General features: G+C 71.4%; 836 protein-coding genes, 8 tRNA genes, 17 pseudogenes and 3 riboswitches (2 of these 864 cut by a window edge). Of the genes and pseudogenes, 342 read left to right on the top strand and 519 right to left on the bottom strand.

All coding sequences use genetic code 11. The features are described 5' to 3' along the window. The 3 genes in view from R4Z63_RS23550 to R4Z63_RS23540 are tightly spaced (at most 39 nt apart) and all read right to left on the bottom strand, a layout consistent with a single transcriptional unit that may run on beyond the window. Nucleotides 1-288: the 5' portion of a D-alanine--D-alanine ligase family protein gene (locus R4Z63_RS23550; protein ID WP_037928262.1), read on the bottom strand. The gene continues 870 nt to the left of window position 1, outside the view; only the first 288 of its 1,158 coding nucleotides appear in the window; it begins with the start codon at nt 286-288; its stop codon lies off the left edge, out of view. Between the two features lie 39 nt (nt 289-327). After that, nucleotides 328-1,338 carry an NAD(P)H-dependent glycerol-3-phosphate dehydrogenase gene (locus R4Z63_RS23545; protein WP_037928258.1) on the bottom strand — a complete coding sequence of 337 codons (1,011 nt, stop codon included), beginning with the start codon at nt 1,336-1,338 and terminating at the stop codon, nt 328-330. After that, nucleotides 1,335-2,087, bottom strand: a complete 753-nt coding sequence (locus tag R4Z63_RS23540; RefSeq protein ID WP_037928255.1) for a lysophospholipid acyltransferase family protein — start codon at nt 2,085-2,087, stop codon at nt 1,335-1,337. Before R4Z63_RS23540 ends, R4Z63_RS23545 begins: the two co-directional genes overlap by 4 nt. Before the next feature lie 169 nt (nt 2,088-2,256). On the opposite strand from R4Z63_RS23540, the gene cofC reads away from it, so the two are divergent. Continuing rightward, on the top strand, nt 2,257-3,138 hold the full coding sequence (gene cofC, locus R4Z63_RS23535) for a 2-phospho-L-lactate guanylyltransferase (RefSeq protein ID WP_384450468.1): 882 nt from the start codon (nt 2,257-2,259) through the stop codon (nt 3,136-3,138). A 104-nt stretch (nt 3,139-3,242) separates the two neighbouring features. On the opposite strand, the gene R4Z63_RS23530 is transcribed toward cofC, so the two are convergent. The 4 genes from R4Z63_RS23530 to leuC form a co-directional block, all read right to left on the bottom strand. Next, the gene (locus tag R4Z63_RS23530) at nt 3,243-3,920 is read right to left on the bottom strand and encodes an HU family DNA-binding protein (protein ID WP_384450465.1); all 678 of its coding nucleotides are present in this window, start codon (nt 3,918-3,920) and stop codon (nt 3,243-3,245) included. Nucleotides 3,921-4,064: 144 nt separating this feature from the next. After that, on the bottom strand, nt 4,065-4,292 hold the full coding sequence (locus R4Z63_RS23525) for an SCO5555 family protein (RefSeq protein ID WP_030009267.1): 228 nt from the start codon (nt 4,290-4,292) through the stop codon (nt 4,065-4,067). Between the two features lie 137 nt (nt 4,293-4,429). After that, nucleotides 4,430-5,023 (bottom strand): 3-isopropylmalate dehydratase small subunit, encoded by a 594-nt coding sequence (gene leuD, locus R4Z63_RS23520; protein ID WP_384450462.1) that lies wholly within the window; start codon nt 5,021-5,023, stop codon nt 4,430-4,432. 3 nt (nt 5,024-5,026) lie between these two features. After that, a complete protein-coding gene (gene leuC / locus R4Z63_RS23515) occupies nt 5,027-6,451 on the bottom strand; it encodes a 3-isopropylmalate dehydratase large subunit (protein ID WP_037931113.1) in 1,425 nt (474 codons plus the stop codon). Between the two features lie 184 nt (nt 6,452-6,635). Between leuC and ndgR the strand changes: the two genes are divergently transcribed. Then, nucleotides 6,636-7,352, top strand: coding sequence for an IclR family transcriptional regulator NdgR (ndgR, locus tag R4Z63_RS23510; protein ID WP_007266782.1), 717 nt, complete (start codon nt 6,636-6,638; stop codon nt 7,350-7,352). 158 nt (nt 7,353-7,510) lie between these two features. Here ndgR and R4Z63_RS23505 read toward each other — a convergent pair. The 9 genes from R4Z63_RS23505 to R4Z63_RS23465 form a co-directional block, all read right to left on the bottom strand. Continuing rightward, nucleotides 7,511-7,583: transfer RNA gene (locus R4Z63_RS23505), tRNA-Glu, on the bottom strand. A 14-nt stretch (nt 7,584-7,597) separates the two neighbouring features. Then, nucleotides 7,598-7,669, bottom strand: a tRNA-Gln gene (locus R4Z63_RS23500). A 21-nt stretch (nt 7,670-7,690) separates the two neighbouring features. Continuing rightward, nucleotides 7,691-7,763: transfer RNA gene (locus R4Z63_RS23495), tRNA-Glu, on the bottom strand. Nucleotides 7,764-7,826: 63 nt separating this feature from the next. Beyond that, nucleotides 7,827-7,899: transfer RNA gene (locus R4Z63_RS23490), tRNA-Glu, on the bottom strand. A 27-nt stretch (nt 7,900-7,926) separates the two neighbouring features. After that, nucleotides 7,927-7,998, bottom strand: a tRNA-Gln gene (locus tag R4Z63_RS23485). A gap of 84 nt (nt 7,999-8,082) precedes the next feature. Next, nucleotides 8,083-8,811 (bottom strand): HAD family hydrolase, encoded by a 729-nt coding sequence (locus R4Z63_RS23480; RefSeq protein ID WP_037928245.1) that lies wholly within the window; start codon nt 8,809-8,811, stop codon nt 8,083-8,085. A 223-nt stretch (nt 8,812-9,034) separates the two neighbouring features. Then, nucleotides 9,035-10,510 carry a glutamate--tRNA ligase gene (gene gltX / locus R4Z63_RS23475; protein ID WP_384450458.1) on the bottom strand — a complete coding sequence of 492 codons (1,476 nt, stop codon included), beginning with the start codon at nt 10,508-10,510 and terminating at the stop codon, nt 9,035-9,037. Then, nucleotides 10,503-11,291 carry a fumarylacetoacetate hydrolase family protein gene (locus tag R4Z63_RS23470; protein WP_384450455.1) on the bottom strand — a complete coding sequence of 263 codons (789 nt, stop codon included), beginning with the start codon at nt 11,289-11,291 and terminating at the stop codon, nt 10,503-10,505. Before R4Z63_RS23470 ends, gltX begins: the two co-directional genes overlap by 8 nt. A 97-nt stretch (nt 11,292-11,388) precedes the next feature. Next, nucleotides 11,389-11,574 carry a hypothetical protein gene (locus R4Z63_RS23465; protein ID WP_037928238.1) on the bottom strand — a complete coding sequence of 62 codons (186 nt, stop codon included), beginning with the start codon at nt 11,572-11,574 and terminating at the stop codon, nt 11,389-11,391. A 579-nt stretch (nt 11,575-12,153) separates the two neighbouring features. Between R4Z63_RS23465 and R4Z63_RS23460 the strand changes: the two genes are divergently transcribed. From R4Z63_RS23460 to R4Z63_RS23425, 8 genes are all read left to right on the top strand, one after another. Further along, nucleotides 12,154-15,762 carry a sensor histidine kinase gene (locus R4Z63_RS23460; protein WP_384450452.1) on the top strand — a complete coding sequence of 1,203 codons (3,609 nt, stop codon included), beginning with the start codon at nt 12,154-12,156 and terminating at the stop codon, nt 15,760-15,762. Nucleotides 15,763-15,771: 9 nt separating this feature from the next. After that, entirely contained in the window at nt 15,772-16,185 is a 414-nt protein-coding gene (locus R4Z63_RS23455) for a roadblock/LC7 domain-containing protein (protein WP_030708442.1), read from the top strand. A gap of 152 nt (nt 16,186-16,337) precedes the next feature. Then, entirely contained in the window at nt 16,338-16,730 is a 393-nt protein-coding gene (locus R4Z63_RS23450; RefSeq protein WP_030037344.1) for a DUF742 domain-containing protein, read from the top strand. Beyond that, nucleotides 16,711-17,292: a GTP-binding protein gene (locus tag R4Z63_RS23445; RefSeq protein WP_046776286.1), complete on the top strand. Its 582-nt coding sequence runs from the start codon at nt 16,711-16,713 to the stop codon at nt 17,290-17,292. The genes R4Z63_RS23450 and R4Z63_RS23445 overlap by 20 nt, the downstream gene beginning before the upstream one ends. 309 nt (nt 17,293-17,601) lie before the next feature. Further along, a complete protein-coding gene (locus R4Z63_RS23440) occupies nt 17,602-20,787 on the top strand; it encodes a sensor histidine kinase (protein ID WP_384450449.1) in 3,186 nt (1,061 codons plus the stop codon). Nucleotides 20,788-20,797: 10 nt separating this feature from the next. Beyond that, nucleotides 20,798-21,211 carry a roadblock/LC7 domain-containing protein gene (locus R4Z63_RS23435; RefSeq protein ID WP_319722215.1) on the top strand — a complete coding sequence of 138 codons (414 nt, stop codon included), beginning with the start codon at nt 20,798-20,800 and terminating at the stop codon, nt 21,209-21,211. A 93-nt stretch (nt 21,212-21,304) separates the two neighbouring features. Beyond that, nucleotides 21,305-21,847 carry a DUF742 domain-containing protein gene (locus tag R4Z63_RS23430; RefSeq protein ID WP_037928231.1) on the top strand — a complete coding sequence of 181 codons (543 nt, stop codon included), beginning with the start codon at nt 21,305-21,307 and terminating at the stop codon, nt 21,845-21,847. Further along, nucleotides 21,828-22,412: a GTP-binding protein gene (locus R4Z63_RS23425; RefSeq protein ID WP_007266770.1), complete on the top strand. Its 585-nt coding sequence runs from the start codon at nt 21,828-21,830 to the stop codon at nt 22,410-22,412. Before R4Z63_RS23430 ends, R4Z63_RS23425 begins: the two co-directional genes overlap by 20 nt. A gap of 181 nt (nt 22,413-22,593) precedes the next feature. Here R4Z63_RS23425 and R4Z63_RS23420 read toward each other — a convergent pair whose 3' ends face one another. Both R4Z63_RS23420 and R4Z63_RS23415 read right to left on the bottom strand, forming a co-directional pair. Continuing rightward, entirely contained in the window at nt 22,594-22,794 is a 201-nt protein-coding gene (locus tag R4Z63_RS23420; RefSeq protein WP_037928229.1) for an acyl-CoA carboxylase subunit epsilon, read from the bottom strand. Between the two features lie 23 nt (nt 22,795-22,817). Further along, nucleotides 22,818-24,401 (bottom strand): acyl-CoA carboxylase subunit beta, encoded by a 1,584-nt coding sequence (locus tag R4Z63_RS23415; RefSeq protein WP_037928227.1) that lies wholly within the window; start codon nt 24,399-24,401, stop codon nt 22,818-22,820. A gap of 275 nt (nt 24,402-24,676) precedes the next feature. On the opposite strand from R4Z63_RS23415, the gene R4Z63_RS23410 reads away from it, so the two are divergent. Beyond that, complete coding sequence (locus R4Z63_RS23410; protein WP_384450443.1) at nt 24,677-25,285, top strand: YceI family protein; 609 nt, start codon at nt 24,677-24,679, stop codon at nt 25,283-25,285. A 31-nt stretch (nt 25,286-25,316) separates the two neighbouring features. Here R4Z63_RS23410 and R4Z63_RS23405 read toward each other — a convergent pair whose 3' ends face one another. The 6 genes from R4Z63_RS23405 to ureA form a co-directional block, all read right to left on the bottom strand. Next, on the bottom strand, nt 25,317-26,666 hold the full coding sequence (locus R4Z63_RS23405) for a hypothetical protein (protein WP_384450440.1): 1,350 nt from the start codon (nt 26,664-26,666) through the stop codon (nt 25,317-25,319). Nucleotides 26,667-26,764: 98 nt separating this feature from the next. Next, nucleotides 26,765-28,384: a citramalate synthase gene (gene cimA / locus R4Z63_RS23400; protein WP_037928219.1), complete on the bottom strand. Its 1,620-nt coding sequence runs from the start codon at nt 28,382-28,384 to the stop codon at nt 26,765-26,767. Between the two features lie 377 nt (nt 28,385-28,761). Next, a complete protein-coding gene (locus R4Z63_RS23395; RefSeq protein WP_037928214.1) occupies nt 28,762-29,382 on the bottom strand; it encodes a TetR/AcrR family transcriptional regulator in 621 nt (206 codons plus the stop codon). 40 nt (nt 29,383-29,422) lie between these two features. After that, entirely contained in the window at nt 29,423-30,472 is a 1,050-nt protein-coding gene (locus R4Z63_RS23390; protein WP_384450437.1) for an agmatine deiminase family protein, read from the bottom strand. 30 nt (nt 30,473-30,502) lie between these two features. Next, nucleotides 30,503-32,245, bottom strand: coding sequence for an urease subunit alpha (locus tag R4Z63_RS23385; protein WP_384450434.1), 1,743 nt, complete (start codon nt 32,243-32,245; stop codon nt 30,503-30,505). After that, on the bottom strand, nt 32,242-32,979 hold the full coding sequence (ureA, locus tag R4Z63_RS23380) for an urease subunit gamma (protein WP_384450431.1): 738 nt from the start codon (nt 32,977-32,979) through the stop codon (nt 32,242-32,244). Before ureA ends, R4Z63_RS23385 begins: the two co-directional genes overlap by 4 nt. A gap of 156 nt (nt 32,980-33,135) precedes the next feature. Between ureA and R4Z63_RS23375 the strand changes: the two genes are divergently transcribed. After that, the gene (locus R4Z63_RS23375) at nt 33,136-34,560 is read left to right on the top strand and encodes a cytosine permease (RefSeq protein ID WP_384450428.1); all 1,425 of its coding nucleotides are present in this window, start codon (nt 33,136-33,138) and stop codon (nt 34,558-34,560) included. Nucleotides 34,561-34,631: 71 nt separating this feature from the next. Here the strand turns inward: R4Z63_RS23375 and R4Z63_RS23370 are convergent, their stop codons facing one another. From R4Z63_RS23370 to R4Z63_RS23355, 4 genes are all read right to left on the bottom strand, one after another. Beyond that, entirely contained in the window at nt 34,632-35,717 is a 1,086-nt protein-coding gene (locus R4Z63_RS23370; RefSeq protein WP_384450425.1) for a branched-chain amino acid aminotransferase, read from the bottom strand. A gap of 227 nt (nt 35,718-35,944) precedes the next feature. Further along, nucleotides 35,945-36,985, bottom strand: coding sequence for a 3-isopropylmalate dehydrogenase (locus R4Z63_RS23365; RefSeq protein WP_384450423.1), 1,041 nt, complete (start codon nt 36,983-36,985; stop codon nt 35,945-35,947). Between the two features lie 77 nt (nt 36,986-37,062). Continuing rightward, a complete protein-coding gene (locus tag R4Z63_RS23360; RefSeq protein ID WP_384450420.1) occupies nt 37,063-37,191 on the bottom strand; it encodes a hypothetical protein in 129 nt (42 codons plus the stop codon). Nucleotides 37,192-37,451: 260 nt separating this feature from the next. Next, a complete protein-coding gene (locus R4Z63_RS23355; protein ID WP_384450417.1) occupies nt 37,452-38,336 on the bottom strand; it encodes a LysR family transcriptional regulator in 885 nt (294 codons plus the stop codon). 101 nt (nt 38,337-38,437) lie between these two features. Between R4Z63_RS23355 and R4Z63_RS23350 the strand changes: the two genes are divergently transcribed. Together R4Z63_RS23350 and R4Z63_RS23345 are read left to right on the top strand one after the other, a co-directional pair. Beyond that, on the top strand, nt 38,438-39,451 hold the full coding sequence (locus tag R4Z63_RS23350) for an NADP-dependent oxidoreductase (RefSeq protein ID WP_037928198.1): 1,014 nt from the start codon (nt 38,438-38,440) through the stop codon (nt 39,449-39,451). Between the two features lie 119 nt (nt 39,452-39,570). Next, nucleotides 39,571-41,601 carry a phosphocholine-specific phospholipase C gene (locus R4Z63_RS23345; protein WP_384450414.1) on the top strand — a complete coding sequence of 677 codons (2,031 nt, stop codon included), beginning with the start codon at nt 39,571-39,573 and terminating at the stop codon, nt 41,599-41,601. Between the two features lie 13 nt (nt 41,602-41,614). On the opposite strand, the gene R4Z63_RS23340 is transcribed toward R4Z63_RS23345, so the two are convergent. Further along, a complete protein-coding gene (locus R4Z63_RS23340) occupies nt 41,615-42,151 on the bottom strand; it encodes a GNAT family N-acetyltransferase (protein ID WP_384582352.1) in 537 nt (178 codons plus the stop codon). Between the two features lie 226 nt (nt 42,152-42,377). Here R4Z63_RS23340 and R4Z63_RS23335 point away from each other — a divergent pair, with 226 nt between their 5' ends. Continuing rightward, complete coding sequence (locus R4Z63_RS23335; protein ID WP_037928189.1) at nt 42,378-43,079, top strand: nitroreductase family protein; 702 nt, start codon at nt 42,378-42,380, stop codon at nt 43,077-43,079. 156 nt (nt 43,080-43,235) lie between these two features. Here R4Z63_RS23335 and pruA read toward each other — a convergent pair whose 3' ends face one another. Together pruA and R4Z63_RS23325 are read right to left on the bottom strand one after the other, a co-directional pair. Beyond that, nucleotides 43,236-44,867: an L-glutamate gamma-semialdehyde dehydrogenase gene (pruA, locus tag R4Z63_RS23330; protein ID WP_384451632.1), complete on the bottom strand. Its 1,632-nt coding sequence runs from the start codon at nt 44,865-44,867 to the stop codon at nt 43,236-43,238. Nucleotides 44,868-44,899: 32 nt separating this feature from the next. Further along, the gene (locus R4Z63_RS23325; protein WP_037928183.1) at nt 44,900-45,826 is read right to left on the bottom strand and encodes a proline dehydrogenase family protein; all 927 of its coding nucleotides are present in this window, start codon (nt 45,824-45,826) and stop codon (nt 44,900-44,902) included. Nucleotides 45,827-45,985: 159 nt separating this feature from the next. Between R4Z63_RS23325 and R4Z63_RS23320 the strand changes: the two genes are divergently transcribed. Beyond that, nucleotides 45,986-47,275, top strand: a complete 1,290-nt coding sequence (locus R4Z63_RS23320; RefSeq protein WP_037928180.1) for a PucR family transcriptional regulator — start codon at nt 45,986-45,988, stop codon at nt 47,273-47,275. 89 nt (nt 47,276-47,364) lie between these two features. On the opposite strand, the gene R4Z63_RS23315 is transcribed toward R4Z63_RS23320, so the two are convergent. Then, nucleotides 47,365-47,943, bottom strand: coding sequence for a TetR/AcrR family transcriptional regulator (locus R4Z63_RS23315; RefSeq protein ID WP_384451636.1), 579 nt, complete (start codon nt 47,941-47,943; stop codon nt 47,365-47,367). Between the two features lie 102 nt (nt 47,944-48,045). Here R4Z63_RS23315 and R4Z63_RS23310 point away from each other — a divergent pair. Next, a pseudogene (locus tag R4Z63_RS23310) lies at nt 48,046-49,486 on the top strand (MFS transporter). An 84-nt stretch (nt 49,487-49,570) separates the two neighbouring features. Here the strand turns inward: R4Z63_RS23310 and serA are convergent. From serA to R4Z63_RS23280, 6 genes are all read right to left on the bottom strand, one after another. Continuing rightward, nucleotides 49,571-51,160: a phosphoglycerate dehydrogenase gene (gene serA / locus R4Z63_RS23305; RefSeq protein WP_037928707.1), complete on the bottom strand. Its 1,590-nt coding sequence runs from the start codon at nt 51,158-51,160 to the stop codon at nt 49,571-49,573. Between the two features lie 307 nt (nt 51,161-51,467). Next, entirely contained in the window at nt 51,468-52,469 is a 1,002-nt protein-coding gene (gene ilvC / locus R4Z63_RS23300) for a ketol-acid reductoisomerase (RefSeq protein WP_037928172.1), read from the bottom strand. A gap of 150 nt (nt 52,470-52,619) precedes the next feature. Continuing rightward, entirely contained in the window at nt 52,620-53,144 is a 525-nt protein-coding gene (gene ilvN, locus R4Z63_RS23295; protein WP_037928169.1) for an acetolactate synthase small subunit, read from the bottom strand. Between the two features lie 31 nt (nt 53,145-53,175). Continuing rightward, nucleotides 53,176-55,062: an acetolactate synthase large subunit gene (locus R4Z63_RS23290; RefSeq protein ID WP_037928167.1), complete on the bottom strand. Its 1,887-nt coding sequence runs from the start codon at nt 55,060-55,062 to the stop codon at nt 53,176-53,178. 204 nt (nt 55,063-55,266) lie between these two features. Further along, a complete protein-coding gene (locus R4Z63_RS23285; protein WP_384451641.1) occupies nt 55,267-58,161 on the bottom strand; it encodes a putative bifunctional diguanylate cyclase/phosphodiesterase in 2,895 nt (964 codons plus the stop codon). A 288-nt stretch (nt 58,162-58,449) separates the two neighbouring features. Beyond that, nucleotides 58,450-59,397 (bottom strand): 2-hydroxyacid dehydrogenase, encoded by a 948-nt coding sequence (locus R4Z63_RS23280; RefSeq protein WP_384451644.1) that lies wholly within the window; start codon nt 59,395-59,397, stop codon nt 58,450-58,452. Nucleotides 59,398-59,470: 73 nt separating this feature from the next. On the opposite strand from R4Z63_RS23280, the gene R4Z63_RS23275 reads away from it, so the two are divergent. Continuing rightward, nucleotides 59,471-60,478, top strand: a complete 1,008-nt coding sequence (locus tag R4Z63_RS23275; RefSeq protein ID WP_037928161.1) for an aldo/keto reductase — start codon at nt 59,471-59,473, stop codon at nt 60,476-60,478. A gap of 107 nt (nt 60,479-60,585) precedes the next feature. Beyond that, nucleotides 60,586-61,821 (top strand): PQQ-dependent sugar dehydrogenase, encoded by a 1,236-nt coding sequence (locus R4Z63_RS23270; protein WP_384451647.1) that lies wholly within the window; start codon nt 60,586-60,588, stop codon nt 61,819-61,821. Between the two features lie 47 nt (nt 61,822-61,868). On the opposite strand, the gene R4Z63_RS23265 is transcribed toward R4Z63_RS23270, so the two are convergent. From R4Z63_RS23265 to R4Z63_RS23240, 6 genes are all read right to left on the bottom strand, one after another. After that, nucleotides 61,869-64,955 carry a helix-turn-helix transcriptional regulator gene (locus R4Z63_RS23265; protein ID WP_384451649.1) on the bottom strand — a complete coding sequence of 1,029 codons (3,087 nt, stop codon included), beginning with the start codon at nt 64,953-64,955 and terminating at the stop codon, nt 61,869-61,871. A 59-nt stretch (nt 64,956-65,014) separates the two neighbouring features. Then, complete coding sequence (locus tag R4Z63_RS23260; RefSeq protein WP_384451652.1) at nt 65,015-65,197, bottom strand: hypothetical protein; 183 nt, start codon at nt 65,195-65,197, stop codon at nt 65,015-65,017. Nucleotides 65,198-65,406: 209 nt separating this feature from the next. Next, nucleotides 65,407-66,012, bottom strand: coding sequence for a hypothetical protein (locus tag R4Z63_RS23255; protein WP_384451655.1), 606 nt, complete (start codon nt 66,010-66,012; stop codon nt 65,407-65,409). A gap of 97 nt (nt 66,013-66,109) precedes the next feature. Further along, nucleotides 66,110-66,664, bottom strand: a complete 555-nt coding sequence (locus tag R4Z63_RS23250; protein WP_037928153.1) for a GNAT family N-acetyltransferase — start codon at nt 66,662-66,664, stop codon at nt 66,110-66,112. A 39-nt stretch (nt 66,665-66,703) separates the two neighbouring features. Then, nucleotides 66,704-68,953: an MMPL family transporter gene (locus R4Z63_RS23245; RefSeq protein WP_384451659.1), complete on the bottom strand. Its 2,250-nt coding sequence runs from the start codon at nt 68,951-68,953 to the stop codon at nt 66,704-66,706. Between the two features lie 207 nt (nt 68,954-69,160). Further along, complete coding sequence (locus tag R4Z63_RS23240) at nt 69,161-69,613, bottom strand: cupin domain-containing protein (protein ID WP_384451662.1); 453 nt, start codon at nt 69,611-69,613, stop codon at nt 69,161-69,163. A 61-nt stretch (nt 69,614-69,674) separates the two neighbouring features. Here R4Z63_RS23240 and R4Z63_RS23235 point away from each other — a divergent pair, with 61 nt between their 5' ends. Together R4Z63_RS23235 and R4Z63_RS23230 are read left to right on the top strand one after the other, a co-directional pair. Further along, a complete protein-coding gene (locus R4Z63_RS23235; protein ID WP_384451664.1) occupies nt 69,675-70,484 on the top strand; it encodes a GNAT family N-acetyltransferase in 810 nt (269 codons plus the stop codon). 106 nt (nt 70,485-70,590) lie between these two features. Continuing rightward, nucleotides 70,591-71,091, top strand: coding sequence for a DinB family protein (locus R4Z63_RS23230; protein ID WP_384451666.1), 501 nt, complete (start codon nt 70,591-70,593; stop codon nt 71,089-71,091). Nucleotides 71,092-71,171: 80 nt separating this feature from the next. Here R4Z63_RS23230 and R4Z63_RS23225 read toward each other — a convergent pair whose 3' ends face one another. Then, a complete protein-coding gene (locus R4Z63_RS23225) occupies nt 71,172-71,876 on the bottom strand; it encodes a siderophore-interacting protein (protein WP_384451669.1) in 705 nt (234 codons plus the stop codon). A gap of 201 nt (nt 71,877-72,077) precedes the next feature. Here R4Z63_RS23225 and R4Z63_RS23220 point away from each other — a divergent pair, with 201 nt between their 5' ends. Both R4Z63_RS23220 and R4Z63_RS23215 read left to right on the top strand, forming a co-directional pair. Then, complete coding sequence (locus tag R4Z63_RS23220) at nt 72,078-74,159, top strand: penicillin acylase family protein (protein ID WP_384451731.1); 2,082 nt, start codon at nt 72,078-72,080, stop codon at nt 74,157-74,159. Next, complete coding sequence (locus tag R4Z63_RS23215; protein WP_384451673.1) at nt 74,156-74,755, top strand: GNAT family N-acetyltransferase; 600 nt, start codon at nt 74,156-74,158, stop codon at nt 74,753-74,755. Before R4Z63_RS23220 ends, R4Z63_RS23215 begins: the two co-directional genes overlap by 4 nt. Here R4Z63_RS23215 and R4Z63_RS23210 read toward each other — a convergent pair. Continuing rightward, nucleotides 74,733-75,554 (bottom strand): alpha/beta fold hydrolase, encoded by an 822-nt coding sequence (locus R4Z63_RS23210; protein ID WP_384451680.1) that lies wholly within the window; start codon nt 75,552-75,554, stop codon nt 74,733-74,735. The two genes, R4Z63_RS23215 and R4Z63_RS23210, sit on opposite strands and share 23 nt — an antisense overlap. Nucleotides 75,555-75,722: 168 nt before the next feature. Here R4Z63_RS23210 and R4Z63_RS23205 point away from each other — a divergent pair, with 168 nt between their 5' ends. Then, the gene (locus tag R4Z63_RS23205) at nt 75,723-77,624 is read left to right on the top strand and encodes a protein kinase domain-containing protein (protein WP_384451683.1); all 1,902 of its coding nucleotides are present in this window, start codon (nt 75,723-75,725) and stop codon (nt 77,622-77,624) included. On the opposite strand, the gene R4Z63_RS23200 is transcribed toward R4Z63_RS23205, so the two are convergent. The 11 genes and pseudogenes from R4Z63_RS23200 to R4Z63_RS23150 all read right to left on the bottom strand — a co-directional run bounded on the left by R4Z63_RS23200 (nt 77,614) and on the right by R4Z63_RS23150 (nt 90,101). Next, on the bottom strand, nt 77,614-78,144 hold the full coding sequence (locus tag R4Z63_RS23200) for a hypothetical protein (RefSeq protein ID WP_491522581.1): 531 nt from the start codon (nt 78,142-78,144) through the stop codon (nt 77,614-77,616). The genes R4Z63_RS23205 and R4Z63_RS23200 overlap by 11 nt on opposite strands. Nucleotides 78,145-78,269: 125 nt before the next feature. Continuing rightward, nucleotides 78,270-79,725 (bottom strand): annotated as a pseudogene (gene gatB / locus R4Z63_RS23195) (Asp-tRNA(Asn)/Glu-tRNA(Gln) amidotransferase subunit GatB). Between the two features lie 76 nt (nt 79,726-79,801). Next, the gene (locus R4Z63_RS23190; protein WP_037928130.1) at nt 79,802-80,047 is read right to left on the bottom strand and encodes a hypothetical protein; all 246 of its coding nucleotides are present in this window, start codon (nt 80,045-80,047) and stop codon (nt 79,802-79,804) included. Further along, nucleotides 80,044-81,537, bottom strand: coding sequence for an Asp-tRNA(Asn)/Glu-tRNA(Gln) amidotransferase subunit GatA (gene gatA / locus R4Z63_RS23185; RefSeq protein WP_384445600.1), 1,494 nt, complete (start codon nt 81,535-81,537; stop codon nt 80,044-80,046). The genes R4Z63_RS23190 and gatA overlap by 4 nt, the downstream gene beginning before the upstream one ends. A gap of 5 nt (nt 81,538-81,542) precedes the next feature. Continuing rightward, nucleotides 81,543-81,839, bottom strand: coding sequence for an Asp-tRNA(Asn)/Glu-tRNA(Gln) amidotransferase subunit GatC (gene gatC, locus R4Z63_RS23180; protein ID WP_030030671.1), 297 nt, complete (start codon nt 81,837-81,839; stop codon nt 81,543-81,545). A 224-nt stretch (nt 81,840-82,063) separates the two neighbouring features. Beyond that, entirely contained in the window at nt 82,064-84,244 is a 2,181-nt protein-coding gene (locus tag R4Z63_RS23175; RefSeq protein WP_236647826.1) for a putative bifunctional diguanylate cyclase/phosphodiesterase, read from the bottom strand. 386 nt (nt 84,245-84,630) lie between these two features. Next, entirely contained in the window at nt 84,631-86,832 is a 2,202-nt protein-coding gene (gene ligA / locus R4Z63_RS23170) for an NAD-dependent DNA ligase LigA (RefSeq protein ID WP_384445597.1), read from the bottom strand. A 30-nt stretch (nt 86,833-86,862) separates the two neighbouring features. Next, nucleotides 86,863-87,846 carry a methionine synthase gene (locus R4Z63_RS23165; protein WP_037928119.1) on the bottom strand — a complete coding sequence of 328 codons (984 nt, stop codon included), beginning with the start codon at nt 87,844-87,846 and terminating at the stop codon, nt 86,863-86,865. Beyond that, on the bottom strand, nt 87,843-88,532 hold the full coding sequence (locus R4Z63_RS23160; RefSeq protein WP_037928115.1) for an SDR family oxidoreductase: 690 nt from the start codon (nt 88,530-88,532) through the stop codon (nt 87,843-87,845). The genes R4Z63_RS23165 and R4Z63_RS23160 overlap by 4 nt, the downstream gene beginning before the upstream one ends. A gap of 107 nt (nt 88,533-88,639) precedes the next feature. Then, complete coding sequence (locus R4Z63_RS23155) at nt 88,640-88,984, bottom strand: DUF1330 domain-containing protein (RefSeq protein ID WP_384445594.1); 345 nt, start codon at nt 88,982-88,984, stop codon at nt 88,640-88,642. Between the two features lie 94 nt (nt 88,985-89,078). Beyond that, the gene (locus R4Z63_RS23150; RefSeq protein ID WP_384445626.1) at nt 89,079-90,101 is read right to left on the bottom strand and encodes a GlxA family transcriptional regulator; all 1,023 of its coding nucleotides are present in this window, start codon (nt 90,099-90,101) and stop codon (nt 89,079-89,081) included. 136 nt (nt 90,102-90,237) lie between these two features. Between R4Z63_RS23150 and R4Z63_RS23145 the strand changes: the two genes are divergently transcribed. Continuing rightward, nucleotides 90,238-91,161, top strand: a complete 924-nt coding sequence (locus tag R4Z63_RS23145; protein WP_384445592.1) for an NADP-dependent oxidoreductase — start codon at nt 90,238-90,240, stop codon at nt 91,159-91,161. Nucleotides 91,162-91,170: 9 nt separating this feature from the next. On the opposite strand, the gene mnmA is transcribed toward R4Z63_RS23145, so the two are convergent. Beyond that, nucleotides 91,171-92,304, bottom strand: a complete 1,134-nt coding sequence (gene mnmA, locus R4Z63_RS23140) for a tRNA 2-thiouridine(34) synthase MnmA (RefSeq protein ID WP_384445590.1) — start codon at nt 92,302-92,304, stop codon at nt 91,171-91,173. A 69-nt stretch (nt 92,305-92,373) separates the two neighbouring features. Between mnmA and R4Z63_RS23135 the strand changes: the two genes are divergently transcribed. Beyond that, nucleotides 92,374-93,036 (top strand): N-acetylmuramoyl-L-alanine amidase, encoded by a 663-nt coding sequence (locus R4Z63_RS23135; protein WP_384445588.1) that lies wholly within the window; start codon nt 92,374-92,376, stop codon nt 93,034-93,036. A 13-nt stretch (nt 93,037-93,049) separates the two neighbouring features. On the opposite strand, the gene R4Z63_RS23130 is transcribed toward R4Z63_RS23135, so the two are convergent. From R4Z63_RS23130 to R4Z63_RS23080, 11 genes are all read right to left on the bottom strand, one after another. Further along, nucleotides 93,050-94,213: a cysteine desulfurase family protein gene (locus R4Z63_RS23130; RefSeq protein ID WP_037928096.1), complete on the bottom strand. Its 1,164-nt coding sequence runs from the start codon at nt 94,211-94,213 to the stop codon at nt 93,050-93,052. 123 nt (nt 94,214-94,336) lie between these two features. Next, nucleotides 94,337-95,191, bottom strand: a complete 855-nt coding sequence (locus tag R4Z63_RS23125; protein WP_037928093.1) for a thioesterase family protein — start codon at nt 95,189-95,191, stop codon at nt 94,337-94,339. 46 nt (nt 95,192-95,237) lie between these two features. After that, nucleotides 95,238-95,894, bottom strand: a complete 657-nt coding sequence (locus R4Z63_RS23120; RefSeq protein WP_030826581.1) for a trimeric intracellular cation channel family protein — start codon at nt 95,892-95,894, stop codon at nt 95,238-95,240. A 141-nt stretch (nt 95,895-96,035) separates the two neighbouring features. Then, on the bottom strand, nt 96,036-97,112 hold the full coding sequence (locus tag R4Z63_RS23115) for an ABC transporter ATP-binding protein (protein ID WP_384445624.1): 1,077 nt from the start codon (nt 97,110-97,112) through the stop codon (nt 96,036-96,038). A 32-nt stretch (nt 97,113-97,144) separates the two neighbouring features. After that, entirely contained in the window at nt 97,145-98,290 is a 1,146-nt protein-coding gene (locus R4Z63_RS23110; protein ID WP_384445585.1) for an ABC transporter ATP-binding protein, read from the bottom strand. Beyond that, nucleotides 98,287-99,294 carry an ABC transporter permease gene (locus tag R4Z63_RS23105; protein WP_037928087.1) on the bottom strand — a complete coding sequence of 336 codons (1,008 nt, stop codon included), beginning with the start codon at nt 99,292-99,294 and terminating at the stop codon, nt 98,287-98,289. The genes R4Z63_RS23110 and R4Z63_RS23105 overlap by 4 nt, the downstream gene beginning before the upstream one ends. A 150-nt stretch (nt 99,295-99,444) precedes the next feature. Beyond that, entirely contained in the window at nt 99,445-101,193 is a 1,749-nt protein-coding gene (locus tag R4Z63_RS23100) for an ABC transporter substrate-binding protein (RefSeq protein ID WP_078557015.1), read from the bottom strand. A 77-nt stretch (nt 101,194-101,270) separates the two neighbouring features. Beyond that, on the bottom strand, nt 101,271-102,266 hold the full coding sequence (locus tag R4Z63_RS23095) for an ABC transporter permease (protein WP_037928079.1): 996 nt from the start codon (nt 102,264-102,266) through the stop codon (nt 101,271-101,273). 467 nt (nt 102,267-102,733) lie between these two features. Beyond that, nucleotides 102,734-103,474 (bottom strand): enhanced serine sensitivity protein SseB C-terminal domain-containing protein, encoded by a 741-nt coding sequence (locus tag R4Z63_RS23090; RefSeq protein WP_384445582.1) that lies wholly within the window; start codon nt 103,472-103,474, stop codon nt 102,734-102,736. Between the two features lie 96 nt (nt 103,475-103,570). After that, a complete protein-coding gene (locus R4Z63_RS23085; protein WP_037928076.1) occupies nt 103,571-104,305 on the bottom strand; it encodes an enhanced serine sensitivity protein SseB in 735 nt (244 codons plus the stop codon). Between the two features lie 114 nt (nt 104,306-104,419). Next, the gene (locus tag R4Z63_RS23080; RefSeq protein ID WP_384445580.1) at nt 104,420-105,097 is read right to left on the bottom strand and encodes an AAA family ATPase; all 678 of its coding nucleotides are present in this window, start codon (nt 105,095-105,097) and stop codon (nt 104,420-104,422) included. A 189-nt stretch (nt 105,098-105,286) separates the two neighbouring features. Next, nucleotides 105,287-105,389: riboswitch (glycine riboswitch) on the top strand. Between the two features lie 171 nt (nt 105,390-105,560). Between R4Z63_RS23080 and gcvT the strand changes: the two genes are divergently transcribed. From gcvT to R4Z63_RS23055, 5 genes are all read left to right on the top strand, one after another. Then, nucleotides 105,561-106,676, top strand: a complete 1,116-nt coding sequence (gene gcvT, locus R4Z63_RS23075; protein ID WP_037928072.1) for a glycine cleavage system aminomethyltransferase GcvT — start codon at nt 105,561-105,563, stop codon at nt 106,674-106,676. Nucleotides 106,677-106,779: 103 nt separating this feature from the next. Continuing rightward, nucleotides 106,780-107,160, top strand: a complete 381-nt coding sequence (gene gcvH, locus R4Z63_RS23070) for a glycine cleavage system protein GcvH (RefSeq protein ID WP_384445576.1) — start codon at nt 106,780-106,782, stop codon at nt 107,158-107,160. 15 nt (nt 107,161-107,175) lie between these two features. Next, nucleotides 107,176-108,432: a serine hydroxymethyltransferase gene (gene glyA, locus R4Z63_RS23065; protein ID WP_037928070.1), complete on the top strand. Its 1,257-nt coding sequence runs from the start codon at nt 107,176-107,178 to the stop codon at nt 108,430-108,432. 338 nt (nt 108,433-108,770) lie between these two features. Next, a complete protein-coding gene (locus R4Z63_RS23060; protein ID WP_384445573.1) occupies nt 108,771-110,153 on the top strand; it encodes an L-serine ammonia-lyase in 1,383 nt (460 codons plus the stop codon). A 151-nt stretch (nt 110,154-110,304) separates the two neighbouring features. Continuing rightward, entirely contained in the window at nt 110,305-110,805 is a 501-nt protein-coding gene (locus R4Z63_RS23055) for an AMIN-like domain-containing (lipo)protein (protein ID WP_037928066.1), read from the top strand. A 49-nt stretch (nt 110,806-110,854) separates the two neighbouring features. Here R4Z63_RS23055 and R4Z63_RS23050 read toward each other — a convergent pair whose 3' ends face one another. After that, on the bottom strand, nt 110,855-111,586 hold the full coding sequence (locus R4Z63_RS23050; RefSeq protein WP_037928064.1) for a flavodoxin family protein: 732 nt from the start codon (nt 111,584-111,586) through the stop codon (nt 110,855-110,857). Nucleotides 111,587-111,698: 112 nt separating this feature from the next. Here R4Z63_RS23050 and R4Z63_RS23045 point away from each other — a divergent pair, with 112 nt between their 5' ends. Further along, nucleotides 111,699-112,256, top strand: a complete 558-nt coding sequence (locus R4Z63_RS23045; RefSeq protein ID WP_037928062.1) for a PadR family transcriptional regulator — start codon at nt 111,699-111,701, stop codon at nt 112,254-112,256. 46 nt (nt 112,257-112,302) lie between these two features. On the opposite strand, the gene R4Z63_RS23040 is transcribed toward R4Z63_RS23045, so the two are convergent. The 10 genes from R4Z63_RS23040 to R4Z63_RS22995 all read right to left on the bottom strand — a co-directional run bounded on the left by R4Z63_RS23040 (nt 112,303) and on the right by R4Z63_RS22995 (nt 123,151). Further along, nucleotides 112,303-112,515: an EF-hand domain-containing protein gene (locus tag R4Z63_RS23040; RefSeq protein ID WP_037928061.1), complete on the bottom strand. Its 213-nt coding sequence runs from the start codon at nt 112,513-112,515 to the stop codon at nt 112,303-112,305. A 121-nt stretch (nt 112,516-112,636) separates the two neighbouring features. Beyond that, nucleotides 112,637-113,824, bottom strand: a complete 1,188-nt coding sequence (locus R4Z63_RS23035; protein WP_037928059.1) for a YncE family protein — start codon at nt 113,822-113,824, stop codon at nt 112,637-112,639. Then, nucleotides 113,821-114,633: a polysaccharide deacetylase family protein gene (locus R4Z63_RS23030; RefSeq protein WP_384445570.1), complete on the bottom strand. Its 813-nt coding sequence runs from the start codon at nt 114,631-114,633 to the stop codon at nt 113,821-113,823. Before R4Z63_RS23030 ends, R4Z63_RS23035 begins: the two co-directional genes overlap by 4 nt. Nucleotides 114,634-114,995: 362 nt before the next feature. Further along, the gene (locus tag R4Z63_RS23025; protein WP_037928057.1) at nt 114,996-115,508 is read right to left on the bottom strand and encodes an ATP-binding protein; all 513 of its coding nucleotides are present in this window, start codon (nt 115,506-115,508) and stop codon (nt 114,996-114,998) included. A gap of 242 nt (nt 115,509-115,750) precedes the next feature. Continuing rightward, nucleotides 115,751-116,518 carry an enoyl-CoA hydratase/isomerase family protein gene (locus R4Z63_RS23020; protein WP_384445567.1) on the bottom strand — a complete coding sequence of 256 codons (768 nt, stop codon included), beginning with the start codon at nt 116,516-116,518 and terminating at the stop codon, nt 115,751-115,753. A gap of 96 nt (nt 116,519-116,614) precedes the next feature. Next, on the bottom strand, nt 116,615-117,853 hold the full coding sequence (locus R4Z63_RS23015; RefSeq protein ID WP_052031256.1) for a L,D-transpeptidase: 1,239 nt from the start codon (nt 117,851-117,853) through the stop codon (nt 116,615-116,617). 123 nt (nt 117,854-117,976) lie between these two features. Further along, the gene (locus R4Z63_RS23010; RefSeq protein ID WP_384445622.1) at nt 117,977-118,645 is read right to left on the bottom strand and encodes a L,D-transpeptidase family protein; all 669 of its coding nucleotides are present in this window, start codon (nt 118,643-118,645) and stop codon (nt 117,977-117,979) included. 133 nt (nt 118,646-118,778) lie between these two features. Next, entirely contained in the window at nt 118,779-119,621 is an 843-nt protein-coding gene (locus R4Z63_RS23005; RefSeq protein ID WP_384445565.1) for an MSCRAMM family protein, read from the bottom strand. Nucleotides 119,622-119,652: 31 nt separating this feature from the next. Next, nucleotides 119,653-121,818, bottom strand: coding sequence for a choice-of-anchor A family protein (locus tag R4Z63_RS23000; RefSeq protein WP_384445563.1), 2,166 nt, complete (start codon nt 121,816-121,818; stop codon nt 119,653-119,655). A gap of 136 nt (nt 121,819-121,954) precedes the next feature. After that, nucleotides 121,955-123,151, bottom strand: coding sequence for a L,D-transpeptidase (locus R4Z63_RS22995; protein WP_384445620.1), 1,197 nt, complete (start codon nt 123,149-123,151; stop codon nt 121,955-121,957). A gap of 378 nt (nt 123,152-123,529) precedes the next feature. Between R4Z63_RS22995 and glgX the strand changes: the two genes are divergently transcribed. Next, on the top strand, nt 123,530-125,728 hold the full coding sequence (glgX, locus tag R4Z63_RS22990) for a glycogen debranching protein GlgX (RefSeq protein WP_384445618.1): 2,199 nt from the start codon (nt 123,530-123,532) through the stop codon (nt 125,726-125,728). On the opposite strand, the gene R4Z63_RS22985 is transcribed toward glgX, so the two are convergent. Beyond that, the gene (locus tag R4Z63_RS22985; protein WP_384445561.1) at nt 125,694-126,233 is read right to left on the bottom strand and encodes a MarR family winged helix-turn-helix transcriptional regulator; all 540 of its coding nucleotides are present in this window, start codon (nt 126,231-126,233) and stop codon (nt 125,694-125,696) included. The two genes, glgX and R4Z63_RS22985, sit on opposite strands and share 35 nt — an antisense overlap. 76 nt (nt 126,234-126,309) lie before the next feature. Here R4Z63_RS22985 and R4Z63_RS22980 point away from each other — a divergent pair, with 76 nt between their 5' ends. Both R4Z63_RS22980 and R4Z63_RS22975 read left to right on the top strand, forming a co-directional pair. Continuing rightward, on the top strand, nt 126,310-127,512 hold the full coding sequence (locus R4Z63_RS22980; RefSeq protein ID WP_384445559.1) for an MFS transporter: 1,203 nt from the start codon (nt 126,310-126,312) through the stop codon (nt 127,510-127,512). A gap of 33 nt (nt 127,513-127,545) precedes the next feature. Continuing rightward, entirely contained in the window at nt 127,546-128,268 is a 723-nt protein-coding gene (locus tag R4Z63_RS22975; RefSeq protein WP_384445557.1) for a CDP-alcohol phosphatidyltransferase family protein, read from the top strand. Here the strand turns inward: R4Z63_RS22975 and R4Z63_RS22970 are convergent. Beyond that, nucleotides 128,249-128,737 (bottom strand): FAD synthase family protein, encoded by a 489-nt coding sequence (locus tag R4Z63_RS22970; RefSeq protein WP_384445555.1) that lies wholly within the window; start codon nt 128,735-128,737, stop codon nt 128,249-128,251. The genes R4Z63_RS22975 and R4Z63_RS22970 overlap by 20 nt on opposite strands. A gap of 166 nt (nt 128,738-128,903) precedes the next feature. Here R4Z63_RS22970 and R4Z63_RS22965 point away from each other — a divergent pair, with 166 nt between their 5' ends. Genes R4Z63_RS22965 through R4Z63_RS22955 form a run of 3 tightly spaced genes read left to right on the top strand, consistent with a single transcriptional unit; the run spans nt 128,904 to nt 133,089 of the window. Further along, on the top strand, nt 128,904-130,115 hold the full coding sequence (locus R4Z63_RS22965) for a glycosyltransferase family 4 protein (RefSeq protein ID WP_384445616.1): 1,212 nt from the start codon (nt 128,904-128,906) through the stop codon (nt 130,113-130,115). Continuing rightward, the gene (locus tag R4Z63_RS22960) at nt 130,112-131,866 is read left to right on the top strand and encodes a lipopolysaccharide biosynthesis protein (RefSeq protein WP_384445553.1); all 1,755 of its coding nucleotides are present in this window, start codon (nt 130,112-130,114) and stop codon (nt 131,864-131,866) included. Before R4Z63_RS22965 ends, R4Z63_RS22960 begins: the two co-directional genes overlap by 4 nt. Next, nucleotides 131,863-133,089, top strand: a complete 1,227-nt coding sequence (locus tag R4Z63_RS22955; RefSeq protein WP_384445551.1) for an MATE family efflux transporter — start codon at nt 131,863-131,865, stop codon at nt 133,087-133,089. The genes R4Z63_RS22960 and R4Z63_RS22955 overlap by 4 nt, the downstream gene beginning before the upstream one ends. Before the next feature lie 130 nt (nt 133,090-133,219). Here R4Z63_RS22955 and R4Z63_RS22950 read toward each other — a convergent pair whose 3' ends face one another. Further along, a complete protein-coding gene (locus R4Z63_RS22950; RefSeq protein WP_384445549.1) occupies nt 133,220-134,743 on the bottom strand; it encodes a hypothetical protein in 1,524 nt (507 codons plus the stop codon). Between the two features lie 97 nt (nt 134,744-134,840). Between R4Z63_RS22950 and R4Z63_RS22945 the strand changes: the two genes are divergently transcribed. Beyond that, the gene (locus R4Z63_RS22945; RefSeq protein WP_037928045.1) at nt 134,841-135,380 is read left to right on the top strand and encodes a WcaF family extracellular polysaccharide biosynthesis acetyltransferase; all 540 of its coding nucleotides are present in this window, start codon (nt 134,841-134,843) and stop codon (nt 135,378-135,380) included. Next, nucleotides 135,377-136,504 (top strand): glycosyltransferase, encoded by a 1,128-nt coding sequence (locus R4Z63_RS22940; protein ID WP_384445547.1) that lies wholly within the window; start codon nt 135,377-135,379, stop codon nt 136,502-136,504. The genes R4Z63_RS22945 and R4Z63_RS22940 overlap by 4 nt, the downstream gene beginning before the upstream one ends. 15 nt (nt 136,505-136,519) lie before the next feature. Here R4Z63_RS22940 and R4Z63_RS22935 read toward each other — a convergent pair whose 3' ends face one another. From R4Z63_RS22935 to gmd, 4 genes are all read right to left on the bottom strand, one after another. Then, nucleotides 136,520-136,735: a DUF6458 family protein gene (locus tag R4Z63_RS22935; protein WP_031148400.1), complete on the bottom strand. Its 216-nt coding sequence runs from the start codon at nt 136,733-136,735 to the stop codon at nt 136,520-136,522. 116 nt (nt 136,736-136,851) lie between these two features. Continuing rightward, nucleotides 136,852-137,526, bottom strand: a complete 675-nt coding sequence (locus tag R4Z63_RS22930) for a hypothetical protein (RefSeq protein ID WP_384445545.1) — start codon at nt 137,524-137,526, stop codon at nt 136,852-136,854. Between the two features lie 144 nt (nt 137,527-137,670). Beyond that, nucleotides 137,671-140,448: a CBM96 family carbohydrate-binding protein gene (locus R4Z63_RS22925; RefSeq protein ID WP_384445543.1), complete on the bottom strand. Its 2,778-nt coding sequence runs from the start codon at nt 140,446-140,448 to the stop codon at nt 137,671-137,673. 245 nt (nt 140,449-140,693) lie between these two features. Next, the gene (gene gmd, locus R4Z63_RS22920) at nt 140,694-141,707 is read right to left on the bottom strand and encodes a GDP-mannose 4,6-dehydratase (protein ID WP_384445541.1); all 1,014 of its coding nucleotides are present in this window, start codon (nt 141,705-141,707) and stop codon (nt 140,694-140,696) included. Nucleotides 141,708-142,009: 302 nt separating this feature from the next. On the opposite strand from gmd, the gene R4Z63_RS22915 reads away from it, so the two are divergent. Further along, nucleotides 142,010-142,954 carry a GDP-L-fucose synthase family protein gene (locus R4Z63_RS22915; protein WP_037928038.1) on the top strand — a complete coding sequence of 315 codons (945 nt, stop codon included), beginning with the start codon at nt 142,010-142,012 and terminating at the stop codon, nt 142,952-142,954. A 22-nt stretch (nt 142,955-142,976) separates the two neighbouring features. On the opposite strand, the gene R4Z63_RS22910 is transcribed toward R4Z63_RS22915, so the two are convergent. Next, nucleotides 142,977-144,452, bottom strand: coding sequence for a sugar transferase (locus tag R4Z63_RS22910; RefSeq protein WP_078557010.1), 1,476 nt, complete (start codon nt 144,450-144,452; stop codon nt 142,977-142,979). Nucleotides 144,453-144,845: 393 nt separating this feature from the next. Between R4Z63_RS22910 and R4Z63_RS22905 the strand changes: the two genes are divergently transcribed. Continuing rightward, a complete protein-coding gene (locus tag R4Z63_RS22905; protein ID WP_037928034.1) occupies nt 144,846-147,113 on the top strand; it encodes a M4 family metallopeptidase in 2,268 nt (755 codons plus the stop codon). Between the two features lie 209 nt (nt 147,114-147,322). On the opposite strand, the gene glgP is transcribed toward R4Z63_RS22905, so the two are convergent. Beyond that, nucleotides 147,323-149,959 carry an alpha-glucan family phosphorylase gene (gene glgP / locus R4Z63_RS22900; protein WP_037928033.1) on the bottom strand — a complete coding sequence of 879 codons (2,637 nt, stop codon included), beginning with the start codon at nt 149,957-149,959 and terminating at the stop codon, nt 147,323-147,325. Nucleotides 149,960-150,637: 678 nt separating this feature from the next. Here glgP and R4Z63_RS22895 point away from each other — a divergent pair. The 5 genes from R4Z63_RS22895 to R4Z63_RS22875 all read left to right on the top strand — a co-directional run bounded on the left by R4Z63_RS22895 (nt 150,638) and on the right by R4Z63_RS22875 (nt 159,326). Continuing rightward, on the top strand, nt 150,638-152,632 hold the full coding sequence (locus tag R4Z63_RS22895; protein WP_052031250.1) for an alpha-1,4-glucan--maltose-1-phosphate maltosyltransferase: 1,995 nt from the start codon (nt 150,638-150,640) through the stop codon (nt 152,630-152,632). Continuing rightward, complete coding sequence (treS, locus tag R4Z63_RS22890; RefSeq protein WP_037928031.1) at nt 152,629-154,347, top strand: maltose alpha-D-glucosyltransferase; 1,719 nt, start codon at nt 152,629-152,631, stop codon at nt 154,345-154,347. The genes R4Z63_RS22895 and treS overlap by 4 nt, the downstream gene beginning before the upstream one ends. A 177-nt stretch (nt 154,348-154,524) precedes the next feature. Next, nucleotides 154,525-155,967 (top strand): maltokinase N-terminal cap-like domain-containing protein, encoded by a 1,443-nt coding sequence (locus R4Z63_RS22885; RefSeq protein ID WP_063890648.1) that lies wholly within the window; start codon nt 154,525-154,527, stop codon nt 155,965-155,967. Beyond that, nucleotides 155,964-158,252 (top strand): 1,4-alpha-glucan branching enzyme, encoded by a 2,289-nt coding sequence (gene glgB, locus R4Z63_RS22880; RefSeq protein WP_384445536.1) that lies wholly within the window; start codon nt 155,964-155,966, stop codon nt 158,250-158,252. Before R4Z63_RS22885 ends, glgB begins: the two co-directional genes overlap by 4 nt. Nucleotides 158,253-158,702: 450 nt before the next feature. Beyond that, on the top strand, nt 158,703-159,326 hold the full coding sequence (locus R4Z63_RS22875) for a helix-turn-helix domain-containing protein (protein ID WP_172671406.1): 624 nt from the start codon (nt 158,703-158,705) through the stop codon (nt 159,324-159,326). Nucleotides 159,327-159,431: 105 nt separating this feature from the next. On the opposite strand, the gene R4Z63_RS22870 is transcribed toward R4Z63_RS22875, so the two are convergent. Beyond that, nucleotides 159,432-160,457, bottom strand: coding sequence for an ATP-dependent 6-phosphofructokinase (locus R4Z63_RS22870; protein ID WP_037928025.1), 1,026 nt, complete (start codon nt 160,455-160,457; stop codon nt 159,432-159,434). Between the two features lie 235 nt (nt 160,458-160,692). Here R4Z63_RS22870 and pta point away from each other — a divergent pair, with 235 nt between their 5' ends. The 3 genes from pta (at nt 160,693) to pyk (ending at nt 165,598) form a co-directional block, all read left to right on the top strand. Further along, complete coding sequence (gene pta, locus R4Z63_RS22865; RefSeq protein WP_037928024.1) at nt 160,693-162,783, top strand: phosphate acetyltransferase; 2,091 nt, start codon at nt 160,693-160,695, stop codon at nt 162,781-162,783. Between the two features lie 108 nt (nt 162,784-162,891). After that, nucleotides 162,892-164,106, top strand: a complete 1,215-nt coding sequence (locus tag R4Z63_RS22860) for an acetate kinase (RefSeq protein WP_037928022.1) — start codon at nt 162,892-162,894, stop codon at nt 164,104-164,106. A gap of 61 nt (nt 164,107-164,167) precedes the next feature. Further along, complete coding sequence (gene pyk, locus R4Z63_RS22855; protein WP_037928021.1) at nt 164,168-165,598, top strand: pyruvate kinase; 1,431 nt, start codon at nt 164,168-164,170, stop codon at nt 165,596-165,598. A gap of 99 nt (nt 165,599-165,697) precedes the next feature. Here the strand turns inward: pyk and R4Z63_RS22850 are convergent, their stop codons facing one another. The 4 genes from R4Z63_RS22850 to R4Z63_RS22835 form a co-directional block, all read right to left on the bottom strand. Beyond that, the gene (locus R4Z63_RS22850) at nt 165,698-166,969 is read right to left on the bottom strand and encodes a hypothetical protein (RefSeq protein ID WP_384445533.1); all 1,272 of its coding nucleotides are present in this window, start codon (nt 166,967-166,969) and stop codon (nt 165,698-165,700) included. Continuing rightward, the gene (locus R4Z63_RS22845) at nt 166,959-167,561 is read right to left on the bottom strand and encodes a DUF6114 domain-containing protein (RefSeq protein WP_384445531.1); all 603 of its coding nucleotides are present in this window, start codon (nt 167,559-167,561) and stop codon (nt 166,959-166,961) included. The genes R4Z63_RS22850 and R4Z63_RS22845 overlap by 11 nt, the downstream gene beginning before the upstream one ends. Before the next feature lie 108 nt (nt 167,562-167,669). Beyond that, entirely contained in the window at nt 167,670-168,311 is a 642-nt protein-coding gene (locus R4Z63_RS22840; protein WP_384445529.1) for a DUF6230 family protein, read from the bottom strand. A gap of 616 nt (nt 168,312-168,927) precedes the next feature. Then, nucleotides 168,928-169,926, bottom strand: a complete 999-nt coding sequence (locus tag R4Z63_RS22835) for a tetratricopeptide repeat protein (RefSeq protein WP_384445527.1) — start codon at nt 169,924-169,926, stop codon at nt 168,928-168,930. A 264-nt stretch (nt 169,927-170,190) separates the two neighbouring features. Between R4Z63_RS22835 and R4Z63_RS22830 the strand changes: the two genes are divergently transcribed. After that, on the top strand, nt 170,191-170,811 hold the full coding sequence (locus tag R4Z63_RS22830) for a TetR/AcrR family transcriptional regulator (protein ID WP_037928641.1): 621 nt from the start codon (nt 170,191-170,193) through the stop codon (nt 170,809-170,811). A 131-nt stretch (nt 170,812-170,942) separates the two neighbouring features. On the opposite strand, the gene icmA is transcribed toward R4Z63_RS22830, so the two are convergent. The 4 genes and pseudogenes from icmA to R4Z63_RS22810 all read right to left on the bottom strand — a co-directional run. Then, nucleotides 170,943-172,643: a coenzyme B12-dependent isobutyryl-CoA mutase large subunit gene (gene icmA / locus R4Z63_RS22825; RefSeq protein WP_037928007.1), complete on the bottom strand. Its 1,701-nt coding sequence runs from the start codon at nt 172,641-172,643 to the stop codon at nt 170,943-170,945. A gap of 87 nt (nt 172,644-172,730) precedes the next feature. After that, entirely contained in the window at nt 172,731-173,060 is a 330-nt protein-coding gene (locus tag R4Z63_RS22820; protein WP_037928005.1) for a DUF3817 domain-containing protein, read from the bottom strand. Between the two features lie 63 nt (nt 173,061-173,123). After that, on the bottom strand, nt 173,124-173,633 hold the full coding sequence (locus R4Z63_RS22815; protein ID WP_384445524.1) for a MarR family winged helix-turn-helix transcriptional regulator: 510 nt from the start codon (nt 173,631-173,633) through the stop codon (nt 173,124-173,126). Between the two features lie 21 nt (nt 173,634-173,654). Then, nucleotides 173,655-174,347: pseudogene (locus R4Z63_RS22810) on the bottom strand (MFS transporter); the annotation flags it as partial. Between R4Z63_RS22810 and R4Z63_RS22805 the strand changes: the two are divergent. Both R4Z63_RS22805 and R4Z63_RS22800 read left to right on the top strand, forming a co-directional pair. After that, nucleotides 174,276-175,034: pseudogene (locus R4Z63_RS22805) on the top strand (ArsR/SmtB family transcription factor); the annotation flags it as partial. The pseudogenes R4Z63_RS22810 and R4Z63_RS22805 sit on opposite strands and share 72 nt — an antisense overlap. 131 nt (nt 175,035-175,165) lie before the next feature. Beyond that, a complete protein-coding gene (locus R4Z63_RS22800; RefSeq protein ID WP_384445522.1) occupies nt 175,166-176,200 on the top strand; it encodes a glycoside hydrolase family 6 protein in 1,035 nt (344 codons plus the stop codon). Between the two features lie 196 nt (nt 176,201-176,396). On the opposite strand, the gene R4Z63_RS22795 is transcribed toward R4Z63_RS22800, so the two are convergent. Together R4Z63_RS22795 and R4Z63_RS22790 are read right to left on the bottom strand one after the other, a co-directional pair. Further along, on the bottom strand, nt 176,397-176,693 hold the full coding sequence (locus tag R4Z63_RS22795; protein ID WP_384445520.1) for an MTH1187 family thiamine-binding protein: 297 nt from the start codon (nt 176,691-176,693) through the stop codon (nt 176,397-176,399). After that, complete coding sequence (locus tag R4Z63_RS22790; RefSeq protein WP_037927996.1) at nt 176,690-177,034, bottom strand: DUF3817 domain-containing protein; 345 nt, start codon at nt 177,032-177,034, stop codon at nt 176,690-176,692. Before R4Z63_RS22790 ends, R4Z63_RS22795 begins: the two co-directional genes overlap by 4 nt. Before the next feature lie 188 nt (nt 177,035-177,222). Between R4Z63_RS22790 and R4Z63_RS22785 the strand changes: the two genes are divergently transcribed. From R4Z63_RS22785 to R4Z63_RS22770, 4 genes are all read left to right on the top strand, one after another. Next, nucleotides 177,223-177,861: an AIM24 family protein gene (locus R4Z63_RS22785; protein ID WP_037927992.1), complete on the top strand. Its 639-nt coding sequence runs from the start codon at nt 177,223-177,225 to the stop codon at nt 177,859-177,861. After that, nucleotides 177,861-178,511 carry an AIM24 family protein gene (locus R4Z63_RS22780; protein WP_037927990.1) on the top strand — a complete coding sequence of 217 codons (651 nt, stop codon included), beginning with the start codon at nt 177,861-177,863 and terminating at the stop codon, nt 178,509-178,511. The genes R4Z63_RS22785 and R4Z63_RS22780 overlap by 1 nt, the downstream gene beginning before the upstream one ends. Nucleotides 178,512-178,525: 14 nt before the next feature. Further along, nucleotides 178,526-179,326 (top strand): AIM24 family protein, encoded by an 801-nt coding sequence (locus tag R4Z63_RS22775; RefSeq protein WP_384445614.1) that lies wholly within the window; start codon nt 178,526-178,528, stop codon nt 179,324-179,326. Between the two features lie 64 nt (nt 179,327-179,390). After that, nucleotides 179,391-179,867 carry a MarR family winged helix-turn-helix transcriptional regulator gene (locus tag R4Z63_RS22770; protein WP_037928634.1) on the top strand — a complete coding sequence of 159 codons (477 nt, stop codon included), beginning with the start codon at nt 179,391-179,393 and terminating at the stop codon, nt 179,865-179,867. 82 nt (nt 179,868-179,949) lie between these two features. Here R4Z63_RS22770 and meaB read toward each other — a convergent pair whose 3' ends face one another. Then, nucleotides 179,950-180,909: a methylmalonyl Co-A mutase-associated GTPase MeaB gene (gene meaB, locus R4Z63_RS22765; RefSeq protein ID WP_037927986.1), complete on the bottom strand. Its 960-nt coding sequence runs from the start codon at nt 180,907-180,909 to the stop codon at nt 179,950-179,952. Nucleotides 180,910-180,997: 88 nt separating this feature from the next. Beyond that, the gene (locus tag R4Z63_RS22760) at nt 180,998-182,197 is read right to left on the bottom strand and encodes an acetyl-CoA C-acetyltransferase (RefSeq protein WP_037927984.1); all 1,200 of its coding nucleotides are present in this window, start codon (nt 182,195-182,197) and stop codon (nt 180,998-181,000) included. Between the two features lie 135 nt (nt 182,198-182,332). Between R4Z63_RS22760 and mce the strand changes: the two genes are divergently transcribed. The 7 genes from mce to R4Z63_RS22725 all read left to right on the top strand — a co-directional run bounded on the left by mce (nt 182,333) and on the right by R4Z63_RS22725 (nt 192,637). Further along, nucleotides 182,333-182,761, top strand: a complete 429-nt coding sequence (gene mce / locus R4Z63_RS22755; RefSeq protein WP_031148310.1) for a methylmalonyl-CoA epimerase — start codon at nt 182,333-182,335, stop codon at nt 182,759-182,761. 190 nt (nt 182,762-182,951) lie between these two features. Then, a complete protein-coding gene (gene scy, locus R4Z63_RS22750) occupies nt 182,952-187,508 on the top strand; it encodes a polarized growth protein Scy (RefSeq protein WP_384445516.1) in 4,557 nt (1,518 codons plus the stop codon). Between the two features lie 195 nt (nt 187,509-187,703). Next, entirely contained in the window at nt 187,704-188,642 is a 939-nt protein-coding gene (locus R4Z63_RS22745; protein WP_037927975.1) for a coiled-coil domain-containing protein, read from the top strand. A gap of 100 nt (nt 188,643-188,742) precedes the next feature. After that, nucleotides 188,743-189,756 (top strand): ABC transporter ATP-binding protein, encoded by a 1,014-nt coding sequence (locus R4Z63_RS22740; protein ID WP_384445514.1) that lies wholly within the window; start codon nt 188,743-188,745, stop codon nt 189,754-189,756. A gap of 2 nt (nt 189,757-189,758) precedes the next feature. After that, nucleotides 189,759-190,535 carry an ABC transporter permease gene (locus R4Z63_RS22735; RefSeq protein WP_384445612.1) on the top strand — a complete coding sequence of 259 codons (777 nt, stop codon included), beginning with the start codon at nt 189,759-189,761 and terminating at the stop codon, nt 190,533-190,535. Nucleotides 190,536-190,688: 153 nt separating this feature from the next. Further along, on the top strand, nt 190,689-191,804 hold the full coding sequence (locus R4Z63_RS22730; RefSeq protein WP_037927966.1) for an ABC transporter ATP-binding protein: 1,116 nt from the start codon (nt 190,689-190,691) through the stop codon (nt 191,802-191,804). Beyond that, entirely contained in the window at nt 191,801-192,637 is an 837-nt protein-coding gene (locus R4Z63_RS22725) for an ABC transporter permease (protein WP_037927963.1), read from the top strand. Before R4Z63_RS22730 ends, R4Z63_RS22725 begins: the two co-directional genes overlap by 4 nt. Nucleotides 192,638-192,654: 17 nt before the next feature. Here R4Z63_RS22725 and R4Z63_RS22720 read toward each other — a convergent pair whose 3' ends face one another. Next, complete coding sequence (locus tag R4Z63_RS22720; protein WP_037927959.1) at nt 192,655-192,981, bottom strand: Rv1322 family protein; 327 nt, start codon at nt 192,979-192,981, stop codon at nt 192,655-192,657. Nucleotides 192,982-193,212: 231 nt separating this feature from the next. Here R4Z63_RS22720 and R4Z63_RS22715 point away from each other — a divergent pair, with 231 nt between their 5' ends. After that, complete coding sequence (locus R4Z63_RS22715; protein WP_384445511.1) at nt 193,213-194,244, top strand: LLM class flavin-dependent oxidoreductase; 1,032 nt, start codon at nt 193,213-193,215, stop codon at nt 194,242-194,244. A gap of 22 nt (nt 194,245-194,266) precedes the next feature. On the opposite strand, the gene R4Z63_RS22710 is transcribed toward R4Z63_RS22715, so the two are convergent. Further along, a complete protein-coding gene (locus R4Z63_RS22710; protein WP_030660337.1) occupies nt 194,267-194,659 on the bottom strand; it encodes an SCO5389 family protein in 393 nt (130 codons plus the stop codon). 219 nt (nt 194,660-194,878) lie between these two features. On the opposite strand from R4Z63_RS22710, the gene nucS reads away from it, so the two are divergent. Continuing rightward, a complete protein-coding gene (gene nucS / locus R4Z63_RS22705) occupies nt 194,879-195,550 on the top strand; it encodes an endonuclease NucS (protein WP_030660334.1) in 672 nt (223 codons plus the stop codon). A gap of 51 nt (nt 195,551-195,601) precedes the next feature. Here nucS and R4Z63_RS22700 read toward each other — a convergent pair whose 3' ends face one another. From R4Z63_RS22700 to R4Z63_RS22690, 3 genes are all read right to left on the bottom strand, one after another. Continuing rightward, on the bottom strand, nt 195,602-198,130 hold the full coding sequence (locus R4Z63_RS22700; protein ID WP_384445509.1) for an ATP-binding protein: 2,529 nt from the start codon (nt 198,128-198,130) through the stop codon (nt 195,602-195,604). A gap of 191 nt (nt 198,131-198,321) precedes the next feature. Continuing rightward, entirely contained in the window at nt 198,322-198,645 is a 324-nt protein-coding gene (locus tag R4Z63_RS22695; RefSeq protein WP_030386930.1) for an STAS domain-containing protein, read from the bottom strand. Nucleotides 198,646-198,817: 172 nt separating this feature from the next. After that, on the bottom strand, nt 198,818-199,666 hold the full coding sequence (locus R4Z63_RS22690; protein ID WP_037927951.1) for a 3-hydroxyacyl-CoA dehydrogenase family protein: 849 nt from the start codon (nt 199,664-199,666) through the stop codon (nt 198,818-198,820). A gap of 214 nt (nt 199,667-199,880) precedes the next feature. Here R4Z63_RS22690 and R4Z63_RS22685 point away from each other — a divergent pair, with 214 nt between their 5' ends. Then, nucleotides 199,881-200,453 (top strand): cob(I)yrinic acid a,c-diamide adenosyltransferase, encoded by a 573-nt coding sequence (locus R4Z63_RS22685; RefSeq protein WP_037927948.1) that lies wholly within the window; start codon nt 199,881-199,883, stop codon nt 200,451-200,453. A gap of 11 nt (nt 200,454-200,464) precedes the next feature. On the opposite strand, the gene R4Z63_RS22680 is transcribed toward R4Z63_RS22685, so the two are convergent. Next, nucleotides 200,465-201,040, bottom strand: coding sequence for a hypothetical protein (locus R4Z63_RS22680; protein WP_384445506.1), 576 nt, complete (start codon nt 201,038-201,040; stop codon nt 200,465-200,467). Between the two features lie 101 nt (nt 201,041-201,141). On the opposite strand from R4Z63_RS22680, the gene R4Z63_RS22675 reads away from it, so the two are divergent. From R4Z63_RS22675 to R4Z63_RS22665, 3 genes are all read left to right on the top strand, one after another. Continuing rightward, on the top strand, nt 201,142-202,389 hold the full coding sequence (locus R4Z63_RS22675) for a sensor histidine kinase (RefSeq protein ID WP_078557007.1): 1,248 nt from the start codon (nt 201,142-201,144) through the stop codon (nt 202,387-202,389). Next, nucleotides 202,386-203,039 carry a response regulator gene (locus R4Z63_RS22670; RefSeq protein ID WP_037928623.1) on the top strand — a complete coding sequence of 218 codons (654 nt, stop codon included), beginning with the start codon at nt 202,386-202,388 and terminating at the stop codon, nt 203,037-203,039. The genes R4Z63_RS22675 and R4Z63_RS22670 overlap by 4 nt, the downstream gene beginning before the upstream one ends. A gap of 124 nt (nt 203,040-203,163) precedes the next feature. Further along, a complete protein-coding gene (locus R4Z63_RS22665; RefSeq protein WP_384445503.1) occupies nt 203,164-205,065 on the top strand; it encodes a glycosyl hydrolase family 18 protein in 1,902 nt (633 codons plus the stop codon). Nucleotides 205,066-205,167: 102 nt separating this feature from the next. Here the strand turns inward: R4Z63_RS22665 and R4Z63_RS22660 are convergent, their stop codons facing one another. From R4Z63_RS22660 to R4Z63_RS22540, 25 genes are all read right to left on the bottom strand, one after another. Further along, nucleotides 205,168-205,614, bottom strand: coding sequence for a DUF2550 domain-containing protein (locus R4Z63_RS22660; RefSeq protein ID WP_037928621.1), 447 nt, complete (start codon nt 205,612-205,614; stop codon nt 205,168-205,170). Between the two features lie 189 nt (nt 205,615-205,803). Beyond that, nucleotides 205,804-206,175, bottom strand: a complete 372-nt coding sequence (locus R4Z63_RS22655; RefSeq protein ID WP_037927938.1) for a F0F1 ATP synthase subunit epsilon — start codon at nt 206,173-206,175, stop codon at nt 205,804-205,806. Nucleotides 206,176-206,341: 166 nt separating this feature from the next. Continuing rightward, entirely contained in the window at nt 206,342-207,784 is a 1,443-nt protein-coding gene (atpD, locus tag R4Z63_RS22650) for a F0F1 ATP synthase subunit beta (RefSeq protein WP_384445500.1), read from the bottom strand. Next, a complete protein-coding gene (locus R4Z63_RS22645) occupies nt 207,784-208,701 on the bottom strand; it encodes a F0F1 ATP synthase subunit gamma (RefSeq protein WP_037927931.1) in 918 nt (305 codons plus the stop codon). The genes atpD and R4Z63_RS22645 overlap by 1 nt, the downstream gene beginning before the upstream one ends. Nucleotides 208,702-208,721: 20 nt before the next feature. Next, complete coding sequence (gene atpA / locus R4Z63_RS22640) at nt 208,722-210,317, bottom strand: F0F1 ATP synthase subunit alpha (protein ID WP_037927930.1); 1,596 nt, start codon at nt 210,315-210,317, stop codon at nt 208,722-208,724. A 129-nt stretch (nt 210,318-210,446) separates the two neighbouring features. Further along, entirely contained in the window at nt 210,447-211,262 is an 816-nt protein-coding gene (locus R4Z63_RS22635; RefSeq protein ID WP_384445498.1) for a F0F1 ATP synthase subunit delta, read from the bottom strand. Then, nucleotides 211,259-211,792, bottom strand: coding sequence for a F0F1 ATP synthase subunit B (locus R4Z63_RS22630; RefSeq protein ID WP_384445610.1), 534 nt, complete (start codon nt 211,790-211,792; stop codon nt 211,259-211,261). The genes R4Z63_RS22635 and R4Z63_RS22630 overlap by 4 nt, the downstream gene beginning before the upstream one ends. 50 nt (nt 211,793-211,842) lie before the next feature. Next, nucleotides 211,843-212,073 (bottom strand): ATP synthase F0 subunit C, encoded by a 231-nt coding sequence (atpE, locus tag R4Z63_RS22625; RefSeq protein WP_028804225.1) that lies wholly within the window; start codon nt 212,071-212,073, stop codon nt 211,843-211,845. 74 nt (nt 212,074-212,147) lie between these two features. Continuing rightward, complete coding sequence (gene atpB, locus R4Z63_RS22620; RefSeq protein WP_384445608.1) at nt 212,148-212,984, bottom strand: F0F1 ATP synthase subunit A; 837 nt, start codon at nt 212,982-212,984, stop codon at nt 212,148-212,150. Between the two features lie 210 nt (nt 212,985-213,194). Then, on the bottom strand, nt 213,195-213,632 hold the full coding sequence (locus R4Z63_RS22615; protein ID WP_384445496.1) for a Cg1360 family ATP-synthase-associated protein: 438 nt from the start codon (nt 213,630-213,632) through the stop codon (nt 213,195-213,197). Nucleotides 213,633-213,906: 274 nt separating this feature from the next. Then, nucleotides 213,907-215,253, bottom strand: coding sequence for an MraY family glycosyltransferase (locus tag R4Z63_RS22610; protein ID WP_063890651.1), 1,347 nt, complete (start codon nt 215,251-215,253; stop codon nt 213,907-213,909). 104 nt (nt 215,254-215,357) lie between these two features. Next, nucleotides 215,358-216,587 (bottom strand): serine hydroxymethyltransferase, encoded by a 1,230-nt coding sequence (glyA, locus tag R4Z63_RS22605; protein WP_384445494.1) that lies wholly within the window; start codon nt 216,585-216,587, stop codon nt 215,358-215,360. Nucleotides 216,588-216,690: 103 nt separating this feature from the next. Next, nucleotides 216,691-217,323 carry an arsenate reductase/protein-tyrosine-phosphatase family protein gene (locus R4Z63_RS22600; protein WP_384445492.1) on the bottom strand — a complete coding sequence of 211 codons (633 nt, stop codon included), beginning with the start codon at nt 217,321-217,323 and terminating at the stop codon, nt 216,691-216,693. Further along, entirely contained in the window at nt 217,320-217,967 is a 648-nt protein-coding gene (locus R4Z63_RS22595) for an L-threonylcarbamoyladenylate synthase (protein WP_037927914.1), read from the bottom strand. Before R4Z63_RS22595 ends, R4Z63_RS22600 begins: the two co-directional genes overlap by 4 nt. 49 nt (nt 217,968-218,016) lie before the next feature. Next, on the bottom strand, nt 218,017-218,862 hold the full coding sequence (gene prmC / locus R4Z63_RS22590; protein ID WP_030853584.1) for a peptide chain release factor N(5)-glutamine methyltransferase: 846 nt from the start codon (nt 218,860-218,862) through the stop codon (nt 218,017-218,019). Nucleotides 218,863-218,909: 47 nt separating this feature from the next. Then, nucleotides 218,910-219,989 carry a peptide chain release factor 1 gene (gene prfA / locus R4Z63_RS22585; RefSeq protein WP_384445489.1) on the bottom strand — a complete coding sequence of 360 codons (1,080 nt, stop codon included), beginning with the start codon at nt 219,987-219,989 and terminating at the stop codon, nt 218,910-218,912. Between the two features lie 127 nt (nt 219,990-220,116). Continuing rightward, nucleotides 220,117-220,335: a 50S ribosomal protein L31 gene (gene rpmE / locus R4Z63_RS22580; protein ID WP_030008686.1), complete on the bottom strand. Its 219-nt coding sequence runs from the start codon at nt 220,333-220,335 to the stop codon at nt 220,117-220,119. Nucleotides 220,336-220,555: 220 nt separating this feature from the next. Beyond that, nucleotides 220,556-221,659, bottom strand: coding sequence for an LCP family protein (locus tag R4Z63_RS22575; protein ID WP_384445487.1), 1,104 nt, complete (start codon nt 221,657-221,659; stop codon nt 220,556-220,558). A 332-nt stretch (nt 221,660-221,991) separates the two neighbouring features. Continuing rightward, nucleotides 221,992-224,106 (bottom strand): transcription termination factor Rho, encoded by a 2,115-nt coding sequence (rho, locus tag R4Z63_RS22570; RefSeq protein ID WP_384445485.1) that lies wholly within the window; start codon nt 224,104-224,106, stop codon nt 221,992-221,994. Nucleotides 224,107-224,536: 430 nt separating this feature from the next. Beyond that, nucleotides 224,537-225,463: a homoserine kinase gene (gene thrB / locus R4Z63_RS22565; RefSeq protein WP_037927902.1), complete on the bottom strand. Its 927-nt coding sequence runs from the start codon at nt 225,461-225,463 to the stop codon at nt 224,537-224,539. A 335-nt stretch (nt 225,464-225,798) separates the two neighbouring features. Next, a complete protein-coding gene (gene thrC, locus R4Z63_RS22560; protein ID WP_037927899.1) occupies nt 225,799-226,869 on the bottom strand; it encodes a threonine synthase in 1,071 nt (356 codons plus the stop codon). A gap of 6 nt (nt 226,870-226,875) precedes the next feature. Next, on the bottom strand, nt 226,876-228,165 hold the full coding sequence (locus tag R4Z63_RS22555) for a homoserine dehydrogenase (protein ID WP_037928613.1): 1,290 nt from the start codon (nt 228,163-228,165) through the stop codon (nt 226,876-226,878). Nucleotides 228,166-228,292: 127 nt separating this feature from the next. Continuing rightward, entirely contained in the window at nt 228,293-229,684 is a 1,392-nt protein-coding gene (gene lysA, locus R4Z63_RS22550) for a diaminopimelate decarboxylase (RefSeq protein WP_384445483.1), read from the bottom strand. Nucleotides 229,685-229,703: 19 nt separating this feature from the next. Beyond that, nucleotides 229,704-230,729, bottom strand: coding sequence for an ArgS-related anticodon-binding protein NrtL (gene nrtL / locus R4Z63_RS22545; RefSeq protein WP_384445481.1), 1,026 nt, complete (start codon nt 230,727-230,729; stop codon nt 229,704-229,706). Nucleotides 230,730-230,811: 82 nt separating this feature from the next. Continuing rightward, the gene (locus R4Z63_RS22540; RefSeq protein WP_384445479.1) at nt 230,812-231,309 is read right to left on the bottom strand and encodes a response regulator; all 498 of its coding nucleotides are present in this window, start codon (nt 231,307-231,309) and stop codon (nt 230,812-230,814) included. Nucleotides 231,310-231,391: 82 nt separating this feature from the next. Between R4Z63_RS22540 and R4Z63_RS22535 the strand changes: the two genes are divergently transcribed. Continuing rightward, nucleotides 231,392-231,463 (top strand) — tRNA-Arg (locus R4Z63_RS22535). Nucleotides 231,464-231,727: 264 nt separating this feature from the next. Here R4Z63_RS22535 and R4Z63_RS22530 read toward each other — a convergent pair. The 11 genes and pseudogenes from R4Z63_RS22530 to R4Z63_RS22480 all read right to left on the bottom strand — a co-directional run. Next, nucleotides 231,728-233,155 carry an IS1380 family transposase gene (locus R4Z63_RS22530; RefSeq protein WP_384445477.1) on the bottom strand — a complete coding sequence of 476 codons (1,428 nt, stop codon included), beginning with the start codon at nt 233,153-233,155 and terminating at the stop codon, nt 231,728-231,730. A 235-nt stretch (nt 233,156-233,390) separates the two neighbouring features. After that, nucleotides 233,391-233,540 carry a hypothetical protein gene (locus R4Z63_RS22525; protein WP_384445475.1) on the bottom strand — a complete coding sequence of 50 codons (150 nt, stop codon included), beginning with the start codon at nt 233,538-233,540 and terminating at the stop codon, nt 233,391-233,393. 38 nt (nt 233,541-233,578) lie between these two features. Next, nucleotides 233,579-234,649: a ParA family protein gene (locus R4Z63_RS22520; protein ID WP_384445473.1), complete on the bottom strand. Its 1,071-nt coding sequence runs from the start codon at nt 234,647-234,649 to the stop codon at nt 233,579-233,581. Beyond that, complete coding sequence (locus R4Z63_RS22515) at nt 234,646-235,842, bottom strand: ATP-binding protein (RefSeq protein WP_384445471.1); 1,197 nt, start codon at nt 235,840-235,842, stop codon at nt 234,646-234,648. The genes R4Z63_RS22520 and R4Z63_RS22515 overlap by 4 nt, the downstream gene beginning before the upstream one ends. A 137-nt stretch (nt 235,843-235,979) precedes the next feature. Beyond that, nucleotides 235,980-236,102, bottom strand: coding sequence for a hypothetical protein (locus R4Z63_RS22510; protein ID WP_384445469.1), 123 nt, complete (start codon nt 236,100-236,102; stop codon nt 235,980-235,982). Between the two features lie 216 nt (nt 236,103-236,318). After that, on the bottom strand, nt 236,319-236,612 hold the full coding sequence (locus R4Z63_RS22505; protein WP_128984616.1) for an AbrB/MazE/SpoVT family DNA-binding domain-containing protein: 294 nt from the start codon (nt 236,610-236,612) through the stop codon (nt 236,319-236,321). A gap of 93 nt (nt 236,613-236,705) precedes the next feature. After that, a complete protein-coding gene (locus R4Z63_RS22500; RefSeq protein WP_384445467.1) occupies nt 236,706-237,359 on the bottom strand; it encodes a hypothetical protein in 654 nt (217 codons plus the stop codon). 34 nt (nt 237,360-237,393) lie between these two features. After that, nucleotides 237,394-237,963 (bottom strand): hypothetical protein, encoded by a 570-nt coding sequence (locus R4Z63_RS22495; RefSeq protein ID WP_384445465.1) that lies wholly within the window; start codon nt 237,961-237,963, stop codon nt 237,394-237,396. Between the two features lie 328 nt (nt 237,964-238,291). Then, nucleotides 238,292-239,596 carry a competence protein CoiA family protein gene (locus R4Z63_RS22490; protein WP_384445463.1) on the bottom strand — a complete coding sequence of 435 codons (1,305 nt, stop codon included), beginning with the start codon at nt 239,594-239,596 and terminating at the stop codon, nt 238,292-238,294. Nucleotides 239,597-239,743: 147 nt separating this feature from the next. After that, on the bottom strand, nt 239,744-240,997 hold the full coding sequence (locus R4Z63_RS22485) for a hypothetical protein (RefSeq protein ID WP_384445461.1): 1,254 nt from the start codon (nt 240,995-240,997) through the stop codon (nt 239,744-239,746). A gap of 125 nt (nt 240,998-241,122) precedes the next feature. Next, nucleotides 241,123-241,715 (bottom strand): annotated as a pseudogene (locus R4Z63_RS22480) (SWIM zinc finger family protein); the annotation flags it as partial. 327 nt (nt 241,716-242,042) lie between these two features. On the opposite strand from R4Z63_RS22480, the gene R4Z63_RS22475 reads away from it, so the two are divergent. After that, nucleotides 242,043-242,720: a hypothetical protein gene (locus R4Z63_RS22475; protein ID WP_384445459.1), complete on the top strand. Its 678-nt coding sequence runs from the start codon at nt 242,043-242,045 to the stop codon at nt 242,718-242,720. A 235-nt stretch (nt 242,721-242,955) separates the two neighbouring features. On the opposite strand, the gene R4Z63_RS22470 is transcribed toward R4Z63_RS22475, so the two are convergent. Further along, nucleotides 242,956-244,539 carry a S8 family peptidase gene (locus tag R4Z63_RS22470; RefSeq protein WP_384445457.1) on the bottom strand — a complete coding sequence of 528 codons (1,584 nt, stop codon included), beginning with the start codon at nt 244,537-244,539 and terminating at the stop codon, nt 242,956-242,958. A gap of 565 nt (nt 244,540-245,104) precedes the next feature. On the opposite strand from R4Z63_RS22470, the gene R4Z63_RS22465 reads away from it, so the two are divergent. Further along, on the top strand, nt 245,105-246,697 hold the full coding sequence (locus R4Z63_RS22465) for a M4 family metallopeptidase (RefSeq protein WP_384445456.1): 1,593 nt from the start codon (nt 245,105-245,107) through the stop codon (nt 246,695-246,697). Nucleotides 246,698-246,886: 189 nt separating this feature from the next. Here R4Z63_RS22465 and R4Z63_RS22460 read toward each other — a convergent pair whose 3' ends face one another. From R4Z63_RS22460 to R4Z63_RS22440, 5 genes are all read right to left on the bottom strand, one after another. Continuing rightward, complete coding sequence (locus R4Z63_RS22460) at nt 246,887-248,254, bottom strand: class E sortase (RefSeq protein ID WP_384445454.1); 1,368 nt, start codon at nt 248,252-248,254, stop codon at nt 246,887-246,889. A gap of 166 nt (nt 248,255-248,420) precedes the next feature. Beyond that, nucleotides 248,421-249,827 (bottom strand): metallopeptidase domain-containing protein, encoded by a 1,407-nt coding sequence (locus R4Z63_RS22455; protein WP_491522580.1) that lies wholly within the window; start codon nt 249,825-249,827, stop codon nt 248,421-248,423. Nucleotides 249,828-249,963: 136 nt separating this feature from the next. Then, complete coding sequence (locus R4Z63_RS22450; RefSeq protein ID WP_384445450.1) at nt 249,964-250,773, bottom strand: class I SAM-dependent methyltransferase; 810 nt, start codon at nt 250,771-250,773, stop codon at nt 249,964-249,966. Continuing rightward, on the bottom strand, nt 250,770-251,972 hold the full coding sequence (locus R4Z63_RS22445; RefSeq protein WP_037927875.1) for an alpha-hydroxy-acid oxidizing protein: 1,203 nt from the start codon (nt 251,970-251,972) through the stop codon (nt 250,770-250,772). Before R4Z63_RS22445 ends, R4Z63_RS22450 begins: the two co-directional genes overlap by 4 nt. Nucleotides 251,973-252,230: 258 nt before the next feature. Continuing rightward, nucleotides 252,231-252,500, bottom strand: coding sequence for a hypothetical protein (locus tag R4Z63_RS22440; RefSeq protein ID WP_037927872.1), 270 nt, complete (start codon nt 252,498-252,500; stop codon nt 252,231-252,233). Between the two features lie 340 nt (nt 252,501-252,840). Between R4Z63_RS22440 and R4Z63_RS22435 the strand changes: the two genes are divergently transcribed. Continuing rightward, on the top strand, nt 252,841-253,824 hold the full coding sequence (locus R4Z63_RS22435) for an XdhC family protein (RefSeq protein ID WP_384445447.1): 984 nt from the start codon (nt 252,841-252,843) through the stop codon (nt 253,822-253,824). A gap of 113 nt (nt 253,825-253,937) precedes the next feature. Beyond that, nucleotides 253,938-254,333, top strand: coding sequence for a DUF6479 family protein (locus R4Z63_RS22430; protein WP_037927867.1), 396 nt, complete (start codon nt 253,938-253,940; stop codon nt 254,331-254,333). A 135-nt stretch (nt 254,334-254,468) separates the two neighbouring features. Here the strand turns inward: R4Z63_RS22430 and R4Z63_RS22425 are convergent, their stop codons facing one another. After that, complete coding sequence (locus tag R4Z63_RS22425) at nt 254,469-255,140, bottom strand: ATP-dependent DNA ligase (RefSeq protein ID WP_384445445.1); 672 nt, start codon at nt 255,138-255,140, stop codon at nt 254,469-254,471. A 202-nt stretch (nt 255,141-255,342) separates the two neighbouring features. Further along, nucleotides 255,343-255,759, bottom strand: coding sequence for a HEPN domain-containing protein (locus R4Z63_RS22420; protein ID WP_384445443.1), 417 nt, complete (start codon nt 255,757-255,759; stop codon nt 255,343-255,345). Between the two features lie 649 nt (nt 255,760-256,408). Here R4Z63_RS22420 and R4Z63_RS22415 point away from each other — a divergent pair. Then, complete coding sequence (locus R4Z63_RS22415; protein WP_384445441.1) at nt 256,409-259,123, top strand: trypsin-like serine peptidase; 2,715 nt, start codon at nt 256,409-256,411, stop codon at nt 259,121-259,123. A gap of 276 nt (nt 259,124-259,399) precedes the next feature. Continuing rightward, nucleotides 259,400-259,687 (top strand): hypothetical protein, encoded by a 288-nt coding sequence (locus R4Z63_RS22410; RefSeq protein WP_384445439.1) that lies wholly within the window; start codon nt 259,400-259,402, stop codon nt 259,685-259,687. Between the two features lie 547 nt (nt 259,688-260,234). Here R4Z63_RS22410 and R4Z63_RS22405 read toward each other — a convergent pair. The 6 genes from R4Z63_RS22405 to ligD form a co-directional block, all read right to left on the bottom strand. Beyond that, nucleotides 260,235-261,137, bottom strand: coding sequence for an ATP-dependent DNA ligase (locus R4Z63_RS22405; RefSeq protein ID WP_384445437.1), 903 nt, complete (start codon nt 261,135-261,137; stop codon nt 260,235-260,237). Between the two features lie 99 nt (nt 261,138-261,236). Next, on the bottom strand, nt 261,237-261,647 hold the full coding sequence (locus R4Z63_RS22400; protein ID WP_384445435.1) for a hypothetical protein: 411 nt from the start codon (nt 261,645-261,647) through the stop codon (nt 261,237-261,239). Between the two features lie 97 nt (nt 261,648-261,744). Beyond that, a complete protein-coding gene (locus tag R4Z63_RS22395; protein WP_384445433.1) occupies nt 261,745-262,125 on the bottom strand; it encodes a hypothetical protein in 381 nt (126 codons plus the stop codon). A 49-nt stretch (nt 262,126-262,174) separates the two neighbouring features. Further along, entirely contained in the window at nt 262,175-262,609 is a 435-nt protein-coding gene (locus R4Z63_RS22390; protein WP_384445431.1) for a hypothetical protein, read from the bottom strand. 189 nt (nt 262,610-262,798) lie between these two features. After that, nucleotides 262,799-263,395, bottom strand: a complete 597-nt coding sequence (locus tag R4Z63_RS22385) for a site-specific integrase (protein ID WP_384445429.1) — start codon at nt 263,393-263,395, stop codon at nt 262,799-262,801. 348 nt (nt 263,396-263,743) lie between these two features. After that, nucleotides 263,744-264,640, bottom strand: a complete 897-nt coding sequence (gene ligD / locus R4Z63_RS22380) for a non-homologous end-joining DNA ligase (RefSeq protein ID WP_037927864.1) — start codon at nt 264,638-264,640, stop codon at nt 263,744-263,746. 31 nt (nt 264,641-264,671) lie between these two features. Between ligD and ku the strand changes: the two genes are divergently transcribed. After that, nucleotides 264,672-265,826, top strand: a complete 1,155-nt coding sequence (gene ku / locus R4Z63_RS22375; protein ID WP_384445427.1) for a non-homologous end joining protein Ku — start codon at nt 264,672-264,674, stop codon at nt 265,824-265,826. A 141-nt stretch (nt 265,827-265,967) separates the two neighbouring features. Here ku and R4Z63_RS22370 read toward each other — a convergent pair whose 3' ends face one another. Then, on the bottom strand, nt 265,968-266,825 hold the full coding sequence (locus tag R4Z63_RS22370) for a nuclease-related domain-containing protein (protein ID WP_384445425.1): 858 nt from the start codon (nt 266,823-266,825) through the stop codon (nt 265,968-265,970). Between the two features lie 186 nt (nt 266,826-267,011). Between R4Z63_RS22370 and R4Z63_RS22365 the strand changes: the two genes are divergently transcribed. The 3 genes from R4Z63_RS22365 to R4Z63_RS22355 all read left to right on the top strand — a co-directional run bounded on the left by R4Z63_RS22365 (nt 267,012) and on the right by R4Z63_RS22355 (nt 269,938). Then, nucleotides 267,012-267,644 (top strand): hypothetical protein, encoded by a 633-nt coding sequence (locus tag R4Z63_RS22365; RefSeq protein ID WP_384445423.1) that lies wholly within the window; start codon nt 267,012-267,014, stop codon nt 267,642-267,644. A 162-nt stretch (nt 267,645-267,806) separates the two neighbouring features. After that, nucleotides 267,807-268,646, top strand: a complete 840-nt coding sequence (locus tag R4Z63_RS22360) for a hypothetical protein (RefSeq protein ID WP_384445421.1) — start codon at nt 267,807-267,809, stop codon at nt 268,644-268,646. Between the two features lie 50 nt (nt 268,647-268,696). Beyond that, nucleotides 268,697-269,938 (top strand): histidine kinase dimerization/phospho-acceptor domain-containing protein, encoded by a 1,242-nt coding sequence (locus R4Z63_RS22355; protein WP_384445605.1) that lies wholly within the window; start codon nt 268,697-268,699, stop codon nt 269,936-269,938. Nucleotides 269,939-270,021: 83 nt separating this feature from the next. Here the strand turns inward: R4Z63_RS22355 and R4Z63_RS22350 are convergent, their stop codons facing one another. The 3 genes from R4Z63_RS22350 to R4Z63_RS22340 form a co-directional block, all read right to left on the bottom strand. Beyond that, the gene (locus tag R4Z63_RS22350; RefSeq protein ID WP_037927855.1) at nt 270,022-270,294 is read right to left on the bottom strand and encodes a DUF8847 domain-containing protein; all 273 of its coding nucleotides are present in this window, start codon (nt 270,292-270,294) and stop codon (nt 270,022-270,024) included. Nucleotides 270,295-270,304: 10 nt separating this feature from the next. Continuing rightward, the gene (locus R4Z63_RS22345; protein WP_037928590.1) at nt 270,305-271,018 is read right to left on the bottom strand and encodes a TetR/AcrR family transcriptional regulator; all 714 of its coding nucleotides are present in this window, start codon (nt 271,016-271,018) and stop codon (nt 270,305-270,307) included. A gap of 125 nt (nt 271,019-271,143) precedes the next feature. Next, complete coding sequence (locus R4Z63_RS22340) at nt 271,144-272,073, bottom strand: AurF N-oxygenase family protein (RefSeq protein WP_037927852.1); 930 nt, start codon at nt 272,071-272,073, stop codon at nt 271,144-271,146. A gap of 168 nt (nt 272,074-272,241) precedes the next feature. Between R4Z63_RS22340 and R4Z63_RS22335 the strand changes: the two genes are divergently transcribed. Further along, nucleotides 272,242-273,354: a ferritin-like domain-containing protein gene (locus R4Z63_RS22335; protein ID WP_384445418.1), complete on the top strand. Its 1,113-nt coding sequence runs from the start codon at nt 272,242-272,244 to the stop codon at nt 273,352-273,354. 102 nt (nt 273,355-273,456) lie between these two features. Here the strand turns inward: R4Z63_RS22335 and R4Z63_RS22330 are convergent, their stop codons facing one another. Further along, on the bottom strand, nt 273,457-274,926 hold the full coding sequence (locus tag R4Z63_RS22330; RefSeq protein WP_384445416.1) for a penicillin-binding transpeptidase domain-containing protein: 1,470 nt from the start codon (nt 274,924-274,926) through the stop codon (nt 273,457-273,459). Continuing rightward, nucleotides 274,923-276,290, bottom strand: a complete 1,368-nt coding sequence (locus R4Z63_RS22325; protein WP_037927844.1) for an FtsW/RodA/SpoVE family cell cycle protein — start codon at nt 276,288-276,290, stop codon at nt 274,923-274,925. Before R4Z63_RS22325 ends, R4Z63_RS22330 begins: the two co-directional genes overlap by 4 nt. Before the next feature lie 97 nt (nt 276,291-276,387). On the opposite strand from R4Z63_RS22325, the gene R4Z63_RS22320 reads away from it, so the two are divergent. The 3 genes from R4Z63_RS22320 to R4Z63_RS22310 all read left to right on the top strand — a co-directional run bounded on the left by R4Z63_RS22320 (nt 276,388) and on the right by R4Z63_RS22310 (nt 278,579). Further along, nucleotides 276,388-276,795 carry a DUF6325 family protein gene (locus R4Z63_RS22320; protein WP_037927841.1) on the top strand — a complete coding sequence of 136 codons (408 nt, stop codon included), beginning with the start codon at nt 276,388-276,390 and terminating at the stop codon, nt 276,793-276,795. Continuing rightward, the gene (locus R4Z63_RS22315; protein WP_037927838.1) at nt 276,795-277,196 is read left to right on the top strand and encodes an SHOCT domain-containing protein; all 402 of its coding nucleotides are present in this window, start codon (nt 276,795-276,797) and stop codon (nt 277,194-277,196) included. Before R4Z63_RS22320 ends, R4Z63_RS22315 begins: the two co-directional genes overlap by 1 nt. A 213-nt stretch (nt 277,197-277,409) precedes the next feature. After that, nucleotides 277,410-278,579, top strand: coding sequence for a C40 family peptidase (locus tag R4Z63_RS22310; RefSeq protein WP_384445413.1), 1,170 nt, complete (start codon nt 277,410-277,412; stop codon nt 278,577-278,579). On the opposite strand, the gene R4Z63_RS22305 is transcribed toward R4Z63_RS22310, so the two are convergent. Genes R4Z63_RS22305 through R4Z63_RS22285 form a run of 5 tightly spaced genes read right to left on the bottom strand, consistent with a single transcriptional unit; the run spans nt 278,516 to nt 284,112 of the window. After that, the gene (locus R4Z63_RS22305) at nt 278,516-279,790 is read right to left on the bottom strand and encodes a styrene monooxygenase/indole monooxygenase family protein (protein WP_384445411.1); all 1,275 of its coding nucleotides are present in this window, start codon (nt 279,788-279,790) and stop codon (nt 278,516-278,518) included. The two genes, R4Z63_RS22310 and R4Z63_RS22305, sit on opposite strands and share 64 nt — an antisense overlap. Before the next feature lie 3 nt (nt 279,791-279,793). Next, complete coding sequence (locus R4Z63_RS22300) at nt 279,794-280,423, bottom strand: GTP-binding protein (protein WP_384445409.1); 630 nt, start codon at nt 280,421-280,423, stop codon at nt 279,794-279,796. Further along, nucleotides 280,404-280,793, bottom strand: a complete 390-nt coding sequence (locus R4Z63_RS22295; RefSeq protein WP_037927822.1) for a DUF742 domain-containing protein — start codon at nt 280,791-280,793, stop codon at nt 280,404-280,406. The genes R4Z63_RS22300 and R4Z63_RS22295 overlap by 20 nt, the downstream gene beginning before the upstream one ends. Further along, complete coding sequence (locus tag R4Z63_RS22290; protein ID WP_037927819.1) at nt 280,790-281,278, bottom strand: roadblock/LC7 domain-containing protein; 489 nt, start codon at nt 281,276-281,278, stop codon at nt 280,790-280,792. The genes R4Z63_RS22295 and R4Z63_RS22290 overlap by 4 nt, the downstream gene beginning before the upstream one ends. After that, entirely contained in the window at nt 281,275-284,112 is a 2,838-nt protein-coding gene (locus R4Z63_RS22285; protein ID WP_384445407.1) for a sensor histidine kinase, read from the bottom strand. Before R4Z63_RS22285 ends, R4Z63_RS22290 begins: the two co-directional genes overlap by 4 nt. A gap of 498 nt (nt 284,113-284,610) precedes the next feature. On the opposite strand from R4Z63_RS22285, the gene R4Z63_RS22280 reads away from it, so the two are divergent. After that, nucleotides 284,611-285,384, top strand: coding sequence for a protein phosphatase 2C domain-containing protein (locus R4Z63_RS22280; RefSeq protein WP_384445405.1), 774 nt, complete (start codon nt 284,611-284,613; stop codon nt 285,382-285,384). Nucleotides 285,385-285,560: 176 nt separating this feature from the next. Here the strand turns inward: R4Z63_RS22280 and R4Z63_RS22275 are convergent, their stop codons facing one another. The 4 genes from R4Z63_RS22275 to R4Z63_RS22260 all read right to left on the bottom strand — a co-directional run bounded on the left by R4Z63_RS22275 (nt 285,561) and on the right by R4Z63_RS22260 (nt 291,183). After that, complete coding sequence (locus R4Z63_RS22275) at nt 285,561-286,001, bottom strand: MarR family winged helix-turn-helix transcriptional regulator (RefSeq protein WP_037927808.1); 441 nt, start codon at nt 285,999-286,001, stop codon at nt 285,561-285,563. A 130-nt stretch (nt 286,002-286,131) separates the two neighbouring features. Next, a complete protein-coding gene (gene lon / locus R4Z63_RS22270) occupies nt 286,132-288,555 on the bottom strand; it encodes an endopeptidase La (protein WP_384445403.1) in 2,424 nt (807 codons plus the stop codon). Nucleotides 288,556-288,700: 145 nt separating this feature from the next. Next, a complete protein-coding gene (locus R4Z63_RS22265; RefSeq protein WP_384445603.1) occupies nt 288,701-289,636 on the bottom strand; it encodes a sulfurtransferase in 936 nt (311 codons plus the stop codon). A gap of 158 nt (nt 289,637-289,794) precedes the next feature. Beyond that, entirely contained in the window at nt 289,795-291,183 is a 1,389-nt protein-coding gene (locus tag R4Z63_RS22260) for a hypothetical protein (RefSeq protein WP_384445401.1), read from the bottom strand. Nucleotides 291,184-291,201: 18 nt separating this feature from the next. Here R4Z63_RS22260 and R4Z63_RS22255 point away from each other — a divergent pair, with 18 nt between their 5' ends. From R4Z63_RS22255 to R4Z63_RS22235, 5 genes are all read left to right on the top strand, one after another. Then, nucleotides 291,202-291,759: a hypothetical protein gene (locus R4Z63_RS22255; RefSeq protein ID WP_384445399.1), complete on the top strand. Its 558-nt coding sequence runs from the start codon at nt 291,202-291,204 to the stop codon at nt 291,757-291,759. Nucleotides 291,760-291,967: 208 nt separating this feature from the next. Continuing rightward, complete coding sequence (locus R4Z63_RS22250; RefSeq protein WP_037919764.1) at nt 291,968-292,708, top strand: response regulator transcription factor; 741 nt, start codon at nt 291,968-291,970, stop codon at nt 292,706-292,708. After that, complete coding sequence (locus R4Z63_RS22245) at nt 292,705-293,796, top strand: HAMP domain-containing sensor histidine kinase (protein WP_384445397.1); 1,092 nt, start codon at nt 292,705-292,707, stop codon at nt 293,794-293,796. Before R4Z63_RS22250 ends, R4Z63_RS22245 begins: the two co-directional genes overlap by 4 nt. A gap of 270 nt (nt 293,797-294,066) precedes the next feature. Beyond that, nucleotides 294,067-297,978, top strand: a complete 3,912-nt coding sequence (locus tag R4Z63_RS22240; RefSeq protein ID WP_384445395.1) for a multifunctional oxoglutarate decarboxylase/oxoglutarate dehydrogenase thiamine pyrophosphate-binding subunit/dihydrolipoyllysine-residue succinyltransferase subunit — start codon at nt 294,067-294,069, stop codon at nt 297,976-297,978. A gap of 440 nt (nt 297,979-298,418) precedes the next feature. Continuing rightward, nucleotides 298,419-298,706, top strand: coding sequence for a hypothetical protein (locus R4Z63_RS22235; protein ID WP_384445393.1), 288 nt, complete (start codon nt 298,419-298,421; stop codon nt 298,704-298,706). 229 nt (nt 298,707-298,935) lie between these two features. Here the strand turns inward: R4Z63_RS22235 and R4Z63_RS22230 are convergent, their stop codons facing one another. From R4Z63_RS22230 to R4Z63_RS22195, 8 genes are all read right to left on the bottom strand, one after another. Then, nucleotides 298,936-299,175: a hypothetical protein gene (locus R4Z63_RS22230; RefSeq protein WP_491522637.1), complete on the bottom strand. Its 240-nt coding sequence runs from the start codon at nt 299,173-299,175 to the stop codon at nt 298,936-298,938. Continuing rightward, on the bottom strand, nt 299,087-301,996 hold the full coding sequence (fxsT, locus tag R4Z63_RS22225; protein WP_491522579.1) for an FxSxx-COOH system tetratricopeptide repeat protein: 2,910 nt from the start codon (nt 301,994-301,996) through the stop codon (nt 299,087-299,089). The genes R4Z63_RS22230 and fxsT overlap by 89 nt, the downstream gene beginning before the upstream one ends. Nucleotides 301,997-302,060: 64 nt before the next feature. After that, entirely contained in the window at nt 302,061-303,317 is a 1,257-nt protein-coding gene (locus R4Z63_RS22220; protein ID WP_384445389.1) for an HEXXH motif domain-containing protein, read from the bottom strand. Further along, nucleotides 303,314-304,681 carry an FxsB family cyclophane-forming radical SAM/SPASM peptide maturase gene (locus tag R4Z63_RS22215; protein ID WP_384445387.1) on the bottom strand — a complete coding sequence of 456 codons (1,368 nt, stop codon included), beginning with the start codon at nt 304,679-304,681 and terminating at the stop codon, nt 303,314-303,316. Before R4Z63_RS22215 ends, R4Z63_RS22220 begins: the two co-directional genes overlap by 4 nt. A 389-nt stretch (nt 304,682-305,070) precedes the next feature. Then, nucleotides 305,071-305,271, bottom strand: a complete 201-nt coding sequence (fxsA, locus tag R4Z63_RS22210; protein WP_037919758.1) for an FxSxx-COOH cyclophane-containing RiPP peptide — start codon at nt 305,269-305,271, stop codon at nt 305,071-305,073. Nucleotides 305,272-305,371: 100 nt separating this feature from the next. Then, a complete protein-coding gene (locus R4Z63_RS22205) occupies nt 305,372-308,686 on the bottom strand; it encodes an SAV_2336 N-terminal domain-related protein (protein ID WP_384445384.1) in 3,315 nt (1,104 codons plus the stop codon). Nucleotides 308,687-308,692: 6 nt separating this feature from the next. Then, nucleotides 308,693-309,715 carry an AAA family ATPase gene (locus R4Z63_RS22200; protein WP_037919756.1) on the bottom strand — a complete coding sequence of 341 codons (1,023 nt, stop codon included), beginning with the start codon at nt 309,713-309,715 and terminating at the stop codon, nt 308,693-308,695. A gap of 41 nt (nt 309,716-309,756) precedes the next feature. Continuing rightward, the gene (locus R4Z63_RS22195) at nt 309,757-311,910 is read right to left on the bottom strand and encodes a VMAP-C domain-containing protein (RefSeq protein WP_037919755.1); all 2,154 of its coding nucleotides are present in this window, start codon (nt 311,908-311,910) and stop codon (nt 309,757-309,759) included. Between the two features lie 133 nt (nt 311,911-312,043). On the opposite strand from R4Z63_RS22195, the gene R4Z63_RS22190 reads away from it, so the two are divergent. Beyond that, nucleotides 312,044-312,229, top strand: a complete 186-nt coding sequence (locus tag R4Z63_RS22190; protein WP_007266501.1) for a DUF6104 family protein — start codon at nt 312,044-312,046, stop codon at nt 312,227-312,229. 85 nt (nt 312,230-312,314) lie between these two features. Here R4Z63_RS22190 and sodN read toward each other — a convergent pair whose 3' ends face one another. Continuing rightward, a complete protein-coding gene (gene sodN / locus R4Z63_RS22185) occupies nt 312,315-312,710 on the bottom strand; it encodes a superoxide dismutase, Ni (RefSeq protein ID WP_030036761.1) in 396 nt (131 codons plus the stop codon). A gap of 171 nt (nt 312,711-312,881) precedes the next feature. Between sodN and sodX the strand changes: the two genes are divergently transcribed. Beyond that, nucleotides 312,882-313,304, top strand: a complete 423-nt coding sequence (gene sodX / locus R4Z63_RS22180) for a nickel-type superoxide dismutase maturation protease (protein ID WP_384445381.1) — start codon at nt 312,882-312,884, stop codon at nt 313,302-313,304. Here the strand turns inward: sodX and R4Z63_RS22175 are convergent. Then, on the bottom strand, nt 313,208-313,837 hold the full coding sequence (locus R4Z63_RS22175) for a CGNR zinc finger domain-containing protein (protein ID WP_037919750.1): 630 nt from the start codon (nt 313,835-313,837) through the stop codon (nt 313,208-313,210). The genes sodX and R4Z63_RS22175 overlap by 97 nt on opposite strands. 209 nt (nt 313,838-314,046) lie before the next feature. Here R4Z63_RS22175 and R4Z63_RS22170 point away from each other — a divergent pair, with 209 nt between their 5' ends. Beyond that, nucleotides 314,047-314,736, top strand: a complete 690-nt coding sequence (locus R4Z63_RS22170; RefSeq protein WP_236647586.1) for a class I SAM-dependent methyltransferase — start codon at nt 314,047-314,049, stop codon at nt 314,734-314,736. Between the two features lie 107 nt (nt 314,737-314,843). Here the strand turns inward: R4Z63_RS22170 and R4Z63_RS22165 are convergent, their stop codons facing one another. From R4Z63_RS22165 to R4Z63_RS22155, 3 genes are read right to left on the bottom strand one after another with little or no spacing between them, the layout of a single operon-like run. Then, complete coding sequence (locus tag R4Z63_RS22165; protein WP_037919746.1) at nt 314,844-315,608, bottom strand: amino acid ABC transporter ATP-binding protein; 765 nt, start codon at nt 315,606-315,608, stop codon at nt 314,844-314,846. Next, on the bottom strand, nt 315,608-316,549 hold the full coding sequence (locus tag R4Z63_RS22160) for an amino acid ABC transporter permease (RefSeq protein WP_037919744.1): 942 nt from the start codon (nt 316,547-316,549) through the stop codon (nt 315,608-315,610). The genes R4Z63_RS22165 and R4Z63_RS22160 overlap by 1 nt, the downstream gene beginning before the upstream one ends. Before the next feature lie 39 nt (nt 316,550-316,588). After that, complete coding sequence (locus R4Z63_RS22155; protein ID WP_037919742.1) at nt 316,589-317,551, bottom strand: ABC transporter substrate-binding protein; 963 nt, start codon at nt 317,549-317,551, stop codon at nt 316,589-316,591. Nucleotides 317,552-318,078: 527 nt separating this feature from the next. On the opposite strand from R4Z63_RS22155, the gene R4Z63_RS22150 reads away from it, so the two are divergent. Together R4Z63_RS22150 and R4Z63_RS22145 are read left to right on the top strand one after the other, a co-directional pair. Beyond that, a complete protein-coding gene (locus R4Z63_RS22150) occupies nt 318,079-319,281 on the top strand; it encodes an NAD(P)-dependent malic enzyme (RefSeq protein ID WP_384452066.1) in 1,203 nt (400 codons plus the stop codon). Nucleotides 319,282-319,511: 230 nt separating this feature from the next. Then, the gene (locus R4Z63_RS22145; RefSeq protein WP_384452063.1) at nt 319,512-320,474 is read left to right on the top strand and encodes a zinc-binding dehydrogenase; all 963 of its coding nucleotides are present in this window, start codon (nt 319,512-319,514) and stop codon (nt 320,472-320,474) included. Nucleotides 320,475-320,697: 223 nt separating this feature from the next. Here R4Z63_RS22145 and R4Z63_RS22140 read toward each other — a convergent pair whose 3' ends face one another. The 3 genes from R4Z63_RS22140 to R4Z63_RS22130 all read right to left on the bottom strand — a co-directional run bounded on the left by R4Z63_RS22140 (nt 320,698) and on the right by R4Z63_RS22130 (nt 323,898). Then, complete coding sequence (locus tag R4Z63_RS22140) at nt 320,698-321,618, bottom strand: PadR family transcriptional regulator (protein WP_384452060.1); 921 nt, start codon at nt 321,616-321,618, stop codon at nt 320,698-320,700. A gap of 1 nt (nt 321,619) precedes the next feature. Then, a complete protein-coding gene (locus R4Z63_RS22135) occupies nt 321,620-322,561 on the bottom strand; it encodes a DUF4097 family beta strand repeat-containing protein (RefSeq protein WP_384452057.1) in 942 nt (313 codons plus the stop codon). Nucleotides 322,562-322,962: 401 nt separating this feature from the next. Continuing rightward, the gene (locus R4Z63_RS22130) at nt 322,963-323,898 is read right to left on the bottom strand and encodes a LysR family transcriptional regulator (RefSeq protein WP_037920029.1); all 936 of its coding nucleotides are present in this window, start codon (nt 323,896-323,898) and stop codon (nt 322,963-322,965) included. A gap of 210 nt (nt 323,899-324,108) precedes the next feature. Between R4Z63_RS22130 and snpA the strand changes: the two genes are divergently transcribed. Beyond that, the gene (gene snpA / locus R4Z63_RS22125; RefSeq protein ID WP_384452054.1) at nt 324,109-324,777 is read left to right on the top strand and encodes a snapalysin; all 669 of its coding nucleotides are present in this window, start codon (nt 324,109-324,111) and stop codon (nt 324,775-324,777) included. Nucleotides 324,778-325,013: 236 nt separating this feature from the next. On the opposite strand, the gene R4Z63_RS22120 is transcribed toward snpA, so the two are convergent. The 4 genes from R4Z63_RS22120 to R4Z63_RS22105 all read right to left on the bottom strand — a co-directional run bounded on the left by R4Z63_RS22120 (nt 325,014) and on the right by R4Z63_RS22105 (nt 328,911). Then, nucleotides 325,014-325,598 (bottom strand): dihydrofolate reductase family protein, encoded by a 585-nt coding sequence (locus R4Z63_RS22120; protein ID WP_384452051.1) that lies wholly within the window; start codon nt 325,596-325,598, stop codon nt 325,014-325,016. A gap of 134 nt (nt 325,599-325,732) precedes the next feature. Beyond that, nucleotides 325,733-326,326: a GNAT family N-acetyltransferase gene (locus R4Z63_RS22115; RefSeq protein WP_384452048.1), complete on the bottom strand. Its 594-nt coding sequence runs from the start codon at nt 326,324-326,326 to the stop codon at nt 325,733-325,735. A gap of 126 nt (nt 326,327-326,452) precedes the next feature. After that, nucleotides 326,453-327,499: a family 2 encapsulin nanocompartment cargo protein polyprenyl transferase gene (locus R4Z63_RS22110; protein ID WP_384452045.1), complete on the bottom strand. Its 1,047-nt coding sequence runs from the start codon at nt 327,497-327,499 to the stop codon at nt 326,453-326,455. Nucleotides 327,500-327,504: 5 nt separating this feature from the next. Further along, nucleotides 327,505-328,911, bottom strand: a complete 1,407-nt coding sequence (locus tag R4Z63_RS22105) for a family 2B encapsulin nanocompartment shell protein (RefSeq protein ID WP_037919715.1) — start codon at nt 328,909-328,911, stop codon at nt 327,505-327,507. A 235-nt stretch (nt 328,912-329,146) separates the two neighbouring features. Here R4Z63_RS22105 and R4Z63_RS22100 point away from each other — a divergent pair, with 235 nt between their 5' ends. The 3 genes from R4Z63_RS22100 (at nt 329,147) to R4Z63_RS22090 (ending at nt 331,680) form a co-directional block, all read left to right on the top strand. Continuing rightward, nucleotides 329,147-329,602 (top strand): RrF2 family transcriptional regulator, encoded by a 456-nt coding sequence (locus R4Z63_RS22100; protein ID WP_037919714.1) that lies wholly within the window; start codon nt 329,147-329,149, stop codon nt 329,600-329,602. Between the two features lie 162 nt (nt 329,603-329,764). Then, nucleotides 329,765-330,961: a globin domain-containing protein gene (locus R4Z63_RS22095; protein WP_384452040.1), complete on the top strand. Its 1,197-nt coding sequence runs from the start codon at nt 329,765-329,767 to the stop codon at nt 330,959-330,961. 128 nt (nt 330,962-331,089) lie between these two features. Next, nucleotides 331,090-331,680, top strand: a complete 591-nt coding sequence (locus R4Z63_RS22090) for an N-acetylmuramoyl-L-alanine amidase (protein ID WP_172671290.1) — start codon at nt 331,090-331,092, stop codon at nt 331,678-331,680. A gap of 36 nt (nt 331,681-331,716) precedes the next feature. On the opposite strand, the pseudogene R4Z63_RS22085 reads toward R4Z63_RS22090, so the two are convergent. After that, a pseudogene (locus tag R4Z63_RS22085) lies at nt 331,717-332,188 on the bottom strand (NUDIX domain-containing protein). A 236-nt stretch (nt 332,189-332,424) separates the two neighbouring features. On the opposite strand from R4Z63_RS22085, the gene R4Z63_RS22080 reads away from it, so the two are divergent. Next, nucleotides 332,425-333,333: a 1-aminocyclopropane-1-carboxylate deaminase/D-cysteine desulfhydrase gene (locus tag R4Z63_RS22080; RefSeq protein WP_384452034.1), complete on the top strand. Its 909-nt coding sequence runs from the start codon at nt 332,425-332,427 to the stop codon at nt 333,331-333,333. Between the two features lie 65 nt (nt 333,334-333,398). Here R4Z63_RS22080 and R4Z63_RS22075 read toward each other — a convergent pair whose 3' ends face one another. Then, nucleotides 333,399-334,979 carry a Na+/H+ antiporter gene (locus tag R4Z63_RS22075; protein ID WP_037919694.1) on the bottom strand — a complete coding sequence of 527 codons (1,581 nt, stop codon included), beginning with the start codon at nt 334,977-334,979 and terminating at the stop codon, nt 333,399-333,401. Between the two features lie 55 nt (nt 334,980-335,034). Here R4Z63_RS22075 and R4Z63_RS22070 point away from each other — a divergent pair, with 55 nt between their 5' ends. From R4Z63_RS22070 to R4Z63_RS22060, 3 genes are all read left to right on the top strand, one after another. Then, a complete protein-coding gene (locus R4Z63_RS22070) occupies nt 335,035-335,295 on the top strand; it encodes a UBP-type zinc finger domain-containing protein (protein ID WP_030963467.1) in 261 nt (86 codons plus the stop codon). 205 nt (nt 335,296-335,500) lie between these two features. Further along, a complete protein-coding gene (locus R4Z63_RS22065) occupies nt 335,501-335,914 on the top strand; it encodes an ATP-binding protein (protein WP_030963468.1) in 414 nt (137 codons plus the stop codon). An 11-nt stretch (nt 335,915-335,925) separates the two neighbouring features. Then, a complete protein-coding gene (locus R4Z63_RS22060; protein WP_384452078.1) occupies nt 335,926-336,936 on the top strand; it encodes an RNA polymerase sigma factor SigF in 1,011 nt (336 codons plus the stop codon). A gap of 7 nt (nt 336,937-336,943) precedes the next feature. Here the strand turns inward: R4Z63_RS22060 and R4Z63_RS22055 are convergent, their stop codons facing one another. After that, the gene (locus R4Z63_RS22055) at nt 336,944-337,390 is read right to left on the bottom strand and encodes a hypothetical protein (protein WP_037919689.1); all 447 of its coding nucleotides are present in this window, start codon (nt 337,388-337,390) and stop codon (nt 336,944-336,946) included. Between the two features lie 84 nt (nt 337,391-337,474). Here R4Z63_RS22055 and R4Z63_RS22050 point away from each other — a divergent pair, with 84 nt between their 5' ends. Both R4Z63_RS22050 and R4Z63_RS22045 read left to right on the top strand, forming a co-directional pair. Beyond that, nucleotides 337,475-338,440, top strand: a complete 966-nt coding sequence (locus R4Z63_RS22050; RefSeq protein ID WP_037919687.1) for a diacylglycerol/lipid kinase family protein — start codon at nt 337,475-337,477, stop codon at nt 338,438-338,440. A 325-nt stretch (nt 338,441-338,765) separates the two neighbouring features. Continuing rightward, on the top strand, nt 338,766-339,023 hold the full coding sequence (locus R4Z63_RS22045) for a WhiB family transcriptional regulator (protein ID WP_003953983.1): 258 nt from the start codon (nt 338,766-338,768) through the stop codon (nt 339,021-339,023). 172 nt (nt 339,024-339,195) lie between these two features. On the opposite strand, the gene R4Z63_RS22040 is transcribed toward R4Z63_RS22045, so the two are convergent. Next, nucleotides 339,196-340,665, bottom strand: a complete 1,470-nt coding sequence (locus R4Z63_RS22040; protein WP_037920025.1) for a sensor histidine kinase — start codon at nt 340,663-340,665, stop codon at nt 339,196-339,198. A 356-nt stretch (nt 340,666-341,021) separates the two neighbouring features. Further along, the gene (locus tag R4Z63_RS22035; RefSeq protein ID WP_384452028.1) at nt 341,022-341,612 is read right to left on the bottom strand and encodes a TetR/AcrR family transcriptional regulator; all 591 of its coding nucleotides are present in this window, start codon (nt 341,610-341,612) and stop codon (nt 341,022-341,024) included. 83 nt (nt 341,613-341,695) lie between these two features. On the opposite strand from R4Z63_RS22035, the gene R4Z63_RS22030 reads away from it, so the two are divergent. Next, nucleotides 341,696-342,457: an SDR family oxidoreductase gene (locus R4Z63_RS22030; protein WP_386505053.1), complete on the top strand. Its 762-nt coding sequence runs from the start codon at nt 341,696-341,698 to the stop codon at nt 342,455-342,457. Nucleotides 342,458-342,656: 199 nt separating this feature from the next. Further along, complete coding sequence (gene nagB, locus R4Z63_RS22025) at nt 342,657-343,442, top strand: glucosamine-6-phosphate deaminase (protein WP_037919683.1); 786 nt, start codon at nt 342,657-342,659, stop codon at nt 343,440-343,442. 111 nt (nt 343,443-343,553) lie between these two features. On the opposite strand, the gene R4Z63_RS22020 is transcribed toward nagB, so the two are convergent. The 4 genes from R4Z63_RS22020 to R4Z63_RS22005 form a co-directional block, all read right to left on the bottom strand. Continuing rightward, nucleotides 343,554-345,056: a glycoside hydrolase family 3 protein gene (locus tag R4Z63_RS22020; protein WP_384452019.1), complete on the bottom strand. Its 1,503-nt coding sequence runs from the start codon at nt 345,054-345,056 to the stop codon at nt 343,554-343,556. Nucleotides 345,057-345,063: 7 nt separating this feature from the next. Continuing rightward, nucleotides 345,064-345,882 (bottom strand): carbohydrate ABC transporter permease, encoded by an 819-nt coding sequence (locus tag R4Z63_RS22015; protein ID WP_384452074.1) that lies wholly within the window; start codon nt 345,880-345,882, stop codon nt 345,064-345,066. 68 nt (nt 345,883-345,950) lie between these two features. After that, nucleotides 345,951-346,970 carry a carbohydrate ABC transporter permease gene (locus R4Z63_RS22010; RefSeq protein ID WP_384452016.1) on the bottom strand — a complete coding sequence of 340 codons (1,020 nt, stop codon included), beginning with the start codon at nt 346,968-346,970 and terminating at the stop codon, nt 345,951-345,953. Nucleotides 346,971-347,097: 127 nt separating this feature from the next. Beyond that, nucleotides 347,098-348,378: an extracellular solute-binding protein gene (locus tag R4Z63_RS22005; RefSeq protein ID WP_384452013.1), complete on the bottom strand. Its 1,281-nt coding sequence runs from the start codon at nt 348,376-348,378 to the stop codon at nt 347,098-347,100. 289 nt (nt 348,379-348,667) lie between these two features. Between R4Z63_RS22005 and R4Z63_RS22000 the strand changes: the two genes are divergently transcribed. From R4Z63_RS22000 to R4Z63_RS21990, 3 genes are all read left to right on the top strand, one after another. Then, nucleotides 348,668-349,432: a GntR family transcriptional regulator gene (locus R4Z63_RS22000; protein WP_384452071.1), complete on the top strand. Its 765-nt coding sequence runs from the start codon at nt 348,668-348,670 to the stop codon at nt 349,430-349,432. 127 nt (nt 349,433-349,559) lie between these two features. Then, nucleotides 349,560-351,785: a carbon starvation CstA family protein gene (locus tag R4Z63_RS21995; RefSeq protein ID WP_384452010.1), complete on the top strand. Its 2,226-nt coding sequence runs from the start codon at nt 349,560-349,562 to the stop codon at nt 351,783-351,785. Continuing rightward, the gene (locus tag R4Z63_RS21990; protein WP_384452007.1) at nt 351,782-351,979 is read left to right on the top strand and encodes a CstA-like transporter-associated (seleno)protein; all 198 of its coding nucleotides are present in this window, start codon (nt 351,782-351,784) and stop codon (nt 351,977-351,979) included. The genes R4Z63_RS21995 and R4Z63_RS21990 overlap by 4 nt, the downstream gene beginning before the upstream one ends. Before the next feature lie 47 nt (nt 351,980-352,026). Here the strand turns inward: R4Z63_RS21990 and R4Z63_RS21985 are convergent. After that, nucleotides 352,027-352,613 (bottom strand): annotated as a pseudogene (locus R4Z63_RS21985) (Uma2 family endonuclease). 77 nt (nt 352,614-352,690) lie between these two features. On the opposite strand from R4Z63_RS21985, the gene R4Z63_RS21980 reads away from it, so the two are divergent. The 3 genes from R4Z63_RS21980 (at nt 352,691) to R4Z63_RS21970 (ending at nt 356,900) form a co-directional block, all read left to right on the top strand. Next, the gene (locus R4Z63_RS21980; RefSeq protein ID WP_037919656.1) at nt 352,691-353,188 is read left to right on the top strand and encodes a GNAT family N-acetyltransferase; all 498 of its coding nucleotides are present in this window, start codon (nt 352,691-352,693) and stop codon (nt 353,186-353,188) included. A 51-nt stretch (nt 353,189-353,239) separates the two neighbouring features. After that, nucleotides 353,240-353,361: riboswitch (cobalamin riboswitch) on the top strand. Nucleotides 353,362-353,496: 135 nt separating this feature from the next. After that, nucleotides 353,497-355,884: a ribonucleoside-diphosphate reductase subunit alpha gene (locus R4Z63_RS21975; RefSeq protein WP_384452003.1), complete on the top strand. Its 2,388-nt coding sequence runs from the start codon at nt 353,497-353,499 to the stop codon at nt 355,882-355,884. Next, entirely contained in the window at nt 355,884-356,900 is a 1,017-nt protein-coding gene (locus R4Z63_RS21970; RefSeq protein ID WP_037919654.1) for a ribonucleotide-diphosphate reductase subunit beta, read from the top strand. Before R4Z63_RS21975 ends, R4Z63_RS21970 begins: the two co-directional genes overlap by 1 nt. A 115-nt stretch (nt 356,901-357,015) precedes the next feature. Here R4Z63_RS21970 and R4Z63_RS21965 read toward each other — a convergent pair whose 3' ends face one another. Continuing rightward, nucleotides 357,016-357,228 (bottom strand): hypothetical protein, encoded by a 213-nt coding sequence (locus R4Z63_RS21965; protein ID WP_157840202.1) that lies wholly within the window; start codon nt 357,226-357,228, stop codon nt 357,016-357,018. Nucleotides 357,229-357,309: 81 nt separating this feature from the next. Here R4Z63_RS21965 and R4Z63_RS21960 point away from each other — a divergent pair, with 81 nt between their 5' ends. Then, nucleotides 357,310-358,275, top strand: coding sequence for a helix-turn-helix domain-containing protein (locus R4Z63_RS21960; RefSeq protein ID WP_037920021.1), 966 nt, complete (start codon nt 357,310-357,312; stop codon nt 358,273-358,275). An 11-nt stretch (nt 358,276-358,286) separates the two neighbouring features. On the opposite strand, the gene def is transcribed toward R4Z63_RS21960, so the two are convergent. From def to R4Z63_RS21920, 8 genes are all read right to left on the bottom strand, one after another. Further along, the gene (def, locus tag R4Z63_RS21955) at nt 358,287-358,931 is read right to left on the bottom strand and encodes a peptide deformylase (protein ID WP_384451998.1); all 645 of its coding nucleotides are present in this window, start codon (nt 358,929-358,931) and stop codon (nt 358,287-358,289) included. 83 nt (nt 358,932-359,014) lie between these two features. After that, nucleotides 359,015-360,007 carry a tetratricopeptide repeat protein gene (locus tag R4Z63_RS21950; protein WP_037919647.1) on the bottom strand — a complete coding sequence of 331 codons (993 nt, stop codon included), beginning with the start codon at nt 360,005-360,007 and terminating at the stop codon, nt 359,015-359,017. Nucleotides 360,008-360,126: 119 nt separating this feature from the next. After that, nucleotides 360,127-361,386, bottom strand: coding sequence for an HD-GYP domain-containing protein (locus R4Z63_RS21945; RefSeq protein ID WP_384451995.1), 1,260 nt, complete (start codon nt 361,384-361,386; stop codon nt 360,127-360,129). Continuing rightward, nucleotides 361,383-362,930, bottom strand: coding sequence for an HD-GYP domain-containing protein (locus R4Z63_RS21940; protein WP_384451992.1), 1,548 nt, complete (start codon nt 362,928-362,930; stop codon nt 361,383-361,385). Before R4Z63_RS21940 ends, R4Z63_RS21945 begins: the two co-directional genes overlap by 4 nt. A gap of 197 nt (nt 362,931-363,127) precedes the next feature. After that, entirely contained in the window at nt 363,128-363,433 is a 306-nt protein-coding gene (gene rsrA, locus R4Z63_RS21935) for a mycothiol system anti-sigma-R factor (protein ID WP_037919638.1), read from the bottom strand. Next, a complete protein-coding gene (locus tag R4Z63_RS21930) occupies nt 363,430-364,074 on the bottom strand; it encodes a sigma-70 family RNA polymerase sigma factor (RefSeq protein WP_030771483.1) in 645 nt (214 codons plus the stop codon). Before R4Z63_RS21930 ends, rsrA begins: the two co-directional genes overlap by 4 nt. Before the next feature lie 295 nt (nt 364,075-364,369). Next, nucleotides 364,370-365,020: an alpha/beta hydrolase family protein gene (locus R4Z63_RS21925; protein WP_384451989.1), complete on the bottom strand. Its 651-nt coding sequence runs from the start codon at nt 365,018-365,020 to the stop codon at nt 364,370-364,372. Between the two features lie 58 nt (nt 365,021-365,078). Further along, nucleotides 365,079-365,897, bottom strand: a complete 819-nt coding sequence (locus R4Z63_RS21920) for an SOS response-associated peptidase (protein WP_384451986.1) — start codon at nt 365,895-365,897, stop codon at nt 365,079-365,081. A 53-nt stretch (nt 365,898-365,950) separates the two neighbouring features. On the opposite strand from R4Z63_RS21920, the gene R4Z63_RS21915 reads away from it, so the two are divergent. The 4 genes from R4Z63_RS21915 to R4Z63_RS21900 all read left to right on the top strand — a co-directional run bounded on the left by R4Z63_RS21915 (nt 365,951) and on the right by R4Z63_RS21900 (nt 369,531). Continuing rightward, nucleotides 365,951-366,664: a M50 family metallopeptidase gene (locus R4Z63_RS21915; protein ID WP_037919630.1), complete on the top strand. Its 714-nt coding sequence runs from the start codon at nt 365,951-365,953 to the stop codon at nt 366,662-366,664. A gap of 64 nt (nt 366,665-366,728) precedes the next feature. Next, nucleotides 366,729-368,087, top strand: a complete 1,359-nt coding sequence (gene aroA, locus R4Z63_RS21910; RefSeq protein WP_037919625.1) for a 3-phosphoshikimate 1-carboxyvinyltransferase — start codon at nt 366,729-366,731, stop codon at nt 368,085-368,087. Nucleotides 368,088-368,095: 8 nt separating this feature from the next. Continuing rightward, a complete protein-coding gene (rsgA, locus tag R4Z63_RS21905) occupies nt 368,096-369,106 on the top strand; it encodes a ribosome small subunit-dependent GTPase A (protein WP_384451981.1) in 1,011 nt (336 codons plus the stop codon). Between the two features lie 101 nt (nt 369,107-369,207). Further along, nucleotides 369,208-369,531 carry a DMT family transporter gene (locus tag R4Z63_RS21900; RefSeq protein WP_030658800.1) on the top strand — a complete coding sequence of 108 codons (324 nt, stop codon included), beginning with the start codon at nt 369,208-369,210 and terminating at the stop codon, nt 369,529-369,531. Here the strand turns inward: R4Z63_RS21900 and R4Z63_RS21895 are convergent. Continuing rightward, on the bottom strand, nt 369,497-370,039 hold the full coding sequence (locus tag R4Z63_RS21895; RefSeq protein ID WP_384451978.1) for a TetR/AcrR family transcriptional regulator: 543 nt from the start codon (nt 370,037-370,039) through the stop codon (nt 369,497-369,499). The genes R4Z63_RS21900 and R4Z63_RS21895 overlap by 35 nt on opposite strands. 143 nt (nt 370,040-370,182) lie before the next feature. Here R4Z63_RS21895 and hisN point away from each other — a divergent pair, with 143 nt between their 5' ends. Continuing rightward, nucleotides 370,183-370,986 carry a histidinol-phosphatase gene (gene hisN / locus R4Z63_RS21890; RefSeq protein WP_037919621.1) on the top strand — a complete coding sequence of 268 codons (804 nt, stop codon included), beginning with the start codon at nt 370,183-370,185 and terminating at the stop codon, nt 370,984-370,986. A 172-nt stretch (nt 370,987-371,158) separates the two neighbouring features. Then, nucleotides 371,159-371,551, top strand: coding sequence for a CBS domain-containing protein (locus R4Z63_RS21885; protein ID WP_037919620.1), 393 nt, complete (start codon nt 371,159-371,161; stop codon nt 371,549-371,551). A 69-nt stretch (nt 371,552-371,620) separates the two neighbouring features. Here the strand turns inward: R4Z63_RS21885 and R4Z63_RS21880 are convergent, their stop codons facing one another. Then, nucleotides 371,621-373,090: a catalase gene (locus tag R4Z63_RS21880; protein WP_384451973.1), complete on the bottom strand. Its 1,470-nt coding sequence runs from the start codon at nt 373,088-373,090 to the stop codon at nt 371,621-371,623. Nucleotides 373,091-373,220: 130 nt separating this feature from the next. Between R4Z63_RS21880 and R4Z63_RS21875 the strand changes: the two genes are divergently transcribed. Then, the gene (locus tag R4Z63_RS21875; RefSeq protein ID WP_384451970.1) at nt 373,221-373,637 is read left to right on the top strand and encodes a Fur family transcriptional regulator; all 417 of its coding nucleotides are present in this window, start codon (nt 373,221-373,223) and stop codon (nt 373,635-373,637) included. A gap of 139 nt (nt 373,638-373,776) precedes the next feature. Here R4Z63_RS21875 and R4Z63_RS21870 read toward each other — a convergent pair. The 4 genes from R4Z63_RS21870 to R4Z63_RS21855 form a co-directional block, all read right to left on the bottom strand. Then, nucleotides 373,777-373,850 (bottom strand) — tRNA-Met (locus R4Z63_RS21870). Between the two features lie 103 nt (nt 373,851-373,953). Further along, on the bottom strand, nt 373,954-375,801 hold the full coding sequence (locus R4Z63_RS21865; protein ID WP_037919615.1) for a tetratricopeptide repeat protein: 1,848 nt from the start codon (nt 375,799-375,801) through the stop codon (nt 373,954-373,956). Between the two features lie 201 nt (nt 375,802-376,002). Next, nucleotides 376,003-376,076, bottom strand: a tRNA-Met gene (locus tag R4Z63_RS21860). 52 nt (nt 376,077-376,128) lie between these two features. Next, nucleotides 376,129-379,008, bottom strand: coding sequence for a UPF0182 family membrane protein (locus tag R4Z63_RS21855; RefSeq protein ID WP_052030311.1), 2,880 nt, complete (start codon nt 379,006-379,008; stop codon nt 376,129-376,131). Nucleotides 379,009-379,139: 131 nt separating this feature from the next. On the opposite strand from R4Z63_RS21855, the gene R4Z63_RS21850 reads away from it, so the two are divergent. Further along, nucleotides 379,140-379,736, top strand: a complete 597-nt coding sequence (locus R4Z63_RS21850) for a PPA1309 family protein (protein WP_384453114.1) — start codon at nt 379,140-379,142, stop codon at nt 379,734-379,736. Between the two features lie 46 nt (nt 379,737-379,782). On the opposite strand, the gene R4Z63_RS21845 is transcribed toward R4Z63_RS21850, so the two are convergent. From R4Z63_RS21845 to R4Z63_RS21830, 4 genes are all read right to left on the bottom strand, one after another. After that, on the bottom strand, nt 379,783-380,874 hold the full coding sequence (locus R4Z63_RS21845; protein ID WP_037919608.1) for a YlbL family protein: 1,092 nt from the start codon (nt 380,872-380,874) through the stop codon (nt 379,783-379,785). A gap of 132 nt (nt 380,875-381,006) precedes the next feature. Beyond that, nucleotides 381,007-381,222, bottom strand: coding sequence for a hypothetical protein (locus R4Z63_RS21840; RefSeq protein WP_037919606.1), 216 nt, complete (start codon nt 381,220-381,222; stop codon nt 381,007-381,009). Between the two features lie 166 nt (nt 381,223-381,388). Next, complete coding sequence (locus tag R4Z63_RS21835) at nt 381,389-381,850, bottom strand: molybdenum cofactor biosynthesis protein MoaE (protein WP_384453110.1); 462 nt, start codon at nt 381,848-381,850, stop codon at nt 381,389-381,391. 100 nt (nt 381,851-381,950) lie between these two features. Next, nucleotides 381,951-383,129 (bottom strand): SDR family oxidoreductase, encoded by a 1,179-nt coding sequence (locus tag R4Z63_RS21830; protein WP_384453107.1) that lies wholly within the window; start codon nt 383,127-383,129, stop codon nt 381,951-381,953. A 193-nt stretch (nt 383,130-383,322) separates the two neighbouring features. Between R4Z63_RS21830 and R4Z63_RS21825 the strand changes: the two genes are divergently transcribed. Next, nucleotides 383,323-384,741 (top strand): zinc-dependent metalloprotease, encoded by a 1,419-nt coding sequence (locus R4Z63_RS21825; RefSeq protein ID WP_037919602.1) that lies wholly within the window; start codon nt 383,323-383,325, stop codon nt 384,739-384,741. After that, nucleotides 384,738-385,276 (top strand): annotated as a pseudogene (locus tag R4Z63_RS21820) (NUDIX hydrolase). Before R4Z63_RS21825 ends, R4Z63_RS21820 begins: the two are co-directional and overlap by 4 nt. Before the next feature lie 79 nt (nt 385,277-385,355). Here R4Z63_RS21820 and R4Z63_RS21815 read toward each other — a convergent pair. The 4 genes from R4Z63_RS21815 to R4Z63_RS21800 form a co-directional block, all read right to left on the bottom strand. After that, nucleotides 385,356-386,111 carry an AIM24 family protein gene (locus tag R4Z63_RS21815; RefSeq protein WP_384453102.1) on the bottom strand — a complete coding sequence of 252 codons (756 nt, stop codon included), beginning with the start codon at nt 386,109-386,111 and terminating at the stop codon, nt 385,356-385,358. Nucleotides 386,112-386,128: 17 nt separating this feature from the next. Continuing rightward, on the bottom strand, nt 386,129-386,809 hold the full coding sequence (locus R4Z63_RS21810; protein ID WP_384453120.1) for an AIM24 family protein: 681 nt from the start codon (nt 386,807-386,809) through the stop codon (nt 386,129-386,131). Between the two features lie 20 nt (nt 386,810-386,829). Further along, on the bottom strand, nt 386,830-388,452 hold the full coding sequence (locus R4Z63_RS21805) for a TerD family protein (RefSeq protein WP_384453099.1): 1,623 nt from the start codon (nt 388,450-388,452) through the stop codon (nt 386,830-386,832). A 173-nt stretch (nt 388,453-388,625) separates the two neighbouring features. Further along, entirely contained in the window at nt 388,626-389,165 is a 540-nt protein-coding gene (locus R4Z63_RS21800; RefSeq protein ID WP_052030310.1) for a M48 metallopeptidase family protein, read from the bottom strand. A 220-nt stretch (nt 389,166-389,385) separates the two neighbouring features. Between R4Z63_RS21800 and R4Z63_RS21795 the strand changes: the two genes are divergently transcribed. Together R4Z63_RS21795 and R4Z63_RS21790 are read left to right on the top strand one after the other, a co-directional pair. Then, nucleotides 389,386-390,540 carry a ThiF family adenylyltransferase gene (locus R4Z63_RS21795; RefSeq protein ID WP_384453096.1) on the top strand — a complete coding sequence of 385 codons (1,155 nt, stop codon included), beginning with the start codon at nt 389,386-389,388 and terminating at the stop codon, nt 390,538-390,540. A gap of 74 nt (nt 390,541-390,614) precedes the next feature. After that, nucleotides 390,615-391,943: an ABC1 kinase family protein gene (locus R4Z63_RS21790; RefSeq protein ID WP_384453093.1), complete on the top strand. Its 1,329-nt coding sequence runs from the start codon at nt 390,615-390,617 to the stop codon at nt 391,941-391,943. Between the two features lie 12 nt (nt 391,944-391,955). Here the strand turns inward: R4Z63_RS21790 and R4Z63_RS21785 are convergent, their stop codons facing one another. From R4Z63_RS21785 to R4Z63_RS21765, 5 genes are all read right to left on the bottom strand, one after another. Continuing rightward, complete coding sequence (locus R4Z63_RS21785; RefSeq protein WP_037919579.1) at nt 391,956-392,165, bottom strand: hypothetical protein; 210 nt, start codon at nt 392,163-392,165, stop codon at nt 391,956-391,958. Between the two features lie 99 nt (nt 392,166-392,264). After that, nucleotides 392,265-392,594, bottom strand: a complete 330-nt coding sequence (locus R4Z63_RS21780; protein WP_037919577.1) for a putative WhiB-interacting protein — start codon at nt 392,592-392,594, stop codon at nt 392,265-392,267. After that, nucleotides 392,591-392,962, bottom strand: coding sequence for a WhiB family transcriptional regulator (locus R4Z63_RS21775; protein ID WP_037919572.1), 372 nt, complete (start codon nt 392,960-392,962; stop codon nt 392,591-392,593). The genes R4Z63_RS21780 and R4Z63_RS21775 overlap by 4 nt, the downstream gene beginning before the upstream one ends. A 183-nt stretch (nt 392,963-393,145) precedes the next feature. Beyond that, a complete protein-coding gene (locus R4Z63_RS21770) occupies nt 393,146-393,457 on the bottom strand; it encodes a hypothetical protein (protein WP_037920017.1) in 312 nt (103 codons plus the stop codon). 179 nt (nt 393,458-393,636) lie between these two features. Further along, nucleotides 393,637-395,802 (bottom strand): ATP-dependent DNA helicase UvrD2, encoded by a 2,166-nt coding sequence (locus tag R4Z63_RS21765; protein WP_384453088.1) that lies wholly within the window; start codon nt 395,800-395,802, stop codon nt 393,637-393,639. Between the two features lie 170 nt (nt 395,803-395,972). Here R4Z63_RS21765 and R4Z63_RS21760 point away from each other — a divergent pair, with 170 nt between their 5' ends. After that, complete coding sequence (locus R4Z63_RS21760; protein WP_030011087.1) at nt 395,973-396,233, top strand: mycoredoxin; 261 nt, start codon at nt 395,973-395,975, stop codon at nt 396,231-396,233. A gap of 103 nt (nt 396,234-396,336) precedes the next feature. Here the strand turns inward: R4Z63_RS21760 and nudC are convergent, their stop codons facing one another. The 5 genes from nudC to R4Z63_RS21735 form a co-directional block, all read right to left on the bottom strand. Next, on the bottom strand, nt 396,337-397,278 hold the full coding sequence (gene nudC, locus R4Z63_RS21755; RefSeq protein WP_037919568.1) for an NAD(+) diphosphatase: 942 nt from the start codon (nt 397,276-397,278) through the stop codon (nt 396,337-396,339). 51 nt (nt 397,279-397,329) lie between these two features. Next, a complete protein-coding gene (locus R4Z63_RS21750; RefSeq protein WP_384453084.1) occupies nt 397,330-398,754 on the bottom strand; it encodes a dipeptidase in 1,425 nt (474 codons plus the stop codon). 9 nt (nt 398,755-398,763) lie between these two features. Continuing rightward, the gene (locus R4Z63_RS21745) at nt 398,764-402,444 is read right to left on the bottom strand and encodes an ATP-dependent helicase (protein WP_384453081.1); all 3,681 of its coding nucleotides are present in this window, start codon (nt 402,442-402,444) and stop codon (nt 398,764-398,766) included. Between the two features lie 115 nt (nt 402,445-402,559). After that, on the bottom strand, nt 402,560-405,931 hold the full coding sequence (locus tag R4Z63_RS21740; RefSeq protein WP_384453078.1) for an ATP-dependent helicase: 3,372 nt from the start codon (nt 405,929-405,931) through the stop codon (nt 402,560-402,562). A 180-nt stretch (nt 405,932-406,111) separates the two neighbouring features. Continuing rightward, a complete protein-coding gene (locus tag R4Z63_RS21735; RefSeq protein ID WP_384453075.1) occupies nt 406,112-406,501 on the bottom strand; it encodes an MGMT family protein in 390 nt (129 codons plus the stop codon). A 119-nt stretch (nt 406,502-406,620) separates the two neighbouring features. On the opposite strand from R4Z63_RS21735, the gene R4Z63_RS21730 reads away from it, so the two are divergent. Together R4Z63_RS21730 and R4Z63_RS21725 are read left to right on the top strand one after the other, a co-directional pair. Continuing rightward, nucleotides 406,621-409,413, top strand: coding sequence for a lysylphosphatidylglycerol synthase transmembrane domain-containing protein (locus R4Z63_RS21730; RefSeq protein ID WP_384453072.1), 2,793 nt, complete (start codon nt 406,621-406,623; stop codon nt 409,411-409,413). A 141-nt stretch (nt 409,414-409,554) separates the two neighbouring features. Then, nucleotides 409,555-411,165 (top strand): alpha/beta hydrolase, encoded by a 1,611-nt coding sequence (locus R4Z63_RS21725; protein ID WP_078556161.1) that lies wholly within the window; start codon nt 409,555-409,557, stop codon nt 411,163-411,165. An 87-nt stretch (nt 411,166-411,252) separates the two neighbouring features. Here the strand turns inward: R4Z63_RS21725 and moeZ are convergent, their stop codons facing one another. The 7 genes from moeZ to R4Z63_RS21690 all read right to left on the bottom strand — a co-directional run bounded on the left by moeZ (nt 411,253) and on the right by R4Z63_RS21690 (nt 419,842). Further along, nucleotides 411,253-412,431, bottom strand: coding sequence for an adenylyltransferase/sulfurtransferase MoeZ (moeZ, locus tag R4Z63_RS21720; RefSeq protein ID WP_037919559.1), 1,179 nt, complete (start codon nt 412,429-412,431; stop codon nt 411,253-411,255). 62 nt (nt 412,432-412,493) lie between these two features. Continuing rightward, nucleotides 412,494-413,249, bottom strand: coding sequence for a spherulation-specific family 4 protein (locus R4Z63_RS21715; RefSeq protein WP_037919557.1), 756 nt, complete (start codon nt 413,247-413,249; stop codon nt 412,494-412,496). Beyond that, nucleotides 413,237-414,247: an NAD-dependent epimerase/dehydratase gene (locus R4Z63_RS21710; protein WP_037919555.1), complete on the bottom strand. Its 1,011-nt coding sequence runs from the start codon at nt 414,245-414,247 to the stop codon at nt 413,237-413,239. Before R4Z63_RS21710 ends, R4Z63_RS21715 begins: the two co-directional genes overlap by 13 nt. Before the next feature lie 131 nt (nt 414,248-414,378). Continuing rightward, nucleotides 414,379-415,371, bottom strand: a complete 993-nt coding sequence (locus R4Z63_RS21705) for a hypothetical protein (RefSeq protein ID WP_384453067.1) — start codon at nt 415,369-415,371, stop codon at nt 414,379-414,381. Continuing rightward, entirely contained in the window at nt 415,368-416,987 is a 1,620-nt protein-coding gene (pelF, locus tag R4Z63_RS21700) for a GT4 family glycosyltransferase PelF (protein WP_384453117.1), read from the bottom strand. Before pelF ends, R4Z63_RS21705 begins: the two co-directional genes overlap by 4 nt. A 411-nt stretch (nt 416,988-417,398) precedes the next feature. Then, nucleotides 417,399-418,772, bottom strand: coding sequence for a DUF3152 domain-containing protein (locus R4Z63_RS21695; RefSeq protein WP_491522578.1), 1,374 nt, complete (start codon nt 418,770-418,772; stop codon nt 417,399-417,401). Nucleotides 418,773-418,846: 74 nt separating this feature from the next. Continuing rightward, nucleotides 418,847-419,842: an alpha/beta fold hydrolase gene (locus R4Z63_RS21690; protein ID WP_037919552.1), complete on the bottom strand. Its 996-nt coding sequence runs from the start codon at nt 419,840-419,842 to the stop codon at nt 418,847-418,849. Nucleotides 419,843-419,974: 132 nt separating this feature from the next. On the opposite strand from R4Z63_RS21690, the gene R4Z63_RS21685 reads away from it, so the two are divergent. The 4 genes from R4Z63_RS21685 (at nt 419,975) to R4Z63_RS21670 (ending at nt 421,785) form a co-directional block, all read left to right on the top strand. After that, nucleotides 419,975-420,190: a hypothetical protein gene (locus R4Z63_RS21685; RefSeq protein ID WP_037919550.1), complete on the top strand. Its 216-nt coding sequence runs from the start codon at nt 419,975-419,977 to the stop codon at nt 420,188-420,190. 147 nt (nt 420,191-420,337) lie between these two features. After that, a complete protein-coding gene (locus tag R4Z63_RS21680; protein WP_037919547.1) occupies nt 420,338-420,976 on the top strand; it encodes a TetR/AcrR family transcriptional regulator in 639 nt (212 codons plus the stop codon). Between the two features lie 160 nt (nt 420,977-421,136). After that, nucleotides 421,137-421,364 carry a DUF3107 domain-containing protein gene (locus tag R4Z63_RS21675; protein ID WP_037919546.1) on the top strand — a complete coding sequence of 76 codons (228 nt, stop codon included), beginning with the start codon at nt 421,137-421,139 and terminating at the stop codon, nt 421,362-421,364. A 109-nt stretch (nt 421,365-421,473) separates the two neighbouring features. Next, entirely contained in the window at nt 421,474-421,785 is a 312-nt protein-coding gene (locus R4Z63_RS21670) for a hypothetical protein (RefSeq protein ID WP_491522577.1), read from the top strand. Nucleotides 421,786-421,886: 101 nt separating this feature from the next. Here R4Z63_RS21670 and R4Z63_RS21665 read toward each other — a convergent pair whose 3' ends face one another. After that, nucleotides 421,887-422,645, bottom strand: coding sequence for a ferritin-like fold-containing protein (locus tag R4Z63_RS21665; protein ID WP_384453058.1), 759 nt, complete (start codon nt 422,643-422,645; stop codon nt 421,887-421,889). A 470-nt stretch (nt 422,646-423,115) separates the two neighbouring features. On the opposite strand from R4Z63_RS21665, the gene R4Z63_RS21660 reads away from it, so the two are divergent. The 3 genes from R4Z63_RS21660 to R4Z63_RS21650 all read left to right on the top strand — a co-directional run bounded on the left by R4Z63_RS21660 (nt 423,116) and on the right by R4Z63_RS21650 (nt 426,400). Next, complete coding sequence (locus R4Z63_RS21660; RefSeq protein WP_384680934.1) at nt 423,116-425,191, top strand: DEAD/DEAH box helicase; 2,076 nt, start codon at nt 423,116-423,118, stop codon at nt 425,189-425,191. A gap of 102 nt (nt 425,192-425,293) precedes the next feature. After that, entirely contained in the window at nt 425,294-426,151 is an 858-nt protein-coding gene (locus tag R4Z63_RS21655) for an alpha/beta fold hydrolase (RefSeq protein WP_384456379.1), read from the top strand. 96 nt (nt 426,152-426,247) lie between these two features. Continuing rightward, nucleotides 426,248-426,400, top strand: a complete 153-nt coding sequence (locus R4Z63_RS21650) for a DUF8834 family protein (RefSeq protein WP_172671287.1) — start codon at nt 426,248-426,250, stop codon at nt 426,398-426,400. Between the two features lie 75 nt (nt 426,401-426,475). On the opposite strand, the gene R4Z63_RS21645 is transcribed toward R4Z63_RS21650, so the two are convergent. From R4Z63_RS21645 to R4Z63_RS21630, 4 genes and pseudogenes are all read right to left on the bottom strand, one after another. Beyond that, complete coding sequence (locus tag R4Z63_RS21645; RefSeq protein ID WP_037919541.1) at nt 426,476-427,081, bottom strand: MarC family protein; 606 nt, start codon at nt 427,079-427,081, stop codon at nt 426,476-426,478. A 76-nt stretch (nt 427,082-427,157) separates the two neighbouring features. Further along, nucleotides 427,158-428,021, bottom strand: a complete 864-nt coding sequence (locus tag R4Z63_RS21640) for a PHP domain-containing protein (protein WP_384456384.1) — start codon at nt 428,019-428,021, stop codon at nt 427,158-427,160. Nucleotides 428,022-428,122: 101 nt separating this feature from the next. After that, the gene (locus tag R4Z63_RS21635) at nt 428,123-428,767 is read right to left on the bottom strand and encodes a DUF6758 family protein (RefSeq protein ID WP_037919537.1); all 645 of its coding nucleotides are present in this window, start codon (nt 428,765-428,767) and stop codon (nt 428,123-428,125) included. A gap of 60 nt (nt 428,768-428,827) precedes the next feature. Next, nucleotides 428,828-429,413, bottom strand: a pseudogene (locus R4Z63_RS21630) (suppressor of fused domain protein). 377 nt (nt 429,414-429,790) lie between these two features. On the opposite strand from R4Z63_RS21630, the gene R4Z63_RS21625 reads away from it, so the two are divergent. Further along, nucleotides 429,791-430,906 carry a magnesium and cobalt transport protein CorA gene (locus R4Z63_RS21625; RefSeq protein WP_037919535.1) on the top strand — a complete coding sequence of 372 codons (1,116 nt, stop codon included), beginning with the start codon at nt 429,791-429,793 and terminating at the stop codon, nt 430,904-430,906. Between the two features lie 84 nt (nt 430,907-430,990). Then, a complete protein-coding gene (locus tag R4Z63_RS21620; protein WP_037919534.1) occupies nt 430,991-431,506 on the top strand; it encodes a hypothetical protein in 516 nt (171 codons plus the stop codon). Between the two features lie 13 nt (nt 431,507-431,519). Here the strand turns inward: R4Z63_RS21620 and R4Z63_RS21615 are convergent, their stop codons facing one another. Beyond that, complete coding sequence (locus tag R4Z63_RS21615) at nt 431,520-432,311, bottom strand: hypothetical protein (protein ID WP_236647570.1); 792 nt, start codon at nt 432,309-432,311, stop codon at nt 431,520-431,522. A gap of 187 nt (nt 432,312-432,498) precedes the next feature. Here R4Z63_RS21615 and R4Z63_RS21610 point away from each other — a divergent pair, with 187 nt between their 5' ends. The 3 genes from R4Z63_RS21610 to R4Z63_RS21600 all read left to right on the top strand — a co-directional run bounded on the left by R4Z63_RS21610 (nt 432,499) and on the right by R4Z63_RS21600 (nt 435,643). Continuing rightward, nucleotides 432,499-433,770 carry a magnesium transporter MgtE N-terminal domain-containing protein gene (locus tag R4Z63_RS21610; protein ID WP_037919533.1) on the top strand — a complete coding sequence of 424 codons (1,272 nt, stop codon included), beginning with the start codon at nt 432,499-432,501 and terminating at the stop codon, nt 433,768-433,770. A 163-nt stretch (nt 433,771-433,933) separates the two neighbouring features. Next, nucleotides 433,934-434,440: a DUF1003 domain-containing protein gene (locus tag R4Z63_RS21605; protein WP_384456395.1), complete on the top strand. Its 507-nt coding sequence runs from the start codon at nt 433,934-433,936 to the stop codon at nt 434,438-434,440. A 42-nt stretch (nt 434,441-434,482) separates the two neighbouring features. Continuing rightward, nucleotides 434,483-435,643: an Mrp/NBP35 family ATP-binding protein gene (locus tag R4Z63_RS21600; RefSeq protein WP_384456392.1), complete on the top strand. Its 1,161-nt coding sequence runs from the start codon at nt 434,483-434,485 to the stop codon at nt 435,641-435,643. A 108-nt stretch (nt 435,644-435,751) separates the two neighbouring features. Here the strand turns inward: R4Z63_RS21600 and R4Z63_RS21595 are convergent, their stop codons facing one another. The 5 genes from R4Z63_RS21595 to sigE all read right to left on the bottom strand — a co-directional run bounded on the left by R4Z63_RS21595 (nt 435,752) and on the right by sigE (nt 440,067). Then, on the bottom strand, nt 435,752-436,504 hold the full coding sequence (locus tag R4Z63_RS21595; RefSeq protein ID WP_384454386.1) for a hypothetical protein: 753 nt from the start codon (nt 436,502-436,504) through the stop codon (nt 435,752-435,754). A 137-nt stretch (nt 436,505-436,641) separates the two neighbouring features. Beyond that, nucleotides 436,642-437,106 (bottom strand): sec-independent translocase, encoded by a 465-nt coding sequence (locus tag R4Z63_RS21590; protein ID WP_384454381.1) that lies wholly within the window; start codon nt 437,104-437,106, stop codon nt 436,642-436,644. 118 nt (nt 437,107-437,224) lie between these two features. Next, a complete protein-coding gene (locus tag R4Z63_RS21585) occupies nt 437,225-438,568 on the bottom strand; it encodes a S1C family serine protease (RefSeq protein ID WP_037919531.1) in 1,344 nt (447 codons plus the stop codon). A gap of 54 nt (nt 438,569-438,622) precedes the next feature. Then, the gene (locus R4Z63_RS21580; RefSeq protein WP_037919530.1) at nt 438,623-439,291 is read right to left on the bottom strand and encodes a zf-HC2 domain-containing protein; all 669 of its coding nucleotides are present in this window, start codon (nt 439,289-439,291) and stop codon (nt 438,623-438,625) included. Further along, nucleotides 439,288-440,067 (bottom strand): RNA polymerase sigma factor SigE, encoded by a 780-nt coding sequence (gene sigE / locus R4Z63_RS21575; protein ID WP_384454377.1) that lies wholly within the window; start codon nt 440,065-440,067, stop codon nt 439,288-439,290. Before sigE ends, R4Z63_RS21580 begins: the two co-directional genes overlap by 4 nt. Nucleotides 440,068-440,244: 177 nt before the next feature. On the opposite strand from sigE, the gene R4Z63_RS21570 reads away from it, so the two are divergent. Next, the gene (locus tag R4Z63_RS21570; protein WP_037919526.1) at nt 440,245-440,907 is read left to right on the top strand and encodes an O-methyltransferase; all 663 of its coding nucleotides are present in this window, start codon (nt 440,245-440,247) and stop codon (nt 440,905-440,907) included. A 23-nt stretch (nt 440,908-440,930) separates the two neighbouring features. On the opposite strand, the gene R4Z63_RS21565 is transcribed toward R4Z63_RS21570, so the two are convergent. Both R4Z63_RS21565 and R4Z63_RS21560 read right to left on the bottom strand, forming a co-directional pair. Next, nucleotides 440,931-441,548 carry a hypothetical protein gene (locus tag R4Z63_RS21565; protein ID WP_037919525.1) on the bottom strand — a complete coding sequence of 206 codons (618 nt, stop codon included), beginning with the start codon at nt 441,546-441,548 and terminating at the stop codon, nt 440,931-440,933. A 126-nt stretch (nt 441,549-441,674) separates the two neighbouring features. After that, nucleotides 441,675-441,842, bottom strand: a complete 168-nt coding sequence (locus tag R4Z63_RS21560) for a DUF3117 domain-containing protein (RefSeq protein WP_003966491.1) — start codon at nt 441,840-441,842, stop codon at nt 441,675-441,677. A gap of 333 nt (nt 441,843-442,175) precedes the next feature. On the opposite strand from R4Z63_RS21560, the gene chcB reads away from it, so the two are divergent. Beyond that, nucleotides 442,176-442,979: a 2-cyclohexenylcarbonyl CoA isomerase gene (gene chcB, locus R4Z63_RS21555; RefSeq protein ID WP_384454372.1), complete on the top strand. Its 804-nt coding sequence runs from the start codon at nt 442,176-442,178 to the stop codon at nt 442,977-442,979. A gap of 23 nt (nt 442,980-443,002) precedes the next feature. Here the strand turns inward: chcB and R4Z63_RS21550 are convergent, their stop codons facing one another. Together R4Z63_RS21550 and R4Z63_RS21545 are read right to left on the bottom strand one after the other, a co-directional pair. Further along, nucleotides 443,003-443,590: a DNA-3-methyladenine glycosylase I gene (locus tag R4Z63_RS21550; protein ID WP_037919522.1), complete on the bottom strand. Its 588-nt coding sequence runs from the start codon at nt 443,588-443,590 to the stop codon at nt 443,003-443,005. Next, nucleotides 443,587-443,919 carry a DivIVA domain-containing protein gene (locus R4Z63_RS21545; RefSeq protein ID WP_384454369.1) on the bottom strand — a complete coding sequence of 111 codons (333 nt, stop codon included), beginning with the start codon at nt 443,917-443,919 and terminating at the stop codon, nt 443,587-443,589. Before R4Z63_RS21545 ends, R4Z63_RS21550 begins: the two co-directional genes overlap by 4 nt. Nucleotides 443,920-443,995: 76 nt before the next feature. On the opposite strand from R4Z63_RS21545, the gene folP reads away from it, so the two are divergent. Next, nucleotides 443,996-444,856: a dihydropteroate synthase gene (gene folP, locus R4Z63_RS21540; protein WP_037919519.1), complete on the top strand. Its 861-nt coding sequence runs from the start codon at nt 443,996-443,998 to the stop codon at nt 444,854-444,856. A 68-nt stretch (nt 444,857-444,924) separates the two neighbouring features. On the opposite strand, the gene R4Z63_RS21535 is transcribed toward folP, so the two are convergent. Together R4Z63_RS21535 and dapE are read right to left on the bottom strand one after the other, a co-directional pair. After that, the gene (locus R4Z63_RS21535; RefSeq protein WP_384454366.1) at nt 444,925-445,683 is read right to left on the bottom strand and encodes an LOG family protein; all 759 of its coding nucleotides are present in this window, start codon (nt 445,681-445,683) and stop codon (nt 444,925-444,927) included. 64 nt (nt 445,684-445,747) lie between these two features. Next, on the bottom strand, nt 445,748-446,827 hold the full coding sequence (gene dapE, locus R4Z63_RS21530; protein ID WP_384454363.1) for a succinyl-diaminopimelate desuccinylase: 1,080 nt from the start codon (nt 446,825-446,827) through the stop codon (nt 445,748-445,750). Nucleotides 446,828-446,914: 87 nt separating this feature from the next. Here dapE and R4Z63_RS21525 point away from each other — a divergent pair, with 87 nt between their 5' ends. Further along, nucleotides 446,915-447,907 carry a hypothetical protein gene (locus tag R4Z63_RS21525; protein ID WP_384454360.1) on the top strand — a complete coding sequence of 331 codons (993 nt, stop codon included), beginning with the start codon at nt 446,915-446,917 and terminating at the stop codon, nt 447,905-447,907. A gap of 234 nt (nt 447,908-448,141) precedes the next feature. Continuing rightward, nucleotides 448,142-448,462, top strand: coding sequence for a hypothetical protein (locus R4Z63_RS21520; protein WP_037919514.1), 321 nt, complete (start codon nt 448,142-448,144; stop codon nt 448,460-448,462). 67 nt (nt 448,463-448,529) lie between these two features. On the opposite strand, the gene dapC is transcribed toward R4Z63_RS21520, so the two are convergent. Continuing rightward, a complete protein-coding gene (gene dapC, locus R4Z63_RS21515; protein WP_037919513.1) occupies nt 448,530-449,648 on the bottom strand; it encodes a succinyldiaminopimelate transaminase in 1,119 nt (372 codons plus the stop codon). 109 nt (nt 449,649-449,757) lie between these two features. Further along, nucleotides 449,758-450,087, bottom strand: a complete 330-nt coding sequence (gene fdxA, locus R4Z63_RS21510; RefSeq protein ID WP_030027294.1) for a ferredoxin — start codon at nt 450,085-450,087, stop codon at nt 449,758-449,760. Nucleotides 450,088-450,204: 117 nt separating this feature from the next. Here fdxA and R4Z63_RS21505 point away from each other — a divergent pair, with 117 nt between their 5' ends. Together R4Z63_RS21505 and R4Z63_RS21500 are read left to right on the top strand one after the other, a co-directional pair. Further along, nucleotides 450,205-451,191: a GNAT family N-acetyltransferase gene (locus tag R4Z63_RS21505; protein WP_384454355.1), complete on the top strand. Its 987-nt coding sequence runs from the start codon at nt 450,205-450,207 to the stop codon at nt 451,189-451,191. A gap of 65 nt (nt 451,192-451,256) precedes the next feature. Then, nucleotides 451,257-451,982: a transglutaminase family protein gene (locus R4Z63_RS21500; protein WP_078556213.1), complete on the top strand. Its 726-nt coding sequence runs from the start codon at nt 451,257-451,259 to the stop codon at nt 451,980-451,982. 101 nt (nt 451,983-452,083) lie between these two features. On the opposite strand, the gene R4Z63_RS21495 is transcribed toward R4Z63_RS21500, so the two are convergent. The 23 genes from R4Z63_RS21495 to R4Z63_RS21385 form a co-directional block, all read right to left on the bottom strand. After that, a complete protein-coding gene (locus R4Z63_RS21495; RefSeq protein WP_491522576.1) occupies nt 452,084-454,111 on the bottom strand; it encodes a peptidoglycan binding domain-containing protein in 2,028 nt (675 codons plus the stop codon). A gap of 217 nt (nt 454,112-454,328) precedes the next feature. Beyond that, nucleotides 454,329-454,700 (bottom strand): DUF6113 family protein, encoded by a 372-nt coding sequence (locus R4Z63_RS21490; RefSeq protein WP_384454350.1) that lies wholly within the window; start codon nt 454,698-454,700, stop codon nt 454,329-454,331. Next, nucleotides 454,697-455,593, bottom strand: a complete 897-nt coding sequence (gene mshB / locus R4Z63_RS21485; RefSeq protein ID WP_384454347.1) for an N-acetyl-1-D-myo-inositol-2-amino-2-deoxy-alpha-D-glucopyranoside deacetylase — start codon at nt 455,591-455,593, stop codon at nt 454,697-454,699. The genes R4Z63_RS21490 and mshB overlap by 4 nt, the downstream gene beginning before the upstream one ends. A gap of 72 nt (nt 455,594-455,665) precedes the next feature. After that, nucleotides 455,666-455,860: a hypothetical protein gene (locus R4Z63_RS21480; protein ID WP_030036986.1), complete on the bottom strand. Its 195-nt coding sequence runs from the start codon at nt 455,858-455,860 to the stop codon at nt 455,666-455,668. A gap of 359 nt (nt 455,861-456,219) precedes the next feature. Next, nucleotides 456,220-457,284 (bottom strand): ABC transporter ATP-binding protein, encoded by a 1,065-nt coding sequence (locus R4Z63_RS21475; RefSeq protein ID WP_384454343.1) that lies wholly within the window; start codon nt 457,282-457,284, stop codon nt 456,220-456,222. After that, complete coding sequence (locus R4Z63_RS21470; protein ID WP_384454340.1) at nt 457,277-458,260, bottom strand: ABC transporter ATP-binding protein; 984 nt, start codon at nt 458,258-458,260, stop codon at nt 457,277-457,279. The genes R4Z63_RS21475 and R4Z63_RS21470 overlap by 8 nt, the downstream gene beginning before the upstream one ends. A gap of 12 nt (nt 458,261-458,272) precedes the next feature. Continuing rightward, entirely contained in the window at nt 458,273-459,199 is a 927-nt protein-coding gene (locus R4Z63_RS21465; RefSeq protein ID WP_172671296.1) for an ABC transporter permease, read from the bottom strand. An 85-nt stretch (nt 459,200-459,284) separates the two neighbouring features. Beyond that, a complete protein-coding gene (locus tag R4Z63_RS21460; protein WP_037919505.1) occupies nt 459,285-460,208 on the bottom strand; it encodes an ABC transporter permease in 924 nt (307 codons plus the stop codon). A 70-nt stretch (nt 460,209-460,278) separates the two neighbouring features. Then, a complete protein-coding gene (locus R4Z63_RS21455; RefSeq protein ID WP_037919503.1) occupies nt 460,279-461,907 on the bottom strand; it encodes a peptide ABC transporter substrate-binding protein in 1,629 nt (542 codons plus the stop codon). Nucleotides 461,908-462,384: 477 nt separating this feature from the next. Further along, nucleotides 462,385-463,353: a DUF2690 domain-containing protein gene (locus R4Z63_RS21450; protein WP_384454336.1), complete on the bottom strand. Its 969-nt coding sequence runs from the start codon at nt 463,351-463,353 to the stop codon at nt 462,385-462,387. A 136-nt stretch (nt 463,354-463,489) separates the two neighbouring features. After that, on the bottom strand, nt 463,490-464,389 hold the full coding sequence (locus tag R4Z63_RS21445) for a peptidoglycan-binding domain-containing protein (RefSeq protein ID WP_384454333.1): 900 nt from the start codon (nt 464,387-464,389) through the stop codon (nt 463,490-463,492). 89 nt (nt 464,390-464,478) lie between these two features. After that, complete coding sequence (locus R4Z63_RS21440; RefSeq protein WP_384454330.1) at nt 464,479-465,489, bottom strand: peptidoglycan-binding domain-containing protein; 1,011 nt, start codon at nt 465,487-465,489, stop codon at nt 464,479-464,481. Between the two features lie 52 nt (nt 465,490-465,541). Beyond that, complete coding sequence (locus R4Z63_RS21435) at nt 465,542-466,615, bottom strand: peptidoglycan recognition protein family protein (RefSeq protein WP_384454327.1); 1,074 nt, start codon at nt 466,613-466,615, stop codon at nt 465,542-465,544. Nucleotides 466,616-466,632: 17 nt separating this feature from the next. After that, a complete protein-coding gene (locus tag R4Z63_RS21430) occupies nt 466,633-467,046 on the bottom strand; it encodes a DUF2690 domain-containing protein (protein ID WP_384454324.1) in 414 nt (137 codons plus the stop codon). 3 nt (nt 467,047-467,049) lie between these two features. Next, nucleotides 467,050-467,475, bottom strand: a complete 426-nt coding sequence (locus R4Z63_RS21425; protein WP_384454321.1) for a DUF2690 domain-containing protein — start codon at nt 467,473-467,475, stop codon at nt 467,050-467,052. A gap of 87 nt (nt 467,476-467,562) precedes the next feature. Continuing rightward, nucleotides 467,563-467,982: a DUF2690 domain-containing protein gene (locus tag R4Z63_RS21420; protein WP_384454318.1), complete on the bottom strand. Its 420-nt coding sequence runs from the start codon at nt 467,980-467,982 to the stop codon at nt 467,563-467,565. Between the two features lie 339 nt (nt 467,983-468,321). Then, a complete protein-coding gene (locus R4Z63_RS21415) occupies nt 468,322-469,374 on the bottom strand; it encodes an ABC transporter ATP-binding protein (RefSeq protein WP_037919501.1) in 1,053 nt (350 codons plus the stop codon). After that, on the bottom strand, nt 469,367-470,458 hold the full coding sequence (locus tag R4Z63_RS21410; RefSeq protein ID WP_078556152.1) for an ABC transporter ATP-binding protein: 1,092 nt from the start codon (nt 470,456-470,458) through the stop codon (nt 469,367-469,369). The genes R4Z63_RS21415 and R4Z63_RS21410 overlap by 8 nt, the downstream gene beginning before the upstream one ends. Nucleotides 470,459-470,467: 9 nt before the next feature. Further along, nucleotides 470,468-471,391, bottom strand: coding sequence for an ABC transporter permease (locus R4Z63_RS21405; RefSeq protein WP_384452955.1), 924 nt, complete (start codon nt 471,389-471,391; stop codon nt 470,468-470,470). A 23-nt stretch (nt 471,392-471,414) separates the two neighbouring features. Continuing rightward, nucleotides 471,415-472,341, bottom strand: a complete 927-nt coding sequence (locus R4Z63_RS21400; protein WP_037919497.1) for an ABC transporter permease — start codon at nt 472,339-472,341, stop codon at nt 471,415-471,417. A 198-nt stretch (nt 472,342-472,539) separates the two neighbouring features. Continuing rightward, complete coding sequence (locus R4Z63_RS21395; protein WP_384452959.1) at nt 472,540-474,195, bottom strand: peptide ABC transporter substrate-binding protein; 1,656 nt, start codon at nt 474,193-474,195, stop codon at nt 472,540-472,542. Nucleotides 474,196-474,668: 473 nt separating this feature from the next. Further along, on the bottom strand, nt 474,669-476,573 hold the full coding sequence (typA, locus tag R4Z63_RS21390) for a translational GTPase TypA (RefSeq protein WP_037919495.1): 1,905 nt from the start codon (nt 476,571-476,573) through the stop codon (nt 474,669-474,671). A 334-nt stretch (nt 476,574-476,907) separates the two neighbouring features. Further along, a complete protein-coding gene (locus R4Z63_RS21385; protein ID WP_037919493.1) occupies nt 476,908-479,199 on the bottom strand; it encodes an ABC transporter family substrate-binding protein in 2,292 nt (763 codons plus the stop codon). 349 nt (nt 479,200-479,548) lie between these two features. Between R4Z63_RS21385 and R4Z63_RS21380 the strand changes: the two genes are divergently transcribed. The 4 genes from R4Z63_RS21380 (at nt 479,549) to R4Z63_RS21365 (ending at nt 483,377) form a co-directional block, all read left to right on the top strand. Next, complete coding sequence (locus R4Z63_RS21380) at nt 479,549-479,773, top strand: Rv0250c family protein (RefSeq protein WP_037919491.1); 225 nt, start codon at nt 479,549-479,551, stop codon at nt 479,771-479,773. Nucleotides 479,774-479,884: 111 nt separating this feature from the next. Next, nucleotides 479,885-480,709 carry a succinate dehydrogenase subunit SdhC gene (gene sdhC / locus R4Z63_RS21375; RefSeq protein WP_037919489.1) on the top strand — a complete coding sequence of 275 codons (825 nt, stop codon included), beginning with the start codon at nt 479,885-479,887 and terminating at the stop codon, nt 480,707-480,709. Continuing rightward, nucleotides 480,709-482,610 carry a fumarate reductase/succinate dehydrogenase flavoprotein subunit gene (locus R4Z63_RS21370; RefSeq protein WP_037919487.1) on the top strand — a complete coding sequence of 634 codons (1,902 nt, stop codon included), beginning with the start codon at nt 480,709-480,711 and terminating at the stop codon, nt 482,608-482,610. Before sdhC (R4Z63_RS21375) ends, R4Z63_RS21370 begins: the two co-directional genes overlap by 1 nt. Then, the gene (locus R4Z63_RS21365) at nt 482,607-483,377 is read left to right on the top strand and encodes a succinate dehydrogenase/fumarate reductase iron-sulfur subunit (RefSeq protein ID WP_384452966.1); all 771 of its coding nucleotides are present in this window, start codon (nt 482,607-482,609) and stop codon (nt 483,375-483,377) included. Before R4Z63_RS21370 ends, R4Z63_RS21365 begins: the two co-directional genes overlap by 4 nt. Before the next feature lie 45 nt (nt 483,378-483,422). Here the strand turns inward: R4Z63_RS21365 and R4Z63_RS21360 are convergent, their stop codons facing one another. Further along, nucleotides 483,423-483,662 carry a hypothetical protein gene (locus tag R4Z63_RS21360; protein ID WP_384453039.1) on the bottom strand — a complete coding sequence of 80 codons (240 nt, stop codon included), beginning with the start codon at nt 483,660-483,662 and terminating at the stop codon, nt 483,423-483,425. 105 nt (nt 483,663-483,767) lie between these two features. On the opposite strand from R4Z63_RS21360, the gene R4Z63_RS21355 reads away from it, so the two are divergent. Both R4Z63_RS21355 and R4Z63_RS21350 read left to right on the top strand, forming a co-directional pair. Further along, nucleotides 483,768-485,858 (top strand): TPM domain-containing protein, encoded by a 2,091-nt coding sequence (locus R4Z63_RS21355; protein ID WP_384453042.1) that lies wholly within the window; start codon nt 483,768-483,770, stop codon nt 485,856-485,858. A 58-nt stretch (nt 485,859-485,916) separates the two neighbouring features. Next, nucleotides 485,917-486,633 carry a PspA/IM30 family protein gene (locus R4Z63_RS21350; protein WP_384452969.1) on the top strand — a complete coding sequence of 239 codons (717 nt, stop codon included), beginning with the start codon at nt 485,917-485,919 and terminating at the stop codon, nt 486,631-486,633. A 69-nt stretch (nt 486,634-486,702) separates the two neighbouring features. Here R4Z63_RS21350 and R4Z63_RS21345 read toward each other — a convergent pair whose 3' ends face one another. The 7 genes from R4Z63_RS21345 to R4Z63_RS21315 form a co-directional block, all read right to left on the bottom strand. After that, nucleotides 486,703-489,333, bottom strand: a complete 2,631-nt coding sequence (locus R4Z63_RS21345) for a SpoIIE family protein phosphatase (RefSeq protein ID WP_370466474.1) — start codon at nt 489,331-489,333, stop codon at nt 486,703-486,705. A 196-nt stretch (nt 489,334-489,529) separates the two neighbouring features. Beyond that, nucleotides 489,530-489,970 (bottom strand): ATP-binding protein, encoded by a 441-nt coding sequence (locus R4Z63_RS21340; RefSeq protein WP_384452973.1) that lies wholly within the window; start codon nt 489,968-489,970, stop codon nt 489,530-489,532. A 153-nt stretch (nt 489,971-490,123) separates the two neighbouring features. After that, complete coding sequence (locus R4Z63_RS21335) at nt 490,124-490,546, bottom strand: (deoxy)nucleoside triphosphate pyrophosphohydrolase (protein WP_037919477.1); 423 nt, start codon at nt 490,544-490,546, stop codon at nt 490,124-490,126. A 39-nt stretch (nt 490,547-490,585) separates the two neighbouring features. Beyond that, the gene (locus R4Z63_RS21330; protein ID WP_384452977.1) at nt 490,586-490,771 is read right to left on the bottom strand and encodes an SPOR domain-containing protein; all 186 of its coding nucleotides are present in this window, start codon (nt 490,769-490,771) and stop codon (nt 490,586-490,588) included. A 685-nt stretch (nt 490,772-491,456) separates the two neighbouring features. After that, nucleotides 491,457-492,209, bottom strand: a complete 753-nt coding sequence (locus R4Z63_RS21325) for a GntR family transcriptional regulator (RefSeq protein WP_037919476.1) — start codon at nt 492,207-492,209, stop codon at nt 491,457-491,459. A gap of 136 nt (nt 492,210-492,345) precedes the next feature. Next, complete coding sequence (locus R4Z63_RS21320) at nt 492,346-493,521, bottom strand: DUF4190 domain-containing protein (RefSeq protein ID WP_384452980.1); 1,176 nt, start codon at nt 493,519-493,521, stop codon at nt 492,346-492,348. Nucleotides 493,522-493,679: 158 nt separating this feature from the next. Beyond that, on the bottom strand, nt 493,680-495,242 hold the full coding sequence (locus R4Z63_RS21315; protein ID WP_384452983.1) for a S8 family peptidase: 1,563 nt from the start codon (nt 495,240-495,242) through the stop codon (nt 493,680-493,682). Between the two features lie 197 nt (nt 495,243-495,439). Here R4Z63_RS21315 and R4Z63_RS21310 point away from each other — a divergent pair, with 197 nt between their 5' ends. Next, on the top strand, nt 495,440-496,552 hold the full coding sequence (locus R4Z63_RS21310; RefSeq protein ID WP_037919471.1) for a threonine synthase: 1,113 nt from the start codon (nt 495,440-495,442) through the stop codon (nt 496,550-496,552). A gap of 193 nt (nt 496,553-496,745) precedes the next feature. Beyond that, nucleotides 496,746-497,564, top strand: a complete 819-nt coding sequence (locus R4Z63_RS21305; protein ID WP_384452986.1) for an isocitrate lyase/PEP mutase family protein — start codon at nt 496,746-496,748, stop codon at nt 497,562-497,564. Nucleotides 497,565-497,619: 55 nt separating this feature from the next. Here R4Z63_RS21305 and R4Z63_RS21300 read toward each other — a convergent pair whose 3' ends face one another. The 3 genes from R4Z63_RS21300 to R4Z63_RS21290 all read right to left on the bottom strand — a co-directional run bounded on the left by R4Z63_RS21300 (nt 497,620) and on the right by R4Z63_RS21290 (nt 500,902). Beyond that, on the bottom strand, nt 497,620-498,414 hold the full coding sequence (locus R4Z63_RS21300; protein WP_236647566.1) for a trypsin-like serine peptidase: 795 nt from the start codon (nt 498,412-498,414) through the stop codon (nt 497,620-497,622). Further along, nucleotides 498,411-499,427 (bottom strand): alpha/beta hydrolase, encoded by a 1,017-nt coding sequence (locus R4Z63_RS21295; protein WP_491522575.1) that lies wholly within the window; start codon nt 499,425-499,427, stop codon nt 498,411-498,413. The genes R4Z63_RS21300 and R4Z63_RS21295 overlap by 4 nt, the downstream gene beginning before the upstream one ends. A 440-nt stretch (nt 499,428-499,867) precedes the next feature. Beyond that, a complete protein-coding gene (locus R4Z63_RS21290; protein WP_491522636.1) occupies nt 499,868-500,902 on the bottom strand; it encodes an alpha/beta hydrolase in 1,035 nt (344 codons plus the stop codon). 48 nt (nt 500,903-500,950) lie between these two features. Here R4Z63_RS21290 and R4Z63_RS21285 point away from each other — a divergent pair, with 48 nt between their 5' ends. Then, nucleotides 500,951-501,121: a hypothetical protein gene (locus R4Z63_RS21285; protein ID WP_491522649.1), complete on the top strand. Its 171-nt coding sequence runs from the start codon at nt 500,951-500,953 to the stop codon at nt 501,119-501,121. A gap of 111 nt (nt 501,122-501,232) precedes the next feature. Here the strand turns inward: R4Z63_RS21285 and R4Z63_RS21280 are convergent, their stop codons facing one another. Next, entirely contained in the window at nt 501,233-501,670 is a 438-nt protein-coding gene (locus tag R4Z63_RS21280; RefSeq protein ID WP_384452992.1) for a MarR family winged helix-turn-helix transcriptional regulator, read from the bottom strand. 89 nt (nt 501,671-501,759) lie between these two features. Between R4Z63_RS21280 and R4Z63_RS21275 the strand changes: the two genes are divergently transcribed. Next, the gene (locus R4Z63_RS21275; RefSeq protein WP_384682756.1) at nt 501,760-502,836 is read left to right on the top strand and encodes an SMP-30/gluconolactonase/LRE family protein; all 1,077 of its coding nucleotides are present in this window, start codon (nt 501,760-501,762) and stop codon (nt 502,834-502,836) included. A gap of 64 nt (nt 502,837-502,900) precedes the next feature. Here R4Z63_RS21275 and R4Z63_RS21270 read toward each other — a convergent pair whose 3' ends face one another. The 3 genes from R4Z63_RS21270 to R4Z63_RS21260 form a co-directional block, all read right to left on the bottom strand. After that, nucleotides 502,901-503,464, bottom strand: coding sequence for a hypothetical protein (locus R4Z63_RS21270; protein ID WP_384452998.1), 564 nt, complete (start codon nt 503,462-503,464; stop codon nt 502,901-502,903). After that, nucleotides 503,461-503,841 (bottom strand): PadR family transcriptional regulator, encoded by a 381-nt coding sequence (locus R4Z63_RS21265; protein WP_384453001.1) that lies wholly within the window; start codon nt 503,839-503,841, stop codon nt 503,461-503,463. Before R4Z63_RS21265 ends, R4Z63_RS21270 begins: the two co-directional genes overlap by 4 nt. Before the next feature lie 101 nt (nt 503,842-503,942). Continuing rightward, nucleotides 503,943-504,551, bottom strand: a complete 609-nt coding sequence (locus tag R4Z63_RS21260) for an HdeD family acid-resistance protein (RefSeq protein ID WP_037919461.1) — start codon at nt 504,549-504,551, stop codon at nt 503,943-503,945. Between the two features lie 636 nt (nt 504,552-505,187). Here R4Z63_RS21260 and R4Z63_RS21255 point away from each other — a divergent pair. Both R4Z63_RS21255 and R4Z63_RS21250 read left to right on the top strand, forming a co-directional pair. Beyond that, on the top strand, nt 505,188-505,487 hold the full coding sequence (locus R4Z63_RS21255) for a DUF3592 domain-containing protein (protein WP_384582983.1): 300 nt from the start codon (nt 505,188-505,190) through the stop codon (nt 505,485-505,487). 79 nt (nt 505,488-505,566) lie between these two features. Beyond that, a complete protein-coding gene (locus tag R4Z63_RS21250) occupies nt 505,567-506,196 on the top strand; it encodes a DUF6000 family protein (RefSeq protein ID WP_384453005.1) in 630 nt (209 codons plus the stop codon). Between the two features lie 229 nt (nt 506,197-506,425). On the opposite strand, the pseudogene R4Z63_RS21245 reads toward R4Z63_RS21250, so the two are convergent. Then, nucleotides 506,426-507,120: pseudogene (locus R4Z63_RS21245) on the bottom strand (ATP-dependent helicase); the annotation flags it as partial. A 195-nt stretch (nt 507,121-507,315) separates the two neighbouring features. Between R4Z63_RS21245 and R4Z63_RS21240 the strand changes: the two are divergent. The 5 genes and pseudogenes from R4Z63_RS21240 to R4Z63_RS21220 form a co-directional block, all read left to right on the top strand. Next, nucleotides 507,316-507,582 carry a hypothetical protein gene (locus tag R4Z63_RS21240; protein ID WP_384453008.1) on the top strand — a complete coding sequence of 89 codons (267 nt, stop codon included), beginning with the start codon at nt 507,316-507,318 and terminating at the stop codon, nt 507,580-507,582. Further along, nucleotides 507,579-507,971 (top strand): PIN domain-containing protein, encoded by a 393-nt coding sequence (locus R4Z63_RS21235; protein WP_384453011.1) that lies wholly within the window; start codon nt 507,579-507,581, stop codon nt 507,969-507,971. The genes R4Z63_RS21240 and R4Z63_RS21235 overlap by 4 nt, the downstream gene beginning before the upstream one ends. Before the next feature lie 834 nt (nt 507,972-508,805). Next, nucleotides 508,806-509,075, top strand: coding sequence for a type II toxin-antitoxin system Phd/YefM family antitoxin (locus R4Z63_RS21230; RefSeq protein ID WP_030774626.1), 270 nt, complete (start codon nt 508,806-508,808; stop codon nt 509,073-509,075). Next, the gene (locus R4Z63_RS21225; RefSeq protein WP_030207783.1) at nt 509,068-509,331 is read left to right on the top strand and encodes a type II toxin-antitoxin system RelE family toxin; all 264 of its coding nucleotides are present in this window, start codon (nt 509,068-509,070) and stop codon (nt 509,329-509,331) included. Before R4Z63_RS21230 ends, R4Z63_RS21225 begins: the two co-directional genes overlap by 8 nt. 254 nt (nt 509,332-509,585) lie before the next feature. Beyond that, nucleotides 509,586-509,726, top strand: a pseudogene (locus R4Z63_RS21220) (CPCC family cysteine-rich protein); the annotation flags it as partial. 103 nt (nt 509,727-509,829) lie between these two features. On the opposite strand, the gene R4Z63_RS21215 reads toward R4Z63_RS21220, so the two are convergent. The 4 genes from R4Z63_RS21215 to R4Z63_RS21200 form a co-directional block, all read right to left on the bottom strand. Continuing rightward, nucleotides 509,830-510,045, bottom strand: coding sequence for a hypothetical protein (locus R4Z63_RS21215; RefSeq protein WP_384453052.1), 216 nt, complete (start codon nt 510,043-510,045; stop codon nt 509,830-509,832). Nucleotides 510,046-510,434: 389 nt separating this feature from the next. Next, on the bottom strand, nt 510,435-510,689 hold the full coding sequence (locus R4Z63_RS21210) for a Txe/YoeB family addiction module toxin (RefSeq protein WP_384453016.1): 255 nt from the start codon (nt 510,687-510,689) through the stop codon (nt 510,435-510,437). Then, nucleotides 510,686-510,967: a type II toxin-antitoxin system Phd/YefM family antitoxin gene (locus R4Z63_RS21205; RefSeq protein WP_037919441.1), complete on the bottom strand. Its 282-nt coding sequence runs from the start codon at nt 510,965-510,967 to the stop codon at nt 510,686-510,688. The genes R4Z63_RS21210 and R4Z63_RS21205 overlap by 4 nt, the downstream gene beginning before the upstream one ends. A gap of 280 nt (nt 510,968-511,247) precedes the next feature. Next, nucleotides 511,248-511,910: an excalibur calcium-binding domain-containing protein gene (locus R4Z63_RS21200; protein WP_282694126.1), complete on the bottom strand. Its 663-nt coding sequence runs from the start codon at nt 511,908-511,910 to the stop codon at nt 511,248-511,250. A 247-nt stretch (nt 511,911-512,157) separates the two neighbouring features. Between R4Z63_RS21200 and R4Z63_RS21195 the strand changes: the two genes are divergently transcribed. Together R4Z63_RS21195 and R4Z63_RS21190 are read left to right on the top strand one after the other, a co-directional pair. Continuing rightward, on the top strand, nt 512,158-512,409 hold the full coding sequence (locus R4Z63_RS21195; RefSeq protein ID WP_018845686.1) for a hypothetical protein: 252 nt from the start codon (nt 512,158-512,160) through the stop codon (nt 512,407-512,409). Further along, nucleotides 512,409-512,801: a DNA-binding protein gene (locus R4Z63_RS21190; protein ID WP_384453021.1), complete on the top strand. Its 393-nt coding sequence runs from the start codon at nt 512,409-512,411 to the stop codon at nt 512,799-512,801. Before R4Z63_RS21195 ends, R4Z63_RS21190 begins: the two co-directional genes overlap by 1 nt. A 120-nt stretch (nt 512,802-512,921) precedes the next feature. Here the strand turns inward: R4Z63_RS21190 and ychF are convergent, their stop codons facing one another. Beyond that, the gene (gene ychF / locus R4Z63_RS21185; RefSeq protein ID WP_037919440.1) at nt 512,922-514,010 is read right to left on the bottom strand and encodes a redox-regulated ATPase YchF; all 1,089 of its coding nucleotides are present in this window, start codon (nt 514,008-514,010) and stop codon (nt 512,922-512,924) included. Between the two features lie 261 nt (nt 514,011-514,271). Between ychF and R4Z63_RS21180 the strand changes: the two genes are divergently transcribed. Then, the gene (locus tag R4Z63_RS21180) at nt 514,272-514,661 is read left to right on the top strand and encodes a DUF6542 domain-containing protein (protein ID WP_236647565.1); all 390 of its coding nucleotides are present in this window, start codon (nt 514,272-514,274) and stop codon (nt 514,659-514,661) included. Between the two features lie 60 nt (nt 514,662-514,721). Here R4Z63_RS21180 and ppgK read toward each other — a convergent pair whose 3' ends face one another. After that, a complete protein-coding gene (ppgK, locus tag R4Z63_RS21175; RefSeq protein WP_384453026.1) occupies nt 514,722-515,468 on the bottom strand; it encodes a polyphosphate--glucose phosphotransferase in 747 nt (248 codons plus the stop codon). 21 nt (nt 515,469-515,489) lie between these two features. Then, entirely contained in the window at nt 515,490-516,494 is a 1,005-nt protein-coding gene (locus R4Z63_RS21170; RefSeq protein ID WP_037919436.1) for a 4-hydroxy-3-methylbut-2-enyl diphosphate reductase, read from the bottom strand. A gap of 97 nt (nt 516,495-516,591) precedes the next feature. Between R4Z63_RS21170 and R4Z63_RS21165 the strand changes: the two genes are divergently transcribed. The 5 genes from R4Z63_RS21165 (at nt 516,592) to R4Z63_RS21145 (ending at nt 520,964) form a co-directional block, all read left to right on the top strand. Continuing rightward, a complete protein-coding gene (locus tag R4Z63_RS21165) occupies nt 516,592-517,983 on the top strand; it encodes an APC family permease (protein WP_384453029.1) in 1,392 nt (463 codons plus the stop codon). 33 nt (nt 517,984-518,016) lie between these two features. Next, nucleotides 518,017-519,279, top strand: coding sequence for an exodeoxyribonuclease VII large subunit (gene xseA, locus R4Z63_RS21160; RefSeq protein ID WP_384453032.1), 1,263 nt, complete (start codon nt 518,017-518,019; stop codon nt 519,277-519,279). 92 nt (nt 519,280-519,371) lie between these two features. Then, nucleotides 519,372-519,590: an exodeoxyribonuclease VII small subunit gene (locus R4Z63_RS21155; protein ID WP_037919431.1), complete on the top strand. Its 219-nt coding sequence runs from the start codon at nt 519,372-519,374 to the stop codon at nt 519,588-519,590. A 98-nt stretch (nt 519,591-519,688) separates the two neighbouring features. After that, nucleotides 519,689-520,279, top strand: coding sequence for a malonic semialdehyde reductase (locus R4Z63_RS21150; protein WP_384453036.1), 591 nt, complete (start codon nt 519,689-519,691; stop codon nt 520,277-520,279). 169 nt (nt 520,280-520,448) lie between these two features. Continuing rightward, entirely contained in the window at nt 520,449-520,964 is a 516-nt protein-coding gene (locus R4Z63_RS21145; protein ID WP_052030300.1) for a hypothetical protein, read from the top strand. Here the strand turns inward: R4Z63_RS21145 and R4Z63_RS21140 are convergent. Continuing rightward, entirely contained in the window at nt 520,961-521,479 is a 519-nt protein-coding gene (locus R4Z63_RS21140; protein ID WP_384451000.1) for a DUF4245 domain-containing protein, read from the bottom strand. The genes R4Z63_RS21145 and R4Z63_RS21140 overlap by 4 nt on opposite strands. Before the next feature lie 249 nt (nt 521,480-521,728). On the opposite strand from R4Z63_RS21140, the gene glpX reads away from it, so the two are divergent. Continuing rightward, nucleotides 521,729-522,760: a class II fructose-bisphosphatase gene (glpX, locus tag R4Z63_RS21135; RefSeq protein WP_037919422.1), complete on the top strand. Its 1,032-nt coding sequence runs from the start codon at nt 521,729-521,731 to the stop codon at nt 522,758-522,760. 195 nt (nt 522,761-522,955) lie between these two features. Here glpX and R4Z63_RS21130 read toward each other — a convergent pair whose 3' ends face one another. Beyond that, nucleotides 522,956-523,363: a WhiB family transcriptional regulator gene (locus tag R4Z63_RS21130; RefSeq protein WP_037919419.1), complete on the bottom strand. Its 408-nt coding sequence runs from the start codon at nt 523,361-523,363 to the stop codon at nt 522,956-522,958. Between the two features lie 147 nt (nt 523,364-523,510). After that, a complete protein-coding gene (locus R4Z63_RS21125; protein WP_384450995.1) occupies nt 523,511-524,167 on the bottom strand; it encodes a DUF1707 SHOCT-like domain-containing protein in 657 nt (218 codons plus the stop codon). Nucleotides 524,168-524,324: 157 nt separating this feature from the next. On the opposite strand from R4Z63_RS21125, the gene R4Z63_RS21120 reads away from it, so the two are divergent. Continuing rightward, nucleotides 524,325-525,995 (top strand): fumarate hydratase, encoded by a 1,671-nt coding sequence (locus R4Z63_RS21120; RefSeq protein ID WP_037919415.1) that lies wholly within the window; start codon nt 524,325-524,327, stop codon nt 525,993-525,995. A gap of 168 nt (nt 525,996-526,163) precedes the next feature. Continuing rightward, nucleotides 526,164-526,931 carry a glycerophosphodiester phosphodiesterase gene (locus R4Z63_RS21115; protein ID WP_037919413.1) on the top strand — a complete coding sequence of 256 codons (768 nt, stop codon included), beginning with the start codon at nt 526,164-526,166 and terminating at the stop codon, nt 526,929-526,931. Nucleotides 526,932-527,014: 83 nt separating this feature from the next. Here the strand turns inward: R4Z63_RS21115 and R4Z63_RS21110 are convergent, their stop codons facing one another. Continuing rightward, nucleotides 527,015-528,541: a ricin-type beta-trefoil lectin domain protein gene (locus tag R4Z63_RS21110; protein ID WP_384450991.1), complete on the bottom strand. Its 1,527-nt coding sequence runs from the start codon at nt 528,539-528,541 to the stop codon at nt 527,015-527,017. 108 nt (nt 528,542-528,649) lie between these two features. On the opposite strand from R4Z63_RS21110, the gene R4Z63_RS21105 reads away from it, so the two are divergent. From R4Z63_RS21105 to R4Z63_RS21095, 3 genes are all read left to right on the top strand, one after another. After that, nucleotides 528,650-530,053 (top strand): class II fumarate hydratase, encoded by a 1,404-nt coding sequence (locus tag R4Z63_RS21105; protein WP_384450988.1) that lies wholly within the window; start codon nt 528,650-528,652, stop codon nt 530,051-530,053. Nucleotides 530,054-530,160: 107 nt separating this feature from the next. Beyond that, on the top strand, nt 530,161-530,880 hold the full coding sequence (gene fomD, locus R4Z63_RS21100) for a cytidylyl-2-hydroxypropylphosphonate hydrolase (RefSeq protein WP_384450985.1): 720 nt from the start codon (nt 530,161-530,163) through the stop codon (nt 530,878-530,880). A gap of 307 nt (nt 530,881-531,187) precedes the next feature. Next, entirely contained in the window at nt 531,188-533,428 is a 2,241-nt protein-coding gene (locus tag R4Z63_RS21095; protein WP_384450982.1) for a SpoIIE family protein phosphatase, read from the top strand. Nucleotides 533,429-533,500: 72 nt separating this feature from the next. On the opposite strand, the gene R4Z63_RS21090 is transcribed toward R4Z63_RS21095, so the two are convergent. Then, a complete protein-coding gene (locus R4Z63_RS21090) occupies nt 533,501-535,783 on the bottom strand; it encodes a transglycosylase domain-containing protein (protein ID WP_384450979.1) in 2,283 nt (760 codons plus the stop codon). Between the two features lie 232 nt (nt 535,784-536,015). Between R4Z63_RS21090 and R4Z63_RS21085 the strand changes: the two genes are divergently transcribed. The 5 genes from R4Z63_RS21085 to R4Z63_RS21065 all read left to right on the top strand — a co-directional run bounded on the left by R4Z63_RS21085 (nt 536,016) and on the right by R4Z63_RS21065 (nt 540,854). Beyond that, nucleotides 536,016-536,924, top strand: coding sequence for an SPFH domain-containing protein (locus R4Z63_RS21085; RefSeq protein WP_384450976.1), 909 nt, complete (start codon nt 536,016-536,018; stop codon nt 536,922-536,924). Then, on the top strand, nt 536,921-537,154 hold the full coding sequence (locus tag R4Z63_RS21080) for a type II toxin-antitoxin system antitoxin (RefSeq protein ID WP_037919398.1): 234 nt from the start codon (nt 536,921-536,923) through the stop codon (nt 537,152-537,154). The genes R4Z63_RS21085 and R4Z63_RS21080 overlap by 4 nt, the downstream gene beginning before the upstream one ends. A 132-nt stretch (nt 537,155-537,286) precedes the next feature. Further along, nucleotides 537,287-537,811 (top strand): PadR family transcriptional regulator, encoded by a 525-nt coding sequence (locus R4Z63_RS21075; protein ID WP_037919394.1) that lies wholly within the window; start codon nt 537,287-537,289, stop codon nt 537,809-537,811. Next, complete coding sequence (locus R4Z63_RS21070; RefSeq protein WP_384450971.1) at nt 537,808-538,497, top strand: ABC transporter ATP-binding protein; 690 nt, start codon at nt 537,808-537,810, stop codon at nt 538,495-538,497. Before R4Z63_RS21075 ends, R4Z63_RS21070 begins: the two co-directional genes overlap by 4 nt. After that, on the top strand, nt 538,494-540,854 hold the full coding sequence (locus tag R4Z63_RS21065) for an ABC transporter permease (RefSeq protein WP_384450968.1): 2,361 nt from the start codon (nt 538,494-538,496) through the stop codon (nt 540,852-540,854). The genes R4Z63_RS21070 and R4Z63_RS21065 overlap by 4 nt, the downstream gene beginning before the upstream one ends. 58 nt (nt 540,855-540,912) lie before the next feature. Here the strand turns inward: R4Z63_RS21065 and R4Z63_RS21060 are convergent, their stop codons facing one another. Beyond that, nucleotides 540,913-541,905: a hydrogen peroxide-inducible genes activator gene (locus R4Z63_RS21060; protein ID WP_384450964.1), complete on the bottom strand. Its 993-nt coding sequence runs from the start codon at nt 541,903-541,905 to the stop codon at nt 540,913-540,915. Between the two features lie 92 nt (nt 541,906-541,997). Here R4Z63_RS21060 and R4Z63_RS21055 point away from each other — a divergent pair, with 92 nt between their 5' ends. Together R4Z63_RS21055 and R4Z63_RS21050 are read left to right on the top strand one after the other, a co-directional pair. Continuing rightward, on the top strand, nt 541,998-542,552 hold the full coding sequence (locus R4Z63_RS21055) for a peroxiredoxin (protein ID WP_037919384.1): 555 nt from the start codon (nt 541,998-542,000) through the stop codon (nt 542,550-542,552). Nucleotides 542,553-542,555: 3 nt separating this feature from the next. Next, complete coding sequence (locus tag R4Z63_RS21050) at nt 542,556-543,092, top strand: alkyl hydroperoxide reductase (protein ID WP_037919380.1); 537 nt, start codon at nt 542,556-542,558, stop codon at nt 543,090-543,092. A 128-nt stretch (nt 543,093-543,220) separates the two neighbouring features. Here R4Z63_RS21050 and R4Z63_RS21045 read toward each other — a convergent pair whose 3' ends face one another. From R4Z63_RS21045 to R4Z63_RS21025, 5 genes are all read right to left on the bottom strand, one after another. After that, entirely contained in the window at nt 543,221-543,919 is a 699-nt protein-coding gene (locus R4Z63_RS21045; protein ID WP_052030298.1) for a hypothetical protein, read from the bottom strand. An 83-nt stretch (nt 543,920-544,002) separates the two neighbouring features. Then, nucleotides 544,003-545,382, bottom strand: coding sequence for an AI-2E family transporter (locus R4Z63_RS21040; protein WP_384450959.1), 1,380 nt, complete (start codon nt 545,380-545,382; stop codon nt 544,003-544,005). A 126-nt stretch (nt 545,383-545,508) separates the two neighbouring features. Then, nucleotides 545,509-546,201 (bottom strand): aggregation-promoting factor C-terminal-like domain-containing protein, encoded by a 693-nt coding sequence (locus tag R4Z63_RS21035; protein WP_384450956.1) that lies wholly within the window; start codon nt 546,199-546,201, stop codon nt 545,509-545,511. Between the two features lie 444 nt (nt 546,202-546,645). Continuing rightward, on the bottom strand, nt 546,646-547,962 hold the full coding sequence (gene phoH2 / locus R4Z63_RS21030) for an RNA 5'-3' helicase PhoH2 (RefSeq protein WP_037919375.1): 1,317 nt from the start codon (nt 547,960-547,962) through the stop codon (nt 546,646-546,648). 388 nt (nt 547,963-548,350) lie between these two features. Further along, nucleotides 548,351-549,112: an isoprenyl transferase gene (locus R4Z63_RS21025; protein ID WP_037919372.1), complete on the bottom strand. Its 762-nt coding sequence runs from the start codon at nt 549,110-549,112 to the stop codon at nt 548,351-548,353. Between the two features lie 129 nt (nt 549,113-549,241). Between R4Z63_RS21025 and mgrA the strand changes: the two genes are divergently transcribed. Next, nucleotides 549,242-550,279, top strand: a complete 1,038-nt coding sequence (gene mgrA, locus R4Z63_RS21020; protein WP_384450952.1) for an L-glyceraldehyde 3-phosphate reductase — start codon at nt 549,242-549,244, stop codon at nt 550,277-550,279. Nucleotides 550,280-550,421: 142 nt separating this feature from the next. On the opposite strand, the gene R4Z63_RS21015 is transcribed toward mgrA, so the two are convergent. Then, on the bottom strand, nt 550,422-551,192 hold the full coding sequence (locus R4Z63_RS21015; protein ID WP_384450949.1) for a prepilin peptidase: 771 nt from the start codon (nt 551,190-551,192) through the stop codon (nt 550,422-550,424). 35 nt (nt 551,193-551,227) lie between these two features. Here R4Z63_RS21015 and R4Z63_RS21010 point away from each other — a divergent pair, with 35 nt between their 5' ends. From R4Z63_RS21010 to R4Z63_RS21000, 3 genes are all read left to right on the top strand, one after another. Further along, on the top strand, nt 551,228-551,584 hold the full coding sequence (locus R4Z63_RS21010; RefSeq protein WP_037919974.1) for a DUF192 domain-containing protein: 357 nt from the start codon (nt 551,228-551,230) through the stop codon (nt 551,582-551,584). A gap of 59 nt (nt 551,585-551,643) precedes the next feature. Next, a complete protein-coding gene (locus tag R4Z63_RS21005; RefSeq protein ID WP_384450946.1) occupies nt 551,644-552,261 on the top strand; it encodes an SMI1/KNR4 family protein in 618 nt (205 codons plus the stop codon). A 297-nt stretch (nt 552,262-552,558) separates the two neighbouring features. Then, on the top strand, nt 552,559-553,845 hold the full coding sequence (locus R4Z63_RS21000) for an extracellular solute-binding protein (RefSeq protein WP_384450943.1): 1,287 nt from the start codon (nt 552,559-552,561) through the stop codon (nt 553,843-553,845). A 164-nt stretch (nt 553,846-554,009) separates the two neighbouring features. Here the strand turns inward: R4Z63_RS21000 and R4Z63_RS20995 are convergent, their stop codons facing one another. The 4 genes from R4Z63_RS20995 to R4Z63_RS20980 all read right to left on the bottom strand — a co-directional run bounded on the left by R4Z63_RS20995 (nt 554,010) and on the right by R4Z63_RS20980 (nt 557,998). Beyond that, entirely contained in the window at nt 554,010-554,636 is a 627-nt protein-coding gene (locus R4Z63_RS20995; protein WP_037919367.1) for a hypothetical protein, read from the bottom strand. Between the two features lie 210 nt (nt 554,637-554,846). Beyond that, nucleotides 554,847-555,176 carry a nuclear transport factor 2-like protein gene (locus tag R4Z63_RS20990; RefSeq protein ID WP_037919365.1) on the bottom strand — a complete coding sequence of 110 codons (330 nt, stop codon included), beginning with the start codon at nt 555,174-555,176 and terminating at the stop codon, nt 554,847-554,849. Nucleotides 555,177-555,305: 129 nt separating this feature from the next. Next, nucleotides 555,306-556,142: a polysaccharide deacetylase family protein gene (locus R4Z63_RS20985; RefSeq protein ID WP_384450939.1), complete on the bottom strand. Its 837-nt coding sequence runs from the start codon at nt 556,140-556,142 to the stop codon at nt 555,306-555,308. Nucleotides 556,143-556,399: 257 nt separating this feature from the next. Next, entirely contained in the window at nt 556,400-557,998 is a 1,599-nt protein-coding gene (locus R4Z63_RS20980; protein WP_384450936.1) for an MDR family MFS transporter, read from the bottom strand. 125 nt (nt 557,999-558,123) lie between these two features. Here R4Z63_RS20980 and R4Z63_RS20975 point away from each other — a divergent pair, with 125 nt between their 5' ends. Next, nucleotides 558,124-558,705, top strand: a complete 582-nt coding sequence (locus tag R4Z63_RS20975; RefSeq protein WP_384450933.1) for a TetR/AcrR family transcriptional regulator — start codon at nt 558,124-558,126, stop codon at nt 558,703-558,705. A gap of 350 nt (nt 558,706-559,055) precedes the next feature. Here R4Z63_RS20975 and R4Z63_RS20970 read toward each other — a convergent pair whose 3' ends face one another. After that, a complete protein-coding gene (locus R4Z63_RS20970) occupies nt 559,056-559,883 on the bottom strand; it encodes an alpha/beta fold hydrolase (RefSeq protein ID WP_384450930.1) in 828 nt (275 codons plus the stop codon). A 110-nt stretch (nt 559,884-559,993) separates the two neighbouring features. After that, nucleotides 559,994-560,404, bottom strand: coding sequence for a nuclear transport factor 2 family protein (locus R4Z63_RS20965; protein ID WP_037919356.1), 411 nt, complete (start codon nt 560,402-560,404; stop codon nt 559,994-559,996). Between the two features lie 107 nt (nt 560,405-560,511). Between R4Z63_RS20965 and R4Z63_RS20960 the strand changes: the two genes are divergently transcribed. The 3 genes from R4Z63_RS20960 to R4Z63_RS20950 all read left to right on the top strand — a co-directional run bounded on the left by R4Z63_RS20960 (nt 560,512) and on the right by R4Z63_RS20950 (nt 562,825). After that, a complete protein-coding gene (locus R4Z63_RS20960; RefSeq protein WP_384450927.1) occupies nt 560,512-561,045 on the top strand; it encodes a TetR/AcrR family transcriptional regulator in 534 nt (177 codons plus the stop codon). A gap of 102 nt (nt 561,046-561,147) precedes the next feature. Then, nucleotides 561,148-561,621: a carboxymuconolactone decarboxylase family protein gene (locus R4Z63_RS20955; protein WP_384450924.1), complete on the top strand. Its 474-nt coding sequence runs from the start codon at nt 561,148-561,150 to the stop codon at nt 561,619-561,621. A gap of 670 nt (nt 561,622-562,291) precedes the next feature. Continuing rightward, on the top strand, nt 562,292-562,825 hold the full coding sequence (locus R4Z63_RS20950) for a hypothetical protein (protein ID WP_384450921.1): 534 nt from the start codon (nt 562,292-562,294) through the stop codon (nt 562,823-562,825). A gap of 280 nt (nt 562,826-563,105) precedes the next feature. Here R4Z63_RS20950 and R4Z63_RS20945 read toward each other — a convergent pair whose 3' ends face one another. Together R4Z63_RS20945 and R4Z63_RS20940 are read right to left on the bottom strand one after the other, a co-directional pair. Beyond that, complete coding sequence (locus R4Z63_RS20945; protein ID WP_384450918.1) at nt 563,106-563,417, bottom strand: hypothetical protein; 312 nt, start codon at nt 563,415-563,417, stop codon at nt 563,106-563,108. A gap of 52 nt (nt 563,418-563,469) precedes the next feature. Continuing rightward, nucleotides 563,470-563,865, bottom strand: a complete 396-nt coding sequence (locus R4Z63_RS20940) for an ATP-binding protein (RefSeq protein WP_384450915.1) — start codon at nt 563,863-563,865, stop codon at nt 563,470-563,472. A gap of 318 nt (nt 563,866-564,183) precedes the next feature. Between R4Z63_RS20940 and R4Z63_RS20935 the strand changes: the two genes are divergently transcribed. Then, nucleotides 564,184-565,089: a helix-turn-helix domain-containing protein gene (locus R4Z63_RS20935; protein ID WP_384450912.1), complete on the top strand. Its 906-nt coding sequence runs from the start codon at nt 564,184-564,186 to the stop codon at nt 565,087-565,089. Between the two features lie 11 nt (nt 565,090-565,100). Beyond that, the gene (locus tag R4Z63_RS20930; protein WP_037919343.1) at nt 565,101-565,295 is read left to right on the top strand and encodes a hypothetical protein; all 195 of its coding nucleotides are present in this window, start codon (nt 565,101-565,103) and stop codon (nt 565,293-565,295) included. Here the strand turns inward: R4Z63_RS20930 and R4Z63_RS20925 are convergent. The 13 genes from R4Z63_RS20925 to R4Z63_RS20865 all read right to left on the bottom strand — a co-directional run bounded on the left by R4Z63_RS20925 (nt 565,292) and on the right by R4Z63_RS20865 (nt 575,191). Continuing rightward, on the bottom strand, nt 565,292-565,927 hold the full coding sequence (locus tag R4Z63_RS20925) for an OmpA family protein (RefSeq protein WP_384450909.1): 636 nt from the start codon (nt 565,925-565,927) through the stop codon (nt 565,292-565,294). The two genes, R4Z63_RS20930 and R4Z63_RS20925, sit on opposite strands and share 4 nt — an antisense overlap. Before the next feature lie 3 nt (nt 565,928-565,930). Further along, nucleotides 565,931-566,521, bottom strand: coding sequence for a hypothetical protein (locus tag R4Z63_RS20920; protein WP_037919338.1), 591 nt, complete (start codon nt 566,519-566,521; stop codon nt 565,931-565,933). Between the two features lie 31 nt (nt 566,522-566,552). Next, complete coding sequence (locus R4Z63_RS20915; protein WP_037919336.1) at nt 566,553-567,209, bottom strand: pilus assembly protein TadG-related protein; 657 nt, start codon at nt 567,207-567,209, stop codon at nt 566,553-566,555. Next, a complete protein-coding gene (locus tag R4Z63_RS20910; RefSeq protein WP_384450905.1) occupies nt 567,209-567,454 on the bottom strand; it encodes a hypothetical protein in 246 nt (81 codons plus the stop codon). Before R4Z63_RS20910 ends, R4Z63_RS20915 begins: the two co-directional genes overlap by 1 nt. A 110-nt stretch (nt 567,455-567,564) precedes the next feature. Further along, nucleotides 567,565-568,251, bottom strand: a complete 687-nt coding sequence (locus R4Z63_RS20905) for a response regulator (protein ID WP_384450902.1) — start codon at nt 568,249-568,251, stop codon at nt 567,565-567,567. A 3-nt stretch (nt 568,252-568,254) separates the two neighbouring features. Next, nucleotides 568,255-569,148: a DUF5936 domain-containing protein gene (locus R4Z63_RS20900; RefSeq protein WP_384450899.1), complete on the bottom strand. Its 894-nt coding sequence runs from the start codon at nt 569,146-569,148 to the stop codon at nt 568,255-568,257. A 17-nt stretch (nt 569,149-569,165) separates the two neighbouring features. Continuing rightward, nucleotides 569,166-570,104 carry a type II secretion system F family protein gene (locus R4Z63_RS20895; RefSeq protein WP_037919328.1) on the bottom strand — a complete coding sequence of 313 codons (939 nt, stop codon included), beginning with the start codon at nt 570,102-570,104 and terminating at the stop codon, nt 569,166-569,168. Then, a complete protein-coding gene (locus R4Z63_RS20890; RefSeq protein WP_384450896.1) occupies nt 570,101-571,450 on the bottom strand; it encodes a TadA family conjugal transfer-associated ATPase in 1,350 nt (449 codons plus the stop codon). The genes R4Z63_RS20895 and R4Z63_RS20890 overlap by 4 nt, the downstream gene beginning before the upstream one ends. Continuing rightward, on the bottom strand, nt 571,447-571,815 hold the full coding sequence (locus R4Z63_RS20885) for a TadE/TadG family type IV pilus assembly protein (protein WP_037919323.1): 369 nt from the start codon (nt 571,813-571,815) through the stop codon (nt 571,447-571,449). The genes R4Z63_RS20890 and R4Z63_RS20885 overlap by 4 nt, the downstream gene beginning before the upstream one ends. Before the next feature lies 1 nt (nt 571,816). Then, the gene (locus R4Z63_RS20880) at nt 571,817-572,200 is read right to left on the bottom strand and encodes a TadE/TadG family type IV pilus assembly protein (RefSeq protein WP_037919321.1); all 384 of its coding nucleotides are present in this window, start codon (nt 572,198-572,200) and stop codon (nt 571,817-571,819) included. A 3-nt stretch (nt 572,201-572,203) separates the two neighbouring features. Further along, nucleotides 572,204-573,478, bottom strand: a complete 1,275-nt coding sequence (locus tag R4Z63_RS20875) for a CpaE/TadZ family protein (RefSeq protein ID WP_384450892.1) — start codon at nt 573,476-573,478, stop codon at nt 572,204-572,206. Nucleotides 573,479-573,485: 7 nt separating this feature from the next. Further along, complete coding sequence (cpaB, locus tag R4Z63_RS20870; RefSeq protein WP_037919316.1) at nt 573,486-574,187, bottom strand: Flp pilus assembly protein CpaB; 702 nt, start codon at nt 574,185-574,187, stop codon at nt 573,486-573,488. A 50-nt stretch (nt 574,188-574,237) separates the two neighbouring features. Beyond that, nucleotides 574,238-575,191, bottom strand: a complete 954-nt coding sequence (locus R4Z63_RS20865) for a hypothetical protein (RefSeq protein ID WP_384450889.1) — start codon at nt 575,189-575,191, stop codon at nt 574,238-574,240. A 383-nt stretch (nt 575,192-575,574) separates the two neighbouring features. On the opposite strand from R4Z63_RS20865, the gene R4Z63_RS20860 reads away from it, so the two are divergent. Next, complete coding sequence (locus R4Z63_RS20860; protein WP_384450886.1) at nt 575,575-577,266, top strand: chitinase; 1,692 nt, start codon at nt 575,575-575,577, stop codon at nt 577,264-577,266. A 124-nt stretch (nt 577,267-577,390) separates the two neighbouring features. Continuing rightward, on the top strand, nt 577,391-578,722 hold the full coding sequence (locus R4Z63_RS20855; protein ID WP_384450883.1) for a M14 family metallopeptidase: 1,332 nt from the start codon (nt 577,391-577,393) through the stop codon (nt 578,720-578,722). A 123-nt stretch (nt 578,723-578,845) separates the two neighbouring features. Here the strand turns inward: R4Z63_RS20855 and R4Z63_RS20850 are convergent, their stop codons facing one another. Beyond that, nucleotides 578,846-579,256 (bottom strand): RidA family protein, encoded by a 411-nt coding sequence (locus R4Z63_RS20850; RefSeq protein ID WP_037919310.1) that lies wholly within the window; start codon nt 579,254-579,256, stop codon nt 578,846-578,848. Further along, entirely contained in the window at nt 579,253-580,005 is a 753-nt protein-coding gene (locus tag R4Z63_RS20845; RefSeq protein ID WP_384450880.1) for an IclR family transcriptional regulator, read from the bottom strand. Before R4Z63_RS20845 ends, R4Z63_RS20850 begins: the two co-directional genes overlap by 4 nt. A gap of 150 nt (nt 580,006-580,155) precedes the next feature. Between R4Z63_RS20845 and R4Z63_RS20840 the strand changes: the two genes are divergently transcribed. Genes R4Z63_RS20840 through R4Z63_RS20830 form a run of 3 tightly spaced genes read left to right on the top strand, consistent with a single transcriptional unit; the run spans nt 580,156 to nt 584,078 of the window. Next, nucleotides 580,156-581,448, top strand: coding sequence for an amino acid deaminase (locus R4Z63_RS20840; protein WP_384450877.1), 1,293 nt, complete (start codon nt 580,156-580,158; stop codon nt 581,446-581,448). A 10-nt stretch (nt 581,449-581,458) separates the two neighbouring features. Continuing rightward, nucleotides 581,459-583,039, top strand: coding sequence for an N-acyl-D-amino-acid deacylase family protein (locus R4Z63_RS20835; protein WP_384450874.1), 1,581 nt, complete (start codon nt 581,459-581,461; stop codon nt 583,037-583,039). A 22-nt stretch (nt 583,040-583,061) separates the two neighbouring features. Continuing rightward, nucleotides 583,062-584,078 (top strand): YdcF family protein, encoded by a 1,017-nt coding sequence (locus R4Z63_RS20830; RefSeq protein ID WP_384450870.1) that lies wholly within the window; start codon nt 583,062-583,064, stop codon nt 584,076-584,078. An 86-nt stretch (nt 584,079-584,164) separates the two neighbouring features. Here R4Z63_RS20830 and R4Z63_RS20825 read toward each other — a convergent pair whose 3' ends face one another. Then, complete coding sequence (locus R4Z63_RS20825; RefSeq protein WP_384450867.1) at nt 584,165-585,511, bottom strand: carbohydrate-binding protein; 1,347 nt, start codon at nt 585,509-585,511, stop codon at nt 584,165-584,167. Between the two features lie 179 nt (nt 585,512-585,690). Between R4Z63_RS20825 and R4Z63_RS20820 the strand changes: the two genes are divergently transcribed. After that, the gene (locus R4Z63_RS20820) at nt 585,691-585,876 is read left to right on the top strand and encodes a hypothetical protein (protein WP_030034983.1); all 186 of its coding nucleotides are present in this window, start codon (nt 585,691-585,693) and stop codon (nt 585,874-585,876) included. Between the two features lie 141 nt (nt 585,877-586,017). On the opposite strand, the gene R4Z63_RS20815 is transcribed toward R4Z63_RS20820, so the two are convergent. Continuing rightward, nucleotides 586,018-586,977: a LysR family transcriptional regulator gene (locus tag R4Z63_RS20815; protein WP_384450863.1), complete on the bottom strand. Its 960-nt coding sequence runs from the start codon at nt 586,975-586,977 to the stop codon at nt 586,018-586,020. A gap of 106 nt (nt 586,978-587,083) precedes the next feature. Between R4Z63_RS20815 and R4Z63_RS20810 the strand changes: the two genes are divergently transcribed. Beyond that, nucleotides 587,084-587,542, top strand: a complete 459-nt coding sequence (locus R4Z63_RS20810; RefSeq protein ID WP_037919295.1) for a nitroreductase/quinone reductase family protein — start codon at nt 587,084-587,086, stop codon at nt 587,540-587,542. Nucleotides 587,543-587,779: 237 nt separating this feature from the next. On the opposite strand, the gene R4Z63_RS20805 is transcribed toward R4Z63_RS20810, so the two are convergent. Beyond that, nucleotides 587,780-587,992: a hypothetical protein gene (locus tag R4Z63_RS20805; protein ID WP_384450858.1), complete on the bottom strand. Its 213-nt coding sequence runs from the start codon at nt 587,990-587,992 to the stop codon at nt 587,780-587,782. A 359-nt stretch (nt 587,993-588,351) separates the two neighbouring features. On the opposite strand from R4Z63_RS20805, the pseudogene R4Z63_RS20800 reads away from it, so the two are divergent. The 3 genes and pseudogenes from R4Z63_RS20800 to R4Z63_RS20790 all read left to right on the top strand — a co-directional run bounded on the left by R4Z63_RS20800 (nt 588,352) and on the right by R4Z63_RS20790 (nt 590,989). Continuing rightward, nucleotides 588,352-589,564 (top strand): annotated as a pseudogene (locus R4Z63_RS20800) (pyridoxal phosphate-dependent aminotransferase). 157 nt (nt 589,565-589,721) lie between these two features. Then, nucleotides 589,722-590,114: an SCO4983 family protein gene (locus R4Z63_RS20795; RefSeq protein WP_384450852.1), complete on the top strand. Its 393-nt coding sequence runs from the start codon at nt 589,722-589,724 to the stop codon at nt 590,112-590,114. A 230-nt stretch (nt 590,115-590,344) separates the two neighbouring features. Then, the gene (locus R4Z63_RS20790) at nt 590,345-590,989 is read left to right on the top strand and encodes an RDD family protein (protein WP_384450849.1); all 645 of its coding nucleotides are present in this window, start codon (nt 590,345-590,347) and stop codon (nt 590,987-590,989) included. Between the two features lie 21 nt (nt 590,990-591,010). Here the strand turns inward: R4Z63_RS20790 and R4Z63_RS20785 are convergent, their stop codons facing one another. Together R4Z63_RS20785 and R4Z63_RS20780 are read right to left on the bottom strand one after the other, a co-directional pair. Beyond that, nucleotides 591,011-591,451, bottom strand: a complete 441-nt coding sequence (locus R4Z63_RS20785) for a hypothetical protein (RefSeq protein WP_384450847.1) — start codon at nt 591,449-591,451, stop codon at nt 591,011-591,013. A 330-nt stretch (nt 591,452-591,781) separates the two neighbouring features. Beyond that, nucleotides 591,782-593,617 (bottom strand): phosphoenolpyruvate carboxykinase (GTP), encoded by a 1,836-nt coding sequence (locus R4Z63_RS20780; protein WP_384456625.1) that lies wholly within the window; start codon nt 593,615-593,617, stop codon nt 591,782-591,784. Between the two features lie 211 nt (nt 593,618-593,828). Between R4Z63_RS20780 and trhA the strand changes: the two genes are divergently transcribed. Further along, nucleotides 593,829-594,560 (top strand): PAQR family membrane homeostasis protein TrhA, encoded by a 732-nt coding sequence (trhA, locus tag R4Z63_RS20775; protein ID WP_384456621.1) that lies wholly within the window; start codon nt 593,829-593,831, stop codon nt 594,558-594,560. Between the two features lie 147 nt (nt 594,561-594,707). Here the strand turns inward: trhA and R4Z63_RS20770 are convergent. Further along, nucleotides 594,708-596,791 (bottom strand): annotated as a pseudogene (locus R4Z63_RS20770) (thioredoxin domain-containing protein). A gap of 94 nt (nt 596,792-596,885) precedes the next feature. Between R4Z63_RS20770 and R4Z63_RS20765 the strand changes: the two are divergent. From R4Z63_RS20765 to R4Z63_RS20750, 4 genes are all read left to right on the top strand, one after another. Next, nucleotides 596,886-598,502, top strand: a complete 1,617-nt coding sequence (locus tag R4Z63_RS20765) for a recombinase family protein (RefSeq protein WP_384682774.1) — start codon at nt 596,886-596,888, stop codon at nt 598,500-598,502. 684 nt (nt 598,503-599,186) lie between these two features. Beyond that, nucleotides 599,187-599,705 (top strand): hypothetical protein, encoded by a 519-nt coding sequence (locus R4Z63_RS20760; protein ID WP_384454066.1) that lies wholly within the window; start codon nt 599,187-599,189, stop codon nt 599,703-599,705. A 111-nt stretch (nt 599,706-599,816) separates the two neighbouring features. Then, nucleotides 599,817-601,049 (top strand): MAB_1171c family putative transporter, encoded by a 1,233-nt coding sequence (locus R4Z63_RS20755; protein WP_384454069.1) that lies wholly within the window; start codon nt 599,817-599,819, stop codon nt 601,047-601,049. A gap of 270 nt (nt 601,050-601,319) precedes the next feature. Then, nucleotides 601,320-601,949 (top strand): HAD-IA family hydrolase, encoded by a 630-nt coding sequence (locus R4Z63_RS20750; protein ID WP_384454072.1) that lies wholly within the window; start codon nt 601,320-601,322, stop codon nt 601,947-601,949. Between the two features lie 218 nt (nt 601,950-602,167). Here R4Z63_RS20750 and R4Z63_RS20745 read toward each other — a convergent pair whose 3' ends face one another. Beyond that, a complete protein-coding gene (locus R4Z63_RS20745; RefSeq protein ID WP_384454075.1) occupies nt 602,168-603,040 on the bottom strand; it encodes a helix-turn-helix domain-containing protein in 873 nt (290 codons plus the stop codon). 761 nt (nt 603,041-603,801) lie between these two features. Between R4Z63_RS20745 and R4Z63_RS20740 the strand changes: the two genes are divergently transcribed. From R4Z63_RS20740 to R4Z63_RS20640, 21 genes are all read left to right on the top strand, one after another. Next, nucleotides 603,802-604,002, top strand: coding sequence for a hypothetical protein (locus R4Z63_RS20740; protein WP_030460585.1), 201 nt, complete (start codon nt 603,802-603,804; stop codon nt 604,000-604,002). Between the two features lie 97 nt (nt 604,003-604,099). Next, nucleotides 604,100-604,687: a WhiB family transcriptional regulator gene (locus tag R4Z63_RS20735; RefSeq protein ID WP_384454079.1), complete on the top strand. Its 588-nt coding sequence runs from the start codon at nt 604,100-604,102 to the stop codon at nt 604,685-604,687. A gap of 57 nt (nt 604,688-604,744) precedes the next feature. Further along, the gene (locus tag R4Z63_RS20730) at nt 604,745-605,107 is read left to right on the top strand and encodes a hypothetical protein (RefSeq protein WP_384454082.1); all 363 of its coding nucleotides are present in this window, start codon (nt 604,745-604,747) and stop codon (nt 605,105-605,107) included. A 563-nt stretch (nt 605,108-605,670) separates the two neighbouring features. Continuing rightward, nucleotides 605,671-605,967, top strand: a complete 297-nt coding sequence (locus R4Z63_RS20725) for a hypothetical protein (RefSeq protein ID WP_384454085.1) — start codon at nt 605,671-605,673, stop codon at nt 605,965-605,967. Between the two features lie 2 nt (nt 605,968-605,969). Then, nucleotides 605,970-606,698, top strand: a complete 729-nt coding sequence (locus tag R4Z63_RS20720) for an ATP-binding protein (RefSeq protein WP_384454088.1) — start codon at nt 605,970-605,972, stop codon at nt 606,696-606,698. Next, a complete protein-coding gene (locus R4Z63_RS20715) occupies nt 606,698-607,468 on the top strand; it encodes a DUF6195 family protein (protein WP_384454091.1) in 771 nt (256 codons plus the stop codon). The genes R4Z63_RS20720 and R4Z63_RS20715 overlap by 1 nt, the downstream gene beginning before the upstream one ends. A gap of 62 nt (nt 607,469-607,530) precedes the next feature. Further along, a complete protein-coding gene (locus R4Z63_RS20710; protein WP_384454094.1) occupies nt 607,531-608,688 on the top strand; it encodes a DUF2637 domain-containing protein in 1,158 nt (385 codons plus the stop codon). A gap of 20 nt (nt 608,689-608,708) precedes the next feature. After that, nucleotides 608,709-609,314 carry a hypothetical protein gene (locus tag R4Z63_RS20705; protein ID WP_384454097.1) on the top strand — a complete coding sequence of 202 codons (606 nt, stop codon included), beginning with the start codon at nt 608,709-608,711 and terminating at the stop codon, nt 609,312-609,314. A gap of 510 nt (nt 609,315-609,824) precedes the next feature. Continuing rightward, nucleotides 609,825-610,391: a hypothetical protein gene (locus R4Z63_RS20700; RefSeq protein ID WP_384454100.1), complete on the top strand. Its 567-nt coding sequence runs from the start codon at nt 609,825-609,827 to the stop codon at nt 610,389-610,391. A gap of 10 nt (nt 610,392-610,401) precedes the next feature. Continuing rightward, nucleotides 610,402-611,379, top strand: coding sequence for a bifunctional lytic transglycosylase/C40 family peptidase (locus R4Z63_RS20695; RefSeq protein WP_384454103.1), 978 nt, complete (start codon nt 610,402-610,404; stop codon nt 611,377-611,379). A gap of 49 nt (nt 611,380-611,428) precedes the next feature. Next, complete coding sequence (locus R4Z63_RS20690; protein WP_384454106.1) at nt 611,429-611,767, top strand: DUF8827 family protein; 339 nt, start codon at nt 611,429-611,431, stop codon at nt 611,765-611,767. A gap of 120 nt (nt 611,768-611,887) precedes the next feature. Continuing rightward, the gene (locus tag R4Z63_RS20685) at nt 611,888-613,081 is read left to right on the top strand and encodes a DUF8175 domain-containg protein (protein WP_384454109.1); all 1,194 of its coding nucleotides are present in this window, start codon (nt 611,888-611,890) and stop codon (nt 613,079-613,081) included. Beyond that, complete coding sequence (locus R4Z63_RS20680) at nt 613,062-614,957, top strand: hypothetical protein (protein ID WP_384454112.1); 1,896 nt, start codon at nt 613,062-613,064, stop codon at nt 614,955-614,957. Before R4Z63_RS20685 ends, R4Z63_RS20680 begins: the two co-directional genes overlap by 20 nt. Continuing rightward, nucleotides 614,911-616,491: an SCO6880 family protein gene (locus R4Z63_RS20675; RefSeq protein WP_491522635.1), complete on the top strand. Its 1,581-nt coding sequence runs from the start codon at nt 614,911-614,913 to the stop codon at nt 616,489-616,491. Before R4Z63_RS20680 ends, R4Z63_RS20675 begins: the two co-directional genes overlap by 47 nt. Continuing rightward, complete coding sequence (locus R4Z63_RS20670; protein WP_384454119.1) at nt 616,488-617,924, top strand: ATP/GTP-binding protein; 1,437 nt, start codon at nt 616,488-616,490, stop codon at nt 617,922-617,924. Before R4Z63_RS20675 ends, R4Z63_RS20670 begins: the two co-directional genes overlap by 4 nt. Nucleotides 617,925-617,986: 62 nt before the next feature. Further along, nucleotides 617,987-618,307 carry a DUF6238 family protein gene (locus tag R4Z63_RS20665; RefSeq protein WP_384454122.1) on the top strand — a complete coding sequence of 107 codons (321 nt, stop codon included), beginning with the start codon at nt 617,987-617,989 and terminating at the stop codon, nt 618,305-618,307. An 8-nt stretch (nt 618,308-618,315) separates the two neighbouring features. Next, complete coding sequence (locus R4Z63_RS20660; protein WP_384454125.1) at nt 618,316-618,567, top strand: hypothetical protein; 252 nt, start codon at nt 618,316-618,318, stop codon at nt 618,565-618,567. Between the two features lie 31 nt (nt 618,568-618,598). Continuing rightward, the gene (locus R4Z63_RS20655; RefSeq protein WP_384454128.1) at nt 618,599-620,041 is read left to right on the top strand and encodes a type IV secretory system conjugative DNA transfer family protein; all 1,443 of its coding nucleotides are present in this window, start codon (nt 618,599-618,601) and stop codon (nt 620,039-620,041) included. Continuing rightward, on the top strand, nt 620,038-620,511 hold the full coding sequence (locus R4Z63_RS20650) for a hypothetical protein (RefSeq protein WP_384454131.1): 474 nt from the start codon (nt 620,038-620,040) through the stop codon (nt 620,509-620,511). The genes R4Z63_RS20655 and R4Z63_RS20650 overlap by 4 nt, the downstream gene beginning before the upstream one ends. Further along, nucleotides 620,505-620,936 (top strand): hypothetical protein, encoded by a 432-nt coding sequence (locus tag R4Z63_RS20645; protein WP_384454134.1) that lies wholly within the window; start codon nt 620,505-620,507, stop codon nt 620,934-620,936. Before R4Z63_RS20650 ends, R4Z63_RS20645 begins: the two co-directional genes overlap by 7 nt. 148 nt (nt 620,937-621,084) lie before the next feature. Further along, complete coding sequence (locus tag R4Z63_RS20640; RefSeq protein WP_384454137.1) at nt 621,085-621,954, top strand: hypothetical protein; 870 nt, start codon at nt 621,085-621,087, stop codon at nt 621,952-621,954. Between the two features lie 216 nt (nt 621,955-622,170). On the opposite strand, the gene R4Z63_RS20635 is transcribed toward R4Z63_RS20640, so the two are convergent. From R4Z63_RS20635 to R4Z63_RS20595, 9 genes are all read right to left on the bottom strand, one after another. Continuing rightward, nucleotides 622,171-622,722, bottom strand: a complete 552-nt coding sequence (locus R4Z63_RS20635) for an NUDIX domain-containing protein (protein ID WP_384454140.1) — start codon at nt 622,720-622,722, stop codon at nt 622,171-622,173. Further along, on the bottom strand, nt 622,719-623,666 hold the full coding sequence (locus R4Z63_RS20630; protein ID WP_384454143.1) for a phosphotransferase family protein: 948 nt from the start codon (nt 623,664-623,666) through the stop codon (nt 622,719-622,721). The genes R4Z63_RS20635 and R4Z63_RS20630 overlap by 4 nt, the downstream gene beginning before the upstream one ends. Beyond that, nucleotides 623,663-624,421 carry a class I SAM-dependent methyltransferase gene (locus R4Z63_RS20625; protein ID WP_384454146.1) on the bottom strand — a complete coding sequence of 253 codons (759 nt, stop codon included), beginning with the start codon at nt 624,419-624,421 and terminating at the stop codon, nt 623,663-623,665. Before R4Z63_RS20625 ends, R4Z63_RS20630 begins: the two co-directional genes overlap by 4 nt. Beyond that, nucleotides 624,418-625,218: an inositol monophosphatase family protein gene (locus R4Z63_RS20620; RefSeq protein WP_384454149.1), complete on the bottom strand. Its 801-nt coding sequence runs from the start codon at nt 625,216-625,218 to the stop codon at nt 624,418-624,420. The genes R4Z63_RS20625 and R4Z63_RS20620 overlap by 4 nt, the downstream gene beginning before the upstream one ends. Next, nucleotides 625,215-626,315, bottom strand: a complete 1,101-nt coding sequence (locus R4Z63_RS20615) for a glycosyltransferase family protein (protein WP_384454152.1) — start codon at nt 626,313-626,315, stop codon at nt 625,215-625,217. The genes R4Z63_RS20620 and R4Z63_RS20615 overlap by 4 nt, the downstream gene beginning before the upstream one ends. Continuing rightward, nucleotides 626,308-627,492 carry a glycosyltransferase family 4 protein gene (locus tag R4Z63_RS20610; protein WP_384454155.1) on the bottom strand — a complete coding sequence of 395 codons (1,185 nt, stop codon included), beginning with the start codon at nt 627,490-627,492 and terminating at the stop codon, nt 626,308-626,310. The genes R4Z63_RS20615 and R4Z63_RS20610 overlap by 8 nt, the downstream gene beginning before the upstream one ends. A gap of 31 nt (nt 627,493-627,523) precedes the next feature. Next, nucleotides 627,524-628,195 (bottom strand): HAD family hydrolase, encoded by a 672-nt coding sequence (locus R4Z63_RS20605; protein ID WP_384454158.1) that lies wholly within the window; start codon nt 628,193-628,195, stop codon nt 627,524-627,526. Next, on the bottom strand, nt 628,192-629,103 hold the full coding sequence (locus R4Z63_RS20600; protein ID WP_384682771.1) for an aminotransferase class IV: 912 nt from the start codon (nt 629,101-629,103) through the stop codon (nt 628,192-628,194). Before R4Z63_RS20600 ends, R4Z63_RS20605 begins: the two co-directional genes overlap by 4 nt. Nucleotides 629,104-629,186: 83 nt before the next feature. Then, nucleotides 629,187-630,407 (bottom strand): SIR2 family NAD-dependent protein deacylase, encoded by a 1,221-nt coding sequence (locus tag R4Z63_RS20595; protein WP_384450831.1) that lies wholly within the window; start codon nt 630,405-630,407, stop codon nt 629,187-629,189. A gap of 435 nt (nt 630,408-630,842) precedes the next feature. On the opposite strand from R4Z63_RS20595, the gene R4Z63_RS20590 reads away from it, so the two are divergent. The 12 genes from R4Z63_RS20590 to R4Z63_RS20535 all read left to right on the top strand — a co-directional run bounded on the left by R4Z63_RS20590 (nt 630,843) and on the right by R4Z63_RS20535 (nt 642,519). Beyond that, nucleotides 630,843-631,700 (top strand): helix-turn-helix domain-containing protein, encoded by an 858-nt coding sequence (locus tag R4Z63_RS20590; protein WP_384450828.1) that lies wholly within the window; start codon nt 630,843-630,845, stop codon nt 631,698-631,700. After that, the gene (locus tag R4Z63_RS20585; protein WP_384450825.1) at nt 631,697-632,221 is read left to right on the top strand and encodes a DUF397 domain-containing protein; all 525 of its coding nucleotides are present in this window, start codon (nt 631,697-631,699) and stop codon (nt 632,219-632,221) included. Before R4Z63_RS20590 ends, R4Z63_RS20585 begins: the two co-directional genes overlap by 4 nt. A 133-nt stretch (nt 632,222-632,354) precedes the next feature. After that, nucleotides 632,355-633,557 (top strand): helix-turn-helix transcriptional regulator, encoded by a 1,203-nt coding sequence (locus R4Z63_RS20580; protein WP_384450822.1) that lies wholly within the window; start codon nt 632,355-632,357, stop codon nt 633,555-633,557. Between the two features lie 35 nt (nt 633,558-633,592). After that, nucleotides 633,593-634,231 (top strand): HAD-IA family hydrolase, encoded by a 639-nt coding sequence (locus tag R4Z63_RS20575; protein ID WP_384450819.1) that lies wholly within the window; start codon nt 633,593-633,595, stop codon nt 634,229-634,231. Nucleotides 634,232-634,351: 120 nt separating this feature from the next. Next, on the top strand, nt 634,352-634,816 hold the full coding sequence (locus R4Z63_RS20570) for a recombinase family protein (protein WP_384450816.1): 465 nt from the start codon (nt 634,352-634,354) through the stop codon (nt 634,814-634,816). A gap of 60 nt (nt 634,817-634,876) precedes the next feature. Next, nucleotides 634,877-635,269, top strand: a complete 393-nt coding sequence (locus tag R4Z63_RS20565) for a roadblock/LC7 domain-containing protein (protein WP_384450813.1) — start codon at nt 634,877-634,879, stop codon at nt 635,267-635,269. A gap of 142 nt (nt 635,270-635,411) precedes the next feature. Continuing rightward, nucleotides 635,412-635,615 carry a DUF5999 family protein gene (locus R4Z63_RS20560; protein ID WP_384450809.1) on the top strand — a complete coding sequence of 68 codons (204 nt, stop codon included), beginning with the start codon at nt 635,412-635,414 and terminating at the stop codon, nt 635,613-635,615. Nucleotides 635,616-635,827: 212 nt separating this feature from the next. Next, on the top strand, nt 635,828-637,042 hold the full coding sequence (fxlM, locus tag R4Z63_RS20555) for a methyltransferase, FxLD system (RefSeq protein ID WP_384450806.1): 1,215 nt from the start codon (nt 635,828-635,830) through the stop codon (nt 637,040-637,042). 76 nt (nt 637,043-637,118) lie between these two features. After that, on the top strand, nt 637,119-637,310 hold the full coding sequence (locus tag R4Z63_RS20550; protein ID WP_035955497.1) for an FxLD family lanthipeptide: 192 nt from the start codon (nt 637,119-637,121) through the stop codon (nt 637,308-637,310). A gap of 78 nt (nt 637,311-637,388) precedes the next feature. Next, on the top strand, nt 637,389-640,421 hold the full coding sequence (locus R4Z63_RS20545; RefSeq protein WP_384450803.1) for a lantibiotic dehydratase: 3,033 nt from the start codon (nt 637,389-637,391) through the stop codon (nt 640,419-640,421). Continuing rightward, nucleotides 640,418-641,560: a lanthionine synthetase C family protein gene (locus tag R4Z63_RS20540; RefSeq protein WP_384450800.1), complete on the top strand. Its 1,143-nt coding sequence runs from the start codon at nt 640,418-640,420 to the stop codon at nt 641,558-641,560. The genes R4Z63_RS20545 and R4Z63_RS20540 overlap by 4 nt, the downstream gene beginning before the upstream one ends. A gap of 11 nt (nt 641,561-641,571) precedes the next feature. After that, on the top strand, nt 641,572-642,519 hold the full coding sequence (locus R4Z63_RS20535) for a thiopeptide-type bacteriocin biosynthesis protein (protein ID WP_384450797.1): 948 nt from the start codon (nt 641,572-641,574) through the stop codon (nt 642,517-642,519). A gap of 422 nt (nt 642,520-642,941) precedes the next feature. Here the strand turns inward: R4Z63_RS20535 and mobF are convergent, their stop codons facing one another. The 21 genes from mobF to R4Z63_RS20430 all read right to left on the bottom strand — a co-directional run bounded on the left by mobF (nt 642,942) and on the right by R4Z63_RS20430 (nt 664,530). Beyond that, entirely contained in the window at nt 642,942-647,411 is a 4,470-nt protein-coding gene (gene mobF, locus R4Z63_RS20530; RefSeq protein ID WP_384450794.1) for a MobF family relaxase, read from the bottom strand. A 444-nt stretch (nt 647,412-647,855) separates the two neighbouring features. Next, complete coding sequence (locus tag R4Z63_RS20525; protein ID WP_198545006.1) at nt 647,856-648,029, bottom strand: hypothetical protein; 174 nt, start codon at nt 648,027-648,029, stop codon at nt 647,856-647,858. Between the two features lie 3 nt (nt 648,030-648,032). Beyond that, nucleotides 648,033-648,731, bottom strand: a complete 699-nt coding sequence (locus R4Z63_RS20520) for a hypothetical protein (protein ID WP_384450791.1) — start codon at nt 648,729-648,731, stop codon at nt 648,033-648,035. Continuing rightward, nucleotides 648,728-649,006, bottom strand: coding sequence for a DUF6211 family protein (locus R4Z63_RS20515; RefSeq protein WP_384450788.1), 279 nt, complete (start codon nt 649,004-649,006; stop codon nt 648,728-648,730). The genes R4Z63_RS20520 and R4Z63_RS20515 overlap by 4 nt, the downstream gene beginning before the upstream one ends. Before the next feature lie 202 nt (nt 649,007-649,208). Continuing rightward, complete coding sequence (locus R4Z63_RS20510) at nt 649,209-649,814, bottom strand: DUF6349 family protein (protein ID WP_384450785.1); 606 nt, start codon at nt 649,812-649,814, stop codon at nt 649,209-649,211. Continuing rightward, entirely contained in the window at nt 649,811-650,212 is a 402-nt protein-coding gene (locus R4Z63_RS20505; RefSeq protein WP_384450782.1) for a DUF6181 family protein, read from the bottom strand. The genes R4Z63_RS20510 and R4Z63_RS20505 overlap by 4 nt, the downstream gene beginning before the upstream one ends. A gap of 29 nt (nt 650,213-650,241) precedes the next feature. Next, on the bottom strand, nt 650,242-650,670 hold the full coding sequence (locus R4Z63_RS20500) for a DUF6197 family protein (RefSeq protein ID WP_384450779.1): 429 nt from the start codon (nt 650,668-650,670) through the stop codon (nt 650,242-650,244). Between the two features lie 56 nt (nt 650,671-650,726). Next, the gene (locus R4Z63_RS20495; RefSeq protein ID WP_384450776.1) at nt 650,727-651,425 is read right to left on the bottom strand and encodes a hypothetical protein; all 699 of its coding nucleotides are present in this window, start codon (nt 651,423-651,425) and stop codon (nt 650,727-650,729) included. Between the two features lie 79 nt (nt 651,426-651,504). Next, nucleotides 651,505-652,872, bottom strand: a complete 1,368-nt coding sequence (locus R4Z63_RS20490; RefSeq protein ID WP_384450773.1) for a DUF3560 domain-containing protein — start codon at nt 652,870-652,872, stop codon at nt 651,505-651,507. Nucleotides 652,873-653,201: 329 nt separating this feature from the next. Then, a complete protein-coding gene (locus tag R4Z63_RS20485) occupies nt 653,202-653,603 on the bottom strand; it encodes a DUF6409 family protein (protein ID WP_384450770.1) in 402 nt (133 codons plus the stop codon). Nucleotides 653,604-653,721: 118 nt separating this feature from the next. After that, the gene (locus R4Z63_RS20480) at nt 653,722-654,600 is read right to left on the bottom strand and encodes a hypothetical protein (RefSeq protein WP_384450767.1); all 879 of its coding nucleotides are present in this window, start codon (nt 654,598-654,600) and stop codon (nt 653,722-653,724) included. Nucleotides 654,601-654,724: 124 nt separating this feature from the next. Beyond that, complete coding sequence (locus R4Z63_RS20475; RefSeq protein WP_384450764.1) at nt 654,725-655,084, bottom strand: hypothetical protein; 360 nt, start codon at nt 655,082-655,084, stop codon at nt 654,725-654,727. A gap of 66 nt (nt 655,085-655,150) precedes the next feature. After that, a complete protein-coding gene (locus R4Z63_RS20470) occupies nt 655,151-655,783 on the bottom strand; it encodes a hypothetical protein (protein WP_384450761.1) in 633 nt (210 codons plus the stop codon). 455 nt (nt 655,784-656,238) lie between these two features. Then, on the bottom strand, nt 656,239-657,384 hold the full coding sequence (locus tag R4Z63_RS20465) for a hypothetical protein (RefSeq protein WP_384450758.1): 1,146 nt from the start codon (nt 657,382-657,384) through the stop codon (nt 656,239-656,241). 372 nt (nt 657,385-657,756) lie between these two features. After that, nucleotides 657,757-658,974: a hypothetical protein gene (locus tag R4Z63_RS20460; protein ID WP_384450756.1), complete on the bottom strand. Its 1,218-nt coding sequence runs from the start codon at nt 658,972-658,974 to the stop codon at nt 657,757-657,759. 138 nt (nt 658,975-659,112) lie between these two features. Continuing rightward, on the bottom strand, nt 659,113-659,535 hold the full coding sequence (locus R4Z63_RS20455; protein ID WP_384450753.1) for a hypothetical protein: 423 nt from the start codon (nt 659,533-659,535) through the stop codon (nt 659,113-659,115). 69 nt (nt 659,536-659,604) lie between these two features. Beyond that, nucleotides 659,605-661,572: a ParB/RepB/Spo0J family partition protein gene (locus R4Z63_RS20450; RefSeq protein WP_384450751.1), complete on the bottom strand. Its 1,968-nt coding sequence runs from the start codon at nt 661,570-661,572 to the stop codon at nt 659,605-659,607. A gap of 98 nt (nt 661,573-661,670) precedes the next feature. Continuing rightward, nucleotides 661,671-662,153 carry a DUF6197 family protein gene (locus tag R4Z63_RS20445; RefSeq protein ID WP_384682832.1) on the bottom strand — a complete coding sequence of 161 codons (483 nt, stop codon included), beginning with the start codon at nt 662,151-662,153 and terminating at the stop codon, nt 661,671-661,673. Then, complete coding sequence (locus R4Z63_RS20440; RefSeq protein WP_157852608.1) at nt 662,150-662,386, bottom strand: hypothetical protein; 237 nt, start codon at nt 662,384-662,386, stop codon at nt 662,150-662,152. Before R4Z63_RS20440 ends, R4Z63_RS20445 begins: the two co-directional genes overlap by 4 nt. 74 nt (nt 662,387-662,460) lie before the next feature. Beyond that, nucleotides 662,461-663,204, bottom strand: coding sequence for a DUF2786 domain-containing protein (locus R4Z63_RS20435; protein WP_384450745.1), 744 nt, complete (start codon nt 663,202-663,204; stop codon nt 662,461-662,463). Nucleotides 663,205-663,675: 471 nt separating this feature from the next. Next, nucleotides 663,676-664,530, bottom strand: coding sequence for an HNH endonuclease (locus R4Z63_RS20430; RefSeq protein ID WP_384450742.1), 855 nt, complete (start codon nt 664,528-664,530; stop codon nt 663,676-663,678). A gap of 127 nt (nt 664,531-664,657) precedes the next feature. On the opposite strand from R4Z63_RS20430, the gene R4Z63_RS20425 reads away from it, so the two are divergent. The 5 genes from R4Z63_RS20425 to R4Z63_RS20405 all read left to right on the top strand — a co-directional run bounded on the left by R4Z63_RS20425 (nt 664,658) and on the right by R4Z63_RS20405 (nt 668,081). Then, complete coding sequence (locus R4Z63_RS20425) at nt 664,658-665,092, top strand: hypothetical protein (protein ID WP_384450739.1); 435 nt, start codon at nt 664,658-664,660, stop codon at nt 665,090-665,092. Between the two features lie 103 nt (nt 665,093-665,195). Next, entirely contained in the window at nt 665,196-665,714 is a 519-nt protein-coding gene (locus R4Z63_RS20420; RefSeq protein ID WP_384450737.1) for an HNH endonuclease family protein, read from the top strand. A 91-nt stretch (nt 665,715-665,805) separates the two neighbouring features. Beyond that, nucleotides 665,806-666,165, top strand: a complete 360-nt coding sequence (locus R4Z63_RS20415) for a hypothetical protein (RefSeq protein WP_384450734.1) — start codon at nt 665,806-665,808, stop codon at nt 666,163-666,165. Between the two features lie 239 nt (nt 666,166-666,404). Further along, complete coding sequence (locus tag R4Z63_RS20410) at nt 666,405-667,523, top strand: IS630 family transposase (RefSeq protein WP_491522574.1); 1,119 nt, start codon at nt 666,405-666,407, stop codon at nt 667,521-667,523. 138 nt (nt 667,524-667,661) lie between these two features. Then, entirely contained in the window at nt 667,662-668,081 is a 420-nt protein-coding gene (locus R4Z63_RS20405; RefSeq protein WP_491522573.1) for a GNAT family N-acetyltransferase, read from the top strand. A 63-nt stretch (nt 668,082-668,144) separates the two neighbouring features. On the opposite strand, the gene R4Z63_RS20400 is transcribed toward R4Z63_RS20405, so the two are convergent. Continuing rightward, nucleotides 668,145-668,480, bottom strand: a complete 336-nt coding sequence (locus R4Z63_RS20400) for a hypothetical protein (protein ID WP_491522572.1) — start codon at nt 668,478-668,480, stop codon at nt 668,145-668,147. A 290-nt stretch (nt 668,481-668,770) separates the two neighbouring features. On the opposite strand from R4Z63_RS20400, the gene R4Z63_RS20395 reads away from it, so the two are divergent. Next, the gene (locus R4Z63_RS20395) at nt 668,771-669,013 is read left to right on the top strand and encodes a hypothetical protein (RefSeq protein WP_491522571.1); all 243 of its coding nucleotides are present in this window, start codon (nt 668,771-668,773) and stop codon (nt 669,011-669,013) included. 1,015 nt (nt 669,014-670,028) lie between these two features. Here the strand turns inward: R4Z63_RS20395 and R4Z63_RS20390 are convergent. Beyond that, nucleotides 670,029-670,403, bottom strand: coding sequence for a C2 domain-containing protein (locus R4Z63_RS20390; RefSeq protein WP_384450719.1), 375 nt, complete (start codon nt 670,401-670,403; stop codon nt 670,029-670,031). Nucleotides 670,404-670,685: 282 nt separating this feature from the next. Here R4Z63_RS20390 and R4Z63_RS20385 point away from each other — a divergent pair. The 3 genes and pseudogenes from R4Z63_RS20385 to R4Z63_RS20375 all read left to right on the top strand — a co-directional run. Next, a pseudogene (locus tag R4Z63_RS20385) lies at nt 670,686-671,408 on the top strand (transposase family protein); the annotation flags it as partial. Between the two features lie 93 nt (nt 671,409-671,501). Then, nucleotides 671,502-672,854, top strand: coding sequence for a cytochrome P450 (locus R4Z63_RS20380; protein ID WP_491522634.1), 1,353 nt, complete (start codon nt 671,502-671,504; stop codon nt 672,852-672,854). Further along, nucleotides 672,851-673,927: a terpene synthase family protein gene (locus tag R4Z63_RS20375; protein WP_491522570.1), complete on the top strand. Its 1,077-nt coding sequence runs from the start codon at nt 672,851-672,853 to the stop codon at nt 673,925-673,927. The genes R4Z63_RS20380 and R4Z63_RS20375 overlap by 4 nt, the downstream gene beginning before the upstream one ends. 148 nt (nt 673,928-674,075) lie before the next feature. Here the strand turns inward: R4Z63_RS20375 and R4Z63_RS20370 are convergent, their stop codons facing one another. Then, on the bottom strand, nt 674,076-674,717 hold the full coding sequence (locus R4Z63_RS20370) for a DUF2290 domain-containing protein (protein ID WP_491522633.1): 642 nt from the start codon (nt 674,715-674,717) through the stop codon (nt 674,076-674,078). A 4-nt stretch (nt 674,718-674,721) separates the two neighbouring features. Then, on the bottom strand, nt 674,722-676,794 hold the full coding sequence (locus R4Z63_RS20365) for a DEAD/DEAH box helicase (protein WP_384450840.1): 2,073 nt from the start codon (nt 676,792-676,794) through the stop codon (nt 674,722-674,724). Nucleotides 676,795-676,971: 177 nt separating this feature from the next. Here R4Z63_RS20365 and R4Z63_RS20360 point away from each other — a divergent pair, with 177 nt between their 5' ends. Further along, the gene (locus R4Z63_RS20360) at nt 676,972-677,463 is read left to right on the top strand and encodes a hypothetical protein (protein ID WP_384450710.1); all 492 of its coding nucleotides are present in this window, start codon (nt 676,972-676,974) and stop codon (nt 677,461-677,463) included. Between the two features lie 111 nt (nt 677,464-677,574). On the opposite strand, the gene R4Z63_RS20355 is transcribed toward R4Z63_RS20360, so the two are convergent. Both R4Z63_RS20355 and R4Z63_RS20350 read right to left on the bottom strand, forming a co-directional pair. Further along, nucleotides 677,575-677,724, bottom strand: a complete 150-nt coding sequence (locus tag R4Z63_RS20355) for a hypothetical protein (protein WP_384450707.1) — start codon at nt 677,722-677,724, stop codon at nt 677,575-677,577. Between the two features lie 57 nt (nt 677,725-677,781). Next, nucleotides 677,782-677,937: pseudogene (locus R4Z63_RS20350) on the bottom strand (DUF255 domain-containing protein); the annotation flags it as partial. Between the two features lie 232 nt (nt 677,938-678,169). On the opposite strand from R4Z63_RS20350, the gene R4Z63_RS20345 reads away from it, so the two are divergent. After that, the gene (locus R4Z63_RS20345) at nt 678,170-678,736 is read left to right on the top strand and encodes a Uma2 family endonuclease (RefSeq protein ID WP_384450704.1); all 567 of its coding nucleotides are present in this window, start codon (nt 678,170-678,172) and stop codon (nt 678,734-678,736) included. 458 nt (nt 678,737-679,194) lie between these two features. On the opposite strand, the pseudogene R4Z63_RS20340 reads toward R4Z63_RS20345, so the two are convergent. Continuing rightward, nucleotides 679,195-679,347 (bottom strand): annotated as a pseudogene (locus tag R4Z63_RS20340) (DUF255 domain-containing protein); the annotation flags it as partial. Nucleotides 679,348-679,555: 208 nt separating this feature from the next. Between R4Z63_RS20340 and R4Z63_RS20335 the strand changes: the two are divergent. The 4 genes from R4Z63_RS20335 to R4Z63_RS20320 are packed head-to-tail and all read left to right on the top strand — an operon-like array spanning nt 679,556 to nt 684,051. Then, nucleotides 679,556-680,278 (top strand): NUDIX hydrolase, encoded by a 723-nt coding sequence (locus R4Z63_RS20335; RefSeq protein ID WP_384450701.1) that lies wholly within the window; start codon nt 679,556-679,558, stop codon nt 680,276-680,278. Further along, complete coding sequence (locus R4Z63_RS20330; protein WP_384450698.1) at nt 680,279-681,454, top strand: 5'-methylthioadenosine/S-adenosylhomocysteine nucleosidase family protein; 1,176 nt, start codon at nt 680,279-680,281, stop codon at nt 681,452-681,454. Then, complete coding sequence (locus R4Z63_RS20325; RefSeq protein WP_384450695.1) at nt 681,451-683,493, top strand: hypothetical protein; 2,043 nt, start codon at nt 681,451-681,453, stop codon at nt 683,491-683,493. The genes R4Z63_RS20330 and R4Z63_RS20325 overlap by 4 nt, the downstream gene beginning before the upstream one ends. Nucleotides 683,494-683,526: 33 nt before the next feature. Continuing rightward, nucleotides 683,527-684,051 carry a hypothetical protein gene (locus R4Z63_RS20320; RefSeq protein WP_384450692.1) on the top strand — a complete coding sequence of 175 codons (525 nt, stop codon included), beginning with the start codon at nt 683,527-683,529 and terminating at the stop codon, nt 684,049-684,051. 72 nt (nt 684,052-684,123) lie between these two features. Here the strand turns inward: R4Z63_RS20320 and R4Z63_RS20315 are convergent, their stop codons facing one another. Continuing rightward, nucleotides 684,124-684,243 carry a DUF255 domain-containing protein gene (locus tag R4Z63_RS20315; RefSeq protein WP_384450689.1) on the bottom strand — a complete coding sequence of 40 codons (120 nt, stop codon included), beginning with the start codon at nt 684,241-684,243 and terminating at the stop codon, nt 684,124-684,126. A 324-nt stretch (nt 684,244-684,567) separates the two neighbouring features. Further along, nucleotides 684,568-686,019: a YDG/SRA domain-containing protein gene (locus R4Z63_RS20310; RefSeq protein WP_384450837.1), complete on the bottom strand. Its 1,452-nt coding sequence runs from the start codon at nt 686,017-686,019 to the stop codon at nt 684,568-684,570. Nucleotides 686,020-686,959: 940 nt separating this feature from the next. Here R4Z63_RS20310 and R4Z63_RS20305 point away from each other — a divergent pair. Together R4Z63_RS20305 and R4Z63_RS20300 are read left to right on the top strand one after the other, a co-directional pair. Then, entirely contained in the window at nt 686,960-687,232 is a 273-nt protein-coding gene (locus R4Z63_RS20305; protein WP_384450686.1) for a hypothetical protein, read from the top strand. Further along, nucleotides 687,229-687,636 carry a type II toxin-antitoxin system VapC family toxin gene (locus R4Z63_RS20300; RefSeq protein WP_384450683.1) on the top strand — a complete coding sequence of 136 codons (408 nt, stop codon included), beginning with the start codon at nt 687,229-687,231 and terminating at the stop codon, nt 687,634-687,636. The genes R4Z63_RS20305 and R4Z63_RS20300 overlap by 4 nt, the downstream gene beginning before the upstream one ends. A 762-nt stretch (nt 687,637-688,398) precedes the next feature. On the opposite strand, the gene R4Z63_RS20295 is transcribed toward R4Z63_RS20300, so the two are convergent. Then, the gene (locus R4Z63_RS20295) at nt 688,399-688,737 is read right to left on the bottom strand and encodes a hypothetical protein (protein ID WP_384450680.1); all 339 of its coding nucleotides are present in this window, start codon (nt 688,735-688,737) and stop codon (nt 688,399-688,401) included. 258 nt (nt 688,738-688,995) lie between these two features. On the opposite strand from R4Z63_RS20295, the gene R4Z63_RS20290 reads away from it, so the two are divergent. The 4 genes from R4Z63_RS20290 (at nt 688,996) to R4Z63_RS20275 (ending at nt 692,340) form a co-directional block, all read left to right on the top strand. After that, nucleotides 688,996-689,232, top strand: a complete 237-nt coding sequence (locus tag R4Z63_RS20290) for a transposase (RefSeq protein WP_384584567.1) — start codon at nt 688,996-688,998, stop codon at nt 689,230-689,232. A 12-nt stretch (nt 689,233-689,244) separates the two neighbouring features. Next, a complete protein-coding gene (locus tag R4Z63_RS20285) occupies nt 689,245-690,249 on the top strand; it encodes an IS3 family transposase (RefSeq protein ID WP_491522569.1) in 1,005 nt (334 codons plus the stop codon). Between the two features lie 226 nt (nt 690,250-690,475). After that, entirely contained in the window at nt 690,476-691,120 is a 645-nt protein-coding gene (locus R4Z63_RS20280) for a TetR/AcrR family transcriptional regulator (protein WP_384450669.1), read from the top strand. Continuing rightward, a complete protein-coding gene (locus R4Z63_RS20275) occupies nt 691,117-692,340 on the top strand; it encodes an FAD-dependent oxidoreductase (RefSeq protein WP_384450666.1) in 1,224 nt (407 codons plus the stop codon). Before R4Z63_RS20280 ends, R4Z63_RS20275 begins: the two co-directional genes overlap by 4 nt. 431 nt (nt 692,341-692,771) lie before the next feature. On the opposite strand, the gene R4Z63_RS20270 is transcribed toward R4Z63_RS20275, so the two are convergent. The 3 genes from R4Z63_RS20270 to R4Z63_RS20260 form a co-directional block, all read right to left on the bottom strand. Next, nucleotides 692,772-694,853 carry a HelD family protein gene (locus R4Z63_RS20270; protein WP_491522568.1) on the bottom strand — a complete coding sequence of 694 codons (2,082 nt, stop codon included), beginning with the start codon at nt 694,851-694,853 and terminating at the stop codon, nt 692,772-692,774. Continuing rightward, nucleotides 694,837-696,465, bottom strand: coding sequence for an MFS transporter (locus R4Z63_RS20265; protein ID WP_384450663.1), 1,629 nt, complete (start codon nt 696,463-696,465; stop codon nt 694,837-694,839). Before R4Z63_RS20265 ends, R4Z63_RS20270 begins: the two co-directional genes overlap by 17 nt. Before the next feature lie 312 nt (nt 696,466-696,777). Then, the gene (locus R4Z63_RS20260) at nt 696,778-697,674 is read right to left on the bottom strand and encodes an alpha/beta fold hydrolase (RefSeq protein ID WP_384450660.1); all 897 of its coding nucleotides are present in this window, start codon (nt 697,672-697,674) and stop codon (nt 696,778-696,780) included. Nucleotides 697,675-698,043: 369 nt separating this feature from the next. Between R4Z63_RS20260 and R4Z63_RS20255 the strand changes: the two genes are divergently transcribed. After that, entirely contained in the window at nt 698,044-701,325 is a 3,282-nt protein-coding gene (locus tag R4Z63_RS20255; RefSeq protein WP_384450658.1) for a tetratricopeptide repeat protein, read from the top strand. A 362-nt stretch (nt 701,326-701,687) separates the two neighbouring features. On the opposite strand, the gene R4Z63_RS20250 is transcribed toward R4Z63_RS20255, so the two are convergent. Then, the gene (locus R4Z63_RS20250; protein ID WP_384454880.1) at nt 701,688-701,921 is read right to left on the bottom strand and encodes a hypothetical protein; all 234 of its coding nucleotides are present in this window, start codon (nt 701,919-701,921) and stop codon (nt 701,688-701,690) included. Beyond that, on the bottom strand, nt 701,918-702,805 hold the full coding sequence (gene mca / locus R4Z63_RS20245; protein WP_384454883.1) for a mycothiol conjugate amidase Mca: 888 nt from the start codon (nt 702,803-702,805) through the stop codon (nt 701,918-701,920). The genes R4Z63_RS20250 and mca overlap by 4 nt, the downstream gene beginning before the upstream one ends. 108 nt (nt 702,806-702,913) lie before the next feature. Here mca and R4Z63_RS20240 point away from each other — a divergent pair, with 108 nt between their 5' ends. Beyond that, nucleotides 702,914-703,327, top strand: a complete 414-nt coding sequence (locus tag R4Z63_RS20240; protein WP_037919260.1) for a DUF4307 domain-containing protein — start codon at nt 702,914-702,916, stop codon at nt 703,325-703,327. A 232-nt stretch (nt 703,328-703,559) separates the two neighbouring features. Further along, entirely contained in the window at nt 703,560-704,057 is a 498-nt protein-coding gene (gene greA / locus R4Z63_RS20235) for a transcription elongation factor GreA (protein WP_037919257.1), read from the top strand. Between the two features lie 140 nt (nt 704,058-704,197). Here greA and ilvA read toward each other — a convergent pair whose 3' ends face one another. Further along, nucleotides 704,198-705,430 (bottom strand): threonine ammonia-lyase, encoded by a 1,233-nt coding sequence (gene ilvA / locus R4Z63_RS20230; protein ID WP_037919256.1) that lies wholly within the window; start codon nt 705,428-705,430, stop codon nt 704,198-704,200. A 251-nt stretch (nt 705,431-705,681) separates the two neighbouring features. Here ilvA and R4Z63_RS20225 point away from each other — a divergent pair, with 251 nt between their 5' ends. From R4Z63_RS20225 to R4Z63_RS20215, 3 genes are read left to right on the top strand one after another with little or no spacing between them, the layout of a single operon-like run. After that, nucleotides 705,682-706,203, top strand: coding sequence for a MarR family winged helix-turn-helix transcriptional regulator (locus R4Z63_RS20225; protein WP_052030326.1), 522 nt, complete (start codon nt 705,682-705,684; stop codon nt 706,201-706,203). 56 nt (nt 706,204-706,259) lie between these two features. Continuing rightward, nucleotides 706,260-706,682 (top strand): sigma factor-like helix-turn-helix DNA-binding protein, encoded by a 423-nt coding sequence (locus R4Z63_RS20220; RefSeq protein WP_370466476.1) that lies wholly within the window; start codon nt 706,260-706,262, stop codon nt 706,680-706,682. Then, on the top strand, nt 706,679-706,933 hold the full coding sequence (locus R4Z63_RS20215; protein ID WP_037919255.1) for a hypothetical protein: 255 nt from the start codon (nt 706,679-706,681) through the stop codon (nt 706,931-706,933). The genes R4Z63_RS20220 and R4Z63_RS20215 overlap by 4 nt, the downstream gene beginning before the upstream one ends. A gap of 152 nt (nt 706,934-707,085) precedes the next feature. On the opposite strand, the gene R4Z63_RS20210 is transcribed toward R4Z63_RS20215, so the two are convergent. Next, complete coding sequence (locus R4Z63_RS20210) at nt 707,086-708,243, bottom strand: cystathionine gamma-synthase (RefSeq protein WP_037919254.1); 1,158 nt, start codon at nt 708,241-708,243, stop codon at nt 707,086-707,088. A 76-nt stretch (nt 708,244-708,319) separates the two neighbouring features. Here R4Z63_RS20210 and R4Z63_RS20205 point away from each other — a divergent pair, with 76 nt between their 5' ends. The 4 genes from R4Z63_RS20205 (at nt 708,320) to msrA (ending at nt 713,122) form a co-directional block, all read left to right on the top strand. Continuing rightward, nucleotides 708,320-709,426 carry a hypothetical protein gene (locus R4Z63_RS20205; RefSeq protein WP_037919249.1) on the top strand — a complete coding sequence of 369 codons (1,107 nt, stop codon included), beginning with the start codon at nt 708,320-708,322 and terminating at the stop codon, nt 709,424-709,426. 220 nt (nt 709,427-709,646) lie between these two features. Beyond that, nucleotides 709,647-711,245 carry a M48 family metallopeptidase gene (locus tag R4Z63_RS20200; RefSeq protein ID WP_384454891.1) on the top strand — a complete coding sequence of 533 codons (1,599 nt, stop codon included), beginning with the start codon at nt 709,647-709,649 and terminating at the stop codon, nt 711,243-711,245. Beyond that, nucleotides 711,242-712,384, top strand: coding sequence for a hypothetical protein (locus R4Z63_RS20195; RefSeq protein ID WP_052030292.1), 1,143 nt, complete (start codon nt 711,242-711,244; stop codon nt 712,382-712,384). Before R4Z63_RS20200 ends, R4Z63_RS20195 begins: the two co-directional genes overlap by 4 nt. A 69-nt stretch (nt 712,385-712,453) precedes the next feature. Then, complete coding sequence (msrA, locus tag R4Z63_RS20190) at nt 712,454-713,122, top strand: peptide-methionine (S)-S-oxide reductase MsrA (RefSeq protein WP_384454894.1); 669 nt, start codon at nt 712,454-712,456, stop codon at nt 713,120-713,122. A gap of 88 nt (nt 713,123-713,210) precedes the next feature. On the opposite strand, the gene R4Z63_RS20185 is transcribed toward msrA, so the two are convergent. Continuing rightward, nucleotides 713,211-714,299 (bottom strand): NAD(P)-dependent alcohol dehydrogenase, encoded by a 1,089-nt coding sequence (locus R4Z63_RS20185; RefSeq protein ID WP_384454897.1) that lies wholly within the window; start codon nt 714,297-714,299, stop codon nt 713,211-713,213. Nucleotides 714,300-714,457: 158 nt separating this feature from the next. Between R4Z63_RS20185 and R4Z63_RS20180 the strand changes: the two genes are divergently transcribed. Further along, nucleotides 714,458-715,360: a helix-turn-helix transcriptional regulator gene (locus R4Z63_RS20180; RefSeq protein WP_052030289.1), complete on the top strand. Its 903-nt coding sequence runs from the start codon at nt 714,458-714,460 to the stop codon at nt 715,358-715,360. A 30-nt stretch (nt 715,361-715,390) separates the two neighbouring features. Here the strand turns inward: R4Z63_RS20180 and R4Z63_RS20175 are convergent, their stop codons facing one another. From R4Z63_RS20175 to R4Z63_RS20165, 3 genes are all read right to left on the bottom strand, one after another. Next, on the bottom strand, nt 715,391-716,413 hold the full coding sequence (locus tag R4Z63_RS20175) for a GNAT family N-acetyltransferase (protein WP_384454900.1): 1,023 nt from the start codon (nt 716,411-716,413) through the stop codon (nt 715,391-715,393). Between the two features lie 231 nt (nt 716,414-716,644). After that, nucleotides 716,645-717,922: a L,D-transpeptidase gene (locus R4Z63_RS20170; protein ID WP_384454903.1), complete on the bottom strand. Its 1,278-nt coding sequence runs from the start codon at nt 717,920-717,922 to the stop codon at nt 716,645-716,647. 132 nt (nt 717,923-718,054) lie between these two features. Further along, nucleotides 718,055-718,348, bottom strand: coding sequence for a hypothetical protein (locus R4Z63_RS20165; protein ID WP_030964547.1), 294 nt, complete (start codon nt 718,346-718,348; stop codon nt 718,055-718,057). Between the two features lie 173 nt (nt 718,349-718,521). On the opposite strand from R4Z63_RS20165, the gene R4Z63_RS20160 reads away from it, so the two are divergent. After that, nucleotides 718,522-718,842 (top strand): hypothetical protein, encoded by a 321-nt coding sequence (locus tag R4Z63_RS20160; protein WP_384454923.1) that lies wholly within the window; start codon nt 718,522-718,524, stop codon nt 718,840-718,842. A 101-nt stretch (nt 718,843-718,943) separates the two neighbouring features. Here R4Z63_RS20160 and hutH read toward each other — a convergent pair whose 3' ends face one another. The 5 genes from hutH to R4Z63_RS20135 form a co-directional block, all read right to left on the bottom strand. Next, on the bottom strand, nt 718,944-720,485 hold the full coding sequence (hutH, locus tag R4Z63_RS20155; protein WP_384454926.1) for a histidine ammonia-lyase: 1,542 nt from the start codon (nt 720,483-720,485) through the stop codon (nt 718,944-718,946). A gap of 160 nt (nt 720,486-720,645) precedes the next feature. Beyond that, a complete protein-coding gene (locus R4Z63_RS20150; RefSeq protein ID WP_384582562.1) occupies nt 720,646-721,761 on the bottom strand; it encodes a GGDEF domain-containing protein in 1,116 nt (371 codons plus the stop codon). A gap of 112 nt (nt 721,762-721,873) precedes the next feature. After that, a complete protein-coding gene (locus R4Z63_RS20145; protein WP_384454909.1) occupies nt 721,874-722,671 on the bottom strand; it encodes an enoyl-CoA hydratase-related protein in 798 nt (265 codons plus the stop codon). A 158-nt stretch (nt 722,672-722,829) separates the two neighbouring features. Further along, complete coding sequence (locus R4Z63_RS20140; RefSeq protein WP_030851135.1) at nt 722,830-723,978, bottom strand: adenylate/guanylate cyclase domain-containing protein; 1,149 nt, start codon at nt 723,976-723,978, stop codon at nt 722,830-722,832. A 221-nt stretch (nt 723,979-724,199) separates the two neighbouring features. Next, nucleotides 724,200-725,066: a biotin--[acetyl-CoA-carboxylase] ligase gene (locus R4Z63_RS20135; protein WP_037919225.1), complete on the bottom strand. Its 867-nt coding sequence runs from the start codon at nt 725,064-725,066 to the stop codon at nt 724,200-724,202. Between the two features lie 131 nt (nt 725,067-725,197). On the opposite strand from R4Z63_RS20135, the gene R4Z63_RS20130 reads away from it, so the two are divergent. The 4 genes from R4Z63_RS20130 to R4Z63_RS20115 all read left to right on the top strand — a co-directional run bounded on the left by R4Z63_RS20130 (nt 725,198) and on the right by R4Z63_RS20115 (nt 727,894). Next, nucleotides 725,198-726,790, top strand: coding sequence for an acyl-CoA carboxylase subunit beta (locus R4Z63_RS20130; RefSeq protein ID WP_037919224.1), 1,593 nt, complete (start codon nt 725,198-725,200; stop codon nt 726,788-726,790). An 18-nt stretch (nt 726,791-726,808) separates the two neighbouring features. Next, on the top strand, nt 726,809-727,021 hold the full coding sequence (locus R4Z63_RS20125; protein WP_037919222.1) for an acyl-CoA carboxylase epsilon subunit: 213 nt from the start codon (nt 726,809-726,811) through the stop codon (nt 727,019-727,021). Between the two features lie 86 nt (nt 727,022-727,107). Then, a complete protein-coding gene (gene mmpB, locus R4Z63_RS20120) occupies nt 727,108-727,242 on the top strand; it encodes a morphogenic membrane protein MmpB (protein WP_269084502.1) in 135 nt (44 codons plus the stop codon). Nucleotides 727,243-727,273: 31 nt separating this feature from the next. Further along, a complete protein-coding gene (locus tag R4Z63_RS20115; RefSeq protein ID WP_384454915.1) occupies nt 727,274-727,894 on the top strand; it encodes a Maf family protein in 621 nt (206 codons plus the stop codon). On the opposite strand, the gene R4Z63_RS20110 is transcribed toward R4Z63_RS20115, so the two are convergent. Next, the gene (locus tag R4Z63_RS20110) at nt 727,875-728,339 is read right to left on the bottom strand and encodes a hypothetical protein (protein ID WP_384454918.1); all 465 of its coding nucleotides are present in this window, start codon (nt 728,337-728,339) and stop codon (nt 727,875-727,877) included. The two genes, R4Z63_RS20115 and R4Z63_RS20110, sit on opposite strands and share 20 nt — an antisense overlap. Nucleotides 728,340-728,828: 489 nt before the next feature. Here R4Z63_RS20110 and R4Z63_RS20105 point away from each other — a divergent pair, with 489 nt between their 5' ends. Then, on the top strand, nt 728,829-730,592 hold the full coding sequence (locus R4Z63_RS20105; protein WP_037919219.1) for an acetyl/propionyl/methylcrotonyl-CoA carboxylase subunit alpha: 1,764 nt from the start codon (nt 728,829-728,831) through the stop codon (nt 730,590-730,592). Nucleotides 730,593-730,673: 81 nt separating this feature from the next. Here R4Z63_RS20105 and R4Z63_RS20100 read toward each other — a convergent pair whose 3' ends face one another. Continuing rightward, on the bottom strand, nt 730,674-730,799 hold the full coding sequence (locus R4Z63_RS20100) for a hypothetical protein (RefSeq protein WP_384452617.1): 126 nt from the start codon (nt 730,797-730,799) through the stop codon (nt 730,674-730,676). Nucleotides 730,800-730,804: 5 nt separating this feature from the next. Between R4Z63_RS20100 and R4Z63_RS20095 the strand changes: the two genes are divergently transcribed. Continuing rightward, entirely contained in the window at nt 730,805-731,410 is a 606-nt protein-coding gene (locus R4Z63_RS20095) for a DinB family protein (RefSeq protein ID WP_384452620.1), read from the top strand. A gap of 166 nt (nt 731,411-731,576) precedes the next feature. Here the strand turns inward: R4Z63_RS20095 and R4Z63_RS20090 are convergent, their stop codons facing one another. Continuing rightward, nucleotides 731,577-732,536, bottom strand: a complete 960-nt coding sequence (locus tag R4Z63_RS20090) for a DeoR/GlpR family DNA-binding transcription regulator (RefSeq protein ID WP_078556134.1) — start codon at nt 732,534-732,536, stop codon at nt 731,577-731,579. 175 nt (nt 732,537-732,711) lie between these two features. Beyond that, the gene (locus tag R4Z63_RS20085; protein ID WP_037919216.1) at nt 732,712-734,151 is read right to left on the bottom strand and encodes an NAD(P)H-quinone dehydrogenase; all 1,440 of its coding nucleotides are present in this window, start codon (nt 734,149-734,151) and stop codon (nt 732,712-732,714) included. A 199-nt stretch (nt 734,152-734,350) separates the two neighbouring features. On the opposite strand from R4Z63_RS20085, the gene R4Z63_RS20080 reads away from it, so the two are divergent. The 3 genes from R4Z63_RS20080 (at nt 734,351) to R4Z63_RS20070 (ending at nt 737,446) form a co-directional block, all read left to right on the top strand. Further along, nucleotides 734,351-734,788 (top strand): gamma-glutamylcyclotransferase family protein, encoded by a 438-nt coding sequence (locus tag R4Z63_RS20080; RefSeq protein WP_037919211.1) that lies wholly within the window; start codon nt 734,351-734,353, stop codon nt 734,786-734,788. A gap of 169 nt (nt 734,789-734,957) precedes the next feature. Beyond that, nucleotides 734,958-735,764: a purine-nucleoside phosphorylase gene (locus tag R4Z63_RS20075; RefSeq protein ID WP_030851168.1), complete on the top strand. Its 807-nt coding sequence runs from the start codon at nt 734,958-734,960 to the stop codon at nt 735,762-735,764. 35 nt (nt 735,765-735,799) lie between these two features. Further along, nucleotides 735,800-737,446, top strand: coding sequence for a phospho-sugar mutase (locus tag R4Z63_RS20070; protein ID WP_384452627.1), 1,647 nt, complete (start codon nt 735,800-735,802; stop codon nt 737,444-737,446). 146 nt (nt 737,447-737,592) lie between these two features. Here R4Z63_RS20070 and R4Z63_RS20065 read toward each other — a convergent pair whose 3' ends face one another. From R4Z63_RS20065 to afsQ1, 3 genes are read right to left on the bottom strand one after another with little or no spacing between them, the layout of a single operon-like run. Next, nucleotides 737,593-738,234 (bottom strand): hypothetical protein, encoded by a 642-nt coding sequence (locus R4Z63_RS20065; protein ID WP_052030324.1) that lies wholly within the window; start codon nt 738,232-738,234, stop codon nt 737,593-737,595. Next, complete coding sequence (locus R4Z63_RS20060) at nt 738,227-739,714, bottom strand: sensor histidine kinase (RefSeq protein ID WP_037919209.1); 1,488 nt, start codon at nt 739,712-739,714, stop codon at nt 738,227-738,229. The genes R4Z63_RS20065 and R4Z63_RS20060 overlap by 8 nt, the downstream gene beginning before the upstream one ends. Then, on the bottom strand, nt 739,711-740,388 hold the full coding sequence (gene afsQ1, locus R4Z63_RS20055) for a two-component system response regulator AfsQ1 (protein WP_063754818.1): 678 nt from the start codon (nt 740,386-740,388) through the stop codon (nt 739,711-739,713). The genes R4Z63_RS20060 and afsQ1 overlap by 4 nt, the downstream gene beginning before the upstream one ends. Before the next feature lie 201 nt (nt 740,389-740,589). Here afsQ1 and R4Z63_RS20050 point away from each other — a divergent pair, with 201 nt between their 5' ends. Further along, nucleotides 740,590-741,288, top strand: a complete 699-nt coding sequence (locus R4Z63_RS20050) for a SigE family RNA polymerase sigma factor (RefSeq protein WP_037919208.1) — start codon at nt 740,590-740,592, stop codon at nt 741,286-741,288. A gap of 235 nt (nt 741,289-741,523) precedes the next feature. On the opposite strand, the gene R4Z63_RS20045 is transcribed toward R4Z63_RS20050, so the two are convergent. Continuing rightward, nucleotides 741,524-742,225 (bottom strand): uridine kinase family protein, encoded by a 702-nt coding sequence (locus R4Z63_RS20045; RefSeq protein WP_037919207.1) that lies wholly within the window; start codon nt 742,223-742,225, stop codon nt 741,524-741,526. Between the two features lie 51 nt (nt 742,226-742,276). On the opposite strand from R4Z63_RS20045, the gene R4Z63_RS20040 reads away from it, so the two are divergent. Next, complete coding sequence (locus R4Z63_RS20040; RefSeq protein ID WP_037919206.1) at nt 742,277-742,627, top strand: hypothetical protein; 351 nt, start codon at nt 742,277-742,279, stop codon at nt 742,625-742,627. Between the two features lie 139 nt (nt 742,628-742,766). Here the strand turns inward: R4Z63_RS20040 and R4Z63_RS20035 are convergent, their stop codons facing one another. From R4Z63_RS20035 to deoC, 3 genes are read right to left on the bottom strand one after another with little or no spacing between them, the layout of a single operon-like run. Then, nucleotides 742,767-743,663, bottom strand: coding sequence for an aldehyde dehydrogenase family protein (locus R4Z63_RS20035; RefSeq protein ID WP_037919205.1), 897 nt, complete (start codon nt 743,661-743,663; stop codon nt 742,767-742,769). Further along, the gene (locus R4Z63_RS20030; RefSeq protein ID WP_384452634.1) at nt 743,656-745,107 is read right to left on the bottom strand and encodes an aldehyde dehydrogenase family protein; all 1,452 of its coding nucleotides are present in this window, start codon (nt 745,105-745,107) and stop codon (nt 743,656-743,658) included. The genes R4Z63_RS20035 and R4Z63_RS20030 overlap by 8 nt, the downstream gene beginning before the upstream one ends. Before the next feature lie 6 nt (nt 745,108-745,113). After that, the gene (gene deoC, locus R4Z63_RS20025) at nt 745,114-746,076 is read right to left on the bottom strand and encodes a deoxyribose-phosphate aldolase (RefSeq protein ID WP_106967562.1); all 963 of its coding nucleotides are present in this window, start codon (nt 746,074-746,076) and stop codon (nt 745,114-745,116) included. 254 nt (nt 746,077-746,330) lie between these two features. On the opposite strand from deoC, the gene R4Z63_RS20020 reads away from it, so the two are divergent. The 4 genes from R4Z63_RS20020 to R4Z63_RS20005 all read left to right on the top strand — a co-directional run bounded on the left by R4Z63_RS20020 (nt 746,331) and on the right by R4Z63_RS20005 (nt 748,986). Then, nucleotides 746,331-747,314, top strand: coding sequence for a hypothetical protein (locus tag R4Z63_RS20020; protein WP_384452637.1), 984 nt, complete (start codon nt 746,331-746,333; stop codon nt 747,312-747,314). Between the two features lie 121 nt (nt 747,315-747,435). Continuing rightward, nucleotides 747,436-748,071 carry a PH domain-containing protein gene (locus tag R4Z63_RS20015; protein WP_037919203.1) on the top strand — a complete coding sequence of 212 codons (636 nt, stop codon included), beginning with the start codon at nt 747,436-747,438 and terminating at the stop codon, nt 748,069-748,071. A 106-nt stretch (nt 748,072-748,177) separates the two neighbouring features. After that, nucleotides 748,178-748,747, top strand: coding sequence for a VanZ family protein (locus R4Z63_RS20010; RefSeq protein ID WP_384452702.1), 570 nt, complete (start codon nt 748,178-748,180; stop codon nt 748,745-748,747). 38 nt (nt 748,748-748,785) lie between these two features. Then, nucleotides 748,786-748,986: a PspC domain-containing protein gene (locus tag R4Z63_RS20005; protein WP_037919939.1), complete on the top strand. Its 201-nt coding sequence runs from the start codon at nt 748,786-748,788 to the stop codon at nt 748,984-748,986. A 9-nt stretch (nt 748,987-748,995) separates the two neighbouring features. Here the strand turns inward: R4Z63_RS20005 and R4Z63_RS20000 are convergent, their stop codons facing one another. From R4Z63_RS20000 to R4Z63_RS19990, 3 genes are all read right to left on the bottom strand, one after another. Next, on the bottom strand, nt 748,996-749,754 hold the full coding sequence (locus tag R4Z63_RS20000; RefSeq protein ID WP_384452640.1) for a hypothetical protein: 759 nt from the start codon (nt 749,752-749,754) through the stop codon (nt 748,996-748,998). 131 nt (nt 749,755-749,885) lie between these two features. Beyond that, a complete protein-coding gene (locus R4Z63_RS19995) occupies nt 749,886-750,134 on the bottom strand; it encodes a hypothetical protein (RefSeq protein WP_384452643.1) in 249 nt (82 codons plus the stop codon). Nucleotides 750,135-750,273: 139 nt separating this feature from the next. Next, on the bottom strand, nt 750,274-751,422 hold the full coding sequence (locus tag R4Z63_RS19990) for an adenosine deaminase (protein ID WP_037919196.1): 1,149 nt from the start codon (nt 751,420-751,422) through the stop codon (nt 750,274-750,276). 112 nt (nt 751,423-751,534) lie between these two features. Here R4Z63_RS19990 and R4Z63_RS19985 point away from each other — a divergent pair, with 112 nt between their 5' ends. The 3 genes from R4Z63_RS19985 to R4Z63_RS19975 all read left to right on the top strand — a co-directional run bounded on the left by R4Z63_RS19985 (nt 751,535) and on the right by R4Z63_RS19975 (nt 754,141). Then, the gene (locus tag R4Z63_RS19985; RefSeq protein ID WP_078556132.1) at nt 751,535-752,269 is read left to right on the top strand and encodes an alpha/beta hydrolase; all 735 of its coding nucleotides are present in this window, start codon (nt 751,535-751,537) and stop codon (nt 752,267-752,269) included. A gap of 200 nt (nt 752,270-752,469) precedes the next feature. Then, nucleotides 752,470-752,838 (top strand): cupin domain-containing protein, encoded by a 369-nt coding sequence (locus R4Z63_RS19980; RefSeq protein ID WP_037919194.1) that lies wholly within the window; start codon nt 752,470-752,472, stop codon nt 752,836-752,838. A 238-nt stretch (nt 752,839-753,076) separates the two neighbouring features. After that, a complete protein-coding gene (locus R4Z63_RS19975; protein ID WP_384452647.1) occupies nt 753,077-754,141 on the top strand; it encodes a helix-turn-helix transcriptional regulator in 1,065 nt (354 codons plus the stop codon). Between the two features lie 141 nt (nt 754,142-754,282). Here the strand turns inward: R4Z63_RS19975 and R4Z63_RS19970 are convergent, their stop codons facing one another. Beyond that, entirely contained in the window at nt 754,283-755,260 is a 978-nt protein-coding gene (locus tag R4Z63_RS19970) for a LysR family transcriptional regulator (protein ID WP_491522567.1), read from the bottom strand. An 87-nt stretch (nt 755,261-755,347) separates the two neighbouring features. On the opposite strand from R4Z63_RS19970, the gene R4Z63_RS19965 reads away from it, so the two are divergent. Together R4Z63_RS19965 and R4Z63_RS19960 are read left to right on the top strand one after the other, a co-directional pair. Then, a complete protein-coding gene (locus R4Z63_RS19965; RefSeq protein WP_052030284.1) occupies nt 755,348-756,631 on the top strand; it encodes an MFS transporter in 1,284 nt (427 codons plus the stop codon). Nucleotides 756,632-756,721: 90 nt separating this feature from the next. After that, nucleotides 756,722-757,435 carry a L,D-transpeptidase family protein gene (locus tag R4Z63_RS19960; RefSeq protein WP_384452652.1) on the top strand — a complete coding sequence of 238 codons (714 nt, stop codon included), beginning with the start codon at nt 756,722-756,724 and terminating at the stop codon, nt 757,433-757,435. Nucleotides 757,436-757,437: 2 nt separating this feature from the next. Here the strand turns inward: R4Z63_RS19960 and R4Z63_RS19955 are convergent, their stop codons facing one another. Further along, nucleotides 757,438-758,739 carry an MFS transporter gene (locus tag R4Z63_RS19955; protein WP_384452655.1) on the bottom strand — a complete coding sequence of 434 codons (1,302 nt, stop codon included), beginning with the start codon at nt 758,737-758,739 and terminating at the stop codon, nt 757,438-757,440. A 246-nt stretch (nt 758,740-758,985) separates the two neighbouring features. On the opposite strand from R4Z63_RS19955, the gene R4Z63_RS19950 reads away from it, so the two are divergent. Further along, nucleotides 758,986-759,996 (top strand): sigma-70 family RNA polymerase sigma factor, encoded by a 1,011-nt coding sequence (locus R4Z63_RS19950; RefSeq protein ID WP_384452659.1) that lies wholly within the window; start codon nt 758,986-758,988, stop codon nt 759,994-759,996. Here R4Z63_RS19950 and R4Z63_RS19945 read toward each other — a convergent pair. The 13 genes and pseudogenes from R4Z63_RS19945 to R4Z63_RS19885 all read right to left on the bottom strand — a co-directional run bounded on the left by R4Z63_RS19945 (nt 759,883) and on the right by R4Z63_RS19885 (nt 773,958). Continuing rightward, nucleotides 759,883-760,218 (bottom strand): STAS domain-containing protein, encoded by a 336-nt coding sequence (locus R4Z63_RS19945; protein ID WP_384452662.1) that lies wholly within the window; start codon nt 760,216-760,218, stop codon nt 759,883-759,885. The genes R4Z63_RS19950 and R4Z63_RS19945 overlap by 114 nt on opposite strands. Nucleotides 760,219-760,279: 61 nt before the next feature. Further along, nucleotides 760,280-760,873: a Uma2 family endonuclease gene (locus R4Z63_RS19940; protein WP_384452665.1), complete on the bottom strand. Its 594-nt coding sequence runs from the start codon at nt 760,871-760,873 to the stop codon at nt 760,280-760,282. A 96-nt stretch (nt 760,874-760,969) separates the two neighbouring features. Next, entirely contained in the window at nt 760,970-762,247 is a 1,278-nt protein-coding gene (locus tag R4Z63_RS19935) for a thymidine phosphorylase (protein WP_384452668.1), read from the bottom strand. Between the two features lie 102 nt (nt 762,248-762,349). Continuing rightward, nucleotides 762,350-762,748, bottom strand: a complete 399-nt coding sequence (locus tag R4Z63_RS19930) for a cytidine deaminase (protein WP_037919182.1) — start codon at nt 762,746-762,748, stop codon at nt 762,350-762,352. Then, entirely contained in the window at nt 762,745-764,007 is a 1,263-nt protein-coding gene (locus R4Z63_RS19925; protein WP_037919180.1) for an ABC transporter permease, read from the bottom strand. The genes R4Z63_RS19930 and R4Z63_RS19925 overlap by 4 nt, the downstream gene beginning before the upstream one ends. Next, nucleotides 764,004-765,119, bottom strand: a complete 1,116-nt coding sequence (locus tag R4Z63_RS19920) for an ABC transporter permease (protein ID WP_037919178.1) — start codon at nt 765,117-765,119, stop codon at nt 764,004-764,006. Before R4Z63_RS19920 ends, R4Z63_RS19925 begins: the two co-directional genes overlap by 4 nt. Beyond that, on the bottom strand, nt 765,116-766,774 hold the full coding sequence (locus R4Z63_RS19915) for an ABC transporter ATP-binding protein (protein WP_384452705.1): 1,659 nt from the start codon (nt 766,772-766,774) through the stop codon (nt 765,116-765,118). The genes R4Z63_RS19920 and R4Z63_RS19915 overlap by 4 nt, the downstream gene beginning before the upstream one ends. Nucleotides 766,775-767,006: 232 nt before the next feature. Then, nucleotides 767,007-768,065, bottom strand: a complete 1,059-nt coding sequence (locus tag R4Z63_RS19910; RefSeq protein WP_037919176.1) for a BMP family lipoprotein — start codon at nt 768,063-768,065, stop codon at nt 767,007-767,009. 229 nt (nt 768,066-768,294) lie between these two features. Then, entirely contained in the window at nt 768,295-769,539 is a 1,245-nt protein-coding gene (locus R4Z63_RS19905) for an amidohydrolase (RefSeq protein ID WP_384452708.1), read from the bottom strand. 137 nt (nt 769,540-769,676) lie between these two features. Continuing rightward, nucleotides 769,677-770,855, bottom strand: coding sequence for a hypothetical protein (locus R4Z63_RS19900; protein ID WP_384452674.1), 1,179 nt, complete (start codon nt 770,853-770,855; stop codon nt 769,677-769,679). Nucleotides 770,856-770,899: 44 nt separating this feature from the next. Next, the gene (locus R4Z63_RS19895) at nt 770,900-771,808 is read right to left on the bottom strand and encodes an N-acetylneuraminate synthase family protein (RefSeq protein WP_037919931.1); all 909 of its coding nucleotides are present in this window, start codon (nt 771,806-771,808) and stop codon (nt 770,900-770,902) included. Between the two features lie 405 nt (nt 771,809-772,213). After that, nucleotides 772,214-772,597: pseudogene (locus tag R4Z63_RS19890) on the bottom strand (acylneuraminate cytidylyltransferase family protein); the annotation flags it as partial. Further along, complete coding sequence (locus tag R4Z63_RS19885) at nt 772,594-773,958, bottom strand: DUF6716 putative glycosyltransferase (protein ID WP_384452677.1); 1,365 nt, start codon at nt 773,956-773,958, stop codon at nt 772,594-772,596. The pseudogene R4Z63_RS19890 and the gene R4Z63_RS19885, both read right to left, overlap by 4 nt. A 176-nt stretch (nt 773,959-774,134) precedes the next feature. Between R4Z63_RS19885 and R4Z63_RS19880 the strand changes: the two genes are divergently transcribed. Beyond that, nucleotides 774,135-775,115 carry a glycosyltransferase family 2 protein gene (locus R4Z63_RS19880; protein ID WP_037919167.1) on the top strand — a complete coding sequence of 327 codons (981 nt, stop codon included), beginning with the start codon at nt 774,135-774,137 and terminating at the stop codon, nt 775,113-775,115. Continuing rightward, nucleotides 775,115-776,449 (top strand): polysialyltransferase family glycosyltransferase, encoded by a 1,335-nt coding sequence (locus tag R4Z63_RS19875; RefSeq protein ID WP_384452681.1) that lies wholly within the window; start codon nt 775,115-775,117, stop codon nt 776,447-776,449. Before R4Z63_RS19880 ends, R4Z63_RS19875 begins: the two co-directional genes overlap by 1 nt. Before the next feature lie 21 nt (nt 776,450-776,470). Here R4Z63_RS19875 and leuE read toward each other — a convergent pair whose 3' ends face one another. Then, nucleotides 776,471-777,121 (bottom strand): leucine efflux protein LeuE, encoded by a 651-nt coding sequence (leuE, locus tag R4Z63_RS19870; RefSeq protein WP_384452684.1) that lies wholly within the window; start codon nt 777,119-777,121, stop codon nt 776,471-776,473. A 45-nt stretch (nt 777,122-777,166) separates the two neighbouring features. After that, complete coding sequence (locus tag R4Z63_RS19865) at nt 777,167-778,747, bottom strand: acyl-CoA mutase large subunit family protein (protein WP_384452688.1); 1,581 nt, start codon at nt 778,745-778,747, stop codon at nt 777,167-777,169. 179 nt (nt 778,748-778,926) lie between these two features. On the opposite strand from R4Z63_RS19865, the gene R4Z63_RS19860 reads away from it, so the two are divergent. Continuing rightward, nucleotides 778,927-779,805, top strand: a complete 879-nt coding sequence (locus R4Z63_RS19860) for a L,D-transpeptidase family protein (RefSeq protein WP_078556126.1) — start codon at nt 778,927-778,929, stop codon at nt 779,803-779,805. Between the two features lie 338 nt (nt 779,806-780,143). On the opposite strand, the gene R4Z63_RS19855 is transcribed toward R4Z63_RS19860, so the two are convergent. Together R4Z63_RS19855 and R4Z63_RS19850 are read right to left on the bottom strand one after the other, a co-directional pair. Next, nucleotides 780,144-781,157 (bottom strand): hypothetical protein, encoded by a 1,014-nt coding sequence (locus tag R4Z63_RS19855; RefSeq protein ID WP_384452692.1) that lies wholly within the window; start codon nt 781,155-781,157, stop codon nt 780,144-780,146. Continuing rightward, a complete protein-coding gene (locus tag R4Z63_RS19850; protein ID WP_037919138.1) occupies nt 781,157-781,909 on the bottom strand; it encodes an RNA polymerase sigma factor in 753 nt (250 codons plus the stop codon). The genes R4Z63_RS19855 and R4Z63_RS19850 overlap by 1 nt, the downstream gene beginning before the upstream one ends. A gap of 341 nt (nt 781,910-782,250) precedes the next feature. Between R4Z63_RS19850 and R4Z63_RS19845 the strand changes: the two genes are divergently transcribed. The 9 genes from R4Z63_RS19845 to R4Z63_RS19805 all read left to right on the top strand — a co-directional run bounded on the left by R4Z63_RS19845 (nt 782,251) and on the right by R4Z63_RS19805 (nt 788,902). Beyond that, a complete protein-coding gene (locus R4Z63_RS19845) occupies nt 782,251-782,856 on the top strand; it encodes a 2-oxo-4-hydroxy-4-carboxy-5-ureidoimidazoline decarboxylase (RefSeq protein WP_063890564.1) in 606 nt (201 codons plus the stop codon). Between the two features lie 152 nt (nt 782,857-783,008). Continuing rightward, on the top strand, nt 783,009-783,389 hold the full coding sequence (gene sdhC, locus R4Z63_RS19840; RefSeq protein ID WP_078556124.1) for a succinate dehydrogenase, cytochrome b556 subunit: 381 nt from the start codon (nt 783,009-783,011) through the stop codon (nt 783,387-783,389). A gap of 5 nt (nt 783,390-783,394) precedes the next feature. After that, entirely contained in the window at nt 783,395-783,877 is a 483-nt protein-coding gene (locus tag R4Z63_RS19835; protein WP_384452697.1) for a succinate dehydrogenase hydrophobic membrane anchor subunit, read from the top strand. 23 nt (nt 783,878-783,900) lie between these two features. After that, a complete protein-coding gene (gene sdhA / locus R4Z63_RS19830) occupies nt 783,901-785,655 on the top strand; it encodes a succinate dehydrogenase flavoprotein subunit (protein ID WP_037919133.1) in 1,755 nt (584 codons plus the stop codon). After that, a complete protein-coding gene (locus tag R4Z63_RS19825) occupies nt 785,655-786,413 on the top strand; it encodes a succinate dehydrogenase iron-sulfur subunit (protein WP_037919131.1) in 759 nt (252 codons plus the stop codon). The genes sdhA and R4Z63_RS19825 overlap by 1 nt, the downstream gene beginning before the upstream one ends. Before the next feature lie 168 nt (nt 786,414-786,581). Then, nucleotides 786,582-787,133, top strand: a complete 552-nt coding sequence (locus R4Z63_RS19820) for a hypothetical protein (RefSeq protein WP_037919129.1) — start codon at nt 786,582-786,584, stop codon at nt 787,131-787,133. Nucleotides 787,134-787,316: 183 nt separating this feature from the next. Continuing rightward, a complete protein-coding gene (locus R4Z63_RS19815) occupies nt 787,317-787,721 on the top strand; it encodes a hypothetical protein (protein ID WP_384455417.1) in 405 nt (134 codons plus the stop codon). A 3-nt stretch (nt 787,722-787,724) separates the two neighbouring features. Then, entirely contained in the window at nt 787,725-788,150 is a 426-nt protein-coding gene (locus R4Z63_RS19810; protein WP_384455420.1) for a thiol-disulfide oxidoreductase DCC family protein, read from the top strand. 11 nt (nt 788,151-788,161) lie between these two features. Further along, nucleotides 788,162-788,902, top strand: a complete 741-nt coding sequence (locus tag R4Z63_RS19805) for a TetR/AcrR family transcriptional regulator (RefSeq protein WP_037919922.1) — start codon at nt 788,162-788,164, stop codon at nt 788,900-788,902. Here the strand turns inward: R4Z63_RS19805 and R4Z63_RS19800 are convergent. The 3 genes from R4Z63_RS19800 to R4Z63_RS19790 form a co-directional block, all read right to left on the bottom strand. Next, nucleotides 788,899-790,455, bottom strand: a complete 1,557-nt coding sequence (locus tag R4Z63_RS19800; RefSeq protein WP_491522566.1) for an ABC transporter substrate-binding protein — start codon at nt 790,453-790,455, stop codon at nt 788,899-788,901. The two genes, R4Z63_RS19805 and R4Z63_RS19800, sit on opposite strands and share 4 nt — an antisense overlap. Before the next feature lie 123 nt (nt 790,456-790,578). Further along, a complete protein-coding gene (locus R4Z63_RS19795; protein WP_384455426.1) occupies nt 790,579-791,892 on the bottom strand; it encodes a metallophosphoesterase in 1,314 nt (437 codons plus the stop codon). Then, complete coding sequence (locus tag R4Z63_RS19790; RefSeq protein WP_037919122.1) at nt 791,889-792,158, bottom strand: SCO4848 family membrane protein; 270 nt, start codon at nt 792,156-792,158, stop codon at nt 791,889-791,891. Before R4Z63_RS19790 ends, R4Z63_RS19795 begins: the two co-directional genes overlap by 4 nt. Before the next feature lie 85 nt (nt 792,159-792,243). Between R4Z63_RS19790 and R4Z63_RS19785 the strand changes: the two genes are divergently transcribed. Next, nucleotides 792,244-793,521 (top strand): D-alanyl-D-alanine carboxypeptidase family protein, encoded by a 1,278-nt coding sequence (locus R4Z63_RS19785; protein ID WP_491522565.1) that lies wholly within the window; start codon nt 792,244-792,246, stop codon nt 793,519-793,521. Between the two features lie 36 nt (nt 793,522-793,557). Here the strand turns inward: R4Z63_RS19785 and R4Z63_RS19780 are convergent, their stop codons facing one another. The 4 genes from R4Z63_RS19780 to glyA (R4Z63_RS19765) all read right to left on the bottom strand — a co-directional run bounded on the left by R4Z63_RS19780 (nt 793,558) and on the right by glyA (R4Z63_RS19765) (nt 797,822). Next, nucleotides 793,558-794,508 (bottom strand): YihY/virulence factor BrkB family protein, encoded by a 951-nt coding sequence (locus tag R4Z63_RS19780; protein ID WP_384455433.1) that lies wholly within the window; start codon nt 794,506-794,508, stop codon nt 793,558-793,560. A gap of 178 nt (nt 794,509-794,686) precedes the next feature. Further along, entirely contained in the window at nt 794,687-795,295 is a 609-nt protein-coding gene (locus R4Z63_RS19775; protein ID WP_384455436.1) for a 2'-5' RNA ligase family protein, read from the bottom strand. 97 nt (nt 795,296-795,392) lie between these two features. Further along, nucleotides 795,393-796,406 carry a tryptophan--tRNA ligase gene (gene trpS / locus R4Z63_RS19770; protein WP_384455439.1) on the bottom strand — a complete coding sequence of 338 codons (1,014 nt, stop codon included), beginning with the start codon at nt 796,404-796,406 and terminating at the stop codon, nt 795,393-795,395. A gap of 147 nt (nt 796,407-796,553) precedes the next feature. Beyond that, the gene (gene glyA, locus R4Z63_RS19765; RefSeq protein WP_037919111.1) at nt 796,554-797,822 is read right to left on the bottom strand and encodes a serine hydroxymethyltransferase; all 1,269 of its coding nucleotides are present in this window, start codon (nt 797,820-797,822) and stop codon (nt 796,554-796,556) included. Nucleotides 797,823-797,856: 34 nt separating this feature from the next. Then, nucleotides 797,857-797,946: riboswitch (ZMP/ZTP riboswitch) on the bottom strand. Nucleotides 797,947-798,088: 142 nt separating this feature from the next. Between glyA (R4Z63_RS19765) and rocD the strand changes: the two genes are divergently transcribed. Further along, nucleotides 798,089-799,294, top strand: a complete 1,206-nt coding sequence (gene rocD, locus R4Z63_RS19760; protein ID WP_384455443.1) for an ornithine--oxo-acid transaminase — start codon at nt 798,089-798,091, stop codon at nt 799,292-799,294. Between the two features lie 148 nt (nt 799,295-799,442). Here the strand turns inward: rocD and R4Z63_RS19755 are convergent, their stop codons facing one another. Further along, nucleotides 799,443-800,645, bottom strand: a complete 1,203-nt coding sequence (locus R4Z63_RS19755) for a glutathionylspermidine synthase family protein (RefSeq protein WP_037919106.1) — start codon at nt 800,643-800,645, stop codon at nt 799,443-799,445. 7 nt (nt 800,646-800,652) lie between these two features. Beyond that, nucleotides 800,653-800,949 carry a hypothetical protein gene (locus R4Z63_RS19750; RefSeq protein ID WP_037919104.1) on the bottom strand — a complete coding sequence of 99 codons (297 nt, stop codon included), beginning with the start codon at nt 800,947-800,949 and terminating at the stop codon, nt 800,653-800,655. 104 nt (nt 800,950-801,053) lie between these two features. On the opposite strand from R4Z63_RS19750, the gene R4Z63_RS19745 reads away from it, so the two are divergent. After that, nucleotides 801,054-801,902, top strand: a complete 849-nt coding sequence (locus R4Z63_RS19745; protein WP_384455447.1) for a DMT family protein — start codon at nt 801,054-801,056, stop codon at nt 801,900-801,902. Nucleotides 801,903-802,026: 124 nt separating this feature from the next. Here the strand turns inward: R4Z63_RS19745 and pdxR are convergent, their stop codons facing one another. After that, entirely contained in the window at nt 802,027-803,424 is a 1,398-nt protein-coding gene (gene pdxR / locus R4Z63_RS19740) for a MocR-like pyridoxine biosynthesis transcription factor PdxR (RefSeq protein ID WP_384455449.1), read from the bottom strand. 47 nt (nt 803,425-803,471) lie between these two features. Here pdxR and R4Z63_RS19735 point away from each other — a divergent pair, with 47 nt between their 5' ends. Next, nucleotides 803,472-804,032 (top strand): carboxymuconolactone decarboxylase family protein, encoded by a 561-nt coding sequence (locus tag R4Z63_RS19735; protein ID WP_384455452.1) that lies wholly within the window; start codon nt 803,472-803,474, stop codon nt 804,030-804,032. 232 nt (nt 804,033-804,264) lie between these two features. On the opposite strand, the gene R4Z63_RS19730 is transcribed toward R4Z63_RS19735, so the two are convergent. From R4Z63_RS19730 to R4Z63_RS19720, 3 genes are all read right to left on the bottom strand, one after another. After that, the gene (locus R4Z63_RS19730; protein ID WP_037919096.1) at nt 804,265-805,254 is read right to left on the bottom strand and encodes a malate dehydrogenase; all 990 of its coding nucleotides are present in this window, start codon (nt 805,252-805,254) and stop codon (nt 804,265-804,267) included. A gap of 336 nt (nt 805,255-805,590) precedes the next feature. Continuing rightward, the gene (locus R4Z63_RS19725; RefSeq protein WP_037919094.1) at nt 805,591-806,022 is read right to left on the bottom strand and encodes a DUF3017 domain-containing protein; all 432 of its coding nucleotides are present in this window, start codon (nt 806,020-806,022) and stop codon (nt 805,591-805,593) included. Next, on the bottom strand, nt 806,012-806,872 hold the full coding sequence (locus R4Z63_RS19720; RefSeq protein WP_037919092.1) for a bifunctional methylenetetrahydrofolate dehydrogenase/methenyltetrahydrofolate cyclohydrolase: 861 nt from the start codon (nt 806,870-806,872) through the stop codon (nt 806,012-806,014). Before R4Z63_RS19720 ends, R4Z63_RS19725 begins: the two co-directional genes overlap by 11 nt. A gap of 244 nt (nt 806,873-807,116) precedes the next feature. Here R4Z63_RS19720 and R4Z63_RS19715 point away from each other — a divergent pair, with 244 nt between their 5' ends. Then, on the top strand, nt 807,117-807,764 hold the full coding sequence (locus R4Z63_RS19715; protein ID WP_384455456.1) for a hypothetical protein: 648 nt from the start codon (nt 807,117-807,119) through the stop codon (nt 807,762-807,764). Nucleotides 807,765-807,840: 76 nt separating this feature from the next. Here the strand turns inward: R4Z63_RS19715 and purH are convergent, their stop codons facing one another. Both purH and purN read right to left on the bottom strand, forming a co-directional pair. Then, nucleotides 807,841-809,436: a bifunctional phosphoribosylaminoimidazolecarboxamide formyltransferase/IMP cyclohydrolase gene (purH, locus tag R4Z63_RS19710; RefSeq protein ID WP_052030281.1), complete on the bottom strand. Its 1,596-nt coding sequence runs from the start codon at nt 809,434-809,436 to the stop codon at nt 807,841-807,843. Further along, nucleotides 809,433-810,056, bottom strand: coding sequence for a phosphoribosylglycinamide formyltransferase (purN, locus tag R4Z63_RS19705; RefSeq protein ID WP_037919087.1), 624 nt, complete (start codon nt 810,054-810,056; stop codon nt 809,433-809,435). Before purN ends, purH begins: the two co-directional genes overlap by 4 nt. 244 nt (nt 810,057-810,300) lie before the next feature. On the opposite strand from purN, the gene R4Z63_RS19700 reads away from it, so the two are divergent. After that, nucleotides 810,301-810,885, top strand: a complete 585-nt coding sequence (locus R4Z63_RS19700; RefSeq protein ID WP_384447138.1) for a hypothetical protein — start codon at nt 810,301-810,303, stop codon at nt 810,883-810,885. Nucleotides 810,886-810,957: 72 nt separating this feature from the next. Here the strand turns inward: R4Z63_RS19700 and R4Z63_RS19695 are convergent, their stop codons facing one another. Next, nucleotides 810,958-812,634, bottom strand: coding sequence for a cell division protein PerM (locus tag R4Z63_RS19695; protein ID WP_384447136.1), 1,677 nt, complete (start codon nt 812,632-812,634; stop codon nt 810,958-810,960). Between the two features lie 119 nt (nt 812,635-812,753). On the opposite strand from R4Z63_RS19695, the gene R4Z63_RS19690 reads away from it, so the two are divergent. Then, nucleotides 812,754-813,896, top strand: coding sequence for a helix-turn-helix domain-containing protein (locus R4Z63_RS19690; protein WP_384447134.1), 1,143 nt, complete (start codon nt 812,754-812,756; stop codon nt 813,894-813,896). Nucleotides 813,897-813,971: 75 nt separating this feature from the next. Here R4Z63_RS19690 and sucD read toward each other — a convergent pair whose 3' ends face one another. From sucD to R4Z63_RS19665, 5 genes are all read right to left on the bottom strand, one after another. Continuing rightward, entirely contained in the window at nt 813,972-814,862 is an 891-nt protein-coding gene (gene sucD / locus R4Z63_RS19685; RefSeq protein ID WP_030764277.1) for a succinate--CoA ligase subunit alpha, read from the bottom strand. A 21-nt stretch (nt 814,863-814,883) separates the two neighbouring features. Beyond that, nucleotides 814,884-816,062 carry an ADP-forming succinate--CoA ligase subunit beta gene (gene sucC / locus R4Z63_RS19680; RefSeq protein WP_037919079.1) on the bottom strand — a complete coding sequence of 393 codons (1,179 nt, stop codon included), beginning with the start codon at nt 816,060-816,062 and terminating at the stop codon, nt 814,884-814,886. Between the two features lie 291 nt (nt 816,063-816,353). Further along, a complete protein-coding gene (locus R4Z63_RS19675) occupies nt 816,354-817,550 on the bottom strand; it encodes a VWA domain-containing protein (RefSeq protein ID WP_384447131.1) in 1,197 nt (398 codons plus the stop codon). Between the two features lie 140 nt (nt 817,551-817,690). Next, nucleotides 817,691-819,979: a DUF5682 family protein gene (locus R4Z63_RS19670; protein ID WP_384447129.1), complete on the bottom strand. Its 2,289-nt coding sequence runs from the start codon at nt 819,977-819,979 to the stop codon at nt 817,691-817,693. Beyond that, nucleotides 819,976-821,082 carry an ATP-binding protein gene (locus R4Z63_RS19665; protein ID WP_384447127.1) on the bottom strand — a complete coding sequence of 369 codons (1,107 nt, stop codon included), beginning with the start codon at nt 821,080-821,082 and terminating at the stop codon, nt 819,976-819,978. Before R4Z63_RS19665 ends, R4Z63_RS19670 begins: the two co-directional genes overlap by 4 nt. A 134-nt stretch (nt 821,083-821,216) precedes the next feature. Between R4Z63_RS19665 and R4Z63_RS19660 the strand changes: the two genes are divergently transcribed. After that, nucleotides 821,217-822,560 carry an SWIM zinc finger family protein gene (locus tag R4Z63_RS19660; protein WP_037919073.1) on the top strand — a complete coding sequence of 448 codons (1,344 nt, stop codon included), beginning with the start codon at nt 821,217-821,219 and terminating at the stop codon, nt 822,558-822,560. Between the two features lie 253 nt (nt 822,561-822,813). After that, complete coding sequence (locus R4Z63_RS19655; protein WP_384447124.1) at nt 822,814-824,388, top strand: DUF5691 domain-containing protein; 1,575 nt, start codon at nt 822,814-822,816, stop codon at nt 824,386-824,388. 83 nt (nt 824,389-824,471) lie between these two features. Here the strand turns inward: R4Z63_RS19655 and icmB are convergent, their stop codons facing one another. Next, nucleotides 824,472-824,873: a coenzyme B12-dependent isobutyryl CoA mutase small subunit gene (gene icmB / locus R4Z63_RS19650; RefSeq protein ID WP_037919068.1), complete on the bottom strand. Its 402-nt coding sequence runs from the start codon at nt 824,871-824,873 to the stop codon at nt 824,472-824,474. A 188-nt stretch (nt 824,874-825,061) separates the two neighbouring features. Here icmB and R4Z63_RS19645 point away from each other — a divergent pair, with 188 nt between their 5' ends. Beyond that, nucleotides 825,062-825,844, top strand: a complete 783-nt coding sequence (locus tag R4Z63_RS19645; protein ID WP_384447122.1) for an esterase/lipase family protein — start codon at nt 825,062-825,064, stop codon at nt 825,842-825,844. A gap of 228 nt (nt 825,845-826,072) precedes the next feature. After that, nucleotides 826,073-827,602 carry a M23 family metallopeptidase gene (locus R4Z63_RS19640; RefSeq protein WP_384447120.1) on the top strand — a complete coding sequence of 510 codons (1,530 nt, stop codon included), beginning with the start codon at nt 826,073-826,075 and terminating at the stop codon, nt 827,600-827,602. Between the two features lie 84 nt (nt 827,603-827,686). On the opposite strand, the gene pcrA is transcribed toward R4Z63_RS19640, so the two are convergent. Next, the gene (gene pcrA, locus R4Z63_RS19635; RefSeq protein ID WP_384447118.1) at nt 827,687-830,230 is read right to left on the bottom strand and encodes a DNA helicase PcrA; all 2,544 of its coding nucleotides are present in this window, start codon (nt 830,228-830,230) and stop codon (nt 827,687-827,689) included. Beyond that, nucleotides 830,214-830,558, bottom strand: coding sequence for an ArsR/SmtB family transcription factor (locus R4Z63_RS19630; protein ID WP_384447116.1), 345 nt, complete (start codon nt 830,556-830,558; stop codon nt 830,214-830,216). Before R4Z63_RS19630 ends, pcrA begins: the two co-directional genes overlap by 17 nt. An 80-nt stretch (nt 830,559-830,638) precedes the next feature. On the opposite strand from R4Z63_RS19630, the gene R4Z63_RS19625 reads away from it, so the two are divergent. Further along, entirely contained in the window at nt 830,639-830,992 is a 354-nt protein-coding gene (locus tag R4Z63_RS19625) for a hypothetical protein (RefSeq protein WP_384447114.1), read from the top strand. 144 nt (nt 830,993-831,136) lie between these two features. Next, on the top strand, nt 831,137-832,186 hold the full coding sequence (locus tag R4Z63_RS19620) for a C40 family peptidase (RefSeq protein ID WP_384447112.1): 1,050 nt from the start codon (nt 831,137-831,139) through the stop codon (nt 832,184-832,186). Nucleotides 832,187-832,216: 30 nt separating this feature from the next. Here the strand turns inward: R4Z63_RS19620 and R4Z63_RS19615 are convergent, their stop codons facing one another. The 3 genes from R4Z63_RS19615 to R4Z63_RS19605 all read right to left on the bottom strand — a co-directional run bounded on the left by R4Z63_RS19615 (nt 832,217) and on the right by R4Z63_RS19605 (nt 835,400). Beyond that, complete coding sequence (locus tag R4Z63_RS19615; protein WP_037919046.1) at nt 832,217-833,320, bottom strand: alpha/beta hydrolase; 1,104 nt, start codon at nt 833,318-833,320, stop codon at nt 832,217-832,219. Nucleotides 833,321-833,409: 89 nt separating this feature from the next. Further along, complete coding sequence (locus R4Z63_RS19610) at nt 833,410-834,108, bottom strand: LuxR C-terminal-related transcriptional regulator (RefSeq protein WP_037919026.1); 699 nt, start codon at nt 834,106-834,108, stop codon at nt 833,410-833,412. Further along, nucleotides 834,105-835,400: an ATP-binding protein gene (locus R4Z63_RS19605; RefSeq protein WP_037919023.1), complete on the bottom strand. Its 1,296-nt coding sequence runs from the start codon at nt 835,398-835,400 to the stop codon at nt 834,105-834,107. The genes R4Z63_RS19610 and R4Z63_RS19605 overlap by 4 nt, the downstream gene beginning before the upstream one ends. Nucleotides 835,401-835,531: 131 nt before the next feature. Here R4Z63_RS19605 and R4Z63_RS19600 point away from each other — a divergent pair, with 131 nt between their 5' ends. Together R4Z63_RS19600 and R4Z63_RS19595 are read left to right on the top strand one after the other, a co-directional pair. After that, on the top strand, nt 835,532-836,881 hold the full coding sequence (locus tag R4Z63_RS19600; protein ID WP_037919021.1) for a PspC domain-containing protein: 1,350 nt from the start codon (nt 835,532-835,534) through the stop codon (nt 836,879-836,881). Beyond that, on the top strand, nt 836,868-837,092 hold the full coding sequence (locus R4Z63_RS19595; RefSeq protein ID WP_037919018.1) for a hypothetical protein: 225 nt from the start codon (nt 836,868-836,870) through the stop codon (nt 837,090-837,092). The genes R4Z63_RS19600 and R4Z63_RS19595 overlap by 14 nt, the downstream gene beginning before the upstream one ends. Here R4Z63_RS19595 and R4Z63_RS19590 read toward each other — a convergent pair. The 4 genes from R4Z63_RS19590 to guaA all read right to left on the bottom strand — a co-directional run bounded on the left by R4Z63_RS19590 (nt 837,038) and on the right by guaA (nt 841,459). After that, on the bottom strand, nt 837,038-837,547 hold the full coding sequence (locus R4Z63_RS19590; RefSeq protein WP_037919017.1) for a DoxX family membrane protein: 510 nt from the start codon (nt 837,545-837,547) through the stop codon (nt 837,038-837,040). The genes R4Z63_RS19595 and R4Z63_RS19590 overlap by 55 nt on opposite strands. Nucleotides 837,548-837,565: 18 nt before the next feature. Then, entirely contained in the window at nt 837,566-838,822 is a 1,257-nt protein-coding gene (locus tag R4Z63_RS19585) for a hypothetical protein (RefSeq protein ID WP_052030277.1), read from the bottom strand. Between the two features lie 102 nt (nt 838,823-838,924). After that, nucleotides 838,925-839,716: a class II aldolase/adducin family protein gene (locus R4Z63_RS19580; RefSeq protein WP_037919015.1), complete on the bottom strand. Its 792-nt coding sequence runs from the start codon at nt 839,714-839,716 to the stop codon at nt 838,925-838,927. 156 nt (nt 839,717-839,872) lie between these two features. Next, a complete protein-coding gene (guaA, locus tag R4Z63_RS19575; protein ID WP_384447107.1) occupies nt 839,873-841,459 on the bottom strand; it encodes a glutamine-hydrolyzing GMP synthase in 1,587 nt (528 codons plus the stop codon). A gap of 447 nt (nt 841,460-841,906) precedes the next feature. On the opposite strand from guaA, the gene R4Z63_RS19570 reads away from it, so the two are divergent. Continuing rightward, on the top strand, nt 841,907-842,170 hold the full coding sequence (locus R4Z63_RS19570; protein ID WP_037919013.1) for a chorismate mutase: 264 nt from the start codon (nt 841,907-841,909) through the stop codon (nt 842,168-842,170). A gap of 272 nt (nt 842,171-842,442) precedes the next feature. Here the strand turns inward: R4Z63_RS19570 and R4Z63_RS19565 are convergent, their stop codons facing one another. From R4Z63_RS19565 to R4Z63_RS19535, 7 genes are all read right to left on the bottom strand, one after another. Continuing rightward, a complete protein-coding gene (locus R4Z63_RS19565) occupies nt 842,443-844,071 on the bottom strand; it encodes a COG1361 family protein (protein ID WP_384447105.1) in 1,629 nt (542 codons plus the stop codon). A 166-nt stretch (nt 844,072-844,237) separates the two neighbouring features. Beyond that, on the bottom strand, nt 844,238-846,055 hold the full coding sequence (locus R4Z63_RS19560) for a GMC oxidoreductase (protein WP_384447103.1): 1,818 nt from the start codon (nt 846,053-846,055) through the stop codon (nt 844,238-844,240). 9 nt (nt 846,056-846,064) lie between these two features. Continuing rightward, nucleotides 846,065-847,696, bottom strand: a complete 1,632-nt coding sequence (locus tag R4Z63_RS19555; RefSeq protein WP_384447101.1) for a succinic semialdehyde dehydrogenase — start codon at nt 847,694-847,696, stop codon at nt 846,065-846,067. A gap of 93 nt (nt 847,697-847,789) precedes the next feature. Then, nucleotides 847,790-849,439 (bottom strand): serine/threonine-protein kinase, encoded by a 1,650-nt coding sequence (locus R4Z63_RS19550; RefSeq protein ID WP_384447099.1) that lies wholly within the window; start codon nt 849,437-849,439, stop codon nt 847,790-847,792. A 125-nt stretch (nt 849,440-849,564) separates the two neighbouring features. Next, entirely contained in the window at nt 849,565-852,174 is a 2,610-nt protein-coding gene (locus R4Z63_RS19545) for a serine/threonine kinase C-terminal domain-containing protein (protein WP_384447096.1), read from the bottom strand. Between the two features lie 77 nt (nt 852,175-852,251). Beyond that, nucleotides 852,252-854,864 (bottom strand): serine/threonine-protein kinase, encoded by a 2,613-nt coding sequence (locus R4Z63_RS19540; protein WP_384447094.1) that lies wholly within the window; start codon nt 854,862-854,864, stop codon nt 852,252-852,254. A 161-nt stretch (nt 854,865-855,025) separates the two neighbouring features. Beyond that, a complete protein-coding gene (locus R4Z63_RS19535; RefSeq protein WP_037918999.1) occupies nt 855,026-856,732 on the bottom strand; it encodes a glycerol-3-phosphate dehydrogenase/oxidase in 1,707 nt (568 codons plus the stop codon). 228 nt (nt 856,733-856,960) lie between these two features. Between R4Z63_RS19535 and R4Z63_RS19530 the strand changes: the two genes are divergently transcribed. Next, nucleotides 856,961-858,190 (top strand): nucleotide sugar dehydrogenase, encoded by a 1,230-nt coding sequence (locus R4Z63_RS19530; protein WP_037918998.1) that lies wholly within the window; start codon nt 856,961-856,963, stop codon nt 858,188-858,190. A gap of 118 nt (nt 858,191-858,308) precedes the next feature. Beyond that, a complete protein-coding gene (locus tag R4Z63_RS19525; RefSeq protein WP_384447091.1) occupies nt 858,309-858,779 on the top strand; it encodes a hypothetical protein in 471 nt (156 codons plus the stop codon). Between the two features lie 262 nt (nt 858,780-859,041). On the opposite strand, the gene R4Z63_RS19520 is transcribed toward R4Z63_RS19525, so the two are convergent. From R4Z63_RS19520 to R4Z63_RS19505, 4 genes are all read right to left on the bottom strand, one after another. Then, nucleotides 859,042-860,166: a GuaB3 family IMP dehydrogenase-related protein gene (locus R4Z63_RS19520; protein ID WP_037918994.1), complete on the bottom strand. Its 1,125-nt coding sequence runs from the start codon at nt 860,164-860,166 to the stop codon at nt 859,042-859,044. 136 nt (nt 860,167-860,302) lie between these two features. Then, entirely contained in the window at nt 860,303-861,811 is a 1,509-nt protein-coding gene (gene guaB, locus R4Z63_RS19515) for an IMP dehydrogenase (protein WP_037918992.1), read from the bottom strand. Nucleotides 861,812-861,924: 113 nt separating this feature from the next. Next, nucleotides 861,925-862,554 (bottom strand): sigma-70 family RNA polymerase sigma factor, encoded by a 630-nt coding sequence (locus tag R4Z63_RS19510; RefSeq protein ID WP_037918991.1) that lies wholly within the window; start codon nt 862,552-862,554, stop codon nt 861,925-861,927. 372 nt (nt 862,555-862,926) lie between these two features. Beyond that, nucleotides 862,927-863,538: a response regulator transcription factor gene (locus R4Z63_RS19505; protein ID WP_003948568.1), complete on the bottom strand. Its 612-nt coding sequence runs from the start codon at nt 863,536-863,538 to the stop codon at nt 862,927-862,929. A gap of 389 nt (nt 863,539-863,927) precedes the next feature. Between R4Z63_RS19505 and R4Z63_RS19500 the strand changes: the two genes are divergently transcribed. Next, nucleotides 863,928-864,254 carry a WhiB family transcriptional regulator gene (locus R4Z63_RS19500; protein ID WP_030027725.1) on the top strand — a complete coding sequence of 109 codons (327 nt, stop codon included), beginning with the start codon at nt 863,928-863,930 and terminating at the stop codon, nt 864,252-864,254. Between the two features lie 182 nt (nt 864,255-864,436). On the opposite strand, the gene R4Z63_RS19495 is transcribed toward R4Z63_RS19500, so the two are convergent. Beyond that, on the bottom strand, nt 864,437-865,336 hold the full coding sequence (locus tag R4Z63_RS19495) for a LysR family transcriptional regulator (RefSeq protein ID WP_037918988.1): 900 nt from the start codon (nt 865,334-865,336) through the stop codon (nt 864,437-864,439). Between the two features lie 88 nt (nt 865,337-865,424). Between R4Z63_RS19495 and R4Z63_RS19490 the strand changes: the two genes are divergently transcribed. The 3 genes from R4Z63_RS19490 to R4Z63_RS19480 all read left to right on the top strand — a co-directional run bounded on the left by R4Z63_RS19490 (nt 865,425) and on the right by R4Z63_RS19480 (nt 867,722). Beyond that, nucleotides 865,425-866,111 carry an MOSC domain-containing protein gene (locus R4Z63_RS19490; protein ID WP_384447143.1) on the top strand — a complete coding sequence of 229 codons (687 nt, stop codon included), beginning with the start codon at nt 865,425-865,427 and terminating at the stop codon, nt 866,109-866,111. Nucleotides 866,112-866,142: 31 nt separating this feature from the next. Beyond that, the gene (locus tag R4Z63_RS19485) at nt 866,143-866,916 is read left to right on the top strand and encodes an SDR family NAD(P)-dependent oxidoreductase (protein WP_384447087.1); all 774 of its coding nucleotides are present in this window, start codon (nt 866,143-866,145) and stop codon (nt 866,914-866,916) included. Between the two features lie 95 nt (nt 866,917-867,011). Further along, the gene (locus R4Z63_RS19480) at nt 867,012-867,722 is read left to right on the top strand and encodes an ester cyclase (RefSeq protein WP_384447085.1); all 711 of its coding nucleotides are present in this window, start codon (nt 867,012-867,014) and stop codon (nt 867,720-867,722) included. A gap of 64 nt (nt 867,723-867,786) precedes the next feature. Here R4Z63_RS19480 and groL read toward each other — a convergent pair whose 3' ends face one another. Together groL and groES are read right to left on the bottom strand one after the other, a co-directional pair. Continuing rightward, complete coding sequence (groL, locus tag R4Z63_RS19475) at nt 867,787-869,415, bottom strand: chaperonin GroEL (RefSeq protein WP_384447083.1); 1,629 nt, start codon at nt 869,413-869,415, stop codon at nt 867,787-867,789. 111 nt (nt 869,416-869,526) lie between these two features. After that, nucleotides 869,527-869,835, bottom strand: a complete 309-nt coding sequence (gene groES, locus R4Z63_RS19470; RefSeq protein ID WP_030011064.1) for a co-chaperone GroES — start codon at nt 869,833-869,835, stop codon at nt 869,527-869,529. A gap of 257 nt (nt 869,836-870,092) precedes the next feature. Between groES and R4Z63_RS19465 the strand changes: the two genes are divergently transcribed. The 6 genes from R4Z63_RS19465 to R4Z63_RS19440 all read left to right on the top strand — a co-directional run bounded on the left by R4Z63_RS19465 (nt 870,093) and on the right by R4Z63_RS19440 (nt 875,780). Continuing rightward, nucleotides 870,093-870,542 carry a hypothetical protein gene (locus R4Z63_RS19465; RefSeq protein ID WP_384447080.1) on the top strand — a complete coding sequence of 150 codons (450 nt, stop codon included), beginning with the start codon at nt 870,093-870,095 and terminating at the stop codon, nt 870,540-870,542. Nucleotides 870,543-870,726: 184 nt separating this feature from the next. Next, complete coding sequence (locus tag R4Z63_RS19460) at nt 870,727-871,407, top strand: response regulator transcription factor (protein WP_037918981.1); 681 nt, start codon at nt 870,727-870,729, stop codon at nt 871,405-871,407. Next, entirely contained in the window at nt 871,397-872,779 is a 1,383-nt protein-coding gene (locus R4Z63_RS19455; RefSeq protein ID WP_384682612.1) for a sensor histidine kinase, read from the top strand. The genes R4Z63_RS19460 and R4Z63_RS19455 overlap by 11 nt, the downstream gene beginning before the upstream one ends. 85 nt (nt 872,780-872,864) lie before the next feature. Next, on the top strand, nt 872,865-874,085 hold the full coding sequence (locus tag R4Z63_RS19450; RefSeq protein WP_384447076.1) for an LCP family protein: 1,221 nt from the start codon (nt 872,865-872,867) through the stop codon (nt 874,083-874,085). After that, nucleotides 874,073-875,467 carry an FtsW/RodA/SpoVE family cell cycle protein gene (locus R4Z63_RS19445; protein ID WP_384447074.1) on the top strand — a complete coding sequence of 465 codons (1,395 nt, stop codon included), beginning with the start codon at nt 874,073-874,075 and terminating at the stop codon, nt 875,465-875,467. The genes R4Z63_RS19450 and R4Z63_RS19445 overlap by 13 nt, the downstream gene beginning before the upstream one ends. 85 nt (nt 875,468-875,552) lie before the next feature. Further along, nucleotides 875,553-875,780, top strand: coding sequence for a hypothetical protein (locus R4Z63_RS19440; RefSeq protein WP_384447072.1), 228 nt, complete (start codon nt 875,553-875,555; stop codon nt 875,778-875,780). A 127-nt stretch (nt 875,781-875,907) separates the two neighbouring features. Here the strand turns inward: R4Z63_RS19440 and R4Z63_RS19435 are convergent, their stop codons facing one another. Both R4Z63_RS19435 and R4Z63_RS19430 read right to left on the bottom strand, forming a co-directional pair. Next, entirely contained in the window at nt 875,908-876,795 is an 888-nt protein-coding gene (locus R4Z63_RS19435) for a polysaccharide deacetylase family protein (protein ID WP_384682609.1), read from the bottom strand. Then, nucleotides 876,792-877,748, bottom strand: coding sequence for a polysaccharide deacetylase family protein (locus tag R4Z63_RS19430; RefSeq protein ID WP_037918975.1), 957 nt, complete (start codon nt 877,746-877,748; stop codon nt 876,792-876,794). Before R4Z63_RS19430 ends, R4Z63_RS19435 begins: the two co-directional genes overlap by 4 nt. A gap of 107 nt (nt 877,749-877,855) precedes the next feature. Here R4Z63_RS19430 and R4Z63_RS19425 point away from each other — a divergent pair, with 107 nt between their 5' ends. Further along, complete coding sequence (locus R4Z63_RS19425; RefSeq protein WP_384447067.1) at nt 877,856-879,052, top strand: class I SAM-dependent methyltransferase; 1,197 nt, start codon at nt 877,856-877,858, stop codon at nt 879,050-879,052. A gap of 66 nt (nt 879,053-879,118) precedes the next feature. On the opposite strand, the gene R4Z63_RS19420 is transcribed toward R4Z63_RS19425, so the two are convergent. The 4 genes from R4Z63_RS19420 to tsaB are packed head-to-tail and all read right to left on the bottom strand — an operon-like array spanning nt 879,119 to nt 881,688. Continuing rightward, on the bottom strand, nt 879,119-879,391 hold the full coding sequence (locus tag R4Z63_RS19420; RefSeq protein WP_236647545.1) for a hypothetical protein: 273 nt from the start codon (nt 879,389-879,391) through the stop codon (nt 879,119-879,121). After that, entirely contained in the window at nt 879,388-880,527 is a 1,140-nt protein-coding gene (tsaD, locus tag R4Z63_RS19415) for a tRNA (adenosine(37)-N6)-threonylcarbamoyltransferase complex transferase subunit TsaD (RefSeq protein WP_384447065.1), read from the bottom strand. Before tsaD ends, R4Z63_RS19420 begins: the two co-directional genes overlap by 4 nt. Further along, nucleotides 880,520-880,999, bottom strand: coding sequence for a ribosomal protein S18-alanine N-acetyltransferase (gene rimI / locus R4Z63_RS19410; protein WP_030825893.1), 480 nt, complete (start codon nt 880,997-880,999; stop codon nt 880,520-880,522). The genes tsaD and rimI overlap by 8 nt, the downstream gene beginning before the upstream one ends. A gap of 26 nt (nt 881,000-881,025) precedes the next feature. Then, nucleotides 881,026-881,688: a tRNA (adenosine(37)-N6)-threonylcarbamoyltransferase complex dimerization subunit type 1 TsaB gene (tsaB, locus tag R4Z63_RS19405; RefSeq protein WP_037918972.1), complete on the bottom strand. Its 663-nt coding sequence runs from the start codon at nt 881,686-881,688 to the stop codon at nt 881,026-881,028. 119 nt (nt 881,689-881,807) lie between these two features. Here tsaB and R4Z63_RS19400 point away from each other — a divergent pair, with 119 nt between their 5' ends. Beyond that, entirely contained in the window at nt 881,808-882,377 is a 570-nt protein-coding gene (locus R4Z63_RS19400; RefSeq protein ID WP_037918967.1) for a hypothetical protein, read from the top strand. Between the two features lie 85 nt (nt 882,378-882,462). On the opposite strand, the gene R4Z63_RS19395 is transcribed toward R4Z63_RS19400, so the two are convergent. The 9 genes from R4Z63_RS19395 to R4Z63_RS19355 form a co-directional block, all read right to left on the bottom strand. Further along, nucleotides 882,463-882,651, bottom strand: a complete 189-nt coding sequence (locus R4Z63_RS19395) for a hypothetical protein (protein ID WP_384447063.1) — start codon at nt 882,649-882,651, stop codon at nt 882,463-882,465. A gap of 116 nt (nt 882,652-882,767) precedes the next feature. Next, nucleotides 882,768-883,334, bottom strand: coding sequence for a tRNA (adenosine(37)-N6)-threonylcarbamoyltransferase complex ATPase subunit type 1 TsaE (gene tsaE, locus R4Z63_RS19390; protein ID WP_384447061.1), 567 nt, complete (start codon nt 883,332-883,334; stop codon nt 882,768-882,770). After that, nucleotides 883,285-884,544 (bottom strand): alpha/beta fold hydrolase, encoded by a 1,260-nt coding sequence (locus R4Z63_RS19385; protein ID WP_384447059.1) that lies wholly within the window; start codon nt 884,542-884,544, stop codon nt 883,285-883,287. Before R4Z63_RS19385 ends, tsaE begins: the two co-directional genes overlap by 50 nt. Next, complete coding sequence (gene alr / locus R4Z63_RS19380) at nt 884,489-885,631, bottom strand: alanine racemase (protein WP_037918963.1); 1,143 nt, start codon at nt 885,629-885,631, stop codon at nt 884,489-884,491. The genes R4Z63_RS19385 and alr overlap by 56 nt, the downstream gene beginning before the upstream one ends. A gap of 181 nt (nt 885,632-885,812) precedes the next feature. Next, entirely contained in the window at nt 885,813-887,231 is a 1,419-nt protein-coding gene (locus R4Z63_RS19375) for an NAD(P)H-hydrate dehydratase (protein ID WP_384447057.1), read from the bottom strand. Between the two features lie 4 nt (nt 887,232-887,235). After that, nucleotides 887,236-887,604 carry a holo-ACP synthase gene (locus tag R4Z63_RS19370; RefSeq protein ID WP_037918961.1) on the bottom strand — a complete coding sequence of 123 codons (369 nt, stop codon included), beginning with the start codon at nt 887,602-887,604 and terminating at the stop codon, nt 887,236-887,238. Between the two features lie 21 nt (nt 887,605-887,625). Next, entirely contained in the window at nt 887,626-889,473 is a 1,848-nt protein-coding gene (gene glmS, locus R4Z63_RS19365) for a glutamine--fructose-6-phosphate transaminase (isomerizing) (RefSeq protein WP_037918960.1), read from the bottom strand. Between the two features lie 109 nt (nt 889,474-889,582). Continuing rightward, nucleotides 889,583-890,320, bottom strand: a complete 738-nt coding sequence (locus tag R4Z63_RS19360) for a hypothetical protein (RefSeq protein WP_384447054.1) — start codon at nt 890,318-890,320, stop codon at nt 889,583-889,585. Nucleotides 890,321-890,507: 187 nt separating this feature from the next. Beyond that, nucleotides 890,508-891,242, bottom strand: a complete 735-nt coding sequence (locus tag R4Z63_RS19355) for a hypothetical protein (protein ID WP_384447052.1) — start codon at nt 891,240-891,242, stop codon at nt 890,508-890,510. Nucleotides 891,243-891,501: 259 nt separating this feature from the next. Between R4Z63_RS19355 and coaA the strand changes: the two genes are divergently transcribed. Beyond that, nucleotides 891,502-892,551, top strand: coding sequence for a type I pantothenate kinase (gene coaA / locus R4Z63_RS19350; protein ID WP_384447050.1), 1,050 nt, complete (start codon nt 891,502-891,504; stop codon nt 892,549-892,551). Nucleotides 892,552-892,644: 93 nt separating this feature from the next. Here the strand turns inward: coaA and glmM are convergent, their stop codons facing one another. From glmM to rplF, 20 genes are all read right to left on the bottom strand, one after another. Then, nucleotides 892,645-894,003 carry a phosphoglucosamine mutase gene (gene glmM, locus R4Z63_RS19345; protein WP_037918952.1) on the bottom strand — a complete coding sequence of 453 codons (1,359 nt, stop codon included), beginning with the start codon at nt 894,001-894,003 and terminating at the stop codon, nt 892,645-892,647. Between the two features lie 135 nt (nt 894,004-894,138). Then, nucleotides 894,139-894,654, bottom strand: coding sequence for a 30S ribosomal protein S9 (rpsI, locus tag R4Z63_RS19340; RefSeq protein ID WP_030773858.1), 516 nt, complete (start codon nt 894,652-894,654; stop codon nt 894,139-894,141). Nucleotides 894,655-894,696: 42 nt separating this feature from the next. Then, complete coding sequence (rplM, locus tag R4Z63_RS19335) at nt 894,697-895,140, bottom strand: 50S ribosomal protein L13 (RefSeq protein WP_037918950.1); 444 nt, start codon at nt 895,138-895,140, stop codon at nt 894,697-894,699. 238 nt (nt 895,141-895,378) lie between these two features. Then, nucleotides 895,379-896,662 (bottom strand): glycosyltransferase family 87 protein, encoded by a 1,284-nt coding sequence (locus tag R4Z63_RS19330; protein ID WP_384447047.1) that lies wholly within the window; start codon nt 896,660-896,662, stop codon nt 895,379-895,381. A gap of 30 nt (nt 896,663-896,692) precedes the next feature. Further along, entirely contained in the window at nt 896,693-898,312 is a 1,620-nt protein-coding gene (locus R4Z63_RS19325) for an ABC-F family ATP-binding cassette domain-containing protein (protein WP_037918948.1), read from the bottom strand. A 52-nt stretch (nt 898,313-898,364) separates the two neighbouring features. Further along, a complete protein-coding gene (truA, locus tag R4Z63_RS19320; protein WP_037918947.1) occupies nt 898,365-899,216 on the bottom strand; it encodes a tRNA pseudouridine(38-40) synthase TruA in 852 nt (283 codons plus the stop codon). Nucleotides 899,217-899,315: 99 nt separating this feature from the next. Continuing rightward, nucleotides 899,316-899,777 carry a 50S ribosomal protein L17 gene (gene rplQ / locus R4Z63_RS19315; protein WP_037918945.1) on the bottom strand — a complete coding sequence of 154 codons (462 nt, stop codon included), beginning with the start codon at nt 899,775-899,777 and terminating at the stop codon, nt 899,316-899,318. A gap of 104 nt (nt 899,778-899,881) precedes the next feature. Next, complete coding sequence (locus R4Z63_RS19310; protein ID WP_007265920.1) at nt 899,882-900,904, bottom strand: DNA-directed RNA polymerase subunit alpha; 1,023 nt, start codon at nt 900,902-900,904, stop codon at nt 899,882-899,884. Between the two features lie 150 nt (nt 900,905-901,054). Beyond that, the gene (rpsK, locus tag R4Z63_RS19305) at nt 901,055-901,459 is read right to left on the bottom strand and encodes a 30S ribosomal protein S11 (protein ID WP_003956432.1); all 405 of its coding nucleotides are present in this window, start codon (nt 901,457-901,459) and stop codon (nt 901,055-901,057) included. A gap of 54 nt (nt 901,460-901,513) precedes the next feature. Next, complete coding sequence (gene rpsM / locus R4Z63_RS19300; RefSeq protein ID WP_007265919.1) at nt 901,514-901,894, bottom strand: 30S ribosomal protein S13; 381 nt, start codon at nt 901,892-901,894, stop codon at nt 901,514-901,516. Nucleotides 901,895-902,093: 199 nt separating this feature from the next. After that, complete coding sequence (gene rpmJ / locus R4Z63_RS19295; RefSeq protein ID WP_003956441.1) at nt 902,094-902,207, bottom strand: 50S ribosomal protein L36; 114 nt, start codon at nt 902,205-902,207, stop codon at nt 902,094-902,096. A 73-nt stretch (nt 902,208-902,280) separates the two neighbouring features. Continuing rightward, nucleotides 902,281-902,502 (bottom strand): translation initiation factor IF-1, encoded by a 222-nt coding sequence (gene infA, locus R4Z63_RS19290; RefSeq protein ID WP_003956442.1) that lies wholly within the window; start codon nt 902,500-902,502, stop codon nt 902,281-902,283. A 138-nt stretch (nt 902,503-902,640) separates the two neighbouring features. Further along, the gene (map, locus tag R4Z63_RS19285) at nt 902,641-903,492 is read right to left on the bottom strand and encodes a type I methionyl aminopeptidase (protein ID WP_037918943.1); all 852 of its coding nucleotides are present in this window, start codon (nt 903,490-903,492) and stop codon (nt 902,641-902,643) included. A gap of 92 nt (nt 903,493-903,584) precedes the next feature. Next, the gene (locus R4Z63_RS19280) at nt 903,585-904,232 is read right to left on the bottom strand and encodes an adenylate kinase (RefSeq protein WP_037918941.1); all 648 of its coding nucleotides are present in this window, start codon (nt 904,230-904,232) and stop codon (nt 903,585-903,587) included. After that, nucleotides 904,232-905,545: a preprotein translocase subunit SecY gene (gene secY / locus R4Z63_RS19275; protein WP_037918939.1), complete on the bottom strand. Its 1,314-nt coding sequence runs from the start codon at nt 905,543-905,545 to the stop codon at nt 904,232-904,234. The genes R4Z63_RS19280 and secY overlap by 1 nt, the downstream gene beginning before the upstream one ends. 187 nt (nt 905,546-905,732) lie before the next feature. Next, nucleotides 905,733-906,188, bottom strand: a complete 456-nt coding sequence (gene rplO, locus R4Z63_RS19270) for a 50S ribosomal protein L15 (protein WP_384447042.1) — start codon at nt 906,186-906,188, stop codon at nt 905,733-905,735. Between the two features lie 2 nt (nt 906,189-906,190). Then, nucleotides 906,191-906,373, bottom strand: a complete 183-nt coding sequence (gene rpmD / locus R4Z63_RS19265) for a 50S ribosomal protein L30 (RefSeq protein WP_005313525.1) — start codon at nt 906,371-906,373, stop codon at nt 906,191-906,193. After that, nucleotides 906,373-906,975 (bottom strand): 30S ribosomal protein S5, encoded by a 603-nt coding sequence (rpsE, locus tag R4Z63_RS19260; protein ID WP_007265914.1) that lies wholly within the window; start codon nt 906,973-906,975, stop codon nt 906,373-906,375. The genes rpmD and rpsE overlap by 1 nt, the downstream gene beginning before the upstream one ends. Before the next feature lie 45 nt (nt 906,976-907,020). Next, the gene (gene rplR / locus R4Z63_RS19255) at nt 907,021-907,404 is read right to left on the bottom strand and encodes a 50S ribosomal protein L18 (RefSeq protein WP_030026334.1); all 384 of its coding nucleotides are present in this window, start codon (nt 907,402-907,404) and stop codon (nt 907,021-907,023) included. Between the two features lie 2 nt (nt 907,405-907,406). Then, a protein-coding gene (gene rplF / locus R4Z63_RS19250; RefSeq protein WP_030653648.1) for a 50S ribosomal protein L6 crosses the window boundary here: on the bottom strand, nt 907,407-907,840 show its 3' portion. Its footprint extends 106 nt past the window's final position; only the last 434 of its 540 coding nucleotides appear in the window; its start codon lies beyond the right edge, outside the window; it ends in the stop codon at nt 907,407-907,409.

Here is a 907,840-nt window from a genome sequence, read left to right as displayed (position 1 = left end):
CGAGAGCACGACGGCGCCGTCCTCGGACTCGGCGAGCTCCTCGACGCTCGGGAGCCTGCGGTCTGAGATGGCCATCCGCGCGGGCTCGTCCGCGGTCAGCGCCCACCGGCCGTCCGTGGTGATGCCGATGGGCAGCACCTCGTACCTGGACCGGTCGATGGAGCGCAGCACGGCGCCCGCCGTGACGACCGAGATGGCGTGTTCCGAGCTGCGGCCGCCGAACACGACGGCAACGCGGGGCTTGCGGCCCTGCTGCTCAGGGGTCTGGGGGAGGTTCTCGCTGCTCATATCGGCATGAGAGTACCCGCTCATGCGTCCGGGAAGGAGTCAGCGACGTTCCGGTTTGGCGCTGCGGCCCATCAGCTCCTTCAGGGCCACGAGGGTGGGCTTGCCGTGATGGACGATGTCCACGACCGTCTCGGTGATCGGCATGTCGACCCCGTGGCGGCCCGCCAGATCGGCCACCGACTGGCAGGACTTGACTCCCTCGGCGGTCTGCTTGGTGACCGCGATGGTCTCCTCCAGGGTCATTCCGCGGCCGAGGTTGGTGCCGAAGGTGTGGTTCCGGGAGAGGGGCGAGGAACAGGTGGCGACCAGGTCACCGAGGCCCGCGAGGCCGGAGAAGGTGAGCGGGTCGGCCCCCATGGCCACGCCCAGGCGGGTCGCTTCGGCCAGTCCGCGGGTGATGAGCGAGCCCTTGGTGTTGTCGCCGAGGCCCATGCCGTCCGCGATGCCGACGGCGAGGCCGATGACGTTCTTGACGGCACCGCCGAGCTCGCAGCCGATGACGTCGGTGCTCGTGTACGGGCGGAAGTAGGCGGTGTGGCAAGCGGCCTGCAGGCGCTGGGCGACGGCCTCGTCCACACAGGCGACGACGGAGGCCGCGGGCTGGCGGGCGGCGATCTCGGCGGCCAGGTTGGGGCCGGTGACGACGGCGATGCGCTCGGCGGGGACCTTGGCCACCTCCTCGATGACCTCGCTCATCCGCTTGGCGGTGCCGAGTTCGATGCCCTTCATGAGGGAAACGAGGACCGTGTCGGGGGCCAGCAGCGGCGCCCAGGCGGCCAGGTTGTCGCGCAGGGTCTGGGAGGGGACGGCCAGGACGGTGAAGTCGGCGCCGGCGGCGGCCTCGGCCGGGTCGCCGGTGGCTCGGATGTTCGCGGGGAGTTCGACGTCGGGGAAGTAGTCCGGGTTGGTCCGGCCGGTGTTGATGGCGTCGACGACCTCGCCGCGGCGGCCCCACAGGGTCACCTCGCAGCCGGCGTCGGCGAGCACGATGGCGAAGGCCGTGCCCCAGGAGCCCGTGCCGAAGACGGTCGCCTTCGTAGGACGTGTCACTTCTTGCCCTCCCCTGCGGCCTTGCGCCGCTGTTCCGCCCTGGCGTGGCGATGGTCGTACGGCTGCGCGGGCGCGGTCTCCCCGCGCACCTCCTCCAGGAGGCCGGTGATGGCCGCCATGACCACCTCGGTGACTTCCTTGAGGACGTCCGGAGTCGGCTCCCGGTCGTAGTAGGCGGAGAGGTCGACGGGCGGTCCGGCGAGCACCCGGAGGGTCTTGCGCGGAAACAGCCGGACCTTGTTCTCCTTGGCGTAGGGAGGCATGACCAGGTTGGCTCCCCACTGGGCCACCGGGATGACGGGGGCCCGGGTCATCAGCGCGACGCGGGCCACGCCGGTCTTGCCGGCCATCGGCCACATCTCGGGATCGCGGGTGAGGGTGCCCTCCGGGTAGAAGGCCACGCATTCGCCGCGCTCGATCGCGTCCACGGCGGCCCGGAACGCGTCGAGGGCGTTGGTGCTCTCCCGGTAGACGGGGATCTGGCCGCTGCCGCGCAGGATCGCCCCGACGAAGGGGACCTTGAAGAGGGCGGCCTTGGCGAGCAGTCGGGGCACCCGGCCGGTGTTGTACTGGAAGTGCGCGTAGGAGAGCGGGTCCAGGTACGAGTTGTGGTTGACGGCGGTGATGAAGCCGCCCTCGGCCGGAATGTGCTCCATTCCCCGCCAGTCCCGCTTGAAGAGCACTACCAGCGGCGGTTTTGCGATGACCGCCGCCAGGCGGTACCAGAAGCCGATTCTGCGGCGGGACACTCGGACACCTTCCTCTAGGACCGGTGCGCGGCTGGGGCACCTCGTCGTCGGCCGGACAAGTGTCACCCCGGGCCCGGTCTCTGTCGAGAACACGGTACGCCCCGCTCACACCGCCGGGCTCCCGGGCTGCCCGGGCAAAGGCGACAATGGGCCGACACATGACCCGGCCATGACCTGTCCTTGGCCCGGGGAGGGCGCGGCGCGCACCGGAGGAAAGGGGTCCGACACGAACGCCGTCTGGAGTCTGGTGGTCCCGTTGAAGCCCCTGTCGGTGGCCAAGAGCCGTCTGGCGGCAGCGGTGGGGGCCTCACGCCCGGGTCTGGCCCTGGCCTTCGCCCAGGACACCGTCGCGGGGGCGCTGGCCTGCGCCGCGGTCGCGGACGTGGTGGTGGTCACGGACGATCCCGCGGCCGGGGTGGAACTGGCCAGGCTGGGGGCGCGGATCGTCCCGGACGTCCCGGCGGCCGGGCTCAACGCGGCCCTGGCCCACGGTGCACGGGCGGCGCGGGAACGGCGGCCCGCCGCCGCGGTCGCGGCGATGAACGCCGACCTGCCGGCACTGCGGCCCCCGGAATTGCTACGCGTGCTCGAAAACGCCTCGGTATTTCCACGCGCATTTCTGGCGGATGCCGCCGGAATCGGGACGACTCTGCTTTCCGCAGCGGCGGACGTGGAATTGGCCCCTTCCTTCGGGGGCCCTTCGCGGGCGAGGCATTCCGCCTCGGGGGCCGTCGAAATCGCACTGACGGACGTCGACAGCGTGCGAAGGGATGTGGACACCGCGGCGGACCTGCGGACCGCGCTGGCCCTGGGCGTGGGGCGTCACACGGCCCGATACAGTGCGGCTATGCAGGCGACCGCGTACACGTACGACTCCCAGACCCGCAGCGGCAGTGTGCTGCTGGACGACGGCACCCCGGTGTCCTTCGAGGCCCCGGCGTTCGACGCGGGCGGTCTGCGGCTGTTGCGTCCCGGACAGCGGGTCCGCATCGAGACGGACGGCGCGGGCGCGGAGCTGCGGATCACGCTGATCACGCTCCAGACCTTCTGAACCGGTCCGCCACGGCGTCCGCGGGGCACCCGGCGACCCCGGAACGCACCGCGGGCCGGCTTCCCCGAGGAGGGAAGCCGGCCCGGCGTGTGTGACTCGTGCCCCTACTTCTTGCGGGCGGTGGTCTTCTTCGCGGTGGCCTTGCGGGTCGCCGTCTTCTTGGCCGGCGCCTTCGTCGCCGCGGTGGCCTTCTTGGCCGCCGGGGCGGTCTTCTTCGCGGCGGCGGTGGTCTTCTTCGCCGCGGCCGTGGCCTTCTTGGCGGTGGTGGTCTTCTTGGCGGTCGCCGTCGCCTTCTTCGCCGCGGCCGTGCTCTTCGCCGCCGTCTTCTTGGCGGTCGCGGCGGTCTTCTTCGCCGCGGTCTTCTTTGCGACCGTGGTCTTTGCCGCCGCCTTCTTGGCGGTGGTGGCCTTCTTCGCGGCGGCCTTCTTGACCGTCGCGGAGGCACCGCCGGTGAGGCTGCCCTTCGGCGCCTTCTTCACCGACACCTCGCCGCCCTTGGGCAGCTTCTTGGTGCCGCTGACCAGGTCCTTGAAGCCCTGGCCGGCTCGGAATCGGGGCACCGAGGTCTTCTTGACCCGGACGCGCTCACCCGTCTGCGGGTTGCGGGCGTAACGGGCCGGACGGTCGACCTTCTCGAACGAGCCGAAGCCCGTGACCGAGACCCGGTCGCCCGCGACGGTAGCGCGGACGATGGCGTCCAGTACCGCGTCGACAGCGTCCGCGGCCTGCTGGCGGCCGCCCAGCTTGTCGGCAATCGCTTCTACGAGCTGCGCCTTGTTCACGTCTTCCCCTTCGGAGACTTCGCCAGAACGAATGTGTTCAAGCTTATTTCGCACGTTAGGCGGATATATACCGCAAATCAAACACGAAACGGGCTAATCACCCTAGTGCCGCAACGCCGGAGGCGGTTACGGAGTTCCTTCGCATCAGTCGCCTTCAGGGAATCGACCCTCGTCGAGGTCCTTCATCAACCTGTCCAGGCGCCTTGCCGCATCGGCGAGATCGTGCTTCGCCGCGGCCGTGACGACCAACAGCTTCCGGGACAGCGCCATCCTTACGCCCTCCGGGACTTGCAGTGAGCGCACCCGTGTGTGTGCTTCTTTCAGCCGGTCCGCGACGAGTTCGTAGAGCTCGAGTTGACTGTCGCGTTCCATGCACAGATTGTGCCATCTGGGGCGAGTTGTCGCCTCACGGGGCCTCAACAAACGACTGTGCCCCCCGCCGGAGGGCGGGGGGCACGGTGTTGTCGACGCGATCAGCCGGGGCCGAATAAGCGCTGATCAGGCAGGAATCAGGCCTGAATCGTGCGCGGCTTGAAGGCCGGGCGGGTGCTTTCGTAGGTGGCGATGTCCGCTTCGTTCTGAAGGGTGAGCGAGATGTCGTCCAGGCCTTCGAGGAGGCGCCAGCGGGCGTTGTCGTCGAGTTCGAACTCGGCCACGACGCCTTCGGCGCGCACCTGGCGGTCGACGAGATCGACGGTGATCTCGGCGGTGGGGTCGGCCTCGGTCAGCTTCCACAGACGCTCGACGGTCTCCTGCGGCAGGACCACGGTCAGCAGGCCGTTCTTCAGCGAGTTCCCGCGGAAGATGTCGGCGAAGCGGGAGGAGATGACCGCCTTGAAGCCGAAGTTCTGCAGGGCCCAGACGGCGTGCTCGCGCGAGGATCCGGTGCCGAAGTCGGGGCCGGCGACGAGCACGGTCGCACCGGCGCGCTCCGGACGGTTCGTGACGAACTCCGGGTCCTTGCGCCAGGCCTCGAAGAGCCCGTCCTCGAAGCCGTCGCGGGTGATCTTCTTGAGCCAGTGGGCCGGGATGATCTGGTCGGTGTCGACGTTGCTGCGGCGCAGCGGGACGGCCCGGCCGGTGTGGACGGTGAAGGCTTCCATGGTTCAGACTCCGGCGGTCGCGTCGGCGGCGGACAGGTCGGCGGGTGAGGCCAGATGGCCCAGCACCGCTGTGGCGGCGGCCACCTGCGGGGACACCAGGTGGGTACGCCCGCCCTTGCCCTGCCGGCCCTCGAAGTTGCGGTTGGAGGTGGACGCGGAGCGTTCACCGGGCGCCAGTTGGTCGGGGTTCATGCCCAGGCACATCGAACAGCCCGCGTGCCGCCACTCGGCCCCGGCCTCCTTGAAGACCTTGTCCAGGCCCTCTTCCACGGCCTGGAGGGCCACGCGGACCGACCCCGGAACGACGAGCATCCGTACCCCGTCGGCGACTTTGCGGCCCTCGATGATCCCGGCCACGGCGCGCAGGTCCTCGATGCGGCCGTTGGTGCAGGAACCTACGAAGACGGTGTCGACCGTGATGTCGCGCAGCGGCTGCCCGGCGGTCAACCCCATGTACTCCAGGGCCTTTTCGGCGGCGAGGCGCTCCGAAGCGTCCTCGTACGAAGCCGGGTCGGGGACGCTGGCCGACAGCGGCGCGCCCTGGCCCGGGTTGGTGCCCCAGGTGACGAACGGGGACAGCGCGGAGCCGTCGATGACGACCTCGGCGTCGAAGACCGCGTCCTCGTCGGTGCGCAGGGTCTTCCAGTACGCGACGGCCGCGTCCCAGTCCTCGCCCACGGGGGCGTGGTCACGGCCCCGGAGGTAGTCGAAGGTGGTCTGATCGGGGGCGATCATGCCCGCCCGGGCGCCGGCCTCGATCGACATGTTGCAGATGGTCATGCGGGCTTCCATCGAGAGCTTCTCGACGGCCTCACCGCGGTACTCCAGGATGTAGCCCTGGCCACCGCCGGTGCCGATCCTCGCGATGATCGCCAGGATCAGGTCCTTCGCGGTGACCCCGTCGGCCAGCTCGCCGGTGACCGTGATCGCCATGGTCTTCGGACGGGCCAGCGGCAGGGTCTGGGTGGCCAGCACGTGCTCGACCTGACTCGTGCCGATACCGAAGGCCAGCGCACCGAAGGCACCGTGCGTGGAGGTGTGCGAGTCACCGCAGACCACCGTCATGCCCGGCTGGGTCAACCCCAGCTGCGGCCCCACGACGTGGACCACGCCCTGCTCGACGTCGCCCAGCGGATGCAGGCGCACACCGAACTCGGCACAGTTCCTGCGCAGCGTCTCCAGCTGCGCCCGGGAGACCGGGTCCGCGATCGGCTTGTCGATGTCGAGGGTGGGGGTGTTGTGGTCCTCGGTCGCGATGGTGAGGTCGAGGCGCCGGACCTTGCGGCCGGCCTGGCGCAGCCCCTCGAAGGCCTGCGGGCTGGTCACCTCGTGCAGCAGGTGCAGATCGATGAAGAGGAGGTCGGGCTCGCCCTCGGCGCGCCGGACGACATGGTCGTCCCAGACCTTCTCCGCGAGTGTCCTACCCATCGCTTTCCCTCCGGCCGGCGGGTTGTGCCGGCGCTTCATAGAGATCTCGTGCCGCCAGACGCCCGTACCCCACGTCCCGGACGACGGCTCGGACCCAGTGGTTCGTGGACCCGCACATACAGACTCGCTGGTTCTTGGAAAAATTGAACTTGCGTTTCACAGTGTGAGACGTGAATATCGTTTCATGGACAACTCTAGCGGCGTCGGCGTTCTCGACAAGGCAGCTCTGGTATTGAGCGCACTGGAGTCCGGTCCGGCCACCCTCGCCGGGCTGGTCGCGGCGACAGGGCTCGCACGACCCACGGCACATCGCCTTGCCGTGGCACTGGAACACCACCGGATGGTGGCGAGGGACATGCAAGGCCGGTTCATCCTCGGCCCGCGGCTGGCGGAGCTCGCCGCCGCGGCCGGCGAGGACCGACTGCTGGCCACGGCGGGACCGGTACTCACCCACCTCCGTGATGTGACGGGCGAGAGCGCACAGCTCTACCGTCGCCAGGGAGACATGCGTATCTGCGTGGCGGCGGCGGAACGGCTGTCGGGCCTTCGGGACACCGTCCCGGTCGGCTCCACGCTGCCGATGAAGGCCGGCTCGGCCGCCCAGATCCTGATGGCCTGGGAGGAGCCCGAGCGCCTCCACCGCGGCCTGCAGGGCGCGCGCTTCACGGCGACGGCTCTCTCGGGCGTACGGCGCCGCGGCTGGGCGCAGTCGATCGGCGAGCGGGAGCCCGGTGTGGCATCCGTCTCGGCGCCGGTGCGCGGACCGTCGAACCGCGTGGTGGCCTCGGTGTCGGTGTCCGGGCCGATCGAGCGACTGACCCGCCACCCGGGCCGTATGCACGCCCAGGCCGTCATCGACGCGGCTGCACGGCTGACGGAGGCGCTGCGCCGCTCCGGCTGACGCCGGCCCCCCATCCCTTCACCCCCGGGCCCGGGGGCGCGTACGACGCCGCACACGTCCGAACACGCGCCGCCGGGCCCGCACTTGCGTCCGCGCCGGCCCGACGGAACACAGCGAAGAGGCCCTCCGCGGTGAACGCGGAGGGCCTCTTCCATGCGTACCCCCGACCGGATTCGAACCGGCGCTACCGCCTTGAGAGGGCGGCGTGCTAGGCCGCTACACAACGGGGGCTTGCTTGTACTGCGCTGGGCTACCAGGACTCGAACCTAGAACAAAGGAACCAGAAACCTTCGTGTTGCCAATTACACCATAGCCCAATGTGGTCTATACCAGACCAGTACCCCCGACCGGATTCGAACCGGCGCTACCGCCTTGAGAGGGCGGCGTGCTAGGCCGCTACACAACGGGGGCCCTAGCGATCCTGCATCAAGACGTCCGGGAGCTACCCAAAGGAGATCTTGCGGGAAGGATCTGTACCCCCGACCGGATTCGAACCGGCGCTACCGCCTTGAGAGGGCGGCGTGCTAGGCCGCTACACAACGGGGGCAAAGCACTGCGTTACTGCTGCACTGCGCTGGGGTACCAGGACTCGAACCTAGAATAAGGGAACCAGAAACCCTCGTGTTGCCAATTACACTATACCCCACCGAAAGTCAAGCCCTTGGGGCTTTTGTTTCGAGTGGCGCCTCCGTCCGGCCTTTCGGCCCGCTCCGGCGGCGCAGAAAGAACATTACCGGATGCCTGACCGTGCTCCAAAACGGGTATCCCGTGCCAGCAGCTCCGGCAGTCGGTCAAGGCCTTCGATGCGGTGCGCCCCCTCGGGTCCCGGACCCCGGCCGCCGGCCCGGTCGATCCAGACGGCCAGCAGCCCCGCGTCACGGGCTCCGCGCGCGTCGATCTCGGGTTGGTCCCCCACGTACGCCACCTCCCCCGGCGGCAGTCCGAGCGCCTCGCACGCGGCCAGGAACGCCTCCGCCTCGGGCTTGCTCACACCGAGTTCGACGGCGCAGACCAGCACCTCGAAGCGCTCGCGCAGCCCCAGGTGGCGCAGCTTGGGGTCCTGGTTGGCGGCGGAGGAGTTGGAGAGCACCCCGTGCCGGTACCCGGCCGCGAGGGCGTCGAGCGCCGGAACCACGTCCGGGAAGACCGTCCAGGCGGCCTTGTAGTGCTCGACGTAACTGTCGAACCAGGCGTCGGCCTCGGCCTCGGTCATCCCGGGCTCGTCGAGGAACTCCCGCACCCGCTCCTGCCGCTGCCCCTGGAAGGTGCCCACCCCCGCCGCGAAGCGCGCCCAGTGACGGTCGGTGATCTCCCGCCAGCGGGCGAGTGCCTGTGCGGGCGTCCCGTGCCACCCGGCCGGTCGGACGGCCCCCAGCTGTGCGGCGAGCCCGGTCGCGTCGGCCCCCGTGTAGTCGAAGAGGGTGTCGTCGATGTCCCACAGCACGGCGCGGATCGGCATGTGCCCGAGCCTACGCCGCGGGCACCCGCGCGGGGGCCGCGACGGGGAAGTCCGTCACGGGACGGGGTGCGCGGCACGGCCCCGCGGGCGCGTGGTGGCCGTTTCCGCGGCACCGCCGGTCCGCTGCCGGGCAGGCTCTGCGCACCGCGGGCGGAACGCCGCAGGGGGCGGCGGCCGGGGTACGGACGCCGCCCCCTGCGGGACGTACGGGGACGCGCGCGGCTCAGCCGGCCAGCTTGGCCAGGGCCGCGTCGATGCGGGCCAGCGAGCGCTCCTTGCCCAGGATCTCCAGGGACTCGAAGAGCGGCAGGCCGACCGTGCGGCCGGTGACGGCCACGCGGACGGGGGCCTGGGCCTTGCCGAGCTTGAGGCCGTGGGCCTCACCGGCGGTCAGGACGGCCTGCTTGAGGGACTCGGGGTCAGACCAGTCGGCGCCGGCCAGCTTCTCGCGGGCGGTGGTCAGCAGGGCCGCCGGCTCGCCCTTCATCGCCTTGTCCCAGGAGGCCTGGTCCTCGACGGGCTCCTTGCGGAACAGGAAGTCGACGTTGGCGGTGATCTCCGACAGCACGCCCACCCGCGTCTGGGCGTACGGCGCGATGCGCTCCCAGGCCTCCGTGTCGAAGTCCTCGGGCTCCCAGTTGGCGTGCGGAGCCTGCAGCCACGGGGCGCAGCGGTCCGCGAACACCTTCGGGTCGAGCAGGCGGATGTGGTCGCCGTTGATCGACTCGGCCTTCTTGAGGTCGAAGCGCGCCGGGTTGGCGTTCACGCCGTCGATGTCGAACTTCTGGACCATCTCCTCGATCGAGAAGACGTCCTGGTCCTTGGAGAAGGACCAGCCGAGGAGCGAGAGGTAGTTCAGCAGGCCCTCGGGGAGGAAGCCGCGCTCGCGGTACAGGTTGAGCGAGGCCTCGGGGTCGCGCTTGGACAGCTTCTTGTTGCCCTCGCCCATCACGTACGGCAGGTGTCCGAAGGCGGGGGTGCCCTTGGCGACGCCCAGCTCGATCAGCGCCGCGTAGAGGGCGATCTGGCGCGGGGTCGAGGAGAGGAGGTCCTCGCCGCGCAGGACGTGCGTGATCTCCATCAGCGCGTCGTCCACGGGGTTGACCAGGGTGTAGAGCGGGGCGCCGTTGGCCCGGACGATGCCGAAGTCCGGCACGTTCTCCGGGGTGAAGGTCAGCTCGCCGCGGACCAGGTCGGTGAAGGTGATGGGCTCGTCGGGCATCCGGAAGCGGACGATCGCGGGGCGGTGCTCGCCCTGGTACGCCTCGATCTGGACGGTGCTGAGCTCGCGGCAGTGGCCGTCGTAGCCGGAGGGCCTGCCGGCCGCGCGGGCGGCGGCGCGGCGCGCGTCGAGCTCCTCGGTGCTGCAGTAGCAGTGGTAGGCATAGCCGCCGTCCAGCAGCTTCTGCGCGACGTCCCGGTAGATGTCCATGCGCTCGGACTGGCGGTACGGGGCGTGCGGGCCGCCGACCTCGGGGCCCTCGTCCCACGTGAAGCCGAGCCAGCGCAGCGAGTCGAGCAGTTGGTCGTAGGACTCCTCGGAGTCGCGGGCCGCGTCGGTGTCCTCGATGCGGAAGACGAACGTACCGCCGTGGTGGCGCGCGAACGCCCAGTTGAAGAGGGCGGTGCGGACCAGGCCCACATGGGGGTTGCCGGTCGGGGAGGGACAGAAACGTACGCGGACTGGTCCGTTAACCACGCTTGATCACCTTGTTGGTGAGAGTGCCGATGCCTTCGATGGTGACGGCGACCTCGTCGCCGACGTTGAGGGGGCCGACTCCGGCCGGGGTCCCCGTGAGGATGACGTCGCCGGGGAGCAGCGTCATGGCCTCGGTGATGTGGACGACCAGGTCCTCGATGGAACGGACCATGTCACTGGTGCGGCCCAGCTGGCGCTGCCGGCCGTTGACCGTGCACTGGATGGCCAGGTCGCTCGGGTCGAGGTCGGTCTCGATCCACGGGCCGAGGGGGCAGGAGCTGTCGAAGCCCTTGGCCCGGGCCCACTGCTTCTCCCGCTGCTGGACGTCGCGCGCCGTGACGTCGTTGGCGCAGGTGTAGCCGAGGATGACGTCCTTGACGCGCTCCTTGGGGACCTCTCGGCACATGCGGCCGATGACCACGGCGAGCTCCGCCTCGTGGTGCAGGTCCTGGGAGAAGGAGGGGTAGGTGATCGGGTCACCCGGGCCGACCACCGAGGTGGACGGCTTGAAGAAGGTGATGGGGGCGTCCGGGACCTCGTTGCCGAGCTCTGCCGCGTGCTCCGCGTAGTTGCGGCCGATGGCCACGACCTTGTTCGGGAGCACGGGCGGCAGGAGCCGGACCTTGCTCAGCGGGACCTTGGTGCCCGAGAGCTCGAAGTCCGCGAACGGGATGCCCTTGATGATGTCGAGCACGAGCGACGCTTCGTTGCCGGGGGCGGCGTCGCCCTCGACCGCGCCGAACGCGACATTGCCGTCGATCGAGAACCTGGCGATGCGCACGTGTTGCGTCTGCCCCTCTGTATTTCCGCTGGCTGGAGTCTGCGTTCCCCAGGCTAACGCGGCAGGCGGCAGCGCCTCACGTTCCGTGCGGGACGGCTTACTGCGCGGCGGCGACCGGCGCGTCCATCAGGACGGTGCGCCGGGGGTTGGCGGTCTGCGTCGGCAGCTCGACGGCGTGCTCCGGGGAGGCCGGTGCCGCCTGCAGCTCCTCAGCGTCCTTGAGGTGCGCGAGGGTGGTGCGGCGGGGGTTGGCTATGTTGCGGAACATCGTCGTGGTCTTCATCGGAGTTCGGGGTCCTCGGTTCGATCCTGTGGATGTCGGCGGGCGCGAGAGACCGGCCCTGACGCCAACCCTTCAAGGGGCAAGGCTAAACATCTGAATCCCCCGGCGAACCGGGAAGTAATGGCCACGGCTATGTGAGTTTGCTCACCCGCGACCGGACATTACCCCCATAAAGGACAGCCAGTAAGGGGCGGAGAAACGGACATTGCGCCACTGAATGCGTCATTCCGCTCCTGATCATCGCGACTGGGACACCTTGACAGCCGCGTTGTTTGGATGACGTAAGTCCGTTTTCAACCGAATGTGGTCACACATCCTGTAGCGCGAACGTCACAAGCCGTGACCGACTCTCCGGGGGAGCACGCGCACCTTGTTGGAGATCCGCCACTGTGCTGGAATTCGCGGGACCGCCGCGGGACTCAGTCCGGCGCGCAGGTGGCGCGACTCAGCGCCGAGCGGCGGAAAGAAAGGGAGACGCGCCGGTCACCGACGACCACCATGGGGCCGAAAGCGCCCCACGACTCGACACCGTTCCGCCGTTCACCCGGCGGGGCGCCTGGTCCAGAGGTTGCGACGCTAGTGCAGGGACGATTCAAGAGGGATGGCAAGGGGTCTCCCCAGGCCCGCCAGGGCCGTGGGGAAGCTGCGGCGGAGCAGGAGCCGCGCGGCGGGACCGACCGTGGCTCCTCGCCCCAGCACGCCCAGAACCGCGGGCCGGCCGTCGAAGGCGCAGGCCCCGACGCTGCCGCTGCGGTGAAGGCCAAGGGCCGCGTGAAGTCCGTCAAGGCCTTGAAGGCCAAGGACAAGGCCGGTGCGGCCGAGCATGACGCGGCGATACCCAAGGCCCCCAGCGGGCCCGGTTCTCGCCTCGCCATGCAGAACTGGCGCATCAGCACGCGACTCGTGTCGCTGCTGACCCTGCCGGTCGTCGCCGCCACCACGCTCGGTGGCTTCCGTATCAACGACTCGCTCAACGAGATCGCGCAGCTGGAGCACATGCAGCTGCTGACGACCATGACGCGTCAGGCCACCAACCTGGCCGCCATGCTCCAGGAGGAGCGCGACCTCTCCGCGGGTCCGCTGTCGCTGTCGCAGGGCAAGACCAACAGCAGTGTCGACGGTGCGCGCACGCAGACCGACACCGCCGTCGAAGCCTTCGCCGCCGCGACCGACCGGATCGACAGCACGGGGGAGCGGGACGACACCCTCAAGTCGATCCGCAACAACGTGCTGCAGATCGGCCGTCAGGTCGCCAACCTCAAGACGATCCGCGACAAGGCGTACGTCAACGGCGCCCAGCAGACCGTCAGCGAGTACAACGCGATGATCGTCTCGCTGCTCTCGCTCTCCCAGGACATGGCGCAGGCCACCTCCAACCCGGAGATGATCAAGCGTACCCGTGCCCTGGCCGCGTTCTCCGCCGCCAAGGAATACGCCTCCATCCAGCGCGCGATCATCGCCGCCTCGCTGCCCGAGACCTCGGACAAGCAGGGCAAGCTCGAGGAGAACGACCGTCTCTACGCCCTCTCCGCCCAGAAGGGCGAGCAGCAGGCGAAGACCACCTTCGAGCTCGTCTACCAGGGCCGCACCGAGGAGCTCCTCGCGGGCCTGGGCGACAGCAACTCCGAGATCTCCAGCGCGGACCACTACGCCCGCCGCGTGCTGGCCAGCCAGGACGCCTTCCTCCGCGAGAAGAACCGGTCCTGGCTGGACTGGTACGACGCCGACGGCACCAAGCTCCAGGCGATGAAGGTCATCGAGCTGACCCTCCTGGAGGAGATGGAGCAGAAGGCCCGCGAGCTGAAGAACGAGGCCCAGCAGGACGCCATCATCAACGGTGCGCTGATCCTCCTCGTCCTCGGTGTCTCCATCGTCGGCGCCTTCGTCATGGCCCGCTCGATGATCCGCTCGCTGCGCCGCCTGCAGGACACCGCGACCCGGGTCGCCCAGGACCGTCTGCCCGAGCTCGTCAAGCAGCTCTCCGAGTCCGACCCGCAGGACGTGGACACCTCCGTGGAGTCGGTCGGCGTGCACACCCGCGACGAGATCGGCCAGGTGGCCGCGGCGTTCGACGACGTGCACCGCGAGGCCGTCCGCCTCGCTGCCGAGCAGGCACTTCTGCGAGGCAACGTCAACGCGATGTTCACCAACCTCTCGCGCCGCTCGCAGGGCCTCATCCAGCGTCAGCTCTCGCTCATCTCCGAGCTGGAGTCACGCGAGGCCGACCCGGACCAGCTGTCCTCCCTCTTCAAGCTCGACCACCTCGCGACCCGCATGCGCCGTAACGGCGAGAACCTCCTCGTCCTCGCGGGCGAGGAGCCGGGCCGCCGGTGGACCCGCCCCGTCCCGCTCGTCGACGTGCTCCGCGCCGCCGCGTCCGAGGTGGAGCAGTACGAGCGCGTCGAGCTGGCCTCGGTGCCCGGCACCGATGTCGCCGGCCGCGTCGTCAACGACCTCGTGCACGTGCTCGCAGAGCTGCTGGAGAACGCCACCTCGTTCTCCTCCCCGCAGACCAAGGTCAAGGTCACCGGCCACGCGCTGCCCGACGGCCGCGTGCTCGTCGAGATCCACGACACCGGTATCGGCCTCTCCCCCGAGGACCTCGCCGCGATCAACGAGCGGCTCGCGTCGCCGCCCACCGTGGACGTCTCCGTCTCCCGCCGCATGGGTCTGTTCGTGGTCGGCCGCCTGTCCCTGCGACACGGCATCCGCATCCAGCTGCGTCCCTCCGACTCGGGTGGTACGACGGCCCTCGTCATGCTCCCGGTCGACGTCGCCCAGGGCGGCAAGAAGCCTGGCCCGACGCCGGGCCAGGGCGGTGCCCAGGGCGGACCCGGTACCCAGGGCGGTTCTGCCGGCCAGGCTTCCGTGCCCGGTCCGGGCGCACGTCCCACCGTGGGCGCGGGCCCGCAGCACGGCCAGGTCGGCGGAGGTGGCCAGCGCGCCGCCCTGCCCGGTCGGGACGGCGCTCCCGGCCCGCAGCGTCCCCAGGGGGGCCGGCCCCCGCAGCAGGGCGGTCCGGGTGCTCCCGGCGTCCGTCCGCAGCCGGGCCAGACCACCGCGGGACAGGGCCAGGGTGCCTTCGGTTCCGGCCCGCTGCCGACGCGCGGCCCGGTGCCCAGCGTCGGCTACGGCGGCGGCCCGCAGGGCCGTCCGGCCTCCCCCGGCGGCTCCGGCTTCCAGCAGGGCAGCGGCTTCGAGCGTCCGCAGCAGCACCAGCCGCAGCAGGCTCAGCAGCAGCCGACCGGTCCCGCGGCCCAGGCCCCGGGCGGTCAACTGCCGCCGCGCGGCGGCGCCCGTCCGGAGCTGCCCGGCCCGCAGGCCACCAGTTGGGGCTCCGACCAGGCCCGCGGCCACGACGAGCTCTCGGGCCCCGGCTCGACGTCGGAGTTCGCGCGCCCGGACTTCAACGCTCCGATGCCTCAGGGCGACGGCGCGGGCAGCACCACCGGGCAGTTCGAGCGTCCGGACGTGCGGGGCCCCGTCGACCCGTCCACCACCGGCCAGTTCGAGCGGCCGGGCTACCAGCCCCAGCGGCCCGGCGGCCCCGGTGTCGGCGGGTTCGCCCGCCAGCCCCAGGCCCAGCGGCCCGGTGGCGAGTACGCGCCTGCCCAGCCCGAGGCCCCGCGACTGCCCCAGCCGCAGCGGCCCGAGGCACTGCCGCCGGCCCAGAGCTCCGGCGAGGCCCGCAGCCCGATCTTCGACACCCTGGAGTCGAACTGGTTCCGCGAGGAGGGGCAGCAGCCCCCCGCGCAGGTCCCGGCCGTACCCCACCAGCCGCAGCAGTCCGCACCGACGGCCCCGCAGCAGCACCAGCTGCCGCAGCGCGGCCAGGAGCACGCGGCCGACCAGGCCCAGACGACGACCGGCAGCATGCCGACCGTAAGCTGGAAGTCCTCCCCGAACGACGAGCTGATGCGGCAGGCCGAGCGCGTGCGCCAGCCCGCCGCGGGCGGCATCACGACGTCGGGGCTGCCCCGCCGGGTCCCGCGGGCGAACCTCGTGGCCGGCACCGCGCAGCAGCAGGCCGACGCGCAGGCGGGTCCGCAGGTCTCGCGGGCGCCGGACGACGTCCGCGGCCGTCTGACCAACCTCCGACGCGGTATCCAGCAGGGCCGTCAGGCTGGCAACAACAGCCAGACGACCGGCAGTTACCACATCGACCCCACTTACCAGCAGGAGCGATAGTTGAGTTCGATGAGCCAGGCGGCACAGAACCTGAACTGGTTGATCACCAACTTCGTGGACAACACCCCCGGGGTGTCGCACACGGTGGTGGTCTCCGCCGACGGCCTCCTTCTGGCCATGTCCGAGGGTTTCCCCCGCGATCGCGCCGATCAGCTGGCGGCCGTGGCCTCCGGTCTGACCTCGCTGACCGCCGGTGCCTCCCGCATCTTCGAGGGCGGCGCCGTCAACCAGACCGTGGTCGAGATGGACCGGGGATTCCTGTTCCTCATGTCCGTCTCCGACGGGTCCTCGCTGGCCGTGCTGGCGCACCCGGAGTGCGACATCGGCCTCGTGGGCTACGAGATGGCTCTTCTGGTGGATCGCGCGGGCAGTGTCCTCACCCCGGACCTGCGCGCCGAACTGCAGGGAAGCCTGCTCGGCTGACTTCCCCTCTCCCGGCCGGACGGTACTACCGGCCGGGGGACCGGGGCCCACGCCCCGGAATCCAGTACCACCGCCAGGCCGTCATACCGCTCCCCCCACCGGCCGCCCCGTCAGACGGCACGCTGACCACTGCTGTCCAGCCCGGAGGATCCATGACCCCGCCCCCCGCCTACCCCGATGCGTACGGAGATTCGTACTCGGAAGGCGATCAGCCGTTGGTGCGTCCCTACGCGATGACCGGCGGCCGGACCCGGCCCCGCTACCAGCTCGCCATCGAGGCGCTGGTCAGCACCACCGCCGATCCGATGCACCTGTCCGGCCTGCTCCCCGAGCACCAGCGCATCTGCACCCTGTGCCGCGAGGTCAAGTCGGTCGCCGAGGTCTCCGCGCTGCTGTCCATGCCACTCGGTGTGGCGCGCATCCTCGTGGCCGACCTGGCCGAGGCCGGCATGGTGGCCATCCACCAGCCAGGCAATGGAGAGGCCGGCGGCACGCCGGATGTAACGCTGCTCGAAAGGGTGCTCAGTGGCCTTCGGAACATCTAGCGGAGCGGCTCCCCGCTCCACCACCTCCGCGAAGATCGTGGTGGCGGGCGGCTTCGGCGTGGGCAAGACCACGTTCGTCGGAGCCGTGTCCGAGATCAACCCGCTGCGCACCGAAGCCGTCATGACGTCCGCGAGCGCGGGCATCGACGACCTCACCCACACCGGTGACAAGACGACCACCACGGTCGCCATGGACTTCGGCCGCATCACGCTCGACCAGGACCTGATCCTCTACCTGTTCGGCACGCCCGGCCAGGACCGCTTCTGGTTCATGTGGGACGACCTCGTCCGCGGCGCCATCGGGGCGATCGTGCTCGTCGACACGCGCCGCCTCGCCGACTGCTTCCCCGCGGTCGACTACTTCGAGAACAGCGGCCTGCCCTTCGTCGTGGCTCTCAACGGCTTCGAGGGGCACCAGCCCTACACGCCGGAGGAAGTCCGCGAGGCCCTGCAGATCGGGCCCGGCGCGCCGATCATCACCACCGACGCCCGCCACCGCGCGGACGCCAAGAGCGCGCTGATCACGCTCGTCGAGCACGCCCTCATGGCGCGTCTGAAGTAACGGGCCCGGGCGGCGGTGCGGCGCCAACTGCCGTACGACAGGGGCGGGCTGTGTCCTATGACACGGCCCGCCCCTGTCGTTCATAACGTTTCGACAGAGAATTGAAGCCGGTTGGCAACGGGATGCGTTCGGCTGGTACCGCTGTGCTCACAACTCACCCGACATTTGCAGCGGGACGCTCTTTATGTCCGGTTTATGTGAGGCATAGGTCTCCAGGACTCACGGATTTCAACTGTTTGGAACAGGGCCGTCAACCGTGCTGGAATTCAACGAACTAGCTAGTAGTACCGCCGAGAGGTTGTTGGTCGAGTGAGGCGAAGCAACGCAAGCCCCGCGGATGAATCCGCGCGCGGCAACTTCACCCCGCCGCCGCGAGCGGCCGCGTCGCCCGCCGACGTGCCCGTGGAACCGCCGGTGAAGAGCGGGAGCACCAGCAGGTTCTCTCCCCGCAACTGGCGCGTGCCGACCCGCCTGAACGCCATCCTGCTCGTGCCGGCCCTCGTGGGCCTGGTCATGGGCGGCTTCCAGGTGAAGGGCTCCGTCGACACCTGGAACGAGGCCAAGGATGCCGAGCAGATAGCCCGGGTCGTCCAGGCCGCCTCGGAGTACAGCCAGGCACTGCTCAACGAGCGTGACCTCACTGCCGAGCCGCTCCTGAACGGCCAGACCAACGACGCCAGGGTCAGCAAGGCCTACGCGGCGACCGGCGCGGCCAAGGAGAAGTTCGACGAGGCCGTCAAGAACCTGCCCGAAAACCAGGGTATGGAGCGGCGCCTGGAGCTCTTCCGCGCGGAGGAGCCCAAGCTGACAGACGTCCGCCAGACGGCCTACCAGGCCGGTATCGAGAGCCCCAAGAAGAACCCGCCTTCTTCGTTCGGCCCGATTCCGACCGAAGAGGGCTACGTCACCGTCCAGCACTACCTCATGCAGTTCGCCAACGAGCTCGGTCTCGGCACCGGGAACGTGACCTCGTACGGCCGCATGGTCTACGCGATCCAGCTGGCCAAGGCGGCGAACTCGCTCCAGCGCTCCGTCGGCACGCACCTGCTGGTGCGCCCGAGCACCGACGAGAACACCCGCAAGGCCCAGCTCGTAGCCTTCTCCTCGTACGCCTACCTCGAGGACATCGCCATCGGCGAGTACGTCGCGGCGGGTACCGAGGAGGACGTGAACCGTCTGAAGACGGTTATGGCGAAGAAGTCCGAAGAGGGCGCCGCCAAGCTCGCCGAGGCCAAGGCCGCCGCCGAGCAGGCCGGCACCCCCTTCAAGACCCCGCCCGTCTCGCCGGTCAACAAGTCGATCCTGACCGGCATGACCGAGGCGATCGCCAGCGGCGAGCCCAAGAAGAAGATCATCGAGGGTGGCACCACGCCTGCGGCGTGGCAGTTCGCCGCCACCTCCAAGTTCGACGGCTACGACGAGATCGAGAAGGAACTCCTCGAGAAGGCCGTCAACGACGCCGTGGCGGTCTCCGACGACGCCCGCGCCGACGCCATCACCAACGGCGCCATCGTCGTCGTGGCCCTGCTGGCGGCCTTCATCCTGGCCGGCATGATGGCCCGCCAGATGGGCCGTGCCATGGGCACCCTGCGCACCGCCGCCTTCGACGTCGCCGAGCAGCGCCTGCCGTCGCTCGTCGACCAGCTCTCGCGCGCCGATCCGGGCAAGGTCGACACCCGCGTACTGCCGATCCCGATCGACTCGCAGGACGAGATCGGTGAGGTTGCCCGCGCCTTCGACCAGGTCCACCGCGAAGCGGTGCGGCTCGCCGCGGAGCAGGCGCTGCTGCGGGGCAACGTCAACGCGATCTTCACGAACCTCTCCATCCGCAACCAGTCGTTGATCGAGGGCCAGCTGACCCTGATCACCGACCTGGAGAACAACGAGGCCGACCCGGACCAGCTGGAGAACCTCTTCCGCCTGGACCACCTGGCCACCCGCATGCGCCGCAACGGCGAGAACCTCCTCATCCTCGCGGGCGAGGAGCCGGGCCGCCGCTGGGACCAGCCGGTGCCCCTCGTCGACGTGCTCCGCGCCGCCTCCTCCGAGGTGGAGCAGTACGAGCGCATCGAGCTCTCCGGTGTCTCCGAGGCCGAGATCCACGGCCAGGCCGTGACCGACCTCGTGCACCTGCTCGCCGAGCTGCTGGAGAACGCCACCACCTTCTCCTCCCCGCAGACCAAGGTCCGCGTCAACGCCACGCGTCTGCCCGACGGCCGCGTGATGGTCGAGATCCACGACAAGGGCATCGGCCTCACCGCCGAGGACTTCGCGGACATCAACCACAAGCTCGCCAACCCGCCGACCGTGGACGCCGCCATCTCGCAGCGCATGGGTCTGTTCGTGGTCGGCCGGCTGGCGGACCGCCACAACATCCGCGTCCAGCTGCGTCCCTCGGGCGAGGCCGCGGGCACCACTTCGCTGATCATGCTTCCCGACGCGATCACGCACGGTGGCGGTGGCGAGGGCATCCCGGACGACGACTTCACGGTCTCCCAGATCATTCCGGAGCAGAAGGCCCAGCAGGCCGCTCCGATGCGCACGGCCGCGGAGCTCGGCTTCGACGACTCGCGCTACGAGCAGGGCGGCGAGCCGCACGGCCTCGACCCGGTCGGGCGTTCGCTCGGCCGCGAGGAGCGGCGGGCCGCGCTGGAGGCCCAGGTCGGCTTCCCGCAGGAGCAGCAGGGCTACGCCGACCAGGGCGGCCAGGAGTATCCGGAACCTCAGCCCGAGCACGGTTACCAGCCGTACCAGGGTTACGAGCAGCAGTCCGAGCAGGGATACGAACCCGCGTACGACGGACAGGGTGCGCAGCCTGGGTACGAGGCGTACCCGCAGCAGGACTACGCCTATACGGAAGACGGCTACCCGGACCAGCAGGCGAGCACGCAGAGCTACGACGGAAGCTACGAAGCCCAGTCGGGGCAAGCCGAGTGGCCCGAACAGAACACGTATCCGGCTGCCTACCAGCAGGATTACGGGACTGAATCGGAATCCCAGGCCGTCCCCGAACCGGCCGCAGAGCGCGTAGGCTTCGACCGTCCGGGCGCCGCTGCCGACACCGGTCACGAAATGACCGGGGCGGGCCTGCCGCGACGCGGCAGCCAGCAGCAGTGGCAGTCGGCACAGCAGGAAGCGGAGTCCTCCGGGTCCCTCTTCGAGCAGCGGTCGCCGCGTCAGCGCCAGGCCGCGGCGGCGGAGCAGGACCAGGACGGTGGCACGCCGTGGCGCTCGGGTAACGACGAGCGCTGGCAGCAGGCCGCCAAACTCCGTGAGCCGAAGGCGGGCGGGGTCACCTCGTCCGGCCTCCCTCGGCGAGTGCCCAAGGCCAACCTGGTCGAGGGTGCAGCGGAGACGACCCCGCAGGGCGGCCCCCAGGTCTCCCGCGCTCCGGAGGACGTCCGCGGCAGGTTGAGCAACCTGCGGCGGGGTGTCCAGCAGGGACGCAGCGCGGGTACTGAGCAGTCAAGTAACAGCTATGACCAGGAGCGTTAGTGTGAGCCCGATGAGCCAGGCGGCACAGAACCTGAACTGGTTGATCACCAACTTCGTGGACAACACCCCCGGGGTGTCGCACACGGTGGTGGTCTCCGCCGACGGCCTCCTTCTGGCCATGTCCGAGGGTTTCCCCCGCGATCGCGCCGATCAGCTGGCGGCCGTGGCCTCCGGTCTGACCTCGCTGACCGCCGGTGCCTCCCGCATCTTCGAGGGCGGCGCCGTCAACCAGACCGTGGTCGAGATGGACCGGGGATTCCTGTTCCTCATGTCCGTCTCCGACGGATCGTCCCTCGCGGTGCTGGCGCACCCGGAGTGCGACATCGGCCTCGTGGGCTACGAGATGGCCCTTCTGGTCGATCGCGCGGGCAGTGTCCTCACCCCGGACCTGCGCGCCGAACTGCAGGGGAGCCTTCTCAACTAGCAAACAAGCAGTGCGTTTCGCGCCATCGCACCGTAGGGTGCGGTGGCGCGGCTCCACAGGGAGTACTGCGTTCTTGGAGTCGGAGGAGGAGACGTGACAACACCCGGAGGACATCCTTATGGCGGCTCGCAGCAGCCGCAGGGTGGGCACGACCAGAACCGCTTCAACTTCCCCTCCGCGCCAAGCCGGCCCGTGCCGGAGCAGAACCACTACCAGCAGTACGGACAGCCCCAGCAGCCCCAGATGCCCGGTCAGGTGCCTCCGCGTGCCGCGCGGCAGCCGGCCCCGAAGGCCCACAACCCGCTGGTGCGTCCGTACGCGATGACCGGCGGCCGTACTCGGCCGCGCTACCAGCTCGCCATCGAGGCGCTGGTTAGTACCACGGCGGATCCCGCTCGTCTGCAAGGGCAGTTGCCCGAGCACCAGCGCATCTGCCGCCTGTGCCAGGAGATCAAATCCGTCGCGGAGATCTCGGCACTCCTCTCCATTCCTCTTGGTGTCGCCCGCATTCTCGTAGCCGACCTGGCGGAGGCGGGCCTAGTCGCCATTCACCAGCCCGGCGGCGACGAGTCTGCCGGTGGCCAGCCAGACGTGACACTGCTCGAAAGGGTGCTCAGTGGACTTCGCAAGCTCTAACGGCGGAGCGGCTCCCCGCTCCACCACCTCCGCGAAGATCGTGGTGGCGGGCGGCTTCGGCGTGGGCAAGACCACGTTCGTCGGAGCCGTGTCCGAGATCAACCCGCTGCGCACCGAAGCCGTCATGACGTCCGCGAGCGCGGGCATCGACGACCTCACCCACACCGGTGACAAGACGACCACCACGGTCGCCATGGACTTCGGCCGCATCACGCTCGACCAGGACCTGATCCTCTACCTGTTCGGCACGCCCGGCCAGGACCGCTTCTGGTTCATGTGGGACGACCTCGTCCGCGGCGCCATCGGGGCCGTCGTGCTCGTCGACACGCGCCGCCTCGCCGACTGCTTCCCCGCGGTCGACTACTTCGAGAACAGCGGCCTGCCCTTCGTCATCGCCCTCAACGGCTTCGACGGACACCAGCCCTACACGCCGGAGGAAGTCCGCGAGGCCCTGCAGATCGGCCCGGACGCCCCGATCATCACCACCGACGCCCGCCACCGCGCGGACGCCAAGAGCGCGCTGATCACGCTCGTCGAGCACGCCCTCATGGCACGTCTGCGGTAGGCGGCAGCCGTATCCGGCCGGCCCCCGCGTCCACGACGCGGGGGCCTTTGCCGTACGCGCATTCCGCGGAGCCCACCGGGCAGGCACGGCCGTACGGGCGCCGACACCCGTGCCGACACGCGGAAGGCCCCGCACCCTGGACGGGTGCGGGGCCTTCCGCGGCTTTTCAGGAGCCCGGGGCTCAGCCTTGCCAGCTGTGCGGGGCGCGGAAGCCCGGGGTGCGCTCCAGGCGGCGCCATCCGGCCTGGCGCGGCAGCCGGGCCGTGGTCTCCTCGGGCGTGGCGGCCGCGCGCGCGAGCAGGATCGCGGTGATCGCGGCCAGCTCCTCGGGGGCGGCGTTGCCCTTCTCGACGCGCAGCAGGGTGTCAGAGGCGTTGGTCATGGGGTGGCAGATCTCCTTCGCGGTTACTGCGGCGGGTTGCCGTGCTTGCGGGACGGCAGATCGGCGTGCTTGTTGCGGAGCATCGCGAGGGCGCTGACGAGCACCTCGCGGGTCTCGGCGGGGTCGATGACGTCGTCGACGAGGCCGCGCTCGGCCGCGTAGTACGGGTGCATCAGCTCGGACTTGTACTCCTTGACCATGCGCGTGCGCATGGCCTCGGGGTCCTCGGCGTCCGCGATCTGCTTGCGGAAGATGACGTTGGCAGCGCCCTCGGCGCCCATCACGGCGATCTCGTTGGTGGGCCAGGCGTAGGTGATGTCGGCGCCGATGGACTGGGAGTCCATGACGATGTAAGCGCCGCCGTAGGCCTTGCGCAGGATCAGCGAGATCCGCGGGACGGTGGCGTTGCAGTACGCGTACAGCAGCTTGGCGCCGTGGCGGATGATGCCGCCGTGCTCCTGGTCGACGCCCGGGAGGAAGCCGGGCACGTCCAGCAGCGTGATGATCGGGATGTTGAAGGCATCGCACATCTGGACGAAGCGCGCGGACTTCTCGGAGGCCTCGATGTCGAGGACACCGGCGAGGTGCGCGGGCTGGTTGGCGACGATGCCGACGACCTGGCCGTCCATGCGCGCCAGGGCGCAGACGATGTTGCGGGCCCAGCGCTCGTGGATCTCCAGGACGTCGCCGTCGTCGACGAGCTCCTCGATGACCTTGTGCATGTCGTACGGGCGGTTGCCGTCCGCGGGGACCAGGTCCAGGAGGACCTCGCTGCGGCGGTCCGCCGGGTCGCTCGTCTCGTGGACGGGCGGGTTCTCGCGGTTGTTCGAGGGGAGCATCGAGATGAGGTAGCGGACCTCGGAGATGCAGGTCTCCTCGTCGTCGTACGCGAAGTGCGCGACGCCCGAGGTCTCGGCGTGCACGTCGGCGCCGCCGAGGCCGTTCTGGGTGATCTCCTCGCCGGTCACCGCGCGGACCACGTCCGGGCCGGTGATGAACATCTGCGAGGTGTCGCGGACCATGAAGACGAAGTCCGTCAGGGCCGGGGAGTACGCGGCTCCGCCGGCGCACGGGCCGAGCATCACCGAGATCTGCGGGATGACGCCGGAGGCCTTGGTGTTGCGCTGGAAGATGCCGCCGTAGCCGGCCAGGGCGGAGACGCCCTCCTGGATGCGGGCGCCGGCGCCGTCGTTGAGGGAGACCAGCGGAGCACCGGCCGCGATGGCCATGTCCATGATCTTGTGGATCTTGGTGGCGTGGGCCTCGCCCAGGGCGCCGCCGAAGATCCGGAAGTCGTGCGCGTAGACGAAGACCGTGCGGCCCTCGACCGTGCCCCAGCCGGTGATGACACCGTCGGTGTACGGCTTCTTGTTCTCGAGGCCGAAGCCGGTCGCGCGGTGGCGGCGCAGCTGCTCGACCTCCCGGAAGGAACCCTCGTCGAGGAGCAGTGCGATGCGCTCGCGCGCCGTCAGCTTGCCCTTCGCGTGCTGGGCCTCGGTCGCACGGTCACTCGGTCCACGCCGCGCCTGCTCGCGCAGGGAGTGCAGCTCGGCCACGCGCCCACGGGCGTCCGTCGGCTCGCTCGGGATCTGGTCCACAACGGTCATGTACCGACCTTACGAAGATCGTGATGAAAAACCTCCGTTCATTCCGCACAGTCTCGGGAGTCTTCCGCTGTCCGGCCCGCACAGAACAGCCCTGGGAATTAAGGACTCCGCCAGATGGGGCCATCCCTCGTTGTAGGACCTTCACAGAAATCCCCGACACCCCGACCAGTAGTTGAAATTTGAACGGAGCGCCTCTACTCTCGACGGTGTCGAAGTCGTTGAAGTTTCAACGATCAGGCTTCCCGCACCCACCCACCACCACCGAGGAGCAGGTCATGGGCCTCTTCAACCGCCGCACCCAGGAGAACACCACCGCCGTCGCCACCCTGGACGTGGACCCGGCGCTCGCCGCCCTCACCGGCGACTACGTCATCGACCCGGCCCACAGCAGCATCGGATTCACCGTCCGGCACGCGATGGTGACCAATGTCCGCGGCTCCTTCGCCGACCACGAAGGGACCCTGCACCTGGACGGCTCCGACCCGGCCCGCTCCACCGCCGCCATCGACGTCAAGATCGCCTCCGTGGACACCGGCATCGCCGACCGCGACGGCCACCTGCGCAGCGCCGACTTCTTCGACGCCGAGACCTTCCCGCTGATGACCTTCCGCTCCACCGGAGCCGCGTTCCTCGGCGGCGACACCTACCGGATCACCGGCGACCTCACCATCCGGGACGTCACCCGTCCGCTCTCCATCGACCTGGAGTTCAACGGCTCCGCCACCGACCCGTACGGCAACCAGCGCGTCGGGTTCGAGGGCAGCACCGACATCCTGCGCTCGGACTGGGGCCTGACCTGGAACGCGGCGCTGGAGACGGGCGGCGTCGTGGTCAGCGACAAGGTGAAGCTGACCTTCGACATCTCCGCCATCAGGCAGGCCTGACCGCAGCACGGCGGCCCGGGGGCGGCACGGACTAGAAGCCGCCCCCGTCGAATCCGCCCCCGTCGAACCCGCCGCCGAAGTCCCCGCCGCCGAAGTCGGACGGGTTGAAGTCGGCCCCGGAGAAGTCCCCGCCGCCGTAGCCGTCACCCGTGCCACCGCCGTAGTCCGCGGCGTAGGCGGGCGTCGACATGGCCGAACCGAGCATGGTGCCCACGAGCAGGCCGGGCAGGATGCCGCCGCCGAAGTAGCCGCCGGCCCAGGGCCCGTAGGCCGGGCCGGCATCGTAGTAGGGCCGCGGTCCGCGGTCGGTGTCGACCGTGCGGACGGCCGGATCCAGCCCGTCGCGCAGCCGCACCGCGTCCGCCGTGCAGACGGGCACCGTACGCGCGGCCCCCGCGGCGGGGGCCCACGTCGCGTCCTCGGTGCTCGGCCCGTGGCGCGGGTCGAAGAAGCAGGGCGCGCGGCGCTCGGGCACCGGCTCGCCCTGTCGGCGCGCGTCCAGACAGGCCAGGGCGTACCGGCCGTCCTCCAGGGCCTGGGTCACCCCGGTGACCTCCTCCGGATACCGGACGGAGGCCATGATCTGCTTGGCCTTGTCGTAGGAGTCGAGCCCGCGGGCATAGTCCTCGCGCATGGCATCGTCGGCGCCGGGCTCGCCGGGGCGGAAGTCCAGGCGCTCCAGCTCCTCGCCGAAGGCCGTGATGTCCTCGTCGACGACCACACTCAGCCGCTCGACGGCCTCGCGCCGGGCCTCTTCCTTCTTCCTGCGGTTCCGGCGGACCAGCGTGTAGGCGCCGCCACCGCCGATCACGGCCACCGCGCCGAGGGTGACCAGACCGCCGACCGGGACGCCGGCGGCGGCTGCGCCGGTATCCCAGGAGTCGGGGGCGCTGCCCCTGGTCTGGGTCAGGGCCTGGTCCACGAAGTTGTTGAGCTGGGTGTTCGCGTCGACCGGGGTCCCCGTCTTGACCGCCTCGGTGAGGTTGCGCACGGCGTTGGGCGGCATGACGGCCCGGTCGGCACCGGCGTTGAAGCCGTCACCGAGCCGGATCGCGTACAGCCCGGTGATGCCCGTCTCCGCACGGACCGCGGCGAGCACCTTGTCCTGCGGGAAGTCGGCGGTGGCCGGGAGCACGGCGACGAAGACCGGCTTGTCGGCGTCCTTGATCTTCTGGGCCAGGGCATCGGCCTCGGCCTTGGGCAGCTGCGCCGCGGCCCGCGGATCGACGTAGACGGGTCCCTCCTTGAGGGCTTCCGCCACCGCCGCGACTCCGGTGGCGGCCGATGCCTGCGGTGCGGCCACCAGGGCAGTCGCACCGAGGGACAGCAGCAGACCGGAGAGCAACGCTCCCCAACGTATGGATATCAGCCCGGTCCTCATGTCCTTGACGCTACCCGAACCGGGACTTTCCCGTGTGAGCAAGACATAAGGGCCTACTGACCCGCACAGTGGCGCCCCGGGGACGCCCGGGACAGCGGCTACTCGGCCGGCTCGACGCCCGCGTGGAGGAGGCCGTAGGTGAACGCGTCCTCCAAGGCCTGCCAGGAGGCGGCGATCACATTGGGGGCGACGCCGACGGTCGACCACTCGCGAACCCCGTCCGTCGTGGCGACGAGGACGCGGGTCGTGGACTCCGTGCCGTGCGTGCCCTCCAGGATGCGGACCTTGTAGTCGACCAGCTCGAACTTGGCGAGCTGCGGGTAGAAGCGCTCCAGCGCCACCCGCAGGGCCCGGTCCAGCGCGTTGACCGGGCCGTTGCCCTCGGCCGTCGCGACGATCCGCTCGCCCTTGGCCCACAGCTTCACCGTGGCCTCGTTGGCGTGGGTGCCGTCCGGGCGGTCCTCGACGATCGCCCGCCAGGACTCGATGCGGAAGTACCTGCGGGCCCGCCCCTCGGCCTCGGCCCGCAGCAGCAGCTCGAAGGAGGCGTCGGCCGCCTCGTAGGTGTAGCCCTGGAGCTCGCGCTCCTTGACCCGTTCCACCACCCGGGAGATCAGCGCGCGGTCCCCGCCGAGCTCGACGCCGAGCTCCTTGCCCTTGAGCTCGATGGACGCGCGGCCGGCCATGTCGGAGACCAGCATCCGCATGGTGTTCCCGACCCGCTCGGGGTCGATGTGCTGGTAGAGGTCCGGGTCGACCTTGATCGCCGAGGCGTGCAGGCCCGCCTTGTGGGCGAAGGCGGAGACGCCGACGTAGGGCTGGTGGGTGGAGGGCGTCAGGTTGACGACCTCGGCGATGGCGTGCGAGATCCGGGTCATCTCGGCGAGCGCGCCGTCGGGGAGGACCGTGCGCCCGTACTTGATCTCCAGCGCGGCGACGACGGGGAACAGGTTGGCGTTGCCGACGCGCTCACCGTAGCCGTTGGCGGTGCACTGGACGTGGGTGGCTCCGGCGTCAACGGCGGCGAGGGTGTTGGCGACGGCGCAGCCGGTGTCGTCCTGGGCATGGATACCGAGGCGGGCGCCGGTGTCGGCGAGGACGGTGGCGACGGTCGCCGACACCTGGGCGGGCAGCATGCCGCCGTTGGTGTCGCAGAGGATGACGACATCGGCTCCGGCCTCGTGCGCGGTGCGCACGACGGACTTCGCGTACTCGGCGTTGGCCCGGTAGCCGTCGAAGAAGTGCTCGCAGTCGACGAAGACCCTGCGGCCCTGGGCCACCAGGTGCGAGACGGTGTCCCGGACCATCTCCAGGTTCTCCTCCAGGGTGGTGCGCAGGGCGAGCTCGACGTGGCGGTCGTGGGACTTGGCGACGAGCGTGATCACCGGGGCGCCGGACTCCAGCAGGGCCCGCACCTGCGGGTCCTGGTCGGCCGAGCCGCCCGCCCGGCGGGTGGCGCCGAAGGCGACCAGCTGGGCGTTCTTGAAGTCGATCTCCGCGCGGGCGCGGGCGAAGAACTCGGTGTCCCGGGGGTTGGCGCCGGGCCAGCCGCCCTCGATGAAGCCCACTCCGAAGTCGTCCAGATGGCGGGCGATCGTCAGCTTGTCGGCGACCGTGAGGTTGATGCCCTCGCGCTGGGCGCCGTCGCGCAGGGTGGTGTCGAAGACGTGGAAGCTGTCGTCCAGGACCGCTGCTGCCGCCTCTGGTGTCGTCGTCATGCTGATCTGACTCCTGTCGGATGAGTGGTTCCGGAAACCCGCCCATGGGAAGGCCGCCGTCACTGCCCCCATCATCGCGCGCAGTCCGCTCCCGGCAGGGATGGGCCGGGAAACGAAAAAACCTCTCGCGGGTAGCGAGAGGTCTGCACGCGGGTCCGAGGCACGGTGGCCGTGACCGCGAAGTTCTTCCACGGTTCAGCGGCCACTGGGGACCGGCGCGCTGCTGGCGATAATCATGAGCTGAGCAGGCACGTCCGCAGTGTGCCACACCGCCCGCCGTGCATGGACAGCCATCTCACCATGCGGTCATGCCCGGTCCGGCGGCGCATCCCCGCACCGCCCCGCGGCCCACCCGGCCCCGTTCCGGCGGACAGAACCTAGGAGCGGGGGGACAGGGTGTCCGCCAGGAACTCCTGGACGTGGGCCAGGATGGCCGTCCGGTCGAGCGTCGGCAGACCCACCGCCAACTGGATGCTGAAGCCGTCGAGCAGGGCCCGGATGCGGGTCGCCACCCGCTCGGCGTCCACCGGGCGGAACTCCCCGCGCGACATGCCCTCAGCGAGCAGCGCCACCAGGTCGCGGTGCCAGGCGCCCTCGATGGCCGCCTGCCGGTCGCGCTCACGCGGGCCGGCGTTCTGGGAGCGGTTCCACACCTCCAGCCACAGCGTCCAGTGCGGGTCGCGGGCCTGCGTGGGCACGTACAGGTCCACGTACGCCTGCAGGCGCTCGGTCACCGGGCCTCGGCGGGCGAGCAGGGCCCGACGCGCGCCGCCCAGTTCGGCCTCGCTCCACTCCAGAGTCTGCAGCAGGAGCTCGTCCTTGCTGCGGAAGTAGTAGAGGAGATGGCCGCTGCTCATGCCGACCTCGCGGCCCAGACCGGCCATGGTCAGGCCGTCCAGCCCGCGCTCGGCGATCGTGGCCATGGCGGCGACGAGTACGTCCTCGCGCGGGGGCGCGTTCTTGCGCGCCGCCCGTACCGGTACTCCGTCCGCCGCCATGGACCACTCCTCGTCGAATCGGCCGCCGCGCGTCCGCGGATCAGACCTTCGGCTGCTGCTGGGTGATGCAGTGGATGCCGCCACCCCCGGCGAAAATCGTACGTGCGTCAACGAGGGTCACCGTCCGCTCGGGGAACAGGCCGCGGAAGATCTCGGCCGCCTCCTCGTCCCGCGGGTCGTCGAAGGAGCACAGCACGACGCCGTCGTTGCACAGGTAGTGGTTGATGTAGGAGTAGTCCACCCACTCGCCGTCCTCCTCCAGGACGGTCGGCGCCGGGATCTCCACGACATCCAGCTGCCGGCCGCGGGCGTCGGTGGACGCGCGCAGGATCGCTGCGATGGTCTTGCAGCGCTCGTGGTCCGGGTGGGAGGGGTCGGGCTGGGTGTGCACCATGACCACGCCGGGGCGGGCGAAGGCCGCGACGATGTCGACGTGGCCCTGCGTGCCGTAGGTGCCGTAGTCGCCGGCCAGACCGTACGGCAGCCAGATCGCCTTGGTGGTGCCGAGGTGGGCGTGGATCTCGGCCTCGACCTGCTCTCGGGTCCAGTCGGGGTTGCGGCCCTTGCCCAGCTGGACGGTGTCGGTGAGCAGCACGGTGCCCTCGCCGTCGACGTGGATGGCGCCGCCCTCGTTGACCAGCGGGGTGCTGAACGTGCGCGTGCCGAGCACGTCGGAGATCTGGCGGGCGATCTTCGCGTCGTGGTCCCAGCGGGCCCACTCCTGGGCGCCCCAGCCGTTGAAGGTCCAGTCGACGGCGGCCAGTGTGCCGGCGCCGTCGGTGACGAAGGTCGGGCCGATGTCGCGCATCCAGGCGTCGTCGAGCTCGCGCTCGACCACGTCGAGCGGGTGGCCGTCGCCTGCGCCGGCGATCGCCCGGGCGCCCTCGGCGTCGCCCGGGGAGACGACGAGGGTCACGGGTTCGTAGGCGCGGACCGCACGGGCGACGGCGCCCCAGGCCCCGCGGGCCTCGGCGAGCTCCTGCTCGTTGGTGAAGGTCGGGTTCGGGCTGGGCCAGGCCATCCAGGTGCGCTCGTGGGGCGTCCACTCGGCGGGCATCCGGAATCCGTTGTGCACGGGCTTGGTGGTCATGGCAGGCAGGTCCTTACGGGCTGTGCTGGCTTACAGGAAGTACAGGCGGTTGAGGGAGACCGACTCGGCGGCCTCGGAGCGCAGGGGTTCCCCGTCGAGGGAGACCAGTCCGCTGTGGGCGTCCACGTCGACCGCACCCGTCCGGGAGTTGAGGAGCAGGTCGCCGGGGCCGATGCCGCGGGTGCCGCGGACGGCGACCCGGCGGCGGCGGGTCGGCATCGCGTCGCCGCCCAGGGCCGCGGCCGCGGCGGAGACGAAGGCGACGGAGATGTCGGCCGCGGTGGCCCCATAGGCGCCGAACTGCGGCCCGAGGACGAGGGGTTCGCAGGTGTCGGTGGCGGCGTTGGGGTCGCCGGTGACCCCGTAGGCGGGGAAGCCGGACTTGAGTACCAGCTGCGGCTTGGCCCCGAAGAACTGGGGGCGCCAGAGCACGATGTCGGCGAGCTTGCCGACCTCGATCGAGCCGATCTCGTGGGCCAGGCCGTGGGCGATGGCCGGGTTGATGGTCAGCTTGGCCATGTAGCGCAGTACGCGGGCGTTGTCGTCGCCCTCACCGTCGCCCTCCAACGGGCCGAGCTCGCCCTTCATCTTCGCGGCCATCGCGAAGGTGCGGCGGATGGTCTCGCCCGCGCGGCCCATGCCCTGGGCGTCGGAGGAGGTGATGCCGATCGCGCCCAGGTCGTGCAGGACGTCCTCGGCGCCCATCGTCCCGGCCCGGATGCGGTCGCGGGCCATGGCGGCGTCGCCGGGAAGGTCGGGCTTGAGGTCGTGGACGGAGACGATCATCCCATAGTGCTCGGCGACGGCGTCCCGGCCGAAGGGGAGCGTCGGATTGGTGGAGGAGCCGATCACGTTCGGCACGCCCGCCATCTTCAGCACGTTGGGGACGTGTCCGCCGCCGCAGCCCTCGATGTGGAAGGCGTGGATGGTCCGGCCGTCCAGCACCCGCAGGGTGTCCTCGACGGAGAGGCATTCGTTGAGGCCGTCGCTGTGCAGGGCGACCTGGACGTCGTGCTCCTCGGCCACCCGCAGCGCGGTGTCCAGGGCCCGGGTGTGCGCGCCCATGTCCTCGTGCACCTTGAAGCCGCTGGCGCCGCCCTCGGCGAGGGCCTCGACGAGGGGTGCGGCGTCGGAGGAGGAGCCGCGGGCGAGGAAGCCGATGTTCACGGGCCAGGCGTCGAAGGCGTTGAAGGCGTGCTTCAGGGCCCACGGGGAGTTGACGCCGACGCCCCACACGGGGCCGAACTCCTGACCGATGACGGTGGTGACTCCCGCGGCGAGCGAGGCCTCCATGATGCGCGGGGACAGCAGGTGGACGTGCGTGTCCACGGCGCCAGCGGTGGCGATCAGGCCCTCGCCGGAGACGATCGAGGTACCGGTGCCGACGACGACGTCGACGCCGTCGAGGGTGTCGGGGTTGCCGGCTCGGCCGATCGCGTGGATGCGGCCCTCGCGGATGCCGATGGAGACCTTACGGATGCCGAGGACGGCGTCGATGACCAGGACGTTGCTGATCACGACGTCGCAGGTGTCACGGACCGCGGCCCCCTTCAGGTGCAGGCCGTCGCGGGCGGTCTTGCCGAAGCCCGCCAGGAACTCCTCCCCCGGCTTCTGCGCGTCGGCCTCGACCCGGACGGTCAGCCCGGAGTCGCCGAGGCGGACCCGGTCCCCCGCACGAGGGCCGAAGACGGCCGCGTACTCGTGCGGATCGATGTGCCGGCTGCCCGGCGCGCAGTGCGCACTGTGGTCGGTGTGCGGGGTCTGCCTGCTCATGCCGTGGTCCCTTCCGGGCGGTCGGCGGGGCCGGACTGGCCGGCCCCGGTCGGGGTGGCGCCCAGGTAGCCGCAGGCCGCAGCGCGGCGCAGGGCCTCCTCCCTGGCTCCGGGGGCGTCGAGGGGGCCGTCGACCAGACCCGCGAAACCGATCGCGACGCGATCGCCGCCGATGGGGACCAGACCCACGTCGCCCTCGCCGTGCGGGTCGAACCGTACGGAGGAGCCGGCCGGCACGCACAGCCGCATGCCGTAGGCCGCGGCGCGGTCGAAGTCCAGGCGCGGGTTCGCCTCGAAGAAGTGGAAGTGCGAGGTCACGCTGATCGGCACGTCGGCGGTGTTGCGCACGTGCAGGTGCGCGGCGGGCTCCGGCTGAGGGACCCCGGGGCCGGGGACCACGGCGCCGGGGGCGTCGTCGCCGAGCGGCACCGCGCCCCGGACGGGGGACGAGACCACGGCGAGGCGGGATCCGTCGTCGAAGACGGCCTCCACGTGCACCTCGGTGACGACGTCGGCGACGCCCGGCAGGACGTCGTCGGGGCCCAGCACGCAGGAGGCCTCCTCGATGGCCTCGGCGAGCCGCTTGCCGTCGCGCGCGGCCTCACAGACCGTGTCCGCGATCAGCGCGGTGGCCTCCGGGACGTTGAGCTTCAGGCCACGGGCCCGCCGGGCCCTGGCCAGTTCCGCAGCGCTGCGGAGGAGCAGGCGGTCACGCTCCGTAGGGGTCAGCCGCACGCCGATCCACCACCTCTTGAGTCGAAGAGTTAGAGCATCACTCTAACTCTTGATTTGGTTGGCGGGAATCATTGACCTGAACACACAGCTTGAGCCACATTGAGTGTCGCTCAAATGCAAGCGCAACCACCCCCCGCCCTGCCAAGGGAGTCCCCCATGCCCATCGAACAGCGCGGAGTCGACACCATCCCGGAGGAGGAGCGGACCAGCGGTCCCCGTGACCTGATATCGATCCTCCTCGGCTCCAATCTGTGCCTCGGTGTGATCGTCTTCGGCTGGCTGCCCCCGTCCTTCGGACTGGGCCTGTGGCCCTCGGTCACGGCCATCGTCACCGGCACCCTCGTCGGCATCGCCTTCACCGCGCCGCTGGCGCTCGTCTCCCTGCGCACCGCGACCAACCTCTCCACCTCCAGCGGCGCGCAGTTCGGTGTGCGCGGGCGGCTCGTGGGGTCGGTGGTGGGCCTGCTGCTCTCGCTCGGCTACACCGCACTCACGCTGTGGATCGGCGGCGACGTGATGGTCGGCACCCTCGCGCGGCTCACCGGCCTCCCGGACACCGGCCTCTCGCGGGCCGTGATGTACGGCCTGCTCGCCGCGTGCACCGTCGTCGCGGCCGTCTTCGGCTACCGGCTGCTGCTGCGCATGAGCAAGGTGCTGTCCATCGGCATGATGGTGCTGCTGGCGGTCGGCGTCGTCGCCTACGCCCCGGACTTCACCACCTCCGCGCCGCCCGAGACCCCGTACCTGCTCGGATCCTTCTGGCCGACGTGGCTGCTGGCCGCGGTCGCCGCCGGGCTCAGCGGGCCCGTCGCCTTCATCACCCTGCTGGGCGATTACACGCGCTACATCTCCCCGCGCCGGCACGGCTCGCGCAGGGTCCTGTGGGCCACCGCATTCGGTCTGCTGATCGGCCTGCTGGTCCCGCAGCTCTTCGGCACCTACACGGCGCTGGCCGCCCGGGCGGGCCTGGACTACGCCGGTCCGCTCGTGGCAGCCGCACCGCTGTGGTACCTGCTCCCCCTGCTGGTCGCCGCCGCGGCGGGCTCGGTCGGCAACGCCGGCCTGATGCTCTACTCCATGGGGCTGGACCTCGACGCGATCGTCCCCCGGGCCACCCGCACCACGGCCACCGTGATCGCCGCGGCCGCCGCGACCGCCTTCGTCTTCATCGGGTCCTTCGAGTGGGACGTGCAGTCCGCGATGACCTCGTTCGTCCTGGTGCTGACCGCGATCGGCACCCCGTGGGCCGTGATCACCCTGATCGGCCACGTGCGCTGCCGCGGGGTCTACGACGCCGACGCGCTCCAGGTCTTCAACCGCCGCTCGGTGGGCGGGGCCTACTGGTACCGGGCCGGCTGGAACGTCGCGGCCACCACCTCCTGGGGGATCGGGGCCGCCGTCGGCCTGCTCGCCGTGACCACCCCCTCCTACGAGGGCCCGCTGCTCGCCCTCACCGGTGGCGTGGACTGCTCCTTCGTCCTGTCCGGTCTCACCGGCGGCCTCGTGTACGCCGTGCTCACGGCCCGCCGCGCTGCCGCCCCGGCCCCGGTGGCCGCCGCCGAGGAGCCCGCGAACGCCTGAGGTTCCCCGTACGCATGCGGGCGGGCCCGCACCCCGGAGATCCGGAGTGCGGGCCCGCCCGTCTGCACTCCCTAGCCCAGGGGGTGCATCCAGCCGTGGGTGTCGGCGGCGTGGCCGGTCTGGAGTTCCAGCAGCGCCTTGCGCAGGCGCATGGTGACCTCGCCGGGCTCGCCGTCGCCCTGGGTCCAGTTGGCACGCTCGGACTTGACCGAGCCGACCGGGGTGATGACGGCGGCCGTGCCGCACGCGAACACCTCGGTGAGGGTGCCGTTGGCGTTGTCGCGCTGCCAGTCCTCGGTGGTCAGGCGGCCTTCTTCGGCGGTGTAGCCGAGGTCGCGGGCGATGGTGAGGAGGGAGTCGCGGGTGATGCCGGGAAGCAGCGAGCCGGTGAGCTCGGGGGTGACGATGCGGTCCCCGTACACGAAGTACAGGTTCATCCCGCCCATCTCCTCGATCCAGCGGTGCTCGACGGCGTCGAGCCACACCACCTGGTCGCAGCCGTGCGAGGCGGCCTGGGCCTGCGCGACCAGCGAGGCCGCGTAGTTGCCGCCGGTCTTGGCCGCGCCGGTGCCGCCCTTGACCGCGCGGACGTAGTCCTCGGAGAGCCAGACGGAGACGGGCTTGACGCCCCCGGGGAAGTACGCGCCGGCGGGCGAGGCGATGACGATGAAGAGGAACTCGTTGGCCGGGCGGACGCCGAGGCCGACCTCCGAGGCGAACATGAAGGGCCTGAGGTACAGGGATGCCTCGCCGGAGTCCGGCACCCAGGCGCGGTCCTGCTTGATCAGGGCGTCGCAGGCCTCGATGAAGAGGTCGACGGGCAGTTCCGGCATCGCCATGCGGCGGGCCGAGGCCTGGAAGCGCGCGGCGTTGGCCTCGGGGCGGAAGGTGGCGACGGTGCCGTCGGGCTGGCGGTAGGCCTTGAGGCCCTCGAAGATCGTCTGCGCGTAGTGCAGGGTCATGTTCGCCGGGTCGATCGAGAGCGGCGCGTACGGGACCAGTTCGGCGTCGTGCCAGCCGCGGCCCTCGGTCCACTTGATCGTCACCATGTGATCGGTGAAGTGGCGGCCGAATCCGGGGCTGGCCAGGATCGCCTCGCGCTCCGCGTCGGACAGCGGGTTCGAGGAGGGCTTGAGCTCGATCGTGGGCGTCGTCATGAGTGCTTGTCCTTCACCGGTTGTGTATGGCGGACCGCGCTCACGGCGTACCAGGACGTCCGAGCTTCCCTGCATTCCGCGGCCTCGCGTTCGATTATCGCGCGCGGGCAGGCTTCGGAGAAGCGGGGGGATTGCGGCCCAGGGGAGATGGTGGCACCCGGGGCCGCACAGGAAAAGCCGCCGGGTCCCATTGTGACCCGGCGGCTTCCCGAGGTGGAGCAGCCGGGTCAGCCGGCTACCCGCGCGGCGAGGGCGTCGCCGATCGCGTCGGTGGAGCGGAAGGTTCCGTCCCGTTCGGCGAGGTCGGCGGAGACCGCGTCCTCGATGCGGACGGCCTCGTCCTCGTAGCCGAGGTGGCGCAGCAGGAGGGCGACCGAGAGGATCGTCGCGGTCGGGTCCGCCTTCCCGGTGCCGGCGATGTCCGGGGCCGAGCCGTGGACGGGCTCGAACATGGACGGGAAGGCTCCGGTCGGATTGATGTTCCCGGAGGCGGCCAGGCCGATTCCGCCCGTGACGGCCGCGGCCAGGTCGGTGAGGATGTCACCGAAGAGGTTGTCCGTGACGATGACGTCGAAGCGCTCCGGCTGCGTGACGAAGAAGATCGTCGCGGCGTCCACGTGCAGGTAGTCGGTGGTGACCTCGGGGTACTCCCGGCCGACCTTGTCGAAGATGTTCTTCCACAGGTGACCCGCGTACACGAGGACGTTGTTCTTGTGAACGAGCGTCAGCTTCTTGCGGGGGCGGGCATTGGCCCGCTCGTAGGCGTCGCGGACGACGCGCTCGACACCGTACGCGGTGTTGACGCTGACCTCGGTGGCCACCTCGGCGGGGGTGCCGGTGCGCAGGCTGCCGCCGTTGCCGGTGTACGGACCCTCGGTGCCCTCGCGGACGACGACGAAGTCGATGTCCGGGCGGCCCGCCAGGGGGGTGGCGGTGTTGGGGAACAGCTTCGACGGCCGCAGGTTGATGAAGTGGTCGAACGCGAAGCGCAGCTTCAGCAGCAGGCCGCGCTCCAGCACGCCGGACGGGACCGAGGGGTCGCCGATGGCGCCCAGCAGGATCGCGTCGTGGCGCGCCAGGGCTTCGAGTTCCGCGTCCGGGAGGGTCTCACCGGTGCGGTGCCAGCGCTGGGCGCCGAGGTCGTACTGCCTGGTCTCCAGCTTCACATCCTGGGGCAGGACCGCGGTAAGGACCTTGAGTCCCTGAGCCACGACTTCCTGGCCGATGCCATCACCGGGGATCACTGCGAGATTGATGCTGGTCGACATGGCGAAACCGTACTCCGCGTCCAGCCCTCAGACATTTCGCGTCCACGATGTGGACGCGAAATGTCCCCCGGAGGGCGTCAGTGGCCGGTCGAACCGCCGTTGTCGCGGCGGTCGAGGGCGCGCTGCAGCGCTGCGGCGGCGTTCTTGCGCTCGTCGGCCGTGGCGGAGGCGTGGCGGACGCGGCGGGCGGCGGTGGTTGCGGTCATGGTGATCGACTCCTTGAGATCACGGCGTGGCGGGGCCACGGATGAGGGGTTCCTTCAAGGCGCCGGAAGAGGCGGGGAGCAGCGCGCCGCAGGGGTTGCCTGCCAGGGGCGCGCGCTCTCGACCGCCATTCGCCTGATCGGCGAGACGTTCGGCTCCTACCAAGCTAGGGCAGGTCCCGCTGTATGTCTCGGCAATTACTCGGACTTCCTACTATCTGAGACGCCCATCCCCCCGAAGAGACGCCCCCCGAAGGTCCGCTTCAGGTCCTGCCGGAGCGAAGTTCCCTGATCAGAGCCTTGATCGCGAGAGTTGCGGCGGCTTCCGACGTGGTGACGTATCCCACCTCGCGCACCGGCCCCAACGGGCCCAGTCCGGCGATCTCCACGGCCTCCGTCGCGTCCCTCAGGGACAGCTCGGGCATGATCGCCATGCCGAGCCCCCGACCGACCATGGTCAGCACCATGGCGTCGTCCTCCGCCTTGACCGTCGCCCGCGGGATCCAGTCCTGCGCCCGCCACCAGGCCCGGGTGTAGGAGCCGCAGTTCTCGTCCCAGTCCATGAGGGGCAGCGACTTCGGGTCGGGGTGCCCCGCCGGGTGCACCAGGTGGTACGCCTCCTGCGCGAGCACCCCCGTCAGCAGGCCGGGCGGCGCCGCGCCCGGCGAACCGCCCAGGGTGGCGATGCCCAGATCCGCACGGCCCGCCGCCACTTCCCCCGCCGCGCCGGCACCGATCTCGCGGACCACGCGGACCTCCGGGCGGATGCCGGGGTGCCGGGCGGTCAGTCGCTCCAGGGCGGGCGGCAGCAGGTGCAGGGCGGCGCTCCGGAACGCCGCGATCCGCAGAACTCCGTCCAGGGCGCCGCCGCCGTCGCCCCGGCCCGCACTGCGCACCTCCGCGCCCATGACCTCGTACAGCCGCAGGATGCGGCGGGCGTGTCCGACCGCCCGCTCCCCCGCCGGCGTGGGCGAGGCCCCCGCCCGTCCGCGGTCGAAGAGCACCGCGCCGAGCTTGGCCTCGCTGCCGCGCACCGAGTGCGACACGGCCGACTGGGTGAGGCCGAGCGCCGCGGCCGCGGCGGAGAAGCCGCGGGCCTCCGCGACGGCCACCAGGATGCGCAGTTCGCGCGGGAGAAGATCGGACACCGGGGCCCCCACCTCGTGGTATGAGTGATGCTCATGGATGTGTGACGTCCATGAACCCAACCCCCTGCCCGGCCCCCGGATTCCTTCCTAGCGTTGCGGACATGACCACGAACACCGCTCGCGCCGTACACCAGATCGCCCGCCCCGAAGGCTTCCCCGCGTCCTCCGACTTCGCCCACGTCTCCTCCCCGGTCCCCGAGCCCCGGCCCGGCACCGCCCTGGTGGAGAACCTGCTGCTCTCCGTGGACCCCTACCACCGCGGCCTGATGGACGGCGGCGAGGGCGGCTTCGAGCTGAACGCCCCGCTGGAGGGCCGCTCGGTGGGCCGGGTGATCGCCTCCCGAGACCCGGGCCTACGCGAGGGCGACCTGGTCTTCCACCGCGAGGGCTGGCGCACGCACGCCCTCGTCACCCTCGGGAAGGCTGGTGCCCGCACGCTGCGCGGCCATGCGGGCGTACCGCTGGAGGCGTACCTGTCGATCCTCGGCGGCACCGGCCTCACCGCGTACGCCGCACTGACCCGGACCGCAGCACTGAGAGAGGGCGAGGACCTGTTCGTCTCCGCCGCCGCGGGCGGCGTCGGCACCGCCACCGGGCACCTCGCACGGCTGCTGGGCGCGCGGCGCGTCATCGGCAGTGCGGGCTCGGCGGCGAAGGTCCGCCACCTCACGGACGTTCTCGGCTTCGACGCGGCCTTCGACTACCACGACGGCCCGGTCGGCGAGCAGCTCGCCCAAGCCGCCCCCGAGGGCATCGACGTCTACGTGGACAACGTGGGAGGCGAGCACCTGGAGGGCGCGATCGGCGCACTGCGGGAGTTCGGCCGGATCGCCTGGGTCGGCGCCGTCTCGACCTACAACGGCGGCCGCTCCCCCGCCGCGCCCCGCAACCTCTTCGAGATCGTGCACAAATCGCTGCGCCTGGAGGGCGTAATGGTTCGGCATCACACCAATCTTCAGGAGGAGTTGGAGGACCTCCTCGTCCCTCACCTGCGCAGCGGCCGGATCGGCACCGACACCACCGTTGTCCAGGGCTTCGAGCACACGGTGGAGGCCTTCCGCGGCATGCTCCGCGGCGAGAACACGGGCAAGATGCTTGTGCGGATCAAGGCCTGACTCCGGCCGCCCGGAAGTTCACCGAACTCTTACCGCACGGCTGTGGACCTTTGAGGCCACCCCCGCCACCCTTGCCGTCGATGTGCCACCGGGGCACCACAGTTGGAGGCGAGGGACCAGTGACACCGATCAGCCGAAGAGGTTTCGTGGGAATCGGCGCCGGGCTGATGGCGGGGGCCGCGCTACCCGTCACGGCGCCCTCGTCGGCGGCCGCGGCCTCGGCGAGCGGCACCCTCACCGACGTGCAGCACGTGGTGATCCTGATGCAGGAGAACCGCAGCTTCGACCACTACTTCGGCGGGCTGAAGGGCGTCCGCGGGTTCGGCGACCGTGCCGCCGGCAACATCCCGGGCGGCTGGGGCACCTTCAACCAGCCCAACTGGGGCGCCCGGCAGTACCCGTGGAAACTGTCCGCCACCCCGCCGGCCGGCGGGGTGGACGGCGCGACCCTGGCCCAGTGCAGCGGCGACCTCCCGCACAGCTGGACCTCGCAGCACGCCGCCTGGAACAAGGGCCGGATGGACAACTGGGTCCTGGGGGTCGGCAGCACCCGCACCCTCGGCCACCTGGACCGGGGCGACCTCCCCTTCCACTACGCCCTCGCCGACAACTACACGGTCTGCGACGCGTACTTCTGCTCCGCCCTCAGCGCGACCGGTCCGAACCGCACCTTCCTCTGGAGCGGGAAGGTCGACGCCGGCAGCAAGGACGGCGGTGAGGAGTCGGGGCTGACCTGGGAGACGTACGCCGAGGCCCTGCAGCGCGCCGGCGTGACCTGGAAGGTCTACCAGAACGCCCAGGACAACTACGGCGACAACGGCCTCGCCTACTTCAGGAACTTCACCGACGCGGCTCCCGGGAACCCGCTGTGGGACCAGGGCATGGCCTCGGTCCCCAAGGTGACCGGCTCCACCCCGGACGACATCGCGGCCGCCATCCGCGCCGACGCCGTCGCGGGCACCCTCCCCCAGGTGTCCTGGGTCGTCGCCAGCGAGGCCTTCTCGGAGCACCCCTACGCCCCGCCCGGCGACGGCGCGCACTTCGTGGACCTGGTCTACCGCGCCCTCGCAGCGAACCCCGAGGTCTTCGACTCCACCGTCCTGATCCTCAACTACGACGAGAACGACGGCTTCTTCGACCACGTTCCGCCCCCGGTCGCGCCGCCCGGCACCCCCGGTGAGTACGTGGACGGCGTCCCGATCGGGCTCGGCTTCCGCGTGCCCATGCTGGTCATGTCCCCGTGGACGCGCGGCGGATGGGTCAGTTCGGAGGTCTTCGACCACACCTCGGTGCTCCGCTTCCTGGAGACCTGGACCGCCGCCCTCGGCACGCCGGCCACCTGCCCGAACATCAGCGCCTGGCGCCGCCGGGTGGTGGGCGACCTGACCGGCGTCTTCGACTTCGCGCACCCGGTGTACGGGGTTCCGGCGGGCCTGCCGCCGACCGCCAAGGTGATCGGCCAGGCCACCTGCGCCCCGCTTCCCAATCCGGTGCCGCAGGACAACGCCCTCCCGGCGCAGGAGCCGGGCACCCGTCCGGCGCGCGCCCTCCCTTACCAGGTCAACGGCAATCTGGATCGCTTCGAGTTCGGAGCGGCCGGCCAGATCACGGCCTGGTTCTCGATGACCAACCAGGGTGCCCAGGCCAAGCGGCCCGCGCACTTCTCGATCCACCCGCACCAGCACCGCGACACGGCGGCCTGGCAGTACACGGTGGATCCGGGCGACACCTCGACCGACTACTTCCACATCGGTCTCGGCCACGGCTCCGGCAAGTACGACATCTCGATGTACGGACCGAACCGCTTCCTGCGGCGCTTCATCGGCGACGCGTCCAAGGCGGGCCGCGCGATCGAGGTGGCGGCGCGGTTCGCGGTGGAGCCCGGTACCGGTAGGACGGCGGTCTGGTTCAAGATGACGAACTCCTCCGCCTCCCCCGTCACCTTCACGATCCGCTCCAACGCCTACCGTTCGGACGGCCCGTGGACGTACACCGTCCCGGCGCACTCCTCCCGCGAGGACTTCTTCAACGCGGTGGCGTACACCAAGGGCTGGTACGACTTCACGATCCTGGCCGACTCCGACGGCACCTGGTCGCGCCGCTACACGGGCCATATCGAGACGGGCTCGGCGAGCGTTTCGGGGTCGTGACCCCGCAGGTGTCCTAAAGGACGTCCCCGTCGCGCCAGTCGAAGTCGAGCCGCCCGGCGGGGTCCGGCCGGACCCCGCCGGGCGGTGTCCACACATGGGTGGAGCCCTCCTCCTCGGGCAGCCGCACCGGTCCCTCCGGGGAGAGCACCCCCACCTCGCCCGGCCACACCGACCAGCCCCGGGCCAGGTAGAGCCCGGCGCCCTGTTCCGAGGCCGACAGCGCGCCCAGCACGTAGGCCCCCGCCACGACCTGCTCCAGCCGCTCCGTCACCCGTCCGCCGAGGCCGCGGCGGCGCAGGTCGGCCCGTACGGCAACGGCCTCGACGTATCCGGTGCGCAGGGCGCGCCCCCGGTGCACGACCCGCCGCTGTACGACACTTCCGTGCGCGGCGAGCCTGCCGTCCACGCCGATCAGCACGTGCATGCCGCCGAGCGCGTGCTCGAAGTCCTCGTCGGCGAAGTCCCCCTCGAAGGCGTCGTCGAGCAGGGTCCGGATCGCGCGGAGCTCGGCGGCGGTCAGTTCCGAGGTGTGCGCGGTGCGCGTGTCCATCTCTGCTCCCGCCAGTCGGTGACTCGGCGTACTCGGTGGACCGCGTGCGGCCGTCCGGGCTCCCGGCATCCGGACGCCGCGCTCCGACGCCTTCGCTCATCCCGTGAACGTACCAAGGACCGGGGCCGCACCGAGATCGCATTGCGGACGCCGAACGCCGGACACCAGCCGCCATCGGCCGAACCGGCTCTGGCGGTCTGGACCAGTGCTTCGGCAGACTCACCCCATGTCGCCCGATACCCAGCAGTGGACCCCCACCCACGGCCAGCCGTACCGTCCGGCCGCCTACCGGCCCGAACGGATGCCGCAGCACGAATCCCTCGCACGCGCCGCCGAGTTGCGGGCGCGGATGGACCAGCGGCGGACCGTACGCCACTTCTCCCCCGACCCGGTGCCCGAACAGGCCGTCCTGGACGCCATCGCCTGCGCGGCGACGGCGCCGTCCGGAGCGCACCAGCAGCCGTGGACCTTCGTCCTGGTCAAGGATCCGGCCGTACGCCGGCAGATCCGTGCGGCCGCAGAACAGGAGGAGGAGCTCTCCTACGACGGGCGCCTCGGCGACGAATGGCTGGCGGCCCTGCGCCCGCTCGGCACGGACGCCGTGAAAACCCACCTCACGGACGCACCGGCGCTGATCGTGGTCTTCCAGCAGCGGTACTGGCTCGGCCCCGACGGCACGAAGCGCAAGCACTACTACGTGGACGAGTCGGTCGGCATCGCGGTCGGCATGCTGCTCTCCGCCCTGCACCTGAGCGGCTTGGCCGCCCTGATCCACACGCCGAGCCCGATGCGCTTCCTGAGTCACGTCCTGGACCGGCCGGAGAACGAGAAGGCCTTCGCGGTGATCCCGGTCGGTTACCCGGCGGACGACTGCACGGTCCCGGACCTGGTCCGCAAGTCCCTCGACCAGGTCATCGTCGAGGTCTGACGGCCTCACCGCCGGGCGGCACCGGCTCCTGCTCCTGCTCCTGCTCCTGCTCCTGCTCCTGCTCCTGGCCGGGGTTGTCCGCCGGGGAACTGGAAACCGCCCCCGTTCCGGACTTGGGGGTACCGGAACGGGGGCGGGGTTCAGCAGGGGCCGGGGTCAGCCCATGTGGGGGTAGCCGTACTCGGTCGGCGGGACCAGGGTCTCCTTGATGGAACGGGTCGAGGTCCAGCGGAGCAGGTTCGACGCGGCGCCGGCCTTGTCGTTGGTCCCCGAGGCGCGGCCCCCGCCGAAGGGCTGCTGGCCGACGACCGCGCCGGTGGACTTGTCGTTGATGTAGAAGTTGCCCGCCGCGAAGCGGAGCTTCTCCATCGCGTCCGCCGCTGCGTAACGGTCCGCGGCGATGATCGAGCCGGTCAGGGCGTACGCCGAGACGGACTCCATCTGAGCCAGCATCTCCTCGTACTTCTCGTCCTCGTAGACGTGCACGGCGAGGATCGGGCCGAAGTACTCGGTCGTGAAGACCTCGTTCTCCGGGTCGGTGCAGACGATGACGGTCGGGCGGACGAAGTAGCCCTCGGAGTCGTCGTAGGTACCGCCCGCGACGATCTCACAGGTCGGGTCGGCCTTGGCGCGGTCGATCGCGGCCTTGTTCTTCGCGAAGGAGCGGTCGTCGATGACAGCGCCGATGAAGTTGGTCAGGTCGGTGACCGGGCCCATGGTGATGCCGTCGACCTCGGCCGCGAAGGCCTCCTTGAAGCCGTCGTTCCAGATGGAGGCCGGGACGTAGGCGCGCGAGGACGCCGAGCACTTCTGGCCCTGGAACTCGAATGATCCGCGGGTCAGGGCGGTCTTCAGGATCGCGCGGTCCGCGGACGGGTGCGCGACGACGAAGTCCTTGCCGCCGGTCTCGCCGACCAGGCGCGGGTAGGACTTGTACGTCTCGATGTTGTTGCCGACCGTCTTCCACAGGTACTGGAAGGTCTTGGTCGAGCCGGTGAAGTGGATGCCGGCCAGCTCCGGGTGGTTCAGGGCCACCTCGGACACGGCGATGCCGTCGCCCGTCACCAGGTTGATGACGCCCTTGGGCAGGCCGGCCTCCTCCAGGAGCTCCATGAGGAGGACGGCGGAGTGGGTCTGCGTGGGGGACGGCTTCCACAGGACCACGTTGCCCATCAGGGCGGGAGCGGTCGGCAGATTACCGGCGATGGCCGTGAAGTTGAAGGGCGTGATCGCGTAGACGAAGCCTTCGAGCGGGCGGTGGTCGCTGCGGTTCCACACGCCGGCGGAGTTCGCGACCGGCTGCTCGGCCAGGATCTGGCGGGCGAAGTGGACGTTGAAGCGCCAGAAGTCGACGAGCTCGCACGGGGTGTCGATCTCCGCCTGCTGGGCGGTCTTCGACTGGCCCAGCATGGTGGAGGCGGCGAGCTTCTCGCGCCACGGGCCGGACAGCAGCTCGGCGGCGCGCAGGATGATCGCCGCGCGGTCGTCGAAGGACATCGCGCGCCAGGCCGGGGCGGCGGCCAGGGCGGCGTCGATAGCCTCCTGGGCGTCGGCCCCGGTGGCGTTCGCGTAGGTGCCGAGCACCGACTTGTGGTCGTGCGGCTGGACCACGTCGAAGCGCTCGCCGCCGCCCATCCGCTTGACGCCGTTGATCGTCATCGGGAGGTCGATCGGGTTCTCGGACAGCAGCTTCAGCTGCGCCTCGAGACGCGCGCGCTCCGGGGTCCCGGGGGCGTACGAGTGGACCGGCTCGTTGACCGGCGCGGGGACCTGGGTCACAGCATCCATGGGGCTGATAACTCCTTAGACCTGGTTCTTGGCTAGTTCTTGGTGATCATCGAGCGGACGAAGAACAAGAGGTTGGCCGGCTTCTCCGCGAGGCGGCGCATGAAGTAGCCGTACCAGTCCGTCCCGTACGCGGTGTACACGCGCATGCGGTGGCCTTCGGCGGCGAGCCGCAGGTGCTCCTCGCTGCGGATGCCGTACAACATCTGGAATTCGTACTCGTCCAGCTTGCGCCCGGCCTTGCGGGCGAGCTCCTGGCCGATGGCGATCAGGCGCGGGTCATGGGACCCGATCATCGGGTAGCCCTCGCCGTCCATCAGGATCTTGAGGATGCGGACGTACGCCTTGTCGATCTCGGCCTTGTCCTGGTAGGCAACCTCGGCGGGCTCCTTGTAGGCGCCCTTGACGATCCGCACGCGGCTGCCGTTGGCGGCCAGCCGGCGGGCGTCGGCCTCGGTGCGGAAGAGGTACGCCTGGATGACGCAGCCGGTCTGCGGGAAGTCCCTGCGCAGCTCCTCGTGGATGGCGAACATCGAGTCGAGGGTCGTGTGGTCCTCGGCGTCCAGCGTCACGGTGGTGCCGATGGCGGCGGCAGCCTCCACGACCGGGCGGACGTTGGCGAGCGCCAGCTCGTGGCCGCCCTCCAGGGCCTGGCCGAACATGGACAGCTTGACGGACATCTCGGCCTTCTCGCCGAGGCCGAGCTCCGCGAGGCGCTCGATGAGCTGGAGGTAGGCGTCACGCGCGGCGTGGGACTGCGCCACCTCGGTGATGTCCTCGCCGACGACGTCGAGGGTGACCTCCAGGCCCGCCCTGGTGAGGTCCTCGACGATCGGGATGACCTGGTCGACCGTCTCTCCGGGGATGAAACGGTTCACCACGGGCTTGGTCACCGGGGCGGCAGAGACGATACGACGCATCTTGTCGCTGCGCGAAGCGGCGAGGATCACGGGACCCAGCACGGGGCACCTCCAGCGGGTGGCAGAAGAAAAGCGCAAGTGAAACCACCGTGAAACCTAAGGATCGCTTCGATCCTCTGCCATCGACAGCTGTCACGCATCCGTGTCCGCGATCTCATACATCTGTCTGAAGACGATGGCCGCGGGTGGGAGAATGTCCGCGTGAAGGGCGATTACCAGGACCTGGTGGACGAGATCTCGGCGCTGCTCGGCGCCCCGGCGACCCTTGAGAACCGGGACTTCCGCCTCATTGCCTTCGGCGCCCACGACAGCGACGACGATCTCGCGATGGACCCCGTGCGCACCCGGTCGATCCTGACCCGACAGTCGACGGCTGCCGTCCGTGCCTGGTTCGAGGGCTTCGGCATCGCCCGCGCCACCGGCCCCGTCCGCATCCCGGCGGCACCCGACGCAGGCGTGTTCCGGGGGCGGATCTGCCTGCCGGTGCGGTCCCGGGGCGTCGTGCAAGGCTACGTGTGGCTGCTCGACCAGGAGCCCGGCACGCCCGGCCCCGACCCCTCTGCGCTGGCCGCGGCCATGGAGGTGGCCCAGCGGATCGGAGTGCTGCTCGCCGAGGAGGCGAAGGCCGGAGCGGACCTGTCACGGGAGTTCCAGGCGGTGCTCACGGCGGCGCGGGGGTGGCAGCAGGACATGGCGGTGGCTGCCCTGCGGGCCGCCCTCGGGCCGGGCGGGGACGGCCTGCACGCGGCGGTCTGCGTGACGCCCTGGCCCGACGAGGCTCCGGCGTCCGTACCGGGCGCGGCGGCCGTGTGCGTCGTACCCCGGCGGGGCGGCGGCGCGGGCGAGCCGGGCGAGGTGCCGGCCGCCGGGCCCGCGGGCGGCCTGGCTCTGGCTCTGCTGCTCCGGCTGCGGTCGACGGACGCGCTGGCTCCGGCCCTGACGGCGGTGGCACGGCTGCTGCCGCGCGCGGCACGGCCGACGGCGACCGCGGCCGCTGCGGGCTCCGCCGCATCCCGCTCCGGGGCGGCGGCCGGCGCGTCCGCGGCCGCCGGTGCCACCCCTGCGGCCGGCGCGCTCCGGATGACCGCGGGCGTCGCCGATCCCCTCCGCGGCCTCGCCGACCTGCCCGCCGCCTGGGAACAGGCCGTCGCCGCGGCTCGCGCGGCGGTCGCCGAGCCGCGACTCGGCCCGGTTGCCCAGTGGTCGCAGATCGGCCCGTACCGGCTGTTGGCGAACCTGGCCGCCGACCCGGTGGACGATCCGGCGGCCCGCACCCTGCTCGCCCCCGCACACCGCGAACTGGCCCGTACCGCCGAGGTGTTCCTGGACTGCGCCGGCCAGGCGGGCCGCGCCGCCGCCGCCCTCGGCATCCACCGCCAGACGCTCTACTACCGGCTCGGCCGCGTGGAACAGCTGACCGGGCTCGACCTCGACGCGGGCGAGGACCGCCTGCTGCTCCACATGGCCCTGAAGGCCTCCCGCCTGGCCTGAGGGGCCCCGGGCCGGCCCGGGGCTGCGCCCGGCGCCCCGCCGTTTCGGGTCCGCGGCCGTCGGCCGGGTGTGGCGACTCCGGGCTCCGGCTACCCCTGCGGCCGGGTCATCGCCTCGGCGGCCCGGCGCATGCCCTCGGTGAACTCCTCGGCCGTGGCCGCCGACTCCGGGTCGAAGAGCCACTGGATCATCAGGCCGTTGAGCAGCGCCTGGTAGAAGGAGCCCAGGGTGCGCACGTCCCGGTCGTCGAGTTCGCCCTCCGGGGTGCCGGTGAGCATCGAGATCAGCCCGCGGCGCCCCTCGGCCTGCGAGGCGGCGAGCAGGGTCCGCAGCTCGGGCCGCTGGTCGCGGCCGAGCGCCACCTCCAGGCTCGCCGCCCAGACGGGTGCGGACTTCTCGTGCTGCGCGATGACGCCTTCCCACAGTGCTCGGAAGCGCTCCAGCGATCCGCCCTCACCGGCCAGACTGTCCTGGAAGACCGCCCCCCACTCCTCCATCAGGCCGATGAACGCCTCGGTGAGCAGGGCGTCCTTCGAGCCGTAGTGGTAGCCGATGGAGGCGAGGTTCGTCCCCGACGCGCTGACGATGTCGCGCGCGGTGGTGCGCACGAACCCCTTCTCCACCAGGCACTTCTTGGCGCCTTCGAGCAGATCTTCGCGATGTCCCATGCCCTCACCGTAGCAAGACGGATGTACCAGACGACAGTCCCATACAAGCGTTTCACACACTCGTCATAGACGAATGTTTTATACGTGTGTACGTTTCTCGGCATGTCGAACCCCTCCGCCACAGCACGCCTCGCCGGCCGCCGCGAATGGACCGCCTTCACCGTCCTGTCGCTGCCCCTGCTCCTGGTCTCCATGGACGTCTCGGTCCTCTACTTCGCCATCCCGGCGATCACCGAACAGCTCGACCCGAGCGCCACCCAGCAGCTCTGGATCTTCGACAGCTACGCCTTCGCCCTCTCCGGACTGCTGATCACGATGGGCTCGCTCGGCGACCGGATCTGCCGCCGCAGGCTGCTGCTGATCGGAGCCGGCGCCTTCGGCATCGCCTCGGTGGGTGCCGCCTACTCCACCAGCGCGGAGATGCTCATCGCCGCCCCGGTCCTGCTGGGCATAGGCGGTGCCACACTGATGCCGTCCACGCTGGCACTCGTCCGCAACCTCTTCCAGGACGACGGCCAGCGCGGCAAGGCCATCGCCATCTGGTCCGGCGCCATGACCGGCGGCATCGCGCTCGGATCGGTGCTCAGCGGCATGATGCTGAACCACTTCTGGTGGGGCTCCGTCTTCCTGGTCAACGTGCCCGCGATGGCCCTCCTGCTCACCCTGGTCCCCTTCCTGGTCCCGGAGTTCAAGGACCCCGCCCCCGGCCGCTTCGACCTGCTCGGCGCCCCGCTGTCCGCGGCCGCCGTACTGCCGGTCGTGGACGGCCATGATCAGCCGTTCGCTGTTCCGGGGCCGCGGCTTCGGCTCCGGTATCGCCCTGAACACCCTCGCCGCCTTCGCCATGCTCGGCTCGGCCTACTTCACCACCCAGTACCTCCAGTCGGTACTCGGCATGGGCGCACTGGAAGCCGCCCTGTGGAGCCTCGCCCCCTCCGTTGTCATCGGCGCGGCGGCCCCCGCCTCCGCCGCCCTCGCCCGCAGGACGGACCGGGCCCACGTCGTCGCCGGCGGGTTCGTCCTCGCCGCCGCCGGCTGCTCGCTGATCGCGCTGGTGGGCACCGACTCCCTGTGGCTGCTGCTGACCGGTACCGGTGTCCTGGCCTCGGGCATCGTCGCCGTAATGTCCCTCGTCTCCGACATGGCCCTGGGCGCGGCCCCGGCCGAGAAGGCGGGTTCCGCCGCCTCGCTGCTGGAGACCGGCACGGAGTTCGGCGGCGCCCTGGGCATGGCGGTCCGCGGCAGCCTGGGCACCGCCGTCTACCGCAGCGACCTGGCGGGCGCCGAACCGGCCGTACGGGAGACCCTGGGCGGCGCCGTGGCCACCGCGCACCGGATCGGCGGGGCGGCCGGTGCGCAGGTCCTGGCCCCGGCCCGCGAGGCCTTCGTCCACGGCATGCAGTACGCCGCCTGGGGGGCCGCGGCCTTGCTGCTCGGGGCGGCCCTGCTGGCCGCGTCCCTGCTGCGGGGCATCGGTGCCCCCGCCACGCCGGAGCCCGCCCGGGGGCCCGGGGCGCGGGAGCACGAGGCGGCGTACGACTGACCGGACGGCGCGACGCATCCGGAGGAACGCGGAAGGGCCCGGAGTCTCCCCCGGGCCCTTCCCCGTCTCACTGCTGTGGCGGCGTCAGGCGAGGCTGACGGTGCGCGCCGAGGCGGCGCCGATCTCGGCGGCGATGTCCGCGAGGACGCCCGCCGGCACCTCGGCGTCGACGGTCAGGACCGCGAGGGCCTCGCCGTGCTCCTCCGCCCGGGCGACCTGCATGCCCGCGATGTTCAGGCCGCCCTCGCCGAGGACGCGGCCGACGGTACCGACCACGCCGGGACGGTCGGTGTAGCGCAGCACGACCATGTAGTCGGCGAGCGCCAGGTCCACGTCGTACTCGCCGATGCCCACGATCTTCTGAAGGTGCTTCGGGCCCGCGAGCGTGCCGGAGACGGAGACCTCCTGACCGTCCGAGAGGGTGCCGCGCACGGTCACCACGTTGCGGTGGTCCGGCGACTCCGAGCTGGTGGTCAGACGCACCTCGACACCGCGCTCCTGCGCGAACAGCGGGGCGTTGACGTAGGAGACCGTCTCGTCGACGACGTCCTCGAAGACGCCCTTGAGCGCGGACAGTTCGAGCACCTTGACGTCATGCTGGGTGATCTCGCCGCAGACCTCGACGTCGAGGCGGACCGCGACCTCGCCCGCGAGGGCTGTGAAGATGCGGCCGAGCTTCTCGGCGAGCGGCAGGCCCGGACGGACGTCCTCGGCGATGACGCCGCCCTGGACGTTGACCGCGTCCGGCACGAGCTCACCGGCGAGGGCGAGGCGCACCGACTTGGCGACCGAGACACCGGCCTTCTCCTGGGCCTCGTCGGTGGACGCGCCGAGGTGCGGGGTGCAGACGACCTGGTCGAGCTCGAAGAGCGGGGAGTCCGTGCAGGGTTCCTTGGCGTACACGTCCAGGCCGGCGCCGGCGACGCGGCCCTCCTTGAGGGCCGAGTACAGGGCGGCCTCGTCGACGATGCCGCCACGCGCGGCGTTGACGATACGGACCGACGGCTTGACCTTGTGCAGCGCCTCGTCACCGATGAGACCGAGGGTCTCGGGGGTCTTGGGCAGGTGCACCGTGATGAAGTCGGCGACCTCCAGCAGCTCGTCCAGCGTCAGCATCTTGACGCCCATCTGGGCGGCGCGCGCGGGCTGGACGTAGGGGTCGTACGCGACGATCTTCATACCGAAGGCCGACATGCGCTGGGCGACGAGGACGCCGATGCGGCCGAGGCCGACGACACCCAGGGTCTTCTCGCTGAGCTCGACACCCGTGTACTTGTTCCGCTTCCACTCGCCGTTCTTCAGTGCGGTGTTGGCCTGCGGGATGTTGCGGGCCGTGGCGACGAGCAGGCCGCAGGCGAGCTCGGCGGCGGTCACGATGTTGGAGGTCGGGGCGTTGACTACCATCACACCGGCCTTGGTGGCGGCGGAGACGTCGACGTTGTCCAGACCGACGCCCGCGCGGGCGACGACCTTCAGCTTCCTGGCCGCGGCGATGGCCTCGGCGTCCACCTTCGTCGCGGAGCGGACGAGGATCGCGTCGACGTCGGCGATCGCGGGCAGCAGCTCCGCGCGGTCGGCTCCGTTGACGTGCCGGATCTCGAAGTCCGGACCGAGCGCGTCCACCGTGGCGGGCGACAGCTCTTCGGCGATGAGTACGACAGGTTTCGAGCTCACGTGGGTCATCCTCACAAGTCCAGTGCGGACGGCCGTCCCGACGGCCGCAGGCGGTGGAGGGGGTAGCCGCGTGGAAGACGCACGACACTGTGGGCCTGACGCGTATGTGTTGAGCAGTGTAGTGGCGTCAGCGGACCGGTTTTCCGCCTGTACGGAAGGATCACTCTTCCGTGGTTGGCCGGGGTGGACAAGCAGGGCCCGTCAGGGCTCCGTCCCGGCGCTCCGGTCACCGGTGCGGCGAGTGCCGTACCGCACGGTGGTGCGCGGCGGGGCCGGGACCCGGCGTCCCGACCCCGCCGCCGCGAGATCAGCTCTCGTCGCTGTCGACCCAGCTCATCAGCTTGCGCAGCTTCTTGCCCGTGGTCTCGAGCAGGTGCTCCGAGTCGGCCTTCTTGTACTCGTTGTACTTGGGCAGACCGGCCTTGTACTCGGCCATCCACTCCTCAGCGAACTTGCCGCTCTGGATCTCCTCGAGGACCTTCTTCATCTCGGCCTTGGTGGCGTCGGTGATGACGCGCGGGCCGGTGATGTAGTCGCCCCACTCGGCGGTCTCGGAGACCGACCAGCGCATCTTCTCCAGGCCGCCCTCGTACATGAGGTCGACGATGAGCTTCAGCTCGTGGAGGCACTCGAAGTAGGCGATCTCCGGCTGGTAGCCCGCTTCGGTCAGGGTCTCGAAACCGGCCTTGACCAGCGCGGACGCGCCACCGCACAGAACTGCCTGCTCACCGAACAGGTCGGTCTCGGTCTCCTCGGTGAAGGTGGTCTTGATGACGCCGGCGCGGGTGCCGCCGATACCGGCCGCGTACGAGAGCGCCAGGTCGAAGGCCTTGCCGGTGGCGTCCTGCTCGACGGCGGCGATGCACGGAACACCGCGGCCCTCCTCGTACTGGCGGCGGACCAGGTGGCCCGGGCCCTTCGGGGCGACCAGCGCGACGTCCACGTTGGTGGGGGGCTTGATGAAGCCGTAGCGGACGTTGAAGCCGTGGCCGAAGAAGAGCGCGTCGCCCTCCTTGAGGTGGTCCTTGATGGACTCCTCGTAGATCTCGGCCTGCAGCGGGTCCGGAGTGAGGATCATGATGACGTTCGCCCACTCGGCGGCCTCGGCCACGGGGACGACCTTCAGGCCCTGCTCCTCGGCCTTGGCCTTGGACTTCGAGCCCTCCTTCAGGCCGACGACGACGTCGACGCCGGAGTCACGGAGCGACAGCGCGTGGGCGTGGCCCTGGCTGCCGTAGCCGATGACCGCGACCTTGCGGCCCTGGATGATGGACAGGTCGGCGTCGTTCTCGTAGAACAGCTCGGCCACTGGGATATCTCCTTGGTGCGCTGGTGTTGCTCCCACCGTACGGCGGGGAACGGAATCTGAGTTTGTCGGTCTCGCTATGCGGGCCGAGCGTGTCTGCCGCGGCATCGGCCGCGGCGGCCGCTGTGTGGCGCGGCCGCCGTATCGGCCGGATCAGGCGCTGCGGTCGAGCGCGCGCAGGCTGCGGTCCGTGATGGACCGTCCGCCTCGCCCTATGGCGATCGTGCCGGACTGGACGAGCTCCTTGATGCCGAAGGGCTCCAGCATCTTGAGCATCGCGCCGAGCTTGTCGGAACCGCCGGTCGCCTCGATGGTGACGGCCTCCGGGGAGACGTCGACCGTCTTGGCGCGGAACAGCTGGACGATCTCGACGATCTGCGAGCGGGTCTCGTTGTCGGCGCGGACCTTCACCAGAACGAGTTCGCGCTCGATGGCGCTCTGCGGCTCCAGTTCGACGATCTTGAGCACGTTGACCAGCTTGTTCAGCTGCTTGGTCACCTGCTCCAGCGGGAGGTCCTCGACGTTGACGACGATGGTGATGCGGGAGATGTCGGGATGCTCGGTGACGCCGACCGCGAGGGAGTCGATGTTGAACCCGCGGCGGGAGAACAGGGCGGCGATCCGGGCGAGGATGCCGGGCGTGTTCTCGACCAGGACGGAGAGCGTGTGCTTGGACATGTGAGGCGTTCTCTCTCTCGGCTCTCTCGGCTCAGTCGTCTTCGTTGTCGCCGAAGTCGGGACGGACGCCCCGGGCTGCCATGACCTCGTCGTTGGAGGTGCCGGCGGCGACCATCGGCCACACCATGGCGTCCTCGTGGACGATGAAGTCGATGACGACGGTACGGTCGTTGATCGCGTTGGCCTCGGCGATGACCTTGTCCAGGTCGGCCGGGTCCTCGCAGCGCAGCGCCACGCAGCCCATCGCCTCCGACAGCTTGACGAAGTCCGGGACGCGCGTGCCCTTGCGGGGGGCGAGGGACTCGCCGAGCTGGGAGCCGACCGTGTCGTGACCGGTGTCGTCGGCGTGCAGGACGGTGTTGGAGTACCGCTGGTTGTAGAACAGCGTCTGCCACTGGCGCACCATGCCCAGTGCACCGTTGTTGATGATGGCGACCTTGATCGGGATGTTGTTCAGCGCGCAGGTGACCAGTTCCTGATTGGTCATCTGGAAGCAGCCGTCGCCGTCGATCGCCCAGACGGTGCGCTCGGGCATGCCGACCTTGGCGCCCATCGCGGCGGGGACCGCATAGCCCATGGTCCCGGCGCCACCGGAGTTCAGCCAGGTGCGGGGCTCCTCGTACGAGACGAAGTGCGAGGCCCACATCTGGTGCTGGCCGACGCCGGCCGCGAAGACCGTGCCCTTCGGCGCGAGCGCGCCGATCCGCTCGATGACCTGCTGCGGGGACAGGCTGCCGTCCTCGGGCAGGTCGTAGCCCAGCGGGTACGTCTCGCGCCAGCGGTTGAGGTCGTTCCACCAGGCGGTGTAGTCGCCGGCGTTCCCCTCGGTGTGCTCGGCCTGCACTGCCTGGATCAGGTCGGCGATGACCTCGCGGGCGTCACCGACGATCGGGACGTCGACGGCTCGGTTCTTGCCGATCTCCGCGGGGTCGATGTCCGCGTGGATGACCTTGGCGAAGGGGGCGAAGCTGTCCAGCTTGCCGGTGACGCGGTCGTCGAAGCGGGTGCCGAGCGCGATCAGCAGGTCCGACTTCTGCAGCGCGGTGACGCCGGTGACGCTGCCGTGCATGCCGGGCATGCCGACGTGCAGCGGGTGGCTGTCGGGGAAGGAACCCAGGGCCATCAGGGTGGTGCAGACCGGGACGCCGGTCAGCTCGGCGAGGACCTTCAGCTCGGCGGTGGCGCCGGACTTCATCACCCCGCCGCCGACGTACAGGACCGGACGCTTGGCCTGGCAGATGAGCTTGGCGGCCTCGCGGATCTGCTTGGCGTGCGGCTTGGTGACCGGCCGGTAGCCGGGGAGGTCCTGGGAGGGCGGCCAGGAGAAGGTGGTCTTCGCCTGCAGGGCGTCCTTGGCGATGTCGACGAGGACCGGGCCGGGGCGGCCGGTGGCGGCGATGTGGAACGCCTCGGCGATCGTCTTCGGGATGTCCTCGGCCCTGGTGACCAGGAAGTTGTGCTTGGTGATCGGCATGGTGATGCCGACGATGTCCGCCTCCTGGAAGGCGTCGGTGCCGATCGCTTTGGAGGAGACCTGGCCGGTGATCGCGACGAGCGGCACGGAGTCCATGTGCGCGTCGGCGATCGGGGTGACCAGGTTGGTGGCGCCCGGGCCGGACGTGGCCATGCAGACTCCGACCCTGCCGGTGGCCTGGGCGTAGCCGGTGGCGGCGTGGCCGGCCCCCTGCTCGTGGCGGACCAGGATGTGACGGACCTTCTTCGAGTCCATCATCGGGTCGTACGCGGGGAGGATGGCGCCCCCCGGAATCCCGAAGACGGTGTCGCACCCCACCTCTTCGAGAGAGCGGATGAGGGACTGCGCACCCGTGACGTGCTCAACTGCGGCGGGCTGCTGTCCGCCGGAACGGGGCCGCGGCTGCGGATGGTGGGCCCCGGAGGCCTGCTCGGTCATCGGCATTCTCTTCTCGAAGCTGAGGGTTCTACGCGGATTCGACTCTGTGCCAGTGCAACAAAAAACCCCTCGTGCCAGGAGGCAAGCGAGGGGAGCGCGTCGGGTGTCTTGAGCGGGGACATGGAGGCCCCAGCTTCAGCCGACGCGCTTTCCAAGTACGAGAATTCGGGTGCGCATGGCACTGACCCTCCCTCTGGCGGGAGGGTGATGTCAAGTAGGTGGGACGGGCGTCTCATTATGTGAGCCTCTGCGGATGACCATCGTGCCCCCGGAGGAACCGCCCGCCAGTGCGGGCTGGGCCGCTCCGCCCGGTACTGGGAACGTACCGCGCACCAGCGCACGGCGCAGCCTGTACTCGTCGAGCGGGCCGGAAAACGCCATCCCCTGGCCGTGCGTGCACCCCATCGCACGCAGTGCCGCCACCTGCTCCGGCAGGTCCACACCATCGGCCACCGAGCGCATACCCAGGTCGTTTGCGATCCGCAAGAGACCGGCTGTGATCTTGTGTAGGCGGGCGGACTCGACCACACCCTCCACCAGGCCCCGGTCCAGCTTGAGCATGTCCACGGGGAGGCGGCGCAGGGCGCTGATGGCCGCGTAGCCGCTGCCGAAGCCGTCCAGGGCGATTCCCACCCCCAGCCGGTGCAGGGCCGCGAGGCGCCGCTCCAGATCGTCGAAGGGCACCCTGGGGTCGGACACCGCGAGCTCCAGTACCAGGGCCCCCGAGGGCAGGCCGTGCCGGGTCAGCAGGGCTTCCACGGAGCCGAGCGGGAGCGCGCTGTCCAGGAGCCGCTGGGCGGTCATCCGCACAGCCACGGGGACGTCGTGCCCGGCCCGGTGCCGGTCTGCGGCCTGCTCGACAGCCTCCTCCAGCAGCCAGCGCCCCAGCTCGGCGGTGCGCGAGGCGTCCGGTCCGGGGCCTGCGGCGGCGCCCCGGCCCGCCGCGCCCTCGCTGTACTCGGCCACCCGCAGGAATTCCGCCGGCGTGAAGAGGATGCCCTGGGCCGACCGCCATCGGGCCTGCGCGGCGACGGCCGCGATCTCACCAGTGGACAGGGAGACCACGGGCTGGTGCAGCAGGGCGAACTCGCCCTCATGCAGCGCGGTGCGCAGCCGTCCCGCCAGCTCCGCCTTGCGCACCACCTCGGCCTGCATCTGCGGGGCGTAGGTCTCGACGCGGTCCTTGCCGCCCGCCTTGGCCCGGTACATCGCCAGGTCCGCGTTGCGCATGAGGTCGGATGGGGTGATGCCGGGGTCGGCGAAGGCCACTCCGATGCTGGCGGCGACCCGAACGTCGCTGCCGCCGATCCGGTACGGCTGGGAGAGCCTGGTGCGCAGCCGGTCGGCGATCTCGCGGACCTGGTACTCGCGGGCGCTGCGGTCGCGACTGCCGTCGCCCTGGATCAGCGCCGCGAACTCGTCGCCGCCGAGCCGGGCGGCGGTGTCCCCCGCCCGGACCGAGTCCTGGAGCCGTCGGGCTGCCTCGATGAGCAGTTCGTCGCCGGCCTGGTGGCCGATCGTGTCGTTGACCGCCTTGAAGCCGTCGAGGTCGATGAAGAGGACGGCGGTGCTGTGGTCGCCCGCGCGGCGGCCCGTGAGGGCCTGGTGCACCCGGCGGGTGAAGAGGGCCCGGTTGGGCAGGTCGGTCAGCGGGTCGTGTTCGGCGCTGTGCTGGAGCTGGGCCTGGAGCCGTACGCGCTCGGTGACGTCCCGACTGTTGAGGATGAGTCCGCCCTGGTGGCGGTTGACGGTGGACTCCACGTTCAGCCACTCGCCGCCGCCCGACTTGAAGCGGCACTCGATGCGGGTGGTGGGCTCCTCGGCGGGTGGTGCGGCGAGGAAGCGGCGCACCTCGTGGACCACCCTGCCGAGGTCGTCCGGGTGGATCAGGGTGGCCAGTTCGGTGCCGACCAGTTCCTCCGCCTCGCGGCCGTAGACCCCGGCGGCAGCCGGGCTGACGTAGCGCAGGGTCCCGGTGGGTGCGGCGATCATGATGACGTCGCTGGAGCCCTGGACCAGGGAGCGGAAGTGGTTCTCCTTCTGCGCCAGTTCCTGGGTGAGCGCGATGTTGTCGAGCAGCATGATGCCCTGCCGGATGACGAGGGCGAGCACGACGGTGCACCCGGTGAAGACGACCATCCTGTCGACCTTCCGACCGTCCACGACGTTGTAGAGGATCCCGAGGGTGCACACCGCGGCCGCGAGGTACGGCGTGAGGGCGGGCAGCGAGCCGGTGATCGGCCGGCTGTGCGGCCGGTCCCTGCGCGGGTGACCGGCCGGCACCGGGTCCTGGTGGGCGCGCCGGGCGCCCCAGGGTGCATACGCCAGCAGCAGCGAACCGGCGAACCAGCCGGCGTCGAGGAGCTGTCCGGACTGGTATTCGGCGCTCAGCAGGGGTGAGGTGAACAGGGCGTCGCTCAGGACGGTCAGGGCCAGCGCCGCGATGGCGGTGTTGACGGCGGAGCGGTTGGTCTCGCTCCGCCGGAAGTGCAGGACGAGGACCATGGAGACGAGCGCGATGTCGAGCAGGGGGTAGGCGAGGGAGAGTGCGGCGCGCGGGACGCTGCCGGGGGCACCGGATTGGGCGGTCCGTGCCGCGTGGGCCAGGGCGAGGCTCCAGGACAGGGTGAGCAGGGAGCCGCCGATCAGCCAGGAGTCGAGTCCCAGGCACACCCAGCCGGCGCGGGTGACCGGGCGTTTGGCGAGGACGAGCAGGCCCACGATGGCGGGTGGGGCGAAGCAGAGGAAGGCGAAATCGGCGAGCGAGGGCTTCGGCACGTCTTCGCCGAGGATCACCTCGTACCAGCCCCAGACGGCGTTGCCGCAGGCGCCCATGAGGGAGGAGAAGGCGAAGAGCAGCCAGGCGGGGCGCTCGCGGGTGTCGATCGTGCGCGCGTAGCTGTAGCAGGAGACGGCGGCGAGCAGTCCGGCCGCGCTGAGTCCGAAGTCGCCCATGATTTCGGCGAGTTCCTCGGACCCCCAGTTGAGGGCGGCACCGACGGCGTACCCGCCGCTGACGACGGCGAGGACAAGCTGCATCGCCAGGCTCCTGCCTCCGCCCGAGACGGACGGCCGGTCCAGGAGCGCCGCCCCCTGGGTGCTCACCGGTCCCCCTCGCCGGCTGGTTCCGGCGCGGTCCAGTCGCGGCAGCGTCGCTTCCGGCGGCTGTGCCGCATCGGATCCTTCGTCCATTGGCCGTGCATCGCCCGTCGCCCCCCAAAGTGTCCGATCACTCCCCAGCGCCAGACGTTCGCGGCGCAGCCCCTTCTTCCGGACGATACACCACTTTCGTCACTCAGGGACATAGTTGCTCTACTCTCCGTTACCGCGCGGGGAGTTGTGGCGACCGCCCGCATTCGAATGGCTGCGGAGCGTACGCAAAAAAAGGGGGGGTCATCCTGTGATCAGTACGGTGTGCTCCACGAGTTCTCCGGCGGCGAAGCGGGTGAGCTGGCGTGCCAGCAGGCGCTTGGCCCTCGGCTCGAACGCGGAGCTGCTGCCCCCGACATGAGGCGTGATCAAGACGTTCGGCAGGTGCCAGAGCGGGTGGCCGGCGGGCAGCGGTTCCGGGTCGGTCACGTCGAGCGCCGCGCGCAGCCGGCCCGACGCCACCTCCGCGAGCAGCGACCCGGTGTCGACGACGGGGCCGCGCGACACGTTCACGAGCAGGGCCCCGTCCTTCATCCGGCCGAGGAACTCGGCACCCACCAGACCACGGGTGGCATCGGTCAGGGGGGTCACGAGGATCACCACATCGGCGTGCGGCAGGAGCCGGGGCAGGTCGGCGACGGCGTGCACCGGGCCCCGCGGGGTGGTCCGCGCCGCACGGGCCACGCGATCGATCCGCCCGCACTCGAAGGGCACGAGACGGTCCTCGACGGCAGAACCGATGGATCCGTAGCCGATGATCAGAACTGACTTGTCGGCGAGTGCGTCGTAGAAGCCGGAGCGCCATTCCTCGCGGTCCTGCCCGCGGACCATACCGGGGATGCCGCGCAGGGAGGCGAGGGTCAGCGCGAGGGCCAGCTCGGCGGTGCTGGCCGTGTGGACTCCTGCGGCGTTGCACAGCCGTACGCCGGGGCGCAGGGCACCGAGGCGGCCCAGCACGTCGTCGATTCCGGCCGTCAGGGTCTGGACGACCTCGACGGCGGGCATCTCGGCGAGCGGGCGCACGGCGACCCCGGCGGACTTCATGTAGGGGGCCACGTAGAAGACGCAGTCGGCCGGATCGGCCGGGAAGGCGTCCTCGCCGTCCCATTGGCGGTACCGGAAGGAGTCGGGGAGGCCGGCGACCTCTTCGGCGGGGAAGGGGAGCCAGACGTCCCGGGGCGTTGCAGTCATGATCACGAGGCTATGCCAAGCCGTCTTGATCAAGCCGTTAGTTTGGTGGCCCGGAGCGGAGGGGGACGCAGGGGTGGAGCGCAGGTCGATCGGGGCGGGGGCGCTGAGGGTGGGCGCCGTCGGCCTCGGCTGTATGCCGATGAGCTGGGCGTACGCGCCTTCTCGGCGCCGGGGGCACGAGTCTTTGGCCGCCGTGCACGCGGCGCTGGACCTCGGGTCGAACCTGCTGGACACCGCTGATGTGTACGGGCCGTTCACCAACGAGCTGCTGCTCGGACGGGTGCTGCGCGAGCGGCGATCCGACGCATTCGTGTCGGCCAAGGTCGGCCTGCGAGCGGGCGACCAGCACGTGGTGGCCGACGGCAGGCCCGGGTACCTGCGGCGGGCGTGCGACGCCTCGCTGCGTCGGCTGCGCACGGACGTCATAGACCTCTACCAGCTGCACCGGGTCGACCCGGAGGTTCCGGTAGAAGAGACCTGGGGGGCCATGGCGGAGTTGGTGGGCGCGGGGAAGGTGCGGGCGCTCGGCTTCTGCGCACTGGGGGCCGGTGCCGGCCCGGGGGCGGGGCGGCGCGGTGACCGCGGCTACCGGACGACGCTGCGCCACCTGGAGCGGCTGCAGCAGGTGTTCCCGGTGAGCGCGGTGCAGGCGGAGCTGTCGGTGTGGTCGCCGGACGCGGCGCGGCAACTGCTGCCGTGGTGTGCGGCGCGCGGGGTGGGGTTCCTCGCCGCGATGCCGTTGGGCAGCGGTTTCCTGACCGGCACACTCACACCGGGCGAGGGTTTCGAGCCGCAGGACGTCCGGGCCCGGCACCCGCGGTTCACGGCGGAGGCGATGGCTTCCAACCAGGTGCTGGTGGCGGGGCTGCGGCGGGTCGCGCGGCGGCACGGTCCCGGGGTCACGGTCGCGCAGGTGGCTCTGGCCTGGGTGCTGGCCCAGGGGCCGCAGGTGGTGCCGGTGCCGGGCGCGGACCGCGCGCACTGGGCGGTGGAGAACGCACGGGCGGCGCAGGTACGGCTCACGGCCGCGGACCTGGCCGAGATCGCGGACCTTCCGGTGGACGTGGGAGCCTGGGACTGACCGCCCAAACCCACTCGATCGGGTGTACGAGTGGTGGAACTTCGGGAACTGCCCCGGCTGTTGAGACGGGTGAAGGGCAGGATCGGAGGACCGAAGGGAGCAGGGCGATGCGATACGGAAGTTCTCCCGGGCAGGCGGGGTCCGAGGGGCGGGGCGCGCGGCGCCGGAGCGTGCTGGCGGCGGTTGCGCTGGCCGGGTGCGGGGCGCTGCTCGCGGCGGGATGCTCTCCGGACGGCGCCCCGGACACCGGGCGGGGCGGTTCCCCACCGGGCACGACGGCGGCGGGGACCGGTTCGCCCGGACCGTCGGGGACCGCGGCCGCGTCCCCGTCGGTGTCCGGGCCGTCCGCGAAGGGGGCGGTGTCGGTCACCGGCGAGGCCGCCAAGGGCCTCGAATCGCCCTGGGGTGTGGCCCCGCTGCCGGGCGGCGATCTGCTGGTCGCCTCCCGGGACAAGGGGACGATCAGCCGGGTCACGGCCGGATCGGGTGCGGTGACGCAGATCGGTGAGGTCCCGGGCGTGGATCCCGGTGGCGAGGGCGGACTGCTGGGCCTCGCGCTGTCTCCCGACTTCGCCTCGGACCGTCTGGTGTACGCCTATTTCACGACCGCCTCCGACAACCGGATCGCACGGCTGCGGTATGACGAGCAGAGACCCCCCGGGCAGCAACTGGGCGCTCCGGACACCGTGTTCCGCGGGATCCCCAAGGGGCTGATCCACAACGGCGGGCGGATCGCCTTCGGCCCGGACGGGATGCTGTACGCGGGGACGGGCGAGACCGGTGTCACCGGTCTCGCGCAGGACCTGAAGTCGCTCGGTGGCAAGATCCTGCGGATGACCCCGGACGGCGATCCGGTGCACGGCAATCCGGAGGCCGATTCGGTCGTCTACTCCTACGGGCACCGGAATGTGCAGGGCCTCGCCTGGGACAAGGACAAGCGGCTGTGGGCGGCCGAGTTCGGCCAGAACACCTGGGACGAGCTGAACCTGATCGAGCCCGGAGCGAACTACGGCTGGCCGGAGGCCGAGGGGAAGGCGGGCAGGCCCGGCATGCGGGACCCGGTGGCGGTGTGGAAGACCGACGAGGCCTCGCCGAGCGGTATCGCCTGGGCCGAGGGGTCGATATGGATGGCCGGGCTGAGGGGGGCGCGGCTGTGGCGGATCCCGTTGTCCGGGACGCAGCCGGTCGCCGAACCCGAGGCGTTCTTGCAGGACGAGTACGGCCGGCTGCGGACGGTGATCGCTCTCGGCGGTGACCGGCTGCTGCTGGTCACGAGCGAGACGGACGGGCGCGGGTCGCCGGAGGCGGGCGACGACAGGATCCTGACGCTGACGGTGCGGTGAGCGGGGCGCCCGGGCGGGGCCGGCACACCCCGGATCCGGCAGGAGGCTCACCCGCCGGGGCGAGGAGCCCGGCGGCGGTCGCCGACCGGCTCCTCCGCGGGCGGGCCGACCGGGCCGGGCGGCGTGAAGAGCCTCAGCCGGTGGGCAAGGGCGGCCGCCTCCCCGCGGCCGGCGACACCCAGCTTGGACAGGATGTTGGAGACGTGCACGCTCGCCGTCTTCGGCGAGATGAAGAGCTCCTCGGCGATCCGACGGTTGGTGCTGCCCGCTGCCACCAGGCGCAGCACGTCCCGCTCGCGGCTGGTCAGGCCGAGGGCCTCGGCCGGGTCCGGATGCGGTTCGGGATCCGTAGAGGGGGTGGCGTCGGTGGTCAGCGGAATCCGGGCGCGCCGGGAGAGTAGGGCGAGGTCCTCGCTCAGCCGGCGTGAGCCGATCCGGTCCGCGGTGGCGTGGGCCTCACGGAGGAGCGCGGCCGCCGGCTCCCGGTCGCCGACGGCCAGCAGCGCCTCGGCGAGCCGGTAGCGGGCGCGGGCCAGCAGGTACGGGCGCTCCAGCGGGCGGACTGACTCCTCGACGGCACGCCAGTCGGCGACGGTGTCCCGGGCCTCGGCCCGCAGCAGCTCGGCCCGCAGGTACTCGGCGTGGGCGGTCCACACCGGAGCCGGCGTGGCGAGGGTCCGGGCGGCGGTGCGCAGCACCTCCAGGGCGGCGGCGCGGCCGGCTCCGGCGGCGGGCAGCCCGCGGGCGTCCGCCTCGGCGGAGGCGGACGCGAGCAGCAGGGGCCAGGCATAGCGGTGGTGCCCGAGCGGGAAGCCGTGGTCCACGGCGGCGGACGTCTCGGCGCGGACGTCGGCGATCCGGCCCTCCCCCGCGGCGATCCCGATGGCCAGCCGGTGCAGCGGGATCCGGTGCTGGGGCTGGGTCTCGTGTGTGCCGAAGTGAGCGTGGGCGGTGGCGAGCTGGTGGGTCGCCTCGGTCAACTCGCCGCGCGCCAGGGCGAGGTAGCCGAGCCGTGCGGAGGCGGAGCCGCGCGGGGCCGCGCTCTGGCCCACCTGCAGGGTGCACCGGGCGGCTTCGGCGGCCTCGTCCCAGCGGCCGAGGCTGTAGAGGCTCTCGGCCATGTTCCCGGACACCCAGGCCTCGGTGTCCAGCAGCCGCGACCTCCGGGCCAGTTCGGCCCCTTGTTCGCACAGTTCCACGGCCTCACGGGACCGCCCCAGGCCTTCCAGGTGAGAGGTGAGGTTGATATGCGCACGTCCTGCCAGCAGCGCCAGACCGAGTTCCGTGGCCCGTTCCCGGACCGCGTGCATCTCGGCGAGGCCCCCCCGGCCGTCACCGGCGTCGGTGAGGAGCGCGCCGACCGTGATCCGGGCGTTGAGCTCGGTCTCGGCCGCGCCGACCATCCGCGCGTACTCGACCGCCCGTTCGGCAGCGGCGAGGTTGCCCGGTCCCGGCTTGTGGAGCATGCCCCAGCTCGCTGCCCTGACCAGGACCTCGGCGTGCACCTGGGACGGGGGCAGCCCCCGGACGAGCTCCTGGGCCCTGGCTATCTCCTCCCAGCCGTCGCCGCGGCCGAGGGAGGCGACCAGGCGGGAGCGTTCGGTCCAGAACCACGCGGCGCGCAGCGGGTCGGAGTGCTCCTCCAGCAGGCGCAGCGCCGTCTTCGTGATCTTCAGGGCGCGTTCGCGTTCTCCTCCGTAGCGCGCCGCGACGGTCGCCTCGGCGAGCAGGTCGAGGCGACGGAGCGGGGTGGTGGCCGGGTCGCAGCCGCAGGGCGGGTACACGTCGGTGTAGTCGGCCGGGCGAAGGTCCTCGCGGACCTCCTGCGGGGCGCTGTCCCACAGGTCCAGCGCCCGTTCCAGCAGGTTCAGCTGCTCGGAGTAGGCGTGGCGGCGACGGGCCGCGACGGAGGCGGCCAGTACGGCGGGCAGCGCCTTGGCGGGGTCGTTGGCGGTGTACCAGTAGCTGGCCAGCCGGATGACCCGCTCCTCGGCCCGGATCAGGTGCGCGTCGGCCTCCACCGCCTCGGCGTAGCGGCGGTTGACCCGGGCTCGCTCGCCGGGCAGCAGGTCGTCGCTGACGGCTTCGCGGACCAGCGAGTGGCGGAAGCGGTAGCCGTCTCCGTCCGGGGTGGCGAGCAGGATGTTGGCTCCGACCGCGGCCCTCAGCGCCTCGATCAGTTCGTCCTCGGTGAGCCCGGCGACGGCACGCAGCAGCGGGTACTCCACGGTGGAGCCGCCCTCGGCTACGGTGCGCACCAGACGCTGGGCCTCGTCGGGGAGGATCTCGACGCGGACGAGCAGGAGGTCGCGCAGGGATTCCGTGAGTCCGGTGCGGCAGCCGCTCTCCTGGCAGGCGACGAGTTCCTCGACGAAGAAGGCGTTGCCGTCGGACCGGTCGAAGACCGTGTCCACGAAGTCCTCGTCGGGCTGGGCGGCGAGGATGCCGGCGAGCTGGCGGCGCACCTCCGCGCGGTTGAAGCGGGACAGTTCGATCTTCCGAACGGTGCGGAGCCGGTCGAGTTCGGCGAGGAGCGGGCGCAGCGGGTGGCGGCGGTGGACGTCGTCCGAGCGGTAGGTGGCGACGACGACGAGCCGCCCGCTGCCCAGGGTGCGGAAGAGGTAGGAGAGCAGGTGCCGGGTGGAGGTGTCCGCCCAGTGCAGGTCCTCCAGGACCAGGACGACGGTCCGGTCGGCGGCGAGCCGCTCCAGCATCCGGGCGGTCAGTTCGAAGAGCCGGGCGGTGCTCTCCTCGTCGTGCGGACCCCTGGGGGTGTCGCCGAGTTCGGGGAGGATCCGGGCGAGTTCGTCCTCCTGGCCCGCGGCCGCGGCGGCCATCTCCTCCGGGAGCAGCCGGTGCAGGGTGCGCAGCGCCGTCGAGAACGGGGCGAAGGGAAGTCCCTCCGCCCCTATCTCCACGCAGCCGCCGACGGCAACGACGGCGCCCCGCCGGTCCGCCTCGCAGAGGAACTCCTCGGTGAGGCGGGTCTTGCCGACCCCGGCCTCTCCCCCGACGAGCATCGCCTGCGGTTCCCGGACCGCTGCGCGCGTCAGTGCGCCGGTGAGTACGGCCAGTTCGTCGGCGCGGCCGACGAACACCGGGCTGACAGATCTGGTCTCCACGTCGCCGAGCATCGCACAGAGTCCCCGGCCGGCGGCACCCGATACGGGTCTGCTCCGCATCGCTCGCCGGTTCACGCGGGCCGGGGCGCGCAGCGGGTGCCGCGGGGTCCGGACCCTGTCACCCGTTCCCGGGGTTCGTGGCCGCGCGGGGAGGCGCCGCGCGCTTTCCGGGCCTCGCGGACCACCCGGTACGCGGCGGCCTCACGGAGCAGGTCGGCGGTGCGGGCGGCTGCGGCGATCTCGTGTTCGGACATCTCGTACTCCCTGGTCGTGTTTCCCGGCACCTCGATCGGTGTGATCCGAGATTCGCGTCCCAGGGGGTACCGGCACATCGGTCGCATGCCGCATCCGCGGGGTTCCGGAGTCCTTAGTCCCGGGCGCGGTGCGGGGGACGGTCCGGGGGCGTCTAAGGCGCTGACCGGGGCCTGTGCGGCGGCCGGGGCCGCGATCCGCCGGACGGGCCCTACCCCGCCGCCTTCGGGACGGCCAGGAGGAGGTCGAAGTACATGAGGACGAAGAGCAGTACCCCGAGTGCGCCCAGGCCGATGGCGGCCCAGGAGACGGACCGCGCCCAGGCGGGGAGGGTGCGCTCGGGGGTGCCGAAGGCGGGGAGGGCCAGCACGAAGGTGGCGATGATCAGGGCGAGGGCCGAGAAGACGCCGTTGACCATCGCGGTGGTGTGCCAGGGGTTGACGAACTGGGCGGCGATCTGCGCGTTCGCGTCGGCCGCCTGGCTCAGCTCCAGGCGGGCGGCGATGCTCGCACGCTCGGAGACGATGCCGGCGACCCAGCTCCCGCTGAGGGCGACCACGGAAAGACCGGCGGAGACGATCGCGAAGGCAGCGGAGCCGACCTGGCTCGGCTGCTCCACGTCGGATTCCTCCTCGCGGAAGTCGTCGTCGAGCTCGTCGTCGAGTTCGGAGCCGGCGAGCGCCGTGGCGGGGTCGGCCGTCGCGGCAGGGCCGGCGTCGGCCTGGGCAGCGGCGGCTCGGGGGGTCCCGCTCGTGTCGGGGCCGACCGGGGTGTCGGCCTCGGCGGCGTTCGGGGCGGGGGTCTTCGTGGTGTCCATGCGGGGCACCGTAGGGGTCGCGTCTGAGAGTTGCCTGAGGATCCGGTGGCCGTGCCCGTACCGGACCCCGCGGCCGGCGGGGCCCGGGTTGCGTGCCTCAGGAGGTGCGGGCGTCCGCCCACTCGCGGGCGAGGATCGACCACACCTCGGTGTCCTGGCGGACCCCCCGGTGGAGGTAGTTCTCCCGCAGGACGCCCTCGCGGGTCATGCCGAGGCGTTCGGCGACGGCGAGGCTCTTCTTGTTGCCGGTGGCGGCGTGCCACTCGACGCGGTGCATGCCGCGCTCGGCGAAGGCGTAGTCGATCAGGACCCGGCAGGCCTTGGTCACCAGGCCGCGGCCGGCCGCGGCGGGCTCCAGCCAGCAGCCGATCTCGCAGTTCCCGCCGGCGGCGTCGAAGTTGGGGAAGAGCACGCCGCCGACGAGGGTGCCGTCGAGGCGGATGCCGAAGAACCGGGCGCCGTCCTCACCGGCCTTCACGGCGTACTTGGCCAGGAAGTCCCTGGCGGAGTCGACATCCGGGGACCGGTCCGGGAAGCCGACGTACTGCCCGATGAACTCGCGTCCGCGCTCGATGTGCGCGTAGAACTCCTCCGCGTGCCGGGCCTCCAGCGGGAACAGCTGGGCGCCTTCGGCGAGGTCTATCGAGAACATGCGGCTTCTTCCTTGGGTCTCGTGCGGCGGTACGCCGGATCACCGGGAGGCTGGCGCGGGCTCGGCGTCGTCCTCGCTCGTGGCGGGGACGACGCCGGACCGCTGTGCCGGAAGTTTCGCATGCGGTCGGTGTTCTGGGGGCTCGATGCTGATTCGGGGCAGTCGCCGGTCGAGCCAGGCGGGCAGCCACCAGTTGGCGCCGCCGAGCATGTGCATCAGGGCGGGGACCAGCAGGGTGCGCAGCACGAAGGCGTCGAGGGCGACGGCCGCGGCGAGCGCGATGCCGAACATCGCGATGATCCGGTCGCCGCTGAGCACGAAGGCGAGGAAGACGGAGATCATGATGACGGCGGCCGAGTTGATGACCCGGCTGGTCTCGGCGAGGCCGACGCGTACGGCTCGCCTGTTGTCGCCGGTCTCCAGCCATTCCTCGTACATCCTGCTGACGAGAAACACCTGGTAGTCCATGGAGAGTCCGAAGAGCACGGACACCATGATCACGGGCAGGAAGGGTTCGATGGGGCCGGCGCTGCCCAGGCCCAGCCGTTCGCTGCCCCAGCCCCACTGGAAGATCGCGACGACGACGCCGAAGGAGGAGGCGACGGCGGTGACGTTCATGGCCGCCGCCTTCAGCGGGATGCCGATGGACCGGAAGGCCAACAGCAGCAGCACACAGCCGAGGGCGATCACCACGGAGACGAAGAGCGGCAGCTTGCCGATGATGACCTCGGCGAAGTCGTCGTAGGCGGCCGTCACGCCGCCGACGTGGACTTCCATGGAGTTGCCCTGGCCGGCGCGCGGAACGACGTCCTGGCGGAGGGTGTCGACGAGGTCGCTCGTGGCCCTGGACTGCGGGGCGGAATCCGGTACGACGGTCAGGACGGCCGTGTCGCCGCTGCGGTTGAAGACGGCGGGACCGGTGGAGGCGACGCCCGGCGTCGTGCGGAGCGCCTGCGCCAGCTGGTCCACGGCGAGCCGGTCTCCGGCGCCATCCAGGCGGGCGACGACTGTGAGCGGGCCGTTGGCACCGGGCCCGAAGCCCTCCGCGAGCAGGTCGTAGGCCTGCCGGGTGGTGGAGCCGGCGGGGTTGTTGCCCTGGTCGGAGGTGCCCAGGTGCAGGGAGAGGGTGGGCAGGGCCAGTACCACCATGACGGTGGTGGCGACGGCACCGAGCAGCTTGGGGCGGCGCTCGACAAAGGCGGACCAGCGGGCGGCGAAGCCCGAGGTCCGGTCGGGCTGCGGGCCCTCGGCGGCGAGCCTGCGGCGTTCACGGCCGGAGAGGGCGCGCATCCCGATGAAGGACAGGAGTGCCGGCAGCAGGGTGACCGAGGCGGCGACGGTCAGGACGACAGTCACGCACGCGGCTATCGCGACGCCGTTGAGGAAGTTCAGCCGCAGTACCAGCATGCCGAGCAGTGCGATGCAGACGGTGGCACCGGCGAAGACGACGGCCCGGCCGGTGGTGGCGACGGCGCCGACCGCCGCCTCTTCCACCGGAAGGCCCCTCGCGAGGCCCTTGCGATGCCGGGTGACGATGAACAGCGCGTAGTCGATGCCGACGCCGAGACCGATGAGGGTGCCGAGCATCGGGGCGAAGTCGGCGACCGGCATCGCATGCCCGAGCAGGGTGATGCCGAAGTAGGCGGTGCCGACGCTGACGAGGGCGGTCGCGATGGGCAGCAGGCTCGCGGCGAGCGAGCCGAAGGCGAGGTAGAGGACGAGGGCCGCGACGGCCACGCCTATGACCTCGGCGAGGTGCGCGGTCGGCGCCTCGGTGAGCTGGATGGCGCGGCCGCCCAGCTCGACCTGGAGTCCGTCTGCCTCGGTGGTGGGGTTCTTCGCGGTGTCGACGACCGCCCGGGCCTGTTCGCCGGGTACGGAGTCGGCCGGCTGGTCGAAGGTCACCACGGCGTAGGCCGTGCGACCGTCGGGGCTGATGCGCGCGACACTCTCGGGGCCGGGTCCGTAGGGTCCGGCGACCGACCCGACACCTGGCAGTGCGGCGACGGCGTCCAGTGCCCGGGTCATGCGCTGCTCGATGTCCGGGGTGCGTGCGCTCTGATGCTCCGGGGCCCGCCACACGATGGTGTCGGTATCGCCGCCCTGTCCGTGGAAGCCTTCCCGCAGGAGGTCGTTCGCCTTCCCGGACTCGGTGCCGGGAACCTCGTAGTTGTTGGAGAACGCCGCTCCGGCGGTCACTGCGGCCGCCGCCGTCCCGCCGAGGGCGAGCAGCCAGATCAGGACGGCGAGGAGGCGGTGGCGCATGCACCACCGCGCGAAGACTGCCAACGGACGTGCTCCCTGGTGGGTTCGGATCTTTACCGGGAGACAGCCCGTCGCAAAGAACGCGTGAACTCGTGAAGGCCCGGCCGAAGGCCCGGAGGGTCGCCCCGCGGTTCGGCCCAGATGGTCTGCAACCCCCACGATCTCAACGTTTCGTGATCGTTGGCCGTTTTCGTGTGCATCATCACAGCAGGGCCGGGGGTGCGCGGGAACTCAGTTCCCGGCGGGGGCCCGGCCGTGGGCCTCCGGGGACGGAGCGTCGGCCCGGTCCCCGGGCTCGTCCACCCGGTAGCCGGGAATCGAGGGCCAGCGGACGGTGAGGACGACCGCGTCCTCCTCCGCGTACCAGGAGTGGTCGACGCCGCGGCCCCAAAGCACGTAGTCCCCTTGTTCATCCAGGACGACGGTCCGGCCCGGGAACTCCAGCCGGAAACGTCCGCTGATCAGGACCAGCAGAGCGGTGCGCTTCTCGGCGGTCGCCCAGCGCTCCCGTCGTTCGCCCCGGGGGTGCACCCCCCATTTGATCTCCACGTCCTCGCTGTGACGGGGATCGGCCGGGTCCTTGAAGTGGCCGAGGAGCCAGCCGCGGTCGGCGGCGGCGTCGGGGGCGGCCTTGCCGGTGTAGATGGTGAGGTCGTCGTTCACGCTGGTGAGGCTGTCGTTCACGCTGGTGAGGCTAATGCAGTTGCTCGGGCCGGCCGGACGGTGGTGGGCTGGGCGGATGAGGATGGATCTTGATGAGCTGCTGAGGGTACGTGCCCGCTACGACGCCGAGGTGCGTCTCGGTGCCGGACCGGACGGCGGGGACGCCCTCGTGGAGCGGGTGGGCCGGGTCGTCCGGCAGAGCGTGCCCGGCCTCGGGTGGAACGGCGTCCTCTGGTCGGACCTCGACGAGGAGACCGCGGATGCGCAGATCGCGGTGCAGGTGGCGTTCTTCGCCGAGCGCGGCTGCCCCGATTTCGAGTGGAAGCTGTATACGCACGACGGGCCGGCGGACCTCGGGGACCGGCTGCGGGCAGCGGGCTTCGTACCGGAGCCGCCGGAGACTCTGATGGTGGGCCGCGTGGCCGAGCTCGCGCGCCTGCCGGTGGAACCGCCGGAGGGGATCACCCTGCGGGTGGTGACGGACGAGGCCGGCGTCGACCTGATGATGGAGGTCCACGCCGGGGCCTTCGGTACCGAGCGGCCCCGGATCCGCGAGGCGCTGCTCGGTCGCCTGCGCGACGAGCCGGAGACCGTCGCGGCGGTGGTCGCGATGGCGGGCGACACCCCGGTGAGCGCGGCCCGGATGGAGATGCGGCCGGGAACGGCCTTCGCCGGCCTGTGGGGCGGCGGCACGATCCCGCGATGGCGCGGCCGGGGCGTCTACCGCCTGCTGGTCGCCCACCGTGCCCGCGTGGCGGCGGAGCTCGGCATCCCCTACCTCCAGGTGGACGCCTCGGACGACAGCCGCCCGATCCTGGAACGGTTGGGCTTCGGGGTCATGGGCGTGACCGTGCCGTACATCTGGACGCGTCCCGGCCGGGACGCGGCCTGAGGCCGCTCCGACCGACCGACCGACCGACCGGCCGGCCGGCCGGCCGGAGGATGAGGAGGAGGATGTGGCTTCCGCAACACAGGGGCCGACGGGCAGGATCGCGGGCATGGAACGCATCAGCCCGCCCCTGACCGGGGACGAACGCGAGACCCTCCGCGCCTTCCTCGACTACCACCGGGCCACCCTCGCCCGGAAGTGTGAGGGCCTCACCGACGAGCAGTTGCGCCGTGCCTCGATGCCCCCGTCCGCCCTGTCCCTGCTGGGCCTGGTGCGGCACATGGCCGAGGTGGAACGGCACTGGTTCCGCCGTGTCGTCGGCGGCGAGGAGCTCCCGCACCTGTGGTCGGACCGCCATGACTTCCAGGCCGCCTACGACGCCTCCGGCGCCGGCCGGGCCGAGGCGTTCACCGCCTGGCAGGATGAGGTCGGGCACGCGCGCCGGATCGAGGCGGCCGCCGAGTCCCTGGAGGTGACGGTGTACGTGCCGCGCTGGGAGGAGGAGGCGTCGCTGCGCCTCGTCATGCTCCACCTCGTCCACGAGTACGCCCGCCACAACGGCCACGCCGACCTCCTGCGCGAGGCGATCGACGGCGTGACCGGGGTCTGACGGCCGTCGGGCCCGGGCCCGACCACTGGCCTCGGACCACAGACCTCGGACCACAGACCTCGGACGTCACGCCTCGGACGTCAGGCCGCGCGCCAGTAGCCCAGGCCGTTCACCCGCTGCCTGGGCAGGCCGAGGTCCTTGCGCAGGCAGGTCGTGAGGGCGCGGGTCGTGGCCGTGTCGCAGGCCAGCCATACGTACGCCGTTCCCGGGTCCCCGAGCAGTTCCGGAAGCTCGGCCCGGACCCGGTCGGCCAACGCCGTGCCCTCGCGCGGCACCCGGCGGATGTCGTGCCGCTCCCCGTCCAGGCGTACCGGCAGCTCCGCGTCGGAGGCGTGCCGGGTCTCGAACCAGATGGTCGCGGGCAGGCCGGGGAAGGAGTCCAGCAGCGAGTTGACCGCCGGCAGGGAGGCGGGGTCGCCGATGACCAGCAGGCGTTCCGGGGGCGGGGCCGGGGCGGTGAACCCGGTGCCCTGGACGGTGGCCTCGATGGTGTCGCCCGGTCGGGCGCGCCGCGCCCAGGCGCTGGCGACGCCGTCGTGGAGCGCGAACTCGAAGCAGAAAGTGCCGGTCTCGGGATCCGGGTCGACCAGCGTGTACGCGCGCTGGTGCGGCTTGCCCGCGTTCCGGAACCAGACTCGCACCCACATCGTCGGGTGCAGCGACGGACCGACCGCGGCCAGCAGCCCGCCGTCGGTGAAGGACACCCGGCGGTAGCGCTCCGTGACGTCTTCCGCCCCGGTCACCGTGAAGGTGAAGTCCTTGCCCCTCAGCAGCCTGAGGACCACGCCCTCCCACCCTTTGCCGACCGCCCTGTTCGCCCCTCCCCACCCGACGCCTACACTTAGGGAAGGCTAACCTAAATACACGTCGGGGAGAGTGTGAGCAGCGTGAGCAGTGAGAGCGGCCCGGAGCCGTACGCGGGCGTCCGGAGCGGGCCCGGCGGGCGGACCCCGGAATCCTATGACGTCTTCCGCGACCCCTGGGGCATCCCCCACCTGCGCGCGCCGGACGAGCTCGGGCTGGCCTACGCCCAGGGCCGCGTCACCGCCTTCGACCGCGCCTGGCAGCTGGAGGTCGAACGGCACCGCGCCGAGGGCTCCAGCGCCTCCTTCCTGGGCCGGGAGTCCGTCGCATGGGACCGCTTCGCCCGCCAGAGCCGCCTGGCCGACACCGCCCGCCTCTGCCACGAGGCCCTGGTGGCCGACGATCCGGCGACCGCCGCCTGGCTGCGCGCGTACGTGGACGGCGTCAACGAGGGCCTGGCCGCCGGCGCCGCCCGCGACGAGCGCTTCGCCCGGACCGGCCTCGCCCCCTCGTCGTGGGAGCCATGGGTGCCGCTGGCGATCTGGATCGCCACGCACATCCTGTTCGCCGGCTTCCCCACCAAGCTGTGGCGCGAGCGCGTGGCCCGCGCCCTCGGGGACGAGACGCTCACCCTCTTCGCCACCGACGGTCCCCGCATCGCCGGCAGCAACGGCTGGATGGTGCCGGGCGAGCGCACCACCACCGGGGCGGCGATCATCGCGGGCGACCCGCACCGCTTCATCGAGGACCCGGGCGTCTACCAGCAGATCCGCCTGTCCTGCCCGGACTACGACGTCCTCGGCCTCGCCGTCCCCGGCATCCCCGGCCTCGCGCACTTCGGGCACACCGGCTCCGCCGCCTGGGCCATCACCAACGCCATGTCCGACTACCAGGACCTGTACGTCGAGCGGCTGCGCCGCGACGAGGAGGGCGCCGTCGAGGCGCTCGGCCCGGACGGGGCCTGGGAGCCGGTCGCGCGCCACACGGAGACCATCACTGTGGCGGGCGGCGCCGACGTCGAGGTGGAGGTCCTGGAGACCGCCCGCGGGCCGGTGATCGTGCACGCGGACGGCGACCTCGGCGCCGACCCCGCAGCAGGCGCCGCCGACCCCGGACGCGCCGACGGCAGCACGCAGACCCTCTCCCTGCGCTACCCGCCCCGCGTCCGCCGCGACCTCGGCTTCGCCGCCCTGCCCGCCCTGCTGCGCGCCCGTACCGTCGCCGACATCGACCGCGCCCTCGATGGCTGGGCCGAGCCGGTCAACGTCGTCCACGCCGCCGACACCGAAGGTGGCCTGCTGCACCGCGTCGCGGGTGCCGTGCCGCTGCGCCACCCCGCGAACCGGCTGCGCCCCGTGCCCGCGTGGGAGCCGGAGCACGCCTGGCGGGGCTGGGCACCGACCCCAGCCGAGCCCGTGCAGGGCTTCGCCGTCATGGCGAACGCGCGCGGCATCGCCTCTCCGCTCGGCGTGGAGTTCGCACCACCGCACCGCGCGGACCGCATCCGCGAGCTGCTCAGCGGCTCCGCGGACTGGTCCCCGACGGCGATGGCCGACGTGCACCGTGACACCCATCTGGCCTCGGCCGAGCCGCTGCTCGCCCTGCTGCCCGCCTTCGAGGGGCTGTCACCGGCCGCGCGGGAACTGCGCATGCGATTGCTCTCCTGGGACCGGCGCATGGAGGCCGGGAGCACCGACGCCGCCGTCTTCTCGGCCTTCCGGACCGCGACCGTACGGCGCCTCGCCGCCGACCCGGTCTTCGCGGACCTGGCGGGCGCGCCCGCCGGACCGGCCGTGTTCCACCCGTGGCTGCACCTGGTTCCCAAGATCGGTTACGCGCTCGAAGGCCTGCTGAACAGCTCGCTGCTGCCGGAGCTGGACCGTGCCGCGCACGTCCGCGCGGCCCTGGAGGAGACAGCTGCGGCGGGCTCCCTCGACGTCCCGTGGTCGCAGGTCCACCGCCTGGCCCCCTGGCAGGCGGTCCCCGACCCGGCCGGCCCGGAGTGGCCCGGCCTCGGCGGCGATCACGACTGCGTGAACGCCACTTCCTCCGTGCCCGGCTTCACCGACCTCACCGCCCGCGCTTCGGCCGCCCGTTACGTCTGGGACCTGGCCCGCCGCGAGGACAGCCTCTGGGTCGTCCCGCTGGGCGCCGACGGCGTCGGCGGAACCCCCCATCACCACGACCAGCTCCCCCTGTGGGCACGCTGCGAACTCGTCCCGGTCGTCACCGACTGGACCCGGCTCACCAAGGAATCGATATGACCACCGCCACCTCCGCGCGACAGCCCGTTCACACGCACCTCGTCGAGGGCTTCGGCACCGTCACCTTCACCCCGGTCGATCCGGCCGCCGACGCCGGTCTGATCCACGCCTGGGTCACACCGGAGCGGGCCCGCTTCTGGGGCATGGGCGGGGCCAGTCGCGAACTGGTCCAGGAGATCTACGAGGACGTCGACCGCCGCACCACGCACCACGCGTTCATCATGGCCCGCGAGGGCGTGCCGGTCGCGCTGCTCCAGACGTACGACTGCGCCGAGGACCGGATCAGCGAGTGCTACGACGTCGAGCCCGGGGACGTCGGCGTGCACCTGCTGATCGGCCCGAGCGAGGACGGCCCGCAGCCCGGCTTCAGCGGGAACCTGATGGAGGCCCTCATCGCCTTCGTGTTCGCCGATCCGGCCAGCCGCCGCATGGTCGCCGAGCCGGACTCCCGCAACACCAAGGCGATCACGCGGCTGGAGCGCACCGGGTTCGTGCTCGGCCCGGAGGTCGTCCTCCCGGAGATCGACCTGCCCGAGGTCCACCTCCCCGCCAAGCCGGCCCGCCTCGCCTTCCTCAACCCGCCGCGGGCTCGCTGAGGAAGGCGGTGACCAGCGCCGCCCATTCGGCCGGGCGCTCGGCGAACGGGAGGTGCCCGGTGGGCAGTTCCGCGAGCCGGGCACCCGGCAGGATGTGCGCGAGTTCTCGCTGGAGGCCGGCTGGGACGAGGAGGTCCTGCGTGGTCACGACCACGAGGGCCGGGACGTCGAGCGCCGCGATCTCGGCCCGCAGGTCCGCCCCCCGGATCAAGGCGGCGTGGTCCGCCTGGCCCGGCGGCAGCGTCCGGGCGGTGTCCCGCACCAGCTGCCGCACCTCCTGCGCGGAGAGGCCCTCCAGAACCGCAGGATTCAGCACGAGCGGGACCAGCAGCGAGGCCGCCAGGTCGGGCTCACCGCGGTCGGCGAGGGCCTTCCAGAGATCACCGGCCAGTTCGAGGCGGTTGTCGGCGCGCGCGAAGGTGGCCGTCAGCACCAGCGCGGTGACCCGGTCGGGATACCGCGTGGCGACCCGGACGGCGACGTTCCCGCCGAGCGAGTAGCCGAGTACGGCGAACCGCTGCAGCCCCTCGGCGTCGGCGGCGGCCACCAGCTGGTCGGCCAGCTCGTCGAGGAGGAGCGGCGCCTCGGCCCGCGGGGTGGCGCCGGCACCCGGGTAGTCGACGCCGACGACGCTGAATCGGGCGGCCAGCTCGTCCAGGACCGCGCCGAAGTTGGCTTCGACGGAGCCGCCCGCGCCGTGGGCGAGGAGCAGGCCGGGGCCACCGCTCTCGGTGCGGACGGTGCGCGCGTACGCCGCGGCGCCGGCTCCGGAGCGGACGGCGTCGGTGTTGACGGACATGGAGATACCCCCGATTTCCCTAATGATCGATACAGAAAAGACCGTACCCGATTTACCTAGCGACCGCTACAGAAACCCGGGCGGGTACGGATCCACCGTTTCGATTGCCGTACCGATTCCGGCCACGCCAGACTGACCCCCACTCAACACAGGGCAGCTGGGGGGAAATTGACCAGCCAGAATCTGCACATCGGGCCGGACGCGGCAGCGGACCGCTACCGCCTGCTCAGGTCGATCGGGCGCGGCGGGGAGGCCGTGCTCTACCTCGCGGAGATCGAACTCGCCGGCGGGTCGGAGCCCGTGGTCGTCAAGGTGCTCGACTCCAGGACGACCATCACTCCCGAGGTCTTCGACCGCATCAGCCAGAAGTGGAACGAGCAGGCCGAACTGCTGAGATTCGTCCACCGGCCCGGTGTCGTGGGAGTGCGGGAGCACTTCGAAGGACCGCCGATCCACCGGCCCGGGGAGTCGTCCACCCTGACCGGGCGGGCGCTCGTCCTCGTCATGAACCACATCGACGGGCTCGACCTGCGGGACTGGCGCGCCGAACGGACGCTCGCCACCGCCGCAGAGCGGCGCGACGTCATGCGAACCCTGGAACAGCTGGCCGAGGTACTGGACTGGCTGCACTCGGGCAGGGCCACGCCCTCCGGGCGGCAGGTCGTCCACGGCGACCTCTCCCCCGGCAACGTGATGGTCGACGCCCACGGGCAGGCCACCCTGGTGGACTTCGGGCTCAGCAAGCTGACCGCCGACCACCAAACGGCGGAGGTCTGGTTCACCCCGGGCTACGCGGCACCCGAGGTGTTCGAGGGCAAGCGGACCCCGGGCACCGACCGGTACGCCTTCGGGGCGATCGCGTACTTCCTGCTCAGCGGAGAGTCGCCGCCCGCCTCTCCGCAGCAGCTGGCCCATGCGATGGCCGAACTGCCGCAGATCGCACTGCTGGATGCCGAACAACGGGCCCGGATCACGGCCCTGTACGCGGAGGAGCCCTCCCGGCGGCCCGTGAACCTGGCCGGGTGGATGAAGGACGTTCGGCGCGCCGTGGTGTCCACCACGACGACGTCCACGGCATCGCGGCGGGCGGCCCTCCAGGACTCCCCGCCCCAGCCCGCCGCGCCTCCCCTGCCCACGGCGGCCCCGGCGGTTGCCGCGGCGCCACCACCGCCCGCCTACCGTCCGACCGCGCCCGACCCGACCGCGCCCGACCCGAGCGCTGCGGAGCCGCCCACGGCGCCGCTGACCGCTCCCGAGCCGGCTCAGCAAGCCACGGAGCCCGCACCCGTACCGGCGCCCGCACCGGCACCGGCGGCCTCGGTGCCGACGGGGTACGGACCCGCGTACGACCTCTCCCCGGCCCCGCCCGCGCAGGCGCAGGCCGCCGCGCCGCAGAAGAAGAGGAAGCGGCGGGCCGGTCTGGTCCTGGGCTCGGCGCTCGCCGTGGTCGTACTCGCCGCGGGCGCGGTCGTCGGTGTGAAGCTCCTGGGCGACAAGGGCCAGGAGGACAACACGGCGAGCGGGAAGCCCGGCGGGGCGAGCGCGCCGCAGTCGCCGGAGCCCGCCCCCTCCGCGGCCTCGCCGACCCCGTCCGCGGATTCCACGACGGACGGTTCAGCCGCCGGGGCCCCGGCCACCCCGGAGGGCTCCGCCGGCCCGCACGCTCCGGGAGAGGTCAAGGACAGCAACATCGCCGACCTGACCGTGCTGTCCTCCGTGGGCGGCGCCGACAACTTCGAGGTCGGCTCCGCGAAGCTGAACACCACGGAGTACGGAGCGGCGCTGCTCGGCAGCTGCTACTACGGCGCGGCGATCGAGTACGACGTCAACAGGGCCTGGTCCACCCTGGAATTCACCGCCGGCATCGACGACGGCTCGACGGTCGAGCAGGCACGGCTGACCATCTCGGTGGACGACAAGCCTGCGGTGTTCTCCGAGCTGGTCCACCTGGGCAAGCCGGTCACCAAGTCCCTGGACATCAAGGGCGCCCTGCGGCTGCGCATCAAGGTGGAGGAGGGCTGCAGGGGCCGCGGCAACGCCGTTCTGGCAGCGCCCCTCCTCAAGCGCTGACGGAGCCGGTCCCGTCCGACACCCCGAGGTCGGCCCGCATGGCCGCACGCATCTCCCGGAGCAGGCCCCAGATCTCCTGCTGGGCGGCGGAGACCGCGGCCATCGTCTCGCCCTCCTCGGGGGCGCCCCGTTCCAGGCGCTTGACCTGGCCGTAGACCCTGCTCAGGGCGTGGTTGACGGCGCTCGCGGGTCCGAGCACGGCGTCCGGGGCGATCATCTGCGCCTCGGAGTAGCGGTCGCGCTGGGCGTTCTTGGCCTCGTCGAGCACCTCCCGGTCCGCGTCCTCGACCGGGCGCTCCCGCAGGACATGCAGATGCCGGTTGAGCGCGGTGGTGAACTGCCGGGCGTCCCGGTTGAGGTCCGCGTAGCAGCTCCGCCGCAGCGTCAGACGGTCGCGGATCTCCTGATGGCCGCGCAGGATCTCTATCTCCCGGCGTTTCGCCCGCTCCGCCCCGCGCTGGGGTGAGCAGCGCCGCGCCCAGGGTGCCCACCACACCGACGACCGCGATGACCATCGCACCGATCTCCACGCGCAACTCCCCCGTTCCTCCGCCGGACGTGGTCGTCCAGTGTGCGGGAGACGACCGGGGCCCCGCACCTTCGGTGCGGGGCCCCGGGGCGTTCGGGCCGTCGGGCCCGAAGGGCTCAGCCCCCGGCGACGCCCAGGCGCTCCAGGATGAGCTCCTTGACGCGCGCCGCGTCGGCCTGGCCGCGGGTGGTCTTCATGACCGCGCCGACCAGGGCGCCGACCGCGGCGATCTTGCCCCCCGCGGATCTTGTCGGCGATGGCCGCGTTGCCCGCGATCGCCTCGTCGACGGCCGCGCCGAGCGCGCCTTCGTCCGAGACGACCTTCAGGCCGCGCTTCTCGACGACCTCGTCCGGGGTGCCCTCGCCGGCGAGGACCCCCTCGATGACCTGACGGGCCAGCTTGTCGTTCAGGTCTCCGGCCGCGACCAGGGCCGCGACCCGGGCCACCTGCGCCGGGGTGATCGGCAGCTCGTCGACGACAACGCCCTGCTCGTTGGCGTTGCGGGCCAACTCGCCCATCCACCACTTGCGGGCGGCGGACGAGTCGGCGCCCTCCTCGATGGTGGCGACGATGGAGTCCACCGCGCCCGCGTTGAGGATCGACTGCATGTCGTGCTCGCTGACGCCCCACTCCTCACGGAGGCGATTGCGGCGCACGCGCGGCATCTCGGGCAGGCCGGCGCGCAGCTCTTCCACCCACGCGCGGGCGGGCGCCACGGGCACCAGGTCGGGCTCCGGGAAGTACCGGTAGTCCTCGGCGTTGTCCTTGATGCGGCCGGCCGTGGTGGAGCCGTCCTCCTCATGGAAGTGCCGGGTCTCCTGGACGATCGAGCCGCCGGAGGACAGCACGGCCGCGTGCCGCTGGATCTCGAAGCGCGCGGCGCGCTCGACGGAGCGCAGGGAGTTGACGTTCTTGGTCTCCGAGCGGGTGCCGAATTCCCGGGTCCCGTTGGGGCGCAGCGACAGGTTCACGTCGCAGCGCATCTGGCCCTTGTCCATGCGGGCCTCGGAGACGCCGAGCGCCTTGATGACCTCGCGCAGCTCGGCGACGTACGCCTTGGCAACCTCGGGGGCCCGCTCGCCCGCGCCCTCGATGGGCTTGGTGACGATCTCGATGAGCGGGATGCCGGCGCGGTTGTAGTCCAGCAGGGAGTGGGACGCGCCGTGGATGCGGCCGGTGGCACCGCCGACGTGCAGCGACTTGCCGGTGTCCTCCTCCATGTGGGCGCGCTCGATCTCCACGCGGAAGATCTCGCCGTCCTCCAGCTGGACGTCCAAGTAGCCGTTGAAGGCGATGGGCTCGTCGTACTGGGAGGTCTGGAAGTTCTTCGGCATGTCCGGATAGAAGTAGTTCTTCCGGGCGAAGCGGCACCACTCGGCGATCTCGCAGTTCAGCGCGAGGCCGATCTTGACTGCGGACTCGACGCCGATCGCGTTGACGACCGGGAGCGAGCCGGGCAGGCCGAGGCAGGTGGGGCAGGTCTGCGAGTTGGGCTCGCCGCCGAGCTCGGTCGAGCAGCCGCAGAACATCTTGGTCCTGGTGCCGAGCTCGACATGGACCTCAAGGCCCATGACGGGGTCGTACGACGCCAGGGCGTCCTCGTACGACAGCAGTTCGGTGAAGGTGGTCACGGTGAAACTTTCCCTCTCAGCCCAGCAGGACGTCGTCGTCGCCCAGGCGCTTGAGCTCCCGGTACAGGATCGCGAGGCCGGTGACGATGGCGGCGGCGGACACGGCGGCGTCGACCAGCTTCAGCATGTCGTTCTCGCTGCGGGCCTTCTTGACCTGCTTGATCACGCTGACGGCGCCGAAGGCCGTGGTGCCGATCGACAGGTAGGTGCCGGTCTTGGACTTCTTGAAGCCCTTGGCCTTGGACAGTGCACTGGTGCTCACAGCGACGGTGCCTCCTCGAGCAGCGGGTGACCCCAGCGTGCGACGAAGGCGGCCTCGACGGCGGCACCGACCCTGTAGAGCCGGTCGTCCTTCATCGCCGGGGCGATGATCTGGAGCCCGACCGGGAGACCGTCCTCCGGTGCCAGGCCGCAGGGCAGCGACATGGCGGAGTTGCCGGCCAGGTTGGTCGGGATGGTGCACAGGTCCGCGAGGTACATGGCGAGGGGGTCGTCGGTGCGCTCGCCGATCGGGAAGGCGGTGGTCGGGGTGGTCGGGGAGACGATCACGTCGACCTGCTCGAAGGACTTCTCGAAGTCCTGCGAGATCAGCGTGCGGACCTTCTGGGCGGAGCCGTAGTACGCGTCGTAGTAGCCGGAGCTGAGCGCGTACGTGCCGAGGATGATGCGGCGCTTGACCTCGTCGCCGAAGCCGGCCTCGCGGGTCAGGGCGGTGACGTCCTCGGCGGACTTGGTGCCGTCGTCCCCGACGCGCAGGCCGTAGCGCATGGCGTCGAAGCGGGCCAGGTTCGAGGAGCACTCGGACGGCGCGATCAGGTAGTACGCGGCCATCGCGAGGTCGAAGGACGGGCAGTCCAGCTCGACGATCTCGGCGCCGAGCTCCTTGAGGAGCTCCACCGACTCGTTGAAGCGCTGGACGACACCGGCCTGGTAGCCCTCTCCGGCGAACTGCTTGACGACACCGACGCGCAGGCCGGCGACGGAGCCGTTGCGGGCGGCCTCGACGACCGGCGGGACCGGGGCGTCGATGGAGGTGGAGTCGAGCGGGTCGTGGCCGGCGATCACCTCGTGCAGCAGGGCCGCGTCCAGGACCGTACGGGCGCAGGGCCCGCCCTGGTCGAGGGAGGAGGAGAAGGCGACCATGCCGTAGCGGGAGACACCGCCGTAGGTGGGCTTCACACCGACCGTGCCGGTGACGGCTGCGGGCTGGCGGATGGATCCGCCGGTGTCGGTGCCGATGGCGAGCGGGGCCTGGAAGGCGGCGAGGGCCGCGGCGGAGCCACCGCCGGAGCCGCCGGGGATGCGGGTGAGGTCCCACGGGTTGCCAGTGGGGCCATAGGCGCTGTTCTCGGTGGAGGACCCCATGGCGAACTCGTCCATGTTGGTCTTGCCGAGGATGACGACGTCGGCTTCCTTGAGCTTGCGCGTCAGGGTGGCGTCGTAGGGGGGGATCCAGCCTTCGAGGATCTTCGAACCGACGGTGGTGGGGACCCCGACGGTGGTGAAGATGTCCTTGAGGGCGAGCGGTACACCGGCCAGCGGGCTGAGCTTCTCGCCCGCCTCGCGCTTGGCGTCGACGGCGCGGGCCTGGGCCAGCGCGCCCTCGCGGTCCACGTACAGGAAGGCGTTGACCTTCTCGTCGGTGGCGTCGATGCGGGCCAGGTGGGCCTCGGTGACCTCGACGGCGGTGAGCTCGCCGGAGGCGATCTTCTCGGCGGTCTCGGCGGCCGTGAGCTTGATGATGTCGACCATGGCTGTTAGTCCTCCCCCAGGATCTGCGGCACCTTGAAACGCTGCTGCTCCTGGGCGGGAGCACCGGAGAGCGCCTGCTCGGGGGTGAGCGACGGACGGACCTCGTCCGCGCGCATGACGTTCGTCAGCGGCAGCGGGTGGGAGGTCGGCGGGACGTCTTGGTCGGCGACCTCGGAGACACGGGCGACCGCGCCGATGATGTCGTCGAGCTGTCCGGCGAAGTGATCCAGCTCGTTGCTGGACAGCTCAAGGCGCGCCAGCCGTGCGAGGTGGACGACCTCCTCGCGCGTAATGCCAGGCATGCAGCGATCCTCTGGGGGTGGGTGGATGTGTAGTTTCGGGCTCAATCCTAGGGGGCCCGGCGCCCGGCCTGCGAAACGGTTTGGCCGGGACGCCGCACGGGGCCCGCGCGGCGTCCCGGCCGAAGGCGGGCGGGGTCGGGTGCCGGCCCCGCCGGCGTGGGGGGCGCGGGGTCCTGGGGGCGCTCCGGCGGGGGCGCCGCCCGGCCGGCCGGGCCCGGGGGCGGTCAGACCGCGTCGGCCTCGGCGGCGGCCAGTTCCGCCGTGATGTCCGCCGGGCGTCGCCAGCCGCGCTCGCCCCGGGCCAGCAGCCAGGCGGTGGCTTCCTGCGGCGGCATCGCGGCGGCCACCAGCCATCCCTGTACGGCGTCGCAGCCCAGGTCTCGCAGCCGCTCCCAGGTCTCGTCGTCCTCGACGCCCTCTGCCACGACGAGCAGGCCGAGCGAGTGTGCGAGGTCGACGGTGCACCGGACGATCTCCGCGTCCTGCGTGTCGACGGCGAGCCGTCCCACGAAGGAACGGTCGATCTTCAGCTCGCTGACCGGCAGGCGGCGCAGGTGGACGAGGGAGGAGTAGCCGGTGCCGAAGTCGTCCAGGGACATCTTCACACCGTGCCCGGTGAGGCCGGCCATGGTGTCCGCCGCCCGCTGGGGGTCCTCCAGCAGGACGTGTTCCGTTATCTCCAGCTGCAGGCCGCTGGCCGGGACACCGTGGCGGGCCAGCCGCGCGGCCACCGCGCCGGCGAAGCCGGGCGTGTGGACGTCGCGCGGCGAAACGTTGACGGCGACCGGGACCTTCAGGCCCTGTGCACGCCAGCGTGCCACCTGGGCCAGGGCCGTCTCCAGGACGTACTCCGTCAGGTGCGGCATCAGCCCGGACGTCTCGGCGATCGCGATGAACTCGTCCGGGGGCACCCGGCCGCGTTCCGGGTGGACCCAGCGCACTAGCGCTTCGAGTCCGGCGACCTGCCCGTCGAAGCGGACCTTCGGCTGGTAGTGGAGTTCCACTTCGCCCGCGTCGAGGGCCCTTCGGAGGTCGCCGAGGAGACCCAGCCGGTCGGGGGTGTTGCTGTCGCGCTTGGATTCGTACACTTCCACGCCCGTGCGGTCCCGCTTGGCCTGGTACATCGCCACGTCCGCGCGCCGCAGCAGGCCTTCCGCGTCCAGCGCGTGGTCGGGGAAGACGGCGAGGCCGGCGCTGGCCTCCAGGACGAGTGTGAGGCCGTCCAGGTCGAGCGGGGAGCTGAGTTCCGCGACCAGGTGGCGCGCGATGCGCTGGGCGCTGGTGGTGGAGTCCGCGACGGGGAGCAGGACGGCGAACTCGTCGCCGCCCAGGCGGGCGGCCTCGGCCTCCTCGGGCAGCGCCTGGCGCAGCCGGTCGGCGATCTGGAGGAGGAGCCGGTCGCCCGCCAGATGGCCCAGGGTGTCGTTGACCGCCCGGAAGCGGTCGAGGTCGATCAGCACGAGGGCGGCCCGGGTGCCCAGGCGCTCCGCCTCGTCGAGGGCCGACCAGGCCCGCTCCAGGAGCCACTGCCGGTTCGGCAGCCCGGTCAGCGGGTCCCGTAGCTGCTCCTCGGCGCGCGCCCGGGCGATCCAGAGGGTGGAGTCCAGCGCGATGAGCGGTACGGCGAACAGCGGCAGCAGGACCGGCTTGGTGACCGCCACCACGCAGATGAGGGGCGCGATGCCGAGCAGCGCGACCGCCACTAACGCCTGTCGGAGCAGGGCGGTCCGGGCGACGGTGGGCAGCCCGGCGCCGCGCGGGGCCAGGGCGATCCAGAGCAGGAACCGGGTGGCGAGCAGATAGGCGACGGCGACGAGGACGATCTCGGGCAGGGCGTCCAGCCCCCAGGTGGTGGGCGGCCAGGGGGCTTCGACGGTGGGCGCCTCGCCGAAGGCGGCGAGCACGAGGGCACCGGCGGCGATGCCGAGGATGTCGACGGAGCCGTGGAGCAGCCCCTGTCGCCAGCGGTGTCTGCGGGCGGCGCCGACCAGGGAGACCACCGCGAGCGAGACCAGTCCGGCGGGCACCCAGCCGTAGAGGATGAGCACGGCGAGGGTGAGCGCGGCGCCCGATCCGGTGCCGCCCCACCAGCGGTCCCGGCCGAGGGCGACGAGGTGGCCGACGATGATGCCGGTGAGGAGGGCCAGGGCCCAGCCGACCGGCCCGCCGGGGAACAGCGCATGACGGCCGATCAGGGCGGATGCGACGCCGGTGGTGAGCACCACGACCGCGAGACCCACGACGAGGAAGGGCAGCACGCCGCGCCGCCCCTGCCCGCCCTCACCGGTGTCGACCGGTCGGGTGTCCGGAGTCCTGGCCCGCAGGACGCCGAGCCTGCCCGCCCGCATGGGCGGGATCTCCCCGCCGAATTCAGGTGACGGGTCGGCGCTTTCGGTGGGTTTCATGCCCGTACCTCTCACAGCCGGCGATGCCGATGTCACGCGATGGCCCCCATGTCATGCCACCACGGCCGGAATCGCATCCCGCAGCCGTGTGCACGACTGGCGCACCCCTCAACAGTAGGACGCGGGAGGCTCCCAGGGGCAGCGGTCGGCAGTGGTTGCCCGAATGCGACCCAGCCATCCTCATCAGTACGGTATCCGCCGAACGGGTGAGTTTGGACCGGGGCCCCGCCGCCCGTCCGATGATCCGACAGGTCGCCGCCCCGCGACCAGCCTTGTACCGGCCGTTTACCACCGTCCGCCACGCCTGGCGTGCGCCCGTCCTCACGGCAACACGCCACGCATCCGTTCGCCTTCGCTACTCCCCCTCGGGGATCACCCGGTCGGTACTACTCCCCTTCGGACTCACGGTCCACTGGGAGCGCTGCTGCGCGTGCCGCGTCCGGACCCTGCTCCAGCAGCACGGCGAACCCGGCGTCGTCGAGGACGGGCAGCTTCAACTGGACTGCCTTGTCGTACTTCGAACCGGGGTTGTCGCCGACCACGACGAAGGAGGTCTTCTTCGAGACGGATCCGGTGACCTTGGCACCGCGGCTCTGGAGGGCCTCCTTGGCGCCGTCCCGCGTGTGGCTCTGCAAAGTACCGGTGACGACCACGGTCAGGCCCTCCAGCGGCCGGGGCCCCTCTTCCTCGGCGGAACCTTCCTCCTCCATCCGGACCCCGGCCTCACGCCACTTGCGCAGGATCTCCTGGTGCCAGTCGACCGCGAACCACTCCTTCAGCGAGGCGGCGATGATCGCGCCGACCCCGTCAGTGGCGGTGAGCTGCTCCTCGGTCGCCGCTTCGATGGCCGCGACGGACCGGAACTCACGGGCCAGCGCCTCGGCCGCGACCGGTCCGACGTGGCGGATGGACAGGCCGTTGATGATGCGGGCGAGCGGGCGCTCCTTGGCCGCGGCGATGTTCTCCAGCATCGCCAGGGCGTTCTTCTTCGGCTCGCCCTTCTGGTTGGCGAAGACCGTGACGATCTTCTCCTCGCCGGTCTTCGGGTCCCGCTTGGGCAGGCCGCTGTCCTGGTCCAGGACGTACGCCTTGATGGGCAGCAGCTGCTCGACGGTCAGGGCGAAGAGGTCTCCCTCGTCGAGCAGGGGCGGCTGCGCCGGCTCCAGCGGGCCGGTCAGGGCGGCGGCGGCGACCATGCCGAAGTTCTCGATGTCCAGGGACTGCCGGCCGGCCAGGTAGAAGAGCCGCTCGCGCAGCTGGGCGGGGCAGGTCTGGGCATTGGGGCACCGGACGTCGATGTCCCCCTCCTTCATGGGGCGCAGCGCCGTCCCGCACGCGGGGCATTCGGTGGGCATCTCGAACTCCCGCTCGGTGCCGTCGCGCAGGTCGACCACCGGGCCGAGGATCTCGGGGATCACGTCACCGGCCTTGCGCAGGACCACGGTGTCACCGATGAGCACGCCCTTGGCCCTGACGACCTCCTGGTTGTGCAGGGTCGCGAACTCGACCTCGGAGCCCGCCACCGTCACCGGCTCCACCTGCGCGTAGGGCGTCACGCGCCCCGTACGCCCGACACCGACCTTGATGTCGATCAGCTTGGTGTTGACCTCTTCGGGGGCGTACTTCCAGGCGATGGCCCAGCGCGGGGCGCGGGCGGTGGAGCCGAGCCGGCCCTGGAGGGCGATCTCGTCGAGCTTGACGACCACGCCGTCGATCTCGTGCTCCACCGAGTGCCGGTTCTCACCGAACTCCGCGATGAAATCCCGGACCTCGGCGAGGGAGGACACCACCTTGTTGTGCCGGGCGGTGGGCAGGCCCCACTCGCGCAGCAGCTCGTACGCCTGCGACTGGCGCTCGATCGCGAAACCCTCGCGGGCGCCGATGCCGTGGACGACCATGTGCAGCGGGCGGGTCGCCGTGACCTTCGGGTCCTTCTGGCGCAGGGAACCGGCCGCGGCGTTGCGCGGGTTGGCGAAGGGCTTGCCCTCCGCCGCGACGAGTCTGGCGTTGAGCTCCTCGAACTTCTCCATCGGGAAGTAGACCTCGCCACGGATCTCGACGAGCGTCGGGATCCGCTCGCCCGAGAGGCGGTCCGGGATCTCGGCGATGGTGCGGACGTTGGGCGTGATGTCCTCACCGGTGCGGCCGTCGCCGCGGGTGGCCGCCCGGGTGAGCCGGCCGTGCTCGTAGGTGAGGTTGACGGCGAGGCCGTCCACCTTCAACTCGCACAGGTAGTGGTAGGCGGAGCTGCCGGTGTCCCGGGCCACCCGATCGGCCCAGGCGGCCAGTTCCTCGTCGTCGAAGGCGTTGTCGAGGGAGAGCATGCGCTCGCGGTGCTCGACGGAGGCGAAGTCCGTCTCGTACGCCCCGGCCACCTTCTGGGTGGGCGAGTCGGGCGTGCGCAGCTCCGGGAACTCCTCCTCCAGCGCCTCCAGCGAACGCAGCAGCCGGTCGAACTCGGCGTCGCTGACGACCGGCTGGTCGTTCACGTAGTACCGGAAGCGGTGCTCCTCGACCTGCTCGGCCAGCAGCTGGTGCTGTTCACGCACCGCCGCCGGTACTGCCGTGTCCTGCTGTTCGGCTGCCATGCCGTGTCCTCCCGTGGCCCGTCTCGACCGTCACTCAGGGTTGTCGGCGAGCGACCTCGCCGCCCTGGCGCAATGTGCCTGCACCGCACGGGCGTAGGCGGGCGAGGCGCCCGCCAGACCGCACGAGGGGGTGACCACGACGGACTCCGCCAGAGTCCCCGGGGCCAGCCCCAGCCTGCGCCAGAGCTTCCTGACACCCATGACGCTACCGCCCGGGTCGGACAACGGGCCGTCGGTGCCCGCCACCACTCCGACGAAGAGCTTCGTACCGCCTTCGACGGCCTCCCCGACGGCGTCGTCCTCGCGCTCCGTGAGCAGGGAGAAATCGAACGACACTCCCGTGGCGCCGGCCCGGCGCAGCAAGCCGAAGGGAACTTCGGGTGCGCAGGAGTGGACGATCACGTCGCCGTCGTGGACGGCGAACAGATCGCGCAGGACGCCCTCGACGACCTGCCGGTCCACGGCGCGGTAGGTGCGGTAGCCGCTCGCGGAGCGGACGCGGCCGCGCAGCACGGCCGTCAGGGACGGCTCGTCGAGCTGCAGCACGACGTCGGCGCCGGGGATCCGCCTGCGCACATCGGCCAGGTGCTCGCGCAGCCCCTCGGCGAGCGATCCGGCCAGGTCGCGGCAGGCTCCCGCGTCCTGCAGCATCGCCTCGCCGCCGTGCAGCTCCAGGCCGGCGGCCAGCGTCCACGGCCCGACCGCCTGGATCTTCAGCTTGCCGGTGTAACCCTGGGTGAACTCCTCCAAAGCGTCCAGGTCCTCGCCCAGCCAGGACCTGGCCCGGCGGGTGTCGCGCCCGGGCCGGTCGCTGATCCGCCAGCCGCTGGGCTCCACGTGCGCGTACAGGTCGACGAGCAGCCCGGTCGTGCGGCCGATCATGTCGGCGCCGGGGCCGCGGGCGGGCAGTTCGGGAAGGTACGGGAAGTCCTCGAAGGATCCGGTCGCGGTCTTGGCGGCCTCGCGGGCGTCGCCGCCGGGCAGCGAACCGACTCCGGTCGCGCCGGCGCTCATCGGCCCGGCCTCACGGACAGGTCGTTGACCTCGGCGTCGCGGGGCAGGTCGACGGCCATCAGGACTGTGGTCGCCACCGACTCGGGGTCGATCCAGGCGGCGGGGTCGTACTCCTTGCCCTCCTGGGAGTGCACCTTGGCCTGCATGGGGCTGGCGGTGCGGCCCGGGTAGACGGAGGTGACCCGGATGCCGTTGGCCCGCTCCTCGGCGCGCAGCGAGTCGGCGAGGGCCTTCAGGCCGTGCTTGGAGGCGGCGTACGCGCTCCAGTCGGCGTGGGCGTTGAGACCGGCGCCGGAGTTGACGAAGACGACGGTGGCCTTGGAGGCGCGCAGGGTCGGCAGCAGCAGCCGGGTCACCTCGGCGGGGGCGACCAGGTTCACGTTGAGCTGCTGGTGCCAGGTCTTGGGCCGCAGCTCCCCCACCGGGCCGAGGTCGACGATCCCGGCGATGTGCAGGAGCGAGTCGATGCGCTCGGGGATCGCCTGCTGGGAGAAGGCCCAGGAGAGCCGGTCCGGATCGGCGAGGTCGCCCACGAGGGCCCGGGAGCCGGGGTAGCGCTCGACGAGCTGCTTGCCGCGGGCGGCGTCGCGGGCCAGGAGGACGAGGTCGTCGCCGCGGGCGTGCAGACGGGTCGCGACGGCGGCGCCGATGCCGGAACCGGCACCGGTGATCAGGTGAGTAGCCATACCGCACATGCTCGCACCCCCGAGCCCGCGCGGGGCCCGAAGGTCGAGGTCAGGTGCCGGCGGCGGCTGCGCGGGCCCCGCGAGGACGAACGCGGCCCGGGCGACCGTCAGAGGCCGGCTTCGGCGCGCAGGGCCGCGGCCGTCTGCGAGGCGTCGTAGTCGACCGGGACGCCCTCGACCAGTACGGCTTCGCCGGCTATGTGCCTCGTACGCAGGGGGAGGATGGCCTGGTAGGCGTCGGAGGCGTACCAGGCGCGGGCCCGCTCGATGTCGGGGAAGCCGATGACGACGACGGTGCCGGGGAAGGGGCCCTCCAGGACCTCGACCTGCCTGCCGTGCACGAGGAAACGGCCGCCGTGGGGGTCCAGTGTCGACTGGATGGCCTCGATGTAGGTGAGGACGTCCTCGTTCATCGTCTCGGGGCGCAGGTGGGCGATGGCGTACGCGGTCATGGTCCGCTCCCTGGTCGGTGCCGAACGGTCCGCCGGTGCGGGCCGTTGGTCCGATCCTGGCCGCTCGCGGCCGCGGTGGCGATGACCTCCGGGGTCATGCCGGGGCAGCGGCGGGCTGGAAGGTGCGCCGGTAGGCGATCGGGGAGACGCCGAGGGACGCGCGCATGTGCTGGCGCAGGGAGTTCGCGGAGCCGAAGCCGGACCGGTGGGCGACGAGGTCGACCGGGAGGTCGCTGGACTCCAGCAGGTGCCGGGCCCTTTCGAGGCGTTGGGCGGTGAGCCACTGCACCGGGGTCATGCCGACCTCGTCGCGGAAGCGCCGGGTGAAGGTGCGCAGGCTCATCCGGGCGTGGGCGGCGAGCTCGCCGAGGCTGACCGGCTCGGCGAGGCGTTCCAGGGCCCAGGCCCGGGTGGCGGTGGTGGTGGCGACGGTGGGCTCGGGGACGGGCCGGTCGATGAACTGGGCCTGTCCGCCGTCGCGCCAGGGCGGTACGACGCACATGCGGGCGGCCCGGTTGGTGACGGTCACGCCGTGGTCACGGCGGATCAGGTACAGGCACAGGTCCACTCCGGCGGAGACGCCGGCCGAGGTCAGGACGTCGCCGTCGTCGACGAACAGGACGTCCTCGTCGAGGCGGACCCGGGGGTAGGCGCGGCGGAACTCCTCGGCGAGGTTCCAGTGCGTGGTGGCGGGGCGGTCGTCGAGGAGTCCGGCGGCGGCGAGCACGTAGGAGCCGGAGCAGATCGACACCAGGCGGGTGCCGGGGCGGATGCCGGCGATGGCCGCGGCGACGGCGGGCGGCAGCGGTCCGCCGCGGCCGAGCTCGGGCATGGCGTGGGTGGGCGGGACGATCACCGTGTCGGCGGCGGCGAGGGCCTCGGGCCCGGCGGCGGGCTGGAGGGTGAAGCCGGAGTCGCTGGGGACCGGGGCGCCGTCGGCGGTGCAGACGACGACCTCGTACAAGGCCTCGCCCTCGTCGTCCACGGCGCTGCCGAAGACCCGGGAGGGGATGCCGAGCTCGAACGGCGGGAAGCCGGGGAGGGCCAGGACGGCGACCAGGTGGCGGCCGCCCGCTCCGCTTCCGCGACGGGCCGTGTCCTCGAAGTGCTCCCGCATCTCACCCATGGCCAGATCCTGTCACACAGTGGCCAAACGGCCAACACCATGGGCGTTCCCCCTGTCCGAATCTGGGACGCGTCGCCGGGGAACGGCCCGGTAGCGGACGCGAACGAACGGAATGAGGCGGACTGAGATGCGCGCGATCGTCGTCGACAAGTGGGGCGGCCCGGAGAACCTGGTCGAGCGGGAGATCGAGCGGCCGGAGCCCGGCCTGGGCGAGGTCCTCGTCCGGGTCCACGCGGCGGGCGTCAACCCGGTCGACTGGAAGACCCGCGCGAGCGGCGCCCTGATCTCCTGGGGCGAGACCCCGGTCGTGGGCTGGGACGTGTCCGGCACCGTCGAGGCCGTCGGCCCGGGCGTGACCCTGTACGCCCCGGGCGACGAGGTGTACGGCATGCCGCACTTCCCGCGCCAGGCGGGGGGCTACGCGCAGTACGTGGCGGCGCCGGCGCGGCACTTCGCCCGCAAGCCCGGCTCCCTCGACCACGTGCAGGCGGCGGCGCTGCCGCTGGCGGCGCTCACCGCGTGGCAGGCACTGGTGGACACCGCCGGCGTCACGGCCGGGCAGCGGGTGCTCGTGCACGCGGCGGCCGGCGGGGTCGGGCACCTGGCGGTGCAGATCGCCAAGGCCCGCGGCGCGTACGTGATCGGCACCGCCAGCGCGGCCAAGCACGAGGTGCTGCGCGGGCTGGGCGCCGACGAGCTGATCGACTACCGCTCGGTGGACTTCGCCGGGGCGGTCTCGGACGTCGACGTCGTGCTGGACGCGCTGGGCGGCGACACCGCCGAGCGCAGCCTGAAGGTCCTCAAGGCCGGCGGCCACCTGATCTCGCTGCCCGGCCCGGACTCCGTCCCGGCGGGCGCCGACGGGGTGAACGCGGCCTGGGTGCTGGTCGACCCGGACCTGAAGGGCCTGGAGGCGATCGCAGACCTCGCGGACCGGGGCCTGCTGAAGCCGCTGATCGAGACGGTGCTCCCGCTGGAGCAGGCCGCGAAGGCCCACGAGATCGGCGAGCAGGGCCGCACCACCGGCAAGATCGTCCTGACGGTGGTCTGAGCCGGTCCGTCAGACGGCGGCCGCGGCCCGCGTCGTCGTCGCGATGGTGGCGGAGCCGACCACGCGGGTGCCGTCGTAGAGCACGATCGCCTGGCCGGGGGCCACGCCGCGGACGGGCTCGGCGAAGGAGACGCGCAACTCGCCGTCCACCACCTCTGCGAAGACCTCGGTCTCTCCGCCGTGGGCGCGCAGCTGGGCGGTGTAGGTGCCCGGGGCGGCCGCCTCGGCCCCGCACCAGCGGGGGCGGATCGCGGTGAGGGCGCTGACGTCGAGGGCCTCGACGGGTCCGACGGTGACGGTGTTGTTCACCGGGGAGATGTCGAGCACGTAGCGCGGCTTGCCGTCGGGGGCCGGGTGGCCGATCCGCAGGCCCTTGCGCTGGCCGATGGTGAAGCCGAAGGCGCCGTCGTGCGTGCCGACCTTCTCGCCGGTGGCCCCGTCGACGATGTCGCCCTCGGCCTTGCCGAGGCGGCCGGTGAGGAAGCCCTGGGTGTCTCCGTCGGCGATGAAGCAGATGTCGTGGCTGTCGGGCTTCTTCGCGACGGCCAGGCCGCGGGCCTCCGCCTCGGCGCGGATCTCTTCCTTGGTGGTGAGGGTGTCGCCGAGCGGGAAGAGGGCGTGGGCGAGCTGCTTGTCGTCGAGGACGCCGAGGACGTAGGACTGGTCCTTGGCCAGGTCGGAGGCGCGGTGCAGCTCGCGGGAGCCGTCCTCCTTCAGCACGACGGTGGCGTAGTGGCCGGTGCAGACGGCGTCGAAGCCGAGGGCGAGGGCCTTGTCGAGCAGCGCGGCGAACTTGATCTTCTCGTTGCAGCGCAGGCAGGGGTTCGGGGTGCGCCCGGCCTCGTACTCGGAGATGAAGTCCTCGACGACGTCCTCGCGGAAGCGCTCGGCGAGGTCCCAGACGTAGAAGGGGATACCGATGACGTCCGCGGCACGGCGGGCGTCGCGGGAGTCCTCGATGGTGCAGCAGCCACGGGCTCCGGTCCGGAAGGACTGCGGGTTCGCGGAGAGCGCGAGGTGGACGCCGGTCACGTCGTGCCCGGCTTCGACGGCGCGGGCGGCTGCGACGGCGGAGTCCACTCCGCCGGACATGGCGGCCAGGACGCGAAGGGGGCGGTCGGTGCGCGGCAGGTTCTCAGTCATAGCACCGTCCAGGGTACGGGGGAACCGAGCGGGGTCACAGCGCGTTATCGGCTACAGGGGGTGGATCACATGGCCGAGCAGGGGAACAAGAGATCGAAGTCGGGGCGGACGCGCCGGGCGGTGCTGCTCGGCGGGCTGGGCATCGTCGCCGCGGGGGCGGTCGCCGGCCGGGAGGAGATCCGCCGCGCGTGGTGGCTGCTGCCGGGAGTGGCCAAGCCGCGCAAGGAGGGCGAGATCGACCACGCGGGGGCGGGCTGGACGGCCGCCTCGCCGGCGAACTGGCGGATGGCCGACCGGCCCGACGACTACCGGGTGGACCGGATCGTCGTGCACGTCACACAGGGCGGCTTCCAGTCCTCGGTTGACGCCTTCAAGAATCCGTGGCACAAGGCTTCGGCGCACTACATAGTCCGGGGAGACGGGCATGTGGAGCAGATGGTGCGCGAGTTGGACGTGGCCTTCCACGCGGGCAACCGGTCGATGAACGAGCGCAGCGTCGGCATCGAGCACGTCGGTTTCGTGGACCGGCCGGAGGACTTCACGGACGCCCTGTACGCGGCTTCGGCCCGGCTGGCCGCCGACATCTGCCGCCGCTACGACTTCCCGGCGGACCGCAAGCACATCGTCGGGCACTCCGAGGTGCCCGGCGCCGATCACACGGATCCGGGCGGGCACTGGGACTGGGACCGCTACCTGCGCATGGTCCGGGAGGCCCTGGCCGCTCCGGCCTGAGCCTCCCCCGCGATCAGCTGAGACCGGCCGTCCGGGCGCGCTCCACCGCGGGACCGATGGCCGCGGCCAGGGCGGCGACGTCCTCCTTGGTGGAGGTGTGGCCGAGGGAGAAACGCAGGGTGCCGCGGGCCAGCCGAGGATCGGTGCCGGCCGCCAGCAGGACATGGCTCGGCTGGGCCACGCCCGCGGTGCACGCCGATCCGGTGGAGCACTCGATGCCCTGGGCGTCGAGCAGGAGCAGCAGGGAGTCGCCCTCACAGCCGGGGAAGCTGAAGTGCGCGTTGGCAGGAAGCCGCTCGTCGGGGTCGCCTCCGAGGACGGCGTCGGGCACGGCCGCGAGGACCGCGGCCACCAGGTCGTCGCGCAGGGCGCCGACCTCGGCGGCGAACCGCTCCCGCCGCTCGGCGGCGACGACGGCGGCCACCGCGAAGGCGGCGATGGCGGGAACGTCGAGGGTGCCGGAGCGGACGTGCCGTTCCTGCCCGCCGCCGTGCAGGACGGGTACGGGACTCTGGTCGCGGCCGAGGAGCAGCGCTCCGATGCCGTAGGGGCCGCCGATCTTGTGACCGCTGACGGTCATGGCGGCGAGGCCGCTGTCGCCGAAGTGGACGTCGAGCTGCCCGAAGGCCTGGACGGCGTCGGAGTGCAGCGGGATGCCGGCCTCGCGGGCGGTGTCGGCCAGTTCACGGACCGGCATGACGGTGCCGATCTCGTTGTTGGCCCACATGACGGTGGCCAGGGCGATGTCGCCGGGGTTGCGCTCGACGGCTTCGCGGAAGGCGTCGGGGTGCACGCGCCCGTATCGGTCCACGGGCAGGTAGTCGACCTCGGCGCCCTCGTGCTCGGCGAGCCAGTGCACGGCGTCGAGGACGGCGTGGTGCTCGACGGGGCTGGCGATGACCCGGGTGCGGGCGGGGTCGGCGTCGCGCCGGGCCCAGTAGAGGCCCTTGACGGCGAGGTTGTCGGCTTCCGTGCCGCCCGCGGTGAAGACCACCTCGCTGGGGCGTGCGCCGATCGCCTCGGCGAAGGCCTCGCGGGCCTCCTCGACGGTACGGCGGGCCCGGCGGCCGGCGGCGTGCAAGGACGAGGCGTTCCCCGTGGCGGCGAACTGCGCGGTCATCGCCGCGGCGGCCTCCGGCAGCATGGGGGTGGTGGCGGCGTGGTCGAGGTAGGCCATGATCCCCCGATTCTAGGGGCCCGCCTGCGGCCCTCCGCCCGGCGGGACCCGATCCGGCCGGGCCGCGGGGGCTCATGCCCGCCCCGCGACCTCCCGGCCGGGCGCCGCGCCGCGCGCCGGAGGTCACATGCGCAGGGCCCGTGCCAGCTGGCGGGACTGGGCGACCAGGTGGTCGGTGGAGTCCCAGACCTCGGCGTCCTCCTCCAGGAAGCCGCCGGCCAGGTTGCGGGTGGTGATGGAGATCCGCAGCGGGCCGGGGGCCGGGCGGCGGCGGATGTGCGTGGTGAGCTCCACGGTCGGGGTCCAGGCCACCAGGCCGAGGTCGAAGGCGGTCGGCGGCAGTGCGTCCACCGCGAGGAGCATGGACAGCGGGTCGGCGTCGCGGCCGTCGGCCAGCTCGAACCAGGCCCGCATCTCCCCCTTGCCGGAGGGGGCGCCGACGGCCCAGCCCGCCGTCGCCGGGTCGAGCCGGAGCCGGAGCCGGTCCACGATGGCGGAGCTGCCGGGGATCGGCGCGGGGCCGGCCTCGGGGCCGATGCAGTTCTCGTAGGAGGGCATGAGCGGCGGCTCGGCGACGGTCCGCACGTCGTCCGGCAGGGACGCGAGGTCGCCGTACGAGGCGAGGACGCGGATGCGCTCGACCTCGTTGCCGTGCTCGTCGTACTGGAAGAGCGAGGCCTGGCCGGTGGAGAGGGTACGGCCGACTCGGACGACCTCGGTGCGGATCACGGCCGGGCCGGGCACGGAGGACGTCAGGTAGTGCGCGGAGACCGTGAAGGGGTCCGGGTGCGGGAGGGCCGCCGACAGGGCCCGTCCGACCAGGGCCAGCAGGTAGCCGCCGTTGACAGCGGCGATGATCGTCCAGCCGGCGGAGAGCTCCGCGTCGTACACGCCGGGCTCGCCGGCGCGCTCGGTGATGGCGGTGTCGCGGTCGAACTCGCTGTCGCCGATGGATGCCTGGGCAGCTGCATATGACATGGAACGACGGTACACCTGCTTACTACTAAGCGGTAGCTTTCTGTTGCTACGGCTCTTCGGCCACCGAGGAGCGGCGGTTCCAGGCCAGCGGCGCCCGCCAGTGGTAGCGCATGGCGAGGAGCCTCAGGACGAAGGTGGTCACGATCGCCAGGCCGGTGGTGACGGCGTTGAGCGAGTCCAGGGCGATGGAGACGGCGACCATCGCGGCACCCACGGTGGCGGGCACGGCGTACATCTCGCGGTCGCGCAGCAGCGAGGGCACCTCGTTGACCAGCACGTCGCGCAGTACGCCGCCGCCGACGGCCGTAGCCAGGCCCAGCGCCGCGGACGCGGTCAGGCCGAGGCCGTACTCGTAGGCCTTGGTCGTGCCGGTCACACAGAACAGTGCGAGGCCGGCGGCGTCGAAGACGTTGATCGCCCGGTTGATCCGCTGAACCTCGGGGTGCAGGAAGAAGACGATCGCGGCGGCGATCAGCGGGGTGACGAAGAAGCTGAGCTCACCGAAGGCGGCCGGCGGGACGGCACCGATGACCAGGTCGCGGAAGAGGCCCCCGCCGAGGGCGGTGACGAGGGCGAGCACGGCGATGCCGAAGACGTCGAAATTCTTGCGGACGGCGAGCAGGGCACCCGCGGTGGCGAAGACGAAGATGCCGGCGAGGTCCAGCGCATGCTGGACCCCGGGCGGGAAGAGATCGTGGAGCACCGGGCCATTGTCGCCCCTCGGCTCCCGCCCGGGTGACGCGTCACCCCCGGCTCCCGCCCAGGTGGCGGGCCCCGCGGCGGCCGCTGTCCCCGGCGGCGCGCCGGCCGTGCCGGGGACAGCCCCCGGCACGGCCGGGGCGGCCTACTGCGAAGCCGTCGTCACCGCGTCCGCCGCACCCGGGAGGGGCGTGTCGCCCGGAGCCTGGTCGGGGGCGTTCTCCGGGTGATGGCAAGCCACCTGGTGCCCCGTCTTCAGCGCGAGCAGCGGCGGCTCCTGGGTGGCGCAGATCTGCGTCGCCTTCCAGCACCGCGTGTGGAAGCGGCAGCCGCTCGGCGGCGAGATCGGGGACGGCACGTCTCCCTTGAGCAGGATGCGCCCGCTCCTTGCGCCGCGCCGCCTCGGGTCCGGCACCGGCACGGCCGACATCAGGGCCGCCGTGTACGGGTGCATCGGCTCCCCGTACAGGGACGCGTTGTCGGCGAGCTCGACGATCTTGCCGAGGTACATCACCGCGATGCGGTCCGACACGTGACGGATGACCGACAGGTCATGCGCGATGATCACATAGGTGAGGCCGAGCTCCTTTTGGAGGTCGTCCAGCAGGTTGACCACCTGGGCCTGGATCGAGACGTCGAGCGCCGAGACGGGCTCGTCCGCGACCACCAGCTTCGGCTTCAGCGCCAGGGCCCGCGCGATGCCGATGCGCTGGCGCTGGCCGCCCGAGAACTCGTGCGGGTAGCGGTTGTAGTGCTCGGGGTTGAGGCCGACGAGCGACAGCAGCCGCTGGACCTCCGCCTTGAGCCCGCCCTCCGGGACGACGTTCTGGAGCTTGAACGGGGCGCTGACGATGGTGCCCACCGTGTGGCGCGGGTTCAGCGAGCCATAGGGGTCCTGGAAGATCATCTGCACGTCGCGGCGCAGCGGGCGCATGCCCGCCACCCCGAGGTGCGTGATGTCCTTGCCCTCGAACTCGATCGTGCCGCCGCTCGGTTCGAGCAGCCGCGTGATCAGCCGGCCCATGGTCGACTTTCCGCAGCCGGACTCGCCGACGATGCCCAGGGTCTCCCCGCGCCGGACGTCGAAGTCGAGTCCGTCGACGGCCTTGACCGCGCCCACCTGGCGCCGGATCAGCCCCTTGGTGATCGGGAAGTGCTTCGCCAGGCCGGTGACCTTGAGCAGGACTTCGGGCGAGTCCGTGGCCTGCGCGGGAATGACCACCGCTTCCGGCTTCTTCGTGTCAGGCGTCTCGGTCACAGCTTCGGCGCAATCTCTTCGGTCCAGATCCGGGTCCGCTCGTCCTGCGGCATGTGGCAGGCGGACCAGTGGCGGCTGTCGTCCTGGGTGAGCTCGGGCCGGACCGTACGCGTCACGTTGCCCTTGGGCACGTCGGCGTACGGGCAGCGCGGGTTGAAGGCGCAGCCGTCGGGGATGTTGATGAGGCTGGGCGGGGAGCCCTTGACCGGGATGAGGCGCTCGCTCTGCTCGCGGTCGATGCGCGGCATCGAGCCCAGCAGGCCCCAGGTGTAGGGGTGGCGGGGCTCGTAGAACACCTTCTCGGCGGTGCCCCGCTCGACGCACCGGCCGCCGTACATCACGAGGATCTCGTCGGCCATCTCCGCGACGACGCCGAGGTCGTGCGTGATCATGATGACGGCGGAGCCGAACTCCTTCTGCAGATCGCGGATCAGGTCCAGGATCTGCGCCTGCACGGTGACGTCCAGCGCCGTGGTCGGCTCGTCCGCGATCAGCAGGTCAGGATTGTTGACCAGCGACATCGCGATCATCGCGCGCTGGCGCATACCGCCGGAGAACTGGTGCGGATAGTCGTCGACGCGCTTGCCGGGCTCGGGGATGCCCACCCGGTCGAGCATCTCCACGGCCCGCTTGCGCGCCGTCTTCTTGTCCACGTCGTTGTGGACGCGGTACGCCTCCACGATCTGGGAGCCGATCGTGTAGTAGGGGTGCAGCGCGCTCAGCGGGTCCTGGAAGATCATCGCCATGTCGCGGCCCCGCAGCCTGCGCACCTCCTCGGGATCGGCCGTCAGCAGTTCCCTGCCCCCGAGCCAGATCTCGCCCGACATCTCGACGCTGGAGCGGTCGGCGTTGCCCGCCCGGTGCAGGCCCATGACGGCCAGCGAGGTGACCGACTTGCCGGAGCCGGACTCGCCCACGATGCCGAGGGTCTGTCCCTTCTCCAGCTGGAAGGAGAGCCCGTCCACCGATTTGACGACTCCGTCGTCGGTGGGGAAGTGCACCTTGAGGTCGCGGACGTCGAGGAAGGCCTCGGCGGGACGGCCTGCGACCGGATCCGCCGAGAGGGCCGTGCCGGTGGAGGCGGCGTCCGCGGTACGGGCGTCGGCGCTGACGCCCTTCCCCTTCTGAGTCGGGTCGATCACGACAGCCTCACCCTCGGGTCGATGATGGCGTAGACGAGGTCGACCACCAGGTTGCAGAACACGATGAAGAAGGCGGCGAACAGGGTCACGCCGAGGATCTTCGGCAGGTCGTTGACCGCGATCGCCTGGTAGGCGTACTCGCCGACGCCGTGGTAGGAGAAGACCGTCTCGGTGACGATCGCGCCGCCGAGGAGCAGCCCGAAGTCCATGCCGAAGATGGTCACGATCGGGGTCAGCGCGGAGCGCAGTCCGTGGCGGGTGACGACCACCCGCTCGCGCAGGCCCTTGGCCCGGGCGGTGCGGATGTAGTCCTCGCTCATGGTCTCCAGCATTCCGGCCCGGGTGAGCCGTGCGTAGAGCGCGGAGTAGAGGAAGGCCAGCGTGCACCAGGGCAGGACCAGTCCCTGGACCCAGGCGGCCGGGTCGTCGGAGAAGTCCACGTAGACGTTGGTGAACACCGGCCAGTTGAAGACGAAGACGGCCAGCGCGAGGGTGCCGGTGAAGAACATCGGCAGGGAGACGCCGGCGAGGGCCACGCCCATCGCGAGCCGGTCGAAGAGCGAGCCGGGCCGCAGGGCCGACACCACGCCCGTGGTGACACCGGTGACCAGCCAGATGGCGGCCGCCCCCAGGGTGAGGGAGGCGGTGACGGGCAACCGGCTCACGATGTCGGGCCAGACCTCGACGTGGTCCTTGAAGGAGTAGCCCAGGCAGGGGGCGTTGCACTGCGAGGGGCTGGGGCCGTAGTTGAACTCGCGGCCCGCGAAGATGCCCCTCAGGAACTCCCAGTACTGCGCGTACAGGGGTTGGTCGAAGCCGAGGTTCTTCTTGACCGCGGCGATGGACTCGGGCGAGGGGTTCTTGCCCACGTACTGCGTGGCCAGCGAGTCGGCCGTGCCGCCGGCCAGCCGGGGCAGCAGGAAGAAGATCGCGAAGGTGATCGCGCTGACAACGAGCAGCAGGAACACCGCGGCGAACAGCCGCCGGACGATGTACACAAACACGGGGGTCGGCTTCGGCGTCCGCCGGTCCGTACCGCCCCCGGTCGGGGGGCGGTACGGACCGGCGCGCGCGCTGCTGCCTTCACCTGCCTTCCACGGTTCTGGCAGATCTGGCTGAGAGGGTCGAACTGCCTGAGGACTTGGCGTCCGGGTTTACTTCAGGCCGATGTTGAGGTAGTCGTACTGACCGCTCCACGCCGGGTTGGAGACCACGTTGGTGAGCTTGGGCGAGCGGTAGTGCAGGACCTTGAAGTAGGTCAGGGGCACGATGACCGCCTGGTCCATGACCTTCTTGTCGATCTCGCCGTAGACCTTCTCGCGCGCGGCGGCGTCGGTGTTGGCGATGTTGTCGTTCAGCATCTTGTTGATCTCGGGGTCGTTCAGCTGCGACAGGTTGGTGTTACCGGTCTTGCTGATCGCGTCACCGTGGACGACCTGCTGGAGGAAGCCGAAGCCGCTCGGCCAGTCGGCGCCCCACTGCATCATCATGAGGCCGATCTTGTTGTCCTCGGTGAACTTCGGGACGCCCGCGTAGTCGCTGAAGTACTTGCCGGCCGGGAACTGCTGGATCTTGACGTTGATCCCGACCTTCTTCAGGGACGCCTGGATGGCCGTGGCCATGTCGACCTCGCCGGCGCGGTCGTTGCGCGCGGTGATGGTGGTCTCGAAGCCGTTCGGCTGTCCGCAGGCGGTCAGCGCGGCCTTGGACTTGGCCTCGTCGCCCTTGTTGTCAGGGGTCTCGTAGGTGTTGAAGTCCACGTGCCCCGGGATGTCGGTCGGCAGGACGGTGCTGGCGATGGCGCCGCGGGTGGGACCGCCGAACGCGGTCTGCACCGACACCTTGTCGATCGCGTACTGGACCGCCTTGCGGCACTCCACGTTGTCGAAGGGCGCCACCTTGGTGTTCATGGCCATGTAGACCAGGCGACCGCCCTCGGCGTTGTCGGTGTTGGGGTCCTTCGAGGTCAGCAGCTCGGTCTGGGTCTGCTGGGCCACACCGTTGCCGACGATGTCGATGTGGGTGTTGCCGGCCTTCAGGTTGGAGTCGATCGTCTCCTGGTTGACCTTCAGCTTGACGACGATCTTCTCCGGGAGCTGCTTGCGCAGCGGGTCCGTGGAGGCGTCCCAGTTGGGGTTGCGGACCAGGACCGCCTGCTTGTCGTGCTCGTAGCTCTCGAACATGTACGAGCCCGAGGAGACGATGTTCTTCACATAGTCCGCGCCGTTGTCCTTGGCCTTCGGCACGGGGGCCGACTGCGGGTTCGCCAGCAGGTAGTCGAACTCGGCGAAGGGCTGCTTCAGCTTGAAGACGATCGTCTGGTCGTCGGGGGTCTCGATGGACTGCAGCCCCGTGTCGGACTTGTCCTTGTACGGGCCCTCGTAGGGGGTCTCGTTGTCCTTGAGGTACTGCGCGAGGTAGTTCGGGCCGTTGGAGTGCACGTCACGGGCGAAGTTGCTCCGCTCGACGGCGTACTTGACGTCCTTGGAGGTGATCTCCGTACCGTCGCTGTACTTCACGCCCTTGCGAATCTTGTACGTCCAGGTGGCACCGCCGTCACTGGGGGTGCCGAGGCTCTCGGCGAGGTCCGGGACGACCTTGTTGCCCTCGGCTCCGGCGCCGGGAGCGAAGGTGGTCAGCGGACGGGCGTACAGGCGGCTGAAGTTGAAGACGAAGCCGTAGTAGGTGTTGCCGGGGTCGAAGGAGTCGGGGGTGTCGGACGCCTCGTAGACGAGCGTTCCGCCCTGCTTGTCGGAGGCGTTGACCACGCCCTTGACGGCGGCGTTGGATCCGGCCGACTTGTCGTCGCCGGCGGTCTTGTCACCACCATTGCAGGCGGAGGCGGTGAGGGCGACGGTGATGGCGGCGGCAAGCACCGCGGCTTTTCTCGACCTGCTTCTCATGACGGAGTGATGCCCCCTGATTCGGAGTGGTGGTGGTACGGGCGGTGCCTCGGCCGGATGCCCGGGAGACGGGCGGATCAGCGCGAGCTCTTGGGGTCCAGGGCGTCGCGCAGGCCGTCGCCGAGGAGGTTGAAGGCGAGCACGGTGAGGAAGATCGCCGTGCCCGGGACGACCATGAACATCGGGTCGACCTTGTAGTAGTCCACGGCGGAGCTGAGCATTCCGCCCCACGAGGCCTGCGGTGGCTGGATACCCACGCCGAGGAAGCTCAGAGAGGCCTCGAAGAGGATGTTGGTCGGGATGAGCAGGGTGGCGTAGACGAGGATCGGCGCCACCAGATTGGGCAGCAGCTCCCGGAAGACGATGAAGGGGCCGCGGGCGCCGAGGCTGCGGGCCGCGTCGACGAACTCCCGCTCGCGCAGCGACAGCGTCTGGCCGCGCACGATGCGCCCGATGTAGGGCCAGCCGAAGAAGCCGATCACGAAGATCAGCACGCCGATGTGCAGCGGCAGTCCCTCCAGCCCGAAGGCCCCGCCCTGGAGGGCGGCCGAGATGGAGATCGCGAAGAGCAGCAGCGGGAAGGCGAGGAAGGTGTCCATCATGCGGCTGATCACCGTGTCGGCCCAGCCTCCGTAGTACCCGGCGACGACGCCCAGCACCGAGCCGATCAGCACCGAGAGGAGGGTCGACCCGAAGGCGACCAGCAGGGAGACCCAGGAGCCTTCCAGGATGCGGGTGGCGATGTCGCGGCCGAACTTCGGCTCCACGCCGAGGGGGTGCTCCCAGCTGATACCGCCGAAGGAGCCGATCGGAGTGGCCAGGGAGGGGTCGATGAGGTCCTGGTGCAGCGCGTCCGGGTCCAGGCCGAACACCCACTGGATCGGCTGCGACAGCGCGGCCAGCACGACGAGGAGCAGCACGACCGCGCCGCCGGCCATCGCCACCTTGTCGCGCTTGAGTCTGGTCCACGCGATCCGGCCGAGCGAGCGGCCCTCGATCGCCTTCTGCGGAACGTCGGGGGTGGCCACGGCCGCGGACTCGGCCGCGTTGGTGTCGTGCAGTGGTGCCGTCATCGTGGTGGGGACCCCTCTCGGCCGACGGTGGCCGGCCCATGCCCGCCGCTGTGGCGGCTTGGTTCAATCGGCGTCGCTGGTGGTGCGATTGGCGAGAAAATGTGCCGGAAGTGCACGTGAAGAGCCGGTGTTCGTGAGATGGACCGGCCTTCGGTGGGGGGAGTCTTCAACGCGCTCTCAACCGCCCGCCAGACCCCCCGGGGATGTGATGCGCAACCGTGATCTGGGCTTACACCTTCCGCTATCCGAACCGCCAGGCCTGTTGAGCGGTGAAACACCGCGCGTTCGGCGCGGAACGGACATCAGACCCAACTGCCCTTTCAGACGTGAATCTTGGGCCTATTCAGCGGATATGCCGAAGGCCGCACCGATGGGACCGGTGCGGCCTTCGAGATGGACGTCTCGATATGCGGATTTCGCGCCAGGAGCCCCCGCGGGTCCGCGGGGGCTCCTGGGGGCGGGCCGGGTCAGTACGCCGGGGCCTGGCCCTCGCGGTCGTAGAAGGGCCGGGTCTGCGCCCGCAGCCACATCGCCACGGGGTCGTGCTCGTCGCCCAGCGCGACGGTGCACACCGGGACGCCCTCGGGCACCGCCCCGACCGACTGGCGCATCATTTCCCGTACGGATTCCAGCGCGGGCGCGGAGGCGTCGTACAGGTCGAGCCCGACGGCGAGGTAAGGGGACCCGAGTGCCGGCTGCACCCAGACGCGGCGCAGCGACCGCACGGCCGGTGTGCGGTGCGCATGCTGGGTCAGCAGGCCGTAGAACTGGGGCAGTTCGATGCTGGGCTCGGACAGCCGCAGCGGGCCCGCGGGCATCCGGTCCAGGCCGGTCGCGATGCGGCGCAGGTCGGCCCAGGGCACGCCGAGGCCGCCGCCCTGGGCATGCGGGTTGAGCCACAGACCCCAGCGGTCCGGGTAGAGGGCGCGGGCGATGTCCCGCCCCGTGACCACTTCGTAGCCCCGGTTCCAGCCGCTCGCGGCCAGTTCCTGGGGGGAGGTGACGCAGGGGGCGTAGCCGAGCCCCTCGACCTCCATGCCGCCGTACTGGGCGTCCGGGGACCCCGGCTGCCCCTGCCACAGCAGCATCCACAGCCGGCCCTCGGACAGGGCCCGCAGCAGTGACTCGTAGCTCTCGTAGCGCCCGGGAGTCACCTGGCGCATCATGTGCTCGACCTGCCCGGCCGCGGCCGTGCCTGACGCACTCACCCGGTACCCCTCTTCGTCCGCCCGTCGCTCCACGCGTGCCTTACCCGGGCCAGCGCTCATGCGTGCGGCCGGGAGATGTAACCAGCTTAAGCGGCCCTACGCGAGGTAGAAGGGGCGTACGCGCTCACGAATCCAGTCCGTGACCGGGTCCTGGGCCGCGTCCAGGAGGATCAGTTGCACGGGCCACGGCGCCGGAACGCGCGCCAGGGCGCGTCCGAGCGCCTCCATCGGCGCCTCCCGCATCTGTGGCTCCCACCCCGCCAGGCGGACACCGACGAAGAGTTCCGGTGCCCCGCCCTCGACGCTGGCGAGGCAGCGGTGCGCCGCCGCGACCACTCCGGTGGCGCGGAACTCCTCGCCGGCGGCAGCCAGGAAGTCCACCGGGTCCTCCTGCCAGTCGGGCTCGAAGAGCCGTACGCGGCCGCCGGTCGCGGAGCCGTCGAGCGGGCTGCGGCCCGCACGGCAGAGCTCGGCGACGGCGGGCGGGGGCAGCGGGACGCCGACGGCGCCCTCCGGATTGACCGCGATGCCGAGCTGCGGGGGCAGCCCCCGGGCGAACTCGACCGCCGGGGCCACCGCGAAGTCCATGCCGGGGCCGACACAGGCGAGGAACTGGGCCTCGGAGCTGTAGACCGGGACGTACGCCGCCCCGCCGATGTCCATGGTGGGCAGGTCCAGACCGGCCGTGTCGGGGCCGCCGCCGCCCGGCAGGGGCACCCACACCCTGCTGCGCCCGAGCACCTCCAGGATCCGGCCGCCGGCGTCCGGCTGCCCGAGCGCCGCCCCGAGCACCTGCTCCAGCTCATTTTCCGGCCAGCCGCTGCCCTGCATCTGCCCCTGCCCCTGTCTGGTCCCGCACGTGCGGTCCCGCGCGTGTCGCCCCGCAGGGTACCGGCCGCGGGGCGGGCACCGCCGCCGGGGATCCGGGTCGGCCCGGCCCGGCGGTCAGCCGTGGAAACCGATCCCCGTCACGGCGGCGGCCGAGCGGCGGTCCAGCAGGGTCGCGGAGGCGCAGCCGGCGGGCGGGCGGCCCGCCTCGGCGTCGCGCAGCAGGCGGCCCACGGCGCCGCGGTGGCGGGCGAAGGCGTAGGCAGACACCCCCCGGCCCCGCGCGGCCTGGCCGGAGAGCGCCTCCTCGGGGCTGCTGTCCAGGAGGACGAGGTGCAGCGACCGGCCCCGGCGGCGCGCGGCCGCGGAGAGCAGGGCGCGCACCCAGCTCTGAGTGCCGCAGTCGTGGACGACGACGGAGTCGCCGGAGCGCAGGATCCGGTACAGCCCCCAGTAGTGCGCGGCGCGTACCAGCGGGCGGTAGACGGCGTAGGGCAGCCGGGCGGGCATCCGGCGCTCCCAGCGTTCACGGGTGTCCTGGGAGTCGACGGCGCCGCCCTCCGGCGCGGCTCGCTTGATCAGCGTGCTCTTGCCGCCGCCGGGCAGCCCGGAGACCACGACGATGTCGCCCTCGGCGAAGCCGAGCCGCCGGGGTCCGCGCAGTGCGGGGCCGCGCAGGTCGCGCACGGGGCCGAGGCCGCCGTCGGCAGCCCTCCCGCGCTCGCGCGCGCCGCGCCGCTGGGCCGGCACCGCTTCGACGGCTCCCGTCGCCGTCACCACTCCGAATCTCCGCACAGTGCTCGCCTTCCCCCCGCGTCGGGCCACCGGGACCCTTCCCACCGAGTGTAAAGAGACGGTAATCCGGCATCCACGGTTCCACTCGGCCCGTTCGGAGGGGCGTACGAACTTTCGGACCCCCACCCCCGATCCCGAGCATGCCGTGCAATGATGTGCGCCATCTGGACCAACTGCATACCGGCCGCTTGAATCCGCGCGGGAGAGTCCCGGCAGGCCGCGAGGCCGTGCCGGGCGCCGAAGGAGCAAGAACCTCCCTTGAATCTCTCAGGCCCCGTACCGCGTGGATGAGGCAGATCTGAAAAGCGAGCTGCGCGCCAGCTCCACCCAAGGTGCAAGTCGGGGAGACCGGCGATCGGACGATCGGCGGAACTCTCGGCGAACCTCTCAGGTTCCGATGACAGATGGGGAGGAACGTCCTCGTCATGTCATGTCGATGCCCTGGGACCCGGGAGCCACACCCATGAGCACTGCCCCCCGCCTGACCGCCCTCGATGCGCTGCACCGTTCGCTCGGTGCGACCATGACCGATTTCGCGGGCTGGGACATGCCGCTGCGGTACGCCAGCGAGCGCGACGAGCACAACGCCGTACGCACCAAGGCCGGCCTCTTCGACCTGTCGCACATGGGCGAGATCACGCTGACCGGCCCGGAGGCCGTCAAGGCCCTGGACTACGCGCTGGTCGGCAACATCTCCACCGTCGGTGTCGGCCGTGCCCGCTACACGCACATCTGCCAGGAGGACGGCGGGATCGTCGACGACCTGATCGTCTACCGCCTCGGCGAGACCGAGTACATGGTCGTCGCCAACGCCTCCAACGCCCAGGTCGTCCTCGACGCCCTGACCGAGCGTGCCGCCGGCTTCGACACCGAGGTCCGCGACGACCGCGACGCGTACGCGCTGATCGCCGTGCAGGGTCCGGAGTCCCCCGGCATCCTGGCGTCGCTCACCGACGCCGACCTCGACGGCCTGAAGTACTACGCGGGCCTGCCGGGCACCGTCGCGGGCGTGCCCGCGCTGATCGCACGCACCGGCTACACCGGCGAGGACGGCTTCGAGCTGTTCGTCGCCCCCGAGCACGCCGTGGAGCTGTGGCAGGCGCTGACCAAGGCCGGCGAGGGCGTCGGCCTGGTTCCGGCCGGCCTGTCCTGCCGCGACACCCTGCGCCTGGAGGCGGGCATGCCGCTGTACGGGCACGAGCTGACCACCTCCCTGACCCCGTTCGACGCAGGTCTGGGCCGGGTCGTGAAGTTCGAGAAGGAGGGGGACTTCGTCGGCCGCGCCGCCCTGGAGGCCGCCGCCGAGAAGGCCGCCGACCAGGCCCCGCGCAAGCTGGTCGGCCTGATCGCCGAGGGCCGCCGCGTCCCGCGCGCCGGCTTCCCCGTCGTCGCCGACGGCAAGGTCATCGGCGAGGTCACCTCGGGCGCCCCGTCCCCGACGCTGGGCAAGCCGATCGCGATGGCGTACGTGGACGCGGAGCACGCCGCGCCCGGCACCTCCGGCGTCGGCGTCGACATTCGCGGTACGCATGAGCCGTACGAGGTCGTCGCGCTGCCGTTCTACAAGCGGCAGAAGTAGCCCTCCGCGCACGACGTCCGCCGTCCGGGCAGCCGTACGGCGTCGTCTCAGTACCCAAGACCGCAGTTCGTATCCACTCCCCCGCATCCAGGAGAATCAGGCCATGAGCAACCCCGAGAAGCTGCGTTACACCAAGGAGCACGAGTGGCTGTCGGACGTCGTGGACGGCGTCGCGACGGTCGGTATCACGGAGTTCGCGGCCAACGCGCTCGGTGACGTCGTCTACGCCCAGCTCCCCGAGGTCGGCGACACCGTGACCGAGGGCGAGACCTGCGGCGAGCTGGAGTCGACCAAGTCGGTCAGCGACCTGTACTCCCCGGTCTCCGGCGAGATCGTCGAGGCCAACCAGGACGTCGTCGACGACCCGGCGCTCGTGAACACCGCCCCGTTCGAGGGCGGCTGGCTGTTCAAGGTCCGCCTCTCCGAGGAGCCCAAGGACGCGCTCTCCTTCGAGGAGTACACCACGCTCACCGCCGGTAACTGACCCCAGGGGATCCTGATGTCTGTACTGAACACCCCTCTCCACGAGCTCGACCCCGACGTCGCCGCAGCCGTCGACGCGGAGCTCGTGCGCCAGCAGTCCACCCTGGAGATGATCGCGTCGGAGAACTTCGCTCCGGTCGCCGTCATGGAGGCCCAGGGCTCGGTCCTCACCAACAAGTACGCCGAGGGCTACCCGGGCCGCCGCTACTACGGCGGCTGCGAGCACGTCGACGTGGTCGAGCAGATCGCGATCGACCGCATCAAGGCGCTGTTCGGCGCCGAGGCCGCGAACGTCCAGCCGCACTCCGGTGCGCAGGCGAACGCCGCCGCGATGTTCGCGCTGCTCAAGCCGGGCGACACGATCATGGGCCTGAATCTGGCCCACGGCGGTCACCTGACCCACGGCATGAAGATCAACTTCTCCGGCAAGCTCTACAACGTGGTCCCCTACCACGTGGACGAGTCCGGCCAGGTGGACATGGCCGAGGTCGAGCGCCTCGCCAAGGAGTCCAAGCCGCAGCTGATCGTCGCCGGCTGGTCCGCCTACCCGCGCCAGCTGGACTTCGCCGCCTTCCGCCGCATCGCGGACGAGGTGGGCGCCTACCTGATGGTCGACATGGCGCACTTCGCCGGTCTGGTCGCCGCGGGCCTGCACCCGAACCCGGTGCCGCACGCCCACGTCGTCACCACCACCACGCACAAGACCCTCGGCGGTCCGCGCGGCGGTGTCATCCTGTCGACGCAGGAACTGGCCAAGAAGATCAACTCTGCGGTCTTCCCCGGCCAGCAGGGCGGTCCGCTGGAGCACGTGATCGCGGCCAAGGCCGTCTCCTTCAAGGTCGCGGGCTCGCCCGAGTTCAAGGAGCGCCAGGAGCGCACCCTGGAAGGCGCGAAGATCCTCGCCGCCCGCCTGGTCCAGGACGACGTCAAGGCCGTGGGCGTGGACGTCCTCACCGGCGGCACCGACGTGCACCTGGTCCTGGTCGACCTGCGCAACTCCGAGCTGGACGGCCAGCAGGCCGAGGACCGCCTGCACGAGGTCGGCATCACGGTCAACCGCAACGCCATCCCGAACGACCCGCGGCCGCCGATGGTGACCTCGGGTCTGCGGATCGGCACGCCGGCCCTCGCCACCCGCGGTTTCGACGCCGAGGCCTTCACCGAGGTCGCCGAGATCATCGCGCAGGCGCTGAAGCCGACGTACGACGCCGAGGGCCTCAAGGCGCGCGTCTCGGCGCTCGCCGCGAAGTTCCCGCTGTACCCGTCGCTCTAGCGGCGGCGCGAAAGGGCCCGGCCTCGTCGTCTGCGCACGGGCCGGGCCCTTCCCGTACCCGCCGGCGTCCACCCCGGCGCGTCCGGCACCCGCCCCGGGCGGGCGGACACCCCTGCCGCCCGGCGCCGGGGCCGGTCTCCGGCAGCCGGCGGGGCCCGGCGCCGCGCCCCCGCGGCGCGAGTGGACACCTTCCCGACCTGTCCACGTAATCCTTCCCACCTCGTCCGGCAGCCAGGACGTTCACCGCACCGCGTTAAGCTCGTCTGTCGGACAAAATCTGAACAATCCGCCTCTCCTGCCCCCTCCCACCCCACGAGCAGACAAGGGAGTCCGCCACCGTGGCCATCTCCGTCTTCGACCTCTTCTCCATCGGCATCGGTCCCTCCTCCTCCCACACGGTCGGTCCGATGCGCGCCGCGCGCATGTTCGTGACGCGACTGAAGAAGGACGGCGTGCTCGCCCAGACGGCCTCCGTGCGGGCAGAGCTCTTCGGCTCCCTCGGCGCGACCGGCCACGGCCACGGCACGCCCAAGGCCGTGCTGCTCGGTCTGGAAGGCCACTCCCCCCGCACCGTGGACGTGGAGACGGCGGACGACGAGGTGGATCGCATCCGCAGGAGCGGCCGCCTGCGGCTGCTCGGGGCGGAGATAGGCGACGTCCACGAGATCGCCTTCGACGAGCCGAACCAGCTGATCCTGCATCGCCGGCGGTCCCTGCCGTACCACGCGAACGGCATGACGCTCTTCGCGTACGACGAGGCCGGCACCCCTCTGCTGGAGAAGACCTACTACTCGGTCGGCGGCGGTTTCGTCGTCGACGAGGACGCGGTGGGCGAGGACCGGATCAAGCTCGACGACACGGTGCTGAAGTACCCCTTCCGCTCCGGTGACGAGATGCTGCGGCTGGCCGACGAGACCGGCCTGTCGATCTCCTCCCTGATGTTGGAGAACGAGAAGGCCTGGCGTACGGAGGAGGAGATCCGCGAGGGCCTCCTGGAGATCTGGCGCGTCATGCAGTCCTGCGTCTCGCGCGGCATGTCCCGCGAGGGCATCCTCCCGGGCGGCCTGCGGGTCAAGCGCCGCGCCGCCTCCACGGCGCGCCAGCTGCGCACCGAGGGCGACCCGATGATGCACCGCAGCGAGTGGACGACGATCTACGCGATGGCGGTCAACGAGGAGAACGCGGCGGGCGGCCGGGTCGTGACGGCCCCGACGAACGGCGCCGCGGGCGTCCTGCCGGCCGTGCTGCACTACTACATGAACTTCGTGCCGGGCGCGGACGAGGACGGCGTGGTCCGCTTCCTGCTCGCCGCGGGCGCGATCGGCATGCTGTTCAAGGAGAACGCGTCGATCTCCGGCGCCGAGGTCGGCTGCCAGGGTGAGGTGGGATCGGCCTGCTCGATGGCGGCCGGCGCCCTCGCCGAGGTGCTGGGCGGCACGCCGGAGCAGGTCGAGAACGCCGCCGAGATCGGCATGGAGCACAACCTGGGCCTGACCTGCGACCCGGTCGGCGGACTGGTCCAGATCCCCTGCATCGAGCGCAACGGCATGGCCGCGGTCAAGGCCGTCACCGCCGCCAAGATGGCGATGCGCGGCGACGGCTCGCACAAGGTCTCCCTCGACAAGGTCATCAAGACCATGAAGGAGACCGGCGCCGACATGAAGGTCAAGTACAAGGAGACCGCCCGCGGCGGCCTCGCGGTCAACGTCATCGAGTGCTGATGCCCTCCTGGTGACCGCAGGGGCCCGGCGCGGGTTGCGCCGAGCCCCTGCGGCGTCCGGTACACCGTCCACCCGGTGGAACCGGAGGAGCCCGGAGCGGCGTCCCAGGTGGTGCCATCAGTCCCCGTCTCTTGAGAATCGGGGGGACAACATGATCCACACACGTCTCCGGCGGTTCGTGGCTCTGGCCTCCGGCGCGCTGCTCGCCGCCGGACTGGCGTTCGCCTCGCCCGCCTCCGCCTCCTCACTCGCCTCCACCGAGGTCCCGACCCCGCTCGTCGTGAACGCCCGCTGGGGCGGGCACTCCGGATACGACCGGATCGTCGTCGACCTGGAGGGGTACACGCCCACGGTGACCGTCACGCCCGTCGCACAGCTGAGGTACGACGGCTCCGGCAAGCCCGTGCCTCTGGCCGGGACGTACTTCCTGGAGATCAGGCTCAACCCCGCCGCCGCGCACGACGACGCGGGCGAGAGCGTGTACCACGGCCCCAAGCTTCAGAGGATCTACCTCACCAAGCTCAAGGGGCTCGCCATGACGGGCGACTACGAGGGGTACGTGACCTTCGGCGCCGCCTTCGACACCCTTCCGTACTACCGCGCCTACAGCCTGCACTCGCCCGAGCGGTTCGTGGTGGACATCGCGCACTGAACCGGCCGCGGACGGCCCGGCCCGAGGCCTTCGCGCCCCGGGCCCGGACTCATCGGTGCTCGGGATTGGGGAAGTCGAAGCGGCAGCCGGCGTCCCACAGGGAGCGCTGGTTGCCGTGCGCCGGGATGCCGCCGGAGCGCTTGAGCAGCGCCGCCAGGTGCATGAGGTTCCAGGACATGAAGGCGGTGTTGCGGTTGGTGAAGTCGTTCTCGGGGCCGCCCGAGCCGGGGTCCAGGTAGGACGGGCCCGGGCCGGCCTCGCCGATCCAGCCCGCGTCGGCCTGCGGCGGGATCGCGTAGCCGAGGTGCTGGAGGCTGTAGAGGACGTTCATGGCGCAGTGTTTGACGCCGTCCTCGTTCCCGGTGATCAGCGCTCCGCCGACCCGGCCGTAGTAGGCGTACTGGCCGTGCTCGTTCAGCAGCGAGGAGCAGGCGTAGAGCCGCTCGATCACCTTCTTCATCACGGAGCTGTTGTCGCCGAGCCAGATGGGCCCGCACAGGACCAGGATGTCGGCGTCCATGATCTGGCTGTAGAGGACGGGCCACTGGTCGCTCTCCCAGCCGTGCTCGGTCATGTCCGGCCAGACGCCCGTCGCGATGTCATGGTCGACGGCACGGATGAGGGAGGTGCGGGCGCCCGCGGACTCCATCACCGCTCGGCTCTTGTCGATCAGGCCCTCGGTGTTGCTGGTCTCGGGCGAGCGCTTGAGCGTGCAGTTGACGTAGACGGCGGTGAGGTCGGCGTAGTGCGGGCGGTTCGCGGTGTTCTCGTCGGCAGTCACGCACCCAGCCTGCGCAGCGTGCCGGGCGCCCGCCACCGGGCCTGGCCCGTACGGGGAGGGTGGTGCGGAGGTGGTCGCGCTGCCCGGACCGCGGCGAACCTAGGATGGCGGCATGTCCCTGCCGCACGCCATCCTCACCGCCCTGCTCGAGAAGCCCTCGTCCGGGCTGGAGCTGACCCGGCGGTTCGACAAGTCGATCGGGTACTTCTGGTCGGCGACGCACCAGCAGATCTACCGCGAGCTCGGGCGGCTGGAGGAGGCCGGGCTGATCCGCGCGCTGCCGAGCGAGGCGCCCGTGCGGGGTCAGAAGAAGGAGTACGAGGTGCTGCCCGCGGGCGGCACGGAGCTCGCCCGGTGGGTGGCGGAGAGCCAGGACCCGAAGCCGATGCGCGATCCGCTGCTGCTGCGAATCCGGGCGGCCGGCGTGGTGGGGCCACAGGGCCTCGGCCCCGAGCTGCGGCGTCATCTGGACCTGCACCGGCGCCAGCTGGCGCAGTACGAGGCCATCGAGGAGAAGGACTTCCCGCCGGGGCGCGACGCCGTGGCGGACCGGCTGCGCCGGCTCGTGCTGCACGGCGGGATCGCCCTGGAGACGTTCTGGCTGACCTGGCTGGAGGAGGCCCTCGCCGAGGTCGGCGACATGGAGGACCCGCCCGGACCGTCCGTCTGACGCGTACTCCCGCCCGGGCCTCGGGGGCCGGGCGGGAGGCCGGGGACTACTTGTTCAGGGAGGCCCAGAACTCGTCGAAGCTCAGCAGCTTGTCGCCGTTGGCGTCCTTGGCCGCGACGACGGAGTCCGCGACGGCCGGGGTCACGTGGACGTCGCCCATCGCGCGCATCGCGGCGCTGTACTCGTCGGCCGTGACGAAGCCGTCACCGTTCACGTCGAACCTGTCGAACGTAGCCCGTGCGCTCTCGATGTCCGCCACTGGGTCCACCCCTTCTTGGTGCTTGCTGACCGGCCCAGGGTAGCGCCACCCCTGTCGGGCGGACGCCCCGGGGCCGGGCCCTCCGCTCCCCGGCCGCACCGGCGGCGGCCGGGGATCCCGCCTACCGGAAGATGCCGGTGTGGCCGAGCGAGTAGCGGCCGGGCTGCGGGTAGACGGCGAGTCCGTGGGGGCCACCGCCCACCGGGATCCGGGCGAGCTGCTTGCCCGTCACGGTGTCGATCGCGTACACCTCGGAGTCGTAGCGCCCGGACAGCCACAGCACCTTGCCGTCGGCGGAGACGCCTCCCATGTCGGGGCTGCCGCCGTCCGGCAGCGTCCACTTCTTGGTGAGCTTCTTCTGCGGGAAGTTGTAGACGGAGATGGTGCCCTCGCCGCGGTTGGAGACGTACATCTCCTTGGAGTCGCGGCTCACGTAGAGCCCGTGGCAGCCTTCGCCGGTGGGCAGCAGCTTGGGCGTCTCGAACGTGTCGCCGCTGAGCACCCACATGCCGTGCGCCATCATGTCGGCCACATAGAAGGTCTTGCCGTCCGGGGAGACCTTGACGTCCTGGGGCATCGCGCCCTCGAACGGCAGCTTCTGCTGGCCGACGACCTCCATCCGCTCGGTGTCGACCTTGAGGAGTTCGCCGGAGAACTCGCAGCTGACGATGAAGTAGCGGCCGTCGGCGGAGAAGTCGGCGTGGTTGACTCCGTAACAGGTCACCGGGACGGTCTTCACGCGGTCCATGGTGTGCGGGTCGCGAAAGACGAGCTCCTGGTCCATCGAAGCCATGACGACCGCGTACTTGCCGTTGGGCGTGAAGTACAGGTTGTACGGGTCGTGCACCTCGACGGGCTTGCCGGCCTCGCCGGTCGCAGGGTTGATCGGCGTGAGCGTGTGGCCCCGGTTGTTGTTGACCCACAGGGTCTTCAGGTCCCAGGAGGGGACGACGTGCTGGGGCTGGACCCCGACCGGGATGGTGTCGATGACCTGGTAGGTCTCCGGGTCGATGACGGACACCGTGTTGGAGTTGGTGTTCGGCACGTAGACGCGGGACGGGAAGTCCTTGACCACCGGGGAGAGTTTGCCCGGCCGGTCCGCCGCGTAGACGTCGTTCGGATCCAGCAGGGGCGGCATTCCGGGCAGCCCGGGCGGGGCGGCCGGTACGGCCTTGGCGGGTGCGGCCGGGCCCTTGGTGCCGAGCGCCTCGGCGGGCCCCTTTCCGGCCGACCCGCAGCCGGCCAGGGCGGCGAGGACCAGAGCGGCCAGCAGCACGCCGGTATTCCGGGGAAGGCGGTTGGTCTTCATGGCGTCAGCAGCTCCGTGGTGGTCACCGCGCGCAGCTTGCGGCGCGCGAGTTCTTCGAGGAGGGAAGGCAACGCGTCGACCGTGTCCGCGTAGCCGAAGTGCAGGCTCACCACGGATCCGGGCAGGATCGTCCCGGTGACGTTGCGGGTGACGGCCGCGGCGCCGGGCGAGGTGAAGTCGAGGGAGTCGACGTCGTACGAGAGGACGTGCGGGTAGCCGGCCCGCTGGGCCAGCTTCTGGACCAGGGGGGTCGCGTACTGCGTCCCGGAGGGACGGAACCAGGTGCCGATGGAGCCGGTGAGCCGCTTGAGGCGCTGGGCGCAGTCGGTGATCTCGGCGTAGGCCTCCGCCTCGGCCATGTCGTTGATCGCGAGATGGCGCTGGGTGTGGTTGCCGAGTTCGTGACCGCCGTCGAGGATCCGGCGGGCCATGCCGGGGTGGGCGTCGAGCCAGGAGCCGATCGCCAGGACGGTGACGCGCGCTCCCCCTTTCTCCGCCTCGTCCAGCGCCGCGCGCGCGAGGGCGGGCTCCCCGTTGCCGTGGAAGGTGAGGGCGACCCGGGCGCGGTCGCGCGGACCGTGGCCGATCTCCACGGGCTGCCCCGCGAACCGGCGCGGGACGGCGGGGGCCGGCGCCCGGGCGGGCTTGGCCGGGCGGGACGGGGCGGGGGGTGGCGAGGAGGGCCCGGCGGCCGGGCGGCCCGGGCCGCAGCCGGCGGCCAGGCCGGCGGCCGCGGCGCCGGCCGCGCCGAGACCGGCTGCCCGCAGAGCGGCACGCAGGGCCGCGCGGCGGCCTGGTTGTGAGAGCACCTGCCCATTTAAGGGGCGGATAGCCCGGAAGGTAATGATTGACCCATTTTGCGGCGTTCATGGATGAGGCGGAGCGAGCCCCCCATCCGCCACGTGATCAACGATTTACTCAGAGCAGTCGATAGTTATTCATCGAATGCGAGGTGAGTGGCCCACCTCACCTAGGATTTAGAGAGAAACTCTTGCGATTTGCACACTTATGTCCAAGTAGGGACTTTTGGCGTTCGAGCCCTCGTCTGTCATAGTCGGAGCCACGACTTCCCCTTGACCCGAGCGAAGTCACCACGCCGAGGATCACACCCCCTTCGATCCTCGGCGCACCCATGAAGCCCCCACAGCGCCCACACGGCGAGCCGGGGGCTTCAGGCATTCTGGCGATCGGCCACCCGCATCTCGAACCAGGTGATCTTCCCGCGGGGCAACAGGTCGGCACCCCAGCGGTCGGACAGCTTGTCGACGAGGAAGAGACCGCGGCCGGAAGTGTCCAGTTCGTGCACCGGCATCAGACAGGGCAGTCCGCGCGAGGGGTCGCGCACCTCCACCCGGACCCAGCCGCGTCGGCGCAGCATGCGTAAGCCGAAGGAGCGGGCGCCGGTGTGGCGGACCGCGTTGCCGACGAGTTCCGAGACCAGCAGGACGGCGTGCTCGGAGATCTGCGGCGAGAGGCCCCAGAGGCGGATCACCACGCACTGGGTGAGCCGACGCGCGGTTCCGGCCGACTCCGGCAGGGACGGCAGCGTCACTTCCGCCTCGGCCGGGTTCCCGTACAGCTCCAACGCCTTGAGGCCCTGTTCCTCCTCGGCGGCCGTAGTGAGCCGTACCGCCGAAGCACCACCGCGTTGCCGCGGCTGTTCCACACCCTCCAGGCCCGCCATGCACCCATCATGGAGGGCCGCCCCGCCCCTCCGGGCCGTTCCACAGGAAAACACCCCCCGGATTCAACAAATCCAAGGGGGTGCCCCGTCCTGCGCGCGAGGCGGCAGGACGACCCGAAACCGGGCCCTGACCTGGTGTGACGCACCACGTGAAAATGATCACGGCGAGTTGATCGGCCATTCTCCTTAAGGTTGCCTTAAGGCCTGGCTAATCCACCCCCAGGGAGGACCGCCCGGCCGGCTCAGACGAACTTCGCCTTGCCCGGGCCCTCTTCGACGAAGCTGCGCATGCCGCGCTCACGGTCCTCGGTGGCGAACAGGCCCGCGAACCAGTTGCGTTCGATGGTGAGCCCGGTGTCGATGTCGGCCTCCAGGCCCGCGTCCACACACTCCTTCGCGGCGCGCAGCGCCATCGCGGGCCCCTGCGCGAGCTTCGACGCCCAGGCGTGCGCCTGCTCGTAGACCTCGCCGGCGGGCACCACCCGGTCGACCAGGCCCAGCGTGAACGCCTCGTCGGCCTTGACCATGCGGCCGGTGAAGATCAGGTCCTTGGCCCGGGAGGGGCCGACCAGCCGGGACAGCCGCTGGGTGCCGCCCGCGCCCGGGATCAGGCCGAGCAGGATCTCGGGCTGGCCGAGCTTGGCGTTGTCGGCGGCGATCCGGTAGTCGGCACACAGCGCGAGTTCGCAACCGCCGCCCAGCGCATAGCCGGTGATCGCCGCGACGACGGGCTTGGGGATGCGGGCGACGGCGGTGAAGGCGTCCTGGAGGGCGCGGGACCGGACGACCATCGCCGCGTGGTCCATCGTCTGCATCTCCTTGATGTCCGCGCCCGCCGCGAACACCTTCTCGCCGCCGTAGAGGACGACCGCACGGACGTCGGCCCGGTCGGCCGCCTCCACCGCGAGCTCGCGCAGCCGGTCCTGGGTGGCGATATCCAGGGCGTTCATGGGCGGCCGGTCCAGGCGGATGGTGCCGACGCCTTCGGAGACTTCGAGAGAGATGGTCATACGGGTCAGGTTAGCGCCGGTTAACGTGAAGTGGCCCGGTGCCGTGGGTCACAGCACCGGGCCACCCGGATCACGTGCGCGTCGTGCGCGGGACCGCTATGCGATCCACTCCGCCCACGGCATGTTCCAGCCGTTGAGGCCGTTGTCCGGGGCGATCTGCTTGTCCTTGGAGTTCTTCACGACGACCACGTCGCCGATCAGCGACTCGTTGAAGAACCAGGCAGCGGGCTGCTTGGAGTCACCCGCACCGCGGACGTCCTTGAGCCCGACGCAGCCGTGGCTGACGTTCGCCGAGCCGAAGGTGCTGGAGGGGGCCCAGTAGTTGCCGTGCACGAAGGTGCCCGACTGCGACAGGCGCATGGCGTGCGGGACGTCGGAGATGTCGTACTCGCCGCCGAAGCCGACGGTCGCGCCGTTCATCCGCGTGACCTTGTACTTCTCGCTGATGACCATCTGGCCGTTGTAGGTCGTGGTCGACGGGGCCCCCGCGGTGATCGGGAGGTCCTTGAGGACCTGGCCGTCACGGACGACCTGCATCGTGTGGGCGGCCGCGTCGACCGTCGAGATCTGGGAGCGGCCGATGGTGAAGGTGACCGTACGGGTCTGCTTGCCGTAGACCCCCGGGCGGCCCTCGACGCCGTCGAGGGCGAGCTTGACGGTGACCTTGGTGCCCGCGGCCCAGTAGTTCTCGGGGCGGAAGTCGAGGCGGTCGTTGCCGAACCAGTGGCCCTCGATCGGCACGGCCGGTTCGGCCGTCACGGTGATGGCCTTCTCGACGGCCTCGGGGTTGGTGATGCCACGGGTGAAGTTGATCGAGACGGGCATGCCCACGCCGACGGTCGAGCCGTCCTCGGGCGTGTAGTGGCCCACGAAGGTGTTGGTCGGGGTGAGGGTCGTGAAGGTGGTGTCCTTGGCGGACTCCCGGCCGGCCTCGTCCTTGGCGACCGCGTGCACCTTGTACTCGGTGGCCGAGGCCAGGTGGCGGACCGGTTCCCAGCTCGCGCCGTCGTCGGAGAGCTTGCCCTCGACCGCGTTGCCCTTGGTGTCGGCGACGGTCACGGTGCTGAGTTTGCCACCGGTGCTCGTTATCTTCAGGACGCCGCTGGTGGCGACCTCCTTGGCCCCGTCGTCGGGCTTGACGCTGACGACAGCCGTCGAAGCCTCGGTACCGGTCCGGCCCCCACCCCCGGCGTTGTCGCTGCCGCTGCCGTTGCCCTTTCCGCCTCCACCGCCGCAGGCGGTGGTGAACAGCAGGGCCGCTCCCAGCAGAAGGGCCGGCAGGCCCGCCCGGGCGCGGCCGCGTATCGGCTGCAGGTTCACTCGTGCTCTCCCCATGTCCCCCGCGCACGGACGGTCGCGCGCATGCCGAAAGGAAATCACACGGGAGGATTACGTTGAGCCACGGTCGTGTCACCGTTCCGTCCCAAGTGCCCTGAGCCCGCCGGGACGGCTTGCGGATCAGTCCTCGGTACCCGGTTTAGTGCCCCACACGTAGACGGCGTCGCCCTCGGTCAGCAGGTCCCACAGGCGTGCCGCGTCCGGTTCGGTGAGGTTGACGCAGCCGGCCGAACCGCCGGTGGTGTAGAGGGAGCCGGGTGAACCGTGCAGGGCCTGGCCCCCGTCGAAGAACTGGGCGTGCGGCATGGGGGTGCCGTAGAGCGTGGAGACGTGGTTCTTGTTGCGCCAGTACACCTCGTGCCAGCCGGTACGGGTCTCCTGGTAGTCCCGCCCGGTCCGGATGGGCACGGGCGGGAAGACGATCCTGGCCCCCCTCTGCACCCACAGCAGTTGGCGGTCCAGGTCCACGCAGGTGACGCGGTGTTCGCGTTCGGGGCAGTCGCCCGCGGCGTTGGGGTCGGGGCGGGCCGTCACGACGAGCATCGTGCGATAGGTGGCGACTCCCGGGTAGCCGTCGGCGGGGCTGATGCCGTTCGTGCGCTGGAAGGCGCGGACGGCGTAGCAGTCCGCGGTGGACTGCACCCCGTCGACCGGCCGGCCCAGGTGGTCCTCCAGCTCCCGCTGGTAGGGGCCGGTGCCCGCGGTGCACGCGCTCTCCGGTTCCGCCGCGGCGGCCGCCGGGACCGCGAGCGGCCCCGACAGTGCGAGCAGGGTGCCGAGCAGGGCCATCCGCGCTATCGGGCCGCTCCTGTGACGTACGGCCATCCGGGCCTCCTCCGGTCTGTGAACGCGACGGTCACGGACCAGCCAACCCGGGAGGCCGGGGTACGGCGCGCGCTGCTGCGCCGCCGGGGTGAGGAGGTCACTCCGGCGGCGCACCGGAGCGCGCGGTCCGGGCCCGGCGGCCGTCGTCCGCGCCCACGGTGGGGATCTGCTCGGCACGCTTGTTGTAGACGGTCAGGACGATCCGGCGGCCGGATGCGCCGTCCAGCCGCCAGGGGCCGGCCACCGGGTTTCCCGGCATCACATAGCCCTCGGGGACGTCCTTCTCCACCAGGAAGTACGACCCGTCGGCGAGCCCCTCGAAGTCGCACGTGCCGTCGGCGTCGGTGGCGCAGCCGGCCCTCGGGCGCAGGTCGGCGTCGAGGCCCGCGGTCTGCAGGCCGGAGGTGCCGTTGGTCTCCTTCCAGATCTCGAACACCGCGCCGTGCAGCGGCGCACCGGTCTTCCCGTCCCGCTTGCGGACCTGGATCCCGCCGCTATAGACAGCGTCCCGGCTGCGGTTGGGAACGTTGACGACGAGCCCCTCCCGGGCGGCGGCCTCGCGCAGGTCGAAGCCGGCGAACGGCTCGTCGGGCCGCTGGTAGCCGGTGGGGACCGCGACCTGCACCGCGTAGTACGTCTCGCCCGTCGCCAGCTCCACCGTGCACAGGCCCGTCGCGCCGGTCGCACAGCCGGCGGCCTGCCGTTCGTCGCCGGCCGGGCCGGTGCTCTGGAGGCCGGCCCGGTCATTGGTCTCGCGCCACAGCTCGAACCGGGCCCCCGGCAGGGGTGTTCCGGTGTCCGCGTCCGTGCTGCGCAGCACCACCCGGGCGGTGCCGGGTGATGGTGCCGCCGGCGGAGCGGCAAGGGCCGGGCCCGCCGCGGCGAACACCACCGCGGTGGCGAGACCGATGGGCCGTACCGCCGTCGTCCTGGCTTTCATGTCGCTCCGTCCGTCGTACTGGGCCGGGGAGTCAGTCCCGGGGACCCTTCGCGTCCTTCGGGTGCTCGCCCTTGCCGTGCTCGCCCTTGCCGTGCTCGCCCTTGCCCTTGCCGTGGCTGTCGCGCTCGTTCCGGAGCGTGACCACGAGCCGCCGGTCCGGGGTGCCGCCGTCCAGCCGCAGCGGCCCGGTCACCCGGTCGGCGGGCAGCGCGTAGCCCTCGGGCACGGCCGTCTCGACGAGGTAGTACCAGCCCTCGGGCAGCGGGCCGAAGTCGCAGACCCCGCCGCGGTCCGTGGCGCAGCCGTCCGCGGCCCGGCGGTCGGCGTTGATGCCGCGGGTCTGCAGGCCGGCGGTGCCGTTGGTCTCCTGCCACACCTCGAAGACCGCGCCACGCAGCGGCCGCCCGGTCTTGGCGTCCTTCTTCAGGACCCGGATGGAGCCCTCGTACCGCTCGCTCCGGGTGTTGGGGACGGCGACGACGATCCCGTCGGCCACGTCGCCCTGGGTCAGGTCGAAGGCCGTGACCGGGTCCTGCGGCGGTTCGTATCCGGCCGGGACCGCGGTCTCCCGCCAGTAGTACGTCCGGCCGACCGGCAGCTCCACGGTGCAGGTGCCCTGGGCGTCGGTGACGCAGGCGCCGTCGAGCCGGGTGTCACCGCCCGGGGTGACGGGCTGGAGCCCGGCGGTGCCGTTGCTCTCCCGCCACAGTTCGAACCGCGCTCCGGCCAGCGGCAGGCCCGTCTCCCGGTCCGTCTTGCGCAGCACCACCCGGGCGCCGTCCGGCGGCTCGGGGGTGCGCCGGTTGTCCGCCTCGTGGCGGACGCCGGCCTGCGCGTTCTCGGCGGTCAGCGTCAGCTCGTGGACCGGCTGGTCCGGCAGCTCGTAGCCGGGGGGCGCCTGGGTCTCGCGCCAGTAGTACGTGCCGAGCCCGGTGGTCTGCTCGCACAGGCCGTCGGCCGGCGTGGTGCACCCGGCGACCAGGGTGTCGGCGCCCGGGCCGGTGGTCTGCAGGCCCGCGGTGCCGTTGCTCTCCCGCCACAGTTCGAACCGCGCTCCCGCGAGCGCCGCGCCCGTCGCTCCGTCCCGCTTGAGGACGGAGACCGCACCGGTCACCGGGACGGGGCCGCCGCAGTCGGGCAGGTTCCCGTTGAAGGGGTAGGCGTGGAACTCCTGGCCGCCGCCCCCGGTGGTGTCGCTGCCGTGGGTGACGGAGCCGGTGGTGAAGAAGCGGCCGTTGATGCCGGGCAGGGTGATCGTGGTCTCGGAGCTCTGCTGCCCCATCAGGAAGCTGCCCTGGAACTGGCCGCCGCCGGTCAGGTTCACGGTGGTGGCGTCCGGGAAGTTCCACAGCAGCCGGTCGCGGTAGGCGTTGAGCGGATCCGTGTCCGCGATGCCGCCGCTGTAGGTGTTGATCGTGCGGGTGGCGCCCAGCACGTTCACCAGGACGGTGGCCGTCGCCGGGATGCGGGCGAACCGGATGCCCTGCTGGCCGCCCCCGTTGCCGACGAGGTTCGCGTCGACGTTGAAGACCTGGAGCGCCGAGGTGCCGTCGCCGGTGAACAGGGTCTCGAAGCCGCTGTTGACGACGGTGCCGGTGGCCGGGCGGGGCCGCCCGTCGACCCGGGCGTAGCACTGGCTGGCGGCGCTGAGCCGGTCGCGCAGTCCGGCGTACGGGGTGACCGCGGCCGGGTCGGGGGCCAGGCGACCGGTCACCACGCCGGTGAGCGCGCCTGCGTGGCGGACCACACCGCCGTCGGCGAGGAGGCGTTCGCCCTCGGCGACGGTGACGTCCCCGCCGGTGGTGAGGAAGTCGGCCCCGTCGGGCGGCGGCACGAGCGATCCGGCGCCGACGATCCCGACGTTGTAGCGGCTGTCGCCGCCCGCCAGCTTGTCCTGGTCGAAGTCGCCGAGGACGACGAGGCGGCCCTCGGCCTCGGAGGCCCTCCCCCGGACCCGGAAGTCGCCGCCGGCGAAGATGTTGATGCCGTTGTCCCGGCCGCGCAGGACGCCGTCGCTGTTGACCGGTGGGTACGGGACCGGGCAGTTGCCCGGGACGCACGGACCGAGCCCGCCGGGCAACGGCGCCCGGGCCGCCACCGGCCGGTCGGCGCCGGCCGCGGGGGCGCCGGCCGCGGGGGTCGCGGCGGCCAGCACGGCGCCGATCGCGAGCCCGAGGGTCCACTTCCTTGCTTGCATGACGCTCCGTCCGTTCCCTGCTGCCCTGATCTGCCCTGACAGGCTGGGGGCAGGGATCGGCGGCAGGCGGCGCGGACACTCTGCGCTACGGCATTTTGATCACACGAGTCACTCTTGCGGGGAGGCCGTGCGCCGTTCAGCCGACGGCGGAGCCGGCCACCCAGTCCGCCCAGGACATGTTCCAACCGCCCAGTCCGTTGTCGGCGGCGACCGTCTTGTCCTGCGAGTTGACGACCTCCACCACATCCCCGATCAGGGTCCGGTCGAAGAACCAGCCCGCCGGGGTGTCGGAGCCGCCGCCCTTGTCGTCGCGCAGTCCCACGCAGCCGTGGCTGACGTTGGTGGTGCCGAAGGTGTCGGGACTTGACCAGTAGTTCCCGTGGAGGAAGGTCCCGGAGCTGGTCAGCCGCATGGCGTGGGGGACGTCGGGGATGTCGTACTCGCCGCCGAACCCGACGGTCTGGCCGTTCATCCGGGTGACGTCGAAGAGCTCCATCACCACCATCTTCCCGTTGTAGGTGGTGGTCTTGGGCGCTCCGGCGCTGATCGGCACGGTCGACAACAGCTCCCCGTCCCGGCGCACCTCCATGGTGTGGGCGGCCGCGTCCACGGTGGAGATCTGGGAGCGCCCGACGGTGAAGGTGACGGTCTTGGACTGGATCCCGTACGAGCCGGGGGCGCCCTCGACGTCGCGCAGGGCCACCTGCACGGTGACCTTGGTGCCGGGCTTCCAGTACTGCTTGGGCCGGAAGTCGAGGCGTTCCCTGCCGAACCAGTGGCCGGCGACCTCCACGGCCGGGTCGGAGGTGACCCGGATGGCGCGCTCCACCTCGGCGCGCCGCTCGATGGCGCGGCTGAACCTGAAGGAGACGATCATGCCGGTGCCGACGGTGGAGCGGTTCTCCGGCTTGAAGTAGCCGATGAACCGCTCCTCGGGGACGTAGGTGGTGAAGGTGGTGTGACGGGCCTGGCGGCGGTTGTGCCCGTCGAGGGCGACGGCGTCCACGGTGTACTTGGCGGCGAGGGCCAGCCGGCCGGCCTGCGGGGTGGGGCTCCAGCTGAGCCCGTCGGCGGCGATGGCGCCGGGAACCTCCTCCGCCTGTGCGTCCTCCACCTTGGTCACCTTCACCCGCTCCAGCCGGCCCTCGGGCACGGTGACCGTCAGCCGCCCGTCGGCCGGGACGTCCTTGGCGTTGTCGCCGGGGGTGATGCGGATGGCCTCGTCCGGCGAGCGCACTCTGCCGGGGAGCTGGATCTCGACGGGCGACTTTCCGTCCCGGGTGCAGCCCGCCGACCCGGCCAGCAGGCCCGCCCACACCGCCACGGCGGCCATTCCCGCCCCTGCCCGCCTCGTCAGAAGTGTCACGTCTCCTCCAACGACCGGGTCCTCCGGGGGAAACGTGAGCGCGGTCCACGTTCCGGGCAGAACAGTCCGGGCAGAACAGTGGGAAGGACCAGACGGGGGCGGGCCCGGGCCGGGACGCCGGGGCCACACACTCCCCCTCCCCCCGCAGGTACCGAAGAGCCGTGGAGGCGGGCAGTGTCGAGCGCAGCCGAGCAGGAGGCGGTGGAAGCCGTCAGCAACGCCGTCGGAACGGTAGGGAGCGGGCAGGCGCCGCCCGTACCGCACGTCGACGGCCGACCGGGCGGCCCACTGGGCCATCAGCCGAACGGACGGCCGGACGACCGGACCAACGGCCAGGTCAGGGGGCTGGTCGCCGCGGCGCAGGCGCGCCCGGCCCCCGCGGTGTGGCCGGGGTCCTCGCATCCCCTGGGGGCCCGCTTCCACCAGGGTCCGGACGGGACCGCGGGCACCAACTTCGCCGTGTGGGCGCAGGGCGCGGAGGCGGTGGAGGTGTGCCTCTTCGACGAGGACGGTGCCGAGACGGCCTGCGTCCTGACGGAGCTCACGCACGAGATCTGGCACGGCTTCGTGCCGGGCGTGCGCCCGGGGCAGCGGTACGGCTTCCGAGTGCACGGCCGCTGGGATCCCTGGACGGGGGTCCGGCACAATCCGGCGAAGCTGCTCCTGGACCCCTACGCGCGGGCCGTCGACGGGGACTTCACGCTGCCGCCCGAGGTGTACGGGCACGTGCGGGACTGGCCGCAGCAGTACATCGCGGACACCGTGCGCGACGACCGGGACTCGGCTCCGTTCGTTCCCAAGGGCGTGGTCGTGCAGGATGACGACGACTGGGCGGACGACGTCCGGCCGAAGACGCCCTGGGCCGATTCGGTGATCTACGAGCTGCACGTGCGCGGTTTCACGATGCGCCATCCGGGTGTTCCCGAGGAGCTGCGCGGCACCTACGCGGGCCTGGCCCATCCGGCGGCGGTCGAACACCTGGTGAAGCTGGGCGTGACGGCGGTGGAGCTGCTGCCGGTGCACCAGTTCGCGCACGAGGACCACCTGCTGCGCAAGGGGCTGCGCAACTACTGGGGCTACAACTCGGTGGGCTACTTCGCCCCGCACGCGGGGTACTCGTCGAGCGGTACGGCCGGGCAGCAGGTCGGCGAGTTCAAGCGGATGGTGCGGGCGCTGCACGCGGCCGGGATCGAGGTGATCCTCGACGTCGTCTACAACCACACGGCGGAGGCGGGCGAGCTGGGCCCCACGCTGTCGCTGCGCGGGTTCGACAACCGGGGCTACTACCGGCTCCAGTCCGACCAGCGCCGGTACGCCGACTACACGGGATGCGGCAACACCCTGCACGCAGGGCGTCCGCACGTGCTGCGGCTCATCACCGACTCGCTTCGCTACTGGGTCACGGAGATGGGGGTGGACGGCTTCCGCTTCGACCTGGCCGCGGCGCTGGCCCGCTCGATGCACGACGTGGACATGTTGTCCCCGTTCCTGGCGGTGATCGCCCAGGACCCCGTGCTGCGGCGGGTGAAGCTGATCGCCGAACCGTGGGACGTGGGTTCGGGCGGCTACCAGGTGGGGGCGTTCCCGCCGCTGTGGACCGAGTGGAACGACCGCTACCGGGACGCCGTGCGGGACTTCTGGCGGGGCGCCCTGCCCGACGTACGCGACCTCGGGTACCGGTTGTCGGGGTCCAGCGACCTGTACGCGTGGGGCGGGCGCCGCCCCTACGCCTCGGTGAACTTCGTCACCGCGCACGACGGTTTCACCCTGCGCGACCTGGTCTCCTACGAGCGCAAGCACAACGACGCGAACGGCGAGGGAGGGCGGGACGGGACCCACGACAACCGCTCGTGGAACGGTGGGGTGGAGGGCGAGACCGACGACGCCCGCATCGGTGCGCTCCGCCGCCGCCAGCTACGCAACCTGCTGACCACGCTGCTGCTGTCGACCGGGGTGCCGATGCTGGTGGCGGGCGATGAGTTCGGCCGCACCCAGGGCGGCAACAACAACGCCTACTGCCAGGACAACGAGACGGGGTGGGTGGACTGGTCGCTGCTGGAGGATCCGTCGTGGCAGTCGCTGTTGGCGCTGACGGCCCGGCTGATCTCGTTGCGCCACGCCCATCCGGTGCTGCGGCGGCGAGCGTTCTTCTCGGGCCGACCGCAGGGCGCGGACGGGCTGCGCGACCTGGCCTGGTTCACGCCGGCGGGCGTGGAGATGACGGAACGGGACTGGTACGCCCCGGCGGCCGCGCTCGGGATGTACCTGTCGGGGCGGGACATCCCGGGCCGTGACCAGCGGGGCCGCCAGGTGACGGACGACAGCTTCCTCGTCCTGCTCCACGCCGGCGACCGGGCGGCGGCGTGGGTGCTGCCGGGGTCGCCGTGGGCCGAGGAGTACGAACTGGTCCTGGACACCTCCCTGGAGGAGCAGGCCGCCGTGCCCGGCACCCGGCACCGCGCCGGGGAGAGCCTGACCGTACCGGCCCGCTCGGTGCTGTTGCTGAAGGTCAGCGGGTCTCGACCGCCAGGAGCATCCGCTTGAGGAGACCGGCGAGCGCGTCGCGTTCGGCGTCGTCGAGGGGATCGATCATCTCGGCCTCGGCGATGCCGCGCCAGCGCATGGCGTCGGACCATCGCCGGTGACCCTCCTCGGTGAGCTCCACGTCGACCCGGCGGCGGTCGGCGGGGGCGCGCAGCCGGCGGACCAGGCCGGACTTCTCCAGGGTGTCGAGGCGGCCGGTCATCCCGGCCGGGGAGAGCAGCAGTTCGGCGGCGAGCTCGGCGGAGGGGGCCCGCCAGGGTGCGCCGCGGGAGGCGAGCCGGTGCATCGTCTCGAACTCGAAGGCCTGCAGCCCGGTCTCGGCGAGGGCGCGCTCCTTGCCGTGCGAGACGTGTTTGGCGAGGAGCTGGATGCGGGTGATGACGGCTTCGGTGGGCACGTCGAAGGGGACTTTGCCGGCCCACCGGGCGATGTGCCGGTCGACGGAGTCCTCGGCGGGGTCCGTCGCCGGCGCCCGGTCACGGCCCTCGGCCGCCTCTCTGCCCATGCGCGCCATTATGGCGCGCTGCGACGCAGCAGATATTTCGTTGACGAATAATTCGCCAGCGAAATAATCTGCCGGCATGACCACGCCGATACGGCGGCTGCTCGCGGGCCGCACCTGCGCCGCCTTCGCCTCCGCCCTCGTCCCCACCACCCTCACACTGGCCCTGCTGCGGGCCGGCTCGTCGGGGGACCTGGGCCTCGTGCTCGCCAGCGAGCTGCTGCCCATGCTGCTCCTGCTACCCGTGGCCGGAGTGGCCGCCGACCGGTTCCCCGCCCCGCGGGTGGTACTCGTCGCCGACCTGGTCCGGGCGGGTGCCCAACTGGCCACGGGAGCGCTGCTCCTGACCGGACTCCACGGCCGGATCCCGCAGCTCGCCGCGCTCGCCGCCCTGACCGGGGCCGCGGTGGCCTTCGGCACGCCCGCCGTGCGCACGCTCGTCGCGGCCGCGGTGCCCGCGGACGGGCGCCTGCGCGTCAACACCCGGCTCGGGGTGGCCACCGGACTGGCGAACGTCGCGGCCCCCGCGGCCGCCGGCTCGCTGGCACTGACCGTCGGCGGCGGCTGGGCCTCACTGCTCACCGCGGCGCTCTTCGCCCTCTCCGCACTCACCCTCGGCGGCCTGCGCACCGCCCCGGTCCCGCGGACCGCACCGCGCCCCGCATTCGGCGCCGAACTGCGCGCGGGCTGGGCCGAGACCCGGCGCCACCCATGGTTCCTCGCCAACGTACTGGCCCACGGGGTCTGGCACCTGGCGGCCGGTCTGCTCCTGACCCTCGGCCCGGTGATCGCCGTGGAGAGCCTGGGCGGCGAGGGCTCCTGGGTGGTCATCGCCCAGACCGGCACGGTCGGCATGCTCGCCGGCGTCTGGACGGCCGGGCGGCTGCCGCTGCACCGGCCGCTGTTCGGGGTGGCCGTCGGGGCCGCGGCCCAGGCGCTTCCGCTCACCGCCTTCGCGCTGCGCCTGCCGCTCCCGGTGACCGCGGCCGCGTTCTTCTGCGCCATGTTCGGGCTGGGGGTGCTCAGCCCTTTGTGGGAGACGGAGATGCAGCGGCGCATCCCGCTGGAGACCCTGGGCCGGGTCGGATCCTTCGACACCCTCATCTCCTTCGCCGCGCGGCCCCTGGGACTGGCGGTGGCCGCCCCGCTGGCCGCCGGAGTCGGGGTCACCGCCCCCTTGCTGGCCGCGGCCGCCCTCAGTGCCGCCGCCAACCTGTCCGTACTGCTTCTTCCGGACGTCCGCAGACATCCGGAACCGACCCGCTCATCTGTGCTGCGATGATGTGTTCGACATCGTCGCTGAGGGGAGCCCTGCATGGGCAGAGTCGGGACCGCGCTGCGAGAACTGCGCGGGGCGCAGAAATCCGCGAAGGGGGTGTCGCTCTACTCGCGGTTCGTCAACCGGCCCGTCGGGCGCTACCTGGCCGCCGGTTCGTACGCGCTCGGGCTCACCCCGAACCAGGTGACGCTGGTCAGCGCCGCCTTCAGCTTCGCCGCGGTGGCCGCGGTCGCGCTGGCCGGACCCTCCTGGGCGCTCGGGATCGCGGTATGGGCCGCACTCGCGGTCGGCTTCGCCTTCGACTCGGCCGACGGACAGCTGGCCCGGCTGCGGGGCGGCGGCAGCGCGGCCGGCGAGTGGCTGGACCACGTCGTGGACGCGGCGAAGCTCACGGCGCTGCACGCGTGCGTGCTGATCGCCTTCTACCGCTTCCCCGGGCAGTACGGAACGGCGGCCGACGGCTGGCTGCTGGTGCCGCTCGGCTTCCAGTTCGCCGCCGTCGTCACCTTCTTCGGCGGACTGCTGACCGAGAAGCTCAAGGCGCAGCCGGCCCCGGGAAGCCCCGCCGCCGCACCGTCGACGCTGCGCGCGGTGGCACTGCTGCCCGTGGACTACGGGGTGTTCTGCCTGGTGTTCCTGCTGCTCGGCGGCGGAAGGCTGTTCGCCTGGGCATACGCGGGACTGGGCGCGGTCGCCGCGCTGTTCCTGCTGGCCTTCCTCGCCAAGTGGTTCCGGGAGCTCAGCGCCGTTCGCCGGTGACCTGCCCCGGCACGGTGGCCGGTTCCGCGAGCGCGTCCAGCGCCCGGCGCAGCTGGGTGCTGGAGGTGTGGACGGTGTAGGGGAAGTAGACGACGTCGACCCCGTGGGCGGCGAAGTCCCGCTCCAGCTTGTCGCCCTTGGGAGTGCCCCGCCAGTCGTCCCCCTTGAAGATCACGTCGAAGCGGACCTGCTTCCAAGTGTCCACCTTGTCCGGGACCGTCTCGACGAAGGCGGCGTCGACGTACTTGACGCTGCGCACGATCTCCAGGCGCTCCACGAGCGGGATCATCGGGCGGCGCCCCTTGGCGAGTTCGGCCATCTCGTCGGAGACCACTCCGGCGACCAGGTAGTCGCACTGACTCCGGGCGTGCCGAAGGATATTCAGATGCCCGATGTGGAACAGATCGTAGGCACCCGGCGCATATCCGACTCGATACGGTCGGCGCGCAGGCGCTCCAATGTCGGACATGTACCGCTCCGTCATCTCTTCATCCCCAGCGGCCGCACCCCCCGGTGCGGCGGATTAGCAGACAATAGCGTGCGCGTTCGGCATCATGCGGGTGAACGAATAGGGTGACGTGCGCATCATCCAGGGGAAGAGGGGACGCACGGTGTCCAGATCCGGTCAGCGGCGCATGCTGCTGGTTTCCACCAATTACGCTCCGGAGCACGCGGGTATCGGCCCGTACGCCACCCAGATCGCGGAGCACTGGGCGGATCTCGGCCACGAGACACACGTCCTCGCCGGCATGCCGCACTATCCCGCGTGGTCGCTCGAACCGGAGTACAAGGGGGCGTTCCAGCGCACGGAACAGCGCGCGGGAGTCACCGTGCACCGGCGTGCGCACACGGTTCCGCCCCGGCAGACCGCCGTGAAGCGGGCCCTGTTCGAAGGATCGATTCTGCTGCACGGCGCGGTGGCCCCGCCCCGGATGCCCAGGCCGGACGCGGTACTCGCCCAGATGCCCAGCCTGGCCGGCGGAGTGCTCGCCGCCCGGCTCGCGGCGCGCTGGAAAGCCCCCTACGTCCCCGTGGTCCAGGACCTCATGGGAGCCGCCGCCGCGCAGAGCGGGATCAGCGGTGGCGACAAGGCCGCTGCGCTCGCCGGCCGCGCCGAGGCGTACGCCCTCAAGCGGGCCACCCTCGTCGGCGTCATCCACGAGACCTTCGTGGAGCGGGTCGTCGGCATGGGCGTGGACCCCGGCCGGATCCGCCTCGTCCCCAACTGGTCGCACGTGCCCAAGCCCACCAGGCCGCGCGGCGAGACCCGCCGCCACCTCGGGTGGGGCCCCGGCGAGACCGTCGTCCTGCACTCCGGGAACATGGGCCTCAAGCAGGGGCTCGAAGTCCTCGTGGGGGCCGCTCGACTGGATCCGAACGTCCGTTTCGTCCTGATGGGGGACGGTAGTCAGCGCTCCGCGCTCGCGGACCTCTCCGCGGACGTGCCGAATCTGGACATCATCCCCCCTGCCGCTGACGGCGAGTTCCCGGATATCCTCGCGGCGGCGGACGTTCTCGCGGTCACACAGCACGCCGCCGTGCTGGACATGAGTGTCCCGTCGAAGCTCACCTCCTACTTCCAGACCGGCCGGCCCGTCGTCGCCTCCGTGGCGGCGGAGGGCGGGACCGCCCAGGAGGTGGAGCGCTCCGGCGCAGGGGTGCTCGTACCGCCGGAGGACCCGGAGGCCCTGCTGAAGGCCGTACGGGCCCTGGCGGAGGACCCCGAGGCCGCGGACGCACTGGGGGCAGCCGGACCGCGCCACGTCGCGGCGCACCTGAGCCGTGAAGCGGGGCTGGCCCGCATCGACGCACTGATGGACGAAGCACTTGGGGGATCCCGGCCGTGATCGAGACGAACCGCCCGGCAGCGGCACCGGCCGACGACGAACCCGACCTCCTGAGGGACCAGTTCCGGCAGCTCCTGCGCTACCGCAGGCTGATCGCGGGGGGCATCGCCGTCGGCCTGCTGGGCGGCGTCTACCTCGGCATATCCACCGCCGACACCTACGTCGCCACCGCTGACGTCGTGCTGCGCGCGCCGACCGACGACCCGTTCAACCCGAGCCTCGCCCCCGACAAGGCGATCAACGTCGGCTCCGAGCGCCAGGTCGCGCTCAGCTCTTCCACCGCCAACGAGGCGGCGAAGAAGCTCGGTGTGTCCGCGAAGGACTTCGCCGCCCTGCGCGCCGGCCTCCAGGTGACCAACCCCCCGCAGACCATGGTGCTGCGCTTCACGTACACCGCGGACTCCGCCAAGGAAGCCGCCAAGCGCGCCAACGCGATGGCCGACGCCTACCTGCTGAAGCGGCTGGAGTCCCTCGACGCCACGCGCGACAAGATGGTCAAGGGCTACAAGGACCAGCGCGACCCCGTCGCCAAGAACCTCGACGAGCTCTCCAAGGAGATCGCCCGGATGCCCGCCGGCTCCGGGCGCGACGCCGCGAGCTCCTCCAAGACCGACCTGCAGAGCGAGGTAGGCGGCTACAACAGCAAGATCACCAAGCTTGAGGCCCTGGACATGACTCCGGGCCGGGTCACCAGCGCCGCAACCCCGCCGACCGCGACCGACGGCCCCGGCATCGTCATGTCCCTCGCACTCGGCGCGGCCGTCGGCCTCGCGCTCGGCCTGCTGGCCGCCTGGGTCCGGCTGGTCTTCGACCCGGCACCCCGCTCCGAGGGCGACGTGGCCCGTGCCCTGCGCGCACCCGTCCTGGGCTACCTGCCGCGTGACCGTACGGGCGGCGGGCCGCTGCTCGCCGCCGGTGAGGCAGACCCCCGGCTCGCCGAGGAGTACCGCTCGGTGGCTTTCCGGCTCGCCTACGACGCCCGCTTCGCCGACCGGCGCCGGCTCCTGGTCGTCGCGCCGCGCGGCAGCAGCGAGACGGCGGCCGCGGTGGCCGTGAACCTCGCCGCCTCCTTCGCGGAGACCGGCAAGGACGTCCTGCTGATCGAGGCCGACCTGCGCACGCCGGTCCTGGCCAGCCAGCTGCCGACCGACGCCGGCGGCCGGCCGCGCTGGAGCCAGGGCCAGGGCGGCACCCCCGCGGCCGGGCGGCACGCCGACTCCGAGTGGCCCGACGGCCGCCAGCTCACCGTGGACGCCGGCGAGTCCGGCTCCTTCGACCTGATCCCCGGCGACCGGGCCCGCAACGTCCCGCGCGCGCTCACCTCCGCCCGGGCCACGCAGCTGATCTCCGAGGCCGACGCGCCCAACTCCACCGTCGTCGTGCTCGCACCGCCCGTGCTCTCGTACGCCGACGCGCTCGCCCTCGTCGACCGCGTCGACGGCGTCCTGGTGGTCACCGACCCGCGCGCCATCCACCGCACCGACCTCATCCGGATCCGCGAACTCATCAGCGGGGCCGGCGGCACGGTCCTCGGCGCGGTGCTGCACGCACCGCTGCCCGGCGAGAAGCGCGGGAAGGACAAGGGCAAGGGCGGCCCGACGACCGCCGGACCGGTGTCCCCCGCGAAGCCGGGGAACGGCGCGCCGCAGCCCCAGCCGATCCCGTACGAGGTGGCGCAGGCCGAGCAGCACATCCCCGGTGACGGCACCGACACCGTGGCGCTGCGCACCGTCCGCATGGGCCGCAGGTGAGCCGACGCGGCCTCGCCGCCGTCGCCTCGGTCCTGGACCAGGCGGCCTCCAGCGCCACCAACATCCTGGTGCTGGTGCTGGCCGCACGGCTGTCGTCGGCATCCGCCTTCGCCGACTTCTCGATGGTCTACGTGGCCTTCAGCGTGCTCCTCGGGCTGAACATGGCCTACGTCGGGCAGAGCCTGGTGCTGGAGAAGGGCGACGGGCTCGGCGCGGCCTGCCGGTCGGCCACCGGCTTCACCGGGGCCGCGTCGGCCGCCGTGGGCGTCCTGCTCGCCGTGACGGGCTTCGCGCTGCCCGGCGCCACCGGCCGGGCCTTCCTCGCACTGGGCCTCGTCCTGCCGCTGGTACTGCTCCAGGACGGGCTGCGCTACTGCTTCTCCGCGCTGCGCGCCCCCGAACGGGCACTGGCCGCGGACGGGCTGCGGCTGGTGTGCGTGGTCGCGGCGCTGGCCGTGCAGCCCGAAGGCGCCTCGGCGGGGCGGCTGGTGCTGGTGTGGGGCCTCTCGGCACTGCCCGCGCTGGCGGTCGGCCTGTGGCTGCTGCGACCCCATGTGCGCGGCTCCCGCGCGGACCTGCGGCCGTACCTGCGGCGGGGCCACCTCGGGCAGCGCTTCGTGGTCGAGTTCGCGGTGGGCAACGGCTCCAGCCAGCTCGCCGTGCTGGGCCTGGGCGTCTTCGCGACGCCCCTGGCCGTCGGCGCGCTGCGGGGTGCGACCACCCTGTTCGGTCCACTGAACGTGCTGTTCAACTCGGCCAACGCGTTCGGGCCGCCAGTGCTCGGGCGGCTCGGCGGCAAGCGCGCCACGGTCCGGGCCACGGCCGCGCTGGGCCTGGTGCTGGCCGCGATCGGCGCGGGCTGGGCCACCGCCCTGTACCTGCTGCCGGACCGGCTGGGCCGGGAACTCCTGGGCGACACCTGGGCGGCGGCGTCCGCGCTGCTGCCGGCCACGGGGGCGCAGTACGCGGTGATGGGCCTCGGCACGTGTGCGCTGCTGACCCTGCGGGTCCTCGCGCCGAAGGCCACGCTCTCCCTCCAGGTGGTCTTCTCGCTGCTGTCCGTGGGACTGCTGCTGGGCGGGTACGCGGTGGCGGGCGCGGCGGGCGCCGCGTGGGGCCTGGCGGCCGGCTCGGCCCTCAAGGCCCTGGCCGCCTGGTGGCGGGTGGCCCGGCTGCCCGTCGACGCCCCGGCGGCGCGACCCGTTCGGTCCGCCGCGGCCTGACCTCCGCGCGGAGCCCCTCCCGCCCCGTGCCCTTCCCGGGCTCCGCCCGGACTCCCGGCCCCACGGCCCCGACAGCGGGGCGACGGCCGGGCACGGACGCATCCCGGGTCCGGCGGATCCGGTGGCTGCGTCAGCGCAGGGTGGTGGACTTGTCCGTGCGGTAGGTCGCGACCAGCGCGAGGCAGAGGGCCGCGATCGCGACGCGTCCCGACGCCTGGAGGAGCGGTCCGCGCAGCAGGATGAAGGAGTAGCCCGCGACCAGCGGGACGACCACCGAGATCAGGCTGCCCGGCGGCGACTTCCGGGTGGCGCGTTTCGCGTAGCGCCGGTCGACGCGGGCGGCGGCATAGCCCATGCCCAGCAGCCCGGCCCCCATCCCCAGCGGCCCGAAGTCGATCCACAGCTCCGCCCAGATCGGGGAGGAGAGGTTGGTGTTGACCGTGCCCATCCACTGGCCGACCATCACGCCCGTGTCGCGCGGCTTGCTCTCCCAGACCGAACGGGGCACGGCGAAGAAGATCGACCCGGCCAGCTGGCGGCCGTAGAAGTGACCGGGACCCGACTCCGAGAAGGTGATGGTGTTGGCGAACATGCCGATCTGGTCGTAGTCCTTGAGCGCCATCGGCTCCAGGAAGGACGTCGTCTCGACCGGCCGGTAGTTCTTCTCGTCGTACCGGAAGCGGTCCGCGAACGGGAAGATCAGGAGGGCGACGATCACCGCCATCGACAGCGCCACCCGATACATCGCCGCGCTCACCGGGAAGACGGTGAACAGCAGCGCGAACATGACCGTCAGGAACCAGTACCGCGGGTTCGAGATGGGATTGTTGACGATCAGGTTGAGACCGGCGAGCGCCGCCCACGTGACGATGATCGACACCTTGCGGCGGGCGAACTTGGAGGTGATCAGCCAGCGTGTGTAGAGCAGCAGCGAGAGCAGGGCCGGCACCGTGCCGAAACCGCGCAGCAGCGCCTGGCCGGCCTGGCCGTCGCCGTTGGAGACGCCCGCCTCCTCGATGCCGGCGATGATCTCCTGGCGGCTGGAGAAGAAGACCGCCGGGCCGCCCAGCTTCATGATGAAGGCGGCGCTGCAGAGGAAGGACAGGATCGTCAGGAGTTGGAGGCGGCGCCGGTGCGCCATGACGGGCCTCGACTCCTTCTGGGAGCCGCCCGCGCGCCCGGCGGGCCGGTGGCGGGCCAGCAGCACGCCGACGTCGAAGGCCGTGCAGCCGAGCAGCACCAGCCCGATGGCGAGGGTCAGGTCCGAGCGCGGGCCGACGACCGGCGTCGGGACCTGGCCGAGCACGGCCTGCGCGAGCGGGGCCACGCCCATGGCCATGTAGACGAAGAGCCAGAAGGAGCCCTGGAGCAGCTTGCGCCGGCTGGTGAGCACCATCGCGGAGAGCCGTGCGCCCGCGTACATGGTGAGCAGCAGCTGCAGCCAGAAGGCCGCGTCGCGGACGCCGGCACCGGTCTGGGCGGCGACGAACAGCGGCAGGAAGACGGTGAAACCGAGGGCGAGTGGGACGGACAGGGCCCGAGAGAGCAGGGTGCGCGGAAGCGTCTCGCGGCCCCAGATGCTCTCGTCCTCGAAGGGGGACGGGACGGCCGGTTCGGCGGGAGCCGCCGGGGGCTTGCGTATGTCCGTCGTCACTGCCCGCCCCCACCCGATGTGCCTGGTCCGCGCGCAGTCTAGTCTGAGCGGGCCGCGCCCGGGGAGGCCGCGGCCGAGTGCACGATGGGGGCTTGTGTTGCGTGACCTTCCTTCCTTCACGCTGGCCGGGTACGACAAGGGGCGCGGGCTGCTGACGCAGGCCCTCTGGTTCGCCGTGATGAACACGGTCTTCATGGCCTGGTTCTGTCCGGCGCGGCTACGGGTGGCGCTGTTGCGGGCCTTCGGGGCGCGGATCGGCGAGGGGGTGCTGATCCGGCACAAGGTCCGCGTGCTGTGGCCCTGGAAGCTCACCGTCGGGGACCACGCCTGGATCGGCGAGGGGGTCTGGGTGCTCAACCTGGAGCCGGTGACCATCGGTTCGCACGTGTGCCTCTCGCAGGAGGCGATGCTGTGCACCGGCTCGCACGACCACCGGGCCGCCGACTTCCGCTACCGCAACGCGCCGATCACCGTCGAGGACGGCGCCTGGGTGGCGGTGCGGGCGACCGTGCTGGCCGGGGTGACCGTAGGCCGGTGTGCCGTCGCGGGCGCCGGGGCCGTCGTGCACAAGGACCTGCCGGAACTGACCCTGCAGACCCAGGACGGGCGGCGCCGCCCGGTGGAGGAGCCCAAGTGAGTGCCGCGACGAGAATCCTGCACGCCGTCACCCTGCACTCCCCCTCGCACGCCTTCGGCGGGCCCGTGCGGGTCGCGCTGAACCTGTCGAAGGGGCTGCGGGCCCGCGGCCACGAGGCGCGGCTGCTCGCGCTGGGCGACGGATTCGACGCGTGGCCCACCGCCGTGGAGGGCGTGCCCGCGAAGCTGTTTCCGGCCCGTCGGCTGCTCCCCCTCGGTTTCAGCGGGATGACCTCGCCGGCACTGCTGGCCTCGGCCGGGCGTCTGGTGCGCGACGCCGACCTGGTGCACGTCCATCTGGCGCGCGACCTGGTGACCCTGCCGGTGGCGCTGGCGGCGCTGCGCGCGGGCAAGCCGCTGGTCCTCCAGACCCACGGGATGGTGGACCCGAGCGACAAGCTCCTGGCGAAGGTGCTGGACGCGGTGGCGGTGCGCCGGCTGCTGCGCGGCGCGGACGCAGTGCTGTACCTGACCCCGCACGAGCGGGAGGGCCTGGACGCGGTGGTCGGCGCGCCGCTGGCGAACACGGTCCGGCTGGTCAACGGGACTCCGGCGCAGGCGGAGCGGCCCGCGCCGCAGGGCCCGCCGCGGATCCTGTACTCCGCGCGCCTGCAGGCCCGCAAGCGCCCCGTGGACTTCGTGGACGCCGCCCCGGCCGTGCTCGCGGCCCACCCGGACGCGCACTTCGTGGTCGCGGGTCCGGACGAGGGCGAGCTGGCGGCCGTGCGGGCCCGGATCGGGGCGCTGGGCCTGACGGACCGGTTCACGGTGCCCGGGGCGCTGTCCGGCGAGCAGGTGCTCGCGGAGCTGCGCCGGGCCCACGTCTACGTCCTGCCCTCGGTGGACGAGCCGTTCCCCATGTCCGTCCTGGAGGCCCTCGCGGTGGGCGTCCCCTCGGTGGTGACGCACTCCAACGGGCTGGCGCGGGACATCGCCGGGTCGGGGGCGGGCCGCGCGGTCGATCCCGGTCCGGCGGGTGTGGCCGCGGCGGTCCTGGAGCTGCTGGACCCGCGGGCGGGCCGCGAGGCCTCGCTGGCGGCCCGTGACCTGGCCACCGGCTCCTTCTCCATGGACGCCGTCGTCGACACGCTGCTGCCGGTGTACGAGGCCGCGCTGCGCCGATGAGGCGGGGCCGCCGGGTCAGATGACGTCCCGGCGGTGTTCCTCCACCACCGGAATCGCACCGGCGGTCCGGCGCCGCTTGTAGATGCTGGTGTAGACGGCGAGGCCGATCCCGCCCACCGCCATCATGATCAGACCGACCAGGTCGAGGTTGACGCTCTCCATCTCCCAGTCGCTGGCGAAGGTGAGGATGGCGCCCACCACGATCAGGCCTATGCATCCGCCGATGCCCATGGGTCCCTCTTCCGGTGTGGTGACTGTGACCGCGCGGGTACCCGGGTACCGGACGCGAAAACGCCTCTCGGGACCGGAAGTACCGGTCCCGAGAGGCGTTGTCGCGACTGCGGGTGTTATGCGGAAATCCAGGCGTAGCAGCCGGAGGAGTTGAACTCCGCGGTACCCGCGGGGATCGTGGCCGTGATCTTGTCACCGGCCTTGGGCGGGGTCTCGGGGCCCGAGGCGAGCACCGAGCCGTCCTTGCCCTTGGCCTCCCAGGTGCAGTTCGTGGCCTGGGTCAGCGCGCGGTAGCCGCCCGCCGCGGGAGAGGTGCGGGGCCCTTCGGGGAAGCCCTTCTCCGCAGCGGCGAGGATCGGCTTCTGGTCCGGGCACAGGTGCGTGATCGCGTCCTTGGCGCCCGGGATCTCGCCCGTGATGACGGCGCCGGTGGCCGCATCCTTGTCGCGCTTGGCCGTGCGCGCCACCCGCTGACAGGCCTCCTGGCCGGTCTGCAGGACGGCCGCCGGGTCCATCTTCTCCGGGACGCGCCCGCTCAGGTACTTCTTCTCCTCCGCCGTGAAGCTGCCCGTCTTCGGGGTGAGCTTGGCGTCGGGGAGGACCGGACCGGTCGGCTTCGCGTCGGGCGCGGGCGCCGACGGGGCCGGGGCGTCCGCCGGGTCGGGGGCCGCCGACGAGGCCGGGGGCTTCGCCTTCACCTGGGCGTCGGAGTCGTCCCCGCCCGAACTGCAGGCGGACAGCGTCAGTGCGGCGGCGAGCAGGACAGCGGCCGCTGCGGAGCGTCGGTACATCGGGGGCTCCCGTACTCAAGGGGGTGTTCGGTGGATCAGGGCCGGCCGCTTTCCTGCGTCCACCCGCGCGGGGTGTACGCAGGAATGCGGGGCCCGGCCACGCAGCCGGGCCCCGCATTCCGTCAGGCGCTTGCCTCGGTGGTGCTACTGCGCGCCGAAGGTGAGGACCAGCTGCGGAGCGCCCTCAGCGGCCGTGGACTCCGAGGACCAGATCCACAGCGGGTCGCTGCCGTTGCTCGTCAGGCCCAGGCTGTAGCTGCTGCCCAGCACCGCGGTGAGCGCGGTGGTGTCCAGCTCGACGTTGTGCACCGCCGAGCCGTCGGCCACGCCCGCGAGGGTGCCGAGCGGGGTGGCGCCGAGGGTCGGCTTGGTGTTGAACGTCGTGCTCGCGCCGCTCCAGTTGCCGGTGACCGGGAGCACCGAGATGGTGTCGGCGGTTCCCGCACCCGTCTGGGTGTTGGTCTTGAATTGCAGCGAGGCGGCCTTCAGGACCTGGCCGGCCGGGGCGGCCGGCAGGTCGAAGCGCATGTACGTCTGGTACAGCGAGCCGCTGCCGCGGACGGCGAGCGAGGTGGCCGTGCCGTAGGCGGTGCTCGGGGCGCCCTGGTTGATGTAGGTGTCCTCGGTCGCCTTGACCGTGGAGACCGTGTCGGTGGGGGCCTTGGCCAGGTCGAAGTGGTTCTTGACCTGCGCCTGGGTGAGCGTCGTCGGGTACACGGCGGTCTCGTCGAGCTGACCGGCGAAGAAGTTGCTCGTCGGGCGGGTCGGCCAGCCGGAGAGGTTGTCGCCGCCCGCGTGCCAGTAACCGGCGTAGGTGCCGTTGCTGGTGGCGTTCAGCGAGCCCTTGTTCTGGCCGTCGACGTACAGCGTGATGCCGCCGGGGCCCTGGGTGCCGACCACGTGGTGCCACTTGTTGTCGTTGTAGGTGTCGAACAGGCCGGTGGAGACCGTCCGGGTCGAGCCGTTGTAGACGCCGAACACCAGGCGACCGGTGTTCGTCATGTAGATGTGGCGGTCGTTGGAGCCGCTGTTGCGCGTGGTGTTGTTGCCGAAGCCGATCAGCTTGCCGCCGCGCGTGGTGCTGGTCTTGAACCACGTCTCGATGGTGAAGGTGTTGCCCACCGACTGGCGGCGGTCGCTGTGCACCTGCTGGCTGCTCCCGTTGAAGCCCATCGCCGTGCTGCCGGGGACGGCGCCGGGCGACTGCTGCAGGGCGGGGGCGTTGACCTGGATGCCGCTGCGGTTGCCGGACACCGAGGTGTCGGCGACGTAGGGGCTGACCTTGTCGTCGTAACGCCAGTACAGCTCGGCGCCGTCGGTGCGGACCTGGTTCGGGTAGGACTGGACCGAGGTCGGGACGGTCACCTTGGTGGTGGCCGACAGGGCGCTGGTGTTCCCGGCGCCGTCGGTCGCGGTCACCCGGTAGGTGTACGACTGGCCGGCCTTGACCGTGGTGTCGTTCCAGGAGGCCTGCGGGCGCTCCCACTCCAGCGAGCTGGCGGTGACGGTGGCGGCCGGGGTGGACGAGCCGTTGCGGTAGATGCGGTAGGTCAGCTTGCTGTCGTCCGCGTCGTAGCTGGTGCGCCAGCGGACCTGGACCTCACCGGGCTTGACGCTGGAGGCGCTGGCCACCGGGGTGGTCGGGGCGCCGACGTCGCCGGTGGAGGCGAAGCGGGTCAGACCCTGCTGGGCCTTGCCGTTGATGAGGGTGAACTCACCGCCGACCCACATGTACTTCACGTCGTTCTTCTCGGCCACCGCCATGACGCGCGGGCCGATGCCCTCGCCGAGGCCGTCGTTGGCCGTGGGGTGCCAGCCGAGCTTGCCCGGGCCCCGCACGAAGCCGTCCACGGGCGCGGGGGCGGCACCTTCGTGGTTGGTCGGCTGGGCCAGCAGGAAGTGGCGCTTGCCGTCGGGGTACTCCAGCTCGGTGGAGCAGTCGTGCGCGTGCGAGGAGCTGTAGAGGACGCCCTGGTACGGCAGGACGAACTGGGTGGCGCCCAGGCAGCGGTCCCGCCACTTCTCGGTGAAGTCGCTCAGGCGCAGGCCGATGCGGCCGTCGAAGACGCCGCCGCCGGAGCCCTCGTTGCCCGTGTAGAAGCCGGTGTCGTCGGTGGCGATGTCCTTGACGACGGAGTTCGACGGGATGTTGCTGTAGGTCTTCTTCACGGCGCCGGACATGGCGTCGACAACGGCCAGCGCGTGGCTGTTGGAGTTGTTGATCGTGAAGAAGTCGCCGCCGAGCAGCACGTTCTTGCCGTCGGGGGTGACCTCGATCGCCCGGCCCGGCTCGTCGGCGTCGGCCTTGAAGGGCTTGAGCGCTCCGGAGGAGGCGTCCACGGCGGCGAACCGCTGGCGGTCCTGGCCCTCGACGGTGTTGAAGTCGCCGGCCACGTACAGGGTGTCGTCGGTGACGGCGAGACCGCGCACGGTGGCGGGGAAGCCCGGGTGGAAGGCCGCCTTGGGGGTGCAGCTCGCGATGTCGATCGCCGCGACGCTGGAGACCGGGGTGCCGTTGACGGCGCCGAAGTAGCCGCCCGCGTAGAGGGTCTTCTTGTCCTTCGAGACGACCAGCGTGCGCACCGTCGCGGTGCCTTCGCCGATGGTGAAGGCCAGCTTGCAGGAGGTCGGGTTGCCCGTCGCGGCGTCGAGCGCGACGAAGTTCACGGCCTCCCGCTCGGCACCCGCGACGCCCTCGGGCGGGCGGACGGCGGAGAAGGTGCCGCCGGCGAAGACGGTCCCCTCGGCCTGGGCCATCGCCCAGACGATGCCGTCCGGCTGCCAGGTCGGCAGCTCGTCGGCGGTGAATGCCACCGGCGCCGTGATGGCGGACGCCTGGGGCATCAGCACCAGGCCTATCCCGGTTCCCGCACCGGCCAGTGACAGTACGAGGGCGGCAGTCAGCCCTCTGGATCTACGCATGAGCCCCCCAGGGCAATCGCCCGGTTTGATGGCTGGAACTATCCGAACAGCCATATGTATCTGGCGCAGACTAGGGCTCACGCGAGGGCCTGGTCACCTCCCTTGACCCATTGCATACCAACTTGGAATCAAAGGTTCAGCATGGAGGGTGCACTAGGGACATACGGCACGTATGCCCCGGTCACGCTGGCGCAGAACCGCCTGCATGACCGGAACACGGCAAATCGTAGGGGAAATATAAGCCCTCAGCGATCGATACGGACCGTCACACCCGCGAGTTGGTCCTCGACTTGGCGGATGTCGGCGTCGACCATGATCTGCGCCAATTCGGCCACCAGGACCGACGGCTTCCAGCCGAGCAGGTCATGGGCCTTCGACGCGTCGCCGATGAGGGCGTCGACCTCGCTGGGACGCTCGTACTTGGCGTCGTACCGCACGTGCTCGGTCCAGTCGAGACCGGCGTGCGAGAAGGACGACTCGACGAACTCGCGGACCGTCGCGGCCACTCCGGTGGCGACGACGTAGTCGGTGGGCTCGTCCTGCTGGAGCATCCGCCACATGGCGTCCACGTACTCGGGGGCGTAGCCCCAGTCACGGACCGCGTCGAGGTTGCCGAGGTAGAGGTGGTCCTGCAGGCCGGCCTTGATGCGGGCGACCGCACGGGTGATCTTGCGGGTCACGAAGGTCTCGCCGCGGCGCGGGGACTCGTGGTTGAAGAGGATCCCGTTGACGGCGAACATGTCGTACGCCTCGCGGTAGTTCACCGTGGTCCAGTACGCGAAGACCTTCGCGGCGCCGTACGGGCTGCGCGGGTGGAACGGGGTCCGCTCGTTCTGCGGCGGCGGGGTGGACCCGAACATCTCGGAGGACGAGGCCTGGTAGATCCGGGTGTCGACACCGCTGGCCCGGATGGCCTCCAGCAGGCGCAGCGCCCCCAGACCGGTCACGTCGCCCGTGTAGAGCGGGGCGTCGAAGGAGACGCGGACGTGGGACTGCGCTCCGAGGTTGTAGACCTCGTCGGGGCGTATGTCGCGGAGCAGGTTCACCAGGGCGACGCCGTCGGAGAGGTCCGCGTGGTGCAGGACGAAGGACCGGTTGGCCGTCTGCGGGTCCTGGTAGATGTGGTCGACCCGCTCCGTGTTGAAGCTGGAGGACCGCCGCACGAGACCGTGCACCGTGTAGCCCTTGGAGAGCAGGAGCTCGGCGAGGTACGAGCCGTCCTGTCCGGTGACTCCGGTGATCAGTGCGGTCTTGCCCATGGGGTCCCCTTGCTGGTGGTTGCTGTGTGTCGTGATGAGGCATCGCCTCGGTGCGGGTGTGGAGCGGGCCCTGCGGGGCGTCGCGCCGAGCGGTCGGGCCGCGGCCGGGCGGCTGGATGCGTACCGTACACGGCGGTCGGTGAGCGCCCCCTGCGGGGCATCCGCCGTCTCGTGGTCCTGACGCCGGCCGGCACCCTCCCGGTTCCGGTGCCGGCCGCGCCGGCCGGGCCCAAACCGGCGGCGCGGTCCCGGGCCGTGGACCACTGCGGCCCCGGCGGGAGCGGACTGGCATCATCGGCGGTATGACAAGTTCGCTGCCGCTCCTGCCCCCGAACGCCCGCGTCTTCGTCGCGGGCCACCGCGGCCTCGTGGGGTCCGCGGTCGCCCGCCGGCTCACCGCGGACGGCCACGAGGTGCTCACCCGCGGCCGTGCCGACCTCGACCTGCGCGATGCCGCCGCCACCGGGGCGTACCTGAAGGACGTCCGCCCGGACGCTGTCGTGCTGGCCGCCGCCAAGGTCGGCGGGATCATGGCCAACAGCACGTACCCGGTGCAGTTCCTCGAGGAGAACCTGCAGATCCAGCTCAGTGTGATCGGCGGCGCCCACGCCGCCGGCGTGGGCCGGCTGCTGTTCCTCGGATCGTCCTGCATCTACCCGAAGATGGCGCCGCAGCCGATCCGCGAGGACGCCCTGTTGACCGGCCCGCTGGAGCCGACCAACGAGGCCTACGCGCTCGCGAAGATCGCCGGCATCGTGCAGGTCCAGTCGTACCGCAAGCAGTACGGGGCCTCGTACATCTCGGCCATGCCGACGAACCTCTACGGGCCGGGCGACAACTTCGACCTGGAGACCTCGCACGTCCTGCCCGCCCTCGTCCGACGCTTCCACGAAGCCGCCGCGGAAGGCCGCGAGGAGGTCACCCTGTGGGGCTCCGGTACTCCGCGGCGGGAGTTCCTGCACGTGGACGACCTGGCCGCGGCCTGCGTCGTCCTGCTGGAGCGCTATGACGGCGACGAGCCCGTCAACATCGGCTGCGGTGAGGACCTCACCATCCGCGAGCTGGCGGAGACGGTCGCCGAGGTGACCGGCTTCCGGGGCCGGCTCGCCTGGGACACCTCCAAGCCGGACGGGACGCCGCGCAAGCTGCTGGACGTCGGCCGCCTGACCTCGCTCGGCTGGAAGCCCGGCATCCCGCTCCGGGACGGGATCGCCGCCACCTACACGTGGTGGCGCGAGCAGAGCTGATCGCACGGGCGGCCTCGGCCCCTCAGTAGGCTCCGCGACCGTCGACGACGGCGCGGAGCGTACGGCCCATCACGTCGACGTCACTGGTGAAGGACCAGTTGTCGACGTACTGCAGGTCCAGCTGGATCGTCTCGTCCCAGGAGAGGTCGGACCTGCCGCTGATCTGCCACAGTCCGGTCATCCCGGGCCGCACGGTCAGCCGGCGCAGCTCGACCTCGTCGTACTGGGCCACCTCCTCCGGCAGCGGCGGGCGCGGGCCGACCAACGACATGTCGCCGACGAGCACGTTGACGAGCTGCGGCAGCTCGTCCAGGGACGTGCGGCGCAGGAGCCGGCCCACCCGGGTGACCCGGGGATCGCGGCGCATCTTGAACATCAGGCCGTCGTTCTCGTTGGCCCCGGCCAGCTCGGCCTTGCGCGCGTCGGCGTCCACCACCATCGTGCGGAACTTCCACATGACGAAGGGGACCCCGTCGCGGCCGATGCGTCGCTGGCGGTAGAAGGCCGGACCGCGCGAGCCGAAGCGGATCGCGAGGACGATCCCGAGGAGGAACGGCGAGAGCAGCAGCAGGCCGGCCGCGGCGCCCACCCGGTCCAGGACCGATTTGAGCAGGGTCTGCACACCGCGGCTGACCGGCGGCGCGACCCGCAGCACGGCGAGTCCGCCCGCGGAGAGGGTCTCCAGCCGCTTGACGGAGACCTCCACCAGGCCGGGGAAGACGGCGAGCTCCAGGCCTGCGTCGTGCAGGGCCCAGGCGACGCGGCGCAGCCGCTCCCCCGTGATCCGCACGCCGGGAGCCACCAGCACCAGGTCGGCGTGGTGGCTGAGGACCGCGCCGAGGACGGCCTCGGAGTCGACACCGGGCGCCTCGGGCGCGTCGGCGTCGAGCCGTGCCACCACGGGGACCCCGCTGGCGATCGGCCCGGTGCCGACCGGGACGACGCCGACGACGACGTACGGGTGGTCGGTGCGGGCGGCGAGGTGCGCGATGACGTCCTCGGCCGCGTCGGGTTCTCCTATCACCAGCACGCGGCTCACGGCCTGGGCCTCGCGGCGGGCGGCCGAGAGGTGGCGGTAGGTCAGCTTGTGGCAGGCGACGGTGATCAGCAGGGCGGGCAGCAGGGCCCCGAGGGCGGACAGCCGGGGCGTGTCCTCCTCGGTCACCACGCGCGCCACGGCCAGGATGCCGATCAGAATCAGCCAGTCGTGGAGAACGGGGAGCACCCCGCGGGACTCCCCGAGCGCCCGGGTCGCGTACCGGCGGCGCAGTGCCTGTATCCCGGTCCACGCCACGGCGGCGGCCAGGGCGCAGTAGACGGGCCGTACCTGCTGGGCCGCGTCGAAGACGAGCCCCACCGGGACGGCTGCGCCGAAGAAGTCGGCGGCTATCGCGGCCGGACGGTACCAACGGGCCTTGTCCCCGAGGCGCCGCACGGGCACCAGGGGCTCATGGGCCGCCCTGGCCACTCTTTGCGCAGGAAAATGGACATGCCTCATGGGCCCCCCTGGCACGTGGTCTATGACAGTGGCAAGTGTCCATGGCTTCCCCTGGCGATGAACATCTGCCGCACCGGCAAACAGTACGACAAACACCCGTACGGTAAACGCCGTTTCGGTCAACCCGGCCTCTTGTTGCGCAAGTGTTAGCAAGCGGTAGCTGGTCTTCCGCATTTTGGACACCGCACGAACGCCGCACCTTGCACACGAAGGTGAAGGGTTCGGATACCGGATACGTATCTTCGAACAACGGACCGTTTCCGGCCAACCTTTTGACGCGGCCCTGACATCCATCGCGCCAAGTGGCAATCTTCGAGCGTTCATCGCACCGCACCTGCTCTGCCCGGCGGCCCACCCAGCCGTCCGGAACCCCCCTTGCAGAAGGAGTCTGCGTTGAGGTCCACCCCCCAGAGGCGTGCCACCGCGGCGGGCGCGCTCGTTGCCGCGGCAGCCCTGCTCGCCGTAGGTATACAGACCGGAACCGCCACCGCCGACGCCACCGCGTCACCGGCACCCAAGGCCGCTCAGTCCAATCCGGGCGCGGCCAACCGCGTACTCAGCGCATCGGAGCGTGCGACGCTCCTCGCCGAGGCGAACTCGACCACCGTGCAGGCCGCCAAGGCGCTCGGCCTCGGCGGTGGCGAGAAGCTCGTCGTCCGCGACGTCGTCCAGGATGCGGACGGCACGACGCACACCACGTACGAGCGGACCTACGACGGCCTGCCCGTACTCGGCGGCGACCTCACGGTCCACGCCAAGGACGGCGTCACCAAGAGTGTGACCAGGGCGACCAACCACGAGATCAAGGTCGCGACCACCGAGGCCTCGGTCACCACGGCCGCCGCCGAGAAGCAGGCGGTCTCGGCCGCCAACACCGAGGGTTCGAGGGAGGCCAAGCCCGCCAAGGGCGCCCGCAAGGTGATCTGGGCGGCCGAAGGCGCCCCGAGGCTCGCCTTCGAGACGGTCGTCGGCGGCCTCCAGCACGACGGCACCCCCAACGAGCTGCACGTGGTGACCGACGCCAGGACCGGCGCCAAGATCACCGAGTGGCAGGCCATCGAGACCGGCACCGGCAACACGATGTACAGCGGCCAGGTGACCCTCGGCACCACGCAGTCGGGCAGCACCTGGAACCTGACCGACGCCGCGCGCGGCAACCACAAGACCTACAACCTCAACCGCGGCTCCTCCGGCACCGGCACGCTCTTCTCCGGTCCGGACGACGTCTGGGGCAACGGCCAGCCGTCCAACCTGGAGACGGCCGCCGCCGACGCGCACTACGGCGCGGCGGTCACGTGGGACTACTACAAGAACGTGCACGGCCGCAACGGCCTGCGCAACGACGGCGTGGCACCGTACAGCCGGGTCCACTACGGCAACAGCTACGTGAACGCCTTCTGGAGCGACTCCTGCTTCTGCATGACGTACGGCGACGGCGAGGGCAACAACAAGCCCCTCACCTCCACCGACGTGGCGGCGCACGAGATGACCCACGGCCTGACCTCGGTCACCGGCAACATGACCTACAGCGGTGAGCCCGGCGGCCTCAACGAGGCCACCTCCGACATCTTCGCGGCGGCGGTCGAGTTCTACGCCAACAACCCGCAGGACGTCGGCGACTACCTGGTCGGCGAGAAGATCGACATCCGCGGCAACGGCACCCCGCTGCGCTACATGGACAAGCCCAGCAAGGACGGCTCGTCCAAGGACTCCTGGTACTCGGGCATCGGCTCGATCGACGTCCACTACTCCTCGGGCCCGGCCAACCACTGGTACTACCTGGCCTCCGAGGGCTCCGGCGCCAAGGTCGTCAACGGCGTGAGCTACGACTCGCCGACCTCCGACGGCCTGCCCGTCACGGCGATCGGCCGCGACGCCGCCTCGAAGATCTGGTTCCGCGCGCTGACCACCGGTCTGTTCAAGTCGAACACCAACTACGCGGCCGCCCGCACGGCGACCCTGCAGGCGGCGGCCGACCTGTACGGCGCCGGCTCGACCACCTACAACAACGCGGCGAACGCCTGGGCCGCCATCAACGTCGGCCCGCGCATCGTGAGCGGCGTCTCGGTGACCCCGATCCCCAACCAGAACACCCAGGTCAACACCGCTGTCAGCCTGCAGGTCCAGGCCACCAGCACCAACCCGGGTGCGCTGAGCTACGCGGCGACCGGCCTGCCGGCCGGCCTGTCGATCAACTCGTCCACCGGCCTGATCTCCGGTACGGCCACCACCGCGGGCACGTCCAACGTGACCGTCACCGTGACCGACTCGCAGAGCAAGACCGGCACGGCGTCCTTCACCTGGACCGTGGGCACCGGCCAGCAGAACGTCTTCGAGAACACGAACGACTACCAGATCACGGACAACGCCACGGTCGAGTCCCCGATCCTGGTGACCCGCACGGGCAACGCCCCGAGCAACCTCAAGGTGGACGTGAACATCGTCCACACCTACGTCGGTGACCTGATCGTCGACCTGGTCGCCCCCGACGGCAGCGTCTACAACCTGCGCAACCGCAGCGGCGGCAGCGCGGACAACATCGTCCAGACCTTCACCGTGAACGCCTCCTCCGAGGTCGCGAACGGCACCTGGAAGCTCCGGGTCAGGGACGCCGCCTGGCTGGACACCGGCTACATCAACAGCTGGAAGCTCACCTTCTGACCCCTTGAGGGCAGCGTGAGCCGCGGCTGAACCAACAGAGGGACACGGGGCCGCCCGGGAGAAGACCTCCCCGGGCGGCCCTGTCACGTCGGGCCCCCGAAGGCCGGCTCCGGGCACGGGCGCGGCACCGGGGAGCGGCCGGACGAGGTCCGGCCGCCCCGACCCGGGACCGGCCCGCCGCCCGCCCGTCCTCCCCGTTCACGCCCGCGCTACCGCAGCAGTACGCCGCCGCCTGTCTCCGCGCCCGCCGGGGCCGCGACCAGGCCCAGTTCGGCCGGGGTCGCCAGCAGCGGGTGGGTCGGCAGGATGCGGACCGTGTAGCCGAAGGGCCCGGTGCGGTCGAGGGCGAGCGGGCCCTCGTAGACCCACCGCCCCTCCAGGTCGGGGCCGGCAGCCGGCTTGAGCGGGAAGGTCCGCCCGTCCCGGATCACGTCCTGCGGGTCCACCCGACCCGCCACCGCCTGCACCTCCACGTCCTCGGGCGCGAGCGTGTCCAACGACACCTGCACCCGCAGCGTGAGGGTGGCGCCCAGTTCGGCGGTGCCGTTCACCGGAGCCGCGGCCAGCGCCTCCACGTGCTCGACGGCGATCCGCGGCCACGCCGCCCGGACCCGGCCCTTCCACCAGGCGAGGTCCCGCGCCGCGTCGGCGGTCAGGCAGCGGTGGGCGAGCGCGGCCGGCAGGTAGAGCCGCTCCACGTACTCGCGCACCATGCGTCCGGCGAGGACCCTCGGCCCCAGCGACACGAGCGTGCGGCGGACCATCTCGATCCACCGCACCGGGAGCCCCGTGCGCCCGGCCCGGTCGTAGAACCGCGGCGCGACCCGGCCCTCGATCAGCTCGTAGAGGGCGCTCGCCTCCAGGTGGTCCCGGCGGTCCTCGTCCGCGCCGAGCCCGTCGGCGGTCGGGATGGCCCAGCCGAAGTCCGGCTCGAACCACTCGTCCCACCACCCGTCCAGGACGGAAAGGTTGAGACAGCCGTTCAGCGCGGCCTTCATCCCGCTCGTACCGCACGCCTCCAGCGGACGCAGCGGATTGTTCAGCCAGACGTCGCAGCCCGGGTAGAGCTTCTGCGCCATCGCCATGCCGTAGTCGGGCAGGAAGACGATGCGGTGCCGCACCCGCGGGTCGTCCGCGAAGCGCACCAGCTCCTGCACGAGCCGCTTGCCTCCGTCGTCGGCCGGGTGCGCCTTGCCCGCCACGACGATCTGCACCGGCCGCTCCGGGTCCAGCAGCAGCCTGCGCAGCCGGTCCGGGTCGCGCAGCATCAGCGTCAGCCGCTTGTAGGAGGGCACGCGCCGGGCGAAGCCGATGGTCAGCACGTCCGGATCGAGGACGGAGTCGACCCAGCCCAGTTCGGCGGCGGCGGCCCCGCGCTGGAGCCACGAGGCCCGCAGCCGGTCCCGCACCTCCTGCACCAGTTGCTCGCGCAGCACCCGGCGCAGGTCCCACACGTCCTGGTCGGGGATGTCCGCGACGGCGTCCCAGCGCCGTGAGCCACCGACCGACAGGGCGTCCTCGGTGCGGCCCGCTCCGATCTGGCGGGCGCCCAGCCGGACCACCTCGGGAGCCACCCAGGTCGGGGCGTGGACCCCGTTGGTCACGGAGGTGATGGGCACGTCGGTCGGGTCGAAGCCGGGCCACAGACCGGCGAACATCTCCCTGCTGACCGCTCCGTGCAGGGTGGACACCCCGTTGGCCCGCTGGGCCAGCCGCAGCCCCATCACCGCCATGTTGAACACGCCGGGGTCGCCGCCGGGGAAGGACTCGGCGCCCAGTTCCAGGATGCGGTCGACCGGTACGCCGGCCAGCTCGCCGCCGTCGCCGAAGTGCCGGGCGACCAGGCTTCGCTCGAAGCGGTCGATCCCCGCCGGGACGGGGGTGTGCGTGGTGAACACGGTCCCGGCGCGTACCGCCTCGACGGCGGCGTCGAAGCCGAGGCCCTGCTCCCGCTCCAGTTCCCTTATGCGCTCGAGTCCGAGGAAGCCGGCGTGGCCCTCGTTGGTGTGGAAGACCTCGGGCTCGGGATGGCCCGTGATCGCGCAGTACGCGCGTACCGCGCGCACCCCGCCGATGCCCAGCAGCATCTCCTGGAGCAGTCGGTGGTCGCTGCCGCCCCCGTAGAGCCGGTCGGTCACCTCACGGGCTGCGGCGTCGTTGTCCTCGACGTCGGAGTCCAGGAGCAGCAGCGGTACGCGTCCGACCCGCGCCTGCCAGATGTGGGCGTGCAGGGCGCGGCCGCCGGGCAGGGTCAGCGAGACGCGGGCGGGGGTGCCGTCGTCCTGGCGGAGCAGGCCGAGCGGAAGTTCGTTGGGGTCGAGGACGGGATAGTGCTCCTGCTGCCATCCGTCGCGGGAGAGCGACTGGCGGAAGTAGCCGTGCCGGTAAAGAAGTCCCACGCCGATGAGCGGGGCTCCGAGGTCGCTGGCCGCCTTCAGATGGTCCCCGGCGAGGATGCCGAGGCCGCCGGAGTACTGGGGCAGGGCGGCGGTGATCCCGAACTCGGGGGAGAAATAGGCGATGGCGGCGGGCAGTTCCGCGCCGTTCTCATGGCTCTGGTACCACCTCCCGCCGTTCACGTAGTCATCGAGGTCGGCGGCGGCGACGGCCAGGCGCCGCAGGAACCGGCGGTCCGCCGCCAGTTCCGCGAGCCTGGCGGCGGAGACGGTGCCGAGCAGCCGGACGGGATCTCCGCCGGCGGCCTGCCAGCCCTCGGGGTCGACGGATTGGAAGAGTTCGCGGGTCTCGGCATGCCACGACCAGCGCAGATTGCGCGCGAGATCGGTGAGCGGCAGCAGGGACTCGGGGAGGACGGGGCGCACGGTGAATCGACGGATAGCCTTCACACGTTCCACCTTCGCAGGGGATGACGGATCGGAGCGGCCGCACCACGCTGTGCACCCGCGCATCACCCCGGGAAGGCTAGCGAGGCCCCCGCGTTCCGGCCATGGCGCCTGCGGCGCGCGCCGCGGGTGCGGGCGCGCCGCCTCCCGGCCGTCGGGCTCCGGCAGGTCCTCGACTCCGCGGAGTCTTCCGGAGGGGTGTTTCGGCCAGATGTCCACACCCTTGTGCCACAAGGCGTCACTCCCACCCGCAACGGGGGGCGGCGGCCGTCTCCCGTACACCCGCGCGGGTGGTTCCCCTGAGGCTCGGGAGGCAGGAGTAACCGGTGGTTCCGGCCCCTACGTCACCTAGTCCCGGCCGACTTGACGGAGCCCGGCCGGATGTCGGGCGGAGCCTTGGTCTTGCGCGTGCCACTACGTACGAGTAGTTAACCGAGTGCGCGGATTGGGCGGGGCGGGAGTGGGAAGGGCTCCCCGGGTACACGCGGTACACGCACGGCGCACCCGCCCACAAGCCCTCTCCCCGCCACCCGAGTGAACGCGGACAGGAGCGGCCATGCCCGCAGCCCAGCCGTCCACTGAGCGGCTAGAAACAGAGCGAACAGAGCGTGCACTACCAGTCGTGACACCGGCTGGCCTGTTGTCACCGAGCCCTGCGAACTGCCCCCAGGTGATCCCATCATGATCGGTCGCATTCCCGTGCTGGACGTCCGCCCCGCCGTCGACTGCGGCGCCAGACCCGCAAAGGCGGTCGTGGACGAGGTCTTCGAGGTCTCCGCCACCGTGTTCCGCGAAGGGCACGACGCCGTAGCCGCCCACATCGTCCTGCGTGACCCGAGGGGGCGGCTGCGGCCCCCCGTACCGCTGCGCGAGCTCGCCCCCGGCACCGATCGGTGGGGGGCCCGGATCTCCGCCGAGGTCGAGGGGAGGTGGACGTACACCGTCGAGGCGTGGAGCGATCCGGTGGGCACCTGGCGGGCCCACGCCGCGATCAAGATCCCCGCCGGCATCGACACCGGGCTGGTGCTGCTGGAGGGCGCCGAGCTCTTCGAGCGGGCCGCGGCGCGGATCCCCAAGCGCGACGGCCGCGACGCCGTCCTGGCCGCGGCCGGGATCATGCGGGACGAGGACCTCCCGGCAGCCGAGCGGTACGAGGCCGCGCTGGCCCCCGCCGTGGGCGCCGCGCTCGCCAAGCGCCCCTACCGGGAGCTGGTCACCGCCTCCAAGCCGCTGCCGCTCCTCGTCGAGCGCAGGCGGGCCCTCTTCGGCTCCTGGTACGAGATGTTCCCGCGCTCCGAGGGCGCGGTGCTGGAGCCCGGCGAGGCTCCGGTCAGCGGCACCTTCAGGACCGCCGCGGAGCGGCTGCCCGCGATCGCCGCGATGGGCTTCGACGTGGTCTACCTGCCGCCCGTCCACCCGATCGGCAGCACCTACCGCAAGGGCCCCAACAACACTCTTTCTGCGGGAAGTTGGGATCCCGGGGTGCCCTGGGCCATCGGCTCCACCGAGGGCGGCCACGAGGCGGTCCACCCGGAGCTGGGCACCATCGAGGACTTCGACGCCTTCGTCGCGCGGGCCCGCGAACTGGGCATGGAGATCGCGCTCGACTTCGCGCTGCAGTGCTCCCCCGACCACCCCTGGGTGGAGAAGCACCCGGAGTGGTTCCGCCACCGCGCCGACGGGACGATCGCGTACGCCGAGAACCCGCCGAAGAAGTACCAGGACATCTATCCGGTCCACTTCGACACCGACATGGCCGGCATCGTCGAGGAGACCTGCCGGATCCTGCGGCACTGGATGGACCACGGCGTGCGCATCTTCCGGGTCGACAACCCGCACACCAAGCCGGTCGTCTTCTGGCAGAAGGTGATCGCGGACATCAACAAGTCCGACCCGGACGTGATCTTCCTGGCGGAGGCCTTCACCCGGCCCGCGATGATGCGCGCGCTCGCCGCCGTCGGCTTCCAGCAGTCGTACACCTACTTCACCTGGCGCAACACCAAGGCCGAGCTGACGGAGTACCTGACGGAGCTCTCCGCCGGCCCCTCCGCCTCGGTGATGCGGCCGAACTTCTTCGTCAACACGCCTGACATCCTCCACGCGTACCTGCAGAAGGGCGGCCGTCCCGCCTTCGAGGTGCGCGCCGTCCTCGCCGCGACCCTGTCCCCCACCTGGGGGATCTACTCCGGCTACGAGCTCTGCGAGAACACCCCGCTGCGCGAGGGCAGCGAGGAGTACCTGAACTCCGAGAAGTACGAGTTCCGGCCACGCGACTGGGCCGCCGCCGACCGTGAAGGCCGCACCATCGCCCCGCTGATCACCACCCTGAACCGGCTGCGCCGGCGCAACCCCGCGCTGCAGCAGCTGCGCGACCTCCACTTCCACTCGACCGACAACGAACAGGTGATCGCCTATTCGAAGCACGCGGGCGCCAATTCCGTACTGGTGGTCGTCAACCTCGATCCGCACCACACCCAGGAGGCGACGGTGTCGTTGGACATGCCGGTACTCGGCCTCGACTGGCACGGGTCCCTCGCGGTGCGCGACGAGCTCACCGGCGAGACCTATCACTGGGGCAGGGCGAACTACGTGCGCCTAGAGCCGGGCCGCACGCCCGCGCACGTACTGACCGCTCTGCGACCGTCCCCGCCCACCGGAGGGTCACCCACCACATGATGATCAACGATCCCGTCCACGACACCTTCGAGGACACCCCCGCCAAGGACCGCGATCCCGACTGGTTCAAGCGGGCCGTCTTCTACGAGGTCCTCGTCCGCTCCTTCCACGACAGCAACGGCGACGGCGTCGGGGACCTCAGGGGCCTCACCGCCAAACTGGACTACCTCCAGTGGCTCGGCGTCGACTGCCTGTGGCTGCCGCCGTTCTTCGCCTCGCCCCTGCGCGACGGGGGCTACGACGTCTCCGACTACACCTCGGTGCTGCCCGAGTTCGGCGATCTCGCCGACTTCGTGGAGTTCGTCGACGCCGCGCACACCCGCGGCATGCGAGTGATCATCGACTTCGTCATGAACCACACCAGCGACCAGCACGAGTGGTTCCAGCAGTCGCGCAAGGACCCGGAGGGCCCCTACGGCGACTACTACATGTGGGCCGACAACGACAAGCAGTACCAGGACGCCCGGATCATCTTCGTCGACACCGAGACCTCGAACTGGACGTACGACCCGGTCCGCAAGCAGTACTACTGGCACCGCTTCTTCTCCCACCAGCCGGACCTGAACTTCGAGAACCCGGCGGTCCAGGAGGAGATCATCTCCGCCCTCCGCTTCTGGCTGGACCTGGGCATCGACGGCTTCCGCCTCGACGCCGTGCCCTACCTGTACGCCGAGGAGGGCACCAACTGCGAGAACCTCCCGCGCACCCACCAGCTGCTCAAGAGGGTCCGGGCCGAGATCGACGCGCACTACCCGGACACGGTGCTGCTCGCCGAGGCCAACCAGTGGCCCGAGGACGTCGTCGACTACTTCGGGGACTTCACCAAGGGCGGGGACGAGTGCCACATGGCGTTCCACTTCCCCGTCATGCCGCGCATCTTCATGGCCGTGCGAAGAGAGTCCCGCTACCCGGTCTCCGAGATCCTGGCCAAGACCCCGGCCATCCCGAAGAACTGCCAGTGGGGGATCTTCCTGCGCAACCACGACGAGCTCACACTCGAAATGGTCACGGACGAAGAGCGCGACTACATGTACGCCGAGTACGCCAAGGACCCGCGGATGCGGGCCAACATCGGCATCCGGCGCCGGCTCGCCCCGCTGCTGGACAACGACCGCAACCAGATGGAGCTGTTCACCGCCCTGCTGCTGTCGCTGCCCGGCTCGCCGGTGCTCTACTACGGCGACGAGATCGGCATGGGCGACAACATCTGGCTGGGCGACCGCGACGGCGTCCGGACCCCCATGCAGTGGACCCCGGACCGCAACGCCGGTTTCTCCTCGTGCGATCCGGGCAGGTTGAACCTGCCGGTCATCATGGACCCGGTCCACGGGTACCAGGTCACCAATGTCGAGGCGGCCATGGCGTCGCCCTCCTCACTGCTGCACTGGACCCGCAGGCTGATCGAGATCCGCAAGGCGAACCCGGCCTTCGGCCTCGGCTCGTACACCGAACTGCAGTCGTCCAACCCGGCGGTGCTCGCGTTCCTGCGCGAGTACGGGGACGACCTGGTGCTGTGCGTGCACAACTTCTCGCGCTTCGCGCAGCCCACCGAGCTGGACCTGCAGTCGTTCAACGGGCGGGTCCCGGTGGAGCTCACGGGCGACGTGCGCTTCCCGCCGATCGGCGAGTGGCCCTACCTGCTGACCCTGGCGGGACACGGCTTCTACTGGTTCCGGCTGCGTGCCGAACAGCGCGGTGACCGCCGCGCCGAATAGCCGGCACGGCACAGGCGGACCACGCCTCGACCAGGGGGCGGGCGGCTCGAATGGGTCAATCGCCCGCCCCTGTACGGATCATCCTGACCCGACACTCGCACATGCCGGAGAAGCAACTGCCGCGCATCCGGGACACTCTGCGCATTCTGTGACGGCCCGGGGAAAGGACGCGACGCCATGTCGGAGGCTGCATCCGCCCGGAGCCGGCTGACGGCCGACCGGGCCGCCGGGATCGCCCCGCTCGAACCGATGCTGCGGGCCTGGCTGCCCGCGCAGCGCTGGTTCGCGGGCAAGGGTCGGGCCATCAGCAGACTCACGACCGTCTCGGCGGCCGACCTGCTGCCCCCCGGGTCCACCCCGGGACTGCTGCACGTACTGCTCGACGTCGACGGGGACTGCTACCAGCTGCTGCTGGGCGTCCGCCCGTCCCTGCCGCCCGCCCTCGCGCCCGCTCTGATCGGCCACCCCGAGGAGGGCCCGTACGCGGGCCGGGCGGTCTACGAGGCGTTGGGCGACCCCCGGCTCGCGGCGATGCTGCTGGAGCGGCTGCGCTCGCCCGGCCCGCTCGGCCCGCTGCGCTTCGACCGGGACCCGGCCGCACCGGTCCCGGCCGGGCTCACGCCCAGGCCGCTGTCCGGGGAGCAGACGAACTCCTCCCTCATCTACGGAGATTCGTTCATCCTGAAGGTCTTCCGCCGGGTCGGCCCCGGCGTCAACCCGGACCTGGAGCTGCCCAGGGCGCTGGCCGCCGCCGGCTGCGCCCGGGTGCCGGCGCCCGTCGCCTGGTACGAGGCCGAGCCGCCCGGCGGGGAGCCGCTGACCCTGGGCGTGCTCCAGCCGTACCTGCGCGGCTCGGACGACGGATGGCAGCTCGCGCTGCGCCGGCTCGGCGCCGGGGAGGACTTCACCGCCGAGGCCCACGCGCTCGGCCGGGCCACCGCCGAGGTGCACAGCGCGCTCGCCACCGCCCTGCCCACCGTCGCGCTCGGCCCGGAGCAGACCGCACGGCTCGCCGCGGGGATGACCGCGCGGCTGGCCGCCACCGCCCGGGAGGTGCCGGCGCTGCGGCCGTACGAGGCCGGGCTGCGGGGCGCCTTCGACGCGCTGGCCGCCTCCCGCGGGACGGGGGTGGCCGCCCAGCGGATCCACGGCGACCTCCATCTGGGCCAGACCCTGCGCACCCTCGACGGCCGCTGGTCGTTGATCGACTTCGAGGGGGAGCCGGCCCGGCCGCTGGCCGACCGGCGCCGTCCCGAACCGGCGGTGCGCGACATCGCGGGGATACTGCGCTCCTTCGACTACGCCGCCCGCTCGCACCGGCCGTTCGCCCCGGCCTGGGCGGACGACTGCCGGGCGGCGTTCTGCGAGGGCTATGCCCGCACCACCGGCCGGGACCCGCGCGAGGATCCCGTTCTGTTGCGCGCCTACGAGACCGACAAGGCGGTGTACGAGGCCCGGTACGAGTCCCGGCACCGCCCCGACTGGCTGCACGTACCGATGGCCGCGATCCGGCGGCTCTCGGAACCCTCGCGGCCCGCCCACCGCGTGCCGCCGGTCCCGCCCGCCCTCTCCCCCCATCCGCACCCCCACCCGAAGCCCCCGAGGAGGCCGCTCGCGTGAGCGCCGCACGACAGCCGTCACCGACCGTCCGCGACGAATCCGTACCCGCCGCGGCCGCGGCCAAGAAGCCACGCACTCCCCGGGCCCGCCGCTCGGCACCTCCACGCGGGGTCCGCCCGGCCCCGCCGCTCGCCGCCGAGGAGCGGGCCCGCCTGCTGGAGGGCCGCCATCACGACCCGCACGCGGTGCTGGGCGCGCACACCCAGCGCGGCGGGGTGGCCTTCCGGGTGCTGCGCCCGCACGCCAAGGCGGTCACGGTCATCGCCAAGGGGCTGCGGGCCGAGCTGCAGGACGACGGCGACGGACTGTTCTCCGGGCTGCTGCCCCTGACCGCGGTGCCGGACTACCGGTTGCTGGTGGCGTACGCCGGCGACGAGATCGAGGTCCACGACCCCTACCGGTTCCTGCCCACCCTGGGCGAACTGGACCTGCACCTGATCGGCGAGGGCCGCCACGAGCGGCTGTGGACGGCGCTGGGCGCCCAGCCCATGGAGCACCAGGGCGTGGCCGGGACCCGGTTCACGGTGTGGGCGCCGAACGCGCAGGGGGTCCGGGTCACGGGGGACTTCTGCTACTGGGACTCCGTCGCCCATCCGATGCGCTCGCTCGGATCCAGCGGCGTCTGGGAGCTCTTCCTGCCCGGGGTGGGCGCCGGGACGCTCTACAAGTTCGACATCACCCGCCCCGATGGCAGCCACACGCTGCGCGCCGACCCGATGGCCCGCTCCGCGGAGGTCCCCCCGGCGAACGCCTCGGTGGTCACTGCCTCACAGTACGCGTGGCAGGACGCGGAGTGGATGGCGCGGCGCGGCGCCCGCGCCCCGCACCAGGCCCCCTTCTCGGTGTACGAGCTGCACCTGGCGTCCTGGCGGCCCGGTCTCTCCTACCGGCAGCTCGCCGAGCAGCTCCCGGAGTACGTCAAGGAGCTGGGCTTCACGCACGTGGAGATGATGCCGGTCGCCGAGCACCCGTTCGGCGGCTCGTGGGGGTACCAGGTCACCGGCTTCTACGCGCCGACCTCGCGGATGGGTACCCCGGACGACTTCCGCTTCCTGGTGGACTCGCTGCACCGGGCGGGGATCGGTGTGATCATCGACTGGGTGCCGGCGCACTTCCCGAGGGACGACTGGGCGCTCGCGGAGTTCGACGGGCGGCCGCTGTACGAGCACCACGACCCCCGGCGGGCCGCGCACCCGGACTGGGGAACACTGGAGTTCGACTACGGGCGCAAGGAGGTACGCAACTTCCTCGTCGCCAACGCCGTCTACTGGTGCGAGGAGTTCCACGTGGACGGGCTGCGCGTGGACGCGGTGGCCTCGATGCTCTACCTGGACTACTCGCGCGGCGAGGGCGAATGGACGCCCAATGAGCACGGCGGCCGGGAGAACCTCGACGCGGTGGCCTTCCTCCAGGAGATGAACGCCACGGTGTACCGGCGCTGCCCGGGGGTGGTGACCATCGCGGAGGAGTCCACCGCCTGGGACGGCGTGACCCGGCCGACGGACGGCGGCGGGCTGGGCTTCGGCCTGAAGTGGAACATGGGCTGGATGCACGACACCCTGCGCTACATGTCGAAGGAGTCGGTGCACCGCAAGTACCACCACCACGACATGACCTTCGGGATGATCTACGCCTTCAGCGAGAACTACGTACTGCCGATCTCGCACGACGAGGTGGTGCACGGCAAGCGCTCGCTGGTGTCGAAGATGCCGGGGGGCGACTGGTGGCAGCAGCGGGCCGCGCATCGGGCGTACCTGGGCTTCATGTGGGCCCACCCGGGCAAGCAACTGCTCTTCATGGGACAGGAGTTCGCCCAGGGGGCGGAGTGGTCGGAGACCCACGGGCCCGACTGGTGGCTGCTGGACTCCTCCTACCCGGCGGCCGGCGACCACCGGGGCGTGCGCGATCTGGTGCGGGACCTGAATCGGGCGTATGCGGCCACGCCGGCGCTGTGGGAGCGCGACACCGTGCCGGAGGGCTTCGCCTGGGTGGAGGCGGACGCGGCGGAGGACAACGTCTTCGCCTTCCTGCGGTACGCCCGGGACGGCTCGCAGCTGCTGGCGGTGTCCAACTTCTCGCCCGTGGTCCGGCACGGCTACCGGATCGGGGTGCCGGAGGAGGTACCGGTGTGGCACGAGGTCCTCAACACCGACCGGGAGGGGTACGGCGGCAGCGGGGTGCACCACGCACAGCCGCTGCGGCCCGAGCCGGTGCCGGCGCAGGGCCGCCCGGCCAGCCTGCGGATGACGCTGCCGCCGCTGGCGACGATCTGGCTCAGGCCGTAGCCGAACCCGTCCTCTGCTTCCGGCAGGGGGCGGAGGACGGACCGTGCGCCGGCCGGCCGGCGCACGGCTCCACCGTCGCCGGGGGCGAGCAGGACGTGCTCGGGGCGGGGCCCTCGCCACCCCCGTATGCGAGGGCCCCACAGGAACCACGTACGAGGGGCGGTTCCGGTTCACATTCCGTGGAGGCCGTGTGAGGGGTATTGCGTCGCGGGGAGTTGGCTGGAACCGTACGCAGTAATGGATCTTCGAATTCCGAAGATGCACCGATTACCGGACAGTCGCCGGAAAACTCGCCAAAAGACCCCTCCTCCATAGGACGTTCCTACGAGGTATTGGCTTGTTTGTTTGGTCTGTAGGCGGCGCAGCCCGGCCACTTCTACGGTGTGCGGTGTGCACTCCAGCCCACCCTTCAATGCCCCCGCCGCGCGGCGTCTGCGTGCGGCCCTGGGCATGGCTCCCGGACATGTCGCCTACGGCCTGCGCGCCCAGTACGGACTCGTGGTCGCCCCAGAGACGGTGATGGCGTGGGAGCGCGGCGAGATATCACCGTCGTCCGCCGAGCTCACGGCGCTCGCGGGCGTCCTGTGGTGTTCGCCCGGCGAGCTGCTGGCCGAGCCGGTCACCCTGCGGGAGCACCGGATCGCGCGGGGGCTGGCGGCGGACGAACTGGCCCGGCGGATCGGCCTGGAGACGGGCTCCTACCAGAAGATGGAGGACACCGGACGCTGGAAGGGCAACGAGCGGCAGTCCGCCGCTCTCGCCACCGTGCTCGGTCTCACCCTGGCCCAGTTCGTGACGGCGACCGGCAAGCAGGAGGAGCTCGCCGGACTGCTGCGCAGCGCGGTCACCACGCGCTGGCAGGCCTACGTGAAGCCGCTCGGCAAACTGCTGCCGATCCCCAAGCACCACCTGGAGCGGGTACTGGAGCAGTTGCACGGGGACTACCAGTCGCGGATGGTGGCGACGCTCAGCTGGGGCGGCGGTCAGGGCGAGGCCGCGAGCGGGGATGCGGGCCGTGAGTTCCTCACCGGGATCGTGGACCGCTTCTGGCAGCTCGCGGGCGGCGCGGGGTAGCACGCCCGGAGCGCCCGCGCACCGCCCGGAGCGCCCGGAGCAGTGGTGCGAAGGCCACGGCGGTCGAGACGCCGGCGGCGGCCGGGGCCTGGCCGGGAGGGAGCGTCAGAAGACCGATTCGGCCTCGTACATGCGGTCCTCGGGGACGGTCTTCAGCTCGGTGACCGCGTGGGCGAGCGGGGCCATGACGATGTCGGTGCCGCGCAGGGCGGTCATGTTGCCGTACTCGCCGCGGTGGACCGCCTCCACGGCGTGCCAGCCGAAGCGGGTCGCGAGGACGCGGTCATAGGCGGTGGGGGTGCCGCCGCGCTGGACGTGGCCGAGGATGACCGGGCGGGCCTCCTTGCCCAGGCGGTGCTCCAGTTCGATGGCGAGGCGGTTGCCGATGCCGGCGAAGCGCTCGTGGCCGTAGGCGTCGATCGCGCCCTTCTCGTACGGCATGGAGCCCTCGGCCGGGTGCGCGCCCTCGGCGACGCAGACGACGGCGAACTTCTTCCCTCGGGCGAAGCGTTCCTCGACCATCTTGACCAGGGCGTCCACCTCGAAGGGGCGCTCCGGCAGGCAGATCCCGTGGGCGCCGCCGGCCATCCCGGACTCCAGGGCGATCCAGCCCGCGTGACGGCCCATGACCTCGACCACCATCACGCGCTGGTGGGACTCGGCCGTGGTCTTGAGGCGGTCGATGGCCTCGGTGGCGACCATGACGGCGGTGTCGAAGCCGAAGGTGCGGTCGGTGGAGGAGATGTCGTTGTCGATGGTCTTGGGCACGCCGACGACCGGCATCCCGGCATCGGACAGCATCCGGGCCGCGGTCAGGGTGCCCTCCCCGCCGATCGGGATGAGCGCGTCGATGCCGTAGCGGGTGGCCAGCTCCTGCGCGTTCTCGGCTGCCTCGTGGAGACGGGCCCGCTCCATGCGCGCCGAGCCGAGGATCGTGCCGCCGCGGGCGAGGATGCCGCTGACGGCATTGATGTCGAGGGGGCGGAAGTGGCCGTCGAGGAGGCCCTTGAAGCCGTCCTCGAAACCGATGACCTCGTCCCCGTGCCCGACCACGGCACGGTGTACGACCGACCGGATGACAGCGTTGAGGCCCGGGCAGTCTCCGCCTGCGGTGAGAACTCCGATACGCATCGTGCTGTGTCTCCTGCTCCCGTACATAAGAAGGGCGTATTGATGCCGCCTGTCCGATTGTTCCATGCTGGCGGAGTGCGGCGCGCTCCGCACCACCCGGTCCGGAGGGCCTTTGGACCCGCCGGACCGGGCCGACGTTCCGGCGGGCGCTCTATCCATTGACAGAGGTATTGTCAAGAGGGAAAGGCATCCAAACCGGGTCGATCGACCACACGAAGAGAGACGGGGAGCACGCGTGACGCGCAGCGTGTACGTGACCGGCATCGAGCGGGGGGACGGCCGGCAGGTCGTCGAACTCGGGATCATGGAGCTCCTGACCCGGCAGACCGGCCGGGTGGGCGTGTACAGGCCACTTCTCCACGATGCGCCCGACCGCCTCTTCGACCTGCTCAAGGCCCGCTACCGGATCGACCAGGACGCCTCGGCGGCCTACGGGATGGAGTACCGCGAGGCGTCGGCGATCCTGGCGGAGAAGGGCACCGACGAGCTCGTCTCGCAGCTGGTCGACCGCTACCACCGGCTGGCCCGCGACTACGAGGTCGTGCTCGTCCTGGGCACCGACTACGCGGAGACCAACCTCCCCGACGAACTGGCGCTCAACGCCCGCCTCGCCAACGAACTCGGCGCGGTCGTCGTCCCCGTCGTGGGCGGCACCAACCGCCCCGCCGAGGACGTGCGCGCCGAGGCCCGCAACGCCCACCGCGCGTACGAGAGCCTGGGGTGCCATGTCGTCGCGATGGTCGTCAACCGGGTGGCCGCGGAGGACCGCGACCTGATAGCCGAGCGGCTGGCGGCCCGCCTCCCCGTGCCCTGCTACGTACTGCCGGACGACAAGTCGCTGTCCGCCCCGACCGTCGCCCAGATCACCCGGGCGCTCGGCGGCGAGGTACTCCTCGGCGACGACGCGGGCCTGGCCCGCGACGCCCTGGACTTCGTCTTCGGCGGCGCGATGCTGCCGAACTTCCTGAACGCCCTGACCCCCGGCTGCCTGGTCGTGACCCCCGGCGACCGTTCGGACCTCGTGATCGGCGCACTCGCCGCGCACACCTCGGGCACCCCGCCGATCGCCGGCGTGCTGCTCACCCTGAACGAGCGGCCGAGCAAGGACATCCTGGCGCTGGCATCGAAGCTGGCACCGGGCACGCCCGTGGTGTCCGTGGCCGGCAACAGCTTCCCGACCGCCACCGAACTCTTCTCGCTGCAGAGCCGGTTGAACTCCGCGACCCCGCGCAAGCTGGAGACCGCGCTCGGCCTCTTCGAGCGCCACGTGGACACCGGCGAGCTGCGCGGCCTGCTCTCGGTGACCCGTTCGGAGCGCGTCACGCCGATGATGTTCGAGCACGAGTTGCTGGAGCGGGCCCGCTCCGGCCGCCGCCGTGTCGTCCTGCCCGAGGGCACCGAGGAGCGGGTGCTGCGGGCCGCGGACGTGGTGCTGCGCCGGAGCGTGTGCGACCTGACCCTGCTGGGCGACGAGCAGGCGATCCTCAAGAAGGCCGGCGACCTCGGCATCGACGTCTCGGGCGCGCAGCTCATCGACCCGGCGACGTCGCCGCTGCGGGAGGGGTTCGCCGAGTACTACGCCTCGGTCCGCGCGCACAAGGGCATGACCGTCGAGCTGGCCGGCGACGTGGTCACCGACGTCAACTACTTCGGCACCCTGATGGTCGAGCGGGGCCTGGCCGACGGCATGGTCTCCGGCTCGGTGCACTCCACCGCTGCGACCATCCGCCCGGCGTTCGAGATCATCAAGACCAAACCGGAGGCGTCCATCGTCTCCTCCGTCTTCTTCATGTGCCTGGCCGACCGGGTCCTCGTGTACGGCGACTGCGCGGTCAACCCGGACCCGAACGCCGAGCAACTCGCCGACATCGCCGTCCAGTCGGCCGCCACCGCCGCCGCCTTCGGGGTCGAGCCGCGGATCGCGATGCTCTCGTACTCGACCGGCACCTCCGGCTCGGGCGCGGACGTCGACAAAGTCCGCAAGGCCACCGAGATCGTCCGCGAGCGGCGGCCCGATCTGGCCGTCGAGGGTCCGATCCAGTACGACGCGGCGGTGGAACCCTCCGTCGCCGCGACGAAGCTGCCCGGGTCCGAGGTGGCCGGCCGCGCGACGGTGCTGATCTTCCCCGACCTGAACACGGGCAACAACACGTACAAGGCCGTGCAGCGTTCGGCGGGCGCGGTCGCGGTCGGCCCGGTGCTCCAGGGTCTGCGCAAGCCCGTGAACGACCTCTCGCGCGGCGCCCTCGTCCAGGACATCGTCACCACCGTGGCCATCACGGCGATCCAGGCGCAGGGCGCACCGGGGCCCGTCGCCGGCGCCTGAGCGGCCCGCCTCCCGCCTCTGCCGCCCCGCTCGGCCCGTCCCGTCCCGCCCCTCCGCCTCCGCACCGCCCTTCTCCGTCACCGCCCGCGACAAGGAAAGACCCCCACCGTGACCGCTTCGCGCGTACTCGTCCTCAACTCCGGCTCCTCCTCGGTCAAGTACCAGCTCCTCGACATGGCGGACCGGTCGCGTCTGGCCGCCGGCCTGGTGGAGCGGATCGGAGAGGGGACCTCCCGGCTGGTGCACGAGCCGCTCACGGGTCCCGCCGCGGCCGGCGGCAGGCGCGAGCGGGTCGGCGCGATCGCGGACCACGAGGCCGCACTGAAGGCCGTCGCCGCCGAGCTCGCCGCCGACGGCCTCGGCCTGGACTCCCCCGAGCTGGCCGCGGTCGGGCACCGGGTGGTGCACGGCGGGACGCGGTTCACCCGGCCGACCGTGATCGACGACGAGGTGCTGGCGGAGATCCGGAAGCTGATCCCTCTGGCCCCGCTGCACAACCCGGCGAACGTGACGGGCATCGAGGTGGCCCGCTCGCTGCGGGCGGACCTCCCCCAGGTCGCCGTCTTCGACACCGCCTTCCACTCCACGATGCCGGAGTACGCGGCCCGGTACGCCATCGACGCGGCGACCGCCGACGCGTACTCCATCCGGCGGTACGGCTTCCACGGCACCTCCCACGCCTACGTCTCACGGGCGACGGCCGCCCTGTTGGGCAGGCCGGTCGAGGACGTGAACGTGATCGTGCTGCACCTGGGCAACGGCGCCTCGGCCTCGGCCGTGCGCGGCGGTGCCTGCGTGGAGACCTCCATGGGCATGACCCCGCTGGAGGGGCTGGTCATGGGCACCCGCTCGGGCGATCTCGACCCTGCGGTGGTCCTCCACCTGGCCCGGGTCGGCGGCCTCTCGGTGGATGAGATCGATTCGCTCCTGAACAAGAAGAGCGGTCTGCTGGGCCTGTGCGGCGACAACGACATGCGCGAGGTGCTGCGGCGTGCGGGCGAGGGCGACGAGACGGCGCGCCTGGCCTTCGCCGCGTACGTCCACCGGCTGAAGAAGTACATCGGGGCCTACGCGGCGGTCCTCGGGCGGGTGGACGCGGTGGCGTTCACGGCCGGGGTCGGCGAGAACGCCCACCAGGTCCGCGAGGCGGCGCTGGACGGTCTGGCCGCGCTGGGCCTGGTACTGGATCCGGAGGCCAACGCGGCGCGTTCCCCGCAACCGCGGCTGGTTTCGGCGGACGATGCCCGAGTAGCCGTTGCGGTGGTCCCGACGGATGAGGAACTGGAGATCGCCACCCAGGCGTACGCGCTGGTTACCCAGTAGTCACTTGGACTTTCCACCAGTCGGAATATTCCGCTACGAAACAAACCGATAGGATCCAGTCATGCGCCGTTCCAAAATCGTCTGCACGCTGGGCCCCGCCGTCGACTCGTATGAGCAGCTGAAAGCGCTCATCGAGGCAGGTATGAACGTGGCCCGATTCAACTTCAGCCACGGGTCCCAGGCAGAACACCAGGAGCGGTACGACCGCGTCCGGCAGGTCTCCGAGGACACCGGGCGCGCCGTCGGCGTCCTCGCCGACCTCCAGGGTCCGAAGATCCGCCTGGAGACCTTCGCCGAGGGGCCCGTCGAGCTGGTGCGCGGTGACGAGTTCGTCATCACCACCGAGGACGTCCCGGGTGACAAGTCCATCTGCGGCACCACCTACAAGGGCCTCCCGGGCGACGTCGCCAAGGGCGACCAGGTCCTGATCAACGACGGCAACGTCGAGCTCCGGGTGACGGAGGTCGACGGCCCCCGGGTCAGGACCATCGTCATCGAGGGCGGTGTCATCTCGGACCACAAGGGCATCAACCTGCCGGGTGCCGCCGTGAACGTCCCCGCCCTGTCGGAGAAGGACGTCGACGACCTCCGCTTCGCCCTGCGGATGGGCTGCGACATGGTCGCCCTGTCCTTCGTCCGCGACGCCAACGACGTCAAGGACGTCCACCGGGTGATGGACGAGGAGGGCCGCCGGGTCCCCGTCATCGCCAAGGTGGAGAAGCCGCAGGCCGTCGAGAACATGGAGGCCGTGGTCGCCGCCTTCGACGCGGTCATGGTGGCCCGCGGCGACCTCGCCGTCGAGTACCCGCTCGAAAAGGTCCCGATGGTCCAGAAGCGGCTCATCGAGATGTGCCGCCGCAACGCCAAGCCGGTGATCGTCGCGACCCAGATGATGGAGTCGATGATCACCAACTCCCGCCCGACGCGCGCGGAGGCGTCCGACGTCGCCAACGCCATCCTCGACGGCGCGGACGCGGTCATGCTGTCGGCCGAGTCCTCCGTGGGCGCCTACCCGATCGAGACCGTCAAGACGATGTCGAAGATCGTCGCGGCGGCCGAGGAGGAGCTCCTCTCCAAGGGCCTCCAGCCGCTGGTCCCGGGCAAGAAGCCGCGCACCCAGGGCGGATCCGTGGCCCGCGCGGCGTGCGAGATCGCCGACTTCCTGGACGGCCAGGCACTCATCGCCTTCACCCAGTCCGGGGACACCGCCCGGCGCCTGTCGCGCTACCGCGCCACCCAGCAGATCCTGGCCTTCACCACGGACGTCAACACCCGCAACCAGCTCACGCTGAGCTGGGGCGTCGAGTCGTACATCGTCCCGCACGTGGACACCACCGATGCGATGGTCGACCTGGTCGACGGCGAGCTGCTCAAGCTGGGCCGCTACAACGAGGGCGACACCATGATCATCACCGCCGGCTCGCCCCCCGGCGTACCGGGCACCACCAACATGGTCCGGGTGCACCACCTGGGCGGCGTCGACCACGCCTGACGCGTCGATCGCCACGGACCCTGCCGCACAGGGGCCGAGGGCGGCACCCCGCGGTGACGCGGGGTGCCGCCCTCGGTGTGCGTCCGTACGGCGTGCCGCCTACTCGGGCGGACCGATGTAGTTCTTCAGTCCCGGGACCGTCAGGGTGCCGCCGAACTGGCCGGCCTGGACGACCTTGACGTCCGTGAAGAACGCGAACGGGACATTCAGGGGCGGCGGGCTGTTCGGAGTGAACTCGATCGGGATCAGCCCGAACAGCTTCCCCTTGAGGCTCTCGGTGTACATCGTCACCGTGCCGCCGCGGATCTTGGACGTGGAGCCCGGACGCGACTTCAGGTGGGCGACGTTCCCGCCCTTGCCGACCGTCTGGTAGAGGTCCTTGATGTCCAGCGAGTCCGCGGTGAACTTCAGGACCTTCTTCACCTTGCCGCCGGCGGTCTTCACCTCGACGATGCCGTGGTAGTCGAGGCCGTAGAGGGTCAGCAGGGAGCTGTCGAGGTACCAGGGCTCGTCCGGCAGGAGCGGGATGCCCTGCTCCAGCTCGGCGTTGGCCAGGGCCTCGGCGTCGTAGGTCGGACAGGGGAAGGGTTCCTTCCCGTCCGGGTCCTTCGTCGTCCCGGGCTCGGTCGCGTCCTCGCCCTCGTCACCCTCGTCGCCCTCGTCCTCGGGTGTCTCGTCCTTGGGCTTCTCGTCCTTGGGCTTCCTGACGGTGTCCTTGACCTCGTCGGGCAGCTCCTCGACCGTGGCACCGGCCTGCTCGGCGGCGCGCCTGATCGCTTCCGCCGCAGGGTCCGGGGCCGGCTTCGCCGTCGTGGAGGGCGTGGCCGTGGGCGTCGGGTCCGCCTTCGGCTCCAGCGGCTTGCCCAGCCCGTCGAAGAGGTCCTTGAGCTTGTCGCCCACGCCGAGGGGGTCCAGCGGGTTCGCGGACTTCGTGGGTGCCGGCGCAGGCGTGGTGGCGGCCGGCGCCGGGGTGCTCGCCGACGGGGAGCCGGTCGCCGAAGGGGAAGGGCTCGCCTTCGGCTTCGCGGCGGTGGAGGCTGCGGGCGACGCGCTGGGCGAGGTGCTCGGCGAGGCCGTCTTGGAGGGCGTGGGGGACGGGGACTTCGACTCGGTCTCCGCCGGCTCGTCGGACCGCGTCACGCACGGCCCCGGCGCGAAGGGGATCTCCTTGTCGTCGGCCACGGCCAGTTTGGGCGCCATGCCCATCCCGACGAAAACGGCCGTCGGCATCGCCGCCAGCGCCATCGTCCTGCCGACGGGTATCTGGATCTTGTTCAGCAGGGACTTCCTGGGCGCCGCGTGCCGCGGGCCCGTCTTCTCACGGGACTCTGCGCCTGGGGCCACGCCCCGCTGCGTCTCGTCACCCCGCACTGTTCCTCCCGCCATCGGCGTGGGCAGTCGTCTCGCTCGCGTGTGCCGTCTCCGTCTCGCGGGGGCCCGGAACGTCCAGGGCTCCGGGCGCCGCATCCGTCTTGCCCAGGGCGACCGCGCCCGGCTGCTGGACCGCGGGCTGCTGGACGGCCGCCTGCCGGTCGGCGGGCACCTCCTCCGCGGGCTGTCCGGGCACCCACGACAGGGCGAGTGCGCCGCCGATGAGGGAGAGGACGAAGCCCATCCCGAAGCCGCCGAGGTTGGACACCGGCAGGGACACCAGGGCCAGCAGGATCGAGGCGACTCCGGCGAAGACCCGGATGGACTGCTGGAACCAGAGGGCCAGGCCCAGCGTGATCAGCAGTACACCGATGATCAGCGCACCGGCGCCACCGGTGGTGGCCATCGCGAGACTGACGTTGCCCAACCGGAGGTCCGCATAGGGGAAGTACGCGATCGGGAAGCCACCGAGGAGCGTGAACAGCCCGGCCCAGAAGGGACGGCGACCGCTCCAGGCATGGAAGTGGTAGTACACCACGGTGAGCCAGGCGTCGTCTTCTGCGCGAACGTAAACCGGGGCCTGGGGGTTCATGGACAACAGCTCCCTGGAAACGGTGGTACGGAGAACTCTGTGGAGCCCGGACGGGCGGGCGGGGACAGCCGTCGCCACCCGCCCGTCCGGTCATTCACCGGGACGGACTCAGTCCTTGATGTCCTGGTAGCACGGCTGGTCGCCACCGAGCAGGCGCAGCTTCAGGTCGGGCAGCTTGAACGTGCCGGCCGTGGTCGCCCACGCCTTCTGGCGCACGTTGGTCAGGATCGCCTTGTCCGCGCGCTGCGAGAACGCGTACGGGCTGGCGACCGTGCCGGCCTGCGGCTTGGTCTTGTGGCTCTGGTCGCCGACCGCGACACCGATGTCCAGGTTCTTGAACTCGGCGTCGGTGTCGAGCTCCGCCACATCCAGGTAGATGTTGTCGGCGACGGCCGGCTTGCCCTTGTGGCCGGTGCGCAGCTGCAGCGTGATGTTGCCCAGCGGCGTCGGGGTCACCAGCGACTGGCACATGTTGGTGATCTCGGCGTGGCTGAACCCGGAGATGGTCACCGGGTGGTGCTGCGCATTGCCCTTGAGGTCGTGCCCCTCGGCGATGCCGCCGTACTGGATGAGGTTGTCACCGTCGAGCTTGTCGGCCGTGACCTTGAAGTCCTGGCCGGAGACGCTGAAGGACGCCGCAAGGGCACCCTGCGCCAGACCCACACCGACCGCGGCCGTGGCCGCGATGCTCGGCACCATGACGAGCGCGAAGCGCTTCCATCTGGTCCCGCCACGAACCTGAGAACTCATTTCGTTCCTCCTTCTCGGACGTACATCTCCGGTCCGGGCCGCGCCCGTCCTGGGATGGGAGAAGTGCTACGTCCTCGGGAAGGAGCGCAGGCGGGCCGGCCGCGGCCGTGCCACGTCCGATACACCGGCGTTCACCCCCGAGCGACAACCACTGGGCCACGCGTTCGCGCAACCTGGAGGACAGGCCCCGCCCGTGCGGCGGAGACCCCCCTGTCCCACGGCCGGTGCCACTGCCACCGGCCGGCCCGGTGGGGACCCTTCACCGCGGCTCCGAGTGAGCGGCTCTGCGGGAAGGACCGAGCGTCGCCGATCGTGGTCCATTCCCGGCCGGGGCACAAGAGGGTTCGTTACTGGCGGGTAACGGCCAGATAACCTGCATGCTGCCCGTAACCGTCCGTCGGCAACGCAGGGTGCCGCCGAGGGCCACGACAGAATGGCGGAATGGTGAACACACCGGACAGTTCACGGGGTTCGATTTACTGCGAGTAACAGCGGCCGCGAATGCCAAGTTTTGGCAAAGCGCGGCCGCTGTTTATCTACGTGTCAACAAATCGTCGGCGGTCCACCGACCTCCGAGCCCTTCCCAGGACCGGCTCGGAACCGCACCGGAGCCGCCCTAGAAGAGCACCCGCGCCAGCGCCGTCCGCGCCGCCGTCACCCTCGGATCGTCGGCGCCGATGACCTCGAACAGTTCGAGAAGCCGCAGCCGCACCGCATCGCGATCGTCACCGAACGTGACCTTCACGGTGTCCACCAGGCGCCCGAAGGCGTCCTCCACGTGGCCGCCGACCAGATCGAGGTCGGCCGCGGCGATCTGGGCCGCCGGATCGCGCGGATTCTCGGCGGCGGCCGTGCGCACCTGCTGCGGGTTCATGTGCTGGACCCTGGCGAGCAGCTCGGCCTGGGCCAACCCGAGTTTGGCCTCGGTGTTGCCCGGGTCGTCCGCGAGCACGTTCTTGTACGCCTGCACCGCACCGCCCAGGTCGCCTGCATCCAGTGCGACGACGGCCGCCTCCAGCAGCGCGTCGTACGGTCCGGCCGGCGCCTCGGCCGGGATGGTCTCGGCGGCGCCCTCGGCGTTCGGGTCCACCTGCAGGCCGATGATCCCGAAGCGCTCCTCGGCGACCTGGACCAGCTGGGCGAGGGTCTCGCGGACCTGCTGCTCGGGGGCGACGCCCTGGAACAGCGGCAGCACCTGACCGGCAACCACGGCGAAGACGGCCGGGATGCCCTGGATCTGGAACTGCTGCATCAGCATCTGATTGGCGTCGACGTCCACCTTGGCCAGCACGAGGCGGCCGTTCGCCTCGACGGTCAGGCGCTCCAGGAGCGGGCTGAGCTGCTTGCACGGCTGGCACCACTCGGCCCAGAAGTCCAGGACGACCGGGACCTCGGCGGAGAGCTGGAGCACGTCGCGTTCGAAGCCGGCCTCGTCGACGTCGACGACGAGTGCCGAGGGCGGGACGGCGCCGGCGGCCGGAGCGGCCGCGCCCCCCTGAGCGGCCTGCCGCGCCGCTTCCGCGCGGGCCTGCTCGGCCTTGGCCTTGGCCTCGCCGGCCGCCTTCACCGCGGCGAGGTCGACGACGCCGCTCATGGACATGTTTCTGGGCTGCATGCGTACATCCTCCCCCGTGTGCGCGCGCCGACGAAAAAGATCGCGCGAATTGGCCGTGCCGTCACGTCCGTGCCGTCACGTCCACTGCGATCGTCTTGCTGGGCGGCGCCGGGTCCCCACCTGGCGCCTGTAGCTCGTCGCGTGGTTGTCGCTCTTACGCTACGAGCCGTAGCGTAACTCTCCCGGGGGCCCGGCGCGCCCCCGCGGCGCCCGTGATCTGAACCACAGCGGCCCGTTCGGCTACCGGCGGGTATGGTCTCGGCCATGCGCAACCCGAGCCCCGGCCGCACCGGTCGCCCCCGCAGCGCGGCCGCGGACGCCGCCATCCTCGCCGCCACCCGGGACGCGCTGGTCGAGCTGGGCTGGTCGAAGCTGACCATGGGCGACGTCTCGGCCCGCGCGGGCGTCGCCAAGACCACCCTGTACCGGCGCTGGGCGGGCAAGAGCGAGCTGGTCGTGGACGCGGTCGCGGAGCTCTTCGACTCGCTCGAACTGCCGGACCGGGGCTCCCTGGAAGCCGACATCGAGTACGTGGTCCTGCGCTTCGCGGAGCTGCTGCGGCGCCCGGAGGCCCGTACGGCCCTGATGGCGGTGGTCGCCGAGTCCACCCGGGACGAGGCCCTGCGCGACCGGATCCGGTCGGCGATCGTGGACCGGCAGAAACGTCTCGTCGTCCTGGGCCGCGAACGGGCCCAGGCCCGCGGCGAACTCCCCCACGAGGAGGACGACTTCCTCGCCGGCCACACCACGGACCTGATCTTCGACGTGATCGCGGGCACCGTGGTGCACCGCGCCCTGGTGAGCTCGGAGCCGGTGGACGAGCTCTGGGTGGCAGCCTTCACCACCCTCCTGATGCACGGCCTGCGCGGCGCGGCCGCCGCCTGAGGCCGCAGCCGCCCCTGTTCCTCACCCCGTGCGCGCTCACGCTCCGTACGGGCAGGGGAAGGCCGGTCACGGCGTCACCGTACGGGCGCCGCGACCGGCCTTCCGCGCGCTCTCCGGGGCGGGACCCGGCCTCAGAAGCCCGGGGGCTCGGTGTAGGTGCCCCATTCGTCGCGCAGCGTGTTGCAGATCTCGCCCATCGTGGCCTCGGCGCGGACCGCGTCCAGCATGGCGGGGATCATGTTCGACCCGTCGCGGGCGGCGTCCAGCATGGCCTTCAGGGAGGCGGCGACCTTGGCGTCGTCGCGGCGGGCCTTGCGATCGGCGAGCATGCGGACCTGTTCGCGCTCCACCTCGTGGCTGACCCGCAGGATCTCCAGGTCGCCGGTGACCGATCCGTGGTGGACGTTGACGCCGACGACCCGCTTGTCGCCCTTCTCCAGCGAGCGCTGGTACTGGAAGGCGGACTCGGCGATCTCGCCGGTGAACCAGCCGTCCTCGATGCCGCGCAGGATGCCCGAGGTGATCGGACCGATGGGGTGCTGCCCGTCGGGGTGGGCGCGCAGGCCGCGCTCCTTGATCTGCTCGAAGATCCGCTCGGCGTCGGCCTCGATGCGGTCGGTGAGCTGCTCCACGAACCAGGAGCCGCCCAGCGGGTCCGCCACGTTGGCGACGCCGGTCTCCTCCATCAGCACCTGCTGGGTGCGCAGGGCGATCTCGGCAGCCTGCTCGCTCGGCAGCGCGAGGGTCTCGTCGAGGGCGTTGGTGTGCAGCGAGTTGGTGCCGCCGAGGACGGCCGCGAGGGCTTCCACGGCGGTGCGCACGACGTTGTTGTAGGGCTGCTGCGCGGTGAGGGAGACGCCCGCGGTCTGCGTGTGGAAGCGCAGCCACATCGACTTCTCGTTCCGGGCCCCGTAGACCTCCTTCATCCAGCGCGCCCAGATCCGGCGGGCCGCGCGGAACTTGGCGATCTCCTCGAAGAAGTCGAGGTGCGCGTCGAAGAAGAAGGAGAGCCCGGAGGCGAAGTGGTCCACGTCCAGGCCGCGGGAGAGGCCCAGCTCCACGTAGCCGAAGCCGTCGGCGAGGGTGTACGCGAGCTCCTGCGCGGCCGTGGCCCCGGCTTCGCGGATGTGGTAGCCGGAGACGGACAGCGGCTTGTAGGCCGGGATGCCCTTCGCGCAGTACTCCATGAGGTCGCCGATGAGGCGCAGGTGCGGCTCCGGCTCGAAGAGCCACTCCTTCTGGGCGATGTACTCCTTGAAGATGTCCGTCTGGAGGGTGCCGTTCAGGACGGCGGGGTCCACGCCCTGGCGCTCGGCGGCGACCAGGTACATGCAGAAGGCGGGCACGGCGGGGCCCGAGATCGTCATGGAGGTCGTGACGTCGCCGAGGGGAATGTCCTTGAAGAGGACCTCCATGTCGGCGGCGGAGTCGATGGCGACGCCGCAGTGGCCGACCTCGCCGAGGGAGCGGGGGTCGTCGGAGTCGCGGCCCATGAGGGTCGGCATGTCGAAGGCGACCGAGAGCCCGCCGCCGCCGGCGGCCAGGATCATCTTGTAGCGCTCGTTCGTCTGCTCGGCGTTCCCGAAGCCGGCGAACTGGCGGATGGTCCAGGTCCGGCCGCGGTAGCCGGTGGCGTGCAGGCCGCGCGTGTACGGGTACTCCCCCGGCCAGCCGATCCGCTCGAAGCCCTCGTACGCGTCGCCGGGCCGGGGCCCGTAGACGGGTTCGACCTCATCGCCGGAGAGCGTGGTGAAGTCTGCCTCGCGCTTGCGGGCCTTGTCATAACGGGCCTGCCAGCGGCGGCGGCCCTCCTCGATGGCGTCAGCGTCCATACCCACGAATTTACTAGGACGTCCTAGTAAATGTCGATGGGAAACCCCCGGGAGTCGTCCCGGGGGCGGGTGACGCTCGCCTCGTCGTCAGGCCTTCGCGGTCGCGAGCGAGTCGTCGATCAGCGGCTCCACCTCGGCGCGGACCGTGCGCTCGACGAAGAAGGCGGCCAGCGGGATCGTGCCCGACACCAGCACCCACAGCAGCCTGCCGAAGGGCCACTTCGCCTTGGATCCCAGGTCGAAGGCGAACACCAGGTAGATCATGAACAGCACACCGTGGGTCTGCGACACCACGAAGGTCAGATCGGCCCCGGTGTCGAAGCCGTACTTCGCCACCATGCAGGCGCACAGGATCAGGAGCATGACCGCGGTCACGTAGGCCATGACGCGGTAGCGGGTCAGCACGCTTCGTTTCATGCCGACGAGCCTAACCGTCCGTTTTGCTCGATCTTGACGCGGCCCCGGGATCGCGGGGCGGCCTCAGGACTCCTCGAAGTCGGCGGCGGCCACCCGCAGCGGGCGGAGCAGGGCGAAGATCTCGCCGCACTCCTCGGCGTCGTAGGCGCCGAGGCCGAAGTCGATGGCCATCAGGTCCTTCGTGGCGGCCTCGACGACCTCGCGGCCCTTCTCCGTGATGGAGGCGAGGGTGCCTCGGCCGTCGTTCGGGTTGGGCCGCTTGGCGACCAGCCCGGACCTCACCAGCCGGTCCACGGTGTTGGTCACCGAGGTCGGGTGAACCATCAGCCTCTCGCCGATCTTCGACATCGGCAGCTCGCCCGCCTTGGAGAAGGTGAGCAGCACCAGCGCCTCGTAGCGCGCGAAGGTCAGCCCGTACGGCTTGACGACCGCGTCGACCTCGCCGAGCAGGATCTGGTGGGCGCGCATGATCGAGGTGATCGCGGCCATCGAGGGCACGGGCCCCCAGCGCTGCTGCCAGAGCTCGTCGGCGCGGGCGATGGGGTCGAAGGGAAGGCTGAGCGGCTTGGGCACGCCTCCGACCCTACCGGGAGGTCACTTCACGGCGGGGGCCGTCTCATCCCTCAGTCGCTCCTCCTGCCGGACCGCGCAGCGGAGTTCGGCCAGGAGAGCCAGGGCGACGGCCGTACCGAGCACCCCGGCCCCCGTGACGACCCCGTGCACCGGGAAGAACTCGGCGGCGACCCCGGCCAGAGCCATGCCTGCTCCCTGGAGGGTCATCAGGCCGGTGCTGAGCAGGGTCATCGCCCGGCCGCGCAACCCGTCGGGGACGGCGTCCACGTACCACTGGTCCAGCCCCAGGGTGTAGGCGTGGGCCAGCCCGGCGAGCAGCAGCGCGAGCAGGGCGACGGGCACGCCCGGCCGGCCGGCGTAGAGGAGGAACGGCAGCAGGCCGCCGGCGGCGAGCGGGGCGACGATCCGCGAACGCGTCCGCGCACTGAGCGCGGAGCCCGCCCAGAGCTCCCCGGCCAGGGTGCCGACGGGCATGGCGCACATCATCAGGCCGAGGACGCCGGTCCCGGCGCCGATGCCGTCGGCGTACGCGGCGAGCAGCGCCTCGGGGACGACGAGGAAGACGGGCGGAAGCCAGAACAACAGGGTGAGCGCCCGCAGCCGGCAACGCCCCAGGACGGCCCGCATCCCGGCGATCGCGGAGGTCCGGGCGTCTCCTCCGAGGAGGAGCTCGCGGTGATCCGGGCGGCCGACCCGGCCGCTGCGCGCGAGGACATCCGCAGGTCGTTGGCGTGCACGCCGGGCGCGCTCGACAGCGAGCCGGGCCGGGCCCTGCTCGCCGATCCGGCCCGGTCGGTACGGGAACTGGCCGACCTGCTGGAGCGGGGCTGGGGCGTACTGGTCGAGCCGCACTGGCCCCGACTGCGGGCCCTGCTGGAGGCGGACGTCCTCTTCCACACCCGCCGTCTGGCCGCCGGCGGGCTGGCGTCCCTCTTCGACGGCCTGCACCCTGATCTCTCCTGGGACCCCGCGTCTCTCACCCTCACCATCGAGCGGCCCAGCCACCACGACCGGGTGCTGGGCGGCCAGGGGCTGCTGCTCATGCCGAGCGCCTTCGTCTGGCCGCAGATCGCGGGCGGCTTCGACCCGCCCTGGCAGCCGACCGTCGTCTATCCGGCGCGCGGCATCGGCGCCCTGTGGACCCCGGCGGACCAGGACACACCGACCGCGCTGACCCGGCTGCTGGGCCGGGCCCGGGCGGACGTCCTGTGCGCGCTGGAGGAGCCGGCGTCCACGACCGCCCTGGCCCACCGCCTCGGCCTGGCCCCCTCCACCGTCTCGACCCACCTGGGGATCCTGCAGGCCGCAGGTTTGCTCATCTCCGTCCGCCGCGGGCACCAGGTCCTCTACGAACGCACCCCGCTGGCCATCGCCCTCACCACCGGGAGCGCCGCCGACTGACCGGCGCGGGCGGTGTCGCACGACCGAGCCGACGGACCGTCATGTCACCATATTCCGGTCATACATCCCTACTGCGTCACCGCCTCACCGCCTCACGGCCTGCCCCCGACCCTTCGTCGCGAGGAATCCGGATGCCACCCGTCGCTCCCAGGCCCGTCGCCGTCCTCGGCCTCCTCCTGCTCCTCGCCGCGGCCGCCGCCTGCACCACCGCGCCGGATCATGGGCCGCGCGGTCCCGCCGCCGGCCAAGCCGCCGGCCCCACGGCCACGGCCGCCCACGGCGAGTCCCCGTTCTGGGTGGACCCCGACAGCGAGGCCGCCCGGCAGGTCGCGGCCTGGGAGGCGACGGGCCGCTACGCCGACGCCCAGGTACTGCGCCGGATCGCGGACCGGCCGGTCGCCCTGTGGGGACGACCGGGCGATCCCGGACCCGGGATCCGCCGGGCCCGCGCGGCCGCGAAGGCCTCCGGGCGGACGCTGGTCCTGGCCGCGCACCACATCCCGCCCCGCGGCTGCGGGCAGCCGCCCGCGGGCGGCGCCGCCGACGCCCGCGCCTACCGCGACTGGATCGACGCGTTCGCCGATGCCATCGGCGACGCCCGGGCCCTCGTCGTGCTGGAGCCGCACGCCGTCGCGCACGCCGTCGACGGCTGCGTGCGCGCCGAGCACCGCGCCGAGCGCTACCGGCTGCTCTCCGAGGCCGTCGACCGGCTCAAGCGGAACCGCCACACGAAGGTCTATCTGGACGCCGGCGGGCCGACGTGGATCCGCGACCCGGCGGATCTCGCCGGCCCGCTCCGCCGCGCGGGCCTCGACCGTGCCGACGGCTTCGCCCTCAACGTCTCCGGCTTCCAGCCGGACGCGGCCGTACGGGCCTACGGCGCGAAGCTCTCCCGGGCGGTCGAGGGCCGGCACTTCGTCGTCGACACCGGCCGCAACGGCGAGGGGCCCCTGCCGGGTGACCGCGGACACGTTTCCTGCAACCCGCCGGGCCGCGCGCTCGGCACGCCGCCGACCGACCGGACCGGCGACCCGCTCGTGGACGCGTACCTCTGGGTGAAACGGCCCGGCGAGTCCGACGGAACCTGCCGCGGTGGCCCGGCGGCCGGCGCCTGGTGGTCCGAACAGGCCCTCGGCCTGGCCCGCCGGGCACGGGGCGCCTCGTAGGCCGTGTCCGCGGAGCAGCGCCGGGCGCACCCGGACGCCCGACGGCGACGCCGCGAGGTGCGGCCACCCCCCGTTCCCACGCTGCGAGCGATCGCTCAACAGTGAGCGCGGTCAGCCGGATTGGGGTCCGGGCGTGCGCGAGCGCCCCCGGCCGATCGGCCGGGGGTGCTCGTGGCGTGGGGCGGGAACGGGTCGTTCACCCCTGCGCGAGGTGACGCTCCACCGTCTCCACCTTCGAGGTGATCCCGTCGGTGACGCCGGGGCGGATGTCGGCCTTCAGGATGAAGGAGACACGGGGCGCCCGCTCCTCGACGGCGGCGACCGCGCGCCGGATCACGTCCATGACCTCGTTCCACTCACCTTCGACGGTGGTGAACATGGCGTCGGTGCGGTTCGGGAGCCCTGACTCGCGGACCACGCGGACGGCGTCGGCGACGTACTCGCCCACCTCTTCACCGACCCCGAGCGGGGTCACCGAGAACGCGACGATCACGCCCGGGCCGCCTCACGGGCACGGGCCGCGACCACGCTGTCGGCCTCTTCGCGCTTGAGCAGCTTGTCGCCGTAGAGGCCGCCCAGGGGCACCACCGAGAGGACGAAGAAGAACAGGGCCTTCTTGAACGGCCACTTCGCCTTGTACCACACGTCCAGCAGCAGCACCGAGTAGACCATGAACAGGAACGCGTGCAGCAGGCCCAGCGGCAGCAGCAGGTAGTCGATGTCCGAGACCCGGCTCAGCAGCGAGCCGAAGATCAGCAGGGCCGGGAACGACAGCGCCTCCGGGACGGAGACGAGGCGCAGGCGGTGCAGGGCGGAGGCGGTCTTGATGTCCACGTGGAACCTTCGGGGAGGGAGGCCGGGGTCGCCATCCAGTGTCTCAGCCGCTTTGCGGGATCTTGACCCGGCCCCTCCGCCGCGGCACGGGCCGGGCCGGACCGGGATCGCTCCCAAACGCCCGGGTGTGTCATATATCCGGCCACGGGACTCTGTTCGGGTCCGCCCCCTGCCGATAACGTCTTCCCGTGGCTCAGTTCCGACTCCAAGGCAGCAAGGTGCTGGCCGTCGACCTGACCGGGGACGCCGTGAAAGCGAAGAACGGCTCCATGGTCGCGTACGACGGGCAGATGGCCTTCAAGAAGATGACCGGCGGTGGCGAAGGCCTCCGCGGCATGGTGACCCGCCGGCTGACCGGCGAACAGATGACGGTGATGGAGGTACAGGGGCACGGCACCTGCTTCTTCGCCGACCGCGCAAGTGAGATCAATCTGGTCAATCTGCACGGTGAAAAGCTCCACGTCGAGTCCAGCAACCTGCTGTGCACGGACGCCGGCCTGCGCACCGGCACCACGTTCACCGGTCTGCGCGGCGCCTCGACGGGCAACGGTCTGTTCACCACGACGGTGGAGGGCTCGGGGCAGGCCGCGATCATCTCCGACGGCCCGGCCGTGGTGCTGCGCGTGAGCGCCCAGTACCCGCTGTCCGTCGACCCGGGGGCGTACATCGCGCACACCGGCAACCTCCAGCAGTCCTTCCAGTCCGGCGTGACCTTCCGCACGCTGATCGGCGAGGGCTCCGGCGAGGCGTTCCAGATCCGCTTCGAGGGCGAGGGCCTGGTCTACGTGCAGCCGAGCGAACGCAACACCGTCGGGGGCGATCTCTGATGCCGTTCCGCGAGATCAACTCGAAGATGGTCGAGGCCCAGGTCGTCCCGGGTCAGAAGATGTTCAGCCAGCGCGGCGCGATGCTCGCCTACCGCGGCGACGTCTCCTTCACCCCGAGCATGACGGGCGGTCAGGGCGGCGTCATGGGCATGATCGGGCGCCGCGTGGCCAACGAGCAGACCCCGCTGATGGCGGTCGAGGGCAGCGGGACCGTGATGTTCGGGCACGGCGGCCACCACATCCAGGTGATCAATCTGACCGGCGAAACCCTCTACGTGGAGGCCGACCGGCTGCTCGCCTTCGACGGCACCCTCCAGCAGGGCACGATGTTCATGGGGTCGCAGGGCGGGGTCATGGGCATGGTCCGCGGCCAGGTGACCGGACAGGGCCTCTTCACCACCACCCTCAAGGGCCACGGCTCGGTCGCCGTGATGGCCCACGGCGGGGTCATGGAACTCCCGATCACCGCGAACCGGCCGGTCCACGTGGACCCGCAGGCGTACGTGGCCCACCACGGGGACGTCAGGAACAAGCTCTCCACCGCCCTCGGCTGGCGGGACATGGTGGGGCGCGGCTCGGGCGAGGCGTTCCAGCTGGAACTGTCTGGCCAGGGCGCGGTGTACGTACAGGCCTCCGAGGAGAAGCTGTGAACTTTGGCCCCGTGATGGGCGGGCCCGGTGGCCCGACGGTCTTCGACCCGTACACGCTGCCGTCGGACGACAACGTGAACGCCTACACCTTCTGCGTGGAGCTCAAGGGGAGCCAGTGGTTCCTGCAGAAGGGCAAGATGATCTCGTACTACGGGCGCATCGAGTTCAACGGCATCGGCAACGGGCGCTTCGACCGCCTGCTGCGCACCAGTTTCCACTCCCCGCTGCACGCCAGCGACTGGGTGGTCGCCGAGGGTCAGGGCAAGATGCTGCTGGCCGACCGGGCGTTCGATGTGAACTCGTACGACCTGGACGACGGGAACCTGACGATCCGCTCGGGCAACCTGCTCGCCTACCAGCCCTCGCTCGCCCTGAAGCAGTCGATCGTCCCGGGCTTCCTGACACTGATCGGGACCGGGAAGTTCGTGGCGGCTTCCAACGGGCCGGTGGTGTTTATGGAGCCGCCGCTGCGCGTGGACCCGCAGGCGCTCGTCGGATGGGCGGACTGCCCGTCTCCCTGTCACCATTACGATCACGGCTACATGTCCGGCGTGATGGGCGGACTGCGCTCGCTGACCGGCATCGGGGGAACCTCGGGCGAGGAGCACCAGTTCGAGTTCGTCGGAGCGGGGACGGTGCTGCTGCAGTCCTCGGAGATGCTGATGGCGGAGCAGTCGGTCGGCACGGTGGGTGCCGGGGCGGCCACGGGCAACGCACAGGGCGTGCCGGGGGCCGGCCAGGGACCCCTGGGGCAGGTGGGTGTGCCGAGGATGCCGGGACAGCTGGGTGATCTCCAGCGGCGCCTGGGACTGTAACGGCGGGGACTTTCGACCTTTGTACGCAATTCAACTTTTTAGGTAGAGTTCATTCATGGAGACCATGGAGACCGAGACGGCAACGCGCTGGCTCACCGACGCGGAGCAGTGCGCCTGGCGCACTCACCTGGACGTCAGCAGGCTGCTCATGCACCAGCTGGAAAAGGATCTCCAGCCCTTCGGACTCACCAACAACGACTACGAGATCCTCGTGAACCTCTCGGAGTCGCAGGAGCACCGGATGCGCATGAGCGATCTCGCGACCGCGACCCTGCAGTCCAAGAGCCGGCTCTCGCACCAGATCACGCGCATGGAGACGGCGGGCCTGGTCCGCCGGGTCAACTGCGAGTCCGACCGCCGCGGCCTGTACGCGGTGCTCACGGACGAGGGCATGGAGACGATGCGGAAGGTCGCCCCGCACCACGTGGCGTCCGTCCGCCGGCACTTCATCGACCTGCTGCCGCCGGAGGCCCTGGCGGCGCTGCGCACCTCCCTGACCCCGGTCGCGGAGCACCTGCGCGGCACCCGCGGCAAGGTCTGAGCCGGTCCAGGTCGGTCCGGGCGCCCGGATCGCCCCGCCCGGCAGCGGGCGGGGCGATCCGCCCGCTGCCCGGCCGGGGCCGTCAGGCCTCCGTCAGGGTCGCCAGGAGGGCGTCGGCCGCCGCGTACGGATCCAGCTCGCCCTCGGCGACCCGGGCGGCCAGCGCGCCGAGGTGCGCGTCCCCGTGCACGTCGGCCATCCGCGCCCGCAGCGCCGTGACGGCGATCGTCTCGACCTCCCGGGCGGCCCGCGCAGCCCGCCGCTCGGCGAGCACGCCGCGCTCGTCCATCCACGCCCGGTGCTTCTCCAACGCCTCGACGACCTCGTCGATGCCCTGCCCGCGGGCCGCCACCGTCTTCACGATCGGCGGCCGCCAGTCGTCCCGGCCGCGCGCCTCGCCCAGCCCCAGCATGTGGTTCAGCTCGCGGGCGGTGGCGTCCGCGCCGTCCCGGTCGGCCTTGTTGACCACGTACACGTCGCCGATCTCCAGGATGCCCGCCTTGGCAGCCTGGATCCCGTCGCCCATCCCCGGAGCCAGCAGCACCACCGAGGTGTCCGCCTGCGAGGCGATCTCCACCTCCGACTGCCCGACGCCGACCGTCTCGACCAGGATCACGTCGCAGCCGGCCGCGTCCAGCACCCGGATCGCCTGCGGGGCGGCCCAGGCGAGACCGCCCAGGTGGCCGCGGGTGGCCATGGAGCGGATGTAGACCCCCGGGTCCGAGGCGTGGTCCGACATCCGCACCCGGTCGCCGAGCAGCGCCCCGCCGGAGAAGGGCGAGGACGGGTCCACGGCGAGGACGCCCACGCGCTTGCCGGTCCTGCGGTACGCCGACACCAGCGCGGACGTCGAGGTCGACTTGCCCACGCCCGGCGATCCCGTCAGGCCCACCACGTACGCCCCGCCCGTCAGCGGGGCCAGCGCGGCCATCACCTCACGCAGCTGCGGGGACGCCCCCTCGACCAGCGAGATCAACCGGGCCACCGCTCTCGGCCGGCCCTCCCGCGCCTGGGCCACCAGCTGGGGGACGTCCACCGTCATGCGTGCTGCGCTCCTCGGTTCTCGTACGGGATACGTGCGGGCCGCCGGGCCCGGTTCCGGCCCGGCGGCCGGGCCGCTTACTCGGCGACTACTTGGCGACGCGGACGATCAGCGCGTCACCCTGGCCGCCGCCGCCGCACAGCGCGGCCGCGCCGACCCCGCCGCCGCGGCGCTTGAGCTCCAGCGCCAGGTGCAGCACCACGCGGGCCCCGGACATGCCGATCGGGTGGCCCAGGGCGATCGCACCGCCGTTGACGTTCACCTTTTCCGGGGTCACGCCCAGATCCTTCATTGACTGCACGGCGACCGCCGCGAAGGCCTCGTTGATCTCGATGAGGTCCAGGTCGGAAACCTCCAGACCCTCCTTCTTCAGGGCGTGCAGGATCGCGTTCGACGGCTGCGACTGGAGGGAGTTGTCCGGGCCCGCCACATTGCCGTGGGCGCCGATCTCCGCGATCCACTCCAGGCCGAGCTCCTCGGCCTTCGCCCTGCTCATCACGACCACGGCGGCCGCGCCGTCGCTGATCTGCGAGGAGGTGCCGGCGGTGATCGTGCCGTCCTTGGCGAAGGCGGGCCGCAGCTTGCCGAGCGACTCCACCGTGGTCTCGGGGCGGATGCCCTCGTCGGTGGAGAAGATCACCGGGTCGCCCTTGCGCTGCGGGATCTCGACCGGGGTGATCTCCGCCTCGAAGACGCCGTTCTTCTGGGCGGCGGCCGCACGCTGGTGGGAGGCGGCGGCGAACGCGTCCTGCGGGCCGCGCTCGATGCCCAGGCGGGTGTTGTGCTTCTCGGTGGACTCGCCCATCGCGATGTTCTCGAAGGCGTCGGTGAGGCCGTCGTAGGCCATCGCGTCCAGCATCTCGATCGCGCCGTACTTGTAGCCCTCGCGGGACTTCGGCAGCAGGTGCGGGGCGTTGGTCATCGACTCCTGGCCGCCCGCGACGACGATGTCGAACTCGCCGGCGCGGATCAGCTGGTCGGCCAGCGCGATCGCGTCCAGGCCGGACAGGCACACCTTGTTGATGGTCAGGGCCGGCACGTTCATCGGGATGCCGGCCTTGACCGCCGCCTGGCGGGCGGGGATCTGACCCGCGCCGGCCTGGAGCACCTGGCCCATGATCACGTACTGGACCTGGTCGCCGGAGATCCCGGCCCGCTCCAGCGCGGACTTGATGGCGAAGCCGCCGAGGTCGGCGCCCGAGAAGGACTTCAGCGAGCCGAGCAGCCGCCCCATGGGCGTGCGGGCCCCGGCGACGATCACGGAGGTGGTGTTGTTCGATCCGGACATGAGGCACAGCCCCTTGGATGAGGAGTGAACGAGGGTTTACGTGAATGTACTGGGCGGTACCGCAGCGGTCACCGGGCTGCCGGTGTGATCGCGCGCACGTTGCGTGACCGCCCCCTTCAGGAGTGCACTGTCCCCATGCTGACAAGAATCGACCACATCGGGATCGCCTGCTTCGACCTGGACAAGACTGTCGAGTTCTACCGTGCCACGTACGGCTTCGAGGTGTTCCACACCGAGGTCAACGAGGAGCAGGGCGTCCGCGAGGCCATGTTGAAGATCAACGAAACCTCCGACGGCGGCGCCTCCTACATCCAGCTCCTGGAGCCCACCCGCGAGGACTCCGCCGTGGGCAAGTGGCTCGCCAAGAACGGCGAGGGCGTGCACCACATCGCCTTCGGCACCGAGGACGTCCGGGGCGACTCGGAGGCCATCCGCGGCAAGGGCGTCCGCGTGCTCTACGACCAGCCCCGCACCGGTTCGATGGGCTCCTCGATCACCTTCCTGCACCCCAAGGACTGCCACGGAGTCCTCACCGAACTGGTCACCTCCGGCCCCGACCATTGATGGACCACTGATGGCCCGATTCCCCGGCCGGTAGAGTGGCCATGGCTCGGCCGGGGTTCGGTGCGGAGAGGGTCGGGGCCTGTGACCCCTGCCCCGGTATCTGACACCATTCCCCCGGGGGCGTCGTTCAGCGGGCGAGCGATGCTCATTGGGAGTGAGCTTGCGACCAGGGGACGGATGGGACCGCGCTGTGCGGGGCTACGAAAGCCAGGAGAGCCATCAGGCCGAGGCCGACCATCTCTCGCGCTTCGAGGCCGAGATGGAGCGGCTGAAGAAGGAGCGCGGGAAGGCCGTCCAGCACGCTGAGGACCTGGGCTACCAGGTCGAGGTGCTGCGCGCCAAGCTCCACGAGGTACGCCGGGCCCTCGCGTCCCGCCCTGCCTACGACGGCGCGGACATGGGCTATCAGGCGGAGCAGTTGCTCCGCAACGCCCAGATCCAGGCCGACCAGATGCGCTCCGACGCCGAGCGCGAGCTGCGCGACGCACGGGCGCAGACCCAGCGCATCCTCCAGGAGCACGCCGAGCACCAGGCGCGCCTGCAGGCCGAGCTGCACACCGAGGCCGTCAACCGCCGCCAGCGGCTGGACCAGGAACTCAACGAGCGCCGCCAGACCGTCGAGGCGCACGTCAACGAGAACGTGGCCTGGGCAGAACAGCTGCGCGCCCGTACCGAGGCCCAGGCTCGCCGCCTGATGGAGGAGTCCCGCGCCGAGGCCGAGCAGTCCCTGAACGCGGCGCGCGCCGAGGCCGCCCGGGTCGCCGAAGAGACCCGGCGCCGGATGACCGCCGATGCCGACGCCGCCCGCGCGGAGGCCGAGTCCACGCTGCTGCGCGCCCGCAAGGAGGCCGAGCGACTGCTGACCGCCGCCTCCACCCAGGCGCAGGAGGCCACCCAGCACGCCGAGCGGCTGCGCTCCACCACCTCCGCCGAGGCGGAGCAGACCCGGCAGCAGACCCTGGACCTCGGCCGCATCGCCGAATCCCGGGTGCAGGAGGCCGAGTCCGCGCTGCGCGAGGCGCGTGCCGAGGCCGAGAAGGTCCTCGCGGAGGCCAAGGAGAGCGCCTCGCGCCAGCTCGCGTCGGCGGAGTCGGTCAACGAACAGCGCACCCGCACCGCCAAGGAGCAGGTCGCCCGGCTGGTCGGCCAGGCCACCAAGGAGGCCGACCTCCTCAAGGCCGAGGCCGAGCAGCTCCTGGCCGACGCCCGCGCGGACGCCGAGCGGCAGCGCACCGAGGCCGGAGAGCAGGCCCGTACGGCCGCTGCCGAGGACATGGCCGCACAGCTGGCGAAGGCCGCCCGTACGGCGGAGGACGTCCTGAACAAGGCCTCGGAGGACGCCCGGGCCACCACCCGGGCCGCGTCCGAGGAGGCCGAACGGATCCGCCGCGAGGCCGAGGCCGAGGCCGACCGGCTGCGCCTGCAGGCCGCGGCAACGGCGGACGAGCTCAAGGGCGCCGCGAAGGACGACACCGAGGAGTACCGCGCCCGGACCGTCGAGCTGCAGGAGGAGGCCCGTCGACTGCGGGGCGAGGCCGAGCAGCTGCGCGCGGAGGCCGTCGCCGAGGGCGAGCGGATCCGCGGCGAGGCCCGCCGCGAGGCGGTCCAGCAGATCGAGGAGGCGGCCAAGACCGCCGAGGAACTGCTCGGCAAGGCCAAGTCCGACGCGGACGAACTGCGCGCCGGGGCGACCACCGAGAGCGAGCGGGTCCGCGCCGAGGCCGTCGAGCGGGCCGGCACCCTGCGCAGGCAGGCCGAGGAGACGCTGGAGCGCACCCGCGCCGAGGCCGAGCGGATCCGCGGCGAGGCCGAGGAGCAGGCCGAGTCGGTCCGCGCCGAGGCGGACGCTGCGGCCCTCGCACGGCGCGAGGAGACCGAGCAGGCTCTGGCCGCGAAGCGGGCCGAGGCCGACGAGGAGCTCGTACGGCTGCACACGGAGGCCGAGAGCCGGCTGACCACGGCCGAGCAGACGCTGCGCGACGCCCGCGCGGCGGCGGAGACCATCCGCCGCGAGACGACCGAGGAGAACGACCGGCTGCGCGCCGAGTCGGCCGAGCGCATCCGCACCCTGCAGGCGCAGTCCGAGGCGGAGGCCGACGAGCTGCGCACCGAGGCGGCGCAGGACGCCGGCCGAGTACGTGCCGAGGCCGAGCAGGTCGCCGTACGGCTGCGCGGTGAGGCCGAGACCGAGGCCGAGCGCGTGCGCTCCGAGGCCCAGGAGACCGCGGACCGGCTGCGCGCCGAGGCGAAGGCCGCGGCGGAGCGGGTCGCCGAGGAAGCCGCCGAGGCGCTGGCCGCCGCGCAGGAGGAGGCCGCCCGGCGCCGCCGGGAGGCCGAAGAGACCCTGGCGTCGGCCCGGACCGACGCCGACCAGGAGCGGGCGCAGGCCCGCGAGCAGAGCGAGGAGCTGCTGGCCGCGGCCCGGCGCCGGTCGGAGGAGGCGCAGGCGGAGGCGGCCCGCCTGACCGAGGAGGCCGAGCGCCGCGCGTCGGAGCTGGTGTCGGCGGCCGAGGCCACGGCCCAGCAGATGCGCGACTCCGTGGCCGGACTGCACGAACAGGCCGAGGAGGAGATCTCCGGGCTGCGCAGCGCCGCCGAGCACGTGGCGGAGCGGACGAAGGCGGAGGCCGAGGAAGAGGCGGCCCGGGTCCGCGCCGACGCCCACGCGGAGCGGGAGCGGGCCGCCGAGGACGCCCACCGGATCCGCACCGAGGCGCGCACCGAGACGGACGCGGCGAAGGCGCTGGCGGAGCGGACCGTCGGCGAGGCGATCGCCGAGGCGGAGCAGCTGCGCACCGACACCGCGGAGTACGCGCAGCGGGTGCGTACCGAGGCCACGGACGCGCTGGCCGCGTCCGAGCGCGACGCCGCCCGTACCCGGGCCGACGCCCGCGACGACGCCAACCGCATCCGTGGGGAGGCGGCGGAGGCCCTGGAGGCCTCGCGCGCCGAGGGCGTCCGGATCGTCGCCGACGCTTCGGCGGAGGCCGAGCGGATCACCGAGGAGACCCGCGCCGCGAACGCGGCCACGGTCAGCGAGGCCGAGGCGGAGGCGGAGCGGCTGACCGCCGAGGCGGCGGAGGCCGCCGAGGCCACCCGCGCTGAGGCCGCGGCCGCGCTGGACGAGGCGCGGGCCGAGGGCAACCGGCTGCGCACCGAGGCCGCGGAGCAGGTCGACCGGCTCATCACCGAGGCCTCGGCGGAGGCGGAGCGCCTCGTCGAGGAGACCCGCGCCGCGAACGCGGCCACCGTGGGCGAGGCGGCGGCGGAGGCCGAGCGCCTCACCACCCAGGCGGCACGCCTGAAGTCGCAGGCGGCCGAGACGCTGGCGGGCGCCGAGCGGGACGCCGCGAAGATCATGGTCGACTCGCGCGCCGAGGGCGACCGGCTCATCGACGAGACCCGGGTGGCCAACGAGGCCACCGTCGGAGAGGCCGCGGCCGAGGCCGAGCGGCTGCGCGCCGACGCGGCCCGCGTCCTGGACGACGCCCGTGCGGAGGGCGGCCGGATCATCGGCGAGGCCACCGCGGAGGCGGACCGGGTCACGGCCGCGGCGGGCGAGACCCTGGCCGGTGCCGAGCGCGACGCCGAGCAGACGCTGGACGAGGCACGCGCCGAGGCGAACCGGCTGCGCAGCGAGGCGGCCGAGCAGGCGGACCGGCTCATCACCGAGGCGGCGGCCGAGGCGGACAAGCTCACCGAGCAGACCCGCAAGGACAACGAGCGCACGGTCGGCGAGGCGTCGTCCGAGGCGGAGCGGCTGCGCGCCGAGGCCGCGGAGGCACTGTCCTCGGCGCAGGAGCACGCGACGCGTACCCGGTCGGAGTCCGAGCGGGTCGAGGCGGAGGCCGCCGCCGCGGCGGAACGCACCCGGGCGGAGGCCCGTGCGGAGTCCGAGCGGCTGCTGGACGAGGCCCGCGAGGAGGCCAACAAGCGGCGCAGCGAGGCCGCCGAGCAGGTCGACCGGCTGATCACCGAGGCGGCCGCGGAGGCCGACAGCCTCACCGTCGAGGCGCAGAAGCAGGCCCTCGCCGCCACGACGGCGGCCGAGGAGCAGGCCGACGCCATGGTCGACGCGGCCCGCAAGGAGGCGGCGCGCATCACCTCGGAGGCGACCGTCGAGGGCAACTCCTTGGTGGAAAAGGCCCGTACCGATGCCAACGAGCTGCTGGTCGGAGCGCGCACGGACGCCGCCGCCATAAGGGAACGGGCGGAGGAGCTGCGCGGCCGCGTCGAGGGCGAGGTCGAAGAGCTCCACGAGCGGGCCCGCCGGGAGTCGGCCGAGCAGATGAAGTCGGCCGGCGAGCGCGTGGACAAGCTGGTGCGTGCGGCGACCGAGCAGAGCGTCGAGGCCGAGGCGAAGGCCAAGGAGCTGCTGTCGGACGCGAGCAGCGAGGCGAGCAAGGTGCGCATCGCGGCGGTCCGCAAGGCGGAGGCCCTGCTCAAGGAGGCCGAGCAGAAGAAGGCCGAGCTGGCGCGCGTGGCCGAGAAGGCACTGGCCGAGGCCAAGGCGGAGGCCGAGCGCCTCGTCGAGGAGGGCCGCCGCGAGCTGGAGGTCCTCGTCCGCAGGCGGCAGGACATTCAGGGAGAGATCTCCCGTGTCCAGGACGTGCTTGAGGCGTTGGAATCATTCGAGGCGCCTTCGGGTGGCGGGAAGCCCGCGGTCGGCGGCCAGGGCGCGGGGGGTGCCAGGGCCGGAGTCTCGGCAGGTTCCACTCGTTCGGGTGGCAAGTCGTCGGAGGGGTAGCCAAGCGGTCCGAGATGTGCGCACCTGATGAGGGTTCAGGCGAACGAGTGACAAGCATTCCGCCGCCTTGCCACTCAAAAGGGGTGTCATTGTCCAGATCAAACGCGGATTGACTCGATGACACGCCGTCTGGGCGCCTAGGATTCCCCTAACACCTCACGTAGCACCTCATCGGTCTCATTCGACAGGAACCCCATGAGCGACACTTCCTCCCCCTTCGGCTTCGAGCTCGTGCGGCGTGGTTATGACCGCGGTCAGGTGGACGACCGCATTACCAAGCTGGTCTCCGACCGCGACAGCGCCCTTGGACGTATCAACTCTCTGGAAAAGCGGATCGAGGAGCTGCACCTCGAGACGCAGAACGCCCAGGCCCAGGTGAACGACGCGGAGCCGTCGTACGCGGGTCTCGGCGCCCGGGTCGAGAAGATCCTGCGGCTGGCCGAGGAGGAGGCGAAGGACCTGCGCGAGGAGGCCCGTCGCGCGGCCGAGCAGCACCGTGAGCTCGCCGAATCGGCCGCCCAGCAGGTGCGCAACGACGCCGAGTCGTTCGCGGCCGACCGCAAGTCGAAGGCGGAGGACGAGGGCGTCCGCATCGTCGAAAAGGCCAAGGGCGACGCGGCCACCCTGCGCGCCGAGGCCCAGAAGGACGCGGCCTCCAAGCGCGAGGAGGCCGACGCCCTGTTCGAGGAGACCCGCGCCAAGGCCGCACAGGCCGCCGCGGACTTCGAGACCAACCTGGCCAAGCGCCGTGAGCAGTCCGAGCGCGACCTGGCCTCCCGCCAGGCCAAGGCCGAGAAGCGCCTGGCGGAGATCGAGCACCGGGCCGAGCAGCTGCGCCTGGAGGCCGAGAAGCTGCGTACGGACGCCGAGCGCCGGGCCCGCCAGACCGTGGAGACCGCGCAGCGCCAGGCCGAGGACATCGTGGCCGACGCCAACGCCAAGGCCGACCGCATCCGCAGCGAGTCCGAGCGCGAGCTGGCCGCGCTCACCAACCGCCGCGACTCGATCAACGCGCAGCTGACCAACGTCCGCGAGATGCTGGCCACGCTGACCGGTGCGGCCGTCGCCGCGGCCAACCCGATCGTGGACGACGAGCCGGTCAGCCGCGGCGTTCCGGCGCAGCAGAGCCGCTAGCCACCGGGCATGACCCGCAGGTAGCGATCGAGCCTGATCGAGGGCCCTATGTCACCCGTTCGAGGTGGCGTAGGGCCCTCGGGCGTTCTAGCGTGGCGACATGATCGAACTCGATGGCCTCACGAAACGGTTCGGCACGAAGACCGCAGTCAACAGCCTCAGCTTCCAGGTCAGGCCAGGGGTGGTGACCGGCTTCCTCGGCCCCAACGGGGCGGGCAAGTCCACGACGATGCGCATGATGCTCGACCTCGACAACCCGACCGCGGGCACGGTCCGGATCCTCGGCAAGCGCTACCGGGAACTGCGGGAACCGCTCAAGCACGTCGGGGCGCTGCTGGACGCGAAGGCGATGCACGGCGGCCGCACCGCGTACAACAACCTTCTCTGCCTGGCCCAGTCGAACGGCATCCCGCAGCGCCGGGTCACCGAGGTGCTGGACCTGGTCGGACTGACGCCGGCGGCCAGGAAGAAGTCCAAAGGTTTTTCGCTGGGCATGGGCCAACGGCTCGGGATCGCCGCCGCATTGCTGGGCGATCCGCAGATCCTCATGTTCGACGAGCCCGTCAACGGCCTGGATCCCGAAGGAATTCTCTGGATCCGCAATCTGATGAAGGGCCTGGCGGCAGAAGGGAGAACGATCTTCGTGTCCTCCCATCTGATGAGCGAAATGGCCCTGACCGCCGACCATTTGATCGTCATCGGCCAAGGAAGGCTGCTGGCCGATACCTCTATGGCTGATTTCATTCACCAGAACTCCCGCAGCTACGTCCGGATGCGCTCGCCGCAGCAGGAGCGGCTCAAGGACGTCCTGCACGAGGCCGGGATCGACGCCGTCGACGTCCCCGCCGGCGGCACCCTGGAGATCGACGGCGCGAGCGCTGAGCAGCTCGGGGAGCTGGCCGCCCGGCACCAGATCGTGCTGCACGAGCTCAGCCCGCAACGAGCATCACTGGAGGAAGCGTTCATGCGCATGACGGCGGACTCGGTCGAATACCACTCCCACGCACCGGGAGCACCCGGCCCGGCCACCGACAACCCGGCCCGGCCGGCCGACGTCCCCGCCTGGGGCGCCGGTTTCGACACCGCAGACTCCACGCGCAAGGGCGGGCGGTGACCATGGCCTTCTCCGCCGTCCTCACGTCCGAGTGGACCAAGATCCGCACCGTGGCCTCCACCAGCTGGACGCTCGCCACCGCGCTCCTGGTGACCGTCGCCATGGGCGCCGGTCTGTGCGCCGTGGTCAACGCGACCTTCGACACCATGCCGGAGCCGCAGCAGATCGCCTTCGACCCCACCCAGATGAGCTTCTCCGGAATGCTCCTCGGCCAGGTGGCGGTGCTCGTCTTCGGGGCCATGGTGGTCGGCAGCGAATACAGCACCGGCATGATCCGCAGTTCCCTGGCCGCCGTGCCGAACCGCGGCTCCCTGCTGCTGGGGAAGCTCACCGTGGCCACCGGCCTCGCACTGGTGGTCGGCATCGCGACCGGATTCCTGTCCTTCTTCCTCGGCCAGACCCTCCTCGGCGAGCACAGCACCACGCTCGGTGAGGAGAACGTGCTGCGCGCCGTGATCGGCGTCGGCCTGTACATGGCGCTGCTCGCGGTGTTCGCGATGGGTGTGTCGATGATGCTGCGCAACACCGCCGCCGCGATCTCGATCCTGATCAGCTTCGTCCTGATCCTGCCCATCGTCCTCAGCCTGGTGGACGCCACCCACAAGATCGCCTACTACCTGCCCAACCAGGCCGGGTCCGCGATCATGCAGACCGTGTCCTCCCCCGCCGTCTCCTCTGACGCGCCCTACGGCCCGTGGGGCGGGCTCGGGATCATGCTCCTGTGGGCGGCCGCCTCGGTACTCGGTGGCTACCTCGTCCTCAGCAGGAGGGACGCCTGACGGCCGGCCCCCTCCGGAAGGACTACGGGGCATCCCAGGGTCGGCCTCGGGGGCGGGTCAGGGATCCGGCCCGGGACGGAACCGTAGGAAGCTCGCTATCCTCTTAACCCTTACACGGGCGAGAGTCGTCCCGGCCTGGTAAGGGGCAGCGAGATGATCGAGGCAGTCGGCCTGACCAAGCGCTACGGCGCCAAGACCGCCGTCGAGCAGTTGTCCTTCCAGGTCAAGCCGGGACACGTGACGGGATTCCTGGGGCCCAACGGCTCCGGGAAGTCCACGACCATGCGCATGATCCTCGGCCTGGACCGGCCCACGTCCGGTCATGTCACGATCAACGGCTTCCCCTTCCGGGAGCTGCCGAACGCCCAGCGGCACGTCGGCGCCCTCCTCGACGCCAAGGCCGTGCACGGCGGCCGCCGGGCCCGCACCCACCTGCTGTCCATCGCCCAGCTCTCGGGGATCCCGGAGAAGCGGGTGGACGAGGTGCTGGCCGTCGTCGGCCTCCAGGACGCGGCCCGGCAGCGCACGAAGGGCTTCTCGCTCGGCATGGGCCAGCGCCTCGGCATCGCCACGGCGCTGCTCGGCGACCCCCAGGTGCTCCTGTTCGACGAGCCGGTCAACGGGCTGGACCCCGAGGGCATCCTCTGGGTCCGCAACCTCATGCGCCGGCTCGCCGCCGAGGGTCGCACCGTCTTCGTCTCCTCGCACCTGATGAGCGAGATGGCACTGACCGCCGACCACCTGATCGTCATCGGCCGCGGACGGCTGCTGGCCGACATGGGTACGCAGGAGTTCATCGCGCACAACTCGGCCGGATTCGCTCGGGTACGTGCGGCCGACACCGATCCCGATGGCCGGGACGCGCTGGGTTCAGCCCTCACCCGGGCGGGCGGCCGGGTCCTCCAGGAGCCCGACGGAGCACTGCGCGTGACCGGACTGGAGCTTCCCCGCATCAGCGACCTCGCGCACACGGCCGGCGTACGGCTGTGGGAGTTGTCCCCGCACCGGGCCTCGCTGGAGGAGGCGTACATGCGGATGACCCAGGCCGACGTCGAGTACGCCTCCACCGAGGACCCTCGGGCCGAGTTGTGGGAGGAGGACCCGCTGGCCCTCCCGGCCTGGGAGGACGAGCAGGCGGCCCCCGAGGTCCCGCAGGCGGGCTTCTTCGCCCCGCCGCCGCCCGGAGCGGGCGGCAGGCCCTTCCTGATGCCCAGCAATCCCGGCGAGCTCGCGAGCACCGCCAAGGACTCCCCCGAGGACACCCGATGACCCCGACGACCACGACGCCGGACCGGCCGCGGAGCTACAGCTCTCCGTTGCCCTCGCCGCGGCCGCACCTGGGGCACGCCCTCGCCTCGGAGTGGACCAAGCTGATCTCGATCCGCTCGACCCTCTGGACGCTGGGCGCGCTCGTGCTGACCGTCGTCGGCGTCGGGATGCTCTTCGTCTCGCAGACCTCGGACCGGGACTACGAGTCGATCTCCTTCACCACCCCCGCCCTCTTCGGCCTGATGGTCGGCCAGGTCGCCGTGATGGTCCTCGGCGTGCTGACCATCTCCTCGGAGCACGCCACCGGACTGGTGCGCACGACGTTCACCGCCGCCCCGGACCGCTTCCGCGTCCTGACCGCCAAGTACCTCGTCTTCAGCGTCACGGCCTTCGTCGCCACCGCGCTGTCGGTCTTCGTGGTCGGGATCGCCGCCTCCCTCGCCCACGGCGGGGCCGCCGCCGGCCCGCACACGGCCGACGAGTGGCTGGGCGCCGCGGCCGGCTGCCTCTACGTCACCCTGCTCGGCGTGCTCGCCCTGGCGATCGGTGCGATGGTGCGGCATTCGGCGGGGGCGATCGCCGTCATGCTCGGCCTGGTCACGCTGCCGCCGGTCCTGGGCGCCATGCTCATCGTCTGGGAGGCCGTGGCCCCCATCGGGCGGGAGATCCTCCAGCGCAACGTGCCGGTCGCGCTGAGCCAGCTGTTCGGCATGCAGGAGGGCGGCGACCTGGGCGCTACGCCCAGCAACCTCTCCAACGTGCTGATCATCGTGCTGATCACGGGAGCGACGGTCGCCGCCTCGTACGTGATGGTCGGCCGCCGGGACGTCTGACGGAGCCGGCGCCGGGGTCAGTACCTCGGCGCGTTGCGGGACCGCTGCACCTTCGTGGTGCGGCGGTCCTTCGCGTTCCAGCAGGCCTTGTGCCAGTGCCGCCGGTCGTCCACGCCGCCGTACTCGGGCCAGGCCACCAGGTGCGGGGTGCCGGAGGGGATCTCCTGGTCGCATCCGGGGCACCGGTAGCGCTTGCCGGCCGCGCTCGCGCCCGCGACGTGTCTGACCTTCCAGTCCTCGCCCTGGTACTCCTCGGTGCGCTCCAGCCCGAAGCGGTCCAGGCCGACACCGGGGCGGTCGTCCGGGTTCTCGCCGCCCCTGGGGCGGTTGTGGCGCGGTGACACGTATACCTCACGGATGAGCCGACGGCAGTGACTTTCTTCCAGACTACGCGCAGCGAGGCCGGGTACCCGCAGGGTGTCCATGGGGAGGACGGGCCGATGGCCGGCACTGGCCCGACAATCCCAATAACTTTCGTGTCAGCCCGTGCCTTTGGCACGTGTCAGACGTTGTTGCCATAGGAAGAACCGGTCCACCTGGGGGAGGCCGCGTCAGCCGCGAGGAGGATAAAGGCGATGCGCGTAGGAGCGTTTGTACTGGCGGCCCAGTTCCCTGGCCAGGGGCAGGGCGAGGCACTGCACCGGGCAGTGCGGACCGCGGAGGTGGCCGAGGAGGCCGGGCTCGACTCGGTCTGGCTGGCCGAGCACCATTTCGTCCCGTACGGGGTCTGTCCGTCGGCGGTGACCCTGGCGGGCCTGCTGCTGGGTCGGACCCGTCGGCTGCGGGTGGGCACGGCGGTGAGCGTGCTGCCGAGCACGCACCCGGTCGCCCTGGGGGAGCAGGCGGCCCTGCTGCACCTGGCCTCGGGCGGCCGTTTCACCCTGGGGGTGGGACGCGGCGGGCCGTGGGTGGACCTGGAGGTCTTCGGCGGCGGCCTGGACGCCTACGAGAACGGCTTCCCGGAGTCCCTGGACCTGCTGCGGCGTTGGCTCACCGAGGCCCGGGTGGGTGCCGCCGGCGAGCGGTACGCCTTCCGCGAGGTGGCCGTCGTACCACGACCCTCGGAGGCGCTGGACGGCGACGGGTCGGGCCCGGAGATCATCGTCGCCTGCACCTCACCGTCGTCGGTGCGGGCGGCCGCGCAGCGCGGGCTGCCGATGCTGCTGGGCATGCACTGCGGGGACGAGAACAAGGCCGAGATGGTCGCGCTGTGGCGCAGCACGGCGCTCGCGGCGGGCCACTCCCCCGAGCACGTCGCCTTGGCCGGGCACGTCTCGGCCGGGGTGTGCCAGATCGCGGACGGCACCGCCGACGCGCGCGAGACCCTGCTGAAGTCCATGCCGGGCTGGCTCAGGCTGGGCCTGGACGCACACGTGACCGTGGACGGCCGCGTGCGCGCGATGCGGGATCCGGTCGCCTACACGGAACTGCTGTGCGACCTTCATCCGGTGGGCACCCCGCAGCTGGCGGCGGACCGCCTGGCGGCGACCGCCGCACGCACGGGGATCACACGCTTCGCCCTCCTGACGGAGGGCTCGGGAGATCTCGCCGCGACGGAGGAGAACGTACGACGGCTCGGCGCCGAAGTCCTGCCCCGTCTCGGCTGAGATCTACCGGCTGCGGCCCTGCTCAGCAGTCCCGCAGTTCGGGCGACTGGTTGAGCAGCTGGCCACGGATCGAAGTGAACTTGGCCAGCCGGTCGTCCACCGAGGGATCCAGCGGGAAGACCGCCACCCGGTGACAGTTCTGGAATGCCAGACGCACTCCGAAGTGCCGCTGCAGCGCACCGCGTATCGCGTCACTCGCGAGTGCGCGCAGCAGTTGCCCACGCGCCTGCTCGTCGGGCGGCGGCGTCTGGTTGTCGGCGAACTGGCCGCCGTCCACCTTCAGCTGGGCCACCAGCGAGCTGATCATCTCCCATGCGTAGGGCAGGGAGGTCCGGACGCAGTCGACGAAAGCGGCTTCGTCGACCTCGCCTCGCTCGGCCTGTTCGAGTAGGGCCGGTGAGACGTCGAGCGACATGGGTTCTCCTCTCGCGACCCCGGCTGACTGGTTGCCGGAGTCTTACGGGCAGGGAAGGAGATCGCGACGCAGAGTGCACGCTCGACAACCTCCCGCTCACCACGGTAGGCGCCCACTGGGTGACGCACCAGGAGAATGCGCATACAACGCGCCATCGGCGAACGGGGCTTTCAGGGGCGAATCGCGTGGAGGGCAGTAGGTCGAGTAGCGTTGCCGACCATGCGTCTCGTGATTGCCCGCTGCTCCGTCGACTATGCGGGCCGGCTCACCGCCCATCTGCCCTCGGCACCCCGTCTGATCCTCGTGAAGGCCGACGGCAGTGTCTCGATCCACGCGGACGACCGGGCGTACAAACCGCTCAACTGGATGTCGCCTCCGTGCACCCTCAAAGAGGGGAGCGGGGACGACGCCGGTGTGTGGACGGTCGTCAACAAGGCGGGCGAGAAGCTCATCATCACGATGGAAGAAGTGCTCCACGACTCCTCCCACGAGCTCGGCACGGACCCCGGGCTCATCAAGGACGGCGTCGAGGCGCACCTCCAGGAACTGCTCGCCGACCGCATCGAGACGCTGGGCGAGGGCTACACCCTGATCCGGCGCGAGTACATGACGGCGATCGGCCCGGTGGACATCCTGTGCCGGGACGCCTCGGGCGCGACGGTGGCCGTGGAGATCAAGCGCCGCGGCGAGATCGACGGCGTGGAGCAGCTGACCCGCTACCTGGAGCTTCTCAACCGCGATCCGCACCTGGCCCCGGTCCGCGGCGTCTTCGCCGCGCAGGAGATCAAGCCGCAGGCGAAAGTGCTGGCGACGGACCGCGGGATGGACTGCGTGGTCCTGGACTACGACGCCCTGCGCGGCATCGAGGACGACAAGCTCCGCCTGTTCTGATCCCGTTCGAAACGACACGGCTCCATCCGCGAGGACGGAGCCGTCGGCGTTTCAGGGGGTGGCGACCGGCGAGGTGGCGGTCGCGGTGCCGGTGCCCGCCCCGGCGCCGGTGGGCGACGGCGCGGCGGTCTCCGTCGGCTGCGGCGTCGGCGCCCCGGTGGTCGCCGGGGCCGAAGGGGACGTCGGGGCGGGCGAGTTCGGGGTCGTCGTGGCGGGGCGCCGGGTCGGGGTCCGGCCGGGCGGCGTCGGAACCGGGGCCGGCGGGGCGAGGCTCACGCCAGGGGCCTGGGTCGTGGTCGTGGTCGTGGTCGTCGAGCCCTGCGAGGGAGCCGTGGCGGGCTGCTCCGGCGCGGGACCGTGCCCTCCGGTCTCCGGGGCCGCCGTCGGTGTCGCGGAGGCCTCCGGGGTCGAGGACACGGCCGGCCCCTGGGCAGGCGGCTCACGGTCCGGGGAGCTCATCGCGAAGCTGACGACGGTGCCCAGCGCGACCGCGGTCAATGCTCCCGCGGCGGCCAGCAGCACGAGCTTGCGGCGGCCGGCGTCCCGGCCGGGCGGCGCCGGAACCGGGGCCGGCGGCACCGGGGAAGCCGCGTCCTGCTTCGGTGCCATCGGGAAGGCGTCCTCGAACACCGCCGACAGCGTCGTGGGCGGCTCCGGGCTCTCGGTCACCGGTACCACCGGAGTCATCCGCGTGACCGCCTCGGAGGAGACCGGGACCACGGGAACGGCCGCGGCCGGCGGCGGGGCCGGGAGGGCCGGGGCACGGCGGGTGGCCGCGGACGGCCGGACGGCGGGGGTCCTGCGGGCGACCGGGGTCACCACGGTCGCCGCCTCGGCGGCCGGGCCCGGCGCCTCGGCGGCCGGGATCGCCACCGTCACGGCCTCCGGGGCCTCCCCGGGAGCCTCGGGCGCCTCCAGTCGCAGCGGGGGCGACGCAGCGGCCCCGGCGAGCTCACGGTCCACCACCAGCGCCAGCGCTCGTCTACCCGCCACCGTGCCCCGCTTGTCGGCCAGCGCGCCCCGCAGCCCGATCGAGGTCTCCAGTTCGGCGCGGGCCCGGTCGAGCCTCCCCTCGCACAGGGCGAGCACCCCCAGCTCGTGGTGGAAGTAGGCCTGTTCGGCCACCTCCCCCGCCTTGCGCGCGGCTTCCGCTCCCGAGCGCAGCACCCGCTCCCAGGCCTCCCAGTGCAGTGAGGCCGCGAAGGCGGGGGCGGCCGTACGCGCCAGCACCGCCGCGGCCACCACGTCCGCGCCGGCCAGCGCCGCGAGCACCGCGTCCGCTTCCCTTCCCACCCGCTCCGGGACCACCGAGGCGTGCCCGGTCCACCAGGCGTAGTGCCGGGCAGCCGTACGGGCCTCCTCCGCCGCGGTCTCCCCGTAGCCGGCCTCCTCCAGCTGGCGGGCGACGCCGGCGGCCAGCCGGTAGCGCGTCCCGACGGGCGTCAGCAGGCCGCAGGCCAGCAGTTCCGCCACCGCGGTGTCGGCGTGGGTGTCCCCCACGAGCGCCGGCAGGTGGGTGTGGTGCGGCAGTTCGCCGCCCAGCGCGCACGCGATCCGCAGTGCCGCCCGCGCCGACTCGCTGACCCGCGACGCCAACAGCTCCGCCGGGGCGGCGCCCTCGGCGAGCGTCGGCAGGGGCACCGCCGCGCTGTCGCGCGGGCGCTCCTCGAAGACGCCCGGCTCCTCCTCGTCGTCGTCCTCGTCGCTGTGGTTGAGCTCGTCGCGTTGGCGCAGCATCGCGGCGGCCTGTACGAAGCGCAGCGGCAACCCCTCCGAGGCGAACCGAAGGTCGTCCGCCCAGGCGGTCTCCTCCTCGGTCAGCGGTCGTCCGACGCCCGCCTCCAGCAGTGCTGCGCAGTCGGCCTTGCCGAGGCCGGTGAGGAAGACCTCTTCGACGTGGGATTCGTCGGAGGGGGCCTTGGTGTCGGGGGTGGCCGCCAGCAGGTAGGCGCACTCGGGGGTGGCGCGCAGCAGCTCGTCCAGAGCGCTGCCGCCCATCTCCAGGTCGTCGAGGAGGACGACGGCCCCGATCTCGCGCACGCGGGCGAGGAGCTCGTCCTGTTCGGGGCGTTCGCGGGGCGCCTCGTAGACCGTCGCGCAGAGCGCGTGCAGCAGTTCCCCGGGCTGCTGATGTCCGTGGCCGCTGAGTCGTACGACGCCGTCGGGCGCGACGCCCGCGCACCGGGCGGCGACGGCGTCCAACAGCGCGCTGCGCCCGGATCCGGAAGGGCCGGTCAGGCGGACGGAACGGCCGCGGCCGAGGAGCCGTACGAGCCGCTCCAGTTCCTCGTCCCGGGCGAGCAGGGGCCGGACGGGTATCGGGTCTCCCGGCAGTACGGGCGGCCGGGCCTCGGCGTCCCGGGCCGCGCGGGCGGCCGGGGTGCGCCGGGCGGGGCGGGCGCGTTCGGTGCCGGGCCGCAGCGGTTCGATCTCGCTGCCGTCGACCGGGTTGACGGTGAGGGTGAAGTCGCCGGCGGTCAGGGTGACGACCCGCGCGGGCCCACCGGCCCCCGGGGCCGGCGTCGCACCGGCGCCGGCGGCACGCTCGTCCCGCTCGCCGTGCCCGTGTGTACGGTCCATGACCCAGTCCCCCGATCGCGGGCCGCGCGCCTCGCCGTCGTACCGCCCGGCCGTCGCGCACCCGCTGTCGCCACTGGTCCGGTTTCCGCCCGAACCCTAGACCGTGGCCGGTGGTGCGGGAAACCGCAGGGACTCGATCACCACCGGACCGTTACTTTCCGCAGGAAATGCAAAGGTCAGCGGCTTGCGGGTCAGACCCGGGGAAGGGACTCGGCTTCCAGGCCGCCCTCGATCGCGAGGATCCGGTGCAGCCTGGTCGCCACGAGCAGCCGCTGCATCTGCGGCGGCACCCCGCGCAGGACGAGGCGCCGCCCAGTCCGGCCGGCCCTCCGGTGCGCTCCCATGATCACGCCGAGTCCGGTCGCGTCCCAGGAGTCGAGCCCGGTGAGGTCGAGCACGAGGTCGCCCTGGCCGTCGTCGAGGGCGGTGTGCAGGGCCGTACGGGCGTCCGCCGCGCTGCGCACGTCGAGGCGTCCCCCGACAGCGAGTTCGGCGTGGTCGCCCCTGATGTGCATGTGTACTCCCGGCAGTACTGCGTACGTATGGCAACTGGCCCGTGGTCGGCAACTCTCACTGCAACTGACTGCCGCGCGGGCAGGGAAGTTGCCGACCGTGAGCGAACCGATACCTAATTCACCCTGACGGGTGACGGCATTCGAACGATGGCGCTCAGTGGCGGGACCGTTCTCAGTGCTTGTAGAAGCCCTGGCCGCTCTTGCGGCCGATGTCCCCGGCGTCCACCATGCGGCGCATGAGCTCCGGCGGCGCGAACTTCTCGTCCTGGGACTCGGTGTAGATGTTGCTGGTGGCGTGCAGCAGGATGTCGACGCCCGTGAGGTCGGCGGTGGCCAGGGGGCCCATCGCGTGCCCGAAGCCCAGCTTGCAGGCGATGTCGATGTCCTCCGCGGACGCCACGCCCGATTCGTACAGCTTGGCGGCCTCGACGACCAGCGCGGAGATCAGACGGGTCGTCACGAAGCCGGCGACGTCGCGGTTGACCACGATGCAGGTCTTGCCGACGGACTCGGCGAACGCCCTGGTGGTGGCCAGGGTCTCGTCGCTCGTCTTGTAGCCGCGGACCAGCTCGCACAGCTGCATCATCGGGACCGGCGAGAAGAAGTGCGCGCCGACGACCCGCTCCGGACGCTCCGTCACGGCCGCGATCTTGGTGATCGGGATGGCGGAGGTGTTGGAGGCGAGCACGGCGTCCTCGCGCACGATCTTGTCGAGGGCGCGGAAGATCTCGTGCTTGATCTCGATCTTCTCGAAGGCCGCTTCCACCACGATGTCGACGTCGGCGACGGCGTCCAGGTCGGTGGTCGTCGTGATGCGGGCGAGCGCCGCCTCGGCGTCCTCGGCCGTCAGCTTGCCCTTGGAGACGAACTTGTCGTACGAGGCCTTGATCCCGTCCGTGCCCCGGGTCAGCGCGGCGTCGGTGACATCGCGCAGCACGACGTCCCATCCCGCCTGAGCGGAGACCTGAGCGATCCCGGAACCCATGAGTCCCGCACCGATGACGGCGAGCTTCCCAGCCACTGCACACCCCTCGTTGTTCTCAAATACGGCACGGCTTCACAGCCACTCCGGCGGAGACTAGCGCCCGGGGGGTGCGGTGTGACCGCGAAGTAACACGCGTCACGTCTCAGATGACGGACATCACACCGGTACGGCCCATGAGCGGTGCGCTGCCGCACAGTTCACCCGCCGCCGCCGTCGCCGCCCGTCCGGCGGGCCCGTCTACCCTGGCCGCATGGTGAACCTCACGCGCATCTACACCCGGACCGGCGACAAGGGCACGACCGCCCTGGGCGACATGAGCCGCACGGCCAAGACCGACCTGCGGATCTCCGCGTACGCCGACGCGAACGAGGCCAACGCGGCGATCGGGACGGCCATCGCGCTGGGCGCGCTCCCCGCCGAAGTCGTAAAGGTCCTGGTGCGGGTGCAGAACGACCTGTTCGACGTGGGCGCGGACCTGTGCACCCCCGTCGTCGAGAACCCCGAGTACCCGCCGCTGCGCGTGGAGCAGTTCTACGTCGACAAGCTGGAGGCCGACTGCGACCTCTTCCTGGAACAGGTGGAGAAGCTGCGCAGCTTCATCCTGCCCGGCGGCGCCCCCGGCGCGGCCCTGCTGCACCAGGCGTGCACCGTGGTCCGGCGCGCCGAGCGGTCCACGTGGGCGGCGCTGGAGGTGCACGGCGACACGATGAACCCGCTCACCGCCACCTACCTCAACCGTCTCTCCGACCTCCTGTTCATCCTGGCCCGGGTGGCCAACAAGGAGGTCGGGGACGTGCTGTGGGTGCCGGGCGGCGAGCGGTAGCTCGGGGCGCCCTACCGGGTCCGCGCGAGTGGGGGCTGGTCCTCCGCCTCGGCGTCCGCGGGCGCCTTCGGCGGCCACAGCGTGTAGCCGACCGCGACGAGCGCGTGGAGGGCGACCGCCCGCAGGGCGCCGGACTGCCACGCCCGCAGCGAGCTGATGTCGCCCGCGTCGCCCACGTACCAGATCGCCACCTGGAGCAGGCCGGCGCCGATCGCGGCGGCGAGGACCGTCCGGGTCCACAGCCTCCACTCGTGCGCGACCCGGGCCTTCCCGTGGCCGGCACCCGCCGGCCTGGGGCCTCCGGCCAGCCGGTGGGCGGCGTGCCCGTCGAGCCACTTGACCGTGTAGTGGCCGTAGGCGACGGTGTAGCCGATGTAGAGCGCGGCCACGCCGTGCTTCCAGTCCGGCTCGGCGCCGTTCTTCAGGTCCATCGTGGTGACGACGAGCAGGACCAGCTCCATCACCGGCTCGCACAGCAGGACCGCGGCCCCCAGCCGGGGCATCCTCGCGAGGTAGCGCAGGGCGAGTCCCGCCGCCAGCAGGACCCAGAAGCCGATCTCACAGGCGATGATCAGCGTGACGATCACGGGGGGCCTCCGTCCGCTCGGGTTGGCCGTTCGCCTCAAGGCTCCCGTCCGCCGCCGCCCGATGCGTCGTCGCGAATGACCATGTGCGCCTGCACCCTTCGATGTACCCGCACCTCGGCCGCTCCGCCGAGGTGCGGGGCGCGTACACCCTGTTGGATGGCAACGTGACCGAGAAGAGCCTGCGCCCGCACCGTGACGACGTCCTCCTCGCGGTGGTCAGCGTCGCCGCGGGCCTCGTGTTCTGGTCGCTCGGCGTCTACAGCAGCCCCCACCGCACCGCTCTGCCGGCCTGGGCCGCCCTGGTGCCCCTCGTGGCGCTCGGCGCGATGGAGCTGCTGCGCCGCACCGCGCCGCGGACGATCCTGACCGTCGGCACGGTGGGGGTGGTCGCCGACCAGTTCACCGTCGGCAGCCTCGCCACCGTCATCATCTTCACCGACCTGATGTACGCCGCCGTCGTGTACGGGGAACCGGCCATGGCCCGGCGGCTCCCGGTGACCACCGGCCTGATCACCGTCGTGGTGACCGTCGCCTCGCTGGCCTGGTTCCGCACCCCGCAGGCCCTGCTGGTCGGCGCGATCACCGGCATCGTGAGTTTCGCCCCGGCACTGACCGGGGCCACCCTGCGCAACCACCGCGAGGCCGCCGAGGCGGCCCGGCTGCGTGCCGAGCAGACGGCTCTGCTGGCCGAAATGGACCGCAGCCAGGCCGTGGCCGCCGAGCGCGCCCGGATGGCCCGGGAGCTGCACGACATGGTGGCCAACCACCTCTCCGCGATCGCCATCCACTCCACCGCCGCGCTCTCCATCGACACGGTCGCGACCAGCCGTGACGCGCTGGGCGTGATCCGCGAGAACAGCGTGCAGGGCCTGGCCGAGATGCGCCGCCTGATCGGACTGCTGCGGGATGCCGGGGGCGACCGGGAGGCGGTCGCGGTGCCCTCGCTGGACGGCCTCGACGCCCTGATCGGGCAGGCCCGGTCCAACGGCTCGGCGAGCGGGCTGGCCTTCGTGCTGCACGACGACCGGCCGCCCGGGGAGCCGGCCGCGGCCCCCGTGGAACTGGCGGCGTACCGGATCGTCCAGGAGTCCCTGACCAACGCCCTCAAGCACGCGGCCCCCGGCACGGTGACGGTCCGCGTGGCGCGCAAGGACGGACTGCTGAGCGTGGTGGTCGACTCGCCCTGCGGGGACGGCCCCGGGCCCCGCGCACCGGGCTCGGGGGCCGGGCTGATCGGCATGAGGGAGCGGACGGAGCTGCTGGGCGGGCAGTTCACAGCGGGCCGGACCGGTCCCGTGTGGCACGTGCGGGCGATCCTGCCCGCCGAGGAGAAGGCGGTGGAGTGGTGACCATCCGGGTGGTGGTGGCCGAGGACCAGGCCGCGGTACGGGCCGGGCTGGTGCTCATCCTGCGCAGCGCGGGCGACATCGAGGTGGCGGGCGAGGCGGCCGACGGGGAGGAGGCGGTGCGCCTGGCCCGGGAGCTGCGGCCGGATCTCGTCCTCATGGACGTACAGATGCCCCGGCTCGACGGGGTGTCCGCGACCCGCCAGGTGGTCGAGGAGGGGCTGGCGGACGTGCTGGTGCTGACCACCTTCGACCTCGACGCGTACGTCTTCGGAGCGCTGCGGGCGGGCGCCTGCGGCTTCCTGCTGAAGGACGCGGACGCGGCGGAGCTGCTGGAGGCGGTACGGACCGTCGCGCGCGGGGAGGGTCTGATCGCCCCGGCGGTGACCAGGCGGCTGATCGCGGAGTTCGCGGCGCCGCGTCCGGCGCGGACCGCTCCGGCGCCGGAACGGGCGGCGGCGGTCGCCTCCCTCACCCCGCGCGAGCGGGAGGTGCTGGGTGCGCTCGGCCAGGGGTTGTCGAACGCGGAGATCGCCGACCGCCTGGGCATGGCGGAGGCGACGGCGAAGACGCACGTCAGCCGCCTGCTCGGCAAGCTGGAGCTGCGCAGCCGACTTCAAGCTGCCGTGCTGGCGCAGGAGTTGGGGATCTAGCGGACGAGGGACACACCGGTCTGGACCTCTTGACGGTTGGTCCAGACCTTTCTACTCTCACGGCAACACTGTGGTGAGCGTGCCATGACAAAGCGTGCTCACGGGCGGCGCAGGTCCCACCCCCATGTCGACGTCGGCCCCACGACCGCGACGGACCTACGGAGGATCACCCTTGAGCACAGCATCCCCACCCCCCACCAGGCGCACCCGGTTCTTCACGAGAGTCGCGGCCGTCGTCGCCGCGCTCGCCCTGCCCGTCACCGGGCTCGTGGCCCTGGCCGGCCCGGCCCAGGCCGCCGCGTCCGCGACCGCGACGTACACCAAGGTCTCCGACTGGGGTACCGGCTTCGAGGGCAAGTGGGTGGTGAAGAACACCGGCACCACCACGCTCAGCAGCTGGACCGTGGAGTGGGACTACCCGGCGGGCACCTCGGTCACCTCGGCCTGGGACGCCACCGTCACCGGCTCCGGGACACACTGGACGGCCAAGAACGTCGGCTGGAACGGCACACTCGCCCCGGGGGCCACGGCCAGCTTCGGCTTCAACGGCGCCGGGTCGGGCGCTCCCAGCGGCTGCACGATCAACGGCGCCTCCTGCGACGGCGGCACCCAGCCCGGCGACACTCCCCCCACGGCCCCCGGCGCGCCCGCCGCGAGCAACGTCGCCGACACCTCGCTGACTCTGACCTGGACCCCGGCCACCGACGACAAGGGCGTCAAGAACTACGACGTCTACCGAGGCTCCGCCAAGATCGCCACCGTCACCGGGACCACGTACGCGGACTCGGGCCTGACCAAGGGCACGACGTACACGTACAGCGTCACCGCCCGCGACACCATCGACCAGACCGGCCCCTCCTCGGGCTCCACCACGGTCACCACGACCGGCGGAGTGATCCCCCCGGACCCGGGCGACAAGGTCAAGCTCGGCTACTTCACCAACTGGGGCGTCTACGGACGCAACTACCACGTGAAGAACCTGGTCACCTCGGGTACGGCCGGAAAGATCACACACATCAACTACGCCTTCGGCAACGTCCAGAACGGCCGGTGCACCATCGGTGACGCCTATGCCGACTACGACAAGGCCTACACCGCCGCCCAGAGCGTCGACGGGGTCGCCGACACCTGGGACCAGCCGCTGCGCGGCAACTTCAACCAGCTGCGCAAACTGAAGAAGCAGTATCCGAACATCAAGGTGCTGTGGTCCTTCGGCGGCTGGACCTGGTCCGGCGGCTTCCCCCAGGCCGCCGCCAACCCGACCGCCTTCGCCCAGTCCTGCTACGACCTGGTCGAGGACCCGCGCTGGGCCGACGTCTTCGACGGCATCGACCTGGACTGGGAGTATCCGAACGCCTGCGGCCTGTCCTGCGACAGCAGCGGCCCGGCCGCCTTCAAGAACTTGATGCAGGCCGTGAAGGCCCGGTTCGGCGCGAACAACCTGGTGACCGCGGCCATCACCGCCGACGCTTCGGACGGCGGCAAGATCGACAAGGCCGACTATGCGGGCGCCGCGCAGTACACCGACTTCTACAACGTGATGACGTACGACTTCTTCGGGGCCTGGGCGGCCCAAGGCCCGACCGCCCCGCACTCCCCGCTGACCTCGTACGCGGGCATCCCGCAGGCCGGCTTCAACTCGGCCGACGCCATCGCCAAGCTCAAGGCCAAGGGCGTGCCCGGCTCCAAGCTCAACCTCGGCATCGGCTTCTACGGCCGCGGCTGGACGGGCGTCACCCAGGCCACCCCCGGCGGCACCGCCACCGGACCGGCCCCGGGCACGTACGAGCAGGGCATCGAGGACTACAAGGTGCTCAAGAACAGCTGCCCGGTGACCGGCACCGTCGCCGGCACGGCCTACGCCAAGTGCGGCAGCAACTGGTGGAGCTACGACACGCCCGCCACCATCGCCGGCAAGATGACCTGGGCCAAGCAGCAGGGCCTCAGGGGAGCCTTCTACTGGGAGTTCAGCGGCGACACCGCCAGCGGTGAACTCGCGAACGCGGTCCACACCGGACTCCAGTAGGCAGACGGAAGCCGGGGAGACGGGTCCGCCCCCGTCTCCCCGGCTTCTTCATGCCTTCACCCGATACCCCGCAGGGGTGCAACGCCCCGGTCCCGGACCGGCTCAGGCGACGTTCACCCGCTGGCCGGGCGGAGCCGCCTCCAGCCACGCCAGGAAGCCCGTCAGTGCGTCCTCGCTCATCGCCAGCTCCAGGCGGGTCCCCTGGTGGAGACACCCGAGCACGACGGCGTCGGACAGCAGGGCCAGCTCCTCCTCGCCCTCCGGGGCGCGGCGGGCCAGCACCTCGATGGAGCTCCGCTCCAGCAGCCGGCGCGGGCGCGGGGAGTACGAAAAGACCCGGAACCAATCGATCCGGTCTCCGCTGTAGCGCGCGACCCCGTAGACCCAGCCCTTGCCCGAGACGTCAGGCTCCTCCGCCACGCCCCAGCGCATGCTGCAGTCGAAGGTCCCGCCGGACCGCTGGATCAGGCGGCGGCGCAGTCCGAAGACGAACAGCCCGATCACCACCAGGGCTACGACCAGGCCGCTCACAAGCAGAGCGAGGAGCATCTTCACCGACCTCCTCGCTCATCGAATACGCATGAGAAACGGGGGCCCCTCCCAGACGGAGTCTGGGGGAGCACCTGCATCGCCTCAGCCGCGACCCGGTCTGGAAAATTCCAGAACGGACCGCGGCTGAGGTCTGCCGAGCCCTGAGGGTCGCCCTCCAGGGCTCGGCGGTGAAACTCCGACGGGCGGTCAGCCCGTTACGGCGCGCAGCCGGACATCCGCGCGACGCTCGGCGGCCGCGTCGGCCTCCGCCTTCGCGCGCTCCAGTGCCCGCTCCGCCCGCTGGACATCGATCTCGTCCGCGAGCTCGGCGATCTCGGCCAGCAGGGACAGCTTGTTGTCCGCGAACGAGATGAATCCGCCGTGCACCGCGGCGATGACAGTGTTGCCCTCGCTGGTACGGATGGTCACCGGGCCCGATTCCAGCACACCGAGAAGCGGCTGGTGACCGGGCATGACGCCGATGTCGCCGGACGTGGTGCGGGCGACAACAAGGGTGGCCCCGCCGGACCAGACATTGCGGTCCGCCGCGACCAGCTCGACGTGCAGCTCAGCAGCCAAGGTGGCTCCTCGGGTCACCACCCGGCGGGTCAGCCGGGTGTTGGGTCAAATTCTAATGGGCGTGGGGAGAGGGACGGGACACACCCGCCCCTCTCCAGGGTCCCTCCCCCGCTTCGGCCGGGAAGGGACCGGCGAACCGGATGCGCTCCTCGCGGAGCGCGCCGGATCAGGAGACGCCCAGCTCCTTGGCGTTGGCCTTCAGGTCCTCGATGCCACCGCACATGAAGAACGCCTGCTCGGGGAAGTGGTCGTACTCGCCGTCGCAGATCGAGTTGAACGCGGCGATCGACTCGTCGAGCGGAACGTCCGAACCGTCCACGCCGGTGAACTGCTTGGCGACGTGGGTGTTCTGCGACAGGAAGCGCTCGACGCGACGGGCACGGTGGACGACGAGCTTGTCCTCCTCGCCCAGCTCGTCGATACCGAGGATCGCGATGATGTCCTGGAGGTCCTTGTACTTCTGCAGGATCCCCTTGACGCGCATGGCGGCCGCGTAGTGGTCCGCCGCGATGTAGCGGGGGTCCAGGATGCGGGATGTGGAGTCCAGCGGGTCCACGGCCGGGTAGATGCCCTTCTCGGAGATCGGACGGGAGAGAACCGTCGTCGCGTCGAGGTGGGCGAAGGTGGTCGCCGGCGCCGGGTCGGTGAGGTCGTCGGCGGGGACGTAGATCGCCTGCATGGAGGTGATCGAGTGACCACGGGTCGAGGTGATGCGCTCCTGGAGGAGACCCATCTCGTCGGCCAGGTTCGGCTGGTAACCCACCGCGGAGGGCATGCGGCCGAGCAGGGTCGACACCTCGGAACCGGCCTGGGTGTACCGGAAGATGTTGTCGATGAAGAAGAGCACGTCCTGCTTCTGGACATCGCGGAAGTACTCCGCCATGGTCAGACCGGCCAGGGCGACGCGCAGACGGGTGCCCGGGGGCTCGTCCATCTGGCCGAAGACCAGCGCGGTCTTGTCCAGAACACCGGACTCCGACATCTCCTCGATGAGGTCGTTGCCCTCACGGGTACGCTCACCGACACCCGCGAACACCGACACACCGTCGTGGTTGTTGGCGACGCGGTAGATCATTTCCTGGATCAGAACGGTCTTGCCGACACCGGCACCACCGAACAGACCGATCTTTCCACCCTTGACGTACGGGGTGAGGAGGTCGATGACCTTGACACCGGTCTCGAACATCTCGGTCTTCGACTCGAGCTCGTCGAAGTTCGGCGCCTTGCGGTGGATCGCCCAGCGCTCGCCGACCTCGGCGTTCGCCTCCGGGTAGTTCAGCACCTCACCGAGGGTGTTGAACACCTTACCCTTGGTGAAGTCACCGACGGGGACGGTGATGCCCTCGCCCGTGTCGGTCACCGGAGCCTGGCGGACCAGACCGTCGGTGGGCTGCATGGAGATCGTGCGGACCAGGCCGTCACCCAGGTGCTGGGCGACTTCGAGGGTCAGCGTCTTGAGCGCGCCCTCCTCGGCCGGGTCGGCGACCTGGACCTTCAGCGCGTTGTAGATGTCGGGCATCGCGTCGACGGGGAACTCCACGTCGACGACCGGGCCGATGACCCGGGCGATGCGGCCCGTGGCAGCGGCCGTCTCAACAGAGGTCGTCATTACTTGTCACTCCCCGCGGTCGCGTCGGCCATGGCGCTCGCGCCACCGACGATCTCGCTGATTTCCTGGGTGATTTCGGCCTGGCGGGCCGCGTTGGCAAGCCGGGAGAGGCTCTTGATGAGCTCACCGGCGTTGTCGGTGGCCGACTTCATCGCACGGCGGCGGGCGGCGTGCTCGGAGGCAGCGGCCTGCAGCAGCGCGTTGTAGATACGGCTCTCGACGTAGCGCGGCAGAAGGGCGTCGAGGACGTCCTCCGCCGACGGCTCGAACTCGAACAGCGGAAGGATCTCGCCCTTCGCGCCGTCCTCCTCCGCAGCCTTCTCAAGGCTGAGCGGCAGCATCCGGCTGTCCACCGCGTTCTGCGTCATCATCGACACGAATTCCGTGAAGACGATGTGCAGCTCGTCGACGCCACCCTGGGCCGTGTCCAGCTGGATGGCCTCGATCAGCGGCGCCGCGACGCGCTTGGCGTCGGCGTAGTCCGGGCTGTCGGTGAAGCCGGTCCACGAGTCCGCGATCTTGCGCTCGCGGAACCCGTAGTAGGCGACACCCTTGCGGCCGACGATGTAGCTGTCGACTTCCTTGCCCTCGGCGCGCAGCCGCTCGGTGAGCCGGTCGGCCTGCTTGATGGCGTTCGAGGAGTAGCCGCCGGCCAGACCGCGGTCGCTCGTGATGAGCAGGACCGCGGCACGGGTCGGCGCCTCGACCTCGGTGGTCAGGGCGTGCTTGGAGTTCGAACCGGTGGCCACCGCGGTCACCGCGCGGGTGAGCTCGGTCGCGTACGGGGTCGACGCCGCCACCTTGCGCTGCGCCTTGACGATGCGCGAGGCGGCGATCATCTCCATCGCCTTGGTGATCTTCTTGGTCGCCGTGATGGCACGGATGCGACGCTTGTAGACCCGGAGCTGCGCTCCCATGAGTCAGGTCCCTTCCGTCGTCACTTGGAGACGTTGACGGCCGGCGCGTCCTCGCCCAGAAGCTTGCCGTCCGAGGTCTCGAACTGCCGCTTGAAGCCGGCGATGGCGTCCGCGATGGAGGACAGGGTGTCGTCCGACATCTTGCCGCCGTCGGCGATGGAGGTCAGGAGGTCCTTGCGCTCGCGGCGCAGGTGCTCCAGCAGCTCCGACTCGAAGCGGCGGATGTCGGCGACCGGGACGTCGTCCATCTTGCCGGTGGTGCCGGCCCAGACGGAGACGACCTGCTCCTCGACGGGCATGGGCTGGTACTGGCCCTGCTTCAGCAGCTCGACCATGCGCTTGCCGCGCTCCAGCGAGGACTTCGACGCGGCGTCCAGGTCGGAACCGAAGGCGGCGAACGCTTCCAGCTCGCGGTACTGGGCCAGGTCGACGCGGAGACGACCCGAAACCTGCTTCATGGCCTTGTGCTGGGCGGAGCCACCGACGCGGGAGACCGAGATACCGACGTTCAGCGCCGGGCGCTGGCCCGCGTTGAACAGGTCGGACTCCAGGAAGCACTGGCCGTCGGTGATGGAGATGACGTTGGTCGGGATGAACGCCGACACGTCGTTCGCCTTGGTCTCGACGATCGGCAGACCGGTCATCGAACCGGCGCCCATCTCGTCGGACAGCTTCGCGCAGCGCTCCAGCAGACGGGAGTGCAGGTAGAAGACGTCACCCGGGTAGGCCTCGCGGCCCGGCGGGCGGCGCAGCAGCAGCGACACGGCGCGGTAGGCGTCGGCCTGCTTCGACAGGTCGTCGAAGATGATCAGGACGTGCTTGCCGGCGTACATCCAGTGCTGGCCGATGGCGGAACCGGTGTACGGCGCCAGGTACTTGAAGCCGGCCGGGTCGGACGCCGGGGCGGCGACGATCGTCGTGTACTCGAGCGCGCCGGCCTCTTCCAGGGCGCCGCGAACGGACGCGATGGTCGAGCCCTTCTGGCCGATGGCGACGTAGATGCAGCGGACCTGCTTGTTCACGTCGCCCGAGCGCCAGTTGTCGCGCTGGTTGATGATCGTGTCGACGGCCAGAGCGGTCTTGCCGGTCTGACGGTCACCAATGATCAGCTGACGCTGGCCACGGCCGATCGGCACCATCGCGTCGACGGCCTTGTAGCCGGTCTGCATGGGCTCGTGCACCGACTTACGGACCATGACGCCCGGGGCCTGCAGCTCGAGGGCGCGGCGGCCTTCGGTCGCGATCTCGCCGAGGCCGTCGATCGGGTTGCCGAGCGGGTCGACAACGCGGCCGAGGTAGCCCTCGCCGACGCCTACGGACAGAACCTCACCGGTGCGCTGCACCGGCTGGCCCTCCTCGATGCCGCTGAACTCGCCGAGGACGATCGCACCGATCTCGCGCTCCTCGAGGTTGAGGGCGAGACCGAGGGTGCCGTCCTCGAACTTCAGCAGCTCGTTCGCCATGGCGGAGGGCAGGCCCTCCACCTTCGCGATGCCGTCGCCGGCAACGCTGACCGTTCCGACCTCCTCGCGCGAGGCCGCGTCCGGCTGGTACGACTGGACAAAGGTCTCCAGTGCGTCCCGGATCTCCTCCGGCCGGATCGTGAGCTCCGCCATCTGGGTTCCCTGCTCTCCTTGTTGGGCCTGAAGCTTCTTAGGGGTCTGGGGGTGACCCCCAGGAATCTTCTGCAAGTTCTGCACGGCCCAACCGGGCCGCTAGGAATGCTTTGTACTTGTGGTGGCTGGTCAGCCGGCCATGCGGCGGGACGCCTCTGCGAGGCGGTCCGCGATGGTGCCGTCGATGACCTCGTCGCCGACGCGCACCGAGATCCCGCCGAGGACCTCGGGGTCCACGTCGAGGTTCAGGTGCATCTGGCGGCCGTACAGCTTGGCCAGCACCGCGCCGAGGCGCTGCTTCTGCACGTCGCTGAGCGGAACCGCGCTGGTCACGGTGGCGACCATGCGGTCACGGCGCTCGGCGGCGAGCTTGGAAAGGGACTCCAGTCCCGCTTCCAGGCTACGTCCACGCGGGTGCGTGACAAGACGGATCACCAGGCGCTCGGTGACGGCGTTCACCTTGCCGCCGAGCAGGCTGCGCAGCAGCTCGCTCTTGGCGGAGGCGGTCGCCGCACGGTCGGTCAGCGCGGCACGCAGCTCGGTGTTCGAGGACACGATCCGGCCGAAGCGGAAGATCTCGTCCTCGACGTTGTCGAGCGCGCCGGCCTGCTGGGCCGCCGTGAGGTCGGCGGTGGCCGCCAGCTCCTCCAGCGAGTCCACCAGGTCGCGGGACTGCGACCAGCGGGACCGGGCCATGCCGCACACCAGGTCGAGGGTCTCCCCGCCGACCTGACCGCCGAGCAGCCGAGCGACCAGCTCGGCCTTGGCCTCACCGGCCTGCGCCGGGTCCGTGATGACCCGACGCAGCGAGACCTCACGGTCGAGCAGCGCGGTGACAGCGGCCAGCTCACCGGCGAGCTTCGCCGCGTCGACGGACGTGTTGTCCGTCAGCGCGTCGAGACGCTCACGCGCGGAGGCCAGCGCCTCGCGGCTCGCTCCGTTCATCGGGCAGCCTCGGCCTTCTCCTCAAGCTCGCTGAGGAAACGGTCGATGGTGCGGCTCTGCCGGGCGTGGTCCTCCAGGGATTCGCCGACGAGCTTTCCGGCCAGGTCGGTGGCCAGCTTGCCCACGTCCTGACGCAGCGCCTGGGAGGCGGCCTTGCGGTCTGCCGCGATCTGGGCGTGGCCGGCAGCGATGATCTCCTCACGCTGCCGCTGGCCCTCTGCGCGCAGCTCTTCCTTCAGCGCAGTGCCCTGCTCCAGCGCTTCCTGGCGCAGGCGCGCGGCCTCGTGCCGGGCCTCGGCGAGCTGGGCCTTGTACTGCTCCAGGACGCTCTGGGCCTCGGTCTGAGCGGCTTCCGCCTTCTCGATACCGCCCTCGATGGACTCACGGCGCTCTTCCAGAACCTTGTTGATGTTCGGGAGGAGCTTCTTCGCGAGGAAACCGAAGACGATGACGAAGGCGATCAGACCGATGACGAGCTCGGGGAGCGGCGGGATGAGAGGACTCTGAACTTCCTCGGCCGCGAGAACCATGAGGTTCACATCAGTGCCTTTCGTCTAGTGGTTGGTCGTGAATCCGAAGATCACGTGCCGTAGACGAACGGCATGACCAGGCCGATGAGGGCGAGCGCCTCACAGAAGGCGAAGCCGAGGATCTGGTTGGCGCGGATCAGACCGGCAGCCTCGGGCTGACGTGCAAGAGCCTGGGTGCCGTTACCGAAGATGATGCCGACGCCGACGCCCGGGCCGATGGCCGCGAGGCCGTAACCGATGGAGCCGAGGGAGCCGCTGACGGCAGCAAGGGTCTGGGACATGCCAGTTCTTCCTTCTCTTTCACGGACCGGTGGGGGTTGGCCACCGGACGAATAAGGGACTCAGGGGGTGGCGGTCAGTGGTGTTCGGCCAGCGCGCCCTGGATGAAGCTGCAGGCCAGGAGGACGAAGACGTACGCCTGGACGGCCTGGATGAAGAGCTCGAAGGCCGTCATCACCAGCACCATGACGAACGAGACGCCGGCGTAGGCGATGCCGATGCCGTTCAGCAGGTACCAGCTGGCGATCGTGAAGAGCAGCAGCAGGGTGTGACCGGCGAACATGTTCGCGAACAGTCGGACCGCGTGGGTGAAGGGGCGGACCAGGACGTTCGAGAAGAACTCGATGACCATGACCATCGGGAGGACCGGGCCGAGCGACTTGTCGTAGCCGGTCAGGTTCTTGAAGCCCCCGACGAAGCCGTGACGCTTGAAGGTCACGCTCATCCAGATCACGTACACGATGGCTGCGAGGGCCACGGGGTACGCGATGATCGAGGTCACCGGGAACTGGGCGAGCGGGATGATGGACCAGAGGTTCATCATCCAGACGAAGAAGAAGATCGAGACCATCAGGGGGACGTACTTCTCGCCCTCCTTCTTGCCCAGCGTCTCGTAGACGATGCCGCGGCGCACGAAGTCGTAACCGGCCTCGGCGACCATCTGGAGCTTGCCCGGGACGACCTTCGGCTTCCGGAACGCAGCCCAGAAGAACCCGACGATGATGATCGAGCCCAGCAGGGCGAGAAGCATCGTCTTGTTGAAGTACAGGCTGCTGTCCGCGTCACCGAAGATCGGCTCGAACAGGAACGAGTGCAGGCCGGGAGCCGGGAAGCCACAACCGTCGAAGATGTGGCAATCGGTCTCGAAGGCGAGCACCGTCGTCGGGTCAGCACTCACCGCGGGCTCCTTCAGCGTGGCGCATAGGTACGGCAACCTCGTTGTGTCGGCGCGGCGCACAGCCGCTGTTCGGCACTGGACTGGTGTTACGGATGATGGGGCGGCGATCAGGCATCGAGCCTCGCGATGGGACAGGCGTCAGCTCAGATGCCCGCGCCCGCAATGCCGCAGTTGGCACCGGACGATAGCAGGATCTCGAACGCTCACTTATCCCGGCCCTACCCTTCACGACTTCGGTCCCGGGTTTTCGGGCTTGTCGCCCTTCACCGAGTCCGGTTCGACGTAAAGGATCTTGGCCTTCATGTGAGCACGCGTCTGCGCGGCGATCCACACCAGGGTGGTGGCGACGAGCGTGATGGCGAAGGCCTTGGGGTTGAACAGCGTGGTGTTCTTGAACGCTGCGACGAAGACGAAAAGCAGCAGGATCTGGGCCGTGTAGAGCATGAGCCCCATGGCCTGAAAGAGGTGCGGAAGCGATTTCGCCGTGCGCTGCAGGACGACGAACCCGATGCCCATGAACAGGATCACGACCAGCGTCGCGACGACCGCTCCGACCACGCCCTTGCCGCCGACGACAAGCCCACTGATCAACGCGGCGAGTACGCCGGCGACGGCCGTGGGCACGGCGGCTTGCAGAAGGGATCGGACGTCATCTGACCGCATGGCGGTTTGCTCCGCGTGGTGGTGGGGGCACTGGACTCGTACGGGACGAGCGTAAGCCCGGTCCGAGAGAGAACCTCGGGCCAAGGGACCGTCGCACTACGGTCCTTCGGCTCTGTCGCCGGGTTTAGTGAACGGTATCACAAACTATTTGATGAGAGCTTTACCTGCCCGGTGTGCCGACTGTCACACATGAGAGTGACCCTGCGCGTGTGTGCGCGACAGGGGGGCTGGTTGTCTGCTAATGGACTTCCATGTCGGACATGTGAAGCAGGGGTCAGCGAGCGGATTCAGCCTTACGCCGCTCGGGGAAGCGCGAACGGGGGCCCACCGCGGTCGCGCCGTTGACGCCCGAGACGCCTGCGGCGATCGGCCCGGCGGGCTTCTGCTCGGCTCCCGACGCGTCCTGCAGGGCGGCCTCCGCCGCCGCCTCGGCCGCGCGCGCGGAGTGCCGGTAGCGGGGCGGGACCAGACGTTCGGCCCAGGCCGGCGTACGGGGCGTGAAGCGCGGCAGGAGCAGGAGGAAGAGCCCCACCGCGCTGAGCACGGCGATCACGAGCACGATCCACATCGCGGTGGAGTGCACGGAGTAGGCCACGGTGCCGAAGGCGATCAGGCCCGACCAGAAGTACATGATCAGGACGGCGCGGCTGTGCGAGTGGCCGAGTTCCAGCAGTCGGTGGTGCAGGTGCCCGCGGTCGGCCGCGAACGGCGACTGGCCGTTCCACGTACGCCGCACGATGGCCAGGATCAGGTCCGCCATCGGGATCGCAATGACCGTCAGGGGCAGGATCAGCGGGATGTAGGCGGGCAGCATCGCATGCGTCGCGTTGCGCTCACCACCGGCGAACAGGGCCAGCGCGTCCGGGTCCACCTGCCCCGTCAGGGAGATCGCCGCGGCGGCCAGGACCAGACCGATGAGCATCGACCCGGAGTCGCCCATGAAGATCCGCGCGGGGTGCATGTTGTGCGGCAGGAAGCCCAGGCACATGCCCATCAGGATGGCGGCGAAGAGGGTCGCGGGGGCCGCGGACTCGATCCCGTAGCCGAACCAGATCCGGTAGGCGTACAGGAAGAGAGCGGCCGCCGCGATGCAGACCATGCCGGCGGCGAGGCCGTCGAGGCCGTCCACGAAGTTCACCGCGTTGATGGTGATCACGACGAGCGCCACGGTGAGCAGGTTGCCCTGCCACTGGGTGAGCGGGACCGTGCCGATGAAGGGGACCGGGATCCACAGGATCGTCAGTCCCTGCATGACCATCACACCGGCGGAGATCATCTGCGCGCCGAGCTTGATCAGGGCGTCGATCTCGAACTTGTCGTCCAGTACGCCGATCAGCCAGATCAGGGCGGCACCGGAGAGCAGGGCGCGCGGCTCGTTCGACTTCTCGAAGACCGCGTTGAGGTTCTGCAGGTGATCGGCGACCAGCAGGCCGGCGCACAGGCCGCCGAACATCGCGATCCCGCCGAGGCGCGGCGTCGGCTCGCGGTGCACGTCGCGGGCGCGGATCTCCGGCATGGCCCCGGCCGCGATCGCGAACTTCCGCACGGGCCCGGTCAGCAGGTAGGTCACCGCGACCGTGACGCAAAGCGTCAGCAGATATTCACGCACTGGCTGCCCCAGAAGTATCGCCGGCCATCTCAGCCCCACACATTAGCTGCGATGCCCCCTCCACCGAGGACGCGAGGGGTCCGTATACCGGTTCCACTACACCCCCCTTGCCCCGTTTACTCCCCGTAAGGGGGAAATCCTGCTGTGAGCTCGCCGACCTCCGTACGTGTCTGCGCGGCTTCCCCGCGCAGCGCGGTCGCGAACAGCTCCGCGATCCGGAGCATCTCCGGCTCCCCCATCCCCTGGGTGGTCGCGGCGGCCGTCCCCATCCGGACCCCCCGCTGGTCTCCGTAGGGCAGCACGCACGTGTCCAGCACGATCCCGGCGGCGGCCAGCCTGCCGCGGGCGGTCGGGCCGTCCACGCCCAGCGGCGCCGGGTCGGCGGTGATCATGTGCGTGTCGGTGCCGCCGGTGGTGATCATGAACCCGCGTTCCTCCAGCGCCCCGGCCAGTACCCGGGCGTTGGCCACCACCCGGTGGGCGTAGGTGGCGAATTCCGGTCGGGCCGCTTCGCCGAAGGCCACCGCCTTGGCGGCGATGGTGTGCATCTGCGCCCCGCCCTGGGTGAACGGGAACACCGCCCGGTCGACGCGCTCGGCGAGCTCGGCGCCGCACAGCAGCATCCCGCCGCGCGGCCCGCGCAGCACCTTGTGCGTGGTCGCGCAGACGACGTCCGCGTACGGGACCGGACTCGGCGCGGCCCCGCCGGCCACCAGCCCCATGGGATGCCCGGCGTCGGCGATCAGATACGCCCCGACCTCGTCGGCGATTTCCCGGAAGGCCGAGTACTCGGGGTGGCGGGGATAGGAGATGGACCCGCACACGATGGCCCTGGGGCGGTGCGCACGGGCAAGGTCCTGCACCTGCCGGTAGTCGATCAGGCCGGTCCGGGGGTCCACGCCGTACCCGACGAAGCTGAACCAGTGGCCGGAGAAGTTGGCGGGCGAGCCGTGGGTGAGGTGCCCCCCGTACGGCAGCCCCATCGCCAGCACGGTGTCCCCCGGCCGCAGCAGCGCCGCGTAGGCGGCCAGGACGGCCGAGGAGCCGGAATGCGCCTGCACGTTCGCGTGCTCGGTCCCGAACAGCGCCTTGGCCCGCTCCACGGCGATCTGCTCGGCCATGTCGGCGTACTCGCACCCGCCGTGGTAGCGGGCGCCCGGGTAGCCCTCGGCGTACTTGTTGGCGAGCGGGGACCCCAGCGCCGCCAGGACGGCCGTCGAGGTGAAGTTCTCCGCCGCGCTCAGCTGCAGCGTGCCGGCCTGCCTGCGGCCCTCCCCGGCGAGTACGTCGGCCATCTGCGGGTCCTGCCGGCGCAGCAGGTCCGTGGGCTGGGTGATGACGCTCATGGCGCGACTCCAGGGGGATACCGGGTACCAGCCACTGTAGGCCCGGCCCGCCCGTCACGCCTCGCGGCGCAACCGCCCCGCCGCGCGGTGCGCCCCGCCGGGGTCAGCGACGCGCCGCCACACCCGTCAGGGCCGTCACCACGGGGTCCAGCGCCTGGTTGATCTCGTCGCCGATGGAGCGGAAGAAGGTGATCGGCGCACCGTACGGGTCGTACACCTCGTCCGCGTCGGGCGACGGTGCCAGCAGCCACCCGCGCAGCGCTGCGGCGGCCCGTACGAGGGCCCGCGCCCGCTCCGCCATGCCGTCGTCCACCGGCGGCAGCGTGGCCGGGTCTATGGCCCTGACCAGCCGGGTGAACTCCTTCAGCGTGAAGGTGCGCAGCCCCGCCGAATGCCCCATCGAGATGACCTGCGCGCGGTGGTCCCGCGTGGCGGTCAGCACCAGGTCGGCACGTATGACGTGCTCGTCCAGCAGCTCGCGGCCGGTGAACCCCGAGGTGTCGGCCCCGAAGTCCTCCAGTACGGCGGCCGCGTTGGCCTCCATCGGAGCGCCCTCGTGGCCCCAGGTGCCAGCGCTCTCCACGATGAGGTCGCCGCCGACCGGACCGCCGAGGCGGTGCGAGAGGGCGTGCCGGGTGAGCCGCTCGGTGATCGGAGAGCGGCACACGTTGCCCGTGCTGACGTGGAGTATGCGGAAAGTGCTTCCCCCTGCTATGCCACGCCCCTCAGGGCTCACGGGGCGACCTCGAGGTCGGGTACGACCTCCCGCAGCTGGCCGGCGCTCAGCGCTCCCTCCCGCAGCAGCACGGGCACCTTCCCCGTGACGTCGACGATCGACGACGGCTCGATGCCGGGCGTCGGGCCCCCGTCGAGGTAGACCGACACCGATTCCCCGAGCATCTCCCGCGCCGCGTCGCAGTCCTCGGGCGCCGGATGCCCGGAGAGGTTGGCCGAGGACACCGCCATCGGGCCGACCTCCGTCAGCAGCTCGATGGCGACGGGGTGCAGGGGCATCCGCACGGCCACGGTCCCCTGGGTTTCGCCGAGGTCCCACGCCAGCGAGGGCTGGTGCTTGGCGACCAGCGTCAGCGCGCCGGGCCAGAAGGCGTCGACGAGCTCCCAGGCCTGCTCGGAGAAGTCCGTGACGAGGCCGTGCAGGGTGTTCGGGGAACCGATGAGCACCGGGGTGGGCATGCCGCGGCCACGGCCCTTGGCGGCGAGGAGGTCGTGCACGGCCTCCGGGCTGAAGGCGTCTGCGCCGATTCCGTACAGGGTGTCGGTGGGCAGCACGACGAGCTCGCCGCGGCGCACGGCGGATGCGGCTTCGCGCAGGCCCGTCTTGCGGTCCGTTGCGTCGTTGCAGTCGTATCGCCGGGCCATCAGCGGGCCTCCTCGTGCAGCAGGGGGGTGGCGGGGGTCGTCGCGCCGGTCACGGCAGTGCCTTGCGGGCCGTGGCGAAGCGCGGGCGGTTGTTGAGGTCGGGGTGGTCGGCCGCGTCGGCCCAGCCCCGCTCCTCGGCGAAGATCCACGGGACCTGCCCGCCCTGCGTGTCGGCGTGCTCGACGACGACGATGCCGCCCGGCCTGAGGAGCCGGTGGGCGGTGCGTTCGAGGCCCCGGATGGTGTCCAGGCCGTCCTCGCCGGAGAAGAGCGCCATCTCCGGGTCGTGGTCACGGGCCTCGGGCGCCACGTACTCCCACTCGGTGAGCGGGATGTACGGCGGGTTGGAGATGACCAGGTCGACCTGGCCGTCGAGCTCGGGCAGGGCGCTCAGGGCGTCCCCCTGGTGGACGGTGACCCGGGAGCCCTCTGCGTTCTTGCGGGTCCACCGCAGGGCGTCCTCGGACAGCTCGACCGCGTGCACGCGCGAGCGCGGCACCTCCTGGGCCATGGCCAGAGCGATCGCCCCGGACCCGGTGCACAGGTCGACGATCAGCGGCTCGACGACGTCCATCGCCCGGACGGCCTGTATGGCCCAATCCACGACCGACTCGGTCTCGGGCCGGGGCACGAAGACACCGGGCCCGACCTGGAGCTCCAGGTACCGGAAGAAGGCGCGCCCGGTGATGTGCTGGAGCGGCTCGCGCGCCTCGCGGCGGGCGACGGCCTCCCAGTAGCGGGCGTCGAAGTCCGCGTCCTTGACGTGGTGCAGTTCCCCCCGCTTGACGCCGTGCACGAAGGCGGCGAGTTCCTCCGCGTCGAAGCGCGGTGAGGGTACGCCGGCGGCGGCCAGCCGCTGGGTGGCCTGAGCCACCTCGGCAAGCAGCAAGTTCACGCTGGTCCTCCGGGCTGCTGTCGTACGGGGGGTGGAGCGGGCTTCGGTCAGCTCGCGGCGGCGAGCTTGGCCGCGGAGTCGGTGTCCACGCAGGCCTGGATGACCGCGTCGAGGTCTCCGTCGAGCACCTGGTCGAGGTTGTAGGCCTTGAAGCCGGTGCGGTGGTCCGAGATCCGGTTCTCCGGGAAGTTGTAGGTACGGATCTTCTCGGACCGGTCCACGGAGCGGACCTGGCTGCGGCGCACGTCGGAGGCCTCCTGCTCGGCGGCCTCCTGCGCGGCGGCCAGCAGGCGCGACCGCAGGATGCGCATGGCCTGCTCCTTGTTCTGGAGCTGGCTCTTCTCGTTCTGGCAGGAGGCGACCACACCGGTCGGGATGTGCGTGATGCGCACCGCCGAGTCGGTGGTGTTGACGGACTGGCCGCCGGGGCCGGAGGAGCGGTACACGTCGATGCGGAGGTCGTTCGCGTTGATCTCGACCTCGACCTCCTCGGCCTCCGGGGTGACGAGTACACCGGCGGCGGAGGTGTGGATGCGGCCCTGGGACTCGGTCGCCGGGACGCGCTGGACGCGGTGCACGCCGCCCTCGTACTTCAGACGGGCCCACACGCCCTGGCCCGGCTCGGTGGCGCCGTTGCCGCCCTTGGTGCGGACGGAGACCTGGACGTCCTTGTAGCCGCCGAGCTCGGACTCGGTGGCGTCGATGATCTCGGTCTTCCAGCCCACGCGCTCGGCGTAGCGCAGGTACATGCGCAGCAGGTCGCCGGCGAACAGGGCCGACTCGTCGCCACCCGCGCCCGCCTTGACCTCCAGGAGCACGTCCTTGTCGTCGCTGGGGTCGCGCGGGACGAGCAGCAGGCGGAGCTTCTCGGTGAGCTCCTCGCGCTGCTGGGTCAGCTCCTTGACCTCGGCCGCGAAGTCCGGGTCGTCGGCCGCGAGCTCCTTCGCCGTCTCGATGTCCTCGCCCGTCTGCTTCCAGGCACGGAAGGTGGCGATGATCGGGGTCAGCTCCGCGTAGCGCTTGTTCAGCTTGCGCGCATTGGCCTGATCGGAGTGGACCGAAGGGTCGGCGAGCTGCTTCTCGAGGTCGGCGTGTTCGCCGACCAGTTCCTCGACCGCCTCGAACATCGGGGGACTCCTGTGGTGAAAGTGCGGGGGGACTGCACGGGGTGACGGGCTTGAACGACGACAAAGGCGCCGGTCCGGCCGCCCCCGAGTGGACAGGGGGCGGCCGGAGACCGGCGCCTGGGTCGCGCTACTTCTTGGCCGCGCCCTTGCCGAAGCGCGCCTCGAAGCGGGCCACACGGCCACCGGTGTCGAGGATCTTCTGCTTGCCCGTGTAGAACGGGTGGCACTCGGAGCAGACCTCGGCACGGATGGTGCCCTCGGTCAGGGTGCTACGGGTCGTGAACGACGCGCCGCAGGTGCAGCTGACCGCGGTCTCGACGTACTCGGGGTGAACATCGCGCTTCAAGGTGTCTCCTAGATTCGGGAGGGCGCCGGGTCGCAGGAGCCGAATTGCGCACTGCGTGAACCGGGGCCGACAGACCAGTCTGCCAGGACCGGGCCGCCTGTCAAAATTCTGAGGACACCACCCTCAACGGGAGGGGGGCCGGGTCTATTCCGGGCTCCGTTCCGGGGCCTGCCGCGGGGTCCTGCCGGGCTGCGGCGCAGCGGGTCCCGGGCCGCTTCGCCTACCGGACGACGGCCCCGGCCTCGCTCTTGTCGCCGGTGGAGTGCGCGGTGGCGCCGGCGGGGATCGGCCGGTCGGCCAGCAGGGCGTCCCAGACCATGGCGGACTCCTTCGGCAGGGGCGTGACGCGGTTGGCGTCGATCGCGTCCGTGGTCACGGGCAGGGTGATCATCTGGAGGTCGGCGGCGTCGATGCCTTGGAGGCTCTGGGCGAACCCGGCGAGGGACTTCACGTCGCCGAGCGCCTTGTCGGTCGTGAGCGCCTTGGTCCCGGCGTCGGCGAGGTCGAGCAGCTTCTTGGGGCTGTCGAACACGCCGACGCCCTTGACCTGCTTGATCAGCGCCTTAATGAAGGCCTGCTGGAGCTGTATTCGGCCGAGGTCGCCGCCGTCCCCGACGCCGTGGCGGGTGCGGACGAGCCCGAGGGCCTGCTCGCCGTCGAGCCTGTTGGGGCCGGCCGGGAGGTCGAGGTGGCTGTAGTCGTCCTTGATCGGCTTGGTGGTGGTGACCTCGACCCCGCCGAGGGTGTCGACGATCCTCTTGAAACCGGTGAAGTCGACCTCGATGTAGTGGTCCATGCGGATTCCCGACATCTTCTCGACGGTCTTGACCGCACAGGCGGCGCCGCCGACGGTGTAGGCCTCGTTGAACTGCGTGCGGCGACCACCCGGGTCGGACCTCCCCGTACCGGCGACGGCGCACGCGGGGCGGGCGGTCATGGTGTCGCGGGGTATGGACACGATCGCGGCCTTCTGGTGGCCCTCGTAGAGGTGGACGACCATCGCCGTGTCGGAGCGGGCGGAGCCGCCGTCGTCCCGGCCGTACGCGCCGTTGGCGCCGCCGCGGGAGTCGGAGCCGAGGACGAGTATGTCCATCGAGCCGTTGTCGACGTCGGCCGGCCGGTCGGTGCCCAGCACCTGGTCGATGTCGACCGTCTTCAGGTTGCCGTTGAGTTTGACGTAGACGTAGCCCACGCCCGCCCCGCCCAGCAGGAGCACCGCGACGGCGCTCCACCCGGCCGCGGCGACGGCCCGGCGGCGCGCCGCCGGTCTGCGCCTGCGCGGGCCCGCGGCGCTCCGGCCGCTGCCCTTGATGTCCTCGGTCATGGTCTCCTCGGTCCTGGGTCCGGCCTGCGGGTTCCCTGACACAGACGGGCGAATGCGGTGAAGGGTTTCACCGAGGATGCAACCCTCCGTACCGACAATAATCGCGCACGAACCGGGACAGACCTTCCCCGGCCGCCCCTCACCTGCGGTTTCGGGCGCAGGACGGGAGTCCCCGCACGAAGGCGACGTGGCGGAGCTCTCAGGTGTCCCGACGGGCCCAGGACGCCTCCCCGCCGGCGCCGGCGGGAAGCACGGCAGCCCCCGCCGCGGCGTGCGGCGGGGGCTGCTGTGGCGATGCCTCACGGCCGGCGTGGTACGCCGGCCGACGGACCTCAGTCGTCGCTCTTGCCCGACGGGGTCGTCTTCGCGATCTGCATCAGGAACTCCGCGTTCGACTTCGTCTGCTTCATCTTGTCGAGGAGCAGTTCGATCGCCTGCTGCGAGTCGAGCGCGTGCAGCACCCGGCGCAGCTTCCACACGATGGCGAGCTCCTCCGCGTTGAGGAGGATCTCCTCCTTGCGGGTGCCCGACGGGTCGACGTCGACGGCCGGGAAGATGCGCTTGTCGGCGAGCTTCCGGTCGAGCTTGAGCTCCATGTTGCCGGTGCCCTTGAACTCCTCGAAGATCACCTCGTCCATGCGCGAGCCGGTGTCGACGAGCGCGGTGGCCAGGATGGTCAGCGAGCCGCCGTCCTCGATGTTGCGCGCGGCACCGAAGAAGCGCTTCGGCGGGTACAGCGCGGTCGAGTCGACACCACCGGACAGGATGCGGCCGGAGGCGGGCGCCGCGAGGTTGTACGCGCGGCCCAGACGGGTGATGGAGTCCAGCAGGACGACCACGTCGTGACCCAGCTCGACGAGGCGCTTGGCGCGCTCGATAGCCAGCTCGGCGACGGTGGTGTGGTCCTCCGCCGGGCGGTCGAAGGTCGAGGAGATGACCTCGCCCTTGACCGACCGCTGCATGTCGGTGACCTCTTCCGGACGCTCGTCGACCAGGACGACCATCAGGTGGCACTCGGGGTTGTTCGTGGTGATCGCGTTGGCGATCGCCTGCATGATCATGGTCTTGCCGGTCTTCGGCGGGGCCACGATCAGACCGCGCTGGCCCTTGCCGATCGGCGACACGAGGTCGATGATGCGGGTGGTCAGCACGCCCGGGTCGGTCTCCAGGCGCAGCCGGTCCTGCGGGTACAGGGGCGTCAGCTTCTGGAACTCCGGTCGGCCGCGGCCGGATTCGGGCGCCATGCCGTTCACCGAGTCGAGGCGCACCAGGGCGTTGAACTTCTCGCGGCGCTCGCCGTCCTTGGGCTGGCGCACGGCACCGGTGGTGTGGTCGCCCTTGCGCAGCCCCGCCTTGCGGACCTGGGCGAGGGACACGTACACGTCGTTGGGGCCGGGCAGGTAGCCCGAGGTCCGGATGAACGCGTAGTTGTCCAGGATGTCGAGGATGCCCGCGACGGGGATCAGCACGTCGTCGTCGGCGACCTGCGGCTCGTTCGGCGCGAACTCGTCGCGGCCGCGACGGCCCCGGCGGTCGCGGTAGCGGCCGCGACGGCCACGGCGGCCGCCCTCGTCGTCGAAGTCGTCCTGCGGACCGCCGTCCTGGCGGCCCTGCTGGCCCTGGCCCTGACCGCGGCCGCCCTGCTGCTGGCGGTCCTGACGGCCGCCGCCGCCCTGGCCACCCTGCGCGGCCTGGCCCTGACCCTGGCCGCTCTGGCCCTGCTCGTCGGCCTTGGCGCCACGGTCGCGGCGGTCGCGCTGGCGGTCGCCGCGCTCCCGGCGGTCGCGGCGGCCGCGGCCCTCGCCGTCCTGGCCCTGGGCCTGGCCGGCGGAGACCGCCGTGGCGGCCTCTGCCTTGGGCTCGGCGGGCGCGGTGGCGGTGGCGGTGGCGGTGTCGGCCTTCTGCTCGACCTGCACGGAGACGGGGGCCGAGCTCTCCGGGCTGCCGGAGGGCGCCGTGGCGCGGCGGCGGCGGCGTTCGCCGGCCGGGGCGTCGTCTCCCCCGCTCTCGGCCGCGCCGGAGCGGGAGGGGCCTCCTGCCGGCTGGCCCGGGATCTCGATCTGCGTCTGCGCGGCAGGCTTCTCGGCCGGGGCCGCGGGGGCCTCCGCCGGTGCGGCGTCGGCGGCGGCCGTACGGGCCTTGCTGGTGGCGCGGCGCTTCGGCTTGGCCTCGGCGGTGTCCGCGGCGGCGGAGGCAGCGGCCTTGGGGGCACCTCCGCCCGCCTGCGCCTCCTTGATGACCTCGATCAGCTGGCTCTTGCGCATCCGCGCGGTGCCCCTGATGCCGAGGCCGGACGCGACCTGCTGCAGCTCGGCGAGGACCATGCCGTCAAGGCCGGTGCCGGTGCGTCGCCGCCGTCCGGCGGGGGCGGCCGCGGCGCCCGCGGCGGGGGCACTGGTGTCGACAGAGGTGTCGGCAGCGCCCATCAGATCGGTGGTGTCGCTCACGAAGGGTCCTTCCCTGGAGCGGACGTCGGCCTGTCTGGCTCGGCGACCGGTTGTGCTGTCCGACGACGGCCCTAGGTATGGACCGTGCCGGGGCGGTGGTCCGCCGATACGGAGATGCGGCGGAAAGAAACGTGCGTGGGTTCGGCGAGAAGCCCCCGAGCTGAAAGCGTGGGAAAATCACGCCGATTCCGGAGCGTGCTCGAAACTGCTGGAAGCGATCAAAGCAGTCGGGGAGGCTCCCGGAAGAAATGTGGTCCCGGATGGGGACACTGAGCACCGAGCCCTGGCGGCTTCCGATGCGCACTTGAGACTAACACTACCGGATCCAATAGATATTCCCCCTCTCAATCACCGGCAATCGCGTGCTTCCGCGCGGGCGGCCTGCCCTGGCCGCCCGCCCCTGGCCGACTGGTCCTGTCCGAAAGCAGGCCTAGCCGCCCTGGGTGCCCAGCGGAAGTACGCTCGCGCCCGCGGCGTCGAGTGCGAGCCGGTTGGCCGCCCACCCCTCGCCCGCGAGCTGCGCGACCTTGTCGGCCGCGTCGTTGTCGACCAGCGCGAGGACCGTGGGCCCCGCGCCGGAGATGACCGCGGGGATGCCGTCCGCCCGCAGTCGGTTGACGAGTGCCACGCTCTCGGGCATCGCCGGGGACCGGTACTCCTGGTGGAGCCGGTCTTCGGTCGCCGGCAGCAGCAGCTCGGGACGCCTGGTCAGGGCTTCCACGAGCAGGCCCGCGCGGCCGGCGTTGACGGCCGCGTCCACATGCGGGACGGTGCGCGGCAGCAGGCCGCGCGCCGTCTCCGTGAGGACCGGCCGGGAAGGCACGAAGACCACCGGAACGATGGATTCGGCGGGCTCCATCCGGATCGCCCGGGCGCTGCCCCCGTCCATCCAAGCCAGCGTGAACCCGCCGAGCAGGCACGCGGCGACGTTGTCGGGGTGGCCCTCGATCTCGGTGGCGAGCTCCAGCAGCGCCGCCTCGTCGAGCTTCCCCTCGCCGCCTATGGTGACGGCGCGGGCGGCCACGATGCCTGCGCAGATGGCGGCGGAGGAGGAGCCCAGGCCGCGGCCGTGCGGGATCCGGTTGGCGCAGACGACTTCGAGGCCGCGCGGCTGCCCACCCAGCAGGTCGAAGGCGGTGCGCATGGAGCGTACGAGCAGGTGGCTCTCGTCCCGCGGGAGGGTGTCGGCGCCCTCACCCGCGATGTCGATGTCCAGGCCGGAGTCGGCCACCCGGACCACGACGTCGTCGTAGAGCCCCAGGGCCAGGCCCAGGGCGTCGAACCCGGGGCCGAGGTTGGCACTGCTGGCGGGGACGCGCACCCGTACGGCGGCGGCGCGGAACGCTGGACCGGCCATCGTCCGATGACACTCCTTGTGACTGTGCGAGAACTTCGCTCTTCGCTGGCTCGCTGTGAATGTACTGGAGAACGTACGACACCCGAAGGCCCTCGGGGCAGCACCGCAGTCATATGCGCGGTGGCGGATGTAAGTACAGCCTATCGAAGGAAGGTTCTCTCGCGACATAGGGCGCACAGGAGGCGCACGATGCGTGTCGCGGGCTTCGACCGGGTTGGACCCGCTTCGGCCGCACTTCGGTCGTCGTACGGGGTGAGTTGCCGGGTCCGGAGGACCCCTGGAGCGCCGTCACGGCACTCGGAGGACCTCCGGGCCCGGCCCCGCACGGGCGTGCGTCAGACCAGGCCGAGGCGCACCGCGGCGGCTTCGGCGTCCACCGGAACGGTGACCGGCTGCGGCGCGCCGGCGACCGCCCAGTCGGGGTCCTTGAGGCCGTTGCCGGTGACGGTGCACACGATCCGCTGGCCCGGGTCCACCAGGCCCAGCTCGGCGGCCTTGAGCAGGCCGGCTACGGAGGCGGCCGAGGCGGGCTCGACGAAGACGCCTTCCTGGGCGGCCAACAGCCGGTAGGCGGCCAGGATCTGACGGTCCGTCACCTCGTCGATGAAGCCGCCGGACTCGTCCCGCGCGGCCAGCGCGTGGTCCCAGGAGGCCGGGTTCCCGATGCGGATCGCGGTGGCGACGGTGTGCGGCTCCTTGACGACCTCGCCGCGCACGATGGGCGCCGAACCGGAGGCCTGGAAACCCCACACGCGAGGCGTACGGGAGGCCAGGCCGTCGGCCTTGTACTCCTTGAAGCCCTTCCAGTACGCGGTGATGTTGCCGGCGTTGCCCACCGGCAGCACGTGCACGTCCGGGGCGTCGCCGAGCGCGTCGACGATCTCGAACGCGGCCGTCTTCTGGCCCTCGATGCGCACCGGGTTGACGGAATTGACCAGCGCCACCGGGTAGTTGTCGGACAGCGCGCGGGCCAGGTCCAGACAGTCGTCGAAGTTGCCGTCCACCTGAAGGATCTTGGCGCCGTGCACGAGGGCCTGGCCCATCTTGCCCAGCGCGATCTTGCCGCGGGGCACGAGCACCGCGGAGACCATCCCGGCCCGCACCGCGTAGGCGGCGGCGGAGGCCGAAGTGTTGCCGGTGGAGGCGCAGATGACGGCCTTCGCGCCCTCTTCCTTGGCCTTGGTGATCGCCATGGTCATACCGCGGTCCTTGAAGGACCCGGTGGGGTTCGCCCCTTCGACCTTGAGGTGCACCTCGCAGCCGGTGCGCTCGGACAGCACCTGCGCGGGGACGAGGGGAGTGCCGCCCTCGCGGAGCGTGACCACCGGAGTCGTGTCCGTCACCGGCAGGCGGTCCCGGTACTCCTCGATGATGCCGCGCCACTGGTGGGTGCGATTGCTGCTCATGGGTCCTTACTCCCCTTCAACACGCATGATGCTGGCGACACCGCGGACGGTGTCCAGCTTCCGCAGCGCCTCGACGGTCCCGGAGAGGGCGGCGTCGGGCGCGCGGTGGGTGACGACGACGAGGGACGCCTCGCCGTCCTTGCCCTGCTGGCGGACGGTGTCGATGGACACACCGTGCTCCGCGAACGTCGTCGCCACCTGGGCGAGGACGCCCGGCTTGTCGGCCACATCGAGGCTGATGTGGTAGCGGGTGACGACATCGCCCATGGGGCTGACCGGCAGCTGGGTGTACGCCGACTCGCCGGGCCCCGTTGCCTCGGCGAGCTTGTTGCGGGCGACGGCGACAAGGTCGCCGAGGACCGCGGACGCGGTCGGGGCGCCGCCCGCACCGGGCCCGTAGAACATGAGCCGCCCGGCGGCCTCCGCCTCGACGAAGACGGCGTTGTACGCCTCGCGGACGGACGCGAGCGGGTGGCTGAGCGGGATCATCGCCGGGTGGACGCGGGCCGTGACGGACGCCCCGTCCGCGGCGCGCTCCAGGATGGCCAGGAGCTTGATGGTGCAGCCCATCCGCTTGGCGGAGGCGAAGTCCGCGGCGCTGACCTCGGTCATGCCCTCGCGGTACACGTCGTCCAGACGGACGCGGGTGTGGAAGGCGATGCCGGCCAGGATCGCGGCCTTGGCCGCGGCGTCGTAGCCCTCGACGTCGGCGGTCGGGTCGGCCTCGGCGTACCCGAGGGCGGTGGCCTCGTCGAGCGCCTCCTGGTAGCCGGCGCCGGTCGAGTCCATCTTGTCGAGGATGAAGTTCGTGGTGCCGTTGACGATGCCCATCACCCGGTTGATCTTGTCGCCGGCGAGGGACTCGCGCAGCGGGCGGATCAGCGGGATGGCGCCGGCGACGGCGGCCTCGTAGTACAGGTCGAGCCCGGCCCGCTCGGCGACGGCGTGCAGCGCGGCGCCGTCCTGGGCGAGCAGCGCCTTGTTCGCGGAGACCACCGAGATGCCGTGCTCGAAGGCGGTGGTGATCAGGGTGCGGGCCGGCTCGATGCCGCCGATGACCTCGATGGCGATGTCGATGTCGCCGCGTTTGAGGAGGGCGGTCGCGTCGGTGGTGATCAGCGCGGGATCGATGCCCTCGCGCACCTTGGAGGGGCGGCGGACCGCCACGCCGGCGAGCTCGACGGGCGCACCGATCCTCTGCGTGAGGTCGTCGGCGTGCGTCGTCATGATGCGAGCCACCTCTGAGCCGACCACTCCACAGCCCAGCAGCGCCACCTTCAGCGGACGCGTACGCATCATTCGACCTACGCCTTTCGATCTTCCATCATTACCCCGCGCGCGGTTTGCACGCGGGGTGTGAACCAGTCTCACCCAATGGACAGCACTTTCCACCTTCGGTCCATTGGCTGAGACACCTATTTCATTATCCGACGTCGAGTCGCAGGAGATCTTCCTCCGTCTCGCGGCGAACGATCACTCGGGCCTGCCCGTCACGCACGGCGACGACGGGCGGGCGGAGCGCGTGGTTGTAGTTGCTGGCCATGGAGCGGCAGTACGCGCCGGTCGCGGGCACGGCGAGGAGGTCACCGGGCGCCAGGTCGGCCGGCAGGAAGGCGTCCTTCACGACGATGTCGCCGCTCTCGCAGTGCTTACCGACGACGCGGACGAGCATCGGTTCGGCGTCGGAGGTACGGGACACGAGCGCGATGGAGTATTCCGCGTCGTAGAGGGCCGTACGAATGTTGTCGGACATCCCACCGTCGACGCTGACGTACGTACGCAGCCCCTCCAGCGGCTTGATCGTCCCCACCTCGTACAGCGTGAACGCGGTCGGACCGACGATGGCGCGACCGGGCTCGACCGAGATCCGGGGAGCGCGCAGCCCGGCGCTCTCGCACTCGCGGGCCACGATCTCGGTGAGGGCCTTGGCGATCTCGTGCGGCTCGCGGGGGTCGTCGCCGGAGGTGTAGGCGATGCCGAGGCCGCCGCCGAGGTCGATCTCGGGCAGTTCGATGCCGTGCTCGTCACGGACGGCGGCGAGCAGCCGCACGACGCGCTTGGCGGAGACCTCGAAGCCGGCCATGTCGAAGATCTGGGAGCCGATGTGCGAATGGATCCCCAGCAGCTCCAGCGAGTCGTGGCCGAGGACACGGCGCACGGCCTCGGCGGCGGACCCGTCCGCGACGGCGATGCCGAACTTCTGGTCCTCGTGGGCGGTCGCGATGAACTCGTGCGTGTGCGCCTCGACGCCGACGGTCACGCGAATCTGCACCGGCTGGCGTACGCCCAGCTCACGGGCGATGTGCGCGACCCGGACGATCTCCTGGAAGGAGTCCAGGACGATCCGGCCGACGCCGGCCCCGACGGCCCGGCGGATCTCCTCCCCGGACTTGTTGTTGCCGTGGAAGGCGATCCGGTCGGCGGGCATGCCCGCGGCGAGGGCGGTCGACAGCTCCCCGCCGGAGCACACGTCGACGTTGAGCCCCTCTTCCTTCAGCCACTTCACGACGGCCTTGGAGAGGAAGGCCTTCCCGGCGTAGAAGACGTCGGCGTCCTTGCCGAAGGCGTGCGCCCAGGCCCGGCAGCGCGACCGGAAGTCGTCCTCGTCGAGGAAGTACGCGGGCGTCCCGAACTCCTCGGCGAGCCTGGTGACTTCCATGCCGCCGACGGTGACGACGCCGTCGTCCCCGCGCCGGACGGTCCGGGCCCAGACCTTCTCGTCGAGCGCGTTCAGGTCAGCGGGCGGCGGGGAGTAGTGCCCTTCGGGCAGGACGTCGGCGTGGCGGGGCCCGGCGGGGTGCGCGGAACGGCTCATCGGCTTCTCTCTTCGCGGTTCATAGGCGTTCGGGTGCGTCCAAGCCGAGCAGGGCCAGGCCGCCGGCCAGCACCGTCCCGGCGGCTTCGGCGAGTGCCAGCCGGGCGCGGTGGGCGGCCGAGGGTTTCTCGTCCCCCCGGGGCAGTACGCGGTACTGGAAGTCGAGCAGCGCATCGGCCAGCTCGACGAGGTGCCGGACGAGCCGCTCGGGCGCGCAGTGGTGCGCGGCGGCCTCCAGGACGAGGGGATGGTCGGCGAGGAGCCGCAGCAGGGCGGCGGCGTCGCCGACCTCGCCCGCCTCGGGCCGGAAGCCCAACTGCTCGGCGTTGCGTACGAGGGCCCGGCTGCGTGCATGGGCGTACCGGACCCGGAAGAACTCGCTGGCCTCGCCCTGGTGCAGCAGCAGGTCGGAGAAGGACGGAGTCTCCCGGGCGGGCGTGGCGAGCATCGCCCATCGGGCGGCGTCGGCCCCGTAGCGGGCGACGACGTCGCCGTCGCGCTGCGCGATGGGAGCGACGGTGACAGCGATGGCGGGGGCGGCGGAGTCGGGAGAGGTCAGAGCGCCGGTGGAGGCGGCAGGGGCGGCCGGCGTGCGCACGGACCCGATCTCACCCTGGACGCGCAGGAGCCGCAGAACGCTCCGGCGCACCACGCGCTCACGGGGCCCGAGCCCGCTCTCGTCGCCGTGGACGGTCCGCACGGCCCGGCCTCGGACATCCCGGCCGATCACGTCGGCCACGACCGCGGGCGCGGAGGGGGCGGGCAGCACGAAGTTGAGGAACCCCGCTCCGGTGACCTCGACGCGCTCGATCCCGGGCTCGGCCCCGAGCCGGCGGGCCAGTACGTCGGCCACTCCACGGGGCGGGCATCCGGCGGCCTTGGCGACCTGGAAGGCGACGGGGGTGGCATAGTCCCCCACCCCGCCGGGCCGGGTCCGCTCGACGACGACCCGCTCGGGCGCGGCCGCACCCGCGGCGAGCTCCCCGTCGGCGACGGCGCAGCGCACGGCGCGTACGACGCAACGGGAGAGGTCTGCGGGGGTCACGGGACCAGCCTAGGGGAGGCGCCCGGTCATCCCACGAAGGGTTTCGCCATGTGAACAGCAGCCCCCGCGGGCCGACCGCGACTCAGCCGCGGCCCCTCCCGGCGGGTGCCCCTCTCCTCCCGTCGCGCCGGTCCTTGCGCTCGATGAGCCGGCGCACGACCCGTACGAGCTCGGTGGGCTCGAACGGCTTGGCGAGGAAGGCATCCACCCCGGCCGCGATCCCGGCCTCGACCTCCTGCTGCGTACAGGCGCTGACGATGGCCACGGGCACGTCCCGGGTCCGCGGATCGGCCCGCAACTGCGCGGCGGCCCCGAACCCGTCCAACCGGGGCATGACCACATCAAGAGTGATCACGTCAGGGCACACCCGGTGCGCCACGTCCAGGGCCTCGGCACCATCGTTCGCGGTCACGACCTCGAAGCCCTCCAGCTCGAGATTGACCTTGATCAGCTGCCGGATCACCTTGTTGTCGTCGACAACGAGGACCCGGCCAGAGACGCCTGGCACAACTCGAGAGTAGGTCGGCGCGGGCCCCCGCGTCCGGGTTTTTGCCACTTCCACCCCGTGCGGGCAACCCATGTCCCCGTCCCCCGCACATCGGTTCCTGATCACCCCGCGGAAGCTGGTAGTGTTCAACCCGTCGCCGCACGACGAGCGACACGCCCCCGTAGCTCAGGGGATAGAGCAACGGCCTCCGGAGCCGTGTGCGCAGGTTCGAATCCTGCCGGGGGCACTTCACAGGAAGTGCCACAGAAGCCCCTGACCTGCAGAAATGCGAGTCGGGGGCTTTCTTGTTCATGCCAAAACTCACATGGCGCAAATGGCCGTTGCACTAACCTCGATCTTTCGTGATGGTCCGTCGGCTTCTTCGGCGGGCCGTTTCGGTTGTTCGGGTCGGTGGCGGGCGCGCTGATGGCCCGGCTGTCGCGTCGGGTGGGCGCCGGGTTCCACGGCTCCGGTCGGGGTGATACTGCTCGCAGGGACGGGAACGTGCTGGTCAGCCGGGATTTGGGAGAGCTTCGAGCCGCGCCAGCGCGTCGGTGATCACGTCGGTCCAGGGCCAGTGGCGTGCGAACCTCAGGTGCCGGCGGCGGGCGGTCGTGACAATCTGGGCGGCGGCGGAGAGAAGGCGGAACCGGAGACGGCGGGGCTCCCACCTGCGGATTTCGCCGGTCAGAGCGAGCATCGGCATCCAGGCCAGCAGGTCCAGGGCGAGCTGGACGATCTCCAGCCAGATCTGGTTCTGCGCGGTGTCGTGCAGGGGCAGGTTGCGCAGGCCGGTGGCCCGCGCGGCCCGGATGCGGTCCTCGGCCCGTGCCCGCTGGCGGTGCCGCAGCTCCAGTGCCGCGATCGGCATGTCGGTGGTGTTGGTGGCGAAGCAGGTCAGCCGCAGTCCGTCGGCGTCGGTAATCCGCAACTGGGCGCCGGGATGGGGCCGTTCCTTCCGCACGATCAGCCGCATTCCCTTCGGCCAGCCCTTGAGGCAGCCGCCGGTGATCTCGGCGACCCACGCCCCGTCCCGGATCTCGCCGCCGGGCTCGATCGCTGCCGTCCAGGCCGGGGCGGGAACCTTGAGGACGGCCTGGTGAATCTGCTCAGTGATGGTCATGCCGACCGAGTACGACAGCCACCGGCCGCGCTGGGCGAGCCAGGCGACGAACTCGTGGGTGCCGCCGCCGGAGTCGGTACGGATCAGCGTCCGGCGTCCGCGCCGGTACTTCTTCGGTAGTTGCGCCAAGCCGAGTTGGGCCGTGGTGATGTGGTCGGCGGCGGTGTTGCTGCCTGCGTTGCCCGGTCTGAGCAGGCCGGCGACCGGCTCACCGCTCCCGCCGCTTCCGTGATCCACGAAGCCCATCAGGGGGTGGTGTCCGAAGGTCTTCTTCCAGGTCGCGGTGGCGTCCTGCTTCTCAGAGTGGGCCAGCACGAGCACCCCGTCCAGGTCCACGATCACCTGCCCCGCGGCATCCGGCGCCGCAGCGCTGGCCAGCTTCCAGACGCGCTCACGCGCTTCGGCCCGAGCGGCCCTTATAGCGGACAGGGCCTTCGGCCCAGCTGCGGCGAGGGCGTCGACGAGCCGGGAGACCGTCGGGTCGGAGGCCACCGGCCCGAACACGCCGGGCTCGGCCCGCAGCGTCCCAACATCCGCGAGGCAGTCCCCGCCCATCGCGACCGCGAGGGCCACGTCCAGCAGGATCTTCCCCGGATCGTGCACCGCCCGGGGCCGCCGCCACGGCGCAAGCGCCGCCGATATCGCCTGGTCCAGCCCGGCCTTGCGGACCGTCTCGACCAGCAGCACGGCCCCGGCCTGGGACACCACCCCACGGCCACCGCCCTCGACGCGGACGCGTGGATAGGACCCGATACGCTTCTTCGCCTGGGAAGTGCCTCCGACGGTGGCAGGAACAAGGACCTCGACAATCCTCATTCTTGCTGGTCAGAGGCACTTCTCGCTTACCTGGCCACCCGTCGGACAGCCCGCTTCATGAAAGCGCGAGGCTAACCACCCCTTTGCACACACGCACCCCCTGACCTGCTCTTTTGCCACGACACGTCTACGAGAACACGCCTGCCCGGCGCTCGAGACCGACTCGCGCGGGACATACGCGGGACGCGAGGGCCGCGTGGACCGCTCGGTTTGCCGCGAGGAGTGTGACGGATCCTCAGTTGCATTCGTCCAGGAACGCGTCGACGCGCCTGTTGGCGAGGGCCTGGCGGCCGTGGAGACACCTCACGTACCGGGTCATGAGCACCTCGATGCTGTTGCCCGCCCGTTCGTCGGTCTGGAGCGCCGCCCCTTCGCAGTCAACCACGAGGGCTGGACGCGGTCCGTGTCCTTCGCGACGGAGCGCTATCGCCGGTCCGCCGGTGCCGTCGGGCGGGCCTCCTCCAGAGGCTCGCCGATCCTCACGAGCACCTCACGGGACAGCGTCTGGAACTCCTTGAAGCAGGTCTTCACGTACTGCTGAGTGCTGCCCAGAGCGCCGTCGGCCGGCCTCAGGTCGAACATGGGCTTGCGAGCGTCGTGTGCCAGAGGCATGAGGCTCCGGTAGTTCCGCATGGTCGCGATGCGGTGCAAGTCGTCCTCACGGGTGGGTTCCACCTCGTTGAGGACTGCCGAGGAGTAGACCCACGGAATGCGCTTGAGCCACCGTTCGTACGCCTTGACGGGCCGGTCGAGGCGCATCTCCGGCTGCATGATGACGTACCCGAGGGGACGCATCTCGGCCTGGGGCGCGGAGATGTTCGCGGGCACCCTGGGCAGGACGAGCTGCTGCCAGTCGGCGCGCCACTGGCGCAGCGTCGGCCCCAGGTTGCTGAGGCCCTTGAGCGAGAACAGGTCGGCGGCCAGCGGCATCAGCACCGTGTCGGCCGAGATCAGGGCGGCGCGGTTGATGGCCCCCAGGTTGGGGCCGACGTCGATGAGTACGACGTCCGCCCCGACGGCCCGAGTGGCCTGCTCGATGATCCGATGGAACGACGTGGACGTACGGATCGCCGCGATGTCACCTGCGTAGGCGCGGGACCATTCGTTGGACAGCTTGTCCTCGAAGCGGCTGAGGTCGAGGCTCCCCGGCAGCAGCCAGAGCCCCGGCTGGAGCTCGACGGGCTCGACGGCCGCAATGTCACCGGTGCCTTCGAGGATGGGACGGACAGCGTCGGCGATGGTCTGTCCGCTGCGCACCCGCCCGGTACCGGGGAGTCCCGCCTTCGCCGCACCCTGGTTGATGAGTTCGGAGGGGTTCTCCCACAGGTCCTCGATCTCGGTCTCGTCCAGGCACATGGAGGTCAGGTTGGCCTGAGGGTCCAGATCGACGGCCAGCACGCTCAGACCGAGGCGACGGATCATGTGGGCCAGATGGTAGGTGAGGGTGGTCTTTCCCACGCCTCCCTTGTTGTTGAACAGCGCGATCGACGTCATGCGGCTCTCCTGATCACGACGACCCACGACGAATCGTCCACCTGGAACTCGGCGGGCGGATTCCCGTTGCCCTCCAGCGCCCTTCTCACCCGGCCGATACCGCGGCCGAATCGGTTCACGTATCCGAGGCCCTTCAGCGCGGCGGCCAGGGACGGATTGCGGTAGTCGGTGACACGGTCGAAGTTGTCATCCCGGACCTGGCCAAAGGGGCCACCGGGGTTGGTGATCTCGATCCGGTCGTCGAACCAGACGATGCGGGTCGGCGCATACGACGTCTCATAGTTCCGGTGCATGAGGGCGTTCATGCAGAGCTCACGCAGCGCCTCCAGCGGATAGTCCGGACGCGGGGTCTCCCGGAATCCGTCCTCCACGAGCCGGGTGCGGAGGTTGCTGCGCAGGAGTGGTTCCAGGCGCGCCGAGAGCCCCACCAGGTTCTGCCGGAGCTCCTGCTCGTCGGCGATCGGGGCGTCCAGGTCGGTGCCCTGGTAGCGGACGAACTGGACGTAAGCCCCGGGTACCTGGCTGGTCGGATCCAGTCCGACGGCCAGGACGCCGAGCGTGGTCGGCGTGCCGGCCGGGGTGGCGAGGTGGAGCGAGGAGAGCTGAAGGTCGATGGGACGGCCGTTCTCCTCGATGACGTCCGGGGCGACCATCGACGGCAGGTACGACTGCCGGAACACGTCCAGATCCAGGTCGTCGACGCGGGCCAGTTCCAGCGGGCGCGTGTCGAAGGGAAGGTCCCTGGCCCGACGGCGCTCCGTGAGGACCCGCTCGTCCTCCCGGTTGGCCTTCCGTGTGGTGGGGCCGGGGCGGACCCAGATGACACCGTCAAACCGTACCGGCGGGGTCGCGGACGCGGCCACGTGGAGCCGGACGACGGGCTTGCCCCGGTAGACGGCCCGCTCGACCGTGAGGGACGGGCGGTCGAGGATGAGGCCGGAGTCCCGGATCTCGGTGAGTTGGAGCAGCGCCCGGTCGCTCACGTCGACGTCGTCGACGGGCAGGCCGTTGTCGTCCACGCCGACCAGGATGTCTCCCCCGCCACGACCACACAGGTCGTTGGCCATGGCACACACCGCGTTGCCGATGGCGTCGCCCCGCTTCCCCTCGCGCTTGGGGCTGCGCTTGAACTCCAGCCATGCGGATTCCCGGGTCCCCAGGATCTCGGCCAGGTCCGCCTCTTCGTCGCTCACGGGCCCATTCTGCCGTGCGGATTCACTCTCCGACCGCCCACGCACGGGCCCGCCTCTCAGCCGCTCGCCGGGGCTGTGCGCCCCAGGACCGCGCGAGGGCCGTCGACCGGCATCCGCCGTCGACGGCCCTCTGTCCCTCAGGCAGTACCGGGATCGAAGATCTCGTGTCCGCCCACGCGGCGCCAGATGATGTGAGGCTCACCCGCGCGGACCTCGTCCGCGTACTGCCAGGTGGCACGCCCATCAGGCGCCCAGGTCATCTCCATGACGGGACGCGCGCCTGCGGGGAGCGGAACCCCCTGAACCGGCTTGACCCGGAGGCCGGGCCGAAACCGCCCGCTGGTCACATCCGGCACGAACTTGTCCCGAATGGTCGCCTGGAACCGCGCCCGCTCCTCCGGAAGGAGCTTCCTGAAGTCGCGGTCGAAGCGAGCGGTCGTCTCGAAAGTCGGCAATGGGCCTCCCAGGGGTCGGGGTCAGTTCTCCTTGCCGAGGTGCGCGAACATCTCGTCCACGTCCTCGTGACGGGTCGTGCGTCCGGCCGCGATGTCCTCGCTCGCCTCGCGCTCCCCCGCCTGCCACCGCTCCGTCCAGAACCACGCCTGATCGGTGCGGATCTTCCGTAGCCCGTGAACCTCGACGACACCCGCGTCGTTGATCGCGAACTCAAGCTCGTCACCCGGGGAGACTCCCAGCGCCTCGCGCACCCCTGCGGGCAACGTCAGCTGCCCCTTGTCGCGCACGCTGGCATGGAACGTGGTCGCGGCCATGAGTGACCTCCCTCTCTCCATCCCATGTCTTCTTCGCCCCCCCAGACTACCCAGAACCCGAAGAAAGTGCGAGTCTCCGACTTTCCGAGATTCTCACATTCTGCCATCAGCGGGTCGGCGGTGCTTCCAGATGCCGTAGAGCCGAAGGACATCCAGCTGCCACCGTGCATGGAGTTCGTCCTGCCCCGAGGGTGTCTCCCGGCCGAGCGAATAGGCCACGTGTCGGTACAGCGGGTGGAGATCCCCCTCGTTGGTCGTGACCAAGGCGGAGAGGAGCGGTTCGTCCGCCGGCGTGTCCGCGTCGGCGAGGACAAGCACCTGCCCCTGATCGTCCGGGTGGAGGTGAGGAAGTTCCACGTTCAGCCGGTGCCGGATCGCGGACCACGTCAGCACGGCCCGGTCCCGCGCGGTGTCTTCCAGAAGGGAGCGAACAACAGCAGCGAGTTCTGACAGCTTGGCCCCGGCCGACTGGGGCGCCTCCTCCGTCTCCGGAGCGGAAGTGATCGGAACGCTGCCGGACGGCACGGCGAGCAGCTCGGCAAGTCGTCCCTCGCAGGCGCCGTACGCGTCCTGGAGGTCCTGCGGGAGCTTGCCGTGGTGCTTCCTCTTGAGCTCTTGCGCACCAGCCAGGCCGTCACGAAGGGCATCGATGTCAGCGAGCCCCTGCCGCCGCGCGAGGTCATCGAGCAGCCTGCGGAGGTTCGCCTGAATGTTCTCGTTCTCGCGCTCCCGTACCCACTCGCTCATGTCGCGCAGGTGGGGACGGTACTGGCTCTGTGCCTCAGGGGGGAGCTTGGTGCCGTACAGCTTGCCAGACGCGCTTGGCCTCGGCGAGGTCGCCGACCTGCCGCGCATGGTCGAATCGCCAGCGCAGTCCGGTAAGCGTTCCGATGGCCGCGGTCACGGAGGTGTCGAGGGGGCGCTCAGCCGGAGCGGGCGCCGATGCGGCAGACGGTTCGGGGGCGGGAGCAGGGGCCGTGGCCGCAGCGGGCGGCATGGGGGTCACACCACCCGACCCGCGGGCGCCAGATGCGTACGCGTCACGAATACGGTCCGCCTCCAGCCGCCGGGTTTGATGAGCCTCGCTCTGGAGACCCGGCACCGGACGTCCATGGCGCTGAAGGAGCTGGGGGAAGTACGGCAGCGGCTCGCCGTCGTCCGTCACGACGAGGGCCGCGTACATGAGGTCATGCCTCCTGAGGGGCTCATCCACACGGAACAAGAGGGTGGTGCGCCGCTCGTCCGACAGGGTGCCGAAGTCGAATCCTGTGTTGCCCGAGAGCTCGCGCCACGTGATGTCGTCGGCTCCCTTCCTCGCTCGCGCCTTGAGGTGTTCGCGTACGGCGAGCACGAGTTGGAGGGTCGGAAGACCGGTCGGCGAAGTCAGCCTGGCCGCGGCGGCTTGTGGCCGGCCCTGCGGTTGCCTGGGTTGCGGTATGGGCTGGAGCCGTGGAGTCGCCGGGGAGGCAGGCGGCGTCGGCGGGGCCGCGACAGGGCTGTCCCCGAAAGTCTCGTAGGCGCGCCGCCGTTCCATCTCGTTGATGTGGCGAACCTGGTTCCCCGGGAGGCCCGGTGCCCAGCCCAGCTCGGTGAGGACGGCGGCGAAGAAGGACGGGACCTCGCCGCTCTCCGTCCTGAGGAGCGAGGACAGTACCGGTTTGTCCTGAGCGCGCGGGAAGTCAAGCGCTGTGAGAAGCCTGCGTTGGTGCTCCGAGGTGAACTGCTGGGGTGTCGCCCTTGCGCTCCCGACGAGCTTGGACCATGTGATCCGGCCACGTGCGCGGGCGGTCCGCTCCAGGGTCCTCCGGAAGGAGGCCACGATCTCGCGGTCGTCGAGCCGTGGACTCGGGGGTGCGGGCAGCTGCTCGACGGGGAGGGGCGTGGCTACCGCGGGTACCGGCTGGGGTGGTTTCAGTCCGTTCCAGGCCGCCGCCTCCCGGGCGTCGAGGCGTCGCGTCTTGGAGGCGGCGAGAAGCCATGCGGGCGTGTCTGCCGTCGTGCCGTCGACGGGGGTCAGGGTCACCCGCTCCCGAAGGAGGTACACCCTCGACGGGTTGGGGGGGCGTCGAGGCGTGAGGAAGGACGATGCGGGCCCGTATCACGTCCGAGCCGAGAGGCTGGATGTCCGCGTCGTAGACGCTGCCCGGTGCCCCCGTCGGCGACTGCACGTCGGCCCTCGGCGCGGCCCCTGTGAACGCCACCGTATCGTCGGCAAGCGCGAAGGAGAGCCGGGGCGTAGGGGTGGTGGCCGCTTCGGCCGACCCGCGCGGCACGATGCCCTGAGGGGCGGACACCAAACCCGGGGTAACGACCCCCTGAGGAGTCAGGGAGCACTCCTCCAGCGTGGTCCATTCGATGGTGTTGCCAGGCAGCTGGATCCCGATGCGCACCTCACGCGTGACGCCTACCGTCCGGCACTCGGCGCGGATCGCGTAGCCATGGGATTCCACCCGGTCGAAGGCCAGCATGCTGTCCGGCCCGAAGAGCCACTCAACGTGGTCGGCGCCCCGGGCGAGGTCCTCCGCCTCCTGTCGCCACGGGTGCAGACCCAGCCGGGCCATCTGCACCCGTATGAGCTGCCGCCCGCCGGACAGCCGGAAGTCCACCGTGCCGCCCGGTCTGTCCCCGACCGTGCGGTACGACGCCTTGGCCTGCCGGTGGTTCTGCCGGGCGAGCCACCGGGTCAGGGCTTGGCCGATGTAGAGGTGGTCGGCGCTGGACTCGCCGTTCGCGGTGCGACGGCAGTGGACGGGTGGGCGGTGGGCGAAGTGGCACTTCTTCTCGGTGTAGCGCTTGGCGGCGAGCTTCTTGCCGCAGCCGCCGAGAAGTGTGCCGCAGTAGAAGTCGTCGCGGGAGCGGCCCCGCATGAAGAGGTCGAACTCGTCGTAGTCGTACGGGAGGAAGACAGGGTCGTCGGATCCCGCCCCGCCGATGACGGCGGTCTGGACCTTGCGGGTGTCTTCCTCGTCGGCGAACGGCGTCATGGCACGGCTCCAGGGCGGGTGGTGGGTGGGTACGGCCAGCTGATCCTGGTGCGGGGCTGGAGCGACGGTCTGCAAGCCGGCTGAGGAGGCTCAGCAGAGGGGCCGCCGGCCCGACGGGAACCCACGTGGCTGGCGGTCGGCGCTCGCTCAGCCCTCCTCGTCGCGTTCCTTCGCGTCCCCGCGGCGGCGACGCGCTCGCTCGGCGATCCCGCTGCTGATCTTGTCTTTCACCGAACCTGCCCGGTCCAGGGTCTCGTTGCCGAGACTTCTGACCACATCGGCGCCCTTCACTCCCGTCTCCAGCGCCTTGTCCCTCACCTCCACCGCCGCGACCGCCCATCGTCTCGTCTCCGACGACTGGCGACCGGACTCGATCCCGAGCCGCCCGTGGAAGTCGTGGACACCGGCCACCACCTGGTTGCTCGACCGGACCACGGCCGGGGACTTGGTCGGGTGCAGCAGCACCTTCGCGTTGGCCTCGTCGGCGGCCGCATTCATCCGGGCCACCAGCCGCTCGGTGCTCCGCGAGATGAGATCCAGCCGGTTCCTTCGGGCGATCCGGATGCCGCTGCGATGCCGGTCCAGCTCCTCCGGAGCCGCGTCCAGCACCCGATCGAGTTCGAGCACGGCTATCGCGTCCTGGAGCTGGAAGCAACGGGCCAGGACGGCCAGCCACTGCCGGGCCTTGGACTCGGCGTCCTCTGCCGCCGCGGCGAGTTCACCGATCTTGGCCTTGCGCTCCATCCTCTCCGCGAGCGCGTCGAGCCGGCGGAGCGCGTATACCTGGGTCGTGGCGATCGTCTCCGATGTGGCCTGCACCTTCGACCACGTGATGTCGGAGACCCGGCCCACCTCGTCCCGGATGGTCATGGCCTCCTCGATCACGAGTTCCGCGCCGATAATCTTCGACAGCGCGTCGTCCTCCTGGGCGCGGAGCACGTCGTCGAGCTTCTCGTCGATCGCGGCGAGGTAGTCGGTGATCTCGTCCATGGCCTGCTGCATCGCAAGCTGCGCCATGACCGCCGCTACGTTCGACAACTGCGCCGGGTTGCCCCGGAGGGGTCCGGGCTCCTTCGCGAACTCGACGAACCCCTTGCTCTGCCCCTTGGGCCCTTTCAGCACACCTGTGCTGAGACCCGTCTTGGCACTCTTCCTGAGCCCAAGCTGGTCGATACGCCGCGCGGAGTCCTTGCTCAGCTTCACCCAGCGGCCTGAGTGGGCAGCGATGTCGGAACCTGCCTGCGCGACTCCGGCCGCGTTGCCGAGGGCGGATCGGAACCGTCGCGGCCGCAGGGCCTGCGACGGCAGCCCTTCTGAGATGAGGAAGCGTTCGACCGTCGCTTGATTGCCGATGACCGCCAGGCCATCGCCGTCCCTGATCAGCTGGATCTCGTCATCCATGGTCACTCCTTTCGGGTCGCGGCCCGGACCGGGGTGCTCTCCGGGGTCCGGGCCGCGTAGGCGTAGGCGCGTTGGTGCGCGTCAGGCTGGGTGGCGGGCGCCGTGGTCCGGGGGCGGGGTGAGGCGGCGGCCCGGCCCGAGATGGTCAGCAAACGAAACGCGGACACCGCCTGCCGGGCCTGGTCGGCGTGGGCACGGGCATCGGCGTACTCGAAGGAGCCGTACTGGGCGAACGGGCCGATGTCGAGCAGCTCACGGAAACGGGACCGGATCCCGGCCACGTCGTCGCGGCGCTCGCCGCCCGCAGTTCCAGTCGCCTCCGCAAGTTGCGGTCCTCGGCCATCTCCTCCCGCACGAGAGCGAGGAGGCCGTCCCGTGACAGGCCGGTCAGCCAAGCATCGAGGCCGTGGGGCCGGTCCCGGGCCGCCTTCCGCCTGCGAGACAGGTCGGCCTCCTGAACGATCACCGTCAGATCGAGGGCGACCAGATGCTTGCAGAAGTTGCCCTCCTGGCCGTACGGGCAATCGCACGTCCCCGCCGGCTTTCCGCGCCCGCCCGGGAGCAGCTCCATCGCGTACCGCTCCGTGCCGCGTACCGATGCCCTGATCCAGCCGTCACCGAACTCGACCCCAGACACCTCGTCGACATAACCACGTCCACGCTCGAACGAACGCTCCCCGGCCAGCGCCCTCAGCTTCGCTTCCGTAAGACCGCCCACGACTCTCCGCGCTCCGCTCCGGCTCGGATTCGCCTCCAACGGCCCTCACACTAACGGCTGGCAGGGCGAACAATCTCAGGGATCAGCACGGCGTCCCCTCCGCGAACCGTTGCCGTCTTCAGCAACCACGCGCCTCCGCGTCCCGCTCCCCGCGCCGCCCGGCCGACGGGCCGACGGGCCGACGGGCCGACGGGCCGACGGGCCGACGGGCCGACGGGCCGATCCTCGTGCGAGGCCGTCAACGACCGATGCTCTGCGGTGCCTCACGCCCCGCCTGTACGGTCGTTGATCACCCCGGCTCCCCGGGCCTTCCCCGAGAGGTGCCGCATGACCACGCCCGCCACCGTGAACCTGACGAAGGCCGCCCCCACCGTCTCCCTGGCCAAGCACGGCGTGACCTCCGGACTGATCAAAGTGAACCTCAACTGGACCTCGCCGCAGGCCGCCGCTCGGCAGGCGGCCGGCGAGGCGCGCGGTCTGTTCGGCCGGATACGGGCCTCGCTGCGCTCGGCCTCCGCCTCGGCCAGGACGGTGGACCTCGACCTCGGCTGCATGATCCGCTGCACCGACGGCTCCAAGACCGTCGTGCAGGCGCTGGGCAACGCCTTCGGTGCGGTGGACCGCTTCCCGTACGTCGCCCTCGACGCGGACGACCGGACCGGGGCACGGGAGACGGGGGAGAACCTCGTCATCAACCTGGACCACCAGGCTGAGTTCCAGAAGCTCCTGCTCTTCGTCTACATCTACGAAGGCTCCGGCGACTTCCGCGGCCTCGACGCCGCGGTGACCTTGACCTCCGACCGCGGCGACCGCTTCCGGGTGGTCCTGGACGCATGCCCGCCGCAGGCGAACGCCTGCGCCATCGCCCTCATCAAGCGCCAGAAAGGCGAACTCGTCATCGAACGCGAGGTGCGCTGGTTCACTCCGGCGGACGGTCCCGGCGTCCAGGACAAGATCTCCCGCGCCTACCGGCTCGGCATGAAGTGGACCCCCGGACGGAAGTAACCCCGGCCGCGATTCCTCGGCCTCTGGGAGGCGGGGCCGACGGTGTCCGCAGCCGGAGCGTGGCCGATGCGGTCGCCCGCCGCAGACCGGAGGACCGGCTGCCAGAAGCGCACTGCGGCGCGAGGTCCCCGACGTCGGAGTGCCGGAGAGGGGCGGACCTCATGGTGAGGTCCGCCCCGGTGTGCCCGGCCGGGCGGGGGTGCGATGGGGTGACGCGAGAGGGGGCGGGGGTGGGTCAGAAGGTGAGGGACCAGGCGTCGATCTTTCCGGTGTCCCACCAGGCGTTGTCATGGACCCGGAGGTTCCAGATGCCGTTGGCGGGGGACGCCGAGGTGTCGACGGTGTACGTGGCGCGCAGGTCGTCGTTGCTGCCGCCGACGCCGTAGTCCTTGAGCAGGTGGACCCTGCCGTCCGGCGCGAGGAGTTCGACCCGGAGGTCTCCGATGTAGGTGTGCTTGATGTCCACGTCCACCTTCAGCGCGGACGGGGCGTTGCCCGAGCGCCCCTTGACACCGATCGGCGATTCCGAGGTGGCGTGGTCGTTGATCGCGTAGTCGGTGGTGTTCTCGTAGCGGTCGCCACCGGGCGGCGGCGGCTCGTCGCCCCCGCCTGCCACGCGCAGCAGGCGGTTGGGGCTGCCGCTGCCGGGGTCGCCGACGACTCCCCCGGTGGCCGCCGAGGTGAGGGCGGCGGAGACCTGCGCCGGTGTGGCCGACGGGTTGCCCGCGAGGTAGACGGCGGAGGCGCCCGCGACGTGCGGGGCGGCCATCGACGTGCCCGAGATGGTCTGGCGGTCGGTGTCGCTGCCGTTCCAGGCCGAGGTGATGGAGTAGCCGGGCGCGAACAGGTCGAGGATGCTTCCGTAGTTGGAGAAGTACGCCCTGTCGTCGCCGCTCGTGGTCGCTCCGACGGTCAGCGCCTGGGAGACGCGGGCGGGCGAGGATCCGGAGGCGTCCTCGTCCTCGTTGCCGGCCGCGACGGCATAGGTGATGCCGGAGGCGATGGAGTTGCGAACGGCGTTGTCCAGGGTGGTGTTGGCCCCGCCGCCGAGGCTCATGTTGGCGACGGCCGGCTTGACGGCGTTCCGCGTCACCCAGTCGATGCCCGCGACGACCCCGGAGATGGTGCCGGAGCCTTCGTCGTCGAGGACCCGGACCGCCACGACCTTCGCCTTCTTGGCAACGCCGTAGGACGACCCCGCGACGGTACCCGCGACGTGGGTGCCGTGGCCGTGGCCGTCGGCGGCGGTGTTGTCGTCGTCGACGGCGTCGTAGCCGTAGGAGGCGCGACCGCCGAAGTCCTGGTGGGTGATGCGGACACCGGTGTCGATGATGTATGCGGTGACGCCCTCGCCGGCGGAGTCCGGGTAGCGGTACGTCTGGTCCAGTGGCAGCTTCTCCTGGTCGATCCGGTCCAGGCCCCAGGAGGGCGGGGACGGCTGGGTTCCGTTGATCCTGACCACCTGGTCCTGGACGACCGATTCGACCGCCGGATCCGCGGCGAGTCGCCTGGCCCGCGCCTCGGACAGTTCGACCGCGTAGCCGTTGAGGGCCGCGGTGTACGTTCGCGTGACCTTGGCGCCGTACCGCTCGGCGAGAGCTCTGCCGGAGGCTCCGTCGGAGTCGGCGAGGGCGGGGCGGAGTGTGACGAGGTAGCTGCCGGGGACGGCGGCGGCGCCGGTGGTGTGCGGGACGGCGCCGGTGCCGCCGGTTCCCGCCGCTGCTGCGGCTGGGGCGGCGAGGGAGCAGGCGCCCAGGGCGGAGGCCAGGAGCAGTCCGGCCAGGCTGGTTCTGCGTCGTCGCGTGCGTAACGCGGACATGGGGGGTCTCCTTGTGAGAGGTGGGGTGTCGTGGAGTTCCACAGACTTGGCAGGCCCATGACAATTCCGCATGTGCAGGAGCTGTGCGGAAGTTGTGCGCTCCTCGGGCTGCGGGCAGAACAGTGACCCATCTCCCTCCAATGCACAAGTGCCGTTGGGTGGTTGAAAAGCGCACGGCCGAGCCGGGCAACGCCCACCTGCGAGGCCCCGGGCCCGATCGGTTGCCTTCGCCGATGCGCGCGGGTCCGTCGGTGCGGCTGCACCGGCGCCGTGGAGCCGGGCGCGGAGCCGGTCACGAGTCGATAAAGCGTCGGGAGGCCGGCGTTCGGCTCCACTCCCTCCTCATGAGAGGGCCTGGTCCACCGCACCGTGCGGTGGACCGCCGTGCCGTCGCGCAGCCGTACCGACGAGCCCGTGCCGAACCGATCCCCCGGGACGGCTCGGGAGCGTCCGCTCCACGCCGATCCTCGAAGACGCGGTTCGGCCCGGGGCGGGCGGTACGTCCGGACGCCGGCGACCGGTGGGGGCGTCCGCGCCCCGGGCCGCGCGCACAGGAGGAGCACTCATGCACAAGCGCAGGAGATCCATGGCCCGCCAGGTGAGAACCGGAGCCGCTCTGGCCGCCGGGCTACTGGTCGCGGCGGGCCTGCAGCTCGCCGCCTCGGCTTCCGAACCCGACCTGGACCGGAACGTGGCGGACGCGGAGGCCGACGTCGCACGCCACCCGAAGGCGTTCGGCTATGGACCGGGACAGAGCCTGCGGTTCACGGACGCAGTCGTCGACGCGGACGGTACCCGACACATACGTTTCGAGCGCACGTATCAGGGGCTCCCGGTCATCGGCGGCGACCTGGTGGTCCACCAGGACCGGAACGGCAGGATGACGCGCGCCTCGCGCGCCAAGGGACACAGCCCCGTCGTCCGGTCCCTCGAACCGGTCGTCACCGTGTCGGAGGCCGCCGCCGCGGCACACGGCGAGGCCACCGGCATCCGCGAGGCCGTGACCGAACCCCGGCTGGTCGTCTGGGCCGTGGAGGGGACGGCCCGACTGGCCTGGCAGACGACCGTGCGGGGCGTGGGAGCGCACGACCAGCCCACCGGACTGGTGGTCGTCACCGATGCCGCCACCGGCGAGCGGATCGAGAGCTACACCTCGGAGCACCAGGCGCGCGGAGAGGGCCGCTCCGCCTACGCCGGCAAGGTGCCCCTGGACACCAGCCCCCACAGGGGCGGGTTCTCTCTCACCGACCCGGTCCGCGGGCACGTCACCAAGGATGCCGGGAACATCCGCCCCGGCAGGGTGAACGCGGCGTCGGGCACGCTCTTCACCGACGCCGACAACCGCTGGGGCGACGGCCGCACCCTGTCCCGTGACCGGTCCACCGCGGCCGTGGACGCGCACGCCAACACCGCCCTGACCCACGACTACTTCAAGAAGACCTTCGGCCGGAAGGGCATCAGGAACGACGGTCGGGCACCCACCGTCTTCGTCCACGTCGGCAAGCACTGGGACAACGCCCAGTGGGACGACAGTTGCTTCTGCATGCTGACCGGGGACGGCGACGGCCGCAAGGACACCGAGCAGGTCGACCTCGACACCATGGGGCACGAGATGACGCACGGCATCACCGCCGCCACCGCCCGGCTCCGCTACCACGGCGAGGCCGGCGGACTCAACGAGGCCACCAGCGACATCTTCGGCACCATGGTGGAGTGGTACGCGGACAACCGCGACGACACCCCCGACTACCTGTTCAGCGACCGGTCCACCCCGCCCTGGCTGCGCCGCCTGGACCAGCCCTCGCGTGACGGCAGGTCACCCGACTGCTGGAGCCCCAAGGTCCGCCGCATGGACCCGCACCAGTCCTCCGGAGTGGGCAACCACTGGTTCTACCTGGCCTCCGAGGGCAGCGGTCGCAAGACCGTCAACGGGACCGCGTACAACAGTCCCACCTGTGACGGTTCCCAGGTCACCGGTATCGGCAACGAGAAGGCCGCGAAGATCTGGTACCGGGCGCTGACGGTCTACATGACCTCGACCACCGACTACCACGAGGCCAGGGGCGCGACCCTGGACGCGGCCCGCGACCTCTACGGCAAGGGCAGCAAGGAGTACCGGACCGTGGCGCAGGCCTGGGGTGCCGTCAACGTCGGCTGATCGGGCGCTCCGGGCGCGGCCGGTATACCCGGCGCGCCCGGAGCGGCCCCACGCCTCACATGACCCACGGAACACACAGAGCACACGGCACACGGCACACGGCACACGGCACACGGCACACGGCACACGGCACACGGCACACGGCACACCGGACGCACCGGGTCTTCGCGGCCGGTACCCGAAGGGTGGTCAGACCTGCGCCCTGGGCTGCTCCCCCACCAGCTTACCGAAGACGATCAGGCGGCCGCGGGTGCTGAACTCAGGTGTGCACGTCGTCAGGGTGATGTACCGGCCGGACACGGTGAAGGGGGATCCGCCGGGGACCGGGCGGAGCACGCTCACGTCGGTCGGTGGGGTCTCCGGGATGCGGCCGGCCACCTCGTAGCTGTAGGAGGCGTTCGCGGTCTCCACCACGATCCGGTCCCCCGGCGCCAGCCGGCCGATCTCCCGGAACGGCTCCCCGTGGGTGTTCCGGTGCGCGGCCAGCACGAAGTTCCCGGTGGCGTCGGCGGGCATTCCCGTGCCCGGGTAATGGCCCACCAGCCCCTTGTCGAGCACCTGCTGCGTGCCGATGCCCTCGGCGATGGGGAACTCCAGGTCCAGTTTCGGGATCCGGATGATTGCGAAACCCTCGCCCGGCGCGAAGCCGTCGTCGCCATCGTCGCCGGCTCGGGGCTCTGGGTCGTCGTCACGCCACGCCTGTTCCAGTCGGGCCCGGGCCTCGTCGGCCTCCGCGCGGGCCTGCACGTTGCTCCACCACACCTGGTGGGCGACGAAGAGGACCATGGCGAGTCCGGACGTGAGCATCACGGTGCCCGCGGCCCGCGCGGCCCCGGAGGGCGGCTGCCTGCGGCGACGCCCCGACCCGGCCGGGCCGCGCCGGGCCCTGCGCCGCCCCGAATCGGCGCGACGGGCCGCCGCCCTCCGGGCCCCGGCCCGTCGCGAGGGGGGTGCCTGCGCCGTCTCCGGCGGCATCACCGGCGCCTCCGGAGCCGACCCCGGCGGGGGCGGCGCCCCGGGGCCGTCATGCCCCCCGGAGCCGGCCGGCCACTCGGGGAGGTGGGGAGCAGTGGCGTACGCCTGTTCCGGGCCGACGTCCCAGGTGTCCGGGTACGGGAGCGGTTCACGGCCGTACGAGGCGCCGTCCGGCTGGAGCGGCACGGCGGTGAACCAGGCCTCGGGCAGCTGCGGCGGGGGGTCGGCGTACCAGGCCTCGGGCGGCTGCGGCGGGGGGTCGGCGTACCAGGTGCCGTCCGGCTGGAGCGGTGGGTGTGCCGCCGGGAGGTAGGGGTGCGGTTGGCCCGGCCAGGCGTAGGACTGCGGGGGCGGCGCGTACGCCTGGGGCGGGTGGGTGTACCAGGCGTGCGTCGCGGGATGCGATTCCTGAGCGGGCCAACCGTCCGGTGCGGGGAGCGGTTCACGGCCGTACCAGGGACCGGGCGGCTGGAGCGGCGCAGCGGCGTACCGGGCCTCCGGTGACGGGACGGGTGGATGAGGCGGCCAACCGGCGGGTTGGCCGGCCCACTGTGCGGCGTCGTCCGGATGCGTCGTGGTCATGAGCGGGGTGCCTCCGGCGACTCGGCCGGGGCGGTCCCGGCGGGATGGAGCGGGCGCCCCGGTGGGGGCCGGCCCGGGCCCCGTGGCGCCCGGGAAGGGTGCACGCCACGGGGCCCGGGCGGACGGAGGCGGCGTCCGGCTGGGCCGGACGCCGCCTGGAGAGTGGTCAGTTGGCCTGCGTGGCTCCGCGGCGGGAGCGGGCGCGGCGGGTCGCGACGAACGCGCCGCCGATCAGGAGCGCACCGCCGCCGAGGGCGGTCAGGGTGAGCGTGGTGCCGTCGCTGCCGGTCGAGGCGAGGTTCTGGCCCGCGAGACCGGGAGCCTTGCCGGCCTTCCCGGACGCGACGGCCTCCGAGGTCCCGGCGGCGCCCGGGGCGGCGGCGCCCTGCTCCTGGTGCTCGTGCGAGCCGTCGGTGCCGCTCTCGTCGACGTCGGCGGGACCGGTGGGCACGGCCGGGTCGGTCACCTCCAGCGGCGCGGTCTTGCCGGCCGCTTCCTCCGGCGCGACGGGGTCGCTCGGCGCGGCGCCCGCGGCCGGGGCCTTGCCGTCGAGGCCGACCGCGACGGTGGCCGCGTCCGCGGTCTTGCCGGTGATCTTCACGGTCACCTTGGAGGCGTTGTCACGGAGTTCGGTGATGCCGGCGCTGCGTTCGGTCGTGGACAGCACGATCGGCACCGCCGTGTGGTAGCGGCCCTCGGTCACGCGGTAGGCGTAGACGCCGTCGAGGTTCTTGTCGAGGTGGCCGGACGGACGGCGGTATTCCAGGAGCAGGCTCTGCTGGTTCCCCATCGGGATCTCCAGCGCCCGGGTGCCCTTCTGGGATCCGTAGAGGGCCTTGATGCTGCAGGTGCCCGAGCCGGTGGCACGCTGGTGCTCGGCGGTCTCCAGCCAGCCCATCCGGATCAGCTGGTTGGCGGACAGGCCGGCCGCCCCGTTGCCGCCCATCGGCGACCTGCCCTCGACGGCGGCACGGTCGTTGCAGTCGACGAGGTTGCCGTCCTTGCACTGGTAGCGGATCTGGTGGCCGAAGCCGATGTTGTGGCCGAACTCGTGCCGGATCGTCGTCTCGGACACCTTGTTGTCCCCCGTGTTCAGCCAGGTGTAGCGGCCACCGATGGATCCCATGCCGGACCAGTAGCAACTGATGTGGGGCAGGACGATGGACAGGTAGTCCCAGTCCTTCCCCCGCACCAGGCCCTTCGCCGCGACCTGCGCCTCGACATCCTCACGGACCATCCGCAGCTGGCCGTTGCCACCGCAACCGGCCTTCTCCTTCAGGGTCAACGGACCGAGGACCTTCTCCTTGGCGGCGGGCCCGAAGGTGAACCGGCCACGCGACGTCTCACTGAAGTACGTGGACAGCGACTCGCCCGCGCCGAAGTACTTGTCGACGGCGTCCGTCCGCATCGCGGCCGCGTCCGGGTGCGCGCGGTCGGCGAAGTTCGCCACGACGACCAGGACGCGCCCGGTCTTGCCCTCGTCGGCCGCCGCGGCCGGGGAAGCCGAGGCCCCGACCGCCAGCGTGGTGAGGGACGCCGCGGCGGCCAGGAACCTGCCGATGTTCGTGTTCATGCGCTCTGTGCTCCCATGGCTCGAAGGCTGATTCACTGGGAGAGAGCGCACGCCCGCCGCACCCTGGTGCGGCGTTACCCAGTCGTTATCTTCGAGCGATCGCCCGTCGCGGGAGATCGGGGTGTGCGGCCCCTTGTCAGAACGCGGGTTTGGTTGCGGTGAGGGTGACCGTGGCCATGCCCATCTCGATGAACCCGGGGCGTGAGAGCCGGTCGAGGACGGTCGGGACGTCGTCGGTGTGGACCCCGGGGAGCGCGGCGATGCCCGGACCGAGATGGTCGAGGGTCAGGCGCCAGAAGCGGCCCATCGGGGTGTCGTACGCGACCGTCGGCACGGTGGTGCGCAGGCCGATGCCGGTGAGGCCGTGGGCGGCGGCGGTACGGGGCAGGTCCGGACCCCAGTCGGTGCAGTCGGTCCCGATGCGGTCGGCCAGGACCCGCAGGGCGCCCAGGGAGACCCGCCGGTAGACCTCGTCCCGCGCGGCCTCCAGGGAGAACAGCGCCGGCTCCTCGATGACCAGGCGGCCGCCGGGCGCGAGCCAGCGGACGATCCGGCGGAAGACCTCGGCGCGGTCGGGCAGGTGGTGCAGGAGGTAGCGGACGTGGATCACGTCGAAGGAGCCTTCGGGAAACTCGTCCGTGGTGACGTCGTGCCGCAGGACGCCCAGGCGGTCCCCGCGCATCCCTTCGAGGAAGCGCAGATCGAGTTCGGTCGCCGTCACGTGGGCGGAGGGGAAGAGGTCGAGCATCCGGAGGGCCACGCTGCCCGTTCCGGCGGCGAGTTCCAGACAGCGGCGCACGGAACCGGGCCCGGGCGCGGCCAGGGCGTCGACGGAGACCGGGTCCAGGACGTCCGCCAGGGCGGAGAGCCGGTCCCTCTCGTCCTTGCCGGTGTGGCTGAAGATCTCGTCGCCGTAGCGTTCGGTGCGTTCGGTGCGTGCGGTCATCGGGCACTCCGGGGTCGGTGGGCGGTGACGGGCGTGAGATCGGCGGGCGAGAGGGTGCCGGGGCGCCGATGTCCGGTGAGGGTGAGCGCACCTGTGAACTCGGCCTCCAGGCAGCGCAGGACGTGCGCGACGCCGTCCTGTCCGCCGATGGCGAGGCCGTAGAGCCAAGGCCGGCCGATCAGGACGGCACTCGCCCCCAGCGCGAGGGCGATCAGGACGTCGGTCCCGGTACGGACGCCCGAGTCGAAGAGGACGGGCACCCGGCCGGCGACGGCCTCGACCACCCCGGGCAGGCAGTCGAGCGCCGCCACTCCGCTGTCCAGCTGTCGGCCTCCGTGGTTGGAGACGATGATCCCGTCGACGCCCGCGTCGGTCAGCGCGGTCGCCTCGTCCGACCGGCAGACCCCCTTCACGACCACGGGCAGGTCGGTCCAGGAACGCAGGAGTTCCAGGTCCGCGGGGCGGAACGCGGGGCGCGTGTAGAGGCGGTTCCAGGTGGCCGCGGCGGCCCGGATGACCGCCTGGTCGGGAGCGGCGCCCCGGGGCGGCGGAGCACCCGTTCCGGCCAGTTCGCAGAACCGCGGATCCGAGAGGTAGTTCCCGATTCCGTGGCCGTGCTGGAACGGAAAGAAGCCGGAGTCGAGTTCGCGGGTGCGCCAGCCCGCGACGTGGCAGTCCCCCTGGAGGACGACGGCGCGGTACCCGGCGTCCTCCGCCCGCGCGAGGAGCGAACGGGCGAGCTTCTCGTCATCGGGCCAGGCGAACTGGAACCACCTTCGTCCTCCGGGGGCGGCCTCGGCGACCTCCTCCAGCGGGGTCGAAGTCGCCGACGACAGCACCTGCACGACGCCCGTGTCGGCCGCGGCCCGTGCCGCCGCCCGTTCGGCCTCCGGATGGGCCAGATCGGCCACTCCGGCCGGGGCCAGCATCACCGGCACCGCCATGGGCGTCCCCAGGACCGTGCACGAGGGGTCGCCGGCCGCCCCGTCCCGGAGGATCCGGTAGTTCAGGCCCCAGCGCGCGAAGGCGTCCTCATTGGCCGCCACCGTCCGCTCCTGCCCGGCGCCCCCCGCCATGTAGTCGAAGCGGGGGCGTGGCAGCGCCTGGCGCGCCGCGTCCTCCAGTCCGCGGGAAGTGAAGGGGAAGGGGCTTCCGCCTGCGGCGAAGACCTGGCTCTGGTAGCCACCTGCGTACGGCAATCGGGCACTCCTGTAGGTGAAACGCACCCCGCCGGCCGACGAGTGCGGCGGGCGAGGCACGGCCTGTCGTGTTCTGCGGATGCCACCCGTGGAGAAGCAGGTCCCTGCCCGCCCGTCCGAGTCCGAGCCCCGCCGGATCGGCGAGCGGACGGATCGGCGAGCGGACGGTGGCGAGCGGACGGCAGCGGTCGGCGGATGCCGGGGGCTCGGGCGGCTGCTGCTGCGGGCGTGCCGCCGACCAGTTCGCCTCGGCGGCGCTCAGCCGGTGGCAGGAGGGTGGACGCTGTCGCCCGTGTCCCGGTCGGTGGTGGTCCGCCGCTCCCTCGCCGTGCTGCCCTCGGTGCGCTCCAGGACGTAGCGGTCGGCGCGGAACCGGATGCCCTGGGCGGGCCGTCCGTGGCCGCTCGCGACGGACGGGTGGACCGTCGCGCAGGTGCTCGCACCGAAGGCTGCGCCGGTCAGATGGCGACCGGTGGGCTTGTTCCTCAGCCGGTACGCGTGGCCCGGTTCCGCGGTCACCGCAGGCATCGCCCGTCCTCCTCCGTCTGTGACGCGACACCTGGAAGCTACACACCGTGCGCGACCGACGACAGAAGGCGAAATCCGGCCACAGGCGGAAACCTGCTCGCCGGCGGACCGGATCGCCCGCCCGTCGGCCGCGCCCCGCCGGAGACCGCACCGGTGCCCGTCGCGCCCCGTCCGCCTCGGGCCTCCTGGTTCGGGCGGTCCGTACGAGGGGGAACCCGGGGAAGCTGTGGGTTCGGGGGGTGGGGGCGGGGCGCCGGGGTGTCTAGGGTGGACGGTGAGGCCGCAATGCGCCGCTGACCTGGTGCTTTGCGGGAGAGCACGGAGTGGATGGGGCGGCACGATGCGTGAGCTGGTGGAGACGGCGCGGCGGTGGGTGGCCGAGGGCCGGGCGGGGTATCTGGCCCGGCCCGTCACCGAGCAGGGCTTCGGGCCGCGGGACCCCGCCGGGGCCCTGCTCGTCGACGTGCGCGGGGAGTGCGTCGGCAGCCTGTACCGAGGAGTGTTCGATGCGGAACTCGCCGCCGAGGTCGCGGCCATGGCTCCCGGGGCCACCGCGCGGGTGTGCGAGGTGTCCGTGGCAGGGGACGAGGCCGTGGCGGCGAAGCTGACCTGCGGCGGGCAGGCCGAGGTGCTGCTCCAGCCGCTCGCGGCGATTCCCGCCGAGTGGTGGCAACTGCTCGGGGAGGGGGTCGGGGTGGCGCTGGTGACCCGCCTGAACGGGGCCGCGGACCAGGCGTCCAGCGAGGTCGTACGGGCCACCGCGGTGCCGGACGGCGATGCCGGTCGGCGGGCCGCGGAGCTCCTGGCCACGCGGCGGGCCGGGCGGGACGCCCTGTACGGGGATTCCGGGCTGGTCCTGGTCGAGGCACACCCGTCGGCCCCGTACGTGGTCATCGGCGGTGGCGGTGAGCTGGCGGCCGTCATCGAACGGCAGGCACTGCTGCTGGGCTGGGAGGCGGTGCGGGTCGAGGCCGCCGGGCCTGCGGTGGAGGTGATCGAAGCGCGCCGGGACGCCGCGTGCGTGGTCATGCTGAGCCACGACGAGCGGTTCGACGTGCCGACGCTGCGTGCGGCGCTGGCCGCGGGGGTCCCGTACGTCGGGGCGCTCGGGTCGCGGCGGACGACGGCACGCCGGAGGGACGGGCTGCTGGCGGCCGGGGTCACCGAGGCGGAACTGGCCCGTGTGCACGGGCCGATCGGGCTCGATCTCGGCGCGCGCACCCCGGCGGAGACCGCCCTGGCGATCTGCGCCGAGATCCTCGGGGTGTTGGGGGCACGCCCGGCGGGTGCGCTGCGGGACGCCGACGGCCCGATCAACACCTGAGCCCGAATCCCCGCACGCGCCTCGTCGCGCCACACGTCCCGCGTCCTGCGCGGCTTCAGACGCCGATCGCCCGAAAAGCGCGCAATCTGATGTTGTGAGAGAAAATGCTCCGTATGGACATGATCCTGAGCGTGGACTCGATCCTGACGGATGTCGCGTGGTTCCCGGTCATCGGATTGGCCGTCGTCGCCCTGCTGCTCGGCGGCTTCAAGCTGGGCCAGCTGGTCCGGGCCAAGGAGCCGCCACCCCCCGCCGCCGAGGAGCAGCCCCGCCTGCCGGAGGGCGGAGCGGTCTACGAAGTCCGCGAGGAACGGGACCAGGTGGAGATCCCCGAGGGTGGCCTGAGACCGCACGAGATGCAGGGCTACGGAAACTTCGGGTCCACCACCTCCAGCCATCCGGAGGAGGTCCGCAAGGAGCGCGAGTCCGGGTACAAGCTGCCCGAAGGGCCCGGTCCGCACCCGCAGCCCGGGGCTCCGCCGAACGCCGGGCGCGGGGCGCACTCCTGACCCGGCCGTCCGCCCCGGGAGGACGGCGACCCGAAGGCCGCTGACCCGCGCCGCCCGCGCGGGTCAGTGCCCTTCCCTCCTCGCAGGTCCGCCCCCGCAGGTCCGCCCCCGGAACGGTCCGTCCAGGTCCGTCCTTCAGAGGTCCGCCCGCAGCCGGAGCACCTCCGGCGGCGGGTGCCGGGCCGAGGCGTGTCGGACCTCCGCAGTGAGCGGCGGGTCCAGGGCGCGGTAGGGGACCTCGCCGAGCCCGATGGCGGTGACCGTGCCCTGCGGCCCCGCGGATCCGCGCGCGGCGGCGGCCTCGGCCACCTCCCGGCGCAGCGCCGCCGTCAGCGGGCTCGACACCAGTGGGGTCTCGTCCCCGACCGGCAGGACGAGCACCAGGGCGAGGGGCCGGCGCGGGGTTCCCGTGTAGCCGACGACCGCGGCGTCCCGGACGTCGGTGTGCCGCACCTTCTGCCAGCCGCGCCGCCCGGCCGGGTAGGCCTGGTCCAGCCTCTTGACGACGAGGCCCTCGATACCGCTGGCGGGGAGCGTCTCGTACCAGGTGGCGGCCAGCTCCGGGTCGGTCGTCATCGGGACGGGCTGGAGGGGCGGCCCGAGGGGGAGGAGCAGATCGACGAGGAGGGCCCGCCGGCGTTCGTACGGGCGGGCGCGCACGTCCAGCCCGGCCAGTTCCAGCACGTCGAAGGCGGCGTACGAGGCCGGCAGGCTCTGCGCCAGCACGGCGGCCCGGGCCGCCGTGGCCGCCGCGCCGCTGTACCAGCGCGAAGTCGGTGCGGCCCGAGTGCCAGACCACCACCCCACCGTCGAGGACCGTCCCCGCGGGCAACTGCAGCGCTGCCGCCGCCAGGCCGGGGAACGCACTGGTCACAATCCGCCCGGAGCGGGCCTGGAGCGTCACGTCGGCCGCCGAACGGGTGATGACCAGCCGGTGTCCGTCGTTCTCCAGACTTTGATGTGTCTCATGAGACACATCAAAGTCTGGGCGTTGCCCCGCCTACCAGCCTTAATCAGCCTCCACTTCAACCCAGAGCAACGATCCCGTCACTGCGAGTAGTTCGGCGGTGACCTGGGCCTCCGCGCAAGCGACGAGGCGCTTGACGTGGGCGTAGTACTGCTCGACCTGCCCTTTAGTGACGCAGGAAGCGGACGAACCGCGATGAGCGATGCCGCCGCGAAGCGTGACGAGGGCGCCCAGCTTGGCAGCTGCGCCTTCGACGCTCACCCCCTTCCAGTACCAGTGCTTGTCCACGTCTTCGATGCCGATGGCGTCCGCGAAGAGCTTGCTGATGTTCCACGTTTTCGGCGTGTTGAGAGTCGTGTTGCGCTCGATCTGGAGTGCCTGGAAGCGGGACTGCAGCTCCGTGCGCCATCCGTTGTCCGCCATGGACCAGGCCGCCTGCGGGTTCTTGGCGAGCACCACGTGGCGGCAAGACGGCTCGCCATCTGAGGACGGCTCAGCGCGCTCTCAACATGCCCTGCCGGAGCCCACCTCGCGGTACACCGCGGGTACCGCCCGGCCCTCGGCTTCTCGCCAATCACAGCCGTCTCTCTCCGAAGCTGCGGAGCCCGGCAGCCGGCAAAGGGAGACGCTCCAAGATCCCGTCATGAGCTGAGCTTCGGCAGACTTCGCCGGCTCTGGGCGGGCGGGAGCGGAACGGAGGCCGACGGAGGTATCGGGCCAGGACGACGCCCGACCGTCAAAAAGGCACGTGCACACCACCGAATCGACTCTACGTTCGACCACTCATCCGCAGGTTTGGGTTCACAGAGGTGGGCCCGGGCGGTTCGACGAAAGGGTTGAGTGAGTGCGAGTGAGATTTCCGCTCCGATCGGTAGTAGGGGTCGGAGCGTGTACGGCAGTGGTTCTCGTGTCCGCCGCAACAGGCGCGGCGGCGAAGCCCTCGGCCCCGGCGCCTTCGCCCACAGGGCTGCCGCCCGGTGCCGCTTTGTCCTGGACGGCGAAGGAGGCGCAAGCCCTCTTATCCCCGAAGCAGATGGCAGCGGCCCGGCTGTGGAAGCCCCCGCCTGCTGCAGGCACGGCGCCGGCGGCGGAGACGCTCGGTTCGCGTGTGCCGACGCAGAACGCGGACGGGCCGGACGCCGGGGTGCTCTTCCGATTTTCCAAGGGGACTGTCTACTTCTGCGGTGCGAGCGTCGTCTCCAGCCCCCACCGGAACCTTCTAATGACGGCTGCCAACTGCTTGACCGGAGACGTCGAGGACAAGCTCGCTTTTGCTCCGTACGTCCTGAAGAACGCCTCAGGTGCTCTGGAGGCGCCCAAGGGCGTCTATACCGTCAAGCAGCAGGGCAACCGGCCCATGGTGTGGACCGGCTCCCGGGGCCAGGGTCAGTCGGGGGATGCCTCTTCTCGCTCCGGTGTCGGCTTCGCGACGGTCGACAAGGGCATCAAGGGCGATCAGCTTGAGGACACAGTTCCCGGTCACCGTCTCCTGACGGGTGCCGAGTACACGCACAAGGGTGTTCGAGTCGCCGGCCACGGCATCTCGGAAGAACCGGTAAAGACATGCATCGGTGACACATCCAAGGTAGACATAGTCGGCTCCGAGAGTCCGTACCTGCGGCTCGACTGCGGCAAGCCCGGCACAGAGCTCGCGGACGGCTCGGCGTTCATCACCGACTACGACACCAAGACACGTGTTGGCAGCATCATCGGCGCCTCGGAGCGCATCACTTCACCTGACCGCCTCTCCGCGGTCTACAGCCCGTACCTCGATGCCACGGTCCAAGAGCTCTACGAGGAGGCGGTCCGCGGCAGCAAACCAGCCGTCACACCACCGATCACCCCGCCGGGCACGAGCCCCTCACAGGTGCCACCCCGCCCGACGCCTTCCGGCACCCCTGCCACGCCCCCTAAGCCTGTCGACCCGAGCCCTTCTGACGGCGCCGGGATGAAGGCGACCCCCGCCCAGATCGCGGCCGCGAAGGAGGCGGAGGCGTACTGGACACCCGAGCGCATCGCCAAGGCCGTCCCGGTGGATGGCGGCAAGACGTCCGACGCCAGCGCCGCGCGGGAGAACGGCGTGGCCGCCGTCGCGCCGTCCCACTTCGACAACAACGGCGTGGCCACCGTCGGCGTGTTCCTCATCAATGAGGACGACGACCCCCAGGCGGACCCCGGCGGCCGCGACCAGTTCTGCTCTGCGAGCGTCGTCGCCTCGCCGACGAAGTCGCTGGTACTCACAGCTGCGCACTGCCTCAGCGACAACGACCGCTTCAAGCGCCTGGCGTTCGCTCCCGGCTGGAAGCCGGACCCCGCGAATCCGAAGGAGCGTGGCATCGCGCCGTATGGCGTCTTCCCGATCGAGCGGGGAAAGATCTGGATCGACGGCCGGTACCTGTCGCAGGGGCCGTCGAAGGCAGATGACCTTGACTTCGCGTTCCTGAAGACCGGCCCCAATGCGAAGGGCCAGTTCCTGGAGAACGCCACCGGCATGGGCAACACCCTCACCACGCTCCAATCGAGCCAGTTCAACCAGAAGAACGTGAGCCTGTTCGGGTTCCCCGGAGGGTCCAAGGCTCCGCTCGTGTGCCCGTCGACGAACACCACCGGGTACTCCGGTCGATTCCTGAAGATCGCCTGCAAGGGCTACGCCGGCGGTGTCTCTGGGGGCCCGTTCATCCGCAACTTCGACGGCCAGCGCGGTGACGTGATCGGGGTCATCGGTGGCTGGAAGACCGGTGGAACGATCGACGACGAGTCCTACTCCTCGCAGTTCGACGCGGATATCATCCGCCTGTACAACCAGGCGGTGAACGACTACGCGCCCGACACCCCCAACGGCGATGCGACGATGGGCAGCGCGGACCTCTGGAAGCACGCCAACGGCGCCGCCTCAGGGACGTTCCACACCAGCTCCCAGCAGTTCGGCGACTCGGACCTCATCGTCAAGTGGGACGACGGAGAAGTCACACTCTACCCCGGAGACCAGAACTTCGGATTCCACACAGGCTGCAAGCCCGATGCGCCCTGCGAAACTCAGCTGGCCAAGCCCAACGACATGTGGAAGAACTACGCCGACGTCATCACCACCGGCGACTACGCAGGGACCAACGCATACGACCTGATGGTCAAGTGGGTCGACGGCGAAGTCACCCTCTACCCGGACATCAGCGAGAGCACCAGGCTCCCGACAGCCCTGGACCAGCACCTTCCCAACGAGATCACGATTGCCGCACCGCACTCGGTGTGGGAGTACGCTCGCGGATTCGCCACCGGCAAGTACGGGGGCAACCAGTGGCCCGACGACCTCATCGTCCGCTGGAACGACGGAGAGGTCACCAAGTACATCGACATCGACGGCAACGGCCTGCACGCCGAGGAGCAGCTCGCCGCCCCGAACGACCAGTGGAAGACCGCAAGCCTCATCACCGGCGGTGACCTCGACGGCGACAGCAACGGCACCGACCCCAACCACGACCTGCTCGTCGTATGGGCCAGCGGAAGGGTGAGCGTCTTCCCCGACGTGAACTCCGGACGTCTGCAGAACGAGCAAGTCATCGAGTCAAGCTCCACCTGGACCCACGCACGTGTCATCACCCTCGGCGAGTACGGCATGAACGACTGGGAGGACGACCTGTTCGTCCGCTGGTCTGACGGCGAGGTCACCATGTACGGCAACACCCAGGCCGGCGCCATCGGCCGGGAGTACCAGCTCGTACCCCCGCCCGCGGCAGCGTGGGCAGCCAGGGCACAGAGTGCCGTCCGACCGGACGACCCCTGTGCGAAGGTATGTGGACCGGAACTGTATCGCCGCAGCCACTAGAACCAGCAGCCGAGGGGCCCCGCCCACATCGCGTGGGGCCCCACGACCTGAACCGAGGACGCCATCATGCGGATACCAAGGCCCCTTATAGCCTTAGCCGTCGCTGCTGCTCTCGCCGGGTGCACAAGCGATGAAACGCCACCGTATGTACCAGGAACTGAATGGGAGCCAGACGACGCCCTGCAAAGTGCACAGGCGATCCTGAAAGACGATGACACCCCTACACGCCTCGTCGAATCGGGCGCTCCGCATGTGGCCTCGGGCCTGCATGAAACGATGGAGACCAGCGGCGACAAGCCGTACCGTTTCGACATCGTGTGCGACAGCGACGAGGTTTCCAAAGTGACGCTCCTCGTGACCCGCGGCACGTCGAAAAGGCAGTTCGACGTTGCTTGCAAAGGTACCGACGCTGTCCGCGTCAACTTCCCCGCCGGAACGCCTGTGACCGTGACCGTCGCGCCGGCGAAAGGCAAGACCGAGCCCCAAGGCCTGCTCGTCTGGAACCTCAAGACCCTTGAGCGAGCCGACGTGCACGGCTGTGCTAACGGCATCGAGGGCTGCTAGCCTGCAGCCTCTCGTGCTGCCAGATGCCCACTGCACACCAGGCCACGGCGCATGCGCGGCGGACTCGGTCATCATAGAAGCTGAAGAGCGGCACAGCCGGACCAAGCGCGAACACCTCGCTGCACGCTGTGAGGACGAATTGCTGCCTGCTCTGAGCGGTGGGAGCAGCCTCCTGTGCAGTCCCTCACGAGCCGTCGCCTGACCACCTATAAGCCTCCGGACCGGTAAACCCGAACTGGCGGCCCAGTGTGCTCGCTGCCTGTTGGTGACCGCGGCAATACACGAAGGGCGGAGCGCCGGTAGGCATCCGGAAGGTCGATGCGATGCTCAGCTTCGAATGCGCTGACCTGCACTTCACTCAGCCGTGGGCCGAGTCGACACGCGTGATGCTCTTCACCGAAGGAGTGGCTGCGGCGCGGCTGAAACGGAACCTTGGCGAGTTCGCGCCGCACGCGGGCTATGCGCGAGTCCATGGAAACTCTTCTCTCGTCACCCACAACCCATCGTGCTGGCTTCGGACACGGGAGGCTGGCTCGGCCCCGCCGCCTCACCCCTCGAACCGCACACGCACGAACTTGACTGTCTCGTGGCGACCGACCGTCTCACGCACTTCGACCAGGACGGGCTCGACGACCGCCGTGACGGTCCCGTGATCTGGATGTTCTGTCCGGTCACCCAGGAGACCGCGTACCGATTCGCCGACTTGCCGCGCTTGAGCCCCCGTCAGGCGAGGAGAAGTCTTCACCGCTCGCCCGTCGGACAACTCCACGAGAAGGCCGTGCGGTCGTTCCACCGGGCCGAATACGCCGATGATCCTGCCGTCTCGGGTATCGGAGTGCCTGATCTTCCTCCAGGCCCATGTCTCCCCCGGCTGATAGGTCGAACTGAGCGACTTAGCCACGATGCCTTCGACGCCCACGGCCCTCATTTCGCGAAACCAGAGGCGTGCGGTCTCCTCGTCCAACGTGGCCAGCACACGCTGGAGGGGCGGCTCGGCATCGGCCAAAGCCCCACCGAGGAGTTCCCACCGCTGCCACAGCGGCAGGCCCCTGACGTCCGTCCCCGGGATGGCGAGGATGTCGAAGGCGATGTAGTAGACCGGAATTCCTGACCGCTCACGATCGGCGCGGGACCGAAGCAGATCAGTGAAGTTCAGTCGCCCGTCGCGGTAGGCGCAGAGCTCGCCGTCCAGGACGATTCCGGGCGGTAGATTCTGATGCAGGTGCGCGGAAACCTGCGGGAACTCTTTGGTGAGGTCCCTCCCGGATCGTGACTGCAAGAACACTCTCCCACCCTCCAGGATGAAGGCGAGTGCGCGAAACCCATCCAGCTTGAGGGAGTACTGAAGACCCCCAGGCATGCTGTCCTGCTCGGGGATCTGATCGGCCGGCCGCGGACGCATGACATCGATGGGCGGTTGAAGGACCACCTGCGGCGAACTCTCATCCATTCCGCCAGGGTCTGTCTGCCCGGCCTTCGGCATAGAGTGGGGCTCGCTGGTCCGGCCGGCCTGTCACCGGAACAGCCTCACCCCGCCCGGCCCGAAACTTCATTCACGGATAGCGTGAGCGCGGTCCAGTGGGATGACTACGGCTGATCGCTTGGTCAGTTGTTCGCGGAATGCCGCGTTCTCGGCCAGCAGGGCCGTGATGACGGTGGCAGCGGCGTCGACCTGGTCCTGGAGCTTCTGGCATTCCTGGCGGCTCTTGCGGAGTTTGCCGCGCAGTTCGCTGAGCTCCTCGCGGCGCTGGCGATCCAGGGCGGTCGCCGGACTCTCGTCGACTCGGCTGTCCCATTCGGCGAGGACTGAGGTTGCGCGGTTCATCGTGGCTCTGCTGACCCCGGCCTCGCGCCAGAGGTTGTTCTTGGTGAGTGCGCCGTCGGTTCGTTCCGGTTTACCCGACAGGAGCCGTTCCATAGCTTCCTGAAGCGCCTGCTTGGCGCTGGGTGACACGGTCACGGGTCCGCCCTCTTGATCATGAGCTCGACATCGTGCAGTTGCGCGTCGAGTAGGGCCCGCCGGTTCTTGGGGATCTTGGGCGTGTCGAGCAACCTGATCAAGGAGGAGCGTTCAGCTTGCCGAAACGGATGGAGATCCGGGTGCGTCGCAGGAGGTCGAATTCGACGCGAATGTCGCCGCGCTGGGCCTTTCCGGTGCTGCGGAGAGTTTCGGCCTGCTGCCGGACGGCCGCGAATGCCTCTCGCATTCGCTCGGCTCCGGGTCCAAAACCGATGTTCTCGCCACGGCTGTCGGCGGTGTAGAGATCCTTGAGCCGCTGGAACCGGCGCTCCTCGATGGCGGTGTCGAGTTGGCGGGCCCAGGACGGGTCCTGATCCATGTAGCCCTGCGTGGTGCGGTTGGCCAGGGCTCGGGTGGCGGCGTGCTTGAGCTGCATGCCGACCGCGATCTCAGAGCCGGGGAAGTCCTTGGTGAGCATGGCCATCGTCCGGCGGAACATGTGGGGCGTGACGTTCTGCTGCGGGATCTCATCGAGGCCTGTGATGTGACGGGAACGATTGACGTGGGCGATGAAGTCGGCGACCCGCGTGCCCGCTGACGAATCCCTCGCCGGTCGATCGCGGACTCGCGGACGCGAAAGCCAATTCGTCGTGTTGAGAGAGCTGGGAGGCGACGTCGATGGCGTCGGCGACCGGTACAATGATCCACCAGTGCTTCGTGGGCAGGTCCGGGTCCAGTTTCCGCTTGGTCGATTTCACCGCCGGGGTGCCGTAGTGCTCCACGACTCCACCCTTGACGATCTCTCGGATCTCGCAGTCCCGCATCATCGACAGCGCGGCGACGAAGACGTAGCAGGCATTGCGCAGGGCGACGCACTCCAGCCACAGATCGCGGGGCTGTAACGAATCATGCCACGGGCCGCGGCTTCCATCGGGCCGTGGCACCTGGACGAGGTCAACCACCAGGCCCATCTGCGTACGGCCGCCGCGACGAGTTGTTCGACGACCGCCCGGCGTTCTCGGCCGGGCCGGGACGACGTTCCGAAAAGGCGGGCATGCCTTGGCTCGGCGCCGATCATCCAGCACAGCAGCGACCAGTTGACCGGCCCCTCGACCGCGCCGGCCGCGTGCAAGGGAACCACGTGATTGGGGTCAGCGACCCAGGCCCTGAAGAGCCGGTCTCCCTCGACTGTGCGGATCTTCCAGGCCGGTTTCCAGCCCGAGCTCCGGCAGCAGGAGGGTGGCCCACTCCTGGATGCGCATGCCGGTCATGAGCGCGAGTTCGCATGCCGCCCGGTTGCGGTGCGGTCGCCATCCACGGAATGTCTCGTCCAGTTGCGCGTCCGGTGCCAGCCCGCCGAAACCCACGTCCCGGCAGTAGAGGTACTGCTCCATCTCCATGTGCCGAACCCGCAGGTCACGGTTGGTCCCGCTGCGTAGTACCGCCCTCCGCCCGGTCGCCCGCCAGGGGCGGACCTCGACAAAGCCGTCCTGGAGCAAGAAGTCGTAGAGCCCGCTGATGGCTGCCGAATCACGGTCCCAGGTCGCCTCCCCTACGGTTTCCTCCGCGTCCTCGCGTCGCCACTGTCGGAACTCCTGAATGTCCGACTCAGTGGCCGAGCGCAGATCCAGCCCGCGCGCCGCCAGGAAGTTCAGCAACATCAGAACGGTGTACGCGTACGACCGCATGGTCTTCGCGTCCAGGCCACCCAAGGCGATCTTCCGAAACCAAGTCGAGAGCGGCTCCACCGGGCGCATCTCCTGGTCGAGCAGGATCGGTGTACCTGCGGGTATGCGACGTCGCTCGAAAAGATCCGTGAGCTGGGCGTGACTCAGGCCGGCGATCTCCCCGACCTTCCAGACTTTCCGCTTGTTGGTGAAGAACAGCTACACAAAACCCTCCGAGGGACGCTGCCGTCGTTCCGAAGAACCACGCAGTCACCCCAACGGACGATCACGTGAACGGCTACGGGGAGGCGCGGAGAGTCACCCGGATGAGACATGTCAAAGTGTCTGGAGAACCGTCGAACTTCGGCTCGTACGCCAGTCCCGCCCCACGCGGCAGGACGGGGACCGCGGCGGCCAGCGCCACCCGGATCACGGCCGGACCTTGGGGAGCGGGCGACCTCGCGCGGGATCGGCCAGCGGGGCGAAGAGGTCGCCGTCGCGCAGCAGCCGCGGCCCGATGTCATCGGCGAGGAAGACCAGGTCGGCGGGGGTGCGGCAGGCCTCGACCTCGGCCCAGGACACGGGCGCGGAGACGGTGGGGCGGGCCCGCGCGCGCAGGGTGTAGGCGGCGGCGGTGGTTTTCGCGGCTGCGTTCTGGCTGTGGTCGACGAAGACCTTGCCGGGGCGCAGGGCCTTGGCCATGCGGTGGACCACGAGGTCGGGGAGCTCGCGCTCGGCCTCCTGGGCGAGCTGCTTGGCGTACGCGGACACCTGCGAGGACGGGGTCGGCTCCAGCGGCACGGCCAGGTGCAGCCCCTTGGAGCCGGAGGTCTTGGCGCAGGCGTCGAGCCCGTCGGCGGCGAGCCGCTCGCGCAGCCACAGGGCGGCGGCGCTGCACTCGACGACGGACGCGGGCGCGCCGGGGTCGAGGTCGAGGACCATGCGGTCGGCGACCGCGGGGCTGCCCGCCGGCCACTGGTGGACGTGGAATTCGACGACGAGGTTGGCGGCCCACATGAGGGTGGCCATGTCGGCGACGACCACCTGTGCGGCGGAGGGGTCCTCGGAGCGGGGCACCGGGGTGGTCCTCACCCAGTCGGGTGTGCCGGGCGGCGGGTTCTTGGTGAAGAACAGCTGGCCGTCCGGCCCATCCGGATAGCGCAGGAAGGAGACCGCCCGGTCGTGGATCTGGGCCAGCAGGGGCTCCGCCACGCTGGCGTAGTAGTGGAGCACCTCGCCCTTCGTGTAGCCGGTCTCCGGGTAGAGGACCTTGTCGAGATTGCTGAGCGTGATGCGACGGCCCTCCACCAATGTGATCGGCGTCATACGATGAGACTGCCACGAAACAGGAGGAACCGTGCGATCCATATGGAACGGAGCGATCTCCTTCGGCCTCGTCAGCATTCCGATCAAGCTCGTGAACGCCACCGAGAGCCACTCGATCTCCTTCCGTCAGATCCACCTCGCCGACGGCGGCCGGATCCGCTACCGCAAGGTGTGCGAGCTGGACGGCGAGGAGGTGGCGGGCGCCGAGATCGGCAAGGGGTACGAGGAGGCCGACGGGTCGGTCGTCCCGATCACCGATGAGGACCTGGCTCAGCTGCCGCTGGCCACGGCGAAGACGATCGAGATCATGTCGTTCGTGCCCGCCGAGGAGATCGACCCGCTGCAGATGGACGCGGCGTACTACCTGGCGGCGAACGGGGCCACGGCGGCGAAGCCGTACACGCTGCTGCGGGAGGCGCTGAGGCGCAGCCGGAAGGTCGCGATCGCCAAGTACGCGCTGCGAGGGCGGGAGCGGCTCGGCATGCTGCGGGTCGTCGACGACGTGATCGCGATGCACGGGCTGTTGTGGCCGGACGAGATCCGGGCGCCGGAAGGAGTCGCTCCGGACGTGGAGGTGACCGTACGGGACGCCGAACTGGACCTGGCGGACGCCCTGATGGCAACGCTCGGCGAGGTGGAGATGGCATCGCTGCACGACGACTACCGGGACGCCGTGGAGGCGATGATCGCGGCGAAGGCGGGCGGGGCGTTCGAACCGGCGGAGGCGACCGTGGAGCCGGCCGGGGGGCAGGTGATCGACCTGATGGCGGCGCTGGAGAAGAGCGTGCGGGCGGCGAAGGCCTCGCGGGGCGAGGGTGCGCGGCCTGACGGAGCGGCCCCGGAGAGTGGCACGGAGGCCGAGGTCACGCCGATGCGGCGGCGGGGCGGGACGAAGCGCAGGGCGTCGGCTGCGCCGAAGGCGGTCGGTGGGAAGAAGTCGACGGCGGCTTCGGCGAAGAAGACGGCGGCCTCGAAGACCGCTTCGAAGAAGAAGTCCACCACCGCCAAGTCGGGCACCGCCAGGTCGACGACCGCCAAGTCGGGCACCGGCAGGTCGACGACCGCCGCGTCGGGGACCGCCAAATCGGCCACGGCCACGTCGACGGCGGCGGCCGGTACGAAGAGGGCCGCCACGGCCTCGGGTGCGAAGAAGGCCGCGACACCGCGGAAGCGGACCTCTGCCTGAGGGGCTGGCCCGGGGTCTGGTTCGAGAACCACGCCTGTGCTGTGCTCTCCCGCCCCGCCCCGCCCCTCCCCGCCCCGCCGCCGTCCACCGGACTCCACCCCGGAACCTCGCACCCCGGACCTCGCGCCCCCGCTCCCCCGGCTACCGCCGGGAGGCGCCCCCTCGCGGGGCTGCGGTGCGGCCGGGGCTCAGGGGCGGGCGCTGCGGCAGCCAGGTTCGGGTGTCGCGGGCCTGGGCGAACAGGGCTTCGACGTCAGGGGCTTTGAGGGCCACCGGAGCGGCGGCGAGGTCCGGTGCCGCGGACTGCGGTTGCAGGATGCGGATGTCGCGGACCGTCGGGGCCGTCTCCAGGCGGGAGGCGTCGACCACCGCCAGGGCCGGGGTGACCTTCGCGGCGAGGAGCACGGTCGCGCGGACCGCCGCGCCGCGGATCCAGCGGGGGTCCGGACGGGGTTCGGCGCGGCCGACCGTGAGCAGCAGGTCGCCGACCACCGCGCGCTGGCGGCGTCCGGGAACCGTACGCACGCAGAAGATCCCGGCAGGACCGATGAGCAGGTGGTCGATGTGGCCGGAGCCCGGGAGCGGGACGCAGTGCAGGGTCCGCCAGCCGTCCTGCTCCAGGGCGTCGAGGGCGTCACCCATCCGCTGCTGCGCGGCGAGGTCCTGGCGCAGCCGGTGGCGGGCCCGGCTGCCCGCGGTGCCGTGCTCCAACTCGCCCAGCAGGGTCTCGCCGGGGCGGTTCGGTGCCAGGTCCGCGTCCGGCGGCATGGCCAGGCGGCGCAGGTCGGCCGCGGTCGGGACCGGTGGCGGCCCGATGGAGACGGTGCCGCTCAGGTAGGGACGCAGCGCGGCCAGGACTGCCTCGCGGTGGTCGTCTTCGAGGACACTGATCCGGTTGGCCTGGCGGTCGTACCAGGCGACCGCCTGCCCGTCGGGCAAGTTGACGTACAGTCGACCGCGTCCGGGACGGCCGCTGGGCAGTACCTTGAGTCCGCGCATTCACCCTCACCCCCGCCGTCCATGTGAGCAGCCGGGGCGGCGCACGGCAATCCCTCGGATGTGTAACGACTCCGACGGGCTGTTGCGACTTCGCTGTTACACGAACGGGGTGCCGCCGCAACGGCCGCCGCCTACGGTGGTCGCACCTGGAGACACCAGGGCCCGACCAGCACCGAAGGACTTTCCGTGAGCACCGCCCGCCGCCGCACTCTCGTTCGCGCCACCGCCGTGACCGCCTGTGCCGGCAGCCTGCTGGCGCTGCCCACCGCTGCCGCTCTGGCCGAAGGGGTGCCGGCGGCCGCCTCCGCGCACTCCTCGGCCGCCCAGCGGACTCTGGTCAAGAGCCTCGAACTGGCCGACGGAGTGTCCACGGCGAAGGTCTACCGGACGGCCGAGGGCGGCTACCAGGCCGACATCCTGGCTGTCGACGGCACCAGGGCGGCCACCCTGACCAGCCGTGACGGGGTCATCGCCGTCGACGGCTCGGGCGGCCTGCACGCGGCCCTGGACCCCGCGGGCCGGCTGACCTCCTGGGTCGGCGGTGCCATCGTGCAGGGCGGCGGCCACGCCGTCGCGGGCGGCGGGCACAAGACCGGCACGCGCGACGGGCAGATCGTCCCGGTCTCGGCCGAGCAGCGGGCCGCCGCCGGCGACACCCGCGCCCTGGAGGCCGCGTCCGCGGAGGGCCGGCGGCTGAGTACGCTGGCCGACGGGCCCGGCGAGGGCGTGCTGCTGCTCGCGGCGGGCGGCGGCATCGCGGCGGTGGGCGCGGCCGGACTCGGCTTCGCCATGCTGCGTCGGGGGCGTACCGACGGCTGACCGCCGTCGGCGGCCGCATGGACGGCGGGCAGCGCTCCCGCCCGCGCTCCGACCACCGGCGGCCACCCGGGTAAAAGGGGGCACACCTCCGCATAGGGTGGATGTGATCGACCGTCGCGGCGGGGCGCGCAGAAGGGCACGGGGGCTGTGGACTGGGGGGCCGTGAAGAGGTTCGTTTTCGGCGGGGCGGCGAGCCGCTCCCGCTCTCCCGTTTCCGGCCCGGCCCGCGCGCCGCTGCTGGCCCTCGCCGCGCTCCCGCTGCTGGCGGGCTGCGGCGACACCGGCGGGCTGGTCGGTGCCGGGGCGACCGCGACCGCGAGCGGGCCCGTCCACCTGTGGCCCGACCGCACGGGGGCGACCGTGCCGCCGGCCGATCCGGCCGGGGCTCCACCCGAGTACGTGAAGGGGATCCCGCCCGTCCCCGACGAGGACGTGCACGCGGTCGATCCCGTGGCGCTCGTCCAGGCGGAGCTGCGGGCCCACCCCAAGACCAGGTCGGGTGCGGACGGGATACCGGCCGAGACCGCCGCGGCGATCAACACCTGCGCGCGGGGGGACACGGGGCCCGCGTCGTGCCCGGTGCTGGCGCCGTACTACCGGGACCTCACCGGCAATGGCCGGGACGAGCTGATCATCGGCATCGAGTTCCCGGACAGGAGGATGTCCGTACGGGTCTACACGGCGGACCGCGACGGCCGCCTCAACCGGATCATGGCGACCACCCAGACGGTCGTCTCGGTGGAGCTGGCCGGGCACGACGTGGTCCTGCGGGTACCCAGCGGGAACCGCGGCTACGAGCTGATCACCGCCTGGTCCTGGGAGGAGAAGCAGCGCACCATGCTGCCGACGCGCGAGCAGATCGTACGGGTGCCCGCGAACCCGCAGGGTCCGCAGGACCGCGGGCCCGGGCCCGGGCCCGGCACGGGACCCCGCACGGGGTCGGGCACCGGACCGGGCACGGGACCGGGCACCGGACTCGGTCCCGGACCGGACCGGCCGTGACGGCGCGCGGGAGCGGGAACAGCGGGAACGAGGACCGGGCGCGGGCCGGGCTGTGGCGGGGACGGCTCCGACTGCCTGCCTGGACGGCCACGCTGACCTGGAAGTCGGCCTGCTTCATCGCGGTGATGTGCTGCTCGCTGGCCGCGGTCCTCGGAGCGCTCGTGCACGTGGAGGTGACCCGTCAGACGGTGGCCACGGCGCGGGAGAAGGCGTTGGGCAAGCTGAGCGACGTCACGGACGCGTACGAGGCGGGCGAGCCGCTGCCGCCCGGTTCCGGCCTGGATCCGGTGGGCCTGCCGCCGCAGCTGCGGGCGCTCGCGGTCGGCGGGCACCGGGGGACGGTCGTGGCGGAGCACCGCGGTCGCCCCACGATGTGGGCGGCCGGCCCGGCGGACGGACGGGCCCTGGCGACGGTGGTCGACTACGGGCAGAGCGCCCGCACCATCAGCGGCCTGGACAAGGCGATCATCGGGTCGTCGGTGCTGGCGATCGGCGGGACCCTGCTCGTGGGGACCTTCGCGGTGACCCGGGTGACGCGGCGGCTGCACCAGACGGCGACCGTGGCGCGGCGGATCACGCGGGGCGACCTCGACGCCCGGGTGGACGACCCGCGGACGAAGGAACCGTCGCGGCGCCAGGACGAGGTGGCGACGGTCGCCGGGGCGCTGGACACGATGGCGGGGAGCCTGCAGTCGAAGCTGGAGAGCGAGCGGCGGTTCACCGCGGACGTCGCCCATGAGCTGCGCACTCCGCTGACGGGCTTGCAGGCGGCGTCGGAGCTGCTGCCGGAGGGCCGGCCGACGGAGCTGGTGCGCGAACGGGTCCGGACGATGCGGCAGCTGACGGAGGACCTGCTGGAGATCTCCCGGCTGGACTCGGGCAGCGAGGCGGTGGAGACCGACCTGCACCAGCTGGGGCGGCTGGCTCGGCGCGTGGTGCGGGCCTCCGGGACGGACACCGAGGCGGTCGTCCTGCGGGACGCCCATGTGGAGACGGATCGGCGGAGGCTGGAACGGGTCCTGGGGAACCTCGTGGCCAACGCCCATCAGCACGGGCGCGCGCCGGTGGTGCTGACGGTGGACGGAACGGTGGTGACCGTACGGGACCACGGGGACGGCTTCCCCGACTACCTGCTGGCACACGGCCCGCAGCGCTTCCGCAGCGGCGGGAAGGGGCACGGGCTGGGGTTGACCATAGCCGCGGGTCAGGCGGAGGCGATCGGCGCGACGCTGCGCTTCCGCTCCGCGGACGGTGGCGGAGGCCTGGCGGTCCTCACTCTCCCGGGTTCCTGACGGGCCGCCGCCCGGCCCCGCGGCCCCGTTCCCGGGCGCCGCGGGGCACGCGCCGGCGGCCGGCCGCGGCGGCGGGCCGGGGGTCAGCTCTGCGGGCGGGAGGGCTTGGTCCAGGGCCAGCGGGGGCGCGGCTTGGTGCCCGAGGGGCGGAACGCGTACTTCCAGCCCTTCTGCAGACCCAGCCGCTTGGAGTAGCCCGCCGGGACGCGTTCGTACAGCAGCACCGTCGGCGGGCCGTCCGGCGTCGGGACGGGGATCTCGTACCACTTCGGCGGGTGTCCGGTCGGGCCGGTCAGGATCGGGAGGACCCGGCCGTCCATCGGGCCGCCCTCGAAGGGGGTCGGTTCGCTTCTCACTCCACCAGTGTCACAGCAGGTGGGCGGCCTCGGAGACCACCGGCATCACGCGCCGGGCCAGGTCCCCCACCGGGCCGTCCGCCGATTCCAGGGACAGGGCGGTCCGGGCGGCCGCCGCGGTCTGCGGATCCGTGGCGGCGGTGGCTGTCAGCAGGGCGATGAACTGGTCGAGCAGCCAGTCGCGGAGGGTGTCCACCTCGGGCTGCTTGCCTTCGTCGATCCACATGAGGGAGGCGGCCTCGACGGCCGTGATCCAGGTACGGACCATCATGCGCAGCCGGGGTCCGGGGGCCGGGACCCCCAGGTGGAGGAGGATCTGGTCGGCGGCGGCCCGGCGGATGCCGTCGACCGTCGCCGTCGTGCGGGAGGTCTCCACGACGCTGCCGCCCTGGAGGAGGGCTGCGAAGCCGGTGTCGTGTTCGTCGACGAACGCGAGGTAGCGGTCCAGGGCCCGGGACAGCCGCCGGGTCAGCGGGCCCTGCTGGGGTTCGGCGAAGCAGAGCTCCAGGAGATCGGCCGCCGAGCGCAGGGCCGCCTCGTAGAGCTGCTGCTTGCCGCCGGGGAAGTAGCGGTAGACGAGCGGGCGCGAGACCCCGGCGGCCTCCGCGACGTCGTCGAGCGAGACCTCCTCCGGGGCCCGGTGCGCGAACAGCGAGAGGGCCGCGTCGAGGAGTTGGGCCCGCCGCTCCTCGACGCTCAGCCTGCGGTACGCGCGTACGGTCATGAGCGCAGGGTAGCCCGCGGGCGGCCGACCGCGGCCGACGTCCGCCAAGTCCGCGGGAACCCGGGAACCGCGGGAACCCGTGCCGTCCCGTCCGTCCGCCCGGGTGCCCGTGCCCCGCCCCCTCCCTATGCCAGGAGGCCCGAGCTCTGCCACAGTTTCCGGCCGACGCCGCGCAGTACGCCGATGTCGTCGAGGAAGTCGGTGAGCCGCTTGGCGCCGGCCTGCATGACCTCGCGGCGGTGGCCGCTGGCCCGGACCTGGGCGACCGCCTCGCGGCGGTCCAGGCCGATGTTGTCGTAGACGGCGGGGTTGACGAAGGCGAGGGAGAAGACGCGGGCCGCCTCACCGCAGCTGACGCGGGTGAGTTCCTGCTCCCAGCGCGGGGCCGTCAGCATCTGGCGGCGCAGCTCCTCGCGGGCGTACCGGACGTGCCGGGCTTCCTCGATGACGTGGATCCGGGTGACTCCGCGCACCAGCGGCTGGATGCGCTCGTCCGGGAAGGTCAGGCGCTGCATCCAGTCGAGGATCTCCTCCCCGAGCAGGGTGCAGGCGAAGGACCCGGGCGTGGTGGAGACGGTCTTCAGGATCCGCGCGAGGTTGTGGTTGAGGCGGGAGACGGGGTAGGCGGGGCTGCCGCTCTTCTCGATCAGGCGGGCGAACATCATCGAGTGGCGGCACTCGTCGGCGATCTCGGTGAGCGCGTAGCGCACGTGCTTGCTGGTCAGCGACTTGTCGTAGATGTGTCGCACCAGCAGCTGCATCAGGATGATCTCGAACCAGACGCCGAGCGAGCCGAGCGCCGCCGCCTCGTGGCGGGAGAGGTCGATGCGCTGCTCCTCGCCCATCTTCTTCCAGAGCGGGGTGTCGTAGAGGGAGAGCAGTTCGGGCGGCCAGTAGTACTTCCCCTCGACCATGGGGGCGTCCCAGTCGAGTTCCCTGTCGGGGTCGAAGGAGTGCCTGGCCGAGGATTCGAGCAGGCGCTCGGCTGTCTGCTCCCGGTCCTTGAGGAGGCCGAGGGCGTCCCTGAGCGCGGCTCGTTCGGTCACGGTCGTCATGGCTTCGGACACCTCGTCGTCGAGTTACCGGCGGTCATCGCTTATGAGACTCCTTGTCAGCAAGGTCGTCAATCCCTCGCGCACTACTTGTTGACCCTGCGTCTACCAACGTGTGACTCTGCCAACTGTCCGGTCCTGCACCGCAGTACGTGAGACGAGGGGGCGTCAGTGTCGACGCACGAGCTCTACACCGAGGACCCGGGCGACGCCGTCTGGCAGATTCCCGCCTCCGGTTCCGCCCGCTTCACCTGGGAGTACGACGACGGCCGCGAGCGGCTCCTCGCCCTCTACCAGAAGGGCAAGGACAAGCAGTGGGACGGCGCCAAGCGCATCGACTGGGACATCGAGGTGGACCCGTACGATCCGCTGGGGACCCCCGACGAGGCCCTGCCGCTCTACGGGACGCGGCACTGGGCCAAGCTCACCGAGAAGGACAAGGGCGACCTGCGCCGGCACTACACCGCCTGGAACTTCAGCCAGTTCCTCCACGGCGAGCAGGGCGCGATGGTGTGCGCGGCACGCATCGTCGAATCCGTTCCGGACCTCGACGCGAAGTTCTACTCGGCCACGCAGACCATGGACGAGGCCCGGCACGCCGAGATCTTCGGGCGCTTCCTGCACGAGAAGGTCGGGATGCTGTACCCGGTCAACGACAGCCTCCAGGGACTGCTCGGCGACACCCTGCGCGACTCCCGCTGGGACATGCCGTACCTCGGCATGCAGGTGCTCATCGAAGGGTTGGCGCTGGCCTCCTTCGGTCTCATCCGGGACACGACCACCAAGCCGCTGCCCAAGCAGCTCCTGGCCTACGTGATGCAGGACGAGGCACGGCACGTGGCCTTCGGGCGGATGGCGCTGCGCGACCACTACCGGCAGCTGACGGACGCGGAACTGCGCGAGCGCGAGGAGTTCGTGATCGAGGGCTGCTACCTGATGCGGGACCGGCTACTCGGGGTGGAGGTGCTGGAGAACTTCGGCATCCCGGCGAAGGAGGCGCAGCGCCTCAGCGAACAGTCCGAGTTTCTGCACCTGTTCCGCAAACTGCTGTTCAGCCGGATCGTGCCGTGCGTGAAGGACATCGGGCTGTGGGGCGAACGGCTCCAGCGGGCGTACGTGGACCTGGGCGTCTTCCACATGGGTGACTCCAACCTCGACCTGCTGATGAGCCAGGACGAGGAGATCGCCGAGGCCTTCGACCGCGAGCGCTTCGCGGCCGAGGAGTCGGCACGGGTCGCGGAGGTCGAGTCGGCCATCCGGGAGGGCACCGACCCGACCCGCTGAGTCCCGCCGAGCCCGGCTGCGCCGCTCCGGCGATCGGTGCCCGCCCCGATCCGGGCACCCGAACCGGCGCAGCCCCCGTCCCTCCCCGCACGAACCAGAGGCCTAATCCGAGGGCTTCGCGCCCAGCGCCGCCGCCATCACCGCCCGCGCGATCGGGGCGGCGGCGCCGTTGCCGCTGATGTCCCCCCGGTTCGCCGACGCGTCCTCCACCACCACCGCCACCGCCACCGCCGGCAGGGCCGCGCCCTCCGTGCGGGCCCAGGAGATGAACCAGGCGTACGGGGTCCCCGCGTTGCCGACGCCGTGCTGGGCGGTACCGGTCTTGCCGCCGACCACCGCACCCGGGATCGCCGCGTTCTTCCCGGTGCCGTTCTCCACCACCTTCACCATCAGCTCCTGCATCCGCAGCGCGGTGGCCGGGTTCATGGCCCGCCCGAGGCTGCGCCGGTCCGCACGCCGGACCGGGGAACCGTCGCCCCGGGTCGTCCGCTCCACCAGGTACGGGGAGGCCAGCTCACCGCCGTTCGCGACGGCCGCGGCCACCATCGCCATCTGGAGCGGTGTCGCTGTGGTGTTGAACTGCCCGATCGAGGAAAGTGCCAGCTGGTCCGGGCTCATGTCGGTGTCGAAGTTCGACCGGGACACCCACGAGGGCACCCGCAGCCCCTCCGTGTTGAAGCCGAAGCGGCGCGCGGCGTCCACCATCCCGCGCAGCCCGACCTGCACTCCGATCTTCGCCATCACCGTGTTGCACGACCACTGGACCGCCTCGGCCATGGAGGCGTCCTCGCACCCCTTGGCCGCGTTCGGCAGCAGGGTGCTGGTCCCGGGCAGCGGATAGGGGTCCGGCGTCCGCGTCGGCGCGTCCACGTCGGTCACCACCCCCGCGTCGAGCGCCGCCGCAGCCGTCACGATCTTGAAGGTGGAGCCGGGCGGGTAGGTCTCCCGCAGCGCCCGGTTGAGCATCGGCCGGGCGGGGTCCTCGTTCAGCTCGGTCCAGGCCGCCTTCGTCTTCGCCCCCGTCCCCGAGAGCACAGAGGGGTCGTACGAGGGGCTGCTGACCAGCGCGAGGATCCTCCCGGTGGCCGGCTCCAGGGCCGCGACCGCGCCGCGCTTGCCACCGAGTCCGGCGTACGCGGCCCGCTGCACGGCGGCGCGGACCGTGGTGGCGGCGTCCCCGCCGGCCGGGCGCCCACGGGTCAGGTCGTACCAGAGGGGGAACGCCGACAGCCCGGGGTCCGTGCCCGACAGGACGGCGTCCTCGGCACGCTCGACGAAGCTGGTCCCGTACGTCTGGGAAGAGAAGCCGGTGACGGGCGCGTAGAGCGGGCCGCTGGTGTAGGTCCGTTCGTAGCGCAGCAGCTGGCCGCTGTCTCGGGTGCCGGTGACGGGCCGCCCGTCGACGAGGATGTCCCCACGCGGCTCGGCGTAACGCCCGATGGCGGTGCGCTTGTTGGCCGGATTCGCACCGTAGGCCGCGGACTCCCAGACCTGCACCCGTGCGATGTTGACCAGCAGGGCGAGCAGCAGCAGGGCGCAGAAGTACGCGCACCAGCGGATGTAGCGGATCACTCGGCCGCCTCCTGCCCGGGACGGGGCCGGCGGGCGCTGTCGCTGAGCCGGACCAAGAGGGCGACGATGATCCAGTTCGTGACGACGGAGGACCCGCCCTGGGCCAGGAACGGCATGGCCATGCCGGTCAGCGGGATCAGCCCGGTGACTCCGCCCGCGATGACGAACACCTGGAGGGCGACGATCGAGGCGAGGCCGGTGGCCAGCAGCCGGCCGAACGGGTCACGCAGGGCGAGTCCGGCGCGGAAGCCGCGGGCGACGAGCAGGCCGTAGAGGAGCAGGATCGCGGTGAGGCCGATGAGTCCGAGCTCCTCGCCGGCGGTGGCGAGGATGAAGTCCGACTTGGCGGCAAATCCGATCAGGTAGGAATCGCCCTGGCCGAGGCCGGCCCCGAGGAGCCCGCCCGCACCGAAGGCGAAGAGGGACTGGGCGAGCTGGCCGGGGCCCTCGCCGCGCTCGATGGAGGCGAAAGGACTCAGCCAGTCGTCCACACGGCTGTTCACGTGGGGCTCCAAGGTCCCGACGGCGTATGCGCCGAGGGCGGCGAGCAGCAGTCCGATCGCGATCCAGCCGATCCGCCCGGTGGCGGTGAACAACATGATCACGAAGAGGCCGAAGAACAGCAGAGAGGTTCCGAGGTCCCGCTCCAGGACGAGCAGGCCCACACTGAGCAGCCAGATCGCGAGGATCGGACCGAGCACACGGCCCGGCAGGAGGCGCAGCTTCCAGAAGAGCCGGCGGCCGGTCAGGGCCAGGGCCGTGCGGTTCGCGGCGAGGTAGGAGGCGAAGAATACGGCGAGCAGGATCTTGGCGAACTCCCCCGGCTGGAAGGAGAGGCCGGCGAAGCGGATCCAGATGTGGGCGCCGTTGACGGCCGGGAAGAAGACGGGAACCAGCATCAGCGCCAGGGCGCAGGCGACGGACAGGTAGGCATAGCGCTGGAGCATCCGGTGGTCGCGCAGCAGCGTGACGGCGAGGACGAAGAACACCACGCCCAGGGCGGACCACAGGAGCTGGTCGTCGGCGGTGGGGTGGCCCGGGGTGGCCGCGTCGAGGCGCTGGATGAGCACCAGGCCGAGCCCGTTGAGCAGGACGGCGATGGGGAGCACGAGGGGGTCGGCGTACGGGGCCCGGATCCGGACGGCGAGGTGCGCGAGCAGGGCTGCCGCGGCGAGGCCGACGGCGTACCGGTCTGCGGGGTCGGGGATGCGGCCGGTGGTTGCGAGGCCGACGTGGAGGTGACCGAGTACGGAGATCAGGACGGCGCCCGTGAGGAGCGCCAGCTCGACTCCCCGACGTGTGGGCGCACCGGCTTCGGGGGGCGGGGGCGAGGGCTCCGCCACCTTCGCCGTCAGAGCGGTCATACCCCGAAACGTAGCAAGCGGACGGATGCTATGTCCGCTTATGTCATAGTGTGCCGAAGAGTCGTCATCAACGGTCGCACGTGAGGAGCCGAGGCGCATGGGACCCGTGGAATTCATCGTCCTCGCCTTCCCGGAGGAGCAGTTGCGGGTACCGGCCGTCGAGGCCGTGACGGGGCTGCGCAAGACGGGGGTGGTCCGGCTGATCGACGGGCTCGTCGCCACGAAGACGGCCTCGGGCGAGGTCCTCGCCGCCGAGTTCGACGAGTTCGTGGAACTGCACGGCCTGCTGACGGGACGGGACGCGGCCCGGCTGATCGGACCGGAGGACGTGCACGAGGCGGCCGACCTGCTGGACCGCGGCAGCTGCGCGCTGCTGCTGGTGGTAGAGCACGTGTGGGCCGAGGACGCGGCGATCGCCGTACGGGCGGCGGGCGGGCGGATCGTGGGCTCGGTCCGCATCCCGCCGGACCGGGTCCCCGCCGACCCCCGGGCAGGGGTGGCCTGATGTTCATCCGGCCGATGGGAGTGACGGTCCGCGCCGCGAACCGACCGGCGGGATCCCCGCTGCTGCGGGGCCTGCTGGCCCGGGCCTCGGGCGCGGCGCAGGAGACGGCCGGCGCGGTACGCCCGGAGGAGCCCCCGCTCCGGGGCCTGCCGGCCCGAGAGATCCAGACGGCGGAGGCGGAGCCCCTGGAGGAGCCGGAACCGGATCCGATGGACGAGCCCGAGCCCGACTACGAGCCGGAGCCGGTCGACGCGGTGTACTGGGAATCCCACCCCGTCCCCACCCCCGCGGCCCCCGCGGGCCTGGCCGCGGAACTGCGCCAACTGGCGGACCTGGCCCGCGAGGGCCTCCTGACCCCCCAGGAGTTCACGGCCGCGAAGACCCGCCTCCTGAACGGCTGACGGCACCCGGCAGGTCAAGGGCTCGGGGCGGGGAGGGGGAGAGAACCGGCCGGGTGAAGAAGAGGGGCGCGGGGCGGCGCAAGCCCGGGGCCTGGTGCTGCCGCTCCCGGGAGGCCGTATCCCCCGACCGAGTGGCGCGCTGCGACCGGCCGACCCCGTTGGGGGATTTGTCATACCGGACGTGGGAGCATCGGCGCTCTCGGAGGTGATCCCATGTCATATCGGGGGCTTCGCGCTGCCTGCATCGCCGTAGCGCTCCTCGTCGCCGGACCGGTCCAGGACGCCGGTGCCGAGCCCGGTCTGCCCGAAGGGGAGAACGTCGGCGCGCTGCTCACCCGCCTGCAGGGGCTGTACCAGAAGGCCGAGGAGGCCTCCGAGGCGTACAAGAGCACGCAGGACGCCCTGGAGGCGGGCCGACGGGAGGAGCGGTCGCGGGCCGCCGAACTCGGCAGGGCGCGTACGGCCCTCGACGCCGGTCGTGCCCTCGCCGGGCGGCTCGCCCGCGAGCAGTACCAGGGTGGCCGGGGCCTGTCCCCCTACGCCCGGATGCTGCTGGCCGGAAACCCCCAGGCGGCGCTGGAGCAGCGGCGGCTCGCCGCCCGCGAGGGTGCCCGCCGGGCGGCCGCGCTGAGCCGTCTCGCGCAGGGCGAGAAGGAGGCCGACGCGCTCGCCGTACGGGCCCGCAAGGCCTTGGACACCCGGCAGACGCTGGCGGCGCAGCAGAAGGCCCACAAGGAGGAGGTCGCCGCACAGCTCAAACAGGTCGAGCGGCTGCTGGCCTCGCTGACTCCGGAGCAGCTCACCCGGCTGGGCGCGCGGGAGGCCGAGAAGACCGCGGCGGCGCAGCGGGACCTGGTGGCCTCCGGTGCCCTTCCCACCCGCACGGGCACCCCCACGGCCGCGGGCGGCACGGCCCTCAGGTACGCGGCGGCACAGATCGGGAAGCCGTACCTCTGGGGGGCCGAGGGGCCGGGGTCCTTCGACTGCTCGGGCCTGACCTCCCAGGCCTGGGCGCACGCCGGCCGGAGCATTCCGCGGACCAGTCAGGAGCAGTGGGCGCAGCTCCCGAGGGTGCCGCTGGACCAGTTGCGGCCGGGGGACCTGGTGGTCTACTTCCCCAAGGCCACCCATGTGGGTCTGTACGTGGGTGACGGCATGGTGATCCAGGCGCCGCGGCCGGGGTCCGTCGTGAAGGTCTCACCGATCGCCGCGAACCCTCTGCTCGGGGCGGTGCGGCCGGACCCGGACGGGGCTCCGCTGGCGGAGTTCACCCCGCCGCCGCTGCCCGAGACCTCGGGCGTGGCGGCGGACGACGCCGGCTACTCCGCGGAGGAAGCGCCCGCCGAGGACGGGGCCGCGGCTGCGGTGACCTCGGCCAGGTAGTCCGCCGCGTCCTGGGGGTCGTAGAAGTAGGCGTCGAAGTCGGCCGGGTTGTCGAAGCCGTTGGCGAATCGATTCGCCACCGGCTGGAGCTGTCCCGCCGCCCCGATCAGGTTGAGCACGTGCTCCGGCGGCACGCCGAGCATCGCGTTCGTCCACTGGGTCACCGGCTTGCCCGTGGTGAACCAGTACTTGTCGAAGGTCGCCTTCATCCACGCCTCGTCGAACGGGTTGTCCCCGTGCATGAGGATCGAGGACAGGTACGAGGCGGCGCACTTCGACGCGGAGTTCGAGCCCTGGCCCGTGACGGGGTCGTTGGCGACGACCACGTCGGCCACACCGAGGACGAGCCCGCCGCCGGGGAGACGCCCGATCGGGTTGCGGACGACCGGCGCGTACCGGCCGGAGAGCGTGCCGCCCGCGTCCGTCAGCTCCACCTTCGTCGCGCGGGCGTACTCCCACGGCGTGTACTTCTCCATCAGCTCCAGGGTGAGAGCGAGGTGTTCCGCCGGGTCCTTGACGCCCTCGAAGACGTCGAGCGGACCACCGGGGAGACCTTCCCAGAAGAGGATGTCCGCCCGGCCCGAGGTCGTCAGGGTCGGCATGACGAACAGTTCACCGACGCCCGGGACCAGGTTGCAACGGACCGCTTCCGTCTCGGGGTGCTCCGGGCGCGGCCCGAGCCCGTGCACGTAGGAGACGGCGAGCGAGCGCTGCGGGGCGTCGTACGGGGAACGCGCCGCGTCCCGCCCGAACATGGACACCAGCTCACCCTTGCCGGCGGCCACCAGCACCAGGTCGTAGGTATGGGAGAAGTAGTCCAGGTCGGCGACGGACGCCCCGTGGATGACGAGCTGTCCGCCGCGCTGTGCGAAGGTGTCCAGCCAGCCGGCCATCTTCACGCGCTGGTCGACGGACTGCGCGTAGCCCTTGAGCCGGCCGAGCCAGTCGATAGGACGGCTGCCGTCGGGGGCGGCGACCGAGACGCCGAGGCCCTCGATCCTGGGGGCCTGCCGCTCCCAGAAGTTGATCCGGAGGTCGCGTTCGTGCTGGAGCGCGGTGTCGAACATGCACTGGGTGGACATGACCCGTCCGGTGCGGATCTCGTCCGCGGTCCGGTTGGACATGAGCGTGACCTCGTACCCCTTCGCCTGGAGCCCGAGAGCGAGCTGGAGACCGGACTGGCCGGCTCCGACGACGAGTATCCTGCGCATCTCTCAGGTCCTCTCTTCGGGAGTGCTGTCGAGGGCGTGGCCCACCAGCGCCAGCAGGGATTCGATCACCGTTCGGCGCTCTCTCGCGTCCATGATCACCACCGGTACGTGCGGTGGGACGCTGAGCGCGTCACGCACGTCCTCGGGCTCGTAGGCGTGCGAGCCCTCGAAGTGGTTGACGGCGACGGCGTACGGCAGCCCGGAGCTCTCGAAGTAGTCCAGGGCGGGGAAGCAGTCGCGCAGGCGGCGGGTGTCGGCCATGACGAGCCCGCCGATGGCTCCGCGCACCAGGTCGTCCCACATGAACCAGAACCGTTCCTGGCCCGGGGTCCCGTACACGTAGAGGACGAGGTCGTCGTCGAGCGTGACGCGACCGAAGTCCATGGCGACGGTGGTGGTGTGCTTGTCCGGGGTTCCGGACAAGTCGTCCGTCGGGACGCTGGCCTGGGTCATCACCGCCTCAGTGCGCAGCGGGGTGATCTCGGAGACGGAGGAGACGAAGGTGGTCTTGCCGACGCCGAAGCCACCCGCGACGAGCACCTTGACGGCGACGGGGGCGCGGGAGCGGTCGTACTGCCAGGGCTGGACCGGTTCGTCGTCCAGCTCCGGTCTGTCAGAGACGGCGAAGGCCACCGAGCACCCTTTCCAGCAGCGCGCGTTCGGGCCGGCCGGAGCCGTGGCCCGTTCCGTAGACGCGGATCCTTCCCTGGTCCGCGAGGTCACTGACGAGGACGCGGACCACGCCGAGCGGCAGCTTCAGCAGTGCGGCGATCTCGGCGATCGTGCGCATGCGCCGGCAGACCTCGACGATGGCGGGCATCTCGGGCATGCGATCGGGCTTCTGCGGTTCGGACGCCTTGGTGTCCAGGGCGGCGACGAAGGTCTCGACGTTCAGGACCTGGGTGAACCGTGTCCGTCCGCCCGTCAGGGAGTACGGGCGGACGCGGGCGGGACGGCGGTCGGCTCCGCGTATCGGGAGTCGGTCGGCGGCCGGTCTCCTCACGGGGTGTTCTCCATCGACTGGCGCAGCTCGCTGCGGACTTCGGGGGTCAGGACGTGTCCGGCGCGGCCGACGAACAGGGCCATGTGGTAGGCGACGACGCTCATATCGCAGTCGGGCGCGGCGTGCACGCCCAGCAGCGAGCCGTCGCTGATGGCCATGACGAAGACCGAGCCGTGCTCCATCGCCACCATGGTCTGCTTGACGGCACCGAACTCCATGAGGGCGGCCGCCCCGGTGGTGAGGCTGCCGAGACCGGAGACGATCGTGGCGAGGTCGGCGGACGCTCCCCGTGGCCCCTTGGGCCCCGGCGTCTCCTGCCGTTCGCCCGCGCCGCCCGCTCCGGAGTCGGAGGACAGGAGCAGCAGCCCGTCCGAGGAGACGACCGCGACGGAGTTGACGCCGGGCACCTCCTCGACCAGGTCGGTCAGCAGCCACTGCAGGTTGCGGGCCTGGGTGCTCAGTCCGTACGTACTGGGCGCGGTCATGTGCGTGCCTCCTGTGCGCTGTCCCCCTGGTCGGTATTGCTCTCTTCCCGCCCCCGGTCCGGCGCCAGGTCCTTCGCCAGCTCGGCGGCGGCGACGCGTCGGCCGTCCTGGGCTCCCTGGTAGAAGCCCCCGAGCCGGCGCCGCAGTTCTTCGGCGTCGACCCGGTGCGGCTGCTGGGGCCGTACGTCCTCCCTGCGCGGGGCAGCGACGGTGCGCGGGGTGCGCTTCGGCAGGCCCTTGGCGGTGACGGGGCCGCCGCCGTCTGCAGGGTCGGCGGGGTGGCTGCCCTGGCGGGGGAGCCAGTCGGCCTCGGCGGGGGCGTGGGCGTGCGCGTCCCCTGCGGGGGGCTCGGCGGGCTCGGCCGGATCCGGCAGGGTGAAGTCGGCCGCGTCCGCGTCGTGGACGATACGCGCGACGAGCTGCTCCCCCGCGGGAGCCACGGCCGGGTCCGGCTCGGCGGGCTCGGCGGGCTCGGCGGGCTCGGCGGGCTCGGCGGGCTCGGCGGTGAAGACCTGGTCGGCGGGCGGGGCGTCCGTCGGCGACGGCGTGTCCGCGGTCGGGGCCGCGGTGAAGACCTCGTCGGCGGGCGGGAGACCTCCACCGGAGGGGGCCTCCGCAGCGGTCGCCAAGGCCTCGGCCAGGGTGACCGGCGTGACCGGCTCGGCCGGGACGGCCTGCTCCGTGGGATCGGCGGGGTCCGGGTCGGCCACCGGGCGGGCGGGCTTCGGGTCGGGGTCGGCGGCGTCGGCCTCGGGGGCGGCGTGCGCACCGCGCCGACGGGCCTGGAGGGTGTTCTCGTTCGCCTCCGCTATCACGCCCGGCAGGTGCAGGATGGGCGCACCCGGGGTGGCCAGGTGGTGGACGGGCGAGGCCGGCGGGGTGGCGGGCAGCAGCGCCGCGGGGACGACCACCAGGGCTTCGGTCCCCCCGTGCCGCGCGCCGCGCAACTCCGCGGTGACGCCGTGCCGTGCCGCGAGCCGCCCGGCGACGTACAGGCCGAGGCCCAGGCCGTGATCCTCCTCGGGCTCCTCGTCGTACGCCTCGGGCGTGGACAGCCGGGCGTTGAGCGCCTGCAGGCGGTCCTCGGTGACGCCGATGCCCTCGTCGACGACGGAGAGCACGACGTCGCCGTTGTCGAGCGTCCAGCCCGACACCTTCACCTTGACGTCCGGCGGTGAGAACGTCGTGGCGTTCTCCAACAGTTCGGCGAGCACGTGCGAGATGTCGTCGGCGGCGTGCCCGGCCACCTGCGTGTACGAGGGCAGTGCCGCGAGGTCGACGCGCTCGTAGCGCTCGATCTCGCTGACGGCGGCCCGCATCACGTCGACGAGCGCCACCGGCGCCGCCTGTCCGTGGCCGTGCTCCTGCCCGGCGAGAACCAGCAGGTTCTCGTTGTGGCGGCGCATCACGGTCGCCAGGTGGTCGAGCTTGAAGAGGGTCGCGAGCCGGTCGGGGTCCTGTTCCTTGGACTCCAGTTCCTCGATGACGGCGAGCTGGCGCTCGACCAGGCCCAGCGTGCGCAGCGAGAGCGAGACGGAGGTCGTCGACATGATGCGGCGGTGCTCCTCCAGCCCGGCGCGCAGCTTCGTCAGCTCCTCCTCCAGCGCCTCGCGGCCCGAGGCGAGCGCCTCGTTGCGGCCGATGATGCGGCGCCGGTCGGCGTCGAGCCCGGCGATCCGGGTGTGCAGGGAGACCGTCTGGTCACGTACGGCATTAAGGTGCCGGACGACCTCGGCGAACTCGTCGTTGCGGCCGGTGAATCGCACCGGTTCCACGGAGCCTTCGGGCGTCGCCAGCCGCTCCGCTCCGCGGCGCAAGACCGACAGGGGGCGGGTCAGCGAGCGGGCGACGGCGGTGGCGAATCCGACGGCGACGAGGAACAGCAGGCCGAGCAGGGCGACCAGGATCTCCAGCCGGGCGACGTCGTCGTCGCGCAGGGAGGCGAGGGCGGAGGCCCGCTGTCCGGCGAGGGTGGCCTCGACGGTGCGCATCCGGTCGATGCGCGAGGTGAGCGCGGCGCCGACGGCGGCACCGTCGGTCTTGCGGTCGGGGGTGGCCTGCGTGGGCCGGTCGGTGAACCTCTTGAGGTAGTCGTCGGCCGCCTTGACCTCGGGGCCGGTGACGGTGGCGGTGAGGGTCTGGCGCACGTCGGGGCGGGCGACCCGGGCGAAGTCGTCGAGGGCCGCCTGCTCGCGTACGCGCGAGCGCTGCGCGGCGGCGGTGAGTTCATCGACGGTGGCCGAGCCCGAGGCCTGCTCGCCGCGGGGCACGGGCTGCTCGCTGCGGGGCACGGCCAGCGCGCCGAGCAGCAGTCCGCGGGTGGCCGAGGCCTGTTCCACCGCCTGGCCGAGGGGGGCCAGCGGACGGGTGGTGATGAGGGCGGCCCCGGCGCGCGGCGGGGTCAGCTCGGCGAGCCGGGTGCCCGGGGCGAGGAGTTCGGTGATGACGCCGGTGTAGGCCTGGTGGGCGTCGAGGGCGCTGCCCTTGCCGTCGATGGCTTCGGTGCGGACGGACCCGACGCGGGCGAGGGCCATGGCGAGGGGTTCGTCGACCACGCCCACGGCCTCGGCGATCTGCCGGTCGGTACGCAGGAGGCGGTCCTGGAGTCCGGCCTTGGCTGCGCCGGGTCGGCCCTTGGCCGCGTACTCGACGACGGCGTCGCGCTCGTCGGCGAGAACGTGCGTGAGGGTGAGGATCTGGCCGGTCTGCTCGGCGAGGGTGACCAGCCGCTGGGAGTCGTTCAGCTCCCTGGCAGCGGTGACGACGGCGGGGGTGCCGGCCACGAGGACGGTGAGTCCCGCGACGGCGACACCGACGACCAGCCGGCTGCGCACGCGGACGCGGCGTCCTGCGGGGGCCGGGCCTTCGGCGGCGGTGCCTCCCCCAGCTACCGCTGGGAGGTGCCCCCTGTTCCGAGACCGCTTCTTCTGCACCGGTGCTCGCAATCCTGTACGTGTGCTTATGCTCGTCTACTCGTGTGGCCGAGGTAACGGCCGGTCAACAAGTAAACGCCCCCTGCCCCCCTCGTACCGCCTCAGACCTTTGCAGCGTGTTGGGGAGAGAGCCGCACATCGCCCACCCGGCCACTCGAACGAGTGAACATCACGGATGAGTTGGCGGCCAAACTCGGACACCCGGCCCCAGAGCGGTTCCGTGGACAGGTGGTTGAAAGATCGATGCGGCCTTGGCAGTATGCCCGCCCACATCGGCCGTCCCGCACCGGGGTCTTGCCGGCCCCGGTCCGGGCGGCTCGCCCGCGGGGGCACCGGCCTCTCCCCCTCTTGGTACGCACCAAGCCCGCCTTCCGGGGCGCCACCGGGCAGAATGTCCGTATGCGCATCGACCTCGCCACGGCTCCCGGCAGTCCGGAACGCCCCAATGAGGACTGGCTGTCGGCCTCGACACCCGCCGCGGGAGGAGGGGTCCTCGTGGCCCTCGACGGAGTCACCCCGCCGGCGGGCGGCGACGGGTGCGTGCACGGGGTTCCGTGGTTCACAGCCCGGCTCGGCGGCCGATTGACCGAACTGTCCGCCTCGCGAGGGGACATGCCGCTGGACCTGATCCTGGCCGAGGCGGTCCGCGCCACGGCCGAGGCCCACCGCGACACCTGTGACCTTTCTCACGTACGCACCCCGCAGGCGACGGTGGTCGTGGTCCGCTGGGACGAGACGTACGTGGAGCACCTCGTGCTCTCGGACTCGGTACTCCTCCTCCAGGCGCCCGGGGGTGAGGTGACGGCCGTGCTCGACGACCGGCTGGACCGGCTGCCCCGGGAGGTGCTGCGCTCGGTGGCCGCGACGGACGCCCTGCGCAACGCCGAGGGCGGCTTCTTCACGGCGGCCACGGACCCGACGGTGGCGGCCCGGGCGATCACGGGGCGGACCCCGCGCGGGCGGGTGCGGGCGGTCGCCGCGCTGACGGACGGGGCGAGCCGGTGGACGGACACGTTCGGCGAGGGCGACTGGGCGCAGTGCCTGTCGGTGCTGCGGAAGGAGGGTGCGGAGGGCCTGATCGACCGGGTCCGCGCCGTGGAGTCCGACCCTGCCCGCCCGACGGCCCGGCACAAGCGGCACGACGACGCATCGGCCGTCTACGCGGAGCTCTGAGCTCTCAGCTCTCGGCGGGCACTGGCCCGGGGTCAGTGCGGAGATCGGGATGGAGGGGAGGCCGTCGGCCCCAAAAGCGGTGCCGGGCCGGGCTATGGCCAGGCCGTGATCGGTGACTTTCGCGCCGCGTCCGGCCGACCGGAGACGGGCCCGACGCCGCTGCGGCCGGGGCTCGGCTACTCCGTGCCGGCGTTCAACTGGTGCAGCAGGCGGGCCAGTTCCGCCACCTCGCCGCGGTCCCAGCCGGCGAGCTTGCGCATGTACTGCTCGCGCCGCGCGCCGCGCACCCGCAGGAAGCGCTCGCGGCCCTCCTCGGTGAGCCCGACCAGGAAGGCCCGCCCGTCGGCGGGGTCCGGCTCGCGGGCGACCAGACCCAGCACCTCCAGGGCCCGCAGCTGTCGGCTCATCGTGGCCTTGCCGACGCCGAAGTAGGCGGCGAGGTCGGTGGCCCGCTGCCGGCCGGCCGCTTCCAGCCGTACGAGCAGCCCGTACGCGGCGGGCTCCAGTTCGGGGTGGAGCTCCCGGGCCATCTCGCCGGAGGAGGCGCGGGCCCGCCGGAGGAAGACGGACAGCTCCCGCTCCAGGGCAAGGAACTCCTGGTCTTCACTCCCGCGCACGTCCCGCTCCTTCTGCTGTGTGTGGCACCCCGGTGGGTGGGGCCCAGTATTTCGCAGCGGGTGCGGCGACGGCCCGGGACCCCGCCGCAGCGGGCCACCGGGCCGTCCTGCACCGTCGGGCGGCGGGCCGTCAGGCGATGGCGGCGACCGGTGCCTGCGCACCCTCCAGGGCCAGCTCCAGCACCTGGCGGACGTCGGTCACCGGGTGCACCTGCAGTCCCTCCAGCACCTCCGCCGGGACGTCGTCCAGGTCGGCCTCGTTGCGCTTGGGGATGACGACGGTGGTCAGCCCCGCTCGGTGAGCGGCGAGCAGCTTCTGCTTGACCCCGCCGATCGGCAGGACCCGTCCGGTCAGCGAGACCTCGCCGGTCATGGCCACGTCCGTGCGGACCTGCCGCCCGGACAGCAGCGAGGCGAGGGCGGTGGTCATGGTGATGCCCGCGCTCGGGCCGTCCTTGGGCACCGCTCCGGCCGGGAAGTGGATGTGCACGCCCCGGTCCTTCAGGTCGGCCACCGGGAGCTCCAGTTCGGCGCCGTGCGAGCGCAGGAAGCTCAGCGCGATCTGCGCCGACTCCTTCATCACGTCGCCGAGCTGGCCGGTGAGGGTCAGTCCGGCCGCGCCCGTCTCCGGGTCGGCCAGCGAGGCCTCCACGAACAGCACGTCGCCGCCCGCGCCGGTGACCGCGAGGCCGGTGGCCACTCCGGGGACGGCGGTGCGCCGCTCGGCCGGGTCCTGGGCGGACTCGGGCACGTGGTGCGGACGCCCGATCAGGCCCCGCAGCTCGCCGGCCCCGATGCGGTGGGGCAGTTCCCGCTCGCCCAGTTCGTGCTGGGCGGCGACCTTGCGCAGCAGCCGCGCGATCGCCCGCTCCAGGGTGCGCACGCCCGCCTCACGGGTGTACTCCCCCGCCAGCTTGCGCAGCGCGTCCTCTTCCAGGACCACCTCGTCGGCGGCGAGCCCGGCGCGCTCCAGCTGGCGGGGCAGCAGGTGGTCGCGGGCGATGACGACCTTCTCGTCCTCGGTGTAGCCGTCGAGGCGGACGAGCTCCATGCGGTCGGCGAGGGCCTCCGGGATGGCCTCCAACACGTTGGCGGTGGCCAGGAAGACGACGTCGCTCAGGTCCAGCTCGACCTCCAGGTAGTGGTCCCGGAAGGTGTGGTTCTGGGCCGGGTCGAGGACCTCCAGCAGGGCCGCGGCCGGGTCTCCCCGGAAGTCGGAGCCGACCTTGTCGATCTCGTCGAGCAGGACCACGGGGTTCATGGATCCGGCTTCCTTGACGGCCCGGACGATGCGGCCGGGCAGGGCGCCGACGTAGGTCCGGCGGTGGCCGCGGATCTCGGCCTCGTCCCGTACGCCGCCGAGCGCGACGCGGACGAACTTGCGTCCCATGGCGTGGGCCACGCTCTCGCCCAGCGAGGTCTTTCCGACTCCGGGCGGGCCCACGAGCGCAAGCACGGCGCCCCCGCGCCGGCCCCCGACGACGCCCATGCCGCGCTCACTGCGGCGCTTGCGGACGGCCAGGTACTCGGTGATCCGGTCCTTCACGTCGCTCAGACCGGCGTGCTCGGCGTCGAGCACGGCCCTGGCGCCCCGGATGTCGTACCGGTCCTCGGTGCGCTCGTTCCAGGGCAGTTCGAGCACCGTGTCCAGCCAGGTGCGGATCCAGGAACCTTCGGGGCTCTGGTCGCTGGACCGCTCCAGCTTGTCGACCTCCTTGAGCGCGGCCTCGCGTACCTTCTCCGGGAGGTCGGCGGCCTCGACGCGGGCCCGGTAGTCGTCGGACTCCTCGCCGTCCTTCTCGCCGTTCAGCTCGCGCAGTTCCTTGCGCACGGCTTCCAGCTGGCGGCGCAGCAGGAACTCGCGCTGCTGCTTGTCGACGCCGTCCTGGACGTCCTTGGCGATGGACTCGGCCACGTCCTGTTCGGCGAGGTGGTCGCTGAGCGCCTTGACCGCGAGCCTGAGGCGGGCCACCGGGTCGGCGGTCTCCAGCAGTTCGACCTTCTGCTCGACCGTCAGGAACGGCGAGTAGCCGGAGTTGTCCGCGAGCGCGGAGACCCCTTCGATCTGCTGGACGCGGTCCACGACCTGCCAGGCCCCGCGCTTCTTGAGCCAGCTGGTGGCGAGGGCCTTGTACTCCTTGACGAGCTCGATCGCGGCGCCCGGCAGCGGATCGGGGACGCTCTCGTCCACGGTCTCGCCCTCGACCCAGAGCGCGGCCCCGGGTCCGGTGGTACCGGCGCCGATACGGACGCGGCCGAGGCCGCGGATGAGCGCGCCGGGGTCGCCGCCGGAAAGCCGCCCGACCTGTTCGACGGTTCCGAGCACGCCCGTCGCCGCGTACCTGCCGTCGATCCGCGGCACGAGCAGCACCCGGGGCTTCCCTCCCCCGGACGCCGCCGGGAGGGACCCCCGGCCCGCCGCGGCCTGGGCGGCCTCGACGGCTCCTCGCACCTCGGCGTCGGACAGGTCCAGCGGGACCACCATTCCGGGCAGCACGACCTCGTCGTCGAGCGGCAGCACGGGCAGGGTGAGCGTTATGGACGTCGAAGCCATGATCTTCCCTCCGGCAGTGAAGTTGAGCTATGCCGACTCAATGCATCTGCGCGCCTCAGTGTTCCCCCACTCCTGTTCGCCTGGGGCGAACGGGCACACGGTGGCCTCCCGGGCGGTCCCGGCGGCGGGCGGCACGCACCCGCCGTCACCGGCCGGGGCCGGTGGCCACCGGACGGGACGGCGAGGGCAGGCCCCACTCGCTCCAGGAGCCGTCGTACACCGCCAGGTCCCGGTAGCCGGCGAGGTCGGCGCCCAGGGCCAGGACGCACGCGGTCACCCCGGAGCCGCAGCTGAAGCGGAGGCCTTCGCGGCCGCCCGCGGCCGCCTCGAAGGCCGCGCGCAGTTCCCCGGGCGGGCGCATCAGGCCGTCGGGGCGCTGGAGTTCGCCGAACGGGAGGCTGACGGCGCCCGGCATGTGGCCGCCGCGCAGGCCCGGACGGGGTTCGGGGGCGGTGCCCTCGAAGCGCTCGCGGGTACGGGCGTCCAGTACGGCCGAGTCCGGGTCGACCAGGGCCGCGGCGACGGCCTCGGCGTCGATCAGCAGCCCCGGACGGGGCCGGGCGGTGAAGGAGCCGCGCGGGCCCTCGTACCGCGGGCCGGTGGTCTCGACGGGCAGTCCGGCCGCCGTCCAGGCGGGCAGGCCGCCGTCCAGGACGGCGGCCCGGTCGAAGCCCGTGGCGCGCAGCATCCACCAGGCGCGGGCGCTGGAGTAGAGGCCGGCGCCGTCGTAGACGACGACGGTGTCGGTGTCGTGGAGGCCGAGGGAGCGCATCGCCTCGGTGAAGGCGGCGGGGCCGGGCATGGTGTGCGGGACGGGGGCCGCGTGGTCGGAGAGGTGGCCGTCCAGGTCGAAGGGGCGGGCGTTCGGAATGCGACGTCCGGCGGCGCGGTGGACGCCGACGGAGGCGTCGAGGACGACCAGTCCGGGGGCGCCCAGCCGGGCCGCGAGCCAGTCGGCGCCGACCAGCGGTCCCGGGTGCGCGGGCCCGGGCTCGCGGGACCCCGGCCGGCCGGACCGGACAGGTCCGCACCCCGCGCGGTCGGGCTCGGGACGGCCGGGCTCGGGCAGGGGCATGGGCATGGGCATGGCGGCACCTCCTGGAGGCTCGCGGGCGGTGTCACGGCCCGCCAGCGGTACGACGCGGTCGGCCCCATCCTGCGGCGCGCCCCCGCCGGGCCTTCAACCGCCCCGGGCGGCGGGCCCGTGCGGGGAGCCGGCACCCCCTTCCGGCCACGGCACTAGGCTCCCGCGCAGCCGCCCGGCCGGGCGTAGACGGCGATCCGAGCGCCCCGCACGTCGGTGACCGAGCAGAGGTCGAAGCTTCCGGCCAGCACCTCCCGCTTGGCCTCCTCGCGCGGGTACGGGTCCAGGGGCTGGCCCACCGGGTCCTGCAGGGCGATCACCCGGGGCGAGGCGAGGAGGGCGGCGCGGATGTCTTCCGGGGGCAGCTCGGTGCCCTGGAGGCTGTGCGAGGCGGCCGGGCCGGCGGCGAGGGCGGCGTCGCGCAGGCCCGCGTAGACGTCGGGCGAGGACAGCAGCCACTCGCGCCGGCGGGAGGGCATGAACACCACCGTGTCCCCCGGGCGGGCCCGCTCCCGCACCTCGGCGGCCACCGCGAGGACGTCGTCCTTGCGGCTCTCCGGGGTGCGCAGCCACACCGACCAGACGCCGAACGGCACGAGCAGGGCGCCGGCCAGCACCCACGGCCACCATCCGCGGGCGGCGGCGAGCCGGGCGCCGGCCAGTAGGGCGGGCCCGGCCAGCGCGTAGAGCACGTACCGGTCGACGTACCAGGGTTTGACCAGCGAGACCGCCATGAGCAGTCCGGGCGGGAGCAGGACCAGGGGCAGGGCGACCCGTACGAGGTCCTTGGGGGCGCCCCGCGCGAGGAGCAGGGAGGCGGCACCCACCACGGCGTAAGCGGCCCAGTCCTGCCAGCTCGGCCGGCCGAGCCAGCCGAGCTGCTGCGGCGCCTGGCGCACGCTGACCACGGCGAGCGGCAGCAGCAGGGCCGCGACGGCCGCGGCGCTCCACCGCCATCCGCGCGCGTGGCGGGCGGTGAAGGCGTGGGCGAGCAGCGCCAGCGCGGCGAACTCGTGCAGCCAGCAGCCGATCAGCAGGACGGCGCTGTAGGCGACCCAGCGTTCGCGGAGCATCAGGTACGTGGACCACACCACGGCGGCCGCGACGAGTGCGTACGAGCGGCCCTCCTGCGCGTACGCCTGGACGGGCGGGAGGACGGCGTACACGCAGCCGGCGAGGAGTGCGGCCCGCTCCCCCACGAGCCGGTGCGCGACGGCAGCCACGCCCGCGGCGGCGAGGGTGGTGGCGGCGACGGAGGGCAGCCGCAGTGCCCACAGGCCGCCGTCCCAGACCTGGAACACTCCGTGTATGAGGACGTAGTACAGGCCGTGCACGGCGTCGACCCGGCCGAGGAGATCGAGGATTGCGCCGGGCGCGCGGTGCGCCACCTGCCAGGTGACGGACTCGTCGCGCCACATGCTGCCGCCCCGCTCCAGGCCCCAGAGGCCGAGGGCCGCGGCGAGCAGCGGCGGGAGCGTCCGCCATGGCGCGATGCGTCGGATGGCGGCCTCCTGAAGCTGTCGGATCGAGGGTGCGGACTCCATACTCGGGGGTGGACCCGAGTGTCTGCGGAGGTGGGTGTGCGCGCGTTCCGGGCAGTGGCGGCGGTGCTTCTGGGTGGGGTGGTCCTGGCGGGGTGCGGACCGTCCGATTCCGGTGGTGGCGACGACGCGCCGCCGCAGGGCTCCACGGGGGCGGGCGCGAGCGCCAGCGCGCGTACGAGCACGAGCGCGGCCCCCGACACAGGCGCGAGCCCCGGCGCGAGTGCGGTGCCCGCCCCCGGCGAGACCCTGGTCCGGGTCACCCGCAGCGGGGGCTTCGCGGGCGAGACCCACACTCTCATCGTGAAGGGTGACGGGTCCTGGTCCCGGCTGGACGCGAAGGCGAAGCCGGAAGGCACCGGAAGGCTGTCGGAGCCGGAGCTGGCGGCGCTGCGCACCGCGCTCCGGGAGGCGGACTTCGCCCGTCAGCCCAGGATCGCCACGGGCGGCCCCACGGTCTACGACGGCTTCTTCTACGCCTTCGTGCACGGCGGGTACGAGGTCGCGGGCGACCAGGGGTCCCTGCCGCCGGCCCTGACGAAGGTGGCGGAGGCGCTGCCGCCGTTCACCCAGGAGTGAGTTCCCGCGGCGGCCGGACCGGGAGTCCGCGCGGCCGGGCGCACCGCTGCCGCCCGCCGGAATCCGGTCCCGTGGCGGGGCGCACACCCGGTACAACCCATTCCATTTACTCAGGTCCACCGCATATGCCGTGACCGAACCCCACGTAGCCGCAGGCCGGAGCCTCCTCTACGCTGCACCCCATTCAGCGGGATCTTCAGGGGCGGACATGGAACAGACACACACCACCCACACCGGCGCCGCGGCAACACCCGGTGCCCAGCGGCGTGTGCTCGTCGTCGAGGACGACCGCACCATCGCGGAGGCCATCTCGGCCCGGCTGCGCGCCGAGGGTTTCCAGGTGCAGACGGCCGCCGACGGCCCGGCGGCCGTCGCCGCGGCGGAGAGCTGGCTGCCCGAGCTGCTGGTCCTCGACGTCATGCTGCCCGGCTTCGACGGGCTGGAGGTCTGCCGCCGGGTCCAGGCGCAGCGCCCGGTCCCGGTGCTGATGCTCACCGCCCGGGACGACGAGACCGACCTGCTGGTCGGGCTGGGAGTCGGCGCCGACGACTACATGACGAAGCCCTTCTCCATGCGCGAGCTGGCCGCGCGCGTCCATGTGCTGCTGCGGCGGGTGGAGCGGGCCACGATCGCCGCGCACACCCCGCGCGGCGCCACCCTGCGCCTGGGCGACCTGGAGATCGACCACGCGCAGCGCCGGGTGCGGGTGCAGACCGAGGACGTCCACCTGACCCCGACCGAGTTCGACCTGCTGGTGTGCCTGGCCGGGACTCCGCGGGCGGTGCTGTCCCGGGAGCAGCTGCTGGCCGAGGTCTGGGACTGGGCCGATGCCTCGGGCACCCGTACCGTCGACAGCCACATCAAGGCCCTGCGGCGCAAGATCGGCGCCGAGCGGATCCGTACGGTCCACGGCGTCGGGTACGCCCTGGAGACCCCGGCCCAGCCGTGAACGGCCGGGCGGAGGGACCACCGCGGCACCAGCGGCACACCGGCGGGCTGCGGCCCTTCTCGCCGTTCTCGATCAAGACCAAGCTCGGCACGCTCGTGGTGGTCTCGGTCTTCATCACCACCGGCCTGCTGCTGGTGGCCCTGCGCACCGACACCGAGCTGCGGTTCATCACCGTCTTCTCGGTGATCGCCTCGATGCTGATCACGCAGTTCGTCGCGCACAGCCTCACGGCGCCGCTGGACGACATGACGACGGTGGCCCGGGCGATATCCCACGGCGACTTCACCCGGCGGGTGCGAGGCGCCGGACGCCGCGACGAGCTGGGTGACCTGGCCTCCACCATCAACCTGATGGCGGACGACCTGGAGGCCGTGGACCGGCACCGCAAGGAACTCGTCGCCAACGTCTCGCACGAGCTGCGCACACCGATCGCCGCGCTGCGTGCGGTGCTGGAGAACGTCGTCGACGGGGTCTCCGCCGCCGACCCGGAGACCATGCGCACCATGCTGAAGCAGACCGAGCGCCTCGGCCGGCTCGTGGAGACCCTGCTGGACCTGTCCCGGGTGGACAACGGGGTGGTGCCACTGCGGGCCCGCCGCTTCGAGGTGTGGCCGTACCTGTCCGGGGTGCTGAAGGAGTCGGGGCTGGCGGCCGCCGGCCGGCCGGGGCTGCTCTCCGGTTCCGGTGGGCACACCCGCAACGACGTCCACCTCCACCTGGACGTCTTCCCGCCCGACCTGTGCGCGTACGCCGACGCCGAGCGGCTGCACCAAGTGGTGGCCAACCTGATCGACAACGCGGTCAAGCACAGCCCGCCGCACGGCCGGGTCACCGTCCGGGCCCGGGCCGGGGACCCGCCGGACAGCCTGGCGCTGGAGGTCCGCGACGAAGGGCCCGGGATCCCGGAGGCCGAGCGCCACCGGGTCTTCGAGCGGTTCAACCGGGGCAGCGCCCGCAGCGGCGACGGCGGCACCGGTCTGGGCCTGGCGATCGCCCGCTGGGCCGTGGAGCTGCACGGCGGGCGGATCGGGGTGGCCGAATCGTCTCGGGGCTGCCGCATCCTCGTCACGCTTCCGGGCAGCTCATAGGTCCCGTGTTGACGTAGGGTTCGACTGGAAAGGACATGATCTCGGCCACACGTACCCGGGGTCCGTCAGGGGTGCGAAGCCAAGAGGCCGCAACCTGGCTGCCTCCTACCCGAACCAGGCTGGTTTCCCGCCATTCCACGTCACGAAACCCGCCGTTCGATGTGACCTGCATGACGTAAGTCCCGCCCGGCCTGCATGCAGCGGCCGAGGAGGCGTAGCCTTTATTCCCGCTGTCCATACCTTGTGAAGCGGAAGAGGGCGGTTGCCGCCGTGTCGCCACAGTCCCCCAGTAACTCGAGCACCACGACCGAAGCAGCAGAGGGCGGGAAGAACCCTGCCTCAGGCTTCGGCGCGAATGAGTGGCTCGTCGACGAGATCTATCAGCAGTACCTCCAGGACCCGCAGTCGGTCGACCGGGCCTGGTGGGACTTCTTCGCCGACTACAAGCCGGGGGGCGCTGCCGCTCCGGTGACGTCGGCCGGTCCCGACAAGTCCACGCCGACGGACGGCGCCTCCGCACAGGCCGCCACCGCCGTCGCCCGGACCCCGCAGGTCGCCGACGCCGCCACGGGGGCGGCGGACGCCGCGCCCGCGCGCACGGCGACGCCGACTCCTCCGCCTGTGTCAGCTCCTGCCCCTGCTCCTGCCATCCCCTCTGGTGCCCCTGCTGTGACTGTCACCTCCCAGGCCCCGGCCGCCGCACCGGCCGCGCCCGCCACCGCCCCCGTAACGCCTCAGAAGGCCGCGCCCCCCGTTGCGAGCACCGGCTCCACCGGAGCGGCTGGCGCCGCGCCCGCCACCGAGGCCCCCGCGGGCCCCGAGCTGGTGACGCTCCGCGGCCCGGCGGCAGCCGTGGCCAAGAACATGAACGCCTCCCTCGACGTCCCGACGGCCACCTCCGTCCGCGCCGTCCCGGTGAAGCTGCTGTTCGACAACCGCATCGTCATCAACAACCACCTGAAGCGGGCCCGGGGCGGGAAGATCTCCTTCACGCACCTCATCGGCTACGCCATGGTCCAGGCCATCAAGGCCATGCCGTCGATGAACTACTCCTTCGCGGAGAAGGACGGCAAGCCGACCCTGGTCAAGCCCGACCACGTGAACTTCGGCCTCGCCATCGACCTGGTGAAGCCCAACGGCGACCGCCAGCTCGTCGTCGCCGGCATCAAGAAGGCCGAGACCCTCAACTTCTTCGAGTTCTGGCAGGCCTACGAGGACATCGTCCGCCGCGCCCGCGTCGGCAAGCTGACGATGGACGACTTCACCGGCGTGACCTGCTCCCTCACCAACCCCGGCGGCCTGGGCACCGTCCACTCCGTGCCCCGTCTGATGCCCGGACAGTCGGTCATCATGGGCGTCGGCTCCATGGACTACCCCGCCGAATTCCAGGGCACCTCGCAGGACACCCTGAACAAGCTGGGCATCTCCAAGGTCATGACCCTGACCTCGACTTACGACCACCGGGTCATCCAGGGCGCGGCCTCCGGCGAGTTCCTGCGCATCGTCGCGAACCTGCTCCTCGGCGAGGACGGCTTCTACGACTCCGTCTTCGAGTCGCTGCGCATCCCGTACGAGCCGGTCCGCTGGAACCGCGACATCGACGCCAGCCACGACGACGACGTCACGAAGGCCGCCCGGGTCTTCGAGCTGATCCACTCCTACCGGGTCCGCGGCCACGTCATGGCCGACACCGACCCGCTGGAGTACAAGCAGCGCAAGCACCCCGACCTCGACATCACCGAGCACGGCCTCACCCTGTGGGACCTGGAGCGCGAGTTCGCCGTCGGCGGCTTCTCCGGCAAGTCCATGATGAAGCTGCGCGACATCCTCGGCGTGCTGCGCGACTCGTACTGCCGCACCACCGGCGTCGAGTTCATGCACATCCAGGACCCGAAGCAGCGCCGCTGGATCCAGGACCGCATCGAGCGGCCGCACACCAAGCCGGAGCGCGAGGAGCAGCTGCGCATCCTGCGCCGCCTGAACGCCGCCGAGGCCTTCGAAACCTTCCTGCAGACGAAGTACGTCGGCCAGAAGCGCTTCTCCCTGGAGGGCGGCGAGTCCGTCATCCCGCTGCTCGACGCCGTCATCGACTCGGCCGCCGAGGCCCGGCTCGAAGAGGTCGTCATCGGCATGGCCCACCGCGGCCGCCTGAACGTCCTGGCGAACATCGTCGGCAAGTCGTACGCGCAGATCTTCCGCGAGTTCGAGGGCAACCTCGACCCGAAGTCCATGCACGGCTCCGGCGACGTCAAGTACCACCTCGGCGCCGAGGGCACCTTCACCGGCCTCGACGGCGAGCAGATCAAGGTCTCGCTCGTCGCGAACCCCTCGCACCTGGAGGCGGTCGACCCGGTTCTGGAGGGTGTCGCCCGCGCCAAGCAGGACGTCATCAACAAGGGCGGCACGGACTTCACGGTCCTCCCGCTCGCGCTCCACGGGGACGCGGCCTTCGCCGGCCAGGGTGTCGTCGCCGAGACGCTGAACATGTCGCAGCTGCGCGGCTACCGCACCGGCGGCACCGTGCACGTGGTCATCAACAACCAGGTCGGCTTCACCGCCGCCCCGGAGTCCTCGCGTTCCTCCATGTACGCGACCGACGTGGCCCGCATGATCGAGGCGCCGATCTTCCACGTGAACGGCGACGACCCGGAGGCCGTCGTCCGCGTCGCACGGCTCGCCTTCGAGTTCCGCCAGGCGTTCAACAAGGACGTGGTCATCGACCTCATCTGCTACCGCCGCCGTGGCCACAACGAGTCCGACAACCCGGCCTTCACGCAGCCGCTGATGTACGACCTGATCGACAAGAAGCGCTCGGTGCGCAAGCTCTACACCGAGTCGCTCATCGGTCGCGGCGACATCACCCTGGAAGAGGCCGAGCAGGCGCTCCAGGACTTCCAGGGCCAGCTGGAGAAGGTCTTCGCGGAGGTCCGCGAGGCCGCCACGCAGCCCGCCGTCTCCGCGGCGCCGACGCCGGACCAGGCCGACTTCCCGGTCTCGGTGAACACCGCGATCTCCCAGGACGTCGTCAAGCGGATCGCCGAGTCCCAGGTCTCCATCCCCGAGGGCGTCACCGTCCACCCGCGTCTGCTGCCGCAGCTCCAGCGCCGCGCGGCGATGATCGACGAGGGCACCATCGACTGGGGCATGGGCGAAACCCTCGCCTTCGGCTCGCTGCTGATGGAGGGCACCCCGGTCCGGCTGTCCGGCCAGGACTCCCGCCGCGGCACCTTCGGCCAGCGCCACGCGGTGCTCATCGACCGCGAGACGGGCGAGGACTACACCCCGCTGCTGTACCTCTCGGACGACCAGGCCCGCTACAACGTCTACGACTCGCTGCTCTCCGAGTACGCGGCCATGGGCTTCGAGTACGGCTACTCGCTGGCCCGTCCGGACGCGCTGGTGCTGTGGGAGGCCCAGTTCGGTGACTTCGTCAACGGCGCCCAGACCGTCGTCGACGAGTTCATCTCCTCGGCCGAGCAGAAGTGGGGCCAGACCTCCGGCGTCACCCTCCTGCTCCCCCACGGCTACGAGGGCCAGGGCCCGGACCACTCGTCCGCCCGCCCGGAGCGCTTCCTCCAGCTGTGCGCGCAGAACAACATGACGGTCGCGATGCCGACCCTGCCGTCGAACTACTTCCACCTGCTGCGCTGGCAGGTGCACAACCCGGCCCACAAGCCGCTGGTCGTCTTCACCCCGAAGTCGATGCTCCGCCTGAAGGCCGCGGCGTCGAAGGCGGAGGAGTTCACGAGCGGTTCGTTCCGCCCGGTCATCGGTGACTCCACCGTGGACGCGAACGCGGTCCGCAAGGTCGTCTTCTGCGCCGGCAAGGTCTACTACGACCTGGAGGCCGAGCGCGAGAAGCGCGGCATCACGGACACGGCGATCATCCGCATCGAGCGCCTGTACCCGCTGCCGGGTGCCGAGCTCCAGGCCGAGATCGCCAAGTTCCCGAACGCGGCGAAGTACATCTGGGCCCAGGAGGAGCCGGCGAACCAGGGTGCGTGGCCGTTCATCGCGCTGAACCTGATCGACCACCTCGACCTGGCGGTCGGCGCGGACGTCCCGGCGGGCGAACGCCTGCGGCGCATCTCGCGCCCGCACGGCTCGTCGCCGGCGGTGGGCTCCGCGAAGCGTCACCAGGCGGAGCAGCAGCTCCTGCTGAACGAGGTCTTCGACGCGTAATCCCCGCAGCACCAGGAAGGCCCGGCCCCGCAAGGGGCCGGGCCTTCCGGCATTCCCCGCGCCAAGGCGTCTCCCCCCTGCGACGAGCGATCTCGTTCACCCGGTCCCGGGTCGCGCCCGCCGTCGCCACCATGCGCACCAGGTGCGCCAGGTGCGCCAAGAACGGCGCGCCCACGGTCGACCGCTTCGCGGCCTCCGCCTGCCGAATCGACAACTACCGCACGCGTTCGCATGCTTACGGAAAGAGACGGCCTTCTCTTTTTGTGCGCACAGGGAAACCGATAGGGCCCGGATTCCGGAAGTCTCCGACATGACAAGCGATCCCCCAGCAGCCTCGCCCTCGTCCAGCCCAGGCCAGGTGCCGGCCATCAGCCCGGAGCTCCTCGACCGTGCTCGCGCCGGCTGGGAGCGCTTCGTTGCCTCCCTTGAGGAATCATCCGATGACTGAACGGTACGAGTACCTTCCTCACCCCCTGCTGCGCCGCCGTGTACGCGATGTCACGTCCGGGATCGAGGGCGAGCTCATGGCTGTGATCAGCGAGGACGTCTCGGACTCGGTCCATCCCCTCTGGGTGGACCTGGCCTATGTCCGGGGGCCGTCCGGCCGCGAATTCTCCACGGCGGTCGACAACATCGAGTCAGCCGACCTTCCCCCCAGGTCACCGCACCCGACCGGCCGGCACGAACCGGACAGACGAGGGGACGGACGGGCCCCCGAACATCCCTGACCACCGCCCCGGCGAAACACCGCCCACCGCAGCCGGTGTGCCGCGATGCGGCACACCGGTGCGGAGTTCGCCTGCACCGTACGCAGCACGGCAGGGCGTCGCCTCGCGCCCCGCTCCCCAGAGGGCGGGTGGGCAACCACCGGCTCGGGTGGTGGGGCCGGGGGGCGCCGAGTACGCAGGCACGCGTACCCGCTCCTCCCCCGCCCGTGTTGGCGCCCCCGTACCGCCCTTACGGCTGTGGCTCGAAGTCCCAGTACGGTCTGGAGCGTTGTTTCGCCGAGACCGTGTGGACGTGTTGGGCGCCCAGGGTGCGGGTCAGGCCCTTGATGCCCGCGTCCTCGTGTGTGCCGGCCTCCGTGTCCTCGCGTACGGACCGCAGGTCAGCGGCCAGGGCGATCTGAGCGCTCAGGGTCATCGGGTGCTCGGGGCCCAGGACCCGCTCGGCCGTGCGCAGGGTTTCCCGGCTCAGGTCCAGGGCGTCCTCCAGCCGGCCGTTGATGTTGCGGTGTCCGGTGGCGTTGAGGGCGCAGCCGAGGGTCCAGGGGGTGCCGGCTGCCGAGTGCGCCGCGCATGCCGACCAGCGCCTGCTCGGCCAGGGAGAGGCCCTCGGCGCGTTCGCCCTGGGCGCGCAGGACCAGGCCGAGGTTGCCGACCGTGCCGATGCTGTACGGGTGGGCGAGGCCGAGCTGCGACTGGTAGCCGCGGACCACGTCCTCGGAGATCCGGCGGGCCTCGCCGATGTCGCCGTACTCCCTGAGGTAGGTGGCGTAGTCGGAGGCGACCATCAGCGTCCACGGGTAGTCGACGCCGAAGACGCGGGTCGCGCGTTCCCAGACGGTGCGCAGGCGCAGGCCGGCCCCCGGGATGTCGCCGGAGCGGCGCAGGCACAGGCCGAGGTTGTGTTCGGCGCGCAGGGTCTGGGGGTGGCCGAGTCCGAGTACCTGGGTGTTGAGTTTGACGCCCTGTTCCTGCCGGGTCTGGGCCTCTCGGTAGCGGCCCATGAGCCGGAGTCCCATGGCGCACGCGATGCCGGAGGCGAGGGTGGAGATGTGCAGGGGCATCAGGACGCGTTCGCGGCGGCGCAGGGTGTCCAGGTCGAGGTCGTAGGCGTCCTGGTAGCGGCCGAGCAGCCGGTAGGTGGCGGCGAGGTTGTTCTGGGCGTCGAGGGTGATGGAGTCGTCCTCGCCGAGCAGTTCGCGGTAGGTGGCGAGGCAGTGCTCGAAGATCTCGCGGGCGGGTTCGAACTTGGCGATGCAGAGCAGGACGCCGCCGTAGGCGCTGGTGGCGCGCAGGCTCTCCAGGTCCTGGTCGCCGCGTTCGCCGGTGAGCCGGTCGGCGACGGCCCGGGTGAGGGTCTCGGCGCGGCGGAACAGGCCGAGGTTGCGCAGGGAGTTGCCGTACTGGTAGCTGAGCTCTCGGACCTTGGGGTGGTCCTCGCCGAGCCTGGCCCGCCAGATCTGGTCGGTCTCCTCGCACAGGTGCAGGCAGGTGCGGTATTCGCCGGCGAGGATCAGGTAGCGCAGGCAGTGCAGCAGGAAGTTCTGGATCCGCGGGTTGCTGCTGGTGATGGCGCCGGAGGGGAGGAGGTGGGGGACGAGTTCGGCGTAGCGGGGCCAGAGCCGGGAGTCGGAGGGCCGGCCGGGGTCGGCGGCGGCGAGGACCTGGCGGACGGCCCGGGCGAGGGGCTCGGCCTCCTCCTCGGAGAGGTCCTCGCGGACGATGCCGTGGACCATGCGGTGGAGCTGTACGGTCTCCAGCCCGCCGCCGCCCTCCTCCACGGGGAGGTCGGAGTACTCCAGTCGTACGACGGAGAACTGGACGAGCTTGTTGAGCGCGCCGTTCCACCGGATCTGGTCGTTGATGAGGCCGGCGAGCTGTTCGGGCACGTCGTCGGCGGGGAATTCGCGCAGCAGGCGCAGGGGGACCGGGCCGGGGGCGAAGAACACGAACAGCCGCAGCAGGGCGAGGGCGTCGGGGAAGTTCTCCCGGACGTTGTTGAGGAGTATCGCGAGGGCGGTGGGGAAGGGCAGCGGGTAGTCCTCGGAGACGGTGACGGCCTCGCGGGAGTCCATCCGGCGCTGAAGGAGGGCGAGGTAGTCGCCGACGGGCAGCGGGGAGTCGGCGAGCCAGCCTGCGGTCTGGTCGAGGGCGAGCGGGTAGTCCTCCAGGGCCTCGGCGAGCTGGTCGGCCTCGTCGGCGGTGAGGCGCAGGGCGCGGCGGCGGATGAAGGTGATCGATTCGGGGCGGGCGTAGAGGGGGACCTCGACGAGGCTGGTGTGCCGGGCGGCCCATTCGCGGTTGCGGGAGGTGATGATGACGTCGCCGGAGCCGCCCGAGGGGAGCAGGTCGATGAGGTCGTCGGGGTTGTCGCAGCCGTCGAAGACCATCAGCCACCGGCTGAACGGGGTTCCGCGGCGCAGCGCTTCGAGGACGGCCCTGATCTGCTCGCCGTAGCTGCCGGCGCCTCGGGGGAGGCCGAGGGCGGGGGCGAGTTCGGCGAGGCGTTCGCGCAGGGTGGGGCGGTCCTCGGCGGGGACCCACCACACGACGTCGTACTCGGAGGCGAAGCGGTAGGCGTATTCGGTGGCGACCTGGGTCTTGCCGACGCCGGAGAGGCCGAGGAGGGTGACGGTGGACGCGCCGGGCGGTGCTTCGGCGAGGGCCTGGCGCAGGGTGCCGATGACGTCGTTGCGGCCGGTGAAGCGGGGGTTGCGGCGCGGGACGCGGCCCCAGATCTCGGGCGGGTCGTTGGGGAAGCGGGGACCGCGGCGGCCGGTTTCGGTGCCGATGCGGTCGGTGGGCAGTTCGAGTCGGCGCAGTACGCGGTATTCGGCCTCGTAGGCGTCGAGGCCCCACAGGTCGGTCTTCTCCAGTACGGCGACGGCGCTGGGCAGGGGCGCGTCGGTGAGGCAGACGGCGGCGAATCGGTCCGGGTGGGTGTCGGTGACCGCGCGCAGGGCGGTGTTCCACTCGTCGTCGGTGTGGGTGCCGGCGGAGAAGTAGCGTTCGCTGAGGACGAGGAGGACGCGGCTGCCGGAGCGGGCGAGGTCGTCCAGGGCCTGGGTGAGGCCGGGGCTGTTCTGCGGGTCCCAGCGCTGGAGGGCGACGCGGTGGCCGTGTTCCTCCAGGCGGTGGGCGATCCACACGGCCCAGGGGCGGTTGAACCCCGCGAAGCTGATGACGAAGCGCTGGGGCCGCTGGGGTTGCTGCGGCAGGAGAGGCTGCTGGGGCTGTTGCGGTTGGGGAGGCTGTTGCGCCGATTCGCGGTCCTGCCGGCTACCGGTGGTCATGCGGCCGTCTCCCTGGGCTGCGGGCGGTGGACGGGACTGAAAAGGTACCGCAGCGGACGGCCCGTCAGACCTTCACGAACGGGGCGAGTTCGGGGTGTTCCTCGCACCAGGCGCGGCGTTCGCGGTCGACGGTACGGCGGGCCGCGGCGTGCTGGTCGCCGGGGGGCGGTAGCTCGTCCATGGCCCGTTCGGCGGCGGCCATGGCGTCGGTGAACTCCCGTCCCGCCGTGGTCAGTCGGTCGTGTGCGCGCAGGGCGGGGAGGACGGCGGCGACCTGGGCGCGGATGCGGGCGTGCTGGGCCCAGGCGCCGCGGGCTCCGTAGAGCGCGGCGCGCTGCCAGTACCCGGCCAGCGCCAGGTGGGCGTAGGTGCCGTGCAGGAGTCCCTCCAGGGGGCGGGGGTCGCTGCGCCAGGGGGCCCAGTGGCGGGGCGCGGCGTCGGCGGTGTGCAGGGTCAGGACGTCGGCGAGGGCGGTCAGTTTGCCGTGCTGCACCTCGTGGACGAGGGTCGCGGCGAGAGCGGGCGGGGCCTGTGCGCGGGCGAGCACGGACCCGGCGGCCGCGGGCAGGGTGGCGCCGCTGGAGCGGGACCCGCCGGCCAGCGGTACGAGGGAGCGCAGCAGTTGTACGGTCTCCTCCGCGCGGACGGTGTCGTAGCGCTGGAGCAGGGTGAGCGCACCGGACCACTGGGTGTCCCACCGTTTGTGGCCCTTGGCGGTAAGGCGGCGGGCGGGGCGCAGGGGTGCGGGCCGTGCGGGGCAGGGCGCCCGGTAGGGGTCGAGGTCGTCGAGGGCGGTGCGGCCTCCGGGCAGTGCGTGCAGGGGCAGTGTGGCGGGGTCGTCGGGGTCCCAGGAGCGTTCGGTGAGCACGAGCGGGCCGGGGCGGTCCGGGCGCAGCAGGCCGAGCGTGGGCAGGACGAGGCGGCCGTGCACGGGCCGAAGGGTGTGGGTGAAGGGGATCCCCGCGCGCAGGGCGGCGGCCGCGGCGAGGGCGCCGAGGTGGGCGAGGTCGGGCGGCGGGCCGAAGGGGGTGTGCAGCCTGCGCAGGGTCTCCTCGGCCCAGACACCGGTGGCGGGGTAGTGCAGTACGTCGCGTACGGCGGCGGGGGCGCGGCGTTCGGCCTCCTCCAGCAGGGCCCAGTGCTCGGCGGCCTGGCCGGCGCTGCCGCCGGGGGCTGCGTCGAGGACGGCGCGGAGCAGGACCAGGCGTTTGGAGCGGCGTACGTCGCGGACCAGGCGGGTGCCTTCCGGGGAGGGCTCGGTGGAGGCGAGGGCGCGCAGGGTGTGGGAGGACACGCTGAAGGCGGTGAGGGCGGCGGTCATGAGGCGGCCGCCGGGGGGCGGGCGGCGGTGGCGCGGCGCGGGCCGCCGGCGGCGTGCTGGACGGCGGCGGCGATGTGCCGGATGAGGACCTGGAGGTCGGCGCAGTAGACGGACGGCTGCCGGAAGCCCTCGCCGGCGCGGTAGCGGTGCGGGTAGTGGCCGCCGCCGCAGACCTCGACGAGTTCGCAGGTGCGGCATCCGGCGGCGAGGGCGTCCCGTCCGAGCTGGCGGGCGGCGAACCCGGGGTGGTCGAGGAGTTGGTCGAAGCTGTGGGTGTCGAGGGCCATGCCGGTGGCCGTGGCCCCCTCGTACGCGGATTTCAGCGAGTCGGCCTGTTCGATGGAACCGTCGGTCTCGATGACGGCGGTGGCGGCGGGCGCGAGCCCGAGGGTCTCGGTGGTGGCGGGCAGTCCGAACAGCAGGGCGATGATCTCTTCGAAGAGGCGGATGCGGGTGCGTCGTGCTCCGTCGTGCCACCAGCGTTCGAAGACGGCGAGGAGCCAGTCGGCGTACGGGTTCCCGCCGGGCCGGCGGTCTGGGCCCGGGGGCGGCGGGGCGCTCCAGTTGGCGAGCGGGAGCAGCAGGCCGACGGTGGGCGGGGCGAAGGCGAGCAGGGATTCGTAGGTCTCCACCGGGTCGTGGGCGAGGTCGACGACGCAGAGCACGCCGGCGTAGCTGTCGGGGTGGCGTGCGAGCAGGCGCAGGCCGCGGGCGGCGGCGCCGAAGCCGGGGCGGCCGCCGTGGTCGACGCGGCGGGTGTTGTGCGCGGGCAGCCCTCCGTCGAGGCTGACGCCGATGCGGATCCCGGCGGCGGCGAGGGCGGCGAGGCGGCCGCGGGTGAGGAGGGTGCCGTTGGTCTGGACGGTGGCGGTGATCCGGGTGCGGGGGGTGGTGGCGGCGAGGGCGGCGCGCACGGCTTCCACGGGCGCGGCCAGTGCGGCGGGGGCCGTGAGGAGGGGTTCGCCGCCGTGCAGGACCAGGTCGACGCGGGGCAGGTCGTGGGCGGCGGCGTGCTCGGCGATCCGCTGCGCGGCGCGGGCGGCGGTGGTCGGGTCCATGGCGACGGGCTGGTCGCGCCAGCCCTGGTCGGCCATCTCGTAGACGTAGCAGTAGGTGCAGGCGAGGTTGCAGCGGCTGCGGGTCTTGAGCACGAACTGGCGGATGGGACGGGGCGGATGGCCTGCCGCCCGCGCGGCGGCGACGTCGAGCCGGGTGTAGGGCCAGGGGGCGTTGCGGGCGTGCCGGGACGCGTGCGCCGCGGGGCCGGCCGCCGGCCGGACGGGGCCCGGGGCGGTGTGCGGCGCGGGGCCGGCCGGTCCGGCGGACGCGGGTGGCGGGGAGCCGTTCGTGATCGCTCGCCGCATCGCCGCGCTCCCTCCCCGCCCCACCGCCGGGGCGCCCCGGCGGACGGTCCATCCCTGCCCTTCCGCCGGTCCCGGCTAACGGCGGAAAGTGGTCAACTCGCCCGCACCGGACCGCTCTCGGACCTGCGTCCGTGGCCCGAACCCGTGCCCGAAGGGGGCGGTCCGGCAGCGGGGCCGCCGCGCGGGGACGTGCCCGGTGCCGCCGGCGCCGTCGGGCCGGGCCGGGCCTGCGGGGCGCAGGGTTCGGATCCTGGTGCGGGAGGCGGCACGGGACGGGAGGGGGCCCGGGGCGGACCTCGGCCGGGCGGGGCACGAGGGCCGGACGCCCCATCGGCGTCGGGATCGCGCCGGGTGTGCTGCCGGGGCGGGCTTCCGGGGACCGGCGGGGGTCAGGCAGCGCTGGAGTCGTAGGCGTTGAGGATTTCGGCCGGGTGGGCCACGCGTTCCACCAGGCCTTCGATCACCTCGGCCAGTACGGGATGGTCGATCCCGCGCAGCGCGGCCAGGTCGAGCCCGGAGAGGTCCGGCAGCCGCCCGGGGCAGCCGGTGCCGGTGGCCGCCGGCACCACGTCCTGACGTTTCGTCACCATGTGCCGCCGCTCCCCATGTCGCGTCGCATTCCGGACGGTCCCCTGCCTTTTCCCCCGGGGCGGTCGGCGGAAACAGCGGGCCGTGCCCGCGGTGCGGCCCTCACTGCCCCGCCTCCAGGGCCCGCACCCGCGCACGCAGCCCTTCGGAGCGCCCGTCGGGGTCGGCACCGATCCGCTTCCACAGCTGTAGCGCCGAGCGGTACTCCTCCAGGGCCGCCCTGGGCCGGGCGAGCCGCTCCAGCACCTCCCCGCGGGACTCCTGCACCCGGGCGGCCAGGCGCAGCGCGGTGTCCTCGCGGCCCGCCCGGCCGTCGGGCTCCTCGCGTCCCTCGTGGTCGTCGCGGCCCTCGCGGTCCGCCTCCAGGGCCGCCCGCCAGGCCAGCCGGTAGGACTCGGCGGCCCGGTCGAGGCGGTCCGCGGCCCGTGTGTGGCCGTGGATCTCCTGCTGCACATCGGCGTGGTCCCGCCAGGCGCGGGCCCGTTCGAGCGGGCCGCGGCTGTTGCGGACGGCCAGTTCCAGCAGGTACTCCGCCTCCCGCAGGTCCACCGCGTCCCTGTCGTACGCGTGGCGCAGCCGCAGCCCGGTGGCCAGCCGCACCAGCCGGTGGGCGGCTCCCGGGTCGGACTGCGGGACGGCCGCCCGGCTCTCGCGCAGGACGCGTACGGCCGCCCCGGTGAAGCGGCGACCGCCGGCGCCGCGGGCGCGTTCCAGCAGGACGTCGCCCCACTCGGGAAGGAGGTCCCGGAAGGCCTCCCCATCGCGGGGCGCGAGCCTGCGGGCACGGCCGTAGGCCTCGGCCGCGTCCTCCAGCGCCACCGGGTCGGCGTCGCGGGCGTACCGCTCGCGGTGGACCCGGGCCAGGCACAGCAGGGCGGCCACCCGCAGCTCCGGATCCCCGCCGGTCTCCTCCAGAACGGTGGCCAGCTGCGCGGCGGCCTCCTCCAGCCGCGCCGGAAGGTGCCGCAGCGCGTCGGCCAGTTCCACCCGCACCCGCCCGGATCCGGCCCGGGACACCGCCCCGGATCCGGATCCGGCCGGCGGTGCGCTCAGGGCCGCCGCCAACCGGCCGGCGGCCTCTTCGGCCAGGGCGGTGCGCTCGGCCGGGTCGGGGGTGCGGGGCAGGAGCGCCAGCAGGACCCGGCCGAGGGCCCGGTGCAGCTCGTGGTGGGGTGCGGAGGCAGCCTCCGGGGCCGGTCCCGTGTCCTGCCCTGGTTCCCCGCCGGGGACGGAGCCCGCCAGGGGGGCCAGGGCCGCGCGGGCCGCGCGCAGCGCGTCCGTGTCGTCGCGCAGCCCGCCGAGCCGGATCAGGGTCTCGGCCCGCCGTACCGCGCAGTCCCGCCGCAGTTCCGGTGCGGCGGTGGGAGATGCGGCCGCCGCCGCGAACTCGCGGTCCGCCGCGGCGAGCAGCTCGGGGTCCGGGCCGGCGGCGAGCGCCCGCTCGTACAGCACCCGCCCGCGCGCCGCCCACGCGGCGGCGGTCCGCAGCCCGCTCACGGCCCGCTGGGCCTCGGCGAGGAGTTCCGGGTCGCGTTCGGCCGCCCACAACCGCAGCAGCGCGCCCGCCAGCTCCGTCTCGGCCTCCTCCGGCGGGTCCGCGGGCCCGACCGGGGCCGTGACCGCCCGCCGCAGGACCGCCACGGCCTCGTGCAGGGCCCGCGGACCCGCGTCGCCTTCGGCGTCCGCGTCCGCGAGGCGGTCCCGGGCGGCGCGCACCGCCCCGGCCCGGGCGGGCAGGGGGGCCGCCCGGGTCTCCCGTACCGCCTGCCCGTCCTGCGGCACACCGGGCAGGAAGCGCCGTACGACTTTGGCCGAAACCTGTGCGAAGGCCTGCGGGAGCCGCCCCCCGGGGTCCTGTTCCCCGTCGTCCGGCTCGGCGGCCTCCACCAGCGGTGCCATGCCGGTCAGCTGTGCGACCGCGAGGGCGGGGAAGTTGCGCACGCCGGCGCCGAAGTGCGCCCCTACGTACTCCGAGCAGTGTTTGAGGACCAGCGCGGCCTCGTCGCGGCCCAGCGGCCCCAGCAATACGTCCTGTACCCCGGGCACGAACTCGTACCAGTGTCCCGGGCCCGGTGCGCTGCGCCTCAGCAGCCCGCTGAGCAGTACTTCCGCCAGGTCCGACGGCTCGGAGTCCGGCAGCATCGTGCGCTGCACCAGGCGCATGACGGGCAGCGTCAGCGGGGCCGCCGACAGGTACACGGCCAGTTGTACGGCGCGGGGCGCGGCCGAGGAGCGGAACCGTGCGACGAGTTCGCGCGGCGGGCGGGCGGCGGGCGGTGGCGGGACGGGCGCGGCCGGGTGGTCCGCCCGTACCCGGCCCACCTCGGCGGCGACCGGCCCGGTGCCGAGGCCGGCGACGAGCCGGGCCCATGCCCCGAGCGCGGTCGGGCTCGGCGGCAGCACCGGCACGGCGATCCCGCCCGCGGGCCGGCCGGGCAGCGGCGGCCGGTCCGGCCGGAACCGCAGCTTCGGTCCGGCACCCTCCAGCCGGGCGAGGGTGCCCCGCTCGGTCGGCAGCCAGCTGCGCCCCCACAACCGCTGCGGCAGGGGCTGGACCACCATGCACGGGGTGCACTCGGCCCAGCGGTGCAGCAGCCGCTGGGCCTGGCCCTCGCGCCACAGCGGCCCGGCGCAGTCGGAGACGACCATGGTCAGGGCCCGGCCGGTCGGGTCCCGCAGCTGGTCACCCGAGCGCAGTGCGGAGCCGGGGCCGGGGCCGCGTCCGAGCGCCGCCGTGCCGTCCTGCCGGCGGTGCAGGTAGTGCACCTGGACGTCTCGGAAGGCCCCCAACCGCTCGCAGACGGAGCGCAGTTCCTCGAACATCTCCTGCCAGACCGCCATGGAGGGGGAGGCGTCCATCACGAGCCGTACGGTCGCCTCCCGCCGGGTCTCCGGCCGCAGCACCGGGATGAGCAGGCCGAGGGCGCGGGCGCTGGCGTCGGCGGTGGCGCCCTCGTCGATCACCAGCCGGGTGGGCGGGGCCGACGGTCGGTGCCGCTGGAGGGCCCGTAGGGCCCGCTGGACGTCGAGGATGCGGGGCAGGGCGGCGGCGCCGGGCACGCGTACGGGTACTCCGTACTCCTCGGGCGACTGCTCGGGCGGCTCGCCCCCGGCCTCGCCGGCGCGGTGCGCCCCGGGTGCGTAGAGCCGCACGGGGTCCTCGGGATCCGCCTCCGCCCGTGCGGGGTCCACGGACTCCACCACCGGATCATCGGATTCCGCTTCTGGCCCCGGGTCCCGGGTGCCCGGGAGGTCCGGTCCGGGACCGCGGATGTGCCCGGCGAGCCAGAGGGCGTCGGCGAGTTCCTCGGCGGAGGGATCGAGCCCGGCCGCCCGCAGCAGGGCGGCCAGTTCCGGAACGCCGGGTGCGGCGGACGGCGGCGCGGCGGGGCAGGGCGGTACGGCAGGTTCGGGCACGGCCGGTCACCTCGGTCGGTCGAGGCGCTGGATGAGCAGGTCCGCGAGGTCCTCCCGGGTCGCCGGGGAGGTGTAGTGGGTCAGGTAGACGGCGTTGAGGAGCTGGTCGGCGGCGACCAGTTCGGACTGCGAGCGGCCCAGGAACTCGCGGATCAGGTCGCCGCCGAGCCGGGCGGCTTCCTCTCCGAGGTGGGCGCGGACCATGGTGGCGAGGCGTTTCTCGCCGGGCTGCCCGAGTTTGAGCTGGATGCAGCGTCGCAGCAGGGCGGCGGGGAAGTCCCGTTCGCCGTTGCTGGTCAGGATGATGAAGGGGAAGGACCGGCAGCGGACCCGGCCGCCCCGCACGGTCACCTTCGCCCCGTCGTCGGTGAGCACCTCGACCTCGGGCTCGGTGTCGGCGACCCGCTCCAGCTCGGGGAGGGCGAACTCCCCCTCCTCCAGCACGTTCAGGAGGTCGTTGGGGAGGTCGATGTCGCTCTTGTCGAGTTCGTCGACGAGCAGCACGCGGGGCCGTGCGGTGGGCAGCAGGGCGGTGCCCAGGGGTCCGAGCCGGATGTACCTGCCGATACCGGGGACCGCGGCGGGTGTTCCCGCCCCGGCCGCCGCCCCGCCGGCCGCGAGCTGCACGTCCTGGAGGCGGGCGAGGGCGTCGTAGCGGTAGAGACCGTCCTGGAGCACGGTCCGCGACACCACCGGCCAGCGCAGCACCCGCCCCAGTTTCAGCTCGTGGGCGACGGAGTGCGCAAGGGTGGACTTCCCGGTTCCGGGAAATCCGGTCACCAGCAGCGGCCGCCGCAGGTACAGCGCCGCATTGACGGCCTCCAGCTCCTCGGGCTCCGGCCGGTGCAGTTCTGCGGCCTGCCGGTGCGCGCCGAGCCGGCGGGCGACGTTGCCCTCGGCGGCGGCGGCCGGGCCCGGCGCCACGAGGGGCCCGCCGTCGAAGTTCCGCCAGGGCGGCGGGTCGGGCAGGGCGTCGATGCCGTCGTGGGGTTCGCCGACCCCGCGGTAGATGAGCCAGTCGTCGTTCATGGTGCCTGTTCCCTCCCTCGAATCCGCCGGGCCGGCCGCCCTCACAGGTCGCCGTGGAGCGGCTCGACGTCCGGCAGCGGCCGCGCCGGGTCCTCCCACACCAGCCCCGCCCCTGCCGCCCAGTAGGCGTCCGGGTCCGCCCCGTGCGCCCGGCCCCGCAACGTCTGGAACCGCAGCGGCAGCACCTCCGCCCGCCCCGCGTCGGCCAGCTCCTCCCGCAGCCCGCGGTGGAACGGCGCGCACGGCACCCCGGGCTCCGGCGGCGGCCTGCGAGTCACGGCCACCCCGTAGCCGGCGTCCCGTACCGCGTGCAGCGACCCCAGTGTGGGCTCCTGGTCGGCGGCCCGGCAGTGCACCGGGACGGTGGTGTCGGGCAGGCCCGACAGCCACGCCGCGGACGGTGCGCGCGGACGGCCGCCCGCGCAGTCGGCCCGCTCGTCCTGGAGCGGTCCCGCCTGCACCCGGGTCCACCGGGCGGCGGCCCTGGCGGCCTCGTGGTCCGCCGGGTGGCCCTCCGGACCGCTCCGGCCCCGGTCCGCGCCCCGGGCGTCCGGACCGCCGGGGTGGCGCAGCACCACCGGCCGCTGCACGCCCAGCGGTACTCCGCCGGACACCGTCCAGTCCTCCACCGCCAGCCCGAACAGTTCGGGGGCCACCGCCACTTCGAGCAGGGCCGCGGCGACGTGGGTGTCGCAGCGCCGGAAGGCCTCGGCGAGCGGCGCCCGCAACCGCTCCGGCAGGTCCGCGACGGTGGCCCGCACGCCCGAGTCCACGGGGGTCAGCCGACCGGGGTGGGCCGGGCCCGCGAGCACCGAGACCCGCCAGTCGTACAGGTGCTCCCAGCCGTGGGCCCAGACCTCCAGCAGGACCGACGCCCCGGGCGGCAGTCCGCCGGCCCTCGGGGCGGGCCCGCCCGCCGCCCGGCCCGCCGAGGCGCGGCGGCGGCGCTCGCGCTCGGCGAGGCCCCGCTCGTGGCGCTCGCCCAGTTCACGCCGCAGCGGCCGCCACAGCCGCTCGGCCGTGGCCCGTACCCAGTCCCACAACTCCTCGTCGGCGCCCGGCGTCGGGGGTTCGCGGTAGTCGGCCACGCTGACGTCGGTCGCGTACCGGAGCATCGCCGCGGCCTCACCGCTGCCGCCCGGCGGGTCGTGCAGCAGTCCCAGCCCGTCGCGCCAGCTCAGCGGGGCCGGCGGCTGCGGGTCCGGTTCCTCACCGCGAACCGCCTCCACCAGGGCGCGCACCGCCTCGGAGGAGCTGGGCGGGGGCAGTTCGGCCAGCAGCCCGCACAGGGTGGTGCGTTCGCCGGGGGTGAGCCCTCCCCGGCCGCCGTACGGGTCCCGCTCCTGCGGCGGGAGCTCGCCGTGCACGTCGGTCCAGGTGCGGCGGTTGTCGAGGTCGCTGAGGTGCTGGTCGTAGTGGTACAGGTCGTGGGCCTGCATGATCCGGCGGTAGAGCCCGACCTGTCCCCGCGAGGCCATCGGGAGGGTGCGCAACTGTACGACGGAGACGGCGAGTCCGCCGCCTCCCGTCTGCCGTCGGGCCTTGACCACGCCGACGACCTCCCCGCGGGCCAGGTCCACGACCGGTCCGCCGGACATGCCGGGGTCGATCTCGTCGTCGGCGGCGAGCCGGATGGCGGCGCCGTTGCCGGCGGTGCCGCGCAGCCGGGTGGTGCGGCCGGTGATCTCGGGCGTGCCGAGGTCTTCCGTGCAGCCGAAGTAGGCGACCTCGTCGAAGCGCGGTCTGGAGCGGTCGGTCAGCCAGACGCAGGCGTGGGACACGGGGGCCAGGACCCGGACGAGTGCCAGGTCGGGCAGGTCCCACAGGGCGTGCCGGCCGGGCCTGCGCTCCTCCAGGCGCTCGGGCAGTACGCACTCCACGCGCCCGGTGACGGTCCCGGTGACGGCGCCCGGCGCGCCGGGGCCACCGTGGCGGGGTCTGCCGGAGTGGAAGGTGATGCCGACCTCACGGCCTGTCAGACGCATGGCGGCACCCCCTTCGCCGACCACGTGCGCGCACGTCAGGACCCAGCCGGGGGCGATGAAGAAACCGCTCCCCCAGGTGGGACCGGTCCGATGGCTGCCGGGGTTGTCATACCCGCCCGGCGGGGCGTGGACGCGTACCGTCGCCGCCTGGACGAGTGGTTCGAGGAGCTCGAAGGCGCGCGCCGTCCCGGTCGTGCGCCCGTCGGTCATCCACGCCCCCGCCCGCTCGTCGGACCTCCAGGCTAGCGCCGGGGACACCGGGGGCGGGAGGTGTCCCGGGCGCTGCGGATTATCCTGGCGGGAAACACCCCCTGCACGATCCCATCACGGCACGGAGCCCGACTTGTACTTCACCGATCGCGGCATCGAGGAGCTGGAGAAGCGGCGCGGCGAGGAGGAGGTCACCTTCGAGTGGCTCGCCGAGCAGCTGCGCACCTTCGTCGACCTGAACCCGGACTTCGAGGTCCCGGTGGAACGCCTGGCCACCTGGCTGGCCCGGCTCGACGACGAGGACGAGGACGACGAGTAGTCCGGCCGGGGCCGGACCACGGGCCGGTACGCAGAGGGGCCCGTCCGCGATCGCGGACGGGCCCCTCTGCGCGTGGAAGGAAGGCTCAGGCGGCCTTGGTCTCCCAGAAGATGCGGTCGATCTCAGCGATGAGGTCGAGGGCCTTCTGGCCGGTCGCCGGGTCGTTGGACGCCTTCGCGGCCGAGAGGGCCTTCAGGGTGTCGTTGACCAGGGTGTGCAGCTGCGGGTACTTCTCGAAGTGCGGCGGCTTGAAGTAGTCGCTCCACAGCACCGAGACGTGGTGCTTGGCGAGCTCGGCGCGCTGCTCCTTGATGGTGATGGCGCGCGCGCGGAAGTCGGCGTCGTCGTTGGCCTGGTACTTCTCCTGCACGGCCTTGACGGACTCGGCCTCGATGCGGGCCTGGGCAGGGTCGTACACGCCGCACGGCAGGTCGCAGTGGGCGGAGACCTTCGCCTTGGGGGCGAAGAGGCGGGAAAGCATGGAGTTGTCCTCCTCGTGATCGTCTTCTCAAGGGGGGACATTACTCGCTGGAGAACCGGATTTCGCGGGCGCCCCCATGGGCTTAGGACAAAAGTCCAGGGGCGCGGCCGGACCGGTGAGCGAATGTACGGGGCCGTGCGGCAGCATGCGGGAGTGAGGAGGTGGACACGCATGGTGGAAAGCGCCAGCCCGCGCAAGCGGTTCGAGGTGGTGGAGGTGACGGGCCCGTCGATGGTGCCCACGCTGCTGGACGGGGACCGGCTCGTGGTCCGGTACGGGGCCGCCGTGCGGCCGGGTGACGTCGTGGTGCTGCGCCATCCGTTCCAGCAGGACCTGCTGGTGGTCAAGCGGGCGGTGGAGCGGCGGCCCGGCGGCTCCTGGTGGGTGCTGGGCGACAACCCGTACAACGAGACCGGCGACAGCACCGTCTACGGGCCGGTGCCGGGTGAACTGGTGCTGGCGACGGCGGTGCTGCGGTTCCGGCCGCGCGGGGAGGGTCAGCGCTCGCTGAGGGCCCGGTTGTCCTGGGCCGCCTCGTCGCTGCGCGTGCTGCGGGCCGACGCCTCGGCCTCCAGCCGTTTGCGGGCGCGGTAGGCGGCCACGTTCGCCCGGGTGGCGCACCGGTCGGAGCAGTAGCGCCGGGAGCGGTTGGTGGAGGTGTCGAGGTAGGCGTTGCGGCAGGGCGCGGCCTGGCATAGGCCGAGGCGGTCGGGACCGTGCACGGTGAGGTGGAAGGCCAGGCCGAAGGAGGCGATGGCGGCGTAGCCGGCGGAGGCGTTCGAGGGGTGGTCGGCGAGGTGGATGTGCCAGTCGGGCCGCCCGGTCTCGTCGAGGGTCTGGTGGTCGGAGACCTGGGGGCTCACGGGGAACTCCATCAGCAGCGAGTTCAGCAGGTCGACGGCGAGGACCTCGTCGCCGCCGTCGGCGGCTTCGAAGACGGCCCGCAGTCGGCCGCGCACGTTGCGGAACCGCGTGATGTCGGTGTCCGTGACGCGGCGGGCCATCTGCTGGCTGACACCGAACAGGGCGCGGACGGCGTCCACCGAGGTGAGCGTGTCCTTGTTGCGGGCCGGCTCCTCGGTGTTGACCAGGCGCACGGCGAAGTCCGAGTAATGGGCCAGTTCCACTTGTAGTCCTTACGGCTGCGGATTAGTGTCTCGTAACGGCTGAGATGTCATCGAGGGTATTACGTAGGGAGGGGTTCGGGGTGGCGGATACGACGGATACGGCGGATACGGCGGATACGACGAACGGGGCGGACACGGCCGACGCGGGGCGGGGCGGCGCCGGCTGGCAGGCCTGGCAGGACAGCTGGGACCGCCAGCAGGAGTGGTACATGCCCGACCGCGAGGAGCGGTTCCGGGTGATGCTGGACATGGTCGAGGCACTGGTGGGATCCACCCCCCGGGTGCTGGATCTCGCATGCGGTACGGGAAGTATCACGGACCGCGTCCTCAAGCGGTTCCCGGAAGCCACCAGTACGGGCGTCGATCTCGACCCCGCGCTGTTGACCATCGCCCGGGGCCACTTCTCCGGGGACCCGCGCGCGTCGTTCGTGACCGCCGACCTCAAGGACCCCGACTGGCGCTCGGCCCTCCCCCACCACGGCTACGACGTCATCCTCACGGCCACCGCCCTGCACTGGCTGCACAGCGAGGACCTGGCCGTGCTGTACGGGCAGCTCGCCCCCCTGCTGGTGCCCGGCGGGGCGTTCATGAACGCCGACCACATGCCCGACCCGGCCACCCCGCGCATCAACGCCGCCGAGCGCGCCCACCGGCACGCCGGCATGGACCGGGCCAAGGCGGCCGGTGCGCTGGACTGGCGCGAGTGGTGGGCGCTGGCCGCCGCCGACCCGGCGCTGGCCGAACCCACCGCCCGCCGTTTCGAGATCTACGGGGAGCACGCCGACGGCGACACCCCCTCCGCGGCCTGGCATGCCGAGACCCTGCGCGCCGCGGGCTTCGCGGAGGCCCGTACGGTCTGGCGCTCGCCCTCCGACGCGCTGGTCCTGGGCCTGAAGTAGGAACTCCGCGAGCGGGGCGGCGGCAGGCCCCCGACACGGCCGAGGGGTGGTACGGGATCCCGTACCACCCCTCGGCCGTGTCCGCGTGCGGCGGCCGGCGCCGCCGGCTACAGCACCTTGGAGAGGAATGCCTTCGTGCGCTCGTGCTGGGGGTTGCCCAGCACCTCGCGGGGGTGGCCCGACTCGACCACGACGCCGCCGTCCATGAAGACGAGGTTGTCGCCAACCTCGCGGGCGAAGCCCATCTCGTGGGTGACAACGATCATGGTCATGCCCGACTCGGCGAGGTCCCGCATCACGTCCAGGACGTCGCCGACCAGCTCCGGGTCGAGGGCCGAAGTGGGCTCGTCGAAGAGCATCAGCTTCGGCTCCATGGCGAGCGCACGGGCGATCGCCACGCGCTGCTGCTGGCCGCCGGAGAGCTGGGAGGGGTAGTTCCCGCCCTTCTCACCGAGGCCGACCCGGTCCAGGAGGCGGACCGCGCGCTCGCGGGCCACCGCCTTGGACTCGCCCTTCACCATGACCGGGGCTTCCATGACGTTCTCCACGGCCGTCATGTGCGGGAAGAGGTTGAAGCGCTGGAAGACCATGCCGATGTCCCGGCGCTGGGCCGCGACCTCGCTGTCCTTCAGCTCGTAGAGCTTGTCGCCCTTCTGGCGGTAGCCGACGAGGTCCCCGTCGACGTACAACCGTCCGGCGTTGATCTGCTCCAGGTGGTTGATGCACCGCAGGAAGGTCGACTTGCCGGAGCCGGACGGGCCGACCAGGCAGAAGACCTCACGCGGGGCGACCTCCAGGTCGATGCCCTTGAGGATGTGCGCGGCACCGTAGGACTTGTGGACGCCCTCGGCCTTCACCATGGCAGTCGTCATCAGGCCACCGCCTTGCGGTTCGAGAGGCTGGACACTTTCGCCTTGATCTTCTGCAGCGGCGTGGGCGGCAGCGAGCGGAGCGCACCACGGGCGTAGCGGCGCTCCAGGTAGTACTGGCCGACGCTGAACACACTGGTCAGCGCGAGGTACCAGATCGAGGCGACGAAGAACATCTCCATCACCGCGAAGGAGGTGGACGCGATGTCCTGGGCCGCGCGCAGCAGGTCGAAGTACTGCACCGCGACGACGAGCGACGACGTCTTGAGCATGTTGATGAACTCGTTGCCCGTCGGAGGCACGATCACCCGCATGGCCTGCGGCAGGACGACACGGCGCATGGTCTGCGTCCGGGTCATGCCCAGCGCGTGCGAGGCCTCGGTCTGGCCCTCGTCGACCGACTGGATGCCGGCCCGGACGATCTCCGCCATGTACGCGCCCTCGTTGAGGCCGAGACCCAGCAGGGCGGCCAGGAAGGGCGTCATGACCTGGGTCATCTCGTCCTTGTAGAACCCGAGGTTCAGGATCGGGAAGATCAGGGCGAGGTTGAACCAGATGAGGAGCTGGACGTACACCGGGGTGCCGCGGAAGAGCCAGATGTAGAACCAGGCGATGGTGCTGGTGACCGGGTTCTTCGAGAGGCGCATCACGGCGAACAGGACACCGAGCGCCAGACCCAGGGCCATGGCGGTGACGCTGATCCAGATCGTGTTGCCGACGCCTCGCAGGATCGAGGGGTCGAACAGCTTCTCCGGCACGGTCGCCCAGCGCACGTTGCCCTGGGAGAAGGCGACGATGAGCGCCACGACCAGACCGATGACGACCACGGCACTGATCCAGCGGCCGTAGTGGCGGACCGGGATGGCGCGGATCGCCTCGGGGGGGACGGAACCGGCCGGCGGGGTGTCCGCCGGACCCGGGTCCTTGTCGAGCTTGTCAGTCACAGTGACTGCCCTTCAGTGTGCTGCGGTGGTACGCGGAGGTCAGGAACCGGCGTTGATCTTGGCCTCGGTCACGGCACCGGAGCCGGCGTTCCACTTGTCCAGGGCGGCCTTGTAGGTGCCGTCCTTGATGATCGCGTCGAGGGCTTCCTTCAGCGCGTCGCGCAGCTCGGTGTTCTTCTTGTCCACCGCGATGCCGAAGAGGCCGGCGTCGGTCGGGTTGGCGATGGCCTCGAACTCGTTGCCGCCGCCCGCGGTCTGCGCGATGTACGCGGCGACCGGGGAGTCGTTCAGGTCGGCGGCGGCGCCACCGGCCTTCACGCGGGTCTGGGCCTCGGCGTCGGTCGGGAAGGACTCGATCTTGAGCTCGGCCTTGCCGTCCGTCTTGCACTTCTCGGCCTGGGTCTTCGCGGCGTCCTCGTAGGTGGTGCCGCGCTGCACGGCGACCGTCTTGCCGCACAGGTCGTCGAGGGTCTTGATGCCCTGCGGGTTGCCCTTCTTGACCAGGATGCCGGTCGAGGCGGAGAAGTAGTCGACGAAGTCGACGCCGGCACCGGTCTTGGCACCCTTGTCGTCCAGGCCCTCCTGGCGGGCCTTGGTGTCGGTCAGGGAGGACATGACCAGGTCGCTGCGGCCGGTCTGCATGCTGCCGATCAGCGTGTCGAAGGTGCCCGACTCGAACTTGAACTGCACGCCGAGCTGCTTGCTCATGGCCGCCGCGATGTCGGGGTCGACACCGACGATCTTGCCACCCTCGGTGAACTCCATCGGCGCGTAGGTCGCGTCGGTGCCGACCTTGATCACACCGGCGTCCTGGATCTTCTTCGGGAGCTTGGAGAAGAGCGGCGCGCTGCTGTTGTTCGCCGCACCCGAGGGGGTCGAGGACGCCTTGTCGGTCTGGTCGCCACAGCCGGTGAGGATCAGGGCGCCGGCAACCGCGATCGCGCCGACCGCGGCGATCCGGGACCGGGCAGCGGTCGTACGACGGGTGGTGCTTGCGGTCATGGCTTCGTTCCTCCGGCAGGGGTGGAAAAGCATCGAAAAACGGTCGGACACGCACCATCGAGTGTCGCGACCTTGTGTGATTACGGCATCTTGCCATTCGGACTGAGACATTCAGGCTGCCCGCCAGGTCAAAATCGCATAACGGGCGCCCCGGGCAGGCCAACAGGACTGCGGGCAAGGGGGTTCGGGGCCGCAGATACTGCCGTGACCAGGCCCTTTGGGCGCAGTTTCTACGGAGCGCCACGCCGCGCCGGACGTGAAGGTTTGGACTTTTCACCAAAAGGCGGGCGGTCGGTCTACGGTTGAGCCGGAATCGACTCGTCTGAGCGAGTGTTCTTCGGGTAGAACAGATCCTTACACCCCTCATCCGGGGCTCAGGGCGCGCGTGCGGCGCGCCCGCGCGTACGAACCTCCCCTTCGCGGAGACGGGCCAACCGTCGATGCGGAGTACGGACGCGGTGCCCGCCCACCCCTTAACCAGGAGTGGCCACCCTCAACGAACAAAAGGAATTAAGGGGTCACACGAAGTGGCAGCGGAGATCGTCAACCCTCGCAGCGACAGTGCGACGGACAACAACCCCGACGCGGTGTTCGCGCTGCACCGGGGCGGCAAGATGGCCATCCAGGCCACGGTCCCGGTGAACGACAAGGACGACCTGTCCCTGGCGTACACCCCGGGCGTGGCGAAGGTGTGCACCGCCATCGCCGAGCAGCCGGAGCTGGTGAACGAGTACACCTGGAAGTCCAATGTGGTCGCCGTCGTCACCGACGGTACGGCCGTGCTCGGCCTCGGCGACATCGGCCCGGAGGCCTCCCTCCCCGTGATGGAGGGCAAGGCCATCCTCTTCAAGCAGTTCGGTGGCGTGGACGCGGTCCCGATCGCGCTCGCCACGAAGGACACGGACGAGATCGTCGAGACGGTCATCCGTCTGGCGCCGTCCTTCGGCGGGGTCAACCTGGAGGACATCTCCGCCCCCCGCTGCTTCGAGATCGAGCGGCGCCTCCAGGAGGCGCTGGACATCCCGATCTTCCACGACGACCAGCACGGCACGGCCATCGTGACGCTGGCCGCGCTGCGCAACGCCGCGAAGCTCACGGGTCGCACCCTCGGCGACCTGCGCGCCGTGATCGCGGGCGCGGGCGCGGCGGGGATCGCCATCGCCAAGATCCTGGTGGACGCGGGGATCGGCGACGTCTGCGTCACCGACCGCAAGGGCGTCGTGTCCGCCGACCGCTCCGACCTGACGGACGTCAAGGCGGAGATTGCGGGACTGACCAACAAGACCGGCCGGACCGGCTCGCTGGAGCAGGCCCTGGCGGGCGCGGACGTGTTCATCGGCGTCTCCGGCGGCTCCGTCGCCGAGGAGGCGGTGGCCACGATGGCGAAGGACGCGTTCGTCTTCGCCATGGCCAACCCGAACCCGGAGGTCCACCCGGACGTCGCGCACAAGTACGCGGCGGTCGTGGCCACGGGTCGTTCGGACTTCCCGAACCAGATCAACAACGTGCTGGCGTTCCCCGGCATCTTCGCCGGCGCCTTCAAGGTGCGCGCCACCCGGATCACCGAGGGCATGAAGATCGCCGCCGCCGACGCCATCGCCGGTGTCGTCGGTGACGAGCTCGCCGCCGACTACGTGATCCCCTCCCCGTTCGACCCCCGCGTCGCCACGGCCGTCGCCGCGGCCGTCGCCGCCGCGGCCAAGGCCGACGGCGTGGCCCGTCTGGCCTGACCGGGGACCCGTGCGGTACGCGAAGAGGCCCGGCCGGATCACTCCGGCCGGGCCTCTTCGCGCGGGCGCGGCGCCCGCTCGGCGCGGTCCGGGCGGGCTCTGCCGGTCCCGCGCCGCCGCGACCGGCGCCCCGTCCATCGCCCCGAGGCCGGGCCCGGTGCGACGAAGGCCTCACCGGCATGGTCGCGGCAGGTCTGGAACCGCGCCCTACCGAGCGGTAGCGTCGCCGCATGTTCGCTGCCTATGCCGCCCGAATCGACCGTGACCAGCCGCTGAACGGCCTTGTGCTGGGCGACCGCCCCGCGCCGCAGGCCCGCCCCGGCTGGGTGACCGTGAACGTCAAAGCCGCCTCCCTCAACCACCACGACCTGTGGTCCCTGCGCGGGGTGGGCCTGGGCGAGGAGAGCCTCCCGATGATCCTCGGCTGCGACGCCGCCGGGATCGACCAGGACGGCAACGAGGTCGTCCTGCACTCCGTGATCGGCCAGAGCGGCCACGGGGTCGGCCCGGACGAGCCCCGCTCGATCCTGACCGAGCGCTACCAGGGCACCTTCGCCGAGCAGGTGACCGTCCCCGCCTGGAACGTCCTGCGCAAGCCCGCCGAGCTCTCCTTCGAGGAGGCCGCCTGCCTCCCGACGGCCTGGCTGACGGCGTACCGGATGCTCTTCACCAACGCGGGAGTCCGCCCCGGCGACTCCGTCCTGGTCCAGGGCGCCGGCGGCGGTGTCGCGACCGCCGCGATCGCCCTGGGCAAGGCGGCGGGCCTGCGGGTCTTCGCCACCAGCCGGGACGAGGCCAAGCGCAAGCGGGCCGTGGAGCTCGGTGCAGTGGATGCGTTCGAGCCGGGCGCGCGGCTGCCGCAGCGGGTGGACGCCGTGATCGAGACCGTGGGTGCGGCCACCTGGTCCCATTCGGTGAAGTCCCTGCGTCCCGGCGGCACCCTGGTGATCTCCGGCGCCACGAGCGGCGACCGGCCGGCGCACGCCGAGCTGACCCGGATCTTCTTCCTGGAGCTCAAGGTCGTCGGCTCCACCATGGGTTCAAAGGACGAGCTAGAGGACCTCCTCGCCTTCTGCGCCACGACGGGGCTGCGGCCGGTCATCGACGAGGTGCTGCCGCTGGACCGGGCGCGCGAGGGCTTCGAGAAGCTCGCTTCGGGCGACCTCTTCGGAAAGGTCGTCCTCAAGCCCTGACCGTCCGCGAGGCCTCCGCCCGGCCGCACGCCCATCTGGGGTGACGCACCTCTCGCGTCACCCCAGATGGACAGCCATGGCCGAAGCCACCGACAGGGCTCGAAGAAGGTCCTGGAGCAGTCCCTGCGCATCGCTCCGGGCCGCAAGGACACCGCATCGGGAACCTGCACCTGCTGCCGGCCCTGCTCTCCCGCCCCGCGCAGCCGGCCCGGCGGAGCCTGCGCTACGGCCGGGCGCCGAGGGCCGTCGCCAGTCGGGCGGCGGCGGCCGCGAGGTGGTCGCGGGCCTCGGCCACGCCGGCCGCGGTCACCCCGTGGTCCCGCGCGGCGTCGCGCACCTCGTCGCGGAAGCGGTCCAGCAGCCGGTCCAGGTCACGGGCGGGATCACCGGTCGGCGTCAGATCCGCAGCCCAGCCCGAAGCCCGACCCGCGTCCGCCGCCGCGTCAGCCGTAGCCGCAGCGTCGGGTCCGCCCGCCGCGCCCGGACCCTGGGCGCCGCCACCGAGCCAGGCGCCGGCCAGGCTGCCCAGGACGCCGCCGGACCTGGTGAACTGCTCCTGGAGCTGGCCCGCGATGCGCTGGACCTCCTCGCGGGCCCGGTCCTGGGCCTCCTTGGCCTGGCGGCGGGCCGCCTGCGCCTCCTCGCGGGCCCGGCGGCTCTCGTCCTTCGCCCGGCGGGCCTGCTCCTTCCACTCCTGCCTGGCCTTGCGCAGTTCCTCCTTGGCCGCCTTCCAGGAATCCTCCTCGCCCACCCGGGTTGCCGAGGCGGAGGCCGCCGCCCGCATCTCGCGCCGCAGATCGCCCGCCGCGCCGCGGACGTCGCTGCGGATCTCCGCGGCCAGCTCGGTGACCGAGTCGCGGATCTCCAGCTCCAGATCGGCCAGTTCACCGCTGCGGTCGGCCAGTTCGGCGCGCCCCGCCTCGGTGATGGAGTACACCTTGCGCCCGCCTTCGGTGGCGTACGTGACCAGGCCCTCCGCCTCCAGCTTGGACAGGCGCGGGTAGACCGTGCCCGCCGAGGGGGCGTAGAGGCCGTGAAAGCGCTCCTCCAGCAGGCGGATCACCTCGTAGCCGTGGCGCGGGGCCTCGTCCAGCAGTTTGAGGAGATAGAGGCGGAGGCGGCCGTGGGCGAAGACGGGCGGCATCTCAGAGCACCTTCTTGTCGAGCGCGAGCGGAGCGGGGGCCTCGGGGTCGGCCTGCGGGCGGCGCAGCAGGGCGATGGCGCCGGAGACCGTGGTGGCCCGCAGGGTGCCGGCGCCGGAGCCGAGCGTGCCGGTGATCCGCTTGGCACCGAGCTGGCCGGAGACCCGCAGGTCCTCGAAGGCGTTGGACACGCCGCCGGTGGCGGTGTTGGCCTCGACGCGGGCGTCGGCGGGGTGCGGGAGGCGGATCGCGACCTGGCCGGAGACGGAGTTCAGGGCGATGTCCACCGGGCGCTCGGCGGCCGGACCGGGGTCCAGGTCGATCAGCATGTCGCCGCTGACCGAGTCGGCGCGCACGCTCACGTCGGCGCCGTCGACGACGGTCAGCCCGCCCGACACCGAGTGGAAGCCGAGGGCGCCGGTGACGGACTGGGCCTCGACGCTGCCGGACACCGTGTGCGCCTTGACCCGGCCGGACAGTCCGACCAGCGTGGCGTCACCGGAGACGCCCTTCACGTCGGTCTCGCCGGAGATGCCGGAGACGAAGGCGGTCGCGTCGACCGTGGCGACGTGGACGCGGGTGGCGGCGGGCACGGTGAGGGTGACCGCGGCGCGGCGCTCCCACACCTTGCGGCCGGAGGAGGATCCGGACGACCAGGCCTTCCAGGGCTTGTCCTCGAACCACTGCTTGAGGCCCTGGGAGCCGTTCCAGGGGACGTCCTCGTAGGACACGGTGAGGACCCCGCCCTCCTGCACGACGTACAGGGGGGCTCCGTCGACCTCGGTGACCTCCAGGCGGGCCGGGCCCTCCTCGGCCGCGACCACGTTCACCGTGCCGCTCACGACGCGTACGCGGAGCTCGGCCACCGGCTCCTCGAAGGTGATCTTCTGCGGTTCGGCGAAGTGCCACGTCGACCGCGACGGCTGGGACGACTGCTCTGACATGGTGCTGATCCTCCTCGTGCGTTCACGGACCGGGCTCGACGCACGCAACATATCGCGTCTTCTTCAGAACACGATATATCGCGCTTGGGTGAAGTCAAGCGCCACTCCGCGTTCCGCCGTCCGGGGGGGCTGCACCCGGCATGCGGGCAGGCCGGCTCCGGGGACCCGGCCGACGGCTCGCCGCGGAGGGTCGCCCGGGATCCGGGGTACGGGCCGGCAGCCGACCGGCTTCCGGACCCCGGCCCGGGGTGCCCCCGGGCCGACCGGTCGCCGGGCATGCGCGCGGAATCGGGGGGCGGCCGATCAGGGCCCGCCGACCCGGACCGTCCGGCGCCGTGAACCGCGGGCCGGCCGCGTTCCGCGGGACGCCCCCCGGCGGGTCGCGAGGAGCCTCGCCGGGGTCAGGCAGCCTCCAGCAGCGGGCTCGCGTGGTGGTGCAGCCACGCCCGGTAAGGGGGCGTGCGCAGGGCGGCCTCGCGGTAGGCCGCGCGGAGGTCCTCGTAGACCTCGGCGTGCGCGCCCGGGCGGGTCGCCAGGAGCAGCCGCACGGCCAGGGGATCCCCGCACAGCGGCCGGATCGCCATGTCCTCGCGCGGCCCGGAGGTCGGCTGGCAGGGTGCGACCGCCTCGCCGGAGATGATCAGCGAGGTCGCCGTGTGGTAGTCGGTGTGCAGCACCGGCGGGTCGAGTCCGGCCCCGGCGAAGACCCTGCGCAGGCCGTCCCATTCGCCGTCGACCGACGGATCCACCGCCCAGCGGTCCGCGGCCAGGTCCCGTAAGGAGACGATCTCCTGCCGCGCGGCGGGGTGGTCCCTCGGCATCGAGACGAACTGCGGCTCGCGTTCCATCAGCACGCGCGTCTGGAGCCCGTCGGGCAGCCGCAGCGGGCTGCCCTCCACCTCGTGCACGAAGGCCACGTCCAGTTGCCCCGCGGCCACCATCCTGAGCAGCGCGTTCGCGGACACGTCCACCAGGAGGGAGGTCTCGGTGTCGGGCAGCCGCCGATGGAGGCGCCGCAGCCACCCGGGCAGGGCCCGGCTGGCCGTCGAGCCGATGCGCAGCCGGGGGCCGTGAGCCTGTGCGCGGGCCTCCGCCACCAGAGCGGCCATGTCGGCGAGAAGCGGTCGGGCCCTGCCGAGCACGGTGCGGCCGAACGGGGTGGGCCGGCATCCGGTCCGCTCGCGCAGGAACAGCTCGCCGTCCAGGGCTCGTTCGATGCGGCGCAGCTGTGTGGTCAACGAGGGCTGGCTCACGCCGAGTTGCCGGGCGGCCTTGTGCAGGCTGCCGGCGTCGGCGATGGCGCACAGCGCGCGCAGGTGCCTGACCTCAAGCTCCATGACCTGAGGGTAGGCCGGGCCCGTGGACCGCACCAGCCGCCGATAGCCCCCCGAATCCCGCCATTCTCATGCTAGTTGGGCTGACGAAATTCCCCCGATAGCCCGACGCTATCGGCCAGTGACATCATCCGCCGACCCGTTCCGCTCCCGCAGACTCCGGTACCGAACGACCCACCCCCCACCGCACCGGACGAGTAGGAGCTCCCCCACATGCGCCACTCCCGTAAGGCCCTGCTGGCGACCGCCGTCGGCATCGGTCTCGCCGCCACCCTCGGCGCCGTCCCCACCGCAGCCGCCGCACCCGCCGCCGTCGGCAACGCCGCCAGCTACGCGGCGTACGAGCGTTCACCGGAGAACGCGGCCGCCAACCGCGCCTTCTTCGAGGCCGTGCAGCGCTCGGTGGCCGAGCAGCGCGCCGCCAACCCCGGCGCCCTCGCCGTCACCGTCACGTACAACACCCGTTACGCGCCGAGTTTCCGTACCCAGATAGCCAGCTCCACCCGCATCTGGAACAGCTCGGTCACCAACGTGAAGCTGCAGGAGGTGTCCTCCGGCGGGAACTTCTCGTACTACGAGGGCAACGACTCGCGCGGCTCGTACGCGAGCACGGACGGGCACGGACGGGGCTACATCTTCCTCGACTACCGCCAGAACCAGCAGTACAACTCCACCCGGGTGACCTCGCACGAGACCGGCCACGTGCTGGGCCTGCCGGACCACTACTCGGGCCCGTGCAGCGAGCTGATGTCGGGCGGCGGCCCGGGCACCTCGTGCCAGAACGCCACCCCGAACTACGCCGAGCGGACGCGCGTCAACCAGCTCTGGGCCAACGGCTTCACCTCCGGCCTGGGCACGAAGGAGCTCGCCCCCACGGGCTGAGTCACCGCTCCCGACGCTCCACGGACTCCGTGCAGTCGGGGTTCCGACAGGGACCCCGACTCCACACCGGGACGAAGACCCCGAGTGACTTGCGCCGCCCGACCACCGTGTCGACGCGGCGCCCGCAGGCCGGGCACGTCTGCTGTTCGTGCCCGGCCCGCGGGGCCACCGTCTCGTGCGCGTGCTGTCCACCGGCCATACCTCCACGGTAGGCCGGTTTTCGCATCTCCGTCGGGTCAGCCCTTGCGGACGTAGGTGCTGACGATCTGGCCGCCGCCGAGGGCGGTGACCCCGGTGAGCTCCAGGGGCCGCACACCGAAGCCGGCGCGCGTCATCGGCATGCCGGTGCCCGCGAAGACCGGATAGGTCTTCACGACGAACTCGTCGATCTCGTCGATCAGCTGGGTGGCGAGGTCCGCGCCGCCGCAGAGCCAGATGCCGAGCCCGTCCCGGGCCTTGAGCTCACGGACGCGGGCCGCCACGTCACCGCTGATCAGCCGCACCTGAGGGTCGGGCGGGGTGGTGAGGGAGCGCGAGACGACGTACTGCTCGGGCAGGTGGCCGTAGGGGCTGCTCATACCGGCCTTGAGGCCGGGCTCGTAGGTGGCGCGCCCCATGAGGACCGCATCGAAGCGCTTGGGCGGGGTGTCGGCGATCCCGAGCTGCGCGCGCGCCTGGGCGGCGATGGTCTCCGGGTACTCGGCCTTGAGGTGCTCGATGAATGCGCCGTCGAGGTGGCTGTAGAAGAAGTCGCCGTCGCCGTCCGGGGCGCCGATGAACCCGTCGACGGTGGTGGCGATGAAGTACGTGAGCCTGCGCAAGCGATTCTCTTCCGTCCGACAGTGCCGCCACACCGGGGCACGTCAAGCAAAGTACTGCGGGCGAAGTGGTTACGCAAGCTCCCGCCGCCTTCGGATCCGCCACCACCTCCGGGTCCGCCACCGCCTCCGGGCCGTCAGCCCCTGGGCTTGCGCCACATCGGCCACATCAGCGGCCCGTCGGGCAGTCGCACCGCCTCGCCGGTGAACTCCCAGCCGAGTCGCTCGTAGAGACCCCTGCTCCGCTCACTGCTCGCCTCCAGGTACGCCGGCACGCCCTCGCGGTCACAGCGCTCCAGCACCGGCCTCATCAGCTCGGTGCCCAACCCCTCCCCCTGACGCCCCGGGGCGACCGCGATCATCAGCAGGTACTCGTGCTCCTCGGACGTCGGATGCACCGCGCCGGTCAGCCGCCCCACCAGCTCGCACCGCTCGTTGTCGGGGTCGGCTACGGCCCGCATCCGCGCCGGGACCTCGTCCTCGCCCTCCGGCTCACCCGCGGGGATCCGCAGCCACAGTGCCGCTGCCGAGCCGTCCACCGCATAGTCGATCCGACCCTCGTCCAGCGCGACGTCCACGAAGACGCCCAGGAACCTCCCGTGCACGGCGGCCCGGTGCTCCGGGTCCGGGAAGACCCAGCTGCTCACCGGGTCGGCGCGGAAGGCCTCGTCGAGCAGCCTCGCCACCGCGTCCCGGTCCGACCGATCCGCCTGACGTATCTCCAGCGCCACTGGCCACACCCTTCGCTCACGCGTCAACAACCGTCAGCGATACTAGAGTTGGCGCCGCCATGCGGTAAGGCCCGTTCCGGCACCGTGCGGTGCGGGAACGGGCCTCCCCCCGTCGTCCGCGGGCGATCACCTCGTACGGCGCGTCACGAATTCCGCCAGCGACAGCAGCCCGCCCGCCGCCCCGAGGTCCGGCACGGCCCGGGACAGCTGCTGGACCGCGCGCCCCATCCGGTCGGCGGCCTGGGCCTGGGCCCAGTCCCGCCCGCCGGCCCGTTCCACCGCGTCGGCCGCCCTGCGCACGTCGTCCCCGGTCATGGGACCCGCGTACAGGTCGGCGAGCTGCCGGCCCGCCGCGGTGCCCGAGGTGAGGGCGGCCACGACCGGCAGGGACTTCTTGCGGGCCACCAGGTCGGCCCCTGCGGACTTGCCGGTGTGCCCCGGGTCCCCCCAGATGCCGATCAGGTCGTCGATGAGCTGGAAGGCCAGGCCCGCCTCCCGGCCGAAGGCGTCCATGGCGTCGACCTCCTCCGCTCCGGCCCCCGCGTACAGCGCACCCAGCGCGCACGCGCAGCCCAGCAGCGCCCCGGTCTTGGCCGCCGCCATGGTCAGGCACTCGTCGAGCGAGACGTCCCGGCGCTGCTCGAAGGCGCAGTCGGCCTGCTGGCCGGCGCACAGCTCGATGAGGCAGGCCGAGAGTCGGGACGAGGCCGCCGCGGCGGCGGGGTGCGGATCGTCGGCGAGCAGCCGCTGGGCGAGCGCCATCATGGCGTCGCCCGTGATGATCGCGTCCGGCGTGCCGAAGACCGTCCAGGCGGTGGCCCGGCCGCGGCGGCGGACGTCCTTGTCGATGACGTCGTCGTGCAGCAGCGTGAAGTTGTGCGCCAGCTCCACCGCCACCGCGGCCCGCACGGCGTGGTCGACCGGTCCGGCGCCGCCCAACCCCTGCAGGGCCTGGGCCGCGGCGAGCACCAGGGCCGGGCGGATCGCCTTGCCGGGACTGCCCTCGGCCGGGGTTCCGTCCGCCTGCTCCCAGCCGAAGTGGTACATGGCCACGCGCCGCATCCCGCCGGGCAGGCTCTCGACGCTGCGGCGCAGTTCCGGGTCGACTGCCTCCCTCGTCCGCTCCAGCAGGGCCGCGGCCTCCTGACCCTCGCCGGTCACGATCGCGCTCATCCCGCTCAGCGCCAGCGGCCGATCTCGACGTTCTCCAGCACGCCGAGCGCGTCCGGCACCAGCACCGCGGCGGAGAAGTACGCGGTGACCAGGTACGAGATGATCGCCTGCTCGCTGATGCCCATGAAGCGGACCGACAGGCTCGGCTCGATCTCGTCCGGGAGGCCCGGCTGGTGCAGGCCGATCACGCCCTGCTCCTCCTCGCCGGTGCGCATGCACAGGATGGAGGTGGTGCGGGCGTCGCTGATCGGGATCTTGTTGCTCGGGAAGATGGGCACACCGCGCCAGGTGGTCACCCGGGTGCCGTCGACGTCCACCGTCTCCGGGTAGATCCCGCGCTTGTTGCACTCGCGGCCGAAGGCGGCGATGGCCTTGGGGTGCGCGAGGAAGAGCTTGGAGCCGCGCCGCATGCTGAGCAGCTGGTCCATGTCGTCGGGGCTGGGGCCGCCGTCGTGCGGCTGGATGCGCTGGTCGTAGTCGGCGTTGTGGAGCAGGCCGAAGTCGCGGTTGTTGAGCATCTCGTGCTCCTGGCGCTCGCGCAGCGCCTCGACCGTCAGCCGCAACTGCTGCTCGGTCTGGTTCATCGGGTGGTTGTAGAGGTCGGCGACGCGCGAGTGCACGCGCAGGACGGTCTGCGCGATGGAGAGTTCGTACTCGCGCGGGCGGGCCTCGTAGTCCACGAAGGTACCGGGGAGGACGGCCTCGCCCTGGTGGCCGGCCGAGAGGTCGATCTCCGCCTCGCCGTACTTGTTGGTGCGCTGGGCGGGCGCCGAGCGCACGCGGTCCAGGTGCTCGCGCAGCGAGGGGACCCGGTCGGCCAGCAGTTGGAAGTCCTGCCGGGACAGGGCGAGGGCGGTGCCGGGGGTGGCGGCGCGGGCGGTGTACTCCCAAATCGATTCTTCATCGACGAGGGAGTCCTCGCCGAAGTAGGCGCCGTCGGCGACGGTCCGCAGGACGGCGTCGTCCCCGTAGGGGCCCGGACCGATCTGGTCGATGCGGCCGTGCGCGAGGAGGAAGACCTCGTCGGACGGGCTGCCGAAGGAAGTCAGCTCCTGACCGACCTCGAAGTCGATCTGTCGGCACCGCTGGGCGAGTTCACCCAGCACATCGAGGTCCTCGTAGTCGCGCAGCAGCGGGAGTTCGCCGAGCTCGGCCGGGATCACCTGGACCTGGGTCCCGGTCTTGACGAACTCCACGACGCCGTTGCCGACCGAGTAGCTCAGCCGCCGGTTCACCCGGTAGGTGCCGCCCTGCACCGACACCCACGGCAGCGCCTTCAGCAGCCACCGCGAAGTGATCTCCTGCATCTGCGGCGCGGACTTGGTCGTGGTTGCCAAGTTCCGCGCGGCCGCCGTCCCCAGACTGCGCTGCGGTGTCTGGGCTTCGGACTCGGAACCTGCCTGGACCGACATGTCTTTCCCTTTCGATCACTCCATGGGTCTGCAGGGGCAGCCTTTCAGCACGCAACGTGGTGGGACCATTACACAAAAGGGTGGGACTACTCGACCGGGAGGCGGGGCACTGTCTCGGATCGAACTCCCCGCCCTCGCATCGCGGGAGGCCTTCGCGGCCCATCGGTTTCGGCCAAGACGGGACTCCTCCGCACTTTAATTTGTATCTGGGATGCGAATTTTCTACGGTGACCCCATGCGGCTGACCCGATTCACCGACCTGGCGCTGCGCACCCTGATGCGCCTGGCCGTCGAGGAGACGGACCTCCCGACCACCCGCGACGTGGCGGCGACGATGGAGGTCCCCTACACCCATACCGCCAAGGTGGTCGCCAGGCTGCAACACCTCGGCCTGGTCGAGGCGCGGCGCGGCCGCGGCGGGGGGCTCGCCCTGACCGGCGCCGGACGGGCCGCCTCGGTGGGCGCGGTGGTGCGTGAGCTGGAGGGCGCCGGCGATGTCGTCGACTGCGACGGCACCACCCCCTGCCCGCTGCGCGGCGCCTGCGTGCTGCGCGGCGCGCTGCGCCGGGCACAGGAGGCGTTCTTCGCCGAACTGGACCCCCTGACGGTGAACGACCTGGTGGCAGCCCCGACCGGTCCGCTCCTCCTGGGCATCGCGAGCAGGGCACCCTCGGGGGCCGAAGGGCCCTGACCGTCGGGGCCGGTTGGCCGGTTACCGCCGCCCTCCGGACGCCATAGCCTCACCCCGACGGGAGTTCGAACAGAAGTCCGCACCGGCGCGGGCCTCTGCGATCAAAAATACGCATCTAAGATGCCAATTAATGAACCAGTTCCACCACGCAAGGAGTTCCCCATGCTGTCCGCGAAGTCGACCGCGACCGTCCGAGCCACCCTGCCCGCCGTCGGAGCGGCCATCGGCGACATAACGGAGCTCTTCTACGCGAAGCTCTTCACGGCCCACCCGGAGCTGCTCCGCGACCTCTTCAACCGGGGCAACCAGAACGCGGGCCTCCAGAAGCAGGCACTCGCCGGCTCCATCGCCGCCTTCGCCACCCACCTCGTCGAGCACCCGGACACCCGGCCCGACGTGATGCTCACCCGCATCGCACACAAGCACGCCAGCCTCGGCGTCACCCGAGAGCAGTACGCGGTCGTCCACCAGCACCTCTTCGAGGCGATCGCCGAGACCCTCGGCGAGGCCGTCACGCCCGAGGTCGCCCAGGCCTGGGACGAGGTCTACTGGCTGATGGCGAACGCCCTCGTGGCCATCGAGAACCGCCTCTACGCCGGGCACCGGATCGCCGCCGGCGACGTGTGGCGGGAGTGGACCGTCACCGGCCGCACCGAGGAGACGGCCGACTGCGCCACCTTCCGGATCACCCCCGCCGACGACGCCCCCGCACCCGCGCACCTGCCCGGCCAGTACGTCTCCGTCCAGGTCGAACTCCCCGACGGAGCCCGTCAGATCCGCCAGTACAGCCTCTCCGGCGCGCCCGGCTCCGACGTCCGCACCATCACCGTCAAGCGGGTCCACGGCCCGGCCGCCGGGGGCCCCGACGGCGAGGTCTCCAACCACCTGCACACCCACGTCCGCACCGGCCACGCGCTGCGGGTCTCCGCGCCGTTCGGCGACCTGGTGCTGACGGACCGTGCGAACCCGATCCTGCTCGCCTCGGCGGGCATCGGCTGCACACCGATGCTCGCGATGCTGGAGCACCTGGCCGAGACCGGGCACACCGCACCGGTGACGGTGCTGCACGCCGACCGCTCCCCCGCGGACCACCCGCTGCGGGCCGACCACCGGGCCCTGACCCACAAGCTGGCCGACGCCTCGGCCCGCTTCTGGTACGAGGAGGCGGCGGAGCCCGGCGACGGCGAGGGCCTCATGAACCTCTCGGACCTGCACGTCGCCCCGGGCACCAGCGCCTACCTGTGCGGGCCGCTCCCGTTCATGCGGTCGGTCCGCGAGCAGCTGATCGCCAAGGGCGTGTCGGCCGCCGACATCCACTACGAGGTGTTCGGCCCGGACCTGTGGCTCGCCTCCGCGTGACGACTGTCCGGATTCGCTCGCTCACCGTACGAGAACAGTAGCCGCGGAAGGGCCGCCTCCACTAAACCGGAGCGTGACGATTCGGACACACGGGGTGTCCGTCGCGCACCGCACGAAGGGAGGCGGCCATGGCCGCACCCATGTCCGCGGACCGGTTCATCAACGCACTGAGGAACGAAGGCCTGACCGTCGTCGAGGTCGGCGCCTGGCGCACGCACAACCGCAACCACAAGGGGCCCTGGGGCCCGCTGCACGGGGTGATGATCCACCACACCGTCACCCGCGGCACCGCGTACTCCGTCCAACTCTGCCGCAACGGCTACAGCGCCCTCCCGGGGCCGCTCTGCCACGGCGTGATCGGCAAGGACGGCCGTGTCCACCTGGTCGGCTACGGCCGCGCCAACCACGCCGGCCTGGGCGACCCCGACGTCCTGGCCGCGGTGATCGCCGAACGGCGGCTCCCCCCGGACAACGAGGCCACCACCGACGGCAACCGCCACTTCTACGGCTTCGAGTGCGTGAACCTCGGAGACGGCGAGGACCCCTGGCCCCCGGCCCAGATCGACGCCATCGCCCGCGCGGCGGCGGCCGTGTGCCGGGTCCACCGCTGGACGGCCCGCTCGGTCATCGGCCACCGCGAATGGCAACCGGGCAAGGTGGACCCCCGCGGCTTCACGATGAACTCCCTCCGGGACCGCATCGCCGAACGCCTGAAGTAGCCGCCCGCGGCGAAGTGGCGGCCCGCCGCCACTTCGTCACCCGAGGTAGGGCGCGGCCCGGTGCTCCAGGAAGTGGCGCAGGCGCAGGCGCTGGGTGTGGTGCATGGGCAGCGATTCCAGCCCGGCCGGCTCCACGAAGTGGAGTTCCGTGCTCTCGTCCGAGATCGCCAGCGTGCCCCCGACCATGCGGGCCGTGAAGCAGACGTTGAACTGGCGGCGGACCTCCCCGTCGCCGTACTCGATGATGTGCTTCGGGTCCGTGTAGGTGCCGACCAGTCCCGTGATCTCCACGTCGAGCCCCGTCTCCTCCTTGACCTCGCGGACGGCCGATCCCGGGGAGGGATTCCGAGAGGTCCATCCCGCCGCCGGGGAGGGCCCACAGACCGTTGTCGCGGCGCCGTTGCAGCAGGATGCGACCCCCGTCGTCCGTGACGACGGCGGAGGCTGCCACGACCATGCTGTTGGGCGCGGGAGCGTGGGGATCGTCGTAGTACTCGGTCCGGGCCATCAGGTCACTCCTCCACGGGACGGGCTGTCTCCCACGCCGCATTGAAGCTGTCGACGTAGGTGTCGAACACCGATCACGCCCGGTCAGCCGCGACGCGTAGACCCCGGCCCGCTGGGCGAACCAGAGCAAGGCAGTCCAGCGCGCCGGCTTCGGCCCTGCCCACACGACCCGAACCCTCTGGGCGGGGCTCTGACGTGCGACGGCGAGGACGGGGGCGAGCGCCCCACAATGGACGGGTGAACCGCCCCGCGAACCTTGACGTGCTCTTGCAGCCCCGCCCGCCGTCCCCGTTGCAGGAGATCCGTGACGAACGGTTCGAGCGGCACGGGGTGCGGCTGCTGCTCAAGCGGGACGACCTGGTGCATCCCGAACTGCCGGGCAACAAGTGGCGCAAGCTCGCGCCCAACCTGCGCGCCGCCCTGGAGGCGGGGCACGACCGGCTCGTCACCTTCGGCGGGGCGTACTCCAACCACCTGCGGGCCACCGCTGCCGCCGGGCGGCTGACGGGCCTCGGGACGGTCGGCATCGTGCGCGGGGACGAGCTGGCCGGACGGCCCCTGAACGCATCCCTCGCCCGGTGCGCGGCGGATGGCATGCGCCTGCACTTCGTCTCCCGTTCGCGCTACCGCACCAAGGCCGACCCGCAGGCACGGGCCCTGCTGCTGGACGAGGCGGGCGCGAGCGGGGCGTACGTCGTCCCGGAAGGCGGCAGCAACGCCCTCGCCCTCTCCGGCTGCGCGGAGCTGGGCCGCGAGCTCCACGGCGTGACCGACGTGGTGGCGGTGGCCTGCGGCACCGGCGGCACCCTGGCGGGGCTGGCCGCGGGGCTGGCCCCGGGGCAGCGGGCGCTGGGCGTTCCCGTCCTGGCGGGCGGCTTCCTGTCGGGGGAGATACGTTCCCTCCAGACGGAGGCGTACGGCGGCCCGGTCGGCGACTGGTCCTTGGCGGAGGACTTCCACCACGGCGGCTACGCCCGCGTCCCGGCCGCCCTGGAGTCCTTCGCCGCCGACTTCGGCTCCCGCCAGGGCTTCCCGGTGGAACGCATCTACGTGGCCAAACTCCTGTGGGCCGTGACCGCCCTGACCGAGGCGGGCGCCTTCCCGCCCGGTACGTCGGTCACCGCCGTCATCACGGGCCGGCCGTAGCCCAGGCCCCCCAGGGGCCGGCACCACCGCCGCCCGCCCCGCCGAGCTCCCCGCAGGGGCAGGGGCTACGTCGACTCGCGGTACGCCGCCGCCTCCTCCAGGTCCAGCCTGCGCAGCAGCACCCGCAGCATCTCGTCGTCGATCCGCCGGTCGTCCCGCAGTGCGACGAAGACCTCCCGCTCGGCCTCGATCATCTCCCCCGCGAGCCGGCGGTAGATGTCGTCCGCGGACTCCCCCGTCAGCGGATTGACCTCCCCCAGCCGTTCCCACACGGCGTTGCGCCGCCTCTCCAGCACCGTCCGCAGCCGGTCCGCCAGCGGCGGCGGCAGCGTGGAGTTCTCCGGCTCCTCCAGCAACTCCGCCAGCCGCTCCTCCGCCGCCCGCGAGGCCTGGCTCTGCGCCTGCGCCTCCGCCAGCGTCTCGGCCTGCACGTCCCTCGGCGGCAGCTTCAGCACCCTGATCAGCGGCGGCAGCGTCAGCCCCTGCACCACCAGCGTGCCGATGACCGTGGTAAAGGTCAGGAAGAGGATCAGGTTCCGGTTCTGCACCGAGATCGGCACGGAGAAGGCGATGGCCAGCGAGACCACGCCCCGCATCCCGGCCCAGCCCACGATGACCGGGGACTTCCAGTCGGTGTCCGGCTCCCGGTCCCGGATCCGCTGCGACAACGCACGCGGCACGAAGGTCGCCGGGAACACCCATACGAAGCGGGCCACCACCACCACGAGGAAGACGGCGATCGCGTACCAGGCCGCCTCCATGCCCCGGTACTCGCCCAGCCCCGTGAGGACCACCGCCAACTGCAGGCCGATCAGCGCGAAGACGACCGACTCCAGGATGAAGGCGACCATCTTCCACACCGCCTCCTCCTGGAGCCGGGTGGCGAAGTCGACCTGCCAGTTGCGGTGCCCGAGGTACAGGGCGACCACCACCACGGCCAGCACTCCGGAGGCGTGCACCCGCTCGGCCGCCGCGTACGCCACGAAGGGGATCAGCAGCGAGAGGGTGTTCTGGAGCAGGGGCTCCTTCATCCGTTTGCGCAGCTGGTGGATCGGCACCATGAGCAGCAGGCCGACACCGATCCCGCCCACCGAGGCCACCAGGAACTCCGCGATGCCGCCCGCCCAGCCCGCGCTCATCCCGACCGCCGCCGCCAGCGCCACCTTGTAGACGGTGATCGCGGTGGCGTCGTTGACGAGGGACTCACCCTGAAGGATGGTCGTCAGCCGGTTCGGCAGCCCCAGCCTGCGGGCGATCGCGGTGGCGGCGACCGCGTCGGGCGGCGCGACCACCGCGCCCAGCACCAGCGCCACCGGCAGGGACAGCCCGGGCACCACCAGGTACGCGGCGTACCCGACGACGAGCGTCGCGAAGAGCACGTAGCCGACCGACAGCATCGCGATCGGCCTGATGTTGGCGCGCAGGTCCAGGTACGAGCTGTCCACCGCGGCCGTGTACAGCAGCGGCGGGAGCAGCAGTGGCAGGACGATGTGCGGGTCGAGCGTGTAGTCCGGCACGCCCGGGACGTACGAGGCGGCCAACCCGGCGGCGACCAGCAGGAGCGGCGCGGGCACCGGCGTGCGCCGGGCGAGTCCCGCCACGGCCGCACTGCCCGCGACGAGGGCCACCAGCTGCAATACCTCCATCGAAGATCAATCCTCCGTCGTCGCGCGCCCGCACCCTGGCCGTACGCTGGCCATCATGAGCGAGTGCACCCACGTTGCCGAACTGCCGCGCCCCGAGCCGGTCCCGTCTGCACAGACCTGTGCCGAATGTCTGGCCGTCGGCAGCCACCCGGTGCAGCTGCGGATGTGCCTGGGGTGCGGCCACGTGGCGTGCTGCGATTCCTCGCCGTTCCGGCACGCGACGGCGCACCACGGCGAGACCGGCCATCCCGTCATGCGGAGCTTCGAGCCGGGCGAGACCTGGCGGTGGTGCTTCGTGGACGGTTCGATCGTCTGAGGCGGGGTAGTTCAACCCTCCGCCGGTTCCCCCGATTTGCCCCCCGCAGACCTCTAGCCACTGTGTGTGCCCATGGGCTTACCATCGGTCACTGACTGCAGGGCGGGAGCCTCACGGCGGGCGTGACGAGGGGTGCCGCGACACGATCGCCCGGATCGCGGTAGCGTCACCGGCGAAAAGAGCTCGTACCACCTTGGAGGTGAGGGTGTCCCAGATCGCAGGCGAGCCCGGGACTCAGGACTTCGTGGAAGTCCGGCTGCCCGCTGCGGGTGCCTACCTGTCGGTGCTGCGGACGGCCACGGCCGGTCTCGCAGCACGTTTGGACTTCACCCTCGACGAGATCGAGGACCTCCGCATCGCGGTGGACGAAGCCTGCGCGATCCTGCTCCAGCAGGCCGTGCCGGGCTCCGTCCTCAGTTGCGTCTTCCGGCTGATCGACGATTCGCTGGAGGTGACGGTCTCGGCGCCGACCACGGACGGACGCGCGCCGGAGCGCGACACGTTCGCCTGGACGGTCCTGTCGGCACTGGCCGGCAAGGTCGAGGCCACGGTCGAGGAGAACCAGACGGTGAGCATCAGCCTGTACAAACAACGCGGCGCGGGGCCAGGCCCGGCGTGAGCAGCGGGGAGATCCCGGTGCGGGGCGGGGATCGGCCCCGGGTACGGCACGAGGTCGACGGCGGCATCCCGGAGCAGCAGCACGCCCGGCCGCACCCGGCTGACGCGGATGCGGAAGACGGCTTTTTGGACTCGGCGGAGCGACGGGCGGGCCCTATGAGCGAGAACCAGCACGACCAATCACAGCCGGCACAGCCACCGGAGGCCGCTTCGCCGGCCCCGGCGGCGGGGTTCCCGGTGTCTTCGGCGCCTGCGGCGCTGCCCGATCCGCGCGACCGCAGCAGCGCGCGGGCCCTCTTCGTCGAGCTGCGGGCGCTGCCCGACGGCTCGCCGGAGAAGGCGGAGCTGCGCAACCGGCTCGTACGGATGCACCTGCCCCTGGTCGAGCACCTGGCGCGGCGCTTCCGCAACCGCGGGGAGCCGCTCGACGACCTGACCCAGGTCGCGACGATCGGCCTGATCAAGTCGGTGGACCGGTTCGACCCGGACCGCGGGGTCGAGTTCTCCACGTATGCCACGCCCACGGTGGTCGGCGAGATCAAGCGCCACTTCCGGGACAAGGGCTGGGCGGTTCGGGTGCCCCGGCGTCTGCAGGAACTGCGGCTGTCGCTGACGACGGCCACGGCCGAGCTGTCCCAGCAGCACGGGCGCTCCCCGACGGTGCACGAGCTGGCCGAGCGGCTGGGCATCTCCGAGGAGGAGGTGCTGGAGGGTCTGGAATCGGCCAATGCCTACAGCACGCTCTCCCTGGACGTCCCGGACACCGACGACGAGTCGCCGGCGGTCGCGGACACCCTGGGCGCGGAGGACGAGGCCCTGGAGGGCGTCGAATACCGCGAGTCCCTGAAACCGCTGCTGGAGGGGCTGCCTCCGCGTGAGAAGCGGATCCTGCTGCTGCGGTTCTTCGGCAACATGACGCAGTCGCAGATCGCGCAGGAGGTCGGCATCTCCCAGATGCACGTCTCCCGGCTCCTGGCCCGCACCCTGGCCCAGCTCCGCGAGAAGCTCCTCGTGGAGGAATGAGCCGGGCTCAGGAGGGAGACGGCCCCCCGATGCCGAGGGCCTCGGTCGCCGTCGGGTTCACGAGCAGTACGACGACGGCCGCCGCAGCCACCGCGAGGGCCACGGCGGCGGCGATCATGGCGCCGCCGGTGGTGTAGAGCGTCCAGGCCACCGGCAGCGCCATCAGCTGGGTGATCAGTGCCGGGCCGCGGCTCCAGCGGCGGCCCAGGCGCAGCCCGCGGGCGGCGACCAGCGGCAGCGCGGCGAGCGCGAGCAGGGTGATGCCGCCTGTCTCGGCCTGCTGCGGGGAGTCGGGGTCGCCGGCGATGCCGACGAACAGCATGTACACGCCGAGGCAGGCGAGCGCCAGGCCCTCCAGGGCGGTGAGCGCGGCCGCGGCCGTCAACCGGCGGGGCGGCGCGGCGGGCGCTTCGGCGGTGGGGGCGGGGGCGTTCGCGGGCTGCTTCTTACTCACCCATGCAGGGTAGCGGCGCCGTCCGGAGGCCGGAGGGGACGGGCAGTAGGGTCGGCTCGCGAAGGGGTGGGTAGTCTGGCGCTCATGCGTGCACTTCTCGTGGCCAACCCAGCAGCGACGACCACCAGTGCGCGCACGCGCGACGTCCTGATCCACGCCCTGGCCAGCGAGATGAAGCTGGAGGCGGTCACCACCGAGTACCGCGGGCACGCCCGGGACCTGGGGCGCAAGGCCGCGCACGAGGGGCTGGACCTGGTAGTCGCCCTGGGGGGCGACGGCACGGTCAACGAGGTGGTGAACGGGCTCCTGCACAACGGGCCCGATCCGGACCGGCTGCCCCGGCTCGCGGTGGTCCCCGGCGGCTCCACCAACGTGTTCGCCCGCGCCCTGGGACTGCCGAACGACGCGGTCGAGGCGACGGGCGCACTGCTGGACGCCTTGCGCGAGAAGCGGGAGCGGACAGTCGGCCTGGGGCTGGCGGCGGGGACCCCCGGTACGCAGGACGAGTCGGTGCCGGCGCGTTGGTTCACCTTCTGCGCGGGTTTCGGGTTCGACGCGGGTGTCGTGGGGCGGGTCGAGCAGCAGCGGGAGCGCGGCAAGCGTTCGACGCACGCACTCTACGTACGACAACTGATGCGCCAGTTCTGGGAGGAGCCGAACCGCCGGCACGGGACGGTCACGCTGGAGCGCCCGGGAGCCGACCCGGTGAAGGACCTGGTGCTGTCCATAGTGTGCAACACCTCACCGTGGACGTTTCTAGGGAATCGTCCGCTTTACGCCTCTCCGGAGGCGTCGTTCGATACTGCGCTTGACGTACTGGCACTCAACCGTTTGTCAACCCCGGCCGTCGCTCGCTACGCGACACAGCTCCTGACCTCCACTCCTGAGCGGGGTCCACGCGGCAAGCATGCGGTGTCTCTGCACGATCTGACCGACTTCACCTTGCATTCGAAGGTTCCGCTCCCGTTCCAGATGGACGGCGATCACCTCGGGCTGCGCACCAGCGTTCGGTTCACAGGCGTACGCCGTGCACTGCGTGTGATTGTGTGAGTAGAAGGGCCCGCAGGCCTTTCACTCGAACGTTTACACGCCGGTCCACCCTCACGATGTAGGGCTGTGACCTAGTAGACACCGACGAATCAAAAAAAACTTTCCGGAAGGGGTTGTATCCCCGTCCGAGGTTTGCGAATCTCTTCATGGCGATCGGGACAGCCCGCGGAACCGGCACCCACACAGACCGCCAGAACCCCCTCCATGAATCTCGAACTGATCACCCGCGTGAAACCGGGCGGTCGAACTTCCCCTCACGGGGGGATTCGTGAAAGCGTTCACATTCACAAGCAACCTGCCCGCAATACAAGGAGATGGAGCAGCCATGGACTGGCGTCACAACGCCGTTTGCCGCGAGGAAGACCCGGAACTCTTCTTCCCCATCGGCAACACCGGTCCTGCGCTGCTGCAGATCGAGGAAGCCAAGGCCGTCTGCCGCCGTTGCCCCGTCATGGAGCAGTGCCTGCAGTGGGCGCTCGAGTCCGGTCAGGACTCCGGCGTCTGGGGCGGTCTCAGCGAGGACGAGCGCCGCGCCATGAAGCGCCGCGCCGCTCGCAACCGGGCGCGCAACGCCAGCGCCTGACCAACGACTTTCGAGCCTCGACGCGCAGCGCGTAGCAACCGAAGAAGCGCTCAGCAACGCGCCCTTGAGCCCCGGACCGTAGCATTCGGTCCGGGGCTCAGTGCTGCTGCGGGACTACGCTCCGTGTGCGCGACCCACCGACCACCGGTCACACCGAGTAACCGCCCGGCTGCTACTTCTGCGGGCTGGACGGCAGGTCGAGGACGACCTTGGTACCACGCGGCTCGGCCCGGACCATGTCGAAGGTGCCGCCGAGTTCCCCTTCCACGAGGGTCCGTACGATCTGCAGTCCGAGATTGCCGGCCCGCTGGGGGTCGAATCCCTCGGGCAGGCCGTTGCCGTCGTCGAGCACGGTGATCAGCAGCCGCCCGTCCTTGCGGCCGGTTCCGCTGCGCAGGGCGGCCACTTCCACGGTGCCCCGCTCGCCCTGGGGGAAGGCGTGCTCCAGGGCGTTCTGCAGGATCTCGGTGAGCACCATCGACAGCGGGGTGGCGACCTCCGCGTCCAGGATCCCGAAGCGGCCGGTGCGCCGGCAGTCGACCTTGCCCGGGGAGATCTCCGAGACCATCGCGATGACGCGGTCGGCGATCTCGTCGAACTCGACGCGCTCGTCGAGGTTCTGAGAGAGCGTCTCGTGCACGATCGCGATCGATCCGACGCGGCGCACCGCCTCGTTGAGCGCCTCGCGGCCCTGGGGGGAATCCATCCGGCGGGCCTGGAGCCGCAGGAGCGCGGCCACGGTCTGGAGGTTGTTCTTCACCCGGTGGTGGATCTCCCGGATGGTCGCGTCCTTCGTGATCAGTTCACGCTCGCGACGCCGCAGTTCGGTGACGTCACGGCAGAGCACCAGGGAGCCGATCCGGGTCCCCTTCGGCTTGAGCGGGATGGCGCGCAGCTGGATGACGCCGCCGTTGCCCTCGACCTCGGTCTCGCGGGGGGCCCAACCGCTGGCGAGCTTGACCAGTGCCTCGTCGACCGGGCCGCGGGAGGGGGCGAGTTCGGCGGTGGTGGCGCCGAGGTCCTGGCCGACCAGGTCGGAGGCGAGCCCGAGACGGTGGTAGGCGGAGAGCGCGTTCGGGGAGGCGTAGGTGACCACGCCGTCGGCGTCGAGCCGGATCAGGCCGTCCCCGACGCGCGGCGAGGCGTCCATGTCGACCTGCTGGCCGGGGAAGGGGAAGGCGCCCGCCGCGATCATCTGCGCGAGGTCCGAAGCGGACTGGAGGTAGGTCAGCTCCAGTCGGCTCGGTGTACGCACAGTGAGCAGGTTGGTGTTGCGTGCGATCACTCCGAGTACCCGGCCCTCGCGGCGGACGGGGATCGACTCGACGCGGACCGGCACCTCCTCGCGCCACTCCGGGTCGCCCTCGCGCACGATGCGGCCCTCGTCGAGCGCGGCGTCCAGCAGTGGGCGGCGGCCTCGCGGCACCAGGTGGCCGACCATGTCGTCCTGGTAGGAGGTCGGGCCGGTGTTCGGGCGCATCTGTGCGACCGAGACGTACCGGGTGCCGTCGAGGGTGGGCACCCACAGCACGAGGTCGGCGAAGGACAGGTCGGAGAGCAGCTGCCACTCCGAGACCAGCAGGTGGAGCCACTCCAGGTCGGTTTCTCCGAGAGCGGTGTGCTGGCGTACGAGGTCGTTCATGGAGGGCACGGTGCGAGCGTACCCCGGGTACGCACGATGACTTTCCCCACGCCGGTACTCAGGAGTATCCAGGAGGGGCACGGGCCGCGTACTGTTGGAGGAAGTGACGGGTTTCGAGCTACCGTCATTGGATGGACAGAACAGAATGGTCTAGTCCAGAATTGACTCAGAGTCTCCGCCCTCCCCGCACAGGAGGACGGATCGAGGGAGTCGCGCGCTCTGCCCTGACCGCGCAGACACCTCTCACCGGCCGCCGGGAACCGCACACCTGACGGCCGTAAGTACTCCGGGCTACGGTGCCGGACGGGTTGAGGGTCCCGTCCTGCACCGTGGCCCAGAGGAATTCCGGGCGCCCGTCAGGGCCAGGCCCGCAGGGCCCGCTCCGCCACCGCTTCCAGTTCCTCCCGGGTCGCCCCGTCGCGCGACTGCTGGGACATTCCCTGGAGCACGGCTCCGGCGTACCGGGCCAGCGCCCGCGCATCCGTGTCCGCGGGCAGCACTCCGGTGGCCACGTCGGCGCGGATCCGGCTCTCGAAGAGCTCCAGGTTGGCGTTGCGCCGCTCGCGAAGCGCCGCGGCCACCTCGTCCGAGGTGGTGTTGACGGCCGCGCTGATCACCATGCAGCCCGACGGGTGGGACGGGTCGGTGTAGACCGCGGCCGCCTCCCGCAGGATGCGCTCCACGGCGGCGCGGGCGGTGGGCTCCTCGGCCAGCGCCACGCCGGCGAAGTCGCCGTACCGGCTCCCGTAGACCGCGACGACCTCGTCGAAGAGCGCGCGCTTGTCGCCGAAGGCCGCATAGAGGCTGGGCGCGCTGATCCCGATCGAGGCGGTCAGGTCGGAGATCGAGGTCGCCTCGTAGCCGCGTTCCCAGAAGGCCGTCATCGCCTTGTCCAGGGCGGCGTCACGGTCGAAGGAGCGGGGCCTGCCGCGCTGTCCGGTCACCATCCGCACATTCTATAGCGGCCGCTAGGAAATCTGATACGGTCCATTTCTGTAACGACCGCTAGCGATATGGGAGGGGGCGCGTCATGGGCGTGCTCGAAGGCAAGACGGCACTGGTCACGGGCGGCAGCCGAGGGATCGGCCGGGCCGTGGCGGAGCGGCTGGCGCGGGACGGGGCGCTGGTCGCCGTGCACTACGGCCGCAATGCCGAGGCGGCCGAGGAGACTGTGGCGGCGATCGCGAAGGCCGGCGGGGAGGCCTTCGCGATCGGCGCCGAGCTCGGCGTCCCGGGGGACGCCGAGGCCCTCTGGGCGGCGTACGCGGCCCATCCCGCACACACGGAGGCGGTGGACATCCTGGTCAACAACGCGGGGGCGGCGGCCTTCGCCGGGATCGCGGACACCGACGAGGAGACGTACGACAGGGCGCACGCACTGAACGCCAAGGCTCCGTTCTTCGTGATCCAGCACGGCCTCGCGCGACTGCGGGACGGCGGCCGGATCGTGAACGTGACCGGCACCCCGGACCTCGCCCTGCCGGCGATCCTCGCGACGGTCATGGCCAAGGGCGCCGCGAACGCCATGACGCGCTCCCTGGCCGCGGAGCTCGCCCCGCGGGGGATCACCGTGAACTCGGTGGGACCGGGGATCACCGAGACGGACCTGAACGCGGCCCTGCTCTCCGATCCCGCGACCCGGACCCACCTGGCCGGCCGCTCGGTCTTCCACCGGGTGGGTACGGCACAGGAGGTCGCGGACGTGGTGGCCTTCCTGGCCTCGCCCGACTCACGCTGGGTCACGGGGCAGCACCTGGACGCCACCGGCGGCCTGCAACTGGCACTGATCTGACCGGCGAACACCGCCGGAACCGGCCGGGAGCCCGGATGCCCCGGGGGGCGCCGGACTCCCGGCCGTCCGCCTCGGCCGCCATGAGGCCGGGCGCCGGGATCGGCATCACCATGGAAAGCGGCGGGACCCCCGCCACACCCGGCTCCCTCTGCTAGATTGGTCTATACCACACCAGTCACTCCAGATCGGCAGGCCCCGCGTGGAAGTTGTCATCGTCCCGGACGCCAAGGCAGGCGGCGAGCTCATCGCGGAGGCCATGGCGGCCCTGGTGCGCCGCAAGCCCGACGCCCTGCTCGGCGTGGCGACCGGCTCTACCCCACTGCCCGTCTACGAAGCCCTCACTCGCAAGGTCACGGCCGGCGAGGTCGATGCCTCCAGGGCCCGGATATGCCAGCTCGACGAGTACGTCGGCCTGCCGGCCGGGCATCCCGAGTCCTACCGTGCCGTCGTCCTGCGCGAGGTCGTCGAGCCCCTCGGCCTGCCGGAGGGCTCCTTCATGGGCCCTGACGGTTCGGCCGAGGACCTCGTCGCCGCGTGCGAGGCCTACGACCGGGCGCTGGCCGAGGCCGGCGGCGTCGACCTCCAGCTGCTGGGGATCGGCACGGACGGGCACATCGGCTTCAACGAGCCCTGTTCGTCCCTGGCCTCGCGCACCCGCATCAAGACGCTCACCGAGCAGACCCGCGTGGACAACGCCCGCTTCTTCGAGGACGACCTGGAGCAGGTCCCCCACCACGTCATCACCCAGGGCATCGGCACCATCCTCGACGCCCGCCACCTGGTGCTGCTGGCCACCGGCGAGGGCAAGGCCGAGGCCGTGGCGCAGACCGTCGAGGGCCCGCTGTCGGCTCTCGTCCCCGCGTCCGCCCTGCAGTTGCACCGGCACGCGACCGTGGTCGTGGACGAGGCCGCCGCCTCGAAGCTGAAGCTGGCCGACTACTTCCGCCACACCTACGCCAACAAGCCGTCCTGGCAGGGCCTGTAGGCCCCGAGCGCGGGCGAAGGGCCGGGCCCCTGGGGCCCGGCCCTTCCGCGTACGCGGCGGAGCCGGGCACCACCCCTGTGACAAGGTGCCCGGCTCCGGTTCCGCGGCGCGTCACATCCCCGTGACGGCCCCCGCGACGACTTCGGCAGCGGCGCGACCGCACACGCGCGCAGCACCGTGGGTGGCGATGTGCAGGGCCCCGCGCGGTGCGGCGCGCGGCAGCCCCATCTCGACCACCACCGTGTCCGGCCGGGCGTCGACCAGGGCGTCCAGCACCTTGGTCATCCACGGGTGGCGGTGCGCGTCGCGGACCACCGCGACGATGGTGCGCTCCCCCGCCGCCGTCAGGATCTCCCCGGCCGTGGCTCCCTGCGGGTAGAGGTCGGAAGCGGTGCCCGGCAGCAGCTCGGCCAGCTCGGCGGCCAGGCCCCACGGGGTCTCGTCGCCGACGGCGATGTTCGCCACCGGGGTCAGGGTCGCGACGTACGGGCCGGTCGGCGGGGCCGCCGAACCGGTGACGGTGAGGGCCCGGCGGGCGGCGGTCAGGCCGATGCCGGACGCGCGGCTCCCCTCCGGCCGCGCGTCCGGCCCGGCCGCCCTGGTCCATGTGGCGAGCGCGCGGACCCGGGCGGCGGCGTCGGCGAGGCGCTCCTGGGGGAGCGCGCCCTCCCGTACGGCCGCGACGAGCGCGTCGCGCAGCCGCAGGACGGTGGCCTCGTCGGCCAGTCCGCCGCCGACGCAGATGGCGTCGGCACCCGCAGCGATGGCCAGGACCGAGCCGCGCTCGATCCCGTACGTCCCGGCGATGGCGTTCATCTCCATGCCGTCGGTGACGATGAGGCCCTCGTAGCCGAGCTCCTTGCGCAGCAGGCCGGTCAGGATCTGCGGGCTGAGCGTGGCCGGGCGGGTCGGGTCGAGGGCGGGCACCAGGATGTGCGCGCTCATCACGGCCTTCGTCCCGGCCTCGATGGCCGCCCGGAACGGGACGAGTTCGCGTGCGGCGAGGGTGTCGAGGTCCACGTCGATGCGCGGCAGGGCGTGGTGGGAGTCGACGTTGGTGTCGCCGTGGCCGGGGAAGTGCTTGGTGCAGGCGGCGACGCCGGCGGCCTGGAGGCCCTGGACGTAGGCGGCGGTGTGCCGGGCGGCGAGGTGGGTGTCGGCGCCGAAGGACCGTACGCCGATGACCGGGTTGTCCGGGTTGGAGTTGACGTCGGCGGAGGGGGCCCAGTTGAGGTTGACCCCGCACTCGGCGAGGCGGCGGCCCAGCTCGTGGGCGACGTCCCGGGTCAGGCCGGTGTCGTCGACGGCGCCGAGGGCCAGGTTGCCGGGGAAGGACGAGCCGCCCCGGACCTCCAGGCGGGTGACGTCGCCGCCCTCCTCGTCGATGGCCACCAGGACGTCATCGCGTTCGGCGCGCAGCTGCGCGGTCAGCGCGGCGAGCTGCTCGGGCGAGGCGATGTTGCGGCCGAACAGGCCCACCGAGGTGAGGCCTTCGCCGATCCTGCGCAGCAGCCAGGCGGGGGCGTCGGTGCCCTCGAAGCCGGGCTGGAGGACCGCGAGGGCGTCGCGGGTCACCTCGTCGGAGGCGGTGGCGCGGTGCGCAAGGACAGTCATGACGGGGTCATCCCTTCACGGCGCCGGCGGTCATGCCGCCGACGGCCTTGCGCTGGAGGAAGATGAAGATCAGCAGGACCGGGACCGCGAAGAGCGAGGAGGCGGCCATGGTGGCGCCCCAGTCGTTGCCGAAGGCGGACATGAACTCGGTCAGCCACAGCGGCAGGGTCTGCGCGGTCTTGTCCTTGTTGAGGATCAGGACCATGGCGAACTCGTTCCAGGCGGTGATGAAGCCGAAGAGCGAGGTGGACATCAGGCCGGGGGCCAGCAGCGGGAAGATCACCTTGCGGAAGGCCTGGCCGCGGGTGCATCCGTCGATCTGGGCCGCCTCCTCCAGGGTCACCGGGACGGCGGCGATGAAGCCCCGCAGGGTCCAGATGGTGAAGGGCAGGATCATCACGAAGTAGATGGCGGTGAGCAGCGGGAGGCTGTTCAGCAGTTCGCCGTCCCGGGCGATCATGTACATCGCGATGACCATGACCTCCCAGGGGGCCATCTGGGCCATCATCACGGTGAGGACCAGGCCCTTGCGGCCCTTGAACCTCATGCGGGCGATGGCGAAGCTCGCGGCCAGGGCGACGAGCAGGGCCAGCAGCACGGCGCCGAGGGTGACCAGGACGCTGTTGGTGACGTACGTCCAGAAGTTGTCGACCCCGGTGGCCTTGCCGAAGTTGTCCAACGTCGGCGTGAAGACGAAGACGGGGTCCTTGGTGAGCATCTGGTCGGACGGCTTGAGGGCCGACGAGAACATCCAGTACACGGGGAAGACGAAGCCCAGGGCGAGAAGGAGCGCGCCGAGGTTCTTGGCCACGGCCGCGGGGCGCACCGGGCGGCGGGTGCGGAGCTGCTGTGCGGGCCGCTCGGGAGCCGCCGGCTTCGGGGCGGTGGTCGTGCTCACTGCTCCTCCTCCTGCTTCAGGATCAGGCGGAAGTAGAAGGACATGACGATCACGAGGATCACGATCGTCAGGACGGAGATCGCGGCGGCGAGGCCGTAGTGGGACTGGCTCTGGCCCTCGACGTAGGCGAAGACCGGCAGGATCTCGGAGCCGCGGTCCGGGCCGCCCTTGTTGATCGCGTAGACCTGGGTGAAGGCCTTGAAGACCCAGATGACCTCAAGGAAGGTGGTGATGAGGAAGAAGGGCTTGAGGTTCGGGAAAACGATCTTCCAGAAGGTCTGCCAGCCGTTGGCCCCGTCCATCCGGGCGGCCTCGTACAGCTCGGCGCCGACCGTGGTGAGGCCGGCGTACATGTTGAGGGCCACGAAGGGGATGGAGCCCCAGACCACCAGGATCGTGACGATCACCATGGTGGAGAGGCCGGTCTCCATCCAGTTGTGCTGCTCGTAGCCGGAGAAGCCGGCGGAGCGCATGACCCAGTTCATGACGCCGAACTGCTCGTCGAACAGCCACCGGAAGACCTGCACCGAGGCGACGATCGGCATGGCCCAGGCCATCACCAGCGCCATCGAGAGCAGCAGGCGCATCTTCTTGCCCAGCTTGTTCAGCAGGATGCCGATGAGGCTGCCCAGCACCATGATCAGCGCGACGTTGGCCAGGGTGAAGGCGAAGCTGCGGACGACGACGGTCCAGAAGGCGGAGTCACCGAGGAGTTCGGTGTAGTTGTCGAGCCCCGCGAAGGGGTACTTCCGCTGGATGAACTCGACCTTGTTGATGTCCTGGAGGGACAGGATCACGTTCTTGATCAGCGGGTACAGCAGGAGCGTCGCGAGGGCGAGCACCGCGGGCGCGACCAGCAGGTAGGGCAGCCACCCCGAGGGGAGCGGCTTCCTGGTTCCGCGGGACGGCACAGGGCCGGCGCCGGTTACTGGGGCCGGCGCCTGGGGCCGTCCGGCGGACTTCGGTGGTGCGTCCTGTGGAGCGCTGGTCACCGCTCCCTGGGAGTGCACGGTCATGACTTGGCTTCCTCGCGGTTGACTGTGGAGTCAAATGCGCGACCGGGGGCGCGGCGGGTGTCCGGGCACCTGCCGCACCCCCCGGTGCGTTCACACTGCTGGGTCGTGCGGGTACTGCGGGGCCGGACTACTGGTTGATGCGCTTCGCGATCTCCGCGTCCGCCTCGGCGCCGGCCTTGGCCGCGTCCTCACCCTTCAGGACCTTGGTCATGAACTCCTTGATGGGGTTCGGCTCGGTCTCGACGTTCGCCCAGCCCGCGGTGACCGGGGTGATCTTGCCGTTCACGCCGGCCTTGCCCATGGCCTCGGCGAAGGAACCGGCGGCGGGGGTGAAGTTGGCCGCGGCCTGGTTCGGCAGCAGTGCGCCCTTGGTCTCGGCGGCGTACTTGGTCATCTGGTCCTTGCCGGCGGCGAGGGCCAGCCACTCCTTGGCGAGCTCCTTGTTCTTGGAGCGCTCGGCCACCGCGAGGTTCGAGCCGCCGAGGAAGACGGTGCTGGTCTTGTCGGCGGTCTTGCCCGGGATCGGGAAGTAGCCGAAGTCGGCTTCCTTGCCCGCCTCCTTCAGGGCCTTCTCGGCACCGCCGGCCTCCCAGCCGAGGCCGATCCAGGAAGCGACGCCGCCCTTGGGGACGATGTCCGTGGACTGCTGCGGGTTGGCCTCGTCCTTGTCCTTAGGAGCGGTGGAGTAGGACTGGAGCTTCTTGTAGAACTCCATCGCGGCGCCGGCCTGCGGGGTGCCCAGACCGCCCTTCCACTTGTCGCCGTCCTTCACGGCGAGGTCGCCGCCCTCGTCCCAGATGAGACCCGCGAGGACGTACCAGCTCTGGCCGGGGAGGTAGATGGGCTGGGTGCCCGGGTCGGCCGCCTTCAGCTTCTCCAGGCCGGCGATCCACTCGTCGCGGGTGGTGGGCGGGGTGACGCCGGCCTTGGCGAAGGCCTTCTTGTCGTAGACGACCACGCGGTTGGCGGCGTACCAGGGGGCGGAGTAGAGCTTGCCGTCCACCTCGGCCGAGGCGAGCATGCTCTTCTGCCAGGCGTCGGCGCCGAGCGCCGCCTTGTCCTTCGTCAGGTCGGCGAGGCCGCCGGTGACCGCGTAGCCGGCGGTCTGGGTGTTGCCGAGCTCAAGAACGTCCGGAGGGTTGTTCTCGGAGAGGGCCGTGGTGACCTTCTCCTGGATGCCGGTCCACTTCTGCTCCTCGACCTTGACCGTGACACCGGGGTGCTTGGCCGAGAACTCCTTGTTGACCTCGTCGATCCAGGCCTTCGGCGCGGAGCCGTCCATGACCCAGACGGTGATCTCCTTGGGACCCGCGTCGGCCTTGGCCTTGTCGTCGTCCCCGTTGCCGCACGCCGCGAGGCCGATCACCATGCCCGCGACTCCAACCGCCGCGATGAGCTTGCGCTTCACGCCACCCTCCTCAGGGATGCCTGCCTGCACTTCCCTTGCCCGCCGCGGTGACATACGCGAAGTACTGCCGTGGGGCTGGGATCTGATCCATATTGGTGTAGACCAGTAGCTGGAGCTTGGCCTAGACCTTTAGGGGTGTCAAGGGTCTAATGAGCAGGTGCCCGGTCCGTTATCGGACCGACACCTGGGGGGAGAGAAGGCCTGTCCCCCCTTACGTGTCACGATGTGACCGCACATATCGGAGGAGCCGGTGACGGCAGCGAAACTGGAGTCGGGAAGGCGGGCGGCGATGGCCACCGAAGGGGCACTCACGGAGCCGGACGGCGGGGCAGCCACGCGCACGGCCCGGGTACCCAAGTACTACCGACTCAAGCGGCACTTGCTCGACATGACCGAAACCATGCCGCCCGGGACGCCGGTACCGCCGGAGCGCACGCTCGCGGCCGAGTTCGACACGTCCCGGACCACCGTCCGGCAGGCCCTCCAGGAACTGGTCGTAGAGGGACGCCTGGAGCGGATCCAAGGCAAAGGCACGTTCGTCGCCAAGCCGAAGGTCTCCCAGGCCCTGCAACTGACCTCCTACACCGAGGACATGCGGGCCCAAGGCCTGGAGCCGACCTCTCAGCTCCTGGACATCGGCTACGTGACCGCGGACGACACCCTCGCCGGACTGCTCAAGATCAACACTGGTGGGCGGGTGCTGCGCATCGAGCGGCTGCGCCTGGCCAGTGGCGAGCCGATGGCCATCGAGACCACCCACCTCTCGGCCAAGCGCTTCCCCGCGCTGCGCCGCTCGCTGGCCAAGTACACCTCCCTCTACACCGCCCTGGCAGAGGTGTACGACGTCCACCTGGCAGAGGCCGAGGAGACGATCGAGACCTCGCTGGCCACTCCGCGCGAGGCCGGCCTGCTCGGCACCGATGTCGGGCTGCCGATGCTGATGCTCTCCCGGCACTCCCTGGACGCCAACGGCGAACCGGTGGAGTGGGTGCGGTCGGTGTACCGCGGCGACCGCTACAAGTTCGTCGCCAGGCTCAAGCGCCCCGCCGTCTGACGCCCGTGGCCCCGCCCCGCGTACCGGAATCGTGCGATCGGAATGCGGACGGGGTCTTACGTTCACCCGGTGATCCCCCGTAGATTCCGCCTGCTTACGCAGATGATCGACGAGGGGACGAGAGATCATGCCTGGATCGGAAGCAACAGGGGCACAACGGGGCACGGCGAGTCCGGGAGCACCCGCGGGCTCGCCCTCCTCCCCCAAGGCCATCGCCGCCTGGGTGGCCGTGGCCCTCGTCGGCGCCATCGGCTGGGGCGTGCTGGCGCTCTCGCGCGGCGAGGAGGTCTCCGCGGCCTGGCTGCTGGCCGCCGCGCTGGGCTCGTACGCCATCGCCTACCGCTTCTACGCCCGCTTCATCGCGCACCGCGTACTGAAGGTCGACGCGACCCGGGCCACCCCGGCCGAACGCCTCGACAACGGTGTCGACTTCCACCCCACCGACCGACGGGTGCTCTTCGGCCACCACTTCGCCGCCGTCGCCGGCGCCGGCCCGCTCGTCGGTCCCGTGCTCGCCGCGCAGATGGGCTACCTGCCCGGGACCATCTGGATCGTCGCCGGCGTGATCTTCGCCGGTGCCGTCCAGGACATGGTGACGCTGTTCTTCTCGACCCGCCGCAACGGCCGTTCGCTCGGCCAGATGGCGCGGGACGAGATCGGCCCCGTGGGCGGGGCCGCCGCCCTCGTCGCGGTGTTCGCCATCATGATCATCCTGCTGGCGGTGCTGGCCCTGGTCATCGTCAACGCCCTGGCGCACTCGCCCTGGGGCGTCTTCTCCATCGGCATGACCATCCCGATCGCCGTCTTCATGGGCTTCTACCTGCGTGTCCTGCGGCCGGGCCGGGTCACCGAGGTGTCCCTCATCGGCGTGGCCCTGCTGCTGCTCGCCATCGTCGCGGGCGGCTGGGTCGCCGAGTCCTCCTTCGCCGGGACCTTCACCCTGGAGAAGGAGACGCTCGTCATCTGGATGGTGGTGTACGGCTTCCTGGCCTCGGTGCTGCCGGTGTGGATGCTGCTCGCGCCCCGCGACTACCTCTCCACCTTTATGAAGGTCGGCACCATCGCACTCCTCGCGATCGGCGTGGTCATCGCGATGCCGACGCTGAAGATGCCCTCGATCACCGACTTCGCGGCCCGCGGCGACGGCCCGGTCTTCGCCGGGTCGATGTTCCCGTTCGTCTTCATCACCATCGCGTGCGGTGCCCTCTCGGGCTTCCACGCCCTGGTCTCCTCGGGCACCACGCCGAAGATGATCCAGAAGGAGACCCAGGTCCGCATGATCGGCTACGGCGCCATGCTGACCGAGTCGTTCGTCGCGGTCATGGCGATCATCACGGCCTGCATCATCGAGCCGGGCCTGTTCTTCGCGGTCAACTCCCCCGGCGGAATCATCGGCACCACCGTCGAGTCGGCCTCGCAGGCGGTGACGGACTTCGGATTCGCCATCTCGCCCGAAGCGCTCACCCAGGCCGCCAAGGACGTCGAGGAAGCCAGCCTGCTGTCGCGGACGGGCGGCGCACCGACCTTCGCACTCGGAATGTCGGAGATCTTCTCCTCCGTCTTCGGCGGCGCCGGGATGAAGGCCTTTTGGTACCACTTCGCGATCATGTTCGAGGCCCTCTTCATCCTGACGACGCTCGACGCGGGCACCCGCGTGGGCCGGTTCATGCTCCAGGACACCCTCGGCAACGTCCACAAGTCCTTCAGGGACGTCAGCTGGAAGCCCGGAGTGTGGTTCGCGAGCGCGATCGTGGTCGGCGCGTGGGGCTACTTCCTCTGGGTCGGCATCAAGGACCCGCTGGGCGGCATCAACCAGCTCTTCCCCCTCTTCGGCATCGCCAACCAGCTGCTCGCCGCGGTCGCGCTGGCCGTCTGCACCACGCTGCTGGTCAAGTCCGGGCGGTTGAAGTGGGCCTGGGTGACGGGCGTACCGCTGGTCTGGGACGCCACGGTGACCCTCACCGCCAGCTACCAGAAGGTGTTCTCCGAGGACGTGAAGGTCGGCTTCTTCGCCCAGCGCGACAAGTACCAGGCGGGCATCGACGCCGACAAGGTGCTGGCCCCGGCGAAGAACATGGACGACATGCACACGATCGTCACCAACGCCACGGTCGACGGCGTGCTGTGCGCACTCTTCGCGGCCCTGATCGTCGTGGTCCTCGCGGACGCGCTCCGGACCTGCGTCAGGGCCGTCCGCGACCCGGGATCGGTGACGCTCTCCGAGGTCCCGTGGACCGAGTCGAAGATCGTCGCCCCGGCCGGCCTGATCGCCACCGCCGAGGAGCGGGCCCAGCTCGCCGCCGCGGCGGACCGCGACGCGGGCGGCGGGCAGGTCAAGGAGCCGGTGGCGTGAGCGGCGTACGCGGCGTGCTGGCCAGGGCGCGGTTCTACGTACGGGAGTTCTCCGGGGAGGCCGCCTACGACCGGTACGTGGCCCACGCCCGCTCCCACGACCCGGACGCGGAGGTCCTCACCCGCCGCGCCTTCGAACGCGCCCGCACGGACGCCCGGGAGGCGGACCCCCGCGAGGGCTTCCGCTGCTGCTGACACAGGTGGAGGGCTCCGTCGCGTCCGGCGGGGCCTTCCGGCGTTCCTCAGCGCACCCAGTCCTTGAGGACCTCGGTCCGGAGGGTGACGTTGACCGGATCGGGGAGCTCAACGTCGTTCCCGAACTCCACCGTACGGGTGTTCGCATACCTGCGGCCGTCCGGTTCACTGAACACGGTCACGTCGCACGCCTCCCGGTCGATGAGCAGGTATACGGGGATGCCCGTCTGGGCGTAGGCGAGGGGCTTCTCGACGCGATCACGCCGGTCCGTGTCGGTGTCGTACGAGGTGACCTCTACGACCATCAGGACCGGAGCGGGGTCGGCCCACTCACCCTGGCCGACAAACGCGTCATCGACCGCGAGAGCGGCATCGGGACGGGCGCGACCCGGGCGGTAGTCCCCCACAGCCAACCCCCGCTCCACGTGAAGCCACAGCTCGGGCCGGTGCTGCATGCAGATGCGTGCGAGCCACAGAACGATGCGGTCGTGATCTCCGTCCGGCACTGCCTTGCTCCTGATGACCCCGTCGATGAACTCCAGCCGCAGACCTTCGACCTCTCTGGCGGCTATGCGCGCGCGACAGCCTCGAAGTCCTCGGTCAGCATGTGGGGCCTGTCGGTCATCACGGGCATGCCTCGCTCACCTTCCTCGACGGTGCTGCCTCCGACGATAGCGCCGCCCGCCGGAGGCGTCCTGCACACTCGACCGCATGGACATGGTGATCAGAACGGCGGTGCCCGCCGACTACGAGACGCTGGGCGAGATCACGGCGCAGGCCTACCTCGCCGACGGGCACCTGGACTTCAACGAGGACGACCCGTACCTGCACGTGCTGCGCGACGTGGCCGGGCGGGCCGCCCGGGCCGAGGTGCTCGTCGCCGAGCACGACGGGCGGGTGCTCGGCGGGGTGACCTTCGCCGCACCCGGCAGCCCGCTCGCCGATATCGCCGGCCCCGACGAGGCCGAGTTCCGGATGCTCGCGGTGGCCCACGCGGCCCGCGGCCGGGGCGTCGGCGAGGCCCTGGTGCGGGCTTGCGTCGAGCGGGCGCGGGCGATCGAGGGCGTCACGGGCCTCGTGCTCTCCACCCAGCACAGCATGGCCGGGGCGCACCGGATCTACGTACGACTGGGCTTCGAGCGCACTCCGGAGCGGGACTGGGCGCCCATCGAGGGCCTGAAACTCCTTACGTACCGACTCAAGCTGTAGCCACGCCGACACTACATGTTGGGGGTGCCACACAAGGGCGCCCCCACATGTATGCTCATGCCTGCTGTCGCCGCAGGGGAATCCGGTGGGAATCCGGAACTGTCCCGCAACGGTATGAAGTGTCCGACATCCGGACGCCAAGTCCGATGACCTGCCGTCAGCGCGCCCGGATCGACCGACCCGGGTGCCGACACGTCCGGGCCTCGCGGTTGGGCCGGTGGACGCCATGCGGTGTGCCCTCCTGCCACGCCCGCATGCGCCCGCGCCCGCCCGCCGACGACCGGGCCGAGCGAGGGAGAGCTCCCGCCGTGACCATCGCGCCTTCCGCACCGCGCGCCGAGTCCGTTTCTGGCGACAACACCGAGGGCCCGGGGGCCACGCTGCTGCGTACCCTCACCGAACTTACGGCGGACCTTCCCGACACCGACCCCGGCCGCGTCGCGGCCGCAGCGCTCCGCGGCCGCAGCTCCGCCGCCGACGAGGCCGAACTGCGCGCCCTGGCAACCGAGTCCGCGGCCGGCCTCATCTCCGAGGACCCCGCCTACTCCAGGCTCGCCGCCCGCCTGCTGACGCTGGCCGTGCGCGAGGAGGCCGCGAGCCAGGGCTCCACCTCCTTCTCCGCCTCGGTCGAGGTCGGCCACCGCGAGGGCCTCATCGCCGACCGCACCGCCGAGTTCGTGCGCACGCACGCGAGCCGCCTCGACGCGCTGGTCGAGCACACGCTCGCCGAGGGCGCCGACGACCGCTTCGGCTTCTTCGGCCTGCGCACTCTGCACAGCCGCTACCTGCTGCGCCACCCGATCACCCGTCAGGTCATCGAGACCCCGCAGTACTTCATGCTGCGCGTGGCATGCGGTCTCGCCGCGGACGAGAGCGTCCAGGCCGTCGAGGAAGTGGCCTCGCTGTACCGGCTGATGAGCCGTCTCGACTACCTGCCCTCCTCCCCCACGCTCTTCAACTCCGGTACCCGGCACCCGCAGATGTCCTCCTGCTACCTGCTGGACTCCCCGCTGGACGAGCTCGACTCGATCTACGACCGCTACCACCAGGTCGCGCGCCTGTCGAAGCACGCGGGCGGCATCGGCCTGTCGTACTCCCGCATCCGCGCGCGCGGTTCGCTGATCCGCGGCACCAACGGCCACTCCAACGGCATCGTGCCGTTCCTGAAGACCCTCGACGCCTCCGTCGCCGCCGTGAACCAGGGCGGCCGCCGCAAGGGTGCCGCCGCGGTCTACCTGGAGACCTGGCACGCGGACATCGAGGAGTTCCTGGAGCTCCGCGACAACACCGGTGAGGACCAGCGCCGCACCCACAACCTCAACCTTGCGCACTGGGTTCCGGACGAGTTCATGCGCCGCGTGAACGCCGACGCCGAGTGGTCGCTGTTCTCCCCGGCCGACGTGCCCGAGCTGGTCGACCTGTGGGGCGACGAGTTCGACGCCGCCTACCGCAAGGCCGAGGCCGACGGCCTGGCCCGCAAGACCATGCCCGCCCGCGACCTGTACGGCCGGATGATGCGCACCCTCGCGCAGACCGGCCAGGGCTGGATGACCTTCAAGGACGCCTCCAACCGCACGGCGAACCAGACCGCCGAACCGGGCACGGTCGTGCACTCCTCGAACCTTTGCACCGAGATCATCGAGGTCACCAACGACGGCGAGACGGCCGTCTGCAACCTCGGCTCGGTCAACCTGGGCGCCTTCGTGCTCCCGGAGACGGGCGAGATCGACTGGGAGCGCCTGGACGAGACCGTCCGCACCGCGGTGACCTTCCTCGACCGCGTGGTGGACATCAACTTCTACCCGACCGAGCAGGCCGGCCGCTCCAACGCCCGCTGGCGCCCGGTGGGCCTGGGCGCGATGGGCCTCCAGGACGTCTTCTTCAAGCTGAAGCTGCCCTTCGACTCCCCCGAGGCGAAGGCCCTGTCGACCAAGCTCTCCGAGCGCATCATGCTGGCCGCGTACGAGGCCTCCAGTGACCTCGCCGAGCGCAGCGGCCCGCTGCCGGCCTGGGAGCAGACCCGCACCGCCCGCGGCGTCCTGCACCCGGACCACTACGACGTCGAGCTGAACTGGCCGGAGCGCTGGCACGCGCTGCGCGCCCGCGTCGCCACGACGGGCCTGCGCAACTCCCTGCTCCTGGCGATCGCCCCGACGGCCACGATCGCCTCGATCGCCGGCGTGTACGAGTGCATCGAGCCGCAGGTCTCCAACCTGTTCAAGCGCGAGACCCTGTCGGGCGAGTTCCTCCAGGTGAACGGCTACCTGGTGGAGGAACTGAAGAAGCTCGGCGTGTGGGACTCCCAGACCCGCGAGGCGCTGCGCGAATCCTCCGGCTCGGTCCAGGGCTTCAGCTGGATCCCGGCCGAGGTGCGCGAGCTGTACCGCACGGCGTGGGAGATCCCGCAGCGCGGCCTGATCGACATGGCGGCGGCCCGTACGCCGTTCCTGGACCAGTCGCAGTCGCTGAACCTGTTCCTGGAGACGCCCACCATCGGCAAGCTCAGCTCGATGTACGCGTACGCCTGGAAGCAGGGCCTGAAGACCACGTACTACCTGCGTTCGCGCCCGGCGACGAAGATCGCCCGCGCCGCGCAGGCCGCCACCGCCGCCCCGGTGGCCCTCCCGCAGGCCGTCGACGCCGACGCCCTGGCCTGCTCCCTTGAGAACCCCGAGTCCTGCGAGGCCTGCCAGTAATGAGCTCCACCGACCACAAGAACCTCCTGGACCCGGGCTTCGAGCTCACGCTGCGCCCGATGCGCTACCCGGACTTCTACGAGCGCTACCGGGACGCGATCAAGAACACCTGGACGGTGGAGGAGGTCGACCTCCACTCGGACGTGGCGGACCTCGCCAAGCTGACGCCCGCCGAGCAGCACATGATCGGCCGTCTGGTCGCGTTCTTCGCGACGGGCGACTCGATCGTCGCGAACAACCTCGTGCTGACGCTGTACAAGCACATCAACTCCCCGGAGGCGCGCCTGTACCTGTCGCGCCAGCTGTTCGAGGAGGCCGTGCACGTCCAGTTCTATCTGACGCTGCTCGACACCTACCTGCCCGACCCGGAGGACCGCGCGGCGGCCTTCGACGCGGTGGAGAACATCCCGTCCATCCGTGAGAAGGCGCAGTTCTGCTTCCGGTGGATGGACTCGGTCGAGAAGATCGACCGGCTGGAGACGCAGGCCGATCGCCGCCGCTTCCTGCTGAACCTGATCTGCTTCGCGGCGTGCATCGAGGGCCTGTTCTTCTACGGCGCCTTCGCGTACGTGTACTGGTTCCGCTCGCGCGGCCTGCTGCACGGCCTGGCCACCGGCACCAACTGGGTGTTCCGTGACGAGACCATGCACATGAACTTCGCCTTCGAGGTCGTGGACACGGTCCGCAAGGAGGAGCCCGAGCTCTTCGACGACGCGCTCCAGCAGCAGGTCACCGACATGCTGAAGGAGGCCGTGGAGGCGGAGCTGCAGTTCGGCCGCGACCTGTGCGGCGACGGCCTGCCGGGCATGAACACCGAGTCGATGCGCGAGTACCTGGAGTGCGTCGCGGACCAGCGCCTGGTCCGGCTCGGCTTCCCGCCGGTGTACGGCTCGCAGAACCCGTTCTCCTTCATGGAGCTGCAGGGCGTCCAGGAGCTGACGAACTTCTTCGAGCGCCGCCCGTCGGCCTACCAGGTCGCGGTCGAGGGCACGGTGGACCTGGACGAGGACTTCTAGGGTCCGGGAGTTCGATGCCCACAGGGCTCGTGGGGCTGCTGGGACTCCAGGGCCCCGGGACCGCCGGGGAGCCGGGATGCGGAGGATCCGTGTCCCGGCTTCTCGCGTTCCCCGGTCAGTGGATCACCGGGCCCAGGTGCCAGCCGCCGGAACGGCGCGGGTTGGGCGGCAGCCCGCCCGACCGCTGGCGGGGCAGCCACACCAGCCGGGTCGCGGCGGCCCGCAGCTGCCGATCCGTGCGCCGGTCGCGATGGTTCAGGTACAGGGCGGGCCCGATCAGCAGAGTGGCGAGGGCGAGGACGACGAGGAAGTTCACGAAAGTTGTCATACCTCCACTGTCCGCCCGGTCGCCCTTGATCGACAGTGGCAGGACTGTCATGAAAGGCCGAATTACTGCCACACTGTGGTCATGCTGACCAACGTGGCCGTGGCCCTCGTCGACGGAGTCGCCCCCTTCGAGCTGGGGATCTTCTGCGAGGTGTTCGGAATCGATCGCAGTGACATGGGGCTTCCGGTGTACGACTTCGCCGTGTGCGCGGTGGAGGAGGGGCCGTTGACCGTGGGAGGGGGCGCCTTCGCGATCACCCCCGCCCACGGGCCGGAGCGACTGGAGGAGGCCGACCTGATCTGCCTGCCCGCCGCCAAGGACGCCGACCGGCGCATCTACCCCGAGCCGCTGCTCGCGGCCCTGCGCCGCGCGGTGGACCGCGGCGCGCGCGTGCTGAGCGTATGCAGTGGGGCGTACATCGCCGGTGCGGCCGGGCTGCTGGACGGCCGCCGGTGCACCACCCACTGGATGCACTCCGCGGCCCTGGCCCGCCGCTTCCCCCGGGCGGTCGTCGACCCGGACGTGCTCTACGTGGACGAGGGGTCGGTGATCACCGCCGCCGGCACCGCCTCGGGCATCGACGCCTGCCTGCACGTGATCCGCCAGGAGCACGGGGCCGAGGTGGCCAACGTCATCGCACGGCGGATGGTCGTACCGCCCCACCGGGACGGCGGACAGGCGCAGTACATCCAGCGGCCGCTGCCGCGCACGGCCTGCGACACGGTGGGCGAGGTGATCGAGTGGATGGGCCGCCACCTGGAGGAGGAGATCACCGTCGAGCAGCTGGCGGAACGCGCGCACATGTCCCCGCGGACCTTCGCCCGCCGCTTCCTCCAGGAGACCGGCACCACGCCCTACCAGTGGGTGCTGCGCCAGCGGGTCCTGCTGGCGCAGGAGCTGCTGGAGTCCACCGGCGACACGGTCGACTCGATCGCCGGCCGCTGCGGCTTCGGCAACGCGGCGGCCCTGCGCCACCACTTCCTGCGGACCCTGGGCACCACGCCGAACGCCTTCAGGCGTACCTTCCGGGGCCCGCAGGCGGCCTAGTACCGCGCCGGCTAGGCGTTGGGGACGGTCTCGTAGCGCGGGGTGCCCTCCGCCATCTGGCGCAGGGCGTCCTTGCGGTCCCGCTTCGAGAGCCGGTCGATGTACAGGTAGCCGTACAGGTGGTCGGTCTCGTGCTGCAGGCAGCGGGCGAAGTAGCCGGTGCCGCGGACCCTGATCGGGTTGCCCTGGGCGTCCTGGCCCTCGACCTCGGCGTAGTCGGGGCGGGCCAGCGAGGCGTACGCCGTCGGGACGGACAGGCAGCCCTCGTTCGAGTCGTCCAGCACCCGCGAGCCGGCGGGGAGCTCCACAAGCTTCGGGTTGACCACGACACCGGTGTGCCGCACACCCTCGTCGTCCGGGCAGTCGTAGACGAAGACCTTGGCGTCCACGCCGATCTGGTTCGCGGCCAGGCCCACGCCCTCGGCCGCCTTCTGACTGGCGAACATGTCGTCGATCAGCTTGGCCAGCTCGTCGCCGAACTCGGTGACGTCCTTGCACTCGCGGTGCAGAACCGGGTTGCCGACGACCGTGATCGGGCGGGCGGTGCCGCGCTCCCGGTGGGCCAGCTCGCGCGCCTCACAGTCCTCGGTGTCCACGACGTACCCGTCGTTCACGACCTCGCCACCATCGACAACCTGGTTCTCCTGCTGCGCCATGTCCGCCGTACGCCTTCCGTAAGTCCCGGTCACCGGTGGTCGCCTGTGGCCACCGATGTGCCCGTACAGCCTACGGCCCCGGATCAGCAGACTTCTTCGAGATCCCGCCACTCGCGGCTGTCGGGGCTGTCCGCCACCCATCCGTCGAGGAGTCCACGCACGAGTCCGGCAGGTGCCGCGATACCGCACTCGCGCTCGGGCATCCACAAGGAACCGGAGCCGGCCGTGCGGTGCCCCAGCGGGCCGGGGTGTCCCGGTTCGCTGTGGTCGTGCGGATCCAGGTGCTCGCCGTCGCCCTCGTCGCTCGGCATCTCGCTCTCCGAGCAGGTCCGGCACAGCAGCCGCACCGACGAGGACCAGTCCTCCGCGGCGAAGCCCGCGTCCGAGGCCAGCTGCTCCAGCGCGTCGCGGTCCGCCTCGGTGGCCGCCTCCAGCAGCACCACCCAGGTCGGCACCGGCGACGGCGCCCACAGCTCGATCTCGTCGAACACCGGGTACGAAGGTCCCGCCGCGGTCACCCGCTCACCGTGCGGGACCCCGTCGTGGAGCACGACCTCGCCCCAGCGCCGCCCCGAGGAGGGCAGCGGGATCGACAGGACCTCCAGCCGGGCCGGATCCAGCCTGCGGCCCCAGACCACCTCGGCCTCGCCCTCCGGCGAGAGCCGCACGGCGGCGCTGCCGAGCTCCATGCCGACCGGTTCGCCGCTGCCGCCGCCGTGCGGGTCGCCGGGCACCTTCAGGCCGTACGCCTGCCAGGCCCGCCGGGCCAGCGGCCAGTCCTGGAGCGCGGTCGCGGCGATGCCGACGTTCCACCAGTCCGGGGCTCCGGTCTCACGGTCCAGCAGGGCCACGGCACGCAGCCCTGCGGCCCGCGCCTGCTCCCAGTCGTGCCGGAACTTGTGCAGCAGAGCCAGGTTGAACCAGGACTCGGAGAGCCAGGGCTCCAGGTCCGCGGCTCTGGTCAGCAGCGCGCCGGCGTCCTCGTACCGGCCGTCGCCGATCAGCGTGAACGCGCGGTCGGTGGCCTGCCGCCACGAGGCGGAGGGCCGATGCCGTACCTTCCCGAAGATCCTCACGATTCCCGCCTGCCTGGGGGCACCTCCCAGCGGTGGCTGGGGGACTACGGTGCAGCCTTGCGGACACTCTTACTGGCATCCAACCATGCCCACTCGGACGGCCGCTCATTACCCATGGGTTACCCCGGTGGGATGGGGACCACTCTGCCACGTCCGCCCCTGGCCAGAACCCTCGCCAGGCATTCCACGACCTCCGGCTGGTAATCGTGGCCGGTGCCCAGCCGGAGCTGCTCCAGGGCGGCCAGTGCGCCGCCCGGGTGACGGTTCGCGCCGACGAGGTCGTCGTAGGCGTTGGCCGCGCGCACGATCCGGGCGAGCGGGGGCTGCTCGCGGTACGGGTCCGCCTGCCGCTCCACCACCACGGCGACCTCGTCCGGGACCCCGGTCTGCCGGGCCACCTCCGCGCCCAGCCCGGCGATCCTGCGGGCCTCGGCGCCGGGCAGTCCGGCCGTGGCCCCGGCCGGCACCGGATCGACCAGGGAGAGCTGGCCGATGTCGTGCATCAGGGCGGCGTACTCCAACACCGTGAGCTCCCGCTCCGACAGGCCCAGCTCCCGGCCCACGGCACAGCTGAGGGCCGCCACCCGGCGGGAGTGGCCCGGCGGGGTGTATCCGGCGATCTCGGTGGCCCGGGCCAGGGAGGTGATGGTCTGGCGGTAGGTGGTGCGGATCGCGGTGATCCGGTGGAAGGACAGCTGGGTCACCAGGAGCGGCACGCTGAAGACGGGCACGGCCCACAGGCCCGCGACGGCCACCCCGAGCGCGATGACGGCGCCGGTGGCGCAGACCGCCGAGCCGATGCCGAGCTGGGCGCGGAGCGCCTCGCGCAGCCGGGGCCCGTACGGTCGTTCCGTGCGGGCCCCGGCGAGTGCTGCGGCGATCACGGCGTCGCACAGGGCGGCCAGGCCCAACAGGAGCAGCAGGAAGGGCACGAGGTACGGGCCCTCGCCGGCCAGTTCGGTCAGCCGGCCCGAGGTGTGGAGCGGGCGGAAGCAGGCGGCCGCGAAGGCGACGGTGAGCACCCGGCGGGCCAGTTGGTCCGCGGCGGGCCCGCAGCCGCGGGCGATGTGCGGGACGGTCCCGGCGAGGACGGCTGCGGCCACGACGGCGACGGTCTCCAGTACGCCGTGGCGGGTCGGCCCGCCGGAGTTCTGGCCGAGCAGTGCGTAGGCGAGCGCCCCGGCGGAGCCGAGCGGCGCGCCCCGGTAGCCGGGGGCGCCGGGCCGGTCCCTGCGGGCGAGTTCACCGAAGGCGACCAGGATGCCGAAGGCCAGGGCGGCCCCGGGCTCCGCCAGGCCGTTCCACAGGGTGTGGGCGAGGGCGGCCACGGCGAGCGCCCCGGCCGCGCCGCGCACGGCCCGGGCGGCGGTCGCGCTCACCGCGCGCCCCGGGCGGGCGGCGAGGGGTCCTCGGCTGCGTTCTTCCCCGTGCCGGCCCGGCGGCCCCCCGGGACACCCGAAGCGGAACCGGAACCGGAACCGGGAGCAGAGAAGGGATCCGGCGGGGAGCCACGGCCGCGTGGCGCGGAAGGCTCCGCGGCCGCGGCCGTCGCGGCCGCCGCGGAAGCCCCGGCCGAGGACCCGGTCGCCGACGAACCGATCACCTGGAGGTCGTCGTCCGAGGTGACCACCGGATGCCAGCCGTGCCGGCCGATCGCCGCCGTGAGGGCCCGCACCATCGCCGGGTCGAACTGGGCCCCCGCACACCGCTCCAGCTCGGCGAGGGCGGTGGGCACCGGCCGGGCCCGGCTGTACGAGCGGGTGGAGGTCATGGCGTCGAAGGCATCGGCCACGGCCACCACCCGGGCGAGCTCCGGGATCTGTTCACCGGTCAGCCCATAGGGGTAGCCGGTGCCGTCGACGCGTTCGTGGTGGTGCAGGATCGCGGACCTGGCCTCCCCCAGGAAGCCGATGCCGCGCACCATCTCGTGCCCGTACTCGGGGTGCAGTTCGATGATCCGGCGTTCCTGCGGGGTGAGCGGCCCGTCCTTGCGCAGCAGCCGGGTCGGAACGCCGAGCTTGCCGACGTCGTGCAGGATGCCGGCGATGCGCACCATTTCCAGCCGGTCCCCGACCATCCCCAGCTCGCGGGCGATCATCGTGGCGGCCTGGCCGACCCGTTCGCTGTGGCCGCGCGTGTAGCGGTCCTTGATGTCGACGGCCCGGACCAGGGCGCGGATGGTGGCCTGGTGGGCGGAGCGCTCGCGGTGGTACTGGGCGGACACCCAGCAGGACACGTACATCGGCAGCAGGACGAGCAGCGCGGCCGGGACCCCGTACGGGCTGCGCCACATGACGGCCATCATCAGTCCGGCCAGGCCGTGCACGCCGTACGGGGCGAGGGAACCGGCGACCAGGCCGTGCAGGGAGGTGGCGGCGGGGGGCCTGCGCTCGGCGGCGGCCAGGATGGCCCCGTCGAGCACGGTGACCACCAGGCAGAGGGCGGTGGCGGACGCCGTCGCCGGGAGCAGCGCAGAGGGCAGGTCGGCCGGCCACCCGGGCTGCCCGGACGCGGCGGAGGGCGCTGCGCCGAGGGCGGCCGGGCCGCCGAGCAGACCGAACACCTGACCCGCCGCCCACGCACCGATGGACTGCTGGGCTCCGTGCCACACCCGGCGCACCGCGACGGGCCGCTGGACGACGGTTGCGGCGAGGCCTCCGGGCAGTGCCACGAGCGCGGCGACGGCGGGTGGCAGCAGGAAGACGGCGGCGAGCACCCCGGGCAGGAAGGAGCCGATGGCCTCGGGCACCCGCCCGCCCGGCAGCGGGCAGAGCCTGACGAGTTCGCAGCCCAGGCAGAGCGTGGCGAGGAGGGCCGCGGCCGGCCACGGGGCGGAATCCGTCAGGGCCGGAACGGTGCAGGCGAGTGCCGCCAGGACGGCGCAGATGACCAATCCGCGCGCGGCCGCCGGAAGATCCCGCATGGCGTTCTCCTCCCCTGGGCCGTGCACGCCGGGTGCCGCATCGAAGCGGTACCGATTGGGGAGAATAGGTGGGGCCCCGAGCGGGGCGGGCCACAATTTCGCATTGCGCCATGCGGACGCCCCCGGATTAGCGCATTCGGGTGAATGCACTGATCTTGCGGGGGCGTTTGTTCAGCAGTTCACCGCCGGCGGAGCGGTCAGCCGGAGGCGGGGTTGTCGGCGGTCACGTCGTGGTCGGGCACCGCCTGCCCCGATCGGATCAGCTCGATCCGGCCCATCACCTTCGAGCGCAGGTCGGTCGGCACGTCGTCCGACCCGCAACAGCGCTTGACCAGCTTCTTCACGGCCTGCTCCAGGCCGTACTTCTCCAGACAGGGATTGCACTCGCCGAAGTGGGTCTCGAACTTCGTGCAATCACTGTCGGGCATCTCACGGTCGAGGAACTCGTACAGGTGGTCCAGGACCTCAGAGCACTCCGTCTCGTGCGGCTCTCCGCAACTCATGACCCCGAGCCTTTCCGGTCGTTCGCCTCGCCCGCGCCCGCGGGAACCAGCCCGCGCTCGCGGGCGTAGTCCTCCAGCATTCCGCGGAGTTGACGGCGGCCACGGTGCAGTCGCGACATGACCGTTCCGATGGGTGTACCCATGATGTCCGCGATCTCCTTGTACGCAAAGCCCTCTACGTCGGCAAGATAGACCGCGATGCGGAACTCTTCCGGAATGGCCTGCAGCGCTTCCTTCACGTCCGAGTCGGGCAGGTGGTCCAACGCCTGCGACTCGGCCGAGCGCAGTCCGGTCGACATGTGCGACTCGGCGCGCGCCAGCTGCCAGTCCTCGATCTCCTCCGCGGCACTGCGCTGGGGCTCGCGCTGCTTCTTGCGGTAGGAGTTGATGAACGTGTTGGTCAGGATGCGGTACAGCCAGGCCTTCAGGTTGGTGCCCTCGCGGAACTGGTGGAAGGACGCGTATGCCTTCGCGTACGTCTCCTGGACCAGGTCCTCGGCGTCGGCCGGGTTGCGCGTCATGCGCAGCGCGGCCGAGTACATCTGGTCGAGGTAGCCGAGGGCGTCCCGTTCGAAGCGCGCGTTGCGCTCCGGGGTCGTCTCCTCCGCGTGGCCTTCGTCGGTCCCAGCGACAGGACCCACCTCCTCCGACTGCGTGGCGGCTCCGAAGGCGGATCCGCTCGAATCGGAGAATAGTCGACCTTCCCGGGCCCCCGCCGCCCGGAGCGGGCCGCGCTTGGGGGCGGGCAGCACCGTCCAGTCCAGGTCAGCGGCCTGCGGACGGTTCTGGCTGATGACCTGGGTCATGCGCTCCCTCTCCTCCGACGTTCCGTATGTACCGACATCCGGCACAACAGAGAAGCGGGGCCGCGCATTCCCCGGTGCGCCACGGCTCTTCAGGCCCTTCCCCGGGCCGGGACCAGGGCCGTGGCCCAGGTCACCCGGGGAGCCGCTCCAGCCACTCCCCGACCGCGTCGGTGATCGTCCGCAGGGCCTCCTCCTGGGTGGTGGAGGCCTTCTTCGGCACCGCGAAGCCGTGATCGCCGTGGGCCACCTCCACGAGCTCGTACGGGTGCATCCCGCCGGGCGTCGGGAACTCCTCGGGGCGGCCGAAGGGGTCCCGGGTGCCCTGCACCACGAGGACGGGCCGACCCGCCCCGGTGAGCTCCCCAACGCGGGACTTCTCGGGCCGGCCCGGCGGGTGCAGCGGGAACGCCAGGGCCAGCACGCCGGCGGCGCCCAGTTCATCGGCCGTGCGGCAGGCCACGCGGGCCCCGGCGCTGCGCCCGCCCGCGACCACCGCCGCTCCGGGCCGCGTAAGGACCGGCCACAGCCCGCGCCAGCCCTCGTCCAGCACCTTGGGGGCTGCGGCGACCTTCTTCCCGGCGACCCGCCAGGGCTGCTCGACGAGGGCCACCGTGATCCCGCGGGCGGGCAGGGCGGCGGCCAGCGCCTGGAGGTCCCGGGCCTCGATGCCGCCGCCGGCGCCGTGGCTCACGGCGAGGACGAGCCGGGCCCCGGGGGCGGTGTGCCAGGTGATGCGGGCCTCACCCGCCGGGGTGTCGACACTCTCGGTACGCGTGGTCATGTCCCCATCGTGCCGTCCCGGCCGGTCGGGCACCCGCCCGCCTCCGGTCGGGCGGGCCCTAGAAGAGAGTGCCCTCCTCCGGTGCGGCCAGCTCCGCCAGCAGTTCCGGCCCGTTGTTGCGCACGCTGCTCACGGCGGTGGACACCGGGTAGGCGCGCATCAGCCCGCCGGGCGGCGGCGCGAGCAGCTCCCGCAGGGAGCCCTCGGTGTCGGTGTTCGCAGGGTCGAGCCAGGCGTCCCAGCGGTCGGGGGTGAGCATCAGCGGCATCCGCGGGTGGATCTCGGACAGCGAGCGCGGCCCCTCGACGGGGGCGACGCCCAGCGGTCCGGTCTCGGCCTCGGTGGTGATCACCGAGCAGGTCACCCACCAGGCGAGGGGGTGTTCGTCGGGCAGGGTCCGGTCGCGCCAGAACTCGTATATGCCGGCCATGGCGAACAGGGAGCCGTCGGAGGGGAGCACGAAGTAGGGCTGCTTGCGGGCCCGTTTCCGCCGGCCCTCCACCTCCAGCTGCCGCTCGTCGTGGGCGGTGACCCACTCGTAGTACCCGTCGGCGGGGATGATGCAGCGGCGCTGCGCGAACGCGCGCCGGAAGGACGGCTTCTCGTGCAGGGTCTCCGACCGGGCGTTGATCATCCGGGCGGCGCCGTCGGGGTTCTTGGCCCAGGAGGGCACGAGTCCCCATTTCAGGACGCGCAGCTGGCGAACCGGACGCGGGTGCGAAGCGTCCTTCAGAGGACGGTCGAGGACGACGTGGACCTCCTTCGTCGGCGCCACGTTGAAGTCGGGGGCCAGGGACTCCTCCGGCTCCCACTTCTCGATGCCGAAGGCCTCCACGAGGTCCTGCGGTCCACGACTCGCTGCATACCGTCCGCACATGGCTGCCACACTGCCATGTCCACCGCACACCACCGCAAGGAGTCCGCCATCCTATGGACAGCAGCACGACGGCCGGCCTGTGGGACCGGCTCACGGGCGTACAGACCGCACCCGAGCAATGGCTGGTGATCGCGACCGGCGTGGTAGCACTGGCCGCAGTGGGGCCCCGCCCGCTGTGGCGGCTGTCGCGCAACGCCATCACCATCGCCCACGAGGGCGGGCACGGCCTGCTGGCACTGCTCACCGGGCGGCGGCTGAGCGGAATACGCCTGCACTCCGACACCAGCGGGGTCACCGTCAGCCGGGGCAAGCCGACGGGCCTGGGGATGATCCTGACCGCTGCCGGCGGCTACACCGCGCCCTCGCTGCTCGGCCTCGGCGGAGCGGCGCTGCTCTCGGCGCACCGGATCACCCTGCTGCTGTGGGCGGCCACGGCCCTGCTGGCGGCCATGCTCATGATGATCCGCAACGCGTACGGGGCACTGACGGTGGTGCTGACCGGCGGAACCTTCCTGCTGGTGTCCTGGCTGGCCCCGGCCGAGGTGCAGGCCGGCTTCGCCTACCTCGTCGTGTGGTTCCTGCTGCTGGGCGGGGTCCGGCCGGTCTTCGAACTGGGCGCCAAGCGGCGGGGCGGCGGGGCACCCGATTCCGACGCCGACCAGCTGGGGCGCCTCACCCACGTACACCCGGTGGTGTGGCTTCTCTTCTTCCACGTCGTCGCGCTGTGCTCGCTGCTCGGCGGCGGCCGCTGGCTGCTCGGCCTGTGACCACCCTCTGAGACCGGAAGGCGATCAAGATCCGGGCCCGGAGGAAGCCACTAAAGTGGGGGCCATGACCGAGACCCCCGCCCCTGCCCTCTGGCCCGCTCCGCTCGCCGATGGGACCGTCCACGCCACCGTCACGGTGCCGGGGTCCAAATCGGTCACCAACCGCGCCCTCGTGCTCGCCGCGCTCGCGTCCGAGCCGGGCTGGGTGCGCCGCCCGCTGCGCTCGCGCGACTCCCAGCTGATGTCGGACGCGCTGCGCGCGATGGGCGTGGGCATCGAGGAGACCGTCTCCTCCAGCTCCGCCGGCGCCGACGCGAGCGGCGAGGCCTGGCGGGTCATCCCGGCGGCCCTGCACGGCCCGACGACGGTGGACGTCGGCAACGCCGGAACGGTCATGCGCTTCCTGCCTCCCGTCGCCACCCTCGCCGACGGCGACATCCGCTTCGACGGCGACCCGCGCTCCTACGAACGGCCCCTCGGCCAGGTCATCGCCGCCCTGCGCACGCTCGGCGCCCGGATCGACGACGACGGCCGCGGCGCGCTGCCCATGACCGTCCAGGGCGGCGGGGCGCTGGAGGGCGGCACCGTCGAGATCGACGCCAGCAACTCCTCCCAGTTCGTCTCCGCCCTGCTGCTGTCCGCGCCGCGGTTCAACCAGGGCGTCGAGGTCCGGCACGTGGGCGGAAACCTGCCCTCGATGCCGCACATCCGGATGACCGTGGAGATGCTGCGCGCAGCGGGCGCCCAGGTGGACACCCCTGAGGCCGGCGGCGAGAAGGACGTGTGGCGGGTCTCCCCCGGCGCCCTGCTGGGCCGCGACATGGTCGTGGAGCCGGACCTGTCCAACGCACAGCCCTTCCTGGCCGCGGCCCTGATCACGGGCGGCACGGTGACCGTTCCCGACTGGCCGCGCCGCACCACGCAGCCGGGTGACGCGCTGCGCCGGATCTTCACGGAGATGGGCGGGTCCTGCGAACTGACCGACGCCGGCCTGGTCTTCACCGGCACGGGCAAGATCCACGGCATCGACGTGGACCTGAGCGAGGTCGGCGAGCTCACCCCGGGCATCGCCGCGGTGGCGTCCCTGGCCGATTCCGAGTCGGTGCTGCGCGGCGTCGCCCACCTGCGGCTGCACGAGACGGACCGGCTGGCCGCACTGACCAAGGAGATCAACGCGCTCGGCGGCGACGTCACCGAGACCGAGGACGGCCTGCGCATCCGGCCGCGCCGGATGCACGGCGGGGTGTTCCACACGTACGAGGACCACCGGATGGCGACCGCGGGCGCGGTGATCGGCCTGGCCGTGGAGGGCGTGCGGATCGAGAACGTGGCCACGACCGCCAAGACCCTGCCGGACTTCCCGGCGATGTGGACGGACATGCTGGCCGGGGACTCGGGACCCGGAGCGGGTGCGGGAGCGTAGGGCACGTCATGCGCAGGTACGGCAAGCACACCGACGAGGACGACATCCGCCAGCGCCCGAACCCCAAGGGCAACCGGCCCCGGACGAACATCCGGCCCAAGCACGAGGACGCCTCCGAAGGCTTCGTCCTGACCGTCGACCGCGGCCGGCTGACCTGCCTGGTCGACGGGCGCACGATCACCGCGATGAAGTCCCGGGAGCTGGGCCGCAAGGCCGCGGTCGTGGGCGACCGGGTGTGGATCGTCGGTGACCTGTCCGGCAGGAAGGACACCCTGGCCCGCATCGTGCGGATCGAGGAGCGCAAGTCCGTCCTGCGGCGCACCGCGGACGACGACGACCCCTACGAGCGGGTGGTGGTCGCCAACGCCGACCAGCTGGCGATCGTCACGGCCCTGGCCGATCCGGAGCCGCGGCCCCGGATGATCGACCGTTGCCTGGTGGCGGCGTACGACGCCGGCCTGGAGCCCCTGTTGGTGCTGACCAAGTCCGACCTGATCTCGGCGGACAAGATCCTGGAGATCTACTCGACGTTCGGCCTGGACTACGTGGTCACCAACCGCGAGGAGCTGACCTCCGGCAGCGCGGCCGAGCGGGTCCGGGAGCGTCTGACCGGCCGGATCACGGCCTTCGTGGGGCACTCCGGCGTCGGAAAGACCACCCTGGTGAACGCGCTGGTCGCCGAGGGCCGCCAGCGCGCCACCGGGCACGTGAACGCGGTCACCGGCCGGGGCCGGCACACGACCACCTCCGCGCTGGCGCTCCCGCTGCCCTCGGGCGACGGCTGGGTCATCGACACCCCGGGCGTGCGCTCCTTCGGCCTGCACCACGTGGACCCGTCCCGGGTGATCCTCGCCTTCCCGGACCTGGTGCCGGGTACGGAGGAGTGCCCGCGCGCGTGCAGCCACGACGAGCAGGATTGCGCGCTCGACACGTGGGTGGAGGAGGGCCACGCGGATCCTGCACGGCTCTACTCGCTGCGGCGGCTGCTGCGGACACGGGAGCGGCGCGAGGGCGACTGACCGACCCGGCGGGTATGCCGTGTTTGTCGGAGGACCTGCATGGATAAGTGCATAATCGCACCAAGTGACGCGATGTCACATGACGCGGGGAGGCATTCGCCATGGCGTGGCTGCTGGTCGTCGTCGCCGGACTCCTGGAGACGGGTTTCGCGGTCTGCCTGAAGCTCTCCCACGGATTCACCCGGCTCTGGCCGACGGTGGCCTTCGCCTGCTTCGCCCTCGGCAGCTTCGGCCTGCTGACCCTGGCCCTCAAGAAGCTGGACGTGGGGCCGGCCTATGCGGTCTGGACGGGCATCGGTGCGGCCGGTACGGCGATCTACGGGATGGTCTTCCTCGGCGACCTGGTCTCCACCCTCAAACTCGTCTCGATCACGCTGGTCATCCTGGGGGTCATCGGGCTCCAGCTGTCCGGATCGGCGCACTGAGCAGTCCGATCAGCTCCCCCGGCCCGGGCTCCTCGCCCGGGGCGATCACGTACGAGAGGGCGAGCCGCACCGCCAGTTCGCACCGCTGCGGCCCCTCCACCGGAGTGAGCGCCGCGGCCGCCCGGTCCCGGACGGTGCGGGCGAGCTCCCCGGGTCCTGGTTCACGCCGGCCCGCCGCGGGCAGGCCGGGCCCCCAGCCGCCGGTCAGCAGGGCCCGCAGGAGGGGGTGCTCGCGGGCCGCCCGCACCGTCCACTCCGCAACGGCGGCGAGCCGCTCCGGGGCCCGCTCCCGGGTGGACAGGGCCTCGTCCACCCCTTCCAGGTACCGGTCGGCAGCGCGCCGGACCAGGGCGCGACCCAGCCCCGCCTTGCCGCCGAACTCGTTGTAGAGGGTCTGCCGCGACACCCCGGCCGCGGCGGCGACCTCGACCATCCGGACGTCCGGCCAGGGGCGCGCCGCGAGCGCCGCTGCCGCCGCGTCCAGCAAGGTGTCCCGGGCTGCCGGCATCCGTGCCTCCCCGCTCGGTTCTCCGGCCCAGAGTTGACGGGGCGCCAGACCCTGTCAAGGGCGCGCCCGCCGTCAAGAGGGCACGTCCGGCCGCGTTCCGGACGCCGTTGGCCGGGGTCCGGGAGTCTCGCTACTGTTCGGGCATGCCCGAGTATGAGAATGACCTGCGCCTCGCCCTCGAACTCGCCGACGCGGCGGACGTCACCACGATGGAACGGTTCCGCGCCCTCGACCTCAAGGTCGAGACGAAGCCGGACATGACCCCGGTGAGCGAGGCGGACAAGGCAGCGGAGGAGGTCGTGCGGGCCGGCATCACGGCGGCCCGCCCGGACGACGCCATCCTGGGCGAGGAGTACGGGCTCATGGGCAGCGGCCCGCGCCGCTGGGTCGTGGACCCGATCGACGGCACGAAGAACTACGTGCGCGGGGTCCCCGTCTGGGCGACCCTGATCTCCTTGATGACGGAGGGCGAGGACGGCGTCTTCCGCCCGGTGGTCGGCGTGGTGTCCGCCCCGGCGCTGGGCCGGCGCTGGTGGGCGGCGCAGGGCTCCGGCGCGTACTCGGGCGGTGCGCTCGGGGAGCGCACCGCGATCGGCGTGTCCCGGGTGGGCGGACTGGGCGACGCCTCGTTCGCGTACTCCTCGCTGAGCGGCTGGGAGGAGCAGGGGCGGCTGCCCGGCTTCCTGGACCTCACGCGGGCGTGCTGGCGCACCCGGGGGTACGGCGACTTCTGGCCGTACATGATGGTCGCGGAGGGCTCCCTGGACCTGTGTGCCGAGCCGGAGCTGAACCTGTGGGACATGGCGGCCGTCGCGGTGGTCGTGCAGGAGGCGGGCGGCCGCTTCAGCAGCCTGGACGGGGTCGACGGCGTGCACGGCGGGAACGCGGCGGCGTCGAACGGACTGCTCCACGAGGAGATGCTCGACCTGCTCCGCCCGCGCGCCTGACCCACCCGCGCGCCGGCCGCGCTCCCTGTGCACGCCTCCTTGCTGGCCCTCCCGGTCCGTGGGAATCTGAGACTCCCCACGCTTGTGCGCTTGTGAAACGTTTCTCTTGAGGCGTTCCACCGGTCGCACCCACCCCGGCGCGGGGGCTCACCCCCAGGAGGTGGCTCTCTTCATGCTCGTCCGCGACGCCATGAGCACCGTGATCCTCACCCTCGGACCCGCACACACCCTCCGACAGGCGGCTTGCCTGATGTCCGGCCGGCGCGTCGGCGCGGCCGTCGTCCTCGACCCCGACCACAGCGGAATCGGCATCCTGACCGAACGCGACGTCCTCAACTCGATCGGCGCGGGCCACGACCCCGACCGGGAGTCGGTGGCCGCGCACACCACCAACAACGTCGTCTTCTGCACCCCGGACGCGACGCTGCAGGAAGCCGCCGAGGCGATGGCCCACGGCGGCTTCCGACACCTGATCGTGCTGGAGCACGGCGGACCGGTGGGCATCGTGTCCGTGCGCGACGTCATCCGCTGCTGGGTCCCGGCCCGTCGCGCGGTCTCCGCCTGAAACGACGGCGGGCCGCGACCCTCCGAAGAGGGCCGCGGCCCGGCGTCCTGCTACGGCAAGCGGTCCCGATCAGGCGCGGAGGGCCTGGACCGCGGCCTCCAGGCGCTTGCCGAAGTCGCCGTCCGCCCGGCGGAAGTTGTCGATCGCACGCTCGACGATGTCGTCGCGGGAGACCTTGGCGATGAAACCGGAGAGGTTTTCCACCAGGCGGCTCTTCTCCTCCTCGGAGTACAGCCGGTAGAGGTTGCCCGCCTGGACGAAGTCGTCGTCCTCGCTGTGCACGGGGGTGGCGTGGTTGCCGGTGCCACCGGTGACCGCGACCGGCTGCCACAGCGGACGACCGGTCTCGTGCGGGCCTCCGAAGCTGTTCGGCTCGTAGTTCTTCGCACCCTTGTGGCGGCCGTCGTAGAGGTAGCCGTCTCGGGAGTTGGTGCGCGCCTCGGTGGCGTGCGGACGGTTCACCGGCAGGTGGTCGGCGTTGATGCCGACGCGGTAGCGGTGGGCGTCGCCGTAGCCGAAGAGGCGGCCCTGGAGCATCTTGTCCGGGGACGGGCCGATGCCGGGGACGAAGTGCGCCGGGCTGAAGATGGACTGCTCGACCTCGGCGAAGACGTTCTCCGGGTTGCGGTTGAGCTCCAGCTTGCCGATCTCGATCGGCGGGTAGTCCGCATGCGGCCACACCTTGGTGAGGTCGAAGGGGTTGAAGCGGTAGGTCGCCGCGTCGGCCGCCGGCATGATCTGCACCTGCACGGTCCAGGTCGGGAAGTCACCGCGCTCGATGGCCTCGCGCAGGTCGCGCTGGTGGCTGTCGGGGTCCTCGCCGGCGAGGACGTTGGCCTCGGCCTGGGTGAGGTTCTTGATGCCCTGGTCGGTCTTGAAGTGGTACTTGACCCAGAAGACCTCGCCGGCCTCGTTGTTCCACTGGAACGTGTGCGAGCCGTAGCCGTTCATGTGGCGGTAGGACGCCGGGATGCCCCGGTCACCGAACAACCAGGTCACCTGGTGGGTGGACTCCGGCGACAGACCCCAGAAGTCCCAGACGTTGTCCGCCTCCTGCGAGCCGGTGTACGGGTCGCGCTTCTGGGTGTGGATGAAGTCGGGGAACTTGATGGCGTCCTTGATGAAGAACACCGGGGTGTTGTTGCCGACGAGGTCGTAGTTGCCCTCCTCGGTGTAGAACTTCAGCGCCCAGCCCCGGGGGTCGCGCACCGCGTCGGCGCTGCCCAGGTTGCCCGCGACGGTGGAGAAGCGCAGGAAGGTCTCGGTCTGCTTGCCGACCTCGGACAGGAACGCGGCCCGCGTCCACTGCGAGACGTCGCGGGTCAGCGTGAAGGTGCCGTACGCGCCGGCGCCGCGGGCGTGCACCACTCGCTCCGGGATGCGCTCGCGGTTGAAGTGCGCGAGCTTCTCCAGCAGGAGCTGGTCCTGGACCAGAACGGGCCCGCCGATGCCGGCCGTCTCACTGTTCTGGTTGTCGGCCACCGGCGCCCCGGCCTCGGTGGTGAGCGGTCCCTGCGTCACGTGCGCCTCCTGCGTCATCGCTGCCTGTCCTGTCCTCGGCATCAGCCGCACTCGATCCTACAATGGACATTGTCCAAGTCAAGTAAGGATCCAAGTCCGCACCGGTTCGGGAGTTACACCGAATCCCCTCACTGTTAGGCTGGTGTCCATGAGTGACCTGCTGGAACGACTTCGCGGACGCGGCTGGCGCATGACGGCACAGCGGCGTGTCGTGGCCGAGGTGCTCGACGGTGACCACGTGCACCTGACGGCCGACGAGGTGCACGCACGCGCCGTGGCCAAGCTGCCGGAGATCTCGCGGGCGACCGTGTACAACACGCTGGGCGAGCTGGTCTCCCTCGGCGAGGTGCTGGAAGTCGCCACGGACCGGCGCGCCAAGCGGTACGACCCGAACGCCCACCGGCCGCACCAGCACCTGGTCTGCGCGCAGTGCGGCGCCATCCGCGACGTCCACCCCGCGGGCAATCCGCTGGCCGACCTGCCCGACTCGGAGCGCTTCGGCTTCGTGGTGTCGGCGGTCGAGGTCACCTACCGCGGCCTCTGCCCGAACTGCGCGGGCGCCTGATCCCGGAAGCCGTGAAGGCCCCGACCCCATGGGGGTCGGGGCCTTCACGGCTTCCGCGACCTCCGGGAATTCCCGGGCGCTTCGCGCGCGGAAACAACTCAGGGCCCGGATCCAATGGATCCGAGCCCTGAGTCTTCAGTAGCGGGGACAGGATTTGAACCTGCGACCTCTGGGTTATGAGCCCAGCGAGCTACCGAGCTGCTCCACCCCGCGTCGGTGAACCCAACGTTACGTGAAGGCCCCCGGCACATGCAAATCGGTTAACCGGGGACCGGTCCGGGATCCGTCCGGGGGCCGGGCCCCGGCCTGGCGGGGGTCACGCCGAGAGCTCCTCCGCCAGGGCCTCGCGCAGCCGGGCCGCCCGCTCCGAGACCTCCGCGGGCCCCAGCTCCATGGCGCGGGCGCACCACTTCTGCCCCTCCGCGAGATCGCCGTGGCGGGCGGCCAGCAGGCCCAGTCGCAGGGCGGCTCGGCCGTGGCCGGCCACCGCCGCCCGGGTCCACCACAGCGCCGCCTCCGGCTCGCTGCCCTCTCGCGCCAGCAGCAGACCCAGGTTGAACGCGCCGTTGCGGGACCCGGCCTCGGCCGCCTCCCGGTACCAGCGGGCGGCGGACTCCATGTCGCCGCGGGCTGCCGCCAACATGCCGACGCGCACCTGGGCCCGGCGGTGCCCCAGCTCCGCGGCGCGCTCGTACCACTCCTCGCTCTCGGTGCGCGGGGCGCTGCCGACCGGCTCGCCCAGCGCCGGCGGCTCCGGCGGCGGGGCCAGCGACTCCAGCAGCGCGGCCAGGCGGAAGGCCGCCTCCGCGCTGCCGCCGCCGGCCGCGCAGCGCAGGTGACGCTCGGCCGCCCGCTCCTCCCCGTCCCGTACCAGCGCGATGCCGACCTGGAGGGCGGCGTCGGTGTGGCCCGCCGAGGCGGCCCGCTCGTACCACTTCAGCGCCGTACGATCCTCGTCGCGGCTGGCGAAGAGGATGCCGAGGTTGAAGGCCGCGTCCACGCTGCCCGCCTCCGCGGCCTTCGAGAACCACGGCTCGGCGCCCGCCGCGTCGCCGACCTGGAGCAGCATGATGGCCAGCGCGTTGGCCGCCTCGCGGTGGCCGGCGTAGGCAGCCCGCCGGTACCACTGCTCGGCCTGCGCGGTCCGGTCCTGTGCGGCGCACAGCAAAGCAAGGTTGTACGCCCCGTTTTGGTCTCCGGCGTCCATGGCGGTCCGGTACCAGCGTTCCGCGGTCTGGGTCTCGCCCCGCGCGGCGTGCAACGCACCCAGGGCGTTGGCGGCGTTGCCGTCGCCGTCCTTGGCCGCCCGGTGCCACCACGCGGCCGCGCTCTCCTCGTCGCCGGCGTCACGCAGCAGGAAGCCGAGCGCACACGCGGCCCGCGCCTCGCCCTGCTTGGCGGAGGTCAGGTACCAGCGCCCGGCCTCCTTGAGCTCCCCACGCGCCTCCAGCAGGGCGCCCAGGTGGAGCGCCGCGCGCCGGTGCCCGCGGGCGGCGGCCTGCCGGTACCACTGCTCGGCCTCGGCGGGGTCGCCCTTGCGCAGGTGCCTGGCCAGCCGGTAGGCGGCCTCGCGGTGGCCCTGTTCGGCAGCAGCGCGGAACCACTGCTCCACGCCCTTGTCCCCGCGGTGCTCCAGCAGGTCGGCCAGCCCGTACGCACCCAGCGCGTGGCCGGATTCCGCCGCCTGGCGCAGCCAGTACTCGGCGGCCGGCTCGTCGCCGCGCTCGCGGAAGTGGCGGCCCAGGGCGTGCGCGGCGGGTGCGGACCCGGCCACGGCGGCGACCCGCCACCAGCCGGCGGCCTCGTCGGGGTAGCCCCGCTGGAGCAGCAGGACGCCCAGGTTGTTGGCGGCGGCGCGGTCCCCCTCGGCGGTGGCCCCGCGCAGGTAGGGCTCGGCGCCGTCCAGGTCTCCGCGGCGCAGCAGCAGCGCGCCGAGCACGCTCATGGCACCGGGGTCGCCCTTGTCGGCGGCCACCCGGTGCCGGGCCTCCAGCTCGGCGTCACTCGCCGCGTCGGTCTCGGCGAACATCTCCTGCGCGAACTCCGCATCGGTCAGCGCGGTCTGCGTGTCGGCAACGGGTGCCGACTCGTTGGCTCCTGTGCCCGCTTCGGCCTGCGCCCTCACAAACCGCCCTGTCTCCAGCAGAGTTGACCTGTCCCCCATAAATCCCATCGTCGCATCACCTGCTACCCGCGTACACCTGGTATGTCGCAGTCAGTGAGGTCACTACAGCGTTTTGTCGACATGCCCACAGTGGGGTAAGTCAAACACGCTCCTGCCCCAACTCACCCACCCCAGCTACCGCGTGTCCCGTCCGGACATGACGAAGGCCCGGATCCCATGGATCCGGGCCTTCGTCTTCAGTAGCGGGGACAGGATTTGAACCTGCGACCTCTGGGTTATGAGCCCAGCGAGCTACCGAGCTGCTCCACCCCGCGTCGGTGAAACCACAGTATCACGACGCGGGACGGAGCCCTCACCCATTGATCATCAACCGCCCGCGGGAGGGGGCGTGGCCTTCGCCTCCGCCTCGATCGCCCGCTTCAGCGCGGCCTTGATGTCGTCCTGGGCCTTGCCGAAGGCCGCCCAGTCACCAGCCTGCCGGGCCTTCTCGGCCTCCTCGATCGCCTTCTGGGCGTCGGAGAGGGCCGCCTTGACCGTCGGGTCCTGGTTGGTCGGCGGCGTGACGGTGCCCTCACCCGGCGGCTGGGCCGGCGGAACCGGTGTGGTCGGGGCCTCGGCCCCGAAGACCACGTTCAGCGCCTTCTCCAAGGTGTCCTCGAAGGCCGTCTGGCCGCCATAGGTCACGAGGACCTTGCGCAGCAGCGGGTACTTCAGCCCGGAGCTGCGGACGTACACCGGCTCCACGTAGAGCATGCCGCCGTCGAGCGGCACCGCGAGCAGGTTGCCGTATTCGATCTCCGAGTCGCCACCGCGCAGCAGGCGGATGGACTCGGCGATCTTCGGCTCCGACTGGAACTTGCTCTGCACCTGGCCGGGGCCGTCCGGCGGCTTGCTCGTCGGCATCTTCAGAATTCTGATCTTGCCGTAGTCCTGCGTCGTCGGATCGGCGTTGACCGCCATGAAGGCGCTCAGGTTGGGCCGCTCGTTCGGCGTGAACGTCGTGGTGAGCGAGAAGACCTGGTCCTTCTCCTTCTGGCCCGGCATCTTCATCGACAGGTAGTACGGCGGAACCGCCGTGCCGGCCTTGGTCGTCGGGTCGTCCGGGACGGCCCAGGCCTCACTGCCACTGAGGAAGGTCTGCGGGTCGGTGACGTGGTACCGGGTCAGCAGCTCCCGCTGGACCTTGAAGAGGTCCTGCGGGTAGCGGAGGTGCTCCATGAGCGGCTCGTCGATCTCGCTCTTGGGCTTGACCGTGCCCGGGAACGCCTTCATCCAGGTCTTCAGGACCGGGTCCTCGGTGTCCCACTGGTACAGGTCCACCGAGCCGTCGTAGGCGTCGACGGTGACCTTCACCGAGTTGCGGATGTAGTTGACCTGGTTCTCCTGGGCCACGACGGCCCGCTGGCTGTTGGTGAGCGAGTCCGCGGTGCTCTGCCCCAGCGTGGTGCGCGAGGCGTACGGGTAGCCGTTGGTGGTCGTGTACGCGTCGACGATCCACTTGATCCGGCCCTCGACCACGGCCGGATAGGGCGCGCCGTCGATGGTCAGCCACGGGGCGACGGCCTCGACGCGCTCCTTGGGCGTGCGGTTGTACAGGATCCGCGAACCCTCGCCGATGGCGCCCGAGTACAGGATCTGCGGCTCGTTGAAGGTCAGCGCGTAGGCGGCCCGGTTGACGGGGTTGTCGAGGTTGACGCCGGAGCCGCCCGTGTAGCTGGTCTCCTTCTCGCCGTTGTCGTCGGAGTAGTCGAGCTCCTTCTGCGGTCCGCCGACGATCGAGTACTGCTTCGTCTGCTCGCCGTAGTAGATCCGCTGCTCGAAGTCCGTGCCGAACATGCCCTTGGAGGGGAGGTCGGACTGGGTGAAGTCGGGGGCGCCCTGGTCGCCGACGGTGGTGCCCTTGGCCGCGACCACGCCGTAGCCGTGCGTGTACTTGAAGTGGTCGTTGATCCAGTTGTTCTTCGGGATGCCGCCGATGTTCAGCTCGCGCAGTCCGATGACCGTGTCCTGGCCGCTGTACCGGTCCACGGCCAGCGTGGACGGGAAGGCGTAGTAGCCCTTGACCTGCTGGAGCTGCTGGAAGGCCGGCGAGACGATGTTCGGGTCGAGGAGCCGGATGCTCGCGGTGGAGTCGGCCTGCGAACGCAGCTTGGTACGGTCCGCCGTCTGCGAGACGCCCGGGTAGTCGGTGACCTCGGAGCCGGCGATCCCGTAGGCCTCGCGCGTCGCCTTGATGTTCTTCTGGACGTACGGGGATTCCTTGGCCTGCTCGTTCGGCTGGACCTGGAACTTCTGCACGATCGCCGGGTAGAGCCCGCCGATCAGGATGGCCGAGAGCACCATCAGGCCGAAGCCGATCACCGGCAGCTGCCAGGTGCGGCGCCACAGCGTCGCGAAGAACAGCACGGCGCAGATCGCGGCGATGGCCACCAGGATCGTCTTCGCCGGCAGGTAGGCGTTCGCGTCGACGTACCGCAGACCGGTCCAGTTGTCGGCGGCCTTGAAGTCACTGGACTTCACGGCGAGCCCGTAGCGGTCGAGCCAGTACGCGACCGCCTTGAGCGTGACGAAGAGGCCCAGCAGCACCGACAGGTGGCCGGTCGCGGCGGCGGTGGCCCGGGCGCCCGGGCTCGTCACGCGCAGTCCGCCGTACAGGTAGTGCACGACGGTCGCGGCGATCACCGACAGCACGACGGCGGCGAAGCCGAAGCCGAGCAGGAAGCGGTACCAGGGCAGGTCGAAGGTGTAGAACGACACGTCCATCCGGAACTGGGGGTCCTTCGTGCCGAAGGGCACCCCGTTCACGTACATGAGCCAGGTCTTCCACTGGCCGGCCGCCGAGGCTCCGGCGATCAGGCCGACGAGCACCGAGATGCCCAGGAGCAGCCACTTCTTGTACGGGGCGATGCTCATCCGGTAGCGGTCGAGGCTCTGCTGTTCCATCGACATCGCGCTGAGCGGCGGCCGCAGCCGGTGCGCCAGCCAGATGTTCAGCCCGACCGCGCCCGTCATCAGCAGCCCGAAGACGCTGAAGAGGCCGATCTTGGTCCACAGCGTGGTGGTGAAGACACTGGAGTACTTCACGGAGCGGAACCAGAGCCAGTCCGTCCAGAAGCCGGCGAACATGATGAAGAGCATTCCCAGGACGGCCAGCACGCCCAAGGTCATGAGAAGAGTGCGAGCACGCCGGGAGGGGCGTCCGACTCTCATCCGTGGCCCGGAAGGGCCTCCGCCGCGGTCCGGCATCTGGAAAGCCAAGGTGCGCACCTCGAAAGTCGCTGAGTACTGGTATGGATCGGACCCCCGATCGTAGAGCCCATTCATGCAACTTACTGAGGCCCCGGTCAGTTCCCGGTATGGGTCGGAAAGGAGGCAGGATGTTGTCCATGTCCAACGTTTCGCCTTCCCCCACGCCGTCCGACGAGCCGACTCCGCCGACGGCCCCCATGGCGGCCAGTCCGCTGACCCGCGCCTGTCTCGAGATCGACGAGTACGCCGCCGGCCTCGGCTGGGACAAGCCCGCGCGGCTGTTCGCGCTGGTCGACACCGCCCGGCTCAAGAAGCAGGAGCCGCGCCTGGCCTCCCAGCTCGGCCTCGACGCGGACGACGCCGGCAAGAGCTCCCTCACCCCGATCGAGCAGGACACCGTCCCGTCCGGAACCCCGCTCGACACGTTCCTGGGCACCATCGCCTGGCCCGACGCCGTCATCGGGTGTGCGCTGACCGTCGAGCGCCTGATGCTGCCGCCGTCCGCGGAGGCCTCCGTACCGGAGGGCCTGAGCGACAAGCAGCTGGCGAAGTGGGTCGCCGGGCATCCGGAGCGGCAGGAGGTCCGGATCACCGTGGCCGTCCTGCGCGACGGCTCGCGCGAGTCAGCTGTACGACTGCGCGAGAAGGACTCCGCGACGGAGGTCCTCACCGGCGGGGGCCTGGTGCCGGGACTGGCCGAGGCCCTGGCCGCGACCTTCGCCTAGGGTCCGTCACCGCCGGACGGACCCCGGCCCCGGGGAGGGCGACCGGTCAGGGCTTGGCGCCGCACTGCGGCAGCCCGGCCGTGTCCCCCTTGCCGATCTTCTGCAACGACTTCATGGCGTCGTCGATGGTGGAGACCTTCACCAGCGTCAGCCCGTCCGGCACGTTGGATGCCGCGGAGGCGCAGTTGTCGGCAGGAGTGAGGAAGTACTCCGCACCGGCCTTGCGGGCGCCGATGGTCTTCATCTGGATGCCGCCGATCGGACCGACCTTGCCGGCGTCGTCGATGGTGCCGGTGCCCGCGACGAACTTTCCGCCGGTCAGGTCCTCCGGAGTCAGCTTGTCGACGATGCCCAGCGCGAACATCAGCCCGGCGCTCGGGCCGCCCACGTCGGCGAGCTTGATGTCGATGGTGAACGGGAAGGTGTGGTCGGAGCCGGCCCGGATGCCGACGATGGCGCGGCCGTCGCCCTCCGCCTTGCCGGTGGTGATGGTGACCTTGGAGGTGCCTGCGGGCTCGCGGCCGGCCTTCGCGGCCGCCGCGGCGTCGGCGGCGGGCACGATGGTGAACTCGACCGGTTCGCCGGGCTTGCGCTTGGTGACGAGCTTGGCCACGTCCTCGGGGGCGGTGACGGGGGCGCCGTCCACGGCCTTGACCACGTCACCGGCGTGCAGCAGGCCCTCGGAGGGGCTGTCCTTGACCACGGAGGCGACGATCACCCGGGCGGTGACCGGGATGTCGAGCTGCCGGAGCGCCGCGACCTTGGCGCTCTGCTGGGACTGGCTGAACTCCTCGGCGTTCTCCTGGGTGGACTCCGCGTCGGTCTTGCCGTTCGGGTAGAGGTTCTCGTGCGGGACGACGATGTTGTCGCCCGCCAGCCACCCGTAGACGGCTTCCACCAGATTCATGTCGTAGTCGGCGCCCGTGACGCGGACCGTCGTCATGTTGAGGTGACCGCTGGTCGGGTACGTCTTGCGCCCCGAGATGCTGAGGACGGGCTCACCGTGCGAGTCCCCGAGCGTGTTCACGGTCGGGCCGGGGCTCATCTCGGAGTACGGGACCTTGATGAAGACCCCCGCGCAGAGCAGCGCGAACAGCACCAGGGTGGAGGCGAGCATCGTCGCGGTGCGGCGTGGCATGGATCCGACAGTACGGGACGGCCCCGGCGAGCGGCCCTCGGGGCCGGTCCGTACGGGGTTCGTCGGCGAAACTCTCAGCGGAATCTCACGGTGCGGGGGCGGGGTGGACGCCCCGCGCCGGGTCGGATCGCGTCAGACGGTGTCGGAGGCGGAAGCGGCCTCGGCCTTCGCCCTGACCTGATCCGCGCTGCCGTGACCCTGGCCGTTGCCCATGGCTTCGCGGAACCGCGCGTAGCCCGCGAGCTCGGATATGTCGCCCTGCGTGCGGTCCCGTGCCGCCCAGCTGCCCCATATCGCCGCGCCGATCGCGGCGAACAGCGGAATCAGCAACCACGCCAGAGATCCCATGGGCGCGCCTCCCTGCCCCGAAGTGCGTTTCGTTGGTGGCTTCAACGCTCGTGCCCATGGGGGGGTTACGCAAATCGAGGGCGTGTTGCGCGGCCGATCGGGTGTGAGGGTATCCGCCCGACGATCACGCTCCGCGACCGGGGTCGGCCGACCGGGGCCGACGGCGTCAGCAGGCGCCGACCCACTCCTCCGAGCCGTCCGCGAAGGTCTGGTGCTTCCAGATCGGGACCTCGTGCTTGAGGTCGTCGATCAGCATCCGGCAGGCCTCGAAGGCCTCGCCGCGGTGCGGGCAGGAGACCGCGACCACCACGGCCAGGTCACCGACGGCCAGGTCGCCCACGCGGTGCACGGCGGCCAGGGCGCGGACCGGGTACTTGGCCACGACGCGCTCGGCGATCCGGCGCATCTCGGCCTCCGCCGTCGGGTGGCAGGAGTAGCCGAGCGCATCGACGTCGGCCCCGCCGTCGTGGTTGCGCACCGTGCCGACGAAGAGCGTCGTACCGCCCGTGGCGTCGTCGCCGACGGCCTGGAAGACCTCGTCGATCGAGAGCGGGGTGTCGCGGATCGCGAGCAGCCGGACGGGGTCCTGGGCGGCCTGCTCGCCGGGGTGGTCGAAGTGCGGTGCCATACCGTCCATCGTGCCCCAGCCGCCGACCCGGCGGAATAGCTGATTCGCCCGGCCCGCGGTGCCGGCCTTGGGAGCCTCCTACAGGACCGCCGCCGCGGGATCAGATCCCGCGGCGCTTGCGGGCCAGCCGGACCGCCGCGGCCGCGCCGAGCAGGGCCACCGTCGCGCCCGCCGCACCGGCGGCCGTGGCGGCGTCCCTGCGGCCCAGCCGGCGGCCGGCGACGGTGTGGCGGCCCGCGACCTCCTGGAGGAGTTCGGCGAGGACTTCCTCGTTGGTCCAGCGCGGCCGCCAGCCGGCCGCGTGCAGCCCGCTGACGCTGACCACCCAGGGGTGCATCGTGTACGCCAGGTCCCCGGCCGGGGACGGGGTCAGGCCGATGCGGTGCAGGCGGGCCGCCGCGCCCAGCGCGACCGCCGAGGGCAGTTCCATCCGGCGGATGCCGCTCAGCTCCTCGACCTCCTCCTGCTCCAGCCACCCCTCGCAGCCCACGGCCAGCTCGCCCTCGACCTTCTCCAGGGCCGCGTACTCCAGGGCACTGACCAGGTCCTCCACGTGGCAGAACTGCCAGGTGGGCCGGGATCCCGCGACGACGAGCAGGCGCGGGGACTCGAAGTACCGGGTCAGGGCGGTGTCGGTACCGCCGACGAGCACCGCGGGGCGGACCACGGTGACGTTGAGCCCGGGGTGGGCGCGGGGGGCCCGTCGACCGAGCCGTTCGATCTCCAACAGGTCGCCGACACCGGTCGCCTCGGCGGTGGCCCGCAGCTCGGAGTCCTCCGACAGCGGGATGTCGTTGTCGGGCAGGGCCCCGTAGACCATGGCGGAGGTGCACAGCACCACCCGGTGCACGCCGGCCGCGGCGGCGGCCGTGAGGACGGTCTGGGTCCCGCGCACGTTGTATGCCGTACGGGCCGCCGGGTCCGTCTCCAGGTCGAGGTCGAGGGCGAGGTGGACGACGACGTCCGCGCCGCGCAGCTTCTCGGCGATCGCGGGGTCCCGTACGTCGAGTACGTGCCACTGCGCGTCCGCGCAGTCGCCTCGCCGCTCGTCGATGGCCACGACCTGCCTGACCTCGTCGGAGGCGGCGAGGCGGGTCACGAGGGCTGCACCGACGCCCGAGGCGGCGCCGGTCACGGCGATCACGGGGCTGGGCCGACGGGGGCCTTCCGGGTTTCGCGGCTGGCGAACGCCGGGGGCGCCGTCGCCGTGCTCGGGGCGGTCGTCGTCCTGCGTCGCGCGGCTGCGCTTATCCGAAACGTGCGGATCTGGGGAACTCACCGGGCGTCTCCAGCGGTTGTCTTCAGTAGGGACGCGCCGTGACGCGGCCCCACCAGGTGATGTCCATCCTGCCGCAGCCCAGGAGTCGGCGGAGCACCGAGCCCGGATGCGGGCTCCGGTGTCTACGCTGGGTGGTGTTGTCGGACCATTGCCCGTCGGCACCCGCCGACGGCCCTACGAGCCGAGGAAACCCGTGAGCGACACCCCATTCGGATTCGGCCTTCCGCCGGAGGAGCCGGACAACGGCGACGAAGGCAAGAAGAAGGGCAACCAGGGCGGTCAGGGCGGCCCTGCGAATCCCTTCGGGTTCCCCGGCATGGGGCTGCCGGGCGCCGGTGCCCCCGGCGGCGCGGACAATCCGTTCGCCGCGATGTTCGGTTCCATGAACCCGAACGACCTCGGTGCGGCCTTCCAGCAGCTCGGCCAGATGCTCAGCTACGAGGGCGGTCCCGTGAACTGGGACATGGCCAAGGACATCGCCCGCCGGACCGTCGCGCAGGGCACGGCGGACGGCGTGAAGGACACCAGCGTCGGCATCGCCGAGAAGTCGGCCGTCGAGGAGGCCGTGCGCCTGGCCGACCACTGGCTGGACGGCGTGACCTCGCTGCCCTCCGGTGCCACCACGGCAGTGGCGTGGAGCCGCGCCGAGTGGGTCGAGGCCACCCTCCCGGTGTGGAAGGAGCTCGTGGACCCGGTCGCCGAGCGCGTCGGCGCGGCCATGGGCAGCGTGCTGCCCGAAGAGATGCAGGCCATGGCGGGCCCGCTGCTGGGCATGATGCGCTCCATGGGCGGGGCCATGTTCGGCCAGCAGATCGGCCAGGCCGTCGGCGTCCTCGCCGGCGAGGTCGTCGGCTCCACCGACATCGGGCTGCCCCTGGGCCCGGCGGGCAAGGCCGCGCTGCTCCCGCTGAACATCGAGGGCTTCGGCCGGGATCTGGGCGTGCCCTCGGACGAGGTGCGGCTGTACCTGGCGCTGCGCGAGGCGGCCCACGCCCGGCTCTTCGCGCACGTCCCGTGGCTGCGCTCGCACCTGTTCGGAGCCGTCGAGGGCTACGCGCGCGGGATCAAGGTGGACACCTCGAAGCTGGAGGACGTGGTCGGGCAGCTGGACCCGTCCAACCCGGAGCAGCTGCAGGAAGTCCTGCAGGGCGGCATGTTCCAGCCGCAGGACACTCCCGAGCAGAAGGCCGCCCTGGCCCGCCTGGAGACGGCGCTCGCGCTGGTCGAGGGCTGGGTCGACGCGGTGGTGCACGAGGCCGCCAAGCCCCGGCTGGCCTCGGCGGACGCGATGCGCGAGACCATGCGCCGGCGCCGCGCCTCGGGTGGCCCGGCGGAGCAGACCTTCGCGACACTGATCGGCCTGGAGCTGCGCCCGCGCCGCCTGCGCGACGCCTCGCGCCTGTGGGCCTCGCTGACCGACGCGCGCGGGGTGGACGGCCGCGACGGCCTGTGGGAACACCCGGACATGCTGCCGACGGCCTCCGACCTCGACGATCCGGACGGCTTCGTGCACCGCGAGCAGCTGGACTTCTCCGAGATCGACAAGATGCTCGGCGAGGCGGCCGAGAAGCGCGGTCAGCAGGGCGACGGCGAGGGCGAAGAGAACAAGTGAGCCTCCACGACGACGCGGCTTTGGTCCTGAAGGGCTACGAGGACCAGAGCGAGCTGCGCGACCTGTACCTGGCACATCTGGCCGCCCATCCGGACGGGGTCTACAAGCCCTGCGAGGCGGGGCACGTCACGGGCAGCGCGCTCGTGATCGACCCGGTGGGCGGACGGGTCCTACTGACCCTGCACAAGAAGCTGGGGTTGTGGCTGCAGATGGGCGGCCACTGCGAGCCCGGTGACACGACCCTGGCGGACGTGGCCCTGCGCGAGGCCCGCGAGGAGTCCGGCATCGAGCACGGGCTGACCCTGGTGCCCGGCGGTCCGGTGCGCCTGGACCGGCATCCCATCCCGGCGCCCTGCAACTGGCACCTGGACGTGCAGTACGCGGCACTGGCCCCGGCCGACGCCGTGGCGGAGATCAGCGAGGAGTCACTGGACCTGCGCTGGTTCCCGTACCAGGAGGTGGCCTCGGTGGCCGACACCTCGGTGGTCCTGCTGCGCTGGAGGCGGCCCGTGCGCGGCTCGCCGCGGCGGGCTGAGCCCGCGGGCTGCCCAGCGGCATGACGAGGGGGCGGTCCCGTGCGGCCGTGCGGAGCCGCCCCCCTCCGCCGTACCGGATCAGTTCCAGCCGTTGCTGTGGTTCTGGGCGTGGACGCCCTGCTGGCCCATCCCGAACTGCGCGGCGAGGCCCTGTCCGACCTGCGCGTTCTGCGGCGGCAGCGCCTCGCTGGGCTGCACCAGCGCGATGCCCGTGCCGAGGAAGCTGAGCTCCCAGCCCTCGCCGGTGTTGCCGCGGCGCCGCCAGACACCGCTGGAGTGCGTCTGGGCCTGCATCTGCACCCGCAGCGAAGTGGACCAGGCGACGATGGCGTCCGCGTCGACGTTGACGTACTTGTCGGGCGTGACGTGCATCATCAGCGGCTGCCCGGAAGTCATCAGGGCGACCTTGCCGTGGCCGGAGATGTTGAGCTGGTACTTGCCGGATCCGGAGATCCCGTACTGGCTGTCCACCGCGATGACCTCGGTGTGCAGGGTCGAGTCCAGGGCCAGGACGTAGCTGCTGTCGACCGTCAGGCCCTCCTGCTCGACGTCCACGACGTGGACGTGCTGGGCCAGGTTGGCGAGGTAGACCGTGCCCTGCCCGGAGCAGCGCATGAGGTCCAGGCCCTCACCGGTGCGGCGGCGGGCGCCCCGCTGGTTGCTGCTCTGGTACTCGCCGTCGAAGTCGATCAGCCCCTGGTAGGCGACCATCGCGCCCTTGCGGGCGAGTACGTCGTCGGAGCCCGTCAGGGAGACCCGCAGCAGCTGCGGGTTCTGGACGGTGTACCGGTCCTGGGACTGCGCCTCGGCGTGGGCGAAAAGTGCGCTCTGCATGATGTGTACGCTCCCCCTCAGCCCCGGACCCGGAGCCGGTCGGTGCTGTCCTCGCTGGGCTGTACGACGACGATGCCCTGGCCGGAGAAGGCCATCTGGTAGGCCTCTCCACTGCCCCGGCCGATCATGGACGAGGCCTTGAAACTGCGCTTGCCCTTGACCTTCAGGTTCGGCGACCAGGCGACGAGCGCGTCGGGGTCGACGTACGTCTCGTCCTCGCCGCGGCCGCAGTCGACCACGATCGGAGTGCCGCGCGAGGTCAGCGCGACCCAGCCGGTGCCCGCGACCTGGACGTTGAACAGGCCCTGGCCGGCGAACTTCGCCAAACCCTTGACCCGCTCGACGCCCCACTGGAGGTGCGCGTCAAAGGCGAGGAGGTTCGTGCCGTTGACCGACAGCGCGTCGTTGTTGAGATGGATGACGACGATGTCGGCGCCGTAGTCGGCGAGGTACAGGAGACCGTCGCCGGTGCACTTCATCAGGGGTGTGCTCTCGCCCGTGACCCACTGCGATGCCATCTGGCGGACGGCCGGGGGGTTCGGCTCGTACTGCACGAAGCCCTCGTAGGCGACCATCGAGCCGGTGCGGGCGAAGAGGTCCTGGCCGCTCTGCATGGCGACCTTGAGCATCGACGGCCCGTGGTTTTCCATGCGGGTCGTCACCGGGGTCGGGGCGAAGCCCACGAGCTGCTGGTTCATTGCGTTCATGCCGGGCTCCCTCAGACCTCGTACGGCTGGACGACGATGAAGTTTCCGGGAGCGCCGCGGAACTGGAGGTTCACGGTCTCCCCGCTGTGGCCGGGGTAGGCGTTGCGCCGCAGCCGGACCTGGCTGGACAGGATCACCTGCGAGGCGGCCGACCACGCCACGATGGCGTTGCTGTCCGCGAAGGTGGTCGGGGTGACGGGCAGGACGACCGGGACACCGTGGGTCTTGACGACCACCGTGCCGGTGCCCTGGAACTGCAGGGTGAACAGCGCGCCGCCGGGGATGCCGTGGCCCTCGATCCGGCGGACCTCGTGCTGGAGGGACTCGTCGAAGGCGAGGACATTCTCCGCGGAGACGCAGATGGCGTCGCCCTGGAGCTCGATGGTGTGCAGGTGGGCACCGTTCTCGGCGAGGAAGACCTGGCCGCGGCCGGTGCAGCGCATCAGCTGCATCTCCTGGCCCGTGGCGTTGCCGACGATGCGACCGGCGAATCCGGCGCCCTTGTAGGCGAAGTCGACCTTGCCCTGGTAGAGGACCATGCTGCCCTGGCGGGCAAGGACGGCCTGGCCGCCCATCGAAAGGTCGACGCGTACGAGCTGCTGGTTCTGCGCGGTCCAGCGGGAGCCGGTCGGGGCCTCCTTGTACGGCTGGAGCGCCGCGGCGAGGCCGGCCGCCGGGGCGGCGGTCTGCGGGGCGTAGCCGGGCTGCTGGCCTGGGACCTGGCCGAAGCCCGGCTGCTGACCGTAGGGGGCGGGGGCCGGGGCCGGCGGCGGCACCTGGCCCGGGTACTGGCCGGGGACCTGGCCGTACGAGGGCTGCTGCGGCGGCTGGCCGTAGGGCGCGGGAGCCTGCGGGGCGAGCGGCGCGGCTATGGTCGGCGCGGCGTGCACCGGGGCGGGGGCCGGGGCGGGGGCCGCGTGCTGCGGGTACTGCGGCGGCTGCGGGGCGGACGGTGCGGGGGCGGGCGCGCCGAACGTCGGTGCAGGCGCCGGGGCCGGGACGGGGGCGGGGGCGCCGAAGGACGGCGCGGGGGCCGGGGCGGCCGCCTGCGGCGGCGGGGCGAAGCCGGGGGCTACGGCCGCCGGGGCCTGCTCCTGCGGCTGCTCCTCGGCGACCTCTCCGCCGAAGTTCTTCAGGAGGGCCTCCAGCCCGCCGTCGAAGCCCTGCCCGACGGCGGCGAAGCGCCACACGTCCTTGCGGTAGAAGTCGCCCAGCATCACGGCCCGCTCGGTGCTGAACTCCGAGCCGGTGAAGGAGTACCGGACGACCTCTTCGCCACCGGCCACGATCCGGATGTAGCCCGGGCCGATCTGCGACATCTGTCCGGCGCCGTCGATGCTGGCGGTGAAGGACAGCTTGTGGAGGGACGCCGGAACGCGGTCCAGGGTCACCCGGAAGGATTCCGTGTCACCGGCCTGCGCACCGAGCAGCTGAATGGACTCTTCCGGCGACGTGGGCTGGTTGAAGAAGACGAAGTAGCGGTCGTCCGAAAGCCGTTCGTCGGCGTCCAGACCGAAACAGCTGATGTCGAGGGTGAGTCCGGGCCCGGCGATCTGGACGCCCACGTACAGATCGGTGCCCGCTGTGAGATCACTGACCTTGGCCTTGTGGCCGCGCTGGAATTCCCTTGCCATGCGTAACGACGTCCCCCATCCCGACTGAGCATTCGTGTCGCTCAGGCTAACGGCATACGGCGGCATCCGACCAAGCCGGTACCAACCCGGTACAGATCACGGAGTGCAACACCACGGGTGGTGCGGGGTGGGTCCGCGGCCCGGTCCCGGACGGGCCGCTCCGGTGGGCCGGGTCACTCCTCGCGGGCGGCGGGCACCTGCGGCAGGCGCTCGGCCGCGACCACGCCCTCCAGGTAGCCCCGGGCCCGCTCGGTGCGCGGGTACGCCTCCAGCAGCTGCCAGAAACGGGGGCCGTGGCCGGGCACGAGGAGGTGGGCCAGCTCGTGCAGGAGCACGTAGTCGACGACGTACTCCGGCATGCCCTGGAGGCGGTGCGAGAGCCGGATGCTGCCTTCGGCCGGGGTGCACGAGCCCCAGCGGGTGTTCTGGTTGGTGACCCAGCGGACCGAGCGGGGGCGGGCGCGGCCGTCGAAGTACTGCTCGGACAAACGCTCGGCGCGTTCGGTGAGTTCCGCGTCCCCGAGGGTGCGCTTGCTCTCCTGGGCGGCCAGCTTGTCGAGCATGACGCCCACCCAGCGCTGCTCCTCGGCCTCGGACATCCGGGCAGGGATCAGGACGACCGTACGATCACCCTCGCGATAGGCGGATACGGTCCTGCGGCGGCGCGCGCTCCGGCGGACTTCGACGGCGCGCGGCGGTGGGTCGGCGGACACGCCACGACGTTACCCGGTGTCGGCGGCGGAAGTCCCGCGCGTCCGGGGTTCGAACACGGGCGGTTCGTCGTCGAACCCGAAAGGCATTCCTCTTCATCCCATATGCCGAACACCTCGTACCTGTGGACAACTTTCTGCGCGGTATCCGACGGAGGGGCATTGTTGCCGGGGAGCGAGAAATGGGACCGAGCTCGTTCGCACGGATATCGAGGGAGCGTTCATGTTTCCGAGGGTGAAGCCCGCGCTGGCGCGGGCCTGGCGCGATCTGCAGACGGTGCAGTTCGGGGTGACTCCGGCACACGCGGTGGTGCTCGGGCCCGTGGACACGGCTACGGGTGCGCTCATCGACCGAATCGACGGGACGCGGGGGATGGGTCTGCTGCGGGCCGAGGCCACCCGGATGGGGCTGCCGGAGGGGCTGGCCGACGCACTGGTCCGACGGCTGGCGGGGGCCGGTCTGCTCGACGACGCCACCGCGGGCGGGCCGCGGGCGCAGGCCCTGCGCAGCCATCCGGAGGCGCTGGAGCGACTGGGCCCGGACCTGGGTTCCCTCTCCCTGGTTCACCGCGAGCCCGGCGGGGACCTGCGGGGGGTCGCGGCGCGCCGGGCGATACGGGTCCGGGTGCGCGGGAGCGGCCGGGTGGGTTCGGTGATCGCGGCCGTCCTGGCGGGAGCCGGTGTGGGGCGGGTCGACGTGCTCGACGGGGGGCGGGTGGAGCCGGCCGACGTGGCGCCCGGCGGCCTGGGTCCCGCGAGCGTGGGCCGGATGCGGGCCGGGGCCGCGGCCTCGGTGGTCCGCTCCGCAGCACCCGGTCCGGGTCCGCGGGCCGGAGCGGAGGAGGGTCCGGAACCCGGGCTGGCCCTGGTCGTGGTCGCGCCGAGGGACGGGCTGCATGCCTGGGCGCCGGATCCGGACACCGCGGCCGACTGGGTCGCCTCCGGGATTCCGCACCTGTACGCGGGGGTGTTGGAGGGGACGGGGCTGGTGGGGCCGCTGGTGCTGCCGGGCACGACGGCGTGCGCCGGGTGCATGGAGCGCGACCGGGTGGACCGGGACGCAGCCTGGCCGAGGATGCTCGTGCAGTGGCGCTCGTCGCACCGCCGCCGCGGGAGCGCCGCCTGCGACCTGGGCCTGTCCACGGCGGTGGCCGGGCTGGCAGCAGCCCATGCGCTCGCCTTCCTCGACGGGCAGCTGCCCGCCTCCGCGGGCTCCCGCTGGGAGGCCGCCCTGCCCGGCCTTCACTGGGAGCCGACGGCGGTCCGCCCCCACCCCGACTGCCCCTGCGGGGCGGCCCCGGAGCCCGCAGGGCGACTCCGGTCGGCCGGGCGGACCACGGGAAGAGGATCGGGAGCGGACCCGCCCGGAGGGCCGTGACAGGATGCTCCGGACCGGAGGGCTTCTGCCGAACCGCCGCTCGCGGCTCAGCTGCCCGGGAAATGGAGGGGCGCATGTCTGATCTTCCCCGGAAGGCGGTCACCCGCACCGTCAAGCTGGCCGCGTTGCCGATCGGCATCGCGGGACGGGTCACCTGGGGGCTGGGCAAGCGGATCGGTGGCAAGTCCGCCGAGATCGTGGCGCGCGAGCTCCAGCAGCGCACAGCCGAACAGTTGTTCCGCACGCTCGGGGAACTGAAGGGCGGCGCGATGAAGTTCGGGCAGGCACTTTCGGTCTTCGAGTCGGCGCTGCCCGAGGAGGTCGCGGGGCCCTACCGGGCGGCGCTGACCAAGCTCCAGGAGGCGGCCCCGCCGCTGCCCGCGACGACGGTGCACCAGGTACTGACGGACCGTCTGGGGACGGACTGGCAGGACCTTTTCGAGGAGTTCGAGGACGAGCCGGCGGCGGCCGCCTCGATCGGGCAGGTGCACCGGGCGGTGTGGCACGACGGCCGTCAGGTGGCGGTCAAGGTCCAGTACCCGGGGGCCGGTGAGGCGCTGCTATCGGACCTGAAGCAGCTGGGCCGGTTCGCGGGGCTGCTGGGCCCGCTGGTTCCCGGCATGGAGATCAAGCCGCTGATCAAGGAGTTGCGCGACCGGGTGGCGGAGGAGCTCGACTACGAGCTGGAGGCCGAGGCCCAGCGGACACACGCCGACGCCTTCGTGGACGACCCCGATGTGATCGTCCCGGACGTGGTGCACCAGGGCGACCAGGTGCTCGTGACCGAATGGCTGGACGGGACCCCGCTGTCGGAGGTGATCGCCGACGGCACCGAGCAGGAGCGCGACCGCGCGGGGCAGTTGCTGGCCCGGTTCCTCTTCTCCGGTCCCGCACGCACGGGCCTGCTGCACGCCGATCCGCATCCGGGCAACTTCCGGCTGATACCGGGGGCGGACGGCCGGATGCGGCTGGGCGTCCTGGACTTCGGCACGGTCGACCGGCTGCCCGGGGGCTGGCCCAGGCCGATCGGCAGGTCCCTGCGGATGACGCTGGACGGCGACGCCGAGGGGGTTTACGGCCACCTGCGCGCCGAGGGGTTCGTGAAGGACACCGTCGCCCTGGAACCGGACGCCGTCCTGGACTATCTGAAGCCGATCATCGAGCCGGCCGAGGCCGAGGAGTTCACCTTCACCCGGCCGTGGCTGCGCGGCCAGGCGGCACGGATCGCCGATCCGCGCTCCCCCGCTCACCAGTTGGGCCGACAGATCAACCTGCCGCCCTCGTACCTGCTGATCCACCGGGTAACGCTGAGCACCATCGGCGTGCTGTGCCAGCTGGGCGCTACCGTGCGACTGCGCGACGAACTGGACACCTGGCTGCCCGGGTTCGCGTCGGCCGAATGACGGCTTCGGCCGTCACCACCAGGAGGAGTCGAGCCTTCCCTCGATGGCCCTGAGGTTGGCGCGGGCGCACTCGACGCAGAAGTACTCCCTGGTCCCGTTCTCCACCGAACAGGTCCAGGTGGGCGGGGCTCCGCCGGGGGACCGTCTGCCGCAGCGCGCGCAGACGACGACGGGCTGGGCCTCGGATCCCGACGGGTCGGGTTGGGGAGTCGGCGTGTCCACCTCCGGACGATACATCCGCCGGGGGTGGCCGGGCCCGCGCAACGCCCCGGGGGGACCGGTCCGTTCGGACCGGTCCCCCCGGGGAGTGGCTTTCAGCTCTCAGTGCATGACGGCCATGGCCAGTGCGCGCCGGGCGCGCATCGAGACGCGCTCGGCCCGCCGCTGCATGCGGCGCGCGGCGACCAGGCGGACGGCGTGACGCTCGGCGTCCGCCTCACGCATGCGGTCGTCCATATGGGCGCGAGCCAGGGCTTCTGGGATGAGTTGCATTTCTCGGGTCCTGTTCTGACGCGAGGTGATCGCGCCGGTGGTGATGAAGTCTGCGTGGGCGGCGCCGTGGGGCTGCTCGCTCGTGGTGTGGGCGGTCATGAGGGCCTGCTTCAGGGGGTCGTGCGTGAGGGGGCGGTCGATGGTTCCGATGGCGGTCATGCCGAGACAACCGGGTTCTTGCGCGGACGGCCACGGGGGCGCTTCCGGGCTACGACGACACCCTGGACGAAGAGCTCGCCACCCCACACACCCCAGGGCTCGCGGCGCTCGACCGCTCCGGCGAGGCAGGCCTCGACCAGCGGGCAGGTACGGCAGAGGGACTTGGCGTACTCGACGTCGGCCGGGGACTCAGCGAAGAAGACCTCGGGGTCGAAGGTGCGGCAGGGAACCGGGACGCCGAGGTTCTCGATGGCGTCGTCGAGCGCGGTGAGCGCGGTGAGCGGGGTCAAGGCGTGGTCCTCCGGGACTGCGGGCGGGGAGATCGTTTGGGTCTGCGGTACGGACGGGGCGTGCGCTTCGAGTTGCACGGTGGTTTCTTCCTCGTCTTGTGCGGCTAGGCGTTCCGGCCGGTCGGCCGGGTTCGGCTGGTACCTGGTTCTGCCAGTCCCGAGGCCCCTTCTCTGCTGTAGCCCCCGGTCGGGGACAAACAGAAGGGCCGCGGATCCCGGGTGGGGTTCCGCGGCCCTGAAGGCGCCGGCCTGATCATGCGATCAGGCTGGATCACTCCAGGGTTCGAGCCCGCGGAAGGCCCACATCAGGTGGTACTGCTGCTTCGTCTGCTTCGTCAGGGATCCGGCACCGGCCGCGGCGGCGAATCCGTAGGCGCCATGCGCCTGGGCTTCTGCTGCCAGTACTGCCACCGGTGCCTGGGTCGGTCGCTCGTTGCGCTCACTGATCGCAAGGGTCGCGAGCAGGGCGGGGCGGCCGGCGGAAATCGCGGACGCACCGGTGCCCAGAGCGGAGACGGAACCGAGCAGGCAGGAGGCATCAACCGAGCGATCGGTCATTTTGGTGAAGGTCATGAAGCTGGTCACTGGTCTCGCCTCCTCTCGGCGTCTCGGGGACCCGGCCCGAGGGCCTGTCCCATGCGTATTCGGATAAGTACAGCACGGATCCGGGGCTTCGGAGAAGCCACCGTTTCCGTTGCTAAGAACCTATGGGTCTTCGCTGGGCATGTGCAAACTATTTTTCCGACGATTTTCTACGCGCCGTCAGGATCCCCCTCCTCAGGCTCCTGACCTGCACAGATGGCCAGAACATCGGCTCCGTACCGGTCAAGCTTGCGACCACCCACCCCGGAGATCATCGCCAGCTCCCCCGCTTCGGAGGGCGCGGCCTCCGCGATCGCCATCAGTGTCTTGTCCGTGAAGACGCAGTAGGCGGGCAGGCCCTGCCGCTTCGACTGGACGGCGCGCCAGTCCCGCAGCCGCTCGTAGAGGCCTTCGTCCATGTCGGACGGGCAGTCCTCGCAGCGCATCAGCTTCAGCTCGCCGGCCTCGGTCAGCGTCCTGCCGCAGACCCGGCACAGCACCGGTGCGCGGCGGCCGCGCCCGGGGGCCGCCCGCTCGCCCGCGGAGCCCGTCCGGCTGCCCGGGGCCGCCGAGCCCGGCCGCAGACCGCTCAGGAAACGGCTGGGGCGCCGGGAGGCCCGCCCCCCGGGGGTGCGGGAGAGCGCCCAGGACAGGCTCAAGTGCAGCCGGGCCCGGGTGACGCCGACGTAGAGCAGCCGCCGCTCCTCCTCGACCTGGTCGTCGGTCCTGGCGTAGGTGATCGGGATCATGCCGTCGGTGAGGCCGACGAGGAACACCGCGTCCCACTCCAGGCCCTTCGCCGCGTGCAGCGAGGCCAGGGTGACGCCCTGGACGGTCGGGGCGTGCTGGGCAGCCCGGCGGTCGTCGAGTTCGACCGTGAGATCCGCCAGGGTGGCGCCGGGCCGACTGCGCGCGAAGTCCTCGGCGAGCCGCAGCAGCGCCGCCACCGACTCCCACTGGTCGCGGACTGCGCCGGAACCGGCGGGCGGCTGGGTGGTCCAGCCGATGGAGCTGAGCACCGCACGGACCTGGGAACCCAGGTCGACGACGTCGTCGAGCAGCGGGTCGTTCCCGCCCGAACGGGCCGCTCCGCGCAGCGCGAGGATGGCCTTCTGGACCTCCTGGCGCTCGAAGAACCGCTCGGCACCGCGCAGCTGGTAGGGCACCCCGGCGTCGGCGAGGGCCTGCTCGTAGACCTCGGACTGGGCGTTGATGCGGAAGAGCACGGCGATCTCGCCCGCCGGCACGCCCGCGGCGATCAGGTCGCGGATCCGGCGGGCGACGCCCTCGGCCTCGGCGGGCTCGTCCGCGTATTCGGCGTAGACCGGGTCGGGGCCGCTCTCGCGCTGGGAGACGAGTTCGAGGCGGTGCTCGGCCGCCCGCCCCCTGGCCTGCTTGAGCAGCCCGTTGGCGAGGTGCACCACCTGCGGGGTGGAGCGGTAGTCGCGGACCAGCTTGACCACGGTGGCCTGCGGGTAGCGCGTGCGGAAGTTCAGCAGGTGGTCGGGGGTGGCGCCGGTGAAGGAGTAGATGGTCTGGCTGGCGTCCCCGACGACGCAGAGGCTGTCGCGCTCGCCGAGCCACAGGTCGAGCAGCCGCTGCTGGAGCGGGCTGACGTCCTGGTACTCGTCGACGACGAAGTGCTGGTACTGGGCACGGATCTGCTCGGCGATGTCGTGGCGGTCCTGGAGGATGCCGACGGTCAGGAGCAGCACGTCCTCGAAGTCGATCATTCCGCGGTCGCGCTTGAGCTGTTCGTACGTCCCGTAGATCTGGGCGATCTCGGCCATGTCCCTGGGGGCCTCCCGGCCCGCCTTGAGGGCGGCCACCGGATAGTCGGCCGGCACCGTCTGGGTGACCTTGGCCCACTCGATCTCGCCGGTCACGTCGCGCAGCTCGCCCCGGTCGAGGCGGATGCGGCAGCGGGCGCCGGCCTCGGCGACGAGCTGGATCTTGCGCTCCAGCAGCCGGGGCACGTCCCCTCCGACGGCTTTCGGCCAGAAGTACTGGAGCTGGCGCAGGGCGGCCGAGTGGAAGGTCCGGGCCTGGACCCCGCCCGCGCCGAGCGCGCGCAGGCGGCCGCGCATCTCGCCGGCGGCCCGGTTGGTGAAGGTGACGGCGAGCACACTGGCCGGCATGAGCTGCCCGGACCGGACGCCGTAGGCGATGCGGTGGGTGATCGCCCGGGTCTTGCCCGTGCCGGCGCCGGCCAGCACGCACACCGGTCCGCGCAGGGTCGTCGCGACCTCGCGCTGCTCCGGGTCGAGGCCCAGGAGCACCGCGTCGGCCGAGTCCGCGGCGGCGGGGAAGGACGAGGAGTGCGTTGCTGCTGTCACTCCGCCATGCTGCCAGGTCGCGTGAGCCGGGCGGGAAATCCGTCCACAGGAGAGGTGGATTCGTCGTATCGGTCACACCGGCGGTACGGATGCGCACGTACGGGAATGGCCGTGCGGTCGCGTACGTTCGTGTACTCGGACCACAGAGCCTTCACGAAGGAGAGCGCACCATGCAGGACACGGGCACCGTGACGATGTACAGCACGACCTGGTGCGGCTACTGCCGTCGGCTGAAGACCCAGCTGGACCGGGAAGGCATCGCGTACAACGAGATCAACATCGAGCTCGACCCGGAGTCCGCGGCGTTCGTCGAGAAGGCCAACGGCGGGAACCAGACGGTGCCCACCGTGCTGGTGAAGTCCGCCGCCGGCAGCGAGTCCGTCATGACCAACCCGAGCCTGGCCCAGGTGAAGCAGGCCCTCGCCGTCTGAGCGGGCCCTCGGTCGTCCGCGGCGGGCACCCGCCGCCGAGGCGGGGCCCGCCGCTCGGCGCGGGCACCCGGGGCCCGGCCGGGCGCGGGCCCGGGGCGCAACGCTACGCCGCGGCCTTCGGCAGCGGCTCGCCGTACCAGAGCTCGACCAGCCGGGCCGCGATGGAGATGCCGGACGGGGGCAGCACCTCGCCCGACGCGAACGCCGCGCGCAGCTCGTCGCGGGAGAACCAGCGGGCCTCCTGGATCTCCTCGCCGTCCACGGTGATCTCGGAGCTGGTGGCGCGGGCGTTGAAGCCCAGCATCAGGCTGTACGGGAAGGGCCACGGCTGGCTGGCCACGTACTCGACCCGGCCGACCCTGACGCCCGCCTCCTCCCACACCTCGCGGACGACGGACTGCTCTATCGACTCGCCCGGCTCCACGAACCCGGCGAGGGTCGAGAAGCGGCCCTCCGGCCAGTGCACCTGCCGGCCCAGCAGCGCACGGTCGTGCTCGTCGGTGACCAGCATGATCACGGCCGGGTCGGTGCGCGGGTAGTGCTCGGCGCCGCAGGCGGGGCAGCGCCGGATGTGCCCGGCGGCGGCGACCACCGTGCGCTCCCCGCAGCGGGAGCAGAAGCGGTGCATCCGCTGCCAGTTCTCCAGGGCCACCGCGTTGACCATCAGACCGGCGTCGCGGTCGTTCAGCAGCAACCCGGCCTCGCGCAGCCCGGCCGGGCGGGCCGACTGGTCCATGCGGCCGGGCAGGGCGTCCTTCTGCAGCGCGAAGTACCGTACGCCGTCCTCGTCCGTACCCAGGAAGTAGCGGTGGGTCTCGGTGACCGGGGCCTCGAAGGCCGGGGTCATCACGATGCCGGTGCCGCCGTCGGGAGTGTCATCGATCAGCACCTGGCCGCCGGAGACGACGAAGACGCGGGTCGTCGGGTGGCTCCAGGCGGCGGCGAGCCAGGCCTCGTCGAGGCGGTGGTGCGCGGCGCGGTCGATCCCGCTGGGCGCGGTGAGCGAGAGAGGTCGCTCGGTATGGGTGCTCACTGGTACTTCCAACTCCCCCGGTGGTGGGACAGGCAGGCTCGGTACGACAGGTGTGTGGGCCGGTCAGGCGTGTGGGCGGGTCGTGCGGTGGCCGCGGAGGCCGTCGGCCAGGTCCCCCCAGAGGTACGCGGCCGTCTCGACGCCCTTGAGCAGCAGGTCCAACTCGACCTTCTCGTTCGGCGCGTGCCAGCCGTCGGACGGCACGGAGATGCCGAGGAAGAGGACGGGCGCGCCCAGGACGTCCTGGAGGTCGGCCGCGGGTCCGGAGCCGCCCTCGCGGGTGAAGCGGATCTTCTGGCCGAAGGCCCGGCCCATGGACCGTACGACGGACTGCAGGGCCGGGTGGTCCAGCGGGGTCAGGCAGGGGCGGGTCGGTGCCCCGAAGGTGATGGAGTGCCGGATCCCGTCCGGGATCCGGCTGGTGACCCACTCCCTGACCGCCGCCTCGACCTCGTACGGGTCCTGTCCCGACACCAGTCGGAACGACAGCTTCACGTGGGCGGAGGCGGGGACGATGGTCTTCCCGCCCGGCCCCTGGTAGCCGCCCCCGATGCCGTTGACCTCGGCCGTCGGGCGGGCCCAGACGCGCTCCAGGGTGGAGTAGCCGGCCTCGCCGGCGGCCGCGTGGGACTTGGCCGTGCGCAGCCACTCGGACTCGTCGAAGGGCAGCTCGGCGATGAGCGCGCGCTCCGCGTCGGTGAGCTCGGCGATGCCGTCGTAGAAGCCGGGGACCGTGACCCTGCCGTCGGCGTCGTGCAGGGCGGCGACCAGGCGAGCGGCGGCGGTGGCCGGGTTGGGCACGGCCCCGCCGAAGGCTCCGGAGTGGATGTCCTGGTCGGGACCGTGGAGGTCGATCTCGCAGTCGGCGACGCCGCGCATGCCGGTGCAGACGGTGGGAGTGGTCTCGGACCACATGCCGGTGTCGGAGACGATCACGACGTCGGCGGCGAGCTCGGCCGCGCGGGTCTCCACGAGCTCGCGGAAGTGGGCCGAACCGGACTCCTCCTCGCCCTCCACGATCAGCTTGAGGTGCACGGCGGGGGCGGCGGCGCCGGTGGCCGCGAGGTGCGCCCGCACGCCCAGCGTGTGGAAGAACACCTGGCCCTTGTCGTCGGCGGCGCCGCGGGCGTACATGCGGCCGCCGCGGATCACCGGCTCGAACGGGTCGGTGTGCCAGCCGTCCTCGACGGCGGCGGGCTGCACGTCGTGGTGGCCGTACACGAGGACGGTCGGGGCCTGCGGATCCTCGCTCGGCCAGTGCGCGTAGACGGCGGGAGCGCCGTCCGTCTCCCAGACCTCGGCGACCGGGAAGCCGGTCTCCTTGAGCTTCGCCGCGAGCCATTCCGCGCTGCGCCGCACGTCGTCAGCGTGCTCGGGCTGGGCCGAGACGGAGGGGATGCGCAGCCACTCGGCCAGGTCGTCGAGGAACGCGGCGCGGTGGGTGTCGATGTACGTGCGGACGGCGCTGTCCGGCTGGGTGTCGCTCATGCCCCGAGCCTAGCCGTCCGCCCGGTGGTCACCGCCGGTACCCGATTCGCCTTGGAGGATCCGCTCAAGGCGGGCCCTGCCGGGGAGGTCCCGCGGGCGGATCACACGGCCGCTGCGGACGTGCAGGAAGGCCGCGGTGACCCGGTCGAGCGGGGTGTTGGTGGCTTCGGCCCAGGCGAGGCGGTAGACGGCGAGCTGGAGCGGATCGGCCTCGGTGCTCCGGCCGGTCTTCCAGTCGACGATCTCGTAGCTGTCGATGCCGTCCTCGTCGGTGGTCCGGTAGACGGCGTCGATCCGGCCCCGGACGACTCGGCCGGCGAGGGTGAGCTGGACCGGTGCCTCCATGCGGTGGGGCGGGCGGTCCGCGTACGGGCTGCGCTCGAAGGCGGCCTTGAGGGCGTCGAGCTCGGCCTCGTCGGCGATGTCCTGCCCGGAGTCTGCGCCGGGGAGGTCGGCGACGGGGTCGAGGACGTCCAGGAAGGGCAGCGGGAGTTCGTCGAAGCGGGACTCGACCCAGGCGTGGAAGCGGGTGCCCTGACGGGCCGCGGGCTGTGGGGGCTTGGGCATGGGGCGGGCGAGGTCGCGGACGAAGCCCTGCTCGTCGGCGGCGAGCCGGAGCAGCTGGCTGGCGGAGAGCGCAGGGGGGAGCTGCACCTCGCGGACGGCCGCGCGGGCACGGCGCAGCTCGCCCTCCAGGGCGTCGAGGTCCCGATCCCAGGAGGCGATGGCCCGCGCCTCCTCGGGCGTGGGCCGCGCCTCCTCCGGGAGGGCGGGCACCACGGGCCGCGGCACGGAGCGCGACCGCGCCGCGGAGTCGGCCGCCCAGGCCTCGTCGGCCCAGGCGTCCTCCTCCCAGGCGTCCCCCTCCCAGGCGTCCTCCTCCCAGGCGTCGTCTGCCCGGGCGTCGTCTGCCCGGGCGTCGTCTGCCCGGGCGTCGCGCGGCTGGGGCACGGCAGGCGGGCTCTGGCCCGCGGCGCGGTCGGCGTCGCCCCGGGCGTCGGCGGCGGGCGGTGTGTGCGGCCACGGGGTGGCGGCGGGGGCGCCCGGGAGGACGGCGCCGTCCCGGACCTCGGCCGGGCCCGGGTCGGGCTGCGACCACGGGTCGTCGGGCCAGGGCTCGTCGTCGTAGGCGGGATCCTCGCAGTCCGGGGGCCAGAGGTAGGCGTCCTGCGGTTCCGGCGGGGGCGGAGCCGCCAGGTAGGACTCGACCAGGGCGGCCGCCGCTCGGCGCAGGGCGAGGGAGTGCGGGTCGAGTGGCAGCGGCCAGGAGTGCTCGGCCGCGGCCCCGCTCGCGAGGGCCGGGTTCTCCGCGGTCGGCTCGGGCTCGTCCGCCCATGCCTCGATCTCGCCGTGGCCGGCAGCGCAGTGCTCGTACAGCGCGGTGAGGAACCCCGACGGGCCGCGGCGCTTCTTCTGGGTCGGACCCCACCAGTGGCCCGACGCCAGCAGCAGGGACCGGGGCCGGGTGAAGGTCACGTAGCCGAGGCGGAGCTCCTCCACCGACTTGTGGTGCTTGAGGGCGGCTTTGAAGGACTTCAGTCCGGCCGAGGTCCACGCCGGGTCCGCGGGCAGGGTGGGGGCGTCGCCGCGCAGCGCGTAGGGCAGGACCTTCGCGTACGAGGTCCAGGCCTCCGGCGCCTTCTCCTTGGGGAAGGACCCCGCGCACAGGTCCGGGACCACCACCACGTCCCACTCCAGCCCCTTGGACTTGTGGGCGGTCAGGACCTTCACGGTGTTCTCGCCGCCCGGCAGGGCGTGGTCGAGGCCCTTCTCGTACTGGACGGCCGTACGCAGGAACGCCAGGAAGGCCAGCAGCGTGGCCTCGCCGTCGAGCGCGGCGAAGCCGGCCGCGACGTCCATGAAGTTCGAGAGGGTCTCGCGCCGGCGGGCCGCCAGCGCGTGCGGAGAGGCGGACAGCTCCACGTCGAGGCCGGTGGCGGACAACACCCGGTGCAGGACGTCCATCAGCGGGTCCGCGAGGGACCGGCGCAGGTCGCGGAGCTCCTGTGCGAGGTGCGCGAAGCGGACTCGGGCCTCCGCCGAGAAGGGCAGGTCGTCCGGTGCCTGTTCGGCGCCGTCGAGGAAGGTCTCCAGGGCGTCGGCCAGGGACACGATCTCGGCCGGGTCCACGCCTTCCACGGCCGCCGCCAGCCGTTCGTCGGGGTCGGCCCCGGCCGGCGCCCGGCCCACCAGGAGCCGCGCCCGCCGGCCCAGCAGGGCCAGGTCGCGGGCGCCGATCCGCCAGCGCGGGCCGATGAGGAGCCGGACGAGGGAGGCGTTGGCGCCCGGGTCCTGGAGGACCTCGCAAACGGCCACGAGGTCGGCGACCTCGGGAAGGTGCAGCAGCCCGGACAGGCCGACGACCTCCACCGGGACGTCCCGGTCCACGAGCACGGCCTGGATCCGCGCGAAGTCACCGGCGGACCGGCACAGCACGGCGATCTCGCGCGGCTCCGTGCCGGTGCGGACCAGGTGGGCGACGGAGTCGGCGACCCAGTCGAGCTCCTGGGCGTGGGTCTCCAGCAGGGCGCAGCGGACCTGTCCGGCGCTCTCCGCGCCGGGCGCGGGGCGCAGTGCCTCCACGCCCTCGTGCAGGGCCCGCAGCGGGGCGGCGAGACCGTTGGCGAGGTCCAGGAGGCGGCCGCCACTGCGCCGGTTCTCGCTGAGCGAGAGCCGGGTGGCGGGGGTGCCGTCGGCGTGCGGGAAGTGCTCGGGGAAGTCGTCGAGGTTGGCCACGGAGGCCCCGCGCCAGCCGTAGATCGCCTGACAGGGGTCGCCGACGGCGGTGACCGCGTGGCCGGTGCCGGCTCCGAAGAGGCCGGACAGCAGCAGCCGCTGCGCGACCGAGGTGTCCTGGTACTCGTCGAGGAGAACCACCCGGAATTCCTCCCGCAGCAGCGCGCCGACCTCGGGCCGGGTCGTGGCGAGCTGCGCGGAGAGGGCTATCTGGTCGCTGAAGTCGAACAGGTCGCGCGAGCGCTTGGCGGCCCGGTAGCGGCCGACGAGCTCCAGCAGTTCGAGGCGGCCGCGCACGGCCTCGGGCACCTTGCGCAGGTCCTCGTTGGTCAGCCGGGTACCGGCGAGAACGTCCAGCAGTGCGGTGTCGTACCGGCGCAGATGCTCGGGGTCGACCAGGTGCTCGGAGAGTTCCGCGTCGAGGGCGAGGAGGTCGCCGACGAGGTCGGGGACGGACTTGGTGAGCGCGGGGTACGGGCCGGGGGCGTCGCGCAGCACCTTCGCGGCGAGCTGGAACCGGGTGGCGTCGGCGAGGAGGCGGGAGCTGGGCTCCAGGCCGATGCGCAGGCCGTGGTCCTTGAGGAGCTGGCCGGCGAAGGAGTGGTAGGTGGAGATGCGCGGCTCGCCGCCGGCCGCCTCGGCATCGGCCGGGGAGGGGTCCGGGTCGGTGATGCCGGCCCGCGCCAGGGCGGTGCGTACGCGCTCGGACAGTTCGCCGGCCGCCTTGTTGGTGAAGGTGAGGCCGAGGACCTGCTCGGGCGCGACCGCGCCGGTGCCGACGAGCCAGACGACGCGGGCGGCCATGACGGTGGTCTTGCCGGATCCGGCGCCGGCGACGACGACCTGGGGGGCGGGCGGGGCGGTGATGCAGGCCATCTGTTCGGGCGTGAAGGGGATCCCGAGGAGCTCTTTGAGCTGCTCGGGATCGCTCAGTACGGACGCACGCGCGGACACGTGAAAAGGCTAGCCGTCCCCACCGACAGCCCCGGACCGCCGAAGCGGCCACCGGGCGGGTCCGGGCACCGTCCGGAGCCGGCTGCCGGGCCGCCGGGCCGCCGGGCCGCCGGGCTCACTCGACGGTCTGGCGGCCCTCGGGGCGGGCACTGCACGAGCTGCGGAAGGAGCAGTGGTCGCAGTGGCGGCCCGTGGCGGGCGTGAAGCGTTCGTCCAGGACGCGGCCGGCGGCGGTGGCGAGCAGGTCGCCCACCCACTCCCCGTCGAGGGGCTCCTGGGCCTGGACCTTGGGGACCGTGCCGCCGCCGTCGCGCTGCGCGGCGCCCTGGCGGAGCTGGACGAGCTCGGCGCCGCCGGGGGCGGGACGCCGGCCGTCGAAGGCCTCGTCGACGGCGCCCTCGCGGACGGCGAGCTGGTAGACGGCGAGCTGGGGGTGGCGGGCGACCTCGTCCCTGCTGGGCGCGGACTTGCCGGTCTTGAAGTCGACGACGTACGCACGCCCCTGCGGATCCGCCTCGACGCGGTCCATGGAGCCGCGGACACGGACGGCGACGTCACCGGCTTCGAGCGTGACGTCGAACTCGTGCTCGGTCGCCACTGCCGTCCGGCCTCCGCGGTCGGTGGTGTGCCAGCGCAGGAAGCGTTCGAGGGCGGCGCGGGCGTTCTCCTTCTCCTGGGCCGACTTCCAGGGCGCGTCGAAGGCGAGGGCGTCCCACACCGAGTCGAGCCGTTCCATGAGGACGGCCAGGTCGGCGGGGGTACGGCCGGAGGCGACCTCGTCGGCGAGGACGTGGACGACGTTGCCGAAGCCCTGGGCCGCGGTGGACGGGGCGTCGGCCTTGACCTCGCGGCCGAGGAACCACTGGAGGGAGCAGGTGTGCGCGAGCTGGTCCAGGGCGCTGCCGGAGAGGGCGACGGGCCGGTCCCGGTCGCGCAGCGGAACCCTACTGCGGGTGGGCTCGTACAGGCCCCACCAGCGCTGCGGGTGCGCGGCGGGGACCAGGGGGCGGTCCTCGTCGTCGGTGAGGGCGGCGAGGCGGGCGAGGCGGCGGGCGGCCGCGTCGCGCAGGGCGGGCGAGGCGTCCGGGTCGACGGTGGTGGCGCGCAGCTCCGCGACGAGCGCCGGTACGGCGAGCGGGCGGCGGGGCCGGCCCGTGACGTCCTTCGGGGTGACGCCGAGCTCGGTGAGGAGGCGGGAGGGCTGGTCGCCGTCCTCGGCGGGGGCTTTGACGGCGGTGACGACGAGGCGGTCGCGGGCGCGGGTGGCGGCGACGTAGAAGAGGCGCCGTTCCTCGGCGAGGAGGGCGCCGGGAGTGAGGGGCTCGGCCAGGCCGTCGCGGCCGATGCGGTCCGCCTCCAGGAGCGAGCCGCGGCGGCGGAGGTCGGGCCAGAGTCCCTCCTGGACGCCCGCGACGACGACGAGGGACCACTCCAGCCCCTTGGAACGGTGGGCGGTCATCAGCCTGACCGCGTCGGGGCGGGAGGTGCGGGCCGTCAACGTGTCGGCGGCGATGTCCTCCGCCTCCAGTTGTTCGAGGAAGTTGAGCGCGCCGCTGCCGCCGGTGCGCTCCTCGGCGCGGGCGGCGGTGTCGAAGAGGGCGCAGACGGCGTCGAGGTCGCGGTCGGCGTTGCGGCCGGCCGCGCCGCCGCGCCGGGCCTGGCGCTCCAGCCGGTCGGGCCAGGGGGTGCCGTCCCAGAGGATCCACAGGGCCTCTTCGGCGGTGCCGCCGCCCTGGAGGAGCTCGCGGGCCTTGCGCAGCAGCAGGCCGAGGCGCTGCGCGCCACGGGCGTGGGCCGGGTCGTGCGCGGTGAGGCGCTCGGGCTCGGCGAGGGCGCGGGCGAGCAGGACGTCGGACGGTGCGGGCACCTTGACGCCCGCGGCCCGCTCCTCCTCGCGCAGGGCGCGGCCGAGCCTCCGCAGATCGGCGGCGTCCATCCCGCCGAGCGGCGAGGCGAGGAGCGTGAGCGCCGCTTCCACGCCCCCGTCACCGTCGGCGCCGTGTCCGCCCCCGACGACGGCCTCGTCGGCCGCGCCCGAGGACCCGTCGACGGGGTCCGCCGCCGCAACGGCCCCTCCTGCGGCAACCGGTGGGGCGGTGGCCTGGTGCGGTCCCGCGGGAGCCGTCCGCTCACCGGGCCCGCCGGGGACGGTGGCCGTCAGGCGGAGGGCCGTCAGGAGGGGGGCCACCGCCGGTTCGTGGCGCAGCGGGGTGTCCGTGCCGTCCGTCTCGACCGGGACCCCGGCGGCGACGAGGGCGCGGCGCATCACCGGGAGGGCGCGCCCGCCGGCCCGGACCAGGACGGCCATGTCCTGCCACGGCACCCCGTCCTCCAGGTGGGCCCGGCGCAGGATGTCGGCGATGTTGTCCAGCTCGGCGCCGGCCGTGGGGTAGGTGAAGACCTCCACCCGGCCGCCTTCCCGGGTGGCCCGCAGGGCGCGGTGCGCGCGGACCGCGGCCGCCGGCAGGCGGGGCAGCGGCATGCGGGTCGTCAGGAGCCGGGTCGCCTCCAGGAGGGCCGCGCCGGAGCGGCGGCCCGCCGTCAGGGCTTTCACCTGTGCGCCCGGGAAGGCGGTCTCGAAGTCGAGCACGTTGTTGATGTCGGCGCCGCGGAAGGCGTAGATCGACTGGTCCGGGTCGCCGAAGGCGACCAGCGTGCCGCCGCGTCCGGTCAGCGCCCGCAGCAGCCGCAGCTGCGAGGCGTCCGTGTCCTGGTACTCGTCCACGAAGATCGCGTCATAGGCCGAGGCCAACGACGGGGTCCGCTCCGCGAGGAGCACCGCCCGGTGCAGGAGTTCGGCGTAGTCCAGTGTGCCCTGCATGTCCAGGACGTCGAGGTACTCGGAGAGGAAGGCCGCCGCCGCCTTCCAGTCGGGACGGCCGATGCGGTCGGCGAAGCCGGCGAGGGACGCCGGGCCCAGGCCCAACTCGCGGGCGCGGGCGAGGACCGCCCGGACCTCGTCGGCGAACCCGCGCGTGGTCAGCGCGGCCCGCAGGTCGTCCGGCCAGCGGATCGAGCGGATCCGGCGCTGGCCCTCCAGGAGGGTGCGGACCATCACGTCCTGCTCGGGGCCGGACAGCAGCCGCAGCGGATCGGCGAACAGGTCGGTGTCCTGGTGGGCGCGGACCAGTCCGTAGCAGAACGAATGGAAGGTGGTGGCCTGTGGGGCGCGCGCCCCGCCGAGCCGCAGGGCGGCGCGGTCGCGCAGTTCGACCGCCGCCTTGCGGCTGAAGGTGAGGATCAGGATCCGGGAGGGGTCCGTACCCGCGTCCACGCGGGCGGCGACGGCTTCGACCAGCGTGGTCGTCTTCCCGGTGCCCGGTCCGGCCAGCACCAGCAGTGGTCCGCCGGGGTGGTCAACCACCGCCCGCTGCGCTGCGTCCAGCACAGGGGGATCCACCCGTTCCGGCCCGGTGCGCACGAGGCGGTACGCGTCGTAGGTCCGCGTACGCCGCCGTTCGGTGCGGTCCGAGGAAGAGGTGATCACGTGAGGTGCCGGTCCTGGTGGGTCTGCGGGGTGTGGCGGTGCTGCCGTGACGGCTCGCGCGGAAGCCGAAGAGGCAACGCTACGGCAACCGGCGCGTACCGCGCAGTCCCCCCGGGTACCCCGGACGGGGGTTCGCGCGGCCGCTCGATCGCCCGCCCCGGCGCCGCATGGCCGAAGCTGTCAGGTGTGAGCCTCGTCGCGTCCGTCGTCCCGTCCGGGGCCCGGTCCGCCGGTGTCCGGACCGCCCTCCGGCCCGGGGGACCCGTCCCAGCGTGCCCGGCGCATGTCCAGGCGCGGGTCGCCGCCGGCCGCCAGGCGCAGCGGCGTGGCCTCGGTCCGGTAGTGCTCCAGGGCGCGCGCCTGGTGTCCGGGCAGCGGCAGCCCGTCCGCCCGCACCACGCGCCACCAGGGCACGGCTCCCCCGTACAGGGCCATGACGCGCCCGACCTGGCGCGGCCCTCCCTCGCCGAGCCATTCGGCGACGTCCCCGTATGTCATCACCCGGCCGGGCGGAATACGCTCGACGGCCTCCAGTACGCGCTCCGCGTACGCGGGCAGCTCCTCACTCATTCAGCACATGGTGCAGTACGCCGGCCACCCGCCGGCGGATGTTGTGGTTCCGGACCGGCGCGCACCCTGATGCCCCGGCGGCCCCTCGGTCCGTGCCACCATCTTCCGGGCGGTGACTGGTGATACGTGATCAAGAAGAGACGGATGTGACGACTAAGGAGCAGGGTGTGAGCCCTCCGGAAGGCGCGGCGGGGGACGACGGCGCGCGCCCTGGCGACGGCCCCGCCTCCCGCCCGCAGAACCGCCCCGAGGACCTCGCCCCCGACCTCGCCCCCGACCTCCCGGCCGGCCGAGCCCCCGACGGCGACGCCCTGGCCCCGCACGGCCACGCCCCGACCGACGCCGACCGGGTCGAGGTCGACGAACCGCTGCTCGCCGCCCGCGTGCACCGGCCCTCCGACCTCGTACGCCTGCTCGTGGGCATCCTCGGCATCGCCGTCCTGCTCGGCATCGCCGCCTTCGCACACGGCACCACCGTCGGGCTGGAGGAGGACATCAGCAAGGGCACCGGCCAGGCGCCGGACCTGCTGATCAAGGTCGCGGCGCTGGTCTCCAGCATCGCGGTGCTGCTGCTCCCGGTCGCCTTCGCGATCGAGCGGCTGATCAAACGCGACGGGCTGCGCATCGCCGACGGCGTGCTCGCGGCCGTCCTTGCGCACGGCGTCACCCTGGCCACCGACCTGTGGGTCTCCCAGGCCGCCCCCGGCACCATCCAGGACGCCCTGACCCGTCCCGCGGGCGGCGGGACCCTCACCGATCCCGTGCACGGCTACCTCGCGCCCGTGATCGCGTACATGACCGCCGTCGGCATGACCCGCAGACCCCACTGGCGTGTCGCGCTGTGGGTGGTCCTGCTGCTCAACGCGTTCACGATGCTGGTCAACGGCTACACCACCCCCTTCTCGATCATCCTCACCGTGCTGATCGGCTGGAGCGTGGCCTACGGCACCCTGTACGCCGTCGGCTCCCCCAACGTGCGACCCACCGGGCAGAACCTCCTGGCCGGTCTGCGCCGGGTCGGTTTCCAGCCGGTCAGCGCGATGCGCGCCGAGACGGCCGAGGGCCCCGAGGCGTCCGAGGCGGGCGACCGCGGCCGGCGCTACCACGTCACCCTTGAGGACGGCCCTCCGCTCGACGTCACCGTCGTCGACCGGGAACAGCAGGCCCAGGGCTTCTTCTACCGCGTTTGGCGCCGTCTCACCCTGCGCGGCATCACCACCCGCCGCAGCCTGCAGTCGCTGCGGCAGGCCCTGGAGCAGGAGGCGCTCCTCGCGTACGCGGCCATCGCGGCCGGGGCGAACGCGCCGAAGCTGATCGCCACCTCGGAGCTGGGCCCGGACGCGGTGATGCTCGTGTACGAGCACTTGGGCGGCCGGCCCCTGGACTCCCTCCCCGACGAGGAGATCACCGACGAGCTGACCCGCAACGCCTGGGAGCAGGTGCACGCCCTGCAGTCACGGCGGATCGCCCACCGCAGGCTCACCGGGGACGCATTGGTGGTGGATCGTTCCGGCAACGTCACCCTTACCGACCTGCGCGGAGGCGAGATCGCGGCCGGCGACCTGGTGCTCCGGATGGACGTGGCACAGCTGCTGGCCACGCTCGGCCTGCGGGTCGGCGCGGAGCGGTCGGTGGCCTCGGCGGTGTCGGTGCTCGGCCCGGACATCGTGGCGGACTGTCTGCCGCTGCTCCAGCCGATCGCGCTGAGCCGGTCCACCCGGGCGTCGCTGCGCAAGCTGGCCCGGGAGCGGGCGGAGCGCGAGCGGGAGGCCGTACTGGAGTCCTCGCGCGCGGCGAAGGCCGCGCGCGAGGCGGGCTCCGCACCCCCTTCCGCGCCGACCTCGGCCGCCGCCGAACGCAAGGCCGAGAAGAAGGCCCTCGACGACGCGCTGGACGAGGCCCGCGAGGAAGACCTGCTGAGCCAGATCCGCCAGCAGGTGCTGCTGATCCGCCCGCAGGCGCCGGTGGAGCCGGCCCGGCTGGAGCGGATCAGGCCGCGCACCCTGGTGTCGTTCATCGCGGGCGCGTTCGGTGCGTACTTCCTGCTCACCCAGCTGGCGCACGTGGACTTCGGGACGATCATCGCCGACGCGCAGTGGGGCTGGGTCGGGGCGGCGCTCGCCTTCTCGGCCCTCACCTACTTCGCGGCGGCGATGAGCCTGCTGGGCTTCGTGCCGGAGCGGGTGTCGTTCCTGCGGACCGTGGTCGCGCAGGTGGCCGGGTCGTTCGTGAAGCTGGTGGCCCCGGCGGCGGTCGGCGGTGTCGCGCTGAACACGCGCTTCCTCCAGCGCGCGGGCGTCCGGCCGGGTCTGGCGGTCGCGAGCGTGGGCGCCTCGCAGCTGTTCGGTCTGGCCAGCCACATCCTGCTGCTGCTGTCCTTCGGCTACCTGACCGGAACGGAGAAGACGCCGGAGATGACCCCGTCCCGGGCGGTCATCGCGGGGCTGCTGACCGTGGCGGTGCTGGTGCTGGTGGTCACGGCGGTCCCGTTCATGCGGAAGTTCGTGGTCACGCGGGTACGGGCGCTGTTCGCGGGCGTGGTGCCGCGCATGCTGGATGTGCTCCAGCGGCCGAAGAAGCTGGTGACGGGCATCGGCGGGATGCTGCTGCTGACGGGCTGCTTCGTGATGTGCCTGGACGCGTCGATCAGGGCGTTCGGCGGCGGCGAGGCCATCAGCTACGCGAGCATCGCGGTGGTGTTCCTGGCGGGCAACGCGCTCGGTTCGGCGGCGCCGACGCCGGGCGGCATGGGCGCGGTGGAGACCACGCTGACACTGGGGCTGATCGCGGCGGGGCTGGAGAAGGAGGTTGCGATCTCTGCCGTGCTGCTGTTCCGCCTGATGACCTTCTGGCTGCCGGTGCTGCCGGGGTGGATCTCCTTCAACTTCCTGACCCGCAAGGAAGCGATCTGAGGCGTGATCTGCGGCGGGCGGCGTTCGCCGGGCGACCGCCCGCGCCGCGGGTTCGTGCGGGTGCGGACGCGGGCCGTCCCCGGCCCACCCGAACGGGTCAGCGCGCGGGCGGGGGCGGACGGGGTCACGCACGATGGTGACATGCCCAAACACCTCCTGCGGGTCGCCGTCGCCGTCGCCCTCCTGGCCGGGGCGGCCAGTACCAGTGGCTGTTCCGGAGGCGGGGAGGAGAAGCCCCCCAAGGCCGGCGGCACCGAGGGGGCGCCCCCGCTGAAATGGGGGGACTGTGAGCCTCCGACGGCCGCCGAGGGGGGCGGGCAGGCACCGCCCAAGGACTGGCAGTGCGCCACGCTCCACGTGCCGCTCGACTACGCGGATCCCGAAGGAGAAACGATTCCTCTGGCCCTGATCCGGGCGAAGGCCAGAAACCAGGACGAGCGCCTCGGCTCGCTCGTGTTCAACTTCGGCGGCCCCGGCGGGTCCGGCATCGCCACTCTGCCCGGCGCCGCCAAGGAGTACGAGGCCCTGCGCGAACGCTACGACCTGGTGAGCTTCGACCCGCGCGGGGTGGGCCGCAGCTCCCCCGTCCTGTGCCTGGACAACAGCCAGCTCGACGCCTACTACGCCTCGGACTCCTCCCCCGACACCCCGGAGGCGGAGAAGGCCTACCTCGACAACACCCGCAGGTACCAACAGGCCTGCGAGGCCAAGTCCGGAAAGGTGCTCCCCTACGTCGGCACCCGGAACGCCGCCCGCGACCTCGACCGGATCCGCCAGGCCCTCGGCGACGAGAAGCTCAACTACTTCGGGATCTCCTACGGGACCGAGCTCGGCGGGGTCTACGCCCACCTCTTCCCCGACAAGGTCGGCCGGGCCGTCTTCGACGCCGTCGTCGACCCGACCGCGACCGCCGAGGAAGGCGCGCTCGGTCAGGCCAAGGGCTTCCAGCTGGCCCTCGGCAACTTCGCGCAGGACTGCGTGGACCGCGGCGACGAGTGCCGGCTCCAGGGCAGCACCGCCAAGGAGATCGAGGACAACATCATCAAGCTCCAGAAGCGGCTGGCCGCCCAACCCGTCCCGGGGATCGGCGACCGGATGCTGACCGAGTCCGCGGCCACCAACGGCATCGCCCAGGCGCTCTACTCCGAGGAACTCTGGCCGCTGCTCGAACAGGGCCTGGACGAGGCCGAGGGCGGTCAGGGGCAGCTGCTGATGGCGCTGTCCGACGCCCTCAACGGCCGCGACCAGAACGGCGCCTACAGCAACATCGGCGCCGCCAACACCGCGATCAACTGCGTCGACTCCAAGGACCGCTACACCCTGGAGCAGACCAAGGCCAAGCTGCCCGCCTTCCGGGCCGCCTCACCGGTGTTCGGCGACTTCCTCGGCTGGGCCATGATGGGCTGCACCGGCTGGCCGGTCCCCGGCACGGCGTCCACCCCGGACGTCTCCGCCCCGGGGGCCGACCCGATCCTGGTGATCGGCAACACGGGAGACCCGGCCACCCCGTACGAGGGCGCCCGCAAGATGGTCGAGCGGCTCGGCCCCGGCGTCGGCGTGGAGCTCACGTACAAGGGCGAGGGGCATGGGGCCTACAACAGCGGCGACCCGTGCGTGCAGGGCGCCGTGAACTCCTACCTGCTGGACGGCAAGGTGCCGCCCTCGAACACCGTCTGCACCCCGCCGCCGGACCCCTCCCAGTCCCCCGCGCCACCGTCGGCGTCGGCCTCGGTGGAACCCCTCGGCGCCTGACCGACCGGGGCGGGGGCCGGGGACGCGCAGGCAGCGCGAAGGGGCTGTACCCGCTCTGCGAGCGGGTACAGCCCCTTCGCGGAAGGATCAGTAGACCGGCTTCTCGGGCTCGATCTGGTGGACCCAGCCGATGACGCCACCGCCGACGTGCACCGCGTCGGCGAAGCCCGCCGACTTCAGGACCGCCAGGACTTCCGCACTGCGGACACCCGTCTTGCAGTGCAAGACGATGCGCTTGTCCTGGGGCAGGTCCTGGAGGGCCGTGCCCATCAGGAACTCGCCCTTGGGGATCAGCTTCGCGCCGGGGATCGAGACGATCTCGTACTCGTTGACCTCGCGGACGTCGATGATCTCGATCAGCTCGTCGCCGTCGATCCACTCCTTGAGCTGCTTCGGAGTGATCGTGGAGCCGGCGGCCGCCTCCTGGGCCTCTTCCGAGACCACGCCGCAGAAGGCCTCGTAGTCGATGAGCTCCTTGACCGTCGCGTTCGGGCCGCAGACCGCGCAGTCGGGGTCCTTGCGGACCTTGACCTGGCGGTACTGCATCTCCAGGGCGTCGTAGATCATCAAGCGGCCGACCAGCGGCTCGCCGACACCGGTGAGGACCTTGATGGCCTCGGTGACCTGGATGGAGCCGATGGACGCGCAGAGCACGCCGAGGACACCGCCCTCGGCGCAGCTGGGCACCATGCCCGGCGGCGGGGGCTCCGGGTAGAGGCAGCGGTAGCAGGGGCCGTGCTCGGACCAGAAGACCGAGGCCTGGCCGTCGAAGCGGTAGATCGAACCCCAGACGTACGGCTTGTTCAGCAGCACGCAGGCGTCGTTGACGAGGTAGCGCGTGGCGAAGTTGTCCGTGCCGTCGACGATCAGGTCGTACTGGCTGAAGATCTCCATCACGTTCTCGGCTTCGAGCCGCTCTTCGTGAAGGACCACGTTCACGTACGGGTTGATGCCCAGCACGCTGTCGCGGGCGGACTCGGCCTTGGAGCGGCCGATGTCCGACTGGCTGTGGATGATCTGGCGCTGCAGGTTCGACTCGTCGACCTCGTCGAACTCCACGATGCCCAGCGTGCCCACGCCGGCCGCGGCCAGGTACATGAGGGCGGGCGAGCCGAGGCCGCCCGCGCCCACGGCCAGCACCTTGGCGTTCTTCAGGCGCTTCTGACCGTCCATCCCGACATCCGGGATGATCAGGTGGCGGGAGTACCGACGGACCTCGTCAACGGTGAGCTCAGCAGCCGGCTCGACCAGGGGTGGCAGCGACACGGGGACTCCGTAGATGTGACGACTTAACGGTGGTTCTCTCCGTAACACTGCCACGCCCGTCTTCATTCCAAGACACCTGTTCCGATACGTGAGACGATTTCGTCCCAGTAGCCGGGCATCGAGGCCCACGGGTCGCGGTCCCCGACGGCGCGCCGGTCGGTGAACCAGATCGTGCCGGCGCCCTGCCAGCGGGCGATCCGCATCGCCTCTTCCAGATGGGTGCGCGGGACTCCGTGGACCAGGTGGCAGAACCGCTCCGGCGGGTACTCCGCCGTCCACTCCGCCACCTGCGACCAGCGGTAGTCGGTCCAGGCCCCGGAGAAGGTGACCAGCTGGTCGGCGGCCTCCGCGTAGCCCGCGTACGGGTGGGTGCCGTGGCCGAGGACGATCCGCAGGTCCTCGCCCAGGCTCCGCAGGGCGTCGACGACCCGGCGCACCGCGTCCAGGTCCGCCTTGTCGGCCGGGGCCTCGGCGAGGTAGAAGCCGCCGACGCCGTACCAGTCGCGGAAGCGGTGGGCGTCGGAGACCAGCTCACCGAAGGACCGCGCCCCGTCCCGCATCGCGAGATGGCCCAGGACCGTGCCGCCCGCGCGGTGCAGCTTGGCGGCCGCTTCGGTGCAGTGCGGGTCGGGCCGGCCGCCCGGGCCGTCCGTGACGTTCAGCACGGCCCAGTGCAGCGGGGTGCCTGGGCGGGTCAGCTCGGCCCACTCGACGGGAGCGAGCAGCGGGTGGGCGTAGCCGGGGATGCCCAGCCCGAGACGGCCCGCACCGGTCGCGGCTGCCGTCAGGGCGCCGGGCGGAGTGGTCAGATGCGGCACGCCGCCTCCATCCAGATGTCCGCGAGGGACTCTTCCAGGCCGATCCGGGGCCGCCAGCCGAGCCGGTCGCGGGCGGTTCGCACGTCCGCCTGCTGCCAGGCTCCGCATCCGTCCGGGTAGGGATACGACTGGGGAGCCGCCGCGGCCATCTGCTCGGCAGTGGCCTCGGAGCGGGGGCTCCCGATGGAGGCGAGCCCGGCCGGGCGGCCGGGGTGCCCGTGCGCCTGTTGGGAACCGCCGTGCGGCACGTCCAGCTCGTGCAGGGCTCCTCCGTAGCCGGCGACCCGTGCCAGGACGGCGGCCGCGTCGCGCAGCCGGACGGCACGGCCGGTGCCGATGTTGACCACGCCCTGGGCGGCGGACAGGGATGCCGCGTGCACGGCCCGCGCGACGTCCCGTACGTCGACGAAGTCGCGCTGCACGCCGAGCCCGCCGAGCTTGAGCTCGCCGTCGCCGGACTGCATCGCCCGGCGCATGGCCTCGGCGAGTCGGCCCAACGGGGATCCGGCAGGGGTGCCCGGGCCGACGGGCGAGAAGATCCGCAGCACGACGGCGTCCAGACCGGAGCCGAGCACCAGCTCGGTGGCGGCCAGTTTGCTGACGCCGTACGGTCCGCCGGGTCTCGGGACGGCGTCCTCGGCCGTGGAGGACCCCGGCTGGCTGGGCCCGTACTCGGCGGCGCAGCCGAGCTGTACGAGCCGGGCCCCGCAGCCGCTGCGGCGGAGTGACTCGCAGATCGTCGCGACGGCGACGGTGTTGTGCCGGGTGAGCTCGCGGGCCCCGCCCCGGGTCGCTCCGGCGCAGTTGATGACGACGCCCGGGTGGACGGCGTCGAGGAAGCGGGTGAGCGCTCCGGGGCTACCGGTGGCGAGGTCGAAGCGGACGTCGGCGTCGTCGCCGCGGCCGAGTGCGGTGAGCTGCACGGCCGGGTCGGCGAGCAGCCGGTCGGCGACGTAGCGGCCGAGGTATCCGTTGGCTCCGATCAGCAGCACCCTCATCGCGCGACCCCTTGGTCGGTTGGCTGGCCGGTCATGTCTGTTTCTCCTTGCGGACGTGTGGATGGACGGGGCGGGGTACAGGCTGAGTGCCTCGGCGCCGGCTCCGAAGGGCTGTGGTGGTCCCGGGGGCGTCAGGTCCTCGCGTGCGCGCAGGCGCGGGACAGGGCGAGGACGGTGTGTACGAGGAGGGCGGCCGCGGCGGCGGTGGCCGCCGCCGGAGTCGGGACCAGAGCGACGGCGAGTGCGGCGGCGACGGGCCCCGGGCGGGTTCCGTGCCGAAGCTGGAGCCTGGTCAGGAAGAGCAGCAGGGCGAGCGGCACGGCCGCCGCGAGCGGTGTCCCGGCCAGGACGGCGGCCCCCGCGGCGGCCCCGGTGAAGACGCCGACGGACGCCAGCAGCAGGGGGCGCGCCCGGGCCGCGAAGTCCTCCAGGGCGCGGCTCCCGCCGAGCCGGGTCCGGGCCCCGGCGGCGAAGGCCGCGGCGAGCAGGTGCCCGGGGGCGACGGCCAGTGCGAGGCAGACCGCGAGGGCGGTGCCGTACCGGTACACGGCCCAGCCGGCGACGGCGGCGGCGAGCAGGTGCGCGAGCCAGGGGACGCGGCTTCCGGCGGCCCGCCCCGGCCACACCAGGGCGGCGACGATGGCGGCCACGGCGGCGGGCCCGGCCCATGCCTGGCCCGCACCGGCCGCGGCCGCGGCGAGGGCCCCGGGCAGCAGCGCGCAGCCGAACCGGCGGAAGGCGGACGGCCCGGCCGGGACCAGGGCCGGCGCGGCGGCGGGCACCTCCCCGCGCGGGCTGCGGGCGTACAGCTCCTCGGCGAGGGAGAAGACGTCGCGGTGCCGGAAGCGGGCGGCGGTGCGGTCGGTGATGCCGTGCGCCTCCAGCCCGGCGGCGATCTCCAGCGGGTCCACGGCCCGCTCGCACAGCTCGCGGTGCCGGTGCAGCAGGGCCTTGACCGGATCCCCCGCGGCCCGCCGGCGGGCCTGGCCGGCGACCGGCGACGGCAAGGGTGCGGCCGGGACCGGGGCGTCGGGGCCGGGCGTCTCGGTGCGGACGGCCTCGGGGGCGACGGCCTCGGGGGCGACGGCCTCGGGGGCGACGGCTTCGGGGTCGACGGTGGTCATACGGCGGCCTCCGCGGTCGGTTCCGGTGCGGGCTTCGCCCAGGTCGGGCTGGTCCAGTGCCCGGGTACCCGCGCCTCCGGGGGGCGGGCGAAGGGGACGCCGCCGTCGGGCCGTTCGGAACCCCTGGCGAGCAGCCGCAGGTAAATCTCCTGGAAGGCGGTGACGTTCTGCTCGACGGTGAACAGCTCCAGGGCCCGTGCCCGGGCGGCGGCTCCCAGGCGCTCCGCCCGCTCGGCGTCCCCGAGCAGGGACAGACAGGCTTCGGCGAGCGCCTTCGGGTTGCGCGGCGGGACGACCAGCCCGGTGCCTCCGATGACCTCGCGGACCGCGCCCACGTCGGTGGAGACGGTGGCGCGCCCGCAGAGCATCGCCTCGGCCAGGGCGAGGGGGAAGCCCTCGATCACGGAGGACAGCACGACGATCCGCCCGGCGCCGTAGGCCTCGGCCGTGGAAGGTGCCTCCGGTCCGCCGATCTGCTCGAAGGCGACCGGGTTCTCCCCGACGGTGACGCGGTCCGCGGCCTCATCGGGGAACAGCTGCGCGGCGAGGCTACGGCAGTCGGCGAGGTAGCCGGGGTCCGCGGCCGTGGCGAAGATCCGCAGGCAGGTGCCCGGCTCGGCCCTTCTGATCTCGGCGAAGGCGTGCAGCAGTGCGATCAGGTCCTTGGCGGGCTCCACCCGGCCCACCCACACGAGCGTGTGGGGGTCCCCGCAGTCGGCGGACTCCCCCACGGTGGCGAATCGGTCCGCCTCCATCCCCGGGTAGACGGTCCGCAGCCGGTCACGGGTCGCGCCGCAGCGCTCCTGCCAGCGCCGGGCGTGAGCGTTGCCGGGGGTCAGGAAGTCGGCCCGGGCGTAGATCTCGCAGGCCAGCCGCAGGTGGAAGGCGGCGCGCAGGGCCCGTACCGCGGGGCGGGGCTCCTCGCCCCCGCCCGCGCCGAGGTGGGACAGGTAGTGGGCGCGCAGCTGGACTCCATACTCGGTGACCAGCAGCGGGACTCCGAAGAAGCGTTTGGCCAGTAGACCGGGGAGCGCCGCCACCCCACCCGCGCCGGCGTGGCAGACGTCGACGGCGCCGAGGCCCTCGCCCCGGGCGTCCTCCTCGTACCAGTCGAGGGACAGCGGGCGCAGCATGCGCTCCAGTTCGTCCACGAACTCCAGCAGGTCCGCCACCTGGGCGACCTGCACGGTGCGACTCGCGCCCGGGGCCCGACAGGCGGCCTCCAGTGCCCGCACCGCGGACTCGGAGCGCAATGCCGCATACAGCCCGCCCTGTTCGCGGGCGAGGCCGGCGAGACCGTACAGACCGGTGGCGAAGGGCTCCGGCGAGCCGGAGCAGACCCCGTGGACCAGTTGCTGGAAGCAGTCGGTGAACCGGCGGCGCTCACGCCGGGAGTAGCTGCGCCCGTCGTCGGCGGGGGCCCACAGGGGGGCCGTGCGGACGTGGGTGACGTGCTCGGGCAGCGGGACCCGGGCGCGCTCCTGCTCGGCGCTGCGGCTCAGCGCGTAGAGCTCGAACTCGTGCTGCGGGAGTCCGCGCACGAGCCGGTCGCACCACGGCGCGGCCTCGCCCGTGGCATACGGATAACCACCTTCTGTGAGCAGTCCGATCCGCACGAGCGGCACCCCCGATCTCCCGTTCAGGCGGTCGCCGTCGGTCAGGCGACCCGCTGCGGGAGAACTCAAGCGGATGGACCGGAGGCGCGACGGACGGTTGTCCGTCGCGCACCGGAAGGGGTGAAGAGTCGTAACTTTCCCGTACGGTTCGCGTTCGAGCACGCTAGAAGTACAGCCTCGGACGGCCTTGCGCCCGGCGGGGGCGAGGAGCTCCCGGCGCGACCGGATCCGGTGCCCGGCCGGCTCCGGATCCAGGGTGTACCGGGACGGGGGTCACGTGTCGGGGGGAGAGGGGGCGCCGCGCGGTCGGCCGGTGTCGGAGCCGAAGGATGTCGGCCACGCCGGGGCGGCCGCACCGCGGTGAGCGGACGCCGTGCCGGGGCGGCCTCCACCCGCCCACCGGGCTCCGGGTCAGTTCCCCGGGAACGCCCAGGGGTTGGGCTTGCACTCGATGCCGTTGATGTTGAGGGACTTGGTCTGCTGCTGCATGACCGGGGCGAGGGCGCCGGGGGTGCGGCAGTTGACGTGGCCGTTGCCGAGCCGGTGGCCGACCTCGTGGTTGATGAGCATCTGGCGGTAGGCGGCCATCTGGTCCGGACCGTAGGTCTCGGAGCCCTGGGCCCACCGGAAGGCGTTGATCATCACGCGCTCGGTCTGGGCCGAGTCACAGGAGACGTTGCCGACGACGGTGTCGAGATTGGACTTGGCGCACCAGACCCCGGTGGTGCCGGGGCTGGCCAGGGTGATCACGAAGTCGGACTCGCCGCCTGGCACCCGCTCGAAGGTCTTCGTACCGCCGTGGCCCCAGCTCCGGTCGTCGTTGAGGGTGCGGTGGACGGCCTCGGCGAAGAACATCGCGTCCAGGCCCAGGCCCTGCTCGACGTCGACGCGATAGCGCACCACCCTGCCCTTGCCGGGAGCCTTGGCCACCCCGGGCACGGTGTCGAAGGTGCCGGGACCGGTGAGTTTCGGATCGATGGGGAGCTGCGCGGCCAGCTGCTGCTCGTACGTCAGCTCGGGCGCGGGAGCGTCGGCCGACGGCGCGACGGGGGCGGCCACGCCGCCGTTCGGGGTGGGCCGGCCGTCCGAGCGGGACGCGGCCGTATCGCTGCGGTCCTTGCCGGTGGCGGTGGGCGCGCCGGCCCTGGTCTCGTCGGCGTCCGGGTCGAGGAACCCCTGGCCTGCGACGACCACCGCGAGGACGGTGGTGACCGCGGCCGCTGCCATGCCGGTGTAGGCGAGGGCCTTCTTGCCGCGGCCGGAGGCGGGCCGCTCCTCGACCGGATCGGCCGGCACCCGGGGGCCGGGCACGAGGCGGTGCGGGCCGGCCGAGGTGACGGGGGCCGGCCCGGGCGCGGTCGCGGGCTCGGACGCACGGGGAGCCGGCTCTTCGAGCGTGACCTGCGGGAAGCCCACCGCGGGCGTGCCGAAGGCCGGGGTGTCGTAGTCCCTCGGGGTGGCGGGGGACCCGGCCCGTGCCGCGGGGGCGGGACGGTCGCCGGAGCGCGGGCGGGGTACGCCCCGCCAGTCCCCGTACACGGAGTCGGGTCCGACGCCGGGGGCGCCGCCCTCGTACTGCTGGGGGTGGCCGCCGGCCCGCGCACCGTCGGCGGGCCGGTCCTGGGCCACGTATCCGTGGTGGGTGACGGTCGACTCGGGCCACCCGGCGAACGGGTCGCGGCCGCCGAAGCCGTCGCCGCCCGGGACGTCGTTGCCGAACGCGTCGTAGGCGTACCCGCCCCCGTCCCCGTGCCCGTCGGGATCCGGCTGCGCCTGCGGGCGCACCGCGGCAGGCGCCGGCGCCGGAACGGACTCCGGAGCGGGCGCCCCGGATTTTCGACTGTGTCGTCCCACGGCTCTCAGCCCCTGCCGTCTTCGGTGTCCCGGTCCGCAGCCCCCGCGCCGGTGTCGCGCAGCAGCTCCGTGAAGGCGGCGGCCACCACCTCGGGGTACTCCATCATCGCCACGTGCCCGGCCTCGGGCAGGCTCAGCAGCCGCGAACCGCGGAAGGCGGCGGCGGCCTTGTGCGCCATACGGTACGAGACCAGCTGGTCCCGGCCGCCGTAGACCAGCAGGGTCGGGGCGAGCACCCGCTGTGCCTGCCGCCACAGTCCGTGCTGGCCGCCGAGGGTGTAGGCGTCGACGATGCCGCGCGAGGTGCGGGTCATCACGTCCCAGAAGTACGGGAGCGCCATCCGGCGCTCCATCTCCTCGACGGCGTTGCGGAACCCTTCGGGAGTCACCCGGGAGGGGTCTCCGTAGCAGAGGTCCGTCACCCCCCGGGTGCGCTGTTCGGCGCTGAGACCCCGGGTCATCCGGCTGAAGAGCCCGGCCACCCCCGGCAGGGCCAGGAGCGCGGTCGGCACGGCCGACCGCTGCACGCGCAGCTCGGGAAGGGCGGGTGAGACGAGTGTCAGGGTGCGCACGAGGTCGGGACGGACGGCCGCGACCCGGGTGGAGACGGCGCCGCCGAGGGAGTTCCCGAAGAGGTGGACCGGCCCGCGCCCGGCGGCGTCGAGGTGGCGGATGACGGCGCGGGCGAACGCGGTGACGGAATAGTCGCGGTCGGCGGACGGCGGGGACCAGCCGAAGCCGGGCAGGTCCACCGCCTCCGCGTCGACGGTGTCCGCCAGCTGCTCCATGAGCGCCGACCAGTTCTGCGAGGAGCCGCCCAGGCCGTGCACGAAGAGGGCGGGCGGCAGGCCGTCACGCCGGGGCGGGCGGACCCGGACGGCCAGTTCCAGCCCGGGCAGCGCGGCGGTGCGCAGCTGCTCCCCGTCGGCCAGCCGGACCGCTCCGGCGGGGGAGGACGGTTCGGCGCTGGACCGCACGCCCGGCAGCTCGGTCGAAGACATGCGGGCAATGTTACGAGACGATCACGTTCCACTTGTTGTGTTCGCGGTCACAGTCTCATCGCGGATCCGCATAGCGGCGCCCCCGCGATCCTCCTAGGCTCGTAAGTGACACAAGGAAGCGAGGGGAGCGGCATGACTGTCGACCCTGCGGAGCCGGACACCTTCCGGGAGCGGTTTCCGGAATCCCTCGATCCTGAGGCACCCGAGGCTGATGTGGCGGAGCAGCAGGCCGATCTCCGGCCCGGCGACGACGACCCCGACTCCGGCCGCGAGGCGGGCCAGGCTGCGGACGGCGACGCCGCCGAGCAGGCGCGCGTGGTGCAGCTGGACGAGGACGACTACCGCTGACCGACCGTCGACCGACCGCTGACCAGCGCCTCCGGGCCGTCCGTACCGCGAGAAAAGTCGGCTCGAACCCTCCAGATTCGGTTACCGAAAAGTACGATGGCGGCGCGGCGCAGAGCGCCTGTGTTCTGAGAGAAAGTGGGAGGCGGCGTGACAGCCATCGAGCAGACCGAGGCAGCGCGTCCGCGGGGCACGCGACTGCCGCGCCGAGCCCGGCGCAATCAGCTGCTGGGCGCGGCCCAAGAGGTCTTCGTCGCCCAGGGCTACCACGCGGCCGCGATGGACGACATCGCCGAGCGTGCCGGGGTGAGCAAGCCGGTGCTCTACCAGCACTTCCCGGGCAAGCTCGACCTGTATCTGGCCCTGCTGGACCAGCACTGCGAGGCGCTGCTGCTGGCGGTGCGCACCGCGCTCGCCTCGACGACGGACAACAAGCTGCGCGTGGCCGCCACGATGGACGCCTACTTCGCGTACGTGGAGGACGAGGGCGGCGCCTTCCGACTGGTGTTCGAGTCCGACCTGACGAACGAGCCCGCGGTGCGCGAGCGCGTCGACCGCGTCTCGCTCCAGTGTGCGGAGGCCATCTCCGACGTCATCGCCGAGGACACGGGCCTGTCCAAGGACGAGTCGATGCTGCTGGCCGTGGGCCTGGGCGGGGTCTCGCAGGTGGTGGCCCGCTACTGGCTCTCCAGCGAGAGCCCGGTCGCCCGTGAGACGGCGGTCGGGCTGCTGACCTCGCTCGCCTGGCGCGGTATCGCCGGCTTCCCGCTGCACGGCGCGGAGTCCTGACGCCGTCCGGGCGGTGACGCGGCGGCATCCTCGACGGATCCCCGCCGGTGTTCGCTGCCAGCGTGTCCGCTCTGCGCGGTCCGCATCCCCTCTCCGGGCTAATGTGGACCGCGTACGGCGCGGCTGATCGCGCGAACCGGATCGTCGGAGGGACAAAGCCGTGGAGGTCAAGATCGGCGTGCAGCACGCACCCCGGGAGATCGTGCTGGAGAGCGACCTGAGCGCCGAGGAGCTGGAGGGCATCGTCGCTGCCGCGCTGTCCGGCCAGGCGCCGCTGCTGAGCCTCACCGACAGCAAGGGCCGCAAGGTCCTGGTGCCGTCCGACCGCCTGTCGTACGTCGACCTGGGTGAGCCGACCACGCGCAAGGTCGGTTTCGGGGCGCTCTGAGAACTGTCCGAAACGGCCCGGTGGTTGATTCCGCCGGGCCGTTTCCGTTTCTTCCGCTTCGGGTAGGACCGCAGTGACCCGGTTTGCCCTGACGTATGGGAGAGACCTGATGCTGCTGTTGGAAGTGCTCGGCTCCGCGCTGCTGGGGCTCGCCCTGTCCGCCGCAGCCGTCCGAGGGTTCGCGCCCCGGCTTCCTTCTCGGTGGGTGGTGCTGGTCAGCGGAGTGCTGGGAGCGCTGTTCGGGGCCTATCTCACCCACTTCGCGCTGGGCCCGGGACACAACACGCTGCTGGCGACGTTCATCGGCTCGGTGCTGGTGTCGGCCGTGGTGCTGTCGCTGCTGCTCCGTCCGGCCCGCGGGCCCCCGCAGGCGTCCCCACAGGACTCCGTTTTCGCTCCCGTCGCGGGGATGACCCCCTGAAGCGGGCCCATGAGGCCCGTCTCGGAGGCCTCCGCACGGCATACGTCGGCCCCGGCGCGCACATGGCGCGCCGGGGCCGGCGGCGTTCGGGGACCGCCCGGTCAGGCGGCGAGGCCGAGGGCCGCCATCCGCTTGGTGTGGGCCTTGGTGATCCGGGTGAACATCTCACCGACCGCCGCGAGGTCGAAGCCCGCCGCCATCCCGTCGACGCCGCCCACCAGCATGGTGGAGAGCGCGTCGCGCTCGGCGACCACGCGCTGTGCCTGCGAGAGGGCCTCGCCCATCAGGCGGCGGGCCCACAGGGCGAGCCGGCCGCCGCAGCGGGGGTCGGCCTCGATCGCGGCGCGCACCTTCTCGACGGCGAAGTTGCCGTGGCCGGTGTCGTCGAGCACGCCGAGCACGAGGGCGCGGGTGTCGGTGTCCAGGTGGGAGGCGACCTCGCGGTAGAAGTCACTGGCGATGGAGTCGCCGACGTACGCCTTGACCAGGCCCTCCAGCCAGTCGGACGGGGCCGTCTGGCGGTGGAAGGCGTCAACGCCCTGGGCGAAGGGCTCCATGGCGGCCGTGGGCTCGGCGTCGATCGTCGTGAGGCGGTCGCGGAGCCGCTCGAAGTGGTGGAACTCGGCGGAGGCCATCGCGGCGAGCTCGGCCTTGTCGTCCAGGGTGGGCGCGAGCTTCGCGTCCTCCGCGAGGCGCTCGAAGGCCGCGAGCTCCCCGTAGGCGAGCGCACCGAGCAGGTCCACGACGGCGGCCCGGTACTGCGGCGAGGCAGATGCGGTCGCCCAGTCCTGCGAGGCGATCCCGGTGGCCTCGGCGGGGCTGCTGTCGTCGGCGGGCGAGGCGTTTTCTACGGTCGGCATGCTCCGCACAATAGCCCGCCGAATGCCACCTCAAAGCACCACGTCTACTCACCGACTGTCCACCTAAACGCACCTACCCGGTGAATTCACCCGACACACCTGCGCGATTCCGGGGTACAGTGGTAATGCGCCTGCCGAATACTCGGCGGGCCATCCGAATGAGGATGCCCGGTCGGTGGCCCGATCGGCTCCAACCGACCGCCCTCGGTGTGGTGCGTACGTCCATGCGTACCGCCTCCCACGAGGGGCCCCCTCAGCGGCAGAGCGCTTGAGCGAAGGCCAGTGGTCCCGCGCAGCTTCGTACGTGGCAGTACTGCAAGCACAGCACGGTAGGACCCCCATCGCCGCCTCGCGCCGCGTCTCACAGAAGAGGCAGCACCCTGACTACGTTCCGAGACCTCGGGATCTTTCCCGAGACCGCCGAAGCCCTTGAAGCCGTCGGCATTGTGTCCCCCTTCCCCATCCAGGAGATGACCCTCCCCGTCGCCCTTTCCGGCACGGACGTCATCGGCCAGGCCAAGACCGGAACCGGCAAGACGCTCGGTTTCGGCCTTCCCCTGCTGGAGCGGGTCGTCGTCCCCGCCGATGTCGAGGCCGGGCGGGCCACGCCCGACCGGCTGACCGACGCCCCGCAGGCCCTCGTGGTGGTTCCGACCCGCGAGCTGTGCACCCAGGTCACCAACGACCTGCTGACCGCCGGCAAGGTCCGCAACGTCCGCGTCCTGGCCATATACGGCGGCCGGGCCTACGAGCCCCAGGTCGAGGCGCTCAACAAGGGCGTCGACGTGATCGTCGGCACCCCGGGCCGTCTGCTGGACCTGGCCGGGCAGCGAAAGCTCGACCTGTCGCGCGTGCGCGCCCTGGTCCTGGACGAGGCCGACGAGATGCTCGACCTGGGCTTCCTGCCCGACGTCGAGAAGATCATGGCCTACCTGCCCGCGAAGCGTCAGACGATGCTGTTCTCGGCGACCATGCCGGGCGCGGTCATCGGCCTCGCCCGCCGGTACATGACGCAGCCGACACACATCCGCGCCGTCTCCGAGGACGGCGAGGGCGCGACCGTCGCCAACATCACGCAGCACGTCTTCCGTGCACACAACATGGACAAGCCGGAGCTGGTCTCCCGCATCCTGCAGGCCGAGGGCCGCGGCCTGGCCATGATCTTCTGCCGCACCAAGCGCACGGCGGCCGACATCGCCGAGCAGCTGGAGCGGCGCGGCTTCGCATCCGGCGCCGTCCACGGCGACCTGGGCCAGGGCGCGCGCGAGCAGGCCCTGCGGGCGTTCCGCAACGGCAAGGTCGACGTGCTGGTGTGCACCGACGTCGCCGCGCGCGGCATCGACGTCGAGGGCGTGACGCACGTCATCAACTACCAGACGCCGGAGGACGAGAAGACCTTCCTGCACCGTGTCGGCCGTACCGGCCGCGCGGGCAACAAGGGCATCGCCGTCACCCTGGTCGACTGGGACGACATCCCGCGCTGGCAGCTGATCAACAAGGCGCTGGGGCTGGACTTCCACGATCCGGTCGAGACCTACTCCACGTCGCCGCACCTGTTCGAGCAGCTGAACATCCCGGCCGGTACCAAGGGCGTCCTGCCGCGCACCGAGCGCACGCGGGCCGGCCTGAAGGCCGAGGAGCTCGAGGACCTGGGCGAGACCGGCGGCCGCGGCGGCCGGGCCGCCAAGGCCGCCACGGTGGTCGAGGAGCGTCCGGCCCGTACCCGCACGCCGCGCCAGCGTCGCCGTACGCGGGGCGGGGCCGAGGTCGGCGCCGAGGCCGCAGCCGTGTCCCCGGTGCCCCCCGTGGTCGAGGAGGCGCAGGCACCGGCCGGCGACGAGCCGCGCAGGCCGCGCCGCCGCCGGACCCGGGTGGGTGCGGTACCGGTGCAGTCCGCCCCAGCGGCGGTGGCCGAGGCCCCGGTGGCCGAGGCCCCCGCGGCGGAGGTGACCCCGGTCGCCGAGGAGGCCCCGGCCAGGCCGAGGCGCACGCGCACCCGCAAGGCCGTCGAAACGGCCCCGGAGCCGGACTTCCAGATGGCCCCCCTCGTCGAGCCGGCGCCCGTCCGGGCGCGCCGCCCGCGCAGGGTCGTCGAGACGACGCCGGAGCCGGACTTCCAGATGGCTCCGCCCGTCGAGCCGGTTCGGGCGCGCCGCCCGCGCAGGGCCGCGGCCGCTCCGGTGACCCCGGCCGCCGAGGCCCCGGCGGTCGCCGTGGCCGAGGAGGCTCCGGCCAAGCCGAAGCGCACCCGCACCCGCAAGACCGCCGAAGCCGCCCCGGTCGCCACCGACGCCACCGCCGTGGCCGAGGAGGCCCCGGCCAAGCCGAAGCGCACCCGCACCCGCAAGACCGCCGAAGCCGCCCCGGTCGCCACCGACGCCACCGCCGTGGCCGAGGAGGCCCCGGCCAAGCCGAAGCGCACCCGCACCCGCAAGACCGCCGAAACCGCCCCGGTCGCCACCGACGCCACCGCCGTGGCCGAGGAGGCCCCGGCCAAGCCGAAGCGCACCCGCACCCGCAAGACCGCGGCCGCGCCCGAGGCATAGGACCCGGCACCTGCGCGGACGGCCCCGGCCCCCTTCCGAGGGGGCCGGGGCCGTCCGCGTACCCGGGCCGCGCCGGTATCTACGGACCGGTAACCTCGGGCCATGAGCAAGCCCCCGCGCCTCACGCTGCCGTCCGCCGCCCGTGCGTACCGCCTGTCCACCGACCGCGGACCCTTCGCCGTGCACGAGGCCGGCGAGCCGGTCCGCGGCACCGCCCTGCTGGTCCCCGGCTTCACGGGCAGCAAGGAGGACTTCATCGCCCTGCTGGAACCGCTGGCCGCCGCCGGCTACCGGGTGGTCGCCGTGGACGGACGCGGCCAGTACGAGACGCCCGGCCCGCGTGAGGAGGCGGCGTACGGCCTGGAGGAGCTGGCGGGCGACGTCCTCGCGCAGGCCGGCGCCCTGGGCGCGGGCCGCGTGCACCTCGTCGGCCACTCACTCGGCGGGCTGATCGCGAGGGCCGCCGTGCTCCGCGACCCGTCGCCCTTCGCCTCGCTCACCCTGCTGAGCAGCGGTCCGGCGGCGATCGCCGAGGAGCAGCAGGCGCGGACGAAGTTGCTGGTCGCGGCACTGGAGGCGATGGGCGACGACATGCCGGGGATCTGGGCGGCGATGCGGGCGGCCGACCCCCAGGACGCCGCCGGGGACTCGCCCGAGCTGACGCGCTTCCTGCGCGCGCGGTGGTTGGCCACCGTCCCCGAGCAGCTGATCGTCACGGGCCGGGCGCTGATCTGCGAGCCCGACCGGGTGGACGAGCTGAACCGGGTGGCGCTGCCGAAGCTGGTGCTGTCCGGGGCCGTGGACTACGCCTGGCCGGTCCCGCTGATGGACGCGATGGCCGAGCGGCTCGGTGCACTGCGGGTGGTCGTCCCGGGAACCGAGCACTCCCCGAACGCCGAGGATCCGGCGGCGACGGCCGCCGCGCTGGTCTCGTTCTGGGAATCCACCCCCCGCATGTAGTTAGCCAGTGAAAAAATTTCCTTAGCGTAGGGAATGATTGCGGCTTACGCTTCGTTGACCCAGTGCAAGGAGAACACTGACGAAGGGAGAAGCCCCGTGCGCTTCGAGATTCTGCGCCTGGACGACGTCGACGGGACCGCCGTGGACAGCACCGTCGTGGACGCGGCCTCCGTCAACCGGATCGTGCAGCAGGCCGCGTCGATCGGCCAGCGCATCCTGATCCGACCGGCCGAGAGCGCGTCCGTCTGACGCTCCGCGCGAAACGTCCACGCCTCCGCACCGGAACCGGTGCGGAGGCGTTCGCGTGCGTAGGGCAACGTGCGGTCAGGCTCCCTGGACGACCTGGAGCACGCCGTTGATGATCTGCTGGACGGCGATCGCCGACAGCATCATGCCGGCGAGCCGGGTCACCAGGACGACGCCGCCGTCCTTGATGACGCGAATGATCACCAGCGAGTAGCGCATGGTGACCCACAGCACGACGTGCATGGCAATGATCGCGGCCCAGACCGAGATCTGGCCGGCCGGCCCGTCCGCCTTCTGGACGGCCAGGATGACGGAGACGATCGCACCGGGCCCGGCGAGCAGCGGCATGCCGAGCGGAACCAGGGCGACGTTCACGTCCTTGGTCTGCTTGGGCTCATCGGTCTTGCCGGTGAGCAGGTCGAGCGCGATGAGCAGGAGCAGCAGACCACCGGCGATCATCAGTGCCGGGACGGAGACGTGCAGGTAGTCGAGGATCTGCTGACCGCAGATGCCGAAGACGGCGATGACGCCGAAGGCCACGCAGACGGCCTGCCAGGCCATGCGGCGCTGCACCTTGACGGGACGGCCAGAGGTCAACGCCAGGAAGATCGGCGTGATCCCCGGCGGGTCCATAATCACAAAAAGAGTGAGAAAAAGGGATCCGAAGACGGCGAAGTCGAACACAGTGATGCCTTGCAGGAGAGAGGGGTGTCACGAAGAAGAAGTCAGGGACGGGTCGAGCGGGCCGGGCAGCGGCCGGTCAGCGCTCGCGTCCGCCGGCGCCCGGCACGGGGAAGGCCCCGGTCGCGCGGCGCGTGATCTCGCCGTAGACCTCGGGGTCGGTCGTGTACTCGCCCAGGCGGCAGGTCTTGCGGCTGCCGTGGTAGTCGCTGGAGCCGGTGGTCAGCAGCCCGAGGTCCGCCGCCAGAGCACGCAGGCGCGCCCGGGTGTCGGTGTCGTGGTCCATGTGGTCCACCTCGATGCCGTCCAGTCCCGCTGCCGCCAGCTCAGCTATCGCGGACTCCGGCACGCACCGGCCGCGCTTGACGGCAGCGGGGTGCGCGAAGACGGTGACACCGCCGGCCGCCTTGACCAGGCGTACGGCGTCGAAGGGGTCGAGCTCGTGCTTCTCGGCGTACGCCCGGCCGCCGTCGGCGAGCCAGTCCGGCGTGAAGGCGTCCGAGACGGTGGCCACGACGCCCAGCTCGACGAGGGCGGTGGCGATGTGCGGCCGACCGACCGAACCGTCACCGGCGATCCGCGCCACCTGGTCCCAGGTGACAGCCACGCCGAGGTCCTGGAGTTTGCCGACCATGGTGCGGGCCCGCGGGACCCGGTCGTCGCGGACGAGTTCGCGCTCGCGGGCGAGCTCGGGCTCCTCGGGGTCGAAGAGGTAGGCGAGCATGTGCAGGCCGATCCCGTCGAGCCGGCAGGAGAGCTCGGCGCCGGTCACCAGCGTCAGCCCGGCCGGAAGGGCGGCGAGGGCCTCGCGGTACCCGCCCACGGTGTCGTGGTCGGTCAGCGCAACCACGTCGAGCCCGGCAGCGGCGGCGTTGCGCACCAGCTCGGCGGGGGTGTCCGTGCCGTCGGAGGCCGTGGAGTGGGCGTGCAGGTCGATGCGCACAGCCGAGCTCCATGGGTCGTACGGGCGGGGGACACCCCAGGATAACCGGGGAGAAGAGCCGGTTTCGCCGGAAGGGTCCGCGCCGGGACGCCCGGAGCGGTCTACACGGGACCCAGGATGCGCGGGCTCAGAGCTCCGCACGGGAGGAGTTCGACCTCGGCGCCGCCTTCGCGCAGGTCCGTCAGGACCAGCTCGTCGTACAGCAGGAGACCGGACTGCTGCGGCCATACGATCGCCCACAGCCACAGGCCGCGCGCCTCGCCGGCGAAGACGGCCCGGTCGTCCGGGCCCCCGCCCACGTGCCACAGCGGTGTCGGCCGGCCCGCCGCGACCACCTTGGTGTGGGGCGGGCCGGCCATGTTGATGGACCGGCCCGGGTCGAGGCCGTCGATCCCGGCATAGCGCGCACCGAGGCCGACGCCGAGCTCCTCCGCGATCAGCAGCAGCTCCCCCATGCCCCCCACTGGTCCGGGGCCCGAGCAGGCGACCACCGTCGCCCGGCCCCCACTGCGGTCATCGCCTGCGGAGGCCACCCCGGTGAACAGCCACCCGAGCGGCAGCGGCCACGGCATCCACACCGGCACGCGCGCCCGGTGCACGACCACGCCCAGGCCCTCCACGCTCGGCGGGAGGACGGGTTGCAGGGGGTGGACGGCGCCGTGCACCGCGCACTGCCAGGAGTCGGAGAAGAGTCCGGGCGCCCTGACCCGGCCACCGCACTTCGGGCAAGTTGGTTCACCCCTCATAGGTAGCCACGCTCCTCCCCGCCCGGCCGCCCGTCAAGGCATGGTCACCCGTCCGGGCTGTCAGTCCAGCGCGACAGCGGCGCGCAGGGGGTCGCGCAGGTCCGTTCCGCGCGCGAGCCAGCGCTCCTGAAGGGCGGCCGCGCCGTGGACCCGCTTCCAGGCGGCTTCGTTCGCCGTCATGGGCAGCAGCGGCAGGAACCGCACCGGGTCCAGGGGCTGGTCGAGCTCCAGGTCCTCCACCAGACCGCCCGGTTCCGCCACGAGGACGGAGCTGAACGGTGCTCCCTCCCACAGCGGCTCGCCGACGTCGAGCGAGGCCCCCCGGGGCCACGACCAGTCCCTCGACCTGCGGCGAGGCGGCCAGCACCGCGAGCGGCCGGAGCAGTTTGTCGGTGTCCGCAAGGCCTCCCCGCACGGTCAGCACCAGTTCGGCGCGCGGGCCCCGTACGGGGTCGGCCACCACGGCGGTCGGATCGGTCATCGGATGCGCGGACATCCCGAGGGTTGCGTACCGCACGAGGTCGCCCTCGGCGAAGCGGAGTACCTCGATGCGGTCGGTGCCCAGGAAGGTGACGGCGGCGCGGGCGTCGGGTTCACCGAACGCGGTGCGCAGCCGGGCCTCGACGAGGGCCAGAATTTCTGCCATGAAACGAGCATAGAACTCGTATCAGCCGGGTAAAGGGCGGGTCTTGACCATCCGTCGGCTGATAGTGTTGACAGCTGTTCGGGGCCGCACGCAGAAGCGTTGTTTCAAGGCCCCGGAGACAGGACGTCCCCTACGGGGGACCGGCCGGAGGAGGTGGGGCTGCGGTGGACCGAAGTCGATCGTGCAGTACCAATCGCTCTTCCGCTCCTTCGGCGGGCGCTTCCCGCCCTCTGTGATCTTCTGATCAGTAGAAGAGCGACGGCAGAACGCTTGTCCTCCCGTCCTGTTCCCTCCCGTCCGTACGGTGCTGCCCGCGCGCGGTGGTGGAGGGTCTCCCACCCGCACGGTCCGCAGCCGTGCGTGCGAAGGAGCCTGCCATGTCGATGCTGCCCTACCTGCGTGCGGCCGTGCGCCCGTCCCTGCGCAGGTCCACCCCCGTACAGCCCGGCTACGACGCCACCCGCGACCCGTCGGCGAGCAGCGCGGTGGTCGACTGCGCCGTATACCGCGACGGCCGCCGGGTCCTGGGGCCGGCGTGCCTGACGCCCCGTGAGGCGATCCGCCGGGTCCGCGAGGACGGCGGCTTCGCCTGGATCGGGCTGCACGAGCCCACGGAGGACGAGTTCGCGGGAATCGCCGCCACCTTCGGCCTGCACCCCCTGGCCGTGGAGGACGCGGTGCACGCGCACCAGCGGCCGAAGCTGGAGCGGTACGACGACACCCTCTTCACCGTCTTCAAGACCATCCACTACGTGGAGCACGCTGAACTGACCGCCACCAGCGAGGTGGTGGAGACGGGCGAGGTGATGTGTTTCACCGGCCCCGACTTCGTCATCACCGTCCGGCACGGCGGCCAGGGTTCGCTCAAGGGGCTGCGCCACCGCCTCCAGGACGACCCCGAGCTGCTGGCGAAGGGGCCCTCGGCGGTCCTGCACTCCATCGCCGACCACGTCGTCGACGGGTACATCGCGGTCGCGGCGGCGATGCAGGACGACATCGACGAAGTGGAGAGCGACGTCTTCGCGGCTCCCGCCAAGGGCCGTGCGCGCGGCGGCGACGCCGGACGCATCTACCAGCTCAAGCGCGAGGTCCTGGAGTTCAAGCGGGCGGTCTCGCCGCTCCAGCGTCCGATGGAGCTGCTCAGCGAGCGGCCGATGCGGCTGGTGGACCCGGACATCCAGAAGTACTTCCGCGACGTGGCCGACCACCTCGCGCGGGTGCACGAGCAGGTCGTGGGCTTCGACGAGCTGCTGAACTCGATCCTCCAGGCCAACCTCGCGCAGGCGACGGTCGCCCAGAACGAGGACATGCGCAAGATCACCTCCTGGGCGGCGATCATCGCCGTGCCGACGATGATCTGCGGCGTGTACGGGATGAACTTCGAGCACATGCCCGAGCTCCGCTGGGAGTACGGCTACCCCATGGTGATGGCCACGATCTTCGGCGCCTGCTTCACCATCCACCGGGCGCTGCGCCGCCACGGCTGGCTGTAGGGGGTCCCCGCAGGTCCGGCCCGAGCCGGCCCGACGCGCGGGACGCCCCGCACGGCCCGCGGGGCGACCCCCTACCCTGTCGGCATGACTCTCAGCGCGCTCGACCTGGCCCTCGTCGAGGAGGCCACCAAGAAGTCCGGCCTGATCTGGGTCCGCGGCGCCGGGGCCGACCGCGCCCTGTGGCACGCCTGGGTGGACGGCGCGGCCCACGTGCTGGGCGACGGGCCGGGCGAGCAGCCGTTCCCGGGGCTGGCGGACGGCGCGAGCGCCGAGGTGACCGTGCGGAGCAAGGACAAGGGCGGCCGGCTGGTGGCCTGGACGGCGACCGTACGGGAGCTCCCGCCCCGCGGCGAGGAGTGGCAGGCCGCCGTCGCCGAGCTCAAGGGCAAGCGGCTGAACGCGCCCGACTCCGAGGCCATGACCGAGCGGTGGGCCCGGGAGTGCCGGCTGCTGCGCCTGGAGCCGGAGTCGGTGCGCGGGTCCCTGCCGGACGGATCGCTTGCCGCGGTCCCGCTGGGCTCTCCGGCGGTCACCCGCCGCCCGGTCCCGGCGGCCCTGCCGAAGCTCCTGCTCAAGCGCGGGAAGGCGGCCCGGGGCTGACCGGCCGGGGTCCCTAGGGTGTCGCGGGGTTCGCGCCCTGGCCCGAGCCCTTGGCGGGAGCCGGGGCCCCATCGCCGCCCTCCCCCTTGGTCGTCGGCAGCTGGCTGCCGTAGTCGACCGTCTGCTCCTGCGCCGGCGGGTCCAGCTGGAACGGCTTGCCCCACTCGGCGAGTTCCACCCGGCCGGCGCCGCCGGCCCGCTCCATCAGCAGTGGGTACGGGGGCCCCTCCAAGGACACCGAGAGCTTGCCGCCCTTGCCCTCGTCCGCCGTGACCTGGACCGCGCGGGTGGGCCCGACCTTGATGTAGGAACCCTTGGCCAGCTCGCCCTCCAGGCCCAGCAGCCCGTCCAGCAGGACGTCCATGTCGGTGAAGCCGCGGAACTGCTTGTAGGAGGGGTCGCCTTCGGGCACCTTGACGTACTTGTCGCCGAGCTTGCCCGCCGAGTCGGTCTGGCCCCAGAACGCCGCGCTGGCCTTCAGGTAGAGCTGCTCCCCCACGCGCAGCAGCTGGAAGGTGTCGTCCTTGGACTTCACCTCGCCCGAGCCGCCATCGGCCTTCAGCCGCATGTCGAGGCTGAAGGCCTTGCCGCCGCTGACCAGCGTGCCGGACAGGTGTACCGATTCGGCTTCGCCGGCGGCCGCCTTCGCCTTCGCCTCGATCTTGTCGGCGGAGAGCTTGCCGACTCCGTTCGTGCCCTCGTCCGGGTCCTCCCCGCAACCCGTACCGGTCACGGCGAGACCCGCGCACAGCACACCGATGAAGGCGGCCCGGCGCAGCCGCGCGGCGGGGAAGTAGGCGGTCACGGGCAGATGCCTCTCGTCGTTCGTCTGCGGGCAGCAGGCAGCGTACCCGTCCGTGTGCCGCGGCCCGCGACCGCTCCCCGGGGTCCGCGGGGCCCCGGGCGGACCTCCCCACCAGGACGCTTGCCCGCGGCACGGGCTAGCCTGAGGGGCGGCACGACGGTGGATCGACGCTCTAGGAGGCGCTCGGATGGTTGCAGGCGCCCCGCGGATCTTCGTCTCGCATCTGTCGGGTGTGCCCGTCTTCGACCCCAACGGCGACCAGGTCGGCCGGGTCCGCGATCTGGTCGCGATGCTGCGGGTCGGCGGCCGCCCGCCGCGCCTGCTGGGCCTGGTCGTCGAGGTGGTCAGCCGGCGCCGGATCTTCCTGCCGATGACCCGCGTCACGGGGGTCGAGTCCGGGCAGGTCATCACCACCGGCGTCGTCAACATGCGCCGCTTCGAGCAGCGCCCGACCGAGCGGCTGGTCCTGGGCGAACTGCTGGACCGACGGGTGACCCTGGTCGCCAGCGGCGAGGAGGTCACCGTCCTGGACGTGGCCATCCAGCAGCTGCCGGCCCGCCGGGACTGGGAGATCGACCGGATCTTCGTACGCAAGGGCAAGTCCGGTGCGCTGCGCCGGCGCGGCGAGGCCCTGACGGTGGAGTGGTCCGCGGTGACGGGCTTCTCGCTGGAGGAGCACGGCCAGGGCGCCGAGAACCTGGTGGCGACCTTCGAGCAGATGCGGCCGGCCGACGTGGCGAACGTCCTGCACCACCTGACGCCGAAACGGCGGGCCGAGGTGGCCAACGCCCTCGACGACGACCGGCTGGCGGACGTGCTGGAGGAGCTGCCCGAGGACGAGCAGGTGGAGATCCTCGGCAAGCTCAAGGAGGAGCGCGCCGCCGACGTCCTGGAGGCCATGGACCCGGACGATGCCGCCGACCTGCTCTCGGAGCTGCCCGAGGACGACAAGGAGCGGCTGCTGACGCTGATGCGGCCGGACGACGCGGCCGACGTGCGCCGCCTGCTGTCCTACGAGGAGAACACCGCGGGCGGTCTGATGACCACCGAGCCGATCGTGCTGCGCCCGGACGCGACGGTCGCGGACGCGCTGGCCCGGGTACGGCAAGCCGACCTGTCACCGGCGCTGGCGGCTCAGGTGTACGTGTGCCGCCCGCCGGACGAGACGCCGACGGGCAAGTACCTGGGCATGGTGCACTTCCAGCGGCTGCTGCGGGACCCTCCCTTCACGCTGGTCAGCTCGATCGTGGACACGGACCTGCCGCCGCTGCGGCCAGACGCCTCCCTGCCGTCGGTGACCACGCACCTGGCCGCCTACAACATGGTCGCGGTGCCCGTCGTCGACGAGAGCGGATCGCTGCTGGGCGCGGTGACGGTGGACGACGTACTGGACCACCTCCTGCCGGACGACTGGCGCGAGACGGAATTCCACTCCGAGGAGGCGCTGCGTGGCCACTGAGCGGGGGCGCGGCGAGCAGGGACGCGAGCGGCGCCGGGAGCAGATCCGGGAGCGGCGCGAACAGGCGCGGCCGCATGCGGCACGTGAGCACGGTCCGTTGGCGGACACGGCGGACCGTTCCGCCGCGTCCGCGGCGAAGTCCGCGCCCGCCGGGGCGAGCGCGCTGACGCGTCCTCGGGTCCGCCTGGACGTGCCGCGCGCGCCGCGCCGGTCGCTGCTGCCCGAATACGACCCGGAGGCCTTCGGGCGGCTCTCCGAGCGGGTGGCGCGCTTCCTGGGCACGGGCCGGTTCATCGTCTGGATGACCCTGGTCATCATCGTCTGGGTGCTGTGGAACGTCTTCGCGCCGGACGAGCTGCGCTTCGACAAGTACCCCTTCATCTTCCTGACGCTGATGCTGTCGCTGCAGGCCTCCTACGCCGCTCCGCTGATCCTGCTCGCGCAGAACCGGCAGGACGACCGCGACCGGGTCACCCACGAGCAGGACCGCAAGCAGAACGAGCGGTCCATCGCCGACACGGAGTACCTGACCCGGGAGATCGCGGCCCTGCGCATGGGCCTCGGCGAGGTCGCCACCCGTGACTGGATCAGGTCGGAGTTCCAGGACCTGATCAAGGAGATGGACGAGCGGCGCCTATTCCCGGCGGAACGTGATGAAGGCGACCGCTGAACGGCTTTCCTGAGGCGTGCTACCGAGCCGTACCATCAGGGCATGGCTACCGACACAAGCTCCGCCGCCGTGCCTGAGCAGGACGCGATCCTGGACGCTCTGGCGACGGTGAACGACCCCGAGATCCACCGGCCGATCACCGAGCTCGGCATGGTCAAATCGGTGGAGATCGGTGACGGCGGCGCCGTCGCCGTCACGGTCTACCTGACCGTGTCGGGCTGTCCCATGCGCGAGACGATCACCAAGAACGTGACCGAGGCAGTCGAGAAGGTCGCCGGTGTCACCTCCGTGTCGGTGTCGCTGGACGTGATGAGCGACGAGCAGCGCAAGGAGTTGGCGGCCACGCTGCGCGGCGGTACCGCCGAGCGCGAGGTGCCCTTCGCCAAGCCGGGCTCGCTGACCCGCGTGTACGCGGTCGCCTCCGGCAAGGGCGGTGTCGGCAAGTCCTCGGTCACGGTCAACCTGGCCGCGGCGATGGCTGCGGACGGCCTGAAGGTCGGCGTGGTCGACGCGGACATCTACGGCCACAGCGTGCCGCGCATGCTGGGCGTGGACGGCCGCCCGACCCAGGTCGAGAACATGATCATGCCTCCGTCGGCGAACGGTGTGAAGGTCATCTCCATCGGCATGTTCACGCCGGGCAACGCGCCGGTCGTGTGGCGCGGGCCGATGCTGCACCGGGCCCTCCAGCAGTTCCTGGCCGACGTCTTCTGGGGCGACCTGGATGTGCTGCTGCTGGACCTGCCGCCGGGTACGGGCGACATCGCCATCTCCGTGGCACAGCTCGTGCCGAACGCGGAGATCCTGGTCGTCACCACCCCGCAGCAGGCCGCGGCCGAGGTGGCCGAGCGGGCCGGCTCGATCGCCGTGCAGACCCACCAGAAGATCGTCGGCGTGGTGGAGAACATGTCGGGCCTGCCGTGCCCGCACTGCGACGAGATGGTGGACGTCTTCGGCTCGGGCGGTGGCCAGAAGGTCGCCGACGGGCTGACGAAGACGGTCGGCGCGACGGTGCCGGTGCTGGGCCAGATCCCGATCGACGTCCGGCTGCGCGAGGGCGGCGACGAGGGCAAGCCCGTCGTCCTGTCCGACCCGGACTCGCCGGCCGGCGCGGCCCTGCGGTCGATCGCGGGCAAGCTGGGCGGCCGGGCCCGGGGCCTGTCGGGCATGTCCCTGGGCATCACCCCGCGCAACAAGTTCTAGGCCCTCCGGGGTACGCGAGAGGGGGCACCGCCGGTCGGCGGTGCCCCCTCTCGCGTACCTGTACCTGTACCGGTGCCGGTGTCGGTGTCGGTGTCGGGCCGCTTGCGGCTACTCGTACGTGCCGAGGTCCGAGATGGCCGCGAAGCCGAGGCCGTAGGCGCTCATGCCGCGGCCGTAGGCGCCCAGGTGGACACCGCTGCCGGTGGAGCCGGCCAGCACCCAGCCGAACTCGGACTCGCGGTAGTGGAAGGTCGTCGGCTCCCCGTCCACGGGCAGCGACAGCGTGGACCAGTCCTCGCCGTCGAGGTCGTCGGCGAGCTCCCAGGCGGCCTCGGTCTGCTGGTCGAGCCAGTCGTTGCGCAGGGCGTGGTCCATCTGCCCGGGCCAGCTGTAGGCCAGCAGCCCCGAGCCGGCCAGCCAGGCGGCCGAGGAGACCGAGGTGGCCTCCAGGACGCCGGTGCCGTCGCCACTGCGGCGCAGCGGGCTGCTCGCCACGGTGATGACCACCGCGAAGCGCTCCTTCTCGCCGGTCGCGATCTCGCCCCGGGCGGAGGGCTCGTCGCCGTGGCCGGTGGAGCCGTGCTCCACCGTTCCGTCGGCCGCGGTGCCGACCTGCATCAGCCAGCGGCGGCCGGTGAAGGCTCCGTCCAGCCCGTACCAGGGGAAGTCGGCTGCCAGGAAGCCCTCGGCCGTCCGGCGGGCCGCCGGTACGGGTGCGGCGGCCTGCGGCTGCTGCTCCCCGGCCGGGGCGCCGGTATGCGGACTCCCGTGCGGGTTGGTATGGGGTTCCTGCACGGCGTCCGCGGCGGCGGGTGCCTCGGCGGTCTGCGCCCCTGCCATGCTGCTGCTCGTCGTCTCCATCTGGGCGGCCTCTCGTTCCATGGGGTCCGGAACGGCCCTCCCCCTCGCTGCGCTGGGGGGACCCCCTCCCTCGGGCGTCCCGCGATCCGGACAGATGGAGGATAGCCATCGGACCCCGGATCGCCGGGCAGGCTGCGTCAGGTGGCGTCGGCGTCGAAGCGCACGCGCTGTTCGGCGGCCGGGGCCGCGGGCTTCTTCAGCAGGTCCGGACCGGCGGCGGACGGGGTGGCCGCGGCGGCCTCAGCCTCCTGGGCGGGCGGGGAGGCCGGGGCGGGGTCGGGCTCCGGGTTCTTGACGGCGTCCGAGACCTCGTTCAGCTCCTTGCGGAGATCGAAACTGCTGCGGATCTCCTTGAGGTCCTCGTTCTCCGAGAGCTGCTTGCGGATGAAGGTCTTCGGATTCAGGTCCTCGAACTCGAAGTCCTTGAAGTCCGGTCCGAGTTCGGAACGGATGTCGTTCTTGGCGCTGTCGGAGAACGCACGGACCTTGCGGATGAAGCTCGTGACGTCCTGAATCACCTTGGGCAGCTTCTCCGGGCCGAAGACGAGAACGGCCAGAACCACGATCGTGACGAGTTCGAGTGCGCCTATGTCGTTGAACACCTTGCCGCTCCTCGGCTCTCTATCACTTCGGGCCCGAACACACGGTACCCGGCCTTGCCCGCGGGCCCGTACACGCGGCCCGGACCCGTGAGGGTTTCACCACCCGGCCACCCCATGATCATGAGCCGTTCGCCGACCCGAGGACGACGCCCAGCGTGCGTTCCCGGCCGTCGCGCAGCACGGTGAGCGTGAGCGGATCGCCCGGGCGGTGGGCCCGGATCTTGATGATCAGCTCGTCGCCGCCACGGACCCGCTGTCCGTCCACCTTGGTGATCACGTCACCGGGCCTGATGCCGGCGCGGGCACCCGGCCCGCCGGGGGTCACGGACGGCTTGCCGTCCTCGCCCTCGGCTCCCACCCGGGCTCCGTCGCCGGTGTAGTCCATGTCGAGGGTCACCCCGATGACCGGGTGCGTGGCGTGACCGGTGGCGATGAGCTCCTCGGCGACGCGCTTGCCCTGGTTGATGGGAATGGCGAAGCCCAGGCCGATGGAACCGCCCTGCCGGTCCGGGTCGTTCTTGTCGGCGCCACGGATCGCGCTGTTGATGCCGACGACGTGCGCCCTGGCGTCCAGCAGGGGGCCGCCGGAGTTCCCGGGGTTGATGGGGGCGTCGGTCTGGAGCGCGTCGACGTAGCTGATGTCGCTGCCGTCCCCCTTGTCGCCACCCGCGGTCACGGGCCTGCCCGTGGCGCTGATGATGCCCGCGGTGACCGTGTTGGAGAGGTCGAAGGGCGCACCGATGGCGACGACCGGGTCGCCGACCCGCACGTTCTCGGAGTTGCCCAGGCTGAGCGGCCGCAGTCCGCGCACCCCGCTGACCTTGACCACGGCCAGGTCGTAGCCGGAGTCGCGGCCGACCAGCTCGGCGGTGACGCTCTCGCCGGTACTGAAGGTGACCGCTATCTCCCTGGCGTCGGCGACCACGTGGTTGTTGGTCAGGATGTGCCCCTGCGGGTCGAGCACGAAGCCGGTGCCCGTGCCACTGCTCTTGGCGCCCCTCACGTGCAGCGTGACCACGCCGGGCAGCGCGGCGGCCGCGATCCCGGCCACGCTGTCGGGCGCCCGGCCCGTGTCCGCGACGGCCGCCTGCGGCAGTTCCAGCCGGGTACTGCTCCGCCGCTCGGCGAGCACGCCGACGTAGCCCCCGATACCGCCGGCGAGCAGCGCCGCGGCGGCGGCGAGGGCGGCCGCCTGCCACAGGCGCAGGCCTCGCCGGTCATGGCCCCGGTCCACGACCTGCAGGGGCTGCGCACCCCAGGGGTCGTAGCGGGCCTCGACGGCCGGCGGCTCTTCGGCGGGGGCCGCCGGCCCGGCCGCGCCGTCCGCCGCGACGCCGCCGTCCCCCTTGGCGTCGCCCGTCTCGGGGCGCGGGGCCGGAAGCCCGTCACGACGGCTGTCCGCCGTGCCCTCGGGCCGGCTCCACCACTGTGGAGCCGGGTCGGTCTGCTGCCTGTCGGCCATCGGCGCTCCCCGCGTACCTGTGCGCATGTCCGGCCGATTCAACCAGGTCCCGGGTCAGCGCAGCAGGGACACCGGCCGGGCCGAAGCCGGTGGGGAGGGCGGGGGCGGCGGCAGAGGGCTCCCGACGGCCGTCAGGAGGCTCGGTACGGCCGCGGGGGTGGGCAGCCGGTCGCGGACCGCCGCATCGGTCACGGGCAGGGCGGGGCCGGGCCTGGAGGCGGGCGCCGGAGCATCACCCCGGACGTTCGGTTCCGTGACCTCCTGCGGCAGCGTGCCGCCCAGCGCGAGCGCGGCCAGCGACACCGCGCCGGCGGCGACGAAGGCGAACCTGCGACGCGGGCGGCCCACCTCGTGGACGGGGAAGCCCTCCTGCCGCGGCCGGGCGCCCGCGGCTGCGGGCAGTCCGTAGGCGAAGGCCTCGAAGGGGTCGGGCCGGTCGGCTCCCGGTCCCGGCGGGGCCACGGGGCCGGCCGGGGCGTCGAGACCGCCTCCCGGCAGCCCCTGCAGGCGCGCGAGCAGGCCCGCCGACAGCGGCGGCGGGGCGCTTTCCACGAACATGGTCTTCAGACGGCGCTGGGCGTCGGCCTCGGCCTTGCACCGGGCGCAGGTCGCCAGGTGGGCCAGGACCCGCTCACGGGCGTCGTGCTTGAGCTCCCCGTCCACCAGGGCGGCGAGCCGGTCGCCCAGGTGCTGTTCGGCGGGGGAGGGACTGGCTCCGGTCACTCGGCTCCGCCCTCTCTCCCGGCGCCCGGCGCGCCCGTCGCGACTCCGGCCAGTGCCCGCTGTTCGGCCCGGGCCGACGGAGACCGGTGCTTGAGCGCCTTGCGCAGGTGCGAGCGGCCCCGGTGGATGCGGCTGCGCACGGTGCCGAGCTTCACGCCGAGCGTCGCGGCGATCTCCTCGTAGGACAGGCCCTCGATGTCGCACAGCACCACGGCCGCGCGGAACTCGGGGGCGAGGGTGTCCAGCGCCTGTTGGACGTCCGCGTCGAAGTGGGTGTCGTGGAGGACCTGCTGGGGGGACGGCTCACGGCTCGGCAGCCGCTCGGCGGCGTCGTCGGCGAGCGCGTCGAAGCGGATCCGCTGCTTGCGGCGGACCATGTCCAGGAACAGGTTGGTGGTGATGCGGTGCAGCCAGCCCTCGAACGTGCCGGGGGTGTAGGTGGACAACGAGCGGAAGACGCGGACGAAGACTTCCTGGGTGAGGTCCTCGGCGTCGTGCTGGTTGCCCGTCAGACGGTAGGCGAGGCGGTAGACCCGCGCGCTGTGCGTGCTGACGATCTCCTCCCACGAGGGAGGGGTCCACGCCTGCGATCCCGCATCTGCGGCAAAGGTCGCGGTGGTTGCGGTGTCTGTGGTGTGGAAGCGGTCAGCAGTGTAGGTCACGGATTTCGGCTCACCCGCCGACCAGAAGAGGCGTTTGAACACGCCTCCACGATCCACAGGCGCAGCCGCACCTCCCCTGTCGGCTCTGGTGGTGTCCAGTGGAGTCCCTACCATAGCCACCCCCTCTGTCAGCTCCGGATAAGGGTTTTTGCAGTATCTTTACGCAAGCCTTAGGCCGCGGGGCGGTGCCCGCCGCCGATCTGCCCGGCGCCGTCCTTCTCGTCCCGCCTCCACCCCTCACAACGCCCGGTCCCATCTGCGGGTTCCCGACGTCAACGGATACAGTCACCGTTGCGCCAACTATGGGGACAGGAGAGGGTCATTACCGGCAACCGGCAGACGAGCTGGGCGTTCGCCGACGCGTTTGTCGCCGAGGACGACGCTCTGCGATGGGCCCGCGACCGGTCCAGGGAAGCGGGCCTGCGCTCCGTCTCCCCCGGGACCGGCGCCGCGCTGCGCCTGCTGGCCGCCACCGCGGACGCCAAGGCGGTCGCCGAGATCGGCACGGGCACCGGCGTCTCCGGCATCCACCTGCTGCACGGCATGCGCCCCGACGGGGTGCTGACCACGGTGGATCCCGAAGCCGACCGGCAGGCCTTCGCCCGCCAGGCCTTCCGCGCCGCCGGTTTCGCGGGCAACCGCGCCCGCTTCATCCCCGGCCGCGCCCTCGACGTCCTGCCCCGCCTCGCCGACGGCGGCTACGACCTCGTCTTCTGCGACGGGGACCCGGCCGAGTCCCTCGACTACCTCGCTGAATCGTTGCGCCTGCTGCGCCCCGGGGGGCTGGTGTGCTTCGAGGGGGTCTTCTCCGACGGCCGTACCGTCGACTCCGCGGCCCAGCCGGTGGAGGTGCTCCGCGTCCGTGAGCTGCTGCGCAGCGTCCGGGAGAGCCCGGCGCTGGAGGCTGCGCTGCTCCCGGTGGGCGACGGCCTGCTGTGCGCCGTGCGCCGCTGACCGCCGTACGCCACCGGGCCGGGTCAGCCCAGGAGTGCGAAGGTGAGGGCCGCCGTACCGCCCAGGGCGGTGCCGGCGAGCAGCTGGGCCGGGGTGTGGGCCCGCAGCTCCAGGCGGGACCAGCCGACGGCGGCTGCGACCGCGACCGCGGGGAGGACGGCCGGGCCGAAGACGAGCAGCAGGATCATCACGGTGCCGCCGGCCACCGACATGTGGAGGGATATCTGCCAGCCCACCGTGACCAGCAGGGACGAGACCAGCCCCACGAGCATCGCGACGACGAGCGCGAAGACCGCGGCCGGGGCGCCGAGTACGCGCAGCAGGGTGACGCCGGCGAGGACGGAGACCAGACTCAGCGCCATCGGCACCACCCGCTGGCGCCTCACCCGGATGTGCTGGTCGGTCAGCGACCCGCGCCTGACCCCGACGGCGATGATGCCGATCGGGACGACCCCGCAGAAGAGGGCGGCGAGCAGCCCCCAGCCGAGCCCCGTCCACGACCCCGTGCTGTGCCACCCGACGAGCAGCAGGAGGGCAACGACCAGGTTCGCCGGGGCCAGCACGTCGGACAGGAGGCGGGCGGCCTTCTGGCGCGGAGTGCAGTCGGCGAAGGCCGGGGGCGCGGGCGGGGAGAAGGGCACGTGCGGCTCCGCTGGGTCGCCGGGGACAGGGGTCCTCGGACACGGCACAACGCTGCCCCGGTCGCGGATCGCGGCCGGGGCAGCGCAGAGAATGCGAAAGCAGAAGGTGGAAGTGCTGTCAGCGGGTCAGCCGACGACCTTCTTCAGGGCGTCACCCAGGGCGTCCGCCTCGTCGGGGGTCAGCTCGACGACAAGCCGACCGCCGCCCTCGAGCGGTACGCGCATGACGATGCCCCGCCCCTCCTTGGTGACCTCGAGCGGGCCGTCGCCCGTCCGCGGCTTCATGGCCGCCATGCTCGTTCCCCTTCCTGAAACCAGCTCATCGTCAGCCGACGGCCCCATTCAGGCGCCTAGTACCCGGCATCGAACACATTGCTTCCCGGCCATTATCCCGCATGTCAGGACCCGATGACCAACATCACCCGGGAACGCTTGGGCAACGCGCTCGGCCAAAACCACTCATTTCGGGGATCCGCCTGCGATACTTCGCCGCCGCACCTGGGGAACGGCCGCGGCTTTCTTTGACACACATCACATGTGCGCTCCCCCTCCGGTCCGCCATGCTGACCCTTGGACCGGCCGGTACCGACCGGTAGCCAAGCCCGCGACGAAGGGGGACCCCCTGCCATGGCCGACAGTGTGCTCTACGAAGTGACCGACGGACTCGCGACCATCACGATCAACCGTCCCGACGCGATGAACGCGATGAACACCGAGGCCAAGGTCGCCCTGCGCGACGCTGCTCTGGCGGCGGCCGCGGACACCGCGGTCCGGGCGGTCCTGCTGACCGCCGCCGGGAACCGGGCCTTCTGCGTGGGCCAGGACCTCAAGGAGCACATCGGCAACCTCGCCGCGGACCGCGAGAGCGGCTCCTCGCTGACCATGAACACGGTCAAGGAGCACTACAACCCGATCGTGCGGGCGCTCACCGAGATGCCGAAGCCCGTGGTGGCGGGCGTCAACGGGGTCGCGGCCGGCGCCGGATTCGGATTCGCGCTGGCGGCCGACTTCCGGGTGGTGGCCGACACCGCCTCCTTCAACACCTCGTTCGCCGGTGTGGCCCTGACCGCCGACTCCGGGGTCTCGTGGACCCTGCCCCGTCTGATCGGCGCCTCGCGCGCCTCGGACCTGCTGCTCTTCCCCCGTTCGGTCAAGGCGCAGGAGGCGTACGAGCTCGGCATCGTCAACCGCCTGGTGCCCTCGGACTCCCTGCACGCCGAGGCCGAGGCCGTCGCCCGCGCACTGGCCTCGGGCCCGACGGTCGCCTACGCCGCGCTGAAGGAGTCCCTCGCGTACGGCGCCTCCCACACGCTGGCGGAGTCCCTGGTCCACGAGGACGTCCTGCAGACCCGCGCCGGAGCCTCCGAGGACCACTCCATCGCCGTCCAGGCCTTCCTGTCGAAGCAGCCTCCGAAGTACCTGGGGCGCTGAGCCGCGGGCCCCGCGCGGCCCGGTCAGGCCGGGTCGCGCAGGGCGCAGGCGGCAAGGTGGTCGTTGACCAGTCCGCACGCCTGCATCAGGGCGTAGGCGGTGGTCGGGCCCACGAAGCGGATGCCGGCCTTCTTGAGGGCCTTGGCGAGGGCGGTCGACTCCGGGGTGATCGCCGGGACCTCGGTGACCGTGCGCGGGGCCGGGCCCGGCTCGCCCGGGGCGTGGGACCAGATCAGCGCGTCCAGCTCGCCGGGCTCCCAGCCGGCGAGGAGCTTGGCGTTGGCCAGGGTCGCCTCGATCTTGGCCCGATTGCGGATGATCCCCTCGTCGGCCATCAGCCGCTCCGCGTCCGCCGCCCCGAACTCCGCGACCGCCGCGATGGAGAAGTCGCCGAAGGCCTTCCGGAAGCCCTCGCGGCGGCGCAGGATCGTCAGCCAGGACAGCCCCGACTGGAAGGCCTCCAGGCACAGCCGCTCGTAGAGGGCGTCGTCGCCGTGGACCGGGCGGCCCCATTCCGAGTCGTGGTACGCGACGTACTCGCCGGTGGAACCCGTGGACAGCGCCCACGGACAGCGCAGCAGCCCGTCCGCGCCCGCCACCGGCCCGCTCACCGCTCACCCGCCTTGTTCAGGTCGACCCGGCTGCCCGCATCCGCGGCGGCCGTCAGCTGGGCGATCCGCGCGTCCCGCTCGGCGAGCTCCGCGGCCAGCCGCTCCAGTACGTCGTCCACCTCGGCCATCCGGTAGCCGCGCGGCGCCACCGGCAGCCGCAGCGCGTCGATGTCCCCCCGCACCACCGGGCGACTCTCGGGCAGCCCGTCCGCCACCCGGTCCGGCTCCGCTTCCGGCAGGACGGCCTCCGAGCCGCCGCCGATCACGGCGAGGGTGACCGCTGCCACGACCACGACCAGCGCGATCATCAAGAAGAAGAACACGATCAACTCCCCTGAGAGACTCCGGCCACCAGGTTAAGGTCGCTGGCGAGGCGCGAGGGCCGCCGAAGGAGGAAAGACCAGCATGCTGCGACTGGGCAGGCGCGAGTTCGACACCCACGAGCCGGTGATCATGGCCATCGTGAACCGGACTCCGGACTCCTTCTACGACCAGGGCGCCACCTTCCGCGACGAGCCCGCCCTGGACCGGGTCGAGCAGGCCGTGGCCGAGGGCGCCGCGATCATCGACATCGGCGGGGTCAAGGCAGGACCGGGCGAGCACGTGGACGCGGCCGAGGAGGCGCGGCGCACGGTCGGTTTCGTGGCCGAGGTCCGGCGCCGCCACCCGGACGTGGTGATCAGTGTGGACACCTGGCGGCACGAGGTCGGCGAGGCCGTGTGCGAGGCCGGGGCGGACGTGCTGAACGACGCCTGGGGCGGGGTGGACCCCCGGCTGGCCGAGGTCGCGGCGCGCCACGGCGTCGGCCTGGTCTGCACGCACGCCGGCGGGGTCGAGCCGCGGACCCGGCCGCACCGGATCGCGTACGAGGACGTGATGGAGGACATCCTGCGGGTCACGGTCGGCCTCGCCGAACGCGCCGCAGCCCTCGGTGTCCGCCGGGACGCCATCATGATCGACCCGGGTCACGACTTCGGGAAGAACACCCGCCACTCGTTGGAGGCGACCCGGCGGCTGGAGGAGATGACGGCGACGGGCTGGCCGGTCCTGGTCTCCCTGTCGAACAAGGACTTCGTCGGCGAGACCCTCGACAAGCCGGTCAAGGAACGGCTGCTCGGCACCCTGGCCACCACCGCCGTCTCGGCCTGGCTGGGCGCCCAGGTCTACCGCGTCCACGAAGTCGCGGAGACCCGTCAGATCCTGGACATGGTCCGCTCCATCCAGGGCCACCGGCCCCCGGCGGTCGCCCGCCGCGGCCTGGCCTGAGGCCCGGCGCGCGGAGGCCGGCGCGCCCGGTCCCGCGGGCCGACCGCGGGACCGGGCGCGGAAGCGGCCTACTTCCCGACTTCCTTCGTCACCAGGGCGATCGCCTCGTCCACGTCGTCGGTGACGTGGAAGAGGTAGAGGTCCTTCTCCGAGGCCTTGCCCTGGGCGATCACCGTGCCCCGCAGCCAGTCGACGAGGCCGCTCCAGTACTCCGTGCCGAACAGCACGATGGGGAAGCGGGTGATCTTCTGGGTCTGGACCAGGGTCAGCGCCTCGAACAGCTCGTCCAGCGTGCCGAGACCGCCGGGCAGCACGACGAAGCCCTGGCTGTACTTCACGAACATCGTCTTGCGGACGAAGAAGTACCGGAAGTTCAGCCCCAGGTCGACGTGCTGGTTGAGCCCCTGCTCGAAGGGGAGCTCGATGCCGAGGCCGACCGAGATCCCGTTCGCCTCGCGGGCGCCCTTGTTGGCCGCCTCCATCGCTCCCGGACCACCTCCGGTGATCACCGCGAACCCGGCGTCGACGAGCGCACCGCCGATCCGCACCCCCGCCTCGTACTCGGGCGAGCCCTCCGGGGTGCGGGCAGAGCCGAACACGCTGATCGCGGGGGGCAGCTCGGCCAACGTGCCGAAGCCCTCGATGAACTCCGACTGGATGCGCAGGACCCGCCAGGGATCGGTGTGCACCCACTCGGAGGGCCCGGCGGTGTCCAGCAGCCGCTGGTCCGTCGTACTGCCCGCCTGCACCTGGCCGCGCCGCCTCAGCACCGGCCCGAGCTGCTGCTCCTCGGGCCGACGACGAGCGATGCCTTCGGGGTTGCCCATGATGTGCTCCCTCCTGCTGATCGTTGGATCAGGGTAGGCGCACAAAGGTGACGGGAAGCGGAATTCAGGAGGTCAGCCAGGCGCGGAGTCGTTCCTCGCAGTGCAGGATCGCCTTCGTCTCCACCCGCTCGTCCACCTTGTGGGCCAGCAGGGCGTCGCCCGGGCCGTAGTTCACCGCGGGAACGCCCAGAGCGCTGAAGCGGGATACGTCCGTCCAGCCGAACTTCGGCATCGCCCGGCCTCCGACCGCCTCCATGAACGCGGCCGCGGCCGGGTGGGAGAGGCCGGGGAGGGCCCCGCCGGAGAAGTCGTCGATCACGAACTCTTCGACGCCGCAGTCCGCGAAGACCTCCCGGACGTGGGCGATCGCGTCGTCCATGCTGCGGTCCGGGGCGAAGCGGAAGTTGACCGTCACGGTGCAGGCGTCGGGGATGACGTTGTTGGCGACGCCACCCTCGATGCGGACCGCGTTGAGCCCCTCGTGGTACTCCAGGCCGTCGATGACGGGCCTGCGGGCCTCATACGCGGCGAGCCGGGCGAGGATCGGGCTGGCGGCGTGGATGGCGTTGGAGCCCATCCAGCTGCGGGCGGAGTGGGCGCGCTCGCCGGAGGTGCGCAGCAGCACCCGCAGGGTGCCCTGGCAGCCGCCCTCGACCTCGGCGTTCGAGGGCTCCAGCAGGACCGCGAAGTCGCCCGTGAGCCAGTCGGGGTGGGCCTCGGCGACCTTGCCGAGGCCGTTGAGGTCGGCGGCGACCTCCTCCTGGTCGTAGAAGACGAAAGTGAGGTCCCGGTTGGGCTCGGGCACGGTCGCGGCGATGCGCAGCTGGACGGCGACGCCGGACTTCATGTCGGTGGTGCCGCAGCCCCACAGGACGCCGTTCTCGTCGAGGCGCGACGGGACGTTGTCGGCGATCGGCACCGTGTCGAGGTGGCCGGCCAGTACGACGCGCTCGGCCCGGCCGAGGTGCGTACGGGCGACGACGTTGTTACCGAAGCGGTCCACGGTGAGGTGGGGCAGGCCGCGCAACGCGTGTTCCACAAGGTCGGCGAGTACCTTCTCGTCGCCGCTCACGGACGGGATGTCGACGAGCCGGGCGGTCAGCTCGGCGGCGTCGAGGGTGAGGTCCAGCTCGGATTCGGACATGGAACTGACCCTAACGCCCCGGGGTGTGGCGAAGCGTCCCTCGTCCGGCCGGTGGACGCGCCATATGCCTCAAGTACGGTGGGCCGCGTGTCCGAGTTCCGTGTTCCCCGCTCCCGCCGCCGCAGGCTGCCGCGTGTGGTCGTCGGCCTGCTCGTTCTCCTGTCGGTGATCGGGTACTTCGCCGTGCAGCGCGCCTCGGTCGGCGGTGGCGCGCCCTTCTGCGTCGCCAGTGCGGACGCGTCCGACCGTGACGGCCAGTCCGAAAAGTACGAGATGTCTCCCGAGCAGGCGGCGAACGCGGCGACGATAGCCGCCGTCGGCATCGCCAAGGGGCTGCCCGACCGGGCGGTCACAATCGCCCTGGCGACCGCCATGCAGGAGTCCGCCCTGCGCAATCTCGACCACGGCGACCGGGACTCGCTGGGCCTGTTCCAGCAGCGGCCTTCGATGGGATGGGGTACGCCGGAGCAGATCACCGACCCGGTCTACTCGGCGGGGATCTTCTACGACCACCTCGTCGACGTGCCGGGGTACTCGCGGCTACCGCTGACGGTGGCCGCGCAGAAGGTGCAGCGCAGCGGCTACCCGCAGGCCTACGCCAAGCACGAGCCGGACGCGACCGTGCTGACCGCCGCGTTCGCCGGCGGCGGCAGCCTGGACTGCGGCGGTCCGGCGCCCACGCAGCCCGGTGACCCGGAGAAGGTGCGGGAGGGCCTGGTGCGGATCTTCGGCAAGGACGGGATGCACACCTTCGGCCCGCAGGGCGGCCAGGCCGGCCAGGCCGGCCAGGCCGGCCGCAACGGCGGCGGTGGCCGGGCCGTCCCGGAGCCCGAGATCACGATGGTGGAGAAGCAGGAGGCGGGCGAGGCCGCGACGCGCCGCAGCCGGGCGATGGCCCACTGGGCGGTGGCCAACTCCCGTGAGATGGGCATCGCCAGGGTGTCCTACGACCTGCGCGGCTGGGTCGCGGGCAAGGACCGGGGCCGCTGGCAGGACCAGGGAGAGGCCGACGCCAAGAACGGCGACGGTGCCCCCTACGGTGCGGCCCGCGGCGAGGTGCGGATCTTCATGGCCCGCTGATCGGCACGGCCACCCGGCCGCGTGTACGGGTGATCACCCGCGCGGGGGTGGTCACCGACCCTCCTGCAGCCCCCGTGACGGGACGGATTCCCTGGTGGGTGCGCATCCAATGCTCTTGTCGCGGAAGCCGATTAAACGATGCGTTGCCGATTCTTTACCCGGCGGCGCCGCAACTCCACCCGCCCCGTGAGCGGTTAGTCAGGCCGTACTCAGCCGCTACCGCTTAGGAGCATCATGTCCCTCCCCCTGACCCGTCGGATCGCCCGTGCCGCGCTGCTCGTCGCAGCCGGGGCAGCGCCCGTGGTCGGTGCGGCCGGCGCGGCCAGCGCCGCCGGTCTGGAGTCCGTGCCGCAGCTGGGCGCACTCACCGCCCCGGACGCCCTCGGCGACGCGGGTGCCGCCACCACGGCCCTGCCGGCCCCCGCCTCCGACCTGGCCGGCCAGGCGGGCGGCCTGCTCGGCGGACTGCCCACCGCACAGGAGCTGCCGGTCTCCGCGCTGCCCGTGGGCGGTGTCCTGCCGGCGGGACTGCCCGGCGGCGCGCTGCAGGGCTGACGCCCGGGGAACACCGAGGGGGCCGGGAGTTTCGCACTCCCGGCCCCCTCGGGCTGTCACGGAACGGTCAGCCGAGGCGCTTGACGGCCGCCTCCACGCGCTCGTCGGTGGCGGTGAACGCCACCCGTACGAAGCGTGCGCCGGCCTCGCCGTAGAAGTCCCCCGGAGCGACCAGGATGCCCAGGTCGGCGAGGTGGGCGACGGTGTCCCAGCAGGGCTCGTCGCGGGTCACCCACAGGTAGAGGCTCGCCTCGCTGTGCTCGACGCGGAAGCCGTGCGCCTCCAGGGCCGTGCGGAGCGCCGCCCTGCGGGCCGCGTAGCGCTCGCGCTGCTCCGCCACGTGCAGGTCGTCGCCGAGCGCCGCCACCGTGGCCGCCTGCACCGGGGCGGGGGTCATCATGCCGCCGTGCTTGCGGATCTCCAGCAGCTCGCCGAGCACGTCCGCGTCACCGGCGATGAAGGCCGCCCGGTAGCCCGCCAGGTTGGAGCGCTTGGAGAGCGAGTGGACCGCGACGATCCCCTCGTAGGAGCCGCCGCACACGTCGTCGTGGAGCACGGAGACGGGCTCGGCCTCCCAGCCCAGCTCCAGGTAGCACTCGTCGCTGAAGAGCAGGATGCCGTGCTCGCGCGCCCAGGCCACGATTCGTACGAGCTCGTCCTTGCCGAGGACGCTGCCGGTGGGGTTGGACGGGGAGTTGAGCCACAACAGCTTCACGCCGGCCGGGTCGAGCCCGGCCCCCGCGGGGTCACTCGCAAAGGTCTCGGCGTCGTAGACCACCGCCTCGGCGCCGCACAGCCGGGCGCCGACCTCGTACGTCGGGTAGGCGAGCCGCGGGTAGGCGACCTTGTCACCGGCGCCGAGCCCGAGCTGGGTCGGCAGCCAGGCCACCAGCTCCTTCGAACCCACGACCGGCAGGACGTTGCGATGCCCGGCAGCGCCGGCGCCGAGCCGGCCGCGCAGCCAGCCCGTGATGGCGTCGCGCAGGGCCTCCGTGCCCCACACAGTCGGGTAGCCCGGGGAGTCGGCGGCGTCGATCAGGGCCTGCCTGATCAGCTGCGGGACCGGGTCCACGGGCGTGCCGACGGACAGGTCGACGATGCCGTCCGGGTGGGCCGCCGCCGTCTTCTTGTACGGCTCCAGCTTGTCCCAGGGGAAGGCGGGAAGACGGTCGGATACTGCGGCCACGTGGTCTCTGCTCTCTTCCGGGTACTGGCTGGTAGCGGGTCGGAAAAACACCGCGGTCCCGTGCGGCGGGAAAGGCCGTACGGGACCGGGGCGCTTCTGCCGTGAAGGGTCAGTGCTCGCCGTTGATGCCGGCGGGCAGCCCCGCGACGAAGGGGTGGTCACGCTCGATCAGGCCCAGCTTGGAGGCACCACCGGGCGAACCGAGCTCGTCGAAGAACTCGACGTTCGCCTTGTAGTAGTCCTTCCACTCCTCCGGGGTGTCGTCCTCGTAGAAGATGGCCTCGACCGGGCAGACCGGCTCACACGCACCACAGTCGACGCATTCGTCCGGGTGGATGTACAGGGACCGCTGGCCCTCGTAGATGCAGTCGACGGGGCACTCTTCGATGCATGCCTTGTCCTTGACGTCGACACAAGGCTCCGCGATGACGTAGGTCACGCTCTCGTTCCTCCTCGGTAGGGCTTTCCATATCGCGCGGGAGCGCGGCGTCGTCGATGCCCGCCCCTAGTATCTCCGTTCCCGGGCACGATCCGAACAGGAGGGGCGGACAGAGCTGTGGAAATCACTGCTGGAGGGCTGCTGGAGGTCCGAATCACCCCGGCTGACGTGGGTAAACGTGTCTCTGTACGACGGGTGGAGACCGGACTGAGCGGATCACCCGAGTTCACGGACACGGTCGGCGTTCTCACATCCTGGGATCAGGGTGTGCTGCTGATCACAAAGAAGAACGGACAGTCCGTCCGCATCCCGGAATCCTCGCTGGTGGCGGGCAAGACCGTACCCGCGGCGCCGGCCCGGCGGCGGGGGCCGGCAGCCTCCTTCGAGGAGCTGACGAGGGTCTCGGCGCGGGCCTGGCAGCCTCTGGAGAGCGAGTCGCTGGGCGGGTGGACGCTGCGGGCCGCCGCCGGGTTCACCCGGCGGGCCAACTCCGTACTGCCGCTCGGCGACCCGGGGACACCGCTGGACGATGCACTCGCGCGAGTGACCTCCTGGTATGCGGCGCGAGGACTTCCGGCCTATGTGCAGGCCGCCACCGGGGCCGCCGGCACGCAGGAGCTGCTCTGCGCCGAGCTGGAGCGCCGGAACTGGGTGCCCGAGGCATCGGCGGAGGTACGGATCGGGGCGCTGGCCCCGGTGGGTGACATGGACGCGCCCGCGAGCGGGGCCGTGGCCCTGACCCGTGTCCCGGACGGGGAGTGGCTCGGGCGCTACGGCAGGGTCTCCGACCCGGACGTGGCCCGGCGGGTGCTGGTGGAGGGGCCGTCGGTCTGGTTCGCCTCGCTGTACGGCGGGCGGGCGATCGGCCGGTGCGTGGTGGACGGCCGGTGGGCCGGCTTCGCGGCGGTGACGGTCGATCCGCGGCACCGGCGGGAAGGACTCGCGACGGCGGTGATGGCCGCCCTGGCCCGGCGCGCGCTGGAAGAGGGCGCCTCGGCGGCGTGGCTGCAGGTCGAGACGGACAATCCGGGGGCGCTGACCCTCTACGACCGGCTGGGGTTCGCGACGCACCACACCTACCACCACTTCCGGGCGGCCTCGTGAGCACGCAGGCCCGGCGGGAGCAGTTCGCGGCGGAGGCCCGGGCGGAGCGGCCCGATCTGGCGCTGATGTGCCTGCTGCTGGCGGCGGAGGCGGATCCCGAACTGGACGAACGCGTCATGGACTGGGCGCAGATCGAACTGGACCGGCTGGCCGGGATGCTGCCGTACGGCCTGCGCGGCGGGCAGGCGTGGGCGTCTGCGGTGACGGAACTGCTGGGCGGACGCCTCGGTTTCCACGGCACCCCGGCGGACTACGAGCGGCTTGCGTCCTCGCTGCTGCACGAGGTGCTGCGGCGCCGGCGCGGCCTGCCGATCCTGCTGTCGGTGGTGTGGCTGGAGGTCGCCCGGCGGGCGGGCGCGCCGGTGTACGGGCTGGGGCTGCCGGGTCACTTCGTGGTGGGCTTCGGCGACCCGGAGGAGAACGTGGTGGTGGACCCGTTCGCGGCCGGCGCCTCCCTGGGCACTGGTCCGGCGGAGCTGGCGGCGGGTCCCCGTACCCCGGCCAGGACGCTGGACATCGTGCTGCGGATCCTGACCAATATCCGGGCGTGGGCCTCGACCCGCCCGGAGCAGTCGGGCGTGGCCCTGTGGGCGCTGGAGCTGTCGCTGCTGCTGCCGTCGCACCCGGCGTCGCTGCGCTACGAGCGGGCGCGGCTGCTGGTGGAGCGGGGTTCCTTCCGGGAGGGCGCGGCGGAGCTGGAGGCGTACGCAGAGGTGGTGTCGGTGGTGGACACCGGCGCTGCGGCCCGCATCCACGCCGAGGCCGTCTCGGCCCGCGCCCTGCTGAACTGACCCACGACGGGGCGGTGCGTGCCGGATCCCGGACACCGTGCGGCGGACCCGACGGTGCCCCCGCCCGGAAGTGGTGGACGGGGGCACCCCGGTGCCGTGGTTCAGCTCGGGTTGGTGTCGATGACCACGGTCCGCTCCGCCGTGGTCTTGCCGCGCAGGGCCTTGCCGAGCGCGCCGGCGACGTCCTGCGGGGTGACCGCCGTCCTGGCGCCGGTGCCGCGGGTGATCAGGACGCCGTCGAAGGTGTTGCCGTAGGTCGCCCTGAGGGCCTCCAGGTCGAACCGCTCCGTGAGACGGCCGTCCACGGGCTGCATGCTGAGGATCTTGGGCAGCGACAGCTTGCCGAACGCGATGGACTTGGTGCCCGCCTTGACCGTGGCGTTGGCGGACATCGCCGGCTCGGCGAACTCCTTCATCGCTCGGTCGAGTTCGGCCTGGCCCACGACCGGTTCCCGAGTGACCGTCGGCAGTTCCACGACGGCCGCCCTGCCGGTGCCGACCTGGTCGCGGAACGCCTTGGTGACGAGGTCGACGGATCCGTCCACGTCCAGGGCGGTGCCCGCCTTGCCGGGGACGGCGACGGCCTTGCCGCCGTCGAACGTGATCGTGCCCTCGGTGACGGAACCAGCCGTACCTGCGAGCTCCTGGAGCGCGACCTGGAGCTTCTCCTCGTCGACGGGCATCACGGCGTCGGCGACCCGCTCGTTGCCGAGGAGCGAGCCGATGACCGTCACGGGGTTGTAGTCACTGCCCGCCGCGTTGCGGACGGTGGTCTGGGCGTCCAGGGTCAGGCCGGCTTTGTCGGGCTTCAGCTCGACCGGCTTGCCTCCGACGCTCAGCTGCAGGGGGGCCGCGGCACGGGTGCCGAAGGCGGTCTGGAGCTTCGCGACGGCGTCGTCGCGGCTGCCGCTGATGTCGACGCCGAGGACGGTGGTGCCCTTGGGGACGTCGGAGTGGTTCAGGAGCAGTCCGGCGCCGTAGGCCACGCCGATGAGCGCCACGATGCCGCCGCCGACCAGGACCAGCTTGGAGCGGCCCTTCTTGGCGGGCTTCGCGGCGGCCTTCCCCTCCGCGGGCTGCGCGGGCCGCGGGGCGGCCGGCGCGGGCGCCGGGGGCGGCAGCGGGCCGTCCAGGTCGGGGCCGGGCCAGCCCGCGGCCTGCGCGGCAGACGGGGCGGCGGGGCCGGAGCCGGAGCCGGGGCCGCCGGTGGTGGGGCCGACGGGACCGGCGGACTGGCGGTCGTAAACGGGGAACGCCTCGGTGGACGGGCCGCCGTCGCTCTGGCCGGTCCCGTACGGCGGGAGGCCCTGGGCGGCTCCACCGCCGGGGCCGCCGGACATCGGGGCCGCCGGGGCGGGCGCCTGCGGCGGGGCGTAGCCGGAACCGTACTCGGGGACGGGCGGCGGCGGAGTACGCGGCGGCGCGTACCCGGCGTCGGGCGCCGGCGGGGCGTACCCGGCCTCGGACGCCGGCGGGGCCTGTACGTGCGGCGCGGGCGGGAAGCCGGCTCCGCGCGCGGGCCGCGGGGCCGGTGTCGCGCCGGGCGGCGGGGTCGGCGTCGCGCCGGGCACCCGCTTGGCGAGCGGCGGCGGGGCGGCCTGCGGCATCTGCGCGGCGGCGGGCGCCGCGGGTGCGGGCGCGGGGGTGGGAGGCTTGCGCGGCGCGAACCAGTTGCTCGCGGCGGGTTCCTCGGCCTGCGCCGGAGCCGGAGCCGGGTCCGGCGCTGCCTCGACACGGGTCGGCCGGGGCCCCGGCCGCTGTGCGAGCGGCGGCTTGTCCTGCGGCTCGGGCCCCTGCTCCGGCTCCTGGGCGGGGTGCGTTCCGCCGCCGGACGTGCCGGAGTTGGTGCCCATCGACTTGCGCACGACCACCGGGGGGATGGGCCGCGAGCCGGGGATGTTGATCCGGATCCGGGTCGTCAGGGTCGTCTCGGTCTTGGGCCCGTCGGATTCGGGCGTGGACGGATTCGAGGTCACAGCGTTCTCCTCCGGGGCGGTCGCCGCGCCAGACCCGGGTGGCACAGTCGTCGACGGGTACTGGCCGGTTCCGTACGGCGGTGTACCCGAGGGGTAAGCGGCTCCACCGTGCCCCTTGGGCCCGGAGGACGAACTGTCGGTTTCACGACTCAAGGCAGGTTCTCCCGGTTGGCTCCGCCGCCCGTCATACCGTGCGCGGGCAGCTCGGCGGCCCGTCCACCATACTGGCCGCCGCCCGCCCGCAACTGTCCGCGGTGAATCAGGGGTTCCACACGGGGCCCGCCAAACCCCCCTGAAACACCCCGGCAGGCCCCGACCGCCCGCCTCGGCCGGACTCCCTACGGGGTCCGACACCACGTCACTTGACGGGCTATCCGGCCGAAATCCGCCGATCCGGCGAAAGGGTGACCGTGGCACACATCACAGCCACCACCGCTCCCCCCAAAAGGTAGGCGTACATGCCGATTCCGGACGAACTGAGCAGGAAGTCCCCCTCGGGGCGCGGGACGGTGAGCATCACGTAGGTGAGGAACCAGCCGGCCGCGGCCGCGCCCACCCCGAGGCCCGCCCCCAGGGCGATCCGGCCGCCGAGGAACAGCCCGAAGAGGGCCAGCAGCGCGAGCAGCAGCCCGCCGGGGAACCACAGGTCCACGACGAGCCAGCCGGCCGCTCCGGTCAGCACGCCCAGGACCAGCAGGCCCAGGCACCCGGCGATCCGGCCCGCCGTCAGGGTGCCGGTCACGCCTCCACCCCCGCGAAGAGGTCGTGTTCGCGCTCGCCCGCCGCCGTACCCGGCCGGCCCTCGACCAGTTCGTAGTACTCGCGCGCGAACAGCGGCTGTGCCAGGTCGTTGGAGAGCGCGAAGAAGGACCCGTCCACGGCGATCTGCGTGGCGTGGGCGCGCATGGCGGCCGTCTTGGCGGCCACGAGGGCCTCGTCGGCGTCGATCTCGGCGGTGATCCGCTCGTCGTCGACGACCCCCGGCACGTCCGCGGGCGAGGCCAGCCCCGGGAAGGACACCGCGGGCCCGGCGGCATCCAGCCGGGCGAAGCCCTCCTCGACCACCGAGAGCGGAACCCGGTTCCAGTAGATCTTCCCGATGGTGTGGGGGTCCCCGAGGTCGCGCCGGTACGCGGTCTCCGCGGCCAGTTCGGCGGCGCGCATGGCGACCCGGTGGGCCTGGATGTGGTCCGGGTGCCCGTAGCCGCCGTTCGGGTCGTAGGTGACGAGCACCTGCGGGCGCAGTTCGCGGATCACCTCCACGAGGTACCCGGCGGCCTCGTCCACGTCGGCGGACCAGAAGGACTCGGGGCGGCGGTTCTGCGGGGCGCCCATCATCCCGGAGTCGCGGTAGCGGCCGGGGCCGCCGAGGAACCGGTGGTCATGGACGCCCAGTTCGGACATGGCGGCGGCGAGCTCGCCGATCCGGTGGGCGCCGAGGGTGTCGTCGCGGTCGGCCGCCAGGTGGGCGAGGCCGGGCGGGATGACCTCGCCCTCCTCGCCCAGGGTGCAGGTCACCAACGCGACGTGGGCGCCCTGGGCCGCGTACTTGGCCATGGTGACGCCGTTGTTGATCGACTCGTCGTCGGGGTGCGCGTGCACGAAGAGCAGACGACGGGCGGGAAGACCGTTCATGGCCCTAGCGTAGGGGGTTCCCCGCGCCGCCCCCGGCCCGCCCGCTCCGCCCGGCGGGGCCCGGGACCGACCCTAGAACTTGATGCCGCTGATCATGCTCGCCACGTTCGAGGTGAGCTGGCTGAGGGTCGGGGCGATGGTGGAACTCGCCAGATAGAAACCGAGCAGCACACAGACCACCGCGTGCCCTGCCTTCAGGCCCGCCCGGCGGACCAGCAGGAAAACGATGATCGCCAGCAGCACCACGGCAGAGATCGAGAGTGCCACGGCGTTTCACCTCCACGTCGAGCGGACATCGGTACGCGCATTCGTGCTCGGCGAGAGTCATACCCACCGTGCGCTACGGATCATAACTATCCGTGCCAGCGCATCGATCGAAATCCGGCAGCACGAGGGGCGCATGCCGCGCACGGCCGGGGTCACGGAGAGGCCGGCCGGGGAACGACTGCGCCCCCCGGCCGGCTGTCGGCACCCGCACGGCCGCACAACACCCAGGCTGCATGCCCCAGATCTCGGGGCAGAAACGGTCAAGTTGCCCGCAGGTAAACCGCCTTGGAGAAAGGCGGCTGCTCCCGCGGCAGCACGCGAGGGGTGGCCGGAAATCGTCGGTCGGTGGGTAAACCGTCTCAGCCCGCGGCCTGTCCCCCCGGTGCGTCGCGCTCGTCCGGCGGCAGGCCCGGGACCACCCGCTTCTCCGCCGCGAAGTGGCACGCCGAAGGGTGCGCCGCCGGTCCGGAGGCGAACACCTCCGGAACGGCGAGCAGCGGGACCTCCACCGTGCAGCGGTCCTGGGCCTTCCAGCAGCGGGTGCGGAAGCGACAGCCCGACGGCGGGTTGGCCGGCGACGGGACGTCACCGGTGAGGATGATGCGCTCGCGGTGGGCGCGGGCCTGCGGGTCCGGCACCGGCACGGCCGAAAGCAGCGCCTGCGTGTACGGGTGGGTCGGGTGCTCGTAGATCTGGCTGTCGGAGCCGATCTCCACGATCCGGCCGAGGTACATGACGCCGACCCGGTCGGAGATGTGTCGGACGATCGAGAGGTCGTGCGCGATGAAGACATAGGACAGGTTGAATTCGTCCTGGAGCTTCTCCAGCAGGTTGACGACCTGCGCCTGGACGGAGACGTCCAGGGCGGAGACCGGCTCGTCGGCGACGATCACCTCGGGCCGGAGGGCCAGGCCGCGGGCGATGCCGATGCGCTGGCGCTGACCGCCGGAGAACTGGTGCGGGTACCGGTTGATGTACTCCGGGTTCAGGCCCACGACGTCCAGGAGCTCCTGGACCTTGCGGCGCCGGTCGCCCTTCGGGGCCACCTCGGGGTGGATCTCGTACGGCTCCCCGATGATGTCGCCGACCGTCATGCGCGGGTTCAGCGAGGTGTACGGGTCCTGGAACACCATCTGGATGTTGCGGCGGACGGCCTTCAGCGCGCGACCCGAGAGCCGGCTGATGTCCTCGCCCTTGTACGCGATCGAACCCGCGGTCGGCCGTTCCAGGTTGACCAGCATCTTGGCGACGGTGGACTTGCCGCAGCCGGACTCTCCCACGATGCCCAGGGTCTCACCGGCCCGCAGTCCGAAGGAGACCCCGTCGACCGCCTTGACCGCGCCCACCTGCTTCTTGAACAGGATGCCCTGGGTCAGCGGGTAGTGCTTGACCAGGTCCGTCACTTCGAGGAGGGACTCAGCCATGGAGGCACTCCTTCCAGAAGTGGCAGGCGCTGGCCCTGGCCACGGGCGACTCCGTCACCGGGTACAGCGGCGGGACGTCACTGCGGCAGACCTCCTGGGCCATCGGGCAGCGCGGGTTGAAGGCGCAGCCGCGCGGGATGCGGAGCAGGTTGGGCGGCAGGCCCTTGATCGCGTACAGCTCCTGGCCCTTCTGGTCCAGGCGCGGGATCGAGTCCAGCAGACCCCGGGTGTACGGGTGCGCCGGCGACCGGTAGATCTCGTGGACGGGCGCCGCCTCCACGATCCGGCCCGCGTACATGACCGCGATCTTGTCCGCGACGTCGGCGACCACGCCGAGGTCGTGGGTGATCAGGATCAGACCCATGTTGAGCTCCCGCTGGAGCTCGGCCAGCAGGTCCATCACCTGGGCCTGGACGGTGACGTCCAGGGCCGTCGTCGGCTCGTCGGCGATGATCAGCGAGGGCTCCAGGGCCAGCGCCATGGCGATCATGATGCGCTGGCGCATACCGCCGGAGAACTGGTGCGGGTAGTCCCCCACCCGTTGTCCCGCCGCCGGGATCCTGACCCGGTCCATCAGCTCGACCGCCTTGGCCCGGGCGTCCTTGCGGGACATCCCCCGGTGGACCTCGTACATCTCGCCGAGCTGCTTGCCGACGGTCAGCACCGGGTTCAGGGAGGACAGCGCGTCCTGGAAGATCATCGCCATCTCGGCGCCGCGGATCCTGCGCCGCTCGTCCTCCTTCATCTTCAGCAGGTCGCGGCCCTTGAACAGGATCTCCCCGCCGGCGACACGGCCCGGCGGAACGTCCAGGATCCCCATCACCGCCTGGGCGGTCACGGACTTGCCGGACCCGGACTCGCCGAGCACGGCCAGGGTCTCGCCCTCGTCCACCGCGTAGTCGACGCCGTTGACCGCCTTCGCGACTCCGTCGCGCGTCGTGAATTCCACGTGCAGGTCGCGGACTTCCAGCAGCATGTGCGGCACTCCTCAGCGCAGCTTGGGGTCGAGGGCGTCGCGCACCGCGTCGCCGAGCATGATGAAGGCGAGCACCGTGATGCTCAGCGCGCCCGCGGGCCACAGCAGCATGTGCGGGGCGTTGCGGATCTGCGAGGCCGCATTGGAGATGTCGATGCCCCAGGAGACCGTGGGCGGGCGCAGGCCGACGCCGAGGAAGGACAGGGTCGCCTCCAGGGCGATGTACGTGCCGAGCGCGATCGTGGCGACGACGATGACGGGCGCGACGGCGTTGGGCGCCACGTGCCGCAGCAGCATCCGGGCGTTCCCGGCGCCCAGGGCCCTGGCGGCCTGGACGTAGTCGTTCTGCTTGGCGGTGATCACCGAGCCGCGGGCGATGCGGGCGATCTGCGGCCAGCCCAGCAGCACGATGAATCCGACCACGGGCCAGACGGTGGTACTGGTGACGACCGACAGGAAGACCAGCCCGCCGAGGACGACCGGGATGCCGAAGAAGATGTCGGCAACCCGGGAGAGCAGGGAGTCCCCCCAGCCGCCGAAGAAGCCGGCGAGGCCGCCGAGGGCGGAGCCGAGCAGGGCGGCGCCGAGGGTGGCGCAGACGCCCACGGTGATGGAGGCGCGGGCTCCGTAGACGGTGCGGGTGTAGACGTCGCAGCCCTGGGTGTCGTAGCCGAAGGGGTGGCCGGGGGCGGAGCCCTGTTGGGACTTGGAGAGGTCGCACTGCAGGGGGTCGCCGCTCGCGATGAGCTGCGGCCAGATCGAGATGACGACGAGGAAGAGGATCAGAGCTGCCGAGATGACGAAGACGGGATTGCGGCGCAGCTGGTGCCAGGCGTCGGACCACAGGGAGCGGGCCCGCTCGCCGGGGCCGGCGGCGCCCGGTCCGGCGTTCTTCTCGATGCCTTCGACGCTCTCGGCCTCGTCCAGTGCGAGATCCATGGGTCCCCCCTGGCCGGTGGGCGCGACCGCCTCCTTCGGGCGGGGGCCCACCGGGTCGTAGCCGCCGGGTTCGGGGCGCTCGGGATCAGGCATAACGGATCCTCGGGTCCAGGACCGCGTAGAGCAGGTCGACGAGCAGGTTCGCCAGCAGGAAGACGATGACGAGGATGGTCACGAAGCCGACGACCGTGGGCGAGTTGTTGCGCAGGATGCCCTGGTAGAGCTGGTATCCGACACCGTGGATGTTGAAGATCCGCTCGGTGACGATGGCGCCGCCCATCAGGGCACCGATGTCGGTCCCGATGAAGGTGACGACCGGGATCAGGGAGTTGCGCAGCAGGTGGCGGGTGACGACCCGGCTGCGGGGCAGGCCCTTGGCGGTGGCGGTGCGTACGTAGTCGGCCCTGACGTTCTCGGCGATGGAGGTGCGGGACAGGCGCGTGACGTAGGCGAGGGAGACCAGCGCGAGGACGATGCCGGGCAGGATCAGCTCGTTCAGCGGTGCGTCCGGGGAGACGGTGGGCCTCACCCAGCCCCATTTGACGCCGAAGAGGTACTGGAGCAGGTAGCCGGTGACGAAGGTGGGCACCGAGATGACCACGAGGGTGAGCACCAGCACGGAGGTGTCGACGGTCTTGCCTCGGCGCAGTCCGCTGACCACGCCGAGGGTGATGCCGATGACGATCTCGAAGAAGATCGCGACGAGGGTCAGGCGCAGGGTGACGGGGAAGGCGCTGGCCATCAGCTCGGTGACGGACTGTCCGTTGAAGGCGGTGCCGAAGTCGCCCTGGAAGATCTGGCCCATGTAGTGGAGGTACTGCTTCCACAGGGGCTGGTCGAGGTAGAGGTCCTTGCGGATGCGTGCGGCGGTGGCGGGGTCGGGGGCCTTGTCACCGAAGAGGGCCGCGACCGGGTCACCGAGCGCGTACACCATGAAGAAGATCAGGAACGTGCTGCCGATGAACACCGGGATCATCTGGAGCAGCCGCCGGATCACATAACGTCCCATGGAGTGCTCCATGCTGTTGGCGGGGCGCGGCGGGCCCCCGCGGGGCGGGGGCCCGGGATCCGGGTGGGGGTCAGTTCACCTTGATCTGGTCGTAGACCGGGACGCTGAACTGGTTGAGGGCCACGTCCTCAAGGCGCTCGGAGTAGCCGGCGCTGCCGTTCTGGTACCAGAGCGGGACGGACGGCATCTGCTCGGCGAGGATCTTCTCCGACTCCTGGAAGCTGGCGATCGCCTTGGCCGGGTCGTTCTCCCGGTTCGCCTGGTCGACGAGGGCGTCGAACTCCTTGTTGCTGAACTTCCCGTAGTTGGAGGAGGCGCCGGTGTAGTAGAGCGGCTGCAGGAAGTTCTGGATCAGCGGGTAGTCGGCTTGCCAGCCGGAGCGGAAGGGGCCGGTCAGCCGGTAGCTGCTCTGCTGGTTGCGGAAGTCGGCGAAGGTGCCGACCGGGTTGACCGTACAGACCGGGCCCTCCCCCAGCGCGTTGTTGACGCTGTTGCACACGGCGTCCATCCAGTCCCGGTGCGATCCGGTGTCCACGTTGGAGGTCAGCGTGACCTTGCCGCCGGGGAGCCCGCCGCCCTCCTGGATGAGCTTCTTGGCCTCGGCCGGGTCGTAGACGCAGGCGTCGCCGCAGGCCGTGGCGGAGAAGCCGCCCTTCTCGCCGAGGGCGGGTGAGGTCCAGTCCTTGGCGGGGGTCCGGGTCTCCCGGAAGATCTGCCGGGTGATCTCGTCCCGGTTGATGGCCCGCGAGATGCCCTGGCGGACCTTCTCCATGCCCGGCTTGTTCCACTGCGGGTCGTACAGCGGGAAGGTGAGCGTCTGGATGATGAGGGCCGGCTGGTTGATGTACCGGTCGCCGAGGTCGTTCTTGACGTTCTTCAGCTGCTGTGCGGGGACGTCGTCGACGAGGTCGAGGTTGCCGGAGATCAGGTCGGTGTAGGCGGTGTTGTTGTCGGTGTAGACCTTCAGATCCACGCCGCCGTTCTGCGCCTTGTCCTCACCGGGGTAGCCGTCCCACGTCCGCAGCTTCATGCCGGTGCCCTTGGTGTACGAGTCCACCGTGTACGGGCCGTTGCCGATCGGCTTGTCCAGCCAGCCGGCGCGGTCGGTGAAGAAGGCCTTGGGCAGCGGGGAGAAGGCCTGGTAGCCGAGGGTCTCCGGCCAGGTGGAGAACGTGTCCTTGAGGGCGACGGTGAAGGTCCTGGGGTCCTTGACCACCAGTCCGGACATCGTCGTGGCCTTGGGCTCCCCGGACGCCGGGTGCACGTCGTCGTAGCCGACGATGTCGGAGAAGAACGGCGAGTTGTTCTGCTTGTTGCGCACGTCCGCGCCGTAGTTCCAGGCGTCCACGAAGGACTGCGCGGTGACCGGCTCGTCGTTGCTGAACGTCCAGCCGTCCTTCAGCGTGACGGTGAAGTTCCGGCTGTCCGTCGTCTGGATGGACTCGGCGAGCATGTTCTTGGCCTCGCCGGTCTTGGGGTCGTAGCGCTTGAGGCCGCGGAAGAGCATGTCGAGGACCTTGCCGCCCTGCACCTCGTTGGTGTTGGCGGGCTCCAGCGGGTTCTGCGGGTCACCCCACGACGAGCTGATGATTCCCGCCTCGCCGCCTCCGCCGCTGTCGCTCCCGCCGCCGCAGGCCGTCGCCGCGAGGGCGACGGCCACCGCACATGCGGCCCATTTGGCGTGGGTGGCTCCGCGCATGGAGTGCCTCCTATGGCTCCCAAGACTCACTTAGGGGCCAATGTCACCCTATGAGGGGTGTCGCACACGCACGGTTGGACCGATTGCACCGGCGCGTCCCGCCCCTGTCACCCCTGGGGGTGCAAAGCCGGCTCCGCCGCGCCGACGCCGTGGTGCAGGGCCGTGCCGTGCGCCTCGGAGAGCGCGCGTGCGCCGGTGGCGTTGCGGGTGTCCACGCCGAGGCCAATGGTGTCGCGGCCGCGCGCCGCGTGGGCGGCGAAGCCGTGGCGCAGGTGTCCAGGTCCACGGCGCAGGCGTCGAGGTCGGACTCTGCGGTGCCGAGGTCGGTTTCGGGACGGCCGATCTCGATCATGTCCACGGCGTTGGGCGCAGCCCGGTTGTCGATGGCGTCCCCGGGACCGGCGGGCCGGACGGTGACGGTGCCCGCGTCACTCTCGGGCCCGGGATCCCGGGGTCGCAACCGGTGTGCGCAACAGGTCAGGGCAGGACCGACCCGAGGGGCGAGCACTCGGATTCCTGGTACCGGGGTATCTGACCGCAGATGATCACCGAGTCGGGTGGTGCGTCGGCGCTGACGGCCAGCATCCGGGTGTAGGTGTCGTTGTCCACGCGGATCGTGGCCGACTCCTCCCGGCCGCCCTTGTCCTTGATCGTGACGGAGTCCCCCACCGTCCCGTTCTCGATCCGGCCCCAGACGGCCCGGCAGGCGGCGCTGTAGCGGAGCTGGATCTTCAGCCCGCGCAGCCACGTCTCCCGGACCGTGGTGCCGTCCCAGTGGCAGTCCATCGCCTGGGGCTCGCGCCGCAGACAGGTGTCCGCGGAGCAGGCAGGAGGCCTCGGCGACGACGCCTGTGCTCCGGCCGCGGATCCGGAGGGCTGGGCGCCGGCCCGGCTGGAGTCGGCGGCCGCGCCGCCGCCGGGACCACCGCCGATGACAACGGTGGCGATGCTGCCCACCAGGGCCCCGGCGACGACGAGCGCCGCCGTCCGGGCATGGCTCCTCCACTCCCGTAGCCGCGGGGGGCGGGCCGAGGAGGCCTGCGGCGCCTGGGCGGTCGCGGGCACGTTCGCCGGCCCGGTCGTGGTCGCCGGCACCGAGGACCTGGGCGTGGACGCGGGCCGCGCGGCGTGTTCCGGCGCCGGGTGCGGGGCCGCCGCCTGCTGCTGCCGGGCCGCGCGGAACTCCTCGTACGCGGTGGCCTTCGCCAGCAGCGCGAGCAGGACGTCGGCGTCGGCTCCCGTGGCGGCCGCGAACTCCTCGACGGCGACCGTGGTCGGCAGCTGTTTGCCGTTGAGGAACCTCTCCCAGGAGGAACGGCTGTAGTGGGTCTTTTCGGCCAGCTTGCCGTAACTGAACCTGGCTTCCTCCTTCATCCCGCGCATTGCCTCCGCGAGCTGGTCTCTGAACGGCGGCGAGCCGCCGTCGCCCCCCTTGTCGACCACCATCTGGCGTACCTCGGTCCCCTGCTGATCCAATACTGCGTACTGAACGGGGAGGGTACATCGCCTCTGGAAACGACGGCCGGGGCACCCGAGTCGGACTCGGATGCCCCATAAATCCGTGCACTATTCAGCCAGTTGCTCAGTTGAGGAAGGTCACGTCCCAGTGGCTGCTCTCGCGGGCGTAGATGTTGCCCGAGGGCGCCGTGTAGAGCGCCGCGCCGTCCCCGCGGGTGCCGGTGCGCGGGAAGGTGGCGGTGATGTAGTTGCTCAGGCAGCCGGTGGGGCTGAAGTCGAGCTTGTAACCGTTCCAGTGGCTGTACGTGCCACCCGCGTGGCCGGTCTCCGAGCCGCCGGTGATGGTCAGCGCGCAGTTGGAGGCACGGCGCAGGGCGACCGCACCGTCGGCCGAGGCGCGGCGCAGACCGTCGAAGGAGGTGCAGCTGGTGCTGTTGCGGTTGGAGCAGTTGCCCGACGAGGTCCAGCCGATGCCCGCACCGTTGAAGATCGCGGCAGCCTGGGAGTGGGTCAGCACGGTGCTGGTACCACCGCCGCTGCCGGAGGAGCCGGTGACCAGAGCCTGCCAGGTATCGGGGCCGATGATGCCGTCGGCGTCCAGGCCCTTGGAGGACTGGAAGCTCTTCACCTTGGCGTCGGTGCCGTCACCGAAGGCGCCGTCCACGGCCAGTCCGTATCCATAGCGGTTGAGCTGGACCTGGGCCGCCTTGACGGCCGGGCCGTTCGCTCCCTTGCCGACCGTGACGATCAGCCTGGACCAGGTGTCGCCACCGACGATGCCGTCCACCGGCGACAGGCCGTTCGCGCTCTGGAACGCCTTCACCTTGGCCTCGGTGCCGTCGCCGAAGTCACCGTCGGCGCCGGTGCTGTGGCCGCGGGCGGTCAGCAGGTGCTGGATCGTCGTGACCTGGGCACCGGTGGCGCCCTTGCGGACCAGGGGCCAGTCGGCGGCCTGCGCGACGGGGGCGGTGAGCAGGCCTGCCACGAGGGCGGCCAGCAGGGTGGCGAATAGTGCGGCTGCCATGCCCGGGAGTCTTCTCATTGCGTGTTCCTCTTCCTCTTCCTCTTCCTCTGCTTCTGCTTCTGCTTCTGTGGGGATCTCGGACTGCGGCTTCAGCACTGGTAGTTGCTGTTCGGGTGGACCGGTTCGCAGTAGCGGATGTGCACGTGGTTGTCGTGGTTCGGGTACTGGACCGTCAGTCCCTCGGCGATCAGCTGGGGGTCGTTGAAGTAGACGAACTTGACGTGTCCGGGGGCGGCCGCACGCAGCGCCTTGACCAGCTCGCGCGTCGCGGCGCGGTCGTAGGAGGCGGACTCCCAGGTGATGCGGGAACCGGTGCACTGCGCCGAGTCCGTACGGGCCGGCCAGAGGTCGGCGTCGAGGCCCACCTGGTGGCTGGCGTGACCGTTGATGGACCCGCCGTGCTCGAAGGCGATGTCACCGACCGGCAGCTTGCCGTTGCCGGTGGCTGCGAACGTCCGGGCCGCTGCTTCGAGCTGGGCTACGGCGGCGGCCGTGCCCCAATCAGCGGAGGTGTTGCCGTCGGGGCTCTGGTTGCACAGGGTGCCCGCGGTGTAGTCGGCGTACTCGTAATGCCAGAGCAGGTTGGTCCACGTGCCCTGACCGACGATGCCGTCGGCGCCGAGGCCGGCGTGGCCCTGGAAGGTGCGGACGGCCGCGGCGGTGCCGGGGCCGAAGGCGCCGTCGACCGTCAGGCCGGCGCCGCGCTTGGCGTTGAGCAGGTACTGGACGGCCTTGACCGCCTCCCCGCTGTCGCCCTCGCGAACGGTGACGGCCAGGGCCTGCCAGGTGCTGGGGCCGACGACGCCGTCGACGTCCAGGCCTTTCGCCCTCTGGAACTCCCGTACGGCGGTGTCGGTGCCGACACCGAACACCCCGTCCGCCGTGAGGTTCTTGCCCTGCGCGCCCAGGAGGTACTGGAGAGCGACGACGTCCGAGCCGCGATTGCCCTTGCTCTGTGTCGGGACGAAGGCGCCGGGCAGCGCGTGGGCGGGTGCCCCCAGGCCGATCAGCAGCGATACGACGGCGGCGAGGAGGACCGCCCAGCGGGTGGCGGGCGTCCGGGAGCGTGGGGAGGCCGGTGGCCGGGTGGTCGACGGCATGACGGTGCACTTCTCCTGTCGGTGGGGGGTGAGGGGGCCGGGCTTACGGGGGTCAGCCGAGCAGCCGGCTGAAGGTGCGGGCGTCCGCGACGCCGTCCGCGGGAAGGCCGGCGGTGTTCTGGAAGACGGTCACCGCTGCCCCCGTCCCGGGCCCGAAGGCGCCGTCGACGCCGGTCGGGACGCCGCGCGCGGTGAGGAGGAGCTGTACGGCCTTCACCGCCTCGCCTCCGTCGCCCCGGCGGACGGGGGCGACGAGCTGGTGCCAGGTCTGGTTGCCCGCGTACCCGTCGGCGGTCGCGGTCACAAGGGTCTGGAAGTCGCGCACGGCCTTCTCGGTGGCCGGCCCGAACGCCCCGTCAGGGGTGATCGCCGCGCCCCGACCGACGAGCAGGTGCTGCAGCGCCCGCACCCGGTCGCCCGACTCGCCGATCCGCAGCAGCGGCCACACGGGGGCGGTGGCGTCGCCTCCGATGCGGGCTGCGACGTCGCGGCGCAGCCTGGGCAGCATCGCGTACAGCCGGTCCCCCGGGCAGGCGGTGGCGTTGAAGTCCCGGTGCCCGTAGATCTGGTAGGCCCGCAGTCCGTACTGGCGGCAGATGTGCGCGCACAGTTCGACCAGCGCCGCGTACTGGCTGCTGCCGGGCTCGACGGTGGTGTAGGTGCCCTCGTTCTCGATGCCGATGGCCACGGTGTTCTGGCCGGCGCAGTGGGCCGCCTCGACGGTGTGGGCGCCGTCTTGGAGCGCGGCCAGGCTGTTGTGTCGGCCCTCCATGACGTGGGCGCCGCGGCTGACGGTGAAGTGCTGGCCGGTGTCGATCCAGTGGTTCGTGTCCATGGCCCAGTTCTGCATGGACCGGGCGAGGGCGAACGCCTGGGCCTGTCCTGGGTCGGTGACGTTCGGCGTCGCCGTGTGGTGCACGATGATCTTCTGCGGCGGTACGGCGAGGATCTTGACGGGGCCGGCCGACGGGCGGGCGCCCCAGGCGGAACAGCCGGCGATCGCCGGCCCGGCGGCGGCCCGGGCCAGGCCGGCACCGCCGAGGGGGAACGCCGCGGCCGCACCGAGGGCGAGACCGCCCTTGAGCAGGGCACGGCGGTGGGGACGCGGTCCTGCGACCGGGTTCATGTGGAGTTCCTTCGCTGTCAGTACCAGTCGGTGCAGGAGTAGCCGAACGCGCGCTGCTCGCAGGCTTGGGCGGTGATGTCCAGGTCGTCGACCATCCGGGTGAACACCGTGCCGTTGCCGCCGTAGTACGTCGTGTACGAGGCGCCCCGAGAGTTGGCGACCTTGATGTCGGTGTCGAAGGAGGCGCCGGATGTCTTGCGGGCCCAGGCGGCCCTGCAGGAGGGGCTGTAGCGCAGTTCCACGCCCCAGCTCGCGGTCTTCACCGTGCGGGCGTCGTTCTGGCAGGTGGTGGTGGAGGGGTCCTTGCCGGTGCAGGTGCTGCCGAGGCAGGACGTCGCGGCGGACGCCGGGGTCGAGGCCATCAGCAGGCCCGACGCGGCGAGGGCGCATGCGGACGCGGTGGTGGCGAGCCTGCGCAGGAGGGGATTCACGGCCTAGTACCAGGCGGTGTAGGAGTACTGGGAGCCGCCGTTCTTGAAGCCGGCAGCGCGGGCCAGGACATCCTTGTCGTTCACCATGCGGGTGTAGACAGAGGCGCCGGTCGTGGAGACGGAGTAGGTGGCGCCCTGGTTGTTCTCGATCTGGATCTTCAGGGGCTCCGTCGTACCCCCGGCGCCCTGCCAACGGGCCCATGCGGCACGGCAGCTGGGGCTGTAGCGCAGTTCCACGTTGAGCCAGCCGTCCCAGTACACGGTCTTGGCGTCGTTCTGGCAGGTGGTGGTGGCCGGGTCCTTGCCGGTGCAGGTGCTACCGAGGCAGGACGTCGCGGCGGACGCCGGCGTGGAGGCGAACAGCAGACCGGAGGCGGCCAGGGCCAGGACCGAGCCGGTGGTGGCGAGTTTGCGGACGATGATGCTCAAGGAGAACTCCGTGGGCGGGTGTTGGGGTGGGGCGGGCGAGGGCGGGACGCCCTAGGGGGTGTCCGACGGATCAGGGTCGGACAGCCTCTAGTACCAGCTGGAGCAGGCGTAGCCGCCATCGTCGGTGGCGCAGGCGCGGGCGACGATGTCCTTGTCGTTCACCATGCGCGTCCAGACCGCGCCACCGCCGCCGCCGTTGAAGCGGGCACTGTAGGCGTTGCCCTGGGAGTTCTCGACCTTGATGGTGTGCACCCAGTTGGTGCCGCCCGGGTAACGCGCCCACGCGGCCCGGCAGGACGGGCTGTAGCGCAGCTCGGTGCCGAGGATGGAGCTCGCGACGGTCTTGGCGTCGTTCTGGCAGGTGGTGGTGGCCGGGTCCTTGCCGGTGCAGGTGCTACCCAGGCAGGACGTCGCGGCGGACGCCGGGGTCGAGGCCATGAACAGGCCCGACGCGGCCAGCACCAGCGCCGAACCGGCGGTGGCGAATCTGCGGGCGTACGTCTTCAAAGCGGCTCCCGTGTCGAGTGGGGGGGTGGCGGACGGTGTCCCGCCGTGGCAAACACTCCCAGGCCAGCGGCCCCGTCCCGCCCGTCCCGCCCGCCCCGGGACGGGCCCGCAGCGGCAATGGGACGGGCCGCCGGGACGTGGGACCCCCGCGCCGCACGCGGAAGGCACCCGTCCCGCGAGGAGGGCGCCTTCCCTGCGTACGGCCCGGCCCCCGCCCAGGGACGGGCGGGTGTCCCGCGCCCCGTTCTCCGGGACGGCAGCGCCCCGCGGCGCACGCAAAAGGGCCGGCCCCCGGCGCCGTGAGGCGCCGGGGGCCGGCCGTGGGGTCGAGCGGGTGCGTCAGACGGCCAGAATGGCCTTCTCCTCGGCGAAGTGGCACGCGGACTCGTGCGCCGCCAGGCTGTCGACGCCCTTGAAGCGCTCCGGGATCGCCAGCAGCGGCTCCTCGGTGGAGCACTTGTCCTGGGCCTTCCAGCAGCGGGTGCGGAAGCGGCAGCCCGACGGCGGGTTGGCCGGGGACGGGACGTCACCGGTGAGGATGATGCGCTCGCGGGACTCGCGGACCTCCGGGTCCGGGACCGGGACCGCCGACAGCAGCGCCTGGGTGTAGGGGTGCGTCGGGTGGTCGTAGATCTGCGCGTCGGTGCCGATCTCGGCCATCTTGCCGAGGTACATGACGCCGACCCGGTCGGAGATGTGCCGGACGATCGACAGGTCGTGCGCGATGAAGATGTAGGACAGGTTGAACTCGTCCTGGAGCTTCTCCATCAGGTTGATGACCTGCGCCTGCACCGACACGTCGAGCGCGGACACCGGCTCGTCGCAGATGATGATCTCCGGGTTGAGCGCGAGGCCGCGGGCGATGCCGATGCGCTGGCGCTGACCGCCGGAGAACTGGTGCGGGTACCGGTTGATGTACTCCGGGTTCAGGCCCACGACGTCCAGGAGCTCCTGGACCTTGCGGCGCCGGTCGCCCTTCGGGGCCACCTCGGGGTGGATCTCGAAGGTCTCCCCGATGATGTCGCCGACCGTCATGCGCGGGTTCAGCGAGGTGTACGGGTCCTGGAACACCATCTGGATGTTGCGGCGGACGGCCTTCAGCGCGCGCCCGGACAGCTTGGTGATGTCCTGGCCCTTGTAGAAGACCTCGCCCGCGGTGGCGCGCTCCAGGTTCATCAGGAGCTTGGCGACGGTGGACTTGCCGCAGCCGGACTCGCCCACGATGCCCAGGGTCTCGCCCTGGTACAGGTCGAAGGACACGCCGTCGACGGCCTTGACCGCGCCGACCTGCTTCTTGAACAGGATGCCCTGGGTGAGCGGGAAGTGCTTGACCAGGTTGCGGACCTGGAGGATCGGCTCGCGCTCGGTGTTCGTCTTGCTGAGCTCAGCCATGGATCTGGTCCTTCCAGAAGTGGCACGCGCTCCCGCGGCCGGGCAGTTCGGTGCCGTCCTGCTCGGTGACCGGGTGCAGGACCGGGATCTCCGTACGGCAGATGTCCTGCGCCTTGGGGCACCGGGGGCTGAAGGCACAGCCCGTCGGGATGCGGAGCAGGTTGGGCGGCAGGCCCTTGATCGCGTACAGCTCCTGGCCCTTCTGGTCCAGGCGCGGGATCGAGTCCAGCAGACCCCGGGTGTACGGGTGCGAGGGGCGCTTGTAGATCTCGTGGACCGGAGCGGTCTCGACGATCCGGCCGGCGTACATGACCGCGATCTTGTCCGCGACGTCGGCGACCACGCCGAGGTCGTGGGTGATCAGGATCAGACCCATGTTCATCTCGCGCTGGAGCTCCGCGAGCAGGTCCATGACCTGGGCCTGGACGGTCACGTCGAGAGCCGTGGTGGGCTCGTCGGCGATGATCAGGTCCGGCTCCAGGGCCAGCGCCATGGCGATCATGATGCGCTGGCGCATACCGCCGGAGAACTGGTGCGGGTAGTCGCCCACGCGCGCCTTCGCGGCGGGGATCTTCACGCGGTCCATGAGCTCGATGGCCTTGGCCTTCGAGTCCTTCTTGGACATGCCGCGGTGGACCCGGAACATCTCGCCGAGCTGGTCGCCCACCGAGTAGACCGGGTTCAGGGAGGACAGCGCGTCCTGGAAGATCATCGCCATCTTGTCGCCGCGGAGCTTGCGGCGCTCCTCGTCGGACATCTTGAGGATGTCCCTGCCGTGGAAGCGCACCTCGCCGCCCGCGACGCGCCCGGGCGGGCTGTCGAGGATGCCCATGATCGCCTGCGCGGTGACGGACTTGCCGGAGCCCGACTCGCCGAGCACGGCGAGGGTCTCGCCGGCGCTGACGCTGTAGCTCACGCCGTTGACGGCCTTGGCGACCCCGTCACGGGTCTTGAACTCGACCTGGAGGTTGTCCACCTCCAGCAGCGGCGTTGCGGACCCGCCGCCCGTCTCCGCAACGCTGAGAATCTCCGACGTCGTCACGCCGCCACCTTCGTCCTGCTTGCTGATGTTGTCTCGGAGCATCGGGCGGCCCTACCGCAGCTTCGGGTCGAGCGCGTCGCGCAGGCCGTCGCCGACGAAGGCGAAGCCGAGCACGGTGACGACGACGAAGAGGCTCGGGTACAGCCACAGGTAGTCGTGGACCCCGATGAAGGCCTGCCCGGCCGCCAGCATGTTGCCCCACTCCGGCACGTCGACCGGGACACCGGCGCCGAGGAACGAGAGCGCCGCGACACCGATGATCGTGGTACCGACGTTGAACGTCGCGTAGACCAGGACCGGGGTCAGCGAGTTGGGCAGGATGTGGGTGCGGACGATCCGGCCGCCGCTGGCGCCGAGCGCCTTGGCCGCGTGGACGTAGTCCATCTCGCGCACCGACAGGATCGAGCTGCGCAGCAGTCGGGAGACGGTCGCCCACGAGAAGACCGCGAGCGAGATGATCACCGGGGTGATGCCGCGACCGGTGACGAGGATGATGACGACGGCGCCGATCATCAGCGGGAACGCGAGGAAGACGTCCGCGACGCGCATGACGAGGGTGTCGGCGAAGCCGGCGAAGTAGCCGGCGATGGCGCCGAGGGTGACACCGATCAGCACGGCGAAGAAGATCGAGGCGAGGCCGACGAACATGGCCACACGGGTACCGGCGATGAGGCGCGAGAACATGTCGCGGCCCAGGGCGTCGGTGCCCATCCAGTGCGTGCCGTTGGGCGACGCGAGGGTGTTCTCCAGGTCCTGCGCACCGGGGTCGAACGGCGTGAACATGTTGCCGAAGATCGCGGTGATGAACAGCAGGCAGATGATCACGAGACCGACGACGGCCAGCTTGTTCTGGACGAAGCGGTGGCGGATCTCGCCCCACTGGGTGAGCTGCTTGGGGGTTGCTTCGGGGGCGGCCGGGGTGGCCGGCACGGGGCTCTCGTCCCCGATCGCCGGGCTCTTGACGAGCTCAGACATGAGGAAATCCTCCTTGGGGGCGGTCAGCTGAGGCGGATACGCGGGTCGAGGGCCGCGTACAGCAGGTCCACGATGAGGCTGAGGACGACGAAGATGGCGACGCTGTAGGTCACCACACCGATCACGATCGGGTTGTTCTGCTGCTGGATCGCCTGGACCAGTGCCAGACCGACACCGTCCCAGTTGAAGATCGCCTCGGTGATGAGCGCGCCACCGAGAAGTGCGCCGAACGAGATGCCCAGGTAGGTGACGACCGGGATGGAGGAATTGCGGAGCACGTGCTTGAAGAGCACGCGGCGGCGCGGAAGTCCCTTGGCCACGGCGGTCTTCACGTAGTCGGCGCGCAGCACCTCGAGCATCGTGCCGCGGGTGAGGCGGGCGACGAACGCGACGTCGGTGATGGCGAGGGTGATCGCGGGGAGGATCATGCCTTCGAGCTTGTCTCCACCGAGCTGCGGGAACCACTGGAGTTCGACCGCGAACCACTTCATGAGCAGCATGCCGATCACGAACGTGGGGAAGCCCACCGCCATGGTCGTAAAGAATGTCGTGGCCATGTCCAAGATGCTGTATCTATACAGGGCGGCAATGATGCCGACGCCCATACCGAACACCGTCACGAGGGCGATGGCCAGGAAGGCCAGCTTCGCGGTGTTCGCCAGCTTGGGGCCGAGGATCTCGGACACCTCGCGGCGCTGGATGAAGTCCTCGCCGAGGTCTCCGGTCGCGACCTTCGACACGTAGTTCACATACTGCTCGGGCAGCGACTTGTCGAGCCCGTACCGCGCCTTGAGCTCCGCGACCACCGCTGGGTCGCGTGCCTTGTCGCTGCCTGCGATCGAGCCCACGGGGTCACCGGGGAGAACGAACAGACAAGCGAACAGAACCATGGTCGCGCCTATGAGGACCACGACCATCTGCCCGAGGCGACGGGCGACGTACCTTCCCATGTTTGTGCCTCTCTACCTGGCCGCTTCTGGGAGCAGCGGCCTCCGGCCCGGTATACGGGCCGGCTCTCGGCCGGCGGGGATTGCCCGCGGATGTGAGGGGTGCCGAAGTAAAAACGGCCTGCCGAGCGGGGCCGCGGCCCACCGGTCACCCGGGGGCCGCGGCACGTTCGCTCCCGACGGATATACCGTCCGAACCGATTACTTCTTGAGCGAGATCTTCTCGAGGATCGGGTCCTCGTTGAAGTTGATGTCGTCCAGACCGTTGAACTTGTCGGTCGCCATCAGGCGGAACTGGGAACGGTTGAAGGTCGGGATGAGGGCCATGTCGTCCATGGCCATCTTCTCGGCCTGCTTGTACATCGCGATGCGCGCGGCCTCGTCCTTGGTGGCGCGGGCCGTGTCGATCAGCTTGTCGAACTCGGGGTTGTTGTAACGGACGCGGTTGTCACCGGTCACGTTGCCGTCCGCGTCCTTCGACATCGAGGACGAGTGCAGCAGCGGGAACAGGAAGTTCTCCGGGGTCGGGTAGTCCGCGCCCCACGCGAAGCGGTAGACGCCGGTGGCGCCGGAACCCTGCTGCTCCTTGAGCATGCCCGGGAAGTCCTTGCCGTCCAGCTTGACCTTCACGCCGAGGACGTCCTCGAGCTGACGCGCGATGGCCTGGACCCACTCTTCGTGGCCCGCACCGGTGTTGAAGGAGAACTTGATCTCCGTACCCGGCTTCAGGCCGCCCTTCTCGGCGTGCTCCTTGGCCTTGGCCACGTCCTGCTTGAGGCAGGAGGTGCACAGGTCCTTCTGGTACGCCTTCGGGAACGACGGCGGCACGATGGTCGTCGACGGGGTCTGGAAGCCCTGGAAGACACCCTTGGCGATGGCCTGACGGTCGATCGCGTAGGAGATCGCCAGACGGGCGTCCTTGTTGTTGGTCGGGCCGTTGTCACCGATCGGCAGAACGAAGTTCATGCCGCTGGTGTCCTTGGCGAACCACTTGTTCTGCGGCTTGAACTTCGCCTCGGCCGTCTTCAGCATCGGCGTCGGGATGTGCGCGTAGTCGAACGTGCCGGCCTGGAAGCCGTCGTACTCGAGCTGCTGCGCGGTCTTGTCGTTGAGGAGGGTGACCTGGACCTTGTCCAGCTTCGCCTTCTCCAGGCCGTAGTCGTCGTTGCGGACGAGGTTGATGGCCTTGTTGTGCTCCCAGCTGCCGTCCATCTTGAACGGACCGTTGCCGATGGGGGCCTCGCCGAACGCCTTGTCCTCTTCGCCGACCTTGGCGGCCTTCGGGACCGGGCTGTAGGCGGTGTGGGCCGTCTTCAGGACGAACTCGCAGTCCGCCTTCTCCAGGTCCACCTTGAGGGTGTGCGGGTCCGGGGTGGTCACACCGGAGAAGGTCTTGGCCGAGCCGTCCTGCAGCTCCGCGTAGCCCTTGATGCCGGCGAAGTGGTACGCCACGTCGGACGCGGCGGCCTTGTGCGCGGAACGCGCCCAACCGCGGGCGAACGCCTCGGCGTCCACGACCTCGCCGTTGGAGAACTTGGTGTCCGGCTTGATCTTGAAGGTCCACGAGGTGCAAGCCTCGTCCGAGGTCGCCGACTCGGCGAGCAGCGGCTCGGCCAGACCGTCGGGGGTGTTCCCGTACAGGCCGGTGAACAGGGCGTTCGACAGCAGGATGCCCGTGGACTCGTGGGCGCGCCCCGGGTCGATGGTGTCCGGCTCCGTGCTGCCCAGGCGGAACGTACCGCCGCCGGCAGCGCTGCCCTTGTCCTTGCTGTCACCGTCACCGCCGCCACAGGCGGTAGCGGCCAGGGCGACGACAACCGCGCCCACGACCCACTTGGCGCTCTTCGCACCGCGCATGGGTTTCCTCCTCATGAGTCCACTGATCGACTTGAGGGGCATGAAAACCTCGCCGACACCCCTGACGGCGAGTGGTTTCCTGCCCATAGTGTGCTCGTGAGTCGGCGCGATCCCCACATCGCGTGACCCATTGACCCGAGCTCAATGGAGCCATCCTCAAGTACGGCCAGGCCGTAAACCACACTTAAGTGGTCTCGTTTTCACAACATCGATCCGCGGCAGAAACCCGAAATCCGGACAAACGGATAGGAGACAGACACGTGCGAAACGGACGGTTGGCTCATCATCCGGAGTGTCACGGTCGGTATGCGGACACGTGAACACAAAAATCCGCTTGACGTAAGCGAACAGCCCCTCCCCTCACGGAGTCCGTGAGGGGAGGGGCTGCTGCTTGTCCCGGCCCTGACGGCCGGCCGCGGCAGGCGCGGCCCGCACCCGGGCAAACCCCGGGACCGGCCGCCTGAACGCGGTTGTTACTTGGCGGACTTGGCCCGCGACGCGGTGCGCGAGCGCTCCTTCTGGTCCAGCACGACCTTGCGGATGCGCACGGCCTCCGGGGTCACCTCGACGCACTCGTCGTCGCGGCAGAACTCCAGGGACTGCTCCAGGGAGAGCTTGCGCGGCGGGACGATCGCCTCGAAGGTGTCGGCGGAGGAGGAGCGCATGTTGGTGAGCTTCTTCTCCTTGGTGATGTTCACGTCCATGTCGTCGGAGCGCGAGTTCTCGCCGACGATCATGCCCTCGTACACCTCGGTGCCGGGGTCGGTGAACAGCACGCCGCGCTCCTGGAGGTTGGTCATCGCGAACGCGGTGACCGCACCGGCGCGGTCGGCGACCAGGGAGCCGTTGTTACGGGTGACCAGCTGGCCGAACCACGGCTCGTGACCCTCGTGGATGGAGTGGCCGATGCCGGTGCCGCGGGTCTGCGTCAGGAACTCCGTACGGAAGCCGATGAGGCCACGGGACGGAACGACGAACTCCATGCGGACCCAGCCGGAGCCGTGGTTCGACATGTTGTCCATGCGGCCCTTGCGGACACCCATGAGCTGCGTGACGGCGCCCATGTGCTCCTCGGGCACGTCGATCGTCATGCGCTCGACCGGCTCGTGCACCTTGCCGTCGATCTCGCGGGTGACGACCTGCGGCTTGCCGATGGTCAGCTCGAAGCCCTCGCGGCGCATCTGCTCGACGAGGATCGCCAGCGCGAGCTCACCGCGGCCCTGGACCTCCCAGGCGTCCGGACGGTCGGTGTCGAGCACGCGCAGCGAGACGTTGCCGATCAGCTCGCGGTCCAGGCGGTCCTTGACCTGGCGGGCGGTGACCTTGCGGTCCTTGACGGCGGACTTGGCGTCCGCGCCCTTGCCCGTGCCGCCGCGGCCGACCAGCGGGGAGGTGTTGGTGCCGATGACCATGGAGATGGCCGGCTCGTCCACCGTGATCAGCGGCAGCGCGATCGGGTTCTCCGGGTCGGCCAGGGTCTCGCCGATCATGATGTCGGGGATACCGGCGACGGCGCAGATGTCACCGGGACCGGCGACCTCGGCCGGCTTGCGGGTCAGCGCCTCGGTCATCATCAGCTCGGTGATGCGGACGTTGGAGATGGTGCCGTCGCGCTTGATCCACGCGACCGTCTGGCCCTTGCGCAGCTCGCCCTGCTCGACGCGCAGCAGCGCGATGCGGCCGAGGAAGTTGTCGGCGTCGAGGTTGGTGACGTGCGCCTGGAGCGGGGCTTCCTCGTCGTACGTCGGGGCCGGGACGTGCTCCAGGATCGTGGAGAAGAACGGCTCCAGGTTCTCGCTGTCGGCGGGGACGGTGCCGTCCTCCGGCTTGGTCAGCGAGGCGATGCCGTCACGGCCGCAGGCGTAGACGATCGGGAACTCGATCTGGTCCTCGTCGGCGTCCAGGTCCAGGAACAGGTCGTAGGTCTCGTTGACGACCTCGTCGATCCGGGAGTCCGGGCGGTCCGTCTTGTTGATGCAGAGGATGACGGGCATCCGGGCCTGGAGGGCCTTGCGCAGGACGAAGCGGGTCTGCGGCAGCGGACCCTCCGAGGCGTCCACCAGGAGGACGACGGCGTCGACCATCGACAGACCGCGCTCGACCTCGCCACCGAAGTCGGCGTGGCCGGGGGTGTCGATGATGTTGATCGTGATCGGGGCCCCGCCGTCCTTGGGGTGATACTTCACCGCCGTGTTCTTGGCGAGGATCGTGATGCCCTTCTCACGCTCCAGGTCGTTCGAGTCCATCATGCGGTCGTCGAGCTGCTGGTGGGCGGCGAAGGCACCGGCCTGCTTGAGCATGGCGTCGACGATGGTCGTCTTGCCATGGTCGACGTGGGCGACGATGGCGACGTTACGGATGTCGTGGCGCGTGGGCACTTCGGCGCTTCTCCCGGGATCGTGGATGGCGTCACGTACGGCCTGGCACGCGCGCCTCGACCGGGCGAAAACCTGCCACGGCCTTACCCCATGGTACGTCGAATGGCGGGAACCGCCTGCCGGGGGGTCTGTCAAGAGGCCGGAGGAATGAGCACGGCCGAGCGCGAGGTGGGGTGCCCGGACCGCCGTTCCTGCCGGAAATCATGCGGGTCAACGGGTATCCACGACCTTGCCCGCCGGAGTTCCGGCGGGCAAGGGACTTGAGTCACATCTGAGGTTGCGCCCCGCGGGTCAACCTGACAGGAACCGCTTTGTCACCACATCTTCGCCAGGGCTACTTCTTCTTGTCCTTGGCGGTCGGCGCCTTCTTCCAGCCGATGTCCTGGTAGCGGGGGGCTCCGAGGCCGAAGGCGCCGGCGTTGACGAGGCCGGGCCTGACGGCCACCAGCTCCGGGCGCTGGAAGAGCGGGATGGATCCGGCCGCCGCCCAGATCCGGGCGTCGGCCTTGCGCACCAGCTCGCGGGACCGCGCCTCGTCCAGCTCCCCGAGAGCCTGGTCGAACAACTGGTCGATGTGGTCGGTGCCGACCCTCGTGTAGTTCTGCTCGACGAGGAGCGAGCCGTCCGCCGCCGGCTCCGGCTTGGCGAAGATCGGCCGGGCGTCGGTGGCGGGGAAGGCCGTGGCCGGCCAGGAGTACAGGGCCAGGTCGTACTGGCCCGATGCGATGTGGTCCTTGAAGAAGCTGTCGTCGGCCACCTTGGTCGTCTCGGTGTTCACCCCGAGCTTGCGGAGCGTCTCGGAGATCCGCTCGCCGACCGTGCGCAGGGACTCCGAGCCGGGGCCGGCCGGGAGGACGAAGCGCAGGGTGAGCGCCTTGCCGTCCTTGGCGAGCATGTTGCCCGAGGTGCGGGTGGCCTGCTTGGCCGGGGCCGGCGAGCCCTTGGCCGGGTCGGCCGCGTCGCCGTCCCGGGCCGGGCTGCGCTTGCCGTCGTCGGCCACGGAGCGGGCGTGGGCCGCCTGGGCCAGGAGGGAGGCCTGCTGCTGGGCGCCGAAGGGGGCGGGGGCCAGCACCGGCGAGACACGGTCCCGGTCGTCTCCGGCCGCGGTGGTGTCGGCGCCGGCGGCCTGCGGCCGGTCTCCGTTGGCCCCGTCGTCCTGGCCCACGATGTAGAGGCCGTCGTTCCCGGTGCCCGGGCCCGCGGGCGTCTTGCCGTCGTCCTGCGGGGCGCTCTCCGGGCCCGCCTTGGCACCGGCCGGCTCGGTGATCTTGCCGCCGCGGCGCCAGCCGGCGTCGGCGAGGAGGGCCTGGGCCGCCTTGGCGTCCTGGCCGCCGAGGGCGTCGCTGTTGTCGGCGTACGCCTGCTGCCCGGCCAGGGCCACGTGGCTGCCGACCGGCTTCGCGGGCAGGCCGAGCGGTCCCAGCACGAGGTCGGCCAGCGCCTGGCGGTCCAGGGCGCGGGCCACCGCCCGGCGCACCCGTTCGTCTGCCAGCGGGCCGGACGCCCCGTTCATCGCCAGCTGCGTGTAGGCCGGCTCCAGGGACTTGCGGACCGTGAAGCCTCGCAGGCCCTTCTGCTCGTCCGCGTACCGCTTCACCGACTCGGCGTGCTTGGCGCGGTTCTCCTGCTCCTGCTCCGCCTTCTCCTCGTCCGTACCGAAGGCGGTCGCCCACGACAGCGTGGCCTGCGCCGGGGTCATCGCCGCGCCCGGACCGTGCGCCGGGGCCCCGCCCGCACCGGCGCCGCCCTTGCCGGAGGCGTCCCGGTGGGCCAGGGCGATGCGGTCGGCCCCCGAACGGTCGATCTCCGCCAGATCGAGCTTCCCGGCAGCCAGCGCCGCGGGGCGGCCGGCCCGGGGCACCGCCGTCAGGACCAGCGTGTCCAGCTTGGCCTGCTTCCCCCACCAGCGTGGGTTGCGGGTCAGGGCGACGGTCCCGGTCTTCTTGTCGATCGCCCCGAGCCCGAAGGGGCCGGCGGTGGCCTTGAGCGCGCCGCGGGCACCCTCGTTGAAAGCGTCCGGGGTGCCCATGACCTGCTTGGGGTAGAGCGGCGAGAACAGCGAGCGCCAGTCGGCGTACGGCTTGCCGAAGGTGACCCTGACCTCCAGGTCGGTCTTGCCCCTCTCGATCTTCTCGATGCGTTCGTAGCCGGCGTTGCGCGCCGTCCAGTAGGCCGAGTCCTTGCCGTTCAGGGCGCGCCACTGGGCCACGAAGTCGGGTGCGCCGATCTCCCGCCCGTCGCTCCACACGGCCTGCTGGTTCAGCTTGTACAGGACGACCTGCTTGGGCTCCCGCTCGATGACCTCGGCCTTCTCCAGGTAGTCGGGATTGGCCACCGGTCGCCCCTTGGCGTCCAGCACGAAAAGGTGCGGCAGCACGGCACCCGCGATCCTGCTCGTGGCGGCGTCCGCGTCGGCCTGGAAGGCGTTGAGGGTGTCCGGGAGGGCGTCCACCGCCCACCGCAGCACGCCCCCGTCGGCGACCTTGTCGCGGGTGGTCGTCGCGATGTCCTGCCCTGCGGCGGCCGGGCCGCCCTCGTCGTCACCCGCGCCGCAGCCCGTGAGCAGCGGCAGTGCGAGGACTCCCGAGGTCAGGAGCGCCAAGGACCTGCGCCTTCTCTGGGACATGGGTGGTACCTCCGGGGCGGGGCTTGGGGGAAGCGTGATCACGTTCGGCGGTATATGGAGCTGATCACACCGGTTGCCGGAATCCACTGAAATCGACGGCACTGCGCGCCCTCCGCAGCCGCCTCTCGCCACGCCGCGAACCCCACCCGTGCGGACCAATCCCGTCGGCACGGCGTGGGGGGCGTTCCCCCGGACGGGGGAAGAGAATGGGTGGCAGGGAGGGGCGCACAGTTCACGCCTGCGCGCCCGCAATCGCTGCACGTCCCTTCACAAGGGGGGACGCGAAGCGCGACACTCGCAGGCGCACATGAGCGTTGCCACCGCACCCTGGCGGAAATGAGGGCAAATCATGTCCCTGCACGACGACCTGACCGCTGTACGACGCAACCTGGACGAGCTGACGCGCAAGGTCGAGCGGCTGGAGCAGCAGGCCGCGGCCGCCCGGCGGAAGCCCGCACCGGCTCCGCCGGAACCGTCCCGGATGGTGACGGTCCCGGACACCCCCTACGACAGCACCCTGTGGACGGACTCCGACGACGAGGGCCTCGGCGCCCGCGACCGCCGCGCGCCCTGACGCCGCCCCGCCGCGTTCCGCACACCGTCCGCCCGCTCCCCTGTCCGGTCCGGCCGCCCCGAGGCGGGACCGGACAGGGGCGTCCCCTCATCACTCGTACCGGAGCCCTCCTTGGCCACAGGCACGGAACGACCCCAGCAGCGGCCCGGCGGCGTCCACGACGCCTCACGGGCCGCGATCACGGCCCGGCACCTGCGGACCGACCGGTGGTGGCTCGCCCCCGCCGGCACCGCGGCCGGGCTGCTCGCCTTCATCGTCTACTCGACCTGGCGGGCCTTCGCCAACACCGACTACTACGCGGCCCCCTACGTCTCCCCCTTCTACTCCCCGTGCCTGGCGGAGAACTGCGTGGAGATGCGCGGCGGCCCCAACTGGGACCTGTTCGGCAGCTGGTGGGGCCTGTCCCCCGCGCTGCTGATCCTGGTCTTCCCGCTCGGCTTCCGGCTGACCTGCTACTACTACCGCAAGGCCTACTACCGGGGCTTCTGGGCCTCCCCGCCCGCCTGCGCCGTGGCCGAGCCGCACACGCGGTACACCGGTGAGACCCGCTTCCCGCTGATCCTCCAGAACGCCCACCGGTACTTCTTCTACGCGGCGGTACCGGTGGCGGGCATCCTCACCTACGACACCGCGCTGACCTTCCGCGACGAGCACTACCAGTGGGGCCACATGGGCCTCGGGACCCTGCTGTTCCTGGTCAACATCGGGCTGATCTGGGCCTACACGCTGTCCTGCCACTCCTGCCGGCACATCATGGGCGGCCGGCTCAGGCACTTCTCGAAGCACCCGGTGCGCTACCGCCTCTGGGGCTGGATCAGCCGGCTCAACTCCCGCCACATGCAGCTGGCCTGGGCCTCCCTGATCAGCGTGGCCCTGTGCGACGTCTACGTGTACCTGCTGGCCAGCGGCGCCTTCACCGACCCGAGGATCTTCTGATGGCTCAAGTGGAACGGCAGCAGTGGGACGTGGTCGTGGTCGGCGCGGGCGGTGCCGGGCTGCGGGCCGCGATCGAGGCCCGCGAGCGCGGCGCCCGGACGGCCGTGATCTGCAAGTCCCTCTTCGGCAAGGCCCACACGGTGATGGCCGAGGGCGGGATCGCCGCCTCGATGGGCAACGTCAACGAGGGCGACAACTGGCAGGTGCACTTCCGCGACACCATGCGCGGGGGCAAGTTCCTCAACCAGTGGCGGATGGCGGAACTGCACGCGAAGGAGGCCCCGGACCGGGTCTGGGAGCTGGAGACCTGGGGCGCGCTCTTCGACCGCACACCCGACGGGAGGATCTCCCAGCGCAACTTCGGCGGCCACGAGTACCCGCGTCTCGCGCACGTCGGCGACCGCACGGGCCTGGAGCTGATCCGCACCCTCCAGCAGAAGACCGTCGCCCTCCAGCAGCAGGACTTCAAGGAGTACGGGGACCACGAGGCCCGGCTCAAGGTCTTCCAGGAGTGCACGGTCACCAGGGTCCTCAAGGACGGGCCGAGGGTCTCGGGGGCCTTCTGCTACGAGCGCGAGTCCGGACGCTTCTTCGTGCTGGAGGCCCCGGCCGTGGTCCTGGCCACGGGCGGCATCGGAAAGTCCTTCAAGACGACCTCCAACTCCTGGGAGTACACCGGCGACGGCCACGCGCTGGCCCTGCTGGCGGGTGCGCCCCTGCTGAACATGGAGTTCGTGCAGTTCCACCCGACGGGCATGGTCTGGCCGCCCTCCGTGAAGGGCATCCTCGTCACCGAATCGGTCCGCGGAGACGGCGGGGTGCTGCGCAACTCCGAGGGCCGGCGGTTCATGTTCGACTACGTCCCCGACGTCTTCAAGGAGAAGTACGCCGAGTCCGAGGAGGAGGGCGACCGCTGGTACGACGACCCGGACCACCACCGGCGTCCGCCCGAGCTGCTGCCCCGCGACGAGGTGGCGCGGGCCATCAACGCGGAGGTGAAGGCCGGCCGGGGCTCCCCGCACGGCGGGGTGTTCCTCGACGTGTCCACGCGCATGCCGGCCGAACGGATCAGGCGGCGGCTGCCGTCCATGTACCACCAGTTCAAGGAGCTGGCGGACGTGGACATCACCGCCGAGCCGATGGAGGTCGGCCCCACCTGCCACTACGTGATGGGCGGCATCGCGGTCGACTCCGAGACCGCGGCCACCGTCGGGGTGCCCGGGCTGTTCGCAGCCGGTGAGGTCGCGGGCGGGATGCACGGCTCGAACCGGCTCGGCGGGAACTCCCTGTCCGACCTGCTGGTCTTCGGGCGGCGGGCCGGGCTGCACGCCGCCGGGTACGCGGCCTCGCGCCCGGGGCGCCCGGCCGTCTCCCCAACCGCGATCGACGCGGCGGCCGCGGAGGCGCTGGCTCCCTTCCACGCCGCCGAGGACGCGGAGAACCCGTACAGCCTGCACCAGGAACTCCAGACGACCATGAACGACCTGGTCGGCATCATCCGCCGGGAGGGCGAGATGGCCGAGGCCCTGGAGCGGCTCGCGGCCCTGCGCGTGCGGGCCTCGCGGGCCGGCGTCGAGGGCCATCGGCAGTTCAACCCCGGCTGGCACCTCGCCCTGGACCTGCGGAACATGCTGCTGGTCAGCGAGTGCGTGGCCCGCGCGGCCCTGGAGCGCACCGAGAGCCGGGGCGGGCACACCCGCGAGGACTGCCCGGCGATGGAGCGGGCCTGGCGCCCGGTGAACCTGCTGTGCCGGCCGGTGGACCCCGTACCGGCGGACCCGGCGGCCGACCGGATCGAGCTGGTCCGGACCCGCACCGAGGCCATCCGCCCCGATCTGCTCGCCCTGTTCGACAAGGAAGAGCTGGCCAAGTACCTCGCCGAAGAGGAGCTGTACGGATGAGCACGTACGACGCGAGCTTCCGGATCTGGCGGGGCGACGCGGAGGGCGGATCCCTCAGGGACTTCACGGTCGAGGTGCACGACGGGGAGGTGGTCTTGGACATCGTGCACCGGCTCCAGGCCACCCAGGCGGCCGACCTGGCGGTGCGCTGGAACTGCAAGGCGGGCAAGTGCGGCTCGTGCAGCGCGGAGGTCAACGGCCGGCCGCGGCTGATGTGCATGACGCGCATGTCGACCTTCGAGCGGACCGAGACGATCACGATCACCCCGCTGCGCGCCTTCCCGATCGTCCGCGACCTGGTCACCGACGTGTCCTTCAACTACCGCAAGGCCCGGGAGGTACCGGCCTTCATGCCGCCGGAGGGGGTCGCCCCGGGTGCGTACCGGATGCAGCAGATCGACGTGGAGCGCTCACAGGAGTTCCGCAAGTGCATCGAGTGCTTCCTGTGCCAGGACACCTGTCACGTGGTCCGTGACCACGAGGAGAACAAGCCCGCCTTCGCCGGTCCGCGCTTCCTGATGCGGGTGGCGGAGCTGGACATGCACCCCCTGGACGCGGCCTCGGACGCGGGACTCGACCGCAGGCGGACCGCCCAGGAGGAGCACGGGCTCGGTCTGTGCAACATCACCAAGTGCTGTACCGAGGTCTGCCCCGAGGGCATCAGGATCACCGACAACGCGCTGATCCCGCTGAAGGAGCGGGCGGTGGACCGCACGTACGATCCGCTGGTCTGGCTCGGCAGCAGGATCGGACGCCGGAAGGGCTGAGAGCGGCCGGGATCCTCTCGCGGGAGGATCCCGGACACCGCCCGGTCAGCGGCCGGAGTGGTCGGTGACGTTGCCGTTGGAGCAGTGGTTGGCGTGGTCGCCCACCCAGTCGCCCATGACCGGGACCACGGCTACCTCCTGGAGGCAGACCGCGGCCGCGGTGAAGTTCCAGTTGTTGGCCGCGTTCACCCCGCCCCCGAAGTTGGAGTCGTTGTCGGCGTGGGCGGGCGCGGCGAGGCCGAGGGCGGCTGCGGCGAGCAGGGTCGCCGTCATGATCTTCTTCATGGCCTGCCAACGACGGCTCCTGCGCCGGGTCACTGCCCCTTGCTCCGGATGCGGGCCCGGTGGCCCGCTCATACCCTCCCAAATGTGATCCTGCCGAGAAGCACCCTGCGCAGCAGAGCCGTCGCACGGGCCGGGCTCGCCCTGGCCGCCGGGCTGCTGGCGCTCGGCGGCTGGGGCATCGCGCAGGCTCCCGCCGTACGTGCCGAGGACCCCGTCGCCCTGGAACGGCAGGGGCAGACCACCGACCGCGTCGGCGCGCTCGGCGACCGCAAGCCCGCCGTCACCGCCGCCCTCGACGAGCTCTACGCCGACCGGAGGATCCAGCTCTTCGTGGTGTACGTGCGGGACTTCTCCGGACGCTCCGCGCAGAGCTGGGCGGACGCCACCGCGCAGCGCAACGGCCTCGGCCGGGACGACGTCCTGCTGGCGGTGGCCACCGGGGACCGCCAGTACGCCTATTCGGCCGATGTCGACTCCGGATTCACCGAGCGGCAGCTGGCGGAGGTGGCACGGACCGCGATCGAGCCGGCCCTGCGGCAGAACGACTGGGCGGGCGCGGCGATCGGCGCGGCGAACGGCTACGACGCGGTCCTCGGCGGGCAGCCCGTACCGGCGCCGACCATCACCCCCGGCCCGCCCGACCCCGGCGGCGGGGCCGGCGGCGGGAGCGGCGCCGGGGACTATGTGCTCCCGGTGGTCGCGGTCGGTGCGGCCGGGGCGCTCGGCGTGTACGCGTACACCCGCCGCAGGCGCAAGGACGCCGCGGCCGGCGGCCGCGGTACGACGACCGGTCCGGGCTGGCCCGAGGGCGCGCCGGACCGCCTCCCGCTGCCGGAGCTGGACGGCCGGGCGAAGTCCCTGCTGGTGGAGACGGACGACGCGGTCCGCACCAGCACCGAAGAACTCGGCTTCGCCACGGCGCAGTTCGGCGAGGAGGCGGCCGCCCCGTTCACCGCGGCCGTGGAGTACGCCAAGGGGGAGCTGACGCACGCCTTCCGGCTGCGCCAGCAGCTCGACGACGCCTATCCGGAGGACGACGCGACCCGGCGCCGGATGCTGGACGAGATCCTCGCCCGCTGCACCGAGGCGAACCGGCGGCTCGATGCCCAGGCGGCGGACTTCGACCGGCTGCGGGACCTGGAGAAGAACGCCCCGCGGGCCCTGGCGGCCGTGGAGGAGCGCTACCTGGAGCTGACCGGGCGCACCACCACCGCCGAGGCGACCCTGACCGCGCTGGCCCGGCGGTACGCGGACTCCGCTTCCGCGCCCGTCGCCTCCAACCCCGAGCAGGCCAGGGACCGGCTGCTGTTCGCGGCGACCAACCTGGGCCTGGCGCACGCGGCCGTCGACGCGGGCGAGAACGGCACGGCGGCCGTGCACGTACGGTCCGCCGAAGGTGCGGTGGGCCAGGCGGCGACCCTGATGGACGCGGTCGAACGGCGGGCGCAGGAGCTGGCGGAGGCGGCCGGGAAGCTGCCGGGTGCACTGACCGAAACGGAGACCGACCTCGCGGACGCCCGGGGGCTGCTGACCGGCACCGCGGAGGGCACCCCGACGGCGGACCTGCGCGGGCGCATCGGCCGGGCCGAAGCCGTGGTGGCCGACGTGCGGCAGGAGGAGGCGGCCGGCCGCTACGACCCGATCGACGCCCTGCGCCGGGTGGAGGAGGCCGACGAGGCCCTGGACGAGGCGCTCGCCGGGGCCCGGGAGCGGGAGTCGGGCCGGCGGCGGGCCGCGGCCCTGCTCGACCAGGCCATGCTCGCGGCGCGCAGCGCGATCGGCGCGGCGACGGACTACCTCACCACCAGCCGGGGCGCGGTGGGCAGCCAGGCCCGCACGCGGCTGGCGGAGGCGGGCCGGCACCTGGAGCGGGCCGCAGCGCTGGAGGCGGGCGACCCGTCGGAGGCGCTGGCGGAGGCCCGGCAGGCGGACGCGCTCGCACGGCAGGCGCAGCGGTTGGCGGAGCAGGACGTGCAGGCGTACCGGGACCCGTACGCGGGCCGGCGCGGCGGCGGGCAGGGCGGCGCCGTACTGGGCGGGATCATCCTCGGCGAGATCCTGCGGGGCGGCCGCGGGGGTGGCGGATTCGGCGGATTCGGAGGCGGCGGCGGGGGCTCCGGCGGTTTCGGCGGCGGCCCGGGCTCCTTCGGCGGCGGCGGCACCCGGGGCCGCATGGGCGGTGGCGGCCGCTTCTGAACCGCCCGCGCGCGGGTCCCGTACCGGACAGACCATCCCCCACCAGGAAAGGCCCCTCATGACCAAGCAGACGATCCTCGGCCGGGTCACCCAGCTCGCCAAGGCCAACATCAACGCGCTGCTGGACCAGGCGGAGGACCCGCAGAAGATGCTGGACCAGCTGATCCGGGACTACGGCAACAACATCTCGGAGGCGGACCAGGCGGTCGCGACGACGATCGGCAACCTGCGGATGCTGGAGGCGGACCACAGGGAGGACGTGGACGCGGCCGCGGAGTGGGGCTCCAAGGCCCTGGCCGCCAGCCGGAAGGCGGACGAGCTCAGAGCGTCGGGGGCCGCGGCCGAGGCCGACCGGTTCGACAACCTGGCGAAAGTGGCGCTGGGGCGGCAGTTGCAGTCGGAGAAGGAGGCGCAGACGGCCGAGCCGACGATCGCCGCGCAGACGGAGGTGGTCGACCAGCTCAAGTCTGGCCTGGAGTCGATGCGGAACAAGCTGACGGAGCTCCAGGCGAAGCGGGACGAGCTGGTGGCCCGGGCCCGCACCGCCGAGGCGCAGAACACGATGCTGGACGCGGTGAAGAACATCGACGTGATGGACCCCACGAGCGACCTGGGCCGCTTCGAGGAGAAGGTGCGACGGGAGGAGGCGCTGGCCCTGGGCCGGCAGGAGCTGGCCGCGTCCTCCCTGGACGCACAGTTCGAATCCCTGGACGACCTGGGCCGACGGAGCGAGATCGAGGCCCGTCTGGCCGCCCTCAAGCAGGGCGCCGCCTAGGCCGTACCGGGTCCGCACCCGGCCGGGGGCTGCCGCGGTGCGGCGTCCCCCGGCCGGCCTGTCGGTGGGTCAGCCGTACAGGTCGAGGAGCTGTTCTGCCGAGAGCTCCCCGGCGGCCTCCTCCGCCGCTCCCGGCAGCGGCAGCTCGAACCACACGGTCTTGCCGCGGTGGGTCCGCCGGGTGCCCCACCCGGCGGACAGCATGCCCACCAGTTGCAGGCCCCGGCCCCCCTCGTCAGTGTCGCGGGCGCGCCGGCGCCTCGGCTGGACCAGGTTCGCGTCCCACACCTCGCACACCAGCGTCCGGTCGAGCAGCAGCCTGAGCCGGATCTCGCCCTCGCCGTAGCGCAGGGCGTTGGTGACGAGTTCGCTGACCAGCAGCTCGGTGGTGTCCAGCAGGTCCTCCAGACCCCACGCCGGCAGCTTGGCCCGGGCCAGTTCCCGCGCCCGGCCCACCGAACGCGCCTCGCGCGGCAGCTGCCAGTCCCCGACGGCGTCCACAGGCAGTCCCTGCACCCGGGCCATCAGCAGGGCGATGTCGTCCTCGCCGTGCCGGGTGTCGAGGGTGTTGAGCACGTGGTCGCAGACGTCCTCCAGGGGGCGGACCGGGTCGGCGAGCGCGGCGCGCAGGCCGCGCAGACCCTCCTCCAGGGGATGGTCCCTGGACTCCACGAGCCCGTCGGTGTAGAGGGCGAGCAGGGCGCCCTCGGGGAGATCGACCTCGACCTCCTCAAACGGCTCGCCGCCCACCCCGAGCGGCAGCCCGGGCGGCACCTCCAGCAGCAGGGCCGGCATGGGCTCGCGCTCCTCGTACGGGCCGGGCCGGTTCGGCGACACCAGGACCGGCGGCATGTGGCCGGCGTTGGCGATGGTGCAGCGCCGCGTCACCGGGTCGTAGACCGCGTACACGCAGGTGGCGAGGTACACCTCCGAGCGGTCGGAGTCGCGGGAGTGCAGGGCCGCGCGGGAGGCCTGCTGGGAGCCGCCGGGTGCGCCGAGCCCGCGCGCGATCTCGTCGAGGGCGGTCAGCACCTCCGCCGGTTCGAGGTCGAGCAGTGCCAGGGTCCGCACGGCGGTGCGCAGTTCGCCCATGGCCACGGCGGCCCGCAGTCCCCGGCCCATGACGTCGCCGACGACCAGCGCCGTGCGGTGGCCGGGCAGTTCGATGACGTCGAACCAGTCGCCGCCGACCTCGGTGGCCGCGTTGCCCGGCAGGTAGCGGCAGGCAATGTCCAGGCCTGCCGCCGCCGGGTCGCCGGGGGGCAGCAGGCTGCGCTGCAGGATCAGCGCCCGCTCGTGCTCACGCCGGTACAGCCGCGCGTTGTCGATGCACACCGCGGCCCGGGCGGCCAGTTCCACGGCCACCGCCCGGTCCCGTTCGCCGAAGGGCTCGCTGCCCTTCGTACGGGAGAACTGGGCGAGTCCGACCACCGTGTCGTGGGCGACCATCGGCACCACCAGGGTGGACTGCACGAGGTCTTCCGGCCCGCCGCCCTCGATCAGCCGCGGCCTCGCCGTGCGCAGGGCGAGCGCCCCCGGCGAGGCGGCCGGATAGCGGTGGATGTCGCCGACGGCGACCAGGGCGCCGGGACCGGACAGCGGTGCGTCCGACACGGCGGAGGCGAAGGCCACCCGGCGCAGCGCGGCGGACGGCGTGCGGGCCGGTCCCTGGCCGGGCAGGCTGGGCACGCCCGGCCCCTGGGGGCGAGCGGGACGGTCGTCGTCGCCGAGCAGGAGCCCCTGGTAGAGGTCGACGGCGGCCAGGTCGCAGAAGCCCGGGACGGTGACGTCGAGGAGTTCCCGGGCGGTGGTCTCCAGGTCCAGGGAGTTGCCGATGCGGTGCCCGGCCTCGTTGAGGAGGGCGAGATTGCGCCGGACCCCGGCGGCCTCGCGGGCGGCGAGGTGGCGGCGGGTGACGTCGGTGCCGATGCCGGCGACACCGATGGGGCGGCCACTGCCGCCGTGCACGCGGTAGAGGTTGATGGACCAGTGGCGGTTCTCCCGGCTGCGCGGGGTGGATCCGGTGATCCGCAGGTCGGTGACCGCGTCGCCGGTGTCCAGCACCCTGCGCAGGGCCTCCGCCATCCGGTCCGCCTCGTGCGCGGGCAGGTAGTCGTGCACGGTGCGGCCGCGGTGCGTCTCGGCGGTGCCGCCGAAAACGGTGGCGAAGCGCCGGTTGGCCCGCTGCACGGTGAGGTCCGTACCGAAGAGCAGGAAACCGAAAGGAGATTGGCCGAATATGGCCTGTGACGCGGCGAGGTCGGATTCGATCCGGCGCAGCGCGCGTACGTCGACGACGACGCACAGTGCGGCCCGTTCCGCGGTTTCGGTCTGGGTGGGCATCACATAGATCTCGGCCACGCCGTGCGCGCCGTTCCCGCCCGGGATCCGGAAGGGGATCAGGCCGGTCCACTCCTTGCCGTCGAGGATCTCGGCGACCTTGCGGTGGGCGTCCGGGCGCAACTCGGCGGGCATGAAGGCGTCGACCGGGTCGCGCCCCACGGTCTGGGCGGCCGTCAGGCCGAAGAGCTCCTCGGCGCGCAGGCTCCACTGGTCGATGAACCCGTCGGGCCCGATCGAGAACGACGCGACCTTTATGTAGTCATATATCGAGCCAGGCGGACTGCTGTGCCACAGGGCGTCGTGCCATGTCTCGCGCGGCACGTTGGCCTGATGTGCCTGCGCAGGTATTTCGCTCACGCGACCGTCCCCTCCAGCTCACCGCAACCGGACCGGCCATGACGGCAGTATTCAGCACCACGCCCCCGGACGGCACGGCGTTCACGATCACAGCACGGTCTCGATGATTTCAAGCCATGTCGCGCGATCTCCCCCGACCCCTTCCCGGCCACCGCCGGAAGATGCCGCGAGGGGTCTCCCGCCACCGCTCACCTTGTTACTCACCAGGAAGAGCCAACTCGAACCACACGGTCTTCCCCGTTTTGCCGTGACGCGTCCCCCAGCGCTGGGAGGAGACGGCCACGAGGTGCAGTCCGCGCCCCCCCTCGTCCTCCGAGTCCGCCACCCGCTCGCGGGGCGGATCCGGAAGCGGATCGGAGATCTCCACCAGCAGCGCGGGACCGCCCGACGGCGTGTCCGCGGCATCTCCGGCGGCCGGATTCCGCCATACCAGCCGGACGCCGATGGGGCCGGAGGCGTAGCGCAGGGAGTTGGTCACCAGCTCGCTGACCAGCAGGACGGTCACGTCACCGACCGCTTCGAGACCCCACTCGTGCAGGGTGCCGCGCACGGCGTGGCGGGCGGTGCGGACGGCGCCGGGCTCGGCGGGGAAGGCCCACTCGGCACACTCACCGTCTGTGTCGATCACGCCGATCACTTCCCGGGCCAGCAGCGACCCCAGTCCGGTTCGTCGGGAACGAAAGGAGGACGAGATAGGGATTAATAGCGACATACCCGATATTCGGGGCGTCGTACCACTCGATCCCGAACCCACCGGCGCACTGTGGCGCATACGGCCCAGCCGTGAGCCTCAGACGCCCCCGCCACCGGCCCCGGCGCCGCCCGCGCGCAGCCGGCGGCCGGCCTCGGCGACCGCCGGACGGTCCTGGTCCAGCCAGTCCACCGACTCCAGCTCCTCCGGTCCCAGCCAGCGCAGTTCGTCGTGGTCCTCCAGCGGCGCCGGTACCCCCGAGAGCAGCCGGGCCGTCCACACGTGCAGGACCAGCCCGGGTTTCAGCGGCCACTCCCCCGGGATACGCTCCAGCGGCTCGGTCTCCACGCCGAGCTCCTCACGCAGTTCGCGCACCAGCGCCTCGGGGACGGTCTCACCCGCTTCGGCCTTCCCGCCCGGCAGCTCCCAGCGTCCGGCGAGCTCCGGCGGTGCGCTGCGACGGGCGGCGAGCAGGCGCCCGTCATGACAAAGGGCTCCGCCCACGACCACGCGTACAGTCATGGGCGGAGCCTATGCCAGCGCCGCGAGGCGCCGCCCAGCTCAGTTCATCGTGGCGGTCTGACCGATCCGCTCGACCCAGTAGAGCTGCTTGTGTCCTCGGTCGTCGAGACTGTCGGCGACCTTCTGGGCCTCGGCCCGGGTGGCGTACTGCCCCACCCGGTAGCGGTTGCCGTTGTCGTCCTGACGTATGACCAGCCACGGAAGCAGTGCACCGCTGTCGTTCATCGCGTTTCACCTTCCGTCGACGTATCTGCCCGGGAAACCGCATTGCGCATATGCCCGACCTTACGCCCGACCTTTACGGAGCGGATACGGTTTTTCACGAAGAGATACCTTGCAGGCGTACGCATCCGGCCACGCGTACGAGTGCGCCCCGTACGCCGGCCCGAACGGGCGCACGCGCGGCACCGGGGCGCGCGACCGCGCGCCCCGACCTTCCTACGGACCGGTATACCCGCAGGTAGCTTCGGGGGGACGGGGTGCCCGGGCGGCCTGGAGGCCCGGGAAGCGGCCCGGTTCCGGCCGCCGCAGGAGTGCCGCCGGGAACGCCGCGGCCGCCCCACAGGCCCGCGGAAGGCACAGTTCGGGGCGGCCGGGGGCGATCATCATCGCGCCGAAACCCGCCGCCTCGCCGGCTCCGGCGAGGCGGCCGCGGGGCCCGGCGGGCCCGGATCAGGAGCGGCTCAGCGCCACAGGGGACACAAGGGCTCTCCGGCCCGACCCGCGCGGCGCCCCGGGGCCCGCCCCGCCACCCCCGGGCGGATCGGCGCACGGCCCGGGCGGCATCGGGCAAGTGGGTGCGTGGCGGGGCGGAGCGGCACGCCCCTACGGGGCGGATGCGGGCGGCCCGACAGCGGGGCGAGGAGCCGCAACCGCCGCCGCGCGGGCCAGGGGGACCACGGGAGCGCCCTCAGCGCACCGGCAGGTGGTAGGAGAGGCGGTAGCGGTCCGCCGGGACGACCACGTCAGCCGTCTCCACGGCACGGCCGGAGGCGAAGTAGGTGCGGCCGATCACCAGCACCACGTGCCCCGGCACCCCGCCGAGCAGGCTGAGCTCCTCGGCCAGCCCCGGCCGCGCACCGACGTCCTCCACCACGTTGTCGACGACGACATCGATCGCGGCCATCCGATCGACCACCCCGGAGCCGCCCAACGGTCCCTCCTCAGGCAGCATCACCGGGGTCCGTCCGGTCACCGCGAGGGGCTCCCAGGAGGTCGAGAGCATCATCACCTCGCCCGCGTCCCGGAAGACGTACCGCGTCCGCATCACCCGCTCGCCGGGCTCGATGCCGAGCCGCTTCGCGATCTCCGCGGGCGCGTCCGCCTGTTCGCTGCTCGACTCCCACGTCCCCCGCGCGCCGGAGTCGGCCTGCTCCTGGCGGAACGGCGTCGAGGCACCGCCCGCGCGGTAGCCGGAGCGGGCCACCCGCCGCGGCACCGGCTGCTCGCGCACGTACGTACCAGACCCGGACCGGCCCTCGACGAGCCCCTCCGCCATGAGGACCTTGCGCGCCTCCAGGGCCACGGTGTCGGAGACCCCGTACTCCTCGCGGATGCGGGCCTGGGAGGGAAGCCGGGCGTGCGGGGGCAGAGAGCCGTCGACGATCTGCCGCCGAAGATCCCCGGCCACGCGCAGATAGGCCGGCTGCTCACCGAAAGTCACTGGCACTCCCATCAGGTTGACAGACAGCAACAGCCTGGCAACCGATGGTTGTGGACCGCAAGCAAGGGCCAGGGTTTCACCCGAAGTGATGAAGCCAGGTCACTCAAACCCGTTACCGCGCGTTACCCCGGCAGCGTCACACCGCCTCCGACGAGGGCGCCCGGCCGGGCCCGCCCTCCGGGTCCTGTGTGCTCTGCTGGTCCTCCTCCAGCCACCGCGGGATCTGGGTCGACAGTCCGTACGCACCGCGCAGCGCCCGCTCCGTCTCCAGGGACATCGCGGCCATCGCCCGGTCCCACAGCCGGTCGAACTCCGCCGCCGTCTTCGCCCGGGAGGCGCCCTGCCAGGCCGCGCGGGCCACTTCGATCTCCTTGAGCTGCACCGGCACGATCTTCTCCAGCCCCGGCCGGGTCGCGTCCTGCTGGAGGACCTTCGCCTCCTCGCCCAGCACCGCATCCATCTCGCGGGCCCACGCCCCGTAGCGGTGGAGCGCGTCCTCGACGTCCTCTTCGGGCGGCCTGCTCATGACGAACTCCACGCCGTTGGCCGCCCGCAGGAAGGCCGCCTGCTCCGGCCGGAGCATGCCCGCGTCCCGCCGCAGGCTGCCGCTCCACTCCTCCTCCGCCGTACCGATCACACAGATCAGGCGCCGGTCCCCCTGGCGCCACGACGCACGCGACGGCGCGAAGTAGAACATCTCCGCGAACTCGGGCAGCGCCCAGGTGTCCATCGCGTACTGGTCCTGGGCCTTCCAGCAGGCGTCCTCCGACGCCCGGTCGGCCCCCGCCGAGCCGGGTGCGTCCGCGGTGCCCACCGTCATCGACGCGGTGACCTCGCCGTGGTGCACGCGGGAGCAGTCGACCGCGTACGTGAGGGGCCGCTCGTCGAACAGGTCCCCGCCGGGGACGTTGAAGCAGTCGCCCGCCTTCAGGTCGTCGATGTCCCTCAGTTCGCCCTCGACCTCGTCGTAGCCGGTCGGCCTGTCCAGCCGGCCGGGGACCGTCTCCACCAGCCGGCCGAGGGCGAACACCATCACACCGGTCATCACGACGGAGACCACGAGCCCCGTGATCGCCAGGGCCCTGCCCGTGTCCCCCTTCCTCGCGATCTGCACCAGCGCCGCGATGCCGAAGGCGATGCCGAGCGGCGGAAAGCACAGCAGTCCGGCGAGCAGCGAGGCGAGCGCGAACCCGTTGAGCGACGGCGGCTGCTGCCCCTGGCCGAGCGGCGGCCCCCATCCCCACCCCTGCTGCGGCGACGGCGGGGGCCAGGAGTGGCCCGATCCGGGAGGAGGACTCGGCGGGATGCTCAAGGGGTCGGACTCCATCGCAGGTGGCAGAGGGCATCGCGGGGTGCCAGGAGGCACCGCGGCGGGCGCGAACGGATGCGCGAATAGTACGCAGCGGGGGCGACCGTCCATCGGTCGCCCCCGCTGTTCCCCTACGGCTCACGCACCGCCGACCGGGCTCCTCAGAACTGGAGGGCCCAGGAGTCGATCTTCCCGGTGTCGCCGGTGGCGTTGTCGTTCACCCGGAGCTTCCACGTGCCGTTCGGCGCCGTCTCGGAGGAGGCGTTCACGGTGAAGGTCCTGATGATGTTGACGGCGCCCCCGTTGCTGCGGTTGTGCAGGGTGTACACGGTGCCGTCCGGCGCGACCAGATCCACCTTCAGGTCGCCGATGTACGTGTGCTTGATGTCGATCGGGACCTTCAGCGTCGTCGGGGCGCTGCCGACGACACCGCTGACGGTGATCGGGGACTCGACGGTGGCGTTGTCGTTGATCGCGTGGTCGGCGGTGTTCTCGAACCGCTTGCCCGGCGGGACGGGGCCCAGGGCGGTGACGTGGAGCAGGCGGTTCGGCGAACCGGTGCCGGGCCCGCTCACCGTGTTCGAGGTGGCGGAGCCGATCAGCGCCGTGGCCACCTGCGCCGGGGTGCTGGCCGGGTTCTGCGAGAGGTAGACGGCGGCCGCACCCGCGACGTGCGGCGTGGCCATCGAAGTCCCGTTGATGGTGTTGGTCGCGTAGTCGCTCGTGCTCCACGCGGAGGTGATGGCGGAGCCCGGCGCGAAGAGGTCCAGGGCAGGACCGTAGTTGGAGTAGCTCGCCCTGGCGTCGGAGCTGGTGGTGGCGCCGACGGTGATGGCCTCGGCGACGCGTGCCGGTGACTTGGTGGAGGCGTTGGCGGACTCGTTGCCCGCGGCCACGGCGTAGGTGATGCCGGAGGCTATGGAGTTGCGGACGGCCGTGTCCAGCGCGGTGTCCGCGCCGCCGCCGAGCGACATGTTGGCGACGGCGGGCTTGACGGCGTTGCGGGTCACCCAGTCGATGCCCGCGACGACCTGGGCGGTCGTGCCGAAGCCGTTGTTGTCGAGGACGCGGACGCCGACGATCTTGGCCTTCTTGGCCACGCCGTGGGCCGATCCGGCGACGGTGCCGGCGACGTGCGTGCCGTGGCCGTGGCCGTCCTGGGCGGTGTTGTCGTCGTCGATGGCGTCGTAGCCGTAGGAGGCGCGACCGCCGAAGTCCTGGTGGGTGATGCGGACACCGGTGTCGATGACGTACGCGGTGACGCCCTCGCCCGCGGCGTCCGGGTAGCCGTAGCTCCGGTTCAGCGGGAGGGCCCGCTGGTCGACGCGGTCCAGGCCCCAGGACGGCGGGCTCGGCTGCGTGCTGCTGACGCTGAAGGTGCGGTTCTGCACGACCGACTGGACGGCCGGGTCGGCGGCGAGCTTCTCGGCCTGCGCCTGGGAGACCTTGACGGAGTAGCCGTTGAGGGCCGCGCTGTAGGTCCGGTCGATCTTCGCGCCGTACTTCTTGGCGACGAGTTTGCCCCGGACACTGGTCGAGCGGGGCGCGGTGTCCTTCAGGGTCACGATGTAGCTGTTGGGCACGGTCCCGGGAGCCCCCGCGTTCTGGACCACGCCCCGCGCGCCGCCGACGGCCGAAGCGGGCAGTGCGGCGGCGCCCAGCGCCAGGACCGCGACCGTGGTGATACCGGCGATCTTCCGGCGCCTGTGACGCATCACTGGCATGTGACGGGTTCTCCTCTGAGGTGGTGCGTTGCGGGGATGACGGGAACCCCGCAAACGTGGCCATGACAAAGCAGATGGCCCAACGGGCTGCCGCCTCCGAAAGGTTGACCCACCCCCGGCGCGACCCGACACGAGGACAACGAACGCGTAACATCCGTGCCATACACCGGCCATGACCGACCAAAGGCGCTCAGCACATGACGCACGCACCCCCCGGTTACGTCTGCTCCGAGGACGGTACACGCGCCGATGTCCGGACCGCTCCTTGGGGGTGCCCTCTGTGCGGCGGCCCCTGGGACCTCGATTTCACGCCGGATCCGGACGCGGCCCTCGAACCCTCCGCCGGACCGAATTCGCTGTGGCGGTACGGGCCGGTGCTGCCCCTGCCCGGCGCTTTCTCCGTCTCCCTGGCGGAAGGGCACACTCCGCTGATCCCGCTCGGGGAACGGATTCACGCCAAGCTCGACTTCCTCATGCCGACGCTGTCCTTCAAGGACCGGGGCGCCGTGATGCTCGTGGAGCTCGCCCGGCGGCTGGCGCCGCAGCGCGTCGTGGCGGACAGCAGCGGCAACGCAGGGACATCGGTAGCGGCGTACTGCGCCCGGGCCGGACTCGACTGCGAGATCTTCGTGCCCGAAGGGACGTCGGAGAAGAAGACCGAGCAGATGCGGGCCCACGGGGCGGTGGTCCGCGTGATCCCCGGCGGCCGCGAGGCCGCCGCGCTGGCGGCGCGCAAGGAGGCGGACGCCCCCGGCGTCTTCTACGCCAGCCACGTGTTCAACCCCTACTTCTTGCACGGGACCAAGACCTACGTGTACGAGGTGTGGGAGGAGATGGGCCGGCGGCTGCCCGAGGCGCTGGTGGTGCCGGTGGGCAACGGCACACTGCTGCTCGGGGCCGCGTTGGCCACGCAGGAGCTGGCCCGACGCGGTGTCAGGCCGCCGGCCCTGATCGCGGTCCAGTCCGAGGCGGTGTCCCCGCTCGCCGACGCGTTCGCGGCGGGTGCGGAGGATGCCGCTCCGGTGGCACAGCGGCCGACGCTGGCCGAAGGGATCGCGATCCCGGCGCCGCCGCGCGCCCGCCAGATCCTGGCCGCGGTCCGAGCCTCCGGCGGCACCTTCGTCACCGTCCCGGACGACCGCCTGCGCGAGGCCCAGCTGGACCTGGCCCGACGCGGCCTCTTCGTGGAGCCGACGGCCGCCGCCTGCTGGGCGGCAGTGGGCCCGGCGGCCGCGACCGACCCCTTGCAGGGCCGTACGGCGGTCCTCCCCCTCTGCGGCGCGGGCGCCAAGACGGGCCTGGCCCGGTAAGCACCCGCACCCCGGGCCCGTCCCGCCACACCCCGGGGTGGGCCTTCGCGGGGGCCCGGGTGCGGCGCCCCCGCGAGGGGGCCGCACCCGGCGACGCACCGGCGGGACCCCGGATCCGCCGAGCCCCGCACCGGCCGAGGTCGATGTCGGAAATCCGCGCGCCGCGGCCCCGCCGGTCTGATCAACTGACCCCATGAACACCCACGTTGGCCTCGCCGCCAAAGCCACCGCGTTCACCGCACTGCACACCCCCACCGCCCCCCTCGCCCTGGCGAACGCCTGGGACGTCGCAAGCGCCCGGATCGTGGAGGCCACCGGGGCCGCCGCCGTCGCCACCACCAGCGCCGGCGTCGCCTGGTCCCTCGGCTCCCCGGACGGCGACGCGCTCGCCCGCGACCGCGCCCTCGACCTGATCGCCCGTGTGAGCGCGGCCGTGTCCCTGCCCGTCACCGCCGACATCGAGGGCGGCTTCGGCGCCGACCCGGCCGCGGTCGGCGAGACCGTCACCGGCGTCATCGCCGCCGGCGCGGTCGGGATCAACATCGAGGACGGCACCCGCGCCCCCGCCGAGTACGCCGAGCGCCTGGCGGCCGCCCGCGCCGCGGCCGACGCCGCCGGGGTCCCGCTCTATATCAACGCCCGGATCGACACCTACCTCAAGGGCCTGGGCGATCCCGCCTCCCGCCTCGACGAGACCCTCGCCCGCGCCGCCTCCTACCTCCGGGCGGGAGCCACCGGCATCTTCGTGCCCGGCGTCCTCGACCCGGCCGTCGTGGCCGAGCTGGCCAAGGGCATCGACGCTCCCCTCAACGTCCTCCTCGGCCCCGATGCCCCGCCCGTCGCCGCTCTCGGCGCCCTCGGGGTCGCCCGCGTCAGCCTCGGCTCCTGGGTGGCCGAAGCCGCGTACGCGGTGGTCCGCCGCGCCGCCGAGGAACTGATCACCGACGGCACCTACGGCTCGCTCGCGCGCCCGCTCCCGTACGGCGAACTGAACGACCTGCTCAAGGGCTGAGACGCCCGGACGCCCGCGCCGACCGAACGGACGGCGGCGCTGTCCCGGGAAGGGCTCACGGCCCCGCGGCCCGCTCGTACAGCGCCTTCGCACGCTCGTCGAACAGCGCGGCTGTGGAGTCCACGTCGGTGTCCCCGCCGCTGAGCACCCCGATGAGGTGCCCGGCGGGGTCCGCCCCGCCCCGGTCGGCGATCCAGGGGCTGCCGCTGGTACCCGTCCAGAAACCCGCGCAGCTCATGTACAGCATGTCGGGGTCCTCGTCGTCGTGACGGGTCTGCGTGGTGCAGGAGACGGGCCTGTTCTCCGGGTTGTGCCCGGAGTCCGGGTAGCCGACGACGGTGACGTCCCGCTCGTAGCCGGAGGTCCATTCGGGCCTGGGCGCCTCGGCGCGGCCGCCGACGGCCTCCTGGACGCTGCGCCCGTCCTCGTCGGGCTCGATGGTGAGGAACGCGAAGTCGGCGGTGTCCTCGCCCCACTTGGTCCAGCGGTCATCGACGTGGATCGCCTCGACCTTCCACACCCCCAGGGGCCGGGTGCCGTCGCCCTCGCCGGAGAAGGCCGGGGCGAAGGAGAGCTCGCCGATGGCCAGGCCGTCGTGCGCCACCTCACCCGGCTGTCCGTCCTCGCCCGCGGGGGCGACGCAGTGCGCGGCGGTGGCGACGACATTGCCCTTGGGGCTGTCGACGACGCTCGCGGTGCACCAGTGCTCGCCGCCGGCCATGAGTACGCCGACGGTGGGGAAGGGGAGCACCGGCCGCTCGCCGGGCGCCTTCATGAAGGCCATGGCGCACACCGCCGCGACGCCCGCGGCGGCGGCCACCGATGCCCCCTTCACCACCGTGCTCGTCACACGCCGGGATCGGGTGTCGGTCCCTTCATCACCTTGCTGATCCACTCCAGGGAGCCCTCCCTCATGCCGCGCACATAGGACTTTCCGTTGTGCTCTCCATCCTGGATCACCTGGAGCGAAGTGTGCACGGGGCCCTTGCCGTACTCCCTCATGAACTTCTCGGCCTGCTCGCGACCGGTCTCCTTGGTACCGATCTGGAAGTTGATGTAGACGTCGGGACCCTTGGTGTCGATCAGCTTGGCGGCGAGCTTCTCCGGATTGTTCGCGTCCATGGCCTGCGTGTTCCCCTTCCAGAGCGGGGAGTCGGGCACGATGTCGGTCCCGCTCGCGATGGCCGCCTTGAACCGGTCGGGGTACTTCAGGAGCTGCTTGAAGCCGTTGAATCCGCCGGCCGAGGAGCCCATGAAGGCCCATCCGTCGCGGGAGGTGAAGGTACGGAAATTGGCCTTCGCGAAATCGGGGACGTCATCGGCCATCCAGGTGCCCATCTTGGGCTGGCCGGGGATGTCCGATCCGTCGAAGTGGTGCTTGGTGTCGGCGTTGGTCACCGGCATGATCAGGATGAAGGGCAGGCTCCTGCCCGCCTTGGCCCCGTCGGCGACCGCCTGCTGGAGGCCGAGGCCGGGGCCCGTGCCCCAGTAGTTCGTCGGATAGCCCCGGCCGCCGGGCAGCGAGATCAGAACCGGGAAGCCGCTCCTCGCGTACTTCGGATCGTCGTACTCCTTCGGCACCCACACCCACACGTCACCTGTGAAGCCGGACTTCTTGCCCGTGAGGGTGGTCCTGCCGATCTGGGTGCCGTCGGGCAGCCTGCTGGTGCGGACGAAGGAGGCTGCCGGGCCGGTGGGCATGAGCACCTCCGGCAGAGCCTCGGAGGCGGTGGCCGTGTTCTCCTGGACCTTGCCGAAGGAGACCGGATCTCCTATGTCCGAGAAGAGGCCGAACTTGTACGCTGCCGCGCCGCCCCCGGCGAGGGTGAGCGCGAGACCGCCGCTGATCAGAAGCAGGCGCAAGCGGTGGGGGCGACGGCTGCCCGTGGTCGTGGGGCGGCCGTCGCCTTGCTGGTCATGCTGCACGGTTGTTGTCCCGTTCCTTCTCCGGCGCTCGCCTCGGAGCGCGGGCCGGACCGATCGGTCCCCCTTACACCCTTTACAGAGGTACCAACGAAGGCGCGGGTTGCCTGGGACGGGGGTGACGTGGCGAGCACCACCCGCCGGGGAGCGGCACACGGGGATGGAGGCAGGGCGGGGTGCGGGGCACGGTCTGTGCGGGCGGGAGCGGAATGCGCGGGCAGGGCTCCGGAGAGCGGCGGCTGACCTGGACGGCGTCAGAGCTGTCCCGGGGGGTTCCCGTCAGTCCCCCGTCCGTCCGGTTCGCGCCGCCCGGCGAAACACCGCCCAGCGAAGCCCCCGCCCCGCCATCCGCCCCTCACCCGCCGGCCGAGATCTCCGGCTCAGCCCGCTGCCGGCTCGGGTGCCTTCAGCACCTTGCTGATCCACTCCAAGGAGCCTTCCTTCATGCCCCGGACGTAGTGCCAGCCGTTGTGCTCGCCGTTCTGGATGTCACGGATGGTCGTCTTGACCGGCCCCTTGCCGTACTGCTGCTGGAACTTCACCATCCGCTCCTTCCCGGACTCCTTGGTGCCGACCTGGAAGTTGATGTAGACCTCGGGTCCCTGCGTGTCGATCAGCTTCTGGGCGAGCTTCTCCGGGTTGTTCGCGTCCATCTCCGCCTGGTGCCCCTTCCACAGCGGGGAGTCGGGGACGATCTCGCCGCCACTGGCGATGACGGCCTTGAACTTCTCCGGATGCTGCAGGACCGTCTTCATGCCGACGAACGCGCCCGAGGAGGAGCCCATGAAGGCCCAGCCGTCACGGGACTTGTAGGTACGGAAGTTGGCCTTGGTGAAGGCCGGGACGTCCTCGGCGATCCACGTACCCATCTTGGCCTGGCCGGGGATGTCGGAGCCGTCGTAGTAGTACTTCGCGTCCGGGTTGAGCACCGGCATGATCACGATGAACGGCAGGCTGGTGCCGGCGCGGACGCCGTCGCTGATGGCCTTCTGCAGGCCGAGGCTGCGGTCGGACCAGTAGTTGGCCGGGAAGCCGTTGCCGCCGGGCAGGGCGATGAGCACCGGGAAGCCGCTCTTCGCGTACTTCGGGTCGTCGTACTCCTTGGGAGCCCACACCCACACGTCGCCTTCGAACCCGGACTTCGCGCCCGCGAGGCGGGTCTTCGCGATGATCGTGCCGTCGTCGAGCTTGGTGGTCTGCTTGAAGTCCGACTTCGGACCCGTCGGCATGAGCACGTCGGGGTCGCCGGAGGGCTTGACCTCGGCGGCCGGCGCGCCCGGTTCCGGCTTGTCCGCGGCCGGGGACGGGTTCTTGCCGAAGGTCACGGCCTCGCCGTTGCCCGAGAACCAGTCGAGCTTCCAGGCGGCGAACCCGCCGCCACCGAGGAGCAGCGCGAGGGCGACCACAGCACTGATCCCTATGCGGCGCCGGGACCGTCCGGCCTGCGGCGTCTCGTACGACGGATGCTGGTGCTGGTGCTGGTGCTGGTGCTGGTGCTGGTGCTGGTGCTGCGGATACTGGTGCTGCTGGTGTCCGCCGTGCCCCTGTGGCGGGTACTCCTGGTAGGACGGCTGGTCGTCAGGCCGCGGGCGCTGCGGGTACTGGTGCACGAACTTCGCTCCGAACGGTCTTGACTGCCCCCGAGGGCAGAACGGCTTGTCTCCCCTAAGTCCTGATGAGCAAACCACCCGCACAGTTCCAAATTCGAGCAAAAAAAGGACGCGGCGGTGCACGCGAGCGCGTTCTCACCGCTGGGCGTCGAGCACCTCCGTGCACCGCCCGAGCAGCTCGATGAGCAACTCCCTTTCCTCCTCGGTGAATGCGGCGGCGAGCGCCCGTTCCACCCGGACCGCACCCGCGTCCGCGAGCTCCATGACGGCGCGCCCCTCGCCGGTGAGCCGGGTCTCCAGCACGTTGCGGTGCCACTCGTGCGGGGTCCGCTCGATGAGCCCGCGCTCCTGGAGGTTCTTCAGCACGGTGTTCATGGTCGGCGGCGTCACCCCGCACAGGCGGGCGAGCGCGGCGGCGGAGATGCCGGGTTTCTCGGCCAGCCAGAGCAGCGCGGCGTACTGCGGAACCGTTACGGCGGCCGGCTTGCAGGCCGCGTTCTTCGCCGCGAGAAGCGCCTGCTCGGCGCGCTTCACATGAGAGCCGATGCGCTCCTCGGGGGCCATGGAGGTCATGACGGCATCCTATGACCCTTGCATTCATTAGAGCTCTAACATAGATTCGCATTCGTTCAGTCACTAGAGGACATCCATCGGGGGATGCGATGACGCGACAGACCATGCCGAAGGCACCGGCGGCACCGGCGGCGAAGAATCAGCAGGAGAGGCGGAGGCGGAAGCAGCAGGCCGCGAGGTCATTCCTGGTCGCGGCAGCGGCCGGGGTGTTCGCCCTCGGAGCAGCGGCGCCGACTCCGGCAGCGGCCGGGACGGCGGGCCCGGAGGGCGGCGACGCCCGGATTTCCACCGCCTTCTCCCTACCCGGGGCGAAGGTCTACCCGGAGGGCATTGCCGCAGACCCCCGCACGCGCACGGTCTACGTCGGCTCGTACGCGGACGGCACCATCTACCGCGCCCGGCCCGGCCGGGCGGCGGCCGAGGTGTTCCTGCCCTCCGGCACCGACGGCCGCCGCACGGCCAACGGCCTGCGGGTCGACGCCCGAGGCCGGCTGTGGGTCACGGACTCCACCACGGGCGTGGCCGTCTACGACACCGCGACCGGGACCCGGCTGGCCCACTTCGAGGTGGCCGCGGGATCCACCGCCCGCTTCGTGAACGACCTGACCCTGACACCGGACGGCACCGCGTACCTGACCGACAGCATCCGCGGCGTGATCTATCGCGTGACCCCGCGTCAGCTGGCCGCCGGCAGCGGCGTCCTGACCGAGGCCTACGACCTCACCCCGGCCCTGCGCCCCCGCCCGGCCGGCACCTTCAGCCTCAACGGCATCACCTCCGACAGGACCGGCCGCTACCTCCTCGCCGTCGACATGACGGCGGGCGACCTCTACCGTGTCGACCTGCGGACCGGCGCCGTCCGCCGCGTCACCCTCACCGGTGGGGACCTGAAGGCCGCCGACGGCCTCGACCTCTCCCCCGACGGCACGCTGCGGGTGGCGCACAACACCACCAACACCCTGACCCGGTGGCGGCTCGGCGCGGACGGCACCCGCGCCAGGCTGACCCGTACGATCACGGACCCGTCCCTGCAGATCCCCACGACCCTGGCGCGCGTCCCGGGACGCGTCCTGGTGGTCCGCTCGCAGTTCGACCGGGGCGGCCCGATGAACCCCGGCTCGGGCACCCCGACCACCTTCACGGTGGCCTCGGTACGCGGCCTCTGACCGCGGAGCGGAAACCCGGGCCCCGAGTCCCGCAGCTCGGGACCCGGGGCCCGGGTTTCTGCCGTCAGGCCTCGACGGCGGCGTTCCTACGGGCCCGTACGTCGGCGACGGCGTACGGCAGCCCGGGAAGCAGCAGGAGCGGGGGCGCCCACAGGGGCAGTGTGAACAGTGTGGCGTCGCCGGCGATCCGACTGATGAGGATGGCCGCGGGCAGCGCGACGCAGATACCGAGCAGCCAGCTCCGCAGCAGGCCCAGACTGCCCCGGCGCAGCTCCCAGGCGACGGTGACCGTGCCGAGAACCGCCCAGAAGGCGACGTTGCCGGCGGTCACATCCAGCTGCGTGGTCCATCGGGTCAGGAACGGCATGAGGAGGACCCAGCCGGCGATGAAGCAGCCGAGGGAGGCCGCGCGCAGCAGCCGGCGCGGGAACGGTGCGCGCGCCCGGGCCCAGGCCGCGGCGAAAGTGCGTACGTCGGGGCCGACGACGTTCCGCGCGGTGCGACCCGCGGCCTCCGCGTCCTCCAGGTGTGCGGAGAGCTCGTCGAGCATCTCCCGCACGGACGCGTCGTCGATCCCGCGGTACTCCCAGTTGCTGCGGCAGGCGGCGATTATCTGCGCGTTCGTCATGACGTGTTCTCCCCCGTGAAGGGCATGGCGGTGGTCAGGATCCGGCCTACCGGTCCGGCGAAGGCGTGCCAATCGGCCCGGCCGCGGCCGAGTTCGGCCCGCCCTGCCTCGGTCAGCCGGTAGTACTTGCGCGGGGCGCCGCCGGTCGGGGACGGCGCGCGGTACGAGGAGATGAGCCCCGCCCGCTCCATCCGGGCGAGCAGCGGATAGATGCTGCCGTCACTGACCAGCTCCAGCCCGTGGGCGGCGAGCGCCTCGGCGAACTCGAATCCGTACCTGGGCCGTTCGGCGATGAGCGACAGCAGGCAGAGGTCGAGTACTCCGCGCAGGAGCTGGCTGCGCCGCTGGTCATCGGTCGCCGACCGCTCCTTTGTCATGCGACACAAGATAGTGGGCGACTATCTTGCATCGCAAGGTAGCGGGATCCGGGGCCGGACGGCGGCGGGAGGGCGGCGGGCACCCGGGGGAGCCTGGGGGCCTACCTGGGCGCGGCGACCTTGCGGGTGGCGGAACGCATCACCAGGGCCATCACCACTTCGAACACGCCGAGCAGGACGAGCCACAACCCCAGCAGGCGCGTCAGGGCGACCGCGGAGTCCACCGGGAAGCAGAGCACGACGATTCCGGCCACGGTGCCGAGGGCACCCAGACCGAAGAGCAGGCCCCGGTGGACGAGGAGGCGGTCGGCGATCGAGACGTAGGCCGTGAGCAGCCCGGTGATCAGCCAGAACACGCCGACGATCAGGGAGAGCGCGCCGATCGTCTGCATCGGATGACGCAGGACGAGGACGCCGGCGAGGAAGGCCAGGACCGCGATCAGCACGCTCGCCAGCCTGCTGCCTCCGGCGTCGTTGCTGTGCGAGAAGGCTCCGACGAAGCGGAACCCGCCCGCCACCAGGAGCTGCAATCCGATGATCACGGCCAGGATGTGCAGCGTCTCGTCCGGCCAGACGAGCACGAGGATGCCCGGGATCAGGGTGGCGAGGGCGACACCGAGCGCCCAGTGCCAGGAGCTCCCGAGTTGGTTGAGCGTGTCCTCGGGATCGTGCTGCGCGCGCTGCGGTGCCGCGTCGGGATGTACGGACATCACGCCTCCCGGACCCACCTGGAGTACCTTTACACCCATTTTATTCCGGAACTTCCCATCCCGCGGCTGCACCGTCGGCGCACCAGCCTCCCGGGACACACGCAGGTGGCTAGGGTGACGGCGTGAGCGGACCGGACAGCATGTTGTTCGAGGGCAGGGGCGGCCTTCGCCTCGACGGCGACACGGTGAGCGTGAATCGGGGCGGCACCACGGTCGTGGCGTCCTTGCGCGCCGTGCACCACGTGGACGTCGAGGAGAGCCGCGGTTGGGCCCAGGTGCACCTTCACCTCAGCGAGGAAGGTGACGACGGGTCCCGGAGCACCACCGTGCACACGGTGCGCCACCGCAACGCCTCGGCCGCGCGCGCCTTCCGGCGCCTGGTCACCACGGCCGTCGAGTACGCGCGCCGCGACCCGGAGACCCGGTCGGAAGTCCAACGCGTCGAGACACCCGGCCGGTCCCCGCGAAAGCGCCGGTGGGCGACGGCGGCCGCGTGGTACGGGTGCCCGGCGGTCGGAGCGGCCGCCGCGGCCGACGGCTCCACCCAGGTGTCCCTGCTCGTCCTCCACCTCGGCCTGACGTTCCTGGGACTTGCCGGCTTCCTCCTTCGGCCGCTCGTGGTGCTCAGCCGCCGCGGTGTCGAGGTGGTCCGCTTATCACCACCTGAGCCAGACCGTCCGCCCCCGCTACCGCTACACCACCGTCGACGGCGCCGTCGTCACGGCCGATTCGGCCGTCCAGCTCTTCTCCACCCACGCAGGCGACCGCGTCGACGTCACCTACGATCCGAGCAGACCCGATTTCGTGGCCTGCCGGTCCGAACTGCACGGCCACCGGCGCGTGATGGAGTTCCTCTTCGCGACGCTGGGGCTGTGGTGGACCCTGGCCGCGGCGGAGGAGCCGGTCTCCCCGGCCGCGGCGGCCCTCACACGCTGACCCCTCACGCCCGTCGCCCCACGTCTTCGTCGTTCCCACCCGGATCGACCGTATCGACCTGTACCCGGAAAGGTGGCCCATGCCGTCCCAGCGCCCCGAGCAGATCGGCTACGGCCATGTGGTCGAGAGCTACGTGACGAGGACGTACGGGGGCCTCCCGCGCTACCTCGTACTGAACGGCGGGCGGTTCCTGGGCCCCCGGTGGTGGCACACCACACGCTTTACCCGACACCTGATCGCTGACGCCGCCGCGATCACCGACGAGGAACTGACAGCCCTCCTCGGCTACGAATGGCGCTCGCGCCTCACCGCCGCCTGGCTGATCGGCGTCGACCGCCGCGAACGGTTCCGAGCACGCATCGGCAACCTGCTCCTGTCCAGCGAGGTCTGCTACTCCGGCAGCGCCTACTGCTTCACCCTAGCCCGCTTCGGCACACACGCCGACGCCGAGATCCTCACCACCTACCTCGACCACTACCTCCCCCGCACCGACCTCCACTACGACCAGCCCGCCGCCCTGGGCGCCCTCCTCCGCCTCGACTCCCGCCTCGGCACCCACCACGCCGACCGCTTCACGGAGCCCGACGGCCTCTGGGACCACTGGGTCAGAGGCGTGGGACGCCTCGGCCACCCCAGCCACACCCCCGCCGAGCTGCGCCGCTGGACGGACCTCCAATGCGACTTCGCCAACGGCTGGACCCGGACGTAGCAGCAGCTGCGCGACATCCCCTGCCCCCTGTACCGGCGACAGGTACGACAGCGGGCGTGGGCCGCACTGCCAAGCGCAACGGCCTGACCAGAATTTCCCCACGTCAGGCCGCCCTTGCTGATGCGATCAGACGTTGAAGCGGGCGGAACGTTCAGCACAGCGCTCCGACCTGCGCAAACGCGATTCTTGAGGTGGGCGTCCCGCGCCCGTCCAGCACGCGGCAGACCTAGTCCACCCAGGCCGCGACGTCGGACGAGGACCCGCGCAACAGGTCCACCGATGCCTGGGCGAGCAGCTCAGGCAGGCCCGCCTGTTCCGCCTCCTCCACCAGCAAGCGGATCTCGTTGACCGCCGCCAGGGCGCGCGCCCTTTTCTCCTGACCGGCCAGAAGCGTTCTGAACGGCCCGGCGGCGAGCCTCGCGTCGACCAACAGCGCGCCGAGTCGTTCCGACAAGGCTGCGGCTCGGTCCACCGCGCGCCGGGTGTCCGGTCCCGCTTCCACCAGAACATGCAGGGCCATGACGAGTGCGGTAGTGCTCGGCTCCAGCCGATCCACGTCAATGGGGACGGCCACCGTCTCGTGCACGGCCTCGGAAAGCCGACGAACTGCGGCAAGCATCTGGTCGACAGTGCGCTGTCCCCCGCCGGGAATCTGGCGCAACCGGCAGGGGCCCGCTTCGAGAACACGGCCCACTGTGCGCGGGGCACTCTTCTCTACGTTCCCCAGCCGTAGGCGTCCTTCGGTGACGTCCTGCAGCCGGGCGACGGGGATGGCGTCGAGCTCCCGCGTAACCGCCGCGTCGTGAATCGGCTTGAGCACCGCCCGCCCGCCTCGACCGCCCTGGCGTGGTCACCGGCCACTGCCTGCGCCGCCTCGTGGAGTCGCGCTCCCCTCGCGACCGTGTCCCGTTCACCACGCGCCACGCGTCCCGCCCCTCTCTCGCAGTCCCCGCATCCTCCCACCACCCCCGCCGGCAGTGGCGCGCTGACCCGTACGGCCTTGGAGCGCTGAAACAAGGGCGAGCTCCACGACGCGGCAGTTCCTCGGCCGGACCCACGAGGGCACCCCACCGACCGAAACTCGCCGCAACCTCCGCCATACCGCGCTATGGTGTCAGTATGGCTACCAAGAAGGTGACGATCACTCTCGACGAATCCCTGGTGGACGCCCTGGCCGGCGCAGCCGAGGAGGAGGGCATCCCGCTCTCCCGGCTCGTCGCCGGAGCAGCCGAACGAGAGCTGCGACTGCGGGCCGGGCGGGCGGTGATCCAGGAGTGGCAGGCGGAGCACGGCGCCTTCACCCCGGAGGAGCTCGCCAACGCACGCGCCGAGATGGCCGACGCCGATGCCGAGTACCTCAGCGGCACGCGGGCATCGGCCGCGTGAACATCCCCTACCTGTACGACGCCGGTACGCTGATCGCCATCGACAACGACGACCGGCGCATGTGGGCTCGCCACAGCCTGGCTCTCGAAGACGGCAGGGACATCCACGTGCCTTCCGTGGTCGTCAGCCAGGCATGGCGGGACTCCCGGCGGCAGGTCAGGCTCGGCAAGTTCCTCGCGGGGTGCCAGGTCGCACCCGTGGGCTTCGAAACCGCCAAGGCCGCGGGCATTCTCTGCGGCAAGGCCGGCACCGCAGACATCGTCGATGCCACCGTCGTCGTCATGGCTGCCAGTCTCGGGGCGATCATCTGGACCTCCGACCCGTACGACATCCGCGCCCTCATCGACGCCCAGGACGTCAAGCCCGCTCCCGTCATCCGCGCTGTCTGACCTCCGAAGGTCTGCGGACTCCTGCGGACAGCAGGGCGGCCTGACCGGCGTTCTCGCAGGTCAGGCCGCCTCTGGCGATACGGTCACACGTTGAAGCGGAACGCCTGCGGCCCGCCCCTGACCTGCGGCGGAGCCCCGCGCAGGGCCCTGAACAGGCATTTCTCCATTGGCGTGTGTTGGGGCCCGACGGTGCCTTACGGGTGTCCTGCGGACTGTCTGCGGACGGGCCTACGGGGTCTCGACGGAGTCGAGGTGCCCGCACAGCTCCGGGGCGATGTCTTCGTCGCGCCCCCTCGGCAGGCAGCGGCCACCAGCGCTGCTCGCCGTTCGCCACAGCGAGGCTGCTCGCGAACCAGACGAGGTGGGGTGCAGGCACGAAGGAGCCCCGGAGCCACCGCGCGAAGACAGCGGCTCCGCCAGCCTTCACATCGGTCAGGGTGATATAGGCATAGTCGGGCTGAGGCATCGACGCCATCCCGTCGATCCATACGCCGGGTGCCGGCTCGATCTCAAAATCGAGGACGGGAACGCTGTGGATGGCCGAGATCCGGTACTCCACGATGGGCTCAGGGAATGCCTCCCGCAGAGCCCTCTCCGGGCACTCGGCAGTGGCACGCCATGCTCCGCCGTCGCCCTGAGGCGGGTAGAAGGCGAAACTGGTGCGGATGTTCCGTTCAGTGGGCACGGTCTCCCTCTGCCTCACGGCACGTATCGCGTCGAGCCGCGCGTACCCGACGTCACCCAGCCCGCCGTCGTAGCCGTTGGCTCCGTACATAGGCGACGAGTGCATGCGATCGCGTTGTGTACACATGGCACACTCGGTACCCTTGAGGCATGACTCAGCCGCTGCCCATAGAGTCCATCCGCGACGTACGCGCCCACTTGGCCGAAGTCGTCGAACGGGCCGACCGCGACGACGTGCCCACTGTCATCACCCGTCGCGGAAAGCAGGTCGCCGCCGTGGTCTCGATCGAGGTGCTGCGCAAGTACCAGGAGTGGGAAGAGCGTGAGATCAACCGCATCATCGACGAGCGCATGGCGAGCCCGGCCGTCGGCGTCCCGATCGAGGACGTGATGAGGGAGACGCTGGCACGCAGTGAGTGACTATCGCACGGTGTTCCGGCCCGAGGCCCAGGCCGAACTGCGCAAGATCCCGCGTGACATGGCGCTTCGCATCCTGGCCAAACTGACAGAGCTGGAGAGCGACCCCTTCGGCTTCAACACCACGGCACTCGTTTCCCAGCCCGAGCGCCGCCGCCTACGGGTCGGCGACTACCGCGTCGTCTACACGATCGACAACGGGGAGCTGGTGGTGTGGGTCGTACACGTCGGACACCGCTCCACGGTCTACGACACGTAGCTGCTCCCAGTTCTGCGGACTGTCGCGGACAGCAGAAGGGCCTGACCTGCATCCTCGCAGGTCAGGCCGCGTCTGGATACGCGATGAGACGTTGAAGCGGAATGCCTAAAGCCCGATCCTGACCTGCGGCGGAGCCCCGCGCAGGGGCCTGACCTGGGATTTCGTGGTTTGCGTACGTTGGCTCCCGACGGCCGTTTGCGGGTGTCCTGCGGACTGGCTGCGGACTGGCCGGGCGGGCGGAGGCCGAGAAATCCATGACGCACCGGCGGGACGGCAAGGAGACTGCCCAGGTGGGCGACCGCTACCCCTGCCCATGCTGCGGACACCCCGCGCTGAGCACGATGCCCGGCTCGTACGAGATCTGCCCCATCTGCTCCTGGGACGGGGTCCAGCTCCGCCGGCCATGGGCAGCGGAGCGAGCAACAAGTTGCACGTGCCCTGAGTGCGCCTGTTCCGCACCACCCATCGTGACTGATTCGACAGTTTCGCGAGTTGCTCTCAGTGCGTGTACGGATCAGCCAGCGCCAACGGCGTCCGGGCCGCTTCCAGAGCCGACCCCGGAAAGGCGGGGCCGGCGGTGTAGAAGCGGGCACGGGTGCGGCCGACCGGTGTCAGGACCTCGCCCGCGACCAGGTCCCGCAGGTCGCGTTGGGCCCGCTGCAGGCTCAGGTCCTCCGTTCGTTCGTAGCGTGTACGACGCACCCGTCCGGACATCGCCACATCGTGCAAGGCGGAAACCACCCTCTCGTCCAGCCCCCGGCCCTCCGCGAACTCACCCAGCAGGAGTCACACCCGACTCGAACGATCCAGGCGATTGCGTACGGCCTGCGCTTGCTGGTGGTAAGCGGTGAGGTTGAAACGGATCCAATCGGAGACGTCCTGGTCGGGGCGGTAGATGGCCCCCCGACGCTGCAACTCGCGGTAGTACTCCCAGGTATTGCCGGGGCGCCCCAGCCAAGCCTCGATCGAGGAGACTCATGGCGCCCATGAGCGCCACGCGCCATGCGAACGCCGAGGCGACCGGATCCCCCCTGCGAAAACCGAGGCTAAAGTAGGCCATCCCCGCATGGGAGAGACGTCCCAGCACACCGGACACTCACCGATCAGTAGTGATACCGGGCAGCGAGAATGACGATCTCCTTTTCCGTCACCAGATAGACGAGGCGGTGCTCTTCGTCGATCCGTCGTGACCAGGCCCCAGGCAGGTGATACTTCAGCGGCTCCGGCTTGCCGATGCCAGTGAACGGATCACGCCTGAGATCTTCGATGAGCTTGTTGATCCGGGCGAGCATCTTGCGGTCGTTCTTGAGCCAGGGCGTGTAGTCCTCCCAGCCCTGATCCTCGAAGACGAGCCTCACGCGGCACCCGCACCTGCGTCCGGTGACTCGGGATCGATCAGCTCACGCTCCGACACGTTGATGTGCGACAGGGCGTTCTCGTACGCCTTGAGCAGCCGCCGGGCGTTCGCTGGCGAGCGCAGCAGATAGGACCCCTCGCGCAGCGCCGTGTAGTCCTCGGCCGAGACAAGCACCGCGTTGCCGTGCTTGGAGACGATCTCGATGGCCTCATGGTTCTCGTTGACCTTTTTGATCAACGGAAACAGTTCCTTGCGGGCTTCACTCGCGGTGATGGACATGACTTCAACCCTCCCATCAAGTGGTACTCAATAACGTACCACTCTTGGTGTCATCCGAGAGGGGAAATGACTGATGGTCGCTCAGCTGATCCAGCACCCATCCGGCCGTTTACGGGTGTCCTGCGGACTGGCTGCGGACCGGCCGGGGCTCCGAGACCGAGAAAGCGCCGCTGGACCGGCCTCCAGTGCGTTCGCCGACAGCTGGTCACTTCCGTAGCCCGAGATGCTGGGCCGCGTCGTACCCATGCCATGCACCCAGACGCTGCCGGTGTCCGGGGCTTCAGTCGAGTTCGCAGCCGATGCCGTCACCATCGCGGTCGAGGCGGTGAGGGTCTGAGGGGCCTACCCAAACGGGACCAGGAAGGTCTGAGCAGTCGACGCCGGGAACGCCCGCAGGAGGACCCGGGGGATATGAGCGGATGGTGTCCTCCGGCACTGTCGGTGCTGCGCTCTCCGGCGTCGGGCTCACCAGCCGTACGTCGGCGTCGACAATCACCCCGTTCCTGACCTCGTACGTGCCCTCGAAGGAACGCACGGTCCCATCCGCCTGCAGGGCGTCGAGCGTGACCGTGACCGCGCCGTCCTGGACATCGACGATGCGGACGGTGTCCTGAACGGTGTCGGCAAAGCCTGCCTGGAAGGACTCGTAAGAGCCGCCAAGGTTCTTGCCCCCGAGGTCCCACGCTCGTCGGTAGTCGCGCGCATTGATGGCAGCGAAATACGCCTCGACAGTGGAGGCCGCGTCAGCAGTGGGAGCTGCAGTCGGCTTCGGCGGGGTGGAAGGCGGCGTGGGAGTGGGCGTCGGCTCCGCTGTGACGGTCTGGGCCCTCGTGACCGTCGGACCCGTTTCCACCTTCCTCTCACCGGAGGAGCCACAGCCACCCGCCCCTGCGAGCGCCAGCGCCAGGAGAGAGGAGCAACCGGCAGACAGGATGCGGCGCATCGGATCACCTCGCGGAGCGGATCGCACTCACCTCAGTGTGCGCCGCCTGATTCGGCGGCGCCTGCGATCCCTGGTGACTCTTCCGACCCTGAAGGGGATGGCTTCTTGCTGAGCGGGGTGGACTTCGCCACGGACCAGCCCAGCCCGTGGAACGTCGATCGCATCTCCCCGCCGACCCACTGCGACCGGTCTGTCCGTGAGGCCGTCCACCTCGCGAAGAGTTACCACCGCCGGTAGGATTGGCGTCATGAGTGGTAGCAGGAAGTACTCGATCAGCCTGCCCGAGGATCTCGCCGAGGCCGTACGCGCCCATGTCGGGCCTGGCGGTTTCTCCGCCTACGTCGCCGAGGCTCTCGAACAGAGGGTCGCCATGGACAAGCTCCGGGAGATCGTCGCCGACTTCGAGACCGACAACGAAGCCCTCACCCGCGAGGAGGTCGAGGCCGCCCGGGCGCTGCTGCGTCACGACCACCGACAGGCCGGCGGGGCCGCCGCCTGATGCCCGGCACGCTCCTGCTCGACAGCGAAGGACTCTCGAAGCTCTACCGCAAGGACCGCACCGTCGTGGCTCTGGTCCAAGCGGCATCGGAAGAGGGTGTCCGCGTCGCCACCAGCGCCATGACCACCCTCGAGGCCGACTACGAGCGCATCCATCCCGCCCGCATCAAGTGGGTCCTCTCCCGCGTCGACGTTCACGACGTCAGCAAAGAGGTCACCGACCAGGCCGCCGCGCTTCTGCGCGCCCATCACCTCCACGGCCACAAGTACGCCATCGATGCCGCCTTCGCCGTCATCGCGCGCAACGCACCCCGGCCGGTCACCGTCCTCACGTCCGACCCCGAGGACCTGACACTCCTGTGCGGCCCTTCCGTGGAAGTCGTCAAGGTCTGAGGCAGCCTGACGCCGACCAGACCTGCCGCCGCCCCACGTCACAGGGCAAGGACTCCACGCGGACAGACACCTGTGCCCGACCTGCCAGCAAGCGGGTCGGGCACAGTTTTTGACGGTACGTCACACGTTGAAGCGGAATTCCACCACGTCGCCGTCCTGCATGACGTAGTCCTTGCCCTCCATGCGGGCCTTGCCCTTGGCGCGGGCCTCGGCCACCGAGCCGCAGTCGACCAGGTCCGCGAAGGAGATGACCTCGGCCTTGATGAAGCCGCGCTGGAAGTCGGTGTGGATCACGCCGGCCGCCTCCGGGGCCGTCGCGCCCTGCTTGATGGTCCAGGCGCGGGTTTCCTTCGGGCCGGCCGTCAGGTAGGTCTGCAGGCCCAGCGTGGCGAAGCCGACGCGGCCCAGGGTGGCCAGGCCCGGCTCGTCCTGGCCGACCGACTGGAGGAGTTCGAGGGCCTCCTCGTCGTCCAGCTCGGCGAGATCAGCCTCCAGCTTGGCGTTGAGGAAGATGGCCTCGGCCGGGGCGACCAGCGCCGACTGCTCCGCCTTGAAGGCGTCGTCCGTCAGCTCGTCCTCGTCGACGTTGAAGACGTAGAGGAAGGGCTTCGTCGTGAGCAGGTGCAGCTCGTGCAGCAGGTCGCCCTGCTCGGTGCCCTTGGTGATGCCCTTCGAGAAGAGGGTCTCGCCGCCCTCCAGGATCTTCTGGGCGGACTCGACCGCGGCGAGGACCGCCACCTTGTCCTTCTGGAGGCGGGACTCCTTCGTCAGGCGCGGGATCGCCTTCTCGATGGACTGGAGGTCGGCGAGGATCAGCTCGGTGTTGATCGTCTCGATGTCGTCCTTCGGCGAGACCTTGCCGTCGACGTGCACGACGTTCTCGTCCTTGAAGGCCCGGATGACCTGGCAGATGGCGTCCGACTCGCGGATGTTCGCCAGGAACTTGTTGCCCAGGCCCTCGCCCTCCGAGGCACCGCGCACGATGCCCGCGATGTCGACGAAGTCGACGGTCGCCGGGAGGACCCGCTGCGAGCCGAAGATGCCCGCGAGGACGGCCAGGCGCGGGTCCGGGACGCCGACGACGCCGACGTTCGGCTCGATGGTGGCGAACGGGTAGTTGGCCGCCAGCACGTCGTTCTTGGTCAGGGCGTTGAACAGGGTCGACTTGCCGACATTCGGCAGGCCGACGATTCCGATCGTGAGCGACACGTTGGCGACTTCCCGTAGCTGGAGGGGGCGGCGGCCCGGGAGTGGGCCAGCGGACAGTTTACTTTCCGATGAGTGGCGGTCGATGTACGCGTGTCCGGGCCCGGATCCGGCCGCCCTCCCGCCTAGTTTGGTGGGGTGGAGCAACACAGGACGCGACCGGCCCCTCACCCGCAGCGACCCCCGGCCCAGCGCCGAGGCCCGCGGCCCACGGGCGTGCCCGCCCAGGGTGGCGGCGCCCCGCGTCCGGCGCCCGCGCGCCGGATGCCCCGCCCCCGGCTGACCGGCCTGGGCGGCGGGCTCTTCGCGTGCGCCTCCATGGTGCTCGTCGGCGGGATCTGCTGGCTGCTCTTCGACTCCTCGCTGTTCGTCTACGGGCTGCTCTTCCCACCGGTGGCGGCCGCGACCGCGCTCTGGGTGCGGCCGGCCGACCTGATCACCGCGCCGATCGGCGTACCCATCGCCTTCGCCGCCGGAGTGTGGCCCATCTCGGGCGGCTCCGGCGGCTTCGGCGGCCAGCTGATGGGGCTGGTCTCCGCCCTGTCCCTGCACGCCGGCTGGCTGTACGCAGGGACGCTCGTCGCCGCCCTCATCGCGCTGGTGCGCAAGGCCGTGCTCATCGGCCGGCGCCGCCTCCCCCGTCGCGTCGCCTGACCGAGGGCGGCTCCCCCAGGGCCTCCCCCGGCTCCTCGTGCGCCGCCTTGCGTGTACCTCCTACGCGCTCGCCGCCTTCGCCGCCATCGCCGCTCCGACGATGCCCGCGTTGTTCTGCAGCCTGGCCGGGACGATCTCGGCGCGGACGCCCTCGATCAGGGGCAGGAACTTGTCCGGCTTGCGGCTGACGCCCCCGCCGAGGATGAAGAGGTCGGGGGAGAAAAGCATCTCCACGTGCTGCATGTACCTGCTCAGCCGGTGCGCCCAGCGCTCCCAGGTGAGGTCCCCGTCCTCCTTGGCCTTCACCGACGCCCGGGTCTCCGCGTCGTGGCCCTTCAGCTCCAGATGGCCCAGTTCGGTGTTGGGCACCAGCCGCCCGTCCGTGAAGAGCGCGCTCCCGATGCCCGTGCCCAGGGTGAGCAGGATGACCGTGCCGCTCCGCCCGCGCCCGGCGCCGTACGTCATCTCCGCGACGCCCGCCGCGTCCGCGTCGTTCAGCACCGTGACGGGCCGGCCGCCGAGTTCGCCCGAGAGCAGCGCCGCCGTGTCGACACCGATCCAGGACTTGTCCATGTTGGCCGCCGTGCGGGTGACGCCGCCCGTGACCACGCCGGGGAAGGTCACCCCGACCGGCCCGTCCCAGCCGAAGTGGCGCACCACCTCGACGACGCAGCCGGCCACCCCGTCGGGGGTGGCCGGCTGCGGTGTCAGCACTTTGTGGCGCTCCTGCGCCAGGGCGCCCTGCTCCAGGTCCACGGGAGCGCCCTTGATCCCGGATCCGCCGATGTCCACGCCGAAGATCTGCATGGACATACCGTACGAAACGAGCTACTTGTCGGCGACCAGTTCCGCGGCCTCGGCCCGCAGATCACGCCGGAGTTCCTTGGGCAGGGAGAAGGTGATGTGCTCCTCCGCCGTCTTGACGATCTCCACGTCCGCGTAGCCGCGCGCGGCGAGCCACTCCAGGACCTCCTCGACCAGGACCTCCGGCACCGAGGCGCCCGAGGTGAGGCCGACGGTGCTGACGCCCTCCAGCCAGGCCTCGTCGATCTCGCTCGCGAAGTCGACGAGGTGCGCGGCCTTGGCACCCGCGTCCTTGGCGACCTCGACCAGCCGGATCGAGTTCGAGGAGTTCTTCGAGCCGACGACGATGACCAGGTCGGAGTCGGCGCCCATCACCTTGACGGCGGCCTGCCGGTTCGAGGTGGCGTAGCAGATGTCGTCACTGGGCGGCGAAACGAGCAGCGGGAACTTCGTCTTCAGCGCGTCGACGGTCTCCATGGTCTCGTCGACGGACAGCGTGGTCTGGGAGAGCCAGACGACCTTCGACTCGTCGCGGACGGTGACCTTGTCCACGTCGTGCGGGCCGTCGACGATGGTGATGTGGTCGGGGGCCTCGCCGGAGGTGCCGATGACCTCCTCGTGGCCCTCGTGGCCGATGAGGAGGATGTCGAAGTCCTCGTTCGCGTACCGGATGGCTTCCTTGTGCACCTTGGTGACCAGCGGGCAGGTCGCGTCGATCGTCGCGAGCCTGCCGCGCGCCGCCTCCTCGTGCACGACCGGGGCGACGCCATGGGCGGAGAACATCACGATGTTGCCCTCGGGCACCTCCTCCGTCCGCTCGACGAAGATGGCGCCCTTCCGCTCCAAGGTCTGGACGACGTACTTGTTGTGCACGATCTCGTGGCGGACGTACACCGGCGCCCCGTACTGCTCAAGGGCTTTCTCGACGGCGATCACGGCTCGGTCCACGCCCGCGCAGTAGCCGCGGGGCGCGGCGAGCAGGACACGGCGGGATGCGGGCGCAGGGGCGGGAGCAGTCATAGCCTCCATCGTACGGGGGTCTCCCGGAGGCCGAACGTCGCCCGTTCGGCACCGGCCGGCCGGAGGGGGTCCCGCAAGAACGTCCCACCCCTCACCCGGAGGACTGATGGCGTCCGCGACGGATTCCGGCGGGGCCCCGGCGCCCGCGGCCCCCTCGACCCTGCGACGGAGTCTCGGCTTCCGGGACCTGGTCGTCTACGGGCTGCTGTTCATCGCCCCGATGGCCCCGGTCGGGGTCTTCGGCGCGCTCGACGCCAGGTCGCACGGCGCCGTCGGGCTGGTCTACCTCGTGGCGACCGTGGCGATGGCCCTCACCGCCTTCTCCTACGCCCAGATGGTGCGGGTGGCCCCGCAGGCCGGTTCGGTCTTCACCTACGCCCGCAAGGGCCTGGGTGCGGGTCCGGGGCTGATCGCCGGGTGGATGGCGATGCTGGACTACCTGCTGATCCCCGCGGTCGCGTACCTCTTCTCGGGGATCGCGATGAACGCCCTGGTGCCGGGGGTCTCCCGGTGGGTGTGGACGGCCCTGGCGGTCGTGGTGACCACCGCGCTGAACCTGTGGGGCGTGCGGGCTGCCGCACGGGTCGGGTTCGCCGTGCTGGTCATGGAGGTGCTGGTGCTGCTGGTCTTCGTGGTGGCCGCGGTGGCCGTGCTGGTCCAGGACGGACCCCGGCGCGGCTGGCTCTCACCGCTGACCGGTGACGGCTCGCTGGGCTTCAGCACGGCCGCGGTGCTGGGCGCGGTGTCGGTCGCGGTCCTGTCCTACCTGGGCTTCGACGCCGTCGCCTCGTTCGCCGAGGAGGTGACGGGCGGATCGGAGCGGGTGGCGCGGGCGCTGCTGTTCTGCCTGGTGCTGGCCGGGGCGTTGTTCGTCGTCCAGGGCTGGCTGGCGGCGCTGCTGATGCCGGTGTCCGCGGCGGAGCTGGCGGCGGATCCGGCGCGGCAGGGCCCGGCCTTCTACACCGCGGCGGAGTCCTCGGTCGGCTTCTGGCTGCACGACCTGGTGGCGATCAGCAAGGCGGTCGGGGCGGCCTTCGCCGCCCTGGCGGGGCAGGCGGCGGCCGGGCGGCTGGTGTTCGCAATGGCCCGGGAGCGGCGGCTGCCGCGGGTGCTGGCGCGGACCTCGGACGGCACCCCGCGGGCCGCCCTGCTGGTGGCGGCGGCCGTGACGCTGGTGGCCGCGGTGTGGGCGGCCCGGCGCGATGACGGGCTCGGCCATCTGGTGTCCGTGGTCGACGTCGGGGCGCTGGTGGCGTTCACTCTGCTGCACGCGTCGGTGGTGGGGTGGTTCGTGGTCCGGCGGCGGGAGGGCCCGCCGCACTGGTGGAAGCACCTCGTCCTGCCAGTGCTCGGGGCGGCGGTGACCGTCGCGGTGATCGTCGAGGCGTCCCGGACGGCGCAGCTGGTGGGGGCGGTGTGGCTGGCGGCGGGCCTGGCGGTGCTCGTCGTCCAGCGGGGGCGGCGGGACCTGCCGGGCGACACCGGCGCCGGGGCCTGACGCACTGTCGGCGGCGCCGGATAGCCTGCGCACATGGGTCTGAATACGTCCGCGGAGGCGCCGCTGCCGGTGGGCCAGGTGTCCCGGCTCATCGGGGGCTGGATCGAGCGGCTCGGCCAGGTGTGGGTGGAGGGGCAGATCACGCAGCTCTCGCGGCGGCCGGGGGCGGGGGTGGTCTTCCTGACGTTGCGCGATCCGTCGCACGACATCTCGGTGAGCGTGACCTGCTTCCGCCAGGTCTTCGACGAGGTCGCGGACGTCGTCTCCGAGGGCGCGCGGGTCGTCCTGCTGGCGAAGCCCGAGTGGTACGCCCCGCGCGGGCAGCTGTCCCTGCGGGCGACGGAGATACGGCCCGTCGGCATCGGGGAGCTGCTGGCGCGGCTGGAGCGGCTGAAGCGGTCCCTGGCTGCCGAGGGCCTGTTCGCACCGGAGCGCAAGAAGCCGCTGCCCTTCCTGCCGCAGCTGATCGGGCTGGTGGTCGGGCGGGCCTCGGCGGCCGAGCGCGACGTCCTGGAGAACGCCCGGCGCCGCTGGCCGGCGGTCCGCTTCGAGGTGCGCAACGTCGCCGTGCAGGGCGTGCACGCCGTGCCGCAGGTGGTCCGGGCGGTCGAGGAGCTCGACGCGCTGGACGAGGTCGACGTGATCATCGTGGCGCGCGGTGGCGGCAGCGTGGAGGACCTGCTGCCGTTCTCCGACGAGGAGGTCGTCCGCACCGTCGCCGCGGCCCGTACCCCGGTGGTGTCGGCGATCGGCCACGAGCCGGACTCCCCACTGCTCGACCTGGTCGCCGACCTGCGGGCGTCCACGCCCACGGACGCCGCGAAGAAGGTGGTCCCGGATGTCGGCGAGGAGCTGGAGCGCGTACGCCAGTTGCAGGGCCGCGGGCTGCGCGCGGTGAACTCCCTGCTCGACCGGGAGGAGCGGGGGCTCGCGCACGCCCTGGCCCGGCCGGTCTTCGTCCACCCGCAGCGCATGGTGGAGATGCGGGAGGAGGAGCTGGACGCGCTGCTGGCGCGCGGCAGGCGCACGCTGGGGCACCTGCTGGACCGGGCCGACTCGGAGCTCGCCCACACCCTGGCGCGGGTGGTGGCGCTGTCGCCGGCCGCGACGCTGGAGCGCGGGTACGCCGTGCTGCAGCGGGCCGACGGCCACGTGGTGCGCTCGCCGCAGGAGGTGTCGGCGGGTGAGGTGCTGCGCGCCAGGGTCGCGGAGGGCACCTTCCGGGTGGAGGTCTCCTCCGAGGCGGCCGCCGCGGCCGCGGGACGGGAAACGGACGGGGCGGCCGCCGCGGAGTAGCGGACCGTTGCCGCGCTCATGTGGTCGTGGTCGCGGTCGCGGTCGCACCACACTTTCGTCGTCGTCACTACACACACAGGGTGGAACAGGGAATGGCTGAGGCCGAAACGGCGCTGGGGTACGAGCAGGCCCGCGACGAGCTCATCGAGGTGGTCCGCAAGCTGGAGGCCGGGGGGACCTCGCTGGAGGAGTCCCTCGCGCTCTGGGAGCGCGGTGAGGAGCTGGCGAAGGTGTGCCGGCACTGGCTGGAGGGGGCCCGGGCCCGGCTGGACTCGGCGCTGGCGGCGCGCGAGGCGGCGGAGGAGGGGTGATCCCGGTCACGGCGAGAGCCATTTAGTTGAAAGTTAATCTATCTCCGCCGTAAAGTCATGGGCATCGCTTCACCTCCGCTCGGAAGAAGGCTTTCCCGATGTCTCTCGTACTTGACTCCGCCGCGCAGGACCTGCTGTTCCGCGAGGCCCGCACCGCCAACTCGTTCTCCGACGAGCCGGTGACCGAGGAGCAGGTCCAGGCGATCTACGACCTGGTGAAGTACGGCCCCACGGCTTTCAACGGCACGCCGCTGCGCATCACGCTGGTCCGCTCCGCCGAGGCCCGCGAGCGCCTCGTTCAGCACATGGCCGAGGGCAATCAGGCCAAGACGCTGGCCGCGCCGCTGGTCGCGATCCTCTCCGCGGACAACGAGTTCCACGAGGAGCTGCCCCAGCTGCTGCCGCACTTCCCGCAGGCCAAGGACCTCTTCTTCGCCGAACGCCCGGCCCGCGAGCAGTCCTCGCTGGTCAACGCCTCGCTGCAGGCCGCGTACTTCATCATGGGCGTCCGCGCCGCTGGCCTGGCCGCGGGCCCGATGACCGGCGCCGACTTCGCCGGCATCCAGAAGGAGTTCCTGGACGACGACCACACGCCGATCATGGTCGTCAACATCGGCAGGCCGGGTGAGGACGCGTGGTTCCCGCGCTCCCCGCGCCTGGCGTTCGACGAGGTCGTCACCACCATCTGAGCGCGCACGAACACGCACGGAGGAGGGCCGTGTGTCCCGGGGCCCCGGGACACACGGCCCTCCTCCGTGCGTCGCGGCCGGTGCCACCTGGTCCGTACCGGCGGGACCGGGGCGGGCGACGGGCGTGGGACCACTGCGGGAGCCGGCGGCGCTGCCACCCTCGTCGTCCATGGATGTCAGTACCTTCTACGCCCTCTTCTCCGCCACCTGCTTCACCCTGGTCGGCCTGTGGTGGAACGTCGTCCAGAGCCACCACGACTGGATGCGCGAGCCCGCCCTGCGGCGGGTCGTCGGCGGGATCTACCTGTCGTTCCTGCTGCCCGCCCTGATGGGCCTGTTCGCCCAGATCGGCGGCGCCGAACAGCCGCAGGTCTGGCGGGCCGCCTTCATCGTCCTCGCGGCGGTCGGCTGCGGGTGCACCCTGCGGCTGCTGGCCCGCGCACGCGGCAACCGGTTCCTGATCTGGCAGCAGGCCGCGGCGGCGCTGCTCTACGCCCTGATCGCGGCGATCGGGGCCTTCCCCGAGCTCGCCGAGCCCTTCGGACTGCGGCCGATCCAGGCCGAAGCGCTGATGCTGATCGGCCTGATCGTCCTGGGCCACGCCCTGGTCTGGCGGTTCATGGCCGGCGAGGGCCGCGCCGCCGAGGACCGGCCGCGGGACCGGCCCCGGCCGTCAGAGCACTAGCCGCCCTGCTTGAACTCCAGGGCCGCCGCCAGCTCGCCGAGCTTCTCGAAGGAGGCGGTACCGGTCACCACGGTGACGTGACCCTGTTCCCGCCGCACCAGGGCGTCGTACTTCTCGCCCTCCCAGCGCTCCCAGGCCGTGTCGCCGACCTGCTGCGTCTGCCCCGAGGCCGCGGCCTTCTGGGTGACCCGCTCCAGGTACTTGTCAGAGGTGTCGCTGGACTGCTCGACCGCCGCGTACTGCTGCTCCGGGTCCAGGAAGCCCAGGTGCCAGGCGTTGGCGTTCTTGCGCTCGTACGTCACCGAGGTAGCCCGCCACTCCTGCGGAAGGCCCACCGGTGCGGCCAGCGGATACGGGGCCGCGCGCCGGGCCGTGATCGTCTCCACCCGGTAGTCGACCGTGCGCGTCGGATCGGCCTTGTCGTCATGCGGGACGAAGAGGTAGATCCCGGCGACGAGAACCCCGATCACCGCCAGCGACCGCACCATGTCCCAGACCGTCTGCTTGCCTTTCATACCTGCCACGGCACCATCGTCCCGCATCGCCCGGGGGCGATCGCCGCCGGGGTCGCGCGGGTGCGTCGCGCGGCGCACCCTTGAGTCGCCCCGCCCGCTGCCCGTATGGCCCGCAAGGCGTCCGCTCAGGACAATCGAATGACCGATATTCCGCTCATACGTGACCCGCCCTGCTCATTATGTCGACGTACCGATAGAGTTCCAGCACCCTCACTTCCCGGCCGTCGCCGTACAGAAAGGTGCGCTCCGATGACCGAGCACAACCTGCCGCCCCAGCTCGAAGTCTCTCCGGAGGCCCCCGACCGCAACCTCGCGCTCGAACTCGTACGGGTCACCGAGGCGGCCGCCATGGCCGCCGGCCGGTGGGTCGGCCGCGGCGACAAGATCGGCGCCGACGGCGCCGCGGTCAACGCGATGAGGACCCTGATCTCCACCGTCTCGATGAACGGCGTCGTCGTCATCGGCGAGGGCGAGAAGGACGAAGCCCCGATGCTCTTCAACGGGGAACAGGTCGGCGACGGCACGGGTGCCGAGGTCGACATCGCCGTCGACCCGATCGACGGCACCACCCTGAACGCCAAGGGCATGCCGAACGCCATCGCCGTCCTGGCCGCCGCCGACCGCGGCACGATGTTCGACCCGTCCGCCGTGTTCTACATGGACAAGCTGGTCACCGGCCCCGAGGCCGCCGACTTCGTCGACATCAACGCCCCCGTCTCGGTGAACATCCGCCGGGTCGCCAAGGCCAAGAGCATGGCCACCGAGGACGTCACGGTCGTCATCCTGGACCGCCCCCGCCACGAGGGCATCGTCCGGGAGATCCGCGAGACCGGCGCGCGTATCAAGTTCATCTCCGACGGCGACGTCGCCGGCTCCATCATGGCCGCCCGCGAGGGCACCGGTGTGGACCTGCTCCTGGGCATCGGCGGCACCCCCGAGGGCATCATCTCGGCCTGCGCGATCAAGTGCCTGGGCGGTGTGATCCAGGGGAAGCTGTGGCCGAAGGACGACGCCGAGCGCCAGAAGGCCATCGACGCCGGCCACGACCTGGACCGGGTGCTCACCACCACCGACCTGGTCTCCGGCGAGAACGTCTTCTTCGTCGCCACCGGCATCACCGACGGTGAGCTGCTGCGCGGCGTGCACTACCGCTCCGAGACTGCGACGACGTCCTCGCTGGTCATGCGTTCCAAGTCCGGCACCATCCGGAAGATCGACTCCACGCACCGCCTGTCGAAGCTGCGCGCGTACAGCGCGATCGACTTCGACCGCGCCCAGTAGGCGGCGGGACACGACGCGGGAGGGGCGGTCACCCTGTGCGGGGGTGACCGCCCCTCCCGCGTGTCCGCGTGCGAAGGCGTCGAGGTGCAGGGGATGCCCGGCGTGCATGGCGCGCCCCGGCGACCAGTGTCCGTGGCGCGCGCCGCGGGCCGGGCCCCGCCCGGCCGGAGCCCGGCTCGCCCGGCGGCGGAGGGGTCAGCCCGCCGCTGCCACCGGCCCCGCGCCCGGGGCCTGTCGCAGCTCGGCGGACCTGCGCCGCATCCGGGCCAGTACCACCCGGCGCTCGGCCGCGGTGAGCCCGCCCCAGACCCCGTACGGCTCGGGCTGGAGCAGCGCGTGCTCACGGCAGGCGACCATCACCGGACAGCGGGCGCAGACGCGCTTCGCCGCCTCCTCGCGGGAGAGCCGGGCGGCGGTCGGCTCCTTGGACGGGGCGAAGAACAGTCCCGCCTCGTCACGGCGGCACACCGCCTCCGCGTGCCATGGGCCGTCCTCCGCCCTGGCCGGCACCCGCGGCTGCGGCACCGCCGATGGGCGCGCCCCAGGACCCTGAAGGCTCTTCACGGCGGCTACCTGCAGGGACTGATGCGGCGGGTGCGGCACGGTCTACTCCTGACGACGCATACGTGAGCGAGAGACGACGCACCTGTCCCTACCCGCTGTGCGCGCCCCTATGCACTGTGTGCCACGGGGCGCCAGGGGTTCGTCCGAAACGCGACCCTCCGCCTCCGGATGCGCCTCCGCCCCGTGTCAGCCGTCGAGGTGCTTGCGGATTCTGCGCGCCAGGTCGACCAGGCGGGCGCCCAGCTTGGGCCGCGCCTCGATGTTGCCGAGCAGCGAGAACCCGCGGACGATCACCACCGGCGCCTGTGGGTCGGTCTCCCCGCGGCTCTCGCCGCGCACCTCGAAGTTGCCGAGGACCCCGCTGCCGTAGCCGCGCAGGGTGACGTTCTCCGGGACCAGGACCTCCACGTTGCCGAGGACGCAGGTCACATTGATCTCGGTGACCTGCTGCTCGAAGACCGCCTGGGTGAGGTCGATGGTGATGTCGCCCATGACCGAGATCGCGCGGGTGTGCGCTCCCGGCCGCCAGCGGCCCTTGCGGCTGGAGCTGCTGCACACGGCGACGATGGTCTCGACGGCCTGACCGGCGGCCCCCGCGTATGCGGTCGGGGCCGGGGTGTGGGCGCCGCCGGGCGCGGGCAGATCCCGTACGAGCACCTCCAGCTCGCCGACGGTCTTGACCGCGTACAGCGTGTCCAGGCGTTCGGAGTGCTCCTCGGCGGTCAGCCGGCCCTCGGCGAGGGCGTCGGCGAGGACCTGCGCGGTCCGGTCCCGGTCGGCGTCGGAGGCGCGCAGCGCGGCGGGGCCGGGCGCGGGGGCGGCGGGGTGCTTTTCCAGGTCCACGACGCCAGCATAGCGAGACACGATAGATCGCGATACTGCCGAGTCGTTGCCAGTGAGCCCTACCTCACAAACACCTGCCGGGCGGGAGGTTCTACGCTGGTGTACTGCGCTGCCAATGTGATCGCCAGTGCTGTCTGCCGAGTGAGGAATGGCCCCAATGCCGGAGTTCGCGTACACCGACCTGCTGCCCCTGGGCGAGGACACCACCCCGTACCGGCTGGTGACCGCCGAGGGCGTGTCCACCTTCGAGGCGGACGGCCGTACGTTCCTCAAGGTCGAGCCGGAGGCGCTGCGCAAGCTCGCCGAGGAGGCCATCCACGACATCCAGCACTTCCTGCGCCCCGCGCACCTCGCGCAGCTGCGCCGCATCATCGACGACCCGGAGGCCTCGTCGAACGACAAGTTCGTCGCGCTCGACCTCCTCAAGAACGCGAACATCGCGGCGGCCGGCGTCCTGCCGATGTGCCAGGACACGGGTACGGCGATCGTGATGGGCAAGCGCGGCCAGAACGTGCTGACCGAAGGCGGCGACGAGGCGGCGCTCTCACGCGGCATCTACGACGCCTACACCCGCCTGAACCTGCGCTACTCGCAGATGGCGCCCCTGACCATGTGGGAGGAGAAGAACACCGGCTCGAACCTGCCCGCGCAGATCGAGCTGTACGCGACCGACGGCGGCGCGTACAAGTTCCTCTTCATGGCCAAGGGCGGCGGCTCGGCGAACAAGTCCTTCCTCTACCAGGAGACGAAGGCGGTCCTCAACGAGGCCTCCATGATGAAGTTCCTGGAGGAGAAGATCCGCTCGCTCGGTACGGCGGCCTGCCCGCCCTACCACCTGGCGATCGTGGTGGGCGGCACCTCCGCCGAGCACGCGCTCAAGACCGCCAAGTACGCCTCCGCGCACTACCTGGACGAACTGCCCCGCGAGGGATCTCCGCTGGGCCACGGCTTCCGCGACGAGGCTCTGGAGCAGCAGGTCTTCGAGCTGACCCAGAAGATCGGCATCGGCGCGCAGTTCGGCGGCAAGTACTTCTGCCACGACGTCCGCGTCGTGCGCCTCCCCCGCCACGGTGCCTCGCTGCCCGTCGCGATCGCCGTCTCCTGCTCCGCGGACCGCCAGGCCACCGCGAAGATCACCGCCGAGGGCGTCTTCCTGGAGCAGCTGGAGCGGGACCCGGCGCGCTTCCTGCCGGAGACGACCGACGCCCAGCTGGACGAGGCGTCCGGCGTCGTCTCCATCGACCTGAACCAGCCGATGGACGAGATCCTGGCGACCCTGACCGAGCACCCGGTCAAGACCCGCCTGTCGCTGACCGGTCCGCTGGTCGTGGCGCGGGACATCGCGCACGCCAAGATCAAGGAACTGCTGGACTCGGGCGCCGAGATGCCGCAGTACCTCAAGGACCACCCGGTGTACTACGCGGGCCCGGCCAAGACCCCCGAGGGCTACGCGTCGGGCTCCTTCGGCCCGACCACGGCCGGCCGGATGGACTCCTACGTGGCGCAGTTCCAGGCGGCGGGCGGCTCCAAGGTGATGCTGGCCAAGGGCAACCGCTCCCAGCAGGTGACAGACGCGTGCGCCGCACACGGCGGCTTCTACCTGGGCTCGATCGGCGGCCCCGCGGCACGCCTGGCCCAGGACTGCATCAAGAAGGTCGAGGTCCTGGAGTACGAGGAACTCGGCATGGAGGCCGTCTGGAAGATCGAGGTCGAGGACTTCCCGGCCTTCATCGTGGTCGACGACAAGGGCAACGACTTCTTCACCTCGCGGGAACCCGAGCAGCCGACGTTCACCAGCATCCCGGTGCGGGGTCCCGGCCTGGCATAGCCCGGCACCCACACCCGCCGCAGAGCCCCTGGCGCCGGCCGCCGGGGGCTCTGTCATCACAAACGGCCGAGCGAGCGGCAGGAGGGCGGGGCCGGGTTCATCCGCTGTTCCGCCGCATGCGCGGCACGCGGTGCCGGGGCGGCCCGCGCATGCGGCTAACGTCGGGGCATGACGCACACGCAGCCCCGTACCGACCGCGCCGTCCGGGTCGTCGCCCATCGCGGGGCCTCCCACGAGCATCCCGAGCACACCCTGGCCGCCTACCGGCAGGCCGTCGCGGACGGCGCCGACGCCCTCGAATGCGATGTCCGGCTCACCGCCGACCACAAGCTGGTGTGCGTGCACGACCGGCGCGTGGAGCGGACCTCGGACGGGCGCGGGGTGGTCTCCGCCATGACCTACGAGGAGCTGTGCGCGCTGGACTTCGGCGGCTGGAAGGGCGCGGAGCACCGCGGGGCGCAGGTGTTGCTCTTCGAGGACCTGCTGAAGGAGGCGCTGGCCGCGGACCGGCCCGTGGGGCTGGCCGTGGAGACCAAGCACCCCACGCGGGCCGGGGGCCGCCTGGAGGCCGAGCTCGTGCGGGTCCTGAAGGAGCACGGGCTGGCCGACGGCCGGGCCGGCCTGGTCGAGGTGATGAGCTTCTCGCGCAGCGCCCTGGTCCGGCTGAACCGGCTCGCGCCCGGCCTGCCGGCCGTCTACCTGATCGAGCGCCGGGTGCGGCCGGTGCGGCCGCCGTTCGCGGGGCACGCCGGGCCGGGCATCGACCTGGTGCGCAGGGATCCGGGGCTGGTGGGGCGGCTGAAGGCCAAGGGGCTGGGGGTTCGGGTGTGGACCGTGGACGAGCCCGAGGACGTGGAGCTGTGCGTGCGGCTCGGTGTGGACACCCTGATCACCAACCGGCCCCGTGAGGTGCGGGAGTACCTGGGCTCTTCGTGACCGGTACGGGAACACCCGGCCGGGGTGCGCCGGCCGGGCGTGGGGGGATCGGGTGGAGCGGGCGGTGGTGACGGCGCGGAGGGCTACGCGAAGCGCTGGTTCGCGGATCCGTCACAGCTGCGCAGGCGCAGCGGTTCGTGGGCGGCGGCCACGGTCAGGCACATGCCCGGGGCGGCGGCGGGGCGCAGCGTGGCGCCGTCGCGGACGAACTGCTGGTTGGCTCCGCCGTGGCAGTTCCAGATGATCAGGCCGGCGCCGGAGCCGTAGTCGGCGCCGGGGACGTCGAGGCAGCGGTCCTGGGTCAGTTCGATGTGGACGGACCTGCGGGCGGTGTCGTGCCACCAGCCCTGGTTGCGGCCGCCGTGGCAGTCCCAGCCGACGATCTTCGTCTGGTTGGCGCTGGAGCCGCCGAAGGAGTCGAGGCAGTTTCCGGTGGCCTCGTTCCTGAGCGGCGTGAACGCGTCGTCCCAGGCTCCGGCCCGCAGGACCGGGCGGCCGGTGCTGGCGGGGTCGGCGCAGGAGGCCTCGCGCAGGCCCGAGTCGTAGAGCTGGGTCAGGCAGGACGCGAAGGCCCCGTGCCCGCGGTAGTTGGGGTGGAAGGACTGGCGGGCGGTGTTCTCGTCCCACGGGAAGTGGTCGCCGAGGTCCAGGTAGAGCCCGCGGGCCCAGGTGTCCTCCATGCACACTTCGTGGCCGTGGAAGAGGCGCGAGTTGTCGAGGTAGATCGCGCCGGAGGCCAGGGCGGCTGCGCGGATGCCCTTCTCGAAGGCGGGCACGGCGTGGTTGCGGCCCCAGGTGGCGTCCGAGTCGTAGCCGGCGCAGCCGCCCGGCAGCTTCCCGGGGAAGTTCGGGTTGTCGCGGAAGTCGGGGCCGATGGGGCTGGGGTAGCCCATCACGACGAGCTTGTAGTCGGTGTCGGCGTAGCCGGCGTCGCGCATGACCGTTCTGAGGTCCGCGACCGTGGCCTCCACCTTGGGCTTCAGACCGTCGACGCGGGCCTGCCAGCCCGGGGCGTAGGTGGGCTCGCAGGTGCCCTGGCTGAGGATCCAGCGGGTCACGCAGTCGGTCATGACCGGGCCGAACTGGAGGTCGTCGTTGGCTCCGGCGACCAGCAGGACCATCTTGATCCTGGTGTTGCGGGCCTTGATGGCGAGGTTGTCGCTCTGCACCAGCTCGTCGGGGTACTGCTTGCTGCCGCCGATCCTGATGTTGCCGGTGTAGCCGCCGGAGCAGGCGACGTTGAAGGTGAGGTCGGCCGGGATGCCGGTGCGGTGGATCGCCGCGTCGGGCGAGCGGTGGCACTGGTTGTCCGGCGTGTTGGTCGCCGGGTCGTAGGTGCCGACGCCCTCGCCCGAGATCTCGCTGTCGCCCAGCGAGATCAGGCCGGTCTTGCGGTCGGCCTGCGGGCGTACCGCGGGGTCTCCGTAGATCTTCACGGCCTCGGCGGCGCGGACCGCCTCCAGTTCGGGCGGCAGGGGTGTGACGACCCCGGTGGTGGCGGCCGCCTGGGCCATGGGGGTGACGGCGGTGACGCCCCCCAGGGCGGCCGCGAACGCCACGACGGCGGCGAAGGTAGATCTGAGCGCGGGTCTGGTACGGGCACGTGCCATGAACGCCTCCCCGAATGTCGGTGTTACCCACGGTATTTACTGGTCGGTAGGGGAGTTGGGAACACTTTCAACAAGAGAATCGCTCAACTTTCCGAGGAGGCCACAGACATGACAGAAAATCAGCAGAACGACGGATTCCGAACCGAGCACGACTCCATGGGCGACGTGCGGGTCCCCCTGCACGCCAAGTGGCGCGCGCAGACCCAGCGCGCGGTGGAGAACTTCCCCGTCTCGGGACAGCGGCTGGAACGGGCCCACATCGAGGCGCTCGCCCTGATCAAGGCGGCGGCCGCCCTCGTGAACGCGCGCCTGGGCGTGGTGGACCAGGACGTCGCCGACGCGATCCGGTCCGCCGCCGCCGAGGTCGCGGCAGGACGCTGGGACGACCACTTCCCCGTGGACGTCTTCCAGACCGGGTCCGGGACCTCGTCCAACATGAACACCAACGAGGTCATCGCCACCCTGGCCACCGAGCGCCTGGGTCGGGACGTGCACCCCAACGACCACGTCAACGCCTCGCAGAGCTCCAACGACGTCTTCCCGTCCTCCATCCACATCGCCGCCACCGGCGCCGTCGCCGACGACCTGATCCCGGCCCTGGAACACCTCGCCGCCGCGCTGGAGCGCAAGGCGGCCGAGTTCGCGCACGTGGTCAAGGCCGGCCGGACCCACCTGATGGACGCCACTCCGGTCACCCTCGGCCAGGAATTCGGCGGCTACGCGGCCCAGATCCGCTACGGCGTCGAGCGCCTGCGCGCGTCCCTGCCGCGCCTGGCCGAACTCCCACTGGGCGGAACGGCGGTGGGCACCGGCATCAACACCCCGCCCGGCTTCTCCGCCGCCGTGATCGCCGAGGTGGCGGTCGCCACCGGGCTGCCGCTGACCGAGGCGCGCGACCACTTCGAGGCCCAGGGCGCGCGGGACGCGCTGGTGGAGACCTCGGGCATGCTCCGCACGGTCGCCGTCTCGCTCACCAAGATCTGCAACGACCTGCGCTGGATGGCCTCCGGCCCGCGGACCGGATTGGCCGAAATCAACCTCCCCGATCTGCAGCCCGGGTCCTCGATCATGCCCGGGAAGGTCAATCCGGTGGTCCCGGAGGCCGTCCTGATGGTGGCCGCGCAGGTGATGGGGAACGACGCCACCGTCGCGGTGGCGGGCGCGGCCGGCAACTTCGAGCTGAACGTGATGCTCCCCGTGATGGCCAGGAACCTCCTCGAATCGATCCGGCTGTTGGCCGGCGCGAGCCGCCTGCTGGCCGACCGCACGGTCGACGGGATCACCGCCGACGAGGCCCGGGCCAGGGAGTACGCCGAGTCCTCCCCCTCCGTGGTGACCCCGCTCAACCGCTACATCGGCTACGAGGAGGCCGCGAAGGTGGCCAAGAGGTCCCTCGCCGAGCGCAGGACGATCAGGGAGGTCGTCCTGGAGTCCGGCTACGTGGAGCGCGGCGCCCTCACCCTGGAACAGCTCGACGAGGCCCTGGACGTCCTCCGCATGACCCATCCCTGACCAGCCGCCGCCCCGGGCGGGGTCCGGATCCGGACGTTCGCCGTGCCCGCATCGCTCCGTGACCCGCGCGGCGGCGGGCTTACGGGCCGCCACCCTAAGATCTGCGCATGACAGGTACTTTCACGCCCGGGAGCGGCCGGGCGCAGGACGCGCCGCCGGGTCCCGCGCGCGGCACGCGCTGGGCGCCCGGGGACCGGATCCTCTGGCGCTACCGCGACCACGCCCCGGGGCTGGAGGGTGCGGTGCACATCTGCCGCCCGGTGACCGTGGTGCAGGACACCGACGAGACGCTCGCCGTCTGGATGGCCCCCGGCACCGAATGCGTCAAGCCGGTCCTCGCCGACGGCACCCCCGTCCACGAGGAGCCGCTCGCCACCCGGTACACCGCGCCGCGCACGACCGCGCGCTCGCGCTGGTTCGGCAGCGGTGTTCTGAAACTGGCCCGCCCCGGGGAGCCGTGGTCGGTCTGGCTGTTCTGGGGGCCGGGCTGGAGGTTCGAGAACTGGTACGTGAACCTGGAGGAGCCGCGGACCAGATGGGCCGGTGGAGTGGATTCCAAGGACCACTTCCTCGACATCGCCGTGTACCCCGACCGGAGCTGGAAGTGGCTGGACGAGGACGAGTTCGCCCAGGCCCAGCGGTCCGGTCTGATGGGCCGTGAGCAGGCCCGGCGGGTGAGGGAAGCAGGTCGTGCCGCGGTCGCGGTGATCGAGGAATGGGGGGCTCCGTTCTCGGCCGGCTGGCAGGACTGGCGGCCGGATCCGGCCTGGCGCATTCCGACCCTGCCCGAGGACTGGGACCACACCCCGGCGCATATGACCTCATGAGACCCTTGATGCGCCCCCGGGGTTCAACCGTAGGATCGTCCTCCGCGGGGTCGCACACGCGGGACGGTGCGTTCGGGCAGCGCATCGGCAAGTGTCCTTCTGCACACGGGATCTGACCGGAGGTCGGCTGACAAGGAGAGGCGACGACGGGGCGGGGATCCGCCCGGGGAGCTCCCTGCCACAGGCCGGGGGAGAAGTTCGAGCGAGGAACCTCTGGGCGATGGTGCCCGGGCCGCTGAGCGGGTATACCGCGACTGACCGAGTTGAGTGCAGCGCACATCGAGCGCAAACGGACGGAATTCCACGCGTGACGGAGTACCCCACCTCCCAGGAGGGCCCGCAGCCCGTCGCCTCCGGCGGAGGTACGGACGAGCCCGGCCACGGCAAGGCGCCCATCGCCGCCTCCGAGGCCGTACGCACGCATGCCGCGGGCACCGCTCCCGCGGCCGAGCCCGGAGCGGCTGCGGCTGCCGACGTACGGGCCGCACGCTCGGCGGCCGGCCCGGGCCCGGGGCTCCCCCGGCCGCGCGCGGCGGCGTCGGCGGAGGCTCCGGGCGCCCCGGGCTCCGGCCAGAGCCACGACAACGCCCGCCCCAGGGAGGCCGAGGACGTCCACGGCACCGCCGCGCGCGGCGCGGGAGCCGGTCCGGGGGCTGGTCCTCCGGCCCCCGCGGGCGCCGGTGGCGGCGCGGCGGGCCTCCCCGGTGCCGGGGGGTCCGTCCCGGCGGGCTCGGCTGCCGCAGGCGGGGGCGTCGCGGACGCGGGCGCCGCGCGCCGCGAGGGGGACCGGCTGCGCTTCGTCGGCGCCGCCACCCGGCGGATCGCCCGCGGCATCGACCTCGACGAGATCGTGCTCGGCCTGTGCCGGGCAACCGTCCCGACCTTCTCCGACGCCATCCTGGTCTACCTGCGCGATCCGCTGCCGGTCGGCGACGAACGGCCCGTCGGCCCGGTCGTTTTAAGGCTGCGCCGCACCGACCGGCTCCGGCCGATCGACGATCTCACCGACATCAGCAGCACCATCGGCGCGGGGATGGACCTCGCCGGGGCCGCGGGGGCCACCGGCGAGCTCGACTTCAGCCAGCTGCCGCTGGTCGGACCGCAGGGCGACCTGCCCGCGGCCGAGCTGTGCGAGATCCGGCCGGGCGGCGCGCTCGCCGAAGTGCTGCGCGGCGTACGGCCCGTCTTCGGGTCCTCCGCCGCCGCCCGGGCGGCGCTGCCCGAACTGCTCGGGCTGGACCATCCGCTGCCGAGCGGCGACCGGGCGGTGCTCGCGCCGCTGCGCGGCCGCCGCCGGGTGATCGGCGCCGCCGTCTTCCTGCGCAGCCCCGAGCGGCCCGCCTTCGAACAGAACGACCTGCTGGTCGCCGCCCAGCTGGCCACCCACACCGCGCTCGGCATCGACAAGGCGGTCCTCTACGGCCGCGAGGCGTACATCGCCGACGAGCTCCAGCGCACCATGCTGCCCGACAGCCTGCCGCAGCCCACCGGAGTGCGGCTGGCCTCCCGCTACCTGCCCGCGGCCGAGACGGCCAGGGTCGGCGGCGACTGGTACGACGCCATACCGCTGCCCGGCAGCCGGGTGGCCCTCGTCGTCGGCGACGTCATGGGCCACTCCATGACCTCCGCCGCGATCATGGGCCAGCTCCGCACCACCGCCCAGACCCTGGCGCAGCTGGACCTGCCGCCCGCCGAGGTGCTGCACCACCTGGACGAACAGGCGCAGCGTCTGGGCACGGACCGCATGGCCACCTGCATGTACGCCGTCTACGACCCCGTCGCGCACCGGATCACCATCGCCAACGCCGGCCACCCGCCGCCGGTGCTGCTGCACCTGGGCGGCCGGGCCGAGGTGCTCCGCGTACCGCCCGGTGCCCCCATCGGCGTCGGCGGCGTGGACTTCGAGCCGGTGGAGCTGGACGCGCCCGCGGGGGCCACCCTGCTGCTCTACACCGACGGCCTGGTGGAGTCGCGCCTGCGGGACGTGTGGACCGGTATCGAGCAGCTGCGCGAGCGCCTGGCCACCACCGCCCAGCTGACCGGCCTGGACCACCCGCCGCCACTGGAGGCCCTCTGCGACGACGTCCTGGACATGCTGGGCCCGGGTGACCGGGACGACGACATCGCGCTGCTCGCGGCCCGGTTCGACGGCATCGCGCCCAGTGACGTCGCGTACTGGTTCCTGGACCCGGAGGAGACCGCCCCGGGCCGGGCCCGCCGGTTCGCCCGCCGGGCGCTGACCCGGTGGAGCCTGGAGGAGCTGAGCGACTCCCTGGAGCTGCTGGTGAGCGAGGTGGTCACCAATGCGGTCCGGTACGCGGAGCGGCCCGTGACGCTGCGTCTGCTGCGTACGGACGTGCTGCGCTGCGAGGTCGGCGACGACTCCCCGCAGCTGCCCCGGCAGCGCCGGGCGCGGGACACCGACGAGGGCGGCCGCGGCCTGTTCCTGGTCAACCGGCTGGCGCGGCGCTGGGGCGCGACCCGACTCAGCAGCGGCAAGGTCGTCTGGTTCGAACTGCCGTTGCCGGGGAAGGGCGAGCGGCGCTGACCGCCCGCCCGCGGACCGGGCCCCTGGAACACCGCCGCCCCGCAGCCTTTCTCGGCTGCGGGGCGGCGTCCCTCAGTTGTTGCCCTGGATTTCACCCGGGACCGGCGGGTCCGGCGGCTTGGGACCGTTGGTCTTGGTGGCCGTGGCCGTCGGGGACGTCGTCCCGCTGGGCGACGGGCCCGTCGCGGTGGCGGTGGGAGTCGGCGACGTCTGCGTCGGGGACTGCGTCGGGCTGCTGGTCACCGCCGACGCGCTGGCGGACGGGCTCGCCGAGGCCGTGGGAGAGGCGCTGCGCGACGGCGTCTGCACGGCGCCCATGTCGGCCTCGGAGAGCTGGAACCGGCCGGTGTCCACGCCCTTGAGGGCGGCGAGGGTGTACGCCCGCCAGATGGAGGCGGGGAAGCTGGAACCGCCCGCGCGCCCGAGGCCGGCGGTGCCGGTCAGAGTGACCTGGTTGTGGGTGGTGGGGTCCTCGCCGAACATCGCGACGACCGTGACCAGCTCGGGCGTGTAGCCGGTGAACCAGGCCGCCACGTTGGACTCGGTGGTTCCGGTCTTACCGCCGGCCTGGTAGGCGCTGCTGCGGACCTTGTTGCCGGAGCCGCCCTCGTCCTCCACGACCCCCTGGAGCACCTTGGTGACGGTGTCGGCGGTCTTGCGGCTGATGGCCTGGCTGCCGACGGCCTGCTGGGGCGTGAACTTGACGTCCTTGTGGTCCGCCTTCTTGATGATGGTCGGCGTGACCTTCTTGCCGTGGTTGTCGAACGTGGCGTAGACGCCCGCCATTTCCAGGGTGTTCGCGCTCATCGTGCCCAACGCCATGGCCGGCTTGTCCTCGGGCCAGCCGTCGCGGTCCTGCATGCCGAGTTCCAGGGCCGTCTTCTTGGCGTTGACCGGCTTCACGTCCACGATCATCTGCGCGTAGACGGAGTTGACCGAGTAGTTGGTCGCCTCCTGGACCGTCATCATCGGGTTGCCGTAGTTGGTGTTGTCCTGGTTCTGCGGGTTGAACGGGATCTTGCTGCCGACGACCGGGCGCTTGCTCGTCCCGTCGTAGAGGGCGTTCGGGGTGATCGGCTTGCCGTCCTGGGTGGTCGAGCCGTTCTCCAGGGCGGAGGCCAGGACGATCGGCTTGAAGGTCGATCCCGGCTGGTAGTCGGTGCGCAGCGCGTTGCTCGCGGCCTTCTGCTCCAGCCCCACGCCGCCGTACATCGCGACGATGGCGCCGGTCTTCGGGTCGACGGAGGTCGCGCCGGCCTGGACGCTCTGGTCCTGGGGCCTGCCCTTGGTGTCCTTGCGGTCGAGCTTGGACTCCAGCTCGTCCTGGACCGCCTTCTCCAGCGCCGACTGCTTGCCCTTCTCGATGTTGAGCGTGATGTTCCAGCCGCCCGCCGTGATCATGGCGTCGGTGATGTCCTGCTTGTTCAGCTCGTCGTTGGCCGCCTGGACCAGGTAGCCCTTCTGCCCGTCCATGCCCGGCCGGGGCTTCGGCTTGATGGGCTCCGGAAGGGTCATGGTCTTGCGCTTGGCCTCGTCCAGCTTGCCCATCTCGACCATGTTGTCGAGGACGGCGTTGAAGCGGATGTGGACCAGGCGCGTGCCGTTCGGGCCGGCGGTCGCCAGGTCGTACTGGCTGGGAGCCTGGATGACCGCGGCGAGATAGGCCCCCTGTTCCAGGGTGAGCTTGTCCGCGTCGACGCCGTAGAAGGCCTGGGCGGCGGCCTGGATGCCGTAGGCGTTGCGGCCGTAGAAGTTGGTGTTCAGGTAACCGGCGAGGATGTCGTCCTTCTCCATGCGCTGGTCGACCTTGAGGGCGATGACGAGCTCCCTGAGCTTGCGCGTCGCCGACTGATCCTGCGTCAAGTAGTAGTTCTTGACGTACTGCTGGGTGATCGTCGAGCCGCCCGCCGTGCCCTTGCCCCGGACGGTGTTGAACAGGCCTCGGGCCACGCCCATCACGTCAACGCCGCGGTCGTGGTAGAAGGACTTGTTCTCGATGGCGATGAAGGCCGTGCGGACGTCGAGCGGGATCTTGTCGATGGGCACGATCTCGCGGTTCATCTCGCCGGTGCGCGCCATGATCGAGCCGTCGGAGTACCGGTAGGTGTTGCTCTGGAGCGTGGCCTGGTCGTTCGGGTCGGTGGGCTCGTCCACCGAGAAGTACAGGACGATCGCCGCGGCCATGAGGAGCAGGACGAGCCCCAGGAACGTGCCCAGGATCTTCTTCCAGGTGAAGAAGCGGCCTATGCCGGTGCGCTTGCCGGTACCCCCGCTCCCCTTGGCGCCCTTCGCGCGTCCGCTCGGCGCCCGCCGCGCACCGCGCTGCTGCGCCTTACGCACTTCTGCTCGGCCCATCGCTCCCGCTCCGCTCGATTACCCCCCCGACGTCAGCTCAGAAAGCTAACACCGCAGGCTGTGACAAAGATTGGCCAATCCGGACTATTACCGGTCATTTCGGACGTGAGAATCAGCACCCACGTCACAGGAACCGACGCTCACATAAGCCGATGGGTTGCCATTACGCAAAAAAGTGATATCACTTTGCTAGGCGGCCCGATCGGCCGCGCGCAGAGAAACGGGGCGAACCATGACGAACCACATAGCCAACCCGGACGGCGTACGGGAGTTCGCCGCACGCAGCGTCGGCGGCGCACTGGCGCTGCTGCTCGGGCTCGCCGGCCTGCTCGCGGGCGCGGGTCTGGTCACGGCGGGGGCGGTGTCGGCGGCGACCGCGGCCAAGGTGGCCCTGATCGTGGTCGGCGTCCTCCTGGCCTTCTCCTCCGTCATCGCGATGAGCGGCCTCAACACGGTGGCTCCGGGCGAGGCCCGGGTCGTCCAGCTCTTCGGCCGCTACCGCGGCACCATCCGCACCGACGGGCTGCGCTGGGTCAACCCGCTGACCTCGCGCGAGAAGATCTCCACCCGGGTGCGCAACCACGAGACGGCCGTCTTGAAGGTCAACGACGCCTACGGCAACCCGATCGAGCTGGCGGCGGTCGTGGTGTGGCGGGTCGAGGACACCGCGCGGGCCGTCTTCGAGGTCGAGGACTTCACCGAGTTCGTCGAGACGCAGACCGAGGCGGCGGTCCGGCACATCGCGATCGAGTACCCGTACGACGCGCACGAGGAGGGCGGCCTGTCGCTGCGCGAGAACGCCGAGGAGATCACCGAGAAGCTCGCCGCCGAACTGCACGCCCGGGTGGAGGCCGCCGGCGTGCAGATCATCGAGTCCCGGTTCACGCATCTCGCATACGCTCCCGAGATCGCCTCCGCGATGCTCCAGCGCCAGCAGGCGGGCGCCGTCGTAGCGGCCCGCAAGCAGATCGTGGAGGGAGCGGTGGGCATGGTCGAGCTCGCCCTGACCCGTCTGGCGGAGGAGGAGATCGTGGACCTGGACTCCGAGCGCAAGGCGGCCATGGTCTCGAACCTGATGGTCGTCCTGTGCGGCGACCGCGCCGCCCAGCCGGTGCTCAACACGGGCACCCTCTACCAGTGACCCCCTCCGGCGAGGAGAAGCCGACGGGCCGCCAGGCGCGCAAGCAAGTGCTCCTGCGACTCGACCCGCAGGTGTACGACGCACTGGCCCGCTGGGCGGGCGAGGAGCTGCGCAGCACCAACGCGCAGATCGAGTTCCTGCTCCGCCGGGCCCTCGCCGAAGCCGGCCGGCTCCCCTCCGCCCCGGGCCCCATCCCCCGACGAGGCAGGCCCCCCAAGCCCACCAACTGACCGCCACCGCACGCCGCTCCCGCGCCACCCACGGGAGCGGCGTGTGCGTTTCCGCAGGCCGGAGCTCCACACACCCCGCGTAGACACCCCATGTATACACCTCGCGTATACACGCTGTGTATAGTCGTCGGCATGTCCATCGGTCACACCCTCCTGGGCCTCCTCGAGGCCGGCCCGCGCCACGGCTACGACCTGAAGCGGGCCTTCGACGAGAAGTTCGGCCACGACCGCCCCCTCGCCTACGGCCAGGTCTACTCGACCATGTCCCGGCTGCTGAAGAACGGCCTCGTGGAGGTCGACGGCATCGAGAGCGGCGGCGGCCCCGACCGCAAGCGGTACGCCATCACCGACGCCGGCATCACGGACGTCGAGACCTGGCTCTCCCAACCGGAGAAGCCGGATCCGTACCTCCACTCGACCCTCTACACGAAGGTCGTCCTCGCCCTGCTCACCGGCCGCCGCGCCGATGAACTGCTCGACACCCAGCGGGCCGAGCACCTGCGCCTGATGCGGGTGCTGACGACCCGCAAGCGCAAGGGCGACCTCGCCGACCAGCTCGTCTGCGACCACGCCCTGTTCCACCTCGAAGCGGACCTGCGGTGGCTGGAGCTCACCGCCGCCCGCCTCGGCCGGCTCGCCCAGGAGGTACGCCGATGACGGCCCCGGCCGGCTCCCTGCTCGCCGCCACCGGCCTGCGCAAGGCGTACGGGACCACCACCGCCCTCGACGATGCCGAGTTCTCCATCCACCCCGGCGAGGTCGTCGCCGTCATGGGCCCCTCCGGCTCCGGCAAGTCCACCCTGCTGCACTGCCTCGCCGGGATCGTGCCGCCCGACTCCGGCTCCATCGTCTACGACGGCCGCGAGCTCACCTCCATGAGCGACGCGGAGCGCAGCGCCCTGCGCCGCACCGAGTTCGGCTTCGTCTTCCAGTTCGGGCAGCTCGTACCGGAGCTGACCTGCGTGGAGAACGTCGCCCTCCCGCTGCGCCTGACCGGCGCCAAGCGCAGGGAGGCCGAACGCACCGCCCTGCACTGGATGGAACAGCTCCAGGTGGAGGACCTCGGCGCCAAACGGCCCGGCGAGATATCCGGCGGTCAGGGCCAGCGGGTGGCCGTCGCCCGTGCCCTCGTCACCGGCCCCCGGGTGATCTTCGCCGACGAGCCCACCGGCGCCCTCGACTCCCTCAACGGCGAACTCGTCATGCAGCTGCTCACGGAGGCCGCCCGGTCCGCGAACGCCGCCGTCGTCCTCGTCACCCACGAGACGCGCGTGGCCGCCTACTCCGACCGCGAGATCGTGGTGCGCGACGGCAGGTCCCGCGACATGGAGCGGATCGTATGAGCCGGCTCCAGGCATGGGCGCGCGACCTCGGCATGGGCGCCCGCTTTGCCTTCGGCGGCGGCCGCGAAGGGTGGATCCGCACCCTGCTCACCGGCGTCGGCGTCGGCCTCGGCGTCGCGCTGCTGCTGATCAGCACGGCCATCCCCGGCGCCCTGGCAGCACGCTACGAGCGCGGCGACGCACGCTCGACGATGAGTTCCGAGCAGCCCGACGCCCCCGGACCCGACACGCTGCTCATCACCCGCATCAACCAGACCTACCGCGACAAGGACATCGAGGGGTACGCGCTGCGCGCCGAGGGGCCGCGGGCCCCACTGCCGCCCGGTCTGACGAGGCTCCCCGCCGCGGGCGAGCTGGCCGTCTCCCCTGCCCTGGGCGAGCTGCTGAAGTCCTCCGAGGGCGCTCTACTGCGCGAGCGGCTGGCCGGGCCGGTCGGTGAGACCATCGGCGACCCCGGGCTGGTCGGGCCCGGCGAACTGCTCTTCTACCTCGGCAGCGACAGCCTCGCCAAGAGCGGCCCGACGGACTACCGCGTCGACCGCGTCACCGCCTTCGGCCATGACGTCGCGCGCGAGGGCCTCGACCCCGTGCTCATGCTGATGGTGGTCCTGACCTTCGTCGCCCTGCTGATGCCCGTGGCCGTGTTCATCGCCACCGCCGTCCGCTTCGGCGGGGAGCGGCGCGACCGCAGGCTCGCTGCCCTGCGGCTGGTCGGCGCCGACAGCCGGATGGTGCGCCGGATCGCGGCCGGCGAGGCACTGGCCGGCTCCCTGGTCGGACTGGTGTTGGGCGCCGGCTTCTTCGCCGTCGGCCGCTCCCTGGTCGGCAGCGTCAGCCTTCGGCAGCGCAGCGTCTTCCCCGCCGACCTCGACCCGGCACCCTGGCTGGCCGCCCTGGTCGCCGTCGCGGTGCCCGCGGCGGCGGTGGCCGTGACCCTGTTCGCGCTGCGCGGTGTGGTCATCGAGCCGCTGGGGGTCGTCCGTACGGCCAGGCCCGCCCGGCGCCGCATCTGGTGGCGGCTGCTGCTGCCGCTGGTCGGCGTGGGACTGCTCCTGCCCCTGGGCGGCCGCGGCAACGACCACGGCCGGTTCAACCAGTGGCAGGTCAGCGGTGGCGTGGTCCTGCTGCTGGTCGGAATCACCGTCCTGCTGCCCTGGCTGCTGGAGCGCTTCGTCGGGAAGGCCTCCGGCGGCCCCGTCTCCTGGCAGTTGGCGGTACGTCGGCTGCAGATCGACAGCGGCGGCGCCGCCCGCCTGGTCAACGGCATCGCCGTGGCCGTCGCGGGCGCCGTCGCCCTCCAGATGTTCTTCGCGGGCGTCGAGGGCGACTACACGAAGTCGACGGGCCAGGATCCCGCCAGGGCCGCCGTGGCGGTCATGGTGCACGGTGGGACGGGCAGCGGCATGGACGGCCTCGCCGGGCGGATCGCCGCCGTGCCGGGCGTCACCCGCGCCGTTCCGCTGACCTCCACGCAAGCGGCCCATCGGATGCCCGCGGAGGAGGAGACGGTCCAGATGACCATCGGCACCTGCGACGCGCTCGGAGAGGTCGCGGTGCTCGACTCCTGCACGGACGGCGACGCCTTCCTCCTGGCCGCCTCCGCCGCCGCCTCCGGGGACGGCTTCTACGGGGGCACGGCCCGGGCCGGCGACGAGCTGTTCATCGGCGACGTGCGGTGGAACGGGTCCGCGACGGCCGACGACCCCGCTCCGGCGAAGTGGACGGTTCCGGCGGGCACCCGCGCGGTCCCCGGCCGGGAGGACCCCACCGGAGCGCTGCGCAGCGGCCTGCTGGTGACCCCTTCGGCCGCACCGAAGGAGCTTGGCGACTTCGCGGACATGCGGATCTTCGTCCAGGTCGACGAGTCCGGTCCGGACGTCCTGGACCGGGCGCGCAACGCCGTCTTCGCCTCCGATCCGCTGGTCACGGCGATGACGCTGCGGGAGCACCAGCAGGCCGCCGGCTTCTCCTCGGTGCGCACCGGGCTGTTCTTCGGGGCGGCCGCCGTACTGGTCCTGATCGGTGGGAGCCTGTTCGTCTCCCAGCTGGAGCAGCTGCGCGAGCGGCGGAAACTGCTGTCCTCCCTGGTCGCCTTTGGCACCAGGCGGTCCACGCTGAGCCTGTCGGTGTTGTGGCAGACGGCCGTGCCGATCGCGCTGGGCCTGCTGCTGGCGGCCTGCGTGGGCGTCGGGCTGGGAGCCGTCCTGACGTCGATGGCCGCCCAGCCGGTCCGCGTCGACTGGCCCTCGGTGCTGGGGATGACCGGGGTCGGTGCGGGCGTGGTGGCCGCCGTGACCCTGCTCAGCCTGCCGCCGCTGCTGCGCCTGATGCGCCCGGACGGCCTGCGTACGGAGTGACCCGTACGCCCCGGCGCCCCGTTCCCGGTGGCCCGCTCCCGGTGGCCCGGCGACCGCGTCAGTCGGTGGGCCACACGGGGAGCGGGCGTACGGCTTCACGCAGGGCGGCGGCGATCGCCGCGAACTCCTCCTGGCGGGCGGTCCCCGTACGCATGGCCAGGGCAATCCGCCGCGAGGGCGCCGGTTCGGCGAAGCAGCCGGTGGAGAGGTACTCGTTGCGGGCGGTCTCCAGTCGCAGCGCGGTGCGCGGCAACAGCGTCACCCCCAGTCCCCCGGCGACCAGTTGTACGAGCGTGGACAGTCCGGCGGCGGTCGTGGTGACGTCCGCCCCGGTGGTCCGTCCGGCCTCCCGGCAGATGTCGAGGGCCTGGTCCCGCAGGCAGTGCCCCTCGTCGAGCAGCAACAGCTGGAGGTCGCGCAGCTCGTCGAGCGGGATGTCGCGGCGGCCGGCCAGCGCGTGCTCCCGGGGCGCGAGCAGCACGAAGTCCTCGTCGAAGAGCGGCAGTTCGGTCACTCCGGGAACGCCGAGCGGCACCGCCAGCAGGAGCAGGTCCAGGCGCCCGCCCGTCAGCCCCTCCACCAGCGAACCGGTCTGCTCCTCGTGCACCTGGAGGTCCATCCGCGGGTAGCGCCGGTGGAACAGCCCCAGCACGGTCGGCAGCAGGTAGGGCGCCACGGTGGGGATCACTCCCAGCCGCAGCGTCCCGGTGAAGGGGGCCCGCACCGCCTCGGCCTCCTCCAGCAGCCCGCCGACGGCGTCGAGCACCACCTGGGCCCGGGCGGCGATCCGCTCTCCCGCGGGGGACAGCAGCACCTTGCGGGTGGTGCGCTCCAGCAGTTGCACGCCGAGGGCCTCCTCCAGCGCCGAGACGGCACCGGAGAGCGCCGGCTGGCTCATACCGATGGCCGCGGCGGCGTCGCGGAAGTGCAGGTGCTCGGCGACCGCCGCGAAGGCGCGCAGCTGAGCGAGGGTCGGCTGCTTCGCTCCCCTATTACCGACAGCCACTGATAGGTACCTCCGATCACCCGAAGCAAGACTAGCTATTTCCATAATCAATGCAGGCTGTGCCAGCATGTGAGACACGTCCAACCCCATTGGAAATCCCCCAAAAGGGGTCTTTTCCTCTTGAACAAGGAGAGCGCGTGCTCACTGTTGGTGACAAGTTCCCCGCCTTCGACCTGACCGCCTGCGTCTCGCTCGAGGCCGGTGCCGAGTTCGCGCAGATCGACCACAAGACCTACGAGGGCAAGTGGAAGGTCGTCTTTGCGTGGCCTCTCGACTTCACCTTCGTATGCCCGACCGAGATCGCCGCCTTCGGCAAGCTGAACGACGAGTTCGCCGACCGCGACGCGCAGGTCCTCGGCTTCTCGCTCGACTCCGAGTACGTGCACCACGCCTGGCGCAAGGACCACGCCGACCTGCGTGACCTGCCCTTCCCGATGATGTCGGACATCAAGCGCGAGCTCTCCGCCGAGCTGGGCATCCTCGGCGAGGACGGCCTGCCGATGCGCGCCGTCTTCATCGTGGACCCGAACAACGAGATCCAGTTCTCGATGGTGACCGCCGGCTCCGTGGGCCGTAACCCCAAGGAGGTCCTGCGGGTCCTCGACGCCCTGCAGACCGACGAGCTGTGCCCGTGCAACTGGAACAAGGGCGACGCCACGATCGACGCCGGCGCGCTGCTGGCCGGTGAGTGACGGATGTCCCTCGACTCCCTGAAGGCGTCCGTCCCGGACTTCGCCAAGGACCTGAAGCTGAACCTCGGTTCGGTCATAGGCAACAGCGACCTCCCGCAGCAGCAGCTGTGGGGCACGGTCCTGTCCTGCGCGATCGCCGCCCGCTCCCCGCGCGTCCTGCGTGAGCTGGAGCCGGAGGCGAAGGCGAACCTCTCGCCGGAGGCGTACACCGCCGCCAAGTCCGCTGCCGCGGTCATGGCGATGAACAACGTCTTCTACCGCACGCGCCACCTGCTCTCCGACCCGGAGTACGGCAACCTGCGCGCGGGCCTGCGGATGAACATCATCGGCAACCCGGGCGTGGAGAAGGTCGACTTCGAGCTGTGGTCCCTCGCGGTCTCCGCGATCAACGGCTGCGGCCAGTGCCTGGACTCGCACGAGCAGGTCCTGCGCAAGGCGGGCGTCGACCGCGAGACGGTCCAGGAGGCCTTCAAGATCGCCTCGGTGATCCAGGCCGTGGCGGTCACCCTCGACGCCGAGGCCGCCATCGCCGGCGAGTGACAGCCGCCCCGTACGACGCCAGGGCCCCGCGACCGGAAACGGTCGCGGGGCCCTGGCGTCTTCGGTCGTCGGCGTCGCCCGACGGCCCGCCCCGCCGCGTCCGGCTCGGGAGGGGACCGGCGCGTGCCCTACTCCTTGAGTGCCGCCAGCAGCGCGCGGGCGTCCTCGATCATCGCCGCCTGCAGCTCGGCCCCATCGGCCGGGGCGTTCGAGCGGTCGACGGTGGTGTAGGCCTCGATCGTGAACACCGCTCCGCCGTCCAGCACCTTGAGCCGGACGAGCGTCTCCCCGGGGGCCGAGAAGAACACGGCGCGCTCACCGAGGCCCTGCACCGCCTCGTTGCGCCCCTCACCGATCGCGGCGACGAGCCCGAGCGGCGGTGCGTCGAACTCCGCCGCGGGATCGGTCTTCCGGTGCAGGTCCACCTGCACCCGTACCGTGAGGGTGGACACGATCTCGCCGTTCTGCAGGTTGCAGATGGCCCCGCGCACGGCCGGATGTTCGCTCTCCTTGTTCACCGGCCGGTAGCCGTGCAGATCTCCCCCGATCCTGCTCAGCGCCCGCGCCTCGAAGTCCTGGCACAGGTTCTTCGTCGCCCGGTACGCGACCTCCGGCGCGGCCAGCCGGTCCCCCAGGGCGAACAGCCCGCCCGCCCAGACCGCGGAGGCGACCACGGCCCCGCCCAGCGCCCACAGCCACGGCCGCCGCACCCCCGGGCCGTCCGCCTCCCATCCCTCCGCCTCCGGCCCGTGCGGCGCGAGCCGCTCCGCCGGCCGTGCCGCCCGGTCGGCCTCCCAGCCGCCTTCGAGCTCCGGATCGCTGATCATCCCCGTCCCCCCGTTCGTTCCCGCTCCCCCGAGCGCCGTCGGTAGCGCCCCGGCGTCTTCGATCATGACATCCCGACCGCGGCCTACGGCCGGGAGTGTTCCGCGTCGCCGTCGGGCACCACGCCCAGCGCCGTCGACCCGTGCGGCGCGGGGCCCACCATCCCGGCCCCGAGGTGGTGCTGGTCCCGCGAGTACGCCTTCAGGTAGCCCACCACCGTGTTGGTGACGGCCACCAGCGGAACGGCCACCACCGCCCCGCCGATGCCGGCGATCATCCCGCCGGCCGCCACCGCGAGCACCACCGCGAGCGGGTGGACCCGTACCGCCCGGCCGAGGATGAAGGGCTGGAGCACGTGCCCTTCGATCTGCTGCACCGCCAGGACTACCAGCAGCGTCATCAGGGCGGTGAACACCCCCTGGGTCACGAGCGCCACGACCACCGCGAGGGCTCCCGAGATCACCGCGCCGACCAGCGGGATGAAGGCGAACAGGAAGATGAAGACGGCCAGCGGCACCGCCATCGGCACGTCCAGGAAGTAGAGCCCGAGGCCGATGAAGATGGCGTCGATGAGCGCGACGATGACCGTGCCGCGCACGTACGCGGTCAGCGTGCGCCAGGCGCGCGGACCGGCGCCGGCGACACCGGCGCGGGCGGCCGCGGGGACCAGGCCGAGCGCCCAGTTCCAGATGCGCTTGCCGTCGTAGAGCAGGAAGAGGGTCGAGAACATCGCGAGCAGCATGCCCGTGAGGATCTCGACGAGGACGGTCACGCCCTGGAGTCCGGCGGAGGTGATCTGCTCGGTGTTGGTGCCGATGGTCTCGCTGAGGTTCTTCGCGATGTCGTTGATCTGCTTCTCGGTCACGTGGAACGGACTGTCCAGCGCCCAGAGTTTGAGCTCGTTGATGCCGTCGCGGACACGGTCGGAGAGGTCGTCGAGGTTCTCCATGACCTGCCAGACCACGAACCAGCCGACCAGCCCGATGACGACGAAGCCGAGGACCGCCGTGACGGCCGTGGCCAGACCGCGCGGCAGGCCCAGTCTGCGCAGTCGGACGACGAAGGGCTGGAGCATCGCGGTGACGAGCATGGCCGCCGCGAAGGCGAGGACGACCAGGCGGACTTCGCTGATCACCTTCATCAGCACCCAGAGCATCCCGGCGAGCAGCAGCAGCCGCCAGCTGGCCTCGGCGGCGACGCGCATCCCCCACGGGACCACGCTCGCCGGATCGGGCCGCTCGGGGCGCCGGTAGGGTTCGAGGCCGGCCGCCGCCGGTACCACGGGCGCCCCCGCCGGGGCGTCGGACGGCACCGGAGCCGCCGGCACCGCCGGGGCCCGCCGTGCCGGTTCGGGCAGGTCGCCGCCGGACTCGGCCTCGACCTCCGCGCGCCGCTCGTTGAGCCGCGCCTGCATCGCCGTCAGCCTGTCGCCCAGCCGGCCGAGCCAGCCGTCCCTCTTCGCCATGTCGCTTCCTTCCCCCGCCCCCCGTCTACGGGCACACCCCGACGACCGTACACGCGGGGAGCCCCGCACCGTACGACGGTGCGGGGCTCCCGGAGGTTGAGCGGTGGGGCCGCGAGGCGGCGGCCGTCAGTACCAGCCGTTGGCCTGGTGGAAGCTCCAGGCCCCGCAGGGGCTGCCGTAGCGGTCTTCCATGTAGTTCAGGCCCCACTTGATCTGCGTGGCGGGGTTGGTGCGCCAGTCCGCGCCGGCCGAGGCCATCTTCGAACCGGGCAGCGCCTGGACCAGACCGTAGGCCCCGGAGGACTTGTTCACGGCCAGGTAGTTCCAGGTGGATTCCTGGTTGATGATGTTCGAGAAGCACTGGAACTGGCCGGCCGGGACCATCTGCTGGGCGATGGCCTTGACCTGAGCGACCGTGTAGGAGCTCTGCACGGCGAAGTCACCGGCGTCGCGGGCGGCGGAACGGCTGGCGACTTCCTTCGCCTCGCGTTCCTTCCTCGCCTTCTCGTCGGCCGCCTTCTGCGCCTCGGCCTTCTTGGCCTTGGCGTCCTCGGCGGCCTGGAGGCGTGCGGCCTCCTCCGCCGAGCGCTTGGCGTCGACGTCGGCGGCGTACGCGATGGTGTCGGCCTGCTGCGTCAGGGACGCGCTCTGGACCTCCGCCTGGTCGCCGACCGGGATGTCCGCGAGGAGGGTCGCCCCGGACGCGGTCGTCTCAAGATCGTTCGTGGGGTCGCCGGTGGCAACGCCCACGACTGCGCCGACGGTGGTGACCGCGGTGGCCGAAGCCACTGCGAACCCCCGGACCGAGATCCGGCTCACACGGTGTCCTTCCAGCAGCGTCCGCAGTGACCACGCGGCGCAAAAGTGCCCTCGACTCTGGCCTCCGTGGTGCGACGGTCACTGGAGGCGCGGGCCCGTGGGCAACTCCCCTGCGGGGGCTGCCGCGTGAAGCTCCGGGCGGCATACGGCCATCGGCTGTGGAGTTGTGGTGCTGCGTGTACCTCACGGGAGATACAGGTGTGCCGTATGCGGGGCCTGACGGAAACCAGACTCTGCCGGACCTCGACGCCGCAAGGCAATTCTCCGTTGCGTGGGAAAGGTCACACCTGGCATCTCGCCGTCGTTTTCCTCAAAGGGCTATGCGGCACGACGCCACCCGGCTAGGCTTCTCTGCCTTTGCCGGGCGGCGTCAACTCACCTTCCGCTATGAGGTTTTTGACCGATTCGACGGCCCGCCGGACGGGGGCGCCTGCTCACCCCGCCTCAGAGGGTCTCCAGCATCTCGGTGACCAGAGCGGCGATCGGGGAGCGCTCGGATCGCGTCAGCGTGACGTGCGCGAAGAGAGGATGCCCCTTCAGCTTCTCCACCACGGCGACCACTCCGTCGTACCGGCCGACCCGCAGGTTGTCCCGCTGGGCGACGTCGTGCGTCAGAACGACCCGCGAATTGGCCCCGATCCGGGACAGAACGGTCAGCAGGACGTTCCGTTCGAGCGACTGCGCCTCGTCCACGATCACGAAGGCGTCGTGGAGCGAGCGGCCGCGGATGTGCGTGAGCGGCAGGACCTCCAACATCCCGCGGTTCAGCACCTCCTCGATGACCTCGCGGCCGGCGACCGACGAGAGCGTGTCGAAGACGGCCTGAGCCCAGGGGCTCATCTTCTCGGAGGCGTCGCCGGGCAGATAGCCGAGGTCCTGGCCGCCCACCGCGTACAGCGGCCGGAAGACCATCACCTTCTGGTGCTGCCTACGCTCCAGCACCGCCTCCAGGCCGGCGCACAGCGCCAGGGCCGACTTGCCCGTGCCGGCCCGGCCGCCCATCGAGATGATCCCGATCTCGGGGTCGAGGAGGAGGTCCAGCGCGATGCGCTGCTCGGCGCTGCGCCCGTGCAGCCCGAAGGCGTCGCGGTCGCCCCGTACGAGCTTGACGTTGCCGTCCGCCGTGACCCGACCCAAGGCCTTGCCCCGCTCGGACTGCAGGACCAGCCCGGTGTGCACGGGCAGCTCCGCGGCCTCTGGTACGTAGAGCCGCTCCTCCGAGTAGAGGAGGTCGACCTGCTCCCCGGAGAGGCCGATCTCGCTCATGCCGGTCCAACCGCCGTCGGTGATGGCGAGCTCGGCGCGGTACTCCTCCGCGATCAGCCCCACGGAGGAGGCCTTGATGCGCAGGGGGAGGTCCTTCGAGACGACCGTGACGTCGTAGCCCTCGGCCTGGAGGTTGCGTGCGACCGCGAGGATCCGCGAGTCGTTGTCCCCCAGTCGGAAGCCGGCGGGAAGGACGCTGGGGTCTGAGTGGTTGAGCTCGACGCGCAGGGTGCCGCCCAGATCTCCCAGTGGGATGGGGGCATCCAGGCGACCGTTGCGAACCCGGAAGTCGTCCAGCAGGCGCAGGGCCTGGCGCGCGAAGTAGCCGAGTTCGGGATGGTGCCTCTTTGCCTCCAGCTCGGTGATCACCACGATCGGGAGCACGACCTCGTGCTCGTCGAAGCGGGAGATCGCGTTGGGGTCTGCCAGCAGGACGCTGGTGTCGAGGACGTAGGTCCGCCTGTCGGGCAGGCGGCGCTTTGTGCTGGTCACCACGGAAGGACGTACCCCCTCGGAAGAGGTCGGGCCATGAAGACCGGACCGGTCATCGGCACCCATGCCAGGGCCGATTTCCGGCCCTCCACTGCGTCCGTGCGAACCGCACGTGCGTCCTGGTGCAAAGGGCCTCCCGGGCGGACGGCCCCATGCCGTCCGCTGAGACTCGACACCCGTGGATCGGGCATCGACCTGAAAGGGATATTCCCCGATCAGGCCAGGCCATGCCATGGCATATGACGGACGCTCGGTGAATCCCTGGTGAAGGCTTCGAGGGGAGGGGAAGGTGGGGCGGAGGGGCACCGGAACGGCCGGAAACCGCTCGAAGGGGGCCTGTCGCCCGGGGCGGGCGCGCGGGACCGGCCCCACAGCACGCCCCTACACAGTGTCAGGTGCCGTAGCGCCGGTGACGGGCCGCGTAGTCGCGCAGCGCACGGAGGAAGTCGACCTTGCGGAAGGCGGGCCAGAAGACCTCGCAGAAGTAGTACTCGGAGTGCGCGCTCTGCCACAGCATGAATCCGGACAGTCGCTGCTCACCACTGGTGCGGATCACCAGGTCCGGGTCGGGCTGGCCGCGCGTGTAGAGGTGCTCCGCGATGTGGTCGATGTCGAGGATCTCGGCGAGCTCCTCGAAGGAGGTGCCCTTCCGGGCGTGCTCCAGGAGCAGCGAGCGCACGGCGTCGGCGATCTCCTGGCGGCCGCCGTAGCCGACGGCGACGTTGACGAGTATCCCGTCGATGTCGTGGGTGGCCTGCTCGGCCTCCTTGAGGACCGTCTGCGTCCCGGCGGGCAGGATGTCCAGGTTGCCGACGTGGTGCACGCGCCAGCGGCCGTCCGCGGCCAGTCCCCGCACGGTGTTCTCGATGATGTTGAGCAGCGGGCGGAGCTCGACCTCGGGGCGGTCCAGGTTGTCCGTGGAGAGCATCCACAGGGTGACGACCTCGACGTCGGTCTCGGTGCACCAGCCGAGCATCTCGGAGATCTTGTCGGCTCCGGCCTGGTGGCCCTGCTCCGTCGTACCGCCGGACGCCTTGGCCCAGCGACGGTTCCCGTCCAGGATGACGCCGATGTGCTTGGGCGCCGCGTCATGGTCGAGGCGGCCTTCCACCCGGCGTGCGTAAAGCCTGTACACCAGGTCGCGCAGCTTCACGATCTTCCAGCCCCTCCGTGCCTTGCCCCCGTGCGAAATGCGGTCCCTCCCCCGAGGCCGCCACATTACTGCGCGGCGGGATCGGGTACCCAACTCGGTCTGTCACAACTCCGTGATAGGGAGGACAACGTGACTGATACCAATCCCTATCGGGCAGAGCCCTCGCGCTACGACGCCATGGAGTACCGGCGCACCGGCCGCAGCGGCCTCAAGCTCCCCGCCATCTCCCTCGGCCTCTGGCACAACTTCGGCGACGACCGGTCCCTGGAGTCCCAGCGGGCGATCCTGCGGCGCGCCTTCGACCTCGGCGTCACCCACTTCGACCTGGCCAACAACTACGGCCCGCCGCCCGGATCGGCCGAGCTGAACTTCGGCAAGATCTTTGCGCAGGACTTCGCGCCCTACCGCGACGAGCTGATCCTGTCGACCAAGGCCGGCTACCTGATGCACCCCGGGCCGTACGGCGAGTGGGGCAGCCGCAAGTACCTGCTCAGCTCGCTCGACGCCTCGCTGAAGCGGATGGGCGTCGACTACGTTGACGTCTTCTACTCGCACCGCTTCGACCCGCACACCCCGCTCGAGGAGACCATGGGCGCCCTCGCGTCCGCGGTCCGGCAGGGCAAGGCCCTCTACGTCGGCGTCTCCTCCTACACGGCCGGGCAGACCGCCGAGGCCGTGCGGATCCTGCGCGACATGGGCGTACGCCCGCTCATCCACCAGCCGTCCTACTCCATGATCAACCGCTGGACGGAGGAGGACGGCCTGCTGGACACCCTGGAGGACGCCGGCATGGGGTGCATCTCCTTCGCGCCGCTGGCGCAGGGCCTGCTGACGGACAAGTACCTCAAGGGAATCCCGGCCGACTCCCGCGCCGCCCAGGGCACGTCGCTCAACCCCGACCTGCTCTCGGAGGACGTGCTGCGCCGGCTGGCCGGCCTGAACGAGATCGCGGCCCGCCGCGGCCAGTCCCTGGCCCAGCTCGCGCTCACCTGGGTGCTGCGCGACGAGCGGATGACCTCGGCCCTGATCGGCGCGTCGAGCGTCCGTCAGCTGGAGCAGAACGTGGCCGCCCTGGCCGGCCCGCCGCTCTCCGGGGAGGAACTGAAGGAGATCGACTCCTTCGCGGTGTCCACCCCCGGCACGAACATCTGGGCCCAGCGCGGCTGACCTGCGAAGTCGCCCCAACACCCGCGCGGGGAACGGGTGGACAAAAAACGGGCCGGTCCGTGGGGGGGATACGGACCGGCCCGAGGGGGGGGTTCCACCATAACCCTTCGTAAAGCATGCTGCGTGCATCGGCACGCCATGACTACGCTCCGAAACCACCCAGCAGCAGTCCGGTGAGCGCCCCGGCCGCCATGAAGGGCCCGAAGGCGAAGCCCTGGTCACGGGTGGCGGAGCCGCGCAGGAGCAGCGTCAGGCCGTACAGCGCGCCGTAGAGGAGGCCCAGGAAGGCCCCGGACGCCCATACCCCCCACCCGTACCACCCAAGAGCGACCCCCAGCGAGAGCGCCAGCTTGACGTCACCGAAACCCATGCCGGCGGGGTTGACCAGATGGAGCACGAGGTACGCGGCCCCGAGCGCGCCCCCGCCGAGCAGCGCCAGCCGCCAGGACCCGGCCGCGCCGGGCAGCAGGACGGCGATTCCGAGCAGGGCGGCCGCCCCCACCGCAAGCGGCAGGGTCAGTACGTCGGGCAGCCGGTGCACGGCCCGGTCGACGAGGGCGAGCAGGACCAGGACCGGGGCCAGTCCCGCGTACACCGCCGCCTCGGGACGCACCCCCACGGCCGCCGCGATCAGGGCGCAGACCCCGCCGGCGAGGACGGCCGGAAGCACGGACCGCGGCCCGTACGCGTGCGCCGGCCCCGACACGCCCCCCGGGCCGGGCGGCCCGGACGGCTCTGCACGGGCCGGGCGGCAGCGGGCCGGGCCGAGCCAGCCGCGCAGCCGGTGCCCCCGAGGGCAGTTCTCCCGCCACGGGTCACCGGGGTCCACGGACAGCCGGTAGGCCGCACGCGGCAGCAGCAGCCCGGCGGCCACGCCATACCCGGCGGCGAGAACGATCACGACCACACCCATCCGGCGAAGGTAGGCGGTCCCCTAGGGTGGCCGCCATGGCGCACTGGCATGACGGGCCCGCCGCGCTGCGGGTCGCGGCGGGCTCCGCACCGATCCCACTGGAGATCGCCGCCTCCTACCGGGCGAGGACGCGCGGGCTGCTCGGCCGAGACGGGATCGACGGAGCGATGCTGCTGACCCCCGCGGCGAGCGTGCACACCTTCCGGATGCGGTTCCCGATCGACGTGGCGTACCTGGACCGGAACCTGCGCGTGCTCGCCGTGGTCACCATGGCTCCCGGCCGACTCGGACTGCCGCGGCTGCGCGCCCGGCACGTCCTGGAGGCAGCAGCCGGCGCCATGGCCGGATGGGGCCTGGCGGCCGGGACCACGCTGGACGTGGACACCGCCTAGGCCGAGCTCGCCGCCGGCAGTAGGTTGGGGCGGTTGAGCTGGGGCAGTAGGGGAGCGGCATGACGGAGAACGCGCGGATCAAGGCGCTGGAGCAGATCATGCCGGCGACGCACGGCGCCGACGAGGACGTCGACTGGCCCGCCGCCGAGGCGGCCTGGGGGATCCGGTTCCCGTCGGACTTCATCGCGTTCATGGGCCGGTTCGGCGCCGGCTCCATCAACGGCGAGGCGAGCATCCTGCTGCCGATGCCCACACCCGGGCTGCAGTGGGATCCGGCCGAGATGGCCGAGGAGACGGCGAACGCCCGGCAGATGTGGGTGGCCGAGGGTGGCCGTTCGGCCTTCGGCGTGGATCCGGAGTCGATCATCGCCTGGGGCGTCACGGGCGGCTCGGACATCCTGTGCTGGCTGACCACCGACCCCGATCCGGACCGCTGGCCGGTCCTGGTGTGCGGTCGACACACCGCGGACTCCTTCGCCGTGTACCCGTACGGCATGGCCGAGTTCCTCCACCGCCTCTGCTCCGACGAGTTCGACGTGAGCCCGGTCAGCATCACCTTCTGGGACGGCGGCCACCTGAGCTTCGTGCACTGGCGCAAGGCGCAGCGCCGCTGGCAGGAGGGCCGCAACCCGGAGACGGGCGAGCCCGACCCGTACGCGGGCGAATTCACCGACTGACCGGGCGCCCCGCCACCTCCGCCCGCCGACCCTCCGACCCTCCGACCCTCCGACCCGTTTCCCGAGGGGAAACGGGCTTTTCCTCATGTCTACGCGCGTCCACCGCGCCGACCTCATATCGGAAAACACCAGCCGGAAAAGATTCGGTTGGAGCATTCACCACAAGTACGACCCCCCTGGAAAAAACCCCCGCCCCACAGGAGAGAATTCCGGCCAACGGGCCATCGAGGGATCAGCCGGCTCGGAGCAACTCATAAGCAGCAACCAGACACAAAAGAAATTCAGGGGAATACTTCCGTGCGACGGAGAATTTTCGGCACGACCGCCACCGCGACCGTGCTCGGCCTGCTGATACCGCTGGCCGGATGCGGCGGCGGCACAAACGGGGCAGGTGACGGAGGGACGCTTCAGCTGATCGCCGCCGAATACGGTGACAGTCCGGCTACCAGTTCCAAGCCCTTCTGGGACAAGGTGACCGCTGATTTCACCGAGGAGAATCCGGGAATCAAGGTCGAGGTCAAGCTCCTGCCCTGGGCCGACATCGACCGCGAAGTATCCCGCATGGTCAAGACCGGCAAGGCGCCGGACATCGCGCTCATGGGCTCGTACTCCGACTTCGCCGCCCGGGGGGAGCTCTATCCCGCGGACGAACTCCTCTCGGTCACCGCCGAGGCGAATTTCCTCCAGCCGCTGGCCGACGCCGGTTCGGTGGGCAACACCCTCTACGGCCTGCCCTTCGTGGCGAGCAGCCGCCTCCTCTTCTACAACGAGGCGCTGTTCGCCAAGGCCGGCGTCAAGGGGGCCCCCAAGACCTGGTCCGACCTCAAGGCCGCCGCCAAGGCGCTCAAGGAGAAGGGGGTGACGTACCCGTACGCCCTGCCGCTGGGGCCCGAGGAGGCCCACGCCGAGGCGCTGATCTGGGAGCTCAGCAACGGCGGCGGCTACGCCGACAGCAGCGGCAACTACAGCCTGGCCTCCGACAAGAACGTCGAGACCTGGAAATGGGTCAAGGAGAACATGGTCGCGACCGGCTACACGGGTGCCACGTCGCCGTCCCGGCTCAATCGGGCCGATGCCTTCGCCGCCTTCACCCGCGGCGAGGTCGGCATGCTCAACGGCTATCCCTCGCTCGCCCACGAGGCGCGCGCCAAGGGCATCAGCGTCGCCACCACCACCATGCCCGTCTCGGACGACCTCGGCGTCGGGGAGACCCCGCCGACCGTCGGCGTGGCCGACTGGATGATGGCCTTCCGGCAGAACGGCAAGCGCGCGGAGATCGGCAGGTTCCTGGACTTCGTCTACCAGGACAAGAACCTGTCGGACTTCGCCAGCCGCTACCACCTGCTGCCTTCCACCGTGACCGCCTCGCGCACCCCGGCGGGCGGCGGAATCGCCGAGAACGACCAGCAGTTCCTCAACGCACTGCGCGGCGCCCAGCTCTACCCGGTCAACGACCCGTCCTGGGTGACGGTCAGCGACACCATCAAGCGCAACATCGGACGCGCCGTGGAGCCGGACGGCAACCCGAAGGGCGTCCTGGAGGACATCGCCGCGCAGGCCTCACAGGCCTCCAAGAAGCACTGAAGGCCCCGCGCCTCCCCGAAGTCCCGCACGACACGGGACCTTCGACCCGGGACGTGGACCGCATCATGCGGCACCATGGCCACTACGGTCCCGATCAGGGGCCGCGGCCCCGTCGCCCGCCGAGCACTCACGAGGTGCGCGGGGCGGCCGGCCCCGACGGGAGCTCAGCGCTGCTTCCCGTGGTCCTGGGAGAACGCCGTCCGGTACTGCTCGCAGCTGGAGTTCCAGCGCAGGGAGCCGTGGAGCGTCCCGTAGCCCGAGCGGGTGAGCGACCACTCCACCGTGTACGCGCCGGTGTCGCACGCGATCCGCTTGCCTCCCGCCACCTTCTCGCGGCCGGTCGCCGGCTTCCCGGCCAGTTCCTTGCGCACTTCCGCCACCACCGAGCGGTCCGCGCGGCGCAGGACGGCGTGCACGACGATCGGGTGCCGGCCCTCCTTGACCGTCACCGCCTTCTTCACCACGGTCGAGTCCGACACCGCCCAGGCGAACTCGTACGCGGGCTCCCACGCCAGCGTGCTGGGGTCGCCGACCTTGCGCTCGTAGTCCGGGGCGGCCGAGTGGCCGGGGCGGGTGACGGTCTTGTAGCGCACGCCGGGATGGAAGCGGAACTGCCCCTCCACCTTGTGCATTTCGTCGTCGGTCCACATCGACTTCATGGTCTTCTCGCCGCCTGCCGGGTCCTGCAGGTAGACCGCCGCCTCCGCGGCGGTGGCCTGCTGGACGAGGGTCGGGGCGAGGGCCGCGGCGGCGGTGGCGAGGGCGAGAGCGGCGGTGCGGGTGCGCTTCATGCCCGGACCAACGGGCCCCGGCGCGCGCCGGAACGAGGCCGCCCGCCCTTTCACCCGTACGGGAGTCGCCGGGCCGCCGCACTGTCCGATGATCGGCTTCGGTGCGGGCCGCACGTACCGGGGCCCGGCGACCGGCTCCAGCGGGCGTGAACCGGCCCCCGGGGGCGCGGAACGGGCCAGGGGGCGCGGATCGGGCCCGGCCGTTGTGGATCAGGCCTGGCCGGTTTCGAAGCGGCTGATGCGGCCGCCGCCGGGGGCGATGGTGAAGCGCCAGGCGGTCCGCATCTCGCCCCAGGTGTCATTGCGGTAGTCGACGACGAGGGAGCGGCCCTCGTCGGACTCGGACACGACGTCCATGTGCCCCCTGGAGTCGAAGATCTCCCGGTCGACCCACGCGTGGAGGTCGCGGTCCGATCCGTCGTCGGACATGGTGGCGTCGGCGGTCAGCAGCTTCAGGAAGGCGTCCTTGTCGTGCGCGTTGACGGCGGTGACGAGGGCGCCGACCACGGGGTCGGACAGTTTGCCGGGGGCGATGGCCACAGGAGCCTCCTGGTCGGGCGTACGTTCGTCCGTGCCCGAACAGGTAACAACGCGGTCGGGTCCGCGTCGTCTACCCTCACCCGTTCGCGCGGCGGACGGCGTGTCAGGGGCCTCCGGGCGGGCGACGGATCACGGGGTGTCGGGGGTGGTGCGGACCGGGAAGCCGGTCGGCCGGCCCTGGTCCGCGAGCCAGGCCAGCACCCGGTCGAGGGCCTCGACGGTTTGGGCGCGGTGGCCGCCGCCGTCGTGGAAGAGGACGGTCGGGCCGTTGCCGATCTCACGTTTGACGGCGTCGACGATGGCGTCCGCGCCCGGCTTCTGGAAGTCCTTGGTGTCCACGTTCCAACCGAGCGGGCGCATCCCGTTCGCGGCGGCGATGCGGCGGCTCTCGGGGGTGAACGCGCCGCCCGGGGCCCGGTAGTACTCGACCTTCGCGCCGTTGCCCGCGGCCTCTTCGATGAGCTTCTTCGCGTCCAGGATCTGCCGTTCCTGGTAGTCGGCGGGCTTTTGGTCCATGGCCGTGTCGTGGTCCATGGTGTGGTCGCAGAGCCGGTGGCCGTCGGCGACCACCCTCTTGACGAGGTCGGGATGAGCCTTGGCCTGGGGTCCGACCATGCAGAAGGTCGCCCTGACTCCGTACTTGTGCAGTACGTCGAGCACGTGGGGGGTCCAGCGGGGGTCGGGGCCGTCGTCGATGGTGATGTTGACGGCGGTGTCGCCGTTCTCCGAGGCGTGGGCTATGCCCTCGGGTATCGGCTGTCGCGCCCCCGGCCGGCCCGCCCGGCCGTGGCCGGGGTCGTCGTTCCCGCCCGGCAGGGCCGCGTTCCGCCGGGTGGCCGCGCCGGCGCTGCCCGGCTCCGCGAAGGTCGACACTCCCCAGACCGTCGCCGCCGCGACCGCGGCCGACACGACGACGACCGCTCCGGCCCGGACACCCTTCTTGTTCGTGTACGTCGAGACACCCATGAACCGTCCACTCCCCCGTCCGCCGCGCGAGCGTTCCGTGGATCAGGACGCCCGTACCCGTACGGGAGTTCCAGTCGAATCGTCCTTAAATTCCCCGTACCGGAACCGACAGGATGGTTGGGACTGATGGGGCCTATAGGACCGATGGGACTCCGCCCCTTGATCACCCGCCGTTCCTTCCCGGACGGACACGGCAGAAAACGCCCGGCCCCGCCGGACAGGTACGTCCGACGGGGCCGGGTTCGTGCGCGGCGGGGTCAGTGCGCCAGCGACTCCTGGGTCGCGGGGGCGGACTTGGCATCGGCCGGGGCGGACCCGGCATCGGTGGAGGCCGGACCGGCACCCCGGAGCGGGACCTCCTTGACGAACCAGGCCGCCAGGAAGCCCAGTACGGCGACGGCCGCGCCGAGCAGGAACGCGGAGTGCGTGCCGGCGGCTACCGCGTACTGGTAGGCCTCCCGTACCGCCTCCGGCAGCCGGGCCAGGCTCGCCGCGTCCAACTGGGCCGAGCCCGCGGCTCCGGCGGCCTCCGGGCCCAGGCGCTCGAACATGGTGTCCGTGACCCGGGAGGTGAAGAGGGAGCCCATCAGGGCCACGCCGAAGGAGCCGCCGAGCGTACGGAAGAGGGTGGCCGACGACGACGCGACGCCCATGTCCTTCATGTCGACGCTGTTCTGTGCGACCAGCATGGTGATCTGCATCAGGAAGCCGAGCCCTGCGCCGAGGATGGCCATGTAGAGGCCGGAGACGAGGCGGGTGGTGCCGGTGTCCATGGTGGCGAGGAGGAACATGCCGACGACCATGAGCGCGCCGCCGGCGATCGGGAAGACCTTGTACCTGCCGCTGTTGGTGGTGATGCGCCCGGAGATCAGCGAGACGACCATCATCGAGAGCAGCATGGGCAGGAGGAGCAGGCCCGAGTTGGTGGCGGAGGCGCCCTGGACCGACTGCTGGAAGAGCGGGAGGTAGAGGACGCCGCCGAACATGGCGAAGCCGACCAGGAAGCCGATCACGGACATGAGGGTGAAGTTGCGGCTGCGGAAAATGTGCAGCGGCATGACCGGCTCGGCCGCCCTGGTCTCCACGTAGAGGAACGCGGCGGTCGACAGCACGCCGACGACGATGAGGCCGACGATCTGGGTGGACGCCCAGTCGTACTCGGTCCCGCCCCACGTGGTGACGAGCACGGTGGAGGTGATCGCGAGGGTCAGCAGCGCGGCGCCGAGGTAGTCGATCTTCGGGCGCTGCCGCTCGGCCTGCCGGGGCAGGTGCAGTACGGCCGTCACCATCGCCAGGGCCACGGCACCGAGGGGCAGGTTGATGTAGAAGGACCAGCGCCAGCCCATGTGGTCGGTGATGGTGCCGCCGACGAGCGGGCCGCCGATCATGGCGAAGGCCATCACGCCGGCCATCATGCCCTGGTACTTGCCGCGCTCGCGGGGCGGGATCAGGTCGCCGATGATCGCCATGACGCCCACCATCAGACCACCGGCGCCCAGGCCCTGGATCGCACGGAAGCCGATGAGCTGGCCCATGTCCTGGGCCATGCCGCTGAGCGCCGAGCCGATCAGAAAGATGACGATCGAGGTGAGGAAGGAGCCCTTCCGCCCGTACATGTCGCCGACCTTCCCCCAGATGGGGGTGGAGGCGGCCGTGGCCAGGGTGTACGCGGTCACCACCCAGGACAAGTGCTCCAGGCCGCCGAGCTCGCCGACGATGGTGGGCATCGCCGTTCCAATGATCATGTTGTCGAGCATCGCCAGCAACATTGCGATCATGAGGGCCATGAGGACGACCCGCACGCTGCGTGGCTTCACCTCCTGCGAGGCCTGCGCGGGCTTGCTTGTCTCCACCATTTCCTGTCCACTCCCCTGGGCACCACCTGCCGGAACGGCACTTACTTGCCGACCGGCTAGTTGACTACACTGGGGACGGTAGACCCGTCACTTGCCGGGCGTCAAGTAAGTAACCGAGGAGAGTCATGTCCAGCAGCAGTCCCCAGCGCCGTCGTGGCGACACGCGCCAGCGCATCCAGGACGTCGCACTGGAGCTCTTCGTCGAGCAGGGGTACGAGAAGACGTCGCTGCGCGAGATCGCAGAGCAGCTGGAGGTCACGAAGGCGGCGCTCTACTACCACTTCAAGACCAAGGAAGACATCATCATCAGCCTCTTCGACGACGTCACGCGTCCCATCGACGAGCTGATCAAGTGGGCGGAACAGCAGCCGCGCACCCTGGAGACCAAACGCGAGGTGCTGCGCCGCTACAGCGAGGCGATGGCGGCGGGCGCCGCGCTGTACCGCTTCATGCAGGAGAACCAGGCCACGATGCGCGAACTGAGCATCGGCGAGACCGTGAAGAAGCGGCTGTACCGCCTGGTGGAACTGCTGCGCACGGAGGACGGCCCGCTGACGGACCAGGTGCGCTGCGTCAGCGCCCTGTTCACGCTGCACGCCGGGATGATGTTCCTCCAGCACGTCGAGGGCGACCCGGAGGAAACCCGCCTGGCCGCCCTGGAGGTCGCCACCGACCTCATCACGCAGGCGCACCACGAGGACACGTGACGCGCCGACGGCCACAGCCCCCTCGGGGCAGCACCCCTGAGCGGCGCGCCGGGCCGACGGCGCACGCGGACGAACCGGGAGCCGGGACCGGTTGAGGCAGGGCGGAGCGGACTCGGCCCGCCGGCCGCTCGGCGCACTGCCCGCCTGCAGACCCCCTGCGCACAGGCGAGCCGTGCTACGGGCGGGGCCGCCGCCGGAGACCGCTCAACCGCAGGTGCGTGGACGTACCCACCACGGCAGACCGGGCGGCAACGCCGAGGCGGACGGAATTCCACAGTGCGTCGAGCATTCCAGGGGAATCTTCCAGGGACTCGATCCCCCCGATTCGGTGGCGCCCGGACGCCGCAGGGTCAAGGCCGGGGCGCGGAGCCGGTCGAGGCGATGAAGCCCAGGAGGTTGTCGGCGTAGCGCTGCGGGGCGGTGAGGTGGGGAACGTGGCCCTCGCCGTGCAGGGTCCGCACCTGCGCCCCGGGGATCACCCGCGCCAGTCGGTCGACGATCGCCCCGAACCATGGCGGGCTGTCGGTGCCCTTGCTCAGCATCACCGGGCCCGGGTATCCGGACAGTCCGGCGAGGTCGACGGCGTTCCCGTCCGGGTCCCCCTGCTCATCGGCGGCGGTGGGGGCGTTGGTGACGAACGTCCGCCGGGCGGGTTCGGGCATCCCGTCCCACGCGCCCGAGCCGAACACGACCTCCTCGACGAACCGGCGCGCACCGGCCTCGGGGTCACCCGCACGTATGTCCGCCATGACGGCGTCGATGGGGGGCTGCGCCTCCCGCATCAACCGGTCCAGCTCCGGATCGCCGGCCACGACGGCGGTCAGGGGTGGCTCGTGGACGGCGAGGCTGCGCAGCAGTTCGGGACGCCGGGCCGCGAGCCCGAGTGCGACCGACCCGCCGAAGGAACTCGCGGCCACGTGGACGGGGGCGCCGACCATCTCGATGAGCGCGGCGAGGTCGTCCTCGTCCTGGGCCCGGGTGCCCTGGCCCGGCGGGCGCTCGCTCCGGCTGTGGCCGCGGCGGTCGTAGACGAGCACGCGGTGGGCGCGGGTGAGGTGCGGCAGCACGGCGTGCCAGCTGTGGTGGTCGGTCCAGGAGCCGTGGACCAGGACGAGCGGTTCCCCTTCGCCCTCGACTTCGTAGAAGAGCTCGATGTCGTTCACCCGAGTCCGCGCCACGCCTGTTCCCCCTGCCCGGTGTCCTGCCGGCCTCCCCCGCGGAAGCTTGATCATCTTCTCAGACGCCAGCCCTGCGCGGACGGCGTTCACGCATCCGCAGGCGGTGCCCGTCAGAGGATCCGGCGATCCTCGGAGGCGATCGGGACGTCGTTGATGCTCGCCTCGCGGCGGCGCATGAGGCCGTCCTCGTCGAACTCCCACTGCTCGTTGCCGTGGCTGCGCCACCACTGGCCGGAGGTGTCGTGCCACTCGTACTCGAAGCGGACGGAGATGCGGTTGCCGGTATGGGACCACAGCTCCTTGCGCAGTCGATAGTCGAGCTCGCGCTCCCACTTGTCGGCGAGGAAGGCGCGGATCTCGTCGCGGCCGGTCAGGAAGCGGTCGCGGTTGCGCCAGACGGAGTCCTCGGTGTAGGCGAGGGCGACGCGCTCGGGGTCACGACTGTTCCAGGCGTCCTCGGCGGCCTGGACCTTGGCGCGGGCGGACTCGTCGGTGAAGGGCGGCAGGGGCGGGCGGCTCATGGTGCATCCTTCCGAGCTCACGAAGCAGAGAACGTACGTTCTCCGGAACTCCGACCCTACGAGAACGACCGTTCTCCCCGCAAGGCAAACCGGGCTACCCTGCCTTCATGGACGACGAAGAGGCCCGGACCCGGCTGCTGGACACGGCGGAAGAGCTGTTCTACCGCCACGGCATCCAGGCGGTGGGCATGGACCGCATCCGCGCCGGATCCGGCGTGCCCCTCAAGCGCCTCTACCGGCTCTACCCTGCAAAGGAAGCCCTGGTCGCGGCCTATCTGGAACGGCGCGACCGCCGCTGGATCGCCGCCCTGCGCGAGGCGGCGACGAACGCCGCCGAACCGGTCCCCGCCGTCTTCGACTGGCTGGCGCGGTGGTTCTCCGAGCCGGACTTCCGGGGCTGCGCGTTCCTCAACGCGTACGGGGAGCTCGGCGCGGCCGCGCCGGAGGTCGTCCGCGTCCACAAGGCCGGGCTCCACGCCCTCCTGGCCGAATTGGCCCCGGTCGGAGCCCCGCCCGCGCTCGCCGACCAACTGCTGATCCTGGTCGAGGGTGCGACGACGGTGGCCGGCCTGAACCCCGGCCCGGAACCGGCCCACAGGGCACGCGAGGTCGCGGAGGTCCTCCTGCGACAGCAACAGTGACGCAGGTCACTCACACACCTCACTGGGGGCCGTCACATGCGCCCGGTGGGATCCGTCAGTGCTGTGCGGCCGCCGACACGGCACGCAGACCAGGAGACCACCATGGACTCTCGACTCGACCTCTACGGAACCGCCGTCACCACCAGGTTCGCGAGGTGCATCAACTCCGGCGGCAAGGTCGTCTCTGACTCGCCCCTTCTGGCGGTCACCCGGGAGTTGATGAAGATCCGGGCGAGCCAGATCAACGGCTGCGGCTTCTGCACCGACATGCACACCAAGGACGCCGCACACGCCGGGGAGAGCGCGCAGCGCCTGCACCTGGTGGCGGCCTGGCGCGAGGCGAAGGTGTTCACCGACGCCCAGCGGGCCACCCTGGAGCTGACCGAGCAGGGCACGCGCATCGCCGACGCGGCCGGCGGGGTCACGGACGAGGCGTGGGCGAACGCCGCCAAGCACCACGACGAGGACCAGCTGGCCGCGCTGGTGTCCCTCATCGCACTGGTCAACGCCTACAACCGGATGAACGTGATCGCCCAGCAGCCGCCGGGTGACTACCAGCCTGGCCAGTTCGGCTGATCGCGAGCGCCCGATCCGGCCCGGCCACCCCCGGCCCGGTCCCGCCCCGGCCGCTCGGGTGGGTGGGGCCGAGCCGGTCCCGGACGGGGCGCGCGTACTCACGACAGGCCTCCGGCCAAGGTCCGGGGACTCGCGGCGCAGCCCTTCCGCTGCCGGGCGCGCCGGGCACGGCTGGACGTCCAATGTGCCGTGTACGCAGGCCCGGTACGTGGTTCGTGCGCCGCAGGGGCCGTATGCGGGGGCCGGGTGGGTGGCTGGTAGAAAGAGATGACGTACCGACAAGTGGTCGGCCTTGGGAAGGAACCACGTGACCCAACCGTCCGGCGAGCAGCCGCAGCACCCCTGGTCGTCGCCACAGCAGCCGTTCGGCGCGCCGCCGCCTCCACCGTTCCCTCCGGCCGTACCGCCGCAGCCCGGTTACGGACCCCCTCAGGCGCCGCAGCCGGGTTACGGACAGCCGCAGGCACCGCAGTCGGGTTACGGACAGCCGCAGGCACCGCAGTCGGGTTACGGACAGCCGCAGGCGCCGCAGCCCGGTACGCCCGGGGCCGGGAACCCGTATGTCCAGCCGGGCTCGCCGTACGGCGGTTACCCGCCACCGCACCCCCTTCCCGGTTCGCCTGGGCAGCCGCCGGGGCCGGGGCCGGGGAAGCGGCAGACCGGACTCATCGTGACGGCCGCTGTGGTGGTTCTCGTCGTGGTGGCCGGCGGGGTGTGGTTCGCGGTCGGCCGGGGCGGCGACGACACCGGGTCGACCGAGGCCAAGGCGAGCCCGAGCGCCTCGGCGCCCAGCACGAACCCCAGCGAGAAGGCCCCGACCATCCAGCCACCGCCCGAGAGGTCGGAGACCCCCGCCACCCCACTCGCCCCCAAGCCCACCGGGACCGGCCTCCAGGCCGTGTGGAAGACCTCCGGCCCTACGATACTGGCCCTCGGCGACGCGTACCTCGACGAGCCTGCCCGGATCAACGCGATCCTCGGCGACGGCTCCTCCGGGTTCGAATGCAAGGGGCGTTGGCAGAAGGACGAGAGCGGCGACTTCCTGGAGGTCGGACTGCTGTGCAGCCAGGACGGCGTCCGGGTCCCGGACAAGGACCGGGTCGGCAATCTCAGCCAGAACGGCGACACCCTGACCGTCGAGTGGAAGAAGGGCGCCAGCGGCTCGGAGTCCTTCAAGCGCTTCCGCGACCTGGACCCCGCCTGATCGTCAGGTGTACCGAACGCCCGGAAGAGCCTCATCGGCGTGGCGACGCCGAGCCTGTTTCCTCCCCGGGCCGACAGGGGTGCGACACGCCATCTGCACGCTGTCGGCGCTTCTGTGCGTGCACGTGTCCGGGGAAGTCCCGTGGGGTCCGGGGAAGCGGTCGGTCCGCGTGGATGCGCGTCGGCGACATGATCACCGACGCGCTGATCCATTCGTTCGTCCTCGAAGTGTTCGTCGGAACCCTGCGCGGCCGCCCGTGACGGGCTACCGGGCTACCGGGCTAGGCGAAGCTCACGCTGTGTGGGACGGGCTCGGCGAAGCCACGGGCCGCACCGGGGTCCAGGGTGCTCGGCGGCTCCTCGCAGCCGCGGTCCGCGTACAGGGTGGCTGTGCTGTTCGTGCCGTTGACCGCACTGGTCGCGCCGTGGAGCAGGAGGAAGCACTCCGAGCCGACAGGGTCGGTGATGTCGAAGTCGCCGTACTCCGGCGAAACGTAGCTGAACGTGCCCACAGCGGCCCCGGCGGGGGCCGGCAGCGTACCGACGAGCGCGAGAGCCCCGAGGAAGGTGGTGATGGTGTGGCGAAGGCGCATCACACCAGCGTGGCCCACGGCTGCGCCGAGCCGGCCGGAGAAACGACCTCCCTCACCCGTTCGGCAGCCGGTGGGGCAGCGTCGCCCAGGTACGGGTCCCACCGCCGGGTTCCCGGGACGGCCCGAGGCCCCAGTCGCCGCCGTGGTCGCGCACCAGTGCCGAGAACACCCGGAGCGTGGCGCGGCGGCGGGCCTCACAGAGCGCGGCAAGCCGGGGGTGGGTGTGGGTGGGGTGCGCGTCGTAGACGATGACGCGCAGCTCGTCGTCGCGGTAGCGGACGGACAGGTACAGCTCCCCGTACGGGTCCATCCGCCAGGCCGAGCCGAGGAGTTCCGAGGCGGCCTGTACGGCTGTCGCTGCGAGGGGGTCGAGGGCGTAGGCGTGCAGGGCCGCCCGTACGGCCTGCCGGGCGATCCCGGCTGAGCGGGGCGAGGCGGGCAGGGTCATGCTGCACGACAACCCCTCCGCGAGGGCTGCCTGACCGGCAGTCCCGGGATCCGGTGCGACCGGGCAGGCGGATGCGGCGGTGTACGAGTGGGGGTACGGGGTGAGCAACTTCGGCTCCCAAGTCGTCGGTGGGCACAGACGGTTCGGCTTCGGAGGCTCGACGCGCACAGGGGCTCACGAGGACCGTTCACAGGCGGCATGGGCGGCGGGCGTGGCTCGTCCCCCGGGCAGGGCCGGGCGATGCACTTCAACTCGCCTTGCGTAAGCGGTGCATCACCCACAGTAAGACTGTGAAGTGGTGCCTGCACCACAAAATTCATGATGCCTGCTCCCGAAATGGACCACATGCGGGCCGGAGTGCAGACTTCCCACATGCCACCGAGGACGCTGCCGTCATATCGCCGGGCCCGACTGGGAGCAGAGCTACGCCGGATGCGCTTGAACGCGGGCGTGTCCGCCGAACTCGCGGCCTCACTCGTCGGCATGGACCGCGGAAAGATTCCCAGCATTGAGGCGGGCGCCCGGACCTTGAGCGCCGAGCGGTTGCGCACCCTGGTCACCAGCTACGGCTGTACCGACGAGCCTTACATCGACGCGCTGCTCGGCATGGCCCAGCGTCGCCGGCGAGGGTGGTGGGATCAGTACCGCGAGCGGCTCGCACCGGGCTTCCTGGACATCGCAGAGCTGGAGTGGCACGCCACACGGATGCACACGGTGCAAGCGGTTCACGTACCCGGACTGCTCCAGACCGAGGAATACTCCAGGGCCGTCTTCAACGCGGTGCTACCGCAACTCTCCCGCTTGGACGTGGAGCTGCGCGTGGCCCACCGCCAAGAGCGACAGGTCGTCCTTGACCGCCGAGATCCGGTTCGATACACCGGATATGTGCACGAGGCGGCACTGCGTATGCAGTTCGGCGGCCGACAGGTGTCGAAGCGCCAGCTCGATCGGATCTGCGAGCGAAGCACGGCGGAGCACATCACCATCAGGGTCATCCCCGTCTCTCAAGGAGCCTTCCCGGGAGCGGGGCACCCTCTGTTCTACGCCGAGGAATCGGTCCCGCAGCTCGACACGGCGCAACTCGACTCGGCCCACGGCCCGGAGTTCCTGCACGGTGCGGAGCAACTGGCCAAGTACCGCAGCCATCTGGCCTGGATGTCCGATCACACGCTCAGCCCCGAAGCTTCGCGTGATCTCATCCGAGACATCAGCAAGGAACTGTGAGAGGGGTCGCCATGCCGGACATCCGGTGGGAAGCACCGTACTGCGGTGAGGGAAACGCCTGCTATCGGATAGGGGTGGACGGGGACGGCAACAGCTACATAGCGGTGGCCGGCCAGGAGGACCGGCCGCTGACCGACAGCAGAGCGGCCCTCCAGGCCCTGATCCGGGACATCAAGGCGGGTCGGGCCGACCACCTGCTCGACTAACTCGCGCCCCGCGGGAAGGTGATCTCCACGCGGCGGTTCTTCTTGCGGCCCTCTTCGGTGCTGTTGTCGGCGATCGGGTAGTCCTCGCTGTACCCGCGTACGTCGAAGACGACGCTCGGGTTCGTCACGGTCTTGGCCAACTCGTCGTGCACGGCATCGGCCCGCTTCTTCGACAGCACCTTGCCGTGCTCGTAGCTGCCTTGGTCGTCGGTGAAGCCGAAGACCCGGATGCGGGTCGCCTTGGACTGGTTGATCTCGTTCCCGATGGCCTGGATCCGTGCGGCCGCCTGCGCGTTGAACACGGCGCTGTCCTCGGGGAACAGCACCTCGGACTGCAGCGCCATCATGACGGTCTCGTTGGTCTCCTGCCGCCGCTGCTCCCCGCCGAGGTCTTCGACGACCTCGGCGATGTCGAGCACCTTGACCGGGGCCAGGGTCCCGCCCTGCGGGATCTTCAGCCCGGGCGCGTTGGAGTCGATCGCCACGGGCGCGGCGGCGGACGGCTCCGTGCCGGGGGGCACGGAGGGCTTCACGTCGTCGGCGTGTGCGGAGCCGGCCCCGATGACGGACCCTCCGGCGATGACGAGTGCAGAGACTGTGGTGGCGGCTGCTGCGCGATGGCGTGTGGTCATGGGTCACCCAGAGATTTTGACGGTGGCCGTGGCAAAGGTCGGGAGGCTGAATTCCACCTCGCTGGTAGAGCTCGGCGGTGCCGGGAACTGGGCGAAGAACGGGATCACCTGGCCGGCGTCGACGCTGGAGACGCCCGTCGTGCACAGGCACCTGGACTCCGTGTCCCGAAGCACGTAATAGCGCTTCTTACCCGCCTTGTCGACCAGCGTCGCACCGGCGACCGACTCTCCGGTCCCCTTGAGTTCGATGCCGCGCCAGGCAACCGTGTCCTTGTAGGACTGGCTCCCCGTGTTCTTCAGCTGCCCGGATACGGTGAGGAAGCCGCCCGGATCGCGCTGCACAGAGTTGATCTCCAACGCCATGCCGGCCTGTCCGGTCAGCGTGGCGACGACTTCGGTCGGCTCCGAGCTCTGCCCCTTGCTCGGTGTCGTGTTCTGGGAGGCCGTCCCCTGGGACGGGGCAGCCGCGGGCTTCTGAGGTTCACCCGACTTGCCGTCACCGCCACCACCGCACCCGGCCAACGTAACGGCCATGACCGCCGCACCCGCAACGGCCATCCCCCCACGGACCCTCACCATGCGCCGAATGCTCATCTATGAATGCTTCCTTGTCTCTCGATCCCTGTCAGCCGACGAGTCGCACGCTGAACAGCTTTCTGGTCAATGCCTTGAGCGAACCCGGCTTCGACGGGTCGAGCTTGACCATCTCCCCACCACAAGTGAATGTCACCGCAGCAGCGTTCGGCGTGGGAGAGGGCGATGCACCACCTGACGGCGCGGTGGAAGTAGGGGTCGGGGTGGGGCTCGGGCTGGCGACGCTCGCCAAGTGGCACCTCGGCTCGATCAGGGCCGTGGCCTTCGCCGTCGCATGCATGCCGTTGGTACCGGGAACCACCGAATCCCCCACGGTTCCGTTCGTCTCCACCGTGACGGTGAACCGCGGGAGGGCGGCCGCGCATGTGGCCTTCGCATCGTTCTTAGCCGCGAAGGCCTCTGCCGCTGCGCAGGCTTCGCCGACTTTGAAGAACCGCCCATCGACGATCTTTTTCCAGACACCGGCATCCACCGACGGAAGATCGAGGCCGAGGAGAACCTTGTCTCGGGCCTCACGCCCGGCCGCCAAAGCCGCTGCATCCGCAGCGCCTTGGGCGTCACTGCGCCTGACCGACGCCTGGCCCACCGCGAAGAACGCGAGCGCGGCGAAGAGCAGCCCCGCCACGACCACCACGTAGATGGGAAAGGCCTGCCCTCGGTCACGCCCATACGTGCCGCGGGTGGCCATTAGCCGGCTTTGATGTCGGTCACCGCCTGCTTGATCCGCTTGGTGATCTCCGAACCGACACCCGAGCCCACGATCGCCCCGACGATCACGATGACCACCAGGATGATCCCGAGGTACTCGAAGGCGGTCTGGCCGCGGTCCTGTTGGGCGTGGCGCCTGCGGAGCCTCGTCACGGCCGTGTCCGTCCACCCGTTCACCCTGATCCGCGCCTCCACGGCGGCCTTCAGCAGCATGTTCTGTGACATGGGGGTTCCCTCCCGGGCCGGTACCGGTGTCGATCTGCGGACGGTACGGCGAGTCACCAGCCGTTACCAAGGGTCCCGGGACCCAATTACGGACCCACTGCGCACTCCGTCTACCCATGACCGGTCACTCCTGGACGGGCGGTTCCCAGCCAGCGGGCTATCGCCTCGCTGCGCGTCGCGCTCCCGAGCTTCGCGAAGATGCGGTTGATGTGGTTCTTGACCGTCTTCTCACTGATGAAGCAGGCGGCGGCGATCTGCTGGTTGCTCATCCCGGACGCGATCAGGTCCATGATCTCCACCTCCCGGGAACTCAGCCCGAAGACAACAGAGTTGTGCATCCGATCCGACGACTGTGCCACATCGCGTTGCGGATGCGAAGGGGTCCTGAGCTCGTTCAGCAAGGCGCTCGCCGCCGTCGGGGTGAAGTGGGGGCGGCCCAGGGGGGCGTCGCGGACGGCTCTGAGCAGGTCCTCGGCCGTGAACTCGCCGTGAACCAGGTAGCCGCCGGCGCCCAGCAGCAGGGCCTCGCGGACGATGTCGGCTTCCCTGCTGTACGTGAGCATCAGTACGGGCGCCAGCTGCACCAGGTGCGGTAGCGCCGAGATCCCGTCCACCCCCGGCATCCGGACGTCCAGCAGGACCACGTCCGGGGCGTGCCTGCGGGTCAGGCTCAGGGCCTCGCGGCCGTCCTCGGCCTGGGCGGTCACCTCGATGTCCGTGACCGCGCCCAGGATGGCCGCGAGGCCCGCCCTGATGACCGGGTTCCCGTCGGCGATGAGCACGCTCAGCCGCGCCATGGTTCAGCCACCCCCGAACAGTGCGCCGAAGTCGACGTTCGCGCCGTAGACGAATCCGCACACGAGCAGGATGAGCGTGCCCGGCAGCATGAACATCGTCACCGCGAACGTGGCCTTGGGTACCGCCCGCGCGGCCCGGCGGCGGGCGTTCTGGGCGTCCGTGCGGCGCATGTCCTCGGCGATCGCGATCAGCGTCTCGACGATCGGGGAACCCAGTTCCTCGCCCTGTTGGAGGGCCGTCACGAACTGCGCGACCTGTTCGCTGTCGTTGCGCCGCCGCAGCTCGTCGAAGGCCTGGCGCCGGCTCACACCCATGTCCATCTGCTGGAGGGTGATGCGGATCTCGTCCGCCCACGGCCCCTCGTACTTGCCCGCCACCCGGTCCAGTGCCTGTCGGAAGCCCAGCCCCGCGCTCACCACCACGGCGAGGACGTCGAGGAAGTCGGGCAGGGTCCGCTCGATGTGATCGCGGCGGACCCGGATGGCCGACCACAGGCCGACCTCGATCCAGAACAGGCCGAAGGCCACCATCAGCAGGGCCGCGACCAGTTGGCCGTTGACCAGCATGGCGAAGGCTCCGACGGCCCCCAGGGCCCCGTACACCGCTCGCCGGGCCGCGTACCGGTCGATGGTCAGGCCGGCCGGATTGCCCGCCATGTCGATCTGCCGGCGCTTGCGGGCCACCCGGGTCGCGCCCATCGCACGCAGGACGAGCGGCGCCCAGCGGATGCCGAGGCGGTCGACCAGCGATCCGACCGCCGTCGTACGGGTGGCACCGACCTCCAGGGCCAGCGCGAGGTCGGTGGGGAGCTTGACGTCCGCCCGGTAGAGGCGGATGCCGTGGAGGGCGCCGAACACCGAGAGGGCCGTGGCGAGTGCGAGGAGAAGTCCGGTCATGGTCCCGTCCGCCCCCCTCACACGTCGATCTTCGACAGGCGGCGGATGAGGACGAAGCCCAGCGCGAAGAGGCCGAGGGCGACGAGGACGGCCGTCTGCCCGAGGAAGGCGCCCGTCATGCGGTCCAGCGCGCCCGGCATCATCATGTCGACGAGGAGCAGCGAGCCGAGCCCGATGGCCGGCACCAGGTAGGCCGTGACCGTGACCTGGGACAACTGGGTGCGGATCTCGCGACGGGTCTCCTTACGCTGCTCCAGCGTCACCGTCAGGTTGCGCAGGCTGTCCACGATCGCGCCGCCGGCGCGGGCCGACAGGACGAGGGTGGAGACGAGGACGACGAGCTCCCGCGACGGCAGGCGCTCGGTGAGCTCTCCCAGCGACTCCTCGATGGAGTGGCCCACGGCGAGGCGGTCGGCGACCCGCGCGAGTTCCTCGCCCGCCGGCGCCTCCAGTTCCTCCGCCGCGATGCCGATGGCGGTACGCAGGGCCAGCCCGGCCTGGGTGGCGTTGGCGAGGATGCGGGCCAGGTCGGGGAGCTGGTTGATGAAGCGCTCCGTACGCCGCGCCCGCTGCCAGCCAAGGAAGGCGTTCGCCGCCCAGATGCCGATCAGTCCGGCCACCGGTCCGAAGAACGGGGCGAGGAGGGACGAGGCGATGAGCCAGACGCCCGCGATCGAGGCGAGCATGTAGACGAAGAACTCGCCGGGCGTGAGGTCGAGGCCGGTGGTCGCAAGCTTCTGCTCGATCCGGCGGCCGAACGCCGTCCTGCGCAGTCTGCGGTCGATCTTCCGGAAGCGGCGCACCCGGCCGAGCGGCTCGGGAGCGCCGCTCGCCGAGAGGCGTTCGACGAGGGCGGCGTGCTGGGCGCGGCCGGCCGCGTAGGCCTGGAGGCCGGCGACCGCGAGGACGCAGGCCAGCAGCGTGATGCCGAGGGTGAGGAGGATCAGTGGGTTCACAGGGCGGTCCGTGTGATGTGCGGCGTGGTGAGGGGGTCGTCGGGCAGCGCGACGCCGAAGGCCTGCGGGACGGGCTGGTTGTTCATGTAGAGGCGTTCGGCGATGCGGCGGGGCAGCGGGTAGTACTCGAAGAAGCCGTGGACGCGCCCGTCCGGCCCCATGGGCTGGGCGGCGAACCGGCAGACCGTGGTGATCCGGAAAGGTTCGCGGCCGGTGGAATCGAGGAGGGAGATCTCGGTGATGCGGCGCGAGCCGTCGCCGAAGCGGGTCAGCTGGACGATGACGTTGACGGCACTGTTGATCTGGTCCTGGAGGGCCTCGAAGGGGATCTCGACCTCCGACATGGAGGCCAGGGTCTGTAGGCGCGTCAGGGCGTCGGAGGAGCTGTTGGCGTGGACGGTGGCCAGTGAGCCGTCGTGGCCGGTGGACATGGCCTGGAGCATGTCGAGGGTCTCGCCGCCGCGAACCTCGCCGACGATGATGCGGTCGGGGCGCATGCGCAGGGAGTTGCGCACGAGGTCGCGGATGGTGATCTGGCCCTTGCCCTCCACGTTCGCCGGGCGGGATTCCAGACGGATGACGTGGGCCTGCTGGAGCTGGAGCTCCGCGGAGTCCTCGATGGTGATGATGCGCTCGCCCTCCGGGATCAGGCCGGAGAGGGCGTTGAGGAGGGTGGTCTTGCCGGTGCCGGTGGCTCCGGAGACGATCACGTTCATCTTCGCCTGGACCAGGCCGGACAGCAGCAGGAGCATCTGCTCGTCGAGGGAGCCGAGGGCGATCATCTCGTGCAGGGTGAAGGCGCGCGGGAAGCGGCGGATGGTGAGGGTGGCGCCGGTCAGGGAGAGCGGCGGGATGATGACGTTGACGCGCTCGCCGCTGGGCAGGCGCGCGTCGACCATCGGATTGGCCTCGTCGACGCGGCGGTTGACGGTCGAGACGATGCGCTCGATGGTCTGCATGAGCTGCTCGTGCGAGGCGAACCGGAGGGGGAGCTGCTCGACCCGGCCGGCCCGCTCGACGAAGATCTGGTCGGGTCCGTTGACCATGATCTCGGAGATGGAGGGGTCTTCGAGGAGCGGTTCCAGCACGCCGAGCCCGAGTGCCTCGTCGACGACGCGGCGGATGAGTTGCGTGCGCTCGGCGGTGGACAGGACGGGGCCCTCGCGGCTGATGATGTGCCCGAGGACGCGTTCCAGGCGCGCCCGGCGCTCGGCGGGGGCCAGCGCGGACATCTCGGCGAGGTCGATCTCCTCCAGCAGCTTGGCGCGGTAGGAGGAGACCAGCCGGCCGTCCTCGCGCGGGCTGTGGCGGTCGTCGGGCGTGCTGACCCGGGAACGCAGGCTCATGGTCCGGTCACCTCGGGGTCGTCGTTGGGCATGACGGCTGTGGCCCTGGCCTCGTCGGGGTCCAGGCCGGGGATGATCGAGTTGACGCGGATGGTGGCGACCGCGGTGACGGCGTCGGCCGTCCTGCTCACGACGACGCGCGCGCCGAGCCCCTCCCTGACGGCCGCCACCCCCGCCGCCTCGCCCCGGCCCGGGTGCCGGGCCTCGACGCGGGCGGCGGTGCGGGCGGCCGTGTCCGCCTGCTCGTGGACGTACGCGACCCAGCCCAGCTGGATCCCGCACAGCGCGACGAACAGCAGGATCGGTAGGAAGCCGATGTACTCCAGGGCCACTTGGCCCCGGTCCGACCGGTTGCGCGGCCTCATGTCACTCGGACTCCTTCTCCAGTGCGGCGCCGCCGGTGCCATGGATCTCGCCGAAGTCGAGGCCCGGGAAGAAGACCGGGACGCCGAGGGTGACCTCCGCCCGGTAGATGTCCCCGGACTCCGTGCATTCCACCCGGGGGCCCCAGGAGTCCCCGATGTGCTCGTGCACCGCCGCCCGGCACGCGGCGTCCCCGCGCACCGCCCCCGCCCGGGCCGCCTCGTCCGCCGCGTTGCCCGCCAGGGAGAAGGCGTAGCCGATCAGTACGCACTCCCACACCGCCGCCACCAGGAGCAGGATCAGCGGTACTGTGCCGACGAACTCGATCGCCACCTGGCCCCGGTCGCCCCGGTTCCCGCGGGCCCCTCTCCGGGCGGGCTTGGGCATCCGTCAGCCCTCCCGGCCTCGGCGCAGCCGGGAGACCGTGCCCGCGGCGCGCAGGGTCAGGGCGCCGCCCGGCGGGGCGGGGGCCGCCGGGGTGTCCGGGGCGGCCAGGAGGCCGAGTTCGCCGGCCAGGGTCCACAGGGCCTGCTTGACCGTCGAGCGGTTGTCGAGGTCCTGGACGCGGCCCGCGTCGACCACGGCCTGGAGCTCCTTGAAGGCGGCCGGGACGGGGGTGCGGGTGGCCCGGGTCTTGGTGATCTTCTCGATCAGGGCGGGTTGGATCTCGGTGTGCTTGCTCCAGCGGTTGACGACCACCGCGGTGTCCTCGGCCTTGCGGATCTGCAGCCGCTCCCACAGCCGGACCATGCGTTTGGCGGCCCGCACCGCGATCACATCGGGCGTGGTGACCAGGACGGCGACGTCGGCCGTCTCCACCGCGGCGGCGTTGGCTCCGGTCGCCTGGGTCCCGCAGTCGACGACGACGAGTTCGTAGCGGCTGCGCAGGGCTGCGACGATGTGCCGGGCGGCCCGGTCGTCGACCTCCTCGCCGCGTTCGCCGTCGGCCGGGGCCAGCAGCAGTGCGAGCCCGGTGCGGTCCTCGTAGACGGCGTCCTGGAGCACCCGCGATGAGATGTCCCGGATGCCGGCGAGGTCGGCGATGGACCGCCGGAACTGCACGTCGAGGTACGAGCCGACGTCGCCGGCCTGGAGGTCCATGTCGACCAGCACGGTGCGCCGGCCGGAGGCGGCCGCGGCCAGTGCGAACTGCACGGCGGTGAAGGTGGTGCCCACGCCGCCCTTGGCCCCGGTGACCGTGACGACCCGGCCGCCCGGCCCGGTGAGGGCGTCGGCGTCGGCGGCGCCCCGGCCCAGGTGGCGGCGGACGCCCACGGACCACTGGGCGGCGGCCTGGACGCGGGCGGCGAGCTCGTCGTAGGACAACGGCAGGCCGACGAGGCCGCGGGCGCCGGAGTCCATGGCGGCGGAGAAGAGCGCCGGTCCGGCGTCCGAGGAGACCAGGACGACACCCACCGCAGGGAACCGGAGGGCGACTTCGCGGATGAGCTCCAGTGCGGGCACCGGGCCGATCCGCTCGTGGACGAGGACCACCTCGGGCAGCTCGTCGAGGGAGTCGACGGCGAGCCGGGCGAGGGTGTCGAGCAGTGTGGTCGAGTCGGGGACGGGGGCGGCGGGCTCCGCCGTCGGGAGCTGGCTCAGCAGCGTGGAGAAGATGCGCGCGGCGTCCGGGTCGCCGACCGCGGGGAGGATGCGTGTGGTCATCCGGGCCTCACCTGTCCCCGTCGAGGGTGTACGTACGGTCGCCGGGGGCGGGCGCGGAGTCGGTGCCGGGGGCGACCAGGGCCAGGCGCACGTGCTCCGCGAAGGACTCGGCGTACGCGACGCGCTGGGTGTCCTTGGTGCTGAGGGCGAAGGTGATCGGGACGGCCTCGGCGGGGCCCCTGCGGTCGCCGTCCTTCTCCAGGGCGGTGAGTTTGCCGACGTTCAGGACCCGGGCGTTGGCGACGATGATCACCGAACGGGAGGGCTCGGTGTCCTTGGCGCCTTTGAAGGTGGCGATGATGTTGACCTTGGCGCCCGAGGTGATCTTCCCGGCGACCCCCGTCGCCGCGTCGATCATGATGGCGATCTCCTGCTCACCGGGCTGGAGCTGGGGCCGGTCGACGAACATGTCCGCCTGCAGCAGCGAGCCCTTCTTCAGGGTGGTGAGCGCGATCTTGTCCTTGAGCGCTCCGAGGTCGGTGACGGCCGTGGCGGACAGCCACCGCTCGGGGATCCTGATCTCCTCGAACTGTCCGGCCCCGAGCGGGCTGTACGGTGCTATGTCGGCCTTGGCGCGGTAGGCGACGACCTCGGATCCGACCTTGGAGTTGACGTCGCCGATCACCACGAGGACTCCGGCGAAGGCTCCCAGGGCGCACAGGACCGACAGGAGCAGCAGAATGACGCCGCGGCGCTGGCGTGAGTTCATAGGCCGTACTACCTCGCCGTTCTTTCTTCATTCGTACGTTCGGTCGTCGGTCAGCGTCTGGAGCGGCCGGTGCCCGCCGGCGCCGCCGCGGACGGCGGTGAGGCGGTGAGCGGTGCGGCACAGAAGCCGCATCGATCGCCGATGAGTTCCAGGCCGCACCAGCGGCACTGCTCGCGGCGGACCGAGGCGACCAGTTGGTAGAGCACGGACAGGTCGGGGATGCCGGCGGCGAACTCGACGAGCCGGGGGGTTCCCCACCAGGCGGGTGAGGCGGCCGGCAGCGGGTTCTCCATGACGCCCTGCACCTGCCAGGCGGGGGCGAGTTCCGCAGCGACCCAGTCGGAGGCGAGCTGGCCGCGCGCGAAGGTGAGGTGCGTGGCGAAGTCGGGGCCGGCGGGCAGGGCCGCGGCGGTTCCGTGGGAACCGCCGCGGTTTCCGCCGTGCGAGCCGCCGCGTCCGCTGCGGGACCCGCCTCGTCCGCCGCCCGCGGAGCCCAGCCTGGCCAGGTGCGGTGCCGGGTGGGCGAGTACCGCGAACTGCGCGCTCGGCGACCAGGACCGGGCGTGCGCCCCGAGCCCGACGGGCACGCGGACCCGGTCGAGTTTGGCGACCGAGCCGAGCAGGGCGCCCGCGTAGATGTAGTGGGACAGCAGCCGGGCCGCGGACGCGATGACTCCGGGGCTGAAGTCGCAGACGCTGAGCTGTCGCAGCTGACGGGCCAGCAGGGCCGTTCCCAGCGGCGGCAGATCGATGTCGAGCAGTGCGATCCGGTCGGTTTCCAGGATGGCCCGCACGGTGTGCAGTCGCTGGACCGTGGGTCGCGGCAGCCAGGGCGGTACGAGGGCCACGAGGTGGCCGTGCCGTTCCAACAGCGCGCCGGTCCCGGCGAGCGCGGACTCCAGGTCGTGCTGTTCGGGCGGGTGCAGCAGGGCGGCCCCGGGTGTGTGCCGGTCGGGTGCCGGAAGCACCAGATCGGCGCTGGTGACTGCGATGGCGGTCGGCACGCGATTTCCCCCGTTCCCCCACGTTCTCCCGTACGTCCGGACTTTCGCGCGCTCGACGGGGACGCGTCGCAGCCGCGTCGCGGCCACGCACCACGTGCGCGACCGCGGACGGCCGTCGCCCATCCCCCCGTTGCCCCAGCACCATAACCGCGTCACCCCTCGCTGGTCAGGGGCTTGGTGATTCCCGTGCGTAAGGCACCGGTCACAGGTGACGGAAAACCCGGACAACAGGGATCGCGCATTGAACCATTTCAAGCCACTTTGCGAAGACCCTTGACAGGGAGATTGGTCTGGACCAACTTGGCAGCGCACGCCGTGAGTCGGCCCCACCCCACACGGCCCGGCTCTTCCTTCACCACCACACCTCCCCCCACGGAGCCCACGTGAACCGCATACGCTCCCTCGCCCTGCCGATCGCCGTCACCGTCGCCGCCGGGGCGCTGACGGCCCTTGCCGCCGGCACCGCACAGGCCGCGGACGTCAATGTCGCCCGCAACGGCGGCTTCGAGTCGGGCCTCTCCCACTGGTCCTGCTCCGGCGGGAGCGGCACCGCCGTCTCCTCGCCCGTCTACGCCGGGGCCGGCGCCCTGAAGGCCACCCCCGCCGGTTCCGACAACGCCCGCTGCAGCCAGACCGTCACGGTCAAGCCGAACTCGACGTACACGCTGAGCACCCAGGTGCAGGGCAGCTACGTCTACCTCGGAGCGACCGGGACGGGCACGCAGGACGTCTCGACTTGGACCCCCGGCTCGGGCGGCGGCTGGCAGAAGCTGTCCACCACCTTCACCACCGGCCCCTCCACCACCCAGGTCACCGTGTACACCCACGGCTGGTACGGCCAGCCGGCCTACGTCGTGGACGAGTTCAGCGTCTTCGGCCCGGACGGCGGCGGGGGCACCGACCCCGGCCCGGAGATCCCGGGCGCACCGTCCGGTGCCACCGTCTCGGGCCAGAGCGCGAACGGACTCACCCTTGCGTGGAACGCGGTCGGCGGGGCCGCCGGCTACCACGTCCACCAGGACGGCGTCCTCGTCCGTACCGTGACCGGGACCACCACCCCGATCACCGGGCTCGCGCCCTCCACCTCGTACTCCTTCCAGGTGAGCGCGTACAACAGCGCGGGCGAGGGCCCGAAGTCCGCGCCCGTCACCGGGACCACCACCGGCGGCGGCAACCCGGGCAACCCGGCCGTACCCAAGCACGCACTGACCGGCTACTGGCAGAACTTCAACAACGGCGCGACCGTCCAGAACATCTCGGACGTGTCCGCGCAGTACGACATCATCGCCGTCTCCTTCGCCGATGCCACCGCCACGCCCGGCGCCATCGCCTTCAACCTCGACTCGGCCGGCCTCGGCGGCTACACCGTGGCCCAGTTCAAGGCGGACATCGCCGCGAAGAAGGCGGCCGGGAAGTCGGTCATCCTCTCCATCGGCGGCGAGAAGGGGACCATCACGGTCAACGACTCGGCCTCCGCCGCCAACCTGGCGAACTCGGCGTACGCCCTGATGCAGGAGTACGGCTTCACCGGCATCGACATCGACCTGGAGAACGGGCTCAACCCCACGTACATGACGCAGGCGCTGCGCGGCCTGTCCGCGAAGGCGGGCCCGTCCCTCGTCATCACCATGGCCCCGCAGACGATCGACATGCAGTCCACGCAGGGCGGCTACTTCAAGACGGCGCTCAACATCAAGGACATCCTCACCGTCGTCAACATGCAGTACTACAACAGCGGCTCGATGAACGGCTGCGACGGCAAGGTCTACTCCCAGGGCTCGGTGGACTTCCTCACCGCGCTGGCCTGCATCCAGCTGGAAGGCGGGCTCGACCCCTCCCAGGTGGGCATCGGCGTCCCGGCCTCCCCCAGCGGTGCGGGCAGCGGCTACGTCTCCCCGACCGTCGTCAACAACGCCCTGGACTGCCTGACGCGGGGCACGAACTGCGGGTCCTTCAAGCCGTCGAAGACCTACCCGGGGCTGCGCGGCGCGATGACCTGGTCGACCAACTGGGACGCCAAGGCGGGTAGCGCCTGGTCGAACTCGGTGGGTCCCAAGGTCCACGGGCTCCCGTAGGCGGTACGTGTGGGGTGGCCGGATCGGTTCGGCCGACGCCTGAGGTCCTTGACCGGTACATGCCACGAGAGGACGCTGAGCGCGTCCGCACGGCTACCCCCACACTCCCCACCCAGGAGAACGCATGCGGCTCCACACCCGCCGGAGGGCCGGCCTGACGGCGGCCCTGCTGGCGCTCGCCCTCGGCGCACCCGCCTACGGCATGAGTGCGACGGCGGCTCCACCGCCCAGCCCGTCCACCGCCACCCAGGACGAGGCCATCGTGCAGTACCGGATCCACGGCCCCTCCACCGTCGCCGACCGCACCGCGCTGCTCGGCACGGGCGTGTCCATCGACGAGGTGGACGACCACACCGTCGTGGTCAGCGCCGACCCCATGCAGGCCGCGAAGCTGAAGGCGATCGGCTACCGGCTGACCCCCCTGCCCGGCCCCCCGGACCGCTCGCTGCCCGGCATCGCGGCGAGCCCGATGGACTTCCCCTCGGCGGACTCCAAGTACCACAACTACGCCGAGGCGACGGCTGAGATCAACACGCTCGTGGCCCAGTACCCGACGATCGCCTCCAAGCGCGTGATCGGAAAGTCGTACCAGGGACGCGACCTCCTCGCGATCAAGATCAGCGACAACGTCGCCACCGACGAGTCCGAGCCCGAGGTGCTCTTCACCGCGCACCAGCACGCCCGCGAGCACCTGACCGTCGAGATGGCGCTGTACCTGCTCAAGGAGTTCACCTCCAAGTACGGCACCGACTCCCGGGTCACCGATGCCGTCAACGGCCGCGAAATCTGGATCATCCCGGACCTCAACCCGGACGGCGGCGAGTACGACATCGCCACCGGCCGCTACCGCTCCTGGCGCAAGAACCGGCAGCCCAACTCCGGCTCCTCCTACGTCGGCACCGACGAGAACCGCAACTGGAACTACAAGTGGGGCTGCTGCGGCGGATCCAGCGGCAGCAAGAGCTCCGAGACCTACCGGGGCGCGGCCGCCGAGTCGGCGCCCGAGGTGAAGGCCGTCTCGGACTTCGTGCGCAGCCGGGTGGTCGGCGGCAAGCAGCAGATCAAGGCCGCGATCGACTTCCACACCTACAGCGAGCTCGTGCTGTGGCCCTTCGGCTACACCTACAGCGACACCGCCCCGGGCCTGACCGCCGACGACCTGGCCGTCTACAAGAAGATCGGCACGAGCATGGCGGCCAGCAACGGCTACACGCCGGAGCAGTCGAGCGACCTGTACATCACGGACGGCACGATCGACGACTGGCTGTGGGGCGACCAGAAGATCTTCTCGTACACCTTCGAGATGTACCCCCGCAACGGCGGCGGCGGTTTCTACCCGCCGGACGAGGTGATCGACCGCGAGACGGCCCGCAACAAGGACGCGGTGCTCCAGCTGCTGGAGAACGCGGACTGCATGTACCGATCGATCGGCAAGGAAGCCCAGTACTGCGCGTAGCCCGTCCCGTGCGGCACGCGCCGGGACCGTGCCGCACGTCACCCGGACCGGGGGGACGCCCCGCCGCCAGGGGGGCGTCCCCCCTCCTGAGCGGCCGGGCGTCCGCCCGTCCGCGGGCGGACGTCAGCCCAGGACGGCGAGGGCGTCGACCTCGACGAGCAGCCCGTCCGGCAGGCCCACGTACACGGTGGTGCGCGCGGCCGGGGCCTCCCGCAGGCCCTGCTCCTCGAAGTAGGCGTCGTAAAGGGCGTTCATCTCCGCGAAGTGCGCCGTGTCCGTGAGGTAGACGCGGATCATCATCACGTCATCCCAGCCCGCTCCACCGGCCTCCAGCACGGAGCGGACGTTCTCCAGCGTCTGGAGGGTCTGCTCGCGCAGCGTCGGCCCCGCGGGGGTCGGCGGCCGGCCGTCGACGTGCGGGAGGAAGCCGACCTGCCCGGCCACCTGAAGGATGTTCCCCTTGCGCACGCCGTGCGAGAACCTCGCGGGCGGCACGGTGTGGGTAGCGGGGGTGATGGAGGTCTTCTCGGTCACGCTGTCTCCTGTACTCCTGAACAGTCCCTGCTGATGGCACCGGCGGTGCGCAGCACCTGCGGCAGCAGTTCGAGCAGCCCTTCCGCCGGGAGGACCACCGCGGGCGCGGAGACGGACAGCGCGGCGAGGACGCGCCCGCCAGGACCGTGCACCGGCGCGCCCAGGCAGTTGATCGACTCCTCGTGGCCGCCGAGGTCGGTGGCCCAGCCCTGTTCCCGTACGAGGTCCAGCTCGCGCAGGAACGCCTCGGCGTCCGGGGTGGAGCGGGCGGTGTAGCGGGGGTAGTCGATGCGGTGGGCCAGGGCCCGGCGTTCGGCCTCGGGGAGGTCGGCCAGGAGCAGCTTGGCGACGGCCGCGACGGTGAGGGGGACGGGCCGGCCGATGCGGGAGTACATGCGCACCGGGTAGCGGCTGTCGACCTTGTCGACGTACACGACCTCGTCGTCCTGGTACAGGGCGAGGTGGACGGTGTGCCCGGTGACCCGGTTCAACTCGGCCAGGTGGGGGCGGGCGACCTCGCGGACGTCGAGGTTCTCGATGGCCTCGGCGGCGAGCGCGAAGAGGCGCGCACCGAGGCGGTAGCGGCCGTCGGGGCAGCGGGAGACGAACCCGTGCTGGTTCAGGGTGCGCAGCAGGCGCAGCGCGGTGCTCTTGTGCACGCCGAGTTCGCCGGCCACGTCGCCGAGTCCGGCGGGCCCCTGCGCGAGCAGCGGCAGGATGCTGAGCGCCCTCTCGACCGACTGGCTCATCGCTCGCCCCTTTCCGCGGTCGCCGCGCCGCCGACTGCGGCGGCGCACCGGGCAGCGTTGACCCGCCGTCACCCGGGATGTTAGACAGCGTGCAGCGGTCCACGCAATGATCGTTGCAGCTTGTGCAACACACCCCCGGGAGGCACCCGCATGGCCAGCGCCAGCGACCCCGTCACGGCCCTCGCCGACGAGCCGGCGGACCACCGGTTCAAGGGACTTCCCCCGGACGCCCAGGCCGACGGGCTGACCGTCGGGGAGCTCGCCGCCCAGCGCCGGGACCTGCACACCGGCGGGTTCACCACACCCGTCCTGACCCTCGACGCGGACGCGCTGGAACACAACCTCGCCGCTCTCGGCACCTATGCCGCCCGCCACGGCCTCGCCTTCGCGCCGCACGGCAAGACCTGCATGGCCCCGCAGCTCTTCCAGCGCCAGCTGGACCACGGCGCGTGGGGCATCACCGTCGCCATGCCCCACCAGGCCCGCGTCTGCCGCGCCTTCGGTATCCGGACGATCTTCCTGGCCAATGAGCTGGTCGACGCTCCGGCCCTCCGCTGGGTCGCCGACGAGCTCGCCTCCGACCCCGACTTCCGGTTCGTCTGCTACGTCGACTCCGTCCGCGGGGTCGAGCTGATGGACGCCGCCCTGCAGGGCCACGACGCCACCCTCGACGTCGTCCTCGAACTCGGCGCCGGCGCCGAGGGCCGCACGGGGATCCGCACCGACGCCGAATGCCGGGCCGTCGCCGAGGCCGTCGCCGCGTCGCCCGCCCTGCGCCTGGCGGGCGTGGCCGGCTACGAGGCCACCATGCCCGGCGCCGACGCCGACAGCGTCCGCGCCTGGCTGCGCCGGCTCACCGCGCTCGCCGCCGATCTCGACAAGCAGGGCCTCTTCACCGGCACCGGCCTGGACGAGGTCATCGTCAGCGCCGGCGGCAGCGAATGGTTCGACGCCGTCGCCGAGGTCTTCACCGAGATCCCGCAGCTGTCGCTGCCCGTCCTGCCGCTGCTGCGCTCCGGCGCGTACGTCTCCCACGACCACGGCTGGTACTCGGGCCTGACCCCCTTCAACCGCGTGCCCGAGGAGGGTGGCCTGCTCCCCGCCTTCCGGCTGTGGACCCAGGTGGTCTCCCGCCCCACACCCGGCCAGGCCTTCGTCAACGCCGGAAAACGCGACATCGCCTACGACCTCGGCCTGCCCGCAGTGCTCGCCGTGCGCAGCGCCCGTGACGGCGTCGAGCGCGCCGCGACCGGAATCCGGGTGACCAAGCTGTCCGACCAGCACGCCTGGATCGAGACGGACGCCGACGCCACCCCGCTGGAGGTCGGCGACCGGATCTCCCTCGGCATGGCCCACCCCTGCACCATCTTCGAGAAGTGGCCGCTGATCCCGGTCGTGGAGGCCGACGGCACCGTCACCGACTTCGTCCGCACCTTCTTCTAGGCAGCAGCCGGTGGACCTGGTCATCCGGGGCGCCCGCGTCGTCGACGGCACCGGCGGCCCCTCGTACACCGCCGACGTCGGCATCCACGAGGGGCGGATCGCCGCCGTCGGCAGGCTCCCCGGGGGCCGTGAGACCGTCGACGGGCACGGTCTCGCCCTGGCCCCCGGCTTCGTGGACATGCACGCCCACAGCGACCTCGCCCTGCTCCGCGACCCGGACCACAGCGCGAAGGCCGCCCAGGGCGTGACCCTCGAAGTCCTCGGCCAGGACGGCCTGTCGTACGCGCCCGTCGACGACCGGACCCTCGCCGGGGTGCGGGCCGCGATCGCCGGCTGGAACGGCCCCGGCGACGACATCGACGTCACGTGGCGCACCGTCGGCGAGTACCTCGACCGGCTGGACCGCGGCTTCGGCGGCGAGGGCATCGCCGTGAACGCCGCCTACCTCGTCCCCCAGGGCACCGTCCGCGCCCAGGTCGTCGGCTGGGACGACCGCCCGGCGACCCCGGCCGAACTCGACCGGATGCGCGCCCTCGTCGCCGACGGTCTCGCCCAGGGCGCGGTGGGCATGTCCTCCGGGCTCACCTACACCCCCGGCATGTACGCCTCCGGCGCCGAACTGACCGCACTGTGCACGGTGGTGGCCCGGTACGGCGGCTACTACTGCCCCCACCACCGCAGTTACGGCCGGCGCGCCCTCGCCGCCTACGCCGAGATGGTCGACCTGGCCCGGGAGGCCGGCTGCGCCCTGCACCTGGCACACGCCACCCTGAACTTCGACGAGAACGAGGGCCGCGCCCCCGCACTGCTCGCCCTCCTCGACGCGGCCCTGGACGGGGGCGCCGACATCACCCTGGACAGCTACCCGTACACCCCCGGCTGCACCACCCTCGTCGCCCTGCTGCCCAGTTGGGCCAACGAGGGCGGCCCGGAGGCGGTCCTCGCCCGGCTGCGCGACGACGGCACGGCCGAGCGGATCCGCAACGCCCTGGAGCACGAGGGCTCCGACGGCTGCCACGGGGTCCCCGTCGACTGGTCGGCCGTCGAGATCTCGGGCGTCGCCGATCCCGCGTACGCCGCCCATGTCGGCACCCGCGTGGACGGCTGGGACACCGCCCGCCGGCTGCTGATCGGCGACCGGCTCGCGCCCACGGTCCTCCAGCACGTGGGCCACGAGGAGAACGTCCGGGCGATCATGCGCCACCGCGCCCACACCGGCGGCTCCGACGGCATCCTGCAGGGCGCGAAGCCCCACCCCCGGGCCTACGGCACCTTCCCGCACTACCTCGGCCGTTACGTCCGCGAGCTCGGCCTGCTCTCCCTGGAGGAGTGCGTGGCGCACCTGTCCGGCCGACCGGCCGCCCGGCTGCGCCTGCCCGACCGGGGCCTGGTCCGGGTGGGGCACCGCGCCGACCTCGTCCTCTTCGACCCGGACACGGTCGCGGCCGGATCCACCTACGAGCGGCCCCGTGCGCTGCCCACGGGCATCCCGCACGTCCTGATCGGCGGACGGTTCGTCATGCGCGACGGGCACCGGACCCAGGTGCTGGCCGGGCGGTCGGTGCGGCGCACCGACCGCGCCTCCCGGTAGGGGCGCACCCTACGATGTCGCCATGGTCGCCTTCGCCCTCACCGCCCTGCTGTTCCTGGCGTTCTGTATAAGCGTCAGGCAGGACAGGCGCCGCTTCAGCAACGCCGTGCTCCTGGGGCTGACCCTCCTGACCGCCTGCTCGGCCCTCTTCCTCCAGGTGGCCAAACTTCCCTTCTGGGCGGCCGTCACGATCGCCGTGGTCACCTTCGCCTCCCCGGCGTTCGGCATCCTGGCCCTGGGTGTCCTCCTCGTCCGCAACGGCATGACGATGGTCCGCAAGGAGGGCTTCCGCCCGGCCAACCTGCTGTCCATGCTGGCCGGTCTCGCGATCTTCGCGCTGATCGCGCTGCTGGTCCTCGTCGTCGTGGTCGGCTCTCCCGTCCTGGGCGGCATCGCCGGAACCCTCACCGTCGTCGCCGGCTACGTCTCCTTCGTCTTCTTCTGCTTCCTCGGCTACGCCTTCCTCTACGGCCGGATCAAGGTGCGCGGCGACGTGGACCACGTGGTCATGCTGGGTTCGGGCCTCGTCGGCGGGGACCGCGTCCCACCACTGCTGGCCTCGCGCCTGCGCAAGGGCCGGCAGATCTACGAGGTCCAGCTGGCCCGGAGCGGCCGGCCGCCGGTGCTGCTCGTCTCGGGCGGCAAGGGCTCCGACGAGAAGGTCGCGGAGGCCCGGGCGATGGCGGACTGGCTGATCGCCGAGGGCGTGCCGGCGGAGCACATCGTGCTGGAGGACCGGTCCACCACGACCGAGGAGAACATGCTCTTCAGCCGGCAGATCATGGAGGCGCACGATCCGGCCTACCGGTGCGTGGTGGTCACCAACAACTTCCACGCCTTCCGGGCGGCGATGATGGCGCGCAAGACCGGCGTGAACGGACAGGTCCTCGGCTCCCCCACCGCGAAGTACTACTGGCCCAGCGCCACGATCCGCGAGTTCGTCGCCGTCTTCTGGGAGCACCGGGCGGTCAATCTGTCGATCTGCGGCCTGCTGGCCGTCTTCGGTGCGCTGGGCACGCTGGCCGCGGTCCTCGTCTGAGACGCGGACGCGGACGCGGACGGGCGAGGTGCCGTGACTCCCCCTTTGGCAGTCACGGCACCTGTTCCCGGCTTCGCGCGGATCCGTCAGACGCGCTGCCAGAGCGCCGGGACGTTCGGCGGCTCCCATCCGGTCTGGGCCTGGTGCCCCTGGATGCAGCGGTAGGTGGAGCCTCCGTAGGTGACGGCGGCACCGGTCGCGTAGACCGTGCCGGCCTTCCAGGTGCCGCCCGGCTCCGGCTCGGGGCCGGGGCCCGGGCCCGGGTCGCTCCCGCTGACCTTGAGGGTCAGCCCGTACGCCGACAGGATCGGGTTCAGCGGCTGGAAGAAGGTGGTCCCGCCGCTGGAGCAGTTGCCGGAGCCGCCCGAGGTGACGCCCTGGGCCTGGCTCCCGGAGATGTAGGAGCCGCCGGAGTCGCCCGGCTCGGCGCAGACCGTCGTACGGGTCACGCCGGAGATGGTGCCCTCGGGGTAGGTGACGCTGGTGTTGTGCTGCTGGATCGTGCCGCAGTGCCAGCCGGTGGTCGAGCCGGACCGGCACACCGAGGCCCCGACCGGCTGCAGCACCGAACCGGCGACCTGCACGTTCGCGCCGCCGCTGCCCTTCACGTACGGGGTCGAGGTCCAGTTGGCGTTCGCGGCGACCCAGGCCATGTCGTTCCCGGGGAAGACCGAGGCCTGGAAGGAGCCCTGGGCGACCTGGTTGAACCCGCTGGTGGTGGTCCCGGCGCGCCCGCAGTGCCCGGCGGTGGCGAAGCCGTTCACGGTCCCCTTGGTCACGGGGAAGCCGACCGAGCAGCGGCCGCTGCCGTTCATGTAATAGGCGTCGCCGCCGCGCAGGTCGTAGAGCGGACGCGGGGCCTCGGCCGTACGGACCACCGTGACCAGGTCCGCGTCGGTACCGGTGGCGGCGAGCAGCCGGGCGGCGGCCCCCGCCTCGGTCTCCTCGACGACGAGCGTGTTGGAACGCGGGTCGACATAGCGGACGGGGGTGGCGGGGCCCGCGGCCCGGTCCAGGGCGGCCTTGGCGCCGTCCAGGTCGGCCAGGGCCCGGGGGACGAGCTTCGCCCGGGCTCCGGTGGCCCGTATCGCGGTGGTGTCAGCGGCCCGCGTGGTCGCCACGGTGAGCACGGCGGAGTCGGCGCCGTCCACCCAGGCCCCGGCGAAGGCGGCGCCGAGCCGGTCCCGGAGGCGGGCGGCGGTGGCCCCGGCCTCGGCTTCGTGCGCGAGGCGGGCCTTGGCCTGCGTGGGGGTCAGGCCGAGGTCGCGCTGCATGGCGGACAGCAGCTCGGGGGACGCGTCGGCGGTGCGCAGGGTGGCGGCGGCGGAGGGCACGGCGGGGGCGGGGTCGGCGGTGGCGCCGCCCGTCCCGGCCAGCAGCAGCCCGGCGGCGGCCAGGGCGGTACACGCCGCGCGGGCGTGTCGCTTGAGCATGGGGGATCTCCTCGGTTTCCGGTGGGGGTCTGCGGAAACCGTAGAAATCCGAACCTGTCTGCGGGAGCTGGCAGTTGGCCCCTCCCCTGGCGTTATGCCCGCGGCCCCGTGGCGGCCGACGTGCGTTCATGGGGCGGCGGCCGGACCATGGGGCCAAGGGAAAACGTAGGAGGTACGCGATGGTCAGTGAACCCGACGAGCAGCCCACGCGGTCGGACCGGCTCTTCACGGGCGGGGAACGACCGTACGACCCCGAGGACCTCGTGATGGCGACCGGCCACGACCCGACTCCGGAGCGGGTCGAGAAGGCCCGCAAGTTGATCGAGAAGGAGGGCCCGCAGGTCATCGAGCGCTACCTGCCGTAGCCGACCGGGGCTGCCCCGCCGCCCCCGGCCCGGCCGGGGGCGGTGCTCTCGGCCCCGTCGGAGGGTGGAGCGCGGGACGCACTGCCCGCGGGCCGGACGGCGGCGCCGCACTCGACCACCGACGGCCGAGCGGCTACGCGGCTACGCGGCGGGCGACGGCGCGGCGGCCCGCAGGTCCGACCCCCCGGCCGCCCTCGCCAGTGCCTCCGCATGGGCGGCCCGCGCATGGCCCAGCACACCGGCGGCCCGCGCGGCGGCCCGCGCGGCGGGATGCCAGCCCAGCACGTGCCGCCACACCAGCGGCATCCCGGCCAGCGGCCGCGTGACCACCCCCGGGGTGGCCGGGAAGGTGGCCCGGCACAGCCCGACGGCCCGCCCCACCTGCACCAGGTGCACGCAGGAGGCGGTGTCGGTCTCGTAGACACAGGCGGGTGTGAATCCCGCCCGTACGCAGGCCGCCGCGAAGCAGTCCCCGAAGCACCCGTCGCCGGGGACGTCTGTCCATGCCTCGGGGGCCAGCTCGGCCAGCTCCACCTCGTCGCGCGGAGCCCGGGCCAGGGCCAGCGGGTGGTCCGCGGCCAGCATCACGTGCACCGGGTCCCGGGCCACCTCCATCCAGGCGAGCCGGCCCGGCTCGGGCGGCGCGCTCTCCCCGCAGACCCCGACGAGCGCGAAGTCCAGGCGCCCGTCCGCGACACCCCCGGCGACCTCCTTCTCCGACCAGGAGGTGTAGGTCGTCACCGGCACACCCGGCTCCTCGTGCGCGAGCCGGTCCACGAGCCCGCCGAGCAGTGGGCCGTGGGTCCCGCCCAGGCGGTAGCCCTGCGCCCCCTGCCGGGCGAACCGCTGCGCCTCCTCCTGGAGTTCGCACACCGCGGGCAGCAGCACCCGCGCCCGCTCCAGCACCAGCTGCCCGAGCGCGGTGGGCCGGACGCCCTCCCGCCCGCGCACGAACAGCGTGCCGCCCAGCGCCCGCTCGACCCGCTTCAGCTGCGCGCTGAGCGCCGGCTGCGCCAGACCGAGCGCGGTGGCGGCCCGGGTCAGGCTCCCGGCGTCGGCGACGGCCCTGACGATCTTGAGATGCCTCAGCTCCAGATCCATACGAAGAGCTTGGTCCAGACCTGTGGGGGTGCGCCATGGGTCGTACGCATCCAGAATCGTTCATGCTCGTTAGCCGCCAGAGGGCCACAACCCTAAGGACAGGCACATGCACACACTCGAAGTCGACTGGGACCATCCCACGGACCCGCGACCCGGCCCGCGGCTCGACCACGTCCGGGCCTACGTCAGTACCGCGGGCGCCGACGGGCACCTCTGGCACGGAGTCCCCACCCTGCTGCTCACCACGCTCGACCGCACCTCGGGCACCACGGCACGCACCCCGTTGGTCTATGGCGAGGACGCGGGCCGCTTCCTCGTCGTGGCCTCCGCCGACGGCGCGCCGTACCACCCCCGCTGGTACCACGACCTCACTACCCACCCGGAGGCCCGCCTCCAGGTCGGCGCCGCCTCCTTCGAGGCGACGGCGCACACGGCCACCGCGACGGAACGGGAGGTCTACTGGGAGATGATGACCGCCCTCTGGCCCCCCTTCGAGGACGAACAGGCGGCAGCCCGCCCCCGCGAGATCCCCCTGGTGATCCTGGAACGCCTCCCCGGCCATTGACGGACGCCCCGGCGGGCCTTCGCCCCGCACCTCGTCCCACGCCGACCGCCCCGGGGCGGTCGGCGTGGGGCGCCTCCCCGGGGGCCGCCGCGGGAGCCCTCGCGGTGGGTGCAGGCGGTCACCGCCACGGCGCGCACACAGCGCCCCCGATGACCAGCGGCTTGACGCGCGCCCACCCGTACCCGCCGCGCTCCGGCCCCGCCCCGAGGCGTGTGGGCAGCCGCCGGCCCGTACCCGTCAGAGGTACTCCCGCGCGAACTCCACCGCCCACTCCACCGCGGCCACCGGGACGCTGCCCGCTCCGGGATCGATGGCCAGGCGGGCGCCCTCCCAGCCCCGGCCGTGCTCACGGAAGATCGCGAAGCGCCCTTCCTCCAGAGCCCCCTCGGACCTGATCAGGAACTCGATGGCCCGGTCGTCGCCGTCCCTACCGATCGCGGTAATCGCCATGTCACCCACTACGAACTCCACTGCCCCGTACTCCCCGATCGCCGCCGTCCAGGCGCCACTCGCCGCACTGCGCGCGTCCAGCCTCCCCCGCGGGTCCGACGGCCGCATGAGCGCGCGTACTCAGCCCGGGTACTCAGTCCCGCCACTCCCCCGACCCCCGCAAGGTGACGAGGGCAACACGTCCCCCTCCCCCGGAGACCGTTTCACCCCATTCCGCAGGTCGGAGCACGGCCGTGGCCCCCGATTCCAAGGGAAGAGCGCACCCCCACCCACCCATCCCACGAATCATGACAAAACGACCTTCAACTTCAGAGCGAAAAGGCAGGTCGAGCCCGCACCCCGGCCCGTAAGCTCCCGTCATGCAGGTGATCCAGTCAACCAAACTCGCCAATGTCTGCTACGAGATCCGCGGCCCCGTGCTCGAAGAGGCCATGCGGCTCGAAGCAGCAGGGTCATCGCATCCTCAAGCTCAACACCGGCAACCCCGCGGCCTTCGGCTTCGAGTGCCCGCCGGAGATCCTTGAGGACATGCTCCGCAACCTGGGCTCCGCCCACGGCTACGGTGACGCGAAGGGCCTGCTGTCCGCGCGCCGCGCGGTCATGCAGCACTACCAGACCAAGGGCATCGACCTGGACGTCGAGGACATCTACCTCGGCAACGGCGTCTCCGAGCTGATCACGATGTCGATGCAGGCGCTGCTCGACGACGGCGACGAGGTACTGGTCCCGGCGCCGGACTACCCGCTGTGGACAGCTTCCGTCTCCCTGGCCGGCGGCACGGCCGTGCACTACCGCTGCGACGAGCAGTCCGACTGGATGCCGGACCTCGCCGACATCGAGCGCAAGGTCACCGACCGCACCAAGGCGATCGTGATCATCAACCCGAACAACCCGACCGGCGCCGTCTACGACGAGGAGATGCTGCGCGGGCTGACGGACATCGCGCGCCGCCACAACCTCGTCGTCTGCTCGGACGAGATCTACGACCGGATCCTGTACGACGGCGCCCAGCACTTCAACACGGCCGCCATCGCCCCGGACGTCCTGACGCTGACCTTCAACGGCCTGTCCAAGAACTACCGGGTCGCGGGCTACCGGGCCGGCTGGATGGCCGTGTGCGGCCCGAAGAAGCACGCCACCTGCTACATCGAGGGCCTCACGATCCTCGCGAACATGCGCCTGTGCGCGAACATGCCCTCGCAGTACGCGGTGGCCACCGCGCTCGGAGGGCGCCAGTCCATCGAGGACCTGGTCCTGCCCGGCGGGCGGATCCTGGAACAGCGCAACGTCGCCCACGACCTGCTCACCCAGATCCCGGGCGTCACCTGCGTGAAGCCGAAGGGCGCGCTGTACGCCTTCCCGAAGCTGGACCCGAACGTCTACAAGATCAAGGACGACCGGCAGATGGTCCTGGACCTGCTGCGCGCCGAGAAGATCATGGTCGTGCACGGGACGGGCTTCAACTGGCCCGAGCCCGACCACTTCCGCATCGTGACCCTGCCCAACGCCAAGGACCTGGCCGACGCCGTGACCCGGATCGGGAACTTCCTGGACGGCTACGGTCAGCTCTGAACGGCCGCCCGACTCCGACTCCGACTCCGACTCCGACTCCGGACCAGGCGTCGGAGCGGGCACCGGACCGGGTGCGGCCGAACATCAACAGGATCCAGCTCAACTTTAGAACCAATCCAATGTAGGATGGTCTCCTGACCACGCAGGAGGCCTCCTCATGTACGAGCCGATCCGCACGAAGCCGGTCGTCCAGCGCATGGGCGGCACCACGGTCGACTACCCCCACAGCAGCCGCGGCGAAGCCCTGGACATCCAGCTCGCCGGTCACCTCGCCGCCCTCCTCGCCGTCACCGACGAGCTGGGGCTGGACGAGGCCGCCGACGAGATCGCCGCCCAGGTGACCCGGCTGCGCGGGGCCCAGCCCACCCGGGCGTCCCAGGGCCCCGCGGGGGACGCCGCCGCACTGCACCGGCGCGCGCACGACCTCGCCGCCCGCGCGCTCCTCGTCGCCGCGTCCCGGGCCGACACCACCGTCGCGATCCTCGCCGCCGAACGCATGGACGCGCACGCCGCCGCCCTGGAGTCCAAGGACCTGGCCGGCGCCCTCTAGACGGCCCCGGTCCGGGGCCGCGGAGGCTCCGGACCGGGCGCCATGAGCCCGCGGACGGCCCTTGCGACGCCCGCCCGCGGCTCCTCGCGCGGCCAATGAATTGGACAGATCCCCGCGCTCCGAACACGATGTTGGCTGAAACATCGCGGCAGCAGGGGGGAGGCCGCTCATACGAACCATCTCCTCCACTCCGCTTCGTCCCCGATCGAGCACCTTGGAGAGATGCGCCCATGAGCTTCGGCGATCCGAACAACCCCTACGGTCAGCAGCCCCCGCAGGGCGGCCAGCCCGGCTTCGGCCAGCAGGCCCCCCAGGGCGTCCCCCCGCAGTACGGCTACCCGCAGCAGCCCGCCCCGGGCGCCGCCCCGCAGTACGGCTACCCGCAGCAGACCCCGCCGCCGGCGCAGTACGGCGCGTACCCGCCGCCGGGGATGCCCGGTGGGATGCCGCCGCTGGCGCACTGGGGTCTGCGCTTCGGCGCGTACCTGCTCGACGCCCTGATCATCGCGGGCCCGATGTACCTGCTCACCGGCATCGGCACGGCGCTGTCCGGCGACGAGACGGGCGCCACCGTCGGCGGCATACTGGGCCTCCTCGGCCTCCTGTACACCCTCGGCATGGCCATCTTCCAGCTCTACAAGGAAGGCACCACCGGCCAGAGCATCGGCAAGAAGATCGTCGGCATCAGCCTGCACCGCGAGGCCGACGGTGCCACGCTCGGCTTCGGCATGGCCTTCGTCCGCAAGCTGGCGCACTTCCTGGACAGCATCACCTGCTACCTCGGCTGGCTGTGGCCGCTGTGGGACGAGAAGAAGCAGACCTTCGCCGACAAGGTGTGCAGCACCGTCGTCGTCACGGTGAACAAGAACGGCTGATCGGGGCGCCCGCCCCACCGGCTACGGAAGCCCCGGTGTCGGGCTCGCCGGCGTGAACTCCGCGCCGGCGACCCCGCACCAGGGCACCGTCGCCACCGGCCACACCGGGCCGACCGCCTCGCCGTACTCGGTCGCGCCCGGAGCCACGCCCGGGATCCTCACCAACGCCTGGGCGGCCCGCCGTCCGGGATCCGCTTCGGCCCGGTCGCGGAACTCCACCGTCACGACGTACGCGCCGACGCCCTCGGCCCGCCCCGTCGCCTCCACCGCGGCCGTCACCCGCCGGCTTGTCGGATCGATGCTGCAACCGGTGACCCGTACGTCCCGGACAGCCGCACGCGGCGGCTCCTCCCGCGGTTCACCCCCGCTCGCCCACACGTACAGGCCCAGCGGGGCGAACACCAGCAGCCCGGCGATCGTCACCAGGCCGACCAGCCAGCCCTGCCACTTCAACGTGCTCACGCCCATGCCCCGATCCTTCCGGGCGGCCGCCCCGGCCACCAGCACCCGCGAACTCACACAGCATTTCGAAGCGGGCTTGCCAGCACACCTGATGCTCGCGCAACAGGGCACGACGCACGACGGCGGGCCTCCACGAGGTGGAGGCCCGCCGTCGGCAGACGCACACGCCCCGTCCGGTCAGGAGCGCGGACGCTCCTGACCGGACGGGGCGGTGCTGCGGTGGGCGCCGCTTGGTCGGGGGCTCCCACAGCGGTGGGACGCCGCTTGGTCGGGGGCTCCCACGTTCATCGGCCCTTCTAGGGCGTGCCCTTCCTCAGGGCGTGTCCCGGCTCAGCCCAGGCGCTCCACGAGGGCGTGGTACTGGTCCCACAGCTCCTTGGGAGTGTGGTCGCCGTAGGTGTTGAGGTGCTCGGGAACCAGGGCGGCCTCCTCGCGCCAGACCTCCTTGTCGACGGTGAGGAGGAAGTCGAGGTCCTCGGCCGGGAGGTCCAGGCCGTCGAGGTCGAGGGAGTCCTTGGTCGGCAGGATGCCGATGGGGGTCTCCACGCCTTCGGCGGTGCCGTCGAGGCGGCCGACGATCCACTTCAGGACGCGGCTGTTCTCGCCGAATCCGGGCCAGACGAACTTGCCCGCGTCGTTCTTGCGGAACCAGTTCACGTAGTAGATCTTCGGGAGCTTGGCAGCGTCCGCGGAGGCACCGACCTTGACCCAGTGGGCCATGTAGTCGCCCATGTTGTAGCCGCAGAACGGCAGCATGGCGAAGGGGTCGCGGCGCAGCTCGCCGACCTTGCCCTCGGCGGCGGCGGTCTTCTCGGAGGCGATGTTCGAGCCGATGAAGACGCCGTGGTTCCAGTCGAAGGACTCGGTGACCAGCGGCACGGCGGACGCGCGGCGTCCGCCGAAGAGGATCGCGGAGATCGGGACGCCCTTGGGGTCCTCCCATTCGGCAGCGATCGTCGGGCACTGGGAGGCCGGGACGGCGAAGCGGGCGTTGGGGTGGGCGGCCGGGGTCTCGGACTCCGGGGTCCAGTCGTTGCCCTTCCAGTCGATCAGGTGGGCGGGCGCCTTCTCGGTCATGCCCTCCCACCAGACGTCGCCGTCGTCGGTGAGCGCGACGTTGGTGAAGACGGTGTTGGCGTACATGGTCTTCATGGCGTTGGCGTTGGTGTGCTCACCGGTGCCGGGGGCCACGCCGAAGAAGCCGGCCTCGGGGTTGATCGCGTAGAGGCGGCCGTCCTCGCCGAAGCGCATCCAGGCGATGTCGTCACCGACGGTCTCGACGGTCCAGCCGGGGATCGTGGGCTCCAGCATGGCGAGGTTCGTCTTGCCGCAGGCGGACGGGAAGGCGGCGGCGATGTACTTCGTCTCACCCTCGCCGGCCGGCGGGGTGAGCTTGAGAATCAGCATGTGCTCGGCGAGCCAGCCCTCGTCGCGGGCCATGACGGACGCGATGCGCAGGGCGTAGCACTTCTTGCCGAGCAGGGCGTTGCCGCCGTAGCCGGATCCGTAGGACCAGATCTCGCGGGTCTCGGGGAAGTGCGAGATGTACTTGGTGGTGTTGCACGGCCACGGCACGTCGGCCTCGCCTTCGGCGAGCGGAGCGCCGAGGGTGTGGACGGCCTTGACGAAGAACCCGTCGGTGCCCAGCTCGTCCAGGACGGGCTTGCCCATGCGGGTCATGGTGCGCATGGCGACCGCGACGTAGGCGGAGTCGGTGATCTCGACGCCGATCGCGGAGAGCTCGGAGCCGAGGGGGCCCATGCAGAAGGGGACGACGTACATCGTCCGACCCTTCATGGAGCCGCGGAAGATGCCCTTGTCTCCCGCGAAGATCTCCTTCATCTCCGCCGGGGCCTTCCAGTGGTTGGTCGGGCCCGCGTCCTCCTCCTTCTCGGAGCAGATGTAGGTCCGGTCCTCGACACGCGCGACGTCGGAGGGGTCGGAGGCGGCGTAGTAGGAGTTCGGGCGCTTCGTCTCGTCGAGCTTCTTGAACGTTCCCTTGGCGACGAGCTCCTCGCACAGGCGCTCGTACTCGCCCTCGGAGCCGTCGCACCAGACGACGCGGTCCGGCTCGGTGAGGGCTGCGATCTCGTCCACCCAGGAGATCAGCTCTGTGTGCTTGGTGGGAAGAGTCGAACTGGTGGGAGCCGCGTTGTCGCGCGCCACGATTGCTCCTTGTTGAGGGGTTTGTTTGGTGTAGGCCCCGTGGGGGCTGCGACCCGGACGCTTCGCGCTCCGCTCATCCGGTGTCGACCGCACTCATCTGATCATCCGGTGGATGTGCGCATATGTCCAGAGGGCCTCTCACGTGAGCATTGCCACGTCCGTCAATCTTCCGTAAAGAGGATGAGCAGCTACCTACGGACCCGTAGATAGCATGGCGCGCATGACTTCTGACGCCGCCGCCGTCCCCGCCGCCGAGGCCGCAGCGGTCTCCGGGGCCTCCCCGGTCACCGAGGCCGTGGAGTCCGCCATCGAGGCCAAGCCGCTCCTGCGCGGCTGGCTCCATCTCGGGATGTTCCCCGCCGTGATCGTTGCCGGCCTGGCGCTGATGGCCTTCACCGACTCGACCCGCGCCCGCGTCGCCTGCGGCGTCTACATCCTCACCGCATGCCTGCTGTTCGGTGTGAGCGCGGTCTACCACCGCGGGACGTGGGGTCCGCGCGGCGAGGCCATCCTGCGCCGGCTCGACCACGCCAACATCTTCCTGATCATCGCGGGCACCTACACCCCGCTGACCGTCCTGCTGCTCCCGCCCTCCACCGGCCGGACCCTGCTGTGGGCGGTGTGGATCGCGGCCGCCGCGGGCATCGCCTTCCGCGTCTTCTGGGTCGGCGCGCCGCGCTGGCTCTACACCCCCTGCTACATCGCCATGGGCTGGGCCGCCGTCTTCTTCCTGCCCGACTTCATGCGTGCCGGGGGCATCGCCGTCCTGGTCCTGGTGATCGTCGGCGGCCTCCTCTACAGCGTCGGCGGGGTCATCTACGGAATGAAGCGGCCCAACCCCTCGCCCCGCTTCTTCGGCTTCCACGAGGTCTTCCACTCCCTGACCCTCGCGGCCTTCGTCGCCCACTACGTCGGCATCTCGCTCGCCGCGTACCAGCACTGAGCCCGCCGGGAGGGGCCCGGAACGAGGGGCCCGGCCGCGACGCGCGGCCGGGCCCCTCGCCCATCACCTCCCGGACACCGCCCGGCGGCGCCGTCCGACCGGCCCGCCCGCCCACCCGCCGGCGGATCCGACGGCGCTCCGGGCACTTCAGCCGCCGGCGGCGCCCATCTGCGCGGCGAGCTCGGCCGGGTCCGTCACAGGCCGCGCACAGACGAAGTGCCGGCACACGTACGCCGTCGGAAGGTCGTCCACGAGCCCGCGCCCGGCCAGGAGCGGGAACTCCCCCTCTCCTCCCTCCGCGGACTGCGGCAGACCCACCGCCACCACCGCACCGGGAGCCGTCCCCAGCAGCGCCGCCCGGTGCAGGGCGGCCCGCGCCGGATCCTCCGGATGCCCGACGACGGCCACCTCGCGCGGCCCGTCCAGGAGGGCCTCCGCCACCGAGAGCCCGTGCCCGATGAAACGCGGCACGCGCGGGCCCAGGGCCTGCACCACACCGAGTGCCCGCTCCGCCGCCGTGCGGTGCGCCTCCGAACCGGTGTGCGCCGCGTACGAGAGCAACGCGCCCGCGGCGGCCGTCCAGCCGGACGGCGCGGCCGTGTCCGTCGGATCCTGCGGCCGGCGAATCAGCTTCTCCGCGTCGTGCGCCGTGTCGTACAGCGACCCGTCCTCGGCGGTGAACCGGTCCAGGACCAGGTCCAGCAGGAACCCGGCGAACTCCAGCCAGACCCCTTCGCCGGTCACCGCCGCCAGGGCGAGGAAGCCCTCGGCGACGTCGCCGTAGTCCTCCAGGACTCCCGCGTTGGCGCCCACGCGCCCGTCCTTGCTGGTCCGCGCGAGCCGAGGGGCCCGGCCGACGGCCGCGTCGAAGTGGACGCGCACCAGCAGATCGGCCGCCTCGGTCGCCCGCTCCACCAGGTCGGGCCGCTCGAAGTACGCCCCGCACTCCGCCAGCGCCGCAATGGCCAGGCCGTTCCACGCGGCCACGACCTTGTCGTCCCGCCCGGGCGCGGGCCGCTCGGCCCGCGCGGCCAGCAGCCGCGCCCGGATCCCGTCGATCCGCTCCGCGTCCACCGCAGGGCCGTCCTGCGGCAGCCGGAGCACGGACGTGCCGTGCTCGAACGTCCCCTCCTCGGTCACCCCGAAGTACCCGGCGGCGAGCGCCCCGTCGTCCTCCCCGAGCACCTCCCGCAACTGGGCCGGCGTCCACGCGTAGTAGGCCCCCTCCCCGTGCGCGCCGGTCAGCGGGTCCTCACTGTCGGCGTCGAGGGCGGAGGCGAAACCACCCTGGGCGGTGCGCAGCTCCCGGACCATGAAGTCGGCGGTCTCCAGGGCGATCCGCCGCGCGAGCTCCGAACCGGTGGCCCGCCACAGGTGGGCGTAGACCCGACAGAGCAGGGCGTTGTCGTAGAGCATCTTCTCGAAGTGCGGGACCACCCAGTCCCGGTCCACCGAGTAGCGCGCGAACCCGCCGCCGAGCTGGTCGTAGATCCCGCCGCGGGCCATCGCCTCACAGGTGTCGGCGGCCATCTGCAGGGCGCCCTCGGACCCGGTGCGCGCATGGTGGCGCAGCAGGAACTCCAGCACCATGGACGGCGGGAACTTCGGCGCCCCGCCGAACCCGCCGCGCGCGGCGTCGTACTCGCGCGTCAGCCCGAGCAGCGCCTGCGCCAGCTCCTCGGGCCCCGGGGTCCCGGCCTTCCCGTAGTCCAGCTGCCGCCCGGCCAGATCCCGCACGATCTTCTGCGCGACCTCGGCGACCTCCTCGGGGCGCCCCACCCAGGCCGCCCGCACGCCTTCGAGCACCTGCCGGAAGGAGGGCATCCCGTGCCGCGGCTCGGGCGGGAGGTAGGTCCCGAAGTAGAACGGCTCCCCGTCGGGGTTCATGAACACGGACATCGGCCAGCCGCCCTGCCCGGTGGCGGCTTGCACGGCCTCCATGTACACCGCGTCCACGTCCGGCCGCTCCTCGCGGTCCACCTTGACGTTCACGAAGTGCTCGTTCATGTACGCGGCGGTGTCGTCGTCCTCGAAGGACTCGTGCGCCATGACGTGACACCAGTAAACTTACAGAAGCATAAGTGGCAGGACGCATAGCCCACCGAAAGAAGGATGGGTACGTCCCGCCGCTTAGCTTCATTCATCGCCTCCTCTCCCCATGGCCACCAATCCACCGGATTGGAAGCGTGCTGGAGTAGGTAGGGCGACTGCTCGTTAGCCAGTCGGTTCATACCGGCATCGTCCCATGATCCGAACCGCCCCGCGTAGCTTTCGCGCGGCCGGGTCAGGAGTAAGTCCTTGAGCACAATCAGTCACCAACACGCCATGTCCAGCGCTCCGCTCGACGAAACCGGGCCGGACGATCTTGAGCTGCGCGGCAGGCCCGCCGGGCTCGCACCGCCGGAGGAGCTTGCCCGGCTCCACCCCGACACCCCCTTCTTGATCGCGTACTCCCGCATCTCGGACGACTGGCGCAAGCACAACAAGAAGAAGGCCGCCACCTCCGCGTGGTCGGCGGGCAAGGGCGTGGCCAACCAGCACCGCCGCAACGACAGGAACGCGGCTCGCCACAACGCCGTGATCGTCCACCGGTACACCGACAACGACCTGTCGGCCTCGAAGCGCGACGTGGTGCGTCCGGACTTCCAGTCGATGCTGCGGGATCTCCGCCGCGGCCATACCCCAGAGGGCTACCCGGTCCACGGGGTCATCTGCGTGGACCAGGACCGCGTGCAGCGCACGGACCGGGACTGGGAGGACTTTGTCGAGGCGATCACGCTCGACCCAAGCCGGCGCTTCTACACCCCGTCGGGCCCGATGGATCTCACCGAGGAAAGCGAGATCATCAAGACCGGCATCATGGCGGTGGTCAACAAGGCCGAGTCCATGAAGAAGAAGCGTCGAATCCGTGACTGGCACCAGGACCGAATACTCGACGGCCTGCCTCACAGCGGCCCGCGCCCGTTCGGCTGGGAGGAAGACCGGAAGACGCTTCGACGGGTCGAGTCAGACTTTCTCGCGTGGGCGATTGATGAGCGTATCAAGGGGAAAGCAATGAGCACCCTTTGTGACGAATCACGGCGACGAGGACTGAAGGGAAGCCGCGGCGGCGACATCGTTCCACAGACCCTGACGCAGATGATGACCGCCCCACGAGTGTGCGGCTATCGCGCAAACCGTGGCGAACTCGTCCTGGACGATGACGGCGCCCCGATCGTGGGAGTTTGGGAAACGGTGACCACGCCGGAAAAATGGCGCGCAGTGTGTGCCACTTTCGGGCCAGGAAGTACTTACCTTGCCCGCGGCTCCGGCACGCCGAAGATTACCGGCATCCCGAAGACCATCAAGTACCTAGGCTCCACGCTGCTTCGCTGCCAGTACCGCATCGAGGAGGAGCTCAACGGGGTTGTTACGACGCGCATTTGCAACGAGGCCATGGGCGGATCGAAGACTGCGAGCAAGCGAAGCCCGTACGTCTACACCTGCGCACGGTGCTCGCGCAACTCGATCTCCGGGCCCATGGTAGACAAGCAGCTCCAGCGCCTGGTGTTGGCGAAACTGAAAAAGGCCCAGGCGACTTTCATCCCGGTCAAGGTCGCTTGGCCACATGAACAGAAGCTCCAGAAGAAAGCGGACAAGCTCGCCGACCTGGAAAAGAAGTGGCAGGACGATGAAGTCCCCGCCGACATGTTTTACCGGTTGGCGATTCCACTGGAGAAGGAAGTCAAGAAGTTGCGCCGCGAGCGAGCCAGGTTTGAATTGGCGGCAGAAGTGCAGAATCAGGCACCCGACGACGTTGCCAAGAAGTGGCTCTCTGGCGAGTACGACCTTTCACAGAAGCGCCACGTGCTCTTCGAGATATTCACCGCTGTCCAGGTCCTGCCGGGGCAGAAGGGGAACAAGACACCGAACCCGAAGCGCCTCATCCCTGTGTGGAAATAGCCGCCCGCTCTCGACGGCGGCTCGGCACGAGCGGAAGGGGCGGGGCCGTCACTCTGGAGTGCACGGCCCCGCCCCTTCCGCATCAGCAGCTGCCTCCCTGCGCGGCGTGGCCGACCTCACGCCGCCGTCGCTCCCGTTCGCGCTCCGCGCAGCCGTACGTTCGATGAGGTACCAGCATCACGAGCAAGAACGGACCGGTCGGTGGAGCGCCGCAGCACGGACCCCATGATGACGATCTGCACCGGTTGCAGGTCTGTCATCGAGCGCATCCCAGACCGCCCCGGAGCGTGCCCCGGATGGCCGTGCCACGCTCACCCCCGACACGAGGCTGCCAACCGCCTCGAAGCGCTCCTCCAAGCCGGCCCCGGCCCGGCCCATTCACCCCGGCTCGCGCCCGGAGGGCTAAAGATCAATTAAGACGCCGCATGTCTCAATTTGATCTTGGAATTTGTGCGTCGGCGTGACCTTCACAACACGCCCAGCCCGGACATAACACACTTTTCTCCTTGTACGATTGACCGTGGCTACGGCCACCGATCGACCGGCCCCCGCACACACCTCAAGCACAGGCTCCTAACTGATAGCGCCTCGCGTACGAGTATCTGGGTTGGCGCTGGCGGTGCAAACCAGCATTTCAATGGAGCGACTATGCGTTGGCGTAGAGACCCTTCACAGCGCGCACTCGTGAAGGAATGTGAGAGGCTGCTCGCCGACCTTCCTGTTCCCACTCCTTTCAGTGTCGAGGCACTGGTGCGGAACATGGAGGGCGTGTTGGGTCGCCAGATTCGGCTGGTACCACTGGACGACCCCGATGGTGGGCTGGGCTCAGCATGCGGCCTTCGAGTGAAAGCGCCGGAGTTCACCCTCATTCTCTACCGCCGCCGTTCGAGCCGGAATCAGACCGAGCACATCATCCTCCATGAGCTCGCGCACGAATGGCTGGACCACGGGACCACGCTGACGCCAGTCGAGATCGAGCGATACGTTCCTGAACGAATCCGCCAAGAGGTCATCCGTCGTTATCCATCGGCAGTGGTCCAAGGGCGCGTCGACTTTGATAGCCCTGAGGAGAAGCAGGCCGAGCTTTCGGCGTCGCTCATAAAGAGGCTGGCGCGACGTCAGTCGGCCGGGGGAGATGACATGGTCAGCCTTCTTGAGTCCTCCCTTGCGCACCCTGTTGCCCCGCCCCAGCGCTGGCGTTAGCCATCTCGGGCCCCACAACTTCCGCCCGTCCACCTCATTGCGATTAAGGCTGCGGCCGTCCGACTTTCAAGGTCGGGAAAATTGCAGCCTCCCCAAGATAACCACGGTTCAATGTCCGACTATTTCCAATATCTGACTGCGGTTGTAATGACCGCAATCGCTGTATGGCGATTCCCAGCAGTTCGCTACGGTGACTTTCACCGCCGGGCTCTGTGGGGAGGCTATGCGGGGTTCGGCATAGCCCTGTGGCTCTATACACCGGCGTTGATGACCGTCATGGACCGAATCCCGGTCGTGGACGTGGATGCCCTGCTCAGACACTTCGCCAGCACTGCGGCAACCATCGCGGCCTTGACCTACGTCGCCACGAGCTACGGGAAGAGCACGGAGACAGTTGTCCCCCGTCACGTAGCGGTCTCTCGCTGGATCGCCCGCGCATCATATAAGGCCGGGATTGTCGGCGTCATTCTCCTCACGGTCCTGTTCTTTACCGTGGTGGACCGCAAGGTGCGGAGCCAAGATTTCCTCATCGACCATGCCGGCCAGTGGGGATTTGCGGTCTACATGACCGTCTTCTACTTCTTTCCGCTGGTCACGGCCACGGTTTGCGGGTACCAGTGGACAAGGGCAGCACGACGAGCTGAGTGCACGAGCATGCGCATCGGGCTGCGTTTGATGGGGATTTCGATGTGGATGGGCCTGGTCCATTCAGTGTCCCGTATCGCTCTCGTCTGGGCCGCGGTGGCCTTCCCTATGAGTCCATCCGCAGTTCGGCTTGTCGTGGACGCCGCATCCATATGGATGAACCTGCTTTTCCTCATCGTCTGCGTTGGGGCCAGCATTCCCACCACCCGCGCAGCCGTGGCCCGGTGGAAGACGTGGCGCACCCTGAACACGATCTATCCGCTTTGGTTCGACCTGGTAGAGGCATTTCCGGGGACGAGTCTCTATCCACCTGGAAAGCGATTCACTGAACTTATGCACATGCGCGTCCCGATCGACGTCCGCCTCGACCGATGGACCCAGGATATCGCTGATGCTTGCGAGAAGCTGCGCTACTACGCTCCTCGGGAGCTGATATTCGTCGCAGAGGACGCTACCGCCTCGCATTCCGATCCGGAGCCAGCCGCAGAGGCGTACTGGATTAAGGCCGCGCTCAAAGCCGTTGACGCCGGACCAGCAAGGGCGGATGCCTCCGCCCCTCTGCGAGAAAAGCCCTTTGTTGACACCGACAGCGAAGCAGCGTGGCTAGCGCGCGTCAGCACGGCCTACTTGAATACCACCGAGAAGCAGGCTCAGGAGCTTCTCGCCGACGCGACAATTTCTGAGTTGGCTGATCGGTAGCCTTGATGGGGTTTCCACACGACGCCCCAGGGCGGCCTCATTTCAGGCACGCGGGGCGCGATATGGCGATCTTGAATAGGCATCGACAGTGAGATTCGGCACCCTCCGGTGCTTGATCTGGTTTGGTACCGTGGGTTGTGCGGACAAATCGGTCTTGATCCGCCCATAGGTACGCCCTGGCCTGCGACGCACAGTCACGACATGTAGCCGGGGCCTGACGCCGTCCGGTCTGGATGGGTGTCCGTAATCTCAGCAACCAGGAGTTCCCGCATGTCCCACCGCCGCACTGGCCTCATCCTCGACTTCGGCGGCGTGCTCACCACGCCGCTGCTGCCTGCGGTGCTCGCCTTCGAGCAGCGCGAGGGCCTTCCTCAGGGCGCCTGCCTCACGGCTCTGTACAAGGACGAGGAAGGCGTCCGGATCACCAGCGATCTTGAGCGCGGAGCGGTCTCTCAGACCGAGTGGAACGAGTTCGCCGGCAAGATGCTGGGCGTGTCCCCCGACAACCTGATGGGCCGCATCTTCGGCGACCTCCGCCCCGAGCCGCTGCTGATCAACGCGGCTGCCGCGGCCAGGCGGGCCGGGATCAAGGTGGGCATTTTGTCGAACAGCGTGGGTCTCGCCCCCTGGGACCTGTACGACGGCTACGAGCTTGAGCGGCTGTACGACGTCGTAGTGATCTCCGAGCAGCACCTGATGCGCAAGCCTGACCAGGGCCTCTTCGAGATCACGCTCAAGCTCATGGACCTGCCGGCGGATGAGTGCATCTTCGTCGACGACACCGAGGCGTACGTCCAGGCAGCAGAGCAGCTCGGCCTTGCAGGGGTGCACAACCGTGACCCCAAGCAGACGGTAGCCACTCTCTCCGACCTGCTCGGCGTGGACCTCTCCGCGTCGTAGTTCAGCGCCTCGGAGGTCCGGTCGGCAAAAGGCGAAGGGACTGAGGCGGTACCCCCACGGGGGCACCGCCTCAGTCCCTTCGCCTTTGTCGGCTCGGTGCAGGCAGCACGGCTACTGCCGCAGGGCCTGCGCCCCGCCAACGGTCGGCGCCGGACACGAAACCGAGGTTCGGAACTTCTCGCCAATCCAGGGCTGCGAGGAGCGCTCGCCAATGGGCGTCAGCCCTCGTCCTCTACGTCTGGGAGCTTGTGCTTCAGCTCTCCGACCAGGTTGTTGATCGTGGCCATCATCTCGGCGGACAGGCCCGCGCCGTTGCCGCGGGCAGCCAGACCGAGGATCTGCCCTCCTCGAATCGACTTGAGGAAGCGGATCGACTCCAGGAATTCGCGGACCTCTTCGTTGAGCTCCGCATCGTCCTGGAAGATGGCGACGTCGACCTGGAGCGCCTCGGCCAGGCCGGCGCGCACTGCTTCGGATGCCTCGGTTGTCGCGCCCGCGCGAAGGGCGGCGATGTCCTCGACCGTAACGACTGGCCCGCCGGCATGATCATTTACGCGCCGAACGATTTCGTCGTTGGAGGGCGCGTCCTGGCCGAGGTACCCGTACTCCAGGAGATAGTTGATCTTCTCGCCGATCGTGCGGGGGGCCGATGCCCGCTCGTCACCCGAGGTCTCGGGGCGAATCCCGAACGAGCAGTCCTGGGCGGCCAGCAACTCCGCTTCGGTCACCCCGTACGCCTCCGCGAGGGGTAGCACATAGGCGTCGCCCAGCCGGCGCCGACCGGACTCGGCATTGCTCACCGGCACGCGACTCGTGCCGAGGATCGCAGCGGCGTCCGCCACGCTGAGGCCGGCATCGCATCGCAGGAGCTGGAGGTCCGGCGGGCCGTCATGGGGGAAGAGAACGTCGAGCGGCTGACCGAGCGCCGCCGCAATCGCGGGGAGCTTCTCACCCTTGGGGAAGTCCTGGCCGCTCTCCCATCGCGCCACAGCGGGAGCCTTGACGCCCACCGCGGCGGCCAGCTCGCCCTGACTCAGGTCCTTGCCCCGCCGGACAGCGCGTACACGCTTGCCGTCGAACTGACGTGGCACATGAACTCCAGAGTGGCGATCGGGGACGGGTCGGGGCGGCGCCGGGTAGCCGTAGATCAGGGTTGATACTTCCAGGAAAATAATGTAAGTTTATGTATCGAACCTGCTGGTCGGGCTCCCCACTCTATGGTGCCAGCCTCCAGTGGACTCCTGTGCATGCCGCATCGCCGTGGCTGCTTTCGGTACCTAGTCGTTGTCGGCCGGTGGCGGGAGCACCCTCCGATGATGTCGGCCATCGTGGGCCCCGCGCGAGCCGTCGCAATCCCTGGAGCGATGGGATGGGGCTCGCCGCGGGTGTCCCGGCAACGACCCAGGCAGGCGCCGGAACGAACAGAGGGGGGAGCACGTGCCGCAGAGAGCCAGCCCGGCAGGAATCCGGGCGAGATGAGACCGGTGCCCAGGAGCTACGAACTCCTGGACACCGGGTCCGGCTCCCTAAAGGGCGCCGATTCACTACTACGCAGGCAACGGAACTTCTTTGGCGAGAGGCCGCTGCGTGCGTTTCTAGCAACCATGGAGTATCGCATGCTTGCCATGCCGAAGGGAATCCCTTCCTCAGTGGCCGGCCACGGCCAGCCCCAGCTCGCCCCTGCCGTCGAGCACGTCTGTCCCCTCTTCGCTCCCTGCTACGGCCAGGCTCCTAGTCGGCCGTCTGGGGTTGAGCGCGCCTCCGAGGCGATGGCCCGGCCGGGAGGGCCCGCTACCTGCTGCACGCCCGTACACCACGTCGCGTTTCTGCGGCTCGGCGCGTGAGGGCGGCCATGGCAGACGCGGACGACCTCGACGCCTCCATTGATGCATGGGTGAGCGCACAGCTCGAAGCCTCGCCGGACTGGGACCGCGAGAAGTGGGAGACGCTGGGGAAGATCCTCGACGTCGAGTTCTCGGTTCCCCACGATTCGCGCGTCTACGACTTCGTGAAGCCTGTTACCGGGACCTCGGTCGACAGCGAAGCCGCTTAGCTCACGCCTTCCTCACGAGAGTTTTCGATGACTCTCGCTTCCTCTTCTGGCACCGGACCGGTTGGGCTGCCGTGTGCCGCTAGCACCATGAGGCGAAATGAGAACCACGATATCCGACCTCTCCGAGGCGGCTTTGCGGGGCGACTGGGGCCCCCTCATCAGGGAATCCGAGAAGGCCCGAGGGAAGCACTGGGCCGAGAATGCCCGGTGCTCCGGGCGGGATACCGACATGTTCTTTCCTATCGGGGACAGTCCGCAGGCCGAGCCGATGGAAACGGTCGAACGACTGGGGCTGTCGCTGGTCAGGCCTCTGAACCTGTGTGCGGCCTGCCCGCTGTCGACGGCGGCCCGGTGCCTGATCGAGTCCTTGCGCAACGACGAAGAGTTCGGGATTCGCGGGGGGCTGATTGCCTCGGAACGCTCTACTCTGCGGGCCAGTTGGCAGAAGCGCACCGACGAGAACGCTGTCGGTCGAGCGCTGCGCGGCTCAACCGCGGCGTTGAGCAAGGCGGAGCGTAACGAAGTGATCGCCCGGTTCGCGGCCGATCCCACGATGGATGCCGCTGCCGTGGCGCGGGGGCTCGGAATCACCCACGAGTACCTGTTGAAGCTGGCACGGACCCACCGGCAGAAGCGCCGGTCCGAACCGGCCGCGCCGCCGGTTCGAAGCGCTGACGCTGCCTGACGGCCGCGAGGAAACGATTCTTCCCGCAAGGACTTCCTTGCGTCCTGGAGCCTACCCATGTCTCAGAACAACCTCACTGCTTTGACGAGGAAAAACCTCGAAGAAGAAATTAGAAGGGTTGCCCCCGCTGCGGTTCTTGTCCGGGTCTTTCCGGTTCGGCGGGGCTTCACCTACCTGTTCGAGCCCGATTTCTACCGCACGTTTCTCGATCACAGGACGGAAGAAGGCGTGGCGCGACTGATCCGCCGGACTTTCGGCGGTCTCGCGGACTGGCGGGTCGCTCACGACTTCTATCTCCCGACCGGGGAGCTTTACCTCACCCCGGAGCCGCACCAGAAGGGGTACATCCCGGAAGACGACCAGTCCTTCGGCCTCGTACCGGCACGGCGCATAGCGATATCCGACAGGAACTTCGAATGAGCGAGATAGCCACGGACCTGGTGTGGTCTGAGTCCAAGGCGTGCAGGGGCTCGCGGCTCGTCCTGCTCGCCCTGGCCCGGGAGGCGGATGATCAGGGGCGGGCGACCCTCACCCTGGAGGAGATATCGCGGCTGACCGGGCTGACGGTCCGCTCGATCACGACGTGCCTCGGTGACCTGGCGTCGCTCGGGGAGCTGAGCCGCGAACGCGGAGGCGGGGCGTCCAACCCCAGCAGGTACTCCATCCTCCTCGTCGGCCAGGCCGGCGGGACGGCGGCGCACGAGGGGACGGAACTTCCGTCTTCGGGCTCCGGTGTGCCGCAAGCTGGGAGGGACTTCCAGGAAGCGGCTTCCCAGAATTCCCCTGCGTTGCCCTCAAATTGGAATTCTCTTCACGGCGAGCCGGAAGTTTCTTCCTCGCGTGCGCGTGGTGGTAGTACTCCCGTAGGGAGTACTACCACCACTAAAAAGCAAGCTAGCTTTGCTGATTCAAAGCTCCGGGAAGTTTCGGCCGGACAGGATTCGGTCGAGGTCCCGGAAGGCGCCCGGGAGCTGGTAGCGGCAATGACCGCGGCCGGGATGGTCGTCGGCTGGCGGCTGACCGAAGCGGAATGGGACCGGGTAACAGCCCTCGCGGCCCGTTGGGGCCACGAACGGCTGGTCGAGATGGTCGCCCGGCGCTGGAACTCCGAGCGCCCGCCGCTGTCCGCCCGCTACCTGCTCCGCATCTGGGCGGACCTCCCCGATCAGGCCCCGGAGCAGGCGGCCCGGACCAACGTCGTCCCGCTGCGGAGGCAGCCCGGAACGTGGGTCCCCTTCCAGAACACCGCCCAGCCCAGCGCCTACCAGAACGGATTTTGATCATGGCCCCCAACCCAGAGCGCGCGGGCAGCGCCGCATCCCTGCGGGCCATGGAACGGATACTCGCAGCGAGAGGGCTCCAGGCCATGCCGGAAGCGATTGATGACGACTCGGCGGAGGAGAACCCGGGCGACCGGCAGTGGCACCGCCGGGCCCGCGCGGAGTACGCCCTGGGCCGCTGGAGCGCCGCGACGCCGCCCCGGTACCGCGACGCCGACGCGAGCCTCCCGGAGGTACGGGCCTGGGCCGATCGGGCTCTGGCCGACAACGCCGCCGCCGGTGCCCTGCTCCTGACCGGCCAGACCGGCACGGGCAAGACGCACGAGGCGTACGGCGCGCTGCGGAGGATCGCGGCCGGCGGCCCGGACCGGTTCGAGCTGATCGCGGTCAACAGCGCCGACATGTACGGCAGGCTGCGACCCTCGCAGGTCATGGGCTCGGCCGAGCGTGAGCTCCGGCGGCTCAGCGAGGTGCAGTACCTGCTGCTGGACGACCTCGGTACCGCGAAGACCTCGGAATGGACCGAGGAGGTGACGTACCGCCTCATCAATCACCGGTACAACCACTGCCTGCCAACCGTCATCACGTCCAACCTCCCCGCGCGGGACGAGAGTGGGCCGGACCTGACCGACTTCGTCGGGGCCCGGGTGGCGAGTCGACTGGCCGAGATGGTGACCAGCCTGGTCCCGATGATCGGCGCGGACCGTCGACGCGGCGGGAGGGCGGCCTGATGCCCGTTCGCCTGCAAGGGGCGGCACCGGACGCCGCCCTGTCCACAGCCTGTGCATACGTCGGTCCTCGCAGCCCGTACGCGAACCCGTTCACGACCGGGGACCGCAGCCCTTCCCCGGCCGGGCCCCCGATGGCCCCGGAGGAAGCGGTGGACCTGTTCTCCGCGACGCTCCGGGGACCGGTGGGCCGCTCCTACGCGGAGGAGTTCGCCCGCGCGCTCCGCGGCCTCGACCTCATGTGCACCTGCCCCCTCGACGTGCCGTGCCACGCGGACGTCCTGCTCCGTCTCGCCAACTCCCCCGGCGACGGCAACACCATCTCCACCAGCAACTCCACGGAAGGCCCCGCGATGCCCCACCCGATCATGGTCTCTGCGGCCGAACAGCTCACGCTTGACAGGTGGCGGCGCACCGCTGCTCGGCAAGACGCCTTCCGCACCTGGGGTCCCCGGTCCACCAAGGCGGCGGCCAATTTCGCCCACCGTCTCCTCGGCGCCGACGCGGCCACCCTGGAGTGGCAGACCCTGGGTCTCCTGTCGTTCGAGGAGCATCTCCAGGCGTTCGCCTCGCTCGACACCGTCGGCGGCCAGCACCTGGAGCTGTACTACTCCGACCAGGGCGGCACGGAGTCCATCACCCTGCGCGTGTCCTGCATGAGCTGCCCCAGCCAGCACGTACACGCGGTGACCTCCCTGGAGCAGCTCGGACAGCTGCTCTCCCAGACCCCGGCCTGGCAGTACATCGCTCCGCAGGATGGGGGCAACTACTGATGTCCCACGCGCACATATCCCCGGTTACCGGCAACTCGCAGTCCGCGGTCCCGCTGCGGAGCATGACGTCCTGGGACCGGTCGGCGATCGTCCTTCTGGGCGCGGCCGGCTTCGCGTTCTCGTACGACGCGCTGCGGCAGATCGCCATAGCGATCCATGCACGCGAGACCTTGTCGTACTTGTTCCCGCTGTTCATCGACGGGTTCATTGCGTACGGAGTGCGGGCGATCGTCCTGCTCCGCCACCAGCCGTTCCTGTCCCGCCTCTACACCTGGTTCCTGTTCCTCGCAGCCACGGCGGCGAGCTTGGGCGCGAACGCGCTGCACGCCATCACGTTGAACCGCGGTCCGCAGTCCGCGCAGTCCGCGCTGCACCTCACGGACAGTGTCGTCGCGGTGCTGTCGATGCTCGCGCCGTTGGCGCTAGCGGGCTCGGTCCACCTGTACATCCTGATGGCGCGGACCGCCGAGTTGTCCGTCCGGGACGGGGCGGAATCCGGTCCCGGACCGGTCCGCCAGGGCGCCCAGGACTCCGAGAGCGGCACCCAGGTCCCCGGGCCCGGGCCGCTGGACACCGGCGCGGACTCCGGGATGAGGTCCGTGTCGTCCGCGCCGTCCGGGACGGTCCGCGCGGCTGTTGACCTGCGAAAGCCCGCAGAGCGCCATCCGGAGACACCTGCTGCGGCCGGGCCGAGGCCGCGACCGTCCGCGGCGGCGGACCGGGCGGACGACGGGCGAGGACCGGCCGACGGGCAGCCGACCGGCCGCCCGGACCAGGAGGTATCGGTGCCCGCCCCGGCCGCTGCCGAAGCACCGGCCCCGGCGCCGGTCCCCGACCCCGCGGGCGACGGCGGACCGTCCGTCCCGGACGACGCCGAACCGCCACAGGACCGGGAAGCGTCGCCGTCCTCGGCGGACCCGGAAGCACCGGCCCCGGCGTCGGTCCCCGACCCCGCGGGCGACGGCGGACCGTCCGTCCCGGACGACGCCGAACCGCCACAGGACCGGGAGGCCGATGACGAGTGGCTGGAGGACCTGTTGCCGGTCGCTCGGGCGGCCTACCGGGAGAGCGGACGGATCAGCCGCGACGCGATCAAGGAGGCCGTCCGCGCACGGCAGCCGATCAGCAACGACCGGTTGGGCGTCCTGCTGGCGCGGTTGAAGGACGAGACGGACCAGCGCGCGAGCGCCCCCGCCGCCGCCTCCAGCGCTCTTTGGTGATCTCATCTCATTGGGGCCGCGTGGTCGCTGCCGTCTCCACCGCAGCGACCGCGCCCGGCCTCGTCAACAAGGAAGGACCGGTCATGTGGCGACGCCGTCAGAACCGCACAGAGGAGACGGCCCTCACCGAAGGCGTGCACGCCGCGTCCGCGCTCGCCGCACACCTCCAGAACGGCGGCCGGCTGGCACCCGTCGAGGCGGCGGACGTCCCGTTGGCTGAGGGAGAGGTTGCCTTCGCCGATGTGTGGTGCTCGGCGGCCCGCTTCTACGGGACCGACGTCGTCTATCCGCGAGCGACGGGGTATTGGGAGAACCACCCCACCTTCGGCCAGCAGTGGGTGCCCAACGCCCTTGATGCCCGGCGGCGTCGGGAAGCCGAGGCCGCCGCCGAGCCGCAGTGGCGTGACCACACACCGGCCCGGGTCGTCCTGACCTCTGCGGGAGTGCGGCTCAGGCCGACCGGCTCGGTGGAGTGGATGCCGTTCGACCACTGCCTCCTCACCGGCCTCACGGCAGGACCGCACGGGCTGGTGCTCTCGTACAGCACGTGCGCACCCCTATGGGTCGCCGGGCCCGTCGCGTCCTGGCTCGGGGTGGCGATCGAGCACCTTCGCCGGGCCGAGTAACGCTGTCTCCAGACCGAGAAGCCGGAACCTAATTCCTGGAATTAGGTTCCGGCTTTTTTGCTGATTCGAGTTGTCCGCAGACCCCTGCGAGGATTTAGGCACGGCCAACGCCACAAGGCGTTTTCGGCCCACAGGAGCCCAAAATTTCGGGCTCCCCTTTTCCTGGAGGGGGCTGATGGCCTTGATATGAGCGGCTGCTTTGCGCACCGTCCCCTCGAACTATGCCACGGGCTGACGGGTACTGGGAACGGCATCTGACCTGGGATGAAGGTCTGCCGGTGAAGCCAGTGAACAGCTATCGGACCGGCGCGGCGCAGATCCGTCCCTGGTCCGCCAATTCTGCGGCGAGCGACCGCCGATAAAGCCCGCAGAGGAAATCCCCCTCCTCTGCGAAGGGGTGTTGCGGCCCCCTCCCCCTGGGCCGCAACACCCGCTCTCAAAATCCCCTTGCACCGAGATTGTGGATTCCCCATGCCTCGATCCAGCCGTTTCATACGCATATCCGCAGCCATGGGTGCTGTCGGCACACTGGCCGCGCTGTCGGCCGGCTGCTCCAGCGGCCCAGAGGCTTCCCCCCGCTCCTCGGCCGCGCAGGCAGACACCATCTCGGCGGGCTCCACGGAGACGAGTGCGGTCCAGGCTGCAGAAGTCCCGGCGGCGCCGCCGAGCACCTCCCTGCCTGCGGATGTCGAACAGAGCGCGCGGGCATTCACCGCGGCCTACGCCGAGCACGACGCCCGCGACGGCAAGGACTCCTCGTTCGCCGACGCCGGAGCCAGGGCCGCCAAGTTCGCGTCCGGCGACCTGGTGCCCATCCTCGGCCAGAAGCGTCCCGGCCAGGAAGCGGCCTGGGCCGCGCTCCGCGCTGAGCAGGCCCGGCAGACGGTCGAGATCACCTCCACCGCGGTTCCCGACGGCGCCCCGGCTCCGACCAAGGCCGTCGCCCTGGTCCGGGTGAGCTACACCCTCACCACGACTCCGGCCTCCGGACCCGCGCGGCGGAGCGGCGAACAGCTCGCCCTGCGACTTGAGCACACCTCCCAGGGCTGGCGGGTCACCGCCCTGCCCTGGGCGTGACGGGGCCTCGATGAACAAGGGCTCGAAGTTCGGCCTGAGCCTCGTCTCCGCCATGCTGGTCAGCGGCGTCGCCCTGCTGACCACGTTCGGTGGAGCTGACAGTGCCTCCGCCAAGGAAGCCGGCCCCGGTGGCGGGATCAAGACGGACGCACCCGTTCCCGGCTGGGTCCGCGACCTCGTCAACAAGCACGCGGGCCTGTGCCCGCAGGTTACGGCCAGTCTGCTGGCCGCCCAGCTGTACCAGGAGTCGAAGTTCAACCCCGACGCGGTGTCCCCCGTCGGCGCCCTTGGGATCGCGCAGTTCATGCCCGGCACATGGGCCGAGCACGGCGTGGACGGCAACGGCGACGGGATCAGGGACGTCCGCAATCCTGCCGACGCCATCGCGGCCCAGGCGAAGTACGACTGCACGCTCGCCAAGGAAGTCAAGAACGTACCGGGCGACTCCACGGAGAACATGTTGGCCGCGTACAACGCGGGCGGCGGCGCTGTGATCAAGTACGGCGGAATCCCCCCGTACGAAGAAACCCGGACCTACGTCCGCATCATCCGCGACCTGGCGGCCCAGTGGGCGGACGCCGTCCAGCCGGACCTCCCGGCCGGCAAGGGAGCGGCCCGCGCGATCTCCGCCGCGAAGACCGCGCTGGGGACTTGGTACCAGTGGGGTGGCTCCTGCGAGTCGCCGTACACCGGCATGGGCGGCTGCGACTGCTCGTCGCTCACCAAGATGGCCTGGGCCGCGGCGGGCGTGAACTTGCCGAGGGTGACCTACGACCAGGTCAAGGCCGGAACGGCTGTTCCCAGCGTCTCCCAACTGGCCCCCGGCGACCTGCTGTTCACCGTTCCCGGAGCGTCCGGCCCGGAGCACGTCGGCATGTACATCGGCAACAACGAAGTGATCGACGCCCCGCACACGGGCGCTCAGGTCCGCATCAAGCCGCTCAGTTACTGGACGCCGCAGATCATCGCCATGCGGCACGTCGGCTAATCGCCACAAAATCCCTCATTTCATCTCACATTTATCAAAGGGCCTGAAAATGCACAACCTGCTGTCTGTCGCCGCCGACCCCTCCCTCCACACCACCCTCGCCGCGGGCGCCGACGTCGTCTCCGGCGTCAAGCCGGACTGGGGCCCCTTCGGGAAGCTCGGCGGGACCGCGAAGGTCATCCTCGGCGTCATCGCCGCCGTAACGCTCGTCATCGGCGCCGGCGCATTCCTCGCCGGTGTCGGCAAGAGCAAGGGCTGGTTCGGCGAGGGCCACAGCACCATGGAGAGCAGCCGGGGCAAGGGGCTCATGGTCGGCGGCTTGACCGTGGTCTTCCTGGTGGCCAGCTTCGGCACGATCTTCGGCATCACCTACGGCATGGGTGTGTGACCCATGACCTCACGACTCCATAGGAGAAACGATTCCCCAAGGGCGGGTCGACCGCCCCGGCCCGCTGCGAAGCTCACGGGCATCGCCGCCGGCGGGGTCGCGGTCGTCACCGCAGCCGGGGTGATCGTCAGTCTCGCCACCGGCTCCCCTTCCGTGTCCGCCCCCTCGTCGTCCGCGCCCGCCCAGGCGGCCCCGCAGGTGAACGTGGAGCGCGCCCGCACGGTCGACGGCGTTGCCGTGGGCTACCCGCACACGCAGGACGGCGCGAAGGCGGCAGCGGCCAACTACACCGTAGCCAGCGGCAGCGCCGCCTTCCTCACCAACAGCGAGCGTCGCCACCGCGCCGTGACGGCCATGGCCGCCCGGGACGCCGCCGACGCGGTCAGCAAGAAGGCCGACCTCGCAGCCACTCAGGCAGTCGCCTCCCTCCGGGGTGACACCACGGACCTCTCCGCCGAACAGGCCATCGCCCGCACCGGCGTCCTCTCCGCCCGCGTCCTCGGCTACGACGACCAGGGGGCCATGGTCCGCCTGTGGACGACGACCGTCCGCGGCAGCGCGGCCGGGCACGCGACCCCGAAGGCGGGATACCGGTCGGTGACGGTCACCCTCGTCTGGGAGGCCGGCGACTGGAAGCTCAAGGACAGTTCGAGCACCGCTGGGCTGGTCGCACCGATCGACGCGCGGCAGACGTCCAACGTCGCCGGGGACTTCTCGGGCTACGTGCCAGCCGCTGCGGACGACCCGGTCGTGACCGGTGCGATCCGCCCGGATGGCTTCCCCGCGCCCTACGAGCAGACCGAGCAGGGGGCCCGTGCAGCTGCGGTCAGCGCCGTCATGCTCTACGGCGACACGCGCTTCTTCACCGATGAGCAGTGGCGGCACCGGATGCTGACGGCCACCGCAGCACCGAGCGTGCTCAAGTCGGTCACGTCGGACTCCGACGCGACCGCCCGCCTCGTCGCGGAGAACCGCGGGGTCGGCACGGACGGCACGTCAGCGGACGGCAGTGAACTGATCACCCGGACGGCTGTCCTGGCGACGCGCACCATCTCGTGCTCCGGCCAGGCCGCGAGCATCGAGCTGTGGACGGCGTCGGCCGGCGGGGTGGCGGGCAAGGAGGAGACCCGCCGCCCGCAGGTCGCCTTCCTGCGGATGACCGTGGACCTCGTCTGGGCCGATGGCACGTGGAAGACGACCGCTGTCACGCCGTCCGCGCCGCTCGTTCCGTCGCCGCCCGCGATGCAGCAGGCGGACTCGGCGGACGCCTTCGCCGAGGTGGGGGGTGTCGGCAATGCGCCTGCGACTGCGTGACGACGCCCCCGGCCTGCTGCGGGTCGAGCGGACGGCTCCGAGCCGTTGGCGGCGCAGGCTCCAGACCATCGCCGTGGTCAACGTCGTCGTCGGGTTCTTCCTCGTTCCGTCCGCGGTTGCGAATCCGTTCTGCTACATCCCGATGGTGTGCGAGGCGAAGGCCGCGATCGACTTCGTCAAGGACCCGCTCGGCTTCTTGCTCCAGAAGCTGACGGAAGCCAACATCTGGTTCCTGCGCAAGATGCTGGAGCTGATCCAGGCCACCACCAAGATCGACCTCACGTCGCCCGGCTTCCTCAAGCAGTACGCGATCATCTTCGCGGCCTCCTGCCTGCTCACCGTGGCGCTCTGGTTCATCGCCGTCGCCAAGCGAGCGGTGCGCGGGGTCAGCATCACCACCGCCATGGGCGAGGCGATCGGCTTTCTGCTCCTCCAGTTCACCGTCAACGCCCTGACCCCGGCGGCCCTCGCGCTCCTGCTCACGGCGATCGACGAGGTCACGGCCGTCTTCGAGCCCTACGCGACGGAGAACTTCAAGCCCTTCCTGGAGAACGTCCTCACGGTCATGGCGGCGAACCCCAGCGAGGGCGTGGGGCAGCTGCTGGTCGTCAACCTGATCATGATGGCCGGCGCGTTGCTGATGTGGATCGAGCTACTGATCCGGAGCGCCGCGATCTACACGGCTGTCGCGCTCGGGCCCATCGTGAACGCCGGACTGGTCGACAAGGATCTGTGGGGCAAGAGCAAGAAGTGGTTCGGCGCCATCTTCGCCATCGCCCTGTCGAAGCCGGTCCTGTTCGCCCTGCTGGGCCTGGGCGGCGCGGTGCTGAGCGACAGCTCGGGCTCCATGTCCGACCAGGTCTCCAAGACCCTGGTGGGCGCGCTGATCCTCCTGCTCGCGGTCTTCGCCTCGGCCACGCTGTACAAGTGGCTGCCCGAGTTCGGCGACCACATGGCTCAGCTGCACCACGACCGGAAGGCAGCCCAGTCCTCCGGCCCGGCCGCCGCGATCGACGGCCCCGGACAGCACGCGAACCGGGCGATCAACTCCCGGGTCCAGGACGCCCTGGTGGGTGGCGGCGGGAAGTCCGCCGGCGCCAAGGCGGCCGGAGCCAAGATGGGCGGCGGAACCGCCGCCGCAGGCGGCGTGGTCACCGCCGGGGCGGCCGTGGCCAAGGCCGGGCTCGACATGGCAAAGAACAAGGCCGCAAGCTCCCCCGGCGCACAGGGTGCCGAAGCCGCCAACGGTGGACTCGGCCAAGCTGAGGACAGCGGCCACACCGGAGCACCGGGCGCCCCGACGGGCGCCTCCTCCAGTCCGGTTGTCGGCTCGGCCCCGGACTGGTCTGCGGCCAACGGCCACGCGGGTTCCGACGCGCCGGCCACGGCCGAGACCGGGGGCACGACGTCCGGTCCGGTCGTCGGCTCGGCCCCGGACTGGTCCGCGGCCAGCAGCCACGCGGCATCGGAGGCTCCGGCCACCGCTCGCTCGCAGGGCGGAACGGCCTCGGGCCCGGTCATCGGCGCCGTCCCGGCGCCGTCCGGTGTCGGCGCGGCGTCCGACGCACCAGCCACCGCCCGCTCGCAGGGAACGGGCTCAGGCCCGGTAGTCGCTCCGGCCCCGTCAGCGGCGGGCGGCAGCGCCGCAGCGCCGCGCCCGACCGGCACCGGCGGAACACCGGCTCCCGTGCGGTCGCTCCCGCCGCAGGCTCCGCCCCCGGCCGCGCCCGCCCCGGCACCGGTGCCCCCGGCACCCTCTCCCTCCCCCGCACCACGAACCGCTTCGGGCCCCGGGCCCTCCGTCTCGCCCGCGCCGCCCTCGCGGCCGGCTGGCGGACAGACGCTCGGCCGGCCGGACCCCAGCAAGGACCGATGACCCATGTCAACTCGTACGTATCAGTTCGGAAAGCACCGCCCGACGGGGGCTGGTCGGCCGCCGCGACCTCGGCGAACAGGTCGTTCTCGGCAGCGGCGCCGTAATCGGCCTGATGCTCGGCTTCGCCTTCAACGGCGCGACCGCCCTCGCGGCTGCTGGCCTCGCGATGCCGATCCTCCTGCTCGCCCTGGTGATCGTGTATGCCCCGTACCGGCCGAAGGGCACGTCCCAGCGGCGCTCGCTCTACCGCTGGTGGCGGATCAACCGCTACCACCGCAAGGCGCTCCGCCGTACTGGCGGTGTCTGGGTGTCGCCCGCCGTCGAGGCCGGTGTACGCAGGGACGGAACTCCTCCGGACGCCGCTCTGACGGAGCCCGAAGGCATCGCGGGCATGACCTGGGTGCCGGTCACGGTCCGAGGGCAGCAGGCCGTCGTCGTCCTCCAGCCGGAGGCCGGCTGCGTCACCGCCGCGCTGGAGGTCACCTCTCCGGGCCTGGGCGGCAAGGACGTCGGCGAACAGGTCGTCGCGCTGGAGCGCTGGGGGGAGGTCCTCGACGCCTTCGGCAACGTGGAGGAACACCCGGTCAAGCGTATCCAGGTCCTCGCCCGCCAGATGAAGTCCGACCCGTACGCCCATCAGCGGTTCATCGCGCAGCGGGATGAGTCCGCGGCGACGGCCAACGCCCCGCAGTGGCTCAAGGACTCGTACGACCAGCTGGCCAACGCGGTGTCGACCAGCGCCGAAGAGCACCGGTACTACATCACCATCCACGCGAAGTTCACCCGGGACCTGGCGGCCGAGGGCTCAGCCCGGGGAAGGGGTGACGACGGGATCGCCGCCGCGATGGCCATCTACCTGGACGAGCTGTGGTCCCGCGCCGAGGACGCCGACCTCTCGGTGGTCGCCCCGCTGGACGAGGGCAGGATGACGGCTCTCATCCGCAACTCGTACGACCCTGACCATGCCATCTGGGACACCGATCTTCCCCGGGCCCACGCCTTCCCGCGCAACGTCGACGTCCGGCAGGGCACCCACGTGGCGACCCGCGCGGCAGGAAGCACCGAGAGCTGGTTCCATGCCACGGCCCACGTCGCCAGCTGGCCCACCACCCCCGTCGGTCCCGGTTTCTTGTCGCCTCTGCTGATCGGGATGCCGGACGTTATCCGGACCTTCTCCATCACGCAGCAGCTAGAGCCCAACGACCGGGCCGTGGAACGCATGCTCGCCGAGGACACGAACAACCAGGCGGAGATGCACCGCGACCGCCAGCGCGGCAAGAACATCGACCCCCGCGATCAAATCGCCGCGAGCGCCACCGGTTCCCGCGGCATGGCCCTGGCCGCCTCTGGCGCGGCCGGCTCCGCGGTCGTCGGCTACATCACGATCTCGGCCCGCAGCGTCGAGGAACTGGAGCGCACCAAGCGCACGACCGCGAGCCGCGCCCGCAACTCGAACCTGCGGATCGAGTGGCTCGACCTCGAACACGCCCGCGCCTTCGCCAACACCCTGCCCCTCGCCGGAGGCATCAAGTGAGTGACCTGCTGAACCTCGCCCCTCTGTCCCCGATGCACCAGACCGTGCGCCGTCCGCTCTACACGGAGACGACCACCAGCCAGGCCCTGTACCTGCCGGTGGCGCCGCCCACCCTGGGCAGCGCGGGCGCGATCATCGGCCGCGAATTGTATTCCGGAAAGGCTTTCATTTACTGCCCTTTCAGTGCATTCGGCGACGGATTGCCTGGTGGCAACATGATCGTGATGGGCGACACGGGAAGGGGGAAGAGTTCCCTCACCAAGACCTACGCCGCTCGGCAAATTCGCCTGGGCCGGAAAGTCGTGGTGCTTGATACGAAGGAACAGAAGGAAAGAGAAGAGGGCGAATGGGCGGCTCTGGGTCGCTCTCTCACCGGCAAGGCCCCGGTGAAGTTCGCCCCCGGTGGCGGGTCCGGCGCCTCCTGCATCAACCCGATGGACCCCGCCATCGCGGGCAAGCGGCAGGTCGAGCTGGTCAGGACGATCGTTGAGCTCGGCCTGGGCAAGCCTCTGGACGAGTTCGCCGGCTCCGCCCTGCGGATCGCTATCCGCAGGGCCCACCATCGGGCGGACTCGCTCGGCCGCACGCCGGTGCTTGCCGATGTCGCCGAGGCGCTCCGGGCCCCCGAGGAGTCCGACGCCGTCGCCAAGCAGCGCACCCGGGACGAACTACTCGCCGACGGACTCGAAGCGAGCTACGTCCTCGACCGGCTGTGCGGCAGCGAGCAGGACTCGACGGGCGACCTGGTCGGCATGCTGGACGGGCCGACCAGCCTCGGCGTGGGCCTCGACACCGACATGGTCGTGTTCGACCTCACCAAGGTCCCGTCCGGCGGTGTCGCCATGACCATCCTCGTCGCGGTGATCAGCGTCTTCCTCGAAGAGGTCTGGCTGCGGCCCCTGTGCGAGTGCGGGACGGAACCGAGCCAGCACGAGCGCGTGGTGGTCGACGCGGACTCCGGCGCCTGGGAGGTGGGACCGAACCCCGCGACAGGCTGCCGCCGGTACAGCCAGCGCAAGCGCATCCTCATCGCCGAAGAAGCGTGGCACATTCTCGGCACCCCTCAGCTGGCCGCCCTGCTCGAAAAGTTCCTCAAATTCGCGCGCGGCCTGGGATTGTCTTGCATTTTCATCGTTCACCACCTGTCAGATATTGACGACTCGCCGGAGACGCAAGCGGCACTGAAAATGGCCGACACCGTGGTCATTTACTCGATGAAGAAGGCCGAAGCGGAAGCCACTGTGGCCAGATTGGGGCTGCCAGGGTGGACGGCGGACCACATCGTGCGACTGCGTCGGGGAATCGCCCTGTGGGTCGTGGGAGAGGTGATCTACCCCGCCGTGCAGCACCTGCTGGTCGTGGCGGAACAGCACCTGTGCTTCTCCTCCGGCTCGATGACCGACGTCTCCACCAGCTACCCGGACGCCGCATGAACGGCTTCCGTCACCTCGTCGCCATCGGCCCCGTCCAAGCAGATCCGGAACGGACGCACTCCATGACCACTACCAGCACCGGGCCTACGGTCCCGGCCGACCACCACGCAGTGCGCGGGGACATCGACCAGCTGCACGCCGCCGCCCTCGAACTGGCCCGGCGCGCGAAGGCTCTGTCCAGCGCCCTCGACCACGGGGACTACTCGGCGGCCGGAGGCCGCGTCCGAACCGCCGTCACCCACCTGTGGCGTGCAGCCGAGGACCTCCACATGGCGTTCCACACGGCCCCTCCGCGGTGTGTCGGACCTGAGGCGGCGATCTCCCAGCTCTGCGGCCGGCGCATGCGCTACCTCGCCGCCCGCGCCGCACAGCGGGCCGCGTAGTGGACGTCATGCCCAGCGGAATCTCCATGGCGCTGTACGCCATCGCGGCGGTGTGCGCGGTTGCCATGGCCACCGTCTGGCTGGTGATGAAGCGGGCCGCCCGCAACGCCGGGTTCGCGGACAAGAACCTCCTCAAGCGGCAGCTGTCGGCCACGGCCGTCCTCAAGGCCACGGAGATCCGCCCCTCCCTCACCCGCGGTGACGACGACCCGCGCCGCCCAGCGGTGAATCTGGCGAAGAAGCGATCCGCCTCCCGCTGACCCTCCTCCTTCCTTCTCCTCGGAGCACGTCATGCAATACCCCTTCTCCCCGCACGACTTCGGCTACTCGCTGGGGACCTCCCAGCGCCCGAAGGGCGTAGACCTCTGGTCCCGCGCCGACAAGGCGTGCCGGGTCATCGGCCCCATGGGCTCGGGCAAGACGCTCCGCTTCTTCGCCCCGACCATCCGCCGGTGGCCCGGACCGGTGCTCGCCACCTCCACGAAGGCGGACCTGGTCGAACTGACCCTCGACGCCCGGCGGGCAGGCGGCAGGCCCGTCCTGGCCTTCGACCCGCAGGACATCGCCCCCTCTGTGCCGAGGTTCCGGTGGACGCCGATCACGGGCGCTGCCGAGACCGAGACCGCGATGATGCGGGCCAAGGCGTTCGTCGCTGGCTCGCGCACCCCGGGGGCGGCAGCGCAGTCCAGCGAGGGCGCCGCCTTCTACAAGGGCCAGGCCGCGAAGATCCTGGCCGCGTACTTCCACGCCGCCGCGCTCGACGGGGCGAGCCTGGAGTGGGTGTTGAAGTGGGCGCGCAAGCTGACCGATCCCGCGCCGGTCGGCATCCTCGACGCGCACCCCGGGGCCGGACCCGGCTGGGCGGACATGCTCCGAACGGCCACCAGCGGCGACAGTCGGACTGTCGGCAACACGGCCTCGACCTTGGACGCCGCGCTCGCCCCCCTCATGCACGAGTCGGTCGTCCGGGCCCTGCTGGGAGACGGCGAAGACCCGACCGACTTCGCCGAACTCCTCGACGCGGGCGGCACCGTCTACCTGCTCGGGAAGGACTCCGAGGTGAACAGCGTGGCTCCGCTGACCACCGCGATCACGGAAGACCTGCTCGACATCGCCGAGGCTCACGCCGTCGCCTCGCCCGCCGGCCGACTCGACCCGCCCCTCCTCGGCGGGCTGGACGAAGCCCCCAACATCGCTCCCATCCCCAGCCTGCGACAGCGCGTCGCCGACGGGCGCGGTCGCGGGATCACCGTGATCATCGGCCTCCAGGGCTGGGCGTCGGCACGCGCCCGGTTCGGCGAGGACACCGCGAACGAGCTGGCGAGCTTCACCAACAACGTCATCGTCTTCGGCGGGGCGAAGGACCCGGGCTTCCTCAAGGACCTGTCGGACTTGTGCGGGCAGGTTGAGCGCGAGCGCACCACGAAGACCAGCAGCGGCGGCGACCGCGGCAGCCACTCGACCGCCACCCACATGGCCCTGGAGCCGGTCCTGCGGAGCGACGAGATCCGGTCGCTGCCGGAGGGCCACGCGCTCGTACTCGCCGACAACCTGCCACCCGTGATCACCCGCCTCGATGGCATGTGGACCTGGGACTCCTGGCCGGAGATCGAGGCCCACGTCCACCAGCTGCGTCAAGCGAACGAGACGGAGCGCCGTCGGCGGTCCGCGGCGAAGAAGAAGCAGGCCGCGGCCCATGCCGCCGCCTGGGCCGCCCGGGGAGCCGCCGCGTGACGAACCCCCTCGCCCAGTTCCAGCCCTTCCCCGAGGCACCCGCGTTGATCTTGGAGTACATCGCGGAGCGGAGCGCGGAGGAGTCCGTGGTCGACGGCCCCCCGCCGTGGGACCTCGGCGCGCTGTCGGCCGAGCTGATCGAGCCGATGCCAGCGTGGCTCGACGCGGTGTGCCGCTGGTTGAACGAGACGTACGCCTGGCAGCCGCAGGACGTGATCCCGCCCTGTTGGAAGAAGCACGAGGGTCTGGGGTACGAGATCGCCGCCCTGGCCTTCGCCCGGGACGACGCCTACGCCGACGCGGGCTCAACCGTCGTCTGGCACGAGCAGTACGACCGGTTCGTCAGCCGCATGAACAAGGTGCTCGGCAAGGCCGGCGACGAATGCCGCCTTGGACGACACGAAGACCGACCCGCACGATTCCAGCTCGCCGCCTGGACCGATGAGAACGCCGGAGCCGCCACATGGTGACCTCGAACCCCCATGTCGTCTTCGACACCGACCCGCAGCACGGCCTGCTCGCCCGAAGCGGATGGGAGCAGGCAGAGGCCCGCGCCGTGCTTCGTGATCTGGGATGGGAGTGGCAGGAAGAACTGCACGCGCTCGTCTCGCCCGCAGACACCCCGGATGTCGACGCCGGAGTCCAGGCGGTGGAACAGCTCCACCTGCACGGCTACCGGGCGGGATTCGCAGTGGGGCGGTTCGGCGCAGTCCGGCTGACCCTGGATCGCGCCGAGCAGGTGCTCACGACCGTCACCACGCAGGGGGCTGTCGAACCGCACGCCGACTCCACGCCCACCTCGGAACCGGCACAGCGCCCGTACGCGGCGTACGGCGAAGCGGCTCTCGCGGCGGAGCGAATCGAGCCTGACCATCCGGGTGCACCTGCGGTCTAGATGCAGCCCCGGATCGCGTGCAGCAGAGCGCCGGTGGGTCGGTCAGACCCTCGTCGCCGATCAGGGCGCAGATCGCGTAGTGGCCTCGGTTCAGCGACTGGTGGCCGTTGGACCGCATCTTGTCAGCGCCGCCCGCTATGGTCCGTGCGTGGCGAAATACAAAGAGCTGACGATCAAGCTGCTCTTCGGAGGCGCTTCCACCTGCGCGTACCCCGGATGCAAGACGGAGTTGCTGTTCCGCGACCGCGACCAGACCACTGTGATCGTGGAGATCGCGCACATTCGCTCGGAGAAGCCCAACGGCCCGCGGCACGACCCGATGTACCCGAAGGACCTGCTGAACACCTTCGAGAACTTGTTGCTGCTCTGCGGGGTGCACCACGCGCCGGTCGATCGGCACGAGTCGTCGTACACCGTCGAGGAGCTGTTGGAGTGGAAGGCCGCGCAGGTCGCCCAGGCCGGTACCCCGCTCTCGGCCTCGGACTCGCACCAGGTGTTCGAGCAGATTCTCCTGAGGCTCGCCGAGCTCACGGAGATCCGGGTGTCGGTGGAGCTTCGCGGAGGACGTGGCACCTCTGCCGGCATGGTCACCGGCCCGCTCGCCTCGCTGATGGAGACGAAGTCGACCTCCTTCAACGGGGAGAAGTTCATCGTGGTGGAGGTCACGAACGGCGGCTTCGTGCCAGTGGAGGTTGCGGCCGCGGGGCTGGAGTTCTGCTATCGGGGCACCGAGGGGGACGGCGTCGTGATCCCGTACCAGTTCGATGGGCAGATCGAACCCGGTAAGCCTGTGGTGAACAGCGTCTCCGGCCGCTTGCCCAGCCATTCCACCCGGACGTGGTTCTGCCTCTCCGAGGCGGCCTTCAACGGCCTTAGGGAACTGCATTCCCGATTCGGGACGCTCCCCGGGTTCGTCCGGCCGTTCGTGAAGATCGTACCTGCAGAACAGAGCCCAGCAGCTACGGACTGGCAGCTGCTGAAAGTGCTGGAGCCGTACCTGCTGCCTGCCCCGGAGTAGCACCCGAGTAATGCAAGGCAGACCCGAAGAGCCGCGCCGTCCCGGGCCTCCGAGGTGCGGGAAGGCTGGTGGAAGTGGGCCAGCGAGGATGCGCTCCGCTACAAGGATCATCGCCGTCTTAGGCGTTCGTCGGCCCGGCGGGCAGCACGTACACACGTGCTGCCCGCCGGACCATTTGGTGCCCTCATCGTGCCCGTCAGGATTCGGGGCGTCCCATCAGATGTAGTCGACGAAGTCACTTCTTCCGTGCTCGATGTACGCCGTGAGACCGGAGTTCCGCGCCTCGGCCACCTGGCGCAGGCGGTCCATGCTCCGGGGGTTGAGGACGTCCGTCCAGTCCTCGACGGGTCGGGCGTCCCACTCGCTGTGTTCGGCAGGGTCCAGATGGATCGCTGCGAGCTGTTCGGGACTGAGCGTGCCGCCGTCGAAGATCAGGCCGAACTTCGCCGCCGGCCACGTCGGTTCGGGCGGGAGGAAGTGGACGGCCAGCAGTCGGCCACACTCCAGCGTGAGGGCGGTCTCTTGCTGGGTCTCGCGGACCGCCGTCTGGCGCGGGCTCTCGTCGGGGTCCATCTGGCCGCCGGGGAACTGCCAGATCTGGCCCCTGTCCGGCTTGTAGACGGAGGAGTTGAGCAGCACCGGCTGTCCGTGCTGGTCGGTGATGTAGAGGGAGGCGTACGCGGTCGCGCGGGGAAGGGTGGCGATGAACTCCTCCGGCGGGAGCCAGCTGCCGGCCTCCGGATCGGGTTCGGGTAGGAAGCTGGTCACCGGCCCCTCCAGTCGGTGGGGGTGTTGAGGACGTCGGCGGCCCACTGGTAGTGGCCGGTGTCGCGGATGTCCTTGTCCTGCTCGGGGTAGAGGTCGCAGCTGAGCAGGGCGATCGTGTGCAGGTAGTCGGCGAGGTCGTCGCGCCGGTCGGCGGGGAGGTCCTGGGCTGCGGCGGCCAGCAGGCGGTTTCGGACCTCGACGCGGTCTTCGTCGTACATCCGGTAGTAGGCGCAGGCACCGGCGAGGTCGTAGAGCGGGTCTCCGAGCAGGGTGAAGGTGCCGAGGTCGATGACGCCGGAGACCTTGCTGTCGGCGACGAGGATGTTGTCCGGGTAGAGGTCGCCGTGGATGACGCCTTCGGGCCCGGTGTAGGGGCGGGCGAGCCGCGCGGTGAGCCGGTCGGTGATGTGGTCGACGGCCGGGACGTCGCGGCGCAGGTCGGGGAGGACCTTGGGGAGCTTCTGGGCGAGGAGGCGGCGCAGGAAGGCGTGCCAGTCCTCGCCCTGGTGGGCCGGGTCGGGGTCGAGGAGCATGCGCCGGTCGAGCGGGGTGGTCAGGCGCAGACCGGTGAAGTCGCGGACGGCGGCCAGGTACACGGTTTCGGTGGCCGGGTCGGTGAGGTCGAGGGCGTCGCCCATCGGGGTGCCGGGCAGGCGGGTCTCGGTGACGGCCAGCAGGGGGCCGTGCTGCTCGATGCTCTGGATCTCGGGCAGGGCGAAGGGGACGCTGGTGCGGTCGAAGCGCCGGTAGAGGTCGGCGATGGTCTCCAGCGCGGAGCGCTGGTCGGGGTCGGCGTAGACCTTGAGGACCTGGTCGTGGCCGAGGGCGTAGACGCGGGCCTCGGTGCCGGCGGCGATCAGGTCGGCGGGGGTGAGTCCGCGGGCTTCGAGGAGGGCGTTCTCGGCGTCGGCGGTGATGGTGCTGGCGTCTCGGCGGGTGATCACGGCGTGCTCCGGGTGATGGCGGTGACGACGGTGCGGTTCTCGGCCCGGACGGGGCCGCCGGTGAAGTCCCCGGCGAAGGAGACGACGGCGAATCCGGCCTGGTGCAGGACGTCTTCGAGTTCGGGTCGGGAGTACATGCGGGTGCGGCAGGTCGCGGACCAGCCGGGCCGGGTGTAGGTGACGTGGGCGTAGTTGGCCTCCCAGTCGTACCAGGCGCTCTCGGTGACTCCGCCCTGCGTAACGGTTTTGGTGCTGATGGGTTCCGTGCCGTGCCGGTTCTCGTGCTCGGCGCGCTCGCGGGTGGTCAGCTCCATGACGAGGTGGCCGCCGGGCTTGAGGGCGGCGGCCCAGGCGGTGAGGGCGGCGAGGTCGTCGGCGTCGGTGTCGAGGTAGCCGAAGCTGGTCCACAGGTTGAGGACGACGTCGAACTCCCCGGGCGGGGGGTTGCGCATGTCGGCCTGGTGGAAGTCGGCGCCGGGGTGGAGGGCGCGGGCGCGGGCGATCTGGTGGGACGAGGCGTCGATGCCGGTGACGTGGAGTCCGCGGGCGGTGAGGGGGCCGGTGTGCCGGCCGAAGCCGCAGGGGACGTCGAGGACCCGGGTGCCGGGGGCCATGAACTCCTTGGCGCAGAGGGCGTCGAGGTCGGCCTGGGTGCTGTCGTACTTGCCGAGGGCGCGGAAGGTCTCTTCGAAGCCGGGGTCGAAGAAGCGGTCGGCCCAGTCGTCGGGGGCGGTTACGAGGGCGGTGTCGTTCACGGCGTGGACTCCAGGGTGTTCAGCAGGAGGGAGTGCAGGTCTCGGGTGTCGGCGGCGACGAGGTAGCGGGCAGTGACGTCGGGGCCGTCGAAGCGGACCGGGCGGCCGTGCTCGTCGGTGATGTGGCGGCCTGTGGCGATGAGGAGGTGGCACAGGGCGGCGATGTCCCAGGCCCGGTGACCGCACATCTCGGCGACGGCTCCGGCGGCGGTGCCCCGGGCCACTTCGGTGAGGGCCCGGGTGGACTCGAAGGCGTCGACCAGCAGCGGGTTCCCGGCGGGCAGGCGCTCGCGCAGTGCGGCGGGCTCGAAGTAGCAGGCGTGGACGGGGCGCTGGTCGGGCGGTCGCGGGAGGGGCCGGAACGTCGCCTGGTCGCGGTCGGCGACGGCGAGGACGCCCGCGGCGGGGAAGGAGGCGATGGAGAACTCCGGCACCTGAGCGCGCCAGGCGCTGATGAGGACGGCGAAGTCGGTGGAGCCGTGGAGGTACTGGCGGGTGCCGTCGAGGGGGTCGATGTACCAGGTCAGCACTCGGTGGTTTGTGTTGGCCTGGTGGGTGGCGGGGTCCTCCTCCGTGACGATCACTCCGGTGGGGTCGAGGTGGGTGATCGCCTTGACGAGGATCTGTTCGGCGTCGGTGTCGGCGGCGGAGACGAGCGTGCCGTCCTCCTTGCGGCGCACGTCTGCCGGGCCGGCCAGGCTGGAGCCCGGCCAGGTGCTCAGCAGGCGGGCGGCGGCCTGGTCCACGGCGGCGACCAGACTGCGCGACCAGTACGCGGCACCGCCCAGGAGCGTCACCGCGGGACTCCTGTCAGCGCGGCGGCGATGTGCTCGCCCCACGCCTTCCAGGAGAACGCGGGGTCGTAGGCGGCGGGGGTGGGGGTCCGGTGGTACTGGGTTCGCATCGCGTCGATCAGGTCGGCGCTCTCGCGTTCACCCTGGCTGACGGTCAGGTGGATCTCCTCGGGGCGGCGCGGGTGCATGCCGGGGAGGTCGCTGAGGATGGTCGGGCGCCGGTGGGCGATCAGGGCGCTGGCCGGTCCGGAGGTCTCGCCAAGCCAGGGGCCGCGCAGTTGGATGCCGCAGTCCGCGGCGAGCAGCAGGGCGTCGAACTCGGCGTCGGTGAGGTATCCGGTGTGGCGGACGGTGGGGTCGTCCGGGACTGTGAGGCCGTCGCGGGCCTCTCCGGCGAGCAGGAGCAGGGCGTTCGCGGGGCGGTCGGTCCAGTTCCGCCAGGCGTCGAGGATGACGGGGATGCGCTTGTAGGCGCCGAGGAATCCGAAGGTGGCGAAGACGAACGCCTGCTCGGGCAGGTCGTGGCGGGCCCGGGTGCCGGGCACGGGGGTGAGCGGGTGGACGGGGAAGGGCAGGTGGCGGATGTCGGCGGCCGGGTGGCGGTCGGCGAGGTGCTCGGCCAGCAGCGGGGAGTGGACCAGGACGCGGGTGGCCGCTTCGATCGCCAGGTCTTCGATGTGGGCGTTGAGGCTGTAGCGGTCGACGTGCGGGTGGTCGGCGAAGTACCGCTCCATGGCCTCCCGGGTGTCCAGGCGGGCGCCGACAGCGGTGGAGATCCGGGTCAGGACGGCCTGCCGCTCGGCGGCGGGCAGCTGGTCCCATGCCTCGTAGTAGTAGTCCAGGTTGTTGTACTCGTGGAGCAGGACCGTGCCGGGCCGGGCGGCCAGCGCGCGGAAGGCGCCGTGGTGGAGGGTGTTGTTGCCCAGGTGGTAGAGGACGTGGTCGAAGGCGGCCGGGTCGATGCCGGGGCCGGCGATCCGGCGGGTGGTGAAGTGCGGGGCGAGGTGGGGCAGGGACTGGGTGATGTACCCGGCGACGCCGCTCTTGTCGCGCGGGGCGGGGCCCCAGACTCCGAGGGTGGGCAGCCGCTGCTCAGACACGGGCCGCTCCGGCGACGGGGCGGGCGGCGTTGATCGCCTCGATGTAGACGGCGCCGGTGTTGGCGACGCAGCGGGTCATGCCGAAGTTGCGGGTGGCGCGGTCGGCGGCGGCCCGGCCGGTGTGGGCCCGCAGGGTGGGCAGGGCGGCGAGTTCGTCCAGCGCGGCGGCGTAGGCGGCGGGGTCGGCGGTGTCGACCAGGCGGCCGGTGTCGGGGGTGACCACTTCGTTGAGGCCGTCGATGTCGCTGACGACGGCGGGGGCGCCGTGCTGCATGAACTCGATGACGGCCAGCCCGAGCCCTTCGGCGGTACTGGGCTGGGTGACCAGGTCGGCGGCCTCGGCGAGCAGGTCGCGTACCTCGTCGGACTGGTCGGTCAGGAGCGTGACCCGGTCGCCGTGCCGGGCGGCGCGTTCGGCGACGTACCGGATGTAGGCGGAGTCGGAGCCGTTGGTGGAGCCGAGCAGGACCACTCGGCAGTCGGCGCGGGTGGCCATCAGCTCGAAGGCGTCCAGCAGCCGGTGCTGGGCCTTGCGGGCGGTGTAGCGGCCGGTGAGGGCGATCAGCAGACCATCGGTGGGCACGCCCGCGGCCTGCGCGAGGAAGTGCCGAGCCACCCGGCGGTCGTGGACGCGCGGCCGGTGGCGCACGCCGAGGTGGACGGTGCGGATGCGCTCGGCCGGGTAGCCGAAGCCCTCGGCCTGCCGGGCGAAGGCCCGGCTGCCGGCGAGGACCAGCGTGGGCATGCAGGTCCTGGCGACGAAGCGGGAGCGCGGCCAGCCGCCCGGCTCCGTCTCGGGCCGGGTCTCGTGGAAGGAGGCGACGACGGGCGCCGCCGCGGCGAGGCCGGACATGTGCGTCAGCAGCAGCGCGGCCTGGGTGTGGGTGTGGACGACGTCCGGCGGTGCGTCGACGAGCGGGGCGAAGTCGTCCAGCGCGGCGAACAAGCCGCGCTCCCACGGCACCGCGTTGGGGTCCGGCGGCTGGAGCAGCGCGCCGCCGCGCAGGACCCGCACCCCGTTCTCCCAGGTGGCGGCGGGCTGGTCCGGCGAGTCGCGGTTGGTGAGGACGGTCACCTCGTGGCCAGCTGCGGCGAGGTGTTCGGCGAGGGTGGTGACGTGGGTCTCCATGCCGCCGCGGCGCGGGCGGTAGGTGGTGCTGACCAGTCCGACGTGCATGCTGTACCTCCTCCTTCGTTGCGGAAGTTGGTCAGGCGACGGGCAGGTGGTCCAGGAGCTGGGGCAGGGCGGTGATCACCGGGACGGGCAGTTCGCGGTACACCTGGTGGCGGTCGTAGAGGACGGTGTCGGTGATGCCGGCCCGCAGCGCTCCGAAGATGTCGTTGATCAGGCCGTCCCCGACGAACAGCGCGTCCGAGGGCGCACAGCCGAGCTGACCGAGGGCGGAGGCGAAGATCCCGGGCTCCGGCTTCTCGACGCCGGTGAGGGTCGAGTCCACGACCACGTTGAAGAAGTCGAGCAGGCCGAAGCGGGCGAGTTCCTCCGTGAGGGTGCCGTCCGAGTTGGAGACCGCCGCCACCGCCAGGCCCCGCCCGCAGATCTCGCGGAGTACCGCGACCGCGTCCGGGTCGAGGTCGCGGTACAGGTCGGTGCGTTCGGTGCAGCGCCGCCAGGCGCGGCGGCCCGTCTCCGCTCCGACGCCCAGCAGCTGCCCCCACACGGCGCCGACCTTCTCCGGCCGGCTCAAACCCTGCGGGAAGTCGAGGTGGTGGGCCTCGGCGGCGGTGGCGAGCGCGGCTTCGGCGGTCTTCGCGCCGACGCCGGGTGCGCCGACGGCGGCGAGTTCCTCGCGCATCACCTGTCCGCTCGGGTGGATGAAGGTCATCCCGATGTCGAACAGCACGGCCTTCGGGGTCGTCACGCGAGCACCTCCAGGAAGGAGGCGTCGAGCGCGGGCCGGGTGCCGGTGCACATCGCCAGGTACTCCTCGCGCAGCGCGCTGCCGATGGGGTGGTCACCGTGGCGGGGGCGGTGGCCGTCGACGTGGCCGACGATGCGGACCTCGTCCAGCGTGCCGGTGACGAAGACCTCGTCGGCGCCGTGCAGGTCGCCGGGGGTCAGGGACTGCTCGGCGGCCGGGATACCGAGCCGCTCCGCCAGCGCCAGCACGGTGGCGCGGGTGATGCTGGGCAGGATGCCGTCCGTGAGCGGCGGCGTGGTGATCCGGCCGTGCCGTACGGTGAACACGGCGGCGCCGCCGGTCTCGGCGACGTTGCCGTGCTGGTTGAGCAGGATCGCCTCGTCCGCGCCCTTCTCCAGCGCCTCCAGACGGGCCAGGCGGAAACCGGAGTACGCGGCGCCGGTCTTCGCGGCGGTCGGCAGCGCGTCGTCCGCGATCCGCTGCCGGCCGCTGACGATGCACCGCATCGGCTCCACCGGCCGGGCGGGGGCCGGGAAGCAGGTGACGATCGTGCCGGTGGTCATCTCGGTGCGGTCCGCGGTGTAGCGGCCGGTGTCCACATACACCGACGGGCGCACGTACACGTCGCCCTGCGGGGCGAGCGCGGCCAGCAACTGCATGATGCCGTCGCGCAGTTCGACGGCGAGGCCGGGGTGGGGGATGTGCATCAGGGCGGCGGAGGTCTCCAGTCGCTCCAGGTGCGCGTCCAGCCGGACGACGGCGAGACGGCCGTCCGGCTGCCGGTAGCCGCGCAGGCCCTCGAAGACGTTCACCGCCCGCATCGCGGTCTCTGCGGTGACGTGGACCGTGGCTTCCTCCCACGGCCGCACCTTCCCGTTGTGCCAGATCAGCTCCGGGACGTTGCTCATCGTCCTTCTCTCTTCCGGTTCGGGGGCGGTGCCGGGTGGCCGACCGGCCGGGTCGGCCACCCGGCACCGCGCGGGGAGGGGCGTCAGGCCGCGGCCGGCACCTTGACGTCCAGGTGGGCGGCGAGTTCGAGCAGCGCGGGGGTCGCCTCGCGGCGGCACATGAAGTCCTCGTCCCGCGCGCCCTCGACCAGGTACGGGCGGAACACCGACCCCTCCTCGAAGCCCTCGCGGTCCAGGAAGAACACGGTCAGGCCGCGCTCGCGGGCACGGGCCTGCACCTTGCGGCGGTCGGCGTGGCTGCCGATCACCAGCAGCGACTTCGCCCCCGGGAGGAAGGGGACGTCGGGGATCTGCTCGTGGTAGCGGCGGACGTAGTGCTCGTCCAGACCCGCCCGCGCCATCAGGCCGTCGAAGTTGTTGGTGATCACCGGCCCGACCAGGTGCCCGGCGTCGGCCAGCCCGCGCAGGGTCCGGTGCCCGATGGTCGGCTCCGCCTGGAGGCACGCCCGGGTCATCTCGGTCAGCTCCGGCATCTTCGACTCCGGCGCACCGAGGATCTCCGGCAGGAAGGTGTCCTCCCCAGGCGACAGCACGAACCGGTGGTCGCTCATGTCGGTCACTCGGTAGACCTCGTGCAGCCGGTGCAGCGGCGGCACCCCGGCCTCCACCGACATGCCGCACCCCACCTCGACCTGGAACGGCAGGAAGTCCGCGATCCGGGAGAGGTCCGGGATCAGCGTCGGGTTGCCCCGCTTCTCCTTGATCCGCATGCCGGCCGCCATCACCTTCCACGGCATGTTCTGGTCGTGGAGCGCGGGCATGTGCCCGGCGGAGGTGATCGTCACGTCCAGGCTCTCGTACCCGGCCGGGAGCGTGCGCCCGGCGAGCTCGTCCTGCGGGTGCACACGGTGCGGCACCACCGTGCACTCCAGGTCTCCGCGCCGCCACCGGCCCCGCTCCCCCGGCTGCCAGCCGCCGTCCGCGAGCGCCTTGCGCACCCGGTCGAAGTGGTGCGCCAGCTCTGCCTCCGGGTAAGAGGCGCTGTGGAAGACGTACAGCTCGGGGACGGTCAGTACCGTCCCGCCGCCAGCCCGCTTGGTGTCGTAGCGGTAGCGGTAGTGCAGGATGCGGCGGCGGCCGTCGTCCGGGCCCGTCCAGCCCGACTCACCTGCGTTCCGCGGGTCCTGGGTGCGCCGCCACAGACCCTCTTCCAGGTCCCGGGGCCGGTCCCGCCGGCTGACGTACCGCTCCCACCGCGCCGCCAGGGTGGGCGAGAGTTCCTGTGCCTCGTACGGGAAGTGCATGGTGCTCTCCCTGCTGTCGATGTCCGCGCCGCGAAGGCGCCCAGCCGGTTCCGTGATCAAGCCCCGAACCGCAGCGGGCATGCGCCGCGCCACGGACACAGGAGGTGCAGCAAGACCACGGGACTCACGAGCTGGCGGTGCGCCTCGGCGGAGAGGTGAGGAGGACGCCCGGCGCTGGATCATCGCGGCCAACCAGCCCGAGGTGCAGGCGAGTTACCGAAACTCAGCAGCCAGGCCGAGGGCATGCCGAAGAGGAGGCGCACTACCGGCCGTTGCGTTCCGTGTCCCAACGGACACTGACCGCACGCAAGATGATGACCGGCAGCCCGGACACTGGCAAGGGTTCTCGATTGGAAAAGTTTTCCTGTACGCCAAGTTGTATGGGCGTGGCCCAGCCAAACCACTACGATCAATCCGACCGCTTGGGAGGTGACGATGCCTGGAGAGCCCAACCCTCGACGCCGGAGGCTGGGTGCCGAGGTGCGCCATCGCCGCGTCGAGCTCGGATGGTCCCTGGAGACGCTGGCCAAGCAGCTCGGGTACGGCTCGGCGAGCACGGCCCACAAGATCGAGTCCGGCCATCAGAAGATCACCCTTCAGCAGCTCCCCCACTTCCTTGCAGTCCTCGGAGTCACCGAACCGGTTGCCCAGGAGTTCTGGCGGGAACTGGTGGTGAGCGCCAACAGCGACGACTGGCACGAACGCTTCCCCGGCGACGCCGACGACCCCTTCGGCAGTTACGCCACCGACATCGAACTCGCCAGAGCTGCCTTCCTCTGGTCGCCGACCGCGCCCCACGGCCTGCTCCAGCACCCGCTCACCGAGCGGGCGATCATCGAGGCAGACCTCGCCTGGAGCACCGCGGACGACGTCGAGAAGTTCGTCAACGTGCGCGCCGAGCTGCGCGAACGGGTCCTCTCCCGGCAGCCCGCGCCCGCGATCACCTCCGTCCTCACCGAAGGCCAGCTCCGACAGGAGATCGGCGGGCGGGCGGGCGTGCACCGGCAGGCCGCGCACCTCGCCGACCTGGCACGGAGCGTTTCCGGCATCACGATCCTGGTGATCCCGTTCGCCGCTGGCGCGCACGCGGGGATAGACGGTCCGTTCATGCTGATGACGTTCCCGACGGGCCGCACCAGCATCACCATCGAGGGCAGGCGGGCGGCTCTCCAGATCCATGAGGCCGATGTCGTCGCCGAGTACAAGCGCGTGAGCGAGCGCATGGTGGACGATGCCCTGTCCGTCGAGGACTCCCTGATTTTCCTAGATCAACTCGCTGAGGAATACGCATGACCCTGCACGTCGGCGGCAACGTCCGGCAGATCGACGCCGAACCCGAATGGCTCGCCCGACAGCTCTCCCAGGCTGAATGGCGGTCCGCCAGCACCGGCGGTTCGAACTGCGCCGAGGTCGCCCTGCTGCCACGCGATATCACCGCTATGCGGGATTCGGTCAACCCTGACCGGCCACCCTTGATCATGTCCGATGCAGGGTTCGGGCAGTTCACGGAGGCGGTCACCACGAACCGCTTCGACAGGCCCGCCCACCTTGGCGTAGACCCGGTCACCGCGATCGGGAAGAACGCTCTCTCAGGGGACTGGCTGACGAGCCACCTCGGCCACTCCGCCTGGCGATTCGCCGGCCCGGACAGCATCGGCGTGGCCTTCCTGCCGCATGGGGTGACGGCGTTTCGTAGCCCCCGCAGCGGGGATGACCAGTTCTTGATCTTCGCGCAGTCGGAGATCACGGACTTCTTCGCGGGCATCAGGTCGGGATTCTTCCGCCGCCATCGCGGCGGCAACGGCAAGGAGTGAGACTGACTGGTCTCATCACCGCGTTCGGTAGTTGTCTCAAATCGCTCTGCTGCACTGCGAGTTCGCTTCTAGGCAAACCACCCGCAGAGTGATCGTGTGGATCATCCAGGAACGTAGCAGCGGAGGGGGACCAGTGAGTCAGTGGCAAGACTTCACCACGGGCGAGCGAATCAAGATGCTCAGGGGAAAGGAAACCCAGACTGACCTGGCTGAACGGTCCGGACTGTCGAAGCACACCATCCAGAAGGCCGAGCAGGACAAGAACGTGTCTTTGCCGACCTTGCTTCGCCTCGCCGAAGCCCTGCACTCCGACGTATCGGTGATTCTCGGACAGCAGGCGCCACGGCGTGGGATGGGGCGCGACGATCGCTCCATGATCCGGGAGCTTTCACGGACGGTCCACGACACCGCCGCGGGCGTGTTGGCCGATCCCGCAGAGGGCGCGGCCCCCGGACAGGCGGATCTCGCCGAGGCAGCCGACCGAATGTGGCGGGTCTACTGGCGAGGAGCGTACGCCGAGGCCGGCTCGCTGGTTGCCCCGTTCCTGCGCTCGGTGGCCCTCTTCGCCCAGGCTGCACCGACCGGTCAAGAAGCGGTCGCCAACGGCTTACTGTCGGACGCCTACCGCGCGGCAGGCTTGATCGCCAACTTCCTCGGTGCGAGGGATCTGGCCTATGCCTCGGTCGGCCATGCTCTCCGGTACGCGGAGCTGGCGGCCGATCCGGTGAGGGTGTCGATGTTGGGGTCCGCGCGGGCACGGGTGCTCCTGCGGGACGCGCGAGTCGAGCAGGCGTTGCGGGAGGCCGAGGCTGCGGCGGCCCGCGCTGAACCGAGGTTCTCGGAGCAAGGCACCGGGCTGCTGGCCGCGTACGGGAAGAACATCATCTTCGCGGCCGTGGCGGCATCCAGACTGGGGGACGCCGACCGATCGGCGGACCTGCTCTCGCAAGCGCATGCGGTGGCGGCGCGGCTCGGGCGGGATGTCTTCGGGAACGGGATGCAATTCGGGCCGTCCTACGCCGGGGCCCAAGCCGTGGGCATCAACGTCACCCTCGGGAACACCGGCAAGGCGATCGACCTCTCCCGACGGTTCGACCCCTCAGGGCTGACTCAGGCCGCGCACAGCAGGATGCAGCTCGACATCGCGCTCGCGCAGGCCGACGCGCGCCAGTGGGAGACCTCTCTCGATACGCTCCTGGAGGTCTGCTCGGCCCACCCAGAGTGGGCCAAGCACCAGGCCATCCCTGGGGTGATCATCCAGCGGGCCGGTCGCGCCGGGAACGCCCGCATTCGGAAACTGTCTGAGATCCTGGGGACCTCGCCGACCATCCGGTGAGGCGCTGATCCGAATTCTCAGTCTGGGAGAGCCCGTTGTCCTACCGCGGCCTGATACTCGACTTCGCGGGCGTGATGACCACTCCGATCGGGCAGTCCTCGCGGGCGTGGTGCGCCAGCGAGGGACTGCCGGCCGACACCTGGCGGCGCACGCTGGAAGACCATCCCGAAGGCCGAGCGCTGTACGTCGAGCTGGAGCTGGGCCGCATGGAGCAGGCCGAGTGGAACCGACGGACGGCGGCACTCATGGGCGTCTCCAGCGACAACCTGATGGGACGCGCCCACGGCGAGGTGCGGGCTGTGGACGAGATGATGGAGCTGACGCGGCGTGCCCGCTCCGCCGGAATCGTCGTCGCCCTCCTCTCCAACTCCTACGGCTTCGCCCCGTACAACCCGTACGAGAAGACGGGAGTCTGGGACCTGTTCGACGTGCGGGTCATCAGCGGGGTCGAGGGCGTGGCGAAGCCTTCCCCGGAGATCTACCAGCGAACGCTGGAACGGATGGGGCTGGCCGGCTCCGAGTGCGTGTTCGTGGACGACCACCGGCCGAACCTGGCGCCTGCCGAGGCGCTGGGCATCACGGCCGTGTTCGCCGACGGGCCCGGAACCGCTTCCAGGGTCGCCAGGCTGCTGGACCTCGACCCGGTGGAGCCGAACACGGCGGTCTGCCGCTGACGTTGCCGGGCGGCTGGAGGGCGAAGTCGTACGGACCATACGACTTCGCCCTCCAGCGATCTTCGGAAGTCGTACAGGCCGCAGGTTCACTCAGGGCGACACTGCTGTGACAGTGGTGACATGCCCTCGGACGCACTTCGATCGCCGGGCCGTGTCCCCGTTGCGATCTACATCGCCTCACCGGGTGGAGACCCGGACGCCGTACTGGAGACCCACTGCCGGCAGTTTGCCGAGTCCCGCGAGTGGGTGGTGTCCGCTGTCTTCACCGACCAGGGGCAGGTGCCGTTGGAGGACCGGGCGGGCTGGCTGGCCCTGCGCGACGCCCTCGGCGACGGCGTCGCGCAGGGCGTAGTGACGTGGACTCGCTCGATGGTGGCCGACAGCACCGAGGGGTGGGAGCGCCTTGCGGTGGGCGTCAGTGAGCTGGGCTGGTTCCTGGTAGCCGGAGCGCTCGACACCCCCGGCCACTCTCTGTACGGGCGGACCCGGACGGAACAGCTGCCCAACGGTCACCGCCCGGGGACACGGCGTGCAACAGGCACGGGCGCCCCGCGCCCGAAGTCGGGATGCGACCCCGGCCCGTGACCGACGCATCGGCGTCCCGTCGTTCCTTCTTCCACTCCGCTATCCGGCCAAGGAGCAATCATGCAGCCCCACCCGCAGCCGCCTTTCCTCAGCGATCTGGTGACCGAGACCACCGGCGCCGTGGCGGCCATCCATGTCAGCCCCGAGGGCCTCGTTACGGGTACCTCGCCCGGAATCGCCCGTGACGAAGCGGACAAGTGGGCGGCCCTGATGGCGGCGCTGGGCTCCGTGAGCGGCAGAAGCGTCGGCATCGCCGGCGACCTTACCTCCGGCGGGTACCCCTGGGGCCACAGCGTGGTCGAGGACCGGTACGGCCAGACGCTCATTCTGGTGGGCGCTCCCGATCAGTCGATGCTCGCCGTCGTCGGCGCGAAGGACGCGGACCTGGGCGAGATCGTGGGTCGGATGATCGAACTCGCGGACCAGGGCCTGCCCGCGCCGGTCTCGGTCTGATGGCCACGTAGCCAAGGGACGGCCGGAACTGCGCTGCCCGGGCAGCTAACCCGAGCTGCACTCATCGCCAGCCCGTTCCTCCCACGGCTACGTGGCAGCTCAAGGCGGCCACATTCCGAACTACACCTGAGAGGACAGCACCATGTGCCGGCACACCCCGCCGTGCCCGACGGCCGAAGCCCCCGACAGGGACGCCGCACTGCCGATCGCACACCACCCTGAGCAGGGCTGGAGCCTGCTGTGCAACCAGGTGCTGATCTTCGACGACACCGGCGAGCTGCTGCCGGACGGAACGATCATCCAGCCGCACCGACCGCTCGCGGCTACGGCCGGACGTAGCGCATGACCTACTCCGAGATCGCGGCACTGGCCTACCTGCCGCGCGCCATATAGACGACCGCCCGGCGGCCCGGATGTTACCGGTCGGGTCGTCGGGCGGTTAATCACCCCGGCGCGGACGGCCGCCTCGTCCCTGACGCACGAGTGCTCGTGGTCCCTGCCGCTCTACCAACCCGCTAGACCACGCCAGGCGCAAGCTCGCCGAAGAGGAGAACCCGCATGACCGACGTCCCGCCCACGGAACAGCAGCTGCGAGACACCATGGTCCAGAAGCTCATCGAGGTCGGGGCCGCCCGTGACCCTCGTGTCGTCGCCGCGTTCCGTGCCGTTCCCCGCCACCTGGCCACCCCGGAAGTGGACGTCGCCAAGACGTACGAGACCGAGACGGCCACCATCACCAAGACCGACGAGAGCGGCGTGGACATCAGCTCCGTGTCGGCGCCTCGGATTCAGGCGATGCAGATCGAGCAGGCCGACATCAAGCCCGGGATGACGGTGCTGGAGATCGGGTCCGGCGGTCCCAACGCCGCCTACCTCGCGGAGATGACCGGCGATGGCGGTCGGGTGATCACCATGGACATCGACGCGGATGTCACCGCTCGCGCGGAGCGGTTCCTCAAGACCACCGGCTACCGCAACGTCACCGTCGTCACCGGCGATGCCGAGCACGGCGTGCCCGAGCACGGACCCTTCGATCGCATCGTGGTCACCGTGCAGTCCGCGGACATCCCGCCCGCTTGGACCGCGCAGCTCAAGGAGAACGGCCGGCTCGTGGTGCCGCTGCGGATGCGCAGCATGACGCGCACGGTCGCGTTCGTCCGCGACGGCGACCGGCTCGTCAGCGACGGGTTCGAGCAGTGCGGCTTCGTCCCGATGCGCGGCGTCGGCGAGAACCGGATGCGTCTCGCCGTCCTCCACGACGAGGAGGGCGCCGAGGTCGCGCTTCGTCTCGACGGGCACCCCGAGCCCGACACGGAGGCGCTGCGTGCCGCGCTTCGGTCACCTCGGATGGAGGCGTGGTCCGGCGTCACCGTCGGCGGTGAGGAGTCGATGGAGCACCTCGACCTCTGGCTGACGACCAACCTCGACAACCTGCCCCTCATGGCGGCCAAGATCGGGGCCAGGCAGCGCGGTGTCGTGGCCGTCGCGTCCCCCGTCGGAACGCCGACGCTCGTGGACGGCGACAGCTTCGCCTACCGCCGCTCGCGGCCCACCGACGAGGAGGACCGCTACGAGCTGGGCGCCATCGGGCACGGGCCGAACGGCCAGAAGGTCGCGGAGCGCCTGGTCGAGGAGATCCAGGCGTGGAACGACGGCCACCGCAGCGACCGCGCGCACATCGAGGTCTTCCCGGCGGGCACGCCCGAAGACCAGCTTCCCGCGGGCCGGGTCATCGACCGGCCGCACACGCGGGTCACCATCTCCTGGCCGTGACCCTCCGTCGTAGCCAGGTGGTTCCACCAGCACGTCCGCACAGTCCACTGATCACTCCCGACAGAGGAGACGAACCATGGCACAGCAGACGACCAAGGCCCTGCCGCAGATCGCGACGCCGTTCGCGGCGGAGTCCGGGTCCGACTTCGATCTGAACATCGAGACCGTCTCGGCCCTGCCCGTGGCCAGCTCGCTGCTGAACGACACCGGCGACGGCTGCGGGCAGACCTGCCAGTCCGCGTGCTCGAACAGCACCTGCATCGGCTGACCCAGTCCCCACAAGGCGTGGGCGGGCCTCCTGTGGCCCGCCCACGCCGGGCACCACACCGGCGAAGGAGGAACGGCCATGTACCAAGTCGTTGACGCGAGCATGATTAGAGCATCGGCGTTTCCGCTGTCAGCTTCGCTGGCGCACTGCCCGGCCGCCGTCGCCGATCCCGTCGTGGATGCGGAGAACTGCCGCCAGTGGATCGAGCTGGTCTGGAGCGACAAGCCCCGCGCGAGCGCCGTCGAGCTCGCCGCGCCGGAGCTGGCCGCCACGATCCGCCGAACCCTTGGCGGCGACGTCCGCCCTTCCCGCATCCGCCGAGTCGCGCTCTCTCTCAACCGGTACCTCCTGCGTATGCAGTACCGAGCGACCCCGTTCGGAACCTTCGCCGGCCCCGCCCCCCTGCGCTTCGGCGAGTCCAGCACGGTGAACTGGGGAACGGAGCACACCACGTTCGCCAGGCCCGATGCGATGTGGCTTCACGCCGTGATCACCTCCCTGGAGCAGGACCTGGACGTGCTGCGGCACCTGCACGTCGTCACCGATCCGACGTGCACCGTGCGCGGTCGGCACATCGCGGTTGCCCACCAGCCCGGCGCGCAGGGGCCGACCGAGACCACCCTTCGCCGCACCCGGGCTTCGGAGCTGGCACTCTCGTCGGCGCAGTCGCCCACTCCCTTCGACGAGGTCGTGGCGAAGCTCCACGCCGACTACTCCGGCACCCCCGTGCACGTGATCGAGGACATGGTGCGCAGTCTGGTTGCCCACCGGGTCCTGCTCACCAGCCTTCACGCCCCGATGACCGTCGACGACGCCCTTGGTCATCTGGTGGCCGAGTTGGACGCGGCCCAGCGCTCCGGGGCCTCGGGCCCCGCGTTGCAGGTGAAGGCGGAGGAACTGCGCGGCGTCCACCGCATGCTCCACCAGCACGACCGCGCCCACCCTGATGAGCAACCCGGCCTCCGGGGAAGGGCGGTCGCAGCGATGAACCGCCTCACCAGCGTCGGCAACGCCAACCTGGCCGTGAATCTGCGACCGGACTGCGACGTCGTCCTCCCGCGGCAGGTCGCCGAGGAGGCGAGCCGGGCCCTGGACATCGTCGCCCGCATCACGCCCTACCCGAACGGGTCCCCGGCTTGGCGTGACTACCTCGCCCGGTTCCTGGAGCGCTACAGCATGGGCACGCTCGTCCCGGTGCGGGAGCTCACCGACCCTGACACCGGGCTCGGCTTCCCCGTGAGCTACCGCGGCACCGTCCTGCCCCGGCCCGTCCTGGCGACGACGCCGCGCGACGAGCACCTCCTGGCCCTAGCCCAGAACGCTGCTCTGACCTCCCGCCGAGAGATCGTCCTCACCGAGGAGGACATCGAGGCGCTTTCCGTCGGCACGCCGACTCAGGTCCCCGCACACGCGGAGTTCGTCTTCACCGTGCTCTCGGAGTCCCAGCAGGCACTGGACGCAGGCCGCTTCACGCTCTCCACCGTCGGGCTCTCCCTCGCAGCCGGCATCACGACCGGGCGGTTCCTGCCCATGCTCGAACGAGCAGACCTGGACCGGGTGGCAGCCGTGCACGCCGCACTGCCCACCTTGACCGAAGGTGCCGTCCGCGGGCAGGTCTCCGGCCCGCCGCTGAAGGTGCCGGTCAACAACGTGAGCCGCTCGCCCGTCGTCGCACCCCACCTGTTGGCCGTGGGCGAGCACAACCCCGCTGCGACCCTGGACCTCGATGACCTCGGCGTGATCGCGGACTCGAACCGCCTCTACCTCCTGTCGATCTCCACCAGGCGCATCATCGAGCCGACGGTGATGAACGCCGTCGAGCTGTCGAGCGGCACCCACCCGATGATCCGGTTCGTCTGCGAGCTGGCCCGCTCGCACACTGCCGTCCTGATCCCGTTCTTCTGGGGCGCGGCCAGCCGACTGCCCTTCTTGCCTGAGATCCGCGTGGGCCGCACCATCCTCGCCGAGGCCCAGTGGCACCTGCGTGCACGCGACCTCGGCGACGGGGACGACTGGCTGGAACGCTTCATCAACTGGCGTTGCGCCTACGGTGTACCGCGCACGGTGTTCGTCGGCGCCACCGACCAGCGACTGCGCCTCGACCTAGACGAGCCGGTCCACCAAGAACTCCTTCGCGCCGAACTCCGGCGGCAGGACCCGGCCGTCCTGCACGAAGCTCCGGAAGAACGGGCCTACGGCTGGATCGGACGCGCTCACGAGGTCGCCGTAACGCTCGCCTCCGACCAAAAGCCCACCCCTGCACCTGTGGTCCGCTCCTCCACCCGCGAAGCCTCTGACCGAACGCCTGGAACCTCGCACTGGGCTTACGTGAAGCTCTACGGCAGCACGGCGCGTCAGCCCGAGGTGCTGACGACACACCTGTCTCGCCTCCTGGATGAGGGGTGGGAGACGCCTCCCGCAGCCTGGTTCATCCGCTATGCCGACCCTGACGCGCACCTGCGCCTGCGGCTGCGACTCCCGGAACCTGGAGCCTTCGGCCGCACGACGGAAACCGTCGCCAGCTGGGCGGCAGACCTCCGCCGAGAGGGCCTGATCCAGCGGGTGCAGTGGGACACCGACCACCCCGAGACCGGCCGCTACGGCACCGGCCCGGCGCTAGAGGCGGCGGAGGACTACTTCGTCGCCGACTCGGCAGCCGCCATCAGGCAGCTGGCCTTGGCGGTCCCGGCCGGAGTCCGTCCCGCCGTCACTGCCGCGTCCTTCGTGAACATCGCCACCACCTTCCTCGACTCCCGCGAGGCCGGCTGCACCTGGCTGCTCCAGCACCTTCTGCGCAGCGACGGCACGCCCGTACCGCACGACCTGCAAGCCCTCGCACTGAGCCTTTCGGACGCGGCCAGCCACAACGGCCTCGCCTCCTTGGACGGCGGGGACGCGGTGATCGCCGCCTGGGAAGCGCGCGGCGAGGCCCTGCACCGCTACCGCCGCACGCTGGCAGGCAGCAGCCCGGAGAGCGTGCTGCCCTCTCTGCTGCACATGCACCACAACCGCGTCGCCGGAATCGACAACGCCGCCGAGGCGACCTGCCGCCGGATGGCCAGGGCAGCAGCCCTCGCCATCATCCACCGCCCGGAAGGAGCTGTGGCGTGACGACCACGCTGCCGGCCACCGACACGTACCCCCGCCAGTCCCTCGCCCACGGTTCGCTCGGAACCGCCTTGCTCCAGATCGAGCGGGCCCGGCGGGGCGCCGGGGAATGGCGCGAGGTCCACCGCACCCTCGCTGGGATCGGCCCCTTGGCCGACGGCCCGGAGGCGAACCTGTTCCTCGGAGCCCCCGCGATGGCCTTCGTCTTGCACCTCGCGGCCGACGGCACCGACCGGTACGCGGGCGCCCTGCACACCCTCGACGGCATCGTGGCCGAGCACACCCGCCAGCGGCTGTCCGGCGCGCACGCCCGGATCGACGCCGGCCGTCGCCCGTCATTCGCGGAGTACGACCTCTTCCGCGGCCTGACCGGCATCGGGGCCCTGTTGCTGCGGCGACAACCCCACGGCCCTGAGATGAGAGGCGTCCTGGAGTACCTGGTCCGCCTGAGCGAGCCGCTCGCCGACGCGACGAACGGGCCGCTCCCCGGCTGGTGGGTCGGCCACGCTCCTGCCAGCGACAAGACCGCTACACCGGGCGGCCATGCCAACGCCGGGCTCGCACACGGCATCACGGGACCGCTCGCACTTCTCTCCCTGGCGATGCGGGCGGGTGTCACCGTAGACGGACACGAAGCAGCCATCCGGCGCATCTGCCGGTGGCTCGACGAAGTCCGCCAGACCAATGCCCACGGACTTCGCTGGCCCCGGTGGATCAGCCACCGCGGCGCCGCTTCTGGGCACGCAGCAGCCCCCAGCTGGTGCTACGGCACCCCCGGAATCGCTCGTGCGCAACAGCTCGCGGCCATCGTGCTTGAGGACGGGGACCGGAAGCGCATGGCCGAGCGCGCCCTGCTGTACTGCCTCGCCGACCCTGACCAGATCGGTCTGCTCGCCGACCGCGGACTCTGCCATGGCTTCGGGGGCGTCCTGCGGGTAGTCCAGCGCGTGGCGGAAGACGCCGATGCCCCGGCCGACTATCGCCACCGGTTCAGCTTCCTCATCGGGCAGTTCACGCTGGCTCCGGCTCCCGATGAGAACGGCCTCCTGGTCGGCAAGGCGGGAGCCGCCCTCGCCTTCCAGGACGCCGAGGTCGGCGCCACCCCCCGGGGGCAGTGGGACGCCTGCCTCCTGCTGACGTGAGGAGTCCGGCCGTGCACCGCACAGACCGTCTGGAGGACGCGGTCCTGGCCGTTCTCGGCGGGGCGTCCGTCGAAGACGCCGCCCGAACCGCCGACACGGAACCCGAGCTCCTGTCCGAGGCCGTCGAGCGGTACCAGGACGCCGGTCGCGCGGCGCTCGACGCCGAGCCGTCCGGTTGGCACCAAGCGAACATTCGCTTCACCGACTACCCGAACGGTCACCGGATCTTCCGCGCCTACCTGCTGCCGGCCCTTCGCGCCGAGCCCGTGGGTAGCTGGTGGTTCGTCCGTAAGCACCCGCACTGGCGGCTGCGCTACTGCCCTGCCCCCGGCTTCGCCTCCGAGGACGCCGTCCGCCACGTCGCCGAGGCGCTCGACAGCTCCGTCTCCTGGAACGTGACCGCGGAGTGGAGCTCTGCTCCGTACGAACCGGAGGTCACCGCCTTCGGCGGCCCAGACGGGATGCTCCTCGCGCACGAGCTGTTTCACTCCGACAGCGTCGGCGTGATCGACTACCAAGCTGCGGCGGGCGACCAGCAAGCAGGACTGGACTCGAAGGCGGTATCGCTCCTGGCCATGACAATGATGATGCGCTCTGCGGGCCTGGAGTTCGGCGAGCAGGGCGACGTATGGGGGCAGGTCGAAGCACGGCGTCCGCTCGCCGACGACGTCACCCCCGAGCAGGTCAGCACCATGGTTGAGCCCATGCGTCGGCTCCTGTTGGCGGACGCTCAACCACTTCTGGAATCCGAAGCGCTGGCTCACGTCCGCCCATGGGTCAGTGCCCTGGAGACCTGCGGAGGGTCGCTCGGACAAGCCGCTGGGGCCGGAAAACTGGACCTTGGCGTTCGCGGAATCCTGGCGCGTCACGTCATCTTCCACTGGAACCGGATGGGCTTCACCCTCCGTCAGCAATCCATCTGGTCGCGTGCAGCCCGAGAGGCGGTTCTCGGGCAGTGAAGTGAGCTCCGCCGATACCGCGAGTGACGTCGAACTTCGCCCTCGCCATCCGATTTGAACGTACGGGACAGGATTTGCGATGACCTTCTCTCCACCGCCGAAGCGCTGGGTGAGCCTTGGCCTGGTCTTCGGGGGGCATACTCCGAGCTACGTGTCACAGCCGCCCGAGTCGCCGCCGCCACAGCCGAACACCCGAATAGACGCTGCCGAGTACGAGCACGAGTACGAGGAGCTGATGCGAAACGCCGGGTACGAACCGGACGTGCCCTACCCGGGAGCTCGCTCGATGCCATGGCCAAGCACGTGCATCGACTGCGGGGCCTCGCGTAAGCCGTCGATTCAGGACGTCGAGCGAGGCGTGCAGTGCAAGCACGTCAGGCGTGGGTCCAGCGCTTGAGGCTGGCCGTCCGGCTCCGGCCGTTCTACACGGGCAGTGCGTCCTGCGCGGTGTCCGGCGGGATGCTGTTGTTCGGGTAGTCCGTCGTGGTCCGGTAGCTGTACGGGGATTCGGGCTGCGGCAGCGTCGGTGCTGCTGCTTCCACCAGTTCGGCAGGCTGTCGGCTACGGTCCGCCCGCAGGGCCAGTTCAGCGCGGAGGCCGGCTGCTCGACCGTCGGCGGTCTGCGCGGTACGGCGTGCCTTGGTCGCCTCGGTGCGGAGGGACTTAGCCGCTGCGGTGTCCTTGTCCTGGGCACCTCGCAGCAGGGCGGCCTTCTTCTCCTGCGGCAGGTCGGCCTCGGTCAGCACGGCTTCGTGCTCTTCGGCGGGCCCGGCCTGATGTGCGACTTCGCGCAGTTGCTCCTTCGCGCGCTCCAGCTCGCGTTCGGCTGCCTGGTGAGTCTGTACGAGGTCATGGCGTTCGGCCTCTGCGGCGGTCCGCTGGTCTCCGCGGAGGACCAGTCGACCGAACCGCCCGGTGGCAGCCAGCTTCGCCTCGACCCCGCTGATGCGGTCCCGGGTGTCGTCCAGCCGGACGGCGTGTCCGGCGATGGTCTCCTCCAGAGCACGCACGTTCCGGATCGCTCCGGCGCGCTCGGTGAGTTCCTGGTGCCGGCGGCTGAGCGCGAGCACGTTGGGGCCTGTTCCGGCGGTCGCGTTCTGCTCGGCTCGGTCCGCGGTGCTCTCTGCCTTCTCCGCGGCCGTGGCTGTGGCGCGTGCGGCGGTGGCGGCCTTGCGCGCAGCGTCTCGCAGGGCCCCGTTGCTGAGGTGGGCGTACGGGCGGGCGGCCGACACAGGCCGGTGTTCCGAAGCTGCGGTGGGCGTCACGGTGCGGTTGGCGGCGCTGGTGGTGGTGCGGCGCGAACCTGGCTTCGGTCCGGTCTCGATGTCGTCCTGTTCGGCGGACTCGCCGGTGCCGGGGGCGCGCGGGGTCGGCAGGTCGGGGACGATGTGCCGGACGTGCGCGGGGACGGCGACCGTCGGGAGTTCGGTGAGGATCATGCGTTCCTCGGTGCCGGTCTCGATCTCGCGGATGAGGCCCGCGACAGCGCGGTCAAGCTGTTCCTGGTCGGTGAGCGCTTCGCCCGCGCGGGCGCGGTCGACGTCGGTCTCGTAGACGGAGAGCGGAAGGAAGAGGTGGGTCTCCTTCTTGTCGCGGCTCATCATGGTGTACAGGGCGTTGGCCTGCGCGCCGGGGCCGTAGACCAACGCCTCCTCGACGCTCAGTCCTTGGCTCTTGTGGCCAGTGATGGCGTATCCGAGGCTGAGTCCACCGCGTGCGATGTAGTCGGCGTCGACCCATTCAGCAACGTCGCGGTGGCCGCCGTCCTCGGTCTTCGTGCGCCACTCGACCAGGACCCGGCGGTCCTCGTCCACCGCGACCACGAGTCCGCGGAACCCGTTCAGGACGTCTTCGTGTTCGCCCCGGGTCCGCTTGCTCCGGTAGTCGTTGGCGCGGAGGAGGACCTGGTCACCGACGGCCAGGGCCAGTTCGCCGCCGCCGGCCAAGGCGAAGAGGTGGTCCGGGCCGGTGAGGGCACCGCTGGCCTTCCGGATCGCGCGGGCGCCGAGGTTGAGTTCCTCCACGACCTCGTTGGTGGACGCGAGCATGAGGAGCTGCTGCACGGCAGTGTGGTCGTCGGTGTGCGCCGTTCGCTTGTCGGCCCAGACGGTCAGCATCGCAGCGAGGGTCTCGTCCTTGTCCGCGAGGGCGTGGACGCGGCCGGTCCCGGCGAAGGTGCGGAGCGCGTCCGTGCGGTTGTCGTCGCGCCACAGTGCGAGCGCTCGGCGCTCGGCTGTGTCCCGCTGCCGGAAGTTCTCCGTGAGACTGAGTCCGCCCACGATCTTGTGGATGGCGGCGAAGGACCCGCCGATGCCCGGCGCGTGCAGCTGCTTGGGGTCGCCAACGGACACGACCTTCGTGCCGGTCGTCGCGGCGTGGGCCAGCAGTTCGGCGATGTCGCGGTCATCGCACATCGCGGCCTCGTCCACGACCAGCACGTCAACGCCGGTAAGGCCGGGCCCGCCGGTGCGGATGCCGGTGAGCCAGGAGGCGAGAGTGCGGCTGGTGATCCCCGCTTCGGCCTTGAGGTTCGCGGCGGCGACGGCGGCGGTGCTCGCACCGGCGATGACGAGTCCGTTTGCCTCCCATGCCTGCCGCGCGGTGTTCATGATCGTGGTCTTGCCCGCTCCGGCGACGCCTTCGACGGCGTCGATGCCGTGGCCGGCGGTCAGCAGCCGTTCGAGGACGGCGCGCTGTTCGGCGGAGAACTCGAAGCCCCCACCGTGCTGGGCTTCGACCGCGGACAGGGTCATGGCGACGGTGTCGTGGCTGACGACGGCGGCCTGCTCGTTGAGGCGGTTGGTGGCCTCGGTGGCGATGAGTGCTTCGGCTGCGATCACGTCGGCCGTGGTGTAGCGGTCGGCGTGGGCGAAGTGCTGGGCGCCCTTGGGGTTCAGCTTGACCGCGTACCCGGCGTGCTGCAGGACGGCGGTGGTGAGCTGTTCGGCTTCGGCGGCGTCTGCGACGCCGTACGGGAGGACGTCCAGGACGGCCGCGATGGCGGCGGCGTGGGTGAAGTCCTTGGAGTGGCTGGTCAGGCCGGTCTTCGGGTCGAAGACCTGAGCGCACAGCTGGTCCAGGTCGGGGTTCTGGTTCGCCCGGTCCTGCTGCATGGCGCTGGCCGCGATGGCGTCGGGGTCGTCACCGGCGGCACGTCCTTCGGCCTGCCAGTAGGCGCGCAGGACGTCGTCCTCGACTCCGGCGGCTTCGCCGTTCTTCGCGGCCTTGGACGCGGCGGAGGCGGCGGTGCGTTCGCGGGTGGTGGCGCTGTCGTAGTCGATTCCGAGCTTGGTCAGGAGCTCCCGCACCTGGCTGTCGCGCTTGCTGAACAGGCGGATGGTGGCTTCGGGGATCGCGGCGATCTCCCACGCACCGGTCCGTTCCTCCTGGCGGAAGGTGATGCCGAACGTGTCGGTGAGCTCGCGGCGGATGCGGGCGTTCATGAGGGCCTGGGTGGCGCGGGCGTGGCGGTGCAGGTCGCGGCCCCCGCCGGCCACGGTGGACCACTGGCCGTCGGTGCCCTTGACCATGTTGGCCAGGGTGAAGTGCAGGTGGAAGTGGGGGTCCCCGTACGGGGCGCCGCCGACGGGCCGGGCGGCGCGGTGCACCATCATCCAGCCGGAGAAGCCGCTGGTGGGCACGGTCTCGGCCTCGGCGCCGTCACCGTGTCGCCCGCGCATGGCGTAGGCGGTCCACCGTTCCAGCGCGCTGATCGACTCGCGGCCGGCGGCGGTGTAGATGCCCTCGACCTGGGCGGCGATCTCCTCGGGCGCGTAGGCGAGGAACGCGCTCTTGGACTTGGCGAGGTCGAGGGTCACGTCCGCGCCGAACCGGCCGACCTGCACCCGCCCTTCGAGGAGAGCGGCCCTGATCTCTTCGGCGTCCCACACCTCTTCCGGAGCGAGTCCGGCGGCCTTGGCCATGGCGACGGCCTCGCGGACATCCATCGGGAGGTCTGCGAGGCGGCGGCGGCCTTCGCCCGCGGTCTGGCCGTACCGGCGCTTCATGGACGCGGTGGTGAACAGGTCGGTCGGGTCCTGGCCGGTTTCGGTGGCGCGGGCTTCGACGGCGCGCAGGAGTGCGCGGGCGTCGAGGTGACCACCGGCTTCGGCGGCCATGGCCTTCTGCAAGGCGTCTTCGCCGTACAGGGTGACGGCGTCGACGCCGACGGCACCGGCGAGCTTGAGCAGGGTGGATACCGGGACGCGGTGCGATTCACCGAACCGGGCGAGCTGGTTCTCCATCCTGCGGAAGGCGTCGCGCTTGGCCTTGGAGTCCAGCAGGCTTTCCGGGGTGACGCTCCGCTCGGCGGCGGTGCGGCGGATGGCGCGGACCAGCGGGGCGGCGGAGAGCTTCGCGGCCGGAGCGATGGCGAGTTTGGGTTCCACCAGGGTCTTGCCGCTGTTGGGGTCCTCGCCGTGCATGAGTCGGCGGGCGGCCTGGAACTGCGCGGGGTCGAGGATGCTGCCGGGGGTGATGCCGAATTCGTTGAGGCCGCTGCCGATCCAGACGAGGGGGCGTTCGCTGGCGTCGAGGTGATAGTCCACCTGTCCGTCGGCGGCCGGGCGCGGGAGGGCATGTTCGCCGTAGAGGTCGCGGGCGTTGAGGCCGGCTGCGGCGGCGACTTCGACGGCGTCGAACCCGGTGAGGCGTGCGGGCTTGCCATTGCGCAGCTGGGTGCGGTTGCGGAAGAAGACCTTCTTGGCCTCGGTGGTGCCGAGCAGGGCGGCGACGGTGGTCCCAGCTTCCTCGGCCTTTGCCTCGATGGCGGCAATGAGGGGTGCGGCGTCGACGGTGGTGGACTTCCCGCAGCCGTGGCCGCCGGTGAGGCGGTATTCGATCTGCTCGTCGGAGGGGCCGATCATGGTCACCCACGCCATCGGCCCGCTCACCCCCCGCTCTCTTCCGGTCAGATCCGGTCGTCTTGGCTGATTGTATCGTCGCGGAGCGACGATACCTTGGTCCTCAAAATTCAAGATCATGATCAGCTCAGGAGCAGTCGGGCACTCGTGCGGGCCTGGTCGGTCCTGCGGATCGGGCTCGATCCGGTCCAGTGCTCTGTCGGACTGTTACCTCGGGAGCGGGGTCCGCGGGGGCTGGGGCTGCCTGCTCGGAGAGGCGAGGAAGCGGGAGGCGGCTGTGGGTCCTGACGGCGGTCCGAGGCTTCTCAGGCGTCGTGCTCGGGGGTACCGCTCCTGGTGGCGGGGCCTGCGGCTCCGTGGGCGGGTCCGAGATCACGGGGCGGGGCCCGCCCGGGATACGGGAAGGTCCCCCGCTCCAACAACTGGAGCGGGGGACCTTCGGGTGCCACCGAGTGGCGTCTGGGTGCTGGTGACCTACGTCAGCGGCCACTCGCCGGGCGGTACGGGCGCCTGGCGCTGGGCTTCACGCACGGCCTCGTCGGTGCCGCACGTGGTGCAGATCGGGATGTCCCGGCTGGTGGTCAGCCGGGAGCGGGCGGGCCGTTCACCGAGCGGGCCTTCGCAGCGCGGGCACTGGGCGTCGGGCACAGCTCAGTCCTCCTCGGGGTGCTCGCGGGCGGACTTGAGGATGTTGTTCCAGGTCGGCCGGGAGTAGGTCTTCTCCGTCTGCTGCTGGAGGTCGGGGATCAGCTCGGCGTTCGTGGCCGTGGGATTGGCGGCGATGGCCTGCCGGGCGAGTGTGAGCCGTTCGTCTCCCTGGTAGGGGTAGGCGACCCTGGCGCGGGGGCCGGTGGGGCGTCCGCCGGCGTGGCCGCGGCCCTTGCGGTCGGCGAGGTACTGCCACAGCCGCCAGCGCTTCCACTTCGGGCGTCGGCGGGTCGGCAGCTCGTCCCAGTCGTCGGGGTCGGGCCAGCCTTCCGGCGGGTTCTTGACGTAGTGGGAGACGGTGGCGGAGTCGGCGAAACCGCAGATCTTCGCGGCTTCCGCTGGTGACACCATCTCTTCCGGGTCGCCGTCGAGCTTGGGCGCGTTGGTCGTGTTCGCGGCGGCGCGGCGGCGCTGGAGCTCGTGGTGCCACTTCGCCCACTCGTCGCCTTCCCAGTGCATGACGCCGTCGATGATCTCTGCGGCCGGGTGCCCGTTGTTCTCCCGGTCGGTCCAGAGGTTCTGGAGGGTGGATTCGCTGATGCCGTGGACCTTGCGCAGGTCCGCGCGTGAGTGGAGCGTGCGGCCGGTGTCGCTGGGCACGTTCGCCTCCCGTTCGGGGTCGTGGTCGTTGGGTGGGGTCACTGGAGTGCGTCCGGGTCGGGGACGGGCGTCCAGGTGCGGCTGCCGGTGGGTTCGAGCCTGGTGAGGGTGGCGATCTCCTCCAGGGGGACGGCGGCGGCCCAGTCGTCGTACGCGGGGTGGCCGACGGGAAGGTTGAGCACGAGGTGCCGGCCGGTGCGGGGGAAGTCCTCGACCAGTACGTAGCTGTCGCTGTCCTTGGCGCCGATGCTGTTACCGCTCTTGAGCTGCACGGTGTCGCCGGGCTGGGGACAGTCGGCGTGCCGATCGCATAGCATGGTGTGGTTCTTTCTGGTGAGAGAACACCCGGACGGCCAGCACCTTGTTGCCCTTGTGTGCTGGCCGTCCTTTGTTGTCCTGGTGGTGCGGATGCCGGTTCGGCACCCGCCGGGGCGAAGGTTGCCCGCTTCGCCGACGGCTGTGTAATTGAACCATCTTTGTGCCGGGGTGGCGGGGCTCTGGCCCAGCGTGCGGCGTTCATCAGAACAGGGCTTCCTGATCGGCGGGGCCGGTTCGCGCGGTGGTCGGCGGCCGGGGTACATGGAGTTCGTAGCGGGGCCGCCCGTGGTGCGGGGGTGCGTGGGCTTCGCGGCGGTGACGGCTCCACGCGACCAGCGGGGCACCCTGGTCCAGCCACCCGGGCGGGTAGCCGGAGGTCAGCTGTGCCCACCGTCGCCGGTCGCGCGGGAGTGCCGACCGGTCTTCGACGGTGGTGAGGGGCGGCAGGGTGCGCCAGCCCGGAAAGGCGTGGTCGTGGGCGTCTTCCACGGCCCGGTTGTCGCCGTCGCCGTACCCGTCGCCGTGGTGGACGGGGCCCTCCCAGTCGCAGGCCAGGCACCCACCCCGGAACTGTTCTCCTTCCCGGCGGCCGGTCGGCCGGCTGCGGGCGAGCAGGGTGGGGACGTGGTGCTCGGGCGGGTCGAGGTCGTGGCCGAGGTCGCTGTACGCGCCGCCCGGGTGGCCGGGCCGGATGTGCCACGTCCGCGGGGCGCTCTCGACGGGTTGGGGCGTCCGCCCGTTGCGCACCCGCCAGTAGAACGTCTGCCGGGCCCGGGCGCCGGTCGGTTCGGCGGCGGTCGTGCTCACGGCCGCTCGCCCGTCTCGGTGGCGAGCACTTCGCGCAGGGGGTCGGCGAGGACGGCTTGCTCGGCCGGGGAGTCCTGGAAGCGCGGGCCGTAGGCGCGCCGGATCGCGCGGCGGGCGTCCTGGTGACGGTCGCGGCCGGGGTCGTACGGCGAGCGGTCGAGTACCTCATAGCCGTGCCGGGTGAGCACCTCGGCGATGAGCGCGCGGACCTGCACGGGGTCGAGGGCGTGAAGGTCGGTCTCGGCGGGGGCCGCGAGGAGTACGCGGATCAGCTCGGTCGCGCTGAGTCTGGGCTGGAGGGGCACGCCGATCCGGTGGACGCCGTCCTTGCTCGGGGTGGCGGCTCCCCGTCGGCTGGGGGTCCCGGTGGTGCTGCGGTGGGTGGTCGTCTGGTCCATCTTGCTGGCTCTCGGAGAGTCGGGGGCGGTCAGAGGGATAGAAGGCCCTGTGCGTTGTTCGCCCGAGTAGAGCGGGCGGCGGCTTCGCGGAAGGCGCGCGCGGCGTCGGCGGCGGTGCGGCACGGTTCGGCGCTCCACCGGTCGATGACGTCGCGGTGGTCGGCGGCGTCCGCGGGGTGGCCGGTGAGGGTCTCGGCAAGGAGGGCGAACGCCTCGTCGCGGGCGCGGTTGATGCGGGGCCAGTCGTAGGTGCGGCCGGCGGCTCCCCGGGCGCGGCCCGCAGCGACTTCGAGGGCGCCGCGCGGCCAGCACGGCAGGAGGGCGGTGCGGCCGGGGCCGTCGAAGAGGTGCGGGCCCTGGTGGATACCGACGTGCTCGATGTGGTGGGCGGCCCACTCCAGGATGGCGGCCGGGGTGTCGGCGATGACGATGCTCTCGGGGCTGTAGCGGATCTTCATGGTGGTTCCGTCTCGGGATGGCCGGGGGCGGCGGGCCGCCGCCCCCGGTGGTCGGTCTACTGCTGGTAGGCGGGGATCAGTTCCCGGACGCGGTCTGGGCCGACGCATCCGCCTTCGTGGCGGTGGAGGCTCGGCAAGCCGCCATTCCTTCCGCGCAAGTGGCTCCAGAACTTGGGGCCGCCCCACCCGCACAGCTCGCAGAGCAGGAACCAGTGATTGTCAGAGCCGGGGAACCCGGTGAGGACTGCGCGCCACCGGAGGTTCGCGAGGCCAGCGAACGCGGTGAGAGCGCTCTTGACGTTGCGGTCGTTGACGGGCATTCGCGGGTGCAGCAGCGGCACGGGGCCGGTCAGCGGCCGGAGCACTTCGGCGCGGATCTGATCCAGCGGGACGGCGGTGATCTCTCCGGCGGCGTACTTCCCGGCGAGGCGGGCGGCGGCCATCTCGACCCCGGGAACCCCCTTGTCCGGGCGGCCGAAGTTGCTCTCCCCCGCGCTGGTCTCGGCCCACCAGTCCCGGTTCCAGCGGTGGGCGCGACCGATGACCTGGTCCTGGCCGATGATCACGGGATAGCGGCCTGCGGAGTCCGGGGCTCCGATGCGGTAGGGCATGGTGGCCTGGTGGGCGGCGGGCGGCGCTACTTCGGGGGCGGCCGTCAGGTGGTCGGGCTGGCCGGGGACGGGGGTGTTCTGGTCGTCCGGCTCTGTGGTGGGGACCGTGAGGACGACGGGTCGTTCGAGGAGCTGGGTGGTCATGGTGGTGCCCTGTTCTGGTGAGTTCTGGTGAGAGGGGCCCGCCCCGACGCGCTCGGCTACTGGGGCGGGCGGGCAGTCGCTACGCGGCGTCGGCCAGGGTCTGCGGGGCGGCGGTCCATTCGCGACGCGGGGTGATGCCCAGGTCTTCGAGAACGGGGTCGAGGCTCCCGTTGTCCGGCACCCATGCCCAGTCGGTGCCTTCGGTGCCGGGCCGTTCGGTCCAGGTGAGCATGTACGAGCGGCCGGAGGTGCGGGGGTCGCCGCACACGGCCTGCGCCTCGCGGCGGGTCATCGCCCACAGGGCGCGCTTGCGGGAGCGGGGGGAGTGCTTCGACGCGATGAGCACCAGCGCCATTCCCTCCAGCCAGTTCGCCTCTGCGGCGGGGGCCACCGGCTCCTCGACCTGCGGGGAGTGCTCGGCCTCCTCCTGGTACTCGGTGGCCTCGACCTGGGGCGGCTGCTGCATCTCGGCGGCGCTCTTGCGCCCGGCAATGTCGTCGTAGGGCGCGGTGGAGGTCCACCCGTCGTAGCCGTCGTCGGCGGCGCGGACGACCATCTTGCCGACGCCGTTGAAGATGTGCGGGATGGTCACGCTCTTGGGGTTGACGCGCAGGACCTCGTACCAGGTGCCTCGGTAGAGCGCGAAGTCCCCGCGCTTGAAGTCGGCCTTCGACCAGACCTTGAAACCCTTGGCCTCGGCGTCCTTGATGACCTGCTCCCAGTGGGCGATCTCCTCGGTCAGCTCCTCGTGCCGGATGATCAGCTCCGGATCGTCGGGGTTTCGGGAGTAGCCCTTGGCGGACTCGCCGCGCTGCCACTTCTCGACGGCGCGCAGGTCCGCGCGCAGCTTCTCCAGGCGCCGGAGGGTGCGGCCGGGGTTGGTGCGGAACTGCTCGTAGTTGGCGGCGGCCTTCTGCCGGTCGGCCCAGTGCTGGGCGCGGTCGCCTTCGGTGATGCTCTTGCGCATCGAGGTGTCCATGCGCTCGCGGTCGCGGAGGGCGCGGCCCTCGGAGTGGTGTCCGCGGAGGATGGGCTGGCCGAACTCGAACCGCTCGGATATCGCGTGGGCGGACTTCCACGCGGCCTGGGAGTTGCGGGCGGCGTTGTCGGCGTACCCGCCGAAGCGGTCGGCGCGGGCCTCGGCGCGCTCTTCGCGGTCCTGCTCGGCCTCGGCGAAGCTGCGGCGGTCGGCGTTGTCGATGGTGAGGGTGGCATCGAGGCCGGCGTCCCGCAGCCGCTGCGCGAGGAGTTCGAGGGAGGGGGTGTAGGCGGCGTGGTCGCGGCTGTGCGGGAGGTACCAGCAGTCGAGGTTGCGGCTCCAGCGGAAGGGCTGGCGCAGGGTGCGGCCGTACTCGCGGAGCTTGAGGATCTCGGCCGATCCGTCGCCCCGGCTGGTGCCGTCGACCAGGGTTCCTTCCCGGCGGGTGTGAGTGATCTCGATGGTCATCGAACTGGTCTTTTCTGGTGAGAGTCTTTTGGCCGCCCGGAGGGCGGACGGGGTGCTGGAAGCGGTGAGCACCACAGGGGGCGGGCCGTGAGGGACGAGCGGTCCGCCGCCGTCGCGCCCTGCGCGACGGCAGGGGCTGCCGCGCCCCCGCGGGGCGCGTCCTTCGCGGTCCGGTGCCCGCCGTCGGTCGGCGGAGCCGCTAGGCGGAGTCGGCCGGCGGCGGTGAACGCACCGGACCGTGCTGCTGCCGCCCCGAAGGGGTGTCCGCTCGGGTGTGGTGGCCCGCCGGTCCGGAGGTGTTGCCCTCCCCCGGACCGGCGGGCCTTGGGTCAGCTGCGGCGGGTAGCCGGGGTGGCTTCAATCCGCTCGCGGACGGCGCGGTTCACGGCGGCGATGAGGTCGCGCCCGTCGTCGTAGGCGAACCGGCCGAACGGCAGGCTCGCGGCGAGGTCGCAGAACGTGGCCTGGTCCATGGTGGTCAGCGTGTCGGCAAGCGGCGTGAGCTCGTGGGGAAACATCGCCTGGACGCTGTCGCCGGGCTTCGGGGCCCCGATGGTGTGGAACCAGACGACGACCATTTCGGCCGTGTCGGCGAACTCGGGGCCGCCGAAGGGGCCGACGATGATGGCCGGGCGGGTGTCGAGCTGGTGGCCCCGGAACCAGGGTCCGGCGGTGACGAGGGTGGCGACGGGGAAGTCCTGGACGGTGGCGGCCTTGGTGGTGGTGAGCATGGCGTGTCCTGTCTGGTGAGAGATTCCGCCGGGGCCGGTCGGCCCCGGCGGGGGTGCCGGTCGGGGTGTTGCCCTCCCCTTCCGACACCAGTAATTAAACCATGTTTCTGGGTTCGGGTCAACCGGCCGGGACGAGTTCGCGGCGGCGCTCGGCGGCTTCGGCGACGGCGCGCGCGACGAGGCGACCCGCTTCGATGGCCCGGACGGCGGACTCGTGCACGGGGGGCTTCTTGTCCTGGGTGATGATGCCTGCGAGCGGGGGCATGACGGCGGGGCCGGGGGTGATTCCGAGGATCAGGGCGGCGACGTGGGCGGCTGAGGCGACCTCGGCGAGGTGCTGGCCGGGGAGCGGGGCGGCCGTTTCCGGGATCAGTCGCCAGGCGTGGCCGTACAGCAGGATGCGGGCGGCGTTGTCGGGGGCCTCGCGGGTGAAGTCGAACCCTCCGGCCTGCTCGGGGTCCTCGTGGTACCGGTCGCGGTACTGGGTGAGCAGGATGTCCCGGACGGTCTCGGCGGCGATCGGGGCGGCGGCGGGCAGCTCGTAGGCGTCGCCGTCGGTCTGGCTGATGTCGAACACCGGACCGGCCTTGTAGCCGGAGACCTTCCGCCCCTCCCCTTCGGCGGCGTCGGCGGCGGTTTCCCGGGGTGCGGCCTCGGTGGTGGCCGTCGTGTCGTCGGTCCGCCGCCGGAGCGGGGTCCAGATGCGGATGGAGGTGGAGCCCTTGGCCGGGAACCGTCCGACCTTGCGCCAGTCGCCGGAACTGAGGACGCGGGTCGCGTGGGGGCACTGGGCAGCGATGGCGATGCAGTTGACGGGGCTGCGGTCGTCGCGGTCCGGGTGGGTGAGGTTCGCGGCCGTGCGCATGACGGCGGCCCAGAATCCTTCGTCGGTGACCATCGCGGCATAGGCGCGATCCATGACGGCTTCGAGTTCGCCGCGCATCCGGGCGCTGTAGGCGCGTCGCTCATCCTGAGTCATCTTCGGCTTGCTGGGCATTTCCTGGTCTCCCTGGTGAGAATTCGTGCGTCCGAGGCCGGCTGGCCGGGATGTCGGTCGGGGGTGTTGCCCTCCCCCTTCCGATACGTTAATTAAACCATGTTCTTAGGTATTCGGCAAGTCCTCAGATCCAGTGCAGCCCTTCCGCGTGGCAGGAATTCCGGTAGGCCGCTATAACCTCGTCTTCTATCTCCATCCAGTGTTCGAGGATGTCCGGAGCGGTTTTCTGGGGGTGGGCCTCACGCTTGGCCCTACGCCATTCGATGGCGATTTTGAGCGTGCGAAGCTGGGAGCGGGTGAGGTACCACGGGCCGGAATCGGGAAGTTCTCCGCCGTAGGCCATCGCTCGGGCGTTGTTGATGTGCTCGGTCCCGGACCACACATTATGTCCGGGCCGGACGGCGAGAGCCCTTCTGAGAGTGCACCGAAGGTGCGGGGCCTGGACGGTCCATTGCGGGCGGATGGCGAACAGGTCGGCGCTCATTGCGGCCTTTCTTGGGCAGGGTGGGCGGCGCGCTCCGAGAGCGCGCCGCCGGAATTCTCGGGGAGATCAGAGGTCGAATTCGTCGGCGCGCTGGCCGCGCTCGTCCTCGGGCGTCTGGATGTCGGGCAGGAATCGGCTCACCGCGAATACGACCGCGTCGGCGATGATCAGCGGCGCATCCTGGAGAACGATATTCACCGACCCCCCTTCCAGCCCGATTCGGACCTCCCCGGGCTCAAGGCTCATGTGGACGTAGGCGCTCGTTCCGTCGATCCGGGTCCGGGCCCCGGGGAGCCGGGCGGCGAGTTCGCGGGCGGCTTCCTCGGTGCGGCGGCGCATCGCGGCCTGTTCGCGGTTGTGGTCCTTCACGCGCTGGTGAACGGTGCGGTGCGCGGGGATGATGCGGTCCGAGATCAGGGCCGCGATCCGCGCGGGGTCCTCGTCCATGGCGACGCGGACGCTGTCGCGCTCGCCCCTGCGGAACGGGTAGTCGGTGGCGGGGAACGCACCCCGGACGTAGAGGTGGCCGGGGTCGTCGTAGCGCTCGGAGAGGTGGAGCTGTCGGCCGTCAAGGTGGGTGAGGTTGGCGGCGTGGGCCAACTCCTGGACGCCGTGGAGTGCCTGCTGCGGTCGCCAGTTCCCGCCGAGCGCGAGGGCGATCGGGCGGGCGAGTTCGGCGACGGTGGGCGGGGTGGTCACAGCTTGTCTCCTGGTGAGAGTGGGTACCGGGGCCGGTCGGCCTCCGGTGGCCGGCTGGGGTGTTGCCCTCCCCTTCCGACATCACTAATTAAACCATGTTCTTGGGGGTGGGTCAAGCCCAACAACCCCTCTGACCTGCCCTTTTCCTGCCGCGTACACCCGCACCCGCCCGGCCGGGCCCGGCCACAACGCGCCCCGGGCGGGGTTCCCTCCTCGGTCGGACAGCGCCAGCCGGACCAGGGTTCCGGGTGGGGTGTCCAGGCTCGCGCAGCGACCGCGAAGCGGCCCGGCCTGGACACCCTGCCCGGGGCCCTGGTACGCCCTCCGGGTGTCCGGCCGAGGAGGGAACCCCGCCCCCACAACCCCAACCACGAACGACGCCGCACCCAACCAACCCGCCCCCTCCCCCTCCGAGAGAGGACCCGCCGGAGGCACGAAAACCATGATCCGGGGTGTCACCACAGGGTGGGCTGGAGCGGGGAGACGGGGATCGGCCGGGCCCGCGGGAGGGCCCGCCGGGGCTTGGGCAGAGGCGGTGCTGGAGTTCGCGGGGCCGTGGTTGGTACGGGTGCCGACTGCGGGAGGGCGGCAGCGGGGCGGGGTGCGGCGCCGGTGTCCGGCGGGCTGGCCGGTGCGGGGTCGACGGGTGGCTGTTGGCTGGCGCGGGCCTGCTGTTCGGCGATGGTGATCGGCTTCTGGTAGAGCTTCTGCGCGCTGGGGTCGAGCGGGGGCAGGCGGCGGGCGGCGGCCTTCTGGTCGTCGCGGCGCTTGTGACGGCGGCGGACCCGGGCGAACCGTGCCTCGTAGGCGGTGTGGTCGCTGGCGTGCAGCCCGGCCTGGTGCAGCCGGGCGAGTTCCAGGGCGACGTGGCCCATCGAGCTCGGAGTGAGTACGTGGGTGTCGTCGCTGTGCTGGGCGGCGGTGAGGAACTTGGCGGTCAGCAGCGCCTGCGTCCGTTCCTGGCTGATCCGGCGCCCGCCGGTCCACTCGCCGCGCCGCACCGCGAGCCGGGCACGGCGGCCTCGCCAGTACAGGCGGCCGGTGGCGGCGGCCTCCATCACCCGCAGGTGGCCGGTGCTCCAACCTAGTTCGGCGACGTGGCGTTCGGCGAGGTAGAGGTTCGAGGCGGCCTGCTCCCGGTTCGGGCGGTCCATCCCGGTGGCAGCCTGCTCCTCGGCCTCGCGCCGGTCTTCCTCCTGGCGGCGGGCGCGCTCGCGCTCGGCCTGCTCCTCGGGCGTGAGGACACGGTCCAGCTCGGCGCGCAGGCCGGCGGCCGTGACCTCGACTCCGGCGGCGGCTTGGGCGAGCACGGCGTGGTGGACGGATTGGCGGGCGCAGTAGGCGAGCGAGCTTGCGGGCATCTCGGGATCGACGGCGTACTGCTCGGCGCGGTCGGCGTGCCGGGCGGCTTCGACGGCTTCTTGGTGGGCCGCGTGCATGGCCGCCTCCAGCCGCGCGGTGCCGGTGCTGCTGCGGCGGACGGCGGCCATGGCGTCGTCCGCGGCGATGACCGCGAGCAGGGCGGCTTCCCCGGCGACTTGCAGGCAGGTCTGCGGTGAGGGGTCGCCGAACTGGGCTGCGGCGCGCGCGGGCTCGGGCATTGGTGGTCCTCGGTGGGTTCGGTGGTGCGGTCGGGGGCGGCGGCGCCCCCGTCGTCGGGGTGCCGCCTGGTCGCGCGGAGCGCGGCGGAGAGTGCTGTCGTGCCCGTAGGGCACGTCCGTTGGCCCGGCGTCCGGGCGGGGCGGGAGGGCCGCCTGCGGCCCGGACGTCCCGGCCGGCTGCGAGCCGGGCCGGGCTGAGCCGTCCCGAAGGGACGCCCTTTCGGTCTTCGGTCGCGGGGCGGGTCGGCCGCCAACGGAGGCGGCGCTGCCGGGCGGTGGGTGCGCGTGGGGTTGGGCGGCTCGATGCCGCCCAACCCCACGACCGGCGGCCCGGGGCGGGCCGGGCGGTGGTCTCCGCCCGGCCGGGCCTTCCTAGGCGGCGACCGGTTCGCGCTCGGTGACGCGGCACCGGGTGAGTACGGTCTGGGCGGTCTCGCCGTAGGTGCTGTGCTCCTTGACGGTGCCGGTCAACTCGACCTCGTCGCCCTTGTCCGGGACGGTGGCGGCGCTGCTGAACCACACGTAGACGTTGCCCTCGGCGTCCTGGAACTTGATCAGTCGGCGGCGCTGAGCGTGGTAGCCGTAGTACCGCTCCTCCAGCTCGATGACCGTGGTCACGGTGGCGGGGACGGTGAGCCGCTCCCCCTTGCTGCCCTGCGGCTTGCTGTTCTGGGCGGCCCGCTCGATGGCCGCCTTCTCCTGGTCGCGGTGCCACCCGGCGACGGCGGACACCAGCGTCGGCAGGTGGCGCGGGGCGACGGTCTCGCCCTTGGCCAGCTGGCCCACCTTGTGGCGGTACTCGGAGAGGCTGCCGTACCCCTGGAGTGCCCACGCGCGGACGGCGGCGGCGGTGCTGGCCGCGTCGGGCTCGGCGTCAATTCCGGCCCGCCACTCCATCGGGGCCTTGCGGTCGAAGAAGTACGCTTCGACGCTGTCGGCGGTCGGCACACGGTTCTTCCACTGCTCGGAGCGGCTGTAGAAACGGCCGTCCTGGGTGACGATGGCGGCGGCCACCCGGAGCACCTCGTCCACCGGCACGCGCAGGTCCGCCGGGACGCCGCCCTCCTCTCCGTCCCAGTCGGAATCCTTGATCGAACCGAGACGCCACAGAGCCTCAAGCCCCTTGATCGGCAGGCCGGTGTACGGCTCGACGCACGTCGTGCCCAACTGCCGAATCTCGCCGTTCTCGTGGCGAGCGAGATAGGTGGCGGTGCGGTGCCGGGCGACGGAGCACCCCTGGCAGTAGTTCTCGACGGCCCGGTGCTGGCGCGCGGCCTCGGCGTCCCGCTCCGGCAGGCCCGGGAACAGGCTGGTGATCGTCTCCCCCTCCTCGTCGTGGTCCAGACGGGCGATGACGGTCCAGCCCTGGTGGCGGGGCATGTCGCCGGAGATGGTCACGGTGACGGTGGGGCGCTTGCCGATCACCCGGCCGTCCACGTCGCGGTAGTCCGCGAGGAACGGGGCGGAGATGTCGAGCGCGTACGGGCTGAGGCGGTGGACGGCGGCGCGGGCGTTGGTGGCCTCAACGAGCTGGCGGACGCGGGCCTGGGCGGTGGCGGGGACGGAAAACCGCATGGCTGCGCTGGTCATCGGGGTGCTCCTGCTGGTGAGAGGAATCGAGTCCCCGGCCGGGCGGGTTGCCCTCCGCGTGCGGCCGGGTTCGGGTTGGGGCCGGCTGGTGGCCCGTGGTTCGGAGGGGGTGTTGCCCTCCCCCTCCGACACCATTAATTAAACCATGTTTTGACGAGTGAGGCAAACGTCCCGGCCGGGGATGTCGAGTGCGGCGCGGTCGCGCAGGAAGGCGGCGAACAGTGCGGCGGTGAGGCTGTCCGGGGTGCCGTAGGTGCGGCGGGAGTCCAGGGCCCCGATGCGCTCGCCGTGATGGCGGACGGGGAACGGCTGGCCGGGCTCGGGGATGGCCAGCGCGTACAGTCCGCGCGGGGTGTCCACGCGGAGGACGACGGCGGCGGCCTCCGGGTCGTAGGCGGCCGACCAGCGGGCGGACCCGATGCCGAACTCCGCGAGTCCGCCCGCGATGGCGCGGGCCTGCATGAGGTCGGCGGCGACGCTGGCGTTCGGCTCGGCGGGGGCGGCGGCGTATCCGCAGCAGTGGTCGTCGGCGTAGGTCTCGGAGAGGACTGCACGGGTCACGGTGGGCTCCTGGGAGGCTGCCGGGGGCGGGGCGGGTTCCCGCCCCCGGCGTCGGATCGGTGGGGAGGATCAGGCGGCTTCGGTCTCGGTGGTCGGCTCCTCGGCCTCGGCCGGGGCGTCCGGCTCGGCCTCCGGCTCCGGCTCCACTCCCTCCGGCTCGGCGTCGGCCTGGTCGCCCTCGGCCGGGGCGTCCGGCTCGGGCTCGCCCTCCGGGGCCTCCTCGACCTGCTCCGGCCGGGCGTCGGCGGCGTCGGCGGCCTGCTCGTCGTCGCCCTCGCCCTCGGCCGGTTCGGCCTCCGGCTCCTCGTCGCCCTGCTCGTCGTCGCCCTGCTGGGTGTCCGGCTCGGCTTCCGGCTCGCCCCCGCCAAGCAGGGAGGCGCGGGGCTGCTCCTTCTTCGCCGGGTCGTACGGCGTCTCGTCCGCCACCGACCGCTCGATGGGCGTCAGCTGGTACCCGAGCGACTCCAGCACGCGGAACCACGCGGCCGTGGGCTTCCGGGTCCACGGGGCGTGCTGGCCGTCCGTCCGCCACGCCGACCGGTTCGCGCACTTCTCACGGACGGCCGCGATGGCCGCGAACTGGAGCTGAGGGGCCCGACGCGGGTCCTTGGCGGCGTGCTGGGCGAACATGCTGCGGTCCTTGGCCTGCTGGGCGTTCAGCCCCAGGAAATCGGCCAGGATCTCAGTGGTGGGCTCCTTGTTCAGGTCGTCACAGATCCCCCACGTCCCGCTCAGAAGTGCCTCGTTGACGTGGCGGATCAGGACGTTGGTGCTGGCCTTCGGGAGCGCGCGCGACTTGATCAGGTCCGCGAGCCACTTCCGGCGGATCACCTCGGCGGCGTCCCAGTCGATATTGCCCGCCTTGACGGCGGCGCGGGCGGCGCGCTCGGCCTCGACCTCGGCGGCGGTCCTGGTGCTGCCGGTTCCGCTGCTCTTGGCGCTCTCCGGCGCGACGTGTCCGTACAGTCCGGGGGCCGTGCAGTAGGGCTCGTACCGGTCGCCCCGCCGGTCGTCGAACACCCACACCTGACCCTTGCACCCGTTGTGCTCCCCCTCGCTGATGCCGCTCAGCCGCCACACCCGCGTGGCCCGCTCGGACAGCTCCTCGATATCGCGGATCTTCTGCCCGGCGGCCTCCAGCTCCGCGCGGTGGGCCGCCGCCTTGGCCGCCTTGTCGCGCTTGACCCGCTCGACCTCAATGGCCCACTGAACCTTCGCCTCGTCCGCGCCCTTGGCGGCGGCGGCCTCGGTGATCGCGGCGAGCGCCTCCGGGTTGTCGGCGAACTCCTGGAGGGCGGCCATGTTCTCGAACGTCCACGTGTAGCCGCTCGCGGCACTGATGGCGGCGCTGAGCTTTTCGTCGTTGCGGACCTTGACGAGAGTGCGCACGTCCTTCTGTCGGACGCCCGCCGCCTTGGCGATGCGGCCGACCTGTGCGCCCGCCTCGGCGGCGCTGAACATGGCCTGGTTCATCTCCTTCGTCGTCAGGCCCTTGCGCTGCTCGGAGGTGGTGATCATGTCGAGGAACTGCCCGGCGGCGTCGCGGTCGTCGTCCTCCCACTCGTACGGCAGGTGGGTGAGGCCCGCGTCCTGCGCGCCGAAGTAGCGGCGGTGGCCGTCGTTGACCTGGATGATCCCGCCCTCAAGCCGCTGGATCTTGACCGGGATGCGGCAGCCCTCGGCGCGGAAGGACTCCACGAACCGCGCGTTGATGTCGAGATCCTCGCGGGCGTTCTCCGGGTGCGGGGTGAGCGCGTCGATCCGGATGACCGGGCGGGGCGTGAACGGCAGGGTCTCCAGCCCCGCGTCGACGGCGGCGGCGAGCCGCTGGAACCCGTCGATGATCTGCGGCACGTTGCCGTTGGTGCGCACGACGTACAGCGGCTCCTGGACGCCGTTGGCCTTCACGTCGGCCAGTAGATCGGCTGGGGCCTCGACGGAGCGGACGTTGCCGGGGTGTGCGAGGAGTTCTGCGGTGGTGATGGTCGGCCACGGGGCGGGAGCGGTCTGGACGCCGGCCTGGGTCTTGGTGGTCATCGTCGTACTGCCTTCTGGTGAGAGGTTCCGCCGGGGCCGGTCGGCCCCGGCGGGGGTGTCGGTCGGGGGTGTTGCCCTCCCCCTTCCGGCACCATTAATTAAACCATGTTCTGGAGGGTGGGGCAACCGGGTACGGCGTGATCGGCGTCACCTCGGTAGAAGGCTGCGGCTGAGCGGATCAGGGCAGCAGCCTCGGCGGTGGTCCGCCCGGGGGCGTCACTCCAGCACCACAGCAGGGTGCGCCGATAGGCGTCCTCCGTAAGCCCCAGCTTGCGCCACCGGACGGGCGACACGGGGCCACCGTGGGCCTGGTTGCTGAGCACCACCAGGGAGTCGAACAAGGACCGTTGGAAGACCTCCCACGCCTCGCCGCGCTGGGACCAGCGGGGCCGGGCGGCGCGCACGCCGCGCCCCCATGCGTGCAGCAGGTTGCACGGGGCGGTGCTGCCCATCCTGCCGGGCTGCCAGAGGTGGTCACCCTGATACAGGCCGACGCGCTCGATGTGGTCGGCGGCGGCGGTGAGGATACGGGCGGGGGTGGCGCGGTACTTCCGGGGCATGACGCTCTCCTGGGTGGTCAAGATGCGTTGTCCTCAACGGACTTGGCGGCTATGGCGCAGTCGGTGCAGTGGCAGGGGGTGCGCCACTGGTGCCCGGCCGGGCTGGCGCTGGCGAACGTGCGGGCGGCGGCTTCGCTGATCCGGCCCGTGCCGGGGACCTTCGGGGCGGCGGCGTTCCACGCCTGGGGGACGCTGTAGACCTGGAAGTAGTGGCGGCCGTCCTCGTCGGTCTTGTGGAACCTGATCCAGTCCATGAACACGCGGGGCTCCTCGGGGCGCGCGGGGAAGGGCCGGGGCGGCGGGCCGCCGCCCCGGCGGGGCGCTTGGATCAGGCGGCGAGCGATCCGGCGGACCTGACTCCGATGCGGCGGCTCCCGCCGATGTCGGCGCGGTTGCCTGCGGCGATGCCGTCGCCGTACCCGCTGCCGCTGAAAGAGCTGCTCTGCTTCCGGACCCTGGGGTGAGCCTCCTGGAATGCAGCCCGGACCATGCTGCCTCGGGCGGCCAGCACGAGTTCGCCGCTGCGGCCGGTGGCGGACGTCTCCCCGCTGGCGGCGGCTCGGGCGGCCTCCTCGATGGCCGCAAGCCGCTCGGTGACGCGCGTGATGAAACCGAGCTGCCAGGAGTTGCGCCACGCCTTCGGGCTGCGCACACCGTACGGCACGGTCTGCCGGTTAAGGCCGTTGAGCATCTGGAGCAGAAGCGAGGTATAGAGGATCTCCGCGCGCTGGACATCGGACTCGTAGCCGACCACGTGGACGCGGCGGGTGCCGTTGCCCTGCTGGCCCATGAGGATGGACTTGCAGCCGACAGCTTCGGCGATGTGGTACATGAGGCGGACGCGGGACATCGACCAGGGGTTGGGGAGGTCGAAGTTCTTGTCCGTGATCCCGTCGCGCGACGGCTGTCCGTCGCTCAGGAGCGCCTCGTCCACGCCGTACTTGGCCACCATCTCCATGGCCCGGGTGCGGGCAAGCTCGGCCTCGGCCTCCGGCGTCGCCGGGTCCTCGGCCTTGGCCAGCAGCGCCCGGATCGTCGCCAGCTTGGGGTTCGCGTCCGCCTGGGTGGTCACAGTTCTTCTCCTGGTGAGAGTGGGTACCGGGGCCGGTCGGCCTCCGGTGGCCGGCTGGGGTGTTGCCCTCCCCTTCCGACATCACTAATTAAACCATGTTCTTGGGGGTGGGTCAAGCCCAACAACCCCTCTGACCTGCCCTTTTCCTGCCGCGTACACCCGCACCCGCCCGGCCGGGCCCGGCCACAACGCGCCCCGGGCGGGGTTCCCTCCTCGGTCGGACAGCGCCAGCCGGACCAGGGTTCCGGGTGGGGTGTCCAGGCTCGCGCAGCGACCGCGAAGCGGCCCGGCCTGGACACCCTGCCCGGGGCCCTGGTACGCCCTCCGGGTGTCCGGCCGAGGAGGGAACCCCGCCCCCACAACCCCAACCACGAACGACGCCGCACCCAACCAACCCGCCCCCTCCCCCTCCGAGAGAGGACCCGCCGGAGGCAAAAAGTCAGGTGCAGGAGTAGGTGCTGGCGTCCGTCGTCAGCCGGCGCCGCCGTTGGTGTTGTCCGGGGCGGATGCATCCTCTGCGCCGGGCGCCGATGCGGGTTCGTAGCCGAAGCCGTTGGGCGTCTTGACCACGTTGTACCGGCCGGGCGCGGGCGGGGGGACGTTGGTGATGCCGCGGGCGAAGTAGAACTCGTCGGGATTCCCGCCATAGTCGCCCTGCCGGATCAGCCCGCTGACCGGGTCCGCGGTGGACTGGAAGTACCGGTCGGCCTTGCGGAAGGGCGCCACCGTGATCGGGTCGCCGTGGCCGTGGAGGGTCGCGAGCTCGAAGTGGGCGCGCTCGATGTCCGTACGGAACGGCTGCATCGCGTCGGGCTGGTTGCCTCGGTAGGCCAGGGAGCGCCTGATGAAGAGACGAAGCGCCTCGTACCCGGTCGGAGTCCGCAGCACCTCGGTACGGGCCCGCTCGACCAGCACGCGCGGGATGAGGCCCTGGTTGTCGAAGATCGGGTGGCAGAACTGACACAGCAAAAGGATGTTGGTCCAGTCGTTGAACACCCGCTCGGCCTCGGCCTTGCTGTCCTGGCCGCTCCGCTTGGCCGGCCACGGGCTGATGTGAGCTTGTTCGAGAAGTCCGCGGGCCATGGCCTTCGGCGCCCGGCTCAGGACCTGGTGGTGCTCGTGCAGCCAGGCCAGCGTTTCGATGACCTCGGGAGTCGCCAAGTCGCCCAGATCGGCAATCAGTTCGCCGCTCGTCAGGTCGAGGTGGCTGAGCGCGCACCCCTCTGCCTTGAGAAGGTCCAGGGCGGCTGCAAGAGGCCCCGGAAGGTCCGTCGGCCTCGGCCAGACCCGGCCGTCCGAGTCCACCGATTCACGCTCTGCGTCCATCGCTCCATTCTGCCCACCCCCACTGACATCGCTCCGCGAACCACCCTGCGACCGCAGTTTGAGGTGTCCGCGGACCCGTGCTTACGGTGCGCGCGATGAGCACGGATTCGGCTGGGATGAGGAACAGGTGAGCACTTCGACGGGATCGGTGAGCGCGGCGGAACTGCGGCGGCGGGTTCGCGCCGTCGAGGAGATACAGGCGCGGACACGAGAGCTCGCGGCGGCCAACGCCCTGGCCACACGGGAGGCGGCGGTAACAGCGTCGAAGGCGAAGGATGACGCCGAGGTCGCGGCGCGGGAGGCTGCCGCAGCCGTCCTTCGACTGTTCAACAACGACGCCGAATTGGTCGCGCAGCTGCTCGACGTCACGGCGGAAGAGCTGGAGCGCGAGGCGAAGCCTGTTACCGCCGCTCGCGCGAAGGAGGTGATCGAGGAGCTCCGCGCCCGTGCCGAGCGTCCGCGCCCGGCGCGCCGCGTCAGGAAGGCCGGCACCTCCCCCGCGGCACCTTCCGCCTCCGCCCCGAACTCCGCGACGGAGGGCGGCCTGGCCGATGCCGTCTGAGACGAACGGCACTGGGCCCGGACTCTTCCCGCTCGCTGAGGTGAAGGGGTCCGGGCCCGCTCCCGTTGACGAGCAGCTATCTCTCCTCGGAGAGCCAACGCCCGTGCGGATACCGGCGGTTGAATGGTCCGCATGGCTGGCCGACGAGACTGTTCGGACCCGGTACTGGGCGAAGGTCTACCGGGCCCCGGCCACGGGATGCTGGTTCTTCATCGGCGGAATCTCCAGCACCGGGCACGCCACCTTCCGGGCCACCTCGCGGCCGGGCCGGACGCGCCGGGGGACGGTGCCCGGGCACCTGTACGGGTATCAGCTCGAACACGGCGTCATCCCACGGCTGGGATGGGGCACCGACCTGACCGTCTGCCACACCTGCGACAACCATTCCTGCCAGCAGCCGGCGCACCTTCGGCTGGGCACAGCGGCAGAGAACCGGGCGGAGTGGGTGGCTCGGCGGCGCGACCCGGGTAGCCCCCTCGCGGACCTTCGCGGCCCCGCCGGACGCTCCCGCGCGATCGGCGCCGCCATCCGCGCTGGCCTGGTCTGCGGCAAGTCCGAAGCGGAGATCGCCGCACGGGTCGAAGCGGTGATCGCGGAAGGCCGTCCGCTCAGCCTCTGGTGACCACCGCGCCAGCCCGGCGTACCGGCGAGGCGCTGTCGCACCGGTGCGTTACGGTCGGCGAGAACGTGTAGAACGTGCCAGAGGAGTCCCCGTGCCCGAAGCCCACCCCGACCACAGCGGCCTTCCGGCGCTCTACGGTGCCGAGGTCTCGGCCTTCGGCGGGCGGTGGGTGCTGCACGTCATCGCGCCGGGGCCCGAAGTCGTGGTCGGACCGGTCGATCTCGGCCCTGCGGATACCCTCGTCGCGCCCCAGCCCGAAGACCCCGGCCGCTACATGATCGACCTCGAAGGTGAGGAAGTTCCGGTGCTCCCTCGGGAGAGCGCGGTGCAGCAACTGGAGAAGCACGGCTATGTGGTCGCGGAAGAGGCACGCGCCGACAACAAGAGGGATCACGGCTGGACTCAGGTCGCCTCCGCGCTGTGGACCGCTCCGTGCCGTCCCACTTCTTGATCTTGGCCGTGGGCACTCTGCGGATAGGCTGAGCTGGGCTCGCGGATAATCTTCCCAACTAGTAGTAGTGCCGTGCGAGAGGGCCGAAGGGCCATCTCGCACGGCACTGTCGTGTGGGCCACAGTCTTGCGGCCCTAAGCCCCCTAGTGCTGTGACCGAGAAGGTTCGCCGGGTTGGCGGTGATGGCGCTGGAGCTGTTTGGATGCGGCCCGACATTCGATCCGGTGTGGGGAGGCGCGGTGGCGGAGCCGGTCAAGGTCCGGAGGCTGACCGACCAGGAGGGCCAGCAGTTGCAGCGGATCGTGCGTCGGGGCAGCACGAGCACCGTGCGGTACCGGCGGGCGATGATGCTGCTGGCCTCGTCCGGCGGGAACCGGGTCCCGGTGATTGCCCGGCTGGTCCAGGCCGACGAGGACACGGTGCGGGATGTTATCCACTGGTTCAACGAGATCGGCCTGGCCGCTCTTGACCCACAGTGGGCGGGAGGCCGTCCCCGCCTGCTCAGTCCTGAGGACGAGGACTTCGTCGTCCAGACGGCCACCACCCGCCCGACCAAGCTCGGGCAGCCCTTCACTCGATGGTCGATCCGCAAACTGCTTGCCTACCTACGGCGAGTTCACGGCCGGGTGATCCGCATAGGCCGTGAGGCCCTGCGCTGCCTGCTGGTGCGACGAGGCGTCACCTTCCAGCGCACCAAGACCTGGAAGGAGTCCACCGACCCCGAGTACGACGCCAAACTCGACCGGATCGAGCACGTCCTGGAACGCTTCCCCGACCGCACGTTCGCGTTCGACGAGTTCGGGCCGCTGGGCATCCGCCCCACCGCCGGCAGCTGCTGGGCCGAGCAGGGCAGGCCGGACCGGCTGCCGGCGACCTACAAGCGCACCCACGGCGTGACCTACTTCCACGGCTGCTACTCGGTCGGCGACGACACCCTGTGGGGCGTCAACCGCCGCCGCAAGGGCACCATCAACACCCTGGCGGCGCTGAGGTCGATCCGGGCTGCGCGCCCGGACGGCGCCCCGGTCTACGTGATCCTGGACAACCTCTCCGCCCACAACGGCAAGAAGGTCCTGCGCTGGGCGAAGAACAACAACGTCCACCTGTGCTTCACCCCGACCAGCACCTCTTGGGCTAACCCGATCGAGGCTCACTTCGGCCCGCTGCGGCAGTTCACGCTCGCCAACTCGAACCATCCGAACCACACGGTCCAGACCCGGGAGCTGCACGCCTACCTGCGCTGGCGCAACGCCAACGCCCGCCACCCCGACGTCCTGGCCGCCCAGCGCCGGGAACGCGCCCGCGTCCGCAGCGAGAAGGGGCTCCGCTGGGGCGGCAGACCGGCTGCCGCCGCCTGATCGAGTCTCCCGGCAACCTTCTCGGCGCAGCATGAACGTCGGGCAATGAGGCTATGCGTATGCGAGAGGTCCGGAGCGAGGGACTGCCTCTGCTCCCGGACATCGAGTGAGCGGCCGGACGGTTTCCGCGGCATCGGCATGCCCGGGACCGCGGAGGACGAGCCGCTGCCGCTCGATGAACTCGCCCGGTCCCAGCGGCCGGGACCGGCCTGGGTGGCCGTCGACGAGTCCGACGCTCCGATGGCCTGTCTCATCGCCGACCGTATCGAGGGCAACCGTCGCATCGAACAGATGTCGGTGCACCCCGACAGTGCGGGCCAGAGCATCGGACGGTCGCTACTGGACCACCTTGCCGAGCGGGCGGCAGCCCACAGAGTCCCCGCCCTGACCCTCACGAGGTTCGCCGACGTGCCGTGGAATGACCCCTGCTACACACGCTGCGGATTGCAGGTGCTGCACGACGACCTGCTCGGCCCCGGTCCGCAGGACATCCGTACGCGCGAAGCGGCTCGCGGCTTGGACAGGTGGCCGCGGTTGTCCATGCATCGAGGAGCGTGACGGTTCCATCGGGGCGGTTGCCCAGTGGCAGCGGTGCCGGCCGTCAGCGTCAACCCGGCGAATCTAGTAGATCTGACCGGTCTGCGGGTTGGGGTCGCTGCCGTCGCCCAGGCGGGGGGTCTCGTCGGGGTAGAGGTTCTTCTGCTCGGTCATGTTGAAGTAGAGGTAGCCCTCCGGGCAGCGTTCCGGCTGGAGGCTGCAGGCGGCCGTGTGCCTGAGGAAGAGGTGCCCGTCGGCTGTCTTCTCGTAGTAGGTCATGCCGCTGCCGAAGGGGTCGTCGTAGAGGCAGGCCGGCGCCTGCCGCAGGGCCTCTTCATACTCGGTCCGGTTCCGCGCCGCGTTGAGGGCGCTTTCGGCGGCATCGCTGAGGGTCGCGCCGTTGGGGAGCACGGTTGCCATGAGGGGGTCCTCGGTTCAGTCGGTGTGGGCAAAGATGATCAACCTCAGCGTAGGGTCCGGTTGCCGACCGTGTCAGCCGGACGCGGAAAGGGTGGCGGCGTCCATCGTCACCAGGACCTCCGGATCGCGGGTCTTCCCCTGTCCGCCGTGACTGCCCCGGATAACCACGTCCCGGAGCCGGGCGGTGGTTTTCGGAGCCGGAAACACAGGGCATGATCGCCGTCGAGGCCGACCGGCCTCGCCCTACTGGGTCCCCCTTGCGGCGACCTCGATGTCTGTGGAGGCATGCCATGCAGATCCGCCCCCTGCGGGACCGGATTGCGGTCGAGCGAATCGAGAGCGCGGAACTCCCTCCTTACTGCCGGGGCAGGGTACTGGCGCTGGGAGAAGGCGAGCTCCGGGACAACGGTACGGTTCGCCTGGGGGACATCGTGGTTTTCCATGACGGCTTCGTCCTCAAGGTGGAGCAGATCGACGGCCGGGAAGTGCTGTTCATGAGCCACTCGGACATCATGGCATCGGTTGAGGAGTAGGCGTCGATACCCGATCTCCCCGCCCGGGCGGGGAGATCCTCCACCCCCTTGAGCGTGGCTGTGCCGCGTCCAACGGGGCGGAGGAGCCGGGCGTGAGCCCGGTTCAACGACCGCTGCCCGGGGACCGGGAGATGCTGCCCGCCCCAGGTGTCCTGGCATCAACTGTGTGCGCCGGCGGTAGGACCCAAATGCTGTGCCGGTGGTGCCGCCATCTCAAGACCAGCCCCGAGTTCGGGGCAATCTCCGTTCGGTCTACCGCATGCTAGACCTGCCCACGCCATTGATTCCACGGATATGCTCCCTAGGGGAGAAAACATTGTTCACTCCATTCAGGATCGAGTCCCCGAACACTGGAATAGCTTGATTCTGGGATTGGTCCCGGATCTGCCCGCCCTCGTCACCGAGTCCCAAGATGCCGTTTATCGTGGTTGCAGGGGATGCGTCGTCGGCATGTGCGGTTCCGGCCATGCCGAGTGCGGCCCCTGCGATGGCGAGTACGGCGAGCGTGCGCCGAGCGGTGTTGTGCATACCACGCCAACGATTGCGACCCCGGCGGGTCACGCAAACCTACTCGCCAATCGATATCCCGCCCGGTTGGAGGTGACCCCCTTATGTACGCGGTGCGGGCCACGATGCCCAGCAGGGTGCGCTCGGGCATCCGCTCCTTGACGGCCTGCTCCAGCACCTGCGCGCTCTTGCGAGGCGTCTCCGCCCAGCGGGCCTTGAGCTTTTGTGCCCCGGAGTAGGGGTCGATGAACAGCTCGTCGACCCAGCCGAAGAGGATGCTGAACTTCTGGCTCTGCACGGGGTCGTCATGCGCGCATGTCATCAGGGACTCGGGTCGCCCGCATCAGAGCAGGGGACGCTCGCGCGGAACGCCAGGAGCTCCGGCCGGCCGCCGCCGGTCAGACGCGGGCGGGCCCACCCGCACGGGTGAGTGGAGACCGGACCGGCCCCACCCCGCTCCATCGGATGTTCGACACAGGGCCGGTAGCGTCTCGCTGGTGTCTGGCCGTCAGAATCCTTCGCCCCATTCGACTGTCCGGATAGTCATGGTGCCCGCAAAGGACAGTGGCAGCCTCTGGTAGCAGCCGCTCTCCAGGAGTGCGTCCAACGAGAGCAGGAGATTACCGAGGAAGTCGTCCCTGCCCTGGTCCTCTTCCCATACCTCGATCTTGATGTACTCCCCTTGGCCGCGGGTGGCGGTCACGGTGATGGGCTGCTTCCATTCCGGATTCAGGGTGTCGCGGATCACCTCGGTCGTCCCGGCAAGGGTCCAGCTGTCGTTCTCCATGACGAAGACCTTGGCGTAGGGGTCGGAGACGCCCGCCCCGTCCGGGTCCCTGTTCGCCAGCTTCTCGGCGGACAGGAGGAGCTGCAGCTCAGCCATAGCCGTCACCTTCTCGTGGGGTTGATGGTTGTCGGCGCCGGGTGGGCCCCGTGCACGACTGTGAGGGGGACAGCATCCCGCAGACGTCCCGGCCCACGTGCAAGATCGACAAAAAGGGGCGGAAGAAGTCCGTATTGATGCATGCACCAGCACTGAGCCCTGCCAGGGTGGACACCGATCGGGTGACGGCCGGGCGGGTCGCGACAGGGACGGAAGCGAACGGGACTCCCAGGCGGTTGAACGAGACCCCTCACGTCACAACCAGTCGGCCGAGGAGCCTCGTTGGCCACCGGCCCGGCCTTACCGGACCTGCCGCACGCGCTCGTCAAGTGGGCCACCGCGCTCATCGTCACCCGCGAGGACGACCGCCGATGCAAGCTCCGCCCCTCCCGGCAGGCACCGGCCGCACTGGTGTCCCCGCTCAAGCACGACACGCCCACTCAGAACGCGGCCGGTTTCCGGATCGACGTCGGCACCGCGCACGCCTGCGTCCACACCCTCACCGACCTACTCGCCCGGCCTCACCCGGGCCCTCCGCGACGCCGATCCCGGGTACGTCCTGGTCGATGGAACCCTCACCGAGTGCGACCACGCCGGCGACGGCAGCGCCGACCACTTCGCAAAGCACCGACGCCACGGCGGAAGCCACCCGTCATCACCAATTCGGCAGGCTCACTGGTGCGGGTCCCACGCGCGCTGCCTGGCCGCACCCACGACCTGACCGAGGCCCACCGACGCCGCGCCGTGAAGACCTGCGTCCGGCTCCGCAGCGCAGCCCAGCCCTGGCCGACATCCGGCACCGGCAGGACCTTCCCAGGCCCGACAAGACGCCCACTCCGCAAGGAACTCAGCCCCGGGCAGCGGTCAGTGAGCCGGGCTCACGCCCGGCTCCGCCACCCGTTCGAACGCGGCGTTGCCACGCTCGAACGCCGGAGGATCTTCCGCCACGCCCGCTGTGGCCCGAACCGGTTGCCGTCAGTGGTCAAGGCCATCCCCGTCTTGGAGGTACACCACCGAACAGACTCACTGACAGTGGCGGCGCGACTGCGCGGACGGTACCCTCCCCGAAGATCATCGGCATCCAATCGGGGGAAGCTCATGCCGCAAACGGTCCGCACGTCTCCAGGAGAGCTCCCGCTGATCGGGCATGCCGGACGGCTTGCGGTGGACCCGCTGGGCTTTCTTGAGCAGCGGCGGGCATCAGATCCAGTAGTCGCACTGCGCCTGATGGGGCGGGAGTGCTTCCTTGTCAACAGTGCCGAGGCGGCGATGCAGGTGCTCGTCGCGCGGCAGGAACGTTTCGACAAGGGCGGCCCGTTCATGGAGGCGGCCCGCCAGTTGGTCGGGAACGGTGTGATCACCTGCAGTGCCGAGGACCACCGGGCTCAGCAGCCGGTGATGAAGCCCGCGTTCCACCGCAGCCGGGTCGCCGGCTACACCGACGTGATGCGCGAGTGCGTGGTGGAAGCGACATCCTCTTGGCAGGCGGGCCAGGTACTCGATGTCGGGTCCGCGATGTACCGGGTGGCGGCGCTGGTGGTCGCGCGAACACTGGTATCCGCGCCGGCCGGCAGGCAGGCGGCACAGGTGATGGCGGAGGCGCTGCCGGAGCTCCTGCGCGGTCTGCTCCGCCGGATGCTGATCCCGGCGGACTGGGTTCACCGCGTTCCGACCCCGGCGAACCGGCGCTTCGATGCGGCGCGCGCCCGCCTGCACGCGGCCATCGGTGAGGTCATCGCCCAGTACCGGCAGCATGAGCAGGGCCGGCAAGACCTGCTGTCGCAGATCATGGCCGGGGACGAGGACAGCGGACGCCGACCCGGTGATACCGAGGTGCGTGACCAGGTGATGTCGGTGCTGGCCGCAGGCGTGGAGACATCTGCCTCGCTTCTCGCCTGGACCTTCCAACTCCTGGGTCGCCACCCGGAAATCCAGCACCGGCTGTGGGAGGAAGTCGACGGCGCCCTGGGAGAACGTCCGGTCACCTTCGAGGATCTGCCGTCCCTGCCCTACACCAAGCGGCTGCTGACCGAGGTCCTGCGGCTGTACCCACCCACCTGGCTGCTCAGCCGCATCGTCGTCGAACCGACCGAGATCTGCGGATTCCTGCTGCCCAAGGGTGCCGACGTTCTGGTCAGCCCCTACGCCCTGCAACGCAACCCCGAGGTCTTCCCCGACGCCGACCGTCTCGACCCGGACCGCTGGCTGCCCGAACGCCTCACCCCCGGCCAGCGCCAGTCGTTCCTCGCCTTCGGTGCCGGGCGCCGCCGGTGCATGGGTGAGTTCTACGGCATGACCGAGACCACCCTCGCGCTGGCCACCATCACCCGCACCTGGCACCTGCGCCCGACCCGGCCGGCCTCCCTACGCCCGCGGCCGCGCTTCCTGCTCGTCCCCGCCGAGCAACCCCTCACCCTGCACCTGCGCACCCGGGAAGGCGCTCTGCGGTGACCAGCCTCCCCAGCCCTGGCCTTCAGCCCGGCGACGCAGTCGAACCGAGTTCCTACCCCAGCTTTCGGCTACCGTCCCTCCCACGCTTCCAGCCCGCACTGCGCCGCCCCGGCATCGATGACCTGGAGCACTCCTGCCGTACATGGCTGGACGACGCCCTGCGGGACGCCCACGCCGACAGCCCGCAGGCGTTCGAGGAGTTCCTCCACCAGCGCACCACCTTGTGGAACCTGCTGGCCTACCCCACCACCGACACCGAGCGGACGAAGACGATCTGCCACTGGATCGACGTCCTGTTCAGCATTGACGATCTCTTCGTCCACGCCCCGCGCCCACGCCTGGAACGCCTGGGTCTGCACCAGCTCGATGCCGTCCTCGACGACGACCAGCCCGCCCCCAGAGCTCCCTACCCGCGCGTGCTGCACATGCTGGCACAACGCATCCGCGCCGGCATGCCGTCCGGCCTGTGGAACCGTTTCGCCCACGAGATGAAAGGGTTCTTCGCCGCTTGCCGCACTGAGCGGGACTGGCTTGAGGCCGGCACGGCCGTAGACATGGCCGCTTACGAGGCATCACGGATCAAGAGCGTAGGCGAATGCTGCTTCCCGCTCCTGGAGTACGGACTGGGCATCGACCTCACCGACCACTTCACCGGAATGCCGGAGCTCGGGCGGCTCAACCATCTGGTGGCACGACACTGGGTCGGCGTCAACGACATCTTCTCCTACCGCAAAGAGCTCTACAGCGGCGACACCATCAACGAAATCACCCTCGCCCTCACCACCAACGGCGGCAACCTGCAAGCCGCAGTCGACCGCATCACCGACACCATCCAACGAACCGAGGACGAGTTCTGCGCCCTCGGCGAGCACCTGCTTGCCACAGCGCCGGGCCGGGACCCGGCAGTCAGCCAGTACATCGAAGCACTGCGATGGATGATCGCCGGCAACCTGGAATGGTCCTACATCACCACCCGCTACAACGGCCAAGACCACACCTGGAACGGCCACACCGCCGCCACCGTCATCCTCGCACCGCACCGAACCCTCTTCCGGCCTGAGCAGGCCCTGTGAGCGCCTGGCACGGTAACCGGCGGGGCCTCCCCAACATGAAGCGTTACTGAATCAACACGCCCGGTGGAACCGGGGTGCCCATGCCGACCCGTTCTCGCGCTACTGCGGCAGCCAACCGCCAAGCCGGTGAACCTTCTCGGTCGCAGCACTAGCGCCAGGCGATGTGGAGACCGCTGAGGTCATCCTCCGTAAGGGTGCGCGTTCCCAACTCCTTGCCCGCGCCAGCAGAGAAATAAGGGAGATGCGCCTTCCAGAGATCAGGATAGAAGTGCCGGAAGATGAAATCTATGAACCTTCCGAGGTGCATCGGCGCCGCGCATGCAACCCGACAATTCGCCGAGTTGATTGTTAAATGGGAGGCAGGGTGTCCGGTCGAGGCAGATGCGGGGTCGTAGTCAAAGCGCACAGCAGAGTGGAGGACCATTCCCGTGGGGTCGGCCTCTGCATGCATGTCGACGAGGTCGAGCAGAGGGTCCTGGAGAACCATTTCAGGGTCCAGTCGATACGGGCATGGGATATACCCGAGGCGATGCCCGGTCACCTCACCTCCTTCAATATCGTATGTGATTTGAAGGAGTGCTCCATCGCGTAGGTATGCGGAATACGCTCCGGACTGAACCCACCTGCGGTAGTCTTCGAGGCATGGGTCGCCGCGATTTACCAGGAATTGCATCCCTGGAGCGTGCGAGTGCCATGAGACTCTAGAGGCCGTGACGGATACGGGGTTAATGTAAGCCGCAACTTCCGCTTGCAGAAGGTAGTCGAGGAGATTTTGAACCTCATCCCTCATAGACCTAGTTGTCGTCATGAGGAAGATCTTCCCTCAGTCTCGCCGTCATCAGGCGAGTGCGGAGAGCTGGCGGGAGATCGTACAGGTCGATGTCCCCTCGCTCGTAGGCTTCAACGAACGCCTGAAGACCTTCCGTGGCCTTCTTGACCGTCTCTCGTTGATCTTCAGGGCGGTCGCGATTGATGTGCCGCATCTCAGCGAGTTCAGAGAGCGTGGGGATCGTAAATTCGAGCTTGAAGTTCTTGTTTCGAACCTCTTCGACTTCGTTGACAATAACGTCCATGGGGTCGCCCCAGCCTACAATGCGAACCCAAGCGCGGCTGCGGGTGATGGCAGTGAAGAGAGTGTTTCGGCGAGTTACGGCGCTATACTTGCTGGCCGCATACTGGGAATCGACTACGTACACCATCGGGGCCTCGTTCCCCTTGGCGCGGAAGATGTGCGCCAGGGCGACTGATTCCTTTTTGAAGACTTCATCCACGCTGGTGTTCACGCCAACGAGGTGTGCTCCGATGCCTTGCTTGGCGAGTTCGCTAATCAGGCGCGGAGCGCGAGACTTGGCCCGGTAAGCATCCGGAAGGACGATCAAAATATCGTCGTGCTCCAGCTCGTCCTCAGTCAGGTTCTTCTTGATTTGTTGTGCAACCCAGATGTCCTGGACTTCCTGGCTGTCGAACTTCTGCAGGACGACGGCATCCTCGACCTTAAGACGCTCGGGAAAATACGAGGGGTAACTCGTCTCGGAGCGCTCCAGTGTGACCGGTGAGCCAGGTGTCAGAGCGCCATGGACGATGTTGTAGCCGATGTCAGACCACAGCTTTGGATCGTCGAAGTGCTGTAGCAGGCCCGCTTCCCTATAAACGCCGATGCCCAGGGCGTGGGCGGTCGCGAGTGCCCACGGGGTATTCCGATAACAGACGGGAAGCACGATATCCCTTCGCGGCTCCTTAGCCTGTGTGGCCAAGCTCACGAGACTCTCGCCATTTGGGCCGGTGCCGAAGAGTTCATCCGTTTCCGGCATTGCGGACTCAGAGAGCTTCTGAAGCTCGTCGTATCCCCAAACGATTCTTTTCGGATCTTTTGTAAGGAGATAGACGAGTTGAAAGAATTCCGGTGGCAGGTCCTGCGCTTCGTCGATGAGGACAACGTCGAAGACTGGCTCAGGACTTACCTCCCGCACCACCGTAAGCAGTTCCCGGCAGACGCCCTGGAACGCGTCGTCCATCCCATAGGTTGATCGCGCGTAGTTCCAGTCGCGCGGGGTAGTTCCAGCTGCTCGTGCCATTTCGCTGTACAGGCCGGCGCGTGAGCTGGAGCCCCAGGAATGTACGATCTGGAGGAAATCATAGTCAGGGCGATCGTTGCTGTATTCGAACGTGAAGCGCTCTACGAGGTCGGTGATCTGCTGATAGAGGGCCCGCGAGTGGAAAGTTACCGCAATGCGCCATTCGGGATGCTGAGTGTGAAGATATGCGGCCTTAAGTGCCAGGACTACAGTCTTACCGGAGCCTGCCAAGCCTCGAATCCGCTGAGGCCCCTGTGGGGTTTCAATGGCAGCAGCCTTCTGCCACTGGTCAAGGTTCGCGATCCCACGCTCAATGTGCTTGAGCATGGCCCCGCGCGACGAATCATCCTGAACAGATGCCCGCTTCTTCGCGGGCTTGATCGTCGTTACGCGCTGAAGTGCGGCTTCTAGTGCGCTCCTGATGGGCTCTTCCAGCCCAGGGAGGTCGCCGACCAGCGATGCTACGTCCTTGAAGTCACAGTAGGTCCCTTGCCCATTCGACGGGCCATCCACGGGCCCTGGGAATACTGTCACGGTCTCAATATCGACAGCCAACTTCCGGCGAGACCGGAGAGCATCATGCTTGCTGAGATTACTGTCCAGGACGTTGTAGAGGCGGTCCTGCCTAGATACCTCCGCCTCCCAAGCTGCACCATCTTCGGGGATCGCATCTGCAAGAAGAAATGCCACAAGGCCGTTCGTTTTGCTTACGAGGAGTGCATCCACCTCGACACGCTCGTCGGCTGTGGCTAGCACCGGGTATCCGAGGTAGATGGTCCCCTCGTCGATCACGTCGCTCAAAACGTCAGCCAAGCGCGATGCCGTGCTTCGGTTCTTGCTTTCCCCGTACACAACCTGTAGAGGCATCGCGTCGCATCCTTCTGTCGGCCGGACTAACAGTCATACGATTCTTGCTGCTTGGCGCCGGAGCGGTCCCGCACATCCTAGTAAGCGGCCGGGACACCTGTGATGAGTGCGAGCGATTCTGGCGGGCTCATCAGCGGACGCCGGCTGGGGCTCATGATCGGCCACGACCCGGCCGGAGCGGACACCCTCGCGGTGGACGGCAAGAGCACCCGCGGCTCGCGCCACGGCGAGGTCCGCGCCGCCCATCTCCTAGCCGGGTTCACCAGCGCCGGCCTGACCGTCACTCAGCTGCGGGTCCTCGGCAAGGCGAACGAAAGGAGGAGCTCAAAGCCCCCTAATCAGCGGGCCGTGCCCGGGGGTCCGGCACCGTTCCACGTCCGCCGCCCTCGCGAGCGACCGCCACACGAGGCACCGGTTCCACCTCCAGAGGACGCGGTGCGACGGCTGGAGAAGCTCGGGTTCGCGGTCGCGGATGAAGCGCGCGGCGAGACCAGGACCGACCACGGCTGGGCCAGGTTGCTTCCGCGCCGTGGAGCGTTCTCCGCGCTACCCCGCTTCCTGATCTTGGCAGTGGACACCCTGCGGACCAGCTGAGCCGGGCTCGCCGATCATCTTCACGGTTACCGACAGTGCCGTGCTACAGAACCGATCGGTTCTGTAGCACGGCACTTGTCGTGTGGGCCGCAGTCTGCGGCTCCGCGCCCGCTACTCCTCAGCAGTGGCAGAGGGTGCGCTGTCCTCCAAGCGCTGGCGGATGCTGGCGTACCTCTCGGGCCCCCACTCGGGCGAGGCGGCCAGTTCGGCCTCCACCCAAGCGTCGATACTCGTGTTCAGTTCCTCATCGTACGTACTCATGTGACTACCCCCTGGCAACACCCCAGGTCAGGACTACCTGGTTGTGTAAGTTCATTGGCACCAGTGGCACGCCGAGTAGCCGACCGACAGCAGAACGGGTACATCGCGCCGTTTCGCTTCCTCGAACGCCTCGGGTCCCCACGGCCACCAGTCGACCGGATTGTCGGCGTGCTGAAGCAGATAAGGCGAGGTCGTACCAGCCAACCGGTTCATGAGACCCAGCCTCTCACGCCGACACGGCCCTGCCGGTCCGGCCCGCAAGCCCCCGCCCTACCTGGCCGATTTGCACTCATGCGCCATCACGTGGTGAATGCGGATCACCCCTTTTGCACCCCAGGTCGCCCTGCGGACGCTGAAGGTTCTGACCCGACCCAAAGCCGGTGCCCGACTGGAAGCGGGCAGTACGCTGAGTCGAGCAGCACCGCATCCTCGAAGGAGGTACTCCATGTCCGCCGAGATGGTGGCGCCCGCGTGGATGCACACGCAGATCAGCGCGGAGCAGTACGACTCCTGGTCCGAGGAGCAGTGCGCCGGCATCGAGATCGTGGACGGGATGGTCGTCGTGAGCCCGAGCGCCTCCAAGCGGCACAACCGGCTGGCTCGACTCCTGGCCAATGCCCTGGACGCCGCCGCGGGCCCGGACTGGAACGCTGACACGGACTTCGACGTCCGCCTGCAGGACGTTCCGCTCACCAACCGCCGCCCGGACGTCATCGTCTACCGGGCGGAGACGATCGATCTCACGCCCACCCGCCCCGAGCACGTGCTCCTGGTCGTCGAGGTCGTGTCCCCGGGGTCGGAGACCACCGACCGGATCGTGAAGGTGGACCAGTACGCCAAGGCCGGCATCCCCTTCTACTGGCGGGTCGAACAGGCCGCCACCGGCGTCCCGATCGTCTACACCTACGTCCTCGACCCCGCCACCGAGGCTTACCGGGACGGCGAGGTGTTCACCGGCACGGTGAAGACCACCGCGCCATTCCCTGTCATGGTCGACCTTGGGGCCCTGTGAGCAACGAGGAATTGCCCGCGCCCTCGGCGCCTCCGACGCACTGTGGGCTGAGACATGTCCGCAACCGGGGACCTCTGGGCATCGGCCCCCAGCTCGGCCCGAACCGGTGTTGTTTCGGCATTCCGCGTGTCCCGCGCAAGGCGTGTGCGGTCAACGCCCTTGCCGACGCCGGCGGCGTGGCTCACCTCTTCGGCCGCTGGAACGCACTGCACGAGACCCCTGTCGACTCGTGACGACGCTTGGCTTGTCGTCCGACGCGCAGAAGAGGCCTGGGTGAAGCTGAGAGAGCTTCGCATGGCACGTCAACCCCTGGAACGTACCCGATGATCACCGCACATCCGTTGCGGACCCCTGCCAGGCCCTGTGGTCGTTCAGATCCTCATCGTACGTATCCACTCGGCTGCCACCCCTGACACACCCCCAGGCCATGACCGCCTGGCCACTCACACGCCCTGCCGCCAGTGACACGCAGAGTATTCAACTGGCAGCAGAACGGGTACATCGCGCCGTTTCGCTTCCTCGAACGCCTCGGGTCCCCACAGCCACCAGTCAACAAGGCTGTCAGCGCGCTGAAGCGGATATGGCGAGGTCGCACCAGCCAACCGGTTCATGCGGGTCAGCCTCCCACAGGGTATGCCGCGAGCACCGAAACCCGCCCGAGCCCGCCACGCTCGGCCGGGTCGGGGTCCCACTGCCCCGGAACCGCCGGCTGGACCGCGGGCCATTCCGTCACGCCAGGACTCTTGGGGACGAGTGGTGCGTCGATCGCGCCGCCCGACTTCTTGTGTAAGTGACAGTATCTGAAGTACCTTGCAAAACATGCCAGATGAAGCATGGTCACCACCTCCCGTCCTACTGACAGTCGATCTCGTGATCCTGACGCTGCGGGAGAGCCGTCTGCACGTGCTCTTGGTGGAACGGGGCGAAGAACCCTTCCAGGGCGCCCTCGCGCTGCCGGGAGGATTTCTGAACCACGATGACGAGGAGATCCTCGACGCCGCCCACCGCGAGCTGAGCGAGGAAACGGCACTGACCTCCGGCTGGGTGCACCTTGAGCAACTGGCCGTGTACGGAAGTCCGGGCCGCGACCCGCGGGGACGAGTCGTCTCCGTAGCTCACCTGGCGATCGCACCGGGGCTGCCTGATCCCGTCGCGGGGACGGATGCCACCGAGGCCGCGTGGATTCCCGCGGACGCCGTCCTGTCCGGCGAGACCGCTCTCGCGTTCGACCACCGTCGCATCGCCGAAGACGGGATCGAACGCGCGCGCGCCAAGATCGAGTTCTCAGCGCTGGCTACCGCTTTCTGCGGGGAGAGCTTCACCATCGCGGAGCTCCAGCAGGTGTACGAGGCCGTCTGGGGTACTCCGCTCGACACCCGCAACTTCTATCGGAAGGTCCAGGCCGCGAAGGGATTCATCGTTCCCACCGGCGCGGACCGCAAGGCCACAGGGGGGCGGCCCGCGCGGCTGTACCGGGCCGGGCCGAACACCGTGCTGTTCCCACCGCTGATCCGACCCCACACGCCAGGGGAAGAGGAGTAGATGTCGAAAGGCCTGGTGGTGATTCTCACCGCCCTCAATCTTGAGTATCAGTCCGTGCGCGAGAGGCTGGTGGATCTTCGATTACATCTCCACAAGAGTGGTACCCGGTTCGAAGTGGGCGTCGTGAAGGGCACGTCGTGCCGTGTCGCACTCGGACTGACGAGCAAGGGAAACCAGTCCTCCGCGGTGATCGCGGAACGCGCGATCCAGGAGTTCTCGCCCGTGGCCGTGCTGTTCGTCGGAGTCGCCGGCGCCCTGTGGGATGCCACGAGGCTGGGTGACGTGGTGGTGGCGTCGCATGTGTACGCCTACCACGGCGGCACCAGCGAGGACGATGGGCTCAAAGCCCGCCCTCGGGTGTGGGAAGCGCCGCACGGCATCAGCCAGCTCGCCTCGCACCTGGCCCGTCTGGACGAGTGGGCGGATCCCCCGCCTGGTCACGAGGACCGACCGCAGGTGCGTTTCGGGGCTGTCGCCGCCGGCGAGATCGTCCATAACTCGAGGATCTCGGCCGAGGCGAAGTGGATCCGGCAGCACTACAACGATGCGCTCGCCATCGAGATGGAGGCCGCCGGTGTGGCCCAGGCCGGCCATCTCAGCGGAGCTCCCGTGGCCATCGTCCGGGGAATAAGCGACCGAGCGGACGGCACGAAGAACAGTTCGGACGACCGCAACTGGCAGCCTCGGGCCGCGGCGAACGCGGCGGCTTTCGCCGTCCGCCTGGCAGTGGAACTGGTGAACGAGCAGGGGGAGTCCGCCATACAGTCCGCAATGGCCCAGGACGACAGGGATTGTTCGGTCGAGCGATCAGACCGGGGGGTCATCAACACCGCTCACAACAGCACCGTCGGCATCATGGCCAGCTCGGTCACGGGCAGCAGTGTCCACATGGGCACGGCCCCGAAGGCATCCGGTCCGACGGACCTGGTCACGGAGCTGAACGGGTTCCGCGACCAGCTGAGGTCGCACCGCGCCGAGGGCATGCTCGACGAGGATAGTTACCAGGCGGCCCTGACCGATCTGGAATCCTCCCTCCGGTCGGCCGGAGAGCGTGCCCCTAGGGCGTCGAAGCAGACCGTCCTTGCGCTCAAGAGGCTGCGTGGACTGGTCGCGGAATGCCCCGCGCTGGTAGCCGCGTTGGCACCCCTGGTCGCTGCGGCCGGTGGCCTGGCATGAGCCGCGACGACAGTGCCGCGTACAGCCCGGATTCGTACAACTCGGCCGCGTACTCCACCGTCGGGATTCAGGCCGAGACCGTCCACGACTCCCACGTCTACATCGTCCACCCGGACGCCTCGCCGCAGGAGAAGTACCGGGTCGGCGTGCGACTCCTGGAGGACGGCGTTCCCAGTCGCGCCCGGGAAATGATCACTGATGCGATCGCCCACGGCCACGACGGCACGGAGGTGCGCTTCCATTGGGTGCTGGCCATGCTCAGCGCACGTACCCACCACGACCTGAGCGACGAAGAGGTTCAGCGGCTGCGCTACACCGCCGGGCGCGTGCGGGACTACGCCGAGGACGAGTGGACGGAAGCCCTACGCGTGACCTTCGACCTGTTGGCGGCGCTCAGCACGGCTGGCAGCGAGACCGGACCCGTGCTGAAGCAGTTGCAGGACCTGCCGCACCGCCAGCACGACGCGATCCTCCGCCACCTCGACCTCATGCTCACCGGAGGCCTGAAGGACTACCTGTGGGCGGAAACCCTTGAACGGGCCAAGGCAGAACGCTTCGCCAACGACCGGGGCCAGCGTGTCTGGACCTACTTCGCACCCACCCCCATCGGGGCACGGGCCGTTCCGCCCCGCCCGAGCACCGCTGCCGCCGCCAAGGCGGCCCTCCCCCTCCGCGCGATCCTGTTCGTTGTGAGCAGTGCGCTCCTCTGGGCCCTGGCGCTGATCACGGATCCGGCCCAGGCGATCGTCGAGTTACCGGTGGCACTCGGCGCGGGCCTGACCGCGGCCCGCTTCGGCGTCCGGTGGTGGGGCCGGTGGCCCGGGCCGGGCCTCGCGGCCGGGGCGCGCGTCCCCCACCCACGCGATCCTGCCTCCGACTCCGCACCCGGCCCGGACTCCGGGTCCGACTCCGGCCCGGACTCCGCCGAGGGTAGGTTCACCAAGCGCGTCCGCCATTCGTTCGATCACTACTTCAGCAGGCGCAGGCCCCACGGGTTCACCTCGGACGCCTGGCTCGCCCACACGGATCAGATCCGCAGCGGCCTCGCCGCCGAGATCGCGGATCTCTACCGCGAGAGCCGGATCGGTGTGGAGCGGGTCGAATGGCTGATCCGGTACCTCGCCGAGGATGCCCGGAATCGCTACAACAGCGGCACCCTGTTCGATCAGCACCACCAGGACCGAACTCCGCGCAGGACGAAGGCCCTGACCGTGGCAGCCCTCGCCGTTCTCGGCACGGCGGCTCTGGCCGCGTTCGCCACGGCGGTCACCGATGCCACCCAGCAGCAGGTTCTGTGGGCGTTCCTGGCCGTGCTCGGTGCGGCCTGGTCCGGGCACGCAGCCGCTTCCCGTTGGCTGGAGGTCCGACGTGAGGAGCACCGACTGGACCGGGAGAATCAGGAGTACCTGGAACAACTGGCCGCACGGCAGAGCGCCTACCAGCGCTGGCAGTCCTTCCTGGACGACAAGCGGCCCAGCGAACAGGAGATGGAGACTTGGCTTGCCTGCGACAAGACGTCGTTCGTCGATGAGGCGCTCCAACACCACCGGCTCACCTGGCGCGACCTGATCACTCACACCATCCTGGTGGCCCCGGCTCCCTCCTACAAGCGGGGCCGGGTCCGCGCCGGCCCGTGGCGGTACTCGCACTACGTCTTCCGTCTGTTCCTGTTCACCCAGGACGGCATCCGCGAGATCAGCTCCGAGTTCGACTTCTCCGACGCGACGCGCAAGAACGAGCAGCGGAACAACTACGGGTTCGACGCCCTGACCTCCGTGCAGGTGACGGAGAACGCCGACGTCGGCTACGACCTGGAGCTTCTCCTCGCCAACGGACCAGCCAGGAAGATCCGCGTCAAGGACGCCGAAGCCCGTCAGCTGGCGCCGACCGAGAATCCCCAGGAAATCTCCGAGATCAGCCTCAGCGCGGCCGGCTCCACCCACACCTTCCGCCTCCTGGAGGGGATAGCGGCGGACGGGAAGCGCTGGATCGAACGGCACGGCCCCGACAGCCTGGCGCCCTTCCAGATCGCCGGCTGACTGAACTCAAGCAGAGGAGCACCTGTGACCTGCATGGACGACGTCACCGAGAGCAAGGTCCTGCTTGCCGAGTACGACCGTCTCAAGGAGGAACAGAAAACCCGCATAGGGTTTCGCGACAACCTGCTCTACTTCACGCTCGCCGCAGCCACCGCGGTCGTGGCGATCACCGCCCAGAGCGGACAGCCCCGGCTGCTGCTCTTCGTTCCGGCGATCTGTCTGATCCTGGGCTGGACCTACCTGGCCAACGACGAGAAAATCTCGGCGATCGGCGACTATGTCCGCGACCGGCTGGGACCCCGCCTGGGGGAGCTCACCTCCGCCGACGGCACGGTGTTCGGCTGGGAGGTCTACCACCGCGACGTCGCGGGCCACACCGTGCGCAAACGGCTTCAGAGCGCAGTGGACCTGTTCACGTACCTGGTCCTTCCCATGGTCTGCACGACCGCGTTCTGGTGCTCTCCCGTCGTTCAGCCCCTGCTCCTGCTCGCGTCTCTCGGACAGACGCTCGCCCTGGCCGTACTGGGCTTGCAGTTCCTGCGCCGTACGGAGCGGTAGCACCACAGGCCTCGACAGGAACGCGTACGGCACCCCCCGGCCGCGGGGCGCGAGTCGAACTCCGTCGTAGAGTCAGCAGGCGTCCGACTCGGGCTCGTGTTGCATCGCCTCCTCTCCCCATTGCCACCAGTCCACAGGTTTGAAGGCGTGTTGGAGGAGATAGGGCGACTGGGAGTTTGCCAGTCGGTTCATGCCTCCATCGTTGCACGACGAAGATCGCGCCGCGTGATCACCTGTGCACGAAGTACGGCCGCCGGCGGGCTGCTGCTCTTTCGACTCCCATGTGCTCTGCTCCTCGCGCTCTCCCCATGGCTGCCTCGGCTGTCTGCCTGGCCTTCTCTGCCATTCCGCAGTGATAGCCGCATGAGGCCGACGCACGACGGAGCCAGAGCTGCTGTCCGATGCGGCTCGCAATTCAGATATGTACGGCCAGGAAGTCACAGCGCTCGTCGAAGGGCGGGTCGGAGAGCGATCGACAGGTCGAGTCAATCAGGACTGGCCTGGCCTCGGGACGAATCATGCGTCAATGCCTCGCCCCTCCTCCGGCATGCCGTGGAGGGTGCGATGATACGCAAGCGCCTGCCTGTCGATCCGGTGTTCCGGGGTCTCTCGGAGCACTCCGAGCACCGCGCTGTCCGCCCGGCTCACGACCGTGAGGTCGTCGTTGATGACCAACATTCCCGCGTCCATGAGCACATGACAATTGGGGCACAGACACAGCAGGTTACCGATCGCGTCTGCGCCTCCGTGAGGACTCCCCAACGAGCGGATGTGCGCGGCTTCGGCGTAGGCGCGTCCAGCCCTCAGCTGAAGACGGACGCCGCAGACCTGGCACGTGAAGTCGTGGATCTGTTTGACGAGGTTGGCGACAGCCGTACTGCGGACAACGCGTTGAACCGAGAGGGGCGATCGCATACCACCGACCAGGCCCGGCCCCTCGGCCTCGTCGAGTTGCGCGAGGTTCGCCACACCCTGCTCGGCAGGCGCCATCCGGACGAGGCGGAATCGCCATACGCGCCATCCGTTCGTCCCTTGCTCGGACCAGTAATCCTCAACCGTGTACAGCCCGTCGTAACGATATGCCTGGAGACCGGAGGGGTCTGTGATCCGGCGTACCACGCGGACGGGGGTACGAGCGGATGCGCTTGTCGCCAGTGCGGCATTGCCGCGAGTGAGTTGCTGATCACCCGTTGCTGCCCCCTCACCGGTATAGGTGATGACGTCACCGTGGTCCTCGTCGCTGAAGTTCTCGCCGCCGAGAACAACCGACTCCGCCCCGAACTTCTCGCTGCCTGAGATACCGGCCATCAGCTGCCGATGGACACCGGCTCGGACCAAGGCTCTCCGATCAGCGAAACGACGTCCGGGCAGAACTCCTGGCACGAGACCGAACCCGTTGAAGGAAGGCGGCATGTCTCGGGCCGGCTCCGACTGACCGCCGGGCAGCGCCGTAGCCAATTCCTTCACCCTGGCACGCTCCTCCTTGCGTGCCGCACGCGCCCGGAACAGGACTTCTCGGAGCCTCTCCGTTCGCTGGGCCTCATGCACGACCGACTCGTCCGCCTCGTCCGCGGCCCCGATCACAGAAGCCAGTCCGATGAGGATCTGGTCAAATCGTTCCGGCGTTGGGAGCGTCCTTCCGTCTAGGTAAGAGTCCAAGGTGCGAGCGCTCACCTCACAGCGCCGCGCCACCGCTTCCGTGGCGGGGTTGCCGCACACATCCCAGAACGCGCGCAGTTGATCGGCGAAGTCGGCCTCTTCCGGTGTGCGGCGTGGAGTAGCGACTCCCATCAGACGCGATCGCTCCGCCACGGCTTCTTCGGCTACACGCCGTCGCTCGCGCCACTGATCCCGCTCCGCCACGGCACCATCAGCCCACGCGTCGACGATCAGATCCAGCGTCTGCACACTCGGCAGGCGGTTACCACTCAACGCCGCATAGACCGCCGTCCTCGACGCGCCGAGCATCACGACCGCATCGACAGTTCCGCCCGCCCTCTCCCTCAGTTCGCGAAGGGAACGGGCGAAAGCCGCCAGAGGCCCGTCACCCCTTACAGGAAGAGCTCTGGACACACTCTCACCGTGACATGCATCACACTATCGCCTTCCTAGGGAGTGATTTAGATCACACTCCAACTGCCTACACCCATTCTGAGCTGCGAATATTTCACAGCATATCAATCCCGCGATATTTTCTGCGGACCATGCGGCTCGGAAGATCTGCAATCGTTGCGTCGACGGCTGAGTCGTGCGCCGCAACGAGCGACGGCTCCCTGCGCCAACAGGAAGCCGCCTTCTACTCGCAGTCCCCTTCTATCGACACGGAGAACTACATGTCTGAGGGTACGGGGAATACCCTGTCCCACGAAGCGAGCCAGGGCGTGGATGAAATCTCGACCACAGAACCATCACGACGCCCCTCCCGCTGGCTGGCCCCTGCCAGCCTGGCGGCGACCGGCGGAGGCACCCTTGCCGCCGGACTCCAGGGCGATATGACCGTCGCCGCGATGTCGGCGGCCCCAAGCCTGCTCCTGGGGTCGTTCTTCTTCCTCGGGGTGGTCTGTCCCGCAGTCTGGTCACGGAAGCCGCAGCGCCAGAGGGCAGCCCTCACCGTGATGACTTCTCTACTCGGAGCAGCTCGACTCCGGAACGCGACCCGAAGCCGAGGTTCGACCGGCTAGCCCGCAGCACCTCTCCGAAGAGGGCGAAGTCGGGACGCCTATGCAGAGCGACCCGCCCGTTCGCCGAGGTTCTCCGAATGAGTGCCGTCGCCTCAGCTCCGAAGCAATCCGGCGCCGAGGCGGCGGCAGGGCGACCGCTCCATGCCGTCTCTCTTGCGACTGCACCGAAGAAGCATGCGAGCACCTATCTTCTCGCAGTGTAATAGAACTTGTCCTACACTCTGTGCATGAAACCGCCCCGTGCCGGGACCACCGAGAACATCTCCGTGTCCATGCCCGCCGAGCTGGTCAACGAGCTCCGCTGCCGAACCGGCCGCCGCGGGCTGTCCAGCTACATCACCGAAGCCGTCCGGCACCAGCTCGCCATGGACGGCCTCGCCGAGATCGTCGCGGCCCACGAGGAAGAGCACGGCGCGCTCACGGAGCAGGAGATCGAAGCCGCTCGTCGCGAGCTGTTCGGAGACGTGACCGCCGAGGATGTCGAGCGGGGCGCCGCGTGAAGGAGCAGCCGGCCCGCTCGCTGGTGCTCGACTCCGAGGCGCTCTCTCTGCTCCTGCGCAACGACCGCAGTATGGCGGCACGCATCGAGGCGTCGCGGCAGGCCGGGGTTCCCGTCCTCGTGTCCGCGCTGACCATTGTTGAAGCCGTGCACGGGAAGACCGATCTGGCGCGCTTGAAGTGGGTGCTCTCCCGGCTGCGGGTGGAACCGGTCAGCAAGGAGGACTCCCTGACCGCGGTGGGGCTGCTTCAGGACGCAGGCGGGCTGCACGGGCACAAGTACGCCATCGACGCTCTCGTCGCCGCGCTCGCGCTACGCGTCCCGACCCCCGTGATCGTCCTGACCTCCGACCGGGACGACTGGTCGAAACTCTGCGGGAAGCGCGTGATCATCAGAGAGGTGTGAGCACCGCCGACTACTGGGTTCGCAAGTCCACTGGCACCAGTGGCAGTAGCCGCTCCGTTCGGGTCGCCCGTTCGCTGGGCTGGGCTCTTCGCTCGTGATACCTGACACCCTCCTAACAGGTCTTGAGACCCCTTAGCGGGTGCCTTTCTCAGGGATGCGGAACGGGCTTTGCCCAGGTCAGAAGGCACCCTGGGGCCCAAAACGGAGCCGTGCCCAGGGCGCGTTTTCGGAGCTGGGGCCGGGATCGCCGGCGGGCACTCGCGGGAACTTCCGGACCGCTCTACCCCTCCTCGGCCAACGCCCCGATCCGGCCGGCGTCCCAGTCCGCGAACGCCTGAGCGACAGCGCGGGGAATGTGCTCTGTGGTTCCTCCGGGGTTCCGGCGAGTGCGGCTATCTCGTCTTCCAAGGAACCGGTGGAGGGTAGTACACGGCGGCCTCGCAGTGGGGTCACGAAGCCCCCGGACAGACAGCCGGGGCAGCACGTGAGCGGCGGGAAGCGCGGGCGGTGACGAAGTGAAGAAGTATCCCTGAATCCCGGTTACCTCGCATAGGTAGATGGCGTTTGGGTTCTATGCATGGAGTAGAACCCAAACGATCATTCCGTCACTTCGTCACCACGTGGAGAGGCGGCGGGCCCATCCGTGCTGTCCCAGTACACTCGCACAGGGCGTAGACGCCCTCACTCGGAGACGGGTGAGCAGATCGCCTACCGGAGAACAGAACGAGGGCGGGCCCGAAGGACCAGCCTTGTTTTTCGAACTCACTTCTCGGTGGTTGTGTCCTTCTTCGACAGCCAGTCGAACTCAAGCCGTTCCAGGATCGGGGTGTGATCCCCCTGCCGCGCGGCGGGCTTGACCGTGATGCCCTTCTTTCCAAGGGCGCACTTCAGAAGCATCCGCTTGTCCGCCATGTCCGCCGCTTCCCATGCCTCACGCAGGGTGGCAACCTGGGTGAGCGGCGTTAGGTCCGCCTCCGCGTCCAACGCCTCAAGGGTCGCGATGGTGCTCTCGATGACGGCGCGCTGCCCTTCGCTCAGTTCCTCGAAGCGCTCTTCATCCATCTTCCCGTACACGTAGAAGTCGTCTTCGAGCTTCTTCACACGACGCTGGGCCACCAAACGCAGTGCAGCTCATTCCGCCTTGTGCGAGTCATGGCCGATCTTCACGCGCTTCGCTATGTCCTTCGCTTCCTCCCTGGCTCGTTCGCTCAGGATCGCGAAGACCATGCGGCCACCCTGTGAGGAGTTCCTGTCCCTCCCCTCGTAGCGTGGAGTCCGTGATTGCAGGGGAAGTTGGGGTTCATGGGGTCCAAGCAACGGACGTACACGCCTGAGTTTCGTGAGGGTGCTGTACGCATAGTGATCGAGACGGGCAGACCGATCCCGGAGGTCGCCGAGGAGCTCGGCGTGCACTCCGGCACGCTGCACAGCTGGGTGTCGGGGTGGCGGCGCAACGGGTCGGCGTCGTCCGACCGGTCGACCGAGCCCGCGCCGGGCGGGCGGATGCGCGAGGCCGAGCGCGCCGAGCTGGAGCGGCTGCGGCGTGAGATGCCGGAGAAGAAACAAGCGGATACGCGAGCTGGAGATGGAGCGTGATGTCCTCAAGCGATGCATGGTCCTCTGGGTGAAGTGACCGGGACGGACCCGGCCGTCCTGGCCGTGTTCATCGGTAGCCAGAGGACCGAGCACCGCGTCCCGCACGGTCTGGCCTGCCGGGTCCTGGGTGTGTCGGAGTTCTGGTTCTACAAGTGGCGCGACAGGCCCACCACCGGGCGTGAGATCCGGCGCGGGCAGCTGACCGACGCGATCCGGCAGATCTTCGAGGACTCCGCAGGCACCTACGGTTCCCCGAAGGTCTGGCTCCTCCTGGTCCGCGCTGGCTGGCGGGTCTCGGTGAACACCGTGGCCCGCCTCATGGCCGAGCTCGGCCTGGCCGGACGCGCGCTCCGCCGCCGGCGCGGGCTGACCCGGCCCGGCAAGCGACCGGCGGCCCCGGACTTCGTGCGGCGGGACTTCACCGCGGACGCTCCGGACCAGGTGTGGTGCGGCGACATGACCGAGATCACCACCGGTGAGGGCAAGTTCTACCTGGCCACCGTCATCGACCTGTTCTCGCGCCGGCTGCTCGGCTACGCGATGGGCGCACACCATGACGCCGAGCTGGTCGTGGCGTCCTTGAACATGGCCGCGGCCACCCGCGGCGGTGACGTGAAGGGCGTGATCTTCCACAGCGACCGCGGCAGCGAGTACGGCTCCCGGCGCTTTCGCCGGGCCTGTCGCCGCTGGGGCGTGACCCGGTCCATGGGCCGCGTCGGGTCGTGTTTCGACAACGCCGTCAGCGAGGCGTTCAACAGCGTGCTCAAGGTCGGGTACGTCCACCGCCACTCGTTCGCTACTCGAACCGAGGCCCGGCTGAGGGTCGCGACCTGGATCACCAGCTTCTACAACACCCGCCGACTACACAGCGTGTGCGGGTACCAGAGTCCGATCGACTACGAACACGACCACCGGGCCAACTCCGCCTTGGGCAGGCCGCTTAGAAGATCTCCACAGTTCGAGGGGATTGACACTTTCTCAAAGTGCGGGACCACCCAGCCCCGGTCCACCGAGTAGCGCGCGAACCCGCCGCCGAGCTGGTCGTAGATCCCGCCGCGGGCCATCGCCTCACAGGCGTCGGCGACCATCTGCAGGGCGCCCTCGGACCCGGTGCGCGCAACGGCTCCACTCCTCCGCCACCGGATCCCGGGCGGATCACACCCCCGCCACCACCGGCTACGGAACAGACCCCGCCCCGGCACCCCCTTGCCCGCGGACTGAACGATTGTTTAGAATGCTGAACATGCGTTCAACCATGAGAGACGGCAACGACCGGACGAGCCGCGCCGTCATGCGCGACGAGGCTCTCCGACTCTTCGCGGAGTCCGGGCCCGATGCGGTGTCCGTACGGCAGATCGCGCAGGCCGCCGGCGTGTCACCGGGGCTCGTACTGCACCACTTCGGTTCGAAGGACGGGCTGCGGCAGGACGTCGACCGGCATGTGGTCGCCGTCTTCGAGGCGGTACTTGGCGAGGTCTCGACGCACGGTCCCGAGGGCGCCGAGCAGGCCGGGGGGCAGGCGCATTCCCTCGGGGCCGCCGTACTGCGTCATCTGCCCGAGGATTCGCCGGTCCCCGCCTACCTGGGGCGGCTGCTGATGTCGGGCTCCGAAGCCGGCCGGACCCTTTTCCGCCGGCTCTTCGAGGTCAGCCTGCGGACCCTGGAGGAGATGGAGCGGGCCGGTCAGGCCGCACGCGGCCGCGATCCGCAGGTGCGGGCCGCGTTCCTGCTCGTCAACGACCTCGCGCTGCTCCTCCTGCGACCGCGGCTGACCGAGGTCCTGGGGACCGACCCACTGTCCGCCGCGGGCCTCGAACGCTGGGCGCCGGAAGTACTGGCCGTCTACGGCGGAGGACTGACCGCCGAGGGAACAGGTGATACGGCATGAAAGCAGTGATCTGCGGGGCGGGGATCACAGGGCTCGCCCTGGCACGTCGACTGGACGCGCTGGGCTGGAACGTCGTGGTGCTGGAGAAGGCCCCCGGCCCCCGGACCCAGGGGTACATGGTCGACTTCTTCGGCCCGGGGTACGACGCGATGGAGGCCATGGGGCTCCTTCCGCGGCTGACGGAGCTGGCCTACCGCATCGACGAGGCGAGCTTCGTCGACGAGCACGGGCGTCGCCGCGCGGGCCTGGACTACACCCAGTTCTCGCGCGCGCTCGGCGGGCGGCTGATGAGCATCATGCGACCCGACCTGGAGCTGGCGCTGCGCGAGACGCTCCCTCCAGGCGTGGACCTGCGCTTCGGCACCGGCCCCGCGAGCATCGAGGAGGCGCCCGACGAGGTGCGCGTGACCCTGGTCGACGGCAGCGTCGAACGGGCCGACCTGCTGGTCGGCGCCGACGGCGTCCACTCCACCGTGCGCGGGCTGGTCTTCGGCGGCGAGGCGTCCTTCCTGAAGTACCGGGGGTTCCACACGGCCGCCTACGTCTTCGACGACCCGGACGTCTTCGAGCAGGTGCGGGGCCGGCTCTGCCTGACCGACACGGTCGATCGCCAGATGGGGCTCTACGGCCTGCGCGACGGGCGGGTCGCCGCCTTCGGCGTGCACCGGTCCGAGAGCGGAGACGTTCCACGCGACACCCGGGAAGCCGTACGCCAGGCCTACGACGGGCTCGGCTGGGTCGTCCCGCGCGCCTTGCGCAAGTGCCCTCCGTCCAGCGAGGTGTACTACGACCAGGTGGCGCAGATCGTGATGGACCGTTGGAGCAGGGGGCGCACGGTGCTGGTCGGAGACGCCGCCTACGCCGTGTCCCTGCTCGCGGGCCAGGGGGCCTCGCTCGGGGTCGCCGGAGCGTACGTGCTGGCCGAAGAACTCGGCCGGGCCTCGACCGTGGCGGCCGGGCTGGCCGCATACGAGCAGCGCTGGCGTCCCGTGACCCTGGACAAGCAGGAGGCGGGCAGGGCGGCGGCCGAGTGGTTCCTCCCCGCGTCGCCGTCGCGCCTGCGCGCCAGGCGGGCGGCCATGCGACTGTCCGGACTGCCCGGAGTGGGGCGGCTCGTGGCCCGCTCGCTCTCCGGAAAACCGGCCGTCCTGACCCGTGAGACCACGAGCGGCCGCCGGCACTCCGGTCCGGTTTCACGATCCCGTAGCGGCCCTGGCTGAGACGTCGCCCCATATGGAGAGCCTGCGGTGACAGATGAGGGTGTGCTGCAACGGCATGCGAAGTTTCTCAAGAGCCGACCGGCTCAAGCCTGTCCGCGCCGAACAAGGAGCCCCGTGTCGCCTGGTGCCAGGGGCAAGGGGCAAGGGGCCAGGGGCTGTTGCGCACCATACGACACCGAAGCGCGAACCGATGAAGGTCGACTACTCAGACGATGAGCCAGGTGGTGCGGTCAGCGCGCGTCAGCCTCGGGCCGGGGCAGCTCGTCAAGGTCGAGGATGTAAGTCCGCCCGCCGGCCAGCTCGATGGGCAACTTGCCCGAGCCGTACTTGTGGGTGTGCGCCGCGATGCAGCCGGAGCCCGAGAAGTGAAACGCGTCGGCGCGGCCGACCCCGCCGGGTGCGCCCGCGGCCGCGCCGCGGGCGCCGAGCCGTCAGGCGGGCCGGACGGTGACGGTGCAGAGGCGCTTGGTGGCCCGGGTCAGGGCCACGTACAGGTCCCTTTCCCCACCGGGGCGGTTCGTGATGATTTCCTCGGGGTTCATGACGACGACCCCGTCGAACTCCAGGCCGCGTGCTTCGGACGCCGGCACGATGCGTGCGTGGCGGGCGACGCCCCGGGCCGTCAGCTCGTCCACCCTGGTGTCCGCGCAGACCACTCCCAGGAGCTCCCCCCGGTGGGCGGTGCTCTGGGCACGCAGTTCCTCGACGACGGCGGTGACCAACCCGTCGGGTTCCGTGGTCACGGTGCGGGGGCTTTCACCGCTTCGCAGTGAGCGTGTGGGCTTCTGGTCCGGATCGATCCGCGTCAGCAGGTCCCGGACGCTCTCCAGGATCTCCTGCGTCGTGCGGTAACTGACAGTCAGGTTGTGCAGTTTGAACCGCGGTCCGACGTGGGGGCCCAGTGCTTCCTTCCAGTCCCGTGCCGTCGCGACCGGGCCCGCCTGGGCGAAGTCGCCCACCAGCGTCATCGCCCTCGACGGGCAGCGGCGGACGATCATCCGCCACTGCATGGCGGTCAGTTCCTGCGCCTCGTCGACGACGACGTGCCCGTACGTCCGCTCGGGGGGACCGTCGACCAGGCTCGCCGCTTCGTCCAGCAACGGCACGTCGGCATCGGTCCACGGGTCGTCCGGACCGCGCAGCAGCAGGGACCGCTCCTGCGCGCTCAGGCAGGGCAGGCGCTCGGCGAGAGCGTCGGCGTTCGTCAGGAGCGCCTTCACGAGGTCACCGGGTACCAGCCGCGGCCACAGAGCCTCGACGGCTCCGTCGACGCCGGCGTCGTCGAGCAGATCGGCTCGGATGGCGTCCAGGTCCAGCTCGTGGGCCGGCCCCGGGTCGGCCGCACCCTCGACGCGACGCTGGGCGGCACCCGTGAACCGGTCGAGGTTGAGGCCCGTCATTCTTTCGGCATCGGCGTCGATCTGCTCCAGGAGGTCGCCCATGTCTCGTTGCATCGTGTCGGTGACTGCGTCGACCAAGAGCTCCTTGAACACCTGGCGCGCGGGGTTGTGCCCCACCACGGCTGCCACGGCGGCGTCGCGTGCCCTGGCGACTTCCTCGCCGGAGAGGTGAACCGGCTCCTGTCCGACCCGCACGGTGAAACCGCCGGCAGGGGCTTGGTGCACGCGCAGTAGGCCGCCCAGGGCGTCGGCGAGGTCGGAACTTCCCTTGAGGCGCGCCGTGTCGAACGGGCCCACCGTGTCCGTGGACACTCCGGCCAGTTCCCGACAGGTGGCCAGAACGACGTCGTTCTCTCCGAGCGAGGGAAGGACCTGGGAGATGTAGTCGATGAACCGGGGGTTCGGGCCGACCACCAGGACGCCCTCCTCCGCGGCGCGCGGGAACGCGTACAGGACGTAGGCCGCCCGGTGCAGGGCCACCACCGTCTTGCCGGTGCCGGGTCCGCCCTGCACCACGGTCACCCCGCGGTGGGCGGAGCGGACGATCTCGTCCTGCTCGGCCTGCAGCGTCGCGACGGCCGCGTGCATCCTGCCCGTACGCCGTGCCGACAGGGCCTCGGTCAACGGGCCGTCCCCCACGACGTCTTCGTCGGTCGGGGCGGTCCCGTCCAGCAGTTCGTCACTCACCGAGACGACGGTGCGGTCCTCCAGGCGCAGGTGTCGGCGCCGCCGCAGGTCCATCGGGTGGACCGGTGTCGCCTCGTAGAAGGGCCGTGCCGCGTTCGCGCGCCAGTCCACGAGCAGAGGCAGGTCGTCCTCCTCCGTGTGCAGCCCGATCCGCCCGATGCGCAGGGCCGTACCGTCCGTCCAGTCGATGCGCCCGAAGACCAGCCCCTTCTCGGCTCCCTCCAGCCGGCCGATCTCCTTGGCCAGGCGCTCGGCGGCGAGTTCCCTCTCGTATGCCTCGCGGGCGCTGTCCGCCGGACCCTTCAGCACACTCGCCCGTTGTGCCCGCGCCTCGGAAAGCCGCTCGGTGAGCAGTGTGTACAAGGAGGACACGTAGTCGCGCTCCGATTCGAGCGCGCGGATTGCGGGATCACTGGTTTTCGACAACAGGGGTCTCCCATGACGCGGTGGGTCGTGACGGGGAGGTGCGGGCCTCTTCGTGGTCGGGCTCCGGTGTCGGGGCCTTCTTCCTTCCGGCAGCGGGCAAGGTGATCAGCAGCACAGCCGCTCCGAGGAATGCGATGGCCGCGATCCAGCCCGCGCCGACGTGCATGGCGTGGATGAAGGCGTCGTCGGCGGCCTGAGCGAGAGAGGGCTGGTCGATGGCGGCGGCGACGTGGCGGGCCTGCTCGGCGGAGACCCGTGCCCGATCCTGCACCGGGCCGGATGCGCCCTCCAGCGAGGGTTCGATCGCACGCCGGTACGTGATCGACATGATCGTGCCGCCCACGGCGATCCCGATCACGCTGCCAGTCTGTCGCACGGTGTTGGTGACGGCCGATCCTGCACCGGCCTGTTCCAGCGGCAGGTCGCTGATCAGCGCGGCTGTGACGGGTCCGATCACCATGCCGATCGCCAGGCCCTGTACCAACAGCAGGAGCTCGATCCAGATGAGCGGAGTGTGGAGTCCGAGGAACCCGTACGCGCCCATGGTGAGCGCGGCCACGGTCAACGCCGGCACGGCAACGGGGCGGAGCGGGAGGCTGCGGACCAGGCGCGAGGCGAGGGGCGCCCCAGCGAGCGCGCCGACAGCGGTCGGGATGTTGGCCAGACCCGCCTTCATCGGCGAGAACCCGAGCGCACCCTGCAGGTAGAACGCGTTGTAGAAGGTAATGGCGGCCACACCGAAGAGCAGCAGTCCGAGCGCCACATTGCCGCCGCCGAACGCGCGTTGCGCGAACAGCCGCGGATCGAAGCTGGGTGATTTGAGGCGCAGCTCGACGAGCACGAAAACGGCGAGCAGGACCAGGCCGGCGAAGATCGGCGCCCACACGTCGGCGCGACCCCACTCCGCCACCTGCCCCGCTCGGATCAGCCCGTAGGCCAGCGCCACGAGCCCGCTGATCGACAGCAGCATTCCAGCGGGGTCCAGCGGCCGCGGAACGGGACTGCGGAAATTCGGAACCAGCAGGACGATCCCGACGAACGCCGCCACCGCGACCGGAACATTGATCAGGAAGACCGAGCCCCACCAGAAATGATCGAGCAGGAACCCCGCCAGCACCGGGCCGGCCGCCATTCCGACCCCGGCCGACGTCGAGAAGATACCGATCGCGGCGGCCCGCGCGGGGCCGGTGAAGGTCCACATCAGGATCGCCATCATGGCAGGCGTGATCAGTGCGCTGCCCACCCCCATCGCGGCTCGGGCCGCGATCAGCTGGCCCGCACCGCTTGCGTAGGCCGCCCAGAGCGAGGACACGGCGAAGACGGCCAACCCGCTGGAGAACACGGTCCGGTGCCCGAACCGGTCGCCCAGGGCACCTGCGGTGAACATCAGCGTGGCGAAGGCCAGGGTGTACGAACCGGTCGCCCATTGCAGCTGACCGGGATCGGCCCCCAGCCCGCGGACCGGGTCCGCAAGGGTCTCCAGCGCAGTACTCAGGACGGTATTTTCGATCCAAATCAGCAGTGAACACAGCATGAGAATGGCAAGAATGAACTGCTGCCGGGACTTCGGTAACGCTGGAGGCGCGGCCATGAACACCTTCGGATATCGCACGGCGGGAACTTGACCGACTGGAATATAAGCAAGCCCCACAACACTGTCAAGCTCCGACTTTCTCGCCGAAAGTCATTGCGATCGAACGCGCCGTATGCCTCTACCGGATTTGCCGAGAGCGAATTTTTATGCCTCGGAGAGATTTGCGGAACGGGCGATTTCATGCCTCCTGATTTACATGTCGAAGGAGTCGAAGGATGTGACGTGCGGAGGGTTGCGGCTGTGGGTCTCTCGTGTCCCCGGTGAGCCCGCCGGCCTCCCGGTGCCGTCGAGGGACGTCGACGGCACCGTGAGGCCAGGGCACCCCCGATATCAGTGGCCGCGGAGCGAATCGAGCCAGCGCCGCAGGTGCGCGGCGGTCTCCGCCGCCCGGTCCTCGATGATCGAGAAGTGATCTGCCTCGATGTACTCGGCCGGTCCGTTGTGTTGCCAGCCGGGGACGGGGGCGGCTTCCCCGAAGCCGCTCAGCGTCCCGGTGGCCCGCAGATTCAGCGTCGGCGCGGCGATCGGCTCGGCCTTCCGCTCCGGATATATCCGTACGTGACCGCCCATGGCGACCAGGCCGTGGTCGTCGACGGGGGTCAGTGCGTTGTCCCGGGACAGGATCTGCCCCAACGCGTCGGTGAGCACGAGGCGGTTGAGTTCGTGCTCCTCCGGGGAATAGGTGTCGATCATCGCGACGCCCGCGAGCTCGCAGCCGTCGTCCTCGAGCCGCCGGGCGACCGCATGGGCGATCGCACCGCCGGCCGAATAGCCCACGAGCGCCACCGGGCCTCGCTCAAGTTCCGACGCGACGGACACCGCGAGGCTCTCGATCGCCGCAGCCCATGTCGCCGGCAGGTCGTCGCCCGCGCGCAGACCGGGCAGCCGCAACGCGCTGACCTGCCGCTCGCCGCCCAGTTCGCGGGCCAGGCGGGCGAACTGGTGCGGGCCCGATCCTGCCAGGAACGAGGGGATGCAGACCAGTACCGGTGCCGCAGCGCCGCGCGCCAGGAGCTGCGCGGCCGGGCGCTGTGCGGCGGCCTCGTCGACAGAGTACGCGCTCATCAGGGCCGAGCCGGCGGTCAGCAGGGGCATCGCCCCTGCCAGGTCGCCGCGGCGGTGCGCCGCCGTCACCAGGTCGGTGATCGTGCCGCGCACGCCGGTCGTTGCCTGCTCGACCACGCCGGTGTCGGATTCCTCCATCTGCGAGCGCACCAGTTTCGCCACGTCCGCGGCGGTCGGGTGGTCGAAGATCAGCGTCGCTCGGTCGCAGGGCGATCCGGCACGAGCCCGTCCTGCCGCACGGGTCGGAACACCGTCGCAGGAAGGAGCCCCGGCGAGAGGGTGCGGCGGAACCCGGCCGCCGTTGGGGTGTGTCGGCGCACGGAGAAGGAGACGGCGTCACACGAGGGCGCTGCGAAGGGGAAGCTCTCGTGGCGCCATACGGCGTCGCGCACACGGGAGTTGGTGGATTTCGACACACCTGCACGAAGAAGTGTCCGCTTCCCTCTGAACTAGCTCAGATTCCCTCGCGCGCGGGGGAGTCCCGCAGGACACTTGGGGCACGTTGCCGGGAGCTCTCTGAGGGGGATGCCGATGCGGGACAGCCATCGTGGTGAGGCCGAGCGCCTGTTGGAGCGGGCCGTGGACGAGGCGGTCCGGCGGGGGGCGGGCCCGGCGGATGCCGCGGGCGGGGCGGTGGTGGACCGGGCGGCACTGCTGGCGCGCGGCAGGGAGGCCCTGGACGCGCTCGCCGCGAGCGCGGCTCCCGAGTACGAGGCGTACGTACGGGCGTTGGACGAGGCGGCGGCCGGGGAGCAGTCGCTGGGCGAGGCGTTCCGGCGGGGCAACACCTCGACGGCGGCGCTGGTGACCGCGGTCGCGGCCGCCGCGGCCGTCGGGGCGGACCTGTCCCTGGGGGTCGCTGCGGGTACGGCGCTCACGACGGGCGCCGTCGTGGGGATCGCCGGAGCGGTGGCGACGGTGGCGAAGGTGACGGCACTGCACGTGCCGGCGGCGAACCGGCGAGCCGGGGAACTGGGCCGGCCGGGCGGGGCGGAGCAGCTGAAGCTGCAGTGGCTGTCGGCGCTGGAGGTGCGCGGGATACGTCCGTTCCTGGAGCAGCAGCGTACGGTGGCCGCGGCGGCGCGTGCGCCGCGGGCGACGCGGCCGGTCACGTTGTCGTCGGCGCGGGCTGCCGGGCCGCCGTTGCGCGGGGTGGATCGCAGTGCGGAGGCCAGGCGGCGCAGTGCGCTGGAGCATTCGTTCGGGCAGTTGCCGGATGTGGCCGACCGGTTCGCGGGGCGGCGGGCGGAGCTGACCCGGATCGCGCAGTGGGTGCAGGCGGCACGGGCGAGCACGGAGACCCGGCCGGTGGTGGTGGTGCTGTACGGGGAGCCGGGAGTGGGCCGGACGGCGCTGGCGCTGCGGGCGGCACATGCACTGCGGGACCAGTTCCGGGGTGCGTGCCTGGTGGACATGCGGGGTGGTGCGCCGGGCGGGGAGCCGGGCGAGGCTCCGCTGTCGACGCGGGAGGCTCTGCTGCACCTGATGAACCGGCTGGGCGCGCCGCGTGAACAGCTGCTGTTCCGGGAGGGCGCCTCGGCGGAACAGCAGGTGCGGCGGTTGGGCGAGTTGTACCACCAGTACCTGCGGGGGTTGCCGGTGACGGTGCTGCTCGACGACGCGGTGGATGCGGCGCAGGTGCGGATGCTGGTGCCGGAGCGTTCGGAGAGTCTGGTGCTGGTGACGGCGCGGGAGCCGCTGGAACTGCCCGGGGACCTTGCGGCGTGGGTCCATCAGCTGCCGGTGGAGCGGCTGGACGGGGACGAGTCGGCGGAGTTGGTGCGGGCGGTGGCGCCGGAGGCGGCGTCCGCCGAGGGCGTCGCGACTTCGGTGGCGTCGGTGGTGGGGCTGAGCGGTGGATTGCCGCTCGCGCTGCGGATGCTGGCCCCGCTGGTGGGTGCGGGCGTGGAGGTTTCCGCCGGGGAGGGCGGCGCCGGGGTGCATCCGGTGGAGGCGGCGCTGCGGGCGGCCGATGCCCGGTTGGCCGAGCCCGCCCGGCTGCTGCTGCGGCGGTTGCCGCTGGCGGGGCGGGCCTCGCTGGGGGGTGCGGCGGCGGCCGCGCTGGCCGACGTACCGGAGCAGGCGGCGTTGCGGACGCTGGAGGAGCTGTGGGAGGCGGGCCTGATCGAGCGGGTGCGGGGGCAGCGGTTCCGGATGCATGACGCGGTGCGCGCGTACGCTGCGGCCCGGCTGGCGGCGGACGAGGACCGGGCGGAGGTCGTGGCGGCGCACGAGCGGCTGATCCGTGACTACGCGCAGCTCGCGGACTCGGTGATCCGGATGGTCGACGGGAAGATGTCGACGCGGGCGAACCAGTTCGGGGGGCACGGCTTCGTCTCGCTGGACGCGGCGCTGCGGTGGCTGGACGACGAGTCGAGCTTCATCACGGCGGCGCTGCGGCATTCGGAGGGAGTGGACCAGCAGGCGGTGCTGGACCTGCTGGGGGCGTTGTGCGATTTCTGTCTGCTGCGCGGGGACCTGTACCGGCTGGGTGAGATCGACGAGCTGACGCAGGCGGTCGCGGCGGGCCGGCGGGATCAGGCGGGGCCGCAGGGTCGGCTGGTGCGGTCGGTGCAGTGGCGTACGGGTATCGCGGCGCGGCAGCTGGGTGAGCTGGACAAGGCGCGGACCACGCTGACGTCGGTGGTGGACCAGTACATGGAGGCCCATCAGGAGGCGGGGGCGGCGATGGCGCTGGTCTCGCTCGGTATCACGCTGCACCACCAGGGGAATCTGCCGGAGGCGGCGGTACGCATCCGGGAGGCACTGGTGCTGCAGGAGCCGGCGGAGCTGGCGGGTGACCGAGCCTGGGGGCTGCACGCACTGGCGGCGGTGGAACGGGACCTGGCGCACCTGGCGGAGGCGACGCGGCTGCTGGAGACGTCGCTGGAGCTGCACCGGGAGAGCGAGAGCGTGCACGGTGAGGCGTGGGCGCACTTCCAGCTGGGGCAGGTGCACCTGCGGTTCGGTGAGGTGGAGCGGGCGGAGAAGGAGCTGGACCTGGCGTTGCAGTTGTACGGGCGGACCCGGGACGACCGTGGTGAGGCCTGGGCGCTGACGCAGCTGGGCCGGGCACGCGTGGTGGCCGGGGATCCGGGGACGGCGGTAGAGCGGCTGCGGGAGGCGCTGTCCCGGCACCGGGAGGCGGAGGACGCCCGCGGCGAGGCGTGGACGCAGTACTACCTGGGGCAGGCGCTGGAGGTGAGCGGCGAGCGGGACCGGGCGGTGCGGGAGCTGGAACGGGCGCGGACGATGTTCTCGCGGATGCGGGACGTGTACGGGCTGGCGCACGCCCGGCACCATTCGGGCCGGGTGACGCGGGACCAGCGGGCGGCGCAGACGGGGAACCTGAAGAACTCGGGTTTCGCCCGGCAGCTGCTGGTGGACGCGCGGGCGGATTTCCAGCGGATCGGGCTGGCGCACGGGGAGGCGTGGACCTGCCTGGAGCTGGCGGTGGTGGACGCCGGCAACGGGCGGCTGTCGCAGGCGCTGAGGCTGTGCGAGGAGGCGGTCCGGCTGTTCATCTCGTACGGGGACCGGCGCGGGGAGGACTGGGCCCGTTTCCTGCGGTGCACGCTGCTGCCGTACGTGGGGCTGGCGGGCCCGGGGGTACCGGAGGAGGCGCGGGCGGAGCTGGCACGGCTGGCGGAGGCGCCGCATGCGGCGCGGGACGGCCGGTTGGAGGAGTGCCTGGAGACGTACGGCGTGATCCTCGGCCGGGGCGTGGACCCGGCGGAGGGCTGGCAGGCGTGGCGGCTGGGCCTGGTGCCGGACCTGCAATCGCGGGAGGTCATGGGCGTGCCGCGGGTGTGAACCGCGCCGTCACGGCGGTGTGGCCAGGTGCGGGCCGGGCGGTCACCGAGACATGGCGGAGGTGGGGGCCGGGCGGTCACCGAGACATCGCGGAGGTGGGGGCCGGGCGGTCACCGAGACATCGCGGAGGTGGGGGCCGGGCGGTCACCGAGACATCGCGGAGGTGGGGGCCGGGCGGTCACCGACACGGGCCGGGGACGTCGGCGGGAGAACCCCTGCGCGCGTCCGACGGCCCGGCCCGGCCACCGCAGGCCCCGGCCCGTACGAGCGCGGGACGCGGCCGGGCAAGGGGGCCGTGCCCACGCGTGATCGCCGCCCCACCGCCGTCGGGGGCGGGGCGGCGCGCGGCGGGGTCCGGGCGGTTAGGCCGTCGGCTTGGCCGTGGGGGCGGGGGTGGCGGCGGGGCCCGTTTCGGGGGCCTCTTCGAAGTCCACCCGGCCCATGTGCCGGTTCATGGACTTCATCAGGGCCCACACGCCGAGTGCGAGGGCCGCGAACACGATGAAGCCCAGGATGCCGGGTGTCACCTTGTTCTTGTCGAAGGTGTCACCCGCCAAGGGAAGGAGCTGGGTCAGTGCTGCCTGCGTAGCGCTCATGGCTGCACATTCTCCCGGATGCCCGCGAAGAGGTCCGACTCGGGGAGGGAGGTGTCGACGAGCGACTTCGCGAGCTCGTACTCCTCGGTGGGCCAGACCTCCTTCTGGACCTCCATGGGCACGCGGAACCAGCCGCCGTCCGGGTCGATCTGCGTGGCGTGCGCGATGAGCGCCTTGTCACGGATCTCGAAGAAGTCCGCGCAGGGGACATGGGTGGTCAGGGTCCGCTCCTTGCGCTCGAACTCCTTCCACCGCTCCAGCCACTCGCCGTAGGGGGACTCCAGGCCGCGGGAGAGCATCGCCTCGTGCAGGGCGATGGTGCGCGGCTTGTTGAAGCCCTGGTTGTAGTAGAGCTTCTGCGGCTGGTGGGCGGGGCCGTACTCGGCCTCGGGGTACTTCTCGGTGTCGGCCGCTCCGTCGAAGGCGACCATCGAGATCTTGTGGGTCATGATGTGGTCGGGGTGCGGGTAGCCGCCGTTCTCGTCGTACGTGGTGACGACCTGCGGCTTGAACGCGCGGATCTTCTTCACCAGCTCGCCGGCGGCCTCGTCGACGTCCGCGAGGGCGAAGCAGCCTTCGGGGAGCGGGGGCAGCGGGTCGCCTTCGGGGAGTCCGGAGTCGATGTAGCCGAGCCACTCCTGCTCGACGCCGAGGATCTGGCGGGCCTCCTCCATCTCCTTGGCGCGGACCTCGTGGATGTTCTCCTCGATGTACGCGTCGCCCCGGAGCTTGGGGTTCAGCACGGAGCCCCGCTCGCCGCCCGTGCAGGTCACGACCATCACGGGAACGCCTTCGGACACGTACTTTGCCATCGTTGCCGCGCCCTTGCTCGACTCGTCGTCGGGGTGGGCGTGGACGGCCATCAGTCGAAGCTGCTCGGTCAAAACAGGATCCTCTGCGATTCGGCGCGACACTCGGCTTCTATAGTGACCGAACTGGGGGACGGAAAATTCCGGGGATGCCCCACCCTCCCCAGCGAGAGGACAAAGATCATGAGCGCGGTGCGCGAGGGACTGCCCGAGGGCCGGTACGGCCGGTCGGCGGACGAGCGTACCGACCGGAAGCTCAAGATCATCGGAGCGGTGTCGGGGGCCCTGCTGCTGGGCCTGATCGGCTGGATCGGCTGGGACTACGTCGCGGGCCGGAGCGTGAGCGCCGAGGTGATCAAGTTCCAGGTGATCTCGGACACCGAGGTGAAGGTGCACCTGGAGGTCCGCAAGGACGCCTCGGTCACCGGAGTGTGCACCATGGTCTCGCAGGACGAGCAGCACGCCGAGGTGGGCCGCGCCGACTTCACCTTCGCCCAGCACGCGTCGCGGGTCGACGAGGTCGTCTCGGTGAAGACCACGGGACGGGCCACCATGATCGAGCTGATCGGCTGCCAGCCCGCCGGGGCCGCGGGCTGAGACGCCCGGCCGGGACACTCCGGCGGATACGCCGGCGGGGGTCGGAGTCGGAGCGCTCGGCCCGCGGCGCTCCCCGGAGGCGTCCCTCCGGGCGCTGCCCCCAGGCATGGGAGTGCCGTCGGCGGGGCAATGGCCCTCTGGGGTCCTCCCCCTTTTCTTCCCGAATTGTTAGGCTCGTGGTTTCGTCCGCCGCTGGCGGGCGTGTAGTCCCCTGTACCGACGAGGAGCACCCGTGACCCAGACGAGCGAGAGCGTCACCTGGCTGACCCAGGCGGCGTACGACCAGCTGAAGGCGGAGCTGGACTACCTCTCTGGTCCCGCCCGCACGGAGATCGCCGCGAAGATCGCAGCCGCCCGCGAGGAGGGCGACCTGCGCGAGAACGGCGGTTACCACGCGGCCAAGGAGGAGCAGGGCAAGCAGGAGCTCCGGGTCCGTCAGCTCACGCAGCTGCTGGAGAACGCCAAGGTCGGCACCGCGCCCGCGTCCGACGGCGTGGTGGCGCCGGGCACGCTCGTGAAGATCGCCTTCGACGGCGACGAGGACGACACCATGGAGTTCCTCCTGGCGTCGCGCGAGTACGCCTCCGGGGACTTCGAGACGTATTCCCCGCAGTCGCCTCTGGGCACCGGCGTGCTCGGCAAGGCGATCGGCGAGGACGCCGAGTACGAGCTGCCGAACGGCAAGAAGGCCTCGGTCAAGATCCTGGACGTCAAGCCCTTCACCGGCTGATCACCCCCGATCACCTTCGGTCCGCATGTGATGCCCCGTCCGGTTCTCCGGCCGGGGCATCCTCCGTACCGGGGTCCTGTTGTACGGCAGGTCCTGCGCGTACGGCAGGTCCTGCGCGGCCGCCGTTCGCCCCCGGTCGGTCAGCCCATCACCTTGTACCCCGCGCCGTGCAGCGTCCGCGCGACCTCAGCGCAGTGCTCCGGTCCCTTGGTCTCCAGGTGAAGTTCCACCTCCACCTCCGTGAGCCCCAGCCGCGGGTCGGTCCGTACGTGGCTCACGTCCAGCACGTTCGCGTCGACCACGGACAGCACGCCCAGGAGACCGGCCAGCGCACCCGGCCGGTCCGCCACGCGCAACCGCAGGGACAGGTACCGGCCCGCGGCCGCCATGCCGTGCCGCAGGATCCGCTGGAGCAGCAGCGGATCGACGTTGCCTCCGGACAGTACGGCCACCACCGGGCCCGCCCCGTACCGCTCGGGCTCGCTGAGCAGGGCCGCGACCGTGCTGCACCCGGCCGGCTCGACGACGAGTTTCGCCCGTTCCAGGCACAGCAGCAGGGCACTGGAGAGGGCGTCCTCGGACACCGTGCGCACGTCGTCGAGGAGCTCGCCGATGATCCTGAACGGGACGTCGCCGGGGCGGCCCACCTTGATGCCGTCGGCCATCGTGTTCGGGTGGTCGATCGAGACCGGGTGGCCGGCCTTGAGGGAGGGCGGGTAGGCGGCCGCGCCGGCCGCCTGCACCCCGACGACCCGCACGTCGGGCCGCAGTGCCTTCACGGCGACGGCCACTCCGGCGGCCAGCCCGCCGCCTCCGATGCCGACGAGGATGGTGCGCACCTCCGGGCACTGTTCCAGGATCTCCAGTCCGACCGTGCCCTGGCCGGCGATGATGTCGCGGTGGTCGAAGGGGTGGATGAACACGGCGCCCGTGCGGTCGGCGTAGTCCTGGGCCGCGGCAAGGGTCTCGTCGACGACCTGGCCGTGCATCCGTACGTCGGCCCCGTACTCCTGGGTCGCGGCGACCTTCGGCAGCGGCGCCCCGACCGGCATGAAGACGGTGGAGCGGACGCCGAGGAGCGAGGAGGCCAGTGCCACGCCCTGGGCGTGGTTGCCGGCGCTGGCGGCCACGACGCCGGCGGCCCGCTGCTCGGGACGCAGACCCGCGATGCGCACGTAGGCTCCGCGGAGCTTGAAGGATCCGGTGCGCTGGAGGTTCTCGCACTTGAAGTGGACGGGCGAGCCGGTGAGTGCGGACAGGTGCCGGCTGCCTTCCATCGGCGTGACCCGGGAGACGCCGGACAGCATCTTCTGAGCCCCCCGGACGTCGTCGAGGATGACCTGGGGAACGGGCTGGGGCACGCGGTAGTTCATGCCGCCAGTCTCGCAGCCCGGACGCGGCCGGGCGCGGAGCGTCCGGCGGGGCTGCGGGAGGGGCCGGGGCGCGCGCCGCGGGGGTCCGGGGCAGGTCTGGGATCAGGGTCGAGATCTCGCCAACCGGAACACCCGCGGGACGGGTGTCCCCGTGGGCCGCACCAGTTCTCGTACGCGGCGTACGAGCCGCCGCAGGGCCGCGTACTCTGTCCCCCATCCCTGTCGGACCCACGCGAAGAGAGCCCATGGCCATGCCTTCCTCCCCGGCCAATTCCGATCTGCCCGTGCAGACCGAAGCGCCCGCCGGAGCCGGTCTCCTCGACGCGCTCCAGCACCAGGTGGCGGTCTTCGCCCGGCGCGCCGAGCAGACCCGTCTGGGAGGGGTGGGCCAGGCCCGCAACTCGATGGACCGCGCCGCCTACCTGCTGCTCAACCGGCTCGACCTGGAGGGCCCGATGGGCGTGAAGGCGCTCGCCGGAGGGATGGGCATCGACTCCTCCACGGTGACCCGGCAGGTCGCGCCGCTGGTCGACAGCGGTCTGGTCAAGCGGACCTCCCACCCCGAGGACGGGCGGGCCGTGGTCCTCGCGCTGTCCCCGCGGGGGCTGGCGCGGCTGGAGGAGGTACGTTCCTCGCGGCGCGAACTCATGGCCCGGGTGACGGACGGCTGGAGCGAGGACGAGCGCGAGTCCTTCACCGGGCTGCTGACGCGCTTCAACCTGTCGCTGTCGGAGCTGATGGCGGCCGTGGCCGAAGCCGGTCCCGCCTCCTGAGCGGAGTCCGTCCGTCCTCTTGACCTGACCGGTGCCACCGGCCGCACTATGTGCATATGCGGGTGGTTGATCAACCGGCGGGCTCCTACGGAGAGTTCGAGGCCTTCGTCGCGGGTGCGGCGGGGCGACTCCTGCACGTCGCGGTGCTGCTGACCGGAGACCCGGATGCGGCCCGCGGACTGCTGGGGGGCGCGTTGGCGCGCACGTACGCGCACTGGCGGCGGTTGCGCGCGGACGACCCGTACGACTTCACCCGGCACGAGCTGTGCGCGGCCTTCGCCCGGACCGGCTGGCGCCACCACGGCGGGGCGGGGGTGCTGGCGCGGCTGAGCCCGAACGAGCGGCTCGTGCTCGTGCTGCGGCTCTACGAGGGGCTCGCGGAGGAGGTCACGGCGGCGCAACTCGGGATGCCGGTGGAGCGGGTCCGCGTGCTCTGCAACCGGGCCGTGTCCCTGCTGCGGGCGCGGGAGGCGGCGTGAGCGGGATCCCGGACCGCAAGGAAGCCCAGGTCAAGCAGCTGTTGGAAGGCCCGTACCCGGTGGTGCCGACGGGCCTGGCCGCCGGTGCGGCGGCCCGCGGGGACCGGCTCCTGCGCCGGCGCCGGGCGCTGCGCAGGTTCGGCTGGGCGGTGCTGTTCGCGGCCGCGGTGGCCTTCGTGGTCTGGGCCTCCCTGGCCCGGCCCTGGGCGGGCCCGCCGACCGGCATCTCGCCACCCCTGGAAGGCTGGTAGCCCGCGGGCGGCCAGCCGGGGGCAGTCCCGTGCGCCGGCCCGTGTGCCGGCCCGGGCCCGGCACAGCAGGGCCCGGTGCCGGACCCCGCCGGGTTCGGGCCGGGTGCCGGACCCCGCCGGGTTCGGGCCGGGTCCGGCGGGGCCCGCGGGGGTCAGCCCAGGGCCTGGGTCAGGTCCGCGATCAGGTCGTCGGCGTTCTCGATGCCCACCGAGACACGGATCAGGTCCGCCGGAACCTCCAGCGCCGAACCGGCCACCGACGCGTGCGTCATGCGGCCCGGGTGCTCGATGAGGGACTCGACGCCGCCCAGGGACTCGGCCAGCGTGAAGACCTTGGTGCGGCCGCAGACCGCGACGGCCTCCTCCTCGCCGCCGGCGACCTGGAAGGACACCATGCCGCCGAAGTTGCGCATCTGCTTGGCGGCGATTTCGTGCCCCGGGTGCTCGGGCAGGCCCGGGTAGAGCACCTTGGTGACCTTCGGGTGGCGCGTGAGCACCTCGACGATCTTGGCAGCGTTCTCCGCGTGCCGGTCCATGCGCACGGCCAGGGTCTTGATGCCGCGCAGCACCACCCACGAGTCGAACGGCCCGGCCACCGCGCCCATCGCGTTCTGGTGGTAGGCCAGTTCCTCGCCCAGCGCCTCGTCGGCGGTGACGAGCGCGCCGCCGACCACGTCGGAGTGCCCGCCCATGTACTTGGTCAGCGAGTGCACGACCACGTCCGCGCCCAGTGCCAGCGGCTGCTGCAGGTACGGCGAGGCGAAGGTGTTGTCCACGACCAGCTTGGCACCCGCGGTCCGCGCGATGTCGGCGACGACGGCGATGTCGGTGATGCCGAGCAGCGGGTTGGAGGGGGTCTCGACCCAGATGACCTTCGTCTTCGGGGTGAGGGCCGCGCGGACGGAGTCGGCGTCGGAGGTGTCGGCCACCGACCACTCCACGCCCCAGCGGGAGACGACCTTCGCAAAGAGGCGGAAGGTGCCGCCGTAGGCGTCGTTCGGGATGACCACGTGGTCGCCCGGCGAGAGCAGCGTGCGCAGCAGGCAGTCCTCGGCGGCCAGTCCGGACGCGAAGGCGAGGCCGCGGCGGCCGCCCTCCAGCGCCGCGAGGTTCTCCTCCAGCGCGGTGCGCGTCGGGTTGGCGCTGCGGCTGTACTCGTAACCGCCCCGCAGGCCGCCGACGCCGTCCTGCTTGTAGGTGGAGACCTGGTAGATCGGGGGCACGACCGCGCCGGTCTGCGGGTCGGCGGTGTTGCCCGCGTGGATCGCGCGGGTCTCGAAGCTCTGGTGCTCGTGGCTGTCGTCGCTCATGCTCAGATGCTATGCCCAGGGTCGGCGTGCACCCCCCTGTTCGCCTGTCGGCCCTCCGGTCTGGTTCGCTGGAGGCATGGAGATTCTGTGGTTCCTGTTCGCGGTGCTCATGATCCTGTTCGTCGTGGGCCCGTACGTCCGGCGCCGGCGCGGCGGCATCCGCCTGGTCGCGCCCGGCAGCCCCGACGCGGCCGACCCGGCGAACTACGGATTCGAGCGGCAGGAAGACCTCGACATCCGCATCCCCGGGCCGGACCAGGACCTGATGGACGCCCTCGACAACGTGCGGCGCACCGGGCAGTGGCAGGCGGCCTCGCAGCTGCTGGCCGGGACACCGCGGGAGGGCGAGCGGCGCTGGCAGCGCGTGCAGGCCTTCGGCGGCGCGGCGGCGCTGGAGCTGGCGGCGCAGCCGGGTGCGGGCGCCCAGTGGCTGAAGGCGTGGCGGCTGGAGGCGGACAAGGACGCGGGCGGCGCGCAGGTGCACGCGGAACTGCTGGTGCAGCAGGCGTGGCGGCACTCGGGCGGGGTCGGCTCCGACGACCACCGGATCATCCTGGAGGAGGCCCGGGAGGCCTGCCGCAAGTCCGCGCTGCTGGCTCCGGGCGACCCGGTCCCGTACATCACGGAGCTGGCGATCGCCCGCGGCCTGGCGTACCCGGAGGCGGAGTTCGACGAGCTGTGGGCGAAGGTCATCGACCGGGCGCCGGAGCACATGGGCGCGCACCTGGCGGCGCTGCACTACTGGTGCGCGAAGTGGCACGGCTCGCGGGAGAAGGCCGATGCCTTCTCGCACGCGGCCGCCGCGCGCGCGCCGCAGGGCTCCCTGCTGGCGGCGCTGCCGCTGTTCGCGCTGTACGAGAACCTACCGGAGGTGATCCTGAGCAGCGGTTTCTACCGCAGCGAGGCCGTCACGCGGGCGGTGGAGGGTGCGCTGTACGCCGTGCACACGGCCCGGCAGGACGACCCGATGCTGGCGCACGTACGACACCTGCTGCTGCTGTTCCTGGTCAACATGGAGCGGTGGGCGGAGGCGATGGAGCAGGTCCGCCACGTGGACGGATACGTCGGCGCGCTGCCGTGGTCGGCGGCGGAGGATCCGGCGGCGCAGTACGCCCTGTACCGGGCCCTGGCGGTGGCCGGCTACGAGGCTAACGGCGGCTCCCCCGCCACGCTCCCCCAGTAGCGGTGGACACCCCCGGCGCGCCGGCCGCGCCGGGGGCCGGTCCCGCGCAAGCAGCAACGCCACCCACCGCCCACTACCGGCGGGTACCCCCCACGACCAGCGGCGATGAGCGGTGCATAAAGTTGCCGTCACCATTCTCTGAGCCGCATCGTGCGGGGCGGCGGCCACCCCCCGCCGCGCGTCTCGGCACCGCTTTCATCCCGTGGGGGGATCTGTCCATATGGGCGCTTCTTTGCGCGCCGCTCGCGCGCTCGTCCTGCTCGCAGGCTTCTACCTGCTCGGCGTCTTCCTGCTCGCCGCGCTCGCAGGCCTCGACTTCGCCGTCGTCACCTGGCTGCACGGCCCGGCCGCCTTCAAGATCGTGATCGTGTCGGTCGTCCTCGCCGTCCCGATCGTCCGCGGCCTGTTCATGCTCCGCACCCCCAAGGACGACCCGCCGGCCGGCATCACCGTCACCGAGGCGCAGGAGCCCGTCCTGTGGCGGACCGTGCGCGAGATCGCACAGCAGGTCGGCACCCGCGCCCCCGACGAGATCGTGCTGATCGACGAGGTGAACGCGGCCGTCGCCGAGGACGCCCGCCTGCTGGGCCTGCGGCCCGGTACCCGTCGCCTCTACCTCGGCCTGCCCCTGATGACGGGCCTGGACGAGATGCAGCTGCGCGCCGTGCTCGCCCACGAGATGGGCCACTACGCCAACTTCGACACCCGCCTCACCCCGCTGATCGCCCGGGGCCGCGCCCAGCTGATCCGTACGATCGGCCACTTCCACGAGCGCGCCGACAACAAGGTCGCCAAGGAGCGGGCCCGCCAGGAGAAGCGGGACGAGAAGCGGATCGCCAAGGGCAAGGGCGCCAAGGGCGTCGACACCTCCGGAGAGGGCGCGACGTACCGCGCCATGGCCAAGATCTACACGGCGTACGGCTCCTTCTACCTGCGCGCCACCCGCGCTGCCGGCCGACGCCAGGAGCTCGCCGCCGACCTCGCCTCGGTGCGCGTCGCCGGCCGCGACTCCGCCGCCTCCGCGCTGCGCGAGATCAACGTCCTGGACTCGGCGCACGGCTTCTACATGAGCTCGTACGCCACCCTCGGCGTCGGCGCCGGCCTGCTGCCCCGCCCCGGCGAGGTCTTCGGCGGCCTGCGCAAGCTGCTCGACGCCCGTACGGAGGACTTGGACGACCGGCGCCGGGACCTGTCGACCGAGCCCGCCTCCCCGTACGACTCGCACCCCCCGCTCGCCGAGCGCGTCGCCCGTATCGAGGCCCTGCCCGACGACGGCCGCGGCGGGCAGGGCGCCCGTCCCGCCCTGGAGCTGCTGTCCGACGCCGGCGCCTCGCTGGCCGCGCTGGAGCAGGTCGTCCTCACCCCGGAGGCCCTCGCGCTCAAGCGGGTGGACTGGGAGGACCTGGTCCACGAGTCGATGACGCGGTACGTCGGCGAGGGCGCGGAGGAGATCCGCGAGGCCTTCGCCGCCGAGGGCGCCGGTCCCGGGCTGTCCGCTCTGCTCGACGCGGTCGACGCCGACCCGGCGGTCCGCTGGCGGGTCGCCGACCGCTTCCCGAAGTCGGAGGAGGCCGCGGCCGCCACGGGCCGCACGGCCCGCGAGTTCGCCCGCCCGGTCGTGCGGCGGGCCCTGAACCAGCTGGTCACCGTAGAGCTGACGGGCCGCGGCGCCGCCCGCTGGCAGCTGTCCTGGTCCGACTCGGCCACCCTGCGCTACCCGACCGAGGGCTTCGAGGAGCAGCTCCGGCTGGCCCTCGACGCGGTCGTCGCCGACCAGCCCGACACCGAACCCCTGCGAAAGCTGGTGCTTGCCCCGTGATCGGCCTGTACATCCTCGGCGCCGTGCTGCTGTTCGGCGCCTTCAAGTTCCTGCGCGGCGTCTACTACATCCGCAAGGCGAAGCGGCTGGAGGCGGAGATCGCCACGCTGGACGCCGGTACGGAGGCAGTCGAGGCGGGCCTGAAGGCGGACAAGGCCGCGGCGGTCGTCGCGCTCGGCTTCGTGGCGGAGGAGGACCTCGACACCGAGAACCCGGCGCCGGTGCCGCCCGAGCGGACTGCCGTCCTGCAGGCCGTTGCGGCGGGCGACTGGGAAGCGGCGGCGGCCTACGTGGAGGCGGCGGGCACGGACTGGCACGAGCGGATGGAACGGGTCCGCCCGCTGGCCGAGGCGGCCGCCGCGGACGACGATGCTTGGCTGCTGGCATGGCGCGCGGCCCGTCCGTCCGACCCGACGGCTGCCCTCGTCAACGCCGACGCCGCGATCATGGTGGCGTGGAACGTGCGCGGCAGCCAGTCCGGCAGCCGAACCACACAGGAGCAGTTCCGGCTCTTCCGCGAGCTCCTGGTCAAGGCCCAGGAGGCCGCCCACGAGGCCCAGCGCCTGGCGGACCCGGCGGACCCCACCCCGTACATCGTGGAACAGCCCATCGGCCAGGGGCTGGGCTACTCCCACGAGCGCTACCGGGAGCTGTGGGCGAAGGTCGTCGAACGCGACCCGAAGGTGTTGTGGTCGCACATCGCCGGCCTGCAGTACTGGTGCCGGAAGTGGCGCGGCTCGCACGAGCTGGCGCTCGCCCACGCGCGGGCGTCCGCAGCCGTCGGTGAACCCGGCGACCTGCTGTCGCTGCTGCCGCTGATCGCGTACTTCGAGCAGGAGACGTACGAGGACGACCTGGCGGCCGAGACGTACTTCAAGGAGCCGGAGATCGTCGCCGCCGTGGACGCGGCCCTCCTGGACCTGGCGGCGGCCGGCGACGACCACCCCGGGGCGGCGCACATGCGGCACCTGTTGGCCTACCTGCTGTTCTGGCAGGACCGCGACGAGCAGGCCGTGGAGCAGTTCCGGCACATCGACGGCTACATCGGCGCCCTGCCGTGGAGCTATGCCGGGTCGCCGAAGAGCCGGTACCTGTACGCCCGCGACTGGGCGGTGGGCGTGGTGACGCCGGGCCTGTGAGCCATGGGGGCGGGTCGGGGAATCCCGGCCCGCCCTCCGTGCGTTGTCCCTCGCACAAGGAGGGAATCCATGTTCTCGTACCGCCGCACGCCCGAGCTCCCCACCCGCGAGGAGGCCCTGACGGGCCGCCCGGAGCCGCTGTTCGCCCTTCCCGAGAAGCACACCGTGCTGGGCAACCCACTGGCCGGACCGTATCCGGCCCACCTGGAGGTCGCCGACTTCGGGCTGGGCTGCTTCTGGGGGGCCGAGCGCACGTTCTGGCAGACCCCCGGGGTGTGGACCACAGTGGCCGGCTACCAGGGCGGCTTCACCGAGAATCCGACGTACGAGGAGGTGTGCTCGGGCCTGACCGGCCACACGGAGGTCGTCCGGGTCGTCTTCGATCCCGCGGAGGTCTCCTACGCGGCCCTGCTGAAGCACTTCTGGGAGTCCCACGACCCGACCCAGGGCTTCCGCCAGGGCAACGACGTCGGCACCCAGTACCGCTCGGCGGTCTACACCCACTCCCCCGCCCAGCAGGCCACGGCGGAGGCCTCCCGCGAGGCCTACCAGCAGGTCCTGGGCTCCTCGGGCTACGGCAACATCACCACGGCCGTCCTCCCGGCGGCGGAGCGCCCCTTCTGGCCGGCCGAGGCACACCACCAGCAGTACCTCGACAAGAACCCGGGCGGATACTGCGGCATCGGCGGCACGGGCGTGTCCTGCCCGATCGGCGTGGCCCCGGCGCCCGGGGAGTGAGCGGCCCCCTGCCCCGCCCCGGCACCGTCCTCGACGGGCTCTTCGCCGGCGGCGACGGCCGGGGCGCGCAGCCGGGGCCGGCGCCCCGTCAGATCGTGGAGGCGTCGATCACGAAGCGGTAGCGGACGTCGCTCGCCAGGACGCGGGCGTAGGCCTCGTTGATGCGGGCGGCGTCGATCAGCTCGATCTCCGCGCCCAGCCGGTGCTCGGCGCAGAAGTCCAGCATCTCCTGGGTCTCGGCGATTCCGCCGATCATCGATCCGGCGAGGGTCCTACGGCCGCCGATGAGGGAGAAGAGGTTGAGGGAGACCGGCTCCTCCGGGGCGCCCACGTTGACCAGGGCGCCGTCCACCTTCAGCAGGCCCAGGTAGGCGTCCAGGGCCAGCGGGGCGGAGACGGTGGACAGGATCAGGTCGAAGGTCCCGGCGAGCTTCTCGAAGGTGGATTCGTCGCTGGTGGCGTGGAAGTGGGTGGCGCCCAGCCGCCGGCCGTCGGCCTCCTTGCGGAGGGTCTGCGACAGCACGGTGACCTCCGCGCCCAGCGCGTGCGCCATCTTCACCCCCATGTGGCCGAGGCCGCCGAGACCGACGACCGCGACCTTCTTGCCCGGGCCCGCCTGCCAGTGCCGCAGCGGCGAGTAGAGCGTGATGCCCGCGCACAGCAGCGGGGCCGCCTCGTCCAGGGCGAGGCCGTCGGGGATGCGGACGGTGTAGTTCTCGTCGACGACGAGGTGGGTCGAGTAGCCGCCGTAGGTGGGCTCGCCGTCCCGGCCGAGGGCGTTGTAGGTGCCGGTCATGCCCTGTGTGCAGTACTGCTCCCGGCCACTGCGGCAGTGCTCGCACACGCGGCAGGAGTCGACCATGCAGCCGACGCCCACCCGGTCGCCGACGGCGAACCGGGTCACTTCCGCGCCGACCTGGGCGACGACTCCGGCGATCTCGTGTCCGGGGACCATGGGGTAGATGCCCTCGCCCCATCCGTCACGCACCTGGTGGATGTCGGAGTGGCAGATGCCCGCGTACATGATGTCGATGAGGACGTCGTGCGGCCCGACGGGACGGCGCGGCACGGTGGTGCGCTCCAGCGGGTCGCCGGGGGCGGGGGCGGCGTACGCGGCGACCCGGGTGACCGGGGTGTGCGCGGTGCCGGCGGCGGTGGTGGCGGCGGTGGCGGACATGGGGCTCCTTGAGGCGGTGGTGTCGCGGTGCGCACCACGCTGCCGGTCCGTGCCGCCGGTACCCAGGCCCCTGCGCTTCGTACGACTGGCGAACCTACTACTGCTGGGGTCAGGCTGGGACCGTCCGGGCGGTGGGCCGCCCGGAGATACTGGGCGGCATGGACCAGCTTGATCAGCGAGCCTGCCTGGGCGAGTTCCTCCGCTCCCGCCGCGCCCGGCTGCGCCCGGAGGACGTGGGCCTGACGGACTACGGGCGCCGGCGGCGCGTGCCGGGGCTGCGGCGTGAGGAGCTGGCGCAGCTGGCGGGGGTGTCGGTCGCGTACTACACGCGGCTGGAGCAGCGCGACGGGGTCAACGTCTCGACGGAGGTGCTGGAGGCCATCGCGCGGGCCCTGCGCCTGGACGGGACGGAGCGGGCGCACCTGATGGACCTGGCGCGGCCCAGGGCCCGCAGGCGCCGCCAGAGCCGAAGGCCGCAGCAGGTGCGTCCGGCGCTGCGCACGCTGATGGACGCGATGGACGGCGTACCGGCCTATCTCGTGGGGCACCGCCAGGACGTCATCGGCTGGAACCGGCTGGCGGCCGCGGTCTTCGGGGACTTCGGGGCACTTCCGGCCGCGGAGCGGAACCTGGTCCGGCTGATGTTCCTGGACCCGGCGACCGCGGAGCTGTACGGGGAGTGGGAGTGCCAGGCCTGCTGGGTCGTCAGCAACCTGCGGCTGTACGCGGGCCAGCACCCGGACGACGAGCAGTTGTCGGCGCTGGTCGGCGAGCTGTCCGTGAAGAACGAGGAGTTCCGACGGCTCTGGGCGGCGCACACGGTGGCGGACAAGACGCACGGCGTGAAGCTGCTGCGTCACCCGCTGGTGGGGGAGATGCGCCTGTCCTTCGAGACGCTGACGCTTCCCGACGATCCGACGCAGGCCCTGGTGACCTTCCATGCGGAGCCGGGCTCGGCCTCCGAGGACGCACTGCGCCTGCTGGCGTCGTGGGACGCGCAGCGGGCCGCGGAGCGGTCGGCTGCGCGGACGGCGGAGCAGACCGCGCAGCCGACCGGCTGACCTGCGGTGGCGGCCTGTCGCCCGGGCCGTCTAGAGAGTGATCTGGAAGACGCCGGCGCCGCGTTCGCGCCGGTAGCCGAGGGCCTCGTTCACCGCCCGCATGGGGACGTTCTCGTCCGCCACCGTGGTGGCGATGCGGCGCAGTTGCGGGTGGCGGGCCGCGGCCCGCGCTGCCATGTGCCGTTTCACGGCGCGCCCGAGGCCGTGCCCGCGGTGGGCGGGTACGACCACCGTGTCGTACTGGAGGGCGCTGGTACCCGCGGGATCCGGCAGGACGATCTCGGTGTACGCCGCCACCTCGCCCCCGGGGGTCACCGCCGCGACTGTGATCATCTCTCCGCCCCGGTCCAGGACCAGTTGCTGGAGGGTGTGCAGCCGCTGGGCCGTCCAGGTCTGGATCCGCTCGTCCATATCGCCGGTCGGGGCGTCCTCCATGGCCGCGTGGGCCGCCGCCGCGGCCGGCGCCCAGGCGTCGGGGACGAGGCCGTACCAGGTCAGGAGCTCGTATCCGGGGACGGCAGGGTCGTGGACGGGCCCGTCCGCCGGGGTGGCCGCCGGAGCGGCTGCCGTGCCGTCCGCCGCCCTGCCGTCCGTCGCCGTGCCGTTCGGGATGTCCTGTACGTACCAGGCCATCGGCAGGACGTTCTCGAAGCCCATCGCCTCCGCGAAGGCCTGGCCGGGCCCGCCGAGGTCCAGCATGGCCGCGACCGAGGTACGACCGTCCGCGAGCAGTTCCTCGCGGACTTGCTCCCACAGGGCGGTGCCGATGCCGCGGCGCCGCGCCGCCGGGCGCACCGTCAGCGCGTCCAGGAACGCGGTGCGCTCGTTGCCCTCCTCGGTGAACAGCAGCAGGGCCGCCACGCCCTCGCCGTCGCCGGCCGTCCACAGCACCGGCCGGCCGCGGGCCGGCCTCACGCACAGCCGCCCGGCGATCTCCACGCGGGAGGGCGGGGGCAGTTGCGGCAGGTCGACGGCCGCGGCGGAGGCCAGGACCGTCAGCCAGGTGTCCACCTCGGTGTCGGACGGGGGCAGGGCGAGAGAATGGATCATCATGGGCCCGACCCTAGAGCGCGCCCGGACGCGCCGCCCGCGGGTTTTCGGTCACCGGGTGCGGCGACGGCGCCACCGCCGTCCGTGCCCCGGAAACGGCGGACGGCGGGGAACCCGTGGGGGTTCCCCGCCGTCCCGGTGGCGCGAGCCGCCCTGCTCGTGCGAGCCGCACGCCCGAAGGCGCCGCACGCCCGAAGGCGCCGCACGCCCGGAGGCGGCGGGGCGCGCCCTGCGTCAGGCGGCCGAGCCGGCCTTCCAGTCGGCCCAGCTCATGTTCCAGCCGTTGAGGCCGTTGTCCGGCTTGATCGTCTTGTCCGGGGAGTTGACCACCGTGACGACGTCACCGATGAGCGAGTTGTCGTAGAACCAGGCGGCCGGCTGGTTCGGGTCGCCGGCGCCCTTGACGTCGTTCAGGCCCACGCAGCCGTGGCTGGTGTTGACGCTGCCGAAGATCGAGTCCGCGCCCCAGTAGTTGCCGTGGAGGAAGGTCCCGGAGGTCGACAGACGCATGGCGTGCGGCACGTCCTTGATGTCGTACTCGCCCTTGCCGTCGGCGTCGGTGAAGCCGACGGTGGCACCGTTCATCCGGGTCTCCTTGAACTTCTCGGAGATCACCATCTGGCCGTTGTAGGTCGGGTTGGCCGGGGCGCCCGCGGAGATCGGGATGGTCCGGATGACCGCGCCGTCCCGGGTGACCGTCATCTTCTTCGTCTTGGCGTCAACCGTGGAGACCTGGCTGCGGCCGATCTTGAAGGTGACGGTCTTGCTCTGGACGCCCTGGACGCCGGGAGCGCCCTGGACGCCCTCCAGCGCCAGCTTCAGCGTGACGGTGGAGCCCGCCTGCCAGTACTGCTCGGGGCGGAAGTCCAGGCGCTGGGCGCTGAACCAGTGGCCGACGACTTCCTGGCCGCTGCTGGAGGAGACGGTGATACCCGCCTGGACGGCCTTCTTGTCCTTGATCGCCTTGTTGAAGGTGATCGAGACCGGCATGCCGACGCCGACGGTCTGGCCTTCCTCCGGCACGAAGTTGGCCACGAAGCTGTTCTCCGGGGAGACGGTGGTGAAGGAGGCGTTCTCGTGCGCCTCCTTGCCGTCCGCGTCCTTGGCCGTCGCCGACAGGGCGTACTTGGTGGAGCGCTTCAGCGCCGCCTTGGGCTTCCAGCTCTTGCCGTCGGCGGCCATGTCGCCGGCCACCGCCGTGCCCTCGCTCGTCTTCAGCTCGACCTGCGTGAGCGTGCCGTCGGCGACGGTGACCTTCGCCGCGTCGTTGAGGCCGACGTTGGTCGCGCCGTCCTCCGGCGTGATCGTGATCTTGGCCTTCGAGGTGTCCTTGGCCGCTGCCGCGTCCACGTCCGCCTGGGACTTGCTGGCCTCCCCGTTGCCCTTCGGGTCCCCGCCCCCGCTGTCCCCGTCGTTGCACGCCGAGAGCACCAGTACGCCGCCGAGCACGACGGATATGGCCGCCAGGGACCTTCTCCGCCGCTTGCTGTCCGTCCTCACACGCCACTCCATCGTTGCCGGTAACCCCGGGACATCCGTCACGGGGTTGGCCCGGCAGGGGGCGCACCCCCCTGCCCGGTCCTGACAACGCGTTAACGGCGCCGGCCGGTTCCACATTCCGTTGGGATGTGGGCCACCGCACGGTCAGGCGTTGTCGGGTTCTTCGTCGAAGTCCCCATCTTCCTCGTCGAGGTCCCACTCCAACGACTCGGGGTCGTATTCGACGGGCTCGCTGCTCCAGGACGCCTGCGCCAGCTCCACCCCGGGGATGTCCAGGACCAGGTCAGTGGGGTCGACGAGGTAGGCGAGGGCTTCCGACTCGTCTTCCCGGACGGCGGCTTCCGCATGGCTGCGTTCCTCGTCCGGCATGAACTCGTCGGCCTTGATGTGGGCGAGCGCGGCGCCGGTGAGCGCCTGGGCGTCCGGCACCTCAAGCACCAGATCCACCCGAAGTCGTACATACCGTGATGTCTCAGAAGAGTTCATACGACGGAGAGTAAGCCCGGGGAAGCCCTGACTTTCCCACGACCCGCCCCTTTCCGTAGCATCGGCGCACACGGCCAATTCGCTGCTGCCACAAGGGGGATCGCACCGTGTCCGCACGCCGACCGATGCTCACCGCTCTCGGAGCGACCACCCTCCTCGCCGCCCTGTGGTTCGTGCCCTCGGCGGGCGCGACCGCACCGGAAGCGGCGGGGAGCACCTCCGCCGTGCCCGCGGGCGCGAACACCGCGGAGCCGGCCGGCGGGACCTCGACCACCGGCACGATCACCAGCTCCGCGCCTTCCGCTTCGGGTGCGGGGGCGCAGTCCCTCTCGCTCGCCGACACCGGTTCCGTCGACACCGCCCCGTACCTCCTCGGCGGCACCTTCTGCCTCGGCGTGGGGGCCGCCTTCGTGGCTTTCTCCGTGCGCCGCTCCCCCAGGTCGTAGGAACACCTCCGCGCAGGACTTCCGCGGACGCGTACGACGCCGAAGGGCTGCCCCGGGGTCTTCCCGGGGCAGCCCTTCGGCGTGTCGTGCGGTGGCCGCCGTCAGGCGAGCGGACCCGTCACCGGCTCCACCGCGGCGAGCAGCCCGCCCGTGCGGACGAAGGCGTCGGCGGCTGCCAGGTCGGGGGCGAGGAAGCGGTCCGGCCCGGGCCCCTGCACGCCCGCCGCGCGGGCGGCGGCGATCGCGGCAAGGCTGGCCGGGGCTGCCGTCAGCCCGTGACGCAGCTCGATGGCGCGGGTGGCCGCGTACAGCTCGATGGCGATGATCCGCGTCAGGTTGTCGACCGCGGTACGCAGCTTGCGCGCGGCCGACCAGCCCATCGAGACGTGGTCCTCCTGCATGGCGGAGGAGGGGATCGAGTCGGCCGAGGCCGGCACCGCGAGCCGCTTCATCTCGCTGACCAGGGCGGCCTGCGTGTACTGGGCGATCATCAGACCGGAGTCCACGCCGGCGTCGTCCGCCAGGAAGGCCGGCAGGCCGTGCGAGCGGTTCTTGTCGAGCAGCCGGTCGGTGCGCCGCTCGGCGATGGAGCCGAGGTCGGCGGCGGCGATGGCGAGGAAGTCCAGCACGTAGGCGACCGGGGCGCCGTGGAAGTTGCCGTTGGACTCCACGCGGCCGTCGGGCAGCACCACCGGGTTGTCGACGGCGGAGGCCAGCTCGCGGGAGGCGACCAGGGCGGCGTGCGCCATGGTGTCGCGGCCCGCGCCGGCGACCTGCGGGGCGCAGCGCACGGAGTAGGCGTCCTGCACGCGCGGCGCGGACTCCTCCTGGAAGTGCCCGGTCAGGCCGGAGCCCTTCAGTACGGCGGCCATGTTGGCGGCGGAGGCGCCCTGGCCGGGGTGCGGGCGGATGGCGTGCAGCTCGGGCTGGAGGACCTTCTCGGTGCCGAGCAGCGCCTCCAGGGTGAAGGCCGCGGTGATGTCGGCGGACTTGTAGAGCCTGTCGAGGTCGGCGAGGGCCATGATCAGCATGCCGAGCATGCCGTCGGTTCCGTTGAGGAGGGCGAGGCCTTCCTTCTCGCGGAGTTCGACGGGCTCGATGCCGTACTCGGCGAGCAGCTCGGCGGCGGGGCGGACGGTGCCGTCCGGGCCCTCGGCGTCGCCCTCGCCCATCAGCGCGAGCGCGCAGTGGGACAGCGGCGCGAGGTCGCCGGAGCAGCCGAGGGAGCCGTACTCGTGGACGACCGGGGTGATCCCGGCGTTCAGCACGGCGGCCATGGTCTGCGCCACGGAGGGGCGCACCCCGGTGTGGCCGGAGGCGACGGTCTTGAGCCGGAGGAACATCAGCGCGCGGACCACCTCGCGCTCGACGCGCGGACCCATGCCGGCGGCGTGCGAGCGGACGATGTTGCGCTGGAGCTGGGCGCGCAGCTCGGGACTGATGTGTCGGGAGGCGAGGGCGCCGAACCCGGTGGACACCCCGTAGACGGGTTCGGGCTTGGCGGCCAGCGCGTCGACGATCTCGCGGGCGCGGGCGAGTGCGTCGAGCGCCTCGCCGGACAGCTCGACCCGTGCGTTGCCGCGGGCAACGGCGATGACGTCCTCGGCGGTGGTACCGGACGTCCCCACCACGACAGTGTGCATATCCATATTCAGCACCCTACGGATTGAATCGCTTCATGTCACTAGTTGGAACTGTCACGATCGGGCAGCCACTGGACCCCTTACGCACGGACGCGCCGGGCCCCGGGTCCGCGAGGACGGCCGGACGCCCGGCTCCGCGGCCGCCGCCCGCCGCCCGCGGTCACCGCCGGCCACGGAAGCGCCGCCGCTCCCCCGGGGCCTCCTGGGCGGCGGCGTCCGCCAGCCGGACCACCGCGGTGTCCCGGCCCGCCACCACCGGCCCCGCCGACCGCGCCGCCTTCGCCTTGTACTGGGCGGCGTCCGCGAGGCGAAACAGCCTCCGGGAGGACTTCACCGGCCCGATCGGGTCCCCGGTGGAGGCCACCCCGCAGGCCACGCCCTCGCCCAGCTCCAACCCGGCGGCGCGCGTACACAGCTCCTCGCTGACCCGGACCACGTCATCGGCCGGCGGGCCGACCCCGACCAGGCAGAACTCGTCGCCGCCCAAGCGGGCGACCAGCGCGCCCGGGAGTATGGCCCCGCACAGGCTCAGCACCGATCCGAACCGCTCCAGCAGCCGGTCACCCATAGCGTGCCCGAGGGTGTCGTTGACCTTCTTCAGCCCGTTCAGGTCGCAGACGACGAGGCTGACGACGACACCGGTCCGGCGGTGCTCCTCCAGGGCCTCGTCGAGGCGCATGTCGACCGCCCGACGGTTGGCGAGCCCGGTCAGCGGGTCGGTGAAGGCGAGCCGCCGCGCCTCCTCCAGGCGCTCGTTCTGCGCGAGGCCGGCCGCGACCACGGCGGCGAGCACGGTGGCGAACTCCGCGTCGTCCTCGTCGAAGTCGGGCAGCCCCTCGTCCCGGGCGACGTACAGCTCGCCCCAGGCACGCCCGCTGAGCACCACGGGCGCGACCACGCACGTCCCCCGGCCCCGACGGCGCAGGGCCTCGCCGCGCCGCCCCGGCCGGTCGCCGACGGCGCTCTCGACCCAGGCATGCGGACCGCCGCCGCCCACCCAGCGCTCGTGCAGGAACTCGGTGATCTCGGGGAAGTCGTGCACCGGATAGGACTCGTCCTCGGGGAACTCCTCCTCCCCCGCCCGCCGCTCGCCCTCGTTGACGAGGACGCGCAGACACCCGCGCTCCCGCTCCCACGCGGAGATCGCGGCGAACGAGCCGTCCATCGCCAGGCGCGCGCCCCGCGCGGCCGCACGCACACTGTCGCGCGGCGTGCCCGCCGCGGCCATCGCCTGGGCGAGGCCCACCACGGCTCGCAGCCGCCCGTCAGCTCCCATCACCCCAGGTTAGGGAGTTTTGTCGGATTTTGAGATAATTGGCGCGAGTTTCCCTGCCGGCACGCTCGCCGGCAGGACGACCGGAGGCCCGTCCGGGCCCCCGGTCCAATGCCTACTCCCCCGGCCAGTTCGGCTTGCGCTTCTCGTTGAAGGCCGCCACGCCCTCCACGCGGTCGCCGGAGAGGGCGACCGTCCGCCAGGCGGCGTCCTCGATCTCCAGACCGGTCGCCAGGTCCGTCCCGTGCCCCAGCCGCAGCGCGCGCTTGGCGGCCCGCAGGCCCACCGGCGAGTTCGCGGCCATCCGCGACGCCAGGGCCAGCGCCTCGGCCGTGTCCCGGCCGGCCGGCACCACGGAGTCCAGCAGCCCCAGGGAGAGCGCCTCGGCGGCCTCCACCCGGCGCGCGGTGAAGATCAGCTCGGCGGCCCGCGCGGCGCCCACCCGGCGCGGCAGCAGCTGCGTACCGCCGCCGCCCGGGATCACACCGACGGAGACCTCGGGCAGACCGACCACCGCGGTCTCGTCGGCGACGATCACGTCGCAGGCCAGGGCCAGCTCGAAGCCGCCGCCCAGCGCGAACCCGTGAACGGCCGCGATCGTGGGCATCGGCAGCTCCATCACGCCGCCGTAGGCCCCGCGCGTGGTCGGCCGCTGCCGCGTCAGCTCGGCGTCGGAGAAGGAGTTGCGCTCCTTGAGGTCGGCCCCCACGCAGAAGGCCCGCTCCGCGGCGGAGGAGAGCACGACCACCCGCACGGAACGGTCCGCGGCCAGCGCGGCGCAGGCCGCGCCGATGGCCCGGGCCATGCCGGTCGAGACCGCGTTCATGGCCTTGGGGCGGTCCAGGACCAGCTCCGCAACCCCGCCCTCGTGACGGCGAACCGCCACGAACTCCGACTCGAACTCGGACGCCATAGGACCCTCCCGGTTAACGAACGTTACCCCGGGATACTAGGGGGTGCCCCCACCGGCGGGGACGGCCAGTGGCCCGTCGCGGTGCCGCCGCCGGACCCGGCCGTGCGGCTGCCGCACGCCGGCGGCGGCTGCCGCACGCCGGCGGCGCCTGCCGCACGTCAGCGGCGCTTGCGGCGCGTCAGCGACCAGGGCTCCACGACGCCCAGACCGCGCACCGGCCGCTGCCACATCGGCTGGAGGGCGAACCGGTAGGCCGCACCCTCGTCGGGCTCCGCCTCCGCCTCCTTCTCCGACACCGGCGCGGCGCCGGTCCGGGAGAGCTCCTCGGCCATCGCCCCGTCCACCAGCACGGCGTCCTTGGGGGCTATCGACGTCAAACGGCTCGCCAGGTTCACCGTGGTCCCGAAGACATCACCCATCCGGGTCGTCACCGTCCCGAAGGCGATCCCGACCCGCAGCTCGGGCATCTGCGGATCCGCCTCCATCGTCTCGATGAGCCGCAGCGCGATCTCCGCGGCGGTCGCCGCGTCGTCGGCGCAGTACAGCACCTCGTCGCCGAGGGTCTTGATCAGCCGGCCGCCATACGCGGCCACCAGGTCCGCCGCGGTCGTCTCGAAGGACTCGACCAGCTCACCGAGCTCCTCCTCCTCCAGCCGGCGCGTCAGACGGGTGAAGCCCACCAGATCGGCGAAGCCCACCGCCAGCCGCCGGTCCACCATCTCCTCGTCGTCCGCCACCTGCACCACCCGCCCGGTGGCCGCCGCCAGCTGGCGCCGCCAGACGTAGACGAGGAACTCCTCCAGCTCCGGCAGAAGCAGCTCGACCAGGGGGTATGTGACCTCCGTACGGGTCATGCCCGGCTCCGGCGGCTCCGTGAGCCCCTCCAGGAACGAGTCGATCTGCCACTCCGCCAGCCGCGCCGTGGTCTGCCCGGTGGACCGCGCCACCTGCACCGCCATCGGCTCGGACAGCAGCCCTGCCTCCACCAGGCCGGCGAGTCGGCGCAGGGCCAGCACGTCCGCCTCCGTCAGCGCCCTCGCCTGGCCGATGTCGGCGAAGCCCATGGCCCGCCAGAAGCGGGAGGCGAGCTCCATCGACACCCCGGCGCTGCGGGCGGCCTGGAAGGGCGTGTAACGGCGCTCCGCGCCGAGGATCAGCTGCTCCAGGCGGATCGCGAGGGGATCCGCCGTCGGCTGCACGGTGTGATCCACCTCGTGGTGGGGAGTGTGCTGGTCGCGCCCGATCGGGGTGCCCGGACCGGTGGGCCCGGGGGCGGACGCGCCGGAGGCAGAGTCGTCGACGGTCAAGGGCCGCCTCCTGTCCATTCCGTGCGCACTGCCCTGCCGAACCGGTTGATCACCACGAGCAGCGGGATCGCCTAAACCATACGGCAGGTGTGCCGTAGCTCACTCCCCCTCCCCTGCTCCGATCCGGGTCCGGCCCGGGGCTCCCCGAGGCGACGCGGGGGCCGCGCGCACCCGAAACGCCTCATTCGATGCATTCCGCCGCACGCCCGGCCCCGCCCCCGTCAGTGCACGGACCGCAGGTGGACCACGTCGCCCGCCCCCACCGCCTCGTGGGTCCCCTCGGCCGTACGGATCACCAGGCGGCCATCGGAATCGACGGCTTCGGCCGTTCCGGTGAGGGTGCGCCCGCCCGGGAGCTCGGCACGCACGTGCCGGCCGAGGGTGGCGCAACCCGCCGCGTAGGTCTCCTGCAGGCCGCTGGCCGCCGGGTCGCCCCCGGCGGCACGCCAGTTCCCGTACCACTCCTCCAGGGACCGCAGCACGGCCTTCAGCAGCGGCTCGCGGTCGGTCACGGTGGCCTTGGCCAGCAGCAGCGATCCGGCGGCCGGCACCGGGAGCTCGTCCTCGGTGAGGGTGACATTGAGCCCGATCCCGACGACCACACCGTCCTCGACCCGCTCGGCGAGGATGCCGCCGGCCTTGCGCTCCTCCCCCTCCACGGCGACCAGCAGGTCGTTGGGCCACTTGAGGGCGGTGTCCACGCCGGCGGCCCGGGAGAGCCCGGTCGCGGTGGCCACGCCGGCCAGGAGGGTCAGCCACCCCCACTGCTCCTGCGGCACCGCGTCGCCCGGCTTGAACAGCACGGAGAAGAACAGCCCGGACCGGGCCGGGGCGACCCAGCTCCGGTCGAGCCTGCCGCGTCCGGCGCTCTGCTCCTCCGCGACGAGCACGGCCCCCTCGGGCAGCTCGGCCGCCCGCGTGGCAAGGTCGGTATTGGTGGACCCGGTGGAGGCGACCACCTCCACGGAGGTCCACAGCCCGTCCCCGGTGACGAGGGCCCGCCGCAGCGCCGCGGCGTTGAGCGGCGGCCGGTCCAGGCTCGACCAACGACCTGCGGAGGCTCCGGCTGATGCATCTGATGGCGTCATGCAACCCAATGTAGGTGTGTCAAACGCCGCACTGCCGAGCGCCATGCCCGCCGATACGCTACGCACCAGTAGCCAGCAGTAGTCAATCAATTGACCAGGCAGTTGACACCACGCAGGGAGCCGCGACCCCGATGTCACATCCGTCAGAGCCGATCGACATGCACACCACCGCGGGCAAGATCGCGGATCTGCAGCGCCGCATCGACGAAGCCACCCACGCCGGTTCCGCCCGTGCCGTGGAGAAGCAGCACGCCAAGGGCAAGCTGACGGCGCGTGAGCGGGTGGCCCTGCTGCTGGACGAAGGATCCTTCGTCGAGCTGGACGAATTCGCCCGGCACCGCTCCACCAACTTCGGGCTGGAGAAGACCCGGCCCTACGGCGACGGCGTCGTCACCGGCTACGGCACGGTCGACGGCCGCCCCGTGGCCGTCTTCTCGCAGGACTTCACCGTCTTCGGCGGAGCCCTCGGCGAGACCTTCGGCCAGAAGATCATGAAGGTCATGGACTTCGCGCTGAAGACCGGCTGCCCGCTCGTCGGCATCAACGACTCCGGCGGCGCCCGCATCCAGGAGGGCGTCAGCGCGCTCGGCATGTACGGCGAGATCTTCCGCCGCAACGTCCACGCCTCGGGTGTGATCCCGCAGATCAGCCTGGTCGTCGGTCCCTGCGCAGGCGGAGCCGTGTACTCGCCCGCGATCACCGACTTCACGGTGATGGTGGACCAGACCTCGCACATGTTCATCACCGGCCCGGACGTCATCAAGACGGTCACCGGCGAGGACGTCGGCTTCGAGGAGCTCGGCGGTGCGCGCACGCACAACAGCACGTCCGGCGTCGCGCACCACATGGCGGGCGACGAGAAGGACGCCATCGAGTACGTGAAGTCGCTCCTGTCCTACCTCCCGTCGAACAACCTCTCCGAGCCGCCCGCCTTCCCGGAGGAGGCCGACACCGAGGTCTCCGACGGCGACCGCGAACTCGACGTGCTGATCCCGGACAGCGCGAACCAGCCGTACGACATGCACACCGTGATCGAGCACGTGCTCGACGACGCGGAGTTCCTGGAGACCCAGTCGCTCTTCGCGCCGAACATCCTGACCGGTTTCGGCCGGGTCGAGGGCCACCCGGTGGGCGTGGTCGCCAACCAGCCGATGCAGTTCGCGGGCTGCCTGGACATCGACGCCTCCGAGAAGGCGGCCCGCTTCGTACGGACGTGCGACGCCTTCAACATCCCGGTGCTGACGTTCGTGGACGTGCCGGGCTTCCTCCCGGGCACCGACCAGGAGTACAACGGAATCATCCGGCGCGGCGCCAAGCTGATCTACGCGTACGCGGAGGCCACCGTCCCCCTGATCACCGTCATCACCCGCAAGGCCTTCGGCGGCGCCTACGACGTCATGGGCTCCAAGCACCTCGGCGCGGACCTGAACCTGGCCTGGCCGACGGCTCAGATCGCCGTCATGGGCGCGCAGGGCGCGGTGAACATCCTGCACCGCCGCACCCTCGCCGAGACCGCTCCCGAGGAGGTGGAGGAGACCCGGACCCGGCTCATCGCCGAGTACGAGGACACCCTGCTCAACCCGTACACGGCGGCCGAGCGCGGCTACATCGACGCGGTGACCATGCCGTCGGAGACCCGTGCGCACGTGGTGAAGGGGCTGCGGCAGCTGCGCACCAAGCGGGAGTCCCTGCCGCCGAAGAAGCACGGCAACATCCCCCTCTAGTCCCTCCAGGAGGTCACCGTGGTGATCAAGGTCGTCAAGGGCAATCCGACCCCGGAGGAGCTGGCCGCCGCACTGGCGGTGGTCCGGGCGCGCGCGGCGCTGCTGGCCTCGTCGCCGCCCCCGGGCGCCCCGGAGGTCGCGGACGAGTGGTCGACGCCGGCCCGGGTGGCACGGCGGCGGCTGCCGCAGCCGGGGCCCCGGGCCTGGGGGCGGACGTACTGGCCCGGATAGCCGGGGCCGGCACGGCGTGAACACGCTGCGGCGCTTGAGTACCCGTACTCAGGCGCCGCACCCCCTCCCGGGGCCAGGATCGGAACATGCTCTGGTCCGACCCGAAGAACGAGCCGCCCGAGGAGATGCGCGACGCGCAGGCGATGATCCGGCGGCTCACCGTGGTGCTCGCCGTCGCGATGCTCGTGGTGGTCTACGTCCTCGGTGTGCGCCACTTCTGAGCCGTCCCCGGGCGCACCTACGATGGCGTGCATGACTGCCACACCCCGGCCCGCGAGCGGGCGCAAGCTCGTCCTCGCCTCCGCCTCCCCCGCCCGGCTGAACCTGCTGCGGCAGGCCGGTCTCGCCCCGCACGTGATCGTCAGTGGTTTCGACGAGGACACCCTGGACCACGACGAGCCGGCCGAGCTCGCGCTGGCGCTGGCCGAGGCCAAGGCGGCCGTCGTGGCGGCCCTGGACGAGGCCTCGGGCGCCCTGGTGATCGGCTGCGACTCGGTGCTGGAGCTGGACGGCGAGGCGTTGGGCAAGCCTGCGGACGCCGAGGAGGCGACCGCGCGCTGGAAGGCGATGCGCGGCCGGGCGGGCGTGCTGCGCACGGGGCACTGCGTGATCGACACGGCGACCGGGCGGCAGGTCTCGGCCACGGCGTCGACGACGGTCCGCTTCGGCGAGCCGACGGACGCGGAGGTGGCGGCGTACGTGGCCAGCGGCGAGCCGCTGCACGTGGCCGGCGCCTTCACCTTGGACGGGCTGTCGGCGCCGTTCGTCGACGGCATCGACGGGGATCACGGCAACGTGATCGGGCTGTCCATGCCGCTGCTGCGCTCCCTGCTGGGCGAACTGGACGTGTCCATCACGGACTTGTGGGCCTGAGCCCCCCGACCGGCGGCGGGGCGTCCTCGACGGGTCCGCCGCCGTCACCCTGCCGGGAGGCGGGGTAGAGCGTCAGGACCAGTACGAGCAGACACAGGATCAGCATCAGCGTCGCGAAGGCCGCCCAGCCGACCAGGCCGACGGCGAGTACGCCGAGCATCCCGTGGGTGACGGCGGCTGCGACGAGCACGACGCGGGCGAAGCGGCCCGGCGGGCGGTCGCGCAGCGCGGCGAGGGCGGCGAGGACGGCGCACAGCAGGAGGAAGGCGCCCATGCCCGCCCCCATGGCGTAGGTGGCCTTGGACATCACGTCAGGGTCGCTGCCGGCGATGGACATCGACTGGTTGGCCGTGGTCCGGCCCAGCACGATGTGGACGAGCACCAGCACGGCGGCTTCCGCGACCAGCACGATCGCGGCCAGTCCGGCCACGAGTCTTCGCACCACGTGCACCCACCCCCCAAGCGCCATACGCCCGTTCGACGCCTGGAGGCTACTAACGGGTAGCCCGGTGGGCAAGGGATCGGCCGAGGTCGCCCGTCCGGAGTACACGCCCGCCGCGCGGCGGCCCGGCGGGACCGCGGTCGGCCGCCTCGCTGTGGGTACGGTGTTGTCCCGGTTCGCCCCGCGGGACGTCGGAGCTACCAATCAGTAAACAAGGGGACAACTCCTCGCTCGGCAGCAAAGAAAGTGTGGGCCGTTCGTAGGGACTCGACAAAGAATCACCCGGGGCCGCTGACCGGGGAGACAGAGACCTTGGCTACATGACGGGGTTACTGTGCAGTCGGGGATCCCCCTGACCTGGGGCGCCACAAGGGTTCTCCGGCGGAGCGGGCCTCGCATCACACTCTGTGTGGGCAAGGTCACCACCGGGGAAGGGTCGAAAGGCCGTGTGGGCTGTCCCTAAACTCAGCTTGTTTCAAGGAGGGAGCCATCGTGCGCAAGGTGCTCATCGCCAACCGTGGCGAAATCGCTGTCCGCGTTGCTCGGGCCTGCCGGGACGCCGGGATCGCGAGCGTAGCCGTCTACGCCGATCCGGACCGGGACGCTCTGCACGTCCGCGCGGCCGACGAAGCTTTCGCGTTGGGCGGTGACACCCCGGCCGCCAGCTACCTGGACATCTCCAAGGTCCTCCAGGCCGCCGCCGACTCGGGTGCGGACGCCATCCACCCCGGATACGGCTTCCTGTCCGAGAACGCCGACTTCGCCCAGGCCGTGATCGACGCCGGCCTGACCTGGATCGGCCCGCCGCCGCAGGCGATCCGCGACCTCGGTGACAAGGTGGCCGCCCGCCACATCGCCCAGCGCGCCGGTGCGCCGCTGGTCGCCGGCACGCCGGACCCGGTCTCCGGGGCCGACGAGGTCGTCGCCTTCGCCAAGGAGCACGGCCTGCCGATCGCCATCAAGGCGGCCTTCGGCGGTGGCGGCCGCGGCCTGAAGGTCGCCCGCACCCTCGAAGAGGTGCCGGAGCTCTACGAATCCGCCGTCCGCGAGGCCGTCGCCGCCTTCGGCCGCGGCGAGTGCTTCGTCGAGCGCTACCTCGACAAGCCGCGCCACGTCGAGACCCAGTGCCTGGCCGACTCGCACGGCAACGTCGTCGTGGTCTCGACCCGTGACTGCTCCCTCCAGCGCCGCCACCAGAAGCTGGTGGAGGAGGCTCCCGCACCGTTCCTGACCGAGGCTCAGAACGCGGAGCTGTACGCCGCGTCCAAGGCCATCCTGAAGGAAGCCGGCTACGTGGGTGCCGGCACCGTCGAGTTCCTGGTCTCCGCCGACGGCCTGATCTCCTTCCTGGAGGTCAACACCCGCCTCCAGGTCGAGCACCCGGTGACCGAGGAGGTCGCCGGCATCGACCTGGTCCGCGAGATGTTCCGCATCGCCGACGGCGAGGAGCTCGGGTACGGCGACCCGGTGCTGCGCGGCCACTCCTTCGAGTTCCGCATCAACGGCGAGGACCCGGGCCGCGGCTTCCTCCCGGCGCCCGGCACGGTGACGAAGTTCGTCGCGCCGACGGGCCCGGGCGTCCGCCTCGACGCGGGCGTCGAGTCCGGCTCCGTCATCGGCCCGGCCTGGGACTCGCTGCTGGCCAAGCTGATCGTCACCGGCGCCACCCGCGAGCAGGCGCTGCAGCGCGCCGCCCGGGCGCTCGCCGAGTTCGAGGTCGAGGGCATGGCCACGGCCATCCCCTTCCACCGTGCGGTCGTCGCCGACCCGGCGTTCGCCCCCACCGACGGCAGCCCCTTCACCGTCTACACGCGCTGGATCGAGACCGAGTTCGTCAACGAGATCCCGGCGTTCACGGCTCCCGCGGCCGAGGAGACCGAGGACGAGCCGGGCCGCGAGACGGTCGTCGTCGAGGTCGGCGGCAAGCGCCTGGAGGTCTCGCTGCCGTCCTCGCTCGGCATGACCCTGGCCCGCACGGCCGCCGCGGGCGGCGCCAAGCCGAAGCGCCGCGCGGCCAAGAAGTCCGGGCCGGCCGCCTCCGGCGACACGCTCGCCTCCCCGATGCAGGGCACGATCGTCAAGGTCGCGGTCGAGGAGGGCCAGCAGGTCACCGAGGGCGAACTGATCGTCGTGCTCGAAGCGATGAAGATGGAGCAGCCGCTCAACGCGCACCGCTCCGGCACCATCGTCGGCCTCACCGCCGAGGTCGGCGCCTCGGTCACCTCGGGCGCCACGATCTGCGAGATCAAGGACTGACGCCCGCCCCGCACATGACACCGGCCCCCGGGACCCGTTCGGGTCCCGGGGGCCGGTGTCATGTGCGGGGCGGCCCACCCGTCACCAGGTGCCCGGGGTCGCCTCCCAGTTCCTCAGGTGGTCGTTGAAGCCGCCGTCGGGCCGGGCCCGGCCGCCGCGGGCCGGGTAGCGGATCTTGAGGCCGTAAGCGGTCGATGGCAGGCTCATGCCGCATGATGGACGAATTCGCGAAGGACCACCTGCACGGGAGACTGCGGCGGGACCGCGCGGCACTCCTCTGGAAGCTCGACGGCCTGTCCGAATACGATGCCCGTCGCCCTCTGACAGCGACCGGGACCAACCTCCTCGGCCTGGTCAAACACCTGGCGACGGTCGAGGCCAGGTACTTCGGCGAGGTCTTCGACCGCACCTCCCCGGAACCGCTGCCCAGGTGGCAGGACGCCCACGACAGTGATCTGTGGGCGACCGAGGACGAGACCCGCGATCAGATCATCGCGTTCTACCGGCGTACCTGGGAACACGCGGACGCGACGATCGGCGAGCTTTCCCTGGACGCCCCCGGCCGGGTGCCGTGGTGGCCGGAGCCTCATGCCGACACGAACCTGTTCGCCGTCATGGTCCATGTCCTCGGCGAGTCCGTCCGGCATGCCGGACACGCCGACATCCTGCGCGAGAGCCTCGACGGCCGGACCGGGCTGCGTTCCGAACACGAGCAGCAGATCGACCAGGAAGCCCGTGCGGCCTACCGCGCGAAGATCGAGCAGGCCGCCAGGTCGGCCGCACCGGTCGGGGCTCGGAGGGAGTCTCCCGTGACGTGACGGCCGCGCGGCGTTGTGCCGGTCGGGGGTGCTGTTCCGCCGAAGCATCCGGCTCCTGTGGAACCCGGTGAGCCGGCCGCCCCGGTTGCCGCCGGTGTTCGGCGCCCGGCCCGCCACCGCGCATCGCCGCTTCACGCGGCCCGGGACATCCCGACCTCCAGCACCGCTACCGGCGCCGCATGTCCGCCACGCGGGCCCGTTCGCGCTCCCGTTCACCCGGGTCCGTCAGAGCCGACGCGCTGCGCAGCTGGGCCGTCGGGCCGCCGCGGCGCTGAACCGGGAGGGGGGAGTCGCGGCGTGGGCGGCGGGCGCCCAGGCCGTCCACGCCGCCGGGGGCCGCGGCCTGGCCGCCCGCCACCGTGATCTGGACGCCCTGGTCGGCCAGGGCCTGGAGCTCGGTGGCGGCGCGGTCGTCGTGCGGCGGGGGTTCGTCCGTGACCAGGCGGGTCATCACGTCCGTCGGCACCGTCTGGAACATGGTGTCCGTGCCGAGCTTGGTGTGGTCCGCCAGGACCACCACCTCCGCGGCCGCCTGCACCAGCGCCCGGTCCACGCTCGCGCTGAGCATGTTGGACGTGGACAGGCCGCGCTCCGCCGTCAGACCGCTGCCCGACAGGAAGGCACGGGAGACCCGCAGTCCCTGGAGGGACTGCTCGGCCCCGCTGCCGACGAGGGCGTAGTTGGACCCGCGCAGGGTGCCGCCGGTCATGACGACCTCGACCCGGTTGGCGTGGGCCAGCGCCTGGGCGACCAGGAGGGAGTTGGTGACGACGGTCAGGCCGGGCACGCGGGCGAGCCGGCGGGCCAGCTCCTGCGTCGTGGTGCCCGCGCCGACGACGACGGCCTCGCCCTCTTCGACGAGGCCGGCCGCGACATCGGCGATGGCGGTCTTCTCCGCCGTCGCGAGATGGGACTTTTGCGGAAAGCCGGACTCCCGCGTGAAACCGCCCGGCAAGACCGCACCGCCGTGCCGGCGGTCGAGGAGTCCTTCGGCCTCCAGCGCCCGCACGTCCCGCCGTACGGTCACTTCGGAGGTCTGGACGACACGGGCGAGCTCCCGGAGCGACACCGCTCCGTTGGCCCGCACCATTTCGAGGATCAATTGGCGACGTTCTGCAGCGAACACGAAACTGACAGTAACCCCAACGACCGTCTGGTTTCAGCTCTTTGCGCCGGAATACCGAAGTTGTCCATATGGCGGGGCGACTAGTGGTATACGCAGCCCGAGGGGTGGGTGAACGTACGACCACGCGACCGTGTACCGCCCCAACACCCTTGGGGCGTGGGGCGGTTGAGGTTGCTCAGGCCTCTCCGGCGGTCTTCCGCGTGTGCAACTGGCGCGCCACCTCGGCGATCGACCCCGACAGTGAGGGGTACACGGTGAACGCGTTTGCGATCTGCTCGACCGTCAGATTGTTGTCGACGGCGATCGAGATCGGGTGGATGAGCTCGCTCGCGCGCGGGGAGACGACCACACCGCCGACCACGATGCCGGTGCCCGGGCGGCAGAACATCTTCACGAAGCCGTCCCGGATGCCCTGCATCTTGGCGCGCGGGTTGCGCAGCAGCGGAAGCTTCACGACCCGGGCGTCGATCTTGCCCGCGTCCACGTCCGCCTGGGTGTAGCCGACGGTGGCGATCTCCGGGTCGGTGAAGACGTTCGAGGACACCGTCTTCAGGTTCAGCGGGGCCACCGCGTCGCCGAGGAAGTGGTACATCGCGATGCGCCCCTGCATGGCGGCGACGGACGCGAGCGCGAAGACGCCCGTGACGTCACCGGCGGCGTAGACGCCCGGCGCGGAGGTGCGCGAGACCTTGTCGGTCCAGATGTGCCCGGAGTCCTTGAGGCGGACGCCGGACTCCTCCAGGTTCATGTTCTGCGTGTTCGGGATCGCGCCGACCGCCATCAGACAGTGAGTGCCGGTCAGCACCCGGCCGTCGGAGAGGGTCACCTCGACGCGGTCGCCGACCCGCTTGGCGGACTCGGCGCGCGAGCGCCCGACGACGTTCATGCCGCGGCGCCGGAAGACGTCCTCCAGGACGGCGGCCGCGTCGGGGTCCTCGCCCGGCAGCACGCGGTCGCGGGAGGACACCAGGGTGACCCGGGAGCCGAGCGCCTGGTACGCGCCGGCGAACTCGGCACCGGTGACACCCGAACCGACCACGATGAGCTCCTCGGGGAGCTCGTCCAGGTCGTAGACCTGCGTCCAGTTCAGGATGCGCTCGCCGTCGGGCTGGGCGTCGGGGATCTCGCGCGGGGTGCCGCCGGTGGCGATGAGGACGGCGTCGGCCGTCAGGATCGTCTCGGTGCCGTCCGCCGCGGTGACGATGACGTCCCGGGTGCCGTCGATGCCCTGCGGGCCGCCCAGCTTGCCGCGGCCGCGCATGACCTTGGCGCCGGCCCGGGTGACAGAAGCGGTGATGTCGTGCGACTGGGCGAGCGCGAGGCGCTTGACGCGCCGGTTCACCTTGCCGAGGTCCACGCCCACGACGCGCGCCGCCTGCTCGACGTGCGGCGTGTCGTCGGCGACGATGATCCCCAGCTCCTCGTAGGAGGAGTCGAAGGTGGTCATCACCTCGGCGGTCGCGATCAGAGTCTTGGAAGGTACGCAGTCGGTCAGGACCGACGCCCCGCCCAGACCGTCGCAGTCCACGACGGTCACCTCCGCGCCGAGCTGGGCGCCGACCAGCGCCGCCTCATACCCGCCGGGTCCGCCGCCGATGATCACGATCCGGGTCACGAAAAGTCCGCCTCACGTCTACCCGGCCGGCTGCCGCCCCGGCCGGTGTTCCGGGGGTTCTCCCCGGGGGATGCATTCCGTGCTCCATTGTCCCGCACGCTTCAAGGTGCTTCGCGCCCGGTCCCGCCGCGGGACTCCGTCCGGGGGTACGCCCGGCCGGGCGCTCCCCCACGACCGCCCCTCCCGTACCCTCGACCCCATGTCGCTCTACGCCGCGTACGCCGGCAACCTCGACCCGCGGCTGATGACGCGCCGCGCCCCCCATTCGCCGCTGCGCGGCACGGGCTGGATCAACGACTGGCGGCTGACCTTCGGCGGCGAGCAGATGGGCTGGGAGGGCTCCCTCGCCACGATCGTGGAAGCCCCCCGTCAGCAGGTCTTCGTCGCCCTCTACGACATCGCTCCGCTGGACGAGGACTCGATGGACCGCTGGGAGGGCGTCGGGCTCGACATCTACCGGCGCATGCGGATCCGGGTGCACACCCTGGACGGCGACGAGGCCGCCTGGTGCTACGTGCTCAACGGCTACGAGGGCGGTCTGCCCTCGGCGCGCTACCTGGGCGAGATCGCCGACGCAGCCGAGTCCGCCGGCGCTCCGCACGACTACGTGATGGAGCTGCGCAAGCGCCCCTGCTGAATTCCCCGGCAGGACCCGCACCGGTTGGCCGTCCGACCCATCACCGCAGGTCATCGCAGGTCACCGCCGGTGTGGACGGGTAGGTGGTGGGAAACGACAACACAACGATCCGAGCATGGTGAGCTGTGCCATCTACGCGCGTAGGCAATGAGCGGCTACGCTCGTCTGCGTGAACGCATCTGTTACCGATCCCACCGCCGCCGCCGACGCCGCAGCCGCCCGCCTGCGGGAGCTCACCGGCGCCGAGACCCACGATGTCGCCCTCGTCATGGGCTCCGGCTGGGCCCCGGCCGCCGAGGCCCTGGGCGCCCCCGAGGCCGAGTTCCTCGTCACCGAGCTGCCCGGGTTCCCCCCGGCCGCCGTCGAAGGACACGGCGGCAAGGTCCGCTCGTACAAGATCGGCGACAAGCGCGCGCTGGTCTTCCTGGGCCGCACCCACTACTACGAGGGCCGTGGCGTCGCCGCCGTCGCCCACGGTGTCCGTACCGCCGTCGCCGCGGGCTGCAAGACCGTCGTGCTGACCAACGGCTGCGGTGGTCTGCGCGAGGGCATGCAGCCCGGCCAGCCGGTGCTGATCAGCGACCACATCAACATGACGGCCACTTCGCCGATCATCGGCGCGAACTTCGTGGACCTGACGAACCTGTACTCGCCCGCGCTGCGCGCGCTGTGCAAGGAGATCGACCCCTCCCTGGAGGAGGGCGTGTACGTCCAGTTCCCCGGCCCGCACTACGAGACCCCGGCCGAGATCAACATGATCCGCGTCATGGGCGCCGACCTGGTCGGCATGTCCACCGTGCTGGAGGCCATCGCCGCCCGCGAGGCCGGCGCCGAAGTGCTCGGCATCTCCCTGGTCACCAACCTGGCGGCGGGCATCTCCGGCGAGCCGCTGAACCACGAAGAGGTCCTCCAGGCCGGCCGCGACTCGGCCGCGCGCATGGGCAAGCTGCTGACCCAGGTCCTCGCCCGCATCTGAGGCCCCGGGACCGTACGAGAGGTAAGGCGGAAGTAGTGCAGGAACAGGACGACCTGATCACCCGGGCGCAGGCCTGGCTGGCGGAGGACCCCGACCCGGAGACCGCGGCCGAGCTCGCCGCGCTCCTCGACGCGGGCGACACGGCGGAGCTCGCCGACCGGTTCTCCGGCACCCTGCAGTTCGGCACCGCCGGACTGCGCGGTGAGATCGGCGCGGGCCCGATGCGGATGAACCGCAGCGTGGTCATCCGGGCCGCGGCGGGCCTCGCGGCCTACCTGAAGGGCCAGGGCCACGCCGGCGGCCTGGTCGTCGTCGGCTACGACGCCCGCTACAAGTCGGCGGACTTCGCCCGCGACACCGCGGCCGTGATGACCGGCGCCGGGCTGCGCGCGGCCGTCCTGCCCCGCCCGCTGCCCACGCCCGTCCTCGCCTACGCCATAAGGCACCTGGGCGCCGTGGCCGGCGTCGAGGTGACCGCGAGCCACAACCCGCCCCGGGACAACGGCTACAAGGTCTACCTCGGTGACGGCTCGCAGATCGTCTCCCCGGCCGACGCGGAGATCGCGGCGGAGATCGCCGGCGTCGGCGCGCTCGCCTCGGTCCCCCGCCCGGACTCCGGCTGGGAGGACCTCGGCGACGAGGTCCTGGAGGCCTACCTGGCCCGTACGGACGCGGTGCTGACTCCCGGTTCCCCCCGCGGTGTGCGGACCGTCTACACGGCCATGCACGGCGTCGGCAAGGACGTCGTGATGGCGGCCTTCGCCCGGCACGGCTTCCCGGAACCGGTCCTGGTCGCCGAGCAGGCCGAACCGGACCCGGCCTTCCCGACGGTGGCGTTCCCCAACCCCGAGGAGCCGGGCGCGATGGACCTGGCCTTCGCCAGGGCTGCCGAGGTCCAGCCGGACATCGTGATCGCGAACGACCCGGACGCGGACCGTTGCGCGGTGGCCGTCCCCACCGCCGACGGCTGGCGGATGCTGCGCGGCGACGAGGTCGGCGCGCTACTCGCGGCGCACCTGGTCCACAAGGGCGCGACCGGCGTGTTCGCCGAGTCCATCGTCTCCTCCAGCCTCCTGGGCCGGATCGCGGAGGCGGCGGGCGTCGGCTACGAGGAGACCCTCACGGGCTTCAAGTGGATCGCCCGCGTCGACGGCCTGCGCTACGGCTACGAGGAGGCGCTCGGCTACTGCGTGGACCCCGAGGGCGTCCGCGACAAGGACGGCGTGACCGCCGCCCTGCTGGTGGCCGAACTGGCCTCGGAGCTCAAGGAACAGGGCCGCAGCCTGACCGACCTGCTCGACGACCTGGCGATGGCCCACGGGCTGCACGCCACCGACCAGCTCTCGGTCCGTGTGTCGGACCTGTCGGTCATCGCGAACGCCATGGCGCGGCTGCGCGCGGAACCCCCGGTCTCGCTGGCCGGCCTGCGGGTCGTCTCGGCGGAGGACCTGACCAGGGGCACGGAGTCGCTGCCGCCCACGGACGGTCTGCGCTACTACCTGGACGGTGCGTACAAGGCCCGGGTCATCTGCCGCCCGTCGGGCACGGAGCCCAAGCTGAAGTGCTACCTGGAGGTCGTCGTACCGGTACCCGAGGCCTCCGACCTGGCGTCGGCCCGTACCACCGGCCAGGAAGTCCTGGACGCGGTCAAGAAGGACCTTGCGGCGGCCATGGGCCTCTGATTCCCCGGCCGCCCACCGCTTCCGGCCCCGGGGCTCCGGCCCCGGGGCAGGTTGCCGCCCCGTCCGGCGGGAACCTGCCCAGCCGGATCCCCGGCCCCCCGAGCCCCGCTCGGGGGGCCTCGTCGCGTCCGGGAGCGGCGGACCGCTCAGCGCGGCGACGCGGTCGGCCGGACGATCTCGCCCAGTGTCGGCACCGACTCCGGCCGTGAGCGGACCGCGTCCGTGCACTCCCACGCGCGCGGCGGATCGGCGTCCGGTCCGCCCAGGACCACCGGTCCGGGGCCGGCCGACACCGTCTCGCTGCCCGCCAGCGTGCACACGATCTGCGACAGCGCCACCGGCGGCAGATCCTCCGGCTTGCGGCTGAGCCGCACCGTGCCCGCCGGGTCGCCCGGCTTCGGCGCACCCGCCGTCAGCCCCGCCGGCACCCCGGTCGAGAAGCCGGCGTCCCGCTCCTGCGCAGTCGGCGTCCGCTCCAGCGCTTCCAGCAGCGCCTGCGCGGCCTGCGCGACGGGATCCCGCAGCGCGCCCTTCTCCGGCATCGAGACGATCCGGTCCACGCCCACCAGCTGCGATCCGCAGACCAGTTCCACGGTGGCGCGGAAGCCCGGCGCCCCGCTCTGCCCGCCCGGCTGCTGCGCCGGGGTGTCGCACGAGACGCGCGACGGCGCCTCGCCCACGTCCACGGGCACCGTCGTCGCCCGGATCCCGCAGCCCGCCGTCGCGAGCAGGGCCGTCCCGAGGAGCGGGAGCAGTACGGCCGGCGCCGCCGGCAGGGTCCTACGCATCCGGATCACCCGTGATCGCCTTTCCCACGTCCACCGGCAGCCTCAGGGTGAACAGTGCCCCGCCACCGGGCACGTTGGCCGCGGCGATGTCGCCGCCGTGGATGTGCGCGTTCTCCACGGCGATCGACAGGCCGAGCCCGCTCCCGTCCGACTTCGGGCGGGACGCACTGGCCTTGTAGAAGCGGTCGAAGACGTGTGGCAGGACCTCCTCGGGGATGCCCGGCCCGTTGTCCTGGACCGCGATCACCAGCCAATCTCCCTGCACGGCCACCGACACCCGCACGGGCGAGCCGCCGTGCTTGAGCGCGTTGCCGATCAGATTGGCCAGGATCACGTCGAGCCGGCGCGGGTCGAGCCGCACCACGATGTCCCGTCCGGCGTCGAGTTCGACCGCGTCGAGCCAGGCACGGGCGTCGATGCAGGCCGTGACCTGGTCGGCGACGTTGACGTCGTCCAGCACCAGCTTGGCGGTACCCGCGTCGAAGCGGGTGACCTCCATCAGGTTCTCCACCAGGTCGTTCAGGCGCCGGGTCTCGCTGACGACCAGGGTCACCGCCGGGGCGATCATCGGGTCGAGGTCGTCGACCTCCTCCTCCAGGACCTCGGCCACCGCGGTCAACGCGGTCAGCGGCGTGCGCAGTTCGTGCGACATGTCCGCCACGAAGCGCCGGCTGGACTCCTCCCGCGCGCTCATGTCGGCGACCTTCTTCTCCAGCGCCTCGGCCGTCTTGTTGAAGGTGCGCGACAGGTCGGCGAGTTCGTCGGTGCCCGACACGTCGAGGCGGTGGTCCAGTTCGCCCTCGCCGAGCCGCCGCGCGGCGTCGCCCAGCCGCTGGACGGGCTTGAGCACGGTGCGGGCCGCGGCCTGCGCGAGCAGGGCGGAGCCGAGGAGGGCGAGGATCGTCGCGATGGTCAGCGACCAGGCGAGCGCGTTCAGGTCGTCCCGCTCCTGGGCGAGGGACTTGTACATGTAGCCGGTCGGCCCGCCGCCCACGATCCGCGTGCCGCCGACCAGGTACGGATTGCCGCGCGGCTTCGTGCGCTGCCAGTACACGTGGTATTCGGCGTCGTTCGCCGACGTCGTCTTCTGCCGGTCGTTCACCGCGTTCTGCAGGGACTTCGGCACGTCGGTCAGCCGGAAGTTGTCGGGCCCGGCCGCGCCGTACGTCAGGCGGTTGTCCTTGCCCTCCTGCACGAGCAGGACGCTGTAGCCGGGGCTGCTGCCCGCCATCAGCTCGGCGGTGCGCTGCAGCTCCTCCGGGGTCGGGTCGGCGGGCAGCGCGGCGGCACGGTTCTGCATCTCCTGCCGGAAGTCGCCGAGGGCGGCATCCTGGACGCGGGTGAGCACGGCCTCGCGGTTGAGCCAGTAGGCGATCCCGGACGCGGACACGGCTGCGGTCAGGGCGACCAGGGCGAAGACGACGAGAAGCCGCAGCCGCAGGCTGGTCCAGCGCCGGCCCGCGAGCAACGACCGGATCACTGCGGGGAGTCCAGGCGGTATCCGACGCCCCTGACCGTGCGGATCAGGGTGGGCGAGGACGGCACGTCCTCGACCTTGGCGCGCAGCCGCTGGACACAGGCGTCGACGAGCCGCGAGTCGCCGAGGTAGTCGTGCTCCCAGACCAGGCGCAGCAGCTGCTGGCGGGAGAGCGCCTGGCCCGGCCGGCGGCTCAGTTCGAGCAGGAGCCTCAGCTCGGTGGGCGTGAGCTGGAGGTCCTCGCCGTTCTTCGTCACCGTCATGGCGGCCCGGTCGATGACGAGTGAGCCGAAGCTCGCCGAGTCGCTCGACTCGCGTTCGCCGCGGCGCAGTACGGCCCGGATGCGGGCGTCGAGGACCCGCCCCTGGACGGGCTTGACCACGTAGTCGTCGGCTCCGGACTCCAGGCCGACGACCACGTCGATGTCGTCGCTGCGCGCGGTGAGCAGGATGATCGGCAGCTGGTCGGTGCGGCGGATCCGGCGGCAGACCTCGAAGCCGTCGATCCCGGGCAGCATCACGTCCAGCACGATCAGGTCCGGCCGCTGCTCACGCAGCAGCTTCAGGCCGTCCTCGCCCGTCGCCGCGGTGGCCACACGGTGGCCCTGGCGTGACAGGGAGAGTTCGAGGGCCGTGCGGATGGCGTCGTCGTCCTCGATCAGCAACAGGAAAGGCACGGGCTCATTCTGTCCCATGGGCAGTCGGGAGTTCGACCGTCAGGGGGGCCGGATCCTGCCGGAGTCCGCGGGTGTCCTTCGGACGGGTCCCTGTGACAGTGCTGTGACAGTCGACGGACACCCCGGTTAAGTCGGCCGGGCAGGCTTCTACTCAACGCACAGCGATCCGAAGCAGACACACTCCACGACGGGGGGCGCGAGATGAACACGCTGCACAGCACCACCACCAGCGCGGTTGTCACGCGGCTGCACGATGTGAACCGCCGGGCGGGTGTCCGTTCGGTGGCGGTCGCCCGGCCCCGGCCGGCCCACGTCGTAGCCATTGACGCGAACCAGTACCGGGCGGTTCCCGCCCAGCAGCAGACGCCGTCCCCGGCGTCGGAGGCGGAGTTCACGGCGTACGTCCAGGAGCGGCGCGCGGCCCTGTACGCGACGGCCTTCCACCTCACCGGTGACCGTTACGAGGCCGAGGACCTGCTGCAGAGCGCGCTGTTCTCCACGTACCGCGCCTGGGACCGGATCAGCGACAAGGCCGCGGTCGGCGGCTACCTGCGCCGCACGATGACGAACCTGCACATCAGTGCCTGGCGCCGGCGGAAGCTGAACGAGTACCCGACGGAGGAGCTGCCGGAGACGGCCTCCGACACGGACGCGATGCGCGGTACGGAGCTGCGCGCCGTGCTGTGGCAGGCGCTGGCCCGCATCCCGGAGCCGCAGCGCACGATGCTGGTGCTGCGCTACTACGAGGGCCGCACGGACCCGGAGATCGCGGAGATCCTCGGAATCAGCGTCGGCACGGTGAAGTCGAGTATCTGGCGTTCGCTGCGCCGCCTGCGGGAGGACGAGTCGCTGAGCTTCGGCCGCGACGAGGCGGAGTCCTTCGAGGAGCTGGTCGCCTGAGGGCGGTCGGCGGGACCACATGAACCACCCCGGCCACGGGGGACCGTCTTGCGGGGGTGAGGCGGCGGCCAGCGGGGGAGAAGGCGCGGGATCGGTCGGGCGGGGGTCCGACCGGTCCCGCGCACCCGTTTGCGGGCCCGCGCGGCGCCGGGCGGATGTGCAGTCGGTCGTCCTGTCGGTCGGGCCGGTCCGGGCACCGGGGCGCGCGGATCCGACCCGATCGACAGGTCGTCCCCTACGCGGCGGCCGGGCTCGTGGAGCGGCGGCGGCCGGCGGCCGCGATCCGGCCGAGGGCCTCGTCGGGGCCGCAGGCGTGGGCGCCCAGTTCCAGGTGGCGGGCCACGATGCCCCGCTCGGCGCGCATCAGGCGCCAGCCGCGGCGGATCAGGAACAGCACGGACTTGCGGCCCTCGCGCAGATCGCGGACGAGCCGGCGGCGGAAGGTCGTCGAGGGGCGGCCGCGCAGGCAGATGGCGTCCGCGAGGAGGCCGAGGTCCTGGCAGCGGGCGGCCACGTCCGCGGCGAAGATGCCCTCGGCGACGAACAGCGGCGTGCGGGCGATGTCGAGGGTGTCCCAGCCGGTCCGGGAGCTGGTGGCGATGTCGTAGACGGGCACGTCCGTCCGTCCCGACGCGCACAGCTCGGCGATCGCGGCGACGGCGGCGTCGGCGTCCCACGACAGGGGGGAGTCCCAGTCGATGTCGGAGCTGCCCTCCACCAGCGGCAGGCTGGGGTCGCCGGCTTCCTTGTAGAAGTCGTCGAGGCGCAGTACGGGCAGCCCGGCGCGGGCGGCGAGGGAGGATTTTCCGGAGCCCGACGGACCGGTCAGCAGGACGACTCGGGTCGGCGAAGGAGAGGAAGAGCTCACGGGACACCAGTCTGAACCATTCCCCCGGGTAGGGGATCCTCCCGGTGACCGGTTGGTGTCCAGGAACACACCTCCACTACGCTGCGTGCGCACGCGACTACGACCACAGGCGGGATCCCCATGGCACGTCACGCAGCCCCTTCGGCCCCGAACCGGCTCCGCAGCGCGGGTCTGACCCTCTCGATGGCCGGCGCCGCGCTGGCGATGGCGGCGGGCGGCGCCCAGGCCGGCGAGCTGGACGTCCCGGCGGCGGTGGCCGGGGTCACCGACCCGATCGCGAACCTCAAGGTGAACCCGCTGGCCCACACCGGCGTGGACCCGCTGGACAACGGGGTCGCCACCAAGGTCGCCGACTTCCCCGCCGTCGGCACCGGCATGGTGACGGGCATCCTCACACAGGGACCGTCCGTCGGCGAGCTGCCCACCGCGGCCGTCTCCTCGCTGCTGGGCCCGGCGCTGCCCGCGAAGTAGCCCGCACCCGGGCCCGTGCGCGGGCGTACGAAGGCCCCGGCGGCGCGGGGGACACCGCCGGGGCCGGTCTCGCAGGAGGCAGGGCCCGGGCCCCGCGACCGGGGTCGCACCCGGCCGCGCGCTCCTTCGACGGCAGGACCTAGTAGGACGAGCCGCCCGCGCCCAGCGACCCGGTGGGGTGCCAGACCGTCTTGGTCTCCAGGAACGCCGTCATGCGGGAGGTTCCCGGGTCGGCGCTCCAGTCGTCCACAGGCTGTGGACGCAGGACGCGCTTGAGGTTGTCGGCCGCTGCGATCTCCAGTTCCTTGGCGAGCGCCGCGTCGGCGCCGGCCAGGTCGATCGCGTTGACGTCCTGGTGGGACGCCAGGTGCGGACCCATCTCGGCGGCCTTGCCGGACAGGATGTTGACCACGCCGCCGGGCAGGTCGGAGGTGGCGAGCACCTCGCCCAGCGAGAGCGCCGGCAGCGGGGACTTCTCACTGGCGACGACGACGGCGGTGTTGCCGGTCGCGATGACCGGGGCGATCACCGACACCAAGCCCAGGAACGAGGAGTCCTGCGGGGCGACGACGGTGACGACACCGGTGGGCTCGGGGGTGGAGAGGTTGAAGAACGGACCCGCGACCGGGTTGGCCCCGCCCACGATCTGTCCGATCTTGTCCGTCCAGCCCGCGTACCAGACCCAGCGGTCGATGGCCGCGTCGACGACGGCGGCGGCCTTGGACTTGGACAGCCCCTCGGCCTCGCCGACCTCGCGGACGAACTGCTCGCGGCGGCCCTCCAGCATCTCGGCGATGCGGTAGAGGATCTGGCCGCGGTTGTAGGCGGTCGCGCCCGCCCAGCCGCCGAAGGCCTTGCGCGCCGCGACGACGGCGTCACGCGCGTCCTTGCGGGAGGACAGGGGGGCGTTGGCCAGCCACTTGCCCTTGGAGTCGCTCACCTCGTACACCCGGCCGCTCTCGGAGCGGGGGAACTTGCCCCCGACGTACAGCTTGTAGGTCTTGAAGACGCTCAGACGCACAGAGGACTCAGACATCGAGGTAGGCCTCCAGACCGTGGCGGCCGCCCTCGCGGCCGAAGCCCGACTCCTTGTAGCCGCCGAAGGGCGAGGTCGGATCGAACTTGTTGAACGTGTTGGCCCACACGACCCCGGCGCGGAGCTGGTTGGCGACCGCGAGGATGCGCGAACCCTTCTCCGTCCAGATGCCGGCGGACAGGCCGTACTGGCTGTTGTTGGCCTTGGCGACGGCCTCGTCGGGCGTGCGGAAGGTCAGCACGGACAGCACCGGGCCGAAGATCTCGTCGCGGGCGACGGTGTGCGCCTGGGTGACGTTGCTGAAGAGCGTCGGGGCGAACCAGTAGCCGGCGGACGGCAGCTCGCAGGCCGGGGACCACCGCTCGGCGCCCTCGGCCTCGCCGGTGTCCGCGAGGGCGGTGATCCGGGCGAGCTGCTCGGCGGAGTTGATCGCGCCGATGTCGGTGTTCTTGTCGAGCGGGTCGCCCAGGCGCAGCGTGGAGAGGCGGCGCTTGAGGGAGTCCAGCAGCTCGTCGTGGATCGACTCCTGGACCAGGAGGCGGGAGCCCGCGCAGCAGACCTGGCCCTGGTTGAAGAAGATGCCGTTGACGATGCCCTCGACGGCCTGGTCGATGGGGGCGTCGTCGAAGACGATGTTGGCGCCCTTGCCGCCCAGCTCCAGGGTGACCTTCTTGTCGGTGCCGGCGATCGAGCGGGCGATGGCCTTGCCGACGGCGGTCGAGCCGGTGAAGGCGACCTTGTTGACGTCCGGGTGCTCGACGAGGGCCGCGCCCGCGTCGCCGTACCCGGTGAGGATGTTGACGACGCCCTTGGGCAGGCCCGCCTGGCGGCAGATGTCGGCGAAGAAGAGCGCGGAGAGCGGTGTGGTCTCGGCGGGCTTCAGGACGACCGTGTTGCCGGTGGCGAGGGCCGGGGCGATCTTCCACGCGAGCATGAGCAGCGGGAAGTTCCACGGGATGACCTGGCCGGCGACGCCGAGCGGGCGCGGGTTCGCGCCGTAGCCCGCGTGGTCGAGCTTGTCGGCCCAGCCCGCGTAGTAGAAGAAGTGCGCGGCGACCAAGGGGAGGTCCGCGTCCCGCGTCTCCCTGATCGGCTTGCCGTTGTCCAGGGTTTCCAGGACCGCGAGCTCCCGGCTGCGCTCCTGGATGATCCGGGCGATGCGGAAGAGGTACTTGGCGCGCTCGGAGCCCGGCAGCGCGGACCACTTCTCGAAGGCCTTGCGGGCGGCCTTCACGGCACGGTCCACATCGGCGGCGCCTGCCTGGGCGACCTCGGAGAGGACCTCCTCGCTGCTGGGCGAGACGGTCTTGAAGACCTTGCCGTCGGCGGCGTCGGTGAACTCGCCGTCGATGAAGAGCCCGTAGGAGGGGGCGATGTCGACGACCGAGCGGGACTCGGGGGCCGGCGCGTACTCGAAGAGGGAAGTCGTGTTGTCCATGTTCATGGGGTCTCAGTCCACCGTCACGTAGTCGGGACCGGAGTAACGGCCGGTGCTCAGCTTCTGGCGCTGCATCAGCAGGTCGTTGAGCAGGCTGGAGGCGCCGAAGCGGAACCAGGTGTTGCTCAGCCAGTCCTCGCCCACGGTCTCGTTGACCAGGACCAGGAACTTGATCGCGTCCTTGGTCGTGCGGATGCCGCCGGCCGGCTTCACGCCGATCTGGATTCCAGTCTGCGCCTTGAAGTCGCGGACGGCCTCAAGCATGAGCAGGGTGTTCGCGGGGGTGGCGTTGACGCCCACCTTGCCGGTCGACGTCTTGATGAAGTCGGCGCCCGCGAGCATGCCGATCCAGGAGGCGCGGCGGATGTTGTCGTAGGTCGACAGCTCGCCGGTCTCGAAGATGACCTTCAGGCGCGCGGCGCTGCCGTCGGGACGGGTGCAGGCCTCCTTGACGGCCTTGATCAGCTCGTACGTCTCCAGGTAGTGGCCGGCGAGGAAGGCGCCACGGTCGATGACCATGTCGATCTCGTCCGCGCCGGCGGCGACGGCGTCGCGGGTGTCCGCGAGCTTGACGGGCAGCGCGGCGCGGCCTGCGGGGAAGGCGGTGGCGACGGAGGCGACCTTGACGTCGGCGCCGTTCAGGGCGGCCTTGGCGGTGGCCACCATGTCGGGGTAGACGCAGACGGCGGCCGTCATCGGGGTGGTGCGGTCGGTCGGATCGGGATGGACGGCCTTGGCGGAGAGCGCCCGGACCTTGCCCGGGGTGTCCGCGCCTTCCAGCGTCGTCAGGTCGATCATCGAGATGGCCAGGTCGATGGCGTACGCCTTGGCCGTCGTCTTGATCGAACGGGTGCCGAGCGAGGCCGCGCGGGCCTCCAGACCGACAGCGTCGACGCCGGGCAGCCCGTGCAGGAAGCGGCGCAGCGCACTGTCGGACGTCGTCACGTCAGCGAATGCGGTGAGGGTGGTGGGCATGGTCACCAGAGGAGCATATCTACGCGCGTAGCGACCTGTCACCCCCCTCCCCCGATTCCGGCCGATCCGCTGCGGAATCGACACCTCCGCCACCTGTTACCCGGCCATGACAGGAGGGCGATCGTCCGGACGCACACGATCAGTAGGTTTCCTTCCAGCAGCCCGCCGGAAGCTCACCGGACGAAGACCGGACCGAGACGGACGCGGCATGCGGCCTTCCCCACCTGCCCGGGACAACGCTCCAAGGAGTCCTCGTGCGCACCGCCCTCCGCGCCTCGATCACCACCGTCGCCCTCGCCGGCGCGCTCCTCGCTCCCGCCGCGGGGGCCGCGCACGCCGCCGCGGCCGTCCGTCCGTCCGCCGCGGTCACCCCGCAGACCCCCGCCGACCGGTTCTCCGGCACCCCGGCCCACATCGGCGAGGGCCTCGTCGCGGTGCTGCGTCACGGGGCGGAGGGCCCGGAGGCCTGGATCCGCGCCGTCGGACCGGACTGGCAGCCGGGCGACCACTACATGTCCCGCGTGCTGACGGTGCTGGACCGCGAGAACACCGGCGGCACCGCGAACGGCCTGGACCTGGAGATCACCGAGGTGGACTCGGCCGCCCCCGTCCTCGCGGTCACGAAGGCCGGCGTCACCCGGTCCTTCCCGCTGCCGCTGTCCGAGGCGGCCCGGATCCACGATGCCCGATGCGTCTCCGCCACGAAGCGACTGCGCCTGCACGGCACGCTGGTCGCCGACCTGACGAGGACCCCCGACGGACCGCAGGTGCAGTTGGTGGAAGGGATCACCAAGCAGGCCCACGAGAAGCTGACGCGCACCGACCCCGCCCCGGCACCGGGCGGCCCGACCGCCGCCCGCATCGTGAACCCGAGCGGTGCCCGGCCGTCATTCGCGTACGAGACCCCGGGCGGGGAGCACCCCTTCGCCGATGCGCTCTTCCCGGAGCTGCCCGCGGGCTGCCCCGTCACCTACGCATTCGAGGACGAGGCCCCCGCTCCGGAGCCGGATGCCACGCCGTCCGGCGCAGCGGCCGCCGCCGCCCCCTCGGCCACGCCGGCCGGGAAGCCGTCGCCCTCCACCGGCCCGGCCGCGCCGGCCGCCCCCGAGGCGCAGGCCCCCGGTGAGGCCGCGGCCATGCCCCGGGGCGGTCTCGCCGCCGGCGCCGGTCTCGCCGCCGCGGCGGCCGGCCTCGGTGCGGCCCTCCTCGCCCGCCGCCGCGGCCGCACCCCGCGCTGACGGCCCGCCGGCGTGTCCCGCGGTCCCCCGGTCGCTCCGTCCGGCGGGCCGCCGGCCCGTCGGCACCTTCCCCCGTACGCCGCTCTCGTGGGCCGCGGGGGCGTGGGGCAGAATCGACCCCATGAGCAGCCAGCAGCCGACCGATGAGCCGGTCTACGACGACCGGGTCTACCGCTCCTCCATGGGCGTCGTTTCGGGGGTGCTGCTGCTCGCGCTGACGGCTTGGCTCTGCGGGGACGCCGTGCTGCGCGGCTCGGGGAACACCCCGTGGATCGCGCTGGCGGCCGCGCTGTGCGCCGTACCCCTGATCGTGGCGTTCACGATCCGACCGGCCGTCTTCGCCAACGACGACCGGATGCGCGTGCGGAACCCCTTCCGGATCATCGAGCTGCCCTGGGCCGCCGTGGACGCCGTGCGGTCCGGCTACTCGGCCGAGGTGCTGGCCGAGGGGTCGAAGTACCAGCTGTGGTCGGTGCCCGTCTCGCTGCGCGAGCGGAAGAAGGCCCACCGCCAGCGACTGCGCTACGAGGGGCTGCGCGACCGGGAGGAGCGTTCCCCGGGCGAGAAGCTCCGGGTCCCGGCCGAGCCGATGCGGGCCAGTGCGGACCGGATCGTCGACGAGCTCCAGAGGCTGGCCGAGCGGGGGGCCGAGCGGCCCGGCGCCCAGGGCGGCGTGCGCGTGCACTGGTCGTACGAGATCATCGCGCCCGCCGTGTCCGGCGCGCTGCTGCTGATCGTCCTGCTGGCCACCGGCTGACCGGGGCCCGACGACGGGTGGCCGGGCAGCCGCGCCGTGCCCGCCGCCACACCCCTCCGGCGGAACCGTGGCCGCCTGATGGTGCGTCCTCGCAGGTGTGCAGCGTATTGAGGCCGACGGCACCTCCGTCGGCGCCACCGCGATCCCCCTCCGTCTCCGACTCCTGTCCGGGGTCCTGCTCGCCGCCCATCTCCTGGTCGTCGGCTGGCTGACCCTGCGCCCCCTCGACGTTCCGTGGGCCGCCGCCGGCAATCTGACCCCGCTGGAGGGGATCAGGGCCGACCTCGTACTCGGCCCGCTGGAGGCCGCTCGGCGGATCGGGGAGGGGATCGCGCTGCTGGCCCCGCTGGGAGTGCTGGTACCGCTCGTCAGCGGGCGGCTGTGGCTCTCGCGCCTGGCCCAGTGGTCCTCCCTGGTGCGGACCACCGCCGCGGGCGCGCTGGTTTCGATGAGCATCGAGATGCTGCAGAGCGGGGTCCCGGGCCGGGTCGTCGACGTGGACTCGGTGCTGCTGAACACCTTCGGCGTGCTGCTGGCGCACGCGGCCGTCGTACCGGCGCTGCGGGCCCGGATGCGCCGCTCACACGCCGCTTATCAGGGAGGGACCCCGAAGATTTCCAGGGTCGGGCTCGGCCCCTGGACCGACGTTCTGTCAGCGGTCCAGCGGGAGTATTGAGTCATCGCAAGAAAGCGATCCCGATGAAGGAGAACCTCATGAGCGCCCTGGTCCGCCCCCGTGACGGCCGTTGGATCGGCGGAGTCTGCGCCGGACTCGCACGGCGTTTCGGCATTTCCGCGAACACGATGCGGGTCATCTTCGCCGTCTCGTGCCTGCTGCCCGGCCCGCAGTTCCTGATCTACATCGCACTGTGGGTGCTGCTGCCGAACGAGAAGCCGGCATCGACCGCCTGGTAGTGCGGCCGCTCAGCCGGCCTGCCGGACCTTCTCCAGCTGCTTGTCCGTCACTTCCTGCGGCACCAGCACCTTCTGCTGGCCGCCCGCCACGTTGAGGGCCATCAGCCGTACGACGGTGTCGCCCTCGCGTACGACGAGCAGGTGGACCTGCGCGGAGACGCCCTGGCCGGCCGCGGTCGTGGTCCAGCTGACGCTCTCGTCACCGCTGGTGCGGTAGTCGGCGGTGCGGACGTCGCGGTAGCTGCCGGTCTGCTGGTCGACCGTGGCGGAGAAGCCCGTGCCGCAGGCGGCGACGGCGGACTTGAGCCGGGCGATCAGCGCCTTGGCCTCGTTCGCGGAGTAGGAGCTGACGGAGGCGGAGACCGCGAGCCCCACCTGCTTCTGGGATCCGATGCCCCGGTTGACGGTCTCGCGCGCCGCGGGGTCCGGCTTGTCGCCCATGATGTCGGCCAGCGGCTGGCAGGCCTTCTTGTCAGCCTGCGGCTGGCCGTCCGGGGCGTTCGGATTCTTCCCCTGGGCGGAGATCTGGTAGCCGGGCAGGTCGCCCTGGGCAAGAGCGGACCGCTCCAGCGTGGTGCCGCCGGTCTTCTGCGGTGCCGATCCGGCCGGGTCCGGGGACGCCGCGGGGGCGCCGCCGGCGCCGCTCGCCGACCCCTTGGGGTCGGGGGACCTGCCCGTCGCGGGGGCTTCCGTACCGCTGCAGCCCACGGCGGCGAACAGCAGGGCGGGGACCAGTGCGACCAGTGTCGCTCGTGCCTTCATGCGCATGACCGAGAACCTCATACCCATTGCGTCGGCGGGCAGTTGGTGGTGATCGTGGCACACCGCACGGCGGCCCACACACCTCTTCGAAGGAGCGTGCGACCGCCGCGCGTGCGTTCGTCCGTCTCGCGTCGGTGTCAGCCGTTGAGGGCGCCGGTGACCGGGCCCAGCAGACCGGTGACCGCGGCGGTGGGGTCGCTCGGCTGCCCCTCTTCCGTCTTCATCTGCTGCTGGCTGGTGACGCCCTCGAGCGCGCCGGTGGCGGTGCCGAGCGCGTCGGTGATGCCGATCGCGGGAACGGCGGCGGAGGCGGCACCGGCGGCGACGGCGGCGAGGGCGGCACCGGCGGCGGCGGCACCGAGGAACTTGGCAGCTGACTGCTTCATGAAAGGTATTCCTTGCGACGGGGAATTGAGCGGCTCCGCAAACTAGTCACTTCAAACCCCGGCCCGCAAACATCCTTTTATACGAGAAAGCGCCCGGAAATTGCCTCTTCCGGGCGCTTTCGGTACGTCACGCCATGGCCTAGGCCGAGACAGAACCGCTGGTGGAGGCGGTCTGACGGAACAGCCACTCCGACTTCAGCTCCGCATAACCAGGCTTGATGACCTCATTGATCATGGCCAGTCGTTCATCGAAAGGAATGAACGCGGACTTCATCGCATTGACGGTGAACCACTGCATGTCGTCCAGCGTGTAGCCGAAGGTGTCCACGAGGTGCTCGAACTCGCGGCTCATGCTGGTACCGCTCATCAGGCGGTTGTCGGTGTTGACCGTGAGCCTGAAGTGCAGCTTCCGCAGCAGGCCGATCGGGTGCTCGGCGTACGAGGCGGCCGCGGCCGTCTGCAGGTTCGAGGTCGGGCACATCTCCAGGGGGATGCGCTTGTCCCGGACGTAGCTGGCCAGGCGACCCAGCGTGACCGAACCGTCCTCGGCGACCTCGATGTCGTCGATGATCTTCACGCCGTGGCCGAGGCGATCGGCGCCGCACCACTGCAGGGCCTGCCAGATCGACGGCAGACCGAAGGCCTCCCCCGCGTGGATCGTGAAGTGGTTGTTCTCGCGCTTGAGGTACTCGAAGGCGTCGAGGTGGCGGGTGGGAGGGAACCCCGCCTCGGCGCCGGCGATGTCGAAGCCGACCACGCCGTTGTCGCGGTAGCGGTTGGCCAGCTCCGCGATCTCCAGCGCGCGGGCCGCGTGGCGCATCGCGGTCAGCAGGGCGCCGACGCGGATGCGGTGGCCGTTGGCCTTCGCGCGGCGCTCGCCCTCGCGGAAGCCGTCGTTCACGGCCTCGACGACCTCTTCGAGGGTCAGCCCGGCTTCCAGGTGCTGCTCGGGGGCGTAGCGGATCTCGGCGTACACGACGCCGTCCTCGGCCAGGTCCTCGGCGCACTCGGCGGCGACGCGGAAGAGAGCCGCCTTCGTCTGCATGACCGCGCAGGTGTGCGCGAAGGTCTCCAGGTAGCGCGGCAGGGAGCCGGAGTCGGCGGCCTCGCGGAACCAGATGCCGAGCTTGTCGGCGTCGGTCTCGGGGAGGCTCGCGTAGCCGACCTCGCGGGCCAGCTCGATGATGGTCCCGGGACGCAGTCCACCGTCGAGGTGATCGTGCAGGAGCACCTTCGGGGAACGGCGGATCTGATCCGGGGTCGGCAGGTTGGGGGTCTCGCTCGTCATCTGCGCACTCTACTCCTACGCGCGTAGAGCGTCGTGTCCCGGCAGGCGTCGATATGTAACAGAGACCGCGCGGACGGATGGCGTACACCCGAGGGTCTGAGACTGTTCCGCCATGGCACAGCATGCGCCGCCGGCGCGCGGGGCCCGCCTGGGGCGGGCAGCCGGCGCGAGAACCGGCTCGGGTTCGACGGAAAGCCCGGTCAACGGGGTGGTGCTCCTGCTTCCCGGAGCGTCCAGATTCTCCCCCGGCCCCCTGCGTCCGCTCGCGCGGGCGCTGGCCCGGGCCGGCGGTGCCGACGGCCTGGTCGCGCACACCGTCATCCACGGCGGGGAGTCGGCGCGGGAGGAGCAGGCACGCTGGGCGGCGGATGAGGCGGTGCGGCGGTACGGGGACGTGCCCGTGTGCCTGGCCGGCTACGGCGCCGGCGGCCTGGCCGCGCTGCGGGCGGCGGGGCACGGGGCGGTCAACTCGGTTCTGGCACTGGCCCCTTGCCTGGCCGAGGGAATGCCTGCGGACTCGCCCGAACCGGTGAAACAGCTGTCGGGGCGGCAGGTCCTGATCGTGCACGGCACCAACGACGCCCGCAGCGACCCGGAGAACTCCTTCCGGCTGGCGGAGCGGGCGAAGAAGGCGAACCGCTCGACCTGCCGGTTCGAGGTGCACTCGGACGGGCACGGACTGCGCGAGCACCAGGCGGAAGTGGTGGCGCTGGGCGTGGACTTCGTCCTCGGCGCGGTCTTCTCCGGGCGGTACTCGCGCCCCGTCACGGACGCCCTGGCCGCACCGCCACCGCTGGGCCTGCGGATGCCGCTGGCCTCCGGCTTCGGGAGGTCGCTGCGCGGATGAGGCGGCGGGGGCGGCCCGGGACGGGGCGGGACCGGCCCGGGGACGGGGCGGGACCGGCCAGGACGGGGCGGGACCGGCCCGGGGACGGGGCGGGACCGGCCAGGACGGGGCGGGACCGGTCGCGGCCCGCGAAGCGGGCTCCCGGCGTACCGTGAGAAGTGGACTCGGGGCACCCGCTCCCCTCCCGGAGGCGATCGGCCATGGCCGCAATCGACTGCAGGAACTTCGACGCGCCGGACGAGACCAGGCCGTTCGTCGGCGGCATGGGCAGGCTGGACCTGGTGGACACCGGGGACGGCGCCGTCGGACGGGCCGTCTTCCTGCCCGGCTGGAAGTGGTCGGAGCACGTCAAGCCGCTGGCCGGGACCGACAGCTGCCGGGCCGACCACACCGGGTACGTCGTGAGCGGCCGCATGAAGGTCGTCATGGACGGCGGCGAGAGCGCCGAATTCGGCCCCGGCGACTACATGCGCGTCCACCCCGGGCACGACGCCTGGGTCGTGGGCGACGAGGCCTGCGTGACGCTGGACTGGACCGGCTTCTCCGACTACGCGAAGCCGTCCGGCTGAGCACCCCGGCCGGGACCGCACCGCACCGGGACCTCGCGCCGGTCCGCCCGTGCCCGCCGTTCCGCCCCCTCTCGGTCGGATGGCACGGATGGACCGGCGCTTCCGCGTTCCCCCTTCACGCCGTGTCACCACTGTGCCTCCTCGGCATATGCCGAACGGGTCGTCCCAGGGGTCGTCTTGCCGCCTTGCGGGAATACGAGGGGTTTACAAACGACCCCAGGTCGGGACGAATACGGACATGCCAGCCGAGGGAACCCGACCACCCGGGGCGGCGGCCGGGGCAGCCGGCGCGTCCGGGGAGCTGACCCCCGCCGCCCGGCGCCTGTACGCGTACGCCGTCGAACGGCACGCCTTCGACGCGGCCGAGGCCACCCGGGCGCTCGGCGTGCGCGCGGCCGCCGCGATCACCGAGCTGGCCGCCGCCCATCTGCTCCAGCGTGCGCCCGGCGGCGGCTCGGACCGGTGGAGCGCCGTGGCTCCGCGGGCGGCGGCGGCCCGGGCGCTGGCCCCGCTGGCCCTGCTCGTACGGGAGACGCACGACGAGATGGACCGGCTGCGGGGGCGGCTGGAGGCACTGGTGCCGGCGTACGAGGCCGGGACCGCGCACCGCGACCCGAGCGGGGCGGGGCACCTGGAGATGGTCACGGACCTCGGGGCCGTACGGGGGCTGATCGCGGAATTGGCCGCGGCGTGCGAGGTGGAGCTGCTGACCTCGCAGCCGGGCGGCGGCCGTCCGCCGGAGACCCTGGCGGAATCGATCGGGCGCGACGAGTCGCTGCTGACGCGCGGGGTCCGGATGCGGACGCTCTACCAGCACACGGCCCGGTACTCCCGGCCCACGGCGGCCTACGTGGAGCGGGTGACGGCGCTGGGCGCGCAGGTGCGGACGCTGGGCGACGGGCTGATGCGCATGCTCGTCTTCGACGGGCGGACCGGGCTGATGGCGGTGCCGGACCGCAGCGGGGCGGCGCTGGTGGTCCGGGAGCCGAGCGTCGTGCACTTCATGACCGCCGCTTTCGAGCGTTCGTGGCTGGGCGCGGAGCCCTTCCCGACGTCGGTGGGCCCGGAGGAGGCGCGGTCGATCTCGGACGAGCTGCGGCAGACGATCGTGCGGCTGCTGTCGGAGGGGCTGGAGGACAAGGTGATCGCGCGCCGCCTCGGCATGTCGGAGCGGACGTGCCAGCGCCACATCGCGGAGATCATGCGGGCGGTGGGCGCCAAGTCCCGTTTCCAGGCGGGGTACTTGCTGAGCCGCTCGATCGCCCCGACCGCCCCGGCCGCCACCCCGGCGGACGGGGCCTAGCGTGGCCCCGGCCCGCCGTACCGGTGGCGGTGGGCCTGCAGCCACGGCCACTTCCCAGCGGCGGGTGCCGGTCACCGGTACCGGTGAGGTCTCCCCCGGCTCAACCCTGGTCATTCTGCTCTCCGGAGCAGGGCACGGCCATCAGTTTTCGGGGTGGCCGCCCCCCTGCGGCGCGGGCGGTTCCAGTTCCGGGATGAGGCGTCCGCGGCGGGAGAGGAGGAAGCGTTTGAACGCGGCGACCGGAGGGGTGTCGGGGTGGCCGTCGAGCCAGGCGACGCCGATCTCCCGGACCGCGCGGGGGGCGGTGACGTTCAGCTCGACCACACCGGGCCGGGGCACCGCGGGCGGCGGCAGCAGGGCCACGCCGAGGCCGGCGGCGACCAGGCCGCGCAGGGTCTCGGCCTCCTCGCCCTCGAAGGCGACGCGCGGGGTGAACCCGGCTTCCGCGCACAGGTCGTCGGTGATGCGGCGCAGGCCGTAGCCGGCCTCCAGGGTGACGAAGGTTTCCTCGGCGGCCTCGGCGAGGCGGATGCGCTTGCGGCCGGCGAGGCGGTGGTCGTCGGGGACCACCAGGCGCAGCCGCTGTTCGTCGAGGCGGCGGGTGGCGAGGTCGGGGGCGTCCGGAAGCGGGGAGGTGAGGCAGAGGTCGAGCTCGCCGGCGCGCAGCTTCTCCAGCATGGCCTCGCCGTAGTTCTGGACCAGGGAGAAGCGCACGCGCGGGTGGTCGGCGCGGAAGGCGCGGATGAGGCCGGGGACGGTCTCGGGGCCGAGGGTGTGCAGGAAGCCGAAGGCGACCTTGCCGTAGGCCGGGTCGGCGTCCTGCTGGACGGACTCGGCGGCGCGGGCGATGCCGTCCAGGGCCTGTTCCGCCGAGGCGAGGAAGGTGCGGCCCGCCGTGGTGAGGGCGACGGTGCGGCCCTTGCGGGCGAACAGGGAGACGCCCAGGTCGTGTTCGAGGCGGACCATGGCCCGGGACAGGGTGGACTGCGGCACGCCGAGCTCCTGGGCGGCACGGGTGACGTGCTCGTGCCGGGCGACGGCGGCGAAGTACGCCAGCCGGGGCGCCAGCAGGTGTGTCACCGCAGTGTCTTCTGCGTAACGGTTTGTCGACATCCGCATTCCTGACCTGGGCTGATGCAGCAGTGGATCGATTATCGCGATTCTGTGCATTGGACGCATGAAAAGCCGAGGCCTACCGTCGATGGCATGCCTCCCGCTCATACCGGGGCACCCGTCATCCCGGGTGCCTCCACCCCGTCGTCCCCCGCACCGGAACCCCTCTCCCCCGGCCGCCCCGGCTATCGCCGGATGACCCTCGCGCTCTTCGCCGCCGGGCTGGCGACCTTCGCCCTCCTCTACTCCACCCAGGCACTGCTGCCCGCGATCTCCGAGGACCTCCGGGTGACGGCGGGTCAGGCCAGCTGGACGGTGTCCGCGGCCACCGGTGCCCTCGCGCTGTTCGTCCTGCCGCTGAGCGCCCTGTCCGAGCGGTTCGGCCGCACCCGGATGATGACCTGGTCGATGGCGATCGCCGTCGGTGTCGCGCTCCTCGTCCCCTTCGCACCGAACCTGGAGTGGCTGGTGGTGCTGCGCGCCGTGCAGGGTGCGGCGATCGCCGGCGTTCCGGCCTCCGCGATGGCCTACCTGGCGGAGGAGGTCCGGCCGCGGGCCCTGGTGGCCGCGATCGGGCTGTTCGTGGCGGGGAACTCCATCGGCGGCATGAGCGGCCGCCTGGTCACCGGCTGGGCGGCGCAGCTGGGAGGCTGGCGGGCCGGCCTGGCCGCCGTCGCCGTGATGGCGCTGGTCTGCGCGGTCGCCTTCCTGGCGATGCTGCCGCGGGCGCGGTTCTTCCGCCCGGCGTCACTGAACCCGCGCGCGGTGGGCCGTACCGTCGCCGGCCATCTGCGCGATCCGCTGCTGCTGCGGCTGTACGGGATCGGCGCGCTGTTCATGACCGTCTTCGGCGCGGTCTACACGGTGATCGGCTACCGGCTGGTGGACGAGCCGTTCGGGCTCGGCCAGGGCGTGATCGGTTCGATCTTCCTGATCTACCTGGTGGGTACGGTCTCCTCGGCCGCCGCCGGCAGGCTGGTGGCGCGCACGGGGCGGCGCGGTGCGCTGTACCTGGCCGTGACCACCACGGCGCTGGGGCTGCTGCTGTCGCTGTCGGACTCCCTGGTCGTGGTCGTGCTGGGGCTGGTCCTGATCACGGCGGGCTTCTTCGCGGGGCACGCGGTGGCCTCGGCCGAGGTGAGCCGGACCGCGAAGACGGGCCGTGCCCAGGCCTCCGCCCTCTACCAGTCGGTGTACTACCTCGGTTCGAGCGCGGGCGGCACCCTCGGCGCCCTCGCCTATCACGAGGGCGGCTGGGCGGCCACGGTCGGCATCGCGCTGCTCGCGGTGCTCGGCGTCGTGTCGATCACCCTGTACGGCACGCACGCGGCCCGCGCACAGCGGCGCATACCGGCTTCCGCGGTGGGCGCGCGCTGACCGGCACTTCGCTTCCGCCGGAGGCAACCCCTGCTCGTTTTCCGGGCATTCAACACGGAGAACGAAGTGCGGTGAGCAGGGGAGGACCGGATGGGGAAGCGGAGGGCGCGCGCCCGCGCGGGTCGGCGCGCGGCGGTGTGGAGCGGGGCGGCGGCGCTGGCGCTGCCGCTGGTGGTGGTGGCAGGAGGCGGAACGGCAGAGGCCGCCTCCTGCAACCAGTCCGCCGGGCCGTATCAGCGCCAGGTGGAGAGGTTCCTGGGACGGCCCGTGGACGGGAGGCAGTCGGCGGCTGACTGCGCGGCCGTCCAAGCGTTCCAGACGCGCCACGGGATCAGTCCGGCCCGGGGCTATGCCGGACCGCTGACCTGGCGGGCGATAAGCACGATGCTGGTCCAGCGGGCTGCGGGCAGCACCCCGAACAGGGCGGGTGACTGCCCGGTGAACCGGGGTCGGATCGCCTGCGTGGACCTGACGCGGCAGCTCAGCTGGATCCAGGACGGCCCCACGCTGAAGTACGGCCCCGTCCCCGTCCGGACCGGCAAGGCCGGCACGGAGACCCGGACCGGCCCGAAGAAGATCTACCACCGCAGCATCGACCACTGGTCGACGGTCTACAACGTGTCCATGCCGTACGCCCAGTTCTTCGACGGCGGGATCGCCTTCCACTCGACCGCGAAGAGCATGTGGAACCCGCCCGGTTCGGGGGGCTGCGTGAACATGCGGCCCGCCGACGCCAAGGCGTACTGGAACCTGCTGGGCAAGGGCGAGGACGTCTACGTATACGGCCGCAAGCCGGGTACGTAGCCTCAGGCGGGCGCGCCGGCCGGAGCCGGGGCGGCCGCGGCCAGGGCGTCCAACCTGCGCAGGCTGGCGCGGCGTTGGGCCAGGGACAGGCCGGCCACCGCCGCCCCCAGGGCGATCCAGCCGGCCGGGCCGGCGACCATCACCACGCCGGTGAGGAGCAGCGGGCCCGCGGTCTTCTGCACGGACTGCGCCATACCGGCCACGCCCAGGTACGAGGCGCGCGCCTCCGGGGGCGCGAGGGACACGGCGAGCTCCCAGGAACTCACCGAGCGCATCAGCTCGGCCGCGGTGGCCAGCACCGCCGCGGCGAGCAGGGCTGCCGAGGCGCCCCAGGCCCCGCCTCCGGTCGCGGCGGCCAGGAGGGCGCAGCACAGGAGCGTGGTCATCCCGTAGAGGGCGACCGCTCCGGCCGCCCGGCGCGGGCCCGGGACCCTGGCCGACACGCGTAGCTGGAGGACGACGACGAGCACGGTGTTGATGACGAGGAAGGCCGGGATCAGTTCGTGCGGCGCGCTGGTACGGCTCACCAGCCACAACGGGATGCCGATGCCCAGGATCGAGTCGTCGAGGTTCATCGGGATGTCCAGGAGGACGAACCGGAGGTAGCCGCGGTCGCGCCAGGGGCTCGGCCCCCCGGCCGGGGCCGCGCCGGGGGCCTTCGGGGCGCCTGCGGGCGCGGCGGCGGGCGCGGCGGCTCCGGCGGCGGGCGGGGCGACGAGCCCGCGGCCGCGTGGCTCCCGGGTGCGCCACACCAGGGCGGCGGCCACGAGGAACGACAGCGCGTTCGCCAGGATGAGCACGTGGTAGGCGCCGCGGGTGCCGACGGCGAGGCCGATGGCGGCGAGGCCCGCGCCGAGCGCGTAACCGGCGTTCGCCGAACTGCGCGACAGCGCCTGATAGGTGGCGCGTCGCTGGCCCGCGACGCGGGTGGCGAAGAGCATCTCCAGGGTCTTGGCCGCCCGGTCCCCGAGGTGGGTGACGGCCACCGCGGCCAGCAGCAGCGCGAAGTCGCTGACGACGAGCAGCAGGCAGAGGGTGACCAGGCGCAGCAGGTGGGCGCCGATCAGTAGGGAGCGCACGGGGAAGCGGTCGGCGAGGTGGCCCGCCAGGGGCGAGCCGGCGATGCCCGCGACCCCGGACGCGCCGAGCAGCAGGCCGACCTGGCCGGCGTCGAGACCGATGACGAAGGTGAAGTAGAGGACGCAGGCAGCGGCCCAGACGCCGGTGCCGGCCCGGTCCAGCGACTGGGCGAGGAGCATGATCCGCGCGTCGCGGCCGCCGGGCGGCCGCCTCAGCTGCGCCACCAGGCCGGGTTCCCGCTCTCCCCGCCGTGCCTTCCGGATCTCCCCGCCGCGCCGCATCCCAGGCCTCCCCGCCCACCGAACCAAGTATCTCGACGTCGAGATACAGGGGAAGCCTGCCGGATGTTAATCTTGACGTCAAGATACTTGATGTCGATGTACCTGGGCGGTCACGCGCTTCCCGCTGCCGCTGTCGGAGCCCTCGGGTAGATTCCGAAACAGCCACGAACACCAGGGGGATGCACCGACATGAGCGACCTCGCCACCACCAGCAGCGACCTCGATGCGGCGATGGACCGATACCGGGTGGAGCTCACGGGCTACTGCTACCGGATGCTCGGCTCCGCCTTCGACGCCGAGGACGCGGTGCAGGACACCTACGTCCGCGCCTGGCGCAGTCACGCGAAGTTCGAGGGCCGCTCCTCACTGCGGTCGTGGCTCTACCGGATCGCCACGAACGTCTGCCTGGACCTGCTGAACGCCGGGAACAAGCGGGCCCGCCCGATGGACCTGACCGCTCCTCAGCACCAGTCCTCCGCCGTGCTCAACCAGCGGCCCGAGGTGACCTGGCTGGAGCCGGTCCCGGACGCCCGGGTGCTGCCGCAGACCGCGGACCCGGCCGAGATGGCGCTCGCGAAGGAGTCCGTCCGGCTGGCCTTCGTCGCGGCCCTCCAGCACCTGCCGGCCAAGCAGCGCGCGGTGCTCATCCTGCGCGAGGTACTGGCCTGGAAGGCGGACGAGGTCGCGCAGCTGCTGGACACCACGGTGGCGTCGGTGAACAGCGCGCTCCAGCGGGCGCGGGCCACGCTCGCCGGGCAGCGGCTCCGCGCGAGCGAGTCGGCCGACCCGCTGGACGCGGAGCAGGCGAAGCTGCTGGAGCAGTACCTCACCGCCTTCGAGTCCTACGACATCTCCCGCCTCACCGCGCTCCTGCACGAGGACGCCATCATGTCCATGCCGCCGTTCGACCTGTGGCTGCAGGGAACGACGGACATCGCCGCGTGGCACCTGGGCCAGGGCATCGGCTGCAAGGGCTCCCGCCTGGTCCCGACGACCGCGAACGGCATGCCGGCCTTCGGCCAGTACCGCCCGCGCGAGGACGGCGGGCCCGGGCACACCCCGTGGGCGCTCCAGGTCCTGGAGGTATCAGACGGCCGGATCGTCGGCCTCAACGCCTTCCTGGACACGGCCCGGTGGTTCCCGCTCTTCGGCCTCCCCGAGCAGCTCGACGAGTCCTACCAGGCCCAGCAGGGCGCGTAGGGCCGGCAGGGCACCGGTCACCCGCAGCGGCCGGCCTCGCGCGGCCAGTCGCAGCCGGGCCAGCACCTCCACGGCGCCCAGGCCCGGGGCGGTGACGGCGCCCGCGTCGCACTCCACCGCACGCGCCCCGCTCTCGTACAGGCGGGCCAGGTGCGCGCACAGCGGTGCGGCATCACGCGCGGTCGGGGCGGGTCCGGGCAGCACGAGTCGGGTGATCTCCACGAGGGGCTGACTTCCCGGCCCGCCGGAACTCATCGGCGCGCGCCCCGCCACGGTGGTGAGGTCAGGGGCGGGGGAAGCCGAAGGTATCGAGGGCCAGGTCGAACGGCGCCGGGAGGGGGACGGTCTCACCGAACTTGCCCGCCCACAGGACGCAGTACTTGCCGTCGCTGGGCTCGCCGTAGAGGTGGATCGTGGGGCTGCCGGTCGCGTGCGGGTCGATGAGCAGGTAGAGCGGGATGCCGGCTGCGGCGTAGCCGTTGAGCTTGGCGACGCGGTCGTGGACGGCGTTCGACCGGGAAGTGATCTCCACGACGAGCTCGGCGACATCCGCGGGAGTGAAGTTCTCCCCGCGGGGCACTGCCTCCCTGGGGACGACCGCGAGATCCGGGATGTACAGGCCGCTGCGGCTCGGAATTGCGACATTGAGGGTCTGGAAGACACCCCAGCCGTCCGGGATCACTGAGTACAGCCGTTGCTGCACCAGCTCCGCGATCAGGTTGTGGTCGTTGACGGGCGGTGGTGCCACGGTGACGATCCCCTCGATGATCTCCACCTTGCAGCCCTTCGGTGCGCCCGTCCCCTTCCAGAGGCCGACCGCCGAATCCCAGTCGTCACCGCCGCTCAAGGGCGGGTGCTCGACCGCGAGTGCGCTCATGGTGTGCTCCTCAATCGGTTCGTCACCGATCCCAGCATGCCGAACGGGACCGGTGGGGGTCCACCAGTCCCGTTCACTCGTACGGAAAGCCGCAGGTCAGGCGATGCGGTCCAGAACGATCGGCGTGGCGGAGAAGGCCGTGCCCGCCGGGGCGATGTCGTAGCCGCCCTCCAGCGCGCCCAGGGCGTAGTCGAACTTCTCCGGGGTGTCGGTGTGCAGCGTCATCAGCGGCTGGCCGGCCGTGACGGTGTCGCCCGGCTTCGCGTGCAGCTCGATGCCGGCGCCCGCCTGCACCGGGTCCTCCTTGCGTGCACGGCCGGCACCGAGGCGCCAGGCGCCGACACCCACGCCGTAGGCGTCCAGGCGGGTCAGGACACCCGACTCCGGGGCGGTGACGACGTGCTGTTCGCGGGCGACGGGCAGAGCCGCGTCCGGGTCGCCGCCCTGGGCCGCGATCATCCGGCGCCAGTGGTCCATCGCGGAGCCGTCGGCCAGGGCCTTCGCCGGGTCGGCGTCCTTGATGCCCGCCGCGTCCAGCATCTCCTTGGCCAGCGCGATGGTCAGCTCGACGACGTCGGCGGGACCGCCGCCCGCGAGCACCTCGACCGACTCGCGGACTTCGAGGGCGTTTCCTGCGGTCAGACCGAGCGGGGTGGACATGTCCGTCAGGAGCGCGACCGTCTTGACGCCCGAGTCGGTGCCGAGACCGACCATGGTGCGCGCCAGCTCGCGGGCGTCCTCGATGTTCTTCATGAAGGCGCCGGTGCCGACCTTGACGTCCAGGACGAGCGAGCCCGTACCCTCGGCGATCTTCTTCGACATGATCGAGGAGGCGATCAGCGGGATCGCCTCGACCGTCCCGGTGACGTCGCGCAGCGCGTACAGCTTCTTGTCGGCCGGAGCCAGCCCGTCGCCCGCCGCGCAGATGACCGCGCCGGTGGTGTCGAGGACGTGCATCATCTCCTCGTTGGAGAGCAGCGCGCGCCAGCCCGGGATGGACTCCAGCTTGTCGAGGGTGCCGCCGGTGTGGCCGAGGCCGCGGCCCGACAGCTGCGGCACGGCCGCACCGCACGCGGCGACGAGCGGGGCCAGCGGGAGGGTGATCTTGTCACCGACGCCGCCCGTGGAGTGCTTGTCGGCGGTCGGGCGGGACAGGGCGTCGAAGTTCATGCGCTCGCCGGAGGCGATCATCGCCGCGGTCCAGCGGGCGATCTCGGTCCGGTTCATGCCGTTGAGCAGGATGGCCATGGCCAGGGCGGACATCTGCTCGTCGGCCACGACGCCGCGGGTGTAGGCGTCGATGACCCAGTCGATCTGCTCGGGGCTCAGCTCACCGCGGTCCCGCTTGGTCCGGATGACGGAGATGACGTCCATGAGGTGCTTCCTTCTACGCGCATAGAGAGAGGGAGGGAGGTGTTCGGGGAACGGAAGGGCGACGGCCCTCCGCCCGGCAGGGGCGAAGGGCCGTCGGCACGGCTATCTCAGGTGATCGGGCCCGAAGGCCTGCGGCAGCATCGCCGCGAGCGGCAGGACCCCGTCCGGGGTGTCCACCAGCAGCTCGTCCCCGCCGAACTCGTACAGCAGTTGGCGGCACCGCCCGCACGGCACGAGGATCTGCCCCTTGCCGTCCACGCACGTGAAGTGCGTGAGGCGGCCGCCGCCGGTCGCCTGGAGGGAGGAGACCAGACCGCACTCGGCGCACAGGCCCAGCCCGTAGCTCGCGTTCTCGACGTTGCAGCCGGTCACGACGCGGCCGTCGTCCACGAGCGCGGCGACCCCGACCGGGAAACCCGAGTAGGGGGCGTACGCCCGGGTCATCGCTTCCCGGGCGTGCGTCCGCAGGACGTCCCAGTCCACCTCGTGCCCCGCGGTCACTTGCCCTGGCCCTTGCGGTACGGCATGCCGTCCGCCTTGGGCATCCGCAGGCGCTGTGCCGACAGGGCGAGCACGAGCAGCGTGGTCAGGTACGGGGCCGCGTCGACGAACTGGCTCGGCACCGAGTCGGTCACCGCGTACCAGACGAACAGCAGCGCGGCGAAGACCGCCGCGATGCCGGCCTGGAGGTACTTCTTCTTGTAGAGCTGCCAGGCGCAGACGATGACCAGCAGGATCGCGATCAGCAGCAGCATGGCGTGGACGTTCTCGGCGCCACCGCGCAGCTTGAGGCTGTCGATGAAGCCGAACAGGCCGGCGCCCATCGCCATGCCGCCCGGCATCCAGTTACCGAAGATCATCGCGGCGAGACCGATGTAGCCGCGGCCGCCGGTCTGGCCCTCCTGGTAGATGGGGCTGGCGACCTCGGACAGGTACACGCCGCCGAGGCCCGCGAGGGCGCCCGAGACGATCACGGCGATGTACTTGTACTTGTAGACGTTGACGCCGAGGGACTCGGCGGCGATCGGGTTCTCGCCGCAGGAGCGCAGGCGCAGACCGAAGGAGGTCCGCCACAGCGCCCACCAGGTGGCGGGGATCAGCAGCAGGGCCACGATGGTCAGCAGCGAGATCTCGGTGATCAGGCCGCCGATCACGCCGCCGAGGTCCGAGACGAAGAACCAGTGCTTGGCCTGGAGGTCGGCCATCCAGTCCGACAGCCCCGGAATGGTGATCTTGGTGATCGGCTCCACCTGCGGGGACTGCTTGGAGGAGCCGCCCGGCGCCTCGGCGAACGTGAAGTTCGACAGGTACTGGGTGAAGCCCAGCGCCAGGATGTTGATGGCCACACCGGAGACGATGTGGTTGACGTTGAACGTGACGGTGATGATCGCGTGCAGCAGGCCGCCGACGGCGCCGCCGGCGATGCCGACCAGGACACCGGTCCAGGGGCCCCACTGGTAGCCGGCCCAGGCACCGAACCAGGTGCCGAGGATCATCATGCCTTCGAGGCCGATGTTGACGACGCCCGCGCGCTCGGCCCACAGGCCGCCGAGACCGGCGAGGCCGATCGGCACGGCGAGGGAGAGGGCGCCGGACACCTGGCCCACGGAGGTCAGGTCGTTGGCCCCGGAGACCAGGCGGACCAGCGAGACCAGCGCGAGGCCGGCCGCGACGATCAGCAGCATCCAGGGAAGGGTGAGCTTCTTGCGGCCGCCCGGCGCGGGTGCCGCCTTCTTCGTGGAAACGGTGCTGGCGCTCACGCCGCGACCTCCTTCTCGGTCTTCATGGCGTGGCCCGCAGCCAGTTCCTCGCCGACCTTCTGCTGCTGGCGGCGGATGCCGTAGCGGCGGATCAGCTCGTAGGAGACGACCACCGCGATCACGATCAGGCCCTTCATGATCGTGCCGATCTCCCGGGCGTAGCCCTCCGTGTCGAGACCGGCGGACGCCTTGTCGATGAAGGCCATCAGGAGGGCGGCGAAGAAGATGCCCACGGGGCTGTTGCGGCCGAGCAGGGCGATGGTGATGCCGGTGAAACCGACGCCCACGGGGAAGCCCAGGTTGTACGTGTGGGTCTCGCCCAGCAGCACCGGCATGCCGGACAGGCCGGCCACGGCACCGGAGATGAGCATCGCAGTGACGATCATCTTCTTGGAGTCGACACCGGAGGCCGCGGCGGCGGACTCGCTCGCGCCGCTGGCGCGCAGGTCGAAGCCGAAGCGGGTGCGGTTGAGCACGAACCAGTAGACGACGCCGAGGGCGAAGGCGATGAAGGTGAAGCCGTAGATCTCACCCGAGTCGCCGAGGGAGAGGGCCGGGAACCAGCCGGACTGCGCGATCTCGCCGGTGGTGAGGTCGTTGGAGCCCTCGACCTGGACGCCGAGGTTCTTCGGCAGGATCAGCCAGGCGATGAGGCTGGTGGCGATGGCGTTGAGCATGATCGTCGAAACGACCTCGCTCACCCCGCGCTTGGCCTTGAGGACACCCGCGATTCCGGCCCAGAAGGCACCGGTGAGCATCGCGACGAGCACGATCAGCAGGATGTGCAGCGGGCCGGGCAGCGTGATGGCGGTGCCGACCAGTGCCGAGATCATCGCGGCGAGGCGGTACTGGCCGTCGACGCCGATGTTGAAGAGGTTCATCCGGAAGCCGATGGCGACGGCCAGGGCTGCCAGGTAGTACGTGCCGGCCTGGTTGACGATGAGGATCTGGACGTCCTCGTAGCCACCGTTCTCGACCATGATGCGCAGGGGCTCGATCGGGTTGATGCCCGTCGCCGCCAGCACGATCATGGTCAGTACGAAGGCGCTGACCAGCGCGAGCAGGGGCCCGGCGATGGCGAGCAGCAGCCGGTCCTTGTCGAATTTCTTCATCGGGCCTCGTCCTCCGTCGTGTCACCGTCGGCAGCGGCGGAGTGGTTGTCGGTTGCTTCCAGATGTCCCGAGGCGGCGCCCGTCATGGCGGTGCCGAGCTCCTCCGGGGTGACGGTCGCGGGGTCGGCGTCCGCGACCAGGCGGCCGCGGTAGATCACGCGAAGGGTGTCGGACAGGCCGATCAGCTCGTCGAGGTCGGCGGAGATCAGCAGCACGGCCAGGCCCTCGCGGCGGGCCTCGCGGATCGCGTCCCAGATCTGCGCCTGCGCGCCGACGTCCACACCGCGGGTGGGGTGCGCGGCGATGAGGAACTTCGGGTGGTGGCTCATCTCGCGGCCGACGATCAGCTTCTGCTGGTTGCCGCCGGAGAGCGAGGCCGCGGTGACGTCGATGCCGGGCGTGCGCACGTCGTACTCGCGCACGATCCGCTCGGTGTCCTTGCGGGCCGCCTTCGGGTCGAGGATGCCCTTGCGGGAGTTGGGGGCCTCGGTGACGTGGCCGAGGATGCGGTTCTCCCAGAGCGGGGACTCCAGCAGCAGGCCGTGGCGGTGGCGGTCCTCGGGGATGTAGCCGATGCCGCCCTCGCGGCGCTTGCGCACCGAGGTCTTGGTGATGTCCGCGCCGTCGAGGGTGATCACGCCCGTAGCGGGGTGGATCATGCCCATGAGGGCCTCGATCAGCTCCGTCTGGCCGTTGCCCTCGACACCGGCGATGCCGAGGATCTCGCCCTTGTGGATGGTGAGGTCGATGCCGTCCAGCAGCAGACGGCCGGCCTCGACCTTCTCCAGGGTCGCGGAGTCCGGGGCGCCCGCGGGGGCCAGGACCTCCGGCTCGGCGACGACCGCGTCCGCGGCGGCGACGGTCAGACCCGTCACCTGGAGCATCGGGGTCGTGGTCACGGTCGACTCGCGGGTCTCCGGCGAGGGCAGCTCCGCACCGACCATCAGCTCGGCGAGCTGCTTGGGGGTGGCGGTCTTCGGGTCGGCCGTGCCGACCGTGGTGCCGCGCCGGATGACGGTGATGTCGTCGGCGACCTTCAGGACCTCGCCCAGCTTGTGCGAGATGAAGATGACGGTCAGGCCCTCGGCCTTGAGCTCGCGCAGGTTGTCGAAGAGCGCGTCCACTTCCTGCGGGACGAGCACCGCGGTCGGCTCGTCGAGGATGAGGATCTTCGCGCCGCGGTAGAGGACCTTGAGGATCTCCACGCGCTGACGGTCGGCGACACCGAGGTCCTCGACGAGGACGTCGGGTCGCACGCCGAGGCCGTACGCGTCCGAGATCTCCATGATCTTCTTACGGGCCTTGGCGCCGATGCCGTACAGCTTCTCGCCGCCGAGAACGACGTTCTCCAGGACGGTGAGGTTGTCGGCGAGCATGAAGTGCTGGTGCACCATGCCGATGCCGCGGGCGATGGCATCGCCGGGCGTGTGGAAGGCGACCTGCTCCCCGTCGATGGCGATGGTGCCCTCGTCCGGCTTCTGCATGCCGTAGAGGATCTTCATCAGGGTCGACTTGCCGGCGCCGTTCTCACCGATGAGGGCATGGACCGTGCCCTTGCGGACGGTGATCGCGATGTCCTTGTTGGCGACGACGCCGGGGAAGCGCTTGGTGATGCCGTGCAGTTCTACGGCGGGGGGCGGGCTGGACGCGTTGATGACGCACTCTCCTTGGCGCGAAAGGAGCGGAAGGCAGGGAGGACAGGGCGGGGAGTGAAAGTATCGCGTCCACGATGCTTCTACGCGCGTAGCACTGTCGGAAGTGAAAACTCGCGGCCACAAAGGCTGCTTGGTCACAGACTAGTGATCACAGAATGAGGCTCGGGGCCCGGGAGCGACATCGATCGCTTCCCGGGCCCCGGAGACCCAGGACTACATGTCGCAGACTGCCTTACGGGGCGGTCTTGACAGTGATCTTGTTGGCGATGATGTCGGCCTTGGCCTTCTCCACCGCGGCGATGAGGTCGGTCATCTCCTTGTACTTCGGGTTGGAGTCGGCCAGGCCGACGCCGTCCTTGTCCAGACCGTAGCGGATCTCACCGGTGGTGGGCTTGCCGTCCTCGACCGACTTGATCAGGTTGAAGACGGAGTCCGAGACGTCCTTGGTGACCGAGGTCAGGATGGAGTCCTTGTACTTCGCCAGGCCGGCCTGGTTGTACTGGTCGGAGTCGACACCGATGGCCCACTTGCCCTTGGCGGACGCAGCCTCGATGGCACCGGAACCGGCGAGACCGGCGGCGGCGTAGATCACGTCGGCGCCCGCGTCGAGCTGGCCCTGCGCGGCGGCCTTGCCCAGGTCGGGCTTGGCGAAGCCGTCGAAGTTCGGCGGCTGGGTCAGGTACGCGGAGAGCACCTTGGCGTTCGGGTTGGTCTCCTTGACGCCCTGGGTGAAGCCCGCCTCGAACTTCTTGATCAGCGGGACCTCGACACCGCCGATGAAGCCGACCGTGCCGGTCTTGGACGCCTTGGCGGCGGCGACGCCGGCCAGGTAGGAGCCCTGCTCCTCGTTGAAGACCAGGTTGGCGATGTTCGGGCCGGTCACCGAGGTGTCGTCGATGATGCCGAACGTGGTGTTCGGGAACTTCGGCGCGACCTTCTTGATGGCCGGGGCGTAGGCGAAGCCGACACCGATGACCGGGTTGTTGCCCTTGCGGGCCAGCTCGGTGAGGCGCTGGACCTTGTCGGCCTCGCCCTCGCCGTCGGTGGGCTCCGCCTCGGCGCCCTTGATCTTGAGGTCCGTCTCGGCCTTCTTCAGGCCGGCGTAGGCGGCGTCGTTGAACGACTGGTCGCCGCGGCCACCGATGTCGTACGCGATGGCTGCGGACTTCTGACCACCCGACTCCGAGGGGGAGGCGGCGTCAGAGGACTTCTTACCGCCACAGGCGGTGGCCGAGAGGGCCAGCGCCGCGGACGCGATGCCCACGGTGGCGATCCTGGTGATCCGGCGCAAGGGGAGGCTCCTTCAAAACCTGACCGAAGCGCCACGACCGGCGCTGGTTTCGCGGCGATCGTAACGCGCGTAGATGTCAGTTAAAGGCCCGTTCATGAGTCGTTATCGGATCGTCGCGAACCGGACAGTGACCGATCGGTAACTGCCAAGGCGTCCAGCCCTTGTGTACCAAGGGCCGGACGCGTCCGACGCGCGGCTCACCGGTGAGGTAAGGAAAGCGGCCCGATCGCTACCTGGAAGGCGGCGTGCGGCGCCCGTCGATCAAGGCGGCGGCGGTGAAGAACTCGACGCCGACGGCGATGGCGTCTTCGTCCACGTCGAAGTCCCCCCGGTGCAGATCGCGCTTGGCGGTGTCACCGGGAGCGCGCACCCCCAGGCGGGCCATGGCGCCCGGAACGTGCTCCAGGTACCAGGAGAAGTCCTCGCCGCCCAGGCTCTGCTCGGTGTCCTCGACCGACTCGGCGCCGTGGCGGGCCCCCATCGCCTCGCGCAGCAGTTCGGTGACCACCGGGTCGTTGACCACGGGCGGCACCCCGCGCACGTGGTTGATCTCGAACTTGGCCCCGTGCATGGTGGCGATCTCGTCGATCGCCGCGTGGATCATGTCGGGCGCCTCGTGCCAGGCCGCCAGGTCCAGGCACCGCACGGTTCCGGACAGCTCGGCGTGCATCGGGATCACGTTGCAGGCGTGCCCGGCCTCGATCCGGCCCCAGGTGACCGACATGCCCGAGCGGGCGTCCATCCGGCGGGCGAGCAGGGCGGGCGCGTCGACGGCCACCCGGGCGGCGGCGGTGACCAGGTCGGTGGTCAGGTGCGGCCGGGCGGTGTGCCCGCCGGAGCCGGTGAGGCTGACCTCCAGCCGGTCGCAGGCGGACGTGATGGGGCCGCTACGCAGTCCGATCCTGCCGGCGTCGACCCGGGGGTCACAGTGCACCGCGATGATCCGGCCCACGCCGTCCAGCACCCCGGAGCCGATGGCGTCGGTGGCTCCGCCGGGAAGCACCTCCTCGGCGGGCTGGAAGAGCAGGCGCACCGGCCGCGGCAGGAGCCCCTGCCGGTCGAGCTCGGCCAGGACCAGGCCGGCCCCGAGGACGACGGTGGTGTGCACGTCATGGCCGCAGGCGTGGGCGCGGTCCGGGAAGGTCGAGCGGTACGGGACGTGCGTCTTGGCGTCCGGAATGGGGAGGGCGTCGATGTCCGCGCGCAGGGCCAGCATCGGCCGGCCCCCGTCCCAGGTGCCCACGTCACAGATCAGGCCGGTACCGGACTTCAGGACCCGTGGTCGCAGGCCGGCTTCCTCAAGCCTGGCCTTGATCGCCGCGGTGGTGCGGAATTCCTGGTGTCCGAGCTCCGGGTGCATGTGCAAGTCCCGGCGGAAGGCGATCAGTTCGGTGCGCAGGTGGTCCGGAAGTTTGCCGGGCAGCTCGGGCCGGTCGGACGCGACGGGCTGGAGGGTCTGGGACTCGCGGGACATCAACTGGTTCACCCGTTGAAGGGTAGGCCCACGGATGGCTCAACTGACCGGGGATCACGAAAAGTTCATGCCGTTAGGGGAAAGAAACCCAGCCTCTGGACGCATGACCGGGTGGACGCAGGGGTAAACTCGCGCGCTCATCCGGCCGTGGGCGCCGCCTGGGCAGGGAGTCTGTGCACATCACGAGCGGTGTCGGTGACCCCCGCGAGGAAGCTCTTCGCGCGCGGGGACGCGGACCCGGTGAGCCAGGCCGGGTCCACATCGCATACGGCGACGGTGACCCCGGTACCGGTCAGGGCGTACGGCAGGGTGTGGACGACGGTGGACGGAAAACTCAGGATCGTCCGGCCGACGGGACCCCGACGCGCGATCAGTTCCAGCGGCAGATCCGGGCGTACGATCTCCAGCCCGGTCGCCCGGCTCAGGGCGCGCAGCTTCTCCGGGGACTCGCGGCGGTGCGCGAAGTAGCGGGTGGCTCCGTGCTCCAGGGCGAGGGAGCGGACCGCGCCCTGGTACCGGTCCGGGTCGACGACGCCGGTCTCCACCAGCGAGGTACCGACCAGGTCGGTGCCCTGGGTCAGGCGGGGCGGGCCGAAGCGGGCGCGGGTCCAGGCGAAGTCGTTGGCCCGCAGGGTCATCCCGCCGTGCGGGTCGACCGGCATCGAGGTGAACACCTCGACGCGGCGGGCCGCACCCTCCGCGGCGACCCCGTCCGGGACGAAGCGGCGGCGCGCGGCCGCCGAGACGGGAGCGTACGCCAACGCGCGGACCCGGCCGGGCAGCCCTCCGCCACCGACCCGGTGCCAGCGGACGAGGCGTTCGCCGCGGGCGGTCTGGGCGACGAACTCCATGGTGGCGGTGCCGTCGTCGACCACGACGAGCTCCTCGGCGCGCACCAGGGTGAGCAGGAGCTGGACGTAGCGCGAGAAGGGGTCGCCGACGACGACGGTGCGCGCCGCGCGGACGTCGCGCGCCAGTGCGACGAGCGCCTTCACCGGTGCGAGCCGGCTGCCGCGCGCCTCCTGCCACTGCACCTCGCACCCTTCGTCCCGGGCCAACGACGCCATCCGGCGCAGCTGGCCCCGGGACATGGGGTCGGTGGGGGGCAGCACGACGATCCGGACGGGCCGGAGCGTGCCCGCCGGCCGCGGGGCGGGCTCCGGACCCGCTCCCGGTCCGGCGGGGCGCCGCCCGCGCTGGCCCGGAAGACCGTCCAGCCTTCTGCCGGGGTCGGCGCGCGCGTACGCCCACTCCAGCACGTTGAGCAGTTGGACCGGGCTCTCGACGAACGCCAGGGTGGCGGCGGAGGTGCTCACACGTACTCCTTCTCCGGGGGCAGGCGGGACCTTCGCGACACGCCCTAGACGGCCGCCAGCTCGCCGGGGACGCGGCGGAGCTTCTTCATGGGGCCCAGCTCGGATGCGTAGACCCGCTTGATCCCGTCGCCGAGGGCGGTCTCGATGGTGCGGATGTCACGGACGAGGCGGGCCAGGCCGCCGGGCTCGACGGAGGCGGCCTGGTCGGAGCCCCACATCGCGCGATCGAGGGTGATGTGGCGCTCGACGAAGGTGGCGCCGAGGGCGACGGCGGCCAGGGTGGTCTGCAGGCCCGTCTCGTGGCCGGAGTAGCCGATCGGAACGTTGGGGTACTCCTCGCGCAGGGTGTCGATGACCCGCAGGTTGAGCTCCTCGGCCTTGGCCGGGTATGTCGAAGTGGCGTGGCAGAGAAGGATGTTGGCGCTGCCGAGCACCTCGACCGCGTGGCGGATCTGGCGCGGGGTGGACATGCCGGTGGACAGCACGACGGTGCGGCCGGTGGCGCGCAGGGCGCGCAGCAGCTCGTCGTCCGTGAGGGAGGCGGAGGCCACCTTGTGGGCGGGGACGTCGAACTTCTCCAGGAAGGCGACGGCTTCGGTGTCCCACGGGGAGGCGAACCAGTCGATGCCGCGCCTGGCGCAGTGCTCGTCGATGGCGCGGTACTCGTCCTCGCCGAACTCGACCCGGTGGCGGTAGTCGATGTAGGTCATCCGGCCCCAGGGGGTGTCGCGCTCGATGTCCCACTGGTCGCGCGGGGTGCAGATCTCCGGGGTGCGCTTCTGGAACTTCACGGCGTCGCAGCCGGCCTCGGCGGCGGCGTCGATGAGGGCGAAGGCGTTGCCGAGGTCGCCGTTGTGGTTGATGCCGATCTCGCCGACGACGTAGACGGGCCGGCCGGGGCCCGCGGTGCGGGCCCCGAAGGTGCGCAGGCGGGGGTCGGGCGTGGAGGTCATGGCAGGGGGCGTCCTTCGGTGCGGGGGCGTTCGGGGTGTGGGCTGCGGATCGGGGTGTGGGGCCGGTCGCGCGTCGGGCCGCGGCTCTGCGGATGCGCCGCCGGGGCGCGGGTCGAGCAGCGGGGCGAGCAGCCGGGCGCGGGCGAGGTCGTGCGGGTCGTCGATCTCCAGGACCCGGGCGGGGTCGGTGGGTACCGGCACGGTGCGGCCGAAGAAGCGGTGGCGGGCGGTGCGGAAGCCGGCGGCGTCCATGGCGTAGGCCGCACCGGTCTCCAGCAGGTCCTGCGGCCGGTCCTGGCGGCGGGGCCGGCTGGACGGGTCGTGGTTGACCCCGGTCCCCGAGCCGTCGGGGGCGTCTCGCCAGAGGAAGCCGTGGAAGGGGGCCACGGTCATGGCCGAGTCGGCCGCCCCGGAGGCGACGGCCACGGCGACCGACTCGACGTCCGAGGTCGCGAGGAACGGGCTGGTGCACTGGACGAGGAGGACCACGTCCACGGTGAGCGAGTGCAGTTCCTCGAAGGCGGACAGGGCGTGCAGGACGGCGGCCTCGCTGCTCGCGGTGTCGCCGGAGATCGCGATCGGGCGGGCGATCACGTCGGCGCCGGCGGCGCGGGCGGCCCGGGCGACGGCCTCGGAGTCGGTGGAGACCACGACGTCGGTGACGGTCGGCGCGGCCCGGCAGGCCAGGACGGCACGGGCGACGAGCGGGATGCCGGCGACCTCGGCGAGATTCTTGCCGGGGACTCCCTTGGAGCCCCCGCGGGCGGGGATGACGGCGAGGACCCTCACAGCTCCCCCAGCCTGCGGATCACCGGGGCGACCCGCTGCACACCGTGCCGGTACGCCCCGCGGGCGGCCTCGCGCAGGTGGGCGCGGAGCCGGCGGCGCAGCCGGGACCCGTCCTCCTCCTGCCGCGCGGTGCCCGGCAGCGGGGTGCCGTCGGGCGCGAGGCGGTGCCGGGCGAGGATGCCGGGCAGGTATCCGGGCGCGGTGGTGAGCGTGTAGTAGGGCGTGGGCGGGGGCAGCCGGGTCGCGGCGAGCAGCCCGGCGGCCTTGGCCCGGGCGAGGGCGTAGGCGTCACCGCTCGCGCCGGCCCCGGCGGCGCCCGGGCCGGCGGCGCCCGCGGCTGCCGGGCCCGGATCGGCGGTCGGCCGGACGCCCTGGGCGGCCAGCCAGACCGGGTCGCCCTCCGGGAGGAGCCCCGAGTCGAGCTGGTCCCAGGAGGCCAGGCAGCCGGAACCGAGGAAGTGGTGGTTGCCGAGGGCCTCGCGGACACCGAGGTCGGTGAGGACGGCCGTCGGGATGGAGCGGTGCAGGGCCTCCAGGGCGGCCGTGGAGGAGACGGTGACCAGCAGGTCGGTGCCGTCCAGCACCTCGCCCATGTTCCCGTACACCAGGCGGCAGTTGGCCGGCAGTCCGCCGGGGATCTTCTCCGCGAGCCGCTGGTACGGCTGTTCCTCCAGGTGCGTGGTGTGTTCGCCGGGCTTGCTGCGCAGCTTGATCAGCACCTCCCGGTCGGGGTGCTTGCGGGCGTGGCCGGCGGCCCGCTCCAGCAGGTAGGCGCGGTCGGCTCGGCTGTCGGGCACGGAGGGCTGCACGGCGAAAACCACCGTGTGGGGGCGGCTCCCGGCCGGCTGGTAGGGCGCTCCGCCGAGGAAGGGCAGCGCGGTCTCGGTGACGGCGCCGGCGTCCGCGCCGACCCCCTCGTACACGGCGCGGAAGCGCTCGGCGTCGTGGCGGGAGTTGGCGAGGACGAGGTCGGCGCCGTGTCTCAGCAGCAGCCCGTCGGCGAGCTTCTCGTACACGACACCGACGTACCCGGTGACCAGTACGGGGCGCGTGGCGGGGGCCGGCCACAGGGCGCGGGCCCCGTGCAGGACCGCTTGGACGGCACCGCCGACGAGCGCGAGGACGACCACGTCGTAGTGCTCGCGTGCGATCTCGGCGAGGAACCCGGCGCAGGTCACCTCGGTCGGCCGGTCGGTCTCCACCCCGACCTCGCCGAGCTGGCGGGCGGTGGGCGTGGCCCGACCGCGCAGCAAGTATCCGGTGAGCCGGTGGTCGGGCACGAGACGGCGGGCGGTGGTGACGCCCCATTTCCATCGCGTGTCGGAATCGGCGAGTACGGCGACGCGTTTGCGTTCTGGCACGCGGCAGAACGTATTCGGCGTTTTCGGTGATCGGCCCAACGAGCGCACAACAGCGGGTTAACAAAGCGTCGACTGAATGCGAAAGCGCACGGGTTAACCCGCCCGCCCCGCGCCGTTCACATGAAATCCGCATCCGGGCCACGGTGAATGACGGGCGGCGCCCTAATCTCTCGCGGGTGCCCAAGCTCTCTGTCGTCGTGCCGTTCTACAACGTGCAGACATACGCGCCGGACGCCCTGAAGAGTCTCGAACTGAACGCCCGTGGGGATTTCGAGTTCCTGCTCGTCGACGACTGCTCGACGGACGGGACACCCGACCTGCTGGAACGAGCGGCGGGCGAGCTGCCCGGGGCGGTGCACCTCAGACACGGAAGCAACGGCGGCCTGGCGACCGCCCGGAACACCGGGCTGGACGCGGCCCGCGGCGAGTACATCGCCTTCCTGGACGGGGACGACTGGATGGCCCCCGGCCATCTGGCCCGGATGCTGGCCGCCATAGAGGCACTGGACTGCGATTTCATCCGAACCGACCATGTGCGGTGCACGGGCCGGACGCGGAGCGTGCAGCGGGTCCCCTTCGGCCCGCAGGCCGTCGTCGCCGATCCGCGCGGCGCGATCCTGCCCGCCGACCGGGCGACCTCGGTGGACTACCCCTACGCCTGGGCCGGGATGTACCACCGGCGGCTGCTGGACCGTGGCCTGCTGCACTTCACCGACGGGCTGCGGACGGCGGAGGACCGGCCGTGGATCTGGCGGCTGCACCGGGAGGCCGGGTCCTTCGCCGCAGTCGGACTGCCCGGAATCTTCTATCGGCGCGGTGTTTCCACCTCGTTGACGCAGATCAGGGACGAGCGGCAGCTCGATTTCATCCGGGCATTCGACGAGGTGCTCGCCGGTGTCGCCGCCGACCGGGAATCCGATCTGCTGATGCCGAAATCCGTACGAACATACTGCGCCATTATCGCGCACCATTTCGGATCCATCGAAAGGTACGAGCCGGCCGTGGCCAAGAAACTCCGCCTGATGAGCGCGGCCGCGCTCGGCCGCATGCCCCAGGACGTGCTCGACCAGGCCCTGGAATCGATGGACGCCGAACGCTCCGCGCTCCTGCGCCGCCTGCGCGGCGGCCGCCGCACCCTGTCGGGGGCGACCGTCTGATGCTCACGCAGATCTTCCTGGCCTCCACCCTCTACGGGGCCGCCACCCTCGCGGCGGGCGTCGACGCGGGCCGCTACCCACCCGCGGGCCGCCGGATCCTGCTGACCAGCAACCACTCCGCCACCGCCGAGGTGGCCCCGGGAGTGGCCGGCATGCCGGGTTTCGCCGCCGTGCGCACGCGCTTCGACGAGGTGCTCGACTGGAACGCCGTGATCGAACCGCAGCACCCGAGCACCTGGGCCCCGCGCGCCGAGGACGTCCCCATCTGGGAACGGCACCTGCGCGCGCTGTGGGAGCTCGGCGATGACCGGGTCGAGCTGATCGTGGAGTCCCTCCAGGTACCGCCGGCCCAGTCCCTGTGCCGGGTCTTCCCCGGCGCGGCGGTCGACGTCTACGCCGACGGGCTGATGAGCTACGGGCCCACCCGCTTCCGCCTCGACCCGCAGCTCGGGATGCGGGTGCGGCGGGTGCTCCATCTCGATCTGGTGCCCGGTCTGCGGCCGCTGCTGCTGAACGAGTTCGGGGCGCGGCCGGAGGTGGTGCCGGCGGAGTCCTTCCTGAAGGTCCTCGCGGAGCTCCCGCCGCACGGCCCCGGCCTGGACGACGTCGGGGAGTCCCCGGCCCTGCTGCTGGGCCAGTACCTCTCGGCGCTCGACCTGATGAGCCCGGACGAGGAGGAGGAGCTGCACGCCTCGATGGTCCGGGGCGCCTTCGCGCTCGGCCACCGCTCGCTGGTCTTCAAGCCCCATCCCGGCGCACCGGCCGAGTACGCCCGCCGGGCCGCGGCGGAGGCCGAACGGCTCGGCGCCCGGCTCACCGTGGCGAGCGGCGCGGTCCTGGCCGAGACCCTCTACGGGCAGCTGCGCCCGGCGCTCGTCGTCGGCTGCTTCTCCACCGGACTGCTGACGGCCGCCACGCTGTACGGCCTGCCCGTCGCCCGTACCGGCACCGAGGCCGTGCTGGCCCGCCTGGCCCCGTACCAGAACAGCAACCGGGTACCGCTGGTGCTGGTGGACTCGCTGCTGCCGGACCTGGCGGACGCGGCGGCGGTCCACGCCTGGACTCCCGCCTCCCTGGGACGGGCGGGAACCGAGCGGGCCGGTCTGCTGACCGCCGTCGGGTTCACCATGCAGCCGCAGGTCCTCGCGGCGCGGCGGGCCGCGGCCGAGGCGTACCTCGCCGCGCACCTGACCCCGGACACCTGGCGGTACTTCACCCGGCGCCGGCTGACCGGGCTGGGCCTGCCCGGCGGCATCCCCGCACAGCTGTCGTTCCTGCCGCGCAGCCGGACGGTGCGGCGCATGGCCCGGACCCTGCGCCGCGTCCTCACCTGAGGTGTTCCGGGCCGGGCGGGGTCAGCCGACCGCGAGCTTGGCCGCGAAGCCGAGGAACAGCATGCCCGCCGCCGAGGTCGCCCCGGCCGACAGCCGCCTGCGGCGGCGGAAGGCCTCCGAGAGCCGGGTGCCGCCGAATATCAGCAGCGTCAGGTAGAGGAAGCTGCCGGTCTGCAGCAGACCGCCCAGGACCAGGAAGGACAGCGCCGGGTAGGCGTAGGACGGGTCCACGAACTGCACGAAGAAGGACATCAGGAAGAGGATGGCCTTCGGGTTGAGGAGGCTGATCAGCAGGGCGCGCCGGTAGGGGCGTTCGTGCTCGGCCGGACCGGCGGGGGCCGCGGCGCGCGCCTCGTCCCGGTCCCGGCGGGTGCGCCACAGCGCCCAGGCGCCCCGCATCATCCCGACGGCCAGCCAGGCCAGGTAGCCGGCGCCGAGGAACTTCACCACGGTGAAGACGAGCGGGCTCGCCCGGAGCAGCGCCCCGGCACCCACAGCGGTCAGGGCCATCAGCACGGCGTCGCCGGTGAACACTCCGGCGGCGGCCTTGTAGCCCGTGCGCACCCCTCGGCGGGCGGCGACGGACAGCACGTAGAGCGAGTTCGGTCCCGGCAGGAGAATGATCAGGACGAGGCCGGCGAGGTACGTCGGCAGATCGATGACACCCAGCATGGGCAGGAGTGTCCCATGCGGACGCCCCTGACAGCCCCGGGGGTCTCACCATGTGGAACCAGTGGGCTCGTACGTCCCCCACACCTCCCGCAGCACCCCGCAGACCTCCCCCACCGTGGCCCGCGCGCGCAGCGCTTCCTTCATCGGGTACAGCACGTTCGCCGTTCCCCCCGCCGCCTCCCGCAGCGCCCCGAGCGCCGCCGCCACCGCCGCCCCGTCGCGCTCCGCCCGCAGCCGCGCGAGCGCCGCGCGCTGCCGCTCCTCGATCGCCGGGTCCACGCGCAGCGGCTCGTACGGTTCCTCGCGCTCCAGCGCGAAGCGGTTGACGCCGACCACCACCCGCTCCCCGTTGTCGGTCTCCCGCGCGATGCGGTAGGCGTTCCGCTCGATCTCCGCCTTCTGGAAGCCGGCCTCGATCGCGGCCACCGCCCCGCCCCGCTCCTCGACGCGCCGCATCAGGTCGAGGACCGCCGCCTCCAGTTCGTCCGTCATCCGCTCCACCGCGTAGGACCCGGCGAAGGGGTCCACGGTGTGCGGCACGTCCGTCTCGTACGCGAGGACCTGCTGGGTGCGCAGCGCGAGGCGGGCGGACTTCTCCGTCGGCAGCGCGATCGCCTCGTCGAAGGAGTTGGTGTGCAGCGACTGGGTCCCGCCCAGGACCGCGGCCAGGGCCTGCACGGCGACGCGCACGAGGTTCAGCTCGGGCTGCTGCGCGGTGAGCTGGACCCCTGCGGTCTGGGTGTGGAAGCGCAGCATCATCGACTTCGGGTCGCGCGCTCCGAACTCCTCCCGCATGACGCGGGCCCAGATCCGCCGGGCGGCACGGAACTTCGCGACCTCCTCCAGCAGGGTGGTGCGGGCCACGAAGAAGAAGGAGAGCCGGGGCGCGAACGCGTCGACCGCCATCCCTGCGGCGAGGGCGGTACGGACGTAGGCGATGCCGTCGGCGAGGGTGAAGGCCACCTCCTGCGCGGGCGAGGCGCCGGCTTCGGCCATGTGGTAGCCGGAGATGGAGATGGTGTTCCACCGGGGGATCTCGGCCCGGCAGTAGCGGAAGGTGTCAGCCGTCAGCCGCAGCGAGGGTTCGGGCGGGAAGATGTAGGTCCCCCGGGCGATGTACTCCTTCAGGACGTCGTTCTGGATCGTCCCCGTCAACCGCGCGCCCGAGATGCCCTGTTCCTCCGCGACCAGCTGGTAGAGCAGCAGGAGCAGGGCGGCGGGCGCGTTGATCGTCATGGAAGTGGAGACCCGGTCGAGGGGGATCCCGTCGAACAGTGTCCGCATGTCGTCGAGCGAGTCGACGGCGACCCCGACCTTGCCGACCTCGCCGTGGGCCAGGGGCGCGTCGGAGTCGTGGCCCATCTGGGTCGGCAGGTCGAAGGCGACGGACAGCCCGGTGCCGCCGCCGGCGATGAGCTGCCGGTAGCGGGCGTTGGACTCGGTGGCCGTGCCGAAGCCGGCGTACTGGCGCATGGTCCACGGCCGACCGGTGTACATGTTCGGATAAATCCCCCGGGTGTAGGGGAAGTCCCCCGGTGCACCCAATTGGACCGCGGGGTCCCATTCCGTCAGATCACCCGGCCCGTAGACCGGTTCGACCGGGATTCCGCTCTCCGTGCGTGCCATGTGACGAAGTCCTCCGTAGAGCAACCGGGCCCGGGGCTGGTACAACCTTGCCCGCGCACCGCTTCTCAAGGCTGCGGACGGTTGCCGGTCACGATGGCGCAACATCCCGGAACCCTGTGCAACTCTCCACGCGCGCCAGACATCACCTAGATACACGACGTAGAAACCGGGGGACTGCAATGCAGCGCCAGAGAGCCATAATCCGCACGATCGGGGTCGCCACCGCCGTCGCGCTCGCCGCGACCGCCTGCGGTCCGCAGAAGACGGAGTCCGCCGGCTCCTCCTCCGCGGCACCGTCCTCGCCCACGGCGGGCACCACCCCCGAAGCCTCCCCGTCCACCGACGACAAGCCCGGCGAGCCCTCGGCATCGGCCTCGGCGTCCGCCTCCGCCTCCGCCTCCCCGTCGGCCTCGCCTTCGCCCTCGGTGAAGCAGATCATGGCCAACGGCGACGAGAGCGAGCAGGTCCGCGAGCTTCAGGCCCGGCTGAAGCAGCTCAAGCTGCTCACGGTGACGCCGACCGGCTTCTACGGCTCGAAGACCACGGCCGCGGTGAAGTCCTTCCAGTCGAAGAACGGCCTGGATGCCACGGGCGGGGTCGACGCGAAGACCTGGAAGAAGATCCAGAGTTCCAGCAAGAAGCCCACGGCCGACGAGCTGCGCCCGCCGACCGTCAACGAGGTCGCGGCGCCGGACCCGCGCTGCATGACCGGCCGCGTCATGTGCATCAGCAAGGAGAGCCGCACCCTCGCCTGGATGATCGACGGCAAGGTCGTCTCGACGATGGACGTCCGCTTCGGCTCGGAGAACACCCCGACCCGCGAGGGCGTGTTCAACGTGGGCTGGAAGGCCAAGGACTGGACGTCGACGATCTACCACACGCCGATGCCCTACGCGATGTTCTTCAGCGGCGGCCAGGCGGTCCACTACTCCGCCGACTTCGCGGCCCGCGGCTACAACGGTGCCTCGCACGGCTGCGTGAACGTGCGGGACAAGGCCAAGCTGTCGAAGCTCTTCGACGACGTGCAGGTCGGCGACAAGGTGGTCGTCTACTGGTGATCCCGCCGAGGGTGCCGCCGGAACCCCGGTTCCGGGCCCCGACCGCGCGGCCGGCCGCCAGCCGGTGAAACGCGACAGGCCGTCCCCTTCGCAGTCCGGTCGTACCGGCGGACCGAGAAGGGGACGGCCTGTCGCGTTGAGCGGCCGTCCCGCCGAAGGGGTCGGGGTGATGAAGTGAGGGCGCGGGCAGGGCCGGGGGAACGTGCCCCGCCCGCGCCGGTTGCGCAGAGCCCAGGGGTACGGGGGGAACCCCGGCTCATGCGCGGCCGATGACCAGTCGGCTCGCTTAGTACTGCGCCGCCGATTCGAAAAGTGTTACAGGCAGGTCAGCGCATGTGTCAGCGGCCGGCGCGCAGGGCGGTGGAGCCTTCCGGAACAGCTGGTTCCAGGCTCGGCGCCCTCAGCGTCCCGCCACTCGCCGGAGGGGAGTCGCGGCGCTTGGCGCCGCCGGAGTCCCCGTCCAGCACCGCGGCGCAGTAGGCCGGTATCCGCAGGAGCCCGTCGGCCAGACGGGACAGCCGCTCGCGCCGGTCGTCGTTGATCCGGCCCCCGCGGTACTCCTCGCAGAGGTCCGTCTTGAGCCGGCTGTCCAGCTCGCGCTGGCGGTCCTTGCCGGATTCCCCGGTGCCCAGGGTGTCCCGGCTGCCCTCCTGGCCGCCCCCTCCGCTCCGGTCGTCCGGGGCGGTCTTGCCCGAGCCGCCGGCCGCCGAGGTGCCCGCGGAGCCGTCGGAGTCCGCTCCGGTTCCCGGCGTGGTACGCCCGTCCCCGCTGGGTGACGGCAGCACCGGGGCGAACGCCGGGTCCGAGCCGTCGGGCACGGGGGTGGACAGCGGCTCCGGGGTGAAGGTCGGGGCACCGGTGCCCCTGCCCTGGACCGGGCTCTCGCCGGCACTGATGGACATCGCCGGTCCGGGCCCCGCGGCGTCGTGCCGGGAACGGTCCAGGAGCCCGGCTCCCGCCGCGGCCGCCAGCCCGCCCGCGGCGACGCTCGCGAGGGCCGCGGCCAGGCCGAGGCTCACGGTCCGGGAGCGCCGCCGGATCGGCACGGGCGCGGGGAGGACGCGGCCGAGGTCGACCAGGGGTTCACCGGAGGCGTCGGCCCCGGACGACGCGGCGGCCGGGCGTGCGGCGCCGCGCGCCGCACGGTAGGCGTCCACCGCCACGGCCTCACCGGGCAGTTCCGTACCGCTGGGCGCCGCCACCGCGGCCAGGGCGTCCAGAGCCGCTCGGAGCCGGGCGGCCTCCGTCGCGGCACGCGTGCCGGCGGCGGGCCCCACAGGTTCCGCCGGTCCACCGCGCAGGAATGCTTCCGCCGCGGCCTCGTCCAGCCACCTGTCGCGCTCGTCGGCCATCACATGTCCTTCTGCGTCCGCCAACGTGAATGCGTCACACCGGTTTGTTCTGCGTAGCTGCCGCCCCGGCCGCGCTGTGCGGGTACGGCGTCGAGATCCCCTCCGCCCCCGCCGCCCCACGCGTGGCCCTCGGCATTATGGCCGACCGCGGCGCCGGCCCTGGAGCCGGTGCCCGGACCTGCCTCGAAACCGCCGTCCGCGCCCTGTGCGGCGAGCAGTTCCGCCAGCTTCTTCAGGCCGCGGTGCGCGGCGGTGCGTACGGCCCCGGGCCGCTTGCCCAGGGTCTCGGCCGCGCTCTTGGCGTCCAGGCCGACCACGACCCGCAGGACGACCGCCTCGGCCTGATCCTGCGGCAGCTGGGCTATGAGCGCCATGGTGCGCCCGGTGTCAAGGGACTCCATCGCCGCGCCGGCCGTGTCGCACTCGGCGGCCCAGCCCGTCAGTTCGGTGTCGTCGCCCCCGATGGCGGGGCGGCGGCCGCGCATGCGTATGTGGTCGAGGGCCCGGTTGCGGGCGATGCGGGCGGCCCAGCCGCGGAAGCGGTCGGCGTCACCGGTGAAGGAGTCGAGGTCCCGGGCTATCTGCAGCCAGGCCTCAGAGGTCACGTCCTCGGCGTCGCCGTCTCCGACGAGCGTGCGCACGTAGCCGAGCAGGCGTGGATGCACGGCCCGGTACACAGCACGGAACGCGTTCTCGTCACCGCTCTGTGCCGCGAGCACTGCGGCGGTCAGCTCCGCGTCGTCCCCCAGCAAAGTCCCCAACCTGTCCTGTACGTGTGGCGCAAATCAGCACGTTACGGCTTTCAAGCACCTCTCGTCCACGAGTGATACAACGTGCAACCAATCCTGCGCGGAGCGAGGTGTGACACAAAACGCACTCGCGGCGCTGACAGGGGTACGGGCTTGTCGCACGAGCCCGTGACGGATGGCGGCCGGGGCCTCTCCTGTGGGGGGTGGCGGCCTCGGTCGCCCTCCCCCTTTCGGGCTTTCGGGCACTCCACCATGCCCGCCCGCGGCGCTCCCGTCATCCTTTCGGCTCTCTTCCGGGTGAAATCCCCGCATGGGTACGACACGCTCCCCCCTGCGTCGATAGCGTGGCGGAACACCCGCGCCGCGCCCCGAGGAGCCCCCCGCTGTCCAGCCACCTTCCGGCACAGGCCCGCGGCTGCTCCGACCCCTCGCACGGCCCCGGACTGACCCGGTTCAACAGCCTGTCCCCCGAAGCCGCCCGGGCGGTCCTCCTGCAGTGCTGCGGAAGCCGGCGCTGGGCGCACCGGGTGGCGGCACACCGCCCCTATCCCGACGCGGACGCCCTGCGCGCCGCCGCGGACGAGGCCTCGTACGACCTCTCGCAGTCCGACCTGACCGAGGCCCTGGCCGCGGAGCACTCGGCCGAACTGGACCACGGGGCGCCATACGCCGCGCTGCTGGCCCTCGAAGCGGCCCACACGGAGTACGAACGCAAGTTCGGGCACGCCTTCGTGGTCTGCCTGGACGGGCATCCGCCGGAGGAGCAGGCCGACCAGCTGCTGGGGGCGATCCGCCGGCGGATGGGGCACGAGGCGGACGAGGAGCGCTCGATCTCCGCGGACGAGCTCCGCCGCGTCGCGCAGTCCCGGCTGCTGGACCTGACACGCTGGCTGACCCGCTCCCACGGGGCGGCCGCGGCTGAAATCGGGCTATTCGCCCCCGTGGGATAGCCCGTACGTGCCTGTTTGATCACACAGCCCGACCCCGCGCGAGGGAACCGACAACTCGTCGCTACGATGTCCGGGGCCGGTGGACCGTACCCGGCCGGGCCCGACCGACAAAGAAGCCGGCTGGCCCCCGCCCCGCTTCCGGAGGGTTTTCCGTGCCGGCTGGAACGTTGTACCGCGGCCGGGAAGGAATGTGGTCCTGGGTGGCTCATCGAGTCACCGGCGTCCTCATCTTCTTCTTCCTGTTCGTACACGTCCTCGACACCGCTCTCGTCCGCGTCTCCCCCGAGGCGTACGACGATGTCGTGGCTACCTACAAGACTCCGATCGTCGCGCTGCTGGAGTACGGCCTCGTCGCCGCCATCCTCTTCCACGCGCTCAACGGTCTCCGTGTCATCGCCGTGGACTTCTGGTCCAAGGGCCCGCGCCACCAGAAGACGATGCTCTGGTGGGTCGTGGGCATCTGGGTCGTGCTGATGGCCGGGGCCCTCTACCCCGTGCTCGGCCACGCCTACCTCGAACTGTTCGGGAAGTGACGCGCATGTCCTCTGACACTTCTTCCGCCAAGGGCATCGGCGACGTGGAGGGCGTTTCCCTCTACGACGTCGACAACCCCGCGCCGTACATCGAGGCCCCGCGCAAGCGCACGGGCAAGACGCCCCGCTCGACGCGCGGCAACTTCGAGATGGCCGCGTGGCTCTTCATGCGCCTCTCGGGCATCGTGCTCGTCGTCCTCGTCATCGGCCACCTGGTCATCCAGCTGGTGCTCGACGGCGGCGTGTCCAAGATCGGCTTCGCCTTCGTGGCCGGCCGCTGGGCGTCCCCGTTCTGGCAGGTCTGGGACCTGCTGATGCTGTGGCTGGCGATGCTGCACGGCTCGAACGGTCTGCGTACCGTCATCAACGACTACGCGGAGCGCGCCAACACGCGGCTGTGGCTGAAGGGCCTGCTCTACACCGCCACGGTGTTCACCATCCTTCTGGGCACGCTGGTGATCTTCACCTTCGACCCGAACATCCGCTAGGCAACGGGGCTGAGGCGAAACCAATGAAGATCCACAAGTACGACACCGTCATCGTCGGCGCCGGCGGCGCGGGCATGCGCGCCGCCATCGAGGCGACGAAGCGCAGCCGCACCGCCGTCCTGACGAAGCTGTACCCCACCCGCTCCCACACGGGCGCCGCGCAGGGCGGCATGGCCGCCGCGCTGGCCAACGTGGAGGAGGACAACTGGGAGTGGCACACCTTCGACACGGTCAAGGGCGGTGACTACCTGGTCGACCAGGACGCCGCCGAGATCCTGGCGAAGGAGGCCATCGACGCGGTCCTCGACCTGGAGAAGATGGGCCTGCCGTTCAACCGCACCCCGGACGGCACCATCGACCAGCGCCGCTTCGGCGGCCACTCCCGCAACCACGGCGAGGCACCGGTCCGCCGGTCCTGCTACGCCGCGGACCGCACCGGCCACATGATCCTCCAGACGCTGTACCAGAACTGCGTCAAGGAGGGCGTGGAGTTCTTCAACGAGTTCTACGTCCTGGACCAGCTCCTGGTCGAGGAGGACGGCGTCAAGAAGTCGGCCGGTGTGGTCGCGTACGAGCTCGCCACCGGCGAGATCCACGTGTTCCAGGCCAAGGCCGTCATCTACGCCTCCGGCGGCACCGGCAAGTTCTTCAAGGTGACCTCCAACGCGCACACCCTCACGGGTGACGGCCAGGCGGCCTGCTACCGCCGCGGCCTGCCGCTGGAGGACATGGAGTTCTTCCAGTTCCACCCGACGGGCATCTGGCGCATGGGCATCCTGCTGACGGAGGGCGCCCGCGGTGAGGGCGGCATCCTCCGCAACAAGGACGGCGAGCGCTTCATGGAGAAGTACGCGCCGGTCATGAAGGACCTCGCGTCCCGTGACGTCGTCTCGCGCTCCATCTACACCGAGATCCGTGAGGGCCGCGGCTGCGGTCCGGCCGGAGACCACGTGTACCTGGACCTCACCCACCTCCCGCCGGAGCAGCTCGACGCGAAGCTCCCGGACATCACCGAGTTCGCCCGCACCTACCTTGGCATCGAGCCGTACACGGACCCGATCCCGATCCAGCCCACCGCGCACTACGCCATGGGCGGCATCCCGACCAACGTCGAGGGCGAGGTCCTCAGCGACAACACCACCGTCGTCCCCGGCCTGTACGCGGCCGGCGAGGTCGCGTGCGTGTCGGTGCACGGCGCGAACCGCCTGGGCACCAACTCGCTGCTGGACATCAACGTCTTCGGCAAGCGCTCCGGCATCGCCGCCGCCCGGTACTCGCAGGAGAACGACTTCGTCGAACTCCCCGAGAACCCGGCGCAGCAGGTGGCCGACCTGGTCGAGCACCTGCGCAACTCCACGGGCCAGGAGCGGGTCGCCGACCTGCGTCTGGAGCTCCAGGAGACGATGGACGCGAACGTGATGGTGTTCCGCACGGAGCAGACCATCAAGACCGCGGTCGAGAAGATCGCGGAGCTGCGCGAGCGCTACAAGAACGTGTCCGTCCAGGACAAGGGCAAGCGCTTCAACACGGACCTGCTGGAGGCCATCGAGCTGGGCAACCTGCTCGACCTGGCCGAGGTCATGGCCGTGTCCGCCCTGGCGCGCAAGGAGTCCCGCGGCGGTCACTACCGCGAGGACTACCCCAACCGCGACGACGTCAACTTCATGCGCCACACCATGGCGTACCGCGAGGTCGGAGCCGACGGCTCGGACTCGGTCCGGCTCGACTACAAGCCGGTCGTCACGACCCGCTACCAGCCGATGGAGCGTAAGTACTGATGGCTACCCCCACCCTGGACAAGATGGAAGAGGCGGCTGCGGCCTCCCCGTACATCACGGTCACCTTCCGGATCCGCCGTTTCAACCCCGAGGTCTCGGACGAGTCGCAGTGGCAGGACTTCCAGATCGAGATCGACCCGAAGGAGCGCGTGCTCGACGGTCTCCACAAGATCAAGTGGGACCTGGACGGCACGCTCACCTTCCGCCGCTCGTGCGCGCACGGCATCTGCGGCTCGGACGCGATGCGGATCAACGGCAAGAACAGGCTCGCCTGCAAGACGCTGATCAAGGACATCAACCCCGAGAAGCCGATCACCGTCGAAGCCATCAAGGGCCTCACGGTGATGAAGGACCTCGTGGTCGACATGGAGCCCTTCTTCCAGGCGTACCGGGACGTCATGCCGTTCCTGGTCACCAAGGGCAACGAGCCGACGCGTGAGCGCCTGCAGTCCGCCGAGGACCGCGAGCGCTTCGACGACACCACCAAGTGCATCCTGTGCGCCGCGTGCACGTCCTCGTGCCCGGTGTTCTGGAACGACGGCCAGTACTTCGGCCCGGCGGCGATCGTCAACGCGCACCGCTTCATCTTCGACTCGCGTGACGAGGCCGGCGAGCAGCGGCTGGAGATCCTGAACGACAAGGACGGCGTGTGGCGCTGCCGCACGACCTTCAACTGCACCGACGCGTGCCCGCGCGGCATCGAGGTCACGAAGGCGATCCAGGAAGTCAAGCGTGCGCTGATCACGCGCCGCTTCTGACCTTCCCTCCCGGCCTGCACGAGGGCCCCGCCCCGGTTCGTCCGGAGCGGGGCCCTCGTGCGTCGCCGGGGCGCGTCGAACGGCTGCCGGAGGCCTCCCCCCGATCGGGGACACCGGGCTGCAGGAGCGGGGGTACAGGGCGGGGGTGCCTGTGGAAGGATCGGCCGTATGAGCGAGCAGCAGCCGAACCCGTACGCGAGCGGCCCCGCCGGCCAGGGCGGCACGTCCGGTGCGCCGGGCCATGGCGACTACAAGTGGGGCCCCGGTGAGGCCAGTTACGGATACCCCCAGCCCTACCCGGCGGCCCCCGCCTACCATCCGACCGTCGGCGGCGCGGGCGTCCCGGTGCCCGCCGGGTACTCCGCCGCCCCGGTCGGCGGTGCGGGCTTCGCGCTCGGCGACATCACCGTCGCCGGCGACCAGATCATCACCCCGTCGGGCACGATGCCGCTCCGGGGCGCGATGTGGAACGCGACGGACTTCTCGCGCACCGAGGAGAAGATCCCGCCCCACGCGATCGTGCTGGCGATCGTCTTCTTCCTGTTCTGCCTGCTCGGCCTGCTCTTCCTGCTGATGAAGGAGAAGACCACCACCGGCTACATCCAGGTCACCGTGACCAGCGGCGGCCGCCACCACTCCACGATGATCCCCGCGGTGGACGCGAACACCTACCACTGGGTCATGTCGCAGCTGGGCCACGCGCGTGCGATGAGCATGTGAACCCCCGGAGACGCAGGCGGGCCCCGGCCGTTCGGCCGGGGCCCGCCTGCGTCTCCGGGACGTCTCCGGAACGGCGCCCTGACGTGCGCCGGACACACACCGACCCCATCGCTTGAACTTGTTCAAAAAAGGCCCTAGAGTCATCGACGTCAGCATTTGAACACGTTCAAGGGGGCTGGGGCGATGGACCTCACCGTGGTCGCATACGTCATCTACCTGCTCATCAGCATCGGCCTCACCGTCTGGGTGGCCCGCACGCTCAGTCGCAACGGCCGCGTCTTCATCGGCGACGTCCTCCACGGCAACGAGAAGCTCGCCGACGCCGTCAACCAGCTCCTCGTGGTGGGCTTCTACCTGGTCAACATCGGCTTCGTGACCCTCTACCTGCGATCGACCGATGAGGTCGGCACGGCCCGCGCGCTCTTCGAGACGCTCTCGGTCAAGCTCGGCGTCGTCCTGCTGGTCCTGGGCGTCATGCACCTCGGCAACGTGTGGGCGCTGAACAGGATGCGTCGCCGCGGGATCATGGAGCGCCAGCAGACCCCGCCGGTCCCCCCGCAGGGGTGGACCGCGCCGCTCGGGGCCTGAGCCGTGGCGCCCGCCGGGGCCGTACGGCACCTGACCGTCCTCTACGACGCCGCCTGCCCGCTCTGCGTGCACATCCGACACTGGCTGCTCGCACAGCGGTGGCTCGTCCCGATCACCCTGGTCCCCGCCGCGTCCTGGGAGGCGCGGCGGAGGTTCCCTCGGCTGGACCACGCCTCGACGCTCCGCGAGATCACCGTCGTCGGCGACAGCGGGCAGGTGTGGACCGGGACCGACGCGTTCATCGTCTGCCTGTGGGCACTGGCCGAACACCGGCCGAGGGCGAACTGGCTGGCGACGCCGGCCGGCCGGCCGTTCGCCCGGGCGGCCATGTACACGGCCTCCGCCTGGCGGCAGGCCGTGCGCACCGGGGGGCAGCCCACGGCCGCCGAAGGACCGGCCTGTGACGACCGGTGTTCCGCGCCCCGATAGGCTCATCCACCGTGACGGAACAGAAGGCCCCCAAGAGCGAGCAGACCCGCACGCTCATCCTCGAAACCGCGCTCCGCCTCTTCCAGGAGCGCGGCTTCGACAAGACGACCATGCGGGGCATCGCGAAGGAAGCCGGTGTCTCGGTCGGCAACGCCTACTACTACTTCGAGTCGAAGGAACACCTGGTCCAGGGCTTCTACGACCGGATCAGCGCCGCCCACCAGGCGGCGGTCCGGCCGATCCTGGACAACGAGACCGATCTGCAGAAGCGGCTCGCGGGCGTCCTCACCAGCTGGCTGGACATCGGCGCCCCGTACCACGAGTTCGCCTCCCAGTTCTTCAAGAACGCGGCGGACCCGGAGAGCCCGCTCAGCCCCTTCTCACCGGAGTCCGAGCCGGCGCGCAAGGCCGCGATCGACATCCACCGCGAGGTGCTGGCCGGGGCGAAGACCAAGGTGCCGGCCGAGCTGGCCGACGTCCTGCCGGAGCTCATGTGGCTCTCGCAGATGGGCCTGGTCCTGTACTGGGTCTTCGACCGCTCCCCGGACAGCGAGAAGTCGCGGCGGCTCGCCGAGCGCGGCGCGCAGCTCACCACGCGGGGCATCGTGCTCGCCCGCTTCCGGGTGCTGCGACCGCTGGTGCGCGAAGTCCACGAGCTGTTCGCGGACTTCCTGCCGGGCATGGCCCAGACGGCGGCGGGCCGGCGCAAGGCCTCGGACCCGCACCCCGAGCCGGACGGGCTCACACCCTAGATCCAGTTGAGTTCCCGTAGACGCCAGACACCGGTGCCGTCGGACAGGTTCTGGGCGCCGGTCACGGCCTCGCGGGACATGACGTAGTCCTTCTTCTGCCAGATCGGCACCATCGGGGCCTGCTGGGCGACCGCCTTCTGCAGGTCCCGGAACTCCGCGGCGGCGTCGGAGCGCTCCGAGTGGGACTGGGTCCGGGTGATCAGCTCGTCGACGCGCTTGTCCGAGAAGCCGTTGTTCATGGAGGAGTCGGCGCCTACGAGCGGGGCGAGGAAGTTGTCCGCGTCGGGGAAGTCCGCGATCCACCCGATCGTGTAGGCGTCGAACTCGCCGGCCGCGTAAGCCTTCTGGAAGTCCTTCCACGCCTCCACCAGCTTGAGCGTCACCTGGAAGAGCCCGGTGGCCTCCAGCTGCCGCTTGATCTCCTCGGCCTCGGGCAGGTTCGCGCCGCGGACGTTCACACCGAGCCTGAGCTGTACGGGGCCATGGGTCCCGGCCTCCTTGAGGAGCTTCTTGGCGGTGGCCCCATCGGGCGTGGGGTAGGTGTCGAAGAACGGCGTGCTGTGGCCCGCGATACCCGCCGGGACCAGCGAGTACAGCGGGGTGACGGTGCCCCGGTGGACCTCGCCGGCCAGCTTGGCCCGGTCCAGTACGGCGGCCACGGCCTGCCGGACCGCGAGCGGGGCGGCAGCGGAGCCGGGGCGGACGTTGAAGACGATCGAGCGGGTCTCGCTGCCGCCGGAGGCCTGGTAGCGGGTGTCCTGCAGGCCCGGGTTGAGGCCGGCGAGCACCGCCGGGGGCATGTCCCGGTGGGCTACCTCGATCTGACGGGTGGTCCAGGCCTGGGCGAGCTGCTCGGAGCCCCTGAAGTACCGGACCGTGACGGCGGTGCGGGCGGGCTTGCCCTGCCCCTTGTAGGAGACGTTGGGCTTGAGCTCGGCGCGCGCACCGGCCTCGTAGGAGGCCAGCGTGTACGGACCCGAGCCGTCCACCCTGCCGTCCTCGCGCAGGGACGTGGCCGGGTACGTGTCCTTGTCGACGATCGAGGCGGCACCCGTTGCGATCTTGAAGGGGAAGGTGGCGTCGCCGGCGGACAGGTGGAAGGTGACCGTGCGGCCCTCGGCCCCGACCGACTCCAGCGTGTTGAAGAGCGGGGCCGGCCCCTGGTCGGAGTTGATCGCCTTGATCCGGTCGAAGGAGTGCTTGACGTCCTCGGCGGTGATCGCGCGACCGCCGCCGAACGTCACGTCGGGGCGGAGCTCGCACTGATACGTCGTGAGCTTCTGGCCCACGAACCCGCAGGAGGCGGCGGCGTCCGGGACGGGGGCGTCGGAGCCTGGCTTCATGGTCAGCAGCGACTGGTAGATGTTGCTGTACAGGGCCCAGGAACCCGCGTCGTACGCTCCGGCCGGGTCGAGGGAGGACACGACGTCGCTGGTCCCGACCCGGATGGCACCGCGGCTCTCGGCGTCCTCGGGCAGCAACTGCCAGGCACCGACGCCGGCCAGGCCGAGGACCAGCCCGGCCGCGATGATCTTCCAGCGGACAGACCGCATCCCGTGAACCCCACCCCTTGTCCCGGTGACAGCGACCCGCTGTCCGATTACCGGATATCCCATCACGGAATATCAGCCACCGGAAGATCCTTTCTGGGGCGGCGAGTTGACGGGTGGAGCGGCTCAGGCCTGGTATGAGGCGAGTTCGACGACGGTGATGTCGGACGGCGCACCCACCCGGACCGGCGGCCCCCAGGCCCCCGCCCCGCGGGAGACGTACAGCTGGGTGTCGCCGTAGCGCTCCAGGCCGGCGACGGTGGGGTTGGCGAGGGCGGCGAGGTGGCTGCCCGGCCAGAGCTGGCCGCCGTGGGTGTGGCCGGAGAGCTGGAGGTCGACGCCGTGCTCGACGGCATCGTGGATGACCACCGGCTGGTGGGCGAGGAGCACCGCGGCCCGCGACCGGTCGCGGTCGCCGAGCGCGGCCCGGAAGTCGGGGCCGCTGCCCTCCCGCTCCCCCTGGATGTCGTTGACCCCGGCGAGGTCGAAGTGCGGCAGGGCCCGCCGGGCGTTCTCCAGCGGGGTCAGGCCGAGCTCGCGGACGTGGTCGACCCACTGCTCGGCGCCGGAGAAGTACTCGTGGTTGCCGGTGACGAAGAAGGAGCCGTGGCGGGCGGTCAGCCCGCGCAGCGGCTCCGCGGCCGGCCCGAGGTCGGGGACGCTGCCGTCGACGAGGTCGCCGACGATGGCGATGAGGTCGGGCTGGGTGCGGTTGACCGTGTCGACGATCCGCTGGGCGTGGGCGCGGCCGAGCACCGGGCCCAGGTGGACGTCGCTGACGACGGCGATCCGGAAGCCGTGCGCCGCGCGCGGCAGCTTGGCCAGGGGGACGTGGACGCGCCGCACGCCGGGCCCGCGCAGCACTCCGTACGCGCCGTTGCCGACGGTGCCGAGCGCGACCGCGGCGGCCGCCCCGCCCACCGTGCGCGCGACGAAGGTGCGGCGGCTGAGCCCGCCGCCCGGGGCCGGGGCGGCCGGCTCGCCGGGCGCACCGGCCTCGGCGAGCACCGCGCCGGCCTTCGTCTCCGCCCCGGCGTCGGAGGAAGGCACCGTGGCCGTCCCGGCGCGGGCGGCGGACTGCGCCGCGGGGGGTCCGGCCACCGCCCCGGAGGGGGCTCGGTGGGCCAGACGGCGGAGCAACAGCGCGCGGATCGGCTCCGCGACGAGCATCGTCAGGGTCAGGTACAGGAGCACCGCGAGCCACAGGTACCCCGGCCAGGACACCGTCTGCTGCAACCAGAACGGGGCCCCGGCACGGCCCGCGGTCAGGGCGGCCACGGAGAGGAGGGGCAGGGCGATGGCCAGCGTGGTGCCGATGCGGCGGGGCAGGCCGCCGGGCGCGGTCGTGTCCCTCACCAGGCGGACCCACAGCCAGCGGTGCACCGCGGCGAGGAGGGCGCAGACCGCCAGTGCTACGAGCGCGACGACCAGGACCGTCATGCCGTACCGCCCTCGGCGCCGGAACGTGATGCCCGCCGCAGGGCCAGGACCCCGCGCAACCCGATCACACCGACCGCCGTCCCCAGGAGAAAGGACGTCACGGCGAGCGTCAGATGGACCCAGAAATAGGCAGTGGGGTCGCCCGCCGTGTCGAAGGCAAGTCCACTGCCGTTCTTCCACAGGTTCCGGACGAAAGACACCCAGATGAACCAGGTCCACACTCCGAAGGCGAGCAGGAACCAGGAGGCGGCACGGCTGAGTTTCATGTCCTCAGTATCGGTTTCGTCCCCGGGACGGACGCGCCGGGGTGGGCTGTCCCGGGGGTGGTTGCGGCGAAATGGCCGGTCCGCGATGCCATCCAGCTCATCGGGATGTACTTTCACCTGCGTGTCTGCCAAGACGACCGCCCTGACGGTCCTTACCGCCGCGCTGCTGGCGCCCACCGTGCTGGTGGCTCCCGCCCATGCCGCGCCGACCCCTCCGGCCGACGGGAAGGGCCGGCCCGCCAAGGCTCCGGCGCCGCCCGCGTCGATGTCCACGGTCGGCGGATCGCTGCTCGGTCAACCGGGTACGCAGGTGAACCTGCTGCCCGGGGCGCCCGCCCTGCCGACGAACCTCACGGGCCGGTCGTGGATCGTGGCGGACGCCGAGTCCGGTGAGGTACTGGCGGCGAACAACGCGCACTGGCGGCTGCCCCCGGCCTCCACGATGAAGATGCTCTTCGCGGACACCCTGCTGCCGGGCCTGCCCAAGGAGCAGGTGCACAAGGTCACCGACCAGGACATGGAGGGCGTGGGCCCGGGCAGCAGCCTGGTGGGGGTCAAGGAGGACCACGAGTACTCCGTCCACGACCTGTGGCTCGGGGTGTTCCTGCGGTCGGGCAACGACGCCGTGCATGTGCTGTCGGCCATGAACGGCGGCGTCGAGAAGACCGTCAAGGACATGCAGGCGCACGCCGAGGAGCTCCAGGCGCTGGACACCCACGTGGTGTCGCCCGACGGGTACGACGCCCCGGAGCAGGTGTCGAGCGCGTACGACCTCACGCTGATCGCCCGCTCCGGACTGCAGAAGAAGGACTTCCGCGAGTACTGCGGCACGGCGAGCGCGAAGTTCCCCGGCCTTCAGGAACCCGGCAAGCCGCGGGACTACTTCGAGATCCAGAACACCAACCGGCTGATGACGGGCGCGGGCGGGATCTCCCCCTACAAGGGCATCGCCGGGGTCAAGAACGGCAACACGACCATGGCCGGTGCCACCTTCACCGGCGCTGCGCAGCAGGGCTCCCGGAAACTGCTGGTCACCGTGATGAACCCGGACGCGGGCGGCGCGAACTCGGTCTACCAGGAGACCGCCGCGCTCTTCGACTGGGGCTTCGCCGCGGCCGGAAAGGTCAAGCCCGTGGGTGAGCTGGTGCCGCCGAAGAGCGCGGACACCTCGCCCCACGGCTCGCCGGCCCAGTCACACGAGAACAGCCCGTCGGCGGACGGTGCCGTCCCGGGCGGCGGCGCAGGCACCGCGCTGGGCGTCGCGGGCGGCGCCCTCGCGCTGCTGGCGGGCGGCGCCTACGCCGTCAACCGCCGCTGGCCCCGCAGCCGCCGCACCCGCGGCCGCGACGAAGAGCTCGTTTAGGGCGTTTCCCGTGCCGTGGCTTCGGAGGCCGTCCGGTCACGGCGCCCGGTGCGGCGCCGTGGCCCCCGGCGGGGCCTCGTCGGCGGCGGCCTCGTCGGTGTCGGCTTCGACGTCGGCTTCGACTTCGGCTTCGGCCTCGCCGTCGCGGGTTGCCGTCCAGGCGGAGACGTACAGCAGGAGTTTCGCCATGAAGTTGATCCAGAGCAGCAGGGCGACCGGCACGCCGAAGGCCCCGTACATGCTCTTCGCCGCGACCTCCCGCATGTAGCCGCTGAGCAGCAGCTTCAGCAGCTCGAAGCCCGCCGCTCCGATCAGGGCGGCCTGGATCAGGCGGCCCCTGGGCGGTTCGACGCCGGGCAGCAGGGTCAGGACGTACAGCAGCACCAGGAAGGCCGCCACCACACCGACCAGGAAGGCGAGGGAGCGCAGCAGCGCGCCGCCGGGCCCCTCGCGCGGGATGCCGAGCCAGTCCGCGGACTTCCCGACCGCGCTGGAGCCGAGGATCGAGGCCGCCGCGGAGAGCAGGCCCACCCCGCCGAGGCCGAGCAGGACGAGCCCGTCCTTGCCCTTGCGGACGATCGGGTTCCCGTCGTCCTCGTCGTCCTTGTCCCACACCGCGCGCAGGCAGTCCCGCATCGAGCCCACCCAGCCGATGCCGGTGAAGAGGAGGAGGGCGCCGGCAACGAGACCGATCGTGGCCGCGTTCGCGACGAGCCCGTTGATGTCGAGCTGGTCGGAGATGCCGGGGACCTGTTCGGCGAGATTCTTCTCCAGCCGGTCCAGTTGCTCGGGGCTGAGCAACGCCGCGCCGACGGCCGCGGCCACGGTGATCAGGGGGAAGAGCGCGAGGAAGCTGATGAAGGTGATCGCGGCGGCGAGTCGGGCCCAATGGACGCGGTCGAGGCGTTCGTACGAGCGCCACGCGTGCGTCTTCATCAGACGGTCCGCCAGCGGCCCGATCACCGGGAGTTTCGTCAGCCAGTCCATGGGGTCACCGTAAATGAGGCACGGGAAATAGTCCGGATTGCCTGTTCCAGGTACTACGGTCGTCGATTGTGACTTTTCGCCCAGCGCCCTCGACGGGGCGTCCGTTCCACACCCTGGTCTTGCGGAGGCTGAGGTTCCGCGCTTGGCGCACCGCCCGCCTGACCCTGCGCCCGCTCCGTCAGGAAGGCCGTACGGTCGTCGCCCCCGCCGCCCCGGCGGTCTGGTCGACGGGGGAGCCCGGCTGTGCCGGAACTCCCATGGCCCCACTCCCGAAAGGGTATTCACGCAGCTTGCGCCAGACCCCGTCGGAGCCCTGCTCGTAGAGGGCGAACCCCGCGCACACCCACGCGGCGGCGTACTCGGCCAGCGTCGTGAACGCCACGTCCATCGCCTCGTCGGAGATGCCGTGGGCGACGGTGACGTGCGGGTGGTACGGGAAGGCGAGCTCGCGGCTGAGCGGCCCGGCGGGGTCGCGGACCTCGCCCTGGAGCCGGGTGCAGCCCTCGACGCCCTCGGCGATCCGGACGAAGACGACCGGCGAGACGGGCCGGAAGGTTCCCGTCCCGCCCAGCCGCATCGGGAAGGGCCGGAAGCGGGCGGCGACCTCGGCGAGGTGGGCCCGGATCGCCGGGAGCCGGTCCGCCTCCACCTCCGTCGGCGGTACGAGGGTGACGTGCGTGGGGATGCCGTGCGCGGCGACGTCCCCGAAGCCCGCGCGCAGCTCCTGGAGCTGGCTGCCGTACGGCTCCGGGACCGCGATCGAAACGCCGAGCGTTACGGTCCCCACGTGTCTCTCCTCCGCTTGTCCCTGTGGACGCCTGCCGCCCCAGTGTGGGGCCAGGACCCCTCTTCGTGCCAGAGCGGTCCGTCCGTAGTTGCGTTCGTCAGTGCTTGGCGGGCAGCAGGCCCAGGCGGTCGTAGGCCTGCGCGAGCGTCTCCGCGGCGACCGCCCTTGCCTTCTCCGCGCCCTTGGCCAGGAGCGAGTCCAGCGTCTCCGGGTCGTCCAGGTACTCCTGGGTGCGCTGCTTGAAAGGTGTGACGAAATCGACCATCACGGCGGCCAGGTCCGTCTTCAGCGCGCCGTAGCCCTTGCCGGCGTACCGCTCCTCCAGGGCGGGGATGGACTCGCCCGTGAGGGTGGAGTAGATCGTGAGCAGGTTGCTGACGCCGGGCTTCTTCTCGGCGTCGAAGCGGATCTCGGCCTCGGTGTCCGTGACCGCGCTCTTGATCTTCTTCTCGGTGACCTTGGCCTCGTCGAGGAGGTTGATCAGGCCCTTGGGCGACGACGCCGACTTCGACATCTTGATCGCCGGGTCCTGGAGGTCGTAGATCTTCGCGACCTCCTTGACGATGTGCGCCTGCGGGAGGGTGAAGGTCGGGCCGAAGCGCTGGTTGAAGCGCTCGGCCAGGTCGCGGGTCAGCTCGATGTGCTGGCGCTGGTCCTCGCCGACGGGAACCGCGTTCGCCTGGTAGAGCAGGATGTCGGCGACCTGGAGGATCGGGTACGTGAAGAGGCCGACACTGGCGCTGTTGACGCCGCCCTTGGCGGACTTGTCCTTGAACTGGGTCATCCGACTGGCCTCGCCGAAGCCGGTGATGCAGTTCATCACCCAACCGAGCTGCGCGTGCTCGGGGACGTGGCTCTGGACGAAGAGCGTGCAGCGCTCGGGGTCCAGGCCGGCGGCCAGCAGCTGCGCGGCCGACAGGCGGGTGTTCGCGCGCAGGTCCTTCGGGTCCTGCGGCACGGTGATCGCGTGCAGGTCGACGACCATGTAGAACGCGTCGTGCGTCTCCTGGAGGGCGACGTACTGGCGGATCGCTCCGAGGTAGTTCCCGAGGTGGAACGAACCGGAGGTGGGCTGGATGCCGGAGAGCGCGCGAGGACGATCAGAAGCCATGGCCCCATTCTCTCAGGTGCGGGGGCCGGCTCGGGCCCGCCACCGGCCGGGACCCGTCGGGGCGCGCCGCCCCCGGCCCGGCGGCGGCAGCGGGGACCGGGGGCGGCGCTCCGGGGGCGCGGAACCCCCGGCGGCGGCGCCGCAGGGCTACGACAGCGGAAGGCCCGGCGCCGGGAAGGCGGCCATCAGATCGGCGACCTCGGCCCGGATCGCCTTGAGCGCCGTCTCGTCGGGCCGCGCGGCCGCGTCGACCGCGCGGGCGATCCAGTCGGCCACCAGCGGCATGTGCTCCGTGGACAGCCCGCGCGAGGTCAGGGACGGTGTGCCGATCCGCACCCCCGAGGGATCGAACGGCTTGCGCGGGTCGAACGGCACCGTGTTGTGGTTCACGACGATCCCCGCCCGGTCCAGGGCCTTGGCGGCGACCTTGCCCGGCACCTCCTTGCCCGTCAGGTCGATCAGGATCAGGTGGTTGTCCGTACCGCCCGACACCAGGTCGAAGCCACGCTCCAGCAGGGCGGCGGCCAGCGCCCGGGCGTTGGCGACGACCGCGTGCGCGTACCGGACGAAGGACGGCTGGGCGGCCTCGTGCAGGGCCACCGCGATGCCGGCCGTGGTCTGGTTGTGCGGACCGCCCTGCAGGCCGGGGAAAACCGCCCTGTCGATCGCCTTCGCGTGCTCCTCGCGGCACATCAGCATCGCGCCGCGGGGACCGCGCAGGGTCTTGTGGGTCGTGGTGGAGATGACGTCCACGTGCCCCGCCGGGGACGGGTGCGCGCCGCCCGCGATCAGGCCGGCGATGTGGGCGACGTCCGCGACCAGGACCGAGCCCGCCTCGCGCGCGATCTCCGCGAAGGCGGCGAAGTCGATGGTCCTCGGCAGGGCGGTGCCGCCGCAGAAGATCAGCTTGGGCCGCTCGGCGAGGGCCAGCTCGCGCACCGCGTCGTAGTCGATCAGACCCGTGTCGGCGCGGACGCCGTACTGCACGCCGCGAAACCACGAGCCCGTCGCCGAGACCCCCCAGCCGTGCGTCAGGTGGCCGCCCATCGGCAGGGCCATGCCCATGACCGTGTCGCCGGGCTGCGCGAAGGCCAGGTACACGGCCAGGTTGGCCGGGGAGCCGGAGTACGGCTGCACGTTGGCGTGGTCCACGCCGAACAGGCCCTTGGCCCGCTCGATCGCCAGTGCCTCGACCCGGTCGATGTTCTGCTGGCCCTCGTAGTAGCGGCGGCCCGGGTACCCCTCGCTGTACTTGTTCTGCAGCACGGTCCCGGAGGCCTCCAGGACGGCCGCGGACACGTAGTTCTCGCTGGGGATCAGGCGCAGGGTCTCCGCCTGGAGGACTTCCTCCGCGGCGACGTGGGACGCCAGTTCCGGATCGGTCGCGGACAGGGCGGGATGGCGGCTCGCGGACACGGCGGGCTCCTCCGGGGTCGATGTGATCGGTACCCCGCGAGGCCCAGGCGAGCGGCCCTGATGCGGTCGAGCGCGCACGACTCCCCCGGAGTTGGTTCCCCGTACGCCAGTCGCCGTGCGTACCGAACACCTTAGCGGGCGCGCCGCGGGGCAGGTTTCCGCGTCCGGGATACGAGCGACGATAAGAAGGTGGCGCCACCCTCGTCACCGCTTCACCGCTTCACCGCTTCACCGCTTCACCGGCCAGACGGACGATCGGAGACCCCGTGTCGACAACAGCTGCTGCCATCCGCTCCGCCGACGCGCACAGCGCGCACAACTACCACCCGCTGCCCGTCGTCGTCGCGACCGCGGAAGGCGCGTGGATGACCGACGTGGAGGGTCGCAGATACCTCGACATGCTCGCCGGGTACTCCGCGCTCAACTTCGGGCACGGCAACCGCCGTCTGATCGACGCGGCGCGGGCCCAGCTGGAACGGGTGACGCTCACCTCGCGCGCCTTCCACCACGACCGGTTCGCCGACTTCTGCACCGAACTCTCCGCGCTGTGCGGCAAGGAGATGGTGCTGCCCATGAACACCGGCGCGGAGGCGGTGGAGACGGCGGTGAAGACCGCCCGCAAGTGGGGTTACGAGGTCAAGGGCGTCCCGGACGGGCACGCCAAGATCGTGGTGGCCGCAGACAACTTCCACGGCCGGACCACGACGATCGTGTCCTTCTCGACCGACCACGACGCCCGCGACCACTTCGGGCCGTACACGCCCGGCTTCGAGATCGTCCCGTACGGGGACCTCACCGCGCTGTCGCACGCCGTCACGGAGAACACCGTGGCCGTGCTGCTGGAGCCGATCCAGGGCGAGGCGGGGGTGCTGGTGCCGCCCGCCGGGTACCTGGCCGGCGTACGGGAGCTGACCCGCGAGCGGAACGTGCTCTTCATGGCCGACGAGATCCAGTCGGGGCTCGGCCGGACCGGCCGGACCTTCGCCTGCGAGCACGAGGGCGTCGTCCCGGACGTCTACATCCTCGGCAAGGCGCTCGGCGGCGGTGTGGTGCCGGTGTCGGCGGTGGTCGCCGACCGGGACGTGCTGGGGGTGTTCGGACCCGGCCAGCACGGCTCCACCTTCGGGGGGAACCCGCTCGCGTGCGCCGTCGCCCTGGAGGTGATCGCGATGCTGCGGACCGGCGAGTTCCAGCAGCGGGCCACCGAACTGGGCGACCACCTCCACCGCGAGCTGAACCTGCTCGTCGGCGGGGGCGCGGTGACCGCCGTACGCGGCCGGGGGCTGTGGGCGGGCGTCGACATCGACCCGTCCCGCGGTACGGGCCGGGAGATCTCCGAGAAGCTGATGGAGCTCGGGGTGCTCGTGAAGGACACCCACGGATCGACGATCCGGATCGCCCCGCCGCTGGTGATCACCAAGGAGGATCTGGACTGGGGCCTGGACCAGCTCCGGTCGGTGCTCGGCGGGTAGGCCCCAGCGCCGGGGCGTGTCGCGACGGTCCCGCCCGTCCCGCGGCGGCCGGCACGCACGCCCGCCCGCCGCGTCCCCGGCCTTGCCGGGCAGTACGCCTGCTGCCGTGCCGGGGACCGTGAGGCGGTGAACCCTTCCGGTCACCGCACTAGACGATGACGTGGGGCAGGAAGCGGGCGTACGCGTCCGTGACCGGCCCCGCGGATTCGCGGATGCCGAGCCCCGCCGCCTCGTCCTCGACCACCCACGCGCCGAGCACCACCCGGTTGCCGTCGAAGTCGGGCAGCGGAGCCAGTCCCTGGAAGCAGTACCGCTCCCCCGGCTCCGCTACGAACGGCTCGCCGTCCGGGCCCGGCTCGTGGAGGGTGACGCCCGCGCCCTCGCGGCCGAGGAGGGGCTTGGCCACGTAGCCGGCCGATCCGGGCTCCGCGAGTTCGCGCGGCCCGTCGAGGTAGGCGGGCAGCAGGTTCGGGTGCTCCGGGAAGAGCTCCCACAGGATCGCGAGCAGCGCCTTGTTGGAGAGCAGCATCTTCCACAGCGGCTCGATCCAGGCCGTGGTGCCGGAGCCGCCGCCGTGGTCGTAGGTGTCGAGGACCTGCGGGCCGAACTCGTCGGTCGCCAGCCACTCCCACGGGTAGAGCTTGAAGCAACTGCGGATGAACCGGAGCCGGTCGTCGACGAACCGCCCGGACAGGCTGTCCCAGCCGATCTGCTCCACGGACAGGGCGTGGGTCTGCAGGCCGGCCTGGTCGGCGGTCTCCTGGAGGTAGGCGACCGTCATCAGGTCCTCGCCGATCTCGTCGGTCTCGGAGTGCGCGAAATGCAGCAGGCCGGGGGGCAGCAGCTCCGCCTGGCGGCGCCAGGCGTCGACGAGGCGTTCGTGGAGGGAGTTCCACTGGTCGGCTCCGGGGAAGCGCTCTTCCATCCAGAACCACTGCGCGCTGGCGGCCTCCACGAGCGAGGTCGGGGTGTCGGCGTTGTACTCCAGCATCTTGGCCGGGCTGCCGGTGCCGTCGTAGCGCAGGTCGAAGCGCCCGTAGACGAAGGGCTGCTCGGCACGGCGGCGCCAGGACTCGGCGATCATCGCGGCGAGCTTCGGGTCGGTGATGCCGAGGTCGGCGAAGCGGTCGTGCTCGATGATGTGCGCGGCCGCGGCCAGGCACATCGCGTGCAGATCCTCGACGACGTCCTCCAGGGCCTCGACCTCGGGGAGGGAGAAGGAGTAGTAGGCGCTCTCGTCCCAGTAGGGGCGCAGCGAGTCGTCGGGGTAGCGGGTGAGGGGGTAGATCAGCCCCTGCTCCTCGACCGTCTTCTGCCAGTCGGCGCGGGGCTCGATGGTGTGCCGCTGCATCGGGCGATCAGCCGCCGCTGGAGCTGGAGTGGCCGCCGATGCCGCCGCGGGTGACGGCGGACTTGTCGAAGCTTCCGCCGGTGACCTTGCCGTTGCTGACGTGGCCGCCGTAGTAGTACGCGCCGCTTCCGCCGCTCCTGCACTCCTTGCTGTTCAGGTGTTTCAGCGTGGAGCGGGACGCACAGCGGCGGTCCGGCTCGTCGCTGCTTCCGCAAGCCACCAGGGTGGCCGCGAGCAGACCCATGCCTCCGAGGGCGACGGCGCCGGAGCGCATCCGGCGCTGGTTGGTGCTGCTGATGTCCATGTCTGCTGCTCCCCCTGGAACCTGGCGTGCTCCCGACAGACTAGAGCGGGGCCCCCGGCCGATGGAATCCGGCCGCCGTGAGATCCGTGACCTAAAGTCAGTTCGTGCTGATTGGGATGATTTGCTCACTCGGTGCGGCGGTGTGCTTCGGTACGGCGTCCGTACTTCAGGCCGTCGCGACACGGGCGGTGGAGCCCGGCAGCGGGTCCGGGGTGGACGCGGCGCTGCTGCTGCGGGCCGCGCGGCAGTGGCGCTACGTGCTGGGCCTCGTCCTGGACGGCACCGGCTTCGTCCTGCAGATCATCGCGCTGCGGCACGTGCCGATCTACGTCGTCGGGTCCGCGCTGGCCGCCAGTCTGGCCGTGACGGCGGTGGTCGCCTCGCGGCTGATGGCGGTGCGGTTGTCCCGGCGGGAGTGGTGCGCGGTGGCCGTGGTGTGCGCGGGGCTGCTGATGCTGGGCTTCGCGTCCGGGGAGGAGGGCAGCGGGACGGGTTCGCCGGCGCTGAAGCTGGGGCTGTTGGGGGTAGCGGTGCTGGTGCTGCTGGTCGGCGCGGTCGCGGGCGGGCTGCCGGACGGGCCCCGGGCGCTGGTGCTCGGGCTGGGATCGGGCACCGGCTTCGGTGTGGTGGAGATCTCGGTGCGGCTCGTCGACTCGGTGACCGATCTCGCCAATCCGGCCCTGTACGCGCTCCTGCTCGGCGGGGCGGCGGGGTTCCTGCTGCTGACCTCGGCGCTGGCCCGGGGCTCGGTGACGGTCGCGACGGCGGGCCTGGTGCTGGGAGAGACCATCGGCCCGGCGGCGGTGGGCGTGGCCTGGCTCGGCGACCGCACCCGAGAGGGCCTGTCGTGGCTGGCGGTGACCGGCTTCGCGGTGGCGGTCGCCGGCTCCCTGGCCCTCTCCCGCTTCGGCGAACCGGAGCCGCCGTCGGCCCCGGCGTCAGCGCCGTCCTGAGCCCGCCCGGCCACCCGGCCACCCGGCCGCCCGCCGCGCCGGTGTGTCGGTGCGGGGCGGGGCCTCACCCCGCGGGGCCCCGGGCAGAGCTTCCGGCCCGGCGCCGCGCCGGGCACATGACAGGTCACGGCAGCGCCGCGACCAGTGCCGCGAGGGTCGGGGACCAGGCACTGTCCGACGGGGTCCCGTAGCCGACGACCAGCGCGTCCCGCGGCGGGAGTTCGGCCTGCGGATGGCGGAAGGCGGAGAGCCCGTGCAGGGCCAGGTCCTGCCAGGCCGCCGACTGCAGCACCGACCGCTCCGTGCCCGCCGGGAGATCCAGCACCGCGTGCAGGCCCGCCGCGATCCCGGACACGCCCGCGACCCGGCCCGCCACCGCCGCCACCAGCTCGTCCCGCCGCCGCCGGTAGCGCAGCCGCATCCCGCGCACATGACGGTCGTACGCCCCGGATTCGATGAACTCCGCCAGCGTCAGCTGGTCCGGGGCGCTGGAGGTCCAGTCGGTGTACCCCTTCGCGGCGGCCACCTCCTCCACCAGGTCCGCCGGGAGCACCATCCAGCCGATCCGCAGCCCCGGGGCGAGCGACTTGCTGGCCGTGCCGAGGTACACCACCCGGTCCGGATCCAGGCCCTGCAGGGCTCCCACCGGCTGCCTGTCGTAGCGGAACTCCCCGTCGTAGTCGTCCTCCAGGATCAGGCCGCCGGTGGTCCGGGCCCAGTCGACCGCTGCCGCCCGGCGGGCCGGGGTCAGGGCCGCGCCCGTCGGGAACTGGTGGGCCGGTGTCAGCAGCACCGCGCCCGCCGCGGCCGTCAGCTCCCCGGTACGGGCCCCCTCCTCGTCCACCCCGAGCGGCCTGGTCCGCAGCCCGGCCCCCACCAGCTCGGCCCGGTGGAAGTCCAGGCCGTACCCCTCCACCGCGACCTCCCGGACCCGGCGCGCCCGCAGCACCGCCGCGAGCAGCTTCAGCCCGTGCAGGAACCCCGCGCACAGCACGATCCGGTCCGGGTCCGCGTACACGCCGCGCGCCCGTGCCAGGTAGCCCGCCAGCGCCTTCCGCAGCTCGACGCGGCCGCGGCCGTCGGTGGCGTAGCCGAAGGCCTCGTTCGGGGCGTCGGTCAGTGCCCGCCGGGCCGCCGACAGCCAGGCCGCGCGCGGGAATCCGCCCAGGTCGGGGCTGCCGGGGAGCAGGCTGTAGGCCGGTCCGCCGCGCACGGCGCGCCGGACCGGGGCGGCGGTCGCCGCCCGGCGCGGACGCGCCCGCCGGGCGACCCGCGTGCCCGAGCCCTGGCGGGCTGTGAGCCAGCCCTCGGCGACGAGCTCGGCATACGCCTCGGCGACCGTGTTGCGGGCGATGCCCAGATCCGCGGCGAGGGTGCGGGAGGACGGCAGCCGGGTGCCGGCCGCCAGCCGCCCGCTGCGCGCGGCCTCGCGCAGCGCCTCGGTCAGCCCGGCCCGCAAGCCGCGCCCGGCGGAGAGCTCCAGGTGCAGGTCGGCGCCGAAAGTGGCCCAAGGATCCGTCATGGATATGGACCATACCGGCGGGCCGCCTGCCTCCTACGGTGGAGCACATGACCACCACCGCAGAAGGCCGGCAGGCCCACCCGCAGACCGACTCCCACACCCACCCGCATGCCCACGCCCACGCCCATGCCCATGCCCCCGAGCACACGCCCCGCATGAACCTGGCGAAGCTCGCCCCCGAGGCTTACAAGGCCGTCCTGGCTCTGGAGATCGCCTCCAAGAAGGGCCTGGATCCGTCCCTCGTCGAGCTCGTCAAGATCCGCGCCTCGCAGATCAACCACTGCGCCTTCTGCCTCGACATGCACACCAAGGACGCGGTCGCCGCGGGCGAGAGCGTCGAGCGCATCGTGCAGTTGGCCGCCTGGGAGGAGTCGCGGCACTTCTACACCGAGAAGGAGCTCGCAGCGATCGAGCTGACCGAGGCCGTCACCGTCCTGACCGACGGTTTCGTGCCCGACGAGGTGTACGCGAAGGCCGCGGTGCACTTCGAGGAACGCGAGCTGGCCCAGCTGATCACGGTGATCGCGACGATCAACGTGTGGAACCGCTTCGGTGTGACCACCCGCATGGTGCCGGGCCACTACAAGCCCGGCATGTACAAGGCCTGAGTCGGGCCGGAGGCCGAAATCCCCGGCCCCGGCCCCGGCCAGGGTCGGCCGGTCAGGCCGGTCAGGCCGGTCAGGCCGGTCAGGCCGGTCAGGCCGGTCAGGCCGGTCAGGCCGGAACGCCGAAGCGCCGAAGCGCCGAAGCGCCCCGGCCTGGTGGGGCCGGGGCGCTTCGGTGCGTGCTGCTCGCCGAGCTGGCCAAGCGGTTCCGCGCCCCTCGGGGAGGGGCGACGGATCAGATCAGGCCGAGCTCGCGGACCGCGTCGCGCTCCTCCGACAGCTCCTTGACGGAGGCGTCGATGCGGGCGCGGGAGAACTCGTTGACGTCCAGGCCCTGGACGATCTCGTACGCGCCGTCCTTGCAGGTGACGGGGAAGGAGGAGATCAGGCCGGCCGGGACGCCGTAGGAGCCGTCCGACGGGATGCCCATCGAGGTCCAGTCGCCCTCGGCGGTGCCGTTGACCCAGGTGTGCACGTGGTCGATGGCGGCGTTGGCGGCCGAGGCCGCGGAGGACGCACCGCGGGCGTCGATGATCGCGGCGCCGCGCTTGGCGACGGTCGGGATGAAGGTGTCGGCGAGCCACGCCTGGTCGGCCACGACCTCGGCGGCGTTCTTGCCGGCGATCTCCGCGTGGAAGATGTCCGGGTACTGGGTCGCCGAGTGGTTGCCCCAGATCGTGAGGCGCTTGATGTCGGAGACGGCGGCACCGGTCTTGGCGGCCAGCTGCGAGATCGCGCGGTTGTGGTCCAGGCGGGTCATCGCGGTGAAGCGCTCGGCCGGTACGTCCGGGGCGGCGGCCTGCGCGATGAGCGCGTTGGTGTTGGCCGGGTTGCCCACGACCAGGACCTTGATGTCGTCTGCGGCGTGCGCGTTGATGGCCTGGCCCTGCGGCTTGAAGATGCCGCCGTTGGCGGCGAGCAGGTCACCGCGTTCCATGCCCGCGGTACGCGGACGGGCGCCCACGAGCAGCGCGACGTTGGCGCCGTCGAAGCCCTTGTTCGGGTCGTCGAAGATGTCGATGCCGGCGAGCAGCGGGAAGGCGCAGTCGTCGAGCTCCATGGCGGTGCCCTCGGCGGCCTTCATTCCCTGGGGGATCTCCAGGAGCCGGAGCTTGACCGGCACGTCCGCGCCGAGCAGGTGGCCGGACGCGATACGGAAGAGCAGCGCGTAGCCGATCTGGCCGGCGGCGCCGGTGACGGTGACATTCACAGGAGTGCGGGTCATGGCCTTCTCCGTTAGACAGCTGGCGGTGGGGCGTCCCTGCCCCATGTGCTGGAGGACGCCGCTCCCCTGTAAATCTTGACGTGAAGAGACATCCGCGGTCAGGCTATCCGACCCGGACGCGGCCCAACCCCCGGGTCCCTGTGGTGCGCGGCACACGGACCCCGGCGTTTCGAAGGCGGAGCCGGTTCCCGGGCCTGCGTTCGACCGGGAAGATCCGATCCGGCCCCCCTCCCACGAGGGCGTCGCCGTGCACGTCACGGGGGACGCCTCGCAGACGGCGGGCCCGGCGTCGGCGACGCACGGCTGCCCTCACCTCAGTGCTCACCTCGTCGCGGCTCACCTCACGGTGAAGCGGACCGCGCTCTCCAGGAACGGGATCTCCAGCAGCGGCCTGGGCTCCATCACCAGCGCGAGCAACGTGATCGCCACGCCCAGCACCCCGTACGTGATCATGTCCGTGAAGCGGGAGCGCACCGCGAGCATGCCCACCGAGGGCAGCACCCGCCGCAGCACCGCCGCCGCGATCAGCGCCACGCCGATCACCAGGCACCCGGCCCGGGCCTGCCCGAGCGCGGTGGTCAGCAGCCCCACCGCGGTCGCGGCGAGCACGCTGAGCATCGGCCACTGGCGGGCGGGGGTGGACACGGCGCCGGGGACGGCCCGGCCGCTGCCCTCGGGGCGGGCCGTGTCCCGCGTGATGGACGGAAAGCGGCGGGACCTGGCCGTGCCGCTCCCGTTCACGTGCTCGGCACCCGGTTCAGTGCGCACTGCCGGTCCGCTCCGCCGCCTCGACGACGTTGACGAGCAGCTGGGCGCGGGTCATCGGGCCGACGCCGCCCGGGTTCGGCGAGATCCACGCGGCGACCTCGGCGACACCGGGGTGCACGTCGCCGACGATCTTTCCGGCCTCGTCACGGCTGACGCCCACGTCGAGCACGGCCGCGCCCGGCTTCACGTCCTCGGGCTTGACCAGGTGCGGCACTCCGGCCGCGGCGACGACGATGTCCGCCTGGCGCAGCAGCCCCGAGAGGTCGCGCGTACCGGTGTGGCACAGCGTCACGGTGGCGTTCTCGGACTTGCGGGTCAGCAGCAGGCCGATGGACCGGCCGACGGTGATCCCCCGGCCGAGGACGACGACGTGCGCCCCGTCGATCTCGACGCCGTGGTGGCGCAGCAGCGCGACGATTCCGTACGGGGTGCAGGGCAGCGGGCCCGGCTCGTTCAGCACGAGCCTGCCGAGGGAGGTGGGGTGCAGCCCGTCGGCGTCCTTCAGCGGGTCCATCAGCTCCAGGACCCGGTTGGTGTCGATGCCCTTGGGGAGCGGGAGTTGGACGATGTATCCGGTGCACTGCGGATTGGCGTTGAGCTCCCGCACGACCTCCTCGATGTCCTCCTGGGAGGCCGTCGCGGGCAGTTCGCGCTGGATGGAGGCGATGCCGACCTCGGCGCAGTCCTTGTGCTTGCCGTTGACGTACCAGCGGCTGCCCGGATCGTCCCCGACGAGCAGGGTGCCGAGGCCGGGGGTGATGCCCCGGGCCTTCAGGGCCGCCACACGGGCGGTCAGTTCTGACTTGATCGCGGCCGCGGTGGCCTTGCCATCGAGAATCTGGGCGGTCATGCCCCCATCCTCCCGGATGAGGTGGCCCGGGTTCCAGTCAAGGTGCTCGCGGAACCGCAGGGTTCATTGCACTTGCACAACAAGTGACGGGTGCCGGGACCGCCAACTGGACAAGGCCTCGCAGGCCGGACCACGATGAAACGACTGAGTGCCGCGGGCAGTGCCGGGGGGCGGACCGCACCGTGCAGGATTCCTCCGCGCTCATTGCCGTGCGTCCCTGCACTTCCACGGAGGAACACCCCAGATGAGTTTCGGCGACCCGCACAACCCGTACGGACAGCAGCCGCAGGCGCAGCCCGGCTACGGCTACCCCCAGCAGGCCCCGCAGGGCGGCTACGGCTACCCCCAGCAGGCTGCGCAGGGCTACCCCGGCGGGCCCGCCGGATTCCCGGGCGGTCCGGGCGTCCCCGTGGAGATGCCCGGCGGGGCGAAGGCGGCCCGCGTCGTCCTCTTCGTCATCGGCGCCCTGCATGTACTGGGCGGCCTGTTCCTCATCGTCGTCGGCGCCCTGTTCGCCTCGGCGATGTCGAGCTCCGGCACCGGCTACTCCGGCTCCTCGGCGGAGGACGCCGGTGCCATCGCCGGGACCGCCGGCGTCGTCGTGGGCCTGCTCGTCATCGCCTACGCCCTGTGGCCCATCCTGACCGCGGCCAAGCTGGCCAAGGGCCGGGGCGGGGTGCGCGTCTCCGGCATCATCTTCGGCTCGCTCCAGACCCTCTTCGCCGCGCCCGGCGTGCTCCTGTACCTGGTCGCGCTCGATGCGAGCGAGAACGACGCGGCCGGCGTCGTCTTCCTCGCCGTGCTGCCGTCCCTGGTGTCCCTCGCCCTCGGCCTGACCATCGTGATCGGTCTGGCCAAGGCCGGCGACTACTTCCGGCGCCCCCGGTACTGACCGCCGCCGGTCCCGACACGGCGAAGGCCGCGACCCGCAGTGCGGGTCGCGGCCTTCGCCGTGTCGGGACCGGAACTCAGTGGAAGAAGTGCCGGGTCCCGGTGAAGTACATCGTCACGCCGGCCTTCTGCGCGGCCTCGACGACCTGCTCGTCGCGGACCGAACCGCCCGGCTGGACCACGGCCTTGATGCCCGCCGCGGTCAGGATCTCCAGGCCGTCCGGGAAGGGGAAGAAGGCGTCGGACGCGGCGTACGAGTCCTGCGCGCGCTCGGCACCGGCCCGCTCGACGGCGAGCTTGGCCGAGTCGACGCGGTTGACCTGGCCCATGCCGACGCCGACCGAGGCGCCGTCCTTGGCGAGCAGGATGGCGTTCGACTTGACGGCCCGGCAGGCCCGCCACGCGAAGGCCAGCTCGGCGAGCTCCGCCGGGGACAGGGCCTCGCCGGTGGCCAGGGTCCAGTTGGCCGGGTCGTCGCCCTCGGCCTGGAAGACGTCCGACTCCTGGAGCAGCACGCCGCCGGAGACGGGCTTGAGGTCGCCCGGCTGGTGCGGGGTGCCGTCGACCTTGAGGACGCGGATGTTCTTCTTCCTGGCCAGGATCTCCACCGCACCGTCCTCGTAACCGGGGGCAGCGATGACCTCGGTGAAGATCTCCGCGACCTGCTCGGCGAGCTCGACGGTGACCGGGCGGTTGACGGCGATGACACCGCCGAACGCCGACAGCGGGTCGCAGGCGTGCGCCTTGCGGTGGGCGGCGGCGACGTCCGCGCCCACCGCGATGCCGCACGGGTTGGCGTGCTTGATGATCGCCACGCACGGCTCTTCGTGGTCGTAGGCGGCGCGGCGCGCGGCCTCGGTGTCCACGTAGTTGTTGAAGGACATCTCCTTGCCGTGCAACTGCTCGGCATTGGCGAGTCCGCCCGGCTGACCGTCCGTGTAGAGGGCGGCGGCCTGGTGCGGGTTCTCGCCGTAGCGCAGGGTGGACTTGCGCTCCCAGGCGCCGGCCAGGAACTCGGGCAGCGCGCCCTCCTCGCCCTCCGGTGCGTACGCGTTCGTGAACCAGGAGGCGACGGCCACGTCGTAGGCGGCGGTGTGCTGGAAGGCCTCGGCCGCCAGACGCTTGCGGGCGGTGAGGTCGAAGCCGCCGCCCTGGGCCGCGGCGATGACGTCGGCGTACCGCTCGGGGCTGGTGACCACGGAGACCGACGGGTGGTTCTTGGCGGCGGCGCGGACCATCGACGGCCCGCCGATGTCGATCTGCTCGACGCACTCGTCCGCAGTGGCACCCGACTGGACGGTGGCCTGGAACGGGTACAGGTTGACGACGACGAGGTCGAAGGGCTCGACGCCCAGCTCGGCGAGCTGGCTGCGGTGGTCCTCCAGGCGCAGGTCGGCGAGGATGCCGGCGTGCACGCGCGGGTGCAGGGTCTTGACCCGGCCGTCCAGGCACTCGGGGAAGCCGGTCAGCTCCTCCACCTTGGTGACGGGCACCCCGGCAGCGGCGATCTTCGAGGCGGTGGAGCCGGTGGAGACGAGCGCGACGCCCGCCCCGTGCAGGCCGAGAGCCAGCTCTTCCAGTCCCGTCTTGTCGTAGACGCTGATGAGCGCACGACGGATCGGCCGCTGGGTCGTGGTCGGGTCGTTGCTCGCTGCGGTGTCTGCGGCGGTCACTGGATTGTTACCTTTCGTCCCTCAATGCGGTAGCCGTGCCGGGCCAGGCGCCCCACGACGTCGACGAGCAGCTGTCGCTCGACTTCCTTGATGCGCTCGTGAAGAGCGGCTTCGTCGTCCTCGTCCCGAACTTCGACCACACCCTGGGCGATGATCGGACCGGTGTCCACGCCGCTGTCCACGAAGTGGACCGTGCAGCCGGTGACCTTCGCGCCGTAGGCGAGCGCGTCCCGCACGCCGTGCGCGCCGGGGAAGGAGGGGAGGAGGGCGGGGTGGGTGTTGATGAACCGGCCGCCGAAGCGGTCGATGAACTCCTTGCCCACGATCTTCATGAAACCGGCCGACACGACGAGGTCGGGCGCGTGCGCGCCGGTCGCCGCGGTGAGGGCGGCGTCCCACTCGGCACGGCTTCCGTAGTCCTTCACCGGGCAGACGAAGGTGGGGATCCCGGCCTTCTCCGCCCGCTCCAGGCCGGCGATGTCCGCGCGGTCGGCCCCCACGGCGACGACTTCGGCACCGAAGCCCTCGGGTCCGCCGGGATGGGCGTCGATGGCGTCGAGCAGGGCCTGGAGGTTGGTGCCGGAACCGGAGACCAGCACGACCAGGCGGGAGGCGGCCATGGGAGGCCCTTTCTCGCGGGATTGCGGTGTTCGTCTTTGTGTGGTCATACGAATCTCCGGGGTACCGATATACGGGGAACCCTACGAAGCCGCCGACCGCCTGCAACGATACCGGCACACCGGACGGCCCCCGAGGGACGGGGGGACGGGCGGGCGGTAGCGTCTGGCGTACAAGCCGCAAACTGGCCTCACCTCGCCTCGATGTCCTCGTGACGTCCATGACACAGGGGAAGTAACACACCCGATGCCGGACCGCCGTCAGCCCGACTCCCCCACCGACGACAACCCCTACGCGGCCCCGCCGGAGGGCCGGCCCGACCAGCCGTGGCAGCCGCGCAGCGGCGGCGACGGCGGGAACGGCGACGGGAACGGCCCGGGGGACTCGGGCGGCCAACGGGGTCCGGCGCGCTGGGACCCGACGGACCCGATCCAGCGCCGTGCCCGCTACGCGCTGCTGGCCGGCATGTGGGGCTTCTTCTTCGGGATCTTCGGGATCCCGTCGGTCGGCCTGCTGCTGGGCGCGCTCGCCCTGTACTGGGGGATCAGCGCGCTGCGCGGCAAGCCGGCCGCGGCGACCGGCGAGCCGGGTGCCCCCAAGGGCCTGGACGCGCTGGGCCCGGCGGCCCGCCCCCAGCGCACCGCGGCGGTGAGCGGCCTGGTCACCGCCTCGCTGGCGATCCTGCTGGCCATGAGCTCGTACGCACTGCAGCTCGCGTACAAGGACTTCTACGTCTGCCGCGACGACGCCCTCACCAAATCGGCGGAGCTCCAGTGCAACAGCCTCCTGCCGGACAACGTCGTCGGCGACGTCCTGAAGGTCCCCCTCTAAGGGCGTGATGCGAAGGTCCCGCCCCGCCGATGTCCCCGGCGCGGGGGCCCGGAGGCGACGGCTAGGCGGCGGCTAGGCGGGCGGTTTTCGCCGGGGCAGCACCCTCGCCCCGGCCACCGGCTGCGGACTCGGCGGCGGGCCCACCGGCCCCGCACCCGATCCCGAACCCGATCCCGGACCCGGCCTCGGCCTCGGACCGAGATCCAGCCCGGCCACCACCGTCACCGCCCGCCGCGCCCGTACCGGGGGGACCGCCTCCGGAGCCGCCACGGCCTCGGGTGCGGCCGCGGTCTCCGGCATCACCGCGACCGCAGGTGCGGCCGCCGCCACCGGAGCCGCCACCGCCGCCGCAACCGCCGGAGGCACCGGCTCGGGCGGGATCTCCGGAACCAGCGCCCCCGACGCCTTCCGCATCGCCTCCCACCTCAGTTCCCGCACCCCGCTGTCGTGCCAGCCGTCGTCCACCGGAGCGTCCGCGTCCACCGCTGCCGGTCCCTGCGCCGGGCGATAGCGCCACGCGTGCACCCCCACCGCGACCGGCACGGCCAGCAGCAGCGTCCACGCGAAGGCGGCCGCTCCCGTGGCCCACCACACCGGCCCGAACTCGGCGAGCCGCCGCGAACCCAGCGGTCCCGCCGAGGCCGCCGCGAGCCCGGCCATCACCAGGCCGCACACCAGCGCTCCGAGTGCCGCCGTGAGCGCGGTCTCCCCGTACGAGACCTCACGCGCCCGGCGCACCGCGAACCAGCCCACCGCCAGCCCCGCGACCACCGGCACCGCGGTGGCGGTCCAGGTCAGCGGGGTGCCCGGCCCTGCGGCCGGGAGCGCCTCCAGCAGCGGGAACCGGGGCAGCGCGGGCGCGCCCGCGAAGCCGAGCGGGGAGGCCGTCACCTCGGCGCCGAGGGCGAAGCCGGGGCCGAGGGCGTAGGACGCCGCCCAGACCATGGCGTTCGGAATCAGGGCGACCGCGAGCAGCAGGACCGCGAACCGGCCCGACCACACCCCGGTCAGCGACAGGAACGAGCTCTGGACCTGCGCACCGTGCCAGGCGAGCGAGGCGCCGACGAGCAGCGCCCCGCCGCCCAGGAGCACCAGGGCGCCGCCGGCGCCCGCCCGCAGCGCCAGCGCGTACCGAGGGCGTGCGAAGCCGCGGCGCACGCCTCTCGGCAGCCAGTTCGGCAGCGGCCCGAGCGGCCGCCCCTTGGCCCCCCACACGCCTCCGGCCGCGGCCAGTACGGCGACCATCGGAACGTGCCAGGCGGCGCTGATCGGGTCGGCCGGCATCGGGCCGCCGGCGGCGTACACCGTGGCGAACGCGCCGACGGCGAGGTACCCGCAGAGCACGGCCGAGAACACGGCCGTCGCGGGCAGCACCTCCTCGCCCTCCTCCTCGCAGGCGCCGCCCAGCCGGGCCGCCCGCCGCATGAGCAGGACGGGCAGCCCGATGAGCAGCAGCGGTGTCACACCAACGGGTGCCGGTACGCCGGAGAGCGTGTCGTACCGCACCAGTTCGGCCCCGTGGGCGAGCAGCCACAGCCCGGCGGCGAGGTGCAGGGCACCACCGGGGCCGCTGTCGGGATAGGGGGAGCTGATCCACAGGACGATGACGAGCACGGCGAGGAAGCCGAGCCCGAGTCCGGCCGCCACGGCGCCGCCCACCACGCATGCGGCGGCGGCCGGCGAACGCCGTCGCACGCCGGCTCGCGGGGCCGCCGGCAACCGGGTCCCGCGTTCGGTCACTTGGGTCACCCCGCCATGGTGCCAACGACACGCGCTATGGACGGGTAACAGGCGAATGTCCGTGGTGTCGCCCAATATACGTTTATGTACTTTATTGCTCAGGGCTGCCGGGTCGCGGGGAGTGTGGCATGACAAGAAGCGTCGAGGGCCTGCCCGCCCCGCACGAGCGCCGAAGACTGCGCGAGGCCGCGGAACTGACGCTCGATGAGGTCGCGGCGGCCGTGGGCGTCACCGCGGCGACGGTCCGCCACTGGGAGTCCGGGCGCACGAACCCGCGCGGCCGCAAGCAGGACGCCTACGCACGTTTCCTCGACGGCCTCGCGGCACCGCCGGTGGAGGGGGCACCCGGGGGCGGGGGCGGTCCGGCCGGCCCGGACGAAGGCGCAGCGGCCGCCGTCGCCCCCGGCACCGGGGGCGGCCCACCCGGCGCCGCCACCCGGCCGGTCGTACACCCCCTGAACGGACCCGCCGAAGCCTTCGACACCCTCTACGACCGGGCCACGCCCGCCCTCGCCCGGCAGGCCTACCTGCTCACCGGCCGCCGTGCCCTCGCCCTGGAGGCCGTCGACCGGGCCTTCACCCGGGCCTGGGACCAGTGGCCGGAAGTGGCCGCCGACCCGGACCCGGAAGGCTGGGTGCGCGCGATCGCGTACGAGCACGCGCTCTCCCCCTGGCACCGGTTCCGGCGTGCCCACCGCAAGCCCGACCGGCTCCCCGCCGATCCCGCCGACCGGATCCTGCTCGACGCGCTGCTCGCCCTGTCCGCCCTCCACCGGCGCACCGTCCTGCTCTACGACGGCGTCGGCCTGGACCTGCCCGACACCGCAGCCGAGACCGAGGCCACCACCCTCGCCGCCGGCAACCGCATCCTGCACGCGCACGCCGAGCTCGCCGCCCGGATCCCCGAACTGGCCGACGTACCGGTCGAGAAGCAGTCCGCGGCGCTGCGGGAGCGGCTCGTCGGCCTGCGGCCGCCCTTCCCGCTCGACCCGCGCCCGGCCGCGACGGTCCGCGGCGGCGGCGAGCGGCGCGGCCGGCAGTGGACCCGGGCGACACTCGGCCTGACCGCGGTGATCACGGTCGCCACCGCCTACACGGCGGCGACCGCACCCACCCGGTACGACCCACCGCCGGCACCCGGCGAGAGCGTGTCCGGGGTGCCGCCGCTCAGCGGCCCGCAGCAGCTCACCGAACGGAGCAGGCAACTGCACGACAAGCTGCGCACGGATCCGCAGGCGGGCCCGGCACGCATCACGCCGAGGATCGAGTGAGAGCTCGTACGCGAACGGGCGTGGCCCGCACCCCGAGGGGTGCGGGCCACGCCCGTTCAGCCTTACGGCCGCTGCTTACTGAGCGGCGTTCAGGATCGCGCGAGCGAGCTCGGCGGTCTCGGTCGGCGTCTTGCCGACCTTGACACCGGCGGCCTCAAGGGCCTCCTTCTTGGCCTGCGCCGTGCCGGAGGAGCCGGAGACGATGGCGCCGGCGTGGCCCATGGTCTTGCCCTCGGGGGCGGTGAAGCCCGCGACGTAGCCGACGACCGGCTTGGTGACGTTCTTCGCGATGAAGTCCGCCGCACGCTCCTCGGCGTCGCCGCCGATCTCACCGATCATGACGATCAGCTCGGTCTCCGGGTCGGCCTCGAAGGCCTCCAGAGCGTCGATGTGCGTGGTGCCGATGACCGGGTCGCCACCGATGCCGACGGCCGAGGTGAAGCCGATGTCGCGCAGCTCGTACATCATCTGGTAGGTCAGCGTGCCGGACTTCGACACGAGACCGATCTTGCCGGGCTTGGTGATGTCGCCCGGGATGATGCCGGCGTTGGACTGGCCGGGGGTGATCAGACCCGGGCAGTTCGGGCCGATGATGCGGGTCTTGTTGCCCTTGGCGGTCGCGTACGCCCAGAAGGCGGCGGAGTCGTGCACCGCGATGCCCTCGGTGATGACGACGGCCAGCGGGATCTCGGCGTCGATGGCCTCGACGACGGCGGCCTTGGCGAAGGCCGGCGGGACGAAGAGGACGGAGACGTTGGCGCCCGTCTTCTCCATCGCCTCGGCGACGGAGCCGAAGACCGGGACCTCGGTGCCGTCGAAGTCGACGGTCGTGCCGGCCTTGCGCGGGTTCACGCCGCCGACGATGTTGGTGCCGTCAGCCAGCATCAGCTTGGTGTGCTTCATGCCCGTGGCACCGGTCATGCCCTGGACGATGACCTTGCTGTCCTTGTTGAGGAAGATAGCCATGTGAGTCTGTGACCTCTGCCCTTACTTCGCAGCCGCGAGCTCGGCGGCCTTGTCGGCCGCGCCGTCCATGGTGTCCACGCGCTGCACCAGCGGGTGGTTGGCGTCCGAGAGGATCTTGCGACCCAGCTCGGCGTTGTTGCCGTCGAGACGGACGACGAGCGGCTTGGTGACCGCCTCGCCCTTCTGCTCCAGCAGGGCGAGCGCCTGGACGATGCCGTTGGCGACCTCGTCGCACGCGGTGATGCCACCGAAGACGTTGACGAAGACGGACTTGACGTCCGGGTCCCCGAGGATGATCTCGAGACCGTTGGCCATGACGGCGGCGGAGGCGCCACCGCCGATGTCCAGGAAGTTGGCGGGCTTGACGCCACCGTGGTTCTCGCCGGCGTAGGCGACGACGTCCAGGGTGCTCATGACGAGACCCGCGCCGTTGCCGATGATGCCGACCTCACCGTCGAGCTTGACGTAGTTGAGGTTCTTCGCCTTGGCGGCGGCCTCGAGCGGGTTCGCGGCGGCGTGGTCGACGAACTCCTCGTGACCCGGCTGACGGAACTCGGCGTTCTCGTCGAGGGAGACCTTGCCGTCGAGGGCGATGACCTCGCCGGAGGCGACCTTGGCGAGCGGGTTGACCTCGACGAGGAGGGCGTCCTCGGCGATGAAGGTGTCCCACAGGGTCACGAGGACCTCGGCGACCTTCTCGGCAACCTCGGCCGGGAACTGCGCCAGCGCGACGATCTCGCGGGCCTTCTCGATGGTCACGCCCTCGTTGGCGTTCACCGGGACCTTGGCGAGCTTCTCCGGGGTCTCCTCGGCGACCTGCTCGATGTCCATGCCGCCCGCGACCGAGGCCATGGCCAGGAAGGTGCGGTTGGTGCGGTCGAGGAGGTACGAGACGTAGTACTCCTCGACGATCTCGGGAGCGGTCTCCGCGATCATCACCTTGTGGACCGTGTGGCCCTTGATGTCCATGCCCAGGATGTCCGTCGCGCGGGCGACGGCCTCGTCCGGGGTGGCGGCCAGCTTCACGCCGCCGGCCTTGCCGCGGCCGCCGACCTTCACCTGCGCCTTGACGACCGACTTGCCGCCCAGCCGCTCGGTGGCCTCGCGAGCCGCCTCAGGCGTGTCGATGACTTCACCGGCCAGCACCGGTACACCGTGCTTGGCGAAGAGGTCCCTCGCCTGGTACTCGAACAGGTCCACGCGCGTCCGTCCCTTGTCTTTTTAAAGATTCGCAGTGATTCGCGGTTGTCTGCTATCTGCGTGGGCGTGCCGCGGAGGGCAACGTGACGGCGCTGTCACAAGGAAGGCGCACACGGTGACCGTGGACGCGGCATGTCCGTCCGGCAGGTTATCCCCGTGGGGCGTGCGACCCTAAATCGCAGATCACACCTGAACGGTGATACCTGTCACAGAACGCCTTACGGTTGAACTGGAAATTCGTGTGATCCGCCGATTCACACCGGTGCCCGGGGCGGGCGTGTCGGAGGGGTCTCAGGGGGTCGGCAGGGGCCGCTTCTCCAGCGCGGCGGCCATTACCTCCGGGAACAGGTCGGGCGTGCAGGCGAAGGCCGGAGCCCCGAGTGCGGCGAGGGCCGCGGCGTGTTCGCGGTCGTAGGCCGGGGCTCCCTCATCGGACAGCGCGAGCAGGGTCACGAATTCGACGCCCGCCGCCTTCATCGCGGCGACCCGGCGCAGCATCTCGTTGCGTATGCCGCCCTCGTAGAGATCACTGATCAGGACCACGACCGTGTCGGCAGGGCGGGTGATCTTCGACTGGCAGTAGGCGAGGGCCCGGCTGATGTCGGTGCCGCCTCCCAGCTGGGTGCCGAAGAGGACGTCGACCGGGTCGTCGAGCTGGTCGGTCAGGTCGGCGACCGCGGTGTCGAAGACGACCAGACGGGTGGCGATCGAACGCATGGAGGCGAGGACCGCGCCGAAGACGGAGGCGTAGACGACGGAGGCCGCCATCGAACCCGACTGGTCGATGCAGAGGATGACCTCCTTCTTCACCGATCGGGCCGCACGGCCGTAACCGATCAGCCGCTCGGGGACGACGGTGGCGTATTCGGGCAGGTAGTTCTTCAGGTTGGCGCGGATCGTACGGTCCCAGTCGATGTCGTGGTGGCGGGGACGGCTGACCCGGGCGGACCGGTCGAGCGCGCCGGTGAGGGTGGCCCGGGTGCGGGTCGCCAGCCGCTTCTCCAGCTGCTCGACCACCGTGCGGACCACGGCCCGCGCCGTCTCCTTCGTCGTGTCGGGCATCGCCTTGTTCAAGGAGAGCAGGGTGCCGACCAGGTGGACGTCCGGTTCGACGGCCTCCAGCATCTCCGGCTCCAGCAGCAGAGCGGACAGGCCGAGCCGCTCGATCGCGTCGCGCTGCATCACCTGGACCACGGAGCTGGGGAAGTACGTACGGATGTCCCCGAGCCAGCGGGCCACGTTCGGCGCGGACCCGCCGAGCCCGGCCGACCTGGCCGCCCCCGATGCGCGGCGGCCCCCTCCTTCGCCGCCTCCCCCGTACAGCGCGCCGAGCGCGGCGTCCATCGCCGCGTCCCGCCCGGTCGGTGTGTGGCCCGTCCCGTCGGCGTCTGCCCCGCCGAGCACCATCCGCCACCGCCGCAGCCGCTCGGCTCCGGCCGGGTCCGCCGTGTCCTGCCCCGCCGCCACGCCCGTCTCCCTGCCGCTCATCCGTCCGTCCCCCTGCACTCGTCGTACTCGTGACTCTTCGATTCCGCCCGCCTGGTCCCGGCCTGCCTGGTCCCGGCCCGTCCGCGTCCGGCCCCGTCCGGCGCGGAGGTCCGGGGCAGCGCCCCGCAACGGCCGCGCCCTCAGCCGGCCGCGACCCCGTCGGGAGACGCGAGCAGCATCCGGACCAGCTCCGTCACCGCGTCCGCCCGCTCCCGGTCCAGGTCGGGGGCGAAGCCTTCGGGGGCGTCGCCCGTCGACCGCGCCGCTCGCGCGGAGGAGGCCGGGCCGCGCCGTACCAGCTCGCCCAGGGTCCTTCGCACCCCCGGCTCGTACGCCCCGAACGTCCGCCTCAGCAACGGGAGCACATCGGTGAAGGCGCGCTCCGGCACGCCCACCAGCCAGCTGTCGATCAGGCCGAGCAGGCGGTCGTCGTGGACCAGCAGCGTGCCGCCGCCCGAACTCCCGCCCGCGAAGCCCTCGATCCAGCCCGCCGCGTCGGCGGGCGAAGCGGCCGGGGACAGGGCGAGCCCCATCAGCCGGGCCGTCTCCCCGGCTTCCAGCCGCCCGTCGTCGAGAAGCAGCCGGGCCGCTCGGCCCCGGATGACGCCCGGCACGGTGTCCCGCTCGGCCAGCGTCCGCAGCACGGCGGACCAGCGCTCCCGCAGCCCGTCGCCGGTGTCCGCCAGCAGGCCGACCGCCGCGTGCACCCCGTCGACGTGGTCGCGCAGCTCCGCCGCCGCGTCAGCGTCCAGGCCGGCCGCACAGGCCGGGGGGAGCGCGACGCATATCCGCTCGGCGAGGCCGGCCGCGACCGCCCCGAGCGCCGTCGCGTCGGTGCCCCGCACGTCGCCGTAGCGCAGCGAACGGGCCAGTGCCGGCAAGGCCTTCGCGAGCCGGGCGACGTCCGTGTCCAGCGCGGCGCGGTCGGCGAGGGCCCGCAGTACGGCCGGGAGGGCCCCGGCCAGTCCGGCCAGCAGGCACCGCTCGGCCAGCGCCGTGATCTCGGCCAGCTCCCCGGCGCCCGCGGCGTCCGCCTCCGCCTTGGCCGTGGCCGCCGCGCGGACGGTGGTGCCCCAGATCCCGGCTTCGGCGACCCGCACGGACAGCTCCGGCTCCCAGCGCAGCCGCCAGGTCTCCCGGAAGGTGCCGGTGCTGCTGCGGGAGGCCGTCGGGGTGCCCCAGTCGATGCCGAGCAGCCGCAGCCGGTGCAGCAGCCGGGACTTCGCGGCATCGGTGTCCTTGCGCAGGTCGAGCTCCAGCTCGCGGTCCCGCGCCTCCGCCTTGAGCCGCAGCGACCGCTGCCGGCGCGTCAGGTCGCGCTGGAGCGGTACGACGGGCGCCGCGTCCGGCACCTCGCCGAGCACGTCGCCGACCACGAGGCGGTCCCCGATGAGGGCGAGCGGTACATCGGAGCCGTCGCACATCACCGCCCGGACGGCTTCCAGGGTCTCCGTCAGGCCGGGCAGGGGCCTGCCCCGCATCGCGGCCAGGGCCCCGGCCAGCCGGACCGCCTCGATGACGTGCGCCGAGGAGACCTGCCGGTCCTCCTCGCGCAGCAGGCCGGCAACCTTGGTCAGCCATCGCTCGATGGGCCGGTCACGGACGGAGAACAGGTGGGCGTACCAGCCGGGCGAGGTGATCCCCGCTCCGTACCCGCCGGCCCGGGCGAGCCGGCGGTGGGTCCACGGCACCCAGGTGGTCTCCACCTTGACCTTCGGCAGTCCGCTCAGCAGCGCCTTGTCGGCGGCCACGGTGGTCTTCGCCCGCAGCGCCGGGACGTGCCAGGCTCCGCACACCACGGCGTACCCGTCACCGAACTCGCGGCGGGCGGCGCGCATCCGCTGCCTCATGTACGCCTCGCGCACCAGGTCGCGGCGGTGGCCGCCGTCGCCGTACGCCTCGCGCAGGGCCCCCATGGCCTCCCCCAGCGCCTCGAACGCGCCGAGCGCCTCCTCCCCCGCACCGGCGCTCCCCCGGTGCTCGACGACGTCCTCCCACCAGCGCTCGGCGTCGTCGTACCCGGCGGTCTCGGCGAGCACCGCGAGGGGGTCGAGCCGGACCGCGTCGGGCTCGGCGTGGTCCGCGTCCGGCTCGGCGGCGGCCAGCGCATGCGCGGCGGGCAGGTCCATGAACCGGACCGGTACGCCGGACTCCTGCGCCCAGCGGATCGCCACCCACTCCGGGGAGAAGTCGGCGAGTGGCCAGAACGCGGCTCGGCCCGGGTCGTCCGCCGCGTGCGCGAGCAGCGCCACGGGAGGCCGCATGCCGGGGTCGGCGGCCAGTGCGAGCAGCGCGTCCCCTTCGGGCGGCCCCTCGATCAGCACGGCCGCCGGGCGGGCCGCCTCCAGGGCGGAGCGGACGGCTCGGGCCGATCCCGGCCCGTGGTGGCGCACGCCGAGGAGCAGTGGGCCCTGGCGGGCGGTGCTCACGCGGTCACCTCCCGGCAGGCCCGGTAGAAGTCCTTCCAGCCGTCACGCTCGCGGACCACGGCCTCCAGGTACTCCTGCCAGACCACCTTGTCGGCCGCCGGATCCCGCACGACGGCGCCGAGGATCCCCGCGGCCACGTCGGAGGGGCGCAGTACGCCGTCCCCGAAGTGGGCGGCCAGGGCGAGGCCGTTGGTGACGACGGAGATGGCCTCTGCCGTGGAGAGGGTGCCGCTGGGCGACTTGACCTTCGTCCGGCCGTCGTCGGTGACCCCGTCGCGCAGCTCCCGGAAGACGGTGACGACGCGGCGGATCTCCTCCAGTCCCTCGGGCCCGGCCGGCAGGTCGAGGGAGCGGCCCATCTGGTCGACGCGCCGGGCCACGATGTCGACCTCGGCGTCGGCGGTGGCGGGCAGTGGCAGGACGACGGTGTTGAAGCGGCGGCGCAGGGCGCTGGAGAGCTCATTGACCCCGCGGTCGCGGTCGTTGGCGGTGGCGATGAGGTTGAAGCCGCGCACGGCCTGGACCTCTTCGCCGAGCTCCGGTATCGGCAGCGTCTTCTCGGACAGGACGGTGATGAGGGTGTCCTGGACGTCGGCGGGGATGCGGGTGAGCTCCTCGACGCGGGCGGTCATGCCCTGGGCCATGGCCCGCATGACGGGGCTGGGGACGAGCGCCTCGCGGCTGGGGCCGTGGGCGAGGAGCCGGGCGTAGTTCCAGCCGTACCGGATGGCCTCCTCGGGGGTGCCGGCGGTGCCCTGGACGAGGAGGGTGGAGTCCCCGCTGACGGCGGCCGCGAGGTGTTCGGACACCCAGGTCTTGGCGGTGCCGGGAACGCCGAGCAGCAGCAGGGCGCGGTCGGTGGCGAGGGTGGTGACGGCGACCTCGACGATGCGGCGCGGTCCCACGTACTTGGGTGTGATCACCGTGCCGTCGTCGAGCGTGCCGCCGAGCAGGTAGGTGGCGACGGCCCGGGGGGAGAGCTTCCAGCGGGTCGGGCGGGGCCTGTCGTCGGCGTCCGCCAGGGCTTTCAGTTCGTGCGCGAAGGCGTCTTCGGCGTGCGGTCGCAGCGCCTCGGTGCCGATGCCGTTCTCGGGCTTGCTCATGGTCCCCCTCCATTGCTCGGCAGTCGCTCCCGACTGCTGTTCCCACGGTGCACCACGCCACTGACAACGCCCCCAACTCAGCGCGTTGTTGCAGGTCAGGGCGATTGTCAGAGGGGGTCTCTACGGTGGTTTCCATGACTGAGCAGGGGGTCCGCTGGACGGCGGAACAGGTACTGGCCCTGGCTCCTGACGATGCCTCACGCAAAGCGGGCGGCAGACTCGGTGGGGCAGGGCCGTGGTCACAGATCGGAGGTTCCGCTTCCGGTTCTGTGTGGGGGCTGTGCAAGGGCAGCGGCAGCAATCCGTACCGGACGGTCGTCGACCTGACCGGACCGGCCTACATGTGCTCCTGCCCGAGCCGGAAGTTCCCGTGCAAGCACGCGCTGGGACTGCTCCTGCTCTGGTCCGCCGAGGGGGTCGGCGAGCCCGGGGAAGCTCCGGACTGGGCCGCACAGTGGCTGGCGGACCGGGCGGCCCGGGCCGCGCGCCCGGCGGCCGGGGCGGCCCGACCGGTCGACGAGGAGGGGGCCCGGCGCAGGGCCGGCCGGCGGGCGGCGCGCGTCGGCGCGGGCGTGACCGAGCTGGAACAGCGGCTGGCCGATCTGCTGCGCGGCGGCCTCGCGGGCCAGGAGCAGGCCGGTTACGGGGCGTGGGAGGAGACCGCGGCCCGGATGGTGGACGCACAGGCACCCGGACTGGCGGGGCGCGTGAGGGAGTTGGCGACGATACCCGGTTGCGGCCCGGGCTGGCCCGCCCGGATGCTGGAGGAGGCGGCGCTGCTGCACCTGCTGGACCGGGCCTGGATGGGGGTGACGGGGCTTCCGGACCAGTTGGCGGCGACCGTGCGCAGCCGGGTGGGACTGCCGGCCTCCGGGGAGGGGGAGGCCGTACGGGACCGTTGGCTGGTGCTCGCGCAGTACGACTCGGTGTCGCCGGACGGACGGCTCACCACCCGCCGGACGTGGCTGCGCGGGCTGGCGGGCGGACGGCCCGCGCTGGTGCTGGACTTCGGGCCGCCCGGGCGGCTGCCTGCGCTGGCGCTGCCGGTGGGGCTGGTGCTGGAGGCGGAGATGCGCTTCCGGCCCGGGTCGGCGGGGCTGCGGGCGGACCTCGGAGAAAGCCGCGCGACGGCCGCACCGTGCCCGGAGGTTCCGGCCGGAGTGAGCACGGGGGCGGCTCTGGAGGCCTACGGGGCGGCGCTACGGGACGACCCGTGGTTGGAGTCCTGGCCTGTGGTGCTCGGGCCGGTGGTTCCGATACCGGGAGAGCTCGGCTGGCAGCTGGCGGACGCGGAGGGCACCTCCGCCCTGCCGGTGCCCCTCACCGGGGCGGGCAGCCGCTCCCGAGGGGGCCTGTGGCAGCTGGCCGCGTTGTCGGGCGGGGGCCCGGTGACGGTCTTCGGCGAGTGCGGACACCGCGGATTCACCCCTCTGACGGCCTGGCAGCCGGACTCGCCGGAGCCGGTCGCCCTGTCCTGAGCGGGGCGGGAGGGACCGCCACGGAGCAAGGGGGCCTGGGGGGTCCCGTGCCGTCGCGCGGCGGTGGCAGGGAGAAGAGCGGCGCCGGGGGGCGCCGTGCACGCAACGACGAGAAGCCGGGGGGCTTTCATGAACGACAACCACGCCAGCTGAGCGGATTCGCACGGCACATCGACCGCCTCGGTCCCGCGGAGGGGGCGGGACCGGGGCATTGAAAAGACGACCGAGGACGAGCGGCGAGGGAGGGGCACCGATGGGCGAGGGTGACGAGAGGTACGGGGAGTGGCAGGAGCTGGTCGGTGCCGCGCTGCTGGGCACCGACCGGCGCCGGGGCGGGGGCCCGGTCGGCTCGCCGGAGGCGCTGCTGGACGCGGCGGCCGTGCACGCCGTCCGCCGCCGCGCCGGTCTGCGGCCGGCGGTGGCGCGGCCGCGGCCGGAGCCCGCGCCCCACGACCTCCGGCCGGCGCCGCCGGAGGCTGCGGGCCGCCGGCTCGCGCACCTGCTGGCGGACCGTACCGGCGGGGGTGGTGGGCGGCGCGGGACGGCCCCGGATCTGACGGAACTGCTCCCGCAGTGGCTGGCCGCGGCCGGCCGGCACGGCTACCGCGCGCCCGCCGCGCTCGTGCCGGCTCTGCTGGACGCGGCCCGGGCGCGCACGGACCTGCGCCCACAGGCACTGGCTCTGGCCGGGCCGCGGGGACTGTGGCTGGCACGGATGAATCCGGACTGGCGGTTCGCCCTGCGGGGCGGGGCGGGCGGCGGGGAACTGCCGGACGTGACCGACCCGTCCGCGGTGGAACGGCTGTGGGAGGAGGGGCTGTTCGCCGAGCGCGTGGCACTGCTCGGTGCCGTACGCGCGCATGACCCGGCCGCCGCACCGCGGCTGCTGGCGACGACCTGGGCGAGCGAACGGGCCGAGGACCGGCTGATGTTCCTCGACTCGCTGAGGGTGGGGCTGTCCCTGCAGGACGAGTCCTTCCTGGAGGCGGCGCTGGACGACCGCAGCCGCAATGTCCGCGCGACGGCGGCCGAACTGCTGTCGGCGCTGCCGCAGTCGGCGCTGGCGGGCCGGATGGCCGTGCGCGCGCTGGCCTGCGTGGGACCCGAGGGGGTGACGCCGCCGACGGAGTGCGACGGGGGGATGCTCCGCGACGGGGTGGTCAAGCGGCCGCCCGCCGGCCGCGGGGAGCGGGCCTGGTGGCTCGGCCAGCTGGTCGAGGCCGCACCGCTGTCCTGCTGGCGGGAGCGGTTCGGGGGCCTGGGCCCGGCGGAGACAGTGGCGCTGCCGGTGGCAGCGGCCGAGGGCTGGGCGGAGGAACTGCACGCGGCGTGGTGCCGGGCCGCGGTGCGCCAGCGCGACCCGGAATGGTCGCGCGCCCTGTTGGGTCCGGCGTCGGCGCCGCCCGCGGCAGGTCCGGGCACGGCCTCGCTCGCGGAGCGGGCCAAGCTGCTGGAGACCCTGCCCGACGGAGAACGGGCCGAGTGGGTCGCGGAGTTCGTCCGGGCGCACGGCCTGTCGGAGGCCTTCCAGCTGCTCGGCGTGTGCGTGGTGCCGTGGGCGGGAGCGCTGGGCCGGGCCGTCGTCGACGCGCTGGACACCGCCCGGGAAGCCGGCAGCTACCCGTGGAGCTTCAGCGGGGTGATGGGCCTGGCGGAGCGCTGCCTCGACCCCGGCGAGGCCGGCCGCCTGGAAGCCCTGACCGCCGCCGCGGAGGAGCCGCCGGACGCGACCCCGGGTGCGGCCGCGTACTGGGCCGAGGCCTTCCAGCGCCTGGTGGCCACACTTCGACTGCGCGCGACGATGCTGTCGGAACTCGCGCCGGCCTGACCTCCGGCGGGCTGCCGGGCCGGGGACCGGGCCCCGCCCCCGAACCCCGCGCCCCGACCACCGGCGGGGCCGAAGCGGCCGGGCTACCGACGGACGTGGGCGTGGACCCACTCCACGATGGAGGTCGTCGTCGCGCCCGGGGTGAAGATCTCGGCCACGCCCTTCTCCTTCAGCGGGGCGATGTCGTCCTCCGGGATGATGCCGCCACCGAAGACCTGGATGTCCTCCGCGTCGCGCTCCTTGAGGAGTTCCAGCACGCGCGCGAAGAGCGTGTTGTGGGCACCCGAGAGGATCGAGAGCCCGATCGCGTCGGCGTCCTCCTGGATCGCGGTGTCCACGATCTGCTCCGGGGTCTGGTGGAGGCCCGTGTAGATGACCTCCATGCCCGCGTCCCGCAGCGCACGCGCGATCACCTTGGCCCCGCGGTCGTGGCCGTCGAGACCCGGCTTGGCCACCACCACACGGATCGGACCGGTCACACCCATCGCACTGCCTCCCGAGTGAACGAACGTTAAGTACAGCATCGCGCACGCTGCCGTTTCGCGGTCAAGCACGAGGGGGAAATCACACGTGGGACGGCATTGCGCCACCGTGCCGGCAGCCGCACGGCACGGTGGCGCGGCGGCCGTCGTCCCGGGACGACGAGTCCCAGGAGGATCACAGGAGGCCGTCGATGGGTCTGTCCTTACCCGTGCCCGTCCCCTTCTCCGGCGCCGCCCTGCGGGCGGGGGCCCTTGAGGCCGTTGTGCTCGGCGGGCATCTCCTGCTGTACCCCACCGGGGTGTGCCAGGAAAAGGTCGTCCGCGTCCCGGCCACGACGCGCCCGCCGGTCCTGCTCCTCCACGGGTTCACCGACAACCGGTCCGTCTTCGTCCTGCTGCGCCGCGCCCTCGGAGTCGGCGGCCTACGGCACGTGGAGGCGTACAACTACTCGCCCCTCACCCTCGACCTGCGCGTCACCTCCCGCCACCTCGCCCGGCGTGTCGAGGAACTGCGCGAGCGCACGGGACAGGAGCGGGTGGACATCGTCGGGCACAGCCTGGGCGGGCTGGTCGGGCGCTACTACGTCCAGCGCCTCGGCGGCGACACGCGCGTACGCACGCTGATCACGCTCGGCACCCCGCATTCCGGCACCCGGGTGGCCCCCTTCATGGACGCGCATCCTCTGGTCCGGCAGATGCGCCCCGGCTCCGAGGTGCTGGCCGAGCTCGCGGCACCCTCGCCCGGCTGCGCGACCCGCTGCGTGGCGTTCTGGAGCGAGTTCGACACGCTGATGACCCCGGTCGGGAGCGCCCGGATCGAGCATCCCGACCTGCATGTGGAGAACGTGCAGGTCATGGGTATCGGCCACCTCGCCCTTCCGGCGCACCCGGCCGTCATCGCGGCGGTTGGCCGCGCCCTCGACGGCCCCGCCCCGGCGGTCGTGACCGGCCCGGACGCCGCTTTCGTCGCCTGACCGGCCGGCACCCACCGACCGTCACTCGAACATATTTCGAACTCAAGGCCAAGGCTGCGTCTTCCGGCGACCGAAAGACGGCCGAATGCCCGGTTCCGCTGATCTGGAGACCGAGCGAAGATTGTCGTTGCCAGTAACCGCCGGGTACAGTCACGCCACTGCTCTCCTCCGGTGAACCTCGCGTTCCCGGCCACCCAGGCCCCCACTGCCGAGGCGAAAGAGAAGTTGGTGAACGACCGCCCCCCGTCGGGCCAGTACCCGGATTCCGGGTATGACGGCCTTTCCACCACCGCTTTCGCTGGTGACTCGCGCTACGCTTCCTACGAAACGCAGGGCCAAGGAGTCAACTACGCCACCTACGGCTCCTACGAGACCGGCGCGTACGACACCACCGCGTGGACCTCGCAGGACCCCTACCTGTCCACGATCCCGCCGCAGTCCGCCGCCGGGGACACCACCGGGAGCTGGGACGCGAGTGCCTGGTCCACCGCCGGGACGGCCGGGGACCAGTCCGGATACGCCGCCTACCCGTCTGCCTCCTTCGGCTACGACGCCTCGGGCGAGCAGACCGGCCACTGGGCGATGCCGGGCTTCGGCACCACCGGTACCGAGACCGGCGCCTACGACGCGACCGCCTGGAACACCGTCGCCCCGGCTCCGACTCCGGCGCAGCCCGAGGCCACATACGCGTACGCCTACCAGCCCGTGGAGCAGGAGTACGCGTACGGCACGGTCACGCTCGGCACCGTCGGCCACGTCCAGGAGGCCGGGGCCGACGCCCCCGACACCCCCGGTGCGGAGACCGTGGCCGAGGGGTACAGCGAGACCGCCGTCTTCGAAGTGCTCTCCGACGGGGCACCCGAGGCCGCCGAGGCGTACGAGCTGCCCGAGGTCCACGAACTGCACGGCGTGCACGACATGCCCACCCAGGCCATGCCGGTGACGTCCGCACCGCGCGCCGCGCGCCGCGGCGCCGCCAAGGGCGCCGCCAAGACCGGCGGCAGCAAGGCGGGCAGCAGCCGCCGGCGCACCCCGGCGAAGCGTTCCGCCCTGCTGACCGTCGCCGTTCCGTCCGCCTGCGTGATGGGCGTCGCGGGCGTCGCGGCCGCCTCCGTCGGCGGACTCACCGGTACGGACAAGCCCGGCGAGGACACCACCACGATGGCCGCCCCCGACCCGGCCTCGGTCAAGCCGGTGGCGGCCAACACCAAGCTCGACACCCAACTGGTCGCGCTCAGCGCCGACGCGGGTGACTTCGCGGACCGTGCGAGCCGCACCCAGGAGCGCATCGACCTGCGCGAGCGCCAGGAAGAGGAGAAGAAGAGGAAGGCCGAGGAGGCGGCGGCCAAGGAGGCCGCCCGCCCCAAGTTCGCAATCCCCGTCGGGCAGCACGGCCTCAGCGCCAGCTTCGGCCAAGCCGGCGGCATGTGGATGTCGGTGCACACCGGAATCGACTTCCCGGTGTCCTACGGGACTCCGGTCATGGCGGCAACCGACGGCACCGTGCGCACGCAGTACAACAGCGCCTACGGGAACATGGCCATCGTCACCGCGCCCGACGGCACCGAGACCTGGTACTGCCACCTCAGCTCCACCAAGATCCGCGGCGGCAAGGTCAAGGCGGGCGACGTCATCGCCTATTCCGGCAACTCCGGCAACTCCACCGGCCCGCACCTGCACTTCGAGGTCCGGCCCGGCGGCGGCTCCGCGATCGACCCGCTGGCCTGGCTGCGCAGCAAGGGCCTGGACCCGAGGTAGGCGCTCCGGCACGACCGGCTCCGCAAGTGCCCGGCAGCGTTCTCGCTGCCGGGCACCCGCGCATGCGGGGCACCGGGCCGGAGGTCAGAGCTTCTGCACCGGCGCGTAACGCAGCAACAGCCGCTTGGGCTTGTCGTCGCCGAAGTCGATGGTGGCCTGGGCGTCCGCGCCCGCGCCCTTGACCTCCGTCACGGTGCCGAGCCCGAACTGGTCGTGCGTGACCCGGTCCCCGACCGCCAGGGCGATGACGGGCTTGTCCGCTGCACGGCGCGTCGCGAACCCGGACGGGCCCGACTTCGTGCGCGAGGAGGACAGGAAGGCCTCGGGCGAGGTGCCGAACGACGGCCGTCCGCCGCCCGCGCCGGAGCCGTAGCCCGCGCTGCGCATCGGGCCGGCCGGCTTCTGGGCCGCTCCCGTGCGCTTCCACTGCAGGTACTGGTCGGGGATCTCCTCCAGGAACCGGGACGGCGGGTTGTACGAGGGGGTGCCCCACGCGCTGCGCATGCCGGACCGGGTCAGGTACAGCCGCTCGCGCGCCCGCGTGATGCCGACGTAGGCGAGACGGCGCTCCTCCTCCAGCTCCTTGGTCTGACCCAGCGCGCGCATGTGCGGGAAGACCCCGTCCTCCATGCCGGTCAGGAAGACCACCGGGAACTCCAGGCCCTTGGCGGTGTGCAGGGTCATGAGGGTGATGACGCCGGAGCCGTCCTCGTCCTCGTCGGGGATCTGGTCGGAGTCGGCGACGAGGGCGACCTGCTCCAGGAACTCGGCGAGCGTGCCGGGACCGGCCGGCGCCGTCCCTTCCGGGGCCTCGGCGGCAGCGGCCTCGCGCGCCTGCTCGAACTCCAGCGCCACGGCGGCCAGTTCCTGGAGGTTCTCGATCCGCGTCTCGTCCTGCGGGTCGGTCGAGGCCTGGAGTTCGGCGAGGTACCCGGTGCGCTCCAGGACCGCCTCCAGCACCACCGCCGGGCCGGCGCCCGAGTCGACGACGGTACGGAGCTCCTCCATCAGCGCATTGAACCGCTTCACCGCGTTGGTCGAGCGGGCCGCCATGCCGAAGGCTTCGTCGACCCGCCGCAGCGCCTGCGGGAAGGTGATCCTCTCGCGCAGCGCGAGAGCGTCGATCATCGCCTCGGCGCGCTCTCCGATGCCGCGCTTGGGCACGTTCAGGATGCGGCGCAGCGGGACGTTGTCCTCCGGATTCGCGAGGACGCGCAGGTACGCGAGGACGTCCCGGACCTCCTTGCGCTCGTAGAAGCGGACGCCGCCGACGACCTTGTACGGCAGGCCGACCCGGATGAAGATCTCCTCGAACACGCGCGACTGGGCGTTGGTCCGGTAGAAGATCGCGACGTCCCCGGCCTTGGCGTCCCCGGCGTCGGTGAGCCGGTCGATCTCGTCGGCGACGAACTGCGCTTCGTCGTGCTCGGTGTCCGCGACGTAGCCGGTGATGACCGCGCCGGTGCCGGCCTCGGTCCACAGGTTCTTGGCGCGGCGGTTCTCGTTGCGCTCGATGACGGCGTTGGCGGCGGAGAGGATGGTCTGCGTGGAGCGGTAGTTCTGCTCCAGCAGGATCGTCGTCGCGTCCTTGTAGTCCTCCTCGAACTGGAGGATGTTGCGGATCGTCGCGCCGCGGAAGGCGTAGATCGACTGGTCGGCGTCACCCACCACGCACAGCTCCGCCGGGGGCAGGTCGGGGTAGCCGGTGCCGACCAGCTCGCGCACCAGCGTGTACTGCGCGTGGTTGGTGTCCTGGTACTCGTCGACCAGAACGTGCCGGAAGCGGCGCCGGTAGTGCTCAGCGACGTCCGGGAAGGCCTGGAGCAGGTGCACCGTGGTCATGATGATGTCGTCGAAGTCGAGGGCGTTGGCCTCGCGCAGCCGCGCCTGGTACATCGCGTACGCCTGGGCGAGCGTCTTCTCGAAGCCTCCCCCGGACTCCGTCCGGGAGGTGCCCCCTGCCGCCTGGTCGGCGAAGGCCTCCTCGTCGACCAGTTCGTTCTTCAGGTTCGAGATCTTGGCGCTGAAGGACTTCGGCGGGAACTTCTTCGGGTCCAGGTCCAGGTCGCGGCAGACGAGCGCCATCAGGCGCTTCGAGTCGGCCGCGTCGTAGATCGAGAAGGAGGACGTGAAGCCGAGCCGCTTGGACTCGCGGCGCAGTATGCGCACGCAGGCGCTGTGGAAGGTGGAGACCCACATGGCGTTGGCACGCGGGCCGACCAGGCCTTCGACGCGCTCCTTCATCTCACCGGCGGCCTTGTTGGTGAAGGTGATCGCCAGGATCTGGCCGGGGTGGACGTTCCGGGCGGCCAGCAGGTGGCCGATGCGGTGCGTGAGCACCCTGGTCTTGCCGGAGCCCGCGCCGGCCACGATGAGCAGCGGGGAACCCGCGTGCACCACGGCGGCGGCCTGCTGTTCGTTCAGGCCGTCGAGGAGCGTCGCCGGGTCGATGACGGGCTTGGGCGCACCGTCCCGGTAGTACGCATCGCCGGTCATGGGCACGTCGAAGCGCCCCCCGAAGAGGTCGTCCGCACCCGCCTCCGGGGCGGGGTGCTCCTCGGGCGGCGGCGGGACCTCGTCGGAGGGGGTGAGGTCCGCCAGGAAGCTGTCGTCAAAGAGGCTGCTCATCGCAATCCGAGTCTAGGGGGCGGGACCGACAGGCCAGGACGAGTTCCAGCAGCCCTGGGAAGCGCAGGTCGAGGTCGTCGCGGCGCAGGGCGAGGTAGAGCCTGCGGCCCTGGGGGCGCTGGCAGATGACTCCGCTCTCGCGCAGCGTCTTGAGGTGGTGCGTGACGCTCGACCTGGGCAGGTCGGGCACCACCTCGCCGCAGAAGGCCTCCTCGCCGGAGGCGAGCTTGCGGACGATCTCCAGCCGGACGGGATGCCCGAGCGCCGCCAGGACGCCGACGAGCTCCAGGCGGTCGACGGCGGGGTGGATCGGGTCGGCGGCGGGCACGCCCTCCACTGTACGCAGTTCTCGTACGGACACCGACCCGCTTCCCGCGCCGCCGGTACGCCCCCGTACGCTCGACTGCCATGGACGTACTCATCAGTGTCTTCGTCGGCCTGCACATCATCGGGATCGCCGCGCTCCTCGGCGGCTTCCTGACCCAGATGAAGGCGATGAGCGCGGGCACCGCCCGCTTCACGCCCGCCATGCTGCACGGCGCGCTCACCATGCTCGTCACCGGCGTGCTCCTCGTCGGTTTCAACGAGATGGACGGCTCGCCCGTCAACAACGTCAAGGTCGGCGTGAAGCTCGCCCTCCTCTTCGTGATCCTCGCCCTCGTCTACGTCAAGCGCGACGAGGAGCACGTGGACAAGGCGCTGTTCGGCGCCGTCGGCGGGCTGACCGTGATCAACATCTTCATCGCCCTTCTCTGGCACTGACCCGCACCGGATCGATCCGCTCCGGTCCGGTGCGGCCAGCTCCGATCTCATCGCGGGCACTTGCGATCATCCCGTCATCCGCCCGTTACCCCCGGGTCTAGCGTCCTCCTCCAAGCACCGGCAGAGGAAGGACGTGAGGCCCGCGTGGCCAGTCATCGAAAGCCCCGGCAGCGCCCCCTCTCCGGCGGCTCGGCACGGACGACCGCCGCCACCCTCGCCCTCGCGGGCGCTGCCACCGCCACCGTCTTCGAAGGCACCTCGCAGGCCGACCCCCGGCCCACCCCCGCCCAGATCAAAACGGAGGTGGACCGGCTCTACGAGGAGGCCGAGGCGGCGAACGAGCGGTACAACGGGGCGAAGGAGCAGGCCGACGAGGCCGAGAAGGCGCTGACCGACCTGCGGGACGAGGCCGCACGCAAGGCGGATCAGCTCAACACCGCCCGCGGCGCGCTCGGGACGCTCGCCGCCTCTCAGTACCGCAGCGGTTCCCTGGGCACCGCCGTCCGGCTCGCCCTGGCGGACGACCCGCAGGAGTACCTCGCCCAGGCCTCCTTCATCTCTCGCGCCGGGGACCGCAACGCCGCCGGGATCGCCGCCGTGCGCCGCAAGCTCGACGAGGTCTCCCAGCTGCGGGAGCAGGCCTCCGGCCGACTCTCCGACCTCCGTTCCCGGCAGGACGAACTCGCCGCCCACAAGGCCGAGGCCGAACAGAAGCTCGCCGCCGCCAGGCGTCTGCTGGCCAAGCTCACCGCCGAGGAGCGCGCCGCCTACGAGGCCCAGGCGCCCGGCACCGCCGCCGCGCCCTCCGGCCCGGCCACCGCGGCTCCCCCGCCGCCCGCCGACGGCTCCCGCGCGGCCCGCGCCGTGTCCTTCGCACGCTCCGCGATCGGCAAGCCGTACGTGTGGGGCGCGACGGGGCCCGGCTCCTTCGACTGCTCGGGGCTGACCCAGGCGGCCTGGCGCTCGGCCGGAGTCTCCCTGCCGCGCACGACCTACACCCAGATCAACGCCGGCCGACGCGTCTCCCGCGACCAGCTGGCCCCCGGCGACCTGGTGTTCTTCTACTCCGGGATCACGCACGTCGGCCTCTACGTCGGCAACGGCCAGATGATCCACGCCCCGCGCCCGGGATCGACGGTCCGGCTGGCCCCGATCGACTCGATGCCCTGGGCCGGAGCCTCCCGCCCGGCCTGAGCCCCGGCCCCGGCGCACAGCCCGCGGGAGCTACGGGGCCTTGACCACGCCGCTCAGCCAGCCGAAGGTCTGCGGCAACTGCTTGGACCACGAGTCGAGGTTGTGGCCTCCGGTGACCTTCTCGGCGTGCACGGCGGTCGGCTTCTGCGCGAGCGCCTTGAGGTCCATGCCGGACAGGTAGCCGTCGTGCTCGGCGCCCGACATCCACAGCGAGACCGCCGGCGGCACCGGCTGGGCCTTGAGGACGTTCTTCAGGTTGTGCGAGACACGCAGCTGAGGATCCTGGGCGACCAGCGAGGAGGGTTCCTGGCCGGGATCGTTGTAGCCGGAGAGGGAGACGGCCGCGCTGTAGCGGTCGGGGTGGGAGATCGCCAGCTTGGCGGCGCAGTAGGCGCCGGCCGAATAGCCGGCGACGCCCCAGGTGCGGGCCTCGTCCGAGGCGCGGAAGGTGTCGACGACCATCTTGCGGACGTCGACGCTGAACCAGCTGTCCGCGTTGACCTTGCCGGGGAGGTTGGCGCAGCCGGTGTCGCCGTTGCCCACCAGCATGGCGCGCGGGGAGACGAGGATGAACGGCTGCACCTTGCCGCTCTTCATCAGCGGCTCCAGCACCTCGTGCACCTTGAGCCCCTGGAACCAGGACTTGCCCGTGCCCGGGATGCCCGGGATGAGTTCGACGACCGGGAACTTCCTGTCCTTGAAGGCCGGGTCGTCGTACTGCGGCGGCAGCCACACCAGCACGTCGCCCCTGACGCCGGATATCTGCCCGTCGAGCTCGGTCTTCTGGACCCGGCCGCCGAGACCCTCGACCGGCCGGAACGCCTGCTTGACCTTCGGCGCCTCCTCGGCCTGCTTGCCGCCCAGACCGTCGGGGCCGAGGTCGGGCGCGGCGGTGACGTAGTTGCCGGTACCGAGCAGGTCGTCCCACGAGTTGTAGAAGTGCTCGGCCCGGTTGACGGCGACGAACACCACGGCGACGGCTGTGACCTGGGCGAACACCACCATCAGGACACGGGGCACGGCGCGCAGGACGGCAGGGCCGCGCACCTTGCTCCACAGGGCCAGGGGGAGGATGACGGCGATCACGGTCAGCGCGATCACCGACACGAAGAAGGGTGTACCGGTCAAGCTCATCACGCCAGCCTAGAGTGCGGCCGGCGGGAGCCCGGTTGCCCGGGTGACCTGCGGTGTGGATCACACGGCAGGTCCCGGGCGGTCCGGCGTCACACGAGCCGGCGGGCCGTCGCCCAGCGGGTCAGCTCGTGCCGGTTGGAGAGCTGGAGCTTGCGCAGCACCGCCGAGACGTGCGACTCGACCGTCTTCACCGAGATGAAGAGCTGCTTGGCGATCTCCTTGTACGCGTATCCGCGCGCGATCAGCCGCAGCACCTCGCGCTCGCGCTGCGTGAGCCGGTCCAGGTCCTCGTCCACCGGCGGCGCGTCCGTCGAGGCGAACGCGTCGAGCACGAAGCCCGCCAGCCGCGGCGAGAACACCGCGTCCCCCTCCTGCACCCGGAAGACCGAGTCCACCAGGTCGGTGCCGGTGATGGTCTTGGTGACGTAGCCGCGTGCACCCCCGCGGATCACGCCGATGACGTCCTCGGCCGCGTCGGACACCGACAGCGCCAGGAACCGCACCGGATTCTCGGCGGCCGCCATCAGCGGGGCGCAGCGGCGCAGCACCTCGACACCGCCGCCGCCGGGCAGGTGCACGTCGAGGAGGACCACCTCGGGCCGGGTGGCGGTGATGACGGTGACGGCCTGGTCGACGTCGGCGGCCTCGCCGACGACCTCGACGCCGGTCCGGTCGGTCTCGCCGATCTCGGCCTGCACTCCCGTGCGGAACATCCTGTGGTCGTCGACGAGCACCACCCGGACGCGCCTGGTCTCCCCCGTGCCTGCGTTCTCTCCGGCCTCGGTCATGCCGTGTTCGCCGCCCTTTCCATCTCCAGCTCGACTTCCGTGCCGCCGTCGGGCGCGGACCGCAGTCGCGCGGTCCCGCCGTTGCGCTGCATCCGGCCGATGATCGATTCTCGTACGCCCATGCGGTCTTCGGGTACCGCGTCGATGTCGAAGCCGGGCCCCCGGTCCCGTACGGACACGAACACCGTCTGCCCCTCCACCTCCGCGTACACCTGCACCGGGCCGCCCTCGCCACCGTACTTGGCGGCGTTGACCATCGCCTCGCGCGCGGCCTGGATCTGGGCCCCCAGCTTCTCGTCGAGCGGGCAGTCGCCGACGACGACGACCTCGATGGGCACCCCGTGGTGGTCCTCCACCTCGGCCGCGGTCTTCTTCACGGCCTCGGCCAGGGTGACCGGCTCCTCGGCCTCGTCCTTGCCGGTGCCCTCGGGCTTGTAGAGCCAGTTGCGCAGCTCGCGCTCCTGGGCCCGCGCGAGCCGTCGGACCTCGCCGACATCCTCCGCGTTGCGCTGGATCAGGGTGAGGGTGTGCAGCACGGAGTCGTGGACGTGGGCGGCGACCTCGGCGCGTTCCTGGGCGCGGATGCGCATGAGCCGCTCCTCGGAAAGGTCCTGGGTCATCCGGATCAGCCAGGGTCCGGCGAGCAGGGCGACGCCGACGAGGACGGCGAGGGTGGCGGTCAGGACGTTGCCGAGCTGTGCGGCGGATCCCCGTACCACGATGAAGACGGTGAGGCCCACGCCGACGAGGGCGACGCCGGCGAGCGCGCGGGCGGCCTGGAAGAGGCGCCCGTGCCGTCCCGCGGCCGTGGTCCAGTGGGCGCGGCGGGCGTTGTCCGCCTGCCGCCATACGAGGACCACCCCGGCCCCGACCAGCAGCGTCGGCCACACGTAGCGCCCGGACTCGCCGCCCAGTTGGACCTTGGAGATGAAGATGCCCGCGCCGACGAACAGGGCGATCAGCGCGGTGACCTGCCCCCGGTCGGGCTTGCGCAGCCGGCGGGCGCCGTCGGGGAGGTTCTCGAAGAAGGAGCGGTGCCCGGCGCGCCCGCCGACGCCGAGCGGTACGAACACCCAGAACGCGGCGTAGAGCAGCACGCCCAGGCCGTCCCCCCACATGAACAGGAGCAGGAACGCCAGCCGGACCCAGCCCACGGGCAGCCCGAGGTGCCCGGCCAGACCGCGCGCGACACCGCCGAGCATCCGGCCGTCGGCGCTGCGGTACAGCTTGCGCTGCGGCGGGTCGTCGGCGTCCGGGGCGTGCGGGGGGCGGGTGGCGGCGGCTACGGGCATGCCACCAAGGGTCACACGGCGGGCTGCGGCCCGGCATCAGGGCATCCCCCCACTTCTACCGGGCGGATTTCAGGGTCGCGCCAGGGTAGGGCCGGATTCCGGGTGCCCTCGCCGACCGTCACCATGGACGCATGACCGACGTACACGACGCTCCGCCGGACGGCGCCGGGGCACCCCGGGCGGCTGCCGAGACCCGGCCGCCCCTGCGCCGCAGCAAGCGCGACAAGGTCCTCGCGGGGGTGTGCGGCGGCCTCGGCCGGTACTTCGACCTGGACCCGGTGATCTTCCGGATCGTCCTCGGTGTCCTCGCGGTCACCGGCGGTGTCGGCCTCATCTTCTACGGCTTCGCCTGGCTGCTGCTGCCGCAGGAGGGGGAGGAGGACAGCGAGGCGAAGAAGCTGCTGACGGGGCGGGTCGAAGGGGCGACCCTGGTGGCGGTGTTCGCCGCGCTGGTGGGCTGCGCGCTGTTCCTGTCGATGCTGGACAACGGCGCCCTGGCGGTCTTCTCGGTCCTGGTCGTCCTCGCGCTCGGCGGCGCCTCGTACTGGTCGCAGCGGCGCCGGCAGGCCGCCGCCCCCGAGACGGAGGCGCCCGCCCCCGGTGGGGCCGCGCCCCGCGTCGCCCACGCCCCGGCCGCCCCTCCGGAGACGAAGGCCCCGCCCGCTCCCGGCGCCCCGTCCTGGTGGCGGGACCCGCTGGTCAAGGACGGCACCACCGGCCCCGTCGGCTCGACGGGGTACCTGTGGGGGCCGCCCGACGCCGCCGCGGAGCCCGCGGGCTCCGCGGCCGCCTCCGCCGCGGCTGCCTCCGCCCGGCCGCCCGCGCCCGCCCGGGTCCCGCGGCGCGGCGGCATCGGCGGCCGGGTGTTCGTGCTCGCCCTGCTGGCGGGGGCCGCCGGTACCGCGGCGGAGTGGGAGGGCAGTTCGCTGGGCGCGGCCCTGCAGACCGGGCTCGCCGCCGCCCTGGTCGTCTTCGGCCTGGGCCTCGCGGTCAGCTCCCTGCTCGGGCGCACCGGCTTCGGCACCGTCGTGCTGGCGGTGTGCACCTCCGTTCTCCTGGCGGGCGCCGCGGCCCTGCCGCGCGAGATCGGCACCGACTGGCGGGAGGTCGTGTGGCGGCCGGCAGCGGTGGCCGACGTGCGGCCCTCGTATGAGGCGGGCACCGGGACGGCCACCTTGGACCTGAGCCGGCTGGACGTGCCGAAGGGCACCAGCGTGGCCGTCAGCGCGTCCATCGACGCGGGCCGCCTCAAGGTGCTCCTGCCGCGGGAGGTGACGGCGCGGGCGGACGTCACCGTCCGGCGGCTCGGCGACATCCAGCTGCCGGGCGACTCCGCGGGCCGGATCGAGCGGGCCGGGCCCGGGCAGCAGAACCGGACGGCGACCCTCGCCCCGCCTCCCGGCACCGAGGCCGGCGGAACGGTCGAGCTGGACCTCAGTGCAGGCATCGGACAGGTGGAGGTGGCCCGTGCGGCGTCATGAGTTCCAGCCGGGACGGCTGATCGCGGGTCTGGTCCTGCTGCTGGCGGGAGTGCTCTACCTGCTCGACAGCGCCGGGGAGGCCGACCTGCCGTGGTTCGCGGTCATCCCCATGACCATGGGAGGCCTGTCCCTGGCCTCGCTGGTGGGGCTGGTCACCTACGCCGTGCGCCGTGACCGGCGCGACCGGATCTCCGAGTCCAGCGACAGGTAGGGCGCGCCGGCGAGGATCAGGGGGGTCCAGGCCAGCAGGTAGATCAGGTCGTTGCCGTAGTAGTACGGCGACACCGCCCACGACACCGTGAGCCACAGGCTGAGCGAGATCAGCGCCCCGCCGATCGCCGCGGTCCGCGACAGCAGGCCGGCCAGGGTACCGAGGCCCACCAGGATCTCGGCGACGGCGAGGAACACGGCGAAGCCCACCGGGGACTGCAGGGACAGGTCCACGAGTGCGGGGATCGCGGAGGTCTCGCGCACGCCGCGCATCAGGTCACCGACGGAGCCGTCGCCAGAGGCGGAGAGGAACGCGGGATCGAAGAGCTTGTCCAGCCCCGCGTACACGAAGGTCACGCCGAGGAAGAGCCGCAGCGGCAGCAGGTGGTACCGGGCAGCCTGGTCACGCAGGCCGCGCGGTACGTCGGTCCGGGGAGGTGCTTCGGTTCTCGTCACGGGTCATGTGTACCCCGATCACTCGGCCACGTCGATGGTGCAGCGATTGGATTCCACTCCGGCGGCCGTGACCACCTGGATATCGGTGCGCCCCGGTTCCACTTCCGCCGGGACCGGCACCGTGAGCACCGCGTCGGAAGGGTTGGTGAACCCGCCGGGCACCGGGACCAGCGGTACGTGCACGTGGACGGCCCCGACGCGGACCACCAGCCGGGCGAGCATCTCGGGGGTGTGCGCCCCGGGCGGGACGAAGCCCACGCCCCGGATTTCGATGTCGTCCCCGGGGCGGACGGCGGCGTCCAGGTCCCCGGGTTCCCGTCTGCGCACCACCGACAGCACGAGCGGGCGGCTGCCCTCCGCGTACTTCGCCGCCAGGTACACCGCGGCCGACAGCGCGACCAGCAGGGCCAGCGCCCAGGGCAGCTGCGGCAGCCGGTCCGGGAAGCGGGCGAGCGAGGCCGCCGCGTAGGCCAGCACGACCGTCGAGACGAGCACGTACTGCGCGTCCGGGAAGCTCCCGCGGCCCGCGTCGTCCGTCAGCAGGTCCGCTCCGCGCGGCCGGTCGGCCGGCAGCTTCTGCAGCCGCTGGCTCATGATCCGTACGCACACCACCCGGCGCACCAGCACCGCCACCGCGGAGGTCAGCACGACCACCGACAGCAGCGGCAGCGCCCGGTCCAGGGCGAGTCCCGCGTACAGCCCCTGCCGTTCCGGGCCGGGGCCCGACGCGGCCAGCCGCAGCGCGGGCAGCAGCGTGGCGAACGCCGTCAGCACCACCCAGGCGCTGGGCACCGCCTTCGAGGTGGACAGCCGGTTGTCCTCGCCCACCAGCGGGGCCAGCAGCCCGCCGCGCAGTGATTGGGCGCGGGCGGCTACCGTCAGCAGCCCGGCCAGCAGCAGGGCGGCGAGCAGTCCGGCGGTGCGCGCGGTGGACCAGCCGGTGCCGAGCGCGGCGGCGACCTGGACGATCAGCAGGACGCCCGCGGCGATCCAGACGGCGAGGACGGCCCGCCGCGAGAACACGTACAGCCAGGAGCTGCCGGCTTCCCGGCCGCGGTCGGCGACGTTGCGGGCGGACAGGGTCAGCTCGTCGGAGACCCACTGGCGGGAGGCGCCGAGGGAGTGGGCGACGGCGGCCGGCACCCCCTGCCCGGCGGCGAACTCGTCGCGCTTCTCCAGGAACGCGGCGACCGCGCGGCGGTGCCCTTCCCGCGCGCACTCTTCGCAGGCGCAGGCGCTGGTATGGGTGCCGCGGGACATCTCTTGGACAGCCACGTGCGTGCCGCCTCTCTGAACTACGGGGCAATGCCAGCGAATTGTGCACCACTGCGGCAGTGCTCCGGATTGCGCACGATGTCAGAGCAGGTGATTAACGGTTCATGATGTTGACGCCAGGTCCGCGACGGTCTGCCACAACGGCTGGTAGCTCACCCACGCGGCGAGGTCCCCGCCGAACCGCTCGCGGGTGGCCACGGCGCTGTGGTGGTCGATGAGCACCGGTTTCCCCGCCGCCCGCGCGATCAGCTGGACCTCGGCCGCCCGTTCCGCCGCGACGAACCACCAGGCCGCCGCGTCCACCGAGCCGCCGACCGTCAGCAGCCCGTGGTTGCGCAGGACCAGCGCCTTGTACGGGCCGAGCGCGCGGGCGATCCGCGCGCCGTCCTGCGCTCCGGCGTACTCGTCGAGGAGGGCGTGGTCCTCGTAGAAGGCACAGGCCTCGTGGGTGATCGGGGCGAGCAGTTCGCCGAGCGCGGCCAGCGCCCGGCCGTACGGGGCCTGGGTGCGGACCACGGCCACCGCCCCGGGGCGCGCCCGGTGCACGGCGGCGTGCACGGCGAACGCCAGCTCGTTGACCCGCCGCTCCCCCTGGACCACGTGCCCGTCCCCGTCGACGAGCAGCAGGTCCTCGGGGCCGAGGGCGGCGAAGGCGCGGCCGAAGGGGTTCACCCAGTAGCAGTCGTCGAACTCCGGGTCCCGTGCGGTGACGTGCCCGGCGACCCCGTCCTCGTACCCGAGGCGGGCGAACAGCCGCAGCGTTCCGGCGAGGCGTTGCTTGCGGTACGCACGTTCCTCGGCCGGGTCCTGGTGCGCGGGCGGCATCTCGAACCGCAGCCGGTCCACCGGCACCGGTCCGGGCCGCGTGCCCGGCGTCCCCGTCTCCTCGGACATCGCCCGCCCTCCTCCGGTCCGGCTCCGCCGTCGTCGTCGTCGGCGCAAGGTACTGGCCCCGGCGCGAGGAGAACAGAGCCGCGCGGTGGTGAAACGGCGACGTCGCCGCCGCCCGGTCCGGCCGGGCGACGGCGACGTCGTGCGGGGCGGGGCCCCTTACTCCCACTCGATGGTGCCCGGGGGCTTGCTCGTGCAGTCCAGGACCACCCGATTCACCTCCGGCACCTCGTTGGTGATGCGGGTGGAGATGCGGGCGAGCACCTCGTACGGCATGCGCGTCCAGTCCGCCGTCATGGCGTCCTCGGAGGAGACGGGGCGCAGCACGATCGGGTGGCCGTAGGTGCGGCCGTCGCCCTGGACGCCGACACTGCGGACGTCCGCGAGCAGGACGACCGGGCACTGCCAGATCTCGCGGTCCAGGCCGGCCGCGGTGAGCTCGTGGCGGGCGATGGCGTCGGCCTCGCGCAGCAGGTCCAGGCGCTCCTTGGTGACCTCGCCGACGATGCGGATGCCGAGGCCGGGGCCGGGGAAGGGCTGGCGCTGGACGATCTCCTCGGGCAGGCCGAGCTCTTGGCCGACCATGCGGACCTCGTCCTTGAAGAGCTGGCGCAGCGGCTCGACGAGCTCGAACTCGATGTCGTCGGGGAGGCCGCCGACGTTGTGGTGCGACTTGATGTTCGCGGTGCCCGTGCCGCCGCCGGACTCGACGACGTCCGGGTACAGGGTGCCCTGCACGAGGAACGCGACCGCGGGGCCGTCTTCCTGGAGGATCTCCAGCTGGGCCTGCTCGAAGACGCGGATGAACTCGCGGCCGATGATCTTCCGCTTGGTCTCCGGGTCGGAGACGCCGGCGAGCGCGTTCAGGAAGCGCTCCTGGGCGTCGACGACCTTCAGCTGCACGCCGGTGGCGGCGACGAAGTCCTTCTCGACCTGCTCGGTCTCGCCCTTGCGCATCAGACCGTGGTCGACGTAGACGCAGGTCAGCTGGGAGCCGATGGCCTTCTGCACGAGGGCCGCGGCGACCGCGGAGTCCACGCCGCCGGACAGACCGCAGATGGCGCGCTTGTCGCCGACCTGCGCGCGGATGGCCGCGACCTGCTCCTCGACGATGTTGCCGGTGGTCCAGGTGGGGGCCAGGCCGGCGCCGCGGTAGAGGAAGTGCTCCAGGATCTGCTGACCGTGCGTGGAGTGCATCACCTCGGGGTGGTACTGCACGCCGTACAGCTTCTTCTCGTCGTTCTCGAAGGCGGCCACCGGTACGACGTTCGTCGACGCGGTGACGGTGAAGCCCTCGGGGGCGGCGGAGCAGGCGTCACCGTGCGACATCCACACGGACTGGTTCTCCGGGGTGCCCTCGAAGAGGGTGGAGCCGGGCTTGGAGACGTGCAGCGGGGTGCGGCCGTACTCGCGGGCGCCGGTGTTGTCGACGGTGCCGCCGAGGGCGGTCGCCATCAGCTGGAAGCCGTAGCACATGCCGAAGACGGGGACCCCGGCCTCGAAGAGGGCGCGGTCCAGCTGCGGGGCGCCTTCCTCGTACACGGAGGACGGACCGCCGGAGAGGATGATCGCCTTCGGGTTCTTGGCCAGCATCTCGTCGACGGGCATCGAGCTCGGCACGATCTCGCTGTAGACCCGTGCCTCGCGGACGCGGCGGGCGATGAGCTGGGCGTACTGGGCGCCGAAGTCGACGACGAGAACCGTGTCCGGGGCGCTGTCGTGGGCGGCGGAGGGTGCTTCTGGCACGGGGCGGCCTTCCGGCGGAAGAGGTGGCTGTTTTGTCGATTCTAACGGGGCACCCGTACCCCTTTTCGTCTCACCGTCCGAGTCCTGGGCCACGGCGGTGGGGCGCGACGGCGCCGGCGTCATCCGGCCGGAGCTCCGCGGGCGGGGATCGCTCCACCGCCTGCCGGTCGTCGGCGAGGCGGCCGAGAACCGGGCGCGCCACACCCGGCACCGAGGCGTCTCACCATCCGAACCGGGTTGGCCGGAAGGCGTGCGGGGGGACATAATCCCTTCCGTGCGCAAGCAGCTGAGCTTCCTCTTTACCTATGGCACCGGCCGGTCCGGTCGCCATGGGTCATCGTGATGCTCGCCTGAGCCGCTGACTTCCCAGAGCGCCCCGGTCCGACAGGACCGGGGCGCTCTGCGTTCTCCGGACCTGCGGGCCCCACCCCGACAGGAGAGACGACCATGACCACGATCGCCACCGCCCCCGAGCAGCTGATCGCCGAGTCCCGCACCCGCATCGACGCCATCGACGACCGGATCATCGGGCTGATCCAGGAGCGGATGGCCGTCTCGACGGTCATCCAGGACGCCCGGATCGCCTCCGGCGGGCGCCGGGTGCACCTGTCCCGCGAGATGGAGGTGCTGTCCCATTGGAGCGATGCGCTCGGCAAGCCCGGTACCGCCCTCGCGATGACGCTGCTGGAGCTGTGCCGGGGACGGGTGTGACGGCTGTTCGTCACCCGTCCGGAGCGTGACCGCCCCAGGGACGCTTCGTTGGTGAGGTTGTCCGCGTCAGCCAGCCGCGGAACCGCAACACCACGCGTGGCTCCGAAGGAGCGATGAGACGTGCGCCTCGTGGTGCGCGCGTCGTGGGACCTCGCTCCTTCGTGTGACCGGACGGCAGGGGACAGCAGCCCGGTCACCCCGTAGAGGACGGCCGGCCAGGGGGACGCCCCGGGCCGGCCGTTCTGCGTCGGCGGCCGGGCGCCGGACCGTTCCTAGGCGTGTGTGCCGGTCTTGCGGCGGAAGGCCAGGACCAGGCCGCCGCCCGCGGCCACGAGCACCGCGCCGCCGAGCGCGAGCGGCCCGGCGGAGCTTCCGGTGGCGGCGAGACCGCCGTGGGTCGTGGTACCGGAGGTGGCGGAGGGCGTGGCCGAGGCGGTGGCCGTCGCGGTCGGCGACGACGTGGCCGAGGTGGTCGGCGTCGGCGAGGCGCCGCCGTCCTTCGCGGCGATCACGACGGGCGCCTTGTCGTTGGCGTGGTTCGGGTCCCACGGCTGGCCCGCGGTGCCCTCGGGGGTCCACCGTCCGACCGAAACGGAGCCCGCCGCGTTCGCCACGACCTGCTCGATCTTCAGCTCGAAGGGGTAGGCGAACCTCTCCCGCTCCCCCACGACATGCCCGGTGGAGCAGAAGTAGCGCGGTGCGCCCAGCGCCTGCTCGCGGGCCGTGCCGTCGGCGTTGACGCCGTGGCAGCCGGCCGGGACCCTGGTGACCTTCGTACCGGCCGGGATCACGATGTCCGTGCGGGCGACGCTCTCACCGGAGCGCAACTCCGCCACCCAGGCGGGACCGTTGTTGCGGAAGCCGAAGTCGGCCCTGACCGTCTCGCCCACCCCGCCGGCGAGGGAGACGGGCCAGGCCACGAGGTCGGCGCTGTTGCGGGTCCTGAAGTCGAACTCCTGCATGTTGTTCCAGGGATCGAGGTCCCCCGACCGTGCGGAGGCCCCGGCGGCGCGCTCGCGCACGGCCAGTTTCTTGCCGCCGGCCGGCTTCTTGGCCGTCCCGGCCGCCTTCGGCTGGTGCCCGTCGGCGTACACGGCGTAGGTGAGGGTGTCGGCGAAGGCGTGCGGGGCGGCCTTCAGGGTCAGCGGGCCGTCGACCCCGTAGACGGCGCCCGGCGTGTACTCGCCCTCCAGCAGGCATTGCGCCGTGCTCCAGCCCGTGTTCAGGGGCTGCCCCTCACCGGTGTCCTCGGAGTAGGAGCAGTTGTCGTACTGCTCCAGCAGGTCGATGCCGTGGGTGGTGCGCACCTCCAGGACGACGCCCTTCACGGACTCCGTGCCCTCGTTGGCGAAGACGACCGACAGGTTCTGGGTGTCGCCCGGCTTCTGCTCCTCCTTCAGCCGGGCCCGCTCCAGCACGAGGTCGGGGCCGCCGACCCGGACCGTGGTGGTGGCGGACCGGAAGGTGGCTCCCTCGGCCTCGCCGGTCACGGTGAGGTCCGCGGTGGCACCGGCCTTGCTGCCCTTGGCGGCGCTGAGATCCAGATCGACGACGCGGGTCTCGCCCTTCCACAGCGCGGGGCGCGTGCAGGTGACGGCCGCCTCGGTGAGCGTGCAGTCCGAGCCCTGCTGCTTCGCCAGCGTGACGTCCGCGACCCCCTTGAGCCCGCTCAGGTCGATGGTGAAGGTGCTCCGGCGGTCGAACGCCGAGGCGGTGTCGTTGACGAGCCGGAACGCGACCGAGGTCTTCTGCGGTTCGCCGCTCTGCCCGGGGTGCGGGCGCAGGCCGATCTCGGCCGGTCCGGCCAGGACGAGGGCGGGGTCCGCGGCGTGTGCGGGAGTGGCGGCGATTCCCAGGGCGGCGACGCCGCAGGCAGCCAGCAAGGAGATGCGCTTTCTCATGCTGCCGTTGACGGTCGAGGACGATGCGCAGTTGCCTCCGTGATGGTGTGATCGACGCCACAGCCCGGTCCGGCGGATTCCGGTACAACCATCAAGGCTGAACATCTGTCACGTATGTACCGCGGTGGGTACCGCGCTCGGAGGGGGAGCGCGGTGTCCACCGCCGTCATCCGGCCGGTTCCGGATCCCGTGGGGGAATTTCGGGGACAGCCAGGAACGGCAGCCGCAGCGCGCCGAACGCGTCCTCGGGGACGGCCGGCCGGACCGGTTCCACCGCCGCCAGGCGGGTGTAGGACGTGCCCTGTTCGGGGCGCGGGTCCCGGTCTCCCTTGTTGGGCCAGTACGCCATCGCCCGCTCCGCCTGCGCGGTGATCGTCAGCGACGGGTTCACCCCCAGGTTCGCGGAGACGGCCGAGCCGTCCACCACCGAGATGCCCGGGTGCCCGTACAGCCGGTGGTACGGGTCCACCACGCCCTCGCCCGCCGACGCTCCGATCGGGCAGCCGCCGAGGAAGTGTGCGGTCAGCGGGGTCCCCATCAGCTCGCCGATGTTGCTGCCGGGAAAGCCGTTGATCTCCTCGGCCAGCAGGGTCGCCGCCCGCGTGGCCTCCTCGATCTGCACCGGGTTCGGGGCGCCGTGCCCCTGGCGGGCGGTCAGCAGGCCCTTCCCGATCCCGCCCGGCCTGCGGTAGGTGGTCAGCGAGTTGTCCAGGGACTGCATGACCAGGCCGATGATGGTCCGCTCCGACCAGCGCCGGTTGGACAGCGAACGGGCCAGCTGGAGGGGGTGCTTCGCGGTCCTGGCCAGCCAGCCGCGGACCCGGTGGGCGCCGTAGGGCACCTGGAGGACGGTCATGAACCCCATCGCGTTGGAACCCTTGCCGTAGCGGACCGGCTCGATGTGGGTGTCGGCGTTGGGGTGCACGGAGGAGGTGATCGCCACGCCCCTGGTGAAGTCCGCCCGCTGTTTCCCGCCTGCGGCCGCGCCGTGCCGCCTGCGGTAGCGGCGGTCGTCGGTCTGCGCGCCGACCAGGCCCTCGGAGTTGGTCCGGGTCAGCTCCCCGAGCCGCTCCGACAGGCGCGGCAGCTCGCCGCGGTCCTTCATGGTGTGCAGCAGGGTCTGCGTGCCGTAGGTGCCCGCGGCGACGACCACGTACCGGCAGCGCAGCACCTTCGCCCTCCCGCGGCGGCGGCCGTCGGTGGGCACGGTGCGGACGCGGTGGCCGCCGTCCGGGTGCTCGGACAGGGCGGTGACGGTCGTCATGGGATGGATGACGGCGCCGGCGCGCTCGGCGAGGTGCAGGTAGTTCTCGTTCAGGGTGTTCTTCGCACCGTGCCGGCAGCCGGTCATGCACTCGCCGCATTCGGTACAGGCCCTGCGGGCGGGGCCGGCGCCGCCGAAGTACGGGTCGGCGGTCTCCTGGCCGGGCCGGACGCGGGGCCCGCCGGCGGCGTCCTCGCCGTCGCCGAAGAAGACGCCGACCGGGGCCATGTGGAAGGTGTCCGCCGCGCCCATCTTCTCGGCGGCCGCCTTGAGGTGGACGTCGGAGGGGGTCATGGTCGGGTTGAGGCGCACCCCGAGCATCCGCTTGGCCTGGTCGTAGTACGGGGCGAGTTCCTCGTGCCAGTCGGTGATGGACGCCCACTGCCGGTCCTCGAAGAAGGCCCGGGGAGGCACGTACAGGGTGTTGGCGTAGTTGAGCGAGCCGCCGCCGACGCCGGCGCCCGCGAGCACCATGACGTGGCCGAGCAGGTGGATCCGCTGGATCCCGTACAGCCCGAGGGCCGGGGCCCACAGGTAGTTGCGCAGGTCCCAACTGTTCTTCGGCAGGCTCTCACGGGTGAAGCGGCGCCCTGCCTCCAAGACGCCGACCCGGTACCCCTTCTCAGTGAGGCGCAGGGCCGAGACCGACCCTCCGAAGCCCGATCCGATGACGATGACGTCGTAGTCGTAGGCGTCGTCGGATGCGTCGTCGTGCGACACGGATACCCCTTAGCGCAGTCGGAGAGCCTTCATGACCTTGAGGCTGCGGGTCATGAACGCCGCGTACGTCTCGTCGTCCATGCCCAGCGAGGGCGCCATCGGGACCAGCCGCTGCTGGGCGACGGTCTGGGCCTCGGTGTACTTGAGGATGCCCTCGGAGCCGTGGCGGCGGCCGAGGCCGGAGTCCTTCATGCCGCCCATGGGCGCCTGGGCGCTGCCGTAGGCGGGGGCGTAGCCCTCGTTGATGTTGACGGTGCCGGTGCGCAGGCGGGCGGCGACCTGGTGGCCACGGCGGGCGTCCCGGGTCCAGACGCTGGAATTGAGGCCGTAGGCGGTGGCGTTGGCCTGCGCGACGGCCTCCTCCTCGTCGGTGAAGCGGTAGATCGAGACGACCGGGCCGAAGGTCTCCTCTCCGCAGACCGCCATGGCGGATTCGACGCCGTCGAGGATGGTGGGCTCGTAGAAGAGCGGGCCGATGTCGGGGCGCGCGGTGCCGCCGGCCACGAGGGTGGCGCCCTGGGCGACGGCCTCGTCCACGTGCCGCTGCACGGTCTCCAGCTGGCGCTCGCCGACCAGGGATCCCATGTCGGCGCCGTAGGCGAGGGAGGCTCCGAGCCGCATGGCCCGGGTGCGGGCGGCGAACCGCTCGACGAAGTCGTCGGCGATCGAGGCATGGACGTAGAGCCGCTCGATGGATATGCACAGCTGGCCGGCGGAGGAGAAGCAGGCGCGGACGGCGCCCGCGGCCGCCTTCTCGACGTCGGCGTCGTGCAGGACGAGCATGGCGTTCTTGCCGCCGAGTTCGAGGGAGGCCCCGATGAGTCGGTCGGCTGCGCCCCGGGCGACCTCGCGGCCGGTACGGGTGGAGCCGGTGAAGGAGACGTAGTCGGCGTGGCGGACCACCTCGGGGCCGACGACGGGGCCCTCACCGAGGACGATCTGGAAGACCTCGGCGGGCAGCCCGGCCTCGATGAGCAGGTCGCGGGCCCACAGGGCGGTCAGCGCGGTCTCGGTGTCGGGCTTCATGACGAGTGCGTTGCCCGCGGCGAAGGCCGGCAGGGCGTCTCCGACCGATAGTTCCAGGGGGTAGTTCCAGGGGGCGATCTGGCCGACGACCCCGCGCGGCTGGCGCAGCTCGGTGACCTTGGTGAGGGTGGGCATCGCGCCCGTGTGGCCCTTGGGGCGCAGGTACGAGGGCGCCTTGCGGCCGTAGTGGCGGGCCGACACGGCGACGGCCTGGACTTCCTCGTGGGCGTGCAGGCGCGCCTTGCCGGTCTCCAGCTGGATCAGGTCGAGGACCTCAGCCTGCCGGGCGAGGACCAGGTCGTGGAAGCGCAGCAGTACCGCGGCCCGCCGGCGTACGGGGACGGCCGCCCAGGCGGGCTGGGCGGCACGGGCCCGGCCGAAGGCCTCGGCCACGTCGTCGGGGGTGGCTTCGGGGAGCTCGGTCAGCCGGCCCCCGGTGAAGGGGGTGTGGTTGGCGGTGCGGCCGGAGCCGATCACTCCGCGGGTCAGCCGTGCGACCAGGTCGGGGGTCACCACGTCGGCTGCGGTGCGGGCGCCGGCCGGGGCCGGGGCGACCGGGTTGGTGGGCTGCGGTGCTGTGCGGTGAGGGGCTTCGGAGGCCTGCGAGTCCGTCATGCGGGTGAGCGTATTCCGGCGGGCCGGCTTTGGGTACCCGCCGGTAACCGGATTTTGCCTTTTCTGCCAGCGATCGCTGGCAGAATGCCGGGATCAGGACTTCTTGGCAGGCGGCTCCCAGCCGCTGAGCACGATGTCGAACTGCTGGCGGGTCACGTCCCAGTCGGCGACCGGACTCGCCATGTAGATCGCGTACTCGGTCTCGTCCGGGGCGATGTACATCTGTTCCTTGGCCCTGCGCGGACCGGGGTGGCTCACCTTCTCCGTCCAACTGAAGTCCCAGAGCGCGGCCCGGGTGCTGCCCCGGAAGGTGTTCTGGTTCAGCTGGTGCTTCTTGTAGTCCGTCCGCTTCCCCACTTGCTGCTCCAGGTCCAGCAGGTGTGCGTACGGGTCCTTGTAGTCCGGGGTGGGGTCGGCGGCGATCCGGATGAAGTGCTTGCCGTCGTCCGGGGTGTAGTCGATCTGGTCGCCGTTGGCCTGGCGCTTCCAGCCTTCCGGGACGAACAGGGTGAAGCCGGCGAGGGGGTCGACGACCTTCGTGTAGCCGGCCGGTGCGGTCGCCTCCTGCGGCTTGCCGTCGTCGCCCGACGGCCCGCCCGTCGAACTCACGACGCGGTCCGGATCGCTCTCCCCGCCGGCGCCCCCGGTGTACTTGAGGACCCCGAAGACACCGCCGCCGCCGAGCAGCGCGGCCACCAGGGCCACCACCGCGGCACGCTTGACCCAGCCGCCGTCCCGGTCGACGGGCACGGCCGCGGGCGCGGCCGCCGTCCCCGGGACCGCGGGCTCCGGCAGCGGAGCCGTCTGCGCGACCTCCTCGCGCGGGGCCTGCTCCTCGGACCGGTCCTGCGCCGGGGAGAGCTCCTCGGAGGTGACCGCGCGCGTGGGCACGTAGGCGTGCGCCGCCCTCGGCTCGCGGCCCTCCATCGCCTCCAGCAGCATCCGCTCGGCCTCTTCCGCCGAGGGCCGCTCCGTCGGGTCCTTGCGCAGCAGGGACGTGATCACCGGCCCGAGCACCCCGGCCTGGCGCAGCGCCGGCGGCTCGTCGTTCACCACGGCCTGCAGGCTGGAGATGGGCGACGTACGGCGGAAGGGGGAACGGGCCTCCACCGCCGTGTAGAGGGTGGCGCCCAGCGACCACAGGTCCGAGGAGGGGTCGGGGATCCCGCCGGTGACCCGCTCGGGCGCCAGGTAGTCGATCGAGCCCACGATCTCGCCCGTGCGGGTGATGGACGAGTCGCCCTCGATCGCGGCGATCCCGAAGTCCGTGAGCAGCACCCGGCCGTCCTTGGCGAGGAGCACGTTGCCCGGCTTCACGTCCCGGTGCAGCACGCCCACCGCGTGCGCGGCGCGCAGCGCACCCAGCACGTGCAGCCCGATCCGGGCCGCCTCGCGCGGCTCGATCCGCCCCGCCGCCTTGGCCGCGTCGGCGAGTGAGGGGCCGTCGATGTACTCCATGACGATCCACGGCCGGTCGTCGTGCTCCAGCACGTCGTGGACGGTGACCACCGCCGGGTGCTGGATCCGGGCCGCCGCCCGGGCCTCCTTCTGCGTCCGGGCGTGCATGACGTCCCGGTCCGCCTGGGCGACGTACAGACCCGCCGTCAGTTCCTTGACCGCGACGGTCCTGTGGAGCAGTTCGTCATGTGCCCGCCACACCTTCCCCATACCGCCCCGGCCGATCGGCTCGACGAGCCTGTACCGGCCCGCCAGCACGGCGCCCCCACCTGTCTGCTGTTCCACGAATTCCCGCCGCTCTCTGCACTTCAGGCCAGATTACGGAGCCCACGGGGGCTGTCGGAACCGCCCGGGCGCCGAAAGACGGCACTGTGACGCAATCGCCGTACTGATCAGCCGTCAATATCCGATCATCCGCCCGCCTTGTAACTCGCCGTGGCCTTCTCGAAGACCTCGGTGACCTTGGTCTGTTCGTCCTCCGGACCGGTCACCAGGACGACGTGGTAACTGCCGCCCAGCGCGACGACGAAATTGCGGGCGAACACGTTGCGACCGGTCCCGTCGATCCACGTGTAGCGGCCCGTGGCCCGTAGTTGCTGCCCGACCCGGGTGGTCTTGACGTCCCCGACGGTCGACCAGGTGGAGGACCGGTACGGCGTCAGCTCCGGCTCCTTGTCCTTCTGATAGGCCGCCGGGTCCGGATTGCCCTCGACCTTGTCCCGGCCCGGGACCACGGTCAGGACGAACGACCCGTCGGTGTAGCGCACCTGGCCCGCCTCGTTGATCCCCCGGCGCTCCCAGCCCTCGGGGACGGTGATCTCGAAGTGCTCCGGGTCCTGCTGCGTGGTGTAGCCGGGCGGGGCCGGCGCGGGGGCGGCCTGCGACGCGGCGGGCCCGGTCGTCGCGGGGGGCGGGACGGACTTGGGCGTTCCGGTGGGCACCGGGGAGGGGCCCGGCCGCGGCGAGGTGTGCGCCGTGGTCTCCCCGGGGCCGTCCTGGTCCCGCGTCACCCCGGCCCGGGGCAGGAACAGCATCGCGTACGCGACGGCACCGGCGAGGAGGACCAGGACGCCGACGAGCAGGGTCCGGCCGAGTGCCACCGGCTTCCGGGCGGCCGTGGGATTGCGGTGCCGTCCGTGGACCTCACCGCGGCGGCGTACGACGGGCAGCCGCGTGGGATCGGGCTCCGGCATCGGGAGCATCCCGAGACCGGCGTCCGGCTCCGGAGCGGACCGCACGAGCGAGCGCAGCCAGCCGCGCAGCTCCTCGAAGTCGGGCCGCTCGGTGGGATCCTGGCGCAGCAGGGACTCCACGACCGGGCGGAGCGCGCCGCACTCCTCGGCGAACGCGGGCGGCTCGGCGCAGACCATCTCGACGAGCTCGGCGACGCTGTCCTCCGGGTACGGGGCATGGCCCTGCACGGCGCGGTAGAGCAACGCGCCGAGCGCCCACAGGTCGGTGGCAGGCCCGACGGGTGCCGCCAGCTGCCAGTGCCCGTGCACGGGGCCGGCCTGTTCGGGCGCCCACCGCTCGGTGATCGCGCCGACCACGGCCATGCGCGTGTGCCGCGCCCGCTCGGCGTCGAGGCCGCTCCACGGGGCCGTCTGCGCCGGGGGCCGCGGGACCGGCTCCGGTCCGGGCCCCGGTGACGGGCCGCCGGGTGCCGGGTGCTCCGTGGCCGGGCGGTCCGGGGCCTCGGCCTGGCGGTAGCCCTGGGGCAGGGCGAGTTGCGCGGGCAGGGCGGACGCGGCCGGCGGGGCGGCCCGGCTCCACGCGGACGGGGGCGGGACGGGCCGCGGCCGTACCTCGGGCGCCGGCTCGCTCCGGGGCATCGGCTCGCTCCCGGCCCCGGGCTCGGTCCCCGGCTCGGGCTCGGGGTGGGGTGCGGGCTGCGGCAGGGCCGGGCGGCGCGGGGTCGCGCCGTGCCAGGGGCCGGCGGCCTCTTCCCGGGCCCCGTCCCCGGACCGGTCCCCTTCCCCGGACTGCGGTCCTCCGCCGTACGGGTAGGAGTAGCCCTGTGGGAGGGCCGACCCGCCGGGCCGACGTTCGGCCGCGGCTCCGGCCGCGGGCTCGATCGCGGCCCCAGTACCGGCCTCGGCCTTGCGCTGCTCGGTGACCCGGGCTGCCGCGGCCCGCGCGCCCGCCCGGTACGCGGCGATGACCCCGGCGCGCGCGGCGGCCTGGACGTCGGCGCCGTCCCGCGGCCGCCCGGGGGTGATGTGGTCGGTGTACCGCGGCCCGGTGTCGTAGCCCGGGGCCACGAGCGGCGCGTACCCGGGGGCGCCGTCCGCTGCGGGCCGGGGCGGGGGCGGCTCCTGGGCCGGGGCCGCGCGCGGTGGCGCCGCCTGCGTGGGGGCCGGTCCGGTATCGACCTGCGGGGCGGGGGCGGTCGGCGGGGCGGGGGCGGGACCCGCGCCCCACGTCTCCTCGGGGCCGGAGCCGGTGGCCCGGGGGACGGGGTCGTACCCGCACAGGGCCTCCTCCGCGGCGCCCGCCGCGAGACCCGTCAGGACGACCCGGCCGTCCTCGCACACCAGCACCGTCCGGACGGTGATGTTGCGGTGTGTCCAACCGTGAGCGTGCAGCACGCGCAGCGCGGTGAGCACGTCCGACGCCACCTCGGCAGCGCGGTAGGGGCTCAGGGGTTCGTCGGCGAGCAGCGCGGCCAGCGGCTTGGCCGGGACCAGTTCGCTCACTATCCACAACGACTCGCCCTCGGCGAACACGTCGAAGACCTGGTCCAGCCGGGGGTGGTCGGGAATCGCGGCCGCGGCCTGCGCCGCCTCGATGGCGCGCCGCACGGCCGGAAGGTCGGCGGGAGCGCGGCGGGCCGCAGGGACGGCCGGCGGCCCGTCCACCAGCTCGGCGTCCACGACCTCCGGCAACGGCACCTGCCGTACGAGGACTTCTTGTCCGCCGCGCGTGTCGAAGGCCCGGGTCTCGACGAGCTCGTACGCGTCGGACGGCGGCAGCGGCAGGCGGTAGCGGCCGGCCAGGATCCGGCCCGCGTACTCCTCCACATCGCCTCCCCCGAGTGCGGCAGGCTCCCAGGCCCCCGCTGACACGATACGTCGGCAGGGGCGCCTGCGTCCCGGGCTCAGCCGAGAGGCTGGAACGTCTGGAAGGCCACGTCACGCATCTGGGTGCACTCGGGACCGTCCCACTGGTCCGCGGGACAGCTGATCATGATCGCGTAGCCGTGCGTGGCATCGATCTTGAACCCGCGGTTGAGCACACGGACCCTCATCCCGACCTGCTCGCGCTCGAACTCCCAGTCGGCGACGGTCGGGTAGCCCCGGTACTCCGCCTTGTCTATGCGGATCTGCCGGTACCCCTTGCTGCTGCTGCCCACCGCCGGGGCCAGCCTGGACCAGGCGAGGGCCGCGTCGTCGGTCGGCTTGTTGTTGTAGTCGACCTGGATCCTCGGGAAGCCACCGTCGCGGCTGAATATCGCGCCGGAGTTCTCGCCGGCCGTGCCCGTCCGCCTGAACCCTTCGGGCATCGCCATCGAGAAGTGGAAGCCGGGCTCCGTCACCATCGCATATCCGGCGGGGAGAGCGCCGACCACGCCCCCGGTCGTGGCGCCCTGCCCCTGCCCCTGGCCTTGGCCCTGGTCCGCGGCCGGGGGCTGCTGGCCCTGGCCCTGTCCCTGGCCCTGACCGTCGGCGCCCGCGTCGGTGCCGGTGCCCTCGGTGCCGCCCGCGCCGGTCTCACCGGTGTTCCCCGAGGGCTGCGGGGAGCCCTGCCCGGCTTCGCCCGAGGTCTGCGGGGCGGACGCGGCCGGGGTCGCCCCGCCGTTCTTGCCCTGGTCCTTCTTGTCCTTGTCGTCGCCGCTGACCGCCCAGACGATCAGCGAGCCGACCACCGCCAGCACCGCGACCACGGCGACCACGGCCAGCGCGATGGTGCGGCGCTGCATGACGTCCGTGAGGGGTGCGACGACGGGGGCGGGCCGACCCTTGGGCGCCTCGGCGGCCGAGACCGCGACCGCAGAGGCGGCCGGGGCGGCAGTCGCCGCCTTGCGGGCGGCCTTCAGTGCGGCGCGGGCACGCTCGCGCTGCTCCCGCTCGCGACGCTCCCGTTCCTTCTTCGCCGCCTTCTCGGCGGCCTTCTCCGCGGTGGCCTTCTCCGCGGCCTGCTTGGCGTCCGCCAGCGATATCTGCCGGGTCTTCTCGGCGACCTCGGGCACCACGGGGGCCGCTACCGGCTCGGGCGCGGCGAGGACGGCGGTGAGCATCTCCCGGGCGCGGCCCTCGTCGAGGCGGCGGGCCGGGTCCTTGGCGAGCAGCCCGTAGATGACCTCGGTGAGCGGGCCGGCGTTCTTCGGCGGGTCGACCGGCTCGGTCATCACCGCGGTGAGCGTGGCGAGCGCGGAGCCCTTGTCGTACGGGGGCACGCCTTCGACCGAGGCGTACAGCAGGCCGCCGAGCGACCACATGTCGGCGGGCGGGCCGGGCTTCTGGCCGCGGGCGCGCTCGGGCGAGATGTAGGAGGGGGCGCCGACGAGCATGCCGGTGGAGGTGACGGAGGGGTCTCCCTCGACCTGCGCGATGCCGAAGTCGGTGAGGACGACGCGGCCGCTGCCGGCGATGAGCACGTTGGACGGCTTGACGTCCCGGTGCAGGATGCCCTGGCCGTGGGCGGCGCGCAGGACGTCGAGCACCGCGAGGCCGACCTCGGCGGCGCGGTGCGGGGTGAGGGGACCGTTCTCCCGGATGAACTCGGCGAGCGAGGGCCCCTCGATGAGCTCCATGACGATCCACGGCCGGGCGTCCTCGTCGACGACGTCGTAGACGGTGACGGCGCCGCCGCTGCGGATCCGGGCGATGGCCTTGGCCTCGCGGAGGGTGCGGGTGATGAGACGGCGCTTCTCGTCCTCGTCGACCCCGCTGCTGAAGCGGAGCTCCTTGACGGCGACGGTGCGGCCCAGGGTCTCGTCCTGAGCCCGCCAGACGGTGCCCATGCCGCCCTTGCCGAGGACGGCGCCCAGCCGGTAGCGGCCGGCCAGCAGCCGCCCTTCGTCCTGCCCGTCCCCGGCCGCCTTGGCGGCGGCGGCCTTGACGGCGGCGGCCATGGCGTCGGCCTTCTCGACGACGGGATTGCCCCCGGTCGCCCCGACCGCCTTGGCCGCAGGCCTGGCGGCGACGGGCTCGGCCGCAGCCACGCCTCTGTCCGGCCCCGATCCGGCAGCCGCAGGCTTCGCGTCCTCGGGCTCCGCCACAGGCACGGCCTTGCCCGGCCCGGGCTTCGCAGCCGAAGGCTTCACCCCGTCAGGCTCCACCGCAGAAACGGACGCAGGCTTCGCGTCCTCGGGCTTCACAGCCTCGGGCTTCGCGTCCTGAAGCTTCGCGTCCTCGGGCTTCGCGTCCTCGGGCTTCGCGACAGCCGTCGCCCTGCCCGGCCGCGCCTTCGTCCCGCCGGGCTTCCCCGCAGGACCGGCTTCGGCGCCCTCGGACTCCGCCACAGGCACGGCCTTGCCCGGCCCCGGCTTCGCAGCCGAAGGCCTCACCCCGTCAGGCTCCACCGCAGACGCAGAGGCAGGCTTCGGCCCGTCAGGCTCCGCCTCGGCAGCAGCCCTTGCCGCGGGCACGGAAACATCCTCGGGCTTCGCCGCGGGCGCGGAGGCGGGGGCGGACCCCGCCGAAGCGCCATCGTCAAGCTTCGCCGCAGACGCCCCGGCAGGTGACTCGGTGTGCTCCGGCTTCGACATGCGTCCCCTCTGCGATCGTGCCGCTGCTCCGCCCGCCCCAGCGGCTGAGCGACCCGGCGGCCGGGGCCCACGGTAACCCGCCCCGGCAGAGCCATCATTGTTCCTCACTCCGCAACGGACGGACCCCCCGGGTCTGCGGTTCCGCCTTCCGCATCCCGGAGTTACAACGGAACGATGTCGGGCGCTCCCAGCCGTGCCGCGTCCGCCGTCTGGTCGTCCGGCTGACGCTGCGATTCCCGCTCGGCCTGGACCCTCTTCTCGTAGTGCTCCACTTCCTTCGCGGTCTGCTGCTCGTCCCACCCCAGCACCGGTGCCATCAACTCCGCGCACTCCCGGGCCGACCGGGTCCCCCGGTCGAAGGTCTCGATCGAGATCCGCGTCCGCCGCGTCAGCACGTCGTCCAGGTGCCGCGCGCCCTCGTGCGAGGCGGCGTAGACGATCTCCGCCCGCAGGTAGTCGTCCGCGCCGGTCACCGCCCGCCCCAGTTCCGGATCGGAGGCGACGAGGTCCAGCAGTTCCTCCGTCAGCGTCCCGTACCGGTTCAACAGGTGTTCCACCCGCACCACGTGAAGGCCCGTCCGGGCGGCGATCCTGGCCCGTCCGTTCCACAGGGCCCGGTACCCCTCGGCCCCCACCAGCGGCACGTCCTCCGTCACGCACGGTGCCACCCGCTGGTCCAGTCCGTGCACGGCCTCGTCGACCGCGTCCTTCGCCATGACCCGGTACGTCGTGTACTTGCCGCCGGCGACCACCACCAGCCCCGGCACCGGATGCGCGACCGTGTGCTCGCGGGAGAGCTTGCTCGTCGCGTCGGACTCGCCGGCCAGCAGCGGCCGCAGGCCGGCGTAGACGCCCTGGACGTCGTCGCGCGTCAGCGGCACGGCCAGCACCGAGTTCACGTGTTCCAACACGTAGTCGATGTCCGCACTCGATGCCGCAGGGTGCGCCTTGTCCAGGTCCCAGTCGGTGTCCGTGGTCCCCACGATCCAGTGCCGCCCCCACGGGATGACGAACAGCACCGACTTCTCGGTCCGCAGGATCAACCCGGTGGTCGAGTGGATGCGGTCCTTGGGCACGACCAGGTGGATGCCCTTGGAGGCCCGCACGTGGAACTGCCCGCGCTCGCCGATCAGCGCCTGGGTGTCGTCCGTCCACACCCCGGTGGCATTCACCACCTGCTTCGCGCGGATCTCGTACTCGACGCCGCCCTCCACGTCCCGCACCCGCGCGCCGACCACCCGTTCGCCCTCGCGCAGGAACCCGACGACCCTCGCCCGGTTGGCGCAGTGCGCACCGTACGCCGCGGCCGTCCGCACGAGCGTGGTGACGTACCGGGCGTCGTCCATCTGGGCGTCGTAGTACTGGAGGGCTCCCACCAGGGCGTCCTTACGCAGCGCCGGCGCCACCCGCAGCGCCCGGGCGCGCGAGAGGTGGCGGTGCACCGGCAGCCCCCGGCCGTGCCCGCTGGAGACCGACATCGCGTCGTACAGCGCCACGCCCGCGCCGGCGTAGAGCCGCTCCCAGCCCTTGTGCTGCAAGGGGTACAGGAAGGGCACGGGCTTGACCAGGTGCGGCGCGAGGCGCTCCAGCAGCAGGCCGCGCTCCTTGAGCGCCTCCCGTACGAGGGCGAAGTCGAGCATCTCCAGATAGCGCAGGCCGCCGTGGATCAGCTTGCTCGACCGGCTGGAGGTCCCGGAGGCCCAGTCCCGCGCCTCCACCAGGCCGGTGGACAGGCCCCTGGTCACGGCGTCGAGTGCGGTACCGGCGCCGACCACGCCCGCGCCCACGACGAGCACGTCCAGTTCCCGTTCGGCCATCCGGGTGAAGGCGGCGGCTCGCTGCGCCGGCCCCAGTGTCGCTGTCCTCACGGCTGCCTCCCGTTGGTGCGGGTGAGATCCCGCTCACATGCCCCGTTTGACGATTCTGACGTCCCGCACCCGCATCAGCCACCGCCTGTGGACAACACAACGGCGACGTTCACCCTGTAATGCGACATATCTGTCATATATAAGCCTAGTCTGACATTGCGCCAGCTCGCCTGACCTCGGGAGGACTTGCGCGGCACCCCCTCACGCCAGGGAAGGGACGGCATCCCCATGCCCGCAGACCTCGCCGTCATCGGACTCGGCCACCTCGGCCTTCCGCTCGCCCAGGCGGCCGTCGCCGCCGGAATCGAGACGGTCGGCTACGAGAGCGGCCCGGTCACCGACTCCACTCTCTCCGCTGCCGAGATCCGCCGCATGTCGGCGGCCGGCTTCCGGGTCACCACCAACCCCGCCGAGCTCGGCCGGGTCCGCACGGCCGTCATCTGCGCCCCCACCCGGCTCGGCGCCGACCGCGCGCTGGACCTCTCCGCCGTGGGCGACGCGGGCCGCGCCCTCGCCGCGCGGCTGCGCCCGCACACCACGGTGATCCTCGAATCCGCCGCGCACCCCGGCGTCACCGAGGACTACCTGCGGCCGATCCTGGAGGAGGGGTCCGGGCTCCGCGCCGGCCGGGACTTCCACCTGGCCTACTCCCCCAGCCGCCTCGACCCCGGCAACCGGACCCACGGCATCTCCAACACCCCCAAGGTGATCGGCGGCCTCACCCCCGCCTGCACGGAGTCGGCGCACGCCTTCTACGCCCGCCTCACCGAGAAGGTGGTCCGCGCCCGGGGCCTGCGCGAGGCCGAGACCGTGCAACTCCTCGAAACCAACTACCGCCACGTCAACATCGCCCTGATGAACGAGATGGCCGTGCTCTGCCACGACCTCGGCGTCGACCTGTGGGACGTCATCCGCTGCGCCGAGACCAAGCCGTACGGCTACCAGGCCTTCCGCCCCGGACCCGGCGTCGGCGGCCACGGCGTCCCGCTCGACCCGAACTACCTGCCCCACACCAGCCGCACCCCCGGGCACCCACTGCGGATGGTCGGCCTGGCGCAGGAGATCAACGACCGGATGCCGCAGTACGTCATCCAGCGCTCCGCCACCCTGCTGAACGAGCACGGCAAATCGGCTCGCGGGGCCCGCGTCCTGCTGCTCGGGGTCACGTACAAGCCCGATCTCGCCGACCAGGAGGGCTCCCCGGCCGGCGAGATCGCCAGCCGCCTCATCGACCTCGGCGCCCTGATCAGCTACCACGACCCCTACATCACGGGCTGGCGGGTCAGGGACCGGCCGGTCCCCCGCGCCGAGTCCCTGTACGAGGCCGCGGCCAACGCCGACCTGACGATCCTCCTCCAGCACCACCGGACCTACGACATGCAGGCCCTTGCCGTGAAGGCGCAGCTGCTCCTGGACACCCGCGGCGCCAGCCCGGTGGGCGCGGCCCACCGCCTCTGAACAGCGGAAAATACCCCCTGCCGATGTCCGACGGGCCTGCTAGCCTGCGGCGTCACTTATCTCGTACTTACGCCTTATGGCCACACGTGCGTTCGCTTTCCCTGGGGGGATCCTTCCGATGAGCCAGAACTTCACGCCGCCCGCGCCCGACTCCTACTCCCCGGTCGCCGCCCCTGCCCCGACCCGCAGCGGCAACCTCGGCCTGGCGGTCCTCGCCGCGACCGGCACCGCCGTGGCCACGGGCGCCGCCTACGGCGGCATCATGAATGCGATCTCCTTCCAGATCGGCTACCTGGCCGCCGGCGTCGGCCTCGCGGTCGCCCTCGTCGCCGTCCGCATCGGCGGCCGCAACCCCCTCCTCCCGGCCCTGAGCGCCGTGCTCACGCTGGCCGGGGTGTACGTCGGCTACCTCCTGGACATGGCCCTCGCCATCTCCGAGCACCAGGGGATCCCGGTCTCCGAACTGCTCACCACCGAGCTGGTGAAACTGAACCAGTTCTACGTGGACAACATGGACCCGATCTCGATCCTCTTCTACGCGATCGGCGCCTACGCGGCCTTCCAGACCGCCCGCAAGGCCGCCGGCTGACGCACCGGCGGCCGACGGAGCACTGAGCAGGCCCGACGGACCAGGCCCGCTCCGCCCGCTCGACGCGGGCGTTCCGCCCTCCTGCGTGGTCCGCATGCCACCGCGTGATCCCGCCCGGATCCCACAGCCGGGTCAGACGCCCGTCCCGCTGCGGGCGGCCCCCGCCGACTCGCAACGGCGCGGCGAAGGCTGATCCGGCTCGCATGCCGGAGGGCCCGACCCCCTGAGCGGGAATCGGGCCCTCCGGCAGATGCGACCGGGGTCAGCGGCGGTGCTGGGAGTCCGCGACGGTGACCTCGACCCGCTGGAACTCCTTGAGCTCGCTGTAGCCGGTGGTGGCCATCGAGCGGCGCAGCGCGCCGAAGATGTTCATCGAGCCGTCCGGGCTGTGCGAGGGACCGGTGAGGATCTCCTCGGTGGTGCCGACGGTGCCGAGGTCGACCTTCTTGCCGCGCGGCACGTCCTCGTGGACGGCCTCCATGCCCCAGTGGTTGCCCTTGCCGGGCGCGTCGGTGGCGCGGGCCAGCGGGGAGCCCATCATGACGGCGTCGGCACCGCAGGCCACGGCCTTCGGGATGTCGCCCGACCAGCCCACACCGCCGTCGGCGATGACGTGCACGTAGCGGCCGCCGGACTCGTCCATGTAGTCGCGGCGGGCAGCGGCCACGTCCGCGACGGCGGTCGCCATCGGGACCTGGATGCCGAGCACGTTGCGCGTGGTGTGCGCGGCGCCGCCGCCGAAGCCGACCAGCACGCCCGCGGCGCCGGTGCGCATCAGGTGCAGGGCCGCCGTGTAGGTGGCGCAGCCACCGACGATGACCGGGACGTCCAGCTCGTAGATGAACTGCTTGAGGTTCAGCGGCTCGGCCGCGCCGGAGACGTGCTCGGCGGAGACGGTGGTGCCGCGGATGACGAAGATGTCCACGCCCGCGTCGACGACGGCCTTGGAGAACTCGGCGGTGCGCTGCGGGGAGAGCGCAGCGGCGGTGACGACGCCCGAGTCGCGCACCTCCTTGATCCGCCGGCGGATCAGGTCGGCCTGGATCGGCGCGGAGTAGATCTCCTGGAGGCGGCGGGTGGCCGACTCCTCGTCCAGCTCCGCGATCTCGTCGAGGAGCGGCTGCGGGTCCTCGTAGCGGGTCCACAGGCCTTCGAGGTTCAGCACGCCGAGACCGCCGAGCTCGCCGATGCGGATGGCGGTCTGCGGGGAGACGACCGAGTCCATGGGGGCGGCCAGGAAGGGGAGCTCGAAGCGGTACGCGTCGATCTGCCAGGCGATCGAGACCTCCTTCGGGTCCCGGGTACGCCGGCTCGGGACGATGGCGATGTCGTCGAACGCGTACGCCCTGCGGCCGCGCTTGCCGCGCCCGATCTCGATCTCAGTCACGTGTGGTGGCCTTTCCTCTGGGTCTGCCCGTCCAGTATCCCCGAACCCCGGCGGGCCGCGTTCCGGTGACCGCTGTACGGACGCAACACGCAGGGGCGGACCCGTTGAACCGGGTCCGCCCCTGCGTCGCGCCTGCTCAGCCCTTGCGGCTGTAGTTCGGTGCCTCGACGGTCATCTGGATGTCGTGCGGGTGGCTCTCCTTGAGGCCCGCCGAGGTGATGCGCACGAAGCGGCCGTTGTCCTGGAGCTCCGGCACGGTGCGCCCGCCCACGTAGAACATCGACTGGCGCAGGCCGCCGACGAGCTGGTGGACGACCGCGGAGAGCGGGCCGCGGTAGGGCACCTGGCCCTCGATGCCCTCGGGGATGAGCTTGTCGTCGCCGCCCACGCCCTCCTGGAAGTAGCGGTCCTTGGAGAAGGAGCGCTGGTCGCCGCGGGACTGCATCGCGCCGAGCGAGCCCATGCCGCGGTAGGACTTGAACTGCTTGCCGTTGATGAAGAGCAGCTCGCCGGGGGACTCCTCGCAACCGGCGAGCAGGGAGCCGAGCATCACCGTGTCGGCGCCGGCGACCAGGGCCTTGGCGATGTCACCCGAGTACTGCAGACCGCCGTCGCCGATGACCGGGACGCCGGCCGCCTTGGCGGCGAGGGAGGCCTCGTAGATCGCGGTGACCTGCGGGACGCCGATGCCGGCGACGACGCGGGTGGTGCAGATGGAGCCGGGGCCGACGCCCACCTTGATGCCGTCGCAGCCGGCGTCGATCAGGGCCTGGGCTCCGTCGCGGGTCGCGACGTTGCCGCCGATGACGTCGACCGCGGAGTTCGACTTGATCTTGGCGACCATGTCGCCGACCAGTCGGGAGTGGCCGTGGGCGGTGTCGACGACGATGAAGTCGGCGCCCGCCTCGATCAGGGCCTGGGCGCGCTCGTACGCGTCGCCGGCGACGCCCACCGCTGCGCCGACCAGGAGGCGGCCTTCCTTGTCCTTGGCGGCGTTCGGGTACTTCTCGGCCTTGACGAAGTCCTTGACCGTGATGAGGCCCTTGAGGACGCCCGCGTCGTCGACCAGCGGAAGCTTCTCGATCTTGTGGCGGCGCAGCAGCTCCATGGCGTCCACGCCCGAGATGCCGACCTTGCCGGTGACCAGCGGCATCGGGGTCATGACCTCGCGCACCTGGCGGCTGCGGTCCGACTCGAAGGCCATGTCGCGGTTGGTGACGATGCCCAGGAGCTTGCCCGCGGGGTCGGTGACCGGGACGCCGGAGATGCGGAACTTCGCGCAGAGCTCGTCGGCCTCGCGCAGGGTCGCGTCCGGGTGCACGGTGATCGGGTCGCTGACCATGCCCGACTCGGAGCGCTTGACGAGGTCGACCTGGTTGGCCTGGTCCGCGATGGAGAGGTTGCGGTGCAGCACGCCGACGCCGCCCTGGCGGGCCATCGCGATGGCCATGCGGGCCTCGGTGACCTTGTCCATGGCCGCGGACAGCAGCGGGATGTTCACGCGCACGTTGCGGGAGATGAGGGAGGAGGTGTCGATGTCGTTCGGCGCCATGTCCGATGCGCCCGGCAGCAGCAGCACGTCGTCGTAGGTCAGTCCGAGCGTGGCGAATTTGTCGGGCACTCCAGTCGAACCGCTGTCAGTCATGACACCTTCCCAATGGTCTTGCTCAGCGCGGATGTCCATGCTAACGGGATCCCGACGCGTCTCATTCCACGACCAAGGTCAACCAGAAGTTTCGTATTTTCCTACGGGCACACCTACTGCTCGGCGAGCGCGCGGAGCCGGCTGAGGGCCCGGTGCTGGGCCACGCGCACGGCTCCGGGGGACATCCCGAGCATCTGGCCGGTCTCCTCCGCGGTCAGCCCGACGGCCACCCGCAGTACGAGGAGTTCGCGCTGGTTCTCCGGAAGGTTCGCCAGCAGCTTCTTGGCCCAGGCGGCGTCGCTGCTGAGCAGCGCGCGCTCCTCCGGGCCCAGCGAGTCGTCCGGCCGCTCGGGCATCTCGTCCGACGGCACGGCCGTGCTGCCCGGGTGCCGCATGGCAGCCCGCTGCAGGTCGGCGACCTTGTGCGCGGCGATGGCGAAGACGAAGGCCTCGAAGGGGCGGCCGGTGTCCCGGTAGCGCGGCAGCGCCATCAGGACGGCGACGCAGACCTCCTGCGCCAGGTCCTCGACGAAGTGCCGGGCGTCACCCGGGAGCCGGGACAGCCGGGTGCGGCAGTAGCGGATGGCGAGGGGGTGCACGAAGGCGAGCAGGTCGTGAGTGGCCTGCTCGTCGCCCTCCACCGCTCGGCGCACGAGCGCACTGACGCCCCCGGTGCCGCCGCCGGCGGCGGCGCCGGTGGGGCCTGTGGCCGCAGGGGACCCCGGGGCCTCGTCGTCGCGCATCCGTCCATGGTGCCTTGGCGCCGGAGCATCCGCGGCACCGCGGCCCTTGTTGTGCGTCGAAGCGTTATGAGCGGGTGCGCCGGAACTCTTCATCTGCGCCCTCCCCTCCCGCTCGGCCGAATAGTCCCCGAGAGACTCCACACCCTCAAGGATGCGGCATCGCGCACGAAGCGAGACGTCCCCCGGATTGTGCCCCGCCAACCCCCGGGTGCGCACCGGGTACGGCGGGACAGGGCTACCGCGACGAGAAGAGGCGCCAGGGGCGCCGGGACGGCAAGAGCGGCGCGCCGCCCCGTCCACCGGTGGCGGACGGGACCGCTCTCGACGATCCGCGGTCTGCGGCGGACCGGGCCGGGCCCGGCCGCTGCGGGGTCAGCGGACGAGACCCCAGCGGAAGCCGAGCGCCACGGCGTGCGCGCGGTCCGAGGCGCCGAGCTTCTTGAACAGCCGGCGGGCGTGCGTCTTGACCGTGTCCTCGGAGAGGAAGAGCTCGCGGCCGATCTCCGCGTTGGACCGGCCGTGGCTCATGCCCTCCAGCACCTGGATCTCGCGCGCGGTGAGGGTGGGCGCGGCGCCCATCTCGGCGGAGCGCAGCCGGCGCGGGGCCAGCCGCCAGGTCGGGTCGGCGAGGGCTTGGGTGACCGTGGCCCGCAGTTCGGCGCGCGAGGCGTCCTTGTGCAGGTAGCCGCGGGCGCCGGCGGCGACCGCGAGGGCCACGCCGTCCAGGTCCTCGGCGACCGTCAGCATGATGATGCGGGCGCCGGGGTCGGCCGAGAGGAGGCGGCGGACCGTCTCCACACCGCCGAGCCCGGGCATCCGCACATCCATCAGGATCAGGTCGGAGCGGTCGGCGCCCCAGCGGCGGAGGACTTCCTCGCCGTTGGCAGCCGTCGTCACACGCTCGACGCCGGGCACGGTGGCAACCGCGCGACGGAGCGCCTCTCGGGCAAGCGGGGAGTCGTCGCAGACGAGGACGGATGTCATGACCGCCCTCCGCAGCTGCTGATGCGCGTCACCTTGAGCCTCCAGGCTGGTACGTATCGTCACCTGTGCGGTCGATGCTCCCGGACACCTGTCCGAGAACTTGTGGGTTCAACCGCCTTCGCACTCTCAACGATGGTCACTCGAAAGAGTTACGGGTCGGACGGACACCTTCGGCACTCTACGTGAGGAAGCGAACACCGTGGTGGAGGCGCAAGCCGCCTGTCCTCCATCTGGAGCTATGCCCTATTTGGCGGCTTTCCTTCCGTTTGGCACGTGTCTGAGGCTAGATTCCCAATGAGTCATATTTACATCTACTCCGACAGTAGGTGTGGAGACCCTTGGAGACATGGACCGTATCCGCCTCAGTACCGGCACCAAGAGGACTACCAATGGCAGATTTCTCCCGCCTCCCCGGACCGAACGCCGACCTCTGGGACTGGCAGCTGCTAGCCGCCTGCCGCGGGGTCGACAGCTCCCTCTTCTTCCACCCGGAGGGCGAGCGGGGCGCGGCCAGGAGCGCGCGCGAGGCCTCGGCTAAAGAGGTCTGCATGCGATGCCCGGTTCGTTCGGAATGCGCCGCGCACGCACTCGCCGTCCGTGAGCCCTACGGGGTGTGGGGCGGCCTCACCGAGGACGAGCGCGAGGAACTGATGGGCCGCGCCCGGCACCGCCTGATCCCCGCGTCGAGTGCGATCGGACCGATCGCGCCGCACTGAGAGCCGACGAAACAACGGAAGGAACGTTTCCTCCGCACCACCTGCACATCCGGGCGTGTCGCCGCCCGGTCCGGTTTCACGCGTTCGGCCGTACGCGCGCCCCGCGCGTACGGCCGGGGGCGGCCCGTGCGTACCGCCGACCCGCGGCCGGTGCGTACGGCCGACCCCTTCCCTGAGGGCGGTCAGCGCGAGGCCGCGCGCTCCAGCTCGGCCAGGGTCGCGGCCACAGCCGGCACCCGGGCCAGGTCGGGCAGGGTCAGCGCCACGACCTCCCGCTCGACGGCCGGCTCCACGACGAGCGTACTGACGCCCTTGGCCCGTACGGACTCCACCGCGAGCTCCGGCAGCACCGCCACGCCCAGCCCCGCGCCGACCAGGCCGACCACCGCCGGGTAGTCGTCGGTGGCGAAGTCGATGCGTGGGGTGAAGCCGGCGCCCTCGCACACCTCCACCAGATGGCGGCGGCAGCGCGGGCAGCCCGCGATCCAGGGTTCGCCGGCCAGCTCCGCCATGTTCACGCGCTCCGCCCCGGCCAGCGCGTGCCCCTCGGGGACCAGCCCCACCAGCCGGTCGGTCAGCAGCGGCCGCACCACGAGGTCCTCCCACTCGGCCGCTGACCCGGCGGCCCCGCCGTAGCGGAAGGCCAGCGCCAGATCGCAGTCGCCCTCGCGCAGCATCTCCACGGACCGCGGCGGCTCGGCCTCGACCAGGGAGATACGGGTGCCGGGGTGTTCGGCGCGCATCGCCGCGAGCGCGGTCGGCACCAGGGTGGAGCTGCCGCTGGGGAAGGACACCAGACGCACCCGGCCCGCGCGCAGCCCCGCGATGGCCGCGACCTCCTCCTCGGCGGCGGTCAGCCCGGCGAGGATCCCCGCGGCGTGGCGGACCAGGGCCTCGCCCGCCTGGGTCAGCCGCATCTCCCGGCCGGTGCGGATGAGCAGCGGGGTGCCGGCCGACTGCTCCAGCGCCTTCATCTGCTGGGAGACGGCCGGCTGGGTGCAGCCGAGTTCGCGCGCGGCGGCGGAGAAGGACCCGGTCCCGGCGACGGCGCGCAGGACCCGGAGATGACGTGCCTCGATCACTCTTCGATCATAAGGCCCGCTTTTATCGTCGCGCGAATACTTCCGTGACGCTTTGGGGGAGCCCGGTTAGCCTGGGCGCATGGGCCCCATGCATCTGATCTCCGTGAACGTCGGCACCGCCGTACCCTCCGAGCACACCGACGCGGACAGCGGGGTGACGGGCATCGGCAAGCGCCCCGTCCCCGGGCCGGTCCGCGTCGTCGCCCCCGGCGACAGGGCCACCGGCCGGGGCAGCGGCCTGGAGGGCGACACCATCTGCGACCGCCGCCACCACGGCGGCGACCACCAGGCCGTGTACGCGTACGCCCGCGAGGACCTGGACCGGTGGGAGCGGGAGCTGGGCCGCGAGCTGCCGGACGGGGTCTTCGGCGAGAACTTCACGACCTCCGGCATCGACCTGAACACCGCACGGCTCGGCGACCGCTGGCGGGTCGGCACGGACCTCGTCCTGGAGGTGGCCTCGGCCCGCATCCCGTGCCGCACCTTCCAGGGGGCACTGGGCGAGGCGGGCTGGGTCAAGCGGTTCACCCGGGAGGCCCGCCCGGGTGCGTACCTGCGGGTGATCGAGGAGGGTTCGGTCTCCCCCGGCGACCCCATCGAGGTCGTCCACCGCCCGGACCACGACGTGACGGTGCAGCTCTGGTTCCGCGCCTTCACCACCGAGCGCGCGCTGTTGCCGAGGACACTGGCCGCGGGCGACGCGATGGAGCCCGGGGCGCATGAGACGGTGCGCCGGTACGTGGAGAAGTACGGGGCCGGGACCGGGGCGCGGTAGCGCCGTCACCCCGGGCGGCTAGGTTGCGCGTATGACGACTGCGTTGATTACGGGATCCACGGCGGGCATCGGCGCCGCCTTCGCCCGGCGGCTGGCCGCCCAGGGGCACAACCTCGTGCTGGTGGCGCGAGACGGCAAGCGCCTGGGCGAGCAGGCCACGGAGCTACACGACCTGCATGGCATCGAGGCCGAGGTGCTGGTCGCCGACCTGTCCTCCGACGAGGGCATCACGGCGGTCGAGAAGCGCCTGGACGACCGCACGCACCCGGTGGACCTGCTGGTCAACAACGCGGGATTCGGTAACAAGGGCCGCTACCTCGAGGTCTCCATGGCCGACGAGCTGACCATGCTGAAGGTGCACGTCGAGGCGGTGCTGCGGCTGACCTCGGCGGCGGCCGAGTCGATGCGCTCGCGCGGTCGCGGCGGTGTGATCAACGTGGCCTCGGTGGCCGCGTTCGTACCCCGCGGTACGTACGGCGCCAGCAAGGCCTGGGTCGTGCAGTTCACCCAGGGCGCGGCGCGGGACATGGCGGGGTCCGGGGTCCGGCTGATGGCGCTGTGCCCCGGCTTCGTACGGACGGAGTTCCACCAGCGCGCCGGCATGGGCACGGACAGCATCCCCGGCTGGATGTGGCTGGACGCCGACAAGCTGGTGGCGGCGGCGCTGGCCGATCTGGCGCGGGGGAAGACGGTGTCGATCCCGGACCCGCGGTACAAGGCGCTGATGGGTGTGGTGAAGCTGACGCCGCGCGGGCTGCTGGGCGGGGTGTCCTCGCGCACGGGCCGCAAGTACGGGCCCCAGTAGCGTTCGTGACCTGCGGGTAAGCCCTCACCCGAGCCGCCAAACTGGCTAAATCTCCCTAAAATGGACATATTCCATCTCCACCGGGAGGCGACGCGATGACATTCGTACAGGTGATCGATTACGAGACCACGCGGTTCGATGAGATGAACGCGCTCATCGACCGCTGGGCGGAGCAGAGCAGCGGTAGGCGCACCGCCACGCACACGATGATCGGCCAGGACCGAGAGGCCCGGAACCACTACGTGGACATGGTGGAGTTCGCCTCGTACGAGGAGGCGATGAAGAACTCTCAGCTCCCCGAGACGGACCGGATGTTCCAGGAGATGGTGGCCCTCTGCGAGGGGATGCCCACGTTCGTGAACCTCGATGTGGTCCGGGACGAGCATCTCAACAAGCAGCTCGTGAACCGGGCGTTCAAGGAAGCCGTCGCGGGCGGCGACATGGGCGTCCTCGACGAGTGCTTCGCGGTGAACTACATCGACCACGACGCCAGCAAGGAGGAGTCGACCGTCATCGGACGCGAGAACATGCACGCCGACGTGGAGATGTGGCGCGCCGCCTTCGACATGACCTTCGAGCCGACGGCCCAGGTGGCCGAGGGCGACATGGTCACGACGGTGTGGAACTGGCGCGGCACCCACAAGGGAGAGTTCATGGGGGTCGCACCGACCGGCAAGACGTACGAGATGTCCGGGACCACGACCTTCCGGTGTCAGGACGGAGAGATCATCGAGGGCTGGTGGCACTACAACCCCGGAGCCCTGCAGCGGCAGATGGGCGGAACCGGATCGCCCTACGGAACCTGAATCCCGAACACGGGGAAGGCCCCGCTCCGCGACTGCGGAACGGGGCCTTCGACGTGGAACGCGATCAGTGGCTGTGGCCGTGACCGTGGCCGTGACCGGCGTCGCCCTCGTCCTCCGCCGGCTTCTCGACGACCAGGGTCTCGGTCGTGAGCAGCAGGGAGGCGATGGAGGCGGCGTTCTCCAGCGCGGAACGGGTGACCTTCACCGGGTCGATGACGCCGGCCTTGACCAGGTCGCCGTACTCGCCGGTGGCGGCGTTGAAGCCCTGGCCCTTGTCGAGCTCGGAGACCTTCGAGGTGATGACGTAGCCCTCAAGGCCCGCGTTCTCGGCGATCCAGCGCAGCGGCTCCACGGCGGCGCGGCGCACGACCGCGACACCGGTGGCCTCGTCGCCCGACAGGCCGAGGTTACCGTCGAGGACCTTGACCGCGTGGACGAGCGCGGAGCCACCGCCGGAGACGATGCCCTCCTCGACCGCGGCGCGGGTCGCGGAGATGGCGTCCTCCAGGCGGTGCTTCTTCTCCTTGAGCTCCACCTCGGTGGCGGCGCCGACCTTGATGACGCAGACGCCGCCGGCGAGCTTCGCCAGGCGCTCCTGCAGCTTCTCGCGGTCCCAGTCCGAGTCCGTGGCCTCGATCTCGGCCTTGATCTGGTTCACGCGGCCGAGGACCTCGTCGGAGCTGCCCGCGCCGTCGACGATGGTGGTGTCGTCCTTGGAGATGGTGACGCGGCGGGCGGAACCCAGTACGTCCAGACCGGCCTGGTCGAGCTTGAGGCCGACCTCCTCGGCGATGACGGTGGCACCGGTGAGGGTGGCCATGTCCTGCAGCATCGCCTTGCGGCGGTCACCGAAGCCCGGGGCCTTGACGGCCACCGCGTTGAAGGTGCCGCGGATCTTGTTGACGACGAGGGTGGAGAGCGCCTCGCCCTCGACGTCCTCGGCGATGATCAGCAGCGGCTTGGAGCCGCCCGCCTGGATGACCTTCTCCAGCAGCGGCAGGAGGTCCTGGATGGAGGAGATCTTGCCCTGGTTGATCAGGATGTACGGGTCGTCGAGGACGGCCTCCATACGCTCCTGGTCGGAGACCATGTACGGGGAGAGGTAGCCCTTGTCGAAGGCCATGCCCTCGGTGAACTCCAGCTCCAGGCCGAAGGTGTTGGACTCCTCGACGGTGATGACACCGTCCTTGCCGACCTTGTCCATCGCCTCGGCGATGAGCTCGCCGACCTGGGCGTCCTGCGCGGAGAGCGCGGCCACGGCGGCGATGTCGGACTTGTCCTCGATCGGGCGGGCGGTCGCGAGGAGGTCCTCGGAGACGGCCTTGACCGCGGCGTCGATGCCCTTCTTCAGGGCGGCCGGGGAAGCACCCGCGGCGACGTTGCGCAGACCCTCGCGGACCAGCGCCTGGGCCAGCACGGTGGCGGTGGTGGTGCCGTCACCCGCGATGTCGTTGGTCTTGGTCGCCACCTCCTTCACGAGCTGGGCGCCCAGGTTCTCGTACGGGTCGTCCAGCTCGACCTCGCGGGCGATGGTGACACCGTCGTTGGTGATGGTGGGGGCGCCGAACTTCTTGTCGATGACGACGTTGCGGCCCTTGGGGCCGATCGTCACCTTGACCGTGTCGGCAAGCTTGTTGACGCCGCGCTCGAGGGCGCGACGGGCGTCCTCGTCGAACTTCAGGATCTTCGCCATGGGAGCGGTTCAGCCCTCTCGAAAACTCGGGTTTAACGAGCTACGCCCCTCGCCGCCCGGCAATCAGCGGGGTGACCAGGGGCGTAGCTCAAAGCAGTGCTGTGAAGCGAATTACTTCTCGACGATCGCGAGCACGTCGCGAGCCGAGAGGACGAGGTACTCCTCGCCGCTGTACTTCACTTCGGTGCCGCCGTACTTGCTGTACAGCACGATGTCGCCGACGGTGACGTCCAGCGGGAGACGCTGGCCGTCCTCGAAGCGGCCCGGGCCGACCGCGAGGACGACGCCCTCCTGGGGCTTCTCCTTCGCGGTGTCCGGGATGACCAGGCCGGAGGCCGTGGTCTGCTCGGCGTCGAGCGGCTGGACCACGATGCGGTCCTCAAGCGGCTTGATGGCAACCTTGGAGCTGGCGGTCGTCACTGTCCGACCTCCCCCTTCGGAGATCCGGGGTTAACTGTCTGAGGTGGCGACCAGGTCGATCCGTCGTCGCGGGTGCCGGACCTGCCTGTCGCTGTGTTGGCACTCGCCGGGGGCGAGTGCCAGGTGCGAGACTATTCCGGCGATTAGCACTCGGTCAAGCGGAGTGCCAATTCCCGACCTCCCGGCGTTGCGCGGAGGCCGGTTCGATCCCCGAAACCCTCTTCGCGCATGCGTTCGAGATCACTCTTCTCCCGGACATGACCAGGACAAACTCCGGTGTGCGGTGGGTGCACGCCGTCCCGATCGCCATCGGGCTCGCCGTCGGGATCCGGATGTTCCACGCGGCCGTACCGCGGCTCATCATCCAGCTGACGGGAGTGGACGGCAGGTTCAGCGCCGAGCGGTGCGTGTGGGGCGACCCGAATTCCATGGGGGACCGCACGCTGACGTGCGCGGGCTCCTTCAGCGCAGCCGACGGATCGTTCACTCTCCGCGGGATCGGGATCGACGGCGTCTTCGACGAGCGGCCGCAGGCTTCGGTCGCCGCCCGCGTCAGCGGGCCCGATGCCGACGGGGCCGTGCAGATGAGCATCCTCACCTCCCTCGCACCCATGGGCCTGGGCCTGACCGCCCTGGCCTTCCCGGCCTGGGCGTTGACGGCAGCCACCCGCGACGCCCTGTCCCGTGCGCGGCGGTCGCCGGCATGAATCCCCCTCCCCTGCGGGGTCGCTGCGCGGCTCGGCGGCGTCGGAAGACGGCGCCCCGCACACGCCGAGCCGAGGAGACGCCCCGGCGGCGACCCCGCTCCCCGACCGGACCCACACCGCCCCGCCGAGCACCCCGCAGGGGACCGGGTACGACACAAGACGGGCGATATGTGACGCTTGAGCGGTGCGCATCCTCGTGGTCGAAGACGAAGAAGGCCTCGCCGAGTCCCTGCGGCGCGGCCTGTCCGCCGACGGGCACCTGGTCGACGTCGCACACGACGGCCACCGCGGCATGGACCTCGCCCTCGCCGGCGGCCCCTACGACGTCGTCCTGCTCGACCTGATGCTCCCGGGTCCCGGCGGGCACGCGATCTGTACCCGCATGCGCTCCCACGGCGACACCACCCCGGTCCTGATGCTCACCGCCAGGGACGGCGAGTACGACGAGGCCGAGGGCCTGGACGCAGGCGCCGACGACTACCTCACCAAGCCGTTCTCCTTCGTGGTCCTGGCCGCCCGGATCCGGGCGCTGGCCCGCCGCGCCGGAGCCTGTGACCGCGGCACCCTCCAGGCGGGCGACCTCGTCCTGGACCCGCGCGGCCGCCGCTGCCGCCGCGGCGACCGGGACATCGAGCTCACCGCCCGCGAACTCGGCGTGCTCGCCTGCCTGATGGAGCAGCCCGGCCGCGCCGTCGCCAAGCAGGACATCCTGGACGAGGTCTGGGACACCCCGCACGACATCGACCCGAACATCGTCGAGGTCTACGTCTCCTCGCTGCGCAAGAAGATCGACGCCCCCTTCGGACGCCGCTCGATCCTCACCGTTCACGGCACCGGCTACCGCATGGCGCCCGATGGTGGCTGAGCGGCGTCGCGGATCCGGCGAGACCCGGGCCGCCCGCCGCGGGCGGCCCGGCATCCGGGGGCGCACCGCCGCGGCCGCCGCCCTCGCCATGGCCGCCGTACTGGCCGCCGGCGGGCTCTGGATGCACGCCCTGCTGCGGGCCAACCTCCTCGACAACACCACCGGCCGGACCGAGCTCGCCGCCCTCAAAGCCGCCGCCCAGCTCGACGCCCGCACCCCGCCGCCCGGCGGGCGGCTGCCCGCGCCCGAGAACGGCGTGGACCTGGTCCTCGTACGGGACCCCGCCGGCCGGACCGTGGCCGCGACCGGCGGCGACCCGCGGCACACCCCCGACCTGGACGGCGCACCGCGCCCCGGCCCCGGGGAGGACTCCCGCTCGGCCGTACTCCCTCCCGAGCGTCCCGGCGGGCACCGGCGCGCGGTGGTCGCCGTCCCGGCGCCCGGCGGGAACACGGTGTACGCGATGACCGTCCTCGGCGACGTGGACGACGCGACCCGGGCCGTCGCCGTCGGCCTGCTCGCGGGCGCGCCCCCGCTGATCGCCTTCGCCGCGGCCCTGGCCTGGTGGGTGACCGGGCGCGCGCTGCGCCCGGTGGACGCCATCCGGACCGAACTGGCCTCGGTCACCGCCAGCGAGCTGGACCGGCGGGTCCCGGACCCGGGCGGGGCGGACGAGATCGCGCGGCTGGCGCGGACCGTCAACGCCACCCTCGACCGGCTGGAGCGCGCCGACGCCCGGCAGCGGCAGTTCACCGCGGACGCCTCGCACGAGCTGCGCAATCCGCTGGCGGCCGTACGGACCCGGCTTGAGGTGGCACTGGCGGCGGACCGCCCCGGCCGCGCGTCGGTCGCGGCGGCACTGGCCGAGACCGAGCGGCTCCAGCGGATCGCGGCGGACCTGTTGCTGCTGGCCCGCCTCGACGGCGGGCCGCCGCCCCGGACCGAGCCGGTGGACCTCGCACTGCTGGCCGCGGAGGACCTGGCCCGCCGGGGTGGCGCCCGGGTCCCGCTACGGCTGCAGGCGCCGGCTCCCGTCCCGGCGGCCGGGGACCCGGCGCAGCTGGAGCGGGCGCTGGCCAACCTGGTGGACAACGCCCTGCGGCACGCCCGCTCGGAGGTCACCGTCCGGGCCGCCGTGGAGGGCGGCTGGTCGGTGCTGGAGGTGACGGACGACGGGCCGGGGATTCCGGACGCGGACCGGCACCGCATCTTCGAGCGGTTCGTACGGCTGGACGCGGACCGCAGCCGGGCCGCCGGCGGCACCGGACTCGGCCTGGCCATCACCCGGGAGATCGCGCGGAAGCACGGGGGCGACGCACGCGCGCTGCCCGCACCGGCCGGGGGCGCGCGGCTGGTGCTGCGGATCCCGTAGCGGGGTCGGGGCGGGGCGACGGCCCTGAACGCCCCTTCAGGAACCTCAGGATTCCTTCAGCCGGTCTGCCCCAGCATCGACGGGCATGAGCGCGCACCGGAGGAAGACGACGACCCGACGCCGCCGACCGTCCCGACGCCGGCGGCTCGGCCGTACGCTGCTGGTCGCGGCCTGCGCGCTGGCGGTGACGGCCGGCGGGGGCGCCTGGTACCTCTACCGGGACCTGGCCTCCGAAATCGGCAGCTCCAAGGCCCTCGAAGGAGCCGAGAAGTCGAAGTTCGGCGACACCAACATCCTGCTCATCGGCCTGGACAGTCGCCGGGACCAGAATGGCGAGAAACTGCCGGAAGAGGTCCTCGACCAGCTGCACGCCGGCAGTTCGGACATCGGCGGCTACAACGCGAACACCCTGATCCTGCTCCACGTACCGGGGGACGGCAGCCGGGCGAAGGCCTTCTCGGTGCCGCGCGACGACTTCGTCGCGATACCCGGCCACGGCAAGGACAAGATCAAGAAGGCGTACGGGCTGGCGAAGGCCCGCAAGGAAGGGCAGCTCGCCGCACAGGGCGTGAAGGACTCCCGACAGCTGGAGCGGGAGGGCCGGGAGGCGGGACGGGCGGCCCAGATCGCGACGGTGCGCGACTTCCTGGGGGTCCCGGTCGACCACTTCGCCGAGCTGAACCTGGCCGGTTTCTACCACCTCGCGGACGCGCTGGGCGGCGTACCGGTGTGCCTGAACAGGGCCGTGAAGGACCCGTACTCGGGGGCCGACTTCCCGGCGGGCCCGCAGACGCTCGACGGCCGCCAGTCGCTCGCCTTCGTGCGCCAGCGGCACGGTCTGGCCGGCGGGGACCTGGACCGGACCAAACGGCAGCAGGCCTTCCTCGCGGGCGCGACGAAGAAGCTGAACTCGGCCGGCACCTTCACCGACCCCGTGAAGCTGATGAGGCTGATCGACGTCGCGAAACAGGACGTGGTGACCGACCAGGGGTGGGACCTGCTGTCGTTCATGAAGCAGGCGAAGAGCCTGTCCGGCGGCCGGGTGCAGTTCACGACACTCCCCGTCGAGCGCTTCGGAAGGAACCTTGGGGAGGACATCAACGTCGTAGACGATATGAAGATAAAGCGCCTCATTGCAGAGCAGATCGGACCGAAGGCTTCCGCAAGCACCGGCGCACCGGACGCCGAGGCCGGTTCGACCGGCTCCACACCGGGGGCGCGCGAGACGGCACCTCCGCCCTCGCCCCCGCCCTCGCCCTCGCCCTCCACCCACGAGGACGGCGGCGGCATCCCGTGCGTGGACTGAGGCCCCTGACGGCGGCGGGAGCCCGCCGCCGCACCGAGGCACTGCTCCTCGTCCTCGTCATCGCCATCACCGTCTTCGGGCACGCCGCCGCGGGCCTCGCGATGAACGGCGAGCTCCCGCCCGGCCTCGCCGAATTCACCCTCTCCATGACGCTGCTGTCCCTGGTGGGGCACCTGGGCGTGCGCCGCTTCGCGGCCTACGCGGATCCGCTGGTCTTCCCGCTCGCCATGCTGCTGACCGGGCTGGGTCTGGTACTGATCCACCGCCTCGACCAGGGCTACATCGAACGGTGGGGCTCGGACGCCAACGCCCCGGGCCAGCTGCTGTGGACGGTGGTCGGCATCGCCGCCTGCATCGCGGTCCTGGCCCTGCTGCGCGACCACCGGCTGCTCCAGCGGTTCATCTACATCACGATGGCGGTCGCGCTGGTGCTGCTGATCGCGCCTGCGTTCTTCGGCGCGGACACGTACGGCGCCAAGCGGTGGATCATCCTCTTCGGCTTCTCCGTCCAGCCCGGCGAGTTCGTGAAGATCATGATCGCGGTCTTCTTCGCCGGCTACCTGGTCGTCCACCGGGACTCCCTCGCCCTGACGGGCCGCAGGTTCCTCGGCATGCGACTGCCCCCGATGCGCCAGCTCGGACCCATCATCACGGTGTGGATCCTCTCGATGCTCGTGCTGGTCTTCGAGCGGGACCTGGGCACATCACTGATCTTCTTCGGCGTCTTCGTGGTGATGCTGTACGTCGCCACCGAGCGCACCAGCTGGATCGTCTGCGGCCTGCTCATGGCCTCGGCCGGGGCCTTCGTGGTCGGCTCGACGGAACCCCACGTCAAGGCACGCGTGGCGGCCTGGCTGAACCCGCTCTCCGTCTACTCGGAGAACCCTCCCCCGGGGGTCGTCTCGGACCAGTCGGCGCAGGCGCTGTTCAGCTTCGGCACGGGCGGCATCTCCGGCACGGGCCTCGGACAGGGACACCCCGAGCTGATCAAGTTCGCCGGCCGCAGCGACTTCATCCTCACGACGGTCGGCGAGGAACTCGGCCTGGCCGGGGTCATGGCCGTACTGGTCCTCTACGCCCTCCTCGTCCAGCGCGGCCTGCGCATGGCACTCGGCGCCCGCGACCCCTTCGGCAAACTGCTGGCGGTCGGCCTCGCCTCGGCGCTGGCCCTCCAGGTCTTCGTGGTCGCCGGAGGCGTGACGGGCCTGATCCCCCTGACAGGCAAGGCGCTGCCCTTCCTGGCCAAGGGCGGCTCGTCCCTCCTGGCCAACTGGATCATGATCGCCCTCCTGCTCCGCATCAGCGACAGCGCGGAACGCCAACGCGAGGCGGACTCCCACGGCCCGGCGGAAACGACGATCACCCCGGTGGTGCGGGTGTAGGGGGTGCGCTCGGCGGGTGCCGATGGGGCGGGAACGGGAGGTGCGGGGTGGCTTCGGGGGCGGGATGTCCGCGGGCCGGGAGCCGGTGACGTCCGTTGGGAGTGGGCTGAACGGGCACCACGACTTCGGCTGCTCCCGCCTGGGCCTCCTCGACCGCGACGTCAAGGTCCGCGACGACGAGCGTCGCCGCCACTCCCGCGACCGCCGCACCGCCTCGTCAGGCCCGGCGGACAGCAGGAAGGGCCCGACGGCCGCCAGCTTGACGCCGGCGCAGGCGAACCGCGAGGCGGTCGCCCCGGTCAGCCTCTCGTAGAAGGGCACTGCAGCATCCAGATCCTCAACCCGCGGCCGTATCAGCTTGAATCGATAGCCATGGCCGACATGGCCACCCAACGACCCTGCGGGGAAGGCGCTGGGGGCGCGGGTGCTCGTATCCGGCCCTACAGGTAGTCCTCCAGGCGCCCTATCCGGTAGCCCTGTTCCTGGATGCGCTGGAGCATGCGGGTCGTCATCTGGACCTCCGTCGTGCCCTTGAGCTCGGCGGGGCCTCGGAAGTGGGCCAGGATGATGTCACCGGGCTGGAGGGCGGAGCCCTGGGCGTACTGGAAGTTGTTGATCTGCATCGACACCCGCCACAGGAGGACGGACGAGACACCGCACTCCGAGGCGGCCCGGAGGGTGTCGTCGTTGTAGTTGCCGAAGGGCGGGCGGAAGAGCGGCGGGCGTTGGCCGAAGCGCTTCTCCAACCGGTCCTGCTGGCCGCATATCTCCTTCTTCTGCGCCTCGAAGGAGAGGGTCCTCAGGTTCGGGTGCGTCAGCGTGTGGTTGTTCACGGTGCTCGCCGAGCCGTTGTCGCGGAGCTTCTCGAAGTACCCGTAGTCCGACGAGGCCACGCTGTCGGTGAGGAACATACTGATCGGCAGCTTGAGGTCGGCGGCCATCCGGAGGAACTCGGGGTCCTTCTCCGCCCCGTCGTCGAAGGTCAGGAAGACCGTCTTCTCCCCGGCCGGCAGGGGTATTCGGTCTATCACCGGGACCTCGCCCGGAGCCGCCTTCGGGATCTGCGGCTTCTCGGTGGGCTTCGGCGCGTACGGGACGGGGGCCGTCAGGCCCCACTTCCGGTACGCCTCGTCGGACGCGCCGCCCGGCGCGGGCGCCGGCGGCGTCCCGGGCACCTGCGCCGATGCGGAGGGCGTCCGCGACGGTTCCTGCGCCGCCCCGCGGCCCAGCCGCTCGACGGGATCCACGCTCTTCCCGCACCCCGTCAGGGAGAGCGCGAGCGCGCCGGCCGCCAGCGTTCCGGCTACCAACCGGCGCGCGTACCTCACAAGTAGTCCTCCAGGCGAGCCACGGCATATCCCTTGTCCGTGACGGTCTTCATGACATGACGGATCATGTCAGGCATGGTGCCCTTCCAGTCCTCCTTGCCCCGGAAGTGCGTGAGGATGATGTCACCGGGGTGCAGGTCGCGGTCCCACTCGCGGTAGTCCATGCGGTTGGTGAACGCCTCGGCGTTCCACAGCGGGACGGCCTTGATGCCGCAGGACTTCGCCGCCTTGAGGGTGTCGTCGTTGTAGTTGCCGTACGGCGGCCGGAAGAGGGTCGGGCGCTTGCCGAAGGTCTTCTGGATGGTGTCCTGCTGGCCGCAGATCTCCCGGCGCTGCTGCTCGTAGGACAGCCCCGGCATGTAGCGGTGGTTGAGCGTGTGGTTGTTCAAGGTGACGCCGGCGGCCTGCATCTGCTTGAAGTACGGGTAGTTGTCCTTCACCAGGTAGTCGCTGAGGAAGGCCGTGTACGGGATCTTCAGTTCCTGCATCATCTTCAGGAACTCGGGGTCCTTCTCCGAGCCGTCGTCGATGGTCAGGAAGACGACCTTGTCCTCCGTGGGGACGGTGGTGAAGACCGGGGGCAGTTCGTCCTCTTCGTGGTTCCACACCTCGAAGCCGTCGCGCGTGCTGATGTGGGGCTTCTCCTTCGGCGCCGCGGGGGCGGTGAGCGGCACCGTGCGCAGGCCCCACTTCTTCGCCGCGGCGACGCGCGCCTGTTGCAGCGCCTTGGCCTTCTCGGCGGCGCTGAGGGCGCCCGCGGCACCCGCCTCCGAGCCCTTGGCGGCCTTCGTCTTCTCGGCCTTGTCCGGCCCGCCCGACTCTCCGGAGCCGCAGGCCGTGCCGAGGGCTGCTACCAGCAGGGCGGCCACGGCCACCCCGAACCGGCCGCGCGCACCCGCCGCGCACCGGTGACCCAGTTGCGTCTTATCTTCCCTTTGTCCGACTAGCTGCATAGCTGCGCATCCTGGCACCCGACACGCGGGCCTACGGGACGACACCGCGCACCGGGACGCGACGTTCCTCCGACCGGCCCACACAGCCCGTCGCCGACAATGGACCCGTGACCCCCGAAGACTTTGCCGCCCTCCTCACCCCCGAGGGCCGCTCCCTCCTCGACTCGCTCCGCGACTACGACCCCGCCCAGGAGCTGGCCGTGGCCACCCGGCTGCGCCGCGAGCACCCCGCCGGACTGGTGTCGGCGGCCCTCGGGCAGGCCAGGCTGAGGCAGCGCGCGGTGGCGAAGTTCGGGGCCGAGGACGCCTTCCGGATGTACTTCACGCCCGGCGGCGGCGAGATGGCCACCCGTGCGTCCGTGGCCGCGTACCGGGCCGAGCGGCTGGCGGCCCTCGGCGTGCGCAGCCTCGCCGATCTCTGCTGCGGCATCGGCGGGGACGCCCTCGCCCTGGCCCGGCTCGGCATCCGGGTGCTCGCGGTGGACCACGACCCGCTGACGGCCGCCGTCGCGCGCGCCAACGCCGAAGCGCTGGGTCTGGCGGACCTGATCGAGGTCCGGGAGGCGGACGTGACCGAGGTGGACACCGCCGGCCACGACGCGGTCTTCATCGACCCGGCCCGGCGCGGGGGACGTGGGCGTATCTTCGATCCGGAGTCCTACGCGCCGCCGCTGTCGTGGGCCGTGGAGACGGCCCGTGCGGCGAGGTACGCGGCCATCAAGATCGCCCCCGGCATCCCGCACGAGGCGGTACCCACCGAGGCCGAGGCCGAGTGGATCTCCGACCAGGGGGACGTCAAGGAGGCCGTGCTCTGGTTCGGCACCGCTCCCGGGACCGTGCGCGCCACCCTGCTGCCCGGACCCCGCGGGCTGCACACCGCCGATCCGCTGCCCGACCCGGAGGCCGGGCCGGTGGGCCGCTGGCTCTACGAGCCCGACGGCGCCGTGATCCGCGCCCATCTGGTGGCCGAGGTCGCCGAACGGCTGGACGGCCGGCTCATCGACCCGACCATCGCCTACATCACCGCGGACGAACTGCGGGCGACGCCGTACGCGACCGCGTACGAGATCACCGACGTGCTGCCCTTCGGCCTGAAGAAGCTGAAGGCCCTGCTGCGCGAGCGCGAGGTGGGGATCCTGACCGTGAAGAAGCGCGGATCGGCGATCGAGCCCGAGGAGCTGCGCAGGAAGGTCAAGCCGCAGGGCCCGAACTCGGCGACGGTCTTCCTGACCAGGGTGGCGGGCGCCCCGTCGATGCTGATCGGCGCCCCGGCCGTGCCGCCTGCGGCGAAGCCCGGGCCCTGACGGGCCGCGCGGGCGGCACGGGGCACGGACTCGGGGGGCGGAGCGGGGCGCCGGACCGGTACGCCCCTACGCCCCGTCGACCTCCACCGACTCGAAGCGCCAGCGGTGCACCGCGCGTGTGATCAGGTCGGCGGCCGGTTCGGGCAGTTCGGGCAGGTCGGCCGCGAGTCCCTCGGCCGCCTCCCACCAGGTGAGCACGAGTACCCGGTCCTGCGGCGCCCGGAACACCTCGCGGCGTACCGGGTCCCGGGCGAGGACCTGGGCGCGGGCCCACTCCAGCAGTTCGTTGCCCCGGCCGTCTGCGGCCCGGGCCTCCCACATCAGCGTGACGGTGCTCACGAGTAGAGGTTGCCCTTGCTGAGCTCGTGCACGTGGTCGTGGTCGTGGTCGTGGTGGTGACCGTGACCGTGACCGTGCGGGTGGGCGTGGGCCGTCCCCGGCACGTGCGGGTCCGTGACCGGCAGCGAGGAGTCCGCCGACAGGTCCCAGTCCGACGCCGGCCGGTTGCGCTTGACCATCTCGGCGCCGAGCGCTGCCACCATCGCGCCGTTGTCCGTGCACAGCTTCGGCCGCGGCACGCGCAGGGTGATCCCCGCGGCGTCGCAGCGCTCCTGGGCGAGCGAGCGCAGCCGCGAGTTGGCCGCCACTCCGCCGCCGATCATCAGGTGGTCGACGCCCTCGTCCTTGCACGCCCGGATCGCCTTGCGCGTCAGCACGTCCACCACGGCCTCCTGGAAGGACGCCGCCACGTCGCGCACCGGCACCTCTTCGCCCGCGTTCCGCTTCGCCTCGATCCAGCGGGCGACGGCCGTCTTCAGGCCGGAGAAGGAGAAGTCGTAGGCGGGGTCGCGCGAGCCGGTGAGGCCGCGCGGGAAGTTGATCGCCTTCGGGTCGCCCTCCTTCGCGAGCCGGTCGATGACCGGGCCGCCGGGGAAGCCCAGCTGGAGCACACGCGCGATCTTGTCGAAGGCCTCGCCCGCGGCGTCGTCGATGGTCGCGCCGAGCGGCCGCACGTCGGAGGTGATGTCGGGGGCCAGCAGCAGGGAGGAGTGCCCGCCGGAGACGAGGAGCGCCATCGTCGGCTCCGGCAGCGGGCCGTGTTCCAGCTGGTCGACGCAGATGTGCGAGGCCAGGTGGTTGACGCCGTACAGGGGCTTGCCCAGGGCGTACGCGTAGGCCTTGGCGGCGGAGGTGCCCACCAGCAGCGCCCCGGCGAGGCCGGGTCCGGCGGTGACCGCGATGCCGTCGAGGTCCCGGGCGCTGACGCCGGCCTCCTTCAGGGCGCGGTCGATGGTGGGGACCATCGCCTCCAGGTGGGCCCGCGAGGCCACCTCGGGCACGACGCCGCCGAAGCGGGCGTGCTCGTCGACGCTCGACGCGATCGCGTCCGCGAGGAGGGTGGTGCCGCGGACGACGCCGACGCCGGTCTCGTCGCAGGACGTCTCGATGCCGAGGACGAGCGGTTCGTCAGCCATTGCTCTCACTGCTCTCAGTTCGTGCTTGTGCGGGGTCGGTCAGTCGCATGACGAGCGCGTCGACGTTTCCCGGTTGGTAGTAGCCGCGCCGGAAGCCGATGGGCTCGAAGCCGAAGCGCTCGTAGAGCTTCTGGGCGCGCGTGTTGTCCACGCGCACCTCCAGCAGCACCTCGGCGCATTCGAAGGCGGTGGCGGCGCGCAGCAGATCGGTCAGGAGCCGGGCCCCGAGCCCGGTCCCCCACTGGTCGCGGGCGGCCGCGATGGTCTGTACGTCGGCCAGGTCGCCGGCGGCGGCCAGTCCTGCGTAGCCGACGAGGCGGCCGTCCGGGGTCTCGGCGACGACATAGCGGCGGGTGGCCTGCGGGCCGCGCGCGTGGGCCAGTTCGGACCAGAACATCCCGGCGGACCAGGCGTCCTCGGGGAACAGGTCGTGCTCCAGTTCCAGCACCGGCGCGATGTCCCACCAGCGCATCTCGCGCAGAACCGTCTCGGCCGTGGTCACTGCGGCGTGACCACCTTGTAGTTCTTGGGCACCTGGGCGTCGGGGCGCCGCAGGTAGAGCGGGGTCGGGGGGAGGAACTCCGCGCCCGCCGCCAGCCGTTCCGCGGCGAGGGAGGCCAGCGCGGCGGCCGACTGGTGCTCGGGGCCGCGCGCGTCCGGGAACACCTCGGGGTAGAGGAGTGCGCCCTGGCCCACCGCGGGCACTCCCGCGACCTGCTCGGCGATGTCCGCCGGGCGGTCCACGGAGGGCTCGCCGACGCGCGTGCGCGGGTCCTCGTAGCGTGCCCAGTAGACCTCCTTGCGCCGTGCGTCGGTGGCGACGGTGAAGGGGCCCTCGATCCCGGCGGCGCCCGCGGCGTAGGCCAGTCCGTCGAGCGTGCACAGGCCGTGGACGGGCACGCCCAGGACGGCGGCGAAGGTGGAGGCGGTGACGAGGCCGACGCGCAGTCCGGTGTAGGGGCCGGGTCCGACGCCGACCACGATGCCGGTGACGGCTTCGAGCTTCAGGCCGGCTTCGGCGAGGACGCGGTCCACGGAGGGGATCAGCAGCTCCCCGTGGCGGCGGGCGTCGACCTGGCCGGACTCTGCGAGGACGGACTCGCCGTCGTGCAGGGCGACGGTGACGGCGGGCGTGGCGGTATCTACAGCGAGCAAGAGCACGCGAACAGCCTACGACTCCGGCGGCCGCACCCCTTGCGCCCGGTCGTGGAGCGGGGCGGCTGCTACCTTTCGACCGAGAGATCACAACGGATCACGTCAGCGCGGAGAGGTGGAGCAAGGTGGCACGCAGCAGCTCGGGAATCGTGGCCGGGCTCACCGCCGCGGCGATCGCAGCCGTCGGCTTCCTCGGCTACCAGGCCTCCGCGACGGCGCCGGCGCATCCTCCGCGGGCGGCCGCGCAGGAACCGGCCCCGGCGGCGAGCCCGGCGGCCGCGGGCCAGCAGGACCCGGCGAAGCCGGCGCCCGTGCCCGAGTCTTCCGGCACGGGTGTGCGCGTCGTGTATGCGCTGAGCCAGAAGCGGGTGTGGCTGGTGGGGGACGCCGCGCAGCCGCCGCAGGAGCCGCAGTCGTTCCCGGTGGTGCCGAGCACCGTGCACCCCAAGCCCGGCACCTACATCGTCGGTTCGCGGTCGGGTTCGGTCACGGGCTCGGACGGGGCGCCGATCGAGCACGTGGTCCGGTTCGCCACCCAGGAGGGTGTGGCGGTCGGCTTCAGCGCCCGCGTGGACGGCACGACACCGGACCCCGACCCGAACAAGAAGACCGGCGGCATCCGCATGACGCGCGCCGACGGCGACGCGATGTGGGCCTTCGCGACGATCAATTCCAAGGTCGTCGTCATTCCCTGACGGGACGCGCCTCCTTCACCCGTACGGGCGACGGCCGCGAGGCCGGGAACCGGCGGGACGACCCCCCGGGCCCCTCGCGGCCCCGTCAGGCCGCTTCCGACTCCGGGGCGGCCTGTTCGCGTACGACGCCCTCCGGCGCGCCCTCGCGCGGTGCGCACTCGTCGCGCGAGGGCGGCGTCGATACGGCGGTGGCGGCCACGCCGGCGGCGAGCAGCGCGTGCATGGAGACGGCGGACGGGCGGGGGTGGCGCTGCGCTCCTGCTGGTGCCGACATGGCTGCCTCCTGGACCCCGGGACACCGTACTTAGGCATACCTAAGAAACTCTCGGTACCATGTCATCACGAGGGCTGCCGCCGGCGCAATATCTTGCCGACGAGTTGTCGGTACGTTTACTCCGGGAGCGCTCCGGCCAGGGCCTGGAGGCCCGCCCCCGCGTCCCAGCGCGCCCCGACCCCGCGCACCGACACCTCCCGCACGTCGTCCAGGACCTCCTCGTGGCCGACGGCCCGTGCGATCACCACGTGCAGCCTGTCCTCGGAGAGCTCCTCGACCTTGCCGTCGCCCCACTCGACGACGACCACGGACTCGGGCAGCGACACGTCGAGGTCCAGGTCCTCCATCTCCTCCAGCCCGCCGCCGAGCCGGTACGCGTCCACGTGCACCAGCGCCGGCCCGCCGGTGAGCGAGGGGTGCACCCGGGCGATCACGAAGGTCGGCGAGGTCACGGCCCCGCGCACGCCCAGCCCCTCGCCCAGGCCGCGGGTCAGCGTGGTCTTGCCGGCACCCAGCTCACCCGTCAGCAGGACGAGGTCGCCGGGACGCAGCAGACCGGCGATCCGGCGGCCCAGCTCCTGCATGGCACCGGGGGAGTCGATGGTGATCCGGGTGTGCGCGCCGTGCCCGGACTCAGCTTCCGGTGCCTGGCTGCGCTGTGCTTCCAGCGGTACTTCTTCCATGCACGCCAACGTTAGTCGCTACCGGGACCGGCACCGCCCCGGTGCGGGCCAGCAGATCGGTCAGCAGCCGCGTCACGGTCTCGGGGCGCTCCAGCATCATCAGGTGCCCGGTGGACTCCAGCACGACGAGCTCGGCGGCCGGCAGCACGTCCTTGATGGCCGCACTGTGCCCGGACGGGGTGATCATGTCCTTGTCCCCGGCGATGACGGTGACCGGGATGCCGGCGAACTGCTGGAGCGCGGCGGTCTTGTCGTGGCTCTGGAAGGCCGGGTAGAACTCCGCGACGACGTCGATCGGGGTGCCCTCGATGAGCCGCTCCGCGAAGCGCGCCACGCCGGGGTCCACGTCGCCGGAGCCGAACGAGTACATCCTGATCATGCCGGCGAAGAGGTCCGCGGTGGCCCGGCGGCCCCTCTCGACCAGTTCCACCTGCGATCCCAGCGCCTTCAGCACGCCCGGCAGGATCCTGCGCACGGCGCCCATGCCGGCGGCGGGCAGCCCGTAGGTTACCTCGTCGAGGCGGCCGCTGGAGGTGCCGACCAGGGCCACGCCGACGACGCGGTCGCGCACGAGGTCGGGATACTGCTCGGCGAATCCCATGACGGTCATTCCGCCCATCGAGTGACCCACCAGGATCAGCGGGCCCTCGGGGGCGGCGGCGTCGATGACGGCCTTCAGGTCCCGGCCGAGCTGCTCGATGGTGAGCGGTTCGCCGTCCGCCTGGGCCAGGCCGCGTGCGCTGCGCCCGTGGCTGCGCTGGTCCCAGTAGACCGCGCGGACCACTCCGCGCAGGGCCGCCCGCTGGAAGTGCCAGGAGTCCTGGGCGAGGCAGTAGCCGTGGCAGAAGACGACGGTGGCCGGGGGGTCGGCCTTGCGGCGCAGCCGCCGCCGCTTGCCCTCCTCGGGGAGCTCGTCGACCTCGTAGTAGAGCTCGGTGGCGTCCTCGGCCCGGCAGGTCCCCTCGGTGCCGCGCAGGGAGCCGTAGTCCCCGGCCGTGTCCAGGGCCAGGCGCGCCTTCCGGCGCACGCCGCGTCCCACGGTGATCCGCTCGACCGCGACACCGGCCGCCGCGCCCGCCGCTATCACGCCGATGGCGGCGCCGGCCCAGCCGGCCCTGCGCCAGTTCTCGCTCACGCCGCCGCCCTCACTCCGCTCAGCCGCCGAGGTACACCCGGGGTACCCGTCCACCGATACGGGTGACGATCTCATACGCGATCGTGTGCGCGGCCCGTGCCCAGTCCTCGGCGGAGGGCTCACCGCGTTCCGGGTCGCCGAAGATGACGACCTCGTCGCCGGCGGCGACCCGCTCGCCCTCCCCGTCCAGGTCGACCACGAACTGGTCCATGGCGATGCGTCCGGCGACGTTCCGGACCGTGCCGCCGACGAGCACCGGACCGGCGCCCGACGCCTGGCGCGGGATGCCGTCGGCGTAGCCGGCCGGAACCAGCGCGAGGGTCGTCCGGTCGCCGGTGACGTGGTGGTGGCCGTAGCTGACCCCGTGGCCGGCGGGAACCGTCTTGACCAGCGCGAGGGAGGCCTTGAGGGTCATCGCGGGCCGCAGGCCCAACTGGGCCGGGGTGCCGAGCTCGGGCACCGGCGAGACGCCGTAGACGGCCACCCCGCAGCGCACCAGGTCGAAGTGCGACTCGGGCAGGGTGAGGGTGGCGGGCGAGTTGGCGATGTGCCGGACCTCGGGGTCGATCCCCTCCTTCTCGGCGTACGCGAGCATCTCGCGGAAGGCGTCGAGCTGGAGCTTGATCGAGGGGTGGCCTGGCTCGTCGGCGCAGGCGAAGTGCGACCAGAGGCCGGTGACCTCGACGGCGCCTTCGGCCTGGGCGGCTACCGCCGCCCCGACCAGGGCCTCCCAGTCGGCGGGCTGGCAGCCGTTGCGGCCGAGGCCGGTGTCGGCCTTGAGGTGGATGCGTGCGGTGCGGCCGGCCGCGCGGGCTGCCTCGCGCACCTCGTCGAGGGCCCACATGCCGCTGACGGAGACGTCCAGACCGGCCTCGACGGCCTCCCGCCAGGGCCCGCCGGGGGTCCACAGCCAGCACATGATGCGGCCTTCGATCCCGGCGGCGCGCAGCGCGAGGGCCTCCTCGGGGGTGGCGGTCCCGAGCCAGGTCGCGCCGGCCTCCCGAGCGGCCCCGGCGCATTCCACTGCCCCGTGCCCGTAGGCGTTCGCCTTGACGACGGCCATGAACTCGGCCCGGGGCGCCCGCTCGCGCAGCGCGCGCACGTTCTCCCGGACGGCGTCAAGATCGATCTCGGCATACACGCGCGTCGGTGTCTCGTTCATCGTCCACAGTCTCTCAGAGTCCCCGCCCGGCCCTGGTGCCGACGGCCGAAGAGGCGGACAGCGGCGGCGGACGGCCCCGCACCGGCGCCCCGCCGAGCCCCCGCGCCGAGCCCTCGCCGAGCCCTCGCACCGGGCCTCCACCCCCGTCGGCCCTCCCGGGGAGCTGCCCGGCCCCCGCGCCTCACCCGCCGTCGGGGCCGGCCTCCCGGCGAGTGTCCCGCCAGGCGGCGGGGAGGGCCTCGGCCAGCTGGTGGGCCGTCAGGGGGCCGCCGGTGCGGCGGGCCGCCAGCCCGTGGAGGTACGCGCCCACCGCACCGGCGTCCGCTCCGGACAGCCCGCCCGCCAGGAGCGACCCGGCCAGTCCGGACAGCACGTCCCCGCTGCCCGCGGTGGCCAGCCACGGTGTTCCCGTCGGGTTCACCCGGACCGGCCGGCCTGCGGAGGCGACCAGCGTCGTCGACCCCTTCAGCAGAACCGTCGCCCCGTACCGCTCCGCCAGCCTCCGCGCGGCCGCCAGCCGGCCCGCCTCCACCGACTCCCGCGACACCCCGAGCAGCGCCGCCGCCTCCCCCGCGTGCGGGGTCAGCAGGGTCGGGGCGGTCCGCGCACGCAGCACCTGCGGGTCCAGTCCGCGCAGCCCGTCCGCGTCGACCAGTACCGCCGTGTCCCCGGCGAGGACGTCCGCGACCTCGCCGCCGCGCCCCTCCCCCAGGCCGGGACCGATCGCCCACGCCTGCACCCGCCCGGGTCCGATCAGCGTCTCGGGGTAGCGCGCCAGCACGGCGTCCGCCGCCGGGCCGACGTAGCGCACCGCGCCCGCGCCGCCGCGCAGGGCCCCCGCGACGGCCAGCACCGCCGCCCCCGGGTACTGCGTCGATCCGGCCACGATCCCGACGACACCGCGCCGGTACTTGTCGCTCGATGCCGTCGGCTCCGGCAGCAGCCGCGCCACGTCCGCGTGCTGGAGTGCCTCCACCTCCGGCTCCGGCAGCCGCAGCCCGATGTCCACGAGGTGCAGCGCGCCCGCCCGCGAGGCCCCCGGGTCGATCAGCAGACCCGGTTTGTACGCCCCGAAGGTGACCGTCACGTCGGCCGTGACGGCCGTTCCCGCCACCTCCCCGGTGTCGGCGTCCACCCCGCTGGGCAGGTCCACGGCGACCACCGCGGCCCCCTGCGGGATCCGCTCCGCCAGCGCGGCGCCCGCGGGCCGCAGCCCGCCCCGCCCGCCGATCCCGAGCAGCCCGTCCACCACCAGGTCGGCCCGCTGCGGCACGCTCCGCGCCAGCTGCCCGCCGGCGGCCCGCAGTGCGGCCACCCCGCCCGCGTGCATCCGTGCCGGGTCCATCGGCACGGCCGTCACCCCGGCCCCGCGCCGGGCCAGGCGCGCGCCGGCGTACAGGGCGTCGCCGCCGTTGTCCCCGGGGCCGACGAGCAGCACGACGCGTGCCCCGTAGACCCGGCCGCGGCGCCGCGTCAACAGGCCCGCGCACACGGCGGCCAGCCCGGCCGCCGCCCGCAGCATCAGGGCGCCCTCCGGCAGCCGGGCCATCAACTCCCGCTCGGCGGCCCGTACGGTCTCCACGCTGTAAGCAGTACGCATGGGGTCAACCCTCCGCGATCACCACCGCGGAGGCCACACCGGCGTCGTGGCTCAGCGAGACGTGCCAGGACTTCACCCCCAGCGCCAGCGCCCGCGCCCGCACCGTCCCCGACACCCGCAGCCGCGGCTGCCCGGTGTCCTCCACATAGACCTCGGCGTCGGTCCAGAGCAGGCCGGCGGGCGCACCGAGGGCCTTGGCCAGCGCCTCCTTGGCGGCGAACCGCGCGGCGAGCGAGGCGGTCCCGCGCCGCTCGCCGCTCGGCAGCGTCAGCTCGGCCTCGACGAACAGCCGCCCGGCCAGGCCCGGCGTGCGCTCCAGCGCCGCTCCGAAGCGTTCGATCTCCGCCACATCGATCCCGACGCCGACAATCACGAGGCCTACCCCACTACCCGACTACTCCACGGTCACGGACTTTGCGAGGTTACGCGGCTGGTCCACCTCGTTGCCGCGGGCCGTGGCCAGTTCGCAGGCGAACACCTGCAGCGGCACCGTCGCCACCAGCGGCTGGAGCAGTGTCGGGGTGGCCGGGATGCGGATCAGGTGGTCCGCGTACGGGACGACCGCCTCGTCCGCCTCCTCCGCGATCACGATGGTCCGTGCCCCGCGCGCCCGGATCTCCTGGATGTTCGACACGATCTTGTCGTGGAGCACGGAGCGGCCGCGCGGCGAGGGCACGACCACGACCACCGGCAGGTCCTCCTCGATCAGGGCGATCGGCCCGTGCTTGAGCTCGCCCGCCGCGAAGCCCTCGGCGTGCATGTACGCCAGCTCCTTGAGCTTGAGCGCGCCCTCCAGCGCCACCGGGTAGCCCACGTGCCGCCCGAGGAAGAGCACGGTGTCCTTGTCGGCGAGGGAACGCGCGAGCGCCCGTACCGGCTCCATGGTCTCCAGGACGGTGTCCACGGCGGCGGCGATGTCCGACAGTTCGCGGATCACCGCCTCGATCTCGTCGCCCCACTTGGTGCCCCGGACCTGTCCGAGGTACAGCGCGACGAGATAGCAGGCCACCAGCTGGGTCAAGAAGGCCTTCGTCGAGGCGACGGCGACCTCGGGACCGGCGTGCGTGTAGAGCACGGCGTCCGATTCCCGCGGAATCGTCGACCCGTTGGTGTTGCAGATGGCCAGCACCCTGGCGCCCTGCTCGCGTGCGTGGCGCAGCGCCATCAGGGTGTCCATGGTCTCGCCGGACTGCGAGATCGCGACGACCAGGGTCCGCTGGTCCAGGATCGGGTCACGGTAGCGGAACTCGCTGGCCAGCTCCGTCTCGCACGGGATGCGGGTCCAGTGCTCGATGGCCAGCTTCGCGATCATGCCCGCGTGGTAGGCGGTGCCGCACGCCACGATGACGACCTTGTCGACCTCCCTGAGCACCGAGACGGGGATGCGCACCTCGTCCAGGCTCAGCGAGCCGCTCGCGTCGATCCGGCCCAGGAGGGTGTCGGCAACGGCCTTCGGCTGCTCGGCGATCTCCTTGAGCATGAAGTAGTCGTATCCCCCCTTCTCGGCCGCCGAGGCGTCCCAGTCCACGTGGTACGCCCGCACGACGGCCGCCGACCCGTCGAAGTTGGTCACCGCGACCCCTTCGCGGCGGAGCTCGACGACCTGGTCCTGCCCGAGCTCGATCGCGGACCGCGTGTGGGCGATGAACGCGGCCACGTCCGAGGCGAGGAAGTTCTCCCCCTCGCCGACGCCCACCACCAGGGGGGAGTTCCGGCGCGCGCCGACCACGACGTCCGGTGCGTCGGCGTGCACGGCCACCAGGGTGAAGGCTCCTTCGAGGCGGCGGCACACCTGCCGCATGGCCTCGGCGAGGTCGCCGGTGGCCGAGAACCGCTCCGCCAGCAGGTGGGCGACGACCTCGGTGTCGGTCTCGGAGTCCAGCCGGTGTCCGCGCTCGGCGAGTTCGGCCCGGAGCACGGCGAAGTTCTCGATGATGCCGTTGTGGACGACGGCCACGCGCCCCGCGTTGTCGAGGTGCGGGTGCGCGTTGACGTCGGTGGGCCCGCCGTGGGTCGCCCACCGGGTGTGCCCGAGTCCCGTGGAACCGGCCGGCAGCGGGTTCGCGACCAGTTCCTTCTCCAGATTGACGAGCTTGCCGGCCTTCTTGGCAGCGGCCAGGCTGTCGTCCGCGAGTACGGCGACCCCTGCCGAGTCGTAGCCGCGGTACTCCAGTCGCTTGAGTCCGGCGATGACCACATCGAGCGCAGACTGCGCTCCCACGTAACCCACAATTCCGCACATAGGGCGCAGCGTACGCCGTGGCCGGCCGTCTGCCCCGTAGCCGAACAAGACGAAAACCCCGCCCCGGCGCATCGGCCGGAGCGGGGTTGACGGTGCGTCGGAAGGGGCCTCAGCCGAGCTTCTTGGCCTGGGCCTCGACGAGGGCCTTCGGCTGCTCGGCGGTGCCGGCCAGGCTCAGGGAGGAGAAGGTGGCGACCGTGTTGCCCTTGCGGACGAGGACCAGCTGGGTCGTCAGCTTCTCGCCGTCGGCGTCGATTTCGACGGTGAGGGGCAGGGTCTCGTCGCCACCGGTGACGGCGGCACCGGGCGTGACCATGGTGATCTTGGTGGTCTCGCCGTCCTGGGTGGCCGCGTAGCCGCCCGAGCACTTCTCGCTCGCGGTCTTCACCGCGGCGAAGGCCTCCTCGGCGCCCTTGGCCTCGTACGAGGCGAGGGTCACCGTGGTGGCCGTGGAACCGAGGGCGCCCGCGATCGCCTTCGCCGCATCCTCCGGCGAGGTGCCGGTGGCGGGCTTCGGGGTGGCGATCGCCTTGGTGCGGGCCGTGCCGGAGGGGGTGCCGGCCGGGACGAAGGCCTGGGCCTGGACCAGGATCTTGCATTCGGGCTTGTCGCTGGTGGCGGTGGCGCCGGCGGCGGCCTCGGCGGGCGTGGACTCCTTGAAGGTGTGGTCCGCGAGGTCGGCCTGGGTCACCAGGAGCTTCGCCAGCTCCGCGTCGGTCTTGCCCTTGGCGGCGGGGGCCGCCGACGTCGCCGCGGCCTCGGACGGCTTGGCGTCCGCCTTGGTGTCGGCCTTGTCGGAACCGCAGGCGGTGGCCAGCAGGACCAGGGACACGGCGGACGCGGTCATGACAGAACGGCGAACAAGGGTGCTACGCACGAGAAGACTCCCCCACAGACAACGAAAACGGCACGCGGGAGCCGCACCCTCGACCGGGCGCGGCTCCGAACGGTTGTACGGCCAATCTACTGGTCAAATGATCAGCGGCCCGCGAATTTCGCGGGCCGCATCGGATCGTGACCGGTACGAGACCGATTCAGCCGAGCTTCTTCAGCTGCGCGTCGACGAACGCCCGCGCGTCGGCCGGCTTGGTGTCGAAGCGGACCGTGTGGACGACCACGAGGTTGTTGCCCTTGCGGAAGGCGACCATCTGGCTGTTCATCGCCTCGCCGTCGTCCTCGGTGGCGAACGCCCACGCCGCGGCGTCGTCGCCGGCGGTGAACGCCGCCGGGGTGACCGACTTGACCGTGGTCTTCTCGCCCTTCGCCGTCGTCGCGAACCCCGCCCCGCAGGCCTGGCCGGCGGCCTTCAGGGACGCGAGGGCCTCCTCCGCCCCCTTGCCGTCGTAGGAGGCGAGCTGCACGGAGGTCGCGCTGATGCTCAGCGGATTCGCCGGGTCGGACGGCTGGCCGACACCGACGCGCTCCGTCGTGGTGACGGCCGTGCCGATCGGGGCCAGGCTGCCCGCCTGGGCGAGCGGCGCGCACTCCGGCTTGTCGGTGGTGACCTCGGCGGCCTTGGCGATGTCGTCCGCCCCCGCCTTCTGGATCTTGACGTCGCGGACGTCGCCGTCGGCCAGCGTGAGCTTCTCCAGCTCGACCGCGGTGAGCGCCTTGGCCTCGGGCGTGGGCGAAGGAGACGGGGCGGCCGCGGACGGCTTGGCGTCCGCATCGGCGCCGGGCGCGTCCGAGGGGCCGCAGGCGGTGGCCAACAGGGCGAGGGACGCGCCGGAGGCGGTCAGGACGGCACGACGGAGTATGGCGGTACGCACGGAGGACTCCCGGGAAACAAGGTGGTGTCAGAGCAGCGCGGAGGACGTCCCGCAGCTGCGGGACGATCAAGTGGACTGCATCGCTCCGCACTGTACGGGCGATCCTCGCGCCCGCCTCCGGTGTGACGACCGCGAGCGCGGATCGTGATCAGGGCGAGACCCCGATCTTCGCGAATCGGACCGGACGCCCGGGCATCCCCTTTGGCCACGTGACCGACCCCACCACCCACAAGCGCCCCCCAGCCCCGACAATGGCGGTGTGATCACTTCGCCGCCACGAAGCAACACGCCCGAGGAAGCAACGGAGCACCCCGGCCGGGACGGGCAGCCCCCGCGTTCCGCGCACCGCCGCGGCCCCGAGGTCTCGCCGTACGTGGACCTCACCCGGGCCGAGTGGAGCGCCCTGCGCGAGCGGACGCCGCTGCCGCTGACCGCGGACGAGGTCGAGCGCCTGCGCGGCCTCGGCGACGTCATCGACCTCGACGAGGTCCGCGACGTGTACCTGCCGCTGTCGCGCCTGCTCAACCTCTACGTCGGTGCCACCAGCAACCTCCGCGGCACCCTGAACACCTTCCTCGGCGACGCCGGCAACGGCCACGGCGCACAGTCGGGCACCCCCTTCGTCATAGGGGTCGCCGGCTCGGTCGCCGTCGGCAAGTCCACCGTGGCGCGTCTGCTCCAGGCCCTGCTCGCCCGCTGGCCCGAGCACCCCCGCGTGGAACTGGTCACCACCGACGGCTTCCTGTACCCGATGAAGGAGCTCCAGCGGCGCGGACTCACCTCCCGCAAGGGGTTCCCCGAGTCCTACGACCGCCGCGCGCTCACCCGCTTCGTCGCCGACATCAAGGCCGGCAAGGACGAGGTCCGGGCCCCGGTCTACTCACACCTGATCTACGACATCGTGCCCGGCGAGGAGCTCGTCGTACGCCGTCCGGACATCCTCATCGTCGAGGGCCTCAACGTGCTCCAGCCGGCCCTTCCCGGCACCGACGGCCGGACCCGCGTCGCCCTCGCCGACTACTTCGACTTCAGCGTGTACGTGGACGCCCGCCCCGAGGACATCGAGCGCTGGTACCTCAACCGCTTCCGGAAGCTGCGCGAGACCGCCTTCCAGAACCCGTTCTCCTACTTCCGCAAGTACACACAGGTCTCCGAGGAGGAGGCCATGGAGTACGCGCAGACGATGTGGCGGACGATCAACCGGCCGAACCTGCTGGAGAACGTGGCCCCCACCCGCGGCCGGGCCACCCTCGTCGTCCGCAAGGGGCCGGACCACAAGGTCCAGAAGCTGAGCCTGCGCAAGCTCTGACCCTGCCGGTGCGCATGCGGGCGGCTCCGGCCGGGCCCCGCGGCCCCCTCCGCCGCGCAGCGCACCGCGGAGGGGCGCCCTGGAGCGCGCGCCCTAGCCGAGCGCCGACTTCACGGCGTCCGCGAGCCGGCCGGCGACGGCGCGGGCCTGCTCGATGTCGGCGGCCTCGACCATCACGCGCACGAGCGGCTCCGTACCGGAGGGACGCAGCAGCACGCGGCCGGAGGTGCCCAGCTCGCGCTCGGCGTCGGACACCGCCGCCGCCAGCTCGCCGGAGGTCGAGACCCGGGACTTGTCCACGTCGGGAACGTTGATCAGGACCTGTGGCAGCCGCTGCATGACCCCCGCCAGCTCGGCGAGGGAACGGCCGGTGGCCGCGACCCGTGCCGCGAGCAGCAGACCGGTCAGCGTGCCGTCACCGGTGGTCGCGTGGTCGAGGATGATCACGTGGCCGGACTGCTCACCGCCGAGCGCGTAGCCGTGCTCCTTCATCGACTCCAGCACGTACCGGTCGCCGACCCCGGTCTGCACGACCTGGATGCCCTCGCCCTCCATGGCCAGCTTGAAGCCCAGGTTGGACATCACGGTGCCGACCACGGTGTTCTCCCGCAGTTGGCCGGCCTCGCGCATGGCCAGCGCCAGCACCGCGAGGATCTGGTCGCCGTCGACCTCCGCTCCGGTGCCGTCCACGGCCAGGCAGCGGTCCGCGTCGCCGTCGTGCGCGATGCCGAAGTCGGCGCCGTGCTCGACCACGGCCGCCTTCAGCAGACCGAGGTGGGTGGAGCCGCAGCCGTCGTTGATGTTCAGGCCGTCCGGACCGGCACCGATCGTGACGACCTCCGCGCCGGCCCGCGCGAACGCCTCGGGAGAGACGTAGGAGGCCGCGCCGTGCGCCTCGTCGAGGACGATCTTCAGACCGTCGAGGCGGTTGGGGAGGACTCCGATGAGGTGGGCGACGTACTTCTCGAAGCCCTCGGTGTAGTCCGAGACGCGGCCGACACCGGCCCCGGTCGGCCGGTCCCAGGGGGCACCGGTGCGGTGCTCCTCGTAGACGGACTCGATGCGGTCCTCCAGCTCGTCGGCGAGCTTGTGGCCGCCGCGGGCGAAGAACTTGATGCCGTTGTCGGGCATGGCGTTGTGGCTGGCGGAGAGCATCACACCGAGGTCGGCACCCAGCGCACCGGTGAGATACGCCACCGCCGGGGTGGGCAGCACACCGACGCGCAGGACGTCCACGCCCGCGCTCGCCAGGCCGGCCACGACCGCGGCCTCAAGGAATTCACCGGAGGCGCGGGGGTCCCGGCCGACCACCGCGGTCGCCCGGTGGCCCTCGAAGGTGCCCGCTTCGGCGAGTACGTGGGCAGCCGCCACGGAGAGGCCGAGCGCGAGCTCCGCCGTCAGATCCGCGTTGGCGACGCCGCGTACACCGTCCGTCCCGAAGAGTCGTCCCACAGTTGTCCTCCCGAGTGTGCGCTTCGCGTATGACCGCTTGTGTCAGGTATGTGCCGCTTGTGGCGGTAAACGAACCGCCCCGACAGCACAGAGAGTGCTGCCGGGGCGGTTTCGTTGCAGAACAGCAGGCGCAGATTAGCGCTTGCTGTACTGCGGAGCCTTACGGGCCTTCTTGAGACCGGCCTTCTTGCGCTCGACCGCACGGTCGTCGCGGGAAAGGAAGCCGGCCTTCTTCAGCGCCGGGCGGTTGTTGTCCACGTCCGCCTCGTTCAGCGCACGGGCCACGCCGAGGCGCAGGGCACCGGCCTGGCCGGAGACGCCGCCACCCGAGATGCGGGCGATGACGTCGTAGCGGCCGTCGAGCTCCAGGAGCTTGAAGGGCTCGTTGACTTCCTGCTGGTGCACCTTGTTGGGGAAGTAGTCCTCAAGGGTGCGACCGTTGATCTTCCACTTGCCGGTGCCCGGAACGATCCGGACGCGGGCGATGGCGTTCTTGCGACGGCCCAGGCCGGCGGCCGGCTGGGGGTCACCGAAGCGACCGGCAAGGGACTCGGAGGTGTAGTCGCCCTCGACGACGACCTCAGACTCGGTGGTGTACTCCTCGACGCCCTCGAACTCGTCGACGGGGGTCTCGGCGGTGGTCTCGGCCACGATGCTCCTCAGAATTCTCTGTGTCTTAGGGGGTGGCCGGAACTACTGCGCGACCTGGGTGATCTCGAACGGCACCGGCTGCTGGGCAGCGTGCGGGTGCTGGTCGCCCGAGTAGACCTTCAGCTTCGAGAGCATCTGACGGCCCAGGGAGTTCTTCGGGAGCATGCCCTTGACGGCCTTCTCGACGGCCTTCTCCGGGTTGTTCGCCAGCAGGTCGTCGTAACGCACGGCGCGCAGGCCGCCCGGGAAGCCGGAGTGGCGGTAGGCCATCTTCTGGGAGGCCTTGTTGCCGGACAGGTGAACCTTGTCGGCGTTGATGATGACGACGAAGTCACCCATGTCCATGTGAGGGGCATAGGTCGGCTTGTGCTTGCCCTTCAGGAGGGCAGCGGCCTGGGTCGCCAGACGGCCGAGGACGACGTCCTGGGCGTCGATGACGAGCCACTGGCGCGAGATGTCGCCGGGCTTGGGGCTGTACGTACGCACGCGTATGCCTTCGCTTCTTCAGTGGTGGTATCCCACGGGCGCAAGCCCGGCGGGAAGGTCCTGACAGGGTCACCACGGACGATCACGACAGCCCTCGCTCGCATCGGGGACGCAACCCGTGTGAGCGGCCAACTGCTGGTCATCGGTCCGGTGGACCGGCGTAAGGCCCTTTCACGTGAGAATGAGAAAGCCAATACGCATAACAAACCAGCAGGATACCCAAGCAGACCCGTACGGGTCAAAACGCGGTCCGCGATGCCGATGCTGCTGGCGTCGCGGCGCACTCCGGTTCGGTCCTGGGTGGGGACCCCGCAGTTGTTACGGGCTTCAGAATAACCCGCCCGGAGCGCAGTGCACGACGCGCCAGGACGAAGGCGAGCCCGCACAGGGTGGCGCAGTCCTTGAAGGCGCGCCGCTTGTGGGCCAGCTCCGCGGGCCAGGGCACCAGCGCCAGCTGGGGCGTCAACGCCAGCCAGAACCAGGGCGAGCGGGGCGCGGAGCCCGGCCGCACCGCCGAGGCCAGCAGCAGCGGCAGCACCACGAGCAGGTAGTGATCGAAGGACGGTCGCGACACCAGGAATGCGGCGAGCATCACCATGCAAGCCGTCTCGACGAGACGCAGCTCACCCTGGTCGGCGTCCTCCTCCGTGCGCCGCCACCGTGCCCAGGCCGCCCACAGCCCGGCCGCGGCACCGGCGAAGGCGACCAGGACGGCCAGTGGCTGCGGTACCCCGAGCCGCGGCAGCACCGCTATCGGCGAGGCGTCCCAGGGCAGCGCGTACGCGTCCTGCCCCTGGAGAAGGAACGGCAGGGTCCTGGTGAAGAACAGTGAGGGACTCGGCATCAGCAGCGCCCCCGCCAGCGACATCCCCAGCGGCACCAGCACCGCCGCGGCCAGCCCCCGCCACTGCCGGGCGAGGAGGAACAGCAACCCGACCGGCACCAGCATCGGCTTGCAGGCGATGGCCAGCCCGACCACCAGCCCGGCCCACCCCCACGACCGGCGGTGTGCGAGCAGCAGTGCCAGGGGCAGCGCGGCCGCCGAGACGGCCGTCCAGTTGCCGATCAGCACCAGGTTCGCCCACGGCTTGTACAGGAGGGCGAGCACGGCCGGGCCTGCGACGGCCAGGCGCGAGCGCAGCGGCACGGAGAACAGCCGCAGGGCGGCCAGCCAGCCGATGCCCAGCAGCCCCGACATGCCGACCGGCAGGACCCAGCGCAGCACCCCCCGCGGCACCAGCGCCTCCGGCACCGCCATGAGCACGGCGCTCGGCAGGTAGAGGAAGCGCTTGTCCTCGTAGGGCGACCCGCCGTCCAGCAGCGTCTGCGCGGCCTTGACCACGAAGGCGTTGTCCGAGCCCCAGTTCTCCCGCAGGCTCGTAGAGACGCAGCTCCCGAGGAGCACCGCCAGGCAGAGCACCTGCCAGGAGCGCGGGGCCGGCCGCAGCAGCAGGCCGACCAGCCGGTCCCCGGGGGGCCGCGCCTGCCACCTCATGAGCCAGATGCCAGGCCTCAGGCCCACGACGCCCCTCCCTCACCGCCGAGCCACCGCTCAGCGCTCGCGTTCGACCCTGCGCTCGTCCCAGACGGGCTCCTGAGTCTCCCGCACCACGCCGTCCGAACCGAAGACCAGGTAGCGGTCAAACGTGCGCGCGAACCAGCGGTCGTGCGTGACGCACAGCACCGTCCCCTCGTAGGACTCCAGTCCGTCCTGGAGAGCCTCCGCGGACTCCAGGTCCAGGTTGTCCGTGGGTTCGTCCAGCAGCAGCGCCGTGGTACCCGCCAGCTCCAGCAGCAGGATCTGGAAGCGCGCCTGCTGACCGCCGGAGAGCCTCTCGAAGGGCTGCTCGGCCTGACGCTCCAGCTCGTAGCGGCGCAGCGCCCCCATCGCCTGCCCGAGGGGCTTGGCGGCCTCCGTCCACAGGATCTCGACGAGGGTGCGGCCGAACAGCTCCGGGTGGGCGTGGGTCTGCGCAAAATGGCCGGGAACCACCCGCGCACCCAGCTTCCAGTTGCCGGTGTGCCGGACGTCCTCGCCCGCCAGCAGCCGCAGGAAGTGCGACTTGCCCGAGCCGTTCGAACCGAGCACCGCGACCCGCTCCCCGTAGAAGACCTCCAGGGAGAACGGCTTCATCAGCCCGGTGAGCTCAAGGTTCTCCACCGTGAGCGCGCGCACGCCGGTCCGGCCGCCCTTGAGCCGCATCGTGATGTCCTGCTCGCGCGGCGGCTCCGGCGGCGGACCGGCCTCCTCGAACTTCTGGAAGCGGGTCTGCATCGCCCGGTAGCGCGAGGCCATGTCGGGGCTGCTCGCGGCCTGGTTGCGCAGTCGCAGCACCAGGGCCTTCAGTCGGGCATGCTCCTCGTCCCAGCGCCGCTTGAGCTCCTCGAAGCGGGCGAAGCGCTCCTTGCGTGCCTCGTGGTAGGTCCCGAAGCCCGCACCGTGCACCCACACGTCGGAGCCCGTGGGGCTCGCCTCCAGGCTGATGATCTTCTCGGCGGCCTGGGTCAGCAGCTCCCGGTCGTGGGAGACGAACAGGACCGTCTTGCGGGTCGCCTTCAGCTGCTCCTCCAGCCACCGCTTGCCCGGGACGTCGAGGTAGTTGTCCGGCTCGTCGAGCAGCAGCACCTCATCGGGCCCGCGCAGCAGCGCCTCCAGCACGAGCCGCTTCTGCTCACCGCCGGAGAGCGTGCGCACCTCGCGGAACTGGGCGGAGTCGTACGGGACGGCCAGCGCGGCCGTCGTGCAGACGTCCCAGAGGGTCTCCGCCTCGTAGCCCTGGACGTCGGCCCAGTCGCTGAGCGCCTGGGCATAGGCCATCTGCGCGGCCTCGTCGTCCACCGTCATGATCAGGTGCTCGGCCCGGTCGACGGCCTTCGCCGCCTCCCGGATCCGCGGCTGGGACACCGAGACCAGCAGGTCACGTACGGTCGTCTCGTCGCGTACGGAGCCCACGAACTGGGACATCACACCAAGGCCGCCGCTGATCGTGACGCCGCCGCCGTGCGGCTGGAGCTCCCCCGAGATCAGCTTCAGCAGGGTGGTCTTGCCGGCACCGTTCGCCCCGACCAGGGCGACCACCGACCCCTCCCCCACGCGGAAGGAGACGTCGGGGAGCAGGACCCGCCCGTCGGGAAGGTAGTACTCCAGGTGGCTGGCTTCGAGATGTCCCATGCCGGGCATTGTCCAGGTCGGCGCGCCATCCGCCCAAACGATTTCGCGGCGCTCAGCAGCAGCCGGCGGCCGGCAGGGTCCTCATGTTGCGGGCCTCCTTGCTGCGGGCTGCCAGCAGCTCGTCCGCCGGGTAGCCGACCTCCTCCAGGGTCAGCCCGTGCGGCTTGACCACGTGCACCGAGGAGTCCCGTACGGCGGCGGCCAGCACCTTGCCGGGCCAGTCGGTGGGCCGGTGCCCGTCTCCGACGTGGAGCAGGGCGCCCACCAGGGAGCGGACCATGTTGTGGCAGAAGGCGTCGGCACGGACGGTCGCGGTGACGATGCCGTCCTCACCGCGCTCCCAGCTCAGCTGCTGGAGCGTGCGGATCGTCGTAGCGCCCTCGCGCTTCTTGCAGTACGCGGCGAAGTCGTGCTCGCCCAGCAGCGGGGCGGAGGCCTCGTTCATGGCGTCCACGTCCAGGGGCCACTGGTGCCACAGGACGTGGCCGCGGCGCAGCGGGTCGACGCCGCCCTGGTGGTCGCCGACCCGGTAGGCGTAGCGGCGCCAGATGGCCGAGAAGCGCGCGTTGAAGCCCTCGGGGGCCTCGGCGACCTTCCACACCCGCACGTCGTGCGGCAGCCGGCCGGCGAGGCGGCGCAGCAGCTTGTCGTGGTGTTCGGCCCAGACCTCCTCGGCGAGATCGAACTGCGCGACCTGACCGCGGGCGTGCACCCCCGCGTCCGTACGGCCGGCCACGGTCAGCTCGACCGGCTCCCCCAGCCGCATCACGGTCCGCAGTGCGCTCTCCAGCTCTCCCTGGACGGTCCGCAGCGTGCGCTGCTTCGCCCAGCCGGAGAAGTCCTTGCCGTCGTAGCTCAGGTCCAGCCGTACCCGGACGTGCCCGGGCTCCACCTCGTCACTCACGTGACCGATCCTCTCAGAATCACCCAGATGCAGAACGGGCCCGCCCCGGAAGGGGGCGGGCCCGTTCAGAGCCGTTCAAGCAAGCGTGATCCCTGAGGATCAGGCCTCCTTGGTCTCCTCGGCGGGGGTCTCGGCGGCCTCCGCCTCCTTGACCGCGCGCTTGGTGGCGGCCTCGGCCTCACCGGTGGCCTGCTGGGCGACCGTGAGGGCCTCGACCAGCTCGATCACGGCCATCGGGGCGTTGTCGCCACGACGGTTGCCGATCTTGGTGATGCGCGTGTAACCACCGGGGCGGTTCTCGTAGCGCGGGGCGATCTCGGTGAACAGCGTGTGCACGATGCTCTTGTCCGTGATCGTCTGCAGCACCAGGCGACGGTTGTGGATGTCGCCCTTCTTGGCCTTGGTGACCAGACGCTCGGCGTAGGGACGCAGGCGGCGGGCCTTGGCCTCGGTGGTGGTGATGCGGCCGTGCTCGAAGAGCGCCTTCGCGAGGTTCGCGAGGAGGTGCTTCTCGTGCGCGGCGGAGCCGCCCAGGCGGGCACCCTTTGCGGGACGCGGCATTGTTACTCCTTCATATCTGCACCGGCCGTGTCAGGTACCGGAGTCAGTTCCCCCAAGCGGTCGCAAGGGGGTGGGTGCGGGGGCGTGGCCCCCCGCAGGCTTTCTCAGTACTGCTCGGTCTCGACGAAACCGGCGTCCGCGTCGTCGTCGGCGCCGAAGGCGTCGGCGGCGGCGGTCGGGTCGAATCCGGGCGGGCTGTCCTTCAGGGCCAGGCCCATGCCGGCCAGCTTCGCCTTGACCTCGTCGATCGACTTCGCACCGAAGTTGCGGATGTCGAGCAGATCGGCCTCGGAGCGGGCGACGAGCTCACCCACGGAGTGGATGCCCTCGCGCTTGAGGCAGTTGTACGACCGAACGGTGAGCTCCAGCTCCTCGATCGGCAGCGCCAGGTCGGCGGCCAGGGCGGCGTCCGTCGGGGACGGGCCCATGTCGATGCCCTCGGCGTCGATGTTGAGCTCGCGGGCCAGACCGAACAGCTCGACCAGCGTCTTGCCGGCGGACGCCATGGCGTCGCGCGGACGCATGGCCTGCTTGGTCTCGACGTCGACGATGAGCTTGTCGAAGTCGGTGCGCTGCTCGACTCGGGTCGCCTCGACCTTGTAGGTGACCTTGAGGACCGGGCTGTAGATGGAGTCGACCGGGATGCGGCCGATCTCCTGGCCCAGCTGCTTGTTCTGGACGGCGGAGACGTAGCCGCGACCGCGCTCGACGGTCAGCTCCATCTCCAGCTTGCCCTTGCCGTTGAGCGTGGCGAGGACCAGGTCCGGGTTGTGCACCTCGACACCGGCCGGGGGCGCGATGTCTGCAGCGGTGACCAGGCCGGGACCCTGCTTGCGCAGGTACATCACGACCGGCTCGTCGTGCTCCGAGGAGACGACCAGCTGCTTGATGTTGAGGATGATGTCCGTGACGTCTTCCTTGACGCCCGGCACGGTGGTGAACTCGTGCAGGACGCCGTCCACGCGGATGCTGGTGACAGCGGCACCCGGGATGGAGGACAGGAGGGTACGGCGCAGGGAGTTGCCGAGGGTGTAGCCGAAGCCCGGCTCCAGCGGCTCGATCACGAACCGCGAACGGTACTCGTCCACGACCTCTTCGGTCAGCGACGGACGCTGAGCGATAAGCATGTCTGTGTTCCTTCTTTCGTGGGCGCCCACTATTTGACGCCCGACGGGAGGCCGTACCGGGGTACGGCTACTGCAAGGGTACGGGCGGTACGTCCCCAGAAGGGGTCGTACCGCCCGGACACTCAAGAACGCAACTGTGCGTCCGCTGCGTCAGACGCGGCGACGCTTCGGCGGGCGGCAGCCGTTGTGCGGGGTGGGGGTGACGTCCTGGATCGAGCCGACCTCGAGGCCGGTGGCCTGGAGGGAGCGGATCGCGGTCTCACGGCCGGAGCCGGGACCCTTGACGAAGACGTCGACCTTGCGCATGCCGTGCTCCTGCGCGCGGCGGGCGGCCGACTCGGCGGCCATCTGCGCGGCGAAGGGGGTGGACTTGCGCGAGCCCTTGAAGCCGACGTGGCCGGCGGAGGCCCAGGAGATCACGTTGCCGGACGGGTCCGTGATCGAAACGATGGTGTTGTTGAACGTGCTCTTGATGTGGGCGTGCCCGTGAGCGACGTTCTTCTTTTCCTTGCGGCGCACCTTCTTGGCAGCGCCCTGACGACCCTTGGGGGGCATCTCAATCTCCTACGGGAGGTGGTCGGTCCTACAGCGCAAGACCGCTGAACAGGACTACTTCTTGCCCGGCTTCTTCTTACCGGCGATCGCGCGACGCGGGCCCTTGCGGGTACGCGCGTTCGTGCTGGTGCGCTGACCGTGCACCGGGAGGCCGCGACGGTGGCGGATGCCCTGGTAGCACTGGATCTCGATCTTGCGGCGGATGTCGCCCTGGATCTCGCGGCGGAGGTCACCCTCGGTACGGAGGTTGGCGTCCACGTACTCGCGGATCTTGACGAGGTCCTCTTCGGCCAGGTCACGAACGCGGGTGTTCGGGTTCACGCCGGTGGAGGCGAGGATCTCCTTGGACCGGGTGCGCCCGATACCGAAGACGTAGGTGAGTGCGATCTCCACACGCTTTTCGCGCGGGATGTCAACACCGGAAACGCGTGCCATTCAATGGCTCCTGTGTGTTCGGGGGTCTTCCACAGAACCGATCCCGACCGCCGACCACCCGGGTGGGTGATGGTACGTCCGGGTCCCCGGCCCCCGCCGGAGGTGCCGCCGGCCCCGTGTGGGGCTGGGCGGGTTCTGCGTATGTACGTTTTCTTACGTCGCGCGAAGAACTGCGTTAAGGCAGGTCGGTCGGCGTGCGTCAGCCCTGGCGCTGCTTGTGGCGCAGGTTGTCGCAGATGACCATGACCCGGCCGTGACGGCGGATCACCTTGCACTTGTCGCAGATCTTCTTGACGCTCGGCTTGACCTTCATGTGGGTGAGGTTCTCCGGGTCAGTGCCACCACCCGCACCGGGACGGACGCCCAGGCAGGAGTGAGAGCAAGATCTACTTGTATCGGTAGACGATCCGGCCACGCGTCAGGTCGTACGGAGACAGCTCCACGACGACCCGGTCATCGGGCAGGATGCGGATGTAGTGCATACGCATCTTCCCGCTGATGTGCGCGAGGACCTTGTGACCGTTCTGGAGCTCCACCTTGAACATGGCGTTCGGGAGGGACTCGATCACGGTGCCCTCGATTTCGATGGCACCTTGCTTCTTGGCCACGCTTCGCCTTTCGAATCGGCTACCTTGATCGGCTCCGTGCGCCATGGAGACATGGAAGTGCACGAGAGCCGACGAGTCAGTCTACGTCAGGGCACCCAGAAAGACGAATCCGGAAAGTTTGCCCCAGAGTCTAGATCATTAACCGAGGGGGTCCGGGGCCGTGCTGACCCCGTACTCCGCCAGCTTCGCCTTGCCGCAGTCCGGGCTGGTCAGGACGATCGGGCCGGCCTCCGTCAGCGCGACGGAGTGCTCCCAGTGCGAGGACCAGGTGCCGTCCGTGGTGATGACCGTCCAGTCGTCCGAAAGGACCTCCGTCCGGGCCGTGCCCAGCGAGACCATGGGCTCGATCGCCAGGCAGACGCCCGGGACCAGCTTGATCCCCTTGCCTCGCTTGCGCGAGACGTAGTTCAGCAGGTGGGGGTCCATGTGCATCTCGGACCCGATGCCGTGGCCGCCGTAGTCCTCGATGATCCCGAACGTGCCGCGGCTGTGCTCACCGGTGGCGGGACGGGGCTGGCGCTTGATGTACATCTCGATCGCCTTCGAGATGTCCACCAGGCGGTTGCCCAGCTTCATCGCGGCGATGCCGGCCCACATGGACTCCTCGGTCACCCGGGAGAGCTCCACCAGCTCAGGAGCGTGACCGGTGCCCACGAAGGCCGTGTACGCCGCGTCCCCGTGCCAGCCGTCCACGATCGCACCGGCGTCGATCGAGATGATGTCGCCGTCCTTCAGGACGGTCTTGTCGTCGGGGATGCCGTGGACCACGACCTCGTTCACCGAGGTGCAGATCGTCGCGGGGAAACCGCCGTAGCCGAGGAAGTTCGACTTCGCCCCGGCGTCCGCGATGACCTTGCGGGCCACCATGTCCAGGTCCCGCGTCGTGGCGCCCGGCACGGCCGCCTCGCGGGTCGCAGCATGGATCGCGGCGACGACCAGCCCCGCCTCGCGCATCTTCGCGATCTGCTCGGGGGTCTTGATCTGCACCATAGGGGCGTGCCTTCCAGCTTCGAAACGGGTCTTCTCAACAGTACGGCCGCGATGCCCTGGGGACACCGCGGCCGTACCTGTACTGCGGAGGACTACTTCTGCAGGGCGTCCATGGCGCGCTTCGTGACGTCCGCGACCTCGCCGAGGGCCGGGATGGTCACCAGCAGGCCCTGGGCCTTGTAGTAGTCGATGATCGGCTCGGTCTGCGTGTGGTAGACCTCCAGCCGGTTGCGCACCGTGGCCTCGGAGTCGTCACCGCGCTGGTAGAGCTCGCCACCGCAGTGGTCGCAGACGCCCTCGGTCTTCGGGGCGGCGTACACGACGTGGAAGACGTGCGCGGACTCGTTGCGGCAGACGCGGCGGCCGGCGATGCGCTTGACGACCTCGTCCTCCTCGACCTCCAGGTCGAGGACGGCGTCGAGCTTCATGCCCGAGTCCTGGAGCATCACGTCGAGCGCCTCGGCCTGGGAGACGTTGCGCGGGAAGCCGTCGAGCAGGAAGCCGCCAGCGGCGTCGGGCTGCTCCATCCGGTCCTTGGCCATACCGATGGTGATCTCGTCCGGGACGAGGTCGCCGGCGTCCATGAACGCCTTGGCGCGCAGGCCCAGCTCGGTGCCCTGGCTGATGTTGGCCCGGAACAGGTCGCCCGTGGAGATGTGCGGGATCGACAGGTTCTTGGCAAGGAACGCGGCCTGCGTTCCCTTGCCCGCACCGGGCGGTCCGACGAGGACGATTCGCATCAGCGGAGGAACCCTTCGTAGTTACGCTGCTGGAGCTGGCTCTCGATCTGCTTCACGGTTTCCAGACCCACACCCACGATGATGAGGATGCTCGTCCCGCCGAACGGGAAGTTCTGGTTCGCTCCGAAGCCGGCCAACGCCATCGTCGGCACAAGAGCGATGAGACCCAGGTACAGCGACCCCGGCCAGGTGATCCGGTTGAGCACGTAGCTCAGGTACTCGGCGGTGGGTCGACCGGCGCGGATACCCGGGATGAACCCACCATACTTCTTCATGTTGTCTGCAACTTCCTCGGGGTTGAACGAGATCGCCACGTAGAAGAACGCGAAGAAGACGATCAGGAGGAAGTACACCGCGATGTAGTACGGGTGGTCGCCCTTGACGAAGTGCTTCTGGATCCAGGTGGCCCAGCCCGCGGTGGACCCGCTGAACTGCACGACCAGCGCCGGGATGTAGAGCAGCGACGAGGCGAAGATGACGGGGATGATGCCCGCCTGGTTCACCTTGAGCGGGATGTAGGTGGAGGTGCCGCCGTACGCGCGGCGGCCGATCATGCGCTTCGCGTACTGGACCGGGATCCGGCGCTGCGCCTGCTCGACGAAGACCACCAGGCCGACCATCGCGAGGCCGACGAGCATGACGACGCCGAACTCGACCCAGCCGTCGGCGATCTTGCCCTGGAGCTTGATCTGCCACAGGGCGCCGATGAAGCCCGCGGCGATCGAGATGAACATGAGGATCGACATGCCGTTGCCGATGCCGCGGTCGGTGATGAGCTCACCGAGCCACATGACGACGCAGGTACCGGCGGTCATGGTGACCACCATCACGACGGTCGTGAAGATCGACCGGTCGGGAACGATCTGGCTGGCGACCTGGCAACCCTGGAACAGGGCCCCGGTCCGGGCGGTGGCGACGAGGCCGGTGCCCTGGAGGACCGCCAGCGCGACCGTCAGATAGCGCGTGTACTGAGTGATCTTCGCCGTGCCGGACTGGCCCTCTTTCTTGAGGGTCTCCAGCTTCGGGATGACCACGGTCAGCAGCTGCAGAATGATGCTCGCCGTGATGTACGGCATGATGCCGAGAGCAAAGATCGTGATCTGCAGCAGCGCGCCACCGCTGAACATGTTGACGAGGCCAAACAGACCATTGCTGCTTCCGGCCTGTTCCACGCAGATCTGTACGTTCTTGTAGCTCACGCCGGGGACCGGGATGTGGGACCCGAGCCGGAACAGCACGATGATGCCGAGCGTGAAGAGCAGCTTCTTGCGCAGGTCGGGCGTCTTGAACGCCCGGGCGAACGCGGTGAGCACGGTGCCTCCTGCGACCCCCGCGCTACTGCGTCAGAGGTGACGGTCTGAGGGATCGACGTATACGACAAAGCAATGGTGCACGCCACCTTACCGGCGAGTGTGCCCCCCGTGGAACGACCAACCGGGGATGCCCCTTATGTGAGGCATCCCCGGTCGGGTTTTGAGCTATTCAGCCACTGAATCCGTCTTAGACGAGCTCGGTGACAGAGCCGCCGGCAGCGGCAATCTTCTCCTTGGCGGAAGCGGAAACGGCGTCAACCGAAACCTGCAGCGCCACGGAGAGCTCGCCCTGGCCCAGGACCTTGACGAGGCTGTTCTTGCGAACCGCGCCCTTGGCGACCAGGTCGGCCACCGTGACTTCTCCACCCTCGGGGTAGAGAGCACTGAGCTTGTCCAGGTTGACGACCTGGAACTCGGTGCGGAACGGGTTCTTGAAGCCCTTGAGCTTCGGCAGGCGCATGTGGAGGGGCATCTGCCCACCCTCGAAGCGCTGCGGAACCTGGTAGCGGGCCTTCGTACCCTTGGTACCACGACCAGCCGTCTTACCCTTCGACGCCTCACCACGACCCACACGGGTCTTCGCGGTCTTGGCGCCGGGGGCGGGACGGAGGTTGTGAGCCTTCAGCGGGCTGTTCTCAGCCATGATTAGTCAACCTCCTCAACCGTCACGAGGTGGCGGACGGTGTGCACCATTCCGCGGAACTCGGGGCGGTCCTCCTTGACGACGACGTCGTTCAGGCGCTTGAGCCCGAGCGAACGCAGCGTGTCGCGGTGGTTCTGCTTGCTGCCGATGTACGACTTCGTCTGCGTGATCTTGAGGCGGGCCATCAGACACCCGCCCCAGCGCGCGCACGGAGCAGAGCCGCGGGAGCGACGTCCTCGAGGGGCAGACCACGGCGAGCCGCGATCTCCTCGGGACGCTGCAGGCCCTTGAGGGCCTCCACGGTCGCGTGCACGATGTTGATCGCGTTGTCGGAGCCCAGGGACTTCGACAGGATGTCGTGAACGCCGGCGCACTCCAGAACGGCGCGCACCGGGCCACCGGCGATAACACCGGTACCGGGGGAAGCAGGCTTCAGCAGGACAACGCCGGCCGCCTTCTCGCCCTGGATCGGGTGCGGGATGGTGCCCTGGATGCGGGGAACCTTGAAGAAGTTCTTCTTGGCTTCCTCGACGCCCTTGGCGATGGCCGCGGGAACTTCCTTGGCCTTGCCGTAACCGACACCTACGGTGCCGTCACCGTCACCCACCACGACGAGCGCGGTGAAGCTGAAGCGACGACCACCCTTGACAACCTTGGCGACACGGTTGATCGCGACAACGCGCTCAACGTAAGCGGTCTTCTCGGCGGCAGCGCCACCGTCGCGACCCTTCCGGTCCCGCCGCTCGCCGCCACCGGCACCGCTTCCGCGGCGCTGGGGTCCAGCCATTGGATTACCTCTCTCTGTTACGTCCGTGAGTCCCGGAACCGGGGCTTAGAACTTCAGCCCGGCTTCGCGGGCGGCGTCAGCCAGAGCGGCAATGCGCCCGGCGTATCGGTTGCCACCGCGGTCAAAGACGACGGTCTCGACGCCCGCGGCCTTGGCGCGCTCGGCGACGAGCGCGCCGACAGCCTGGGCCTGAGCGCTCTTGTCGCCTTCGCCACCGCGGATCGAAGCGTCCAGGGTCGACGCCGACGCCAGGGTGTGGCCCTGGAGGTCGTCGATGACCTGAGCAACGATGTTGCGGTTGGAACGCGTCACGACGAGGCGCGGACGCTCCGCCGTACCCGAGACGTTCTTGCGGATGCGGATGTGGCGGCGAGCCTTGGCAGCGCGCTTGTACGCGTCGCCCTTGGCGATCTTCACACCGTATGCCATGGCTACTTACCAGCCTTTCCGACCTTGCGGCGGATGACCTCGCCGGCGTACTTGACACCCTTGGCCTTGTACGGGTCGGGCTTCCGCAGCTTGCGGATGTTGGCGGCGACCTCGCCGACCTTCTGCTTGTCGATGCCCTCGACCGAGAACTTGGTCGGCGACTCGACCTTGAAGGAGATGCCCTCGGGCGCCTCCACCAGGATCGGGTGGCTGTAGCCGAGCTGGAACTCCAGGTTGGAGCCCTTTGCGGCCACGCGGTAACCGACACCGCTGATCTCGAGAGCCTTGACGTATCCCGTGGTCACACCGGTGATCATGTTCGCCACCAGCGTGCGGGACAGGCCGTGCAGGGCCTTGTTCTGACGCTCGTCGTTCGGACGGGTGACGTTCAGAACGCCGTCCTCGTCCTTGACAACTGCGATGGGCGCCTTAACGG

Source organism: Streptomyces sp. PL-29, assembly GCF_058344425.1.
Note: the sequence above shows the minus strand (reverse complement) of the source record. Positions and strands in the feature narration are given on the sequence as shown.

Excerpts from the sequence above, each read along its gene's own strand:
- R4Z63_RS21060 (WP_384450964.1), bottom strand. The coding sequence starts at position 541,905 with ATGGAAATAGCTAGTCTTGCTTCGGGTGATCGGAGGTACCTATCAGTG.
- R4Z63_RS21455 (WP_037919503.1), bottom strand. The coding sequence starts at position 461,907 with ATGCGCGGAGCCACCCACGCCAAATGGGCCGCATGTGCGGTGGCCGTC.
- rplO (WP_384447042.1), bottom strand. The coding sequence starts at position 906,188 with ATGGCTGAGAACAGCCCGCTGAAGGCTCACAACCTCCGTCCCGCCCCC.
- R4Z63_RS20460 (WP_384450756.1), bottom strand. The coding sequence starts at position 658,974 with ATGACCAGCGCAGCCATGCGGTTTTCCGTCCCCGCCACCGCCCAGGCC.
- R4Z63_RS20360 (WP_384450710.1), top strand. The coding sequence starts at position 676,972 with ATGAGTGCGAGCGATTCTGGCGGGCTCATCAGCGGACGCCGGCTGGGG.
- R4Z63_RS22450 (WP_384445450.1), bottom strand. The coding sequence starts at position 250,773 with ATGACCGCACGCACCGAACGCACCGAACGCTACGGCGACGAGATCTTC.
- rimI (WP_030825893.1), bottom strand. The coding sequence starts at position 880,999 with ATGCGCTGGTGGGACATCGCGCCGGTGCTGGAACTGGAGCACGACCTG.
- R4Z63_RS22745 (WP_037927975.1), top strand. The coding sequence starts at position 187,704 with ATGAGCGACACTTCCTCCCCCTTCGGCTTCGAGCTCGTGCGGCGTGGT.
- xseA (WP_384453032.1), top strand. The coding sequence starts at position 518,017 with ATGGGTCTGAATACGTCCGCGGAGGCGCCGCTGCCGGTGGGCCAGGTG.
- R4Z63_RS19935 (WP_384452668.1), bottom strand. The coding sequence starts at position 762,247 with ATGGACGTCATCTCCGTCATCCGGACCAAGCGGGACCGCGGTGAGCTG.
- atpE (WP_028804225.1), bottom strand. The coding sequence starts at position 212,073 with ATGTCCCAGACCCTTGCTGCCGTCAGCGGCTCCCTCGGCTCCATCGGT.
- R4Z63_RS19665 (WP_384447127.1), bottom strand. The coding sequence starts at position 821,082 with ATGAGCAAGCCCGAGAACGGCATCGGCACCGAGGCGCTGCGACCGCAC.
- R4Z63_RS19825 (WP_037919131.1), top strand. The coding sequence starts at position 785,655 with ATGGCTACCCCCACCCTGGACAAGATGGAAGAGGCGGCTGCGGCCTCC.
- R4Z63_RS20345 (WP_384450704.1), top strand. The coding sequence starts at position 678,170 with ATGTCCGCCGAGATGGTGGCGCCCGCGTGGATGCACACGCAGATCAGC.
- R4Z63_RS19325 (WP_037918948.1), bottom strand. The coding sequence starts at position 898,312 with ATGGGACATCTCGAAGCCAGCCACCTGGAGTACTACCTTCCCGACGGG.
- R4Z63_RS20305 (WP_384450686.1), top strand. The coding sequence starts at position 686,960 with ATGAAACCGCCCCGTGCCGGGACCACCGAGAACATCTCCGTGTCCATG.
- R4Z63_RS19755 (WP_037919106.1), bottom strand. The coding sequence starts at position 800,645 with ATGCAGCGGCACACCATCGAGCCCCGCGCCGACTGGCAGAAGACGGTC.
- R4Z63_RS23315 (WP_384451636.1), bottom strand. The coding sequence starts at position 47,943 with ATGGGACATCGCGAAGATCTGCTCGAAGGCGCCAAGAAGTGCCTGGTG.
- trpS (WP_384455439.1), bottom strand. The coding sequence starts at position 796,406 with ATGGCTTCTGATCGTCCTCGCGCGCTCTCCGGCATCCAGCCCACCTCC.
- R4Z63_RS20880 (WP_037919321.1), bottom strand. The coding sequence starts at position 572,200 with ATGCCCAAGCCCGCCCGGAGAGGGGCCCGCGGGAACCGGGGCGACCGG.
- R4Z63_RS21535 (WP_384454366.1), bottom strand. The coding sequence starts at position 445,683 with ATGGGCAACCCCGAAGGCATCGCTCGTCGTCGGCCCGAGGAGCAGCAG.
- R4Z63_RS21250 (WP_384453005.1), top strand. The coding sequence starts at position 505,567 with ATGCCGTCCCAGCGCCCCGAGCAGATCGGCTACGGCCATGTGGTCGAG.
- cofC (WP_384450468.1), top strand. The coding sequence starts at position 2,257 with ATGACCTGTCCTTGGCCCGGGGAGGGCGCGGCGCGCACCGGAGGAAAG.
- R4Z63_RS22700 (WP_384445509.1), bottom strand. The coding sequence starts at position 198,130 with ATGGACCGTACACACGGGCACGGCGAGCGGGACGAGCGTGCCGCCGGC.
- R4Z63_RS22830 (WP_037928641.1), top strand. The coding sequence starts at position 170,191 with ATGCGCAACCCGAGCCCCGGCCGCACCGGTCGCCCCCGCAGCGCGGCC.
- R4Z63_RS21040 (WP_384450959.1), bottom strand. The coding sequence starts at position 545,382 with ATGGCGAAGAGGGACGGCTGGCTCGGCCGGCTGGGCGACAGGCTGACG.
- R4Z63_RS22475 (WP_384445459.1), top strand. The coding sequence starts at position 242,043 with ATGACCACGCCCGCCACCGTGAACCTGACGAAGGCCGCCCCCACCGTC.
- glpX (WP_037919422.1), top strand. The coding sequence starts at position 521,729 with ATGACCGAGCACAACCTGCCGCCCCAGCTCGAAGTCTCTCCGGAGGCC.
- R4Z63_RS20175 (WP_384454900.1), bottom strand. The coding sequence starts at position 716,413 with ATGATGATCCATTCTCTCGCCCTGCCCCCGTCCGACACCGAGGTGGAC.
- R4Z63_RS19385 (WP_384447059.1), bottom strand. The coding sequence starts at position 884,544 with ATGAGATCGTCACCCGTATCGGTGGACGGGTACCCCGGGTGTACCTCG.
- R4Z63_RS23480 (WP_037928245.1), bottom strand. The coding sequence starts at position 8,811 with ATGCCGATCCGCGCCGTGCTGTGGGACATCGACGACACCCTCTTCGAC.
- icmA (WP_037928007.1), bottom strand. The coding sequence starts at position 172,643 with ATGGACGCTGACGCCATCGAGGAGGGCCGCCGCCGCTGGCAGGCCCGT.
- R4Z63_RS21845 (WP_037919608.1), bottom strand. The coding sequence starts at position 380,874 with ATGCCACGCCGCACCGCGACGATGCTCGCCTCCACCCTGGTGCTGTTC.
- R4Z63_RS20955 (WP_384450924.1), top strand. The coding sequence starts at position 561,148 with ATGGACTCTCGACTCGACCTCTACGGAACCGCCGTCACCACCAGGTTC.
- R4Z63_RS22340 (WP_037927852.1), bottom strand. The coding sequence starts at position 272,073 with ATGACGACCGTGACCGAACGAGCCGCGCTCAGGGACGCCCTCGGCCTC.
- R4Z63_RS20280 (WP_384450669.1), top strand. The coding sequence starts at position 690,476 with ATGCGTTCAACCATGAGAGACGGCAACGACCGGACGAGCCGCGCCGTC.
- R4Z63_RS19940 (WP_384452665.1), bottom strand. The coding sequence starts at position 760,873 with ATGAGCGCACTCGCGGTCGAGCACCCGCCCTTGAGCGGCGGTGACGAC.
- R4Z63_RS21685 (WP_037919550.1), top strand. The coding sequence starts at position 419,975 with ATGACTGTCGACCCTGCGGAGCCGGACACCTTCCGGGAGCGGTTTCCG.
- R4Z63_RS21070 (WP_384450971.1), top strand. The coding sequence starts at position 537,808 with ATGACGGCCCCGGCCGGCTCCCTGCTCGCCGCCACCGGCCTGCGCAAG.
- treS (WP_037928031.1), top strand. The coding sequence starts at position 152,629 with ATGATGATCAACGATCCCGTCCACGACACCTTCGAGGACACCCCCGCC.
- R4Z63_RS22075 (WP_037919694.1), bottom strand. The coding sequence starts at position 334,979 with ATGGAGGTATTGCAGCTGGTGGCCCTCGTCGCGGGCAGTGCGGCCGTG.
- R4Z63_RS20810 (WP_037919295.1), top strand. The coding sequence starts at position 587,084 with ATGCACACACTCGAAGTCGACTGGGACCATCCCACGGACCCGCGACCC.
- R4Z63_RS21625 (WP_037919535.1), top strand. The coding sequence starts at position 429,791 with ATGTCGATGCTGCCCTACCTGCGTGCGGCCGTGCGCCCGTCCCTGCGC.
- R4Z63_RS22465 (WP_384445456.1), top strand. The coding sequence starts at position 245,105 with ATGCACAAGCGCAGGAGATCCATGGCCCGCCAGGTGAGAACCGGAGCC.
- R4Z63_RS19785 (WP_491522565.1), top strand. The coding sequence starts at position 792,244 with ATGCCATCCAGCTCATCGGGATGTACTTTCACCTGCGTGTCTGCCAAG.
- R4Z63_RS20965 (WP_037919356.1), bottom strand. The coding sequence starts at position 560,404 with ATGAGCCGCCCGCCCCTGCCGCCCTTCACCGACGAGTCCGCCCGCGCC.
- R4Z63_RS20220 (WP_370466476.1), top strand. The coding sequence starts at position 706,260 with ATGCGGGTGGTTGATCAACCGGCGGGCTCCTACGGAGAGTTCGAGGCC.
- R4Z63_RS22975 (WP_384445557.1), top strand. The coding sequence starts at position 127,546 with ATGGGCAGAGTCGGGACCGCGCTGCGAGAACTGCGCGGGGCGCAGAAA.
- R4Z63_RS22280 (WP_384445405.1), top strand. The coding sequence starts at position 284,611 with ATGCGCATCGACCTCGCCACGGCTCCCGGCAGTCCGGAACGCCCCAAT.
- R4Z63_RS20665 (WP_384454122.1), top strand. The coding sequence starts at position 617,987 with ATGACCACTACCAGCACCGGGCCTACGGTCCCGGCCGACCACCACGCA.
- alr (WP_037918963.1), bottom strand. The coding sequence starts at position 885,631 with ATGAACGAGACACCGACGCGCGTGTATGCCGAGATCGATCTTGACGCC.
- R4Z63_RS23465 (WP_037928238.1), bottom strand. The coding sequence starts at position 11,574 with ATGAAGACCACGACGATGTTCCGCAACATAGCCAACCCCCGCCGCACC.
- R4Z63_RS19580 (WP_037919015.1), bottom strand. The coding sequence starts at position 839,716 with ATGTCCGAGGAGACGGGGACGCCGGGCACGCGGCCCGGACCGGTGCCG.
- rplR (WP_030026334.1), bottom strand. The coding sequence starts at position 907,404 with ATGGCATACGGTGTGAAGATCGCCAAGGGCGACGCGTACAAGCGCGCT.
- mnmA (WP_384445590.1), bottom strand. The coding sequence starts at position 92,304 with ATGACTGAGAACCTGCCGCGCACCGACCGCCCCCTTCGCGTCCTGGCC.
- R4Z63_RS22265 (WP_384445603.1), bottom strand. The coding sequence starts at position 289,636 with ATGCCCATGCCCCTGCCCGAGCCCGGCCGTCCCGAGCCCGACCGCGCG.
- R4Z63_RS21285 (WP_491522649.1), top strand. The coding sequence starts at position 500,951 with ATGCTGGTGCTGGTGCTGGTGCTGGTGCTGGTGCTGGTGCTGGTGCTG.
- gmd (WP_384445541.1), bottom strand. The coding sequence starts at position 141,707 with ATGGGCAAGACCGCACTGATCACCGGAGTCACCGGACAGGACGGCTCG.
- fomD (WP_384450985.1), top strand. The coding sequence starts at position 530,161 with ATGACAGGTACTTTCACGCCCGGGAGCGGCCGGGCGCAGGACGCGCCG.
- R4Z63_RS19865 (WP_384452688.1), bottom strand. The coding sequence starts at position 778,747 with ATGGCACGCACGGAGAGCGGAATCCCGGTCGAACCGGTCTACGGGCCG.
- R4Z63_RS20145 (WP_384454909.1), bottom strand. The coding sequence starts at position 722,671 with ATGGCGTCCGAGTTCGAGTCGGAGTTCGTGGCGGTTCGCCGTCACGAG.
- R4Z63_RS23395 (WP_037928214.1), bottom strand. The coding sequence starts at position 29,382 with ATGGCGGCGGACGGAGTACCGGTACGGGCGGCGCGCAAGAACGCGCCC.
- lon (WP_384445403.1), bottom strand. The coding sequence starts at position 288,555 with ATGGCTTCGACGTCCATAACGCTCACCCTGCCCGTGCTGCCGCTCGAC.
- R4Z63_RS19950 (WP_384452659.1), top strand. The coding sequence starts at position 758,986 with ATGAGCGACCTCGCCACCACCAGCAGCGACCTCGATGCGGCGATGGAC.
- R4Z63_RS23135 (WP_384445588.1), top strand. The coding sequence starts at position 92,374 with ATGGCCGAGCAGGGGAACAAGAGATCGAAGTCGGGGCGGACGCGCCGG.
- R4Z63_RS21440 (WP_384454330.1), bottom strand. The coding sequence starts at position 465,489 with ATGCCGTCGACCACCCGGCCACCGGCCTCCCCACGCTCCCGGACGCCC.
- R4Z63_RS21750 (WP_384453084.1), bottom strand. The coding sequence starts at position 398,754 with ATGAGCGACACCCAGCCGGACAGCGCCGTCCGCACGTACATCGACACC.
- R4Z63_RS22685 (WP_037927948.1), top strand. The coding sequence starts at position 199,881 with ATGGTGAACCTCACGCGCATCTACACCCGGACCGGCGACAAGGGCACG.
- R4Z63_RS21270 (WP_384452998.1), bottom strand. The coding sequence starts at position 503,464 with ATGACGAACGCGCAGATAATCGCCGCCTGCCGCAGCAACTGGGAGTAC.
- msrA (WP_384454894.1), top strand. The coding sequence starts at position 712,454 with ATGTTCTCGTACCGCCGCACGCCCGAGCTCCCCACCCGCGAGGAGGCC.
- R4Z63_RS23160 (WP_037928115.1), bottom strand. The coding sequence starts at position 88,532 with ATGGCTACTCACCTGATCACCGGTGCCGGTTCCGGCATCGGCGCCGCC.
- R4Z63_RS20505 (WP_384450782.1), bottom strand. The coding sequence starts at position 650,212 with ATGGACCAGACGACCACCCACCGCAGCACCACCGGGACCCCCAGCCGA.
- R4Z63_RS22000 (WP_384452071.1), top strand. The coding sequence starts at position 348,668 with ATGGCCACCGAAGGGGCACTCACGGAGCCGGACGGCGGGGCAGCCACG.
- R4Z63_RS21770 (WP_037920017.1), bottom strand. The coding sequence starts at position 393,457 with ATGACCTTCACCAAAATGACCGATCGCTCGGTTGATGCCTCCTGCCTG.
- R4Z63_RS20015 (WP_037919203.1), top strand. The coding sequence starts at position 747,436 with ATGAGCAGCCAGCAGCCGACCGATGAGCCGGTCTACGACGACCGGGTC.
- R4Z63_RS21385 (WP_037919493.1), bottom strand. The coding sequence starts at position 479,199 with ATGTCCCAGAGAAGGCGCAGGTCCTTGGCGCTCCTGACCTCGGGAGTC.
- atpD (WP_384445500.1), bottom strand. The coding sequence starts at position 207,784 with ATGACGACCTCTGTTGAGACGGCCGCTGCCACGGGCCGCATCGCCCGG.
- R4Z63_RS23410 (WP_384450443.1), top strand. The coding sequence starts at position 24,677 with ATGGGCCTCTTCAACCGCCGCACCCAGGAGAACACCACCGCCGTCGCC.
- R4Z63_RS21365 (WP_384452966.1), top strand. The coding sequence starts at position 482,607 with ATGAGCACGTACGACGCGAGCTTCCGGATCTGGCGGGGCGACGCGGAG.
- R4Z63_RS20475 (WP_384450764.1), bottom strand. The coding sequence starts at position 655,084 with ATGAGCGCCGACCTGTTCGCCATCCGCCCGCAATGGACCGTCCAGGCC.
- R4Z63_RS20050 (WP_037919208.1), top strand. The coding sequence starts at position 740,590 with ATGAACACGCTGCACAGCACCACCACCAGCGCGGTTGTCACGCGGCTG.
- R4Z63_RS21305 (WP_384452986.1), top strand. The coding sequence starts at position 496,746 with ATGAACACCCACGTTGGCCTCGCCGCCAAAGCCACCGCGTTCACCGCA.
- R4Z63_RS21880 (WP_384451973.1), bottom strand. The coding sequence starts at position 373,090 with ATGACGCAGGAGGCGCACGTGACGCAGGGACCGCTCACCACCGAGGCC.
- R4Z63_RS20160 (WP_384454923.1), top strand. The coding sequence starts at position 718,522 with ATGCTCACCGCTCTCGGAGCGACCACCCTCCTCGCCGCCCTGTGGTTC.
- R4Z63_RS20400 (WP_491522572.1), bottom strand. The coding sequence starts at position 668,480 with ATGGCAACCGTGCTCCCCAACGGCGCGACCCTCAGCGATGCCGCCGAA.
- R4Z63_RS19645 (WP_384447122.1), top strand. The coding sequence starts at position 825,062 with ATGGGTCTGTCCTTACCCGTGCCCGTCCCCTTCTCCGGCGCCGCCCTG.
- R4Z63_RS19600 (WP_037919021.1), top strand. The coding sequence starts at position 835,532 with ATGACCGACGTACACGACGCTCCGCCGGACGGCGCCGGGGCACCCCGG.
- R4Z63_RS22045 (WP_003953983.1), top strand. The coding sequence starts at position 338,766 with ATGGACTGGCGTCACAACGCCGTTTGCCGCGAGGAAGACCCGGAACTC.
- R4Z63_RS19310 (WP_007265920.1), bottom strand. The coding sequence starts at position 900,904 with ATGCTTATCGCTCAGCGTCCGTCGCTGACCGAAGAGGTCGTGGACGAG.
- fxsA (WP_037919758.1), bottom strand. The coding sequence starts at position 305,271 with ATGGTGACGAAACGTCAGGACGTGGTGCCGGCGGCCACCGGCACCGGC.
- R4Z63_RS21165 (WP_384453029.1), top strand. The coding sequence starts at position 516,592 with ATGGCGTCCGCGACGGATTCCGGCGGGGCCCCGGCGCCCGCGGCCCCC.
- R4Z63_RS21205 (WP_037919441.1), bottom strand. The coding sequence starts at position 510,967 with ATGTCCATCACCGCGAGTGAAGCCCGCAAGGAACTGTTTCCGTTGATC.
- R4Z63_RS19750 (WP_037919104.1), bottom strand. The coding sequence starts at position 800,949 with ATGGACATCAGCAGCACCAACCAGCGCCGGATGCGCTCCGGCGCCGTC.
- R4Z63_RS20915 (WP_037919336.1), bottom strand. The coding sequence starts at position 567,209 with ATGGCCACCCGCGGCACGTATGGGCGTGACCGAGGGCAGGCCTTTCCC.
- deoC (WP_106967562.1), bottom strand. The coding sequence starts at position 746,076 with ATGCCCACCACCCTCACCGCATTCGCTGACGTGACGACGTCCGACAGT.
- R4Z63_RS19800 (WP_491522566.1), bottom strand. The coding sequence starts at position 790,455 with ATGCGGTCTGTCCGCTGGAAGATCATCGCGGCCGGGCTGGTCCTCGGC.
- R4Z63_RS20225 (WP_052030326.1), top strand. The coding sequence starts at position 705,682 with ATGCCTTCCTCCCCGGCCAATTCCGATCTGCCCGTGCAGACCGAAGCG.
- meaB (WP_037927986.1), bottom strand. The coding sequence starts at position 180,909 with ATGACGGTGGACGTCCCCCAGCTGGTGGCCCAGGCGCGGGAGGGCCGG.
- R4Z63_RS22980 (WP_384445559.1), top strand. The coding sequence starts at position 126,310 with ATGACCACGCCGATACGGCGGCTGCTCGCGGGCCGCACCTGCGCCGCC.
- R4Z63_RS20945 (WP_384450918.1), bottom strand. The coding sequence starts at position 563,417 with ATGCGCCTTCGCCACACCATCACCACCTTCCTCGGGGCTCTCGCGCTC.
- R4Z63_RS19895 (WP_037919931.1), bottom strand. The coding sequence starts at position 771,808 with ATGACCTCCACGCCCGACCCCCGCCTGCGCACCTTCGGGGCCCGCACC.
- R4Z63_RS21405 (WP_384452955.1), bottom strand. The coding sequence starts at position 471,391 with ATGTCTGAGCTCGTCAAGAGCCCGGCGATCGGGGACGAGAGCCCCGTG.
- R4Z63_RS19700 (WP_384447138.1), top strand. The coding sequence starts at position 810,301 with ATGCCGGACCGCCGTCAGCCCGACTCCCCCACCGACGACAACCCCTAC.
- R4Z63_RS20130 (WP_037919224.1), top strand. The coding sequence starts at position 725,198 with ATGTCACATCCGTCAGAGCCGATCGACATGCACACCACCGCGGGCAAG.
- R4Z63_RS21865 (WP_037919615.1), bottom strand. The coding sequence starts at position 375,801 with ATGGGGGACAGGTCAACTCTGCTGGAGACAGGGCGGTTTGTGAGGGCG.
- R4Z63_RS20815 (WP_384450863.1), bottom strand. The coding sequence starts at position 586,977 with ATGGATCTGGAGCTGAGGCATCTCAAGATCGTCAGGGCCGTCGCCGAC.
- R4Z63_RS21710 (WP_037919555.1), bottom strand. The coding sequence starts at position 414,247 with ATGAGGGTGCTGCTGATCGGAGCCAACGGATACCTCGGCCGCTACGTC.
- R4Z63_RS21810 (WP_384453120.1), bottom strand. The coding sequence starts at position 386,809 with ATGAACCAGCAGCTCGTGGGCTTCGCCCCGACCCCGGTGACGACCCGC.
- R4Z63_RS20035 (WP_037919205.1), bottom strand. The coding sequence starts at position 743,663 with ATGTCTGAGTCCTCTGTGCGTCTGAGCGTCTTCAAGACCTACAAGCTG.
- R4Z63_RS21660 (WP_384680934.1), top strand. The coding sequence starts at position 423,116 with ATGACCCTCCCCGTCGCCCTTTCCGGCACGGACGTCATCGGCCAGGCC.
- R4Z63_RS22875 (WP_172671406.1), top strand. The coding sequence starts at position 158,703 with ATGGCTCCCGGACATGTCGCCTACGGCCTGCGCGCCCAGTACGGACTC.
- R4Z63_RS21735 (WP_384453075.1), bottom strand. The coding sequence starts at position 406,501 with ATGAGTGAGGAGCTGCCCGCGTACGCGGAGCGCGTACTGGAGGCCGTC.
- R4Z63_RS19510 (WP_037918991.1), bottom strand. The coding sequence starts at position 862,554 with ATGCGCGACGACGAGGCCCCGGGGTCCCCTGCGGCCACAGGCCCCACC.
- R4Z63_RS21445 (WP_384454333.1), bottom strand. The coding sequence starts at position 464,389 with ATGGCAGCCGCACTATTCGCCACCCTGCTGGCCGCCCTCGTGGCAGGC.
- R4Z63_RS23250 (WP_037928153.1), bottom strand. The coding sequence starts at position 66,664 with ATGTTCTCGATAGACCTCGCCGAAGGCGCCCAGCTGTTCCCGCTGGAG.
- R4Z63_RS19990 (WP_037919196.1), bottom strand. The coding sequence starts at position 751,422 with ATGACGAGCGAGACCCCCAACCTGCCGACCCCGGATCAGATCCGCCGT.
- R4Z63_RS23365 (WP_384450423.1), bottom strand. The coding sequence starts at position 36,985 with ATGTCGACCAGCATCAATCTCGCAGTGATCCCCGGTGATGGCATCGGC.
- R4Z63_RS22305 (WP_384445411.1), bottom strand. The coding sequence starts at position 279,790 with ATGCGCAGGATACTCGTCGTCGGAGCCGGCCAGTCCGGTCTCCAGCTC.
- dapE (WP_384454363.1), bottom strand. The coding sequence starts at position 446,827 with ATGTCCGAATCCGAGCTGGACCTCACCCTCGACGCCGCCGAGCTGACC.
- R4Z63_RS19675 (WP_384447131.1), bottom strand. The coding sequence starts at position 817,550 with ATGAGCGGCAGGGAGACGGGCGTGGCGGCGGGGCAGGACACGGCGGAC.
- R4Z63_RS20200 (WP_384454891.1), top strand. The coding sequence starts at position 709,647 with ATGGGCGCTTCTTTGCGCGCCGCTCGCGCGCTCGTCCTGCTCGCAGGC.
- R4Z63_RS23045 (WP_037928062.1), top strand. The coding sequence starts at position 111,699 with ATGTCCCTGCCGCACGCCATCCTCACCGCCCTGCTCGAGAAGCCCTCG.
- R4Z63_RS23340 (WP_384582352.1), bottom strand. The coding sequence starts at position 42,151 with ATGGACACGCGCACCGCGCACACCTCGGAACTGACCGCCGCCGAGCTC.
- R4Z63_RS20205 (WP_037919249.1), top strand. The coding sequence starts at position 708,320 with ATGGAGATTCTGTGGTTCCTGTTCGCGGTGCTCATGATCCTGTTCGTC.
- R4Z63_RS20170 (WP_384454903.1), bottom strand. The coding sequence starts at position 717,922 with ATGGAGTGGCGTGTGAGGACGGACAGCAAGCGGCGGAGAAGGTCCCTG.
- R4Z63_RS21120 (WP_037919415.1), top strand. The coding sequence starts at position 524,325 with ATGCCGGAGTTCGCGTACACCGACCTGCTGCCCCTGGGCGAGGACACC.
- R4Z63_RS20570 (WP_384450816.1), top strand. The coding sequence starts at position 634,352 with ATGCCCTCGGACGCACTTCGATCGCCGGGCCGTGTCCCCGTTGCGATC.
- R4Z63_RS23210 (WP_384451680.1), bottom strand. The coding sequence starts at position 75,554 with ATGTCCGTCAACACCGACGCCGTCCGCTCCGGAGCCGGCGCCGCGGCG.
- R4Z63_RS22820 (WP_037928005.1), bottom strand. The coding sequence starts at position 173,060 with ATGAAACGAAGCGTGCTGACCCGCTACCGCGTCATGGCCTACGTGACC.
- R4Z63_RS22090 (WP_172671290.1), top strand. The coding sequence starts at position 331,090 with ATGGCCGCACCCATGTCCGCGGACCGGTTCATCAACGCACTGAGGAAC.
- R4Z63_RS20485 (WP_384450770.1), bottom strand. The coding sequence starts at position 653,603 with ATGCTCACCACCACCAAGGCCGCCACCGTCCAGGACTTCCCCGTCGCC.
- R4Z63_RS22715 (WP_384445511.1), top strand. The coding sequence starts at position 193,213 with ATGCGCGTAGGAGCGTTTGTACTGGCGGCCCAGTTCCCTGGCCAGGGG.
- R4Z63_RS21925 (WP_384451989.1), bottom strand. The coding sequence starts at position 365,020 with ATGACCACGCGTACCGAGAGTGTCGACACCCCGGCGGGTGAGGCCCGC.
- R4Z63_RS22840 (WP_384445529.1), bottom strand. The coding sequence starts at position 168,311 with ATGAGTTCTCAGGTTCGTGGCGGGACCAGATGGAAGCGCTTCGCGCTC.
- R4Z63_RS20645 (WP_384454134.1), top strand. The coding sequence starts at position 620,505 with ATGGTGACCTCGAACCCCCATGTCGTCTTCGACACCGACCCGCAGCAC.
- R4Z63_RS21805 (WP_384453099.1), bottom strand. The coding sequence starts at position 388,452 with ATGGCAAGGGAATTCCAGCGCGGCCACAAGGCCAAGGTCAGTGATCTC.
- R4Z63_RS23035 (WP_037928059.1), bottom strand. The coding sequence starts at position 113,824 with ATGAAGACCAACCGCCTTCCCCGGAATACCGGCGTGCTGCTGGCCGCT.
- R4Z63_RS19375 (WP_384447057.1), bottom strand. The coding sequence starts at position 887,231 with ATGCGTACTGCTTACAGCGTGGAGACCGTACGGGCCGCCGAGCGGGAG.
- R4Z63_RS19655 (WP_384447124.1), top strand. The coding sequence starts at position 822,814 with ATGGGCGAGGGTGACGAGAGGTACGGGGAGTGGCAGGAGCTGGTCGGT.
- R4Z63_RS22485 (WP_384445461.1), bottom strand. The coding sequence starts at position 240,997 with ATGGATGACGAGATCCAGCTGATCAGGGACGGCGATGGCCTGGCGGTC.
- R4Z63_RS22965 (WP_384445616.1), top strand. The coding sequence starts at position 128,904 with ATGCTGCTGGTTTCCACCAATTACGCTCCGGAGCACGCGGGTATCGGC.
- R4Z63_RS22775 (WP_384445614.1), top strand. The coding sequence starts at position 178,526 with ATGGGCGGGCCCGGTGGCCCGACGGTCTTCGACCCGTACACGCTGCCG.
- R4Z63_RS23130 (WP_037928096.1), bottom strand. The coding sequence starts at position 94,213 with ATGGCCTACCTCGACCACGCCGCCACCACCCCCATGCTGCCGGAGGCC.
- R4Z63_RS22370 (WP_384445425.1), bottom strand. The coding sequence starts at position 266,825 with ATGCGCGGACTCAAGGTACTGCCCAGCGGCCGTCCCGGACGCGGTCGA.
- R4Z63_RS20450 (WP_384450751.1), bottom strand. The coding sequence starts at position 661,572 with ATGACCACCAAGACCCAGGCCGGCGTCCAGACCGCTCCCGCCCCGTGG.
- R4Z63_RS22070 (WP_030963467.1), top strand. The coding sequence starts at position 335,035 with ATGAGCGAGTGCACCCACGTTGCCGAACTGCCGCGCCCCGAGCCGGTC.
- R4Z63_RS23215 (WP_384451673.1), top strand. The coding sequence starts at position 74,156 with ATGACCACCGCCACCTCCGCGCGACAGCCCGTTCACACGCACCTCGTC.
- R4Z63_RS21350 (WP_384452969.1), top strand. The coding sequence starts at position 485,917 with ATGACCAAGCAGACGATCCTCGGCCGGGTCACCCAGCTCGCCAAGGCC.
- R4Z63_RS23155 (WP_384445594.1), bottom strand. The coding sequence starts at position 88,984 with ATGACCGCGTACGCCATCGCCCACCTGCGCCCCGAGACGATGAACGAG.
- R4Z63_RS19730 (WP_037919096.1), bottom strand. The coding sequence starts at position 805,254 with ATGACCCGCACTCCTGTGAATGTCACCGTCACCGGCGCCGCCGGCCAG.
- R4Z63_RS21275 (WP_384682756.1), top strand. The coding sequence starts at position 501,760 with ATGACGCGACAGACCATGCCGAAGGCACCGGCGGCACCGGCGGCGAAG.
- R4Z63_RS20490 (WP_384450773.1), bottom strand. The coding sequence starts at position 652,872 with ATGACCATCGAGATCACTCACACCCGCCGGGAAGGAACCCTGGTCGAC.
- R4Z63_RS20560 (WP_384450809.1), top strand. The coding sequence starts at position 635,412 with ATGTGCCGGCACACCCCGCCGTGCCCGACGGCCGAAGCCCCCGACAGG.
- purN (WP_037919087.1), bottom strand. The coding sequence starts at position 810,056 with ATGGCCGCCTCCCGCCTGGTCGTGCTGGTCTCCGGTTCCGGCACCAAC.
- R4Z63_RS21200 (WP_282694126.1), bottom strand. The coding sequence starts at position 511,910 with ATGCGCCGCATCCTGTCTGCCGGTTGCTCCTCTCTCCTGGCGCTGGCG.
- R4Z63_RS23165 (WP_037928119.1), bottom strand. The coding sequence starts at position 87,846 with ATGAGCGCCGGCGCGACCGGAGTCGGTTCGCTGCCCGGCGGCGACGCC.
- R4Z63_RS20925 (WP_384450909.1), bottom strand. The coding sequence starts at position 565,927 with ATGACCACACGCCATCGCGCAGCAGCCGCCACCACAGTCTCTGCACTC.
- trhA (WP_384456621.1), top strand. The coding sequence starts at position 593,829 with ATGGCGCGCATGACTTCTGACGCCGCCGCCGTCCCCGCCGCCGAGGCC.
- R4Z63_RS20040 (WP_037919206.1), top strand. The coding sequence starts at position 742,277 with ATGGCACGTCACGCAGCCCCTTCGGCCCCGAACCGGCTCCGCAGCGCG.
- R4Z63_RS22910 (WP_078557010.1), bottom strand. The coding sequence starts at position 144,452 with ATGAGGCATGTCCATTTTCCTGCGCAAAGAGTGGCCAGGGCGGCCCAT.
- R4Z63_RS20735 (WP_384454079.1), top strand. The coding sequence starts at position 604,100 with ATGAGAACCACGATATCCGACCTCTCCGAGGCGGCTTTGCGGGGCGAC.
- R4Z63_RS20655 (WP_384454128.1), top strand. The coding sequence starts at position 618,599 with ATGCAATACCCCTTCTCCCCGCACGACTTCGGCTACTCGCTGGGGACC.
- R4Z63_RS23270 (WP_384451647.1), top strand. The coding sequence starts at position 60,586 with ATGCGATACGGAAGTTCTCCCGGGCAGGCGGGGTCCGAGGGGCGGGGC.
- R4Z63_RS21370 (WP_037919487.1), top strand. The coding sequence starts at position 480,709 with ATGGCTCAAGTGGAACGGCAGCAGTGGGACGTGGTCGTGGTCGGCGCG.
- R4Z63_RS21170 (WP_037919436.1), bottom strand. The coding sequence starts at position 516,494 with ATGGAGGCTATGACTGCTCCCGCCCCTGCGCCCGCATCCCGCCGTGTC.
- R4Z63_RS22645 (WP_037927931.1), bottom strand. The coding sequence starts at position 208,701 with ATGGGAGCGCAGCTCCGGGTCTACAAGCGTCGCATCCGTGCCATCACG.
- R4Z63_RS22235 (WP_384445393.1), top strand. The coding sequence starts at position 298,419 with ATGACTGAACGGTACGAGTACCTTCCTCACCCCCTGCTGCGCCGCCGT.
- R4Z63_RS20065 (WP_052030324.1), bottom strand. The coding sequence starts at position 738,234 with ATGCGTAGGACCCTGCCGGCGGCGCCGGCCGTACTGCTCCCGCTCCTC.
- R4Z63_RS22935 (WP_031148400.1), bottom strand. The coding sequence starts at position 136,735 with ATGGGCATCGGCGGATGCATAGGCCTGATCGTGGTGGGCGCCATCCTC.
- R4Z63_RS22730 (WP_037927966.1), top strand. The coding sequence starts at position 190,689 with ATGATCGAGGCAGTCGGCCTGACCAAGCGCTACGGCGCCAAGACCGCC.
- R4Z63_RS20500 (WP_384450779.1), bottom strand. The coding sequence starts at position 650,670 with ATGAAGATCCGCTACAGCCCCGAGAGCATCGTCATCGCCGACACCCCG.
- R4Z63_RS23260 (WP_384451652.1), bottom strand. The coding sequence starts at position 65,197 with ATGTCCGAACACGAGATCGCCGCAGCCGCCCGCACCGCCGACCTGCTC.
- R4Z63_RS22615 (WP_384445496.1), bottom strand. The coding sequence starts at position 213,632 with ATGCGGTCAGATGACGTCCGATCCCTTCTGCAAGCCGCCGTGCCCACG.
- R4Z63_RS23415 (WP_037928227.1), bottom strand. The coding sequence starts at position 24,401 with ATGACCGTTGTGGACCAGATCCCGAGCGAGCCGACGGACGCCCGTGGG.
- R4Z63_RS21105 (WP_384450988.1), top strand. The coding sequence starts at position 528,650 with ATGACAGAAAATCAGCAGAACGACGGATTCCGAACCGAGCACGACTCC.
- R4Z63_RS19960 (WP_384452652.1), top strand. The coding sequence starts at position 756,722 with ATGGGGAAGCGGAGGGCGCGCGCCCGCGCGGGTCGGCGCGCGGCGGTG.
- R4Z63_RS22725 (WP_037927963.1), top strand. The coding sequence starts at position 191,801 with ATGACCCCGACGACCACGACGCCGGACCGGCCGCGGAGCTACAGCTCT.
- R4Z63_RS20255 (WP_384450658.1), top strand. The coding sequence starts at position 698,044 with ATGCGGGACAGCCATCGTGGTGAGGCCGAGCGCCTGTTGGAGCGGGCC.
- R4Z63_RS21920 (WP_384451986.1), bottom strand. The coding sequence starts at position 365,897 with ATGTGCGGACGGTATGCAGCGAGTCGTGGACCGCAGGACCTCGTGGAG.
- R4Z63_RS23015 (WP_052031256.1), bottom strand. The coding sequence starts at position 117,853 with ATGGGGAGAGCACGAGTGAACCTGCAGCCGATACGCGGCCGCGCCCGG.
- R4Z63_RS21560 (WP_003966491.1), bottom strand. The coding sequence starts at position 441,842 with ATGGCGGCCATGAAGCCGCGGACGGGCGACGGCCCGCTCGAGGTCACC.
- R4Z63_RS21995 (WP_384452010.1), top strand. The coding sequence starts at position 349,560 with ATGCCTGGATCGGAAGCAACAGGGGCACAACGGGGCACGGCGAGTCCG.
- R4Z63_RS20930 (WP_037919343.1), top strand. The coding sequence starts at position 565,101 with ATGCCGGACATCCGGTGGGAAGCACCGTACTGCGGTGAGGGAAACGCC.
- R4Z63_RS20935 (WP_384450912.1), top strand. The coding sequence starts at position 564,184 with ATGATGCCTGCTCCCGAAATGGACCACATGCGGGCCGGAGTGCAGACT.
- R4Z63_RS21835 (WP_384453110.1), bottom strand. The coding sequence starts at position 381,850 with ATGGCACCGCACTTCGACCACCCCGGCGAGCAGGCCGCCCAGGACCCC.
- R4Z63_RS20185 (WP_384454897.1), bottom strand. The coding sequence starts at position 714,299 with ATGTCCGCCACCGCCGCCACCACCGCCGCCGGCACCGCGCACACCCCG.
- R4Z63_RS21415 (WP_037919501.1), bottom strand. The coding sequence starts at position 469,374 with ATGGCTGAGCTCAGCAAGACGAACACCGAGCGCGAGCCGATCCTCCAG.
- R4Z63_RS19660 (WP_037919073.1), top strand. The coding sequence starts at position 821,217 with ATGACTGAGCAGGGGGTCCGCTGGACGGCGGAACAGGTACTGGCCCTG.
- R4Z63_RS22100 (WP_037919714.1), top strand. The coding sequence starts at position 329,147 with ATGCGGCTGACCCGATTCACCGACCTGGCGCTGCGCACCCTGATGCGC.
- R4Z63_RS21230 (WP_030774626.1), top strand. The coding sequence starts at position 508,806 with ATGACTCAGCCGCTGCCCATAGAGTCCATCCGCGACGTACGCGCCCAC.
- R4Z63_RS22310 (WP_384445413.1), top strand. The coding sequence starts at position 277,410 with ATGTCATATCGGGGGCTTCGCGCTGCCTGCATCGCCGTAGCGCTCCTC.
- ligA (WP_384445597.1), bottom strand. The coding sequence starts at position 86,832 with ATGGCAGCCGAACAGCAGGACACGGCAGTACCGGCGGCGGTGCGTGAA.
- R4Z63_RS20355 (WP_384450707.1), bottom strand. The coding sequence starts at position 677,724 with ATGAGTACGTACGATGAGGAACTGAACACGAGTATCGACGCTTGGGTG.
- R4Z63_RS19920 (WP_037919178.1), bottom strand. The coding sequence starts at position 765,119 with ATGAAGAAATTCGACAAGGACCGGCTGCTGCTCGCCATCGCCGGGCCC.
- R4Z63_RS19480 (WP_384447085.1), top strand. The coding sequence starts at position 867,012 with ATGACATTCGTACAGGTGATCGATTACGAGACCACGCGGTTCGATGAG.
- R4Z63_RS21400 (WP_037919497.1), bottom strand. The coding sequence starts at position 472,341 with ATGGGAAGGTACGTCGCCCGTCGCCTCGGGCAGATGGTCGTGGTCCTC.
- gatA (WP_384445600.1), bottom strand. The coding sequence starts at position 81,537 with ATGGTCGACATCATCAAGCTCACGGCCGCCGAGACCGCCGAGAAGATC.
- R4Z63_RS20920 (WP_037919338.1), bottom strand. The coding sequence starts at position 566,521 with ATGAGCATTCGGCGCATGGTGAGGGTCCGTGGGGGGATGGCCGTTGCG.
- R4Z63_RS23360 (WP_384450420.1), bottom strand. The coding sequence starts at position 37,191 with ATGACCGCAACCACCGCCGCCCGCCGCGTCCGCCACGCCTCCGCCACG.
- rsgA (WP_384451981.1), top strand. The coding sequence starts at position 368,096 with ATGCGCAGGTACGGCAAGCACACCGACGAGGACGACATCCGCCAGCGC.
- R4Z63_RS21050 (WP_037919380.1), top strand. The coding sequence starts at position 542,556 with ATGTCCCTCGACTCCCTGAAGGCGTCCGTCCCGGACTTCGCCAAGGAC.
- R4Z63_RS20680 (WP_384454112.1), top strand. The coding sequence starts at position 613,062 with ATGCGCCTGCGACTGCGTGACGACGCCCCCGGCCTGCTGCGGGTCGAG.
- R4Z63_RS22895 (WP_052031250.1), top strand. The coding sequence starts at position 150,638 with ATGATCGGTCGCATTCCCGTGCTGGACGTCCGCCCCGCCGTCGACTGC.
- R4Z63_RS22405 (WP_384445437.1), bottom strand. The coding sequence starts at position 261,137 with ATGGATGAGAGTTCGCCGCAGGTGGTCCTTCAACCGCCCATCGATGTC.
- R4Z63_RS19820 (WP_037919129.1), top strand. The coding sequence starts at position 786,582 with ATGAGCGAGCAGCAGCCGAACCCGTACGCGAGCGGCCCCGCCGGCCAG.
- R4Z63_RS21980 (WP_037919656.1), top strand. The coding sequence starts at position 352,691 with ATGGACATGGTGATCAGAACGGCGGTGCCCGCCGACTACGAGACGCTG.
- R4Z63_RS20765 (WP_384682774.1), top strand. The coding sequence starts at position 596,886 with ATGTCCAGCGCTCCGCTCGACGAAACCGGGCCGGACGATCTTGAGCTG.
- R4Z63_RS23145 (WP_384445592.1), top strand. The coding sequence starts at position 90,238 with ATGCGCGCGATCGTCGTCGACAAGTGGGGCGGCCCGGAGAACCTGGTC.
- R4Z63_RS23255 (WP_384451655.1), bottom strand. The coding sequence starts at position 66,012 with ATGGACACCACGAAGACCCCCGCCCCGAACGCCGCCGAGGCCGACACC.
- R4Z63_RS22135 (WP_384452057.1), bottom strand. The coding sequence starts at position 322,561 with ATGTCAGAGCAGTCGTCCCAGCCGTCGCGGTCGACGTGGCACTTCGCC.
- R4Z63_RS20995 (WP_037919367.1), bottom strand. The coding sequence starts at position 554,636 with ATGAAGCGCACCCGCACCGCCGCTCTCGCCCTCGCCACCGCCGCCGCG.
- R4Z63_RS22970 (WP_384445555.1), bottom strand. The coding sequence starts at position 128,737 with ATGTCCGACATTGGAGCGCCTGCGCGCCGACCGTATCGAGTCGGATAT.
- R4Z63_RS19625 (WP_384447114.1), top strand. The coding sequence starts at position 830,639 with ATGGACGTACTCATCAGTGTCTTCGTCGGCCTGCACATCATCGGGATC.
- R4Z63_RS20405 (WP_491522573.1), top strand. The coding sequence starts at position 667,662 with ATGCCCGGGACCGCGGAGGACGAGCCGCTGCCGCTCGATGAACTCGCC.
- R4Z63_RS19525 (WP_384447091.1), top strand. The coding sequence starts at position 858,309 with ATGAGCCAGAACTTCACGCCGCCCGCGCCCGACTCCTACTCCCCGGTC.
- R4Z63_RS23125 (WP_037928093.1), bottom strand. The coding sequence starts at position 95,191 with ATGTCATATGCAGCTGCCCAGGCATCCATCGGCGACAGCGAGTTCGAC.
- R4Z63_RS22030 (WP_386505053.1), top strand. The coding sequence starts at position 341,696 with ATGGGCGTGCTCGAAGGCAAGACGGCACTGGTCACGGGCGGCAGCCGA.
- R4Z63_RS20330 (WP_384450698.1), top strand. The coding sequence starts at position 680,279 with ATGTCGAAAGGCCTGGTGGTGATTCTCACCGCCCTCAATCTTGAGTAT.
- R4Z63_RS19690 (WP_384447134.1), top strand. The coding sequence starts at position 812,754 with ATGACAAGAAGCGTCGAGGGCCTGCCCGCCCCGCACGAGCGCCGAAGA.
- R4Z63_RS20900 (WP_384450899.1), bottom strand. The coding sequence starts at position 569,148 with ATGACCGGACTTCTCCTCGCACTCGCCACGGCCCTCTCGGTGTTCGGC.
- R4Z63_RS21065 (WP_384450968.1), top strand. The coding sequence starts at position 538,494 with ATGAGCCGGCTCCAGGCATGGGCGCGCGACCTCGGCATGGGCGCCCGC.
- R4Z63_RS20695 (WP_384454103.1), top strand. The coding sequence starts at position 610,402 with ATGAACAAGGGCTCGAAGTTCGGCCTGAGCCTCGTCTCCGCCATGCTG.
- R4Z63_RS20430 (WP_384450742.1), bottom strand. The coding sequence starts at position 664,530 with ATGGACGCAGAGCGTGAATCGGTGGACTCGGACGGCCGGGTCTGGCCG.
- R4Z63_RS19735 (WP_384455452.1), top strand. The coding sequence starts at position 803,472 with ATGACCACCACCGCAGAAGGCCGGCAGGCCCACCCGCAGACCGACTCC.
- R4Z63_RS21500 (WP_078556213.1), top strand. The coding sequence starts at position 451,257 with ATGTGCCTGCTGCTGGCGGCGGAGGCGGATCCCGAACTGGACGAACGC.
- R4Z63_RS23370 (WP_384450425.1), bottom strand. The coding sequence starts at position 35,717 with ATGACGACGCCCACGATCGAGCTCAAGCCCTCCTCGAACCCGCTGTCC.
- R4Z63_RS23350 (WP_037928198.1), top strand. The coding sequence starts at position 38,438 with ATGACCACGAACACCGCTCGCGCCGTACACCAGATCGCCCGCCCCGAA.
- mshB (WP_384454347.1), bottom strand. The coding sequence starts at position 455,593 with ATGAACGGTCTTCCCGCCCGTCGTCTGCTCTTCGTGCACGCGCACCCC.
- R4Z63_RS23405 (WP_384450440.1), bottom strand. The coding sequence starts at position 26,666 with ATGAGGACCGGGCTGATATCCATACGTTGGGGAGCGTTGCTCTCCGGT.
- R4Z63_RS23450 (WP_030037344.1), top strand. The coding sequence starts at position 16,338 with ATGACCCCGCCCCCCGCCTACCCCGATGCGTACGGAGATTCGTACTCG.
- R4Z63_RS20910 (WP_384450905.1), bottom strand. The coding sequence starts at position 567,454 with ATGTCACAGAACATGCTGCTGAAGGCCGCCGTGGAGGCGCGGATCAGG.
- ilvN (WP_037928169.1), bottom strand. The coding sequence starts at position 53,144 with ATGTCCAAGCACACGCTCTCCGTCCTGGTCGAGAACACGCCCGGCATC.
- R4Z63_RS19540 (WP_384447094.1), bottom strand. The coding sequence starts at position 854,864 with ATGTCGAAGCCGGAGCACACCGAGTCACCTGCCGGGGCGTCTGCGGCG.
- R4Z63_RS22155 (WP_037919742.1), bottom strand. The coding sequence starts at position 317,551 with ATGACCGCAAGCACCACCCGTCGTACGACCGCTGCCCGGTCCCGGATC.
- R4Z63_RS20820 (WP_030034983.1), top strand. The coding sequence starts at position 585,691 with ATGGTCAGTGAACCCGACGAGCAGCCCACGCGGTCGGACCGGCTCTTC.
- R4Z63_RS22800 (WP_384445522.1), top strand. The coding sequence starts at position 175,166 with ATGCCACCCGTCGCTCCCAGGCCCGTCGCCGTCCTCGGCCTCCTCCTG.
- R4Z63_RS21280 (WP_384452992.1), bottom strand. The coding sequence starts at position 501,670 with ATGACCTCCATGGCCCCCGAGGAGCGCATCGGCTCTCATGTGAAGCGC.
- R4Z63_RS22250 (WP_037919764.1), top strand. The coding sequence starts at position 291,968 with ATGGAACAGACACACACCACCCACACCGGCGCCGCGGCAACACCCGGT.
- R4Z63_RS20845 (WP_384450880.1), bottom strand. The coding sequence starts at position 580,005 with ATGAGCCAGTCGGTCGAGAGGGCGCTCAGCATCCTGCCGCTGCTCGCG.
- R4Z63_RS20100 (WP_384452617.1), bottom strand. The coding sequence starts at position 730,799 with ATGAGCCTGCCATCGACCGCTTACGGCCTCAAGATCCGCTACCCGGCC.
- R4Z63_RS20730 (WP_384454082.1), top strand. The coding sequence starts at position 604,745 with ATGTCTCAGAACAACCTCACTGCTTTGACGAGGAAAAACCTCGAAGAA.
- R4Z63_RS21760 (WP_030011087.1), top strand. The coding sequence starts at position 395,973 with ATGCAGGACACGGGCACCGTGACGATGTACAGCACGACCTGGTGCGGC.
- glmS (WP_037918960.1), bottom strand. The coding sequence starts at position 889,473 with ATGTGCGGAATTGTGGGTTACGTGGGAGCGCAGTCTGCGCTCGATGTG.
- R4Z63_RS22435 (WP_384445447.1), top strand. The coding sequence starts at position 252,841 with ATGCGTGAGCTGGTGGAGACGGCGCGGCGGTGGGTGGCCGAGGGCCGG.
- R4Z63_RS21110 (WP_384450991.1), bottom strand. The coding sequence starts at position 528,541 with ATGGCACGTGCCCGTACCAGACCCGCGCTCAGATCTACCTTCGCCGCC.
- R4Z63_RS21450 (WP_384454336.1), bottom strand. The coding sequence starts at position 463,353 with ATGGTGGTCGACAAGGGGGGCGACGGCGGCTCGCCGCCGTTCAGAGAC.
- sodN (WP_030036761.1), bottom strand. The coding sequence starts at position 312,710 with ATGCTTTCCCGCCTCTTCGCCCCCAAGGCGAAGGTCTCCGCCCACTGC.
- ilvA (WP_037919256.1), bottom strand. The coding sequence starts at position 705,430 with ATGAACTACCGCGTGCCCCAGCCCGTTCCCCAGGTCATCCTCGACGAC.
- R4Z63_RS20840 (WP_384450877.1), top strand. The coding sequence starts at position 580,156 with ATGGCCAGCGCCAGCGACCCCGTCACGGCCCTCGCCGACGAGCCGGCG.
- R4Z63_RS20855 (WP_384450883.1), top strand. The coding sequence starts at position 577,391 with ATGCGGCTCCACACCCGCCGGAGGGCCGGCCTGACGGCGGCCCTGCTG.
- R4Z63_RS21600 (WP_384456392.1), top strand. The coding sequence starts at position 434,483 with ATGGCTACCGACACAAGCTCCGCCGCCGTGCCTGAGCAGGACGCGATC.
- R4Z63_RS20750 (WP_384454072.1), top strand. The coding sequence starts at position 601,320 with ATGTCCCACCGCCGCACTGGCCTCATCCTCGACTTCGGCGGCGTGCTC.
- R4Z63_RS23280 (WP_384451644.1), bottom strand. The coding sequence starts at position 59,397 with ATGACTGCAACGCCCCGGGACGTCTGGCTCCCCTTCCCCGCCGAAGAG.
- ndgR (WP_007266782.1), top strand. The coding sequence starts at position 6,636 with ATGGACAACTCTAGCGGCGTCGGCGTTCTCGACAAGGCAGCTCTGGTA.
- R4Z63_RS20315 (WP_384450689.1), bottom strand. The coding sequence starts at position 684,243 with ATGAACCGACTGGCAAACTCCCAGTCGCCCTATCTCCTCCAACACGCC.
- R4Z63_RS21380 (WP_037919491.1), top strand. The coding sequence starts at position 479,549 with ATGTCCCTGCACGACGACCTGACCGCTGTACGACGCAACCTGGACGAG.
- R4Z63_RS21665 (WP_384453058.1), bottom strand. The coding sequence starts at position 422,645 with ATGCCGACCGTAGAAAACGCCTCGCCCGCCGACGACAGCAGCCCCGCC.
- cpaB (WP_037919316.1), bottom strand. The coding sequence starts at position 574,187 with ATGAACTCACGCCAGCGCCGCGGCGTCATTCTGCTGCTCCTGTCGGTC.
- R4Z63_RS21330 (WP_384452977.1), bottom strand. The coding sequence starts at position 490,771 with ATGAACGACAGCGGTGCACTGCTTCCGTGGCTGGTCATACGTCAGGAC.
- R4Z63_RS19615 (WP_037919046.1), bottom strand. The coding sequence starts at position 833,320 with ATGAGCTTGACCGGTACACCCTTCTTCGTGTCGGTGATCGCGCTGACC.
- def (WP_384451998.1), bottom strand. The coding sequence starts at position 358,931 with ATGGCGCAGCAGGAGAACCAGGTTGTCGATGGTGGCGAGGTCGTGAAC.
- R4Z63_RS20715 (WP_384454091.1), top strand. The coding sequence starts at position 606,698 with ATGCCCGTTCGCCTGCAAGGGGCGGCACCGGACGCCGCCCTGTCCACA.
- R4Z63_RS19875 (WP_384452681.1), top strand. The coding sequence starts at position 775,115 with ATGCTCACGCAGATCTTCCTGGCCTCCACCCTCTACGGGGCCGCCACC.
- pyk (WP_037928021.1), top strand. The coding sequence starts at position 164,168 with ATGCGCCGTTCCAAAATCGTCTGCACGCTGGGCCCCGCCGTCGACTCG.
- R4Z63_RS21585 (WP_037919531.1), bottom strand. The coding sequence starts at position 438,568 with ATGGCCGACAGGCAGCAGACCGACCCGGCTCCACAGTGGTGGAGCCGG.
- rpmJ (WP_003956441.1), bottom strand. The coding sequence starts at position 902,207 with ATGAAGGTCAAGCCGAGCGTCAAGAAGATCTGCGACAAGTGCAAGGTG.
- R4Z63_RS20390 (WP_384450719.1), bottom strand. The coding sequence starts at position 670,403 with ATGGCTGAGCTGCAGCTCCTCCTGTCCGCCGAGAAGCTGGCGAACAGG.
- R4Z63_RS20380 (WP_491522634.1), top strand. The coding sequence starts at position 671,502 with ATGCCGCAAACGGTCCGCACGTCTCCAGGAGAGCTCCCGCTGATCGGG.
- R4Z63_RS23375 (WP_384450428.1), top strand. The coding sequence starts at position 33,136 with ATGCCCATCGAACAGCGCGGAGTCGACACCATCCCGGAGGAGGAGCGG.
- R4Z63_RS22695 (WP_030386930.1), bottom strand. The coding sequence starts at position 198,645 with ATGCACATCAGGGGCGACCACGCCGAACTCGCTGTCGGGGGACGCCTC.
- R4Z63_RS21815 (WP_384453102.1), bottom strand. The coding sequence starts at position 386,111 with ATGCAGAGCGCACTTTTCGCCCACGCCGAGGCGCAGTCCCAGGACCGG.
- R4Z63_RS23020 (WP_384445567.1), bottom strand. The coding sequence starts at position 116,518 with ATGACCATCTCTCTCGAAGTCTCCGAAGGCGTCGGCACCATCCGCCTG.
- R4Z63_RS20240 (WP_037919260.1), top strand. The coding sequence starts at position 702,914 with ATGAGCGCGGTGCGCGAGGGACTGCCCGAGGGCCGGTACGGCCGGTCG.
- R4Z63_RS19430 (WP_037918975.1), bottom strand. The coding sequence starts at position 877,748 with ATGCAGCTAGTCGGACAAAGGGAAGATAAGACGCAACTGGGTCACCGG.
- R4Z63_RS19570 (WP_037919013.1), top strand. The coding sequence starts at position 841,907 with ATGACCACGATCGCCACCGCCCCCGAGCAGCTGATCGCCGAGTCCCGC.
- R4Z63_RS23290 (WP_037928167.1), bottom strand. The coding sequence starts at position 55,062 with ATGCCGATGACCGAGCAGGCCTCCGGGGCCCACCATCCGCAGCCGCGG.
- R4Z63_RS20515 (WP_384450788.1), bottom strand. The coding sequence starts at position 649,006 with ATGCTATGCGATCGGCACGCCGACTGTCCCCAGCCCGGCGACACCGTG.
- hisN (WP_037919621.1), top strand. The coding sequence starts at position 370,183 with ATGCCCGAGTATGAGAATGACCTGCGCCTCGCCCTCGAACTCGCCGAC.
- mce (WP_031148310.1), top strand. The coding sequence starts at position 182,333 with ATGCTGACAAGAATCGACCACATCGGGATCGCCTGCTTCGACCTGGAC.
- R4Z63_RS22510 (WP_384445469.1), bottom strand. The coding sequence starts at position 236,102 with ATGACCTGGGCGCCTGATGGGCGTGCCACCTGGCAGTACGCGGACGAG.
- R4Z63_RS22500 (WP_384445467.1), bottom strand. The coding sequence starts at position 237,359 with ATGAGCGAGTGGGTACGGGAGCGCGAGAACGAGAACATTCAGGCGAAC.
- R4Z63_RS20885 (WP_037919323.1), bottom strand. The coding sequence starts at position 571,815 with ATGAGGCCGCGCAACCGGTCGGACCGGGGCCAAGTGGCCCTGGAGTAC.
- R4Z63_RS22520 (WP_384445473.1), bottom strand. The coding sequence starts at position 234,649 with ATGACGTCGATCGCGCTGTTCAACAACAAGGGAGGCGTGGGAAAGACC.
- R4Z63_RS19860 (WP_078556126.1), top strand. The coding sequence starts at position 778,927 with ATGCAGCGCCAGAGAGCCATAATCCGCACGATCGGGGTCGCCACCGCC.
- R4Z63_RS19835 (WP_384452697.1), top strand. The coding sequence starts at position 783,395 with ATGTCCTCTGACACTTCTTCCGCCAAGGGCATCGGCGACGTGGAGGGC.
- R4Z63_RS22195 (WP_037919755.1), bottom strand. The coding sequence starts at position 311,910 with ATGACCGACGGGCGCACGACCGGGACGGCGCGCGCCTTCGAGCTCCTC.
- R4Z63_RS20725 (WP_384454085.1), top strand. The coding sequence starts at position 605,671 with ATGACCGCGGCCGGGATGGTCGTCGGCTGGCGGCTGACCGAAGCGGAA.
- R4Z63_RS21005 (WP_384450946.1), top strand. The coding sequence starts at position 551,644 with ATGACGGAGAACGCGCGGATCAAGGCGCTGGAGCAGATCATGCCGGCG.
- R4Z63_RS19995 (WP_384452643.1), bottom strand. The coding sequence starts at position 750,134 with ATGAAGCAGTCAGCTGCCAAGTTCCTCGGTGCCGCCGCCGCCGGTGCC.
- R4Z63_RS20550 (WP_035955497.1), top strand. The coding sequence starts at position 637,119 with ATGGCACAGCAGACGACCAAGGCCCTGCCGCAGATCGCGACGCCGTTC.
- R4Z63_RS21790 (WP_384453093.1), top strand. The coding sequence starts at position 390,615 with ATGTCTGATCTTCCCCGGAAGGCGGTCACCCGCACCGTCAAGCTGGCC.
- rplQ (WP_037918945.1), bottom strand. The coding sequence starts at position 899,777 with ATGCCGCGTCCCGCAAAGGGTGCCCGCCTGGGCGGCTCCGCCGCGCAC.
- R4Z63_RS21240 (WP_384453008.1), top strand. The coding sequence starts at position 507,316 with ATGGCTACCAAGAAGGTGACGATCACTCTCGACGAATCCCTGGTGGAC.
- R4Z63_RS21855 (WP_052030311.1), bottom strand. The coding sequence starts at position 379,008 with ATGCCGGACCGCGGCGGAGGCCCTTCCGGGCCACGGATGAGAGTCGGA.
- R4Z63_RS21045 (WP_052030298.1), bottom strand. The coding sequence starts at position 543,919 with ATGATCAGCGATCCGGAGCTCGAAGGCGGCTGGGAGGCCGACCGGGCG.
- R4Z63_RS21090 (WP_384450979.1), bottom strand. The coding sequence starts at position 535,783 with ATGGGCCGAGCAGAAGTGCGTAAGGCGCAGCAGCGCGGTGCGCGGCGG.
- R4Z63_RS21215 (WP_384453052.1), bottom strand. The coding sequence starts at position 510,045 with ATGTCCGGACGGGTGCGTCGTACACGCTACGAACGAACGGAGGACCTG.
- R4Z63_RS23100 (WP_078557015.1), bottom strand. The coding sequence starts at position 101,193 with ATGAGAAGCAGGTCGAGAAAAGCCGCGGTGCTTGCCGCCGCCATCACC.
- R4Z63_RS21780 (WP_037919577.1), bottom strand. The coding sequence starts at position 392,594 with ATGACCGCCATCGGAACCATCGACCGCCCCCTCACGCACGACCCCCTG.
- nucS (WP_030660334.1), top strand. The coding sequence starts at position 194,879 with ATGCGTCTCGTGATTGCCCGCTGCTCCGTCGACTATGCGGGCCGGCTC.
- R4Z63_RS22130 (WP_037920029.1), bottom strand. The coding sequence starts at position 323,898 with ATGGAGCTTGAGGTCAGGCACCTGCGCGCGCTGTGCGCCATCGCCGAC.
- atpA (WP_037927930.1), bottom strand. The coding sequence starts at position 210,317 with ATGGCGGAGCTCACGATCCGGCCGGAGGAGATCCGGGACGCACTGGAG.
- folP (WP_037919519.1), top strand. The coding sequence starts at position 443,996 with ATGCTGCGACTGGGCAGGCGCGAGTTCGACACCCACGAGCCGGTGATC.
- R4Z63_RS20940 (WP_384450915.1), bottom strand. The coding sequence starts at position 563,865 with ATGACCCTGCCCGCCTCGCCCCGCTCAGCCGGGATCGCCCGGCAGGCC.
- R4Z63_RS23335 (WP_037928189.1), top strand. The coding sequence starts at position 42,378 with ATGTCGCCCGATACCCAGCAGTGGACCCCCACCCACGGCCAGCCGTAC.
- R4Z63_RS22555 (WP_037928613.1), bottom strand. The coding sequence starts at position 228,165 with ATGCGTACGCGTCCGCTGAAGGTGGCGCTGCTGGGCTGTGGAGTGGTC.
- snpA (WP_384452054.1), top strand. The coding sequence starts at position 324,109 with ATGCGCCACTCCCGTAAGGCCCTGCTGGCGACCGCCGTCGGCATCGGT.
- R4Z63_RS22985 (WP_384445561.1), bottom strand. The coding sequence starts at position 126,233 with ATGGGCAGAGAGGCGGCCGAGGGCCGTGACCGGGCGCCGGCGACGGAC.
- R4Z63_RS21085 (WP_384450976.1), top strand. The coding sequence starts at position 536,016 with ATGACGAACCACATAGCCAACCCGGACGGCGTACGGGAGTTCGCCGCA.
- R4Z63_RS22925 (WP_384445543.1), bottom strand. The coding sequence starts at position 140,448 with ATGCGTAGATCCAGAGGGCTGACTGCCGCCCTCGTACTGTCACTGGCC.
- glyA (WP_037928070.1), top strand. The coding sequence starts at position 107,176 with ATGTCTGTACTGAACACCCCTCTCCACGAGCTCGACCCCGACGTCGCC.
- R4Z63_RS20830 (WP_384450870.1), top strand. The coding sequence starts at position 583,062 with ATGGTCGCCTTCGCCCTCACCGCCCTGCTGTTCCTGGCGTTCTGTATA.
- R4Z63_RS22630 (WP_384445610.1), bottom strand. The coding sequence starts at position 211,792 with ATGGTTCTCGCGGCCGAGGAAGTTCAGAGTCCTCTCATCCCGCCGCTC.
- R4Z63_RS20875 (WP_384450892.1), bottom strand. The coding sequence starts at position 573,478 with ATGACCACACGCATCCTCCCCGCGGTCGGCGACCCGGACGCCGCGCGC.
- R4Z63_RS21885 (WP_037919620.1), top strand. The coding sequence starts at position 371,159 with ATGCTCGTCCGCGACGCCATGAGCACCGTGATCCTCACCCTCGGACCC.
- R4Z63_RS19280 (WP_037918941.1), bottom strand. The coding sequence starts at position 904,232 with ATGCGAATCGTCCTCGTCGGACCGCCCGGTGCGGGCAAGGGAACGCAG.
- R4Z63_RS19970 (WP_491522567.1), bottom strand. The coding sequence starts at position 755,260 with ATGCGGATGTCGACAAACCGTTACGCAGAAGACACTGCGGTGACACAC.
- R4Z63_RS23085 (WP_037928076.1), bottom strand. The coding sequence starts at position 104,305 with ATGCAGGGCAGCGGCTGGCCGGAAAATGAGCTGGAGCAGGTGCTCGGG.
- R4Z63_RS22540 (WP_384445479.1), bottom strand. The coding sequence starts at position 231,309 with ATGGGTTGCCCGCACGGGGTGGAAGTGGCAAAAACCCGGACGCGGGGG.
- R4Z63_RS22325 (WP_037927844.1), bottom strand. The coding sequence starts at position 276,290 with ATGACCGCTCTGACGGCGAAGGTGGCGGAGCCCTCGCCCCCGCCCCCC.
- R4Z63_RS22915 (WP_037928038.1), top strand. The coding sequence starts at position 142,010 with ATGACAAGTTCGCTGCCGCTCCTGCCCCCGAACGCCCGCGTCTTCGTC.
- lysA (WP_384445483.1), bottom strand. The coding sequence starts at position 229,684 with ATGAGCCGTTCCGCGCACCCCGCCGGGCCCCGCCACGCCGACGTCCTG.
- R4Z63_RS21520 (WP_037919514.1), top strand. The coding sequence starts at position 448,142 with ATGTCCCTCCCCCTGACCCGTCGGATCGCCCGTGCCGCGCTGCTCGTC.
- R4Z63_RS22105 (WP_037919715.1), bottom strand. The coding sequence starts at position 328,911 with ATGTCGGTCCAGGCAGGTTCCGAGTCCGAAGCCCAGACACCGCAGCGC.
- R4Z63_RS20585 (WP_384450825.1), top strand. The coding sequence starts at position 631,697 with ATGACCCTGCACGTCGGCGGCAACGTCCGGCAGATCGACGCCGAACCC.
- R4Z63_RS23095 (WP_037928079.1), bottom strand. The coding sequence starts at position 102,266 with ATGACGGCACCACTGCACGACACCAACGCGGCCGAGTCCGCGGCCGTG.
- R4Z63_RS22315 (WP_037927838.1), top strand. The coding sequence starts at position 276,795 with ATGTTCATCCGGCCGATGGGAGTGACGGTCCGCGCCGCGAACCGACCG.
- R4Z63_RS22320 (WP_037927841.1), top strand. The coding sequence starts at position 276,388 with ATGGGACCCGTGGAATTCATCGTCCTCGCCTTCCCGGAGGAGCAGTTG.
- guaB (WP_037918992.1), bottom strand. The coding sequence starts at position 861,811 with ATGACTGACAGCGGTTCGACTGGAGTGCCCGACAAATTCGCCACGCTC.
- R4Z63_RS22395 (WP_384445433.1), bottom strand. The coding sequence starts at position 262,125 with ATGCTCACCAAGGACTTCCCCGGCTCTGAGATCGCGGTCGGCATGCAG.
- sigE (WP_384454377.1), bottom strand. The coding sequence starts at position 440,067 with ATGGTAGGGACTCCACTGGACACCACCAGAGCCGACAGGGGAGGTGCG.
- R4Z63_RS20000 (WP_384452640.1), bottom strand. The coding sequence starts at position 749,754 with ATGCGCATGAAGGCACGAGCGACACTGGTCGCACTGGTCCCCGCCCTG.
- R4Z63_RS21015 (WP_384450949.1), bottom strand. The coding sequence starts at position 551,192 with ATGGGTGTGGTCGTGATCGTTCTCGCCGCCGGGTATGGCGTGGCCGCC.
- R4Z63_RS22095 (WP_384452040.1), top strand. The coding sequence starts at position 329,765 with ATGCTGTCCGCGAAGTCGACCGCGACCGTCCGAGCCACCCTGCCCGCC.
- gatC (WP_030030671.1), bottom strand. The coding sequence starts at position 81,839 with ATGCCTGGCATTACGCGCGAGGAGGTCGTCCACCTCGCACGGCTGGCG.
- R4Z63_RS21610 (WP_037919533.1), top strand. The coding sequence starts at position 432,499 with ATGGTTGCAGGCGCCCCGCGGATCTTCGTCTCGCATCTGTCGGGTGTG.
- pcrA (WP_384447118.1), bottom strand. The coding sequence starts at position 830,230 with ATGAGCAGCCTCTTTGACGACAGCTTCCTGGCGGACCTCACCCCCTCC.
- chcB (WP_384454372.1), top strand. The coding sequence starts at position 442,176 with ATGGCCGACAGTGTGCTCTACGAAGTGACCGACGGACTCGCGACCATC.
- R4Z63_RS22260 (WP_384445401.1), bottom strand. The coding sequence starts at position 291,183 with ATGGAGTCCGCACCCTCGATCCGACAGCTTCAGGAGGCCGCCATCCGA.
- fxsT (WP_491522579.1), bottom strand. The coding sequence starts at position 301,996 with ATGACCACCGGTAGCCGGCAGGACCGCGAATCGGCGCAACAGCCTCCC.
- R4Z63_RS22665 (WP_384445503.1), top strand. The coding sequence starts at position 203,164 with ATGTCGACGTCGGCCCCACGACCGCGACGGACCTACGGAGGATCACCC.
- R4Z63_RS21655 (WP_384456379.1), top strand. The coding sequence starts at position 425,294 with ATGAGCAAGCCCCCGCGCCTCACGCTGCCGTCCGCCGCCCGTGCGTAC.
- R4Z63_RS21115 (WP_037919413.1), top strand. The coding sequence starts at position 526,164 with ATGACGCACACGCAGCCCCGTACCGACCGCGCCGTCCGGGTCGTCGCC.
- R4Z63_RS21635 (WP_037919537.1), bottom strand. The coding sequence starts at position 428,767 with ATGAGGGGTGAACCAACTTGCCCGAAGTGCGGTGGCCGGGTCAGGGCG.
- R4Z63_RS21315 (WP_384452983.1), bottom strand. The coding sequence starts at position 495,242 with ATGCCAGTGATGCGTCACAGGCGCCGGAAGATCGCCGGTATCACCACG.
- cimA (WP_037928219.1), bottom strand. The coding sequence starts at position 28,384 with ATGACGACGACACCAGAGGCGGCAGCAGCGGTCCTGGACGACAGCTTC.
- R4Z63_RS22410 (WP_384445439.1), top strand. The coding sequence starts at position 259,400 with ATGGAGACCAGCGGCGACAAGCCGTACCGTTTCGACATCGTGTGCGAC.
- R4Z63_RS19855 (WP_384452692.1), bottom strand. The coding sequence starts at position 781,157 with ATGGCCGACGAGCGCGACAGGTGGCTGGACGAGGCCGCGGCGGAAGCA.
- R4Z63_RS23025 (WP_037928057.1), bottom strand. The coding sequence starts at position 115,508 with ATGGCGGGCCTGGAGGGTGTGGAACAGCCGCGGCAACGCGGTGGTGCT.
- R4Z63_RS21670 (WP_491522577.1), top strand. The coding sequence starts at position 421,474 with ATGCTGCTGTTGGAAGTGCTCGGCTCCGCGCTGCTGGGGCTCGCCCTG.
- R4Z63_RS19610 (WP_037919026.1), bottom strand. The coding sequence starts at position 834,108 with ATGACCGAGGCCGGAGAGAACGCAGGCACGGGGGAGACCAGGCGCGTC.
- R4Z63_RS20480 (WP_384450767.1), bottom strand. The coding sequence starts at position 654,600 with ATGCCCAGCAAGCCGAAGATGACTCAGGATGAGCGACGCGCCTACAGC.
- R4Z63_RS21620 (WP_037919534.1), top strand. The coding sequence starts at position 430,991 with ATGACTCTCAGCGCGCTCGACCTGGCCCTCGTCGAGGAGGCCACCAAG.
- R4Z63_RS22455 (WP_491522580.1), bottom strand. The coding sequence starts at position 249,827 with ATGAACACGAACATCGGCAGGTTCCTGGCCGCCGCGGCGTCCCTCACC.
- R4Z63_RS19975 (WP_384452647.1), top strand. The coding sequence starts at position 753,077 with ATGCCAGCCGAGGGAACCCGACCACCCGGGGCGGCGGCCGGGGCAGCC.
- R4Z63_RS20285 (WP_491522569.1), top strand. The coding sequence starts at position 689,245 with ATGCATGGTCCTCTGGGTGAAGTGACCGGGACGGACCCGGCCGTCCTG.
- R4Z63_RS20720 (WP_384454088.1), top strand. The coding sequence starts at position 605,970 with ATGGCCCCCAACCCAGAGCGCGCGGGCAGCGCCGCATCCCTGCGGGCC.
- R4Z63_RS20495 (WP_384450776.1), bottom strand. The coding sequence starts at position 651,425 with ATGACCACCCAGCTCCTCGAACGACCCGTCGTCCTCACGGTCCCCACC.
- R4Z63_RS20310 (WP_384450837.1), bottom strand. The coding sequence starts at position 686,019 with ATGCTCGGCGCGTCGAGGACGGCGGTCTATGCGGCGTTGAGTGGTAAC.
- R4Z63_RS20710 (WP_384454094.1), top strand. The coding sequence starts at position 607,531 with ATGACGTCCTGGGACCGGTCGGCGATCGTCCTTCTGGGCGCGGCCGGC.
- R4Z63_RS20565 (WP_384450813.1), top strand. The coding sequence starts at position 634,877 with ATGCAGCCCCACCCGCAGCCGCCTTTCCTCAGCGATCTGGTGACCGAG.
- R4Z63_RS19565 (WP_384447105.1), bottom strand. The coding sequence starts at position 844,071 with ATGAGAAAGCGCATCTCCTTGCTGGCTGCCTGCGGCGTCGCCGCCCTG.
- R4Z63_RS21725 (WP_078556161.1), top strand. The coding sequence starts at position 409,555 with ATGCCCAAACACCTCCTGCGGGTCGCCGTCGCCGTCGCCCTCCTGGCC.
- R4Z63_RS21395 (WP_384452959.1), bottom strand. The coding sequence starts at position 474,195 with ATGCGCGGTGCGAAGAGCGCCAAGTGGGTCGTGGGCGCGGTTGTCGTC.
- sucD (WP_030764277.1), bottom strand. The coding sequence starts at position 814,862 with ATGGCTATCTTCCTCAACAAGGACAGCAAGGTCATCGTCCAGGGCATG.
- hutH (WP_384454926.1), bottom strand. The coding sequence starts at position 720,485 with ATGCACACTGTCGTGGTGGGGACGTCCGGTACCACCGCCGAGGACGTC.
- R4Z63_RS21850 (WP_384453114.1), top strand. The coding sequence starts at position 379,140 with ATGTTGTCCATGTCCAACGTTTCGCCTTCCCCCACGCCGTCCGACGAG.
- R4Z63_RS19450 (WP_384447076.1), top strand. The coding sequence starts at position 872,865 with ATGAGCGCGCACCGGAGGAAGACGACGACCCGACGCCGCCGACCGTCC.
- pdxR (WP_384455449.1), bottom strand. The coding sequence starts at position 803,424 with ATGACGGATCCTTGGGCCACTTTCGGCGCCGACCTGCACCTGGAGCTC.
- R4Z63_RS22140 (WP_384452060.1), bottom strand. The coding sequence starts at position 321,618 with ATGCCGCCCGTCTTCGCCCACGGCCGCCTCCGCCTCTATCTCCTCAAA.
- map (WP_037918943.1), bottom strand. The coding sequence starts at position 903,492 with ATGGTGCAGATCAAGACCCCCGAGCAGATCGCGAAGATGCGCGAGGCG.
- sodX (WP_384445381.1), top strand. The coding sequence starts at position 312,882 with ATGGTGGAAAGCGCCAGCCCGCGCAAGCGGTTCGAGGTGGTGGAGGTG.
- R4Z63_RS20320 (WP_384450692.1), top strand. The coding sequence starts at position 683,527 with ATGGACGACGTCACCGAGAGCAAGGTCCTGCTTGCCGAGTACGACCGT.
- R4Z63_RS19985 (WP_078556132.1), top strand. The coding sequence starts at position 751,535 with ATGGCACAGCATGCGCCGCCGGCGCGCGGGGCCCGCCTGGGGCGGGCA.
- R4Z63_RS19780 (WP_384455433.1), bottom strand. The coding sequence starts at position 794,508 with ATGGACTGGCTGACGAAACTCCCGGTGATCGGGCCGCTGGCGGACCGT.
- R4Z63_RS20465 (WP_384450758.1), bottom strand. The coding sequence starts at position 657,384 with ATGCCCGAGCCCGCGCGCGCCGCAGCCCAGTTCGGCGACCCCTCACCG.
- R4Z63_RS21180 (WP_236647565.1), top strand. The coding sequence starts at position 514,272 with ATGCCCCGCCCCCGGCTGACCGGCCTGGGCGGCGGGCTCTTCGCGTGC.
- R4Z63_RS22460 (WP_384445454.1), bottom strand. The coding sequence starts at position 248,254 with ATGACCACGACGCATCCGGACGACGCCGCACAGTGGGCCGGCCAACCC.
- R4Z63_RS23435 (WP_319722215.1), top strand. The coding sequence starts at position 20,798 with ATGAGCCAGGCGGCACAGAACCTGAACTGGTTGATCACCAACTTCGTG.
- R4Z63_RS19395 (WP_384447063.1), bottom strand. The coding sequence starts at position 882,651 with ATGTCGGCACCAGCAGGAGCGCAGCGCCACCCCCGCCCGTCCGCCGTC.
- R4Z63_RS20985 (WP_384450939.1), bottom strand. The coding sequence starts at position 556,142 with ATGGGTGTCTCGACGTACACGAACAAGAAGGGTGTCCGGGCCGGAGCG.
- R4Z63_RS23235 (WP_384451664.1), top strand. The coding sequence starts at position 69,675 with ATGGATCTTGATGAGCTGCTGAGGGTACGTGCCCGCTACGACGCCGAG.
- aroA (WP_037919625.1), top strand. The coding sequence starts at position 366,729 with ATGACCGAGACCCCCGCCCCTGCCCTCTGGCCCGCTCCGCTCGCCGAT.
- R4Z63_RS21690 (WP_037919552.1), bottom strand. The coding sequence starts at position 419,842 with ATGTCTTCGACCGAGCTGCCGGGCGTGCGGTCCAGCGCCGAACCGTCC.
- thrB (WP_037927902.1), bottom strand. The coding sequence starts at position 225,463 with ATGGCCGGTCCAGCGTTCCGCGCCGCCGCCGTACGGGTGCGCGTCCCC.
- R4Z63_RS19720 (WP_037919092.1), bottom strand. The coding sequence starts at position 806,872 with ATGACCGCCCAGATTCTCGATGGCAAGGCCACCGCGGCCGCGATCAAG.
- R4Z63_RS23055 (WP_037928066.1), top strand. The coding sequence starts at position 110,305 with ATGATCCACACACGTCTCCGGCGGTTCGTGGCTCTGGCCTCCGGCGCG.
- R4Z63_RS21960 (WP_037920021.1), top strand. The coding sequence starts at position 357,310 with ATGCTGACCAACGTGGCCGTGGCCCTCGTCGACGGAGTCGCCCCCTTC.
- R4Z63_RS19905 (WP_384452708.1), bottom strand. The coding sequence starts at position 769,539 with ATGTCCCGCGAGTCCCAGACCCTCCAGCCCGTCGCGTCCGACCGGCCC.
- rpsM (WP_007265919.1), bottom strand. The coding sequence starts at position 901,894 with ATGGCACGCGTTTCCGGTGTTGACATCCCGCGCGAAAAGCGTGTGGAG.
- rpsE (WP_007265914.1), bottom strand. The coding sequence starts at position 906,975 with ATGGCTGGACCCCAGCGCCGCGGAAGCGGTGCCGGTGGCGGCGAGCGG.
- R4Z63_RS20610 (WP_384454155.1), bottom strand. The coding sequence starts at position 627,492 with ATGCACGTCGGACTGGTCAGCACCACCTACCGCCCGCGCCGCGGCGGC.
- R4Z63_RS20095 (WP_384452620.1), top strand. The coding sequence starts at position 730,805 with ATGATGGACGAATTCGCGAAGGACCACCTGCACGGGAGACTGCGGCGG.
- R4Z63_RS22595 (WP_037927914.1), bottom strand. The coding sequence starts at position 217,967 with ATGGCCCGGCGATACGACTGCAACGACGCAACGGACCGCAAGACGGGC.
- R4Z63_RS20600 (WP_384682771.1), bottom strand. The coding sequence starts at position 629,103 with ATGAGCAACGTCCCGGAGCTGATCTGGCACAACGGGAAGGTGCGGCCG.
- glyA (WP_384445494.1), bottom strand. The coding sequence starts at position 216,587 with ATGAGCGTCATCACCCAGCCCACGGACCTGCTGCGCCGGCAGGACCCG.
- rsrA (WP_037919638.1), bottom strand. The coding sequence starts at position 363,433 with ATGAGTTGCGGAGAGCCGCACGAGACGGAGTGCTCTGAGGTCCTGGAC.
- R4Z63_RS22490 (WP_384445463.1), bottom strand. The coding sequence starts at position 239,596 with ATGACGCCGTTCGCCGACGAGGAAGACACCCGCAAGGTCCAGACCGCC.
- R4Z63_RS21010 (WP_037919974.1), top strand. The coding sequence starts at position 551,228 with ATGGCGCACTGGCATGACGGGCCCGCCGCGCTGCGGGTCGCGGCGGGC.
- R4Z63_RS19360 (WP_384447054.1), bottom strand. The coding sequence starts at position 890,320 with ATGACCGCGTCCGCCGTGTCCCTGGTCCTGCTGGCCACCGCCTGCGGT.
- R4Z63_RS20210 (WP_037919254.1), bottom strand. The coding sequence starts at position 708,243 with ATGAGCGACGACAGCCACGAGCACCAGAGCTTCGAGACCCGCGCGATC.
- prfA (WP_384445489.1), bottom strand. The coding sequence starts at position 219,989 with ATGTTCGAGGCGGTCGAGGAACTGGTCGGCGAACACGCCGACCTCGAG.
- R4Z63_RS20180 (WP_052030289.1), top strand. The coding sequence starts at position 714,458 with ATGGACCAGCTTGATCAGCGAGCCTGCCTGGGCGAGTTCCTCCGCTCC.
- R4Z63_RS22530 (WP_384445477.1), bottom strand. The coding sequence starts at position 233,155 with ATGAGGATTGTCGAGGTCCTTGTTCCTGCCACCGTCGGAGGCACTTCC.
- leuE (WP_384452684.1), bottom strand. The coding sequence starts at position 777,121 with ATGCTGGGTGTCATCGATCTGCCGACGTACCTCGCCGGCCTCGTCCTG.
- R4Z63_RS22145 (WP_384452063.1), top strand. The coding sequence starts at position 319,512 with ATGTTCGCTGCCTATGCCGCCCGAATCGACCGTGACCAGCCGCTGAAC.
- R4Z63_RS21475 (WP_384454343.1), bottom strand. The coding sequence starts at position 457,284 with ATGGCTGAGTCCCTCCTCGAAGTGACGGACCTGGTCAAGCACTACCCG.
- R4Z63_RS19485 (WP_384447087.1), top strand. The coding sequence starts at position 866,143 with ATGACGACTGCGTTGATTACGGGATCCACGGCGGGCATCGGCGCCGCC.
- R4Z63_RS22740 (WP_384445514.1), top strand. The coding sequence starts at position 188,743 with ATGATCGAACTCGATGGCCTCACGAAACGGTTCGGCACGAAGACCGCA.
- R4Z63_RS22010 (WP_384452016.1), bottom strand. The coding sequence starts at position 346,970 with ATGACCGTGCACTCCCAGGGAGCGGTGACCAGCGCTCCACAGGACGCA.
- R4Z63_RS20275 (WP_384450666.1), top strand. The coding sequence starts at position 691,117 with ATGAAAGCAGTGATCTGCGGGGCGGGGATCACAGGGCTCGCCCTGGCA.
- R4Z63_RS23175 (WP_236647826.1), bottom strand. The coding sequence starts at position 84,244 with ATGAAACCCACCGAAAGCGCCGACCCGTCACCTGAATTCGGCGGGGAG.
- R4Z63_RS22675 (WP_078557007.1), top strand. The coding sequence starts at position 201,142 with ATGTACCCGCACCTCGGCCGCTCCGCCGAGGTGCGGGGCGCGTACACC.
- R4Z63_RS21875 (WP_384451970.1), top strand. The coding sequence starts at position 373,221 with ATGAGTGACCTGCTGGAACGACTTCGCGGACGCGGCTGGCGCATGACG.
- R4Z63_RS20690 (WP_384454106.1), top strand. The coding sequence starts at position 611,429 with ATGCACAACCTGCTGTCTGTCGCCGCCGACCCCTCCCTCCACACCACC.
- R4Z63_RS22220 (WP_384445389.1), bottom strand. The coding sequence starts at position 303,317 with ATGACCGCCGCCCTCACCGCCTTCAGCGTGTCCTCCCACACCCTGCGC.
- R4Z63_RS22575 (WP_384445487.1), bottom strand. The coding sequence starts at position 221,659 with ATGACCGAGGACATCAAGGGCAGCGGCCGGAGCGCCGCGGGCCCGCGC.
- R4Z63_RS22930 (WP_384445545.1), bottom strand. The coding sequence starts at position 137,526 with ATGTACCGACGCTCCGCAGCGGCCGCTGTCCTGCTCGCCGCCGCACTG.
- ppgK (WP_384453026.1), bottom strand. The coding sequence starts at position 515,468 with ATGCAGATCTTCGGCGTGGACATCGGCGGATCCGGGATCAAGGGCGCT.
- R4Z63_RS20440 (WP_157852608.1), bottom strand. The coding sequence starts at position 662,386 with ATGGACTGGATCAGGTTCCACAAGACCGACGAGGACGGCCGCCACTAC.
- R4Z63_RS21190 (WP_384453021.1), top strand. The coding sequence starts at position 512,409 with ATGCCCGGCACGCTCCTGCTCGACAGCGAAGGACTCTCGAAGCTCTAC.
- R4Z63_RS21795 (WP_384453096.1), top strand. The coding sequence starts at position 389,386 with ATGTTTCCGAGGGTGAAGCCCGCGCTGGCGCGGGCCTGGCGCGATCTG.
- pruA (WP_384451632.1), bottom strand. The coding sequence starts at position 44,867 with ATGGATGCTGTGACCCAGGTCCCCGCGCCGGTCAACGAGCCGGTCCAC.
- R4Z63_RS21310 (WP_037919471.1), top strand. The coding sequence starts at position 495,440 with ATGACGCACGCACCCCCCGGTTACGTCTGCTCCGAGGACGGTACACGC.
- R4Z63_RS21895 (WP_384451978.1), bottom strand. The coding sequence starts at position 370,039 with ATGCCGGCAGCCCGGGACACCTTGCTGGACGCGGCGGCAGCGGCGCTC.
- fxlM (WP_384450806.1), top strand. The coding sequence starts at position 635,828 with ATGACCGACGTCCCGCCCACGGAACAGCAGCTGCGAGACACCATGGTC.
- R4Z63_RS21705 (WP_384453067.1), bottom strand. The coding sequence starts at position 415,371 with ATGACCACCGTCGACCCCGAAGCCGTCGCCCCCGAGGCCGTCGCCCCC.
- R4Z63_RS21915 (WP_037919630.1), top strand. The coding sequence starts at position 365,951 with ATGGACAGCAGCACGACGGCCGGCCTGTGGGACCGGCTCACGGGCGTA.
- R4Z63_RS20325 (WP_384450695.1), top strand. The coding sequence starts at position 681,451 with ATGAGCCGCGACGACAGTGCCGCGTACAGCCCGGATTCGTACAACTCG.
- R4Z63_RS20595 (WP_384450831.1), bottom strand. The coding sequence starts at position 630,407 with ATGCACTTCCCGTACGAGGCACAGGAACTCTCGCCCACCCTGGCGGCG.
- R4Z63_RS21965 (WP_157840202.1), bottom strand. The coding sequence starts at position 357,228 with ATGACAACTTTCGTGAACTTCCTCGTCGTCCTCGCCCTCGCCACTCTG.
- icmB (WP_037919068.1), bottom strand. The coding sequence starts at position 824,873 with ATGGGTGTGACCGGTCCGATCCGTGTGGTGGTGGCCAAGCCGGGTCTC.
- R4Z63_RS19465 (WP_384447080.1), top strand. The coding sequence starts at position 870,093 with ATGACCAGGACAAACTCCGGTGTGCGGTGGGTGCACGCCGTCCCGATC.
- R4Z63_RS19790 (WP_037919122.1), bottom strand. The coding sequence starts at position 792,158 with ATGAAACTCAGCCGTGCCGCCTCCTGGTTCCTGCTCGCCTTCGGAGTG.
- R4Z63_RS23230 (WP_384451666.1), top strand. The coding sequence starts at position 70,591 with ATGGAACGCATCAGCCCGCCCCTGACCGGGGACGAACGCGAGACCCTC.
- leuC (WP_037931113.1), bottom strand. The coding sequence starts at position 6,451 with ATGGGTAGGACACTCGCGGAGAAGGTCTGGGACGACCATGTCGTCCGG.
- R4Z63_RS20980 (WP_384450936.1), bottom strand. The coding sequence starts at position 557,998 with ATGGTGGAGACAAGCAAGCCCGCGCAGGCCTCGCAGGAGGTGAAGCCA.
- R4Z63_RS22710 (WP_030660337.1), bottom strand. The coding sequence starts at position 194,659 with ATGTCGCTCGACGTCTCACCGGCCCTACTCGAACAGGCCGAGCGAGGC.
- thrC (WP_037927899.1), bottom strand. The coding sequence starts at position 226,869 with ATGAGCAGCAATCGCACCCACCAGTGGCGCGGCATCATCGAGGAGTAC.
- R4Z63_RS21840 (WP_037919606.1), bottom strand. The coding sequence starts at position 381,222 with ATGGGATCTCTGGCGTGGTTGCTGATTCCGCTGTTCGCCGCGATCGGC.
- R4Z63_RS23010 (WP_384445622.1), bottom strand. The coding sequence starts at position 118,645 with ATGGCCCTGCTCGGCACCCTGCTCGCACTGTCGGGGCCGCTCGCGGTC.
- tsaD (WP_384447065.1), bottom strand. The coding sequence starts at position 880,527 with ATGGCTGACGAACCGCTCGTCCTCGGCATCGAGACGTCCTGCGACGAG.
- R4Z63_RS23150 (WP_384445626.1), bottom strand. The coding sequence starts at position 90,101 with ATGCGGGAGCACTTCGAGGACACGGCCCGTCGCGGAAGCGGAGCGGGC.
- R4Z63_RS19605 (WP_037919023.1), bottom strand. The coding sequence starts at position 835,400 with ATGCCCGTAGCCGCCGCCACCCGCCCCCCGCACGCCCCGGACGCCGAC.
- R4Z63_RS20395 (WP_491522571.1), top strand. The coding sequence starts at position 668,771 with ATGCAGATCCGCCCCCTGCGGGACCGGATTGCGGTCGAGCGAATCGAG.
- R4Z63_RS22200 (WP_037919756.1), bottom strand. The coding sequence starts at position 309,715 with ATGAACGACGACTGGCTCATCTACCGCGGGGTCGGCGAACCCCACGAC.
- R4Z63_RS20005 (WP_037919939.1), top strand. The coding sequence starts at position 748,786 with ATGAGCGCCCTGGTCCGCCCCCGTGACGGCCGTTGGATCGGCGGAGTC.
- R4Z63_RS22735 (WP_384445612.1), top strand. The coding sequence starts at position 189,759 with ATGGCCTTCTCCGCCGTCCTCACGTCCGAGTGGACCAAGATCCGCACC.
- R4Z63_RS20115 (WP_384454915.1), top strand. The coding sequence starts at position 727,274 with ATGACTGCCACACCCCGGCCCGCGAGCGGGCGCAAGCTCGTCCTCGCC.
- R4Z63_RS21140 (WP_384451000.1), bottom strand. The coding sequence starts at position 521,479 with ATGAAAGGCAAGCAGACGGTCTGGGACATGGTGCGGTCGCTGGCGGTG.
- R4Z63_RS20030 (WP_384452634.1), bottom strand. The coding sequence starts at position 745,107 with ATGAACATGGACAACACGACTTCCCTCTTCGAGTACGCGCCGGCCCCC.
- tsaE (WP_384447061.1), bottom strand. The coding sequence starts at position 883,334 with ATGGAAGAAGTACCGCTGGAAGCACAGCGCAGCCAGGCACCGGAAGCT.
- R4Z63_RS20795 (WP_384450852.1), top strand. The coding sequence starts at position 589,722 with ATGTACGAGCCGATCCGCACGAAGCCGGTCGTCCAGCGCATGGGCGGC.
- R4Z63_RS22505 (WP_128984616.1), bottom strand. The coding sequence starts at position 236,612 with ATGGCCGCGACCACGTTCCATGCCAGCGTGCGCGACAAGGGGCAGCTG.
- R4Z63_RS21335 (WP_037919477.1), bottom strand. The coding sequence starts at position 490,546 with ATGACTGTACGCGTGGTCGTGGGCGGAGCCCTTTGTCATGACGGGCGC.
- R4Z63_RS20890 (WP_384450896.1), bottom strand. The coding sequence starts at position 571,450 with ATGAGCCTGCGTTCCCGGGTCAGCACGCCCGACGACCGCCACAGCCCG.
- R4Z63_RS21195 (WP_018845686.1), top strand. The coding sequence starts at position 512,158 with ATGAGTGGTAGCAGGAAGTACTCGATCAGCCTGCCCGAGGATCTCGCC.
- R4Z63_RS22845 (WP_384445531.1), bottom strand. The coding sequence starts at position 167,561 with ATGAACCCCCAGGCCCCGGTTTACGTTCGCGCAGAAGACGACGCCTGG.
- R4Z63_RS21360 (WP_384453039.1), bottom strand. The coding sequence starts at position 483,662 with ATGAAGAAGATCATGACGGCGACCCTGCTCGCCGCAGCCGCCCTCGGC.
- R4Z63_RS19795 (WP_384455426.1), bottom strand. The coding sequence starts at position 791,892 with ATGACGGTCCTGGTCGTCGCGCTCGTAGCACTGGCGGTCTGCGCCCTC.
- R4Z63_RS20335 (WP_384450701.1), top strand. The coding sequence starts at position 679,556 with ATGCCAGATGAAGCATGGTCACCACCTCCCGTCCTACTGACAGTCGAT.
- R4Z63_RS23000 (WP_384445563.1), bottom strand. The coding sequence starts at position 121,818 with ATGCAAGCAAGGAAGTGGACCCTCGGGCTCGCGATCGGCGCCGTGCTG.
- gcvT (WP_037928072.1), top strand. The coding sequence starts at position 105,561 with ATGAGCACTGCCCCCCGCCTGACCGCCCTCGATGCGCTGCACCGTTCG.
- R4Z63_RS22050 (WP_037919687.1), top strand. The coding sequence starts at position 337,475 with ATGCGTGCACTTCTCGTGGCCAACCCAGCAGCGACGACCACCAGTGCG.
- R4Z63_RS19965 (WP_052030284.1), top strand. The coding sequence starts at position 755,348 with ATGCCTCCCGCTCATACCGGGGCACCCGTCATCCCGGGTGCCTCCACC.
- R4Z63_RS22835 (WP_384445527.1), bottom strand. The coding sequence starts at position 169,926 with ATGCAGCCCAGAAACATGTCCATGAGCGGCGTCGTCGACCTCGCCGCG.
- gcvH (WP_384445576.1), top strand. The coding sequence starts at position 106,780 with ATGAGCAACCCCGAGAAGCTGCGTTACACCAAGGAGCACGAGTGGCTG.
- R4Z63_RS21155 (WP_037919431.1), top strand. The coding sequence starts at position 519,372 with ATGGCTGAGGCCGAAACGGCGCTGGGGTACGAGCAGGCCCGCGACGAG.
- ligD (WP_037927864.1), bottom strand. The coding sequence starts at position 264,640 with ATGACGCCGATCACATTGGTGGAGGGCCGTCGCATCACGCTCAGCAAT.
- mmpB (WP_269084502.1), top strand. The coding sequence starts at position 727,108 with ATGCTCTGGTCCGACCCGAAGAACGAGCCGCCCGAGGAGATGCGCGAC.
- R4Z63_RS19815 (WP_384455417.1), top strand. The coding sequence starts at position 787,317 with ATGGACCTCACCGTGGTCGCATACGTCATCTACCTGCTCATCAGCATC.
- R4Z63_RS22290 (WP_037927819.1), bottom strand. The coding sequence starts at position 281,278 with ATGACCGCGCCCAGTACGTACGGACTGAGCACCCAGGCCCGCAACCTG.
- R4Z63_RS20825 (WP_384450867.1), bottom strand. The coding sequence starts at position 585,511 with ATGCTCAAGCGACACGCCCGCGCGGCGTGTACCGCCCTGGCCGCCGCC.
- R4Z63_RS20545 (WP_384450803.1), top strand. The coding sequence starts at position 637,389 with ATGTACCAAGTCGTTGACGCGAGCATGATTAGAGCATCGGCGTTTCCG.
- R4Z63_RS21470 (WP_384454340.1), bottom strand. The coding sequence starts at position 458,260 with ATGCTGCTGGAAGTCCGCGACCTGCACGTGGAATTCACGACGCGCGAC.
- R4Z63_RS22215 (WP_384445387.1), bottom strand. The coding sequence starts at position 304,681 with ATGCGGCGAGCGATCACGAACGGCTCCCCGCCACCCGCGTCCGCCGGA.
- R4Z63_RS22020 (WP_384452019.1), bottom strand. The coding sequence starts at position 345,056 with ATGACTGTCCTTGCGCACCGCGCCACCGCCTCCGACGAGGTGACCCGC.
- R4Z63_RS20135 (WP_037919225.1), bottom strand. The coding sequence starts at position 725,066 with ATGACGCCATCAGATGCATCAGCCGGAGCCTCCGCAGGTCGTTGGTCG.
- R4Z63_RS21265 (WP_384453001.1), bottom strand. The coding sequence starts at position 503,841 with ATGACAAAGGAGCGGTCGGCGACCGATGACCAGCGGCGCAGCCAGCTC.
- R4Z63_RS23420 (WP_037928229.1), bottom strand. The coding sequence starts at position 22,794 with ATGACCAACGCCTCTGACACCCTGCTGCGCGTCGAGAAGGGCAACGCC.
- R4Z63_RS20080 (WP_037919211.1), top strand. The coding sequence starts at position 734,351 with ATGTCGCTCTACGCCGCGTACGCCGGCAACCTCGACCCGCGGCTGATG.
- R4Z63_RS19715 (WP_384455456.1), top strand. The coding sequence starts at position 807,117 with ATGAGTTTCGGCGACCCGCACAACCCGTACGGACAGCAGCCGCAGGCG.
- R4Z63_RS21150 (WP_384453036.1), top strand. The coding sequence starts at position 519,689 with ATGTCTCTCGTACTTGACTCCGCCGCGCAGGACCTGCTGTTCCGCGAG.
- R4Z63_RS19505 (WP_003948568.1), bottom strand. The coding sequence starts at position 863,538 with ATGACATCCGTCCTCGTCTGCGACGACTCCCCGCTTGCCCGAGAGGCG.
- R4Z63_RS23390 (WP_384450437.1), bottom strand. The coding sequence starts at position 30,472 with ATGACCACCAAGCCCGTGCACAACGGATTCCGGATGCCCGCCGAGTGG.
- R4Z63_RS21260 (WP_037919461.1), bottom strand. The coding sequence starts at position 504,551 with ATGTCCGTACATCCCGACGCGGCACCGCAGCGCGCGCAGCACGATCCC.
- R4Z63_RS22885 (WP_063890648.1), top strand. The coding sequence starts at position 154,525 with ATGTCGGAGGCTGCATCCGCCCGGAGCCGGCTGACGGCCGACCGGGCC.
- R4Z63_RS22430 (WP_037927867.1), top strand. The coding sequence starts at position 253,938 with ATGGACATGATCCTGAGCGTGGACTCGATCCTGACGGATGTCGCGTGG.
- R4Z63_RS20790 (WP_384450849.1), top strand. The coding sequence starts at position 590,345 with ATGAGCTTCGGCGATCCGAACAACCCCTACGGTCAGCAGCCCCCGCAG.
- R4Z63_RS21465 (WP_172671296.1), bottom strand. The coding sequence starts at position 459,199 with ATGGATCTCGCACTGGACGAGGCCGAGAGCGTCGAAGGCATCGAGAAG.
- leuD (WP_384450462.1), bottom strand. The coding sequence starts at position 5,023 with ATGGAAGCCTTCACCGTCCACACCGGCCGGGCCGTCCCGCTGCGCCGC.
- R4Z63_RS20740 (WP_030460585.1), top strand. The coding sequence starts at position 603,802 with ATGGCAGACGCGGACGACCTCGACGCCTCCATTGATGCATGGGTGAGC.
- R4Z63_RS19980 (WP_037919194.1), top strand. The coding sequence starts at position 752,470 with ATGGCCGCAATCGACTGCAGGAACTTCGACGCGCCGGACGAGACCAGG.
- R4Z63_RS22870 (WP_037928025.1), bottom strand. The coding sequence starts at position 160,457 with ATGCGTATCGGAGTTCTCACCGCAGGCGGAGACTGCCCGGGCCTCAAC.
- R4Z63_RS20700 (WP_384454100.1), top strand. The coding sequence starts at position 609,825 with ATGGGTGCTGTCGGCACACTGGCCGCGCTGTCGGCCGGCTGCTCCAGC.
- R4Z63_RS22780 (WP_037927990.1), top strand. The coding sequence starts at position 177,861 with ATGCCGTTCCGCGAGATCAACTCGAAGATGGTCGAGGCCCAGGTCGTC.
- R4Z63_RS22170 (WP_236647586.1), top strand. The coding sequence starts at position 314,047 with ATGCCCGACCGCGAGGAGCGGTTCCGGGTGATGCTGGACATGGTCGAG.
- R4Z63_RS23455 (WP_030708442.1), top strand. The coding sequence starts at position 15,772 with ATGAGCCAGGCGGCACAGAACCTGAACTGGTTGATCACCAACTTCGTG.
- R4Z63_RS22110 (WP_384452045.1), bottom strand. The coding sequence starts at position 327,499 with ATGAGCGCGATCGTGACCGGCGAGGGTCAGGAGGCCGCGGCCCTGCTG.
- R4Z63_RS20755 (WP_384454069.1), top strand. The coding sequence starts at position 599,817 with ATGTCCGACTATTTCCAATATCTGACTGCGGTTGTAATGACCGCAATC.
- rpsK (WP_003956432.1), bottom strand. The coding sequence starts at position 901,459 with ATGCCCCCCAAGGGTCGTCAGGGCGCTGCCAAGAAGGTGCGCCGCAAG.
- R4Z63_RS22770 (WP_037928634.1), top strand. The coding sequence starts at position 179,391 with ATGGAGACCGAGACGGCAACGCGCTGGCTCACCGACGCGGAGCAGTGC.
- groL (WP_384447083.1), bottom strand. The coding sequence starts at position 869,415 with ATGGCGAAGATCCTGAAGTTCGACGAGGACGCCCGTCGCGCCCTCGAG.
- R4Z63_RS20805 (WP_384450858.1), bottom strand. The coding sequence starts at position 587,992 with ATGGCGATTACCGCGATCGGTAGGGACGGCGACGACCGGGCCATCGAG.
- R4Z63_RS20590 (WP_384450828.1), top strand. The coding sequence starts at position 630,843 with ATGCCTGGAGAGCCCAACCCTCGACGCCGGAGGCTGGGTGCCGAGGTG.
- R4Z63_RS20975 (WP_384450933.1), top strand. The coding sequence starts at position 558,124 with ATGTCCAGCAGCAGTCCCCAGCGCCGTCGTGGCGACACGCGCCAGCGC.
- rpmD (WP_005313525.1), bottom strand. The coding sequence starts at position 906,373 with ATGGCCCGCCTCAAGATCACGCAGACGAAGTCGTACATCGGCAGCAAG.
- R4Z63_RS20150 (WP_384582562.1), bottom strand. The coding sequence starts at position 721,761 with ATGGGAGCTGACGGGCGGCTGCGAGCCGTGGTGGGCCTCGCCCAGGCG.
- R4Z63_RS20905 (WP_384450902.1), bottom strand. The coding sequence starts at position 568,251 with ATGGCGCGGCTGAGCGTGCTCATCGCCGACGGGAACCCGGTCATCAGG.
- R4Z63_RS22440 (WP_037927872.1), bottom strand. The coding sequence starts at position 252,500 with ATGCCTGCGGTGACCGCGGAACCGGGCCACGCGTACCGGCTGAGGAAC.
- R4Z63_RS19500 (WP_030027725.1), top strand. The coding sequence starts at position 863,928 with ATGGCAGATTTCTCCCGCCTCCCCGGACCGAACGCCGACCTCTGGGAC.
- R4Z63_RS21145 (WP_052030300.1), top strand. The coding sequence starts at position 520,449 with ATGGATGTCAGTACCTTCTACGCCCTCTTCTCCGCCACCTGCTTCACC.
- R4Z63_RS19490 (WP_384447143.1), top strand. The coding sequence starts at position 865,425 with ATGCATCTGATCTCCGTGAACGTCGGCACCGCCGTACCCTCCGAGCAC.
- R4Z63_RS21435 (WP_384454327.1), bottom strand. The coding sequence starts at position 466,615 with ATGAACCCGGTCGCAGGACCGCGTCCCCACCGCCGTGCCCTGCTCAAG.
- R4Z63_RS21940 (WP_384451992.1), bottom strand. The coding sequence starts at position 362,930 with ATGCGGGATCTTCCGGCGGCCGCGCGCGGATTGGTCATCTGCGCCGTC.
- R4Z63_RS22040 (WP_037920025.1), bottom strand. The coding sequence starts at position 340,665 with ATGAACGACCTCGTACGCCAGCACACCGCTCTCGGAGAAACCGACCTG.
- R4Z63_RS23525 (WP_030009267.1), bottom strand. The coding sequence starts at position 4,292 with ATGGAACGCGACAGTCAACTCGAGCTCTACGAACTCGTCGCGGACCGG.
- R4Z63_RS23005 (WP_384445565.1), bottom strand. The coding sequence starts at position 119,621 with ATGAAAGCCAGGACGACGGCGGTACGGCCCATCGGTCTCGCCACCGCG.
- R4Z63_RS21410 (WP_078556152.1), bottom strand. The coding sequence starts at position 470,458 with ATGCTCCGAGACAACATCAGCAAGCAGGACGAAGGTGGCGGCGTGACG.
- R4Z63_RS21900 (WP_030658800.1), top strand. The coding sequence starts at position 369,208 with ATGGCGTGGCTGCTGGTCGTCGTCGCCGGACTCCTGGAGACGGGTTTC.
- R4Z63_RS22035 (WP_384452028.1), bottom strand. The coding sequence starts at position 341,612 with ATGGTGACCGGACAGCGCGGCAGGCCCCGCTCCTTCGACCGTGACGCC.
- R4Z63_RS22760 (WP_037927984.1), bottom strand. The coding sequence starts at position 182,197 with ATGTCCGGATCGAACAACACCACCTCCGTGATCGTCGCCGGGGCCCGC.
- R4Z63_RS20370 (WP_491522633.1), bottom strand. The coding sequence starts at position 674,717 with ATGAGGGATGAGGTTCAAAATCTCCTCGACTACCTTCTGCAAGCGGAA.
- R4Z63_RS20660 (WP_384454125.1), top strand. The coding sequence starts at position 618,316 with ATGCCCAGCGGAATCTCCATGGCGCTGTACGCCATCGCGGCGGTGTGC.
- R4Z63_RS19455 (WP_384682612.1), top strand. The coding sequence starts at position 871,397 with ATGGTGGCTGAGCGGCGTCGCGGATCCGGCGAGACCCGGGCCGCCCGC.
- R4Z63_RS22995 (WP_384445620.1), bottom strand. The coding sequence starts at position 123,151 with ATGGCCGCCGTGGCGGTGTGGGCGGGCCTGCTGGCCGGGTCGGCGGGC.
- R4Z63_RS22165 (WP_037919746.1), bottom strand. The coding sequence starts at position 315,608 with ATGACGACTGCCATGGTGAAGGCCGAGGGCGTCCACAAGTCCTACGGT.
- R4Z63_RS22470 (WP_384445457.1), bottom strand. The coding sequence starts at position 244,539 with ATGTCCGCGTTACGCACGCGACGACGCAGAACCAGCCTGGCCGGACTG.
- R4Z63_RS21595 (WP_384454386.1), bottom strand. The coding sequence starts at position 436,504 with ATGGAGACGACGAGCAGCAGCATGGCAGGGGCGCAGACCGCCGAGGCA.
- R4Z63_RS22345 (WP_037928590.1), bottom strand. The coding sequence starts at position 271,018 with ATGACCGTACGCGCGTACCGCAGGCTGAGCGTCGAGGAGCGGCGGGCC.
- R4Z63_RS22635 (WP_384445498.1), bottom strand. The coding sequence starts at position 211,262 with ATGAACGGAGCGAGCCGCGAGGCGCTGGCCTCCGCGCGTGAGCGTCTC.
- R4Z63_RS19530 (WP_037918998.1), top strand. The coding sequence starts at position 856,961 with ATGCCCGCAGACCTCGCCGTCATCGGACTCGGCCACCTCGGCCTTCCG.
- R4Z63_RS22660 (WP_037928621.1), bottom strand. The coding sequence starts at position 205,614 with ATGCTCCTCGCTCTGCTTGTGAGCGGCCTGGTCGTAGCCCTGGTGGTG.
- R4Z63_RS23385 (WP_384450434.1), bottom strand. The coding sequence starts at position 32,245 with ATGAGCAGGCAGACCCCGCACACCGACCACAGTGCGCACTGCGCGCCG.
- R4Z63_RS21970 (WP_037919654.1), top strand. The coding sequence starts at position 355,884 with ATGAGCTCCACCGACCACAAGAACCTCCTGGACCCGGGCTTCGAGCTC.
- R4Z63_RS21460 (WP_037919505.1), bottom strand. The coding sequence starts at position 460,208 with ATGGGACGTTATGTGATCCGGCGGCTGCTCCAGATGATCCCGGTGTTC.
- R4Z63_RS20960 (WP_384450927.1), top strand. The coding sequence starts at position 560,512 with ATGGACGACGAAGAGGCCCGGACCCGGCTGCTGGACACGGCGGAAGAG.
- R4Z63_RS23265 (WP_384451649.1), bottom strand. The coding sequence starts at position 64,955 with ATGCTCGGCGACGTGGAGACCAGATCTGTCAGCCCGGTGTTCGTCGGC.
- R4Z63_RS20250 (WP_384454880.1), bottom strand. The coding sequence starts at position 701,921 with ATGAGCGCTACGCAGGCAGCACTGACCCAGCTCCTTCCCTTGGCGGGT.
- R4Z63_RS19555 (WP_384447101.1), bottom strand. The coding sequence starts at position 847,696 with ATGACGGACTCGCAGGCCTCCGAAGCCCCTCACCGCACAGCACCGCAG.
- sdhA (WP_037919133.1), top strand. The coding sequence starts at position 783,901 with ATGAAGATCCACAAGTACGACACCGTCATCGTCGGCGCCGGCGGCGCG.
- R4Z63_RS21075 (WP_037919394.1), top strand. The coding sequence starts at position 537,287 with ATGTCCATCGGTCACACCCTCCTGGGCCTCCTCGAGGCCGGCCCGCGC.